The 905,131-nt window shown below is 71.2% G+C and carries 834 protein-coding genes, 5 tRNA genes, 3 rRNA genes, 1 other RNA gene, 5 pseudogenes and 1 riboswitch (2 of these 849 running past the window's edge); of the genes and pseudogenes, 540 read left to right on the top strand and 308 right to left on the bottom strand.

The features are described from left to right. Positions 1-290 carry the final stretch of an ABC transporter permease gene (locus tag FLP10_RS05330; protein WP_149159932.1) on the top strand. 1,627 nt of this gene lie to the left of the window's left edge, so only the last 290 of its 1,917 coding nucleotides appear in the window; its start codon lies beyond the left edge, outside the window; the stop codon is at positions 288-290. 89 nt (positions 291-379) lie between these two features. Here FLP10_RS05330 and FLP10_RS05325 read toward each other — a convergent pair whose 3' ends face one another. Continuing rightward, positions 380-1,138, bottom strand: a complete 759-nt coding sequence (locus tag FLP10_RS05325; RefSeq protein ID WP_210418480.1) for a TetR/AcrR family transcriptional regulator — start codon at positions 1,136-1,138, stop codon at positions 380-382. Between FLP10_RS05325 and FLP10_RS05320 the strand changes: the two genes are divergently transcribed. Further along, entirely contained in the window at positions 1,122-1,838 is a 717-nt protein-coding gene (locus tag FLP10_RS05320) for an SDR family NAD(P)-dependent oxidoreductase (protein WP_149159931.1), read from the top strand. The genes FLP10_RS05325 and FLP10_RS05320 overlap by 17 nt on opposite strands. Before the next feature lie 35 nt (positions 1,839-1,873). Here FLP10_RS05320 and FLP10_RS05315 read toward each other — a convergent pair whose 3' ends face one another. Continuing rightward, positions 1,874-2,281 carry a VOC family protein gene (locus tag FLP10_RS05315; RefSeq protein ID WP_149159930.1) on the bottom strand — a complete coding sequence of 136 codons (408 nt, stop codon included), beginning with the start codon at positions 2,279-2,281 and terminating at the stop codon, positions 1,874-1,876. Positions 2,282-2,331: 50 nt separating this feature from the next. Between FLP10_RS05315 and FLP10_RS05310 the strand changes: the two are divergent. Beyond that, positions 2,332-3,074: pseudogene (locus FLP10_RS05310) on the top strand (formylglycine-generating enzyme family protein). Between the two features lie 15 nt (positions 3,075-3,089). On the opposite strand, the gene FLP10_RS05305 reads toward FLP10_RS05310, so the two are convergent. After that, complete coding sequence (locus FLP10_RS05305) at positions 3,090-4,823, bottom strand: L-aspartate oxidase (protein ID WP_149159929.1); 1,734 nt, start codon at positions 4,821-4,823, stop codon at positions 3,090-3,092. A gap of 77 nt (positions 4,824-4,900) precedes the next feature. Between FLP10_RS05305 and FLP10_RS05300 the strand changes: the two genes are divergently transcribed. From FLP10_RS05300 to FLP10_RS05270, 7 genes are all read left to right on the top strand, one after another. Next, on the top strand, positions 4,901-5,827 hold the full coding sequence (locus FLP10_RS05300; protein ID WP_149159928.1) for a LysR family transcriptional regulator: 927 nt from the start codon (positions 4,901-4,903) through the stop codon (positions 5,825-5,827). Between the two features lie 173 nt (positions 5,828-6,000). After that, entirely contained in the window at positions 6,001-7,101 is a 1,101-nt protein-coding gene (locus FLP10_RS05295) for a fatty acid desaturase family protein (protein ID WP_149159927.1), read from the top strand. Positions 7,102-7,228: 127 nt separating this feature from the next. Then, positions 7,229-8,182 (top strand): amidohydrolase family protein, encoded by a 954-nt coding sequence (locus FLP10_RS05290; protein ID WP_149159926.1) that lies wholly within the window; start codon positions 7,229-7,231, stop codon positions 8,180-8,182. Between the two features lie 71 nt (positions 8,183-8,253). Next, positions 8,254-9,735: an aldehyde dehydrogenase family protein gene (locus tag FLP10_RS05285; protein WP_149159925.1), complete on the top strand. Its 1,482-nt coding sequence runs from the start codon at positions 8,254-8,256 to the stop codon at positions 9,733-9,735. 32 nt (positions 9,736-9,767) lie between these two features. Further along, on the top strand, positions 9,768-10,910 hold the full coding sequence (locus FLP10_RS05280) for a 3-oxoacyl-[acyl-carrier-protein] synthase III C-terminal domain-containing protein (protein ID WP_168209109.1): 1,143 nt from the start codon (positions 9,768-9,770) through the stop codon (positions 10,908-10,910). Continuing rightward, the gene (locus FLP10_RS05275; protein WP_149159923.1) at positions 10,907-11,581 is read left to right on the top strand and encodes an iron-containing redox enzyme family protein; all 675 of its coding nucleotides are present in this window, start codon (positions 10,907-10,909) and stop codon (positions 11,579-11,581) included. Before FLP10_RS05280 ends, FLP10_RS05275 begins: the two co-directional genes overlap by 4 nt. Position 11,582: 1 nt before the next feature. Further along, the gene (locus FLP10_RS05270) at positions 11,583-12,413 is read left to right on the top strand and encodes a DUF6999 family protein (protein ID WP_149159922.1); all 831 of its coding nucleotides are present in this window, start codon (positions 11,583-11,585) and stop codon (positions 12,411-12,413) included. 28 nt (positions 12,414-12,441) lie between these two features. Here the strand turns inward: FLP10_RS05270 and FLP10_RS05265 are convergent, their stop codons facing one another. From FLP10_RS05265 to FLP10_RS05255, 3 genes are read right to left on the bottom strand one after another with little or no spacing between them, the layout of a single operon-like run. Continuing rightward, positions 12,442-13,518, bottom strand: coding sequence for a DUF2207 family protein (locus FLP10_RS05265; RefSeq protein ID WP_149159921.1), 1,077 nt, complete (start codon positions 13,516-13,518; stop codon positions 12,442-12,444). Between the two features lie 39 nt (positions 13,519-13,557). Next, positions 13,558-14,343, bottom strand: coding sequence for a PspA/IM30 family protein (locus FLP10_RS05260; protein WP_149159920.1), 786 nt, complete (start codon positions 14,341-14,343; stop codon positions 13,558-13,560). Continuing rightward, positions 14,340-14,951, bottom strand: coding sequence for a hypothetical protein (locus FLP10_RS05255; protein WP_149159919.1), 612 nt, complete (start codon positions 14,949-14,951; stop codon positions 14,340-14,342). The genes FLP10_RS05260 and FLP10_RS05255 overlap by 4 nt, the downstream gene beginning before the upstream one ends. A 356-nt stretch (positions 14,952-15,307) precedes the next feature. On the opposite strand from FLP10_RS05255, the gene FLP10_RS05250 reads away from it, so the two are divergent. From FLP10_RS05250 to menC, 7 genes are all read left to right on the top strand, one after another. Next, complete coding sequence (locus FLP10_RS05250) at positions 15,308-15,748, top strand: iron chaperone (protein WP_149159918.1); 441 nt, start codon at positions 15,308-15,310, stop codon at positions 15,746-15,748. A gap of 127 nt (positions 15,749-15,875) precedes the next feature. Then, positions 15,876-16,730: an ABC transporter permease gene (locus FLP10_RS05245; RefSeq protein ID WP_149159917.1), complete on the top strand. Its 855-nt coding sequence runs from the start codon at positions 15,876-15,878 to the stop codon at positions 16,728-16,730. Positions 16,731-16,765: 35 nt separating this feature from the next. Beyond that, on the top strand, positions 16,766-17,800 hold the full coding sequence (locus FLP10_RS05240) for an ABC transporter substrate-binding protein (protein ID WP_149159916.1): 1,035 nt from the start codon (positions 16,766-16,768) through the stop codon (positions 17,798-17,800). Positions 17,801-17,810: 10 nt separating this feature from the next. Beyond that, entirely contained in the window at positions 17,811-18,632 is an 822-nt protein-coding gene (locus tag FLP10_RS05235; RefSeq protein ID WP_168209108.1) for an ABC transporter ATP-binding protein, read from the top strand. 169 nt (positions 18,633-18,801) lie between these two features. After that, positions 18,802-18,942 carry a hypothetical protein gene (locus FLP10_RS17375; RefSeq protein WP_168209107.1) on the top strand — a complete coding sequence of 47 codons (141 nt, stop codon included), beginning with the start codon at positions 18,802-18,804 and terminating at the stop codon, positions 18,940-18,942. A gap of 5 nt (positions 18,943-18,947) precedes the next feature. Then, complete coding sequence (locus FLP10_RS05230; RefSeq protein WP_149162093.1) at positions 18,948-19,430, top strand: thiamine pyrophosphate-binding protein; 483 nt, start codon at positions 18,948-18,950, stop codon at positions 19,428-19,430. 113 nt (positions 19,431-19,543) lie between these two features. Next, positions 19,544-20,653, top strand: a complete 1,110-nt coding sequence (gene menC, locus FLP10_RS05225; RefSeq protein WP_149159915.1) for an o-succinylbenzoate synthase — start codon at positions 19,544-19,546, stop codon at positions 20,651-20,653. A 61-nt stretch (positions 20,654-20,714) separates the two neighbouring features. On the opposite strand, the gene FLP10_RS05220 is transcribed toward menC, so the two are convergent. Then, positions 20,715-23,087 (bottom strand): transketolase-like TK C-terminal-containing protein, encoded by a 2,373-nt coding sequence (locus FLP10_RS05220; protein ID WP_168209106.1) that lies wholly within the window; start codon positions 23,085-23,087, stop codon positions 20,715-20,717. A gap of 194 nt (positions 23,088-23,281) precedes the next feature. On the opposite strand from FLP10_RS05220, the gene FLP10_RS05215 reads away from it, so the two are divergent. Both FLP10_RS05215 and FLP10_RS05210 read left to right on the top strand, forming a co-directional pair. Continuing rightward, complete coding sequence (locus FLP10_RS05215) at positions 23,282-24,160, top strand: NmrA family NAD(P)-binding protein (RefSeq protein ID WP_149159913.1); 879 nt, start codon at positions 23,282-23,284, stop codon at positions 24,158-24,160. Then, positions 24,157-25,062 (top strand): NmrA family NAD(P)-binding protein, encoded by a 906-nt coding sequence (locus FLP10_RS05210; protein WP_149159912.1) that lies wholly within the window; start codon positions 24,157-24,159, stop codon positions 25,060-25,062. The genes FLP10_RS05215 and FLP10_RS05210 overlap by 4 nt, the downstream gene beginning before the upstream one ends. Before the next feature lie 204 nt (positions 25,063-25,266). Here the strand turns inward: FLP10_RS05210 and FLP10_RS05205 are convergent, their stop codons facing one another. Next, the gene (locus FLP10_RS05205; protein ID WP_149159911.1) at positions 25,267-26,178 is read right to left on the bottom strand and encodes an alpha/beta hydrolase; all 912 of its coding nucleotides are present in this window, start codon (positions 26,176-26,178) and stop codon (positions 25,267-25,269) included. Here FLP10_RS05205 and FLP10_RS05200 point away from each other — a divergent pair. Continuing rightward, positions 26,177-27,037 (top strand): VOC family protein, encoded by an 861-nt coding sequence (locus FLP10_RS05200; protein WP_342780564.1) that lies wholly within the window; start codon positions 26,177-26,179, stop codon positions 27,035-27,037. The two genes, FLP10_RS05205 and FLP10_RS05200, sit on opposite strands and share 2 nt — an antisense overlap. Here the strand turns inward: FLP10_RS05200 and FLP10_RS05195 are convergent. Continuing rightward, entirely contained in the window at positions 27,031-27,813 is a 783-nt protein-coding gene (locus FLP10_RS05195; RefSeq protein ID WP_149159909.1) for an IclR family transcriptional regulator, read from the bottom strand. The genes FLP10_RS05200 and FLP10_RS05195 overlap by 7 nt on opposite strands. Positions 27,814-27,901: 88 nt before the next feature. Here FLP10_RS05195 and FLP10_RS05190 point away from each other — a divergent pair, with 88 nt between their 5' ends. The 5 genes from FLP10_RS05190 to FLP10_RS05170 are packed head-to-tail and all read left to right on the top strand — an operon-like array spanning position 27,902 to position 33,064. After that, positions 27,902-29,515, top strand: a complete 1,614-nt coding sequence (locus FLP10_RS05190) for an FAD-dependent monooxygenase (protein WP_149159908.1) — start codon at positions 27,902-27,904, stop codon at positions 29,513-29,515. Between the two features lie 29 nt (positions 29,516-29,544). Next, the gene (locus FLP10_RS05185; RefSeq protein WP_149159907.1) at positions 29,545-30,666 is read left to right on the top strand and encodes an amidohydrolase family protein; all 1,122 of its coding nucleotides are present in this window, start codon (positions 29,545-29,547) and stop codon (positions 30,664-30,666) included. A 52-nt stretch (positions 30,667-30,718) separates the two neighbouring features. Beyond that, positions 30,719-31,612 carry a fumarylacetoacetate hydrolase family protein gene (locus FLP10_RS05180; RefSeq protein WP_149159906.1) on the top strand — a complete coding sequence of 298 codons (894 nt, stop codon included), beginning with the start codon at positions 30,719-30,721 and terminating at the stop codon, positions 31,610-31,612. Continuing rightward, positions 31,612-32,394, top strand: coding sequence for a CoA transferase subunit A (locus tag FLP10_RS05175; protein WP_149159905.1), 783 nt, complete (start codon positions 31,612-31,614; stop codon positions 32,392-32,394). The genes FLP10_RS05180 and FLP10_RS05175 overlap by 1 nt, the downstream gene beginning before the upstream one ends. 4 nt (positions 32,395-32,398) lie before the next feature. Beyond that, on the top strand, positions 32,399-33,064 hold the full coding sequence (locus FLP10_RS05170) for a CoA transferase subunit B (RefSeq protein ID WP_149159904.1): 666 nt from the start codon (positions 32,399-32,401) through the stop codon (positions 33,062-33,064). Between the two features lie 38 nt (positions 33,065-33,102). Here the strand turns inward: FLP10_RS05170 and FLP10_RS05165 are convergent, their stop codons facing one another. Then, on the bottom strand, positions 33,103-34,515 hold the full coding sequence (locus FLP10_RS05165) for an MFS transporter (RefSeq protein WP_149159903.1): 1,413 nt from the start codon (positions 34,513-34,515) through the stop codon (positions 33,103-33,105). A 134-nt stretch (positions 34,516-34,649) separates the two neighbouring features. Between FLP10_RS05165 and FLP10_RS05160 the strand changes: the two genes are divergently transcribed. After that, the gene (locus FLP10_RS05160) at positions 34,650-36,593 is read left to right on the top strand and encodes an FAD-binding monooxygenase (protein WP_149159902.1); all 1,944 of its coding nucleotides are present in this window, start codon (positions 34,650-34,652) and stop codon (positions 36,591-36,593) included. On the opposite strand, the gene FLP10_RS05155 is transcribed toward FLP10_RS05160, so the two are convergent. The 6 genes from FLP10_RS05155 to FLP10_RS05130 all read right to left on the bottom strand — a co-directional run bounded on the left by FLP10_RS05155 (position 36,574) and on the right by FLP10_RS05130 (position 45,531). After that, on the bottom strand, positions 36,574-37,287 hold the full coding sequence (locus tag FLP10_RS05155) for an IclR family transcriptional regulator (RefSeq protein WP_149159901.1): 714 nt from the start codon (positions 37,285-37,287) through the stop codon (positions 36,574-36,576). The two genes, FLP10_RS05160 and FLP10_RS05155, sit on opposite strands and share 20 nt — an antisense overlap. Before the next feature lie 44 nt (positions 37,288-37,331). Further along, complete coding sequence (locus FLP10_RS05150) at positions 37,332-38,555, bottom strand: nitrate/nitrite transporter (protein WP_281286466.1); 1,224 nt, start codon at positions 38,553-38,555, stop codon at positions 37,332-37,334. Further along, complete coding sequence (gene narI / locus FLP10_RS05145; RefSeq protein WP_149159900.1) at positions 38,552-39,334, bottom strand: respiratory nitrate reductase subunit gamma; 783 nt, start codon at positions 39,332-39,334, stop codon at positions 38,552-38,554. Before narI ends, FLP10_RS05150 begins: the two co-directional genes overlap by 4 nt. Continuing rightward, on the bottom strand, positions 39,331-39,996 hold the full coding sequence (gene narJ / locus FLP10_RS05140; RefSeq protein ID WP_149159899.1) for a nitrate reductase molybdenum cofactor assembly chaperone: 666 nt from the start codon (positions 39,994-39,996) through the stop codon (positions 39,331-39,333). Before narJ ends, narI begins: the two co-directional genes overlap by 4 nt. Before the next feature lie 14 nt (positions 39,997-40,010). Beyond that, the gene (gene narH / locus FLP10_RS05135) at positions 40,011-41,690 is read right to left on the bottom strand and encodes a nitrate reductase subunit beta (protein WP_149159898.1); all 1,680 of its coding nucleotides are present in this window, start codon (positions 41,688-41,690) and stop codon (positions 40,011-40,013) included. Positions 41,691-41,784: 94 nt separating this feature from the next. Then, positions 41,785-45,531, bottom strand: a complete 3,747-nt coding sequence (locus tag FLP10_RS05130) for a nitrate reductase subunit alpha (RefSeq protein WP_149159897.1) — start codon at positions 45,529-45,531, stop codon at positions 41,785-41,787. 85 nt (positions 45,532-45,616) lie between these two features. Between FLP10_RS05130 and FLP10_RS05125 the strand changes: the two genes are divergently transcribed. The 3 genes from FLP10_RS05125 (at position 45,617) to FLP10_RS05115 (ending at position 48,900) form a co-directional block, all read left to right on the top strand. Continuing rightward, the gene (locus tag FLP10_RS05125; RefSeq protein WP_149159896.1) at positions 45,617-46,426 is read left to right on the top strand and encodes an alpha/beta fold hydrolase; all 810 of its coding nucleotides are present in this window, start codon (positions 45,617-45,619) and stop codon (positions 46,424-46,426) included. Positions 46,427-46,443: 17 nt separating this feature from the next. Continuing rightward, positions 46,444-48,312, top strand: a complete 1,869-nt coding sequence (locus tag FLP10_RS05120; protein ID WP_149159895.1) for a DEAD/DEAH box helicase — start codon at positions 46,444-46,446, stop codon at positions 48,310-48,312. An 84-nt stretch (positions 48,313-48,396) separates the two neighbouring features. Further along, positions 48,397-48,900 (top strand): bifunctional nuclease family protein, encoded by a 504-nt coding sequence (locus FLP10_RS05115; protein WP_149159894.1) that lies wholly within the window; start codon positions 48,397-48,399, stop codon positions 48,898-48,900. A gap of 43 nt (positions 48,901-48,943) precedes the next feature. Here FLP10_RS05115 and FLP10_RS05110 read toward each other — a convergent pair whose 3' ends face one another. Together FLP10_RS05110 and FLP10_RS05105 are read right to left on the bottom strand one after the other, a co-directional pair. Then, entirely contained in the window at positions 48,944-49,564 is a 621-nt protein-coding gene (locus FLP10_RS05110; protein ID WP_149162091.1) for a dihydrofolate reductase family protein, read from the bottom strand. Positions 49,565-49,578: 14 nt separating this feature from the next. Continuing rightward, on the bottom strand, positions 49,579-50,415 hold the full coding sequence (locus tag FLP10_RS05105) for an alpha/beta fold hydrolase (protein WP_149159893.1): 837 nt from the start codon (positions 50,413-50,415) through the stop codon (positions 49,579-49,581). A 186-nt stretch (positions 50,416-50,601) separates the two neighbouring features. Between FLP10_RS05105 and FLP10_RS05100 the strand changes: the two genes are divergently transcribed. Continuing rightward, on the top strand, positions 50,602-51,966 hold the full coding sequence (locus tag FLP10_RS05100; RefSeq protein ID WP_149159892.1) for an O-acetylhomoserine aminocarboxypropyltransferase/cysteine synthase family protein: 1,365 nt from the start codon (positions 50,602-50,604) through the stop codon (positions 51,964-51,966). Further along, on the top strand, positions 51,963-53,282 hold the full coding sequence (locus FLP10_RS05095) for an LLM class flavin-dependent oxidoreductase (protein WP_149159891.1): 1,320 nt from the start codon (positions 51,963-51,965) through the stop codon (positions 53,280-53,282). The genes FLP10_RS05100 and FLP10_RS05095 overlap by 4 nt, the downstream gene beginning before the upstream one ends. 58 nt (positions 53,283-53,340) lie before the next feature. Here FLP10_RS05095 and msuE read toward each other — a convergent pair whose 3' ends face one another. Next, positions 53,341-53,931 carry an FMN reductase gene (gene msuE, locus FLP10_RS05090; protein ID WP_149159890.1) on the bottom strand — a complete coding sequence of 197 codons (591 nt, stop codon included), beginning with the start codon at positions 53,929-53,931 and terminating at the stop codon, positions 53,341-53,343. Positions 53,932-54,066: 135 nt separating this feature from the next. Here msuE and FLP10_RS05085 point away from each other — a divergent pair, with 135 nt between their 5' ends. Further along, positions 54,067-54,471, top strand: coding sequence for a PLDc N-terminal domain-containing protein (locus tag FLP10_RS05085; RefSeq protein ID WP_149159889.1), 405 nt, complete (start codon positions 54,067-54,069; stop codon positions 54,469-54,471). Between the two features lie 17 nt (positions 54,472-54,488). Here the strand turns inward: FLP10_RS05085 and FLP10_RS05080 are convergent, their stop codons facing one another. Both FLP10_RS05080 and FLP10_RS05075 read right to left on the bottom strand, forming a co-directional pair. Next, positions 54,489-54,779: a DUF4287 domain-containing protein gene (locus FLP10_RS05080; RefSeq protein WP_149159888.1), complete on the bottom strand. Its 291-nt coding sequence runs from the start codon at positions 54,777-54,779 to the stop codon at positions 54,489-54,491. Between the two features lie 49 nt (positions 54,780-54,828). After that, the gene (locus FLP10_RS05075) at positions 54,829-55,215 is read right to left on the bottom strand and encodes a cupin domain-containing protein (RefSeq protein WP_246150207.1); all 387 of its coding nucleotides are present in this window, start codon (positions 55,213-55,215) and stop codon (positions 54,829-54,831) included. 46 nt (positions 55,216-55,261) lie between these two features. On the opposite strand from FLP10_RS05075, the gene FLP10_RS05070 reads away from it, so the two are divergent. Then, positions 55,262-56,251, top strand: a complete 990-nt coding sequence (locus FLP10_RS05070; RefSeq protein ID WP_149159887.1) for an ArsR/SmtB family transcription factor — start codon at positions 55,262-55,264, stop codon at positions 56,249-56,251. 11 nt (positions 56,252-56,262) lie between these two features. On the opposite strand, the gene FLP10_RS05065 is transcribed toward FLP10_RS05070, so the two are convergent. The 4 genes from FLP10_RS05065 to FLP10_RS05050 all read right to left on the bottom strand — a co-directional run bounded on the left by FLP10_RS05065 (position 56,263) and on the right by FLP10_RS05050 (position 59,604). After that, the gene (locus tag FLP10_RS05065; RefSeq protein WP_149159886.1) at positions 56,263-56,520 is read right to left on the bottom strand and encodes a hypothetical protein; all 258 of its coding nucleotides are present in this window, start codon (positions 56,518-56,520) and stop codon (positions 56,263-56,265) included. Positions 56,521-56,551: 31 nt separating this feature from the next. Continuing rightward, positions 56,552-57,526: a prenyltransferase/squalene oxidase repeat-containing protein gene (locus FLP10_RS05060; RefSeq protein WP_149159885.1), complete on the bottom strand. Its 975-nt coding sequence runs from the start codon at positions 57,524-57,526 to the stop codon at positions 56,552-56,554. Between the two features lie 48 nt (positions 57,527-57,574). After that, positions 57,575-58,927 (bottom strand): FAD-binding oxidoreductase, encoded by a 1,353-nt coding sequence (locus FLP10_RS05055; RefSeq protein WP_149159884.1) that lies wholly within the window; start codon positions 58,925-58,927, stop codon positions 57,575-57,577. 92 nt (positions 58,928-59,019) lie between these two features. Next, positions 59,020-59,604, bottom strand: coding sequence for a helix-turn-helix domain-containing protein (locus FLP10_RS05050; protein WP_149159883.1), 585 nt, complete (start codon positions 59,602-59,604; stop codon positions 59,020-59,022). A gap of 83 nt (positions 59,605-59,687) precedes the next feature. Between FLP10_RS05050 and speB the strand changes: the two genes are divergently transcribed. Genes speB through FLP10_RS05030 form a run of 4 tightly spaced genes read left to right on the top strand, consistent with a single transcriptional unit; the run spans position 59,688 to position 63,216 of the window. Continuing rightward, positions 59,688-60,647, top strand: a complete 960-nt coding sequence (gene speB / locus FLP10_RS05045) for an agmatinase (protein WP_149159882.1) — start codon at positions 59,688-59,690, stop codon at positions 60,645-60,647. 11 nt (positions 60,648-60,658) lie between these two features. Beyond that, the gene (locus FLP10_RS05040; RefSeq protein WP_149159881.1) at positions 60,659-61,087 is read left to right on the top strand and encodes a YybH family protein; all 429 of its coding nucleotides are present in this window, start codon (positions 60,659-60,661) and stop codon (positions 61,085-61,087) included. 32 nt (positions 61,088-61,119) lie between these two features. Then, entirely contained in the window at positions 61,120-62,562 is a 1,443-nt protein-coding gene (locus FLP10_RS05035) for a purine-cytosine permease family protein (protein ID WP_149159880.1), read from the top strand. A 9-nt stretch (positions 62,563-62,571) separates the two neighbouring features. Then, positions 62,572-63,216, top strand: a complete 645-nt coding sequence (locus tag FLP10_RS05030; protein WP_149159879.1) for a cyclase family protein — start codon at positions 62,572-62,574, stop codon at positions 63,214-63,216. A 23-nt stretch (positions 63,217-63,239) separates the two neighbouring features. Here FLP10_RS05030 and FLP10_RS05025 read toward each other — a convergent pair whose 3' ends face one another. From FLP10_RS05025 to FLP10_RS04995, 7 genes are all read right to left on the bottom strand, one after another. Beyond that, complete coding sequence (locus FLP10_RS05025) at positions 63,240-65,264, bottom strand: cell wall-binding repeat-containing protein (protein WP_149159878.1); 2,025 nt, start codon at positions 65,262-65,264, stop codon at positions 63,240-63,242. A 68-nt stretch (positions 65,265-65,332) separates the two neighbouring features. Next, entirely contained in the window at positions 65,333-65,905 is a 573-nt protein-coding gene (locus tag FLP10_RS05020; RefSeq protein ID WP_149159877.1) for a GNAT family N-acetyltransferase, read from the bottom strand. A 220-nt stretch (positions 65,906-66,125) separates the two neighbouring features. Further along, positions 66,126-67,064, bottom strand: a complete 939-nt coding sequence (locus tag FLP10_RS05015; RefSeq protein ID WP_149159876.1) for an alpha/beta fold hydrolase — start codon at positions 67,062-67,064, stop codon at positions 66,126-66,128. Beyond that, complete coding sequence (locus FLP10_RS05010; protein ID WP_149159875.1) at positions 67,064-67,870, bottom strand: SDR family oxidoreductase; 807 nt, start codon at positions 67,868-67,870, stop codon at positions 67,064-67,066. The genes FLP10_RS05015 and FLP10_RS05010 overlap by 1 nt, the downstream gene beginning before the upstream one ends. 9 nt (positions 67,871-67,879) lie before the next feature. Then, positions 67,880-68,665, bottom strand: coding sequence for an SDR family oxidoreductase (locus FLP10_RS05005; protein WP_149159874.1), 786 nt, complete (start codon positions 68,663-68,665; stop codon positions 67,880-67,882). A 113-nt stretch (positions 68,666-68,778) separates the two neighbouring features. Next, entirely contained in the window at positions 68,779-69,762 is a 984-nt protein-coding gene (locus tag FLP10_RS05000) for an alpha/beta hydrolase (protein WP_149159873.1), read from the bottom strand. 89 nt (positions 69,763-69,851) lie between these two features. Continuing rightward, positions 69,852-70,310 (bottom strand): MarR family winged helix-turn-helix transcriptional regulator, encoded by a 459-nt coding sequence (locus FLP10_RS04995; protein ID WP_149159872.1) that lies wholly within the window; start codon positions 70,308-70,310, stop codon positions 69,852-69,854. A gap of 94 nt (positions 70,311-70,404) precedes the next feature. Here FLP10_RS04995 and FLP10_RS04990 point away from each other — a divergent pair, with 94 nt between their 5' ends. Further along, the gene (locus FLP10_RS04990; RefSeq protein ID WP_246150205.1) at positions 70,405-71,361 is read left to right on the top strand and encodes an RNA polymerase sigma-70 factor; all 957 of its coding nucleotides are present in this window, start codon (positions 70,405-70,407) and stop codon (positions 71,359-71,361) included. Positions 71,362-71,365: 4 nt separating this feature from the next. Here FLP10_RS04990 and FLP10_RS04985 read toward each other — a convergent pair whose 3' ends face one another. The 3 genes from FLP10_RS04985 to FLP10_RS04975 all read right to left on the bottom strand — a co-directional run bounded on the left by FLP10_RS04985 (position 71,366) and on the right by FLP10_RS04975 (position 73,567). After that, positions 71,366-71,755, bottom strand: coding sequence for a sigma-70 family RNA polymerase sigma factor family protein (locus tag FLP10_RS04985; RefSeq protein WP_149159871.1), 390 nt, complete (start codon positions 71,753-71,755; stop codon positions 71,366-71,368). After that, a complete protein-coding gene (locus FLP10_RS04980; RefSeq protein ID WP_149159870.1) occupies positions 71,745-72,641 on the bottom strand; it encodes a sigma-70 family RNA polymerase sigma factor in 897 nt (298 codons plus the stop codon). Before FLP10_RS04980 ends, FLP10_RS04985 begins: the two co-directional genes overlap by 11 nt. A 188-nt stretch (positions 72,642-72,829) precedes the next feature. Beyond that, positions 72,830-73,567 carry an alpha/beta fold hydrolase gene (locus FLP10_RS04975; protein ID WP_149159869.1) on the bottom strand — a complete coding sequence of 246 codons (738 nt, stop codon included), beginning with the start codon at positions 73,565-73,567 and terminating at the stop codon, positions 72,830-72,832. A 117-nt stretch (positions 73,568-73,684) separates the two neighbouring features. Here FLP10_RS04975 and FLP10_RS04970 point away from each other — a divergent pair, with 117 nt between their 5' ends. Next, positions 73,685-74,659, top strand: coding sequence for a nucleoside hydrolase (locus FLP10_RS04970; RefSeq protein ID WP_210418477.1), 975 nt, complete (start codon positions 73,685-73,687; stop codon positions 74,657-74,659). 111 nt (positions 74,660-74,770) lie between these two features. Continuing rightward, on the top strand, positions 74,771-75,247 hold the full coding sequence (locus FLP10_RS04965; RefSeq protein ID WP_149159868.1) for a cupin domain-containing protein: 477 nt from the start codon (positions 74,771-74,773) through the stop codon (positions 75,245-75,247). Positions 75,248-75,301: 54 nt separating this feature from the next. On the opposite strand, the gene FLP10_RS04960 is transcribed toward FLP10_RS04965, so the two are convergent. Next, complete coding sequence (locus FLP10_RS04960; protein ID WP_149159867.1) at positions 75,302-75,901, bottom strand: TetR/AcrR family transcriptional regulator; 600 nt, start codon at positions 75,899-75,901, stop codon at positions 75,302-75,304. 71 nt (positions 75,902-75,972) lie between these two features. Between FLP10_RS04960 and FLP10_RS04955 the strand changes: the two genes are divergently transcribed. The 5 genes from FLP10_RS04955 (at position 75,973) to FLP10_RS04935 (ending at position 80,300) form a co-directional block, all read left to right on the top strand. Continuing rightward, complete coding sequence (locus FLP10_RS04955; RefSeq protein WP_149159866.1) at positions 75,973-76,803, top strand: SDR family oxidoreductase; 831 nt, start codon at positions 75,973-75,975, stop codon at positions 76,801-76,803. Between the two features lies 1 nt (position 76,804). Beyond that, complete coding sequence (locus tag FLP10_RS04950) at positions 76,805-77,752, top strand: alpha/beta hydrolase (protein WP_149159865.1); 948 nt, start codon at positions 76,805-76,807, stop codon at positions 77,750-77,752. 110 nt (positions 77,753-77,862) lie between these two features. Then, positions 77,863-78,120, top strand: a complete 258-nt coding sequence (locus FLP10_RS04945) for a BatC protein (protein WP_149159864.1) — start codon at positions 77,863-77,865, stop codon at positions 78,118-78,120. Continuing rightward, positions 78,120-79,370, top strand: coding sequence for a cupin domain-containing protein (locus FLP10_RS04940; RefSeq protein ID WP_149159863.1), 1,251 nt, complete (start codon positions 78,120-78,122; stop codon positions 79,368-79,370). Before FLP10_RS04945 ends, FLP10_RS04940 begins: the two co-directional genes overlap by 1 nt. 3 nt (positions 79,371-79,373) lie before the next feature. Beyond that, positions 79,374-80,300 (top strand): ferredoxin family protein, encoded by a 927-nt coding sequence (locus FLP10_RS04935; protein WP_149159862.1) that lies wholly within the window; start codon positions 79,374-79,376, stop codon positions 80,298-80,300. 15 nt (positions 80,301-80,315) lie between these two features. Here FLP10_RS04935 and solA read toward each other — a convergent pair whose 3' ends face one another. Beyond that, positions 80,316-81,497, bottom strand: coding sequence for an N-methyl-L-tryptophan oxidase (gene solA, locus FLP10_RS04930; protein WP_168209105.1), 1,182 nt, complete (start codon positions 81,495-81,497; stop codon positions 80,316-80,318). 13 nt (positions 81,498-81,510) lie between these two features. Then, positions 81,511-82,809 carry a diaminobutyrate--2-oxoglutarate transaminase gene (gene ectB / locus FLP10_RS04925; RefSeq protein ID WP_149159860.1) on the bottom strand — a complete coding sequence of 433 codons (1,299 nt, stop codon included), beginning with the start codon at positions 82,807-82,809 and terminating at the stop codon, positions 81,511-81,513. Between the two features lie 108 nt (positions 82,810-82,917). Between ectB and FLP10_RS04920 the strand changes: the two genes are divergently transcribed. Continuing rightward, the gene (locus FLP10_RS04920) at positions 82,918-83,349 is read left to right on the top strand and encodes a recombinase family protein (protein WP_246150204.1); all 432 of its coding nucleotides are present in this window, start codon (positions 82,918-82,920) and stop codon (positions 83,347-83,349) included. 7 nt (positions 83,350-83,356) lie between these two features. On the opposite strand, the gene FLP10_RS04915 is transcribed toward FLP10_RS04920, so the two are convergent. Further along, entirely contained in the window at positions 83,357-84,115 is a 759-nt protein-coding gene (locus FLP10_RS04915) for an SDR family oxidoreductase (RefSeq protein WP_149159859.1), read from the bottom strand. Between the two features lie 140 nt (positions 84,116-84,255). On the opposite strand from FLP10_RS04915, the gene FLP10_RS04910 reads away from it, so the two are divergent. Next, positions 84,256-84,690 carry a GNAT family N-acetyltransferase gene (locus FLP10_RS04910; RefSeq protein ID WP_149159858.1) on the top strand — a complete coding sequence of 145 codons (435 nt, stop codon included), beginning with the start codon at positions 84,256-84,258 and terminating at the stop codon, positions 84,688-84,690. Positions 84,691-84,711: 21 nt separating this feature from the next. On the opposite strand, the gene FLP10_RS04905 is transcribed toward FLP10_RS04910, so the two are convergent. Next, on the bottom strand, positions 84,712-85,740 hold the full coding sequence (locus tag FLP10_RS04905; protein WP_149159857.1) for an NADPH:quinone reductase: 1,029 nt from the start codon (positions 85,738-85,740) through the stop codon (positions 84,712-84,714). Between the two features lie 275 nt (positions 85,741-86,015). Between FLP10_RS04905 and FLP10_RS04900 the strand changes: the two genes are divergently transcribed. From FLP10_RS04900 to FLP10_RS04890, 3 genes are read left to right on the top strand one after another with little or no spacing between them, the layout of a single operon-like run. Beyond that, complete coding sequence (locus FLP10_RS04900) at positions 86,016-86,618, top strand: carboxymuconolactone decarboxylase family protein (protein ID WP_149159856.1); 603 nt, start codon at positions 86,016-86,018, stop codon at positions 86,616-86,618. Beyond that, on the top strand, positions 86,615-87,496 hold the full coding sequence (locus FLP10_RS04895; RefSeq protein ID WP_149159855.1) for an RNA polymerase sigma-70 factor: 882 nt from the start codon (positions 86,615-86,617) through the stop codon (positions 87,494-87,496). Before FLP10_RS04900 ends, FLP10_RS04895 begins: the two co-directional genes overlap by 4 nt. A gap of 33 nt (positions 87,497-87,529) precedes the next feature. Continuing rightward, positions 87,530-87,973: a VOC family protein gene (locus tag FLP10_RS04890; RefSeq protein WP_149159854.1), complete on the top strand. Its 444-nt coding sequence runs from the start codon at positions 87,530-87,532 to the stop codon at positions 87,971-87,973. Positions 87,974-88,028: 55 nt separating this feature from the next. Here the strand turns inward: FLP10_RS04890 and FLP10_RS04885 are convergent, their stop codons facing one another. Further along, on the bottom strand, positions 88,029-88,481 hold the full coding sequence (locus FLP10_RS04885) for an Lrp/AsnC family transcriptional regulator (protein ID WP_149159853.1): 453 nt from the start codon (positions 88,479-88,481) through the stop codon (positions 88,029-88,031). Between the two features lie 81 nt (positions 88,482-88,562). Here FLP10_RS04885 and FLP10_RS04880 point away from each other — a divergent pair, with 81 nt between their 5' ends. Then, on the top strand, positions 88,563-89,204 hold the full coding sequence (locus FLP10_RS04880; protein ID WP_210418476.1) for a LysE family translocator: 642 nt from the start codon (positions 88,563-88,565) through the stop codon (positions 89,202-89,204). A gap of 26 nt (positions 89,205-89,230) precedes the next feature. Here FLP10_RS04880 and FLP10_RS04875 read toward each other — a convergent pair whose 3' ends face one another. Further along, positions 89,231-89,671: a VOC family protein gene (locus FLP10_RS04875; protein WP_149159852.1), complete on the bottom strand. Its 441-nt coding sequence runs from the start codon at positions 89,669-89,671 to the stop codon at positions 89,231-89,233. A 201-nt stretch (positions 89,672-89,872) separates the two neighbouring features. Here FLP10_RS04875 and FLP10_RS04870 point away from each other — a divergent pair, with 201 nt between their 5' ends. The 3 genes from FLP10_RS04870 to FLP10_RS04860 are packed head-to-tail and all read left to right on the top strand — an operon-like array spanning position 89,873 to position 92,166. After that, entirely contained in the window at positions 89,873-90,340 is a 468-nt protein-coding gene (locus tag FLP10_RS04870; RefSeq protein WP_149159851.1) for a DUF6069 family protein, read from the top strand. A 39-nt stretch (positions 90,341-90,379) separates the two neighbouring features. Further along, positions 90,380-91,555, top strand: a complete 1,176-nt coding sequence (locus tag FLP10_RS04865) for a sensor histidine kinase (protein WP_168209104.1) — start codon at positions 90,380-90,382, stop codon at positions 91,553-91,555. Then, positions 91,552-92,166 (top strand): response regulator transcription factor, encoded by a 615-nt coding sequence (locus tag FLP10_RS04860; protein WP_149159849.1) that lies wholly within the window; start codon positions 91,552-91,554, stop codon positions 92,164-92,166. The genes FLP10_RS04865 and FLP10_RS04860 overlap by 4 nt, the downstream gene beginning before the upstream one ends. Here FLP10_RS04860 and FLP10_RS04855 read toward each other — a convergent pair. Further along, the gene (locus FLP10_RS04855; protein ID WP_149159848.1) at positions 92,163-92,477 is read right to left on the bottom strand and encodes a hypothetical protein; all 315 of its coding nucleotides are present in this window, start codon (positions 92,475-92,477) and stop codon (positions 92,163-92,165) included. The two genes, FLP10_RS04860 and FLP10_RS04855, sit on opposite strands and share 4 nt — an antisense overlap. A 69-nt stretch (positions 92,478-92,546) precedes the next feature. Here FLP10_RS04855 and FLP10_RS04850 point away from each other — a divergent pair, with 69 nt between their 5' ends. Next, positions 92,547-93,104 carry a cytochrome b gene (locus FLP10_RS04850; RefSeq protein ID WP_149159847.1) on the top strand — a complete coding sequence of 186 codons (558 nt, stop codon included), beginning with the start codon at positions 92,547-92,549 and terminating at the stop codon, positions 93,102-93,104. Here FLP10_RS04850 and FLP10_RS04845 read toward each other — a convergent pair. After that, positions 93,055-93,735, bottom strand: a complete 681-nt coding sequence (locus FLP10_RS04845; protein WP_149159846.1) for a hypothetical protein — start codon at positions 93,733-93,735, stop codon at positions 93,055-93,057. The two genes, FLP10_RS04850 and FLP10_RS04845, sit on opposite strands and share 50 nt — an antisense overlap. Beyond that, positions 93,732-94,388 (bottom strand): hypothetical protein, encoded by a 657-nt coding sequence (locus tag FLP10_RS04840; protein WP_149159845.1) that lies wholly within the window; start codon positions 94,386-94,388, stop codon positions 93,732-93,734. The genes FLP10_RS04845 and FLP10_RS04840 overlap by 4 nt, the downstream gene beginning before the upstream one ends. Positions 94,389-94,497: 109 nt before the next feature. Here FLP10_RS04840 and FLP10_RS17370 point away from each other — a divergent pair, with 109 nt between their 5' ends. Further along, positions 94,498-96,018: a LuxR C-terminal-related transcriptional regulator gene (locus FLP10_RS17370; RefSeq protein ID WP_168209103.1), complete on the top strand. Its 1,521-nt coding sequence runs from the start codon at positions 94,498-94,500 to the stop codon at positions 96,016-96,018. Between the two features lie 166 nt (positions 96,019-96,184). On the opposite strand, the gene FLP10_RS04830 is transcribed toward FLP10_RS17370, so the two are convergent. From FLP10_RS04830 to FLP10_RS04815, 4 genes are all read right to left on the bottom strand, one after another. Further along, positions 96,185-96,706, bottom strand: coding sequence for a hypothetical protein (locus FLP10_RS04830; RefSeq protein ID WP_149159844.1), 522 nt, complete (start codon positions 96,704-96,706; stop codon positions 96,185-96,187). Beyond that, positions 96,703-97,674, bottom strand: a complete 972-nt coding sequence (locus tag FLP10_RS04825; RefSeq protein WP_149159843.1) for an EamA family transporter — start codon at positions 97,672-97,674, stop codon at positions 96,703-96,705. Before FLP10_RS04825 ends, FLP10_RS04830 begins: the two co-directional genes overlap by 4 nt. 97 nt (positions 97,675-97,771) lie before the next feature. Further along, the gene (locus FLP10_RS04820; protein WP_149159842.1) at positions 97,772-99,079 is read right to left on the bottom strand and encodes a type II toxin-antitoxin system HipA family toxin; all 1,308 of its coding nucleotides are present in this window, start codon (positions 99,077-99,079) and stop codon (positions 97,772-97,774) included. Then, complete coding sequence (locus FLP10_RS04815) at positions 99,066-99,479, bottom strand: helix-turn-helix transcriptional regulator (RefSeq protein ID WP_168209102.1); 414 nt, start codon at positions 99,477-99,479, stop codon at positions 99,066-99,068. The genes FLP10_RS04820 and FLP10_RS04815 overlap by 14 nt, the downstream gene beginning before the upstream one ends. A gap of 187 nt (positions 99,480-99,666) precedes the next feature. Here FLP10_RS04815 and FLP10_RS04810 point away from each other — a divergent pair, with 187 nt between their 5' ends. The 8 genes from FLP10_RS04810 (at position 99,667) to FLP10_RS04775 (ending at position 108,945) form a co-directional block, all read left to right on the top strand. Further along, positions 99,667-100,605, top strand: coding sequence for a LysR family transcriptional regulator (locus FLP10_RS04810; RefSeq protein WP_149159840.1), 939 nt, complete (start codon positions 99,667-99,669; stop codon positions 100,603-100,605). A gap of 103 nt (positions 100,606-100,708) precedes the next feature. After that, positions 100,709-102,226, top strand: a complete 1,518-nt coding sequence (locus tag FLP10_RS04805; RefSeq protein WP_149162084.1) for a glycoside hydrolase family 32 protein — start codon at positions 100,709-100,711, stop codon at positions 102,224-102,226. Positions 102,227-102,279: 53 nt separating this feature from the next. After that, complete coding sequence (locus tag FLP10_RS04800; RefSeq protein ID WP_149159839.1) at positions 102,280-103,626, top strand: ABC transporter substrate-binding protein; 1,347 nt, start codon at positions 102,280-102,282, stop codon at positions 103,624-103,626. 70 nt (positions 103,627-103,696) lie between these two features. Then, positions 103,697-104,578 carry a carbohydrate ABC transporter permease gene (locus FLP10_RS04795; protein WP_149162083.1) on the top strand — a complete coding sequence of 294 codons (882 nt, stop codon included), beginning with the start codon at positions 103,697-103,699 and terminating at the stop codon, positions 104,576-104,578. Further along, entirely contained in the window at positions 104,575-105,507 is a 933-nt protein-coding gene (locus tag FLP10_RS04790) for a carbohydrate ABC transporter permease (RefSeq protein ID WP_149159838.1), read from the top strand. The genes FLP10_RS04795 and FLP10_RS04790 overlap by 4 nt, the downstream gene beginning before the upstream one ends. Beyond that, positions 105,504-106,523: a LacI family DNA-binding transcriptional regulator gene (locus FLP10_RS04785; RefSeq protein WP_149159837.1), complete on the top strand. Its 1,020-nt coding sequence runs from the start codon at positions 105,504-105,506 to the stop codon at positions 106,521-106,523. The genes FLP10_RS04790 and FLP10_RS04785 overlap by 4 nt, the downstream gene beginning before the upstream one ends. 23 nt (positions 106,524-106,546) lie before the next feature. Continuing rightward, positions 106,547-108,013 carry a glycoside hydrolase family 32 protein gene (locus FLP10_RS04780; protein WP_149159836.1) on the top strand — a complete coding sequence of 489 codons (1,467 nt, stop codon included), beginning with the start codon at positions 106,547-106,549 and terminating at the stop codon, positions 108,011-108,013. Further along, positions 108,010-108,945 (top strand): carbohydrate kinase family protein, encoded by a 936-nt coding sequence (locus tag FLP10_RS04775; protein ID WP_149159835.1) that lies wholly within the window; start codon positions 108,010-108,012, stop codon positions 108,943-108,945. The genes FLP10_RS04780 and FLP10_RS04775 overlap by 4 nt, the downstream gene beginning before the upstream one ends. 132 nt (positions 108,946-109,077) lie before the next feature. Here the strand turns inward: FLP10_RS04775 and FLP10_RS04770 are convergent, their stop codons facing one another. Beyond that, complete coding sequence (locus FLP10_RS04770) at positions 109,078-109,950, bottom strand: sigma-70 family RNA polymerase sigma factor (protein ID WP_149159834.1); 873 nt, start codon at positions 109,948-109,950, stop codon at positions 109,078-109,080. A 164-nt stretch (positions 109,951-110,114) separates the two neighbouring features. Here FLP10_RS04770 and FLP10_RS04765 point away from each other — a divergent pair, with 164 nt between their 5' ends. Continuing rightward, positions 110,115-110,468 carry a nitroreductase family deazaflavin-dependent oxidoreductase gene (locus FLP10_RS04765; protein ID WP_246150203.1) on the top strand — a complete coding sequence of 118 codons (354 nt, stop codon included), beginning with the start codon at positions 110,115-110,117 and terminating at the stop codon, positions 110,466-110,468. 10 nt (positions 110,469-110,478) lie between these two features. Here the strand turns inward: FLP10_RS04765 and FLP10_RS04760 are convergent, their stop codons facing one another. From FLP10_RS04760 to FLP10_RS04720, 9 genes are all read right to left on the bottom strand, one after another. Further along, on the bottom strand, positions 110,479-110,757 hold the full coding sequence (locus FLP10_RS04760; protein WP_149159833.1) for a hypothetical protein: 279 nt from the start codon (positions 110,755-110,757) through the stop codon (positions 110,479-110,481). A 373-nt stretch (positions 110,758-111,130) separates the two neighbouring features. Then, positions 111,131-114,556, bottom strand: a complete 3,426-nt coding sequence (locus tag FLP10_RS04755) for a DEAD/DEAH box helicase family protein (protein WP_149159832.1) — start codon at positions 114,554-114,556, stop codon at positions 111,131-111,133. Next, positions 114,553-115,728, bottom strand: a complete 1,176-nt coding sequence (locus tag FLP10_RS04750) for a Fic family protein (protein ID WP_149159831.1) — start codon at positions 115,726-115,728, stop codon at positions 114,553-114,555. Before FLP10_RS04750 ends, FLP10_RS04755 begins: the two co-directional genes overlap by 4 nt. Before the next feature lie 182 nt (positions 115,729-115,910). Continuing rightward, positions 115,911-116,282, bottom strand: a complete 372-nt coding sequence (locus tag FLP10_RS04745) for a hypothetical protein (protein WP_210418475.1) — start codon at positions 116,280-116,282, stop codon at positions 115,911-115,913. A 1-nt stretch (position 116,283) separates the two neighbouring features. After that, positions 116,284-116,916, bottom strand: coding sequence for a nucleotidyltransferase domain-containing protein (locus FLP10_RS04740; protein WP_149159830.1), 633 nt, complete (start codon positions 116,914-116,916; stop codon positions 116,284-116,286). Between the two features lie 104 nt (positions 116,917-117,020). Then, positions 117,021-117,242, bottom strand: a complete 222-nt coding sequence (locus tag FLP10_RS04735) for a hypothetical protein (RefSeq protein WP_149159829.1) — start codon at positions 117,240-117,242, stop codon at positions 117,021-117,023. Continuing rightward, a complete protein-coding gene (locus tag FLP10_RS04730; protein WP_149159828.1) occupies positions 117,242-118,336 on the bottom strand; it encodes a restriction endonuclease subunit S in 1,095 nt (364 codons plus the stop codon). Before FLP10_RS04730 ends, FLP10_RS04735 begins: the two co-directional genes overlap by 1 nt. Then, positions 118,333-119,856 (bottom strand): type I restriction-modification system subunit M, encoded by a 1,524-nt coding sequence (locus tag FLP10_RS04725; RefSeq protein WP_149159827.1) that lies wholly within the window; start codon positions 119,854-119,856, stop codon positions 118,333-118,335. The genes FLP10_RS04730 and FLP10_RS04725 overlap by 4 nt, the downstream gene beginning before the upstream one ends. 82 nt (positions 119,857-119,938) lie before the next feature. Beyond that, positions 119,939-120,406 carry a hypothetical protein gene (locus FLP10_RS04720; protein WP_210418474.1) on the bottom strand — a complete coding sequence of 156 codons (468 nt, stop codon included), beginning with the start codon at positions 120,404-120,406 and terminating at the stop codon, positions 119,939-119,941. A gap of 217 nt (positions 120,407-120,623) precedes the next feature. On the opposite strand from FLP10_RS04720, the gene FLP10_RS04715 reads away from it, so the two are divergent. Continuing rightward, complete coding sequence (locus tag FLP10_RS04715; RefSeq protein WP_149159826.1) at positions 120,624-123,278, top strand: ATP-dependent Clp protease ATP-binding subunit; 2,655 nt, start codon at positions 120,624-120,626, stop codon at positions 123,276-123,278. 203 nt (positions 123,279-123,481) lie between these two features. Then, positions 123,482-123,706, top strand: coding sequence for a hypothetical protein (locus tag FLP10_RS04710; RefSeq protein ID WP_149159825.1), 225 nt, complete (start codon positions 123,482-123,484; stop codon positions 123,704-123,706). Between the two features lie 46 nt (positions 123,707-123,752). Here FLP10_RS04710 and FLP10_RS04705 read toward each other — a convergent pair whose 3' ends face one another. Then, a complete protein-coding gene (locus tag FLP10_RS04705) occupies positions 123,753-124,304 on the bottom strand; it encodes a hypothetical protein (protein ID WP_149159824.1) in 552 nt (183 codons plus the stop codon). Positions 124,305-124,330: 26 nt separating this feature from the next. Beyond that, positions 124,331-124,723, bottom strand: coding sequence for a nuclear transport factor 2 family protein (locus FLP10_RS04700; RefSeq protein ID WP_149159823.1), 393 nt, complete (start codon positions 124,721-124,723; stop codon positions 124,331-124,333). A gap of 216 nt (positions 124,724-124,939) precedes the next feature. Here FLP10_RS04700 and FLP10_RS04695 point away from each other — a divergent pair, with 216 nt between their 5' ends. Beyond that, complete coding sequence (locus tag FLP10_RS04695) at positions 124,940-127,012, top strand: hypothetical protein (RefSeq protein ID WP_149159822.1); 2,073 nt, start codon at positions 124,940-124,942, stop codon at positions 127,010-127,012. A gap of 15 nt (positions 127,013-127,027) precedes the next feature. Here FLP10_RS04695 and FLP10_RS04690 read toward each other — a convergent pair whose 3' ends face one another. Genes FLP10_RS04690 through FLP10_RS04670 form a run of 5 tightly spaced genes read right to left on the bottom strand, consistent with a single transcriptional unit; the run spans position 127,028 to position 130,161 of the window. Further along, positions 127,028-127,684, bottom strand: coding sequence for a response regulator (locus FLP10_RS04690; RefSeq protein WP_149159821.1), 657 nt, complete (start codon positions 127,682-127,684; stop codon positions 127,028-127,030). Next, entirely contained in the window at positions 127,681-128,859 is a 1,179-nt protein-coding gene (locus FLP10_RS04685) for a sensor histidine kinase (RefSeq protein WP_149159820.1), read from the bottom strand. Before FLP10_RS04685 ends, FLP10_RS04690 begins: the two co-directional genes overlap by 4 nt. Positions 128,860-128,863: 4 nt before the next feature. After that, on the bottom strand, positions 128,864-129,568 hold the full coding sequence (locus FLP10_RS04680) for a DUF2306 domain-containing protein (protein ID WP_149159819.1): 705 nt from the start codon (positions 129,566-129,568) through the stop codon (positions 128,864-128,866). Positions 129,569-129,624: 56 nt separating this feature from the next. Continuing rightward, complete coding sequence (locus tag FLP10_RS04675) at positions 129,625-129,936, bottom strand: DUF1905 domain-containing protein (RefSeq protein ID WP_149159818.1); 312 nt, start codon at positions 129,934-129,936, stop codon at positions 129,625-129,627. 6 nt (positions 129,937-129,942) lie between these two features. Then, a complete protein-coding gene (locus tag FLP10_RS04670; RefSeq protein WP_149159817.1) occupies positions 129,943-130,161 on the bottom strand; it encodes a DUF2188 domain-containing protein in 219 nt (72 codons plus the stop codon). A gap of 70 nt (positions 130,162-130,231) precedes the next feature. On the opposite strand from FLP10_RS04670, the gene FLP10_RS04665 reads away from it, so the two are divergent. Beyond that, a complete protein-coding gene (locus FLP10_RS04665) occupies positions 130,232-130,660 on the top strand; it encodes a hypothetical protein (protein ID WP_149159816.1) in 429 nt (142 codons plus the stop codon). Positions 130,661-130,720: 60 nt separating this feature from the next. Here the strand turns inward: FLP10_RS04665 and FLP10_RS04660 are convergent, their stop codons facing one another. Continuing rightward, entirely contained in the window at positions 130,721-130,972 is a 252-nt protein-coding gene (locus FLP10_RS04660) for a hypothetical protein (protein WP_149159815.1), read from the bottom strand. Positions 130,973-130,978: 6 nt separating this feature from the next. Here FLP10_RS04660 and FLP10_RS04655 point away from each other — a divergent pair, with 6 nt between their 5' ends. Beyond that, positions 130,979-132,319 (top strand): serine hydrolase domain-containing protein, encoded by a 1,341-nt coding sequence (locus tag FLP10_RS04655; RefSeq protein WP_149159814.1) that lies wholly within the window; start codon positions 130,979-130,981, stop codon positions 132,317-132,319. Between the two features lie 233 nt (positions 132,320-132,552). Here the strand turns inward: FLP10_RS04655 and FLP10_RS04650 are convergent, their stop codons facing one another. Further along, entirely contained in the window at positions 132,553-133,260 is a 708-nt protein-coding gene (locus FLP10_RS04650) for an endonuclease/exonuclease/phosphatase family protein (protein WP_149159813.1), read from the bottom strand. A gap of 107 nt (positions 133,261-133,367) precedes the next feature. On the opposite strand from FLP10_RS04650, the gene FLP10_RS04645 reads away from it, so the two are divergent. Continuing rightward, the gene (locus tag FLP10_RS04645) at positions 133,368-133,787 is read left to right on the top strand and encodes a pyridoxamine 5'-phosphate oxidase family protein (protein ID WP_149159812.1); all 420 of its coding nucleotides are present in this window, start codon (positions 133,368-133,370) and stop codon (positions 133,785-133,787) included. A 21-nt stretch (positions 133,788-133,808) separates the two neighbouring features. Here the strand turns inward: FLP10_RS04645 and FLP10_RS04640 are convergent, their stop codons facing one another. Next, a complete protein-coding gene (locus FLP10_RS04640; protein WP_149159811.1) occupies positions 133,809-134,939 on the bottom strand; it encodes an epoxide hydrolase family protein in 1,131 nt (376 codons plus the stop codon). 82 nt (positions 134,940-135,021) lie between these two features. On the opposite strand from FLP10_RS04640, the gene FLP10_RS04635 reads away from it, so the two are divergent. From FLP10_RS04635 to FLP10_RS04625, 3 genes are all read left to right on the top strand, one after another. Further along, the gene (locus FLP10_RS04635) at positions 135,022-135,978 is read left to right on the top strand and encodes a helix-turn-helix transcriptional regulator (RefSeq protein ID WP_149159810.1); all 957 of its coding nucleotides are present in this window, start codon (positions 135,022-135,024) and stop codon (positions 135,976-135,978) included. Positions 135,979-136,014: 36 nt separating this feature from the next. Continuing rightward, complete coding sequence (locus tag FLP10_RS04630; RefSeq protein ID WP_149159809.1) at positions 136,015-136,803, top strand: siderophore-interacting protein; 789 nt, start codon at positions 136,015-136,017, stop codon at positions 136,801-136,803. A 175-nt stretch (positions 136,804-136,978) separates the two neighbouring features. Further along, a complete protein-coding gene (locus FLP10_RS04625) occupies positions 136,979-137,728 on the top strand; it encodes an SDR family oxidoreductase (RefSeq protein ID WP_149159808.1) in 750 nt (249 codons plus the stop codon). A gap of 164 nt (positions 137,729-137,892) precedes the next feature. Here FLP10_RS04625 and FLP10_RS04620 read toward each other — a convergent pair whose 3' ends face one another. Beyond that, positions 137,893-138,738 carry a 3-methyladenine DNA glycosylase gene (locus FLP10_RS04620; RefSeq protein WP_149159807.1) on the bottom strand — a complete coding sequence of 282 codons (846 nt, stop codon included), beginning with the start codon at positions 138,736-138,738 and terminating at the stop codon, positions 137,893-137,895. A gap of 71 nt (positions 138,739-138,809) precedes the next feature. Between FLP10_RS04620 and FLP10_RS04615 the strand changes: the two genes are divergently transcribed. Beyond that, positions 138,810-139,232, top strand: a complete 423-nt coding sequence (locus tag FLP10_RS04615; protein WP_149159806.1) for a pyridoxamine 5'-phosphate oxidase family protein — start codon at positions 138,810-138,812, stop codon at positions 139,230-139,232. A 42-nt stretch (positions 139,233-139,274) separates the two neighbouring features. Then, positions 139,275-140,147: an LLM class flavin-dependent oxidoreductase gene (locus FLP10_RS04610; RefSeq protein WP_149159805.1), complete on the top strand. Its 873-nt coding sequence runs from the start codon at positions 139,275-139,277 to the stop codon at positions 140,145-140,147. Here FLP10_RS04610 and FLP10_RS04605 read toward each other — a convergent pair. Next, positions 140,081-141,406 carry an MFS transporter gene (locus tag FLP10_RS04605; protein WP_149159804.1) on the bottom strand — a complete coding sequence of 442 codons (1,326 nt, stop codon included), beginning with the start codon at positions 141,404-141,406 and terminating at the stop codon, positions 140,081-140,083. The genes FLP10_RS04610 and FLP10_RS04605 overlap by 67 nt on opposite strands. A gap of 88 nt (positions 141,407-141,494) precedes the next feature. On the opposite strand from FLP10_RS04605, the gene FLP10_RS04600 reads away from it, so the two are divergent. Genes FLP10_RS04600 through FLP10_RS04590 form a run of 3 tightly spaced genes read left to right on the top strand, consistent with a single transcriptional unit; the run spans position 141,495 to position 145,531 of the window. Continuing rightward, positions 141,495-142,088 (top strand): CGNR zinc finger domain-containing protein, encoded by a 594-nt coding sequence (locus tag FLP10_RS04600; RefSeq protein ID WP_149159803.1) that lies wholly within the window; start codon positions 141,495-141,497, stop codon positions 142,086-142,088. A gap of 58 nt (positions 142,089-142,146) precedes the next feature. Next, positions 142,147-143,670: an ATP-dependent DNA ligase gene (locus FLP10_RS04595; protein WP_149159802.1), complete on the top strand. Its 1,524-nt coding sequence runs from the start codon at positions 142,147-142,149 to the stop codon at positions 143,668-143,670. Positions 143,671-143,686: 16 nt separating this feature from the next. Next, positions 143,687-145,531, top strand: a complete 1,845-nt coding sequence (locus tag FLP10_RS04590; protein WP_149159801.1) for an SLC13 family permease — start codon at positions 143,687-143,689, stop codon at positions 145,529-145,531. A gap of 45 nt (positions 145,532-145,576) precedes the next feature. Here the strand turns inward: FLP10_RS04590 and FLP10_RS17365 are convergent, their stop codons facing one another. Together FLP10_RS17365 and FLP10_RS04585 are read right to left on the bottom strand one after the other, a co-directional pair. Further along, positions 145,577-145,747 (bottom strand): hypothetical protein, encoded by a 171-nt coding sequence (locus FLP10_RS17365; RefSeq protein WP_168209101.1) that lies wholly within the window; start codon positions 145,745-145,747, stop codon positions 145,577-145,579. A 75-nt stretch (positions 145,748-145,822) separates the two neighbouring features. Then, a complete protein-coding gene (locus tag FLP10_RS04585; RefSeq protein WP_149162079.1) occupies positions 145,823-146,818 on the bottom strand; it encodes a LacI family DNA-binding transcriptional regulator in 996 nt (331 codons plus the stop codon). Between the two features lie 157 nt (positions 146,819-146,975). Between FLP10_RS04585 and FLP10_RS04580 the strand changes: the two genes are divergently transcribed. The 4 genes from FLP10_RS04580 (at position 146,976) to FLP10_RS04565 (ending at position 152,141) form a co-directional block, all read left to right on the top strand. After that, positions 146,976-147,926, top strand: coding sequence for a carbohydrate ABC transporter permease (locus FLP10_RS04580; RefSeq protein ID WP_149159800.1), 951 nt, complete (start codon positions 146,976-146,978; stop codon positions 147,924-147,926). 128 nt (positions 147,927-148,054) lie between these two features. Continuing rightward, positions 148,055-148,864, top strand: coding sequence for a carbohydrate ABC transporter permease (locus FLP10_RS04575; RefSeq protein ID WP_246150346.1), 810 nt, complete (start codon positions 148,055-148,057; stop codon positions 148,862-148,864). A gap of 76 nt (positions 148,865-148,940) precedes the next feature. Next, entirely contained in the window at positions 148,941-150,284 is a 1,344-nt protein-coding gene (locus FLP10_RS04570; protein ID WP_149159799.1) for an ABC transporter substrate-binding protein, read from the top strand. Between the two features lie 69 nt (positions 150,285-150,353). After that, positions 150,354-152,141 (top strand): glycoside hydrolase family 35 protein, encoded by a 1,788-nt coding sequence (locus FLP10_RS04565; protein ID WP_149159798.1) that lies wholly within the window; start codon positions 150,354-150,356, stop codon positions 152,139-152,141. A gap of 24 nt (positions 152,142-152,165) precedes the next feature. On the opposite strand, the gene FLP10_RS04560 is transcribed toward FLP10_RS04565, so the two are convergent. Next, on the bottom strand, positions 152,166-152,363 hold the full coding sequence (locus tag FLP10_RS04560; RefSeq protein ID WP_149159797.1) for a hypothetical protein: 198 nt from the start codon (positions 152,361-152,363) through the stop codon (positions 152,166-152,168). Between the two features lie 165 nt (positions 152,364-152,528). Here FLP10_RS04560 and FLP10_RS04555 point away from each other — a divergent pair, with 165 nt between their 5' ends. From FLP10_RS04555 to FLP10_RS04535, 5 genes are read left to right on the top strand one after another with little or no spacing between them, the layout of a single operon-like run. Further along, a complete protein-coding gene (locus FLP10_RS04555) occupies positions 152,529-152,981 on the top strand; it encodes a VOC family protein (RefSeq protein ID WP_149159796.1) in 453 nt (150 codons plus the stop codon). Positions 152,982-153,017: 36 nt separating this feature from the next. Continuing rightward, a complete protein-coding gene (locus FLP10_RS04550; protein WP_149159795.1) occupies positions 153,018-153,974 on the top strand; it encodes a cytochrome b/b6 domain-containing protein in 957 nt (318 codons plus the stop codon). Between the two features lie 24 nt (positions 153,975-153,998). Further along, entirely contained in the window at positions 153,999-154,541 is a 543-nt protein-coding gene (locus FLP10_RS04545) for a hypothetical protein (protein WP_149159794.1), read from the top strand. Between the two features lie 48 nt (positions 154,542-154,589). Then, complete coding sequence (locus FLP10_RS04540) at positions 154,590-155,183, top strand: histidine phosphatase family protein (protein ID WP_149159793.1); 594 nt, start codon at positions 154,590-154,592, stop codon at positions 155,181-155,183. A gap of 44 nt (positions 155,184-155,227) precedes the next feature. Next, positions 155,228-155,824, top strand: a complete 597-nt coding sequence (locus FLP10_RS04535) for a class I SAM-dependent methyltransferase (protein ID WP_168209100.1) — start codon at positions 155,228-155,230, stop codon at positions 155,822-155,824. Between the two features lie 193 nt (positions 155,825-156,017). Here the strand turns inward: FLP10_RS04535 and FLP10_RS04530 are convergent, their stop codons facing one another. Genes FLP10_RS04530 through FLP10_RS04520 form a run of 3 tightly spaced genes read right to left on the bottom strand, consistent with a single transcriptional unit; the run spans position 156,018 to position 157,985 of the window. After that, positions 156,018-157,079, bottom strand: coding sequence for a trans-sulfuration enzyme family protein (locus FLP10_RS04530; protein WP_149159791.1), 1,062 nt, complete (start codon positions 157,077-157,079; stop codon positions 156,018-156,020). Positions 157,080-157,093: 14 nt separating this feature from the next. Beyond that, positions 157,094-157,450: a hypothetical protein gene (locus FLP10_RS04525; protein ID WP_149159790.1), complete on the bottom strand. Its 357-nt coding sequence runs from the start codon at positions 157,448-157,450 to the stop codon at positions 157,094-157,096. 52 nt (positions 157,451-157,502) lie between these two features. Then, positions 157,503-157,985, bottom strand: coding sequence for an NUDIX hydrolase (locus FLP10_RS04520; RefSeq protein ID WP_149159789.1), 483 nt, complete (start codon positions 157,983-157,985; stop codon positions 157,503-157,505). 280 nt (positions 157,986-158,265) lie between these two features. Between FLP10_RS04520 and FLP10_RS04515 the strand changes: the two genes are divergently transcribed. Further along, complete coding sequence (locus FLP10_RS04515) at positions 158,266-158,460, top strand: hypothetical protein (protein WP_149159788.1); 195 nt, start codon at positions 158,266-158,268, stop codon at positions 158,458-158,460. Between the two features lie 40 nt (positions 158,461-158,500). Here FLP10_RS04515 and FLP10_RS04510 read toward each other — a convergent pair whose 3' ends face one another. After that, positions 158,501-159,517 carry a PHP domain-containing protein gene (locus FLP10_RS04510; protein ID WP_149159787.1) on the bottom strand — a complete coding sequence of 339 codons (1,017 nt, stop codon included), beginning with the start codon at positions 159,515-159,517 and terminating at the stop codon, positions 158,501-158,503. Positions 159,518-159,563: 46 nt separating this feature from the next. Further along, positions 159,564-159,998: a hypothetical protein gene (locus FLP10_RS04505; protein WP_149159786.1), complete on the bottom strand. Its 435-nt coding sequence runs from the start codon at positions 159,996-159,998 to the stop codon at positions 159,564-159,566. 258 nt (positions 159,999-160,256) lie between these two features. Here FLP10_RS04505 and FLP10_RS04500 point away from each other — a divergent pair, with 258 nt between their 5' ends. Further along, positions 160,257-160,559, top strand: coding sequence for a DUF1540 domain-containing protein (locus tag FLP10_RS04500; protein WP_149159785.1), 303 nt, complete (start codon positions 160,257-160,259; stop codon positions 160,557-160,559). A gap of 48 nt (positions 160,560-160,607) precedes the next feature. On the opposite strand, the gene FLP10_RS04495 is transcribed toward FLP10_RS04500, so the two are convergent. Next, positions 160,608-161,369 carry an MBL fold metallo-hydrolase gene (locus FLP10_RS04495; protein ID WP_149159784.1) on the bottom strand — a complete coding sequence of 254 codons (762 nt, stop codon included), beginning with the start codon at positions 161,367-161,369 and terminating at the stop codon, positions 160,608-160,610. Between the two features lie 143 nt (positions 161,370-161,512). Here FLP10_RS04495 and FLP10_RS04490 point away from each other — a divergent pair, with 143 nt between their 5' ends. The 3 genes from FLP10_RS04490 to FLP10_RS04480 all read left to right on the top strand — a co-directional run bounded on the left by FLP10_RS04490 (position 161,513) and on the right by FLP10_RS04480 (position 164,960). Further along, positions 161,513-162,238 (top strand): NUDIX domain-containing protein, encoded by a 726-nt coding sequence (locus FLP10_RS04490; RefSeq protein ID WP_149159783.1) that lies wholly within the window; start codon positions 161,513-161,515, stop codon positions 162,236-162,238. A 25-nt stretch (positions 162,239-162,263) separates the two neighbouring features. Then, complete coding sequence (locus FLP10_RS04485) at positions 162,264-163,721, top strand: lipase maturation factor family protein (RefSeq protein WP_149159782.1); 1,458 nt, start codon at positions 162,264-162,266, stop codon at positions 163,719-163,721. A 102-nt stretch (positions 163,722-163,823) separates the two neighbouring features. Further along, a complete protein-coding gene (locus FLP10_RS04480; RefSeq protein ID WP_210418473.1) occupies positions 163,824-164,960 on the top strand; it encodes an AI-2E family transporter in 1,137 nt (378 codons plus the stop codon). A gap of 216 nt (positions 164,961-165,176) precedes the next feature. Here FLP10_RS04480 and FLP10_RS04475 read toward each other — a convergent pair whose 3' ends face one another. The 9 genes from FLP10_RS04475 to FLP10_RS04435 all read right to left on the bottom strand — a co-directional run bounded on the left by FLP10_RS04475 (position 165,177) and on the right by FLP10_RS04435 (position 176,547). After that, positions 165,177-166,448 (bottom strand): sugar ABC transporter permease, encoded by a 1,272-nt coding sequence (locus FLP10_RS04475; RefSeq protein WP_149159781.1) that lies wholly within the window; start codon positions 166,446-166,448, stop codon positions 165,177-165,179. Next, positions 166,445-167,242, bottom strand: a complete 798-nt coding sequence (locus FLP10_RS04470; RefSeq protein WP_149159780.1) for an ATP-binding cassette domain-containing protein — start codon at positions 167,240-167,242, stop codon at positions 166,445-166,447. Before FLP10_RS04470 ends, FLP10_RS04475 begins: the two co-directional genes overlap by 4 nt. Positions 167,243-167,333: 91 nt before the next feature. Beyond that, positions 167,334-168,416, bottom strand: a complete 1,083-nt coding sequence (locus FLP10_RS04465) for a sugar ABC transporter substrate-binding protein (protein ID WP_149159779.1) — start codon at positions 168,414-168,416, stop codon at positions 167,334-167,336. A 254-nt stretch (positions 168,417-168,670) separates the two neighbouring features. Continuing rightward, complete coding sequence (locus FLP10_RS04460) at positions 168,671-170,032, bottom strand: GNAT family N-acetyltransferase (RefSeq protein ID WP_149159778.1); 1,362 nt, start codon at positions 170,030-170,032, stop codon at positions 168,671-168,673. A gap of 48 nt (positions 170,033-170,080) precedes the next feature. After that, positions 170,081-171,799, bottom strand: coding sequence for an NAD(P)/FAD-dependent oxidoreductase (locus FLP10_RS04455; RefSeq protein ID WP_149159777.1), 1,719 nt, complete (start codon positions 171,797-171,799; stop codon positions 170,081-170,083). Between the two features lie 198 nt (positions 171,800-171,997). Then, the gene (locus tag FLP10_RS04450; RefSeq protein ID WP_149159776.1) at positions 171,998-172,894 is read right to left on the bottom strand and encodes a sugar phosphate isomerase/epimerase family protein; all 897 of its coding nucleotides are present in this window, start codon (positions 172,892-172,894) and stop codon (positions 171,998-172,000) included. Continuing rightward, positions 172,891-174,108 (bottom strand): dihydrodipicolinate synthase family protein, encoded by a 1,218-nt coding sequence (locus FLP10_RS04445; protein WP_149159775.1) that lies wholly within the window; start codon positions 174,106-174,108, stop codon positions 172,891-172,893. Before FLP10_RS04445 ends, FLP10_RS04450 begins: the two co-directional genes overlap by 4 nt. Before the next feature lie 2 nt (positions 174,109-174,110). Beyond that, positions 174,111-175,334 carry a Gfo/Idh/MocA family protein gene (locus FLP10_RS04440; RefSeq protein WP_149162076.1) on the bottom strand — a complete coding sequence of 408 codons (1,224 nt, stop codon included), beginning with the start codon at positions 175,332-175,334 and terminating at the stop codon, positions 174,111-174,113. 148 nt (positions 175,335-175,482) lie between these two features. Continuing rightward, positions 175,483-176,547, bottom strand: a complete 1,065-nt coding sequence (locus FLP10_RS04435; protein ID WP_149159774.1) for a LacI family DNA-binding transcriptional regulator — start codon at positions 176,545-176,547, stop codon at positions 175,483-175,485. A 204-nt stretch (positions 176,548-176,751) separates the two neighbouring features. On the opposite strand from FLP10_RS04435, the gene FLP10_RS04430 reads away from it, so the two are divergent. After that, positions 176,752-178,101, top strand: a complete 1,350-nt coding sequence (locus FLP10_RS04430) for a Gfo/Idh/MocA family protein (protein WP_149159773.1) — start codon at positions 176,752-176,754, stop codon at positions 178,099-178,101. Between the two features lie 98 nt (positions 178,102-178,199). On the opposite strand, the gene FLP10_RS04425 is transcribed toward FLP10_RS04430, so the two are convergent. The 5 genes from FLP10_RS04425 to FLP10_RS04405 all read right to left on the bottom strand — a co-directional run bounded on the left by FLP10_RS04425 (position 178,200) and on the right by FLP10_RS04405 (position 183,956). Next, positions 178,200-179,363, bottom strand: a complete 1,164-nt coding sequence (locus FLP10_RS04425) for an MFS transporter (protein ID WP_149159772.1) — start codon at positions 179,361-179,363, stop codon at positions 178,200-178,202. 20 nt (positions 179,364-179,383) lie between these two features. Beyond that, positions 179,384-180,820 carry an aldehyde dehydrogenase (NADP(+)) gene (locus FLP10_RS04420; RefSeq protein ID WP_149159771.1) on the bottom strand — a complete coding sequence of 479 codons (1,437 nt, stop codon included), beginning with the start codon at positions 180,818-180,820 and terminating at the stop codon, positions 179,384-179,386. A 90-nt stretch (positions 180,821-180,910) separates the two neighbouring features. Further along, complete coding sequence (locus tag FLP10_RS04415) at positions 180,911-181,996, bottom strand: mandelate racemase/muconate lactonizing enzyme family protein (protein WP_149159770.1); 1,086 nt, start codon at positions 181,994-181,996, stop codon at positions 180,911-180,913. Further along, positions 181,993-183,000 (bottom strand): 5-dehydro-4-deoxyglucarate dehydratase, encoded by a 1,008-nt coding sequence (locus FLP10_RS04410; RefSeq protein ID WP_149159769.1) that lies wholly within the window; start codon positions 182,998-183,000, stop codon positions 181,993-181,995. The genes FLP10_RS04415 and FLP10_RS04410 overlap by 4 nt, the downstream gene beginning before the upstream one ends. Beyond that, entirely contained in the window at positions 182,997-183,956 is a 960-nt protein-coding gene (locus FLP10_RS04405) for an NAD-dependent epimerase/dehydratase family protein (RefSeq protein ID WP_149159768.1), read from the bottom strand. Before FLP10_RS04405 ends, FLP10_RS04410 begins: the two co-directional genes overlap by 4 nt. A 106-nt stretch (positions 183,957-184,062) precedes the next feature. On the opposite strand from FLP10_RS04405, the gene FLP10_RS04400 reads away from it, so the two are divergent. The 8 genes from FLP10_RS04400 to FLP10_RS04365 all read left to right on the top strand — a co-directional run bounded on the left by FLP10_RS04400 (position 184,063) and on the right by FLP10_RS04365 (position 193,239). After that, the gene (locus FLP10_RS04400; protein ID WP_246150199.1) at positions 184,063-185,073 is read left to right on the top strand and encodes a LacI family DNA-binding transcriptional regulator; all 1,011 of its coding nucleotides are present in this window, start codon (positions 184,063-184,065) and stop codon (positions 185,071-185,073) included. Continuing rightward, the gene (locus FLP10_RS04395; protein ID WP_246150198.1) at positions 185,070-186,164 is read left to right on the top strand and encodes a M24 family metallopeptidase; all 1,095 of its coding nucleotides are present in this window, start codon (positions 185,070-185,072) and stop codon (positions 186,162-186,164) included. The genes FLP10_RS04400 and FLP10_RS04395 overlap by 4 nt, the downstream gene beginning before the upstream one ends. Before the next feature lie 84 nt (positions 186,165-186,248). Further along, positions 186,249-187,373: a glycerate kinase gene (locus FLP10_RS04390; RefSeq protein WP_149159766.1), complete on the top strand. Its 1,125-nt coding sequence runs from the start codon at positions 186,249-186,251 to the stop codon at positions 187,371-187,373. 151 nt (positions 187,374-187,524) lie between these two features. Next, positions 187,525-190,161, top strand: coding sequence for an ATP-binding protein (locus FLP10_RS04385; RefSeq protein ID WP_149159765.1), 2,637 nt, complete (start codon positions 187,525-187,527; stop codon positions 190,159-190,161). A gap of 4 nt (positions 190,162-190,165) precedes the next feature. Then, entirely contained in the window at positions 190,166-191,026 is an 861-nt protein-coding gene (locus FLP10_RS04380) for a hypothetical protein (RefSeq protein WP_149159764.1), read from the top strand. Next, positions 191,023-191,721 carry a ThuA domain-containing protein gene (locus FLP10_RS04375; RefSeq protein ID WP_246150197.1) on the top strand — a complete coding sequence of 233 codons (699 nt, stop codon included), beginning with the start codon at positions 191,023-191,025 and terminating at the stop codon, positions 191,719-191,721. Before FLP10_RS04380 ends, FLP10_RS04375 begins: the two co-directional genes overlap by 4 nt. Positions 191,722-191,758: 37 nt before the next feature. Beyond that, positions 191,759-192,112 (top strand): GntR family transcriptional regulator, encoded by a 354-nt coding sequence (locus FLP10_RS04370; RefSeq protein WP_149159763.1) that lies wholly within the window; start codon positions 191,759-191,761, stop codon positions 192,110-192,112. Next, positions 192,109-193,239, top strand: coding sequence for a DUF1648 domain-containing protein (locus FLP10_RS04365; RefSeq protein WP_149159762.1), 1,131 nt, complete (start codon positions 192,109-192,111; stop codon positions 193,237-193,239). Before FLP10_RS04370 ends, FLP10_RS04365 begins: the two co-directional genes overlap by 4 nt. A gap of 24 nt (positions 193,240-193,263) precedes the next feature. On the opposite strand, the gene FLP10_RS04360 is transcribed toward FLP10_RS04365, so the two are convergent. From FLP10_RS04360 to xylA, 3 genes are all read right to left on the bottom strand, one after another. Then, positions 193,264-194,547, bottom strand: coding sequence for an endo-1,4-beta-xylanase (locus tag FLP10_RS04360; RefSeq protein ID WP_149159761.1), 1,284 nt, complete (start codon positions 194,545-194,547; stop codon positions 193,264-193,266). An 80-nt stretch (positions 194,548-194,627) separates the two neighbouring features. Continuing rightward, entirely contained in the window at positions 194,628-196,070 is a 1,443-nt protein-coding gene (xylB, locus tag FLP10_RS04355; RefSeq protein ID WP_149159760.1) for a xylulokinase, read from the bottom strand. A gap of 182 nt (positions 196,071-196,252) precedes the next feature. After that, positions 196,253-197,446: a xylose isomerase gene (xylA, locus tag FLP10_RS04350; RefSeq protein ID WP_149159759.1), complete on the bottom strand. Its 1,194-nt coding sequence runs from the start codon at positions 197,444-197,446 to the stop codon at positions 196,253-196,255. Positions 197,447-197,571: 125 nt separating this feature from the next. On the opposite strand from xylA, the gene FLP10_RS04345 reads away from it, so the two are divergent. Continuing rightward, positions 197,572-198,609 carry a LacI family DNA-binding transcriptional regulator gene (locus FLP10_RS04345; RefSeq protein WP_149159758.1) on the top strand — a complete coding sequence of 346 codons (1,038 nt, stop codon included), beginning with the start codon at positions 197,572-197,574 and terminating at the stop codon, positions 198,607-198,609. A gap of 203 nt (positions 198,610-198,812) precedes the next feature. Here FLP10_RS04345 and FLP10_RS04340 read toward each other — a convergent pair whose 3' ends face one another. The 5 genes from FLP10_RS04340 to FLP10_RS04320 form a co-directional block, all read right to left on the bottom strand. Beyond that, entirely contained in the window at positions 198,813-202,487 is a 3,675-nt protein-coding gene (locus tag FLP10_RS04340) for an endo-1,4-beta-xylanase (RefSeq protein ID WP_149159757.1), read from the bottom strand. A gap of 191 nt (positions 202,488-202,678) precedes the next feature. Further along, positions 202,679-205,063 carry a beta-xylosidase/alpha-l-arabinosidase gene (locus FLP10_RS04335; RefSeq protein ID WP_210418472.1) on the bottom strand — a complete coding sequence of 795 codons (2,385 nt, stop codon included), beginning with the start codon at positions 205,061-205,063 and terminating at the stop codon, positions 202,679-202,681. Next, positions 205,063-205,962, bottom strand: a complete 900-nt coding sequence (locus FLP10_RS04330) for a carbohydrate ABC transporter permease (RefSeq protein ID WP_149159755.1) — start codon at positions 205,960-205,962, stop codon at positions 205,063-205,065. The genes FLP10_RS04335 and FLP10_RS04330 overlap by 1 nt, the downstream gene beginning before the upstream one ends. Further along, positions 205,962-206,948, bottom strand: a complete 987-nt coding sequence (locus tag FLP10_RS04325) for a carbohydrate ABC transporter permease (protein WP_149159754.1) — start codon at positions 206,946-206,948, stop codon at positions 205,962-205,964. The genes FLP10_RS04330 and FLP10_RS04325 overlap by 1 nt, the downstream gene beginning before the upstream one ends. A gap of 1 nt (position 206,949) precedes the next feature. Further along, positions 206,950-208,272 (bottom strand): extracellular solute-binding protein, encoded by a 1,323-nt coding sequence (locus FLP10_RS04320; RefSeq protein WP_149159753.1) that lies wholly within the window; start codon positions 208,270-208,272, stop codon positions 206,950-206,952. Between the two features lie 145 nt (positions 208,273-208,417). On the opposite strand from FLP10_RS04320, the gene FLP10_RS04315 reads away from it, so the two are divergent. From FLP10_RS04315 to FLP10_RS17360, 14 genes are all read left to right on the top strand, one after another. Continuing rightward, positions 208,418-209,581 carry an ROK family transcriptional regulator gene (locus tag FLP10_RS04315; RefSeq protein WP_425457630.1) on the top strand — a complete coding sequence of 388 codons (1,164 nt, stop codon included), beginning with the start codon at positions 208,418-208,420 and terminating at the stop codon, positions 209,579-209,581. A gap of 59 nt (positions 209,582-209,640) precedes the next feature. Then, complete coding sequence (locus FLP10_RS04310) at positions 209,641-210,912, top strand: multidrug effflux MFS transporter (protein WP_149159752.1); 1,272 nt, start codon at positions 209,641-209,643, stop codon at positions 210,910-210,912. Positions 210,913-211,000: 88 nt separating this feature from the next. Continuing rightward, positions 211,001-211,729 (top strand): phosphatase PAP2 family protein, encoded by a 729-nt coding sequence (locus FLP10_RS04305; RefSeq protein ID WP_149159751.1) that lies wholly within the window; start codon positions 211,001-211,003, stop codon positions 211,727-211,729. A 58-nt stretch (positions 211,730-211,787) separates the two neighbouring features. Further along, a complete protein-coding gene (locus FLP10_RS04300) occupies positions 211,788-212,816 on the top strand; it encodes a LacI family DNA-binding transcriptional regulator (protein ID WP_149159750.1) in 1,029 nt (342 codons plus the stop codon). A gap of 209 nt (positions 212,817-213,025) precedes the next feature. After that, complete coding sequence (locus FLP10_RS04295) at positions 213,026-214,357, top strand: ABC transporter substrate-binding protein (RefSeq protein WP_149159749.1); 1,332 nt, start codon at positions 213,026-213,028, stop codon at positions 214,355-214,357. Between the two features lie 117 nt (positions 214,358-214,474). Then, positions 214,475-215,425 carry a carbohydrate ABC transporter permease gene (locus FLP10_RS04290; protein WP_149159748.1) on the top strand — a complete coding sequence of 317 codons (951 nt, stop codon included), beginning with the start codon at positions 214,475-214,477 and terminating at the stop codon, positions 215,423-215,425. Beyond that, a complete protein-coding gene (locus FLP10_RS04285; RefSeq protein WP_246150193.1) occupies positions 215,425-216,369 on the top strand; it encodes a carbohydrate ABC transporter permease in 945 nt (314 codons plus the stop codon). Before FLP10_RS04290 ends, FLP10_RS04285 begins: the two co-directional genes overlap by 1 nt. 86 nt (positions 216,370-216,455) lie before the next feature. Further along, positions 216,456-217,967 carry an arabinosylfuranosidase ArfA gene (gene arfA, locus FLP10_RS04280; RefSeq protein ID WP_149159747.1) on the top strand — a complete coding sequence of 504 codons (1,512 nt, stop codon included), beginning with the start codon at positions 216,456-216,458 and terminating at the stop codon, positions 217,965-217,967. Positions 217,968-218,149: 182 nt separating this feature from the next. Beyond that, complete coding sequence (locus tag FLP10_RS04275; RefSeq protein ID WP_246150191.1) at positions 218,150-219,157, top strand: arabinan endo-1,5-alpha-L-arabinosidase; 1,008 nt, start codon at positions 218,150-218,152, stop codon at positions 219,155-219,157. A 25-nt stretch (positions 219,158-219,182) separates the two neighbouring features. Then, on the top strand, positions 219,183-220,562 hold the full coding sequence (locus FLP10_RS04270) for a D-arabinono-1,4-lactone oxidase (RefSeq protein ID WP_149159746.1): 1,380 nt from the start codon (positions 219,183-219,185) through the stop codon (positions 220,560-220,562). Between the two features lie 340 nt (positions 220,563-220,902). Beyond that, on the top strand, positions 220,903-221,847 hold the full coding sequence (locus tag FLP10_RS04265; protein WP_149159745.1) for a hypothetical protein: 945 nt from the start codon (positions 220,903-220,905) through the stop codon (positions 221,845-221,847). A gap of 328 nt (positions 221,848-222,175) precedes the next feature. Then, positions 222,176-223,465: a saccharopine dehydrogenase family protein gene (locus FLP10_RS04255; protein ID WP_149159744.1), complete on the top strand. Its 1,290-nt coding sequence runs from the start codon at positions 222,176-222,178 to the stop codon at positions 223,463-223,465. Continuing rightward, the gene (locus FLP10_RS04250; protein WP_149159743.1) at positions 223,462-224,346 is read left to right on the top strand and encodes a hypothetical protein; all 885 of its coding nucleotides are present in this window, start codon (positions 223,462-223,464) and stop codon (positions 224,344-224,346) included. The genes FLP10_RS04255 and FLP10_RS04250 overlap by 4 nt, the downstream gene beginning before the upstream one ends. Positions 224,347-224,419: 73 nt before the next feature. Then, positions 224,420-224,584 (top strand): hypothetical protein, encoded by a 165-nt coding sequence (locus tag FLP10_RS17360; protein WP_168209098.1) that lies wholly within the window; start codon positions 224,420-224,422, stop codon positions 224,582-224,584. A 232-nt stretch (positions 224,585-224,816) separates the two neighbouring features. On the opposite strand, the gene FLP10_RS04245 is transcribed toward FLP10_RS17360, so the two are convergent. Continuing rightward, entirely contained in the window at positions 224,817-225,680 is an 864-nt protein-coding gene (locus FLP10_RS04245; RefSeq protein ID WP_149159742.1) for an aminoglycoside phosphotransferase family protein, read from the bottom strand. Beyond that, positions 225,677-226,579 carry a helix-turn-helix domain-containing protein gene (locus FLP10_RS04240; protein ID WP_149159741.1) on the bottom strand — a complete coding sequence of 301 codons (903 nt, stop codon included), beginning with the start codon at positions 226,577-226,579 and terminating at the stop codon, positions 225,677-225,679. The genes FLP10_RS04245 and FLP10_RS04240 overlap by 4 nt, the downstream gene beginning before the upstream one ends. Positions 226,580-226,671: 92 nt before the next feature. Here FLP10_RS04240 and FLP10_RS04235 point away from each other — a divergent pair, with 92 nt between their 5' ends. The 7 genes from FLP10_RS04235 to FLP10_RS04205 are packed head-to-tail and all read left to right on the top strand — an operon-like array spanning position 226,672 to position 233,084. Then, complete coding sequence (locus FLP10_RS04235) at positions 226,672-227,178, top strand: SRPBCC domain-containing protein (protein WP_149159740.1); 507 nt, start codon at positions 226,672-226,674, stop codon at positions 227,176-227,178. A gap of 60 nt (positions 227,179-227,238) precedes the next feature. Next, on the top strand, positions 227,239-227,643 hold the full coding sequence (locus FLP10_RS04230) for a TOBE domain-containing protein (protein WP_149159739.1): 405 nt from the start codon (positions 227,239-227,241) through the stop codon (positions 227,641-227,643). Continuing rightward, positions 227,640-228,458, top strand: coding sequence for a molybdate ABC transporter substrate-binding protein (gene modA, locus FLP10_RS04225; protein WP_149159738.1), 819 nt, complete (start codon positions 227,640-227,642; stop codon positions 228,456-228,458). Before FLP10_RS04230 ends, modA begins: the two co-directional genes overlap by 4 nt. After that, complete coding sequence (locus tag FLP10_RS04220) at positions 228,455-229,294, top strand: ABC transporter permease (RefSeq protein WP_149159737.1); 840 nt, start codon at positions 228,455-228,457, stop codon at positions 229,292-229,294. The genes modA and FLP10_RS04220 overlap by 4 nt, the downstream gene beginning before the upstream one ends. Beyond that, positions 229,291-230,412, top strand: coding sequence for a sulfate/molybdate ABC transporter ATP-binding protein (locus FLP10_RS04215; RefSeq protein WP_149159736.1), 1,122 nt, complete (start codon positions 229,291-229,293; stop codon positions 230,410-230,412). Before FLP10_RS04220 ends, FLP10_RS04215 begins: the two co-directional genes overlap by 4 nt. 9 nt (positions 230,413-230,421) lie before the next feature. After that, positions 230,422-232,371: a helicase HerA-like domain-containing protein gene (locus tag FLP10_RS04210; RefSeq protein WP_149159735.1), complete on the top strand. Its 1,950-nt coding sequence runs from the start codon at positions 230,422-230,424 to the stop codon at positions 232,369-232,371. 38 nt (positions 232,372-232,409) lie between these two features. Further along, complete coding sequence (locus tag FLP10_RS04205; protein ID WP_149159734.1) at positions 232,410-233,084, top strand: GNAT family N-acetyltransferase; 675 nt, start codon at positions 232,410-232,412, stop codon at positions 233,082-233,084. Here the strand turns inward: FLP10_RS04205 and FLP10_RS04200 are convergent. Next, on the bottom strand, positions 233,081-233,593 hold the full coding sequence (locus FLP10_RS04200) for a hypothetical protein (RefSeq protein WP_149159733.1): 513 nt from the start codon (positions 233,591-233,593) through the stop codon (positions 233,081-233,083). The genes FLP10_RS04205 and FLP10_RS04200 overlap by 4 nt on opposite strands. Positions 233,594-233,900: 307 nt before the next feature. On the opposite strand from FLP10_RS04200, the gene FLP10_RS04195 reads away from it, so the two are divergent. Genes FLP10_RS04195 through moaA form a run of 3 tightly spaced genes read left to right on the top strand, consistent with a single transcriptional unit; the run spans position 233,901 to position 235,818 of the window. Next, positions 233,901-234,404, top strand: coding sequence for a MogA/MoaB family molybdenum cofactor biosynthesis protein (locus tag FLP10_RS04195; RefSeq protein ID WP_149159732.1), 504 nt, complete (start codon positions 233,901-233,903; stop codon positions 234,402-234,404). Then, positions 234,401-234,826: a molybdenum cofactor biosynthesis protein MoaE gene (locus FLP10_RS04190; protein ID WP_149159731.1), complete on the top strand. Its 426-nt coding sequence runs from the start codon at positions 234,401-234,403 to the stop codon at positions 234,824-234,826. Before FLP10_RS04195 ends, FLP10_RS04190 begins: the two co-directional genes overlap by 4 nt. Continuing rightward, on the top strand, positions 234,787-235,818 hold the full coding sequence (gene moaA / locus FLP10_RS04185) for a GTP 3',8-cyclase MoaA (protein ID WP_210418471.1): 1,032 nt from the start codon (positions 234,787-234,789) through the stop codon (positions 235,816-235,818). The genes FLP10_RS04190 and moaA overlap by 40 nt, the downstream gene beginning before the upstream one ends. A gap of 36 nt (positions 235,819-235,854) precedes the next feature. Here the strand turns inward: moaA and FLP10_RS04180 are convergent, their stop codons facing one another. The 8 genes from FLP10_RS04180 to ffs all read right to left on the bottom strand — a co-directional run bounded on the left by FLP10_RS04180 (position 235,855) and on the right by ffs (position 240,236). Then, complete coding sequence (locus tag FLP10_RS04180) at positions 235,855-236,094, bottom strand: MoaD/ThiS family protein (protein WP_149159729.1); 240 nt, start codon at positions 236,092-236,094, stop codon at positions 235,855-235,857. After that, positions 236,094-236,345: a DUF6457 domain-containing protein gene (locus tag FLP10_RS04175; RefSeq protein WP_149159728.1), complete on the bottom strand. Its 252-nt coding sequence runs from the start codon at positions 236,343-236,345 to the stop codon at positions 236,094-236,096. The genes FLP10_RS04180 and FLP10_RS04175 overlap by 1 nt, the downstream gene beginning before the upstream one ends. Next, a complete protein-coding gene (mobA, locus tag FLP10_RS04170) occupies positions 236,342-237,031 on the bottom strand; it encodes a molybdenum cofactor guanylyltransferase (protein ID WP_149159727.1) in 690 nt (229 codons plus the stop codon). The genes FLP10_RS04175 and mobA overlap by 4 nt, the downstream gene beginning before the upstream one ends. Beyond that, entirely contained in the window at positions 237,028-237,498 is a 471-nt protein-coding gene (gene moaC / locus FLP10_RS04165) for a cyclic pyranopterin monophosphate synthase MoaC (RefSeq protein ID WP_149159726.1), read from the bottom strand. The genes mobA and moaC overlap by 4 nt, the downstream gene beginning before the upstream one ends. Then, the gene (locus tag FLP10_RS04160; protein WP_246150183.1) at positions 237,498-238,730 is read right to left on the bottom strand and encodes a molybdopterin molybdotransferase MoeA; all 1,233 of its coding nucleotides are present in this window, start codon (positions 238,728-238,730) and stop codon (positions 237,498-237,500) included. The genes moaC and FLP10_RS04160 overlap by 1 nt, the downstream gene beginning before the upstream one ends. Beyond that, the gene (locus tag FLP10_RS04155; protein WP_149159725.1) at positions 238,703-239,854 is read right to left on the bottom strand and encodes a ThiF family adenylyltransferase; all 1,152 of its coding nucleotides are present in this window, start codon (positions 239,852-239,854) and stop codon (positions 238,703-238,705) included. The genes FLP10_RS04160 and FLP10_RS04155 overlap by 28 nt, the downstream gene beginning before the upstream one ends. Positions 239,855-240,054: 200 nt before the next feature. Then, positions 240,055-240,142 (bottom strand) — tRNA-Ser (locus FLP10_RS04150). Beyond that, an RNA gene (gene ffs, locus FLP10_RS04145) (signal recognition particle sRNA small type) lies at positions 240,140-240,236 on the bottom strand. The genes FLP10_RS04150 and ffs overlap by 3 nt, the downstream gene beginning before the upstream one ends. 184 nt (positions 240,237-240,420) lie before the next feature. On the opposite strand from ffs, the gene pta reads away from it, so the two are divergent. The 7 genes from pta (at position 240,421) to FLP10_RS04110 (ending at position 250,349) form a co-directional block, all read left to right on the top strand. Continuing rightward, positions 240,421-242,580, top strand: a complete 2,160-nt coding sequence (pta, locus tag FLP10_RS04140; RefSeq protein ID WP_149159724.1) for a phosphate acetyltransferase — start codon at positions 240,421-240,423, stop codon at positions 242,578-242,580. A 1-nt stretch (position 242,581) separates the two neighbouring features. Beyond that, positions 242,582-243,796 carry an acetate/propionate family kinase gene (locus tag FLP10_RS04135; RefSeq protein WP_149159723.1) on the top strand — a complete coding sequence of 405 codons (1,215 nt, stop codon included), beginning with the start codon at positions 242,582-242,584 and terminating at the stop codon, positions 243,794-243,796. Positions 243,797-244,084: 288 nt separating this feature from the next. Beyond that, positions 244,085-244,441 carry a sigma-70 family RNA polymerase sigma factor family protein gene (locus FLP10_RS04130; RefSeq protein ID WP_149159722.1) on the top strand — a complete coding sequence of 119 codons (357 nt, stop codon included), beginning with the start codon at positions 244,085-244,087 and terminating at the stop codon, positions 244,439-244,441. A gap of 3 nt (positions 244,442-244,444) precedes the next feature. Continuing rightward, entirely contained in the window at positions 244,445-246,085 is a 1,641-nt protein-coding gene (gene qcrB, locus FLP10_RS04125; RefSeq protein WP_149159721.1) for a cytochrome bc1 complex cytochrome b subunit, read from the top strand. Between the two features lie 76 nt (positions 246,086-246,161). Continuing rightward, positions 246,162-248,339 carry a S8 family serine peptidase gene (locus FLP10_RS04120; protein ID WP_149159720.1) on the top strand — a complete coding sequence of 726 codons (2,178 nt, stop codon included), beginning with the start codon at positions 246,162-246,164 and terminating at the stop codon, positions 248,337-248,339. 52 nt (positions 248,340-248,391) lie between these two features. Then, the gene (locus FLP10_RS04115) at positions 248,392-248,967 is read left to right on the top strand and encodes a winged helix-turn-helix domain-containing protein (protein WP_149159719.1); all 576 of its coding nucleotides are present in this window, start codon (positions 248,392-248,394) and stop codon (positions 248,965-248,967) included. Continuing rightward, complete coding sequence (locus FLP10_RS04110; RefSeq protein ID WP_149159718.1) at positions 248,964-250,349, top strand: MFS transporter; 1,386 nt, start codon at positions 248,964-248,966, stop codon at positions 250,347-250,349. The genes FLP10_RS04115 and FLP10_RS04110 overlap by 4 nt, the downstream gene beginning before the upstream one ends. On the opposite strand, the gene FLP10_RS04105 is transcribed toward FLP10_RS04110, so the two are convergent. Then, positions 250,339-250,719, bottom strand: coding sequence for a TraR/DksA family transcriptional regulator (locus FLP10_RS04105; RefSeq protein WP_246150180.1), 381 nt, complete (start codon positions 250,717-250,719; stop codon positions 250,339-250,341). The genes FLP10_RS04110 and FLP10_RS04105 overlap by 11 nt on opposite strands. Positions 250,720-250,846: 127 nt before the next feature. Between FLP10_RS04105 and FLP10_RS04100 the strand changes: the two genes are divergently transcribed. From FLP10_RS04100 to FLP10_RS04090, 3 genes are all read left to right on the top strand, one after another. Further along, complete coding sequence (locus tag FLP10_RS04100) at positions 250,847-253,195, top strand: DNA polymerase III subunit gamma and tau (RefSeq protein ID WP_149159717.1); 2,349 nt, start codon at positions 250,847-250,849, stop codon at positions 253,193-253,195. A 2-nt stretch (positions 253,196-253,197) separates the two neighbouring features. Continuing rightward, positions 253,198-253,794 (top strand): recombination mediator RecR, encoded by a 597-nt coding sequence (gene recR, locus FLP10_RS04095; protein ID WP_149159716.1) that lies wholly within the window; start codon positions 253,198-253,200, stop codon positions 253,792-253,794. 172 nt (positions 253,795-253,966) lie between these two features. Then, positions 253,967-254,326, top strand: coding sequence for a nuclear transport factor 2 family protein (locus FLP10_RS04090; protein ID WP_149159715.1), 360 nt, complete (start codon positions 253,967-253,969; stop codon positions 254,324-254,326). 26 nt (positions 254,327-254,352) lie between these two features. Here FLP10_RS04090 and FLP10_RS04085 read toward each other — a convergent pair whose 3' ends face one another. After that, the gene (locus FLP10_RS04085) at positions 254,353-254,844 is read right to left on the bottom strand and encodes a hypothetical protein (RefSeq protein WP_149159714.1); all 492 of its coding nucleotides are present in this window, start codon (positions 254,842-254,844) and stop codon (positions 254,353-254,355) included. 156 nt (positions 254,845-255,000) lie between these two features. Between FLP10_RS04085 and FLP10_RS04080 the strand changes: the two genes are divergently transcribed. Both FLP10_RS04080 and FLP10_RS04075 read left to right on the top strand, forming a co-directional pair. Further along, the gene (locus tag FLP10_RS04080; protein WP_149159713.1) at positions 255,001-256,275 is read left to right on the top strand and encodes an aspartate kinase; all 1,275 of its coding nucleotides are present in this window, start codon (positions 255,001-255,003) and stop codon (positions 256,273-256,275) included. A gap of 110 nt (positions 256,276-256,385) precedes the next feature. Beyond that, entirely contained in the window at positions 256,386-257,441 is a 1,056-nt protein-coding gene (locus FLP10_RS04075; protein WP_246150177.1) for an aspartate-semialdehyde dehydrogenase, read from the top strand. Between the two features lie 153 nt (positions 257,442-257,594). Here the strand turns inward: FLP10_RS04075 and FLP10_RS04070 are convergent, their stop codons facing one another. The 3 genes from FLP10_RS04070 to FLP10_RS04060 all read right to left on the bottom strand — a co-directional run bounded on the left by FLP10_RS04070 (position 257,595) and on the right by FLP10_RS04060 (position 260,993). After that, a complete protein-coding gene (locus tag FLP10_RS04070) occupies positions 257,595-257,978 on the bottom strand; it encodes a RidA family protein (RefSeq protein ID WP_149159711.1) in 384 nt (127 codons plus the stop codon). 217 nt (positions 257,979-258,195) lie between these two features. Beyond that, positions 258,196-259,758 (bottom strand): N-acyl-D-amino-acid deacylase family protein, encoded by a 1,563-nt coding sequence (locus FLP10_RS04065; RefSeq protein ID WP_149159710.1) that lies wholly within the window; start codon positions 259,756-259,758, stop codon positions 258,196-258,198. Continuing rightward, positions 259,758-260,993: a type III PLP-dependent enzyme domain-containing protein gene (locus tag FLP10_RS04060; RefSeq protein ID WP_246150175.1), complete on the bottom strand. Its 1,236-nt coding sequence runs from the start codon at positions 260,991-260,993 to the stop codon at positions 259,758-259,760. Before FLP10_RS04060 ends, FLP10_RS04065 begins: the two co-directional genes overlap by 1 nt. Before the next feature lie 172 nt (positions 260,994-261,165). Here FLP10_RS04060 and FLP10_RS04055 point away from each other — a divergent pair, with 172 nt between their 5' ends. From FLP10_RS04055 to FLP10_RS04025, 7 genes are all read left to right on the top strand, one after another. After that, positions 261,166-262,644, top strand: coding sequence for a malate:quinone oxidoreductase (locus FLP10_RS04055; RefSeq protein ID WP_281286465.1), 1,479 nt, complete (start codon positions 261,166-261,168; stop codon positions 262,642-262,644). 85 nt (positions 262,645-262,729) lie between these two features. After that, positions 262,730-263,449 carry a 4a-hydroxytetrahydrobiopterin dehydratase gene (locus tag FLP10_RS04050; RefSeq protein ID WP_149159707.1) on the top strand — a complete coding sequence of 240 codons (720 nt, stop codon included), beginning with the start codon at positions 262,730-262,732 and terminating at the stop codon, positions 263,447-263,449. A gap of 270 nt (positions 263,450-263,719) precedes the next feature. Then, on the top strand, positions 263,720-265,480 hold the full coding sequence (locus FLP10_RS04045; RefSeq protein ID WP_149159706.1) for an ABC-F family ATP-binding cassette domain-containing protein: 1,761 nt from the start codon (positions 263,720-263,722) through the stop codon (positions 265,478-265,480). A 188-nt stretch (positions 265,481-265,668) separates the two neighbouring features. Continuing rightward, positions 265,669-266,781 (top strand): Rv2578c family radical SAM protein, encoded by a 1,113-nt coding sequence (locus FLP10_RS04040; RefSeq protein WP_149159705.1) that lies wholly within the window; start codon positions 265,669-265,671, stop codon positions 266,779-266,781. A 134-nt stretch (positions 266,782-266,915) separates the two neighbouring features. Next, positions 266,916-268,097 (top strand): sensor histidine kinase, encoded by a 1,182-nt coding sequence (locus FLP10_RS04035; protein ID WP_149159704.1) that lies wholly within the window; start codon positions 266,916-266,918, stop codon positions 268,095-268,097. Next, on the top strand, positions 268,094-269,317 hold the full coding sequence (locus tag FLP10_RS04030) for a hypothetical protein (protein ID WP_149159703.1): 1,224 nt from the start codon (positions 268,094-268,096) through the stop codon (positions 269,315-269,317). Before FLP10_RS04035 ends, FLP10_RS04030 begins: the two co-directional genes overlap by 4 nt. A 15-nt stretch (positions 269,318-269,332) precedes the next feature. Beyond that, the gene (locus tag FLP10_RS04025) at positions 269,333-269,947 is read left to right on the top strand and encodes a thymidine kinase (RefSeq protein ID WP_149159702.1); all 615 of its coding nucleotides are present in this window, start codon (positions 269,333-269,335) and stop codon (positions 269,945-269,947) included. 38 nt (positions 269,948-269,985) lie between these two features. Here the strand turns inward: FLP10_RS04025 and FLP10_RS04020 are convergent, their stop codons facing one another. Continuing rightward, positions 269,986-270,729, bottom strand: coding sequence for a CPBP family intramembrane glutamic endopeptidase (locus FLP10_RS04020; RefSeq protein ID WP_149159701.1), 744 nt, complete (start codon positions 270,727-270,729; stop codon positions 269,986-269,988). Between the two features lie 85 nt (positions 270,730-270,814). On the opposite strand from FLP10_RS04020, the gene FLP10_RS04015 reads away from it, so the two are divergent. The 3 genes from FLP10_RS04015 to FLP10_RS04005 are packed head-to-tail and all read left to right on the top strand — an operon-like array spanning position 270,815 to position 274,337. Continuing rightward, positions 270,815-272,227: a tyrosine-protein kinase domain-containing protein gene (locus tag FLP10_RS04015; RefSeq protein ID WP_149159700.1), complete on the top strand. Its 1,413-nt coding sequence runs from the start codon at positions 270,815-270,817 to the stop codon at positions 272,225-272,227. A gap of 1 nt (position 272,228) precedes the next feature. Beyond that, a complete protein-coding gene (locus FLP10_RS04010) occupies positions 272,229-272,831 on the top strand; it encodes an arsenate reductase/protein-tyrosine-phosphatase family protein (RefSeq protein WP_149159699.1) in 603 nt (200 codons plus the stop codon). A 30-nt stretch (positions 272,832-272,861) separates the two neighbouring features. Continuing rightward, a complete protein-coding gene (locus tag FLP10_RS04005; RefSeq protein ID WP_149159698.1) occupies positions 272,862-274,337 on the top strand; it encodes a sugar transferase in 1,476 nt (491 codons plus the stop codon). On the opposite strand, the gene FLP10_RS04000 is transcribed toward FLP10_RS04005, so the two are convergent. Further along, the gene (locus tag FLP10_RS04000; protein WP_149159697.1) at positions 274,325-275,563 is read right to left on the bottom strand and encodes a hypothetical protein; all 1,239 of its coding nucleotides are present in this window, start codon (positions 275,561-275,563) and stop codon (positions 274,325-274,327) included. The two genes, FLP10_RS04005 and FLP10_RS04000, sit on opposite strands and share 13 nt — an antisense overlap. 156 nt (positions 275,564-275,719) lie before the next feature. Between FLP10_RS04000 and FLP10_RS03995 the strand changes: the two genes are divergently transcribed. Then, the gene (locus FLP10_RS03995; protein ID WP_149159696.1) at positions 275,720-276,835 is read left to right on the top strand and encodes a glycosyltransferase; all 1,116 of its coding nucleotides are present in this window, start codon (positions 275,720-275,722) and stop codon (positions 276,833-276,835) included. On the opposite strand, the gene FLP10_RS03990 is transcribed toward FLP10_RS03995, so the two are convergent. Together FLP10_RS03990 and FLP10_RS03985 are read right to left on the bottom strand one after the other, a co-directional pair. After that, entirely contained in the window at positions 276,750-277,514 is a 765-nt protein-coding gene (locus FLP10_RS03990) for a DUF4422 domain-containing protein (protein WP_246150341.1), read from the bottom strand. The two genes, FLP10_RS03995 and FLP10_RS03990, sit on opposite strands and share 86 nt — an antisense overlap. Before the next feature lie 82 nt (positions 277,515-277,596). Beyond that, on the bottom strand, positions 277,597-278,514 hold the full coding sequence (locus FLP10_RS03985; RefSeq protein ID WP_149159694.1) for a glycosyltransferase family 2 protein: 918 nt from the start codon (positions 278,512-278,514) through the stop codon (positions 277,597-277,599). 108 nt (positions 278,515-278,622) lie between these two features. On the opposite strand from FLP10_RS03985, the gene FLP10_RS03980 reads away from it, so the two are divergent. Beyond that, complete coding sequence (locus FLP10_RS03980; RefSeq protein WP_149159693.1) at positions 278,623-279,672, top strand: polysaccharide pyruvyl transferase family protein; 1,050 nt, start codon at positions 278,623-278,625, stop codon at positions 279,670-279,672. Positions 279,673-279,710: 38 nt separating this feature from the next. Here the strand turns inward: FLP10_RS03980 and FLP10_RS03975 are convergent. Next, positions 279,711-280,861, bottom strand: a protein-coding gene (locus FLP10_RS03975) for an IS3 family transposase (protein ID WP_149159692.1) whose coding sequence is annotated in 2 segments (ribosomal slippage) — positions 279,711-280,591 and positions 280,591-280,861 — 1,152 coding nt in all. Because the reading frame shifts where the segments join, the coding sequence is not laid out codon by codon here. 267 nt (positions 280,862-281,128) lie between these two features. Here FLP10_RS03975 and glf (FLP10_RS03965) point away from each other — a divergent pair. Then, a complete protein-coding gene (glf, locus tag FLP10_RS03965) occupies positions 281,129-282,265 on the top strand; it encodes a UDP-galactopyranose mutase (protein WP_149159691.1) in 1,137 nt (378 codons plus the stop codon). Positions 282,266-282,996: 731 nt separating this feature from the next. On the opposite strand, the gene FLP10_RS03960 is transcribed toward glf (FLP10_RS03965), so the two are convergent. Together FLP10_RS03960 and FLP10_RS03955 are read right to left on the bottom strand one after the other, a co-directional pair. Further along, complete coding sequence (locus tag FLP10_RS03960; protein WP_168209097.1) at positions 282,997-284,496, bottom strand: lipopolysaccharide biosynthesis protein; 1,500 nt, start codon at positions 284,494-284,496, stop codon at positions 282,997-282,999. A 674-nt stretch (positions 284,497-285,170) separates the two neighbouring features. Beyond that, positions 285,171-285,968 carry a glycosyltransferase gene (locus FLP10_RS03955; RefSeq protein ID WP_149159689.1) on the bottom strand — a complete coding sequence of 266 codons (798 nt, stop codon included), beginning with the start codon at positions 285,966-285,968 and terminating at the stop codon, positions 285,171-285,173. A gap of 364 nt (positions 285,969-286,332) precedes the next feature. Between FLP10_RS03955 and FLP10_RS03945 the strand changes: the two are divergent. After that, positions 286,333-286,733: pseudogene (locus FLP10_RS03945) on the top strand (transposase); the annotation flags it as partial. Between the two features lie 30 nt (positions 286,734-286,763). Here FLP10_RS03945 and FLP10_RS03940 read toward each other — a convergent pair. Next, positions 286,764-286,946, bottom strand: a pseudogene (locus FLP10_RS03940) (IS256 family transposase); the annotation flags it as partial. A 168-nt stretch (positions 286,947-287,114) separates the two neighbouring features. Here FLP10_RS03940 and FLP10_RS03935 point away from each other — a divergent pair. The 4 genes from FLP10_RS03935 to FLP10_RS03920 all read left to right on the top strand — a co-directional run bounded on the left by FLP10_RS03935 (position 287,115) and on the right by FLP10_RS03920 (position 291,841). Then, positions 287,115-289,007, top strand: coding sequence for a DUF4012 domain-containing protein (locus FLP10_RS03935; protein WP_149159688.1), 1,893 nt, complete (start codon positions 287,115-287,117; stop codon positions 289,005-289,007). 112 nt (positions 289,008-289,119) lie between these two features. After that, positions 289,120-289,629 (top strand): hypothetical protein, encoded by a 510-nt coding sequence (locus tag FLP10_RS03930; protein WP_149159687.1) that lies wholly within the window; start codon positions 289,120-289,122, stop codon positions 289,627-289,629. Positions 289,630-289,811: 182 nt separating this feature from the next. After that, on the top strand, positions 289,812-290,663 hold the full coding sequence (locus tag FLP10_RS03925) for a universal stress protein (protein ID WP_168209096.1): 852 nt from the start codon (positions 289,812-289,814) through the stop codon (positions 290,661-290,663). 20 nt (positions 290,664-290,683) lie between these two features. Next, entirely contained in the window at positions 290,684-291,841 is a 1,158-nt protein-coding gene (locus FLP10_RS03920; RefSeq protein WP_149159685.1) for a DUF418 domain-containing protein, read from the top strand. Here FLP10_RS03920 and FLP10_RS03915 read toward each other — a convergent pair. Then, complete coding sequence (locus FLP10_RS03915) at positions 291,774-292,235, bottom strand: VanZ family protein (RefSeq protein ID WP_149159684.1); 462 nt, start codon at positions 292,233-292,235, stop codon at positions 291,774-291,776. The genes FLP10_RS03920 and FLP10_RS03915 overlap by 68 nt on opposite strands. A gap of 109 nt (positions 292,236-292,344) precedes the next feature. Here FLP10_RS03915 and FLP10_RS03910 point away from each other — a divergent pair, with 109 nt between their 5' ends. Continuing rightward, on the top strand, positions 292,345-293,646 hold the full coding sequence (locus FLP10_RS03910) for a UDP-glucose dehydrogenase family protein (RefSeq protein ID WP_149159683.1): 1,302 nt from the start codon (positions 292,345-292,347) through the stop codon (positions 293,644-293,646). A gap of 70 nt (positions 293,647-293,716) precedes the next feature. Here FLP10_RS03910 and FLP10_RS03905 read toward each other — a convergent pair. From FLP10_RS03905 to FLP10_RS03895, 3 genes are all read right to left on the bottom strand, one after another. Next, positions 293,717-293,793 (bottom strand) — tRNA-Pro (locus FLP10_RS03905). Positions 293,794-293,848: 55 nt separating this feature from the next. Continuing rightward, positions 293,849-294,826 (bottom strand): metallophosphoesterase, encoded by a 978-nt coding sequence (locus FLP10_RS03900; RefSeq protein ID WP_149159682.1) that lies wholly within the window; start codon positions 294,824-294,826, stop codon positions 293,849-293,851. Beyond that, entirely contained in the window at positions 294,823-297,507 is a 2,685-nt protein-coding gene (locus tag FLP10_RS03895; protein ID WP_149159681.1) for a transglycosylase domain-containing protein, read from the bottom strand. The genes FLP10_RS03900 and FLP10_RS03895 overlap by 4 nt, the downstream gene beginning before the upstream one ends. Positions 297,508-297,621: 114 nt before the next feature. Between FLP10_RS03895 and sp36 the strand changes: the two genes are divergently transcribed. Then, on the top strand, positions 297,622-297,849 hold the full coding sequence (gene sp36 / locus FLP10_RS03890) for a Sp36 family protein (RefSeq protein WP_149159680.1): 228 nt from the start codon (positions 297,622-297,624) through the stop codon (positions 297,847-297,849). Continuing rightward, positions 297,849-298,316 carry a RidA family protein gene (locus tag FLP10_RS03885; RefSeq protein WP_149159679.1) on the top strand — a complete coding sequence of 156 codons (468 nt, stop codon included), beginning with the start codon at positions 297,849-297,851 and terminating at the stop codon, positions 298,314-298,316. The genes sp36 and FLP10_RS03885 overlap by 1 nt, the downstream gene beginning before the upstream one ends. A 79-nt stretch (positions 298,317-298,395) precedes the next feature. On the opposite strand, the gene acs is transcribed toward FLP10_RS03885, so the two are convergent. After that, positions 298,396-300,348 carry an acetate--CoA ligase gene (gene acs, locus FLP10_RS03880; protein ID WP_149159678.1) on the bottom strand — a complete coding sequence of 651 codons (1,953 nt, stop codon included), beginning with the start codon at positions 300,346-300,348 and terminating at the stop codon, positions 298,396-298,398. A gap of 435 nt (positions 300,349-300,783) precedes the next feature. On the opposite strand from acs, the gene FLP10_RS03875 reads away from it, so the two are divergent. The 5 genes from FLP10_RS03875 to FLP10_RS03855 all read left to right on the top strand — a co-directional run bounded on the left by FLP10_RS03875 (position 300,784) and on the right by FLP10_RS03855 (position 303,951). Then, complete coding sequence (locus FLP10_RS03875) at positions 300,784-301,893, top strand: TadA family conjugal transfer-associated ATPase (RefSeq protein ID WP_149159677.1); 1,110 nt, start codon at positions 300,784-300,786, stop codon at positions 301,891-301,893. 41 nt (positions 301,894-301,934) lie between these two features. Further along, on the top strand, positions 301,935-302,894 hold the full coding sequence (locus FLP10_RS03870) for a type II secretion system F family protein (RefSeq protein WP_210418470.1): 960 nt from the start codon (positions 301,935-301,937) through the stop codon (positions 302,892-302,894). Between the two features lie 73 nt (positions 302,895-302,967). Next, entirely contained in the window at positions 302,968-303,213 is a 246-nt protein-coding gene (locus tag FLP10_RS03865; RefSeq protein WP_149159676.1) for a DUF4244 domain-containing protein, read from the top strand. Further along, positions 303,194-303,538, top strand: a complete 345-nt coding sequence (locus FLP10_RS03860) for a TadE family type IV pilus minor pilin (protein ID WP_149159675.1) — start codon at positions 303,194-303,196, stop codon at positions 303,536-303,538. The genes FLP10_RS03865 and FLP10_RS03860 overlap by 20 nt, the downstream gene beginning before the upstream one ends. Further along, positions 303,535-303,951 carry an Rv3654c family TadE-like protein gene (locus tag FLP10_RS03855; protein ID WP_210418469.1) on the top strand — a complete coding sequence of 139 codons (417 nt, stop codon included), beginning with the start codon at positions 303,535-303,537 and terminating at the stop codon, positions 303,949-303,951. The genes FLP10_RS03860 and FLP10_RS03855 overlap by 4 nt, the downstream gene beginning before the upstream one ends. 45 nt (positions 303,952-303,996) lie before the next feature. Here FLP10_RS03855 and FLP10_RS03850 read toward each other — a convergent pair whose 3' ends face one another. Beyond that, positions 303,997-304,233 carry a hypothetical protein gene (locus FLP10_RS03850; RefSeq protein ID WP_149159674.1) on the bottom strand — a complete coding sequence of 79 codons (237 nt, stop codon included), beginning with the start codon at positions 304,231-304,233 and terminating at the stop codon, positions 303,997-303,999. A gap of 198 nt (positions 304,234-304,431) precedes the next feature. On the opposite strand from FLP10_RS03850, the gene topA reads away from it, so the two are divergent. The 9 genes from topA (at position 304,432) to FLP10_RS03805 (ending at position 314,847) form a co-directional block, all read left to right on the top strand. Next, positions 304,432-307,245, top strand: a complete 2,814-nt coding sequence (gene topA, locus FLP10_RS03845; protein WP_149159673.1) for a type I DNA topoisomerase — start codon at positions 304,432-304,434, stop codon at positions 307,243-307,245. Then, positions 307,242-307,862, top strand: a complete 621-nt coding sequence (gene tmk, locus FLP10_RS03840; protein WP_149159672.1) for a dTMP kinase — start codon at positions 307,242-307,244, stop codon at positions 307,860-307,862. Before topA ends, tmk begins: the two co-directional genes overlap by 4 nt. 66 nt (positions 307,863-307,928) lie before the next feature. Then, positions 307,929-309,149 (top strand): DNA polymerase III subunit delta', encoded by a 1,221-nt coding sequence (locus FLP10_RS03835; RefSeq protein ID WP_149159671.1) that lies wholly within the window; start codon positions 307,929-307,931, stop codon positions 309,147-309,149. Between the two features lie 77 nt (positions 309,150-309,226). Beyond that, complete coding sequence (locus tag FLP10_RS03830) at positions 309,227-310,684, top strand: alpha/beta hydrolase (protein ID WP_246150173.1); 1,458 nt, start codon at positions 309,227-309,229, stop codon at positions 310,682-310,684. A gap of 67 nt (positions 310,685-310,751) precedes the next feature. Further along, positions 310,752-310,827: transfer RNA gene (locus FLP10_RS03825), tRNA-Thr, on the top strand. A gap of 104 nt (positions 310,828-310,931) precedes the next feature. Next, positions 310,932-311,918: a Gfo/Idh/MocA family protein gene (locus tag FLP10_RS03820; protein ID WP_149159669.1), complete on the top strand. Its 987-nt coding sequence runs from the start codon at positions 310,932-310,934 to the stop codon at positions 311,916-311,918. 55 nt (positions 311,919-311,973) lie between these two features. Further along, the gene (locus FLP10_RS03815) at positions 311,974-313,620 is read left to right on the top strand and encodes a D-alanyl-D-alanine carboxypeptidase (RefSeq protein ID WP_210418468.1); all 1,647 of its coding nucleotides are present in this window, start codon (positions 311,974-311,976) and stop codon (positions 313,618-313,620) included. A gap of 51 nt (positions 313,621-313,671) precedes the next feature. Then, positions 313,672-314,268, top strand: coding sequence for an isochorismatase family protein (locus tag FLP10_RS03810; protein WP_149159668.1), 597 nt, complete (start codon positions 313,672-313,674; stop codon positions 314,266-314,268). Positions 314,269-314,325: 57 nt separating this feature from the next. Next, entirely contained in the window at positions 314,326-314,847 is a 522-nt protein-coding gene (locus FLP10_RS03805) for a hypothetical protein (protein WP_149159667.1), read from the top strand. A 75-nt stretch (positions 314,848-314,922) separates the two neighbouring features. Here the strand turns inward: FLP10_RS03805 and hpaD are convergent, their stop codons facing one another. From hpaD to FLP10_RS03770, 7 genes are all read right to left on the bottom strand, one after another. Then, on the bottom strand, positions 314,923-316,065 hold the full coding sequence (hpaD, locus tag FLP10_RS03800) for a 3,4-dihydroxyphenylacetate 2,3-dioxygenase (RefSeq protein ID WP_149159666.1): 1,143 nt from the start codon (positions 316,063-316,065) through the stop codon (positions 314,923-314,925). 37 nt (positions 316,066-316,102) lie between these two features. Further along, positions 316,103-317,599, bottom strand: a complete 1,497-nt coding sequence (hpaE, locus tag FLP10_RS03795; RefSeq protein WP_149159665.1) for a 5-carboxymethyl-2-hydroxymuconate semialdehyde dehydrogenase — start codon at positions 317,597-317,599, stop codon at positions 316,103-316,105. Beyond that, the gene (locus FLP10_RS03790; protein ID WP_149159664.1) at positions 317,596-318,297 is read right to left on the bottom strand and encodes a GntR family transcriptional regulator; all 702 of its coding nucleotides are present in this window, start codon (positions 318,295-318,297) and stop codon (positions 317,596-317,598) included. Before FLP10_RS03790 ends, hpaE begins: the two co-directional genes overlap by 4 nt. Then, positions 318,294-319,853, bottom strand: a complete 1,560-nt coding sequence (locus FLP10_RS03785; protein WP_149159663.1) for a fumarylacetoacetate hydrolase family protein — start codon at positions 319,851-319,853, stop codon at positions 318,294-318,296. The genes FLP10_RS03790 and FLP10_RS03785 overlap by 4 nt, the downstream gene beginning before the upstream one ends. Before the next feature lie 28 nt (positions 319,854-319,881). After that, the gene (locus FLP10_RS03780) at positions 319,882-320,733 is read right to left on the bottom strand and encodes an aldolase/citrate lyase family protein (RefSeq protein ID WP_149159662.1); all 852 of its coding nucleotides are present in this window, start codon (positions 320,731-320,733) and stop codon (positions 319,882-319,884) included. After that, on the bottom strand, positions 320,718-321,503 hold the full coding sequence (gene hpaH / locus FLP10_RS03775) for a 2-oxo-hept-4-ene-1,7-dioate hydratase (RefSeq protein ID WP_149159661.1): 786 nt from the start codon (positions 321,501-321,503) through the stop codon (positions 320,718-320,720). The genes FLP10_RS03780 and hpaH overlap by 16 nt, the downstream gene beginning before the upstream one ends. A 212-nt stretch (positions 321,504-321,715) precedes the next feature. Beyond that, complete coding sequence (locus tag FLP10_RS03770; protein WP_149159660.1) at positions 321,716-323,377, bottom strand: thiamine pyrophosphate-binding protein; 1,662 nt, start codon at positions 323,375-323,377, stop codon at positions 321,716-321,718. A 181-nt stretch (positions 323,378-323,558) separates the two neighbouring features. Here FLP10_RS03770 and FLP10_RS03765 point away from each other — a divergent pair, with 181 nt between their 5' ends. Next, positions 323,559-323,864 carry a hypothetical protein gene (locus FLP10_RS03765; RefSeq protein ID WP_149159659.1) on the top strand — a complete coding sequence of 102 codons (306 nt, stop codon included), beginning with the start codon at positions 323,559-323,561 and terminating at the stop codon, positions 323,862-323,864. On the opposite strand, the gene FLP10_RS03760 is transcribed toward FLP10_RS03765, so the two are convergent. After that, entirely contained in the window at positions 323,851-324,939 is a 1,089-nt protein-coding gene (locus FLP10_RS03760; RefSeq protein ID WP_168209095.1) for a VanZ family protein, read from the bottom strand. The two genes, FLP10_RS03765 and FLP10_RS03760, sit on opposite strands and share 14 nt — an antisense overlap. A gap of 173 nt (positions 324,940-325,112) precedes the next feature. Between FLP10_RS03760 and FLP10_RS03755 the strand changes: the two genes are divergently transcribed. The 3 genes from FLP10_RS03755 to FLP10_RS03745 all read left to right on the top strand — a co-directional run bounded on the left by FLP10_RS03755 (position 325,113) and on the right by FLP10_RS03745 (position 329,112). Then, positions 325,113-326,660 carry a glyceraldehyde-3-phosphate dehydrogenase gene (locus tag FLP10_RS03755; protein WP_149159657.1) on the top strand — a complete coding sequence of 516 codons (1,548 nt, stop codon included), beginning with the start codon at positions 325,113-325,115 and terminating at the stop codon, positions 326,658-326,660. Between the two features lie 147 nt (positions 326,661-326,807). Continuing rightward, positions 326,808-327,983, top strand: coding sequence for a thiolase family protein (locus tag FLP10_RS03750; protein WP_149159656.1), 1,176 nt, complete (start codon positions 326,808-326,810; stop codon positions 327,981-327,983). A 325-nt stretch (positions 327,984-328,308) separates the two neighbouring features. After that, entirely contained in the window at positions 328,309-329,112 is an 804-nt protein-coding gene (locus FLP10_RS03745; RefSeq protein ID WP_149159655.1) for an SDR family NAD(P)-dependent oxidoreductase, read from the top strand. Positions 329,113-329,177: 65 nt separating this feature from the next. Here FLP10_RS03745 and FLP10_RS03740 read toward each other — a convergent pair whose 3' ends face one another. Then, complete coding sequence (locus FLP10_RS03740) at positions 329,178-330,155, bottom strand: permease prefix domain 1-containing protein (protein ID WP_149159654.1); 978 nt, start codon at positions 330,153-330,155, stop codon at positions 329,178-329,180. Next, complete coding sequence (locus FLP10_RS03735) at positions 330,152-330,505, bottom strand: PadR family transcriptional regulator (protein ID WP_149159653.1); 354 nt, start codon at positions 330,503-330,505, stop codon at positions 330,152-330,154. Before FLP10_RS03735 ends, FLP10_RS03740 begins: the two co-directional genes overlap by 4 nt. A gap of 136 nt (positions 330,506-330,641) precedes the next feature. Here FLP10_RS03735 and FLP10_RS03730 point away from each other — a divergent pair, with 136 nt between their 5' ends. Beyond that, positions 330,642-330,908, top strand: coding sequence for a hypothetical protein (locus FLP10_RS03730; protein ID WP_149159652.1), 267 nt, complete (start codon positions 330,642-330,644; stop codon positions 330,906-330,908). 186 nt (positions 330,909-331,094) lie between these two features. On the opposite strand, the gene FLP10_RS03725 is transcribed toward FLP10_RS03730, so the two are convergent. Further along, positions 331,095-332,537 (bottom strand): helix-turn-helix domain-containing protein, encoded by a 1,443-nt coding sequence (locus FLP10_RS03725; protein ID WP_149159651.1) that lies wholly within the window; start codon positions 332,535-332,537, stop codon positions 331,095-331,097. Between the two features lie 125 nt (positions 332,538-332,662). Between FLP10_RS03725 and FLP10_RS03720 the strand changes: the two genes are divergently transcribed. Continuing rightward, positions 332,663-334,585: a phosphoenolpyruvate carboxykinase (GTP) gene (locus tag FLP10_RS03720; protein ID WP_246150171.1), complete on the top strand. Its 1,923-nt coding sequence runs from the start codon at positions 332,663-332,665 to the stop codon at positions 334,583-334,585. Positions 334,586-335,006: 421 nt separating this feature from the next. Beyond that, positions 335,007-335,405: a DUF1622 domain-containing protein gene (locus FLP10_RS03715; protein WP_149159650.1), complete on the top strand. Its 399-nt coding sequence runs from the start codon at positions 335,007-335,009 to the stop codon at positions 335,403-335,405. Here the strand turns inward: FLP10_RS03715 and FLP10_RS03710 are convergent. Further along, positions 335,402-336,025: a TetR family transcriptional regulator C-terminal domain-containing protein gene (locus FLP10_RS03710; protein ID WP_149159649.1), complete on the bottom strand. Its 624-nt coding sequence runs from the start codon at positions 336,023-336,025 to the stop codon at positions 335,402-335,404. The genes FLP10_RS03715 and FLP10_RS03710 overlap by 4 nt on opposite strands. Before the next feature lie 125 nt (positions 336,026-336,150). On the opposite strand from FLP10_RS03710, the gene FLP10_RS03705 reads away from it, so the two are divergent. After that, complete coding sequence (locus FLP10_RS03705; protein WP_149162064.1) at positions 336,151-337,167, top strand: agmatine deiminase family protein; 1,017 nt, start codon at positions 336,151-336,153, stop codon at positions 337,165-337,167. Beyond that, a pseudogene (locus FLP10_RS03700) lies at positions 337,164-338,891 on the top strand (amidase); the annotation flags it as partial. The gene FLP10_RS03705 and the pseudogene FLP10_RS03700, both read left to right, overlap by 4 nt. A 622-nt stretch (positions 338,892-339,513) precedes the next feature. On the opposite strand, the gene FLP10_RS03695 reads toward FLP10_RS03700, so the two are convergent. From FLP10_RS03695 to FLP10_RS03665, 7 genes are all read right to left on the bottom strand, one after another. Further along, the gene (locus tag FLP10_RS03695; protein WP_149159647.1) at positions 339,514-340,299 is read right to left on the bottom strand and encodes a hypothetical protein; all 786 of its coding nucleotides are present in this window, start codon (positions 340,297-340,299) and stop codon (positions 339,514-339,516) included. 162 nt (positions 340,300-340,461) lie between these two features. Then, positions 340,462-341,832 (bottom strand): hypothetical protein, encoded by a 1,371-nt coding sequence (locus tag FLP10_RS03690; protein WP_149159646.1) that lies wholly within the window; start codon positions 341,830-341,832, stop codon positions 340,462-340,464. A gap of 399 nt (positions 341,833-342,231) precedes the next feature. Then, positions 342,232-344,121 carry an ABC transporter ATP-binding protein gene (locus tag FLP10_RS03685; RefSeq protein ID WP_149159645.1) on the bottom strand — a complete coding sequence of 630 codons (1,890 nt, stop codon included), beginning with the start codon at positions 344,119-344,121 and terminating at the stop codon, positions 342,232-342,234. 87 nt (positions 344,122-344,208) lie between these two features. Next, positions 344,209-344,436 (bottom strand): hypothetical protein, encoded by a 228-nt coding sequence (locus tag FLP10_RS03680; RefSeq protein ID WP_149159644.1) that lies wholly within the window; start codon positions 344,434-344,436, stop codon positions 344,209-344,211. Between the two features lie 207 nt (positions 344,437-344,643). Continuing rightward, positions 344,644-345,531: a carbohydrate kinase family protein gene (locus tag FLP10_RS03675; protein ID WP_246150169.1), complete on the bottom strand. Its 888-nt coding sequence runs from the start codon at positions 345,529-345,531 to the stop codon at positions 344,644-344,646. Further along, a complete protein-coding gene (locus FLP10_RS03670; protein WP_149159643.1) occupies positions 345,515-346,441 on the bottom strand; it encodes a pseudouridine-5'-phosphate glycosidase in 927 nt (308 codons plus the stop codon). The genes FLP10_RS03675 and FLP10_RS03670 overlap by 17 nt, the downstream gene beginning before the upstream one ends. Before the next feature lie 49 nt (positions 346,442-346,490). After that, positions 346,491-346,805, bottom strand: a complete 315-nt coding sequence (locus FLP10_RS03665) for an antibiotic biosynthesis monooxygenase (protein ID WP_149159642.1) — start codon at positions 346,803-346,805, stop codon at positions 346,491-346,493. A gap of 102 nt (positions 346,806-346,907) precedes the next feature. Here FLP10_RS03665 and FLP10_RS03660 point away from each other — a divergent pair, with 102 nt between their 5' ends. After that, positions 346,908-347,258: a hypothetical protein gene (locus FLP10_RS03660; RefSeq protein ID WP_149159641.1), complete on the top strand. Its 351-nt coding sequence runs from the start codon at positions 346,908-346,910 to the stop codon at positions 347,256-347,258. Positions 347,259-347,288: 30 nt separating this feature from the next. Here FLP10_RS03660 and FLP10_RS03655 read toward each other — a convergent pair whose 3' ends face one another. The 8 genes from FLP10_RS03655 to FLP10_RS03620 all read right to left on the bottom strand — a co-directional run bounded on the left by FLP10_RS03655 (position 347,289) and on the right by FLP10_RS03620 (position 355,083). Continuing rightward, positions 347,289-347,693, bottom strand: a complete 405-nt coding sequence (locus FLP10_RS03655) for a four-helix bundle copper-binding protein (protein WP_246150167.1) — start codon at positions 347,691-347,693, stop codon at positions 347,289-347,291. Positions 347,694-348,099: 406 nt separating this feature from the next. Continuing rightward, the gene (locus tag FLP10_RS03650; protein ID WP_149159639.1) at positions 348,100-349,548 is read right to left on the bottom strand and encodes an MFS transporter; all 1,449 of its coding nucleotides are present in this window, start codon (positions 349,546-349,548) and stop codon (positions 348,100-348,102) included. A gap of 248 nt (positions 349,549-349,796) precedes the next feature. Continuing rightward, positions 349,797-350,150: a Fe-S protein gene (locus FLP10_RS03645; protein WP_149159638.1), complete on the bottom strand. Its 354-nt coding sequence runs from the start codon at positions 350,148-350,150 to the stop codon at positions 349,797-349,799. A 70-nt stretch (positions 350,151-350,220) separates the two neighbouring features. Next, complete coding sequence (gene ribH / locus FLP10_RS03640; protein WP_149159637.1) at positions 350,221-350,691, bottom strand: 6,7-dimethyl-8-ribityllumazine synthase; 471 nt, start codon at positions 350,689-350,691, stop codon at positions 350,221-350,223. Next, positions 350,688-351,989: a GTP cyclohydrolase II gene (ribA, locus tag FLP10_RS03635; RefSeq protein ID WP_149159636.1), complete on the bottom strand. Its 1,302-nt coding sequence runs from the start codon at positions 351,987-351,989 to the stop codon at positions 350,688-350,690. Before ribA ends, ribH begins: the two co-directional genes overlap by 4 nt. Beyond that, positions 351,986-352,657, bottom strand: a complete 672-nt coding sequence (locus FLP10_RS03630) for a riboflavin synthase (RefSeq protein WP_149159635.1) — start codon at positions 352,655-352,657, stop codon at positions 351,986-351,988. The genes ribA and FLP10_RS03630 overlap by 4 nt, the downstream gene beginning before the upstream one ends. Position 352,658: 1 nt before the next feature. Next, positions 352,659-353,702: a bifunctional diaminohydroxyphosphoribosylaminopyrimidine deaminase/5-amino-6-(5-phosphoribosylamino)uracil reductase RibD gene (gene ribD / locus FLP10_RS03625; RefSeq protein ID WP_210418467.1), complete on the bottom strand. Its 1,044-nt coding sequence runs from the start codon at positions 353,700-353,702 to the stop codon at positions 352,659-352,661. Between the two features lie 73 nt (positions 353,703-353,775). Continuing rightward, positions 353,776-353,918, bottom strand: a riboswitch (FMN riboswitch). A gap of 187 nt (positions 353,919-354,105) precedes the next feature. After that, positions 354,106-355,083 (bottom strand): sugar-binding transcriptional regulator, encoded by a 978-nt coding sequence (locus FLP10_RS03620; RefSeq protein WP_246150165.1) that lies wholly within the window; start codon positions 355,081-355,083, stop codon positions 354,106-354,108. Positions 355,084-355,236: 153 nt separating this feature from the next. Between FLP10_RS03620 and FLP10_RS03615 the strand changes: the two genes are divergently transcribed. Then, on the top strand, positions 355,237-356,967 hold the full coding sequence (locus FLP10_RS03615; RefSeq protein ID WP_149159632.1) for a glycerol-3-phosphate dehydrogenase/oxidase: 1,731 nt from the start codon (positions 355,237-355,239) through the stop codon (positions 356,965-356,967). A gap of 84 nt (positions 356,968-357,051) precedes the next feature. On the opposite strand, the gene FLP10_RS03610 is transcribed toward FLP10_RS03615, so the two are convergent. From FLP10_RS03610 to FLP10_RS03590, 5 genes are read right to left on the bottom strand one after another with little or no spacing between them, the layout of a single operon-like run. Next, positions 357,052-357,780, bottom strand: a complete 729-nt coding sequence (locus tag FLP10_RS03610) for an HAD family hydrolase (protein WP_149159631.1) — start codon at positions 357,778-357,780, stop codon at positions 357,052-357,054. A gap of 13 nt (positions 357,781-357,793) precedes the next feature. Then, positions 357,794-357,994, bottom strand: coding sequence for a hypothetical protein (locus FLP10_RS03605; protein ID WP_149159630.1), 201 nt, complete (start codon positions 357,992-357,994; stop codon positions 357,794-357,796). 8 nt (positions 357,995-358,002) lie between these two features. Beyond that, complete coding sequence (trpS, locus tag FLP10_RS03600; protein ID WP_149159629.1) at positions 358,003-359,013, bottom strand: tryptophan--tRNA ligase; 1,011 nt, start codon at positions 359,011-359,013, stop codon at positions 358,003-358,005. Between the two features lie 54 nt (positions 359,014-359,067). Next, positions 359,068-359,904, bottom strand: coding sequence for an exodeoxyribonuclease III (locus tag FLP10_RS03595; protein WP_149159628.1), 837 nt, complete (start codon positions 359,902-359,904; stop codon positions 359,068-359,070). A gap of 10 nt (positions 359,905-359,914) precedes the next feature. Then, positions 359,915-361,273: a YihY/virulence factor BrkB family protein gene (locus tag FLP10_RS03590; RefSeq protein WP_246150163.1), complete on the bottom strand. Its 1,359-nt coding sequence runs from the start codon at positions 361,271-361,273 to the stop codon at positions 359,915-359,917. Between the two features lie 172 nt (positions 361,274-361,445). Between FLP10_RS03590 and FLP10_RS03580 the strand changes: the two genes are divergently transcribed. Then, positions 361,446-364,886 (top strand): DUF7927 domain-containing protein, encoded by a 3,441-nt coding sequence (locus FLP10_RS03580; protein ID WP_168209094.1) that lies wholly within the window; start codon positions 361,446-361,448, stop codon positions 364,884-364,886. A 317-nt stretch (positions 364,887-365,203) separates the two neighbouring features. Further along, positions 365,204-374,848 carry a VWA domain-containing protein gene (locus tag FLP10_RS03575; RefSeq protein WP_149159625.1) on the top strand — a complete coding sequence of 3,215 codons (9,645 nt, stop codon included), beginning with the start codon at positions 365,204-365,206 and terminating at the stop codon, positions 374,846-374,848. Between the two features lie 190 nt (positions 374,849-375,038). On the opposite strand, the gene FLP10_RS03570 is transcribed toward FLP10_RS03575, so the two are convergent. The 4 genes from FLP10_RS03570 to sdhC are packed head-to-tail and all read right to left on the bottom strand — an operon-like array spanning position 375,039 to position 378,496. Then, positions 375,039-375,800 carry a succinate dehydrogenase iron-sulfur subunit gene (locus tag FLP10_RS03570; RefSeq protein ID WP_149159624.1) on the bottom strand — a complete coding sequence of 254 codons (762 nt, stop codon included), beginning with the start codon at positions 375,798-375,800 and terminating at the stop codon, positions 375,039-375,041. Position 375,801: 1 nt separating this feature from the next. Then, positions 375,802-377,607, bottom strand: coding sequence for a succinate dehydrogenase flavoprotein subunit (gene sdhA, locus FLP10_RS03565; RefSeq protein ID WP_149159623.1), 1,806 nt, complete (start codon positions 377,605-377,607; stop codon positions 375,802-375,804). A 7-nt stretch (positions 377,608-377,614) separates the two neighbouring features. Next, positions 377,615-378,061, bottom strand: coding sequence for a succinate dehydrogenase hydrophobic membrane anchor subunit (locus FLP10_RS03560; protein WP_149159622.1), 447 nt, complete (start codon positions 378,059-378,061; stop codon positions 377,615-377,617). Positions 378,062-378,076: 15 nt separating this feature from the next. Next, complete coding sequence (gene sdhC, locus FLP10_RS03555) at positions 378,077-378,496, bottom strand: succinate dehydrogenase, cytochrome b556 subunit (RefSeq protein ID WP_149159621.1); 420 nt, start codon at positions 378,494-378,496, stop codon at positions 378,077-378,079. 215 nt (positions 378,497-378,711) lie between these two features. Here sdhC and FLP10_RS03550 point away from each other — a divergent pair, with 215 nt between their 5' ends. From FLP10_RS03550 to FLP10_RS03500, 11 genes are all read left to right on the top strand, one after another. Then, positions 378,712-379,830 carry a mannose-1-phosphate guanylyltransferase gene (locus FLP10_RS03550; protein WP_149159620.1) on the top strand — a complete coding sequence of 373 codons (1,119 nt, stop codon included), beginning with the start codon at positions 378,712-378,714 and terminating at the stop codon, positions 379,828-379,830. Between the two features lie 28 nt (positions 379,831-379,858). Then, complete coding sequence (locus FLP10_RS03545; RefSeq protein ID WP_149159619.1) at positions 379,859-380,920, top strand: BMP family lipoprotein; 1,062 nt, start codon at positions 379,859-379,861, stop codon at positions 380,918-380,920. 151 nt (positions 380,921-381,071) lie between these two features. Next, a complete protein-coding gene (locus FLP10_RS03540) occupies positions 381,072-382,169 on the top strand; it encodes a BMP family lipoprotein (protein ID WP_149159618.1) in 1,098 nt (365 codons plus the stop codon). Positions 382,170-382,347: 178 nt separating this feature from the next. Beyond that, positions 382,348-383,868: an ABC transporter ATP-binding protein gene (locus FLP10_RS03535; RefSeq protein ID WP_149159617.1), complete on the top strand. Its 1,521-nt coding sequence runs from the start codon at positions 382,348-382,350 to the stop codon at positions 383,866-383,868. After that, the gene (locus FLP10_RS03530; protein ID WP_246150161.1) at positions 383,865-385,247 is read left to right on the top strand and encodes an ABC transporter permease; all 1,383 of its coding nucleotides are present in this window, start codon (positions 383,865-383,867) and stop codon (positions 385,245-385,247) included. Before FLP10_RS03535 ends, FLP10_RS03530 begins: the two co-directional genes overlap by 4 nt. Further along, the gene (locus FLP10_RS03525) at positions 385,244-386,551 is read left to right on the top strand and encodes an ABC transporter permease (RefSeq protein ID WP_149159616.1); all 1,308 of its coding nucleotides are present in this window, start codon (positions 385,244-385,246) and stop codon (positions 386,549-386,551) included. The genes FLP10_RS03530 and FLP10_RS03525 overlap by 4 nt, the downstream gene beginning before the upstream one ends. A 75-nt stretch (positions 386,552-386,626) precedes the next feature. Next, positions 386,627-387,061 carry a cytidine deaminase gene (locus FLP10_RS03520; protein ID WP_149159615.1) on the top strand — a complete coding sequence of 145 codons (435 nt, stop codon included), beginning with the start codon at positions 386,627-386,629 and terminating at the stop codon, positions 387,059-387,061. Then, the gene (locus FLP10_RS03515; protein ID WP_149159614.1) at positions 387,058-388,359 is read left to right on the top strand and encodes a thymidine phosphorylase; all 1,302 of its coding nucleotides are present in this window, start codon (positions 387,058-387,060) and stop codon (positions 388,357-388,359) included. The genes FLP10_RS03520 and FLP10_RS03515 overlap by 4 nt, the downstream gene beginning before the upstream one ends. A 114-nt stretch (positions 388,360-388,473) precedes the next feature. Next, the gene (locus FLP10_RS03510; RefSeq protein WP_149159613.1) at positions 388,474-389,592 is read left to right on the top strand and encodes an adenosine deaminase; all 1,119 of its coding nucleotides are present in this window, start codon (positions 388,474-388,476) and stop codon (positions 389,590-389,592) included. Between the two features lie 29 nt (positions 389,593-389,621). Next, positions 389,622-390,104 (top strand): PTS sugar transporter subunit IIA, encoded by a 483-nt coding sequence (locus FLP10_RS03505; RefSeq protein ID WP_149159612.1) that lies wholly within the window; start codon positions 389,622-389,624, stop codon positions 390,102-390,104. Then, on the top strand, positions 390,101-390,385 hold the full coding sequence (locus tag FLP10_RS03500) for a PTS sugar transporter subunit IIB (protein ID WP_149159611.1): 285 nt from the start codon (positions 390,101-390,103) through the stop codon (positions 390,383-390,385). Before FLP10_RS03505 ends, FLP10_RS03500 begins: the two co-directional genes overlap by 4 nt. A 69-nt stretch (positions 390,386-390,454) precedes the next feature. Here FLP10_RS03500 and FLP10_RS03495 read toward each other — a convergent pair whose 3' ends face one another. Both FLP10_RS03495 and FLP10_RS03490 read right to left on the bottom strand, forming a co-directional pair. Then, positions 390,455-392,176, bottom strand: coding sequence for a phospho-sugar mutase (locus tag FLP10_RS03495; RefSeq protein ID WP_149159610.1), 1,722 nt, complete (start codon positions 392,174-392,176; stop codon positions 390,455-390,457). A 43-nt stretch (positions 392,177-392,219) separates the two neighbouring features. Then, positions 392,220-393,047: a purine-nucleoside phosphorylase gene (locus FLP10_RS03490; RefSeq protein ID WP_149159609.1), complete on the bottom strand. Its 828-nt coding sequence runs from the start codon at positions 393,045-393,047 to the stop codon at positions 392,220-392,222. A 187-nt stretch (positions 393,048-393,234) separates the two neighbouring features. On the opposite strand from FLP10_RS03490, the gene FLP10_RS03485 reads away from it, so the two are divergent. Both FLP10_RS03485 and FLP10_RS03480 read left to right on the top strand, forming a co-directional pair. Beyond that, positions 393,235-394,665, top strand: a complete 1,431-nt coding sequence (locus FLP10_RS03485) for an NAD(P)H-quinone dehydrogenase (RefSeq protein WP_149159608.1) — start codon at positions 393,235-393,237, stop codon at positions 394,663-394,665. A 250-nt stretch (positions 394,666-394,915) separates the two neighbouring features. After that, positions 394,916-396,424, top strand: a complete 1,509-nt coding sequence (locus tag FLP10_RS03480; RefSeq protein WP_149159607.1) for an APC family permease — start codon at positions 394,916-394,918, stop codon at positions 396,422-396,424. Positions 396,425-396,751: 327 nt separating this feature from the next. On the opposite strand, the gene FLP10_RS03475 is transcribed toward FLP10_RS03480, so the two are convergent. Continuing rightward, entirely contained in the window at positions 396,752-397,654 is a 903-nt protein-coding gene (locus FLP10_RS03475) for a type IV toxin-antitoxin system AbiEi family antitoxin domain-containing protein (protein WP_168209093.1), read from the bottom strand. A 251-nt stretch (positions 397,655-397,905) separates the two neighbouring features. Between FLP10_RS03475 and FLP10_RS03470 the strand changes: the two genes are divergently transcribed. Continuing rightward, positions 397,906-398,415: a nucleoside deaminase gene (locus tag FLP10_RS03470; RefSeq protein WP_149159605.1), complete on the top strand. Its 510-nt coding sequence runs from the start codon at positions 397,906-397,908 to the stop codon at positions 398,413-398,415. 47 nt (positions 398,416-398,462) lie between these two features. On the opposite strand, the gene FLP10_RS03465 is transcribed toward FLP10_RS03470, so the two are convergent. Next, positions 398,463-400,238, bottom strand: coding sequence for an acetyl/propionyl/methylcrotonyl-CoA carboxylase subunit alpha (locus FLP10_RS03465; RefSeq protein WP_149159604.1), 1,776 nt, complete (start codon positions 400,236-400,238; stop codon positions 398,463-398,465). 105 nt (positions 400,239-400,343) lie between these two features. Continuing rightward, the gene (locus tag FLP10_RS03460) at positions 400,344-400,985 is read right to left on the bottom strand and encodes a Maf family protein (protein ID WP_149159603.1); all 642 of its coding nucleotides are present in this window, start codon (positions 400,983-400,985) and stop codon (positions 400,344-400,346) included. Between the two features lie 157 nt (positions 400,986-401,142). Here FLP10_RS03460 and FLP10_RS03455 point away from each other — a divergent pair, with 157 nt between their 5' ends. From FLP10_RS03455 to FLP10_RS03440, 4 genes are read left to right on the top strand one after another with little or no spacing between them, the layout of a single operon-like run. Continuing rightward, entirely contained in the window at positions 401,143-402,498 is a 1,356-nt protein-coding gene (locus FLP10_RS03455; protein ID WP_149159602.1) for a class I SAM-dependent RNA methyltransferase, read from the top strand. Between the two features lie 20 nt (positions 402,499-402,518). After that, a complete protein-coding gene (locus FLP10_RS03450; RefSeq protein WP_246150159.1) occupies positions 402,519-403,193 on the top strand; it encodes a response regulator transcription factor in 675 nt (224 codons plus the stop codon). Then, positions 403,180-404,409, top strand: a complete 1,230-nt coding sequence (locus tag FLP10_RS03445) for a sensor histidine kinase (RefSeq protein WP_149159600.1) — start codon at positions 403,180-403,182, stop codon at positions 404,407-404,409. Before FLP10_RS03450 ends, FLP10_RS03445 begins: the two co-directional genes overlap by 14 nt. After that, the gene (locus tag FLP10_RS03440; RefSeq protein WP_149159599.1) at positions 404,406-405,419 is read left to right on the top strand and encodes a hypothetical protein; all 1,014 of its coding nucleotides are present in this window, start codon (positions 404,406-404,408) and stop codon (positions 405,417-405,419) included. Before FLP10_RS03445 ends, FLP10_RS03440 begins: the two co-directional genes overlap by 4 nt. Positions 405,420-405,717: 298 nt before the next feature. Here FLP10_RS03440 and FLP10_RS03435 read toward each other — a convergent pair whose 3' ends face one another. Beyond that, complete coding sequence (locus FLP10_RS03435) at positions 405,718-405,945, bottom strand: acyl-CoA carboxylase epsilon subunit (protein WP_149159598.1); 228 nt, start codon at positions 405,943-405,945, stop codon at positions 405,718-405,720. Further along, positions 405,942-407,552: an acyl-CoA carboxylase subunit beta gene (locus FLP10_RS03430; RefSeq protein ID WP_425457629.1), complete on the bottom strand. Its 1,611-nt coding sequence runs from the start codon at positions 407,550-407,552 to the stop codon at positions 405,942-405,944. The genes FLP10_RS03435 and FLP10_RS03430 overlap by 4 nt, the downstream gene beginning before the upstream one ends. A gap of 93 nt (positions 407,553-407,645) precedes the next feature. Here FLP10_RS03430 and FLP10_RS03425 point away from each other — a divergent pair, with 93 nt between their 5' ends. The 3 genes from FLP10_RS03425 (at position 407,646) to FLP10_RS03415 (ending at position 410,136) form a co-directional block, all read left to right on the top strand. Next, positions 407,646-408,590 (top strand): biotin--[acetyl-CoA-carboxylase] ligase, encoded by a 945-nt coding sequence (locus FLP10_RS03425; protein WP_149159596.1) that lies wholly within the window; start codon positions 407,646-407,648, stop codon positions 408,588-408,590. Positions 408,591-408,597: 7 nt separating this feature from the next. Then, positions 408,598-409,170, top strand: coding sequence for a PH domain-containing protein (locus FLP10_RS03420; RefSeq protein WP_149159595.1), 573 nt, complete (start codon positions 408,598-408,600; stop codon positions 409,168-409,170). A gap of 108 nt (positions 409,171-409,278) precedes the next feature. Beyond that, positions 409,279-410,136: a DarT ssDNA thymidine ADP-ribosyltransferase family protein gene (locus FLP10_RS03415; protein ID WP_149159594.1), complete on the top strand. Its 858-nt coding sequence runs from the start codon at positions 409,279-409,281 to the stop codon at positions 410,134-410,136. Here FLP10_RS03415 and FLP10_RS03410 read toward each other — a convergent pair. After that, on the bottom strand, positions 410,094-410,702 hold the full coding sequence (locus FLP10_RS03410) for a GtrA family protein (protein WP_246150157.1): 609 nt from the start codon (positions 410,700-410,702) through the stop codon (positions 410,094-410,096). The two genes, FLP10_RS03415 and FLP10_RS03410, sit on opposite strands and share 43 nt — an antisense overlap. Before the next feature lie 79 nt (positions 410,703-410,781). On the opposite strand from FLP10_RS03410, the gene FLP10_RS03405 reads away from it, so the two are divergent. From FLP10_RS03405 to FLP10_RS03395, 3 genes are all read left to right on the top strand, one after another. Beyond that, a complete protein-coding gene (locus FLP10_RS03405; RefSeq protein WP_281286460.1) occupies positions 410,782-411,912 on the top strand; it encodes a 5-(carboxyamino)imidazole ribonucleotide synthase in 1,131 nt (376 codons plus the stop codon). A 109-nt stretch (positions 411,913-412,021) separates the two neighbouring features. Next, positions 412,022-412,489, top strand: a complete 468-nt coding sequence (gene purE / locus FLP10_RS03400) for a 5-(carboxyamino)imidazole ribonucleotide mutase (protein ID WP_149162060.1) — start codon at positions 412,022-412,024, stop codon at positions 412,487-412,489. Then, the gene (locus FLP10_RS03395; protein ID WP_149159592.1) at positions 412,486-413,859 is read left to right on the top strand and encodes an LCP family protein; all 1,374 of its coding nucleotides are present in this window, start codon (positions 412,486-412,488) and stop codon (positions 413,857-413,859) included. Before purE ends, FLP10_RS03395 begins: the two co-directional genes overlap by 4 nt. Positions 413,860-413,896: 37 nt before the next feature. Here the strand turns inward: FLP10_RS03395 and FLP10_RS03390 are convergent, their stop codons facing one another. Beyond that, the gene (locus FLP10_RS03390; protein ID WP_149159591.1) at positions 413,897-415,030 is read right to left on the bottom strand and encodes a glycosyltransferase; all 1,134 of its coding nucleotides are present in this window, start codon (positions 415,028-415,030) and stop codon (positions 413,897-413,899) included. Between the two features lie 116 nt (positions 415,031-415,146). Here FLP10_RS03390 and FLP10_RS03385 point away from each other — a divergent pair, with 116 nt between their 5' ends. The 5 genes from FLP10_RS03385 (at position 415,147) to FLP10_RS03365 (ending at position 422,168) form a co-directional block, all read left to right on the top strand. Beyond that, positions 415,147-416,100, top strand: coding sequence for a glycosyltransferase (locus tag FLP10_RS03385; protein WP_149159590.1), 954 nt, complete (start codon positions 415,147-415,149; stop codon positions 416,098-416,100). Continuing rightward, a complete protein-coding gene (locus FLP10_RS03380) occupies positions 416,093-416,923 on the top strand; it encodes a glycosyltransferase (protein ID WP_149159589.1) in 831 nt (276 codons plus the stop codon). Before FLP10_RS03385 ends, FLP10_RS03380 begins: the two co-directional genes overlap by 8 nt. A 99-nt stretch (positions 416,924-417,022) precedes the next feature. Beyond that, positions 417,023-418,981 carry a cell wall-binding repeat-containing protein gene (locus FLP10_RS03375; protein ID WP_149159588.1) on the top strand — a complete coding sequence of 653 codons (1,959 nt, stop codon included), beginning with the start codon at positions 417,023-417,025 and terminating at the stop codon, positions 418,979-418,981. Positions 418,982-419,112: 131 nt separating this feature from the next. Continuing rightward, on the top strand, positions 419,113-420,096 hold the full coding sequence (gene galE / locus FLP10_RS03370; protein ID WP_149159587.1) for a UDP-glucose 4-epimerase GalE: 984 nt from the start codon (positions 419,113-419,115) through the stop codon (positions 420,094-420,096). A 65-nt stretch (positions 420,097-420,161) separates the two neighbouring features. Then, on the top strand, positions 420,162-422,168 hold the full coding sequence (locus FLP10_RS03365) for a DUF6541 family protein (protein ID WP_149159586.1): 2,007 nt from the start codon (positions 420,162-420,164) through the stop codon (positions 422,166-422,168). A 54-nt stretch (positions 422,169-422,222) separates the two neighbouring features. Here FLP10_RS03365 and FLP10_RS03360 read toward each other — a convergent pair whose 3' ends face one another. Next, positions 422,223-422,576 (bottom strand): DUF2304 domain-containing protein, encoded by a 354-nt coding sequence (locus FLP10_RS03360; RefSeq protein ID WP_149159585.1) that lies wholly within the window; start codon positions 422,574-422,576, stop codon positions 422,223-422,225. A 1-nt stretch (position 422,577) separates the two neighbouring features. Then, positions 422,578-423,288 carry a glycosyltransferase family 2 protein gene (locus FLP10_RS03355; RefSeq protein WP_149159584.1) on the bottom strand — a complete coding sequence of 237 codons (711 nt, stop codon included), beginning with the start codon at positions 423,286-423,288 and terminating at the stop codon, positions 422,578-422,580. 110 nt (positions 423,289-423,398) lie between these two features. Here FLP10_RS03355 and FLP10_RS03350 point away from each other — a divergent pair, with 110 nt between their 5' ends. The 10 genes from FLP10_RS03350 to FLP10_RS03305 are packed head-to-tail and all read left to right on the top strand — an operon-like array spanning position 423,399 to position 434,917. Next, entirely contained in the window at positions 423,399-423,986 is a 588-nt protein-coding gene (locus FLP10_RS03350) for an acyltransferase (protein WP_149159583.1), read from the top strand. Then, complete coding sequence (locus FLP10_RS03345; RefSeq protein ID WP_149159582.1) at positions 423,979-425,082, top strand: DegT/DnrJ/EryC1/StrS family aminotransferase; 1,104 nt, start codon at positions 423,979-423,981, stop codon at positions 425,080-425,082. Before FLP10_RS03350 ends, FLP10_RS03345 begins: the two co-directional genes overlap by 8 nt. After that, entirely contained in the window at positions 425,082-426,068 is a 987-nt protein-coding gene (locus FLP10_RS03340) for a Gfo/Idh/MocA family protein (protein ID WP_149159581.1), read from the top strand. Before FLP10_RS03345 ends, FLP10_RS03340 begins: the two co-directional genes overlap by 1 nt. 1 nt (position 426,069) lies before the next feature. Next, positions 426,070-427,224, top strand: coding sequence for a glycosyltransferase family 4 protein (locus FLP10_RS03335; protein WP_149159580.1), 1,155 nt, complete (start codon positions 426,070-426,072; stop codon positions 427,222-427,224). Next, positions 427,221-428,435: a hypothetical protein gene (locus FLP10_RS03330; RefSeq protein ID WP_149159579.1), complete on the top strand. Its 1,215-nt coding sequence runs from the start codon at positions 427,221-427,223 to the stop codon at positions 428,433-428,435. Before FLP10_RS03335 ends, FLP10_RS03330 begins: the two co-directional genes overlap by 4 nt. After that, entirely contained in the window at positions 428,432-429,553 is a 1,122-nt protein-coding gene (locus FLP10_RS03325; protein ID WP_149159578.1) for a glycosyltransferase family 4 protein, read from the top strand. The genes FLP10_RS03330 and FLP10_RS03325 overlap by 4 nt, the downstream gene beginning before the upstream one ends. 46 nt (positions 429,554-429,599) lie before the next feature. Further along, positions 429,600-431,399, top strand: coding sequence for an ABC transporter ATP-binding protein (locus FLP10_RS03320; protein ID WP_149159577.1), 1,800 nt, complete (start codon positions 429,600-429,602; stop codon positions 431,397-431,399). Further along, complete coding sequence (locus FLP10_RS03315; protein ID WP_149159576.1) at positions 431,396-432,472, top strand: glycosyltransferase family 2 protein; 1,077 nt, start codon at positions 431,396-431,398, stop codon at positions 432,470-432,472. Before FLP10_RS03320 ends, FLP10_RS03315 begins: the two co-directional genes overlap by 4 nt. A 16-nt stretch (positions 432,473-432,488) precedes the next feature. After that, on the top strand, positions 432,489-433,748 hold the full coding sequence (locus FLP10_RS03310; protein ID WP_149159575.1) for a glycosyltransferase family 4 protein: 1,260 nt from the start codon (positions 432,489-432,491) through the stop codon (positions 433,746-433,748). Beyond that, complete coding sequence (locus FLP10_RS03305) at positions 433,745-434,917, top strand: glycosyltransferase family protein (RefSeq protein WP_149159574.1); 1,173 nt, start codon at positions 433,745-433,747, stop codon at positions 434,915-434,917. Before FLP10_RS03310 ends, FLP10_RS03305 begins: the two co-directional genes overlap by 4 nt. A gap of 9 nt (positions 434,918-434,926) precedes the next feature. On the opposite strand, the gene FLP10_RS03300 is transcribed toward FLP10_RS03305, so the two are convergent. Then, a complete protein-coding gene (locus FLP10_RS03300; RefSeq protein ID WP_168209092.1) occupies positions 434,927-436,003 on the bottom strand; it encodes a glycosyltransferase family A protein in 1,077 nt (358 codons plus the stop codon). A 66-nt stretch (positions 436,004-436,069) separates the two neighbouring features. On the opposite strand from FLP10_RS03300, the gene wecB reads away from it, so the two are divergent. After that, on the top strand, positions 436,070-437,134 hold the full coding sequence (gene wecB, locus FLP10_RS03295; protein WP_149159572.1) for a non-hydrolyzing UDP-N-acetylglucosamine 2-epimerase: 1,065 nt from the start codon (positions 436,070-436,072) through the stop codon (positions 437,132-437,134). Positions 437,135-437,144: 10 nt separating this feature from the next. On the opposite strand, the gene FLP10_RS03290 is transcribed toward wecB, so the two are convergent. Next, the gene (locus FLP10_RS03290) at positions 437,145-438,419 is read right to left on the bottom strand and encodes an acyltransferase family protein (protein ID WP_246150155.1); all 1,275 of its coding nucleotides are present in this window, start codon (positions 438,417-438,419) and stop codon (positions 437,145-437,147) included. A gap of 80 nt (positions 438,420-438,499) precedes the next feature. Between FLP10_RS03290 and FLP10_RS03285 the strand changes: the two genes are divergently transcribed. Both FLP10_RS03285 and FLP10_RS03280 read left to right on the top strand, forming a co-directional pair. After that, complete coding sequence (locus tag FLP10_RS03285; RefSeq protein ID WP_168209091.1) at positions 438,500-439,636, top strand: acyltransferase family protein; 1,137 nt, start codon at positions 438,500-438,502, stop codon at positions 439,634-439,636. 9 nt (positions 439,637-439,645) lie between these two features. Further along, a complete protein-coding gene (locus FLP10_RS03280; RefSeq protein WP_149159570.1) occupies positions 439,646-440,944 on the top strand; it encodes a nucleotide sugar dehydrogenase in 1,299 nt (432 codons plus the stop codon). A gap of 24 nt (positions 440,945-440,968) precedes the next feature. Here FLP10_RS03280 and FLP10_RS03275 read toward each other — a convergent pair whose 3' ends face one another. From FLP10_RS03275 to rfbB, 3 genes are all read right to left on the bottom strand, one after another. Next, positions 440,969-442,249: a lipopolysaccharide biosynthesis protein gene (locus FLP10_RS03275; RefSeq protein WP_149159569.1), complete on the bottom strand. Its 1,281-nt coding sequence runs from the start codon at positions 442,247-442,249 to the stop codon at positions 440,969-440,971. A 106-nt stretch (positions 442,250-442,355) separates the two neighbouring features. After that, a complete protein-coding gene (gene rfbD, locus FLP10_RS03270) occupies positions 442,356-443,207 on the bottom strand; it encodes a dTDP-4-dehydrorhamnose reductase (RefSeq protein WP_149159568.1) in 852 nt (283 codons plus the stop codon). 3 nt (positions 443,208-443,210) lie between these two features. Next, the gene (rfbB, locus tag FLP10_RS03265; RefSeq protein WP_149159567.1) at positions 443,211-444,206 is read right to left on the bottom strand and encodes a dTDP-glucose 4,6-dehydratase; all 996 of its coding nucleotides are present in this window, start codon (positions 444,204-444,206) and stop codon (positions 443,211-443,213) included. A 106-nt stretch (positions 444,207-444,312) separates the two neighbouring features. Between rfbB and FLP10_RS03260 the strand changes: the two genes are divergently transcribed. From FLP10_RS03260 to FLP10_RS03240, 5 genes are all read left to right on the top strand, one after another. Beyond that, positions 444,313-444,921 (top strand): dTDP-4-dehydrorhamnose 3,5-epimerase family protein, encoded by a 609-nt coding sequence (locus FLP10_RS03260; protein WP_149159566.1) that lies wholly within the window; start codon positions 444,313-444,315, stop codon positions 444,919-444,921. Further along, complete coding sequence (gene rfbA, locus FLP10_RS03255) at positions 444,921-445,787, top strand: glucose-1-phosphate thymidylyltransferase RfbA (protein ID WP_149159565.1); 867 nt, start codon at positions 444,921-444,923, stop codon at positions 445,785-445,787. The genes FLP10_RS03260 and rfbA overlap by 1 nt, the downstream gene beginning before the upstream one ends. Before the next feature lie 118 nt (positions 445,788-445,905). Then, on the top strand, positions 445,906-447,054 hold the full coding sequence (glf, locus tag FLP10_RS03250; protein ID WP_149159564.1) for a UDP-galactopyranose mutase: 1,149 nt from the start codon (positions 445,906-445,908) through the stop codon (positions 447,052-447,054). A gap of 22 nt (positions 447,055-447,076) precedes the next feature. Then, positions 447,077-449,080, top strand: coding sequence for a glycosyltransferase (locus FLP10_RS03245; protein ID WP_149159563.1), 2,004 nt, complete (start codon positions 447,077-447,079; stop codon positions 449,078-449,080). After that, positions 449,077-451,002 carry a DUF6541 family protein gene (locus FLP10_RS03240; RefSeq protein WP_149159562.1) on the top strand — a complete coding sequence of 642 codons (1,926 nt, stop codon included), beginning with the start codon at positions 449,077-449,079 and terminating at the stop codon, positions 451,000-451,002. The genes FLP10_RS03245 and FLP10_RS03240 overlap by 4 nt, the downstream gene beginning before the upstream one ends. Before the next feature lie 23 nt (positions 451,003-451,025). Here the strand turns inward: FLP10_RS03240 and FLP10_RS03235 are convergent, their stop codons facing one another. The 3 genes from FLP10_RS03235 to FLP10_RS03225 all read right to left on the bottom strand — a co-directional run bounded on the left by FLP10_RS03235 (position 451,026) and on the right by FLP10_RS03225 (position 453,080). Then, a complete protein-coding gene (locus tag FLP10_RS03235; RefSeq protein ID WP_149159561.1) occupies positions 451,026-451,430 on the bottom strand; it encodes a DUF2304 domain-containing protein in 405 nt (134 codons plus the stop codon). Continuing rightward, a complete protein-coding gene (locus FLP10_RS03230) occupies positions 451,430-452,161 on the bottom strand; it encodes a glycosyltransferase family 2 protein (RefSeq protein ID WP_149159560.1) in 732 nt (243 codons plus the stop codon). Before FLP10_RS03230 ends, FLP10_RS03235 begins: the two co-directional genes overlap by 1 nt. Positions 452,162-452,225: 64 nt before the next feature. Beyond that, positions 452,226-453,080: a glycosyltransferase family 2 protein gene (locus tag FLP10_RS03225; RefSeq protein WP_168209090.1), complete on the bottom strand. Its 855-nt coding sequence runs from the start codon at positions 453,078-453,080 to the stop codon at positions 452,226-452,228. A 53-nt stretch (positions 453,081-453,133) separates the two neighbouring features. Between FLP10_RS03225 and FLP10_RS03220 the strand changes: the two genes are divergently transcribed. Genes FLP10_RS03220 through FLP10_RS03210 form a run of 3 tightly spaced genes read left to right on the top strand, consistent with a single transcriptional unit; the run spans position 453,134 to position 456,608 of the window. Further along, complete coding sequence (locus FLP10_RS03220) at positions 453,134-454,381, top strand: glycosyltransferase (protein ID WP_149159558.1); 1,248 nt, start codon at positions 453,134-453,136, stop codon at positions 454,379-454,381. Continuing rightward, complete coding sequence (locus tag FLP10_RS03215; RefSeq protein WP_168209089.1) at positions 454,378-455,313, top strand: glycosyltransferase; 936 nt, start codon at positions 454,378-454,380, stop codon at positions 455,311-455,313. Before FLP10_RS03220 ends, FLP10_RS03215 begins: the two co-directional genes overlap by 4 nt. Further along, positions 455,310-456,608 carry a lipopolysaccharide biosynthesis protein gene (locus tag FLP10_RS03210; RefSeq protein WP_149159556.1) on the top strand — a complete coding sequence of 433 codons (1,299 nt, stop codon included), beginning with the start codon at positions 455,310-455,312 and terminating at the stop codon, positions 456,606-456,608. The genes FLP10_RS03215 and FLP10_RS03210 overlap by 4 nt, the downstream gene beginning before the upstream one ends. Positions 456,609-456,646: 38 nt before the next feature. Here the strand turns inward: FLP10_RS03210 and FLP10_RS03205 are convergent, their stop codons facing one another. Then, on the bottom strand, positions 456,647-457,540 hold the full coding sequence (locus FLP10_RS03205) for a glycosyltransferase family 2 protein (RefSeq protein ID WP_210418466.1): 894 nt from the start codon (positions 457,538-457,540) through the stop codon (positions 456,647-456,649). A gap of 90 nt (positions 457,541-457,630) precedes the next feature. Here FLP10_RS03205 and FLP10_RS03200 point away from each other — a divergent pair, with 90 nt between their 5' ends. Beyond that, positions 457,631-458,242, top strand: a complete 612-nt coding sequence (locus FLP10_RS03200; RefSeq protein WP_149159555.1) for a class I SAM-dependent methyltransferase — start codon at positions 457,631-457,633, stop codon at positions 458,240-458,242. Between the two features lie 51 nt (positions 458,243-458,293). Here the strand turns inward: FLP10_RS03200 and FLP10_RS03195 are convergent, their stop codons facing one another. The 4 genes from FLP10_RS03195 to FLP10_RS03180 are packed head-to-tail and all read right to left on the bottom strand — an operon-like array spanning position 458,294 to position 462,557. Next, positions 458,294-459,040, bottom strand: coding sequence for an ABC transporter ATP-binding protein (locus FLP10_RS03195; RefSeq protein ID WP_149159554.1), 747 nt, complete (start codon positions 459,038-459,040; stop codon positions 458,294-458,296). After that, the gene (locus tag FLP10_RS03190; protein WP_149159553.1) at positions 459,024-459,893 is read right to left on the bottom strand and encodes an ABC transporter permease; all 870 of its coding nucleotides are present in this window, start codon (positions 459,891-459,893) and stop codon (positions 459,024-459,026) included. Before FLP10_RS03190 ends, FLP10_RS03195 begins: the two co-directional genes overlap by 17 nt. 10 nt (positions 459,894-459,903) lie before the next feature. Next, the gene (locus FLP10_RS03185) at positions 459,904-461,187 is read right to left on the bottom strand and encodes an O-antigen ligase family protein (protein ID WP_149159552.1); all 1,284 of its coding nucleotides are present in this window, start codon (positions 461,185-461,187) and stop codon (positions 459,904-459,906) included. After that, positions 461,184-462,557, bottom strand: coding sequence for an O-antigen ligase family protein (locus FLP10_RS03180; protein WP_149159551.1), 1,374 nt, complete (start codon positions 462,555-462,557; stop codon positions 461,184-461,186). Before FLP10_RS03180 ends, FLP10_RS03185 begins: the two co-directional genes overlap by 4 nt. A gap of 110 nt (positions 462,558-462,667) precedes the next feature. Between FLP10_RS03180 and FLP10_RS03175 the strand changes: the two genes are divergently transcribed. Then, on the top strand, positions 462,668-464,482 hold the full coding sequence (locus tag FLP10_RS03175; RefSeq protein ID WP_168209088.1) for a methyltransferase domain-containing protein: 1,815 nt from the start codon (positions 462,668-462,670) through the stop codon (positions 464,480-464,482). 15 nt (positions 464,483-464,497) lie between these two features. On the opposite strand, the gene FLP10_RS03170 is transcribed toward FLP10_RS03175, so the two are convergent. After that, entirely contained in the window at positions 464,498-465,919 is a 1,422-nt protein-coding gene (locus tag FLP10_RS03170) for a bifunctional cytidylyltransferase/SDR family oxidoreductase (RefSeq protein ID WP_149159549.1), read from the bottom strand. A 103-nt stretch (positions 465,920-466,022) separates the two neighbouring features. On the opposite strand from FLP10_RS03170, the gene FLP10_RS03165 reads away from it, so the two are divergent. Continuing rightward, complete coding sequence (locus FLP10_RS03165) at positions 466,023-467,321, top strand: UDP-glucose dehydrogenase family protein (RefSeq protein WP_149159548.1); 1,299 nt, start codon at positions 466,023-466,025, stop codon at positions 467,319-467,321. 55 nt (positions 467,322-467,376) lie between these two features. Here FLP10_RS03165 and FLP10_RS03160 read toward each other — a convergent pair whose 3' ends face one another. After that, positions 467,377-468,555 (bottom strand): acyl-CoA dehydrogenase family protein, encoded by a 1,179-nt coding sequence (locus tag FLP10_RS03160; protein ID WP_149159547.1) that lies wholly within the window; start codon positions 468,553-468,555, stop codon positions 467,377-467,379. Between the two features lie 112 nt (positions 468,556-468,667). Here FLP10_RS03160 and manA point away from each other — a divergent pair, with 112 nt between their 5' ends. Next, positions 468,668-469,897 carry a mannose-6-phosphate isomerase, class I gene (gene manA / locus FLP10_RS03155; protein ID WP_149159546.1) on the top strand — a complete coding sequence of 410 codons (1,230 nt, stop codon included), beginning with the start codon at positions 468,668-468,670 and terminating at the stop codon, positions 469,895-469,897. A gap of 71 nt (positions 469,898-469,968) precedes the next feature. On the opposite strand, the gene FLP10_RS03150 is transcribed toward manA, so the two are convergent. The 3 genes from FLP10_RS03150 to FLP10_RS03140 form a co-directional block, all read right to left on the bottom strand. Continuing rightward, entirely contained in the window at positions 469,969-471,411 is a 1,443-nt protein-coding gene (locus FLP10_RS03150) for a hypothetical protein (RefSeq protein ID WP_149159545.1), read from the bottom strand. A gap of 4 nt (positions 471,412-471,415) precedes the next feature. Then, on the bottom strand, positions 471,416-474,484 hold the full coding sequence (locus FLP10_RS03145) for a glycosyltransferase (protein ID WP_149159544.1): 3,069 nt from the start codon (positions 474,482-474,484) through the stop codon (positions 471,416-471,418). Between the two features lie 147 nt (positions 474,485-474,631). Continuing rightward, positions 474,632-476,260, bottom strand: a complete 1,629-nt coding sequence (locus FLP10_RS03140; protein WP_149159543.1) for an HTTM domain-containing protein — start codon at positions 476,258-476,260, stop codon at positions 474,632-474,634. A 165-nt stretch (positions 476,261-476,425) separates the two neighbouring features. Between FLP10_RS03140 and FLP10_RS03135 the strand changes: the two genes are divergently transcribed. The 3 genes from FLP10_RS03135 (at position 476,426) to FLP10_RS03125 (ending at position 480,950) form a co-directional block, all read left to right on the top strand. Next, entirely contained in the window at positions 476,426-478,492 is a 2,067-nt protein-coding gene (locus FLP10_RS03135; RefSeq protein WP_168209087.1) for an acyltransferase family protein, read from the top strand. Next, the gene (locus FLP10_RS03130; protein ID WP_168209086.1) at positions 478,378-479,637 is read left to right on the top strand and encodes an acyltransferase family protein; all 1,260 of its coding nucleotides are present in this window, start codon (positions 478,378-478,380) and stop codon (positions 479,635-479,637) included. The genes FLP10_RS03135 and FLP10_RS03130 overlap by 115 nt, the downstream gene beginning before the upstream one ends. Positions 479,638-479,801: 164 nt before the next feature. Then, positions 479,802-480,950, top strand: coding sequence for a glycosyltransferase family 2 protein (locus FLP10_RS03125; protein ID WP_168209085.1), 1,149 nt, complete (start codon positions 479,802-479,804; stop codon positions 480,948-480,950). Positions 480,951-480,957: 7 nt separating this feature from the next. On the opposite strand, the gene FLP10_RS03120 is transcribed toward FLP10_RS03125, so the two are convergent. Further along, entirely contained in the window at positions 480,958-481,959 is a 1,002-nt protein-coding gene (locus FLP10_RS03120; protein ID WP_149159539.1) for a GlxA family transcriptional regulator, read from the bottom strand. Between the two features lie 99 nt (positions 481,960-482,058). Here FLP10_RS03120 and FLP10_RS17355 point away from each other — a divergent pair, with 99 nt between their 5' ends. The 5 genes from FLP10_RS17355 (at position 482,059) to FLP10_RS03100 (ending at position 488,406) form a co-directional block, all read left to right on the top strand. Then, positions 482,059-482,211, top strand: a complete 153-nt coding sequence (locus FLP10_RS17355) for a hypothetical protein (protein WP_168209084.1) — start codon at positions 482,059-482,061, stop codon at positions 482,209-482,211. 76 nt (positions 482,212-482,287) lie between these two features. Further along, positions 482,288-483,250, top strand: coding sequence for a UDP-glucose 4-epimerase GalE (gene galE, locus FLP10_RS03115; RefSeq protein ID WP_149159538.1), 963 nt, complete (start codon positions 482,288-482,290; stop codon positions 483,248-483,250). A 169-nt stretch (positions 483,251-483,419) separates the two neighbouring features. After that, positions 483,420-483,740, top strand: coding sequence for a WhiB family transcriptional regulator (locus FLP10_RS03110; protein WP_149159537.1), 321 nt, complete (start codon positions 483,420-483,422; stop codon positions 483,738-483,740). Positions 483,741-483,869: 129 nt separating this feature from the next. Continuing rightward, positions 483,870-486,971, top strand: coding sequence for a glycosyltransferase (locus FLP10_RS03105; RefSeq protein ID WP_149159536.1), 3,102 nt, complete (start codon positions 483,870-483,872; stop codon positions 486,969-486,971). Continuing rightward, positions 486,961-488,406, top strand: coding sequence for a DUF5719 family protein (locus FLP10_RS03100; protein ID WP_168209083.1), 1,446 nt, complete (start codon positions 486,961-486,963; stop codon positions 488,404-488,406). Before FLP10_RS03105 ends, FLP10_RS03100 begins: the two co-directional genes overlap by 11 nt. A 5-nt stretch (positions 488,407-488,411) precedes the next feature. Here the strand turns inward: FLP10_RS03100 and FLP10_RS03095 are convergent, their stop codons facing one another. Then, complete coding sequence (locus FLP10_RS03095; RefSeq protein ID WP_149159534.1) at positions 488,412-488,855, bottom strand: hypothetical protein; 444 nt, start codon at positions 488,853-488,855, stop codon at positions 488,412-488,414. 45 nt (positions 488,856-488,900) lie between these two features. Between FLP10_RS03095 and FLP10_RS03090 the strand changes: the two genes are divergently transcribed. The 3 genes from FLP10_RS03090 (at position 488,901) to ahcY (ending at position 492,370) form a co-directional block, all read left to right on the top strand. Further along, the gene (locus tag FLP10_RS03090) at positions 488,901-489,119 is read left to right on the top strand and encodes a DUF3499 family protein (protein WP_149159533.1); all 219 of its coding nucleotides are present in this window, start codon (positions 488,901-488,903) and stop codon (positions 489,117-489,119) included. Positions 489,120-489,200: 81 nt separating this feature from the next. Continuing rightward, entirely contained in the window at positions 489,201-490,643 is a 1,443-nt protein-coding gene (locus FLP10_RS03085) for a phosphomannomutase/phosphoglucomutase (RefSeq protein WP_425457628.1), read from the top strand. Between the two features lie 248 nt (positions 490,644-490,891). Further along, entirely contained in the window at positions 490,892-492,370 is a 1,479-nt protein-coding gene (gene ahcY, locus FLP10_RS03075) for an adenosylhomocysteinase (RefSeq protein ID WP_149159530.1), read from the top strand. A 246-nt stretch (positions 492,371-492,616) separates the two neighbouring features. Here ahcY and FLP10_RS03070 read toward each other — a convergent pair whose 3' ends face one another. After that, positions 492,617-493,459 (bottom strand): RDD family protein, encoded by an 843-nt coding sequence (locus tag FLP10_RS03070; protein ID WP_149159529.1) that lies wholly within the window; start codon positions 493,457-493,459, stop codon positions 492,617-492,619. Between the two features lie 19 nt (positions 493,460-493,478). Between FLP10_RS03070 and FLP10_RS03065 the strand changes: the two genes are divergently transcribed. Then, positions 493,479-494,474, top strand: coding sequence for a stage II sporulation protein M (locus FLP10_RS03065; RefSeq protein WP_149159528.1), 996 nt, complete (start codon positions 493,479-493,481; stop codon positions 494,472-494,474). Positions 494,475-494,608: 134 nt separating this feature from the next. On the opposite strand, the gene FLP10_RS03060 is transcribed toward FLP10_RS03065, so the two are convergent. The 5 genes from FLP10_RS03060 to FLP10_RS03040 are packed head-to-tail and all read right to left on the bottom strand — an operon-like array spanning position 494,609 to position 500,198. Beyond that, positions 494,609-496,000 carry a DUF58 domain-containing protein gene (locus FLP10_RS03060; RefSeq protein ID WP_149159527.1) on the bottom strand — a complete coding sequence of 464 codons (1,392 nt, stop codon included), beginning with the start codon at positions 495,998-496,000 and terminating at the stop codon, positions 494,609-494,611. Beyond that, positions 496,001-496,972: an AAA family ATPase gene (locus tag FLP10_RS03055; protein ID WP_149159526.1), complete on the bottom strand. Its 972-nt coding sequence runs from the start codon at positions 496,970-496,972 to the stop codon at positions 496,001-496,003. Next, on the bottom strand, positions 496,969-498,303 hold the full coding sequence (locus FLP10_RS03050; protein WP_149162057.1) for a DUF4350 domain-containing protein: 1,335 nt from the start codon (positions 498,301-498,303) through the stop codon (positions 496,969-496,971). The genes FLP10_RS03055 and FLP10_RS03050 overlap by 4 nt, the downstream gene beginning before the upstream one ends. After that, positions 498,300-498,944 (bottom strand): DUF4129 domain-containing protein, encoded by a 645-nt coding sequence (locus FLP10_RS03045; protein WP_149159525.1) that lies wholly within the window; start codon positions 498,942-498,944, stop codon positions 498,300-498,302. The genes FLP10_RS03050 and FLP10_RS03045 overlap by 4 nt, the downstream gene beginning before the upstream one ends. A gap of 6 nt (positions 498,945-498,950) precedes the next feature. After that, positions 498,951-500,198 carry a hypothetical protein gene (locus FLP10_RS03040; protein ID WP_149159524.1) on the bottom strand — a complete coding sequence of 416 codons (1,248 nt, stop codon included), beginning with the start codon at positions 500,196-500,198 and terminating at the stop codon, positions 498,951-498,953. 160 nt (positions 500,199-500,358) lie between these two features. Between FLP10_RS03040 and mtrA the strand changes: the two genes are divergently transcribed. The 6 genes from mtrA to secA all read left to right on the top strand — a co-directional run bounded on the left by mtrA (position 500,359) and on the right by secA (position 509,117). Next, positions 500,359-501,039, top strand: a complete 681-nt coding sequence (gene mtrA, locus FLP10_RS03035; RefSeq protein WP_149159523.1) for an MtrAB system response regulator MtrA — start codon at positions 500,359-500,361, stop codon at positions 501,037-501,039. 7 nt (positions 501,040-501,046) lie between these two features. Then, complete coding sequence (mtrB, locus tag FLP10_RS03030; protein WP_149159522.1) at positions 501,047-502,810, top strand: MtrAB system histidine kinase MtrB; 1,764 nt, start codon at positions 501,047-501,049, stop codon at positions 502,808-502,810. After that, on the top strand, positions 502,803-504,485 hold the full coding sequence (locus FLP10_RS03025; RefSeq protein WP_168209082.1) for an LpqB family beta-propeller domain-containing protein: 1,683 nt from the start codon (positions 502,803-502,805) through the stop codon (positions 504,483-504,485). The genes mtrB and FLP10_RS03025 overlap by 8 nt, the downstream gene beginning before the upstream one ends. Positions 504,486-504,592: 107 nt before the next feature. Then, positions 504,593-505,348, top strand: a complete 756-nt coding sequence (locus tag FLP10_RS03020) for a ComF family protein (RefSeq protein WP_149159520.1) — start codon at positions 504,593-504,595, stop codon at positions 505,346-505,348. A gap of 102 nt (positions 505,349-505,450) precedes the next feature. Beyond that, on the top strand, positions 505,451-506,146 hold the full coding sequence (hpf, locus tag FLP10_RS03015; RefSeq protein ID WP_149159519.1) for a ribosome hibernation-promoting factor, HPF/YfiA family: 696 nt from the start codon (positions 505,451-505,453) through the stop codon (positions 506,144-506,146). A 169-nt stretch (positions 506,147-506,315) separates the two neighbouring features. Further along, positions 506,316-509,117, top strand: coding sequence for a preprotein translocase subunit SecA (secA, locus tag FLP10_RS03010; RefSeq protein WP_149159518.1), 2,802 nt, complete (start codon positions 506,316-506,318; stop codon positions 509,115-509,117). 184 nt (positions 509,118-509,301) lie between these two features. Here secA and FLP10_RS03005 read toward each other — a convergent pair whose 3' ends face one another. Continuing rightward, a complete protein-coding gene (locus FLP10_RS03005; protein ID WP_246150153.1) occupies positions 509,302-509,751 on the bottom strand; it encodes an Rv3235 family protein in 450 nt (149 codons plus the stop codon). Between the two features lie 165 nt (positions 509,752-509,916). Between FLP10_RS03005 and FLP10_RS03000 the strand changes: the two genes are divergently transcribed. Further along, the gene (locus tag FLP10_RS03000) at positions 509,917-510,504 is read left to right on the top strand and encodes a hypothetical protein (protein WP_149159517.1); all 588 of its coding nucleotides are present in this window, start codon (positions 509,917-509,919) and stop codon (positions 510,502-510,504) included. Between the two features lie 9 nt (positions 510,505-510,513). Here FLP10_RS03000 and FLP10_RS02995 read toward each other — a convergent pair whose 3' ends face one another. Next, a complete protein-coding gene (locus FLP10_RS02995; protein ID WP_149159516.1) occupies positions 510,514-510,816 on the bottom strand; it encodes a helix-turn-helix domain-containing protein in 303 nt (100 codons plus the stop codon). 140 nt (positions 510,817-510,956) lie between these two features. Here FLP10_RS02995 and FLP10_RS02990 point away from each other — a divergent pair, with 140 nt between their 5' ends. Genes FLP10_RS02990 through FLP10_RS02980 form a run of 3 tightly spaced genes read left to right on the top strand, consistent with a single transcriptional unit; the run spans position 510,957 to position 514,385 of the window. After that, positions 510,957-511,592, top strand: a complete 636-nt coding sequence (locus FLP10_RS02990) for a hypothetical protein (protein ID WP_149159515.1) — start codon at positions 510,957-510,959, stop codon at positions 511,590-511,592. Continuing rightward, on the top strand, positions 511,592-512,851 hold the full coding sequence (locus FLP10_RS02985; RefSeq protein WP_149159514.1) for a CpaE/TadZ family protein: 1,260 nt from the start codon (positions 511,592-511,594) through the stop codon (positions 512,849-512,851). Before FLP10_RS02990 ends, FLP10_RS02985 begins: the two co-directional genes overlap by 1 nt. A 25-nt stretch (positions 512,852-512,876) precedes the next feature. Then, positions 512,877-514,385, top strand: a complete 1,509-nt coding sequence (locus FLP10_RS02980; protein ID WP_149159513.1) for a sensor histidine kinase — start codon at positions 512,877-512,879, stop codon at positions 514,383-514,385. A 269-nt stretch (positions 514,386-514,654) separates the two neighbouring features. Here the strand turns inward: FLP10_RS02980 and FLP10_RS02975 are convergent, their stop codons facing one another. After that, a complete protein-coding gene (locus FLP10_RS02975) occupies positions 514,655-514,903 on the bottom strand; it encodes a WhiB family transcriptional regulator (RefSeq protein WP_149159512.1) in 249 nt (82 codons plus the stop codon). A gap of 206 nt (positions 514,904-515,109) precedes the next feature. On the opposite strand from FLP10_RS02975, the gene FLP10_RS02970 reads away from it, so the two are divergent. After that, the gene (locus FLP10_RS02970; RefSeq protein ID WP_149159511.1) at positions 515,110-515,532 is read left to right on the top strand and encodes a hypothetical protein; all 423 of its coding nucleotides are present in this window, start codon (positions 515,110-515,112) and stop codon (positions 515,530-515,532) included. Positions 515,533-515,559: 27 nt separating this feature from the next. Here FLP10_RS02970 and bcp read toward each other — a convergent pair whose 3' ends face one another. From bcp to aroA, 3 genes are all read right to left on the bottom strand, one after another. Further along, entirely contained in the window at positions 515,560-516,036 is a 477-nt protein-coding gene (bcp, locus tag FLP10_RS02965; protein ID WP_149159510.1) for a thioredoxin-dependent thiol peroxidase, read from the bottom strand. A gap of 147 nt (positions 516,037-516,183) precedes the next feature. Continuing rightward, complete coding sequence (gene rsgA, locus FLP10_RS02960) at positions 516,184-517,257, bottom strand: ribosome small subunit-dependent GTPase A (RefSeq protein ID WP_149159509.1); 1,074 nt, start codon at positions 517,255-517,257, stop codon at positions 516,184-516,186. Continuing rightward, positions 517,254-518,621 (bottom strand): 3-phosphoshikimate 1-carboxyvinyltransferase, encoded by a 1,368-nt coding sequence (gene aroA / locus FLP10_RS02955; RefSeq protein ID WP_149159508.1) that lies wholly within the window; start codon positions 518,619-518,621, stop codon positions 517,254-517,256. The genes rsgA and aroA overlap by 4 nt, the downstream gene beginning before the upstream one ends. Positions 518,622-518,746: 125 nt before the next feature. Here aroA and FLP10_RS02950 point away from each other — a divergent pair, with 125 nt between their 5' ends. Then, a complete protein-coding gene (locus FLP10_RS02950) occupies positions 518,747-519,370 on the top strand; it encodes a sigma-70 family RNA polymerase sigma factor (protein ID WP_149159507.1) in 624 nt (207 codons plus the stop codon). Then, complete coding sequence (gene rsrA, locus FLP10_RS02945) at positions 519,367-519,624, top strand: mycothiol system anti-sigma-R factor (protein WP_149159506.1); 258 nt, start codon at positions 519,367-519,369, stop codon at positions 519,622-519,624. Before FLP10_RS02950 ends, rsrA begins: the two co-directional genes overlap by 4 nt. 269 nt (positions 519,625-519,893) lie before the next feature. On the opposite strand, the gene FLP10_RS02940 is transcribed toward rsrA, so the two are convergent. Further along, the gene (locus FLP10_RS02940) at positions 519,894-523,691 is read right to left on the bottom strand and encodes a multifunctional oxoglutarate decarboxylase/oxoglutarate dehydrogenase thiamine pyrophosphate-binding subunit/dihydrolipoyllysine-residue succinyltransferase subunit (RefSeq protein ID WP_149159505.1); all 3,798 of its coding nucleotides are present in this window, start codon (positions 523,689-523,691) and stop codon (positions 519,894-519,896) included. 156 nt (positions 523,692-523,847) lie between these two features. On the opposite strand from FLP10_RS02940, the gene guaB1 reads away from it, so the two are divergent. The 4 genes from guaB1 (at position 523,848) to FLP10_RS02920 (ending at position 528,309) form a co-directional block, all read left to right on the top strand. Then, the gene (gene guaB1 / locus FLP10_RS02935) at positions 523,848-525,287 is read left to right on the top strand and encodes a GMP reductase (protein WP_149159504.1); all 1,440 of its coding nucleotides are present in this window, start codon (positions 523,848-523,850) and stop codon (positions 525,285-525,287) included. Between the two features lie 135 nt (positions 525,288-525,422). Continuing rightward, positions 525,423-526,763 (top strand): hemolysin family protein, encoded by a 1,341-nt coding sequence (locus tag FLP10_RS02930; protein ID WP_149159503.1) that lies wholly within the window; start codon positions 525,423-525,425, stop codon positions 526,761-526,763. Further along, the gene (locus FLP10_RS02925) at positions 526,760-527,797 is read left to right on the top strand and encodes a hemolysin family protein (RefSeq protein WP_149159502.1); all 1,038 of its coding nucleotides are present in this window, start codon (positions 526,760-526,762) and stop codon (positions 527,795-527,797) included. Before FLP10_RS02930 ends, FLP10_RS02925 begins: the two co-directional genes overlap by 4 nt. A 77-nt stretch (positions 527,798-527,874) precedes the next feature. Next, the gene (locus FLP10_RS02920) at positions 527,875-528,309 is read left to right on the top strand and encodes a VOC family protein (protein WP_149159501.1); all 435 of its coding nucleotides are present in this window, start codon (positions 527,875-527,877) and stop codon (positions 528,307-528,309) included. A gap of 12 nt (positions 528,310-528,321) precedes the next feature. Here the strand turns inward: FLP10_RS02920 and FLP10_RS02915 are convergent, their stop codons facing one another. Together FLP10_RS02915 and FLP10_RS02910 are read right to left on the bottom strand one after the other, a co-directional pair. After that, positions 528,322-529,407, bottom strand: coding sequence for an NADH:flavin oxidoreductase/NADH oxidase (locus tag FLP10_RS02915; RefSeq protein ID WP_149162055.1), 1,086 nt, complete (start codon positions 529,405-529,407; stop codon positions 528,322-528,324). 62 nt (positions 529,408-529,469) lie between these two features. Beyond that, positions 529,470-530,105 (bottom strand): HAD family hydrolase, encoded by a 636-nt coding sequence (locus FLP10_RS02910; protein ID WP_149159500.1) that lies wholly within the window; start codon positions 530,103-530,105, stop codon positions 529,470-529,472. 23 nt (positions 530,106-530,128) lie between these two features. On the opposite strand from FLP10_RS02910, the gene FLP10_RS02905 reads away from it, so the two are divergent. After that, positions 530,129-530,983 (top strand): ADP-dependent NAD(P)H-hydrate dehydratase, encoded by an 855-nt coding sequence (locus tag FLP10_RS02905; protein ID WP_149159499.1) that lies wholly within the window; start codon positions 530,129-530,131, stop codon positions 530,981-530,983. 3 nt (positions 530,984-530,986) lie between these two features. Here FLP10_RS02905 and FLP10_RS02900 read toward each other — a convergent pair whose 3' ends face one another. The 3 genes from FLP10_RS02900 to FLP10_RS02890 form a co-directional block, all read right to left on the bottom strand. Next, positions 530,987-531,736, bottom strand: a complete 750-nt coding sequence (locus FLP10_RS02900) for an amino acid ABC transporter ATP-binding protein (RefSeq protein ID WP_168209081.1) — start codon at positions 531,734-531,736, stop codon at positions 530,987-530,989. Continuing rightward, a complete protein-coding gene (locus tag FLP10_RS02895; protein WP_149159498.1) occupies positions 531,733-532,599 on the bottom strand; it encodes an amino acid ABC transporter permease in 867 nt (288 codons plus the stop codon). The genes FLP10_RS02900 and FLP10_RS02895 overlap by 4 nt, the downstream gene beginning before the upstream one ends. Before the next feature lie 106 nt (positions 532,600-532,705). Next, complete coding sequence (locus FLP10_RS02890; RefSeq protein WP_149159497.1) at positions 532,706-533,539, bottom strand: ABC transporter substrate-binding protein; 834 nt, start codon at positions 533,537-533,539, stop codon at positions 532,706-532,708. Positions 533,540-533,642: 103 nt separating this feature from the next. On the opposite strand from FLP10_RS02890, the gene FLP10_RS02885 reads away from it, so the two are divergent. The 3 genes from FLP10_RS02885 (at position 533,643) to FLP10_RS02875 (ending at position 536,566) form a co-directional block, all read left to right on the top strand. After that, complete coding sequence (locus FLP10_RS02885; RefSeq protein ID WP_246150151.1) at positions 533,643-534,905, top strand: hypothetical protein; 1,263 nt, start codon at positions 533,643-533,645, stop codon at positions 534,903-534,905. After that, a complete protein-coding gene (locus FLP10_RS02880) occupies positions 534,905-535,213 on the top strand; it encodes a thiamine-binding protein (RefSeq protein WP_149162052.1) in 309 nt (102 codons plus the stop codon). The genes FLP10_RS02885 and FLP10_RS02880 overlap by 1 nt, the downstream gene beginning before the upstream one ends. A gap of 78 nt (positions 535,214-535,291) precedes the next feature. Next, the gene (locus tag FLP10_RS02875; RefSeq protein ID WP_149159496.1) at positions 535,292-536,566 is read left to right on the top strand and encodes an MFS transporter; all 1,275 of its coding nucleotides are present in this window, start codon (positions 535,292-535,294) and stop codon (positions 536,564-536,566) included. Between the two features lie 108 nt (positions 536,567-536,674). Here FLP10_RS02875 and FLP10_RS02870 read toward each other — a convergent pair whose 3' ends face one another. The 6 genes from FLP10_RS02870 to FLP10_RS02845 all read right to left on the bottom strand — a co-directional run bounded on the left by FLP10_RS02870 (position 536,675) and on the right by FLP10_RS02845 (position 543,831). Beyond that, positions 536,675-537,322: a response regulator transcription factor gene (locus tag FLP10_RS02870; RefSeq protein WP_149159495.1), complete on the bottom strand. Its 648-nt coding sequence runs from the start codon at positions 537,320-537,322 to the stop codon at positions 536,675-536,677. After that, entirely contained in the window at positions 537,323-538,582 is a 1,260-nt protein-coding gene (locus FLP10_RS02865) for a hypothetical protein (RefSeq protein ID WP_149159494.1), read from the bottom strand. Then, positions 538,579-538,815: an ATP-binding protein gene (locus FLP10_RS17910; protein ID WP_425457640.1), complete on the bottom strand. Its 237-nt coding sequence runs from the start codon at positions 538,813-538,815 to the stop codon at positions 538,579-538,581. The genes FLP10_RS02865 and FLP10_RS17910 overlap by 4 nt, the downstream gene beginning before the upstream one ends. A 1,070-nt stretch (positions 538,816-539,885) precedes the next feature. Beyond that, complete coding sequence (gene metX, locus FLP10_RS02855; RefSeq protein ID WP_149159492.1) at positions 539,886-541,091, bottom strand: homoserine O-acetyltransferase MetX; 1,206 nt, start codon at positions 541,089-541,091, stop codon at positions 539,886-539,888. A gap of 150 nt (positions 541,092-541,241) precedes the next feature. Next, complete coding sequence (locus tag FLP10_RS02850) at positions 541,242-542,570, bottom strand: bifunctional o-acetylhomoserine/o-acetylserine sulfhydrylase (protein ID WP_149159491.1); 1,329 nt, start codon at positions 542,568-542,570, stop codon at positions 541,242-541,244. A gap of 157 nt (positions 542,571-542,727) precedes the next feature. Continuing rightward, positions 542,728-543,831, bottom strand: coding sequence for an acyltransferase family protein (locus tag FLP10_RS02845; protein ID WP_149159490.1), 1,104 nt, complete (start codon positions 543,829-543,831; stop codon positions 542,728-542,730). Between the two features lie 63 nt (positions 543,832-543,894). On the opposite strand from FLP10_RS02845, the gene FLP10_RS02840 reads away from it, so the two are divergent. From FLP10_RS02840 to FLP10_RS02795, 10 genes are all read left to right on the top strand, one after another. Further along, positions 543,895-544,683 carry an SDR family NAD(P)-dependent oxidoreductase gene (locus FLP10_RS02840; RefSeq protein WP_149159489.1) on the top strand — a complete coding sequence of 263 codons (789 nt, stop codon included), beginning with the start codon at positions 543,895-543,897 and terminating at the stop codon, positions 544,681-544,683. Then, positions 544,680-545,408, top strand: coding sequence for a Type 1 glutamine amidotransferase-like domain-containing protein (locus FLP10_RS02835; RefSeq protein ID WP_149159488.1), 729 nt, complete (start codon positions 544,680-544,682; stop codon positions 545,406-545,408). Before FLP10_RS02840 ends, FLP10_RS02835 begins: the two co-directional genes overlap by 4 nt. A 3-nt stretch (positions 545,409-545,411) precedes the next feature. Then, positions 545,412-546,104, top strand: coding sequence for a uracil-DNA glycosylase (locus FLP10_RS02830; protein WP_210418465.1), 693 nt, complete (start codon positions 545,412-545,414; stop codon positions 546,102-546,104). Between the two features lie 72 nt (positions 546,105-546,176). Continuing rightward, positions 546,177-546,755, top strand: coding sequence for a GNAT family N-acetyltransferase (locus FLP10_RS02825; protein WP_149159487.1), 579 nt, complete (start codon positions 546,177-546,179; stop codon positions 546,753-546,755). Further along, positions 546,752-548,200: an amidase gene (locus FLP10_RS02820; protein ID WP_149159486.1), complete on the top strand. Its 1,449-nt coding sequence runs from the start codon at positions 546,752-546,754 to the stop codon at positions 548,198-548,200. Before FLP10_RS02825 ends, FLP10_RS02820 begins: the two co-directional genes overlap by 4 nt. 30 nt (positions 548,201-548,230) lie before the next feature. Next, entirely contained in the window at positions 548,231-549,181 is a 951-nt protein-coding gene (locus tag FLP10_RS02815; RefSeq protein ID WP_149159485.1) for a siderophore-interacting protein, read from the top strand. 7 nt (positions 549,182-549,188) lie between these two features. Then, positions 549,189-550,265 carry a FecCD family ABC transporter permease gene (locus tag FLP10_RS02810; protein ID WP_149159484.1) on the top strand — a complete coding sequence of 359 codons (1,077 nt, stop codon included), beginning with the start codon at positions 549,189-549,191 and terminating at the stop codon, positions 550,263-550,265. Next, positions 550,265-551,302, top strand: a complete 1,038-nt coding sequence (locus FLP10_RS02805; protein WP_149159483.1) for a FecCD family ABC transporter permease — start codon at positions 550,265-550,267, stop codon at positions 551,300-551,302. The genes FLP10_RS02810 and FLP10_RS02805 overlap by 1 nt, the downstream gene beginning before the upstream one ends. Continuing rightward, complete coding sequence (locus FLP10_RS02800) at positions 551,299-552,153, top strand: ABC transporter ATP-binding protein (protein WP_149159482.1); 855 nt, start codon at positions 551,299-551,301, stop codon at positions 552,151-552,153. The genes FLP10_RS02805 and FLP10_RS02800 overlap by 4 nt, the downstream gene beginning before the upstream one ends. A 38-nt stretch (positions 552,154-552,191) precedes the next feature. Then, positions 552,192-553,238: an ABC transporter substrate-binding protein gene (locus FLP10_RS02795; protein ID WP_149159481.1), complete on the top strand. Its 1,047-nt coding sequence runs from the start codon at positions 552,192-552,194 to the stop codon at positions 553,236-553,238. Positions 553,239-553,260: 22 nt separating this feature from the next. On the opposite strand, the gene FLP10_RS02790 is transcribed toward FLP10_RS02795, so the two are convergent. From FLP10_RS02790 to FLP10_RS02750, 9 genes are all read right to left on the bottom strand, one after another. After that, a complete protein-coding gene (locus FLP10_RS02790; protein ID WP_149159480.1) occupies positions 553,261-553,674 on the bottom strand; it encodes a Fe-S oxidoreductase in 414 nt (137 codons plus the stop codon). Beyond that, a complete protein-coding gene (locus FLP10_RS02785) occupies positions 553,671-555,146 on the bottom strand; it encodes a dihydrolipoyl dehydrogenase family protein (protein ID WP_149162050.1) in 1,476 nt (491 codons plus the stop codon). The genes FLP10_RS02790 and FLP10_RS02785 overlap by 4 nt, the downstream gene beginning before the upstream one ends. Positions 555,147-555,270: 124 nt before the next feature. Next, on the bottom strand, positions 555,271-556,122 hold the full coding sequence (locus FLP10_RS02780) for an arginase family protein (RefSeq protein WP_149159479.1): 852 nt from the start codon (positions 556,120-556,122) through the stop codon (positions 555,271-555,273). 7 nt (positions 556,123-556,129) lie between these two features. Beyond that, on the bottom strand, positions 556,130-556,867 hold the full coding sequence (locus FLP10_RS02775; RefSeq protein WP_149159478.1) for a PspA/IM30 family protein: 738 nt from the start codon (positions 556,865-556,867) through the stop codon (positions 556,130-556,132). 71 nt (positions 556,868-556,938) lie between these two features. Further along, positions 556,939-558,960 carry a TPM domain-containing protein gene (locus FLP10_RS02770; RefSeq protein WP_149159477.1) on the bottom strand — a complete coding sequence of 674 codons (2,022 nt, stop codon included), beginning with the start codon at positions 558,958-558,960 and terminating at the stop codon, positions 556,939-556,941. Positions 558,961-559,070: 110 nt separating this feature from the next. Then, positions 559,071-559,871: a hypothetical protein gene (locus tag FLP10_RS02765; protein ID WP_149159476.1), complete on the bottom strand. Its 801-nt coding sequence runs from the start codon at positions 559,869-559,871 to the stop codon at positions 559,071-559,073. Next, a complete protein-coding gene (locus FLP10_RS02760; protein WP_149159475.1) occupies positions 559,858-560,391 on the bottom strand; it encodes a sigma-70 family RNA polymerase sigma factor in 534 nt (177 codons plus the stop codon). Before FLP10_RS02760 ends, FLP10_RS02765 begins: the two co-directional genes overlap by 14 nt. A 151-nt stretch (positions 560,392-560,542) precedes the next feature. Next, positions 560,543-560,615, bottom strand: a tRNA-Arg gene (locus FLP10_RS02755). A gap of 46 nt (positions 560,616-560,661) precedes the next feature. After that, positions 560,662-561,294 (bottom strand): iron ABC transporter ATP-binding protein, encoded by a 633-nt coding sequence (locus FLP10_RS02750; protein ID WP_149159474.1) that lies wholly within the window; start codon positions 561,292-561,294, stop codon positions 560,662-560,664. Positions 561,295-561,342: 48 nt separating this feature from the next. Between FLP10_RS02750 and FLP10_RS02745 the strand changes: the two genes are divergently transcribed. The 8 genes from FLP10_RS02745 to prfA all read left to right on the top strand — a co-directional run bounded on the left by FLP10_RS02745 (position 561,343) and on the right by prfA (position 572,376). Continuing rightward, the gene (locus FLP10_RS02745) at positions 561,343-563,016 is read left to right on the top strand and encodes an arginine--tRNA ligase (protein WP_149159473.1); all 1,674 of its coding nucleotides are present in this window, start codon (positions 561,343-561,345) and stop codon (positions 563,014-563,016) included. 7 nt (positions 563,017-563,023) lie between these two features. Then, positions 563,024-563,845 (top strand): LmeA family phospholipid-binding protein, encoded by an 822-nt coding sequence (locus tag FLP10_RS02740; protein ID WP_168209080.1) that lies wholly within the window; start codon positions 563,024-563,026, stop codon positions 563,843-563,845. Between the two features lie 136 nt (positions 563,846-563,981). Continuing rightward, positions 563,982-565,403, top strand: a complete 1,422-nt coding sequence (gene lysA, locus FLP10_RS02735) for a diaminopimelate decarboxylase (RefSeq protein WP_149159471.1) — start codon at positions 563,982-563,984, stop codon at positions 565,401-565,403. Then, positions 565,400-566,710 (top strand): homoserine dehydrogenase, encoded by a 1,311-nt coding sequence (locus FLP10_RS02730; RefSeq protein ID WP_149159470.1) that lies wholly within the window; start codon positions 565,400-565,402, stop codon positions 566,708-566,710. The genes lysA and FLP10_RS02730 overlap by 4 nt, the downstream gene beginning before the upstream one ends. Further along, a complete protein-coding gene (gene thrC / locus FLP10_RS02725) occupies positions 566,707-567,804 on the top strand; it encodes a threonine synthase (RefSeq protein ID WP_246150149.1) in 1,098 nt (365 codons plus the stop codon). Before FLP10_RS02730 ends, thrC begins: the two co-directional genes overlap by 4 nt. After that, entirely contained in the window at positions 567,801-568,769 is a 969-nt protein-coding gene (gene thrB / locus FLP10_RS02720) for a homoserine kinase (RefSeq protein ID WP_246150147.1), read from the top strand. The genes thrC and thrB overlap by 4 nt, the downstream gene beginning before the upstream one ends. A 262-nt stretch (positions 568,770-569,031) precedes the next feature. Then, a complete protein-coding gene (gene rho / locus FLP10_RS02715; RefSeq protein WP_149159469.1) occupies positions 569,032-571,293 on the top strand; it encodes a transcription termination factor Rho in 2,262 nt (753 codons plus the stop codon). A 3-nt stretch (positions 571,294-571,296) separates the two neighbouring features. After that, a complete protein-coding gene (gene prfA / locus FLP10_RS02710) occupies positions 571,297-572,376 on the top strand; it encodes a peptide chain release factor 1 (RefSeq protein ID WP_149159468.1) in 1,080 nt (359 codons plus the stop codon). 174 nt (positions 572,377-572,550) lie between these two features. On the opposite strand, the gene epsC is transcribed toward prfA, so the two are convergent. After that, positions 572,551-573,135, bottom strand: coding sequence for a serine O-acetyltransferase EpsC (gene epsC / locus FLP10_RS02705; protein ID WP_149159467.1), 585 nt, complete (start codon positions 573,133-573,135; stop codon positions 572,551-572,553). 36 nt (positions 573,136-573,171) lie between these two features. Next, a complete protein-coding gene (gene cysK, locus FLP10_RS02700) occupies positions 573,172-574,107 on the bottom strand; it encodes a cysteine synthase A (RefSeq protein WP_149159466.1) in 936 nt (311 codons plus the stop codon). A gap of 91 nt (positions 574,108-574,198) precedes the next feature. On the opposite strand from cysK, the gene prmC reads away from it, so the two are divergent. Continuing rightward, positions 574,199-575,095 carry a peptide chain release factor N(5)-glutamine methyltransferase gene (prmC, locus tag FLP10_RS02695; protein ID WP_425457627.1) on the top strand — a complete coding sequence of 299 codons (897 nt, stop codon included), beginning with the start codon at positions 574,199-574,201 and terminating at the stop codon, positions 575,093-575,095. Positions 575,096-575,175: 80 nt separating this feature from the next. On the opposite strand, the gene FLP10_RS02690 is transcribed toward prmC, so the two are convergent. After that, positions 575,176-576,150, bottom strand: a complete 975-nt coding sequence (locus FLP10_RS02690) for a TetR/AcrR family transcriptional regulator (protein WP_149159465.1) — start codon at positions 576,148-576,150, stop codon at positions 575,176-575,178. A gap of 117 nt (positions 576,151-576,267) precedes the next feature. On the opposite strand from FLP10_RS02690, the gene FLP10_RS02685 reads away from it, so the two are divergent. The 15 genes from FLP10_RS02685 to FLP10_RS02615 all read left to right on the top strand — a co-directional run bounded on the left by FLP10_RS02685 (position 576,268) and on the right by FLP10_RS02615 (position 589,116). Next, the gene (locus tag FLP10_RS02685; protein ID WP_149159464.1) at positions 576,268-577,194 is read left to right on the top strand and encodes an ATP-binding cassette domain-containing protein; all 927 of its coding nucleotides are present in this window, start codon (positions 576,268-576,270) and stop codon (positions 577,192-577,194) included. 2 nt (positions 577,195-577,196) lie between these two features. Continuing rightward, positions 577,197-578,030, top strand: a complete 834-nt coding sequence (locus tag FLP10_RS02680; protein ID WP_149159463.1) for an ABC transporter permease — start codon at positions 577,197-577,199, stop codon at positions 578,028-578,030. A gap of 119 nt (positions 578,031-578,149) precedes the next feature. After that, positions 578,150-578,929, top strand: coding sequence for an L-threonylcarbamoyladenylate synthase (locus tag FLP10_RS02675; RefSeq protein ID WP_149159462.1), 780 nt, complete (start codon positions 578,150-578,152; stop codon positions 578,927-578,929). Then, complete coding sequence (locus FLP10_RS02670) at positions 578,926-580,227, top strand: MraY family glycosyltransferase (protein WP_149159461.1); 1,302 nt, start codon at positions 578,926-578,928, stop codon at positions 580,225-580,227. The genes FLP10_RS02675 and FLP10_RS02670 overlap by 4 nt, the downstream gene beginning before the upstream one ends. Beyond that, positions 580,224-580,703 (top strand): Cg1360 family ATP-synthase-associated protein, encoded by a 480-nt coding sequence (locus FLP10_RS02665; protein WP_149159460.1) that lies wholly within the window; start codon positions 580,224-580,226, stop codon positions 580,701-580,703. The genes FLP10_RS02670 and FLP10_RS02665 overlap by 4 nt, the downstream gene beginning before the upstream one ends. Positions 580,704-580,898: 195 nt before the next feature. Further along, positions 580,899-581,696 (top strand): F0F1 ATP synthase subunit A, encoded by a 798-nt coding sequence (gene atpB, locus FLP10_RS02660; RefSeq protein WP_149159459.1) that lies wholly within the window; start codon positions 580,899-580,901, stop codon positions 581,694-581,696. 46 nt (positions 581,697-581,742) lie between these two features. Continuing rightward, positions 581,743-581,979: an ATP synthase F0 subunit C gene (gene atpE, locus FLP10_RS02655; RefSeq protein WP_067947113.1), complete on the top strand. Its 237-nt coding sequence runs from the start codon at positions 581,743-581,745 to the stop codon at positions 581,977-581,979. A 28-nt stretch (positions 581,980-582,007) separates the two neighbouring features. After that, complete coding sequence (locus tag FLP10_RS02650; protein ID WP_149159458.1) at positions 582,008-582,574, top strand: F0F1 ATP synthase subunit B; 567 nt, start codon at positions 582,008-582,010, stop codon at positions 582,572-582,574. Between the two features lie 3 nt (positions 582,575-582,577). Next, on the top strand, positions 582,578-583,369 hold the full coding sequence (locus FLP10_RS02645) for a F0F1 ATP synthase subunit delta (protein ID WP_149159457.1): 792 nt from the start codon (positions 582,578-582,580) through the stop codon (positions 583,367-583,369). Between the two features lie 77 nt (positions 583,370-583,446). After that, entirely contained in the window at positions 583,447-585,087 is a 1,641-nt protein-coding gene (gene atpA, locus FLP10_RS02640) for a F0F1 ATP synthase subunit alpha (protein ID WP_149159456.1), read from the top strand. Between the two features lie 42 nt (positions 585,088-585,129). After that, positions 585,130-586,026, top strand: coding sequence for a F0F1 ATP synthase subunit gamma (locus FLP10_RS02635; protein WP_149159455.1), 897 nt, complete (start codon positions 585,130-585,132; stop codon positions 586,024-586,026). Between the two features lie 22 nt (positions 586,027-586,048). Next, a complete protein-coding gene (atpD, locus tag FLP10_RS02630) occupies positions 586,049-587,509 on the top strand; it encodes a F0F1 ATP synthase subunit beta (protein ID WP_149159454.1) in 1,461 nt (486 codons plus the stop codon). A gap of 2 nt (positions 587,510-587,511) precedes the next feature. Continuing rightward, positions 587,512-587,772: a F0F1 ATP synthase subunit epsilon gene (locus tag FLP10_RS02625; RefSeq protein ID WP_149159453.1), complete on the top strand. Its 261-nt coding sequence runs from the start codon at positions 587,512-587,514 to the stop codon at positions 587,770-587,772. Between the two features lie 13 nt (positions 587,773-587,785). Beyond that, a complete protein-coding gene (locus FLP10_RS02620; RefSeq protein ID WP_149159452.1) occupies positions 587,786-588,361 on the top strand; it encodes a P-loop nucleotide/nucleoside kinase family protein in 576 nt (191 codons plus the stop codon). Beyond that, on the top strand, positions 588,361-589,116 hold the full coding sequence (locus tag FLP10_RS02615) for a YaaA family protein (protein ID WP_149159451.1): 756 nt from the start codon (positions 588,361-588,363) through the stop codon (positions 589,114-589,116). The genes FLP10_RS02620 and FLP10_RS02615 overlap by 1 nt, the downstream gene beginning before the upstream one ends. Positions 589,117-589,138: 22 nt before the next feature. On the opposite strand, the gene FLP10_RS02610 is transcribed toward FLP10_RS02615, so the two are convergent. Both FLP10_RS02610 and FLP10_RS02605 read right to left on the bottom strand, forming a co-directional pair. Next, on the bottom strand, positions 589,139-589,723 hold the full coding sequence (locus FLP10_RS02610) for a DNA-3-methyladenine glycosylase I (protein WP_149159450.1): 585 nt from the start codon (positions 589,721-589,723) through the stop codon (positions 589,139-589,141). Next, positions 589,720-590,211, bottom strand: a complete 492-nt coding sequence (locus FLP10_RS02605) for a methylated-DNA--[protein]-cysteine S-methyltransferase (protein WP_149159449.1) — start codon at positions 590,209-590,211, stop codon at positions 589,720-589,722. The genes FLP10_RS02610 and FLP10_RS02605 overlap by 4 nt, the downstream gene beginning before the upstream one ends. A gap of 191 nt (positions 590,212-590,402) precedes the next feature. On the opposite strand from FLP10_RS02605, the gene FLP10_RS02600 reads away from it, so the two are divergent. Further along, complete coding sequence (locus FLP10_RS02600) at positions 590,403-591,683, top strand: DUF4192 family protein (protein ID WP_168209079.1); 1,281 nt, start codon at positions 590,403-590,405, stop codon at positions 591,681-591,683. On the opposite strand, the gene FLP10_RS02595 is transcribed toward FLP10_RS02600, so the two are convergent. From FLP10_RS02595 to FLP10_RS02585, 3 genes are read right to left on the bottom strand one after another with little or no spacing between them, the layout of a single operon-like run. Further along, a complete protein-coding gene (locus FLP10_RS02595; RefSeq protein ID WP_246150145.1) occupies positions 591,670-593,130 on the bottom strand; it encodes an NAD(P)/FAD-dependent oxidoreductase in 1,461 nt (486 codons plus the stop codon). The genes FLP10_RS02600 and FLP10_RS02595 overlap by 14 nt on opposite strands. After that, positions 593,115-594,497, bottom strand: coding sequence for an aspartate aminotransferase family protein (locus FLP10_RS02590; protein WP_149159447.1), 1,383 nt, complete (start codon positions 594,495-594,497; stop codon positions 593,115-593,117). Before FLP10_RS02590 ends, FLP10_RS02595 begins: the two co-directional genes overlap by 16 nt. After that, on the bottom strand, positions 594,494-594,988 hold the full coding sequence (locus FLP10_RS02585) for an Lrp/AsnC family transcriptional regulator (protein WP_149159446.1): 495 nt from the start codon (positions 594,986-594,988) through the stop codon (positions 594,494-594,496). Before FLP10_RS02585 ends, FLP10_RS02590 begins: the two co-directional genes overlap by 4 nt. A gap of 164 nt (positions 594,989-595,152) precedes the next feature. Between FLP10_RS02585 and FLP10_RS02580 the strand changes: the two genes are divergently transcribed. The 13 genes from FLP10_RS02580 (at position 595,153) to FLP10_RS02520 (ending at position 616,927) form a co-directional block, all read left to right on the top strand. After that, on the top strand, positions 595,153-596,133 hold the full coding sequence (locus FLP10_RS02580; RefSeq protein WP_168209078.1) for an FHA domain-containing protein: 981 nt from the start codon (positions 595,153-595,155) through the stop codon (positions 596,131-596,133). Further along, on the top strand, positions 596,130-596,915 hold the full coding sequence (locus FLP10_RS02575) for a PP2C family protein-serine/threonine phosphatase (RefSeq protein ID WP_149159444.1): 786 nt from the start codon (positions 596,130-596,132) through the stop codon (positions 596,913-596,915). The genes FLP10_RS02580 and FLP10_RS02575 overlap by 4 nt, the downstream gene beginning before the upstream one ends. Positions 596,916-597,062: 147 nt before the next feature. Continuing rightward, a complete protein-coding gene (locus FLP10_RS02570) occupies positions 597,063-598,472 on the top strand; it encodes a serine/threonine-protein kinase (protein ID WP_246150143.1) in 1,410 nt (469 codons plus the stop codon). Further along, entirely contained in the window at positions 598,469-604,354 is a 5,886-nt protein-coding gene (locus FLP10_RS02565) for an Ig-like domain-containing protein (RefSeq protein WP_149159442.1), read from the top strand. Before FLP10_RS02570 ends, FLP10_RS02565 begins: the two co-directional genes overlap by 4 nt. A gap of 11 nt (positions 604,355-604,365) precedes the next feature. After that, complete coding sequence (locus FLP10_RS02560; RefSeq protein WP_149159441.1) at positions 604,366-605,337, top strand: AAA family ATPase; 972 nt, start codon at positions 604,366-604,368, stop codon at positions 605,335-605,337. Continuing rightward, positions 605,334-606,635 (top strand): DUF58 domain-containing protein, encoded by a 1,302-nt coding sequence (locus FLP10_RS02555; RefSeq protein ID WP_149159440.1) that lies wholly within the window; start codon positions 605,334-605,336, stop codon positions 606,633-606,635. The genes FLP10_RS02560 and FLP10_RS02555 overlap by 4 nt, the downstream gene beginning before the upstream one ends. Beyond that, positions 606,632-608,911: a transglutaminase TgpA family protein gene (locus FLP10_RS02550; protein WP_149159439.1), complete on the top strand. Its 2,280-nt coding sequence runs from the start codon at positions 606,632-606,634 to the stop codon at positions 608,909-608,911. The genes FLP10_RS02555 and FLP10_RS02550 overlap by 4 nt, the downstream gene beginning before the upstream one ends. Continuing rightward, positions 608,908-609,447 carry a zinc-ribbon domain-containing protein gene (locus FLP10_RS02545; RefSeq protein ID WP_149159438.1) on the top strand — a complete coding sequence of 180 codons (540 nt, stop codon included), beginning with the start codon at positions 608,908-608,910 and terminating at the stop codon, positions 609,445-609,447. The genes FLP10_RS02550 and FLP10_RS02545 overlap by 4 nt, the downstream gene beginning before the upstream one ends. A 94-nt stretch (positions 609,448-609,541) precedes the next feature. After that, on the top strand, positions 609,542-612,559 hold the full coding sequence (locus FLP10_RS02540) for an FtsK/SpoIIIE domain-containing protein (RefSeq protein ID WP_149159437.1): 3,018 nt from the start codon (positions 609,542-609,544) through the stop codon (positions 612,557-612,559). A gap of 140 nt (positions 612,560-612,699) precedes the next feature. Continuing rightward, on the top strand, positions 612,700-613,884 hold the full coding sequence (locus FLP10_RS02535; RefSeq protein ID WP_149162045.1) for an ABC transporter substrate-binding protein: 1,185 nt from the start codon (positions 612,700-612,702) through the stop codon (positions 613,882-613,884). 9 nt (positions 613,885-613,893) lie between these two features. Further along, complete coding sequence (locus FLP10_RS02530) at positions 613,894-615,093, top strand: ABC transporter ATP-binding protein (RefSeq protein ID WP_149159436.1); 1,200 nt, start codon at positions 613,894-613,896, stop codon at positions 615,091-615,093. Beyond that, positions 615,093-616,004, top strand: a complete 912-nt coding sequence (locus FLP10_RS02525; RefSeq protein WP_149159435.1) for an ABC transporter permease — start codon at positions 615,093-615,095, stop codon at positions 616,002-616,004. Before FLP10_RS02530 ends, FLP10_RS02525 begins: the two co-directional genes overlap by 1 nt. A 140-nt stretch (positions 616,005-616,144) precedes the next feature. Next, on the top strand, positions 616,145-616,927 hold the full coding sequence (locus FLP10_RS02520; RefSeq protein WP_149162044.1) for an ABC transporter permease: 783 nt from the start codon (positions 616,145-616,147) through the stop codon (positions 616,925-616,927). A gap of 13 nt (positions 616,928-616,940) precedes the next feature. On the opposite strand, the gene FLP10_RS02515 is transcribed toward FLP10_RS02520, so the two are convergent. Continuing rightward, the gene (locus FLP10_RS02515; protein WP_149159434.1) at positions 616,941-617,930 is read right to left on the bottom strand and encodes an asparaginase; all 990 of its coding nucleotides are present in this window, start codon (positions 617,928-617,930) and stop codon (positions 616,941-616,943) included. A gap of 2 nt (positions 617,931-617,932) precedes the next feature. Next, positions 617,933-619,306, bottom strand: coding sequence for a 4-aminobutyrate--2-oxoglutarate transaminase (gabT, locus tag FLP10_RS02510; protein WP_149159433.1), 1,374 nt, complete (start codon positions 619,304-619,306; stop codon positions 617,933-617,935). A 63-nt stretch (positions 619,307-619,369) separates the two neighbouring features. On the opposite strand from gabT, the gene FLP10_RS02505 reads away from it, so the two are divergent. Then, positions 619,370-619,852 (top strand): OsmC family protein, encoded by a 483-nt coding sequence (locus FLP10_RS02505; protein WP_149159432.1) that lies wholly within the window; start codon positions 619,370-619,372, stop codon positions 619,850-619,852. A gap of 12 nt (positions 619,853-619,864) precedes the next feature. On the opposite strand, the gene FLP10_RS02500 is transcribed toward FLP10_RS02505, so the two are convergent. Beyond that, positions 619,865-620,794, bottom strand: coding sequence for a hypothetical protein (locus FLP10_RS02500; RefSeq protein ID WP_210418464.1), 930 nt, complete (start codon positions 620,792-620,794; stop codon positions 619,865-619,867). Positions 620,795-620,951: 157 nt separating this feature from the next. Further along, on the bottom strand, positions 620,952-621,713 hold the full coding sequence (locus FLP10_RS02495) for a lysophospholipid acyltransferase family protein (RefSeq protein WP_149159431.1): 762 nt from the start codon (positions 621,711-621,713) through the stop codon (positions 620,952-620,954). A 67-nt stretch (positions 621,714-621,780) separates the two neighbouring features. Here FLP10_RS02495 and FLP10_RS02490 point away from each other — a divergent pair, with 67 nt between their 5' ends. Together FLP10_RS02490 and dxr are read left to right on the top strand one after the other, a co-directional pair. Further along, positions 621,781-622,413 carry a 4'-phosphopantetheinyl transferase family protein gene (locus tag FLP10_RS02490; protein ID WP_149159430.1) on the top strand — a complete coding sequence of 211 codons (633 nt, stop codon included), beginning with the start codon at positions 621,781-621,783 and terminating at the stop codon, positions 622,411-622,413. Positions 622,414-622,440: 27 nt separating this feature from the next. Beyond that, positions 622,441-623,535 carry a 1-deoxy-D-xylulose-5-phosphate reductoisomerase gene (gene dxr / locus FLP10_RS02485; RefSeq protein WP_149159429.1) on the top strand — a complete coding sequence of 365 codons (1,095 nt, stop codon included), beginning with the start codon at positions 622,441-622,443 and terminating at the stop codon, positions 623,533-623,535. Here the strand turns inward: dxr and FLP10_RS02480 are convergent. Further along, positions 623,453-624,229, bottom strand: coding sequence for an ABC transporter ATP-binding protein (locus FLP10_RS02480; RefSeq protein ID WP_149159428.1), 777 nt, complete (start codon positions 624,227-624,229; stop codon positions 623,453-623,455). The two genes, dxr and FLP10_RS02480, sit on opposite strands and share 83 nt — an antisense overlap. 86 nt (positions 624,230-624,315) lie before the next feature. On the opposite strand from FLP10_RS02480, the gene FLP10_RS02475 reads away from it, so the two are divergent. The 4 genes from FLP10_RS02475 (at position 624,316) to FLP10_RS02460 (ending at position 627,997) form a co-directional block, all read left to right on the top strand. Continuing rightward, complete coding sequence (locus tag FLP10_RS02475) at positions 624,316-625,632, top strand: M50 family metallopeptidase (RefSeq protein WP_149162043.1); 1,317 nt, start codon at positions 624,316-624,318, stop codon at positions 625,630-625,632. 103 nt (positions 625,633-625,735) lie between these two features. Further along, positions 625,736-626,908, top strand: a complete 1,173-nt coding sequence (locus tag FLP10_RS02470) for a sensor histidine kinase (protein ID WP_149159427.1) — start codon at positions 625,736-625,738, stop codon at positions 626,906-626,908. Then, entirely contained in the window at positions 626,905-627,567 is a 663-nt protein-coding gene (locus tag FLP10_RS02465; RefSeq protein ID WP_149159426.1) for a response regulator, read from the top strand. The genes FLP10_RS02470 and FLP10_RS02465 overlap by 4 nt, the downstream gene beginning before the upstream one ends. A 130-nt stretch (positions 627,568-627,697) precedes the next feature. Next, positions 627,698-627,997: an SHOCT domain-containing protein gene (locus FLP10_RS02460; RefSeq protein WP_149159425.1), complete on the top strand. Its 300-nt coding sequence runs from the start codon at positions 627,698-627,700 to the stop codon at positions 627,995-627,997. A gap of 16 nt (positions 627,998-628,013) precedes the next feature. Here FLP10_RS02460 and FLP10_RS02455 read toward each other — a convergent pair whose 3' ends face one another. Both FLP10_RS02455 and FLP10_RS02450 read right to left on the bottom strand, forming a co-directional pair. Further along, a complete protein-coding gene (locus tag FLP10_RS02455) occupies positions 628,014-629,273 on the bottom strand; it encodes a low temperature requirement protein A (protein ID WP_212392675.1) in 1,260 nt (419 codons plus the stop codon). Between the two features lie 87 nt (positions 629,274-629,360). Then, positions 629,361-630,545 carry an acetyl-CoA C-acetyltransferase gene (locus tag FLP10_RS02450; RefSeq protein ID WP_149159424.1) on the bottom strand — a complete coding sequence of 395 codons (1,185 nt, stop codon included), beginning with the start codon at positions 630,543-630,545 and terminating at the stop codon, positions 629,361-629,363. Positions 630,546-630,668: 123 nt separating this feature from the next. Between FLP10_RS02450 and FLP10_RS02445 the strand changes: the two genes are divergently transcribed. Beyond that, positions 630,669-631,451, top strand: coding sequence for a CoA transferase subunit A (locus FLP10_RS02445; protein ID WP_149159423.1), 783 nt, complete (start codon positions 630,669-630,671; stop codon positions 631,449-631,451). 3 nt (positions 631,452-631,454) lie between these two features. Beyond that, entirely contained in the window at positions 631,455-632,123 is a 669-nt protein-coding gene (locus FLP10_RS02440) for a CoA transferase subunit B (protein WP_210418463.1), read from the top strand. Positions 632,124-632,142: 19 nt separating this feature from the next. Here FLP10_RS02440 and FLP10_RS02435 read toward each other — a convergent pair whose 3' ends face one another. Then, positions 632,143-633,597, bottom strand: coding sequence for an RICIN domain-containing protein (locus tag FLP10_RS02435; RefSeq protein WP_149159422.1), 1,455 nt, complete (start codon positions 633,595-633,597; stop codon positions 632,143-632,145). A gap of 115 nt (positions 633,598-633,712) precedes the next feature. Here FLP10_RS02435 and FLP10_RS02430 point away from each other — a divergent pair, with 115 nt between their 5' ends. The 8 genes from FLP10_RS02430 to rbfA all read left to right on the top strand — a co-directional run bounded on the left by FLP10_RS02430 (position 633,713) and on the right by rbfA (position 643,034). Then, the gene (locus FLP10_RS02430) at positions 633,713-634,834 is read left to right on the top strand and encodes a LacI family DNA-binding transcriptional regulator (RefSeq protein ID WP_342780554.1); all 1,122 of its coding nucleotides are present in this window, start codon (positions 633,713-633,715) and stop codon (positions 634,832-634,834) included. A 53-nt stretch (positions 634,835-634,887) separates the two neighbouring features. Next, positions 634,888-636,039, top strand: coding sequence for a flavodoxin-dependent (E)-4-hydroxy-3-methylbut-2-enyl-diphosphate synthase (ispG, locus tag FLP10_RS02425; RefSeq protein WP_210418462.1), 1,152 nt, complete (start codon positions 634,888-634,890; stop codon positions 636,037-636,039). An 86-nt stretch (positions 636,040-636,125) separates the two neighbouring features. Further along, positions 636,126-636,314 (top strand): hypothetical protein, encoded by a 189-nt coding sequence (locus tag FLP10_RS02420; RefSeq protein ID WP_149159420.1) that lies wholly within the window; start codon positions 636,126-636,128, stop codon positions 636,312-636,314. A gap of 56 nt (positions 636,315-636,370) precedes the next feature. Next, a complete protein-coding gene (locus FLP10_RS02415; protein ID WP_210418461.1) occupies positions 636,371-638,143 on the top strand; it encodes a proline--tRNA ligase in 1,773 nt (590 codons plus the stop codon). 106 nt (positions 638,144-638,249) lie between these two features. Continuing rightward, positions 638,250-639,239: a transcription termination factor NusA gene (gene nusA / locus FLP10_RS02410; protein ID WP_149159419.1), complete on the top strand. Its 990-nt coding sequence runs from the start codon at positions 638,250-638,252 to the stop codon at positions 639,237-639,239. Positions 639,240-639,303: 64 nt separating this feature from the next. After that, on the top strand, positions 639,304-639,549 hold the full coding sequence (locus FLP10_RS02405; RefSeq protein ID WP_149159418.1) for a YlxR family protein: 246 nt from the start codon (positions 639,304-639,306) through the stop codon (positions 639,547-639,549). Between the two features lie 87 nt (positions 639,550-639,636). Next, positions 639,637-642,456, top strand: a complete 2,820-nt coding sequence (infB, locus tag FLP10_RS02400) for a translation initiation factor IF-2 (RefSeq protein WP_149159417.1) — start codon at positions 639,637-639,639, stop codon at positions 642,454-642,456. Between the two features lie 59 nt (positions 642,457-642,515). Next, positions 642,516-643,034 carry a 30S ribosome-binding factor RbfA gene (gene rbfA, locus FLP10_RS02395; protein ID WP_149159416.1) on the top strand — a complete coding sequence of 173 codons (519 nt, stop codon included), beginning with the start codon at positions 642,516-642,518 and terminating at the stop codon, positions 643,032-643,034. 64 nt (positions 643,035-643,098) lie between these two features. On the opposite strand, the gene FLP10_RS02390 is transcribed toward rbfA, so the two are convergent. Beyond that, on the bottom strand, positions 643,099-643,980 hold the full coding sequence (locus FLP10_RS02390) for an HhH-GPD family protein (protein ID WP_149159415.1): 882 nt from the start codon (positions 643,978-643,980) through the stop codon (positions 643,099-643,101). Between the two features lie 74 nt (positions 643,981-644,054). Between FLP10_RS02390 and FLP10_RS02385 the strand changes: the two genes are divergently transcribed. Together FLP10_RS02385 and FLP10_RS02380 are read left to right on the top strand one after the other, a co-directional pair. Then, positions 644,055-644,648, top strand: a complete 594-nt coding sequence (locus tag FLP10_RS02385; protein ID WP_149159414.1) for a nucleoside/nucleotide kinase family protein — start codon at positions 644,055-644,057, stop codon at positions 644,646-644,648. A 248-nt stretch (positions 644,649-644,896) separates the two neighbouring features. Continuing rightward, positions 644,897-646,075, top strand: coding sequence for a hypothetical protein (locus tag FLP10_RS02380; RefSeq protein ID WP_149159413.1), 1,179 nt, complete (start codon positions 644,897-644,899; stop codon positions 646,073-646,075). A 110-nt stretch (positions 646,076-646,185) separates the two neighbouring features. Here the strand turns inward: FLP10_RS02380 and FLP10_RS02375 are convergent, their stop codons facing one another. After that, a complete protein-coding gene (locus FLP10_RS02375) occupies positions 646,186-647,178 on the bottom strand; it encodes a ketopantoate reductase family protein (protein WP_149159412.1) in 993 nt (330 codons plus the stop codon). Between the two features lie 57 nt (positions 647,179-647,235). On the opposite strand from FLP10_RS02375, the gene truB reads away from it, so the two are divergent. From truB to FLP10_RS02350, 5 genes are read left to right on the top strand one after another with little or no spacing between them, the layout of a single operon-like run. Continuing rightward, the gene (gene truB, locus FLP10_RS02370) at positions 647,236-648,129 is read left to right on the top strand and encodes a tRNA pseudouridine(55) synthase TruB (RefSeq protein ID WP_425457626.1); all 894 of its coding nucleotides are present in this window, start codon (positions 647,236-647,238) and stop codon (positions 648,127-648,129) included. Between the two features lie 9 nt (positions 648,130-648,138). Beyond that, positions 648,139-648,507: a hypothetical protein gene (locus FLP10_RS02365; protein WP_149159411.1), complete on the top strand. Its 369-nt coding sequence runs from the start codon at positions 648,139-648,141 to the stop codon at positions 648,505-648,507. A gap of 26 nt (positions 648,508-648,533) precedes the next feature. Then, entirely contained in the window at positions 648,534-649,031 is a 498-nt protein-coding gene (locus FLP10_RS02360; RefSeq protein ID WP_149159410.1) for a hypothetical protein, read from the top strand. Next, the gene (locus FLP10_RS02355; protein WP_149159409.1) at positions 649,028-649,957 is read left to right on the top strand and encodes a bifunctional riboflavin kinase/FAD synthetase; all 930 of its coding nucleotides are present in this window, start codon (positions 649,028-649,030) and stop codon (positions 649,955-649,957) included. The genes FLP10_RS02360 and FLP10_RS02355 overlap by 4 nt, the downstream gene beginning before the upstream one ends. Next, positions 649,954-651,162, top strand: coding sequence for an MFS transporter (locus FLP10_RS02350; RefSeq protein ID WP_149159408.1), 1,209 nt, complete (start codon positions 649,954-649,956; stop codon positions 651,160-651,162). Before FLP10_RS02355 ends, FLP10_RS02350 begins: the two co-directional genes overlap by 4 nt. 21 nt (positions 651,163-651,183) lie before the next feature. Here the strand turns inward: FLP10_RS02350 and FLP10_RS02345 are convergent, their stop codons facing one another. After that, the gene (locus tag FLP10_RS02345) at positions 651,184-652,113 is read right to left on the bottom strand and encodes an ROK family protein (RefSeq protein WP_149159407.1); all 930 of its coding nucleotides are present in this window, start codon (positions 652,111-652,113) and stop codon (positions 651,184-651,186) included. A gap of 151 nt (positions 652,114-652,264) precedes the next feature. On the opposite strand from FLP10_RS02345, the gene FLP10_RS02340 reads away from it, so the two are divergent. The 6 genes from FLP10_RS02340 to FLP10_RS02315 all read left to right on the top strand — a co-directional run bounded on the left by FLP10_RS02340 (position 652,265) and on the right by FLP10_RS02315 (position 657,929). Continuing rightward, positions 652,265-653,209 carry a sugar-binding transcriptional regulator gene (locus FLP10_RS02340; RefSeq protein ID WP_149159406.1) on the top strand — a complete coding sequence of 315 codons (945 nt, stop codon included), beginning with the start codon at positions 652,265-652,267 and terminating at the stop codon, positions 653,207-653,209. A 22-nt stretch (positions 653,210-653,231) separates the two neighbouring features. Then, entirely contained in the window at positions 653,232-654,239 is a 1,008-nt protein-coding gene (gene deoC, locus FLP10_RS02335; RefSeq protein WP_149159405.1) for a deoxyribose-phosphate aldolase, read from the top strand. Between the two features lie 16 nt (positions 654,240-654,255). Next, positions 654,256-655,749 carry an aldehyde dehydrogenase family protein gene (locus FLP10_RS02330; protein ID WP_149159404.1) on the top strand — a complete coding sequence of 498 codons (1,494 nt, stop codon included), beginning with the start codon at positions 654,256-654,258 and terminating at the stop codon, positions 655,747-655,749. After that, a complete protein-coding gene (locus FLP10_RS02325; protein WP_149159403.1) occupies positions 655,746-656,606 on the top strand; it encodes an aldehyde dehydrogenase family protein in 861 nt (286 codons plus the stop codon). The genes FLP10_RS02330 and FLP10_RS02325 overlap by 4 nt, the downstream gene beginning before the upstream one ends. A 13-nt stretch (positions 656,607-656,619) precedes the next feature. After that, entirely contained in the window at positions 656,620-656,859 is a 240-nt protein-coding gene (locus tag FLP10_RS02320) for a hypothetical protein (protein WP_149159402.1), read from the top strand. 119 nt (positions 656,860-656,978) lie between these two features. Further along, a complete protein-coding gene (locus FLP10_RS02315) occupies positions 656,979-657,929 on the top strand; it encodes a glycerophosphodiester phosphodiesterase (RefSeq protein ID WP_149159401.1) in 951 nt (316 codons plus the stop codon). On the opposite strand, the gene FLP10_RS02310 is transcribed toward FLP10_RS02315, so the two are convergent. From FLP10_RS02310 to FLP10_RS02300, 3 genes are read right to left on the bottom strand one after another with little or no spacing between them, the layout of a single operon-like run. Next, positions 657,910-658,473, bottom strand: coding sequence for an O-acetyl-ADP-ribose deacetylase (locus FLP10_RS02310; protein WP_149159400.1), 564 nt, complete (start codon positions 658,471-658,473; stop codon positions 657,910-657,912). The two genes, FLP10_RS02315 and FLP10_RS02310, sit on opposite strands and share 20 nt — an antisense overlap. 10 nt (positions 658,474-658,483) lie before the next feature. Beyond that, a complete protein-coding gene (locus FLP10_RS02305; RefSeq protein ID WP_149159399.1) occupies positions 658,484-658,762 on the bottom strand; it encodes a metal-sensitive transcriptional regulator in 279 nt (92 codons plus the stop codon). Between the two features lie 45 nt (positions 658,763-658,807). Then, the gene (locus FLP10_RS02300) at positions 658,808-659,020 is read right to left on the bottom strand and encodes a hypothetical protein (RefSeq protein WP_149159398.1); all 213 of its coding nucleotides are present in this window, start codon (positions 659,018-659,020) and stop codon (positions 658,808-658,810) included. A gap of 239 nt (positions 659,021-659,259) precedes the next feature. Here FLP10_RS02300 and FLP10_RS02295 point away from each other — a divergent pair, with 239 nt between their 5' ends. The 5 genes from FLP10_RS02295 to FLP10_RS02275 all read left to right on the top strand — a co-directional run bounded on the left by FLP10_RS02295 (position 659,260) and on the right by FLP10_RS02275 (position 665,774). After that, entirely contained in the window at positions 659,260-661,410 is a 2,151-nt protein-coding gene (locus FLP10_RS02295) for a DEAD/DEAH box helicase (RefSeq protein WP_149159397.1), read from the top strand. A 92-nt stretch (positions 661,411-661,502) separates the two neighbouring features. Next, a complete protein-coding gene (locus tag FLP10_RS02290) occupies positions 661,503-662,534 on the top strand; it encodes a 6-phosphofructokinase (protein WP_149159396.1) in 1,032 nt (343 codons plus the stop codon). A 111-nt stretch (positions 662,535-662,645) separates the two neighbouring features. Next, positions 662,646-663,827: an inorganic phosphate transporter gene (locus FLP10_RS02285; protein ID WP_149159395.1), complete on the top strand. Its 1,182-nt coding sequence runs from the start codon at positions 662,646-662,648 to the stop codon at positions 663,825-663,827. A gap of 91 nt (positions 663,828-663,918) precedes the next feature. Beyond that, positions 663,919-664,269: a peptidase gene (locus FLP10_RS02280; protein WP_149159394.1), complete on the top strand. Its 351-nt coding sequence runs from the start codon at positions 663,919-663,921 to the stop codon at positions 664,267-664,269. A gap of 56 nt (positions 664,270-664,325) precedes the next feature. Continuing rightward, the gene (locus FLP10_RS02275; RefSeq protein ID WP_149159393.1) at positions 664,326-665,774 is read left to right on the top strand and encodes an NCS2 family permease; all 1,449 of its coding nucleotides are present in this window, start codon (positions 664,326-664,328) and stop codon (positions 665,772-665,774) included. A gap of 102 nt (positions 665,775-665,876) precedes the next feature. On the opposite strand, the gene FLP10_RS02270 is transcribed toward FLP10_RS02275, so the two are convergent. Next, positions 665,877-667,163, bottom strand: coding sequence for a uracil-xanthine permease family protein (locus FLP10_RS02270; protein ID WP_149159392.1), 1,287 nt, complete (start codon positions 667,161-667,163; stop codon positions 665,877-665,879). A 95-nt stretch (positions 667,164-667,258) separates the two neighbouring features. Between FLP10_RS02270 and FLP10_RS02265 the strand changes: the two genes are divergently transcribed. Beyond that, entirely contained in the window at positions 667,259-667,543 is a 285-nt protein-coding gene (locus tag FLP10_RS02265) for a DUF4190 domain-containing protein (protein ID WP_149159391.1), read from the top strand. Between the two features lie 162 nt (positions 667,544-667,705). Beyond that, positions 667,706-669,226: an aspartate ammonia-lyase gene (locus FLP10_RS02260; protein WP_149159390.1), complete on the top strand. Its 1,521-nt coding sequence runs from the start codon at positions 667,706-667,708 to the stop codon at positions 669,224-669,226. 12 nt (positions 669,227-669,238) lie between these two features. Here FLP10_RS02260 and FLP10_RS02255 read toward each other — a convergent pair whose 3' ends face one another. The 3 genes from FLP10_RS02255 to FLP10_RS02245 are packed head-to-tail and all read right to left on the bottom strand — an operon-like array spanning position 669,239 to position 671,777. Then, positions 669,239-670,132 (bottom strand): fumarylacetoacetate hydrolase family protein, encoded by an 894-nt coding sequence (locus FLP10_RS02255; protein WP_210418460.1) that lies wholly within the window; start codon positions 670,130-670,132, stop codon positions 669,239-669,241. A gap of 23 nt (positions 670,133-670,155) precedes the next feature. Beyond that, positions 670,156-670,908, bottom strand: coding sequence for an SDR family NAD(P)-dependent oxidoreductase (locus FLP10_RS02250; RefSeq protein WP_149159389.1), 753 nt, complete (start codon positions 670,906-670,908; stop codon positions 670,156-670,158). A gap of 5 nt (positions 670,909-670,913) precedes the next feature. Then, complete coding sequence (locus FLP10_RS02245; RefSeq protein WP_149159388.1) at positions 670,914-671,777, bottom strand: fumarylacetoacetate hydrolase family protein; 864 nt, start codon at positions 671,775-671,777, stop codon at positions 670,914-670,916. A 146-nt stretch (positions 671,778-671,923) separates the two neighbouring features. Between FLP10_RS02245 and FLP10_RS02240 the strand changes: the two genes are divergently transcribed. The 7 genes from FLP10_RS02240 (at position 671,924) to FLP10_RS02210 (ending at position 679,234) form a co-directional block, all read left to right on the top strand. Continuing rightward, positions 671,924-673,225, top strand: a complete 1,302-nt coding sequence (locus FLP10_RS02240; RefSeq protein WP_149159387.1) for an enolase C-terminal domain-like protein — start codon at positions 671,924-671,926, stop codon at positions 673,223-673,225. Further along, positions 673,222-674,190, top strand: a complete 969-nt coding sequence (locus tag FLP10_RS02235) for an aldo/keto reductase (RefSeq protein ID WP_149159386.1) — start codon at positions 673,222-673,224, stop codon at positions 674,188-674,190. Before FLP10_RS02240 ends, FLP10_RS02235 begins: the two co-directional genes overlap by 4 nt. Beyond that, positions 674,187-675,137, top strand: a complete 951-nt coding sequence (locus FLP10_RS02230; RefSeq protein ID WP_149159385.1) for an amidohydrolase family protein — start codon at positions 674,187-674,189, stop codon at positions 675,135-675,137. Before FLP10_RS02235 ends, FLP10_RS02230 begins: the two co-directional genes overlap by 4 nt. Before the next feature lie 57 nt (positions 675,138-675,194). Next, positions 675,195-675,635, top strand: coding sequence for an RbsD/FucU family protein (locus FLP10_RS02225; RefSeq protein ID WP_149159384.1), 441 nt, complete (start codon positions 675,195-675,197; stop codon positions 675,633-675,635). Beyond that, positions 675,632-677,143 (top strand): sugar ABC transporter ATP-binding protein, encoded by a 1,512-nt coding sequence (locus FLP10_RS02220; RefSeq protein ID WP_168209077.1) that lies wholly within the window; start codon positions 675,632-675,634, stop codon positions 677,141-677,143. Before FLP10_RS02225 ends, FLP10_RS02220 begins: the two co-directional genes overlap by 4 nt. After that, a complete protein-coding gene (locus FLP10_RS02215) occupies positions 677,143-678,177 on the top strand; it encodes an ABC transporter permease (RefSeq protein WP_149159383.1) in 1,035 nt (344 codons plus the stop codon). The genes FLP10_RS02220 and FLP10_RS02215 overlap by 1 nt, the downstream gene beginning before the upstream one ends. Positions 678,178-678,247: 70 nt before the next feature. Then, entirely contained in the window at positions 678,248-679,234 is a 987-nt protein-coding gene (locus FLP10_RS02210; protein WP_149159382.1) for an ABC transporter substrate-binding protein, read from the top strand. A gap of 66 nt (positions 679,235-679,300) precedes the next feature. Here FLP10_RS02210 and FLP10_RS02205 read toward each other — a convergent pair whose 3' ends face one another. Both FLP10_RS02205 and FLP10_RS02200 read right to left on the bottom strand, forming a co-directional pair. Next, positions 679,301-679,972, bottom strand: coding sequence for a FadR/GntR family transcriptional regulator (locus FLP10_RS02205; RefSeq protein ID WP_149159381.1), 672 nt, complete (start codon positions 679,970-679,972; stop codon positions 679,301-679,303). A 33-nt stretch (positions 679,973-680,005) separates the two neighbouring features. Next, positions 680,006-681,571 carry an AlkA N-terminal domain-containing protein gene (locus FLP10_RS02200; RefSeq protein WP_149159380.1) on the bottom strand — a complete coding sequence of 522 codons (1,566 nt, stop codon included), beginning with the start codon at positions 681,569-681,571 and terminating at the stop codon, positions 680,006-680,008. Between the two features lie 74 nt (positions 681,572-681,645). Here FLP10_RS02200 and FLP10_RS02195 point away from each other — a divergent pair, with 74 nt between their 5' ends. The 4 genes from FLP10_RS02195 (at position 681,646) to FLP10_RS02180 (ending at position 685,807) form a co-directional block, all read left to right on the top strand. Then, positions 681,646-683,085 (top strand): FAD-binding oxidoreductase, encoded by a 1,440-nt coding sequence (locus FLP10_RS02195; RefSeq protein WP_149159379.1) that lies wholly within the window; start codon positions 681,646-681,648, stop codon positions 683,083-683,085. A gap of 24 nt (positions 683,086-683,109) precedes the next feature. After that, complete coding sequence (locus tag FLP10_RS02190) at positions 683,110-684,258, top strand: PrsW family intramembrane metalloprotease (RefSeq protein ID WP_246150139.1); 1,149 nt, start codon at positions 683,110-683,112, stop codon at positions 684,256-684,258. Between the two features lie 399 nt (positions 684,259-684,657). Continuing rightward, entirely contained in the window at positions 684,658-685,029 is a 372-nt protein-coding gene (locus FLP10_RS02185; protein ID WP_210418458.1) for an FKBP-type peptidyl-prolyl cis-trans isomerase, read from the top strand. A 55-nt stretch (positions 685,030-685,084) separates the two neighbouring features. Further along, entirely contained in the window at positions 685,085-685,807 is a 723-nt protein-coding gene (locus tag FLP10_RS02180; protein WP_149159378.1) for a lysoplasmalogenase, read from the top strand. On the opposite strand, the gene FLP10_RS17905 is transcribed toward FLP10_RS02180, so the two are convergent. Together FLP10_RS17905 and FLP10_RS02175 are read right to left on the bottom strand one after the other, a co-directional pair. Continuing rightward, on the bottom strand, positions 685,704-686,018 hold the full coding sequence (locus tag FLP10_RS17905) for a protealysin inhibitor emfourin (protein ID WP_425457625.1): 315 nt from the start codon (positions 686,016-686,018) through the stop codon (positions 685,704-685,706). The two genes, FLP10_RS02180 and FLP10_RS17905, sit on opposite strands and share 104 nt — an antisense overlap. A gap of 17 nt (positions 686,019-686,035) precedes the next feature. Next, a complete protein-coding gene (locus FLP10_RS02175) occupies positions 686,036-686,389 on the bottom strand; it encodes a hypothetical protein (protein ID WP_149159377.1) in 354 nt (117 codons plus the stop codon). 50 nt (positions 686,390-686,439) lie between these two features. On the opposite strand from FLP10_RS02175, the gene FLP10_RS02170 reads away from it, so the two are divergent. Next, entirely contained in the window at positions 686,440-687,042 is a 603-nt protein-coding gene (locus tag FLP10_RS02170) for a hypothetical protein (RefSeq protein ID WP_149159376.1), read from the top strand. A 172-nt stretch (positions 687,043-687,214) separates the two neighbouring features. On the opposite strand, the gene FLP10_RS02165 is transcribed toward FLP10_RS02170, so the two are convergent. Next, positions 687,215-688,267 (bottom strand): M4 family metallopeptidase, encoded by a 1,053-nt coding sequence (locus tag FLP10_RS02165; RefSeq protein WP_149159375.1) that lies wholly within the window; start codon positions 688,265-688,267, stop codon positions 687,215-687,217. Positions 688,268-688,331: 64 nt separating this feature from the next. On the opposite strand from FLP10_RS02165, the gene FLP10_RS02160 reads away from it, so the two are divergent. Then, on the top strand, positions 688,332-689,147 hold the full coding sequence (locus FLP10_RS02160) for a CPBP family glutamic-type intramembrane protease (RefSeq protein WP_149159374.1): 816 nt from the start codon (positions 688,332-688,334) through the stop codon (positions 689,145-689,147). Positions 689,148-689,261: 114 nt separating this feature from the next. Here the strand turns inward: FLP10_RS02160 and FLP10_RS02155 are convergent, their stop codons facing one another. Further along, on the bottom strand, positions 689,262-690,353 hold the full coding sequence (locus FLP10_RS02155) for an FAD-dependent oxidoreductase (RefSeq protein WP_149159373.1): 1,092 nt from the start codon (positions 690,351-690,353) through the stop codon (positions 689,262-689,264). Positions 690,354-690,470: 117 nt separating this feature from the next. On the opposite strand from FLP10_RS02155, the gene FLP10_RS02150 reads away from it, so the two are divergent. Then, positions 690,471-691,535: a CPBP family intramembrane glutamic endopeptidase gene (locus FLP10_RS02150; RefSeq protein WP_149159372.1), complete on the top strand. Its 1,065-nt coding sequence runs from the start codon at positions 690,471-690,473 to the stop codon at positions 691,533-691,535. A 126-nt stretch (positions 691,536-691,661) separates the two neighbouring features. Here the strand turns inward: FLP10_RS02150 and FLP10_RS02145 are convergent, their stop codons facing one another. Beyond that, positions 691,662-692,042, bottom strand: a complete 381-nt coding sequence (locus tag FLP10_RS02145; protein WP_149159371.1) for a DUF488 domain-containing protein — start codon at positions 692,040-692,042, stop codon at positions 691,662-691,664. Positions 692,043-692,176: 134 nt separating this feature from the next. Between FLP10_RS02145 and rpsO the strand changes: the two genes are divergently transcribed. The 3 genes from rpsO (at position 692,177) to FLP10_RS02130 (ending at position 693,900) form a co-directional block, all read left to right on the top strand. Further along, on the top strand, positions 692,177-692,446 hold the full coding sequence (gene rpsO / locus FLP10_RS02140; RefSeq protein WP_149159370.1) for a 30S ribosomal protein S15: 270 nt from the start codon (positions 692,177-692,179) through the stop codon (positions 692,444-692,446). Between the two features lie 250 nt (positions 692,447-692,696). Beyond that, positions 692,697-693,158: a hypothetical protein gene (locus FLP10_RS02135; protein WP_149159369.1), complete on the top strand. Its 462-nt coding sequence runs from the start codon at positions 692,697-692,699 to the stop codon at positions 693,156-693,158. Positions 693,159-693,162: 4 nt separating this feature from the next. Then, a complete protein-coding gene (locus FLP10_RS02130; protein WP_210418457.1) occupies positions 693,163-693,900 on the top strand; it encodes an HNH endonuclease family protein in 738 nt (245 codons plus the stop codon). 10 nt (positions 693,901-693,910) lie between these two features. Here the strand turns inward: FLP10_RS02130 and FLP10_RS02125 are convergent, their stop codons facing one another. Next, entirely contained in the window at positions 693,911-694,459 is a 549-nt protein-coding gene (locus tag FLP10_RS02125; RefSeq protein ID WP_149159368.1) for a CGNR zinc finger domain-containing protein, read from the bottom strand. A gap of 112 nt (positions 694,460-694,571) precedes the next feature. On the opposite strand from FLP10_RS02125, the gene FLP10_RS02120 reads away from it, so the two are divergent. The 4 genes and pseudogenes from FLP10_RS02120 to FLP10_RS02105 all read left to right on the top strand — a co-directional run bounded on the left by FLP10_RS02120 (position 694,572) and on the right by FLP10_RS02105 (position 698,810). Further along, on the top strand, positions 694,572-695,546 hold the full coding sequence (locus FLP10_RS02120) for an EamA family transporter (RefSeq protein ID WP_149159367.1): 975 nt from the start codon (positions 694,572-694,574) through the stop codon (positions 695,544-695,546). An 81-nt stretch (positions 695,547-695,627) separates the two neighbouring features. Beyond that, a pseudogene (locus FLP10_RS02115) lies at positions 695,628-696,455 on the top strand (LLM class flavin-dependent oxidoreductase); the annotation flags it as partial. 25 nt (positions 696,456-696,480) lie between these two features. Beyond that, positions 696,481-697,095 carry a hypothetical protein gene (locus tag FLP10_RS02110; protein WP_149159366.1) on the top strand — a complete coding sequence of 205 codons (615 nt, stop codon included), beginning with the start codon at positions 696,481-696,483 and terminating at the stop codon, positions 697,093-697,095. A 119-nt stretch (positions 697,096-697,214) separates the two neighbouring features. Next, the gene (locus tag FLP10_RS02105) at positions 697,215-698,810 is read left to right on the top strand and encodes a M28 family metallopeptidase (protein WP_149159365.1); all 1,596 of its coding nucleotides are present in this window, start codon (positions 697,215-697,217) and stop codon (positions 698,808-698,810) included. Between the two features lie 87 nt (positions 698,811-698,897). Here the strand turns inward: FLP10_RS02105 and trxA are convergent, their stop codons facing one another. Then, positions 698,898-699,281 (bottom strand): thioredoxin, encoded by a 384-nt coding sequence (trxA, locus tag FLP10_RS02100; protein ID WP_149159364.1) that lies wholly within the window; start codon positions 699,279-699,281, stop codon positions 698,898-698,900. Positions 699,282-699,361: 80 nt separating this feature from the next. Here trxA and FLP10_RS02095 point away from each other — a divergent pair, with 80 nt between their 5' ends. Then, positions 699,362-700,342, top strand: a complete 981-nt coding sequence (locus FLP10_RS02095) for an alpha/beta fold hydrolase (RefSeq protein ID WP_342780553.1) — start codon at positions 699,362-699,364, stop codon at positions 700,340-700,342. A 29-nt stretch (positions 700,343-700,371) separates the two neighbouring features. On the opposite strand, the gene FLP10_RS02090 is transcribed toward FLP10_RS02095, so the two are convergent. After that, on the bottom strand, positions 700,372-701,175 hold the full coding sequence (locus FLP10_RS02090; protein WP_168209076.1) for a glycosyltransferase family 2 protein: 804 nt from the start codon (positions 701,173-701,175) through the stop codon (positions 700,372-700,374). A gap of 139 nt (positions 701,176-701,314) precedes the next feature. Between FLP10_RS02090 and FLP10_RS02085 the strand changes: the two genes are divergently transcribed. Both FLP10_RS02085 and FLP10_RS02080 read left to right on the top strand, forming a co-directional pair. Further along, positions 701,315-702,538: an LLM class flavin-dependent oxidoreductase gene (locus FLP10_RS02085; RefSeq protein ID WP_149162031.1), complete on the top strand. Its 1,224-nt coding sequence runs from the start codon at positions 701,315-701,317 to the stop codon at positions 702,536-702,538. Between the two features lie 8 nt (positions 702,539-702,546). Then, a complete protein-coding gene (locus FLP10_RS02080; RefSeq protein ID WP_149159362.1) occupies positions 702,547-703,191 on the top strand; it encodes an FMN reductase in 645 nt (214 codons plus the stop codon). Positions 703,192-703,204: 13 nt separating this feature from the next. Here FLP10_RS02080 and FLP10_RS02075 read toward each other — a convergent pair whose 3' ends face one another. Beyond that, complete coding sequence (locus FLP10_RS02075) at positions 703,205-703,405, bottom strand: dodecin family protein (RefSeq protein ID WP_149159361.1); 201 nt, start codon at positions 703,403-703,405, stop codon at positions 703,205-703,207. A gap of 341 nt (positions 703,406-703,746) precedes the next feature. Here FLP10_RS02075 and FLP10_RS02070 point away from each other — a divergent pair, with 341 nt between their 5' ends. After that, positions 703,747-706,050, top strand: a complete 2,304-nt coding sequence (locus tag FLP10_RS02070; RefSeq protein ID WP_149159360.1) for a polyribonucleotide nucleotidyltransferase — start codon at positions 703,747-703,749, stop codon at positions 706,048-706,050. 69 nt (positions 706,051-706,119) lie between these two features. Here FLP10_RS02070 and FLP10_RS02065 read toward each other — a convergent pair whose 3' ends face one another. Both FLP10_RS02065 and FLP10_RS02060 read right to left on the bottom strand, forming a co-directional pair. Beyond that, positions 706,120-706,332, bottom strand: a complete 213-nt coding sequence (locus FLP10_RS02065; protein ID WP_149159359.1) for a hypothetical protein — start codon at positions 706,330-706,332, stop codon at positions 706,120-706,122. Further along, positions 706,329-707,000, bottom strand: a complete 672-nt coding sequence (locus FLP10_RS02060) for an ArsR/SmtB family transcription factor (protein ID WP_149159358.1) — start codon at positions 706,998-707,000, stop codon at positions 706,329-706,331. Before FLP10_RS02060 ends, FLP10_RS02065 begins: the two co-directional genes overlap by 4 nt. Before the next feature lie 147 nt (positions 707,001-707,147). Between FLP10_RS02060 and FLP10_RS02055 the strand changes: the two genes are divergently transcribed. The 4 genes from FLP10_RS02055 to FLP10_RS02040 are packed head-to-tail and all read left to right on the top strand — an operon-like array spanning position 707,148 to position 710,786. Further along, positions 707,148-708,089 (top strand): ABC transporter ATP-binding protein, encoded by a 942-nt coding sequence (locus FLP10_RS02055; RefSeq protein ID WP_149159357.1) that lies wholly within the window; start codon positions 707,148-707,150, stop codon positions 708,087-708,089. Beyond that, the gene (locus FLP10_RS02050; RefSeq protein ID WP_149159356.1) at positions 708,086-708,919 is read left to right on the top strand and encodes an ABC transporter permease; all 834 of its coding nucleotides are present in this window, start codon (positions 708,086-708,088) and stop codon (positions 708,917-708,919) included. The genes FLP10_RS02055 and FLP10_RS02050 overlap by 4 nt, the downstream gene beginning before the upstream one ends. Positions 708,920-708,966: 47 nt before the next feature. Beyond that, positions 708,967-710,163 (top strand): sensor histidine kinase, encoded by a 1,197-nt coding sequence (locus FLP10_RS02045; protein WP_149159355.1) that lies wholly within the window; start codon positions 708,967-708,969, stop codon positions 710,161-710,163. Continuing rightward, positions 710,160-710,786 carry a response regulator transcription factor gene (locus FLP10_RS02040; RefSeq protein WP_246150137.1) on the top strand — a complete coding sequence of 209 codons (627 nt, stop codon included), beginning with the start codon at positions 710,160-710,162 and terminating at the stop codon, positions 710,784-710,786. Before FLP10_RS02045 ends, FLP10_RS02040 begins: the two co-directional genes overlap by 4 nt. Positions 710,787-710,808: 22 nt before the next feature. Here the strand turns inward: FLP10_RS02040 and FLP10_RS02035 are convergent, their stop codons facing one another. Further along, complete coding sequence (locus tag FLP10_RS02035) at positions 710,809-711,267, bottom strand: Lrp/AsnC family transcriptional regulator (RefSeq protein WP_149159354.1); 459 nt, start codon at positions 711,265-711,267, stop codon at positions 710,809-710,811. A 168-nt stretch (positions 711,268-711,435) separates the two neighbouring features. On the opposite strand from FLP10_RS02035, the gene pdhA reads away from it, so the two are divergent. Genes pdhA through FLP10_RS02015 form a run of 4 tightly spaced genes read left to right on the top strand, consistent with a single transcriptional unit; the run spans position 711,436 to position 715,322 of the window. Next, positions 711,436-712,584 (top strand): pyruvate dehydrogenase (acetyl-transferring) E1 component subunit alpha, encoded by a 1,149-nt coding sequence (pdhA, locus tag FLP10_RS02030; RefSeq protein WP_246150134.1) that lies wholly within the window; start codon positions 711,436-711,438, stop codon positions 712,582-712,584. Next, complete coding sequence (locus FLP10_RS02025; RefSeq protein WP_149159352.1) at positions 712,581-713,591, top strand: alpha-ketoacid dehydrogenase subunit beta; 1,011 nt, start codon at positions 712,581-712,583, stop codon at positions 713,589-713,591. Before pdhA ends, FLP10_RS02025 begins: the two co-directional genes overlap by 4 nt. Positions 713,592-713,593: 2 nt before the next feature. Continuing rightward, on the top strand, positions 713,594-714,979 hold the full coding sequence (locus tag FLP10_RS02020) for a dihydrolipoamide acetyltransferase family protein (protein ID WP_149162029.1): 1,386 nt from the start codon (positions 713,594-713,596) through the stop codon (positions 714,977-714,979). Positions 714,980-715,031: 52 nt separating this feature from the next. Further along, on the top strand, positions 715,032-715,322 hold the full coding sequence (locus tag FLP10_RS02015) for a 4a-hydroxytetrahydrobiopterin dehydratase (protein WP_149159351.1): 291 nt from the start codon (positions 715,032-715,034) through the stop codon (positions 715,320-715,322). A gap of 183 nt (positions 715,323-715,505) precedes the next feature. On the opposite strand, the gene FLP10_RS02010 is transcribed toward FLP10_RS02015, so the two are convergent. Further along, positions 715,506-716,102, bottom strand: a complete 597-nt coding sequence (locus FLP10_RS02010; RefSeq protein WP_149159350.1) for a TetR/AcrR family transcriptional regulator — start codon at positions 716,100-716,102, stop codon at positions 715,506-715,508. A gap of 104 nt (positions 716,103-716,206) precedes the next feature. Here FLP10_RS02010 and FLP10_RS02005 point away from each other — a divergent pair, with 104 nt between their 5' ends. Further along, positions 716,207-717,814, top strand: coding sequence for a carboxyl transferase domain-containing protein (locus tag FLP10_RS02005; RefSeq protein ID WP_149159349.1), 1,608 nt, complete (start codon positions 716,207-716,209; stop codon positions 717,812-717,814). Positions 717,815-717,903: 89 nt separating this feature from the next. On the opposite strand, the gene FLP10_RS02000 is transcribed toward FLP10_RS02005, so the two are convergent. After that, positions 717,904-718,623, bottom strand: a complete 720-nt coding sequence (locus FLP10_RS02000; RefSeq protein WP_149159348.1) for an MBL fold metallo-hydrolase — start codon at positions 718,621-718,623, stop codon at positions 717,904-717,906. A 113-nt stretch (positions 718,624-718,736) separates the two neighbouring features. On the opposite strand from FLP10_RS02000, the gene FLP10_RS01995 reads away from it, so the two are divergent. The 8 genes from FLP10_RS01995 to FLP10_RS01960 all read left to right on the top strand — a co-directional run bounded on the left by FLP10_RS01995 (position 718,737) and on the right by FLP10_RS01960 (position 727,317). Further along, positions 718,737-719,333 (top strand): TetR/AcrR family transcriptional regulator, encoded by a 597-nt coding sequence (locus tag FLP10_RS01995; RefSeq protein WP_149159347.1) that lies wholly within the window; start codon positions 718,737-718,739, stop codon positions 719,331-719,333. Between the two features lie 77 nt (positions 719,334-719,410). Beyond that, on the top strand, positions 719,411-721,543 hold the full coding sequence (locus tag FLP10_RS01990; protein WP_149159346.1) for an acetyl/propionyl/methylcrotonyl-CoA carboxylase subunit alpha: 2,133 nt from the start codon (positions 719,411-719,413) through the stop codon (positions 721,541-721,543). Between the two features lie 5 nt (positions 721,544-721,548). Then, positions 721,549-722,715, top strand: a complete 1,167-nt coding sequence (locus FLP10_RS01985) for an acyl-CoA dehydrogenase family protein (RefSeq protein ID WP_149159345.1) — start codon at positions 721,549-721,551, stop codon at positions 722,713-722,715. A 10-nt stretch (positions 722,716-722,725) separates the two neighbouring features. Further along, the gene (locus tag FLP10_RS01980; RefSeq protein ID WP_149159344.1) at positions 722,726-723,247 is read left to right on the top strand and encodes a MaoC family dehydratase; all 522 of its coding nucleotides are present in this window, start codon (positions 722,726-722,728) and stop codon (positions 723,245-723,247) included. Beyond that, the gene (locus FLP10_RS01975; RefSeq protein ID WP_149159343.1) at positions 723,244-724,056 is read left to right on the top strand and encodes an HpcH/HpaI aldolase/citrate lyase family protein; all 813 of its coding nucleotides are present in this window, start codon (positions 723,244-723,246) and stop codon (positions 724,054-724,056) included. Before FLP10_RS01980 ends, FLP10_RS01975 begins: the two co-directional genes overlap by 4 nt. Before the next feature lie 105 nt (positions 724,057-724,161). Continuing rightward, positions 724,162-725,247 (top strand): aldo/keto reductase, encoded by a 1,086-nt coding sequence (locus tag FLP10_RS01970; protein WP_246150133.1) that lies wholly within the window; start codon positions 724,162-724,164, stop codon positions 725,245-725,247. Between the two features lie 42 nt (positions 725,248-725,289). After that, positions 725,290-726,675 (top strand): M16 family metallopeptidase, encoded by a 1,386-nt coding sequence (locus tag FLP10_RS01965; protein ID WP_149159342.1) that lies wholly within the window; start codon positions 725,290-725,292, stop codon positions 726,673-726,675. A gap of 39 nt (positions 726,676-726,714) precedes the next feature. Continuing rightward, the gene (locus FLP10_RS01960) at positions 726,715-727,317 is read left to right on the top strand and encodes a histidine phosphatase family protein (RefSeq protein WP_149159341.1); all 603 of its coding nucleotides are present in this window, start codon (positions 726,715-726,717) and stop codon (positions 727,315-727,317) included. A 10-nt stretch (positions 727,318-727,327) separates the two neighbouring features. On the opposite strand, the gene FLP10_RS01955 is transcribed toward FLP10_RS01960, so the two are convergent. Next, positions 727,328-727,819, bottom strand: coding sequence for a GNAT family N-acetyltransferase (locus tag FLP10_RS01955; RefSeq protein WP_342780552.1), 492 nt, complete (start codon positions 727,817-727,819; stop codon positions 727,328-727,330). Positions 727,820-727,854: 35 nt separating this feature from the next. On the opposite strand from FLP10_RS01955, the gene dapB reads away from it, so the two are divergent. Together dapB and FLP10_RS01945 are read left to right on the top strand one after the other, a co-directional pair. Next, a complete protein-coding gene (dapB, locus tag FLP10_RS01950) occupies positions 727,855-728,607 on the top strand; it encodes a 4-hydroxy-tetrahydrodipicolinate reductase (protein WP_149159340.1) in 753 nt (250 codons plus the stop codon). Further along, positions 728,604-729,047 (top strand): hypothetical protein, encoded by a 444-nt coding sequence (locus FLP10_RS01945; RefSeq protein ID WP_149159339.1) that lies wholly within the window; start codon positions 728,604-728,606, stop codon positions 729,045-729,047. Before dapB ends, FLP10_RS01945 begins: the two co-directional genes overlap by 4 nt. Here FLP10_RS01945 and FLP10_RS01940 read toward each other — a convergent pair. The 4 genes from FLP10_RS01940 to FLP10_RS01925 all read right to left on the bottom strand — a co-directional run bounded on the left by FLP10_RS01940 (position 729,022) and on the right by FLP10_RS01925 (position 731,375). Further along, positions 729,022-729,924, bottom strand: coding sequence for a TIGR01777 family oxidoreductase (locus FLP10_RS01940; RefSeq protein WP_149159338.1), 903 nt, complete (start codon positions 729,922-729,924; stop codon positions 729,022-729,024). The two genes, FLP10_RS01945 and FLP10_RS01940, sit on opposite strands and share 26 nt — an antisense overlap. Before the next feature lies 1 nt (position 729,925). Continuing rightward, complete coding sequence (locus FLP10_RS01935) at positions 729,926-730,351, bottom strand: OsmC family peroxiredoxin (RefSeq protein ID WP_149159337.1); 426 nt, start codon at positions 730,349-730,351, stop codon at positions 729,926-729,928. Between the two features lie 99 nt (positions 730,352-730,450). Beyond that, positions 730,451-730,915, bottom strand: a complete 465-nt coding sequence (locus FLP10_RS01930; RefSeq protein ID WP_149159336.1) for a DUF4395 domain-containing protein — start codon at positions 730,913-730,915, stop codon at positions 730,451-730,453. Continuing rightward, positions 730,905-731,375: a thioredoxin family protein gene (locus FLP10_RS01925; protein ID WP_246150131.1), complete on the bottom strand. Its 471-nt coding sequence runs from the start codon at positions 731,373-731,375 to the stop codon at positions 730,905-730,907. The genes FLP10_RS01930 and FLP10_RS01925 overlap by 11 nt, the downstream gene beginning before the upstream one ends. A gap of 50 nt (positions 731,376-731,425) precedes the next feature. On the opposite strand from FLP10_RS01925, the gene FLP10_RS01920 reads away from it, so the two are divergent. From FLP10_RS01920 to dapF, 19 genes are all read left to right on the top strand, one after another. After that, positions 731,426-732,265 carry a thymidylate synthase gene (locus FLP10_RS01920; RefSeq protein ID WP_149159335.1) on the top strand — a complete coding sequence of 280 codons (840 nt, stop codon included), beginning with the start codon at positions 731,426-731,428 and terminating at the stop codon, positions 732,263-732,265. Positions 732,266-732,282: 17 nt separating this feature from the next. Further along, positions 732,283-732,786, top strand: coding sequence for a dihydrofolate reductase (locus FLP10_RS01915; protein ID WP_149159334.1), 504 nt, complete (start codon positions 732,283-732,285; stop codon positions 732,784-732,786). Between the two features lie 265 nt (positions 732,787-733,051). Further along, complete coding sequence (locus tag FLP10_RS01910) at positions 733,052-733,918, top strand: type IV toxin-antitoxin system AbiEi family antitoxin domain-containing protein (protein WP_149159333.1); 867 nt, start codon at positions 733,052-733,054, stop codon at positions 733,916-733,918. 154 nt (positions 733,919-734,072) lie between these two features. After that, on the top strand, positions 734,073-735,047 hold the full coding sequence (dapA, locus tag FLP10_RS01905) for a 4-hydroxy-tetrahydrodipicolinate synthase (protein WP_149159332.1): 975 nt from the start codon (positions 734,073-734,075) through the stop codon (positions 735,045-735,047). Positions 735,048-735,135: 88 nt separating this feature from the next. Then, positions 735,136-736,812, top strand: coding sequence for a ribonuclease J (locus FLP10_RS01900; RefSeq protein WP_149159331.1), 1,677 nt, complete (start codon positions 735,136-735,138; stop codon positions 736,810-736,812). A gap of 143 nt (positions 736,813-736,955) precedes the next feature. Further along, positions 736,956-738,017, top strand: coding sequence for an efflux RND transporter periplasmic adaptor subunit (locus tag FLP10_RS01895; RefSeq protein WP_149159330.1), 1,062 nt, complete (start codon positions 736,956-736,958; stop codon positions 738,015-738,017). Next, positions 738,017-738,778, top strand: coding sequence for an ABC transporter ATP-binding protein (locus FLP10_RS01890; protein WP_149159329.1), 762 nt, complete (start codon positions 738,017-738,019; stop codon positions 738,776-738,778). The genes FLP10_RS01895 and FLP10_RS01890 overlap by 1 nt, the downstream gene beginning before the upstream one ends. Further along, a complete protein-coding gene (locus tag FLP10_RS01885; RefSeq protein WP_149159328.1) occupies positions 738,775-740,010 on the top strand; it encodes an ABC transporter permease in 1,236 nt (411 codons plus the stop codon). Before FLP10_RS01890 ends, FLP10_RS01885 begins: the two co-directional genes overlap by 4 nt. A gap of 102 nt (positions 740,011-740,112) precedes the next feature. Next, positions 740,113-740,601, top strand: a complete 489-nt coding sequence (locus FLP10_RS01880) for a GNAT family N-acetyltransferase (protein ID WP_149159327.1) — start codon at positions 740,113-740,115, stop codon at positions 740,599-740,601. A gap of 74 nt (positions 740,602-740,675) precedes the next feature. Next, positions 740,676-743,465 carry an FtsK/SpoIIIE family DNA translocase gene (locus FLP10_RS01875; RefSeq protein WP_149159326.1) on the top strand — a complete coding sequence of 930 codons (2,790 nt, stop codon included), beginning with the start codon at positions 740,676-740,678 and terminating at the stop codon, positions 743,463-743,465. Positions 743,466-743,487: 22 nt separating this feature from the next. Further along, complete coding sequence (pgsA, locus tag FLP10_RS01870; protein ID WP_149159325.1) at positions 743,488-744,090, top strand: CDP-diacylglycerol--glycerol-3-phosphate 3-phosphatidyltransferase; 603 nt, start codon at positions 743,488-743,490, stop codon at positions 744,088-744,090. Then, a complete protein-coding gene (locus FLP10_RS01865) occupies positions 744,087-744,677 on the top strand; it encodes a CinA family protein (RefSeq protein WP_246150125.1) in 591 nt (196 codons plus the stop codon). The genes pgsA and FLP10_RS01865 overlap by 4 nt, the downstream gene beginning before the upstream one ends. A 125-nt stretch (positions 744,678-744,802) precedes the next feature. Further along, positions 744,803-745,111 (top strand): helix-turn-helix domain-containing protein, encoded by a 309-nt coding sequence (locus tag FLP10_RS01860; protein WP_149159324.1) that lies wholly within the window; start codon positions 744,803-744,805, stop codon positions 745,109-745,111. 70 nt (positions 745,112-745,181) lie between these two features. Further along, a complete protein-coding gene (locus FLP10_RS01855; RefSeq protein ID WP_149159323.1) occupies positions 745,182-745,409 on the top strand; it encodes a DUF3046 domain-containing protein in 228 nt (75 codons plus the stop codon). Positions 745,410-745,670: 261 nt separating this feature from the next. After that, complete coding sequence (recA, locus tag FLP10_RS01850; protein ID WP_149159322.1) at positions 745,671-746,729, top strand: recombinase RecA; 1,059 nt, start codon at positions 745,671-745,673, stop codon at positions 746,727-746,729. Positions 746,730-746,770: 41 nt separating this feature from the next. Beyond that, entirely contained in the window at positions 746,771-747,499 is a 729-nt protein-coding gene (locus tag FLP10_RS01845) for a regulatory protein RecX (protein WP_149159321.1), read from the top strand. A gap of 12 nt (positions 747,500-747,511) precedes the next feature. Next, positions 747,512-749,131, top strand: a complete 1,620-nt coding sequence (gene miaB / locus FLP10_RS01840) for a tRNA (N6-isopentenyl adenosine(37)-C2)-methylthiotransferase MiaB (RefSeq protein WP_149159320.1) — start codon at positions 747,512-747,514, stop codon at positions 749,129-749,131. 11 nt (positions 749,132-749,142) lie between these two features. After that, entirely contained in the window at positions 749,143-750,063 is a 921-nt protein-coding gene (gene miaA, locus FLP10_RS01835) for a tRNA (adenosine(37)-N6)-dimethylallyltransferase MiaA (protein WP_149159319.1), read from the top strand. A gap of 66 nt (positions 750,064-750,129) precedes the next feature. After that, positions 750,130-751,020: a diaminopimelate epimerase gene (gene dapF / locus FLP10_RS01830; protein WP_149159318.1), complete on the top strand. Its 891-nt coding sequence runs from the start codon at positions 750,130-750,132 to the stop codon at positions 751,018-751,020. Between the two features lie 9 nt (positions 751,021-751,029). Here dapF and FLP10_RS01825 read toward each other — a convergent pair whose 3' ends face one another. Further along, on the bottom strand, positions 751,030-751,638 hold the full coding sequence (locus tag FLP10_RS01825) for a class I SAM-dependent methyltransferase (protein WP_149159317.1): 609 nt from the start codon (positions 751,636-751,638) through the stop codon (positions 751,030-751,032). A 57-nt stretch (positions 751,639-751,695) separates the two neighbouring features. Here FLP10_RS01825 and hflX point away from each other — a divergent pair, with 57 nt between their 5' ends. The 4 genes from hflX (at position 751,696) to FLP10_RS01805 (ending at position 757,652) form a co-directional block, all read left to right on the top strand. After that, positions 751,696-753,222, top strand: coding sequence for a GTPase HflX (hflX, locus tag FLP10_RS01820; protein ID WP_149159316.1), 1,527 nt, complete (start codon positions 751,696-751,698; stop codon positions 753,220-753,222). 262 nt (positions 753,223-753,484) lie between these two features. Next, on the top strand, positions 753,485-754,459 hold the full coding sequence (locus FLP10_RS01815; protein WP_149159315.1) for a methylenetetrahydrofolate reductase: 975 nt from the start codon (positions 753,485-753,487) through the stop codon (positions 754,457-754,459). Next, a complete protein-coding gene (metE, locus tag FLP10_RS01810; protein ID WP_149159314.1) occupies positions 754,456-756,783 on the top strand; it encodes a 5-methyltetrahydropteroyltriglutamate--homocysteine S-methyltransferase in 2,328 nt (775 codons plus the stop codon). The genes FLP10_RS01815 and metE overlap by 4 nt, the downstream gene beginning before the upstream one ends. Before the next feature lie 101 nt (positions 756,784-756,884). Beyond that, complete coding sequence (locus tag FLP10_RS01805) at positions 756,885-757,652, top strand: alpha/beta fold hydrolase (protein WP_149159313.1); 768 nt, start codon at positions 756,885-756,887, stop codon at positions 757,650-757,652. On the opposite strand, the gene lexA is transcribed toward FLP10_RS01805, so the two are convergent. Next, a complete protein-coding gene (lexA, locus tag FLP10_RS01800) occupies positions 757,649-758,338 on the bottom strand; it encodes a transcriptional repressor LexA (protein WP_149159312.1) in 690 nt (229 codons plus the stop codon). The genes FLP10_RS01805 and lexA overlap by 4 nt on opposite strands. 258 nt (positions 758,339-758,596) lie before the next feature. Between lexA and FLP10_RS01795 the strand changes: the two genes are divergently transcribed. The 6 genes from FLP10_RS01795 (at position 758,597) to FLP10_RS01770 (ending at position 763,154) form a co-directional block, all read left to right on the top strand. Beyond that, positions 758,597-759,034: a LysM peptidoglycan-binding domain-containing protein gene (locus FLP10_RS01795; RefSeq protein WP_149159311.1), complete on the top strand. Its 438-nt coding sequence runs from the start codon at positions 758,597-758,599 to the stop codon at positions 759,032-759,034. Positions 759,035-759,098: 64 nt separating this feature from the next. Then, on the top strand, positions 759,099-760,187 hold the full coding sequence (locus tag FLP10_RS01790) for a histidinol-phosphate transaminase (RefSeq protein WP_149159310.1): 1,089 nt from the start codon (positions 759,099-759,101) through the stop codon (positions 760,185-760,187). A 74-nt stretch (positions 760,188-760,261) separates the two neighbouring features. Then, the gene (hisB, locus tag FLP10_RS01785; protein ID WP_149159309.1) at positions 760,262-760,876 is read left to right on the top strand and encodes an imidazoleglycerol-phosphate dehydratase HisB; all 615 of its coding nucleotides are present in this window, start codon (positions 760,262-760,264) and stop codon (positions 760,874-760,876) included. Further along, positions 760,873-761,511 (top strand): imidazole glycerol phosphate synthase subunit HisH, encoded by a 639-nt coding sequence (gene hisH / locus FLP10_RS01780; protein WP_149159308.1) that lies wholly within the window; start codon positions 760,873-760,875, stop codon positions 761,509-761,511. Before hisB ends, hisH begins: the two co-directional genes overlap by 4 nt. Positions 761,512-761,616: 105 nt before the next feature. Beyond that, on the top strand, positions 761,617-762,363 hold the full coding sequence (gene priA / locus FLP10_RS01775; protein WP_149159307.1) for a bifunctional 1-(5-phosphoribosyl)-5-((5-phosphoribosylamino)methylideneamino)imidazole-4-carboxamide isomerase/phosphoribosylanthranilate isomerase PriA: 747 nt from the start codon (positions 761,617-761,619) through the stop codon (positions 762,361-762,363). Continuing rightward, positions 762,363-763,154, top strand: coding sequence for an SseB family protein (locus FLP10_RS01770; RefSeq protein WP_149159306.1), 792 nt, complete (start codon positions 762,363-762,365; stop codon positions 763,152-763,154). The genes priA and FLP10_RS01770 overlap by 1 nt, the downstream gene beginning before the upstream one ends. 101 nt (positions 763,155-763,255) lie before the next feature. Here the strand turns inward: FLP10_RS01770 and FLP10_RS01765 are convergent, their stop codons facing one another. Beyond that, positions 763,256-763,837, bottom strand: a complete 582-nt coding sequence (locus FLP10_RS01765; RefSeq protein ID WP_149162024.1) for a dihydrofolate reductase family protein — start codon at positions 763,835-763,837, stop codon at positions 763,256-763,258. Between the two features lie 276 nt (positions 763,838-764,113). Between FLP10_RS01765 and FLP10_RS01760 the strand changes: the two genes are divergently transcribed. The 3 genes from FLP10_RS01760 to FLP10_RS01750 are packed head-to-tail and all read left to right on the top strand — an operon-like array spanning position 764,114 to position 770,866. Beyond that, positions 764,114-765,499: a pyridoxal phosphate-dependent decarboxylase family protein gene (locus tag FLP10_RS01760; RefSeq protein WP_149159305.1), complete on the top strand. Its 1,386-nt coding sequence runs from the start codon at positions 764,114-764,116 to the stop codon at positions 765,497-765,499. Positions 765,500-765,555: 56 nt separating this feature from the next. Beyond that, entirely contained in the window at positions 765,556-770,100 is a 4,545-nt protein-coding gene (locus tag FLP10_RS01755) for an ATP-dependent helicase (RefSeq protein WP_149159304.1), read from the top strand. After that, positions 770,087-770,866 (top strand): DNA-formamidopyrimidine glycosylase family protein, encoded by a 780-nt coding sequence (locus FLP10_RS01750; RefSeq protein WP_149159303.1) that lies wholly within the window; start codon positions 770,087-770,089, stop codon positions 770,864-770,866. Before FLP10_RS01755 ends, FLP10_RS01750 begins: the two co-directional genes overlap by 14 nt. A 30-nt stretch (positions 770,867-770,896) precedes the next feature. Here FLP10_RS01750 and FLP10_RS01745 read toward each other — a convergent pair whose 3' ends face one another. Next, positions 770,897-771,253 (bottom strand): DUF1844 domain-containing protein, encoded by a 357-nt coding sequence (locus FLP10_RS01745; protein ID WP_149162023.1) that lies wholly within the window; start codon positions 771,251-771,253, stop codon positions 770,897-770,899. Positions 771,254-771,553: 300 nt separating this feature from the next. Here FLP10_RS01745 and infC point away from each other — a divergent pair, with 300 nt between their 5' ends. The 18 genes from infC (at position 771,554) to FLP10_RS01655 (ending at position 789,004) form a co-directional block, all read left to right on the top strand. Next, entirely contained in the window at positions 771,554-772,153 is a 600-nt protein-coding gene (gene infC / locus FLP10_RS01740) for a translation initiation factor IF-3 (protein ID WP_149159302.1), read from the top strand. A gap of 47 nt (positions 772,154-772,200) precedes the next feature. Then, positions 772,201-772,395 (top strand): 50S ribosomal protein L35, encoded by a 195-nt coding sequence (gene rpmI, locus FLP10_RS01735; RefSeq protein WP_149159301.1) that lies wholly within the window; start codon positions 772,201-772,203, stop codon positions 772,393-772,395. A gap of 30 nt (positions 772,396-772,425) precedes the next feature. Beyond that, positions 772,426-772,812: a 50S ribosomal protein L20 gene (gene rplT, locus FLP10_RS01730; protein WP_149159300.1), complete on the top strand. Its 387-nt coding sequence runs from the start codon at positions 772,426-772,428 to the stop codon at positions 772,810-772,812. Positions 772,813-773,044: 232 nt separating this feature from the next. Beyond that, positions 773,045-773,845: a TrmH family RNA methyltransferase gene (locus FLP10_RS01725; RefSeq protein WP_149159299.1), complete on the top strand. Its 801-nt coding sequence runs from the start codon at positions 773,045-773,047 to the stop codon at positions 773,843-773,845. An 81-nt stretch (positions 773,846-773,926) separates the two neighbouring features. After that, entirely contained in the window at positions 773,927-774,739 is an 813-nt protein-coding gene (locus FLP10_RS01720) for an amino acid ABC transporter ATP-binding protein (RefSeq protein ID WP_149159298.1), read from the top strand. A 54-nt stretch (positions 774,740-774,793) separates the two neighbouring features. Continuing rightward, positions 774,794-775,660 carry a glutamate ABC transporter substrate-binding protein gene (locus FLP10_RS01715; RefSeq protein WP_149159297.1) on the top strand — a complete coding sequence of 289 codons (867 nt, stop codon included), beginning with the start codon at positions 774,794-774,796 and terminating at the stop codon, positions 775,658-775,660. Positions 775,661-775,729: 69 nt separating this feature from the next. Beyond that, on the top strand, positions 775,730-776,377 hold the full coding sequence (locus FLP10_RS01710) for an amino acid ABC transporter permease (RefSeq protein ID WP_149159296.1): 648 nt from the start codon (positions 775,730-775,732) through the stop codon (positions 776,375-776,377). After that, positions 776,374-777,312, top strand: coding sequence for an amino acid ABC transporter permease (locus FLP10_RS01705; protein ID WP_149159295.1), 939 nt, complete (start codon positions 776,374-776,376; stop codon positions 777,310-777,312). The genes FLP10_RS01710 and FLP10_RS01705 overlap by 4 nt, the downstream gene beginning before the upstream one ends. Before the next feature lie 42 nt (positions 777,313-777,354). After that, positions 777,355-778,395, top strand: a complete 1,041-nt coding sequence (gene pheS / locus FLP10_RS01700; protein ID WP_149159294.1) for a phenylalanine--tRNA ligase subunit alpha — start codon at positions 777,355-777,357, stop codon at positions 778,393-778,395. Between the two features lie 2 nt (positions 778,396-778,397). Next, entirely contained in the window at positions 778,398-780,917 is a 2,520-nt protein-coding gene (gene pheT, locus FLP10_RS01695) for a phenylalanine--tRNA ligase subunit beta (protein ID WP_149159293.1), read from the top strand. Between the two features lie 72 nt (positions 780,918-780,989). After that, complete coding sequence (locus FLP10_RS01690; protein WP_149159292.1) at positions 780,990-781,397, top strand: DUF1801 domain-containing protein; 408 nt, start codon at positions 780,990-780,992, stop codon at positions 781,395-781,397. Between the two features lie 226 nt (positions 781,398-781,623). Continuing rightward, on the top strand, positions 781,624-782,667 hold the full coding sequence (gene argC / locus FLP10_RS01685; RefSeq protein ID WP_149159291.1) for an N-acetyl-gamma-glutamyl-phosphate reductase: 1,044 nt from the start codon (positions 781,624-781,626) through the stop codon (positions 782,665-782,667). Next, the gene (argJ, locus tag FLP10_RS01680; RefSeq protein ID WP_149159290.1) at positions 782,664-783,821 is read left to right on the top strand and encodes a bifunctional glutamate N-acetyltransferase/amino-acid acetyltransferase ArgJ; all 1,158 of its coding nucleotides are present in this window, start codon (positions 782,664-782,666) and stop codon (positions 783,819-783,821) included. Before argC ends, argJ begins: the two co-directional genes overlap by 4 nt. Before the next feature lies 1 nt (position 783,822). Further along, positions 783,823-784,737, top strand: coding sequence for an acetylglutamate kinase (argB, locus tag FLP10_RS01675; protein ID WP_149159289.1), 915 nt, complete (start codon positions 783,823-783,825; stop codon positions 784,735-784,737). Then, positions 784,734-785,924, top strand: a complete 1,191-nt coding sequence (locus tag FLP10_RS01670; protein WP_149159288.1) for an acetylornithine transaminase — start codon at positions 784,734-784,736, stop codon at positions 785,922-785,924. The genes argB and FLP10_RS01670 overlap by 4 nt, the downstream gene beginning before the upstream one ends. 64 nt (positions 785,925-785,988) lie before the next feature. Next, the gene (gene argF / locus FLP10_RS01665; protein WP_149159287.1) at positions 785,989-786,918 is read left to right on the top strand and encodes an ornithine carbamoyltransferase; all 930 of its coding nucleotides are present in this window, start codon (positions 785,989-785,991) and stop codon (positions 786,916-786,918) included. Further along, positions 786,918-788,363: an argininosuccinate lyase gene (argH, locus tag FLP10_RS01660; RefSeq protein WP_149159286.1), complete on the top strand. Its 1,446-nt coding sequence runs from the start codon at positions 786,918-786,920 to the stop codon at positions 788,361-788,363. Before argF ends, argH begins: the two co-directional genes overlap by 1 nt. 14 nt (positions 788,364-788,377) lie before the next feature. Next, complete coding sequence (locus FLP10_RS01655) at positions 788,378-789,004, top strand: DNA-3-methyladenine glycosylase (protein WP_149159285.1); 627 nt, start codon at positions 788,378-788,380, stop codon at positions 789,002-789,004. 43 nt (positions 789,005-789,047) lie between these two features. Here the strand turns inward: FLP10_RS01655 and FLP10_RS17535 are convergent, their stop codons facing one another. Together FLP10_RS17535 and FLP10_RS01645 are read right to left on the bottom strand one after the other, a co-directional pair. After that, on the bottom strand, positions 789,048-789,635 hold the full coding sequence (locus FLP10_RS17535; protein ID WP_210418456.1) for a hypothetical protein: 588 nt from the start codon (positions 789,633-789,635) through the stop codon (positions 789,048-789,050). Between the two features lie 86 nt (positions 789,636-789,721). Next, positions 789,722-790,351: a DNA-binding protein gene (locus FLP10_RS01645; RefSeq protein WP_149159284.1), complete on the bottom strand. Its 630-nt coding sequence runs from the start codon at positions 790,349-790,351 to the stop codon at positions 789,722-789,724. 71 nt (positions 790,352-790,422) lie between these two features. Between FLP10_RS01645 and tyrS the strand changes: the two genes are divergently transcribed. Both tyrS and FLP10_RS01635 read left to right on the top strand, forming a co-directional pair. Continuing rightward, positions 790,423-791,772, top strand: coding sequence for a tyrosine--tRNA ligase (tyrS, locus tag FLP10_RS01640; protein WP_149159283.1), 1,350 nt, complete (start codon positions 790,423-790,425; stop codon positions 791,770-791,772). Between the two features lie 5 nt (positions 791,773-791,777). Further along, positions 791,778-793,157: a CoA transferase gene (locus FLP10_RS01635; RefSeq protein WP_149159282.1), complete on the top strand. Its 1,380-nt coding sequence runs from the start codon at positions 791,778-791,780 to the stop codon at positions 793,155-793,157. Between the two features lie 19 nt (positions 793,158-793,176). Here the strand turns inward: FLP10_RS01635 and FLP10_RS01630 are convergent, their stop codons facing one another. Further along, positions 793,177-793,557 (bottom strand): MerR family transcriptional regulator, encoded by a 381-nt coding sequence (locus FLP10_RS01630; RefSeq protein ID WP_149159281.1) that lies wholly within the window; start codon positions 793,555-793,557, stop codon positions 793,177-793,179. A 63-nt stretch (positions 793,558-793,620) separates the two neighbouring features. Here FLP10_RS01630 and FLP10_RS01625 point away from each other — a divergent pair, with 63 nt between their 5' ends. The 21 genes from FLP10_RS01625 (at position 793,621) to der (ending at position 817,149) form a co-directional block, all read left to right on the top strand. Further along, entirely contained in the window at positions 793,621-794,571 is a 951-nt protein-coding gene (locus FLP10_RS01625; protein WP_149159280.1) for an aldo/keto reductase, read from the top strand. A 473-nt stretch (positions 794,572-795,044) separates the two neighbouring features. Next, positions 795,045-796,573 (top strand): 16S ribosomal RNA (locus FLP10_RS01620). A gap of 455 nt (positions 796,574-797,028) precedes the next feature. Next, a 23S ribosomal RNA gene (locus FLP10_RS01615) occupies positions 797,029-800,137 on the top strand. A gap of 163 nt (positions 800,138-800,300) precedes the next feature. Further along, a 5S ribosomal RNA gene (gene rrf, locus FLP10_RS01610) occupies positions 800,301-800,417 on the top strand. The 16S, 23S and 5S rRNA genes sit together here, the layout of an rRNA operon. A gap of 289 nt (positions 800,418-800,706) precedes the next feature. After that, entirely contained in the window at positions 800,707-801,594 is an 888-nt protein-coding gene (locus FLP10_RS01605) for a hypothetical protein (protein WP_149159279.1), read from the top strand. Continuing rightward, entirely contained in the window at positions 801,540-802,454 is a 915-nt protein-coding gene (locus FLP10_RS01600) for a hypothetical protein (protein ID WP_246150121.1), read from the top strand. Before FLP10_RS01605 ends, FLP10_RS01600 begins: the two co-directional genes overlap by 55 nt. Then, entirely contained in the window at positions 802,432-803,448 is a 1,017-nt protein-coding gene (locus FLP10_RS01595; protein ID WP_149159278.1) for an HAD-IIA family hydrolase, read from the top strand. Before FLP10_RS01600 ends, FLP10_RS01595 begins: the two co-directional genes overlap by 23 nt. A 41-nt stretch (positions 803,449-803,489) precedes the next feature. Continuing rightward, the gene (locus FLP10_RS01590) at positions 803,490-803,714 is read left to right on the top strand and encodes a hypothetical protein (RefSeq protein ID WP_149159277.1); all 225 of its coding nucleotides are present in this window, start codon (positions 803,490-803,492) and stop codon (positions 803,712-803,714) included. Between the two features lie 3 nt (positions 803,715-803,717). Further along, the gene (locus tag FLP10_RS01585; protein ID WP_149159276.1) at positions 803,718-804,524 is read left to right on the top strand and encodes a TlyA family RNA methyltransferase; all 807 of its coding nucleotides are present in this window, start codon (positions 803,718-803,720) and stop codon (positions 804,522-804,524) included. Continuing rightward, positions 804,482-805,435 (top strand): NAD kinase, encoded by a 954-nt coding sequence (locus FLP10_RS01580; protein WP_210418455.1) that lies wholly within the window; start codon positions 804,482-804,484, stop codon positions 805,433-805,435. Before FLP10_RS01585 ends, FLP10_RS01580 begins: the two co-directional genes overlap by 43 nt. Before the next feature lie 31 nt (positions 805,436-805,466). Further along, positions 805,467-807,170 (top strand): DNA repair protein RecN, encoded by a 1,704-nt coding sequence (recN, locus tag FLP10_RS01575; protein WP_149159274.1) that lies wholly within the window; start codon positions 805,467-805,469, stop codon positions 807,168-807,170. Positions 807,171-807,264: 94 nt separating this feature from the next. Beyond that, complete coding sequence (locus FLP10_RS01570; protein WP_281286451.1) at positions 807,265-808,980, top strand: CTP synthase; 1,716 nt, start codon at positions 807,265-807,267, stop codon at positions 808,978-808,980. Beyond that, positions 808,961-809,617 carry an NUDIX domain-containing protein gene (locus FLP10_RS01565; RefSeq protein ID WP_149159272.1) on the top strand — a complete coding sequence of 219 codons (657 nt, stop codon included), beginning with the start codon at positions 808,961-808,963 and terminating at the stop codon, positions 809,615-809,617. The genes FLP10_RS01570 and FLP10_RS01565 overlap by 20 nt, the downstream gene beginning before the upstream one ends. Continuing rightward, positions 809,614-810,516: a site-specific tyrosine recombinase XerD gene (gene xerD / locus FLP10_RS01560; RefSeq protein ID WP_246150119.1), complete on the top strand. Its 903-nt coding sequence runs from the start codon at positions 809,614-809,616 to the stop codon at positions 810,514-810,516. The genes FLP10_RS01565 and xerD overlap by 4 nt, the downstream gene beginning before the upstream one ends. An 87-nt stretch (positions 810,517-810,603) precedes the next feature. Then, positions 810,604-811,458: a ParA family protein gene (locus tag FLP10_RS01555; RefSeq protein ID WP_149162021.1), complete on the top strand. Its 855-nt coding sequence runs from the start codon at positions 810,604-810,606 to the stop codon at positions 811,456-811,458. Next, positions 811,442-812,284, top strand: a complete 843-nt coding sequence (locus FLP10_RS01550; protein WP_149159270.1) for a segregation and condensation protein A — start codon at positions 811,442-811,444, stop codon at positions 812,282-812,284. The genes FLP10_RS01555 and FLP10_RS01550 overlap by 17 nt, the downstream gene beginning before the upstream one ends. Further along, positions 812,274-812,969: an SMC-Scp complex subunit ScpB gene (scpB, locus tag FLP10_RS01545; protein ID WP_149159269.1), complete on the top strand. Its 696-nt coding sequence runs from the start codon at positions 812,274-812,276 to the stop codon at positions 812,967-812,969. Before FLP10_RS01550 ends, scpB begins: the two co-directional genes overlap by 11 nt. Then, entirely contained in the window at positions 812,953-813,795 is an 843-nt protein-coding gene (locus FLP10_RS01540; RefSeq protein WP_149159268.1) for a pseudouridine synthase, read from the top strand. The genes scpB and FLP10_RS01540 overlap by 17 nt, the downstream gene beginning before the upstream one ends. Beyond that, positions 813,792-814,880 (top strand): prephenate dehydrogenase, encoded by a 1,089-nt coding sequence (locus tag FLP10_RS01535; RefSeq protein WP_149159267.1) that lies wholly within the window; start codon positions 813,792-813,794, stop codon positions 814,878-814,880. Before FLP10_RS01540 ends, FLP10_RS01535 begins: the two co-directional genes overlap by 4 nt. Next, positions 814,877-815,575 carry a (d)CMP kinase gene (cmk, locus tag FLP10_RS01530; protein ID WP_149159266.1) on the top strand — a complete coding sequence of 233 codons (699 nt, stop codon included), beginning with the start codon at positions 814,877-814,879 and terminating at the stop codon, positions 815,573-815,575. The genes FLP10_RS01535 and cmk overlap by 4 nt, the downstream gene beginning before the upstream one ends. Positions 815,576-815,640: 65 nt before the next feature. Beyond that, positions 815,641-817,149 (top strand): ribosome biogenesis GTPase Der, encoded by a 1,509-nt coding sequence (gene der / locus FLP10_RS01525; RefSeq protein WP_149159265.1) that lies wholly within the window; start codon positions 815,641-815,643, stop codon positions 817,147-817,149. 88 nt (positions 817,150-817,237) lie between these two features. On the opposite strand, the gene FLP10_RS01520 is transcribed toward der, so the two are convergent. Further along, positions 817,238-818,686, bottom strand: a complete 1,449-nt coding sequence (locus tag FLP10_RS01520; RefSeq protein ID WP_149159264.1) for an MFS transporter — start codon at positions 818,684-818,686, stop codon at positions 817,238-817,240. Positions 818,687-818,789: 103 nt separating this feature from the next. On the opposite strand from FLP10_RS01520, the gene FLP10_RS01515 reads away from it, so the two are divergent. The 3 genes from FLP10_RS01515 to FLP10_RS01505 are packed head-to-tail and all read left to right on the top strand — an operon-like array spanning position 818,790 to position 821,188. Beyond that, a complete protein-coding gene (locus FLP10_RS01515; protein ID WP_149159263.1) occupies positions 818,790-819,038 on the top strand; it encodes a DUF167 domain-containing protein in 249 nt (82 codons plus the stop codon). Then, positions 819,025-819,939, top strand: coding sequence for a CHAD domain-containing protein (locus tag FLP10_RS01510; RefSeq protein ID WP_149159262.1), 915 nt, complete (start codon positions 819,025-819,027; stop codon positions 819,937-819,939). Before FLP10_RS01515 ends, FLP10_RS01510 begins: the two co-directional genes overlap by 14 nt. 10 nt (positions 819,940-819,949) lie before the next feature. Beyond that, positions 819,950-821,188, top strand: a complete 1,239-nt coding sequence (locus tag FLP10_RS01505) for an ATP-grasp fold amidoligase family protein (protein WP_149159261.1) — start codon at positions 819,950-819,952, stop codon at positions 821,186-821,188. 95 nt (positions 821,189-821,283) lie between these two features. Here FLP10_RS01505 and FLP10_RS01500 read toward each other — a convergent pair whose 3' ends face one another. Then, positions 821,284-821,880: a GNAT family N-acetyltransferase gene (locus FLP10_RS01500; protein ID WP_149159260.1), complete on the bottom strand. Its 597-nt coding sequence runs from the start codon at positions 821,878-821,880 to the stop codon at positions 821,284-821,286. A 59-nt stretch (positions 821,881-821,939) separates the two neighbouring features. Between FLP10_RS01500 and FLP10_RS01495 the strand changes: the two genes are divergently transcribed. Further along, on the top strand, positions 821,940-822,542 hold the full coding sequence (locus tag FLP10_RS01495; protein WP_149159259.1) for a hypothetical protein: 603 nt from the start codon (positions 821,940-821,942) through the stop codon (positions 822,540-822,542). Positions 822,543-822,663: 121 nt separating this feature from the next. Next, a tRNA-Pro gene (locus FLP10_RS01490) sits at positions 822,664-822,740 on the top strand. A 334-nt stretch (positions 822,741-823,074) separates the two neighbouring features. Here FLP10_RS01490 and FLP10_RS01485 read toward each other — a convergent pair. Together FLP10_RS01485 and FLP10_RS01480 are read right to left on the bottom strand one after the other, a co-directional pair. Continuing rightward, complete coding sequence (locus tag FLP10_RS01485; protein WP_149159258.1) at positions 823,075-824,097, bottom strand: CE1758 family FMN-dependent luciferase-like monooxygenase; 1,023 nt, start codon at positions 824,095-824,097, stop codon at positions 823,075-823,077. Positions 824,098-824,115: 18 nt separating this feature from the next. Further along, entirely contained in the window at positions 824,116-824,490 is a 375-nt protein-coding gene (locus tag FLP10_RS01480) for a DoxX family protein (RefSeq protein ID WP_149159257.1), read from the bottom strand. Between the two features lie 290 nt (positions 824,491-824,780). On the opposite strand from FLP10_RS01480, the gene FLP10_RS01475 reads away from it, so the two are divergent. Then, positions 824,781-825,362: a TetR/AcrR family transcriptional regulator gene (locus FLP10_RS01475; RefSeq protein ID WP_210418454.1), complete on the top strand. Its 582-nt coding sequence runs from the start codon at positions 824,781-824,783 to the stop codon at positions 825,360-825,362. A gap of 91 nt (positions 825,363-825,453) precedes the next feature. Here the strand turns inward: FLP10_RS01475 and FLP10_RS01470 are convergent, their stop codons facing one another. Both FLP10_RS01470 and FLP10_RS01465 read right to left on the bottom strand, forming a co-directional pair. Further along, positions 825,454-825,963: a methyltransferase family protein gene (locus FLP10_RS01470; protein WP_149159255.1), complete on the bottom strand. Its 510-nt coding sequence runs from the start codon at positions 825,961-825,963 to the stop codon at positions 825,454-825,456. 52 nt (positions 825,964-826,015) lie between these two features. Then, positions 826,016-828,979: a DUF2207 domain-containing protein gene (locus tag FLP10_RS01465; protein WP_149159254.1), complete on the bottom strand. Its 2,964-nt coding sequence runs from the start codon at positions 828,977-828,979 to the stop codon at positions 826,016-826,018. A 52-nt stretch (positions 828,980-829,031) separates the two neighbouring features. Here FLP10_RS01465 and FLP10_RS01460 point away from each other — a divergent pair, with 52 nt between their 5' ends. The 5 genes from FLP10_RS01460 to FLP10_RS01440 all read left to right on the top strand — a co-directional run bounded on the left by FLP10_RS01460 (position 829,032) and on the right by FLP10_RS01440 (position 832,659). After that, positions 829,032-829,244, top strand: a complete 213-nt coding sequence (locus FLP10_RS01460; RefSeq protein WP_149159253.1) for a hypothetical protein — start codon at positions 829,032-829,034, stop codon at positions 829,242-829,244. Beyond that, positions 829,241-829,825, top strand: a complete 585-nt coding sequence (locus FLP10_RS01455; protein ID WP_149159252.1) for a uracil-DNA glycosylase family protein — start codon at positions 829,241-829,243, stop codon at positions 829,823-829,825. The genes FLP10_RS01460 and FLP10_RS01455 overlap by 4 nt, the downstream gene beginning before the upstream one ends. Positions 829,826-829,904: 79 nt before the next feature. Then, positions 829,905-831,176, top strand: a complete 1,272-nt coding sequence (locus FLP10_RS01450) for a Fic family protein (RefSeq protein WP_149159251.1) — start codon at positions 829,905-829,907, stop codon at positions 831,174-831,176. Between the two features lie 140 nt (positions 831,177-831,316). After that, complete coding sequence (locus tag FLP10_RS01445) at positions 831,317-831,976, top strand: LysE family translocator (RefSeq protein WP_168209074.1); 660 nt, start codon at positions 831,317-831,319, stop codon at positions 831,974-831,976. Positions 831,977-832,026: 50 nt separating this feature from the next. Then, positions 832,027-832,659, top strand: coding sequence for a CGNR zinc finger domain-containing protein (locus FLP10_RS01440; protein WP_168209073.1), 633 nt, complete (start codon positions 832,027-832,029; stop codon positions 832,657-832,659). 36 nt (positions 832,660-832,695) lie between these two features. Here FLP10_RS01440 and FLP10_RS01435 read toward each other — a convergent pair whose 3' ends face one another. Beyond that, positions 832,696-833,175 carry a flavin reductase family protein gene (locus FLP10_RS01435; RefSeq protein ID WP_149159248.1) on the bottom strand — a complete coding sequence of 160 codons (480 nt, stop codon included), beginning with the start codon at positions 833,173-833,175 and terminating at the stop codon, positions 832,696-832,698. A 94-nt stretch (positions 833,176-833,269) separates the two neighbouring features. Next, on the bottom strand, positions 833,270-833,815 hold the full coding sequence (gene msrA / locus FLP10_RS01430) for a peptide-methionine (S)-S-oxide reductase MsrA (RefSeq protein ID WP_149159247.1): 546 nt from the start codon (positions 833,813-833,815) through the stop codon (positions 833,270-833,272). 166 nt (positions 833,816-833,981) lie between these two features. Between msrA and FLP10_RS01425 the strand changes: the two genes are divergently transcribed. From FLP10_RS01425 to ligD, 5 genes are all read left to right on the top strand, one after another. Beyond that, positions 833,982-835,793 carry a cation:proton antiporter gene (locus FLP10_RS01425; RefSeq protein ID WP_149159246.1) on the top strand — a complete coding sequence of 604 codons (1,812 nt, stop codon included), beginning with the start codon at positions 833,982-833,984 and terminating at the stop codon, positions 835,791-835,793. 245 nt (positions 835,794-836,038) lie between these two features. Then, positions 836,039-836,941, top strand: a complete 903-nt coding sequence (locus FLP10_RS17530; RefSeq protein ID WP_246150327.1) for an aggregation-promoting factor C-terminal-like domain-containing protein — start codon at positions 836,039-836,041, stop codon at positions 836,939-836,941. Positions 836,942-836,986: 45 nt separating this feature from the next. Continuing rightward, positions 836,987-838,027 (top strand): YihY/virulence factor BrkB family protein, encoded by a 1,041-nt coding sequence (locus tag FLP10_RS01415; RefSeq protein WP_149159245.1) that lies wholly within the window; start codon positions 836,987-836,989, stop codon positions 838,025-838,027. A gap of 67 nt (positions 838,028-838,094) precedes the next feature. Further along, complete coding sequence (locus FLP10_RS01410) at positions 838,095-838,580, top strand: nitroreductase family deazaflavin-dependent oxidoreductase (protein WP_149159244.1); 486 nt, start codon at positions 838,095-838,097, stop codon at positions 838,578-838,580. A gap of 10 nt (positions 838,581-838,590) precedes the next feature. Continuing rightward, the gene (gene ligD, locus FLP10_RS01405) at positions 838,591-839,622 is read left to right on the top strand and encodes a non-homologous end-joining DNA ligase (RefSeq protein WP_149159243.1); all 1,032 of its coding nucleotides are present in this window, start codon (positions 838,591-838,593) and stop codon (positions 839,620-839,622) included. A 25-nt stretch (positions 839,623-839,647) separates the two neighbouring features. On the opposite strand, the gene FLP10_RS01400 is transcribed toward ligD, so the two are convergent. After that, positions 839,648-840,061, bottom strand: a complete 414-nt coding sequence (locus FLP10_RS01400) for a YchJ family protein (RefSeq protein ID WP_149159242.1) — start codon at positions 840,059-840,061, stop codon at positions 839,648-839,650. A 177-nt stretch (positions 840,062-840,238) separates the two neighbouring features. On the opposite strand from FLP10_RS01400, the gene FLP10_RS01395 reads away from it, so the two are divergent. After that, positions 840,239-841,063 carry an aggregation-promoting factor C-terminal-like domain-containing protein gene (locus FLP10_RS01395; RefSeq protein ID WP_246150117.1) on the top strand — a complete coding sequence of 275 codons (825 nt, stop codon included), beginning with the start codon at positions 840,239-840,241 and terminating at the stop codon, positions 841,061-841,063. 4 nt (positions 841,064-841,067) lie between these two features. Here FLP10_RS01395 and FLP10_RS01390 read toward each other — a convergent pair whose 3' ends face one another. Genes FLP10_RS01390 through FLP10_RS01380 form a run of 3 tightly spaced genes read right to left on the bottom strand, consistent with a single transcriptional unit; the run spans position 841,068 to position 842,478 of the window. Continuing rightward, positions 841,068-841,769, bottom strand: coding sequence for an NAD(P)H-hydrate epimerase (locus FLP10_RS01390; protein WP_246150115.1), 702 nt, complete (start codon positions 841,767-841,769; stop codon positions 841,068-841,070). 2 nt (positions 841,770-841,771) lie between these two features. Further along, positions 841,772-842,065, bottom strand: a complete 294-nt coding sequence (locus FLP10_RS01385; protein ID WP_149159241.1) for a GNAT family N-acetyltransferase — start codon at positions 842,063-842,065, stop codon at positions 841,772-841,774. Positions 842,066-842,103: 38 nt separating this feature from the next. After that, positions 842,104-842,478, bottom strand: coding sequence for an RNA-binding S4 domain-containing protein (locus FLP10_RS01380; protein ID WP_149159240.1), 375 nt, complete (start codon positions 842,476-842,478; stop codon positions 842,104-842,106). Between the two features lie 71 nt (positions 842,479-842,549). Between FLP10_RS01380 and FLP10_RS01375 the strand changes: the two genes are divergently transcribed. After that, positions 842,550-843,002, top strand: coding sequence for an NUDIX domain-containing protein (locus FLP10_RS01375; RefSeq protein WP_149159239.1), 453 nt, complete (start codon positions 842,550-842,552; stop codon positions 843,000-843,002). 9 nt (positions 843,003-843,011) lie between these two features. Here the strand turns inward: FLP10_RS01375 and FLP10_RS01370 are convergent, their stop codons facing one another. After that, positions 843,012-843,836 (bottom strand): DUF1295 domain-containing protein, encoded by an 825-nt coding sequence (locus FLP10_RS01370; protein WP_149159238.1) that lies wholly within the window; start codon positions 843,834-843,836, stop codon positions 843,012-843,014. 32 nt (positions 843,837-843,868) lie between these two features. On the opposite strand from FLP10_RS01370, the gene FLP10_RS01365 reads away from it, so the two are divergent. From FLP10_RS01365 to FLP10_RS01350, 4 genes are all read left to right on the top strand, one after another. After that, positions 843,869-844,465: a CDP-alcohol phosphatidyltransferase family protein gene (locus FLP10_RS01365; RefSeq protein WP_149159237.1), complete on the top strand. Its 597-nt coding sequence runs from the start codon at positions 843,869-843,871 to the stop codon at positions 844,463-844,465. Between the two features lie 29 nt (positions 844,466-844,494). Further along, complete coding sequence (locus FLP10_RS01360; RefSeq protein WP_149159236.1) at positions 844,495-845,004, top strand: FHA domain-containing protein; 510 nt, start codon at positions 844,495-844,497, stop codon at positions 845,002-845,004. Positions 845,005-845,089: 85 nt separating this feature from the next. After that, a complete protein-coding gene (gene ftsR / locus FLP10_RS01355; protein WP_246150325.1) occupies positions 845,090-845,725 on the top strand; it encodes a transcriptional regulator FtsR in 636 nt (211 codons plus the stop codon). A 111-nt stretch (positions 845,726-845,836) separates the two neighbouring features. Next, on the top strand, positions 845,837-846,391 hold the full coding sequence (locus tag FLP10_RS01350) for a MerR family transcriptional regulator (RefSeq protein WP_149159234.1): 555 nt from the start codon (positions 845,837-845,839) through the stop codon (positions 846,389-846,391). A gap of 67 nt (positions 846,392-846,458) precedes the next feature. Here the strand turns inward: FLP10_RS01350 and FLP10_RS01345 are convergent, their stop codons facing one another. Further along, positions 846,459-847,310: a ParA family protein gene (locus FLP10_RS01345; RefSeq protein WP_149159233.1), complete on the bottom strand. Its 852-nt coding sequence runs from the start codon at positions 847,308-847,310 to the stop codon at positions 846,459-846,461. Positions 847,311-847,399: 89 nt separating this feature from the next. Between FLP10_RS01345 and FLP10_RS01340 the strand changes: the two genes are divergently transcribed. From FLP10_RS01340 to def, 3 genes are all read left to right on the top strand, one after another. Continuing rightward, positions 847,400-850,804 (top strand): pyruvate carboxylase, encoded by a 3,405-nt coding sequence (locus FLP10_RS01340; RefSeq protein ID WP_149159232.1) that lies wholly within the window; start codon positions 847,400-847,402, stop codon positions 850,802-850,804. A 116-nt stretch (positions 850,805-850,920) separates the two neighbouring features. Further along, on the top strand, positions 850,921-852,213 hold the full coding sequence (locus FLP10_RS01335) for a MinD/ParA family ATP-binding protein (RefSeq protein WP_246150113.1): 1,293 nt from the start codon (positions 850,921-850,923) through the stop codon (positions 852,211-852,213). A gap of 11 nt (positions 852,214-852,224) precedes the next feature. Further along, entirely contained in the window at positions 852,225-852,716 is a 492-nt protein-coding gene (gene def / locus FLP10_RS01330) for a peptide deformylase (RefSeq protein WP_149159230.1), read from the top strand. Between the two features lie 77 nt (positions 852,717-852,793). On the opposite strand, the gene FLP10_RS01325 is transcribed toward def, so the two are convergent. Then, positions 852,794-854,626: an AMP-dependent synthetase/ligase gene (locus FLP10_RS01325; protein ID WP_149159229.1), complete on the bottom strand. Its 1,833-nt coding sequence runs from the start codon at positions 854,624-854,626 to the stop codon at positions 852,794-852,796. Positions 854,627-854,772: 146 nt separating this feature from the next. Between FLP10_RS01325 and FLP10_RS01320 the strand changes: the two genes are divergently transcribed. From FLP10_RS01320 to FLP10_RS01310, 3 genes are all read left to right on the top strand, one after another. After that, positions 854,773-855,738, top strand: a complete 966-nt coding sequence (locus FLP10_RS01320; protein ID WP_149159228.1) for an ROK family glucokinase — start codon at positions 854,773-854,775, stop codon at positions 855,736-855,738. A 30-nt stretch (positions 855,739-855,768) separates the two neighbouring features. Then, positions 855,769-856,458: a lysophospholipid acyltransferase family protein gene (locus tag FLP10_RS01315; protein ID WP_149159227.1), complete on the top strand. Its 690-nt coding sequence runs from the start codon at positions 855,769-855,771 to the stop codon at positions 856,456-856,458. Between the two features lie 126 nt (positions 856,459-856,584). Continuing rightward, positions 856,585-857,913 (top strand): class II 3-deoxy-7-phosphoheptulonate synthase, encoded by a 1,329-nt coding sequence (locus FLP10_RS01310; protein WP_149162018.1) that lies wholly within the window; start codon positions 856,585-856,587, stop codon positions 857,911-857,913. 21 nt (positions 857,914-857,934) lie between these two features. Here the strand turns inward: FLP10_RS01310 and pknB are convergent, their stop codons facing one another. Both pknB and FLP10_RS01300 read right to left on the bottom strand, forming a co-directional pair. After that, positions 857,935-859,818, bottom strand: a complete 1,884-nt coding sequence (pknB, locus tag FLP10_RS01305; protein ID WP_425457639.1) for a Stk1 family PASTA domain-containing Ser/Thr kinase — start codon at positions 859,816-859,818, stop codon at positions 857,935-857,937. 120 nt (positions 859,819-859,938) lie between these two features. Further along, the gene (locus FLP10_RS01300) at positions 859,939-861,042 is read right to left on the bottom strand and encodes a lytic transglycosylase (RefSeq protein WP_149159225.1); all 1,104 of its coding nucleotides are present in this window, start codon (positions 861,040-861,042) and stop codon (positions 859,939-859,941) included. A 160-nt stretch (positions 861,043-861,202) separates the two neighbouring features. Here FLP10_RS01300 and FLP10_RS17655 point away from each other — a divergent pair, with 160 nt between their 5' ends. Then, entirely contained in the window at positions 861,203-861,541 is a 339-nt protein-coding gene (locus FLP10_RS17655) for an Rv2175c family DNA-binding protein (RefSeq protein WP_149159224.1), read from the top strand. Positions 861,542-861,592: 51 nt separating this feature from the next. Here the strand turns inward: FLP10_RS17655 and FLP10_RS01290 are convergent, their stop codons facing one another. Next, complete coding sequence (locus FLP10_RS01290; protein ID WP_149159223.1) at positions 861,593-862,681, bottom strand: polyprenyl synthetase family protein; 1,089 nt, start codon at positions 862,679-862,681, stop codon at positions 861,593-861,595. A 75-nt stretch (positions 862,682-862,756) separates the two neighbouring features. Here FLP10_RS01290 and FLP10_RS01285 point away from each other — a divergent pair, with 75 nt between their 5' ends. The 24 genes from FLP10_RS01285 to FLP10_RS01170 all read left to right on the top strand — a co-directional run bounded on the left by FLP10_RS01285 (position 862,757) and on the right by FLP10_RS01170 (position 889,556). After that, entirely contained in the window at positions 862,757-863,134 is a 378-nt protein-coding gene (locus tag FLP10_RS01285; protein ID WP_149159222.1) for a DUF3040 domain-containing protein, read from the top strand. Between the two features lie 300 nt (positions 863,135-863,434). Next, positions 863,435-863,866 carry a division/cell wall cluster transcriptional repressor MraZ gene (mraZ, locus tag FLP10_RS01280; RefSeq protein ID WP_149159221.1) on the top strand — a complete coding sequence of 144 codons (432 nt, stop codon included), beginning with the start codon at positions 863,435-863,437 and terminating at the stop codon, positions 863,864-863,866. 103 nt (positions 863,867-863,969) lie between these two features. After that, positions 863,970-864,923, top strand: a complete 954-nt coding sequence (rsmH, locus tag FLP10_RS01275) for a 16S rRNA (cytosine(1402)-N(4))-methyltransferase RsmH (RefSeq protein ID WP_149159220.1) — start codon at positions 863,970-863,972, stop codon at positions 864,921-864,923. Continuing rightward, positions 864,920-865,531, top strand: a complete 612-nt coding sequence (ftsL, locus tag FLP10_RS01270) for a cell division protein FtsL (protein ID WP_149159219.1) — start codon at positions 864,920-864,922, stop codon at positions 865,529-865,531. The genes rsmH and ftsL overlap by 4 nt, the downstream gene beginning before the upstream one ends. Before the next feature lie 37 nt (positions 865,532-865,568). Then, a complete protein-coding gene (locus FLP10_RS01265) occupies positions 865,569-867,371 on the top strand; it encodes a peptidoglycan D,D-transpeptidase FtsI family protein (RefSeq protein WP_149159218.1) in 1,803 nt (600 codons plus the stop codon). Between the two features lie 13 nt (positions 867,372-867,384). Next, complete coding sequence (locus tag FLP10_RS01260) at positions 867,385-868,938, top strand: Mur ligase family protein (RefSeq protein WP_149159217.1); 1,554 nt, start codon at positions 867,385-867,387, stop codon at positions 868,936-868,938. Then, a complete protein-coding gene (locus FLP10_RS01255) occupies positions 868,935-870,344 on the top strand; it encodes a UDP-N-acetylmuramoyl-tripeptide--D-alanyl-D-alanine ligase (RefSeq protein ID WP_149159216.1) in 1,410 nt (469 codons plus the stop codon). Before FLP10_RS01260 ends, FLP10_RS01255 begins: the two co-directional genes overlap by 4 nt. After that, positions 870,341-871,438 (top strand): phospho-N-acetylmuramoyl-pentapeptide-transferase, encoded by a 1,098-nt coding sequence (gene mraY, locus FLP10_RS01250; RefSeq protein WP_149159215.1) that lies wholly within the window; start codon positions 870,341-870,343, stop codon positions 871,436-871,438. Before FLP10_RS01255 ends, mraY begins: the two co-directional genes overlap by 4 nt. Continuing rightward, the gene (murD, locus tag FLP10_RS01245; RefSeq protein WP_149159214.1) at positions 871,435-873,009 is read left to right on the top strand and encodes a UDP-N-acetylmuramoyl-L-alanine--D-glutamate ligase; all 1,575 of its coding nucleotides are present in this window, start codon (positions 871,435-871,437) and stop codon (positions 873,007-873,009) included. The genes mraY and murD overlap by 4 nt, the downstream gene beginning before the upstream one ends. Continuing rightward, a complete protein-coding gene (gene ftsW / locus FLP10_RS01240; protein WP_149159213.1) occupies positions 872,936-874,162 on the top strand; it encodes a putative lipid II flippase FtsW in 1,227 nt (408 codons plus the stop codon). Before murD ends, ftsW begins: the two co-directional genes overlap by 74 nt. Next, entirely contained in the window at positions 874,159-875,289 is a 1,131-nt protein-coding gene (gene murG, locus FLP10_RS01235) for an undecaprenyldiphospho-muramoylpentapeptide beta-N-acetylglucosaminyltransferase (protein WP_246150111.1), read from the top strand. The genes ftsW and murG overlap by 4 nt, the downstream gene beginning before the upstream one ends. Positions 875,290-875,350: 61 nt before the next feature. Further along, positions 875,351-876,754, top strand: coding sequence for a UDP-N-acetylmuramate--L-alanine ligase (murC, locus tag FLP10_RS01230; protein ID WP_246150102.1), 1,404 nt, complete (start codon positions 875,351-875,353; stop codon positions 876,752-876,754). 13 nt (positions 876,755-876,767) lie between these two features. After that, on the top strand, positions 876,768-877,817 hold the full coding sequence (locus FLP10_RS01225) for a cell division protein FtsQ/DivIB (protein WP_210418452.1): 1,050 nt from the start codon (positions 876,768-876,770) through the stop codon (positions 877,815-877,817). Positions 877,818-877,955: 138 nt separating this feature from the next. Then, positions 877,956-879,161: a cell division protein FtsZ gene (ftsZ, locus tag FLP10_RS01220; RefSeq protein WP_149159211.1), complete on the top strand. Its 1,206-nt coding sequence runs from the start codon at positions 877,956-877,958 to the stop codon at positions 879,159-879,161. Next, positions 879,158-879,829, top strand: a complete 672-nt coding sequence (locus FLP10_RS01215) for a YggS family pyridoxal phosphate-dependent enzyme (RefSeq protein ID WP_149159210.1) — start codon at positions 879,158-879,160, stop codon at positions 879,827-879,829. The genes ftsZ and FLP10_RS01215 overlap by 4 nt, the downstream gene beginning before the upstream one ends. Positions 879,830-879,867: 38 nt before the next feature. Next, on the top strand, positions 879,868-880,332 hold the full coding sequence (locus tag FLP10_RS01210) for a cell division protein SepF (protein WP_149159209.1): 465 nt from the start codon (positions 879,868-879,870) through the stop codon (positions 880,330-880,332). 11 nt (positions 880,333-880,343) lie between these two features. Beyond that, a complete protein-coding gene (locus tag FLP10_RS01205) occupies positions 880,344-880,661 on the top strand; it encodes a YggT family protein (RefSeq protein ID WP_149159208.1) in 318 nt (105 codons plus the stop codon). Positions 880,662-880,775: 114 nt separating this feature from the next. Further along, entirely contained in the window at positions 880,776-881,477 is a 702-nt protein-coding gene (locus FLP10_RS01200; RefSeq protein WP_149159207.1) for a DivIVA domain-containing protein, read from the top strand. Beyond that, complete coding sequence (gene lspA / locus FLP10_RS01195; protein ID WP_149159206.1) at positions 881,467-882,105, top strand: signal peptidase II; 639 nt, start codon at positions 881,467-881,469, stop codon at positions 882,103-882,105. Before FLP10_RS01200 ends, lspA begins: the two co-directional genes overlap by 11 nt. Position 882,106: 1 nt before the next feature. Further along, the gene (locus FLP10_RS01190) at positions 882,107-883,027 is read left to right on the top strand and encodes an RluA family pseudouridine synthase (protein WP_149159205.1); all 921 of its coding nucleotides are present in this window, start codon (positions 882,107-882,109) and stop codon (positions 883,025-883,027) included. A gap of 130 nt (positions 883,028-883,157) precedes the next feature. Beyond that, entirely contained in the window at positions 883,158-886,631 is a 3,474-nt protein-coding gene (gene dnaE / locus FLP10_RS01185) for a DNA polymerase III subunit alpha (protein WP_246150323.1), read from the top strand. A gap of 32 nt (positions 886,632-886,663) precedes the next feature. Then, complete coding sequence (hisD, locus tag FLP10_RS01180; RefSeq protein ID WP_149159203.1) at positions 886,664-887,980, top strand: histidinol dehydrogenase; 1,317 nt, start codon at positions 886,664-886,666, stop codon at positions 887,978-887,980. 23 nt (positions 887,981-888,003) lie between these two features. Further along, entirely contained in the window at positions 888,004-888,477 is a 474-nt protein-coding gene (nrdR, locus tag FLP10_RS01175) for a transcriptional regulator NrdR (RefSeq protein WP_149159202.1), read from the top strand. Between the two features lie 26 nt (positions 888,478-888,503). Next, complete coding sequence (locus FLP10_RS01170) at positions 888,504-889,556, top strand: quinone-dependent dihydroorotate dehydrogenase (RefSeq protein ID WP_149159201.1); 1,053 nt, start codon at positions 888,504-888,506, stop codon at positions 889,554-889,556. 40 nt (positions 889,557-889,596) lie between these two features. Here the strand turns inward: FLP10_RS01170 and FLP10_RS01165 are convergent, their stop codons facing one another. Further along, positions 889,597-890,652, bottom strand: a complete 1,056-nt coding sequence (locus FLP10_RS01165) for an App1 family protein phosphatidate phosphatase (RefSeq protein WP_149159200.1) — start codon at positions 890,650-890,652, stop codon at positions 889,597-889,599. A gap of 142 nt (positions 890,653-890,794) precedes the next feature. On the opposite strand from FLP10_RS01165, the gene FLP10_RS01160 reads away from it, so the two are divergent. The 5 genes from FLP10_RS01160 to FLP10_RS01140 all read left to right on the top strand — a co-directional run bounded on the left by FLP10_RS01160 (position 890,795) and on the right by FLP10_RS01140 (position 894,739). Further along, the gene (locus tag FLP10_RS01160) at positions 890,795-891,454 is read left to right on the top strand and encodes a TetR/AcrR family transcriptional regulator (RefSeq protein ID WP_149159199.1); all 660 of its coding nucleotides are present in this window, start codon (positions 890,795-890,797) and stop codon (positions 891,452-891,454) included. A gap of 123 nt (positions 891,455-891,577) precedes the next feature. Further along, positions 891,578-892,390 (top strand): ABC transporter ATP-binding protein, encoded by an 813-nt coding sequence (locus FLP10_RS01155; RefSeq protein ID WP_149159198.1) that lies wholly within the window; start codon positions 891,578-891,580, stop codon positions 892,388-892,390. Next, complete coding sequence (locus FLP10_RS01150) at positions 892,387-893,070, top strand: ABC transporter permease (protein ID WP_149159197.1); 684 nt, start codon at positions 892,387-892,389, stop codon at positions 893,068-893,070. Before FLP10_RS01155 ends, FLP10_RS01150 begins: the two co-directional genes overlap by 4 nt. Beyond that, positions 893,067-893,786 carry an ABC transporter permease gene (locus FLP10_RS01145; RefSeq protein ID WP_149159196.1) on the top strand — a complete coding sequence of 240 codons (720 nt, stop codon included), beginning with the start codon at positions 893,067-893,069 and terminating at the stop codon, positions 893,784-893,786. The genes FLP10_RS01150 and FLP10_RS01145 overlap by 4 nt, the downstream gene beginning before the upstream one ends. Before the next feature lie 23 nt (positions 893,787-893,809). Then, positions 893,810-894,739: an ABC transporter substrate-binding protein gene (locus tag FLP10_RS01140; RefSeq protein ID WP_149159195.1), complete on the top strand. Its 930-nt coding sequence runs from the start codon at positions 893,810-893,812 to the stop codon at positions 894,737-894,739. Here FLP10_RS01140 and FLP10_RS01135 read toward each other — a convergent pair. The 3 genes from FLP10_RS01135 to FLP10_RS01125 are packed head-to-tail and all read right to left on the bottom strand — an operon-like array spanning position 894,736 to position 896,783. After that, positions 894,736-895,524, bottom strand: a complete 789-nt coding sequence (locus tag FLP10_RS01135) for a DedA family protein (RefSeq protein ID WP_149159194.1) — start codon at positions 895,522-895,524, stop codon at positions 894,736-894,738. The two genes, FLP10_RS01140 and FLP10_RS01135, sit on opposite strands and share 4 nt — an antisense overlap. Before the next feature lie 10 nt (positions 895,525-895,534). Further along, positions 895,535-896,407: a M56 family metallopeptidase gene (locus FLP10_RS01130; protein ID WP_149159193.1), complete on the bottom strand. Its 873-nt coding sequence runs from the start codon at positions 896,405-896,407 to the stop codon at positions 895,535-895,537. 1 nt (position 896,408) lies between these two features. Continuing rightward, positions 896,409-896,783 carry a BlaI/MecI/CopY family transcriptional regulator gene (locus tag FLP10_RS01125; RefSeq protein WP_149159192.1) on the bottom strand — a complete coding sequence of 125 codons (375 nt, stop codon included), beginning with the start codon at positions 896,781-896,783 and terminating at the stop codon, positions 896,409-896,411. Positions 896,784-896,873: 90 nt separating this feature from the next. Between FLP10_RS01125 and FLP10_RS01120 the strand changes: the two genes are divergently transcribed. The 6 genes from FLP10_RS01120 to leuS all read left to right on the top strand — a co-directional run. Continuing rightward, positions 896,874-898,286 carry a cytochrome ubiquinol oxidase subunit I gene (locus FLP10_RS01120; protein WP_149159191.1) on the top strand — a complete coding sequence of 471 codons (1,413 nt, stop codon included), beginning with the start codon at positions 896,874-896,876 and terminating at the stop codon, positions 898,284-898,286. A 12-nt stretch (positions 898,287-898,298) separates the two neighbouring features. Then, complete coding sequence (gene cydB / locus FLP10_RS01115; RefSeq protein WP_149159190.1) at positions 898,299-899,306, top strand: cytochrome d ubiquinol oxidase subunit II; 1,008 nt, start codon at positions 898,299-898,301, stop codon at positions 899,304-899,306. A gap of 40 nt (positions 899,307-899,346) precedes the next feature. Then, a complete protein-coding gene (gene cydD / locus FLP10_RS01110; RefSeq protein ID WP_149159189.1) occupies positions 899,347-901,050 on the top strand; it encodes a thiol reductant ABC exporter subunit CydD in 1,704 nt (567 codons plus the stop codon). Further along, on the top strand, positions 901,043-902,809 hold the full coding sequence (gene cydC, locus FLP10_RS01105; RefSeq protein ID WP_149159188.1) for a thiol reductant ABC exporter subunit CydC: 1,767 nt from the start codon (positions 901,043-901,045) through the stop codon (positions 902,807-902,809). Before cydD ends, cydC begins: the two co-directional genes overlap by 8 nt. 4 nt (positions 902,810-902,813) lie before the next feature. Continuing rightward, positions 902,814-904,220: an aminodeoxychorismate synthase component I gene (gene pabB, locus FLP10_RS01100; protein WP_149159187.1), complete on the top strand. Its 1,407-nt coding sequence runs from the start codon at positions 902,814-902,816 to the stop codon at positions 904,218-904,220. A gap of 76 nt (positions 904,221-904,296) precedes the next feature. Next, positions 904,297-905,131: the 5' portion of a leucine--tRNA ligase gene (gene leuS, locus FLP10_RS01095; protein WP_246150100.1), read on the top strand. 1,742 nt of this gene lie beyond the right edge of the window; the window shows 835 of its 2,577 coding nt (coding positions 1-835); the start codon lies at positions 904,297-904,299; the stop codon falls past the right edge of the window.

Here is a 905,131-nt window from a genome sequence, read left to right as displayed (position 1 = left end):
GGCGCCGCGACGAGTGGCGACTGCTGCACCGCACGGGTGCCACGCGCCGGCAGCTCATCGCGATGGCGGCCGTCGAGTCGTCGTTCGTCGCGATCACCGCCCTGGTGCTCGGGACGGCAGCCGTGGTGCCCGCGCTGATCGGCGTCGGCCACGGACTGCTGGGCGGCTTCACCCTGCGCGTCGACCCCGTGCTGTACGGGGGGCTCGCCGCGTCGGTCGTCGGCATCGCCGTCGTCGGCATCGTCGGCACGGCGTTCCGGGTGACGCGCACCACGTCGCCGGCGACCTGATCGATTCGGGCGTCGCCGGGCACCGACGCGCAGATCGGGAACCCCGTGCGGCGATGTTCGGCGCGCTCATTCGGCTCGTGTACCGGCGGCTACCTCGGTCCCGGCCGCGCACCCGGGAACGCCATCGCCTCGGCGAGTTGAGCGGGGTCGAGCGGGGGTTCGGCGAGCGGATGGGCCGCGCCGGCGCGCAGCCCGTCGAGCATGATCGCGAGGTGCCGCTTCCAGGCGGTGGGGCGCTCGGCGCGGATCGCCGCCGTCGACTGCACGATCGACCAGACGAGCAGCCCCACATCGGAGGGCGTGACATCGGCCCGCACGTCGCCCGAGGCCTGGGCGCGGGCGATCAGTGCTTCGAAGTAGCCATGGCCCTCGCGTTTCGCGCGCTCGATGGGCAGGTCGTCGTCGAGCGAGAGCACGCAGACGTCGGTGAAGCCGTGGTCGCGCGACTGCCAGTCGGCGATCGCGACGAGGTGCGAGACGAGCGCGTTCCAGGGGTCGGGATCGTCGAGGGCGGCGCGCGCATGCGCCATCGAACGCTCGACCACGGGCAGGAGCGCGGCGTCGATCAGGCCGGCGCGATCGGTGAAGTGGTGATAGAGGGTGCCGACGCTGACCCCCGCGCGGCGTGCGATCGCCTCGAGCGACGCGTGGAGCCCCGACTCGGCGAACTCCTCGCGGGCGGCGGCGAGGAGCTTGTCGCGATTGCGGACGGCGTCGCTTCGCAGCGGCCGAGTCGGAGCTGGAGGCATCCGACCATGGTTGCAGAACAACTTGAGGGATGCCTCGAATTGATCTAGCTTGAGGCGACCCTCAAGTTCGAACGGAGCATCCATGCCCTCGATCGCCATCTTCGGAGCCGGGCCCGCCCTCGGTCTCTCGACCGCCCGGCGATTCGGCCGCGCCGGCTACGACATCGACCTCGTCGGCCGCACCGAATCGACGCTCATTCGCCTTCGCGACGCGCTGCGCACCGATGGGCTCGACGCGAACCTCGCCATCGCCGACCTCGCCGACCCCGAACGGGTTCGCGAGGTCGCCCGCGAACTCGTCGACCAGCGCGGCGCCGCCCCCGATCTGCTGCTCTACAGTCCGGGCGATGTGCGGCGACTGCCGGTCGCGGCGAGCGACCTGACCGCCGAGACACTGCTGAGCTGGCTGCCGCTCAACCTGCTCTCGCCCGTCGAGCTCATCCACGAGGTGCTGCCGGCCATGACCGACCGCGGGTCGGGAACCATCGTCGTCGCGCAAGGATCGGCGGTGCGCATCCCGACGCCGGCGCTGGCGAGTTCGAGCGTGGCGCAAGCCGCGCTGCTCAACTACCTCGCGGCGATCGCGGTCGACGCGGCCGAGCGCGGCGTCCACGTCGCGAGCCTGCAGATCGGGCAGCTCATCGAGCGCAGCGCGGCCGCCGACCTGTTCGCGGCCGGGCATTTCGACGGGGTCGAGCCGGGCGGCCTGCCGACTGTCGACCCCGACGACCTCGCCGAGACGATCTGGGGCATCAGTGGCGCGCCCGGTCCGGTCGAGTACGCGACCCTGCCGTCGTAGAGGTAGGGCGATGAGATCGCGGCGCGCCGGCAGGTTCAGTCGGCGGATGCCTCGCGAGGCGGGTTGTGCATGAACTCGAAGCGGATGCCGTTGTCGTCTTCGACGAAGGACGCGTAGTAGCGCTCGTTGAACCGCGGGTAGAGCTTCGGTTCGCGCACGGCCGTCCAGCCGGCATCGACCGCGATCGCGTGCAGGCGGTCGACCTCGGCGCGGGACTCGACCGGGAACGCGAGGTGCTGCCAGCCCACCCGGCCGTGCCGGTGAGGGCCGCTGCCCGACTCGCGGGCCGGGAAGAGGATGAGCTCCTCCTCGCCCTTGTACCAGGCCACCGAGCCGTCGGCATCGGCGCGCGTGCACCCGAGCGCTCGCATGACGGGATCGAACTGGGCGATCGATCGGGGCAGATCTTCGACGGAGAGACCGAGGTGATCGAAGAGAGGCATCCGGCCAGCGTAGACGGAACCCCACGTCGAGCACGTGCGAGACTGCCCCGGTGACCGATATCGAGCTGACGCGCATCGCCGGGGGCGCCGTCGGCCTGCACGACGCACGCCGCAAGGTGCGCTGGAGCGTCGAACTCGAGCCGTTCGAGATCGGCGTGTACCCGGTGACGCAGGAGCAGTTGGCCGAGCTGCTCGGCGAGACCGCGACGCATCCGCGCAGGCCCGCGACCGACGTGAGCTGGCTGCGGGCGATCCGGTTCTGCAACGCGGCATCCGAGTGGGAGGGGCTCGAACCCGCCTACACGTACGACGGCGAGGACGTCACCTGGCATGTCGACGCCGACGGGTTCCGCCTGCCGACCGAGGCCGAGTGGGAGTTCGCCTGCCGGGCCGGGTCGACGCGCCCGCACTACGGCCCCCTCGACGAGATCGCCTGGACGAGCGCCGACGGCGTGACCGCGCCGCAGGACGTCGGCGGCAAGCATCCGAACCTCAACGGGCTGTTCGACACGCTCGGCAACGTGTGGAATGGTGCTGGGACCTGCTCGACCCGGCGCGCTACGACGCATACCGCGTGTTCCGCGGCGGCGGTTTCGCCGACGACGCCTGGAGCGTGCGGGCCTCGGTGCGCCGTGGCGGTGCGCCGCGCATGCACCACGAGGACGTGGGGTTCCGCGTCGCCCGTGGCGGCTTCGACGCGACGGATGCCGCGCAGGGCTGGTCGGCAGCCGCCGACCTCGAGCGGGCGGCGATCGACGGCCCCCGGCCGTCGGGGTGGACGCCTCGCGGGTGAGCAGGCGGGACGCGGCTACTCGACCAGCTTGCCCACCGTCGAGACCTCGCGCATGAGCGCCGCGATGTCGTCGGGGATGGGCGGGATCTCCTCGCGGGTCACTCCGGTCGCCGGCGACCAGACGAGGTTCACCTGCAACGACTTGTCGAGCGACGGGTAGTCGCTGCGGTTGTGGCACCCGCGGGTCTCGCGGCGCTCGAGCGCGGCCTCCAGCGTGGCGCGGGCGGCGAGCGCGGCCGACTTGAGGTCGAAGGCGTGCGCGAGGTCCTGGTAGCCGGCGATGTCGGGGTGCACGCCGACATCGGCCATGCGGGCCTCGATCGCGTCGAGCTCGGCGAGCCCGGCGAGCAGCCCCGCTTCGTCGCGCACGACGCCCGCGTGCTCGGTCATGGTGTTGCGGATGGCTCGCTGCAGTGCGCGCACGTTCTCGGTGCCGTCCGAGGCGAGGAGCGCGTCGATCTCGGCGCGCGCCGCATCCACCGCGGCCGCCGACCGAACCTGCGCCGGCAGCGAAGCAGAGTACGCGACAGCGGCCTGGCCCACGATGCGTCCGAACACGAGCAGCTCGATGAGCGAGTTGCCGCCCAGGCGATTGGCGCCGTGCAGCCCACTGGATGCTTCGCCGATGGCGTAGAGGCCCGGGACATCCGTGCCGTGGTCTTCGGGGCGCACCCACACGCCGCCCATCGAGTAGTGCGCGGTGGGCGCGATCTCGATCGGCTCCTTCGTGATGTCGAGCATCTGCAGCTCGAGCATGGTCTGGTACACGCGGGGGAGGCGCTGCATGATCGTCTCGCGGGGCAGGTGCGAGACATCCAGCCAGACCCCGCCGTTGGGGGTTCCGCGCCCCTCCTTGATCTCGGTGTAGCAGGCGAGGGCCACGCGGTCGCGCGTCGAGAGCTCCATGCGCTCGGGGTCGTACTTCGACATGAAGCGCTCGCCGAGGGCGTTGGTGAGGATGCCGCCCTCGCCACGGGCCGCCTCGCTGATGAGGGTGCCGGCAGCGTTCTCGGGCTCGATGATGCCCGACGGGTGGAACTGCACGAGCTCGGGGTCGCGGAGCCGACCGCCCGCCTCGACCGCGAGCCGGAACGAGTCGCCGGTGTTCTCGTCGCGCCGTGACGACGTACGCCGCCAGATGCGGTTGTGGCCGCCGGCGGCCAGGATGACCGCGTCGGCGTGGATGAGGTAGCGCGTGCCGTCGTCGAGGTCGAAGCCGTAGGCGCCGAACACGGCGCCGTCGTCGTTCACGAGGATGCGCGTGACGTACACAGTGTCGAGGATCGGCACGTTCAGCTGCGCGGCCCGGTTGATGAGCGTGCGCTGGATCTCGAGGCCGGTGTAGTCGCCCGCGAACGCCGTGCGGCGATAGGTGTGCGCGCCGAAGAAGCGCTGCGAGATGCGACCGTCGTCTTCGCGGGCGAACGGCATGCCGTAGCGCTCGAGGTCGTCGATGCCGCGCGCCGCGTTCTTCGTCACGATCTCGACCGTGTGCGGGTTGGCGAGCAGGTAGCTCTCTTTGAGGGTGTCGGCGGCGTGCTGCTGCCAGGAGTCGTCGGGGTCCATCGTGGCGAGGGCCGCGTTGATGCCGCCGGCGGCCAGCGAGGTGTGCGCGTCGGACTTGGGGCGCTTGCCGAGGGCGAGCACGTCGACGCCCGCTTCGGCGAGCTCGATGGCGGCGCGAAGGCCCGACCCGCCGGTGCCGATCACGAGGACGGTGGTGGAGAGCTGACGCTCGGAAGGTGTCATGCGCTCGACGGTAGGCGCGCCACACGGATGAGTCCAATGCATCTTCATCGTGAACACGATGCACATACGCTATACATATGAACCTCGAGCAGCTGCGCAGCTTCGTCGAGGTGGCCCGCTTCGGCAACTTCACGCGGGCCGCCGAAGAGCTGCACCTCGCCCAGCCGTCGCTCAGCCGCCAGATCGCCGCACTCGAACGCGACCTCGGTGCCGAGCTCTTCCACCGTGCCCGCGGCGGCAGCACGCTGACCATCGCGGGAGAGTCGCTGCTGCCGCTCGCCCGGCGCATGCTCGCCGACGCGGCATCCGTTCGGCGCGAGCTGGCCGAGCTCGCCGGGCTCGAACGCGGTCGGGTGCGCCTCGGCGCGACTCCGACGCTCTGCATCAGCCTGGTCGCCGAGGTGCTGAGCGCGTTCCACGCGGAGCATCCGGCCATCGAACTCCACCTCTCCGAACAGGGCTCGCACCGGCTGCTCGACGAGCTCGCCTCGGGCGAGCTCGACCTCGCGCTCATCACGACGTCGGATGCCACGACCCCCGAGCGCTTCACGGTGACGCCGCTGCTCGTCGAGGAGTTGGTGGTCGTATCGGCCGCGAGCGCGCCGCCGGTCGCGCGCGGCCGGTCCATCAGGCTCGCGGAGGTGGCGAGCCTGCCGCAGATCGTCTTCAGCTCGACCTACGACCTGCGCAGTGCGACGGACGCCGCGTTCGCCGCCGCGGGCCTCGCACCCGACGTCGTGCTCGAGGGCGCCGAGATGGACGCGGTGCTGCGGTTCGCCGAGCGCGGCCTCGGGGTCGCGATCGTGCCCGCGATGGTGCTCATCGACCGCCCGGGGCTGCGGTCGGTGCGGCTCGAAGCGCCGACGCTCACCAGGTCGATCAGCCTCGCCCGCCCGGCCGACGTGGCGCCGACCGCCGCGGTCGACGTCATGCAGCGCACGATCGCCGCGACCGCGACCGCATTCGCTGCGCGGGCGGGCGAGACGATGCGGCTCGCGCGGTGACGCCGCCCCCCGGCGGCCGACGTATGCTCGTCACGGCATACGTTCGACGGAATCTGCGGGTCGATTCTCAGCCTTCGCCGCTAGAGTCGTGACATCCGATCGCGCGGTACGCCGCCTGGTGAGGGCGACTGCCCGACTCGGCTGGGAAGTCACCCCGATCGAAGGCGAGCCCGGTGTCCGACTCCACCTCCGAAGCGACCGTACGCGTCGTCAAGACCACGCCCCGCGCCCGCGGCGCCAACGCGACCTCCGAGTTCTCGGCCCTGTTGCAGACCGTGAAGAACCTCGGGCTGCTGCACCGGCGCACCGGCTTCTACTGGATCGTCTTCGGCGTCCTCGTCGCCGCGCTGGGCGGAGCGATCGCCGGGTTCGTGCTGCTCGGCGACAGCTGGTTCCAACTGCTGATCGCCGGCGCGCTCGGCATCCTGTTCACTCAGTTCGCCTTCCTCGCGCACGAGGCATCCCACCGGCAGGTGTTCCAGTCGGGGCCGGCCAACGACCGCGCCGGGCGGATCCTCGCCAACGGCGTGGTCGGCATCAGCTACTCATGGTGGATGCACAAGCACTCGCGCCACCACGCGCACCCGAACGTGATCGGCAAGGACCCCGATATCGCCAATGACGTGATCGTGTTCCAAGAGGCCGAGGCCGCGAAAGTGCCCTGGCTGCACGCGCTCGTCGTGCGCAAGCAGGGCTGGTGGTTCTTCCCGCTGCTGATGCTCGAGGGCCTCAACCTGCATGTGCACGGGCTGCGCACCGTGATGGGGCCGCGCAAGGTCGATCGCCGCTGGCAGGAGCTCACGATGATCGTGCTGCGCCTCGCGGTCTACCTCGGTGCCGTGTTCGCGTTCCTGCCGCTCGGCATGGCGTTCGCGTTCGTCGGGGTGCAGCTGGCCGTCTTCGGCCTCTACATGGGCGCCTCGTTCGCTCCCAACCACAAGGGGATGCCGCAGCTGCCGCACGACAGCAAGGTCGACTTCCTGCGCCGCCAGGTGCTCACCTCGCGCAACATCCGCGGCGGCTGGGGGATGCTCGTCTTCATGGGCGGGCTCAACTACCAGGCCGAGCACCACCTGTTCCCGAACATGCCGCGCCCGAACCTCGCCAAGGCCAGCGAGATCGTGCGCGAGTACTGCCAGAATCACGGCATCGTCTACACCGAGACCTCGCTCGTGCAGTCGTACGCCATCGTCGTGCAGTACCTCAACCGGGTCGGCCTGTCGGCCCGCGACCCGTTCGACTGCCCGATGGTCGCGCAGTTCCGAGTGCACTAGCGCCGGGGCGCGAGCTTCCCCTCGGGAAGCGCTGCCGGTGAATGGAAGGGCCGGCCCGCGGCGACGGGCGACCTGACAGCGTGTTCCCATGCGCGACGCTGCGCACGAGGAAGCCGCGAGGAGTCGCATGAAGGTCATCGCCATCGAGGAGCACCTGTTCCCCCGGGACATCCTCGAGAAGGCCGGGCTCGATCTCGGGCTGCGCGCCGGCGCGAAGGCGGCCGAGCTCGACGACGTGGGCGAGGGGCGCCTGCGCGTCATGGACGAGGCCGGCATCGACATGCAGGTGCTGTCGGTGCTCGGCAGCATCGTGCAGGACCTCGAGCCCGCCGCCTCCGCGAGCGTCGCCCGCGAGCTGAACGATCGGCTCGCGTCCGTCGTCGCCGAGCACCCCGACCGGTTCGCGGGGTTCGCGCTGCTGCCCATGACCGACCCGGCGGCCGCCGCGGACGAGCTCGCGCGATGCGTCGAGGAGTCGGGGTTCCTCGGCGCCATGATCCACGGCCAGACCCACGGGGCCTTCCTCGACCACCCGTCGGTTCGGCCGATCCTCGCGACGGCCGAACGCCTGGACGTGCCGATCTACCTGCACCCCGCGCCGCCGCCGCCCGCCGTCTTCGACGCGTATTACTCGGGCCTGCCCGACGAGGTGAGCGCATGCCTGTCGACGTCGGGCTGGGGGTGGCACGCCGAGGCCGGCATGCACGTGGTGCGCATGGTCGTCGGCGGGGTCTTCGAAGAACTGCCGGGGCTGAAGCTCATCGCCGGGCACATGGGCGAGGGGATCCCCTTCCACCTCCAGCGTATGGAGGACATGCTGACGCCCGTGCTGCGCGGCCACGAGCGCACGGTCGCGCAGACGCTGCGCGACAACCTGTGGCTCACCACGTCGGGCTACAACTCGGATGCCCCGCTGCGATGCGCGATCGACACCTTCGGCGTCGACCGCATCCTCTTCTCGGTCGACCACCCGTTCGGTGACAGCGCGAAGGCGACCGCCCACCTGCGCTCGGCGCCCGTGACAGCCGACGAGCGGGAGCGCATCGCCCACGGCAACGCCGAGTCGCTTCTGCGTCTCTGACCGGCTTGCACCACCGCCCCTCCTGCACACCGACCCCGTACACCGACCCTGCACAGCCGAAACGAGCACCGATGACGATCTTCACCGGAGCGGGCAGCTCCACCACGACCACGCACTTCATCGACGGACGATGGACGGATGCCACGGGCCCGACGTTCCCCGTGCGCAATCCGCTCGACGACTCGCTCGTCGCCGAGGCCGCGGCCGGCGGTGCCGCCGAGGCATCCGCCGCCGTCGCCGCCGCCCGGGCCGCGTTCCCCGCGTGGGCCGAGCTCGCGCCGGGCGCGCGCCAGCGGCTGTTCCTCTCGGCCGCCGACATCGTCGAGCGCCGCACCGAGCAGCTCGTCGAGCTGATGGCGGTCGAGGGCGGCGCGAGCCGCGCGTTCTCGACCTTCCAGATCCGCCTGTCGGCGGCGATGCTGCGACAGGCCGCGGGTTGGGGGTACCTGCCGTACGGCGATGTGCTGCGCAGCGACATCCCGGGGCGCACGGCGATGGTCACCCGCAAGCCGCTCGGCGTCGTCGCCGGGTTCACCCCGTGGAACGGCGCGTTCTACCTGGCATGGCGCACCTTCCTGCTGCCGATGGCCTTCGGGAACACGACCGTGATCAAGCCCTCGGAGGAGGCGCCGCTGTCGGCGGGTCTCATCCACGCCGAGATCCTCGCGGAGGCGGGATTCCCGGCGGGAACCTTCAACGTCGTCACGCACGCGCCCGGCGAGGCGGCGGCCATCGCCGACGTCTTCTTCGACAGCCCCGAGGTGCGCTGCATCAACTTCACCGGCTCCGACACGACGGCGCGCATCCTGGGGGAGCGCGCCGGTCGATCGCTGAAGCGCATGGTGCTCGAGCTCGGCGGCTTCAACCCCGTCCTCGTGCTCGACGACGCCGACCTCGAGGAGGCCGTCAAGGCGGTGACGTTCGGCGCGTTCCTGCACCAGGGGCAGGTCTGCATGAACTCCCGCAAGGTGTACGTGGCATCGGCCCTGCACGACGAGTTCGTGTCGCGCCTGGCCGAGCGCGTCAGCGCGCTCAAGGCCGGCGACCCGACCGACCCCGAGGTGATCATCGGGCCGCTCATCACCGACCGCGCCGTGCAGCAGATCGACGAACGGGTGCGCGACGCCCTCGACCGCGGCGCGACGCTCGTGACGGGCGGCACGGCCGAGGGGCGTGTGTACCGGCCGACGATCCTCACCGATGTGCCCGCCGATGCGATCTGCGCGACGGGCCAGGACGAGACGTTCGGCCCGCTGCTCGTCGTCCAGCGCTTCGACGACCTCGAGGCGGCGGTCGCCGAGGCCCAGGCGACGCCCTACGGATTGAGCGCGGCGATCATGACGCGCGACCGCGCCCGTGGCCTCGACCTCGCCCAGCGATTCGACTCGGGCATCGTGCACGTGAACGCGCCCACGATGGCGAGCGAGGCGGCGCTGCCGGTCGGCGGGGTGAAGGACAGCGGCTGGGGTCGATCGGGCCACTACGCCGTCGAGGACTTCACCGAGCTGCGGCTGACCACGGTGAGCAGCGAACCCGGTCGCTATCCGTTCTAGCGGGGGCGCGATCGTGCCCTATGTTCGTCAGCATGGGTTCGACGGCGACCGCCTACCTCACCGGCTTCGGCCGATACCTTCCGGGCGATCCGGTCGACAACGACGGCATCGTGGCGCGCCTGGGCGGTGACGACCCGGTCACCGAGCGGATCCGCCGGCGGGTGCTCGACGCGAACGGCATCCGCCAGCGGCACTACGCGCTCGACGAGCACGGCGAGCCGACCGAGCTCAACGAGCAGCTCGCCGTGAAGGCGCTGCAGGCCGCGCTCGACGACCGCGGCATCGAGGCATCCGACCTGCGGATGCTCGCCTGCGCGACGACCATGGGCGACGTGCTCGTGCCGGGCTTCGCGTCGATGGTGCACGGCCGGCTCGGCGGCGGGCCGATGCAGACCCTCACCGCATCGGGTGTGTGCGCCTCGAGCCTCGCGGCGCTCGACGCGGCGGTGAGCAAGATCCGGCTCGGCGACCATCCGCGGGCGGCGGTCGTCGGCTCGGAGCTGTCGAGCCGAAGCCTGCGGCAGCGCCGATTCGACGGCATCCGCGCCGGCATGGACTCGCACTTCCTGCGCTGGATGCTCTCGGACGGGGCGGGTGCGGTCGTCGTCGAGTTCCAGCCCCACCCGACGAAGCCGTCGCTGCGGGTCGACTGGGTGCGGCAGGTCTCGCTCGCGCACGAGCACGACGTGTGCATGCGGGCGGGCATGCGCGGCGCCGAGCCCGTCGTCGGGCACACCTGGCAGGATGTCTCGATCGCCGACGCCGAGGCGGCCGGCATGTTCGTGCTGCGACAGGACGTGAGCGTCCTCGACGAACTGGCCGAGGCGGGGTTCGGGCAGTTCGAGGAACTCGTCGACATCGGGCTCGTCGACGTCGCACACCTCGACCACGTGATCTGCCACTACAGCACCAATGCGTTCCGCGACCTCGCGTTCGACGCGCTGCGCCGCCGCATCCCGACCCTCGACACCGACCGCTGGTACTCGAACCTCGAGACGCGCGGCAACACCGGCTCGGCGAGCATCTTCATCGCGCTCGACGAGGCGTGGCGCACGGGCCGGTTCGCGCCGGGGGAGACGGTGCTGCTCGCGGTGCCCGAGTCGGGACGATTCTCGTTCGCTTTCGCCCACCTCACGGTGGTCGCGCCATCCGATCAGCAAGGAGCTGCAGCATGACCGATACCCTGACCGCCACCGCCACGCTCGCCGAACGGCTCGCCGACGTCTGGGCGCAGCTCGACGAGCGGCTCGCGCAGGTGCCCGTACTGCGTCGGCTCGCCGACGGCACCGTGACGCTCGACGACTACCGACGGCTGCTCTTCAACCTGCGCCAGCAGGTCGTCGACGGCACGCCGTGGATCTCGCGGGCGGCGTCGAACTTCGACATCGAGCACTTCGACCTGCGCACGGCCGCGATCCGCCACGCCGAGGAGGAGCACCGCGACTACCTGATGCTCGAGCGCGACTACGTCGCGATCGGCGGGTCGCTCGCCGAGCTGCGCGCCGGGCGCAAGAACGTCGGCTCCGAGGCGCTGTCGGGCTACATGTTCCACTACGCCGACCGGCCGAACCCGGTGGGGCTGCTCGGTGCGATGTTCATCATCGAGGGGCTCGGCGCGAAGCGCGCCGCGGGCTGGGCCGAGCGGTTCCAGGAGGTGCTGGGCCTCGCCGACACCCAGGTGCACTTCATGCGGTATCACCAGGAGGCCGACAGCGGGCACACGGGCGACCTCGAGGCGATTCTGAACTCGGGCATCATCGACGATGCGGCCGCCGACGAGATCGTGCGCTGCGCGCAGGTCGTCGCGCGGCTCTACGCGCTGCAGCTCGAAGAGCTGGACAACTGAGGTGACCGAGCCCGTGCGAAGCGACCCGAGCATGTGGGAGGCGGTATCGGTCGATCCCGCCGTGCCGCTCGATCGGGCGGTCGTGCGGCAGATCATCGACGACCAGCGCCGCCTGTCCCGACGCTGGCTCTACCCGATCGCACGACCGTTCTCACGCGTCGTCGTTGCGCTCGTCTCGATCGTCAAGCGCGCGCTGCCGTTCCGGTGGATGCCGCTCAGCACCATGGACCGGCTGTGCATCTGGTACCTGCGGCGATTCGTCTCACCCGACGCCGTCGAGCTGCTCATCCGACACTTCGTCGTCGAGACGAACCTGGTCAACTTCGTGCTGCGCAACACGGCGGCCACGATCGAGCCGGTCACGCTGCGGCCGGTGAGCCTGGCCGAACTCGGCGACCACGCCGTCGTCGAGCACGACGTGAACGTCTACGACGTGCTCACTGCGCTCGACGGCGTGCCGCTGACGCCGCCCGCCCCGCCGGCGCGGCTCGATTTCGCCGAGCTCGACATCCCGGCACTCGACGCCGAACGGTATCGGCGCCGACTGGTGCGCCTCGACATCCAGACCGCCCTCTGCTTCATGAACATTCCGTTCTCGATGGCGCTCACCATGGAGGAGTACCGCCGCGCGGTGCACTCGATGCGGTTCGACGACTCGTTCCTCGAGATCCTCGCGCTGATCTGCGACGACGACACGTTCCGGCGCTGGAAGGTCGGCGAGCTGAGCCTCTGGATGGATTCGAACGTCGACGTGCCCCGCGTGGTCTATCGGCACGCGTTGGTCTGCGAGTATGCGCACGCCCACCTGGTGAAGCTCAGCGCTGCGGAATGAGGGGGGCCCGGGGGCGCTGGGGCAGCCGCTACGGCGTCAGGTCGCCGATGAACTCGAAGACCCCGCCCACCGCGTCGACGACACCCCCGCCCGCGTCGACCAGATCGCCCACCGCGAATCCGAGCTCGACGAGCGTGCCGATCGCGTCGACGAGCACCAGCAGGTCGGTCGTCACCTCGAGCGTGTCGCCGAGGGTGGCGAGCGAGGTCTCGCCGAGTTCGTCGTACGCCAGCTTCAGTTGCGACATCCAGCCCCGCTCGAGGCCGAACACGATCGCGTACGGCAGCAACCGCTCGTGCAGCCGGAAGCGCCCGACGTCGGTGCCGAGCTCAGCCCGCAGGTCGTCGGGCAGGTCGAGCAGCTCGGCCGTGTGCGGCGACTGCAGCACCCGGATGCGGTCGGCCTCGGCGACCGAGAGATATTGCCGCATGCCGTCGAGGTGCGTGCGCCACGGCATCGCCGCCGCGGTGAACCGGCGGGCGCTGCCGCCGGGCGTCACGATCAGCGTCGCGACCGCCGCGGCGAGCGCGACGACCATGCACGCGATCGCCGCCGGCTCGGGGGCGGCGATCGCCATCGCGACGAGCGCGCCCGGGATCGTGGCGATGAGGCCGAGCACGCCGAGTACGCGGAGCGCGGCGCGTCCTCCGCTCGTGCCTGCGGCGAGACCCGCCCGGGTGAGCGTGTCGACCTCGCGGTCGACGAGTGCGCGCAACCGGCGGCCGACGGCGCGGCGATCCTTCGAGAAGCGGCGCACGCGACCGGTCGGATGCCCCGGCCCGAACAGCGCCTCGAGCAGCGCGAGCTCGGGCGCGGTGAAGGATGCCCCGTCGACGAGTTCGACCGCGACGGTCGCGCGCTTCGGGCCCGAGGTGTCGGCGAGCAGGCGCACCTTGCGCCGCACCGCCAGGTCGATGAGGGCGGCGGCCGTCGCCCGACGGTCGCGCCCGGCGAGCACCGCGTCGCCGATGACGGTCGACCCCCGGCGCGGGGCGTACTCGACGATGAGCGAGCGGGGCAGGCGCCCGACGCGCACGCGCGAGGCGATCGCGAAGGCGACGACGACGAGGCCGATGACGGCGAAGACCACGGAGACGGCGAGCACGGCGGCAAGTCTAGGGAGTGCGCCGCCGGAGGCTGCGTCTCAGCGCGGCGACGCGTCGCCCTTCCCGATGCTGAGCCACGCGTCGGGCTCGTCGCCCCGGCGCGCTGGCGAGGCATCCGATGGGGTCGTGCCCGACCGCAGCGCCCGAATCCGCCGGTCGATCTCGGCGTCGGCGACGACCGCCGCGAGCTGGCGCTCGATGTCGGCGTCGGGCGCGGCCGTGAGGTCGGTGAGCGCGCCGCTGGCGAGCAGTTCGTCGGTCGCGGCGGCGCGCGCCTGCATCTGCTTGACGCGGTCGCGTGCGCGGTCGAGGCTCGAGCCGACGTCCTGGATGCTCGAGCTCAGCCCCGAGACCGCCTCGTTCGCCCGCACCTGCGCCTCGGACGCGGTGTAGGTCGCCTTGATCGTCTCCTTCTCGATGCGGAACGCGGCGACCTGATCGGTGAGCCGGCGCTCGCGCTCCTGCAGCTGGGCGGTCTGCTGTTCGAGCGAGGCGTACTGCCGCTGCAACGCACCGACCTGGCCCTCGAGCATCATGCGGCGTTCGATCGCCGCGCGCGCGAGGTCTTCGCGGCCCTGCGCGAGCGCCTCGGAGGCCTGCGCGTCGAGGCGCGCGTACCGGGTGCCCATCTCCTGGCCCTGCAGCTCGATGCGCTTCTTCGCGGTCGCGACCTCGGCCACCGCCTGGCGAACCTGCTGCAGCAGCTTCACCTGCTGGTCGTAACTGTCGTCGAGGGTGTCGCGCGGATCCTCCATGCGGTCGAGCGCCTTCGAGGCCTTGCTGCGGAAGATGGTCTTCACCCGCTGGGTGTTGCTGTTGCTCATGATCGGTTCCTCTTGTCGATGGCGGTCGGTTGCGAGATCGTGTCGCGTCGGTTGAGTGCCTGTAGCTCCTCGATGCCCACGTGCAGGGCCGCGACCTCGCGGGCGACATCGGAGTCGAGGGCGGCGAGCGTGTCGTCGGTGGCGCCCGAGAGGCCGGATGCCACGGCCGAGCGCACGAGGCGGACGAGCCGTTCGACCTGGTCGACGCGTCGGCGGGCCGTCGGCAGTTCGGACGCGAGCTGCGAGGCATCCGTCTCCGACTCCATCAGCCGAAGCTGCAGGTCGAGCACGCGCCCCTCCTCGCGGATGCGGCCGAACAGGCGCGGGAGCTCGCCGCGCGGACCGGGTGTGTCGGGCCGCGAGATCAGGGCGATGGCTGCGGTGCCGCTTCGCAGCGTGTCGTCGAGGCGGACGCGCAGTGCGAGCACGGTGCGCTGCGGACCGCGGCTCACGCGCGCGCGGGTGCGCAGCGCCGTGCCCTCGACTTTCGCGCTGTGCCGGATGCGCCGGTAGAGCGTCCGCATCAGCAGGACGACCGTGACGAACGACGCGATGCCCAGCAGCACGATGACGCCGAGCGCCGTCAGCACCACTTCGATGCCGGTCACGAGCACCACCCCCGTCTTCCCCCGACGTTCGCGCCGGTTCCGATGCCGACGCGAAACGCGATATAACGCGTTGTGCGGCAAAGATACCCCGAATCCCGTGAAAGCGTGAGGGGGTGGTGTGGGATTCCCAGCCGGCGCTCTCGCCCGCCCGCTCCGTTGCGCCACTTCGGCGGCCTCTGCGCCCGCCGATCTGGCGCGGACGGCGCCGAAGTGGCGCAGCGCGGGTGCTGGCGACCGCACAAGCTCAGCATCGATCAGGATTCGAGAAGCCGCCGTCGGCGGGGGCCGCCTAGCCTGAACTCGACGGCCCGATCGGCGGGGCGACGGAGTCCACGAGCGACAGAGGGAGACGAGCGATGGCCGGCAGCGAGGCATCCGCAGGACTGACCAAGGACGAGCGCGACGCGGTGAAGCAGCGCGCGAAGGAGCTGCGCGAACAGGCGAAGGCCGGCAAGAACCGCGCTGCCGGGGAACAGGCCGTGCGCGAGGCGATCGCCGCCCTCGAGCCCGACGACCGCGCGCTCGCCGAAGGGCTCGACCGCGTGATCGCCGAGGTGGCGCCCGACCTGGTGCCGAAGACGTACTACGGCATGCCCGGGTACGCCAACGCCGAGGGCAAGATCGTCGTCTTCATCCAGCCCGCGAAGAAGTTCAAGACCCGGTACGCCACGATCGGGTTCGAAGACCGCGCCCACCTCGACGACGGCGACCTCTGGCCCGTCGGATTCGCGGTGCGCACCTGGACGCCCGCGGTCGAGCAGGCGGTGACCGACCTGGTGCGGAATGCGGTGGCGTGACCGCGATACCGTGATCGTGCACTGACCCGAACGAGGGGGGTTTTGACTCAGGTCACCGGACGTGCTTATACTCGCAGCCTGCGGGAATACGCTTTCCCACCTTCACGACGACGTCGAGGTGACCATCATGTCAGTGCAACAGTCGGCCACGGTTTCAGTGGCGGTCCACGAGGCGCGCGGGTCCGAGCCGCACCGCCTGGCGGCATGGTGGGTGCGCAACTGGCATCCGATCGTGTTCGCCGGCGTCGTGCTGGTGATCTGGTGGGTGGCGACCTCGCTGCAGTGGGTGGCGCCGTACATCATCCCGTCACCCGCCGCGACCTGGGCCGCGTTCAGCGACAACGCCGCCTACCTCGCGCAGCAGACCTGGGTGACGACGTACGAAACCGTCATCGGGTTCCTGATCGCGATCGTGATCGGCATCGCGGTCGCCGTCGTCATGGTCTACTCCAAGGGCGTCGAACAGACCCTCTACCCGGTGATCCTCTTCGCACAGGTCATCCCGAAGATCGCGATCGCCCCGCTGTTCGTCGTGTGGCTCGGATTCGGCATGGGGCCGAAGATCCTGGTCGCCGTGCTGATGGCGTTCTTCCCGGTCGCGATCTCGGGCCTCTCGGGCCTGCGATCGGTCGACCCCGAGATCCTGCAGCTCACGTCGACGATGGGCGCCGGCAAGTTCAAGACGTTCCTCAAGGTGCGACTGCCCGCGGCGCTGCCCGAACTGCTGTCGGGGCTGAAGGTGGCCGCGACCCTCGCCGTCACGGGCGCGGTCGTCGGCGAGTTCGTCGGTGCGAACGAGGGCCTCGGCTACGTGATTCTGCAGGCGAACGGCAACCTCGACACCGCGATGCTGTTCGCCGCGCTCATCATCATGTCGCTGCTGGGCATCGTGCTGTTCGCCATCATCCAGATCGCCGAGCGATTCCTTATCCCGTGGCACGCGTCGCGTCGCGACGTGCGCGCCGTGACCGTGCAGGCCTGACCCCTCGAAACCACAGCAGAGAAAGAAGACATTCGATGAAGAAGTCTCGTGCACTCCTCGCCTCGCTCGCGACGGTCGGCGCTGCCGCGCTCGCCCTCACCGGATGCGCCGGGGCCGATCCGGCGGCCGGCTCGGGCGGTGACGACGGCGACGACCTCACCCCGGTGACGCTGATGCTCAACTGGTACCCCTACGGCGAGCACGCCCCCTTCTACTACGGAGTCGAGGAGGGCATCTTCGCCGACCACGGCATCGACCTGACCATCCAGGCCGGCCAGGGGTCGACGAAGACGGCACAGGCGGTCGGCCAGGGCCAGGTCGACTTCGGCTGGGCCGACACCCCCGCCGTGCTCGCGAACATCGACAAGGGCGTCGCCATCAAGAGCGTCGGCGTGTTCCTGCAGACCACCCCGTCGGCGGTGCAGGTCTTCGCCGACTCGGGCATCGAGGAGCCCGCGGACTTGAAGGGCAAGACGATCGCCGTCTCGGCGGGCGATGCGCCCACCACGACCTTCCCGATGTTCCTCGAGGCGGTCGGCCTCAGCACCGACGACGTCGCCCAGCAGAACCTCGATCCGGCGGGAAAGATCGCCGCGATGCTCACGGGCCAGGTCGACGGGCTCATCGGCTTCGCGCACGACCAGGGCCCGACCATCGCCGCGAAGAGCGGCAAGGAGGTGCGCTACCTGCGCTACTCCGACGCGGGCCTCAGCTTCTTCAGCAACGGGCTCGTGGCCTCCGAGTCGACGATCGCCGACGACCCCGAGTTGGTGAAGTCGCTCGTCGCGGCGACCTCTGAGGCGTTCGCGGCCGCGGCCGAGCACCCCGAGGACGCGGTGAAGGCGATGGACGGCAAGGACCCGCAGATGCCCGCGGCCGACGTGCTGCTGAACCAGTGGCAGGAGACCATCAAGCTGCTGAGCACCGACGCGACCGAGGGATCGGCGCCCGGCGTCAACGCCACCGAGGACTGGGAGTCGACGCTCGAGGTGCTCGCCGAGGCCGGCCTGATCTCGGGCGACGGCACCGTCGACACGTACTTCGACGCCTCGTTCGCACCGACCGAGTAGGGATACGCACATGCAGCAGGACACCCAGACGACGGCCGAGCGGATGCCTCGCGGCGACGCCGAGACCATCCTGTCGATCCGCGACGTGTCGATCACGTTCGAGTCCAAGCGGGGCCGCGTGACGGCGCTCGAGGGCGCCGACCTCGAGGTCGAGCGTGGCGAGTTCATCACGATCGCGGGGCCGTCGGGCTGCGGCAAGTCGACGCTCCTGAAGGCGGTCGCCGGGCTCACCACGCCGAGCGGCGGGTCGATCCGCCTGCACGGCGAGGAGGTCCGGGGCCCGCGTCAGGACATCGGGTTCGTCTTCCAGCGCGCCGCGCTGCTCGAGTGGCGCAACGTGCGCGGCAACATCCTGCTGCAGGCCGAGATGCGCGGCATGGACATGAAGGCCGCCCGCGCCCGCGCCGACGAGCTCATCGAGATGACCGGCCTGACCGGCTTCGAGAAGGCGCTGCCGCACGAACTCTCGGGCGGCATGCAGCAGCGCGTCGCACTCTGCCGCGCGCTGCTGCACGAGCCGCGGGTGCTGCTCATGGACGAGCCGTTCGGCGCGCTCGACGCCCTCACCCGCGAGCGGATGAACGTCGAGCTGAACCGCATCTGGGCGCGCACCGGCACGACCGTGCTGCTCGTCACCCACTCGGTGGCCGAGGCGGTGTACCTCGCGAGCCGCGTGGTCGTGATGAGCCCCCGCCCCGGCCGGATCCTCGAGGAGCACCGGGTCGACCTGCCCACCGAGCGCGGCTACGCCGAGGTGCTCGAGACCGGGGAGTTCCACCGCGTCTCGAGTCGGGTGCGCGAGTTGCTCGGCTCGACGGCCGAGGCCGACTGAGCGATCCCGTCGCGCGGGCCGGGCGTCGCGCGGTGCTCGGTCGAGCGCCGCGATCGGGGTCTAGCTCGTCAGACGGTCGTCCGCAAGGGTCTGCCGGTGCTGCGCCGCGAGACGTAGCCTGTGGCATCCGCACCGACGAGCGGGTTCCGCAGCATCCGAGGGAGCCATCATGACCGACGACCGCGACCGCGACGACCGCGAAGGCGAGCGCCCGCGGGGCGAGGACATCGAGCTGCCCGAGGAGCAGCAGGTCGATGGCGAGACAGTCGAGGGCGACACCGCATCGGGCGGCGCACCCGACCCGGCGTGACCGCCATGGCAGCCGAACGGTCGAAGACCGTCGCCGACGCGATCATCGAACGCCTGCGCGCGTGGGGGATCGGCCGCGTCTACGGCTACAGCGGTGACGGAGTCAACGGACTCGTCGAGGCGATCCGACGCACCGAGGGCGGCGTCGCATTCGTGCAGGCGCGTCACGAGGAGAGCGCCGCGTTCATGGCGGTGGGCGAAGCGAAGTACGGGGGCGGTGTCGGGGTCGTACTCGCCACCCAGGGCCCCGGTGCGGTGCACCTGTTGAACGGGCTCTACGACGCGAAGCTCGACCACGTGCCGGTGATCGCGATCGTCGGTCAACAGCACCGCAGCGTGCTGGGCTCCGGCTCCATGCAGGAGATCGACCTGCCCGTGCTGTTCGCCGACGTCGCGGCGCTGCGCACCGAGCGGGCGCTCGGCGGCGAGCAGGCGGTTCGCGCGCTGGCGCTCCTCGACGCGTACGCCGACATCGAGCTGCGGACCTGACGTCTCGCGCGAGGCCCCGGGGCATGTCGGGGCGCGGGGGCTCGGTGGCGAGCGCGGCTATGTTGGACGCATCGCCAGCGCCGGCGAGCCGCGCACGACGAAGGAGCATGCCGATGAGGCTCGAGGGATTCGAACTGCGCCGGGTTGGGATGCCACTGGTGTCCCCGTTCCGCACCTCATTCGGCACCCAGACCGAACGCGACATCCTGCTGGTGCGCGCGGTCACCGACGAGGGCTCGGGCTGGGGCGAGTGCGTCGCGCTGCCCGACCCCGCCTACTCGCCCGAGTACATCGACGGCGCGCAGGACGTGATGCGGCGGTTCCTGATTCCGACCCTCTTCGCGGCGGGCATCGCCGACGCGTACGCCGTCGGCGAGGCGCTGCATCCGTTCAAGGGCCATCGCATGGCCAAGGCCGCGCTCGAGATGGCGGTGCTCGACGCCGAGTTGCGCACCGAGGGGCGCTCGTTCGCGCGCGAACTGGGCGGCGTGCACGCTTCGGTGCCGTCGGGGGTGTCGGTCGGCATCATGGACTCGATTCCGCAGCTGCTCGACACCGTCGGCGGATACCTCGACTCCGGATACGTGCGCATCAAGCTGAAGATCGAACCCGGGTGGGACCTCGAGCCGGTGCGCGCGGTGCGCGAGCGGTTCGGCGACGACGTGCCGCTGCAGGTCGACGCGAACACCGCGTACACCCTGCGGGATGCCCGACACCTGGCCAGGCTCGACGCGTTCGATCTGCTGCTCATCGAGCAGCCGCTCGAGGAGGAGGACGTGCTCGGCCACGCCGAACTGGCGAAACTCGTGCAGACGCCGATCTGCCTCGACGAGTCGATCACCTCGGCGCAGACGGCGGCCGCGGCGATCCGGCTCGGTGCCACGAGCGTGATCAACGTCAAGCCCGGGCGGGTCGGCGGGTACCTCGAGGCGCGGCGCATCCACGACCTCGCCGCGGCCAACGGCGTACCGGTCTGGTGCGGCGGCATGATCGAGTCGGGCATCGGCCGGGCGGCGAACGTCGCGCTGGCGTCGCTGCCGGGGTTCACGCTGCCGGGCGACATCTCGGCCAGCGACCGGTTCTACCGCACCGACCTGACGCCGCCGTTCATGATGGTCGACGGCCGCATCGAGGTGCCGACGGGTCCGGGGCTCGGGGTCGAGCCGATCCCCGAATTGCTCGACGAGCTGACGACGGCGACCGAGTGGATCGCCGCGCCCTGACGGCCGCCGCCGCGCCCTGACCGCGGCCGCGGCCGGGGCGTGGCGTGGCGTGGCCGCAGCCTCAGGCGAGCACGTCGAGTGCGGCCGCGACGATGCCGTCGGCGTCGATGCCGTGGTGCCGGTACACGTCGTCGAGGTCGCCCGACTGCCCGAACCGGCTCACGCCGAGGTTGCGGGCCGGCACCCGGTTGATGCCGGCGAGGAACGCGAGGGTGTGCGGGTGCCCGTCGAGCACCGTCACCATGGGCGCGGCGCGCTCGGCCGGGAACACCTGGTCGAGGATCCAGGATGCCCCGTCGCCGAGGCCGCGCCGGGCCTGCAGCGCCTCGAACAGGAGACCTGCGCTCGTGACGCACACCACGTCGGCCGCGATGCCCTGCGCGGCGAGCCGGTCGGCGGCGGCGAGCGCCTCGGGCACGAGGGCGCCCATCGTGACGATCGTCGCATCGGGCCGCCCGCCCGCGGTGCCGGCCGTGCGCAGCAGGTAGGCCCCCGCGACCACCTGCCGGCGGCGCCGCTCGCGTGCGGCGGGGTCGGCCGGGACATCCGCGAGCTTCTGATCGATCGGTCGCGTCGAGAGCCGCAGGTACGCCGACCGGCCGCCGGGGCGCCCGAGCCGGCCCATCGCGGCGAGCAGCGTCCATTCGACGTCGACGACGAATGCGGGCTCGTACGCCACGCACTCGGGCTGCTCGAGTCCGATCGACGGCGTCGTGATCGACTGGTGGGCGCCGCCTTCGGGGGCGAGGGTCACGCCCGACGGCGTACCGACCAGGATCGACTGGCCGCCCGCGTACATGCCGTACGACCAGGGTTCGAGCGCGCGCTCGACGAACGGGTCGTAGACCGTGCCGATCGGGAACAGCGTCTGCCCCCAGCGGCTCCAGGTCGTGCCGAGCTCGCCGATCAGGCTCACCAGGTTGACCTCGGCGATGCCGAGCTCGATGTGCTGGCCGCTCGGCCGCTCGCGCCAGTGCAGCAGCGTCTCGCCGTCGTCCTCGAACCAGTCGCGCCGCTCTGCGGTCGACCACACGCCGACCTTGTTGATCCACCCGGCGAGGTTCGTGCTGCTCGACACATCGGGGCTCACCGTCACGACGCGCGCCGCGGCGTCCGGTGCGACCCTGGTGAGATCCAGCAGCGCCCGACCGAGCGCCGCCTGGGTGGTGCCCGTCCCGGTGGGCGTGCGGCCCAGGTCGGCGGGCACCTCGGGCGGCGAGGCGGATGCTGCGGGCTCGCGTTCGAGTCGCGCCGCCGTCGCCGCGCACAGCCGGCCGGCGTCGGTGTCGGGCGCGAACCGCTGCCACGGGGCATCCGCTCGCTCGCCGAGCGCATCGGCGAGCTCGCCGTACTGCTCCGCCGAGAGCAGCGACGAGTGGTTCTGCGGGTGCCCCTCGATCGGCAGCCCGCGACCCTTCACCGTGTAGGCGATGATGACGGTCGGCCGGGTGTCGTCGATGGCCGCGTACGCGGCGCGCAGGGCGTCGAAGTCGTGTCCGCCGAGGTTGCGGATCGCCGCCAGCAGCGTGCCGTCGTCGAGCCCGTCGCACAGCGCGGCAATGGCCGCGGCATCCGCCCCGTCTCCCGGCAGACGCCGCCGCAGCTCGGCCGCGTCGCATCGCAGCAGCCGCTGGTACTCGGGGTTCGACATCTCGGTGATGCGCCGGCGCAGCGCGTCGCCGCCGGGCCGGGCGAACAGCTCCTCGAGCAGCCGGCCGAACTTCACGGTCAGCACCTGCCAGCCGGCGGCGTCGAACACGCGCTCGAGCTTCGTCGCGGCGATGTTCGGCACGACCCGGTCGAGCGATTGCCGGTTGAGGTCGACGATCCAGACGATCTCGCCCAGGTCGGCGACGGCGCTGTCGAGCACCGCCTCCCAGATCGCGCCCTCGTCGAGCTCGGCGTCGCCGACCAGCGAGTACTGCCGACCGCGGTTCGCGACGCCGGTTCGCGACTCGACGAACCGCCGGGCGATGGCGCCCCAGATCGGGGCGGTCGCCCCGATGCCCACCGACCCCGTGGAGTAGTCGGCGGGCACCGGGTCCTTGCGCCGGCTCGGATAGCTCTGGATGCCGCCGAACTCGCGCAGCGTGGTCATCCAGCGCTCGTCGAGCGTGCCGAGCAGGTACTCGATGGCATGCAGCACGGGCGAGGCGTGCGGCTTGACCGAGACCCGGTCGGCGGCGGTGAGCTGCTCGAACCAGAGCGACGTCATGATCGTCGTCATCGACGCGCTCGACGCCTGATGGCCGCCGACCTTCACGCCCGAGCGGTTCGGGCGCACCTTGTTCGCGTGGTGCACCATCGAGGTCGCGAGCCACAGCGTGCGGCGCTCGATCTGCTCGAGCACGGCGTTCGGCGATGCGGCGGCCGGATGCTCCGCAGCACCGTCGGCCGCATCGAGCTGGTCGGGGGAGGTCGTGAGAGGGCTCATCCGCTCGGCCTTTCGCGTCATCGTCGAAGCCGACGCGACCCGCGCATCGGTGCCGACCAGTGGAGCATCGGCGCGACGGTGCGCCCAGCTCGTTTCCACTGAATGGACGTGCGCGCCGACGGCCGACCGTCGGCTGGAACCATGGCTCGAGCGGACGCGATGACGCGTGCGCGAGCGACGAAGGAGTCTGCACTATGACCGTTCTGGTGACCGGAGCCACGGGCAACATCGGCCCGCACGTCGTCGAGGCGCTCGTCGCCCAGGGCACCCCGACCCGCGTGATCAGCCGCGATGCGGCCCGGGCCCGAGGCATCCTGCCCGATGCCGTCGACGTCGTCGAAGGCGACCTCTACGCGGGTGCCGTCGACGCCGCCCTCGACGGGGTCGACGCGGTGTTCCTGCTCACGCCGCACGCGTTCGACATGGCCGACCTGCAGCTGCGGATCATCCGCGAGGTGCGTCGCAGCGGCGTGAAGCTCGTGAAGCTGTCGGGCACCGACTCGGCGATTCGTCCCGACGGTCCGCAGGCGCTGCGCCAGCACTGGGAGATCGAGACCGTGCTGCAGGGCAGCGGCCAGCCGTTCGTGACGCTGCGCGCCAACGCCTTCATGCAGACGATGATCGGGCAGATCATGCTGCCCGCGATCCGGGCGACCGGTCGCATCCCGAATCCGCTCGCCGACGCCGGCCTCGCGATGATCGACGGCGCCGATGTCGGGGCGGTCGCCGCGCGCGTGCTCACCGACGACACGTGGGACGGGAGCACCCTCGTGCTCACCGGCCCGCGCGCGGTCGCGTACCGCGAGATCGCCGAGCGCATCGGCGAGATCCGCGGCAGCGCGATCGAGGTCGTCGAGGTCACCCCGGCCGACGTGCGCGCCGGCATGCTCGCCCGCGGCATGGAGCCGTGGGAGGCCGAGCACTTCGAAGAGGTCTACCAGGTGTTCCGCGACCACGGCGCCGAGGTCGTCACCGACACCGTCGAGGTCGTCACCGGGCGCCCCGCCGGCACCGTCGAGGCCTACCTCGACCGCAACGCGGCGTTCTTCCGCGAACCGGGCGCCGCCGCGTGATCCTCGTCACCGCGGCGAACGGCAATCAGGGCCGGCTGCTGATTCCGAAGCTGCTGCGCGCCGGGCATGCCGTTCGTGCCGCAGTGCAGAGCGAGGCTTCCGCGGCCGCCCTGCGCGAACTGGGCGTGAGCGACGTGGTCGTCGGCGACCTCAGCCGCCCCGAGGTCGCGGCGCAGGCCGTGGCCGGCGTGCGCGCGATCTACCACGTCGGCCCGACCCTGCACCCGCGTGAGCGCGAGATGGGGTTCACGGTCATCGACGCGGCGTGTGAGGCGGGCGTCGGACAGTTCGTGTTCAGCTCGGTGCTGCACGCGATCGTCACCGACCTCGTCCAGCACGAGATCAAGCGCGACGTCGAGGAGTACCTGCTCGGCTCCGGTCTCGAGTTCACGATCCTGCAGCCGTCGAACTACATGCTGCCGCTGAAGCTGCGCCCGGTGTTCGAGCGCGATGTGTTCGAGCTCTCGTGGTCGCTCGAGCGGCGCCAGTCGCTGGTCGACCTCGACGACGTGACCGAGGTCGCGGCGCTGGCCCTCACCGAACCCGAACGGCACGCCGGGGCCACGTACGAGCTCGTCGCACCGGGTCGGTACACCGCGCACGAGCTCGGCGCGATCATCTCGGGCGTGCTCGGGCGCGAGATCGCCGTGCGCCAGATCGACGCCGACACGTACGCCCGGGCGTGGCTCGGCGACCGCGACCCGGCCGGCGCCGAGCACGAGCTGCGGGTGCTGCGCTCGATCTCGAGCCGCTACAGCGCACACGACTTCGTCGGCAACCCGAACGTGCTCACGTGGCTGTTGGGGCGAACGCCGACGAGTTTCGAGGCATTCGTGCGCCGCGAGGCGGCGCGCCGCGGAGCACCCCGGCCCGAGACATCCCGCCCACCGATCCCCGCCTGACCGCGTGAGCCCCGCGGACCGCGTGCGACCCGCGTGACCGCGTGAGCCCCGCGGACCGCGTGAGCGCCGCGTGAGGCCCCGCGTCGGGGACGCGTGTTGCCGCTCGTGGCTCGCTGAGGCGGCAACCAGCGTCCCTGACGCGGGGGGTCCGGTGCTGACGCGGGGATCCGGTGCTGACGCGGGGGTCCGGTGCTGACGCGGGGCTCAGGCCGGCGCGTTCGCGCTCGCCGCGACCCGCAGGGCGAAGTCGAGCTGCTCGCGCTGCAGCGCCTCGCCCGCGTGGTGGAAGTCGATGCAGTGGCCCGAGCCCGGCACGAGCTTCGCGTCGACGGCGGGGGACGCGCTGAACGCCGCACCGAACCCGGCGACCTGGTCGGCGTCGGTGATCCAGAGTGCGTCGAACTCGGCCTGGCGGGCGAGCACGGGCACCTGCACTTCGGCGGCGACGGTCGCTACCCGCTCGATCCACGGCCCGGTGATGTCGAGGAGTTCGGCGCGCGGCACCTCGGCGTTCGACGGGTAGCTGGCGGCCGGCATCGACTCGTCGTAGGTGCCCTCGGGGCCGAACATGACCGAGTCCTTGATCGGCACGGGCAGGTCGATCGTCGGGATCGGCGGTAGGTCGAGCCACGCCTGGCGCGACTCGGCGGGCACGGTGAGCAGGCATCCCGACACGGCTAGGCCCAGGAGCGGCCATTCGGGATGCCTCGCGGCGATCGCCGTGGCGACGGCGCCGCCGATCGAGTGCGCGATGAGCACCACACCGGCCAGGCCCTCGCCGTACTCGGCCCAGATCTCGCCGATCACCTGGTCGAGCGCCTCGGCGTTCTGCAGGATGATCGATTCCTCGGGCTCGATCCAGGTGCTGCCGGCGTAGCCGGGCCGGTCGAGCGCGATGATCGGGATGCCCGCCTCGACGGCGCGGTCGATCAGCGAGTAGCCGGGGATGTCGAAGTACTCCGAGGTGTAGGTGCCGCCGTGCAGGGCGATCACGAGGGGCGCGCCGTCGGCACGCTCGGCGGGCGAGCCCTGCCGGCCCGTGATCGTGAGACCCGAGGCCGGGCCGTCGCCGGTGACGGCGTGCGTGAACGCCTGGGTGTTCGTCGTTGAACTCATGTCACTCTCCGTGGGGTGCCGCCGGCATCCTCGCGCGACGGGTACCTCGACTATCGGCACGTCGTGCACGAACCGACACCAGTGTTCCATTCATTGGAACAGGGGTGGCATCTGCCGGGCGCGGCTCGGCATCCGAGCGCGCGTCCCATTCAATGGAATGAGGCTGGGTGGCATCGGCGCCGTCGTGGTCTGGTGGGTCAGCACCGCCGAAGACCTGCGGTGCGATCCACCTTCCTTGGAGTCGATGATGCCTACCAACCGTGCGACGGACCGTCCCCTCGCGGCCCCCACGCTGCACCACACCACTTTCACCACGCTGCGCCTCGACGAAATGGTCGAATGGTACGGCGTCGCCCTCGGCCTGTACCCGGCCTTCCACGGCGAGGATGCCGCGTGGCTGACCAACGACGCGGCCAACCACCGCATCGCGCTGCTGTCGCCTCCCGGGCTCAAGCACCCGGTCGACAAGGGGCATTCGACCGGCATCCACCACACGGCGTTCGAGTTCGAGACGTTCGACCAGTGGCTGAACAACTACATCCGCCTGCGCGACCGCGGCATCACGCCCTTCCTGTACCTCGACCACGGCATCACCATGTCGGTCTACTACCAGGACCCCGACGGCAACGGCGTCGAGATCCAGGTCGACTGCTTCGGCAACTGGCGCGACTCATCGCAGTGGATCAACTCGGCGCTCGAATTCGCCGAGAACCCGATCGGTACCTGGTTCGACCCCGAGAAGCTGGTCGAGGCGCGCGAGCAGGGCCTCACTTTCCAGGAGATCCACGAGAAGGCCCGCGCCGGCGAGTACGTGCCCGACGAGATCCCGAAGGACATCTTCCTTCCCGAGCTCTACTGAGTCGCGGCGCGCGCCCCCACCTCGCGCGAGATCGATGCGGCGATCGCCATCACGGCGGGCTCCAGCATCCGAACATCGAGCGACCCGTCGGTGCCGACGACCGACAGTGCGGCGACCACCTTGCGGTCGCCGTCGAGGATGGGGGCCGCGACCGACGCGGCCGGCTCGGGCAGCAGCCGGGTCATCGTCGCCACCCCCGTTCGGCGGATCAGGGCGAGTCGGTCGCGCAACTCGACCGGGTCCATCAGCGTGTCCTCGGGATCGAGCCGCAGCGGCCGACGGAGGTACGCCTCCTGGAAGCCGGGCTTGGTGTGTGCGAGCAGGATGTTGCCGAGCCCGGTCGCGTGCAGCGGCACCCGCCCGCCGACGTGGTACAGCACCTTGGCTGCGCCGGGGGCCGAGAGCCGTTCGACGATGACGGCCTCGTCGTCCTCACGGACGGCGAGCTGCACGTGCTGGCGGGTGGCACGGTGCAGGTCTTCCATGTAGGGCAGCGCGATCGCCCGCAGCCCGTGGCCGCGCGGCGCGAGCGCGGCGAACTCGAGCAGGCGCAGGCCGAGGCTGTACGCGCCGTCGGGCCGGCGCTCGAGGGCGCCGAGGCTCACGAGCTTGCCCGACAGCCGCGACGCGGTCGAGAGCGGCAGGTTCGCGATCGTGCTCAGTTCGGTGAGCGTGAGCCTCGGCCGTGCCGGGGTGAAGGCGGCGAGCAGGCGGAACGCGCGGTCGAGCACCGCTTCGCCGTTGGGCGGTCGATGGCCTCGTCGCACCTCGTTCATGCTGCCGATTCTGCCACTGAATGAAAGTCGGTCGGGCACGGGCTCCCGCCGCAACGAAGATCGACCCACGACGAGAGAGGTGCGCACGATGGCGTACGCCCCAGCAGGCCCCCACCGAGGCGACGACCGCGACCCGAGCGCGATCGTCGTGGGCGGCGGACCGGTCGGGCTCGCGACGGTGCTCGAACTGCACCGCCACGGCATCCGCGTCGCGCTCGTCGAGCCGCGCACCGACGTCGAGCACTCGCGGCCGCGGGCGAAGACGACGTCGGCCCGCACGATGGAATACTTCCGCCGGTGGGGCATCGCCGACCGGGTTCGCGCGGCGGCGGCCCTGCCCGTCGACTGGTCGCACCGGGTCACCTTCTGCACGACCGTCACCGGCCGCGAGATCGCGTCGATCGACCGCGTGCTCGGCCTCGACCTGACGGGCAGCGACCTCGCGGCCGAACCTGCCCAGCAGGTCACCCAGCCGGTCATCGAGGAGGTGCTGCGCGCCCGCGTCGCCGAGCTCGACGGCATCGACGCGCGGTTCGGCTGGCGGGCGGTCGAGGTGTCGCAGGATGCCTCGGGCGCGACGGTCGCGATCGAATCCGCCGCCGGTGAGCGCGAGGTGCTCGCCGCCGACTGGGTGATCGGCGCCGACGGCGCCCGCAGCGTCGTGCGCGCCGCGATGGGCGCGCGCCTCGAGGGCGCCGCCGGCGGCCGCCCGAACGTCAACATCACGTTCCGCTCGCGCGGGCTCGCCGAGCGCATCCCGCACGCCCCGTCGATCCACTACTGGGTGCTGAACCCCGGCGCGCCCGGCGTCGTCGGGCCCCTCGACCTCGACGGCACGTGGTGGGCGATCTCGACCGGCACCGAGTCGATCGCCGACGACGCCGAGGCGATCGGGCTCGTGCAGGGGCTCGTCGGAGCATCCGACCTGGATCTCGAGATCGTCGCGACCGACCCCTGGCAGGCGAGGCTGCTGCTGGCCGACCGCTACCGCGCCGGCCGGTTATTCGTCGTCGGCGACGCCGCCCACCAGAACCCGCCCTGGGGCGGGCACGGCTTCAACACCGGGGTCGGCGACGCGGTCAACCTCGGGTGGAAGCTCGCCGCCGTGATCGCCGGCTGGGCGCCCGAGACGCTGCTCGACAGCTACGAGTCCGAACGCCGGCCGATCGCCGCGCAGACGATCGAGGTCGCGGCGGCCAACATGCGCGCCCTGCCGATCGAGCTCGGCGACCCGGCGTTCCTCGCCGACGGACGCGAGGGCGAGGCGGCGCGCGAGCGCGCGGCCGCCGCGATCCTCGCGACCAAGGACGCGGAGTTCCACGCCGACGCGCTCATCCTGGGCTACGGCTACACGGATGCCGCGACCGACCAGTGCCCGTCGCTCGGCGAGTACCGCCCGATCGCCGCGGCCGGCAACCGGCTGCCCCACCGATGGCTGCCCGACGGCAGTTCCGCCTACGACCGGCTCGGCGACGGGCTCACCGCGATCGGGCCCGACGGCGACACGACGGTGCTCGCCGTCGCGGCGGCCGCCCGGGGCATCCCGTTCTCCGTGATCGACGGCCCCACACCCACCCTCGTCGTACGACCCGACCAGCACCTCGCCTGGGTCGGCGACGGCGTCGCCGACCCCCGGGCCGCCGACGCCGTGCTCGACGCTGCGCTGGCCGGATTCGCCGGCCCCGCCGAATCCGCCGGATGAGCGCACCCCCTCCCACCGAAAGGACGACGATGTCCCGCACCTTCACCATCACCGATGCCCGCATCTACGACGACGGGCGGCTGAGCGAACCGCGCTCGGTCGCCGTGGTCGACGGCGTCATCGCCTCGATCGACGCGGCCGACGCCGCCGACGCCCCGCCGGTCGCCGACGTCGAGATCGTCGACGCTGCGGGCGCGACCCTGCTGCCCGGACTCGTCGACGCGCACGTGCACGTGCACCACGCCGACCACCTCGCGGCGCTCGGGAAGGCCGGCGTGACCACCGCCTTCGACCTCGGGGCGCCGAAGCTCGACGCCACGTTCGCGCTGCGCACCGCGGGGCCCGGCGCCACGACCCTGCGCTCTGCCGGCTACCCGGCGAGCGCACCGAAAGGCCTGCACACCACCAAGCTGGGCATGCCCGCTTCGACCGCGGTGACGGGGCCCGACGACGCGGCGCGGTTCGTCGCCGAGCGCGTCGCCGACGGCAGCGACTACGTGAAGATCATCATCGACGTGCGCATCCCGTTCCGCGCGAAGCCGCTCGATGCGCGGACGGTCGACGCGATCACGCGTGCGGCGCACGACGCCGGGCTGAAGGTGATCGCCCACGTCACCAGCCCGAAGGCGTTCGCCGCCGCCGCCGACGCCGGCGTCGACCTGCTCACCCACGTGCCCGTCACCGCCACCCTCGACGAGCGGTTCTGCGCGAGCCTCGCCGAGCGCGGCGTCGCGGTGTCGCCCACCCTCGGCATGCTGAAGGCCCTCGTCGAGCACTGGCCGTTCCCGGTCAAACCGCGCGGCCTGTCGTACGAGCACGCGAGGGCGTCGGTGACGAACCTGCACCGCGCCGGGGTCACGCTGCTGGCCGGCACCGACGCGAACGACGACCACGGCGCGCCCGCGAAGATCGCGCACGGCCCCGGCCTGGCCGACGAGCTCGAGCTCATGGTCGGCGCGGGGCTCACGCCCGCCGAGGCGATCGCCGCGGCCACCACCGCGCCGCTCGCGTTCTTCGGCTTCGACGACCGCGGCACGGTGCGGGCCGGGCTGCGCGCCGACCTCGTGCTGACCGCGGGCGACCCGACCGCGCAGGTCGGCGCCGTGCGCGACGTCACCGCCGTGTGGATCGGCGGGGTGCGCGTGCGCTGAACACGAGACACCGGCTTCCCGCGCCCTCGCAACCCCGTACGAAAGGAACCCCATGCGCATCGCGAACCTGAACGGCCGTGCCGTGCTCACCGACGCCGACACCCGACTCGCCCTCGACATCGAACGCGCGAGCGACGGCCGATTCGGCGCCGACCCCGGTGCCGTCTACGAACGCTGGAGCGAGTTCGCGCAGTGGGCTCGGCAGCAGGATGCGGCATCCCACCGCGACGCCGTGCCGGTCGTGCCGGCCGACCTCGGCCCGGTGGTGCCACGCCCGCCGCAGATCCTCGCCGTCGGCCTGAACTACGCCGACCACGCCGAGGAATCGAACATGACGCTGCCCGAGCACCCCATGGTGTTCACGAAGTTCGCGTCGAGTCTCGCGGGGCCCGACGTCGACGTCGAGTTGAGCGGCGACACCGTCGACTGGGAGATCGAACTGGTTGCCGTCGTCGGCGTCGGCGGTCGTGACATCCCGGCCGAGCGCGCGTGGGATCACGTCGCGGGCCTGACCGTCGGACAGGACCTCAGCGACCGCACCGTGCAGTTCCAGAGCACGCCGCCGCAGTTCAACCTCGGCAAGTCGCTGCGTCGCTTCGCGCCGGTCGGCCCGGCCGTCGTGACCGTCGACGAACTGCGCGCGGGCGGCCTCGACCCCGACGACCTCGCGCTGCGCTGCACGCTCATCGAGGTCGACGGCACCGAGCGCGTGCTGCAGCAGAGCCGCACGGCACAGCTCATCTTCTCGATCCCCGACCTCGTCGCCCGGCTGTCGGCGAGCGTCGAGCTGCTGCCCGGCGACCTCATCTTCACCGGCACACCCTCGGGCGTCGGATTCGGGCGGACCCCGCGCGAGTACCTCGTCGCCGGGCAGACCGTCGTCAGCGAGATCGACGGGCTCGGAAGCATCCGGCAGCGGTTCGTCGTGAAGGAGGCGACCGCCTGATGACCAAGCTGCGGGCCAGCGCGGCCGAGGCGCTCGCGGGCGAGGTGCGCGACGGCATGACGATCGCGGTCGGCGGGTTCGGGCTGTCGGGCATCCCGCGCGAGCTCATCGAGGCGCTGCGCGACACGGGCGCGCGCGACCTGGTGATCGTGTCGAACAACATGGGCGTCGACGGCAAAGGGCTCGGGCTGCTGCTCGAGAACCGCCAGGTGCGCAAGGTGCTCGCGTCCTACGTGGGCGAGAACCGGCTGTTCGCCGAGCAGTACCTGACCGGCGAGCTCGAGGTCGAGTTCGTGCCGCAGGGCACGCTCGCCGAGCGGCTGCGGGCGGGCGGCGCGGGCATCCCGGCGTTCTATACGGCGACCGGCGTCGGAACCCCGGTCGCCGAGGGCAAGCCCACGGCCGTGTTCGACGGCCGCACCTACGTGCAGGAGCGCGGCATCGTCGCCGACGTCGCGCTCGTGCGCGCCCATCGGGCGGATGCCGCGGGCAACCTGCGGTACCGGCTCGCGGCGCGCAACTTCAACCCGCTGGTCGCGACCGCGGGGCGGCTCACGATCGCCGAGGCCGAAGAGGTCGTCGACGGATACCTCGCGCCCGACGACATCGTGACGCCCGGGGTGTTCGTGCAACGGGTCGTCGAGGTCGTCGACCCCGTCAAGGACATCGAGCAGCGCACGGTGCGTCCGAGGGCCGAGCCCCCGGCCGCGCCCGTGCCCCCGGCCGCGCCCGAGCCGCCGGCCGCGCCCGCCGGATCGGAGGCCGACCGTGTGGACGCGTGACGAGATGGCAGCGCTGGCCGCCCGCGAACTCGACGACGGGCAGTACGTGAACCTCGGCATCGGCATCCCGACGCTGGTCGCCAACCACCTGCCCGACGGCGTCTCGGTGACGCTGCAGAGCGAGAACGGCATCCTCGGCATGGGGCCGTACCCGTTCGAGGGCGAGGAGGACGCCGACCTGATCAACGCCGGCAAGCAGACTGTGACGCTCGCCGAGGGCGCGAGCGTGTTCGACTCGGCGACGTCGTTCGCGATGATCCGCGGCGGGCACGTGCAGACCGCGATCCTCGGCGCGCTGCAGGTCTCGCAGTCGGGCGACCTCGCGAACTGGACGGTGCCCGGCAAGCTGGTGAAGGGCATGGGCGGTGCGATGGATCTCGTCGCCGGCACGCCGCGCGTCATCGTGCTCACCGAGCACGTCGCGAAGGACGGCTCGCCGAAGGTCGTCGAGGAGTGCACGCTGCCGCTCACCGGCCGCGCGTGCGTCGACCGCATCATCACCGATCTCGCCGTGTTCGATGTGGTCGACGGCGGCCTGCACCTCGTCGCACTCGCCCCCGACGTCACGCTCGCCCACCTCCGCACCGTCACCGCCGCCCCCTTCCACACCACTCGCTTTTCTCAGGAGATTCGGCGCCCCGGGGCAGCCTCACACGGCGTGTCGTCCTGAGAAAGGCCCTGTTTCGCCGGGGACGCCTGAAAAGAGCGTCAGTCGGCGGGGGTGCCCGGGTCGGCGGCGGTGAGCGCGGCAGCGCTGCCGGCCTGCTCCTCGGGGCGGCGGATCCAGATCCACGACACGACGCCGCCGGCGGCCATGAGCGCGGCGGTCACGATCGCGGCGCGGTGGAACCCGTTCAGGTCGAGCTGACCGCCGACGATCGCGGCGAGCATCGCGATCACGATGAGGCCGGCGACGCGCGCGACGGCGTTGTTCACGGCCGACGCGATGCCCGAGCGGGCCGGGTCGATTGCGCCGAGGATGGCGCTGGTCAGCGGCGTGACGGTGAGGGTCAGCCCGATGCCGAACACGACGACGCTCGGCAGCACCTGCCACCAGTACGAGAAGTCCTCCGACACGGTGAGCAGCAGCAGGGCCGCCGCGGCCATGATGATGGGCCCGATCGTCATGAACAGCCGCGGCCCGAGCTTGCCCGACCAGCTGCCGACCCGTGAGCTGAAGCCGATCATGATGAGCGTCGACGGCAGCGTCGCGAGCCCGGCGAGGGTCGCCGTGAGCCCCGCGCCCTGCTGCAGGTAGACCCCGAGCACGAATCCGTTGAGCGAGAGCGCGCCGTAGACGAACAGCGTCGCGATGTTGCCGCTCCAGAAGTTGCGGACTTTGAACAGCGACAGCGGCATGAGCGGCTGCGGCGCGAAGCGCTGGCGCACGATGAACCCCGCGAACGCGGCGGCGCCGACCGCGAGCGGTATGAAGATCGCGGGCGAGCCCCAGCCGAGGTTCGGCTGCTCGATGAGGGCGAACACGATGCCGCCGAGCCCCACCGTGCAGAGCGCGGCGCCGAGCCAGTCGATGCGGGCGCCGACGCTCCGCTCGTCGCGGTGCCCGAGCCGCACGAGCAGCCAGAGCGTGACCGCGATCGGCAGCACGTTGATGAGGAACACCAGCCGCCACGTCGCGAAGTCCACGAACAGCCCGCCGACGAGCGGCCCCGCCACCATCGCGGCGGTGGTGAGCGCGGTCCAGATGCCGATGGCGCGCGCCTGCGCCTCGTCGCGGAAGTTCGCCGTGATGATCGCGAGCGAACTCGGCACGAGCAGCGCACCCGCGATGCCCTGCAGTGCCCGCGCGACGATGAGGAACTCGGGCGAGGGCGCGGCCGCCACCGCGATCGAGGTGAGGCCGAAGCCGATGAGGCCGATCCTCATCACGAGCCACCGCCCGTACACGTCGCTCGCCGAGCCCGCGACGAGGATCAGCGAGCCGAGGGTGATGAGGTACGCGTCGACGGTCCACTGCTGGGTGGTGAGCCCGCCGCCGAGTTCGCGCGTGATGGCCGGCAACGCCACCGTGACGACGGTGCCGTCGAGGAAGGCGACGAACGACGCGAGCACGGCGATCGCGAGCACGAGTCGCTGGTCGCGCGACATGGTCTCGACCATGTGCCCACGGTAGCCCGCGGCATCCGCTCCCGCTCGCTTGCCGTCGAGAACGGCACCGCCTATGATCCGAATGCGCGATATGCGAATGCTACGTTCGATTATCGAACGAGATCACGATGGAGTGAGGAGATCCCGTGCAGTTCCACCACCACGGCTACGTGTCGGGCGACCCGCGGGTCGAACCCGCCGCGGGAATCGGGCTCGACCGGCCGACCGAACTCCCCGACGAGGTCGACGTGCTGATCGTCGGGTCGGGCCCCGCGGGCATGATCGCGGCGGCGCAGCTCGCGCAGTTCCCCGACGTGTCGACCCGGCTCATCGAGCGCCGCGACGGGCGACTGGTCATCGGCCAGGCCGACGGCATCCAGGCGCGCAGCGTCGAGACGTTCCAGGCGTTCGGCTTCGCCGAGCGCATCATCGCCGAGGCGTACCGCATCACCGAGATGGCCTTCTGGAAGCCCGATGTCGCCGACCCGTCGCGCATCGTGCGCACCGCGGTCGCGCCCGACGACCCCACCGGCATCAGCGAATTCCCGCACCTCATCGTGAATCAGGCGCGCGTGCTCGACCACTTCGCCGAGTTCGCCGCGAACTCCCCGGGCCGCATCACACCCGACTACGGGTGGGAGTTCCTCGGGCTCGAGGTCGACGAGACCGCCGCCGAGACCGTCGCCGGCGAGGCATCCGCCCACCCCGTCGCCGTGCGCGTGCGGCGTACCGCCGGCGACGACGCCGGGCAGGAGCGCACCATCCGCGCCCAGTACGTCATCGGCGCCGACGGCGCGCGCAGCCGGGTGCGGGACGCGATCGGATGCCGCATGGCCGGCGACCGGGCCAACCACGCGTGGGGCGTGATGGATGTGCTCGTCGTCACCGACTTCCCCGACATCCGCACGAAATGCTCGATCCAGTCGGAGGCGGGCAACATCCTGCTCATCCCGCGCGAGGGCGGGCACCTCTTCCGCATGTACGTCGACCTCGGCGAGGTCGCGCCCGACGACGCCGGCGCGGTGCGCGCGACCACGATCGAGCAGATCATCGCGAAGGCGAACGCGATCATGCACCCGTACACGCTCGACGTGCGGCACGTCGCCTGGCACAGCGTGTACGAGGTGGGGCACCGGCTCACCGACCGGTTCGACGACGTGCCCGCCGACGCGGTCGAGCGCCGCCACGCGCGCGTGTTCATCACGGGCGACGCCTGCCACACGCACAGCGCGAAGGCCGGGCAGGGCATGAACGTCTCGATGCAGGACGGCTGGAACATCGCCTGGAAGCTCGGCCACGTGCTCGAGGGCCGAGCGCCCGCCGCGCTGCTCGAGACCTACTCGGCCGAGCGGCAGGTGGTCGCTGCGAACCTGATCGACTTCGACCGCACCTGGTCGAGCATGATGGCGCGCAAGCCCGAGGAGTTCGACAGCCCGACCGAGCTCGAGGACTTCTACGTGCGCACCGCCGAGTTCCCGGCCGGGTTCATGACCGAGTACGCGCCGTCGCTCATCGTCGGCGGGGCGGGCCACCAGCCGCTCGCGACCGGGTACCCCATCGGCAAGCGGTTCAGGTCGGCGCCGGTCGCGCGCGTGTGCGATGGCAACCCCGTGCAGCTCGGGCACCACGCCCGCGCCGACGGGCGCTGGCGCATCTACGCGTTCGCCGACGCGGCCGGTGCCGGTGAGACCTCCGGCCCGGCGCTCTCGGCGTTCGCCGAGTGGCTGTCGAACTCGCCCGACTCGCCGCTCGCCGCGGTGCCCGACGGCGTCGCGCCGAACGACTGGTACGACGTCAAGGTCGTGTACCAGCAGCCGCACGGCGAGGTCGACCTCGGTGCCGTGCCGCGGGTGTTCCTGCCGGCGACCGGGCCGTTCGGGCTCACCGACTACGAGCACGTCTACGCCGTCGATCCCGCCGACGACGTCTTCGACGCACGCGGCGTCGACCGCGGCGGCGTGGTCGTGGTGGTGCGCCCCGACCAGTACGTCGCGAACGTGCTGCCGCTCACCGCGACCGACGAGCTCGCGCTGTTCTTCGCGCCGATCGTGCGGAAAGAGCCGGCCGCCGTCAGCGCAGGTCGGCGGTGATCTCGACGGCGGCCTGCCGGAGTCGCACTCCGATGGGGGCGGGATCGCGGTCGCTCGCGACATAGACCACCGCGATGGCCGCGACCGGTTGCCCGGGCGCGGACACCGGCGACGCGACCGCGGCGAGCCCCGGGATCACCTCGTCGTGACTGGTCGCGTACCCGCGCGCGAGCGCCTCGGCGGCCTCGTCGCGCGGGTGCTCGTCGGGCAGCGCGCGCCACTGCGCCTCGGTCAGCACCGACTGGATCGCGATGCCCGGCGCACCGGTCGCGAGCGGATGCCTCGTGCCGGGTCGCTGGGCGACCGTGCCGTGCGCGTGCGTCGGCTCGACCGTGACGAGGGTGACGACGTCGTGGCGGTCGAGCACGACGAGGAACGCGGTCATGCCGAGCTCGTTCGCCACCGCAGTGAGCTGGGGGAGTGCCGCCGACTGCAGGTCGCGCGAGACCGAACGGGCGAGGGTCGCCATGCGGGGGCCGAGCTGCGCGGCGCCGGCCGCATCGCGCACGACCAGTCCGTGCTCTTCGAGGGTGCGCAGGATGCGGTACGTGATCGACCGGTGCAGGCCCAGGCCGGCCGCGATGGCGGGGATCGGCATCGGCTCGCCGGCATCGGCGAGCAGCTCGAGCATTCGGATGCCGCGCGACAGCGTCTGCAGCGGCGGTGCGGCGGGCGGCGGAGCATCCGTGGTCATGCGTTCGATTATAGAACGCCTGGCAACCCCCGCTGGGTGAGAAGCTACGCCTCCGCCTTCTGCCCGCGCCGGGCCAGGAACCACGTGAACACGAGCGCGACGACCGCCGTCGCGCACAGCAGCACGAGCCCGATCGTGTAGCTGTGGGTCGCGGGGTCGTAGGTGGCGCCCATGACCAGCGGCGGAAAGTACCCGCCGAGGCCGCCTGCGGCGCCCACGATGCCGGTGACCGAGCCCACGCGTTCGGCGGGAGCCCGCTGGGCGACCCACGTGAACACCGCGCCCGTGCCGAGCCCGAGGAACAGCGCCATGAACACGAAGCTCGTGCCGGCGAGGAACTCGGGCGGCGGCTTCAGCGCGATCACGATCGCCATCACGGCCGCTCCGGCCAGCGAGATGCCGAGCACCTTGGCGGGCCCGATCTTGTCGCTCAGCCACCCGCCGACCGGTCGCGCCACGACCGCGGCGATCGCGAACCCGGCGGTCCGGGCGCCCGCACCGGCGAGGTCGAATCCGTACACCTCTTTCAGGTAGGTGGGCAGGTACGTCGAGAACGCCACGAATCCGCCGAACGTCACCGCGTAGAGGAACGCCATCTGCCAGGTGACCGCGAGCTTGCCGGCCGCGGCGAGCTTCGGCCAGACCCGGTCCCGGTTCGGCTTCCAGACGGGCGAGTCGCGCATCATGAACCAGACGAGGGCCGCCACGGCGATGAGCGCGACCGCGATGATCACGTGCGTCGCGGCGTAGCCGAACCACGCCACGAAGCGCGGCGTGAAGAACGACGACAGTGCGGTGCCGCCCATGCCGGCGCCGAACAGGCCCGTGGCGAACCCGCGCCGGGCCGGCTCGTACCAGGCGTTCACGAACGGGATGCCGACGGCGAACGTGGTGCCGGCGATGCCGAGCAGGAACCCGAATGCGATGAGCAGCCAGTACGAGCCGACCTCGCCCGCCCACATGACCAGCAGCACCGGCACCGCCGACACCGCGGTGAGCGTCGTGAACATGACGCGCCCGCCGAACCGGTCGGTGAGCGCGCCGGTGAGGATGCGCCCGAGCGAACCGACGATGACGGGTGTGGCGATGAGCATCGACTGCTGCGTCGGGTCGAGGTCGAGCTCGTCGGCGTACCGCACGGCGAGCGGAGCGATCATGTTCCACGCCCAGAACGTGATCGCGAACGACAGCAGCGCGAGCCCGAGGTTGAGCCCGCGACCGGGCAACTGGGCGGTGGCAGGTGCGACGGTGGCGGATGCCTCGGTCAACGCGGTCCCCTTCCGCTGCGAGCCCGATCGCGGTCGCGGTCGGGAGTGCCGACGGGCGCCCAGCCGCGGCGGATGCCGCCCGAGGCGCTCGGCCGGCCGTCGCGCGACCGGTACACGATGTACGGCCGGAACAGGTAGTGCATGGGCGCGGTGAACGCGTGCACGAGTCGGGTGAACGGCCAGATGATGAACAGCACCATGCCGATGACCGTGTGCAGCTGGAACGCGAACGACGCCTCGGACATCGCGGCGATGTCGGGCTGGAAGACGAACAGCGACCGGAACCACGGCGACACCGTGTCGCGGTAGGTGACGTCCTCATGCGGCCCGAACACGCTGATCACGGTGGTCGCGAGTCCGGCGATGATCGCCGCGACGAGCACCACGTACATGGTCTTGTCGTTCTTCGTCGTCGCCATGAACACCGGCCCGGTCGTGCGGCGCCGCCAGATCAGGATGGCGACGCCGGCGATAGTCGCGAAGCCGGCGACCGATCCGAGCCCGAGCGCCATCACGTGGTAGACGTCCTCGGTGACGCCGACCGCCTCGGTCCATTCCTTCGGGATGAACAGCCCGACGACGTGCCCGATGATGACGACCAGGATGCCGAAGTGGAACAGCGGCGACCCGATGCGCAGCAGCCGCGACTCGTAGAGCTGCGACGAGCGGGTCGTCCACCCGAACTGGTCGTACCGGTAGCGCCAGATCAGTCCGCCCACGAGCACGGCGACCATGACATAGGGCAGGATGCCCCAGAGCAGCAGGTCCCATACGGTCATCGCCGGCCTCCCGTCGCGAGGACGCCGGTCGGTGCGGGAAGGCCCGCACCCGTCGACTCGAGCGGGATGAGTCGTGGGTCGGCTCCATCGAGCCCGACCGTCTCGCTCGGCGGCCCGGCGGCGGCCATCGCCATCGCCTGCTGGCGGTCTTCGGGCGAGCGCCCCGGCAGCGTCGCGCACACCGCCGCGACGACCCCGGCGTACGGCGAGCCGCGTTCGGCGAGGGCGATGCGGATGAGTTCGAGGCTCGCCCGGTACGACTGCAGCAGGTCGGCGCCGTCGTCGGGCCGGTGCCTGGCGTACTCGAGCACGAGCGGCAGGTGATCGGGCAGTTCCCCGGTGTCGCCGAGCACGAGCCCGGCCTCGCGGTAGCGCTGCTTGAACTCGGCGAGCACCATGCCGCGTCGGCGGGTGTCGCCGTCGGTCCAGTACGAGAGGTACAGCGCGTGCCGCTTCGACAGGTCGAAGACGTCGACGTACGCGCGCTGCACCTCGGCGGCCGGGGTGGTCGCCCACCAGTCGAGCAGCGGCGCGAAGGATGCCTCGGCCGCCGGCGCCGACTCGGTCAGGGCGCGGCGGATGACGCCGGCGAGGCCGAGGACGCCTTCGTCGGGGTAGCCGAGGCACACCGAGGCCGCCTGGTACACGATCGGGCGAGACATCCGTGCCGAGGCCATCAGGAGCCCTCGCCCTCGTCGCGTTTGGGGAAGAGCCCGGGCGGCGCACCGTTGCCGTCCCAGTTGAGCAGGTTCACCCGGCCGCGCAGCGATGCGCCGCTCGCGGCGCCGTCGGAGGTCTGCCGGTCGCGCAGCGCCTGGAACGTCTCGACCGCCACAGGCGCCGGGCGCCCGCTCGCCTCGCCGAAGGGGCCCGACTCGCCGCCCATCTCGTACGGCCCGCCGTCGAAATCGAGCGAGCAGCCGAGCTCCTCGAGCTCGTGCGCCTGCTCGTAGTGCGCCGTCGGGATGACGTAGCGCTCGTCGTACTTCGCGATCGCGAGCAGCCGGTACATCTCCATGATGCTCGACTCGGTCATGCCGACCGCCGCCGGCACGGAGTCGTCGCGCTCGCGGTCGAGCGTGACATCCCGCATGAACGCGCGCATCGCGGCGAGCTTGCGCAGCACGCCCGTGACCAGGTCGGTGTCGCCGGCGGTGAAGAGCTCGGCGAGGTACTCGACCGGGATGCGCAGCGCCTCGATGGCGCCGAACAGCGTGCCGGCCGCCTCGGCGTCGTGGCCCTGGTCGCGCAGCAGGTCGACGATCGGCGACAGCGGCGGGATGTACCAGACCATCGGCATCGTGCGGTACTCGGGGTGCAGCGGCAGCGCGACCCGGTACTTCTTCGCGAGCGCGTACACCGGCGAGCGGCGCGCCGCGTCCATCCAGTCATCGGGGATGTCGCCCTGCGCGCGAACCGCGGCGATCACCTCGGGATCGTTCGGGTCGAGCATGAGGTCGAGCTGCGCCTCGTAGAGGTCGCGCTCGTTCGGCGTCGACGCGGCCTCGGTGACCTTGTCGGCGTCGTAGAGGAACAGGCCGAGGTAGCGCAGGCGGCCCACGCACGTCTCGCTGCAGACCGTCGGGATGCCGACCTCGAGCCGCGGGTAGCAGAGCGTGCACTTCTCGGCCTTGCCGGTCTTGTGGTTGAAGTAGATCTTCTTGTAGGGGCATCCCGTGATGCACTGCCGCCAGCCGCGGCACCGATCCTGGTCGACGAGGACGATGCCGTCCTCCTCGCGCTTGTAGATCGCGCCCGACGGACACGAGGCCATGCACGACGGGTTCAGGCAGTGCTCGCAGATCCGCGGCAGGTAGAACATGAACGTCTGCTCGAACTGGAATCTGATCGCCGCTTCGCTCTCGCGGCGCACCTTCTGCACGATCGGGTCGAGGTGCCCGTGCTCGGTCGCGCCGCCGAGGTCGTCGTCCCAGTTGGCCGACCAGGTGATCTTGGTGTCTTCCCCCGTGATGAGCGACTTGGGCCGCGCGACCGGGAAGTCGTCGCCGAGCGGCGCGTCGATGAGGGTCTGGTAGTCGTAGGTCCACGGCTCGTAGTAGTCCTCGAGCTTGGGCTGCACGGGCGACGAGAAGATCGTGAGCAGGCGCTTCAGCCGGCTGCCGGTGCGCAGCTTCAGCCGGCCCCGCGAGTTCAGCTCCCAGCCGCCGCGCCACTGCTCCTGGTCTTCGTACCGGCGGGGATAGCCCTGCCCGGGGCGGGTCTCGACGTTGTTGAACCACACGTACTCGGTGCCCGCCCGGTTCGTCCACGCCTGCTTGCACGTGACCGAGCAGGTGTGGCATCCGATGCACTTGTCGAGGTTCATCACCATGCCCATCTGGGCCATGACTCGCATCAGGACGTCACCTCCTGCTCATCGATACATCGGGCCATACTGTGTCCACGAACTGCGTGCATGATCAGCTCGCCCCCTTTTCAGTTCCGATGGCTCAGTACGTCACGTCCTGCGACCGACGACGGATGGTCGCCACCAGATCGCGCTGATTTCCCGTCGGGCCGAGGTAGTTGAACGTGTACGACAGTTGCGCGTACCCGCCGATGAGGTGCGTCGGCTTCACGAGCAGCCGGGTCACCGAGTTGTGGATGCCGCCGCGCTTGCCGGTCGCCTCCGACTTCGGCACGTCGATCGTGCGCTCCTGCGCGTGGTGCACGTAGACGACGCCCTCGGGCATCCGGTGCGACACGATCGCCCGGCCCACCAGCACGCCGTTCGAGTTCACGCACTCGACCCAGTCGTTGTCGGCCGCCCCGATGGCCGAGGCATCCGCCGGGCTCATCCACACCGTAGGCCCGCCGCGCGAGAGCGAGAGCATGAACAGGTTGTCCTGGTACTCGGAGTGGATCGACCACTTCGAGTGCGGGGTGAGGTAGCGCACGACCACCTGCTGCCCGCCGTCGGGCCCCAGGCGCGGCTCGCCGAACAGGCGGTGCATGTCCAGCGGCGGCCGGTACGTCGGCATCGCCTCTCCGAGGTCGCGCATCCAGTCGTGGTCGAGGTAGAAGTGCATGCGCCCGGTGAGGGTGTGGAACGGCTTCAGCCGCTCGATGTTCACCGTGAACGGCGCGTAGCGCCGGCCGCCGGTCTCGGAGCCCGACCACTCGGGCGAAGTGATGACCGGCACGGGCGCGGCCTGCGTCATCGCGAAGGTGATGCGCTTCTCCTCGCTGCCCTCGGCGAGGTCGGCGAGCGGTTTGCCGACCCGCTTCTCGAGGCTGCGGAAGCCCTGCACCGCGAGCTCGCCGTTCGTCGTGCCCGAGAATGACAGGATCGCCTCGGCGAGCTTCACGTCGGTGTCGATCGCGGGCCGCCCCTCGGCGGCGCCGCCGAGCATGACGCCGTTCTGCTGCGCCAGCCGCTCGACCTCGTGCGCGACGTCGTAGGTGACGTTCTTGATCGTGAAGCCCAGCTTGTCGGCGAGCGGCCCGACGGTCGCGAGCTTGTCGGCGATCGCGGTGTAGTCGCGCTCGACGACCGCGAACACCGGCATCGTCTTGCCCGGGATGGGCGCGACGTCGCCGCGCGCCCAGTCGCGCACCACGCCGCCCGGCTGCGTCGTCTCGCCGGGGGTGTCGTGCTGCATCGGCACGGCGACCAGGTCCTTGCGAGTGCCGAGGTGCGTCGCGGCCATCCGCGACAGGTCGCGCGCGATCGCGTGGAACAAGTCGAAATCGCTCTTCGCCTCCCACGGCGGGTCGATCGCGGGCGTGAACGCGTGCACGAACGGGTGCATGTCGGTCGACGACAGATCGTGCTTCTCGTACCAGGTCGCCGCCGGGAACACCACGTCGCTGAGCAGCGTCGTCGAGGTCATACGGAAGTCGGCCGAGACGAGCAGATCGAGCTTGCCCTCGGGGATCTCGTCGCGCCAGCGCACGTCGTTCGGGCGCACGGATGCCTCGTCGGTGGCCATCACGTTCGAATGCGTGCCGAGCAGGTACTTCAGGAAATACTCGTTGCCCTTCGCGCTCGACCCCATCAGGTTCGACCGCCACAGCGTGAGCAGCCGCGGCCAGTTCTCGGGGGCGTCGACGTCTTCGATGGCGGTCTTCAGCGAGCCGTCCGCGAGCGACCCGGCGACGTAGGACGCGGCATCCACGGCCGTACCCGCGTCGACCGCCGCGGCCGCCGCATCGGCGACGTCGAGCGGGTTGCGGTCGAACTGCGGGTAGAACGGCATCCAGCCGAGCCGCGCCGACTGCGCGATCGTGTCGGCCGTGTGCATGCCCGTCAGGTTGCCCTCGGCGAGCGGCGACGCGAGCGCGTCGGCCGAATACCCGTCGAACCGCCACTGGTCGGTGTGCATGTACCAGTACGACGTGCCGGTCATCGTGCGCGGCGGGCGCGACCAGTCGAGCGCGTTGGCGAGCGACAGCCAGCCGGTGATCGGGCGGCACTTCTCCTGCCCGACGTAGTGCGCCCAGCCGCCGCCGTTGCGGCCGATCGCGCCGGTGAGGATCAGCAGCGCGAGGATCGAGCGGTACGTGGCATCCCCGTGGAACCACTGGCAGATGCCCGCGCCCATGATGATCATCGACCGGCCGCCCGAGTCGATCGCGTTCTGCGACAGCTCGCGCGAGATTCGTGTGCAGGCCTCGGCCGGCACGCCCGTGATGTCCTCCTGCCAGGCGGGCGTGTACGGGGTCTCGCGGTCGTCGTATCCCGTCGGCCACTCGCCCGGCAGGCCGTCGCGGCCCACGCCGTACTGGGCGAGCAGCAGGTCGAACACGGTGGTCACGAGCGTCGTGCCGCCGTCGGCGTGCGCGATGCGGGTCGCGGGCACCCCGCGGCGCAGCACCGCGCCCGAACCGTCGGGTGCGTCGAACCGGGGCAACAGCACCTCGGTCGCCTCCGCGGCGACCTTCGCGTCGCGGATCGACAGCGCCGGCTGCACCTCGCCGAGATCGAGATTCCACCGGCCCTCGCCCGACTCGGCGTAGCGGAAGCCCATCGACCCGTTCGGCACGACCGGTTCGCCGGTCGCGGCCTCGAGCACGACGGTCTTCCATGCGTCCTCAGGGGCTTCGGGCGCATCGGATGCATCGGATGCCTCGCCGCCGAGGTCGCGCGCGGTGAGGAACTTGCCAGGCACCAGCCCGCCGTCGGCGTGCGGCACGAGCGTGATGAGGTGCGGCAGGTCGGTGTACTTGCGCGAGTAGTCGACGAAGAACGGCTCGCGCCGGTCGACGTAGTGCTCCTTCAGCAACACGTGCCCCATCGCCATCGCCAGCGCCGCGTCGGTGCCGGCCTGGCAGGGCAGCCACTCGTCGGCGAACTTCGTGTTGTCGGCGTAGTCGGGGCTGACCGTCACGACCTTGGTGCCGCGGTACCGCACCTCGGCCATCCAGTGCGCATCGGGCGTGCGCGTCACGGGCACATTGGATCCCCACATCACGAGGTACGTGGCATCCCACCAATCGCCCGACTCCGGCACATCCGTCTGGTCGCCGAAGACCTGCGGGCTCGCGACCGGCAGGTCGGCGTACCAGTCGTAGAAGCTCGTCATCACGCCGCCGACCAACTGCGTGAAGCGCGTGCCGATGCAGTGCGACACCATGGACATCGCCGGGATCGGGCTGAAGCCCGCGACCCGGTCGGGGCCGTACTCCTTGATCGTGTGCACGTAACCTGCGGCGACCAGCTCGACCGCCTCGGCCCAGCTCGCCCGCACCAGCCCGCCCTTGCCGCGCGCCTGCTGATAGCGGCGACGGGTCTCCGGGTTCGTCGTGACATCGTGGATCGCCAGCACGGGGTCGCCGCCGTGCCTGGCCTTCGCCTCGCGATACGCCTCGAGCAGCACGCCCCGCACGTAGGGGTAGCGCACCCGGGTGGGGGAGTAGGTGTACCACGAGAACGCGGCCCCGCGGGGGCAGCCGCGTGGCTCGTACTCGGGGCGATCGGGGCCGACGCTCGGGTAGTCGGTCTGCTGCGCCTCCCACGTGATGATGCCGTCCTTGACGTACACCTTCCACGAACACGAGCCGGTGCAGTTCACGCCGTGCGTCGAACGCACCACCTTGTCGTGGCTCCACCGCTCGCGATAGAACGCGTCGCCCTGCCGACCCCCCTCACGGAACACCGCCCGATGATCGGGCGTCTCGTCCCACCGCGTGAAGAAGCGCCCGACCGCGAGCAACGCGTCGGACGCCGGACCATCCACTCCGATCGAGGGCGTCATGTCTCGGACGATACCGAGCAATCGTCGGGTTAGGCCAGCCTTGCCGCACGGCGCGGCGCGGATTGCTTCGCGGCAGAATGGCCCCATGCCATCGCTGCCCGCGCTCACCGAGATGCCCGATCCCCAGTACGTGATCTCGGGCGACGCGCGCCGCATCGCCGCCTACACCTGGGGCGACGACGACGCGCCCACCGTGCTCGCCGTGCACGGCTTCGCGTCGAGCTGCCGCGACAACTGGGTGAACACCGGATGGGTGCGCGACCTGACCCGGGCCGGGTTCCGGGTGCTCGGCGTCGACCAGCTCGGCCACGGCGCGAGCGACAAGTCGGCCGATCCCGTCGCGTACGCGATGGACGCGCTCGTCGCCGACCTCGTCGCCGTGCTCGACACCTACCTCATCGACGATGTCGACTACCTCGGCTACTCGCTCGGCGCGCGCGTCGGCTGGCAGCTCGCCGTGTCGGCGCCCGATCGCGTCGCGCGGGCGGTGCTCGGCGGCATCCCCGACGGACGACCGCTCGCACGCCTGCAGATCGAACAGGCCCGCGCCTACGTCGCGGACGGCACGCCCGTGACCGACCCCGTCACCCGCAACTACGTCACGCTCGCCGAGCGCGTGCCCGGCAACGACCTGCGGGCGCTCGTCGCGCTCGCCGAGGGCATGCGGCTGGGCGGCGACGCCGACCCCGACCCGACCAACCCGCCGCGCCAGCCCGTGCTGTTCGCCACCGGCACCGACGACGCGATCATCGAGCAGTCGCGCTCGCTCGCCGACCTCACCCCCGCCGGCGACTTCGCAGAGATCCCCGGGCGCCACCACTTCAATGCACCGGGCTCCCGGATCTTCCGCCAGGAGGGCGTCGCGTACCTTCGGGCGGGTTCCTCCCAGCCCTGAGGGCTACCGTTGGAGTCATGAACGATTCGGATGCCGCGCCCACCGTCGACACGGAAGCGCCGGCGACCCCGACGTTCGCCGACCTCGGTCTCGACGACCGGGTGCTCAAAGCGCTGCGCGACGTCGGCTACGAGACGCCGTCGGCGATCCAGGCCGCGACGATCCCGCCGCTGCTCGAGGGCCGCGACGTGCTGGGCACGGCGCAGACGGGCACCGGCAAGACGGCCGCGTTCGCGCTGCCCATTCTCTCGAGGCTGGATGTCTCGCAGAAGAGCCCGCAGGCGCTCGTGCTCGCCCCGACCCGCGAGCTCGCGTTGCAGGTCTGCGAGGCGTTCGAGCGCTACGCCGGCCACCTGCGGGGCGTGCACGTGCTGCCCGTCTACGGCGGCCAGGGCTATGGCGTGCAGCTGTCGGCGCTGCGCCGCGGCGTGCACGTCGTCGTCGGCACGCCGGGCCGCATCATGGACCACCTCGACAAGGGCACGCTCGACCTATCGGAGCTCAAGTACCTCGTGCTCGACGAGGCCGACGAGATGCTGAAGATGGGCTTCGCCGAAGACGTCGAGTCGATCCTCTCCGACACGCCCGACGACAAGCAGGTCGCGCTGTTCTCGGCGACGATGCCGGCGCCGATCCGCCGCATCTCGGGTCAGTACCTGAACGACCCGGTCGAGATCAACGTCAAGGCCAAGACCACCACTGCGTCGAACATCACGCAGCGCTACCTCGTCGTCTCGTACGCGCAGAAGGTCGACGCGCTCACCCGGATCCTCGAGGTCGAGGCGTTCGAGGGTGCGATCGTGTTCGTGCGCACCAAGACCGAGACCGAGACCCTCGCCGAGAAGCTGCGGGCGCGCGGGTTCTCGGCTGCGGCGATCAACGGCGACCTCAGCCAGCAGCAGCGCGAGCGCACGGTCGACCAGCTGAAGTCGGGCCGACTCGACATCCTGGTCGCCACGGACGTCGCGGCTCGAGGCCTCGACGTCGACCGCATCAGCCATGTCGTGAACTTCGACATCCCGACCGACTCCGAGTCGTACGTGCACCGCATCGGCCGCACCGGCCGTGCCGGTCGCACCGGCGACGCGATCAGCTTCGTCACGCCGCGCGAGCAGCGGCTGCTCACCTCGATCGAGCGGGCGACGCGCCAACCCCTGACCCGCATGCAGCTGCCGAACGTCGACGAGGTGAACGCCACCCGGCTCTCGCGATTCGACGACGGCATCACCGCCGCGCTCGAGCAGACCGACCGAGTCTCGAAGTTCCGCGACATCATCGCGCACTACGTCGAGCACCACGACGTGCCCGAGACGGATGTCGCGGCGGCCCTCGCCGTGCTCGCGCAGGGCGAGACCCCGCTGCTGCTCTCGCCCGAGGAGGAGATCCCCGCGTTCGACGACCGCCGCGGCCGGGGTCGTGACGACCGGGCTCGTGACGACCGGGGTCGTGGCGACGACCGAGGCCGCGGGTCGCGCTTCGACGACGACCGCCGGCGCGGCGACCGCGACGACCGCGGTGACCGCGGTGACCGCCCCGAGCGCCGGCGGCGCGAGGCATCCGGCCCGATGGCGACCTATCGCATCGCGGTGGGCCGTCGCCACCGCGTCGAACCGCGCCAGATCGTCGGCGCGCTCGCGAACGAGGGGGGCCTGCGCCGCGAGGACTTCGGGCACATCGACATCCGACCCGACTTCTCGCTCGTCGAGCTGCCCGCCGACCTTCCGCGTGACGTGTTCGACCGGCTCGAGCGCACGCGCGTGAGCGGGCGGCTCATCGAGCTGCGACCCGACACCGGTGCGCCCGCGCGTCGGCGCGGCGGGTACGACCGCGACGACCGGGGCGGCGACGACCGCCCTGCCCGCAAGCCGCGGCACCGCACTTCCTGACCCCTCGTCCGCCGCGTCCGCGCGGCGGCGGCCGATCGGCTCTACCCTGAGAGGGTCGCGTCCGATCGAGCGACGGGAGGCGCCATGATCCAGGTGCGCGTGCTCGGCATCGCGCTCGATCCGGCGCGTCAGCACATCGTGCTGTTGAAGCCGGTGCTCGACGAACCTGGCGAAGGACTGGTGCTGCCGATCTGGATCGGCGTGCAGGAGGCGACCTCGATCCTCATCGCGATCTCCGACGAGCACGCGCCACGGCCGCTGTCGCACGACCTGATGAAGACCCTGCTCGACACGGTGGGTGCCCGGGTCGACCGTGTGGACGTCACCCGCATCGACGACGGCACCTTCTACGCCGAGCTCTCGCTCGCCACCGCCACGGGCCAGCGGGTCGTCGACGCGCGGCCGTCCGACGCGATCGCGCTCGGCGTGCGGGCCGGCGCGCCGATCTTCGTGGCCGAAGCGGTGTTCGAGGACGCGGGCATTCCCGCGGCCACCGCCGAAGGGCACGACGAGGCCGCCGACGAGGCGAAGCTCGATGAGTTCAAGCGGTTCCTCGACGAGGTCGACCCCGAGGACTTCCAGGGCTGAGCAGCGCTCGCCTTCTCCGCTGGTCGAGGAGCGCTGACGCGGTTCAGCCCGCCGCCTCGATCCCGTCGTCCATGTCTCGCAGCACGAGGTCGCCCGCGCGCTCGTACACTGCGCCGACCGCGCCACCGGGATATGCACGCGCCTGCACGAGGCGGAACGCCGCCGGAATCGTGCCGGGCCCGAACAGCCGCTTGCCCTCGCCGAGGGTCACCGGGTAGGTCCACAGCTGCAGCCGGTCGACCGCGTCGGCGGTGAACAGCGACTGCAGCAGGCTGCCGGAGCCGATGACCTGCACCTCGTCGAACTGGTCGCGCAGGCGCGCGGCACTCGCCGGATCGGGCAGCACCGTCGTGCCCTCCCAGTCGGGATCGACCAGGGTGCGCGACACGACGTACTTCGGCACCTCGGCGAACTTCGCCGCGATCGGGTTGTCGGCAGGCACCCGCGGCCAGTAGCCGGCGAAGATGTCGTAGGTGCGCCGACCGAGCAGCAGTGCGTCCATGCGGTCGATGTCGGCGCCGATCGCCTGCCCCGACTCGTCGTCGAGGAACTCGGCCTGCCACCCGCCGTACGGGAACGCCCCGCTCGGGTCCTCCTCCTTCCCGCCCGGCGCCTGGTACACGCCGTCGAGGGTGAGGAACATGCTCGCCGCGATGATGCCCATGATGTCGGCTCGGCTCATTCCTCGAGGAACGCGAGCAGCGCCTCGTTGACCTCGTCGCCGTGGGTCCAGAGCAGGCCGTGCGGCGCGCCCTCGATCTCGACGTAGGTCGCGTCGGGCAGCAGCTCGCGGAACCGGCGGGCCGTGACGTCGATCGGAAGGATGCGGTCGGCGGTGCCGTGGACGATGAGCGACGGCACGTCGATCTTGGGGATGTCGTCACGGAAGTCGGTCGGCCAGGTGAGCGGCGCGGCCGCGATCGCGACGTTGCCGGCGTGGTTCGCGATCTCGACGCTCGCGGCCAGCGCCTCGGGCGACAGCCGGTCGCCGAGGAACGTCTCGGTGTTGTAGAAGTCGTCGAAGAACCCCGTGAGGAACGCGTGCCGGTCGGCCCGCACCTGCGCCGCGATGCCGTCGAAGAACTCCTGCGGCCCTGCGCCGCCCGGGTTGTCGTCGGTCTTCAGCAGGAACGGCTCGAGCGACCCGATGAACACCGCCTTGCCGACCCGGGCGCTGCCGTAGTTGGCGAGGTAGCGGGCCACCTCGCCGGTGCCCATCGAGAACCCGACGAGCACGGCGTCGTGCAGCTCGAGCTCTTCCAGCAGCACGTCGAGGTCGGCGGCGAAGGTGTCGTAGTCGAAGCCCGAGCCGGTCTTCGAGGATGCGCCGAACCCCCGCCGGTCGTAGGCGATCACCCGGTACCCGGCATCGAGCAGCGCGTACTGCTGCTTCGTCCACGACGCCGCGCTCAGCGGGAAGCCGTGGATGAGCACCACGGGCCGCCCCGCCCCCTGGTCGATGTAGTGCAGTGAGATCTCGGTGGAGTTCTCGATGCCGACGGGCATGCGTGCCATGTGGGTTCCCCTCCTGAAGCGTGCCTGTGCTCGACGCTATCCCGGCAGGGTCGCGCTGGGAAGGGGTGGACGACACGGCATCCGTGCACCGGGCGGCGACGCGCTGCGTTACCGACCGTGACGGCCGGTGACCTCGGGAGACGCGCCGGAGTCGCGGGCGAGCGCCGCACCGCGCAGCATGGGCTGATGGGATACCCATCAGCCCACGACGACGCCGCGTTCGCCACCCGACAGGTGCACGCCGGCGAATCCGACGATGCGGCGTTCGGCGCGCGCATCACACCGATCTACCTGAGCGCGGGGTTCCGGTTCGACGACTTCGCCGAGGCCCGCGACCGGTTCGCCGGCGAGGCCGAGGGGTACGTGTACACCCGATCGGGCAACCCGACGAACGCGGCCCTCGAACGTCGCATCGCGGGGCTCGAGGGCGGCCGCGACGCGGTGGTCGTCGCGAGTGGCCAGGCCGCGCTGACGGTGTCGGTGCTGTCGGTCGTGGGCGCCGGCGACCACGTGCTCTCGGCCCAGAGCATCTACTCGGGCACCCGCAGCCTGTTCAGCCAGGCGTTCGGCCGCCTCGGCATCGAGGTCGAGTTCATCGACGACCCGCGCGACCTCGGCGAGTGGCGCCGTCGGCTCAGGCCGACCACGCGCGCGCTCTACACCGAATCGATCGCGAACCCGACGAACGAGGTCGCCGACCTGGCGGGCATCGCGGCGGTGGCGCACCAGGCGGGCGTGCCGCTCATTGTCGACAACACGCTCGCGACGCCCTACCTGGTGCGCCCGATCGAGCACGGGGCCGACCTCGTCGTGCACTCGGCGAGCAAGTTCCTCTCGGGTCACGGCGCGGCCCTCGGCGGCGTGATCATCGACGCGGGCACGTTCGACTGGGCAGCGCGGCCCGGCGCGTACCCGCACCTCACCCGGCCCGACGATGCGCTGCACGGGCGCAGCTACGTCGAGGCGCACGGCGACCACGCGCTCACGGCCTACGTGCGCGAGGTGACGGGCGCGCTCTTCGGGCCGGTGCTGTCGCCCGTGAACGCGTTCCTCATCCAGCAGGGCATCGAGACCCTGTCGTTGCGCGTGCAGCGCCAGTCGTCGACGGCCCTCGAGATCGCGGCGTGGCTCGAGCGGCAGCCCGAGGTGCGTCGGGTCGACTACGCGGGCCTGGCCTCGCACCCCTCGCACGACCTCACCGCGCGCTATCTGCCGCGTGGGGCCGGAGCGGTGCTCGCGTTCGAGATCGAGGGCGGCGAGGCATCCGCCTCGGTCTTCTACGACGCCGTCGACCTGTTCAGCCGCATGAGCCACATCGGCGACGCCCGCTCGCTGATCCTGCACCCCGCGACCACGACCCACGCGCACCTCGACCGTGCCACACGCGAACGCGGTCGCATCACGGGCGGGCTGCTGCGCCTGTCGATCGGGCTGGAAGAGCCCGACGACCTGATCCGCGACCTCGAGCGCGGCTTCGCCGCCGTGCGGGTCGCGCATGACGTCGACGCGATCGACACCGATGTGCGCGTCACCGAGGGGAGCACCCGATGAGCCGGTTGCAGCACTTCGGATGGTTCTTCTCACGCGGATTCGGGCCGCAGGGGTGGGGGCATCCGTACTTCGACTGGGGCTACCGCTGGACCGAGCCCGCGCTCTACCAGCAGTCGGCCCGCGAACTCGAGCAGGCCGGACTCGACCTCGTCATCATCGAGGACGGCCCCTCGCTCGGCTCGCCCGAGACCCTCGACCTGCGTGTTCGCAAGGCGTACGGCGGGCCCAAGCACGACCCGGTCGCGCTGACCTCGTTCCTGCTCGCCGCGACCTCGCACCTCGGCATCGCGCCGACGGTGAACGCGGGTGCCTGGGGGCCGTACCTCGCCGCCCGGCACTTCGCCTCGCTGCACCACCTGAGCGGGCATCGGGTCGGCGTGAACGTGGTGACCGACGTGCCGAGCACCCGGCACTACGGCGTGCCCCGCGTCACGCACGACCAGGCCTACGACCGGGCCGACGAGTGGCTGCGCGCGGTGCGCGAGCTGTGGCACAGCTGGGACGACGGCGCGCTCGTCGACGATCCGTCGACGTGGCACTACGCCGACGGCTCCAAGCTTCGGCGCACGCGCTTCGAGGGCGAGTACTTCGACGTCGAGGGGCCGCTCAATGCGATTCCGTTCACCGACGGCGACCCCGCGATCGTCTCGCCCGGCGGGTCGCCCAAGGGCATCGCGTTCGCGGGCGCCCACTCCGACGTGCAGCTCGCGCTGGCACCGCTGCAGCTCGATCGGGTGCGCGCCTACCGGCAGCGCGTCATCGACGCGGCCGTCGCCGCCGGCCGACCCGCCGGGGCGGTCAAGACGCTCTTCGTGTTCAAGCCCGAGATCGTCGCGAGCGACGAGGAGGTCGAGCGGGTGGTGCGCGCGTCGTTCGACCCGAGCGACGAGGTGCTGCAGGCGATCCTCCAGGGGCAGTCGAGCGACCTCGAGACCGACCTCACCGTGCTGCCCCTCGATCGCCCGGTCGACCCGTCGATCTTCGGTGAGCACGTCTCGCAGGGCAGCATCAAGGGCCTGCTCGGCACCTTCGACGACTTCGCCTCGGCGACGCTGCGCGAGCTGCTCGTCGCGAAGGCGCGAAAGGGCCGCATCGACGAGCACGCCGGCTTCGTCGGCACCGCCGAGCAGGTCGCCGACTTCATCGAGGAGTTCGGCGAGGAGGCCGACAACGACGGCTTCATCTTCTCGGGCGACCTGCACCCTGTGACCGTGCACCGGTACCTCGACGAGCTGGTTCCGGTGCTGCGCCGCCGCGGCATCCTGCGCCGCGAGTACGGCGGCGGGGGCATCCAGGGCAACCTGCACGGGTTCTGATCGGATGCCGCGGCTCGCGCCGTTCGTCACGGCGCGGGACGCGGCATCCGTCAGCCGATCACCAGGCCGAGACGTACTCGGAGACCGAGTCGGGCAGCGTGCCCCGCACCACCGGAACCCCGCGCTGCACCGCCTGGGCGATGCGCTCGCGCAGCGAGTCGGAGTCGATGCGGTAGTCGACGAAGTCGGGGTCGCTCGCGTACACGCCGATGGGCAGTGTGAGTGCCTGGAAGAACGAGAACAGCGGGCGGAACTGGTGCTCGATGATGAGGGCGTGCCGGTCGCTGCCGCCCGTCGCGGCCAGCTGCACGGGCTTGTCGATGAGGGAGTACTGCCCGACGAAGTCGAAGACGTGCTTGAACAGCCCGGTGAAGCTCGCCCGGTAGACGGGGCTCGCGACGATGAGCAGTGTCGCCGCCTCGATGTCGCGGATCGCCTGCTCGGCGATCGGGCTCAGCTCGGCGCGGGTGAGCGCGCCCGAGAACTCGCGACCGACCTCGCTCAGCTCGATGAGGCGGGTCTCGATCGGGACGCCACCGGCGCGCAAGGCGTCGGCGAACGCGTCGAGGATCTCGTTCGCGAGGATGGTGGTCTTGGAGGGCGCGTGCAGGCTGCCCGACACGGCCACGATCGAAACGGTTTCAGCCATGCGACGACCGTAGAAGCCTCTCGGCGAGCCGTCGAGGCGCCGCGACCCCGGGGGTAAGACGCCGCAACACGGCGCCACACGAGCGGTGTGCACTCGCCCGACACCGGCTGCTCGCCGATCGCTAGGCTGTGCGCCATGCCGCTGCTGTCGCTGCTCATCGTCGTCGCCATGATCGCCGCACTGATCGACATCATCATGCGCGACGAATGGCAGGTGAAGCACCTGCCGAAGTTCGGCTGGATCATCCTCGTGATCCTGCTGCCGCTCATCGGGACGGTGCTCTGGTTCGTGCTCGGGCGCGAGTACGCGGGCGGCGGCCCGGTCGCGCTGCCGCGTCCGGGCCGCAGACCGGATGCCTCGCGGCCGGGGCAGAGCGTGACGGCCGTGCGCCCGACGTTCGAGAACCGGTCGACCGAGATCAGATCGACCGAGCAGCAGCTCGCCGACCTCGAGCGCGAGATCGAGGAAGACCGCCTGCGGGCCGAGCTCGAACGGCGCCGGGGCGGCGAACTCGAGAGCGGTGGCCGCGCCGAGGCCTGAGCTCCGGCGCGAGCCGCTCAGCGGTCGGGATTGGTCGCGGCTCCGTCGAGCCAGAGCGTGTCGGTCGCGTCGGCGTGCGCGCCGCTCGAGCCGACGTGCTTCGTCGAGATCTGCGGCCCCTTGGTGATGACGTGCACGAGCGCCATCGCATGGCCCTGCCCCAGCCCGTAGTCGGCCTTCAGCCAGGCCACGATCGGGGTCGCTTTGGTGGTCTCGTCGAAGCCCCGCTCGTGCGCGAGCTCGACGAACCGGCGCGGGGTGAGCCCGGTCTTCGCCTCGATGTTGTCGAGGTAGGCCTGGAACGACATGCGGTCTCCTTCTGGTGGGGGTGAGTGGGCTGGTGGAGGCGGGGCGGGCCTACTCGGCCCAGGTCTGGATGATGACGTCGGACGCGTGGATGCAGAGCACCCGCAGGCGGCCCTCGCCGGCGTTGGTGAACCCGTGCCAGACGCCGGCCGGCACGGTCGCGGTGTCGCCGGGGCGGGCGACGAGCGTCTGCTCGCCGATGCGGATGCGGGCGACCCCGTCGAGCACGACCCACGTCTCGGCATAGGGATGCCAGTGCAGGCCCGGGCCCTCGCCGGGCTCGTTGTCGACGAAGAAGTACGACACGCCCGCCCCGTGCTCCCGGCCGACGAACCGGCGGGTGCGGCCGGTGCCGATCACGAGCGAGTCGCCGGGGATGAGCTCGGCGGGCGCGGGCGGGGTCATGGTCGGCGTCATGGTGATCTCGGCTGCGTTCATGCGGACAGGTTCGCCCCGCGACATCCGGCGCCGTTAGTGTTTCGATGTGGATCGAAACTTCGTCGACTTCCGGCTGGCCGCCGACGACCTCAGGGCGATCCGGTTCGGCATCTCGCCGGGGCACGAGCTCTGCCACGCGGTGCGCGTGCTGCAGCGGCCGGAGGGCCACCCCATGCAGTGGGGCTGGCTGCGCGGCGTGCGCGGGCGGCTGCCGCGCGACGCCTTCGAGCTGCTCGCCGACGTGATCGGCGTCGACGGGTACTTCCCCGACTTCCTCACCTCGACGCCCGCGTGGGACACCACGCCCGACGACGAGGCGGCGCGCCTGCGCGAGGTGTCGATCGAGCAGGTGCGCTTCGACCTGCACAAGATGGTGCTGCGTTCGAGCGGCGCCAGGCAGCGGCGCATCCTCGACCTGATCGACGACCCCGTGCCGGCGCGTGAACGACTTGCCGACGCGTGTCTGCTCGTGTGGGGTGCAGCGCTCGAACCCGTCTGGCCGCAACTCGAGCGCATCCTGCGAGCCGACATCGCGGTGCGGGCGCGACGGATCGCGAGCGACGGCATCGCCGCGACGGTCGGCGCGCTGCACGCGTCGGTGAGCTGGAGCGGCGATGCGGTGCGCGTGCAGCTGCGCCGGTTCTCGGACACCATCGACTGCCGCGGGAGCGGACTCGTACTGGTGCCGTCGGTCTTCGGCGGATCGGGATGCAATGTGCTCACCGAGGAGGGGGTGCAGCCGACGCTCTTCTACCCGGCCCAGGGTGTCACCGAACGGTGGGCGCGCGACCAGGTCGGCGTCGCCGACGCACTCGGGGCGCTGCTCGGCGAGACCAGGGCGCGGATCCTGCTGACCGCGCACGCAGCCCGCACGACGTCGCAGGTCGCCGCCGACCTCGGGCTCGCGATCTCGACCGCATCGCACCACCTCGCCGTGCTGCGCGACGGCGGGCTGGTTACGTCGACCCGCGCCGGCGCGCGCATGCTGCACGAGCGCACGCCGCTCGGCGAGGCCCTCGTCGGCGGCGCGGGCTGACGGCCGCGCGACTACTCCAGGTTGTCGACCGGTGTCTCGGGGTCGAGCGGGTCGCCCTCGCTCGCGCTCGTCACGGTGGTGCCCTCGACCCCATCGACGTCGACGTCGACATCGGCGTCGAGGTCGGGGTCGGCGTCGGTGTCCTCGGCGTCGCGGCGCTCGGCCTCGAGCTCGGCGGCGTACGCCGCTTCGGCGTTCGGGTCGAGCGCTCCGCGCGGGTTGCGATCGAAGTCGAACGGTTCCTCCAACGGATCGACGAAGTCGGTCATGCGATGCTCCTCACTCAGCGGTTCTGGGGTCTCAACGGGTCTGGAATTCGGATGCGCTCGCCGCGTCGGGGCGCGCCCAGCGCAGCACGCGCAGGGCACGCAGCGTGTTCCACGGGCTCGGCTCGCCCTCGGGGACATCGATCTCGTACGCGTCGTGCCCGCGCTTCGGCCGGCCGGCCGGCCACCGGCCGTCATCGAGACGCTGCGAGCGCATCACCTCGAGCGGATCGGCCAGGCGCGGGTCGGGCGCCGGGCTGGACTCGCGGAAGTAGTCGAGCGCACGCAGCAGGTCGTACCACCAGTAGGTGGGGAAGGAGAGGTCGAGATAGCGCTGCTTCACGACCTCGCCCGTGGATCGTCGACGGTACAGCTGCCGCTCGAGCAGGTACTCCTCGCCCCGCCGACGGGCCGCTCGCACGGTATCGAGCTGCGCGGGATCGGCCCCGTCGGCGCCCGCCCCGATCGCCCGCTCGTAGCCGAGCAGGCCCTCGAGCACGCAGAGCGTGGTGTCGATCGACGAGCGCTCGGAGTCGGGCTCGCAGTTCCACCCGCCGTCGTCGCGCTGCTCGTCGATCAGTCGCCGCAGCATCTCGTCGCTGCCGGGCCCCAGCTCGCCGAAGTACGCGGCGTTCGCCAGCACGCCGCCGTTCACGCAGGCCTCCTCTTCGCCGGAGAAGTACGGTCGACCGTCGAAGTACCGCCACGTCACGCCGCTGCGGACCCGCGCGATCGCCTCGGCCACGGCCGGATCGGCGGGGTCGGAGCCCAGATTGCGCAGGATCTGCAGTGTCCACATCACGCTGTTGCGCGCGCCGTCTTCGCCGTACTCGTGCTCGCCCCAGTACCCGTCGTCGGCCTGCTGCGCGAGCAGCTCGGCGCCCCAGCCCTCGCGGGCGACGCGAGCGCGCTCGGCCGCCACCTCGTCGGCGGGTGCATCGAGCAGGTCGCGCCGCACCTGCCAGCGGATCGCGGGGTCGGCTTCGAGCAGCCAGTCGGTCACGTCCATTCGGCCATGCTGGCGGATGCCGCCGACATCGGGAACCCCTTGACGGCCTCAGCCTCGCGCGATCGGCCGGTTGCCGACGAACACGCCGGTCGGGTCGAACCGACGCTTGATCTGCGCCAGCCGCTCGACCACCTCGGGCGGATAGGCGTCGGCGAGCGTGGTGCCGACGCCGAGGAAGCTCGGCACGCCGCCGGTGGCCGGGTACTTCGCCGCGAGCTCGCGCAACGGCTGCAGCGCCGCGGCCGGGTCGATGCCCGGGCCAAGCAGCACCACGCCGGCGTTCATCAGCAGCGGCGCGTGCAGCGCGCCGACCGCCGACCGTTCGGCGCCGAGCTCGTCGGCGATCGCGCCGCCCAGCACCCGAAGACCGCACCGCCCGAGCCCTCGCTCGGCCCCCGCGAGGAACGCCGCGACGAAGTCGCTCGCGAACGCCTCGTCGAACCCGCTCAGCGGGCCGCCGAAGTCGACCGTGGGCATGGGGTCGACCGGCTCGGCTGCGACCGCGGCGAGCGAGCCGATGGTGAACGCGGTGAGGGTGTTCGCGACGGGTTCGGCGATCGAGAGCAGCCGTTCGGCGTACGCGCGACCTTCGGTCTCGTCGCCGACGTGCACCATCGCGACCGTGGCGACGGTCTTGCCGCGCATCGGCTCGGGCACGATCGGCACGTCGGGGAAGCGCATCATGCCGACCTCGAGGCCGAGGTCGGGCGCCTGCCGCGACAGGTCGAATGCCGCGGTGATCGCCGCCACCGCGTGGTCGGGCGCGAACATGAGGCTGCCGCCGAAGAGCGCGTCGCCCGCGTGCAGCGCGAGCTCGATCTCGGTGACGATGCCGAAGTGGCCGCCGCCGCCGCGTAGCGCCCAGATCAGGTCGGGGTCGTCTGCGTCGGAGAGCTCGAGCTCGTCGCCCGCAGCGTCGACGAGCCGGGCGGTGATGATCGAGCGCGCGGTGAGACCGTAGCGGCGGCTGAACATCGAGTGCCCGCCGTTCAGCGCGAGCCCGACGATGCTCACCTCGGGGTTGGAGCCCGCGAGGGCGACGAGGCCCGTGCCGTCGAGTTCGTGGAGCGCGCGGCCCCAGTTGACCCCGGCGCCCGCGCGCAGCACGCGTGCCGGCACGTCGACGGCGAGCTCGTCGAACCGGCTCGTGCGCACGAGGACGACCCCCTCGAGGTCGCCGTCGGCCCCGTGCCCGTTCGGCTGCACCGTGACCTTCAGCCCGGCGCCGGCCGCGGTGCGCACGACCGTCTGCAGTTCGCGCACGTCGGCCGGGGTCACGATCGCTGCGGGGCGCTGGTCGACCGCGAGGTTCCACGGCTGCCTGGCCGTGTCGTAGTCGGGGTCGCCCGGCAGCACGACGGTGCCGGTGATGGAGGTGCGGAGCTCGTCGAGCGCGGTCATGGTCGTCCTTCCGTCCACTGGGGCACGCTAGCGCGGGCCGGTGACATCCGCACCTGCCCGGACGGCCCTCAGGGCCTCGGGACCTCGGGACCTCAGGACGTGCCGCTCCACGCCGCAGGCACGAGCACCCAGGCGACCTCGGCGCCGGTCTCGGGGTCGGCGGCCCAGTTGTGCGGCTCGCGGCCCGGGAAGGTGAGCGAGTCGCCCGCGGCGAGCTGCTCGGTGCGGTCGACGAAGTGCACGACGAGCGAGCCCGAGATCACGTGCAGCACCTCGACCTCGCTCGAGATCGTGTAGAGCTCGGTGCCACCGGATGCTGCGGGCTGCATGCTCGACCGGATGATCTGCACACGCGACTCGCTGCGCGGCGAGACGAGGCGTTCGACCACGCCCGAGCCACCGAGGTTGATGAGCGGCGCCTCGTCGAGCGCGACACGCTGGATGTCGGGTTCGGCGAAGAGCGCGCCGACCGGCAGTGAGAGCACCTGGCAGAGCTGCACGAGCGTGGCGACACTCGGCGAGGTGTCGTCGCGCTCGAGTCGCGAGAGGAAGCCCTTCGTGAGACCGCTGGCCTCGGCGACCTGGGCGAGGGTGAGGCCCTGGGCCTTGCGGGCGTTGCGGATGCGCGCGCCGATCGCGACGGGTGCACCGCTGGGGCCGGGGTGGACTGGACGCACGGGCGAACTCCTCATTGACAGCGTCGGCGGGCGCGCGTACCGTGACCGCTAGGTTTACCTCAGAATATCGAAAGTTTACTGCTATGCAACCTGCTTCTGATGAGGGCACGCCGATCGGCCCGGTCGACGCGAGTCGCGTGCCGCGCTTCGCCGGCATCGCCACCTTCGCCCGCCTGCCGCGTCTCGACGAGGTCGAGCACGCCGACATCGCGGTCGTCGGCGTGCCGTTCGACAGCGGGGTCAGCTACCGCCCCGGCGCCCGGTTCGGCCCAGCGCACGTGCGCGAGGCATCCCGGCTGCTGCGTCCCTTCAACCCCGCCCAGCGGGTGTCGCCCTTCGCCGTGCAGCAGGTCGCCGACGCGGGCGATCTCGCCGTCAACCCGTTCTCGATCGACGAGGCCGTCGCCGAGATCGAGCAGGGCGCCCGTGCGCTCGCCGACCGGGCCGAGCGGCTCGTCGTCATCGGCGGCGACCACACCATCGCCCTGCCGCTGCTGCGGGCCGTGCACGCGAAGCACGGTCCGGTCGCCGTGCTGCACTTCGACGCGCACCTCGACACGTGGGACACCTACTTCGGCGCGCCCATCACCCACGGCACGCCGTTCCGGCGCGCATCCGAAGAGGGGCTCATCGACCTCACTGCGAGCATGCACGTCGGCACCCGCGGGCCGCTCTACGGGGTCGACGACCTCGCCGACGACGAACGGCTCGGGTTCGCGATCGTGACGAGCGAAGACGTCGAGGAGCACGGCACGGCCGCGGCGATCGAGCGCATCCGCGCCCGCATCGGCGACGCGCCGCTGTACATCTCGATCGACATCGACGTGCTCGACCCCGCGCACGCCCCGGGTACGGGCACCCCCGAAGCCGGCGGCCTCACGAGCCGCGAGCTGCTGCGCATGGTGCGTGCGCTCGCCGATCGGCGCATCGTCGGCGCCGACGTCGTCGAGGTCGCCCCGGCCTACGACCATGCCCAGCTCACGGCGGTCGCGGCATCCCACGTCGCCTACGAGCTGATCAGCGCGATGGCGCCCCGCCCCTGAAGGAGTCCGACATGACCACTCGAGAACCAGACGCCGACGAGGTGCGTCGCGCCGCGGCCGAGATCGTCGACGCGTTCGCCGCGACCGACGGCGAGCGCTACTTCACGGGCTTCTCGCCCGATGCCACGTTCCTGTTCCACACCGAGCCGGCTCGCCTCGACGACCGCGCGAGCTACGAGCGCCTGTGGGGCGAGTGGGTCGAGAGCGGCTGGCGGGTGCGGTCGTGCGAGTCGTCGGGCTCGCACGTGCAGACCTATCCCGGCGGCGCCGTCTTCAGCCACGACGTCGCGACCAGTGTCGATACCGGCGACGGCGGCGTCGAGTCGTACCGCGAGCGCGAGACCATCGTCTTCCGCGTCGCCGACACGGGTGCCGCCGACGGCGCCGACGCCCGCGCCCTCATCGCCGTGCACGAGCACCTCTCACCGGCCCCCGCCTGATCCATCCACCCCCTCGTACCCCAGGAGGAGCAATGTCGCTCTACACCCGCCTCGACCGCCACCTCGAACAGCAGGCCGACAACGCCGGCCCCATCCGCGGCACGCTCTCGCTGCGCCGCATCGGCATGATCTGGCTCGCCGCGAACCTCGTGGTCACCACCCTGCTCACCGGCACCCTCTTCATCCCGGCCGTCGACTTCGGCACCGCGTTCGCGATGATCGTGATCGGCACGGTGGGCGGCGCCGTCGTGCTGACGCTCGTCGGCAACATCGGCACCCGCACGGGCCTGCCGACGATGGCGCTCACGCGCGGCGCATTCGGCACCAACGGCAGCCTGCTGCCGGTGACGGCGAACGTCGTCATCCTGATGGGCTGGAGCTGGGTGCAGGCGATGCTCGCCGGCGTCACCGTCGACTACCTCGTGCACAGCCTCACGGGGTTCTCGAACCCCATCCTGTTCTCGGTGCTCGCGCAGACCCTCGTGGTCGTGCTCGCGATCTTCGGGCACGAGGGCATCGCGCGCGTCGAGCCGTGGCTCGCGGTGCTCATGCTCGCGATCATCGCGTGGATCTTCATCACCGCGTTCACGACGTTCAGCCCCGCCGAGTTCCAGGCCATCCCGGTCGACGAGTCGCTCGGGCTCACGCCCGTCGTGGTGCTCGACATCGTCATCGCGACGGCCATCTCGTGGACGGTGCTCTCGGCCGACTTCAACCGGCTGGCGAAGTCGAGCCGGGCCGGCATCATCGGGTCGGGCATCGGCTACACGCTCTCGACGGTCATCTCGATGACGCTCGGCGCGGTGGCGCTCGGCTACGTCATCCTCTCGGGCGGCGACGCGGTGGCGTTCGATCCCGGCACGATCGTCGGCGCCTTCGGTGCGCCGCTGGCGATCGTCATCTTCCTGTCGGTCATGGCCACGAACACGATGGTCGTCTACGGCATGGTCACCTCGGTCGTGAATGCGCGCATCGGCAGCCGCCTGCGGTTCCTGCCGACCGCGCTCGTGCTCGGCCTGATCTCGATCATCGGGTCGACCTGGCTCGGGCTGCTGAACCAGTTCACCGACTTCCTCGTGATGATCGGCGCGTTCTTCGTGCCGGTGTTCGCGATCATGATCGTCGACTACTACCTGATCAAGCGGTCGGCGTACAGCCGTGACATCCTGCAGCGCCGCGGCGGACGGTACTGGTACACCGCGGGCGTGAACTGGATCGCGGTCGCCGTGTGGGTCGTGGGCGCGGCCGTCTCGTACCTGTGGACGTACGTGTGGCCGCTGCCGGTCGGCGCGACCATCCCCGCGTTCGCGTTGACGTTCGTGCTCTACCTCGTGGCGATGCTGCCCGATCGCGCGCGGCATGTGCGCGAGCGCAGCGAGCACCTCGCCCAGTCGGTCGGTACGCATCAGGCGGGCGGGTCGGATCAGACGGATGCCACGAGCGAGACGGATGTCGCGACGGATGCCACGGCGTGAGGTGACGGGATGCGCGAGCTGAGTCATCCGATCTCGACCGGGATGCAGGTCTACCCGGGCGACCCCGACGTGCGCATCGAACCCGCCCTCGAGCTCGCGCGCGACGGTGTCGACGTCGCCCGGCTGCACCTCGGCTCGCACACGGGCACCCACCTCGACGCGCCGTCGCACAGCATCCCCGGCGGGCGCACGACCGGGCGCATTGCGCTCGACGAACTCGTCGGCGACGCGCTGGTCGTGCACCTCGTCGGGCTCGCGCCGCGGTCGACGTACGGGCTCGATGCGCTCGAGTCCGCACTCGCCGGCGGGCTGCCTGAGCGCGTGCCTCCGATCGTGATCGTCGACACGGGCTGGGCGGCGCGGTTCGGCTCACCGGCCGCGCTGGATCACCCCGCCCTCGACGCGGATGCCGCGGCCGAACTGATGCGCCGAGGCCTGCGCCTGCTCGCCGTCGACACGCTGAGCCCCGACCCGACGGTGGCGGGCGGCACGTCGTTCCCGGTGCACGAGGTCGTGCTCGGCGCCGACGCGCTCATCGTCGAGAACCTGACGGGCCTCGACGGGCTGCCCGAGCGCGTGCGCGTCGGGTTCTTCCCGCTGCCGATCGATGCCGACGGCGCGTCGGTGCGGGCGGTCGCGTTCGTCGACGACTGAGCCGCCACGACCCGACACGCGTGTCAGGGCATGATCCACTCGGCGTCGTCGGGCACCTCGAGCGGCGGGCCCGGCAGGCCCGGCTCGTCAGGAGCCATGCGGCGCATCGACTGCTCGGGCGACCAGTCGTCGCGCAGCACCTGCGCCCACTCGGCGAACCCCTGATCACCGGTCAGCCTGGCGAGGGTGTCGAGTTGCCACGAGTGAATGACGTGATACGACTGGTTCTGCCACAGCGGGCTCGCGCAGTACTCGGCCTGCACGCAGTAGTACGACACGCTGCCCTGCACTCGCACGAGCGGCAGCATGCGGTCGACGACGGTCGTCACGGCGCCGTCGAACAGCTGAGCGGCCCGCGGGTCGCCTGTGGCGCGCCAGTAGTCGTACAGGCCGAACGCGGCGAACATCTGCCCGTTGAGCACGAGTAGCGGTGGCTGGTTGCCGGCGTACTCCTCGAGGTAGAGGTGCCGGTCGATGACGAGCGACGACCACGGGCGGTCGGGGGAGTACGACTGCGAGAAGCTGCCGAAGGTTCGAGCCGCGGCGGTCTGCCACTTGGGGTCGCCGGTCGTCGCGGCGAGCCGCGTGAACAGCGACAGCGCCTCGCCCTGAGCCATCGCCGACCACCACGGCGTCTGCATGACCCTGCCGTAATAGCTCCACGGGAACCGGTACGGGTACCACCAGGCGCCGTCGCGCTCGACTCGGATGTCGACGAGCCGCTGGGCGTTGCGCTTCGCGCGGTCGAGCCACATCGTCGTGCCGGTGCGCTGGTACTCGACCAGTGCCGAGAGCCCGTACTGCGCGTACGCGACGGGATGGTCGGCGCGCTCGCCGGTGTCGGCCCGCCGGTAGATCGCCAGCCCGGTCGCGTCGACGGGTCGCGACGGCGAGTGCACGTCGATCGGAGGCCGGTCGGTGTACGGCAGCGGCTGATCGGTCGAGAGGGTCCACCCGGTGGTGGCCCAGTTCCGCAACGGCTCGGTCGTCACCGGGTACACGCACCGTGCGTTGGCCGCCGCAGCGTCGGAGACGACGGCCGCGCCGCCGAGCACGAACCGGTTCGGTGCGCCGATCTGGTCGATCGCGTCGGCGATCGCCGGGTGTGCGCAACTGCGGAGCGTGATGTTGAGGGGCGCGGCGAGCTTGCCTGCGAGTGCCGCACCGGCCAGCGCGTCGGGGAAGTCGGCGCCGGTCGCGAGGAACGCGGAGTCGGCGCTGCCCGCGGAGAAGAACCCGCGGGTGATCAGCGCGGCCGTCTCGTACCGGTCGGCGCCCCCGTACCGGGTCACGTGCAGCCCCGCGCGTTCGAGTTGCGTCTGGATTCCGGCGGAGACGGCGCCCGGGCCACCGGCGATGGTCACCGAGGTGACGCCGAGGCGGGCGAGCGCCTCGGTCACCTTCGCGTCGACCGCGCTGCGAGTGCCGTCGACGAGCACGACCGGCGCACGCCGGGCCCCGGCTGCGCCACTGGCGGCAAGCGCGTCGGGGAACGTACGGCCGGTCGCGATGATCGCGTGATCGGCTTTCCGGAATGCCGCGTTCACGACCGCCAGGCCGGTCGCGTAGCGGTCGGCGCCGCCCAGGCGTTTGACCGGCGCGATGCGTGCGAGATCGGCCTGCACGGTCGCGCCCACCGCGGCGGGGCCGCCGACCACTCGGATCTGCGCCGGGGCGAGACGCTTCAGCTCGGCGCGCACTCGGGCCGGCAGTGCGCCTGTCGGCGTGAGCAGCAGCGGACCGCCGGCGAGTGCCGCGGCTGCGGCGGCCGACAGGGCGTCGGGGAAGTCGGTGCCGGCCGCGACGTAGGCGACGGCCACCCCGGGTTCGTAGCGACGTGCGATCGCGACCGCCGTCTCGTATCGATCGCCGCCGCTCAGGCGCGTGAATCCCGACCACTCGTCGAGCACCGACGCAGCTGGTTTCACGGCGGCCCGAGCGTCTCGCACGGTGCCGGCGCTCGCGGGCAGAGCCTGCGGCACGGCGAGTGCGAGGCCGAGCACGGCGGCGACCAGGGCGCCGGCCCGTCGTCGGGAGAAGCGTTGCATGTGCTCGTGACCTCGTCTGCGGACCGCCGTCGACCGCGGCCCGAGCCTAACAGCCGGGCGGCGCGCCCTCACTCGAGCGCGAGCCGCATGACCAATCGCGGGAAGCCGTTGATCACCGAATCGCTGACAGCGGCCTGGGTGAACCCGGCCCGCTCGAACAGCGACCGGGTGCCGACGTACGCCATCGTGAGATCGACCTTGGCGCCGTCGTTGTCGACCGGATACCCCTCGATCGCCGGTGCGCCGTGCTCGCGCGCGAACGCGACGGCACCGTCGAGCAGGTGATGCGCGATGCCCTGCCCGCGGTGCCCCGGGCGAACCCGCAGGCACCAGACGCTCCACACGTCGAGGTCGTCGACGTGCGGGATCTTGCGGCTGGTCGCGAACGCGGTCGCGGAACGCGGATGCACCCCCGCCCAGCCGACGACCTCGTCGCCCTCGTACGCCAGCACGCCGGGCGGGATCGGCTCGCTCACGAGTTGGCGCACGCGCTCGCCTCGTGACGGGCCGCGTAGCGACAGATTCTCTTTCGATGGCAACCGGTAGCTCAGGCACCAGCACACGTTCGATTCGGGCTTCTTCGGCCCGACCATCGTCGCCACGTCGTCGAAGCTCGTCGCCGGTCGCACCTCGATTGCCATACCCGCAGGCTGCCATGGGCCGCCGACATCGGTGAATGTGGGCTCCGGCGCTGATGCGTGCCGGGCATGGCTGGGTTGTGGGGTGCCGGAGTCGGCGGCGACGAGGGAGACTCGGGGCGAGCACCGGGTCCTCGTCGGCGACGAGGGTCGCCTCCTCACCGGGATGGGCCCAGAGCGGACGGCACAGCACGAGGTCGCCGGAGGTCGCCGCACGGCGAGTCTAGGCAGCCGCCGTCGCCTCGCGAGCGAGTGCAGCGGCCTCGCGCACCGCTTCGGCGAACGCCTCGGGCTGCTCCTGCGGCAGGTTGTGGCCGGCGTGGGGCACGTGCCGATGCACGCGCGGCCCGGTGAAGCGCGCGGCCTGGGCCGAGGCATCCGTGACCGGGAAGTTGCCGTCGGCCTCGCCGTCGAGCGTGACCGCCGGAACCGTGATCGCCGGCAGCTTCGCGAGCTCGCCCTCGTCGCGCAGGAACTCCGTCGCGCCCGGCACGTGGTTGAGCCGGTGCCGGTACGAGTGCAGCACGACGTCGACCCAGTCGGGGTTCTCGAACGCCTCGGCAGCGCGGTCGAGCACCGCGTCGTCGAACGCCCACTCGGGCGAGTTGCGGCGCCAGATGACCTCGGCGATGCCGCGCCGGTTCGCGGTGAGTCCGGCGCGACCGCGCTCGGTCAGGAAGTAGAAGAAATACCAGAACCCGGCCTCGAGCGCAGGGTCGAGCGGATGCATCGAGCCGCGGATGTCCTGGATCAGGTACCCGTTCACGCTCACGAGGGCCGCGACCCGCTCGGGGTGCAGGGCGGCGGCCACGCACGCCGCACGCCCGCCCCAGTCGTAACCGGCGAGCACGGCACGCTCGATGCCGAGCGCGTCGAGCAGGTCGATCACGTCCTGTCCGAGCGCGGCCTGCTCGCCCGTGCGCGCCGTGGCGCGGTCGCGGAAGCGGGTGCCGCCGTGCCCGCGCAATTCGGGCACGATGACCCGGAACCCCGACTCGGCCAGCAGCGGCGCGACGTCGACGTAGCTGTGCCGGTCGTACGGGAACCCGTGCAGCAGCACCACGGGCGTGCCGTCGGCGGGGCCGAGGTCGACGTACGCGACGTCGAGCACGCCCGCTTCGACGCGGCGCAGCGGCCCGAGCCGCGGGAGCGTCGCGGACATCACGACGCCCCCTCGGGTGCGTACGTGCGGCCGGCCTCGCCGGCGGCGGCCACGTCGCCGCCCCCGGCGATCCAATCGGCGAAGCGCGTCTCGGCGAGGGTCGCGTCGGCTCCGGGCAGCAGGTCGCGCTCGTCGAGGAGCGTGCCGAAGTACTGCGCGAGCGGATCTGCCACGACCTGGCGAGGATCCTCGCGGATCCGCAGCCCCTGCTGCACGATCTCGTGCAGGCGGAACCGCTCGGGGCCGCCGAACTCCACGACGTCGCACGCCGGCTCTCGCAGCACGGCGCCCGCGACCGCGGCGGCCACGTCGTCGGCCGCCATCGGCTGGATGAACGCGTTCGACAGCCGCACGATGTGCTGCACGGCGGCCGCGTCGGCGATCGACTGGATGAACTCGAAGAACTGGGTCGCGTGCACGATCGTGAACGGCCGCCCCGACCGGCGGATGAGCTGCTCCTGCGTGAGCTTCGCCGCGAAGTAGCCGCCCTCGTTGCGGGCCAGCCGGTCGGTGCCGACCACCGAGAGCGCGACGTGATGCGGCACGCCGGCCGCTTCGCCGTAGGTGAGCAGGTTGAGCGTCGAGGCGTAGAAGAACTCGTTCGCGCCCGCCTCGTCGAGGTAGCCCGAGTTCGTCACGTCGATGAGTGCCTCGGCACCGGCGAGGGCCTGCGCCAGGCCCTCGCCGGTATACGAGTCGACGCCGGTCGCGCGCGACGCGGCGACGACGTCGTGGCCGGCCGACCGGAGCCGGGCGACGATGCGGGTGCCGATGAGGCCGGTGCCCCCGATGACCGCGATGCGCACGATGATCGCCTACTTCGCGGCGGCCGCGGGCGTCGTCGGAGCCGCCGGCTGCGCGACGAGCCACTCGTCATAGGTCAGGGGGAAGAGCTCGGCGTCGGCGCGCGCCGGGGCGAGCTCGGCGCCGCGCAGCACGGTGCCGAAGTACGGCGCCTCGGGATCGGAGACCACCTCACGGGTGTCGCCCGCGGCAGCGAGGCCACGGCGGATCAGCTCGTCCATGCGGATCCTCTCGGGCCCACCGATCTCGTGGATGCCGTTCAGCGGCTCGTGGGCCGCGGCACGGGCGACGGCGGTCGAGACATCCGCGGCCGCGATCGGCTGCATGAAGCCCGTCGAGACCCGGGCGACGCCGTCGGGGCCGGTCGTCGAGTCGGCGATGCGGCGCACGAACTCGTAGAACTGCGTCGCGCGCACGATCGTGAACGGCACCCCCGACTCGGTGATGAGCCGCTCCTGCGCGACCTTCGCCCGCAGGTACCCGCTGTCGGGCAGCAGGTCGGCGCCGACGATCGAGAGCGCGACGTGGTGCTGCACCCCGTTCGCCCGCTCGGCCTCGATGAGGTTGCGGGTCGACGCGGTGAAGAACGCCAGCACGTCGTCGTCGGCGAACGACGGCGAGTTCGAGACATCCACGACGACGTCGGCGCCCTGGAGCGCCTCGGTGACGCCCTCGCCCGTGACCGTGTTCACGCCCGTGTTGGGCGAAGCGGCCACGGCCTCGTGGCCGTGCTCGGTGAGCAGTTCGACGACACGCGAGCCGATGAGGCCGGTGCCTCCGATGACGATGACCTTCATGAGTGGTGCTCCCTTTCGCCTGGTGCCGCGGACCATTCCGTCGGCCTCACCAACTCCGACCGGACGGGGAGGCCGTCTGTGACAACCTCCCCGTCGCGCCGGCGCGTGCGCCGTCAGGCCGCGTCGCGCAGGGCGGCCGCGTCGACCGCGAACGCCTTGCGCAGCACGTGCACCGCCAACTCGATCGCGGCGGTCGAGGCCGCCGTCTCACGCAGCGGGTTCAGCATCATGAAGTCGTGCACGGTGCCGTTCACGCGCACGGCCGTGGTGCGCACGCCCGCCGCGGTGAGCTTGCGCGCATACGCCTCGCCCTCGTCGCGCAGCACGTCGTTCTCATCGACGATCACGAGGGTCTCGGGCAGCCCGGCCAGCTCCTCGACGGTCGCCCGCAGCGGTGACGCGGTGATCTCGGCGCGCTTGGTGACATCCGGCAGGTAGTTGTCCCAGAACCACGCCATGCTGTCGGCACGCAGGAACGGCCCCTCGGCGAACTCGCGGTAGCTGTCGGTGTCCTGCGCGGCATCCGTCACCGGGTAGTACAGCGACTGGTGCACGAACGCGACGTCGCCGCGCTGCGTGGCGAGGATCGCGACCGCGGCCGACATGTTGCCGCCGACCGAGTCGCCCGCGACCGCGAGGCGCGAGACGTCGAAGCCCTCGTCTGCACCGCGCTCGGTGATCCAGCGGGCGGTCGCGTACGCCTGCTCGATCGCGACCGGGTAGCGCGCTTCGGGCGAGCGGTCGTACTCGACGAACACGACGGCGGCGCCGACCCCGGTCGCGAGGTCGCGCACGAGCCGATCGTGGGTACCGGCGTTGCCGAGCACCCAGCCGCCGCCGTGGATGTACAGGATCGTCGGGAGCGGCTCGGTGCGAGCGGATGCTCCGGGCGGGGTGACGATGCGCACCCGCACGTCGCCCACCTCGGCGGGCACGGTGACCCAGCGCTCGTCGACGTCGGGCTTCGCGACGGGCGCGGCCTGCACATCGTCGAGCACCTTGCGGGCCTCGGCGGGGGTCAGCTGGGCGAAGAACGGCGGGGTCGCGGTGGCGTCCGCGATCGCCTGGGCGGCGGGTTCGAGCACGTGCTCGGTCATGATGGGTTCCTTCCGATCGGTGTGGTGAGCGGTTCGGGTTCACCAGACATGACCGGGTGGCATCCGGAGGTGTGACCTGCCTCCGTGGCTCAGGTGTCGCCGGCGGCGCGCTGCTCGGCCGCGCGGATGATGCCGCGCAGCACCTCGAGCGCGGCTTCGCCGCGCTCGGTGCCGAAGCCGAACAGCTCGCTGATGGCGGGGTAGATGTCTCCCGCTCGGGCCTGGAGCGCACGGCCCTCGTCGGTGAGCGAGACGTGCACCGTGCGCTCGTCGGCCTCGCTGCGCGTGCGGCGTACCAGCCCGCGCTTCTCGAGGCGCTGCAGCAGTGGCGTCATCGTGCCGTAATCGGACTGGATGCGCGTGACGAGCGACCCGACGGTCTGGTCGCCGTGCGCCCAGAGGTTCGCGAGTACGAGGTACTGCGGGTACGTGACCCCGAGTGGTTCGAGCAGTGGTCGGTACGCGGCGGTCACGGCGCGCGCAGCCGAGTACAGGTTCCAGCACACCATGTCGTCGAGGGGAACCGGCTCCGCGCTGCGTTCGTTCATGCCCTGATCCTAGCAAAATGTCTCGTGTACTATTGACTTGTATACGAGGAAGAGTACGGTGTGTCGCGTAACGGGGGACGAGGAGACGAGCGACATGCGCACGCACGAGCAGTTGAAGACCACGAGACCTGAGATCCGGATGCCGCAGCACGCGTGGCGCACGACCGCCAGGCCGCCCGGGCTCGACGAGGCGCTCGCCGTGTTCGCCGAGCACCGGCCGCGCATCTTCGGCATCGCCTACCGCATGCTCGGCAGCGTCGTCGATGCCGAGGATCTCGTGCAGGAGGTGTGGATCCGCTGGCAGCGCACCGATCGCGCGGCCGTGCGCGAGCCCGCCGCGTTCCTTGCGACGGCGGCGACCCGGCTCGCGATCAACGCCCTGCAGTCGGCCCGCGCCCGCCGCGAGGCGTACGTCGGGCCGTGGCTGCCCGAGCCCATCGACACCGACGCCAACCCCGAGGTGCTCTCGGAACGCGGCGACGACCTGGGGTTCGCGTTCCTGTTGCTGCTCGAACGGCTCTCGCCGCGCGAGCGCGCGGCCTACGTGCTGCGGGTCGCCTTCGACTACCCGTACGCGCGCATCGCCGAGATCCTCGACTCGAACGAGACGAGTGTGCGCAAGCTGGTCAGCCGGGCGAGCGCGCACCTCGAGGACGAGCGGCACCCTCCCGTCCCCACCGGCCGGCAGCGGCTGCTGCTCGAGGCGTTCCTCGACGCCGCCCGTTCGGGCGATCTCGCGAAGCTCGAATCGCTGCTCACCGAGGACGTGGTGTCGCTCTCCGACGGCGGCGGCCACGCGCAGGCCGCGCGGTTCCCGCTCATCGGTCGCGAACGGGTCGCGAAGTTCGTGCACGCCGTGTCGGAGTGGTTCTGGAACGATGTCGACCTCACGTGGGTGCAGGCGAACGGGCAGCCCGCGGTGCTGCTGTCGGCATTCGGTGCGCCCTTCGCGGTGATCGCGGTGAACGTGACGTCCGACGGCATCGACCGGGTGTTCTGGATGGTGAACGCCGAGAAGATCGGCGCGGTCGTCGACGCTGTCGGCGAGTGACGGTTCAGCCCAGCGGTTCGCGGTTCCACGACAGCAGCTTGTGCGGCGCGGTCGTCAGGTAGAGCTCCCTGATCGGCACGGATGTCTCGGAGCCCCCGCCGAGCCGCGGCCGCCCGCCGATCACCAGCACGCCGAGCACCGCGCCGTCGCGTCGGCGCAGCGCCAGCCCCGGCCCGCCGTTGACGTGCACCACCATCAGCGAGGCATCCGGTTGCTTCGCGAGCCGACCGAGCAGGATGCCGGCGATGCGCGCACGACCCTCCCACCGACCGGCGTTCTCGTCGCCGGAGTCGATCACCAGCCGCACGTCGGGGTCGAACATCGACGCGACCACGAACTGGTCGCGCCCGGTCAGGGCACGCAGCAGGCGCCCTGCGACGCCGTCAGGAGACATGGGCGTAGGCGGCGCCGAGCTTGCCGGGGTTCATCATCCAGAGCACCTGGTCGATGCCCGGTCGCCCCTCACCGGTCTCGGCCGACGCGACGAGGGTGATGACGGCGAACACGGTTCCCTCCTTCGAGAGCAGCACCGAGGGCTGGCCGTTCGACTCGGACTCGGCGATGTCGACGCCGTCCCAGAAGTGCGTGTGGAACGCGCGTACGAACTTCGCGACGGTGACGCGCCCGCGCACCGGGAACTTCGACGCGCGCACGACTCCGCCGCCGTCGGAGTACGACACGACGTCCTCGGCGAACAGCCGCTCGAGCGCGGCGAGGTCGCCGGTCTTCGCGGCGGCGACGAAGGCGGTGAGCAGTCGCCGCTGCTCGTCCTTGGAGGCCTCGCGGCGCCGCTCGCCGGCGAGGTGCTTGCGGGCCCGGCTCACGAGCTGCCGGGCGGACGCCTCGGACACCTGGATGATGTCGCAGATCTGCGCGTAGTCGTACGCGAACGCCTCGCGCAGCACGTACGCCGCGCGCTCGGTGGGCGTGAGCTTCTCGAGCATGACGAGTACGGCGAACCCGAGCGCCTCGGCGCGCTCGGCGCCGAGGGTGGGGTCGGCGCTCGTGTCGACGGGTTCGGGCAGCCACGGCCCGATGTAGGTCTCGCGGCGCACCTTCGCCGACTGCAGGTGGTTGATCGCCAGCCTGGTGATCGTCGTCGCGAGGAACGCCGGCGCGTCCAGCACCACCGACCGGTCGGTGCCCTGCCACCGCAGCCAGGTCTCCTGCACGAGGTCTTCGGCCTCGGTGGCCGTGCCCAGCATGCGGTACGCGATGCCGAACAGGCGCCGCCGAACGGCGGTGAAGACGGCGAGCGCGTCGTCGAGATTCGGATCCATACCTGCTCAGACCGGATGCTACGCCCGAATGTGACGGCGCTCCGCAATTCGTTCGCCCCGCGATTCGTTCGCCCCGCGATTCGTTCGTAGGACATCCCCGCCGATGCAGGACGTGAGCGCGCGCTCACGTCCTGCATTCCGGCGGTTGTCCTACACACCGCGGGGCGGGAGGGCGGGTGCGGCGCGGGCTACGCCGCCGCGCGCTGCGCCGCCACGGCCCGCACTGCCTCGGCGACGACGGTCGCGACCAGGTCAGGACGGGACACGCCGACGGCGTGCGAGGCGCCCTCGACCTCCTGCGCGGTGCGCGCGTTCGCCCGCTCGGCGCCCTTGCGCATCGCGGCCGGCGGGATGTTGCGGTCCTCGCCGCCCCAGATGTGCCACGACGGGATGGTCGTCCATCCGGGAGCGGTCGCCTGCACCGGGTCGGTGAGGGCGGCCTGGGTCACGGGGCGCTGGGTGGCGCCCATGAGGCCCGCGGTCTTCGCGTCGACGTCGGCGGCGAACTGCTCGTGGAACTTCGCCCGCTGGATGGTGAGCTCGACGCCGCCGTCGGACAGCTGCCGCGGCTCGATCGCGTCGCCGAGCGTCGAACCGGGCTCGCTCGCGCTCAGCGTGAACGCGGTGTCGCCGGTCTGCGGGGTGAACGCGCCGACGTAGACGAGGCCGGCAACCTGCTCGTTGCCGGCGGACGCCTCGCTGATCACGAGGCCGCCGTACGAGTGGCCGACGAGCACGACGGGCCCGTCGATCGACGCGATGACGTCGCGCGTGTACTGCGCGTCGCCGGCGAGGCTGCGCAGCGGCACCGCGACCGCGGTCGAGGTGATGCCGTCGGCGTAGAGGCGCTCGATGACGCCGTTCCAGCTGGCGGACTCGGCGAAGGCGCCGTGCACGAGCACGACGTGGGGCTGCTTGTTCGACATGTCGGTGTTCCCTTCCGAACGGTTTCCCCCGGGCGGTCGCGCGGAGGCGGTGTCGTCAGCTTCGACCGCGTGCATGGCCGGGATGTGACATCCGATCGTGCCGTTAGGCTGCCGTGCGTGTCTCATGCGACCGATCCGATCCCCGTCTACCTCGACTGCGATACGGGCATCGACGATGCCGTCGCGCTCGCCTACCTGATCGCGCACCCGGGCGTGCGGCTGGTGGGCATCGGCACGGTCTCGGGCAACACGACGGCTGAGCAGGCCGCGCGCAACACGCTCGGGCTGCTGGCGGCTGCGGGCGTCGACGAGGTGCCGGTCGCGATCGGTGCGCACGACTTCCTGCAGCGACGGTTCGGCAGCGTCGCGGCCGACGTGCACGGCGGCGACGGGGTCGGCGGGGTCGCCGATTCGCTGCCGGCGCCGCGCCGCGAGGTCGAGCCGGGCGGCGCCGTCGACCTGCTGCTGCGGCTCAGCCGCGAACACGCAGGCGCGCTGCGGGTGCTCGCCGTCGGCCCGCTCACGAACCTCGCGCTCGCGCTGCGTGCTGATGCGGAGCTGCCGGGCAGGGTGCACTCGGTCACGGTGATGGGCGGTGCGGTGGATGCCCCGGGCAACGTGTCGCTCGTCGCCGAGGCGAACTTCCGCAACGATCCGGCGGCTGCGGCCGAGGCGCTCGTCGCCCCCTGGCCGGTGACGCTCGTGCCGCTCGACGTCACGATGTCGCACACCCTGGACGAGGCCCGACGGCAGGCGTTGCTGCACCACAGCGGCACCGTGCCGCGACTGCTCGGCGAGATGCTCGACATCTATCTCGGCTTCTATGTCGAGGTGTACGGCGATCGTCGCTGCGCGCTGCACGATCCGCTCGCCGCCGCGGTGGCCTCGGGCGATATCGGCACGGCCGAGGTGCGTCACGGCGTGTTCGACGTCGTGCGTGACGACGGCCCCGATCACGGCCGGGTGATCGAGCTCGAGGACGACGGCTCGGCCGGGCGCGCGGGCGCGGTCATGTCGACGGATGCCCCGGTCGCCGAGCTCGTGGTCGGCAGGATCCTCGCGCACGACTGGCCGAGTGACCCCGTGCGGTGACTCCGCGCAAGCCCTGTCGGCGGATCGGCGCGCAGCGCTAGCCTGACCGCAACGGCCGACGGCGCGACCGCGCGGATCCCGTCGGCCGCGCGACGCGGGAGGGGCGAGCACATGCAGATCACCGACAACGGACCCGAGCCGAACGTCTTCGACATCGAGACGGCGACCGAGCAGAACGACACGTACCGCACCGTCGCGTGGAGCGGCAAGTACCTGCAGGTCACGTTGATGTCGATTCCGGTGGGCGAGTCGATCGGGCTCGAGGCGCATCCCGAGACCGACCAGTTCGTGCGCATCGAGCAGGGGCAGGGGCGGGCGAAGCTGGGTCCGTCGAAGGACGACCTGTCCTTGCAGCAGGATGTCTCGGGCGGCTGGAGCGTGCAGGTTCCCGCCGGCACGTGGCACGACGTCGTGAACACGGGCGACGAGCCGCTGCGGCTCTATGTCGTGTACGCACCCGTGCATCACGCGGCCGGCCAGGTGCAGCAGACCGCCGACGAGGCCGAGCACGACGAGGAGACCGGCCAGGACGAGCCGCCCGAATGGGCCGTCGAGCCCGAGGGCGGCCAGCCCGACGAGACGGCGTAGCGGGCGAGCAGGCCCGGCCGGCGGCTCACCGCGGCGCGAGGCCGGCGAGGCGGTTCACCGCGGCGCGAGGCCGGCGAGCAGGAGGTCGGCGAGGGAGTCGAGGTGCTCGACCTTCGGCGGCCGGTAGGCGAGCGCGGTGTAGAGCACGGCGCCCTGGATCGCGTCGGCCGCCGCCTCGAGGTCGGCGTCGGCGCGCACCTCGCAGCGCGCGACCGCCGTGCGCAGCAGGTCGATGAGGTCGGTGCGGCCCTGTTCGGTGAACGCGCGGTAGAGGCGGATCGCCCCGGCGTCGGTCTCGGCGGCCGCGGCGGCGAGGGCGCGCACGATCGTGAGGTTCGTGGCATCCGACAGCCCGACGGCCGCCGCGTGCAGCCAGGCGCGCAGGTCGGCGGGTGCCGTGGCATCCGCTCCGCCCGCCATGTCGGACGGAACCGGCGAGAGCAGCCCGGCCATGACCGCCTCGGCGACGATGCCGGCCTTCGACGGCCAGCGCCGGTAGACGGTCTGGCGGCCGACGCCCGCGCGCTCGGCGATCGCCTGCATCGTGAGCTGCTCGTAGCCGTCGGCGATGAGCAGGTCGCGGGCCGCCTCGAGGATGGCCCGGTCGGCCTCGGCGCTGCGCGGCCGGCCCCGTCGGCGCTGCTCGTCGTCCACGCGTCGATTGTAGGTCGCGCGCGGATGAATTACGATACAGAATGTCTCGGAAATGACCTGGAGGTCGGAACATGGCGCAGGACGTCGTCGTCATCATCGGTGTGGGCGGAATGGGCCTCGCGATCGCCCGCCGCACGGGAAGCGGGCGCCGCGTGGTGCTCGCCGACTTCAACGAGGCCACGCTCGAGGCGGCAGCGAGCCAACTCCGCGGCGAGGGCCACGACGTGCTCACCCGGCGCGTCGACGTGAGCGACCGCACCTCGGTCGCCGAGCTCGCCGACGCGGCCGCCACGGCGGGCCGGGTCACGCACGTCGCGCACACGGCCGGGCTGTCGCCCGTGCAGGCGCCGACCGACGCGATCCTGCACGTCGACCTGCTCGGGGTCGCGTACGCGCTCGACGAGTTCGCCCGGGTCATCGCGCCGGGCGGTGCCGGCGTGGTGATCGCCAGCATGGCCGGCCACTTCGCGATCGGCACCCTGCCGGCCGAGGCCGAGCAGGCGCTCGCCGCGACGCCGACCGACGAACTGCTCGGCCTGCCGTTCCTCGCCCAGCTGCCGAACCCCGGCGCCGCCTACAGCATCGCCAAACGCGCCAACCACCTGCGCGTACGTGCGGCCGCCTCAGGGGCGTGGGCCGCGGCGGGCGCACGCGTCAACTCGATCAGCCCCGGCGTGATCTCGACACCGATGGGCCAGGAGGAGCTCGCGGGCGAGTCGGGCGCGCAGATGCGCGGCATGATCCAGGCGTCGGCGACGAAGCGACTCGGAACCCCCGACGACATCGCGGCGGCCGCCGCGTTCCTGCTCGATCCGCAGCAGGCGAGCTTCATCACCGGCACCGATCTGCTCGTCGACGGCGGCGCCGTCGCGGGTGTTCGCGCCTCGGGCATGCTCGGCTGACATGGCGGCCCGATTCGACAGCTCGCTGCTGCATCCCGAACTGCGCACGAAGTTCGCGCGGTCGAACAACCCGCCCGTCGTGCACCGCTGGCAGCGTGCGCTGCTGCGCGGCGGCATGCGCCTGATGCCCGGCGCGAAACCCGCGCGCGGTGTGACGGTCGAGCGGGTGGCGATCCCGGGCGGGCAGGTCGCCAATGTGTTCACCCCGTCGGGCTTCGGTGCGGATGCCCCGGGGCCGGCGCTGCTCTGGATCCACGGCGGCGGGCTCGTGATCGGCTCGATGGCGCAGGACGACGCGCGCTGCCTCGACGTCGCCGCCGAACTCGGCATCGTCGTGGTGTCGGTCGAGTACCGGCTCGCACCCGAGCATCCCTACCCGGCACCCCTCGACGACTGCGATGCCGCGTGGGCGTGGCTGCACTCGGTCGCCGCAGCACGGCGCATCGACTCGTCGCGCGTCGCGATCGGCGGGCAGAGCGCGGGCGGCGGGCTCGCGGCCGCACTCGTGCAGCGCATCCACGACCGCGGCGGCGTGCAGCCCGTGGCGCAGTGGCTGTTCTGCCCGATGCTCGACGACCGCACCGCCGCCGACCGCTCGCTCGATGCGGTCGGGCACTTCATCTGGAACAACCGGTCGAACCGGGCCGGCTGGGGCGCCTACCTCGGCTCGGCGATGGGCGGGGCGGACGTCCCCGCCGAGGCCGCACCGGCGCGGCGCACCGACCTGACCGGCCTGCCCCCGGCGTGGATCGGTGCGGGCGACATCGAGCTGTTCTTCGCGGAGGACCGCGACTACGCCGAGCGGCTCGCGGCGGCCGGGGTCGAGGTCGAGTGGGCCGTCGTGCCAGGCGCCCCGCACGGGTTCGAGTCGATGGCCGGCGACACCGCGGTCGCGCGCACCTACGTCGCGGGCGCGCGGCGCTGGCTCGCCTCGCAGCTCGGGAGCTGAGCGGCGCCGCGGGGCCGAACCCTGTCAACCCGTTCCGCACGCGGTGCGGCGTCGTTACGCTGACAACGACGAGGTGCCGCGGGGGTCGCGGCCGGGATGGAGGGGGTGCCATGTCGATCAGCGATGACGACATCACGAACGAGCCGGGCGACGGCGGCGAGGGCGTGGCCGACGGCGGGGCGAACCCGCAGGGCCACGACGGCGGTGCCGACGGCTCGGCGGCAGCGGGTGAGGGCACGGCCGACGGCGGTGCGAACCCGGGCGGTCACGACGGCGGCGCCGACGGCTCGGCCGGAGCCGGTGAGGGAACCGCCGACGGGGGAGCGAACCCGGGCGGCCACGACGGCGGCGCCGACGGCTCGGCCTGATGGCGGGTGAGCTGCGCGGGCCGGGCGACCGGCCCGCGCTCTCGCGCTGCATCAGCGTGGCATCCGACCGGTTCGCGACCGAGTTCTGGTCGCGCGACGCGCTGCACTCACGGGCCGACGAACTCGCCGGGCCCGACGGGTTCGCCGACCTGTTCTCGGCCGACGCGGTCGACGAACTCGTCACCCGCCGCGGGGTGCGCACCCCGTTCATGCGCATGGCGAAGGAGGGCGAGGTGCTGCCGGCCTCGGCGTACACGGCGTCGGGCGGGTTCGGGGCCGAGGTGGGCGACCAGGTCGCGAGCGACCGGGTGTTCGCGCGGTTCGCCGATGGTGCGACGATCGTGCTGCAGGGACTGCACCGGCTCTGGCCGCCGCTCATCGAGTTCACCCGGCAGCTCGTCGACGACCTGGGGCATCCGGTGCAGGTGAACGCGTACGTCACCCCGCCGGGTTCGCAGGGGTTCGACCCGCACTATGACACCCACGACGTGTTCGTGCTGCAGATCGCGGGTGAGAAGCACTGGCGGATCCACCGGCCGGTGCACGTCGACCCGCTCGCCTCGCAGCCGTGGAGCGGCCATCGCGAGGCGGTCGCGCGTGCGGCGCTCGAGGAGCCGGTGATCGACGCCGTGTTCCGGCCCGGCGACGCGCTGTACCTGCCGCGCGGCTGGATCCACTCGGCCGTCGCCGGCGGCGACGAGACGAGCGTGCACCTCACGATCGGCGTTTCGGCGTACACGCACGCCGACGTGGTGCAGGCGCTCGTGGCGCGGGTCGGCGATAGCGAGCGGTTGCGTGCGTCGCTGCCGCTCGGCGTCGACTTCGACGATGCCGAGCAGATGGCCGGCATCGTGCGCGACACGGTCGACGCGCTCGTCGAACTCGTGCAGCGACCGGATGCCTCGGCCACGGCGTCGGCACTCGCGCAGCGGTTCGACCGCGACATCCGCCCCGAACCCCTCGCCCCGCTCGCGACGCTCGCCGCGCTCGCGACGCTCGACGCGACCGCCGTGGTTCGTCTTCGCGACGCGCTGCGCGTCCGCATGGAGTCGCAGGATGACCGGGTGCGGCTCGTGACCCGTGAGACCGCGCTCTCGCTGCCCATCGAGGCCGAGCCCGCGGTGCGTCGCATCGTCGCGGGCGAGCCGGTGCGGGTCGGCGACCTGCCCGGTCTCGACGCCGAGAGCGCGGTGGTCGTGGCGCGTCGTCTCGTGCGCGAGCGCATCGCGGTGATCGAGACGTCCGAGTAGGCCGTGACCCTCGACGCCGAGCACTGGGCGCCCTGCAGCGACCGGGCCCGCGAGCGCGGCGACCCGCTCGCGGGCACCGCGCCGCGGGGCATCCGGTGGTTCCTGCTCGAGGTGGCGACGAGCTGGGGGCCGAATGCGCTGCTCGACGCGCCGTTCGACCGTGCGATCGGGCGCGCCCTGGTGCGCCGTGTCGAGGCGGCCGGGATGCGGATCCTCGCGATCCGCCGCACCGGGCGGCGCGCGCCGCCGCCCGTGCAGCGATGGGCGATCGTCGACTCCCGCCCCGGACTCGAGTCGATCGTCTGGGGCGAGACGGCGGATGTCTCGGGGCTGCTCGACGTGCCGCTCGACGGATCGACGGGCACACCCTCTGAAGAGCCGATCTACGCGGTCTGCGCGCACGGCCGGCACGACCGCTGCTGCGCGGTGCGCGGGCGCCGGGTCGCGACGGCACTCGCCGCCGCCCGACCCGAGCAGACCTGGGAGTGCTCGCACCTCGGCGGCGATCGGTTCGCCGGCACGATGGTCGTGTTCCCGCACGGGCTGTACTACGGGTACGCCGACGACTCTCCCGACGACGGCGAGCCGACGCCGCTGCGCATCGCCGACGCGTTCGAGGAAGGTCGCGTCGTGCCCGAGCATCTGCGCGGACGCAGCTCGCTGACCCATGCCGTGCAGGCGGCGCAGCACTACGCACGCCGGGAGTTCGGCGACGATCGCATCGCGGCGTACCCGCCGCTCGACGAGGCGGTCACCGACGACGGCTGGCGGGTGCGGCTCGGGCTCGGCAACGGGGGTGCCGTCGTGGTCGACCTCGTCGACGAGCCGTCGCCCCCGCTGCTGTCGACGTGCGCCGCGACCCGGCTCGTGCGGGTGCGGCAGTACGCGCTCCACGCCCTGCGCGTGGAGCCCGCCCCGCTGGTCGAGTAGGGAGCGAAGGGCGGCTCAGCCCGCGAAGCGCCGCGGGTCGAGGAACCCCGCCTCGGTGAACGGCTCCTCGCCGGCCACCGCTTGCGCCACGAGCTCGCCGAGCGCCGACGCGTGCTTGAACGAGTGCCCCGAGCACCCTCCGCCGACGAACACGCGCGGATGCGCGGTCGGTCCGACGACGAACTGCCCATCGGGCGTGTGCATCATGATGCAGGTCGTCGCGCCCGACGGCTCGGGCTCGAGGTCGGGGAAGGTCGCGGCGACGAGCGCAGCGATCTCATCGGTCTCGCCCGGGTGCACGACCCGGTCGATCGCGTCGGGGTCGTCGCTCGCGAACGGCCCGTCGAATTCGGGGCCCACCTTCGCGTCGAAGCTCGCGAACTCCGACGAGCCGGATGCGTCGGATGCCCCGTGGCCCCAGATCCACGTGTCGTGTCCGGGCACGCTGCGGATGAACACCGGCAGTACCCCGAGATCGGCGCGGTGCCCCGCGCGAGCGCGGAACCACGTCATGACGACCCGGTGCGGCGTCAGCGGCATGTCGGGCACGAACCGGCCGATCCACGGTCCCGCCGTCACGGCGACCTGCCGCACGCGCAGGCCCGCGGCATCCGGATCGTCGACCGTGACCGTCACCCCCTCGTCGTCGGGCTCGATCGCGACCACGCGCACGCCCGTGCGGATGCGCGCGCCCGCCGCGCGCGCCGCATCGACGGCGGCGACGATCGCCGCCTCGGGGCGCAGGATGCCGGCTTCGGGGTCCCACACGCCGACGTCGCCCGCGTCGATCCGCGCGTTCGCGGGCGACCGGCGCGCGATGCCCTCGGCGTTGAGCCGCTCGACGGGCAGGTGGTGCGCCGCGGCGGCGGCAAGGGTGCCGGTGATCAGGTGCGAGTCGGGCGGGCCGATCATGATGCCGCCGGTCTCGAGGAACAGCGGAACCCGAGCGGATGCCTCGAGCTCGCGCCACAGGTCGCGCGCCCGCCGCGCGATCGGAGTGAGGCCCGGGTGCTCGAGGCACGCGACGCGGAACAACCGGGTCTGCCCCGTCGACCCGCCCCACGGGTGCCCCGGCTCGAACTGCTCGAACCCGATCACGTCGAGCCCGCGCGCGGCGAGCCGCCACGCGGCGCTCGACCCGACCGCGCCGAGCCCGATCACGGCGACGTCGGCGTCGAACCCGTCGGCACGGGGCATCCGCTCGACCGTTCTACCCGGCGAGCACCGCCGCGAGGCTCTCGCGCACGATCGCGAGACCCCGGCGCAGCTCATCGTCGGTGATCGTGAGGGCCGGCAGGAACTTCAGCACCTCGTCGAACGCGCCCGAGGTCTCGATGACGAGGCCGCGCGTGAACGCCTCCTTCGAGACGCGGCTCGCGAGCGTGCGGTCGCCGTCGCAGACCAGGCCCTGGAAGAGGCCCCGCCCGCGCACTGTGAAGCCCTGCTCGGGGTGCTCGGCGGCGATCTGCTCGAGCTCGCCGCGCAGCAGGGCCGACTTCGCGGCGACCTGCCGCATGAACGCGTCGTCGGCCCAGTAGGTCTCGAGCGCGACGCGCGCCGACACGAACGCGAGGTTGTTGCCGCGGAACGTGCCGGTGTGCTGGCCCGGCTTCCACACGTCGACCTCGGGGCGCAGCAGCAGCAGCGACATCGGCAGGCCCGAACCCGAGATCGACTTCGAGACGGTGACCAGGTCGGGCACGATGCCCGACTCCTCGAACGCGAAGAACGCGCCCGTGCGGCCGACGCCGGCCTGGATCTCGTCGAGGATGAGCAGAATGCCCCGCTCCTCGGTGATGCGGCGCAGGCGCTGCAGCCACGACGCGCTCGCGACGTTGATGCCGCCCTCGCCCTGCACCGCCTCGACGATGACGGCCGCGGGCAGGTCGAGGCCCGAGCCTGCGTCGTCGAGCATCTTCTCGAACAGGTCGAGGGTGTCGACGTCGGGGCCGAGGTAGCCGTCGTAGGGCAGACGGGCGACGTCGTCGAGGCCGACGCCGGCCGCGCCCCGGTAGTGGCTGTTGCCGGTCGCGGCGAGCGAGCCGAGGCTGAGGCCGTGGAACGCGTTCGTGAACGCGACGACGGTCGCCCGGCCGGTCGCGGTGCGCGCGATCTTCAGCGCCGCCTCGACCGCGTTCGCGCCGGTCGGCCCGGTGAACTGCAGCTTGTGGGCGAGGCCGCGGGGTTCGAGGATGAACCGCTCGAAGGCCTCGATGAACGCCTTCTTGGCCGAGGTGGCCATGTCGAGCCCGTGGATGATGCCGCCCCGCTCGAGGTACTCGACGAGCGCGGCCGTGAACGCCGGGTTGTTGTGTCCGTAGTTGAGCACGCCCGCCCCGGCGAAGAAGTCGAGGTACTCGCGCCCGTCGGCGTCGACGAGGGTCGACCCGGTGGCGCGGTCGAACACGGTCGGGAAGGCGCGGACGTACCCGCGCACCTCGGACTCGCGACGGTTGAAGACGTCGAGGCTGGTGGCGCTCGCGGTGGCGGCGGCGGTTTCGCTGCTCATGGCAGACGGACTCCTCTCGAGAGGCGACGGTGGCGGTGCATCCGACCCTAGTTGCTCTGCGTGAGTGCGAGGTGTGACGGATGCGGCGGAATCGGCGAGAATAGCGATGTGACAGAGACGATGGATGCCTCGCAGCACGCGCCGCACGCGGCCGGCGACTGCCCCGAGTGCTTCGTCGAGCTGCAGCGCGACGGCGAGTGGTGGAAGGCACGCCCGGTGGGCTCGCGGTTCGTGGGGCTCGTGGTGGCGCGCGACGACATGCCCTCGGTGGTCGAGCAGCGCGACGACCTCGCCCGGTTCGGCGTGGCGATCCTCGACTTCCGGCACCCGGCGCCCGAGGCCCGCGAGACCTGGGGCCAGCGACTCGAACGACTGGTCGCCACGCTGAAGTCGGGCGACGTGCTCGTCGTCGCGAACCGGCACGCCCTCGGTCGCACCACCGAGGAGGAGACGCGCACGATCACCGCGCTGCGCGATCGCGGCATCGTGGTCAAGGTGTTGAGCCACGGCGCCCCGCACCTCGCCGACGCCGGGCGCTGAACGAGGTTCAGCCGGGCGGGTGCTCCGCCAGCCACGCGTCGAACGTGGTCGACGAGAGCTGCGCGTCGGGCCCGGGCAGCAGCTCGGGGCCGGTGAGCGTGGTGCCGAAGTAGCGGGCCGCGGGATCGGCGACCACGGGCCGGAGGTCTCGACGCCATGCCTGCACGCGGCGCACCAGGTCGACCATCGCGAACGCCTCGGGGCCGGCGATCTCGATCGTGCCGTCCACCGGGTCGCCCTGGCTGATGCGCGCGACGGCCGCCGCGACATCCGCCGCGGCCATCGGCTGCTGCCTGCCGGGCGGAACCCGCACCGCGCCGTCGATCGCGAGCGTGTCGACGATGTGCGCCACGAACTCGAAGAACTGCGTCGCACGCACGATCGTGAACGGCCGGCCCGACGCGCGGATGACCTGCTCCTGCGCGAACTTCGCGTGCAGGAACCCGCTCTCGGGCACCCGGTCGCAGCCGACGACCGAGAGGGCGACGTGGTGCGCGACGCCGGCCGACCGCTCGGCAGCGAGCAGGTTCTCGGTCGACCGGGCGAAGAACTCGCGCACCTCGTCGCCCGCGACCTGATCCGATGCCGGCCGCAGCACGTCGACGACCGCATCGGCACCCGAGACCGCCTCCACGAGTCCGGCACCGGTGAACGCGTCGACCCCCGTCGCGCGGGACGCTGCGACGGCCTCGTGCCCGGCATCGACGAGTGCGGGCACGATGCCCCGCCCGATCGTGCCCGTGGCTCCGACGACGACGATCCTCACGGCGGCCCTCCTCAGCGGTGTCCTCGGCAGCTCCGACCGGGCCGTGCCCGGTCGTGTGACGTCACACCGCCGGCCCCTGCCCGGTCGAAGCTGACGACGGAGTCGGCGGCCTCAGCCGCCGACGAACGAGGGAGGACACGATGGGCGCTGCGGACGGATTCACGATGGAGTACCCGGATGCCTCAGGGTATCCCGACGGCACCGGACTGCTCGACGAGGGCACGGCGGCGCTCGTCGCCGAGGTCGCGGTCGACGGGGTGCGCGAGGTCGACACCCCGTCGGCGGAGTCCGACGGCGAGGTCGCGGTGCGCCGCGACGACGGCCGGCGGGTGTACGCGGCCGTGCTCGACGGCGCCGAGATCGCCCACGTCGAGTACGCCGACGAGGGCGGCAGGCTCGTGGTGATCACGACGGTGGTCGAGCCCGAGTTCCGCGGGCGCGGCATCGCGATCGCGCTCATCGCCGATGCCCTCGACGACCTGCGCGAACGCGGCGAGCGCATCGCGGTTCGGTGCCCGGTGGTGGGCGCGTTCATGCGCTCGAACCCGCAGTACGCCGACCTGCTCGCGGAGTAGGGCCCGCCCGGCGCGGCGGGTTCACCCCTCGGCGACCTCGATCAGCACCTTGCCGACCGTGCCCGCCTCGACCGCGTCGTGCGCGTCGGCGGTGCGATCGAGCGGAAACCGGGTCAGCGGCAGGCCCGCGGCCTCGCCGACCTCGAGGGCGCCGTCGCCGACCGCCCGCGAGACGTCCTCGGCGGCTGCCGCCAGCGCCTCCGCGCCCACCGTGTAGAGCAGCAGGAACTGGTACCTCACGTTGAGGCTGAAGTGGTGGCGCACATCGAGCGTCATCTCGCCGCCGCCGTCGGTGGCGTACACCGCGATCGAGGCGTGGTTCGCGACGACCCGGGAGTTCAGTTCGGCGTTGCGGGCGGGGAACACCTCGACCACGAGGTCGATCCCGTCGGGCGCGACGGCGCGGATCGCGTGAGCCGCGTCATCCTGTCGGTAGTCCACGGCGTGGTGCGCGCCGGCGGCGGTCGCGAGCGCGGCCTTCTCTGGGGAGCTCGCCGTGGTGATCACGGTGGCGCCGGCCCAGCGGGCGAGCTGGATCGCGGCGTGGCCGACCGCGCCGGCTCCGCCGGCGACGAGCACCGTCCGACCGTCGAGCGCTCCCGGCGCGAGCCGCGTCGGTCCTCCCTCGTGCACGGTCAGCGCCCGGTGCGCGGTCATCGCCGGGACCCCGAGGGAGGCCCCGACCTCGAAGCCCGCGGCGTCGGGCAGCCGCACGACCCGCTCGGCCGGCAGCACCGTGAACTCCTGCGCCGTGCCCGTGGGCCGTTGGTGCGCGGCGAGGAACAACCACACCCGGTCGCCGGCCGACAGTGCCGTCACGCCGGCTCCGACCGCGTCGACGACGCCGGCGCCGTCCTGGTTCGGCACCACCTCGGGGAACGGCGTCGGTGTGCCGGGGCGCCCGCCCGCGCGCGCCTTCCAGTCGGTCGGGTTCACGCCCGACACGACGACGCGCACCCGCACCTCGCCCGGGCCGGGCTCCGGCAGGTCGCGCTCGACGAGGTCGAGCACCGACGACGGACCGGTCTGCGTGTACGCGATCGCTCTCATGCTCGGGCCTAACATCCGCGCGAACGCGGGTGTTCCCGTGGCATGAAACGCACGCGGAAGCCGAACGCGGTCGTCGTCCAGATGATGCCGCACCGCGCGCTGCCGACGAGTGAGACGCGGGCGATCGATCAGGCCGCCGAGCGGTCGGGCTGGAAGCCCGGATGGAGGTGGCGGAGACGGCCCGGTGACCTGCATCGGGGGCCGGATGTCACAGCCTCGCGCCGACCGGTGTCTCCATGCCGACGGGGCATCCGTCGACCGAACGAGGAGGAGACATGACCACCGACACCCGCATCCCGCCCGCCGAGGTCACCGGACTGTACGGCGCGGTCGTGAAGACGTTCGCCCGCAGGATGATGGGCAAGGTGCCCGACTCGCTCGGCGTGCTGTGGAACCATCCGGCCGTGATGAAGGACTCGATGGGCATCGGACGCAAGGTCGAGGGCTGGGGCGAGCTCGACGCGACCCTCGCCTCGTACGCCGCGATGGCGTCGGCGGCGACGATCGGCTGCAGCTTCTGCCTCGATCTGAACTACTTCATGGCGCACAACCACGGGCTCGACGAGGCGAAGGTGCGCGAGGTGCCGCGGTGGCGCGAGGCATCCGTCTTCACCCCGCTCGAGCGCAGCGTGATGGCGTATGCCGAGGCCGCGAGCCAGACCCCGCCCGCCGTCACCGACGAACTGTCGGCCGAACTGCTCGACGCGCTCGGCCCGGCCGCGCTCGTCGAGCTCGCCGCGCGCGTCGCGTTCATGAACATGAGCGCCCGCATGAACGTGGCGCTCGGCATCCATTCCGAGGAGTTCGCCGACGCGTGCGGGCTCGCGCCGCTCGCGCAGCGCACGACGGCGGTCGACGCCGTAGGCTCACCCGCATGACGCCCGACCCGTTCGTCACCCACCGCGGACTGCTCTTCACGGTCGCGTACGAGCTGCTCGGCTCGGCGGTCGACGCCGAGGACGTGCTGCAGGAGTCGTGGCTGCGGTGGGCGGCGGTCGACCAGACGCAGGTGCGCGAGCCGCGCCCCTACCTCGTGCGCATCGTGACCCGACAGGCGCTCAACCACCTGCGCTCAGTGGCCCGCCGGCGCGAGGAGTACGTCGGCGAGTGGCTGCCCGAGCCGGTGCTCACGAGCCCCGACGTCGCCGACGACGTCGAGCTCGCAGACAGCCTGTCGATCGCGATGCTCACGGTGCTCGAGACGCTCGGGCCGACCGAGCGGGCGGTCTTCGTGCTGCGCGAGGTGTTCGACGTGTCATACGACGAGATCGCCGACGCGGTCGGCAAATCGCCCGACGCGGTGCGGCAGATCGCCCACCGGGCGAGGTCGCATGTGGCGGCGCGCCGCCCTCGGGCCGGTGCCGTGGTGACGCGATCGGAGCACGCGCGGGCGGTCGACCGGCTGGTGCGCGCGGTCAACACCGGGGACCTGCAGGGGCTCATGGACGTGCTCGCTCCCGACGTCGTGTCGGTCGCCGACGGCGGCGGCAAGGTGCGCGGCGCCGCGCGTCGCCCGATCGTGGGCGCCGACCGCATCGCGCGCTACCTGGTCAACGGGCTGGCGAAGCTCGGCCGGACCTACCATGCGTCGGTGGCGTGGGTGAACGGCGGGCCCGGCATCCGCATGGAGGTCGACGGCGAGCTCGTCGGCGTGGTGAGCGTCGATGTTGAGGGCGAGCGCATCACCCGCATCTACTCGATCGCGAACCCCGAGAAGCTGGGTCGGCTCGACGAGGAGGCGGTGGTGTCGCGCTGACGGCCCGTCGGCGGTTCGCACCAGACTGGGCGCATGACCGACGCATCCGATGCATCCGAAGCCCCTTCCACCCGACGTGTCCGCCAATTGCGACTCGTCGTGTCGGTGCCCGAGGGCGAGGACTACGAGGCCGCGCTCGCCTTCTACCGCGACGTGCTCGGCATGCCGCCGCAGGAGGCGTACGACGGCGACGAGGGCGCGCGGGTCGTGATCCTCGACGCCGGGCGCGCCACGCTCGAGCTCTCGAACGCGGCGCAGGTGCGCTTCATCGATCGCGTCGAGGCCGAGGGGCGGCCGAGCGCCACGCTGAGGGTCGCCCTCGAGGTGGATGACTCGCGGGCCGCCACCTCGGATGCGATCTCAGGCGGCGCCGAGCTGATCGCCGAACCCCGCGAGACGCCCTGGCGCTCGGTCAACTCCCGGTTGGCGGCGCCCGCCGGGTTGCAGGTGACGCTCTTCCAGGAACTCGACGGCTGAGCCGTGTCGACCCCGTGACATCCGTCGCCGCGCGCGAGAGCCGCGGAGCACGAGATCAGATCGGCAGCGGCCGGTCGTCGACGATGGTCTTCATCACCAGCGTGGATGCGACGCGGCGCACGCCGGGCAGGGCAGAGAGCCGTTCGTCCCAGAGCCGCTGGTAAGCCGCGAGGTCGGGCACCGCGACGCGCAGCAGGTAGTCGGGGTCCCCGAACAGCCGCAGCGCCTGGATGACCTCGGGGATCTCGGCGACGGCGGCGTCGAACGCCGGAACGGTCGCCCGGTTCGCCTGCTCCATCGTGATGAACACGAGCGCGCCGAAGCCGAGCCCCACCGTCTCGGGGTCGATGACGGCGCGGTAGCCGGTGATCGCGCCCGACGCCTCGAGCGTGCGCAGACGGCGGTGCGTCGGCGACATGCTGAGTTGCACCCGCTCGGCGAGCTCGGTGAGGCTCAAACGGCCGTCCTGTTGCAGTTCGGCAAGGATCTTCCGGTCGATGGCATCCATGTGGTGGATTCTTCCATGATGGATGCCTCACGAAGCCGAACTTGGCAGCGGCTTCCGCCCGCATCTCCGTAGGTTTCTCGTGTGGATCCGCAACTGCTGTTCGCCTGCTGGGCGATGATGACGCTCATGGTGCTGCTGCCCGGCCCCGACTGGGCGTACCTCATCGCCGCCGGCACGACCGAGCGGGCCATCTTGCCCTCGCTCGCCGGCATCCTCGTCGGTTACCTCGCGGTGGTCGCTGCGGTGGCGGTCGGCGTCGGTGCCGCGGTCGCTGCGCTGCCCTGGGTGCTCGTCGTGCTGACGCTCAGTGCGGCGGCCTACCTGACCTACCTCGGCGTGCAGGTACTGCGGAAGCCGCCGGTCGTCGCGGTCGCGGCGGACGCCGGCGGCCACGGGGCATCCGTTCGCTTCTGGATGCGGCTCGCGCAGGGAGCCGGGGTCAGCGGCCTGAATCCGAAGGGGCTGCTCGTACTCGTGGTGCTGCTGCCGCAGTTCACAGACGCCTCGGGCGCCTGGCCGATGCCGGTGCAGCTCGCGGTGCTCGGCCTCATCTTCGTCGCGAGTTGCGCGCTCGTGTACTCGCTCGTCGGGCTCGGCGCGCGCACGGTGCTGCGGGTTCGGCCGTCGGCCATGCGCATCGTCTCGCGCGTGTCGGGCGCCGCGATGATCGTGCTGGCGGGCGCGCTCGTGATCGAGCAGGTGTCGCACCTCGCGACGACGTAGTCCGCCGGCCGGGCCCAGCCCCGCGCTCAGCCGATCTGCTCGGCGAGCGCGACGATGATGCCCGACGGTCCGCGCAGGTAGCAGAGCCGGTAGACGTTCTCGTAGTTCGCGACCTCGCGCAGCACCCGGCCGCCGAGCGGGCGCAGGCGGGCGAGCGTGTCGTCGAGGTCGTCGACGGCGAACATCACGCGATGCAGGCCGAGGGTGTTCGGGGGCGGAACCGCGGGCGAGGGGGCGGATGCCTCGGGCGCGAGGTACCTCGTCAGCTCGAGCCGCCCGTGCCCGTCGGGCGTGCGCATCATCGCGATCTCGCTGCGCACGCCGTCGAGTCCGACGGTCTGGTCGGCGAAGAGCCCCTCGATCACGGCGCGGCCCTCGAGCTCGAGGCCGAGTTCGGCGAAGAACGCGATCGCCGCGTCGAGGTCGTCGACGACGATCGCGACGTTGTCGAGTCGCACCACGGTCATGCGGCCGACCCTAGCCGCCCTCGTCTGCGGCGGCCAGCGACGTGAGTTCGGCCAGCCTCCGCTCGACCGCGGGCAGCAAGGCCGACGCCCGCATGACTCGTTCAGCCTGGCAGGCGGGCGGCGCCCACGGGACATCCGTACTGCTCGATCGGTGACATCCGGATCTGCCGGGCGCTGCCCGCCCTTCGTAACGTCGCAGGCATGGATGAGATGACGATTTCGCACGACCTTCCGACTCGAGCGGATGCCTCGAGCCCACGCCGCCGACGGCTCGGCCGGCTGGCGACGATCGGCGTCGCGGCGGTGCTCGCGCTCGTCGTGTGGGCGATCGCAGTGCCGGTCGCGGGCGTCGCCCTGACCGTCGGCACGGGTGCAGCGGCGCAGACCGTGACTCCGGCCTCGGTCGCGTTCGCGGTGCTCGTGCCCGGCTTCGCCGCGTGGGGCGTGCTCGCCCTGCTCGAGCGATTCGCCCGGCACGCGCGCCGCGTCTTCGCGATCATCGGCTGGTCGCTGCTCGCCCTGTCGCTGCTCGGCCCGGTGCTGACCGGAGCCGGCGGTGCGGTGCTCGCGGTGCTGCTCGTGATGCACGTGGTGACGGGCGCGACCCTGATGATCGGCCTGCCGCTCGCGGCGTGGCCCGGACGCGGTGTCGCGACGGGGCGCGAGTAGATTGACGAACGTCGGCCGGGGATGAGAGAGACGATGACGATGAGCGGTTCCGTGCACCACGCCGACCCGCCCCCGAGCCTGACCTGGCTCGCCTACCGGCCCGGCCCCTGGCTCGCGCTGATCGCAGCACCGCTGCTGCTCATCGCGCCGCTCGTGGCAGCGGTCGTCGCGGCCGATTGGGCGCGGGTCGCCTACGTGGCGCTGCTCGGCGCCGTGTTCGGCGCCGCGGTCGCCTGGCCGTTCGGACCGCGCGGCGCGTCGCGCGGCCGGTCGAGCCACCGGCCCGGCGCGGCGACCGAGCTCGCGTTCGTCGCGCTGCTGCTGCTCTGCGTCGGATACCTCGTGCTCTGGCACACCGGCCAGGCGCTGCTGTTCCCGCTGCTCGCGGTCGCCGCTTCGATCGCGATCCGCCGACGGTGGGCGATGGGCGTGGTCGGGTCGATCGCGGTCACCGGCACGTTCGCCGTCGGGTTCGATACGGGCTCGCTGGCGGCGGCGGTGCTGGTCGGGTTCGCCGCGTTCGCCGGCGGTGCCGGCAACTACCTGGTGCAGTACTACGTCGCGCTGACCCGCGAGCTCGACCGCACACGCGAGCGCCTCGCCGTCGCCGCGGTCGCCGAGGAGCGGTTGCGGTTCTCGCGCGACCTGCACGACCTGCTCGGGCACTCGCTCTCGATCATCGCGGTGAAGTCGGAGGCGGCACGGCGGCTCATGCCCGTCGACGCCGAGGCGGCCGCGACGCACGTCGCCGAGGTCGAGGAGATCGCCCGCGACGCGCTCGGCGAGGTGCGATCGGTCGTCGCCGGCTCGCGATCGGTTCGACTGACCGAGCAGCTCGCGAACGCGCGGAACGTTCTCGAGGGCGCGGGAATCGCGACGTCGATCACCGCACCCGATCGGCAGCTGCCGATCACCGTGGATGCGACGCTCGGCTGGGTGGTGCGCGAGGCCGCGACGAACGTGGTGCGCCACTCGTCGGCCGGTCGCTGCACCATCGCGGTCGCGGCGACCGATCACGATGCGCGCGTCGAAGTGACCGACGACGGTCGCGGAACGGCCGCGGCTGTCGGAGAGGCCGGCACCGGACTCGCGGGCCTGCGCGAACGCGTCGAGGCCGCCGGCGGCGAGTTCACGGTCGGGTCGTCGCCGTCGGGATTCCGGGTGACGGCCGTGCTCCCGCTGGGTGAGGTAGCGCGGGGTGAGGCGAACCGATGACGGACCCGACCACCATCCTCATCGCCGAGGACCAGCGCATGATGCGCTCGGCGCTCACGACCCTGCTCGACCTCGAGCCCGATCTCAGGGTGGTCGGCGGGGTGGCGCGCGGCGACGAGGTCGTCGCGGCGGCCGAGCGCCTGCGACCCGATGTGGTGCTGCTCGACATCGAACTGCCGGGGCGCAGCGGCCTCGACGTGATCGCGGTGCTGCGCGCGGCGGTGCCGACGTGCGACGTCATCGTGGTGACGACGTTCGGCCGGCCCGGCTACCTGGCCCGTGCGCTCGGCGCCGGTGCGCGCGCGTTCCTCGTGAAGGACGACCCGGTCGGGCACCTCGCCGACGCCATCCGCCGGGTGCGGGCGGGCGAGCGGGTCGTCGACCCGAAACTCGCGGCCGAGGCGCTCGGCGCGAGCGACAGCCCGCTCACCGATCGCGAGGCCGACGTGCTGCGCGCGTCGGCCGACGGCGCGACGGTGCTCGACATCGCCGCCGCCCTCTCGTTGTCGTCGAGCACGGTGCGCAACTACCTCTCGAGCGCGATCGGCAAACTCGGCGCCCGCAATCGCATTGAGGCGCTCATCGCAGCGCGCGAGCAGGGGTGGCTCTAGGCCTCTTCAGCGGTCACGCGGAAGCGGCCGCGCAGGAACGGCAGTGCGGGCGCGCGATACACGAGCGAAGACGGATGCTGCGCTTCGAGCGCGAACTCGGCCGCACCGAACCGCCAGACCCGGTTGAAGAGGTACACGCTGATCGTCACGGTCTCGTCGGTCGGCACCTGCCAGGTGCCGACGCCCCACTGGGTCGGCTGACCTCGCCCCTCGATGACGAGCGTCGGGCGCACGCCCCAGTAGAGTGCGAACCAGGGCTTGTGCAGCGTCAGTTCGATGCGGCGCGTCGTCGTCGCGCTGGGGCTGGTCATCCGGCGAGTCTAGGCGGTGGCGGTGTGGCATCCGAAGCCGTGGCATCCGCGCATCGCTACGCTGGCCGCATGTCTGGCGACCTACCGCCGCAGCACGGCGTGGTCGCGCGCGTGCTGCACTGGCTGACCGTGCTCGCCCTGCTGGCCCAGTACCTGGTCGGGTACGCGATGACCGGAGCCGAGGGTGTGCTCGAGCCGTGGATCGAGGCGGCGTACGACGGCGACGAGGATCTGCTGCTGCCGGTGCACGTCGCGATCGGATGCAGCATCCTGGTGCTCACCACGGTGCGGTTCGCGTGGCGGCGCATCGTCACGCTGCCGCCGTGGCCCGCGACCCTGTCCGCGACCGGGCGACGGTTCGCGTCGATCACCGAGCGCGCGCTCTACGTGCTGCTGTTCGTCACGCCCGCGAGCGGGCTCGCGCTCATCCTGCTGTCGGGCGAGGACTGGGAGGTCGGCGACGACGTCGAATGGATGTCACCCCTCGACGTCATCGACGACGACCTGCTGGTCGTGGTGCACGTGACCGCTCAGATCCTGCTGCTCGTCACCATCGCGCTGCACGTGGGGTTCGTGCTCAAGCACCAGCTCGTGGATCGGGATCGGTTCCTGCGCCGGATGGTGTGAGGGCGGGCCGACGCGAGTTCTCGACAACCGGCCGTGCCGCACGGCGAACCGCCGTCAGCCGCCGGAACGGGATGCTCGCGGCCGCGACGAGCACGACCATCAGCGTGAGGTCGAGCACCGCGAGCCAGGCGCCGCGCGGCGTGCCGAGCGCGAGGGCCGCGGGGCGGAACATCGACCCCGTGAACGCGCCCGCGAGGCAGATCGCGACGACGGCGACGCCGCACACGACCCGGGCCCACGTCGGCCGGCCGCCGCCGAAGGCGTAGCCGCCGGCGACGGCGGTGAGCGCCACGAGCACGGCGCCGCCTCCGAGTCCCTCGGTCAGGAGTCCGACCAGCGCGCCGGGCAGCAGCAACGGTGCGACGGCGAACGCGAGCGGCGCGACGGCGCACCAGCGGAGCATCCGTCGCTCGCGGGCCGTGGCATCTGCGCCGACCGTCGTCGCCCAGCCGACCGCCGCACCGACGACCAGCCCGGGCAGCAGCACTCCGAGGAAGGTGCCCCAGCTGAACTGCGACATCGGTCCGCTCAGCTCGGCCATCCACGCTCGCAGCGCGCACGCCCACGCGACACCCCCGACGGCGCCCAGTGCGGTGCGCGCGACCCGGGTGCCGAGCGAAAGGCGGCTCATGCGGGCGCGACCTCGGCGCGCCGAAGGTTCGGTGTCGCGTCGGATGCCGCGGCCCTCGCCCAGCGGAGCATCCCCCAGCCCAGCCAGACGAACAGCAGCATCCAGACCGAGAGCGTGATGCGACCGATCACGATGCCGGCGAAGAGCAGGGGCAGGTTCGGCACGAACACGTAGACGCCGATGGCGAGCACCGACCAGCGTGCCGGACCGGTCAGCACGCGTGCGCGAGCGGCCGCCACGCCGAGCAGGATCATGCCGATGGCGTTCACCACCGAGCAGAGCCCGTACCCCGCGTCGATCCACGCGGTCTCGTCGCCGGGGTAGGGCAGGCCGGTGCCCGAGATCGCGACGATCTCCCACACCGCGAGCACGGTCATCGCACCGACCGCGAGCGTGGCGCCGGTCGCCGCGAGCCGCCCGCGCCCGGCGAGGCCGGCCCGCCAGAACGCCCAGATCGCGAACGCGATCACGAGGTGGTGTGCGAGGAACACCCACTGGTTGATCGCGAAGACCTCGGGCGCGAGGGGGAAGTTGAAGACGTCGGGCGGCGCGGCGGGCGGCACCACCAGCAGCGCGATGCCCGAGGCGGCTCCCACGATGCCGCCGACGATGGCGGCCCAGCCGCCGGCTCTCGCGATGGTTCGTCTGCTCATCTCGCGCTCCTTCGTCGCAGCGGTCGGCGTATTCCGCGCCGTCTCGCCTCGACGCTAGGCTTGGCGCTGCCCGCGCGGTATCCGCGGGACCACGCAATCCGGGGGAGGAATGCGTACCGGCTCGCACGCGACGTCGTCGGATGCCACCGCCGAGGCGCGGAGGCTGCTCGATCTCGCCCGCCGCGAGGCGCACTCGGGTTCGATCGCCGCGGCCTGGGAGGCGTGCCGCGAGGCCGCCGTGATCGGCCGCCGCAGCGGCGATGCGGTGATCGTCGCGACCGCCGCCACCCTCCTCGCCGATCGCGAGTTGCTCGAGTGGCGTTCGGTGCCCGAACGCCAGTCGCTCTGCGTCGAGGCGCTGCGGATGCTCGGGCCCGACCGCGGTGACGGCGATGATGCCGACACCGCGCGGCGGACGCTGCGGGAACGGGTCGTCGCCCAGCTCGACGCGTTGTCGGTATCGTGGGCCGAGCGCATCGTCGTACCACTCGAACGGATGTCCGCCGAGGAGGCTGCGGGTCGGTTCGCGTCGCTGCGCGCAGCATCGGCGCGCGCGAGCGGGCCGGATGCCGCGTCGACGAGGTTGGCGCTCGCCGGCGAGGCCGTCGCGATCGGGCGCGCCGGTGACGACGACGACATCGTCGCGTGGGGTCGGCTGTGGCGGCTCGACGCCCTCGTTCAGCTCGGCCGCCGCCTCGAGTTCAATGCGGCGCTGGGGGAGTTCAGCGGACTCGTCGAACGCCTCGCCTCACCGGTGTGGCTCTGGCGACTCGCCAACGTGCACGCCTGCCTCGCGCTGCTCGAGGATCGGCTCGACGACGTGCCCGCGGCCGTCGAGGCGGCCGGCGCCGCAGGGGTCGACGCGGGAGTCGCCGATGCCTACTTCTACGACCTGATCCTGCGGGCGAGCGTCGCGCAACGCACCGGTGAGGGACTCGCCGAGGCCGAGGCCGAGGTGCGCGCCGCGATCGTCGACGGCCCGCTCTTCGCGCTCGGGTGGCGGGCGCAACTGCTCCTCGACCTCGGTCGCACCGACGAGGCGGTCGCGATCTGGCGCACGCTCGCGCCGAACATCGACCGGATGCCTCCCGAGTCCGATGAGCTGCTCGTCGCATCGATCGGCCACGCGCGCCTCGCGATCGCCGCCGACGACCATGAGGGTGCGGCGCGGGTACTCGAGGTACTGCGCCCGTACGCCGACCTGCACGTCGCCGGCCCAGCGACGACGCCCTACGGTGGGCCGGTTTCGCTGTCGCTCGCCGGGCTCGCGCGACTGCTCGGCGACGAGGAGGCCGCGGTGCACTGGGCTTCGGATGCGGTTGCTCGGGCCGAGGCGTTCGGTGCGCCCTGGTATGCGGCGACGGCGCGGGGCCTGCTTCGCGAGCTCCGGCGCGTTCCGGATGTCTCGGAGTCGTCGCCGCTCGGGTCGCCGGCGTCGCTCGCGCCACTCTCGCCGCGTGAGACCGAGGTCGCCAGGCACATCGCCGACGGAGCATCCAACCGGGCGATCGCCGACGCGCTCTACCTGTCGGAGCGCACCGTGGAGCAGCACGTGCGCAGCATCCTCCGCAAGCTCGAGCTGCCGAATCGCGCCGCAGTGGCGGCATGGGTGACGCGCGCGGGAGGATGAGCGTGGTGCCGGCGGACACGAGCCCTACCGAGCCCGGCAGCGACGAGGATGGGCACATGGTCGAGATCTCGGACGACGACTTCGATCGCCTGGTCGGCGGCCGGGTCTGGGCGAGCAGCAGCGCCGGAACCAGGCCGAGCGACGCGCCCGCAGCACCTCGGTCAGGTCAGTGCGTGCCGTCGGTGGTCGGGTCATCCGACTGGTGCTTCGCCTCAGCCTCGCGCGCCCGCTTCCTCGCCTGACTTCGCTCGTAGCTCGCGCGCATCTCGGCTTGCCGTTCCGGCGTCTCGGCGCGCGCGTACCGCTCGGCATCTCGTCGTTCTCGGAGAAGCCGCTGGGACTCGCGGAGTTGTTCGAGCTCGTTTTCGAGGCTGCGCCGACGGCTGTCCGAACTGCTCAGGAACTCCGCGACATCCCGCTTCACGCCGAGTGAGTTCTCGACCCTGGTGATGTCCTGCTCGAGCTGGATCGCCTCGACCGCCGCCTCGGACGATCGCGCGGCGCGCTCCGCGTCATCCGCAGTGCCGCGTGCGAGCCAAGCGGTGTAGGCGGCGAAGAGCGTCGCCGCCAGCGCGGCGCTCGAGCTGATCGCGGTGCCGACGGTCTCGCCGCCGACCACCATCAGCGTCCCGACGATGGTCGCGACGAGCAGGATGATCACCACCCACAGGCGGCGGGTCGTTCTCATGTCGGTTCCCTTCCCAGGCGCGCTGCGGCGTGCCCACCGCGTTCGATGGGGCTATTCTGCTGGCAGCCGGGCTCGCGGGCGAGGATTGCGGCGGATCGGCACCGCAGCTGCGCGTTCGCGATGAAGACGCCAGCGACGAGCACGATGCCGCCGATCGTCTCCCACAGGTTCGGGATCTGCCCGAGCAGCAGGGCCGCCGAGACCATCGCGACCACGGGCGCGAGCAGCACCCACGGCACGACCGACGCCGAGCGGTTGCGCGCGAGCAGCGCGTTGAAGATCGTGTAGCCGACAAGGGTGCACAGGCCCGCCGTGTACAGCGTCGACAAGATCGGCCGCCAGCCGAACGCCGCGATGCCGGCGACGATCGCATCGGGTCCATCGATGAGCGCCGACAGGCCGAGCGCCGGCAGCGGCACGATGAGCGACGACCACACCGTCAGCGACAGCGCGCCGAGCCGCTTCGCCGGCGCGATGGGGCCGGCGTGGCGAGAGATGACGTTGCCGATCGCCCATGACAGCGCGGCGAGCAGGCACAGCACCACCGCGATCGCGGGGGCGTCGCCGCCACGGCCGAGCGCGACGACACCGAGACCGGCCGTGCCGACGAGCACGCCGATCGTCTGCATGCGGGTGGGGCGCTCGCGCAGGGCGAGCGCCGCGACCACGATCGTCAGCACGACCTGCGCCTGCAGCAGCAGCGCCGCGATGCCGGGTTGCAGCCCGAGCGCGATCGACGTGTAGAGCAGCCCGAACTGACCGAGGCTCATGAAGAGTCCGACGCCGACGACGGTCTTCCAGCTCGCGAGCGGACGCGGCACGACGGTCGCTGCGAGCGCGACGACGGCGAAGCGAACGGCGAGGAAGAACAGCGGCGGGATGTCTCGCATGCCCCAGTCGATGACGACGAAGTTGAAGCCCCACATCGTCGCCACGGCAGCGGCCAGCAGCATGTCGCGTCTTGTCATGGGTTCACTTCACCGCGAAGCATCCGGAAACACCAGCGACCATTTCTCTGCCTGAATCAGTAGAATCGCTGCATAATCGCGAGGCTCCTGATCGGCATCACCCCGCGATCGCCGCGGCGACCTGTTTCGCGCGGATCGGCATGCGCTCGACGAAGCGCGCCACGACCTCGGTCTGGAGGTGCGACGGCAATGCCGTCGCGAACGTGGCGACGAGCGTCGGCAGGGCATCCGCCACGGCGCTCGCCCAGTCAGTGATCAGCGATCGCTCGAGACCCGCCTCCCGAGCGACGGCTTCCCACTCGAACCAGGATTGCTGCCCTGCCTGGTAGTCGGCGGCGATCCGCATGGACAGGTTCGTGTCGAGGAATGCGGCCGCGGTCTGCTTGGGGGTGTTCTCGATACGGCCCGCGTAGGGGATGAAGCTGCTCACGTCGTACAACGGCGTCAAGGCTGCGCCGTCGGGGCGGATGAACACCGAGTAGTTCTTCGCATGGGCGTCGGTGTTGAGCACCATCCACGAGAACACGAGCGCCTGTACGAACGTCTGCTTGGACGAAGCCGTGCGCTCTTCGGGGACGTGCTCATCCAACAGGCGCAGCACAGTGCGATAGGTCGGGCCGCCGCGGTTCTCGTACTTCTGCAGCCGGGTGACGCCGACTGCCTGCGCGAGGTCTTCCTGGTGAAGCCGGACGATCGTCTGGCTGCCATCCGGCAGCGCGACCCGGTCGAAGCGCTCGACGACGAGGGTGTGCTCACCGTCGAACTGACCCAGGTCCACGGCGGCAGCCGAGATGCCGATGACTCCGGCGATCGTCATCGTGAGGTACTCGATGAGCTCGCCGTCGCGCTGGCCTCTCACCCGCGGCTTCATGATGTGCGTGGTCGGGTGATTCCCGGTCGGCTCGTACCAGCCGTTCCCCGTGTTCCCGAGCGAGAACTTCCCCTGAGCGCCGCCGAGAGAGAAATGACCGGTATCCCGCACCGGATCCTGCCAGCTCGTGTCGTCCTCTCGGATCGCCCGGATTCTGGCGGCGATCTCGCTGTCGCTGATCGGTGCTGCGGTGCTGTTCGCGTTCGGGTCCGTTCCCGGAGTTGCGAACTGGATCGCACCGGCCACATCGGCGCCGTAGTTCTGCAGCAGCCCGAACGGCTCCGCCGTGGCCAGACCGGCCTGCAGCGCCCAGCGCTCTCGCACATCGGCGTTGTCGGGCAACAGGTTGTCGAGGAACGACGTGAGTTTCGGCCCGGTGATCGGTGCAGGGGTGAGCGGGAGGGACAGACTCACCGGCATGCGGGCCTCGTCGTCGAGCCATTCGTCGCGGTAGGTCAGCCTGTACTGCTGTGGGGCGAGCAACTCGAGATGACCGATATGCGCGCCATAGAGATAGACGTCAAGGCTGGGCATCGGGGTTCTCCTGCGCTGCGTCTCGTGCTTCGAGGAGGCGCCGCGCCGATTCGATGAGGAGCCACGAAGAGGAAGGGGCGGGGTCGTTGCCGGGCGTCGTCGACTGGGCAGACTGGGCGAGCGCACTCAAGACCTCTGTCGGGAGGATCGTCTTCACGCCCACGTCAATGCCCAGCGACGGCTGCGAGGTGCGCGGTGGGCGGATCTCGAGATTCAGCCCGAGCGCGTCGAGCACGGCGAACAGCCTCGAGGTGCTGACCTCGTGCTTGCCGTTCTCGACCCGGGAGACCCATTGCCTCGTGCCGCCGACACGGTCTGCCAGCTCGGTCTGCGACAGCTTGAGTCGAGTCCGTCGGCGACGGATGAGATCGCCGAGGTCGCCGAGGTCGCGGACCAGCATGTCACCTCCAGAGTGGAACATCCGTGTTCCATCGGTTGGCTGTGGAACGGATCTCTTCCATTCTAGACGAGATTCGCTGAGATGGAACAAATGTGTTCCATCCCGTTGGCATGGAACATCACTCTTCCCTCAATCCATCCGTACACGCCAGCGATCACTTCTGCATCCGAATCGGTAGCATCGCTGCATGATCGATCTCGAAGCCGTGATCGCGCTCCGCGCGGTGGCCACGAACGGAAGCGTCGCGGCCGCGGCCGACGCGCTCGGCTTCACGCCGTCGGCGGTGTCGCAGCAGATCAAGCGACTCGAGCGCGGCACGCGCGTCGCGCTGCTCGAGCGCGCCGGTCGCGGAGTGGTGCTGACGGATGCCGGGCGGCACCTCGTGACGTCGTCGGCGACGGTGCTCGCCGATCTCGAGCGCATCGAGGCCGATCTGCACCTGGCCGGGGGCGGCGCAGACGGCAGCAGCGCCGAGCGGCGGGTCACCGGCGAGGTGCGTCTCGGCGCGTTCTCGACGGCGGTGCGAGGCATCCTCGTCGACGTGCTGCCGCGCCTGCGTGCCCAGCACCCCGAGCTGCGAGTGCCGTTGCGCGAGAGCGAGCCGTGGGAGACGATCGCGCTCGTCGCATCGGGCCAGCGTGACCTCGGCATCGTGCACCGCTGGGGAGGAGTCGCCCTCGCGATGCCCGAGCACCTCGTCGAGACCCCGCTGTTCACGGATGTCGCGGACGTGATCCTGCGGCGCGACCACCCGCTTGCCGGGCGTGTTTCGCTGTCGCCGGCCGACCTCGCCGCCGAGGAGTGGATCGCGACGTTCGACTCGACGATCTGCCGGCAGTGGCTGCGGCGACTCTTCGATGGGGTCTCGAACGCCCCGCGCATCGTGCACGAGTCGATGGAGTTCGAGAACCACCTCGAACTCGTGCGGGCCGGGCTCGGGGTAGCGCTGGTGCCGCGGATGGGGCGGCCGGCGTTGTCTCCCGATCTCGTGGCGGTGCCGACCGAGCAGCCCGCGTCGACGCGGGATGTGTCGGCGGTGCACCGCCGGAGTCAGGCGGATTCGCCGGCGTTGCAGGCGGTGCTGGATGCGATTCGTGTCGTGGCGGTGGGTCGCGCCGCGGGCTGAGGCTCGCCGCCGGCTGCTGGCCGACGCGCATGATTAACCGCTTGACCAAGTCGATTCGGCCGGTTATGGTTCTGGATAACCGCTTAACCAACCGAAGGTGACGATGAACCAGCGAGGGTTTTACCAGCCGAACAGCGCGTGGATCGGCGACGTCATCCCGTGGCAGGAGGGCGGCGCGTTCCACCTCTTCTACCTGCACGAGACGCGTCGCACGCCGAAGGACGGCATGCCGTGGCACCGGGTTGTCACCGAGAATCTGGTCGACTTCACCGAGGCCGGCGAGGCCATCGCATCGGGCGGGGCTGCGGCCGACGACTTCAACGTCTACACCGGCAGCATCGTGCTCGCGAGCGACGGCACCCACCACGCGTTCTACACGGGGCAGAACCCCGCGAAGACCGGCGACGACGGGCTCGCGCTGCAGGTCGTCATGCACGCGACGAGCATCGACGGGATGGCGACGTGGCAGCGCCATCCTGCAGACACCTTCGGAGCCACGGCCGGATACGAGACCGCCGACTGGCGCGACCCGTTCGTGTTCTGGGACGAGGAGGCTCGACTCTGGCGCATGCTCATCACGGCGCGCCACGCCGACGGCCCCGTTCGGCGTCGCGGCGTCATCGCGCAGTGCACCTCGACCGACCTCGAGCACTGGGAGCCGGCGGCTCCGTTCTGGGACCCGCGCCGCTACGTCGCGCACGAGTGCCCCGAGGTGTTCCAGTGGGGCGACTGGTGGTACCTCGTCTACTCCGAGTTCAGCGATGCCTTCACGACGCGGTACCGGATGTCGCACAGTCTGCACGGCCCGTGGATCGCGCCGGAGCACGACACCATCGACGGTCGTGCGTTCTACGCCGCGAAGTCGGCGGAGCGCGACGGGCGCCGACTGTTCTTCGGCTGGATCGCCTCGCGCGAGGGCGCGACCGACGACGGCGCCTGGCAGTGGGCCGGCACGATGTCGGTGGTCGAGGCCGAGCAGCGCGACGACGGCACCCTCGCCTTCCACCCGGCCGAAGAGCTCCGCGAGACGTTCACACGACCCGGCTTCGCGCGAACGGATGCGGCGATTGCGAGCGGCACCGTGCTCGCGGCGCCCGACGGCTACCGCGACGCACTGACCACCGACGACGCGCCGTCGTCGTTCCGCCTGCGCGTACGCTTCGACATCGCCGAGGGCACCACCGAAGCCGGCGTGCTCCTGCGGGCGAGTGCCGACGGCGACGAAGGCTACGTCCTGCGGCTCGAGCCGAAACGCGGGCGTCTCGTCTTCGATCGCTGGCCCCGGCGCTCCACCGGTACCGAGCAGTGGCAGATCTCGGGCGATGTGCCGTTCGCCGTCGAACTCGAACGACCCTGCCGACTCGACGCCGGCGAGCACGAGATCGAACTGATCGTCGTCGGCGACCTCTGCGTCGCGACCGTCGACGACGCCACGGTGCTGAGCACGCGACTCTACGACCGACCGAGCGGAAGGGTCGGCGTCTTCGTCGGCGAGGGCGCCGCCACCGTCTCCGAGTTCTCCCTCTTCGCCCGCGACGAGCCCGACGGGCCCGCCGATGCGGGTGAGCGCGAGGCATCCGCGTTCGATATCGCCGACGACCTCGTCGGCTCGAGCACCTGACCTGTCCTCCACCCGCACTGCACGCTGTACATCGATCAAAGGAGATTCCGACCATGTCCATCACGAAGCGCAGACGAGCGTTCCTCGCCGCTGCCGCGACCGCAGCCGCCGCAGCCCTCGTGCTCACGGGCTGCGCCGGCGCGGCGAGCAGTGCCGACCCGACCGATGGCGACCCCGAGGGCGAGATCGTGCCCCGCGAGATCTCGTGGCTGCTCTCGCGACCGGCCGACGGCGGCGTCATCACGGCGATGGAGCAGATCGCCGACGAGTACGCGGCCGAGCACCCCGGCTTCTCGCTCAACCTCATCACGACGCCCGACCGGCCGTCGTACATCCAGAAGTACGAGACGCTCGCGGCCGCCAAGAAGCTGCCCGAGCTCTTCGACACGGATGCCACGCCCTTCGCGCAGAAGCTCGCGACGTCGGGGCAGATGGTCGACGTCGACCTGCTGCTCGACGACCTGGGCCTCGCCGACGAGTACCGTGAAGCGGCGCTGAACTACCAGCGTTTCGACGACGGCTCGCTGTACATGGTGCCGTTCGAGTTCCAGCTCGAGTTCTTCTGGTACAACACGGCACTGCTTGCCGACGCGGGCGTCGAGGTGCCCGCCACGCTCGACGACTTCCCGGCGATGTGCGAGGCGCTGCGGGCGAAGGGCATCACGCCCATCGCGCTCGACGGGCAGGACCAGTGGCCGCTCGAGCGGTACATGGCCTACTACCCGTTCCGCCTGGCCGGCCCCGAGTACGTGCAGCAGCTCAAGAACGGCGACGCGTCGTTCGCCGACCCCGCCGGCAAGGCGGCGGCCGATTGGCTGTACGAGCTCGGACAGAGCGGATGCTTCCAGAAGGGCTTCTCGTCGACCGGGTACGCCGACGCCCAGGCGCTCTTCACGTCGGGCAACGCAGCCGTCTACAACATCGGCACGTGGGAGCTCGGCAACCTCGCCACGGATGCGCTGGACCCGGCCGTGCGCGACGACGTCGACTACTTCACACTGCCGACCATCGACGGCGCGGTCACGAATGACAACGAGTTCGTGACGCCGTCGGGCATCGGCATGGCCGTGAACGCGCAGACCTACGACCCGCTCGTGCGCGACTTCCTCGCGTTCGCCCTCGAGCGCTACCCCGAGGTCTACGCGGCAACCGGCGCGCTCTCGCCGACGACCAATGTCGAAACGACCATTCCCGCCAACGCGACCGAGCTGTACACCCGTGCGGTCGAGCAGGCGAACGAGGTCGGCCCGCGCATCGCGATGCCGTGGGACACGCAGCTGGACCCCGCGACCAACACCCGCCTCCAGCAGGAGCTGACACTCCTGGTGCAGGGCGACATCACGCCCGACGAGTTCATCCAGACGATGGATGCGGCCCTCTCGGAGAACAACCGTGGCTGAGACGGCAACAGTCGGGGTGGGGGCGGCCCAGCCGCGCCCGCCCCGGCGGCGGCGCCCGATGTCGACTTCGATGCTCCCGCGTCGGTCGGGGCTGTCGGTGCTGGTGTTCCTCGTTCCACCGCTCCTGCTCTACGGCGTGGCGGTGCTGCTGCCGATCATCCAGTCGCTCTTCCTCAGCGTGTTCCGCTGGGACGGCATCACCGACATGGTCTTCGTCGGGTTCGACAACTACGTCAAGATGTTCACCCGCGACGACGTCTTCTGGACGGCGTTCGGCAACGCCCTCGGCTACCTCGCGATCTGCCTCGTGCTCCAGCTCGGCGGCGCGCTGGTCGTCGCCGGCCTGCTCACCGCGCTTCCGAGGGCACGCGAGCTCGTGAAGACGGTGTACCTGCTGCCGGCCGTCATCTCGACGGTCGCGATCGCGATCCTGTTCCAGCGCATCTACTCGCTCGAACCGGTGGGCCTGCTCAACCAGATCCTCGCGTGGGTCGGGCTCGAGAACCTGCAGCACGCCTGGCTCTCCGACGTGAACACGGTGCTGGCCGCCGTGTCGATTCCCGAGGGCTGGCGCTTCACCGGCCTCTACATGCTCATCATCTACGCCGCCCTCATCGCCGTGCCCAAAGAACTCGAAGAGGCCGCTCGCCTCGACGGCGCCTCGTGGTGGCAGGTGTTCTGGCGCATCCGCTTCCCGTACATCCGGCCGGTCTGGATCACGACCACGATCATGGCGACGACGTTCGCCCTGCGCGGCTTCGACATCCCGTACCTGCTCACCAATGGCGGGCCCGGGCAGGCCTCCGAGCTGCTCACGACCTACATGTACAAGACCGCGTTCGTGCACACCGACTACGGCTACGCCAGCGCGATCTCGGTCTTCATCGTCGTCGAGTGCCTCGTCGCGGTCGGCCTCATCTTCCTGCTCCTTCGCCGAAGGGATGACTCATGACCGCCCCCGTGCTCACGCCGGCCGCGTCGCCCGCACAGCCCGCGCCGCAGGCGCCGCGACCGATCAGACCCGCAGGGCGACGCATCCGCTCGCTCTCGCCGAGGCTTCGCGTGCAGCGGACCATCCTGACCGTGACGATCGTGCTGATCGTGATCGTGCAGGTGTACCCGCTCGTGTGGCTGTTCCTCACGAGCTTCCGCACGGCGGCGGACTTCGCCGGCGGCAATCCGTTCGCCCTGCCCGGCGAGTGGACGCTCGACAACTACTCCCGCGCGTTCGCCACCGGCAACCTCGGGCTGAACATCGTCAACAGCCTCATCGTCACACTCGGCTCGAGCGTCTTCATCGTCGTCGCGGGCATGATGGCCGCCTACGCGCTCGAGGTGCTCGGGTTCCGGTTCAGCGGCCTCGTGAAGGCGCTGTTCCTGCTCGGCATCATCGTGCCGGTGCAGATCGCGCTCGTGCCGCTCTTCATCGACTACTCGCAGGTCGGGCTGCTCGACACGCACCTGTCGATGATCGTGCCGCTCGCGGCGTTCGCGCTGCCGATGTCGATCTACCTGTTCTCGTCGTTCTACGAGTACATCCCGCGCGAGATGTACGAGGCCGCGTCGATCGACGGCGCCGGCCCGTACCGCATCTTCGGCCAGATCACGTTCCCGCTCTCGGCCAATACGATCATCACGGTGGTGCTCGTGAACAGCATCTTCATCTGGAACGACTTCATCTTCGCGAACACCTTCGTGCTGTCCGACGGGCTCAAGACGATCCCGCTCGGGCTGCAGAACTACATCGGAGCGATGGGTAACACCGACTGGACGGCGACCTTCGCCGCCGTCTGCGTGACGGTGACGCCGCTGCTCCTGGTCTTCCTCGCCTTGAACAAGGCGATGATCAACGGTCTCGAGAGTGGAGCAACCAAGGGATGAGCACCTCGGAGCACGGCCGGAACGGGTCGCCGGTCACGATGCGGGATGTCGCGAAGGTCGCCGGTGTCTCGGTGGCGACGGTGTCGCATGTCGTGAACGACAAGGCCGGCGCCCGCATCGGCGACGACGCCCGGCGACGGGTGCAGGAGGCCGTGATCGAGCTCGGCTACCGACCGAACGCGCTCGCGAAGACGCTCTCGCAGGGCACGTCGCGGTTCATCGGCCTCGTCGCCGACGCGATCGCCACGACCCCGTTCGCCGGCCAGATCATCCACGGCGCGCAAGACGAGGCGTGGAAACACGGCTACGTGCTGCTCGTCGCGAACACCGACGGCAACGAGGCCGCCGAGAACGAGGCCATCGCGATGATGCTCGAGCACCAGGTGCACGGCATCCTCTACTCGACCTGGTACCACCGCGAGATCCAGGTGCCCGAGGCGCTGCACCAGACCGACACCGTGCTCGTCGACTGCTTCGCCGCGGGCAACGTGCTGCCCGCCGTCGTGCCCGACGAGGAGCAGGGCGGCCGCACCGCGACCGAAGAGCTGCTCGCCGCCGGCCACCGCCGCATCGCGTTCATCAACACGACCACGCCGTCGCCCGCGCAGACCGGGCGTCTCGCGGGGTATCGCTCCGCGCTCGAGGCCGCTGGCATCGAGTTCGACGAGTCGCTCGTGTTCCCGGCCGCGCCCGAGCAGGAGGGCGGCTACGCCGCGACATCCGCTCTGCTCGAATCGAAGGCGACGGCCGTGTTCTGCCACAACGACCGCGTCGCGATGGGTCTCTACGACGGGCTGCGCGAGCACGGCCTGCGCATTCCCGAAGACATCGCGGTGATGGGCTTCGACAACCAAGACGTCATCGCCGCGCACCTGCGCCCGACGCTCTCGACCGTCGCGCTGCCGCACTACGAGCTCGGCGCCGCGGGCGTGCGGCTGCTGCTCGGCCTCGAGCCCGCCCCCGAATCGGGCCCCCAGCTCATCGCGTGCCCGCCGGTGCTGCGGCATTCGATCTGACTTCTCTTCGACTGGGAGACGACGTGCACGACACGAACGGCCAGGTGCCGCGACCCCGATTCCACTTCACGCCCCAGCGCAACTGGATGAACGACCCCAACGGGCTCGTCTACGACCGCGGCCTCTGGCACCTCTACTTCCAGTACAACCCCGAGGGCGCCGACTGGGGCAACATGAGCTGGGGCCACGCGACGAGCGCCGACCTGCGGCGGTGGACCGAGCATGACGTGGCGCTGCGGTACCGGCCGGGGGAGCAGGTGTTCTCGGGATCGGTCGTTGCCGGGCCTGCTGGCTCTGCTGAGCACGTGCTCACGGCCTTCTACACGAGCGCCTACGACGACCACCAGGCGCAGTCACGGGCCACGAGTCGCGACGGCGGCTACACCTGGGAGCCCGACCCGCAGAACCCGGTGCTCGACCGCGGCACGCGTGCGTTCCGCGACCCGAAGGTCATCAGGTATACGGATGCCGACGGCTCGACCCGCTACGTCATGCTCACCGTCGAGGCCGACGACCGGCAGGTGCTCTTCTACGTGTCCCGCGACCTGCGGACTTGGGAGTATCTGAGTTCGTTCGGCCCGCTCGGCGCGACCGGGGTGGTCTGGGAGTGCCCCGACCTCGTACCGCTCGCGGTCGACGGCGACCCCGCAGACGCGCGCTGGGTGCTGTTGCTCAGCACGAACCCCATCGGCGACGACCCCGACCCCTACGGCTCGTCGATGCACTACATCGTCGGGCACTTCGACGGCGTTCACTTCACGACGGATGCCTCGGAGCCGACGCGTCTCGACCACGGCCGCGACTTCTACGCCGGCGTCACCTTCGACAGCGCGCCCGGCGGCGAGGCCGTCATGCTCGGCTGGATGAGCAACTGGCGCTACGCCGACGCGTTCCCCTCGTCGCCGTGGCGAGGAGCGATGTCGTTGGCGCGGCGGTTGTCGCTGCGCAGTGTCGGAGGAACGGTGCGCCTCGTGCAGCAGCCGGTGGGGTTCGTGGGGGAGTTGCTCGCGGGGGCGGCGTCTTCGACCGTGTTCGGCGCGGACCGGCCTGCCGACCTCTCGTTGAGCGGGCACTCGCTGGTCGAGCTGACGTGGGAGCCTGCCGCGACGGGAGAGGTCAGGTTGACGCTGCGAGGCGATGCCGATGCCCTCGTCGAGCTGTCGCACGAACCGACGTCGGACGTGCTCAGTGTGACGCGCGGCGGTGCGGCGATGGAGGCCGTGCACCCCGACTTCCCGGCGACGAGTCGCGTCGTTCGGCCAGGCCGACGCGACCAGGTTCGAATCCTGGTGAGCCTCGACGGCCCGCTGCTCGAGGTCTTCCTGGACGACGGCGAGGCTGCGGCGTCGAACCTCGTCGTGCTCGGCGCCGGACCGATCGCGGCCACGCTCAGCACCGAGCGGCCCGGCCCGGTCGCGGCGACCATTGCCGACGTGCGTTCGCCCGCACCGGTCGGTCACGAACTCGAGTTGGATGGTGCGAACCGATGAACGCGTCCGCACCGACGCCCGACGTGCTCGTCGTCGGCGAGGCGCTCGTCGACATCGTGCACCGCGCCGACGACTCGATCGACGAGTCGCCTGGCGGCAGCCCCGCCAACGTCGCCCTGGCCCTCGGTCGCTTGGGCCGAAGCCCGCGGCTGCTCACCTCGATCGGCGACGATCCGCACGGCAGGTCGGTGCGGGCGTGGCTGGCGGCCTCGGAGGTCTCGGTGCACGGGCTGCCCGCAACCCGAACCTCCACGGCGCTGGCGCGCCTCGACGCGCAGGGTGCCGCCACGTATGAATTCGACCTCGAGTGGTCGGTCGACACTTCGAACGTCGCGACGGCGGATGCGCTGCACGTCGGATCCATCGCCGCGACACTCGAGCCGGGCGCCACGGCCGTCGCCGACCTCCTCGACCGCCACCACGATCGGGCGCTCGTCACCTACGACCCGAACATCCGGCCCAGCCTCATCGACGACCGCGAAGCGGTGCGCCGGCAGGTGCGATCGCTGATCGCGCGCGCCGATGTGATCAAGGCGAGCGACGAGGATGTCGTGTGGCTGCACCCCGGCGAGGACATCGCCGACGTCGCACGCCGCTGGTCGCGCTCCGGTCCGGCTCTGGTGGTGATCACCTCGGGGGCGAGCGGATGCTTCGCCGTCGCGCCCGGCTTCGAACTCAGCGTGCCCGCCATCGCCGTCGAGGTTGTCGACACGGTCGGGGCCGGTGACACCTTCATGGCCGCCCTCATCGACGGTCTCCTCGGCGCCGGCGCGTTCGGCGTCGACGCTCGTGCTGCGATCGCATCCCTCGAGAAGGGGCGCCTGACCGAGCTGCTCCACCGAAGCGCACTCGCCGCCTCGGTCACCGTCTCGCGCCCGGGTGCCGACCCACCGTTGCTCGAGGAGCTGATGGCGGCTGCCGGAGTCCGCTAGCGATCCGGGTTGCGCGGGCTCGTGACATCCAGCCCTCTCTCACGGCGATGAGGGTGCAGCGCATCATCGGCTGAAACACCACACGCGGTGGCAGATGGTCCAGGAGAAGGGCGGGGCGATTCGGCGCCGAGCTCAGCGCCCCTGCAGATGCGCGAGCTTCGCCGGATTCCCGACGCCGTGGATCGCTACGATGCGGTCGCCGGCGAACTCGAATGCGAGCACCGAGACGACGCGTCCGTGCCGACGCGCGATGACGCCCGGTTCGGCGTTCACCTCCGCGACCGCGAAATCGAGGCTTCGCCCGCCGACGGCCTTCAGCAGTTGCCGACCGATCGCCTCCGCGCCGACGACGACTTCGGTGGATGCCTCGGGGTAGAAGCCGCCCGAGTCGAAGTGCCCACGGGCGTCATCGGCGAGGATCGCGACGAGCCCGTCGAGGTCGCCCTCGGATGCCGCACGCGCGAACCGCTCCGAGAGCCGGCGCGCGACCGCGGGATCTGCGGCGAAGCGGGCTTCGCCGTGGGCGGCCACGCGCTTGCGCGCCCGCGACGCGGACTGCCGAGCGCTCACCGTGCTCACCCCGAGGATCCCGGCGATCTCATCGAACCCGAGGTCGAAGACGTCGTGCAGCAGGAACGCGGTGCGCTCGGCGGGTGTCAGCTGTTCGAGGACCACGAGTAGAGCCATGCGCACCGAATCGTCGAGCGTCACGCGGTCTTCGGGGAGGATGCGCTCGTCGGCGACCACGGGCTCGGGCAGCCACGGTCCGACATACGCCCGGCGGGAGTGCTCGTGCGCGCGCAACCGGTCGATCGCGAGCCGCGAGGCGACCGTCACGAGCCACGCGCGGGGATCGTCGAGCGGTTCGCGGGCGTCGCGCGCGAGCAGTCGCACGTAGGTCTCCTGCGTGACATCCTCGGCGTCGGCGACCGAGCCGACCACCCGGTAGGCGACGTCGCGCACGACGCGTCGATGCTCGGCCCAGAGTTCCGCGAATTCGGTCATGTCGATACGACGATCCACCCGCCGCCCGTGTGACGGCAAGGCCGGGATTTCTGCACACGTTCCGCGCGCGCGTGTCACGTTCACGCCGGGTCATCCGTCTCTTGGGTATGGATGCTTCGCACTCGCTCGACCGGAGGGCCACGCGGCGGCCGCCGCGCCGACTGGTGAAACTGACCGAACCCGTCGCCCGCGCGCTCGCCGGACGCCGCCTGATGCCGCTCTGGGCGGTCGTCCGCCACCGCGGACGCAAGAGCGGCACGGCCTACGAGACGCCCATCGCGGTCGTGCCCACGACGGATGCCTCGATCGTGATGATCGGGCTGCCGTGGGGGCCGAACACGAACTGGGCACGAAACGTCGTAGCGGCAGGCGGCACGTCGCTGCGCTGGAAGGGCGGCGACGTCGTGCTCGTGCGTCCGCGGATCGTCGACGGCGCCGAGGCGCAGCGGCTCGCGAAAGGCGCGGTCGGCGCGGTCGTCAAACGCTTCCCCGCGGCGATCGTGTTCGCTCGGGCGTGAGTAGTGAATCTCAGCTCTCCCAGGGTGTGACCGCCTGCTCGTAGCTCCACCGACGGAACGACCGGTCGGTCCGCCGGATGAAGAGGAACGTCACGATCGCACCGGGGAGAGCGCTCGAGAAGAGCACGAAAGGCAGCCATCCGAAAGCCCACAGTGCAAGCGGGCCGAGCACGACATTGTCGAACGCTCGAATCGGCAGGAGGCCGAGCGTGACGTAGAGGGCCAGCTGAATGGCAGCACACAGGCCCCATCCGTAGAGTGCCCAGATCGAGAAGCCGCGTCGCGGCACGGTGATACCGGCCCGCTTCAAAGTGACCGACGACGATCGTTCTCCTGAGCCATCGAGGGGTGAACCATCGAAGACCGGCGAGGGTGACTGAGCGTTCGAGTCGACGTTGCGATCGCCGCCAAGTCCGTCTGAGTTGGGAGCTGAGTGGCTGGTCGGCCACCGCCGACTGTTGCTGGTTGAGCGCGTTCGCGAGGCGGGCTTCCGATTCCGCGGCGAACGCCTGTATGAGCTGGACGTCGTTCGAACCGACGAGCCGGACGATGCTGCGTACCGATGCCTCAGCGCTCAGTGTTGCCTCCGAACGCAACGAGGATGGGGAACAGGATCGCGAGCGTGATCGCGAGCACGACCCAGAGCTCGAAGTCGCGCATCGTCAGGCGATCCGAGTCGGCCGAGCAGTCGCGGCGACCTGGTCGAGCACGTGCTCGAGGGCGTCGATCTCTGACTCGCTGAACACGTCCTCAGGCCCGCGCGGCGCGATCGCGTCGAACGGCGGGTCGTAGAGCACCTTGATCGGCACCTGCCCCGTGCGACTGAGCTGATCGACGATGAGGTCGACGAACGAGATCTGGCGTGCGCTGAGGTTCCGATCGGCGACGAACTGGGAGAGTGCCTCTTGTGCGGCCGAACGTTCGAGCCCGAGCAGCGAGCGGACGAAGAGCCCGAGCCCGTCGGCCTCGGCAGCGGCGGTCGCGAGGGCGTCGAGATCGGATGCTTCGAACTCGCCGCTCTCGATGAGCATGCGCTGCAGCTCGTCGAGGTCGGTCTCGGTGAGTTGTTTCCCCGTGCGGAGCTTGCGCAGCACGACGTGGTTCTCGTGTGCGCGCAGATAGGCGAACAGCTTCTGCCGGAATCGAACCCGGTTCACGCCGGGGCTGTCGATGACGATCTCGGTCGGACCTTCGTCGAGGTCGAGGGTGTCTTCGAAGTCGGTGAACATGATCGATCGCGACTTCGCTTCGATGAGCCGCACAAGCGGGCGGAGTCGCACGCGCATCGCCTCGAGCATCGGCGCGGTGACGTCCTGCCACCAGTCCGTGCCGGCGACGGCGTCGATGAGCTCGAGCTGCGCGGCGATCACGGGGATGCCGCGCTGCTCGCCGAGCGCCGTGGCGATCGCCCGGATCCGGTCGCGTGCGGTCGCGAACCCGGGGTCGGCGGCGAGCACGCCGAGCTGGGCCCGAAGCACGAGCAGATCGAACCGCTTCGCACGCTCGTCGGTGTCGGTCGCGAGTGCGGCCGACGGAAGGTCGGCGAGCGCAACGGCGTCCGAGACCTCCGCCGCCCACGCCTCGCCTGACGCGAACCGTTCGACGAGCCGCCGATGCGGACGCACGAGGAAGTTCTGCTCGTTCATCCCCGCGACGATCGCCTGCAGTCCCTCGGCGAGCCCCGTGCGGAGGTCGCGATCGTCGTCGGACGCGGTGCCCGAGACATCCGCTCGATCGAGTGCCTGGAGCAGTTCGAGGCGGGCCGAGAACAGGCGCGAGTGCAGTGAGCGCGCTCCGGAGGATTGCAGCTCGGGCACCTGCTGGTTGAAGAACTCGATGTTGCCGCCGACGTCGAAGACGATGAAGTCACGCTTGTCGTCGCTGCCGTCGTCGGCGTCGCCGTACAGCCCCGGACGCAGTCGCGTGCCGCGCCCGAGCATCTGCCAGTACTTCGACTTCGAGAACACGGGTTTGAAGAACACGAGGTTCACGACCTCGGGCACGTCGATGCCGGTGTCGAGCATGTCGACCGAGATCGCGATGTGCGGCGACTTGTCGGCTTGCGCGAAGTCGTCGATGAGCGTCTCGGCGCGCTCGACCCGGTAGGTGATGACGCGCGCGAACTTCCCCGCGTACTCGGGGTAGTTCGCGTCGAACCGGTCGGCGATGAACTGCGCATGGGCGTTGTTCTTCGCGAACACGATCGTCTTGCCGAGTCGGTCGCCGCCTGCGACGCGGCGGCCCTCGGTCATGAGCACTTCGAGCACCTTGTCGACGGTGTCTTCGTTGAAGAGCCACGCGTTGATCGCGTCGGCGTCGACCTGGTCGGGGATCTCGCCGTCTTCCCAGTCGAGCAGATCCCACTGCTCCTTCTGATCGTCGGTGAGTTCGTCGTAGCGGATGCCTCGCCGGAGGAACTTCGACGTGATCGAACGGGCAACAGGCGGCACGAGGTATCCGTCTTCGATCGCTCGTGAGAGCTCGTACTCGAAGGTCGGGATCCCGTCTTCGAGGTGAAAGAGGCGATAGGTATTGTGGTCGACTTCGTCTTTCGGGGTCGCGGTGAGACCGACGACGTGCGCGTCGAAGTACTCGAAGATCGCGCCGTACTTCTGGTACACCGACCGGTGGGCCTCGTCGATCACGATGAGGTCGAAGTACCCGGGGCCGAACCGGCGTGCGCCACCGTCGTCTCCGCCGCCCTGGTCGATGAGGCCCATCATCGTCGGGTAGGTCGACACGTAGACCCGGCCTTCGAGGTCGCGCTCGTCGAGCAGGTTCACCGGGGGCGTGTCGGGCGCGTGCGCCTTGAACGCGCTCACGGCCTGCCCCACGAGTGCACGGCGGTCGGCGAGGAAGAGCACGCGCTTCACCCAGTTCGCGCGCGAGAGCAGGTCGACGAGCGCGATGACCGTACGCGTCTTGCCGCTGCCGGTCGCCATGACGAGCAGTGCACGTCGTTCGCGATCACGTTCGAACGCCTCGGCGACGGCCCGGATCGCCTGGTGCTGATAGGCGCGACTCGCGACCTCCTCGTTGATGGCGAGCGAGTCGAGCGGCTTGCGAGCGCCGCGCCGCTGCACGAGCAGGGCGAGTTCGTCTTTCGTGTAGAAGCCCTGCACGGCGCGCGGAGGATATCCGGCGGGCGAGTCATCCCACATCCAGTGCTCGTAGCCGTTGGACGTGAAGATCACCGGGCGCTGCCCGTACTGCGCCTCGAGCGCATCGGCGTAGAGCTTCGCCTGCTGCTGCCCGACGCGCGCGTCGCGCCGGGTGCGCTTCGCCTCGACGAGTCCGAGCGGCTTGCCGTCATCGCCCCACAGCACGTAGTCGACGCGGCCCGTGCCGCTCGGACTGCCGCCGAGCCCGGTCACGGGCACCTCGACGACGTGCGGATCGGTCGGGTCCCAGCCGGCTTCGCGCAGCAGCAGGTCGATGAAGCGATCGCGAGTGGATGCCTCGTCGTAGTCGTGCGTGTCGGGGACGAGCGCGTTCTGCGCCTTAGCCTCGGCGATCTCGGCCCGAAGCGCTTCGAGCTCTGCCCGGAGCTCGTCGCTCTCGGCGACCTTGGCCGCGAGCGCGGCATCCTTCTGCTCATTGGCTGCGAGGGCGGCGGCCAGTTCGGCCTTCGTCTTCTGGATGAGCCCGGGCTGCGGTTTCGGCAGGGATGCCACGTCGAACGACTGCCCCGGTGCAGGTCGGTTCGCGGGGTCGGTCGCGTAGTGCGACGCGAGCCAGATCATGACGTGGAAGAGTTCGCGCACGATCGGCAGACTGTCGGCCGGCGTGATCTTGAACGTCTTGTGCACGGCGTCGTTGCCGCGCATACGGATGAGGTTCATCTTCGCGAACACCGCTTGCCCGACGAGTCGCTTGAACGTCGGCTCGTGGATGAGGGCGGCGAGTTCGTCTTTGTATGGCGGCTTCAGCGAAGCATCCGCCCGATACAGCCAGAGCGCCGTGAGTTCGACCGCGCGTCGCGCGTAGAAGAGCGAGGAGCGCGGGTCGCCGTTGACGTAGAACTCGGCGCGGGCGGCCTCGGCGGCGATCTCGGGCCACTCGTGCCGGATGAAGGCGAAGTTGGTCATGCGGGGTCCTTGAGAAGCGGCGGCAGGAACCCTGCCCGGTCGAGTTCGCGGATCAGGAAGGGGCTCAGCTCGTTGGGGCCGAACGAAACAAGGTACGACCGACCACCGACATGCTCGGGCTTCAGGAGTCCGCGGTCGAGGAGCGGGCGGAGTGCGTGGCTCCTGAGTGAGGGGCTGCCGGGCACGAGGTGCTCGATCTGTCCGGCCTTGAGGAATCCGGTGTCGAAGGCAAGCAAGAGGATGTCGCGCTCCCGGGCCGTGATCCCGGCCGCGCGGGTGAACCTCTCGAGGGCGGGTGCGACGAGCTCATCGCGCACGAACACGGCGTCTTGCAGACGGTGGAGGCGTCGCAAGTCGGCGAGCAGTCCGCTGATGAAGAACTCGCACCACGCGATGGTGCCTGCGTCACTCAGATCGTCGGCCTTGGCGAGGGCGTCGTAGTACTCGGATCGGGACACCCCGAACACGGAGGTCGGGTTGACCGCGCGAAGGCCGACCGGGCTCACGAACCCGTGGCGGCCGAGCATGGCGTAGCTCAGCAGACGGGAGACGCGGCCGTTGCCGTTCTGGAACGGGTGGACCCAGAGGAACCGGTGGTGGGCGATCGCGACGTGCAAGAGCTGTTGGTGAGTCGGCACTTGTCGGTTGACGAACTCGAGCAGACGATCCATCTCGGCCTGAACGGAAGCGAACAGGGGAGGCTGGTGGGTGGCGCCCTGAATGGCGACGTCGCGAACGCGGTAGGCGCCGGGCCTCGGATCTCCTTCGCGGACGAGTCCGTCGACCGCACGCCGGTGAAACTCGCGGATCAGTGAATGGGTGATCGGCCGCGTTGGGTCAGTTTCGTCGATGAACTCCATGACTTCGTTGAGGTTCAGAATCTCGCGGACGGTCTCGTCTACCCGATCGGGTTGGGACTCTGCGGCTTGCGCGCCGGCGATCGCGTCGAGGATGGTCGTGCGGTTGCCCTCGATGCGTGCGGAGATCATGCTCGACAGGAACTGGAACAGGCCGTGCAGCTCGGAGAACACGTGAGGCGGAGTCGTGCCGACCCCGATCTCGCCTCGGAGTCGCTCGAGCTCCACGACCGATGAGGCGAGTTGTGAGTCGAACTCGAAGCGCGGAAAGACGAACTCTTCGTTGCTGGAAGTCGCATCGGTATTTGATTCCATCGTGCTCCGTACTTTAGGGCAAGAAGGTCACGATCGGCATGAATCCGGGGAACTTCCTATCCCGAGTGATGTGTCGGATTTGCAGAGTACGGGACGGTTGAATCAAGACATGGTCGCTGACTGCGGCGTCTGCCCTGCTCGACCGCGCTCAGCTAGCTGAATACAGCAATCAATCACGGTATTCAGTGACGGCTCGCTCGCAACTTGTGCATCGCGCGGATGGCGCGCGTCAGGTCCGCGCGACTGATGGAGTCGAATCCGTAGCCTGCTTTGGTCTTCAGCTGAAGCAGCGCGCTCAGGTGCTTGGCGGCACTCGCGTCGGCCTTCTTGAGGTGTGCGATTGCGTCGGTGTGGTTGTCGCCCTGCACGTGCGTTCCGAGCCGCTTCATGCCGATCACATCGGATGCCGCGATGCCGGCGTGGACGCACAGCGTGACGATCGCGTCGACGAGTTCGGCGTCGTTGTCGTCGAACTGCTCGACGATGTCGGCTGCCTCGGCGAACTGGTCAGCCTTGCGGCGCCTCCCCTGCTCGATGGCGGGCGTTCGTTGCACTTCACGCAGGCGTGGAGGCTCCCCGAATGGCTTTGCGAAACTCGTCGAGCGTGCCAGCGAGCATGACACCGTCGCGGGCGATTTCAGCGAGGACGGGGTGCGCTTCGGGTCCCTCGGCGATTTCGTCGAGGCCGTAGACGAGCATGCGTGCGTCGTTGCCGGTCAGGCGGGTGATGGCGAGTGCGAGTTCGGATGCCTCGTCGTCGAACTCGGCGGCGTCGGCGTCGTCGGGCCGCACGAGGAAGAGGTCGATGTCGCTCTCGGGGGTCATGTCGTCGCGGCTCGCTGAGCCGAAGAGGGCTGCGAACATCGGCGCGTAGGTGAAGTCGGTGCGGATCTGGGTCGCGACGCGCTCGAGGAACCTGCTCTTGGCCGACACGATCTCGCCGATCGCGGGCGCGAGGATGTGGTCGGCGTTGAAGCGGTAGAGCGACTTCGCCCCGACGTGCGATTCGAGCACTGTGCCCTGGGACACCAGTCGGCGGAGCGAGAGTTTGACACCGGTGTACGACTTTCCGGTGAGGCGGGCCAATTGGGCAACGTCCATCTGCGCGTCGCCCGCGCGGGTGAGCGCCGCGAGTACGTCGCCCTCGACGCCGCCCGAGATCGCGCCGAGCGGGTGTTGAAGCTGCATGCGGCCCCTCCTTCATCACTGAATATAGTGATTAATTGCTGAATACAGCAATCAATTGTTGGATTCAGTGACCGACGGGGGATGTCTCGTGGTGGCGCTGTGGCTCAGAATCCGCGAGGGTTGCGGCGGGCGAGCAGGTACCCGCGACGGGAACACAGAGCCGTCCAGGCTGCTTCGTTCACGCGGCTGAAGTTGCGGCCTCGCACGCGGCAGATGTGCTGCCACGCGTCGCGACTCACGAGATCTTCGGAGCTGACCGAGCCCGTGTTGATCGCACGGATGATCGCCGCGTCGGAGTTGCCCGAGGACTTGCCGAAGCCGAACATCAGAGCTCGCCTCGGAAGGCTCGGTGCTGGAGGGAGGCGAAGAGGGTGTCGAGGTGGTTCGCTGATACCGTGAGGCTTCGGCGCGCGGTCTCGCTCCGTGAAATCACGGTGCGAAACTCGTCCAACCGCCGGGCGGTCGGCATGGGCACTCGCAGGTTTGCGATGCTTCCCAGACTCAAGTTGGAGATGGTTGCAGTTACGGCAGAACCGTTCATCGCGGTCTGACCACGCCGAGAGTTCAACCAAGCGGCGAGCCACGCTGGATCCAGATGGTCGGTGAGTCGGACGATCGCCACAGCTTGGTTGCAGTTCATCTCTGGATCCGAGTTGCGTACGAGGGCAGCGCGGCCGACGGTTCCAGCAATGGAGATCAATACGTCGCCCGGTCGGATCTTCGAGCGGCCCAACGCATCATGTGTTCGGTGGTCGATGAACTTCGCATCGACCGTAGTGTCAACCCTCCCTCGTACGAGGTTCTGAACTCGCACGAGCGGAATACCGCTCTCACTAAACGCGAAGCCGAGTGTCGTGGGCGTCGCGCCCTTCGTAATCAGCTCAGCCAGGTCCCCGAGTCGTCGCGTCTCGGAGACTTGATCAAGCAGATTGTCGATGAGCTGGCTGTTCAGCGCCTCGACGGCCGCAATCGAAGTCCGCCGCCGCGACAGGAGCGCGTCAGCCTGGTCGAGGATGGCGACGATGCGGCGTTGTTCGGGGAGGGGTGGGAGGGGGATGGCCAGTCGATAGACGTCATCGCGGTTGAGGCCCGGGATTGCCGCGGACTTGTTCATCTCGCCGAGCCGCAGGCTCTTCAGCGTCCAATAGAGCCATTTCAGATCGGCTTGAGATGACGACTCATCAATGTAGTACGCGGTGTCAATTGCCCACGACGAGGCCTCCGTGTACCAGATCGATCCGATGGAGCCCTTGCGTCCGACGATGATCGACTTGCCGTCGACGAGGGCGCTGTCGTGGGAGCCGACAACGCCGCCGGAACCGAACACCTGAACTTTCCCGGGTTGACGGGCGTCCGCTTTGAGTGCCTTCCCATAGTTGAGTCGTGCGATGTCGCCAACTCGCACAGTCGGCCAACTCACGCGACGCCCTCCGCTTCGACAGGGTCCGCGAGCATGGTTCGAAGATTCCGGAGCCCATCCGCGATCTCGACCTCGAGTGCATCCAACTCATCGAGGATCTCCTCGGGGGAGCGGTGCTCGACCTCCTCGTGCTCGACCTCCTTGTAGCGGTTGATCGAGAGGTCGTAGCCGTTCGCGACGATCTCGTCTTTCGGCACGAGGAAGGACTGCGCGGTGCGGGGGCGTGCGTGCTCGTCGTTGCCTGGTTTCGACAGGCTCAACCAGCGATTCAGCACGTCGGGGAGGTCGTTCGCCTCGATCGGGGTGCGCTTGTCGTCGAGGGTGAAGCCGTCGGCGCGCACGTCGTAGAACCAGACCTCGTCGGTTCCGCCCGACGAGGTCTTCGTGAAGAAGAGGATCGCCGTCGAGACGCCGGTGTAGGGCTTGAATGTTCCGCTGGGAAGCTTCACGACGGCGTCGAGCTTGTGGTCCTCGACGAGCATCTTGCGCAGCGACTTGTGCGCGTTCGACGATCCGAAGAGCACCCCGTCGGGCACGATGACTGCGGCGCGCCCGCCGTTCTTCAGGAGCTTGATCATGAGCGCGAGGAAGAGCAGTTCGGTCTTCTTCGTCTTCACGACCTGCAGCAGATCTTTCGCGACGGTCTCGGAGTCGAGGCTTCCGGCGAACGGCGGGTTGGCCAGCACGAGCGAGTAGTCGGCGCTCGCCGGATGCCCCTCGGCGAGCGAGTCGCCGCGCTCGATCACGGGCTCTTCGACGCCGTGGAGCAGCATGTTCATGCTCGCGATGCGGGCCATGGAGGCATCCGAATCGAAGCCCGTGAACGCCTTGGTGTTGAAGAACGCGCGCACCGAGGCATCCGTCTCGACCTCGGGGTGGTGCTCGCGCAAGTACTCGACCGCCGAGATCAAGAAGCCCGCGGTGCCCACCGCGGGGTCGATGATACGGTCTTCGGGCGTCGGCGCCGCCATGTCGACCATGAGCTTGATGATGTGCCGGCTCGTGCGGAACTGGCCGTTCTGCCCACTCTGCGAGAGCTTCGCGAGCATGTATTCGTAGATGTCGCCCTTGGTGTCGCGGTCATCCATCGGGATGTCACGGAGCAGGTCGACGACCTTCGCGAGCAGCGCGGGCGTGGGGATCGTGAAGCGCGCGTCCTTCATGTTGCGCGCGTAGCTCGACCCGTCGCCGCCGAGGCGGCGGAGGAACGGGAAGACATGCTCGTCGACGATCTCGAACATCTCTTGCGGCGAGCGGTTGGTGAAGACCGACCAGCGCAGGTCGTCGAACGGGCGGGCGACTCGGCCCGTCTCGTCGAGCCCTTCAGGGAAGATGCGGCGCTGCATCGGCTCGCCCGTGCGGTTCGCGCGGCGCTCTTCGCGCGTGTGCAACTCATCGAGCCGGCGGATGAACAGCAGGTACGTGATCTGCTCGATCACCTCGACCGGGTTGGCGATGCCGCCCGACCAGAAGGCGTCCCAGACGCGATCGACTTTGCTGCGGAGTTCGCCGGTGACCAAGATGTGGTGCCTTTCGGAGGGGTGCTTGAAGCAGCGTAGTGCGGCCCGGTTCTCGACGGGAGCCGGGCCGCTGGCCGCGGTGCTACTGACGCTTGAGCTCGACCGTTGTCGTGACTCCGAGCGCGGTCACCTCGTAGCGGATGGTGTCGTTGTCGAACGAAAAGGTCTTCGTCGGGTCGCTCGAGGCGAGCAGCGCGCCCGAGGTCTTCTCGGTGTCGTTCTGCGAGTCCCACGAGAACGGTCCGGATACGGTCGGAGTCTCGAACGTGCCCGACCAGTAGAGCGCCTTCGTGTTTCCGCCGTCGCTCACCCAGAAGACCTCGATCGTGTCGGCGGTGATCGTCGCCGATTGGAAGCTCTCCTCGGATTTCTTGTTCGACTGCACCCACTCGCCGACCAGGTCGGCGGGCTGTGCGGGAGCCTCGTTCTCGGTGGCTCCCGTGCTCGTCCCATCGGTGCCGGCGGCGGTCGTCGCGCACCCCGCGAGTCCTGTGCCGAGCAGGGCGATCAGCGCGATCTGGGCGATTCCGGGGGTGACGCGTCGAGTCATTTCTTCTCCGTGTGCGATCGGTCTTCCGGGGGTTGGCATTCCTGACAGCGCGACCGACGCTATCTCTGGGCGCCGACATCGACCGAGTCGAAGGGGGCGGAGTGACCTGTTCTGGGGGCGCCGAGCGAGTCGATCATGGTTCGACGCAGCGGGAATACCCCCGCGCCCTCCGTGTTAAACCTGAGCGTACCCAACTCAAGTTCCCAAGGAGAACCAGGTGCCCGAAGACTTCAACGAGGCCGGCTCGAGCTCGTTCGACGAGTTTCTTGCCCGGTACCTTGCGGGTGAGCAGGCCAGGCAGGCTCGGTCGATCGACCTCAGCCGGTTCCTGACTGCGCGCACGCAGAGCATCCTGCAGCGTGCCGGACGGTTCGCACTCGAACGCGGCCAGACCGACCTCGACGCACTGCACATCCTGCGCGTGATCGTCGAGGACGAGGCGGTCAAGCAGGCGATCCAGCGCGTCGGGGCGAGCCCCGAGCGCATCATCACGGCGACCGAGCAGCGACTGCCCGCTGCCCTCGATCTCGACAAGCTCGATCAGCGGGACGCGATGAACGCGGCGACCATCACGCCGAGTGCGTCCCGTGCGCTGTTCCACAGCTACCAGGTCGCGCGCTCGAGCGGCTCGACCTACATCGACCCCGAGCACCTGTTCTTCGCGCTCGTGCTCGGTCAGGATGCCCCGGCCGGCCAGGTGCTCGCACGCGCGGGCGTGACGGCCGAGGCGCTGACGCAGCAGGTGCGCGAGACGATCCACGCGGGCGAGCCCGGCATCGACGAGTTCGACGCCGCCGCGGGCAACGCCGGCTCCGAGGCATCCGCGACCCCCATGCTCGACAAGTTCGGCACCGACCTCACCGAGATGGCCCGCGAGGGCGACCTCGACCCGGTCATCGGCCGCGTCGACGAGATCGAGCAGACGATCGAGATCCTTTCCCGCCGCACCAAGAACAACCCGGTGCTGGTCGGTGAGGCGGGCGTTGGCAAGACCGCGATCGTCGAGGGCCTCGCCCGCGCGATCGTCGAAGAGAGCGTGCCCGAGGCGCTGCTGGGCAAGCGCGTCATCTCGCTCGACCTGCCCGGCATGCTCGCCGGCACCCGGTACCGCGGCGACTTCGAAGAGCGGCTCACGAAGACCATGGAGGAGATCGCCGCGAACAAGGGCGAGTTCATCGTCTTCATCGACGAGATCCACACGGTCGTCGGCGCTGGCGGCTCGGGCGACGGCGGCACCGACGCGGGCAACATCCTGAAGCCGCGTCTCGCACGCGGCGACCTGCACCTCGTCGGCGCTACGACCCTCAACGAGTACCGCAAGATCGAGAAGGACCCAGCCCTCGAGCGCCGCTTCCAGCCGGTGCGCGTCGGCGAGCCCAGCATCGAGGACGCGGTGCTGATCCTGCAGGGGCTCAAGCCCGCCTACGAGCAGCACCACGGCGTCGAGTACACGGATGCCGCGATCCGCGCCGCGGTCGAACTCAGCGACCGCTACCTCAGCGACCGCGTGCTGCCCGACAAGGCGATCGACCTGATCGACCAGGCCGGCGCGCGACTGCGCCTCAAGCTGGGCGTGAAGGTCGACGTGAGCGAGCTGATCGCCCGTCTGGCGACCCTCGAGGCCGACAAGAACGCTGCGGTCACGGCCGAGCACTACGAGGAGGCGTCTCGGATTCGCGATGAGATCTCGAAGGTGCAGGATCGGCTGGATGCCGCGACCTCCGCTGGTCGAGTAGCGACGACGGAGCGTATCGAGACCCCGTCACCGGGTCTCGATACGGTCGCTGGCGCTCCCTACTCGACCAGCGACAACACGATCGACGAAGCTGAGATCGCCGCGGTGATCTCGCGCGCCACCGGCATCCCGGTGAACCGCCTCACCGAGACCGAGCGCGAGCGCCTGGCCGACCTCGAGGGCGAACTCCACGCCCGCGTGATCGGGCAGGACGACGCGGTGACCGCGGTCGCCAAGGCCGTGCGGCGCAATCGCACGGGCATGGGCGACGCCAAGCGCCCGGTGGGTTCGTTCCTCTTCCTCGGCCCGACCGGGGTCGGCAAGACCGAGCTCGCGAGGGCACTCGCCGACCAGCTGTTCGACGACGAGGGCGCGATCATCCGCTTCGATATGAGCGAGTTCGGCGAGCGTCACACCGTGTCGCGCCTGGTCGGTGCACCTCCCGGGTACGTCGGCTACGACGAGGCCGGACAGCTCACCGAGCGCGTGCGGCGCAACCCGTACTCGATCGTGCTGTTCGACGAGATCGAGAAGGCCCACCCCGACGTCTTCAACCTGCTGCTGCAGGTGCTCGACGACGGACGCCTCACCGACGGCCAGGGCCGCACGGTCGACTTCCGCAACACCGTGGTGGTCATGACCAGCAACCTCGGCAGCGAGTTCCTCGCCAGTAGGTCGGGCGCGCTCGGCTTCGTCGCCGGCACGGATGCCTCGGGCTTCTCGTCGGCAGACGATGTCAAGGCTCGCGTCATGGGCAAGGTGCGCGAGGCCATGCGCCCCGAGTTCCTGAACCGCATCGACGAGATCGTGCTGTTCCAGAAGCTCACGCAGCCCGAGATCGCGCAGATCGTGCGCCTCATGCTCGGCGCCACCGAGCGGCGCCTCGCGGCCCGCGAGGTCGCCATCGAGGTCACGGATGCCGCGGTCGAGTGGCTCGGCGCCCACGGTTACGAGCCCGAGTACGGCGCCCGTCCGCTGCGCCGCCTGATCCAGCGCGAGGTCGACGATCGCATCGCCGACCTGTTCGTCTCGGGCGACCTGGGCGACGGCGAGGCGGTGAAGGTGGATGCCTCGGGCGAGGCGCTCACCGTGGCATCCGTGCCGCGCGCCGTGCTCGACCGGCCCGTCGCGGCGTAGGCGCACCGCTTACCCGCACCCCGCGCGAACGCCCGGCCCCGTCAGGGGCCGGGCGTTCGTCGTGGGACCGACCCAGCTCCGTTTGGACGCGTTTCGGCGCCTCCTCCAGGAGGGCGGCGCCGAAACGCGTCCAAACGATGCAGGCGGTGGCATCGGGGTGGGCGACTCGCGTCATGATCCACGCGCTCGCATGTCTCTCAGGTATGGCGACGCACTTCGAGATCGTGCACGGGCCTCTGGGCGAGACCTCGATCCTGCCGTGCGCGTGCCCGCGTCAGGCCGACCACCCTCGACTGAACTCCGACACCGCACCAGTGCCGATCGTCGAGTCCGCAGCGCTCGAGCACGGTCGCCGCGCACGCCGGCAGCGACGTGCGGGGAGCGCGCTCGCCGCGTGGGTCGGAGGTCGCCCGTCGCACCCGGCGTGACGCACGATCCAGGAGCTGGGTGTGTCCGATCGGAGTCCCGGTCAGATCAGCCGAGCGCGCCGAACCCGATCACACTGCACACGGCGCCGACGATCAGCAGGATCGCCCCGCCGAACAGTCCGCACCAGAAGCTGCGGGCGGCCGTCGCCAGCGGCAGTCGCGTCGCGACGATCGCCACGATCGTCACGAGCACGCCGGCGACGGCGAAGATCGGCTGCGCGAACACCCAGGCCAGCGGGATGAAGTGGATACCGACCACGGCGAGGATCAGCGGTGCGTGCAGGTCGCTGCGTCCGCGTCTGCTCGCCCAGATCGCGAGGACGATCATCGCGATCACTTCGATCCAGAACACGACGATGTACGTGATGAATGCGGGTCCGCCCGGCTCGAGCGCGGTCGGCCCGCTCCAGTTCTTGATCGCGGCGGGGACGCTGAGGCCGACGAGCACGGCGCCGCCGAGGCCGATGACGGCGAGCACCACCCGCCAGATCCAGTGCTTCGGCGGGCGCTCCTGGGCCCATCCGCTCCAGATGAAGGCGGCGAGTCCGAAGATCGCCCCCGTCATCAACAGGTCTCGGGGGAATTCGGGATTGATCACGCCGAGACTCTAGGGCCTCGCCGACGCTACGCGGCGTCGGCGTGCCGGTGCACGACGCGCCAGGCATCGCCTTCGCGTCGATACACCTGCGTGACGCGCAGCGTGAAGGTGCGCGGCTCGCCGTCGACCGATGCGGTCATCCGCTCGTAGCCCACCGAGTAGGCCAGGTCGCCCACGACGTCGTACGAGATCAGGTCGAACGCCCAGTCGGTGCAGTCCGAGAAGCTCGTCGTGAGCACCTCGAACGCCTCCACGAGCGCCGCCCGACCGACGGCGTTGCGCCACGCCCCGAGCACGCTCACCGGTTCGGTCTGCGACCAGATCGCCCGTCGCGGCCCGTCGTCGCCGCTCATCATCGCCCGTTCGGCCGCTGCGTAGTCGCCGCCGAGCCAGGTCAGGAACTCCTCGCGATCGCTCATGACATCAGAATGCTCGGCTGCGGCGCCGACCACAATGGATGACACGACGCGAACGGATGTCTCGGAGCACGACGTGCGGCCGGGTCGCCGACGCGGTCGACGCCGCGCTCGCCGTCCACCCGCCCTGGGAGGGATCAGTGCCTGCCCGGATGTCATGACCTCACGGTTCCCCTAGCCTCCGAGCCATCCGGCTCACCGAGCGGATCGGAGGACGCGATGTTCGAGGATCTCGGCGCGAACTGGGATCGGTTCTACGCGCAGACGATCGAGCCGATGGTCGACCTGCTCGTCGCGGCGGCGCTGGTCTGGCTGACTGCGGTCGTGTGCGCGCGACTGCTCGCACCCGCGGTCACGAAGTGGAAGGTCTTCGGACGTGTCATGCCGCGCTGGGTGGGTCGGCTGCTGCGGGCGCTCGGCATGGTCGGGCTCATCGTCGGGGCCGGATGGCTGGTGGTCGCAGCCTCGATCGAGCAGTACCCGTTCGACGCGGTGGTCATCGTCGGGCCGACCGTGACTCTCGTGCTCGCGACGATCGTCTACGGCATCGGGCAGGCCACCAGGGCGCGCATGGATGTCATGGTCATCCAATCCGACGGGCAGCCGAACACCGCGCTCGCCACCGAACTCGCGATGCGCATGCGCGGCATGAACGCCGACGACCCCGAGGGCCGTGTCGAAGACCCGAGCGGATCCGACCTGAACGAGGTGCTCGCCGTCGCCGGCAGCACCGAGCACTGGGCGGTGCAGCTCGCCCGGGGTGCGGCGACCATGCTGCTCAACCTGCGGCCGTGGCGGCTCGAGCTCACGATCTTCGATGACCGCACCGCGCGCGCCCGGCTGCGGCGCAACGGCCTGCGTATCGCCGACGAGCAGCTCTCGTTGCCGCTGCCGCCGGTCGACGACGAGCACCCCGCCGAGTTGCTCATCCTCGCCGCCGCACTTGCCGCGACCACGGTCAGCGAGCACTATCCCGACATCCGAGGCCTCTACGGCGCTCGCGGCTGGCACGGCATCGGCCTGCTCAACCTCGCCGCGATCACCGACGGCGACGCGCACCGCGCGTACGTCGAGGCGGCGATCGAGGCCGACCCGTGCTGCGTGCTCATCGAGTACCAGGACGTGTTCGACCGCTACGACATCACCGACGCCGACGACCTCGTGCCCCTCATGGACCGGCTCGAGCCGATGATCCGCTTCGCGGCGGCGCTCAGCCGCATCGACGACGAGGCGCTTCGCACGATCGATCAGAAGCCCTGGCACCAGGCGCCCGAGCGCGGACGCCGCGAGCCGCGACTGCTGATGCTGCAGCTCATGATCCGCTACGCGACGGCCGTGCGGAACTGGTCGATGGAGCGGCAGCTCGCCGACGACTGGACCGCGCAGGACGTGCAGCGGCTCACCCGCGCGGCCGGCATCTTCGACCTGATGATGACGATGCTCGCGCGGCCCCGTCGCGCCGAGCGGGTGGTCGCGGGGGCATCGATCGAGCGGATGCGCCACCGCGCCGCCATGGGATGGACGCTGCTGCACGAGCAGCTCGAAGGCCTCGAGCGGCGGGCGCCCGAGCCGCCGGTCGCACCGGCCCGACCGGCCCAACCGGCCAAGCGCGCGGCCCTCGCCGAGCGCTGGGTCGCCGCCGCGGCCGAGTCGCCCGAGGTCGAGGTGCGGTATTCGTGGGCGTGCTATCTCGCACGGCGATCGAGCACCGGCACGCCGAACGGCGAGGTGAAGCAGATCGCCGACAAACTGCGACTCGTGTGCTGGTCGGGCTGGTACCAGGACGCGGCCCTCACCGACCCCGAGCTCGCACCTGTGGCCGGCCACGCGAAGGTGCGCAAGGCGGTACTGCAGCCGCTCGCGAGCGCGTGGGAGATCCAGCCGTTCACCGAGCACAAGACGTCGCTCGCCGCGAACGCCGTGCGATCGCCCGAACAGCTCGCGCGCTGGCGCGACGCCGATCGGCTCGCCGTGGCCCTCGGCATCGAGGAGGCCCACGCCGCCCGCCTGATCGACGCCGCGGTGCTGTTCGACGCGACGGTCACGGCTGCCGAACGGGTCGGCGTGCGCCGGCGCGACCTGCTGCGCGCGGCGAAGTGCCTCATCCAGACGCTCGGCCACGGCCCCGACTCGTTCCTGCGCGCCATGGCCGCCACACCCGATCTGCTCGGACTCACCGTCGGGCGCGCGATGTACTGGCGCCCGACCGGTGACGAGCGGGCGGTCACAGCGCGGTTCCTCGAGGCGGTTCGCGCGGCGCTCACCGAGGCATCCGTGCCCGCACCCGTGTGAATTCGCGAACCCCGCTCAGCGCCCGCGCTCGACCGCCCAGATCGCGAGCTCGACGCGATTGCGCAGCCCGAGCTTGGTGAGCACGTTCGCCACATGCGTCTTCACCGTGCTCAGCGAGAGGTGCAGCTCGCGACCGATCTCGGCGTTGCCGAGTCCGCGCGCGACGGCGGCGAGCACCTCCTCCTCACGGGCGGTGAGCGGCGTCGCGGGCTGCGCGGCGCGCTGCACACCCGGGGCGGGCGCCGACCCGGCGAAGGTCTCGATGAGCCGCACGGTCACGTTGGGATCGATGAGCGCGTCACCGCGGGCCGCGGCGTGCACCGCCTCGTACAGCATCGCGGCACCGGTGCCCTTGAGCAGGAACCCGCGGGCACCCGATCGCAGCGCGTCGTACACGTACTCGTCGAGGTCGAACGTCGTGATCACGACGACGGGCAGCGGGTCGGCCACGCCGGGCCCGGCGAGCTCGCGGGTCGCGGCGAGGCCGTCGAGCACCGGCATGCGGATGTCGAGCAGACAGACATCGGGCCGGATGCTCCGCGCCAGCGCGACCGCCTCGGCGCCGTCGGCGGCCTCGGCGACCACCTCGATGTCGGCATGCGCGTCGAGGATCACGCGCAGGCCCGTGCGCACCAGCTCTTGGTCATCGGCGATCAGCACTCGGATGCTCATGCGTCCTCCTGTCCGCGGTCGGCCCAGCCCGAACGCGGCAGCACCGCGGTGACGACCCAGCCGCCGCCCGGCGCCGGGCCGGTGCTGCAGGTTCCGCCCACCAGTGCCGCCCGCTCGAGCATGCCGGCGATGCCGTACCCGGGCGAAGCGGTCGGCGCGCTGCGCCCGTCGTCGCGCACGTCGAGCCGCACGCCGTCGTCGTCGATGCGCACGAGCACGTCGACGCGGGTCGCACCGGCGGCGTGGCGCCGCGCGTTGGTCACGCCCTCCTGCGCGATGCGGAACACGGTCGCGGCGACGGCCGGGGGCAGGGGAGCGGAGGAGACGTCGGCGGTTCGGTCAGGGTCGTCGTCGACGTGCACGTGCACGGGCGGTGCGGCGGCGCCGTTCTCGAGGGCCCGCACCGCGTCGAGGTCGGGTGCCGGCGCCAGCTCGGGGGCATCCGCTCGGCCGTCGTCGCGCCGGAGCATCCGCACCATCGATCGCATCTCATCCAACGTTCGCGACGCCTCGCCCTCGATGACGGCGAGCACCTCGGCCGCGCGCGCCGGATCGGCCGCCGCGACCGCACCGCCCGCCTGCGCCTGGATCGCGATCGCCGACACATGGTGCGCGACCGTGTCGTGCAGGTCGCGCGCGAGCCGCTCGCGCTCCAGCAGCCGCGCACGGTCGAGCTCGCGCACCCGGGCCGCGGCCCGCCAGCGCACCGCGAGGGCGATCGAGCAGGTCGTGACGATCACCGCGATCGCCCCGATCAGGTCGCCGACCTCGTTCGGCGCACGCAGGAAGGAGAGTGCGGTGCCGGCGATCACGAGCGCGCCGCCGCCGACCATCGCCCGGCCCGACCCCCACCGCAGCAGCGCGTACAGCAGCACCAGGAAGTACACCGCCGTGAACGACTCGGGTTCGCCGCCGACGATGAGGCCCGTCACGGTCGTCGTGCCGAACGCGATCGCGAGCATGGTGAACGGGCGCTGGCGACGCCAGAGCAGGGTGGCCGCGAGCGCGGCGAGCAGGATACCCCAGACCCAGCGCCACGGCAGCTCGGGCCGGGCGGATGCCTCGACGAGTGCGAGCACCGGCACGATCGCGACCAGCACCCAGTCGCGCCAGACCCGCCGTGGCGGCGACGGCACGGCGGCCGGCGCGTTCCACAGCGACCGCACGGCGCTCATGCCCTCATGATAGGAGCGCGCCCGCCCGCGCCGCTCGGCCTGCGGTTCGCCGTCCGCGCCGGATCGCGATCTCTGCGACCACCAGGTTGATCGCCCAGCCGGCGCCCATGAGCACCGCGTGCATCGCCTCGCCGGGCGGCCTGCCGACCGCGATCGTCCAGGGCAGGAAGGTGAGCACCTGCGTGCCCGCGCCGAGTCCGATGGCGTAGGCGCGCATCATCCACGCGCGGTGGGTGGACACGTCGCCGCGACGGATCGCGACGAACGCCACGATCAGGCCTGCGCACATCGCGATGCCGAGCCCCATCCGCATAGTCCACAGCGCCGGGCCGGCCGGGTGGGGGATCGAGTACGAGAGGGTCATCCAGATCGCCGACCCCGCCGAGGCGAGACCGGCGGGCGCGACGAGGCGACCCGACCGGCGATGCCAGCGCCGCCGCCGCAGCGACGGCGCGAACTGCAGCGCGCCGAGCACGAGGAACACGCTCGAACCGACGATGTGCACGACCACCGGTACCGGCGAGTCGACGAACCGCGCGTTCTCGGCGGTGACGGTGCCGCCCTGCGCGAGGCTCGAGATGCGGAACGCGCCCGCGAGGATCGGCACCAGACCGAGCGCGATGAGCCCCGCCGGGACGAGCCACCCGGGTCGGGCGCGGCCGGTACGTCGGGCGGGCGTCAGGGGCAGCGGTGCGGATGCCTCGGTCATGCCTCGATGCTCGCGGCGGCGACGGCGCGGCGCATCGGCCGGCCGGCCGCTTCGGTTCAGCCGATCGGCCGAGCGTGCGGCGCGGCCTCGAGCGACATGGTCACCTCGACGAGATCGCCGAACTCGAGGCCCTCGCGACGGCGCACGTCGGTCTTGATCGGCAGGATGTAGCCGTCGTCCTTCGGCCAGAGCGAGGTGGTCCACGCGGTGCGGCCGACGCGAGCGACGACCGGGATCATGCCCCAGCCGTACGTCACAACGGCGGCGACCTCGCCGATCGCCCCCGCGGCGTCGTCGGGCACGCTCACGAAGAGCCAGGGCGCGGGCCCGCGCCAGAACCACAGCTCGCCGCGGAAGGTGAACTCCATCGAGCGTCAGCGGTCGTCGCCCGAGGCGGGATCCTCGTCGGTGATCACTCCGGTCGGCTCGCTGTCGACGACGACGTGCTGCGAACCGAGCGTCGCGGCGAGCTCGCGGCCCGCGTCGACCGCCTCGTCGCGACTCGCGTAGCTCTGCGACAGTTCGGGCGAGCCCTCGACGCGGTTCTCCCACTGCCCGCGATTCGAGCGCGTCTCGACATCTCCATCGGCCATCGTCGTCCCCTCCCGAAGCGGGCCGCCGTCGACCCTCACCGCGACCCTACGCCCGTGCGATGATCGGCGGATGGGGGTTGCGTCGTCGGCGGTGCCGGTCTGCGTCGTCGTCGACGTCGCGAACGTGATGGGCTCGCGGCCCGACGGGTGGTGGCGCGACCGCGCGGGCGCAGCGACGCGGCTGATCGCCGGGATGCCCGCGCTGGTCGGTCGGGTCGTCGACGGACCGGATGCCGCGGCCGGCCCGGCGCGGATCGATCGCGTGATCGCCGTCGTCGAGGGCGCCGCCCGGTCGGCGACTGCGCCCGAGGGAATCGAGGTCGTGCGCGCACCCGCCGACGGCGACGGCAGCATCGTCGCGGTCGTCGACGAGCTCACGCGGGCGGGCGGCGCGAGCCGCGTCCTCGTCGTCACGGCCGATCGTGGGTTGCGCGCACGGCTCGCCGACGGCGTGGTCGTGGCCGGTCCGAACTGGCTGAACGCACTGCTCGGGCGGTGAGACGCGGGCTCGTGACATCCGATACGTTGCATGATCACGCTGGGCTGCAATCCTGTCCGATCAGATCTGCGAGGTCTTCGCCGCACTCGCCGAGCCGTTCGAGCTCAGCCTGCCACCGCGTCGCGGCACATCGCTGTGCTCGAACGCGCCGGGTTCGGCACGCCGTTGCGAAAACAGGATGAGCTGGGTCATCCCGATGCTGTGAGCCGGATGTCGCGGCTCATCCTGTTTTCGCACCTCGACGATGCGTGGTACCGGCCGGATGAGCGCGGCCGCGGCGGATTCGGTCGAAGGGCCTGCGGTTGTTAGCATCCACCGGTGAAGATCCTCCGCCGGGTGCTCGTCGTCGTCGCCGTCACCCTCCTCGTCGTCATCGCCGGAGCCGTCGGCGTGTACTGGTGGCAGCGCCCCATGCTCCTGACCGGCACCGGGTACGCCGCCCACAACGCCTGCGCGGTGAACGAGGTCGCGGGCCGCGACGACCCCGCCTCCGACCTGCCGCCGAACCCGCTCGTGCCCTACCTGCGGGTCGACGGCGCGGGCGACCCGACGAGCGGCACGCTGCTCGGCGTGCTCGCCCGGCAGCAGGCGTGGTTCACCGAGGGCTTCGGCTGCACGCTCGCCGGCGACCGGCCGGCGCTCGGCGAGGCATCCGTCATCTCGTCCGACGGCAACCCGTTCGCCGAGGCATCCGCACCCGAGGCGACTCCCGCCCTCGAGGCCGCCCTCGACGGCGCCTTCGGCGCCGGCCTCTCGGCAGCCGACGCCGATGCCCTCGGCACCCGCGCCGTCGTGATCGCGAAGGGCGGCGAACTCGTCGCCGAGCGTTACGCCGACGGGTTCGACTCCGACACGCCGCAGCTCGGCTGGTCGATGTCCAAGAGCGTCACCGACCTCATGGTCGGCGTGCTCGCGAAGCAGGGCGTCGTATCGCTCGACGACGACCACCTGCGCCCCGAGTGGACCGACGGTCGCGCCGACATCACCGTCGAGCAGCTGCTGCGCATGACCAGCGGTCTCGAGTGGGACGAGACCTACGACCTCGGCACGCCGATCACGCGCATGCTCTACCTCGAGCCCGACATGGGCGGGTTCGTCGCGAGCCTGCCGCTCGAACACGAGCCCGGCACCGTGCAGGAGTACTCGAGCGGGTCGACGACCCTGCTCTGCGCCGTGCTCGCCGAGCGCACCGGCCTCGGCGCCGACCTGCCGCGGCAGACGCTGCTCGGCCGGCTCGGCCTCGCGTCGGCGGTGTTCGAGCCCGACGCGGCCGGCACGCCCGTCTGCTCGTCGTACCTCTGGATGACCCCGCGAGACTGGGCCGCGATCGGCCAGTTCGCGTTGCAGAACGGCGAGTGGAACGGCGAGCAGCTGCTGCCCGACGATTGGATGGCCCGCTCGCTCGACGTGCTGCCCGTCGACGCGACCGACGACCCCGGCTTCGGCATGTCGTGGCGCACCAACGTGCTTCCCGGCGGCGACCTGCGCTGGCCCGAGCTGCCCGAGGACACCTACTACGCCGCAGGCCACGACGGCCAGAAGGTGCTCGTGGTGCCGTCGGAAGACCTCGTCGTCGTGCGCATGGGCTTCACCCCCTCGTACGACGAGGACCCGTCGGTGGTGCAGCTCGTCGCCGCGGCGGTCGCCGCCCTCGGCTGACGCCGCGCCCGCGACCGTGTACGCGTGCGGTGGTGCGCCCGTGCGCTGGTGCGCTCGCGCGGTGGTGCGCCCGTGCGCCCGTGCGCCCGTGCGCTCGCGCGGTGCGTTTTTCAGGCGTAATGGGTCGGATCGGCGCGCTCGACGGCGTGTCTTCCTGAGAAACGTGCGGAACAGACGGGTGGTTCCTGAGAAAAGCGTTGGGGTGCGGGTTGCAGGCCGGGGGCGGGCGGGGCTCAGATGACGACGTCGATGTCGTCGGCGAGCGGCAGGCCCGCGTACTCGGCGTCGACGAGGATCGGCAGGTGATCGGATGACCCGCGCGGCAGCGTCTGCACGCGGCGCATCTCGAACCCGGCCGAGGTGGCGAAGTCGTAGTGACCGCGGAAGAACTTGTACCGCGTATAGGTGCGGCTGTCACTGAGGGTCAGCTCGTACCCGGCCTCCTGCACCTTGTCGGCGAGGTTCTCTTTGAAGACGGGGTAGTTGTAGTCGCCCACCATGAGCGTCGGCAGCCCCGGCCCGAGGAACTGCAGTTCACCGAGCGCCGAGCGGATCTGATGGCGACGCAGCGAGTTCAGCGCGGTGAGCGGTGCCGCGTGGAACGACGCGACGATCAGCTCGCGTCGCCCGTGCGCGAGGTCGACCATGCGGGCGCCGAGCAGCCGCTCGTGCGCGGGGCGCAGGATGCGGTCGTGCAGGGACTTCTTGAGGGCGAAGGCCCGCATCGCGCGTGGCTCGAGACGCTCGGGGTTGAAGTACATCGCGAGGCCCAGGCGGTTGCCGGTCGTCGAGTGCGCGAGGCGGAGGCGCCCGACCTCTTCGGCGAGGGCGCCCGTGTCGCACTCCTGCAGGCAGATGACGTCGGGCTGGTAGCGCTCGTCGAGCGCCGCGAGTTCGGAGATCGCGCGGTGCTTGCGGAGGTTGTAGCTGATCACCAGCATCACCTCAGCCTACGGCGGCCGGACGGCGCGCGACCCCGGGTTGACCGCGAATCCGCCGTGCGTTCACCGTGGGCTCACCTCGCTTCGCCGGTCGTTAGCATGACGCCATGGACCTGCGAGGACTCATCGCGTACGTGAACCGCGAGCGGTACGGGGTGGTCGCGACGACCGGGCGAGACGGCGCGCCCGGCGCCGCGTACCTGCCGTTCGCGGCGACCGACGCCGGCGAGTTGGTGTTCGACACCAAGCCCGATTCGCGCAAGGTGGCGAACCTTCGCGCCGACGGCCGGGTCGCGGTCGTGATCGGCGGCCCGTCGGGCACGACGCTGCAGGCCGAGGGCGTGGCCGACTTCCCCGAGGGCGACGAGCGATCGCGCTGCGTGGACGCGTACCTCGCGACGTATCCCGAGTTCGCGGGCTCGGTTCGCGGCGGCGGCGTCGAGGTCGTTCGGGTGCGGCTCGCCTGGGCGCGCTTCGGCGACTTCCGCACCGCGGCAGCCCAGGTCGCGGAGGTCGACCTGGGCTGAGCGCGGCGGGGCCGGCCGGGCTCAGGAACGCAGCCCGGCGAAGAAGGCGCGAAGGTCGGATGCCACGACCTCGGGCGCCTCGAGGGCGGCGAAGTGCCCGCCGTCGTCGAACCGGCTCCAGTGCACGATGCGGTCGTTGTCGCGCTCGGCGAACACCCGGATCGTCTGGAAGTCGTCGGCGAACACCGCGACGCCCGTTGGCGCGTGGTTCACGGCGGGCTCCGAGGCATCCTGCGCGTTCTCGTAGTAGGCGCGCGACATGCCGGCCGCCGAGTTGGTGAACCAGGCGACGCTCACCGCGGCGAGGATCGCGTCGAGCGGCACCTTCGAGGTGCCGTTGCCGAACGACTCGAACAGCTCGCTGTACGCGAGCAGCCCGACGGGGGAGTCGCTGAGGGCGGCCGCGATCGTCTGCGGGCGCGACGCGTTCATCGTGTTGTAGCCGCCGACGCGCTGGAACCACTGCATGTGCTCGAGGCCGGCGTAGTCGGCGGGCGTCAGGTGCTCGAACTCGCTCGGGTCGCCCGACGGGAACGAGAACAGCTGCAGCACGTGCAGGCCGAGGAATCCCTCGGGTTCTGCCAGTCCCAGCTCGCGCGCGACCATCGCACCGTTGTCGGAGCCGTGCACGCCGTACTGCTCGTAGCCGAGGGCGCGCATGAGCGCGTCGTAGGCGCGGGCGACGCGGGCGGTCGTCCACCCCGGCTCGCACACCGGGTTCGAGAAGCCGAAGCCCGGGGCATCCGGGATGACGACGTGGAACGCGTCCTCGGCCCGCCCGCCGTGCGCGACCGGGTCGACGAGCGCGTCGATGACGTCGAGGTAGTCGATCGCCGAGCCGGGGTAGGTGTGCGCGAGCAGCAGGGGCGTCGCCTGCTCGTGCTTCGAGCGCACGTGCAGGAAGTGGATCGGCTGCCCGTCGACCTCGGCGATGAAGTTCGGCACCGCGTTGATGCGGGCCTCGACCGCGCGCCAGTCGAACTCGCGCCAGCGGGCGACGGCGTCGGCGAGGTAGTGGTTCGGGGTGCCGGTCTCCCAGGTATCGCCGGGCGCGGGCTGCGGGAGGCGGGTGCGGGCGAGGCGGTCGGCGAGGTCGTCGAGGTCGGCCGGCGGGACGGCGACGGTGAAGGGGCGGATGGCTGCGATGTTCATGTCTCCGAAGGTACGATCCAAACAGGAACGGATGATTCCTGATTCGCAAGATTCGTTCCGCCGGACTCGGAGGGAGCCGCCCATGGCCGAAGCCGCCGCCCGCCTGCTCGCACTGCTCGCGCTGCTGCAATCTCGGCCGTCGTGGACGGGGCCCGAACTCGCGGGGCGCCTCGACGTGTCGACCCGGACCGTCCGCAACGACGTCGAGCGGCTGCGCGGGCTCGGGTACCCGGTCGATGCGGTGCGCGGTGCCGCCGGCGGCTACCGGCTCGGGGCGGGCGGCCGCATGCCGCCCCTGCTCCTCGACGACGAGGAGGCGGTCGCGGTCGCGATCGGGTTGCGCGCGGTGAAGGGCGTGGCGGGCGTCGCCGAATCGGGCGCGCGGGCGCTCGCCAAACTCGAGCAGGTGCTGCCCGCGCACCTTCGCCCGCTCGTCGAGGCGGTCACGCAAGTCGTCGACCATGCGCCCGAGAACACCGGTACCGATGCCCCCGACCCCGAGGTCGACCCCGCGGTGCTGCAGGCGGTCGCGACCGCCATCCGCGCCGCCGAGTGGTTCCGCTTCGACTACCGCGGCGAACCCACCCTGGTCGAGCCGTACCGCCTCCTCGCGTGGCAGCGCCGGTGGTACCTGGTCGGCCGCGAGCCCGAGTCGGGCAGGTGGGACGTCTTCCGCGCCGACTGGGTCGCCCCGCGCATGCCCACGCGCCGGCGGTTCACGCCGCACCTCGTGCCCGGCGGCGACTACACCGCGTTCACGATGCGGCAGGTCGCCGCGAGCGGCTGGAACGTGCACGCGAGGCTGCGGGTGGATGCCCCGGCCGAGGCCGTACTCGAGCGCATCCACCCCGCCGTCGGCGTGGTCGAGGCGGTGTCCGACGAGACCTCGGTGCTCGTGACCGGCGCCGACACGCTCGAGACGGTCGCGGCGTATATCGGCATGCTCGGTATGCCGTTCACGGTCGAATCGCCGGTGGAGTTGCGAGCGCACCTGGGCCGGCTCGCGGAGGTCTACGCACGGGCGGCGTCGACGAGGTAAGGTAAGCCTCACCTGTCCTGTCACCCGGAGGAACCCGTGGCCTCGAGCAATATCGCCATCACGCACGCCGAGACCGGCCTCGTGACCGCCGACGTGGTGCGCGCCGAGCGCATCTCGCCGCACTTCGTGCGCCTGACGATCAGTGGCGACCAGCTCGCCGGGTGGCGGCACGTCGGGTTCGACCAGTGGTTCCGCCTCGCGGTGCCGACGAGCGACCACACCCGATTCGACAACCTCTCCGAGACCTACGACACCGCGGGCTACCTCAAGTACCTGATGCTGCCGAAGTCGACGCGGCCGGTCATCCGCAACTACACGGTGCGCGAGTTCCGCCGCGAGACCCGCGAACTCGACATCGACTTCGTCGTGCACGGCGATGCCGGCGTCGCGGGCCCGTGGGCCGAGAGCCTGCCGGTCGGGGCGACCGTCGCCCTCATCGACCAGGGCTGCGGCTACCGCCCGGTCGCCGACGCCGACCGCGTGCTGCTCGTCGGCGACGAGAGCGCGCTGCCCGCGATCGCCGGCATCCTGCGCGACCTGCCCCGCGACGCGCGCGGGCACGCGGTGATCGAGGTGCCCGACCTCGACGACCGCCGGCCGGTCGAGGCGCCCGACGGCGTCGAGGTGCACTGGGTCGATCGCGGCAGCAGCGCGCACGCGGGTGCTGCGGCGCTCGCGCGGGTGCACGAGCTCGAGCTGGATGCCTCGCTCGACGCGTTCGCCGCGGGCGAGTCGAAGCTCGCGACGGGCGTGCGGCGCCATCTCGTCAACACCGTCGGGGTCGCCAAGCCGAACATCGACTTCTGCGGGTACTGGCGGCACTGAGCACTGGGCGTGGCGCCCAAGTACCCGCGCATCGCCGGACGCTGGCAGGATCAGGAGCTGTTCCAACTGCTCGCGCGCGACCGCGACGCCTGACGGCCGCATGGCCGGAGCCTCCGTGTCACAACGAGGCGAGGCATCCGGTCGCAGTGGGTGAAGGCAAGGGAGGGGACCAGCCATGAAGATCGCCGTCGCCGGAGGAACCGGGCTGCTGGGCACCAAGGTCGTGCGCGTCGCGCGCGAGCGCGGGCACGAGGTCGTCGTGCTGTCGCGAGCGACGGGGGTCGACCTCGTCAGCGGCGAGGGCCTGGCCGACGCGCTCGCCGGCGTCGATGCCGTCATCGACGTGAGCAACCGCACCACGCTGAAAGCCGACGACGCGGTCGCGTTCTTCACGACCGCGACCCGTTCGCTGCACACCGCCGAACAGGCCGCCGGCGTCGGCCACCACGTCGCGCTCTCGATCGTCGGCGTCGATCGGGCGCCGTACGCGTATTACGCGGGCAAGCTCGCGCAGGAGCGCGAGGTCGAGTCGGGTCAGGTGCCCTGGACGCTGCTGCGGGCGACGCAGTTCCACGAGTTCGCCGAGCAGATGCTCGACCGGTTCTCGTTCGCCGGCCTGCACCTCGCGCCGACGGCGCGCACCCAGCCGGTCGCGGCCGACGACGTCGCGGCGCGGCTCGTCGACCTCGCCGAGGGTGAGCCGGCCGGTCGGGTCGCCGACCTCGCGGGGCCCCGCGAGGAGCAGCTCGTCGACATGGTGCGCAAGGTGGCCGCGGCGCGCGGCCTGCGCGGTCCGGTCGTGCCGATCACCGTGCCCGGCAAGCAGATGGCCGCGATGCGGCGCGGCGACGTGCTGGCGGGCCCCGGCGCGCAGCTCACCACCCTCTCGTTCGATGAGTGGCTCGCCGCGCCGCCGGCGAACTGAACCCAGCTCCCTATCGAATGTTTCCGTTCGAACGGAGTGCGTCCGTTCGTGCGGAAACCTCCCGTTCGAACGGAAACACTCGGCGGGTACGGGTACGGGTACGGGTACGGGGACGGGGAAGGGGAGGGGGAGGGGACGGAAAGGGGGAGGGGACGGGAAGGGGGTCAGGCCGGGAACGCCGCGGTGAGCAGGCGTTCACGCAGCGCGTTCGCGCGCTCGGCGAACCGGCGCTGCCGGCGCACGTACTCGGCTTTGCCCTCCGGTGTCTCGATGCGCACGGGCACGCCGCCCCAGGCGGCCGCGTCGTAGGGCGACGCCTCCATGTCGAGGGTGCGGATGTCACGGGCCAGCTCGAACGCGTCGAGCAGGAGCTCGCCCGGCACGAGCGGACCGAGCTTCACCGCCCACTTGTAGACGTCCATGCCGGCGTGCAGGCAGCCGGGCTGCTCGAGTTCGGGCTGGGTCTCGCGGGTCGGCGCGAACCGATTGCGCGGCACCGCTTCGGGCGTGAAGAAGCGGAACGCGTCGATGTGGGTGCAGCGCAGGTCGTGCGTCTCGACGACCTCATCGGTGCCGGCCCGACCGAGCCGCAACGGCACCGCATGTCGGTGCTCGGCCTGCCGGTAGACCATCGCCCACTCGTGCAGCCCGAAGCATCCGAACGATGCGGGGCGGGCGGCCGTGAGCCGCAGGATCTTCTCGATCGACCGCAGCATCGGGGCCTTCTCGGCGCGCACGGCGGCGTCGTCGACGACGAGCGATCCGGGCGCGGAACCCGGCGCGTACCAGCGCCAGGCGGCGCGCGGTTCGCCGGCGGCGTCGGGGAGCTCGACACCGGCGCCGGGATGCCAGCGACGCAGCAGGCCCGGCGAGTAGGCGTAGTAGGTGAACAGGAAGTCCTCGACCGGATGCGTCGCTCCGCGCGAGGTGCGTTCGCGGCGCGCGGCGGTGAGCGCATCGGCGCGCGCCGCGTGCGCGGCCTCACGGGCGCGCCATTCGGTCGGGGTCACCCCACGAGGGTACGCGTCGAGGCTGTGCGTCGACCCTTCCGCCGGATGCTCCGGAGGGGCAGACTTGGGCCATGACCGGTGCATTCGACGACGAGACCGACGAGCGCGAGCCGACGAGACGACTCGACAAAGAGGAGTGCTGGCAGCGCATCGTGGCCTCCCCGTTCGGGCGCATCGCGACGACCGCAGCGGGTGAGGTCGACATCTTCCCCGTCAACCACGGGGTCGACGGCGAGACGATCGTGTTCCGCACGGCACCCGGGTCGAAGCTGCTCGAGATCATGGTGCACTCGCACGTCGCCTTCGAGGTCGACGGCTACAGCGACTCCGAGGCGTGGAGCGTGGTCGCGAAGGGCGACGCCGAGGAGTTCACGTCCGAGCACGAGATCGAGTCCGCCGAGCGGCTCGGTGTGCGGCCGTGGGCACCCGAGCACAAGGACCGCTGGGTGCGCATCACGGTCACCGAGGTGCACGGGCGGTCGTTCCGGCGCTGACGCGGCGCCTGCGGTGACGGCGGGGTCTGGCAGCATGGTCGGATGCCTCGCATCGGAGCCATCTTCCAGCCCGCCTTCCCGCCCGAGCGCTTCCGCTCCGTCGTCGAGTCGGCCGAGGAGGCCGGCGTTCCCGAGCTCTGGCTGTGGGAGGACTGCTTTCGCGAATCGGCGTTCGCCGCGGCATCCGCCGCCCTCGCCTGGACCGACCGCCTGAAGGTCGGCATCGGCATCGCGCCCATGCCGCTGCGCAACGTCGCGCTCACCGCGATGGAGATCGCGACCGTCGAGCGGCTGTTCCCCGGGCGCATCATCCCCGGCGTCGGGCACGGCGTGCTCGACTGGATGGGGCAGGTCGGCGCGCGCGTCGCCTCGCCGCTGACGCTCATGCGCGAGTACGTGCCCGCGCTGCGGTCGCTGCTGGCCGGCGACGAGGTCACGACCGACGGCCGGTACGTGCGGCTCGACCGGGTGCGGCTCGACTGGCCGCCCGCGACCGCTCCCGCAGTGCTCGCCGCCGGCGAGGGGCCGAAGACCCTGCACCTGACGGGCGAGGTCGCCGACGGCACGATCATCCCCGCGGGCGCGTCGACCGATCGCATCGCGGCGTCGGCCGAGACGGTCGCCGGCGGATGGTCTGCCGCGGGCCGCGACGGGGCGCCCGAGATCGTGGTGTTCCTGGTCGCCGGGTTCGGCGGCGACGAGGCGCGCGAGCGCGCGATCGCCGACCTGCGGGCGTGGAACCCGAACGCCGACGCGTCGCTCGTCGCGACGGGCGGCGTCGATGACGTCGTGGCGACGGTGCAGCGCTACGCCGCGGCCGGGGCGACCTCGGTGATCCTGCAGCCCGCTCAGGACGAGCCCGACCTCGAGGGGTTCTCGGCACGGGTCGGCGAGGTCGCGACGCTCATCGGCTGAGTGGCAGCCGGGGCGGGCGCTGCGGTGTGCTCGGCCGCACGCACGAGTCGTGACATCCGGCCCCAGATCGCCGCGAACCAGACGGCGACGCCGATCGCGACCGCGCTCGAGATGCCGAGCACCGCGTCGACGCCGAGCGTCGAGGCGCCGAACGCCGCGAATGCGGAACCCAGTGGCAGCGCGCCCCAGCTCACGACGCGCGACGCCGCGTAGACACGACCGATGAGCGCCGCCGGCGTCGTGCGCTGGCGGATCACGGCCACGAGGATGCGCCACACGCTCGAGCCCGCGCCGGCGACGACGAGCCCCGCCAGCACGAGCCAGGCGCCGGCGCCGAGGGCGGCGGGCAGCACGAGCGCGATCGTTCCGACGAGGTCGAGCACGAGCAGTGCGACCGTGCCGAGGCGCCGCTCGAGGCGGGCCGTCACGGCCGAGGCCGCGATGCCGCCGGCGGCCATCGCGGCGAGCATCCACCCGTAGGCTGCGGTGTCGAGCCCGAGCGGGCCCGGAGCGACGGCGTAGAGCACGAACACCGACGCCCACGCACCCCACACGAGGCTCATCGCGGCGGTCAGGAGCGTCAGTGGGCGCTGCAGCGGGTGGCGCCACAGGAAGGCGATGCCGTCGCGCACGCGCGGGGTCGTGTCGGATGTCTCGCTGTCGGATGTCTCGCCCGATGTGGCGCGCCAGGCGGCCGCGGGCCGGGAACGGGCCAGCAGCAGCGCGGCGATGCCGGCGACCGCGTACAGCGCGCCGCCCGCGACCACGGCGACGGCCGAGGAGACCGCGACGAGCACGCCCGCGAGGGGAGGGCCGGCGAGCTGGTTCGCGATGTTGACGGTGGCCTCGAGTCTCGCGTTCGCACCGGTGAGGCGGTCGCGCGCGACGACCCGCGGCACTGCGGCGATGAGCGCGGTGTCGACGAGCGTCTCGGCGAGGCCGTACAGCACCGCGACCGCGATGACCAGCGGCACGATCCCCACCTGCGCGACGACGGCGACCGCGAGTGCGCCGAACGCGAGCACGCGCGCTGCCGAGACGATCGCGAGCAGCCTCGGCGCGGCGACCCGGTCGACGATCCAGCCGGCGTGCAGGCCGAACAGGGGCCAGGCGATGGTGGCTGCGGTGACCACGAGCCCGACCTCGGCGGGGGACGCGCCCGCCGCGAGCGCGATGAGCGGCAGTGCGGTGAGCAGGATGCCGTCGGCGAGGTTGGCGCTGCCGGCGCCGAGCCAGAGCCATCGGAATGCGGTGTTCATGTGACCTCACCAGTCAAATCATGTTCACTGGTGAAATTACGTGCCGGCACCCAACCTGTCAAGGGGCTTTGAGTGGTAAAGTCCGCACATGGAGTTCGAACACGTCGGCAACGCGGAGTGCCTCGAGCTCGCCAACACGATCCCCGACCGCAGCGAGGGCGGCGCGCGCGACTGGCTCGCCGACCCCGCGGTCGCGACCGCGTGGGCGGCCTCGCTCGAGTTCGAGCCCGCGCGCCCGTTCACGACCGCCGACCTCGCGTCGCTCGCCGACCTGCGCGACGCGGTGCACACCGCGTTCGCCGCGCTGGCCGACGGGGCATCCGTGCCGCACGCCGCCCTCGCGACCGTCACCGAGGCGCACGCGGCCGGGCTCGGGCGTTTCGGGTACGTCGCGCGCGACGGCGCGGGCACGCACGGTGCCGCCACTCGCGACGGCGCGGTCACCCGAGATTGGCCCGCCCGGTGGACCGCCGACGCGCTCGCCGCCCGGTTCGCCGAGTCGGCTGTAGCCGAACTCACGGGCGACCGGCTCGACCGGCTGAAGGCGTGCCCGAGCTGCGGGTGGCTCTTCATCGACACGAGCCGCAACGGCGGTCGACGCTGGTGCTCGATGCGCACCTGCGGCTCGCGCGACAAGGCCCTGCGGCACTACCGACGCCGGCACACCGTCGCCGACGCGTGAGCGGGGCCTGCGCCTCCGTGCCTGCTCCGATGTCGGCGGGCGATGCCAGACTGGGCCCGTGCTGCTCGACGAGCTCGTCACGACGACCGAGGCGGTCGCCTCCACTCGCTCGCGCCTGGCCAAGGTCGCGGCGCTCGCCGACCTGCTCGCGCGGCTCGAGGCCGACGAGATCGCACCGGCGGTCGGGTTCCTCACGGGCCGCCCCCGTCAGGGCAGGGTCGGGGTCGGGTGGCGCGGCATCGGCGGCGCGATGGGCGATGCGGCGGATGCTGCGAGCCTCACGGTCTCCGACCTCGACGCCGCGCTCGATGACCTCGCGAGCCGTGCCGGCGGCGGGCCCGCGTCCGAGCGTGCCGCGACGCTGCGCGCGCTGACGGCCAGGGCCACCGACCGCGAACAGGACTTCATCGCCCGAGTGATCCTCGGCGAGTTGCGCACCGGCGCGCTCGAGGGCGTGCTGCTCGACGCCGTGGCGCGCGCCGCCGACCGGTCGGTCGCCTCGGTTCGGCGCGCCGCGATGCTCTCGGGCGATCTCGGTGCGACCGCCCGCATCGCACTCACCGGGTCGGCGGCCGAGCTCGACGCGGTCGGGCTCGTGGTCGGGCGGCCCGTGCTGCCGATGCTCGCTGCGACCGCGCCGACGGCGGCGGACGCGGTCGGGCAGACCGGCGAGGCATCCGTGGAGTTCAAGCTCGACGGCGCGCGCATCCAGGCCCACCGGCACGGCGACGAGGTGCGGGTGTTCACTCGCAACCTCGCCGACATCACGCATCGCCTGCCCGAAGTGGTCGATGTGGTGCGATCGCTGCCCGTGCGCGATGCGATCCTCGACGGCGAGACGCTGTCGCTCGACGAGAGCGGCGCGCCGCGGCCCTTCCAAGACACGATGGCGAGGTTCGGCGCCGATGCGAGCCGCGAGGCGGTGCTGCATCCGTGGTTCTTCGACGTGCTGCACGTCGATGGGCGCGACCTGATCGACGAACCGCTGTCGGCGCGCCTGGCCGAGCTCGAGCGCGTCGCACCCGACCACCGCATTCCCGGCGTGGTCACCGCCGACGCCGCGATCGCCGAACAGGTCTCGCGCGACGCGCTCGCCGCCGGGCACGAGGGCGTGGTCGTGAAGGCCATCGACTCGACGTACGCGGCCGGGCGCCGCGGCTCGAGCTGGGTGAAGGTCAAGCCTGTGCACACCTACGACCTGGTCGTGCTCGCGTGCGAGTGGGGGTCGGGGCGGCGCACCGGGTGGCTGTCGAACCTGCACCTCGGCGCGCGCGACCCCGACGGCGAGTTCGGCGATCCGGGCGGGTTCGTCATGGTCGGCAAGACGTTCAAGGGCCTCACCGACGACCTGCTGCGCTGGCAGACCGAGCGGTTCCCCGAGATCGAGGTGCGTCGCACCGCGAACACGGTGTGGGTCGCGCCGGTCACCGTCGTCGAGATCGCGATCGACGGTGTGCAGCGGTCGAGCCGCTACCCGGGCGGGGTCGCCCTGCGGTTCGCGCGTGTCAAGCGCTACCGCGACGACAAGGACGCGGGCGAGGCCGACACCATCGGCACGCTTCGAGCGCTGCTGCGCGGCTGAGCGATACCGTGGCACCGTGAACTGGCAACTGCTGGTGGTGCTCGCGATGCTGATCGCCGCGGTCGCGATGTTCGCGATCAACCGGCCGCGGATGGACGTCGTCGCGGTGCTGGTGCTGGTCGCGCTGCCGCTGACCGGGGTGCTCACCGTGCCCGAGACGCTGGCCGGCTTCGCCGATCCGAACGTCGTGCTCATCGCGGCGTTGTTCGTCATCGGCGAAGGGCTCTCGCGCACCGGCCTGACGTACCGGCTCGGCGACTGGCTCTCGGCGAGGGCCGGAAGCAGCAGCACCCGCCTGCTCGTGCTGCTGATGCTGAGCGTGGCGGTGCTCGGCGCGTTCATGAGCTCGACGGGCGTCGTCGCGATCTTCATCCCGGTGGTCGTCAGCATCTCGGCCCGGCTCGGCATCTCGCCGCGCATGCTGATGATGCCGCTCAGCTTCGCCGCCCTCATCAGCGGCATGCTCACCCTCATCGCGACCGCGCCGAACCTGGTCGTCGACGCCGAACTCCGGCGCGCCGGCGCCGACGGATTCGGCTTCTTCAGCGTGACGCCGTTCGGGCTCGTGGTGCTCGCGCTCGGCATCGGGTACATGCTGGTGGCCGGGCGGTTCCTCGGCTCCGACCGCGACGACGACGCCGGGCCGCAACGGCGCACCTACGAGCATCTGATCGGCGAGTACCGCCTCGCCGACCGTGAGCGTCGGCTCAAGGTCGGCCGGCGTTCACGGCTCATCGGTCGGAGCGTCGAGCAGACCGGGCTCGCGCGAGATCACGGCATGCGCGTGATCGCCATCGAGCGCCGGCGCTGGTTCCAACGCAGGCTGGAAGTGACCGCGGGGGTCGGGGGTGCGGTGCTTCACCGGGGCGATGTGCTCTTCGTCGATGTGTTCGGGGCGACCGACGACCTGCCGCCGCGGTTGCGCTCGCTCGGGCTCGAGCAGCTGCCGCTCGAGGACGGGTTCCTCACCGAGCTCTCCCGCGAGGTCGGGCTCGGCGAGGTCATCCTGCCGCCGAACTCGGCGGCGCTCGGGCGCACCGTGGGCGAGCTGCGCACTCGCGACGACCACCGCGTCGAGGTGATCGGCCTGCGGCGCGGTTCGACCGCCGTCTCGGGCGTCCTGGCCGCTGAGCGGGTGCGGCTCGGCGACACCCTGCTCGTGGTCGGCGCGTGGAGCGACGTGCAGCGACTCGGGTCGCGCAGCGACGACTTCGTCGCCCTCGAACTGCCGGCCGAGGTGAGCGAGAACTCGCCGGCCGCGAACCGGGCGCCGTTCGCGCTGCTCAGCGTCGCGGTCATGGTCGTGCTCATGGTCACGGGCATCGTGCCGAATGTCATCGCCGCGCTCATCGCGTGCCTGCTGATGGGGCTGTTCGGCTGCATCGACATGCCGAGCGCGTACCGTTCGATCCACTGGCCGACGCTGCTGCTCATCGCCGGCATGCTGCCGTTCGCGCTCGCTCTCGAGCGCACGGGCGGCATCGACCTCGCCGTGTCCGCGTTGACCTCGACGCTCGGGCAGGGCAACCCGATCCTGCTGCTAGCCGGACTCTTCATCACGACCGCGGTGATCGGTCTGTTCGTGTCGAACACGGCGACGGCGGTGCTCATGGGTCCGGTCGCCATCGCCACGGCCGACCACCTCGGTGCCTCGCCATTGCCGTTCGCGATGGTCGTCGTGCTCGCCGCGTCGGCGGCGTTCATGACGCCGGTGTCGTCGCCGGTCAACACGCTCGTGCTCGGGCCGGGCCGATACCGGTTCGCCGACTTCCTGAAGATCGGTACGCCGTTCACCGTCGTCGTGCTCATCGTGGCGGTCACGATGGTGCCGTGGCTCCTGCCGCTCTATCCGAACGGGTGAGCGGCGAAGCGGCTGCCGAGCGGCCGCCTGTCGCGAACGCGGCCGTCAGTCGCTGTCGTCGTCGCGGCGGATGCGCACCCCGCCGGCGCTGCGCCCCGCGTCGAAGTCGTCGCGACGGGAGACGCGGGCGCGGGCACGGCGGTTGTACGCCTCTTTGAGCTTGTCGTAGCGATCGTGGGAGACGATGTGGTGGTCGTTCCCGCTGTGCTCGCTCATCGCGTCCCCCCCCCCGGGTCGTCGTGCGCTCCTGCGACGAGCCTAATCGCGTTCGCAGCGGCGCACAGGCCCGCGTCACGGTCGATTCGTGTCCGGCGGCGGCGCGGTGCTCTCGCGCACCACGAGCGCGGTGCGGACGAGGGCGCTGGCACGTCGCTCGCCGCTCTCGACCTCGTGCAGCAGCGCCTCGACCGATCGCCGACCGACCTCGTCGAAGAACTGGCGCACCGTCGTCAGCGGCGGCCAGTAGCTGCGTGCCTCCTCCATGTCGTCGAACCCGACGACGCTGACGTCCTCAGGCACGCGGCGGCCCGACTCGTGCAAGGCGCGCAGCACCCCGAGGGCCATCTGGTCGTTCGCAGCGAAGATCGCGGTCACGTCGGGGTCGGATGCCAGGGCGAGCCCGTGCGCGTGACCCGACTCGCTCGACCAGTCGCCGACGAGCGGGGGCGGCACCTCCGCGCCGTGCTCGCGCAGCGTCGCCTCCCACGCCTCGCGGCGATGGGTGGCCGAGTACGAGCGTTCGGGGCCGCCGACGTGGTGCACGGTGCGGTGGCCGAGGGCGAGCAGGTGTTCGGTCGCCAGCCGTGCGCCGTGCGCCTGGTCGGTGTCGACGACGGGGTAGCGGTCGCCGGCGGTCGAGTCGACGACCACGACCGGCAGCTCGGCGGGCAGCACCACGTCGCGCTCGTCGAGCAGGTGCACCTCGACGATGATGATGATGCCGTCGACGGCTTCTTCGCTGAGGCGTCGCATCGCACCCGACACCTCGCCCTGCGTGGGGTGCGCGACCGGGATGAGCGTGATCGAGTAGCCGGATGCCGCGGCGGCCTCGGCGATCGCGTCGAGCGTGCGCATGTTGCCGAAGCTCGAGAGGGTGAACATGATCACGCCGATGCTGTGGAACCGGCCGCTGCGCAGGGCGCGCGCCGCGCTGTTCGGGCGGTAGCCGACTTTCTGCATCGCGTCGAGCACGCGTTCACGCGTCTCGGCGTCGACGTTGTCGCGGCCGTTCGCCACGCGCGAGACGGTCTGCCCGGAGACGCCGGCCTCACGGGCGACGTCGGCCATCGACGGGCCGCGGCGGCGCGCAGTCGGGGTGGTGGGCTGGGCGCTGGTGGTCGGCACGGCACTCCTCGGGTCGTCTGCACAGGGTGGCGCATGTTGACGTGAACATGCTACTCTGCCCTCACCCATGTTGACGTGAACATGCGCCGATTGGAAGCGAATGACGACGATGTCCCACCCCTCGACCGCGCTGCGGCCCCCGAACGCGGCGCCATCGGGGCGACCGCGTCGGCCCCGGCGGGTGAACCGCAACGAGTGGAAGGGCCTCGCGTTCACCGCGCCGTTCCTCATCGTGTTCCTGCTCGTGTTCATCGCACCGGTCGCGTACTCGATCTGGCTCAGCCTGTTCCGCGAACAACTGGTGGGCGGCAACGCTTTCGTGGGCCTCCAGAACTACGCGCAGCTGCTCGAGGATCCCCAGTTCTGGGACGGCTTCCTCCGGGTCCTCCTGTTCCTCGTCGTCCAAGTGCCGATCATGCTCGCGATCGCCCTCGTCGCGGCCCTCGCCATCGACAGCGCCCGGCTGCACGCATCGGGGTTCTTCCGCATCGCGGTCTTCCTGCCGTACGCGGTGCCCGCCGTCGTCGCGGTGCTCATGTGGGGGTTCATCTACGGCGACAAGTTCGGACTCGTCGGCAACGTGAACGACTGGCTCGGAGCATCCGCCATCGCCCCCTTCGCGCGCGACTGGATCCTCGTCTCGATCGGCAACATCGTGACCTGGGAGTTCGTCGGCTACAACATGCTGATCTTCTACTCGGCGCTGAAGGTGATCCCGACCGAGCTCTACGAAGCCGCAGCGATCGACGGCGCCGGGCCGACCCGGGTCATCACCGCCATCAAGATCCCGGCACTGCGCGGGGCCATCGTGATCGCGACGATCTTCTCGATCATCGGCAGCTTCCAGCTCTTCAACGAGCCGAACATCCTGCGCACGCTCGCACCGAACATCATCACGACGTTCTTCACCCCGAACATGTACGCCTACAACCTGTCGTTCGCGGGCCAGCAGTACAACTACTCGGCGACGGTCGCGATCGTCATGGGCGTGATCACCGCGGTGATCGCGTACGTCGTGCAGCTGCGCGGTTCGCGCAAGGAGGTGCGATGACCACGCTCACCGAGGCGATGACCACGGCGGATGCCTCGCGACGCGGTGGTGGCGAAGGTCGCGGCGCTCGCGGCCGGCACCCGGTCTCGCCATTGCGTCCGCGCAAGTCGGTCGCGTTCACGATCCTCATGGTGCTGCTCGCGATCTACGCGCTGGTGCCCATCCTCTGGCTCGTCATCAACTCGACGAAGACCCAGGCCGGGTTGTTCTCGAGCTTCGGGCTCTGGTTCGACGACGACTTCGTGCTGTTCCAGAACATCTGGGAGACGCTGACCTACCGCGACGGCATCTTCCTGCGCTGGCTCGGCAACACGCTGCTCTACGTCGTGGTGGGCGCGGGCGGTGCGACCCTGCTCGCGACGCTCGCAGGATACGGGCTCGCGAAGTTCCGGTTCGCCGGGCGCCGGGCGATCTTCGCCGTGGTGCTCGGGGCGATCGCGGTGCCGGGCACGGCGCTTGCGGTGCCGACGTTCCTGCTGTTCTCGAGCCTCGGCCTGACGAACACGCCGTGGGCGATCATCATCCCGTCGCTGATCAGCCCGTTCGGCCTCTATCTGGTCTGGGTGTACGCCGTCGACTCGGTGCCGACCGAACTGCTCGAGGCCGCCCGCATGGACGGCGCGGGCGAGTTCCGCACGTTCTTCACGATCTCGATCCGCCTCCTCGCGCCCGGCATCGTGACGGTGCTGCTGTTCACCGTGGTGGCGACCTGGAACAACTACTTCCTGCCGCTCATCATGCTGAGCGACCCGGCGTGGTATCCGCTCACGGTCGGGCTCAACCAATGGAGCGCGCAGGCGACCGGCGTGAGCGCCCAGCCCATCTACAACCTGGTGATCACGGGGTCGCTCCTCACGATCATCCCCATCGTCGTCGCGTTCCTCGGCTTGCAGCGGTTCTGGCAGTCGGGGCTCAGCGCCGGAAGCGTCAAGCAGTGACGCGCCCGCGTCGCTCGTCGACGCGCACCACCCCATGCACCACGCACAGCACGAAGAAGTGAAGGGAACCCCGCACATGTCCAACCACCACAGCGCCCTCCGGCGCACGCTGGCCGTCGCGGCGACCGCCGCGATCGCAACGGCGGCCCTCGCCGCCTGCTCGCCCTCGTCTGGCGGCGAGTCGGGTTCGGGCGGGGCCTCCGACCTCGACGCCGCGCTCGAACAGGGCGGCACGATCACGTACTGGAGCTGGACCCCCAGCGCCGAGGCGCAGGTCGCCGCGTTCGAGGAGGCGTACCCGAACGTCGACGTCGAGCTCGTCAACGCCGGCACGAACACCGACGAGTACACGAAGCTGCAGAATGCGATCAAGGCGGGCTCGGGCGCCCCCGACGTCGTGCAGATCGAGTACTACGCGATCCCGCAGTTCGCCCTGTCGGACTCGCTCCTCGACCTCGGACAATATGGCCTCGACTCGCTCGAAGACCAGTTCAGCGCGTCGACCTGGGGCGCCGTGAACGTCGGCGGCAAGCTCGTCGGCCTGCCGCAGGACTCGGGCCCCATGGCGCTGTTCTACAACAAGGCGGTCTTCGACCAGTACGGCATCGCCGTGCCCGCCACCTGGGACGAGTACGCCGACGCGGCCCGGCAGCTGCACACCGCCGACCCGACGAAGTACATCACCTCCGACACCGGCGACGCCGGATTCACGACCAGCATGATCTGGCAGGCCGGCGGCCGCCCGTTCCAGGTCGACGGCACCGACATCACGATCGACCTCGCCGACGAGGGCACCCAGCAGTGGACCGGCGTCTGGAACCAGCTCGTGCAGGAGGGCCTGCTTTCGCCGACGCCCGGCTGGACCGACGAGTGGTACCAGGGCCTCGCCGACGGGTCGATCGCGACGCTCGTGACCGGTGCCTGGATGCCCGGCGTGCTCGAGTCGAGCGTGGCCGACGCGGCCGGCGACTGGGCGGTCGCCCCGATGCCGACCTACGACGGCACCGCGGTGTCGGCCGAGAACGGCGGCGGTGGCCAGTCGGTGACGAAGCAGTCCAAGAACCCGGCACTGGCGGCGGCGTTCCTGCGTTGGCTGAACAGCGACCCCGCGTCGATCGAGATCTTCCTCGCATCGGGCGGGTTCCCGTCGACCACCGCAGAGCTGAACGACCCCGGCTTCCTGGCGTACGAGTCCGACTACTTCGGCGGCCAGAAGATCAACGAGGTGCTCGTGCAGGCCTCGAAGGACGTCTCGAGCGGATGGCAGTACCTGCCGTACCAGGTGTACGCGAACAGCATCTTCGGCGATACGGTCGGCCAGGCGTACGCGAACGCGAGCGACCTGAACGACGGCCTCGCCGACTGGCAGGACAAGCTCGTCGCCTACGGCAACGATCAGGGCTTCAGCGTCAACAAGTAGCCCGTCCGACCGGGTGGGGGCGGCGACCTGCCGCCCCCACGCGTTTCCACCCCGCACCACAGGAGAACAATGAGCCGCTTCGCGATCGGCCCGACCGACTTCGAACTCGACGGGCGACCGCACCGCATCCTCTCGGGGGCGCTGCACTACTTCCGCGTCCACCCCGACCTGTGGGCAGACCGAATCCGCAAAGCCAGGCTGATGGGCCTCAACACCATCGAGACCTACGTCGCGTGGAACGCGCACGAACCGCGGCGCGGCCAGTGGCGAGCCGACGGCGACCTCGACCTCGGTCGGTTCCTCGACCTCGTCGCCGCCGAGGGCCTGCATGCGATCGTGCGCCCCGGCCCGTACATCTGCGCCGAGTGGGACAACGGCGGTCTGCCCGCCTGGCTCTTCCGCGACCCCGAGGTCGGCATCCGCCGTAGCGAGCCGCGCTACCTCGAGGCGGTCGCAGACTATCTCGAGCACGTCTCCGAGATCGTCGTGCCCCGCCAGATCGACGTCGGCGGCCCGGTCGTGCTCGTCCAGATCGAGAACGAGTACGGTGCGTACGGCGCCGACAAGGACTACCTCGAAACGCTCGTCCAGGTCACGCGCGAGTCGGGCATCACCGTGCCGCTCATCACGATCGACCAGCCGACGCCGCAGATGCTCGCCGACGGCGGCCTGCCTGGCCTCCACAAGACCGGCTCGTTCGGCTCGCACACCGCGCAGCGGCTGACGACACTGCGCGAGGCCCAGCCCACCGGGCCGCTCATGTGCATGGAGTTCTGGTGCGGTTGGTTCGACGACTGGGGGTCGCACCACCACGAGACGGATGCCGCGGCGAGTGCCGCGGAACTCGACGCGCTGCTCGCCGCGGGCGGATCGGTCAACATCTACATGTTCCACGGCGGCACGAACTTCGGCCTCACGAACGGTGCGAACGACAAGGGGCGTTACGCGCCGATCACCACGAGCTACGACTACGACGCGCCGCTGGATGAGGCGGGGCATCCGACCGAGAAGTTCTTCGCCTTCCGCGAGGTCATCGCCAAGTACGCGCCCGTGCCCGACGAGTTGCCGGCGTCGGCGCCCGACGCGCCCGAGCTCACGGCGCCGCTCGTGCCCGGCCCGGCGCTCATCGCCGTCGCCGACCGGCTGGGCGAGGCATCCGACCACGACGCGCTGCCGAGCTTCGACGACCTCGCGCACGACCGCGGCATCGCGATCTTCACGACGACGCTGCCGAGCAGAGCGAGCGAAGCCGACGGCACGGATGCCCCGCGGTCGGCGACCCTCGTCGTCGGCGACGAGGTGCGCGACCGCGCGTGGGTGCTCATCGACGGTGCGCCCGTCGGCCTGCTCGCCCGCGACGCCCACGAGCGGGCGATCGCACTGCCCGACGCCAGGGGCGAGCTCGCGCTCATCGTCGAAGACCAGGGTCGGGTGAATTACGGCCCGCGGATCGGCGAGCACAAGGGGCTGATCGGCGGCGTCGCGCTCGACGGCGACCGGCTGCGCGGCTGGCGCGCCCGCCCGCTCGACCTCGATCGTGTGCCGGGGCTCGCGCGCGAGTGGGCCGTTGCCGAGGCCGGCCCAGTGGCCGGCCCGCGGTTCTGGACCACTGCGTTCGACCTCGACGAACCGGCCGACCTGTTCCTCGACACCGGCGACTGGGGCAAGGGGCTCGTCTGGGTGAACGGAGTCCTGCTCGGCCGCTACTGGCGGCGCGGACCCCAGCGCACCCTCATCGTGCCCGGGCCGGTGACGAGGCGTGAGCGCAACGAGCTCGTCGTGCTCGAGCTCGAGGCGCTCGCAGAGGCATCCGCGCGCTTCATCGCCGGGCCGATGCTGGGGCACACCGACGTCTGATCCCGCAGGGGCGGTGCGAGCCGCTCAATGCAGGTGCGCCTCGCCGGGCACGAGCGCGATGCCGCATCGGCGGCAGTAGTCCTCGCGAAGCTCGTCGAACCGCGCGGTCGACACGATGCGCGGGTGCGGTTCGTCGGGATGCGCGCGCTCGTCGGCGACGTCGTGCTCGTCGCCGACCCGCGTGCTGCCGTCGTCGTGTCCGTGCGGCTCGTAGCGAGGCATCCGGTCTCCGATCTCGAAGCGTTCGAGGCCGATCCTCGTCTGCGGCGGGGCCCGCGTCAACGACGAGGGGTGGAGGCGGCGTTGCACACGGCGTAGCGTGACGCGTGAGCGTGTCCGCGACGGACCGGCAGCGGCAGGCACCGGCCGAAACCGCAAGGGGGAACCATGGCGAGCCTCGTCGTCCACTTCGAGATCCACGCGTCCGAGCCGCAGCGGCTCATCGACTTCTACACCGGGTTGTTCGGGTGGGAGTTCACGCAGTTCGGCGACCAGGAGTACTGGGTCATCGACACCGGCGAGGGGTCGATCCGCAACGCCGGCGAAGCCGGGCACGGCATCAACGGCGGGCTGACCCGACGCGGTGCCCCCGGGGTGCCCGAGAGCGACGGGTCGGCACCCGAGATCGGTGCGCCGGTGAACGGCTGCACCGTCGTGATCGGCGTCGACGACGCCGACGAGAGCTTCGCGAAGGCACTCGAACTCGGCGCGATCGAGTCGGTGCCGCTCGAGGACCTGCCGGGCGTCGGCCGCGTCGGCTACCTGCTCGACCCCGACCACAACGTCTTCGGCCTGATCTCCGCCGTCCTGAGCGACGGTACGGACACGATGGCGACGTAGTTTGCATCGGGGCATCCGGTTTGCCATCGTGATCTGGTGCCCGACCCCACCATCCGCACCGCGCTCGCCGACGTCTCGTGGAAGCGCGTCGCCCGGTGGGCGCTCGTCGCGGTCGTCGCATTCGCGATCGTGGTCGTGCTCGCGAAGTGGCTGCGCACCTTTCCCGAGGTCGCCGCGTTCCTCGAGGAGTTCCCGGGCGAGGCGCCGCTGCCCGACTGGGCGCCCGTCGGGATTCCGGCGTGGGTCGGTTGGCAGCACTTCTTCAATGCCTTCCTCTTGGTCATGCTCGTGCGTACGGGGCTCATCCTGCGCCAGAAGCAGCGGCCGTCGGCGTTCTGGACCCGCGACAACAGCCGCTGGCCCCGAACGAAGCGCACGCCGCGGCGCCTCGGCATCTCGCTGTGGCTGCACCTGTGGGTCGACGCGTTCTGGGTGCTGAACGGCCTCGTCTACGTCGCGCTGCTGTTCGCGACCGGGCAGTGGGTGCGTATCGTGCCGACCGACTGGAGCATCGTGCCGAACGCGATCTCGGTCGGGCTGCAGTACGCGTCGCTCGAGTGGCCGATCGAGAACGCGTGGGTGGTCTACAACGCGTTGCAGGTGTTGAGCTACTTCGTCGTCGTGTTCATCGCAGCTCCTGTCGCGGTGCTGACCGGGCTGCGGCTCTCGCCGGTGTGGCCGGCTACGGGCCGGCTGACCGGGCTGCCCTCTGAGAGGTTCGCGCGGGCCTGGCACTTCCCGACCATGCTGTTCCTGCTGGCGTTCACGTTCGTGCACGTCGTGCTCGTGTTCGCGACCGGGGTGCTGCGCAACCTCAACGTCATGTACGCGTCGCGCGACGTCGACGACTGGGTCGGGTTCGCCGTGTTCGCGGTGTCGGTCGCGGTGATGGCGATCGGCTGGGTGCTCGCACGGCCCCTCATGCTGCTTCCGGTCGCCGAGAAGACCGGTCAGGTGCGACGGATGCCTCCGGCGAGGCCGCCGGTGTCATAGCCGTCGCCGTCGTAGACTGCGGAAATGGAGCCACCGGTCAGCACCACGCTGGTCGTCGTCGGCGATGAGGCGGCGACCGCGATCCACGCCCTCGAGCGGTTCCCGAACGTGCGCGCGGCCACCTTCGGCGATGCGCCGGATGCCTCGGATGCCGACGTCTCGCGGTGGTCGGCCGCCGGCGCGAAACCGTACGTCGTGCATGACCACGACCCGCTCGGCCATGTCGCAGCGGCGTGGGTCGAGTTCTTCGACGACCAGTCGACGTTCGAGGTGCTGGAGCTCGAGATCGAACGCGCCGTCGAGGCATCCGCCCGCCGAGCCATCCACGTGCCCGACTACTACGTCGTGCTGCACCCCGAGAGCCTGCCGACCACCTGGAAGCACTGGTGGCTCGGCGTCGTCGCCGAGGCCTCGCCGACGCGGGTCATCCCCTGGTCCGACGCCGATGACTCCCTCGCGCGCCTGCTGCGCAGGCTTCCCACCGGACGAGCCTGGCCCGACGTCGACCGGTGGCTGCCCACCGTCGCAGCGCAGGTGCCCGACCGCGTCGGTCTCGGCGGCGGCTGACACCGCCCTCCGACCCTGCTCCCAGCCGGGTGCCGGTAGGCTCGGCGGGTGCTGCTCGCTCTCATCCGCCACGGTCAGACCGACTGGAACCTCGCGCTGCGCATGCAAGGCCGCGCCGACATCCCGCTGAACGCGACCGGCCGCGCGCAGGCGCGAGCCGCGGCATCCGGCATCGCCGCCCTCGCCCCGTGGAACCTCGTCGTCTCCTCCACCCTCGGCCGCGCCCGCGAGACCGCCGCGATCCTCGCCGCCGAGCTCGGCATCGAACTCGGCGGGGCCTACGACGAGCTCGTCGAAGAGGAGTTCGGCGACGCCGAGGGCATGCTCGTCGCCGAGGTGCGGCACCGCTGGCCCGTGCGCGACACGATCCCGAACGCCGAGCCCGCCGCCGAGGTCGGCCCGCGCGGCCTGCGCGGGCTCGAGCGCATCCGCGCCGACCACCCCGGCCGCAGCGTGCTCGCCGTCGCGCACGGCACGCTCATCCGACGCACGCTCGCCGAGATCACCGGGCACGATGCCGCCGACTACCCCAAGCTCGACAACTGCTCGGCCTCGCTGATCGAAGCGGATGCCTCCGGCTGGACGGTGCACACCGCGGGCGGCGTGCCGTTGGCCGAACTGCTCGGCGACGCCGTCGCCTGAGCGCCCGGTTGACGTCGCCGACGAAGCGTGGTCGCATGGCCGGGATGACCGATCGCACCAGCCCGCCGCTCATCGACGACGACGCGCTCGACGAGCTCGAACGCGAGTTCGTCGGCCGGGTACGAGGCCGCGTGCTCGAGATCGGCGCGGGCGACGGCGAGAACTTCGGTGCGCTGCATCCGGATGTCACGTGGATCGGCCTGGAACCCGACGCCGACCGCCGTACCGAACTCGCGACCCGCGCGCGCGAGTGGCGGCACGAGGCTGCGCCCATCGACGGGGTGGCCGAGCGGATTCCGCTGCCCGACGCGTCGGTCGACGCCGTCGTCGGCACCTACGTGCTCTGCTCGGTGACCGACCCCGCCGCGGCGCTCGCCGAGGTGCGCCGCGTGCTCGTGCCGGGCGGCCGGGTGGTGTTCGTCGATCACGTCGTGGCACCGCCCCGCACCGTCAAGCGCGTCGTCCAGCGCACCGCCACCCCGCTGTCGGTGCGGTTCTGCCACGGCTGCCACTGGGACCGCGACACCGCCGCCAACCTCGCCGCGGCCGGCTTCGCCGGCGACGACGTACGGCGCCTGCGGGTGCGAGCGGGGCTGTTCGGGCCGGTGCCGACGCTGCTCTTCGACGGGCACGCCGGCTGAGGCATCCGCATCGGGCTCCCCGCCCGTTCCGCCCGCGGCCCGCATCTCCGGGGGCGACATCCTGCCTCCCGATGCCGAAAACAGGATGAGCCGGGTCGTGGCCGCTGTGGAGGCCGCATGACCCGGCTCATCCTGTTTTCGCCGGCCGCACACCGACCGGAACGATGAGAACCGGTGGCGGAGCCCGCGGCGCTCAGCCGATCGCGTCGAGCGCGCGGATCAGGTCGTCGGCGAGGTCGTCGGCATGCTCGAGCCCGACCGAGAGGCGCACGAGCCCGGCGGGGATGGTGTCGGCTTCGGCCGCCCAGCGGCGGCGCCGCTCGAACGTCGACTCGACGCCGCCGAGGCTCGTCGCGTGGATCCAGAGCTTCGTCGAACCCGTGAGCGCATCGGCCGCCTCGGCGCCGCCGCGCACCACGATCGACACGACCGTGCTGAAGCCGGGGTAGCGCACCTGCTCGAGCCGCGGGTGGTCGCTGAGTCGCTTCACCAGCTCGCGGGCGGTCGCTTCGGCCCGGTCGAGCCGCACCGCGAGGGTGCGCAGCCCCCGCAGCGCGAGGAACGCCTCGAACGCCGACGGAACCGCCCCGCCCAGCGACCGGCGTGCGACGAGCTGCTCGGCATGGGCGGCGTCGGCGGCGATGACCGCGCCCATGATGAGGTCGCTGTGGCCCGAGATCGCCTTCGTCGCCGAGTGCACGACGAGGTCGGCGCCCTGCGCGAGCGGCTTCTGCCGCAGCGGCGTCGCGAACGTGTTGTCGACCACCACGAGCGCGCCGTGCGCGTGCGCGCCGGACGTGAGGGCGGCGATGTCGGCGACCTCCAGCGCCGGGTTCGTCGGCGACTCGAACCAGAGCATCGCGGCGCCCTCGCACGCGGCGATCACGGCGTCGGCATCGGTGAGGTCGACGAGCCGCAGCACGACGCGGCCGGCCGCCGCGCGGTCTTCCAGCTGCAGGATGGTGCCCGTGTACGAGTGCCGCGGGGCGACGACGATGCCGCCCGGCGCGACCAGGTCGAGCACGGCCGACGTCGCGGCGATGCCCGAGGCGAGCGAGATGCAGCGACCGCCCTCGAGCGCGCCGAGCACGTCTTCGAACGCTGCCCACGACGGGTTGCCGTACCGGCCGTATTCGAGCTCGCCACCCGCCACGTAGGTCGACGCGAGGTGGATCGGCACGTTCAGCGGCTGGTCGGATTCGTGCGCGGGGCGACCGGCGGTGACGGCGACGGTCTCGGGGTGCAGGTGGGACATCCTCCGAGCGTAACTCAGAGGTAGAACAGCGGAATCGTGAAGCCGCCGACCGCGAGCGTCACGATCGCGCCGACGAGCGTCGCCGCGACCTGCAGCCCGAACAGCACCCGGGCGAGCAGGACGCGCCGGGACGTCGTGGCACGAGCGCCGGTCACGGTCGCCGCCGCGGCGAGCACGAGCACGATCGCCGTCCACCAGATCGCGACGTCGAAGCGGCTGGCGGGCTCAGCGCACACCTGCACTCCGTTGCAGATGACGGGCGCCTGGCCGAGGGCGAGCAGCGCGAGCGCGGCGAGAACGCCGGTGACGGCGGGTACGACGATCGCCCCCGCGGCGGCGCGCGAGGGGACGACGCCATCCGACCCGGTCACCCTTCCATGGTGCCGGTCGCGTGCGGCGGCCCGGGCGGTTCGCGGGCCCTTGTTACGGAGTTGAGAGCCCCTCGTTGCCGAATCGTTGCGCGACCAGGTCGAGCGCCGGTCGCTGCCCCGACGACAGCAGCGGCCGCGCGGCGTCGAGCCCGAACCATCCGGCATCGTCGATCTCGGGGAACCGCTGCCTTCGGCCCGACCGCGGCGGCCACTCGAGCTCGAACTCGTTGCTCACGACCCGGTCGACGCCGAAGTCGTCGACCTCGAGCGCGAAGACGTGCACGACCTTGCCCGACGAGTACCGCACCTCGCCGAGGTCGACGAGCGGGCTCGCGGGCGGGGCTGCGCCGATCTCCTCCGCGAACTCGCGCCGGGCGGCTGCGGCTTCGTCTTCGCCCGGCTCGACCTCGCCCTTCGGAATCGACCAGGCTCCCTCGGTCTTGCGCGCCCAGAACGGGCCGCCGAGGTGCGCGAGGTACACCTCGAGCACGCGCGCGCGGCGGACCAGCAGCAGCCCGGCGCTGCGGACCGCCATCTCAGTCGCGCTTCGGGGCCCTCACGAGCGCCCACAGGGCGGCGAGCAGCAGCACGCCGCCGACCGCTCCGATCGTGGCGAGCGCTGCCCAGAGCATCGCTTCGGTGGTCATCGGTTCCTCCTCGCCGGCGCCGCAGTGCGCCCCCGGGGCCCATTCTGCCGTCGACGCGCTCGCGTGGCCATCCGTTCGGCGGATGTCACACCCGCGCGTGTGCGTCAAGGCGTTGCCGGGGGCGGGCGAACGGGTCAGGCTCGGGGCATCCGATCGAGAGGCGAACCGATGAGCGACCGACAGCACGACGACTGGCTGGAGCGCGTGGCGGCGACGTCGCCCGAACCCGGCACCGAGCCCGACGCCGCCGCGGAGGACGAGGTGCCCGAGGTGAACGGCCCCAACGCCGACGACCTCGACGTCGACAACGCGGTCGAGGCCGACACCGCCGAAACGGTCGACCCCGACAACGCGCCGGCCTGAGTTCGGGTGCGCGCTTGCGGGCGCGCGCCCGTGCGCGGCGTCAGCGGTTGCGACGCGACCACGCCAGCAGGTCGTCGACGGGCCAGGTCGTCACGATGCGCTCGGACGGGATGCCGGCGGTCTCGGCGCGCGCCGCGCCCAGGCGGAGGAACGCGTAGTGGCCGGGCGCGTGCCCGTCGCTGTCGATCGAGAACAGGCAGCCGGCGCCGAGCGCCAGCGCGATCAGCTCGTCGGGCGGATCCTCGCGCTCGGGCCGCGAGTTGATCTCGACCGCGACCCCGTTCGCCGCGCACGCCGCGAATACCGCCTCGGCGTCGAACTCGGACTGCGGGCGCGTGCCACGCGAGCCGCGGACGAGCCGGCCCGTACAGTGCCCGAGCACGTTCGTGTGCGGGTCGGCGACGGCTCGGAGCATCCGCTCGGTCATCGCCTCGCCGGGTGAGCGCAGCTTGGAGTGCACGCTCGCGACGACGACGTCGAGCCGGTCGAGCATCTCGGGGGTCTGGTCGAGCGAGCCGTCTTCGAGGATGTCGACCTCGATGCCCGGCAGGATTCGCACCCCGAGCTCGCCCGACGCGTTCAGCGCCTCGACGATCTCGAGCTGCGAGGCGAGGCGCTCGGCGGTCAGCCCGTTCGCGACGCGCAGGCTGGGCGAGTGGTCGGTGAGCGCGAAGTACTCGAGCCCGGCCGCCGCGGCCGCGTGCGCCATCGCGGCGATCGACGTCGTGCCGTCGGACCACTCGCTGTGGCAGTGCAGGTCTGCCCGCAGCAGTGCGTGCAGCCCGGTGCGGGCGGCGCCGACCCCGGCCTTCTCGCGCAGGTCGGCGAGGTAGGCCGGCACCGCACCGGCGGATGCCTCGGCGATCACCTCGTACGTCGTGTCGCCGATGCCCGGAGTGCGCTTGAGGCTGCCGTCGGCGAGCTTCGCCGCGACCTCGTCGGCCGACAGCGACTCGACCACGGCGAGCGCGCGCCGGAACGCCTTCGCCTTGAACGGGTTCGCGAGCTCCTGCTCGAGCAGGCGCGCGATCTCCTCGAGGGCGGCTGGGGCATCCATGCGCCCATCCTGCCCGAGACCGGTTGCTTCGGCGAGCGGGTGCGGCTCAGTCGATGACGAACTCGACGGGGCCGGTCGCCATCGGGCCGCCGCACTTCGCGGAGCCGCCCACGCGGTGCCACTCGGCGGTGAACGACTCGCGGGCGAGCTCGGTGACGCCGGGTCCGTACGCGATGAGCTCGAACTCCTCGGGGGCCGACATGTCGAGCGTGAAGCGCCAGGCTCCCGTGCCGAGATCCTCGCCGGAGTACCACGGGCCCGCGGTCGGCGGATCCGCCGCCGCGGTCGGGCCCGGCACGGAGCATCCGAACTCGTCGCACAACTCGACCAGCGCCACCTCGCCCGACCGCGCCCCCGAGAGCCCGACCTCGAGGGTGTTGAGGTAGCCGATCGCCGGACACGCGATCATGAAGCCCCCGCATCCCGAGAGCAGCGGAGCGAGCACGAGCGCGGCGATCGTCGATCGCAGGATCCGGTGCATGATCCGAGCCTGCCGTGCACGAGGCATCCGCTCGAGCTCGGCGATCGATCGTTGCCCGACCGATGCCGGATCGCGGTCGGATAGAGACCCGAGCGGCCCAACCGAACGACCCCGCCAATCGTCGGGAGCGTCGGGCAGGTGAGGCTAGCCTTACCTGAAAACACCCCCTGACCTGCGAAAAATCAGGCTCGCCTTGCTATCGGATGCGGCGGCATCGGCGTACCATCGGGCGCAACGACGAGCGTCCGGAGGCCCCTCATGAGCATGACCATCGACGACCTGCCCCGAGTCAGCGAGTGCGCGGTGCTCGGGTGCAGCTACAACGACCACTCGAGCTGTCACGCCGCCGCGGTCACCATCGCCGGCGGCGTCGGCGACGCCGAGTGCGCCACGTTCATCCCGCTCGGCTCGAAGGGCGGGCTCGACAAGGTGGTGTCGCACGTCGGCGCCTGCCAGCGCGCCGAGTGCGTGCACAACTCCTCGCTCGAGTGCACCGCGGCCGCCGTGCGCGTCGGCCCCGGCGCCGACGCTGCCGACTGCCTCACCTATCAGCCCCGCTGAGCGAACGACTCGCGGGGGCGTCGGCTTGGGGGAGCCGGCGCCCTCGCGTCATGCCCGAAGGTACGCCAGCTGAGCGCGCACGGATGCCTCGGCCGCGAACCTGACCGCCGGGTCGACGTCGCCGTACACGATGTCGGTCACGGCTTCGGTCGAGGCATCCGGCCCGATCGCGGCGAGCGCCGCGCGCACCTGATCGAGCCGCTCCTCGCGGTGGGCGAGGTACGCCTCGCAGATCGCCCGCAGGTCGGGCAACTCGGGGCCGTGACCCGGCAGCACCGCGACCGGGCCCGGCGTGCCGAGCTCGCGCAGACGCGCGAGCGAATCGAGGTAGGGCCCGAGCGCGCCGTCGGGGTCGGCGATGATCGTCGTGCCGCTGCCGAGCACGGTGTCGCCCGTGAGCACCGCGCCGTGCTCGCCCTCGTCGGCGAGCAGCACGCAGAGGGAGTCGGCGGTGTGCCCGGGCGTTGCGAGGATCTCGACCTCGAGCCCCGCCACGGCGATGCGCTCGCCGTCGACGACGGGGGAGGCGTCGCGGCACCACGTGGGGTCGATCGCGCGCACCGGCGCGCCCGTGCGCGTGTGGAACGCGTCGATCGCATCGCTGTGATCGTGGTGGTGGTGGGTGAGCAGGATCAGCTCGACCGGGCCATGCGCGGCGAGCGCGTCGAGGTGGGCGTCGTCGAGCGGGCCCGGGTCGACGACGACGCAACCGGATGCCCCGGGCGCCCGCAGCACGTACGAGTTCGTGCCGTCGAGCGTCATCGGGCCGGGGTTCGGGGCGCGCACGAGCGCGACCGAGGGATGCTCCATGCGCGGCAGCCTACCCGCAGCCTTCCGCTGGTCGAGTAGGGAGCGCAGCGACCGTATCGAGACCCGGTGAGCCATGTCGCGGGGTCTCGATACGCGCTTCGCGCTACTCGACCAGCGGTGGGGAGCGGCCTACGCTGGAGCGCATGGAGAGCGATCTTGAGACGCTCGCCGCCGGCACCGCCGCCGGGCACGCGGCCACGGTCGTGCTGCTGCGTGACGGCGAGCTCGGGGTCGAGGTGCTGCTGGCCGAGCGTCCGCGTGACCGCGGGTCGTTCGCGGGGGCCTGGGTGTTCCCGGGCGGCGCAGTCGACGAGGAGGACCTCGGCGGCGACGCCGAACACAGCGAGTGGGCGGCCCGCCGCGCCGCCGCGCGCGAGACTCGCGAGGAGGTCGGCCTCGACGTCGACCCGGCCGACCTCGTGCCGTTCTCGCGGTGGACCCCGCCCGAAGGCGCCCAGAAGCGGCTCATCACCACGTTCTTCGCGGTCCGCGTTCCCGACGGCGAACTGCGGCCGGCGCCCGACGAGGTGATGGCGGTCGAGTGGATCCGCCCGGTCGACGCCCTCGACCGGCACGCGCAGGGCGGCATGACGCTGTGGCCGCCGACGTGGGTGACGCTGCACACCCTGCAGCGCGCCGAGTCGGTCGACCAGGCGCTGCGGGAGCTCGCGAGTCGTGACATCCGGCCGTATGTGTCGCGGTTCCAGCGCGATCGCACCGTCATCGTGTGGCAGGAGGACGCCGAGTTCGACGCCGACGGCGAGCATGCCGACCGACCGGCCGTGCCCGACGACGCGCCCGACGCCGACCTCGACCGGCACCGGCTCATGATGGACCGCCTGCCCTGGGTGTACCTCAACTCGTTCTGACGGGACGCACGGGATCGGCGTGGTCATGGACTGGCTCGGCTGGCTCGGCTGGCTCGGCGCCGGCGACCACGAGATCGGCCGGCAGGTGCTGCAGCGCGGGGTCGCTGCGATCGCGGTGGTCGCGTTCTGGTCGACGCTGAACCAGTTCCGGCCGCTGCTCGGCGAGCACGGGCTGCTGCCGGTGCCGCAGCTCGTGCGCGCGACCGGTGGGCGGCTGCGCGGGCCGAGCCTGTTCCGCTGGGGCTACACCGACCGGCGGCTCGTCGCGGTCGCGACGATCGGCATCGCGCTCGGAGCATCCGTCGTCTTGGGGCTGCCGCAACTCGGCCCGCCCTGGGTGCCGCTCCTCGTCTTCCTCGCGATCTGGCTGCTCTACCTGTCGATCGTGGTGGTGGGGCAGACGTTCTACGGGTTCGGCTGGGAGATGCTGCTGTGCGAAGCGCTGTTCACGGTCGCGTTCCTCGGCTCGGTGCACGAGCCACCGCCACTGCTGATCCTGATCGCGGTGTGGTGGCTGGTTTTCCGCCTCGAGTTCGGGGCGGGCATGATCAAGATCCGCGGCGGGCGCGAGTGGCGCGACCTGACCGCGCTGATGTTCCACCACGAGACGCAGCCGATGCCGGGGCCGTTCAGCCGGCAGGCGCACCTGCTGCCGCCGTGGTTCCACCGACTCGAGGTCGTGGGCAACCACGTCGCGCAGCTCGCGGTGCCGTTCCTGCTGTTCGTGCCGGGGCCCGTCGCCAGCGCGGCCGCGGCGGTGATCGTGCTCACGCAGTTCTGGCTCATCCTCACCGGCAACTTCGCGTGGCTGAACTGGATCACCGTCGTGCTGGCCGCCTCCGCGATCACCGACTCGGCGTGGCACTGGACGATCCCCGCGATCCCCGCCGACCTCGGTGTCGAAGCCGCTACGACGCCGCTGTGGTGGGCGATCGTGGTGCTCGTGGCATCCGGCCTGTTCCTGGTGCTCGCCTGGGCGCCGCTTCGCAACCTGTGCTCGAATCACCAGCTCATGAACGCGAGCTTCAACCGGTTCATGCTCGGCAACGCATACGGCGCGTTCGGCACCGTCACGAAGCGTCGCATCGAGTACGTCGTCGAAGGCACGGATGCCACGGATCCCGACGATCCCGAGGCGCACTGGCGCGAGTACGAATTCAAGGGCAAGCCCGGCGACGTGCGCGCCGTGCCGCGGCAGTGGGCGCCGTACCACCTGCGGCTCGACTGGCTGATGTGGTTCCTGCCGCTGGGGCGCAGATGGGAGCCCTGGTTCGAGCGGTTCCTGCTGCGGCTGCTCGAGGCGGATGCCGCGACGCTGCGTCTCATCGCACACGACCCGTTCGGCGGCGAGCGACCGCGATGGGTGCGCGTGCTGGCGTACCGCTACCGCTTCGCGACGCACGCCGAGTTCCGTGCGACGCGCGCGCGGTGGGTGCGCACGCTCGAGGGTGAGATCGTTCCGCCCGCGTCGCTGCGCGAGTAGCGGGCGCCCACCGGCGCCCCGGCGCCCTCGGCGCCCTACCGCCGCGACCGCCGCGCCGCAAGGCTCTCGACCGCGGGCGGTCGGTCGCCGTATCGTCGGCATATGGCTGTCGTGCGACGCCGGCGCCCAGCGCCGAAGATCACCCCGCCTCCCGCCCCCGCGGCGGAGGTCACCGGAGACGGCGACAGCCGCGCCCCCGAGATCAAGGTGCGGGCGTTCCGCATCGGGTTCGTCGGTGCGCTCGGCGTGCTCGCGGCGCTCCTGCTCGGCGGGGTGCTCGGGCAGCTGTCGACGGTCATCCTCTACGTGGTGTTCGCGCTGTTCCTCGCGCTCGGGCTCGACCCCGTGGTCAACTGGCTCGAGAAGTGGATGCCGCGCTGGGTCGCGATCCTCATCATCATCGCGGCGGTGCTCGGCGTGGTCGCCCTGCTGGTCGCGACGATCGTGCCGATCATCATCGAGCAGACGACGATCATCGTCGAGAACTGGGACGAGGTGCAGTACAACGTCCTGCACAATCCCGTCATCCTGTGGCTGCAGGGGCTGTTCCCCGATTTCGAGCTGCAGAGCACCATCGAGGACTTCCTGGTGTGGCTGCAGGATCCCGGCCACCTGGCCTCGCTCGGCGGCGGCGTGCTCGCCGTGGGCGCCGGCATCGCGGGCGGGTTCACGGGCGTGGTCATCGTGCTCATCCTGATGCTGTACTTCATGGCGTCGCTGCGGTCGATGGAGCGCTACGCGGCCCGGTTCGTTCCGGCCACCAGCCGGTCGAAGTTCCTCGAGCTGTCCGAGGAGATCACGGGGTCGGTCGGCCGCTACGTCATCGGCCAGGTCACGCTCGGCCTCATCAACGGCGTGCTGAGCTTCATCCTGCTGAGCATCATCGGCGCGCCGTCGCCGATCCTGCTCGCGTTCATCGCGTTCCTGTTCTCGCTCGTGCCGCTGGTGGGCACGCTGACGGGTTCGATCGTGATCTCGCTCGTCTGCCTCGCCGCGTCGCCGCTGACCGCGCTCGTCGCGATCATCTACTACCTGATCTACATGCAGGTCGAGGCGTACGTGATCAGCCCCCGCATCATGAACCGTGCGGTCGCGGTGCCCGGCGCGCTCGTGGTCATCGCGGCGGTCGCGGGCGGCACGCTCGGCGGGGTGCTCGGCGCGCTGGTCGCCATCCCGGTGGCGGCGTCGCTCATCATCATCATCGAGAAGGTCGTCTTCCCGAGGCAGGACACCATCTAGCGCAGCCTCGCTGCTGAGGCACGCACCAGCCCGCTCAGTTCCGTTTTCAGGAACGCCCCGCCCGAATGGCGCGTTTCTCAGGACGCACGGTCGGGATTCGGGCGCGTGGGGGCGGATTCTCCTGAAAAAGGAACGTGGGCGGGAGGGGTGGCGGCTCAGACAGACGGATGCCACGGGGCCGGCCCCGTGGCATCCGTCGGTGCGGCTCGGCGCGCGTCAGGTCCTCGACGTGCCGCCCGCGCGGAGCCGGGACACCGCGTCGACGGTCGCGGCGAGCACCAGCACACTGCCCGTGACGATGAAGTTCACGCCGGCGGGCAGGTGCAGCAGGCCGAGTCCGTTCGTGATGACCGCGATCACGAGCGCACCGATCGCGGCGTGGATGAGCCGACCACGACCGCCGAAGAGGCTGACGCCGCCGACGACGGCCGCAGCCACGCCCGACAGCACGATGTCGCGTCCGACCGTCGCATCCACCGAGCCGACGCGGGTGACGCTGAACAGCGCCGACACGACTGCCAGGCTCGAGCAGATGACGAACGCCCACCACTTGACCCAGCGCACCTTGACGCCCGACCGCCGCGCCGCCTCGGCGTTGCCGCCGATGGCGTAGAGGTAGCGGCCGAACTTCGTGCGGTCGAGCACGAACGTGCCGGCCCAGAGGATCGCGAGCGTGACCGGAACGATGATCGGCACGCCCTGCACGGCGACGATCGACTGGCCGCGATTCTGGTTGAGGATGTACACGACCGCGCCGCCGATGACCGCGATCACGCCGAGCTTGACCCAGACCAGCGCGATCGCGCGGTTGGGCACTCCCGCGCGGGTGCGGCGCCAACGATCCCAGAACGACGTGCCGCCCGAGACCGCGAGGATCACGGCGAGCATGACCCAGCCCGCCCAGACCGGCAGGTTGCTGTTCTGGAGGGCGAGCAGCTCGGGGATCTGCACCTTGTACAGTCCACCATCGCCGATGATGAGCAGGGCGAGGCCCTGATACCCGAGGAACAGGCCCAGGGTGACGACGAACGATGGAATGCCGACCCTCGCCACGAAGAATCCGATGAGCGCACCGGTCGCGATGCCGACGCCGAACCCGAGCAGCAGGGCGAGCGGCCACGGCACGCCGCCCTTCGCGACGAGGACGACGAACAGCGCCATGCCGACGCCGCCGGTCACACCTGCGGACAGGTCGATCTCGCCGAGCAGCAGCACGAACACCAACGCCATGCCCAGCATGACGAGGGTCGCCGCTTGGTTCAGCAGGTTCGCGAAGTTGCGTTCGGTGAGGAAGAACGGGCTCAGCGTCGCGAACAGCAGTGTGAGCACGACGAGGCCGCCGACCGCGGGGAGGGCGCCCATGTCGCCGGCGCGCACCCGCTGCCACCAGGCCTCGACCTGGTCGCGCACACCGCCCTCGACGCCGCTGCCGATGAGATCGCCCGCGAGCGGGTCGGGGGATGCCTCGGTTCGGGTGGCCTGGCTCATGCGAGGTCTCCTGGGTCGATCGAAGAAGTGGAACTGGTGTTGAGCAGCGGCGAGCCGTCCTGCGTCTTCGTGCCGGTGATGTAGCCGACCACGTCGTCGCGGTTGGTGTCGACGGTGTCGAGCTCGGCGACCATCTGGCCCAGGTAGAGCACGGCGATGTGGTCGGCGACCGCGAATACGTCGGCGAGGTTGTGGCTGATCAGGATGACCGCGACGCCCTGTTCGCTGAGGCGTCGCACGAGCGCGAGCACCTGCTCGGTCTGCGCGACGCCGAGGGCGGCGGTCGGCTCGTCGAGGATGACGACGCGCGCCTTCTTCAGCACGGCGCGGGCGATCGCGACGGTCTGCCGCTGACCGCCAGACAGGCTCGACACCTTCTGGCGGATCGAGCGCACCGTGCGCACCGACAGCGACCGCAGCGTGTCGGAGGCCTCCTTCTCCATGCGGCCCTCATCGAGCGTGCCGCCGGCGAGTTCCTCGCGGCCCAGGAACATGTTCTGGACGATGTCGAGGTTGTCGCACAGCGCCAGGTCCTGGTAGACCACCTCGATGCCGAGGCCGGCGGCCTCGCGGGGCGTGTGCAGGTCGTGGTGCTGACCGTCGATGAGGACTTCGCCCTCGTCGTACGGCTGAACGCCGGCGAGACCCTTGATGAGAGTCGACTTGCCGGCGCCGTTGTCGCCCACGAGGGCCGTGACCTTGCCCGGGTAGACCCTGAGGTTCACTCCCTTCAGGACGGTCACGGGGCCGAAAGACTTCTCGACCCCCCGCAGTTCGATGATCGGTTCTGTCATGTTCGCTTCCTTGCGCTTCATGGGCGTCGTCTCGGGATCCGACGTGCAAGGGGCGCCGCGCCAGCGACGCGACGCCCCTCGAGCGTGCCGCTTACTGTACGCCGAACTCCGCGCACTTGTCGGCGAGGCTCACGCCCTCGATCTCACCCGTGCAGATCTCGTCTGCGGAGGCGTCGCCCGCGTCGACGACCTGCTGCACCTCGTTCGGACCGACGAGCACCGGGGTGACCGCGACGTACGGCGTGCCGTCCTCGAGCTCCTGGTCGGCGCTCGGGGTCTCGCCGCTGAGCAGTGCGACGGCGACCTCGACGGCGGCCTCGGCCTCGAGCTTGACGGGCTTGTACACGGTGGCCGTCTGCCATCCGGTGAGGATGTTCTGCAGACCGGCGACGTTCGCGTCCTGACCGGACACGGCAACGCCGGTCAGGCCGTTGCGCTGCAGCACGCCGATGACGCCGTCGGCGTTCGTGTCGTTCGCGGCCCAGACGCCGTCGACCGTGCCGCCCAGGCCGGTGAGGGCCTGCTCGAAGTTGGTCGCGGACTTCTCGCCGTCCCAGACGCCGGGGGGCTCGGCCGCCGCGGTGATGCCGGCGCCCTCCATGACCTCGACCGCGCCGTCGTGGAACATCTTCGCGTTGCCGTCGGTCGGGTCGCCGCCCATGTACACGACGATGGCGGTCGCCGGGTCCTTGCCGGCGGCCTCGAGGCCGTCGAGCACCGTCTGGCCCTGCAGTCGGCCGACCTCGACGTTGTCGAACGACACGTAGTAGTCGGCGCCGGCGAACGGCCGGTCGTAGGCGATGACCGGGATGCCCTCGGCCTTGGCCTTGGTGGCGACGCCCTCGGCGGCACCCTGGTAGTCGACGAGCAGCATGACGCCGCAGCCCTGGGTGAGCTGCTGGTCGGCGATCGTCGAGAACTTGTTGACGTCACCGCCCGCGTTCTGGATGTCGGCTTCGAAGCCGGCGGCCTCGAGGCCCTCCTGCAGGTACTTGCGGTCGAAGTTCTCCCAACGCGGCGAGGATTCGGCGTCGGGCAGGATCACGCACGCACGCGTCGAGGCTTCGGCGCCTTCGTCGCCGGTACCCCCACCGTCGTTGCTCGAACAGCCGGCCAGCAGCAGCGCCGAGACGCCGGCGAGTGCGGCCGCAGAGACCAATGAAGACTTCTTCACGGTTCTCCCCTTCTTCAAGGTGAGGTCGACCCCTCCTGGTGCCCTCGTCGGCATTGGCGAGGGCAATCGCCATGATGGCGCATTTCGCGGGCAGCCGAACAAAATGGAGATAACGGTTCTACAACTTACTGACAGGTGAGTAAGTGATGCGAGCGGGCTCGGATCCGCGTCGATCCGGGGAAACGGCGGCGGCGACGCCGAGGCATGTCCCCCGAAGACGGGGCAGCGGCGCGCGCCGGGTCGGAACCGGATCGTCAGAACCAGATCGTCAGCGCCGGCTCGCGCTCGGACGAGAACAGCCGATCGGCGAGCGCGAGCGAACCGCGGGAGTGCTCGACGACGCGCCCCGCTCTCGCGAGGGTCGTCGCCCGCACGCCGCCGAGCAGCATCGAGCCGAGCTCGCGCACCCCGAGCCGCAGGCCGTGCGCCTGCCGCGAGCGTCGCGAGCCGCCGATGGGCACCGGGCCCGAAACATCCGCGGCGCCGCCCTCGACGCGTCGCACCTCGGCGCGGCCCTCGGCCGCGGCATCCAGCTCGTAGACGCCGACCGCGAAGCCGAGCGGATCGTCGACCTCGAGCCGCAGCGTGCCCGCGCCCGCGAATCGGCGGCCCGCGAGCGCGGCGACCGGGTCGAGCACCCGCACCCACAGGTGGTCGCCGACCCCGTCGAGCGTGACCGCCCGCGCGTCCTCGAGCACCCACGGCAGCGGCTCGTCGGTCGAGCGCAGCAGCACCCGTACTTCGTCGACGAAGTCGACCTCGCAGAACACCCGCCAGATCGCGCGTTCGGCGTCGTCGGTCGCGGCGGCGATGAAATCGCTCTCGAGCACGCCCGGCCGGTTCGGGTCGCGCACCACGCGGTACGTCGCGAAGCCCTGCGTCTCGCCGCGCTCGTCGTCGTAGCGCACGGCACGGATGCTTCGGCTGTGCTCGGACTCGGCGTCGACCAGGCCCAGCACCCGGTCGAGGAGCGCCGGCCACCGGTCGATCTCGCCAGGCGTGCGCGACACCGCCCGACGCACGAGCTGCGGTGCGAGCTCGCGCAACGACGCGGGGTCGACGAGGTGCACGCGGCCCGGGGCATCCGGACCGATCCAGTGCGCCCGACGTCGGTCGACCCGCACGGTCGCGGCGCGCGTGGCCGGCGCGTAGCCGAACCGGCCGTAGATCGTCGCCTCGGTCGCGGTGAGCATGGCGACCGCCGCGCCCGCCGAGACCGCATCGCGCAGCTCGGCCTGCATGAGCGAGCGCGCGATGCCGCGGCGGCGATGCGTCGGCGCGACCGTGACCGACGACACCGCCCACGCGTCGATGCTGCGCCCACCGGGCACGCTGAGGCCCGTCGGCCAGCTCGACACCGTCGCGATCGGGATGCCCGGGGTCGCCGAAGCCGGGTCGTACACGCCGCGCACCAGGCGATCGGCGAACACCCGCCGTTCGTGCGCGAGGTCGACCTCGCGCGGTCGCGGATGGTGGAAGCCGCGGTTGTCGGCCTGCGACCACGCGTCGAACGCCGCCTGGTCGGACGGATCCACCTGCCGATAGCGGAGTCCGCGCGCCTCGAGCTCCTGCTCGGCGCGCCGGTCGACAGGGGTGCTCCGCGGATCGAACGACATCGACTCAGCCTAACCAGCTGGAGAAGGTCGTGGAGGCGAGCGGATGCCTCAGCCGCCGACGTGACCGCCGAGGTGTCGATGCACCGCCGACACGACCGCCGACCCCTCGCCGACCGCAGCGGCCACGCGCTTCAGCGAACCGCGACGGACGTCGCCGACCGCGAAGCATCCGGGCAGTGACGTCTCGAGGGCGTCGGGGTCGCGGTCGAGCGCCCAGGCCGAGGCATCCGTCTCGCCGATCGCCCCGCCCGTGACGATCGAACCCCATCGATCGCGCAGCACCGCCGCGCCCACCCAGTCGGTGCGCGGGCGCGCGCCGATCGTGATGAACAGCGCCTGCGCCTGCACCGCGTCACGCGTGCCGTCGCCGTGCTCGAGCACCACCGCGCTCAGAGTGCCGTCGCGGGCGGCCTCGACGTCGACGACGCGCGAGTCGCCGATCACGCCGACGCCGACCGCGTCGAGCTCGTCGATGAGGTAGCGCGACATGCTCTCGGCGAGGTGTGCGCCGCGCACGACGAGTGAGACCGAGCGGGCGAAGCGGGCCAAGTGCAGCGCGGCCTGACCGGCCGAGTTTCCGCCGCCGACGACCAGGACGTCGTGGCCGGCTTGACCGCGCGCCTCGACCGAGGAGGCGCCGTAGAAGACGGATGCCCCGACGAACGGGTCGAGCGCCGGCACCGCGAGGCGACGGTAATCGACGCCCGTCGCGATGACGACCGAACCGGTCTCGACCGTGCCGCCTGCGCCGGTGCCGCCTGCTCCGCCGTCGACCTCGACGCGGAACCCGCTGTCGTCGGCGGTCAACCCCGTCGCGCGGCGCGCGATCGCGAACCGTGCGCCGAACAGCCACGCCTGCCGGTACGCGTTGAGCGCCAAGTCGGCGCCGGGGACGCCCCGCACGAAGCCGAGGTAGTTGCGGATCAGCGAGCTGCCGCCCGCCTGCCCGCCGATCGAGGCGGCTTCGAGCACCAGCGTGTCGAGGCCCTCGCTTGCCGCGTACACCGCGGCGGCCAGGCCGGCGGGACCCGAGCCGACGATCACCAGGTCGATCGGGTGGTCGGGCAGGTCGGTGCGCAGTCCCGCCGCGCGCGCGAGCTCGGAGTCGTCGGGGTCGACGAGCACCTGCCCCGTCTCGGTGGCGACGATGGGAGGGAGGTCGGCTTCGGTCTTCTGCACGCCCGCCCGCTCGAGCAGGTCGCGCGCGTCGGGATCGTTCGGGTGGATGCTGCGCACCTGCGCGCCCGTGCGGTCGAGGCGGGCGCGCAGCGCGTGCGTGCGCGGCCTCGCCGGGTCGCCCACGAGCACGTACCCGGGGCGATCGGCGCCGGTCGCGCGCGCCCAGTCGCGCAGCAGCTCGGTGACTCCGCGATGGAACGCCTCGTCGGGTGTGTGCCGGGGCGCCACCAGATAGGTCTCGACTGCGCCGCCCGCCATCAACGCCAGCACCGCGGAGGTCGCCTCGTCGTCGCCCCACGCGCCCCAGTCGAGCAGCACCGACCGACGGGAATCGGGGAACGCGTGCCGGATCACGGCGAAGAGACCCGCGTCCGCGTCGACCGCGTCGAGCCCCGCCAACGCGATCGCCACCGACCGGCCCTCGCCGACGAGCTGCTCGATCGCAGCACGTGCCGACGACGCATCCGGGTGCGCCTGCACGTCGTAGTCCGCGCCGTACCGGCGCGCGAGCTCCCGCGCCACCGACGCGCGCCCCTCGCCCGCGACCAGGATGACCGGCGACCCCGCCGGCGCACGGCCCTCGGCCATGTCCCGCGTCCTCTCGCGCGGCGCCCCCGCGCCGCACCCCCGCGGTGAGTGTATCGCCCGATCGACCCGCCGCCCGGTCTGCACGCAGTGCGATGCACGCGATTCAGGTTCGAAGGCGTGTCGCGCGGGGGCGTCGACCAGCGCCACGACGACACACCGTGTCGCCTCCTGAATCGGTTACGTGCGGGGCGGGATCGATTACGCGCGCGCGGGCGCGGGGGCCGGGGTCGCGGCGAGGTGCGGGGCGACCGCGGCGCCGAAGGTCTCGGCGGTGCGCGCGACGACCTCGTCGAACGGGGTCGCGAAGACGTCGTCGTTGAAGATCTCGACCTCGACGTCGCCGGCGTAGCCGGCCGCTTCGACCGCGCGGGTGAGGGTCGCGAAGTCGATGACGCCGTCACCGGGGTAGTGGCGGCTGTTCAGCACGTTCGCGGGCAGCGGGGTCTTCCAGTCGCAGACCTGATAGGTCGCGATCCGACCGGATGCCCCGGCGCGGGCGATCTGCGGCAGCACCTCTGGGTCCCACCAGATGTGGAACGTGTCGACCGTGACGCCCACGACGCTCGGGTCGAAGGGCTCGGCGAGGTCGAGCGCCTGCTTCAGCGTCGTGACGACGCACCGGTCGCTCGCAAACATGGGATGCAGCGGCTCGATCGCCATCGTGACCCCGGCCGCCTCGGCCTCGGGGGCGAGCTCGGCCAGTGCGTCCTGCACGCGCGAGCGCGCGCCGATCAGGTCGCGCGAGCCCTCGGGCAGGCCGCCCGCGACGAGCACGTACACCGCGGCGGAGCCGGGGGCGCCGGCGGAGGCGAGCGTCGCGGTCTCCTCGATCGCGCGGCGGTTGTCGTCGAGCTGCGCGCGGCGCGCGGGGCCCTCGCCCATGGTGAAGAACCCGCCGCGGCACAGCGTCGAGAACCGCAGACCGCTCGCCGTGAGCCTGCGTGCGGCCTCGGCGAGGCCGACGTCGTGCACCGGCTCGCGCCACAGGCCGATCGACTCGTACCCGCCGCCCGCGACGGCGCCCAGCGCCTCGTCGAGCGTCGAGTGCTTGATCGTGCCCTGGTTCATCGACAGGCGCGGGTGCGGGGTGCTCACGCCAGCACCTCCTCGACGGCCGGCGCAGCGGTGGGCGCGGTCACGTCGACACCGTTCAGGGTCAGCAGCGCGTGCCAGCGGGCCGCGGCCAGCTCGGGCCGCTCGAGCGCGCCCGAGGCGTTCGCGAGCTCGACGATGCGCGAGAGGTGCGGAAGGCTGCGCGCAGCGTGCAGCCCGCCGATCATCTGGAACGCGGCCTGGTGGCCGTTCAGCCAGCTGAGGAACGCGACGCCGGTCTTGTAGTAGAACGTCGGGGCCGCGAACACCTGGCGCGACAGCGCCTCGGTCGGGCCGAGGACGCGGTGGTACTCGGCCGCGTCGCCCGCGTCGAGCGCCTGGATCGCGGCCGACGCGTTCGGCGCGAGCGCCGCGAACGCGCCGAGCAACGCGTCGGAGTGCCCGCGCCCCGACCCGTCGGCACCGTCGCCGGCGATGAGCCCCACGTAGTGGAAGTCGTCGCCCGTGAACATGCGCGCCGAGACCGGCAGCCGCTCGCGCACCGCGATCTCGGCGTCGGCGTCGAGCAGGCTCATCTTCACGCCCTGCACCCGATCGGGGTGCTCGTCGATGATCTGCAGCAGGGTGCCGGCGGCGGCATCCGTGTCATCCGACCCGAAGTAGCCCGCGAGCTGCGGGTCGAACGCCGTGCCGAGCCAGTGCAGCACGACTGGCGCGCCCGCCGCGTCGAGCACCTCGCGGTACACCCGCAGGTAGTCGTCGGCGCTCGTCGCGGCGCGTGCGAGGTGGCGGCTCGCCATCAGCACGGCGCCCGCCCCGGCATCCTCGGCGTGGTGCAGCTGCGTCTTGTACGCGTCGATCACCTCGTCGATCGAGATCCGCTCGGCCTCGACGTGGTCGGTATTGACGCCGACGACCAGCTTGCCGCCCACCGACTGCGCCTCGGCGGCGCTGCGGGTGATGAGCTCGCGCGTCGCAGCGGCATCGAGGCCCATGTTGCGCTGGGCCGTGTCCATCGCGTCAGCGACACCGAGCCCCCACGACCAGACATGGTGGCGGAACGCGAGCGTGGCATCCCAGTCGATCTCGGCGGGCTGCCCCGGTGTGTTGTCGGCGAACGGCTTCGGCACCACGTGCGCGGCCGCGTACGCGACACGGCTCTGGAGTGGCCCCTGGGGCCGGCGGAACGCGGGTGCCTCGGCGAGCGGCACGGCGGTCAGGGTGCCGGCCGCGTCGAGCAGGGTGAGGTCGGTCATGGTCAGCGGGCTCCGGCGAGCTCGGATGCCTCGGAGCCGGATGCCTCGGAGCCGGATGCCTCGGCCGCAAGTGCGGGCTCCGTGGCATCCGACCCGCTGTCGAGGGTGACCTGCGGGATGTCGATGCGGCGGCCCTCGGCGCTCGAGCGCAGTCCCTCCTGGGCGACGAGCACGCCGCGCGCGCCCGCGAGGAAGTCGTAGCGGTTCGGCGCGTCCTCGACGACGTGGCGGATGAACTCCTCCCACTGGGTCTTGAAGCCGTTCTCGAACACGTCGTTCGTCGGCACCTCGATCCAGTCGGTCGCGTAGTCGTGCTCGTCGTAGAGGTCGGGGTTCCAGACCGGCTTCGGGGTCGCGTTGCGGGGCTGGATCTTGCAGCCGAACAGCCCCACGACGGCCGAGCCGTGCGTGCCGTCGACCTGGAACTCGACGAGCTCGTCGCGGTTCACGCGCGTCGTCCAGCCCGAGTTGAGCTGGGCGGTGATGCCGCCGGCGAGGTCGAAGATCGCATAGGCCGCGTCGTCGGCGGTCGCGGCGTAGCGCTCGCCCCGCTCATCGAGACGCTCGGGGATTTCGGTCACCGCGCGGGCGTAGACCGATTCGACCCGCCCGAACAGGTTCTCGAGCAGGTAGTTCCAGTGCGGGAACATGTCGACGATGATGCCGCCGCCGTCCTCGGCACGGTAGTTCCAGCTGGGCCGCTGCGCGGGCTGCCAGTCGCCCTCGAACACCCAGTAGCCGAATTCGCCGCGCACGCTGAGGATGCGGCCGAAGAAGCCGCTGTCGATCAAGCGCCGGAGCTTCTGGAAGCCGGGCAGGTAGAGCTTGTCGTGCACGACGCCGTTCTTGACGCCGGCCTCGTCGGCGAGGCGGGCGAGCTCGAGCGCCTCGTCGAAGGACTCGGCGGTCGGCTTCTCGGTGTAGATCGCCTTGCCGGCGGCGATCGCCTTGCGGATCGCGGCGGCGCGAGCCTTCGTCACGAGGAAGTCGGCGTAGACCTGCCAGCGCGGGTCGGCGAGCGCCTCGTCGAGGTTCGTCGTCCAGTGCTCGAGGCCGTGCTTGGCGGCCAGGTCGGCGAGTTTGCGCTCGCTGCGACCGACGAGGATCGGCTCGACCTGCACGCGGGTCTCGCCGTCGGCGAGGAGAACCCCGCCCTGCTCGCGGATCGCGAGGATCGAGCGCACGAGGTGCTGGCGGTAGCCCATGCGCCCGGAGACGCCGTTCATGATGATGCCGAGGGTCTGGGTGGGGTTCTCTGCCACGGTGGGATTCCTTGTCCGAGCCGGGAGCGGTGGGGTCTCCGACCCTCGCACCGCTGCGGGAAAGCGTTTACCCGAGTGTGCCACATGCGCAACGGTCGCGCAAGGCGCGCGTTCAGCGGGTGCGCGGCCCCGGCGTCGAGGCGCGGATGACGACCTCGGTGGGCACGGCGTCGGGAGCGGTCGCGGGCGACGCCGGGCCCGAGGCATCCGCGTCGTCGAGCGCGAGCCGCAGCGCGCGCCGACCGATCTGCTCGAGCGGCACGCGCACGGTCGTGAGCGGCGGAGTGACGTCGCGCACGGTGGCGATGTCGTCGAAGCCCGCGACGGCGAGGTCGGCGCCGGGCTCGAGCCCTGCGTCGCGGATCGCGGACAGCGCGCCGACCGCCATGACGTCGTTCACCGCGAACACGACCTCGACGCCGTTGAGCCCCCGCTCGAGCAGGGCGGTCGTGGCCGCGTAGCCGCCGTCGCGTGTGAACTCGCCGCGCACCACGTCGGTGTCGCGCAGCTCGATACCGGCCGCCGCGAGCCCGTCGCGGAATCCCGCCAACCGGTCGCCGGCGGTGCGCAGGCCCTCGCCGGCAGTGACGACCGCGAACCGCCGGTACCCGAGCCCGGCCAAGGCGGTCGCGAGCGCCGCGGCGCCTGCGCGGTTGTCGAGCAGGACCGTGCGCAAGGCGTACTCATTGCGGCTGATCAGCACGACGCGCCCTCCCGCGCGCTCGTAGGCGGCGAGCTCCTCGGCGAGGGGGCCATCGGTCGGCTCGTCGGTGCGCCGCGAGCTCGCGAGGATCATCACGCGGGGGCGCTGGCCGCGCAGCGCACGGACCAGTTCGAGTTCGCGTTCGGGATCGCGCTCGGTCGCCGCCATCGTGACGATGAGGCGCTCGAGGTCGGCCTCGGCGACGACGCCGGCCGCGATCGACGAGAAGTACGGGTCGGCGATGTCGGCCACCAGCAAGGCGACGGTCGTCGACGCGCCGCGCGCGACGGCCTGGGCCGAGAGATTGGGGGAGTAGTCGAGCCGGGCCGCGGCGGCGAGCACGCGGGTGCGGTACTCCTCGTTGACCTTGCGCGTCGAGCCGTTCAGCGCGCGCGACGCCGTGGCGAGCGAGACGCCCGCTTCGCGGGCGACGTCGTGGAGGGTGGCGGGGGTGCTCCGGGTGCCGTCGGTCATCGATCTCCTCCTACCGCGCCGTCGTGGAGCGGCGCCTGAATGCTACTGCCGTCGAGCCGGCCCCTTGCGGAGCGCGGCGCTCGCCGTGCAAGAATGGTCGCGAGTTGAGATAGCGCTTTCCCAGCCTATTCCACTGATGCGATGGCATGAACGTGCATCGATGGGGAAGCGATTTCTCGCGCTTCGCTCGCCCGACCCACCGTCATGGAGGACACCTTGGCCCAGGACCGCTACGCACTCGTCGGCACCGGCCATCGCGCCGGAATGTACGTCGGTGCGCTCACCGGCGCGGTGGCCGGCGCCGAGCGAGTGCCCGAGCTGGCGCGACTCGTCGCCTGGACCGATGCCAACCCCGGGCGGCTCGACGTGTACGAACGCGAGGTGGGTGCGGCGCGGTATCCGGTGCCGAGGCGTTTCGCACCCGACGACCTCGAGCGCGCGATCGCCGACGAGCAGGTCGACCGGGTCATCATCACCACGCCCGACGTCACCCACGCCGAATACATCGTGCGCGCGCTGCGGGCCGGCGCCGACGTGGTCGTCGAGAAGCCGCTGACGATCGACGCCGACAGCGTGCGCCACATCGGCGCGGCCGTCGCCGAGACCGGCCGCGAGGTCATCACGACGTTCAACTACCGGTACAGCCCCCGCAACTCGACGCTGCGACGGGTCATCGCCGACGGCCGCATCGGCCGGGTCACGAGCGTGCACTTCGAGTGGGCGCTCGACACCGTGCACGGGGCCGACTACTTCCGGCGCTGGCATCGCGACAAGGCGAACTCGGGCGGGCTCTTCGTGCACAAGGCGTCGCACCACTTCGACCTCGTGAACTGGTGGATCGGCGCGGCGCCCGTGCGCGTATTCGCCAGCGGCGGGCTGCGGTTCTACGGCGCCGAGAACGCGGCGGCCCGCGGGATCGGCGCGCGCCCGGCGCGCGGCACCGGCGCCGAGGCATCCGACCCCTTCACCCGCGACTTGGCCGCCGATGCCCGGCTCAAGGCCCTCTACCTCGACCAGGAGCACCACGACGGATACCTGCGCGACCGCGACGTGTTCGACGCCGGCATCACGATCGAGGACAACCTCGCCGCGCTCGTCGAATACGACTCGGGCGCGACGCTCAGCTACTCGCTGAACGCGCACGCGCCGTGGGAGGGCTATCGCGTGACGGTGAACGGCACCGAGGGGCGCGCCGAGCTCGACGTCGTCGAGCGCGGCGCGGTGCTGGTCGACCAGGGCGGGCGGGTCGCGGTCGACCCGTCGATGCATCAGGATGCCTCGCGGGCCGACGCCGTGCGACCCCACGGCGCCCGGCTCGTGGTGCAGCGGCACTGGGAGCCCGCACAGGAGATCGGGATCCCCGAGGGCATCGGCAGCCACGGGGGCGGCGACGCCTATCTGCTGCAGCACCTGTTCGGGCGCGTCACGCGCGACGAGCCGCTGGGCCGGGTCGCCGGGTACGCCGACGGGGTGCGGGCGGTCGCGGTGGGCATCGCCGGCAACCGTTCGCTCGAGACAGGCGAGCCCGTGCGGATCGCCGACCTCGGGTTCTGAGCGGCGCGGCGGCTTCGCTCGGTCGACGAGCGTCCGGCCCGCCTCGGGCAGGCGAGGCTACGGCCGTGGTGCGCGACGTCCAGCGCGACGGGCCGCGGTCAGGTGCCGTCGATCGCGGGTGCGCCGCGCGGGTAGGCGACCAGCATCGCGCCCGATGCGACCCAGGTCACGCCGATGAGCACGAGCAACGGGCCTGCGCCGAGCCCCGACGCGATGCCGGCGACCGCCGCGCCGGCTGCGGCGGCCGCCGCGCGCAAACCGGCCCCGACGGTGAACACCTGCGAACGGAGCGCGGGCGGGCTCTGCTGCTTGCGGAGGAGGAGCATGGCCGACGCGCTCGGCGCGGTGAAGAGCCCCGATGCCCCGATCGCCGCGATCGTCCACCAGAGGCCGAGGTCGGCGGCCGCGGCGATGGTGAGCACACCCGTGGCCGCGAACCCGGCGCCCATCACGAGCTCGGAGCGCAGGCGGCTCGGGTGGCCGGCGTTCCACAGCGCGCCGACGAGCCCACCGATCGCGAACGCCGTGACGACGACGGCACCCTGGCCGGGGTCGCCCGTGCGCTGCACCGAGAGCAGCACCGCCGCGATCGCCAGCCCGCCGGCACCGAACTGGCTCAGCGTGCCGCTGGAGGTCACCACCGCGAGCGGCCGGTGGGTCGCGATGTGCCGGATGCCGCGGGCCATCGCCTGCAGCATCGACCCGCGCACCCCCGTGGCGAGGGGCTGGAGCCGCAGCGGCACCGTGCCGGCCGCGCCCGCGAGCGCGCACCCCGCCATCACGAGCGTCGCCGCCTGCGCCGACCACAGCGCGGCGGATGCCGCCACGAGCGCCGGGCCGACCACCGAGCCGAGGTTGTAGGCCAGCGCGTCGACCGCGTAGGCGCGCCGCTCCTCGGCGATGACCTCGGTCGCGAAGCTCGAGAGACCGCCCATCGTGATCGGCGCGGCGGCGCCCGTGACGAGCAGCACGAGCGCGACGACCCAGGTCGGCACCGCCCCGAGGAACGCCGCGGTCGCGTACCCGGCGCCCATGGCGATCCCGGCCCCGGCGACGAGGGCGCCCGGGCGGCGTGCGCGATCCAGCAGCACGCCGACGATCGGCGCCGCCAGGATGCTGGGGGCGAGCGTGGCCGCCGCGAGCAGGCCGCCGAGCGCGACATCCGACGTCTGCTCGACCGCGAGCACCGGGATCGCGACCGTGATGCCGCCCACCGCGAGCCGTGGCGGCGTCGCCGCGGTGAGGTACGACGCGACGCCCATCGCGTTGCCGTCGACGCGGCTCAGGCGAGCACCCCGTCGACCCGTCGCGGGATGCCGAGCGGGTTGCCCTCGCGCAACTCGGGCGGCAGCGCGTGCTCGGGGGCGTCCTGGTAGGCGACCGGGCGCAGGAATCGGCGCATCGCCGTCATGCCGACCGAGGTGTGGATCGACGTCGTCGACGGCCACGGCCCGCCGTGCTGTTGGGCCCAGCTCACGGCGACACCGGTCGGCCACCCGGCGAACAGCACACGCCCGGCGACCTCGGCGAGCACCGCGACGATCGCGGTCACGTCCTCGTCGGGCTGCGCGTGCACGGTCGCGGTCAGGCTGCCGCCGACCCGGGAGATCGCCGCCAGCGCCTGGTCGACGTCGTCGTACTCGACGACGAGCGTCGACGGCCCGAAGCACTCGGTGAACAGGGCCCGCGGGTCGGCGAGCACGGTCGCGGCATCCGTGGCGAGCACGACCGCCGAACCGGTCGCGGCCTGCTGGGCGACCGAGCCGCCCGCGACCCGCACGCCGGGATGCGCGGCCAGGTCGGCGACCCCGCCCGCGAAGGCGTCGGCGATACCGTCGGTGAGCATAGCCGCAGCGGGCGCGTCGCCGATGAGGATCGCGACGCGATCGGCGAAGCCCGAGCCGGAGGGCACGAACACGACGCCGGGGTTCGTGCAGAACTGCCCGGCGCCGAGCGTGAACGATCCGATGAGCCCGGCGGCGAGTTCGTCGGCGCGCGCGTCCAGCGCCGCCGGGGTGATGAGCACCGGGTTCACCGCGCTCAGTTCGCCGTAGAACGGGATCGGGTCGGGGCGCCCCACCGCGAGGTCGAACAGCGCACGGCCGCCGTGCAGCGACCCGGTGAACCCGACCGCGCGGATCTCGGGGTGCTGCACGAGTGCGATGCCCGTCTCGCGGCCCGTGACGTGTGCGAACACGCCATCGGGGGCCCCGGCGCCCACGAGCGCCTCGGTCACGAGTTCGGCGGTGCGTGCCGACAGGCGCGGATGCGCCGAGTGGCCCTTCACGATCACGGGGCACCCGGCCGCGAGCGCCGACGCCGTGTCGCCGCCCGCCACCGAGAATGCGAACGGGAAGTTCGAGGCGCTGAACACGCCGACCGGGCCGAGCGGGCGCAGCATGCGGCGCAGGTCGGGGCGCGGCGGGATCGCCGACGGGTCGACGTGGTCGATCGTGGCCTCGAGGTACGACCCCTCGAGCACGGCGTCGGCGAACAGCCGGAGCTGGTTCGTGGTGCGGGCGAGCTCGCCGGTGAGCCGGGCGGTGCCGAGGTGCGACTCGTCGTCGGCGAGCGGCACGAGCTCGTCGCGGTGCGCGTCGAGCGTGTCGGCGACGGCGCGCAGCCAGGCGGCGCGTTCGGCGGCGGTCGACGAGACCGTGGTGGCGAACGCGCGTCGCGCCCGTGCGGCGACGTCGTCGAGGAGCGTCGGGTCGGTCATCGTGGTCCTCCGGGGTGTCGTTCCCTCGTGGCGGGGTCGCTCGTGGTCGCTCCTCTCGATGCGAGGCGACCACGAGCGACCCCGATGGGTCTAGTCTGCCGCGAACTCGATGCCGAGGCCCGGTCGGCCGGTGTCGCGTGCTCGCCCGTGCTCGATGACGATGGGGGCGGGGCCGGCGAGGATGCCGAGCTCCGCGAACGAGGCGTCCTCGACCGACTCGACGAGCGTCTCGTGCGGCAGCGTCAGCGCGAGCTGCCCCGAGAGGTCGGGCAGCAGGTGCGGCGCGACCTCGACGTCGTGCTCGGCTGCGAGCGCGGCGATCTCACGGAACGGCGTGATCCCGCCGACGCGCACCGCGTTGGGCTGCACGACGTCGACCACGCCCGTGGCGAGGAACTCGGCGAACCGGTAGCGAGTGTGCACGTTCTCGCCCAGCGCGATCGGCACGTCGACACGGGCGCGGGCGAGTCGCTCGCGCAGCGCGACGTGCGCGGGCAGGTCGTCGGCGCGCAGCGGCTCCTCGATCCAGCGCAGGTCGAACGGCGCGAGTTCGGCGATCGCGCGTTCGGCCCGCTCGAGGCTCCAGCGCTGATTCGCGTCGATCGCGAGGAACCGGTCGGGGCCGATCGTGTCGCGCACCGCGCGAATGCGCCGCACGTCGTCGGCGAGGTCGGGCGAGCCGACCTTCACCTTGACCCCCGCGAACCCGGCATCGACCCACCGCTCGGCCTGGGCGACCAGCTCGTCGAGCGGGTAGTGCAGGTTGACGCCGCTGCCGTAGGCGGGGGTGCCGGCGCGCCGGCGGCCGAGCAGATCGACCAGGCCGAGGCCCGTGCGGCGGGCTGCGAGGTCCCACAGGGCGAGGTCGACGCCGGCCATCGCGATGGTGGTGATGCCGCTTCCGCCCGCCTCGTGCAGGCACGCCCACAGGTCGGGCCAGAGTGCGACGGCGTCGGCGGGCCGGCCGAGCACGAAGGCGCGGATGTCGTGGTCGAGCAGCGCCTGCACCGCGTGGCCGCCGATCGTCGGGGTCCACGAGAACCCGTGGCCGACCGCGCCGTCGGTGTCCTCCACGACCACCTCGACGAGCGTCAGGTCGGTGACGTCGGGTCCCCACGGGCGGATGAGCGGGGCGCGCAGCGAGCGGGTGTCGAGGCGGGCGATCGCGGTGGTCATGCCGGCACCGGCCGCGTGGCATCCGGTGAGGTCGAATCATCCGGCGCAACCGCGTGACCGCCCGAGCCGGCCGCTCGGAGGTCGGCCGCCAGCTCGAGGCCGCGCTCGAGGATCGCGCCCAGCCGGGCCTCCTGCTCGGACGACGGGTCGACGAGCGGCGGTCGCACGGGGCCGACCGGCAGCCCGCGCAGCCGCAGTCCGGCCTTCACGAGCGAGACGCCGAAACCGGGCGTCTCGTCGCGCAGCTCGACGAGCGGTGCATAGAACTCGCGCAGCAGTCGCAGTCGCAGCACCTCGTCGCCGTCGACGTACGCGCGGTAGTGCAGGGCTGCGATCTCGGGGATCATCGCGAACGCCGCCGACGAGTACAGCGGGATGCCGATGCCGCGGTAGGCGCCCTGGCTGAGCTCGGCGGTGAGCAGGCCGTTGAAGAACGCGAGGTCGCGCCCGGTCGCTTCGGCGGCCAGCACGATCTGCTGCGCGAGTCCGATGTCGCCGATTCCATCCTTGAAGCCGACGACCTTCGGGTTCTCGGCCAGGTGGGCGATCGCCTCGGGTGTGTAGCGCGCGGTCGCGCGGTGGTAGACCACGACGGGCAGATCGGATGCCTCGGCCACCGCCTCGACCCATGCGACGAGCCCGCCGGCGGCGCCGCCCACGAGGTAGGGCGGCAGCAGAAGAAGCCCGTCGGCACCGGCCTCGGCGGCGGATCGCGCGAGCTCCCGCGCGTGCCCGAGCGGGCCACCGGTGCCCGCGATGACGGGTACCCGCCCGCCGACCGTCGCGACCGTGGTGCGCACGACCTCGGCCACCTCGGCGGCACCGAGCGCGTGGAACTCGCCCGTGCCGCACGCCGGGAACACCCCGCCGGGCGCGTACTCGAGGCGGCTCGCGACGTGCTCGGCCAGCAGATCGCGTTCGACTCGGTCGCGCCCGTCGAACGGGGTCACGGGGAAGAACAGCACGCCGTCGAAGGCGAGCGGGGCGGGTGTCGCGGTGGTCATCGTGAGCTCGGCTCTCGGTCGGGAAGCGGGGAGGGGGCGGGGTCGGGGCTGAAGTCAGGGGAGAGCGCGCCGGATGCCTCGGGCGGCCGCAGCGCGGTGCGCCAGTGCCGCGCGGGCCGCCAGCCGAGCACCCGTTCGGCCTTGGCGGCCGAGAACACCGGCGCAGTGCCGGTGAGGGCGTCGGCCGCTTCTCCGAGCTGCGGGGCGGTCTCGCGCCACAGCTCGGCGATCGGCCGGTCCGCCAGCGCATCGGAGGCGCCGACGAAGAACACCTCGCCGTTCACCGCGTCGGCCGGTGCGCGCAGCCAGGCGTCGACGAATGCGGCGGCGTCGTCTGCGTCGAGGTAGTTGAACAGGCTCACCGCGGCGAGGGCGGGGTCGGCGAGTCGCTGGGCGACGGTGTGGCCTTGCTGGGTCGGTTCGCCCGCCCACTCCTCGGGAGAGATGACGTAGCAGGGGCGGAACGCGCCCCACGCGCCCGGCAGGGTTCGCGCGAACAGCCGAACGAGCTCCTCGACGACGACCTTCGACAGCGCGTACGCGTTCGCCGGTGCGACGGGATGCGTCTCGTCGATCGGCAGGGCGGTCGGATGCCACCCCGTCGCTCCGTAGCCGATCACCGTCGGGCTGCTGGCGACGAGCACGCGGGCGACATCGGCCTGCGCTGCGGCCTCGAGCACGGTGTGGGCGAGGGTCGTGTTCGTGGCGAGGATGACCCGCTCGGGTGCCGAGAACGGCACCGCGATGCCGGCGAGGTGCACCACGGCGTCGGGGCGGGTCTCGGCCAGCAGCGCCGCGGCGGCGCGCGGGTCGGCGAGATCGAGCACCCGCTCGTCGACGCCCGCCAGGCCCGCGGTCGCGCGGTCGACACCGAGCACGCGATGTCCCAGCCCGACGAGGCCGGTCGCGACGCTGCGGCCGAGCCGGCCCGACGAACCCGTGATGACGACGCGCATGCGTGCTCCAATCAGAAATCGCTTTCTCAGCGGGAGCCTAGGCGATCAAAACGCTCGAGGCCAAGCACGGGCTATGCTTCGGGAAGCGATTTCTCGAGGAGGCCGCATGAGCGCGCGCAGACATCCCGCGACCATCGCCGATGTCGCGGCGCGGGCCGGAGTCTCGCAGGCATCGGTGTCGCGCGTGCTGAACGGCAAGCCGTCGGTCGATCCAGAGATCGTGCGCCGCGTGCGCCGGGCGGTCGGCGAGCTGGGGTACGCGCCGAGCATGGCCGCGCGCAGTCTCGTGCACGGGCGCAACCAGACCGTGGCGATGGTCGTGCCCGACCTCGGCAACCCGATGTTCCAGGGCATCCTCGAGGGCGTGAGCGTCGCCGCGGCGGGCGACGGCTATCGCGTGCTGGTCGCCGACACGGTCGAGCGCGTCGACGATGAGGAGGCGACCGCGCTCGAGGCACGCCAGCGCTGCGACGCGGTCGTGCTGTGCGCGCCGCGCCTGCCGGCCGACCGGCTCGAGCGCCTGGTCGAGCGCATCGCGCCGGTCGTCGTCGTGAACCGGCAGCTCGAGGCGCCCGGCGTGCCGTCCGTCGGCGTCGACTACGCCCGCGGCATCCGCGATCTCGTCGACCATCTCGTCGGGCTGGGACACCGCGATCTCGTCTACCTCGCAGGGCCCGAGCCGAGCCGGTCGAACGCGGACCGCTTGCGCGGCATCGCCGATGCCGAGGCCGCCGACGCCGACGTGCGGGTGCGGGTGCTCGCCGGCGGCTCGGGCCTCGACGACGGCGCCGCGGCGGTCGAGGCCGTCGACGCGGCCCGCCGCGATGGCGCGACCGCGGTCATGGCGTTCAACGACCTCGTCGCGCTGGGCCTGCTCGCCGCGCTGCGACGCCGCGGCGTCGACGTGCCGGGCGAGCTGTCGGTCGCAGGCTTCGACGACATCCCGATGGCGGCCTACGCGTCGCCCGCGCTCACCACGCTGTCGGTGCCGCGCGCCGAGCTCGGCGCCCAGGTGTGGACGAGGCTGCGCGGGCTCATCGCCGGCGAACCGGTCGCCCATGCGGTGACGTTCCGGCCGCGTCTCGAGGTGCGCGAGAGCACGGCGGCCCCGCGGTGAGCGGGCTGCTCGACGCATCCGTCGCCGGCCCCTCGGCGCGGGACCGCGCCACCAAGCGCGACCGCCTGCTCGAGCTGCTCGAGCAACGCCGCGCCGAGGCGCTGGTGCTGCGCTCGCACGGTGCGGTCTCGTGGTACCTCGACGGAGTTCGCACGCACGTGTCGCTCTCAGGCGACCCCGTCGTCGGCGTCGTCGTGCGTCGTGACGGCGACGAGGTGCGGGTGTTCGCGAACGAGGCCGAGCGGTTCGCCGCTGAGGAGCTGCTTCCGTCCGACGCCGCGGCGATCGTGCCCGTGCCGTGGCACGAGCCACTGCTGCCCGCACTCGGTGGACCCTCGCTGCCGCGTGTCCTCGACGAGACCGACCTCGCCGCCGAGCTGCGCGCCGCGCGTGCGAGCCTGCTGCCCGGTGAGACCGCGCGGTATCGAGCGCTCGGCCGCACCGCCGCCGAGGTGCTCACCGACGTCGCGGCCGCCGCCGATCCCGCGCAGGCCGAGCGCGAGGTCGCCGCGGCGATCGCGGGCGGCCTCGCCGCGCGCGGCATCGACCCCCTCGTCGTGCTCGTCGCGGGTGCGTCGCGGCTCGGGGTGCGGCATCCGCTGCCGACCGCGGCGCCGCTCGGGCGACGCGCGATGCTCGTCGCGTGCGGGCGACGGGCCGGGCTGATCGCGAACCTCACCCGGTGGGTGCGGTTCGGTGCGGCCGAGCCGGACGAGCAGGATGCCTCGTCGCGGATCCTGCACGTCGAGGCCGGGTTCCTCGTGGCGACGCGGCCGGGGCGCCGACTCGACGCCGTGCTCGCCGACGGCGTCGCCGGATACGCGCGGCACGGGTTCGCGGCGGATGAGTGGCGGCGCCACCACCAGGGCGGCGCGGCCGGGTACGTCGGACGCGATCCGCGTGCGGTGCCCGGGGCGGCCGACCGGGTGCAGGTGGGGCAGGCGTTCGCGTGGAATCCGTCGGCGCCGGGTGCCAAGGTGGAGGACACCATGCTGCTCGGAGCATCCGGCTTCGACGTGCTGACCAGCGACCCGCGCTGGCCGAGCCTCGAGATCGGCGGGCTGGCGCGGCCGATCGAGCTCGAGCGCTGAGTCGGAGCCGGCCGCGTCGGGTACACTGGGAATACGCTTTCCAACGGAGGGACCCATGACGCACGACGCCGATCCGAGCGCCCGATGAGCCGGCGCATCGTGCTCGCGCCCGACTCGTTTAAGGGCACGGTGGCGGCAGCCGATGCGGCCGCGGCGATCGCGCGGGGCTGGCGGTCGGTCGTGCCCGACGACGAGCTCGTCGAACGGCCGATGGCCGACGGCGGCGAGGGCACGATCGACGCGTTCGCGGCAGCCGTCCCCGGCGCCGAGCGCATGCCGCTCACCGTCACCGGGCCCGACGGGCGCCCGGTCGACACGGCTTGGCTGCGACTGCCCGACGGAACCGGCGTGGTCGAGCTCGCCGCGACGAGCGGGCTCACACTGCTCGACCCGCTTCGCCCGCTCGATGCGCACACCGTCGGGTTCGGCGAGGCGATCGCCGCCGCGCTCGACGCCGGCTGCGGAAGGCTGCTGCTCGCGCTCGGCGGCAGCTCGTCGACCGACGGCGGCGCGGGTGCGCTCACCGCGCTCGGGGCGCGGTTCCTCGACGCCGGCGGCCGGCAGGTTGCGCCGGGCAACCGCGGGCTCGGCGACCTGCGCACGGTCGACCTCGCGGCGCTGCGCCGCCCGCCCGCGGGCGGCGCGCGGATCCTCGGCGACGTGACGAACCCGCTGCTCGGCGCGTCGGGCGCCGCGGCGGTCTTCGGCCCGCAGAAGGGCGCGGATGCCACGACCGTCGCCGTGCTCGAGGCGAACCTCGCCCGCTTCGTCGAGGTGCTGGCCGGGTCGGGCGACGGCCGCGACGCCCGCGACGTGCGCGCGCTCGCCGACGCTCCGGGTGCGGGTGCGGCCGGTGGCACGGGATTCGGGCTGCTGGCGTGGGGCGCCCGCATGGCGGGCGGTGCGGCCGCCGTCGCCGACGCGATCGACCTCGACGCGGCGCTGGCCGGCGCCGATCTCATCGTGACCGGCGAGGGCCGGTACGACGGGCAGTCGGCGGCGGGCAAGGCGCCCACCGAGGTCGCCGCGCGGGCGGCGGCGGCCGGCGTGCCGGTCGCGCTGGTCGCCGGAGCCGTCGACGCGGATGCTTCGGCCTTCGCCGCGGCGCATTCGCTGACGCACCTGGCGGGGTCGTCGGCGGCCGCGATGGCCGACCCGGTGCGCTGGCTCGAAGCTGCCGGCGCCGCGCTCGCGCGCGACGCGAGCTGACCTCCGCCTGGGGCCGGCGCCGACTCCGGCACCGATGCCAGGGGCGCATCGGTGCCGGAGTCGCACGACCCCCGCACTGGGGGACGGCGGCGGCTCGTGACATCCGTGCCGTTGCTGGACACCGCGCCCACGCAGGAAGAGACTTTTCCTCATGAACCCTGCGCGGGCGTCCATCCGGACGCCCGACCAGCGCCTGCGTGTCTTCGTGAGTTCGACGCTGCGCGAACTCGCGCCGGAACGGCGCGCCGTGCGCCGTGCGATCGAAGAGCTGCGCCTCGCGCCCGTGATGTTCGAACTCGGCGCCCGCCCGCACCCGCCCCGCGAGCTCTACCGGGCCTATCTCGAGCAGAGCGACATTTTCGTCGGGCTCTACGCCGAGCGCTACGGCTGGGTCGCCCCGGGCGAGGAGATCTCAGGACTCGAGGACGAGTACCGGCTCGCCCCCCGCGATATGCCCAAGCTCGTCTACGTGAAAGAGGCGGCCGAGCGCGAACCGCGGCTGGTCGAACTGCTCGACCGCATCCGCGACGACGACGGCGCCGCCTACGTCTACTTCGCCGACGAGGACGAACTCGCCGAACTCGTGCGGGGCGACCTCGCGACCCTGCTCGCCGAGCGCTTCGCGACGGCCGCGGCACGCGAACCCGTGTGGCCGTCGACCGGCGAGCCGCTCGTCGTCGAGACCGGGCACGTGACACCGCCTCCCGTTCCGCTGTCGGAGATGATCGGCCGCGAGCGCGAGCTCGCCCGGGTGCTCGACCTGCTGCGCGGCTCAGCGCGATTCATCACCGTGACCGGCCCCGCCGGCATCGGCAAGAGCCTGCTCGCGCTCGTGGTGGCGCACGAGGTGCGCGACGACTTCGCCGACGGGGTCGCGTTCGTCGACCTCGCCGCGGTCACCGCGCCCGACCGGGTGACGGCCGCGATCGCCGCCGCGATCGGCGTGCACGACACCGGCGAGGGCGACTTCGATCGGAAGCTGCAGGTCGCGCTGCGCGGACGGCGGATGCTGCTGCTGGTCGACAACTTCGAGCAGGTGATCGACGCGGGCACGGTGCTGCGCGACCTGCTCGAGGAGCTGCCGGATATCTCGCTGCTGGTGACCAGTCGCAGCCTGCTCCGGGTCTCGGGCGAGCACGGCGTCGAACTCGGTCCGCTGCCGCTGCCCGACCCGTCGCGCATCGTCGACCGGCCGACCGAGCTGCAGGCCGCCTCGGTGAGACTGTTCGTCGACCGGGTGCGCACAGTGAAGCCCGATTTCGAGCTCACCGCAGAGAACGCGATCGACGTCGCCCGGGTCTGCGTCGCGCTCGACGGCGTGCCGCTCGCGATCGAGCTGGCCGCGGCCCGCGCGCGGGTGCTGCCGCCCGCCGAACTGCTCGAGCGGCTGCGCAAGCGCCTGCCGATGCTCACCGACGGCTCTCGCGACCTGCCCGAACGGCACCGCACCATGCGGGGCGCGATCGAATGGAGCATCCAACTCGTTCCCGAGTCGGCCCAGCTCCTGTTCGCTCGCCTCGGCGTGTTCGCCGGAGCGTTCTCGCTCGAGGCGGCCGAGGCGATCGCCCGGCCCAGCCCGGGCGCAGCCGGAGCGGGCGATGGCGACGTCGTGGTCGACCTCGAGGCACTCGTCGACGCGAGCATCCTGCACCAGCGCGAACGGGGCGACCGTGCGGTCTACATGATGCTCGGCGCGGTGCGCGAGGTCGCCCACGAGCACCTGCTCGAGCTCCCAGACGCCCGGGCGGTGCACGACCGGTACGCCGCGTGGTTCATCGCCCTCAGCGAGGAGGCCGAGTACGCGCTCGAGGGCGTGTCGCAGCAGACCTGGGTCGACCGGCTGAACGACGACGCCGACAACCTGCGCGCCGTGATGCGGCATCTGCTCGACACCCGGCAGTGGTCGGCCGCCGCGCACTTCGCCTGGATGCTCTACCTCTACTGGTGGGTCGGCGGCCATCTCGGCGAAGCGCGCGCCTGGATGAACGAGGTGCTCGACTCGGGTGAACCGCTCGACCGGCTCACCGAGGCGACCGCCCTCTACTTCACGAGGGCGATCGCGTTCTGGCAGTGGCCCGACGTTTCCCTCATCCCCGACCTGCGGCGCAGCGCCGAGGGCTTCCGCGCGTCGGGCGACCTGCCCGGCGAAGGGCTCGCGTACATCTCGCTCGGCCTGGCCCAGCTCGCCGCACTCACCCCGCCCGACCCGGTCGGCGCGGCCGAGAGCCTCGAGCGCGCGCTCGCGAGCATGCGCGAGGCCGGCGACACGTGGGGAGAGGGGCACGCGCTCGTCACGATCGGCCGCATCGAGCTGCTGCAGGGCCACTACGACTCGGCGCTCGAGCGCTTCGCCTCGAGCCTGGACATCGCGCAGCGGCGCGGCGACCGGCACGCCGAGGCGATCGCCCAGTACCACGTCGGATGGGTGCGCCTGCTGCTCGGCCAGGCCGACGAGGCCCGCCGCCGGTTCGAGATCAACCTCGACCTCTCGTGCCGGCTCGCCCACGACGAGGGCATCGCCTACGGGCTCGAGGGACTCACCGCGGTCGCAGCGGAAGAGGGCGACGCGCCACGCGCCGGCCTGCTGATGGGCGCCGCCGAGGTGTTGCGTGAGCGCACCGGCCTCTACAACATGCGCCCGTTCATCGTGACCTCGCCGTTCGTCGACCGGGTGCTCGACGGCCCCGACGCGATCATGTTCGAAGCGGCCAGGGGGCGCGGCCGGGCGCTGTCGACCGCCGACGCCGTGGCCGTCGCGTTCCAGGCGCCCGACGGCGCGAGGAGCTGAAGCGATGACCGCGACCGACCGCGACGACCGGGTGCTGCTCCCGACGCGGGCCCTGGGCGCGGTGATCATCCCCTTCCTGACCGCCGCGGTGGTGCTGCTGCTCGTGCTCCCCGCCGACACCGACGCGACGTTCGCGTGGACCATCGAGCCACCGATCACCGCGATGCTGCTCGGCTCGGCCTACTTCGGAGGCATCTGGTTCTTCGCCTGGGTGGTGCGCGAGACGCACTGGCACCGCGTCTGGCCGGGGTATCCGGCGGTCGTCGTGTTCGCGACCCTGCTCGGCGTCGCCACCCTGCTGCACCTCGATCGGTTCCACCACGGGCATCCGTCCTTCACCGCCTGGGCGGCGCTGTACGCGACGACCCCCGTCCTGGTGCTTGCTGCGTTCCTCGTGAACCGGCGGCGGGACCCGTGGGCGCCCGATCGGGTCGACGTCGATATACCGCGGGCGTGGGCGATCGCGCTCGCCGTGGCGGGCAGCGTGGCATCCGTCACCGGGCTGGTGCTGTTCGCCGCACCCGAGCCGTTCCTCGGCTCGTGGGCGTGGCCGCTCACCCCGCTCACCGCCAGGGTCGTGGGCGCCGTGCTGACCCTGCCGGGCTTCGTGAACGTGTGGATGCTGCGCGACCGGCGCTGGTCGAGCTTCCGCTGGGTGTTCCAGGCGCAGCTCGCGAGCCTCGCCGTGATGCTCGTCTCGGTCGCGGTGCGCGCCGGCGACCTGCGGTGGGATCGCCCGGCGGCGTGGGGGTTCTCGGCCGGCATCGCGGCGTCGGCCGTCGCGTACGCGGTGTTCGTCGCGCGGATGGAGCGTCGGCGGGTCGACGTGGCCCGCGCGGCCGGACGGGACACGATGGCGGCATGAGCGGACGCGCGATGATCCTGAGCGGCGGCGGGCGGTACGCCGACCCCTGGCACCGGTTCGACGAGACGAGTGCGCGGTTGGCCTCGCTCGTCGAGCGGGCCGGGTACGAGATCGAGGTGCGCACCGATGTGGATGCCGCGCTCGCGGGCCTGCCCGACGACCTCGACCTGCTCGTGGTGAACGCCGGAGACCCCGACCGTCCGGTCGACGACAGTGAGGCGGTCGGGTCCGCCGACGCGGTCGACGGCGACGTCCGGGTCGACCCCGCGCCGCTCGCCGTCGCGGTCGAGCGGGGCATCGGAATCCTCGCGGTGCACGCCGCCGCGGCGAGCCTGCGCGACTACCCGGCCTTCGACCTCGCGCTCGGCGGCCGCTGGGTCGACGGGCGGTCGTGGCATCCCGAGCTCGGGCTCGCGCACGTGCACCTCGTCGGCGACCACCCGGTCCGCGCCGGGCTGCTCGACTTCGACGTCGTCGACGAGCGGTACTCGGGCCTGCGCCTGCACGACGTGATCGAGCCGATCGCCGAGCACGAGGAACAGGGCATCCGGCACCCGCTCGTCTGGGCGCGCGAGTTCGGCGAGTCGCGCCTCGTCTACGACGCGCTGGGGCACGACGTGCGCTCGTACGACTCCGGCCCGCACCGCGAGCTGCTCGCGCAGGCGATCGGATGGCTCGGGCACGCGTCGGCGTGAGTTGCATTGTTCTAGTGAAAACTAGAATAATAAGCGGGTGATCATCCGCATCGATCCCGCGTCGTCGACGCCGATCTTCGAGCAGCTCGTGCGCGCCGTGCGCGCCGAGGTCCTCGCCGGTCGGCTCGCCGCCGGCGACCGGCTGCCGGCCGCCCGCGAACTCGCCGCATCGCTCGAGGTCAACGTGCACACCGTGCTGCACGCCTACCAGTCGCTGCGCGACGAGGGCTTCGTCGAACTCCGGCGCGGGCGCGGCGCGATCGTCACGGGCGCCGCCGCCGAACTGGCCGCGGTGCGCCGGCACGCCGTCGACCTCGTCGAGGCCGCCCGCGAGCGGGGCATCACCGCCGACGCCATCCTGGCACTCGTCCGAGAGGAGCTCTCCCGATGACCCGACGCCGCCCCGAGGCATCCGCAGCACCGCTTTCCGGCGCGTCCGCACCCGACGCGCCCGCGACCGACCGCGCTGCGCACGATCGCCGCGACCGCCGCGACCGCCGCATCGTGCTCGCCGTCGTGCTGTGGATTCCGCTCGCGATCATCGCCGCCGGCACCGGCATCCTCATCGCCTGGCTGCCGCGCACCCCCGATCCGCTCGTCACGCACTGGGGCGCCGACGGCGAAGCCGACGGCTGGATGCCGCCCGTCGCGAACCTGCTCACCTACCTCGGCATCTCGCTCGGCGTGCTGGCGATCATGGCGGTCTCGGCCTGGGTGTCGCGTCGACCGGCGACGCGCACCGCGGATGCCTCGCCGTCGCGCCCGGGCAGTGGCCCGAGCGCGGCCGGTGCCCCGAGCCCGGCCGCTGCGACGCGCCCGGCCGCCGTGTTCTCGCCCGGCGTGACGCTCGCGCTCGCCGTCGTCTTCGTGTCGCTCACCGGTCTGCAGCTCGACGGCGGAGTGCCCGACGGCTGGGAGGTGGCGGTCGTCGTCGTGATCGCGCTCGGGCTCGCAGTGCTCGCGGGCGTCGCGACGTGGATCGTGCTGCCGGCGCCCGAAGCGGGCGACGACGACGGCGAAGCCGTCGCGATCGCGCTGCGGGCGGCGATCCGCCTCGCGCCAGGAGAACGTGCCGTGTGGACGTCGGTGGTGCGGGCACCCTGGCCGGTAACGGCGCTCGCGGTGCTCGCCCTCGTGCTCGCCCTCGTGCCGGTCGTGCTGGCGCCGTCGGCGTGGCTGTTCTCGCTCGGAGCGGTGCTCGTGATCGGCGTACTGGCGACCACGACGGCCGCGCGCGTCGCGATCGACGGGTCGGGGCTCACCGTGCGCACCCTGCTCGGTCTGCCGATCGGGCGCGTGCGGCTCGCCGACGCGGTCGTCGCGCGCGCGGTCGACGTGCGCCCGGCGGAGTTCGGCGGATGGGGCTTCCGTTTCGACGCGCGCGGTCGACGCGGAGTGATCCTTCGCGGCGGCACCGCGATCGAGGTCGAGCGCCGCGGTGCGGGGCCGTTCGTCGTCACCGTGCCCGATGCGGAGACCGGCGCGGCGCTGCTGAACGGGTTGATCGCGCGCGGGTGACGAGTCGGGTCGGGCGAGGCGCCGTCAGGCTTCCGAACGGTTCGACAGCATGACGGATGCCTCGCCGGCCGTGCCGCGCGCGACGGTGAACGCACCAGCCGCAGCAGCCGGAGCATCCGGAGAATCCGAGGCATCCGCTGCGTCGCCGACCGCCCGCACCGTGTACTCGCCCGCGAAACCGCGCACGACCACCCGGCCGTCGGCATCGGTGCGCAGCGCCGTGTCGTGGAGCCACCATTCGCCGCGCACGAGCTCGTGCAAGCGTTCGTACGACGGCTTCGGCGAACCGTCGGCGCGCAGCAGCCCGATGGGCGCGTTCAGCCACGCGCCGCGATCGGTGATGCCCCAGTACGTGATCGCCTCGACGGCCGGATGCCCGACCAGGGCGCGATAGTGCCGCTCGAGCTCGTCGGCCTGGCGGGCTTCTCCCTCGGGCGTCGACGGCCACTCGTCGACCTGCCAGTCGTTGAGGTCGACGATGTGCGGCGGCATCAGGTCGCCCGAGACCAGCGAGGTCTCGGTGAAGTGCAGCGGCAGCCCGAACCGGGCGAACCGGTCGGCGATCTCGACGAGCTGCGCCTCACCGCGGAACCCCTGGTGCATGTGGGTCTGCAGACCGATCGCGTCGAGACGCACCCCCGCATCGAGCACCGCTTCGATGAGGCGCTCGTACCGGGGCGACAGGTCGAAGTCGTTCAGCAGCAGCCTGACCTCGGGGTTCGCGGCTCGCGCCTCGTCGACGGCGAGGCGCACCATCGGCACGCGGCCGCGCGCCTGGGCGAGCGGCGTGATCGCGTTGGGCTCGGCGTCGAACTCGGGCAGGATCACGACCTCGTTGATCGCATCCCAGGTGTCGATGAGCCTGGCGAAGTCGGCGACGTCGCGGCGGATGCGAGCGCGCAGGGTGCGCTCGACCTCGTCGACGGGCCGGCCGAGCAGCCAGGCCGGCGCGAGGGTGTGCCAGGCGAGCGGATGCCCCTTCACGGCGACGCCCCGGTCGCGGAACCACTCCGCGGTGCGACGCAGCTCGTCCGTGCGCGGACGACCCTCGACAGGCTCGAACTGCGCCCAGTAGAAGGGCAGCGTCGCGGTGTCGAACAGGTCGGTGAACCGCCGGCCGAGTTCCTCGTCGCCGGGGGCGCCGCGGCCGTTCGCGAGGTCGACCAGGTCGAACCCGATGTTGCCGAACGCGATCGTGTGCCGGGTCTGCGCGACCACGATGTCGGTGTCGGCGAGCGGAACGCCGTCGCGATCGAGCACGGTCAGCACGGTCTCGCCTCGACGGTGAGCGACGGGGTCGGTGGTCATGGGTCCTGCCTCGGGAGGGGGTCGTGGCCGACGACGAGCGCACCTGCGTCGCCGGCCACGAGTCGGTGGGCCGCCCCGGCTCAGCCGAGGGCGGGGATGGATGCCGCGGACGCCGCGTCGGCGACGCGGCCGGCGGCAGCGGCGTAGGCCGCGCGGATCTCGGGCCGCGTGTCGGGTTCGAGCTCGGCGGCGAGCTCGACGACCCAGCCGGGCCGCTCGCCGGTCAGCGCCCAGGCGGCCTGGCGGGCGGCGCCGTCGGCGACGTACTCGCCCGGCGCCGGAATCGCGACGGGCGCGTCGAAGACCTGCGCGGCGATCGCGCGCACGGCGGGGTTCTGCGCGGCACCGCCGATGAGCAGCACCCGGCGGGCCTCGACGCCCTGGCCGCGCACCGCGTCGAGCCCGTCGGCGAGCCCGCAGAGCAGGCCCTCGACGGCGGCGCGGGCGAGGTTCGGGCGCGTCGTCGACCCGAGGGTCATGCCGTGCAGCGAGGCGGTCGCGTCGGGCAGGTTCGGCGTGCGCTCGCCCTCGAAGTAGGGCACGAGCACCAGGCCGGATGCCCCGGGCTCGGCCTCGAGCGCCAGTCGGCCGAGCTCGGCGTGGTCGACGCCCAGCAGCCCCGCGGTCGAGTCGAGCACGCGCGCCGCGTTCAGCGTGGCGATGAGCGGCAGCCAGTTGCCGCTCGCGTCGGCGAAGCCGGCGACGGTGCCCGACGCGTCGGCCACGGGCTGCTCGGTCACCGCGAACACGGTGCCGGAGGTGCCGATCGACACCACGACATCGCCGGGCTGCGCGTCGAGGCCGAGTGCAGCGCCCGCGTTGTCGCCCGCGCCGGGGCCGACGACGACGCCGGCCACGGTCTCGCCGACCCGGTCGGCCGGGCCGACCACGCGGGGCAGCACGGCGTCGTGGCCCAGTGCGCGCTCGAGGAGGTCGCGGTCGTACCCGTCGGCGCCCCAGTACGCGGTGCCCGAGGCATCCGATCGGTCGGTGGCGAGCTCGTCGAGCACCGGCCCGAGCGGAGCATCCGCCTCGCCGGCCGGGCCGAACCCGCGCAGCCGCCAGGTGAGCCAGTCGTGGGGGAGCGCGACCGCGGCGACCCGCGCCGCGGCCTCGGGCTCGGCGTCGCGCAGCCAGCGCAACTTCGTCGCGGTGAAGGATGCCACGGGCACGACGCCGGTGCGCTCGGCGTACGCGTCGGCGCCGACCTCGTCGATCAGATCGCGCGCGGCGCCGGCCGAGCGGGTGTCGTTCCAGAGCAGCGCGGGGCGGATGACCCGGCCCTCGGCGTCGAGCACGACCATGCCGTGCTGCTGGCCCGCGATCGAGATCGCGGCGACGTCGTCGAGGCCGCCCGCCGCCGCGATGGCCTGCTGGAGGGCCGACCACCACGCCTGGGGGTCGACCTCGGTGCCGTCGGGGTGCGAGGCGCGGCCCGAGCGCACGAGGGCGCCGGTCGCGGCATCCCGGATCACGACCTTGCACGATTGGGTCGACGAGTCGACTCCGGCGACGAGCGTCATTGCGGTTCCTTCGGTGTGTCCCACCCCGCCCCGCCGCCCCGCCGGCCCTCATCGCCGAGCGTTTCCGCTCCCGCCGAGGGTGTCCGTTGCAACGGACACCAGGCGTTCGAGCGGAAACACTCGGCGATGGTGGGTGGATGAGGGGGGTGCGGGGTGCGGGGGTAAGGGGTGCGGGTGGTGGGTCAGTCGCGAGCGCCGAGCAGGTGCTCGGTGGCCAGCTGCTGCAGGCGCACGAAGCCGAAGCCCTTGCCGCCGAGGTACGCGTTCGCGTCGAAGTCCTCGAACGCCGAGCGATCGGCCGCGAGCGACTCCCAGGTCTCGCCCTCGTTCAGGGTCGGCGTAGCGATCTCGTCGACCTTCGCGGCGGCGAGCGCCTCCTGCACCTCGGGGTCGGCGCGGAACGCCGCGGCCCGCTCCTTCAGCAGCAGGTAGGTGCGCATGTTGGCCTTGGCCGACTCCCAGACGCCGTTCTCGTCCTCGGTGCGGCTCGGCTTGTAGTCGAAGTGACGGGGGCCGTCGTAGGCGGGCACTCCGCCGGGGCCGCCGTTCTCGAGCAGGTCGACGAGCGCGAACGCGTTGTGCAGGTCGCCGTGGCCGAACACGAGGTCCTGGTCGTACTTGATGCCGCGCTGGCCGTTCAGGTCGATGTGGAACAGCTTGCCGTGGTACAGCGCCTGGGCGATGCCGGCGGCGAAGTTGAGGCCCGCCATCTGCTCGTGGCCGACCTCGGGGTTGAGGCCGACGAGCTCGGGGTGCTCGAGCGAGTCGATGAAGGCGATCGCGTGGCCGAGGGTCGGCAGCAGGATGTCGCCGCGGGGCTCGTTCGGCTTCGGCTCGATCGCGAAGCGGATGTCCCAGCCCTGGTCGATCACGTGCTGGCCGAGGAAGTTGACCGCCTCGCGGTAGCGCTCGAGGGCACCGCGGATGTCTTTGGCGGAGTCGTACTCGGCGCCCTCGCGGCCGCCCCACATGACGAAGGTCTTCGCGCCGAGCTCGACGCCGAGCTCGAGCTGGCGCATCACCTTGCGCATCGCGAAGCGACGCACGTCGCGGTCGTTCGAGGTGAAGCCGCCGTCCTTGAAGACGGGGGCCGAGAACAGGTTCGTGGTGACCATCGGCACGATGAGGCCGGTGTCGGCGAGGGCCTGCTTGAGGCGGTCGATCTGCGTCTGACGCTCGGCGTCGGTCGAGCCGAACGCGAACAGGTCGTCGTCGTGGAACGTCAGGCCGTAGGCGCCGAGGTCGGCGAGCTTCTCGACCACGTGCACGACGTCGAGCGCGTTGCGGGTGGGGCCGCCGAAGGGGTCGGTGCCGTTGTAGCCGACGGTCCAGAGGCCGAAGGAGAATTTGTCGTCGCGGGTGGGCGCGCTGGCCATTGGTGATCCGCCTTTCAGCGTCGTCGATGATTTGTTGGCGAGACCAACATAACCGGCGGGGGCTTGCGATGCAAGCCGGGATCGCCGCGGCGAGGGCCGCAAGTTTCGCCACTAGGATTCGAAACATGAAATCGGATGTCGCGAGCGAGCGTGTGACGCTCGCCGATGTCGCCGACGAGGCCGGAGTCTCGTTGTCGACGATCTCGAAGGTGCTGAACGGTCGAGCCGACGTCGCCCCCGCGACCCGGGAGCGCGTCGAGCAGGTGCTCGCCGAGCGCGGTTACCAGCGCCGAGGCGGCGGGCGCAGCGAGACCCGGGCCGAGCTCATCGAGATCGTCTTCCACGAGCTCGACCGCATCTGGTCGATGGAACTCATCGACGGTGTCGAGTCGGTCGCGAAGGAGCACGGGCTGAGCGTCGTGCTCACCGTGAGCGGAAGCCGGCACTCGCCCGACGCCGACTGGGTCGAAGGGGTCATGCGCCGACGCCCCGTCGGGGTCGTGCTCGTCTTCAGCGACCTCGCGCCCGAGTACCGCGAGCAGCTCCGCGCCCGCGCCATCCCGTTCGTGATCGTCGATCCCGCGGGCGATCCGTCGCCCGATGCGCCGAGCGTCGGCTCGGCGAACTGGTCGGGGGGCCTGGCCGCGACACGGCACCTCATCGAACTCGGCCACCGGCGCATCGCCGCGATCACCGGACCCGAGGACATGATGTGCTCGCTCGCCCGGGTCGACGGATACCGGTCGGCGATGAACTCGGCCGGGCTGTCGATCGACCCCGCCTGGATCCGATTCGGCGACTTCCACGTGACGGGCGGGCGCGACCACGCGCGTGAGTTGCTCGCCGGCACCGACCGCCCCACCGCGGTGTTCGCCGGCAGCGACATGCAGGCACTCGGCGTGCTCGAGGTGGCCCGTGAGCTCGGCCTGCGGGTGCCCGAGGACCTGTCGGTCGTCGGCTACGACGACATCCCGCTCGCCCGCTGGCTCACGCCGCGGCTCACGACGGTGCACCAGCCGCTGCGGCGTATGGGGGAGGAGGCCGCGCGGCTGGCGATCCGGCTCGCGGACGCGCCCATCGGCGTCGCCGCGCCGACCCCCCGCATGGACCTCGCGACGAGTCTCGTCATCCGCGAGAGCACGGCGGCGCCGGCCGACGCCTGATCCTGCCGCTGCGCCAGTTCGGCGCGCTCCGCGCCACCCGAGGTGGCGCAGAAGGCGCGGACGTGGCGCGACGGAGGACGAGCGGGGTCGTGCGGAGCCGAGCGGGGCCGTGCCGAGCGGGGCCGTGCCGAGCCGCGGCACGCGAATGGGCCCCATCTCCCGCCGTGGCGGGGATGGGGCCCATCCGTTGCAGTCCGAACCGATCAGGCGGTGCGGCGTCGGCGCACGATGACGAGTGCGCCCAGCGCGACGAGCACGAGGCCCGCCAGCGCCCAGGGTTCGAACTGCGCCCCGGTCTCGGCGAGGTCGCCCCCGCCGCCGGAACCGCCCGCGCCGGCGGAGCCGGCGGTGCCGTCGGACGGCTCGTCCCCGGGGTCCGCGACCGGGTCGGCCGCGGTCACCTCGAGCGGCGCACTCGCGAGCGTCGCATCGTCGACCAGCGCCGCCAGCTCGTACGAGCCCGGTGCGGTCGACGCCGGGATCGTCGCAACCAGGTGCGCCGAGCCCGAGCCGTCGGTCGTGACGGTTGCGAGGTCGACCGGCGCGGCGAGCAGGGCCGCGAGGGGCGAGATCGCCCGCACGGGTGCCGCCAGCAGCGTCGCGAACGCCGCCGGCTGCGGGTCCTGCAGGCGCAGCGTCACCTCGGCACCCGGAGCGAACCCGCTGAGGTCGAGCTCGATCTGCCCGCCCGCTGCGACGCTCGCCGCGCTGAGCCGCACGACCGGCGCGTCGGGCTCACCCGGTTCCCCGGGCTCACCCGGTTCGCCGGGCTCGCCGGGCTCGCTCGACGCCGCCGCGAAGCGACCGACGCCCCAGCGTGCCGTCGACTGGTAGCCGGCGCCCGTCGGGTCGGCCCAGTTGCGGATCGCCGTGCGCTGCCCGTTCGACGCGTCGTTGACCTGGAAGTCCAGGCCGTGCACGGTGTCGGCGCCCGAGTAGTCGCCGAGCAGCACCGAGGCCTCGACGACGTACCCGCCGTCGACGATCGCGGTCTCCGACGTCACGCGCGCCCGCTGGAACGCCTCGTCGCCGGTGCCGAACGACACCGCGTTCTCGGCGCTGATGCGGATCTGGGTGTCGTCGTACCGGTACGAGCCGTTCTTCGCGTTGCCCGGGTCGACGTAGATCTCGACCGAGTCCTGCACCCACGGGTCGCTGCCCGTGACGTCCACGATCGGGTCGGCGACCTCGGCGAGCACGTAGAGCGTATCGCCCCGCCACAGCGTGCGGACCGTCGCGATCGCGCCGTCGGTGCCCTGCACCTGCTTCTCGGTCGTGACGGCGTTCGCGTCGGCCCACACCGGGTCGACCACAGCGTCGATCGACGGTGCGGATTCGGCCTCGGCCACCTCGAGGTACGAGACCGGTTCGACGAGCGTGAGGGTGCCGAGCTCGCCGGGCGCGTTCCACGCGACGGAACCGAAGCCACCCGCCGCAGCGTCGGTCACCCGCACGTCGAGGCCGAGCGTGTCGCCTGCGGCGGCCGCGTCGAGCGGCAGGTGCACGACCAGGTCGTAGCCGCCGGCCCGCTCGGTCGCCACCGCGTCGACGTCGCCCGAGCCATCGCGTGCCACCGCGTACGAGGCATCGCCCACCGTGAACGACACGCCGTCCGAGGCATCCGTCGACGCGTCGTCGACCGAGACGAAGACCGACAGGTGGTCGGCCTCCCAACGCACCCCGAATCGGGCCGAGCCCTCGATCGCGATGAGCGGCAGCTTCGCCCACTCGGGTGACGCGGTCGCCGCCGCGTCGAGCGGCACGTCGCCCTGGAACACGTTCGCGGTGCGCAGCGGCGCCGGCAGCGGCCCGTCGACCACCCCGAAGTAGGCGGGCTTCGCCTTCAGCGCGTCGTCGAACAGCAGCGGAGCGCCCGAACCCGATCGCCAACTGCGGCCATCGGTGAGTCCCCACATGGTGACCGTGAACAGCTCGTCGGTGCGCGCCCGGAACGCCCGGAACGCATCGCGGAAGTAGTATCCCTGGTCGATGAGCTTCGCCTGGGTCACCGGGGTTCCCGTGGTCACGTCGAACTCGGTCACCGCCTGCGTCACGGGCAGGTCCTGGAACGCGTCGATCGCACCCGCCAATGCCGACACCGGCATCGCGAGGCTGACGTGGAACTGGTGACCCACGCCGTCGACCGGCACGCCGCGCTCCAGCAGCCGCGACACCAGTGCGTGGTAGCGCACCTGCTTGCCGCCCTGCTCGGTGTTGTAGTCGTTGATGAACAGCGTGACCGGGTGCGATGCCCCGTCGGCCGCGAACTCGTCGTTGAACGCCTCGTCGGCGTACTCGAACGCGAGATCGAGGTAGTCCTCGCCGAGGATTCGGTACCACTCGCTTCGGCGCAGCCCGTCGGCGTACTCACCGCCGTCCGAGACCACCTCGTTCACCACGTCGATCGCCGCGAGCGGGTTGGTCTCGCTGCCGAACGGCCCGTACTTGCCGGCCAGGTACCCGGCGACGTCGAAGATGTGCGCGCGCAGTCGATCGCGCAGCACCGCCTTGCCGGCGTCGTCGGCCGCGAGCGGCTGCCCCGAGGCATCCTGGAAGAACCAGGCCGGCGTCTGGCTGTGCCAGACCAGGACATGCCCGTAGACCTTGAGGTCGTTGGCCTGCGCGAAGTCCATGAGCGCGTCGGACTCGGCGTTCGTCGTCACGAACTCGCGCGAGGCGTTGTACCAGGCCTCGGGCTTCATGAAGTTCTCGGGCGTCACGCGGTCGAAGTGCTTCAGCACCAGTTCGGATGCCGCGCCCCGCGTCTCGCGGGAGTCGATCGCGACGCCGACGGGGAAGTCGACGGTGTCCTTGATCGGTGTGAGGTCCTCGATGGTCGGTTCGCCGGGGGCGACGAGGGTGATGTCGTCGACGAGCAGGTCGCTCGTGTTGCCGGTGGCACCGTTCTGGTACCGCGTCTCGAAGTACAGCAGCGAAGCATCCGCCGCCGAACCCGGGAACCGCGCGGTGACCTGCGTCCAGCCCGTGTTCGAGATGCCGTCGAACTGCGCGAGCGTCGAGTACGTCGTCGCACCGTCGACGGTGTTCGCGCGGCTCAGCCACACGTCGTCGACAGGCTGGCCGTCGGCGAAACGCACCCACGCGCTCAGCTCGTACGTCACGGCCGGATCGAGCAGGCCGGTCACGTCGTGCCCGAGGCCGTCGCCCTGGCTGGCGCGTGCGGTGACCACGGCCGCCTGGTCGCTCTCGTGCCCGGGGGCGGCGAGCTGCACCAGAGCCGGCGTCGAACCGCTGCCGCTGCGCAGGCCCCAGCCGTCGAGGCCCGCCTCGAAGTCGGTGGCGAGCACGGTGGTACCCGGCCCCTCGGGGGCGCCGTCGGTGGTGATGGCGATGTCGTCGACGAGGTAGCTGTACGGCGCGGCGGGCGCGAGGTTCGCCGTGCCGATGTAGAGCTGCAGCGTGGCGGGGTCGGCGTCCGCAGGGACCGCGAAGGTGTCGTGCACGGTCGTCCACGCGCCCGCGCTCATCGTGGTGTCGCCGATCCAGGTGTAGTTCGGCTTCATCACGAAGCGAACGCCCGTGGATCCTGCGACGCCGTCGGCGAGTCGTACTCGCATCGAGAGGTCGTAGGTCTTGCCGGGCTCGAACAGCCCGAGCGGGCTCTGGATGCCCTCGTAGTCGGCCGCGCGGTCGTTCACGCGCAGCACCTTGCCTCCGTCGGGGCCGTCGATGACCTCGAGCAGGCCTGCGCCGCCGCCGGACTGGGTCCAGCCGCCGGTCGTCCCGTCTTCGAAATCGACCGCGTTCACGGTCGTGGGTGCCGCGCCGGCCGGCGCGACTCCGATCAGGGCGCCTGCGCCCGCGACCGCCGCGGCGGTGGCGAGCCCGAGTGCCCGTCGTATCGTGCGTCGTTGCATGATGGTGCGCTCCTTCGCGCGTGAAGCGGGCGTCGGGGGTCGACGCCCTGGATCCGGTGCGTGGTGGTGCGGTGCGCTGCGGTCGGGACCGCCGGGTGGGGCTGCGCTGCTCCTTTCGTGGGGTGGTGCGGGGAGGGGTACCGGCCGACGGCTGGGGGATGGGGGAGTGCCGTCGGCCGGTCGTCGGGGGGTCAGGCCGTCACGGATGCCTCGAGCGTCAGTCGTTCGACGGTGACCTCGGGATGCAGGCGGCGGGTGTGGTCGACCCGCCGCACCGCGCCCGTGAGCTCGACCCGGTGGCTGCCGACCAGGTCGGCGCTCGAGCGGCCCAGGCCGAGCACGAGCTCGCCCGGCTCGACGATGCGCTCGCCGTCGCGCGACGTGAACGACGCGAGGTCGGCCGGCACGACGAACCGCACATCGGCCGCCTCGCCGGGTGCGAGCTCGACGCGGGCGAAGCCGATGAGCCGCTGCACGGGCCGCACGATGCTCGCGACGGGGTCGTGCAGGTACAGCTGCACGACCTCGGCGCCGGTGCGGTCGCCCGCGTTCGCGATCCGCACCTGCACGGCGACCTCGCCGTCGGTCGGGACCGCGGAGGCGTCGCCCGACACGTCGCCCCACTCGAAGCTCGTGTAGGTGAGGCCGTGGCCGAACGGGTAGCGGGCGGTCGGGTCGATGCTCGACACGCCGTTGCGCTGCGCGAGCGGCGACGCGAGATACGTCGACGGGTGCACGCCCGCCGACGCCGGCACCGACACGGGCAGTCGCCCGCTGGGCGAGACACGTCCGCTCAGGATGCCCGCGAGGGCGCGCGTGCCCTCCTCGCCGGCGAAGAAGGCCTCGAGGATGCCTGCGGCGCGCTCGGGCGCGGTGCCGAGCGTGTACGGGCGCCCCGCCAGCAGCGTCACGACGGTCGGCGTGCCCGCGTCGAGCACCGCCTCGAGCAGCGCGCCCTGGGCTCCGGGCAGCGCGAGCGACTCGGCGTCGCACCCCTCACCGCTCGTGCCTCGGCCGAACAGACCGGCGCGGTCGCCCAGGGCGAGCACCACGACATCGGCTTCGGATGCCGCGGCCACCGCCTCGGCGAACCCGTCGGTCTCGCCGCCGTCGACGGAGGTGCCGTGCACGTGGCTGATCGAGGCATCCGGGAACTCGGCCCGCAGCGACTCGACCAGCGTCGGCAGGGCGATGCCGTCGCCCGACTCGGGGTGGTGCACGCCGACGTGCGCCGGGAACGAGTAGCAGCCGAGCACCGCGAACCGGTCGTCGGCGTTGGGGCCGATGACCGCGATCCGCGCGGGCGCGGTGCGCCCCGGGCCGGTCAGGGGAAGCGTGCCGTCGTTGTGCAGCAGCACGATCGCCCGCTCGGCGATCTCGGCCGCCAGCGCCCGGTTGGCGGGCGGATCGAGGTCGATGGTGCCGCGCACCGCGTCGATGTCGTCGGCGAGATCGCGCAGCGCCGGGGGCGTGGCGTCCCAGTCGGCGTCGAGCAGTCCGAGCTCGAGCTTCTGCGCGAGCACCCGGCGCAGCGCCCGGTCGATCACCGCGACGTCGAGGCGTCCGTCGGCGACGGCCTCGACGAGCGGCGCGCCGAAGGCGTGCACGGTCGGCAGTTCGACGTCGATGCCGGCCTCGAGCGCGGCCGCCGCGGCATCGGCGAGCGACCCCGCCGTGCCGTGCAGGGTCTGCAGGAACGCGATTGCGAAGTAATCGGCGACCACGGTGCCCTCGAAGCCCCAGACGCCGCGGAGCAGGTCGGTCAGCAGCGCGGCGTCGGCGGCCGTCGGCACACCGTCGATGTCGGTGTACGCGTTCATCACCGAGCGGGGGCGTCCCTCGCGCAGCACCATCTCGAACGGGGGCAGCAGCACGTCGGCGAGCTCGCGCGGGCCGACCGAGACCGGCGCCAGGTTGCGGCCGGCCTTCGACGCGGAGTACCCCACGAAGTGCTTGAGCGTCGCGACGATGCCGGCCGACTCGAGCCCGCGCACGTAGGCGGCGCCCACGGTGCCGATGAGGTACGGGTCTTCGCCCATGGTCTCCTCGACCCGGCCCCAGCGGGCGTCGCGCACGACGTCGAGCACCGGGGCGAGTCCCTGGTGGACGCCGACGCGTCGCAGGTCGTCGCCGATTCGGCGTGACATCCGCTCGATGAGCCCCGGATCGAAGGTCGCCCCCCAGCTCAACGGAACCGGATACGCGGTCGCACCCCATGCGGCGAAGCCCGCGAGGCACTCCTCATGGGCGAGCGCGGGAATGCCGAATCGGCTCTCGGCGACGATGCGCCGCTGCGTGCGGGCGAGCGACAGCGCGCCGACGCCCGGATCGACCGGTGCGGTGCCGAACGGCCGGGTGAGCTGGCCGAGGCCCTTCGGCACCAGTGCGTCGAGGTCGATGTCGCCGATCATCTCGTGCTGGTTCGGGGCGACGTCGCCGCCGTCCGCCGACGCGCCGACCCAGACGCCGTAGAGCTGGGCGATCTTCTCGTCGAGGGTCAGCGCCGCGACGAGCGACTCGACCCGCTCGGCGGCGGGCAGCGATGCATCCTGCCAGGGGCGGGGGTGGTCCATCATCATCCCTTCACCGCTCCCTGGAGTCCGCCGACGATGCGCTTCTCAGCCAGCGTGAAGAACAGGATCGCGGGGAGCATCGCGAGCGCCGTATACGAGAGCACGCCGGTGGTGTCCTGTCCGTTGGCGGTCGAGAAGAACTGCACGCCGAGTGGCAGCGTGTAGCTGTCGGATCCCGCGCCGCCCGCCTGCAGCACGAAGAGCGGCAGGAGGTAGGCGTTCCAGCTGCCCACGAACGCGAGCACGCCGACGGTCATGAGGGCGGGCATCGAGAGCGGCACCATGATGCGCCAGAAGAACCCGATGCGGCTCGTGCCGTCGACCATGGCCGCGTCCTCGAGCTCGCCGGGGATGGCGCGCAGGAAGGGAACGAGGATGATGATCGTCGTCGGAAGTGCGAACGCCACCTGGGGGATGATGAGGCCCCACCAGCTGCCGAACAGGTTCAGCTGTCGCAGCAGCACCGTGAGCGGAAGGATCGAGATCGTGAGCGGGAACAGCAGCCCCGTCGTGAACATGGCATACAGGAGCTGGCGACCCTTGAAGTCGTACCGCGCGATCACGAACGCGGCCATGACGCCGAACAGCATGACGCCGAGGGTCGTGCCGAGCGCCGTCACGGTGCTCGCGAACACCTGGTTCCAGAACGTGGGGTTGCTGAGGACCCGCAGGTAGTTGTCGGCCGTCCACGGGTCGGGCATGCCCGCCGGGTTCGTGAAGAAGTCGGGGTTCGTGCGGAAGCCCGAGATGAAGACGTAGAGCACGGGCCCCACGGCGATGGCCGCGACGGCCAGGGCGACGACGTAGACGATCGGCTGGCCCCAGTCGAAGCCCTCGCCGGCGCGGCGCCGCGGCACGGCCGTCTTGGCTCCGCGGGTGGTGATGGCGGTCGTGGCGGTCATCAGCGCACCCCTCCGGTGATGGCGCCAGCGAGATCGCGGCGCAGCGCGAAGCGCTGGTACACGAGGGCGATGACGAGCGAGATGAGGAACAGGACGACGGCGACGGCACTGCCGAAGCCGATCTGGCTGACGTTGAGGCCGTTCTTGACCATGTAGACCGCCATCGTGGACGAGGCGTTGAGTGGCCCGCCTCCGGTCACGATCCAGACCATGTCGAAGAGCTGCAACGCGCCGATGATCGACAGGAACGCCCAGATGCGGATGGTGGGCCCGAGCAGCGGCACCGTGATGTACCACTGCGTCTTCCACCAGCCGGCGCCGTCGAGGGCCGCAGCCTCGTAGAGCTCCTCGGGCACGCCAGAGAGGCCGGCGAGCATGAGGATGATCGCGAGACCGAGGTACTTCCACGTGAGGATGCCGAACATCGTCCACATCACGACGTCCTGATCGGCCAGCCACGCCGGCGGATTCTCGATGCCGATGGACCGCAGCAGCGTGTCGAACGGACCCCAGCGGTTGGGCGGAACCGACTGCAGCAGGATCTGCCACGCCAGGCCCGCGGTGACCTCGCTGAGGACGTACGGAACGAAGATGAGCGCGCGCAGCAGCCCGCGGAAGCGCAGGGGCCGGTTCATGAGCAGCGCGACGAGGATCGCGAGGGGCCCCTGGATGAGCAGGGACATCACGATGATGAAGAAGTTGTTGAACACCGAGCGGTGGAACACGGGGTCCGCGAGCAGCCGGGTGTAGTTGTCGAGCCCGATGAAGCGGTCGAGGGGGCCCAGGCCGTTCCAGTTGAAGAAGCTGTAGAACGCCGCCAGGAGGACGGGGAGGAGGACGAAGATCAGGTAGACCAGCACGGCGGGACCGGCGAAGAGCGAGATCTCGCCCCACTTGCGCGTCGTGCGCCGTGCGGAGTGCTTCGTGTTGCGTGAGGGGGCCGGGCCCGCGGTCACCGCGGGCCCGGCCGTGTCGAGAGCGGTCATGCTAGAGCGTGGCCGCCGCTGCGTTCATCGCTTCGGGGACCGACTCGGGCGTTCCGTCGCCGAACATGAGGTTCACGATGGCGTCGTTCATCGCCTGACCGATCACCGGACCGTACTGGGTGTCCAGCCAGGTCACGACGAGCGAGGCGTTGACGGTACCCTCGGCGATCTGCTTGAGCACCGGGTCGGTGATGCCGGCTTCGGCACCCGCGACCGTCGGGATCTCACCGAGCGCTGCGAAGCGGGTCTGCACGTCTTCGCTCATGACGTACTCGAGCAGTTCGAGCGTCTCGTCGGGGGCGTCGACGTAGACGCCCCAAGCGTCGCCCGAGCCGAGTGCGGCGCCGGGTGCGCCCGAAGCGCCCTCGATGTCGGGAACGGGCATCCACGAGAGCCACTCGGGCGCCGGCGGGTTGTCGGCCGGTGCGCCGGGAACCAGCTTCGCGACCTCACCGCGGTGCCAGGTGCCCATGAGCTCCATGGCCGTGGTCTGCGACGCGAGCAGGCCCGCCGAGCTGTTCGGCACGCTCTGCGCCGGGGTGCTGGTCGGGTTCGACTGGAAGGGCAGGTCGCCGTCGAACTCGTCCATCCACGCCTTCAGGTTCTCGCCGGCCTCGACGAAGCACGGGTCGTCGAACTCGAGGGTGTCGGCTGCCTTGGTGAGGGATTCGGGCGAGCAGGTCTTGATGGCGAACTGGTACCACCAGTGGGCCGCCGGCCAGCCGTCGCCGGCACCGACGCCGACCGGGGAGACGCCCGAGGCGGCGAGCTTGTTGATGGCGTCGCTGTACTCGCTGAACGTGGCAGGGATCTCGGTGATGCCCGCCTGCTCGAACAGATCGGCGTTGTACCAGATGCCCTCGATGCCGTAGCGGAAGGGGATGCCGTACTGCTTGCCGTCGACGTTCCAGCCGGTGCCCGCGCCGCCGACGCTCTCGACGACGTCGGTGAGGCTGCTCAGGTCCTTGAGGTAGCCCGCCTCGACCTGCGCCTTGATCTCGCCCTCGGCCCAGACCATGAAGAGGTCGGGTGCGGCGTCGCCGCCCGCCTGCAGGGCGTTCGGGATGAGGGTGCGCTGGAGGTCTTCGCTCTGGAATGCCTCGACCTCGACGTTGACGCCGGGGTGCTCGGCCTCGAACTCGCCCGCGACGTCCTCCCAGAAGGAGTTCAGCGGCTCGCCGGTGCCGTTGTGCCACCAGGTGATGGTGGTGGTGTCGCCGGAGCCGTCTGCGCCGTCGCCCGCGGGCGCGCAGCCCGCGAGCGCGAGCGCCGCGAGTCCGGCGGTCGCCCCCAGTGCGACGAGCTTGGTGCTGCGTCTGTTCATCTTTGAACCTCTCGAAATTTTCGGCTGATGTACCGAAAGTGATCTGGACGCCTCGAATATACGTCGAGGCCGGATATCGAGTCAAGCGCAACAAATTCGGCGTGTCCGGTATCGGCGTCCTCGCCGGGCTGCCTAGAGTGTGGGAGTGATCGAACGGAGCGGCACCTTCGACGGCGTGCACCGTCGAAACCTCTCGAAACTCCTCACGCTCGTGCACCTCGAGGGGCCGCTCTCACGCGCCCGTCTCACCGCGGTGACGCGCCTCAATCGGTCGACCGTCGCGGCGCTCGCCGCCGAACTCGTCGATCTCGGGCTCGCGGTCGAACGCGCCCCCGACCCGACGAATCGCGTCGGCCGGCCGTCGCCGGTCGTCGCGCCCTCTCCAGACGTCGTCGCGATCGCGGTGAACCCCGAGCTCGACGCGGTCACCATCGCCGCGGTCGGGCTCGACGGCCGCATCCCCGTGCGCGAGCGGGTGGAGGTCGATCACATCGTCACGCCGGCCGAGACAGCCGCCCTCGTGGCCGGAGTGATCGCGCGGTGGCGTTCGTCCGAACTCGCGGGCTCGCGGCTCATCGCAGTCGGCCTCGCGGTTCCCGGGCTCGTGCGCGCCGACGACGGGCTGGTGCGCTTCGCGCCGCACCTCGACTGGCGCGACGTGCCGCTGCCGGCGCTCGTCGAAGGTGAGACGGGGCTGCCCGCGGTGGTCGGCAACGACGCCACGTTCGGCGTGACCGCCGAGCACCTGTTCGGCGCCGGGCGTGGCGTCGACCACATCGTGTATCTGAACGGCGGCGCCAGCGGCATCGGCGGCGGGCTGATCGTGCACGGACTGCCGGTGGGCGGCGCGGGCGGCTACGCGGGGGAGTTCGGCTGGAACCGTCCCGGCATCGCCGATCCCGACGACCGCACCGCGCCGGCCGGCGTGCTCGAGGCCGAGGTGAGCCGCGCGCGACTGCTCGCGGTCGCCGGGCTCGCGCACGCCGACGAGCCGACCCTGGCCGCCGCGCTCACGGCGAGCGACGACGTCGAGGTCGCCGCCGAGTTGGCGCGCCAGCGGCGCATCCTGTCCACCGCCCTCGCCAACGCGGTGAACGTGCTGAATCCGTCGCTCGTCATCCTCGGCGGGTTCCTCGCCACCGTCGCCGCGAGCGACCCCGACGCCCTGCACGACGCGGTCGTCGCGCAGGCGATGCCGGCCGCCGCAGAAGGGCTCGAGATCCGCGTCGCGGCGCTCGGCGAGGACCGCCTGCTCATCGGCGCGGCCGAAGCGGCGTTCGCCGACCTGCTGCGCGACCCGATCCGCTAGACTCGGTCGGCCGACCGATTCGAATCGATTCGAGGCCGCCCGCCACGCCCCAGGAACCCATGTCGACCGCATCCATTCCGATCATCCGCCCCGACGACCTGCGCGCACACGCACACCCGGGCGACCTGCTCTCGCCGCGGCGCCGACTCGTCTACGTGCTCGTGCTCGGCGCGCTCACCGCCCTCGGGCCATTCACCGTCGACCTGTACCTGCCGGCGTTCCCGGTGCTGCAGGACGAGTTCGGGGTCGGGCCGGCTGCTGTGCAGATCACCCTCACCGGCACCATGGTCGGATTCGGCTTCGGGCAGCTCATCGTCGGGCCGTGGAGCGACAAGGTCGGTCGTCGCCTGCCGCTGCTGCTGGCGACCGGCCTGCACATCGCCGCCTCGATCGCCGCGGCGCTCGCGCCCGACATCGTGTGGCTGAGCGTGTTCAGGCTGCTGCAGGGATTCGGCGCTGCGGCGGGCGGCGTGGTCGCGATGGCGATGGTGCGCGACCTGTTCGGCGGCAAGCCGCTCGTGAAAATGCTCTCGCGGCTCGCCCTCGTGAACGGCCTCGCGCCGGTGCTCGCGCCCGTGATCGGGTCGCAGTTGCTCGCGGTCATGGACTGGCGCGGTGTCTTCTGGGTGCTCGCGTGCTACGGCCTGTTCGTGGTGCTGGCGGTCGGGTTCTCGATCCGCGAGACGCTGCCCGCCGAGCGCCGGCACGTGGCGGGGCACTCGACGGTGCGCCAGCGCTACGGCGTGCTCTTCCGCGACCGGGTCTATCTCGGCGCCGCGATCGCGGGCGGCATGACCTTCACCGGCCTGTTCGGCTACCTCTCGACGTCGTCGTTCCTCTTCCAGGAGGTGTACGCCTTCACGCCGCAGCAGTACGGCCTGCTGTTCGGCGTCAACTCGGTCGGCATCATCATCGGCGTGCAGACGAGCTCTCGGCTCATGCGCGGCCGGGTCGGACCCCAGTGGATCCTGGCGGTCACGACGATCGTGCACCTCGCGATGGCGCTCACGATCATGGCGCTCGACACGGCGGGCGTCGGGTTCTGGGGCACCGCCGTGCCGCTGTTCGTCTACATCACGGCGTGCGGGTTCTCGTTCCCGGCGGTGCAGATCCTCGCGCTCGCGAACCACGGCGCCGAGGCCGGCACCGCCGCCTCGCTGCTCGGTGCGCTGAACTTCGGGCTCGCCGGGCTCATCTCGCCGTTCATCGGCATGCTCGGGGTGGGCAGCGCGGTGCCGATGGCGTTCGTGCAGGTGCTCGCCAGCCTGGTCGCGATCACCGCGCTGTGGACGCTCGTGCGGCCGCGTACGGTTCCCCCGCTCGCGGACTGAGTCGACTGAGTCGACTGCATCGACCGGGCCGACCGGGCCGACTGCATCGACCGGGTCGCGACGGTGCCGGGGTCGGTACGGTGGGCAGATGAGCCGGGAGATGCGCGAATCGCGGGTGCGGCGCTTCCGGCGCCGCGTGCCGATCGCGGTCGGGCTCACGGCGATCGTGCTGGCGTTCGGGCTGGGAGCACTGATCATGCTGCGCGGCGGTGGCCTTCCGATGCCGATCGACGAGGAATGGGCCGAGGAGGTGCTCACGATCCGCGGCCCGGTGGGCGACGTGCTGGCCGGCTTCATGAACTGGCTGGGCGGCGGCATCGTCGGGGTGATCCTCATCCCGGCGGGCAGCGCGATTCTGCTCGTGGTGCTGGGACGACCCTGGGCGGCGCTCTACTTCGTGCTCGCATCGGTCGTGAGTGCGGCGATCGTGCAGCTGCTGAAGGAGCTGTTCGGCCGCGACCGCCCCGAGGACATGCTGGTCACCTCCGACTTCGGGTCGTTTCCTTCGGGTCACGTGGCGAACGCCGCGACGATCGCGGTCGTCGTCGGGGTGATCATGCCTCGGGCCCGGGTGTGGGCGGCCGGGGTCGCGTACACGGTGCTGATGGCGGTGAGCCGAACCTACCTCGGCGTCCACTGGGTCACCGACACGATCGGCGGTGCGCTGGTCGGCGCCGGCGCGGCGCTGCTGGTGTGGGCGGTGTTCGCCGGCCCGCTCGAGCGCGAGCGCCTGGGCCGGATCGAGCGGATGTCGCGACGCAACGCCGAACGCGCACAGGCGAACGTGACGCCGCCGACGGGCCGAACGCGCCCGTGACCTGCTCCCGGGTCGGGGCGTTACAACGTTGTAGGGTTGATCGATCAGAAAGGTGGCCATGGCTGCGACTCTGCACGACGTCGCCCGGCTCGCCGGCGTCTCGATCAAGACGGTCTCGAACGTCATCAACGACTACCCGCACGTGCGCCCCGAGACACGTGAGCGCGTCGAACGCGCGATCGGCGAGCTCGGCTACACGCCGAACCTCACCGCGCGCAACTTGCGCTCGGGTCGCACCGGGGCCATCGCGCTGGCCATCCCCGACCTGTCGCTCAGCTATTTCGCCGAGCTCGCCGCCGCGGTCATCGCCGCCGCCGAGGATGCCGGCGCGGTGGTGCTCGTCGAGCAGACCGACGGCGACCGCGATCGCGAGATCGAGCTGCTGAAGAGCCAGCGGCTGAAGCTCACCGACGGGCTCATCTTCAGCCCGCTCGGCATGTCGCAGGAGGATGTCGCGTTCCTCGACGTGCCGTACCCGCTGGTGGTGCTGGGCGAGCGCATCTTCGACGGCCCAGCCGACCACGTCACGATGCGCAACATCGAGGCGGCGCGCGCCGCGACCGAGCACCTCATCGCCGCGGGCCGGCGCAGGATCGCCGTGATCGGTGCGCACGAGGGCGAGGTGATCGGGTCGGCCGGGCTGCGCCTGCGGGGCTACCGCGAGGCGCTCGCCGCGGCCGGTATCCCGTTCGACGCCGACATCGTCGGCTTCACGACCCTGTGGCACCGCGCGAACGGGGCCACGGCGATGCGCGAGCTGCTCGCCCGCGGGGTCGAGTTCGACGCGGTGTTCGGGCTCAACGACACGCTCGCGCTCGGCGCGATGCGCGTGCTGCAGGAGGCGGGCAGGCGGGTGCCCGACGATGTGGCGGTGATCGGCTTCGACGACCTCGACGAAGCCAGGTACTCGATCCCGTCGCTGACCACGGTGCATCCCGGCCAGGACTGGATCGCGCGCACGGCGGTGACCACCCTGCTCGAGCGCATCGCGGGCGCGGGCGAGGCGACGCCGCCGCGCCTGCTGCTGGCCGACTACCGCATCGAGGTGCGCGAGTCGGCGCCGGCCGTCGAGATATCTGCGGCCTGATCGGCGGGCGCGGCACCCACGTGCGAGCGCGCTCGAACCCGGGTCGGCAGCGCTTGACAGGGTCGCCCTTCTCGCCCCAAGATGTCATCTACAACGTTTACCTACAACGTTGTAGATTGTCGGACTCAGCGTGGAGCCTCCTCTCCTCGCCGGTCCGAACCCATCGCCAGCGACAACGGTGTCCACACACCGCGAGAGGAATCACAGCCATGAAGTCGAAGCTCCTGGCCGCGTCCGGCGTCGTCGCCGTCGCGGCCGCCGCGCTCACCGGGTGCAGCGCCGGCGACGCCGCCGAATCGTGCACCAACGAGATCGTGAACCCCGACGCCACCCAGGTCAGCGTGTGGGCCTGGTACCCCGCCTTCGAAGAGGTCGTCGACCTGTTCAACCAGAACCACGACGACGTGCAGATCTGCTGGACCAACGCGGGCCAGGGCAACGACGAGTACACCAAGTTCTCGACCGCCATCGAATCGGGCTCGGGCGCGCCCGACGTCATCATGCTCGAGGCCGAGGTGCTCTCGAGCTTCTCGATCCGTGACGCCCTCGTGGATCTCAGCGAGTACGGCGCCGCCGAGGTGAAAGACGACTACACCGAGGGCGCCTGGAAGGACGTCTCGTCGGGAGACGCGGTCTACGCGATCCCGGTCGACGGCGGCCCCATGGGCATGCTCTACCGCAAGGACATCCTCGACCAGTACGGCATCCCGGTGCCCACCACGTGGGACGAGTTCGCCGCCGCCGCCAAGACGCTGAAGGATGCGGGCGCCCCCGGCGTGCTCGCCGACTTCCCGCCGAACGGCCGCGCCTACACCCAGGCGCTCTTCGCCCAGGCGGGCTCGGTGCCCTTCGACTACGACAACGCGAAGCCCGGCGAGATCGGCATCGACGTCGCCGACCAGGGCTCGAAGGACGCGCTGAGCTTCTGGGCCGACCTGGCCGACCAGGGTCTCGTCGCGGTCGACGAGGCGTTCACCGCCGACTACAACACCATGCTCGTCGACGGCACCTACGCGATCTACGTCGCCGCGGCGTGGGGCCCCGGCTACCTGCAGGGCCTCGAGGGCACCGACGAGAACGCGGTCTGGCAGGCGGCGCCGGTTCCCCAGTGGGACGCGTCGAACCCCGTGCAGATCAACTGGGGCGGCTCGACGTTCGCGGTGACCAGCCAGGCGAAGGACCCGGAGGCGGCCGCGGTCGTCGCCAAGGAGGTCTTCGGCACCGAGGAGGCGTGGAAGATCGGCATCGAGCAGGCCGCGCTGTTCCCGCTGTGGAAGCCGATCCTCGAGTCCGACTACTTCCGCGACCTCGAGTACCCGTTCTTCGGCGGACAGCAGATCAACAAGGACGTGTTCCTCGACGCCGCGGCCGGATACGCGGGCTTCACGTTCAGCCCGTTCCAGAACTACGCGTACGACCAGCTCCAGCAGGAGGTCACGGCGGTGGTGGTCGACGGGTCGAAGGATGCCTCGACGGCACTCGACGACCTGCAGGCGACGCTCGAGACCTACGCCACCGAGCAGGGCTTCGAACTGAAGTAGGCCGATGGGCCGGCCCGGCGAGGTCGGGCCGGCCCACCTCGCATCGTTCCCAGGCGGATGCCACGGCGCATCCGCTCGTGACATCCGCTCGTGACATCCGCACCAGGAAGAGATCCCATGACCACCCAGGCCGTCGACGCGCCCGCGTCGGCACCCCAGCGCCCGGCGGGCGGCCAGCGCCGTCGCCGCAGCGGCATCGAGCGCCGGCAGAACGTCGGCTGGCTGTTCATCGCCCCGTTCCTCGTGGTGTTCGCCGCGTTCCTCGTCTTCCCGCTCGTGTATGCGTTCGGCATGAGCCTGTTCAGCTCGACGCTCGCGACGGGCACCAAGTTCGTCGGCATCGACAACTACCTGAAGGCCTTCACCGACCCGCTGTTCCTCGGGGGCATGGGCCGCGTGCTGCTCTACGCGATCGTGATGATCCCGGCGCAGCTCATCGTCGCGGGCGTCGCCGCCCTGCTGCTCGACACCCTCGCGACCTGGCTGTCGAAGGCCTCGCGCCTGCTGATCTTCGCGCCGTACGCGATCCCGGTCGTCATCGGCGCGCTCATGTGGAGCTTCCTCTACAGCCCCAGGTTCGGCCCGGCGTCGACGATCTTCGACCTGTTCGGTCTCGACGCGCCGAACTTCCTCTCGAGCGACAACATCTTCTTCTCGCTCGTCAACATCGTGACCTGGCAGTGGTCGGGCTACTACATGATCGTGATCTACGCCGCACTGCGCGCCATCGACCCGGCGATCTACGAGGCGGCGCGCATCGACGGCGCCAGCGGATTCCAGATCGCGACCCGGGTGAAGGTGCCGATGATCTCGTCGTCGATGATCATGGTCATCACCTTCGCCCTGATCGGCACGCTGCAGTTCTTCACCGAGCCGACCGTGCTGCGCAGCGTGGCATCCGGTGCCCTGCCCGCCGACTACACGCCGAACATGTACGCGTTCGCGCTGGCCTTCAGCTACAGCCAGTTCAACTACGCGGCCACCATCGCGTTCTCGCTCGGCATCCTCGTCTTCCTCGGATCCTTCGGGTTCCTGTTCCTCACCCGCAAGCAGAACGGACTGAAGTGATGGCCGTCCTCCCCGCCGCGACCGACGCGAACACCCGGGCCATGACCGTCGCCGACACGCGCGCGCTGCGCCGCCAGGAACGCGCCCGACGCTCCGGCACGGCCGGCGGCCGCCGCATCGGCTCGCACGTGCTGCTGATCATCATGGCGATCTACTTCGTCGTGCCGATCTGGTGGCTGTTCGTGGCCGCCACCAAGAGCACCGGCAGCCTGTTCTCGAGCCCCGCGCTCTGGTTCGACGACCCGCTCGCGTTCTTCGCGAACGTGGTCGGCCTGTTCGAGCACCAGGGCGGCATCTACTGGCGCTGGCTCGGCAACTCGTTCCTGTACGCGTTCTCGGCCGGACTCGGGGCGACGATCGTCGCGGTGCTCGCCGGGTACGGGTTCGCGAAGTACCGGTTCAGGGGCCGCACCGCGGTGTTCGGCATGATTCTCGGGTCGGTCATGGTGCCGCTCACCGCGCTCGTCATCCCCACCTTCATGCTGCTCAGCCAGTACGGGCTCATCAACACCCCGTGGGCCGTCATCCTGCCGAGCCTGCTCAACCCCTTCGGCGTCTACCTGATGCGCGTCTACACGCAGGACGCGGTGCCCGACGAACTGCTCGAGGCCGCCCGCATCGACGGCGCGGGGGAGTGGCGCACCTTCCGCACCATCGTCGTGCCGCTGCTGCGGCCCGCGATCGTGACCGTGCTGCTGCTGAGCGTCGTCGGCACCTGGAACAACTTCTTCCTCCCGCTCGCCGTGCTCACCAACCCCGACCTGCTGCCGGTGACCGTCGGCCTCAACCGCTGGCTCGCGCTGTCGAACGCCGGCGCCGGCGGCGAACAGGTGTGGAACCTCATCACCTCGGGCGCCTTCATCTCGGTGGTGCCGCTGCTGCTGTCGTTCCTGTTCCTGCAGCGCTACTGGCAGGGCGGGCTCACGCTCGGCAGTGTGAAGTAGCGCTCGCCCTCGTTTCCTCCGAATCCACGGATGCCTCGACGAGGCATCCCCGCAGACCGATCCACTCGACCAACGGGAGAACCACCATGCCCACCGCTCGCCTCACCATCGACCCGCACTTCTCGGTCGGCCGCATCGACCGCCGCGTCTTCGGCGGTTTCGTCGAGCACCTCGGCCGTCACGTCTACGACGGCATCTACGAGCCCGGCCACCCGACCGCCGACCCCGACGGGTTCCGACAGGACGTGATCGACCTCGTGAAGGAGCTCGGGGTGTCGACGATCCGCTACCCGGGCGGCAACTTCGTGTCGGGGTTCCGCTGGGAGGACTCGGTCGGCCCGCGTGATGAGCGCCCGCGCCGGCTCGACCTGGCGTGGCACTCGACCGAGACGAACGAGGTCGGCCTGCACGAGTTCGACGACTGGCTCGCGAAGGTCGGCAGCGACCTCATGCTCGCGGTCAACCTCGGCACGCGCGGCACGCTCGAGGCGCTCGACCTGCTCGAGTACACGAACATCTCGGGCGGCACGACGCTGTCCCAGCAGCGCATCGACAACGGCAAGGCCGACGCGTTCGGCGTGAAGATGTGGTGCCTCGGCAACGAGATGGACGGCCCCTGGCAGCTCGGGCACCGGTCGGCGGACGATTACGGCAAGATCGCCTCGCAGACCGCGAAGGCGATGCGCCAGCTCGACCCGTCGGTCGAACTCGTGGTCTGCGGCTCGTCGAGCGCGCACATGCCGACGTTCGGCGAGTGGGAACGGGTCGTGCTCACCCACACCTACGACGACGTCGACTACATCTCGTGCCACGCCTACTACGAGGAGAAGAACGGCGACCTCGGCTCGTTCCTGGCATCGGCCGTCGACATGGACCGGTTCATCGAGACGGTCGTCGCGACGGCCGACCACGTGAAGGCGGTGGTGGGCAGCGCCAAGACCATCGACATCTCGTTCGACGAGTGGAACGTCTGGTACATCGACCGATTCCACGGCGTCGACAAGATCGAGGGCATCGACAACTGGCCGGTCGCGCCGCGCCTACTCGAAGACGTGTACTCGGTCGCCGACGCGGTCGTGTTCGGCAACCTGATGATCTCGCTGCTGCGCCACGCCGACCGGGTGCGCAGCGCGTCGCTCGCGCAGCTCGTGAACGTCATCGCGCCGATCATGACCGAGCCCGGCGGCCCGGCATGGCGGCAGACCACCTTCTTCCCGTTCTCGATCACGTCGCGCCTCGCCCGGGGTGAGGCGCTGCAGCTGAAGCTCGACGCTCCGACCTACTCGACCGCCGAGTACGGCGAGGTACCGCTCGTCGACGCGGTCGCGACGCACGACGCCGACAGCGGAGCATCCGCCGTGTTCCTGGTGAACCGTTCGCAGACCGAACCCGTGACCCTCACGATCGACATCGCCTCGCTCGGCGACATCTCGGTGCTCGAGTCGCACCTGATCGCCGACGACGACGTGTACGCGAAGAACACGCTCGACGAGCGCGAGCGCGTGACGCTGCAGACGAACGACACCGCGACGATCGCCGGCGGCGAGCTCACGATCACCCTGCCCCCGGTCTCGTGGACCGCGCTCTCGCTCGGCTGAGCCGGCCGCTCGCGCGGCTGAGCCGGCCGCTCGCCGGCCCCCGCGCGATCGCGGATCAGGAATTCCTGCGGTGGTTTCGGCGTGTCGCGCCCCGACACGCCGGCATCACCCGCGTTCTTCCTGATCCGCGAAAGGGACGCGCGGATGTCGCGGCGCCCGCCGGGCGTGCGAGGGCCGCGGGCGTGCTCGCGGCCGGCGTCCTGACGCTCGCGCTCGCCGGGTGTGCGGGCGGCGGCGCGCCCGAGCTCACCGGCGACCTGATGACCCACGACCCGGCGCTCGCGAAGCAGGGCGACACCTGGTTCGTGTACTCGACCGGCAACCAGACCGTGGCGAACGGCAACATCCAGGTGCGCTCGTCGACCGACGGAACGACCTGGCGCTACGCCGGCGAGGTGTGGGACACCAAGCCCGAGTGGCTGCGCGAGCAGGTCAAGGGCGTGACGAACCTCTGGGCACCCGAGCTCGTCGAACACGACGGCACCTGGTACCTGTACTACTCGGCGTCGACGTTCGGCAAGAACACGTCGGTCATCGCGCTCGCGACGAACACGACGCTCGACCCCGACGATCCGGCCTACGAGTGGGTCGATCGGGGTCCGGTGATCGCATCGACGCCGGCCGACGACTTCAACGCGATCGACCCCGGCGTCGCGACCGACGACGACGGCACGCCCTGGATGGCGTTCGGCTCGTTCTGGAGCGGCATCCGCATGGTCGAGCTCGAGTGGCCGAGCGGGCTGCGGGCCGGCACCGCGGCGGGGCATCCGGATGCTTCGGAGCCCGACGCCGAACCGCTGCGCCTGGCCGAGCCGCTGCGCCTGGCCGACCGCGGCGCCCCGCCGAACGCGATCGAGGCACCGTACCTCGTCGAGCACGACGGCGACTGGTTCCTGTTCGTCTCGCGCGACTCCTGCTGCCGGGCCGCGGAGAGCACGTACAAGATCGCAGTCGGCAGGGCGTCGGACATCACCGGGCCGTACGTCGACCGCGACGGCGTGCCGCTGCTCGAGGACGGCGGCACGATCCTCGCCGAGACCGACGGATCGCGCATCGGCCCGGGCGGGCAGTCGGTCGCCGATGGCATGATGGCGCTGCACTACTACGACGGCGACCTGAACGGGCAGTTCCAGCTCGCGCTCGTGCCGCTCGAGTGGGACGCCGACGGATGGCCCGTGCTGCGCTGGTGAGTGCAGCGACCGCGAGAGGATGCGCATGACCGAGACGGATGCCACGGAGCGCGCCGGCGCCGGGCGCGGCCCCGGCCGCAACTGGGCCGGCAACCTGTCGTACTCGGCGCGCCGCCTGGTGCGCCCGACGAGCGTCGACGAGCTGCGGAGCATCCTCGGCGAACCCGGCCCGGTGCGCGCGCTCGGCAGCCGGCACTCGTTCAACGACCTCGCCGACACCGACGGCACGCTGATCGCGACCGACGGCCTGCCGGTCGAGTTCGCCGAGGTCGCGGGCGACGATGGGTCGACGGTCGCCGTGCGCGTCGCGGGCGGGGTACGGTACGGCGAACTCGCGCCGCTGCTGCACGAGCGCGGGCTCGCCCTCGCGAACCTCGCGTCGCTTCCGCACATCTCGGTGGCGGGCGCCGTCGCGACGGGCACCCACGGCTCGGGCGACGGTATCGGCTCGCTCGCGAGCGCCGTGCGGGCGCTCACGCTCGTGACGGCCGACGGCGAGATCGTCACGCTGCGTCGCGGCGACGCCGACTTCGCGGGCGCGGTCGTCTCGCTCGGCGCCCTCGGCGTGGTCGTCTCGCTCGAACTCGACGTCGAGCCCTCATACGAGGTGGCGCAGACCGTGTTCGACGGCCCCCGCTGGGACGCGATCCTCGCCGACCTCGACGCGGTCACCGCGCTCGGCACGAGCGTCAGCATCTTCACCACCTGGCAGAACGCCGACGTCGCCGACCAGCTCTGGGTCAAGCAGCGGATGCCTCGTGCCACGGCCGCCCGCCCACTCGCCGATCCCGCGGCCGACGAGGACGCTCCCGTCGACGAGACGCTCGTCGCAATGATCGCGTCGGCCGCGGCGGGCGCCGAGGCACTCGGTGCGACCGCCGCTGCCGGCCCGAGGCATCCGATTCCCGGCGCCGGAACCGAGGCCTGCACGACCCAGCTCGGCGTACCGGGGCCGTGGTTCGAGCGGCTGCCGCACTTCCGGCTCGAGTTCACCCCGTCGGCCGGTGACGAACTGCAGAGCGAGTACCTGGTGCCGCGCGCCGACGCGGTGGCCGCGATCGAGGCGGTGCGCCGGCTCGCGCCGCGCATCGCCCCGCTGCTGCAGGTCTGCGAGGTGCGCACGGTGCGCGCCGACGACCTGTGGCTGAGCATGGCGTACGGCGTCGACGTGGTGGCGCTGCACTTCACGTGGGTCGCCGACCAGCCGGCCGTCGAGGCGCTGCTGCCCGATCTGGAGGCGGCGCTGCCCGCCACGGCTCGCCCGCACTGGGGCAAGCTGTTCGCGCTGTCGGCCGGCGACCTCGCCGCACGCTACCCCCGCTGGCACGACTTCCGCGCGCTGCGCGCCCGCCTCGACCCCGACCGCCGATTCACGAACCCCTTCCTGGCGCGCGTCGGCCTGTAGCGCGCACCATCCCGCGCGCACCATCCCCCGCGCACCATCCCGCGCTCCCCACCCCACGCTCCCTACCCCACGCACCCCACCCCCCGCTCCCCATCCCCCGCCCCCGCCCCGCCCCCCCCCGCCTCGCGCCCCCCTCCGCGAATCAGGAAAAACGGCGGTGGTGCCGGCGTGTCGGGTCACGACACACCGACAACCCCGCAGGAATTCCTGATCCGGTGAAGGTACGGCGCGGGCGGTGACCACCCTGAGCGCTCCTCCACAGGCGCGTCGGCGGCATGATCGGCCCCAGGTCGCCCGTGCCGGCCCGGGCATGACGATGACCGGCTGGCACGCTCATCGGATGCTCGACCCGCATTTCGTCCTCGGCCGTCTCGGCGAGGTGGCGCACATCAGCCGGTTGCGGCGTTACGGCGTCCGTGATGCCGACCTCCGTGCCGAGGTTCGTGGCGGATCGCTGATCCGGCTCAAGCCGGGCTGGTACGCGACGCCCGCCGCCGACGCCGAGCAGCGGCGGGCCGTCGCGATCGGCGGCCGCCTCGGATGCACGTCGGCGCTCGCCCGCTACGGCGTGTGGGCAGGCATCGGCGACGGCTTGCACGTGCATCTCGCCCGCAACGCGTCGCGGCGGGCGATCGACGGGCTGAACCCGACCGCATTCGTTCCGGCGCCGGCCGTGTGGCATCCGCGTCTGCCCGACCGGCAGCGACGCGAGATCCGGCTGAGCGATCCGACAGCGCCCGCAACGGTGCACTGGGGGCTCGAGGCGGATGCCACGGGGTCGCTCGACTGGCTCGTCTCACCGCGCACCGCGCTCGCGGAGGCCGTGCGCTGCCTCGACTCCGAGCACGCGCAGGCGGTCGTCGACTCCGCGATCCACGAGCGGATGCTCCGCCGCGGCGAGGTCGAGCGCATCATCGCGGATGCTCCGCGACGAACGGGGGTTCGGGTCGACGAGCTCTGCGGGCGTCTCGAGTCGGGGGTCGAGACGCTGTTCGTGCGACGGCTCCGCGCGGGCGGGTTCGACGTGCAGCCGCAGTTCCAGCTCGCCGGCCACGGCCGTTTCGACGGCATCATCGACGGCGTGGTGCTCTACGAGATCGACGGGTGGGCGCACCACCGCACGCGGCAGCAGTTCGTCGCCGATCGCGATCGCACCCTCATCGCGCAGGCATTCGGCATGCCGGTGATCAGAGTGGCGGCCGTGCGCGTCATCGACGACTGGCCCATGATCGCCGCCGCCGTTGCGCGCACCGTCGCCGACGCCAAGGCCGGCCGCCCCCGCTGACGCTTCCCGCGCCCAGATCCCTGCTGCACCCTTCCCTGCTGCGCCCCTTCAGCGGATCAGGAAAAACGGGAGGGGTGCCGGTGTGTCACGCCACGACACGCCGCCACCCCCGCAGGAATTCCTGATCCGCTGAACGGGGAGCGCGGGAGGGGACGGGGAGCGCGGGAGGGGACGGGGAACGCGGGAGGGGACGGGGAACGCGGGAGGGGACGGGGAACGCGGGAGGGGACGGGGGAGCGCGGGAGGGGACGGGGGAGCGCGGGACGGGGACGGGGGAGCGCGGACGAGCGGGCATGACGGATGCCGTGGGGCGCGCTAGCGTCGAGGCATGCGCATCCTCCTCATCGGCGCCGGAGGGGTCGGCGACGCCATCGCCAAGATCGCCGCGCGGCGCGACTTCTTCGAACTGCTCGTCGTGAGCGACTACGACGAGGCACGGGCACAGCGCACCGTCGAGTGGATCCGCGCGAAGCACGGTGACGACCTCGCCGCACGGTTCGCCACGGCGCAGGTCGACGCGAGCGATCCCGAGCGCGTCGCCGAGGTCGCCCGCGCGCACGACACCACGCACGTGATGAACGCGGTCGAGCCGAAGTTCGTGCCATCCGTGTTCGCGGGCGCGCTCGCCGCCGGAGCCGACTATCTCGACATGGCGATGAGCCTGTCCGAGCCGCACCCGACCGACCCGTACGCGCAGACGGGTGTGAAGCTCGGCGACGACCAGTTCGCGCAGGCGAGCGACTGGGAGCAGGCGGGCAGGCTCGCGCTCGTCGGCATGGGGGTGGAGCCGGGGCTCAGCGACGTGTTCGCCCGCTACGCCGCCGACCGTCTGTTCAGCGAGATCGACGAGCTCGGCACCCGTGACGGCGCGAACCTCGTGGTGCGCGACGAGGCCGGCAACGAGATCTTCGCGCCGTCGTTCAGCATCTGGACGACGATCGAGGAGTGCCTGAACCCACCCGTGATCTGGGAAGAGAACACGGGTTGGTATACGACGCCGCCGTTCAGCGAGCCCGAGGTGTTCGAGTTCCCCGAAGGCATCGGCCCGGTCGAGTGCGTGAACGTCGAGCACGAGGAGGTGCTGCTCATGCCGCGCTGGGTCGACGCGAAGCGGGTGACGTTCAAGTACGGCCTCGGCGAGGAGTTCATCGGCGTGCTGCGGACGCTGCACCTGCTGGGCCTCGACTCGACGACCCCGATCCGGGTGCGCGGCGCCGCAGCCGGCGTGTCCGGCCCGGTCGAGGTCGCGCCGCGCGATGTGGTCGCGGCAGCCCTGCCCGATCCGGCCACGATCGGCCCTCGAATGACCGGCAAGACGTGCGCGGGGTTGTGGGTGACCGGCACCGGCCGCGAGGGCGCGCCGCGCGAGGTGTACCTGTACCACGTGAGCGACAACGAGTGGACGATGCGCGAGTACGAGGCCCAGTGCGTCGTCTGGCAGACGGCCCTCAACCCCGTGATCGCGCTCGAGCTGCTCGCGTCGGGCACGTGGGCGGGCAGCGGCGTGCTCGGCCCCGAGGCGTTCGACGCGGTGCCGTTCCTCGAGCTGATGGCCCGTCCTGAGGACGAGGGCGGCTACGGGCAGGCCTGGGGCATGCAGGATCGTCTCGCCGCATGATCGACCCGACCGACTCCTCGACGTCGGGCGCGGCTGCGGCGGCAGCGGATGCCGAGGACGCGACCGTGGGCGTCGTCACCAGGGCCGCGCGCGCCGATGAGCTCGATGCGGTGATCGCCCGGTTCGAGGCCACCTGGGGCGCGGGCACCGGGCCCGACCGGTCGCTGCTGCGGGCGGCCGGATACGCGGGTGCGACGGTGCTGGTCGCGGTTCCGGCGACGCCGGGCACGGATGCTTCGGGGCGGGATGCACCGGGCACGGATGCTTCGGGGCGGGATGCACCGCCGCCGGCGTCGGCCGACGCATCCGGGCCGATCGTCGGGGCCGCGTTCGGGTTCCTCGGCTGGGCCGGAGGCATCCACCTGCACTCCCACATGAACGCCGTCGACCCGGCCCACCGGGGCCGGGGTGTCGGCGTCGCGCTGAAGCTGCGGCAGCGAGCGGTGTGCCTCGCGCACGGCGTCGACGAGATCCGTTGGACGTACGATCCGCTCATCCGGCGCAACGCCCGCATGAACCTGGTCCGGCTCGGGGCCGAGGTCGGCGCCTATCTGCCCGACTTCTACGGCGAGCTGCGCGACGCGATCAACCTCGACGACCGCAGCGATCGGTTCGAGGTGCGCTGGCGGCTCGACTCGCCGCGCGTGCGGCGGGCGCTCGAGCGTCGGCCCCAGCCGGCGTGGCATGCCGACGGTGAGGGACTCGCGCTCGTCGCCGACTTCGAGGCGGTGCGCGAGGGCGCGCCCGACATCGCGCGCGAGTTGCGCGAGCGCAGCCGGGTCGCGTTCGCGGCGGCGTCCGCCGGCGGGCTGCGACCCGAGCTCGATGCGCGCGGCGACTACGTGTTCACTGCCGACGACCCCGATCTCGAGGCGCGGTGACCGGATCGCGCACGTCGCGCAGGTGAGCGGTGCTCAGCTTTCGGTCAGGCGGGCTCGCGTACCGTCGGATCCCATGTCTGCCCGCTCATCGATGCAGGTCCGTGTGCGGCCCGTGCCCGTGGTCGCCTGGGCGGCCGTCTGGTGCGCCGCGGCCGCCGTGGTCGGCGGCCTGTGGTCGGCGACGGCGCAGCCCGCCGCGACCGACGTGCCGGCCGGCATCAGCAGCGCCGACCGCTGAGCAGCGCCGACCGCTGAGCAGCGCCGACCGCTGAGCAGCGCTGACCGCTGACCGCCCCTCGGCACCGAACGACTCGACGATCTCGGGGTGCGCCTGGAAGGCGAACGCTTCGAGCCGTGCGAGGGTCGGCACGTTCGCGAGGGACTGGTCGTGGGCCTACGCGCGGGCATCGGGATAGGCGGCACTCAAGACGCGATCACCCTCCGGGCCGGTTCGGGCGCAACGGGTCGGCTCAGCCGAGCCCGGCGGCGACTGCCCGTTCGCCGATCGCGGCGACCTGCGCGGCCCGCCCGGGGTCGTCGGCGATCTCGAACCACGTCGACGACAGCGCGCACCACGCCACGAGCCAGTGCCCGAGCCGTGCGGCATCGTCGACCGTGAGCCGCGCCGAGTGCACGACGACCGCGAACTGGCGCTCGAGCCGCCCGGGGCGGAGCGCGAACTCGAGCGACGGATTGCAGAGCAGATTGCAGAAGTCGAACAGCGCGTCCCCGACGAGCGCCTTGGGGTCGATGAGCAGCCAACCGCGTGCGCCGAAGTCGAGCACGTTGCCGTGGTGCACGTCGCCGTGCAGCACCGACGGCTCGGGGCCGTCGTCGAGCAGCGCATTCGCGAGATCCGCGCCGCGCCGATGCAGCGCGCTCTGCGCATCAGCCCGCGCGAACAGCTCGCGGAACCAGGTGCGCAGGTCGATGAGCTCGGGCGGGTCGGACGCGTCGAACACGAGGCGGGATGCATCGTGCAGCCGCTGCGCCGCGCGGGACATGATCCTCGTGGCCTTGTCGTCGCGCCCCTGCGCGGGCAGCCGCGCCAGGTCGCCGTGCCCGGTGGCGCGCTCGAGCAGGGCCGCGGCGCCCTCGAGACGCAGGACGCGCGCGGCGCCGTGCCCGTCGAGCGCGGCGAGCAGGTGGGCGCCGCGCTCCTCCTCCTCGACGTGCGCGAGCTTCAGCATGGCGGGCTCGCCGTCGGCGGTGCGCACGGGGATGAGCCGGCTCGACGCGGTCGTCAGCGGCTCGCCGTCGTGGCGAAGCATCCATTTGGCCAGCAGCGCGCCCTCGGCGCGACGCCCGGGCGAGGACGGCCCGACAGAGCTCATGCGTCCATCCTGCCCGCGGTCGCCTCGCGCAGGTAGCGACCCGGCGGAACGCCGATCACGGTGCGGAACTCGCGCGTGAAGTGCGCCTGATCGGCGTAGCCGAGTTCGGCGGCCAGGTCGGCGAGGGTGCCCGCGCGGTCGAGCGGGTCGGATGCCGCGAGCCGCGTCGCGGCCTCCTGCAACCGATACCGGCGGATGAGCCACCGCGGCGTCAGCCCGAGCTGTTCGCGCACCAGGCGTTCGAGCCGGCGCACACCGACCCCCGCGAACGCGGCGAGCTGCTCGACCCGCACGATCGACCGGTCGTCTTCGGCCTGCGCGATCACCGTTCGCACCAGCCGCGCGTCGGGGGAGGGGCGCAGATCGCGTGCGGCGAACCAGCGTTCGAAGGTCTCGACCGCGGCGTGGTCGAGCCCGGCGTCGACCGCGTCGGCCACCGTGCGCGACAGGCCGTCGAGGCCCGGCACGGGCACTGCGGCGCCGACGATCTCGCGCGCCGGTCGGCCCGTCAGCAGCGGCGCGACACCGGGTTGCAGCGCGACGCCGAAGGCGTACCCCTCGCCCTCGAGCGTGCGCTCAGCGAGGCCGATCGACGGGCCGTGCACCGCGGCGGTGGTGCCGGGCTCGACGACGAGGTTCGCCGAGGGGTACTCGAGCACGCGCTGCGTCGCCGCCCGACCGGGCGGCAACCGCCAGCGGGGGATCCAGTAGTGCCGCACGAGCCCGGCGAGCGCTTCGTTCGGCGCGATCCGCGGCATCCGCACCGGCTCCTCCGCCGTGGGCGGCGCACCGGGCGCGGCCTCGACGACGGTGGGCGCGCCCTGCCCGGCCACGAGGACGCCGCGGCTGCGCGGCGCGCCCGCTCGCGCCCGCCAGTACTGGCCGCCCTGCGTGCTCACCCGGCCAACCTACGGCCGGCCGCCGACACCGTCGACCCGCGGTGTCGCGTTCGTTCAATCCGCGCGGCCGCCGCGTCCGTAGCGTCGAGGTCATGAACGCCGAGACGGAGAACACCGTGGAATTCGAGATGACCCTGTACGTCGCCGCCACGCCCGAGCAGGTGTGGGAGGCGATCACCGGCGACGCCGGCAACCGCGCCGTGATGTGGGGCAGTGTGCTGCGCGGGGACCTGCTTCCGGGCTCCCGGTACGAGTATGTCGGCCCCGGTCAGGACGGCGACGAGACCGTGCACGTGTACGGCGACGTCCTCCAAGCCGACGCGCCGCACGTGCTGCAGCTCACCGAGCACCCCGGGGCGACGTACCGCGAGAACCACGCCGACCTCGTGAGCCGCATGACGTGGCGCATCGAGCCCGCGGGCGATGCGCTGACGAAACTGACGTTCACGAGCGACGAGTGGAGCGAGGGGCACCCGGCACGGATCGAGGCCGGCGAGGTCTGGCCGCACCTGCTGTCCAGCTTCAAGTCGTACCTCGAGACCGGGCGGGCGCTGCCGGCGCCGGAGTCGGAGCCGGTGCCGGAATCTGCGTCGGCGTAGGCGCGACGCACTGCTCGACCGCCTCGACAACTCCGCAATTGCGGCACTATCCTCCAATTCATGCCGCAATTCCGGATCTCCGAGGTCGCCGGCCTGCTCGGCGTGAGCGACGACACCGTGCGCCGCTGGGTCGACCAGGGTGTGCTCGCCGCCGAACACGACGAACACGGTCGCCTCGTGGTCGACGGCGCGGACGCCGCGCGCCGTGCCGTCGACCTCGCGTCCGCCGCCGAGGACCCGTCGGGCGTCGCACGCAGCGCCCGCAACCGGTTCGTCGGGCTCGTCACTCGCGTGCAGCGAGACGGCGTCATGGCCCAGGTCGACATCCAGGCCGGCCCGCACCGGGTCGTGTCGCTGATGTCGGCCGAGGCCGTCGACGATCTCGCGCTGGAGGTCGGGTCGCTCGCGGTCGCCGTCGTCAAAGCCACCACCGTCATCGTCGAAACCCCCGGAGGAACCCCGTGAACCCGAACCGCCTCGTCCGCCGCGCCGCCGGCGCCGGTGCCGCGCTCGCCCTGCTCGCTGCCCTCGCCGGATGCGCCTCGTCGAGCCCGACCGCCACGTCCGCGGCGCCGGAGGAGACATCCGATGCTCCCGCCCTCGAGGGCGAGCTGACCGTGTACGCGGCCGCCTCGCTCACCGCCGCGTTCGACGAGCTCGCGGCCGAGTTCGAGGCCGAGCACCCCGGGGTGGATGTGCTGCCCATCGTGTACGACGGCTCGTCGACCCTCGCGACCCAGCTCGTCGAGGGGGCGCCGGCCGACGTGTTCGCCTCGGCCGACGAGCGCACGATGGCGACCGTCGACGACGCGGGCCTGCTCGCGGCCGACCCCGAGCTGTTCGCGACGAACACGCTGCGCATCGTCGTGCCCGCCGGCAACCCGGGCGGCGTGGCCGCGATCGAGGACCTCGCGAACCCCGACCTGCAGGTGGTGCTGTGCGCGCCCGAGGTGCCCTGCGGCGCGGCGTCGCACCAGCTGCTCGACCTCGACGGCGTGACGCTGACCCCGGTCAGCGAGGAGCAGAACGTGACCGCCGTGCTCACCAAGGTGCGTGCGGGCGAGGCCGACGCGGGCCTGGTGTACTCGACCGACGCGGTCGCCGCGGGCGACGAGGTCGAGACGATCGTGCCGGCCAACGCCGACGAGGTCGTGAACCGGTACCCGATCGCCGCGCTGGCCGCAGCGGGCAACCCCGATGTGGCCGCTGCGTTCGTCGCGTTCGTGCTGAGCGACGAGGGGCAGGCGCTCCTCGCCGAGTACGGTTTCGGCGCTCCGTGACCCGCGCCGGCGGCAGGGCGGGTGCTCGCGTCGAGCCGTCGCCGCTCGGGGCGATCCCGCCGCTGCTGCTCGTGCCCGCGGCGCTCGCGGTCGTCGTCCTCGTCCTGCCGCTGGCCGCGCTCGTCGCGCGGGTCGATTGGTCGACCCTCGCGGCCGACGTCACCTCGCCCGAGGCGATCGACGCGCTGCGGCTCTCGCTCGTGACGGGTGCGCTCGCAACGATCGGATGCCTCGTGGTCGGCGTTCCCCTCGCGCTGGTGATCGCCCGTGCGACGCCGCGGGTCGCGGGCTGGCTGCGGGCGCTCGTCACGATTCCGCTCGTGCTGCCGCCGATGGTGGGCGGTATCGCGCTGCTGTTCCTGCTGGGGCGCACGGGGCTCGTCGGCCAGTGGCTCGACGCCGGGCTGGGGCTGCGGCTGCCGTTCACGACCGCGGCGGTGGTGATCGCGCAGGCGTTCGTGGCGCTGCCGTTCCTGGTGCTGGCGGTCGAGGGCACGGTGCGCAGCGCGGGCACCCGGTACGAGCAGGCCGCCGCCACGCTCGGCGCGGGCCGGTGGACGACGTTCCGCCGGGTCACGCTGCCGCTCGCCGCGCCGGGGCTGGTCGCCGGCACGGTGCTCTGCTTCGCGCGCGCCCTCGGCGAGTTCGGTGCGACCGCGCTGTTCGCGGGCAACGCCGCCGGCACGACCCGCACCATGCCGCTCGCGATCTACACGGCGTTCAACGGTTCGGGCGTCGGGCAGGGGGCGGCCGTGGCGCTGTCGCTGCTCCTGCTGGTCGTGGCGATCGTGATCCTCGTGCTGGTGCGCGGCTGGCGCCCCGGGAGCGTCGGATGACGCGCGAACCGGCGGCCTCGACCGCGGCGGCGGGCGGTGCGCTCGACGCGCGACTGCGGCTCGTGCGCGACGGGTTCGACCTCGAGGTGGCGTTCGCGGTCGGCGCGGGCGAGGTGCTCGCCCTGCTCGGCCCGAACGGCGCCGGGAAGTCGACCGTGCTCGCGCTGCTCGCGGGCGTGCTGCGCCCCGCCGCGGGCCGCATCGAGCTCGACGGTCGCACGCTCGCCGAGGCATCCGACCGGTCGTCGACGTTCGTGCGCCCCGAGCGGCGCCGGATCGGGCTGCTCGGGCAGGATCCGACCCTGTTCCCGCACCTGACCGCCCTCGAGAACGTCGCGTTCGGTCCCCGCGCGGCCGGGATGCCCCGACGCGACGCGACCGCGCTCGCCGCATCCTGGCTGGCCCGGGTCGGGCTCGACGGCCTGGCGCACCGCCGCCCGGCCGAGCTGTCCGGCGGGCAGCGGCAGCGGGTTGCGATCGCACGCGCCCTTGCGGCGCGCCCGGCGCTGCTGCTGCTGGACGAGCCGTTCGCGTCGCTGGACGTGGAGGTGGTGCCCGAGCTGCGCTGGATGCTCCGCGAGCAGCTGGCCGCATCGGGCACGTCGGCCGTCGTCGTGAGCCACGACGTCATCGACGCGGTCGTGCTCGCCGACCGCACCGCCGTGCTCGAGCGCGGCCGCATCGTCGACACCGGGCCCACCCGCGAGGTGCTGGCTGCGCCGCGCAGCCCGTTCACGGCCGCGCTCGCCGGCGTGAACCTCGTCGTCGGCGCCGCCGCCGATGGCATCGTCGTGGCGGGCGAGGCGACCTTCACCGGCGACGCTGCCGAACCGCTGGTCGAGGGGGCGTCGGCGGCCGCCGTCTTCCGTCCGTCGTCGGTCGTGGTCGCGACCCGGCGGCCCGAGCGGACGAGCCTGCGCAACGTGTGGCACGACCGCGTCACGGCGATCGAGCCGTCGCCGGGCGGCGGGGTGCGACTGCGATTCGGCGCCCCGCCCGTGCACGCCGACGTGACGGCCGCCGCCGTCGCCGAGCTCGAGCTCGCGCCGGGCAGCGAGGTGTGGCTCGCCGTGAAGGCCGCCGAGACGAGCCTGCACCCGCTCGCACCCCGTCGCTAGGATCGCCCCATGGGGGATGACGACGCGGTCGCGAAGGCGCAGGCTGCCGCCCAGGCGGCGGCCGAAGCGGCACAGGAACTGCAGCGCCAGGCGCAGGAGGCGATCCGCAAGGCCGAGGAGGCCGCCGCCGCCGCGCAGGCCGCCGCCGATGCGCAGGCCGCCGCCGCGCAGGCCGCCGCTGACGTGGCCGCTGACGCGGCTCGCGAGTCGGCCGCGCCGGCACCCGACACCGCATCCGCCGCCGGCGACTCCGGCACTGATGCCACTGGCGCATCAGTGCCGGAGTCGCCGGGACCGAATGCTCCGCTCACCGCAGCGGAGGCGGGCGCGGTCGCCGCCGGGTACGCGTTCGACGGCACCGCGCTCGAGCTCGGCGCACTCGTGAACGGCGAGGCCGACCCCGCGGTGCAGGTGCGCATCCCGATCGCGATGACGAACCGGCACGGGCTCGTCGCGGGCGCGACCGGCACCGGCAAGACCCGCACGCTGCAGGTGCTCGCCGAGCAGCTCTCCGCGGCCGGGGTCGCCGTGTTCGCCGCCGACATCAAGGGCGACCTGTCGGGGCTCGCGACCTCGGGCGAGGGCAGCGAGAAGCTGCTCGCCCGCACGCGGGGCATCGGGCAGGACTGGACGCCCGCGAGCTTCCCGGTCGAGTTCTTCTCGCTCGGCGGCATCGGCAGGGGCGTCCCGATCCGGGCTACCGTCGCGGGGTTCGGCCCGCTGCTGCTGTCGAAGGTGCTGGGCCTCAACGACACCCAGGAGTCGAGCCTCGGCCTCGTCTTCCACTACGCCGAAGACCAGGGGCTCGCGTTGCTCGACCTCGCCGACCTGCGGGCCGTGCTGCAGTACCTCGTCTCCGACGAAGGCAAGGGCGAGCTCGACGCGCTCGGCGGCCTGTCCAAAGCCACGGTCGGCGTGATCCTGCGCGAGCTCGTCGCGTTCGCCGAGGCCGGCGCCGACGTGTTCTTCGGCGAACCCGAGATCGACACCGCCGAGTTCCTGCGCGTGGCATCCGACGGTCGCGGCATCATCAGTCTGCTCGAGGTACCCGGCGTGGCCGACCGACCCGCGCTCTACTCGACGTTCCTGATGTGGCTGCTCGCCGACCTGTTCAACGACCTGCCCGAGGTCGGCGACCTCGACCAGCCGAAACTGGTGTTCTTCTTCGACGAAGCCCACCTCCTGTTCGCGGATGCCTCGAAGGACTTCCAGGCGCAGATCGTGCGGACGGTGCGGCTCATCCGCTCGAAGGGCGTCGGCGTGTTCTTCGTCACGCAGACCCCGAAGGACGTGCCGGCCGACGTGCTCGCCCAGCTCGGATCGCGCATCCAGCACCAGCTGCGCGCGTTCACGCCCGACGACGCGAAGGCGCTGCGCGCCACCGTCTCGACATACCCGAAGTCGGCGTACGACCTCGAGAGCGTGCTCACGAGCCTCGGCACCGGTGAGGCGGTCGTCACCGTCATGAACGAGAACGGCGCGCCGAGCCCCGTCGCGTGGACCCGCCTGCGCGCCCCGCAGGCCCTCATGTCGCCCACGCCCGACGCGCAGATCGACTCCGCCGTCGCCGCCTCGCCGCTGCAGGCGAAGTACGGCACCCCGGTCGACCGCGAGTCGGCCGGCGAGATCCTCACCGCGAAGCTGAACGCCGCGGCCGCCGCGGCGAAGGCGGCCGAGGACGCGAAGGCGAAGGCGGCCGCCGACGCCGAGTACGCCAAGCAGCAGGCGGCGATCGAGAAGCAGCGGGCGAAGGAGCAGAAGGCCGCGCAGGCCGAGTACGACCGCATCATGCGTGAGACCGCATCGAAGAACCGGTCGCGGTCGACGACGCGGTCGACGTCCAGGTCGGGCTCGGGCGGGGCCGGCTCGATGCTCGAGCAGGTGCTCGGATCGAAGGCGACCCGTGATGTGCTCACCAGCGTCGTCGAGGGCATCTTCGGCACGCGGCGACGCCGGTGAAGCAGCCTCGCGCGCGGGGTCCGGAGTAGGCTCGCGCGGTGACCTACGAGATCCGTCCCTATCGGCCCGCCGACCGCGCCGCGGTCGGTGAGGTGTGCGTGCGCACCGCTGCCGGCGGCGACGACGCGCGAGGTCTGTACTCCGACGAGACGCTGATGGCCGAGGTGTTCGCGTGGCCGTACGTCGACTCCCAGCCCGAACTGGCGTGGGTTGTCGTGCGCCCGGCCGCCGAGCCCGACGCCGCGGAGGACGACCCCGACGCGCCGCTGCGCTCGGGCGACGAGGCGGTCGTGGGCTACGTGATCGGCGTAGCCGACACCGCGGCGTTCATCGACTGGTGGCAGCGGGAGTGGACGCCGGGCTTCGTCGCCCGCCATCCCGCCCCCGGCACGGCTCCCCGCCCCGGCGCCAAGTACACCGAGGCGAGCCTGCTGCGCGACGGCGCCGACCCCGAGCGCATGCGCAACGCCGACCTCGCGACGCACCCCGCGCACCTGCACATCGACCTGCTGCCCGAGGCACAGGGGCGCGGCCTCGGCCGCACGCTCATCGACACGCTCCGGGCCGCGCTCGCCGTCCGCGGGGTGCCCGGGGTGCACCTCGGCATGGACCCCGCGAACACGAACGCCCGCGCGTTCTACGACCGGCTCGGCTTCGTCGAACTGCCGACGCATCGCGCCGACCTGCCGCTGCTCGGTATCGCGACCAGCTAGCGCTCGCCGCGCTGGCCATCGGTGCGAGCGTGCAGCCCGCGCTCCCACCAGTAGAGCATCCGCGCGTCGGTGCGGCGCAGCTCGGCGGTCGTCACGGGCTCGGGTCGCACCTCTTCCTCGACGCCGAGGGCGGCGGAGACCTCGTCCATCGCCTCGCAGTCCCAGAACGCTCCGCGCAACCGCAGCAGGCAGTGGCCGTCACGGTCGACGGCGAACAGCTGATTCGAGGTCTCGAGGCTCGTGCCCCGGTAGAGCTGCAGCCGGATGATCCGGGCGATGCTGCGGGCGGGTACCACGTGCACCCCGCCGAGGAACCCGGTCTCGACGATGCCGTACCGGCTCGCGGTCACCTCGGTGCGCCGATAGCGGAACCAGACCCACGAGACCGCGACGATCAGCGCCACCGTGAATCCCACGATGACGGCTCGGGAGATCGGATCGGGGAGGACCCACGCAGCCAGCAGCAGGAATGGCACGGTGAGCAGGCCCACCTGCAGACCGATGCTCATCGAAAGCGAGCGACGAGGCCTCAGGGTGGTCACCCTGAGGCCGTCGCCCCCTACTGCCGGCGACGCTGAGAAGGAGCCCCCTGCGTCCCCACTCCTCGCTCGAATCGGCGCCGCTGACATCTCTGACATCATCCGCGTTCGCACGGTGCGAGCGCTATTCGGCATTAATGAGGACACCGCCTCACCGCCGCTCTCGGGGGCCGGCGCGAACGCACCGTTCTCAGGAAGACGCGCCGACCTGCGTCGGAGTTCCGACCCATTACGCCTGAGCAACGCCGGCGTGCCGTGGCTCGACTAGCCTGACGGGATGGAGTCGGTCACGGGCACGTCGGGAGTTCCGGCAGCGGTCGTCACGGTCAGCGACCGGGCGGCGGCGGGGGTGCGCGAAGACGCGTCGGGTCCGCTGGCGGTACGGATGCTTCGCGAAGCCGGATGTCTCGTCGGCGAGCCGGCCGTCGTTCCCGACGGCGCCGACTCGGTGCAGGGCGCGATCTCATCGGCGCTCGCCGCCGGGGCGCGTCTGGTCGTGACGACGGGCGGCACGGGCATCGGCCCGCGCGACCGCACCCCCGAGGGCACCCGCCCGCTGCTCGAACGCGAACTGCCCGGCATCGGCGAGCAGCTTCGACGCGCGCCCGCCCCTGGGGCGCTGCTGTCGCGCGGACTCGCGGGCGTGGCACTCGGTGCCGCAGGCCCGGCGCTCGTGGTGAACCTGCCCGGCTCGACCGGCGGCGTGCGCGACGGGGTCACCCTGATCGCGGGAGTGCTCTCGCACGCGATCGCGCAGCTCGACGGGGGAGACCACGCATGATCCGCATCGCCAGGGTCACTGCCGACGTGCTCGACGTCGGCGCGCACCTCGCCGCCGTGCGCAGTTCGCGCACCGGTGCCGTCGCGCTCTTCATCGGCCAGGTGCGCGACCATGACCCCGAGGTCGACGGCCGCGTCGTCGGGCTCGACTACACGGCCCATCCCGACGCCGAGACGATGCTCCGCGGCATCCTGGTCCGGCTCGCCGAAGCCGCAGACGGCGACACTCTCGAGATCGCGGTGAGCCATCGCATCGGCAATCTCGACGTCGGCGACGACGCGCTCGTGGTCGCCGTCGCCTCCGCCCACCGGGCCGAAGCGTTCGCCGCGTGCCGCGAGATCGTCGAGCGCATCAAGACCGACCTGCCGGTGTGGAAGCGCCAGTGGCAGCACGACGGAGCATCCGCCTGGGTGGGGCTGTGACGGGCCTCGTCGACCGTTACGGGCGCGTGCACCGCGACCTGCGGATCTCGCTGACCGACCGCTGCTCGCTGCGCTGCACGTACTGCATGCCCGAAGACGGCGTGCCGTGGCTCGCGAAGGACAACATCCTGACGACCGACGAGCTCGAGCGGCTCGCGCGGGTCGCCGCCGGGCTCGGCGTGACCGAGGTGCGACTCACGGGTGGCGAGCCGCTGCTGCGCCGCGACGTCGTGGACGTGGTGCGGCGGATGGCCGCGATCGAGGGCGAGGACGGCCCGCTCGAGGTGTCGCTCACCACGAACGGGCTGCGGCTGCCCGAGCTCGCCGTGCCGCTGCGCGAGGCCGGGCTCGCGCGCATGAACATCTCGATCGACACGCTGCGACCCGAGCGATTCCTGCGCCTCACACGCCGCGACCGGCTCGACGACGTCCTCGCCGGCATCCGCGCGGCGATCGACGCGGGCTTCGCACCCGTGAAGCTGAACGCCGTGGCCATGCGCGGCGAGAACGACGACGAGCTCGCCGACCTGCTCGCCTACGCCGTGTCGATCGGCGCCGAACTGCGGTTCATCGAGCAGATGCCGCTCGATGCCGGGCACGTCTGGTCGCGCGTGCAGATGGTCGAGGCCGATGAGATCCTCGCCGCGCTCGGCGAACGGTTCGAACTGACTCCGGTCGGCGAGCGCGGTGCGGCACCGGCCGAGCGCTGGCTCGTCGACGGCGGCCCCGCGACGGTCGGTGTGATCGCGTCGGTGACGCGCCCGTTCTGCGGCGCGTGCGACCGGGTGCGCATCACGGCCGACGGGCAGTTCCGCAACTGCCTGTTCGCACGCACCGAAGACGACCTGCTGTCACCGCTGCGCTCGGGCGCGGGCGACGAGGTGCTCGCGGCCATCATGCGCCGTTCGATCGGCGGCAAGCTCGCCGGGCACGGCATCGACGACCCGGGGTTCCTGCAGCCCGACCGCCCCATGAGCGCGATCGGCGGGTAGGCCGCGGCCCCGGCCGCAGCATCCGAGCCGCGAGGTTCAGCCGCCTGCGAACGGCGGCATCACGTCGACGAGCGCGTCGGCTGCGAGCGGCGTCGCGGGCTCGCTGGTGCGCGACCCGTCGACGAGGAAGCTCGAGCGGTCGAGCACGTGCGCGAGCCGGTCGTCGCCCCGGGCGCGGAGCGCAGCGAGCAGCGAGCCGAGATCGGATGCCTCGAGCGAGAGCTCCTCGGTGCCGGCCGCGTCGGCCGCGGCGGCGAACAGACGCACCCGCGCCATCAGTCCCGCCGTTCGGCGAGCAGCGCGTCGACGCGGGCGAGCGCCTCGTCGAGGTCGAGCCCGCGGCCGACGGCCAGCCCGACGACGAACGCCGACACGGGTGCGCCGGGCCGGGCGACCCCGTGCGCGACGTCGCGGGCGAGGTCGAGCACGCGGCCGGTCGGCACGTCGGCGGCGTCGAGCCCGAGTTCGGGTGCGAGTCGAGCGACCCATTCGTCGAGCTCGGCGGGGGTGGGGGCATCCGTGGTCATGCGTCCTCCTCGGGGCGGGCGGGGTCGTGGCCGGCGGGGTCGGCGGATGCTTCGAGGGTACCGAGCCGGGCCCGCCACGAGTCGAGATCGTCCCAGGTGTCGATATCGGCCGACTCGCCCTCGTCGGGGATGCGGGCGAGCGCGAGCGCGCCGACCAGCGCGCCGAGCGCGGCACCGTGCGGCGAAGCACCTGCCTCGCTGAGCGTGGCGAGCCGCTCGCGCAGGCCGGCCGTGCGGTAGACGCCCGCCAGCCACTGGTCGCGACCGCCGGCGTCGACGAGCACGGCGCCCGCCTCCTTCGGGTCGGGGGTGCGGTCGGCTGCGTCGATCCACGGGCGCAGCAGGGCGGCGGCCGCCTGCGCGCGCGGCAGGTCGGCGGCCAGCAGCACGGTCAGGTCGGGTTCGGATGCCTCGAGCTCGCGCAACCCCGCCGCGATCGCCGCGACGGGGCCGCCGAACGGCGGATCCTCGCGGACGACGCGCACCGTGGCATCCGGGTCGACGATGCCGGGCGGGCCGACGACCACGATCGGATCCGCGCCGAGCGCGCGGGCCGCCGCGACCGCGTGGTCGACGAGCCGGGCGCTGCCTACCCGCAGCCCGGGCTTGTCGGCGCCGTCGAGGCGGCGCGCCCGCCCGCCCGCGAGGACGAGCGCGGCGAGCGAGGGGCCGGGCGCGTGGGTCATGCGGGCCGGTGCCAGTCGCCGGACTTGCCGCCGGTCTTCGCGACGAGGCGGATCTGCTCGATGGTGACCGACTTGTCGACGCCCTTCACCATGTCGACGATCGCGAGCGCGGCGATCGACACGGCGGTGAGCGCCTCCATCTCGACGCCAGTGCGGTCGGCGGTGCGCACCGTCGCCGCCACCTCGACGCCCTCGTCGACGACCTCGAGGTCGACCACCGCGCCGTGCACGCCGATCACGTGCGCGAGCGGCAGCAGCTCGGCGGTGCGCTTCGCCCCCGCGATGCCCGCGATGCGCGCCACCGCCAGCACGTCGCCCTTCGGCACGGCGCCGTCGCGCAGCATCCGCACGATCTCGGCGCTGCACCGCACGAGCCCGCGCGCGGTGGCGCTGCGCACGGTCGGGGCCTTCTCGGTGACGTCGACCATGCGGGCACGGCCCGCCGAATCCAGATGCGTGAAGCTCATCACCCCAGCATGACCTCCACCTCGTCGCCGACGCGAATCGCTGCGACCTCCGCGGGCACGACCGCGAACCCCTCGGCGCGCGCCAGCCGGCCCACCAGGTGCGACCCGCTGCCCCGATCCGACGCGGGGCGCACGTGCAGCACACCGTCGACGCGCTGCGCGACGATCGGCTGGTACTGCCGCCGACCGACCGGGGTGCGCCACGCCTCGTCGGCGATCGCGCGCTCGGTCGGCCGTGTCGGGTCGAGCCCCTGCAGCACCGCGAGGAACGGCCGCACGAACACCTCGAACGACACCGCGACGCTCACCGGGTTGCCCGGCAGCCCGAACACGGGCACGCCGTCGATGCGGCCGAACGCCTGCGGCTTGCCGGGTTGCATCGCCACCTTCGCGAACTCCAGCGCGAGGCGGGTGACCGGGTCGTGGGCGCCGGCGCTGACGCCGCCGGTGAGCACGATGAGGTCGGGCCGAACGGATGCCTCGAGCACACGCCGCACCTCGGCGTCGAGTGCGCCCGGCGCATCGCCCGCGCGACCGCGGTGCACCACGACCGCCCCCTGCTCGACCGCGAGCGCCGCGACGAGCAGGCTGTTCGAGTCGTGCACCTGCCCGCGGGCGAGCGGGGCCCCCGGCTCAGCCAGCTCGTCACCGGTCGCGATGATCGCGACCCGCGGGCGGGCCACGACGTCGAGCTCGCCGACGCCCGCGCCGACGGCGCTCGCGAGCGCTCGCGCGGTGAGCCGGATGCCACGGGGCAGCACGAGCTCGCCCGCCCCGAGGTCGTCGCCGGCCGGGCGGATGTGGGCGGCGGGCGCGGGCTCCTCGGCGATGCGCACGGGGTCGGCCGCCCAGTCGGCATCGGCGGTGCGCTCGATCGGCACGACCGCGTCGGCGTCGGCCGGCACGGGCGCACCGGTCATGATCCGCACCGCTTCGCCCGGGCCGATCACCGGGTCGTGCCCCGAGCCCGCGGCGACCTCGCCGACGACGCGCAGCGCGACCGGGGCGTCGGGGCTCGCGCCCCGCACGTCGGCACGACGCACGGCGTAGCCGTCCATCGCGGAATTGGCGTCGCGTGGCGATTCGATCGCACTGCGCAGGTCGACCGCCAGCACGCGGCCGTGGGCGGCGTCGACCGGCACCGTCTCGTGCGGCAGCTCGGCCGCGCCGGCGAGCACACGCGCGAGCTGCTCTTCGACCGAGATCACGACGTCGCCTCGACGACCGCCCACGCCCGCATGCCGCCGTCGAGCACCGAGACCCGGTACCCCTCGGCGGCGAGCACCGCCGCAGCGCGCTCGGCGCGCGGCCCGATCGCGCAGTGCACGACGATCGCGCGATCGCGGTCGAGCCCGGTGCGGTCGCCCGCGAGCACCGTGCCGAGCGGGGTGTGCAGCGACCCCGCGATCGCGCGCTCCGCGCGCTCGGACGGCTCGCGCACGTCGAGCACCGTGACCTCGTCGAGGCGCTGCCTGAGTTCGCCTGCCGAGACGTGGCCGATCGGGGGCGGTGCCGGCGCGGCATCCGTCATGCTCGTCGAGCTCTGCGAGACATCCGATCGCTGCGGAGCCGCCGCCGGACGCAACCCGACCTCGCGCTGCCGCGCGCGCAGCCCGTCGATGACCAGCACCCGGCCGAGCAGCGGCTCGCCGACGCCCGTGATGAGCTTGATCGCCTCGGTCGCCATGAGCGCCCCCGCCTGCATGCAGAGCGAACCGAGCACGCCGACGTCGGCGCACGTCGGCACGCCTCCCTCGGGTTCGACGGGGTACAGGTCGCGCAGGGTCACGCCCTCGACGGCGCCGACGCGGCCATCGCCGACCGGCGGCCGCGACCAGAACACCGACACCTGCGCGTCGAAGCCGAGCACCGCCGCCCACACCACCGGGATGCCGAGGTCGGCGCACGCATCCGACACGATGTACCGCGTCTCGAACCGGTCGCTGCCGTCGAGCACGAGGTCGTAGCCGTCGAGCACGTCGCGGGCGTTCGCGTCGGTCAGGTGCACCGGATGCCGCTGCACGACGAGCCGGGGCGCCAGGGCGGCGAGCCGCTCGGCGGCGCTGTCGACCTTCGGCCGGCCCACATCGCCCGTGCCGTGCACGACCTGACGGTGCAGGTTCGTCACGTCCACCACGTCGTCGTCGATGATGCCGATCGTGCCGACCCCGGCCGCCGCGAGCGCGAGCAGCGCGGGGGAGCCGAGGCCGCCGGCGCCCACTACCGCGACGCGGGCGGCCGCGAGCCGACGCTGCCCGACCTCGCCGAGTTCGGGCAGACGCACCTGGCGTGCGGTGCGGCGCAGCTCGTCGGGATCGAGGGCGTCGACCGGGTCGACGAGCGGAGGCAGCGGCATGCCGACCACGCTAACGCCGCCACGCCGTCGCGTCGACGCGGGGTTGCGCCGCAAGACGGTGGGGCGGCGTGCAGTGAGAACACGGTGAGCCGGGTCATCCCCGTCGCCTGAGCCCCAGGCGTCTCATCCTGTTCTCTGCGCGCTGCGGCGCGGAACGAACGCGAAAGCGCCGCGCCCTCGGGGCGCGGCGCTCACGTGCATGGCGGAGGATGGGGGATTCGAACCCCCGAGGGCTTTCACCCAACACGCTTTCCAAGCGTGCGCCATAGGCCACTAGGCGAATCCTCCAGGGACCCCTCACGCACCCGCCAGAGCCCGGTTACCCTTGCTGCGTCTCCGCCCTGGGGGAGTTGGCCTGGATGGCGCCACGTGAGGAGCCTCCGCAAGTCTACCCGAGCCGGATGCTCCGGCCGAACACGTGCGGCTCCGTCGCGTCGGGCCGCCCGCCGCGACGAAACGTAGGATCGCGCCGGCGACACGCCGCTGACGGATGGCTCGGGGCGGCGTGTCGGCGGAGATCTCCGACATCTCGTCGCGAGGCACGGGGAGGCCAATAGGGTGGATGCGTGGCGCACAGCATCTACATCTGCTCCGCCGAGGGGAACACGGGCAAGTCGACCGTCGCGCTCGGCACCCTCGACACGCTGGCCCGGCGCGCGACCCGTGTCGGCGTCTTCCGGCCGGTCGCCCGGTCGACCGACGAGCGCGATTACGTGCTCGACCTGCTGCTCGCGCACGACGGCGTCGTGCCGATCGAGTACGACGAGGCCATCGGCGTCGACTACGAGACTGTGCACGCCGACCCCGAGGCCGCGCTCGCGACGATCGTGCAGCGCTTCAAGGCCGTCGAGGCGAAGTGCGACGCGGTCGTCATCGTCGGCACCGACTACACCGACGTCGGCAGCCCCACCGAGCTGTGGTTCAACGCGCGCATCGCGGCGAACCTCGGCACCCCGGTGCTGCTCGTGATCGGCGGCCGGGTGCCCGAGGGGCGCGGCCGCAGCGAACAGCTCGGCTTCGCCGAGCCGCGCACGCCCGACGAGCTCGCCCAGCTCACCGAGCTCGCCGTCGGCGAGCTGGCTCGCGAGCACGCGACGCTGCTCGGCATCGTCGCCAACCGAGCCGACCCCGACCGGCTCGACGAGATCGTCGGCTCGGTGCGCACCGCGGCCCGCATCGAGGCCGGCGCCACCGGCGCCGAAACGGCCGACCCGTCGCGGGTCGTGCACGTGTGGGCGATCCCCGAAGACCGCTACCTCGTCGCCCCGTCGATGCGCACCATCATGCGCGCCGTCGACGGCGAGCTGCTCTCGGGCGACGACGAGCTGCTCAACCGTGAAGCGCTCGGGGTGGTGATCGCGGCGATGTCGATGGAGAACATCCTGACCCGGCTCATCGAGGGCTCGGTCGTGGTGATCCCCGGCGACCGCAGCGAGGCGCTGCTGGGCGTGCTCACCGCGCACGCTTCGGCGACGTTCCCCTCGATCTCGGGCATCGTGCTGAACGGCGGGTTCCCGCTCTCCGAGACGATCGAGCGGCTCATCGAGGGGCTGCGCGCGAAGCTGCCGATCATCCGCACCCAGCTCGGCAGCTACGCCACGGCGATCGCCATCACGCAGGCGCGAGGCAAGCTCGCCGCCGAATCGCAGCGCAAGCGCGACACCGCGCTCGCGCTCTTCGAGCAGCACGTCGACGCCGCGGCGCTGCTCGAGCTGCTCGACGTCGCCACGACCGACGTGGTCACGCCGATCATGTTCGAGTACCAGCTGCTCGAGCGTGCCCGCCAGGCGCGCAAGCACATCGTGCTGCCCGAGGGCGACGACGACCGCATTCTGCGGGCGGCCGCGACGCTGCTGAAGCGCGAGGTGGCCGACCTCACGATCCTCGGCGAAGAGATCGAGGTGCGCGCGCGTGCGATCGGCCTCGGCCTCGACATCTCGCGGGCGAAGGTCGTGTCGAGCCACGACGCGGTGTACGTGACGAAGTTCGCCGAGGCGTACCGCGAGCGGCGCGCCCACAAGGGCGTCACGCTCGAGCAGGCGCGCGAGAAGGTGACGGATGTCTCGTACTTCGGCACGATGATGGTCGAGCTGGGCCTGGCCGACGGCATGGTGTCGGGGGCCGCGCACACGACGGCGCACACGATCCGCCCGGCGTTCGAGGTGATCAAGACCCGGCCCGACGTGGGCGTGGTGTCGAGCGTGTTCCTCATGGCGCTCGCCGATCGGGTGCTCGTCTACGGCGACTGCGCGGTGGTGCCCGACCCGACGGCCGAGCAGCTGGCCGACATCGCGGTGTCGTCGGCGCGCACCGCGGCGCAGTTCGGCATCGAGCCGCGCATCGCGATGCTGTCGTATTCGACGGGGGAGTCGGGGTCGGGCGTCGATGTCGACAAGGTGCGCCAGGCCACGGCGCTCGTGCGCGAACGCGCGCCCGAGCTCGCGGTCGAGGGCCCGATCCAGTACGACGCGGCGGTGGATGCTGCGGTCGCGCGCACGAAGCTTCCGGGTTCGGATGTCGCGGGGCGCGCGACGGTGTTCATCTTCCCCGACCTCAACACGGGCAACAACACCTACAAGGCGGTGCAGCGCTCGGCCGGAGCGGTCGCGATCGGGCCGGTGCTGCAGGGGCTGCGCAAGCCGGTCAACGACCTGTCGCGCGGCGCGCTGGTCCAAGACATCGTGAACACGGTCGCGATCACCGCGATCCAGGCCGCGGAGGCGTGAGATGGGCATCGTCCTGGTCGTGAACTCGGGCTCGAGCTCGTTCAAGTACCAGCTCATCGACGTGGATGCCTCGCGCACGCTCGCGAGCGGCCTGGTCGAGCGCATCGGCGAGGGCGAGGGGCGCGCGGTGCACAAGGTGCCGTCCGAGGCATCCGACCCGTCCGAGGCATCCGAATGGGTGCGCGAGCTGCCCATCCCCGACCACACCGCCGGGTTCGCGGTGATGCTCGACGCGTTCGGGCAGCACGGGCCGTCGCTCGACGAGTTCCCGCCGATCGCGGTGGGCCACCGCGTGGTGCAGGGCGGTGCGCGGTTCTTCGAGCCCACCGTCATCACCGACCTGGTGAAGATCAACATCGACGAGCTGTCGGCGCTGGCGCCGTTGCACAACCCGGCGAACCTGCAGGGCATCGAGGCGGCGCAGCGCGCGTTTCCCGACGTGCCGCACGTGGCGGTGTTCGACACAGCGTTCCATCAGACCATGCCGCCGGCGGCCTACACCTACGCGATCGACCGCGAACTGGCGGCGAAGCACCGGGTGCGCCGGTACGGGTTCCACGGCACGTCGCACCGGTTCGTGTCGCGGGCGACGGCCGAGTTCCTCGGGCGGCCGATCGACGAGCTGCGCATCATCGTGCTGCACCTCGGCAACGGGGCATCCGTCTGCGCGGTGTCGGGCGGGCGCTCGGTCGAGACGAGCATGGGCATGACCCCGCTCGAGGGCCTCGTGATGGGCACCCGTTCGGGCGACATCGACCCGGCGGTGCTGCTGCACCTGCAGCGACGCGCGCACCTCGACGCGAACGGCATCGACGACCTGCTGAACAAGCGCAGCGGGGTGCTGGGGCTCGGCGGTCACGCCGACATGCGCGACCTCGAGGCGGCGGTCGACGCCGGCGACGAGCACGCGGCGCTCGCGTTCGAGGTGTACACGCACCGGATCCGCTCGTACATCGGGGCGTACGCCGCGCAGCTCGGCCGGGTCGACGCGATCGCGTTCACCGCGGGCGTGGGTGAGAACTCGGCGCGCGTGCGCGAATGGGCGGTCGGCGGCCTCGAGGGGTTCGGCGTCGAACTCGACCCCGAGCGCAACAGGTCGCGCTCGCGCGGTGCGCGCCGCATCTCGACCGACGCATCGAAGGTCGAAGTGCTCGTCGTGCCGACCGACGAAGAGCTCGAGATCGCGCGCCAGACGCAGGCCGTCGTCGTGCCCTGATCTCGTCGGCGCCCCGCCCGGCGTTGCGCCTCGGGTGGGCAAGAGACGCTCCAGACGGGGCGTGTGGCGCGTGCTTCGCCCACTCGATGTTCGGGGTATCCGCAACCTCGCCTGATCGCGCCCGTCCGCGCGGGTGTCACATCGCTCGCGTCCGCCGTGTCTCAGTGTGTGGAGGGCTTGGACATGACGATGACGACGAAGGCGAAAGATCGAGCGGCGCGGTCGGGGGGACGGACGCCGCGTGCTCGGACACCGTGGGGGGCGGCCTGGGAGTGGGCGGCCCGCCCCATGCGCTACCACGCGGTGCACGAGTTCCGGGTGGCCGCCGAGCACGGCGACGTAGGGCGGCTCGAGGCGGCGCTGGATCCCGAGGTCGCGGTGGTGGTCGAATCCCGCGAGCCCGGCCGTTCGCGGGCGCGCGTGGTGAAAGGCGTCCGCGATGCGATCACGGTGCTCGTGCACGGCATGGCGGCCCGGGCCGGACGGCGCATCGTGGAGCGCTCGGTCAACGGCCAGGCCGGGCTGCTCGTCACTCAGGACGGCGAGGCGACCGCCCTCGTCAACGTGGACTTCACGGGGAGCCGGGTCAGCGTGGTCTGGATCCGAGTGCGCCCAGACTTGCTGCGGCACTGGAACCGGGTGTGACCGATGCCCGTCGAATCGCCCAGCACCCGGGAACGCCGCACATCCCGCACCACCCGCGCGGCCCGCGCGGCCCGCACTACTCGGACCTCGCTCACCGATCGTCTGTCGACGGCGGTGCGGTCCACCGCCACGGCCGGCCGCATCCGATCGGTGACCGCGACGCTCCGCGGCCGCACCGTGCCGCTGCACTGGTCGAACCTCTTCGGCGTCGTGTCGATGGCGTGCCTGGTCGTGCTGTTCGTCACCGGGATCTTCCTGATGTTCGTCTACTCGCCCTCGAGCGAATCGGTGATCTACGCCGGCGGCTACGCGCCGCTGCGCGGCGTCGAGATGTCGAAGGCCCTCGAGTCCACGCTCGCGGTGTCGTTCGAGGTGCCCGGCGGCCTCCTCATGCGTCAGGCGCATCATTGGGCGGGCCTGCTGCTGCCGGCGGCGCTCATCATGCAGCTGCTGGTGAGCTTCTTCACCGGTGCGTTCCGCCGCCCGCGGCAGTGGAGCTGGGTGCTGCTGTTCCTGGTGTTCGTGATGGCGCTCGTCGCCGGATGGAGCGGGTACGCGCTGCCCGACGACCTGCTCTCTGGAACCGGCCTGCGCATCGTCGAGGGCATCGTGCTCGGCATCCCCGTCGTGGGCACCTGGGTGTCGGCACTGCTGTTCGGCGGCGAGTTCCCGGGGCAGGTCATCGAGCACCTCTACCTCGTGCACGTGCTCATCGCGCCGGCGGCGCTCGTCATCTTCCTGGCGCTGCGTATCCGCCTCGCATTCCGGCTGGGGCCCGCGCAGTTCGCCGGGCCCGGCCGCACCGAGCGGAACGTCGTGGGCGTCCCCGTGCTGCCGCAGCTGGCGGTGCGCGCCGGGGCGCTCTTGCTCATCGTCATCGGGCTCATCCTCGGGATCGCGGCGACCGTCACGATCGCGCCGGTCTGGCTGTTCGGGCCCTCGTCGCCGGGCGATGCCTCGGCCGGGAGCCAGCCCGATTGGTACACGGGGTTCCTCGACGGTGCGCTGCGTCTCGTGCCTCCGGGGTGGGAGGTCGAGTGGTTCGGGCGCACGTGGACCCTCGCGGTCATCGCGCCGCTGCTGGTGGTCGGCGGGTTCCTGGTGCTCGCCGCGGTGTATCCGTTCCTCGAGGCCTGGATCACGGGCGACCGACGCGAACACCACCTGCTCGACCGGCCCAGGAGCGCCCCCGGTCGTACGGGCATCGGCGTGGCCGCGATCGTCTTCTACGGTGCACTGTGGGGTGCGGCGAGCGCCGACTTGATCGCGACGCACTTCCACGTCGGGCTCGAGGCGACGATCTGGATGTTTCGGGTGCTGGTCGTTGCGGGCCCCCTGGTCGGCTTCGAGGTGGCGAGACGGGTCTGCATCGCGCTGCAGCGGAAGGACGAGGAGCTGCTGCTGCACGGCTACGAGACCGGGCGCATCGTGCGGCTTCCCGGGGGAGAGTACGTGGAGGTGCATGCGCCGCTGACCGAGTACGAGCGGTGGCGGCTCATCGATCGCGGCACGGCGAGCGTGCCTCCGCCGCGCTCGGGGATCCGTCGTGCACTCTTCGGCCTGTTCTTCGAGGACCGGCTCGCCGTGCGGCCGGAGCCCGCTCCTTCGGCCGAGGAGCGCCCGAAGGCGTCGCTGCTCGAGTAGCGCCTGCCGTCGGCGCCTGAGCGGTTCGCCTGGGGCGGTCGTTCCCCTGGCGGGGCGGCCGATGTAGCCTGCCCCCATGCGGGTTGGGGGGCGTGCGGGTCGATGGCTGGGGCTCATCGCGGCGCTCGGGGCACTCGCGCTCGGCCCGCCGGCGCTCGGGGCACTCGGGCTCGGGGCGGTGCCGAACGCCGCGGCTGCCGAGCCCGACGCGGACGCTCCGGTCTCCGGGCGGCTGGCCGCGGTGCTGCCCGAGGTCTCTGAGGATGCTTCGGCCGCGCCTCGCGAGCTGGTCGACGCGGCGGCCCGGCAGGGGGTGCCTGCCGATGGCCCGGGCAGCCTGCAGTTCGGGCGCGACGGCGGCATCGCGATGACCCTGCTCTACGAGGCGGGGCATCCCGACGATGCCGATCTCTCGGCTGTGGCCGACCTCGGCACCGTGCTCGCCTCGTCGCGGCCGTGGGCCGAGGTGACCGCGATGGTGCGGCCCGACCGGCTCCACGCGGTGGTGGAGCTGCCGAACCTGCGCTTCGTCGACTTCGCGTTCGGGAGCGTGACGACGTCGACGTCGTCGTCGTCGTCGTCGGGCATGTCGGCGGCGACCGCGGTCGGGGCGGTCGCAGCCCCGGCCGGGTGCGCGGCGGTGCCGTCGAACGCCTCGGTGCCGGTGCGGGCCGATGTCGCGCGCGCGCACTTCGGCGTGGATGGCACGGGCATCACGATCGGGGTCATCTCGGACTCGTTCGACCTGGCGCCGAATGCGGTGACCCGCGCGGCCGACGACGTGGCCGCCGGCATGCTGCCGGGGCCGGCCAACCCGTGCGGGCGCGTGCAACCCGTCGGGGTGGTCGCCGAATCGGCAGGGCAGATCAGCAGCGACGAGGGGCGCGGGATGCTGCAGCTCGTGCACGGCGTCGCGCCGGGGGCGACCCTGCTGTTCGCGTCGTCCGGAGTCACCTCGCTCACGTACGCGCAGGCGATCCGGCAGCTCGCAGCGGCCGGCGCCGACATCATCGTCGATGACATCTGGAACCTGGGGGACCTCTTCTTCCAACCCGGCCAAGTCGGTGAGGCGGTCCACGAGGTCACCCAGGCGGGCGTCGCGTACTTCGCGGCCGCGGGCAATGACGGCATGTTCGCGGATGCCGGGCCGAACGTGGGGCTGCCGATCGGCGGTTGGGCGACCGACGCGTACCGCCCGATGCCGTGCCCCGACGTCGTGGCCGAGACGCTCGGACCCGCGAGCGGCCCCTACGACTGCATGGACTTCAACCCCGGTGCGGGGCAGGATGCCACGAACGAGGTGATGATCGCCGCCGGAGCGGGGGCCCCGATTCGGTTGGAGTGGGCCGAGCCGGTCGGGGATCCGCCCACCGAGTTCGTCGCGATCCTCGACGCGCCGGGGTTCGGCCGCGACGTCGTCATCCCGCTGCGGCCCGATCTGCCGTTCGCGTTCGGCAGGATCTCCGAACTCGCGGGCGAGACGCCGGCGCAGCTCCTGATCGTTCGGGCCGAGGCCGATGTCGCGATCGGTACACCCGCGGTGCGGATCGTGCTCGGCCGCATCGTCACCGATGTGGAGTACGCCCGCTCCGATGTGGATTCCGTCGGCATGAGCATGAGCGGGCACCAGGGCGGGCGCGATGTGTTCGCCGTCGCCGCGGCCGACGTGAACGCCCCGGTGTCGCCGCGCGCGTACACATCGGTCGGGCCGGGGGTCTGGTATTTCGACCTCCCCGCTGAGCCGGGCGGCGCGCCGACCCCGCTGGCTGAGCCGTTCGTCAACGATGCGCCGCTGGTCACCTCGGTCGACGGCGGCTGGACGAACTTCTTCGGAAACCTCGTCGAGCCGGGGGTCTACGCATTCAACGGCACATCGGCCGCGGCCCCGGTCGCAGCAGCGGTGGCTGCGCTCGGGATGCAGCGGTGCCGCGAGGCGACGGTCGCCGATGTGCGCACAGCGCTCGAGCAGACCGCGCAGCCCCTGATCGTGAACGCGCGAGAGGTGGATCCGCGGCACATCATCGGCGCAGGACTCGTCGACGCCGATGGGTTCGTCGGCGCTCTGTGCCAGGAGCCTGCTCCGCCGGCACCCCCTGCGCCGCCGGCACCCGCTGCGCCGGCGGCATCCGCGGCGCTGCCCCCGACCGGTCGCGATGCGCCGGTGGCGACGCTCGCGATCGGGATCGCGCTGCTGCTCGGCTGGGCTCTCCTGGCGGTCGTCGTCCGGCGGCGCGGGGCCTCGATGCGGCCGTAGACAATCCACAAGAAATCTTGTGCAAGAGTTCTTGTAGAACTACCCTGGGGGCATGGACGACGTCTCCCGCATCGAAGTTCGCGACCCGGGTCCCATGCGTGCGCTCGCGCACCCCGTGCGGCTGCGACTGCTCGGCATGCTGCGCGTCGACGGCCCGGCGACGGTGGGCGCGCTCGCCGAGCGCACCGGCGAGGCTCCGGGCTCGGTGAGCTACCACCTCGGCACGCTCGCCAAGCACGGCTTCGTCGTCGAGGCGCCCGAGCTCGCCCGCGACCGCCGCGAGCGGTGGTGGCGCGCCGCGCACGAGTTCACCGCGTTCGACGCGTCCGACGCTCTCGACGACGACGAGCGCCGCGACGCGTCCGACGCGATGCGCCTCGCGGTGCTCGAGGCCTACCACCGCGAACTCGTCGCCGCCGTCGAGGCCGAGCACGACCTCGAACGTGCGTGGGTCGCGGCATCCGACTCGAGCGACGGCGCCGCGCACCTCACCCTCGCCGAGTTCCGCGAGCTCGCCGCCGATCTCGCCGCCGTGCGCGAGAAGTGGTACGCCCGCGGCCGCGAACCGCGACCGGGTGCCCGGCGGGTGCGGTTCATCACGCACGTCTTCCCGCGGAGCAACGCATGAGCGAGACATCCGAGACATCCGAGACCTCCGAGACATCTGCCCTGGTCGCCTCGCGCGCCCTGCGCCGCCGCACACCGCTCATCGCGAACCTCGCCGCCGCGTTCTTCTCCCTCGGCGGCAACGCGATCGCGATCGTGGCGCTGCCGATCATCGCACTCCAGCTCACCGGGTCGCCGCTCGCGGCCGGGGTCGCGGGCGTGTTCGCGACCGTGCCGCTCGTGATCGGGGGCGCGCTGGGCGGGGTGCTCGTCGACCGGTTCGGATTCCGCGCGTCCAGCGTCGTCGCCGATCTCGCGAGCGCGGCTGCCGTGCTCGCCATCCCGATCCTGCACGCGACCGTCGGCCTGAGCTTCGGCGCGCTGCTCGCGCTCACCTTCGTCGGCGGGCTGCTCGACCCTCCCGGCGACGCGGCGAAGACCTCGCTCACACCCGACCTCGCCGCGCTCGCTCGCACGCCGATCGCGCGCGCCGCGGGCGCGCAATCGGCCGTGCAGCGCACCGCGTCGATGGTCGGCGCGGGCACCGCGGGCGTCGTGATCGGATTCGCGGGCCCCATGCCCGCGCTCGTCGTCGATGCGGCGGGATTCGTGGTCGCCGCCCTGCTGGTGTTCGCGTTCGTGCCGCGCGGGCGAGTCTGGCTCGCGGCGGGCGACGCGGCGGGCGACGCGGAGTCGGGTGCCGCAACGGCGGGCGGTCGCGCAGCGTTCCGCGACGGTCTGCGGTTCGTGGTGCGCTCGCCGCTGCTGCGCGCGATCGTGCTGCTCGTGACGCTCACGAATGCGATCGACGCGGCCGGCCTCACGGTGCTGAAGCCGCTGTACGCGACGCGCATCCTGGGTGATCCGGCGATGCTGGGGTTCATGGTCGGATGCTTCGCCGCCGGCGCACTCGTCGGCTCGGCGGTGTTCGGGGCCATCGGCCACCGGTGGAGTGGGCGCACGCTGTTCGCGATCGGCTTCATGCTGGCGGGCGCGCCCCCCTACCTCGCGATGGCGCTCGGCGCGCAGCCGCCCGTGCTGCTGCCGTTGCTGGCCGCGTCGGGCCTGGCCGCCGGAGCGCTCAACCCCATGATCTCGACGGCGATGTACGGGCTCATCCCCGACGGCATGCGGGCGCGGGTGTTCGGCCTCACGACCGCCGGCGTGACGGCGACGATGCCGCTCGGGGCGTTCCTGGGCGGTGCCGCCGCAGCCGGCGTCGGGCTCGTGCCCACGCTCGCGGTGTGCGGTGTGCTCTACGCGGTGCTCGGGGCGAGCCCGCTGTTCCTTCGCGCGTTCGGCGGGCTGGCGGGGGCCGCCTCGGCGCCCTCGGGTGCCTCGGCGCCCTCGGCGCCCTCGGCGCAGGGGTCGGCGCCCGACCGCTCGTCGGCGGTCAGTGGGTGATGAGGCGGGCGCAGTCGATGCAGAGGGTGGCGGTGGGGCGAGCCTCGAGGCGGGCGACCGTGATGGCCTTGCCGCAGCGCTCGCACACGCCGTAGCTGCCCTCGGCGAGGCGGGCGAGTGCGCGCCGTACGTCCGCGAGCTCGTGTTCGGCATCCGCGAGCACCGCCGAGCGCTGCGACCACTCCTGGGTCATGGTCGGGCCCTCGGGGTCGTGCTCGTCGTCGGCCGAGGCATCCGATCTCGCCGCGCGCACCTCGCTGATGCCTTCGCGGTGCTCGGCCAGGCGCGATTCGGCCTCGGCCTCTTCGGCGAGCAGCAATCGCTCGAACTTCTCGATGCGGCTCGTCGTGAAGCTGCGGGTCATCGACATGCTGGGCCCTCCCTCCCAGCCGCGCAGGGGCGGCGTGGCGGCGATGCCGTGCGCGACACCGCGTGCCTTGCAGAGTACCCCCTGGGGTTCCGGAAGCGGTGTCGGACGCGGCAACTAGCATGGATCCGTGGTCACCGCCCTGTATCGCCGCTACCGGCCCGAGACGTTCGCCGAGATGATCGGTCAGTCCCAGGTGACCGAGCCGCTCATGACCGCGCTCCGCACCGACCGCGTGAACCACGCGTACCTCTTCAGCGGCCCGCGCGGCTGCGGCAAGACGACCTCTGCCCGCATCCTCGCGCGCTGCCTCAACTGCGCCGAAGGCCCGACGGATGTCCCGTGCGGCACCTGCCCGAGCTGCATCGAGCTGTCCCGGGGCGGGGGCGGGTCGCTCGACGTGGTCGAGATCGACGCGGCGAGCCACAACGGCGTCGATGACGCCCGCGACCTGCGCGAGCGCGCGGTGTTCGCGCCGGCACGCGACCGCTACAAGATCTTCATCCTCGACGAGGCGCACATGGTGACGCCGCAGGGGTTCAACGCGCTGCTGAAGCTCGTCGAAGAGCCGCCCGAGCACGTCAAGTTCATCTTCGCGACGACCGAGCCCGACAAGGTGCTCGGCACGATCCGCTCGCGCACGCATCACTACCCGTTCCGGCTGGTACCGCCCGCGCCGATGCTCGAATACGTGCAGCAGCTCTGCGACGACGAGGGCATCTCGGTCGCCCCGGGCGTGCTCGCGCTCGTCGTGCGAGCGGGGGGCGGCTCGCCGCGCGACACGCTGAGCCTGCTCGACCAGCTCATCGCCGGCTCCGAAGGGTCGAGCATCGACTACGAACGGGCCGTCGCGCTGCTCGGCTACACGCACGGTGCACTGCTCGACGAGGTCGTCGACGCGATCGGCGCGAACGACGCCGCGGGCGCCTTCGCCGCCGCCGACCGGGTCGTGCAGACCGGGCAAGACCCCCGACGCTTCGTCGAAGATCTGCTCGAGCGCCTGCGCGACCTCATCGTGGTGGCCGCCTCGTCGCCCGAGGCCGCCAAGGCGGTGCTGCGCGGGGTTCCCGACGACGAGCTCGCCCGTATGGGGTCGCAGGCTGCGCTGTTCGGCGCAGCCGGGCTCTCGCGGGTGGCCGATCTCGTGAACCAGACCCTCACCGAGATGACGGGTGCGACCTCGCCGCGACTGCACCTCGAACTCATGCTCGCGCGCGTGCTCGTGCCGGCGATCGACGACAGCGCCCGCGGGGCCCTCGCCCGCGTCGAGCGGCTCGAGCGCCGGGTCGGGGTCGATGGCGTTCCGACGGTCGCGGGGGCGCCCGCGGCCGAGCCGGCCGTGGCGGGTTCGGCATCGGCGGCATCCGCTCCTGCTGCGCCGGCTGCGGCCTCCGCTCCTGCGGTGCCGGCGGAGGCCTCCGCTGCCGCGGCGCCGGCTGCGTCGGCGCGTGGTGCATCCGTGCCCGATGCGTCGGTGTCGGCGTCGACCTCGGTGCCGGCCGCGCCCGAGCCGGCCGCGGCGCCCCGCATCGCGCCGGTCGGCCCCGTCACGCTGCAGCAGGTCCGCGACGCGTGGCCCGAGGTGCTCGCCCTCCTGCAGCGCACCAAGCGCTCGGCGTGGATGGTGGCGTTCACCGCCCAGGTGCGCGAGTACCGCGACGGCGACGTGCTCGTGCTCGCGTTCCCGAGCGAGGCCGATGTCGCGAGCTTCCGCGGTTCGCCCGGCAACAGTGTGAGCGAGCTGTTGCGCAACGCGATCGCCGAGGTGCTCGGTGTGCGCGTGAAGTTCATCGCGAAGTCCGAGGGCACCGTCGAGGCGCCGCCCGCCGACGCATCGCCTGCGCCGACGCCGACCGACGAGGGCGGTGCCCCCGATCGCGGCGCGCCCGACGCGCCGCAGAGCCCGTCCGGGGCGTCCCCGACGGCTCCCGCCGCGTCCTCATCGCTGCCCCAGACGCCGCCGAACCGCAGCGAGCCGGCTCCATCGACGCGCGCCGAGCCGCCCGCCGGCGGTGGTGGCGCCGCCACGCGAGCCGCCGCTCCGAAGTCGGGGCGCGCGTCGTCGGCCGCCGTGTCGGGTGGCGCGGTGTCGTCATGGGCGACGGTTGCGATCCCGGCCGATCCGCCCGAGCAGCCGGGCTCGGCTGACGCTTCCGCAGGGGGTGGCCACGCGGCATCCGACGCCTCGACGCCCGACGCGACCGCCGGCCGTGCCAGCGCCGCGACCGCCATCGCAACCGCCGTGCGCGACGCGCCCGCCCACGACCTGCCGAGCGACGCCGACGCGCCACCCGAAGACGACGAGCCGCCGTTCGACCCGGGCCCCCCGCCCGAGGCCGTGATCGACGCGGCACCGGCGCCCGTCGCCGAGCCGCGGGGTGTGCAGCGCTACGGCGAGGCGGTCGTGCGCGAGGTGCTCGGCGCCCGGTTCCTCGAAGAGGTCGAGGTGCCCGGCACCGGCTTCGGCGAGCGGAGCTGATCGTGTACGAGGGTATCGTCCAAGAGCTGATCGACGAACTCGGCCGATTGCCGGGCATCGGGCCGAAGTCGGCGCAGCGCATCGCGTTCCACATCGTGCAGACCGAGCACTTCGATGTGACCCGGCTCGCCGAGATCCTGCTCGAGGTGCGCGACAAGGTGCGCTTCTGCGAGATCTGCGGCAACGTCTCGCAAGAGGTCACCTGCTCGATCTGCCGCGACCCGCGACGCGACCCCACGCTCATCTGCGTCGTCGAAGAGGCCAAAGACGTCGTGGCGATCGAGCGCACGCGCGAGTTCCGCGGGCTGTACCACGTGCTCGGCGGGGCGATCAGCCCGATCGACGGCGTCGGCCCCGACCAGTTGCGGATCCGCCAGCTCATGCAGCGACTCGCCGACGGCACCGTCCGCGAGGTCATCATCGCCACCGACCCGAACCTCGAGGGCGAGGCCACGGCGACCTACCTGAGCCGCATGCTCACGACGCTCGAGATCGCGGTGACCCGGCTCGCATCGGGCCTGCCCGTCGGCGGCGACCTCGAGTACGCCGACGAGGTGACCCTCGGCCGCGCGTTCGAGGGGCGCCGCGCCGTCGGCTGACCCGTCCCTACGAGTCGGCTGGGCGCGTCTCGAACCCCTCGTTCGGACGCGTTTCGGCGTGTCCACCCGCCACGCGGGCGCCGAAACGCGTCCGAACGGCGGAGAGAGGGCTGCGCGCGCGGCTTCTCCGCCGGGCCTTGACGCGGATGCTCCGCCCGGGTGGACTGGGCGCATGCCGAGCAGAGCCGCCGAATGGGTCGCGGGGTACATCCGCGCATGGGAGACGAACGATCCGGCCGACATCGCCGCGCTCTTCAGCGACGATGCCGAGTACCTGACCGCACCCGACGCCACGCCGCGGCGAGGGCGCGATGCGATCGTCGCAGGATGGCTCGAGGATCGCGACGAGTCCGGCACGTGGGCGTTCGACTGGAAGATCCTGCACGAGACGCTCGAGCTCGCGCTCATCCAGGGGCGCACCGAGTATCCGGCCGATCGCGACTATCTGAACCTGTGGATCATCCGGTTCGGCGACGACGGCCGGGCGCGCGAGTTCACCGAGTGGTACATGCCGAGGCCGCACCGGGCCTGACCGGCGGCGGGCGCCGAGACCTCCGCCTAGCGAAGCACCTCGACGAGCACGATCCACGCGTGCAGGATCGCCGAACCGATCGCGAGGATCGACGCGGCCGCGAGGCATCCGAGTGCCGCTGCCGGAGACCCCGCGAACACGAGTACCGCGCCCAACAGGAAGAGCGTCACCGGCAACCACCCCGCGGCCGCCTTCACCCAGCGCGGCCCGAATTCCTCGCCCTGCGAGTAGATCAGCCGCGTGGCCCGGTACTCGAACGCCGCCGCCAGCACACCCGCGAACAGCACCTCGACGCCGTAGATCACGACCGGCTGATCGGGCACGAGCCCGACCGCGGTGACGATGATCGCGGCCATCAGCGCGGCGAGTGCCGCCGCGGCACGGCCGGGCAGCGACGGTGTCTTCATGATCTCGGCGAGGTTCACCGACATCGCGACGATGACCAGGCCCGCGAGGGCGGCCGTCGCTCCCAGCATCGCGACGTTGAACTCGCTCCACGCGTCGGTGAGCTCCCCCATGCGGGCATGCTATCGGCGTCGTGCACGGGCGGGCCATGTCACATGGCGGAGGGGGAATGCCGTGCCGCCGTAAGATGGTGCCGCGGCGCCGCCCCGTGGCATCCGATTGCCCGTGGCATCCGTCCCTCGCCGCGAATCCAGTCCCCAGGAGACCACGTGAGCTTGATCGTGCAGAAGTACGGCGGGTCGTCCGTCGCCGACGCTGAGAGCATCAAGCGGGTCGCCAAGCGCATCGTCGAGACCCGCAAGGCGGGCAACGACGTGGTCGTGGCGGTCTCGGCGATGGGCGACACGACCGACGAACTCCTCGACCTGGCCAACGACGTCACGCCGATCCAGGCGCCGCGCGAGCTCGACATGCTGCTGTCGGCGGGCGAGCGCATCTCGATGGCGCTGCTCGCGATGGCGATCAAGGCGATGGGTCACGAGGCGCGCAGCTTCACGGGCAGCCAGGCGGGCATGATCACGGATGCCACGCACGGCGCCGCACGTATCGTCGACGTCACCCCGGTGCGCCTGCAGGAGGCGCTCGACGACGGGGCGATCGTCATCGTCGCGGGCTTCCAGGGTTTCAGCCGCGAATCGCGTGACATCACGACCCTCGGCCGAGGCGGCAGCGACACCACCGCCGTCGCGCTCGCCGCCGCGCTGCAGGCCGACGTCTGCGAGATCTACACCGATGTCGACGGCGTGTTCACGTCCGACCCGCGCGTCGTGAAGAAGGCGCGCAAGCTCGACCGCATCACGAGCGAAGAGATGCTCGAGCTCGCCGCCTCGGGTGCGAAGGTGCTGCACATCCGTGCCGTCGAGTACGCCCGACGGCACGGCGTCACACTGCACGTGCGGTCGTCGTTCAACAACTCCGAGGGCACCATCGTCTACGATCCCTCGCGAAGCCCCGAAGGAGCTGCTGTGGAAGATTCCGTCATCGCCGGCGTCGCCGTCGACCTCTCCGAGGCGAAGATCACCATCGTCGGCGTCCCCGACAAGCCCGGCGCCGCGGCGGCGATCTTCAAGATCGTCGCGAACACGAACGCGAACGTCGACATGATCGTGCAGAACGTGTCCGCAGCCGCCACCGGCCGCACCGACATCTCGTTCACCCTGCCGAAGTCCGACGGCGAGAAGGCGCTGTCGGCGCTCGGCAGCGTGCAGGAGCAGGTCGGCTTCGAGTCGCTGCAGTACGACGACCAGATCGGCAAGCTGTCGCTGGTCGGCGCCGCGATGCGGTCGGCGTCGGGCGTGTCGGCGAAGCTGTTCGAGGCGCTCTACAAGGCGGGCATCAACATCGAGATGATCTCGACGAGCGAGATCCGCATCTCGGTCGTGACCCGTGCCGACAGCGTGCACGACGCCGCGCGCGCCGTGCACGCCGCGTTCGAGCTCGACGGCGACACCGACGCCGTGGTGTACGCCGGCACCGGTCGCTGACGGGCGGTTTCCTGCCAACCTCCCGCCATCGGGCGTCACGCGCGCCCGCAGCGGGGACAATGGAACGAGGACTTCCCGGTCGCGTGCGGCCGGGTGATGGAGGAGCGAACGTGGGCAGTGGTGTGAATATCGGCATCGTTGGCGCGACCGGGCAGGTCGGCGCGGTCGTGCGGCGGCTGTTGGAGGAGCGAGAGTTCCCCGTGGCATCCATTCGCTACTTCGCGTCGGCCCGTTCGGCCGGCACGACCCTGCCGTGGAGGGGCGAGGATATCGTCGTCGAGGACGCCGAGACTGCCGACCCGACCGGCCTCGACATCGCGATCTTCTCCGCTGGCGGCGCGACGTCGAAGGCGCAGGCGCCCCGGTTCGCGGCGGCCGGCGTCACCGTCATCGACAACTCGAGCGCCTGGCGCATGGATCCCGAGGTGCCGCTCGTGGTCTCCGAGGTGAACCCGCACGCGATCGACGAGGCCGAGAAGGGCATCATCGCCAACCCGAACTGCACCACGATGGCCGCCATGCCGGTGCTGAAGGTGCTGCACGACGAGGCCGGCCTCGAGCGGCTCGTCATCTCGACGTACCAGGCCGTGTCGGGTGCCGGGCTCGCCGGCGGCGAGGAGCTCTACCAGCAGGCCAAGGCCGCGGTCGAGCAGGACCCGCGTTCGCTCGTGCACGACGGAGCATCCGTGTCGTTCCCCGACGCCGAGAAATTCCCGCGCACGATCGCGTTCGACGTCGTGCCGCTCGCGGGCTCGATCGTCGACGACGGCGACCTCGAGACCGACGAAGAGAAGAAGCTGCGCAACGAGAGCCGCAAGATCCTCGAACTGCCGGGCCTGCTCGTCGCCGGCACCTGCGTGCGCGTGCCGGTGTTCACGGGTCACTCGCTGTCGATCCATGCCGAGTTCGCGAACGACATCACGCCCGAGCGCGCCACCGAGCTGCTTTCGGATGCTCCGGGTGTCGCGCTCAGCGACATCCCGACGCCGCTCCAGGCCGCGGGAACCGACCCGAGCTACGTCGGCCGCATCCGCCGCGACCAGTCGGCCCCCGAGGGCCGCGGCCTCGTGCTGTTCGTCTCGAACGACAACCTGCGCAAGGGCGCCGCGCTGAACGCGGTGCAGATCGCCGAGCTCGTCGCCGCGAAGCTGCCCGCCGCGGTCTGATCAGGCGCTCGCGCCCTTCACGTTCGCCCTCGGCGGTTCGTGCGGCAAAGCGCGGTTCGTAGGACGCGTGGGCAGCCACGCGTCCTACGAAGGCGCAAATGTCCGACAAACCGGTGAGGGGAGGGCGGGCCCGAGGTAACCCCTTGGCGGCCTTCAGCCCTGGGGCAGCGCCGCCACCACGTCGATCTCGACGAGGATGTTCGCGAGTCGCGACCCCACGGTCGTGCGCACGGGGTACGGCTCGCTGAAGAACTCGGCGTAGGCGGTGTTGTACTCGGCGAAGTCGGCGAGATCCTCGAGGTGCGCGGTGACCTTCACGACGTCGTCGAATGTGAGGTCGTACTCGGCGAGCACGGCGCCGATGTTGCGCAGCACCTGCCGGGTCTGTTCGGCGACGCCGCCCTCCACGACCTCGCCGGTGGCCGGGTCCTGCGGCCCGAAACCGGCGGTGTACAGGAACCCGTTGGCGACGACGCCGTGGCTGTAGGGCCCTGCGGGCTTCGGTGCGTTCGAGAGGGTGACGGCGGTCTTCGGCATTTCGCGACTCCTTGCGTGGGTGACTGTGCGTTTCTCAGGCGTAATGGGTCGGATGCGCGGCGGCATCGGCGTGTTCTCCTGAGAACGGCCCGGTTCGGGCGGGTGGTTCCTGAAAAAGGCTAGGGGGTCGGATGGCTCGGGGTCGCGTGCGGCGAACACGGGCGATGGATGTCGCGGGCGAACAGGGGCGCGGTGCGACGGATGCCGCGCCGGCCGATCAGGCGCGACGAATGCCGCGGCCCGGCGTTGCGCCGGTCAGCGCGCCGTGGCGCAGCACGGGGACACCGGCCACGAGCACGTCGTCGATGCCGTCGGCGACCGCGAGCGGATGCTCATACGTGGCCCGGTCGACGATGCGGTCGGGGTCGACGAGGGCGAGGTCGGCGACGGCGCCGACGCGCACGCGCCCGCGATCGCCGAGGCCGAAGCGGTCGACGGCGCGGGTCGAGCACAGCGCCGCGGCGCCGCCCCAGCCGAGCTCGTCGACGAGCAGGGCCGCGTACCGCGCGAACGTGCCGCGAGCGCGCGGATGCGGGTGCCGGCCGATCCAGATGCCGTCGGAGCCGCCGATCGCCGCGGGGTGCGCGAGGATCCGCGCGAGGTCGGCGTCGGTGCGGGTGGAGCGCACCGCCATCACGACGTTCACCTCGAGGCGGGCGGCGGCGAGCACGTCGAGCACGAGTTCGGCCGGCGTCGTGCCGGCGCGCGCGGCGGCCGCGCCGATCGTGAGCCCGTGCATCCAGTCGAAGTCGGGCGCCGCGATGTGCCCGAAGGTGAGCATCGACGGCCACGAGGGTCCGAGGCTCGGATAGTCGACCACAGTCGGGAACCACTCTCCGAGCAGGCGTGCACGTTCGACGGGGTCGGCGATCGCCGCGACGACCTCGTCGGTCGGGCGCACCGAGAGTTCGGGCGGCAGGAGCGGCATCGACAGCAGCGAGCAGCCGCGCGTGTACGGGTAGGCGTCGAACGTGGCATCCGCGCCGTCGTCGCGCAGCCCGTCCATGAGGCCGATCACGATGTCGGGCTCGGCGTGGAAGTGCGACACGTGCACCGCGGCACCCGACCCGCGTGCGATCGCCGCGAGCTCGGCGACGCCTTCGGCGGACCCCGACTCGTAGCCGCCGCGCAGGTGCGAGGCCACGACGCCCCCGACGGCGGCGACCTCGCGTGCCAGTTCGTTCATCTCGGCGGTCGAGGCGAATCGCCCGGGCACGTAGTCGAGTCCGGTCGAGAGCCCCACCGCGCCGTCGGCGAGTCCATCGGCCACGAGGCGGCGCATCGCGGCGAGCTCTCGCGGCCCCGCGGCATCCGTCGATCGCCCCATCACCTCGAGGCGCACCGTGCCCGCCGGAACCAGGTACGCGCCGTTCACCGACGACGCACCGTCGAGCGCGGCGAGGAGTTCGCCCACGCCGCCGCCGGGGTAGTCGGGGTGCGGCCCGTCGATCGCGGCGAAGTACTCGTTCGCGTAGGCGCCGTCGCCGGGGGCGACGCCGACGCCGTCCTGCCCGCCGATGACGGTGGTCACACCCTGGCGCAGCAGCCCGAGCTGCACGTCGGGTTCGCCGAGGCGGCCGAGCGCGTGCGAGTGCGCGTCGACGAAGCCGGGCACGAGCAGTCGCCCGCCGCCGTCGATGCGGACGTCGACGGCCCGGTCGGATGCCTCGCCGCGCGCCGTGACCGCCGCGATGCGCCCGTCGTCGACGACGACGTCGACGGGGTCGGATGCGGATGCCTCGCCGTCGACCGCCACGACCCCGGCGATGAGCACGCGCATCAGAAGAACGTCCGCACGAGCGCGACGACCCGGTCGCTGCCGAACCGCTCGACGACGGGGATGAGCCGGCGCTTGTCGAACGCGGTGCACGGGTGCGAGAGCCCGAGCTCGACGACGTCGCCGATGGCGATGTCGACCGGGCCGACCGCACCGGAAGGCGCGGCCCGCAGGTACGTGTGCTGGTCGTTGAGCGCGGTCACGGATGCCCCGTCGAGCGCGAGCGGCACCGGCAGCCCCTCGTCATAGGGGAAGTCGCGCTTGCCGCCGTCGAGCAGTGCGAGGCCGGGTTCGGGGTGCGAGACGACCCGCGCGAGGCCGCGCATGGCGGGCGTCAGCCGGTCGTCGATGGGTGAGATGCCGCGGTAGAACCCGTTGTCGTGCACGAGCGACGCACCCGATCGCAGCACGCGCCGCGTGCCGGCGGCGCGAGCGGCGGGAGCCTCGAACGCCTCGGCGACCAGGTCGAGGTACGCGCTGCCGCCCGCGCTGAGCAGCAGCTCCCCGCCGGCCAGGCCCGCGACCGTCTCGTGCAGCCGCACCAGGTCGGCGAGGTAGCCGCGCACCGCGGCGGCCGCGCCCGACGAGCGGTCGTGGCCGAGCGATCCCTCGTAGCCGGCGGTGCCCGCGAGTCGCAGCACGGGCGACGCGGCCACCCGGTCGGCGACACGGCGCGCGTCGTCGAGCGTGCGGGCCCCGGTGCGCCCGCCGGGCGCGCCGAGCTCGACGAGTACGTCGATCGGGCGCGGCAGGTCGAGACCCGCGAGCCCCGCCTCCATCGCGTTGACGGTCGCGACCGAGTCGGCCCAGACCCGCAGCGCGAAGGCGGGGTCGGCCAGCTCGGCGGCCGCCCACGCGAGTGCGGGCGGTGCGACCAGCGCGTTCGCGAGCATGACGGATGCCACGCCGAACCGCCGCGCGGTTCGCACCTGCCCTGGCGTGGCGAGCGTGAGCCCCGTCGCGCCGCCGTCGAGCTGCAGCCACCAGAGGGCGGGTGCCATCGTCGTCTTGCCGTGCGGCATGAGCTCCAGCCCGTGTTCGTCGCACCACGACTGGATCGCTCGCGCGTTCGCGCGCAGCGCGGCGTCATCGAGCACGAGCAGCGGGGTCCAGAACTCGTCGAGCCGGGGCTCGGTCGCGAGGAACTCGCCGACGGTGAGGCCCGCGGCGCGGCCGGGAAGACCGGTATCGGACGGGGTGATGCGGATGTCGTCGAGGTCGGCCACGGATAGCGGCACGGCGGTCTCCCTCCGGCGCGACGGGCGCCGATCGCGGCGGTCCGGCATCCGCACGACCGGATGCCACGGTCAGTGTACGCGGCGGAGCATCCGGGCCGATGCGGTCGCCTCGGTACCGCAGGAGGTGCCCCGCGGTCAAGGGCGTCGCCCGAGCCGACATAGACTGGAAGTCGTGCATTCAGAGGAAACCGTCGATGTCGTGCTGATCGGCGGGGGCATCATGAGCGCCACGCTCGGCTCCCTGCTGTCCCGGTTGCAGCCCGATTGGAGCATCCGGGTCTACGAACGACTCGGCGAGGTCGCGCAGGAATCCTCGAACGCCTGGAACAACGCGGGCACCGGTCACGCCGCGCTCTGCGAGCTCAACTACATGCCCGAGGGCAAGGACGGCACGGTCGACCCGGCGAAGGCCGTCTCGATCAACGAGCAGTTCCAGATCAGCCGGCAGTACTGGGCTCACCTCGTGTCGACGGGTGCGCTGCCGTCGCCGAACCGGTTCATCAACTCGACGCCCCACATGACGTTCGTGCACGGCGCGAAGAACATCGAGTACCTGCGCAAGCGGGTCGCGGCCCTCGACGGCCAGCCGCTGTTCCCCGACCTCGAGTACACCGAGCGCCACGAGCAGATCGCCGAGTGGACGCCGCTGCTCGCCAAGAAGCGCAACCCCAAGCAGAAGGTCGCCGCCACCCGCATCGCCGCGGGCACCGACGTCGACTTCGGCGCCCTCACCCGGTTCCTCTTCGACGATCTGAAGAGCCGCGGCGGCGAGGTCGTCACCGACACGCAGGTCACCTGGCTGAAGCGCCAGAACGACGGCGCGTGGAAGCTGAAGCTGCGCCGCCTGGTCGGCAACACCCCCGACGAGGTGCGCGCCCGCTTCGTGTTCGTCGGCGCCGGCGGCGGCGCGCTCGCGCTGCTGCAGCACTCGGGCATCCCCGAGATCAAGGGCTTCGGCGGGTTCCCCATCTCGGGGCAGTTCCTGCGCACCACGAACCCGAAGCTCGTCGCCCAGCACCAGGCGAAGGTGTACGGCAAGGCCGCCGTCGGCGCGCCGCCGATGTCGGTGCCGCACCTCGACACGCGCGTCGTCGACGGCGAGACGGCGCTGCTGTTCGGCCCGTACGCGGGCTTCACGCCCAAGTTCCTGAAGCGCAGCACGTGGTTCGACCTGCCGTTCTCGGTGCGCGCGCACAACCTCGGCGTCATGCTGCAGGTCGCGTTCCGCAACTTCGACCTCGTGAAGTACCTCGTCGGCGAGCTGATGGCGACCCGCGAGAAGAAGCTCGACGCGCTGCGCGAGTTCATGCCCACCGCCAAGCGTGAAGACTGGGAGCTCATCACCGCCGGCCAGCGCGTGCAGGTCATGAAGCGCGACGGCGACAAGGGCGGCGTGCTGCAGTTCGGCACCGAGGTCATCACCGGCGCCGACGGCACCATCGCGGGCCTGCTGGGCGCCTCGCCGGGCGCGTCGACCGCGGCGCCCATCATGCTCGACGTGCTGCAGCGCTGCTTCCCCGACCGATTCGCCGGGTGGGAGCCGAAGCTGCGCGAGATGATCCCCTCGTACGGCACGAAGCTCTCGGACGACCCGAAGGCCGCCGCGGCGTCGCTCGCCGAGACCGCGAGGGTGCTGCAGCTGCAGGCGTAGGGCGCGTATCGAGCGCCGAACCGAGCCTCGCCCCAAGCGGATTCCCTGATGCCGCTGCGCCGTACGAGGGTTACACTCCCCGTCCATGGACATGCTGAAGGGCGATCGGATCGCCGCGGCCGGCCTGGTCGACTGGCGCAAGCTGGCTCAGGGGCTGCACGCCAGGTACCTGGTCGCCGAGTTCGGCGCCGCGGCGCGGTTCGTCGTCGCGGTGGGCGAGGCGGGCGACGCGCTCGGCCATCACCCGCGCGTGACGATCGGCACGGGATACGTCGATCTCGAACTGGTCAGCGACGACGCGATCTACCGCGACGACGATGGCACCGAGTACGTCGTCGAATGGGTGACCCAACAAGACGTCGACCTCGCGCGACGCATCACCGAGATCGCCGCCGAGCACGGCCTGGAGGCCGATCCGGCCTCGGTCAGCGAGATCGAGCTCGGCGTCGACACGGCACGCTCAGCGACCATCGCCCCGGTGTGGGCGGCGCTGCTGACCGGGAGCGCCGAGTCGCAGGGCCGCGGGTCGCCCAGCGATGAGATCCGCGATGCCACGGTTCGCGTGCCGAACCTGTGGTTCGGCGACGCCGACGCCGACGCCGACGAGCACGAGACCTCGCATCAGCGCTTCCACCTCGAGGTCTACGTCGCGCCCGAGGCCGCCGAGCAACGGATCGCCGCCGCCCTCGCAGCTGGCGGCGTCGTCGTGGACGACCGCGATGCGCCGGGGCTCACCGTCATCGCCGACCAGGACGGCAACGAGGGAGTCGTCTGCGTCGACGTGTCCGCGGTTGCGAAGGACTGACCCGAGCAGCGGCCGGGGTATTCTCCCAGCCGACACACTGGTGCGAGCGGATGCCGCGTGCTACCGTCGTACCCGCTATGAAGTGAGCACATCCCATCGTCCCGCGCCTGAGGCGCCGTTGACCCCGGGTGTGCTCTTCCACTGATCGCGACAGTCTCGCGTGCACCCGATTCGTCGACGGCGAATGCCCGGCGGGATCCACCCTTCCGCTCCCGGGCCGTCGCGCGCGCCGTGACGGCCCGGGAGCCAGCTCGCGAAACGGGGCATCCCATGGCTGTACGTCTTTCCCATTCCGATCATCTGCGCGCCGACGGCCTGTCCGTCGCCTACGGCGACCGGCGCGTGTTCTCCGACCTCGACCTCACCGTCTCGCCCGGGCAGCGCCTGGGCCTCATCGGCGAGAACGGGGTCGGCAAGTCGACCCTGCTGGCCCTGCTGGCCGGTACCTCGGTCGACCAGGCCGTCGTCGACGGCCGTCTGGCGCGACCCGAGCGCACCGGGCTGCTGCTGCAGGAGCCGCCCTACCGGCCGAGCGACCGCATCGGGGACGTGCTCGAGCGGGCGCTCGCCGAGGTGCGGGCGATCGAGCATGAACTCGATGCGGCAGCGGCGGCACTCGGCGACCCGACGAATGCCGACGGCGCCGCGGGCGCTGCGGCATCCGCTCGCTACCAGGCCGCGCTCGACGCGGCCGAGCGCGCCGAGGTCTGGTCGGCGCCCGCGCGCCGCGACGAACTGCTCGAAGGGCTCGGCATCTCGGGCATCGACCCCGACCGCACGGTCGGCGAGGTGTCGGGTGGCCAGCGCAGCCGGTTCGCGTTGGCGGCGCTGCTGCTGGCGGCACCCGACGCGCTGCTGCTCGACGAGCCGACGAACCACCTCGACGACGCGACCGCCGCGTTCCTCGAGACCCGGCTGCGCGCCTGGCGCGGACCGGTGGTGTTCGCGAGCCACGACCGCGAGTTCCTCGACCGGGTCGCGACGGGCCTGGTCGACCTCGACCCGGGTCGGGCGGGTGCGCTCGCGCTCGCGCGATCGGGCTCGGGCGAGGGGCCGGGCGGCCTGTCGCCGTCCGACGGTCTCGCGTCCGCGGGCGGCCAGGTGTTCGGCGGGAGCTTCTCGGAGTTCCTCCGGGTGAAGGCCGACGAGCGCGACCGCTGGCAGCGGCAGTACGAGGCAGAGCAAGACGAGCTCGTGCGGCTGCGGGCGTCGGTCGCCGAGACTGCGCGCGAGGTGTCGCACGGTCGTGGCCCGACCGACAACGACAAGTTCATCGCCAAGTTCAAGCACTCGCGCACCGACCAGGCGGTGTCGCGCCGGGTGCGCAACGCCGAGGTGCGGCTCGCGACGCTCGAGCGCGAGCAGGTGCGCAAGCCGCCGGCGCCCCTCGAGTTCGCGGGCATCCCGTCGGGTGCGCACGCGCTCGGCGAGGCATCCGGTCTGCTCGCCCAAGTGACGGATGCCTCGGTGGGCGACCGGCTCGCGATCGGCACGCTGGCGATCGCTCCTGAGACGCGACTGCTCGTGACGGGCGCGAACGGAGCCGGCAAGTCGACGCTGCTCGGCCTGCTCGCCGGGCGCGTCGCGCCCGATCGGGGCACGGTCGCGCTGCGCAAGGGACTGCGGGTCGGCCTGCTCGAGCAGGATGTGCGGTTCGCCGATCCGGATGCCTCGCCGCGCGCGCTGTACGCGCGCACAGTGGGGGAGCGGCGTGCCGAACAGGTGCCGCTCTCGGGGCTCGGGCTGCTCGCGCCGCGCGACCTCGACCGGCCGGTCGGAGTGCTGTCGACCGGGCAGCAGCGCCGGATCGCGCTGGCGCTCGTGATCGCGCGTCCGCCGCACGTGTTCCTGCTCGACGAGCCGACGAATCACCTGTCGCTCGGGCTCGCGACCGAGCTCGAGGAGGCGCTGGGCGGCTACCCCGGTGCGGTCGTGATCGCGAGCCACGACCGGTGGCTGCGCCGGCGCTGGCGGGGCGAGGAGCTGCGGCTCGACGCGGGCCGCGTGGCGGGCGCGTCGGTCGCCGCGTGACCGACCGCCGTCGTCCCCTCGCCGAGGGTTTCCGTTCGCGCCGAGTGTTTCCCATCCAGCGGAAACACTCGGCAGCGGCGGAAACACTCGGCGGGCGGGCGTGCCGGGCGTGCCGGGCGCGTCGGGCGCGGCGGGCGCGCCGGGCGTGCCGGGTTGCGGGGAGTTCGAACATGTGTTCGAATGTCGGAATGCGGTGGAGCGGGCAAGAGCTGGGCGTCGAGCAGGTCGACACGCTGCCCGGGCTGGCGCGGCTCAACAACCTGGTGCGCTCGGTGCAGACGCCCGAGTTCGCCGGCATGACGTTCCACGAGGTGCTGGCGAAGTCGGCGCTCAACCGCGTGCCGGGCCAGTCGTACGTGCCCTTCGGCTGGACGATCAACCCCTACCGGGGCTGCAGCCATGCATGCGCCTACTGCTTCGCTCGGCCCACGCATCAGTACCTCGACCTCGACGCGGGCGAAGACTTCGACCGGCAGATCGTGGTGAAGGTGAATGCGGCCGATGTGCTGCGTACCGAGCTCGCCCGGCCGTCGTGGAAGCACGAGCCGGTCGCGCTGGGCACGAACACCGACCCGTACCAGCGGGCCGAGGGCCGGTACCGGCTCATGCCGGGCATCATCGATGCACTCGCGTCGAGCGGCACGCCGTTCAGCATCCTCACCAAGGGCACGCTGCTGCGGCGCGACCTGTCGCTGCTGGCGGATGCCTCGCAGCAGGTGCCGATCGACCTCGCGATGTCGATCGCGGTGTACGACGACGACCTGCAGCAGTCGGTCGAGCCCGGCACGCCGTCGACGAACGCACGCCTGCAAACCGTCACCGCAGCGCGCGACGCGGGATTCGACTGCACGGTGTTCCTGATGCCGATCCTGCCGTACCTCACCGATACCCGGGCGCATCTCGACGATGCGCTGCGGCGGGCGAAGGCGGCCGGTGCGACCGGCGTGATGCACTCGGCGCTGCACCTGCGGGGTGCGGTGAAGCCCTGGTTCATGCAGTGGCTCGAGCGTGAGCACCCCGAGCTGGTGCCGAAGTACCGGGCCATGTATCCGGGTGCGGCGGCGTATGCGCCGAAGGCGTACCGCGACTGGCTCGCCGAGCGCATCCGGCCGCTCATCCGGGCGCACGGGCTCGTCCGCGTGCGCGAAGATCCCGCCACCGGCGGGGTGCGGTCGACGGCGACGGCGTTGCGCTCACCGCCGCCGCGAACGGCTGCGCAGGCCGCCGCGCGCGTCGCCGAGGCATCCGCTGCCGCGGCCGTGGGACCGGCCGCGCACGACGCCGCACCAACCCTCTTCTGACCGGAGTCTCCGTATTCGGCCGCTCGATGGGATAATCCGGACAGGCCGGTCCACCGGCCGAACGCATCGACGCGTCGGACCCGAACGGAGGCGGCATGGCGTTGGGGTTGCCCGATCACCTCGCCCGGGGAGTCATGAGCCGTGCCTTCGCGCGTGCCGGGCACGCGGCGGCGCTCGTCTGCGTCGCGGTCGCCGGAGTGGTCGGGCTCGTCGTCGCGATCGGCGGCGAACCGCGTGGCCTCATCGCGTTCGGGATCGCCCTCGCGTTCGCCGGGCTGATCGGATTGATCGACCTGCGCCCCACGATCGCGAGCACGCTCGTCTACCTCGCGGGCGGCACCGTGATCGTGTTCGCTGGGGCGATGCTGGTGATGAGCCGCAGCGACCTGTTCGTCGATTCGAACAACGTGCTGCTCTCGCTGCCGCGCACGGCGTTGATCCTCGTCGGCGGCGCCGGCATCGGCACCGGCATCGCAGTGGTGTGGGCGTCGCTCGGCTGGGCGCTCGGCGAAGCCGCGGTGTTCGTGGCGTGCACGATCGTGGGCGGCGTATGGGTGGTCAACGTGCCATCGCTGCTGGTGCTGGTGCTGTTCGTGGCGGTGCGCTCGTTCGACGGCGTGGCCCGCCGCAGCCAACGGCAGCGGGCGATCGGCTTCGCCCGGGCCGGGCGGAAGGCGCGCGAGCTCGCGCTTCGGCACGAGTACGAGGTGCGTGCGATCGCGCGCCTGCACGACACAGTGCTCGGACACCTCGTAGCCATCTCGGACGCGGGGTCTGGCCCGGTGAGCGATCGCCTCCGCGCCGGCGTACGACATGACCTCGCGCTCGTGATCGGTCGCGACTGGGCTGTCGAGCGTCGTGGCGAGATCGGTTCGACCGCGCCGGTGGGCGACGCGCTGCCGCCCGAACTGCCGCTTGCGTTCGCGGCGATGGCCGATTCGGGGCTGCGAGTGCGAGTCACGGGCGATCTGGCGGTGCTGTCGCGCGTGCCCGCCGAACAGCTCGGCGAACTCGACGCGGCCGTCGCGCAGTGCATCGTGAACGTCGCCCGCCACGCGCAGGTCGACGACATGGAACTCGCGGTCGGGGTCGGCGGCGGCGAGGTGACCGTCGCGGTGATGGACAGCGGCGTCGGCTTCGACAGTTCGCATGTGCCCGAAGACCGCATCGGCCTGCGCACGTCGATTCGGGCGCGGGTCGAGCAGGCCGGCGGCACGGTGCGCCTCTGGTCGACGAAGGGCATCGGCACGACGGTCGTGCTCACCCTGCCGATGCAGCACGCGGAGCAGGAGTCTCCCGGGGAGGCGAACGCATGAGCACCGGCCTGCGCATCACCCAGCAGGAACTCGACCCGCTCGGCGCGCTCTCGGCGCGTGTGCTGGTGGCGTCGGGTGCGGTCATCGCGACACTGCTCGCGGTCGCGCTCACGATCGTGCACCGAGATGAGCTGCGGTCGGTGCCCGCCGCGGCGCTCGGTGTCGTGCTCGTCGCGATCGCCGGGGGCATCGCGGTGATCGGCACGTCGCCGACACGCGGCGTGTTCACGACCGAACGTCTCGGCCTGGTCGTCGTCATCGCGGTCGGCGGCGCGATCGCCGAGTACGTCTCGACGGCCGGCGAAGACCGCTACCTCTACGACGATTACGGATCGGCGGTGGTGGGTCTGCTCATCCTCGTGCTCGCCCCGTTCTGCAGCTGGCGTGCGCTCGCGCTCGCCGGCGTGCTGTCTGCGGCGGTGCTGTCGATCCTCGTCATCGGGGGCACCTCGATCACCGCCCCGTTCGGCCCGCTGCCGGCGACGATCCTGGTGCGGGTGGCGGTGGTGCTCGCGATGGCCGCGGCAGCCGCGGCCTACTCGGCATCGCTCGCGGCCGACGTGCTGCGATGGCAGCGCGAGGCGAACCGCGCCGCCCTCGGGCGCGCGGTCGACGAGGCATCCGGTCGACCCCATCCGGCCGCTCGGCGCCCCTCACCGGTGGCGGTGCTGTCGGATGAGGTGCTGCCGTTCCTCGCCGGGGTGATGACCTCCGACCGGATCAGCGTCGACGACGCCGACCGGGCCCGCGACCTCGCCGATGCCCTGCGCCGCGCGGTGCGCGAAGGCCTCGAGGCGACCTGGCTCGACGACCTCGCGAGCGCGCTCGCCGCCGACGAGGGCGTCGCGATCGTGGTGGCCGACGAGGCATCCGATGCGCGGAGCTTCACCGAAGACCAGCGTTCGGCCGTCGCCGCGCTGCTGTTGTGGCTCGCGAGCGGCGGCCGCACCGCCGCGCTGCGCGTCGGCCTCCGACGCGACGAAGGGGCCGATCGGCACGCAAGCCCGCCGAGCGTGCGCCGCGCCGCACGGAGGTTCGCACTCGACGATGCGGCCCGCAGCCTCGGCCACGTCGTCTTCGATGCGACGCCCGGCCCGCATCCGCCGACCCGTCGAGAGCTGCGTCGGTTCGCATCGCTGGCCCGTGCGTTCGGCATGGCCGCCCGCACCGCCGTCACAGGAGAGAATGTGAGGGTGGAGCTGCGTTATGTCATCGAGTGATCCGGTGCGCGACTGATGGCGAAGCTGTACTTCCGCTACGGCGCGATGAATTCGGGCAAGTCGACCGCCCTGCTGCAGGCCGCGTTCAACTACGAGGAGCGCGGGCACGAGGTGCTGCTCGCCAAGCCCTCGGTCGACACGAAGGGCGACCGCGAGATCGTGTCGCGGCTCGGCGTGACCCGCGAGGTCGACTTCACGATCGGCCACGACGATGCCGTGCTGCCGCTGTTCGAGCGTCAGCGGGCCGAGGTGGTCGAGCGCACGGGGCGCGACGTGAGCTGCCTGCTCGTCGACGAGGCGCAGTTCCTCACCGGTGACCAGGTCGACGATCTGTTGCGCATCGCCCTCATGGACGACGTGCCGGTGCTGGCCTACGGGATCCGCACCGACTTCCAGACGGTCGCCTTCGCCGGCAGCCGGCGCCTGCTCGAGGTCGCGCACTCGCTCGAAGAGCTGAAGACGATCTGCCGCTGCGGCCGCAAGGCCATCTTCAACGGCCGGCTGATCGATGGCAGGTACGTCTTCGACGGCGACCAGGTCGCCATCGATGGGCAGGATGTCACCTACGAGTCGCTGTGCGGGGTCTGCTACCTGCAGGAGTCGGGCGGGGTGCTGAACGGGCGGCACTGAGCTTCCGGTCGCCGACGCCGACGATGCGGTCGGATGCCTCAGGCCACGATCAGCAGCACGAGCAGGCCGTTCGACACCGCGTGCGCGATGATCGCGCCGCCGAGGCGGCCGGTGAGCGCCGCGAGGATGCCGCAGCCGAGGCCGATCGTGAGGGCGCTGAGGCCGAGCACGAGCGCGGTGCCGGGCGAGGGGGCGTCGAGCACATGCAGCAGGGCGAACACGAGCGCCGTCGTGACGATGCCGATGGCGGCCGCAGTGCGCGGGCCGGCGCCGCCGGCGCGGGTGCGGTCGGTGACCGCGCGCTGCACGAGGCCGCGGAAGAACACCTCCTCGACGAACGGCCCGACGAGCACCGGCGCGACGAGCAGGGTGAACCACGCCCACGTGGGGTCGAACCCGAACGCGACGCCCGAACCCGAAATCCGCCCCCAGACGGCGAACTCGATGAGCGCCGCGACACCGCGCACGAGACATCCGACCCCGATGCCCCAGAGCAGGTCGATCCACCGGAACCGCAGGCCGAGGTCGAGCGCGAACGATCGGGTGCCGTGCGCGTGCACGGCGACGACGACCGCGATCGCGAGCGGCACCCACACCACGAGGTATGCGGCCACGATCTGCACCGGCTCGGCGACGATGACGGTGCGCACCAGCCATCCCCAGGCGAGCACGGCGAGTGCCGCGACGACGAGCCCGACGGCCGCGTCGATGAGGCGTCGCCGTGACGACGCCGCGGCCGCGTGAGGGCCATCGGCGGTCCGTGCGCCGTCAGAACGCTTCACCTACGTGAGCGTAACGGTCGATCTGTGGCAGCATGAAGCAGGCAGACGTATGCAAGCGGGGTGCTGGCGAGTACGTGGGGGGCGCATGGAGCTGCGTGACTACATCCGGGTTCTGCGGCAGAACTGGATCATCATCCTCGCGTGCACCCTGCTCGGAATCGGCGCGGCAGCGGTGTACTCGTTCACGCAGACCCCCCAGTACAGCTCATCGGCGAAGGTATTCGTGTCGACGTCGAACGGCGGCACCATCGGCGAGATGCAGCAGGGCAACGCGTATTCCCGACAGCGGGTGACGACGTATGCCGATCTGGCGACCACGCCGATCGTGCTGCTGCCCGTCATCGACCAGCTTCGGCTCGACGTCACTGACGACGTGCTGGCCGCGAACGTCGGTGCCGTCGCCCTCAACGACACGACGCTCATCGAGATCACCGTCACCGACGAGTCGCCGGCGCGCGCCGCGCAGGTCGCGACCGCCGTATCCGAGAACCTCACCAAAGTGGTGGGAGCGATCGAGTCCACCGAGAGCACGACGGCCGACGGGCAGACCACCGCGTCCTCGCCGGTGAAGCTCACCCTCGTGCAGCACGCGGCCGTGCCGCAGCGGCCCGTCAGCCCGAACGTGACGCTCAACCTCGTGCTCGGCGGGCTGATCGGACTGGCCATCGGCGTCGGTATCGCGGTGCTGCGCGCCACGCTCGATACGCGCATCCGCAGCGAGCGCGACATCGAGCAGATCACCGAAACGCCGATCATCGGCGGCATCGTGTTCGACCCGAAGGCGAAGGACCGTCCGCTCATCGTGCACGCCGACCCGCACTCACCACGGGCCGAGTCGTTCCGCGCGCTGCGTACGAACCTGCAGTTCCTGGAGCTCGATCGGCCCGAGCGGGCGTTCGTGGTCACGTCCTCGATCGAGGGCGAGGGCAAGTCGACGACAGCGGCGAACCTGGCGATCGCGATCGCCGACGCCGGTTCGCGGGTGCTGCTCGTTGACGCTGATCTGCGGCGACCGAAGATGGCGCAGTACCTGGGTCTCGAGGGTGCGGCCGGTCTCACCGACCTGCTCATCGGCCGGGCCGAACTGCAGGACGTCATCCAGCCGTGGGGGCGCGGCGAGATGTACGTGCTGCCGGCCGGTCGGGTTCCACCGAATCCTTCCGAGCTGCTGGGCAGCGCCGCCATGCAGAAGGCGGTGGCCGAGCTCGCCCGGGCGTTCGACGTCGTGCTGTTCGACGCGCCGCCGTTGCTGCCGGTCACCGATGCCGCGGTACTGTCGCGCACGGTCGGCGGGGCGATCGTGGTCGTCGCGGCGGGTCGCGCCCACCGGGGGCAGCTGAAGGGCTCGATCGACGTGCTCGCGAACGTCGACGCGCCGGTGTCGGGCATCGTCATCACGATGTTGCCGACGAAGGGCTCCGACGCGTACCGGTACGGGCGATACGGGTACGGATACGGCTATGGCTACGGACCAGCGGCGAAGCCGGCGGTGACGTGACATGCGGGTGCTGTTCGTCTGCACGGGCAACATCTGCCGATCGCCGATCGCCGAACGTCTCTTCGCCGCACGGCTGGAGCTCCTCGGCATCGAAGCGTCGGTGTCGAGCGCCGGCACCCGGGCCCTCGCGGGCACCCGGATGACGAAGGAGGCCGTCGACGTGCTGAGCGCAGCGGGCATCGACCCCGGCCGACACACCGCCCGAGTCCTCACTCCGGACCTCGTCCTGAACGCCGACCTCGTGCTCACCGCCACGCGGGCGCACCGAGCCGCGGTCGCATCACTGGTACCCGCGGCATCCCGTCGCTCGTTCACGCTGCGGGAGTTCGCGCGGGTCGCCGACTTCGTCGCCACGCAGCAGGTCGACTCCGAGGCATCCACGGAGCATCCCGCCGCGAAGCTGCAACAACTCGTTCACGCCGCGCCCACCCAGCGCGGACTCGCCGTTCCACCGGCGACCCCCGAGGACGACGACATCCTCGACCCCTACGGCCGCGCACCCGACGTGTACGCCGAAGCGGGGGAGCTCATCGAACGCGCCATCGACGCGATCCTGAGCCCGCTCGCCGCGCCGATCGTCCGAGGCGACCGTGTCGGTACCTGAACTTCGCCGCCCCACCCGGGGAGGCCGGTCATGCTGACTCGCGCGACCCGGCCCACCTCGTCGTGGATGTCGACGGCCGACTGGTCGGATGCGCTCGTCATGCGCGTTCGCGTGACCGACCTGCTCGTGCTGCTCTGGGTGGTATTCGGCACGCAGATCGGATGGCTCGGCATCGACCGCACCGCGACGGGGTTCAGCGGCTCGCGTGATGACATCGCGATCAGCTACACCGTGCTGTCGCTCGTGATCGTCGTGAGCTGGATGATCGCGCTCGAACTGTACGACACGCGATCGCCGCGCGTGCTGGGCGTGGGTACGGCGGAATACAAGGCGATCGCCGATGGCGCGGTGCGGCTGTTCGGCCTGGTCGCGATCGTCGCGTTCCTGTTCAAGGTGGATGTCGCGCGCGGCTACGTGCTCATCGCGTTCCCCCTGGGGTTGCTCGTGCTGCTGTTGTCGCGCTGGATGTGGCGGCAGTGGCTCGGGATGGTGCGACGCCGCGGCGGGCTCACGACCCGTGTGCTGCTGATCGGCTCGGAGCAGTCGGTGCGCACGATCGGGCGGTCGCTCGTCCGGATGCCCGAGGCCGGGTACCAGGTCGTCGGCGTGTGTGTCCCCGGCGGATCGGGTGAGACTCTCGAAGGCACCACCATCCCGGCCGTCCGGACCTTCGCGAACCCGCTCGCCGTGATGCGTGACTTCGGCGCCGACACCATCGTCATCACGAGCGCCGACGAACTCGGCCCCGAGCGGGTGCGCGAACTCAGCTGGGGCCTCACGCCCGGCGCCGAGCACCTCGTCGTCGCCCCGAGCCTCATCGACATCGGCGGCCCGCGCATCCACACCCGCCCGGTCGCCGGACTGCCGCTGATGCACGTGGAGACGCCGCGGTTCGAGGGCCGCAAGCTCGTGGCCAAGCGGGTGTTCGATCTCGTGATGGGCGGCGCGCTGGTTGCCGTGCTGTCGCCGATGCTCGTCGGCGTCGCGATCGCGGTCAAACTGAGCTCGCCCGGTCCGGTGTTCTTTCGCCAGATGCGGGTCGGCAAGGGCGGTCGGCCATTCCAGATGCTCAAGTTCCGCTCGATGCGCGACGGCGCCGACGCCGAACTCGCGGCGCTCCTGCGCGAGCAGGGCGCGGGCGATACCCCACTGTTCAAGGTCAAGGAGGACCCTCGCATCACCCCCGTCGGGCGGATCCTGCGCAAGTACTCGCTCGACGAGTTCCCGCAGCTCTTCAACGTGCTCGGCGGCTCGATGAGCCTGGTGGGGCCCCGACCTCAGGTACCGGCCGAAGTCGAACTGTACGACCGCGGTGCGCACCGCCGCCTGCTCGTGCAACCCGGCATGACCGGCCTCTGGCAGGTGAGCGGGCGGTCCGCGCTCAGTTGGGAGGAGGCGATTCGGCTCGACCTGTACTACGTCGAGAACTGGTCGCTGACCGGGGACCTGATGATCATGATTCGGACGGGGCGGGCGGTGCTGGTGCCTGGGAATCAGGCCAAATAACCCCGGCGCGCTGGCGTGCCCTCGGGAATCCACCGGGCCTGACCACTCGCCGGATGTGGGTTCGGCGGAGCAGACGCCTCGGCCGCGGAGCGTATCCCCAGAGCACCGCCCGCCACCAGACCGAGAACTGCGGTGAAGAAGGGCTCGTTATGGCTCGAATAGAACATCGTCATCAGAAGCATCGCCGTGAGGAGGAGCAGTAGGGTCCAGTCCTTCCGCCTCGCAAGGGCAACGACCACTTTCCAGATTAGGACCACGGCGACGATCCCAACGATCAAGGAGAATTCCGTGAGGATCGAGCCGAATGCCGAATGGACGGGCTGCCAGCCGCGGTAGATATTTCGGTATGAACTTGGATCTGAAGCTGCGATGCCCGACAGGTTGATGCCTGACGTGGTTAGTGCGTCCGCAAATCCACCGGGTCCCATTCCGATGGTCAGGAACCACGGGTTGGTTAGCTTGGCCTCGAATGCGAGTCGGATGAGCTCGAAGTGCGCATCAGTCGAAGATGCTGCAGCCTGATCGGTGCTCGAGAGACGGGACTCGAGGTTCTTGGTAAGCGAGGTCGCGGCAAGCCAGACTGCGAGGATCGGCGCAAGCACGAGGAGAAGGTGATGGCCGTAGACCTTCAGCGGGGTGTCCGCGTTGCGACGCGATCTCAGGTACGCGATCACCACCGCGATGGCGAAGAACGGCATCGCGAACAACACGAGTCGCGAGGCAGTCGCCATCGAGATGAAGTACAAAATGATGGCGAGCGGCATGCTCACGAAGCTGTCGTTCACCCACAACACCAGGAACGCGAGGCACACCAACGCCACAGCAGCGTGGGATTTGTCGTCGAAGTACAGCGTCAGGTAGCCACTGCGATCGAAGAGGAACTGGTATCCGCCAACGAGCGTCGCAAGAATCGCGGCGAGATTGGTCGGCTGCTTAGTGAGCGCGCGCACGTCATAGTGCTGCGAGGCACGGATGAAGAGAAAGAGTTGAACGAAGCACAGTGCGAAGAAGATGATCTGGAGCCATTCTGGTGGGCGGTTAGCCATAACCAGGAGCGGGAGCGCCGACGCAGGAAGCGAGCATAAGAGGGCGATCAAGAGGAGCAGATCGCTCCGCGACAACCAGCGCACGGCGGGAAGCAAGCATACTGTGGCCGTGATCTGTATCAGGGTTGCGACCGAGAGGCCCTTGATGGGCAATGCAAGTCCTGTTGGAATCGTCAGCACGGTGAGCGCGAACCCGATTGGAATTAGTACGCTTCCCGCACGTCGTCGCCCCCCACCCCCCGATGACCGCATACGGTCATACTGCCATCGGAGGTCCGTGAATTGAGTAATTGCGGGCCGAACTGGGGCCATGGTGTGTACCTGCGGGAGGTATGAATGGGCGCTGATGATGAAGCCGGACCAGTGCTCAGCGCCATTCTTCCAGTCTTCAACGTAGAGCGTGGTTGGGTGCAGGAGGCTGTCGAGTCCGTGCGTGCAATAGCGATTCCGGTCGAACTGCTAATTATTGACGACGGATCAACGACGCCTCGCCTGGTCGAGTACCTTGCATCACTGCCGTCGGCCGATCGCCGCATCCGGTACATCCGTCAGGAGAACGCAGGGGTTGCCGCAGCACGCAATCGAGGAATCGACTCCGCTCGGGGCACTTGGCTCACATTCATCGATCCCGACGACCGAGTGCGCCCTCATGTGCCCATTCTGGAGCGGTTGGCTGACCTGTCGGAGATCGACGTGGTGCTGACCGGCGGGTTGGGCTTCCCAGCTGATGGCGGCCCGGTCTCCGAAACCTACTCGCTGGCCTCGCTGAGCTCAACACCAACTGCGACAGATGTGATCACCGAAATGTTCGGACTCTATTCAGTCGGCCGACAGTCGGCGGCATTCGTCATCGGTGTTCCGTGGTCGAAGTTCATCCGCCGGTCGTTCCTCGTAGAGCGCAGCATCAGATTCGATGAATCCATCGTGAAGCGATCGGATGCCGAATGGGTCATTCGTCTTCTTGATCGGTCGCCGAACATACTCGTCGAGGACGATGCGTTCATCGAGTATCGAGTCGACGTCGTGGGCTCCATCTCGAACCGGTATCGCCCCGGGATCCTCGAGGGTTACATGCGGGTCATGCGCACCGCGGAGGCCTGTGAGAGAGTGCCGAAACTGTCATTGCAGCTCTACTCCGTGGAGCTGATCAAGGATGCGATCAACAACGTCTTCTCCAGCCCCGTGGCGCCGGCATCTGCCGTAGGCCGCACCGCGTATCGCGAGTTCCGTCAACGCTTCTCGATCCCGGGCGCTCTTGGAACGCCCGGGGCACTCGCGGCGGCGGGCCCGGCCCGCAGAATCCTCTTCGTCGTTATTCGGCGGGGGTGGTACCTGCCCATCGCCGGTTTACGCTGGGTGAAGCGGATCAGGCTCGCGATGGCGGGGCGGGCGCGAGCTTCCGCTGCACCATCCGGAGTCCCTTCGCGATCTTCGGCTCGCCGTCTGTGTTGACCACCGGAAGGTACTTGACGTGCAGGTTCTCGCTGTGGGCGTGCACCCAGACATTCAGCAACCGCTCTCCGAGGTAGCCGAACGTCCGACGCTGATACGGCCCGCGCGACTCATTGTCGATCCGCTGCTCGACGTCCTCAAGGATCGGGAACAGCCACGATGCGTAGGCATCGAAGTGCTCGCCGCGCATCAGGAACATGTTGTAGAGCGAGAGGTGTCGGCGGCGCATGACCGCCTCGAAGCTCGGAGAGTATCCGAGGGAAGTCTCACGGATCACCTGGCGGAGGACCTCGAGGTCATCGCCGATGTGGCCATGCCGATAATGTGACTCGATACTTTCCACGATGTAATAGCGCGGTCGAGCGATCGCGACATCTGTTGTCGACATCAGCGTGCCCATCTGGTCGGTGGAAAGCACTCTCGACCCGTTCGGCCCCGGGGCGTCGCCCCGGAAGTACCGACGATAGTGGCTGAGCCCTATCGCGTCGGCTTTGAGGTTCTTCCAGGCCCAGTAGAGGGCGGTGAGTTCGCAATAGGAATCGTTCTTCACGGAGATGTTCTCGCCCTCATCGTCGGGTTGATACCCGAACTCATGCGACGCGCGTATATGCCCTACATGCACCGGAAAGTAACCCGGGTCGTCGGGCAACGGGGCTTGCTTGTGCGCCGCGGTGAGCATGCGCACTGGGAGCTGCTCCGGAGTCACGGGATCCTCTCACTGAACTGAAGCGCCGACGAATCGGGAATCCGTGCTCCTGGCGTCAGGAGGCACTGCGGTTCTCGAGGTTCGGAGGGACGGACGTTCTCCATCGGAAGAATCGATGAAGGCGCAGGTACTTCGTCGGCGGGATGTTCGCCACCGCTCCGAGGTAGTGCCTCGCTCGCGAGAGTGCCGTCGGTGACATGCGAGCGCGCATATAGTGCGCCCACATGCGGTTCTCCATGCGGCCGAAACGGCCGAGTGCATCCCAGTGCTTCGACACATACGACTCAAGTGCGAGCGCTCGCGCCTCGCTGTAGCCGGTGAGTTGACCGGCGTCGTGCTTGGTCTGATACACGAGCCGCTCGCGAACGACTTCGTAGCGTGCACCCGATTCGAGGAGTCGGTAGAAGAAGTCCGTGTCGTTCTTCATCTTCAGCGACTCATCGAATCCACCGATTGCTTCCATGGCGGACCGCCGGACGACGATGTTGCTACCGGTCGCACCGGGATTCCAGACGACGACAGCCCGTGGGGGCAGGTTCTCGGCGATGGCGAGGCCGTCTACGACGTCCTCGCCGTGAACCTCGGACATCCACGTGACGATGACGTCGGCGGTCGCCTCGCGGATGCGACTGCGCACCCGACGGAGGTAGTCCGGGTGCCAGTAGTCATCGTCGTCCAGGAACGCGATCCAATCGGCTGACGAAGAACGAACTCCAGCGTTGCGGGACGCCGAGACACCGGCGGATCCTGTGCGTTCATGGTACTGAATCGACCCGCCGGCTCGAGCGTTCAGTTCCCGGCAAACCGCTTCGGACTCGGTGTCCGGAATGTCAGAGACGACATGGATCTCGCCAGGCGGTTCGGACTGATCGAGCACGCCATCGATGGCTCGGTGCAGCATCCCAGCTCGAGCGTGGGTCGGTATCACGCAGTCCATCGTCGCGTCGTCGGCAGCCGTAACCCCATCCCCCATACGGGCATCGTACTGCGGCGGTCGTTCGGGGTCCGACGGGCCGTCCGACGGATAGCGTTGACCCCAGCGAAGTGGCCATCATTACTGGGGGAAGGTGGGCGCGACACCATGACGAGCGTTTTCGTGAAGGTCGATGGTCAGAACGACAATCTCGGAGACTCGGTGCTCCGACGAGGATTGCTTCGCGCAGTTCGAGGGGACGGAACCGCGAAGCTGCACGTCTACGTCGGGAAGAACGACGACGACTATCTGAGCTCAGTCGGCGTGCGAGCAACCGACATCCTCTACCGGTCGCCGCAGGACTGGTGGCGGGCGGGATTCGGCTGTCTCGGGCGCGAAAGGACCATCTTCGTCCCGAGCGCAGGGGAGATGCCTTTCGACGGCCCACGATATCTTTCCGGGTTTCGGCTCTTCGTCGGTTCGCGACTTGCGCGCCACCGGTCAGGGGGCGCCCTTCACGTGGGCGCTGGACTCCGATATCGCGACACCGCCGTACCGCCATTTGAGCGCTATGCGCGCCGTTCGTTCGAGGTCGTCGGGTGGCGAGACGCCGACACGGCAGCAGCGTTCGGTCGCGGCGAAGTGATTCCCGATTGGGCGTTCGCGGAAGGCCGCGTTCCAGGTCGTGCCGGTCAGAACGTCGAAAGGTCGTTGCTCGCGGTGTCGATGCGAGGCGATCGGCCGCGAGTATCAGATGAATGGATCGATCTCTTCACAGACCTCGCTCGGAGTCGTGGTCTCGATCTCGCCGTGGTTACGCAAGTACGTCGCGACACCCCGGCCGCGGAGGACCTCGCTAGACGGCTGGGCGCGGTCGAAGTCATCCTGTGGGAGGGCGAATCTCATGTCGACTGGGAGCGACGCGTCCGAGACGTCTACGGTCGATCAGCGATTGTGGCTGGCGACCGCGCACACGGGCTGATCATCGCGGCGACGGAAGGAGCCGTCCCTCTTGCTGCAGGAGCGAGCACGTCGAAGATGGAACGCGTGCTCGCTCCTGCGGGGTTCGATCTCCGGAGCATGGCTGGCACGCCCGACTATCTTCGGGAAGCTCTCTCCTCTCCGGACTTCGTCGAGACGCGGGTATCTGCTGCGAGCGAAGCAGTACGTGCGGTGGCGCGGCGTATCGGCGAGTTCGTCGACGCAGATCCCCGGTAGTCGAAACAGAATCAGTAGATCACCCTGGGCCGCCCCCTTCATTCGGTCCGGACGCTCTGTGAGTCGTCGGTTTCGATTTGATGGGTGCACTGCCGAGCGTACTCGGCGGGCGGTAGGTAGCCGAGCGAGGAGTGCCGGCGGTGGTGGTTGTACTCGTCCTTCCAGTCGCCGATCACGACCTGCGCGTGCAGCAGCGAGTAGAAGCTGTTGATGTTCAGGCATTCGTCGCGGAGGCGGCTATTGAACGACTCGACGTACCCGTTGCGCCACGGCGATCCCGGCGGGATGTAGGACAGGCCGGTGCGGGTGCCCACCCAGTCGGCCATCGCGTCGCTGATGAACTCCGGGCCGTTGTCGGATCTGAGCACCGCGGGAGCACCGCGGACGGCGACGAGGTCCTCGAGGTGGGCGGTGAGCCGGTCGGCGGTGATCGACCGCTCGGTGAGCCCACCTATGCACTCGCGGGTGTGCTCGTCGACGATGGAGCAGATCTTGATCGGACGGCCCTGCTCGTCGGCGTCGAACTGGAAATCCACCGCCCACACCATGTTCGGCGCATCCGCGGCAGGTGCCTGGACGGTCGAGGACCCGACGCGTTTGCGTCGACGCCGTTGCGGCACCCGCAGGCCCTCGTCGCGCCAGAGGCGTTGGATCTTCTTGTGGTTGACGACCCAGCCCTCGGCGCGGGCGTCGTGATACGCCCGCCGGTACCCGTAGCGGGGATGGCTCTTCGCCCAGGCGCGCAGCCAGTCATGCAACGCACGGTCCGGGTCCGCGACCGTGTCGCCCTTGAGCGGGCGCCGGTATGCGGAGCGTGAGAGCCCGGCCAGGCGGCACGCCATCCGTTCGCTCACCCGCAGTGTCCTGATCAGGTGAGCGACGGCGGCGCGGCGCCTGCCCGGGCCTAGAAGTTTCCCTCAGCCAACTCCTTGAGCGCGGCCTTCTCCAGCTCCGCCTCCGCGAGCAGCCGCTTCAGCGTCGCGTTCTGCTTCTCAAGCTCCTTCAGACGCTTCGCGTCGTCGGCCTTCAGACCGCCGTACTGGTTACGCCACCGGTAGTACGTCTGCTCGGAGATCCCGAGCTCCCGGCACACCGCCGCGACATCCGCGCCGTCGGCGAGCATCCGGTCGGCCTGACCGAGCTTGCGAACGACCTGCTCCGGGGTATGACGCTTCCTGCTGTTCGACATGATCTGACCAGTCTCCCTGCCCGCAACCACGGGCAACAGGACGACTCTCAGAACCACCGGACCTACGAAAAGGGGTCAGCCCAACCCGTTGGGGCGTTGCTCGGAGTGTCGCAGCGCCCAGATGCATCCGTTCGCCGAGATCGTAACGAACCGTGTGTCGTTTGCACCGTGCGCACGGCTCGCTCGCGTTACGCTACCAATCGTGGCGCCTGCGGCAGGGTCCGAGGTTGTCCACTCGAGTCTGGTCACGAGAATGGCGGGCACCGCGTGGATCTGCTCGTAGTCGGGTCGGGGTTCTTCGGGCTCACGGTCGCGGAGCGTGCCGCCGCATCAGGCCGGAAGGTCACGGTCATCGATCGCCGTGACCACATCGGCGGGAATGCCTACAGTGAGCATGAACCGCAAACGGGGATCGAGGTCCACCGCTACGGTGCTCACCTGTTCCACACATCCAATCCCGCAGTGTGGGAGTACGCCAATCGCTTCACGACGTTCACCAACTACGTGCATCGTGTGTTCACAACGCATGACGGCGTCGTGTTTCCGATGCCGATCAACCTGGGCACGATCAACCAATTCTTCGGTGCAGCGTACTCGCCCGCCGAGGCCCGCGCATTGGTGCACCGGCTCGCTGGTGAGTTCGATGAGAGGAGCGCTCAGAATCTCGAGGAAAAGGCGATCGCACTCATCGGCCGACCGCTCTACGAGGCGTTCATCCGCAACTACACCGCAAAGCAGTGGCAGACCGATCCGAGGAAACTCCCTGCGGATGTGATCAGCCGCCTCCCGGTTCGCTACACGTACGACAGTAGGTACTTCGACGACACGTGGGAGGGCCTTCCGGCAGACGGCTACACCGCGTGGCTCGAACGCATGGTGGATCACCCGAACATCGACGTCCGGCTACGGACCGACTTCTTCGACGAGACACAGCCATTACATCGGAGGGCAACTTTGGGCCGCCTTCCCATTGTCTACACGGGCCCGATCGACCGTTACTTCGACTTTGCCGAGGGGGTGCTGTCGTGGCGGACACTCGACTTTGAGCAGGAAGTCCATGACGTCGCCGACTTCCAAGGCACCTCGGTGATGAACTACGCGGATGCAGAAGCGCCGTTCACGCGCATCCATGAGTTCAAGCATTTCCATCCGGAGCGTGCAGACCGATATCCACGTGATCGCACCGTCATCATGCGCGAATACTCAAGGTTTGCGTCGAGAGATGACGAGCCGTACTACCCGGTGAACACGCCGTCCGATCGCGCCGGACTCCTCGCCTACCGCGAGCTTGCGCGGGGAGAGGACGGCGTCTTCTTCGGAGGGAGGCTGGGTACCTACCAATACCTCGATATGCACATGGCTATCGGCTCGGCACTGTCGATGTGGAACAACCGGCTTACCTGAGGTTGTCGTCCGCTAGTCGCTGCCCAGCACTCCGCGAGAGATCTCGCCCGCCGAATCAAGATCCGTACACGGCGTGCACGGTTGTGATTCCTGCGGTATAGCCGTCGACGACCGCGTAGACTTTCCGGGCTGTTGTCGAGGACAACGTGGTCGATGCCCAGGAGTGCATCGTTTCTTCGCTCATCAACCCGAACCCGCAGGGCAAAACCCGACCAGGAGGGACGGATTGCGGACGATCCGCGGTAGCAGTCGAAGGAGTTGACGTGGCGTCGCAGGTCTGCCCAATCCGCGTTGCTCCATGCCATCGTGAACCACGAGTTCGGGGATGTCCCGGTGGACCGCGCGGAGGTCTTGTGTTGATGAACGAACACCCGTGGCTGAGCGAGACGGGGAGCATCGTGCTCCACCGGGTCTCGTGCACAGGTGCCAAGCTCGCCGGGCATGATCACGCTCGGTCGTTGGACAGTTCACCCACGTCGTGGGCTGGGGGACTCCTTCGAAGTGTTCCTCCGCGCGAACCCGACGCGGGTGGATTCGCTGATCGGTTCAGTTGATCCTCACTTGTGACGACAGGTGAGGATCGCCGCCACGCGGAAGCGAGCCACGCGAACTGGGAACGCTCTTGGGCGGCCGCGGCCAATTGCCAGGTCCTTCGCGGGAACCCTCTTCGGCCTGGTGAGGGAAGTGGTATCCGGCTGACCTGCACGCGGCTGAACCGCATCCGAGTCCGGTCACGTACTTGGAGAATCACGGCGACCGAGTGCGAGGCGGATGAAACGCCAGAGCGTAGTGAGGTCACTCCGTGTCGTGCGGGAGAGCCAGCCGACTGCAGCGAACCAGGCGGCTGCGAGGGCGAGCCCTGCGAGTAGTTGCCAGATCGGCGAGACGGGGATGAACGTGCTCGCCATGAATGCCAGCGCTCCTGCGGGCAGGCCGAAAGTGGCTACTACCTTCAACGCCGCGAAGAAGAGCGGGCGCAGGTCGAGCGACGCCGCACGGGCTGCCCACATAAACGACGCCACCCACTGCACGGCGAACCCGACCGTGCCCCCGACTGCCACCCCCATCGCCCCCCAGTTCACTCCCGCCAGGATGAACCCAATTGTGAGCGGCTGCATCCAAAGGTTGAGGCGCAACAGCGACCCGGACAAGCCCTTCGAGATGAAGAGCCAGTTCACGACCTGCTGGATTGCGCGGAAGGTCGAGCCGACGGCCAAGACCATGACGAGTCCCTCGACGCCGGTCCATGCCGGCCCCAGCAGGACATTGACGAGCGGCCCCGCCACGCCCGCCAGGACGAGAAGCACACTCGACGTCAGATAGCAGGCGATGAGCTGGCCCTCACGGAGAGCGGCCATGTATCGCGTCGGATTGTCGAGGTGGCGAGAGAGGACGGGCAGTGCCACCTTGGTCATCGGTTGATTGACCTGCAAGATGGGGGCGACCGCGAGCCGGAACGCCCGGTCGTAGAGACCGAGTTCCGTCGGGCCCCAAACCCTGCCGATCGCGATGCTGTCGATATTCCGGGTGGCATACCACAGCAGTTGGGTTGCGGCCATCCCCGCTCCGAACTTCACCAGGGCTCGCATTCCCGCGTCGCGGTGCGGTAGCTTCGGCCACCACTGCGCTTGGGCGACGTTGAAGACCAAGATGACCAACGACGTGGCGAGCGTTTGCACCACGAGCGCGGCGATGCCGTAGCCGAACAGCGCAACCACGACTGCCGCCGCGAGTCCAAATAGTGTCGCGGCGACTTCCCCGATGGCCAGGGCACCGAAGCGCATCGCTCGATTGAGTGTGATCCGGAACTGCGTGTTCACCCCTCCGAGAACCAGTGCGAGGGACAGCCATTGTGTGACCACGACGAGTCGCGGGTCTCCGTAGAATCCTGCGACAGCCCAGGAGAAAGCGAACACGGTGGCAGCTAGGACCAGGCCCGTTCCCGCATTGATCCAGAAGAGGTTCGACTGCTGCTGGTGGGTGATGTCGGGGGAGCGGAGCGCGGCCGTGGAGAGTCCGAAGTCGAGGAAGATGCTCGCCACTCCGGAAATAGCCGTCACCATGACGACCAGCCCGAAGGCGCTGGGCTCGATCAACCTTGAGAGCACCACGACGCTGACAACCGCGATGACCACCTTGGCCGCCTGGGCAGCGAGCAGTATCGCGCTGCCGCGGGCCGCCTGGCGTCGCAGCGAGGGCCGCCCCGGTTCAGGCTTGTCGGTTCGCGTCACGTGTTCATGCTCGCATTCCATGACCATTCGGCGCTGGCCAATCTGCCGCGAGGCTTAAGCCTCGCGTCGAGAGGATTGGGCTGATTGGTTACGCTGCCGATCGTGACGCCGTCTTCGGGGGGTTCGGAGTCGTCGGGCCCATCGGGATGCGGTGCCGGCCCGACCTCGGGGCGACAGCACGACCCGGTACATCCAAGATGCGACGTTCCGCCGCAGTTCCGGCTCGCGGCCACCGTCCGGTGCGAGATGCTGTGCCAGCGCTTCGGGCAAGAGGTGCAGATCGTCGCTGCCGTCGACCCCGCCAAGCTGAGCTACCTGCCGGCGAGCGGGTGCCGCAGTCCGACGACATGCCGGGCAATGGTGGGCAACCACCAGTTACGAAGTAGAGCCGAAGTATGAGATAGAGCTGACGAACTGCATCGGTGGAACCGAGAACGTCCTCAGCGGGTTTTGTCTCCCGTGCCGCCAAGGATCACATACGCCGTGCCCAGCGCCGGGGCATGGCGGCTGAGCCGGGGAAGTCAACCTGATCATCGAAGAAGAGGCCGGTGGCCAGAATGCTGGCAAGAGCCAATCCACATCAGGCTCGGGCCGAGAACCTTCACCGGCCCGAGATGATCACGTCATCTTGATGAACCTGCATGAACGAAGTGAATCGCCCTGGACACGCAGGCTCATTCGGAAAGGAGCCTTCGAATCACTCGCTTACCTCGTCGCGCTGCCTCCACGACGGCGAAGGCCATCCGCGATCCGAAGACTGATGCGGAGTTCGCATGTGGCAGATCGAGCGTCGGGAACCATCGCCTATAGGGAGTGGGATCCACGCGCCAACCTCGAACACGATTGAACACATTCTCGCCGTGGACGTGCGTTACCCAAACCGGGTGTGTTGTTCGGATCGAACGAACGTCCCCGTGGCGCCCCAGCTTGAGATGATTGTCACGCAGGACTGTGACGGCGCCAGGTGAGCGTTCGATATAGCTGCTGAACGGGTTCATGGAGTATCGACGCAGGTAGAACGCGCCCGCTCGGAACACTGCGCCATCCGGCAAATCGATGATGACATGCTGGCGTGCCTCGAAGGCGTCTTGAATGGTCGCAATGAAATCGGTAGCGACAATGTCGTCATTGTCGATCCGAGTAGTGATGACCCACTCGGATGTGATGTGTGGGGTAACCGCGGCCGCCAAGTTCGCCTCGCCGATGTATCCCTCGATGCGCTCGATGTGAACTGTCACCCCGGCTCGATTCGAGATCATCCCGAGTTGCTCCACGAACCACGGAGGTGACCCCGAGTCGATGAGTAGTATCCAGTCGAAGCCTCGTGCACTCTGTTGAGCGATCGATGGGACACAGTAGCGCGAGAAGATATCGAGTCGATGGTGCAGCCAACTGTCGCTCGGCGAGATCTCTGCCCACTTCTCTGCGTGAACATTGAACCGGGTGAGCAAGAGGTGGTCGAAGGCTCGCACGGCCTGATACTAAGGCGGCGGTCCAGTCCCGGGTAGTGGTGCAGCGCGGTGTTGTTCGATTTGCCTGTGTCCAGGCGGTGAGTTCGAAGGCGTGCTAGTCGATCATCTCGTTCCTGGTGCCGGGCAGGAGGGTGAGTCGGCTCTTGGGGAGAGTGTCGAGTCCGAGGCAGTTGTGGCGGCCTTCGGCCATTCGTTGATCTGTCCGGCGAGGTCGGCGCCGACGAGGCGGATGATCACGTCCCAGTTCGGGTGTGTCAGATTAGCGATGGATCTGGCTGGCGTGGGCTGACCCCTTTTCGTAGGTCCGGTGGTTCTGAGAGTCGTCCTGTTGCCCGTGGTTGCGGGCAGGGAGACTGGTCAGATCATGTCGAACAGCAGGAAGCGTCATACCCCGGAGCAGGTCGTTCGCAAGCTCGGTCAGGCCGACCGGATGCTCGCCGACGGCGCGGATGTCGCGGCGGTGTGCCGGGAGCTCGGGATCTCCGAGCAGACGTACTACCGGTGGCGTAACCAGTACGGCGGTCTGAAGGCCGACGACGCGAAGCGTCTGAAGGAGCTTGAGAAGCAGAACGCGACGCTGAAGCGGCTGCTCGCGGAGGCGGAGCTGGAGAAGGCCGCGCTCAAGGAGTTGGCTGAGGGAAACTTCTAGGCCCGGGCAGGCGCCGCGCCGCCGTCGCTCACCTGATCAGGACACTGCGGGTGAGCGAACGGATGGCGTGCCGCCTGGCCGGGCTCTCACGCTCCGCATACCGGGAGCCTGTCAAGTTGTCTGTGTAAGGGGTCTGGGTCTGGGGTTTACAGGTAGGGCTTGATGCGTTCGGGGTAGGCCAGGGCGAGTTGGGCGAGGGCTTGCTTCCAGTTCGTGGTGATCTGCCCTTCGACGAGCCGGCCGGCGGCTTTGCGCTTGCTGCCGCGGGGCAGGCCCTTCTCCTTCGCACGGTCGCGGGCGCGCTTGTCCTCGATGTTGCAGATCGCCACATGGCCATCGGTTCGGCGCTGTCGATGTGGAACAACCGGCTCGCCTGAGGTTCTCAGGCCGGTTCGACGGATTGATTGGTTACGCTACCCATCGTGACGCCGTCTTCCGGGGGTTCGGAGTCGTCGGGTGGGACCCATGGGGATGGGGTACCGGCCCGACCTGATGCGGTGCGCGGTTCCAGCGCGGGATCGCACTCCGGTTCCGGCCGCTCCCACGGGTCCTCGCGCTCACACGGCTCAGGCCACCACCACCGCTCGCGCACCGCGCGCCGCCGCAAGCGCACCCGCCGCATCATCACCTGGTCGCTGGTCGGGCTCGCTGCCCTCGTCGTGTTCTCGGTGGCCTGGGTCGGCATTCGTGCGCTGCTCGCCAAGAACGAGCTCGAGGCGGCGGTGCCGCTCGCCCGGCTGGCGCAAGAGCAGATCCTCGACGGCGACGCGGCCGCGGCATCGAAGACCGCACGGGACCTCGCCGACCACGCGGCATCCGCGGCAGCGCTCACGGGCGACCTGATCTGGCGCGTGTACGAGGCGATTCCCGGGCTCGGGCCCAATCTCGAGGTGCTGCGGTCGATCTCGGCGTCGGTCGATCGTGCGGCGTCGGGCGCCGTGCTGCCGCTGGCCGCGGCCGCCGAGGGCATGGATCTGGCGCGGTTCGCGCCTGCGGGCAATCGCATCGACCTGCAGCCGATCGTCGACCTGCAGGAGCCGGCGCACCAGGCACGCGTGGCGATGGACACCGCCGCGGCGATGGTCGAGTCACCCCGGGTGGCCGCGGCCGACGTCATCGGCCCGCTCGCCGACGCCCGCGATGAGTACGTCGAACTCATCGGGCAGGCGCGTGACGTGGTCGGTGGGCTCGACCGCGCCACCACCCTGCTGCCGCCGATGCTCGGCGCGGCGGGGCCCCGAGACATCCTGCTGCTGTTCCAGAACAACGCCGAACTGCGCTCGCTCGGCGGCATCCCGGGTGCGCTCGCGCTCGTGCACGCCGACGGCGGCGGCATCGGGCTCGTGCAGCAGGCGAGCTCGAGCGACTTCCCGCGGTTCGACCCGCCGGTCGTCCAGTTGCCGGTCGAGACTCGCGCGCTCTGGGGCGACAACACCGCGCGGTACATCCAGGATGCGACGTTCACCCCGCAGTTCCCGCTCGCTGCCACCGTCGCCCGCGAGATGTGGCGTCAACGGTTCGGGCAGGAGGTGCAGACGGTCGTCGCGGTCGACCCGGTGATGCTGAGCTACCTGCTGCGCGCGACCGGGCCGCTGACCCTCTCGACCGGCGACATCGTGACCGCCGACAACGCGGTGACGTTCCTCTTGCAAGACGTCTACCTGAGGTACGAGGTCTCACAGCAGGACGCCATCTTCGCCGAGGTCGCCTCCGCCGCCTTCGACGCGCTCGCCGCCGGCGGCGCCGACCCGCGCGCCCTCATCGACGCCTTCGCCCAGGCGGGGGCCGAGCGCCGCATCTTGATCTGGAATGCCGACGTCACCGAGCAGGCGGTGCTGCACGGCACCACCCTCGATGGGGCTCTGCCCGAGGGCGACCCTGAGGAGCAGGCATTCGGCGTGTACTTCAACGACGCCACCGGCTCGAAGATGGACCGGTTCCTGCAGGTGGCCATCGAGTCGGGAACCGTAACCTGCCGTAATGATGGCCTGCCGCTGTACGAGATCCACGTGACCGTGACGAACACCGCGCCGGCCGATGCGGCGACGAGCCTGCCGAGATACGTTACGGGCGGCGGTGACTACGGAACGCCGCCCGGCTCGATCACGACGACGGTGCACGTCTACAGCGAGCTCGGCACGTACAACCTCGGCGTGAAACTGAACGGAGAGCCCACGGGGTACCACCCGACCTCCGATTCCGGCTACACGCTGAGCAAGGTGGTGTCAACGCTCGCCCCGGGTGAGAGCGCTGCCTACACGTTCGGATTCCTCGGCGGAGAGTCGGGAATGAAGACCCCGATCATCGAGGCGACACCCCTGATGGTGCCGCTCGAACCGACGGGCGCCTCACTCTCCTGCGACACGGCTGAGTGGGCGGCCCTGCGCTGACTGGGCCGCGGGGGGTCGCGCTCTCACCGTCACTGCCGTATCGTGGGCCCTGTTGTGCCCCTTTCGGGGAGGGTGTCAACGTCGATCTGTTACCACAACGGGGGTTCGGTACATGATTCGAAAGATCTTCGCGACCGTCGCGGTCGCAGCAGCGGTGTTGCTCGCTGCTCCGGCGACCGCCACCGCACAAGAGGGCGGCACCGGCTATGTCGGTCAAGGAACCAACGTCACGTTGACGGTCGGCCAGGTCGGCACGATGACCTTCACCGGTCTCGCGCCGAGTTCGCCGAGCACCGCCACCGCACCCGATGCCGTCACGCTCGCGGTGCTGAAGGCTTCCACGGCTTCGCGTCCGACGGATGCCACGGGCACGGTGTCGTACCAGGTGTCGTCGAACACCCCCGGCACGTACACGATCACCGCGACGGCCGGGCAGTACGTGGCCACGGGCACGCTCACGGTCGTGCCGGCGGATACGCCAGCCCGCGCCTCGGGCAGTCTGTCGGGTACCGGCTTCGACCTGCCCGTGCTCTGGCTCTGGATCGGCGGTGGTGCGCTGATCCTCGGCGCGGCACTCATCGTGGTGCTGACCACGGTGCGTCGGTCCCGCAACGATTCCTGAGGGCTGCCCGTCCGGCCGACTTGCTCCGCGCGGAGCGAGCCGGCTGAGCAGTCTGTGTGCGTGACCGCCCGGTCGGTCGCCCGCGCCGCCGCCGACCCACCCATCCGTTCGAGACATCCGCTCGCTGCTCCTTCCGAAACCCGCTCCCGATGGCGAAGATGGGGGTGACGACGGGAGGCTCCATGGGCGAGATCGCGGTGGGTGTGAGCACGGCCGGGCCCGCGACCGATCGGGCGGTGCGATGGGCGGCCGAACGGGCCGCGGGTCAGGGGCATCGGCTGCGGCTCGTGCACGTGGTCGATTCGGCGATCGAGGCGACCGGTGATGCCGAGCTGCTGCTGGCGGCCCAGTCGCGGGCGCGCGACTGCCTGGCATCAGCGCGCACGACGGCCGAGACCCAGTCGCCCGGCCTCGAGGTCGTAACCGACCTCGAACAGGGCAACCCGGCCGAGGTCTTCGAGCGCCTCACGCGCGGCAGCGACCTGCTCGTCGTCGGCAGCGACTGGCACGGCGGCAAGCGGCCCAGCCGTCGCGGGGTGAACAGCCTGCGCATCGCCGCGTCGAGCAGTGTGCCCGTCGCCGTCATCCCCGACATCGACACTGCCGCTCGGCGCGGTGTGGTCGTGGGCGTCGACGGTTCCGAGGTGTCCGATCGGGCCCTGGTGTTCGCCGCCGCCGAGGCCGAGCGCATCGGCGAGCCCCTCATCGCGGTGCACGCGTGGGACATCGCCGTCATGGTCGGCGGCGAGTACGGCTACGGGGTCGCGATGGTGGGTGCCGACGCGCTCGGCAGCGCGGCCGAAGAAGTGCTCGACGACTCGCTCGCCGCGACGGTCGCCGCCCATCCGGGCCTCGAGATCGAGCGACGCGTGGTCGCAGGGGATCCGGTCGCCGCCCTCGTCGACGAGGCCGCGAACGCGTCGCTGCTGGTCGTGGGCAGTCACGGCCGGGGCGCGCTCGCGCGGTTCCTGCTCGGGTCGGTGAGCCACGGCGTGCTCGCGCACCTCGAAGGCCCCACCATCGTGGTGCGCTGACCCGCGTGAGCGTCGGGCGCGTGGGCGAAGTGTCCGGTCGGCGCACGCCCGAGGCATCCGCTCGCCGTGTCGACGGCGTCGACCTCGCGCGCGGGCTCGCGCTCATCGGCATGTTCGTGGCGCACGTCGCACCGGTCGTGACGACCGAGCCGTGGATGGCGCTCATCGGCGTCGCCGACGAGCGCCCTCGGCTGCTGTTCGCGCTCACCGCCGGCATCGGGCTCGGGCTCATGAGCGGGGCGAGGCATCCGATCCCAGCCGCGCCCGGCCGCTTCGGCGGCCCGGCGCGTGCCGAGCTGCGCCGTCAGATCGCGATCCGCGCGGTCATCCTCATCGCGATGGGCCTGGCGATCACCTGGTTCGTCGCGCCGCTCGTGTTCGTCATCCTCGACGTCTACGGTCTCGCATTCCTGCTGTTGCTGCCGCTGATCTTCGTTCCGCGCGGGGTCGCGCTCGGGGTCGGCATCGCGGGAGTGACCATCGCGCCCGGCGTGGCCGTGCTCGTCAGCCGCGCGCAGTGGATCGTCGACGCGCGCCTCACCGGCTGGCAGATCCCCGTCGACTGGGTGTTCTCCGGCGCATACCCGGTGATCGAGTGGGTGCCGGTGATGCTGATCGGCCTGGCGATCGCGCGCTTCGGCGTCACCCGGCCACGGGTCGTGCTGTGGTCGGGGCTCGTCGGGGCCTCGGCCTGTGCGGTCTTGCTCGCGCCTGGCGTCGCGCTGCTGCGCCAGTCGGTCGCGGGCATGGCGGATGTCGCGACCCTCGACGAAGCGTACCTGCAGGCCGCGGTGGGGGAGTCGCTGCAAGCGGTCGGCAACGTCGGCATCTGCGCCGTCGTAGTGGCGGTCGCCGTCGCACTCACCACACTCGTGGCGCCGCGCGTGGCCGGCGTCGTGCGCGCCGTCTGTTCACCCGTCACGGCGATGGGTGCGATGCCGCTCACGATCTACACCGCGCACCTCTTCGTCATCGCCGCGTCGGTCTACGTCGATGACCGGGGCTTCCGATCGGATGACTCGTGGCCGCTGCTCATCGGCCTGGTCGTCGGGTCGATGGCGTTCGCGTGGCTGTGGCGGCGGTTCGTCGGGCGCGGGCCGCTCGAGCAGCTCATGCGGCTGGCGAGCGGGCGGGGTCGGGCGGAGCGGCCGACTGGCGACGCTGCACCCACAGCGTGACGAGCAGCACGCCGATCGCGGTACCGGTCGTGTTCGCCACCACGTCTGACACCGCGCTCACTCGCGACGGGATGCCGAGCTGCACCAGTTCGATCACCACCGAGAGCGCGGCGCCGATGCCGATCGTCGACCACGCGCCGAGTCGCGGCCACGCCAGCGCGAGCAGCGCCCCGAACGGCACGAACAGCACGATGTTCGCGCCGAACTCGAGCGCCGTCGCGGCCGGTTCGCGCGGCACGCCCACGCTTGCGAGCACATCGGCCGCCCAGCCGACGATGCCCGTCACACGGCCGGCTTCGCGCGCGGGCAGAAACACGATGAGCGCCAGCGCGACCAGGTAGGGGAGCAGCAGCACGCGCCATCCGACGGGGGTGAAGCGGAATCGGCGCGGCATCGCACCATCGTCGCACGAGTCGCTCCCTCGGTGTTCCCGCCCGCCCAACCTGCCCAACTGTCCACGAGCCGGCACTCAGCGCCCGGATACGACCTGCGAGAATCACCACATGCGCATCTCGGTGATCGGCTGTGGTTATCTTGGCGCGGTGCATGCGGCGGCGATGGCCGAGCTCGGTCATGAGGTCGTCGGTATCGATGTCGACGAGCGGAAGATCGCGGCGCTCGCCGCGGGTGAGGCGCCGTTCTTCGAGCCGGGTCTGGGTGCGATCCTGCGCAGCGCGACCGGCAGCGGCCGGTTGCGTTTCTCGACCGGGATGGCGGATGCCGCGGATGCGCGGGTGCATTTCATCGCGGTCGGCACGCCGCAGTCGGCGAACGGCTACGCGGCCGACGTGTCGTATGTCGATGCCGCGTTCGACGCGCTGGTGCCGTACCTCGCTGATGGCGCTCTCGTGGTGGGCAAGTCGACGGTGCCGGTGGGCACGGCGGCCCGGCTCGCGGCCCGGCTCGCCGAGACCGCCCCGCACGCGCGGCTCGCGTGGAACCCCGAGTTCCTGCGTGAGGGGTTCGCTGTGAAAGACACCCTCGAGCCCGACCGGCTCGTCTACGGTGTCGATGACCCCGAGTCGACCCGGCTGCTCGACCAGGTGTACCGTGCGGCCGTCGAGGCCGGTGCGCCGCGGATCGAGACCGACTACGCGACCGCCGAGCTCGTCAAGGTCGCGGCGAACGCGTTTCTCGCGACGAAGATCTCGTTCATCAACGCGATGGCCGAGATCGCCGAGGTCAGCGGGGCGGATGTCACGAAGCTCGCCGACGCGATCGGGCACGACGCCCGCATCGGGCGGAGGTTCCTGAACGCCGGCGTCGGGTTCGGCGGCGGCTGCCTGCCGAAGGACATCCGGGCGTTCACCGCGCGCGCTGAAGAGCTCGGGCGGGGCGAGTCGGTGGCGTTCCTGAAAGAGGTCGACGCGATCAACCTGCGCCGCCGCCGCCGCGTCGTCGAGCTCGCGCTGGAACTGCTCGGCGGCTCGGTGTACGGGCGCACCGTCGCGGTGCTGGGCCTGGCGTTCAAGCCCGACTCCGACGACGTGCGCGACTCGCCCGCGCTCGACGTGGCCGTGCAACTGCGCGGCCTCGGCGCCCGGGTGATCGCCACCGACCCCGAAGCGATCGCCAACGCGCAGGCCAGGCACCCACAGCTCGACTACACCACCTCACTCGACCACGCCCTCACCGGCGCCGACCTCGTCGTACTCGTCACCGAGTGGCACGCGTTCCGCGCCCTCGACCCCACCGAGACCGCCCGCCACGTCACCGCCCGCCGCATCATCGACGCACGCAACGTGCTCGACCCGACCGCCTGGCGCGCCGCCGGATGGACCTATCGAGGATTGGGACGGCCATGACCGAACGGATGCCGCGGCGGCTGCCGCCGCATACGACGAAAGCCCCTCCCGGAGGAGGGGCTTTCGCGTTTGGTCGGGGTGACAGGATTTGAACCTGCGACCTCTTCGTCCCGAACGAAGCGCGCTACCAAGCTGCGCCACACCCCGGTGGCCGAACGGCCTCAACAAGCATAGCCGAGAAAAGCGGGGCTCCCGACCACGGTCAGGGCGCGGGAACGAGCGTCAGCAGCGTCGCTTCGGGCGGGCACGCGAAGCGCACCGGCGCCGTGATCGACGTGCCGAGGCCGGCCGACACATTGAGGAACGCCGACCGAAGGCCGTGCCGCCAGACGCTGAGTCCCTTCGCCTGCGAGCGCGGGATGTCGCAGTTCGTGACGAGCGCGCCGTAGCCGGGCAGGCACACCTGGCCGCCGTGCGTATGGCCCGCGAGGATGAGCTGCGCGCCGTGGTTCACGAACGAGTCGAGCACGCGGCGGTAGGGCGCGTGGGACACGCCGACGGTCAGGGTCGGTCGCTTCGCCGATACGGATGCCTCGTCGGGCCAGCTCTCGTCGCCGAGCGGGTCGTCGGCGCGCAGGTCGTCGATGGCGGCCGTGATGAGGTCGAGCCGGTCGAAGTGCTTGTGGGGGTCGTCGACCCCGAAGAACTCGAGGCGCGTGCCGTTGAGATCGATCGCGGCCGCGCGATTGTCGAGGTCGAGCCATCCGAGTTCGTCGAAGTAGGCATGCAGCGCCGCGATGTCGAGCTGCTTCGAGCGCGGCACGTGCCCCGACGGGCCGCCGAAGTAGAGGAACGGGTTCTTCAGCACCGGACCGAAGTAGTCGTTCGACCCGTTGACGAACACGCCGGGGATGCCGCGGAACGCCTCGAACGCCGCACGGATGCCCTCGAGCCCGCGCTCATGACCGAGGTTGTCGCCCGTGTCGACGATGAGGTCGGGCTGCAGTTCGACCAGTGACCGCACCCACTGCTGCTTCGACCGCTGCCACGGGGCCATGTGCAGATCCGACAGGTGCAGCACCTTGATCGGTGCCGAGCCGGCCGGCAGCACCGGCACGTCGACGCGACGCAGGGTCCAGCGGGTGCGCTCGATCAGCGAGCCGTATGCGAACGCGGCAAGCCCCGCCGCGCCGATCGCCAGGGCGATCCGCGCGACGGGGGAACGGGATGCGCGGGTCACCCGTTGTTGCCGTTGCCGTCGGCCGGCGGGTTGTCGTCGCCGTCGCCGCCGTCATCGCCGTCGGGATCGCCGAACTCCACGTTCACCGTGGCGCCCCTGCGCGCGCCCGAGCCGGCGGGCGGATCCTGCGAGACGACCACCTGATCGGGTTTGCCGTTGCCGCGCATCTTCAGGCCCGCCTGATCGAGCGCGGCCTTCGCGTTCTGCGCCGTGAGGCCGGTCAGGTCGGGAACCGTGGTGCCCTGCCCGTTGCTCGTGAACACGCGGATGGTGGTGCCGCGGCCCGCCTGGCCCGACGGGTCGGTGCCCGAGACCTGGCCTGCCGGCAGGTTCGAGTCCTGCTGACCGCCGTCTTCGACGACGAACCCTGCCGTTTCGAGGGCCTGCTTGGCGGCGTCGAACGTCAGGCCCGTGACCTGCGGGATGTCGATGAGCACCTGACGGAACGCCGATGGATCGGGCTCGGGGAACTCGGAACCGCCGTACTTGTTGTCAGCGAGCTCCATGATCATCGGCCAGATGCGGTGCCGCGCGGTGGCGGCCGACCCGCTGTCGAAGCTGACGGTACGCAGGTTGGTGCGGTAGTCGCCGCCGGTGATGTTGCCCACCCAGACCGCGGTGGCCGCGGTCGTCGACGAGCCGACCATCCAGGTGTCGAAGGCGTTGTCGGTGGTACCGGTCTTGCCGATGTGGGGAACGCCGGTGCCCGTGTTCGAGGCCGACGCGGTGCCGCCGTTGAACGTCTGCGCCATCGCATACTCCATCGCGTGCGCCACCTCGGGGGTCACCGACTGCTGGCAGTTCGACGCAGGCGGCGTGATCTCCACGCCGTCTTTCGTCTCGATGCGGTCGATCGCGATGGGGGTGCACGTGTAGCCGTTGTTCGCGATGCCGGCGAACGCCGCGGCCATCGTCACGGGCGCCACCTCTTCGGTGCCGAGCACCGCCGACGGCTGGAACTGCGCGTTCGGGTCGAGTGCGCGGGTGCCGTCGGGGTTCTTCGCCGGCGTGCCGTCGTCCTCATAGGCGAAGCGCTGACCGAGCTCGAGCCCGTCGGCGCGCTTCACGCCGAACGCCTGCGCAGTGTCCTTGATCTTGCACAGCTGCAGCTGCTGGGCCATCGCCATGAACGACGAGTTCACCGAGTACTTGGTGGCGTCGACGGCGTTGCTGGCGATCGTGGCGTCGTCGTTCAGCGGGTTGAACGCGCCCGTCCACGTGCTGCCGTCGCACATGCCCGGGAACGACGTGAACGTGCGGCGGTTGCCGTTGAAGCTCTCGCGGAGCGAGTGCCCCTCATTCAGCCACTCGCCCAGGGTGAACACCTTGAACGTCGAACCGGGCTGGAAGCCGCTCGAACCGCCGTAGGCGAAGTCGGTGCTCAGGTTGATGGCGCTGTGGCCGGGGTCGGCGTCGAGCACCTCCTGCTCCTGCGAGTAGAGCTTGTTCTGCGCCATGGCGAGGATGCGGCCCGTACCGGGTTGCACCGTGGTCGCCACCGCGCCGACGTCGAAGCGCTCGTCGACGTAGGGCACGTTCTCGTTGATGGCCTGCTCGGCGCGCGACTGCAGCTCGAGGTCGATGGTCGTGTAGACCTGCAGCCCCTCTTGCTTCAGCATCTCGGCGCCCTCGTCGACGTCGGGCGTCGTGGGGTCGTCGTAGTAGTTGAGGATGACGTTCTTGACGTAGTCGCAGAAGTACGCGCTGCCACCGGCCGTCTGGCAGCCGGTGCTCGGCGGGTTGATCACCGGGGCGATCGGCGTCGCGATGGCCTCGTCGTGCTCGGCCTGGGTGATCTTGCCGTACTTCAGCATCTCGTCGAGGATGTAGTCGCGCCGCTGCTTGGTGGCCGCGTAGGGCACGACCTCGCCGGTCTCTTCGTCGATCGTGTTCGCGCCGTTCGTCTCGCTCTCGGGGTTGTCGAGGCGGAACTTCTCGGGGTTGTTCACGATCGCGATGAGGCTCGCCGCCTCGGGAAGCGTGAGGTCGGCTGCATTCTTCGTGTAGTAGTACTGCGCCGCAGTCTGGATGCCGTACACGCGGCCGCCGAACAACGCGATGTTCAGGTAGCCGCGGAGGATCTCGTCTTTCGAGGTCTTCTTCTCGAGCGAGATCGCGTACTTCATCTCTTTGAGCTTGCGCTCGGGAGTGGTCTCGATCGCGGCGTCGACCGCCGCTTCCTTCTCTTCCTCAGTCTTCGCCTTGCGCACCGCGTTGTTCACGAGCACGTTCTTCACGTACTGCTGCGTGATCGACGAACCACCCTGGGTGGCGCCGCCGATGACGTACTCGTTGAGGGCCGCGCGCACGGTGCCCTGGATGTCGATGCCGCCGTGCTCGTAGAACCGGGGGTCTTCACCGGCGACCGCGGCATCCTTCACGTACTGGCTGATCTGATCCCAGCCGACCTCTTCGCGGTTGTCCTCGTAGAACGACGCGAGCTTGAAGGGCGAGCCGTCGGGCGCCGTCGCGTAGATGTCGGTCTTCTCGGACAACTCGCCGATCTCGAGGTATCCCGGAAGGTTCTCGAACATCGAGATACCGTTGTTCGCGGCCATTCCGGTGACGGCGAGAGCCGGGGTCACAGCAGCGGTGACGAGGACGCCGGCCAGCGCGCTCATGCCGACGAGGCCGAGCACACCGATAGCGACGCCGCTCGTCGAGCGGTTCTGGGCAGACATATAGTGGAGCCTAACGGAGAAGGCTGGGGAAACCCGGCAAGTGCTCGGCGCGCGGAAAACCGGGGATCCGGGCCGTGTTCGGCCGGTCACGCCCACCCCCGACGAAGGAGCGCCATGCCCGCCTGGGAGTACGTCACGACCCCGCTGCTGATCCACAACACCGCCGCCATCCTCAACAACTGGGGCTCCGAGGGCTGGGAGCTCGTGCAGATCGTGCAGGGGCCCGAGGGCGGTCTCGTGGCCTACCTGAAGCGCCCCGCCGGCGACGACTCGTCGCAGGCCGCCGCAGCGGGTCAGGCGGCAGCCGCGCAGGCCGCGAAGCAGTTCGAGGGCGACGCCTGATGTCGTTCGAGGCGAAGCTCGCCGAACTCGGCATCGAGCTGCCGCCCGTCGCACCGCCGGTCGCCGCCTACGTGCCCGCCGTGGTCACCGGGTCGTACGTCTACACGAGCGGCCAGCTGCCGTTCGTCGCCGGCGCACTGCCCACTACCGGCAAGGTCGGTGACACGGCCGAGCTGGTGTCGGCCGATGACGCGAAGGCGTTCGCCCGCACCGCGGTGCTCAACGCGCTGGCGGCGGTGCGCGCCGAGATCGGCTCGCTCGACCGGGTCACGCGCATCGTCAAGCTCGTCGGCTTCGTGGCATCCGACCCGGCCTTCACCGGCCAGCCCGGCGTGATCAACGGGGCATCCGAGCTGCTCGGCGAGATCTTCGGCGACGCCGGCCGTCACGCCCGATCGGCCGTCGGCGTCGCTGTGCTGCCCCTCGACAGCCCCGTCGAGCTCGAACTCGTCGTCGAGTTCGCGTAGCCGCCGCGCCCCGCGCGACTGGGAAACGACGAACGACGGATGCCACGTGGCATCCGTCGTTCGTCCTTGCCCGGCGTGCTCAGCGCACCTGGGCGCTGATGATGTCCATGATCGCGGTGTCGGCGAGGGTCGTGGTGTCGCCGACCTGACGACCCTCGGCGAGGTCGCGCAGCAGGCGCCGCATGATCTTGCCCGAGCGGGTCTTCGGCAGCTCGTTCACGATGAACACCTGCCGGGGGCGGGCGATCGCGCCGATCTGCATCGCGACGTGGCGGCGCAGCTCCTCCGAGGCATCCGACGGGTCGAGGTCGTGCGCGTGGCGCTCCTTCAGGATGACGAACGCGACCACCGCCTGACCGGTCGTTTCGTCGGAGGCGCCGACGACGGCGGCCTCGGCGGTGATCTCGTGCGCGACGAGCGACGACTCGATCTCGGCCGTCGAGAGGCGGTGACCCGACACGTTCATGACGTCGTCGACACGGCCCAGCAGCCAGATGTCGCCGTCTTCATCGCGGCGGGCGCCGTCGCCGGCGAAGTACTTGTCGCCGAACTTCTCCCAGTAGGTCTCTCTGAATCGCTCGGGGTCGCCCCAGATGCCGCGCAGCATGCTCGGCCACGGTTCGGTGATGACCAGCAGCCCGCCGTCTTCGCCCTCGACGGGCGTGCCGTCGTCGGCGAGGATGTCGACCGAGATGCCGGGCACCGGCACCTGCGCCGATCCTGGCTTGAGATCGGTGATGCCGGGCAGCGCCGAGATCATGATCGCGCCGGTCTCGGTCTGCCACCAGGTGTCGACCACGGGGATCGAGCCGCCGCCGATGACATGCCGGTACCAGATCCACGCCTCGGGGTTGATCGGTTCGCCCACCGAGCCGAGCAGGCGCAGCGAGCGCAGGTTGAAGTTGTGCACGACCGAGCGGCCGAGCTTCATGAACGAGCGGATGGCGGTCGGCGCCGTGTACAGGATGGTCACCCCGTACTTCTCGACGAGCTCCCACCAGCGGCCGGGGTGCGGCGTGTCGGGGGTGCCCTCGTACAGCACCTGGGTGGCGCCGTTCGCGAGCGGGCCGTACACGACGTAGGAGTGGCCGGTGATCCAGCCGACATCGGCGGTGCACCAGTAGACGTCGCGCTCGGGGTGCAGGTCGAACACGTTCTTGTGGGTGAACGCGACCTGCGTGAGGTAGCCGCCCGACGTGTGCAGGATGCCCTTCGGCTTGCCGGTGGTGCCCGAGGTGTAGAGGATGAACAGCGGGTTCTCGGCGTCGAACGCCTGCGCCTCGTGCTCGGGGCTCGCGGTGGTGACGGTGTCGTGCCACCAGAGGTCGCGGCCCTCGTTCCAGGCGATGTCGTTCTCGCCGCGCTTGACGACGAGCACGTTCTTGACGGTGCCGCCCTCGGCCTTGGCGAGCGCCTCGTCGACCACCGGCTTCAGCGGGAACACGCGGCCCTTGCGGTACCCGCCGTCGGCGGTGATCACGAGGGATGCCTCGGCGTCGTCGATGCGCGAAGCGAGGCTGTCGGCGCTGAACCCGCCGAAGACGACCGAGTGGATGGCTCCGATGCGCGCGACGGCGAGCATCGAGACGACGGCCTCGGGGATCATCGGCAGGTAGATCGCGACGCGGTCGCCCGTGCGGATGCCGAGGTCGGTGAGCGCGTTGGCGGCGCGCTTGACCTCTTCGGTGAGCTCGGCGTAGGTGATGGCGCGCGAGTCGCCGGGCTCGCCCTCCCAGTAGATGGCGACGCGGTCGCCGAGACCGGCCTCGACGTGGCGGTCGAGGCAGTTCACGGCGACGTTGAGCTCGCCGTCGGCGAACCAGCGCGCGAACGGCGGGTTCGACCAGTCGAGCACCTCGGTGAAGGGCTTCTGCCAGGTCAGCAGGTCACGGGCCTGGTCGGCCCAGAAGCCGAGTCGGTCTGCGGATGCCGCGTCGTAGAGACGTTCGTCGGCGATGGCTTGGGCGGCGAACTCGGGGCTCGGGCGGAAGCGCCTGATCTCCTCGAGAGCGTGGTCGATCTGCACAGTCATGTGTTCCAGTCGCTCCTTCGCGAGTGTGGATCCGGTGGGATTCGCCTGCCCCACCAGCACTGTACCCGGCCGCGAGGGATGCTCCGAAACGGACGGGAAACGCACAGTCACTGTGCGTTTCCGCAGAGACTTCTGTATGTCGGCACAAATGAGGACAAAAAGTGCTTGCGCATGGATCAGGAACCCGTATGCTGATCAAGCCCGAACACTCGTTTCGCGGCCTGCAGCGCTCGTGATTCCCCCCAATCCTTGCGCTGCCGAGGCGGCACCTGTTCCCCCCAATGGGTGCCGCCCCCTTACGTTAACGGGGTCGTGGACACGCGTCCACGATTCTGTCAAGACGAGCCCTCCTCCACAATGGCGTGGTGGAGGGTTCTGTCGTCTCCGCGGCGGACCCGACGCAACCGCGGCCTCGCCGCTGCCTACGCTCGCGGCATGTCCGTTCCCTTCGTCGCGACTCCGTCCTGGTTGACGGATGCCTCGTCGCCCCAGCCGCCCGAGGGCTCGCCGCCGTGGCTGCCCGATGGTCAGCCTCCCGGTGCGGTGTCGGTTCCTCGGGACGCTTCGTTCCGGGCGGTGCGCGAAGCATCCGCCGCGCCGCCCGCACCCCTCGAGGGGGCGCGCGACGAACTCGAGTTGCTCGGTCCGCTCGCGCCGTACGCGAGCGACGGCCCGGTCACCGACCTGTTCGTCAACGGGGCGGCGGGCCTGTGGGTCGACCGCGGCGGCGGTGCCGAGCGACACCCGACCTGGAGGGCCGGCGAGCCCGAGGTGCGTGCGCTCGCGGTGCAGCTCGTCGCCCGAGGCGGGCGCCACATCGACGAGGCGACTCCCGCGGTCGACGTGCGTCTCGGCCGTGGTATCCGCGTGCATGCGGTGCTGCCGCCGGTGTCGACGACCGGCACGTTGATCTCGGTGCGCGTGCCACGGGCGGCCGGGTTCTCGCTCGCCGCGCTCGCTCGCTCGGGCATGGTCGACGGCGCGCACGAGGCGCGGTTGCGCGCGGCCGTGGCCGAACGGGCGAACGTGCTCGTCACGGGTGCCGCCGGAAGCGGCAAGACCACCCTGCTGGCCGCGCTGCTCGGCGAAGCGCCCGAGTCCGACCGCATCATCGTGATCGAGGATGTCGCCGAGCTGCGCATCGAGCACCCGCACATCGTCGGCCTGGAAGCCCGCCAGCCGAATCTCGAGGGCACCGGGCGCGTCGGCCTCGACGCGCTGTTGCGCGAAGCGCTGCGAATGCGACCCGACCGGCTCGTGGTCGGCGAATGCCGCGGCGCCGAACTGCGCGAGCTGCTCTCGGCGCTGAACACCGGCCACGACGGCGGGGCGGGCACCTTGCACGCGAACTCGCTCGAGGATGTGCCCGCCAGACTCGAGGCCCTCGGGTCCGTCGCCGGGCTCGATCCCGATGCGGTCGCAAGGCAGGCGGTGAGCGCCTTCGACCTCGTGCTGCACGTCGAGCGCACGCCGGCCGGTCGGCGGCTCGCGGGCATCGGGCGGTTCGAGCTCGACGGCGATCGACTCGCGGTGACGCCGTGCTGAGCCGACCCGGCCGAGCTGACGGGCCGATACGACCTGACCGGGTGAGCCGACCGGGTGGCGGCGGACTGCTCGCGCGGATCCGCCGCGATCGCCCCGACGAGGCGGCTGGCTTCGAGGCCGTCGCCGTGGTGGCCGAGCGGCTCGCGGTGATGCTCGCCGCCGGTGTCCCCGCCCCGGCGGTGTGGCGGCACGTCGACGACGGGGTGGGCACGGCGGTCGCCGAGGCGGCAGCGGCCGCCGCCGCTGCGGGGCAGCCGGTCGGCGATGCGATCGCGGGGGCCGCGCCGCCCGGACCGACTCGGCTCGCCTGGTCGACGCTCGCCGCCGCGTGGCATGTCGCCGAGTCGGCGGGCGCGCCGCTCGCGGCGAGCCTGCGCGACCTGGCAGCCGCCCTGCGCGACGAGGCGCACGCGCGCCGTGAGGTGCGCGCAGCGCTGGCCGGTCCGCGGGCGAGCGCGCGAATGGTCACCGCCCTGCCGATCATCGCGGCCGCCTTCGGCGCACTGCTCGGGTTCGACACCGTCGGCGTGCTGTTCGGTTCCCCGGTCGGCATCACATGCCTGCTCGTCGGCAGCGCCCTGCTCTGGGCCGGCAGCAGGTGGAATCGGGCGCTCGCGCGCCGCGCCGCGCCCGACCGGCCGTCGCCCGGGCTCGAACTCGACCTGTTCGCCGTGGCCATGTCGGGTGGGGCATCGCTCGAACGATCGCGTCGGCTCGCCGCCGAGGCGCTCGACCGGCACGTGCCCGCCGCGGCCGGTCTCGACGACGTCGAGGCCACCGTGCGGCTGGCATCGAACGCCGGCGCCCCCGTGGCCGAACTGCTGCGCTCGGAGGCGGCGCGCCGCCGCCGAGAGGCCAGGTCGGACGCGATGGTGCGGGCCGCGGCGCTCTCGGTGCGGCTCATGCTGCCGCTCGGCGCGTGCGTACTGCCCGCCTTCGTGCTGCTCGGCGTCGCGCCGCTCATGATCTCGGTCGTCACCGGAACACTCGGAGCGGCGTGACCGGCCCCAGAAACTCGTGCCCCAGAACTCGTGCCCCAGAACTCGTGCCGACCCACCCGAAGAGAGGAATCACATGCACACCACCCATCCCACCGGCAGGCGGACGCGCCTCGCCCGTCTCGCGCGAGCGCGCACACGGCGCGCCGTCGGGGCCGCGTCACGTCGCCTCCTCGGCGACCGCGGCGCCGCGACGGCCGAGTACGCCGTGGCCACGATGGCCGCCGTCGGCTTCGCAGGACTGCTCGTCATCATCCTGCGGGGCGACGAGGTGCGCGGCATCCTGACCGATCTCGTGCGGAATGCGCTCACGGTCGGCTGACCGCGAGCGCGGCAGTGCGACCGCGGAGCTCGCGGTCGCACTGCCCGCCGTCGCGCTCGTGCTCGCGGCCTGCCTCGCGGCGATCCAGCTCGGCGCCCAGCAGGTGCGACTGACGGATGCCTCGGCCGACGCCGCGCGCGCCCTCGCGCGCGGCGAGACGGTCGAGGTGGCGGCCGGCATCGCCGACCGGGTCTCGGGCGGCGCCGCGCTCGAGGTTGCACGCGACGGGCTGTTCGTGTGCGCGGTGCTGCGGGCCGGCGGGTCGGGCCTCATGTCGTCGATCGAACTACGGAGCGAGTCGTGCGCCGTGGACGGCGGGCGATGACGGCGCGCCCGGCCCGGGCGCGCACGGTCATGGCGGCGGCGCGTCGGCCGCGCGCTCGATTCCACCGCGGATGCCGCGACGAACGCGGAGCCGGAACCGTGCTGGTGCTGGCGATCGTGGCGGGAATCATGGCGCTCACGGCGGTGATCGTGCCGCTGCTGGCGGTGCCGATCGCGGCTCAGCGCGCGGCCAACGCGGCCGATGCCGCCGCGCTCGCGGCCGCCGACGCGCTGAGCGGGGCGATCCCGGGCGTCCCGTGCGACCTCGCCGCGCAAGTCGCCATGCGTGGGGGAGCCGAACTCGTCGGCTGCGAGACGTCCGGGCCGGTCGTATCCGTCTCGGTGCGTCGCGGCGTGCTCGGCCTCGTGGTCGAGGCTCGCGCCCGCGCCGGGCCGCCCGGCTGGACCGACTGAGCGCACGCCGCTCAGTCGAAGACGCCGCTCAGCCGAGGACGCCGCTCAGTCGAAGACGGTCTCGACGTAGCGGTACTCGACCGCGGTCGGCTGCGCCGAGTTGTCGCCGTCGAACTCGAGGCCGGCGCCGCGCGAGTACACGTAGCGCTTGCCCCCGTCGGCGTTCAGTTCGATGCGCGGGCGCGGGTCGCCCGTGTCGAGGAAGTCGGTGGCGACGGTGCGGCCTTCGAGCGGTCCGTCGATCAACTTGGCGGTGTACGAGGCCGTGGATGACGTGTCCATGCCGCTATTGTCCTCCGCCTCCCCGGTTCCGCAAGGGTCTGCGCCGGGCCGGTCGCTGGGGGAACGTCGTGGGGGGTTCACGGTGAGGGTGTGTATGGTGTGGCTGTCGGTGCCGAGCGCGCACCGGTTGACGGCACACCGCTGGGGGGCGCGGGTCGATACGTGCGTCCCTCTCTGTTCGAATCGCAAGGAGTCTGGTTGTCAGGCGCGAAGAAACTGGTCATCGTCGAGTCGCCGACCAAGATGAAGTCGATCGCCCAATATCTGGGCGACGGCTACACGGTGCTGTCGTCGGTCGGCCACATCCGCGACCTCATCGAGCCGAAGAACCTGCCCGCCGAGGTCAAGAAGCGCGGCGGCGGACTCGCGAAGTTCTCGGTCGACGTCGACAACGGCTTCGAGCCGTACTACGTGGTCAGCGACTCGAAGAAGAAGACCGTCGCCGAACTCAAGCGGGCGCTGAAGGACGCCGATGAACTCCTGCTCGCCACCGATGAAGACCGCGAGGGCGAGGCCATCGCGTGGCACCTGCTGCAGGAGCTGAAGCCCAAGGTGCCGGTGCGTCGCATGGTGTTCCACGAGATCACGAAAGACGCGATCCTCGCCGCGAAAGACCACACCCGCGAACTCGACACCTCGCTCGTCGACGCACAGGAGACCCGCCGCATCCTCGACCGCCTCTACGGATACGAGGTCTCGCCGGTGCTCTGGCGCAAGGTCGGCCCCGGCCTCTCGGCCGGCCGCGTGCAGTCGGCCGCGACCCGACTCGTCGTCGACCGCGAGCGCGAGCGGCTCGCGTTCGTCGCGGCATCCTATTGGGATCTGGTCGGCACCTTCACGAGCGCGGATGCCTCGTTCCAGGCCAAGCTGGTGCGCCTCAGCGGCGACCGGGTCGCGACCGGCCGCGACTTCGACGACCGCGGGCAGCTGAAGAGCCGTGCCGCCGTGCTCGACGAAGCGACCGCGACCGCGCTCGCCGCGGCGCTGCGCGACGACACCGTCGCCAAGCGCGTCTCGAAGCTCGAGCAGAAGCCGTACCGCCGCAGCCCGGCGGCGCCCTTCACCACGTCGACGCTGCAGCAGGAGGCCGCGCGCAAGCTGCGCCTGAGCGCCAAGGACACGATGCGCGTGGCGCAGTCGCTCTACGAGAACGGCTACATCACCTACATGCGCACCGACTCGAACTCGCTCTCGAAGCAAGCGATCGCCGCAGCGCGGGCGCAGGCGTCGAAGCTGTACGGCCCCGACACCGTGCCCGACAAGCCCCGCAGCTACGCGAGCCGATCGAAGAACGCGCAAGAGGCGCACGAGGCGATCCGCCCGTCGGGCGAGGTGTTCCGCACGCCCGCCGAGGTCGAGGGGCAGCTGCGCGGCAGCGAGTTCCGCCTGTACGACCTGATCTGGAAGCGCACCATCGCCTCGCAGATGGCGGATGCCACGGGCCACACCGCGACCGTCACGCTCGAAGTCGGGCCGACGGCGGCGGATGCCCCGGCCCCCGCCGAGCCGACTGCGAAGGTCGCCGGCGCGCTCGCCGAGTTCACCGCGAGCGGCACCGTGATCACGTTCCGCGGGTTCCTCGCCGCCTATGAAGAGGGACGCGATGAGGAGCGAAACGCCGACGAAGCCCCGGGCGACGCCCGGCTGCCCGCCCTCGCCGAGGGGCAGGCCGTCAGCCTGGCCGAGCTCGAGGCGAAGGGCCACGAGACGACTCCGCCGCCTCGGTTCACCGAGGCGAGCCTCGTGAAGCGGCTCGAAGAGCTCGGCATCGGCCGACCGTCGACGTTCGCGTCGATCATCTCGACGATCCTCGACCGGGGGTACGTCACCCTGCGCGGTCAGGCGCTCGTTCCGAGCTTCGTCGCGTTCTCGGTCGTGCGGCTGCTCGAAGAGCACTTCGGCGACCTCGTCGAATACGACTTCACCGCCGAGATGGAAGACGACCTCGACCGCATCGCCTCGGGCGAGGCCGACCGGGTCGACTGGCTGAACGGGTTCTACTTCGGCGGCGACAAGCACCGGGGCCTTCGGCAGGTCGTCGACAACCTCGGCGACATCGACGCCCGCGAGATCAACTCGGTGCAGGTCGCCCCTGACATCACACTGCGCATCGGCAAGTACGGGCCGTACCTCGAGGTCGTCGACCCCGAGGCCGCGGTCGACGCGACCCCGCGCCGGGTGAACCTGCCCGAGGGGCTGGCGCCCGACGAGCTCACCGTTGAGAAGGCGCGCGAACTCATCGACGCCCCCGTGGTCGGCGACCGGGTGCTGGGGCTCAACCCCGCGAACGGCAAGCAGGTCGTCGTGAAGGACGGCCGGTTCGGGCCGTACGTCACCGAGGTCGAGCCCGAGGCATCCGAACCCGAGGCACGTGCTGCGGCATCCGTCGACCCCGCCACCGGCGAGGTGATCGAAGCTCCGCAGAGCCAACCGGTGAAGGCGGCCAAGAAGGCCGCGAAGAAGGCGCCTGCCGAGAAGCCGCGCACCGCGTCGCTCTTCAAGAGCATGCAGGTCGACGCGATCGACCTCGAGACCGCGCTCAAGCTGCTCGACCTGCCGCGCATCGTCGGCATCGACGCCGAGTCCGGCGCCGAGATCACCGCCCAGAACGGCCGCTACGGTCCATACCTGAAGAAGGGCACCGACACGCGCACACTGCCGAGCGAGGACGCGATCTTCGAGATCGACCTCGCCGGCGCCGAAGAGCTGTTCGCCCAGCCGAAGTACGGCGCCCGCCGGGCGTCGAGCGCTCTGAAGGAGTTCGACGCCGACCCGGTGAGCGGCAAGCCGATCAAGGTGAAGGACGGCCGGTTCGGCCCGTACGTCACCGACGGCGAGACGAACGCGACCATCCCGCGGGCCGAGTCGGTCGAGGAGATCACCTTCGAACGCGCGGTCGAACTGTTGCAGATCAAGCGCGACAAGGGGCCGGCCAAGCCCCGGGCGAAGCGCGCGACCACGGCGAAGAAGGCCCCGGCGAAGAAGGCGCCCGCCAAGAAGAGCACCACGTGAGCCGCGGGCTGTTCATCACCTTCGAGGGCGGCGACGGCTCGGGCAAGACGACGCAGGCCGGCCTGCTCGAGGCATGGCTGCACGGCCTCGGGCGCACCGTCGTTCGCACCCGTGAGCCCGGCGGCACCGACGTCGGGCTCGAGGTGCGCGAACTCGTGCTGCATCACCGCGGCGAGATCGCCCCTCGTGCCGAGGCGCTGCTCTACGCCGCCGATCGGGCGCATCACGTCGCCACGCTCGTGCGGCCCGCGCTCGCCCGCGGCGAGGTCGTCGTGCAAGACCGATACATCGACTCGTCGGTCGCGTACCAGGGCGCAGGGCGGGTGCTCGACCCCGACGAGGTGCGCCGCGTCTCGGAGTGGGCGACCGAGGGGCTGCGCCCCGACCTGACGGTGCTGCTCGACCTCGACGAGGACGCGGCGCGGGCACGGCTCGATGCCGCGCCGCGTCGCTTCGACCGGCTCGAGGCCGAGGCATCCGAGTTCCACGCCCGGGTACGCGCGGCCTACCTCGAGCTGGCCGCGGCCGAACCCGACCGCTTCCTCGTCGTCGACGCGACCCGACCGGTCGACGAGATCTCGGCCGCGGTGCGCGAGCGCGTCGAGGCGCTGCTCTGAGCAGCGGCGACCGGGCGGCGCCGCCCGACCGGGGCGGCCGTCGGCGGCACCGGGTAGCGTGATCGCGTGAGCGTGTGGAGCGAGCTGACCGGCCAGTCGGCGGCGATCGGGGTGCTGCGCGAGGCCGCCGTCGCCTCGGCGGCGACATCGAACGGGGCCGCTTCGCTGTTCGGCGACGATGCGGATGCCTCGCCGGCGAGTTCGGCGCAGCGCATGACCCACTCGTGGTTGATCACCGGTCCGCCCGGGTCGGGGCGGTCGAACCTGGCGTATGCGTTCGCGACCGCGCTGATCTCGGGTGATCCCGATGGCGACGAGCCCACCCGCATCCAGGTCGAGGCGCGCAGTCACCCCGACCTGCAGGTGCTCGCGACCGAGGGCGTCATCATCAAGCGCGACGACGTGCGCGACATCGTGAAGCGCTCGCACTACGCCCCGTCGGTCGGCACGCACCGTGTCATCATCGTCGAAGACGCCGACCGCATGACCGAGCAGACCTCGAACTTCCTGCTGAAAGAGCTCGAAGAGCCGCCCGAGCGCACGGTGTGGATCCTCTGCGCGCCGAGCGACGCCGACCTGATTCCCACGATCCGGTCGCGCGTGCGCACGGTGCGACTGCAGGTGCCGGGCATCGCCGACGTCGCCGACCTGCTCGTGCGCCGCGACGGCGTCGACCAGGCGATCGCCGAGCGAGCCGCGCGCGAGGCGCAGAGCCACATCGGCATGGCGCATCGGCTGGCGACGAGTCCCGAGGCCCGCGCCCGGCGCGACGAGACCCTGCGGCTCGCGCTCGGCGTGCGCTCGACGCCGTCGGCGGTCATGACGGCCGCCCGGCTCATCGAGATCGCGGGCGACGACGCGAAGGCGATCACCGAGCTCCGCGACGCCGAAGAGCGCGAGCACGCGCTGCGCTCGCTCGGCTTGGCGCCGGGGCAGACGGTGCCGCCCGCGCTGCGCGCCCAGCTGAAGGCCCTCGAAGACGACCAGAAGCGCCGGGCCACCCGCAGCCTGCGCGACGGTATCGACCGCATCCTCGTCGACCTCGCCTCGCTGTACCGCGATGTGCTGGTGATGCAGCTCGCCGCCGGCGTCGACCTCGTCAACCTCGAACTGCGCGACGAGATCGCCGCCGCCGCGGCATCCGCGTCGCCCGCGCGCACCCTCGCGACCCTCGACGCCATCCAGACCGCCCGTGAACGCATCGAGGGCAACGTGCAGCCCACGCTGGCGCTCGAGGCGATGCTCGTAACCGCCATCCGCCGAACCGCCGACCGAGGAGCCGCCTGATGCGAAGCCACCGACCCCTTCGCATCGCGGCAGCATGTGCGACGCTCATCGCCGCGACCCTCGCCTTCACGGGGTGCGTGAACCCCTTCACCCCGCAGCCGCCGCACACCTCGTCGCCGACGAACGAACAGGTCGAGCCGCCGCTGGAGCGGTTCTACCACCAGACCCTCACCTGGGAGCAGTGCGGCGACCGTATGGGCTGCACGACCGCGATCGCGCCGCTCGACTGGGACGACCCCGATGCCGGCGAGGTCGAGCTCGCACTCGTACGACACGTCGCCACGGGCGACCGCATCGGGTCGCTGCTGGTCAACCCCGGCGGCCCGGGCGGCTCGGGCTACGACTTCATCACGGACTCGCTCGACTACGCGGTCGGCCAGGCCCTGCAGGAGCGATTCGACATCGTCGGGTTCGACCCGCGCGGGGTCGGGCGGTCGTCGGCGGTCGCATGCTTGGACGCGGCCGGCATGGACGAGTACCTCTACGGCATCACCTCGGCCGAGCGCGGCAGTGACGAGTGGATCGACGAGGTGCGCCAGGCGCAGACCGACTTCGGCGCGGCGTGCGAGCGGAACACCGGGCCGCTGCTCGCCGAGGTCGATACCGTGAGCGCCGCGCGCGACCTCGACCTGCTCCGCGCAGTGCTCGGCGATGACGAGCTCAACTACCTCGGCTACTCGTACGGCACGTTCCTCGGCGCGACGTACGCCGAGCTCTACCCCGAGCGGGCGGGTCGACTCGTGCTCGACGGCGCGATCGACCCGTCGCTCAGCGAGCACGAGGTCACGATCGGGCAGGCGATCGGGTTCGAGCAGGCGTTGCGCGCATACCTCGAGAGCTGCCTCGCTGCAGCCGACTGCCCGTTCGGCGGGTCGGCCGACTCGGCGATGGGCGAGATCTCGCGGCTGATCGCCTCGCTCGATCAGAGCCCTCTGCAGGGCAGCGACGGTCGGCTGGTCGGCGCCGACACGTTCATCACGGCGATCGTCTACCCGCTGTACAGCCCCAGCGCGTGGAGCTACCTCGACGACCTCTTCGACTCGGTGATGCTCGGCGACGCCGACTTCGCCCTCACACTCGCCGACGGCTACAACGGCCGCGAACCCGACGGCACCTATCTCGACAATTCGACCGAGGCGTTCATCTCGATCAACTGCCTCGACTACGAGTACCAAGACGACGTCGCCGTGATGCGTGAGCGCGCCGCCGAGGTCGCCGCGGCCGCACCCGTGATCGGTCCGTACTTCGGGTTCGGCGACCTGAGCTGCATCGACTGGCCGGTGCCGAGCGAGGCCGTGCGCCAGCCGATCCACGCCGAGGGCGCGCCGCCGATCCTGGTGGTCGGCACCACCGGCGACCCCGCGACCCCGTACGAGTGGGCGGTGTCGCTGGCCGACCAGCTCGAAAGCGGCGTGCTCGTCAGCTACGACGGCGAGGGTCACACCGCCTACAACAAGTCGAATGCGTGCGTGAACGACGCGGTCGAGCGGTTCCTCATCGACGGCGTCGTCCCCGCAGAGGATCCGCACTGCTGAGCGCGTTCTGAGGCGCTCGCGAAACCCGCTATGATTGGTGATCGTGCCATCCGGCAACGGGTGCCACGCCGCCTTAGCTCAGTCGGCAGAGCGATTCACTCGTAATGAATAGGTCGAGGGTTCGATTCCCTCAGGCGGCTCCACCTCCGAGGGCCTCGACGCGAGTCGGGGCCCTTCGTCATGCCGGGCGCGAGGTGTGCCCGACCAGACGCGACGAAGCGCGCTCTCGCCTCAGTAGGCTGAGCGCATGACCGACGGACTTCGCTGGGGCATTCTCGCCACGGGCGGCATCGCGCACATGTTCACGAGCGACCTGAAGCTGAACGGCTTCGACGTGCGGGCCGTGGGCTCGCGGCGCGTCGAGTCGGCGCAGGCATTCGCCGCCGAGTTCGGCATCACGAACGTGCACGGCAGCTATGAAGCGCTGGCCGCCGACCCCGAGGTCGACATCGTGTACGTCTCGACGCCGCATCCGCTGCACGCCGCGAACGCCGAGATCGCCATCCGGGCCGGCAAGCACGTGCTGATCGAGAAGCCGTTCGCCCTCAACGCCGTCGAGGCGCAACGCATCGCCGACCTCGCGGCCGAGCACGGCGTGCTCGCGCTCGAGGCGATGTGGACCAGGTACCTGCCGCACATGCTCCGCATCCGCGAGATCATCGCGGCGGGCACCCTGGGCGAGGTGCGCACGCTCATCGCCGACCACACCCAGAAGCTCTCCGACGATCCGGCCCACCGCATCAACGCGCTCGAGCTCGGCGGCGGCGCGCTGCTCGACCTCGGCATCTACCCGATCTCGTTCTCGTGGGACCTGTTCGGCGCGCCGCTGACCATCCAGTCGACGGCGACGTTCAAGTCGACCGGCGCCGACGCGCAGATCGCCACCGTATTCGGCTACGACGGCGGTCGCATCGCCGCCACGCTGTCGGCGAGCGAGTCGAAGGGGCCGAACACGGCGACCGTCCTCGGCACCCTGGCCCGCATCGACATCGACGGGGTCTGGTACACGCCGACGTCGTTCCGGGTCGTCGCGGCCGACGGCACCGTGCTCGAGGAGTACGTGTCCGAGGTGACCGGTCGAGGCATGCACTACCAAGCCGCCGCGGCTGAGCAGCTCGTGGCCGCGGGCGAGCTCGACGGCGGTTCGATCCTGCCGACGGCCGAGTCGGTCGCCATCATGGGCACCCTCGACGAGGTGCGCGAGCAGATCGGGTTGCGCTACCCGGGCGAGTAGCGGCGAGCCGAGGCTTCCTCGGGATTCTTTCGGGTCGCGTTCGTAGACTGCCGGGATGCGCGACGAGACGGATGCTCCGGACGAGCCGTTCGACGACCCCGCGAACCTGTCGGACGACGAGGCGACCGAGGCGATTCCAGTCGAGCCGGCGGCGGCGCCCGAGGCATCCGCTGCTCCCGACCCCGAAGCATCCGCTGCTCCCGACTCCGAAGCATCCGCTGCTCCCGACTCCGAAGCATCCGCTGCTCCCGACTCCGAGGCATCCGCGCCCGCCGGAGCGCTGACCCGCATCACCGCGCTCGCCCGCCGCCATCGCACGCCGCTCGCGATCGCGACCGGCGTGCTCGCGTTCGCGGTGCTCGGCGCCGGTGCCGTGGCGCTCGGCGCGGCGACCGTGCCCACCGGCCCCGCCGAGTCGGTCGCGGCACCTGCGAGCACCGAGCCGACCCCCACCGAGACGGCGCGCCCCACTCCCGTGACCGCGGTCGCCCCCGCCCAGATCCGCATCCGCACGTGTTCGGTCGCCGACCGGGCGGGCGACCCCCGGCTCGCGAACCTGCAGGCCCAGGTCGTGAACGCGGCGACCGGAGAGGTGCTCTTCGACCGCGGCGGCGACACCCCGTCACGCACCGCGAGCGTCATGAAGGTGCTCACGAGCGCCGCGGCGCTGTCAGTGCTCGGCCCCGACTACCGCACCCCGACGACGGTCGTGAAGGGCGCCGAGCCCGGCTCGGTCGTGCTCGTCGGCGGCGGAGACGCCACCCTCTCGCGCACGCCGAGCGGCACCGAGACGGTGTACCCGGGCGCGGCGCACCTCGACGACCTCGCCGCGCAGGTGCGCGCCGCTTGGGACGCCGACCCCTCGAACCCGCCGCTCACGAAGCTGATCCTCGACTCGAGCTACTTCGGCGGTGCCGCGTGGCATGACAGCTGGGACCCGGTCGAGCGCGAGGACGGCTACATGGCGCCGGTCACCGCCCTCATGGTCGACGGCGACCGCGACGATCCGTCGGCGAACACGTCGTGGCGCAGCGAAGATCCGGTCGCGCGTGCGGGCGATGCGTTCGCATCGGCGCTCGGCGGCATCCAGGCGATCGAGCAGGGCTCGGCGCCCGGCGATGCGCAGCAGCTCGGCCAGGTGTTCTCGCCGAGCGTCGCCGAGCTCGTCGACAAGGCGCTCATCGTGTCCGACAACAACGTCGCCGAGATGCTCGCACGGCTGGTCGCCATTCAGACCGGGGCGGGCAACACGTTCGAGGCGATCAACGCTGGCGTGCTGCAGGGGCTGTCGGGCTACGGCGTCGACACCGCCGGCATCGCGATCGTCGACGGGTCGGGGCTCAGCGACTTCAACGCGGTGCCGCCGTCGTACCTCACCCGGCTGTTCGTCAAGATCAATGCGCGCGAGGGCAACCTGGGCGTGCTGATGGACGGCCTGCCGATCGCGGGCGGGCCGCGCGGGTCGCTGTCGTACAGCGACCGGTTCACCGGCGACAACGCGGTCGCCGACGGCGCAGTGTTCGCGAAGACCGGCTGGATCGAGACCGGGTACACCCTGGCGGGCATCATCCACGCGCAGGACGGCACGACGCTCACCTTCGCGATCTACGCGCTCGGCGACGTGGGCGACGACGCGAAGCAGGCGATCGACACACTCACCACCGGGTTCTTCCTCTGCGGCGACGGGCTCGCGAACGGCTGAGCCCCGTCACGGCCGGTAACGGGCGACAATGGAACGATCGGAAGGAGCACCATGACCCGTGCCATCCTCGTCGTCGACGTGCAGAACGATTTCACCGAGGGCGGCGCCCTGGCCGTGCAGGGCGGCGCCGCCGTCGCCGAGCGCATCTCGGCGTACCTCGCCGAGCACGCCGACGACTACGACCTCGTCGTGGCCTCCCGCGATTGGCACGACGCCGACAACGACAACGGCGGCCACTTCTCGACCGAGCCCGACTTCATCGACAGCTGGCCGCCGCACTGCGTCGCCGGCACCCCCGGAGCCGAGTACCACCCGTCCTTCGACACGAGCGCCGTCGATGTGCACGTGCGCAAGGGCATGGGCGAGCCGGCGTACTCGGTGTACGAGGGGCAGGCCGAGGACGGCCGGCGCATCACCGAGGTGCTCGCCGAGCGCGGCATCATCGAGGTCGACGTCGTGGGCCTCGCCACCGACTACTGCGTGCGGCAGACGACGCTCGATGCGATCGAGCACGGGCAGCACGTGCGGGTGTTCACCGACCTCATCGAGGGCGTGCACCACGAGCGGTCGGCCGAGGTGCTGGCCGAGCTGGCTCACGCGGGCGCGGTCGTCGTGCCCAGCGCGGGCGCCTCACCCGAAGTGGGGTAGCGTGGCGGGGGCGCCGTCGGCGTCGAGTTCCCCCGCACCACCGAGGAGTCGCCCTACATGCCTACGCGCCGCGCCGCCACCACGCTCGCCATCGCCGGACTCGTGCTCGGGTCGCTGCTGTTCACCGGGTGCGCCGGCGCCGCGCCGGCCGACGAGACCGCCGACTCGGCCCCCACGACCCGCACCGAGGCGCCGGCCGACGAGCAGAACACCGACGAGGCCGGCGACGACGGTGCCGCCGGCGCCAGCACCCAGGAGGACTGCCTCGCCTTCCAGGGCGCCCTCACCGACTCCGCAACCGCCCTGCAGGAGGGCATGAGCGAGTACAGCAGCGACCCGGCCGGCGCGGTCGCGACGCTGAAGGACTTCCAGGGCACGTTCGACGCCGCGGTCGCCGACCTGTCCGACGCCGACGTCAAGGCGGTCGGCGAGGACGCGGGTGCGAAGCTCGACGACGTCATCTCGACGCTCGACGCCGCGGTCGCCGACCCGGCGAGCCTCGACATGGAGGTCTACCTGGGCAAGGTGACGGCGATGACCGAGTCGTTCAGCGCCATCGGCGACGTCTGCGCGGCGTAGAAGCGCCGAGCGCCGGAGGCCGACCGGCGCGAGGGGCGGGCGACGAGGGATCCGTCGTCCGCCCTTCGCGTCGCGTCAGAGCGTGTTGCCGAGCTTGAAGCCGTGCTGCTCGTCGCCGCGGCGGGTGTACGAGAAGCCGTCGGCGCCGATCGTGACCGCCATCTCGCTCTCATCGGTGCGTGCGACGACGGGCTGCGGGTTGCCGTCGAGGTCGAGCACCAGGGATGCTTCGGTGTACCACGAGGGCACCACCGGGTTGCCCCACCAGTCGCGGCGCTGGTTGTCGTGCACGTCCCAGGTGACGACCGGGTTGTCGGGGTCGCCCGTGTAGTAGTCCTGCGTGTAGATCTCGATGCGGTGGCCGTCGGGGTCGCGCAGATACAGGTAGAACGCGTTCGACACGCCGTGACGACCGGGCCCGCGCTCGATCGCGTCGGAGCGGCGCAGCGCGCCGAGCTTGTCGCAGATCGCGAGGATGTTGTGCTTCTCGTGCGTCGAGAACGCGACGTGGTGCATGCGCGGGCCGTCACCGCCCGTCATCGCGGTGTCGTGCACGGTGGGCTTGCGTCGCATCCAGGCCGCGTAGACCGTGCCGTCCTCGTCCTGGATGTCCTCGGTGACGCGGAAGCCCAAGTCCTGCATGAACTTCACCGCCCGCGGCACGTCGGGCGTGACCTGGTTGAAGTGGTCGAGGCGCACGAGCGCGCCCGGCGTGTAGAGGTCGTAGCGCCACGCGAGCCGTTCGACGTGCTCGACGTCGTAGAAGAACTCGTACGGGAACCCGAGCGGGTCGGTCACCCGCACCGAGTCGCCGATGCCTTTCGTGAAGCCCTCCGTGCGGCGCTCGACGCGGCATCCGAGCTCGGTGTAGAAGGCGACCGCCGCGTCGAGGTCTTCCGGCGTGCGCACCCGGTAGCTGAACGCGGCGACCGCCGCGACGGGACCCTGGCGCAGCACCAGGTTGTGGTGGATGAACTCCTCCATCGAGCGCAGGTAGACGGTGTGCTCGTCCTCTTCGGTCACGACGAGGTCGAGCACATCGACGTAGAACTCGCGCGAGGCGGCGAGGTCGGTCACCACGAGCTCCATGTACGCGCAGCGCAGGATGTCAGGAGCCGGCGCCGTGGGCGTCGGGATCGGGTGATCGGTGTGGATGGGGGCCTCCTGCGAAACGAAGAAGCCCGAGGAGGTGGGGGTGAGGTGGTCACGGTGGGTCATGTCAGCGTCCTTGCCGGGTCGGTGCGTTCGAAACGCGTCAGCGCTTGCCGAAGGTGGGGTTGTGGGGTGCGCCGAGCGTGATGTGCACGCTCTGCTGGTCGGTGTAGAAGTCGATCGAGCGGTAGCCGCCCTCGTGTCCGAGGCCCGACGCCTTGACGCCGCCGAACGGGGTGCGCAGGTCGCGCACGTTGTTCGAGTTCAGCCACACCATGCCCGCCTCGACCGACTGCGCGAAGTTGTGCGCGCGCCTCAGGTCGTTCGTCCAGATGTAGGCGGCGAGCCCGTATTTCGTGTCGTTCGCGAGGGTGAGCGCCTCCTCCTCGGTGTCGAACGGCGTGATCGCGACGACGGGGCCGAAGATCTCCTCCTGGAAGATGCGGGCGTCGGGCGCGACATCCGCGAACACCGTCGGTGCGACGTAGTTGCCCGTCGCAAAGCCCTCGGGCCGCCCGCCGCCGGCGACGAGCCGGCCCTCGCTCTTGCCCAGCTCGACGTAGCTCATCACCTTCTCGTAGTGCTCGGGGTGCACGAGGGCGCCGACCTCGGTGGCCGGGTCGTGCGGGTGGCCGACCTTGACGCGCTTCGCCTGCGCCGCGTACCGCTCGACGAACTCGTCGTACACCTCGCGCTGCACGAGGATGCGGCTGCCCGCGGTGCAGCGCTCGCCGTTCAGCGAGAACACACCGAAGATGCACGCGTCGATCGCGACGTCGAGGTCGGCGTCGGCGAACACGACCGCGGGGCTCTTGCCGCCGAGCTCCATCGAGAGCCCCTTCAGGTAGGGCGCGGCGTTGCCGAAGATGATCTGGCCCGTGCGGCTCTCGCCGGTGAACGAGATCAAGGGCACGTCGGGATGCTTCACCAGCGCGTCGCCCGCATCCTCGCCGAGGCCGTTGACGAGGTTGAACACGCCCGTCGGCAGCCCGGCCTCCTCGAAGATTCCGGCCCAGAGCGACGCCGACAGCGGCGTGAACTCGGCCGGCTTCAGCACGACCGTGTTGCCGGTCGCGAGCGCGGGGGCGAGCTTCCACGACTCGAGCATGAACGGCGTGTTCCACGGGGTGATGAGGCCCGCGACCCCGATCGGCTTGCGGTTCACGTAGTTCATCTGCCGGCCCGGCACCTTGAAGGCGTCGTCGGCCTGCGCGACGATCAGGTCGGCGAAGAAGCGGAAGTTCTCGGCCGCGCGCCGCGCCTGTCCGAGCGCCTGCGTGATCGGCAGCCCCGAGTCGAAGCTCTCGAGCTCGGCCAGGCGAGCGTCGCGCGACTCGACGAGGTCGGCGATCGTGTGCAGGACCCTGCTCCGCTCGCGGGGGAGCATGCGCGGCCAGGGACCCTCGGTGAAGGCGCGGCGCGCGGCCGCGACCGCGCGGTCGATGTCGGCGCGCTTGCCGGCGGCGGCGTGCACGTAGGTCTCGTTCGTGGCGGGGTTCAGCACTTCGAAGGTGTCGCCGTCGAGCGAGTCGACGGACTCGCCGTCGATGTAGTGGCGGATGCGGTCGGGCAGGCCCTCGGGGGTGAAGACGTCGGTCATGCGATGCTCGCTTTCGTTGCGGAGTCGGAGGTCGTGTCGTGGTGCCGGTGTGCGGCGGCCTGCTGCGCGAGCACGGCGTCGAGCGTGTTCGTGCGGTGGCGCCGGGCGGCGAGCTCGATCTCGAGCGGGTCGGCGTGCCGCTCGATCAGGTCGAGCAGCGCGTCGTGCTCGTCGACCGACGCGTGCGCACGGCCCGGCACGAAGCCGAACGACGTGTCGCGCAGCACCTTCAGCCGGTTCCAGCCGCGGTGCACGAGGTCGAGCACGTGCGGGTTCGGGCACAGCTCGAACAGCACCGTGTGGAACTCGAGGTTCAGCTCGGTGAACCGGTGCGGGTCGAACGCGGCGAGCATCTCGCGCATCCGCGCGTTGATCGCGCGCGCCTGCTCGATGCGCTCGGGCGTGATCGCGGGCGCCGCGAGCGCGGTGGCTGCGCCCTCGACGAGCGACAGCGTCTGCATCGTGTAGAGGTACTCGGCCTCGTGGATGAGCGCGACCTGCGCGCCCACATTGCGCTCGAACGTGACGAGCCCCTCGGCCTCGAGCAGGCGGATCGCCTCGCGCACGGGCACCACCGAGACATCCAGTTCGCGCGCGATGGTGCCGAGCACGAGCCGGTAGCCCGGCACGTAGCGGCCGTCCTCGATGCGCTCGCGGATGAACCGGTAGGCGCGCTGGGACTTGCTCTCGCCGGTCATGGCCTCGCCTCGCCGGGTGCGTCGGATGCTTCGGACGCTGCGGATGACTCGGATGCTGCGCTGCGCTCGCGCTCGTAGCGGGCACGCCACTCGGCGTTCATGGGGAACAGCCCGTCGACCGCCTCGCCCTCGGCGACGCGCTCGGCGACCCAGGCGTCGGCCGCGTCCTGCTCGGCGGCCTCGGCGGCGACCTCGGCGACGAGGTGCGGCGGAATCACGATCACGCCGTCGCCGTCGCCCACGATCACGTCGCCCGGCTGCACGGCCGCGCCGCCGCAGGCGATCGTCACGTCGGTCTCCCACGGCACGTGCCGACGGCCGAGCACGCTCGGGTGCGGCCCCTGCGAGAACACCGGGATGCCGATGTCGGCGACCGCGTCGAAGTCGCGCACCCCGCCGTCGGTGACGATGCCCGCAGCACCCCGCACCTTGGCGCGGAGCGCGAGCACGTCGCCGACGGTGCCGGTGCCGCGCTCGCCGCGGGCGTCGACGACGAGCACCTCGCCCGGGCCGACCGAGTCGAACGCGCGCTTCTGGGCGTTGTAGCCACCGCCGTGGGTCTGGAACAGATCGGGGCGAGCCGGGATGAACCGCAGCGTGCGGGCACGGCCCACGATGCGCGCGCCCGGCAGGTTCGCCTGCACGCCCTCGATGAAGACGTCGTGGTAGCCGCGCTTGCGCAGGGCGACCGAGAGGGTCGCGACCGCGACGCCCGACAACTGCACGCGCAGGTCGTCGGTGAGTTCGAACGCGGGCTCGGAGGCATCCGCCCGCCCCTGCGCAGCGAGGGGTGCGACCCGGCCCGCCGCGACCGCGGCGGCGAGCGCCTCGGCCGAGCCCCAGGCCTCGAGGCGCTGCGCGTCGTCGACCGACGGGGTGTCGCCGAAGTCGCCGAACGGCACCTCGCCCTGGGTGACCGTCGTGACCAGGCGCCCGGTGCTCGGCGCGCCGGGGGCGTTCGGCGCGTCGACCTCGACCTCGACCACGTCGCCGGGCAGCACGACGCTCGAGCCCGCGGGTGTGCCGGTCAGGATCACGTCGCCCGTCTCGAGGGTCAGGTGCTGCGACAGATCGGCGATGATGCGGCCGAAGCCGAAGATCATCCCGTCGGACGTGTCCTCCTGCACCAGGTCGCCGTTCACCCAGGTGCGCACGCGCCACCCGCCCTCGCCGGCGACGTCGGCCGGGATCGTGGCCGGACCGATCGGCGTGAAGCCGTCGCCGCCCTTGTTGCGCAGGTTCGACCCCTTGTCGGCGGTGCGCAGGTCATACACGCCGAAGTCGTTCGCCGCCGTGACCTGGGCGACGTGCTTCCAGCCGTCGTCGGGTGCGACGCGGCGCGCGGGCTCGCCGATCACGAGCGCGATCTCGCCCTCGAACGCGAGCAGCTCGGTGCCGGCGGGGCGCTCGACGGTGCCGCCGGTCGCCGCCAGCGACGACGACGGCTTCAGGAAGTAGCTCGGATGGGCGGGCGTGCGGCCGCGCTGCGCGGCACGCGACGCGTAGCTCAGGTGCACGGCGATGATCTTGCCGGGCGTGGCGATGGCGGAGGTCATGGGCGTCCTCGTCTCGTGGGTGGAAGGGTCAGTAGCTCGTGCGGGTTGAGCTCGAGGCATCCGGTTCGCCCGTCGCATCCGGCGCGCTCGGCCGCGACCCGACGAAGCGATCCGCGAGCGACTCGGTCGCGCGCGCGAGCAGCGCGACGTCGGCGCCGACCGCCGCGAACGACGCACCCGCGGCGAGGTAGCGCTCGGCTTCGTCGGGCACGAACGCGTTGATGCCGGCCGGCTTGCCCGCCGCCCGCGCGGCGCGGATCGCGGTGAGCGCCGCCTCGACGACATCGGGGTGGCTCGGCTGCCCGAGCAGCCCCATGGATCCGGCGAGGTCGGCCGGGCCGACGAAGATCGCATCGACGCCGTCGACCGCGAGGATCTCCTCGACGTTCGCCACCGCAGTGGCCGACTCGATCTGCACGGTGAGGCTCACCGTCGACGAGGCATCCGCAAGATAGCCCTCGACCCGGTTCCAGCGCGACGACCGCGCCAGCGACGCGCCCACGCCGCGCACCCCGGCCGCCTCGCCCGGATACCGCACCGCGCGCACCAGAGCGCGTGCGTGCTCGGCCGAGTCGACCATCGGCACGAGCAGGTTCTGCACGCCGAGGTCGAGGTACTGCTTCACGACGACCGTGTCGCCGATCGGCGGGCGCACGACCGGCGCGACCGGGTACCCCGACACGGCGTAGAGCTGGTGCAGGATCGTCTGCAGGTCGTTGGGGGAGTGCTCGGCATCGATGAGCACCCAGTCGACGCCGCTGCCCGCGACCACCTCGGCCATGAGCGGGCTCGCCGAGCACACCCACAGGCCGATCTGCGGGCGGTCGGCCGCGGCGAGGCGCGCCGCGAACGTGTCGGGGAGGTTCATTCGAATCGGCATGTCACGGCTCCCAGGTCTCGGTAGTCGGCGTGCACGGTGTCGCCGCGCTCGACCCACATCGGGCGGGTGAACGAGCCCGCGAGGATGATCTCGCCGGCCCCCAGCGCCTGCCCGTGCTGGGCGAGCTTGTTCGCGAGCCACGCGACGCCCATCGCCGGGTGGCCGAGCACGGCGGCGGCGACGCCCGACTCCTCGATGGTCTGGTTGCGCGAGAGCAGTGCCGACACCCAGCGCAGGTCGACCTCGTCGACCTTCACCGGGCGGCCGCCGAGCACCATCGCGCCCATCGCGGCGTTGTCGCTGATGGTGTCGACAATCGTGCGGCCCGCCAGCTCGATGTGCGAGTTCAGGATCTCGAGCGCGGGCACGACGTAGGCCGTGGCATCCAGCACGTCGAAGATCGTGGTGTGCGGCCCCTCGAGCCGATCGGCGAGCACGAACGCGAGCTCGACCTCGATGCGCACGTTCGAGAAGCGGTCGAACTCGACCGTGGAGCCCGACTCGATGACCATGTCGTCGAAGATGACGCCGTAGTCGGGCTCGGTGATGCCGGTCGCGACCTGCATCACCTTCGAGGTGAGGCCGATCTTGCGCCCGACGAGCCGGGCGCCGGCGGCGGCGCGGCGGTCGGCCCAGCGGCGCTGCACCGCGTAGGCGTCGTCGATCGTCATGTCGGGATGCCGTGCGGTGAGCAGCGGCACGGTGGTGCGGTCGCGGTCGGCGGCGACGAGTTCGTCGGCGATCGCGTCGCGGGTGGCGTCATCGAGCATGGTTCTCCACGTCGTCGGGGTGATATCCGAAATTGTATACGATCTGACCGGTCGCGCAAGTCGCCAGTCGGCTCGCCCGTTTCGCGGATCCGGAATTCCGACGCAACACGCCGGGCATGCGAACCCGATCAGCGGCGAGTCGCGCGATTCTTCCTGATCCGCGTAGACGAGGTTCGCGGGGCGTGGGCTGGGGTGAGGTGGGAGGGGTCGCGCTAGGCGTTCACTCGGATGATCTCGTGCTGGTAGGGCGCCATCACGGTCGGGGAGATGCGGCAGTCGAGCAGCAGGAAGCGTCGCCGATCGGATGCCTCGCCGGCCCAGGTGCCGAGCCGGTCGAGGTCGGCGAGCTCGCGCACGACGACGCCCTCAGCGCCGACTGCCGCAGCGAGGGCGGCGAAGTCGACCTCGGGGATCCGCATCGGCGCCTGCGCGAGGCCCTTGCGACCGTAGAGGTGCACCTCGGCGCCGTACGCGGCGTCGTTCCAGACCACGGCCAGGCCCCGGCCGCCGGCGGTGCGCACGGCGGTCTCGAGGTCGGCCAGTGCCATCAGTCCGCCGCCGTCGCCGGTGGTCAGCACGACGGTCGCATCGGGCAGGGCCGCTGCGGCGCCCGCGACGCTCGGGAACCCGAGCCCGATCGACTGGTACGCCGTGCCGACCATGACCATGCGGTCGGGCGAGGCGACGGGCCAGTACATGTTCGCCCAGCCGATGAAGTGCCCGCCGTCGGACACGACGACGCGGTCCTCGGGCAGCAGCTCGGCGACGCGCTGCGCGACCGCGCGGGGGTCGAGGCGGCCGTCGTCGGCGAGGCCGTCGGCGCGGTCGGGCGTCGGGTAGACCCGCAGCGGCTCGAGGTCGATCGATTCGCGCCAGCCCGACGGCGCCGCGTCCAGCGACGCCAGCTCGTCGACGAGTGCGCGTGCCACGACCGCCGCGTCGCCGCGCACGAAGCCGCCCACGTGCGGGTGGGTCGCCGCCGGCGAGACATCCACCTGGAACACCCGCGTGCGCGGCGCGAACAACTCACCGAAACGCATCGTGAACTGGTTCAGCGACGCGCCGAAGACGACCGCGACATCGGCCTCGCGCACGAGGGCCATCGCGGACTCGGTGCCGAACCCGCCCGTCACGCCGAGGTCGTAGCGGGCCTCGGGGAAGACGCCGCGCCCGAGCGCGGTGCCCGCCGTGATCGCCCCGGTCGCCGCCGCGAGCTCGCCGAGCGGCTCGCTCGCCCCGGCCAGCCACGCCCCGCGACCCGCGAGTAGGAACGGGCGACGGGCGTGGCCGAGCGCTCGGGCGAGCTCGGCGATCACGCCGGTCGCGTAGGTGGTCGTGGGGATGAGCGGGATCGGATGCCGCAGGGCAGGCGCCGCGGGCACCTCGCCGGCCTCGAGTGCGGCGACGTCGTACGGCAGAGCCAGGACGACCGGTTGCCTTCGTGCCAGTGCGTGCTCGATGGCGAGGACGACAGTGGCCGCGGCATCCGTTCGCCCGACCGTGTACGTACGCGCGCCGACCGCGGAGGCGAGCGCGATCTGGTCGACGTCCCAGGCGCGACGGCCGGCGGTGGGCTGGTCGCCGACGACGAGCACGAGCGGCACCTCGGCCTGCACCGCCTCGGCGAGCGCGGTCAGCGTGTTCGTGAAGCCGGCTCCGTAGGTGGCGGTCGCGGCGGCGAGCCGGCTCGACGCGCGGAAGTAGGCGTCGGCGGCGACCACGCCGCCCGCTTCGTGCCGCACCGCGGTGAAGACCACGTCGGTGTCGTGGTCGAGGGCGTCGAGGAACCAGGCGTTGCCGTTGCCCATGAGGCCGAAGACGTGGTCGACATGGGCGGCGAGGGTGCGGGCGACGTGGGCGGAGACGGCGGGCATGCGAAGGCCTTTCGAGACGGTGACGGATGCTTCGTTCCGTATGTGTCTCGCGCACCCGACGGCGGTGCCGGATGTCGCTTCGCGCCCCTTTTCCGAGCGCCGGCGCCGCTTCATCGCGATCGTCGATCGCGAGGGTGCCTGGACGTGAGCGAGTATAGCTCGCGGCTGGCAGGATGGGCGCGTGAAGACGATCCAATTGCGCAGGTACCAGCTCGTCGACGGGACGTACGACGCGTTCGTCGCGTGGTGGCAGGAGTGGATGCCCCGGGTGCGCGCCGAAGCCGGCTTCGGCATCGAGTTCGCGTACGGGCTGCCCGAGACGAACGAATTCGTGTGGGCGGTCAGCGTCGACGGCGACCGGGCGGAGTTCGAGGCGCGCGAGGCGGCGTACCTCCCGTCGGCGGCCCGGGCGGCGGCCTTCGAGGGTCAGCCGCAGCGGGTCGCATCGTCGGTCATCCGCATCGTCGAGGACGTCACGGCGTCGTAGTCGCGTCGCGGCGAGTGTCGTCGTCGCTTCGTACCAGCCCGCGCGCGTCCATGCCCGCGGCCGCCTGCGCGAGTCCGCGATGGCCGCGCGACGTGAACGCGACCACGATGCTCGCGACCGCGAGCCCGAACGCGGTGAGGCCGAACGGTGCGGGCAGTTGCGCCAGCACGAGGTAGCCGCCGATGCCGGCGCCGAACCGCACCAGCCGCCACCACAGCACGGGTCGGCGCGACTCGATCGCCTCGATGAGCGTCGCGTGCTCGCCGAGCGTCGCGCCCGTGGCCAGCACCGACCAGAGCTGGGCGAGGATCGGCACGATCGCCGACCAGGACGAGACGGTGTCGCCGACCTCGACGAGCCGGTCGCGGCCGGCGAGCACGAGTACCGCCGCGTTCGCGGGCACGGCGGCTGCGCCGGCGAGCAGCCAGCTCGACAACCAGTCGGCGAGCATCGCGAGCAACCGTCGGCCCACCGAGACGGGGCCCGACGCGGCGGGCGCAGCCTCCGGGCGATGACGCGCCTGCACGCGCCGCACGACCGGGACGGCCAGCAGCGAGCCGATGATCGCGCCGGCCGTGTTGGTCACCAGGTCGCCGGTGTCGAACACGCGGTACGCGCACGAGAAGACGCCCCACAGCCCGGTCAGCTGGGTCAGCTCGATCGCGAGCGAGACCGCGGCGCCCGCGATCGTCGCGACGACGACGCCGCGACCGAACAGCAGCCGGGCGAACACCCCGAGCGGTGCGAACAGCAGCACGTTCAGCGCCGCCTGCTGCAGCGCGGGATTGCGCGGCAGCGATTCGCCGGCGGCCTGCCGACGCAGGATGTCGACGACGTCCTCGAACGGGTTCAGCACCGCGCCGACGCAGGTGTACGAACCGGGCTCGGGGAACGGCAGCAGCGTGTACGCCCACAGCCCGATGGCGTAGAACAGCAGCGCGATCCAGCCGGCGAACCGCGCCGCCGAGAATCCGCCTCGCCGACGGTAGCTGAGCGCGACGAGGGGCACGAACACGACGAGCAGCACCAGGGCCCCGAACAGGATGGCGATGAGGCCGGGCATCAGTCGGTCCATCGGTCGAGTGTACGAACCGGATGCTTCGCCATCGCGTCGAGCTCGGCGCGTGTCGACCGCCGCGGTGTCCAGCAGTTCTCCAGTGGCGGGCTGCATAGGATCGAGGCATCCCTTCGGAACCGAGTTGTGGTCGACGCTGCCCACCCGGCGGCTCGGCCGAGAGGAAACGCCACGTGAGCCACGAGTTCGACGCCCGACGCCAAGCCTGGATCGCCCGAGAGGAGCTCGCCGAGCGGATGATCCCGCTCATCGGCGGCCTCTACCGCGACCACGGGGTGGTGACCTCGATCCACGGGCGCCGGCTCATCAACCGCTCGCCGGTCGACCTGCTGAAGGCCCACCGGTTCGCCCGACAGGCGGGCGACGTCGAGCTCGACCCGGCGGACACGATCCTGGTGCTCGAGGCGCTGCGCGAGCTCTCGCCCGGCCCGGCGTCGATCGACGTCGCCCGCCTGGTCGCGCGGTTCCGCGTCGCCGAGGCGGTGGGCGAGGCATCCGACCTGGTCGCGTTCCTGCGCAGCGAGCTCGCGAGCGTCCTGGTGGATGCTCCGGGCGCGGATGCCCCGGGCGCGGATGCCTCGGGCGAACCGGATGCCTCGGGCGCGCCGCAGGCCGCGGCCGGCACCGATGTCGTGCTGTACGGGTTCGGACGCATCGGGCGGCTGCTGGCCCGCATCCTGATCGCGCACGCCGGCGGCGGCCAGGGGCTCAACCTGCGCGCGATCGTGGTGCGCAAGGGCAGCGAGAACGACCTGCAGAAGCGCGCGAGCCTGCTGCGCCGCGACTCGGTGCACGGCCCGTTCCAGGGCACGATCGAGGTCGACGAGCAGCGCGACACGATCCTCGCCAACGGCACGCTCATCCAGGTGATCTACTCCGACGACCCCGCGACCGTCGACTACACCGCGTACGGGATCCGCGACGCGATCGTCGTCGACAACACGGGCCGCTGGCGCGACGAGGCCGGCCTCGCGCAGCACCTGCGGTCGACCGGGGTCGCGCGCGTGCTGCTCACCGCACCCGGCAAGGGCGCGATCAAGAACATCGTGCACGGCATCAACCACGGTTCGATCGAGTCGGGCGACCGCATCCTGTCGGCGGCGTCGTGCACGACGAACGCGATCACGCCCGTGCTCGCCGCGATCGACGAGGCGTACGGCGTCGAGCGCGGCCACGTCGAGACGGTGCACTCGTTCACCAACGACCAGAACCTCATCGACAACTTCCACTCGGGCGACCGTCGCGGCCGCTCGGCGGTGCTCAACATGGTCATCACCGAGACGGGCGCCGCGAAGGCGGTGTCGAAGGCGCTGCCGCAGCTCGAGGGCAAGCTGACCGGGTCGGCGATCCGGGTGCCGACGCCCGACGTCTCGCTCGCGATCCTGAACCTCCGGCTCGGCCGGCCGGCCCCGAAGGCCGAGCTGAACGCCTACCTGCGCCGCGTGTCGCTCACCTCGCCGCTTCGCCAGCAGGTCGACTACATCGAGTCGCCCGAGGTCGTGTCGACCGACTTCGTCGGCTCGAACCGCGCCGGCATCGTCGACGGCCTCGCCACCATCGCCGACGGCCGCGACGTCGTGCTGTACGTCTGGTACGACAACGAGTACGGCTACTCGTGCCAGGTCGTGCGCGTCATCGAGGCGATGGCGGGCACGCACCCCGTGGTGCTGCCCGAGCGCGAGCCGGTACGCGTCGAGCGCGCGGCGGCGCCCGTCGGCTGAGGGCGCCTCGCCCGGCGCCCGCCCGCCCGCTGCGCCACTTCCGCCGGCTCCGCGCCATCTGAGTTGGCGCGGAGGGCGTGCACGTGGCGCAACGGCGCTCGGCAGGCGGCCGGGCCGGGGCGGCACCCGGCGACGTAGGCTGGCGGCATGGTCACCGAAGCCGTCATCGTCGACGTCATCCGCACTCCGGTCGGCCGGGGCAAACCCGGCGGGCAGCTCTCGGGGGTGCATCCGGTCGACCTGCTCGCGGGTGTGCTCGACACGCTCGTGAACCGCAACGACCTCGACCCGGCGCTCGTCGACGACGTCATCGGCGGGTGCGTGAGCCAGGTCGGCGAGCAGAGCTACAACATCACCCGCAACGCGGTGCTCGCCGCCGGGTTCCCCGAGCACGTGCCGGGCACCACGATCGACCGGCAGTGCGGATCGAGCCAGCAGGCCGCGACGTTCGCCGCGCAGGCGGTGCTCGCGGGTCAGGCCGACATCGTCATCGCGTGCGGCGTCGAGTCGATGAGCCGGGTTCCGCTCGGCTCGAGCGCCCAGGGTGCCGACCCGTACGGTTCGCGCATCCGCACGCGGTACCCCCACGGGCTCGTGAACCAGGGGGTGTCGGCCGAGCTCATCGCGCAGAAGTGGGGCTTCGCGCGCGACGAGCTCGACGCGTTCGCCGCACGCTCGCACGAGCTCGCCGCCGCGGCAGGGGAGTCGGGCGCGTTCGCGACCGAGGTGGTTCCTGTTCCCGGCGTCGACTCGCTCGTCGACGAGACCGTGCGGCCCGGGACATCCGTCGATTCGCTCGCGGGCCTCAACCCGGCGTTCCGCACCGACGCCCTCGCCGCGCGCTTCCCCGACCTCGAGTGGCGCATCACGCCGGGCAATTCGTCACCGCTGACCGACGGGGCATCCGCTGCGCTGATCATGAGCGCCGACGCTGCCTCGAAGCTGGGCCTCGAGCCGCGCGCGCGGTTCCGCGCGTTCTCGGTGGTGGGCAGCGACCCGCTGTACATGCTGACGGGCGTCATCCCGGCGACCGCGCGCGTGCTCGACCGAGCCGGGCTCACGCACGACGACATCGACGCCTACGAGGTCAACGAGGCGTTCGCGTCGGTCCCGCTGGCCTGGCTCGCCGACACCGGCGCGGATGCCGCGAAGCTCAACCCGCGCGGCGGGGCGATCGCGCTCGGGCACGCGCTCGGGTCATCCGGCACCCGGCTGCTCACGACGCTCGTGAACCAGCTCGAGGCGACCGGCGGCCGCTACGGCCTGCAGACCATGTGCGAGGGCGGCGGCATGGCGAACGCGACGATCATCGAACGGGTGTAGCGACGGCTCGCCCACCCAACCCCCTCGTCCAGTCCCGCCGACCCTGCCTCGTCCCGCCGACCCTGCCCCGTCCCGCCGACCCTGCCCCGTCCCGCCGAGTGTTTCCGTTCGAGCATGGTGTTTCCGCTCGCATGGAAACCTCGGGTTCGAACGGAAACATTCGTCGAGCTGGGCGAAGTGGGGATTGGGGAGAGCGCGACCGACAGGACAGGGTGGACGGGACGACACGGGACGACACGGGACGGAATGACACGAGACAGGGGAGAGTGGGACGGTACGGGACAGTATCGGTTGGAGCGGGTGAACGGATGGAGAGGGTGAACGGATGGAGCTGAACGGCCAAGGGGCGATCGTCACCGGCGGGGCGTCGGGGCTCGGGCGCGGCACCGTGCAGGTGCTGGCGGCGGCCGGCGCCGAGGTGGTCATCGTCGATCTGCCGACGGCGCCCGGCGAGCAGGTCGCGGCCGAGCTCTCGGATGCCACGGGCGGCAGTGTGCGCTTCGCCGCCGCCGACGTCACCGACGAGGCATCCGTGCAGGCCGCGATCGACCTGGTGCAGCAGCGCGCCCCCCTGCGCGTGGCCGTGAGCTGCGCGGGCATCGCGACCGCCGGCCGCACGGTGGGCCGCGAGGGGCCGCTCGCGCTCGCCGCGTTCGAGCGCACGATCCGGGTGAACCTGATCGGCACCTTCAACGTGGCCCGGCTCGCGGCCGCCGCGATGGCCGCGCACGAGCCGGTCGCGACGCAGGCGCTGCCCGGCGTGCCCGAGACCGCTGAGCGCGGCGTCATCGTGAACACCGCCTCGGTCGCCGCGTTCGACGGGCAGATCGGGCAGGCGGCGTACTCGGCGTCGAAGGGCGGCGTCGCGGCGATGACGCTGCCGCTCGCGCGCGACCTGTCGAAGCTGCTCATCCGGGTGGTGACGATCGCGCCGGGCATCATGCAGACGCCGATGATGGCCGGCATGCCCGAGGACGTGCAGCGCTCGCTCGAGGAGCAGATCCCGCATCCGTCTCGCATGGGCACGCCGGCCGAGTACGCGGCGCTGGTGCGGCACATCGTCGAGAACCCGCTGCTCAACGGCGAGACGATCCGGCTCGACGGCGCGATCCGGATGCAGCCGAAGTAGGCGCGAGCGCGCGCGACGCGCCGGCGGCGGACTTCCACCGGCGCGTCGCGTGCTTCGCGAACGGGTCAGGCCGTCGTGGTGCGGGCTCGGCCGGCTCGCCACGCCTTGATCGCGCCGTCGATGATGTTCCACACGGCCGCAGCGACGAAGACGATGACGATCACCGGCACGATCACCCGGTCGGACTCGCCCCACGGCCAGCCGATCGCGTCGAGCGCGGCCGGGTTGATCAGCTGCCCGGTGATGAACAGCCAGAGCGTCGGCACCGTGAACGCGACCTGCAGCACGAGGTTGGCGAGTGCGAGCCACCAGTTCCAGCCCCACGCGAACACCGCGACCGAGAACGCCATCGTGACCGCGATGAGCACGAGGAAGTACGGCAGCCAGAAGCTCCACAGGGCCGGATCGAGCAGCGGCATCGACGTGCCGTCGAGGATCACGCCCCCGAACTGCTGCCAGACGATGAGCGCGGCGAAGACCGCGAGCCCCACGAGCGAGGCGACCAGGTCGGACACCCGGTGGGGGCGGCCCGGGTCGGGCAGCTGGGGAAGCTGGTCGAGGGTCCACATGCCGTCGATGCCGCGGGTGCCCTCGGCCGCGGGGGTGCGCTCGAGCACCGCGAAGACGAGCGTCGTCCAGAACGCGAGGTGCACGGCAGTCGAGAGGGTGACCGACACCACCGTGCCGATGATCTCGCCAACCGACGCGCCGGCGATCACCTGGGCTAGCGTGAGCGCGGCGGCGACGATCGGCAGCACGATCGCGGCGAGCAGCTTCAGCAGCCGCCACCACACGAAGTAGTACCGCGGCCCGATGAGGTGCAGCGGGCGGTCGACGTAGACGGCGGCGAGCGCGGCCGGGTCGCCCAGGTCGGTGAGCGCGGCGCGTTCGGCGTCGGATGCCTCGCGGCCCTGGTCGACGAGCGCGTCGGTGGCATCGCCGATGCGCTCGCGCAGTTCGCGTTCGAGCTCGGTGCGCTGGGTCTCGGGGACGGTGCGGACGGCCGCCCACACATAGCGGTCGGTGAGGGTTGCGGTGGTCATGATTCGTCTTCCTCGTCGGGGTCGGTGAGGCGCGTGAGCGCCCGGTCGATCAGGTGCCATTCGTCGGTGAGGGCGGCGGCGAGACGCTCGCCGGCGAGGCTGGTGCGGTAGAACTTGCGCGGCCTCGCCTCGTCGGTGTTCCACTCGCTGGTGAGCAGCCCCTGCTTCTCGAGCCGGCGCAGCAGCGGGTACAGGGTGTTCGCATCGACGGCGATGCCGATCGCGTCGAGCGACTCGAGCAGCGCGTAGCCGTAGTCGGGCGTGCGCAGCCGGATGAGGCATGCGAGCACGACCGTGCCGCGGCGCAGCTCTTGCACGTGACCCGCGGTCGTCTCGTCTCGTTCGTTCATGAGTCACACGATACTGTGCAGCACACACTATTGCAAGCAACACGATGAAGTGGCGAGCCGCGCGTGGCGCGAGACCCGTGTGGGGCCGCACGTCAAGCCCCTGCCCGCGCGTCGCCGACCGCGCGATGCTGACCTCATGACTGATTCGACATTCCCAGAGGACCTCAACCCCATCGGCGACGCGCGCGAGAACGACGACCCCGAGCAGCTCGTGGCAGACGGGCTCGAGGGCGGCGTGCCCGACCGCGTAGGCGCGCACCAGAACGACGACCCTGACCAGCTCGCTGCCGACGGGCTCCGCGGCGACCGGCCCCGCCCGACCGACCCGTCGCGCAGCGCCGACCCGCTCACCGAGTCGACCGACGGCGGACTCGACGGCGGCGACCCCGGCGTCGAGGAGTAGCGCCGCCCGCCCCGCCTCCCGCCCCGCCTCCCGCCCCGCCTCCCGCCGCCGCCAGGGGCCCTTTTCAGGAACGCGGGCCGAAAACGCACCGTATTCAGGAGGACACGCCGTGTCGGCCGCGGTTCCGACCCGTTACGCCTGAAAAGCGCACGGAAGAGCGGGGATGCCGCGGCGCACGCCGACGCGCTACTTGCCGGCGTGCGCCTCGAGGAACGCGTAGACCTCGGCGTCGTCGACGCCGGGGAACGTGCCCGACGGCAGCGGCGACAGCACGTGCGCGTGCAGGCGGGCGCTCGGCCACGCCTGCCCGGCCCAACGCTCAGCGAGCGGGTCGGGCGCGCGCCGGCAGCACGACTCGTCGGGGCAGCGCGACTCGGCGCGCACCGTCGTCTCGCGCCCGCGGAACCACTTCGCCTGGTTGAACGGCACGCCGACGGTGATCGAGAACTCCGTGGCATCCGTTCGCCCGGTCTGGGTCGCGCACCAGAACGTGCCCGCCGGGGTGTCGGTGTACTGGTAGTTCTCGGTCGTGCGGTTCGTCTCTTCGAACGCTCGCCGGGCGCGCCACCGCTTGCAGACCCATTGCCCCTCGATCGAGCCCGTGACATCCGTCGGCAGCGGGAGCCCGTCGTTCTCGTACCCCTTCAGCAGCGCCCCGTCGCCGTTCACCCGCAGGAAGTGCAGCGTCATATCGAGGTGCACCGTCGCGAGGTTCGTGAACCGCAGCGCAGCCGCCTCGTGCGTCACGCCGAACGCGTCGCGGAAGTCCTCGATCGCGAGGCGCTTCTCTTTCTTGGCCTGCGACAGGAACGCGACGGATGCCTCCTGCGGCATGAGGCACGCGGCGGCGAAGTAGTTGATCTGCAACCGCTGCCAGAGGAACTCGTCGTAGCTCGCGGGCGGCTGGTGGCCGAGGAGGCGATGGCCCATCGCCTGCAGCGCCATCGAGCGAAGGCCGTGGCCGCCGGGGATCGACGCCGGTGGCAGGTAGATGCGCCCGTTCGCGAGGTCGGTGATCGAGCGCGTCGAGTCGGGAAGGTCGTCGACGTAGATGAGCTTGAAGCCGAGCCGCTCGGCCATGACGCTGACCTCGCGGTGCGTGAGCGCGCCCGAGCGGTGACCCGAGGCGCGCACCTGCTCTTCGGCGAGCTCCTCGATGTCGGGCAGGTGGTTGTCACGGGCGCGCATGCGCTCGCGAAGGTCGGTGTTGGCGCGGCGCGCCTCTTCGGGCGTGGCGATGGCCTCGCTCGCGCGCCGCTGCAACTCGCGGTGCAGGCCGACGATCGCAGCGAGCGTCTCGTCGGTGATTCCGCGCCCGGGGCGCACGGGCGGCAGGCCGAGACTCTGGTAGAGCGGCGACGCCTGCGCGCGCCCGAGTTCGAGCTCGAGTGCCGCGCGCGGGCTGGGCGCCTCGCGCGCGAGCAGGTCGGCGAGCTGCACGTCGAGGGCGGCCGCCAGTGCGTCGAGCGTCGACAGCTTGGGTTCGCGCTTGCCGTTCTCGATGAGTGAGAGCTGGCTGCCGGCCAGGCCGACCAGCTCGCCGAGCTGGTCGAGAGTGAGCCCGCGCTCGCCGCGGAAATGGCGGATGCGGTGGCCGAGCGTCGCGAGGTCGGGGGTGCCTGCCTTCATGGCTTAACCGTATCGAAAGATCGTCGGTTCTTTACAGCGCAAATGGATGTTGGGATGCCCCGATCTGACGGATTCTGGATGCAACGAACCGATTCCGGGAACCTCCCGACCGATCGAAGGGCTCGATGATGACGATCTCCGACCTCAGCGCCGGCACCGGCGCATCCGAGTACGACGGCCGCGAGGCATCCGAGTACCAGAACCGCGAGGCATCCGAGCCCTCCGTCGAGATCGGCGGCGGCCTGCGCGCCGGTACCACCGACCGCGCGCTCGCCGCCTGGGTCGGCGAGATCGCCGCACTCACTCAGCCCGACGAGATCGTGTGGTGCGACGGCTCGCTGCAGGAGGCCGACCTGCTCACCAAGCAGCTCGTGGCCGAGGGCAAGCTCATCAAGCTCAACCCCGAGTGGCGCCCCAACAGCTACCTCGCGCGCACCGACCCGGGCGATGTCGCCCGCGTCGAGGACCGCACCTTCATCTGCTCGACCTATGAAGAAGATGCGGGGCCCACGAACAACTGGCGCGATCCGCGCGAGATGCGCGACGAGCTGCGCGGCGTGTTCGCCGGTTCGATGAAGGGCCGCACGATGTACGTCGTGCCGTTCTCGATGGGGCCGCTCGGCGGCCCGATCTCGCAGCTCGGCGTCGAGATCACCGACTCGCCCTACGTCGTGCTGTCGATGGGCATCATGACGCGCATGGGCGAGCAGGTGTACCGGCTCATCGAGCAGGGCGAGCCGTGGGTGCGCACTGTGCACTCGGTCGGCTACCCGCTCGTCGACGCGGTCGGGCACCGGCGCGCGGAGGTCGAGTGGCCGTGCAGCGACACGAAGTACATCGTGCAGTTCCCCGACTCGCGCGAGATCTGGTCGTACGGCTCGGGCTACGGCGGCAACGCCCTGCTCGCGAAGAAGTGCTTCGCGCTGCGCATCGCGTCGGTCATGGCGCGCGACGAGGGATGGCTCGCCGAGCACATGCTGCTCATCAAGATCACTTCGCCTGAGGGCAAGGCCTACCACGTGGCGGCGGCGTTCCCGTCGGCGTGCGGCAAGACGAACCTCGCGATGCTGCGGCCGACCATCCCCGGCTGGAAGGTCGAGACGATCGGCGACGACATCGCGTGGATGCGTCCCGGCGCCGACGGCCGGCTCTACGCGATCAACCCCGAGGCCGGCTTCTTCGGCGTCGCGCCCGGCACGGGGGAGTCGACGAATCCCACCGCGGTGCAGACCCTGTGGGGCAACACCATCTTCACGAACGTCGCCCTCCGCGAAGACGGCGATGTGTGGTGGGAGGGACTGACGGATGCTCCGCCAGCCCGCCTCATCGACTGGCAGGGCCGCCCGTGGACGCCCGATTCGGGGCGCCCGGCCGCGCACCCGAACTCGCGGTTCACGGTCGCCGCGGCCCAGTGCCCGCAGATCTCCGACGACTGGGACGCCCACGACGGCGTGCCGATCGACGCGATCCTGTTCGGAGGGCGCCGCGCGACGAACGTGCCCCTCGTCGCCGAGGCCCGCAGCTGGAAACACGGAGTGTTCATGGGGGCGACGATCTCGTCCGAGAAGACCGCCGCGGCCGAGGGCACTGTCGGCGAGCTGCGCCGCGACCCGTTCGCGATGCTGCCGTTCTGCGGCTACAACATGGCCGACTACTGGGGTCACTGGATCAAGATGGGTCGCGTGCTCGGCGACAAGGCGCCGAAGATCTTCCAGGTGAACTGGTTCCGCAAGGCGGCCGACGGCTCGTTCCTCTGGCCCGGGTTCGGCGAGAACTCGCGCGTCCTCGAGTGGATCGTCGGCCGCGTCGAGGGCACCGCCGCCGCGGTCGAGGAGCCGATCGGTCTGCTGCCCGCGCCGGGCTCGCTCGACCTCGACGGCCTCGAGCTGTCGGATGCCACGGTCGCGCACCTCTTCGACGTGGACCGCGATTCGTGGCTGGCCGAGTGCGATCTCACCGACGAGTACTTCGCCCAGTTCGGCGACCGGGTGCCCGCGGCGCTGCGCGCCGAACTGGCGAGCCTGCGCTACCACCTCGAGCGTTCGTAGCGGGCGGCTCCGGCACTGATGCGCCGTTGGCATCGGTGCCGGTGTCGACCGGCGGCAGGGTTCCCGGGTCGGTGATCGACTCCCGGCTTCGGGACGTGAACGGATGCCCCGGCGGCGTGCACGGGAAGGCGCGCCCCGGGGCATCCGTGTCTTCGCCCGCCGCCGCCCCCGCTCGCATCAGCAGCACTGACCTTTTTCAGGCGTAACGGGTCGGAACGGCGTCGAGCACGGCGTGTCTTCCTGAGAAACGCACGGATTCGGACGGGACTTCCTGAGAAACGCCGATTGTGCGTGTGCGTATGCGTGTGCGTGTGCGTGTGCGTGTTCCGGGCGGGGCGGGGTGCGAGGCGCGCGCGGCGTGCGCGGCGGTTCGGCGCCTCCGACGCGGGTCGCGCCGGTACCGTAGCCCCGAGGGGGGCGCATGGAGTTCGGTCGGGCGATCCAGACGGTCGGCGAGATCATCGACATCGCCGGCGTGGCCGCGATCGTGGTCGGCGTGCTCTATGCGTTCGTGGATGCCGCGGTGCGGGCGCTCGGCCGTCGCGGGCCCGTCTACGTGCGATTCCGGCGCGTGCTGGGGCGGGCGATCCTGCTCGGACTCGAACTGCTCGTCGCAGCCGACATCATCAAGACCGTCGCGGTCACGCCCACGCTCGACTCGGTGATCGTGCTGGCGATCATCGTGCTCATCCGCACGTTCCTGAGCTGGTCGCTCGAGCTCGAGATCTCGGGGCGATGGCCGTGGCAGCGGCGCCCGCTCGGCGATCAGGGCGACGAGGGCGAGCCGGTCGCCGTGACACGCGCGGCGGACCTGGCCTAGGGTGCCGGGCGCACGCCGAGCTCGCGGTCGAGGGTTCGCAGCACGACCTCAGCGCGGCCGGCGTCGTGTCGGTCGTGCACGACCGACTGGGCGTTGAGTCCGTCGATGATTCCGACGAGCAGCCAGGCGATCGCGTCGGCGTCGATGTGGGTGCCGAACTCGCCGTCGGCGATGCCGTCGCGTACGAGTCGGGCGACCCGCTCGTGCCAGCCGTCGGCGACCGCGCGCACCGCGGCGGCGAGCGCGGTGTTGCGGCGGCCGAGGCTCCACGCGTCGACCCACACCGCGGTGACGTCATCGCGGGCTGGGTCGAGCGCGGTCGCGACGAGCGCGTGCACGCGCGCGCGCGCGGAAGCCTCGCCGGTGGCGGTGACGAGCGCTGCGACGTCGGCGAGCTCATCAGTGGTGATCGACCTGAACGTCTCGGCGACGAGATCGTCCATGCTCGGCTCGTAGTGGGCCACGAGCGCGGGGGCGACGCCCGCCCGACGCGCGACGGCGCGCAGCGTGACCTCGACGAGGCCGCCTTCGAGGGCGAGCGCGCGAGCGGCGTCGCGGATCTCGGCGGCGCGCTCGGCGGGGGATTTGCGTGCGGCTCGCGGCCTCGTGGCATCCGGCACTGCGACTCCTCGCCTGTTGACAAGCTGGAACGATCCCGCCTAGCCTGACACGTATTGATCAAGCGATCAATAGCGTGACGGGAGGAACCGTGACCGACGAGCCGATCGCCTCATCGGGCTGGCGCATGCCCGCCGAGGCGGCGCCGCATGAACGCATCTGGATGGCATTCCCACGGCCGAACCAGACGCTCGGCGACACGCCGGGTGAGGCCGAGGCGGCGTACGCCGCCTGGACTTCCGTCGCACACGCCGTGCTCGAGTTCGAACCCGTGACGATGGTCGTCGACCCGGTCGAGCGCGACCGCGCCCGGCGCATGCTGAGCGCCGAGATCGAGCTCGTCGAGGCGCCGCTCGACGACTTCTGGATGCGCGATATCGGCCCGACCTTCGTCATCGACGCGGGCGGCGAGCTCGGCGCCGTCGACTGGACCTTCAACGGGTGGGGCGCGCAGCCCACCGCCACCTGGGGTGACGACGCCCGAATCGGCCGCTTCGTCGCCGAGCGCGCCGGTGCCCGGGTCGTCGCGTCGGCGCTCGTGAACGAGGGCGGCGCGATCCACGTCGACGGCGAGTGCACGGTGCTCGTGACCGAGACCGTGCAACTCGACCCGCACCGCAACCCAGGGCTGACCAAGGCCGACGTCGAGGCAGAGCTGGCGCGCACGATCGGCGCGACGCGCGTGATCTGGCTCCCGCGCGGACTCACCCGCGACTACGAGCCGTTCGGCACGCGGGGCCACGTCGACATGGTCGCGGCGATCCCGAGCCCCGGCACGCTGCTGCTGCACGAGCAGCCGAATCCCGAGCACCCCGATCATGCGGTCATGCGCGACGTGCGCCGGTTTCTCGAGGGGCAGACGGATGCCTCGGGCCGCCCCTGGCACATCGTCGAGGTGCCGGCCCCCGAGACCCTACGCGACGCCGAGGGGTTCGTCGACTGGAACTACCTCAACCACCTGCCCGTGAACGGCGGCGTCATCGCCTGCGGCTACGACGAGCCCCGCGCCGATGCGCGGGCGCGCGAGATCCTCAGCGACGCGTACCCCGGCCGAGCGGTCGTCACCGTCGACGCGCGCGAGATCCTCGCCCGCGGCGGCGGCATCCACTGCATCACGCAGCAGCAGCCGGCGGTCGGCGGGTGAGCGGGGCATCCGGGGCATCCGTCTCGCTCGTGGAGGCGACCCTCTCCGACCTGGCGGCCGCGCTCGAAGCCGGCCGCACCACGAGCGTCGAGCTCGTCGCCGGCTACCTGAACCGCATCGCGCGGTACGACCATCACGGGCTCGCGCTGAACGCGGTGCCGGTGCTGAATTCCGAGGCGTTCGCCGAGGCGCGCGCATCCGACGAGCGTCGCGCGCGCGGCGAGGCGCTCGGGCCGCTCGACGGCATCCCGTACACCGCGAAGGACAGCTACCAGGTGCGCGGACTCACGGTCGCAGCCGGGTCGCCCGCGTTCGAGCACCTCGTCGCGGGCGCCGACGCGTTCGCGATCGAACGGCTGCGCGCCGCGGGCGCGATCTGCCTCGGCCTCACGAACATGCCCCCGATGGCGAACGGCGGCATGCAGCGCGGCGTCTACGGGCGCGCCGAGAGCCCCTACAACCGCGACTTTCTCGCCGCCGCCTACCTGTCGGGCTCGTCGAACGGATCGGGCGTCGCGACGGCGGCCTCGCTGTGCGCATTCGGACTCGGCGAGGAGACCTGGTCGAGCGGCCGCTCGCCCGCCTCGAACAATGCGCTCGTGGCCTACACGCCCTCGCGCGGGGTCATCTCGGTGCGCGGCAACTGGCCGCTCACCCCCACGATGGACGTCGTCGTGCCGCACACCCGCACCGTCGACGACCTGCTCGCGCTGCTCGACGTCCTCGTCGTCGACGACCCCGACACCCGGGGCGACTTCTGGCGGTCGCAGCCGTGGGTCGAGCTTCCGCCGGCGTCGGCGATGCGGCCGGGGCCGCCCGAGTCATCTGGCTCGTTCTCGACCGGCGTGCCCGACCCCGACGCCCTCCGAGGCCGCCGCCTCGGCGTGCCGCGCATGTTCCTCGGCCGCGACCGCGACCAGGCCTGGGCGATCGTGCCGCGACTGTCGATGCTCGAGCTGTTCGACCGCGCCCGCGCCGACCTCGAGGCGCAGGGTGCCGAGGTGGTCGAAGTCGACTTCCCGGCGCTGTCGAACTACGAACGCGACCGACCGGGTGCGCGCAACGGCGTCGACCGGGGCATCCTGCCTGCCCGGTTCTTCGACGCCGAGATGTGGGACCTCACGACCTGGGCGTGGAACGACTTCCTCGCCATGAACGGCGACCCCGCCCTCGACCGGCTCGCCGACGTCGACGGGTCGCTCATCTTCCCGACCCCGACCGGCGCGATCGCCGATCACGTGCGTGGCGCGTTCGACGAGTACAACCTCGACCTCGCCGAGTACCCGGTGCGGGCCGCCCGCCCGGGTGTCGAGAGCGGGCTCGTCGAGCGCTTCGAGGACATCCCCGATCTCGCCGACGGGGTGCGCGGGCTCGAGGAGCTGCGCCGGCTCGACCTCGAGTCCTGGCTCGACGAGCAGGGGCTCGACGCGCTGGTCTTCCCGACCGCGGTCGACGTGGGCCGGGCCGACGCCGACGTGAACCCCGCTTCGCACGAGCGCGCGATGGCGAACGGCGTGTGGGTGTCGACCGGAAACACCATGATCCGCCACTACGGCGTGCCGACCGTGACCGTGACGATGGGGCTGCTCGCCGACCTCCGGATGCCCGTGGGCCTCACGTTCGCAGGCCGCGCCTACGACGACATCGCCCTGCTGCGCTCTGCCTGGGCGTATGAGCGGGCGAGCCGACGGCGCGTGCTGCCGCCCTCGATGCCCGAGCTCGCACCGCTCGCGCGAGTCGGGCGGGCGGCCGCCTCGGGCGCGGCGCCGAGACTCGCGTTCTCGGTCGCGGTCGAACCGGATGCCTCGGGTGGTACCGTGCGCATTCGCATCGAGGGCGAGACGGATGCTCCGCTGCTGCAGCTCTTCGTCGACGGCGCCGCCGCGGCGGTCGAACGCGACGGCACCCGCTTCATGGCGACGGCCGCCGTGCCCGCCGCCGAGTTCGAGCGCCGGCACAGCGAGTGGCGAGATCCGTATGGCGCGCTCGTCGTGGTCGTCGCGACCGCGGCCGGCGGCGCCTCGACGGGCGCCTTCCGCGCGGTCGGCGGGGTCTGACGGCCGGCGGCGCTGCGAGACATCCGCCCGGTGCATCGTGCAGGAGAGCACGATGCACCCCTGTCTGAGAGCGTGGATGCAGCCCACTTTCCTGCACCACGGTGGATGCCCCGCTGAGCCCCTGCGGAAAACAGGAGGAGCCGGGTCATGGGTGCGGTGCGGAGGGGATGGCGCGGCTCATCCTGTTTTCGTGGCGTGGCGTGGCGTGGCGTGGCGTGGCGTGGCGTGGCGTGGCGTGGCCCGACGGCCGCCGCGCTGCGAGGCATCCTGCACGAGGGAGGGCGGCGCCTCACGCGAACATCGCGAGCAGCGGCGCCGGGGTGAAGCGCGTCTCGATGCTGCCGGTCGCGCCGGCGCCGGCGGGGCCGACCCAACTGCTCGAGCCGTCGTGCACACGGATCCAACCGTCGCGCATCAGCACGTCGACCCCGAGCACGAACGCGAGCGCGGGCGTGTCGCCCGCTCGCACGTCGAGTGAGCCCTCGAACGTCTGCGACGCGTCGGCGTCGGCGTCCTCGCGGGCCTGCACGCCGACCAGCGGCCGGGCGAGCGGGGTGCGGAACCCCGCCACGTCGAACGGGCTCGCCGTGCGAGCGCTCGCCACCGCGCCGAAGTGCACGCTCGTGGACACCAGGCTCGTCTCGGCCTGGCCGTCGAGCACGAGGCGGCTGCCGACGGCGAAGCGGTAGTGCAGGCGTCCGTCCTCGACGGCCTCGGGCAGGCGCACGACGCTCACCCAGTTGCGGCTCCACGCGAGCGGTGCGCCGACGCGGGTGGGCGGGTCGTAGATGCTCGCGGTGAAGCGGGCGGCGCCGTCGGTGCGGGTGGCGGGTGCGACGAGCGAACTGCGTCGCTCTGCGGCGGGGTGCACCTCGCGCACGGGCGCGAACGCGGGCACCGACACGGCGTCCCAGTGGCGCAGCCAGTCGCGGATGCGACCCTGCACGGCGTCGAAGCGGTCGCCGAGCGCGTCGGCCGGCAGCAGGTCGGCGGCGTCGATCGGGCCGGCGAGCGAGTCGAGCAGGTCGCGCGGCGGAGCGGCGAGTCGGGCGGGGGCGTCGTCGATGAGGGTCATGGCTCGTCTTCCGGTCGGCCGGGCGCGAGACGGCCCGGGGGATGCTGAGGATGACTCGAGCATCGGATGCTCCGTGCTCCGCGGCATCCGGATCGCCCCCGGTCGCGCCTGCGTGCCAGCCCTGAGCGCGTCGGCGAGACGCGCCCGATGCGAGGACGCCCGCTACTCGTCCGCCTCGATGAGGTGGAAGACCGGCTTGGTCGCGCTGGCGGGCAGCGCAACCGCACCCGCGAACCCGGTGTTCCAATCGTCGGGCAGGTTCACGGGGGTGTCCTGTCGGCGCCCCTGCTCGCGCAGCGTCTTCATGAGCAGGCCGCCCGCGAAGCTGCGGAACGTGTTCGCGCTGAGCAGGGTCAGCACGCGGGGATCCTTCTGGTGCCCGACGCTCCTGGCCTGGGTGCGCACGACCTCGAACACCGCGGGCGGGTCGTCGCTCTCCCACTGCTTCCAGGTGCGGCCGCCCCAGTGCACGCAGTGCGCGACGAAGACGATGAGGTCGATGGGCCAGTTCTCGACAACCCGCTTCGGCACGGCCGCCGCCCCGCTGCCGCCCATCATCGCCTGCCACTCGGCGTCCATCCACTGCTTGCGCATCCTGGTGTCGCCGGCCGTGTCGAGGAACGTCCCGATCAGACCGCGATCCTGCGACAGGAGGTCCAGCGCCTCGCGACCGGATCGCACCGTGCGTGTCGCGGGGTCGACGACGAACCACGTGCCGTTCTGGTACACGAGCCCGGCCGCTTTCAACGGCACGAGCGCGTCGGCGCCCGCCTTGGCGAGATTGTCCATCACCGACCGCAGCAGCCCGGTGGCGGCGAACCCGGGCCCGAAACTGAACTTCGCCGTGTCCCACGTGTTGATCGAGGCCTGGGTGCCTTCCCCCACCCCGAGCTCCTTCCAGATCGCCTCATTGACGGCCTTCCGCTTCGCGTCGGGAACATCCAGTGCGTCAGGCTGATCGCCCTTGTGCGATGGACCGACGTAGATGTACCCGCCCGGCACGTGGTCCTTCGGCCGTGCTTTCACCGAACGCAGCAGGTACTCGCCCGCCATGGCGCGGTTGCGGCGGATGGCGTCGTACAGCGCGTCGTAGTAGCGGGGATCGCGCTGCACGAGGTCGGCCGCGTCCTTCAGCACCAGCGGGGGCGCATCCGGGCCGATGATCTTCGGCCAGTTCGGCACGTCGTGCATCGCCTGGAACTCGATCGCCTGATCGGGGAAGAGTCCCTCGACCTTCGGCTGCCGGCCTTCGACCACGTCCAAGGCGGCCATGAGCCGCTGATCCGCGCGGAAGGCAGGAGCTGCGGTGATCGCCGCGAAGGCCCCCGCATCGCGCTTCAGCATGAACAGGGTGTCGACGATCCCGCGTACCCAGAGCATGGCGAGCGACTTCGCGATGCGATCGGTGTCGTGCTCGAGCAGCAGCCGGGTCATCGCGGTGGCCATCGTGACCGCGTCGCCGGTCCACGACACGGGTGGCACCGGCGGCGTCGACTGCAGCGCCGAGGTGGAGTTCTGTTCCCGCTGCAGCACCCGGCTGATCGCCGCGTTGCCGGCCGACGCCCGCCCGTCGATGAGGCGCGAGCCGTCGAGTCGGTCGTTCGGCTGAGACGCGGCCCGCGGCCGCGCTGGGGATGCGGGCGCGGGTCGGACCCCCGGCTCGCGATCCGGTCGTGCGCGTCCCGACTGCCCCAACGTCGCCCCCGACGCCATCATGCGGGCAGCGGGCCGGCGCGGTGTGAATCATGCGGCAGCCGAACGGCCACCCCGTCCTGCCCGTCCGGGCAGCGGCGGCGTCCGGTCGCGGACCCGGCCCAGCCGCGCCGGCCGCGCCGGCCGCGCTGGCCGCAGCCGCAGCCGCAGCCGCGGCCGCATCCGGCCGCACCCTCACGGCCCGGCCGCGCCGGCCGCATCCGCAGCCGCAGCCGCAGCTCAGACCAGCAGCTGGTGCTCGGCGAGCTCGCGGTACAGCGGCACGGTCTCGACGAGCTCGCCGTGCGTGCCCTCGCCGATCACGCGACCCTGGTCGAGCACCACGATGCGGTCGGAGTCGATGACGGTCGAGAGCCGGTGGGCGATGACGAGCAGCGTGCGCCCGGCGGCCACCGCGTCGATCGCCTCGCGCATCATGCGCTCGTTCACGCCGTCGAGCGACGACGTCGACTCGTCGAGCAGCAGGATCGGCGGGGCCGCGAGCAGCGCGCGAGCGATCGCGAGTCGCTGCCGTTCGCCACCCGAGAGCATGATGCCGTCTTCGCCGACCTGGGCGTCGAGCCCGGCCGGGTCGCGCTCGAGCACGGCGCCCAGGTTCACCGCCCGCAGCACGTGCTCGCACTGGGCGTCGTCGGCGTTCGGGCTGCCGAGCAGCAGATTGTCGCGGATCGTGCCGGCCAGCACCGGGGCATCCTGTTCGACGTAGCCGATCTGCGCGCGCAGCTCGGCGCGGTCGAGTGAGCGCAGATCGAGCCCGCCGAGCCGCACGCTGCCGACCGAGGGGTCGTAGAACCGCTCGATGAGCGACAGGATCGTCGACTTGCCGGCGCCCGACGGGCCGACGAGCGCGACCCGCTGCCCGCGGGGCACCCGGAACGACACGTCGCGCAGCACGTGCTGCCGGTCGGTCACGTCGGGCTCGGGTGCGAACGCGTCGGCGGACGCGTTGCCGGGGTCGGCGGGGTCGTTCGGGCGGGTGCGCGCGTAGGCGAACGACACGTCGTCGAACTCGATGGCGGGCGCATGGGGCAGCACCGTCTCGTTCGCCGGCCCGACCATGATGGCGAGCGGGGCGAGCGCCCGGTCGCCGGCGTCCTCGTCGGGCAGATCGAGGATCTCCTGGATGCGGCCCAGCGCGCCGAGCGCCTGGTTGATCGCCATGAACGCACCGAGCACCTGCCCGAGCGGCATGATCATCATGAACAGGAACAAGATGAACGCGACCAGGTTCGCGACCGTGATCGCGCCGCTCGCGACGCGGTAGCCGCCGACGCCGAGCACCACGAGGAACGACACCTGCATCGCGATGCCGGCCACGGGCACCACGAGTGCCGAGATCTTGGCGACCTTGACGCCCATCCTCCAGGCGCCCTCGGCCTCTTCGGTGGTCGCGGCGATCTCGCGCTCGGTGGCTCCGGAGGCGCGGATGGTGCGCACCGAGCTGATCGACCGCTCGACGGCGGCGGCGAGGGCGCCCACGCGCTCCTGCGCCTGACGCGACGCGTCGCGGATCCGCAGCGAGAGCAGGCCGGCGGTGCCGAGCGCGACGGCGACGACGAGCACGGTCAGCCCGAGCAGCACGGGGTCGATGATCGCCATCGCGATGATCGCGCCGACGAAGGTGACGATGCCGCCGATCGCCTCGACGCCGCCCTGCGTGAGCACGGCCCGCAGCAGGGTGGTATCGCTGCCGACCCGCGAGACGAGGTCGCCGGTGCGCCGGGTGTCGAACTCGGCGATCGGCAGGTGCAGGATGCGCGCGATGAGCTGGCGCCGGCTCGTGAGCACGACGCCCTCGCCGGTGCGCTGCAGCAGGTAGTGCTGGTAGCCGCTGAGGAGTCCCTGCGCGACGACCAGCCCGACGAGCAGCCAGACCAGCCCGCCGAGCGGTTCGCTCGCCTCGACGACCGAGATCACCCGGCTCACCACGAGCGGTTGCGCGAGGCTCGCAGCGGCCAGCAGCAGGCTGAGCACGATCACGACCGCGATGACGCCGCGGTGCTCGAGCAGGTAGGGGATGAGCTGGCGCACCGTGGCGCGCGGGCCGCCGCGGTCGGCGCGACGTGCGAAGGGGGATCGACGAGTAGCGGGGGTCTCGCTCTGGGTCATGTCACCTGTTCCTGATCAACCCGGACGGGTCGCGGCCGGCCCCCGAACGGGCGGGCCGCCTTGCAGCATAGACGGATCGGCTGGCGATCAGCCGCGACCGTACTTCTTGTGCACGGCCTGCTTCGACACCTCGAGGGCGAGGGCGATGAGCTGCCAGCTCGCCCCGGCGGCGCGCGCCCGGCGCACCGCGAGCGCTTCGGCGCGGTCGAGTTCGCGGGTGAGCGCGATGCGAGCAAGCCGGATGTCGCGGAGCGCGCGATACGGGTCGCCGCCGTCGGCAGCGGCGATCGCGGTGCGAAGCGTGCGGTCGTCCATGTCGTCAACGTTAGTTGACACGTCCGACCCCCGTCAACCCGTATTGACGCTTCGCTCCCTTTTCAGGAACCACCCCCGCATTCGTCACGCTTCTCAGGAAGACACGCCGTGCGCGACGCGATTCCGCCCCATGACGCCTGAAAACGGAACGACGAATCGTCGCCGACGGGCAGGTCGCCGCGCACGCGGGTGGGACGGCGGGCCGGGTCAGGCGGGGCCGGCGCCGGCCCCGCCGATCACCCGGGCCGCGAGCGCGTGACCGGCGAGCACCGCGTCGCGCACCGCCGCGCCCGAGAGCGTCGCGGCGAGGTACCCCGCGGCGAACGCGTCGCCCGCGCCGGTCAGGTCGCGCACCACGTCGACCGGTTCGACCTCGACGTGCAGGGTCGGCTCGCCGCGCTCGAACACGGCGGTCGGGGCAGGGCCGTGCTTGACCACCACCGTCGTGGCGGCCTCGGCGGCGAAGGGTCCGCCGGCCGCGACGCCGAGCGCCTCGGCCTCGGTCTCGTTCGCGAACAGCACGTCGGGGCCGAGCTCGCGCAGCAGCGCGAGCACCGCCTCGGTGCCGAGGTTCGCAAGCAGCCCGGTCGATGACGCGTCGATCGACAGGCGGATGCCTCGCTCGCGCGCCGACTCGAGCATCAGCAGCACGCTCGAGCGCGCGGGATCGCGCTCGAATCCGTACAGGGGCACGTGCAGCCAGGCCGCGTCGTCGAGCCACGATGGATCGATAGGCCCGAGCTCGGCCGACGCACCTCGGTCGGGGAACATCGTGCGCTCGCCCTCGGGGTCGACGAGCAGCACCACGGCGCCGGTCGTGCCGCGCCGCTGCACTCGCACGTCGACCCCGTCGCGCTTCAGCGCGGCGACCAGGGCGTCGCCCGCGGCGTCGGGCCCGACGCATCCGATGAACCGAACCCGCGCGCTCGCCGCGCCCGAGGCCAGCGCCGCGACGTTCGCGGCGCTGCCCCCACGCGTGCGGAACACCCGCGCCGCCGTGTCGGTGCCGTGGCGCACAGGCTCGCTCGTCCACACCACGATGTCCTCGACGAGGTCGCCGACGACGGCGAGCACCGGCTCAGCCGGCGATCGCACGGGCGATCTCCGCGCCGAGCGCGACATTGCCGCGATACACCTCGAGGTTGACCGCGAGGCTGCGCCCGCCCGTCGCGCGCTGCACCCAGTCGAGCAGGAACGGCGTCGAGTCGTGCCCGGTCACACCCTGTTCGGATGCAGCGACCAACGCCTCGGCGAGGATCCGGTCGTGCTCCTCGGGGTCGAGTTGCGCGTGGAGCGACACCGGATTCGCCACCAGCACTGCGGCGCGCAACCCGAGTTCGTCGCGGGCGCGCGCGAGCGCGGCGACCTCGTCGGGGGAGTCGACCTGGTAGTCGAGTTCGAACCCCGAATCAGTGACGTAGAACGCGGGATACCGGTTCGTGCGGTAGCCGACGACGGGGATGTTCAGCGTCTCGAGCCGCTCGAGGGTCGCCGCGATGTCGAGGATCGACTTCACTCCGGCGCTCACCAGCGTGATCGGCGTGTCGGCGAGCACCGGCAGGTCGGCGGATTCGTCGAAGGTCTCGGATGCTCCGCGGTGCACGCCGCCCAGCCCGCCGGTCGACATCGTGCGGATGCCGGCCCGGTGCGCGAGCCACGCCGTCGCCGCGACGGTCGTGCCCGCGTCGAGCCCCTTCGCCCGCGCGATCGGCAGGTCGCGCACGCTCGCCTTCACGACCCCGTCGACCGTGCAGAGCCGTTCGAGCTCTCCGGCGGAGCATCCGACCACCGCTTCACCGCCGATCACCCCGATCGTCGCCGGAACCACGCCCGCATCGCGCACCTGCCGCTCGGCCGCGAGGCCGACCTCGAGATTGCGCGGTCGCGGCAACCCGTGGCTGAGGATCGTCGACTCGAGCGCGAGCACCGGCTGCCCTTGGGCGACGGCCGCGCGCACCTCATCGGAGACGCGGATGGATGGGGGAGGCGTCACGACGTCGGGCATGCGGCCATGCTAGGACCCGGTGCCGACACCGCGCAGCGGTGTGCCGGCCTCAGATCTCCTCGGGATTGCCGGGCATCGCGCCGACGTCGTCGAGCAGGATGCGCTGCGGCGGCTCGTACTCCCATTCCTCGAACGGGTGGTCGGCGACGACGGCGAAGACGGATTCGACGTGCTCCTCCCAGTGCCGGCGCGACTCCCAGATCGCGATGCCCACGACCCGCTCCCCGCCGTCGACCTCGCGCCAGGGGCCGATCTGCAGCAGGCCCTGCGTGCCGATGCCGCCGAGCCGCACGAGGTTCATCGAGGCGATGAGGTCGTCGACGTGCTCGGGCTTCGGCCGATGGATCGACATGTGGATGAACATGACGCCACGCTATCGAGGATGTTTCACGATGTGACGAGGGCTCGCGACATCCGATCGATGCCCGCGTATCGTCGCCTGCACCGCCATCCGCAAGGAGTCATCATGTCGCACCGCCAGTCGCACCCCGCCACCCAGCCGCTCGCCGGCCGGGCGATGGGCATGCGCGGCTGCGAGGCGCACGCCGAGTGCGCGAGCGACCGACCCGGCCACCGGCTGCACCGCATGCAGGCGCGCCTCGCCGAGGTCGCCGGGTCGAAGTGGGTCGACGCGATCGTCATCTCGGCCGACGCCGACGGGTTCGTCGAACTCGCCGAGCTCGACGGCACGTCTCGCCGCGTCTGGCACCACGCTCCGCTCGGCGAGGTGCTCGTCGCGGGTGCGCCGGTCGCCCTGCACACCGTCTACAGCGTGCTCGACAGCGGCGCCGGCCGACTCAGCATCGCCGAAGCGTAGACCCAGGCGCCGGCGGTGTCGGCGTCGCGGTCACATCGCGGGCGCCATCTCCCGCATCGAGCCCAGCATCTTCTCGAGCGCCATCGCGGCCTGGTCGCACGCCATCGCGCACATCCGGCAGTGCTCGCTCATCTCGGCGTGCATCATGCACTCGGCCGAGCAGGCGCGGCACATGGCCATCGTGCTCTCCATCATCGACATCATGAGCGCCATGTCCCAGCCGTTCATGCGCAGCATCATCCGCATCATGGTGCCGCACATGTCGGCGCAGTTCGAGCACATTGCCGCGCACCGGCCCATGCCCTCGCCGGCGTCCGCGTCGGCGCACATCACGCACGCCTGCATGCACGCCGAGAGGGCCTCGAGACACTCCTCGAGCATCGACATGTCCATGCCCTTCGGCATGTCCGACGCCGACATCGCGCCCTTCATCATGTCCATCGTCATGTTCATCACGGGGGACCGCCGTTCCCGGGCGGCCGGGCACCGACGATGCCGGTGGAAGACCCGGTTGCCCTGCTGCGGGCAATGTTACGTCGTGTGACATCCGCCCAGAAGGCCCGCCCTGTTACACCCAGGTGAACGTTCGCGGCTGCGCTCCCGGGTGCCCGGCGGTGGCGTGGCCGGCTGACTCCGTGTGGAAAACAGGATGAGCTGGGTCATAGGTGCGGTGGCGAGGGGATGTGGCGGCTCATCCTGTTTTCGTGTGGTGGGTGTTCTGCGGGGGCGCGGATGCGAAGGCCCGGATCGCAGGGCCGGATGTCACGCCGATGCCCCGCACACACGACGGATGCCCCGGGCCGAGGCCCGGGGCATCCGATCTGCGATGCGAAGCAGCTGACTACAACACGGCCGACGAGCTGAAGCCCGCCTCCTCGTAGTCGACGTCCTTCGTCTCCTTGCCGATGATGAGCGCGATGAGCGTCAGCACGCCCATGACCGACAGGTACACGCCGACGAGCCACGGCTCGCCCACCCACGCCCAGAGGGCGAGCGCGATGAGCGGCGCGACCGCCGCGCCGAGGATCGACGACACGTTGTACGAGACGGCCGACCCGGTGTACCGGACGTTGGTCGGGAACAGCTCGGGCAGCAGCGCGCCCATCGGCCCGAACGTCGCGCCCATGAGCGTGAAGCCGAAGATGAGGAACGCTTGCGCGAGCGCACCCGCGAACCGCGGCGATCCGCCCGACATGAGGAACACGTTGAACGTGAGACCGAAGACGATGATCGCGAGCGTCACCCAGATGAGCAGGCGACGCCGGCCGATCGCGTCGGCGATCGGACCCGACAGCATGGTGAAGACACCGAAGAACACCACGCCGATGATCTGCATCGTGACGAACTCGGGGTACGCGAAGCCACCGCCCGGGAAGAACGCCGCCGCGTCGAACGGAGTTCCGGCGGCATCGGCCGCCGCCTGCGCCGTCTCGACGTCGGCGGGCTTGATGCCCCACGCGAGGGTGTAGCTCGTCATCAGGTAGAAGAGCACGTAGGTCGCGAGCATGAAGAAGGTGCCGAGGATCAGCTCCTTCCAGTGGTGCCGGAACACCGTGCCGATCGGCACCTTGCGGATCGCGCCCTTCGTCGACGCCTTCTCGAACGCGCTCGACTCGACGAGCTTCAGCCGCACCCAGAGGCCGATGATCACCATGACCGCCGAGAACAGGAACGGCACACGCCAGCCCCACTCGAGGAACCACTCGCGAGACGGCGAGCTGAAGTTGATGACGAGGAACAGGCCGTTCGCGATGATGAAGCCGATCGGCGCGCCGAGCTGCGGGAACGTGCCGTACCAGGCGCGCTTGCCCGCGGGGGCGTTCTCGGTCGCGACCAGCGCCGCGCCCGACCACTCGCCGCCGAGCGCGAAGCCCTGGGCGAGTCGCAGGATCAGCAGCGCCAGCGCCGCGAACCATCCGATCTGCGCGTAGGTCGGCAGCAGGCCGATGATGAAGGTCGCGATGCCCATCGTGAGCAGCGACGCGACGAGCGTCGCCTTGCGGCCGTGCTTGTCGCCGAAGTGGCCGAACACGACGGCGCCGAGCGGGCGGGCGATCATCGCCGCACCGAAGACGCCGAACGACGCGAGCTGCGCGGTGAGCGGGTCGCCGGTGGGGAAGAACAGCACCGGGAAGACCAGCACGGCGGCGGTCGCGTACGCGTAGAAGTCGTAGAACTCGACCGTGGTGCCGATGAGGCTCGCGAGGATGACTCGTCCGCGCGAGTTCTTCACGGGCGCGGAGGCGGGGGAGGGTGAGGCTGCGGCAGGCGCAGTCTGCGTTGCTGACATGGTGACGGATGCTCCGGGAAAGAGTCGGAGCCGGCACGGGAGGCGTCGGTCTGGCGTCGAACCGCGTACGGCGATGGAACGGGTCGCTTGTGGCAACCGCACTAGCGTACGCGAAGGCCCGGCGTCCACGGCCCGGATCGGGGGCGGCCGGGCGGGGTCGTGCGACGAACGGTCGCTTCTCTGCGACGAGCGGCGGATGCCTCGCGGCCGGCGCCGGCCACGAGGCATCCGTCAGCTGTGGTCTGCGCCTAGCGCCAGATGACCGCGATGCCCGCGTTCACGAGGGTGAGCACGCCGATCGACCAGAAGATCGCGGGCGGAACCGAGCCGGTGCGGCGCTGGCGCGCCGACCCGATGCCGAGCAGCGCGCCGATGACGAGCAGCACGACGAGCTTCACGCCGATCTTCACGTAGTTCAGGTCGTACTCGATGCCCCACGGGGCGGCGAGCGCGAGGCCCGCGACGCCCGCGATCAGCAGGCCGTAGTCCATGAGACGGGTGAGCCTGAACCTGCGGCTCACGGCCTCGGCGGCCCAGGCGCCGAACAGCACGGCGAACCCGATGAGGTGGATGAACACGACGATGTGGCGCAGGGTCTCCATGCAGCCCACTGTAAGTTCTACGCGACGTCGAAAGCCAATCGGCGCGCGGCGCAACTCGACCGGCGAAGACTCAGCCGCGCAGCGCCCCCAGCGCGCGGGCCGCCGCGATCGCCGCCTCGGCGGCCTCGCGGCCCTTGTCCTCTTTCGAGCCGGGCAGGCCCGCACGGTCGAGCCCCTGCTGCTCGTCGTCGAGGGTGAGCACGCCGAACCCGACCGGCTTGCCGGTGTCGAGGGCGACCCGCGTGAGCCCGTCGGTCGCCGCCGACGACACGTACTCGAAGTGCGGCGTGCCGCCGCGGATGATCACGCCCAGCGCGACCACCGCGTCGGCGCCCGCCTCGAGCGCAGCCTTCGCGACTACGGGCAGCTCGAAGCTGCCGGGCACGCGCACGAGCGAGAACGACGCGCCGGATGCCTCGAGGGTGCGGGTGGCCCCCGCGATGAGCCCATCGGTGATCTCGTCGTGCCAGCTTCCGGCGACGATCACGACATCGAGGCCGGTGCCGTCGATGTCGAGGGTGGGGGAACCGTGTCCGCTCATGAGGCGTGTCCTTCCAGCAGGGATTCGGCCGCGGCATCCGCCAGCTGACCGTCGTCGATCGAATGGCCCATCCGACGCCGCTTGGTGTCGAGGTAGCCCTGGTTTCCGGCGCCGACGCCGACCACGAGCGGCAGCCGCTCGGTCACCCGGATGCCGTGCTGCTCGAGCTGGCGCACCTTCTCGGGGTTGTTCGTGAGCAGGCGCACTCGCTCGATGCCGAGCTCGTCGAGGATGGCGCTCGCGGCCGTGTAGTCGCGCGCATCGATCGGCAACCCGAGCGCGAGGTTCGCGTCGAGGGTGTCGAGGCCGTCCTCCTGCAGGCGGTAGGCGCGGAGCTTGTTGATGAGGCCGATGCCCCGCCCCTCGTGGCCGCGCAGGTAGACGACGACCCCGCCGTCGGCGCGGATCGCCTCGAGCGCGGCGTCGAGCTGCGGACCGCACTCGCACTTCAGCGAACCGAAGGCCTCGCCGGTCAGGCACTCGGAGTGCACGCGCACCACGGCGCCGGCGGGGTCGGCGGCGGGGTCGCCCGCGATGATGGCCACGTGGTCGGCGCCGGTCGCCCGGTCGCGGTAGGCGCGCACCCGGAACTCGCCGTGCACGGTCGGCAGGGTCGTCTCGACCTCGAACCGCACGCGCGAGGTCTCGGGCACGACCGAGGGCTCGCGCGCCTCGAGGTCGCGCCCGGCGTGCCAGGTCTGCAGCCACTCGATGAGCGCGGCGATCGTGGTCACCGGCAGCGCCTCGCGCTCGCCGAGCTCGAGCAGCTGCGGCAGTCGCATCATCTCGCCGTCGTCGGCCACGAGCTCGCCGATCACGCCGACCGGTGACAGGCCCGCCAGGCGCATCAGGTCGACCGCGGCCTCGGTGTGGCCGGCGCGCTCGCGCACGCCGCCGTCGACGGCGCGCAGCGGCAGTACATGGCCCGGGCGGATCAGCGCGTCGGGCGTCGACTCGGGGTCGGCCAGCACGCGCAGCGTGTGGGCGCGCTCGCCCGCCGAGATGCCCGTGGAGTTGCGGTTCGCCGCGTCGACCGAGATCGTGTACGCGGTGCCGCGGGCGTCTTCATTCCGCTCGACCATGGGCGGAAGCTCGAGCCGGTCGGCGAACGTGGTCGGCATCGGCGCGCACAGGAACCCGCTGGTGTGCCGCACCATCCACGCGATCCACTCCTGGGTCGCGAACTCGGCGGCCATGATCGCGTCGCCTTCGTTCTCGCGGGCTTCGTCGTCGGCGACGATCACCGGCTTTCCGGCGCGCAGCGCGTCGAGCACCTCGGGAATGGTGGCGAGGCTCATGCGAGGCTCCCTTCGAATGAGGACGGTTCGGGCGCGGGGGCGCCCGGCTCGGCCAGGGACGACGGCAGCGATCGGTGCGCGTCGAAACGCAGCATCCGCTCGACCTGCCTGGCCAGGATGTCGGTCTCGATGTTCACCCGATCGCCGACCACTCGCTCGCCCAGCGTGGTCGCCGTGAGCGTCTCGGGAATGAGCGACACCTCGAACCAGTCGTCGCCGACGGCGCTCACGGTGAGCGAGACGCCGTCGACCGCGATCGAGCCCTTGTCGACCACGAGCGGGGCGTGCGCGGGATCGAGCGAGAACCGGATGACCCGCCACGCCTCGGCCGGGCGGATCTCGAGCACCTCGGCGGTGCCGTCGATGTGTCCCTGCACGATGTGCCCGCCGATGCGGTCGCCGACCTTCGCCGCGCGCTCGAGGTTCACGGCGACGCCGGCGCGCGCGCCGTCGAGGGTCGACATCGCGAGGGTCTGCGCCATGACGTCGGCGGTGAAGGATGCCTCGTCGAAATCGACGACGGTGAGGCACACGCCCGACACGGCGATCGAGTCGCCGTGCTTCACGCCCTCGACCGCGAGCGGGCCGCGCACGGTGAGCCGCGCGGCGTCGGCGGTGCGCTCGACGCGCGTGATCGAGCCTCGCTCTTCGATGATGCCGGTGAACATGTCAGGTCCCTTCGATCGGGGTGACCGGTCGGGCGACGACGAGCAGGTCGTCGCCGAGCCGGGTGACGTCGGTGAAGTCGTAGCGCTGGGCTTGCGTGATGGTCGCGATGCCGAGGTCGCCGATCGCGGTGCGGGGCCCGCCGAGCAGGGCGGGCGCGAGGTAGACGAGCAGTTCGTCGGCGAGTCCCGCGGCGAGGAACGCGCTCGCGAGCGTCGGCCCGCCCTCGACGAAGAGCGATCGGATGCCTCGCTCGGCGAGCAGGCGCAGGTCGGAGGCGAGGTCGTGGCCGGCGAGCAGCACCGCATCACGCGGGTGGCGCAGCACGGCGGCGTCGGGCGGAACGGGGCGCGAGCCGAAGACCACGGGCACCGGCTGCGCGTCGAGCAGGCGCCCTGCCGCGTCGCGTGCGGTGAGCGCGGGGTCGTCGGCGACCACTGTGCCCGTGCCGACCGCGATCGCATCGGCGAGGGCGCGGCGGCGGTGCATGTCGGCACGGGCGGCCTCGCCGGTGATCCACTGCGAGGTGCCGTCGGCGGCCGCCGCGCGACCGTCGAGCGTCGACGCCCACTTGACCGTGACACGCGGGCGGTGGTGGCGGGCAGCGAACAGCCAGTCGTCGAGGAACGCCTCGGACTCGGCCTCGAGCACGCCGCCGACCACGTCGACGCCGCCGGCGCGCAGGTGCTGTGCGCCGCCCGCCGAGTGGTCGCCCGGGTCGCCGACCGCGTACACCACACGACCGATGCCGGCCTCGAGCAGTGCGACCGCGCAGGGCCCGGTTCGGCCGGTGTGGTTGCACGGTTCGAGCGTCACGACCGCGGTGGCGCCGTGCGCCTGCCCGGCCCCGAGGTGCGAGAGTGCGTCGACTTCGGCGTGCGCGGTGCCGGCGCCGCGGTGCCAGCCCTCGGCGAGCACGTCGCCCGCGGGGGAGAGGATGACGCAGCCGACCCGCGGGTTGACACCGGTCGCGGGGCCGCGTGCAGCGAGTTCGAGGGCGCGGCGCATCGCCGCGACCTCGGTCGCCGTGGCCTCGTGGGCGGTCATCCGGTGCATCCGTTTCCGGCTCCGGGTCGCCCGGCGTGATGCCGGATCCGGCGGCCGCGCGTGCGGTCGCCGACACGTGCGCCTCCCATCCGGACTTTCACCGTCGGTACCGGAATTCCACCGGTTCAACCTCGCCCGCCCGGCCGGATGGCCTGACGTGCGACGCTCGCGGACTCTCACCGCCGGTTCGGAATTGCACCGACCCCGGAGCACGTTGCTCGTGTCGATTCTAGGTCAACGCCCTGACGCCCTTGTTATTCCGCGTCATCCGCCCGCCCCCGGGTGCCCTTTTCAGGCGTTTCTGTGCGCGCGACCCGGATGCGCGGCGTGTTCTCCTGAAAAGCGCGCGATTCGGGCGAGCTCTCCTGAGAAAAGCACCGCGCGGCGGCGGGTGGGTCAGGGGTCAGGGGGTGGCGAGGGCGCGGGCGGTGCCCTCGTCGACGATGAGGTCGGTGACGAGCCGTGCCGCGAGCGCGCCGCGCAGGCTCGGCAGCTTCGCCCGACCCGCGACGACGCAGACGCGCCGCGGCACCCGGCGCAGCGCGGCGAAGTCGGGTCCGGTGCCGCGCGCGTTCAGCGCGATGCCGTCGGTGGACCCGTCGGCCCGATAGAACACGGTCGCCACGTCGCCGACGACCCCGTTGCGGCTCAGCGACTCGTAGTCGGCGCGCTCGAGGTAGCCGCCCTGGTAGACCCGGCTCGGCACGTCGGCGAAGGGCGAGCCGACACCGAAGATCGCGACATCCAGCCTGGCTTGCAGCGTCAGGATGCGCCGGACGCTCCGTTCCCGCCAGAGCGCCTGCTTCGTCGTCGGATCGTCGAAGAACGCCGGCACCGGGAACTGCTCGACCTCGGCGCCGAACGCGTCCCCGAACCGGCGCAGCAGCTCGCTCGCGTACAGGATGCCGGTCGTGCGCAGGTTGCCGGCGCCGTTCAGCTGCACGATGCGGGTGTCCGCGGTCGGCTTGGCGACGAGGTGCCGGCTGACCGCGCTCATCGTCGACCCCCACGCCAACCCGATCGACTGGCCCTGGTCGACGAACCCGCCGAGCATGCGCGCCGCCGACATCGCGACTCGCTCGAGACGGTCGACCTCGGTGGTGTGGTCGGGCATCGGCACCACGTGCACGGCGAGGTCGAACCGATCGGCGAGCTCCTGTTCGAGGCGGCCGACGCCCTCGAGCGGGGAGTGCACGGTGATCTCGACGAGCCCGGTGTCGCGCGCGTACGAGAGCAGCCGCGACACGGTCGACCGCGAGACACCCAATTCGTCGGCGATCGCCTCCATCGTGAGGTCTTGCAGGTAGTAGAGCTGCGCGGCGCGGAGGGCGGTTCGGCTCTTCGCGGGCAGCGTCTGCAGACCGTCTTCAGACGCGATCATGGCGCCTCCTTTGCACATTCGTGCAGTTGGATTGCAAGTGCGTTCGCACCGGTTCACCATGTATTCACCCACACGCGCGAGACTTCCGGCAAGCGCATGCACGCGCATCCGTGCGCCGAGTCCGCGTGGTCGATCGACGGAAGGAACGATCGGATGACCCAGCCCACGACCCCCGCTCCGTCGCTGCGTGCCGAGGTCGCCGACCTGCAGGCGCGCCCAGCGGCATCCGTCGTCATCGTCGGCGGCGGCATCAACGGCATCGCGACCTTCCGCGACCTCGCGCTGCAGGGCGTCGATGTCGTGCTCGTCGAGCGCGACGACTTCGTCTCGGGCGCGTCGAGCGCGTCGAGCCACATGATCCACGGCGGCATTCGATACCTCGAGAACGGTGAATTCCGCCTCGTGCATGAATCGGTCGTCGAGCGCAACGCGCTCATCCGCACGGCACCGCACTACGTGAAGCCGCTGCAGACCACGGTGCCGATCTTCTCGACCTTCTCGGGGCTGCTGTCGGCGCCGCTGCGCTTTCTCACGCATCAGCAGGGCAAGCCCACTGAGCGTGGTGCGCTGCTCATCAAGACCGGGCTCACGATCTACGACGCCTTCTCGCGCGACGGCGGCAGCGTGCCTCGACACCGGTTCCTCGGCCGCCGGAAGTCGCTCGCCGAGCTGCCGAAGCTCAACCCCGCCATCCGGTACACCGCAACGTATTACGACGCGAGCATGCACGACCCCGAGCGCCTCGCGCTCGACGTGCTGCACGATGGACTCGCCTCGGGCACGCATGCCCGGGCAGCGAACCAGGTCGAGGCGATCGGCATGGGAGCGAGCGGCCTACGGGTGCGCGACCGCGAGAGCGGCGTCGAGTTCGATCTCGTCGCCGACGTCGTCGTCAACGCGTCGGGGCCGTGGACCGACCTGACCAACGCGGCGTTCGGCCGCCCGACCCGGTACATGGGCGGCACGAAAGGCTCGCACATCGTGCTCGACCACCCCGAGCTGCTCGCCGCGACCGGCGGCCGCGAGATCTTCTTCGAGCACGACGACGGGCGCATCGTGCTGATCTACCCGTTGAAGGGCCGCGTGCTGGTCGGCACCACCGACCTCGAGCACGACCTGCGCGAGCCCGCCGTCTGCACTGAGGCCGAGGTCGACTACTTCTTCGAGCTCATCGCGCACGTCTTTCCCGACATCGCGGTGGACCGCTCGCAGATCGTCTACCGGTTCGCCGGGGTGCGCCCGCTGCCGCGCCACGACGACACACAGCCCGGATTCGTCTCGCGCGACTATCGCATCGAGCGGTCGGATGTCGCGGAGCGACCCGGCACGACGATGCTGAGCCTGGTCGGTGGCAAGTGGACCACCTTCCGCGCCCTCGCCGAGCACCTGTCCGACGAGGTGCTCGGGCTGCTCGGCCGCGAGCGCGTGCGGTCGACCGAGGGGCTGCCGATCGGTGGAGCGGCCGGGTATCCGACCACGCCCGACGCGCGTCGCGTGTGGGTGGTCTCGCACGGCGACGAGGTCGGCCGCGAGCGTGCCGAGCAGCTGCTCGAGCGGTACGGCACCCGGGCCGAGGAGTACCTCGCCGAGGTCGAGGGCGGGCCCGAGACCGTACTCATGCAGCACTCGGAATACACCCGGGAGGAGATCGCGTACCTCGTGCGAACCGAGCGGGTCGTGCACCTCGCCGACCTCGTGCAGCGGCGCACGAGCCTCGCGTTCGCGGGGCAGCTCACGATGCCGCTGCTCGACGAGCTCGCCGGCATCGCCGGAGAGGTGCTCGGGTGGGACGCCGACCGGCGTGCCGCCGAGGTCGACTCGACCGCACGCCTGCTCGCCGACCGCCACGGGGTCGTGCTCGACGCGGTGACCGTGCAGGTCTGATCCACCTGATCGAGGGCTGCCGGCTCGCGCTCCTCGGCGACCGCACCGCTTCGCTCGTCGTTCGGGCGCGGACGGCGGGTTCCGTTACGGCGCCAGCGCGGCCGGCAGCTCGTCGAGGGAGGTGATCTCGAGCACGCCGAGCTCGGCGGCGCGTGCGGCCTCGGCAGGTTCGGCGATCGCGCCGACCCGGTTCAGCCACACGCCGGTCAGCCCGGCTTCGGCGGCTCCGATGGCGTCGGTGCGCAGGCGGTCGCCCACATACGCCGCGTCGGCGGGGTCGACTCCGAGCAGCTCGCAGGCGTGGTGGAAGATGCGCGCGTCGGGCTTCACGATGCCGACCGCGCCGCTGGCGACGAGCAGGTCGATCACGCGGTCGAGCCCGACCTGGGCGACCTTGCGCTGCTGGAACGCCAGGTCGCCGTTGGTGATGAGCCCGAACCGGATGTCGCCGCGCTTCGCGCGCAAGGCGTCGAGGCAGGGGAGCGCGTCGTCGTGCAGCGTCCACGCCGCTCGATAGTGCTCGAAGTACGCGGTGAACCATTCGCCGGCTTCGTCGTCGGTGAGCTCGACGCCGTGCGACGCGGCGAAGTCGCGAGCCCGCGCCCGCCGCTGGCCCTCGAACGCGAGTTCGCCCGCGAGGTAGCGGTGGTAGTGGTGCTCTTCGAGGCGGTACCAGTCGGCGATGGCCGCGTCGGCGTCGGTCGCGACGATTCCCACCGCGTCGAGGTAGGTCAGGATGCCCCGGGCGACCGCGCCGCGATGGGCGAACAGCGTGTCGTCGAGGTCGAACAGCACCGCAGCCGGCAGGGTCATGCGCACGTCCCGGTCATGAAGCCGTGCCCGCGGTGCGATGCGGAGATCCGAGGCTCGTGCGATCGCGCCGCGACCCGATCACGCCCATCAGCTCGGCGCCGGTCATACGCCGCTCGATCAGCGGATCCTGACCGGCGAGAGCGATCGCGTCGACGTCGTCGGGAGTCGGCTGGTCGAGCACGAGCCGAGCGGTGCGGAGCGAGACGGGCTGCATCTCGGGGCTTATCGCCGGCGCAGGAAGCCGACGCGTTCGTAGACGTCCGCGAGGGTGCGCTCGGCCCGCTCGGCCGCCTTCTCAGCACCGACGGCGAGGATGCGGTCGAGTTCGGCGGGGTCGTCGAGCAGTTCGAACGTGCGAGTGCGGATCGGCTCGAGCGCGCCCACCACCACCTCGGCGAGCTCCTTCTTGAGGTCGCCGTAGCCCCGGCCGACGTACTGCTGCTCGAGCTCGGCGATCGTCGAGCCCGTGATCGTGGCGTAGATGTCGAGCAGATTCGAGATGCCGGGCTTGGCGGCGGGGTCGTAGCGGATCTCGCGCTCGGTGTCGGTGACCGCGCTCTTGATCTTCTTCGCGGTGCGGGCCGGCTCGTCGAGCAGGCGGATCAGGCCCGCGTCGCTCGCCGCCGACTTCGACATCTTCGACGTGGGGTCTTGCAGGTCGTAGATGCGGGCCGACTCCTTCGGGATGTACGCCTCGGGCACGGTGAACGTCTCGCCGAACCGCGAGTTGAACCGGCCGGCGAGGTCGCGGGTCAGTTCGAGGTGCTGGCGCTGGTCGTCGCCGACGGGCACGAGGTCGGTGCCGTACAACAGGATGTCGGCGGCCATCAGCACGGGGTACGTGAAGAGGCCGACCGTCGTGGCATCCGCCCCCTGCTTGGCCGACTTGTCTTTGAACTGGGTCATGCGGCTCGCCTCGCCGAAGCCCGTGATGGTGCCGAGCACCCAGGCGAGTTCGGCGTGCGCCGGCACGTGAGACTGCACGAACAGCGTCGACCGCAGCGGGTCGACGCCGGCGGCGAGGTACTGCGCCGCGGTGCGCCGGGTCGAGGCGCGCAGCTCAGCAGGGTCTTGCGCGACGGTGATCGCGTGCAGATCGACGACGCAGTAGATGGGGTCGAACTCGTCTTGCAGCTTCACCCAGTTGACGAGCGCGCCGAGGTAGTTGCCGAGGTGCAGCGAGTCGCTCGACGGCTGCATGCCGGAGAAGACGACAGGGCGGGCGGTGGTCATGATTCGAGACATCCTTGCAGTGAGTCGGAGCAGAGCGGAGCGGCGATGCCCGCGTCAGATCGCGTAGTCGACGACGACGGGCGCGTGATCGGACCATCGCTCGTCGTACGCGGCGGCGCGGTCGACCGTGTACGACGCGACGGTGTCGGCGAGCGCCTGGGTCGCGAGGTGGTAGTCGATGCGCCAGCCGGTGTCGTTGTCGAACGCCTTGCCGCGCCACGACCACCACGTGTACGGGCCGTCGACCTCGCCGGCGGAGCGGCGACCGACGTCGACCCAGCCGAGCCCGGCGCCGTGGTTCGCGAGCTCGTCGCCCTCGGCCCCGACGAAGCGGTCGAAGTACGCGCGCTCGTCCGGCAGGAACCCGGCGTTCTTGCGATTGCCCCGCCAGTTCTTGATGTCGAGGGTGCGGTGCCCCACGTTGAGATCGCCGAGCACGACCGCGAGCTCGGAGTGGGCGGCGAGCTCGGGCAGGCGGTGTTCCATGGCGTCGAGGAAGCGGTACTTCTCGATCTGCTTGGGCGTGTCGACCTCGCCGGTGTGCACGTAGGCGCTCACCACGGTGACGATGCGATCGCCCACCTCGTAATCGGCCTCGAGCCAGCGCCCCGCGGTGTCGAAGTCTGGGCCGCCGAGTTCGACGCGGTGCAGGCTCGCCCGGTGACGGCTCGCGATGGCGACGCCCGCGCGCCCCTTGGCCGTCGCCGGGTCGTGCACGACGTCCCAGCCGTCGCCGAGCAGCGCGGTCAGGTCGTCGGTGGAGGCGCGCACCTCTTGCAATGCGAGGATGTCGACGCCGCGATCGGCGAGCCAATCACCCATGCCTCGGCGGTATGCGGCCCGGATGCCGTTGACGTTCACGGTCGCGATGCGCAGGGGCTTCGAGGGCATGCGATCGATCTTATGGGAGCCCGCCGACATCCTTCTCCGCGAGGGGGCGGGCAGCCTTCTCGGCCACGGGGGGCCCGCCGGGGCGCAGCTCGCCTGCGAGTTCGGGCGCGGGCGTCGCCCGGGCGCGCTCGAGTTCCGCCTCGGCGCGCTCGAGGCGGCGTCGCGCGGCGATCCGTCTGAGCCATCCGGAGTGCTCGACGCCGTCGCGCGCCTCGCGCACCTTGACCTCGGCGGCCGTGATCAGCGCAGCCCGCTCGCGCGCCGCGCGCTCGGCCGCGAGCTGCTCGGGGGTCACGAGGCGCAGCGACTCGTGCGCGTCGGTGGCTTCGACCGCGACCCAACTCGCCGCGACCAGGATCACGATGCTGGTCACCCGGAACCACAGCAGCAGACCGATGAACACCGCGAAGGTCGCCAGCAGCGGGTTCGAGGTCGTGAACACGAGCACCACCGAGCTGAACAGCTGCAGCAGCGACATCCCGGCCGACCCCAGCAGCGACCCGACCCACATCCGCCGCCACGGCATCGCCGCTCCCGAGAGGAAGCGGAAGAGTGCAGCCAAAGCGAGCGTGTCGATGGCGAACACGACGAGCAGCGCGCCGCCCTGGATGAAGTAGGTCGACCATCGCGACGAGAAGTCCCAGTCGAGCAGCTGGAGCATCCAGTCGATGAAGTTCACCGTGACGATCGACATGGCCGTCGCCAGCAGCAGCACGAGTCCGAACGCGAGCGCGGCGAGCAGGTCGCGTGCCTTCAGCAGGACGTACGAGCGAGAGTCCTTCGGCAGTCCGAACATGCTGCGCACGCCGATCCGTGCGTAGGTGACGAAGCCGATGGCTGTCCAGATGAAGCCGGCGAGGGCGATGACACCGGTCCATCCGAGCACGCCGCTCGACGCTTGCGCGATCTGGGCGAGTGCCTCCTGGCTGATCACCGCGTTCTCGTCGCCGATGAGCCCGGGCGCGTAGGTGTTGACGAGCGCCACGAACGCCGTCATCGCGGGTTCGGAACCGGTGAGCCAGATGCCCGCGACGGCGAAGACGACGTAGATGCCGGCGAACACGGCGAACAGCGACTGATAGCTCATGCCGGCTGAGAGGATGAAGCCGTTCTGGGCGAGGAAGTGGCGCCAGACCCGCACGGGGAACAGGGCGAGCGTCTTCTGCGTGATGGTGGTCACGGTGCGGATCTGCGGGTCGAAGCGTTCGCGGAGGGGCTGGCTCAGGTCGTCGATCCGCTCGCGCAGGTCGGGGCGGTCGACATCGAGGTCGGATGCCGCGGCGCTCCGCCGCGCGTCGTCGGCGCTGTCGGCGCCCGGCTCGGGCGCGACGGCGCTTCGTCTGCCGTTCGAACGTCGCCCGTCGCCCACGTCATCACCATATCGAGGGGCTCGTTCGCGAAACATTCGGAAACATGAACACCCCCCATTTCGGGGGCAAGAAACCGAGGAATCCTAGCGGATCGGGCCGGACGTGGCGAGACTGGCGGCGCCGCCCATCACACCATCGCGCCCCCCACGCTCGTCAATGCCAGGAGTCGCCATGAACGACCACCGCAGTGCTCGCCACGACCGGAGCCGCATCCCCGGTCTCCGAACCGCCGTGAGCGGCATCCTCGTCGCCGCGCTCGCGCTCGCCGGGTCGCCGATGATCGCCGCAGCCGAGGAGCCCGTCGATGCGGTCGTCGCCGCGACCACGGACGCTTCGCCCGCAGCCGATCCCGCGACCGAGGCGCCGGCACCGGAGCCGGCTGCCGAGCCGGAGCCGGCGCCGGAGCCCGCACCCGAGCCGGCGCCGGAGCCCGCACCTGAGCCCGCACCTGAGCCCGATCCGGCGTCCGAAGTCGAAACCGAGAACGATCCGGCTGAGCCGACCGCGGACAGCGGGCCGAGCGTGGCCAACCGGTCGGCCGAGGCATCCATCGCCCCGCCGCAGCAACCGCTCTCGTGCGAGAGCCTGAAGCCGTCGAGCGAGCTCGAGGATCGCACCGCCTACCTCGACTGCCTCGCGAGCCAGAATGCCGGGCTTCGGTCGTTCGCCGCCGCTGCCGCCGTCGACGAGAACGGCAACCCCGACCTGCCCGACTCGTGCGGTATCGACATCGCGCTCATCCTCGACAAGTCGGGCTCGATCGGCGGCGCGGGCATCGCGAACCTGAAGTCGGCCGCGAACGCGTTCACCGGTGCGCTCGTCGACCTCGGGTCGCAGGTCTCGGTCGTCTCGTTCGACCAGGATGCCTACCTGCTCCTCCCCGCGACCGACCTGACCTCGGGGAACCTCGGGACGATTCAGGGTTCGTACGCCGGGCTCGTCTCCGACGGGTGGACGAACTGGAAGCGCGGACTCGAGGTCGGGCTCGGCACGTTCGGCGGCTTCGACGACACCGTCGAGTTGACCGTGGTCATCACCGACGGCAACCCGAACACCGTCAACCCGGCCAACGGGGGGCAGTTCCCCGACGGATCGCCGGGTGCGCTCGACCCGGCCGTGCTCGAGGCCAATGCGATCAAGGGCACGCCCTCGCACGTGTTCGTGGTCGGCGTCGGTCCGTCGGTGTCGACCGGCCCGATCGTGGCGATCTCGGGCGCCGAGGTGCTCGCAGCCGATGGCTCGAACATCAACACGGCCGACTACATGACCACGACGAGCTACGCGACCCTCGCCGAGGACCTGCGTGCCGTCGCCACCGCGCTCTGCGGCGGCACCGTCGTCGTGCACAAGAGCGTCGACGGGGTCGCCACCGGGGGCTGGGGCTTCGAGACTCCGACCACCGACGTCACGCCGGCCGCGCTCACCACCCTGGCCGACGGCACGGGCATCTTCGAGGTCGAGGGCTACGACGCGCAGACCGACGTGCGCACGGTGACCATCACGGAAGAGACTCGGCCGAACCACGGCCTGGAGAACCTGTACTGCGAGCTCAATGGCGAACAGGTTCCGATCACCCATGACGAGGGCTCACCGACCTGGAGTGTCGACGTCGGAAAGCTCGACATCGTGCACTGCTGGGTCGAGAACGAGACCGCCAAGTGGGAGGTGACGAAGACCAGCGACCCGCCGAGCGGCACCGCGGTCGAGGCGGGCGACTTCATCGACTACACCCTGCACATCCGGCACCTGAGCGGTCCGAACGTCACCGACTTCGACATCGACGACGACATCAGCCAGCTCGCGCCGTACGTCAGCTTCGTCGGGCTGCTGACCCCGGCGCCGGTGGTGTCGTCCGACTGGGACGGCACGCCGGGCAAGTACCTGTTGAAGCTCGCCCAGCTCACGAAGGCCGAGACCCTGAACATCAGGTATCGAGTTCAGGTCGATGCCGACGTGCCGCCGGGCTCGGTCCTGCGCAACGTCGTGCTGACCAACTGCCCGGCACCGGCGGAGGGCGAGCCCGACCTGTGCGTCACCGAGAACCCGACGCCGGGCTGGGAGCTTCGGAAGTACTCGAATCCGCCCAGCGGCTCGGTGGTCTACCCGGGCTATGAGGTGACGTACGAACTCGACGCGTACAACTTCTCTGAGGCGCCGGTGATCGGCGGCATCGCCACCGATGACCTGAGCGACGTGCTCGACAATGCCACGATCGACGAGCTCGGCCCGGGACTGACCCTCGAGGGCACGACGCTGACGTGGGCCGTGCCCGACCTCGAGCCGGGCGACTCCGTATCCACCTCGTACACGGTGATCGTGAACGACGACGCGTGGGGCCAGACCCTCACGAACGTCGTGACGCCCGAGTATCCCGGGTCGTGCCCGCCGCCGCCCCAGGATGGCGAGGTCGTGGTGCTGGCCGAGGGCGAGTGCACGACCGACCACGAGGTCGCCGACCCGAACCTGCGCATCCAGAAGCTCTGGGAGCACGACGGCGGTGACAACCCGGTCGACTCGGGCGACGACCCGCCCGACGTGATCAGCTACGCCATCGGTGTCTGGAACAGCGGGAACGCGCCGGTCGAGAATCCGGTCGTCACCGACACGCTCCCCGAGGGCCTGACCTTCGTGCCGGGTTCGGAGGTGGTGCCGGCGGGATGGGTGCTCGATGCATCCGTACCCGGGCAGGTGACCTTCTCGCAGGAGACGCCGGGCCCGTTCGACCCGATCGCCTACCCGGGCGTGATCTTCGAGTTCGATGTCGAGGTGGGCGAGCTCGCCCAGCCCGACCCGACGGTGCCGATCCCCGATCTCGTGAACACGGCGTGTGTGGCGGGGGAGATCCCGCCGCAGGAACCGCTGGACGTCCCGCTGCGCGCCCTCGCGATCGCGTTCGACGAGGAGCCGCCGGCCGATGACCCCGACATCGACGGTCCGCTCGCCGACTGCGACGAGGCATCCACGCCCGTGAAGTCGGTGGCGCTCGATGGGGCGGCGCAGTGCGTCAACGACACCCCGTGGTTCACCTACGCGGTGACGCCGTACAACATGGAAGCCCCGCTGCCGGCGGTCGCCCTCATCTGGTGGACGCTCGACGCCTACGAGAACCGCGACCCGTCGATCGATGCGGCCGATGAGGCGGCCCTCCTGGCCGACGGCGCCTCGCAGGTCGACTACGTGGTCATCCCGCCCGACTGGGCGCCGGGCGACACGCTCGCCGGCCAGCAGCTGTGGCCGGGCGCCGAGGTCGACGCCGAGGGCAACCCGATCGACTGGCCCGGCTGGACCCTGCTGCCCGACGGCACCTGGGTGCTCGACCCGGACGCGCCATTCTACGATCTGCGCGACGAGGCGGTGGTCGAGATCAGGGTGAACCCGTCGACCGACGTGATCACCGCCTACCCGCCGCCCACGCCGAACTGCAACGCGGCGCCGCCTGAGAACCCGGGCCCGGGCCCCGGCCCGAACCCGGCGGGCGGGAGCGGCTCGCGGATTGCGGGCACCGGCTTCGCCGGCGGTTGGCTGGTTCCGTTCGCGGTGATCCTGCTCATGGGCGGTGCGCTGGTTGCGGGTCGCAGCTGGGTGCGCCGACGCGGCCTCGAGCAGGACTGACCGAACGCGCCCCAAGAGACCGGATGCTCCGCCGCTACCGTGCGGTGGAGCATCCGGTCGTTCATGCTCGGCCGGCGCGACGGGTTCGGCAGCCGGGCCACTCCCGGACGGCGAGCGTGGTGCGCAAATCCCCCCTATTCGGGTGGCAGGTTCCGGAAAATACCAGATCAAGGCGGGAAAGTTGGCCTTGTGTGTCCCCCGTATTGGTCACCTCGGCGCACTGTTGCGCCCTATCACCGGCTGATTGACTCGATGGGTAGTTGCGTGATCCTCATCTTTTTGATCGCAACGCTCGACCCGACTTGGGGGAACCGACGATGAAACTCCCGAAGCACTCCGACCAGCCCTCGCTCTCGCGACGCGAGCGCCGTGAGCACGCCAAGCGCAGCCGGCGTCGGGGGCTGTTCTCAGCCGTGGCATCGGTGACCGCCGCAGCGCTCCTGATGCTCGGGCTGCCGACCATGGCGGCCGCGGAGGAGACGCCGGTCGACCCGCTGAGCGCGACCTCGAGCGAGGCGACGACGGAGACCCCGAGCGACCAGGCGGCGTTCGCGGCCGAGGTGCCGGCCGAGGAGGTGCCCGCCGAGGAGCCTCCGGTCGAGGAGCCCGCGGTCGAGGAGCCGGTCGTCGAGGAGGTGCCGCCCGTCGAGGAAGCGCCCGAGGACGACGTGCCGGCCGAGGAGGTCGTCGAGGACGATGCGCCGACGCCCCAGCAGCGCCAGTCCCTCAACCCCGAGATCACGCCGATGTTCGTCGTGCCCGACACCTCGACGACGGCGGTCGTCAACGTGAACCTTCGCACCCTGCGCAACGCCGAAGGCGGCCCGGGCACCGCGAGCACCGCGGGCATCCAGTTCCAGCTGTACACCGATGCGAGCGGCAGCGGGCGCTCCTACCCCGGCGCTGCCGTGGCGGGCCTGACCTGTACGACCGACGCCGACGGCGACTGCGACATCGTCGTCCCGCAGGCCCAGACCAACGTGCGGTACTGGGCCGTTCCCATCGGGACGACCGGCGCGGCGTCGTTCCTGAGCAACTTCCTCGTGACCGGCAACAACACCAACTCCGGCACCGACCGGTTCGCGGCGAACCCCTACGCGTTCCGCACGCCCGTGCTGGTCGTCGACAACACCTACCAGCTGCCGAACACCGGCACGTCGAACCTCCCGACGAACGCCGCCGTGAGCGACACCGCGACCATTGCGAGCCTCGCTTCGAGCGGGTTCAGTTCGGGCAGCGGCTACGCCAACCGATGGAACCACATCGACAACGATCAGATCGCCTCGCTGTCGAACCCGAAGTACCAGCCGATGTGTACGCCGGGCCTGAAGGTCGCGATCATCGTCGACCTCTCGACGTCGATGGTCAGCCCGACGGATGCCGGACTCGTCGGCGCGAAGGCCGCGGCGACCGCGTTCGTGAACGCCTTCGCCGGCGCGAACGGCGGTACGGGCAGCGGTGTCTCGGTGAGCCTGTTCACCTTCGGCACGAACGTTCCCGCCGGTGCGGTGGCCTCCCAGGCGAACCTCACCGACGCGAACAAGACCTCGCTGCTGAACTCGATCAACGGCCTCAGCGTGAGCGGCACCCAGTACACCAACTGGGATCGCGGCATCAACCAGATCGGCGGCTCCTACGACGTCGCGGTGATGATGACCGACGGCAACCCGACCGCGTGGGGCAACGCCCAGCAGGACGGCAGCTGGACGGGCCTGCGACAGATCGAAGAGGCGATCCTCTCGGCGAACAACATCAAGAACCAGAACACGCAGCTCATCGCCTTCGGCGTCGGCGCCTACCTGGTTCCGGGCCTTCCGCAGAACCTGCGCAGCGTGACCGGCCCGGTGCAGTGGCCGAACAGCGGGCAGACGATCGGCAACTCGGACTTCGCGATCACGAGCGACTGGGCGACGGTCGCCACCCAACTGCGGAACCTCGCCGCGGGCCTCACCTGTGCGGCAACCGTGCAGGTGCACAAGCAGGTGCGCGGGGCAGACGGCCAGCTGTCGAACGGTTCGGGCTGGACCTTCACGCCGACGCACGCAGGCGCCGGCACACTGACGCCGTCGAGCCCGAACAACGGCGCCCAGGCCACCAACGCGAACGGCCTGCTGCCGACCCCGTACACCATCTCGTTCACGAACAACGCGCAGCAGGCGAACCTGACCCTCGACGAGTCGGGCCCCTCGAACTACCAGATCGAGAGCGTGATCTGCGTCGACGGCAGCGGCGCGACCGTACTGAACCAGACGACTGAGCCGTTCACGCTGAACGGCCTGAAGACCGGCGACACCATCACCTGCACCGTCATCAACAGGCTGATCGCGAGCGAGGTGAAGGTCAACAAGCAGTGGGTGGTGAACGGGCAGAGCGCGCCGATCAATACGCACCCGAGCGGATTCAACGCGACGCTGGCCCTCGCCGCCCCCGGCAACGGGCTCGCGTTCGGTGCCACGTCGACGGCGTACACCCTCGGTCAGGGGCTGACGCTCGCCGAGTCGGGCGTGACGACGCCGGCCGGTTGCACGGTCGCGACGAGCTACTCGAAGGTCGCCGGATCGTCGACCCTGAACGGCGCGACCGTCGCCAACCTCGGCGCCGGGCTCAACGAGTTCACGATCACGAACACCGCGACGTGCACGGTGCCGCTGAAGCTGACGAAGGTCGTCGCGAACGGCCCCGCTGCGACCAGCGACTGGACGCTGAGCGCTTCGAACGGCGGCCCGTCGGGCGACTCCGGTGTGACCGCGAACGTCACGCCCGGCACGACCTACACGCTCTCCGAGGCGGGCAAGGCCGACAAGCCCATCACCAAGGTCTACGTCCAGTCGGGCGGCTGGGAGTGCTCGACGAACGGCGGTCAGGCGTGGATCCCCGCCGCGGAGGGCAACACGGTCACCCCGCAGATCGGTCAGAGCATCGAGTGCCGTGTCACGAACCACACCGCCGGGCTCACGCTCACCAAGGCGCTCGCGAACGTGCCCGACGGTGTCACGCCGCCCGCTCTGACGGCGTGGAACCTGACCGCGACCCCGAGCGCCGACCCGAACCTGCCGATCGAGACCGGCCAGCACGGCCTGCACGTCTGGGTGAAGCCCGGGCAGTCGTACACGATCGGCGAGCAGCCCGGCGGCCCGGCGGGCTGGACACTGCAGGGCATCCAGTGCCGCGCGACGGCCGGTGGTCCGTTCAGCCCGGGCAGCACGGTGTCGATCGCGGGTGGTCAGGAAGGCGCCTGCGTCGTCACCAACCAGCCCGTCTCACCGAAGATCCGGCTCGTCAAGGTCGTCGTCGGCACGAACGTCAGCCCGACCAACTGGCTGCTGAGCGCGACCCCGCAGGTCGGCACTCCGGTCGGCCCGGTCGCGGGCACGACGGGCGGCTACGTCGACATCGCCGCGGGCCAGCCGATCACCCTCGCCGAGTCGACCTCGCTGCCGAACGCGGGTCAGTTCTTCGCCGGCCAGTGGAGCTGCACGCTCAACGGCGGCAACCAGAACGTGAACACCGGCACCAGCCTCCCGGCGCTGAACCCCGGCGACCAGGTCGACTGCACCGTCACGAATGAGCTGAAGCCGGTCGTTCCGACCATCACCAAGTCGGTCGTGGGCACCCCGATCGCCAACGCGAACGGCACCTGGACGATCACCTACGACATCGTGGTGACCAACCCGGGCGCGTTCAACACGCTGAACTACCAGCTCGAGGACGAGCTCGAGTTCGGTTCGCAGGTCGACGTGAACTCGGCGACCTACCAGCGGATCCTGCCCGAGCCCGCGGGCGGTGTCGAGAACTTCACGGTCCTCGACGGCGGCGTGCAGGCATTCACCGGTGAACCGCCGCTCGCGCCGAACTCGTCGCACACCTGGCGAGTGGTCGTCAACGCGACCGTCGACGCCGGCGCGAACTTCGGCGGCACCAGCCTCGCCCAGTGCGACAGCGACGACCGCGTCCCCGGCACCGTCGGGTTCTTGAACGTCGCGACGCTGAAGGCGAACGACGCCACGTACAGCGACGAGGCCTGCGCCCTGCCGGTGAAGCCGACGTTCGTCAAGTCGCCGGCGGTGCAGAACCCCGTCGTCGACAACGGCGACGGCACGTTCACGCTGAACTACACGCTGACCGTCGGCAATCCGTCAGCGACGACCGGCGTCGTCTACGACCTCTTCGACACGCTCGCCCTGCCCGCCGGCACCACCGTGCAGAGCGTGTCGGTGACCGGCCCCGGCAGCCTGAACCCCGCCTGGACGGGCACTGCCCCCAACACCCAGATCGCGAACGACGTATCGCTCCCCGGCGGCGCCGTGGCGCACATCTACACCGTCTCGGTGGTGGTGCAGCTCACCGCGAACAGCGGGTCGTTCACCTGCCCGACCAACGGACTGCGCAACCTCGGCCAGGTCGTCTCGGGCAACCAGGAGATCGACGACGACGCCTGCATCGAGCTCACGCCGCCGAACATCACGCACACCAAGGCTGTGCAGACGGCTGCGGCGCAGGCGTCTGACGGAAGCTGGTCGATCACCTACCGCATCGTGGTCACCAACTCGTCGGCGAACGGCGGCGTCTACACCCTCGCCGACACCCCGGCGTTCGGCGCCGGCGTGAACCTGCCCGGCCCGAGCGGCTTCAGCGTGGTCGAAGTCGGCAACCCGGGCTTCACGACCTCGTGGGCAGGCGCGGGCGTGATCCTCAGCAACCGGTACCTGCCGGGCACCTCGGCCGGCGCCGGCGCGAACGTCCACACGTTCGATGTCACGATCACGGGCATCACGCTCGCCGGTCCGGCGCTCACGCCGCAGCAGACCGCCTGCCCCGGTGACACGGCCAACGGCGCATTCAACAACGTGTCGTCGGTGCTGACGGGCGGCGTCACGACGCAGCAGCACGCGTGCGACTTCCCGACCGCTCCGACGGTCGACAAGTCGGGTGCGACCGCGTCGCAGCAGCCGGATGCCTCGTGGAACGTGAGCTACACCGTCAAGGTCGACAACACGGCCCCCGGTGCGAAGCTCGTCTACTACTCGCTGACCGACACGCCGGCGTTCGCGAGCGGTGTCGTCTACAAGACGGTCTCGGTCAACGGCGGCCCGGCGCAGCCGTACGCGGGCGGTCCCGTGACGCTGGCTTCCAACGCGCCGATCCTCGGAGGCGGCCAGGTGATCCACACCCTGGTCTTCAACGTGGACGTGCCCGCGGGCGCCGTCTCGACCGACGACCAGAAGTGCACCGAGAACGGCACGCCCGGCAAGGGGTTCCTCAACTCGGCGACGGTCACGAGCGGAGCCATCACGAGCTCCGACTGGGACTGCACATCCATCGAGGAGGGCGGCACGCCGACCGTCGACAAGCATGACGCGACGGCGGTGCAGGGCGGTGACGGCGTCTGGACGATCACCTACACGGTGACCGTCACGGGCAACGAGGAGTTCGTGTCGACGTACACGCTCTCCGACACGCTGCGCTTCGGCTCTGCCGTCGAGATCCAGTCGGCGTCGTGGTCGCAGACCGAGGGCGGCTCCGCGAGCGGTTCGTGGGCCGACCCGACGGGCACGCCGACGACGACGATCGTCAGCCCGGCCGCGGTGATCGGCATCGACGAGGTCGACGAGTTCCTGGTCACGGTGAGGGCGACGGTGCCGGCCGACGCGTTCGACGTGCCGACGACGAACATCTGTCAGCCGACCGACAACACCCCGAACGTCGGGTTCCTGAACGAGGCCGTGCTGGTCAGCGGTCAGACCACCCAGCGCGACACCGATTGCGCGACCCCGGCAGAGCCCGAGATCGTGAAGGAGAAGGTCGGCGACACGGCGGTCTGGGACGAGGCCGAGCAGGCCTGGAAGGCGACGTACACCGTCACGGTGCACAACACGCATCTGACTCAGGCGCTCGTCTACGACCTGGACGACGCGCCCGAGTTCACCGACGCGGTGACCATCACCGACGCCACGGTGACGAGCCCGGATGTCACCGTGAATCCCGCATGGAACGGTGACGACGTGACGCGCGTCGTCACCGACCAGGAGCTCGCCGGCGACGCGACGCACACCTACACGGTGACCGTCTGGTTCACGGTGGACGACGACGTCGAGACCGACGATCCGTCGCTGCTCTGCGAGGGCGACGACGGTGCGAAGGGTCTGCTGAACGGCGCCGTGGCGACGTCCGGCGGCACCTGGAGCGATGAGGACTGCTTCGACGTGCCGATCGTCGTGATCGTCGACAAGGAGTGGGTCCTCAACGGCGGCGACCCGATCGCGTGGGACAGCGATGACCTGCCCGCCGGGTTCACCGCCCAGGGCACGCTCGACGACGAGCACGTCGACTGGGGCGCGGTGTCGGGCCCGTACGCGCTCGGTGACGAGGTCGAGGTCGACGAGACCGACGTCGTGATCCCCGACACCTGCCGCATCGTGAACGTCGAGCAGAACGGCAGCGGCCTCTACGATCTCACCGAAACCGTGAACACCTTCACGATCACCAACGAGGTCGAGTGCATCCAGACGGTCACGCTCGACAAGGTCGTGCACAACGACCACGGCGGCGATGCGGATGCCTCGGACTGGACGCTCTCGGCCAGCAATGCGGGTGACGACACCGACGGGTTCGCCGGTCCCGACTCGCCGGTCGACGGCGTGGGCGTGAGCGGCGACGTGGAGCTCAACGTGGGCTACACGCTGAACGAGGTCGCGAACGACACGGCGACGGCGAACGGGTACGAGGTCTTCGCGACCTGGAATTGCTCGTCCGACACGCCCGACGCGTTCGATCTGCAGAGGACCGACGGCAGCCGGAGCGCGATGCTCACCGTGAAGGTGCTCGGCGCCGACGTCGACTGCTGGATCGAGAACGTCGACATCGCGCCGAAGCTCACCCTCGTGAAGGTGGTCGAGCCCGACACGATCGCCGCGGACTTCGGTCCCGATCTGTGGACCCTCTTCGCGAACGACGGCGACACCACCGTGCTGACGGGCGAGGGCACGGCGACCGGTTCGGTCGATGCGAACACCACCTACACGCTCGGCGAGTCGGCGGACTTCGACGGCATGGAGGAGTTCGAGGCATCCGTCTGGAACTGCGTACCGACCGCCGGAGGCGCGCCGGTCGCGCTCGACGACGGCGAGATCACGCTGCAGCCGGGCGACGACGTGACCTGCACGATCACGAACACCGCGAAGCCGGCGACCTACACCTTCGACAAGCAGGTGCTGTCGACGGTGCAGAACCCCGACGGCACGTGGACGATCGTGTACGCGATCGACGTGGTGAACACCAGCAAGGTGTCGCCGACCGTGTACGACCTCACCGACACGCTCGACCGGTTCGGCGAGGGCATCGAGATCGAGTCGGCCGGCTGGGACGGCCCCGACGCTGACGCCGACGCCGACGGCGCCTGGACCGACCCGGTCGACGAGAACCTCGAGGCCACGCTCGCGACCGACGCGCCGCTGCCCGCGAACACCACGCACCGGTACACGGTGACGGTCGACGCGACGGTGACGGCGGCGGCCTGGCAGGCCGAGGGCGACGAGCCCGTGCCCGCCGAGTGCACCGAGGGCGACACGATCGGCGAGGGCGGGTTCCGCAACCTGGCGACGCTCACCGTCGACGACCTGCCGACGGTCGCCACCGACTGCGACGAGCCGGCCCGCACCACGTTCGAGAAGTCGGCGAACGGTACGGCGACGCTCATCCCCGTCGGCGACAACGCCGGCGCGTGGCAGGTGGAGTACACGCTGACCGTCACGAATGCGAGCGAGAAGGACCTCTTCTACGACCTCGAGGACACGCTCGGGTTCCCCGAGGGGAGCACGATCGTCGAGGCCTCGGCGACCACCGACTCGGGCGCCGACGTCAGCGGCTGGAACGGTGCGAGCGAGACCACGCTCGTGACCGGCCAGGCGATCGCCGCCGCCGGCGACGGGGCGACGGTGCACACCTACTCGATCACGGTGATCGTGAACGTGGCGAACGTCGTCGACATCGGCGACGTGCTCTGCGGGCCCGACGGGTCTATGCCCGGGCAGGGCGCCTACAACGGGGCCGTCATGACGAACGGCACCGTGGAGACGCCCGACGACGCCTGCATCGACATCCCCGTCGGGCGCATCAAGCTGACGAAGGCCGTGGACAACTCGGCGTTCGAGGCGCTGACCGAGGCGCTCGGCTGGACGCCTCCGGCTCCGCTGCTGGCGGCGAACGACTGGTCGCTGCTCGGCAGCAACCCGCAGCGCTCGGTGTCGAACTTCGGCGGCCAGGACCTCGTGTTCACGGTCCCGGTGGGCGACTACGGGCTGAGCGAGCAGATCACTCCGGCACGCGCGGCGCACCCGCTGCTCGCGTACTACGCGGCGCAGCCCTGGAGCTGTGACGATGCGACCGAGGACGACGCCATCGGCTCGGTCGTTGCGGGCCTGCTGACCACGTGCGACCTGGTCAACGTCGCCGACACGTCGGACGTCGGGATCGTGAAGGAGGCGATCCTGCCCGAGGGCGTGACCGCGGTCGACGCGAACGAGGACTTCGAGTACCGGCTCACGGTGACCAACTACGGCACCATGCCGATCGCCGAGCTCGACGTCACCGACCTGATCGACCCGCAGCTCGAGATCACGGGCCCGGCGACGTTCGACGGCGAGGGTACGTGGACCGAGACGACTCCGGCCGACTCGAACGCGTTCGCCGCCCATGGCATCGGACCGTTCGCACCCGGGCCTGTGACGGTCATCACCATCCCGGTGCGGATGCTGCCGACCGAGCCGGTCGAGCCGCCCGACGTGGTCGGGCCCGACGACCCGATTCCGACGCCGACGCCGATCGACCTCGCCGACATCCCCAACCAGGCGTGCGTCTCGATGACGCCGCCGGTGGACGACGTGCCGACGCTGGCCCAGGAGCAGCGCTACCTGCCCGACCTGGTGGCCGCCGACGACTGCGACACGGCCGACGTGCCGAAGAAGGCGATCGACCCGGGCGTGTACGTCCGCTGCGTGAACGACGTGCCGTGGCTGTACTACGACGTGCAGGTGAGCGAAGGCGTCGAGCCCGATGAGATCACGGTGACGTGGACGTCGGCCGACGGGTCGCAGACCCGGGTCGACACGATCCCGTGGGATGCGCGAAGCGGCCGGCTGCTCTGGCCCGGAGCCGCGGTCGACGAGAACGGCGTGCCGTATGCGTTCCCGGGCTGGCGTCCGGTGACGGAGACCGACCTCGCCAACCCCGGCTCGGTGGTTCCGGGGACCCGGTACCTCGACCTCATCCTCGATGAGACCGTGCCGACCTACGCGTGGCGCGACATGGAGAACCCGGCGACGATCACCTTCTCGATCAACCCGTCGCAGTCGGTGCTCGCGGTCTACCCGCAGGCGCTCCCGAGCTGTGCGCTCGACCGGCCGCCGGCCATCGCGATCGAGAAGACGGCGAGCGTCACCACCACGACGCCCGGGGCCGACTTCAGCTACGCGCTGAACGTCACCTCGACCGGCATCGGCGCCGCGCAGCCCGTGACGCTCTTCGACGAGATCCCGTCGCACCTGCGGGTCGACTCGATCACCACGGCGGGCGCTCCGACGTTCCCGCGCTGGGAGAACTGCCAGGTGACCGGCAAGGACTCGCAGGGCTACGGCGGAACGCTCCGATGCGACCTGAACGGCGTGCTCGGTCAGAACTACACGTCGGCGCCCGAGGTGAAGCTTGGCGTCCACGTGCGGCCGGGCACCACGGTCGGCAGCATCGTCAACACCGGCGAGGTCTGCTGGAGCGAGGTGCTGCCCGACGGCACGAGCGACCCGCAGGTCGTCTGCGCCGAGGACGACGTGACCGTCGGCCTGCCGAGGATCGCGTCGACCGGATTCGGTGACGGCATCCTCTGGTACGCGGGCTTGCTGGTGATGCTCGGCGGCCTGGTCGTGACGATCGGAGCGATCCGTCGCCGAAAGGGGGGAACCGTCGTCTGACGGATCGCACGGTGCGCCGCGAGAGTGACGCGGCGCACCGTGTGGTCGGAACGTCTTCGGGGAACGACGATCCGGCCACCACCGAGGGGCCGGTCGGGCGACCGGCCCCTCCCAGGTCCCCGCTTCCAGGTCCCCCGGAGACGACGAAGGGCCGGTACATCGCACCGGCCCTTCGAGCGTTCGACGGATGCTACGGCTTGCCGCGCATCACGGCCTGCTTCACCTCGGCGATGGCCTTCGTGACCTCGATGCCGCGAGGGCACGCCTCGGTGCAGTTGAAGGTCGTGCGGCAGCGCCACACCCCCTCTTTATCGTTCAGGATGTCGAGGCGCACCTTGGCCTCGTCGTCGCGCGAGTCGAAGATGAAGCGGTGCGCGTTCACGATCGCGGCGGGGCCGAAGTACTGGCCGTCGGTCCAGAACACCGGGCAGCTCGACGTGCACGCCGCGCACAGGATGCACTTGGTCGTGTCGTCGAAGCGGGCGCGCTCGGCGACCGACTGCACGCGCTCCTTGCCGGGCTCGGGCTTCGACGCGGCCTGCAGGAACGGCTGCACCTCGCGGTAGGAGGCGAAGAACGGCTCCATGTCGACGACGAGGTCCTTCTCGAGCGGCAGGCCCTTGATCGCCTCGACGTAGATCGGCTTCGAGATGTCGAGGTCCTTGATGAGCGTCTTGCACGCGAGCCGGTTGCGGCCGTTGATGCGCATCGCGTCGGACCCGCAGATGCCGTGCGCGCACGAGCGGCGGAAGGTCAGCGAGCCGTCCTGTTCCCACTTGATCTTGTGCAGCGCGTCGAGCACGCGGTCGGTGGGGTACATCTGCACGTCGAAGTCCTGCCAGTGCGGCTCGGTGTCGACGTCGGAGTCGAACCGGCGGATCAGGAACGTGACCGTGAACGACTGCACCGGTGCTTCGGCGGCGGGCGGCTGCTCCAGGGTGGCGGTGCTCACGTCAGTACTTCCTCTCCATCGGCTGGTAGCGCGTCACCGTGACCGGTTTCCAGTCGAGCCGGATGTGGTCGGATGCGTCGGACGAGTGCGCGTCGCCCGTCAGGTACGCCATGGTGTGCTGCATGTAGTTCTCGTCGTCGCGGTTCGGGAAATCGTCGCGCATGTGGCCGCCGCGGCTCTCTTTCCGGTTGCGCGCGGAGTGCACGACGACTTCGGCGAGGTCGAGCAGGAACCCGAGCTCGACGGCCTCGAGCAGGTCGGTGTTGAACCGCTTGCCCTTGTCTTGCACGGCGATGTGCTTGTACCGCTCGCGGAGCTCGCCGATCACGCCGGCGGCATGCGCGAGCGACTCGTCGGTGCGGAACACCTGGGCGTTGCGGTCCATCTCGTCCTGCAGCTCCTTGCGGATCGCGGCGATCCGCTCGGTGCCGCTCCCGTCGCGAAGGCCCTGCAGCAGCTCGCGGACCTCCTTCGCCGGGTCATCCGGCAGCGGGGTGAACTCGGCCGACTTGACGTACTCGACCGCGTTGCGGCCCGCCCGCTTGCCGAACACGTTGATGTCGAGCAGGGAGTTCGTGCCGAGGCGGTTCGAACCGTGCACCGACACGCAGGCGCACTCGCCGGCCGCGTACAGGCCGGGCACCACGGTCTCGTTGTCGCGCAGCACCTCGGCGGCGACGTTGGTGGGGATGCCGCCCATCGCGTAGTGCGCGGTCGGCATCACGGGCACCGGCTCGTACACCGGGTCGACGCCGAGGTAGGTGCGCGCGAACTCGGTGATGTCGGGCAGCTTCGTCTCGAGCACCTCGGCGCCCAGGTGGGTGCAGTCGAGCAGCACGTAGTCCTTGTGGGGGCCCGCGCCGCGACCCTCGGCGACCTCTTGCACCATGCAGCGGGCGACGATGTCGCGCGGCGCGAGGTCTTTGATCGTGGGGGCGTATCGCTCCATGAAGCGCTCGCCGCTCGCGTTGCGCAGGATCGCGCCCTCGCCGCGTGCGCCCTCGGTGAGCAGGATGCCGAGGCCCGCGAGGCCGGTCGGGTGGAACTGGAAGAACTCCATGTCCTCGAGCGGCAGCTGCTTGCGCCAGATGATGCCGACGCCGTCGCCCGTGAGGGTGTGCGCGTTCGAGGTGGTCTTGAAGATCTTGCCGAAGCCGCCGGTGGCGAAGATGATCGCCTTGGCCTGGAAGACGTGCAGCTCACCGGTCGCGAGCTCGTACGCCACGACGCCCGACGGCTGGGGGACGCCGTCGACCTCGGTCATGATCAGGTCGAGCGCGTAGTACTCGTTGTAGAACTCGATGCCGAGCTTGACGCAGTTCTGGAACAGCGTCTGCAGAATCATGTGCCCCGTGCGGTCGGCCGCGTAGCAGGCCCGGCGCACGGGCGCCTTGCCGTGGTCGCGGGTGTGCCCGCCGAACCGGCGCTGGTCGATCTTGCCGTCGGGGGTGCGGTTGAACGGCAGGCCCATGTTCTCGAGGTCGATGACCGCGTCGATCGCCTCTTTCGCGAGGATCTCGGCGGCGTCCTGGTCGACGAGGTAGTCGCCGCCCTTCACGGTGTCGAAGGTGTGCCACTCCCAGCTGTCCTCCTCGACGTTCGCGAGGGCGGCGGCCATGCCGCCCTGCGCGGCGCCCGTGTGCGAGCGCGTCGGGTAGAGCTTGGAGATGACCGCGGTCTTCGCGCCGGGGCCGGCCTCGATCGCCGCCCGCATGCCGGCGCCGCCGGCGCCGACGATGACGATGTCGTACTGGTGGTAGTGGACGCCGTCGACGACCTTGGTCTCGGCGTGGGTCTCGCTGGTCACGGGTCTCCTAGGCGGCGCAGAACGAGGGGAGGAGCTCGGCGGGCGAGCCTGCCGGGCACGGTTCGAAGGTGAAGATCACGAGAGTGCCGAGCGTGAGCAGCACCACGACCGCCACGAGCAGGGCGCCCTTCAGGATGCGCTGCACGGTGCCGGGGTTCGTGTAGTCGTTCACGAGCGTGCGCATGCCGTTGGCGCCGTGGATGAGCGCGAGCCACAGCAGCAGGCAATCCCACCACTGCCAGAACGGCTGTGCCCACTTGCCCCCGACGAAGCCGAAGTCGATGGCCTTGACGCCCTCGCCGACCATGAGGTTGACGAACAGGTGGCCGAAGACGAGCACGACGAGCACGACGCCCGAGGCCCGCATGTAGATCCAGCCCCACTTCTCCAGGTTCACGCCGCGCTTGGGCGCGGGCCGTGCCGGGGTCCGGGGCGATTCGATGGTGGAGGTCACGTCGATTCCCGATTCCTAGTGGCTGAAGACGTTCATGAGGTGCCGCGGCGCGAACCCGAGCATGGTGACGACCCACAGGCCGATCACGATCCAGAAGAGCAGCTTCTGGTGGCGCGTGGCCCAGGCCCAGAAGTCGACCAGGATGACCCGGATGCCGTTGAACGCGTGGAACACGATCGCCCCGACCAGGGCGACCTCGCCGAGACCCATGATGGGCGTCTGGTAGGTGCCGATCACCGCGTTGTAGGCCTCGGGGCTGACCCGCACCAGCGCGGTGTCGAGGATGTGCACGAGGAGGAAGAAGAAGATGGCGACGCCCGTGATGCGGTGGAGCACCCACGACCACATGCCCTCGCGGCCGCGGTAGAGCGTGCCGCCCGGCCGCTGCTTGGCCGGGGTGGGTGCGGTCAGGGTTCCTGCCTCGGTTTCTGGCATGAACAACCCTCCATGGCTGTGTGATTCGCCCCGCGATCTGGAGCGCGACGGGCACGACGGCCCGCACCCGAGTCTATCCCCGGGGTGGAGCACGCGCCGCTTAGGGCTGCCTAACTCTCTCGACATCGAGATATCCGAGCCTCGTGCGGTCGCGGCACCCCTACCGCCGAGATCCCACCCCGCCGGATCGCACCCCTCCCGGCTACGCTGGGCGGATGCACGACGCACCGCTCGACCGCTTCTACAGCATCATCCCCGCCGGCGGCGTGGGATCACGCCTGTGGCCCCTCTCGCGCGCCGACGCACCGAAGTTCCTGCACGACCTCACCGGCTCGGGCCAGACCCTGCTGAAGGACACGTGGGACCGACTGGCCCCGCTCGCGGGCGAGCAGCGCATCATGGTCGTCACCGGGCGCGCTCACCGCGCGGCCGTCGAGGCGCAGCTGCCTGCGCTCGCCGATGAGAACATCGTGCTCGAGAGCGAACCCCGCGACTCGACCGCCGCGATCGGGCTCGCCGCCGCGATCCTCCACCGCCGTGAGCCGAACGTGATCATCGGCTCGTTCGCGGCCGACCACGTCATCTCGGGCGAGGCGCTGTTCCGCAGCGCCGTCGAGCAGGCGGTCGCCGCGGCCGAGGCGGGCTACATCGTCACCATCGGCATCACCCCCACCGAGCCGGCCGTCGGCTTCGGGTACATCGAGTGCGGCGACGCGCTCGACGTGCCGGGCGGCGAACACGTCGAGGCCGTCCACAGCTTCGTCGAGAAGCCCGACCTGGCGACCGCCCGCCGCTACCTGGCCGACGGCAAGCACCTGTGGAACGCCGGCATGTTCATCGCCCGCGCCGACGTGCTGCTCGACGAGCTCGCCCGCACCAAGCCCGACCTGCACGCCGGGCTCGTCGAGCTCGCCGCCGCGTGGGACGATGCCGCGACTCGGGGCCCTGCCGTCGACCGCATCTGGCCGAAGCTCGAGAAGATCGCGATCGACTACTCGATCGCCGAGCCCGCGGCCGCGGCCGGCCGGCTCGCCGTCGTGCGCGGCCACTTCCAATGGGACGACGTGGGCGACTTCGCGTCGCTCGCGAAGCTGAACACGGCGGGCAGGTCGGGCGAGCTCGCCATCCTCGGCGAGAATGCGCGTGTCCTGTCGGATGCCTCGAGCGGCATCGTGGTGAGCCGCGCGAAGCGCGTCATCAGCCTCATCGGCGTGAAGGACATCGTCGTCGTCGACACGCCCGACGCCCTGCTGGTCACCACGAGCGAGCACGCCCAGCGCGTGAAGGCGGTCGTCGATGCACTGCGTCTCGGCGGCTCCAGCGACGTGCTCTGACGAGCACACGGAACGAAGGAGCATCCGGATGCCACGCACCCCGCACCTCATCGCAGCCCTGGCGCTCGCCGGGGCATCCGCCGTCGTGCTCGCCGGCTGCCAGGCTGCGCCGCCGACGCAGACGGATGCCGCGACCGACGTGTGCGCTCGCATGGTGACCAACTCGGGCGGACTCGAGGACCGCTCGTTCAACCAGTCGTCGTGGGAGGGCCTGAAGGCGGCCGAGTCCGAGTACGGCATCTCGGCTGAGGCGCTCGTGTCGACCGGTGAGACCGACCTCGCGCCGAATGTGCAGCAGGCCGTCGACTCGGGCTGCGAGCTCATCGTCACAGTGGGCTGGGAGCTCGCCGAGGCGACCGCCGACCAGGCCGGGAAGAACCCCGACCTCGCGTTCGCGATCGTCGACGAGACCGTCGAGGCCGAGAATGTGAAGCCCGTCGTCTTCGACACCGCGCAGGCCTCGTTCCTCGCGGGCTACCTCGCCGCCGGCGTGTCGAAGACCGGCGTGGTGGCGACCTTCGGCGGAGGCAACCAGCCGCCGGTCACGCTCTTCATGGACGGCTTCGTCGACGGGGTCGCCGCCTTCAACGCCGCGCACGGCACGCAGGTCATCGCGCTCGGCTGGAACAAGGCCGCGCAGGACGGCGCATTCACCGGAGACTTCGAGGACATCAACAAGGGCAAGGTGCTCACCGAGGGCTTCATCGACCAGGGCGCCGACGTCATCCTGCCGGTGGCGGGCCAGGTCGGCGAGGGCGCCGCAGCGGCCGCCGTCGAGCGCGGCGGGGTGTCGGTGATCTGGGTCGACAGCGACGGTTATGAGACGATGCCGGCCGAGTTCCGGCCGGTGCTGCTCACGAGTGTGCTGAAGAACACTCAGCAGGCGATGGTCGAGATCGTCGGCGACGTGCTCGACGGCGAGTTCACCAGCGAATCGTATGTCGGCACGCTCGAGAACGGGGGCGTCGAGATCGCGCCGTATCACGACCTCGCCTCGCTCGTCACGCCCGAGCTCGACGCCGAGATCGAGGCGCTCCGCCAGCAGATCATCGGGGGCGAGCTGGTCGTCGAATCACCCAGCAGGCCGTGATCGCATTGCTCATATGAGCAGAAGGTCGCGACTTCGTAACCATTGCCCGCGCAGGTGGACGCGGCCCGGGTCCCGGTCGCCATCCAAGGTAACGTGAGCAGCATTCTCAACCCCCCCCCACCCTTCGGGGTTTCTGTCTTTGGAGGACACTGTGACGTTCACGACGAAGAGGGCCGCGGTCAGCGGTCTCGCGCTGGTGGGCGCGGCCGCGTTGCTCGCCGGCTGTGCCGCGGCTCCCGAGGAGTCGACCGAGGGGTCCGGCGAGGTACTCGACTTCCTGCCCTGCATGGTCTCCGACGCCGGCGGCTTCGAGGACAAGTCCTTCAACCAGCTCGGCTTCGAGGGCCTGCAGGCCGCTGCCGACGAGCTGGGCGTCGAGTACAAGGCGGTCGAGTCCGCCGCTGAGACCGACTACGCGTCGAACCTGTCGAGCCTCGTCGACCAGGGTTGCAACACCATCGTCACCGTCGGCTTCCTCCTCGCCCCCGCGGCGCTCGAGTCGGCCCTCGCGAACCCCGACATCGCGTACGTCTCGATCGACGACACCGTCGACCAGGACTTCGACGGCACGACCGACGCCGAGAACATCGAGCCGATCATCTTCGACACCGCGCAGGCGGCGTTCCTCGCCGGGTACCTCTCGGCGGGCGTCAGCCAGACCGGCGTCGTCGGCACCTTCGGCGGCATGAACATCCCGACCGTCTCGATCTTCATGGACGGCTTCGCCCAGGGCGTCGACTTCTACAACAGCGAGAACGGCACCGCGGTGAAGGTCCTCGGCTGGGACCGCGCGGCCGGTGACGGCTCGTTCACCGGCGGCTTCGAGGCCAACGACGGCGCTCGCCAGATCGCGCAGGGCCTCATCGACCAGAACGTCGACGTGCTGCTGCCCGTCGGTGGCCCGATCTACCAGTCGGCCGCTGCTGCGATCACCGACTCGGGTCGTGAGATCGCCCTCATCGGCGTCGACGCCGACGTGTACGTGACCGACCCCTCGGTCGGTCCGCTGCTGCTCACCTCGATCCTCAAGGGCATCGACGTCGGTGTGCACGAGGCGATCGTCGAGGCCGGCAACGGCAACTTCGACCCGACTCCGTTCGTCGGCACGCTCGAGAACGAGGGCGTCGGCATCGCGCCGTTCCACGACTGGGAGGAGAAGGTTCCGGCCGAGCTCGCGTCGAAGCTCGACGACCTGAAGGCCCAGATCGTCTCGGGCGACATCGAGGTCGAGTCCTACCTGGCCCAGTAACCCGGGCAAGCGAGGGGAGGTCGGCAGCTGCCGGCCTCCCCTTCGCGTTCCCTCCGCAAGATTGACGAATTCTCAGCAGAAGAGTGCGAACGGCAACATCTGAGCAGACCCCTGCGTTCACCGCCGACTTTCGCGCGCGACCTGCTGCATCCGCGCACCCCTCAGTAGGATCAGGAACATGAAGCTCGAACTCCGAGGCATCACGAAGAAGTTCGGTTCTCTGGTCGCCAACGACCACATCGACCTCACTGTCGAGCCCGGAGAGATCCACGCCCTGCTCGGTGAGAACGGTGCCGGCAAGTCGACGCTCATGAACGTGCTCTACGGCCTCTACCAGGCCGACGAAGGCGAGATCCTCCTCGACGACGAGGTGCAGCATTTCGCCGGTCCGGGCGACGCCATGAAGGCGGGCATCGGTATGGTGCACCAGCACTTCATGCTCATCCCGGTGTTCACCGTCGCCGAGAACGTCATGCTCGGCCACGAGTCGACCAAGGCGGGCGGGCTGCTCGACGTGGCCGACGCGCGCCGCAAGGTGCGCGAGATCTCCGACCGCTTCGGATTCGACGTCGACCCAGACGCGCTGGTCGACGACCTCCCCGTGGGCGTGCAGCAGCGAGTCGAGATCATCAAGGCGTTGTCGCGCGACGCGAAGGTGCTCGTGTTCGACGAGCCCACCGCGGTGCTCACGCCCCAAGAGACCGATGAGCTCATGCAGATCATGCGCCAGCTCAAGCAGAACGGCACCGCCATCGTGTTCATCACGCACAAGCTGCGCGAGGTGCGCGAGGTGGCCGATCGCATCACCGTCGTGCGCCTCGGCAAGGTCGTGGGCGAGGCGGCGCCGACCGCGAGCAACGCCGAGCTCGCCTCGCTCATGGTGGGCCGTGCCGTCGAGCTCACGGTGCACAAGGAGGCGCCGAGGCTCGGCGAGAAGGCGCTCGTCGTCGAGGGCCTCACGGTCATCGACCCGATCGGCCAGCTCGTCGTCAACGAGGTGAGCTTCGAGGTGCGCCGGGGCGAGGTGCTCTGCGTCGCGGGGGTGCAGGGCAACGGTCAGACCGAGCTCACCGAGGCGCTCGTCGGGTTGCAGCCTCGCGTCGAGGGCCGCATCCTGCTCGACGGCGACGAGCTGACCCGGGCGAGCGTGCGCCGTATCCTGAACGCCGGCGTCGGGTTCGTGCCCGAAGACCGCAACGAAGACGGCCTCGTCGGCGAGTTCACGATCGCCGAGAACCTCATGCTCGACCGGGCCGACGGCCCGCCGTTCGTGAAGGCCGGAAACCTGCAGCTGGGGTACCTCGCCGAATTCGCCCAGGACCGGGTCGAAGAGTTCGACGTCCGCACGCCGTCGATCGAGACGAAGGTCGGCCGCCTCTCGGGCGGCAACCAGCAGAAGGTCGTGCTCGCGCGCGAGCTCAGCCGCGACCTGCGCCTGCTCGTCGCCGCGCAGCCCACGCGCGGCGTCGACGTCGGGTCGATCGAGTTCATCCACAAGCGCATCATCGAGACTCGCGACGCAGGCGTGCCCGTCGTCGTCGTGTCGACCGAACTCGACGAGGTCACCGCCCTCGCCGACCGCATCATGGTCATGTACCGCGGCCGGGTCGTCGGCATCGTGCCCGGCGACACCCCGCGCGACGTGCTCGGCCTCATGATGGCCGGCGAGTCGCCGAACACCGAAGGAGCCGCCGCGTGAGCGACCCCACCGAACCGCGCCGCCAGCCGACATCGGCCTCCGACGACCCGGCGGTCGCGGCATCCCGCGCCGCCGGCCGAGCCGACGTCTCGCTCGAGGCGGGCGACCAACTCACCGCCGACTCGCAGCAGCCGCGTCGCACCGACGACGTCGACGCCGAGGTCGAGCCGCCGAGCCGGTGGAACCAGATCCTGCGTGAGATCGCCACCGGCAACGCGATCATCTCGGTGCTCGCGGTCGTGCTCGCCCTCATCGTCGGCGCGATCATGATCGCGTTCACCGACGAGCGGGTGCAGAGCGCCGCGGGGTACTTCTTCGCCCGCCCCGGTGACACGTTCGTGGCGATCTGGGATTCGGTCTCCGGTGCATACGCGGCCTTCTTCCAGGGGTCGATCTACAACTTCCGGCGCCCCGAGTTCGCCTCGGGCATCCGGCCGCTCACCGAGACGCTCACCTTCGCGACGCCGCTCATCGCCGCCGGACTCGGCGTCGGGCTGGCGTTCCGGGTCGGCATGTTCAACATCGGTGGCCGCGGCCAGATGCTCATGGCGTCGGCCGCGGCCGGCTGGGTCGCGTTCTCGTTCGACCTGCCGTGGGGCATCCACATGATCGTGGCGCTCGTCGCGGGCCTCATCGCCGGCGCGCTGTGGGCGGGCATCGCGGGCCTGCTGAAGGCTCGCACCGGCGCGCACGAGGTGATCGTCACGATCATGCTCAACTACGTCGCCCTCTACCTGATCACCTGGATGCTGCGCACGCCCGGCCTGCTGCAGGCCCCAGGGTCGAACAACCCGAAGACGCCGCCGATGAAGGACACGGCCGTCTTCCCCGATCTCCTCGGCCCGCAGTACAACCTGCACTTCGGGTTCGTGCTGGCGATCGCGGCTGTCGTGCTGGTGTGGTGGATCCTCGACCGGTCGAGCCTCGGCTTCCAGTTCCGAGCCGTCGGCGAGAACCCGAACGCGGCCCGCGTGGCCGGCATCAACGTGAAGTCGATGTACCTCTACGCGATGCTCATCTCGGGTGCGCTCGTGGGGCTCGCGGGCGTGAGCCAGGTGCTCGGCACCGTGACCACCGGCTTCTCGTCGGGCATCGACGCGGGCATCGGCTTCGACGCGATCACGGTCGCGCTGCTCGGCCGCTCGACGCCGTGGGGCATTCTCGCGGCCGGCATCCTGTTCGGCGCGTTCAAGGCCGGCGGGTTCTCGATGCAGGCCGCCGAGGGCGTTCCGATCGACATCGTGCTCGTCGTGCAGTCGCTCATCGTGCTGTTCATCGCGGCGCCGCCGCTGGTGCGGTCGATCTTCCGCCTCCCCGCGCCGGGGTCCGCTCCGCGCAGACCCCGCCCGATCGTCACGAAGGAGGTGGAGGCGAAATGACCCTCGCTCCGCAGCACAACGCCGCCGCGCCGGCTCCCACGCTCGAAACGACCGTCGTCGTGAGCTGGAAGGCGCCGATCGCCTTCGCCGTCGTCACGCTGCTCGCGATCGCGCTGTTCGTCTTCGCGCCCCACGGCGGCGAGGCGACGTTCCGGCTCTCGCCGTCAGGCGATGCCTTCCAGCTGCCGCCCCTGGTGCTCGACTCGGCCATCACGGCGCTCATCACGGCGCTCGTCATGGCGGCGATCACCGTGGGGTCTGCCGTGCTCGTGCGGTCGCGCCGCAAGGTTCCGCTCTGGTTGACGGTCGTGTTCGCGGTGGTCTTCCTGATCGGATTCCTCACCTGGGCGGCCGCGGGATCGAACACCCCGATCATCCCGGTCCCCGGCCTGCTCCAGGGCGCACTCAGCCTCTCGGTGCCGCTCATCTTCGGTGCCCTGTGCGGGGTCATCGGCGAGCGGGTGGGCGTCATCAACATCGCCATCGAAGGGCAGCTGCTCGCCGGCGCCTTCACCTCGGCGGTCGTCGCGTCGGCCGTCGGGCAGGCGATGCTCGGCCAGACGCTCGGCCTCATCGCGGCCGCGGTCGCCGGCGTGCTGGTGTCGTTCGTGCTCGCGGCGTTCTCGATCAAGTACCTCGTCGACCAGGTCATCGTCGGCGTCGTCCTCAACGTGCTCGTGCTCGGCCTGACGAGCTTCCTCTACACGCAGGTGCTCGCGCCCAACCAGGCCGTGCTCAACGCGCCCCCGCGGCTCGAGCGCATCGCCATTCCAGTGCTCAGCGACATCCCCCTGCTCGGGCCGATGCTCTTCCGGCAGACGATCATCGTCTACATCATGTACATCGTGGTCGCGCTCGTGTACATCGGCCTGTTCCACACCCGATGGGGCCTTCGCCTGCGCGCCGTCGGCGAGCACCCGCAGGCCGCCGACACCGTCGGCATCCGGGTCAACTCGACCCGGTTCTGGAACGTCTCGCTCGCCGGCGCGATCGCCGGCCTCGGCGGCGCCTTCTTCACGCTCGGGGCCGTCGGCGCGTTCAACAAAGAGATGACGGCGGGTGCGGGCTTCATCGCCCTCGCGGCGGTCATCTTCGGCCAATGGGACCCGATCAAAGCGACGCTCGCGGCACTGCTGTTCGGGTTCGCGTCGAACCTGCAGAACACGCTCAGCGTCATCGGTTCGCCCGTGCCGAGCGAGTTCATGCTGATGCTGCCCTACGTCGTGACGATCCTCGCGGTGGCCGGCTTCGTCGGCAAGGTGCGCGGCCCCGCTGCGGCCGGCAAGCCGTACGTCAAGGCCTGACCGCCGGGTGAGGCCCGAGGCATCCGATCATCTCGACCCCTCATCGTGAGCGGGCCCCGTCGAACGGGAGGAACCATGAACGACACCGCATCGATCGATTGGGAGCATTTGCGCGAGATCGCCCGCGAGGCGATGGCCAAGGCGTACGTGCCCTATTCCGAGTTCCCCGTCGGGGCGGCCGCGATCGTCGACGACGGCCGGGTGGTGAGCGGATGCAACGTCGAGAACGCGTCCTACGGTGTCACGCTCTGCGCCGAATGCTCGCTGGTGTCGGCGCTCGCGATGTCGGGCGGCGGCAAGCTCGTCGCGTTCACCTGCGTCGACGGGCACGGCAACACGCTGATGCCGTGCGGGCGCTGTCGGCAACTGCTCTACGAGCACTCGGCCGAGGGCATGGTGCTCGACACCGTGTCGGGTTTCAAGACCATCGACGAGGTGCTGCCCGACGCGTTCGGTCCGCGCCAGCTCGCCGAGTTCCGCAGCGCCACGTCGAGCGAGGCCGGCGCATGAGCGCGGTCGAGGCATTCGACGCCGTCGACCTGATCCGCACCAAGCGCGACGGTGGCGAGCTGTCGACGACGCAGATCGACTGGCTGGTCGACGCGTACACGCGCGGCTACGTCGCCGACGAGCAGATGTCGGCGATGACGATGGCGATCTTCCTGAACGGCATGGGAAGGCGCGAGATCCGCGACCTCACGATGGCGATGATCGCTTCGGGCGAGCGCATGGACTTCTCGGCACTCGGCAAGCCCACCGTCGACAAGCATTCGACGGGCGGGGTCGGCGACAAGATCACGCTGCCGCTGATGCCGCTCGTCGCGTCGTTCGGCGTGGCGGTGCCGCAGCTGTCGGGCCGCGGCCTCGGGCACACGGGCGGCACGCTCGACAAGCTCGAGTCCATCCCGGGGTGGCGCGCCGACCTTACGAACGACGAGATGTTCGCCCAGTTGCGCGACCACGGCGGCGTGATCTGCGCCGCCGGTGCCGGGCTGGCACCCGCCGACAAGAAGCTGTACGCGCTGCGCGACATCACCGGAACCGTCGAGGCGATTCCGCTCATCGCCTCGTCGATCATGTCGAAGAAGATCGCCGAGGGCACGGGCGCACTCGTGCTCGACGTGAAGTTCGGGTCGGGCGCGTTCCTCCAAGACATCGAGCGCTCGCGCGAGCTCGCCCGCACCATGGTCGAGCTCGGCGAAGACGCCGGCGTGGCCACGAGCGCGCTGCTCACGAACATGAACGTGCCGCTCGGGCTCACCATCGGCAACGCGAACGAGGTGCGCGAATCGGTCGAGGTGCTGGCCGGCGGCGGCCCCGCCGATGTGCGCGAGCTGACCCTCGCACTCGCGCGCGAGATGCTCGCGCTCGCCGGGCAACCCGACGCCGATGTCGAGGCCGCGCTCGACGACGGGCGCGCGATGGACTCCTGGCGGGCCACGATCCGGGCGCAAGGAGGCGACCCTGACGCTGCGCTTCCCGTCGCGCGCGAGCAGCACGTCGTGACGGCCGACCGCGACGGCGTGCTCGTGCGCCAGGAGGCATTGCCGTTCGGCATCGCCGCGTGGCGGCTCGGCGCGGGCCGTGCCCGCAAAGAGGATCCCGTGCACCACGCCGCGGGCATCGACCTGCACGCCAAGCCCGGCGACGCCGTGCGTGCCGGCGAACCGTTGTTCACGCTGCACGCCGACGACCCGGCGCGCTTCGCGCGTGCACTCGAGGCCGTCGAGGGCGCGTGGGCGATCGGCGACGCCGGCGACCCCGTCGAGGACGGCGGGCCGCTCGTCGCCGAGCGCATCGGGCGCTGACCTCGCTCCGCACGCTCGCGTAGCACACGTCGGCGAACGGAATGCGACCCGACCGAGGCATCCGGCTTCGAATTCACCCAGACGTTGCGCGAGAGCCGCCGGTATCGTTGAGTCGTGGAGAATCCGACGGAGTTCCGGCTCGAAGGCGACGGCATCGATCTCGGCACGCTGCCGAAGGTGTCGCTGCATGACCACCTCGACGGAGGTCTGCGGCCCCAGACCGTGCTCGAGCTCGCCGACGAGATCGGCCTCGACGTTCCGGCCGACGACGCCGAGTCGCTCGCGGCGTGGTTCGCCGAGCAGTCCGACTCGGGCTCGCTCGTCGAGTACCTGAAGACGTTCGACCTGACCACGGCGGTCATGCAGACGCGCGAGGGCCTCAGCCGGGTCGCGCGCGAGTTCGTGCAAGACCTGGCTGCCGACGGCGTGATCTACGGCGAGGTGCGCTGGGCTCCCGAGCAGCATCTCGCCGGCGGGCTCAGCCTCGACGAGGTCGTCGACGCGGTGCAGGCGGGTCTCGACGAGGGCGCCGACGACGTGCGCGCGCAGGGCCGTCGCATCCGCACCGGCCAGCTCATCACCGCGATGCGCCACGCCGACCGCGGTCTCGAGATCGCCGAGCTCGCCGTACGCCACCGCGACCGCGGTGTGGTCGGCTTCGACATCGCGGGCGCCGAAGACGGCTTCCTGCCGAGCCGGCACCGCACCGCGTTCGACTACCTGGCGACCCAGTTCTTCCCGGTGACCGTGCACGCGGGCGAGGCCGCCGGGCTGGAGTCCATCCGCAGCGCCCTCATCGACGGGCGCGCGCTGCGCCTCGGGCACGGTGTGCGACTCGCCGAAGATCTCATCATCGACCGACAGGACGACGAGAACACCTACGTCACGCTCGGCCCCATCGCCCAGTGGGTGCGCGACCGCGAGATCGCCCTCGAGCTCAGCCCGTCGTCGAACCTGCAGACCGGTGCGATCTCGGCGTGGGGCGACGAGCTCATCGACCACCCATTCGACCTGCTGTACCAGCTGGGGTTCCGAGTCACGGTCAACACCGACAACCGGTTGCAGTCGAGCACCTCGCTCACCCGCGAACTGGCGCTGCTCAGCGAGGTCTTCGGCTACAGCCTCGACGACCTCGAGGTGTTCCAGCTCAACGCGGCGGCCGCCGCGTTCCTGCCGATCGACGACCGCGACGAACTCGTCGAGCAGATCGAAGACGGCTTCTCCGAAGCCTGAGCGCGCCCGCACCCCCGAACGGAATCCCGATGCCCCTCCCACCGCTGCCCGATGAGGCCGTCGTCGTCCGCGCAGACGCGGCCGACTGGCGTGCCGCGGTGCGCGCGGCCGGCCGCGGGCTCGTGCGCTCGGGGGCGGCGAGGGCTGACTACACCGACCGCATGATCGCGGTGATCGAGGAGTTCGGCGCCTACGTCGTGATCGCGCCCGGGCTCGCGCTCGCGCACGCTCGTCCCGGTCCTGACGTCCGCCACGCGGGCCTGTCTGTGGCCACCCTCGCGACGCCCGTGGCGTTCGGGCACCCCCACAACGACCCGGTGCGGGTGGTGATCGGCCTCGCCGTCGCGAGCGTCGACGAGCACGTCGCCGGTGTGGCGAGCCTCGCCAACGTGTTCAACGACCCGGCCGCGGTCGGCCGGCTCGCGGCGGCGACGACCCCCGACGAGGTTCGTGCGGCGCTGGGCGCGGTCGCGACGGGCGCCGGCACGGATGCCTCGGAGGCGGTCTCATGAGGATCGTCGCCGTGTGCGGTGCCGGCATCGGCACCTCGGCCATCCTGAAGGTGAATGCCGAGCGCGCGCTTGAACGGCTGGGGCTGAGCGCCGATGTCACCGCGAGCGACCTGTCGGGCGTCAAGGCGGCCGCGGGCGACGCGCAGATCATCCTCACCTCGACCGAGCTCGCGGCCGCGGTGCGGGAGGCGGTCGGACGAAGCTGGGCCGAGGTCGTCGAGGTCACGAACTACTTCGACGTCGCCGAGATCTCGCGGGCCCTCGAGAAGTCGCTGGGGTAGCCGAACCCATCCCGGTGCTGGACGCGCGCCGGCGCGCGCAGCGCGCGCCCGGACGCGCCGGCGTCGGCCTCAGGCGACGAGGGCGCGCATACCCGCATCGAGCGCGGTGAGCGCCGCCTGTGCGGCGGCTCGGCGTTCGGCGACCGAGCCGGTGTCGCTGAAGGTGTCGAGGTACACCTTCAGCTTCGGCTCGGTGCCGCTCGGGCGCACCATCACGCGGGCGCCGCCGTCGAGCACGACGCGCAGGACATCGGCCGGCGGCAGGTCGCCGAAGCCGTCGGCGAGGTCTTCGATGCGCTCGACCCGGATGCCGCCGATCTCGGCCGGCGGATGCGCGCGCAGCCGCGCCATGACCTCGGTGATCTTCGCGAGATCGGTGACGCGGATCGAGATCTGGCCCGAGGCGAAGCATCCGAACCGTTCGACGAACGCATCGAGGTGATCGGCGACCGTTCGCCCCTCGGCCTTCAGCCGGGCCGCGAGCGAGAGGAACGCGAGCCCGGCGGAGATGCCGTCTTTGTCGCGCAGAGTGCCGGGGTTCACGAGATAGCCGAGCGCCTCCTCGTAGCCGAACAGCAGGCCAGGAGCCCGCGAGATCCACTTGAACCCGGTCAGCGTGCCGCGGAACTCGAGATCGTACGCGCGGGCGATCGTCTCGAGGCCGGGGGAGGAGACGATCGAACAGGCCAGTGTGCCCTCGGCGCCGCCCTCGCCGCGCGCGGCCGCGGTTGCGCGTTCGGCGGCCTGCCACCCGAGGGTGAGGCCGACCTCGTTGCCGGTGAGCCGGCGGAAGCCGTCGGGCGCCGACGCGTCGGGGATCGCGATCGCGAGCCGATCGGCGTCGGGATCGTTCGCGATGATCAGGTCGGCGCCGACCTCGCGCGCGCGCGCGAACGAGAGGTCCATCGCGCCGGGCTCTTCGGGGTTCGGGAACGCGACCGTGGGGAACGCCGGGTCGGGCGCGATCTGCGCGTCGACGAGCACCGGCGCGACGAACCCGGCGGTCTCGAGCACGCGCGACATCGTCGGCCAGCCCACGCCGTGCATGGCCGTATAGACGACCCGGGGTTGCGCGTCGGCGGGCGGCGAGGCATCGGCCGCCTCGGCCGTGGCGGCGACGTAGGCGTCGATGACCGTCTCGGGCGCGGTCTCGAACTCGCCGCGCGGCAGGTCTGGCACGAACGCGGTCTCGGCGACCCGCAGGATGTGCGCGGCGATCTCGGCGTCGGCGGGCGACACGATCTGCGAGCCGTGGTCGCCGCCCCCGAGATAGACCTTGTAGCCGTTGTCGTTCGGCGGGTTGTGCGACGCGGTCACCATGACGCCGGCGCTCGCGTCGAGGTGACGCACCGCGAAGGCGAGCACGGGCGTCGGCAGCAGGCGCGGCAGCAGCACTGCCCGCACGCCCGCGCCGGCCATCAGCTCGGCCGAGTCTCGCGCGAACACGTCGGAGTTCTTGCGGCCGTCGTAGCCGATGACGACCGACGGGGTCGTGCCGGGCGCCGCGCGCTCGAGGAGGTAGGCGGCCAGGCCCGCAGCGGCCTGTGCCACGAGCACCCGGTTCATGCGGTTCGGGCCTGCGGCGATCTCACCGCGCAGCCCGGCCGTGCCGAACGCGAGCCGGCCGGCGAACCGGTCGGCCAGGTCGGCTGCGGCCGGCGCCGAGGCCGACTCGTCGTCGCTGCGGGCCGCGTCGAGCAGCGCCTGCAGCTCGGTGCGGGTCTCGGGGTCGGGATCCTGCGCGAGCCACGCGTCGGCGCGGGCGAGGAGGTCGTCGTCGAGCCGGGTCATCCGCTGGTCCTTTCTCAAGCTCGTGCGCTCGGGCCGCAGCCGCTCAGATCGCGGCCACGACGTCGGCGAGCAGCCGCGAGATCACCGGCTCGGCGGCGCGGCCGGCCTCGATGACCTCCTGGTGGCTGAGCGGCGTGGTCTGGATGCCCGCCGCGAGGTTGGTGATCAGTGAGAAGCCGAGCACCTCCATGCCGGCCTGGCGGGCGGCGATCGCCTCGAGCGCGGTCGACATGCCCACGATGTGGCCGCCGATCGTCTTGGCCATCTGCACCTCGGCCGGGGTCTCGTAGTGCGGCCCGCGGAACTGCACGTACACGCCCTCGTCGAGGTCGGGCGCGAGGCCGTGGGCGATCGCGCGCAGCCGCGACGAGTACAGGTCGGTGAGATCGATGAAGGTCGCGCCCTCGAGCGGCGAGTCGGCGGTGAGGTTGATGTGGTCGCTGATCAGCACCGGGGTGCCGGGCTTCCAGTGCTCCTTGATGCCGCCGGCCCCGTTGGTCAGGATCATCACGGATGCCCCGGTCGCCGCCGCCGTGCGCACCGAGTGCACCACCCGGCGCACGCCGTGACCCTCGTAGTAATGCGTGCGGGCGCCGATCACGAGTGCGCGCGTGCCGTTCGGCAGCAGTACCGAGCGCAGCGTGCCGACGTGCCCCTCGAGCGCCGGCTTCGAGAAGCCGGGCACCTCGGTGGCCGGGATGGTGTGGGTCGTCTCGCCGATCAGCTCGGCGGCGCGGCCCCACCCCGAGCCGAGGGTCAGTGCGAGGTCGTGGTGCTCGACGCCGGTGAGCTCGGCGATGCGCGCCGCGGCGTCGCGAGCCACCTCGAACGGGTCGGCGGCGGGGTCGTCGAGCGGGTTCAGCTGAGGCATCCCACCATGGTAGTGAGGCCGAGCGGATGCCGCCCCGCAGCACCGTCCGTGCGCGCGAGCGTGCGCAAGCGAGTGAGGTGCGTGCTCGTTCGCTGGCGAAGGTGCCGGCGACCGGCATCGACGGGGCTCGCGGCCGGCGCCGCCCGCTGCTCGGCCCGGGGCGGAGTCGGATGAGAGAATCGAGGTCATGGCCTACGAGTTCGAGCGCACCCAGAGAATCGCCGTCCTCGGGGGTGGGCCCGGCGGGTACGAAGCGGCCCTCGCCGCGGCACAGCTCGGCGCCGAGGTCACCCTCATCGAGCGAGCCGGCGTCGGCGGCTCGGCGGTGCTCACCGACGTCGTGCCGTCGAAGTCGCTCATCGCGACCGCCGAGGCGTCGAACGCCGTGAAAGAGGCGGCCGACCTCGGCGTGCAGTTCTACGCGAAAGGCGACCACGAGAAGGCGGTGAAGCCGAAGGTCGCGATCAACCTCGCCGCCGTCAACAAGCGGCTGCTGGGCCTCGCGGCCCAGCAGTCCGACGACATGCGGCACAACCTCATCGACGCGGGCGTGCACCTCGTGCAGGGCGAGGGCCGGCTCGACGGACCGAACGCCGTGATCGTGTCGACCGCGAAGGGCGGCACCGACTTCGACCGCATCGAGGCCGACACGCTCGTGATCTCGGTCGGCGCCACCCCGCGCATCCTGCCCACCGCCGTGCCCGACGGCGAGCGCATCCTCACCTGGACCCAGCTCTACCAGATGCAGCAGGTGCCCGAGCACCTCATCGTCGTGGGCTCCGGGGTCACCGGCGCCGAGTTCGCCTCCGCGTACCGCGCGCTCGGCGCGAAGGTCACGCTCATCTCGAGTCGCGACCAGGTGCTGCCCGGTGAAGACCAGGACGCGGCATCCGTCATCGAGAAGGTCTTCACGCGCAACGGCATGAAGGTGCTCAACCGGTCTCGCGCCGAATCCGTCGTCCGCGACGGCGACGAGGTTGTCGCGACCCTCACCGACGGCCGCGAGGTGCGCGGGTCGCACTGCCTGATGGCGGTCGGCTCGGTGCCCAACACGAGCGACATCGGGCTCGAGGAGGCCGGCGTGCAGCTCGCCGAGTCGGGGCACATCCGGGTGAACCGGGTTGCGCGCACCTCGATCCCGAACATCTACGCCGCCGGCGACTGCACGACGTTCCTGCCGCTCGCGTCGGTCGCCTCGATGCAGGGCCGCACGGCCGTGTTCCACGCCATGGGCGACATCGTGAACCCGCCCGCGAACCGCAACATCACCTCGAACATCTTCACCCAGCCCGAGATCGCCACGATCGGCTGGACGCAGAAAGAGATCGAAGACGGCGTCGTGCCCGGCGTCGTCTACAAGCTGCCGCTCTCGTCGAACCCGCGCGCGAAGATGATGGGCATTCGCGAGGGGTTCGTGAAGCTGTTCGCCTCGAGCGGGTCGGGCGCGATCATCGGCGGCGTCATCGTCGCGCCGAAGGCATCCGAACTGGTGTTCCCGCTCGCGCTCGCCGTCGAACACCGGCTCACCGTCGACCAGTTCGCCGAGGCGTTCCCGGTGTATCCGTCGCTGTCGGGCTCGCTCACGGATGCGGCGCGGGCCATGCACGTGGTTCGCTGAGCTGCGCTGCCCGTCTTCGCGGCGCGCCATCCCCCCTTTCGTTTCTCAGGCGTAATGGGTCGGAACGGGCGCGCCGACGGCGTGTCCTCCTGAGAACGGTGCGTTTCGGTGATCCGCTCCTGAAAACGGTATGGATGCGGCGGCGCAGACGTCTGGATGCAACGGCGAACGCCGCGGGCGTGCGCCGCCCCGCGGGGCGGAGTAGCGTCGGGGCGAAGGGCAGTCCGGGGGAACGGTCCGGGGGGAATCGATGAACCTGCGAGTGAAGTCAGTCGAGGCATCCATCGCCGATGCCGCCGACGAGGAGCGCAGCCTCAAGCGCTCGCTCGGCACCTGGGACCTCGCCCTCATGGGCATCGCGGTCGCGGTCGGCGCGGGCATCTTCTCGGTCGGCGCGCAGGCGGCGGCGAACTTCGCGGGGCCGAGCGTGATCGTCTCGTTCATCCTCGCCGCGATCACGTGCGGGCTCGCGATCATGTGTTACGCCGAGTTCGCCTCGACCGTGCCGGTCGCTGGCAGTGCCTACACGTTCACCTACGCCACCATGGGCGAACTGCTCGCCTGGATCATCGGGTGGGACCTCATTCTCGAGTTGTTCACGGCCGCCGCGGTGCTCGCCAAGTACTGGGGCGTGTACCTGAGCGAGGCGTTGCTCGCGTTCGGCGTGCCGCTGCCCGCGACGTTCGAGATCGGCGGCGTGTCGATCAGCTGGCCCGCGTTCCTCATCGTCGCGATCTTCACCGCGCTGCTCGTGGCCGGCACGAAGCTCACCGCCCGCGTCGGGGCGGTCTTCACGCTCATCAAGGTCGGCATCGTCATCTTCGTCATCGTGGTCGGCTTCTTCTTCGTGCAGGCCGCGAACTTCACCCCGTTCATCCCCGAGGCCGTGCCGACCGACGGCGGAGCATCCGATGCCTGGACCCAGTCGCTGTTCTCCTGGATGACCGGCGCCGCACCCGCGCAGTACGGGGTGTTCGGCATGCTGGCCGCGGCATCCCTCGTGTTCTTCGCCTTCATCGGCTTCGACGTGGTCGCGACCAGCGCCGAAGAGGTGCGCGAGCCGCAGAAGCGGCTGCCACGCGGCATCTTCCTCGGCCTCGGCATCGTGACCTTGCTGTACGTGCTCGTGTCGATCGTGATGACCGGCATGGTCTCGTACCGCGAGCTCGCCGCCGAAGAGACGCCGTCGCTCGCGACCGCGTTCCGGCTGCTCGACCAGGATTGGGCCTCTGCGGTCATCTCGTTCGGCGCGCTCGCCGGGCTCACGACCGTGATCATGGTCATTCTGCTCGGGCTCGCGCGCATCGTGTTCGCGCTCAGCCGTGACGGGCTGCTGCCGCGCTGGCTGTCGAAGACGACGGCGCACACGAAGACGCCGGCGCGCGTGCAGATCATCGCGGGCGCGATGGTCGCCGTCGTGGCAGCGTTCACCGATGTCGGGCTGCTCGAGGAGATGATCAACATCGGCACGCTCTCGGCGTTCGTGCTCGTGAGCCTCGGCATCATCGTGCTGCGGCGCACCCGGCCAGACCTGCCGCGAGGGTTCCGGGTGCCGTGGTCCCCGTTCCTGCCGATCCTCTCGGCGGTGCTGTGCGTCTGGCTGATGTTGAACCTCACGACCCTCACCTGGGTGCGGTTCGGGGTGTGGCTCGTGATCGGCCTGGCGATCTACCTGCTCTACGGCCGCCGGCGGTCGCGCCTCGCGGGCGAGCAGGTCAGCGAGGTCGAGCTGCCGACCGCCCAGGGCTCGCAGCCCTAGGGTGCGCGGGTGCGCGGGTGCGCGGGTGCGTGGGTGCGCGGGTGCCTTTCTCAGGCGTAATGGGTCGGTTCGGGCGCAACTGCGGCGTGTCTTCCTGAATACGGTGCGACTCGGGCGTTTCCTCCTGAAAACGGATGCCGCGGAGCGGCGTCGTCTGAACGGATGCCGCGGAGCGGCGTCGTCTGAACGGATGCCGCGGAGCGGCGTCGTCTGAACGGATGCCGCGGAGCGGCGTCGTCTGAAACGGATGTCGCGGAGCGGCGCCGTGACGGAGCCGGGGCCGCAAGCTGACCGCTCGGGCCGCCGGGCGTTCCGACAGCCGGGAGTTCAGGCGGCGGCGAGGCCGGCCAGGGCGGCGACCACGCGAAGGGCCGCAGCGGCAGGATCAGCGAGCACCTCGCGTGCAGGGATGCGGAGCGTCGGGATGCCACGGGCGAGCAGCGCGGCGTCGCGCCGACGATCCCGTTCGAACGCGTCGCGGTCGTGGTGATAGGCGTAGCCGTCGACCTCGACGGCCAGCCGCCCCTCGACGATGAAGTCGACCCAGCCCGCACCGTCGAACGGAACCTGCTGGATGAACGCGAGCCCCACCGCGCGCATCGCGTCGGCGAGGTAGGTCTCGGCGCCTGAGCCGTCGAAGCCGTGCAGCTGGAGACCGCGCAGGCGGCGCGGGGCTGACGTCGCGAGCAGTTGTCGCGCGTCCGTGAGCGTGAGCACGCCCTGGTGCACCGCGGACTCGAACGCAGCGATGACCTCGAGCCGACTCGCGCATCGAGCGACCTGCGCCAGGGCATCGCGCGGCGAAACGCGCCACGCCGACTCATCGGTCTTCCGCCGACCGAACGCGGAGTCGCACCAGTGCAGCTCGAGTTCGAGGAGTTGGCGATCGGACGTGATCGGCTCGGCCGAGGGGACGAGCGCACGGTTGGTGCGAAGCCGTGCCGCGTTCTTCGGCAGCGCCACGTGCGTGCAGCCGGGATCGGGAATCCAGATCCCGAACGAGCGCGCAGCGCTGACGCATCCGAGCCGGCCGCCGACGCGTACGGCGGCTATCGCGTCGAGTGGGGCGTCGTACGTCGCGTAGTGCGCCCGCCGAACTCGGCGGATCGCGCCGGCCCGCACCGCGCGCGACAGTTCAGGCCCTCGGATGCCCCGCCGCAGCAGCTGCTCGCGGGTGCAGATGCCGCCGTGCTCGGCGAGAACGCCCATGATCCGATCGATGCGATCCATGAGCCGATGATCGCCGGCCGCGTCGCGGCGCGGGCCGCGACATCCGACGCTGTGGTCTCCGACCGCCCGACCGCCCGCTGGGGAGGAATGCACCACCCACGGCGCCCCGCCGTCCGTCACGACACCGCTCCGCAGCATCCGTTTTCAGGAACCGCCGCCCGAATCGCACCGTATTCAGGAAGACACGCTGCAGTTGCGCCCGAACCGACCCATTACGCCTGAAAAAAGCATGAAGACCGTAGTCTCAGGGGATGGATCGACCGAACGAGGGCCTGCCGCTGGGCGAGCACGATCGTGGCCATCTGCGCCGCTGCGTCGAGCTGGCCCGCGAAGCACTTGAGGCGGGCGACGAGCCGTTCGGCTCGCTGCTCGTCGACGCGTCGGGCGTCGTGCGCTTCGAGGACCGCAACCGCGAGGGCGGCGGCGACGCGACCGCGCACCCCGAGCTCGCGATCGCGCAGTGGGCCGCCGCCGAGCTCACGCCCGACGAACGGCGCGCGAGCGTGGTCTACACCTCGGGCGAGCACTGCCCGATGTGCAGCGCGGCCCATGCCTGGGTCGGGCTCGGGCGCATCGTCTACGCGGCGAGCACCGCCCAGTTCTCGCAGTGGCGGCGAGAGGAGGGACTCGCGGCCGGGCCCGTCGCCGCGCTGCCGGTCACGGTCGTGGCCCCGGGGGTGCCGGTCGCCGGCCCCGACCCCGAGCTGTCGGCCGAGGTGCACGAGCTGTACCTGCGGATGCTTCGCCGCGACCGCAGCTGACGTGCCACCCGCGGCGCGGCAGCGACACGCGCGACGCTCGCGCCAGCTCAGGCCGCGGGCGCGTCGGCGATCGAGAGCAGCAGGTGACCGCTGGAGACGGTGAGACCGGTCTCGGCGTTGATGGCGCCGACCACGCCGTCTTTGTGGGCCGTGATCGGCTGCTCCATCTTCATCGCCTCGAGCACGAGGATGAGGTCGCCCTTGACGACCTTGTCGCCCTCGGCGACGGCGACCTTGACGACCGTCGCCTGCATGGGCGCGGTGACCGCGTCGCCGGTGGCGGTGTCGACCGCGTGCGAGGCCGCACGGCGACGCGGTGCCGGCCCGAGGGTCACGGGGCGCGGTCCGCCCGAGAGCTTCTTCGGCAGGCTCACCTCGACGCGCTTGCCCGCGACCTCGACGACGACGTTCTCACGCGCCTGCGGGCCCTTCGTCTCCTCGAGCTCGCCCGTCCACGGCTCGATGGTGTTGTCGTACTCGGTCTCGATCCAGCGGGTGTGCACCGAGAACGGCTCGTCGCCCTCGGGGGCGAACGCGGGCTGGTTCACCACGTCGCGGTGGAACGGCAGCACGGTGGGCAGGCCGGCGACCTCGAACTCCTGCAGGGCGCGGCGGGCGCGCTCGAGCGCGTCCTTGCGGGATGACCCGGTGACGATGAGTTTGGCGAGCAGCGAGTCGAACGCGCCCGAGATCTCGTCGCCCGTCGTCACACCCGAGTCGACGCGCACGCCGGGGCCGCCGGGGAAGCGCAGCACGTGCACCGGGCCCGGGGCGGGCAGGAAGTTGCGACCCGGGTCCTCGCCGTTGATGCGGAACTCGAACGAGTGCCCCGTGATGACGGGGTCGGGGTAGTCGAGCGAGCCACCCTCGGCGAGGCGGAACTGCTCGCGAACGAGGTCGAGGCCGGTGACCTCTTCGGAGACGGGGTGCTCGACCTGCAGGCGCGTGTTCACCTCGAGGAACGAGACCGTGCCGTCTTGGCCGATGAGGAACTCGCAGGTGCCGGCGCCGACGTAGCCCACCTCGCGCAGGATGGCCTTCGACGACGTGTACAGCGCGTCGCGCTGCGCGTCGGTGAGGAACGGCGCGGGCGCCTCTTCGACGAGCTTCTGGTGCCGGCGCTGCAGCGAGCAGTCGCGGGTCGAGACGACGACGACGTTGCCGTGCCGGTCGGCGAGGCACTGGGTCTCGACGTGGCGGGGCTTGTCGAGGTACTTCTCGACGAAGCACTCGCCGCGACCGAACGCGGCCACGGCCTCGCGGGTGGCCGAGTCGAAGAGTTCGGCGACCTCGTCGCGGGTGCGGGCGACCTTGAGGCCTCGGCCGCCACCGCCGAACGCGGCCTTGATGGCCACAGGGAGGCCGTGCTGGTCGACGAACTCGAGCACCTCCGAGGCATCCGCGACGGGGTTGAGGGTGCCGGGCGCGAGCGGCGCGCCCACCTTCTCGGCGACGTGCCGGGCCGAGACCTTGTCGCCGAGGCGCTCGATCGCCTCGGGCGACGGGCCGATCCAGATGAGGCCGGCGTCGATGATCGCGCGGGCGAAGTCGGCGTTCTCGGCGAGGAACCCGTAGCCGGGGTGCACCGCGTCGGCGCCGGAGCGGCGCGCGACCGAGAGCAGCTTGTCGATGACGAGGTAGGTCTCGGCGCTCGTGGAGCCCTCGAGTGCGTACGCCTCGTCGGCGAGCTTCACGTGGCGGGCGTCGCGGTCTTGGTCGGCGTACACGGCGACCGAGCGGATGCCGGCGTCGCGCGCGGCCCGGACGACGCGGACGGCGATCTCGCCCCGGTTGGCGATCAAGACCTTGGTGATGCGCGGCATACCTCAAGGCTATTCAGGCGGGCGAGTTCGCCTTTGGGCGACCTCCACAAAAAGACCTCGAAAAGTCGTGTCACCGCCCACAAGGGTGCTGGCGCGGTGGATCGGTCAGCCGAGCCGATTCCAGAGCCCCGTCCACTCGCCGCCGAGTTCGCGCACCAGCTCGCGCAGCGTCGAGAGACTCAATCCGACGACGGTGGACGGGTCGCCCTCGACGCGCCGGATGAACGGGCCCCCGAGACTGTCGATGGTGAACGCCCCGGCGACCGCGAGCGGTTCACCGGTCGCGATATACGCGTCGATCTCGGCGTCGTCGAGTTCGGCGAAGGTGACGGATGCCACGTCGGGCCTGCCGACCGCGACGCCGGGCCGACCGCCCCGATGGTCGATGAGCCAGTGACCGCTCCAGAGCTGCCCGGTGCGCCCGTGCTGCGCCGCCCACCGCTCGCGTGCCGCCTCGGGCCGGTGCGGCTTGCCGTGCAGCACGCCGTCGACGAGGAACGCGGAATCGCCGCCCAGCACGAACCCGTCGATCGGCTCGCCGCCGGGCCGCGCGCCGAGGATCGCCTCGGCCTTCGCCCGCGCGAGCAGCTGCACGAGTTCGGCCGCGGCGAGCGGACCGTGCTCGGCCTCGTGCTCCTCGACGAGCGCCTCCTCGTCGACGCCGGGCGACACGGTCACCGGCTCGATTCCGGCCTGGCGCAGCAGCTGGAGGCGGGCGGGCGAGGTCGAGGCGAGGTACAGGCGCATGCGTCCATCCTGCCGTCTGCCCCCTCACGCGATTCAGGCCCGCAGGCGTGTCGCACCGGGTTTCGGCGCGTGGCGGAGCCGACCGGCCGTGCGCGCTGCTGAATCGCCTCCGAGGGCGGTCGGCACGGAACGGCCGGCGAGCGGGCAGGATGGGGTCATGGCACGTCCCTCTCGCCACCGCACCAGCAGCCCCACGGGCGCCAAGCGCACCGCGCACGCGCGGCGTCGCACGCCCGCAGCCTCGGCGTCGCCGGTGCCCGGGCCCGAGCTGGTGCTCGACGTCGACCGCATCGCGCACGGCGGGGTGGCCGTCGCCCGCCACGAGGGGCGCGTCGTGTTCGTCGCCGACGCGATTCCGGGCGAGCGCGTGCGCGCACAGGTGATCGATGCGAGCCGCGACCGGTTCTGGCGCGCCGAGACCGTCGAGGTGCTCGACGCCTCGCCCGACCGCCGCGAGCACGTGTGGGCCGAGGCATCCGTCGACCGCGCGCCCGAGCAGCGGGCGGGCGGCGCCGAGTTCGGTCACATCCGGATGCCCCGCCAGCGCGCCCTGAAGGCGGAGGTGCTGCAGGACGCCCTCGCGCGCATGGCGGGCGAGCAGCGCGAGGTGGTCGTCGAGGCCGTCGACGAGGAGCTCGCGCCGGGTGTCGACGTCGAGGCGGGCACCGGCTGGCGCACCCGGGTTCGTCTGCACGTCGACGCCGAGGGCCGGGTCGGCCCCTACGCGGCCCGCAGCCACCGGGTGGTGCCGGTGACGAGCCTGCCGCTCGCGGCGGCCGCGCTGCAGCGGCTCGCACCGCTCGACACCCGGTTCGAGGCGGCGGGGGCCGACGGCGTCGAGGCGGTGGATCTGGTCGCCCCGACGGGTGCCGAGGCATCCGTCATCATCCGCCGGGCGGGCGAGCGCGAGACCGCGCCCGAGATCGTCGAGCTCGTCGGCGACCGGCGCTTCCGGCTCGCTCGCGACGGGTTCTGGCAGGTGCATCGCGGTGCGGCGGCCACGCTCACGCGTGCCGTGCAGGCGGCGATCGATCCCGAACGGTTCGACCCCGGCGCTGAGCACCTCGATCTGTACGGCGGTGTGGGCCTGCTCGCCGCCGCGGTGGGCGATGGGTTCGGGCGCGGGCTGCGCATCACCTCGGTCGAGGCCGACGCGCGAGCCACCGACCACGCGGCCGCGAACCTGGCCGACTTCGTGGGCGCCCGCGCGGTCACGGCCAGGGTCGACCGGTTCCTGGCCGAGCTCGAGCGATCGGATGCCTCGCGGAGCATCCGCGGCGGCACCGTCGTGCTCGACCCGCCACGCTCAGGAGCCGGGCGCGAGGTGACCAACCGAGTGGCCGCGCTGCGCCCCGCGCAGATCGTGTACGTCGCGTGCGATCCCGTGGCGCTCGCGCGCGATCTCGGCACGTTCCGCGACCTCGGCTACGGGCTGGAGCACGTGCGGGCCTTCGACCTGTTTCCGAACACCCACCACGTCGAAGCGGTCGCCCGGCTGGGCGCTATCGTGTGAGAACACCGGAGGGGGAGGCAGTGGTGCAGCACGAGGGGCCGACGACCGTCGCGATCGTCGACGATCACGAGGCGGTGCGGCTCGGGCTGCGCGCGGCGTGCCGCGACGCCGGGTACGACGTCGTCGCCGAGGCCGCGGGCGTGCCCGAACTGCTCGACGCACTGGGGCTGGGCAGGGTCGACGTGGTCGTGCTCGACCTCTCGCTCGGCGACGGCCGAAGCGTCACCGACAACGTGCGCGCGATCCTCGGAACGGGCAGCGGTGTGCTCGTGCACAGCATCGCCGACCGGGTCGCTGCGGTGCGGGAGGCGCTCGCCGCCGGCGCGGCCGGCGTCATCCCCAAATCGTCGCCGATGTCGGCGGTCATCGCCGCGATCGCCGTCGTCGCACGGGGTGACGCGCTGAACAACGTCGAGTGGGCGAGCGCGATCGAAGCCGACCGCGATTTCGCCAAGGCGGCGCTCGGCCGGCGCGAACGCGACGTGCTGCACCTGTACGCGTCGGGCCTGCCGTTGAAGCTCGTGGCGCAACAGCTGGGCATCGCGCATTCGACGGCGCGCGAGTACCTCGACCGTATCCGGCAGAAGTACATCGAGGTGGGCCGGCCGGCGCCCACCAAGGTCGACCTGCTGCGCCGCGCCGTCGAGGACGGCATTCTGCCGGGTCTCGACGAAGCCGGGGATGCCCGGCGCTGACGGGCGCCTCACGCGCCCGGTCGACGCACGCCGCGCGGTCAGCGGCGCGCGGGTCGAGACCGTCACGGGCCGGGCGCTGGGCGCCGCGGCGATCGTCTTCTCGCTGCAGACGGTACCCGCCGCGATCTCGCAGTCGGCGGCGCTCGTGCAAGGGGCCTCCGCCGCGCTCGTCGCGGTGATGTACGGCTCGGCCGTCGCCCTCGCGGTCGCGATGATCGCGCGGATGGCCGAGCGCATCACCGCCGTCGTCTACGCCGCCGCCTACGCCGTGGTGCTGCTCGCGTGGCCGTTCCTCGTCGAGGATCCTGCGGCGCTCGACGGGCAGGCGCCGTGGCTGTACTACCTGATGACGGTGGCCACGACCGCGGTCGTCTTCTCGATGCCGATCGGCGCCGCCGTCGGGTATACGCTCGTCGCTCCGGCACTGTTCGGCATGGTTCGGCTGCAACCGCAGGGCGGGTCGGCGGATCCGCTCACGGCCGCGTTCGAGACCGGGTACTCGATCATCCTCGGCATGGTGGTGCTCGTCATCGTCGCGATGCTGCGGCACGCCGCCGAGGGGGTGGACTCCGCCCAGGATGCCGCGCTCGCCCGCTACGACGTCGCCGCACGCCAGCACGCCAACGAGATCGAGCGCGTGCGCACCGACGCGCTCGTGCACGACAGCGTGCTCACCACACTGCTCGCGGCGGCCGCCGCAGAGACCGCCGACGAGCAGCAACTCGCCGCCAGGATGGCCCGCGACGCGGTCGCGCGGCTCCGTGAGGCGGGCACCTCGACGAGTGCGCCCGACGCGCGCATCGAGCTGAACGTGCTGGTGCGGCGCTTGCGAGCGGCCCTGACGACGTTCGCCACGCCGTTCACGGTGCGGGTCGTGAACGCCGGCGGGGTCGAGCTCACGGTGGATGCCGTCGAGGCGCTCTACTCGGCGGCGGTGCAGGCGATGGTGAACAGCCTGCAGCACGCCGACGACGGCACCCGCCCGACCCGGCGGGAGCTGCGGATCCGAGGCGTTCGTGCTGCGGGGTGCGTCATCGAGGTGGCCGACACCGGTGTCGGGTTCGACCCGGCGATGGTGCCGACCGAGCGACTCGGGCTGCGCGTGTCGATCGAGGAACGGCTGGCCGGCGCGGGCGGCACGGCGACCATCACCTCCAGTCCCGGCCACGGCACCACCGTGACGCTGGTCTGGCCCGAGGGGGTCGACCGCACATGATCGCGATCTCGCGGTGGCTGCTGCTGGCGCTCGGTGCGGCCTTCTCGGCGTTCCACATCATGCTCGGCCTGATCTCGCTCGGCGTGCCGACGCGCCCCGAGCCGACGCTGGCGGCGCTCGCGCTGTACACGGTCGCCACGGTGCTCAGCCTGTGGCCCACGGGGCGGGTTCGGATGCCCGACTGGCTCGCCGCGTTCGACCTCGTGGTCGCCATCGCCATGCCCGTGGTGGTGACCACGCAGCTCGATCCCGCCGCCGACAACGGGTTCGCGACCTGGTACGTCGCCGCGGTGGGCACGCTGATGACGATCGTCGCGGCGCGCCGCCAGCTCGTCATGGCATGGATCGGTGTGGGGGCGCTCGCCCTGCAGACGCTGTTGTGGGCGGGGTTCCCCGCGCTCGGCACGCTCGGCGTGGTGGGCAGCATGGTGTGGGTCGCGATCGCGCACGCGCTCACCGTGGCGCTCGCCTCCGCCGCTCGCGCGGCGCGTCGGTACGGCCAGGCCGAGCGCGAGGCGGCGGCGTGGCAGGCGGCCCAGGACGCGCACCTCTTCGAGGGCCGGATGCGCCTCGCCCAGACGAATCGCATCGCCTCGCCCATGCTGCGGCGGATCGCCGATCAGGGCGGAGTGCTCACCGAGCAGCAGCGGCGCGAGTGCCGCATGCTGGAAGCCGCGATCCGCGACGAGATCCGAGGCCGGATGCTGCTCACCGACGTCGTGCGAGTCGAGGTGCAGCGGGCACGCGGGCGCGGCATCACGGTGACGCTGCTCGACGAGGGGGGCATCGACGAACTCGACGAGCCGTCGCGCGATCGGGTGCTGTCTCGACTGGCGGAGGCGATCTCGCGGTCGCACGCCGATCGCATCATCGCGCGGACCGCGGCGGAGGGTTCGCCGGTCGCGGTCACGGTGGTCGGCCTCCGTGAGAGCGGGGATGCGACGGCGCTCGACACGGATGACGCGGAGGTCGAGCTGTGGCTCGAGATCCCGCGCGCCATCGAGGGGTGACGGCGCGCGATGGGGCGGGCCGGCAGCGCGACATGGTGCGCCGCACATGAGGAAGGGGCCGGTCGTAGTCGACCGGCCCCTTCAAGCTCGAGTCACGATGACAACCCGAATATCACCCTGACTCGCCCCCAACCGGTCATCGGCTACCCGACCGACGACCGTGGCGGCTCCGATGAGGAGCCTGCATGACTATGCTGCCCCCGATCGGGGATCTTGCCAAGTCGGTGTTTCGGGGGACAATGCGAGTCCGCATCGCGACGACCTGATGCGAGCGCGCGAGCGCGGATGCGGCCGGGGCTCAGTGCCCCCAGCCGACCCAGCGGCCGGGGCCGCGCTCGAACGGCTGGCGATGCGGGCGCGCCGCCCGCACCCAGCCGTCGGTGGGACCGTCGGGTCGAGGCGGCTGCTCGCGCTGCTGGGCGATCGCGGCGAGCACGACCGCGGTGGCCGCGGCGGCGTCGTCGTCGGACACGCCCGCGGTGCGGATGCGCAGGTCGATCGCCTCGAGGTCGGGTTGGTCGCTCACAGCGGGATGTTCCCGTGCTTCTTGGGCGGCAGGCTCGCACGCTTCGTGCGGAGCGTGCGCAGCGCCTTCACGATCGCCACGCGCGTCGCGGCCGGCTCGATCACGCCGTCGAGCTCGCCGCGCTCGGCCGCCAGGAACGGGGATGCCACGTTGTACGTGTACTCGTTGGCCAGTTGCGTGCGCACCGCGGCGACGTCCTCGCCGGCCTCCTCGGCCCGCTTCAGCTCGGCGCGGTAGAGGATGTTGACCGCGCCCTGGCCACCCATCACGGCGATCTCGGCCGTCGGCCAGGCGAGGTTGATGTCGGCGCCCAGCTGCTTCGAGCCCATCACGATGTACGCGCCGCCGTAGGCCTTGCGGGTGATGACGGTGACCAGCGGCACGGTGGCCTCGGCGTACGCGTAGAGCAGCTTCGCACCGCGGCGGATGACGCCCGTCCACTCCTGGTCGGTGCCGGGCAGGTAGCCCGGGACATCCACCAGGGTGACGATCGGTAGTCCGAACGCGTCGCAGAACCGCACGAACCTGGCCGCCTTCTCACCGGCCGCGATGTTCAGCGTGCCCGCCATCTGGTTGGGCTGGTTGGCGATGATGCCGACCGACCGGCCCTCGATGCGGGCGAAGCCGATGAGGATGTTCGGGGCGAACAGCGGCTGCACCTCGAGGAAGTCGCCGTGGTCGACGAGCCCGGCGATGACCTGGTGCATGTCGTACGGCTGGTTCGGCGAGTCGGGGATGACCGTGTTCAGCCGCTGGTCGGCGTCGGTGATCTCGAGTTCGACGTCGGAGTCGTACACGGGCGACTCGCTCATGTTGTTGTCGGGCAGGAACGACACGAGGGTGCGCGCGTAGTCCAGCGCGTCCTCTTCGTCGCTGGCGAGATAGTGCGCGACGCCCGACACGGTGTTGTGCGTGAGCGCACCCCCGAGCTCCTCGAACCCGACCTCTTCACCCGTGACGGTCTTGATCACGTCGGGGCCGGTGACGAACATGTGGCTCGACTTGTCGACCATGATGACGAAGTCGGTGAGCGCGGGGGAGTACACGGCGCCGCCCGCGGCGGGGCCCATGACGATCGAGATCTGCGGGATGACGCCCGACGCCTGCGTGTTGCGGCGGAAGATCTCGCCGTACTTGCCGAGCGCGACCACGCCCTCCTGGATGCGGGCGCCGCCCGAGTCGAGGATGCCGATGATCGGCACGCCGGTCTTCAGCGCGAGCTCCATGACCTTGATGATCTTCTCGCCCGCGACCTCGCCGAGCGAGCCGCCGAAGGTGGTGAAGTCCTGGGAGTACACCGCGACGCGGCGGCCGTGGATGGTGCCGGTGCCCGTGACGACCGAGTCGCCGTACGGGCGCTTCTCCTCCATGCCGAAGGCGTGGGTGCGGTGACGCACGAACTCGTCGAGTTCGACGAACGAACCGGGGTCGAGCAGACCCTCGATGCGCTCGCGGGCGGTCAGCTTGCCCTTGGCGTGCTGCTTGACCTGTGCGGCTTCGCTCGCAGCGGTCACCGCATCGTGGTAGCGATGCTTCAGGTCGGCGAGTTTGCCCGCGGTCGTGGTGAGGTCGGGGCCGTCGGAGGTCGCTTCGGTCACGCGGTTCACTCTACCGGCGGGGTTTGCGGCGGCTTCGTTGAGGGTTTCCTACAAATCCCAGCCGGATACTAGCCTGAATCCGACACGCATCCGGAGGTGCACATGGAGTGGGGCAGGTCGCGCGCGCAGGTCGCGAGATTCGAGTTCCTCGAGCAGGCGACATCGACGAACGACGTGCTCCGCGAGGCGGCGTCGGGACCGGAGGCCGCGGACTGGCCGCACGGCGCCGCCGTCGTCACCGACGACCAGACCGCCGGGCGCGGCCGGCTCGGTCGCACCTGGCTGGCGCCGACAGGCAAGACGCTCGCGATCTCGGTGCTGCTGCGCCCCGAACGGTACGACGGCCGGCCGCTGGACGCGGCCGCCCTGGGCTGGCTGCCCCTCATCGCCGGGCTCGCGATGACCGAGGCGGTCGATCGGGCGGTCGCGGCATCCGATCGGCTGCGGGTCGCGACCGACGCGCCGGAGGTCCCGCACCGAGCGGATGCCCCGCGGCGACCGGATGCATCCAAGCGACCGGCTGGCTCGAAGCGCGCGGATGCCTCGCCTGAATCCGACGACGACGGCCCCGGCCTCGTCGAGGTCGAGCTCAAGTGGCCGAACGACGTGCTGATCTCGGGATACAAGGTGTGCGGCATCCTCACCGAACTGCTGCCCGGCGCCGAGGCGGTCGTCGTCGGCGCCGGACTCAACCTCACTCTCGACGAGCACGACCTGCCCACGCTCACGTCGACGTCGTTGCTGCTGGCCACCGGCCGGCGCCCCGACGCCGACGCGGTGCTGGCCGACTATCTCGCCACCCTGCTCGCCGCGGTCGAGACGCTCGTCGCCGCCGACGGCGACGCGACCGCGAGCGGACTCGCCGACCGCATCGCCGAACGGTGCGGCACGATCGGCGCCGAGGTGCGCGTCGAACTGCCCGGCGGCGCCGAACTGCTCGGCACGGCAGAACGCCTCGATCGCGATGGCCGCCTCGTCGTGCGCGACCGCGAGAGCGGTGAACCGCAGGCTGTCGCGGCGGGGGACGTGACCCACCTGCGGTATTAATGGGCGTATGAGCCGCCCCCCGTCGACGAGTCGCGCGGGCGCGCCGACGGCGTCGCCCGAGCGCGTGGTCGCGCGGGTGCGGCGCCACGGCCGGATGCTCATCCTGCCGGTGCTGCTGCTCGTCGCGGTGGCGGGCCTGCTGCCGTACGCGCTCGGCATCCTCGCCGAGGACTGGCAGCGCTGGGCGGTGCTCGCGCTTGCGGCGGTGCTCGTGGTGCTGGGGGTGCTGCTGCCCTATCTCGCGTGGCTCACCCGGCGCACGACCGTCACCACGCGGCGGGTGATCCTGCGGTCGGGCGTGTTCGTGCGCACCCGACGCGACGTGCCGCTCGCCCGCAGCATCGACATCCGGGTGCGCCAATCGCTCGGCCAGCGCGTGTTCGGCTGCGGCGATGTGCACATGGACGCGGGGCAGGAACGTCCGATCGTGCTGCACGACGTGCCGAGGCCCGCACTCGTGCAGGAGGCGCTGCACGAGCTCGTCGACGCCGAGCACGCCCGGGCGATCCTCGTGGCGCAGGCGGCCGGCGGGCCCGGCTCCGAGATCGACGGCGACACGGTGATCTTCGGGGCCAGATAGGCTGAAGCGGCGGTCGGATGCCTCGCAGCGGCGCCCGCACCGAGCGCGAGCGCGTACACTCGACGGACGGCGCGCGCCGTACCCGACGGCTCGCCGGAGAGGGTTCCCTTGGCCGAGTGCATCCACGGATTCGACGACGGATTGTGCGCGATCTGCTTCCCCCCGAAGCAGCCCGAGCCGCCCGCTGCACCGCCGCGCGCGGCATCCTCACGCACCGCGGCGTCCCGCGCCGCCGCGACGAAGGCTGCCGCGACCCGTGCCATCGGCCGCACGGCCGTGCCCGGTCGTCGCACGGGCGAGCGGGCCGTGCCCATCGACGTGCGTGCGCTGCGCGTCTACCACGTCACGCACATCGACAACCTCGCCGGGATCCTCGGCGCGGGTGCCGTGCTGCCCGATGCCGGTGACCCGGCCGCGACGCCCGCCGTCGATCTCGCCGCGCCCGCCGCACGCGAGTTCCGCCGCGTCGCGCACGTTCCGGGCACGGGGGCGGCGATCGCCGAGTACGTGCCCCTGCTGCTCTCGACCGACGCCGACGTGTGGGACGCGGTGCGCAGCGGCCGCCCCGACCCTCGACTCACCGCCGACGCGGTCGAGCGCCCGGCCGCCGAGCATGTGCTGTTCGTCGGCTCGGTCGCCTCGACGCTCGGGCCGCGCGAGGCGCAGCCCGAGGCGATCGCGGCGGGCGCCTCCGACGCCGCGATCGCCGGCGACGAGTTCGTGGTCGGCTGGGACGCCGTCGAGCGGATGCTCCGCCGGCTCGCTCGTATCGAGGAGTCCTCGCCGTTCGACCGTGCAGAGATCCTCGTGCTCGGGCCTGTGCCGATCGAACGGTTCTCGCTCATCGCCGTCGCCAACGACCGCGTGCGCGACCGGGTGCGCCAGGCGCTCGCCGCGGTCGGGGCGAAGGCGAAGGTGGCGGTCTACCCGCCGTGGTTCCAGCCCGGCGGCGGCGCCGAGGCCTGAGCCGGGGCATCCGGTTCGCCGGCGTTCGCGTCGCCCGCGCTCGCGGACGGCTCCTCGAACAGGGCGCGCTGGGCCTCCTCGACCCTGGCTGCGGCCGACAGGCCGTCGGCCCGGTACGCGCCCCAGACCCAGTACCGGTACAGCAGGAACCGGAATGCGGTGCCGAGGCCCAGCCCGACGACATTCGAGGCGATGTTGTCGGCGAGCAGGCTGGTGAACCCCAACACGTGGTGGCTGATCCAGAGGCAGAGCAGCGAGATCGCCATGCCGCCGAGCGAGACGAGCAGGTACTCGGCGAACTCGCGCACGTAGTTGCGCCGGCGATGCCGACGGAAGGTCCAGTAGCGGTTGCCGACCCAGTTGAACACGATCGCCACCGAGGTCGAGATGGTCTTGGCGCCGATCGCCGACTGCGCCCAGCCGTCGGCGCCGAACAGGCCGAGCCGCAGCGCGTTGAAGAGTGCGACGTCGATCACGAGACCGATCAGCCCCACGGCGCCGAACTTCAGCAGGTACGCGACGAAGCCGTGCCACAGCCTGCGAAGTGGAGCGGCGGGCGTGTTCACCCGGCCATCGTAGTCGTGCCGCCGCCTCGTAGACTGGGCGAGGCCCGCACGCGGTGGGCCGCGACGGAGGGTGGCACGGGTGCGGGTCGGAGTGATCGGCGGCGGACAGCTGGCGCGGATGATGGTGCCGGCGGCGATCGAGCTCGGGGTCGACCTGCGCGTGCTCGCCGAGGCCGAGGGCATGGCGGCGGCGATCGCCGCCGAGCGGGTCGGCGACTACACCGACACGGCGACCGTGCTCGACTTCGCGAAGACCGTCGACGTCGTCACCTTCGATCACGAGCACGTGCCGCAGGACGTGCTGCGCGCGCTCGTCGACGCCGGCGTCCCGGTGCGGCCGGGGCCCGACGCGCTGCGTTACGCGCAGGACAAGCTGCTCATGCGCGAGCGCCTCTCGGAGCTCGGTCTGCCGGTGCCCGACTGGGCGCGGGTGCTCGTGCCCGCCGAGCTCGACGCGTTCATCGCCGAGCACGGCGGGGCCGCGGTCGTGAAGACGCCGCGCGGCGGCTACGACGGCAAGGGCGTGCGCGTCGTGCGCAGCGCGGCCGAGGTGTCGGAGTGGTTCACCGCTGCCGCCGAGGACGGCGGATCGGGGGCGCTGCTCGTCGAGGAGCTCGTCGACTTCCGCCGCGAGCTCGCCCAGCTCGTCGCCCGCCGCCCGAGCGGCGAGGTCGCCGCGTGGCCGCTCGTCGAGACCGTGCAGGTCGGCGGCGTCTGCAGCGAGGTCATCGCGCCCGCGCCGAAATCGGCCGGGCGGCTCGCGGATGTCGCGGCCGACGTCGCGGTCGCGATCGCAGACGGACTCGGCGTCACCGGGGTGCTCGCCGTCGAGCTGTTCGAGACCGTCGACGACCGTGTGCTGGTGAACGAGCTCGCGATGCGCCCGCACAACTCGGGGCACTGGTCGATGGACGGCGCCACCACCGGGCAGTTCGAACAGCACCTGCGCGCCGTGCTCGACCTGCCGCTGGGCGGCACGGGCACGCACCACGCGTGGTCGGTCATGGTGAACATCCTCGGCGGCCCCGAGGAGGGCCAGCTCGTCGACCGGTACCCCGAGGCGATGGCGAACCATCCGACCGCCAAGGTGCACAACTACGGCAAGGAGCCGCGCCCCGGTCGCAAGGTCGGGCATGTGACCGCGGTCGGCGACGACCTCGACGAGGTGGTCTACGAGGCGAGGTCGGCCGCGGCGGTGTTCCAGGACTGAGGGCCGGGGGGTCCCGTCGAGGCCGTGGCGCTGCGGGGTTCTCCCAGCGCCCGCCTCTACACTCGATCGGGTGACTGAGACGAACCCCGCCCCCCTCGTCGGCGTCGTGATGGGATCCGATTCCGACTGGTCCGTCATGCAGGAGGCGTCCGCCGTGCTCGACGAGTTCGGCGTCGCGCACGAGGTCGAGGTCGTCTCGGCGCATCGCACACCCGAGAAGATGATCGGCTACGGGCAGCAGGCCGCCGCCCGTGGCCTGCGCGCGATCATCGCCGGGGCCGGCGGCGCCGCGCACCTGCCGGGCATGCTCGCCTCCGTGACCACGTTGCCCGTGATCGGCGTCCCCGTTCCGCTCGCCCGGCTCGACGGGCTCGACTCACTGCTGTCGATCGTGCAGATGCCCGCCGGCATCCCGGTCGCGACCGTGTCGATCGGCGGCGCACGCAACGCAGGCCTGCTGGCCGTGCGCATCCTCGGGGCATCCGACCCCTCCCTCGCCGAGGCGCTCGAGCGTCACGCCGCATCGCTCGCCGCGCTGGTCGAGGAGAAGAACGAGCGGCTGAAGCAGTCCCGATGAGCCTCGCGGCAAGTCCGATCCGGTTCCCCGACGTCTCGTCCCGTACGGTGATGACCCGTCGCGGGTGGTGGCTCGTGCTGCTCAACGTGCTGATCCCCGGCTCGGTGCAGGTGCTGGCCGGCAATCGGCGGCTCGGCCGGTTCGGGCTCGGCGCGACACTCGTGCTGTGGTTCCTCGCGATCGTGGCGCTGGTCGTCTGGCTCGCCTGGCCGACCGTGCTGTACACCATTCTGACGACCACCGCCGGGCTGTGGGCCATCGCGATCGTCGCACTGTTCTACGCGGTGCTCTGGGTCGTGCTCACGCTCGACACGCTGCGCCTCGTGCGGCTCGTGAAGACCTCGCCGGGTGCCGGGCCGGGAATGGCCGCGCTCAGCATGGTGGTGCTCGTCGCGCTCTCGGGCAGCGCGATCTACGGCGCGTACGTGGCGACATCGCTGAGCGGGTTCCTCTCGTCGGTCTTCGTGCAGAGCCCGCCGGCGCCGCCCGACGCGAACGGCCGATACAACATCCTGCTGCTGGGCGGCGACTCGGGGCCCGACCGCGACGGCATGCGCCCCGACAGCATGACGGTCGCGAGCATCGACGCGACCACCGGGCAGGCGGTCATGATCGGGCTGCCGCGCGACCTCGAGTACGTCCCCTTCCCCGAAGACTCGCCGCTGGCGGCCGCCTACCCCGAGGGGTACGGTGCGATCGACGGCTGCGAGGTCGACGTCTGCCTGCTCAACTCGATCTACACCGAGGTCGAGCTGAAGTCGCCCGAGATGTATCCCGACGCGGTCGCGCGGGGCAGCGAGCCGGGCATCGACGCGATGATCGACGCAGCCGAAGGCGTCACCGGCCTCGAGATCCAGTACTTCGTGCTCATCGACATGCAGGGCTTCGAGCAGCTCATCGACGCGCTCGGCGGTGTCGACATCAACGTCGATACGCGTCTGCCGATCGGCGGGGACGAGGACAACAACAACGTCGACGGCTGGATCGAGCCCGGCCCGCAGCACCTCGACGGCTTCCACGCGTTGTGGTTCGGTCGCGCGAGGTACGGCGTCGCGGGCGGCGATTACGCACGGATGGGCCGCCAGCGCGTGCTGCAGGAGGCAGTGCTGCGGCAGTTCAACCCGCAGAACGTGCTGGCGAAGTTCCAGGACGTCGCGGCGGCCTCGGCCGACGTGGTGAAGACCGATATCCCGCAGTCGGCGCTCGGGTACTTCGTGAACCTCGGCATGAAGACGCGGGAGCTGCCGATCGTGCACGTCGAGCTGGTGCCCGAGAACGGCATCGACCCCGCCGAGCCTGACTGGGACTACATCCACGCGTTGGTGCAGCAGGCGGTTGCGCCGCCGGCGACGGAGGATCCCGCAGAATAGCGAGGCCGGCCGCGCACGGTGCGCTCGGGTCGGCGCGTTACAGGTCGGCGTGCAGTTGCCAGACCCGCTCGGCTGAGTCGCGCCAGCTGAACGCGCGAGCGCGGTCGGCGCCCGCGATCGCCAGGCGTGAGGCGAGGGCCGGATGCTCCAGCACCTGCGAGACCGCGGCGGCCAGCCGATCGACGTACCCGCCCGTGCCGATCGCGACCGCGAGCCCGGACTCGGCGGCGACCTCGACGTACGCCGCGGTGTCGGAGTGGATGACCGGCACCCCGAGCGAGAACGCCTCGATGAGCACGGTGCCTGCGCCGGCATCATGCGCGGGTGCGATGAGCGCGCTCGCGCCCGCGATCGCCGTCGCCACATCGGCGGGATCGTCGAGTTCGAGCGACCGAACGCGGTTCGCACGCACCCCCGACTCGTCGGCGACCTCGGCGAGCTGCTGTTCGCCCCAGCTCGCGGGCCCGAGCACGACGAGGGGGATATCGGGGACGCCGGGTCGGCCGAGCGCCGCGAGCACGTCGATGACGCCGTGCCAGGGCACGAGCGTGCCGACGGTGATCAGGTACTCGTCGGGGAGCCCGAGCCTGGCGCGACGCTCCTCGCGATCGGCCGGCACGACGAGCCCGCTGCGCGGCGCGGTGCCGATGACGCGCACCCGGTCGCCGAGCTCGGCGATCATGCCGAGCTGATCGGCGAGGGCATGGGTGGGGGTGACGATGGCGTCGGCGTGCTTGCGGGCGCGCTTGAGCATCGCCTTCTGCTGCGCGACGGATGACGCGGTGAGTGCGTCGGGGCGGGTCCACGCGAGCAGGTCGTGCACGGTGACTACGACCTGGTCGCCGTTCTCACGCTCGTGCCGCCGCAGCGGAGCGAGCAGGCCGGGTGCGTGGATCATGCCGCCGCCGGGGGAGGTGGTCATGCCGAACTGCCAGGCCGCCGCGAGCTCGCGACGCGCGAGACTCGTGCGGTAGAGCCCCGCCAGCCCGGGCAGCATCGCCTCGACCCGCTCGTAGTCGGACGGCGGCGATGACGACACGATGCCCTGCACGGAGCATCCGCTCGGCGCCGACGCGATGAGCTGCCGCGTGAGGTCGAACGTGTAGCGACCGAGGGAGCCGGGAACGGGTGCGACGAGCTGGTCGACGATCACGCGCAGCGTCGTGGCCATGTCACTCCTTCAGGTGTCACGCGGGAGGCTCCAATCTAGCGCGGCGCCGCCTCGTCTCGGCCCGGCGGAGCGGTCTGTGGACGGCCGTCCGGGCCGGACAGGGCAAGATAGACGGGATGTCCACTCCACCTGTTCCCCGGGTCGTGGCGGTCGTGGTCGCGTACAACCGTCGCGACCTCCTCGCCGAAGTGCTCGAGGCGCTCGCCCGCCAGACCACCCCCGTCGCGCGGGTGGTCGTGGTCGACAACGCGTCGACCGACGACTCGGCAGCGGTGGCCCGGGTGGCGGGCGACCTCGTCGATCTCGTCGAGCTGTCGCGCAACACCGGCGGCGCCGGCGGTTTCGCCGCGGGCATCGCCATCGCGATGGCCGACCACGAGCCCGACTGGGTGTGGCTGATGGACGACGACACCGTGCCCGAGCCCGCCGCGCTCGCCGCGATGCTCGCGGCGGTGGATGGCACCGAGTACGCCGTCGCCGGATCGCGCGTGGTCTGGCACGACGGAACCGAACACCCGATGAACACGCCGCGGCGCAACCCGTTCGCCTCGCGCGCCGAGCTGCGCGAGGCCGAGGCCCGCGGGGGTGTCGCGATCCGCAGCACCTCGTTCGTGTCGATGCTCATCCGCGCCGACGTGGTGCGCGAGATCGGTCTGCCGATCGCCGACTACTTCATCTGGAACGACGACTTCGAGTACTCGACGCGGGCGCTGCGTCGACATCGCGGCCTGCACGTGCCCGAGTCGGTCGTGGTGCACAAGACCCGCGTGCTCGGCTCGACCGATGTCGACCCCGGCGCCCGCTTCTACTACGAGGTGCGCAACAAGCTGTGGATGTTCCGCAGGTCGAGCAGCCTCGGGCCGATCGAGAAGGCCGGGTACGGCGCATCGACCGTGCTGCGCTGGATCCGCACCGCCGCCTCGTCGACCGACCGGTCGACGCTCCGGGACGGCTGGCGGCGCGGGTGGCGCGACGGTACCCGGTACCGCCCTCGCCCCAACGCGGTCGCGCTGGCCGGGCTCGGCCGTGCCAGCGATGCCGTGACGCGAATCGAACCCGCCGATGGCTGAGGTGCCGTTCACGCTGCTGATGCCCGTGTACCGGGGCGACGATCCGGTGCACTTCGCGCGGGCCTTCACGTCGACCGTGATCGACCAGCGCGTGCGGCCGTCGCAGGTGGTTCTCGTCCAGGACGGCCCGGTCGGCGACGAGCTCGCCGCTGCGATCCACGACGCGATCGCGCAGAGCCCGGTGCCGGTCACCTTCGAGGCGATCGAGCACAACGTCGGCCTTGCGCGGGCGCTCACGCGCGGGCTGGCGCTGAGCGAGCACGACATCGTCGCGCGCATGGACGCCGACGACGTGTCGCTGTCGGAGCGGTTCGCCCGTCAGCTTCCGCTCGTGGTCGACGGCGCCGACCTGGTCGGCACCGGCATGCTCGAGTTCCTCGACGACGACGGCTCCGTGGTCGGCCGGCGCGTGCCGCGCACCGCGCACGACGACATCGTCGCCTACTCCCGGTTCCACGACCCGTTCAGCCACCCCACCGTCATGTACCGCCGCTCGGCGGTCGAGCGGGCCGGCGGCTACGAGCCGATGGGGCTCATGGAGGACTACTGGCTGTTCGCGCGGATGATCCACAGCGGGGCGTCGGTCGCGAACCTCGCCGATCCGCTCGTCATGTACCGCGTCGGAGCGGGGGCGTACGCGCGCCGGGGCGGGCGTGCGCAGTGGCGCAGCGAACTGGCACTGCAGAAGGCGCTGCGCGGCATCGGGTTCACCACCCGCGCGCAGTACCTGCGCAACGTCGCCGTGCGCGGCGTGTACCGGTTCGTGCCCGAGCGGATCCGCACCGTCATGTACCGGCGGTGGATCGCCGGCGGCGAGGCGTGAGACGGCCCGACCCCGACTCGACGCGGAGGCGATGGGGTTCCCTCCCCTCGGATGTTCCCCTACGGTGAGGGGCGGGGGCGTCATTCGATGAAGAAGCTGATGATCGGACTGTTCGTCGCGTTGCTCGCGTCGACATCGGTGGCCACGGGGGCGGCGGCTGAGGAATCAGACGGGCCCCCGACCGTGCCGGTGGCCACGACCGCGCCGCCCGAGGCGTCCGACCCGCCGTCGACGAATCCACCGCCGACCGAGCCCACGCAGCCGCCCGAGGCATCGGAGCCGCCCGAGACCTCCGAGCCCCCGGCGACGACCGAACCGCCGACGGCCGAGCCGACCGAACCGCCGGCGATCTCCGATCCGCCGGGGGCGACCGAGCCCCCCGCGACGACCGAGCCGCCTGCCGAGATCGAGACCGAGCCCCCGCTGCGCCGCGATGCGGGGCTGCTCACGCCGTTCGCGTCGGGCGGCTTCTCGGCCGGCAACCTGATCAGCGACTTCAACTTCTACAACCGCTGGGCCATGAGCGAGGCCGAGATCCAGGCGTTCCTCGACGCCAGGATCGGCGCCTGCCAGAACGGGCAGTGCCTGAACGTGCTGCGCGTCGACACGCCCACCCGCACCTGGTCGTTCGGGCACTGCTCGACCTACACGGGTGCGCGCGGCGAGAGTGCGGCGCGGATCATCTACCGGGTGCAGGTCGCGTGCGGCCTGAGTGCGAAGGTCATCCTGGTGACGCTGCAGAAGGAGCAGAGCCTCGTGACGTCGAAGGCGCCCAGCGCAGGTCAGCTTCGGTCCGCGATGGGTTACGGATGCCCCGACACGGCCGCCTGCGATTCGACCTACTACGGCTTCTTCAACCAGGTGTTCGCCGCTGCACGGCAGCTGACCTGGTACAGCGACCCCGGCGGCTCGTTCACCTATATCCGCGTCGGCCAGGTGAACTCGATCCGTTACAACCCCAACGCCGCGTGCGGGGCGGGCAACGTGTTCATCGAGAACCGCGCGACCGCTGCGCTCTACTACTACACGCCGTACCAGCCGAACGCGGCCGCCCTGGCCAACCCGTACGGCCTCGGCGATGGATGCTCGGCCTACGGCAACCGCAACTTCTGGTACTTCTACCGCGACTGGTTCGGCGACCCCGCGCTCACCACGCCGATCCCGACCGTGCGCCTGTCGGGCACCGACCGTTACGCCACCGCGGTCGAGATCTCGAAGGACCGGTATCCGAGCCCGGGCGTGCCCGTCGCGTACGTGGCATCCGGTGGCGACTTCCCCGACGCGCTCAGCGCGGCCTCGGCTGCCGCCGTCCAGGGCGGGCCGCTGCTGCTGGCCGCGCCCGGCGGCGTTCCGACCTCGACCGAGGTCGAGCTGCGTCGACTCAGGCCCGCCAGGATCGTCATGGTCGGCGGTACGGGGGCGCTCGGCAGCAAGGTCGCCGACACGCTGAAGGCGATCGCCCCGGTGAGCCGCATCGCCGGCGCCGACCGGTACGAGACGGCGCGCCGGATCGCCGAGACCGTGTTCCCGAGCGCCGCGACCGCCTACCTCGCGACCGGCCGCGACTTCGCCGACGCGCTGTCGGCAAGCGCGGCGGCCGGTGCGAAGGGGCTGCCGGTGATCCTCGTCGACGGGCAGGCGGGTCGCGCCGATCAGGCGACGCTGCAGACGCTGGCGGCGATGGGCGTCACGCGGGTGAAGGTGGCCGGCGGGCCGGGAGCGGTCTCGCAGGGCGTGACGAACAGCATCGCGAACCGGGGCATCACGGTGCAGCGGCTCGACGGCCCGAACCGGTACGCGACGAGCGTGAAGGTGGTCGCCGACGCGTTCGGCACCGCGGCGGCGTCGGCCTACCTGGCCACCGGCCTGTCGTATCCCGACGCGCTCGCCGGGGCGGCGGCCGCCGGGCGCGGCAAGGCGCCGATGTACCTCAGCCTCGCGACGTGCATGCCCGACGTGGTACGCGACCACCTGCTGTCGTCGTCGGTGAACTCCCTGAAGATGCTCGGAGGGCCGGCCGCGCTCGCGGACTCCGCGGTGATGATGCGCCGCTGCTGAGCGGCCGTGCGGTCGGGGGTCGTCGCCCGCGGCCGGGTCCGACCGCCGGCCGGGTCCGCCCGCCGGCAGGCGGGCCCGCCCGCGGCGGGTAGGCTTGCGGGCGGTCGTCGAGGCGGCTGAGGGAGGCATCGATGGGCGTGCTCGTCACCGGCGGTGCCGGGTACATCGGCGCGCACGTCGTGCGGCTGCTCGCCGACGCGGGCCGAGGGGTCGTCGTGGTCGACGACCTGTCGACCGGGCGACGCCAGCGGGTCGGTGCGGTGGCCACCGAGCACCTCGACCTGGTCGCGCCGGGCGCCCTCGAGCGTCTCGCCCGGGTGCTGCGCGAGCACGAGGTCGACGCGGTGATCCACTTCGCTGCGAAGAAGCGCGCCGACGAGTCGGTGCGCCGGCCTGCCTGGTACTACCGCCAGAACGTCGGCGGCCTCGTCACGGTGCTCGGGGCGATGGCCGACGCCGGTGTCGACCGGTTCGTGTTCTCGTCGTCGGCCGCGGTGTACGGCGACACCCCCTCGGGCCGGGTCGACGAGTCGGCGCCCACCCGGCCGATGAACCCCTACGGCGAGACCAAGCTCGTGGGGGAGTGGCTCGCGCGCGCGGAGGCGGCCGCACGGCCGATGCGCTTCGCGGCGCTGCGGTACTTCAACGTCGCCGGCGCCGGATGGGACGACCTGGGCGACCCCGGCGTCGACAACCTCGTGACGCGCGTGCTGGCCCGGGTGCGCGACGGACTCGTGCCGCAGGTGTTCGGCGCCGACTATCCCACCCCCGACGGATCGGGCGTGCGCGACTACGTGCACGTGCTCGACCTCGCCGAGGCGCACGTCGCCGCGCTCGACTACCTCGATCGCGAACGGCGGGCGTTCGACGTGTTCAACGTCGGCCGCGGCGCGGGCGCATCCGTGCTCGAGGTGATCGACGCGCTCGGCCGCGCCGTCGGACGGCGGCTCGACCGCGAGGTCGTGGGCCGCCGGGCGGGGGACCCCGCGAGCGTCGTCGCCGATGTCGAGCGGATCGCGCGGGAACTGGGCTGGCGAGCCCGATTCGACCTCGACGAGATCGCCCGGTCGGCGGTGGCCGCAGCCCGATACGCGGATCCCCACGCGCGTCCCTAGACTGGGTCCGTGGAACCGCTCGGCCGTACCCCTCTGCACGCCATCGCGTCGGGGACGAACCCGCGGTGATCCTCGACTGGCTCGCCTGGGTCCCCGTGCTCCTGGTCGCACTCGCGTGGCTGTGGGTGCCGGGGCTCGTGTTGGTGTCGGCCGTCGGCGCACGCGGGTTCGTGCTCGCCGCCGCGTCACCGGCCGTGAGCACCGCGGTGCTCGCCGGCATCGCCGTCGTCGCGCCCCGGGTCGGCATCCCCTGGACGGCGCCCGCGGTCGCGGGAGTCGTGCTGGCGGCCGGCCTGATCGCGTGGGGGGCGCGCCTGCTCGTGATGCGCCGTCGCCGCGCCGCGGGCGGGGCGCCCACCGGCGCCGAGACGCCCGACGAGCCCGACGCCGACGCCAGCGTCCACGCCGTCGGCCCGCGTTTCTCGCTGGGCGTCGTGACGTCGATCGTGTGGGCGCTCGCGGCCGTCGTGGTCACGGCGCAGCTCATCGCCGTGCTGGGCACGCCGGCCGCGATCTCGCAGACATTCGACAACGGGTTCCACCTCAACGTCGTGCGCCGCATCATCGACACCTACGACGGGTCGTCGTTCTCGATCACGGGACTGCTGGGCGTGTCGAGCACCTATCCCGCGGCGTGGCACGACCTCACCTCGCTGGTCGCGATGACGACGGGTTCGTCGATCCCCGCCGCGGCGAACGCGGTCGACCTCGCCGTCGCGGCGGTCGTCTGGCCGGGTGCGATCCTGTTGCTCGTGCGCGGCATCCTGCGCCGTCGCTCGGCGGTGATCGTCGCCGGCGCGCTCGCGGTCGCCCTGCCGTGGTTCCCGCTCCTGCCGCTCACGTTCGGGGTGCTGTTCCCGTACTTCCTCGCGATCGCGCTGCTGCCGATCGCGGTCGCGCTCGGCCTCTCGCTGCTCGGTCGCATCGGCGACCTCGGCCTGCATGTGGCCGTCAGGGCGGTGCTGCTGGTGTTCGCGCTCGGCGCCCTCGCCCTGTCGCAGCCCGCGGTGGTGTTCGCGGCGGCCGCGCTGCTGGTGCCGGCCACGATCCCGTTCGTCGTCGAATGGTGGTCGCGGCTCACGTCGGCCGCCGCGCGCGCGGCGCTGCTGGTCGGCTACGCGGCGGTGCTGGTCGGCTTCCTGCTCGCGTGGGTGCGCATCGGCCGCTTCGGCATGTCGGCGCCGTGGGGGCCGTCGTCGGGTGCACGCGGCGGCGCATTCGACGTGCTGCTCGTCATGCGGCCCGGCGAACCGCCCTCGCTCGCGCTCGCGCTCGGCGTGCTGCTCGGACTGGTCGTCATCGTGTGGCGGCGCCGACGCCTGCTGTGGCTGGCCGGCAGCTGGCTGATCGCGGCCGTGCTGTTCTACGCCGCCGAGACCGTCGGCGCCGGCGACCTGCGAACGCTCCTCCTCGGTCTGTTCTACAACGATCCGCCACGTCTGGCGAGCCTGTTCGTGGTCGCCTGCCTGCCGGTCGCGGTCGTGGGCTTCGTCGGCGGCTGGGACTCGGCGCGCCGGCTGCTGCGCGGTCGGGTCGGCCCGGGCGTGCTGGCCGGGTGCGGCATCGCCGCGTTCGTGATGGTCGTCATCCTCGGGCAGGCCGCGGCGATGGCCGACGGGCTCTCGCGCGCCCGTGCAGCGTGGTCGTCGACGCCGCCCGCTCCGGTCGTCGACGACGACGAGCTCGCGCTCATCGCCCGACTGCCGCAGACGACGCCGCCCGGCGCGGTGCTCGTCGGCAACCCGTGGACGGGCACGAACCTCGCCTACGCGCTCGCCGGCCGGCAGGTGCTGAACCCCCACTTCAACATCTCGCCGAACGCCGACGTGCTGCTGCTCGACGCCCGGCTGCGCGAGGCGTCGACGTCCGACGAGGTGTGCGAGGCGGTCGAGCGCACCGGCGTCGGGTACGTCCTCGACTTCGGCTCGTACTTCCGCGACGCCGCCGGACTCCTGAAGTTCGACGCGACGGCGTCGTACCCCGGCCTCGTCGGGCTCGATCAGGCCGACGGGTTCGAGGAGATCGACCGCGAGGGCGACGCGGTGCTCTACCGCATCACCGCCTGCGACTGACGGCGGCGGCGCGGCGGCGCGGCGACGGTGGCGGGGCAGTGCAGCGTCGGCGCGTCACCCCTCGCGTTCGGCGGCGTCGTCCTCGGCGGCGGCCCGCGCGAGCGTGATCTCGCGTGCGAGCAGCGTGAACCGGCGGTTCATCGTGACGTTGCGGCGGTAGGTCGTGGCCACGAAGACCAGGAACGCGATCACCAGCGCGTAGAGCAGCAGGTCGGCGCCTCGGCCGACGCCGATCAGGTTCGCGACCCAGCTCAGCCACTGGGGGAAGAGGATCGATGCGATCGCCGCGACGACGAACGCGAACATGAACAGCCGGCGCAACGCCAGATGGCTGTCGCTGCCGGTCGGCCGGGCGAGGAAGACGGCGACGAGGATGACTCCCGCCACGAGCAGCACCTGGATCCACATGTCAGCGCACCAGGAGGTCGACGAGGATGTTGACGGAGTTCAGCACGGATTGGCCCTTGGCCTTCGAGTAGTCGGTATACAGCAGTTCGACCGGGTACTCGCGCCAGGGGAGCTTGGTGCGGCCGAGCTTCAGGACGATCTCGGTCGCGTGGGCCATGCGGTCCTGTTCGAGGTGGATGCGCGCGGCCGCGTCGCTGCGGATGACTCGGAGCCCGTTGTGGGCATCGGTCAGCTTGAGCCCGGTGGTGAGGTTCGTGACCCGGATCGCGGTCTTCAGGATCAGGCGCTTCAGCAGGCCGGGGTCGGTGCGGTCGTCGAGGAAGCGCGAACCGAACACGATCGCGAGGTCGTCGGCTTCGGCGAGGTCGAGCATGCCGAGCGCGTCTTCCACGCGGTGCTGGCCGTCGGCGTCGAAGGTCACGAGGTAGCGCGCCTGGCCGCGCCGCAGCACGTAGTCGATGCCGGTCTGCAGCGCGGCGCCCTGGCCCAGGTTGATCGGATGCCGCAGCATGCGCGCCCCGGCCGCCTCGGCGATGCCGCCGCCGCCATCGGTGCTGCCGTCGTCGATGCACACGACGTGGTCGAAATGCGCTCGCAGCCCCCGCACGACGTCACCGATCACGCTCGCCTCGTTGTACAACGGGACGACGATCCACGCGTCGGCGGCGAACCGCCGTGGATCGCCCGGGGCGGGCGCTGGGGAAGCCTCCATGCCTGCCATTCTTGCAGAACGCGATAGGCTGGCCTGCGGTGCGCGGGCGATCGAACTCGGCACACGAACCCCCTCCCGAACCCCTGGAGACAGCGTTGACGAGTCCCCGTGTGCGCGTCACGGACACCGCGGACGTCGCCGCCGACGCCGTGATCGGCGACGGCAGTTCCATCTGGCACCTGGCGCAGATCCGCGAGGGCGCGGTCGTCGGCCCGGGCAGCATCGTCGGCCGCGGCGCGTACATCGGCACGGGCGTCACGATGGGCGCCAACTGCAAGGTGCAGAACTACGCGCTCGTCTACGAGCCGGCCGTGCTCGCCGACGGCGTCTTCATCGGCCCGGCTGCGGTGCTCACCAACGACACCTACCCGCGCGCGATCAACCCCGACGGCTCGTCGAAGAGCGCCGCCGATTGGCACCCCGTCGGCGTGACGATCGGCGAGGGCGCCTCGGTGGGGGCGCGTGCCGTGTGCGTTGCGCCGATCGAGATCGGCGCGTGGGCGACGATCGCCGCCGGTGCGGTGGTCACGAAGGACGTCCCCGCGTACGCGCTCATGGTCGGCGTGCCGGCACGGCGCATCGGCTGGGTCGGCCGGGCCGGTGTTCCGCTGGTCGAACGCGACGAGCACTGGGTGTGCCCGCAGACGGGCGCACGGTACGTCGAGCACGACGGAATCCTCGAGGAAGCACATGACTGACCGAACCTTCATCCCCGCCGCGAAGCCGATCATCGGCGACGACGAGCGCGCCGCCGTCGACCGCGTCCTGCGCAGCGGCATGGTCGCCCAGGGCCCCGAGGTCGCCGAGTTCGAGCGCGAGTTCGCCGACCGCATGGTGGCCGGACGCCGCTCGGTGGCGGTGAACTCCGGCACCTCTGGCCTGCACCTCGGCCTGCTCGCGGCCGGCGTCGGCCCCGGCGACGAGGTCATCGTGCCGTCGTTCACGTTCGCCGCGACGGGCAACGCCGTCGCGCTCACCGGTGCGACGCCCGTCTTCGTCGACATCGAACCCGAGACGTTCTCGCTCGACCCGGTCGCCGTCGAGGCGGCGATCACCGAGCGTACGAAGGGCGTCATGCCCGTGCACCTGTACGGGCACCCGGCGCGCATGCGCGAGCTCGTCGAGATCGCCGAGCGTCGAGGCATCCAGCTGTTCGAAGACGCGGCCCAGGCGCACGGCGCCGAACTCGACGGTCGCCGGGTCGGCACGTTCGGCCGGTTCGCGATGTTCAGCCTCTACCCGACGAAGAACATGACGAGCGGTGAGGGCGGCATGGTCGCGTGCGCCGACGCCGACCTCGAGCGCTCGGTGCGGCTGCTGCGCAACCAGGGCATGGAACGCCAGTACGAGAACGAGGTCGTCGGCTTCAACGCGCGCATGACCGACATCCACGCCGCCATCGGCCGAGTGCAGCTCACGAAGGTGGATGCCTGGACCGAGCAGCGGCGCGACAACGCCGCGCTGCTCGACGCACGACTGACCGGCGTGGTCGTGCCCCCCGTCGCGCCCGGCGCACGCCACGTGTACCACCAGTACACGATCCGCGTCCTCGAGGACCGCGACGGGTTCGCCGCCGCGCTCCGCGACGAGCACGGCATCGGCAGCGGCGTGTACTACCCGATCCCCAACCACCGGCTTCCCTCGCTCGCCCCGTACGCTCCGGGACTCGAGCTGCCCGAGACCGAACGCGCCGCGCGCGAAGTGCTCTCGCTTCCGGTGCATCCGTCGCTGTCGGCCGCCGATCTCGACCGCATCGTCGATGCCGTGAACGCCCTCGCGACGGCGGGCGCCTGATGGCCGCGCTGCGAGCCGGGCTGCTCGGCGTCGGCGCGATGGGTCGCCACCACGCCCGGGTGCTGCGCGAGATCGACGGCGTCGACCTGGTCGCGATCGCCGACCCCGGCGGCGACCGGCACGGCGTGGCAGCACCGCTCGACGTGCTGCCCGACATCGAGGCGCTCATCGCCGCGGGCATCGACATCGCCGTCGTCGCCGTGCCGACGGCGTTCCACGAGGACGCGGCGCTGAAGCTCGCCGACGCCGGCGTGCACACCCTCGTCGAGAAGCCGATCGCGCACTCGATCGAGGCTGGGCGCCGCATGGTCGACGCGTTCGCCTCGCGCGGGCTCGTCGGGGCGGTCGGCCACGTCGAGCGCTTCAACCCCGCCCTGCAGGAGCTGCGCAGCCACCTCGAGGCCGGTGACCTCGGCGAGGTGTACCAGATCTCGACGCGACGGCAGAGCAACTTCCCGACCCGCATCGCCGATGTCGGCGTCGCGAAAGACCTCGCGTCGCACGACATCGACCTGACGGCGTGGGTTGCGCAGAGCCCCTACGCATCGGTGTACGCGCAGACCGCGTTCAAGAGCGGGCGAAGCCACGAGGACATGATCTCGGTGACGGGCCGGCTCGCGAACGGCGTCATCGTCAACCACATCGTCAACTGGCTGAGCCCCATGAAGGAGCGGCTGACCGTGGTCACGGGCGACCGCGGCTCGTACGTCGCCGACACCTCGACGGGCGACCTCACGTTCTACGCGAACGGCACGATCCCGCTCGAGTGGGAGTCGGTCTCGTCGTTCCGCGGCGTCTCCGAAGGCGATGTCACGAGGTACGCGTTCGCCAAGCGCGAGCCGCTGCGCGTCGAGCACGAGGCGTTCCGTGACGCGGTGCTCGGCCGAACCAGTCAGCTCGTCACCCTCGAGCAGGGCCAGCGCACCCTCGAGGTCGTCGAAGGTGCGCTGGAGTCGGCGCGCACCGGGGTGCCGGTGCGCTTCTGAGATGCGTGTCACGCTCGTCAGCCGGATCTTCTCCCCGGAACCCGCCGCCGCGTCGTTCCGGCTGCGCGCGCTGACCGCCGCGCTCGCGGTGTCGGGCGACGAGGTGCGCGTGCTCACCACCACCCCGCCGCCGGGCGCCCCGGCCGACGAGCCCGTGCCCGGCGTCGAGGTGCGCCGCGCGCCGGTGCTGCGCGATCGCACGGGCTACGTGCGCGGCTACGCGAGCTACCTGAGCTTCGACGTGCCGGCGTTCTTCCGGGTCCTGTTCGGGCGGCGCGCCGACGCGATCGTGGTCGAGCCGCCGCCGACGACGGGGTTCGTGGTGCGCATCGCGGCGGCGATCCGGCGGGTGCCGTACGTCTACTACGCCGCTGACGTCTGGTCGGACGCCGCGGCCTCGACCGGCGCGCCGTCGTTCGTCGTGCGCACGGTGCGGGCGATGGAGCGGTTCGCGCTGCGCGGGGCCGGCGCGGTCATCGCCGTGACCGAGGGTGTGGGCGAGCGCGTCGGCGAGCTGGCGCCGAAGGCGCGCGTCGAGGTGGTGCGCAACGGCATCGACACCGAGGTGTTCCGCCCGGTCGAGGCATCCGTCCCGCGCGCCGCCGTCGCGGTCTACGCGGGAACGACGAGCGAGTGGCAGGGCGCCGACCTCTTCATCCGCGCGATGCCCGCGGTGCGCGCGCGGGTGCCCGAGGCCGTGCTCGTCTTCCTCGGCCAGGGGTCGGCGTGGCGCGAGCTCGAGCAGCTCGCCGCGACGATCGCGCCCGGTGCCGTCGAGTTCCACCCGCCGGTCGCGGCGGCCGAGGCATCCCGTCGCCTGGCCGACGCCCGCGCCGGGCTGGTGAGCCTGAAGCCGGGCATCGGCTACGACTTCGCGGTGCCGACGAAGATCCTCGCCACCGCCGCGACCGGCACTCCGGTCGTGCTCGCCGGGCCTCGGGGCCCCGCGGCCGAGATGGTGCGGCGTGGCGCGCTCGGCGACGCCGTCGACTACGACGTGCACGCGGTCGCCGAGCGCCTCGCGGCGCGTCTCGCCGACGACGCGCCCGCCGCGGAACGAGACGACCGGGTGCGCTGGGTGCGCGAGAACGCCTCCGCCGCGGTGAGCGCCGGGCGCGCGGCCGCGGTGGTCCGCACGGTCGGGAGCCGGCGGTGAGCGGCGTGCTGACGTCGATGCGGCGGGCGGCCGGCCGGTTCATCCTGTCGCTGCCCGAGCCGATCGCGGTGCGCATCGTGCCGAAGACCTTCGGGTTCCGGGCCTCGGAGGTGCCGAAGCCCGTACTGGCGACGCCCACGCCGGTGCGCCTGCTCGTGGCGCCCGCGAACTACGCGGGCCAGGGGCATGCGTGGGCGCGGGCCGCCGAGCGCCTCGACGGAGTAGGAGGGGTCAGCCTCACCATCACGCGTCCGGGTACACCCGACTTCCCGGCCGACGCGATCGTGAGCGAGACCGTGGCGGTGCGTTCGAAGCGCTGGATCGACGGCCAGCGACGCGCCGTCCGCGGCTTCACCCATGTGCTGATCGAGGCCGAGCGCCCCCTGCTCGGCGGCGCGTTCGGCGGCGACGTGCGCGCCGAGGTCGCCGAGCTGGAGTCCGCCGGCGTCCGCGTCGCGTTCGTCTCGCACGGCAGCGACCTGCGGCTGCCGAGCCGACACGCCGAGCACGAGCGGTGGTCGCCCTTCCTCGAGCCCGACTGGGATCTCGCCCCCGTGCTCGAGCAGACCGCGCTCGCGAACGCCGCCGTGCTCGACGACGCCGGGGCGCCGGTGTTCGTCTCGACGCCCGACCTGCTGCTCGACCGGCCCGACGCGACCTGGTTGCCTGTCGTGATCGACCTCGAACGCTGGGCCACGACCGCCCCCGTGCTCGAGCGCGAGACCCCCGTGGTGCGGCACTCCCCGACGAACCCCGTGATCAAGGGGACCGCGCTCATCGAGCCGGTGCTCCGCGAGCTCGCCGCCGAGGGCCGCATCGACCTGCGACTCGAGTCGGGCATCCCGCCCGCCAAGATGCCGGCCGCGATCGGCGATGCCGACGTCGTCCTCGAGCAGTTCCGCATCGGCACCTACTCGGTCACCGCCGTCGAGGCGATGGCCGCGGGCCGGCTCGTCATCGCGCACGTCAGCGACCAGGTGCGTCGGGCCGTGCTCGACCAGACCGGGCTCGAGCTGCCGATCCTCGAGGCCGACCCCGACACCCTCGGCACGGTGCTTCGCGACGTGCTCGCCGACCGCGAGCGGTTCCGCGAGCTCGCGGCGCGCGGCCCGGCCTTCGCCGCCGCGGTGCACGACGGCGCCCGGTCGGCGCGCGTGCTCGCTCCGTTCCTCGGCGCCGACCGAGACATCCGACCCCTGGAGCCCCGATGACGCGACTGCTCATCCTCTCGTTCTCGCCGATCGCCTCCGATGCGAGGGTCCTCAAGCAGGTCGAGGCGTTCCGCGACGAGTACGAGGTGACCACGTGCGGGTACGGCCCGGCGCCCGAGGGCGTCGCGCAGCACATCCGCATCCCCGACGACGTGCTGCACAACGTGCTCAACGACCGCTACATCCGGTGGAAGACGTACCGGCTCGCGTACTGGACGCTGTGGTCGGTCGCGTGGGTGCGGCGCAACGTGCCCCGGCAGGGCTGGGACATCGTGCTCGCCGACGACGTCGAGGCGGTGCCGATCGCGCTCGCGCTGCGCCCCTCGAAGGGCGTGCACGCCGACCTGCACGAGTACTCTCCGCTGCTGCACGAGGACTGGGAGGGCTGGCGGGCGAAGATCACGCCCTACGTCGAGTGGATCTGCCGCACCTACGTCACGAAGGCCCGCTCGTGGACGACCGTGAGCGGCGGCCTCGCTCGCGAGTACGAGCGCAACTTCGGGTTCAGACCCGAGCTCGTGACCAACGCGGCCCCCTACGTCGAGGCCGAGCCGCACCCGACCGGCGCGCCGATCCGCCTCGTGCACTCGGGCGCCGCGATGCACGACCGCAGGCTCGACGACCTCGTGGGCGGCGTCGTCGCCTCGAGCGCCGATGTCACCCTCGACCTGTACCTGACTCCGAACCAGCCCGCGTTCGTCGAGCACCTGCGCGAGCGGGCCGCCGAGTCGGGCGGCCGCGTCGTCGTGCACGATCCCGTGCCCTACGCGCAGCTCTCCGAGACGCTGCAACGGTACGACGTGGGCGTGCACCTGCTCGCCCCGACGAACTTCAACAACCGCTGGGCGCTGCCGAACAAGCTCTTCGACTACGTGCAGGCGCGGCTCGGCATCGTGATCGGCCCGTCGCCCGAGATGGTCGATGTGGTCGGCCGGTACGGACTCGGCGCGGTCACCGAGGGGTTCACGCCCGACGACCTGGCTGCGACGCTCGACGCGCTCACCGCCGCCGACGTCGACGCGTGGAAGCGGGCGTCGCACGAGCATGCCCGAGAGCTGTCCGCCCAGACCCAGGTCGAGGTCTGGAAGCGCGCCATCGCCGCGATCGCGGCCGCGTGAGTCCCTCAGGCCGCGTGCGGCCCCGCAGTGATAGGTTCGACCCCCGATGAAGCTCCTCTGGTCCACCCTCCGTCAACTCCTGCCGCTGCTGCCGGCGGGGGCGAGGCGGTTCTTCCTCATCTACATCGTGCTGACGAGCGCGTTGACCCTGCTCGACGTGGGGGCGATGTCGCTGCTGGCGCTCATCATCACCCCGATCGTGACCGGGGCGGCGATCAATCTGCCGTTCATCGGCGAGCTGCCCGCCACGGCGGCTCCGGTGCTGGTGCTCATCGCATGCGTGCTGATCATCGTGAAGAGCGCCCTGTCGGTGGGGCTGCATTGGATCGCGACGCGGCGGTTCGCCCACTATGAGCTGCTCATCGGCCGGAGGCTGTTCAGCGGGTACATCCACTCATCGTGGGAGGAGCGCTCCAAGCGCAGCGTGGCCGAGATCACCCGCATCGCCGATGCCGGCATCGCGAACACGATCCAGGGGTTCATCCTCCCGCTCGCGCTCATCCCCGGCAGCTTCCTGACCTTCATCCTCATCCTCGTCATCCTGATCGTGGCGCAGCCGCTCACCGCGGTGATCGCGTTCGTCTACCTCGGCCTCATCGCGCTCATGGTGAACAACTTCGTCACCAAGCGGGCGCTGGTCGCCGGACGCGTCAACCTGAACGCGAGCTACCGCGTGGCGATCTTCATGACCGAGATGGTCGAGGCGCTGAAAGAGATCACGCTGCGCAACCGCCTCGAGCAGGTCATGGAGGTCGTGACCGCCGAGCGCATGCGCGCGGTCAAGGCGCGCGCGAACGGGTCGTTCCTCAGCATCATTCCGAAGTACTCGTTCGAGGCGGCGCTGGTCGGCGGGTTCCTGCTCGTCGGCGGCAGCTCGTTTCTGATCGCCGGTCCCGAGGAGGCGATCGTGTCGGTGGCGCTGTTCGCGATCACGGGCTTCCGTCTCATCCCCGCCATCAACGGCATGCAGAGCAGCATCGTCGCGTCGACCGCGAGCATCCCGGCCGCACAAGACGTGATCGGGGACATCACGCGCGCCGAGGCCGACGAGCACGGCACCGACCTCGCGGCCGACCGGCGCGAGCTGCCCGAGCACCCGGCGGTGCTGTCGCTGCGCGAGGTGCGATTCCAGTACCCGGGCGCGAGCGCCCACGTGCTGCGCGGCGTCGACATCGACATCCCGTTCGGCAGCTCGCTCGGCATCGTCGGTCCGTCGGGTGCGGGCAAGTCGACGCTCATCGACATCCTGCTCGGGCTGAGCACGCCGACCAGCGGCACGCTGACCATCGACGGGATGCCGCTCGGCGACGTGCTGCGCGCCTGGCGCGGTCGAGTCGGCTACGTGCCGCAGCGCGTGGCGCTGTTCGACGGGTCGATCGCCCAGAACGTGGCACTCACCTGGGATCAGGACTTCGACGTCGAGCGCGTCGAGCGCGCGCTCGAGATGGCGCAGCTGTCGGGCATGGTGGCCGAGCGCGAGGCCGGCATCCACTCGCGGATCGGCGAACGCGGCGTCGCACTCTCGGGCGGCCAGCAGCAGCGTCTCGGCATCGCACGCGCGCTGTATGCCGACCCGCTGGTGCTCGTGCTCGACGAGGCGACGAGCTCGCTCGACACCAAGACCGAAGACGACGTGACCCGAGCGATCCGCGGCCTGCAGGGCCAGCTCACCATCGTCTCGGTCGCGCATCGACTCTCGACCATCAAGGACTACGACCGCATCTGCTACCTCGACGACGGGCGGGTGCTGGGGCTCGACACCTTCGCGGGTCTCGCGCGCACGGTTCCGGCCTTCGGGGAGCAGGTCGCGCTCGCCGGGCTCGCCGGCGAGGCGTTCCGGTCATGAGCCCGGCCGTCGACGTCGTCATCGCGGCGCACGACCCCGGACGCCGCGTCGACCGTGCCGTCGCGTCGGTCCTCGACGCTTCGCGCGTGGCCGTGCGCGCCACGGTCGTCGCACACGGCATCCCGCGCGTCGCGCTCGAACCCCAGCTCTCGGCGGTGCTCGACGACCCGAGGCTGCGGATCGTCGAATTCGCCGACGGCGTGCGGTCGCCCGCCGGTCCGTTCAGGCACGGTCTCGCCCTCGCCGACGGCGAGTTCGTCGCGGTGCTCGGGTCCGACGACTTCCTCGAGCCGGGCGCCGTCGACGGCTGGGCGGCGTTCGCCGAGGCATCCGGCACCGACTATCTGATCGCCCCGATGCGCGACCAGGGTGGCGCGCGCTGGCGCGACCCGCTGACCCGGCCCTTCCGCCGAACCCGTCTCGATCCCGTACGCGACCGGCTGGACTACCGCGCGGCGCCGCTCGGACTGATCCGCCGCTCGTACCTCGAGCGGCTCGGCATCGGGCTGACCGAGGGGCTCGCCACCGGCGAAGACATCGAGCTCGGGCTCGCGCTCGTCAACCTCGGCGGGCGGGTCGACGCTCCCGCCGACGTCCCGGCGTACGTCATCGGCGCCGACGCGCCGCAGCGGGTGACCCTGCTGGCCCGGCCGGCGAGCGACGAGCTCGAGGCGCTGCGCCGGCTCTCGGGCGTCGCCTGGCCGACCGAGCTCGCTGCCGCGCGTCGCCGTGCGATCGCGATCAAGCTCTGGCGCATGAACGTCATCCCCGCCATGCTCGTGCGCCCCTCGGCGGGCGAGTGGAGCGCCGCTGACCTCGACGCGCTCGCCGCAGTGGCGGGCTGGCTCCGACGGCTCTCGCCCGAGGCATCCCGGTCGCTGTCGCGCACCGAAGCCACGCTCGCCGAAGCCGCCGACGCCCGCGATGCCGGTGCGATCGAGCGCGCGGGCGCAGCCGCCCGGGCGGCCGGGCCCGCCGAACGGGTGCTGACGCGCCGGCTCGTCGACGCGCTCGGCACCGATACGCTGGCGCGCCGGGTGCTGAGGCTGCGGTTCGGCAGGGCGGCCGGATGAGGGGGAGGATCTGTCCATGGGCATCGTGACGCGGGTGGCTGGCGCGCCGCGGCGCGCCATCGACCGGATGCTCCGCCGTCGCGCGTCGCTGCCGAAGCCGGTGAACCGCCTCATCGACCACGTCGCCGACCACCCCGACGGGCTGCTCGGCCGGCTGGCGGCGAGGTCGCTCGGCTCGTTCGGGCCCGATGACATCCCGCCGCCCACCGCGGCGCCCGACACTCCGGTGCGGGTGTACATCGCGCCCACGAACTACGCGGCGCAGGGCTGGTCGTGGGCGCGCGCGCTCGAGGCGGTGCCCGGCGGCCGGATCGGCGCACGCAACATGGCGGTCGAGGTGCCGGGCGGGTTCGACTTCCCGGCCGACACCGAGGTGCCCGTGCCGGTGTACGCGCGATCCGTCGACTGGCAGCGCGCCGAACTCGCCGCGGTGTCGGCGTTCACGCACGTGCTCGTCGAGGCCGAGCGGCCGCTGTTCGGCCGGCTCTTCTCACGCGACCTGCTCGCCGAGGCGCGCGTGCTGCGCGAGGCGGGCCTGTCGACCGCGTACCTCGCGCACGGCACCGATGTGCGGCTGCCGAGTGCGCACCGCGAGCTGACGCCCTGGTCGCCGTTCGCCGACGCCGAGCTGTACGTCGACCGCCTCGAGCGCGAGGCGAGCCGAAATCGCCGGCTCCTCGCCGAGCTCGGCCGCCCGACGTTCGTCTCCACGCCCGACCTGCTGATCGACGTGCCGGGTGCCCACTGGTGCCCCGTCGTGGTCGACCTCGACCGCTGGCGCGAGCCCGAACCGCCCGGCGTTCGCGAGCGGCCGATCGTGGTGCACGTGCCGAGCAAGTCCACGATCAAGGGCACCCAGCTCATCGAGCCGGCGATGCGCGAGCTCGACCGCGCGGGCGTGATCGAGTACCGCTCGGTCTCGGGCGTGCCGTCCGAGCGCATGCCCGAGCTGTACCGCACCGCCGACATCGTGCTCGACCAGTTCCGTCTGGGTTCGTACGGCGTCGCCGCGTGCGAGGCGATGGCGGCGGGCCGTGTCGTCGTCGGGCACGTCGTCGACAGCGTGCGCGCGGCGGCCGCCGCGGCCGGCGACGGCGTCGCGCTGCCGATCGTCGAGGCGACGCCCGACACGGTCGGCGAGGTGGTCGCCTCGCTCGCCGCCGACACCGAGCGGATGCGCCGGCTCGGCGCCGCGGGCATCGCGTTCGTCGAGGCGGTGCACGACGGTCGGTGCAGCGCGCGAGCCCTCGTCGATCACTGGATCGGTGAGGCATGAGCCGCCCGACGACACTCGACCTCTGGCGGCGTCTGCCGTCGTGGATCCGCGATCCGCTCGCGGTCGCCATCGCCCGCCTGCGGGGCGAGCGCGTTCCGCTGCCGCCCGAGCCGGACGACCGCCCGGTGCGGCTCATGATCGCGCCGGCGAACTATGCCGGCCAGGGCTATCGATGGGCGCGGGCGGTCGAGCAGAACCCGCGGGTGTCGGCCATGAACATGGTCTACGACTCGATCAACCCGTTCGGGTACCCGGTCGACTACCCGGTGCCCGGTCGCATCGCCGGCCACTCGCGCACCTGGCAGCGGGCGCAGCTGCGGGCGCTCGGCGAGCGGTTCACGCACATGCTCATCGAGGCCGAGATGCAACCGCTCGGCAGCCTCCTCGGCGGCGACGTGCTCGAGCAGGCACGCGCGATCCAGGCGCTCGGCGTGCGGGTCGCGATGCTCTGCCACGGCTCCGACATCCGGTTGCCGTCGCGGCACGCGGCCGCCGACCCGTGGTCGCCGTTCCACAATGACGAATGGGTGCCGGTCGAGCGCCTCGAGCAGGTGGTGCTCGGCAACCTCGCGGTGCTCGAAGCGCTGGATGTGCCGGTGTTCGTGTCGACGCCGGGTCTCATGCTCGACGTGCCGGATGCACACCTGCTGCCCGTCGTCATCGACGTCGAGACCTGGCAGCGTGACGAGCCGGTGCTCGAGCGCGCCCGCCCGCGCGTCGTGCACGTGCCGTCCAACCCGCTCGTGAAGGGCACCGCCGAGATCACGCCCGTGCTGCAGGAGTTGCACGACGCCGGCGTGATCGAGTACGCGACGATCAGCGGCGTCGAGCACGCGCGGATGCCCGAGCTGTTCGGCGCGGCCGACATCGTGCTCGATCAGTTCCGCCTCGGCGACTACGGCGTCGCGGCGTGCGAGGCGATGGCGGCCGGCAGGCTGGTCGTGTCGCACGTGAGCGACCGCACGCGCGCCGACGTCGAGGCTGAGACGGGGCAGGTGCTGCCGATCGTCGAGGCCGGCATCGCCTCGCTGCGCGAGGTGCTGCTCGAAATCGTCGCCGACCCCGATCGCTTCCGCGCGATCGCGAGGTCGGGTCCCGCGTTCGTTCGCGAGGTGCACGACGGGCGGATGTCGCGACGGGTGCTCGAGGAGCGCTTCCTGTTCGCGTGAGCGCCGCGTTCAGCGCAGCAGCGCGAGCGCGGACGCGGCCGAGAACCTGATCGGCGCCTCTCGGTGGGCCAGCGAGCCGAGCGACCTCGGCACCAGCGAGCCCGGCGCGAGCCGGGCTCGGCGCCGTCGGTCGGCGGCGAGGAGCGCCTCGGTCGGCCTCGCGGGGTCGAGCGCGGCATCCAGCAGGTCGCGCTCGCGGCGCGACAGCACGCGTTCGATGCCGCCGCCCGCCGAGATGATGGTCGCCGCGGCGTCGGCGAGGGCGCGACGCTCGGCGTCGGTCCACCGCGCGGGTTCGGGCCGATTGCGCACGGCGCCGAACAGGTTCACGCGCAGCAGCTTGATCGCGAGCGCCGATCGAGCGGATGCCTCGGAGCGCGCGAGCACCTCGGATCCGAGTACGTGGGGCAGGTACCCGAACTCGGCGGCGATGCCCATGGGTGCGTGCGTGACGCGCTCGGCCGCGTCGGCGTGCACGAGGTAGCCCGGCCCGCGGCGATCGTACGAGATGCGCTCGCCCGAGTACCAGACGGCCGCGACGTAGGGGATGTCCTCGCCGCTGGGCAGGTGCTCGGCGAATCGGAGCTCGCCGAAAGCGGCCCGAGAGACGAGGCCGAGCGGTGCGCTGCGGTAGGCGAGTCGATCGCGGACGGGATCGAGCCGCCGTCGGAACGGGCGGGTCGGGGGAGTCGGTGCCGCGCGGCCGCCCACGTGCCGGAGGCGGGCGACGACGGCACTCGCCCGATCGCGATCGGCGACCGCCAGCCATGCGTCGACGGCTCGGGGCTCGAACGCGTCGTCGGATCCGAGCACCGAGGTGAACTCGGCCGTCGCCTCGGCGAGTCCGAGGTTGAACGGACCCGCCGGGCTGGGGATACCGTCGTCGAGCGCCAGCATCCGCACCCTCGGGTCGTCGGCCCGCGCACCGAGCCGAGTCGCGATCGCCGCGGGATCGGTGTTGTGGGCGACCACCGTCACGCGCAGCGGCGCACGGTTGGCGAGGGCGGAGGCGACCGCACGCTCGATGGGGCGTTCGGGCGAGTGGACCGCCACCACCACGTCGACCCGGGGCGCATCGGGGCTCACCTGATCACCGCCGGCATGGATCCACGCTAGCAGCGCGACACCGGCAGCCGATTACACTCGACCATCGTGAAACTCCTGAGCGTCGTCGGTGCCCGCCCCCAGTTCGTGAAGCTCGCGGCCGTCGCACATGCCGCCGCGCAGGCGCGTGTCGAGCACGTCATCGTGCACACCGGGCAGCACTACGACCCGATGCTCTCGGACGTCTTCTTCACCGAGCTCGGCATCCCGGCCCCCGACGTGCACCTGGGGGTCGGCTCCGGCACGCACGGCGTGCAGACCGGCGCGATGCTCGGCGCGCTCGACGCGGTGCTCGACGAGCACCGGCCCGACTGGGTGCTGGTCTACGGCGACACGAACTCGACGCTCGCGGCCGCGCTCTCGGCGGTGAAGCTGCACCTGCCGATCGCCCATCTCGAGGCGGGGCTGCGCTCGTTCAACCGCCGCATGCCCGAAGAGCACAACCGGGTGCTCACCGACCACGCGGCCGACCTGCTGCTCGCGCCGACCCGGGTCGCGGTCGACCACCTGGCCGGCGAGGGCCTCGCATCGCGCACGGTGCTCGTCGGGGACGTCATGACCGATGTGCTGCGGGTCGTGCGCGAGTCGACGTCGGGCCGAGGGTCGTCGCTCGTCGACGAGCTCGGGCTCGAGCCCGGGGAGTTCCTCGTCGCCACCATCCACCGCGCCGAGAACACCGACGACCCCGTGCGCCTGCAGGCAGTGGTCGACGGGCTCGCCGCATGCGGACGCCCCGTCGTGCTGCTCGCGCATCCGCGCGTGGTCGCGAAGGCGGCCGAGCACAGCATCCGACTCGACCGCGGCGGGCTCGTCGTGCACCCGCCGCTCGCCTACGGCGATCTGCTGGCTGCGGCCCTGGCGAGCGGCGGTGTCGTAACCGACTCGGGCGGGCTCCAGAAGGAGGCGTTCCTGCTTCGGGTGCCGTGCACCACGGTGCGCACCGAGACCGAGTGGGTCGAGACGATCGAACTGGGATGGAATGTGCTCGTCCCCGACCCGGCCGACCTGCCCGCGGTCGTCTCGCGACCCGCGCCGCAGCCGACGGACGCCACACCCTACGGCGACGGGCACGCCGCCGAGCGGGTCATCGCCGAGCTCGTCGCCCGGAGCTGATCGGTCGGCGTCAGCCCCGCCGCGTCCGCTGCGGCGTCGACGGCGAGGCACCCTCGGTGACGCCGGGCTGCGAGGCATCCGCGACGGCACCGGGCTGCGAGGCGTCCTGCGCGTCGCGCTGGTGCGGCGCACCCGAGTCGCCCTTCCGGCGCGCGGCGCGCGCTGCGCGGCGTGCGTCGAACCGCGCCTGCTGCCACCGGCGCAGGCGCTGTTCGACGGGACGTTCGAACCAGACGTGCAGCGCGCCGGAGACGCCGATGGCGATCGCGAGCAGCACTGCCGCCCAGCCCAGGTTCGCCCACCCCGCGGGCTGCGGACCGACGAGTTCGAGCGCGCCGTAGATGATCGTGGCGTGCACGAGGTAGAACGCGAACGACCACTCGCCGAGCGCCACGATCGGTCGGGTGCGCGTCCATCGGGCGAGACCTCGCAGCTCGCGTGACGCCGTGGCGACGATGAGCGCGGCGCAGAGCACCGTCACCACCTCGCTCGCGTACGGCTCGACGATCAGCCCGACCGGCTCGACGGCGGGCACATGGTCGCCCGGGCCGATGAGGGCGAAGTACGCCGCGAGGCCGGCGACCGGGATCAGCGGGTGCAGGCGGGGCCGCCAGCCCTGACGGAACGCCCACGCCAGCGCCATCCCGAGCACGAACTCGTTCAGGCGCAGCACGGGCCACGGCAGCCCGGCGAGCCACCCGCCCGGCGCGAACTCGATGGCGAGCCGCGTCGCCGCGGCGAAAGACACGACGCCGACCGCGACCCACAGCGCGGCGCGCTTGGAGCAGCGGCGCACCAGCGCAGCGATGAACGGATGCAGCGCATAGAAGAACATCTCCGCGGTGAGGGTCCACGCCGCGGGGTTGCCCGAGAACAGGATCGCCGGGTCGCGCGACCAGCCCTGCAGGAGCAGGAACGACAGCGCGAGCACGCCCACCGAGAACGGCTTGATCCACCAGTCGGCGGGGTCGGGGTCGAACCGGTAGAACACGGGGATCGCCGCGAGCAGGGTGATCAGGTGCAGCGGGTAGATGCGTGCGAAGCGCCGCCAGTAGAACGTGCGCTTCGCCGTGCCGTCGCGCATCGACCAGGTGAGCACGAACCCCGACAGCACGAAGAAGAAGGTCACGCCGAAGTGCCCGAACTGCAGTACTGACGCCGCCGCGTTGGGCAGCGGTGCGAAGACCATGAAGTGGTACCCGAAGACCGCGAACGCCGCCCACCAGCGCAGCCCGGTGATCGCGTCGAGGCGCGGCGCGTGGGCGATGGAGGCGGCCTGGGTCACCCTCGGCAGTGTACCGGCGTCGAGAGCGCGCCAAGGCTGGGATGTTACCCTCTCCGCCGGGGGCCACCAGGAGAAGCATCGTGACGCACACCGACCGCATCGCTTGGCTCGACGTCGCCAAGGCGACCGCGATCGTGCTGATCGTGCTGTTCCACACGACCGACTGGTTCCTGCGCGACGTGGCGCCGGGGCTGAACATCGCCGGTCTCGCTCCGTGGGCGGTCCTCAGCACCGCGCTCATCCCGGTGCGTATCCCGCTGTTCTTCCTCGTGTCCGGTGTGCTCGCCGCGCGGGCCGTCGAACGCCCCTGGCGGAGGCTGGCGGGCACCCGGTTCCTCGACCTGCTGTGGCCGTTCGCGATCTGGACGGCGCTCGTCGCGCCGGTCTGGATGCTCCGCTCCGACCCCGCCGACCCGATGGCGCTCGCCGGCACGGCCGGTGCGGGGCTCGTGCTGGGCGGCCTGCACTACTGGTATCTGCCGGCGCTGGTGGTGTGCCTCGTCGTCGCGCGACTCGTGCGCCGCCATCCGGTGGCGGCGGTCGTGGTCTCGGGCGTCGTCGCGTTCGGGTTGCGGTCGCTCATCACGCCGCAGCTCGCGGTGCTCGGTCTGCCGGTGCTCGCGGCCAACCTGGATCGCTGGATGGCGTTCGGCTTCTGGTTCCTGCTCGGATGCTTCGCCCGCACGTTCGTGCTCGGTTTCGCACGCCTGCACGGCGCTGCGGGCATCGTCGCACTCGCCGCGTTCGTCGCCGTGACCTGGTGGCAGCTCGGCGTCGGGGTCACGATGCTCGGCACGACGCTCGCCTCGCTCACGGGCGTCGCCGCGCTCGTGCTGCTGAGCTCCGCGGCATCCCGGTGGGCCCCGGTGGCGCGCGCCGGGCGATACCTCGCGGCGCGTACCCTGCCGATCTACCTCGTGCACGCGTTCGCCTTCGAACTGCTCGCGGTGCTGGCCGACGTGGTCGACGCCCAGACGGGCTGGCGACTGCCGCTCGAGTACGGCGCCGTGACGCTCATCGTCGTGCCGCTCGTCGTCGCCTGCGCGGTCGGACTCTCGACCGCCCTGTTCGCGCTGTCGGGCCGCGCCGGGTTCCGGTGGATCTTCGAACCGCCCGCCGGACTCCGGGACCGCGTGCTGCGGCCCGCAGCGGCGGGGCCCGGTGAGGCGACCGCCGACATCGAGGCCACGGCCGGCAGGCGTCGGCGCGCGAACTAGACTTGCCCGGTGCGAATCGCAGTCATCGCCCTCGGCAAGATCGGACTCCCGCTCGCGACCCAGTTCGCCGAACGCGGCCACGAGGTCGTCGGCGTCGACGTCAACGACGACCTGGTGGCGCAGGTCAACGCCGGTCGCGAACCCTTCCCGGGCGAGGCGGGGCTCGCCGAGCGCCTCGGCCGCCTCGTGCCGAGCGGCCGGCTGCGGGCGACCACCGACTACGCCGACGCGGTGCCCGGCGCCGACGCGGTCGTCGTGGTGGTGCCCCTCTTCGTCGATAACGACACGTGGGAGCCCGATTTCGGGTGGATGGACGCGGCGACCGCCGCGCTCGCCGAGCACCTCACGCCCGGCACGCTCGTCTCGTACGAGACCACGCTGCCGGTCGGCACCACCCGAACCCGTTGGAAGCCGATGATCGAGGCGGGATCGGGCCTGATCGAGGGTGAGGACTTCGACCTCGTGTTCTCACCCGAGCGGGTGCTCAGCGGCCGCGTCTTCGCCGACCTGCGTCGCTACCCGAAGCTCATCGGCGCGCTCGGAGAACGCGGCGCGGCGCGAGCGCGCGCCTTCTACGAGTCGGTGCTCGAGTTCGACGAGCGCGACGACCTGGCGCGCCCGAACGGGGTGTGGGATCTGGGCAGCGCCGAGGCGGCCGAACTCGCGAAGCTGGCCGAGACCACCTACCGCGACGTCAACATCGGGCTCGCGAACCAGTTCGCGCTGTTCGCCGACCAGGTCGGCGTCGACGTCTACGGCGTCATCGAGGCGTGCAACTCGCAGCCCTACAGCCACATCCACCGGCCCGGTATCGCCGTCGGCGGCCACTGCATCCCGGTCTACCCGCGGCTCTACCTCGCGACCGACCCCGAGGCCGACATCGTGCGCACCGCGCGGATCCTCAACGCCTCGATGCCCGAACGCACGGTCGTGCAGGCCGAGTCGCTCCTCGGCGACCTCGCCGGCCGCACCGTCGCGGTGCTCGGCGCGGCGTACCGCGGGGGAGTGAAGGAGACGGCGTTCTCGGGCGTGTTCCCGACGGTCGACGCACTGCGTCGCCGCGGAGCGAGCGTGCGCGTGCACGACCCGCTGTACAGCGACGACGAGCTGCGCGGGTTCGGGTGGGAGCCGTACGCACTCGGCGAGCCCGTCGACGCGGCGATCCTCCAGGCCGATCACGCGGTGTACCGTGACCTCGCGCCCGCCGACCTGCCGGGCATCCGCCTGCTCGTCGACGGCCGGAATGCGACCGACCCCGCCCGGTGGGCGGGCGTGCCCCGCATGGTCATCGGCGGCACCGTGGCCTGATCGGGGCTTCCGAGCCGGGTCTGCTCAGGGCTCGATCACCGGAGGCTCGAGCGCGCCGGTGTCGACGTTCGATCGATCGGGCACCCGCTCGGGGTGTCGGAACGCGACGCGCAGCGCCGCGAGCTGCACGCCGAGCACCGCGAGCTCCGAGATGGCGAGCCCCCACGCGAGGCCGACCACCCCGAACCAGATCGTGAGCGGGATCATCAGCACCGTGCCGACGACGGCACCGACGATCGTGCTGCGGGCGAGCACCTTGGCGAGTCCGAGCGCGGTGAGGCACGCGAAGCCGGTCAGCTGCGAGGCGAGCAACGCGGCGAAGTTCGCCGCCATCGCGCCGGCCAGCGCCCACGAGAGCTGCAGCGTGCCGCCCGAGAGCACCCCGCTCGCCCACGGGCCGAGCACCGCGAATGCGACGCCGCCCGCGAGCCCCAGCGCCAGCGCCAGCATCGTGACCCGGCGGGCGCGGCCGATGAGCCGTTCAGGTTCGGGAACCGGCACGTAGCCCTGCGCGACCTGCACGATCGGCCGCGTCGCGTACAGTGCGAGCCGCACCATCCGCTCGGCGAGCGCATAGACCGCGGTCGCGCTCGGCAGGAAGAGCTGCACGATGATGACCGGCACGTTGACGTAGAGCGAGGTGGTCGCGGCCATCGTGACCGGCGCGGTCTGCCCGCGCAGGTTGTGCAGCGCGCGCCGGGGCGAGGCGGTGAACGACCAGCCGCGGTATCGGCGCAGGATGTCGATGCCGCAGATCACGGCGGCGACGACGACGCCGGCCAGCTGCAGCGCGGCGAACCAGCGAGCGTCACGCGTGGCGATCAGCACGAGCGCGCCGGCGACGGTGCCGAGTACACGCGGCAGGGTATCGAGCAGCAGGAAGCGCAACGGGCTGCCCTCACCGACGTAGAACCAGCCCGACCCGAGTGCGACGAGGATGCCGCTGGTCACGGTCAGCGCGGCGAGCACCGGGTCGCCGCCGGCGAGCAGGATCGCCAGCGGGATGGAGATCGCGACCGCGGCGGCGTTCAGCCACGCCCGACTGAGCAACGAGTCGAAGAAGTACCGCCCTCTGGCGGCCGGCGGAAGCCCGGCGACCTCGGTGGGGCCGGTGACGCCCCAGCCGAACGCGGCGATGACGTAGGCGAAGCCCGCTACCGCCTGGGCGACCGCGATGGTGGTCCACGCGCGCTCGCCCGCAGCGATGATGACCGTGGGAATGACGGCGATGCTGACGATGCCGCTGACGACGACCGAGAGGCCGTATCCGCCGCCGACGCGCAGCAGTCGTCTCGCCCCCGTCACCCGCTCCCGCCTTCCGCCGCGTCGACCGCCCTGCACGTCGATCCGCGCAACTGTACCCGATTCCGGTGGCAGAACCGCACAGCGCGCGCGGTGCCGCTCGAGCGCGTCAGTCGACCGTCAGCGCGCCCGCCGCGACGGCGGCATCGAGCGCCGAATGCCAGTCGCGGATGGGCTCGAGACCGGCCCGGCGCCACGCGTCATGGCCGAGCACCGAATACGCCGGGCGCGGAGCGGGCCGCACGAACGCGGCGCTGTCGGTCGGCGTGATGCGGTCGGGGTCGAGCCCCGCCGCTTCGAGCACTGCGCGGGCGAATCCGTACCAGCTCGTCTGCCCGGCGCTCGTGCCGTGGTAGATGCCGGTCGGCGCACCGGCGTCGACGAGGGCGATGATCTGCGCGGCGAGGTCGGCCGTCCAGGTGGGCTGGCCGATCTGATCGTCGACGACCGACCAGGTGTCTTTCGTCGCGGCGAGCTTCAGCATGGTCGCCGCGAAGTTGGGGCCATGCTGGCCGTACAACCAGGCCGTGCGCACGACGTAGGCGCCGTCGGGGTGGGCGGCGAGGGCGAGTTCTTCACCGGCGGCCTTCGTGCGGCCGTAGGCGTTGATCGGGTCGCGGGGGCGGTCTTCGGCGTACGGCTCGGTCGCGTGGCCGTCGAACACGTAGTCGGTCGACACGGTGACGAACTTCGCGCGCGACTCGGCGGCCGCCTCGGCGAGCAAGCCGGTGCCGGTCGCGTTCACCGCGTAGGCGTCGGCCTCGTGCGTCTCGGCGTCGTCGACCTTCGTGTACGCCGCGCAGTTCACGACGACGTCGTGGCCGGCGACCGCCGCGCGCACCGCCGCGGCATCCGTCACGTCCAGGTCCGCGCGACCGAGCGCGGTGACGTCCTGGCCGGCGAGCGCGGCCTGCAGATCGCGGCCGAGCATGCCGGATGCCCCGGTGACGAGCCAGCGCATCGGTTACTGCCCCTGGGCCTTGTAGCGGGCCTCGGTGGCGTCCTTCTGCGGCGCCCACCAGCCTTCGTTGTCGCGGTACCAGGCGATGGTGTCGGCCAGGCCCGCGGCGAAGTCGGCGTACTGCGGGGACCAGCCGAGCTCGGTGCGCAGCTTCGTCGAGTCGATCGCGTACCGCAGGTCGTGCCCGGGCCGGTCGACGACGAGATCGTACGCGTCGGCCGGCTGGCCGAGCTCGGTGAGGATGAGCTCGACCACGTCCTTGTTGTTCTTCTCGCCGTCGGCGCCGATCAGGTACGTCTCGCCGATCCGGCCCTTCTCGAGGATCGTCAGCACGGCCGACGAGTGGTCGTTCGCGTGGATCCAGTCGCGCACGTTCTCGCCGCGACCGTAGAGCTTGGGTCGTTCGCCGCGCAGCACGTTCGTGATCTGACGCGGGATGAACTTCTCGACGTGCTGGTAGGGGCCGTAGTTGTTCGAGCAGTTCGAGATCGTCGCCTGCAGGCCGAACGAGCGGACCCACGCCCGCACGAGCAGGTCGCTGCCGGCCTTCGTCGACGAGTACGGGCTCGACGGGTTGTAGGGGGTCTGCTCGGTGAACCGGGCCGGATCGTCGAGCTCGAGATCGCCGTAGACCTCGTCGGTCGAGATGTGGTGGAAGCGGGTGCCGTGCCGGCGCGCGGCCTCGATCAGGGTGTACGTGCCGATGATGTTCGTGTCGAGGAACGGGCGAGGGTCGGCCAGCGAGTTGTCGTTGTGGCTCTCGGCCGCGTAGTGCACGACCGCGTCGGCGTCGGCGACGAGCCCGTCGACGAGCGCCGCGTCGGCGATGTCGCCCTTCACGAAGCGGAACCGGTCGTCGGGCAGCCCCTCGAGCGAGGCCAGGTTGCCCGCATAGGTCAGTTTGTCGAGCACGGTGACCTCGTGGTCGGTGCGCTCGATCACGTAGTGGACGAAGTTGGAGCCGATGAACCCGGCGCCGCCGGTGACGAGGAGCTTCATGGGTGTGGGTTTCGCTTCCGATCGGGAACCACAGGAGTCTACCGGTCGCCCCGCGGCGTCATCGTGCGGATCGGCTCGGATCTCGTGCGCTTGCTAGACTCCCGTGGTGCAGATCCGCGAACTGAAGATCCCCGACAGCTACGAGATCACCCCGAAGCAATTCGGCGACGATCGGGGCGTCTTCCTCGAGTGGTACCGGTTCGACCGACTCGAAGAGCACATCGGCCACCCGCTGAACCTCGCCCAGGCGAACACCTCGGTCTCCAAGCGCGGCGTGGTGCGCGGCATCCACTTCGCCGACGTGCCCCCCAGCCAGGCCAAGTACGTCACCGCCACGCGGGGTGCGGCCCTCGACTTCGTCATCGACATCCGCGTGGGCTCGCCGACCTACGGCCAGTGGGACTCGGTGCTGCTCGACGAGACCGACCGTCGGGCGATCTACCTCGGTGAAGGGCTCGGGCACTGCTTCGTGGCGCTGAGCGACGACACCACCGTGAGCTACCTGGTCTCGGCACCGTACAACGCGGCACGCGAGCACGGCATCGACCCCCGCGATCCCGCCATCGGCCTCGAGTTCGGCATCCCGGCCGACGAGCTCATCCTCTCGCCGAAAGACATCGAGGCGCCCACCCTCGCCGAGGCCGAGGCATCCGGCCTGCTGCCCACCTGGGAGCAGGTCCGCGCATACTCCGACGAACTGAACAGGGGGGTGTGATGCGCGGCATCATCCTCGCCGGGGGCTCGGGCACCCGGCTCTGGCCGATCACTAAGGGCATCTCGAAGCAGCTCATGCCGATCTTCGACAAGCCCATGATCTACTATCCGCTCTCGACCCTGATGATGGCGGGCATCCGCGAGATCCTCGTCATCACGACGCCCGAGTACAACGAGCAGTTCAGGGCCTTGCTCGGCGACGGCTCGCAACTCGGAATCCGCCTCGAGTACGCGGTGCAGCCCTCGCCCGACGGTCTCGCCCAGGCCTTCATCATCGGTGAGGAGTTCATCGGCGACGAGTCGGTCGCGCTCGTGCTCGGCGACAACATCTTCCACGGCAGCGGGCTCGGCACGGCGCTTCGGCGCCACACCGACGTCGACGGTGCGCTCATCTTCGCCTACCAGGTCAGCGACCCGACCGCCTACGGCGTCGTCGAGTTCGACGACGGATTCCGCGCGATCTCGATCGAAGAGAAGCCGGCCGAGCCGAGGAGCAACTTCGCCGTGCCCGGCCTCTACTTCTACGACCACCGCGTCGTCGAGGTCGCCAAGGCGATCGAACCGAGCGCGCGCGGCGAGCTCGAGATCAGCTCGGTGAACGACTGGTACCTGCAGGACGGCTCGCTGAGCGTGCAGGTGCTCGATCGCGGCACGGCCTGGCTCGACACCGGCACGTTCGAGTCGATGATGCAGGCGTCGGAGTACGTGCGCGTCATCGAAGACCGTCAGGGCTTCAAGATCGGATGCATCGAAGAGATCGCCTGGCGCAACGGATGGATCGACGAGGAGCAGCTCGCGGCGCTCGCCGCGCCCCTGATCAAGAGCGGATACGGCCGCTACCTGCAGCGGCTCCCCGCCGACCGCTGAGCGCTCAGGTTCGCGCGCAGGCGGAACGATAGAATCATCGATCGGCCGCCACCGCGCTGGCGCCGCTCTCTCGGTACGCGCCCTTCGCGTCGCCGGCAACACAGGAACGGACTGGTAGATGACGGACGTCGATCTCGTTGTGGTGGGATCCGGGTTCTTCGGTCTCACGATCGCCGAACGGGCCGCCGCGCTCGGTCGGCGCGTGGTGGTGATCGACCGGCGGCCCCACATCGGCGGCAACGCGTACAGCGCGGCCGAGCCCGAGACCGGCATCGAGGTGCACCGCTACGGCGCGCACCTGTTCCACACCTCGAACCCCGGTGTGTGGGAGTACGTGAACCGGTTCACGCGCTTCACGAACTACGTGCACCGCGTGTACACGAACCACCGCGGCGTAGTGTTCCCGATGCCGATCAACCTCGGCACGATCAACCAGTTCTTCCAGGCCGCGTACACGCCCGACGAGGCGCGTGCGCTCGTGCACGAGCAGGCGGGCGAATTCGACCCGAAGCAGGCGCGCAACCTCGAGGAGCGCGGCATCGGGCTGATCGGCCGCCCCCTCTACGAGGCGTTCATCCGCGACTACACCGGCAAGCAGTGGCAGACCGACCCGAAGGAGCTGCCCGCCGAGGTGATCAGCCGCCTGCCCGTGCGCTACACCTACGACAACCGGTACTTCAACGACACCTGGGAGGGCCTGCCGGTCGACGGTTACACGGCATGGCTCGAGCGCATGGCCGATCACCCGAACATCGAGGTGCGGCTCTCGACCGACTTCTTCGACGAGTCGCAGCCGGTCAATCGCGCGGCCGTGGTCGGGCAGGTGCCGGTCGTCTACACGGGCCCGGTCGACCGCTACTTCGACTACGCCGAGGGCGAGCTGAGCTGGCGCACGCTCGACTTCGAACAAGAGGTGCTGCCGATCGGCGACTTCCAGGGCACGCCGGTCATGAACTACGCCGACCTCGAGGTGCCGTACACGCGCATCCACGAGTTCCGCCACTTCCACCCCGAGCGTGAGTACCCGACCGACAAGACGGTCATCATGCGCGAGTTCTCGCGGTTCGCGAACCGCGGCGACGAGCCGTACTACCCCGTGAACACCGCCGAAGACCGCGAACGACTGCTGGCCTACCGCGAACTCGCCAAGGGCGAGGACGTGCTGTTCGGCGGACGTCTCGGCACCTACCAGTACCTCGACATGCACATGGCCATCGGTTCGGCCCTGTCGATGTTCGAGAACAAGCTCAAGTCCGTGCTCTCTTGAGCCCCCGACGATCGAGGACTCCATGACCGACCCGACCGCCGACGCCCGCACCGTGCTGCAGCGGGTCGTGTTCCCCGTGCACGGCGACCCGCAGGCGCTGCCGCTGTACCTCGACGCCGAGACCTGGAGCTGGACCGAGTCGTCCGACGGCGGACTCACGCTGCTCGCGAAGGCGCGCGGCCTCGACGCCGAGAACCCCAACCGGCGCCCGCTGCGGCTCACCTCGCGCAACGACATCACCCTGCTCGACGGTCGTCGGGGACTCACCGTCCCGGCGGGCCGCACGATCTCGCTCGGCACCTACTTCAACGGGTTCCCCGCGAGCTACTGGAACACGTGGACGGCACTGGACGGCGTCGTGCTGCGGGTGCGCACCAACGGCGTCGGCCGGGTCATCGTGTATCGCTCGAACGCGCGCGGCGTCGTGCAGCGCGTCGACGCCGTCGAGGTGGCCGGCGAGGCGACCACCGAGTTCGACCTGCCCTTCACCTCGTTCATCGACGGCGGCTGGCTCTGGTTCGACCTGATCGCCGACGACGCCGACTTCTCGCTCGTCGAGGGCGACTGGCTCGCCCGCGAGGGCGCGTCACCGCGCACCGCCGGCACCGCAACCGTCTCGATCACCACGCTGAACCGGGGCGACTACTGCACGCGCCTGCTCACCGAGATCGGCAACGACGAGCCGACGATCGCGCTGCTCGACCGAGTGCTCGTCGTCGACCAGGGATCCGAGCGGATCGTCGAGAACGCCGGCTACCCCGCCGCGCAGGCCGTGCTCGGCGACCGGTTGCAGGTCATCGAGCAGGCGAACCTCGGCGGGTCGGGCGGATTCTCGCGCGGCATGCTCGAGACGGTGCGGGCCGGCGACTCCGAGTACGTGCTGCTGCTCGACGACGACGTCGAGGTCGAGCCCGAGAGCATCCGCCGGGCGATCACGTTCGGCAACTTCTGCAACCGCCCCACCATCGTCGGCGGCCACATGCTCGACATGTACGACAAGTCGAAGCTGCACGCCTATGCCGAGGGCATCCGCTGGGACGCCTTCATCTGGGGGCCCTTCACGCCCGACCGTCACGACTTCGCCGAGTCCAACCTGCGGCAGACCCGCTGGATGCACCGACGGTTCGACGTCGACTACAACGGGTGGTGGATGTCGCTCATCCCGGTCGAGGTGGTGCGCTCGATCGGGCTGTCGCTTCCGGTGTTCATCAAGTGGGACGACGCCGAGTACTCGCTGCGCGCGCGGGCGCACGGCGCGGCGACGGTGAGCCTGCCGGGCGCCGCGGTGTGGCATGTGTCCTGGGTCGACAAGGACGACTCGCACGATTGGCAGGCGTTCTTCCACGCCCGCAACCGTCTGGTCGCGGCGCTGCTGCACTCGCCGAAGCGGCGCGGCGGCAAGCTGTGGCGCTCGAACCTCGCGAGCGACGTGAAGAACCTGCTCACGATGGACTACTACACGGTGGCGATGAAGCACGAGGCGATCCGCAATGTGCTGCGCGGGCCCGGCCAGCTGCACACCGACATGGTCGACCGGCTGGCGCGCGTGCGCGCGCTCGGTGCCGACTTCGTCGAGTCGAAGCCCATGCGCATCGCCGAGGAGCTTCCGCGGTTCCCGGCACGCGAGATCAAGACGATCACCACCTCGACGGTCGATCCGGGCCCGACCGGGCTCGCATTCGTCGGCTGGTTGACGGGCAAGCTCTGGCGGCACGCTTTCGCGAAGCCGGTCGGTACCGACTCTCCACGCGCCCACCTCGCCTACCAGGACGCCCGCTGGTTCCAGGTGCCCGAGTACGACAGCGTGCTCGTGACGAACGCCGAGGGGTCGGCGGTCACGTGGCATGTGCGCAACCCGCGCCGGTTCCGCCGGATGCTCGTCGACGCGGTGCGGCTGAACCTGCGCTACCGTCGCGCGTGGCCGCGTCTGTCGCGCCAGTATCGCGACGCGCTGCCCGAGATCACCTCGATCGATCGCTGGGCGGATTCGCTCGGCGTCGACGGTCGCGGGTCGGACGAGTCGTGAGCTGGGGCGACCTGGCGTTCGCGGGGGCGGCGGCGGTACTGCTGTTGTTCGTGCCCGGCCTCGCGTTGGGCCTGGTCGCCGGGCTGCGCGGCCTGTGGCTGTGGGCCGGCGCACCGGTGTTCGCCGTCACGGCGATCACGATCGCGGGGGTCGTGTCGCCGCTGATCGGGGTGCGTTGGTCGCTGTGGTCGGTGGTCATCGCGGTGGCCATGCTCGGCTTGGTCGTCGCCGGGCTGCGTGCGATCCTCCGCTGGCGTCGCGGTGGCGAACAGGATGCCCCGGCCCGGTCGCGGTGGATCTGGATCGCTGCGCCCGTGGTCGCCGCCATCGTGATCGTCGCGCAGTGCGTCCTGTCGATCGGTCGCCCCGACGCGGTATCGCAGACGTTCGACAACGTCTTCCACCTGAACGCGATCCGCTACGTGCTCGACACCGGCACGTCTTCCCCGTTCGTGGTCGGGCTCATGAGCTCGCCTGCGCAATGGTTCTACCCGGCCGGCTGGCACGCGATCGCAGCCCTGCTGGTGCAGCTGACCGGGGTGTCGATCCCCGTCGCGGCGAACGCCACGTGGATCACCTTCGCCGCCGTGGTGTGGCCGGTCGGTGCGGTGCTGCTGGCGCGTGTGTTCGGCGGCTCGGCATCGGCGGTCGCGATCGGCGCTGCTGCCGGGGCGACGGCGGTGCCGGCGTTCCCGCTGCTGATGTCGACCTACGGCGTCCTCTACCCCTACGGGGCGGGCCTTGCGGCCCTGCCGTTCGCGCTCGCGGTGACGACCGCGGCGCTGCGACTCGGGCGGGTCCGCACCGGATTGTCGGTCACGGGCGACGTCGTCGTCCTGCTCGGCGCCCTGCCGGCGCTCGCGCTCACGCACCCCGGTGCGTTCATGGCGTGGCTCGCGCTGTCGGTGCCGCTCGTGGTGGTCGCCCTCGCGCGCCGCATCCGTCGCGCCGGCTGGCGCGGCTCCGTCTGGCCGGTCGTCGCCTTCGCCGCCTACCTGGTCGCGGGTGTGGTGGCGGTGCGCGTGCTGCGGCCGCCGCTCGAGGCGACCCTGTGGCCGCCGACCGGCACGCTCGGCCAGGCGATCGGCGAGGTGCTCGTCGCATCGCCCGATCGCGCACCCGTCCCGTTCGTCGTGGCGGCGTTCCTGATCGTGGGCCTCATCGCGCTCGGGCGTCGTCATCGTGCACCCGATCTCGCGCTCATCGGCCTGTTCGCCACCGCCGGCGCACTCTACGTCGTCGTCGCCGGCGTCAGCAGTGCGACGCTGCGCAACTGGATCACGGCGGCCTGGTACAACAACACCCCGCGCCTCGCCGCGCTGCTCGTGATTCCCATCGTCGTCGTGGCGGCGGTCGGTGTCGCGGCGGCGTGGGAATGGCTGCTCGCGCGGCCGCGCGTGGCGCGGCTCGGCCGGGCGGCCACGGCGACCATCGCCACGGTCGCGGCCGTGTTGCTGCTCGCGGGTTCGCAGACCGGCGCGATCTGGAGCGGCATCACCAAGGCGCAGGCCAGCTACAACATGGCGGATGGCGCGTGGCTGCTGTCCGACGACGAGGTCGCGCTGCTCGAGGAACTCGACGACCTGGTGCCCGAAGGCGCCCTCATCGCGGGCAACCCGTGGACGGGCACCGGGCTCGCGTACGCGTTCGCCGACCGGCAGGTGCTGATGCCGCACATCCTCGCCTACGTCGACCCCGCGGGGGGAGTGATCAACCAAGAGCTCGCGACCGGCGACCCGTCCGTGTGCGACGCGCTCGCCGAGCACGATGTGCGGTACATCCTCGACTTCGGAGACCGCGAAGTGCACGGCGGCCACCACGAGGGGTACGAGGGCGTCGAGAACCTCGAGGAGTCCGACGCGGTGCAGCTCGTGCGCGAGATCGGCGATGCCCGGCTCTACGAGGTCACGATCTGCCGTTGACCCGGGGTGATGTCGACGCGACGTCAGTCGTGGTCGGCGTCGGGCCCGGGCTCTGCGTCTGCGCTGTCGGTCGGCCCGTCGAGGCGGCGCAGTCGGTCTTCGAGCCGGTCGATGCGCGAGCGCGCGATCGCCGCCTCTTCGGCGACCCGGCGAAGCTCGTCCTCGGCTCGCGAGAGCTCCCACGACAGGTGGAGCCCGACGCCGAGCAGCAGCACGATCGCGAGCGAGAAGAGCAGGTTCGAGGGAACCTGCACCCCGAGCACCGCGGTGAGTCCGTCGAGCAGGCCGGGGAAGATCGCGAGGATGAGCACGAGCACGCTGATGATGAGCCAGAGCGTCGCGTACTTCTCACTCAGCTGGCGGCGAAGCAGCAGCGTGATCACGATCGCCAGCAGGACGATCGCCAGTGCGAAGGCGAAGAAGACCATCAGTGCGCACTCCTCCGCGACATCATGGCGCCCCGGACGAGGGCGAGACCGAGGGCGAACATCGATCGACCGAGGTAGATCGTGGCGCCCAGCGGGTTCTGGCTGGGCACGCCCTGCTGGCGCGGACGCATCGCGACCGGCACCTGGGTGACGGTGAGTCCGGCGTGCACGGCGGCGACCAGCGAGTCGATCGTGTCGCCGAGGTACTCGGCCGGGTAGTAGTGCACGTACTGGGCGATGGCGCGGGCGTTGGCGGCGCGGAATCCCGAGGTGACGTCGGTGAGGCGCGTCTTCGAGACGCGCGACAGCACCGAGGCGAGGAACCGCATCGCCCAGCGCCTCGGCCCGCGCACCTCGTAGGAGCCGACCTCGGCGAACCGCGCCCCGATCGAGATGTCGGCCAGGGCGAGTCCGTCGAGCACCCGGCTGATGTCCTTCGGGTCGTGCTGGCCATCGGCGTCGACCTGGATCGCCGCGTCGTAGCCCTCGCGCTGGGCGTACACGAACCCGGTGCGCATGGCACCCCCGACGCCCATGTTGAAGGGGAGGGAGATGACGGTCGCCCCGGCGTCGCCGGCGATCCGGGCGGTCGCATCGGTCGAGCCGTCATCGACGACCACGACGTCGAACGAAGGCGCGGAGTCGCGGATTTCGGCGACGGTCGCGCCGACGTTCGCCTCCTCGTTCCATGCGGGCACGATGACGAGTACTCGCGTGGGGGGCGTGGGCATGGAGTCCATCATACGAAGCGCGAGCACCGGATCGAGCCGTGCGCGGGGTGCGGCGCCGCGGCGATCACCGCGGCGGCCAGACATCGGGCTTGCCGCGCAGGCCGCGCACGCCGTCGCGCCAGCCCCGCCACGCCGCCCGCAGCGGCGGCAGATGCCCGCGGGTGAGCGCGACCGCGCTCTCTTCGGCCACCCGCCGGATCACCGCGCCGGCGGTGCGACGGCGAGGGATGCCCGCGGTGCGGCCGAAGAGCACCATGTTCCGGATGCCGAGCGAGGTGGGGTGGAGCCCGGGCTCCTGGGTCGCCACGGCGTCGCCGACGACGATGCTCGCGTAACCGGCGCGCGCCAGTCGCCAGCCCGTGTCGACGTCCTCGAAGTAGAGGAAGTAGTCTTCGCTGATCCAGTCGATCGCGTCGAGGGCCGTGCGGTCGTACATGATGATCGCCCCGTCGAGCCAGTCGGCGCGTCGCACGGCTCCGGGTTCGAGCGGCGAGACATCGTGCAGCGCGCGCCCGCGGGGGGTGAGCCTGCCGCCGGCCGAGAACACCCGGTCGGGCTCGGAACCCCGGTGCAGAACGGGCGCGGCGGCGCCGGCGCCTGGCGTGTGCTCGAGCGCCGCCACGAGCGCCTCGCCGAGCTCGGGCCCGAACTCGGCGTCATGCGTCAGCACGAGCAGGAATCCGCCGGGGAGCGCCTCACGGGCCAGGTTCACCGCCACGGCGTAGCCGGGGTTGTCGGGCCGCGTGATCACGGTGAGCGGCAGGTCGGACCACGTCGGGGTGTCGGCGGGAAGGTCGCCCCCGTTGTCGACGACGAGCACGTGCTCGGGGCGCGCCCGCTGGGCGGCGAGGCGGCCGAGCAGCTCGCGCAGCAGGTCGGGTCGCCGATAGGCGATGATCACGGCGGAGTACGGGGTCACGCTGTCCAAGCCTACGGCTCGGCCGGGTGAGGGCGTGACCTAGGCTTGAGCACATGCGCGAAGCGAGTGCCGAGAACGGCTCGTCGGCACCACGCCACCTCATCAGCATCTCCAAGTACGTGCCGTACCGGGGCATCCCGCACGCCGGCGGCCAGTACCTGGTGCAGCACTTCCGTGCGCTCGAGCGCCGGTACGGAATCGACCTCATCGCCCCGTCGACGCCGCTCAACCGCGACGCGCTCACCCGCCCGTCCGCGTTCGGGGGTCGCGTCGAACTGCTCGCGGGGCGCGGCCCGCTGCGCCACGGCCGGTTGAAGCTCGCGGCCGACCTGCACTCGGTGATCCGCGGCAGTGCCGCCACCGCCGACTTCACGGCCGAGTTCCGCCGCGACCGCCGGCTCGCCGGAATCCTCGCGGACGCGAGACTGGTCGAGTTCCAGTGGAGCGAGATGGGATCCCTCTCGCCTCTGCTGCGCCGGCTCGCGCCGCGGGCGGCGCAGGTGCTCGTCGCGCACGACGTCATCACGCAACGCTGGCGCCGCCGCGCCCTCGAATCGCGCTCGCCCGCCGTGCGCTCGGCGTACAGCGCCGCCGCGAGTCGCAGCGCGGTGCGCGAGCGGCGCAGCCTCGAGGCGGTCGACCGGGTGCTCGTCTTCAGCGAGAAGGACGCCGAGATCGCGCTGAACCTCGCGCCAGGGGCATCCGTCGAGGTGGTGCCGCCCGGCCTGGCCGACGTCGTCGAAGTCGATCCCGGCGTCGCTCGGGACGCCGATGCTCCGCCCACCGTGCTGTTCACCGGTGCCATGAACCGCGCCGACAACCACGAGGGCGTCAGCTGGCTGCTGCACGGCGTCTGGCCCGCGGTGGTCGAGGCCGTCCCCTCGGCGCGACTCGTCGTGGCCGGAGCGAACCCGCCCGCGAACCTCGTCGAACAGGCCGCGGCGATGCCCAGCGTGACGCTCACCGGTTACGTCGAGTCGCTCGAGCCCTACTACGCCGGTGCCGACGTCATGGCGGTGCCGCTCTTCACCGGCGCCGGCGTGAAGTTCAAGACCATCGACGCGATGCTCCGTGGCATCCCGGTGGTGACGACCTCCGTCGGCGCCGAGGGGCTCGGCGGCCCCGAGCACTACGCCGCCGTCACCGAGGATCCGCAGCGGTTCGCCCGCGCGATCATCGACGAGCTCCGCCGCCCCGATGCCGACCGAGCCGCCCGCACGCGCGAATGGGCGTCGTCGCGCTTCGGGTTCGAGGCGTTCGCCGAGCGCCTGCTCGGCGTCTACGAGGAGGTCGCGGCGTGAGCGCGGAGGCCTCATCCCCGCCGTCGGCGACGATCGCGGCCGTGCTGTCCGCGTTCAATCCGCCCGAGGGCTTCGACGTGCGCGTCCGGCATCTCGCGTCGCTCTTCCAGCACGTGGTCGTGGTCGACGACGGATCCGACTCGGTCGCACCCGACCGGTTCGCCGACGAGCCGCGCATCCTCGTCATCGCCCTGCCCGAGAACCGCGGCATCGCGCACGCGCTGAACGTCGGCATCGAACGCGCGCTTCAGGAGGGCGCCGACCACGTCGTCACGCTCGACCAGGACTCCGACCTCGACGATCACTACCTCGAGCGGGCGCTCGAGGCCGAGCAGGCTGCGCTCGCCACGTTGCGTCGGGTGGGCGTCGTCGTGCCCGCCACCGTCGGCGGTGCGCCGGCGCTGCAGGTGCAGCGCGACGGGCGACCGGCGCCGTTCGACCCCATCCAGTCGGGCGCGATGTTTCCGGCCGACGTGCTGCGCGCCGTCGGGCCGTTCCGCGAGGAGCTCTTCATCGACGCGGTCGACAGCGACTACACCCTGCGGCTGCAGCGCGCGGGTTACGAGCTCGTGCTGGTCGACGAGCTCGAACTCGACCACGCGCTCGGCGAACTGGTGCCGATCATGGTCTTCGGCCGGCAGCTGCGGCTCGCGGGTCGCCCGCGGCACGTGGTGCACCACTCGGCGTTCCGCACCTATTACATGGTTCGCAACAGCATCGACCTCACCCGGCGCTATCGCGGCCACGCCCGGTGGCACCTGTTGCGGTGGCGCAAGATGGGGTCGATGATCCTCGCCGGCGCGGTGCTCGGCCCCGACTCGGGGGCGCAGTTCCGGGCGATCCGGTACGGGGTGCGCGACGGGTTCGCGCACCGCCTCGGCCGGATCCGCCCCGACGTGCTGCAGCGGATCCGCGGAACGCGGGCCGCATGATCCGCGAACGGCTGCGCCACCTCGGCGGGCACGCCCTGGTGCGCCGATCGGCGCTCTTCTCGCTGTCGATCGGCGCCGCCACGATCGTGGGCGTGTTCACCATCCCGGTGCTCGTCGGCGTGCTCGGCGCGTCGACCTGGGGCGTGCTCGCCGTGCTGCAGGCGCTCGCCGCGTTCTTCGGGTTCCTGATCGCGTTCGGCTGGGGGGCGACGGGGCCGGCGCACGTCGCCGGGCTGCCTGCCGAAGAGCGTCGCCAGTTCTACTGGGACTCGGTCGTGACCCGAGGCATCCTGTTCGTGCTGCTCGTGCCCGTCGCGGTGCTGATCGGCAGCGCGATCACGAGCCTGCCGGTGCTCACCGTGACGCTCGCGATCCTCGCCTACACCCTGCCCGGCGCGGGCGCCGGGTGGTACTTCGTCGGCACGAACCAGCCCGGCCGGATGTTCCTGCTCGACTCGCTGCCGCCGATCGCCGGGACCGTAGCCGGGCTCATCGCCGTCATCGCGGTGCCGTCGCTCGACATGTTCCTCGTCGCGATGGTCGCCTGCGAGGCGATCGGGTTCGCGGTCGCGACGATCGTCGTGCTGGCGTCGACCCACGGCCCCGTGCGCTGGTGGTTGGGCGCCTCGCGCCTGTTCGGCGCCTACCGCGGGCAGGTGCCCGGCATGGCCAGTTCGGTGGCGGCGAGCTTCTACACCTCCGCTCCGGCCGTCATCGTGCAGATGTTCGCCCCGCGCGAGGTGCCGGTCTACGCGATCGCCGACCGGCTGTTCCGCTACGCGGTGCTCGTGCTGGCGCCGATCCTGCAGTCGATCCAGAGCTGGGTTCCCGAGGCGGGCCGCACCGAGGCCGTCGCTCGATCGCGGCAGGTGGTGTGGCTCAGCGTCGGCATCGGCGTCGTCGGCATGGCCGGGCTCATCGGCTTCGCACCGCTCGTGTCGAACTGGCTCACCCACGGCGAGGCGATCGTGCCGTGGGTGCTGGCGATCCTCATCGGCATCGCGTTCGCGGGCGAGGCGGTCTCGCAGGTCACGGGGCTCTCGAGCCTCGTGGCGTTGGGTGCGGCCCGCTACCTCGCCGCCTCATCGGTGGTCTGCGCGATCGCCGGCAGCACTGGCATCCTGCTGCTCACGCCGTTCTGGGGGGCGGTCGGAGCGTTCCTCGCGATCGCGTGCGCGAGCGTGGTGCTCGCGCTGTTCCGCGCGCGCCGCACGTTGTCGCTGGCCGCTGCGGCGCAGGCCCTCGCCGAAGCAGGATCAGCCGCGCGGCGCGAGGAGCGCGAATCCGACGCGTGACGCCGTCGCATCGGGGCGGGTGCCCGAGGCGGCGCGGATCACTCGACTCCGCGCCCGAAGACATGGCGCGCGAGTTCGCGCCGCCGGTCGGGATCCGACTTGGAGGCCGACGCGAGGTCGCGGCCCGCGTGCAGTCGCGAGGTCAGCCGGGTGCGCGCCGCGCGCGCCGCGCGATGCCAGCCGAGCGAGCGGAACCTGGCGCCGTACTCGGCGTAGACGAGCCGCTCCTCGGCGAACTTCGTGCCGTCGTGGTTCGCCTGCGAGACGCTCGCCTCGTGCCTGCGGTACTGGAAGACGACCTCGCGGTCGATCACGAACGAACCGCCGTCGGCGACCAGGTCGAGCAGCACGGGGAGGTCTTGCACGATGCCGAGGTCGGCCCGGAAGGGGTGGCGGCGCAGCGGCTCGACGCGCCACACCAGCGAGGGGAAGTAGGTCCACGTCGCGCGCAGCAGGCTCGCCGCGAGCGATTCGCCCGCGACGACCGAGGCGCCGTGGCGACCCGGACCGGGACGGAACGCCGCCTTCGTGCGGTCGGCGATGGGGGAGTGCACGTGGCCGTCGAGATCGATCACCTCGACACCCGGCTGGATGACCGAGGCGTCGGGGAACGCCCGGATGAGCTCGGCGACCCGCTCGACGTAGCCGGGCAGCATGACGTCGTCGCATCCCATGATCACGCCGTGCGAGGCGGTCATGAGGTCGACGCTCTTGCGGAAGTTGCCACTCGGGCCGAGGTTCTCGGCGTTGCGGAGATACGTGATGCGCGGGTCGCTGAGCCCCGCGACCCAGCGCCCCGGTTCGGGGTCGGGATAGACGTCGTCGATGACGGTCAGCGACCAGTCGTCGTCTCGCTGGGCGAGGACGCTCTCGACCGCGGCCACGAGGTGATCGGGGCGCCCGTAGAACGGCATCATGATGTCGAGGGTCACCGATCAATGGTGCCACACCCCTTCACGCCTCGAGCCCGTGCGAGATGCGCCCCGTCGGCCCGGCGGCTATCGTGAAGTCGGGAGGTCAGAGTGGACGCTGCTGCCGGTGAGGCACGATCGACCGCGTCGCCCGACTACGCCGAACGGCTGCGTTCCATCGAGACGACGGGCTGGCGGCGGTTCGTGGACGTGCAGGCCCCCTATCGGTGGAACATCCGGCGACTGGGCCTCGGCTACACGCTCGACATCGGTTGCGGGCTCGGTCGCAACCTCGCCCATCTCGCTGGCAACGGCGTCGGCGTCGACCACAACCCGACTTCCATCGCCATCGCCCGCGACCGCGGGCTCGAGGCGTACACGGTCGCCGAGTTCGCGACCTCGCCCCACGCGGTTCCCGAGTCGTTCGACTCGCTCCTGTTCGCGCATGTGATGGAGCACATGGATCGGGCATCCGATGACGTGCTCGTCGCGACGTACCTTCCGTATCTGCGGCCGGGCGGCACGGTGTGCTTCATCACGCCGCAGGAACGCGGCTATCGATCGGATGCCACGCATGTGCAGTTCGTCGACTTCGCCGGGCTCGAGGAGATCGCCGAGGCCTCAGGGCTCACGGTCGAGCGGCGGTTCTCGTTTCCGCTGCCGCGCGCGGCGGGCCGGGCGTTCACCTACAACGAGTTCGTCGTGGTCGCTCGCAAGGCGTGACGGATCGGCCGACCCCGCTGCGGCTGGTCGGCAGCGCGACACCGCGGGTGGTCAGCGATCCGATGCCTTGAGCGCCTGGATCGCGTCGCTCACGGGCCCGTCGAAGATGACGTTGCCGCGGCGCAGCACGATGCCGCGGTCGCACAGCTCGGAGATCATGCCCAGGTCGTGGCTCACGATGAACAGCGTCTTGTCGCGCTCGGCGAGCTCGCGGATCTTGGCCTTGCACTTCTCGCGGAAGGGCGCATCGCCGACGGCGAGCACCTCGTCGACGAGCAGGATGTCGAACGAGGTCTGGATCGCGACGGCGAACGCGAGCCGCACGAACATACCCGACGAGTAGTGCTTCACCTCGGTGTCGATGAACTCGCCGATCTCGCTGAAGTCGACGATCTCGTCGAACTTCGCGTCGATCTCGTCTTTCGACATGCCGAGGATCGCGGCGTTCAGGTAGACGTTCTCTCGGCCGCTCAGGTCGGGGTGGAAGCCTGCGCCCACCTCGATGAGCCCGGCGACGCGGCCGCGGGTCAGCACCCGGCCGCGATCGGGGCGCAGCACGCCGGAGATGAGCTTCAGCAGCGTCGACTTGCCCGAGCCGTTGTAGCCGAGCACGGCGATCGACTCGCCCTCGCCGACCGTGACGTCGATGCCCTCGAGCGCCTGGAACGAGGTCGAGATGGGCTTGCGCCGCGCCCACGCCGTGAACGTCTCTTTGAACGACTGGGTGTGCCGCAGCCGGTACGTCTTCGAGACGCCGTCGACGATGATGCGGGCCGGGGCCTCAGAGGTCTTGGGCAAAGCGACCCTCGAACTTTCGGAAGACGAGCTGGCCGACCACGAGCATGATGAGCGCCGCGGCGAACCCGAGCCCGGCGAACAGCCACAGGTTCTCGGGGCGTGCGGCGGTCTGGTCTGTGGTCGGGAACCAGAAGGCGGAGTGGAAGAGCTCGACCGCGCTCGTGAGCGGGTTGAGCATGTAGAGGTCGTAGACCCACGGTGGGGCGATGGCTCGCACCATCTCGGAGGAGTAGAGCACCGGCGATGTCCAGGTCGAGAACATGAGGATGAGCTCGACCAGGTTCTGCGCGTCGCGGAACGAGACGTTCATCGCCCCGAAGAGCAGCCCCAACCCGAGCGCGGCGATGAGGACGATGAGCAGTGCGAGCAGCACGCCGGCCAACTGGACGGCGGTGGGCGCCCAGCCGACGATGAGGCAGACGATGAGCAGGATCGACAGCTGCGGCAGGAAGTGCACGAACGCGATGAACACATCGGCGATCGGGAAGAGTTCGCGCGGCAGGTAGATCTTCTTGACCAGCGCGCGGTTGTTGACGATCGATCTCGTGGCGTTGCCGAAGGCCTCGTTGAAGAGGTTGATGACCACGACGCCCGAGAACAGGTAGATCGGGAACATCTCGATGCCGCGGTTGAACCGCAGGATGACGCCCATCACCAGGAAATAGATGAGGAACTGCGCGGCCGGCTTCACGTACGACCAGGCCCACCCGAGGGCGGTGCCGTGGTAGCGGGTGAGGATGCCCTTGCGCACCAGCAGCCGAAGCAGGTAGCGGTACGAGAAGACATCGAGGATTCCACGCCCTGTGCCGGGTACCGTGAAGCCCGTCAGGTCGGGTGCAGGGCGTTCAGACATCGCCGAGATTCTATCCACGTGTTCTGAGTGCATCGCGCCAGCTCATGTCTCGCGCGGCCTTGACCGCGCAGAGCACCAGCAGCATCCAGCCGCCCTCTACGAGCGCGAAGCTCTCGGCGAACGAGGTCACGGCGAGGATGACGAGCATGAGCGCGGGCCAGATGTATACGGGGCTCTTGCGCGACGAGGCGAGCAGCCAGGCGCGCACGAGGGCGACGCCGATGAGCCCGGCGAACAGTGCGACGCCGATGACGCCCACCTGGAAGTACACGTCGATGTAGGCGCTGAGGGCCGAGGAGTGCGGCCGGCCGGTCATGCGCTCGATCCAGGTGTAGGGCACCTCCTGCGGCCAGCGGCCCACCCAGCCCCAGCCCTGCAGCGGGTTGAGGGCGAGGTACCTGGATGCCTCGCGCCAGACGTCGAGTCGCACGTCGAACTCGGCGCGGGCGTCGAGCGTTTCGATGATGCGCAGGCGGAACAGCCACGCCAGCACGAGCGCGACGAGTCCCGAGACGACGAGCGCGATCTGCCACCGCCACCGGGTCGCCGGCCGGACCCGTCGTAGACCGTAGAGCGCTGCCGCAGCCACGAGCACGGCAGCCAGCGCGATCCACGTGGTCGGCGAGCCCGAGAGCACGACGCAGAGCCCCGCGAGCACGACCGACGCGACCGACACGAGCCGCGGCCGAAGGCGGGTGCGCCATTCGATGACGAAGGTGACGGCACCGATGAGTGCGACGAAACCGAGCATGTTGCGGGTGCCGAAGATGCCCTGGATCGGCCCGAGCGCCGCGATGTCGCCCTCGATGCCGAGGAATGCGATCGGCAGGTCGAGCAGGATGCCCGAGAGCACCTCGAGCGCGAGCGAGAGCCCCAGCAGCACTCGCAGCACATCGGCGAAAGCGCGCACGACCTGGATCGTGTCGCGCATGAGCGCGATGTAGACGCCGAGCACGCCGAACGCCAGCAGGTACAGCACCCCGATCACGCCCAGGCGCAGCGAGTCGGTCCAGAGCAGCGAGGCCACGCACCAGGCGACGAACACGAGGATGCTGATCGGCAGGATGCCGTACCACTCGATGAACCGCCAGCGAGCGACCAGCGACGACGCGGCGAGCAGGATGAGCAGGGCGAGTGCGGCGACGAGGCCGGGCCACCCGATCAGGGCGACGATGGCATGGGTCGAGAACGAGATGCCGACGGCGAGCACCGCGATGGCCTGGGCGAAGCGGGCCGACCCGGTCGCGTCGAGGATGGCCGGCCAGGCGCGTCGTCGGGTGCGCCCCTCGCTCATCGGGAGTCGCTCGAGGGCGCCGGTCGGCGCGCAGGATCGAAGCGGGGCGATGCCGCGGCCGCGGGCAGCGGCTCGGGCGCCCACTGCCGTTGTTTCGTCGACCACGCGATCGTGACGAGCAGCACCAGGCCGCCCTCGATCAGGATGCGGCTCTCGGCCAGGCTCTGCGCGATGAGGGCGACCATGAGCAGCATCGGGGTGAGCGCGCTCGCGCGGTACGCGAGACGGCGCCCGGTGCCGTCCATCGGAGGATCGACGGCGAGGAACCACGAGCGCCACAGCGCGCCGATGACGACGGACGCGAACGCCAGCACGCCGATGACGCCGAGCTGCAGCCACACGTCGAGCCAGGCGTTGTGCGCCTGCAGGTAGGTGACGCCCTTGCGCACCGCGAGGTCATCGAACGGCTCGACCCACGGGGGCCAGTACCCGACCCAGCCCCAGCCCGCCCAGGGCCGTTGCTGGGCGAGCTCGATCACCGAGCGCCAGATGTCGAACCGGCCCGTGACATCCTCACTCTTGCCGAACACCTCGAGCAGCCAGCCCCAGGCCGCGATCAACAGCGCGATGGATGCCACGAGCGCCGCGGTGGCCGCGGCGTAGACGGGCCGCCGACGATTCGGTCCGACCCGCCTCGTCCACGCCGCGAACCCGAGCGCCACGAGCACGACGATCCCGACCAGGATCACGGTCGCCGAACGGGTGAGCACGAGCGTGGCGGCGGCGACCACGAGCCATCCGATGCCATGGGCCCGCCGCATGCTGCCGGCCGCGAGCAGGCAGCCGAAGACGATCACGCCCATGAGGGCCACCATGCCGAGCAGGTTGCGGCTCGCGACGATGCCCTCGATCGGGCCGCCGTCGAACAGCAGGGCGCGCGACCAGTAGAACGCCATCGGCAGCTTCTCGCCGGTCACCTCGAACGGCGGGAAGTTCGGCAGCAGCGGCTCGCGCACGACGATCGCGACCCACGCCTCGAAGACGATCGAGAGCGCGAGCACCCACTTGATCGCCGCGCCGAGCGCCGCGACCAACCGTGTCCACGGCAGGCAGATCGCGAGGGCGACCGCGACGAAGACCGTCACGAGGGTGATCGCGACGCCCAGCGCGGATGCCCCGGGGTAGGCCGACCACGTGATCGAGACGGCGGCCAGGCCCACGAAGGCGAGCGTCGACTTCGGCGCGCGGCGCCAGATCCATGTGGGGCGGGTCGCGAGGATCAGCCACACCGCGCCGACGACGACCAGGACGGCGATGACGGAGAAGCCCCACCAGCCGAGCAGGTTGCGCCAGAACTGGCCCGCGAGCACGGTGAAGAATGCGAACGTCGCATACGCGCCGACGAGCGCGGTGCGGCGGGCAGGGGTCATGCGCTCAAGGCTATCGCGCACGGGTGCCGGGCCAGCGGTGTCGCGTGGTCGGGCCCGCGAACGGGGGGCCCGTGCCGCCCTGCTGGAACGGGGGCCGTCGTTACACTTGCATGGATTCCGAAAGCGAAGCCGACGTGAACCGAGCCGATGATTCCGCACGCCCCCAGGCGATCGACCTTGCCGTCGACCGTCGGGGGGTCGTCTGGCGCAGCGGAGGCGAGCCGGCCGGGACACCGGTCGACCTCGAGGTCGACGGTCGTCGAGTCTGGAGCACGCACCTGCCCGAGGCGGTGAACGGCGTCGTGCGCGTGCCGTGGCCCGAAAGCCTTCGACCGCATCTGCGCGGGTCGGGGCGCATCCAGGTGTTCGCCGGTGACGAGCCGATTGCGGCCGGGTCGTTCCGCTTCGCCCCGCGACCCGGCGGCTCGGCGTCGATCCCGGCGCCGAGATCGCTCGCGGAGCTCGCCGCGGCCGGCACCACGGTCGACAAGTGGGGCAAGCTCGTGGGTGCCGCGACCTCCGAGCTGCACGAGCTGCTCCTCGATGCGGGCGCGGCGCTCATCGCCGTGCTGGCCGACGAGGGGTACCGGGTGGCGATCACCGGCGGCACTCTGCTCGGCGCCGTCCGCACCGGCAGCATCCTCGAACGCGACGACGACGTCGACCTGCTCGTCTACCTCGGCGAGCAGACGCCGACCGACGTCTCACTCGCGTCCTTCGAGTTGCAGCGGCGCCTCGAGCAGCACGGCTACCGCGTCATCCGCCACAGCGACGCGCATCTGCAGGTGCCCGCGGGCACCACGACGGCGGGGCGCGCTGCGCACGTCGACCTGTTCATGGGCTTTCACCACGCCGGTGTCTACAACCAGCCGATCCACGTGCGCGCCGGCCTCGCGGAGTCGCAGCTCGTGCCGTTCGAGCAGATCGAGCTCGGCGGGCGGTGGTTCCCCTCGGTGCGCGACCCCGAGGCGTGGCTCGCGGCCTGCTACGGGCCGAGCTGGCGCGTACCCGACCCGGCGTTCCGCTTCGAGACGCCCGGGGTGACGCGTCGCCGGTTCGAGCACTGGTTCGGAGTGTTTGACTCGTTCCGCCACCATTGGCAGCTCTCGTACGACGCCGTCGGCGGCGCGAGGCGATCGGATGCCCGCGACATGCTCGATCGCACCGAGCCCGGCGATCTCGTGGTCGACCTCGGCACCGGCTCGGGTCGGCTCGCCGAGGTGCTCGCCGAAGCGGGCCGCCGCGTCGTCGCGGTCGACTACGCGAGCCGGGCGCTCGACGAGGCGCGTCTGCGCGCGGACGAACGATTCGACGTCTGGGAGCTGAACCTCGCCGACCGGCGGGCGGTCACCGCGACGGCTGGCGAGCTCGGCGGCGAGGGCGACGTGTCGTTCCTGCTGGCCGACACGCTCGCCTACCTTCCGGAACAGACCCGGCGCAACGTGTACGGGATGATCCGCGTGCTCGCCGGCGAGCACGGCGTCGCCGTCGCCTCGTTCCCGACGCGGACATCGCGCCGGTTCGCACAGCAGTTGCCCGAGACCTGGCAACTCGCCCTGCCGTGGCTGCACGACGAGCTCGCCGCGCACGGGTTGCGGTTTCGCCTGTTGCGGCACGACCTGCGCGTCATCGCGGGCGAGCCCCGAGTCTTCGCCGTCGTCGTCATCGACGTCGGCGACCCTGATCGATCATGGGAGGCTGTACTCATGCAACGTGCCAAGCGGATGCTCCGCCGGGGCGCTGGCCCCGAGGCGCCCGAGCCGGCGCCCGTCGAGTCATCGGCGGATGCCGACGCGCGTGTGGCCGAACTCGAGCGCCGCGTCGCCGAGCTCACCGAGGAGATCGACGAGCTCCGCGAGGATTCGCGGCGCATCGCCGAGCTCTACGACCTCGTCTCGCAGCGGCTCGTCGACGAACGGGACTGAACGGCGCCGCTGCGCTCAAGTACGGGGAGGAGCCGCCGAGCGCTGGGCCTCGACCCGCACATCGACGATCTGCCCGGTGAAGTCGGCGGTGAGCACCCGCAGCGAGGCGGCAGCCACGGCCTCGGGTTCGAGCAGCGACTCGGCCGGTTCGTCGCCGAACGCGCTCGTGCGCATCGGCGTGCGGGTGCGCTGCGGGTTGACGCAGTTCACCCGAATGCCGTCGGCCGACCATTCGTCGGCGAGCGCCTGGGTGAAGTTCACGACGCCCGCCTTCGTCGCCGAGTACACGCTGTAGCCGGCTCGGCCGCGAGTGTACGAGCTCGAGGTGAACAGCAGCAGCTGGCCGCGCGATTCCCGCAGGTACTCGTAGGCCTCCTGCGCGACCTTCGCGGGCGCGAGCAGGTTGACGTCGAGCGTGTGCCGCAGCTGCGATTTCGGCGTCCGCACCAGGTGCGAGATCGACAGCACGCCGGCGGTGAGCACGACGTAGTCGATCGGGCCGTGCTCCGCGGCATCCGACAGCGCACGTCGCACCAGCTTGCGAGACGTGACATCCGTGCCCGTGAGGCTGCGGCTGTAGACGTGCGTGCGCGCGCCCGCGGCGCGGGCGAGGTCGGCGATCGCCGCCCCGATGCCGTACGAGCCGCCGAGCACGACCACCGACCGACTCCGGAGGTCTGGCAGGCCCGCGGTCGACGTGCTCAGCGATTCGGACTGGAGCTGGAAGATCTTGTCGGCGATGTGGATGTCGAGCGGTTCGGTGATCTTCATGTTCTGCGCCGAGCCGGCCACGACCTTGATCGGCACTTCGGGCAGGTAGCTGAAGACCACGCCGCAGTCGTCGGTGGCGGCGAACTCGGGGTCGCCCGCCGCGATCTCGTACGCCCGGCGGATGGTGCCGAGTCGGAACCCCTGGGGGGTCTGACCGCGGCGCAGCGTCGAGCGGGGCGGGATGCCCGTGATCACCGATGCGTCGTCGACCTCGATGATCGTGTCGGCCGACGGGATCGCGGTATCGACCGCGTCGTACTCGTCGAGCGCGGCGATGCAGTCGTCGAGGATCCGGTCGTCGACGAACGGACGAACGGCGTCGTGGAAGAGCACCTTGGTGTCATCGGTGGCACCGCGCTCGGCGAGGGCCGCGATGGCGAGCTTCGTCGTGTCGTTGCGCGTGCCACCGCCGGGGAGGATGCCGATGAGCTTGGCGAACCGCTCGTCGCCGCGCAGGTAGTCGAGCTCGTGCACGGTCTCGGCGTTCATCATGACGAGCACCTCGTCGAGCTGCTCACTCGCCTCGAACCGCTCGAGCGTGTGCTCGACGATCGCCTTGCCGGCGATCTTGATGAGCTGCTTCGGCAGCCCGAGTCCGACGCGGGACCCGACACCCCCCGCCAGGATCACGGCGATCGTTCGCGGTGACGTACTCGGTGAACTCACCGCACAAGCATATGCGCGCCCGCGGTCGCCTCCCCGATCGGGTGCGCCAGCCGTCGCGCGATGGGGGAGAATGGCGTGGTTTGGAATGAAAGGGGTCTGCACGGTGCGGATTTCGGTGATCGGTTGCGGCTATCTCGGCGCCGTGCATGCGACGGCGATGGCGAAGCTGGGTCACGATGTGGTCGGCATCGACACCGATGCGGCGAAGATCGCGAAGCTCGCGTCGGGTGTCGCGCCCTTCTTCGAGCCGGGGCTTCCCGAACTGCTCGACGAGGCGCTCTCGACGGGGCGCCTGCGGTTCTCGACGTCCTTCGCCGACGCCGCCGACGCCGACGTGCACTTCCTGGCCGTGGGCACCCCGCAGCAGCACGACGGCGATGCGGCCGACCTGCGCTTCGTGTATGCGGCGATCGACGCGCTCATCGGCGTCGCACGCCCCGGATCGCTCATCGCGGGCAAGAGCACCGTTCCCGTCGGCACGGCGGCCGCACTGGCGGAGCGCATCCGCGAGGCCGGCAGCGGGGCACTGCTCGCGTGGAACCCCGAGTTCCTCCGCGAGGGCTTCGCCGTCGCCGACACCCTCACTCCCGACCGCATCGTCTACGGCGTCACCGACGAGCGCGCGACGGCGCTGCTCGACGAGGTCTACGCCCAGCCCCTCGCCACGGGCACCCCGCGGATCGTGACCGACCTCGCGACCGCCGAGCTCGTGAAGACCGCGGCGAACGCGTTCCTCGCCACCAAGATCTCGTTCATCAACGCGATGGCCGAGATCGCCGAGACCACCGGCGCGGATGTCACGACCCTCGCCGACGCGATCGGCCACGACGCCCGCATCGGCCGTCGGTTCCTGAACGCGGGCATCGGATTCGGCGGCGGCTGCCTGCCGAAGGACATCCGCGCCTTCACCGCGCGCGCCGAGGAGCTGGGTCGCGGCGAGTCGGTCGCGTTCCTCCGTCAGGTCGACGCGATCAACCTGCGCCGCAGGGAGCGCGTCGTCGACCTCGCGGTCGAGATGCTCGGCGGCTCGGTCTACGAGCGGCGCATCGCCGTGCTCGGCCTCACCTTCAAGCCCGACTCCGACGACGTCCGCGACTCGCCGGCACTCGACGTCGCCGAGCGCCTCAACGGGCTCGGTGCCTCGGTCGTCGCGACCGACCCCGAGGGCATCGCGAACGCGCAGGCGAAGCATCCGCAGCTGACCTACGTCGCGGACGTCTCGGAAGCCCTGCGCGGCGCCGAGCTCGCCGTGCTCGTGACCGAGTGGGGCGAGTACCGCTCCCTCGATCCCGAGCAGACCGCCGCTCTCATGGACTCGGCCCGCATCATCGACGGACGCAACGCACTCGAGCCCGCCGCCTGGCGCGCCGCCGGGTTCGAGTACCGCGGGCTGGGGCGCTGACCGGCGCGGAGCATCGCAGCCGGTCAGCGCGAGCGCGACACGCCGTGGCGTGCGCTCAGACGAACGCCGCCTCGCCCGTGATCGCGCGACCCACGATGAGCGTGTTCATCTCACGGGTGCCCTCGTACGAGTAGAGCGCCTCGGCGTCGGCGAAGAAGCGGGCCACGTGGTGGTCGAGCACGATGCCGTTGCCGCCGCAGGCCTCCCGGGCCCAGGCGACCGTCTCGCGCATGCGCGCGGTCGCGTACGCCTTGGCGAGCGCCGAGTGCTCGTCGCCGAGCCGGCCCGCGTCCTGCAGCTGCGAGGCGCGCACGACCATGCCGAGCGACGCGGTGATGTTGCCGAGGCTGTTGACGAGGTGCTCCTGGATGAGCTGGTGCGACGCGATCGGCTTGCCGAACTGCACGCGCTGCTTCGCGTAGTCGAGGGCCGCCTCGTACGCCCCGACCGAGGTGCCGACCGCGGCCCAGGCCACCTCGGCGCGCGTGGCGCGCAGCACGGCGGCGGTGTCGCGGAACGAGTTCGCGTTCTGCAGTCGCAGCGACTCGGGCACGCGCACGTCGGTGAGCGTGATGTCGGCGTTCTGCACGGGGCGCAGGCTGATCTTGCCCTCGATCTTGGTGGCCGAGTAGCCCGGCGTCGAGGTCGGCACGATGAAGCCCTTGACCTGCCCGTCGCCCTCGTCCTTGGCCCAGATGATCGTGATGTCCGAGAAGGTGGCGTTGCCGATCCAGCGCTTCTGGCCGTTCAGCACCCACTCATCGCCTTCGCGGCGCGCGGTGGTGCGAAGGCCTTTGGCCGAATCCGACCCCGAGAGCGGTTCGGTGAGGCCGAACGCACCGAGGATCTCGCCCGAGGCGAGCTTCGGGATCCACTCCTCGCGCTGCTCCTTCGAGCCGCCGACGGCCAGCGATCCGGTCGCGAGGCCGTTCTGCACGCCGACGAACGTGCTCACCGAGGCATCCACCCTGGCGAGCTCGAGGGCGACGAAGCCGCGGAAGAGCGTCGAGTTCTCGAAGGGCGCGGTCTCCTCCCAGGCGTACGAGAGCACGCCCAGGTCGGCGAGCGGCTTCACGACCTGCATCGGGAACTCGGCTCGCTCCCAGTAGCCGCCGATGATCGGCTTCACGTCGGCCTCGAGCCAGGCCCGCAGCTCGCCGAGCGCCTCGCGCTCGCGGTCGGTCAGCAGGTCGTAGTAGCCGTAGAAGTCGCTCGCGAGCGGTTCGAAGGACATGGCAGAGCTCTCCTCATCGTCATTGCGCGGATGCCACGAGGGTATGCCGGGTGCGAAGCGGCATGCCATGCCGTTGTAGCTTGGGACGTACCGCCCGAAAGGACACTCCTGCATGTTTGTCGCGATCCGCAACACCCCGCGCGATTACGCGTGGGGCTCGACCACCGACATCGCCGGGTTCCTCGGCGTGGAACCGTCGGGCGGGCCCGAGGCCGAGTTGTGGCTCGGTGCGCATGCCGGATCGCCGGCGCAGATCGTCGATCCCGCGCAGACCGGCGGGGCATCCGATCTCGCTGCCTGGATCCAGTTCGACCCGCATACTGCGCTCGGCGCCGAGTCGGCCGCCGAAGGCCGGCTGCCGTTCCTGCTGAAGCTGCTCGCGGCGGGTGGCCCGCTGTCGCTGCAGGCGCATCCCACACCCGACCAGGCGCGGGCGGGTTTCGCCCGCGAAGAGGCCGAGGGCGTCCCGATCGACGCGTACGACCGCAACTACAAGGACGCGTTCCACAAGCCCGAGCTCGTCGTCGCCGTCAGCGAGACCTTCGATGCGCTGTCGGGCTTCCGGCCGCTCGGCGAGGTGCGCGACATCCTCGAGCTGCTCAGGCGAGCGGATGCCTCGGATGCCGCGCCGGCACCCGGCGCGCTCGACCTGCTGGAGCAGCATCTCGACATCGGACTCGCCGACACCGTCGAGTGGCTGCTGCGCGACGGGCGCGGCGAAGACACGGGGCAGGCCGTGTGGGTCGTCGAGCGCGTCGTGCGGCTCGCCCGCTCGCGCGAGGCCGAGGAATCCGCCTACGCCGACTCGTTCGCGACGGTCGTCGACCTCTCGGTCGCGTATCCGGGCGACCCCGGCATCGTGATCTCGCTGCTGCTGAACCGGGTGCGGCTGCGCCGCGGCGAGGCGCTCTTCCTCGCCGCCGGCAACATCCACGCCTACCTGCACGGGCTCGGCATCGAGTTGATGGCGGCGAGCGACAACGTGCTGCGCGGCGGCTTGACGCCCAAGCACATCGACGTGTCCGAGCTGCTCGAGGTGCTCGACTTCACGCCGATGGCCCCGCCGCGCCTCGAGCCCGAGCGCGCGTCGCCGGGGGTGTTGACGTTCCGTCCCGACGTGCCCGACTTCGTGCTGCACCGCGTCGAGCCGGGCGAGGGCGGGTCGTCGTCGATCGAGCTCGACGGCCCGGCCATCGTGCTCGTGGAGGGGGACGCGGTGCGTCTCGAGGGCGCGCTCGGCGGGGTCGACGTGCCGCGCGGGGGAGCGGTCTACATCACGCCCGATGAGGGTCGGCTGAGCGTGTCGGGCCGCGGTGTCGCCTGGATCGCAACCAACGGATGACCCGCATGCGACGCGTGGACGCGGACGAGCCCCCTGCGGCGTGACCGATACGAGGGGATCCGAGCGATGGGTCAGCGATCCGCCTGGGTTGCGCGTGATGGCACCACGCGCCGCACCGCGCGACCGGCGAGGACGAACGGCCTGGTGACCGCCACGAGCGCACGCACGCTGCGACGAGCACGAAAATGCCGGAGCGTCGCGAGCTCCTCCTCCGACTGCGCCACACGAGCCGAAAGTCGACGTTCGCGCTCTGCCAGATCGGCGAGGTCGCTTCGCAGCGTCGTGATCAGTGCCTCCAGTTCACCTACCTGCTGCTCACGCCGCGCGGCGATGGCCTGGGCCGCCTCCAGGTCGTCCTGGAGAGCATGAACCTGCTCGTCGAGAGCCTGCCTGGCGCGTTCGACGGTTGCCGCCTCGTCGGCGGCGCGGCTCGCTCGTGAGCCGGCCCGAACCCACGTGGCGGTGAACTCCTGGAGCTTGGCGATCGATGCAGCCGTTTCGGCGGTCACGGACCGTTGCTGCTCGGGAGCAGCCGCGCAACGGCCCAGCACCTCCTTCAGACGTGTCGAGAGCGTGAATTCGGGAGCGTGGACGTCGGCGGCGACGAGCGCGAACGCGTGCGCGTCGACGAAGCCGTCGACCAGCTCCGAGGCGATTCGGGACGGCTCGCGTGCGGTGAATCCGCGCCCCGAGAAGTTGCGCGCGCGCGCCGCGTCGAAGTTCTCGGCGGAGAGCCAGCCCGGGCCGCCGAACCAGTCGTAGCAGTAGACCGGGCGAGACGCGCAGATCGCGTACTGCACGGTCTTCCCGATCGTGATCACGGCGTCGAACGGCTCGAGCACGGCGGGATCGAGCCGTCGAGGCGAACCACCCGGGGTGGACTCGCCGATGTACACCGCTTCGACGACGCCCTCGAGGCTCTCGAGCGCTTCGCGCACTTCGTCGGGGAGATGGTTGGACACGACGGCGATACGAATGAGAGCATCGCCGACCGGTCGTGCGGGGACGTCGAGGAACGCATCCGGAGCGGGATTCTCGAACAGGCCGATGCGCTCAGGGTCGAGGCGGTCGAGAAGTCCGGATTCTCGCTGGCGCTCGAGCGTTTCACGCGAATTGAACAGGGAGAGGGTGGCGAGGTCCGCCTCCGCCTCGGGGACGATCGGGAACTCGATCGGATGGACCCCGGACATGTGGTTGAAGACGACCGGGATCGAATCGGCCGCCCGCAGGATGGCCGGCGGGAGCACCCCATGATGGATCCACGCGAGGTCGATGTGGTACCCGTCGAGTCTCGCCGGGTCCATCAGCGCATCCACCGGGATGACTTCGACACCGCCCGTCGCATCGATGAGCGGTCGCAGCGGGGGCGTGCTCGCGTGAGTCGCCACCACGACGCGCGCTCCCCAGGCGACGAATTGCTCGATGAGTTCGAGCGTCACCATCTCGGATCCGGCGAACCGGCTGAGCTGCGCTTGGGCGACGAGCACCGTGCGCAGCGGCTCGCGGGTTGACACCTCGTCAGCGTACGACATCCCCGTGCCGGCCCCGGCGAACGACGAGCACCTCGTCGAGAAGTTCCTGCGCACGAGCGTCGAACGAGTGCAGCGAGCGCACTCGCTCGCTGATCTCACGCATGCGCTGCGCATCCGGGACCCAACGGTGATCGGTGAGCAACGTGCGCAGCTCATCGAGATCGTGATAGCTCCGCGCGGCGCCCTCGAACTCGTCGAGGCCCTCGACCTCGTCGCTCACGACCGGGGTCCCGGCGGCGATCGCATCGATCGTTCGGTTGTTGACGAAGCCCCATTCGGCCATCGACGGCATGTGGTCGTTCAAGACGATCGATGCCGATCGATAGGCGGCGGGCACCTCGTCGAAGGGCAGGAATTCACCTCGCACGCGCTCGGGTGGTGCGACCAGTCCCCAGCGGGGTCCCCAGAGCGCGAGCGGCGCGTCCACCGCGAGCGCATCGAGCACGACTCGCCGCCCGCCCTCGGTGATGCGCGGGCCGCCGACGAACAGCACTTCCCCGCTTCGATCCACCGAGTCATCCGCCGGATGGAAGCGATCGGGGTTCGTCGCCTGCAGCATGACGTGCACATCGACTCCGGTGCGCTCGCTCATCCACGCGGCCCACTTCGGCGACGCCGCGAAGACGAGATCGTACCCCCGCACTTCGTCGAAGGTCACGAGCTCGGGCCGGCTGATCACCCACAGGACGTTGATCGCACCGGGCTGGGGTTCGGCTCGGTGGAACCCGCGGATCGTGAGAACGACCTCATCGAGGTACGTCGTGGGCCGCTTGAACGCATGGCGGCGATCGATGACGACCTCTTGACCGTGTCGAGTCAGCGCAGCGGCGAGGTCCTCGGCGAACGGGATATCCCCCCAACCGTCACCGCCCCTGGTGTAATCGGCACCGATCTTGATCGCCCAGCGGAGTGCGGGCGCGACCTCCGTCGATGTCGACTCCGTCGGCCGGCGCACGAGAACGGGCGTGGCGGCACCGGCGAGATCGCCGTCGGGACGAAGGAAGACCGTGTCGAAGCCGAGCGCTTCGTATCGGTCGAGCTGAGCGCCGGGCAGGTTGCGTGACCAGCGGTCCAGGAAGAGCCGGTTGTCCACCGTCTCGAACGGCGTGATCCGCTTGGCGATCGCGGGGTTGGGGTGCTGAACGGCGACCGAATCGTCAACTCTGCGGAACGCGTTCTCGGCTCCTGCGGCGGCGCGAAGGCAGAAGTCGACGGTCGCCAGATCGCCGCGATACAGGGCATCGAGACCGCGCGCCTGCTGATATGCGTTGGCGCGAACCGCGAAGGCCGCACCGCTCACCGCGGACAGCACGGCGGGAGCACGGCGCGCGTCCTGAGGCGGATGCCCCTTGAGGAACGGCACCGGCCGCGCGTCCGGGAGCGTGAACACGTACCCTGCCGATTCGATGGTTCCGGTGGCATCCGTGATGAGCGGCTGCACGCCGATGAGATCGGGGTCGGCCTCGAGCGTCGCGAGAATGGGCTCGAGCCATGAGCGGCGCAGTTCGACGTGATTGTCGAGGAACACCACGACTCGACCCTGCGACTCGGCGAATCCGAGATTCATCGCGAGCGCAGTGGTGACCGGGCGGGGGGCACGACGGATGCGCACGCGCGGATTGGCGGCGTAGCGTGCGTCGGTGACCCGCGCGACGTACGCGCTCGAGGCGTTGTCGACGAGAACGACCTCGCAGTCGTCGGGAGTGGTACGCAGCACCTCGTCGATGTGCGCGATCGTTCGGTTCCCCTGCTCGTGCATGACGACGACCACGCTCGCCGCAAGCGGTCGCGGCTTCGCCTGCTCGCGCTCCCAGTCGATCAAGGCCTTCTCGGCGACGCGGAATCGCCAGGTGAACGGTTCCTTCATGGTGATGCGGTCGGCGGACCCGACATTGGAGTACTCGCAGCCGACGAAGGGGAGGTATCGGAGGGTGCCTCGAGCAGCGATACGCAGCACGAGATCGTAGTCGACCCATCGCTTCAGGGCTTCGTCGAACGGGCCGACCTCGGCGAGCGTCGATCGATGCAGCACGAGGCTGTTCATGTCGATGCCGTTCTCGACGAGCAGGTCTTCGAAGTCCACCTGGCCACCGCGGTATCGAGTCGTTCCGTCCGCCTCCGTGATCCGAAGGGCGGCGTACACCCCGAGCGCCTCGTCTCCGAATCCAGCGAGCGAGAGTTCGAGGAAGCGAGGCGTCCAGCGATTGTCACTGTCGAGGAACGCGACGTACCGTCCCCGTGCGTGATCGATGCCGGCATTCCGTGCGCGGCAGACACCCCCGTGCTCGACGCCGACCGGGATGATCCGCGAGTCCGCTGAAGCAGCCTCACGAACGACCTGCAGCGTGTCATCCGTCGAGCCGTCGTCGACGATGAGCAGCTCCCAGTTCGCGTGGGTCTGCGCGCGGACGGAGTCGATCGCGTGCAGGACCTCCGTGGAACGGTTCCAAACGGGCATGATGATCGACACCAGCGGCTGCTCGACGGGCGACATGCGCTCGGCCTCGACCCGTGCGATCCACGCGGCTTCAGCGGTGTCATCCCAGTCGCTGCGGACGGGGGCCATCCGTCGCCGGGCGGCGAGTGCGAGCCGGTGCCCGCTCTGGATGATCGATGCTCGTGCTTCGGCCCAGGTCGGGGCCACGCCCACGAAGTCGGCCGGCACCGGCAGGCGATCGTCGGGCTGCATCCGCTGCAGCTGCTCCCACGGATCGACGCCCTCGACGGGTTGGAAGATCGGGCTCCACGCGTGCGCAGTGGAGTCGGGGCTGTGGAGGTAGCGCAATGCGGCGTCCGCGAGTCCCGCCTCGAGGAAGTGGCGCACATCGCCGGGGAACATCAACGGTTCGATGAACGGATGCGGCGAGAATCCGCGATGGGCTCCCTCGCGCAGGTAGTGGAGCGCGAGCTGAAAGGGCGAGGCATCCGTCAGCCCGGACCACGCGGCGTAGTGCTCCGCGTCGAACAGTTCACTGGCCGCCAGGACGTTGGCACGCTGGTACTCGGCTGCGGCGCCGGTGAGCCGGGCGGAGCGACTGCTGGAGATGGTGGTCAACACGCGGAGGCTTCGCTTCGCGATGAGGCGGACACGCTGACGCAAGGTTGGAGCCTTCTCTGGGACGGGGCGACGGAGTTCGCGGAATACGCGCGGCCCAATCCTCGCATGACGTCGGCCAGGCGACGAGCCTCGTGGCGCGCGCGGTCAGCGGTCGGCGGTCAGCGGGATGAGGTATCGCCTGGCGATCCGTTCTTCGATCGGTTCCCCGTCGACACTGGTGGATTCCTGCCACCGGATCTCGATGCCGGTCGCATCCGGGAAGCGGTCCGCGAGGTCCTGTCGTTGCGCATCCCCGACGTCAGCTGGATCCCCGTGCACGGGGATCCAGCTGAATCGGTGGCCGAGAGCTGAGAGCTCCGCGATGCGCGCGCTCCCGACGGCGCGTGGCCAGGTCTCGACGCTGCGCGGGAACTGGAACTCGCCGAGACTCGTCGCGTACGGATCGCGGACGGCGTAGAACTCCGCCGCCGAGATGGGGGCGGATTCATCGTCGTGCATCAGGAGGAATCGTTGTCGAAAGGTGGTGATGGCACGGTCCTCGGATTGATTCCCCATGAACAACGGACCCATGACCGCGGGAAACGGCTCCGAAAGGGTGAAGAGGGTCATCGGTCCGATGCCGAGCGCGAGCGCGCCTGCGCCGAGGACGACGGGGTCCGCGAAGCGCGGGAGGCGCGGTGACAGCGATCGCTCGGGCGCCCTGCGGGCGGTCGCGATCACGATCACCCCGAACGCGATCAGCGCGACGAAGCCGATCACCGACCGCGACGAGTACCCGGCCAGCGATGGGCCCAGGGTTCTGACGTCGAATGACGTCCAGTAGACGCCGATGGCTGCCGCCGTCACGCCCGGCCAGATCAGCCATCGCCACGACGCGGCTCGACGACCTCTCGCCAACGGAAGCGGCGCGAGTGCTTTCGCACCCAGCGTGCCGAGCAGGATGAGGTAGACCAGGGTCAGCTTCGAGAAATCGATTCCGAGCACGAGCAGGATGCCGAGGTGGAACCCGACGGCGCCGAGCACGTACCAGCGGGTGACTCGTCGGGACACGATCGCGACGAGGAATCCGAGCTCGAACACGACGGTCGCGACGTCGAACGACTTCCAGAGCAGGAGGCTGTCGCTCGCGAGCAGCGTCTCACCCACGGCTCGGAGCGAAGACGACTGTTCGTACTGGCGGGCCCAGGCCTCGACCGCGGATGAGGTCGGATCGAGCCATCCGGTCGCCGCCTTCGCGATACCCGATGTCGCGAACTCCACCGCGGTCGCGACGGCGACCAGCGAGACCGCGATGGCAGAGGCATCCGCACGAGCTCGCCGAGGACGGATGAGCGAGTCGATCGAGAGCCGATCCCCCCACGCGGAGAACGACATGACGGCCGGCACCACCGTATAGAGCAGGATGTCGTGGTCGATCTTCCCGGTGCTGTAGCGGTAGCCCGAGAGGATCGTCTCGATGACCGCGAACGTCAGGCCGGCGGCACGCGTTCGCCAGCCCAGGGCGAGTGCGGCGAGCGCCCCCCGTGAGCCGACCTCGAGCGCGACGAGCCACCAGGTCGGCGGGAATCCGCCGAGCAGCACCATCGGCCCGAGCGGCGCGAAGTACACCTCGGCGGGAAGGCTTCCGAGCGGAGCCGCGTCGAGCGGCTGCCAGACGAGCAGGAGCCCGATCGCGAACGCGACGCGCGCGACTGCGAGCACCTGCGGAGGGGTTGCCCACTGCCGAACCCAGCGGTGAGGGACGGGCACCGTCGATCGGGCGTCGATTGGCACGCGGACAGCGTAGCGGTGCGGGCGAGCCGATTCGGAGCGCGGAAGTCGACGACGCGTGGCCGATCGAACGGCCTCCGCCATACCACGCGGTCGCCGAAATAGGGGTTGAGCCTCGCTGATGCGAAGATGTTCTCCGTATCCACCCCTGACCGCACAAGGTTACCCATGACGCTTCTCGCCGATGCTCCCGCGCGCCCGGCCGTCCCTCCGACGGCTCGACGTGGAGATATCGAGGGGCTCAGGGCGATTGCGGCCCTCCTCGTCGCCGCGTTCCACATCTGGCTCGGACGGGTGTCGGGCGGTGTGGACGTGTTCTTCGTGGTGTCGGGATTCCTGATCACCATGACGATCGTTCGCCAGATCGATCGCTTCGGCACGGTTCGACCGTTGGTCTATGTGGGCCGGCTCGCGCGACGGCTGCTTCCCGCAGCACTCATCGTGCTCGCCGTGACGGGCGTGGCGGCGCTCCTCATCCTCTCGCTCGCGGCCAGAGAGCGAACCTTCTCGGAGATCGCCGCCGCCGCCGGGTACGTCGAGAATTGGTTCCTCGCGTTCTCGTCCATCGACTACCTGGCTCGCGACGCGTTCCACTCTCCGGTCCAGCACTTCTGGGCGATGTCCGCGCAAGGGCAGTTCTATCTGATCTGGCTCGTGCTGGGGCTGGTGGTGGTCTGGATCGTTCGCCGATCCGCGATCGGGGTCAGGAGTGCGCTCATCGCGGGCATCTCCGTCGTGTTGGCGGCGTCGTTCGCCTGGTCGGTCGTCTCGACCGCGAACAACCAGGCGTTCGCCTATTACGACACGTTCGCACGCGTGTGGGAGTTCGCGCTCGGCGGCCTCACCGCGCTGGTGCTGACCAGGATCCCGCTTTCGCGAAGACTCGCCAGCGTGCTCGGCTGGTTCGGAGTCGCGGCGATCATCACGTGCGGATTGCTCCTCCAGGTCTCCGAGCTGTTCCCGGGCTGGGCGGCGCTCTGGCCTGCCGGTGCGGCGGTACTCGTGCTCTGGGCGCACGTGCAGCCGACGCGGTACGGCGCCGACCGGTTCCTGGGGCTCCGACCGCTCGTCTGGCTCGGCGGCCTGTCGTACGGGATCTACCTCTGGCATTGGCCGATCTTCGTCTTCGCGCTGTATCTTCGCGACGGTCGGCCCCTCGGCGTGCTCGCGGGCATGGCGGTGATCGCGGCCGCGATCGGGCTGGCGTGGCTCACGAAGCGATGCGTCGAACGACCGTTCACCACCGCGGCGGATTCGGAGCCGACCCGACGTGTCGCGCGAGCAGGATTGGCGGTCGCGCTCGCCGTCGTGCTGATCGCATCGTTCGGCGCCGGCATGTTCGAACGGAATCGCGCCGACGCGCAGGTCGCTGCCGAACAGGCGCTGATCGCGAACCCCGATGCATGTCTCGGTGCTGCATACCGGGTCGAACCCGAGTGCGCCGGAGTCGTGCCGCGCTCTCCCGCGATCCCCGAGAGCCCGCCCCATGATCGGTCGGAGGCGTACGCGCCCGAGTGCAGTGTTCCGCCGACGGAGTACGCGTTTCGGGAATGCTCGTGGGGTCCCGACGACGCTGAGAAGCGGATCGTGCTGATCGGCAACAGTCACGCGGTCTCGTGGTTTCCGGCGGTGAAGGCGATCATCGAGTCACACGGCTGGCGGTTGGATCTGTTCTTCAAGTCGGCGTGCGCGTTCAATACCGCCGAGCGCGATCTCGCGGCGGACGTCCGGCGCTCGTGCACCGAATGGAACGGGAAGCTGCAGGAGGTCCTCGCCGAACGCGAGCCCTACGACTATCTGTTGACGAGCTACTTCGCCGGGGAGGCCGAATTCGTGGATGCCGAGGGAAACCCGAGCGATCGAGCGGGCATCGACGGGTTCCGGGCCGCGTGGGAACCGGCGGTGGAGCGGGGCACCGAGGTGTGGGCGGTACGAGACATCCCGACGATGTCGAAGACGATGCACGAGTGCTACCAGCAGCACCTCGATGAACTCGAGCTCTGCGGCGCGTTGCTGCGCAGCGACGCGATCGAGGAGGAGGATCTGATCGTCGCGGCGGGCGCGGGACAGGACGGGGTGAAGGTGATCGACCTCACTGAGTACCTCTGCTCGGAGACCGAGTGCGAACTCACGATCGGTGGCGTGAACGTGTATCGCGACAGCAACCATCTCACCGCGACGTTCGCCGCGTCGATGGCCCCGTATCTCGCCCGAGCCGCCGGGATCGCAGAGTGAGCGGCCGCGACTCCGGCGGCGCGGTGCAGCCCGCTGGCCCGGGCGTGCCGGCGAAGACCGGCACGGCCCACCGCAACAACTTCGATGCGCTTCGGATCGCGGCCGCGCTCGCGGTGATCGTGGGGCACGGGTTCGAGCTGACCGGGCACGCATCGGCGGTGCCGCGTGTGCTCGGGTTCCCGCTGCACACGCTCGGAGTGCAGGTGTTCTTCATCATCAGCGGATACCTCATCGCGACGTCGTGGATACGATCACCGCGGCTGACGCACTACCTCCGCAATCGCGCACTGCGGATCTTTCCGGCGCTCGCCGCGGTGGTCCTCGCGTCCGTGTTCATCCTCGGGCCGATCATCAGTTCGCTGAGTGTGTCGGAGTACTTCCGCAGTGATCGAACGTGGAACTACCTCCTGAACATCTTCCTGCGGCCCGTCTACGACCTGCCGGGCGTGTTCTCGGAGAACGCCTTCTCGCACTCCGTGAACGGGTCGTTGTGGACCTTGCCGATCGAGTTCGCCTGCTATCTGTTCGTGCCGATCCTGCTGTTCGTCAAGCGACCGGCGTTGGCGGTGCTGGTCTTCGCGTTGGCGAGCGTCGGCGTCTCGCGTTTCGTCGATGAGCCGCTGATCGCGTATGGCACGTCGTGGCAGCGTGCGTTCGGGCTCTGGGTCGCGTTCGCCGCGGGCATGCTCATGGCGGTCTTGAGTCGGAAGATCCAGCGGCGAGCAGATGTCGCGCTGGTCCTCCTGGTGGTGCAGGTTCTGGTGGCCGCGTCCTTCGATCCCCCTACGGCCCGAGCGGTGGCATGGATCACGCTGCCATACGTGGTCATCACGTTCGGCATGATGAGTACGCCCGGTCTCCGATCGGTCTCCCGGTTCGGCGATATCTCCTACGGGCTGTATATCTTCGCGTTCCCGGTCCAGCAGCTCATCGTGATGAGGTATCCGGGTATCCCGCTGGCCGCGAACGTGATGATCGTCACGGTGGTCACCGCGCTCCTCGCGTTCGCATCGTGGCACGCGATCGAGAAGCATGCGCTCCGGCTCAAGGCACGCCCTTCGCGCGGCAGGCCAGAGGCGGCCCGCGACGCGAACGCAGTGCGAGGACCGGCGACCGGAGAAGGGCCGGCGGCACTGGAGACCTGACTCGCGGATCCGGATCCGGTGATCGTCGCACGGGCGGCGCCGGGCTGATCGCCACGGTGACCTACGCTTTCGGTATGCCCATGCTCCGCACCCTTCCGACAGGTGCGGCGCGAGCTGTCGCAGCGCAGACACGCCGGCGCCGTGGCCGACGCGCAGCAGAGGTGGTGGCACCGGGCGACCGCACGGTCGGTTGGGTCAGCGTCGTGATGCCGGTGCACGATGTCGAGCGCTACGTCGACGCCGCGATCCGCTCGGTGCTCGCCCAGGGGCGCTGGCGGGTCGAGATCGTCGTCGTCGACGATGCATCGACCGACGGCACCACCGAGCGGGTGCGCCGTTGGGTGGCGCGTGACTCGCGGGTGCGACTCGTCGAGGCATCCTTCGGTGACGTGAACGCCAGTCGCAATCTCGGCATCGCCGAAGCGCGCGGCGAGTACCTGGCGTTCCTCGACGGCGACGACCTCATGCTGGCAGGCGCACTGCGCGACCTCGTCGGCGCGCTCGAGGCATCCGGTTCCGACTTCGCGGTCGGCGGATACGACCGCCTCCTCGGCGGGCGACGAACGCCGCCCGCGTTCTGGATCAGTGAGGCTCATGGGCAGGATCGGCGCGCGACCTCGGCTGCGGAGTTTCCGCAGATCATGGTGAACGCCGTGCAGTGGACGAAGGTGTACCGCCGCAGCTTCTGGGATGCCGCGGGGCTCGCGTTTCCCGAGGGCGGGCACTTCCAAGACCAGTTGGTGAGCGCGAGCGCGTACGCCCGCGCCGAGCGCATCGACGTGCTCGCCCGCCCGGTGGTCTCGTGGCGCATCCGGTCAGACGGCTCCTCGATGACCCAGCAGAGTGTGCGGCCCGCGCAGGTGCACGACCGCTTCGCGACCGCGGTCGGCGCGCTCGAGGTGCTCGAGCACGAGTCGACGACGGCGGTGCACCTCGCGAGGCTCGGGCAGTTCCTCGGCTACGACGCGGCCGTCGCGGCCGCCGAACTGCCGCGGATGGGCGATGAGGCGTACGCCGCGCTGCGATCGGGGCTCACCGCGCTCGCTCCCGACGCCGACGACCCGGTCTGGCACGTGGTGCCCGCCGAGTACAAGGTGCTGTTCGAGTTCGTGCTGCGCGACGATCGGGCCCGGGCGCTCGAGTACATCGCTCGGGGAGGACTCGACCTGCTCCGGCACGACCTCGTACGCATCGACGGGGTCGACTACGTGCGGATGCCGTTCTGGGGCGACGAATCGGCCGCCGTGCCGCTCGTCAGGTTCCGAGCGGCACCGCGCGAGCTCAGGGCGTTCGCCGCGGCATCCGACCGCTGAGCGTGACTCAGCTCGCGACCGACGAGAGGTCCGCGTCCGGCTCCACCGCAGACAGCACGCCCAGGTGCGACCCGAAGGTGCGCCGATACGCGGTCGGCGTGGTCTGCAGCACCTTCACGAAATGGTGGCGCATGACCGATGCCGCGCCGAAGCCGGTCTCGCGGGCGATCTCCTCGAGGCTGAGGTCGCTGCCCTCGAGCAGCTCCTGGGCGCGCAGAAGGCGCTGACGGTTGAGCCAGGCGTTCGGGGTGGTGCCGGTCTCGGCGCGGAACTTGCGCGCGAACGTGCGGGGCGACATGAGGGCCTTGCGGGCGAGGCGGTCGACGGTGAGCTCCTCGTCGAGGTGCTCGACCATCCACGTGGTCACGGCGGCGAGCGAGTCGCTGCGGCACTCGACGACGGGCGTGCGGATGAACTGCGACTGCCCGCCGTCGCGCTGGGGCGGCACCACCATGCGACGAGCGACGATATTGGCCTGTGCGACGCCGAGCTCGGTGCGCACGATGTGCAGGGCCGCGTCGATGCCGGCCGCGGTGCCGGCACCGGTGACGATGTTGCCGTCTTGGACGAACAGCACATCGGGGTCGACCTCGATCGAGGGGTAGCGCTCGGCCAGCAGGTCGGCGTACATCCAGTGCGTGGTCGCGCGGCGGCCGTCGAGCACGCCGGCCTCGGCGAGCATGAACGAGCCAGAGCAGACGCTCAGCACCCATGCGCCGCGTTCGGCGGCGTCGCGGATGACTCGGAGCACGGCCTCGTCGGCCGGCGTTCCGACCGGGGATGCGGGAACGGCGATGAGGTCGGCGGTGGCCGCGAACTCGAGGCCCTCGTCGACGTTGATCGAGAAGCCGAGCTTGGTCGGGATCGGCCCGGGCTCGGCGGTGACGACGTGGAAGTCGAACGCGACCCCGCCGTGCTCGGTGCGGTCGATGCCGAACACCTCGCAGATCACGCCGAACTCGAAGGGCGCCATCTGCGGCACGGCGATGCAGGCGACGGTCTTGAGCATGAGGGCCTCCGGTGGGCGGCTGGGGGATGGCAGGAATGAGCCGATCTACGTCCACCCTGCCACTGTCGGCAGGATCTGGCAACCCATAGCGTTTCTGCCATGTCGATCATCCTGTTCCTCATCGTCACCGCCCTCGTCGTGTCGGGGCTGGTCGGTGCGGTGCTCGGGTTCGTGCGCGACGGATACGGTTGGCGGGGCATCCCCGACCGGCTCCACGACGCCGAACTCCGCGGCACCGCCGAGGCGCGCTGAGCGCCGCCCACTCGCCGTCACGCCCGTCCAGTACCATCGGACGGGCGTCACGACGGGCGCAGGAGAGGCGGACGAGATGACCTGGTTAGTGACCGGTGGAGCCGGCTACATCGGCGCCCACGTGGCCCGCGCCTTCGCGGCCAAGGGCATCGAGGCGGTCGTGCTCGACGACCTGTCGACCGGGCGCGTGGAGTTCGTGCCGACGGGCACCCCGTTCGTGCAGGGCTCGATCCTCGACGGGTCGCTCATCGAGAACACCGTCGAGCGCTTCGGCGTGACGGGCGTCGTGCACCTGGCCGGGTTCAAGTTCGCCGGCGTCTCGGTGCAGGAACCTCTGCGCGCCTACCACCAGAACGTCACGGGCACGGCCACGCTGCTCGCCGCGATGGAGCACACCGGCGTCGAGCGCATGGTGTTCTCGTCGAGCGCCGCCGTCTACGGCACGCCCGACGTCGACCTCGTCACCGAGGGCACCCCGAAGCATCCCGAGTCGCCCTATGGCGAGTCGAAACTCATCGGCGAGTGGCTGCTCGCCGACCAGGGCCGCGCGCAGGGCCTGCGCCACACCAGCCTGCGCTACTTCAACGTGGTCGGTTCCGGCACCCCCGACATCTACGATGTCAGCCCGCACAACCTGTTCCCACTCGTCTTCGACGCGCTGCTGGCGGGTCGTACGCCGCGCATCAACGGCGACGACTACCCGACCCCCGACGGCACCTGCGTGCGCGACTACATCCACGTCGCCGACCTCGCCGACGCGCACGTCGTCGCGGCGCAACGGCTCGACGCCGGCCAAGTCATCGAGCCGGTCTACAACCTCGGCTCGGGCGACGGCGTATCGGTCGGCGAGATCATGCGCGCGGTCGCCGAGGTGACCGGCATCGACTTCACCCCCGAGATCGCGCCGCGACGTCAGGGCGACCCCGCGCGCATCGTGGCGTCGGGTGAACTCGCCGCCCGCGACCTCGACTGGCGGATGCGCCACACCCTCGCCGAGATGGTCGAGAGCGCCTGGCAGGCCCGCAAAGCCGCGGCCTGAGGCATCCGTTCATCACGGCTCGGACACGGCGTCGGCGTGTCGCGCGCGCCGTGAAGCCTCGACGGTGGCTTGAGGGTTTACGATTCCCGGCTTGACTCGATCGAATCACATCGGTGTAATTGTTCTGACACGCCCTCGTGGCGGTCGGTACAACTGGGTGGGAGACGATATGGGCAATCCTGAATATCGTTCTGGAGTACCTGAAGACTGGTTCGTCGACCCCGTGCGCCTCGGCGTGCCGGGGGTGCGTCCTGCGGTGGATGACGACGATCCGTTGGCGTGGCAGAGCGATGCGCTCTGCGCGCAGACCGATCCCGAAGCGTTCTTCCCCGAGAAGGGCGGCTCGACGCGCGATGCGAAGCGCATCTGCACCGGATGCGAAGTCCGTGCGCAGTGCCTCGAGTACGCACTCTCGAATGACGAGCGTTTCGGTATCTGGGGCGGGCTCTCCGAACGCGAGCGGCGCAAGCTGCGCAAGCGCGCCGTCTGACGCGCTGCGCGCGAACGCGCCGACGAGGCGACCGGCACCGAAGCCGGCCGTCGGGCCACCGGACCCGTTCCGCGGCACGCCCACGCGGCCTCCCGAGTCGCGGTGGGCCAGCCGCCTAGGCTGACCCCGATGTTCCCCAGAGTCACCGCGATCCTCGTCGTTCAGCACGCCGGCGACCGTCTGCAGACCACGCTCGACGCCCTGCAGGCCCAGGAACGCCGCCCCGACGCCGTCATCGCGGTGCTCGCGGACGCCGGTCAGGCCGCGCTCGACCAGGTCGCCGCCATCGGCCCGACCCACGTCATCCAACTCGCCAACCGCGTGCCCTTCGGCGAGGCGGTGCGCGCGGCCGACGCGGTGCTCGAGGCACCGACAGGCGAGGCCGACGCGCTCTGGCTGCTCGCCGAGGACGCCGCGCCCGAAGCCGACGCGCTCGCCGTGCTCGTCGCGCTGCTCGAGCTCAACCGGTCGGTGGCGATCGTCGCCCCGAAGCTCGTGGAGTGGGAGCATCCCGATCGCATCGCGCACCTCGGCCGATCCATCACCCGGTACGGGCGCACCGTCGATCTCGTCCGCGATGAGCTCGACCAGGGCCAGCACGACGACCTGAGCGACGTGCTCGGCGCCGACGCTCCCGGCATCCTCGTGCGCCACGAGGTGTGGCGTTCGCTCGGCGGGTTCGATCCGGCCCTGCCGGTGGTCGACGACGCGCTCGACCTGTCGATCCGGGCGAGGCTCGCCGAGCACCGGGTCGCGGCGGCGCCCACCGCACGTGTGCGCTTCGCGGGTGCCGGCGTGGCCGGCGAGCCGGTCGGCGGCGCCCGGGTGCTGCGCCGGCGGTACGCGCTCGAACGCCGAGCCCAACTGCACCGCCGCATGGCCTACGCGCCCGCGGCGACCCTTCCGCTGCACTGGATCACGCTGCTTCCGCTCGCGATCGTGCGATCGATCGGGATGCTGCTGATCAAGGCGCCGGGTCGCATCGTCGGCGAGTTCGGCGCGGCACTGCGAGCGATGTTCTCGTTCGGACGCGTCGCCGCCGCGCGTCGCACCCTGAAGCGTGCCCGCACGACGGGATGGTCGGCGATCGCGCCGCTGCGCATCCCGCCCGACGAGGTGCGTCGACGTCGACGACTCGACGCCGAGGCGCGCCGGGCACGGGCCCGCGGCCGCACCGACGGGGCGAGGTTCCTCGCCACCGGTGGCGGCTGGGTGCTGCTGGTGACGGCGCTCATCGGCATCGTGCTCACCGCGCGACTGTTCGGCGCGAACGGCATCGCGGGCGGTGCGCTGCTGCCGCTGTCGGGGCACCTCGGCGAGCTCTGGCGCAATGCCGGCTACGGCTGGCGGGATGTCGGCGCCGGGTTCGTCGGCGCGGCCGACCCGTTCGCCGGGTTGCTCGCGGTGCTCGGATCGATCGCGTTCTGGGCGCCGTCGTGGGCGCTCGTCGGGCTCTGGATCGTCGCCCTGCCCGCCGCGGCGCTCGGCGCCTGGTTCACGATGTCGCGGCTCACCGACCGCGGTGGGCTGCGGGCGCTCGGAGCCGTCGTGTGGGCGGTCGCGCCGCCGTTCCTCGTCGCACTCGCCGACGGCCGCCCGGCGGCCGTGCTCGCGCACGTGCTGCTCGGCTGGCTCGCGTACGCGGCGCTCGGTGCCGCTCGGTCCTGGGCGGCGGCGGCCACCGCCGGGCTGCTCGCCGCAGGCGTGGTCGCGGCGGCGCCGAGCCTCACGCCCGCCCTGGTGGTGGGCTGGGTCGTCGGCCTCGCGGTGAGCGGACGCCGCGCAGTGCGGCTGCTCGTCGTTCCGCTGCCGGCGCTCGCGCTGTCCCTTCCGCTCGTGTGGCAGCAGGTCGTGCGCGGCACGCCGCTCGGGCTCGCGGCCGACCCCGGGGCATCCGTGTCGAGTGCCGTGCCCGACCCCTGGTGGCTCGTGCTCGGGTTCCCGGGCGGTGGCGGTGGCGGCTGGCCCGCGACGATCGACGCCGTGGCCCGCCTCTCGGGGAGCGTGGACCCGCACTGGGTCGCGACCGCGCTGCTCGCACCCCTCGTGCTGCTGGCCGTGCTCGCCGTCGCGCGGCGTCGTGCGCTGCCCGCGGTCGCGGCGCTCGGTGCGGCACTGCTGGGCCTCGCGATCGCCGTCGCCGCCGCGCAGGTGTCGGTCGCGACGGTCGGCGCCGACGCGGTGGCCGTGTGGACGGGCGCCGGTCAGAGCCTCATGTGGCTGGGCCTCATCGCCGCGGCCGTGCTGTGCCTCGACGGGCTGCGCCATGGTCGGAACTGGCTCGCGGCGCTCACTGGCGTCGCGGTCGTCGTGGCCGTGCTGCCCGCCGCGATCGCGCTGACGACCGGCCAGGCCACTGTGCACCCTGCCGCCGATCGGGACATGCCGGCGTTCGTGGTCGCCGAGGCCGAGAAGGATCCGCGCGTGGCGACGATCACGATCGAGCCGTTGCGGGGCGGCAGCGTGCACGCCGAACTCGTGCACGGCACGGGCGACACGCTCGACGCGGCATCGACGCTCGCCGCGACCCGCACCGCCCTCACCGAGGACGAGCAGACTTTGGCCGAGATCGCGGGCAACCTCGCGTCGCGCAGCGGCGCCGATGCGGATGCCGCGGTGCGGGAGTTCGGCGCCCGATTCGTGCTGCTCGCGCCGCCGTCGGGTGCGGCCGAGCGCGACCGGCGGGCGCAGGCCGCCGAGGACCGCGCGCGGGCTGCGCTCGACGGCAACGCCGCGCTGGTCGCGGTCGGCGACACCGCGTTCGGTCGGTTGTATCGATTCGCGGATGCCACGTCGCCGGCGCCGGCCGCGGCGATCCCCGTGGGCGCCGGCTCGCCGCTCGCCGGCTGGATCACGGCGGGTCAATGGCTGGTGCTCGGATTCGCGCTACTGCTCTCGATCCCGACGGGCGTGGGCCGCGAGGCCGAACGTCGGCGCCGCCCGCCCCGGGCCAAGCGTGCGTCGGCCGGGACGGCCGCCGTGGCGGACGCTGTGGCGCAGGACGAGGGAGCCAAGCCCGGCGAGCCCGGTGAGCCCGACGCAGCCGCGGAGCCCGGTGAGCCGGAGGCATCCGGTGAGCCGGAGGCATCCGGTGAGCCCGAGGCCTCCGCGGAGCCCGGTGAGCCCGAGGCGTCGGAACAGCCCGAGACATCCGATGAGCCCGAAGCATCCGGTGAGCCCGACGAACCCGCCGACCGACCCGCCGAGGGAGGCGATGATGATGGACGCTGAGCGACGCAACCGAGGCCTGCGCGCCGCCGGCCGCGGTGTGGCCGCCGTGGCCGCCGCGGCCGTGTGCACCGCCGCGGTCGCGGCCGCCATGCTGGTGCCCTGGCCCGAGCACCGTGCCGAGCCGGAGTCGGTCGTCGTCGCGCCGGTCGAGAGCCGGCAGCAGCGCGTCTGCCCGGGCCCGCTGCTCGAGCTCGCCGAAGACGCCGAGGCCGCCACGGCCGCCACCTCGTTCGGATCGGCCGACCTGGTGACCGCGACCTTCCCGGCCGATATCGAGGTCGACGAAGTGCCGCTCGAGGCGCCCGACAACGATCAGGCCGACGACGACGGCGCCCCGGTCGCCATCGAGGTCGAACCGAGCGCAGCCGAGATCGGCATGCTCGCGGGCGCGCAGGAGCAGCGGGCGCGACAGGAGATGCTCGCCGGTCTCGCCATCGCCGCGTGCCGCGAACCGGCCGCCGAGTCCTGGCTCGTCGGCGGATCGACCGCGCTCGGGCGAACATCGCTCGTGCTGCTCGCCAACCCGACCGACGTGGCGGCGACCGTCGACCTGCGCATCTTCGGCGAGGAGGGCACGGTCGAGGCGCCTGCCGGACTCGGCCTCGTGGTGCCGCCCGGCACGCAGCGCGTCGTCTCGCTGGCGGGGCTCGCGCCCGACATCGCCGCACCCGTGGTGCGCGTGACGAGCTCTGGCGGGCGGATCGCCGCCACCCTGCAGCAGTCGGCGATCGACGGACTCGTTCCGGCCGGAGTCGAGCTCATCGCGCCAGCGGCCGCCCCCAGCGATCAGGCGCGCATCCCCGGGTTCGTGGTGGCAGAGGAGGGCGGCGTGCCCGTCGATGAAGACCATCTCGACGGCGACGGGTTCCCGGCACTGCGACTGCTCGCGCCCGGTGCCGACGACGTCGAGGCGACCGTGTCGGTGGTGCCCGAACAGGGCGGCGCGCGCACTTCGATCGACGTGTCGTTGCTGGCGGGCCAGACGATCGACGTGCCATTGGGCGAGCTGTCGCCGGGCGCCTACGCGATCGACCTGGTGGCCGATGGGCCGGTCGTCGCTGCCGCGAGGTCGAGCTTCGCACCCGGCGAGGAGGAGGACGACACGGGCGACTTCGCCTGGTTCCCGGCGACCACGGCGCTGATCGGCGACCTTGCGGTCGCGGTGCCGGATGTCCCGGCGCCCGTGCTGCACCTGGTCGCCGCAGGCACCGACGACGTGGATGTGGTCGTCGCGACCCGCGGCGCACAGCGCGACGTCACGGTGCCCGGCGGGGGAGGGGTCGCGGTCACGCTGCGGCCCGGCGACCAGGTGGTGCTGCGCGGCGTCGAGGGCCTGCACGCGTCGGTCTCATCGATCGGCGCCCGGATGCTGTCGTCGTTCTCGGTCGAGCCGCCCGGGCCCGTGGACGCGCCGATCCGGGTCTACCCGCGCTGAGTCGTTCAGTAGGGGCGGTATCGTCCCGGCGACAGCTCCCACGGCTCGCGACCCAGGAGGTCGGCGACCGCGCGGAACACGCAGCTCTCGACGACGAGCTTCTCCTCGCGATCCTCGCCTTCGAGCACCCGGATGAACCGCACGATCGGCAGCCGGAAGAACACGATGCGCCGCTCGTCGTGGTAGACCTTCCATCGATCGATGTGGTCGTCGTGGATCGCCTCTTCGGGGCCCTGCGCGACCTCGAACACGACGCCCTCGAGCTCGGGCCAGAGACCCCGCAGGTAGGTCGCGGTGCTCGCGACCGTGAGGTCGAAGTCGTCGAGCCGGGTATGCAGCAGCGGCAGATGGGGGCCCGTGACGGGCGAACGCATGCCGCGGCCGTGCCGATCGCGGGCGAGCCGCCGCGGCGACCTCGGAGTTCGGGCGACACGGCGAGGGCGGGGCATGGCCTCCATCGTAGTGCGGGCCTCGATCGCTAGTCTGGTCGGGCCATGAGACCGTGTTCGCGCTCCGCATGCACCGCTGAGGCGGTGGCGACGCTCACCTACGACTACGCCGATTCGATGGTGGTGCTGGGGCCGCTCGCGTTCCGCGCGGAGCCGCACGCGTACGACCTGTGCGCGCGGCACGCCGAGCGCACCTCGGTGCCGCGCGGGTGGCGGGTGGTGCGTCACGCTCCGATCGGCGGCGCGTCGACCGTCGAACGCTGAGTCGCGCCATCCGATCGCCCGCATCGCCCGCCCGCTCGGGTAACCGGTGGGGCACGCTGCCGAAACGCGCGTGAGGTAGGTTTGCTCACCGTGACCGACTCTGCAGTTCCCGGCGCCCGCGGGGCGCTCGACGCCATCGTGAAGGCCTACGACGTGCGCGGCATCGTGGGCGATGGCCTCGACGAGACCGTGGTCGAGGCGCTCGCCGCTGCCTTCGTCGATGAGGTGGGGGCGGCCGGCGGCCGGGTCGTCGTCGGCCACGACATGCGCGACTCGTCCCCCGGGTTCGCCGCCGCCTTCGCGCGCGGCGCCGTCGCGCGAGGCGCCGACGTGCTCGCGATCGGGCTCTGCTCGACCGACGAGAGCTACTTCGCGTCGGGGCGTTACGACGCGCCCGCGGCGATGTTCACCGCGAGCCACAACCCCGCGGCCTACAACGGCATCAAGTTCTCGCGCGCCGGCGCCCAGGGAATCTCGCTCGACACCGGGCTCGCGGCCATCCGCGACCGCGCGGGCGACTACCTCGCCGACGGTGTGACGGCCGTCGGCACGCCCGGCACCGTCACCGACCTCGATGTGCTCGCCGACTACGCGGCCTACCTGCGCTCGCTCGTCGACCTGTCGGGCATCCGGCCGCTGAAGGTCGTCGTCGACGCCGGCAACGGCATGGGCGGTCTGACCGTGCCCGCCGTGCTCGGCGAGGCCGCCGGCCTGCCCGCGCTGCCGCTTCAGATCGTTCCGCTCTACTTCGAGCTCGACGGCACGTTCCCGAACCACGAGGCGAACCCGCTCGAACCGGCCAACCTGGTCGACCTGCAGCGCGCGGTCGTCGAGCACGGCGCCGACCTCGGCCTCGCGTTCGACGGCGACGCCGACCGCTGCTTCGTCGTCGACGAGCGCGGCGAGGCTGTGACGCCGTCTGCGGTGGCCGCGATCGTCGCGCTGCGCGAGATCGCGCGCGTGCGCGCGGCCGGCGAGGCGGATGTCTCGGTCATCCACAACCTCATCACCTCGCGCATCGTGCCCGAGACGATCGAGCAGGCGGGTGCGACGCCGGTGCGCACCCGGGTTGGCCACTCGCTCATCAAGGACCGGATGGCCCAGACCGGCGCCGTCTTCGGCGGCGAGCACTCGGCGCACTACTACTTCCGCGACTTCTGGGGCGCCGACAACGGCATGCTCGCGGCGATGCACCTGCTCGCCGAATTCGGATCGCAGGATGCCCCGCTGTCGACGCTCGCGCAGCGGTTCACGCCGTACGCGCTGTCGGGTGAGATCAACTCGACCGTCGCCGACATCCCCGCCGCGTATACGCGCATCGTCGAGGCGTTCACCGGCCGCGCCGACTTCGACGAGCTCGACGGGCTCACGGTCACCGGCATCACCGCCGAGAGCGAGCCGTTCTGGTGGGCGAACATCCGCCCGTCCAATACCGAGCCGCTGCTGCGGCTGAACGTCGAAGCATCCGACCCCGCGACCATGACGCGCTACCGCGACGAGTTCCTCGCCCTCATCCGCGCCTGACCCCGCCCGCGGCCGGCCTGCCCCCGCCCTGCCTGCCCGGTCGCCCTCGCCAGCCGCGGCTCGCGGGTGCCGGGTCACGGGTACCGGGTGCCGGGTGCCGGGTGCCGGGTGCCGGGTGCCGGGTGCCGTTTTCAGGCGTAATGGGTCGGTTCGAGGCATCCACCGGCGTGTCCTCCTGAGAAACGCAGCGAATCGGGCCGCCCCTCCTGAGAAACGCACTGGGGGCTGGTCCTGCGAGAATGGACGGCATGAGTCTCACGACGACGTCCACCGTGCCGTTCAAGGTCGCCGACCTCGCGCTCGCCGAGGCGGGCCGCCACCAGCTGCGCCTCGCCGAGAACGAGATGCCCGGCCTCATGGCGCTGCGCGCCGAGTTCGGCGAGTCGAAGCCGCTCGCGGGCGCCCGCATCGCAGGCAGCCTGCACATGACGGTGCAGACCGCCGTGCTCATCGAGACGCTCGTCGCCCTCGGCGCGCAGGTGCGCTGGGCGAGCTGCAACATCTTCTCGACGCAGGACGAGGCCGCCGCCGCGGTCGTCGTCGGCCCCGACGGCACGGTCGACGCTCCTGCGGGCGTGCCCGTCTTCGCGTGGAAGGGCGAGACGCTCGACGAGTACTGGTGGTGCACCGACCGCATCTTCGACTGGAGCGCCGAGGCCGCCGAGGCGGGTGCCGACTGGATCGGCCCGAACCTGATCCTCGACGACGGCGGCGACGCCACACTGCTGGTGCACAAGGGGCGCGAGTTCGAGGCGGCCGGTTCGGTACCGGAGGCATCGGATGACACGAGTCACGAGTTCCGCGTCATCCTCGACACCCTGCGCACCTCGCTCGAGCGCACGCCCGACCGCTGGACCCGCGTCGCCGCCGAGCTGCAGGGCGTCACCGAAGAGACCACGACGGGCGTGCACCGCCTCTACGAGCTGCACGCGGCCGGCGAACTGCTGTTCCCGGCGATCAACGTCAACGACTCGGTGACCAAGTCGAAGTTCGACAACAAGTACGGCATTCGCCATTCGCTGCCCGACGGCCTGAACCGCGCGACCGACGTGCTGATGGGCGGCAAGGTCGCGTTCGTGTGCGGCTACGGCGACGTCGGCAAGGGTGCCGCCGAGGCGCTGCGGGGTCAGGGCGCGCGCGTCATCGTGAGCGAGGTCGACCCGATCTGCGCGCTGCAGGCCGCGATGGACGGCTACCAGGTGTCGCGCCTCGAGTCGGTCATCGGCGAGATCGACATCCTCGTCACCGGCACCGGCAACAAGGACGTGGTGCGCGTCGAGCACCTGCAGGGCCTGAAGCACCTCGCGATCGTCGCGAACGTCGGCCACTTCGACAACGAGATCGACATGGCCGGCCTCGAGTCGCTGCCGGGAGCCGAGCGCGTCGAGATCAAGCCCCAGGTGCACGAGTGGCGCCTGCCCACGGGGCGCAGCGTGCTCGTGCTCAGCGAGGGGCGCCTGATGAACCTCGGCAACGCGACGGGGCATCCGTCGTTCGTGATGTCGAACTCGTTCACCAACCAGGTGCTCGCGCAGATCGAGCTGTGGACCCGCCCCGCCGAGTACCCGGTGGGCGTCTACGTGCTGCCCAAGCACCTCGACGAGAAGGTCGCGCGGCTGCACCTCGACGCGCTCGGCGTCGAGCTCACCGAGCTCTCGCCCGAGCAGGCCGCATACATCGGCGTGCCGGTCGAGGGGCCCTACAAGGTCGACCACTACCGGTACTGAGCTCCTCGGTCACGGCGTCTCCGTGGGAGTCTTCGTGGGAGTCTTCGCGCGCGGGTTCCCGCAGGAGGGTTTGTAGGACAACCGACGCTGTGCAGGACGTGAAAGCAGGTTCGCGTTCGACATTCGCGGCTGCGTCCTACGAACTCTCGAACTCTCGAACTCTCGAATTCTCGAACTCTCGAACTCTCGAACTCTCGAACTCTCGCGAGGGAACCGCGCATCATGCGGATGCCTCGTGACCGGCGCTCAGCGCTCAGGGAACCCGTTCGGCCGCGCCGTGAGCACGGGCGCGAGGTCGGCCATGCGGCGGTCTTCGAGCGTGAGCGCGGTGAGGTCGCGATCGCGACGGAGTGCCGCGATCGCGGCGAGGAACAGCTCGGCGGGCGCGTCAGGCACCGAAGAGACGAAGGGAGCGGCCTCTGCGGCCAGAGTCGCGGCGATCGCGGCACGCCGGTTCGGCTCGAGGTGCGGGGCGTTGCGGAAGAACGCCGCGATGCGCCGCTCGAGCGGGTCGGGCAGCCGGCCGACGTCGGTGGTCGCCGCCCAGCCGAGCAGCTGCGTGGGAACCCCGAACGATTGCGGCACCACCTTCGGCACCCGCTCGACCTGCGCGTGGGTGCCCGCGAGCAGGTCGCCGAGCCGCTTCGACGACGGATTCAGGAATCCGACGACCACGGCGAGCCCGCCGAGCGTGAGGTAGATCTCGACCACGCCCGTCAGCGCGCGGATGAACGCGTGCCGGAACCCGATCGCCCCGCCGTCGTCGCGCACGACCCGCAGTCCCAGCGCGAGCTTGCCGATCGACCGGCCGTGCGTCGCGGTCTCGACCGCCGTCGGCACGACGACGAGGCACACGACGAGCGCGGTGATCGAGATCGCCCGCATCGCCGCCTCGTCGAGCGAGAGCGACGAGGCGAGCAGCAGTACGCCGATGAGCACGAGCACCGTCGCGATCACGTCGATGGCAGTGCCGCCGCCGCGCATGACGGCACTCGCCGGACGCACGTCGAGGGCGACGGCCTCGCCGGTGACGAGTCCGTCATCGGTGAGCCGGGACGCGGAGCGGTCGGCGGTGGCGGCCTGCGACATGGCTAGTATTCAAGCAGACATGGACCTCGACGCCCTCGCCGCCGCGCGCCACGACGATTGGCAGCGACTCGACGCGCTCGCACGCGGTCGGTTCCTCGGCGGCACCGAGGCCGACGAGCTCATCGAGCGGTACCAGTCGGGGGCCTCCGACCTCTCGCTCATCCGCACGACCGCGGGCTCGACCGCGCTGGGCGACCGGCTGTCGATCCGCTTGGCACGGGCCCGACTGCGGTTCACCGGCGCCCCTGAGAACCCGTTGCGCCGCTTCACCCGGTTCTGGCTCGTGAGCCTGCCGGCGGCGCTGTACCGGCTGCGGTGGCTGACCCTCGCGGTCGCGGTGGTCACTTTCCTCGTCGCGACGCTGTTCGCCTGGTGGGCGGCCGGCGATCCGCGCGTGCTCGCGACGCTCGGCAGCGACGACGAATTGCAGCAGCTGGCCGACGAGGGGTTCGCGGCGTACTACTCCGAGAACCCGGCGGCATCCTTCGCGGGGGCGGTCTGGACGAACAACGCGTGGATCGCTGCGCAGTGCGTCGCGTTCGGCGTGCTCGGGGTGTGGGTGCCGGTCGTCATCCTGCAGAACGCGATGAACCTCGGGCTCAACGCCGCTGTCATGGCTGCGTACGGCGAACTCGACACCTTCTTCCTCTACATCACGCCGCACGGCCTGCTCGAGCTCACCTGCGTGTTCGTCGCCGCGGCGGCCGGCCTGCGCATCTTCTGGGCCTGGGTCGCCCCAGGCGCGCGAACGCGCGGCGCCGCGCTCGCCGAGGACGCACGGGCACTGTTCAGCGTCGCGATCGGGCTGGTGTTCTTCCTCTTCGTCTCGGGGCTCATCGAGGGGTTCGTGACGCCGGCGCCCTGGCCGTGGGCCGTGAAGATCGGCATCGGCGTGCTCGCGTTCGCCGGGTTCCTGTTCGTGATGCTCGGGCTCGGGCGGCGCGCGGCACGCGCGGGCGAGACGGGAGACCTCGTCGAGTTCGAGGCCGGCGTGCGTCGACTCGTCGCGGGGTGAGAGCGGGCGCCGCGGACCGCGGGCGCGGACCCGGGCGCTGACGCGGGCGCGGCGGGCGGTGCGCGCGGACCGCGGGCTGAAGCAGGAGCTCATCGCACTGTGCGCGCGGTTCAGAGCCGTCCGGGCGACGCGCCTCAGAGCCGTCCGGCTGCCTTCAGCTCGAGGTAGCGATCGGCGAGTGCCGGCGGCAGGTCGAGCGGCGGGGCTGTCACCGTCTCGGCGCCGAGGCGCCGGATCGCCGCGCCGACGCGTGCCCCGTCGAGCAGCGAGCGTTCGGCGGCCGCGGCCCGGTACACCTCGTCGAGGTCGTCGATGCGGCGGGCGGCGACCACTTCGTCAGGGTCGGCCACGGATGCCACGACGACCGTGTGCCGCGAGGTCAGCTGCGGCAGCATCGCGAGCAGCCCTCGCGCGCTCGCGGGGGAGTCGGCACCGGTCAGGATCACGACGAGCGCCCGGCGGCTGGTGAGCCGGCGCACCTGCGCGGGGACCCGCGACCAGTCGGCCTCGATGAGCTCGGCGTCGAGATTCGCCATCACGTCGACCATGCGCGCGAGCAGCTCGGATCCGGTCGACCCGTGCACGCGCCCGCGCACGCGGCGGTCCCATGCGACGAGGTCGACGCGGTCACCCGCGTGCGACGCGAGGGCGGCCAACAGCAGGGATGCCTCGAACGCGGTGTCGAGGCGCGGCTCGTCGGCGATGCGGGCGGCCGCGGTACGCGAGGTGTCGACCACGATGACGATGCGCCGATCGCGCTCGGGGCGCCACGTGCGCACCATGAGCTTCGACCCTCCGCGCGATTCGGGGTCGCTGCGGCGCGCGGTGGCACGCCAGTCGATCGCCCGCACGTCGTCGCCCCGCACGTACTCGCGGATCGAGTCGAACTCGGTGCCCTGGCCGCGGATCAGCAGCGGGGTGCGCCCGTCGAGCTCGCGCAGGCGGGTGAGTCGCGACGGCAGGTGCGCGCGCGACCGGAACGGCGGCAGCACCCGCAGCCGACCCGGGACGACGAGCGACGCCTGCCGCGCCCAGAGCCCGAGCGGGCCCCATGAGCGGATCGTGACCCGTTCGGTGCGCCGGTCGCCGCGACGGGTCGGCTTCAGCGTCTGCGACATCCGCCGCCGTTCGCCCGGCGGGATGCGCACCCGCGCGCGATTCGGCCCGACCACGCCCGCCGACGGCTGCCAGCCGTCACGCACGATCGCGCGCAGCGGACGCGAACCGAGGTTCACGACCACGAGTTCGGAGGTCGCCTCCTCGTCGAGCCGCACCCGCTCGGGCAGGGTGCGCTCGATCCCGACGCGCCGCGGCGACCCGGCGAGCGACAGGTCGATCGCGCCGATGCCGACGGCGAGCAGCAGCCAGGCCGCGAGGGCGAGCCAGGCCGCTCCGGCGCCGTCGCCGGGCAGCGTCGAACCGGGCAGGCCCGAAGCGCCCGACGCCGAACCGCCCGCCCAGCCGGCGAGCACGACGACGACCGCGCCCGCCGCGACGAGCCACACGAATCGACCCGAGATCGCCATCTACAGCGGCACCTGCACCTGCTGCACGATGCCGCGCAGCACTTGGTCGACCGCGACTCCCTCGAGCTCGGCCTCGGGGCGCAGCTGCACGCGGTGCCGCCACACCGGCAGCAGCATCGCCTGCACGTGGTCGGGCGTGAGCGAGTCGTACCCGGTCAGCCACGCCCACGCCTTCGCGGCGGCGAGCAGGCCGGTCGAGGCGCGCGGGCTCACGCCGAGCCGCATCGACGGGCTGCGGCGGGTGGCCCGCGCGAGGTCGACGACGTACGCGAGCACGTCGTCGGAGACGCCGATGCGCGCGGCCGCCGCGCGGGCCGCGGCGAGCTGGGCGGCGTCGAGCACCGGCTCGACGCCCGCGCGGGCGAGATCGTGGGGATCGAAGCCGTCGGCGTGCCGGCGCAGCATCGCCCACTCGGCGTCGCGCTCGGGCACCTCGAGCACGAGCTTCATCAGGAACCGGTCGAGCTGCGCCTCGGGCAGCGAGTAGGTGCCCTCGTACTCGATGGGGTTCTGCGTGGCGGCGACCAGGAACGGGTCGGGCAGCGGCCGGGTGACGCCGTCGGCCGACACCTGCCGCTCCTCCATCGCCTCGAGCAGCGCGGACTGGGTCTTCGGCGGGGTGCGGTTGATCTCGTCGGCGAGCAGGATGTTCGTGAACACCGGCCCCTCGCGGAACGTGAAGTCGCCCGTTCCCGGGTCGTACGCGAGCGACCCCGTCACGTCGCCCGGCATCAGGTCGGGGGTGAATTGCAGCCGGCGGGTCTCGAGGTGCAGGGTGCGGCTGAGCGTGCGCACGAGCAACGTCTTCGCCACCCCGGGCACGCCCTCGAGCAGCACGTGCCCGTTGGCGAGCAGCGCGATGATGAGGCCGGTCACCGCGCCGTCCTGGCCGACGACGGCCTTGCCGACCTCGGTGCGCACGCGGTTGAGCGCGGCGCGCAGATCGGCGTCGGTGGGGGTCGGGTCGGTCATGGTCGCCTTCCTCGGTGATCGGTGGTGGGGTCGGATGTCGCGGGGCCGCGAACGCTCGCGGGGTCGGATGCCTCGGTTCCGGATGTCACGGGCCCGGATGTCTGGGGGCCGAGCGCGTCGCGCACCCGCTGCTCGAGGGCGGCGAGGCGGTCGGCGAGTTCGACGAGCTCTCGATCGCCGGCGGGCACCGCGCCGACGAGCAGCGACTCGACCTCGAGCGGATCCCTGCCGGTCGCGGCGGTCGTCGCGGCGATCACCTCTGGCAACGGTGCCGATCGCGGAAGGCGCAGCAGCGCGGTGAGCCGGCCCACCGATCCGATGCGCAACTGGTCGAGCGCATGCAGGCGGCTGACACCGCGCGCGTACAGACGCGCCCGCCCCTCGGCGGTCTCGCCGGCGGGCACCTCGACCGGCAGGTCCTCGATGACGAGCGGGCCGAAGCGGCGCCCGCGCCAGATCGCTGCGGCGAGCCCGACGACCAGCAGCAGCACGAGCACCGGGCTCACCCAGCCGGGTGTGAGCTCGCCGGCGGTGGCCCCGGCGGGTTCGGCATCGGCGGGTCCGGGCAGGTACCAGACCAGTCGCTCGCGTTCGCCGAGGAGTCCGAGCGCGAGCGCCGCGTTGCCGCGCTCATCGACCGTGTCGTTCGCGAACACCGCCGTCGAGGGCACGAGCGACAGTTCGGCGCCCGCGTCCGACGGGCCGATGACCAGGGCGTAGCCGAAGTCGCCGTCGGGGAAGCAGCCGGTCCAGCCGTCGCCCTCCGCGACGTCGTCGATGGTGAGCAGCCCCTGCCCGTGGCCGAGCTCGCCCGCACGCTCGGCGGGCCGCACCTCGCACGCCGGATCGTCGAGCTCGCCGACGGCCGTTCCCGCGAGGCGCACCCCGGGCGCGAGCGCCTCGAGTGCGGCGAATCTCGGGAGAGCGACGACCAGCCCGTCGGCGGCACCAGCGAGCCGGCGCAGGCTCGCACGGTCGAGGAGTCCGTGCTCATCGAAGAGCAGCACGGTCGCGCCGTCTGCGGCGTCGATCGCCGCTTCGAGGTGATTCGCGACGGTCACCTCGACACCCTGCGCGCGCAGCACCTGAACGAGTGCGCGGGCCCCTGAGGGTGCGGCGTTGTCGGCGCCGAGCGTCGGACCGGGCGCCCGCAGGCCGCCCTGCACGATGAGCACGACGAGGGCGCCGACCAGCAGGACGGCGCCGAGCACGATCCAGGTGCGAGCACGCCGCAGCGCGCCGCGCACGGTCGGGGTGTCGGCGAGGGCGGCCGACGCCGAAGCGGTCGACTCGGCCTCGGCCGTGGTGTCCGCGGGTGCGTCGAGGCTCATCGCACCGCCTCGAGTTCGACATCGGGCCGGATCGGTGCGGCCGCGAGCGATTGCTCGAGCGCCGTCACCCGCTTGTACTCGTCGCGCCCGCCGGGCCGGCCCAGGTATCGCACGCCGTCGAACTCGTCGGCGGCGACCCCGAGCTCGAGGGCGAAGGCCGGGAACCGGTGGCTCGCGGCATTCGCGATGCCGTGCGCGGTCGTGCCCGGATGCACCTGCACGAGGTCGCGATCGACGAGGCCCCGCACCACCGCCCGGAAGCGCTCTTCGATCGCGAGCGGCCACTCCTGTCGTGCGGCCGCCTGCTCGGCCGCGCGACGCAGTGCGACGAGGTCGCGGGTGTCGCGGTCGTCGAAGATCGGCGCGGGCGTCGCGCGGCGGCGGCGCAACCGCGGCAGGCCGAACACGAGCAGCCCGATCGCGACGAGCGCGAGCACGGCGAGCACGACGATCAGGACGACTACCCCGCTCGGAACGCCCATCGACCCGTCGAACAGCCCGAGGAACCAATCGCGGATCGCCGCCATCAGCCGATCGAACCAGGTCGGCTGGGCGGCCTGGTACTCGCCCTTGGCGAGCTCGTCCTGCAGCCAGCGGCGCGCCTCGGGGGCATCGGGGTCGACCGGGATTTCGAGGTGCACGCGGGATCAGGCCCAGCCGTACGGTGCGCCGGGCGAGACCGGCTCGCCCGCCCGCGGCTGATACGGATCGTCGACCGGATGCCCCGCGTCGCGCAGCTCGACGTGCCGTTCGAGCTCGAGGTCGAGCCCCTCCTTGCACATCCGCAGGTCGATGTAGATGACCGCGATGACCGCCGACTGCACCACGAGCGTGATGGCGCCGATCAGCAGCGACAGCACCATCGACACCACCGTGAGCACGATGAGCACCGCGGCACCCGAACCGGTGCCCGTGGGATCGATCAGCACCGACAGCATGCCGCCGAGGAACGAGATCGGCTGCACCACGAGGTTCGATGCCGCGCTCAGGATGACGGCGACCAGCAACTCGACGCCGAGCGTGCGCCAGAAGTAGCCGTCGGTGAGTCGCCACGAGCGCACGATCGCCGCCCGGATGCCGACCTCCTCGAGCACGATGATGCTCGGCACCAGCGACGTCTTCACGCCCAGCCAGGCACCCAGCGCGAGCAGCCCGAGACCGGCGAGGATCGCGAACACGACGCCGATCGCGATGCCGACCGGCCCGAGCACCGCCGCCACGGCGATGATCGCGACGAGCGCGAGAACCGCGAGCAGCACGGCTGTGGCCAGCAGCAGCGTCCAGCCGATCAGCGGCCAGACGCGCCTCGCCGTGCGCCGCCACAGCGCGCCGAAGCCGAGCTTCTCGCCGAGCGTGCCGGTGGCGACCTCGACGACCATCACGCCTTGAACGAACGCGCTCGCGACCACCGAGACGGCGATCGGCACCAGCATCAGCAGCAGAAACCCGCCGACGGCACCCGCGAGCAGGGTGTCGGCGTCCTCGCCGACCGCGTTGCCCGTGCGCGCGAACACCATGAACATGAACGGGACCACCGCGGCCGCGGTGGCCACGACGGTCGCCAGCTGCACCAGCAGCCCGGTGCCGAACGTCGGGGCGGGGTTGCGGCGCAGCGTGCGGAACGGGGCCCAGAGCAGGGTTCCGAAGCTCAGCGGACGCAGGGGGAGCAGGCCCGGCTTGGGCGGCGGTGTCCAGCCGGTCGGCCCGCCCGGCGGTGGATATCCCGGCTGCTGGCCGTACCCGGGCTGCGCTCCGTACCCCGGCTGCGCTCCGTACCCCGGCTGCGCGGAACCGGGCTGCGCGTACCCCGGCAGCGGGGCGGGCGTCGGCGCGGGCGGGATCGGGGGCTGCCAGGCGCCGTCGCCACCGGGTGCCTGCCATTCCTGATCGGACACGTCGTCGCGCTCCCTCCGGGTCGTTCCCCAATGGTGGCACAGGCGAACGCCGCCGTGAGGCGCCATCCACCGTCCCGACCGGGGGATCCGCGCTCAGCCCTCTCGCGGCAGCGAGCGACTACGCTATGACGCACCGACGCCCCACCGGAGAACTGAGCGCATGACCTCACGCGTACTCGTCGTCGACGACGACATGGCCCTCGCCGAGATGATCGGCATCGTCCTGCGCGCCGACGGCTTCGAGCCGGTGTTCTGCGCCGACGGCGGAGGGGCGCTCGCCGCGTTCCGCGACGCCAAGCCCGACCTCGTGCTGCTCGACCTGATGCTGCCCGGCATCGACGGCATCGAGGTGTGCACCCGCATCCGCGCCGAGAGCGGCACGCCGATCATCATGCTGACGGCCAAGAGCGACACCGCAGACGTGGTGCGCGGCCTCGAGTCGGGCGCCGACGACTACATCGTGAAGCCCTTCAACCCGAAGGAGCTGGTGGCCCGCATCCGCACCCGGCTGCGCCCCGCGCCCGAGCCCGTGGTCGAGACGATCGCGGTCGGCGACCTCATCATCGACGCGGCCGGCCACGAGGTGCGCCGGGGCGACCAGCGCATCTCGCTCACGCCGCTCGAGTTCGACCTGCTGCTCACGCTCGCCTCGAAGCCGCAGCAGGTGTTCACCCGCGAGATGCTGCTCGAGCAGGTGTGGGGGTACCACTACAAGGCCGACACCCGGCTCGTGAACGTGCACGTCCAGCGGCTGCGGGCGAAAGTCGAGCACGACCCCGACAACCCGCGCATCGTCATGACCGTCCGCGGTGTGGGGTACCGCGCCGGCGCCACCACGTAGGCGCGCGATGACCGGGTCGGCACCCGCGGTGCGCGCCGTCGGCGGCTGGCGGGGTGCGCCGAGGCGCATCGCCGGCCTGTGGCGGCGTTCGCTGCAGTTCCGCACGGTGCTGCTCACGATCGGCCTGTCCAGCCTCGCGATCCTCGTCATCGGGCTCTACATCACGTTCACCGTGGCATCCAACCTGTTCCAGAACCAGCTCGACCGCGTGCTGACCTCGTCGAACGCCGCGACGTATGCCGCGCAGACCATCCTGGGCTCCACCGACGCGAGCGACCGCGTCTCGTTGCAGGGCGTGATGGAGCAGGCGATGCGCAGCGTCCAGGCTGCATCCGGAAGCTCCGCGATCGGCCTGTTCCGCGACACCGACGAGGATCCGTCCATCGTGGCGCCGCAGGACCGACTCTCGCCGCAGCTCGCGGGCGTCATCACGCCCGAGCTGCGCGAGATGGTGCAGCAGAACCCCGACACGCAGTTCTGGCAGTCGGTCGCCCTGCCGCGCGTGCCCGCGGCGCTCGAGACCGGCACCGACCCCGGCGTGGTGGTCGGCAGCGACCTGCAGGTGCCCGGCGCGGGCCGATACCTGCTGTACATCGGCTACAACTTCGCCGACGCGGAGGCGACGCTCGCGTTCATGCAGGCGACCGGCCTCATCGGCGCGATCGCGCTCATCCTGCTGCTGAGCGCGATCATCCTGCTCGTGGTGCGGTGGGTGATCGAGCCCGTGCGCACGGTCGCGGCGACGAGCCGCCGGCTCGCGGCCGGCGACCTCGGCGTGCGCATGCCCGCGAAGGGCGAAGACGAGCTGGCGACCCTGTCGGCCAGCTTCAACGGCATGGCCGACAGCCTGCAGGCGCGCATCCGCGAACTCGCCGAGCTGTCGGTCATGCAGCAGCGCTTCGTCTCGGATGTCTCGCACGAGCTGCGCACTCCGCTCACGACGATCCGGCTCGCGGGCGACGTGCTGCACGGGCAACGCGAGGAATTCGATTCCACCACCGCGCGCACCGTGGAGCTGCTGCACACCCAGACCGAACGGTTCGAGGCGCTGCTCGGCGACCTGCTCGAGATCAGCCGGTACGACGCCGGTTCGGTGGAGCTGGCGACCGAGCCGACCAACCTGGTGCACCTCGCGGGCGACGCTGTGGAGTCGCTGCACGAGCTCGCCCGCGAACACGGCAGCGAACTGCGCCTCGTCGCTCCCGGCGGTCATCTCGACGCCGAGGTCGACCCTCGTCGCATTCGTCGTATCGTGCGCAATCTGGTGGGCAATGCGATCGAGCACGGCGAGGGGCGCCCCATCGTCGTCGCGGTCGACTCGAACGAGTCGGCGGTGGGCCTCAGCGTCCGCGACTACGGCATGGGCATGACCGAGGAGGAGCGGATGCGGGTGTTCGACCGGTTCTGGCGAGCCGACCCCAGCCGCTCGCGCACCATCGGGGGCACCGGGCTCGGGCTCGCGATCTCGCTCGAGGACGCGGCAGCGCACGGCGGCACGCTCGACGTGTGGTCCAAGCCGGGCCGGGGCACCGTGTTCCGGCTCGTCGTGCCGCGCACGCGCGGTCGGGCGGCGATCGAGCCGCCGCTGCCGTTGGAGCCGGACGATCCCGATGCGACCGGGCCGAACCCGGCCCCGCCCGACGTCGTGCGCCCGGGTGACACGGGTGCATTCGGCGTGGAAGCCGCGCCGACGTCGTGGCGGCCCGCCGACCACCGCGCCGCCGACCACCGCGCCGCGGAACCGGGTCACGAGGAGGTCCGTGATGCGTAGTCGCTTCGCGGCGGCATCCGTCGCCCTCGCACTGGTCGCGGCGCTCGCCGGCTGCGCGACCATCCCGTCGAGCGGCGGCGTGCACGCCGGCCGCAGCCAGACCGCGGCCGACGCGCTCGACCTCGACCTGGTCGCGTCCATGCCGCGGGCCGGGGCCGATCAATTGCAGATCCTGCAGGGCTTCATCGACGCGGCGACCGACCCGCGCAACAACTACTACGTCGCGCGCCAGTTCCTCGCGCCCGGGTTCGCCGACGCATGGGATGCGTACGCGGGTGCCACCGTCGACGACGCCACCGACCGCGACTACCAGCCGACCGGCGACGAGCAGATGGTCGTGCAGGCGACTCCGGCCGCGGCACTGCTGCCGAACGGCCAGTGGGAACCGGCGGCGTCCAGTGCGGCGATCCCGCTGAGCTACACGTTCACGCAGGTCGAGGGGGAGTGGCGCATCAGCGAGGCGCCGCCCGGGCTGCTCATCGACGCCTTCGACTTCGCCCGCGTGTACAGCACGCACACGCTCTACTTCTTCGACCCCGGATTCCGATACGCGGTGCCCGACGTGCGCTGGTTCGCGGGTCGTGAGGCGGTGCAGACCAGCATCGTGCGGGCCCTGCTCGAGGGGCCGGCCGACTGGCTCGAACCCGGCGTGGTGTCGGCGTTCCCCGAGGGCTCGCGCCTCGAGGCCGACACGGTGCCGATCGTCGCCGGGGTGGCCGACGTCGATGTCGACGCCGTCGCCGAGGACACGCGGACGGTCCAGCGCATGGAGGTGCAGCTCGAGCTGAGCCTCGAGTCGGTGCGCAGCGTGCAGCGCGGCGTGCGCCTGTCGCTGAACGGTGCGGTGCAGGACGTGCCCGAGTCGACGTCGACCCCCACCGTGAACCCGCGCGTGGACTCGCAGCCCGTCGCTTTCGACGGCGAACGGTTCGGGCATCTCGACGACGGCGTCGTGGTGCCCATCGAGGGCCTGAGCGACCAGGTCGCCGCGCTCGCGCCGACGGCCGCTTCGCTCGGATCCGGCGAGGACACGGCGGTCGTGCTCGCCGACGGGGTGTGGCGCGTAGACGCCGACTCCGAGACGGCGCAGCTCGACCCGCGCGACGGCCTCATCGCACCCGCGCTCGATTCGCTGGGCGTCGTCTGGTCGGCTCCCGCCGACGCGCCGGATCAGGTCGTGGTCTACGGCCCCGCCGGCGACGACACCGCCGAAGGGCGCCAGGTGCCCGCGCCGTGGACCGGCGGGCGGCTCGTCGCCCTTCAGGTCTCGCGCGACGGCACCCGCGTCATCGCCCTGCTCGCCGACGGCGCGCGCACCCGATTCGTCGCGGCCGCCGTCGAGCGCGACGACAACGGCATCCCGACCGCGGTCGGTCCCGCTGTGCTGCAGTTGGCCGAGGTGCCCGGCACGCCGCTCGACGCCGCGTGGCTCGACGACCGCACGGTGGCCGCGCTCAGCGCGACCGACGCGGGCACGAGACTCACCACGCAGGTGCTCGGGGCGCCCTCGTCGGGCGATGCCGGCCCGGTCGACGGTCGCACGCTCGTCGGCGGCAACGCCGAGCGCGAGGTGCGGGTGCTCACCGCGACCGGCGACCTCTGGGGCCGCAGCGGAGTCGGCTGGCAGGTGCAGGCCACCGGGCTGCTGTTCCTCGCGACGCAGCAGCCCCGCTGAGCGCTCCGACTGTTGAGCGCTCCTCCCCAGTGAGGCGGGCCGGCTGCGCTTTCACCGCTGCGGGTGGTCGGCCTCGGGCCCGGCCGTGCTCGGTCGAGCATGGTCGGATGCCGCGCATCCTGCCGAACTCGCTGCTTTCGATCGCCCCTCCGACTCCGCCCGAGCCACCGCCCCCGGCGTCTCGTCTCGTCGGGCCGCTCGTACGCGAGGCACTGCGCGACGCGCTCGCGGTCGTGCTGCCGGTCGCGTGCGCGGGCTGCGGCGTCCCCGATCGCTCGGTCTGCGACGGATGCCTCGCGGCTCTGCATCCCGAACCCCGACCGATGGTCCGGGACGGCGTGACCGGTTGGGCCGGGCTCGAGTACGGCGGCATGGTCGCAGCGGTGCTCACGGCGTTCAAGGACGGCGGGCGCACCGACGCGGCGCGGCCGCTCGCGACCGCGCTCTCGGCGGCGATCACCGCGGCGCTGGCCGAGGTCGAGGTCGACCGCGTCGAGCTGTGCGCCGTCCCGTCGACCGGCGCGGCGCGCCGCGCCAGGGGGTTCGTGCCGATCGGCCTGCTCGCGCACACGGCCGGCCTGCGGCCCGCCCGAGTGCTGAGGTTCGTGCGCGAGCATGCCGACCAGGCCGGGCTCGACGTCGATGCTCGGCGACGCAACGCCGCCGGTTCGCTCGCCGCGACGTCGCGGCTCGCGGGGCGGCGGTTCCTGCTGGTGGACGACGTGTGCACGACCGGGTCGACGCTCGCCGAGGCATCCCGGGCCCTGGTCGCCGCCGGAGGCGACGTCGTCGGCGCGGCTGTGCTCGCCGAGACGCGCCGTCGATCGGCGCCGCCGCGCGCACTCGATCCGGACGCGTCGTGACATTCTCGTGACATCCACAGTCCGCGGGCGTACCGTGTCAGGACAGGCGTGGTCGAACCACCCCTTCAGAACCGGGTGACACGCCGGGAGATGGAGGCCGAAATGGAACTGAACATCGTCGGACGAAACCTGGGGGTCACCGATCGATTCCGTGCCTACGTCACCGAGAAGGCCGAGAAGGTCGCTCATCTGGCAGAACGCGCGATCTCGCTCGACGTGAAGCTGACGCGTCAGAACGAGAAGAACGGCAATTCCGGGTCCGACCGCGTCGAACTCACCCTCGTCGGCCGCGGACCGGTCGTCCGCGCCGAGGCCGACGGCACCGACAAGTACGCGGCGTTCGACGTCGCCCTGGGGCGGCTGCTCGAGCGCGTCCGGCGCGCGAAGGACCGCCGCAAGGTGCACCGCGGCCAGCGTCGGCCCACCTCGCTGCGCGAGGCCGCAGACGACGGCTTCAGCGGCGTGGGCATGCAGGCCGCCGGCGTCGAGGTGCTCGAGCGCGTGCGCACCGGCGCGATCCCGGTCGTCGACGAGGCTCCCGCCGAGGCCGACGACGTGTACTGCCCCGTGGTGATCCGACGCAAGGTGTTCGCCTCCACACCCATGACGGTCGACGACGCGCTCTACTTCATGGAGCTGGTCGGCCACGATTTCTACCTGTTCGTGGATGCCGAGACCGGCCGCCCCAGCGTCGTCTACCGACGCAAGGGGTGGGACTACGGCCTGATCGGGCTCGACGAGCACGCCGAGGCATCCGGAGACGCCGAGACGGTCGAGCCGCAGCGCGTCACCGCGTGAGGCCCGGCTCCGGTCGGGCGGGCCTCGACCCCCGACCGGAGCCGGCTCCCGAAGCGCTCGCTCAGCCTGCACGCCACTAGCATGGGTACGATGTGCCTCTGCACAGGCGCCTTCCGGCGTGCCCGGCCCACCCGAGGGCCCGGCGCCCGACGATGACAGGAGAGCATTCGTGGCTTCGATTCTGGAAAAGGTCCTTCGCGTCGGCGAGGGCCGAACCCTGAAGCGGCTCGAGAACTACGCGAAGGCGATCAACGCCCTCGAAGACGACTTCATCTCGCTCACCGACGACGAGCTGAAGCACGAGACCGTCGAACTGCGCGAGCGCTACGCCAACGGCGAGTCGCTCGACGACCTGCTGCCCGAGGCGTTCGCCGCCGTGCGCGAGGCATCGCGCCGCACGCTCGGCCTGCGGCACTTCGACGTGCAGCTGATGGGCGGCGCGGCGCTGCACCTCGGCAACATCGCCGAGATGAAGACCGGTGAGGGCAAGACCCTCGTGGCGACCACCGCCGCGTATCTCAATGCGCTGACGAGCCGCGGCGTGCACGTCATCACCGTCAACGACTTCCTCGCGTCGTACCAGTCCGAGCTCATGGGCCGCGTGTTCCGCGCGCTCGGCATGACGACCGGATGCATCGTGGCCGGCCAGACCCCGGCCCAGCGCCGCGAGCAGTACGCCGCCGATATCACCTACGGCACGAACAACGAGTTCGGCTTCGACTACCTGCGTGACAACATGGCGTGGCAGGCGAGCGACATGGTGCAGCGCGGCCACTACTTCGCGATCGTCGACGAGGTCGACTCGATCCTCATCGACGAGGCGCGCACACCGCTCATCATCTCGGGTCCGGCGTCGGGTGAGGCGAACCGCTGGTTCACCGAGTTCGCACGGCTCGCCGAGCGGCTCACGCCCGGTGAAGACTACGAGGTCGACGAGAAGAAGCGCACCGTGGGTGTGCTCGAGCCCGGCATCGAGAAGGTCGAAGACTACCTCGGCATCGACAACCTCTACGAGTCGGCCAACACGCCGCTCATCTCGTTCCTCAACAACTCGATCAAGGCCAAAGCCCTCTTCAAGCGCGACAAGGACTACGTCGTGATGAACGGCGAAGTGCTCATCGTCGACGAGCACACCGGCCGCATCCTCGTCGGCCGCCGCTACAACGAGGGCATCCACCAGGCGATCGAGGCGAAAGAGGGGGTGCAGGTCAAGGCCGAGAACCAGACCCTCGCGACCGTCACGCTGCAGAACTACTTCCGCCTCTACGAGAAGCTCTCGGGCATGACCGGTACCGCCGAGACCGAGGCGGCCGAGTTCATGTCGACGTACAAGCTCGGCGTGGTGCCCATCCCCACCAACAAGCCGATGGTGCGCATCGACCAGCCCGACCTCGTCTACAAGAACGAGGAGTCGAAGTTCGCCCAGGTCGTCGAAGACATCGTCGAGCGTCACAAGAACGGCCAGCCCGTGCTGGTCGGCACCACCAGCGTCGAGAAGAGCGAGTACCTCTCGCGGCTGCTGGCGAAGAAGGGCGTGCGCCACGAGGTGCTGAACGCGAAGAACCACGCCCGCGAGGCGGCGATCGTCGCGCAGGCCGGCCGGCTCGGCGCGGTCACGGTGGCCACGAACATGGCCGGCCGCGGCACCGACATCATGCTCGGCGGCAACGCCGAGTTCATCGCCGTGCAGAAGATGCACGAGAAGGGCCTCTCGCCCGCCGAGACGCCCGACGAGTACGAGGCCGAGTGGGAGGCGGTGTTCGACGCGGTCAAGGCCGAGGTCGACGTCGAGGCTCAGAAGGTGCTCGCCGCCGGCGGGCTGTACGTGCTCGGCACCGAGCGGCACGAATCGCGGCGCATCGACAACCAGCTCCGTGGTCGTTCGGGCCGTCAGGGCGACCCCGGCGAGAGCCGCTTCTACCTGTCGCTCACCGACGACCTGATGCGCCTGTTCAACGCCGGCGCCGCCGAGAGCCTGATGGCCCGCGGTGTGCCCGACGACGTGGCGATCGAGTCGAAGGTCGTCACGCGGGCGATCCGCTCGGCGCAGTCGCAGGTCGAGGCGCGCAACGCAGAGATCCGCAAGAACGTGCTGAAGTACGACGACGTCCTCAACCGTCAGCGCGAGGCGATCTACTCCGACCGTCGGCACATTCTCGAGGGCGACGACCTGCACGAGCGCACCCAGCGATTCCTCGAGGACGTCATCGACGAGGTGCTCGACCAGCACACCGCCGAGGGCAACCCCGACGAGTGGGACTTCGACGCGCTCTGGACCGAGCTGAAGACGCTCTACCCGATCGACATCACCATCGACGAGGTCGTCGCCGAGGCCGGCGAGAAGGGCCGGGTCAACCGCGACTTCATCCGGCGCGAGATCCTCTCGGACGCGCGGCACGCGTACCAGCGCCGCGAGGAGCAGCTCGGTTCGCCCGCGATGCGCGAGCTCGAGCGGCGCGTCGTGCTGTCGGTGATCGACCGCCGCTGGCGCGACCACCTCTACGAGATGGACTACCTGAAGGATGGCATCGGCCTGCGCGCCATGGCCCAGCGCGACCCGCTGGTGGAGTACCAGCGCGAGGGCTTCGCCATGTTCCAGCAGATGATGGGCGCGATCCGCGAAGAGACCGTCGGGTTCCTCTTCAACCTCGAGGTCGAGGTCGCCCAGCAGGGTGCCGCACCGACCATCCAGGCGAAGGGCCTCAGCCGTCAGCAGGCGCCCGACGAGAAGCTCAGCTACTCGGCGCCGAGCGACTCGGGCGGTGTCGAGGTGCGCAACCAGCGCGGCCAGGTGCAGCAGGCGGCGACCCAGCGCGCTCGCCGGGCCGTCGCGGCCCAGCAGGCGCCCCAGCAGCCGCCGCAGCCGCCGACGCGCGGCGCGTTCGGCCAGCCCACCTCGGGCGATGCCGCCGGAGGCCAGGAGCCGCAGAACCGCGCACAACGTCGCGCACAGGAGCGCCGCGGCAACTGAGCGGTATTGATCGCGACCGCGACCGTAACGACACGGATGCCCCGCCCGGGAGAGATCGGGCGGGGCATCCGTGGTCTTTTCGGGGGCGGGGGCGGTGTGCCCGGGTCGTGGTGCGCGTGCGCGTGCGCGGTGCGCCGTGCGCGGTGCCGGTGCGCCTGACAGGGCGCTGCGTCTACCGCGTCGGTCAGAGCACGCCGATGGCGCTCGCGCGCCAGCGAGCGTCGAAGCCCTCGAGCCGGATCGCGACCGCCCGCACGCGGTGGCGCTGGTGCACGAGCACCAAGGCCTCGACGACGCCGTCGACCGGTTCGCACAGGTGCACGTTGCCGACTCCGAACACCGGGCGTTGCGGGCTGAGTCCCTTCGCCCGCCGTGCCCGCGCCGAGAGCACGACCCGTTTCGACAGGTTGCGGTAGACGTCGTCGGTGACCCACCTGGCGATCTGCTCGAGGTCGCGTGCGCCCGCGAAGATCTCGATCACGCAGTGCGCCAGCGAGCGGAGCATGGGGGCCGGATCGGGCAGATCGGCACGGGAGGACGGCTGGCGGCCGAACAGCTCGTCATCGTCGATCGCGGGGCCGTACACGCGGGACCGGGACGCGGGCGCGACGGCGTCGGCGCGGAGTGCGGACATGGTTGCTCCTGTAGGGCGGGGCAGCGGGGGCGTCGACCATGTCCCCCGTCCGGGGGAGAGGGCCGTGATGGGAACGGTATGTCCGGTCCGTTTCCTGTGTCAAGCACTGTGTCGGATTGTGGAGAACTCGGTCGCGCGTGGCTCGGCCGCGGGTAGCGTCGCCTCATGCGCTGGGACCTGCTGTTCGACGACCTCGAGTCGCAGCTCGACCAGGAGCAGCGCGACGAAGAGCGCGCCCTCGCGATCGAGGAGGAGCGGCTCCGGCTCGCCCGCCTGTCGTTGCGCGAGCGGCTCGTGGCGATGGCGGCCGAGTCCGGTGCTCCACTGCGGCTCGAACTGGCCGACGGCGAGTGCCGAAGCATCCGACCCACCGGCTTCGGGCGCGACTGGCTGAGCGGCGACCTCGTCGACACCGCCCACGGGCCGCGCCGATGCGTGCTGCCGCTCGCCGCGGTGGCCGCGGTGCTGCCGTCGCGCGAACAGGTGCGCGCCGGGCTCGCTCCGGTCGCGCCGCGGGCGAATGCCCTGCAGGAGCGCATCGGCCTGTCGTTCGTGCTGCGAGACCTGTGCCGCCGCCGCAGCGCCGTCGCACTGACGACCGCCGAGGGCCGGTTCCACGGCACGATCGACCGCGTCGCGCGTGACCATCTCGACCTCGCCGTGCACGAACCTGCGGTACCGCGGCGGGAACGCGAGGTGCGGGGCTACCGCATCGTGCCGTTCGAACGGATCAGGCTCGTCGGCTTCGAGTGACCGCGGCGATCACCGATCGTCGTCGAGAGGCCTCAGGCGACCCTCGCGGCCGGCGGTCGAGAGCTCGAAGACGTTCGAGAACTCGCCCTGATGCCATGTCGAGTACCGGCGGGTGTCTTCGTACCGATCGTCGACCCAGAGCTGGAGCTGGGCGATCTCGATACGCCACGGGCCGGACTCGCCGACCCGGATCGCGGGCAGCTCGCCAGATCGGATCAGCTCGTCGACGGTGGTGACGTCGACGGCGAGGAGCTCGGCGGCGTCGGCCACCGAGATGAACCGGCCGACCTCACTCGTGCGACGTCTGGTCATCCCTCGATTATCGGGCCGCCCGGCATTCGGCGGGTCGCGTGTGGATAAGTTCACGGCGTCCTCGCAAGTTCGGGTGACGATGGATCCCGATGTCGTCCCCTGGCGGGTCGGTGACATCGCCCATGAGAAGGAGGAACCGCATGCCAGGCCGCCCCGACCCAGATCGCGGAGCCGTTCGGCTCGATCCTCGCCTGCTCATCGGCATGGTCGTCGTCGCGGCGTCCGTGCTGGGTGTCTGGGGGCTCGTGTCCGGTCTCGACGCATCGACCGAGGTCTACGCCGTGCGCGAGACGGTGACGCCCGGCACGAAGCTCTCCGCCGACGACCTCGAGGTGCGCTCGGTCCGGCTCGGTGCGCCGACCGACGCCCGTCGCTACCTCGCCGTCGACGCGCTTCCCGACGACGGGGTCGTGGTGCTGCGAACGATCGGGGCGGGCGAGCTCGTGCCGTCCGCGGCGGTGGGCGAGCGGGCCGACTCCGAGACCGCCAGCGTGGTCGTCGTCACCCGCGGGCGATTGCCCGAGGGCGTCGCGGCCGGCACGCGGGTCGACGTGTGGACCTCGGCCGCGCTCGAACGCGGCGAGTTCGACACGCCGAGCGTGCTCGTCGCGGGCGCCGAGGTCGCCGGGTTCGTCGAGTCCGACGGCATGCTCGCCGAGCACGGCGTACAGGTCGAGCTGCTCGTTCCGCGCGACCGCATCGCCGCGATGCTGCGGGCGCTCGCCGCGAACGATGCGATCGACCTCGTAGCCGCCCGTGCGGGTGAGGCAGACTGATGGCGCGGCTGATCGTCGCGCTCGATCCCGCCACCGAAGACCGCCTGCTCGCCGACGTCGTCGAACACGGGCACGACCTCGTGGCCAGGGCCGCGGACTGGCGCGAGGTCGTGACCGCTCTCGATGGCGCGGCGATCGACGTGGTGCTCGTCGGCGCCGCTGCCGAGACACTGAGCGCCGAACTGCTCGCGGCGTGCGACGAGCGCGCGGTGCGCCTGGTCGCCGTGGCGCGCGACGACCGCGAACGGGCGATGGCCGCGCAACTCGGCCTGCACGAGGTCGTCGATGCATCGGCGCCCTGGGCCGAGATCGAGCGGCTGGTGAGCGGCGGCGTTCGCGTGGCGTCCAGGGTCGCGGGTCCCCTCCCGCCCGCGCCGGGCGGATCGCGCGTCGTAGCCGTGTGGGGTCCGGCGGGCGCGCCCGGGCGCACCACGATCGCGGTGAACCTCGCGGCCGAACTCGCGGCGACCGGCCTGCGCGTCGCCATCGTCGATGCCGATCCGTACGGGGGCGCCATCGCGCCGCTGCTCGGGCTGCTCGACGAGGCGCCCGGCTTCGCCTCGGCGTGCCGGCTCACGGCATCGGGGTCGCTCGATCGCGCCGAACTCGTGCGCATCGCGCAGCGATCGAACGCCTCACGCGCCGCCTTCGATGTCTTCACCGGGCTCGTCGGGCCCAACCGCTGGCCTGAACTCGCCGAAGACCGCGTCACCGCCGCACTCGAGGCGATCCGCACGATCGCCGACGTGGTCGTGGTCGACACCGGCTTCAGTCTCGAGGCCGACGAGTCGGTGACCGGCGACCCGTTCGCGCCGCGGCGCAACGGTGCCACGTTCGCGGCGCTCGCCGCCGCCGACCGCGTGCTCGCCGTCGGTCTCGCCGATCCGATCGGCTTGTCGCGTCTGCTGCGCGGGCACGCCGAATTGCTCGAGCACGTCGAGGCCGAGCGCATCGACGTGGTCGTGAATCGGGTGCGCGCGAGCGTGCTCGGCGTGGACGCGTCGGTGCAGGTGCGTCAGACTCTGCGGCGCTTCGGCGCGATCGATCGGCCCGTGCTGCTGCCGAACGACGCGCGAGCGTGCGATGCGGCCGTGCTCGCCGGTGCGCCGCTCAGCGTCGCCGCACCGCGCTCCCCGCTCCGCTTCGCGCTGCGGGGGTACGCCGATGCGGTGTTCGCGTCGTCCGCCGTGCGCACCGGTCGTCGTCGTCGTGCCCTGCCGGGGCTGGGGCGGCCGGCACCGGTCGGCCGGTCGGCCTGAGCCCGCCGGGCACTACGCTGGGATCGTGTCGACCCTCAGTGAACTCGTCCTCGCCCAGGGCCGCAGCAGTCAGGCCGACGTCGACTGGCTGCACATGCTCGTGGGCGACCTGCAGCTTCTCGCCGATCTTGCGTTCGCCGACATCGTGCTCTGGGTCCCCTCCGGCGACGACGAGTTCGTGGCAGTCGCGCACTCACGGCCCTCGAGCGCTGCGACGCTGTTCTACCGCGACTTCGTCGGCCAGGCCATCAAGCCGCAGTGGCGCGAGCTCGTCACCGACGCGTTCCGATCGGGGCGCATCGCCGACTCATCCTCTCCCGACTGGTATGAAGAGATGCCGACCCGGGTACGTGCCATCCCGGTCATGCGCCGCCTCTCGCCGACCGGCACCGAGCTCGCTCCCGAGCCGGTCGCTGTCATCACGCGGCACACCAATCTCAGCACCACGCGTACGCCGAGTCGGCAAGAGCTCACGTTCAACGACTGCGCCGACGACCTGTTCCAGATGGTCGGCTCGGGCGACTTCCCCGACCTCGGGGCGCCGACCGGGCCGCGTCGCGGAGCGCCGCGCGCCTCCGACGGCCTGATCCGGCTCGACGCCGACGGGGTGACGACGTTCGCGAGTCCGAACGCGCTCAGCGCGTTCAACCGCATGGGCTTCGATGACGAGCTCGAGGGCGAGTCGTTGGCCGAGGTCACCACTCGTCTGCTCACCGGCAAGCTCGTCGTCGACGAGTCGCTGCCGCTGGTGGTGACGGGGCGGGCGCCGTGGCGCACCGAGATCGAGTCGCGCGGGGTGACCGTCGCGATCCGCGCCATCCCCATTCGCCACCGCGGCGAACGGATCGGCGCAATGGTGCTCACCCGAGATGTGACCGAGCTGCGCCACCAGGAACAAGAGCTCATCACGAAGGACGCCACGATCCGCGAGATCCATCACCGGGTCAAGAACAACCTGCAGACCGTGGCATCCCTGCTGCGGATCCAGGCGCGGCGCACCCACTCCGAAGAGGCGCGCGAGGCACTGACGCAGGCCATGCGGCGCGTGGGCGCGATCGCCGTGGTGCACGACACGCTGAGCGAGGGGCTCAGCCAGAACGTCGACTTCGATGAAGTCTTCGATCGGGCGCTGCTGCTGGTCGCCGAGGTCGCCGCCGCGCACAATACGACGGCGCACCCCAAGAAGTCGGGCACGTTCGGCGTGCTACCGAGCGAGTACGCGACGCCGCTCGCCCTGGCCCTCACCGAGCTCGTGACGAACGCCGTCGAGCACGGCCTCGCCGGTCAGGAGGGCGACGTCGAGGTGTTCGCCGAGCGCGACGATACGACGCTCTCGGTGCAGGTGCGCGACACCGGGTCGGGCCTGCCCGAGGGCAAAGTCGGCGAGGGGCTCGGTACGCAGATCGTGCGCACCCTGATCCAGGGCGAACTCGGCGGCACGATCGATTGGCACACGGTGGTGGGCCGCGGCACCGAGGTCACGATCGAGGTGCCCCTGCGCTGGATCAAGGGCAAGGCCGAGACAGCGCGCTGACGCGCCCGCCGCGGCAGCCGCTGCCGCGCTGCCGCCATCTCTTCGCCGCCACCGCGCTGCCGACATCTCTCTGCCGCCGTGTCGGCGTTTGCAGGACATCCGCCCGTTCCTAGGACGCGAGCGGACGAATACGTCCGACAAACGGCGACCCGTCCTACCAACGCCGACAGGCCATGAATGGCGCGATGCCGTGCGAACGCAGAAGGTGTCGCCACACCCCGGGGAACGCCGACCGGGGGCGGGGCTCGGGTGACGCGTCGCGGGTACGGTCAGCCGGCGCGGCGGGCGCGGGCCGCGCGGCGCTTGAGCGCGCGACGCTCGTCCTCGCTGAGGCCACCCCACACGCCCGAGTCCTGACCGGTCTCGAGGGCGTACTGCAGGCAGATCTCGGTGACGGTGCAGCGCGCGCAGACGGCCTTGGCCTTCTCGATCTGCTCGACCGCCGGCCCGGTGTTGCCGACCGGGAAGAAGAGCTCGGGGTCGGCCGTGAGGCAGGCGGCTTTGTCGCGCCAATCCATGGAGATGCTCCTTGTGGGTTCTTCGGGTCACAACCACGCGCGCGTGTTCGCACGACCGGGAACCGGTGGGTTGCGGGGGGAGTGACCGAATCTCGGGAAGTAGGATCAAGAACTGATCGGCTCACGTCCCTGTGAGCATCAACTCGGTCATCTAAATGGTGGCATAGGGCAGAGAGCGAATCAATAGTCGTGCATGGGATAACGCTGTGAATGAACCCGCCGAGTCGACCCCCGGGGTGCGTGCGGCGATCTGGACGGTGCGCGTGCTGCTCGCGCTCGAGGCGCTCGCCATGGTCGCGGTGCTCGGATGGCTCGTGGTCGACCTGTTCTCGCTGCGTCCGTCGAGCTACGCGACGGCGATCGCACTCATCGTGCTCGTGCTGATCGGGGCGCTCTGGGTGCTCGCGTGCGCGATCGGCGCGTTCCGACTCGCACCGTGGACCCGCGGCGCGGCGATCGTGTGGCAGGTGTTGCAGGTCTCGATCGCCGTGGGGGCGTTCCAGGGCCTGTTCGCCCGCCCTGACATCGGCTGGCTGCTGCTGGTGCCGGCGGTCGTGGTCGCCGGCCTGCTGCTGTGGAACCCCGTGCGGCTCTCCTTCACACGGAACGACCCCGCCGCGGCGCACTGACGGCGGCCGGGCGGGGTCGAGGCGGCGCTACGCGGCGAGGCCGAGTTCGCGCCGCAGTCGGGCGACGTGGCCGGTCGCCTTCACGTTGTACAGCGCCTTCTCGATGCGGCCGTCCTCGCCGATGATGAACGTCGAGCGGATCGCGCCGACGACGATCTTTCCGTAGAGCGACTTCTCGCCCCAGACGCCGTAGGTCTGCTGCACAGCCAGGTCGGGATCGCTCAGCAGAGTGAAGTTGAGCCGGTCGCGCTCAGCGAAGCGCTTGAGCTTGTCGACGTCGTCCTTCGAGACGCCGAGCACGCGAACATCGGCGGCGGCGAACGAGTTCAGGCTGTCGCGGAAGTCGCACGCCTCGGTGGTGCAGCCGGGCGTCATGGCCTCGGGGTAGAAGTACAGGACGACCTTGGTTCCGCGCAGATCCGACAGGGTGACGGGCGTGCCGTCCTGGTCGAGGAGCGTGAAGTCGGGGGCCAGGTCGCCGGGGGCGAGTCGTGCATCGGTCATGCGTCCCATGCTAAGCACGTCCCCGGCCCGCCCCGCACCACCCGCACCCGCCCGACACGGCGGGTGCGGACCTGAATTGCGTCCACACGCACGGGTGCGGCTGGCACAGCTGAGGCACAGCCCGAGGCACAGCAGGGGTGGGTCGGGTCAGGCGGGGGAGGTGCCGGCGGCGGGCGCGAAGGTGGTCAGCAGGCGCTGCAGGGAGTCGAGGCGGGCCCGGCCGATGGGTCCGAGCTCACCGGCGTCCACGGCCTCGACGATGGCGCAGTCGGGGGCGTCGGGCAGGTGCGTGCAACCGCGGGGGCAGCGCTCGGCGATGACCGCCAAATCGGCGAACGCGGCGAGGATGCTGTCGGGCTTCACGTGCCCGAGCCCGAACGAGCGCACGCCGGGGGTGTCGATCACCCAGCCGTGACCGTCGGCGGCGTCGACGCGCAGCGACACGGTCGACGACGAGGTGTGGCGACCGCGACCGGTGACCGCGTTGACGCGTCCGATGGCGCGGTGGGCGCTCGGCACGAGTGCGTTCACCAGGGTCGACTTGCCGACGCCCGAGTGCCCGACGAACACGGTGCGGTGGCCGATGAGCTCGGCCGTGATGTCGTCGAGGGGCAGGTAGTCGCGGGCGCTGAGGAAGACGGGCAGGTCGAGTCCGGCGAAGTTCTCGAGAAACTCCGACGGGTCGGCGAGGTCGGTCTTCGTGATGCACATGAGCGGTGCGATGCCGGCATCGTAGGCGGCGACCAGGTACCGGTCGACGAGCCGGATACGCGGCTCGGGGTCGGCCGCGGCGATCACGATCAGCATCTGATCGGCGTTGGCGACGATGACCCTCTCGACCTCGTCGGTGTCGTCGGCGCTGCGCCGCAGCAGGGTCGAGCGCTCGCCGACGCGCACGATGCGGGCGAGCGTGCCCGCCTCACCGGTGGTGTCGCCGACCAGGTCGACGTGGTCGCCCGTCACGACCGATTTGCGGCGCAGTTCGCGCGCGCGGGCCGCGGTGACCTCGCGCTCGGTGTCGAGCCCGTCATCGAGCAGTACGGCGTACCGACCGCGGTCGACGCCGAGCACGGTGCCGGTCACCGCGTCGGCGTGCTCGGGGCGTACCTTGGTGCGGGGCCGGCTGCCGCGGGGGTTCGGGCGCACGCGGATGTCGGACTCGTCGTACCCGAAGCCGCCGTCGTCGTCGTCTTCGTCGTCGCCCGTGTCCCACCAGCTCATGCCAGCAGCTTGCCCCACAACTCGGTGAACTGCGGCAGCGTCTTCGACGTGCTGCCGATGTCGTCGATCACGACATCGGACACGCCGAGTCCGATGATCGCGCCCGACGTCGCCATGCGGTGGTCGGCGTAGGCGCGCCACGGACCGCCGTGCAGGGGCGCCGGCTCGATGCGAAGGCCGTCATCGAGTTCGGTCACCCGGCCGCCGAGCCCGTTCAGCTCGGTCGCGAGGGCTGCGATGCGGTCGGTCTCGTGGTGGCGGATGTGGCCGATGCCGATGATGGTCGACGGTTCGTCGGCGAGAGCGGCCAGCGCCACCAGGTTGGGTGCGAGCTCGCCCGCCTCCGATAGGTCGAGATCGACACCGCGGATGCCGCGACCGCCGTCGGCCGGGCGCCGGGGCGCGTGCACGGTGAGACGGTCGCCGTCGCGTGTCACGGTCGCGCCGAACCGGGGCAGCAGGTCGATCAGCTGCGCGCCGACCTGCGTGGTGTCGGCCGGCCAGCCGGTGATCGTGACCGAGCCGCCGGCGACGATCGCCGCGACGAGGAACGGCGCCGCGTTCGACAGATCGGGTTCGATGTCGAGGTCGACCGCGGCGATCGGACCAGGCTCGACGACCCATCGGCCCGGTTCGGGCGAGGCGACCTCGACCCCGCGCGCGGCGAGCGAGGCGATCGTCATCTCGATGTGCGGCATGCTGGGAACCCGCTCGCCGATGTGCCGCAGGTCGAGTCCCCGCTCGAACCGGGGCGCCGACAGCAGCAGCGCCGACACGAACTGGCTCGACGCCGACGCGTCGATCTCGAGCGTCCCGCCGCCGACTCGACCGGTGCCGTGCACGGTGAACGGCAGCGTGCCGCGCCCGTCGTCGTCGAGGTCGACGCCCAGCGCCTGCAGCCCGCGAACGACGCCCGCCATCGGGCGTTTCCTGGCGTACTCGTCGCCGTCGAACGTGGTCGGGCCGAGCGCGAGCGCTGCGACGGGCGGTAGGAACCGCATCACGGTGCCGGCGAGCCCGCAGTCGATCGTCGTCGACCCGGTGAGCTCGTCGGCCGGCGTCACTCGCAGGTCGCCGCCGAAGTCGCCCTGCCCGGGTATCTGCTCGATCGTGGTGCCCAGCGCGCGGAGCCCCTCGATCATCAGCTCGCTGTCGCGCGAGAACAGCGGTGCGCGCAGCGTCGACGGGCCATCGGCGAGGGCGGCCAGCACGAGCTCGCGGTTGGTGAGCGACTTCGAGCCCGGCAACGCCAGGACGGCGCCGAGCGGGCGGGCGGCGGTGGGCGCGAGCCATCCGCCGTCCGGCTCGGTCTGGCGGTCGCCGTACGGGTCGAACTCGGGCTCGGAATACGGGGAAATCTGCATCGGTTACCAACAGTAGTGCCGACGGCGGAAAGGAGCTGGTGCGTGTGACCTCGGTGGTGATAGAGCGCCCGACGGCCCCTGCCGTCGACCTCGGCGCGGCGGTCGAGGTCCTAGGATGGCCGGTGATGACTGCCGACGAGACCGGTGCAGCGGCACCGGAAACCGAACGTCCGCTGGGGGAGCTCTTCGAGGAACAGGCGCTGCCGTTCCTCGACCAGCTGTACGGTGCCGCCCTGCGCATGACGAAGAACCCCGCCGACGCGCAAGACCTCGTGCAAGAGACCTTCGTGAAGGCCTACGCGGCCTTCGGCCAGTTCACGCAGGGCACGAACCTCAAGGCGTGGTTGTACCGCATCCTCACCAACACCTTCATCAACTCGTACCGCAAGAAGCAGCGGGAACCCTACCAGGGCACGATCGACGACCTCGAAGACTGGCAGCTCGGCGGCGCCGAGTCGACGACGTCGAGTTCGAGCCGATCGGCCGAGGCCGAGGCGATCGACCACCTCCCCGACAGCGCCGTCAAGGACGCGCTGCAGGCGCTCCCCGAGGATTTCCGCCTCGCGGTCTACTTCGCCGACGTCGAGGGCTTCTCGTATCAAGAGATCGCCGACATGATGCACACCCCCATCGGAACCGTGATGAGCCGGCTGCACCGTGGCCGCCGGCTGCTTCGCGAGTCCCTCGCCGACTACGCCAGTACCCAGGGCTACGACACGGCGCCCAAACCCACCAGGAGCAGGAAATGACCGATTGCGGCTGCGAGAAGGCCCGGCAGGAACTCGAGGAGTACCTGCACAACGAGCTGCGCCGTGAGGATGCGGCAGACATCCGCGAGCACATGGCCAACTGCCCCGAGTGCTCGGCGGAGCTGAAGGTCGGGCTCACGATCACCGAGGTCGTGCAGCGGGCCTGCCGCGAGAGCGCGCCGGGCGAGCTGCGCACCGCCGTGCTCTCGCGCATCCGCGAGGTGCAGGCGCACGGCACGCTCGTCGTCGACTGAGGCCGACGGGCGCAGCTGAGCCGGCGGTCGCGATCGCGGGCCGTCACAGGTCTCGAAACGCGCCGCCGCTTCGCGTCGGCGCTCCCCGACCAGTCGTGGGTTCGGCGCTGTGCGCCGCCGATCTGCTGCCGTCGGTCGTGAGAAACGCCACGAGCGGATGCCCCGCGGGGCATCCGCTCGTGGCGTTCAGCGCGCGACCGACTCCAGCGCGCGACCGACTCCTGCGCGCGACCGACTCCTGCGCGCGACCGACTCCTGCGCGCGACCGACTACAGGGTGAGCGCGCGCTGGATGATGTCGGCCTGTTCGACCGCGTGACGCTTGGCCGAACCCGTCGCCGGCGACGCCGCCGCGGGGCGCGAGACGACCGAGACCGGGCGCGGCCCGAGCTTGTTCGTCTCGAAGATGAAGTACGGCCAGGCGCCCTGGTTCTCGGGTTCGTCCTGCACCCAGGTCAACTCGGCGTTCTCGTACGAGTCGGCGATCGCCTTCAGCTCGGCTGCGGGCAGCGGATAGAGCTGTTCGATGCGGATGAGCGCGATCTCGGGGTTCGGATGCTTCTCGAGCTCGGCGAGCAGGTCGTAGTAGACCTTGCCCGACATGAACAGCGCGCGCTTGACCGCCGACTTGTCGGTGATGCGGGCGTCGTCGATGACGGGCTCGAACCGGCCCTGCGTGAAGTCGGCGACCTCGCTCGTCGCACCGCGCAGGCGCAGCATCGCCTTCGGCGTGAAGACCACGAGCGGGCGGCGCGGCCGCACGTACGCCTGACGGCGCAGCAGGTGGAAGTACGACGCCGGCGTCGAAGGGCGGGCGACGGTCATGTTGTTCTCGGCGCACAACTGCAGGTAGCGCTCGATGCGGGCCGACGAGTGGTCGGGGCCCTGCCCCTCATAGCCGTGGGGAAGCAGCAGCACGACGCTCGAACGCTGACCCCACTTCTGCTCGGCCGACGACACGAATTCATCGATGATGGTCTGCGCGCCGTTGCCGAAGTCGCCGAACTGCGCCTCCCACAGCACCAGGGCGTCTGCGCGCTCGACCGAGTAGCCGTACTCGAAGCCCATGGCCGCGTACTCGCTGAGCAGCGAGTCGTAGATCCAGAACCGGGCCTGGTTCTCGGAGAGGTTCTGCAGCGGCAGCCACTCCTGCCCGTTCACGCGGTCGTGCAGCACCGCGTGGCGCTGCACGAAGGTGCCGCGCCGGGCGTCCTGCCCGGCGAACCGCACCGGGGTGCCCTCGACCAACAGGGATCCGAGGGCGAGCAGCTCGCCGAAGCCCCAGTCGATCTTGCCGTTGCGGCTCATGTCCTGGCGCTTCGTCAGCAGCTGCTGGATCTTCGGGTGCACGGTGAAGCCGGCGGGCTTGTTCGCGAACGCGTCGCCGATGGCGTGAACGACCTCGATCGAAACGCCGGTCGTGGCCAGATCGCCGGTCGCGGGCTCGGGGCTCTGGTCGGTCTCGGTCGCGCCGATCACGTTGATCGCGCCGGTCTGCACCGCATGGGTCTCGGCGAAGGCGCGCTCGAGGCGGTCTTGGAAGTCGCGGTGCGATTCTTCGTACTCGGCTTCGGTGATGTCGCCGCGGCCGACGAGGGCCTCGGTGTACAGCTTGCGGACGCTGCGCTTGGCCTCGATGAGGTTGTACATCAGCGGCTGCGTCATCGACGGGTCGTCGCCCTCGTTGTGGCCGCGACGGCGGTAGCAGACGAGGTCGACGACGACGTCGCGCTTGAACTCCTGGCGGTAGCGGAAGGCCAGCTCGGCCACTCGCACGACCGCCTCGGGGTCGTCGCCGTTCACGTGGAAGATCGGCGCCTGGATCGTCTTGGCCACGTCGGTCGAGTAGATCGACGAGCGGGCGTCACCGGGCACGGTCGTGAAGCCGACCTGGTTGTTGACGACGAGGTGGATCGTGCCGCCGGTGCGGTAGCCGCGCAGCTGCGACATCTGCATGGTCTCGACGACCACGCCCTGACCGGCCATCGCCGCGTCGCCGTGCACGAGGATCGGCAGGATCGAGAACGAGCCGATGGGCTTGCGGTCCTGTTTGGCGCGCACGATCCCCTCGAGCACGCCGTCGACCGCCTCGAGGTGCGAGGGGTTGGCCGCGAGCGAGACCGGCACCTGCTGGCCATCGTCGGCGGTGAAGGTGCCCTGGGTGCCGAGGTGGTACTTCACGTCACCCGAGCCGTGCGCGCTCGCGGTGCCCTCGAACTCGCGGAACACCTGACCGTAGGTCTTGCCGGCGATGTTGGTGAGCACGTTGAGGCGGCCGCGGTGCGCCATGCCGATCGCGACCTCGTCGAGGCCGGCCTTGGCCGCACCCTGCAGCACCTCGTCGAGCAGCGCGATCATCGATTCGCCGCCCTCGAGGCTGAACCGCTTCTGGCCGACGTACTTCGTCTGCAGGAAGGTCTCGAACGCCTCGGCCTCGTTGAGCTTGCCGAGGATGCGCATCTGCTCGTCGTGGGTGGGCTTCTCGTACGGGCGCTCGATCTGCTCTTGGATCCACTTGCGCTGCACGGGGTCTTGGATGTGCATGTACTCGATGCCGATGGTGCGGCAGTACGAATCGCGCAGGACGCCCAGGATGTCGCGGAGCTTCGCCGTGCGGGTCGAGCCGAAGCCGCCCGTGACGAACTCGCGGTCGAGGTCCCAGAAGGTGAGACCGTGGCTCGCGATGTCGAGGTCGGGGTGCGAGCGCTGCACGTACTCGAGGGGGTCGGTGTCGGCCATCATGTGGCCGCGGACGCGGAACGCATTGATGAGCTCCTGCACGCGCGCGGTCTTGTCGATGGCGCTGGCGATGTCGACCGAGATGTCGGGCGCCCAGCGGATCGGCTCGTACGGCAGCCGCAGTGCGGCGAAGATGTCCTCGTAGAAGCGGCGCTCGCCGATGAGCAGCTCGTGCACCTTCTTCAGGAACTCGCCCGACCCGGCGCCCTGGATGACGCGGTGGTCGTACGTCGAGGTGAGGGTGATCGTCTTGCCGATCGCGAGGTTCGAGAGGGTCTTCTCGCTCGCGCCCTGGAACTCGGCCGGATACTCGAGTGCGCCGGCGCCGATGATGCAGCCCTGGCCCTTCATGAGGCGCGGCACCGAGTGCACCGTGCCGATGCCGCCCGGGTTGGTGAGCGAGATCGTCGCGCCCTGGAAGTCGTCGGCCTTCAGCTTGTTCTGGCGGGCCCGCGAGACGAGGTCTTCGTACGCCGCGAGGAACTCGTTGAAGGTCATGGTCTCGGCGCGCTTGATCGCCGGCACGAGCAGCGCTCGCGAGCCGTCGGGCTTCGGGATGTCGATCGCGATGCCGAGGCCGATGTGGGCGGGCTTCACGAGACTCGGCTTGCCGTCGACCTCGGTGTAGAAGACGTTCTGGCTCGGGAACTCCTTCAGCGCCTGGATGAGCGCCCACCCGATGAGGTGCGTGAACGACACCTTGCCGCCGCGCGTGCGGCGGAGGTGGTTGTTGATCACGATGCGGTTGTCGATCATGAGCTTCGCCGGCACGGTGCGCACGCTCGTCGCGGTCGGCACGGTGAGCGAGGCGTCCATGTTGGCAGCGAGCGTCTTCGGCAGGCCTCGCAGCGGCACGACCTCGTCGATCGTCTCGTCGGTGTCGGCGACGACGGGCTGCGGGCTGGTGATCGGGACGTCGGCGGGAACCGGCTCGGGGCGCGGCGCCACCGATGTGGTGCGTGCCTCGCGAGCCTGGCCGATGACCGGTGCGGGGGCGGTGATGGGCGCGGCCGGGGGCGTGACCGGCGCGGCCGACGGGGCTGCGGGGGCCTCGGCGGCAGGAGCAGGAGCCTCGGGAGCGGGGGCCGCCTCGGATGCAGTGCCGGCAGCCGGCTGGGCGGATGCCTCGGAGCCGGACTCGGCGGCGGGCTGCGCGGCTTGGGCCTCGCGCGTCAGGCGGTACTGCTCGAGCACGGGCCACCACGTACGGTCGACGGAATCGCGGTCGACGAGGTACTTCTGGTACATCTCGTCGACGAGCCATTCGTTGGCTCCGAACTCGGCCGACGAGGTCTCGTCGGCACCGGTTCCCGTCAGTTGGCTCGACACAGCCGTTCGCCCACTCTCTCCGTTGATTGCGTTTCAGATCGGCGCATGCGAACGCGCGGATCACCCGTACCAGCCTAAACCCCCGTCGGAGCGGCGGGGGACATGCCGACCGTGCTGCCGGGGCCGTCGAGAGCGGGCCACGGGTAGCGTTGAGCCATGGAGTTCTATCGCACCTCCCCGTCGCACGACCTCACCTACTCCGACGTGTTCCTGGTGCCGAGCCGATCGGCCGTGACGAGCCGCCTCGACGTCTCGCTCGCTACGAGCGACGGGTCGGGTGCGAGCATCCCGATCGTGTCGGCGAATATGAACTCGGTCACCGGTCCGCGACTGGCCGCCTCGCTCGCCCGACGCGGCGGCATCGGCGTGCTGCCTCAAGACCTGCACCTGCAGGACCTCGCCGACGCGATCCGCTGGGTCAAGGCGCAGTCGCCCCGGTTCGACACGCCTTTCGAGTTCTCGCCCGACGCCACCGCAGCCGACGCGCTCGTCGCTCTGCCGCCCGTCGCCGGGCACGGCATCGTGCTGCGCGATGAGGCGGGCGAGTACGTGGGATGCATCGTGGCCGAGCGCCTGGCGACCGCGCTGCCCGACGCGCGGCTCGGCGACCTCGTGCACTCGGCGATGCCCTCGATCGACGCCGAGGATGTGGCATCCCCCCGCCGTGCGTTCGATCTCATGGCCGACGCGGGCCTCGAGTTCGCCCCCGTGCTCGAGCACGGCCGGGTGGTCGGCACGCTGAGCCGGCGCAGCGCCCTGCGCGGCACCGTGTACGAGCCGAACGTCGATGCGCAAGGGCGGCTGCGGGTCGCCGCAGCGATCGGCATCAACGGCGACCCGGCGGCGAAGGCGCGCGCGCTCGCCGAGGCGGGCGTCGACCTGCTCGTGATCGACACCGCGCACGGCCACCAGGACGGCATGCTCCGGGCGATCGCGGCGGTCGCCGACCTCGACCTCGGCCTGCCGATCGCGGCGGGCAACATCGTCACCGCCGACGGCGTGCGCGACCTCGTCGAAGCGGGCGCCGACATCCTCAAGGTCGGCGTCGGGCCGGGTGCGATGTGCACGACGCGCATGATGACGGCGGTCGGCCGGCCGCAGTTCTCGGCCGTGCTCGAGACCGCCGACACCGCGCGCGAGCTCGGTGCCAGGGTCTGGGCCGACGGCGGCGTGCGGTATCCCCGTGACGTGGCGCTCGCGCTGGCGGCCGGCGCCGACGCGGTCATGATCGGGTCCTGGTTCGCGGGCACCATCGAGGCTCCGGGGACACTGCGCTCCGATGCATCCGGCCGTCTGTTCAAGGAGAGCTGGGGCATGGCCTCGACCAAGGCAGTGCGCGAGCGGTTCGACCGACTGAGCGCCTACGAGCTCGCTCGCCGCGAGCTGTTCGCCGAGGGGATCTCGTCGTCGTCGATCTACCTCGACCCGCTGCGCCCGTCGATCGAGGACCTGCTCGACATGATCACCTCGGGCGTGCGCAGCTCGTTCACGTATGCGGGCGCGCGCACCCTCGCCGAGTTCCGCGAGCGGGCGCTCGTCGGCGTCCAGTCGGCCGCCGGATACGAGGAGGGCAAGGCGCTGCCGGTGAGCTGGTGAAGGCCCCGATCCCGCGCCGCTGAGGGCGGGAATCGCCCGGGCTGCGTCGATATACTGAGCCGACCATGGACGATCCTCCCTCTGCGAATCCGGCCTCCCACAGACCCTCGCCCGTGACCGATCGGGGAGGTGCGGATGTCTGAGTGGATCCTGCTCGTCATCGGCCTCCTGCTGACCATCGGCACGGGCTTGTTCGTCGCCAGCGAGTTCGCGCTGGTGAACCTCGATCGTGCTGACCTCGAGGCCCGTCGCGACCGCGGCGAGACCCGTCTCGGCATGACCATCGCCGCGCTGAAGATCACCTCGACCCATCTCTCGAGCGCGCAGCTGGGCATCACGCTCACGACCCTGCTCACCGGCTACACGATGGAGCCGGCGATCTCGTCGTTGCTGGCGCCGTCGCTCTCCGCCGCCGGCGTACCCGACGCCCTCGTGCGCCCCATCGGTGCGACCACCGCGGTGGTGGTCGCGACGCTGTTGTCGATGGTGCTCGGCGAGCTGGTGCCGAAGAATTTCGCCCTCGCGCTTCCGCTGGCCACCGCCAAGGCGGTCATGCCCTTCCAGACCGCGTTCTCGTGGGTGTTCCGCCCCGCGGTCGCCGTGCTGAACGGCAGCGCGAACGGGATCCTGCGCGCGTTCGGCATCGAGCCGAAGGAGGAGCTGTCAGGTGCCCGCAGCGCCGAGGAACTCTCCTCGCTCGTGCGCCGCTCGGCCAGTGCCGGCCTGCTCGAAGAGGACACGGCGACGCTGCTCGGGCGCACCCTCCGGTTCAGCGAGCACGACGCGGGCGACGTGATGACGCCCCGCCCGCGGCTCGCCGCGCTGCAGCGGCAGGAGCCGGCGGGCGCGGTGCTCGAGCTCGCCAGGAAGACGGGGTACTCGCGGTTCCCGGTCTACGACGAGAACCTCGACGACGTCGTCGGCATCGTGCACGTGAAGCAGGCGGTCGCGGTGCCGCGCGAACGGCGCGGCGACGTGCCGACCTCGGCGCTGCAGTCCGAGGCGCTGCGCGTGCCCGAGACGATGAAGCTCGACACCCTGCTCGGCGAACTGCGCGGCCGCGGGTTCCAGATGGCGGTCGTCGTCGACGAGTACGGCGGCACGGCCGGCGTCGCGACCCTCGAGGACTTGGTCGAAGAGCTCGTCGGCGAGGTCGCCGACGAGCACGACCGCACGCGGGCCGGCATCGTGCGCCACGGCGACGTCGTGAGCTTCCCCGGCATCCTGCGACCCGACGAGCTGCTCGAACGCACCGGCATCCGGGTGCCCGAGAACGGCGACTACGAGACCGTCGCCGGCTTCGTGATGGCCGAGCTGGGCGCGCTGCCGGCGGTCGGCGACGAGGTCTCGATCGAGCAGGGCACGCTGCGCGTGCAGCGGCTCGACGGCCGGCGGATCGACCGCCTGCGGTTCGAGCCCACCGCCGAGCCGGTCGCCGACCGCGTCGACGACGTGCACGAGGAGGGCCGGCGATGAGCGACTGGGCAGGCCTCGCGTGGCTCGTCGTGCTGCTGATCGGCAACGCGTTCTTCGTGGGCGCCGAGTTCGCGGTGATCTCGGCGCGCCGCAGTCAGATCGAGCCGCTCGCCGAGCAGGGTCGGCGCAGTGCCAAGACCGCGTTGTGGGCGATGGAGCACGCGACGCTCATGCTCGCGATGAGCCAGCTCGGCATCACGATCTGCTCGCTGCTCATCCTGAACGTGTCCGAGCCGGCGATCCACCACCTGCTCGAGGCGCCGCTGCACCTCACCGGCTGGTCGGAGGAGGCGGTCGGCACGATCGCGTTCGTCATCACCCTCGTGCTGGTCTCGTACCTGCACGTCGTGTTCGGCGAGATGGTGCCCAAGAACCTCTCGTTCTCGGTGCCCGACCGGGCGGTGCTGCTGCTCGCGCCGCCGCTGGTGTTCCTCGCCCGCGTGTTCCGACCGGTGATCGTGGCGCTGAACGCGACCGCGAACGGCGTGCTGCGGCTGTTCCGGGTCGAGCCGAAGAGCGAGGCCAACTCGACGTTCACCCTCGAGGAGGTGCAGACCATCGTCGACCAGTCGCGTCGCGAGGGCGTGCTCGAGGACGCGAGCGGTACGCTCACGGCCGCGTTCGAGTTCACCTCGAAGTGCGTGCGGGATGTCGCGGTGCCGGCGTCGGGGCTCATCAGCTTGCCGCCCGATGCGACGCCGGCCGATGTCGAACGGGCGGTCGCGCGGCACGGCTTCAGCCGGTACGTGCTGCTCGACGCCGACGGCGAGCCGCACGGCTACGTGCACCTGAAGGACGTGATCGATCTCGACGACGACGAGTTCGACGATCCGATCCCGGCCAAGCGGGTGCGGCGGCTGGTCTCGATCTTCGACGGCACCGATCTCGAGGACGCGCTCGCGACGCTGCGCCGGCTCGGCACGCACGTCGCGCGGGCGTTCGACGAAGCCGGTGAGACGACCGGGGTGATCTTCCTGGAGGACATCATCGAGGAGCTCGTCGGCGAGGTGCAGGACGCGACACGGCGCGGGTGAGCCGTCCGTCCGCCGCTGCGAATCCCGTGAACGGCTCGGGCGTAGACTCCCGCCGACCCAAGAAGCGAGGAATCATCATGTTCGAGAAGCTCATGGCGATGGCGGTGCTTCCCGCGGCCGACCTCGATCGCGCGAAGAAGTGGTGGCACGACGTGCTCGGCCGCGACCCCGTGTGGTCGGAGGACGAGGGCGAGATCGCCTTCTACGACATCGGCGGCACCGTCGTCCTCGTGTACCGCACCGACTACGCCGGCACCGCGCAGAACACCGCGCTCAACCTCATGACCGACGACCTCGACCGCGACATGACCGCACTGCGGACCCACGGCGTCGTGTTCCACGACTACGACCTGCCCGGCGTGACGACCGTCGACGGCGTCGCCGACACCGGCGAGGAGCGCACCGCGTGGTTCAGCGACAGCGAGGGCAATATCATCGCGCTCGGCGAGGTCTCGCCGCAGATGCGCGAACTCGCGATGAAGCTGCGGTCGTCGTCGGCCGGGACGGGGTGATCTTCCGGTCGGCTACCACTCCCCGTCGTTGTACTGGGGCCGGGCGCGCAGGTACTGCGCCGGCCACATCGACGTGTCGGCGCCGAGCTCGTGCGCGGCGCGCATCGCGAAGTGCGGGTCGCGCATCATCGCCTTGCCGAACATCACCGCGTCGACCCGGCCCGAGGCGACGAGTTCGTCGGCGTGCGCCGGCGACGTGATGCGGCCGACTGCCGAGACCGCCACGCCACCCGACTCGCGTACCCGCTCGGCGTGCGGCACCTGGTACCCGGGGCCGGTCGTGATGCGCGCGTCGGCGACGAGTCCGCCGGTCGAGATGTCGAAGAAATCGGCGCCGGCCTCGTGAGCCCACCGGGCGACCGTGGCCGTCTGGGCTTCGTCCCAGCCGCCGTCGACCCAGTCGGTCGCCGAGAACCGCACGAACAGCGGCATCCGCTCGCCGATCTCGGCACGCACCGCGCGCACGATCTCGAGCAGCAGCCGTGCCCGCCCGCCGAGGTCGCCGCCCCACGCGTCGTCGCGGCGGTTCGACAGCGGCGAGAGGAACTGGTGCACGAGATAGCCGTGCGCGGCGTGCACCTCGACCAGGTCGAACTGCGCCTCGACGGCGTGGCGCGCCGCCCGCCGGAAGTCCTCGATCACCGCGCGGATGCCCGCCTCGTCGAGTGCGACGGGCTCGCGGTACCCCTCGAACGCGGTGGGCGACGCGGACACCGTCTGCCAGCCGCCCTCATCGAGCGGCTGCGACCCGGGCCGGCGCATCGGCTCGGGCCACACCGACGCCTTGCGCCCGGCGTGCGCGAGCTGGATGCCCGACGCAGCCCCCTGCGACCGGATGAACCGGGTGATGCGCCGCCACGCCGCGACCTGCTCGTCGTTCCAGATGCCCGTGTCGTGGTCGGAGATGCGCCCGACCGGGTTCACCGCCGTCGCCTCGGCGATCACGAGGCCCGCGCCGCCCGCGGCGAACGACCCGAGGTGCACGAGGTGCCAGTCGGTCGGCACGCCGTCGCGCGCGGTCACCGAGTACTGGCAGAGCGGCGGCACCCAGACCCGGTTGCGGATCTCGAGGTCGCGGATCGCGAGCGGGCGGAACAGCGCGGGCGCGGATGCCTCGGCGCGCGCCGAGGCATCCGTCGCGTTGGCCTGGGCGAGCGCGCTCACGAGGCGACCTCGCGAAGCCAGGCCTCGAGGCCGGCCGCGTCGGTGAAGACGTGGCCGTCGCCGCCGACGGCCTTCGCCCCCTCGACGTTCTCGGCCTTGTTGTCGATGAAGACCAGGTCGGATGCCTCGATGCCGAGCTCGTCGATGACGTGCTCGTAGATCTCGCGGCCGGGCTTGACGAGGCCGAGCTCGCCGCTGATGAAGACCCGGTCGAACAGCGGTGCGAACGACCCGAATCGCAGCCAGCCGGCGAAGTCGGCACCGGCGTTCGAGAGCAGGCCGAGCCGGGTGCCGCCCGCGCGCAAGGCGTGCAGTACCTCGAGCGTGCCCGGGTCGACGCTGAGCCAACTGCGGTGGTCGATCGACCACAGCTCGTGCACGTCGATCGGCGAGTACTCGAGGCCGAGGTCGCGACCGACCGTCGACCAGTAGTCGGCGATCGACAGCGTGCCCTGGTCGAGGCCCTCGCGGTGCGCCCAGTACGCCGACCAGAACGGCTCGGCCTCGGCGCCGGCGCGCTCGACCAGCGCGGCGCGGTCGTCGTCGGAAGGTTCGCGCGAGATCACCTCGCCGTAATCGAACACGACGACGCGCGGGCTCAACGAGATGGGTGCGAGGTGTGGCCGGGGCATGCCTTCCAACCTATCGTTGGAGCATGGAGCCGAACGGCTGGCGGGAATGGACGGCCGCGGATGCGGCCGAGTGGATCGTCGAGCCGGGGCCCGACGACGACAAGTACGCACGGGGCGTGCTCGGGGTGATCACCGGGTCGCTCGACTACCCGGGTGCGGCGGTACTCGGCGTCGAAGCGGCATCGCGTGCCGGCGCCGGCATGGTGCGGTACATCGGTCCGCGCCGGGTCGCCGCAGCGGTGCTGCTGCGCCGGCCTGAGACGGTGCGCGTCGCCGGCCGGGTGCAGGCCTGGCTGCTGGGCAGCGGCATGGATGCCACGCGCCGCTCGTTCGTGCTCGCGGGCGAACTGCAGCACGCGCTCGCCTCGGGCGTGCCGATCGTGCTCGACGCCGGAGCCCTCGACCTCGTCGGCAGCCACACCGGCCCCACGATCGTGACACCGCACGCGCGCGAACTGGCGAACCTGCTCGCCTCGCGCGACCTGCGCACCTCGGTCGAGGAGGTGCGAGCCGACCCCGCCGGGTGGGCCGTGCGTGCGGCTCGTGAACTCGGCACCGCGGTGCTGCTGAAAGGCGCGGTCACCCGGATCTGCGACCCCGAGGGCGACCGGTTCACCGTGACCGCCGCGACCCACCGGCTCGCCACCGCCGGCACGGGCGACGTGCTCGGCGGCATCCTCGGTGCGCTCGCCGCGACGAACCACGCCCGGTTCGCGCACCACCACACCGCGCTCGCGAAGATCGCCGCGACCGCGGCGTGGGTGCACGCCGAGGCAGGCCGGCGCGCGAGCGAGGCGGTCGAGGGCGGCCCGGTGACCGCGATGGACGTCGCCGAGGCGGTGCCCGCCGTGATCGGCGGGCTGGCGCGCCGGCACTGAACCTCAGCCGTGCAGCATGCGCGCGAGGAACTCGCGCGTGCGCGCCTCGCGCGGGGTGGTGAAGACCTCGTGCGCCGGCCCCTGCTCGGCGATCCGGCCGCCGTCGAGGAACACGACGCGGTCGGCCACGTCGCGCGCGAACGCCATCTCGTGGGTGGCCATCAGGATCGTGGTCCCGCCGTCGGCGAGCGACCGCACGAGCGCGAGCACCTCGCCGACCAGCTCGGGGTCGAGTGCGCTGGTCACCTCGTCGAGCAGCAGCAGCTCGGGCCCCGTCATGATGGCGCGCACGATCGCGACCCGCTGCTGCTGCCCGCCCGAGAGCCGGTCGGGATACGCGCCGGCGAAATCGGCCAGCCCGATCGAGGCGAGCAGGTCGCGCCCGCGCTGCTCGGCGTCGGCGCGAGGCATCCGGTGCACCAGCCGTGCCGCGAGCGTCACGTTGTCGAGCACCGACAGGTGCGGGAACAGGTTGTAGTGCTGGAACACTGCGCCGATGCGGGCGCGCACCCGGTCGGCGTTCACGCGTGGGTCGCTGATGTCTTCGCCGCGCAGCCGGATCACGCCGTCGTCGATGCGCTCGAGCAGGTTCACGGTGCGCAGCAGCGTCGACTTGCCCGAGCCCGACGCGCCGATGAGGGCGACGACCTCGTGGGCGGCGACCTCGAGGTCGATGCCGCGCAGCACCTCGGAGTCGCCGAACGACTTGCGGATGCCGGTGAGGTGGAGCACCGTCTCGGTCGAGGCGATCACACGAGGCTCCCGACCTGCTCGCGGTCGCGCATGCGCGCGGTCAGCCAATCGGTCACGCGGATCGTCGGCCACGCGAGCAGTACGAACAGCAGGCCCGCCACGACGTAGGGCGTGTAGTTGAAGAAGTGGGCGACCTCGATCTGGGCTCCGCGCACCGCGTCGACCGCGCCGAGCACCGAGATGAGCCCGACGTCCTTCTGCATGGCGACGAAGTCGTTCATGAGCGCCGGCGTCACCTTGCGCAGCCCCTGCGGCACGACGATGCGCCGCATGGTCTGCCCGTGCGTGAGGCCGAGGGCGCGTGCGGCGAGCCGCTGCGACGGATGCACCGCCTCGAAACCGGCCCGCAGCACCTCGGACACGTACGCGGAGTACACGATGACGATCGCCACCGTGCCCCACACCGCGAGGGGCACTCGGGGGAAGAAGTCGAGTGCGGGTACGCCGAAGCCGATCAGGTACAGCATGATGATCAGCGGAACCCCGCGGAACAGGTCGGTGTAGCCGGCCGCCAGCGCGCGCAGCGGGAAGAACACCGGCCCGCGCAGCGTGCGCAGCGTCGCAAGCAGCAGGCCGACGACGGCGACGCCGATCGCGGAGAACACGAGCACCTGGAGGTTCAGCCACAGCCCCGCGATGATGCGCGGGAACGAGGCCACCGCGACGTCCCAGTCGAAGAAGGTCTGCTGCACGCGGCTCCAGCCGGGCGAGAGCAGCACCACCCCGATGACGACCACGGCGAACACCAGCGTGCTCGCCGCGCTGACCAGCACCGATCGCCCGGTCTGCCGGCGCCGGTACGCGCGCCGTGCGAGCTCGATGTCGCTCGGGCCCGTCGCCGGGATGGTCGCGGGGGCGGTCACGCGCCCATGTTCGCGCACTCGCGCGGCGGAGCATCCGATGCCACGCCGCGGGTCGCGGCGGCGACGCCGGCCGGAGCGGTGCCGCCCCGGCCGGGACCGCCCGAACTCACCGCAGCACCGGTGCCGTGTCGTCCCCGCCCAGCCACTGCTCGGCCAGCGCGTCGAGCGTGCCGTCCTCGCGGAGCGCGTCGACCGCGGCGGTGACCCGCTCGGTGAGCGGCGAGTCTTTCGCGAGCACCAGGCCGAACTCGTCGCCGGCACCCGTCGCCGGCAGCTGGCCGATGATGAGGCCGCCGTCGAGCTCGGCGCCCGTCAGGTAGAACGCGGTCGGCAGGTCGACCACGATGGCGTCGACCGTGCCCGACTGCAGCGCCAGCTTCGCGTCGTCATTCGTGTTGAAGACCTGCGCGCCCTGGTCGGGCGCGATGGACTCCTCGATCGCGTCGAGGCTGGTGGTGCCGGTCTGGGCGCCGACGAGCAGCGGCTTCAGGTCGGCGATGGACGTCGCGCCGGCTGCGGGCGAGCCTTCGACGGTGATGACGACCTGCGTGGTCTCGTAGTACGGCGACGAGAAGTCGACCGCCTCGGCCCGTTCGGGCGTGATCGAGAACTGCTGCAGGTTGATGTCGAAGTCCTTCGGGCCGGGGGCGATCGCCTGGTCGAACGTCGTGCGCACCCAGACGACGTCGTCTTTCGCGAAGCCGAGCTGCTCGGCGACCGCGAACGCGACCGCCGACTCGAAGCCCTCGCCGGACTCGGGCGTGTCGTCGATGACCCACGGGAAGTAGGCGGGCTCGCCGGTGCCGACGGTGAACTTGCCCTCGGTGACGAAGTCGCCGCCCGAGCCGGTGTCACCGCCGCCCGCTGCGCAGCCCGTGAAGGCGAGGGTCGTCGCGGCGGCGGCGGCGACGGCGAAGAGGAGGAGCGGTCGACGGGACATGATGCCTCCGGAATGGATGGGGTCGGGGTCATTCAAGGATGCCTCGACACGGGCCGCGCGTTCGCGGACGTGTCGGATGATGACGCTCGGATAGGCTCACCGTATGTCGGTGGGGGCCGCGCGCCGCGCGCTGAGTGGGCGTGCCGTGCTCTGGATCGGCTTCGCCGTCGCCCACCTCGTGGTGGCGCTGCTCGGCCTGTACGGCATGGGCTGGCCGCTCGGCGACCTCGTCACGTACCGGGTATGGGCCGAGGAGGCGGATCTCGGCGTGCTGCGGATGGGCATCGACGCGCCGTGGGTGTACCCGATCCTCGCGTTCGCGCCGATGGCCGCCGCGCTCGCCCTCGGGCACGAGTGGTACGAGCAGGCGTGGCTCGTGATCGTCACGGGTCTCGATGCGATCGCGTTCGCGGTGTTGCTCGGGCGGGGCGTGCTCGCCCGCGGACGCCGCATCGCGGCCTGGTGGTGGATGCTGTTCATCGTGCTGCTCGGACCGGTCGCGCTCGGCCGCATCGACGCGGTCACCGTGCCGTTCGCCGTGGCCGGGCTGCTGTTCGCGCTCGGCCGTCCGCGGGTCGCCGCGACGCTGTTGACCGTGGGCGCGTGGATCAAGGTGTGGCCGGCCGCGCTGATCGGCGCGATCGTGGTGGCGTCGCGCCGCCGCTCGGAGGTCGCGCTCGTCGCCGCCGCGCTCAGCGCCGGCGTGCTCGGGGTGTCGCTGCTGGCCGGTTCGGGGCTGAACGCGCTCGGTTTCGTCGGCGAGCAGACGGGGCGCGGGCTGCAGGTCGAGGCGCCGGGTGCCGTGCCATTCCTCTGGATGATCGCCGCGGGCGACCGATCGCACCGGGTCTACTACGACCGTGACATCCTCACCTATCAGCTCGCCGGGGCCGGGGTGACCGAGGTGGCGTGGTGGTCGACCCCGCTGCTCGTCGTCGGAGTGACGGCCGTCGTGCTCGCGGGCGTGCGCGCCGTGCGTCACGGCGCGACCGCCGGGCGACTGCTCGCGCCGCTGTCGCTCGCGGTCGTCATCGTGCTCATCCTGGCGAACAAGGTCGGTTCGCCGCAGTTCGCCACCTGGCTCATCGCGCCGATCGTGCTGCAGGCCGTGCTCGCACGGCGGCGAGTGCTCGTGCCCGCGCTCGCCGGGCTGGGGGTGGCGCTGTCGACCCAGCTCATCTACCCGTACCTCTACGGCTGGTTGCTCATCGCCGACCCGGCTCTCGTGCTCGTGCTCACGCTGAAGGTCGCCCTGCTGGCGCTGCTGTTGGGGTGGGCGCTCGTCGCGGTGTGGCAGGCTGGATCCGCGCCGGAACGGCGCGTCGGCCGCCCGGTCGGCGCCGCCCGTTCGGCAGGGGAGGAATGATGCTGGTCGCGTTCTCGGTCGCCCCGAGCGGCACCGGTCGATCGGATGGCTCGGTGCACGACGCGGTCGCCGCGGCGGTGAAGATCGTGCGCGAGTCCGGCCTGCCGAACCGTACGACGTCGATGTTCACCGAGGTCGAAGGCGAGTGGGACGAGGTGTTCGACGTGGTGCGTCGCGCGACCGAGGCGGTGGGTGAATACGGCTCGCGCGTATCGCTGGTGCTGAAGGCCGACATCCGGCCCGGGTACGCGGGTGAGCTCGATGCCAAGATCGACCGGCTCGAGCACGCGATCGACGCGATCGACTGACTTCACCGGTCGGATTCGATCGACCCGCGTTCGAACCCGGCTTCTCGAATCGATTCGATCCGTGGCAGAATCGATAAAGTGACTCACCCCGACGACGGGCCGGCGACGCTGTCGCCGGCCCGCATCCGTTTCGCGCTCCTCGCGCTCGCCCTCGGCGGCTTCGGCATCGGCTCGACCGAGTTCGTCGCCATGGGCCTGTTGCCCGACATCGCCGCCGACCTGCTTCCCGGCCTCTACGCGTCGTCGCCCGAGGACGCGAACGCGCAGGCCGGCTGGCTGATCTCGGCGTACGCGCTCGGGGTGGTCGTGGGCGCGCCCACGATCGCTGCGGCCGCCGCCCGCTGGCCGCGCCGCCGGCTGCTGCTGGCACTGCTCACCGCGTTCACGCTCGGCACCGTGGCATCCGCGCTGCTGCCCTCCTTCGGGCTCGTGCTCGTCGCCCGGTTCGTCGCGGCACTGCCGCACGGCGCCTACTTCGGCATCGCCTCGCTCGTCGCCGCGAGCCTCATGGGGCCGGGCAAACGCGGCCAGGGCGTCGCCCTCGTGCTGTCGGGCCTCACGATCGCGAACGTCATCGGCGTGCCCGCGATCACCTGGCTCGGCCAGGTCACCGACTGGCGCATCGCGTACCTCGCGGTCGCCGGCATCTTCGCCGCGACCTTCCTCGCCGTGCTCGTCGCGGTGCCCTGGCAGCCCGGCGACCCCGACGCGACGATCGCGCGCGAACTGCGCGCGTTCAGCCGGCTGCAGGTCTGGTTCGCGCTCGCGATCGGCGCGATCGGGTTCGGCGGCCTGTTCGCGGTGTACACCTACGTGGCGCCCCTCGCGACCGAGGTCACGGGGCTGGATGCCGCGGCGGTGCCCATCGTGCTCGTCGTCGTCGGCCTCGGCATGACGGTCGGCAACCTGATCGGAGGCCGGCTCGCCGACTGGAGCGTGCGACGCTCGATGTACCTGTTCTTCGTGCTGCTGGCCGCCGCGCTCGTGCTGCTCGGGTTCACGGCGACGAACGTCGTGGGGCTCGGCGCCGGCGTGTTCCTGGTCGGCGCGGCGTCGGCCGCGCTGTCGCCGACGATCCAGACCCGCCTCATGGATGTCGCGCGCGACAGCCAGTCGATCGCCGCCGCGCTCAACCACTCCGCGCTGAACATCGGCAACAGCCTCGGCGCCGCGCTCGGTGGCCTCGCGATCGCGGCCGGGCTCGGCTACGTCGCCCCCGTCTGGATCGGCCTCGGGCTCACGGGTGCGGGCATCGTGCTCGCGGTCGCGAGCTTCGCGCTCGACCGGTCGCGTCGTCGTCGCGGCGTGGAGGTGCCCTATGCGACGGGCGCGATCGCAGCCATCGAGGGCTGACCGCGGCTCGCGGAGAACATGACGGATGCCTCGCCGGCGAGGCATCCGGTGGTGATCGCGCCAAGCGCGGCGCGCCGGTCGTGCCGTGCCGTGCCGTGCCGGAGCGCGTCAGTCGGTCTGCAGCAGAATGCCGTCGGCGATCGCGCGCTTGCGCAGGGCGACCTTCGTACCGACGTCGTAACCCGCGACGCGGTACTTCTCGCGGATGCGCTTGAGGTAGCTCTTGGCCGTCTCCTCTGAGATGCCGAGTTGGAAGGCGACCGCCTTCACCGGCTGGCCTGCGCCGTAGAGGGCCATCACGCGGCGCTCCTGCGCCGACAGCTTCGGCGACTGCGCACCATCGGAGAGCGTCGCCTCGACCTCGGGGGTGAGGAACAGGTCGCCCGCGTGCGCGGCACGGATGGCCTCGACGATCGTCTCGACCGGCTCGGACTTCGGCAGGTAGCCGAGCGCACCGGCCGCGAGCGCGCCGCGCACCTGCTCGGGCTCGGAGTAGGTGCTGATGAGCAGCGTCTGCGCGCCCGCCGCCTTCAGCGTCGGGAGCTTGATCTGCACCGGGATGTTGTCTTTCAGGTCGAGGTCGAGCAGCACCACGTCCACCGGGAACTCAGGACTGGCCAGCAGCTCGGACCACGACGGCACCGCGGCGGCGACGGTGATGTCGGTGGCCGCGGTGCGCAGCCACTCGCTCAGCGCACCGAGGAGCATGCGGTGATCGTCGACGATCGCGAGACGGATGGGAGCAGGGGAGGGCATCTAGGCTCCTCGGTGTCGGGCGCCCGGACTGGGCGCGGTCGGTGCGCGGTGGTGCGGTTCGAGACGTCCGTCGATCTCGATGCCGAATCCGTCGGCGGTGGCGAAGGTGCGATGTGCTCCCACCGTACCCACCGCGTCCCAGATCGCGGGGTCGAGATGACGCGGTTGGACGTCGGAAACCGAGACGGCGACCCTGAGCTGCTCGGGGCGCAGCTCGTCATCGTCGTCGTCGGCGCTGATCCGGACGAGCGCACGGGCCGTGGCGCGTCGCGGCCGGGAACCGACCAGCATCCACAGCACGAGCAGCAGCCCCTCACGCTGGGCCGGCGTGAGCTGAGCGGCCAGGCCGGTCGGATCGTCAACCGTCACGTGCCCGCTGAGATACGCCGACTCGGTCACCGCGTGGCGCAGCCAGGTGTCGGTGCGGCCCTCGATGAGGCGCACACGCAGGCGGGCGGCAAGGGCGCCCGCGAGTTCGGATGCCTCGGGCGGCAACGGGATGGCGACCCGGCCCGACCCGACGTCCTCGAGGAGGTCCTCGGCGTCGCGGTCGAGGTTCACGAGCTCCTCCGACGCGCGCATGCCCACCGCCGAGCGCGGCGTGGCGACCGTACTCTGCACGAGGCTCAGGTCGACCTCACGGCGCACGAGGCGGCGGAATCCGTCGATCGCGATGACGCCGAGCACCATGGGCAGCGCCGCCGATGCCGCCACCGCGAGCCCGAGTGCGATCGCTCGCCCCGCCTCGGGCTGCCACACCGCCTCAGCGACGAGCACCGCCGCCGCCGCGCAGGCGGCGATGAGCGGTACGCGGGTGAGCCGCATGGCGGCGACCGGCAGCAGCGCCACGGCGGCAGCGGCGCCGGCCGTGGGCGTGATGCCGAGATGCAGCAGCCCCGTCGTCGCCGACACATCGAGTGCGACGACCGCCGCGAGGCCGACGAGCGCACCCGCCAGCAGCCACGTCGGCACGGTGAAGCCGCACGCGATGACGGCGATGGTCGCCGCGATCCCGAGCGTCGCGAGCAGAATCCACGCCGGCCACGGCCCCGCGCCCGGGGGGAACACCGGTGCCTGCATCACGGCGTGCACCAGGTGCCCGATCACGAGGAACCCCGCCGCGACCGCGATGCCGGTGGCCAGGCGTCGGCCGCCGTGGCCCGCGTGCACGTTGCCGGCCGCCTCGGCCGACCGGGCGGGGCGTCGGAACCCGCGCTCGCGTCCGGGGCGGGCGGCGGTCTCGTCGAATGCGGCGGTCACGGCTTCGGCACCTCGAGCATCACGGTGGTGCCGGCGCCCGGCGATGAGAACACGCGGGCGCGCCCGCCGACCGCGTCGAGGCGGCCTACGACGGACTCGGCGAACCCGAGCCGCGCTCGGTCGACCTCGCCCGGCTCGAAACCGGCGCCCGAATCGGTGACCATGGCGCGCACCGTGCGGTCGTCGTCGGTCACGGTGACGTCGGCCTCGGCGACGCCCGAGTGCCGTCGCACGTTCTCGAGGCATTCGCCGAGCGCGCCGACGAGCGCATCGAGCGTGTCGCGGGGCAGCGCGAGCTGGCCGGTGCCGTGCCAGCTGACATCGAGACCCATCCGCGAGAACCGCTGCCGCACGGACTCGAACGTCGTGCTCAGGCTGCCGACCTCGGCGTCGGGGGAGAAGATCGTGGACGTACCCCCGTCGAGGGGAGCGCCGAGCCGAAGCATCCGAAGCAGCCGGGCGTCGTCGCTGGCCTGCTGGCGCAGTGCGGCCGTGCCCACGCCCACCCCTGAATGCGCCAGCAAGCTCAGGGTCGCGAGCACCGTGTCGTGCAGCACCCGCGCGTCCTGGCGCCGCTGTGCGGCGAGCTCGCTCGCCATCCGCTCGGCCTGGTGGGCGCGGCCGACCTCTTCGATGCGCTCGCCGGTGCGCGCGATGGCGAGGTCGAGCCAGCGACCGAGCGATGCGGCGGCGAGCCATCCGACCGCGACCGCGAGCACCGCGGCACCAGTGGGCCGCCCGACGAGCGCGAGGCCGGCGTACACGGCGAGGACGACCGCGAGGGTGCCCACGACGATCCAGCCGCCTCGCGGGCGGACGATGAGCATGATCGCGGCCGAGGCCGCGGCGACGGCCCCCACGGCGGCGGCGACGGTGGAAGCGACGGGGTCGGCGGTCTGCTCGGGCGCGATCACCACGACGACCGCCAGTGCGAGCGCGACTACGCCGAGCAGCGGGACCAGCCCGCCGCGGCGCGTGGCGAACACGAGCAGGGCGCACAGTGCGATGAGGAGCACGGCGCCGACGGCCTGCGCGGCTACCGGCGCCGTTCCGGGCACGATGAGGCCGGCGAGGGCGCCGGCTGCTCCGGTGATGCCGGCGACGCGCGCGACGCGCCTCAGCAGGCGGTCGCGTTCCTTCTGGATCCGCTTCATCTTCCTCCGGGTCGGCCCGATCGAACGACCGGGGCGGCCCCTGGCAGGAAGCGTACCGTGTCGTGAGGCGCCGATTCGTGGCGAAGGCGTCTCGACCCCCCGAGCTGGGGGTGCAGCCGGGGGCGGCGTCGAACGGGTGGTCGGGCGGCTCAGGCGGCCAGCAGGCCGGCGATCGCATCGCCGATGAACGCGTCCTCGATGAGGAACGCGTCGTGGCCGTACTCGCTGGAGAGCAGCAGGGGGCCGGGACCGTGCACGAGGGTCGGCACGTGCGCGGCGATCTCGCGCTGGCCGTCGAGGCCGAAGTAGCGGTCGCTGTCGATGCCGACGACGAGGGTCTTCGCGCGGATGCCGGCGAGCGCGGACGCCACGCCGCCGCGGCCCCGGCCGACGTCGTGCGAGTTCATCGACTCGGTGAGCACGAGATAGCTGTTGGCGTCGAACCGTCGCGTGAACCGGTTGCCGTGGAAGTCGAGGTAGCTCTCGACCGCGAACCGGCCGCCGCCGCCGAGCGGGTCGAGGCCCGACTGCCATGAGCGCTCGAACCGGGCGTTCAGCTCGGCCGCCGAACGGTAGTTCAGCATCGCCATGCGGCGCGCGAGCGCGAGGCCGCGGGTCGGCCCGTCGCCGTCGGGGAGGTCGTAGTAGTCGCCGCCCGCGAAGGCCGGGTCGGCGCGGATCGCCTCGAGCTGCACCGAGTTGAGTGCGATCTGGTCGGCGGTGGCGGCGGCGGGTGCGGCGAGCACCGCGATGCGGTCGACCCGCTCGGGCGCCATGATCGCCCACTCGAGCACGTGCATCGCGCCCATCGACCCGCCGACCACCGCGGCGAACCGGTCGATGCCGATCGCACTCGCGAACGCGAGCTGCGCGGCGACCTGGTCGCGAATGGTGAGGAACGGGAACCGCGAGCCCCACTCGAGACCGTCGGCGGCCAGCGATGCCGGACCGGTCGAGCCCTGGCAGCCGCCGAGCACGTTCGGGGCGACGACGAACCAGCGGTCGGTGTCGATCGCCAGCCCCGGACCGACCACGCCGGGCCACCAGCCCGCGCTCGCGTGCCCCGGCCCGGCCGGGCCGAGCACGTGGCTGTCGCCCGTGAGCGCGTGCAGCACGAGCACCGCGTTGTCGCCCGCGGGGGAGAGCTCGCCCCACGTCTCGTAGGCGATCACGACGTCGGGAACCAGCCCGCCGGACTCGAGCGCGACATCGCCGATGCGCACGAACCGGCGGTCGCCGGGGTGGTCGCCGACCCGCCACGCGCCCGTCGCCGGCGCCCGGCCCGGTTGCGGCGACGCCGGGAAATCGGGGATGACCCGCGCCGGGGCGGTCTCGGCGGTCGACTGCCAGTCCATGCCTTCGATTCTCTCGGAGCCCGACGGTCGGCGGGGCATTGTTACGTGCGCCCCGGCCGCTCGGCCCGGCCCCACCCGGCCAGGGGCGGGGCGGGCGGACATGACGGATGCCGCGGGCATGTGCCCGCGGCATCCGTCGCGTTCGTTCGGTTACGCCACCCGCGCAGCCTCGGTCGCCGCGCGCGCGGCAGCGAACGCCTGCTCGAGGTCGGCCTTCAGGTCGTCGACGTTCTCGATACCCACCGACAGGCGCACGAGGCCCGGCGTCACGCCGGTGGTGAGCTGCTGCTCGGGCGTGAGCTGCGAGTGCGTCGTCGACGCCGGGTGGATCACGAGCGACCGCACGTCGCCGATGTTCGCCAGGTGGCTGAACAGCTCGAGACGATCGACGAGCGTGCGGCCGGCGTCGACGCCGCCCTTCAGCTCGAACGAGAGCACCGCGCCGACGCCCTTCGGCGCGTAGCGATTGGCGGCCGCGTACCACGGGCTCGACGGAAGGCCCGAGTAGTTGACGCTCGCCACGTCGGGGTGGGTGTCGAGCCACTCGGCGATCTCCTGCGCGTTCTGCACATGGCGCTCGACCCGCAGCGACAGCGTCTCGATGCCCTGGATGAGCAGCCACGCACTGTTCGGCGAGATCGCCGAGCCGAGGTCGCGCAGCAGCTGCACGCGCGCCTTGATGATGTAGGCGAGCCCGTCGCCGACCGCGGTGGTGTAGCTCGCGCCGTGATACGACGGGTCGGGCTCGGTCAGGCCCGGGAACTTCTCGACGTTCTTCGACCACTCGAACGTGCCGCCGTCGACGATGACGCCGCCGATGGTGGTGCCGTGGCCGCCGAGGAACTTCGTCGCCGAGTGCACGACGATGTCGGCGCCGTGCTCGAATGGACGGATCAGGTACGGCGTGGCGATCGTGTTGTCGACGATGAGCGGGATGCCGGCCTCGTGCGCGATGTCGGCGACGCCGCGGATGTCGAGCACGTTGATCTTGGGGTTGCCGATGGTCTCGGCGAAGAAGAGCTTCGTGTTCGGACGCACCGCGCGGCGCCACTCGTCGGCGTCGTCCTGGTTCTCGACGAACGTCGTCTCGATGCCGAGCTTGGCGAGCGTGTACTTGAACAGGTTGTACGTGCCGCCGTAGATCGACGACGACGAGACGATGTGGTCGCCGGCCTGTGCGATGTTCAGCACCGCGAAGGTCGACGCGGCCTGTCCCGACGCCAGCAGCAGCGCGCCCGAGCCGCCCTCGAGCGCGGCGATGCGCTCTTCGACGACCGCCTGGGTCGGGTTCTGGATGCGGGTGTAGATGTTGCCGAACTCGGCGAGCGCGAACAGGTTCTGCGCGTGCTCGGCGTTGTCGAACACGTACGACGTGGTCTGGTAGATCGGCGTGGCACGGGCCTTGGTGACCGGGTCGGGGGCGGCGCCCGAGTGCACCTGCTTCGTCTCGAACTGCCAGTCGGCGGGGTTGCTGCTCATGGGTGTGGTCTCCTTCGTGCGGCGCGCGACAGCGCCGTGATCCGACCACGCTAGGAGGGGCTCGGATGCCCGGCAACGAGGCCGGTCACGGGGCGTAACCGCCGGTCACGGGGCGGAACGGTTCGCAGACCGGGCGGATGCCGCGACCCGCCGCCGCTCAGTGCGGCCGGTCGTCGGTGGGCAGCACGATGGTGCCGGTCGGGGTGGCCGGGGTGGGGCGGAACAGCCACCGTGCGCGGGGCTGCACGAGGGGCCGGAACACCCGCCGCACCGGCCTCAGCGACAGCACGACCGAAACGCCGATGCAGAACACGATCATGGTCGGCAGCACCCACCACGGCTGGGGGCCGGAGAGCAGGTCGGTCTCGCGGAGGGGATAGAGGACGAAGCTGTGCAGCAGGTAGATGTACATGGTGGCTCCGCCGAACGCGGTGAACCAGTGATGGCCGCGCGGCATGAGGACGAGGAAGGCCACCGCGAGCACCATGGCGAGCAGCAGCAGCCCCAGCCGGATCAGTCCCGACCACGGCTCCTCGTAGCCGATCGCGACATACGATTCGTCGTAGAGCATGAACCGGCGCAGCTTCAGGTCGCGCCAGGTCTCGATCGCGGCGGGCATGACCGCCAGCAGCACCGCGAATAACGCGATCGCCCCGGCACGCCACCGCCAGGCCGCCGCGGTCGACAGCGCCAGCCAGCGCCCGGTGATGCGCCACTGCCGCAGCTGCCACCCGAACACGAAGAACGGCAGCATGCCGAACGTGCGGCTGAGCGCGAGGGTCGAGTCGATCGTCTCGGTGTAGCCGGCGCCGATCGAGATGAGGATCGCGATCGGCAGCGGCCAGCGCAGCAGCACCAGGTACGGCAGCACGATGCGCCAGATCGCGAGCGCGATGAGGAACCACAGTGTCCACGACGCCGTGGTGAAGTCGAGCGCGAACTCGCCGCCGAGCACCCACCGGATCACCGTCCAGATCGTCTCGAAGATCAGGTACGGGAACACGATCTCGGTGAGGACCTGCTTCAGCGCCCGAGCCGTCGGCGGCCCCGACTTCGCGAAGTAGCCCGACACGGTGACGAACACCGCGACGTGGAACGAGTAGATGAACAGGTACGCGCTGTACGCCGCGTCGTCTTCGCCGATGAGGGGCAGGATGCCGTGCCCGATGACCACGAGCGTGATCGCGATCCAGCGCGCGTTGTCCCAGAGGGGGACGCGCCGCTTCGGCATCGGTCGTGCGGTCGGCGCGGGATGGTGCATCCGACCATTCTTCCCTGACCGGCCGGTACGCGCGATCCCACCCGTGCGCGGCAGAATGGGCGCATGACGCAGTTGCGAGCCGTGGTGACGGGAGCCAGTTCTGGGATCGGGGCCGCCACGGTGCGCGCCTTCCGCGGCGCCGGCTGGGAGGTCGTGGCGGTCGCCCGCCGCGAGGAGCGCCTGCGGGCGCTCGCAGACGAGACCGGGGCATCCGTCCTGGTCGCCGATGTCACCGACCAGGCCGACGTCGACGCCCTGCGCGACCGCGTGCGGGAGCTCGGCCCGATCCACGCGCTGGTGAACAACGCGGGCGGGGCGAAGGGACTCGACAGCGTCGAGGCATCCGACCCCGAGGACTGGCGTTGGATGTTCGAGGTGAACGTGCTCGGCACCAAGCGAGTCATCGCCGCGCTGCTGCCGCTGCTGCGCGAGGGCGCGATCGAGCGCGGCGTCGCCGACATCGTGAACCTGACCTCGATCGCGGGGCACGTCGCCTACGTCGGCGGCGGCGGGTACAACGCGGCGAAGTTCGCCGAGCACGCGCTGACCGCGGTGCTGCGGCTCGAGCTGAACGGCGAGCCGATCCGGGTCATCGAGGTCGCGCCGGGCATGGTCAAGACCGACGAGTTCGCGCTCGTGCGGTTCGGCGGCGACCGGGCCCGCGCCGACGCCGTCTACGACGGCGTGCCCGAGCCGCTGGTGGCCGAGGACATCGCCGAGATCATCGTGGATGCTGCGACGAAGCCCCGGCACGTCGACCTCGACCTCATCGTCGTGAAGCCGGTCGCGCAGTCGGCGCCGCACCTGGTGGCCAAGGGCCCGCTCACCGTGCGATCGGCGGGCCGGGCATGAGCGTGCATCTGGTCGGCGGCGGGACGTTCGAACCGACGGATGCGACGGCGCCGATCTGGGCGGGGTTCCGCGACGAGGCGGCGGCGCACGCCGCCCGGGCCGGGCGCGAGGTGCCGCGGATCGCGGTGATCACCGCGCGCAGCGGCGACCCGGCCGCGCAGGCGGCGAAGATCGTCGCCCTGCTCGACGCGGCCGGGCCGGTCGAGGTGCGAACGTCCGTGATCATCGGCGATGGCGAGACCGTGCCGCCCGCCGCGCTCGCTGAGGTCGACGGTGTCGTGATCGGCGGCGGGCATGCGCCGAGCTACCGTGCGGCGGTCGAGCCGGTCTTCGGCGAGCTGCGCCGGCAGGTCGCCGCCGGCGTACCGTATCTCGGCTTCTCGGCGGGCGCGATGATCGCCGCCGAGCGTGCGATCATCGGCGGGCGCCGGATCGGCGGGGTCGTCGTCTCGCCCGAGCCGGGCGATCAGGAACTCGACGAGGTGACGATCGCTCCCGGCATCGGCTTGGTCGACGTGGCCATCGAGGTGCACGTCGCCCAGTGGGGCGCGCTGTCGCGACTCGTCGCCGCGGTCGAGGCCGGCCTCGTCGAGGGCGGGCTCGGCATCGACGAGGACACCGCGCTCGTCGTCGGCGACGGCGGGCTGCGGGTCGTCGGGACCGGGAGCGTCTGGCGGGTGCTGCCCGGCGAGCAGGGCGTGGTCGTCGCGACGATGGGAGCCTGAGGCGTGCCGAAGACGCTGCCCGAGCTCGCCGAGGCCGGGCTCATGGATCCCGGTTGGGCCGACGCCCTCGCCCCCGTCGCGGGCGACATCGCCCGGATGGGCGACTTCCTGCGCGCCGAGACGGCCGCCGGCCGTGGCTACCTGCCCGCGGGCGACCACGTGCTGCGTGCGTTCGCGGCCCCGTTCTCCGACGTGCGGGTGCTCATCGTCGGCCAGGACCCGTACCCCACCCCGGGGCATCCGATCGGCCTGTCCTTCGCGGTCGAGCAGCACGTGCGACCGATCCCGCGAAGCCTGCAGAACATCTACCGCGAACTCGCCGACGACCTCGGCGTGCACCCGCCCGCGCACGGCGACCTCTCGGCGTGGACGCGCAACGGCGTCATGCTGCTGAACCGCGTGCTCACCGTGCGACCGGGTGCGCCCGCCTCGCACCGCGGCGCCGGATGGGAGGCCGTCACCGACCACGCCATCCGCGCCCTCGTGGCCCGAGGCACGCCGATGGTCGCGATCCTGTGGGGGCGCGACGCGCAGTCGCTGAAGCCGCTGCTCGACGGCACGCCGGCGATCGAGTCGGTGCACCCCAGCCCGCTGTCGGCCTCGCGCGGCTTCTTCGGATCCCGACCGTTCAGCCGCGCCAACACGCTGCTCGCCCAGCGCGGCGGGCGACCCGTCGACTGGAGCCTCGAACCATGACCCCGGAGCATCCGATCGCCCTCGTCTGCGCAACCGCTTGCCGGCCCGTTCGCCCGGAGTAGGGTGGGCGCCATGCTCGAGGAGGAATACCAGCAGCGCCGCGTGCTGCCACCCCACCTGCGCGCGCCCGCGCCCGCCGAACGGCCGTTCGAGTTCGCGATCCGCGACGCCGTCGCCGCCGACCTGCCGAGCGTGCGCGAGATCTACAACTACTACGTCGCCAACTCCACCGTCACCTTCGACGAAGACACGATGAGCCTGCGCGAGTGGAAGCAGAAGTTCGCGTACCTGCACAAACTCGGCATGCCGTTCCTCGTCGCCGAGTCGCCCACGGGCCAGCTGCTCGGGTACGCGCTCGTCTCGCCATGGCGGCAGAAGCGCGCCTACCGGTTCACCGTCGAGAACTCGATCTATCTCGGCCCGGCGGCCTCGGGCAAGGGGCTCGGGAAGGCGCTGCTCGCCGAGCTCATCGCCCGGTCGAAGGCCGCCGGGCTGAAGGAGATGATCGCCGTCATCGCCGACCAGGGCGCAGAGGGGTCGATCGCGCTGCACGAGAAGTTCGGGTTCACCGAGATCGGGCGCATGGGCAAGGTCGGCTTCAAGTTCGACCGGTGGCTCGGCACCGTGCTCATGCAGCGGTCGCTGAAGTGAGCGATGCGTCGCGGGCCGCGGCGACGAACCCGCACGAGTTGACCGCGCTCGACCTGCACACCGCGCTGCAGCGGGACAGGCTCTCACCGACCGAGGTCGCCGAGTGGTTCCTCGAACGCATCGAGCGACTGGGCGCCGAGGTCGGCGCGTTCGCCGAGGTCACGCCCGACCGCGCCCTCGAGCGCGCCGCGTTCGTCGAACGCGAGGTGCCGAAGGCCGCGCCGCTCTGGGGCATGCCGCTCGCCGACAAGGACCTGCACCCGCGTGCGGGCGTGCCGACCCGGTTCGGCTCGCGCGCGTTCGCCGATCACGTGCCCGACGAGTCCGACGAGCTCGTGCTCGATGTCGACCGCGCCGGCGCGGTGAGCCTCGGCAAGACGGCCACGCCCGAGTTCGGCCTGCCGTCGTACACCGAGCCGATCGGCGCACCGGCCGCGCGCTCGCCGTGGGACGCGCGGCTCGGTGCGGGCGGTTCGAGCGGGGGAGCTGCCGCCGCTGTCGCGGCGGGCCTGCTGCCGTTCGCGATCGGCTCCGACGGCGGCGGGTCGGTGCGCATCCCGGCGGCCTCCTGCGGGCTGGTGGGCGTGAAGCCGTCGCGCGGCCGGGTGCCGTCGGGCTCGGGTCTCGCAGGGCTCGCGGGTCTCGGGGTCGTGGGCCCGCTCGCCCGCACCGTAGCCGACGCCGCGCTGCTGCTCGACGGAATCATCGCGCCTTCCGGCTACCCCGCCGAGCACGCGTTCGCGGTGCGGGCGCCCGGCAGCGACGGGCCCTACCTCGGCGAGGCGCTGCGCGGCGAAGGGCGGTTCCAGGTCGGCGTCGTGACCGACTCGCCGTGGGACGACGCATACGACATCGAGATCGCTCCCGAGGCGCGCGACGCACTGGCCCACGCGGTCGCCGTGCTCGACCGGCTGGGCCACGGCGTCGAGGAGCTTCCGGCGTCGCCCGAACCGGGCTACCCGCCGGCGTTCCGCGCGATCTGGCAGGCGTCGGCGGCGACCATCCCCGTCGAGGGGGAACAGCTCGACCGGCTCGAGCCCCTCACGGCCTGGCTCGTCGATCGGGGTCGGGCGCTCGGCGCCCGCGATCTCGCCGATGCGCTCGCGTGGCTCGCGGAGTTCGAGCGTCGGGTCATCCGCCGCTTCGCGCCCTACGACGCGGTGCTCACGCCCGCGCTCGCACTCACGCCGCGGCCCGTCGGCTGGTACGACGCCGATGACGGCGAGCGGAACTTCGCGCAGCAGGTGCGGTTCACGCCGTTCACCTCGTTCGTGAACGTGGCCGGGCTGCCGGCGATCTCGTTGCCCGTCCAGGCGACCGCCGCGGGGTTCCCGATGTCGGTGCAGCTCATCGGGCGGCCGGGCGGCGAGGCGACGCTGTTCGCGCTCGCGGCGCAGCTCGAGCGCTCGGCGCGCCTGGTCGGAAGGCGTCCGCCGGTGTGGTGACGCCCGTCGGCGATATGCGAGACTTAGGTAATGCTCACCTCACTCGCCATCGGCACCGAGGTTCGTCCCGCCTATCGGTCGTTCCGCGTCGCGGTGCGCCGCGTCGAACGGATCGCGCCCAGTTTCGTGCGCGTCACGTTCACGGGCGACGACCTCGGCCTGTTCGGCACCGCCGGTCTCGACCAGCGGGTGAAGGTGGTGCTGCCGCTGCCCGACGACCTGGTCGCGACCGGCGACGGCTTCGCCTCGTTCCCGACCGACGACGACTGGTACACGCGCTGGCGCGAACTGCCCGAGGCGCGGCGCAACACCTTCCGCACCTACACGGTGCGCGCGGTGCGCCCCGCTGACCGCGAGGTCGACATCGACTTCGTGCTGCACGGCGAAACCGGCCCGGCGTCGCGCTGGGTCGCACGGGCGCACGCCGGCGACGAAGCGGTGCTCATCGGTCCCGACGAGCGTTCGACCGGCCGCGAACTCGGCATCGACTGGCGCCCCGGCGAGGTCGACACCGTGCTGCTGGCGGGCGACGAGACCGCCGCACCCGCGATCTGCTCGATCCTCGGCGCCCTGCCGCGCACCGCGACCGGCTGCGCCTTCATCGAGGTGCCGACCGCGGGCGACGTGCTCGACGTCGACGCACCCGCGGGCGTGTCGGTGCGCTGGCTGCCCCGCGGCGAGCGCGCGACGCACGGCGACCGGCTCGTTCCCGCGGTGCGCGACGGCGTCGCCCGGCTGATGATCGCGCCCGGCGAGACCGTTGACCTCGATGCCGAAGACGGCGCAGACGACCCCGACGCCGACCTGCTGTGGGACGTGCCCGAGGGGCGCAGCCTCGACGGCGGCGTCTACGCCTGGGTCGCGGGCGAGGCATCCGTCGTGAAGTCGATCCGCCGGTACCTGGTGTCCGAGGCGGGCCTCGACCGTCGGCGGGTCGCGTTCATGGGCTACTGGCGACTCGGTCGCGCCGAGCTCGACTGACCACCGGATGTCCCGCACCCTCGATCCCGTGACCGCGCCGGGCGCCGCCGGCGCGCCGGGGCTCAACCGCACCCGACGGCGCACCCCGCGGCGCACCCCGCGCCGTGCCCGTCGCCTGCTCGCGATGGCGCTCTCGCTCGTCGTGCTCGCAGCGACCGTCTGGGCGAGTCTCGCGTTCGGGGTGCGTGCGATCGATCCGGGCGCGGTCTGGCAGGCGCTGGTCGCCCCGGTCGACGGCGATCGCGCACACCAGATCGTGCTCGAACTGCGGGTGCCTCGCACCGTCATCGGCCTGCTCGCCGGCGTCGCATTCGCCCTGGCCGGCGCGCTCATCCAGGGCGTTACCCGCAACCCCATCGCCGATCCCGGCCTGCTCGGCATCAACTCGGGTGCGGCGCTCGCCGTCGTGCTCGCGATCCAGCTGTTGGGGCTCACCGAGCCGGCGGCCTACGTCTGGTTCGCCTTCGCGGGCGCGGCCGCGGCAGCCGCCGCGGTTTTCGCGATCGGCGCCGCCCGACCCGATCGGCTCGCGCTCGTCGGTGCGGCGATGACGGCCCTCATCACGCCGCTGACGACGCTGGTGCTGCTGGGAGACATCGAGACCTTCGACCAGTATCGGTTCTGGGTGGTCGGGTCGCTCACCGGGCGCGACCTGTCGACGGCCGCGGTGCTGTGGCCGTTCGTGGCGGTCGGCGCGGTGCTCGCGATCGCGCTGGCGCACCGCATCAACGGACTCGCCCTCGGCGACGACGTCGCGCGCGGACTCGGGCAGCGGGTCGGCACCACGCGCGCGCTCGCGGCGGTCGCGATCGTGCTCCTGGCGGGCACGGGCGCCGCGCTCGCCGGCCCGATCGCGCTGGTCGGGCTCGTGGTGCCGCACGCCGCCCGGCGGCTCGTCGGCTCGGATGCGCGGTGGGTGATCGCGTGCTCGATCGTGCTCGGGCCGGCCATGCTGCTCATCGCCGACGTCATCGGCCGGCTCGTCGGCGCGCCGGGCGAACTCGAGGCCGGTGTCGTGGCCGCCGTGATCGGTGCGCCCGTGCTCATCGCGGTCGCGCGCAGCCGCAGCGTGGTGGGAGTGTGATGACCGCGCCGGCAGCAACCCTCGCGACCATCGTCGCCGTGCGCCACGCGCGCCGGCGTCGGCTCGCGTGGGTGCTGGCCGGATGTCTCGCGGTCGTGCTCGCGGTCGGTGCGATCGCCCTCGTGCTGGGCGCCGCCGATATCTCGGCCGGCCGGGTGTTCCTGGCGCTCGTGGGTCTCGGCGACGACGGCGATCGCTTCGTCGTGATGCGCCTGCGCGTGCCGCGTATCCTCGCGGCGATCGTGTGCGGCGTCGCCTTCGCGCTCGCCGGCGCCGTGTTCCAGGCGGTGCTGCGCAACCCGCTCGCGAGCCCCGACATCCTCGGCATCTCGGGCGGCGCGAGCCTCGGCGCCGTCTGGGCGCTGCTCATCCTCGGGCTCGGCGGCGTCGCCGTGTCGGGCATCGCGTTCCTCGCGGCGCTCGCGGTCGCAGTCGCGATCTGGGCGCTCGCGTGGCGGCAGGGTCTGCACGGCATCCGGTTCGTACTCGTGGGCGTGGGCTTCGCGTACCTCACCGGGTCGATCACCGCGTGGCTGCTCACCCGCGCCGAGGTGCGCCAGGCGCAGTCCGCGCTCGCGTGGACGGTCGGCAGCGTCGCCGACGTGCGCGGCGACGAGCTTGCCTGGCTCGCGGTCGCGGTCGCGGTCGGATGCCTCGTGGTGGCGTCGCTCGCACGCCGGGTCGGTGTGCTCGCCCTCGGCGACGACCATGCGCGCGGCCTCGGGGTGGCCGCCGACCGCACCCGCATGGCGCTGCTGCTCGTCGCGGTCGCGCTCGTCGCGCTCGCCACGGCCGCCGCCGGCCCGATCGCGTTCGTCGCCCTGGTCGCCCCCGCGATCGCCCGTGCGCTCACGGGCGGCGGTGCCGCACTGGCGACGTCCGCCGCGACGGGGGCCGCGCTCACTCTCACGGCCGATGTGCTCGGGCAGTACGCGGTGCCCGGCCTCGTGGCACCGGTCGGCATCGTCACGGGCGTGATCGGCGCCCCCTACCTGCTGTGGCTGCTGGCCACCACCGAGAGGAGGCGACGCGCATGAGTGCGACCGCCGAGCCAACAGCGAGCCGCCCCGTCGGCGACCGCACCCTGCGCGCGCACGCGGTCTCGATCGGCTACGACGGGCGACGCGTGATCGAGGGACTCGACCTCGAGATCCCCGACGGGCAGGTCACCGTCATCGTCGGGCCGAACGCGTGCGGCAAGTCGACCCTGCTGCGCGGCATCGCCGGGCTGCACCCGCTCGAGGCGGGCCGGGTCACCGTCGGCGGCGTCGACGCGCGGTCGATGGGCCGGCGCCGCTTCGCACGTCTCGTCGGCGTGCTGCCGCAGACCTCGATCGCGCCCGACGGGGTGCGGGTCGCCGAGCTCGTCGCCCGAGGCCGGTTCCCGCACCAGGGCTGGTTCGGTCGGCACTCGAGCGATGACGATGCCGTCGTCGCCGAGGCGCTGGCCGCGACGGGGGTCGCCGACCTCGCCGACCGTCGGCTGGAGGAGCTCTCGGGCGGCCAGCGCCAGCGGGTCTGGATCGCGATGGTGCTCGCTCAGCAGACCGACATCGTGCTGCTCGACGAGCCCACGACCTACCTGGATCTCACGCATCAGATCGAACTGCTCGACCTGCTGCGCACGCTCAACCGCGAGCGCGGCACCACGGTCGTGATGGTGCTGCACGAGTTGAACCTCGCGGCCCGCTACGCCGACCGCATGATCGTGATGCACGGCGGCCGCGTGGTGGCCGAGGGCGCGCCGTCCGACGTCGTGACCGATCGCACCGTGGCCGACGCGTTCGGACTCGAGGCGCGCGTGGTCGTCGACCCGGTGGTCGGGTCGCCGCTCGTCGTGCCGGTCGGGCCGATCGTCGCGGCGCGCGAGGCAGCCCGGTTAGGTTAGGCTCCCCTTATCCCTTCTTCCACGATCTAGGAGTATCCGTGCGTCTTCGCCGATCCCTGACCGCCATCGCCGGCCTCGCGGCCGTCGCGACCCTGCTCACCGCGTGTGCCGCAACCGACACCGATGACGACGCCGCAGCCGAGTCGGGCGGCTTCACCACCACCGAGGCCACCGACGAGTTCCCGATCACGATCGAGCACGCGTTCGGCGAGACCGAGATCACCGAGGCGCCCGAGCGGGTCGCCACGTGGGGCTGGGGCTCGACCGAGGCCGCCATCTCGGTCGGCGTGTACCCGGTCGCGGTCGCCGAGCAGAGCTGGACGGTCGGCGAGGGCAACCTGTTGCCGTGGGTCGAAGAGGCGTACGACGAGGCCGGCATCCCGAAGCCCGCCGTGCTCACCGACGCCGATGGCGGCGCCACCCTGCCGTACGAAGAGTTCGTGGCGGCCGATCCCGACCTCATCGTCGCGCCGTACTCGGGCCTGACCGAAGAGCAGTACGAGCTGCTGAGCGACATCGCCCCGGTGGTGGCGTTCCCCGAGGCACCCTGGACGACGACCTGGCAGGACACCATCTCGATCACCGCGAATGCGCTCGGCCGTACGGCCGCCGGCGACGAGGTGCTCGACGGCATCGAGCAGGGCATCGCCGACGACGCGGCCGCACACTCCGAGTTCGCGGGCGCGACGTTCGTCAGCATCTGGGACGGCGACGGCGTCGCCTCGATCTACACCGAGGCCGACGCCCGTGTGTCGGTGCTCACCGGTCTCGGTCTCGAGGTCGCGCCCTCGGTGGCCGCGCTCGACTCGAGCGACGGCGGCTTCTACTACGACCTCAGCTACGAGCAGCTCGACCAGCTCGACGCCGACGTCGTCATCCTCTTCGCGGCCAGCGAGGACGCCGCGGCCGCGTCGCTCGCCAAGCCCGAGCTGCAGGCGATCCCCGCGGTCGCCGCTGGCAAGGTCGTGCAGGTCGTCGACCCGGTCACGGTGTCGTCGGTCTCGCCGCCGACCGCGCTGAGCTTCGGCTGGCAGGCGGGGTGGCCCACGCTCGTCGAAGACATCGCCGCGGTGCTCGCCGGCTGATCAGCCGTACCCTTCGACAGAACTAGCGTCGTCGCGGGCGGGCGGGATGCCTCGGGCTCCCGTCCGCCCGCACGTACCCGCCGGCCTCGAGGCCGGCCTCGATCTCGAACCGGTTGCGCAGCGGGTCGCGGCCGGCCATGAGGTAGAGCAGCGGGAACAGCATGCCGTAGCGCTGCCACTGGCGCTTATGCACCGCCTCGTGGCCGAGCACGCGCTCACCCGCGTTCCGGTCGGTCAGGTAGCACGCGCCCACGCATGAGCCGCCCCGGCCGAAGGTCCACTTCGGCATCCCGGTGAAGACGATGAGCCCCTGGCGCACCTCGATGCGTCCCGTACTCCACACGAAGCCCCACACAAGCCCGACGAGGGTCGCCCACCAGAACCCGATCCGGCTGAACCACGAGTCGAGGGGCTGCAGGCGGACGACGCGGCTCATGCGGCGGCCCCGCTGTCGCCCGCCGGTATCACCCGGTCGGCCGTCGGCCGCCCGAGTGCTTCGAGCAGCCGCAACCAGATCTCGCTCACGGTCGGGAACGCGGGCACCGCGTGCCACAGGCGCCCGATCGGCACCTCGCCGACGATCGCGATCGTCGCCGCGTGCAGCAGTTCGGCGAGGTCGGGTCCGACGAAGGTCGCGCCGATGACGGTCTCGCGGTCGAGGTCGACGACCAACCGCGCCCGCCCTTCGGCGCCGTCTCCGTGGATGCCGGCGCCCGACGCCGAGCCGAGCGGCACGTCGATGACGCGGACGCGGCGCCCGGCGTGTTCGGCGGCCTCGGCGGTGAGGCCGACCGACGCGCACTCGGGCTCGGCGAACACGACCTGGGGCACCGCCTCGTGGTCGGCGGTGGCGACGTGCACGCCCCAGGGCGCATCGTCGACGCGTGCGCCGATCGCGCGCGCCGCGATGACGTCTCCGGCGGCCCGGCCCTGGTACTTGCCCTGGTGGGTGAGCAGGGCGCGGTGGTTCACGTCGCCGACGGCGTACAGCCACCCGGCCTCGCCCGCCGGTGCACCCGCGACGAGCAGCGTGTCGTCGACGTCGAGCCAGTCGCCCGGCTCGAGCCCCACCGTCTCGAGGCCGAGATCGGCCGTACGCGGGCGCCGGCCCGTCGCGACGAGCACCTCGTCGGCCACGACCGGGTCGCCGCCCTCGACCTCGATCACGACCTGGTCGCGGTCGTCGCGTGAGACCGAGGCGAGTCGCGCCGCCATGTGCACGGATGCTCCGAGCTCGCGCAACCCGTCCGCGACCGCCTCGCCGGCGAACGGTTCCATGCCACCCAGCAGCCCGCTTCGGGCCAGCACGGTGACCTCAGAGCCGAATCCGGCGTATGCCGTGGCCATCTCGACAGCGACGACCCCGCCGCCGATGATGGCGAGCCGGCCCGGCGCCTCTGGTGAGCTCGTCGCCTCACGGCTCGTCCATGGTCGGGCGTCGGCGAGCCCGGGCAGGTCGGGGATCGCGGCGTCGGTGCCGGTCGCGATCACGACCGCGTGCCGGGCGGCGAGCTCGACCGTCGTGCCGTCGGCGCGCTCGACGTCGACCCTGCGCAGTCCGGCGAGCCGCGCGTGGCCGCGCTCGAGCCCGATACCGGCGCCGCGCAACCACTCCTCGCCGCCCGCGTCGCTCCAGTCGGACACCCACTCATTGCGCCGACGGAACACCGCGGCGACATCCAGGCGGCCCGTCACCGCCTCGGCGGCGCCCGGCACCCGCTGTGCCGCACGCAGCGCAGCCGCACTGCGCAGCAGGGTCTTCGACGGCACGCACGCCCAGTACGAGCACTCGCCGCCGACGAGTTCGCGCTCGACGATGACCACGTCGAGCCCACCGGCCTTCGCCCGGTCGGCGACGTTCTCGCCGACCGGCCCGGCGCCGATCACCACGACATCGACCTCGCGCATCATCACTCGTTCCTTCCCGACGGTCGCCCGCGCTGCCGCCGTCGCCAGCCTAGGCAGCGGCAGCCCGCGGAGGACAGGCCTTGCGGGGACGACCAGTACCCTGGTCTTGCGTCCCGGGCCGTCTTCAGCCCGCCGCCTGCGGCGCCGACGAGAGCGCCCCGACGATGCGCAGGATCGCGGGAAGGTCGTCGCCCGCCGCCGCCGGCGACCCCGGGGCGAATCCGGCGATCGCGGCACCGGCGAGCGGGAACCGCGCGACCACCGCGCGAAGCAACGCCACGAGCTCGGGCGTGTCGATGCCGAACGGCAGCGGATACGAGAGCCCGGCGAGCGCCGATGGATCGAGCACGTCGAGGTCGACGTGCACGAACACCCGGCTCGCTCCGACCGCTTCGAGTGCGGCGATCACCGTGTCGGGGTCTCCGAGTTCACTCACCGTCAGCGCGGCGATGCCGTGCTCGTCGATGAACCGTCGCTCTTCGTCGTCGATCGACCGGGCACCGCCGAGCACGATCCGCCCGGGCTCGATCCGTTCGTCGGCGTCCAGCGCGAGGCCCGGCGCTCCCTCACCCGAGATCGCGCGCAGCACCATGCCGCCGAAGTTGCCCGACGGCGAGGTCTCGGGCGTGTGCAGGTCGGGGTGCGCGTCGAGCCACAGCACGGCCAGCGGGCCCGCGCCCGACCGGCTGGCATGTGCGACCGCGGCGACCGTCGCGGCGCAGTCGCCGCCGATCGTGATCGCGAGCTCGTCGACGCCGGCCAGCGCGGCCTCGGTTCGCTCGCGCACCCGGCGCAGCGAACTGTACCGCCGCACGCCCGTGTCGAGCGCCTCGCCCGCCTCGACCGGCACGTCGACGATGATGGTCGCGGAGGCGGGCAGGTCGCCCTGGATGGCGGCTGCCCCGTCGGCGTGGCTCATCGCGCGCGCTGAGCCGGCGCCCTGCCAGACCGGGACGACGACGAACCTCGCCGGCATCCTGGGTTCAGCCGCCGATCGCGGACTGGCCCGCGCCGCCGGCCTTCAGCGCGGCGAGCCGCGCGTCGACCTCGGTGAGCTCGCCGAGATCCTCGAGCTCGTTGAACTGCGCGTCGAGGCTCGACGCGGCGAGCTCGGCCTGCCCGCGCGCCTTGGCCTCCTCGCGGCGGATCTTGTCCTCGAAGCGGCTGATCTCGCTGGTCGGGTCGAGGATGTCGACCGACTTCACCGCATCGTGCACCTGCTGCTGCGCCTGCGCGGTCTTCGCGCGGGCGATGAGCTCGCTGCGCTTGCTCTTCAGCTGCTCGAGCTTCTCCTTCATGCCGTTGAGACCGGCCTTCAGCTTGTCGACGACCTCGGTCTGCGAGGCGATCTGCGGCTCGGCCGTCTTCGCCTCGTTCTCGGCGCTGATCTGGCGGCCGAGCGCGACCTTGGCGAGGTTGTCGAACTTGTCGGCGTCGGCGGTGTTGCCGGCGCTGCGCAGCTCGTCGGCCTTGCGGCTGGCCGCGATCGCCTTCTGACCCCACTCGGTCGCTGCGGCGACGTCCTCGCGGTGGTCGTCCTCGAGGAGTCGCAGGTTGCCGATCGTCTCGGCGATCGCGGCCTCGGCGTCGGCGATCGAGTTGGTGTAGTCGCGCACCATCTGGTCGAGCATCTTCTGGGGGTCTTCGGCCTCATCGATGAGCGCGTTGACGTTCGCCCGCACGAGTTGCGAGATACGTCCGAAGATGGACTGCTTCGTCATGGTGGTTCCCTTTCTTCGCTGGTCGTTCTGGTGGAGTCGTGGAGTCGTGGAGTCGGGCGGTCGGCTCGCGATCAGAACCTGCCGCCGCCGGTGCGTCGCCCGCGTGTGCCGCTGCCGCCGAAGCTGCCGGTCGAGCGACGCCCGCCGCCGCTGCCGCCGAACCCGCCGCCGAAGCCGCCGCCCGAGCTGCGCCGCGAACCGCCGCCGCCGCCGAGCCCGCCGAAGCCGCCTCCGCCCCCGCCCCCGCCTCCGCCGCCGAGCATCGAGTTGATGATGATGCCGCCGAGCACCGCGCCGAGCATGTCGCCGCCGCCCCTGCCCTGGTTCACGGTGCCGCCGCCGAATCCGCCGCCGAATCCGCCCCCGAATCCGCCTTCGAATCCGCCGACATCCTGCTGGGCGAGCCGCGACGCCTCGGCGGCGAGCCGTTCGGCCTGTCGCGCCGACTCGAGGGCCGCGGCCGGATCGGCCGTGCGCTGCTGCTCGGCGAGCGCCGTGAGGCGGGCGGCCTCGGCGAGTCGGGTGCGCGCCTCGGGGCCGACGGCGCCGCGTCGAGCGGTCAGGTACGACTCGGCGGCGTCGACCTGGCTGCGGGCTCCGAGCAGCGCGCGGTCGAGTTCGGCGGCCGCACGCGCGGCGCGCTCGACCGCGTCGCGGGTCGCGCCGATGGCCTGGTCGATAGCGTCGTTCGCCTGCTTCAGTCGGGTGCCGAGCGCGATCGGGTCGCGGCCCGCCTGGCCGAGGGCGGCGCGCAGCGCGGATGCCTCGGCCAGCGTCGCGTCGGCGATCGCGCCGAGGTTCGCCGCGTCGAGGGACCGGGCGGTGCGCACGTCGGCGTCGAGGTCGGCGACCCCGGCGGCGAGAGCCTGATCGGCCTGCGCGAGGTCGGCGCCGAGCCGATCGACCGCCTCGCCCAGCAGCTTCGCCTGGTCGACGGCCTCTTCGGCGCCGCGGATCGCGACCGCCGCCCGACCGGTGTCGCCCGCGTCGAGCGCGGTCTTCGCGGTGTCGACGGCCTCCTGGGCGAACGCGACGCGCGAGGCGGCCTGCGCCGGGTTGTCGGCGACAGTGACCAATGCGGATGCCGCGTACACGCCGCCGAGGGCGGCGAGGCGTTCGCCGATCGCCGGCACCGCCGCCCGCTGCTGCTCGGCGAGCGCCCGCACCCGTTCGAGTTCGGCGGGGGCGCGTTGCTCGAGCCCGCGCAGTTCGTCGAATCGCTCGGCCTGCTCGTCCAGTGAGGCATCGGCCTCACCCGCGAGCGCGATGATGCGCCCGTACCATTCCCGTCGCTGCTCGTCGGTGTCGGGCTCGGCGTCGTCGAGCTTCTGCTGCAGGGTGAACGCCTCGGCGACCTTCGCCTTCGCGTCCTCGAGGGCGGCTCGGAACGGCTCGGTGGCCTCGTCGCCGTACGAGGCCACGGCGAAGCCGAGCTCGTCCTCGCTGGTGCGCACCGCGTCGTCGATTCCGACGAGCGCGGTTCCGGCCTGACGGCGCAGTTCCTCGAGCGACACCGGGGGAGGGCCGGCGGGTGCGCCGCCGCCAGCCGATCCGCCGCGTTTGCGCCGACGCGCGAGCACGATGATGATGACCACCACGATCGCCGCCGCCGCGAGCAGGAACCAGACGAGTCCCCAGGGGAACCCACCGCCGGTGTCGCCGCCGAGCCCGTTCGCTGCGACGATCGCGGCGTCCGCCCAGTTCCCGGCGCGGAGCTGCGTCTCGACGTCGGCGCGGATGCGGGCGAGCTCGTCGTCGCCGATCGACGCCCGGTCGTCGACCGAGAGCGAGTACATGCGACCGTCGACGGCGACCGCGAGCAGATAGTCTTCGGCGCCCATGCCGTTCGCGATCGCGGTGTCGTCGGCCCACGGGTCGGGGGAGTCGGGGTTGGTGAACTCCGACACGTACGCGACGAACAGCTGTCGACCGCTGCGGTCGGCCGCGTCGTCGATGGCCTGCTCGACCTCGTCGGCACGGTCGTCGAGCGCGCCGACGGTGTCGACGATCGGCGAGGATCCGAACTCGACGGGGTCCTCCGCCGCGGCAGGCGTTGCAGCCCAGAGCACCGTGCCGATCACGAGAGCCGCCACGACCGGAATCCGGTGTCGAACCGTCAGCACCAGCGTGTTCCCCCGTTTCAGCCCGGATGCTGCCGAGTCTATGGCGACTGGGCGACGTCGTCCACGCCGGACACCGCTCGTCAGTTGCCCGCCCAGGCGACCGGCACAGCCGCCGACACGATCCGGAGCGGGTTCACCCGACCCTCGACCAGGACGTCGACGACGGCCACGGCGTCGTACGCACCAGGGGCGAGCGGCGCGTCTCCCGCACCGCAATCGAACGCCTGCAGCGGCAGCGAGATCACGGCGGGCGAGCCGGGTGCGAGCGCGACCTCCTGATCGCCCGCGCCCGGGGCGAGCCACACGACGGTTCCGTCGGCGGCGATGACCGCCGAGGGCGCGCCCGCGATCGTCACGGTGCGCGCGGACCCCTTCGTGATCGACAACTCGGCCGTGACCTCCCCGATGCCCTCGCCGTCCAGCACCGCCGACGTCACGACGAGCTCGAGCCCGTCGGCGCTCGCCGCCCGGGGCGTCGGTCGTCCGCAGGCCGTCGCCTGCTCGAGCGTGCCGAGCGCCACGTCCTCCTGCGGCACCTCGTCCTGCGGGGCGTCGGCGTCGAGTCCGCCTTCGCCGCCGGCCTCGGTCGAGGCATCCTCGCCATTCGAGTCCGACGAGGTGGCCGACTCCGCCGAGGTCGCCGGCAGCGGAGCATCCGCCGTCGACGCGCCCATGGTCAGCGGACGCAACCCGACCACGAGCCCGGCCACCGCGACGACCGCGACGGCGGCCGTCGCGCCGCCGACCACGACCCGGCGTCGCCGGCGCCGGTCGGCGCGACTGCGCTCGAGCACGGCATCCACGTCGACGGGGCGCGGTTCGGCCGCCTCGGCCGCCCGGTGCAGGTGCTCGGCGATGCGATCGCCGTCAGGATCGGACACGTGTGCCTCCTGTGGTGGGGCCGCCTTCGGGGGCGGCGTCGAACTCGGCGGAGAGCGAGCGCAGGGCGTCGCTGAGGTAGCGCTTCACGGCGCCCGAGCTGATGCCGAGCGTGCGGGCGACGCCGCCGATCGGCAGGTCGTCGTAGTACCGCAGCACGACGCAGGCCGCCTGTCGCGGCGACAGGGCCCGCACGCGCGCGGCGACGTCGATCCGGTCGTCGACTTCCCGGTCGGGCGCGACGGCGAGATCGGGTTGGGCGACGAGGTGACGGATGTCCCGCCACCGGCCGTCGCGTCGAGACCTGTCGATCACCAGGTTCAGGATCGCCCGTCGCACGTAGGCCTCGGCGCGCGGCAGCGTGAGCGCCATCCGCGGCCGCCCGAATGTGCGGACGAGCGCCTCCTGCACCAGGTCGGCCGCGTCGTCCGTGCTGCCGGTGAGCAGGTAGGCGTACCGGTTCAGCGCATCGCCGCGTTCGGCGACGAGCGTCGTCGCGATCGCATCCCAGGTGCCGCTCACGTTCCTCCTCCGCGACGGCGCGCATACGCCGTCATCTCTTCAGACGATCCAGGCACCGATTCGGTTGTGGGCCGCGGCGGTGCGACGGAAAACGGCTGAATCCGCGATGAAGCGGATCCAGCCGTTCGTGACGCCCTACGGCGTCGAAGCGTGCCCCCGGAGGGATTCGAACCCCCGACCTACGGTACCGGAAACCGGCGCTCTATCCCCTGAGCTACGGAGGCGCACAGCTAGAGACACTATCACTTCCGACTCGGTGCTCCGTGCGCCTCAGGAGGCCGGCAGATTGCCCAGCACCGACCCGACGAGGCCCGCCGCATCGCCGGGTTCGAACAGCGCGACCGACTCGACGACGACCCAGTACCGGCCCGAGAACACCTGGGCCGAGCCGGCCTGACCCGCCCGCCCGAAGTAGCCCTCGACCGCGGGCGGTGTGCCGTAGGTGGGCACCGCCTGCAGGCGGCTCGCGGCGCTGCTCGCGGCCGCCGCGAGCGCGGCGTCGGCCGGGGTCGCCACGGCGATCTCGATGACCTCGCCGCTGGTCTGGTTGAGCCAGCCGCACGCGGTGCCGCCGGCGTCGACGACCGCGAGGACGTTCGCCGAGGCGGGCTCGTACTCGGGCGCCGCGCCGACGTTCGGGTTGAACGCGTAGACCTGCTCGGGGGTCAGCAGCGCGTCGCACGCGATCGCGAACGGCGGCGAGGGCTCCTCGGGCGCGAAGGTCTCGCCGGGCGTCGGCTCGCCGGTCGATGGGGCCGACTCGGTCGGATGCTCCGTGGCCGGCGTCGTGCCGCCGGTTGGCAACGGCGATCCGGGCGCGCAGGCCGCGAGCAGCGCCGCTGCTCCGGCGACGGCCGCGGCGACCAGGAGCGGGCGAAGGGGGCGGCGGAGGGAGCGGAGCATGCAGGCACCCTATCAACGGGCCCCCGGCCCGCCCGGTAGGATCGGGGAGTGACTCCAGCCGATCTCTCGCGTGCCCTGTTCGACCTCGTGACCGCCTCGGCGGAGCGGCGTCGTGCGTCCGGGGCATCCGTCTCGCTCGAGCTCACCGTCGACCAGGTCGCCCTCGAACGCCCGAAGCTGCGCGAGCACGGCGACTGGGCCTCCAGCATCGCGCTGCGCATCGCGAAGCAGCTCGGCACGAACCCGCGCGAACTCGCGACCGAGCTGGCCGAAGGGCTCGCCGATGTCGACGGCGTGCAGAGCGCCGAGGTCGCCGGGCCCGGCTTCATCAACATCCGCCTCGACGCGGCTGCGGCGGGTGCGCTCGCGAAGTCCATCGTCGACGCCGGCGACGCCTACGGTCGCGGCGAGACCCAGGCGGGGCGCCGCATCAACCTCGAGTTCGTCTCGGCCAACCCGACCGGCCCGCTGCACATCGGCCACACCCGCTGGGCGGCGCTCGGCGACGCGATCGGGCGGGTGCTGCGTGCGGCCGGCGCCGAGGTCGCCCACGAGTACTACATCAACGACGCAGGCTCGCAGATGGACACCTTCGGCGAATCGGTGCTCGCGGCCGCGAAGGGCGAGCCGACCCCCGAGAACGGCTACCCGGGTCAGTACATCGCCGACCTCGCCGCGATGGTGCTCGAGCGTGAGCCGCACCTGCTCGAGCTCGACGACGACGTGGCGCTGCATACCGCGCGCGAGATCGCGTACGAGCTGCAGCTCGGCGAGATCCAGCAGAGTCTGGCCCGGTTCAACGTGCACTTCGACGTGTGGACGAGCGAGCGCCGCCTGCACGCGAAGGACGACGAGGGCGTGTCGGCGATCGATGCGGCCGTCGAGCGGCTCCGCGCCCAGGGCCACGTGTACGACAAAGACGATGCGGTCTGGGTGCAGACCACCGACTTCGGCGACGACAAGGACCGGGTGATCCGCCGCGGCAACGGCGTCTACACCTACTTCGCCGCCGACGCCGCCTACTATCTCGACAAGGGCGACCGCGGCTTCGAGCACAAGATCTACCTGCTCGGCGCCGACCACCACGGCTACGTGCATCGGCTGAAGGCGCTCGCGGGCGCGGCCGGCGACGACCCCGAGCGCGACATCGAGGTGCTCATCGGGCAGCTCGTGAGCGTCAACGGCGCGAAGCTGTCCAAGCGCGCGGGCAACATCATCGAGCTCGACGACCTGCAGGCCGATCTCGGCACCGACGCGCTGCGGTACACGCTCGCGCGCTACCCGGCCGACTCGCCGCTGGCGATCGACCCCGAGCTGCTGAAGCGCCGCACGAACGACAACCCCGTCTTCTACGTGCAGTACGCGCACGCGCGCACCGCCGCGGTGGCCCGCAACGCGCTCGCCGCCGGCGTCGACCGTTCGACGTTCGCGCCCGAGCTGCTGCAGCACGAGACCGAGTCGGCCCTGCTCGGCGCGCTGCAGGAGTTCCCGCGCATCGTCGCCCAGGCCGCCGAGCTGCGCGAGCCGCACCGCGTCGCCCGGTACATCGAGGAGCTCGCGGGCCTCTACCACCGCTGGTACGACAACTGCCGCGTGCTGCCCCTCGGCGACGAGCCGGTGGGCGACCTGCAGCGCACGCGACTCTGGCTCAACGACGCCACCGGCCAGGTCATCCGCAATGGTCTCGACCTGCTGGGCGTCTCCGCTCCCGAACGGATGTGAGGCACGCGTGGCCGCGACGCACGAGACGAACGCCGACGCCGCAGACACGGCGGTCATCCCGGATGCCTCGGGCGAGCCGCGTCCGAAGCGCCTGAGCCGGGGTGCGAAGGGCTGGATCATCGCCGGCGTGGTGGTCGTCGTGGTCGCCGCGCTGCTCGTGGTGGCCGACCTGGTCACGCGGTCGGTGGCCGAGGCGCAGGTCGCCGACACCGTCGAGCGTCGGCTGCCCGCGAGCGTGCAGGGCGACGTCGAGGCGCAGATCGGCGGGGTCTCGGTGCTGTGGCAGCTCGTCACGGGTACCGCCACCGAGATCACGTTGACCTCCGACGACCTCACCGTCGCCGGCACGCCCGTCGGTGCCGAGGTCGTCGCCCGCGGCGTGCCGATCCGCGGCGAGGGCACGATCGACTCGGTCGACGCGACCTTCGCGCTCGACGAGGACGCGCTGAACGCGCTGGTGCGGGCGCAGCACGTGCCGGGTGGGTTCTCGCTCGGCGACGGAACGGTCGGCTACCGGGGCACGCTCGAGGTCTTCGGGGTCGAGGTGTCGTACCAGGCCACCGCCCGGGCCGAGGCCGCGGGCGACCGCGTGCTGCTCACGCCCGTCGGGGTCGAGCTCGGGGCGGGCGGCGTGTCGATCGACGCCGGCGACCTCGTGTCCCGACTGCTCGGCGGCGACCCGGTGGTGGTCTGCGTCGCCGACCGGTTGCCCGAGGGCGTCAAGGTCACGAACGTCGACGTGACGCCCGAACGCGTGCGCGTCGAGGTCGCCGCGGCCGACCTGCCGATGCAGCGCGAGGCGCTCTCGCGCACGGGCGTCTGCGGGTGACGTCATGAATTCCCGCCGGCGCATGCCTCGCCGATAGAATCGGCCCGTCCGCATCGGCGGTCTCGCACAGGCTTCAGGAACCGACCCGGGTTCGCTCGCCGACTCGTGCCCCCTCGACTCGTCCCGTGAGGTTCCCGTGGCATCCAACGACACCCGTCCGTCCATCTCGGTCGCGCCTGACGACCCCGATGCGCTCGCCGTCGGCGTTTGGCCGGCCGGCAGCCATCGCGACGCCGACGGCCGGCTCGTGATCGGCGGCGTCGACGCGACGCGGCTGGCCGAGCAGTTCGGCACCCCGCTCTACGTCGTCGACGAGTCCGTGGTGCGCGAGCGCGCCGCGCGCATCCGCGCGGCGTTCGAGCGCGCCGCAGCCGAGGTCGGCACCGGAGTCGCGGTCTACTACGCCGGCAAGGCGTTCCTGTCGGGCGCGATGGTGCGGTGGATGCGTGGCGAGGGTCTGTCGGTCGACGTCTGCAGCGGTGGCGAGCTCGCGGTGGCACTGGCGGCCGGCGCCGAGCCAGGGGCCCTCGGGTTCCACGGCAACAACAAGTCGGTCGCCGAGATCGAGCGCGCGGTCGAGGTCGGCGTCGGCACGATCGTCATCGACAGCGAGATCGAGATCGAGCGGGTCGCGGATGCCGCGGTGCGCGCCGGGCGCATCCAGCGCGTGCGGCTCCGCGTGAACAGCGGCGTGCATGCGTCGACGCACGACTTCCTCGCCACGTCGCATGAAGACCAGAAGTTCGGGTTGCCGCTCGATCGCGCGGTGGAGCTCGGCGAACGGATCCGCTCGCACGCCTCGCTCGAGTTCGTCGGGCTCCACTGCCACATCGGGTCGCAGATCTTCGATGCATCCGGGTTCGCCGAATCGGCCGAGCGCCTGCTGGCCGCGCACGCCGAACTCAGCCGCACGGCGCCGGTGCCCGAGCTCAACCTCGGCGGCGGCTTCGGCATCGCGTACACCGAGGCCGACGACCCCGACCCGATCGAGCAGATCGCCGACCGCATCGTCGGCCGTGTCGCCGAGACCTGCGCGCGGCTCGGCGTGCCGGTGCCGAAGCTCGCGTTCGAGCCCGGCCGATGGATCGTCGGTCCGGCGGGCGTCACGCTCTACACGGTGGGCACCGTCAAGCCCGTGCCGATCGAGGGCGGCGAGCGCCGGTACGTCAGCGTCGACGGCGGTATGAGCGACAACGCGCGCACTGCGCTCTACGGCGCGGCCTACACGGCCCGCGTCGCGTCTCGCAGGTCGGATGCCCCGAGCGCGCTGTCGCGCGTGGTCGGCAAGCACTGCGAATCGGGCGACATCGTCGTCGACCGCGTGCTCCTACCCGCCGACACCGCCCCCGGCGACCTGCTGGCGGTCGCCGCGACCGGCGCGTACTGCTGGTCGCTCGCGAGCAACTACAACCACGTGCCGCGCCCCGCCGTCGTCGCAGTGCGCGACGCGCGGGCGCGCGTGATCGTCCGCGGCGAGACCATCGACGACCTGCTGGCGCGCGACGCCGGCCTCGAGGCATCCGCCGACGCCGACCGCACCGAAGGAGCCCCCGCATGATCGAGTACCGTGCCATCCGCGTCGCCCTGCTGGGTGCGGGCTCGGTGGGCTCGCAGGTCGCCCGGCTGCTGCTCGAGCACGGCGACGAGTTGGCCAAGCGCATCGGTGCGCCGATCGAATTGGTCGGCATCGCGGTCCGCGACCTCGACGCCAAGCGCGACGCCGACCTGCCCCGCGAGCTGTTCACCACCGACGCGCATTCGCTGATCGTCGGCGCCGACATCGTCATCGAGCTGATGGGCGGCATCGAACCGGCCCGCGAGTACGTGCTGCAGGCGATCAACTCGGGTGCCGACGTCGTCACGGGCAACAAGGCGCTGCTCGCATCGCACGGCGCCGAGCTGTTCGCCGCGGCCGAGCAGGTCGGCGCGCAGCTGTCGTACGAGGCTGCGGTGGCCGGCGCCATCCCGATCATCCGCCCGCTGCGCGAGAGCCTCGCGGGCGATCGCGTCGAGCGGATCCTCGGCATCGTGAACGGCACCACGAACTTCATCCTCGATCGCATGGACTCCACCGGTGCGTCGCTCGAGGACGCCCTCGCCACCGCCACCGAGCTCGGCTACGCCGAAGCCGACCCCACCGCCGACATCGGCGGCTACGACGCCGCGCAGAAGGCCGCGATCCTCGCGAGCCTCGCGTTCCACACCACAGTGTCGGCCGACGCGGTGCACCGCGAGGGCATCACGGGCGTCACCGCCGAGCAGGTCGAGTCGGCCAGGCGCGCCGGCTACGTCGTGAAGCTGCTCGCGATCTGCGAGCGGCTCGCCGACCCCGAGACCGGCGCCGAGGGCGTCTCGGCGCGGGTGTACCCGGCGCTCGTGCCGCGCTCCCACCCGCTCGCCGCGGTGCGGGGCGCGAACAACGCGGTCTTCGTCGAGGCTGCGGCGGCCGGCCCGCTCATGTTCTACGGTGCGGGGGCCGGCGGCGTGCAGACTGCTTCGGCCGTGCTCGGCGACCTCGTCGCGATCGCCCGGCGCCACGTCATCGGCGGCCCCGGCACCAGCGAGTCGACCCACGCCGACCTGCCGCTGCTGCCCATCGGGCGCATCACCACCCGCTACTCGGTGACCCTCGAGGTCACCGACGAGCCCGGCGTGCTCGAGACCGTCGCCCACGTGTTCGCCGATCATGGCGTGTCGGTCGAGCAGCTCCAGCAGACCGTCGAGGCCTCGACGGGTCGGGCTACGCTGGTGATCGGAACGCATGAGGCGGCCGAAGCCGCCCTCGCGAGCACCGTCGCATCCCTCGCCGAGAGCCCAGTCGTGGCATCCGTGGCATCCGTCCTCCGAATCGAAGGAGCAGAGTGAACCACCCCGCAATCAAGACCGGCTCGCGCCAGTGGCGCGGCGTCATCCGCGAGTACGCCGACCGGCTCGACGTGACCGACGCCACGCCGATCGTCACCCTCGGCGAGGGCGGCACGCCGCTCATCCCGGCGCCCGCGCTCAACCGCCGCACCGGCGCCGACGTGTGGGTGAAGTTCGAGGGCATGAACCCGACCGGCTCCTTCAAAGACCGCGGCATGACGATGGCGGTCACCAAGGCCGTCGAGCACGGTGCGAAGGTCGTCATCTGCGCCTCGACCGGCAACACGTCGGCGTCGGCCGCAGCCTACGCGACGCACGCGGGCATCGGCGCGGCCGTGCTCGTGCCCGAGGGCAAGATCGCGATGGGCAAGCTCAGCCAGGCGATCGCGCACAACGCGCAGCTCATCCAGGTGCAGGGCAACTTCGACGACTGCCTCGACCTGGCGCGCGACCTCGCGGCGAACTATCCCGTGCACCTGGTGAACTCGGTGAACAACGATCGCATCGAAGGGCAGAAGACGGCCGCGTTCGAGGTCGTCGAGGTGCTCGGGGACGCGCCCGACCTGCACTTCATCCCGGTCGGCAACGCCGGCAACTACACGGCGTACACGCGCGGCTACCGCGAAGACCTCGCGGCCGGCAACTCGACCCGGCTGCCCCGCATGTTCGGGTTCCAGGCCGCGGGCTCCGCGCCCATCGTGCGCGGCGAACCCGTGAAAGACCCCGACACCATCGCGAGCGCCATCCGCATCGGCAACCCGGCGTCGTGGCAGCTCGCGCTCGAGGCGCGCGACGAGACCGACGGCTACTTCGGCGCGATCGACGATCAGAAGATCCTCGAGGCCCAGCGCATCCTGTCGGCCGAGGTGGGCGTGTTCGTCGAGCCGGCGTCGGCGATCTCGGTCGCGGGCCTGCTCGAGCGTGCCGAGGCCGGTGCGGTGCCCGCTGGTGCGCGCGTCGTGCTCACGGTCACCGGACACGGCCTGAAGGATCCGCAGTGGGCCCTGCGCGGCGCCGACGGCGCCGATGTGCAGCCCACCGTGGTTCCGGTCGACGCAACCGAGGTGGCAGCGGTGCTCGGGCTCACGTCATGACCGCGCAGGTCGCCGACCCCGCGATGAGCGCGGGGCCGGTGCCCGACCTGGTCGGCCGTCGAGTTCAGGTGAAAGTTCCCGCGACGAGCGCCAACCTCGGCCCCGGATTCGACACGCTCGGGCTCGCGCTGGCGCTCTACGACGAGCTCGAGATCGAGGTGCTCGAGGGCGATGCGCTCGAGGTCGACGTGCGCGGCGTCGGCGAGGGCGAGGTGCCGCTGGATGCCTCGCACCTCGTCGTCCGTTCGATCGCGCACACCTTCGCACGCCGAGGGCTCGGGCTGCCCGGGCTGCGGTTGGTCGCGCGCAACGCGATCCCGCACGGGCGGGGCCTCGGGTCGTCGGGTGCGGCGATCGTCGCCGGAGTGATGGCCGCGAAAGGGCTGCTCGAGGGCGTCGAGGCGTTCGACGCCGACGACCTGCTCGAGCTCGCGACCGAGCTCGAGGGGCATCCCGACAACGTCGCACCGGCCCTGTTCGGCGGCCTCACGATCGCCTGGGTGACGCCCGAGGGTCCGCGGCACAAGAAGCTCATCGTGCACCGTGGCGTCTCGCCGCTCGTGCTGGTGCCCGAGCACGAGATGTCGACCGCGCTCGCCAGGTCGCTGCAGCCCGAGTCGGTGCCGCACTCCGACGCGGTGTTCAACGTGTCGCGCTCGGCGCTGCTCGTCGCCGCACTGGTGCAGTCGCCCGAGCTGCTGCTCGCGGCAACCGAAGACAAGCTGCACCAGGCGTATCGCGCGGCGGCGATGCCCGAGACCGATCGCCTGATCCGCGCGCTGCGCGCCGCGGGCCACCCCGCGGTGGTGTCGGGCGCCGGCCCGTCGATCCTCGTGCTCGCCAGCGATCCGAGCGAACGGGCCGAAGCGGTGCGGCTCGTCGAGTCCGCGGCCGAGACGGTGTGGCAGTCGCTGCCCCTCGCGGTCGACTTCAAGGGTGCGACGGTCGCGCAACTCGACGGATGACACGAGCTGCGTGAGTACGCGCGCTCGTGATATCCGTGCGATGCGGGCGACACGGCTGATGCGTGACATGCGTGTCATGCGGGCATTCGGCGTCTGACGCGGTGATAGACTTGCCGCGCACCCGGTAGACGACGCATCGAACGCGTCACTGCCCATTGTGCGATTCCCAGCAGTTCAATGCTCTCGCCCTGCGCGGGCCCGCGCGCTCGTCGCGCGTTCATTCCCAGCGCCGGGCGACCAGCTCTCCTGGCCGGTACCCCCGATGTTCGCCAGGGGAAAGGACCACATCCCAGTGACCAACGCACCCGAATACGTCGAGGGAGCGCTCGACTCTGCGCGCCTCGGCGCCATGAAGGTCGCCGAGCTCCAGGAGCTCGCCGCCACCCTCGGCATCTCCGGCGCCGCGAAGCGCCGAAAAGGAGAGCTCGTCGAGCTGATCTCCGCGCACCAGGCCGCCGCCGCCCAGAGCGGTGACGCCGAGCTCGACATCGCCGAGGCATCCGAGCCGGTCGAGGCTCCGGCCCCGGCCGAGGCGTCCGCTCCGGTCGAGGCTCCCGCTCCGGTCGAGGCATCCGCTCCGGTCGAGGCATCCGCCCCGGCCGAGGCGTCCGCTCCGGTCGAGGCTCCGGCTCCGGTCGAGGCATCCGCTCCGGTCGAGGCGTCCGCTCTGGTCGAGGCATCCGAGGCATCCGCTCCGATCGAGCCGGTCGAAGCATCGGCTCCCGTCGCGGCCGCCGAGCCGGTCGCACCGGCCCGCCGGGGCCGTCAGCCGCGCCGCGCGACGAGCGCGTCGACCGCTGCGGCGCAGCACGTGAACGGCGCCGGAGCCGGCGTGCCGCTCGTGCCCGCCGCCGACGATTCGCGCGACGACGCCCGCGAGGCGGCTCGCGCCGCCGTGCGCGAAGAGCTCGCCGCGGCGACCGGTGAGGCGCCGCGTCGCGCCGACGCCGAGCAGACCGAGGCGCCGTCGACCGACGAGCCGCGTCAGGGTGGCCGCAATCGCCGCGGCCGCCGCGGCGGCAACGGCGACCGCGACGCGCAGAAGACGCCGGAGAACGCTCAGGAGTCCGGCCGTCGCCAGGGCGACGAGCGCAAGGCCGACGACCGCAAGGCCGACGAGCGCAAGGCCGACGAGCGCAAGAACGATGCCGACCGCGCCGAGTCCGACGCCGAGCGTCAGGGCGGCCGTCAGGGCCAGAATCAGGGTCAGGGCCGTGACGGCCAGCAGCCCCGCGACGGCCAGCAGGCCGAGGGTGAGGGCGGCCGTCGCAGTCGCTACCGCGACCGCAAGCGCCGCGGCCAGGGCGGCGCGCCCGACGAGGCCGAGCCCGAGATCCTCGACGACGACGTGCTGATCCCCATCGCGGGCATCCTCGACGTGCTCGACAACTACGCGTTCGTGCGCACGACCGGGTATCTGCCCGGTCCGAGCGACGTGTACGTCTCGCTCGGCCAGGTGAAGAAGTACCACCTGCGCAAGGGCGACGCGGTCGTCGGCTCGATCAAGCAGCCGCGCGACGGCGAGCAGCCCGGTCGGCAGAAGTACAACGCGCTGGTGAAGATCGACTCGATCAACGGTCAGACCCCCGACGAGGCTCAGACCCGCGTCGAGTTCCAGAAGCTCACGCCGCTCTACCCGCAAGACCGGCTGCGCCTCGAGACCGAGCCCACCAAGCTCACGCAGCGCATCATCGACCTGGTCGCCCCGATCGGCAAGGGTCAGCGCGGCCTCATCGTCGCGCCACCCAAGGCCGGCAAGACGATCGTGCTGCAGCAGATCGCGAACGCCATCTCGATCAACAACCCCGAGGTGCACCTCATGGTCGTGCTCGTCGACGAGCGCCCCGAAGAGGTCACCGACATGGAGCGCACCGTGAAGGGCGAGGTCATCGCCTCGACCTTCGACCGCCCCGCCGAAGACCACACCACGGTCGCCGAGCTGGCGATCGAGCGAGCGAAGCGACTCGTCGAGCTCGGTCACGACGTGGTCGTGCTGCTCGACTCGATCACGCGCCTCGGCCGCGCCTACAACCTGGCGGCGCCGGCCTCGGGCCGCGTGCTGTCGGGCGGTGTCGACGCGTCGGCGCTGTACCCGCCGAAGCGGTTCTTCGGCGCGGCGCGCAACATCGAGAACGGCGGTTCGCTCACCATCCTCGCCACCGCGCTCGTCGAGACGGGTTCGAAGATGGACGAGGTGATCTTCGAGGAGTTCAAGGGCACCGGCAACAGCGAGCTGCGCCTCAGCCGCCAGCTCGCCGACAAGCGGATCTTCCCGGCGGTCGACGTGAACGCGTCGAGCACGCGCCGTGAAGAGATGCTGCTCTCGCCCGACGAGGTCAAGATCACCTGGAAGCTGCGTCGGGCTCTCGCCGGCCTCGAACCGCAGCAGGCCCTCGAAGCCGTGCTCGGTCGCCTGCGCGAGACGCAGTCGAACACCGAGTTCCTGCTGCTCATGCAGAAGTCGGCACCCGTTGGCGGCAACGGCCACGGCGGCGGTCACGCGCACGAGTCCGACCACCGCTGAGTCGTGTTCGAGTCCGTTCGTTCCCTGATCGCGGAGCACGGCGAGCTCCAGGAGGAGCTCGCCGACCCCGCGCTCCACGCCGACGCCGCGCGCGCCAAGAAGGTCAACCGCCGCTACGCCGAGCTCAGCCGCATCGTGCACGCGCACGAGGTCTGGGTGCAGGCTGGCGACGACCTCGAGGCGGCGCGCGAGCTCGCGAAAGAGGACGACGCGTTCGCCGAGGAGATCCCCGCGCTGGAGGAGCAGCTCGCCGCCGCACAAGAGAAGCTGCGGCGGCTGCTCATTCCCCGCGACCCCGACGACGGCCGCGACGTGATCATGGAGATCAAGGGCGGTGAGGGCGGCGCCGAGAGCGCGCTGTTCGCGGCCGACCTGCTGCGCATGTACATCCAGTACGCGCAGTCGAAGGGTTGGAAGACCGAGTTGCTCGAGCGCGACGAGAGCGATCTCGGCGGCTACAAGAACGTGCAGGTCGCCATCAAGTCGAACGCGACCGACCCGTCGCAGGGTGTGTGGGCGCACCTGAAGTACGAGGGTGGAGTGCACCGCGTGCAGCGCGTCCCCGTCACTGAGACGCAGGGGCGCATCCACACGTCGACCACGGGCGTGCTCGTCTTCCCCGAGGTGGACGAGCCCGAAGAGGTCGAGATCAACCAGAACGACCTCAAGATCGACGTGTACCGCTCGAGCGGCCCCGGCGGCCAGTCGGTGAACACCACCGACTCGGCGGTGCGCATCACGCACGTGCCGACCGGCATCGTGGTGTCGATGCAGAACGAGAAGTCGCAGCTGCAGAACCGCGAGGCGGCGATGCGGGTGCTTCGCGCGCGCCTGCTGGCGCGTCAGCAGGAAGAGCTGGATGCCGCGGCATCCGACGCGCGGAAGTCGCAGATCCGCTCGATGGATCGCTCCGAGCGCATCCGCACGTACAACTTCCCCGAGAACCGCATCGCCGACCACCGCACCGGGTACAAGGCGTACAACCTCGACGCCGTGATGAACGGGGCACTCGATCCCATCATCGAGTCGGCCATCCGTGCCGACGAGGAGGCGCGCCTCGCCGCCGTCGGCGACGACGCGTAGGCGCGCGCCCGCGCTCTTCGCGCTGCCTCCGCACCGCGCGCACGGCGATGTGCACGCGTGACGACCTCCGAGGGCGGTTCGACGCGCTGCTGCCGTTCCCCGGCAGTCGGCGGGTCTCGGTCGTGATCGAGCGGGCCACGCATCTCGCCCGGGCGAGGGCGCGGCGGGCCCGGCTCAGATCATCCAATGCCAGTCGTGCACGCCGCGGGCGGCGTCGGCGGTGGCGTGCGACAGCGGCTTCACGACCGCGGGAACGCCGACCAGCAGCGAGTGCGCGGGCGCGCTCTTGGTGACCACCGCGTTCGCGCCGACGGCGCTCCATGCGCCCACCGTGATGTCGCCGAGGATCTTCGCTCCGGCCCCGACCGTGACGCCGTCGTCGAGCGTCGGGTGCCGCTTGGTGCCGGGCGGGGTGTTGCGCGGCGCCTTCCCGCCGAGGGTGACCCCGTGGTAGAGCATCACGTCGTCGCCGACGACGGCCGTCTCGCCGACGACGACGCCCATGCCGTGGTCGATGAAGAACCGACGGCCGATGGTCGCGCCGGGGTGGATCTCGATGCCCGTCAGGAACCGAGCGACCTGCGAGATCAGCCGTGCGGGCAGCCGGAACCCCGCCCGCCAGAGCCGGTGCGTCAGCCGGTACGTCCAGATCGCGTGCAACCCCGAATACGCGAGGAAGACCTCGAGTCCGCTGCGCGCGGCAGGATCGTGCGCGCGTGCGGTCGCGAGGTCTTCCTTCAGGCGGGTGAGAATCGGCACCCGACCAGTCAATCAGACGATCAACTCATCGGACGATCAGCCGAGGAGGCCTTCGTACAGCACCGTGGAGAGGTACCGCTCGCCGTAGCTGGCGACGATGACGACGATCGTCTTGCCGGCGTTCTCGGGACGCTTCGCGAGCTCGAGCGCCGCGTACACCGTCGCACCCGACGAGATGCCGCCGAGGATGCCCTCTTCTCGGCCGAGTCGGCGGGCGGTGGCGACGGCCTGGTCGATGTTCACGTCGATGATCTCGTCGTAGACGTCGCGGTCGAGGATCTCGGGGACGAAGTTCGCGCCGATGCCCTGGATCTTGTGGGGGCCGGGTGCGCCGCCGTTCAGGATCGGCGATTCGGCCGGCTCGACGCCGACGACCTGCACACCGGGCTTGCGCTCCTTCAGCACCTGGCCGGTGCCGGTGAGCGTGCCGCCGGTGCCGATGCCCGACACGAAGATGTCGACGCCGCCGTCGGTGTCGTTCCAGACCTCTTCCGCGGTGGTGCGGCGGTGGATCTCGACGTTCGCCTGGTTCTCGAACTGGCGGGCGAGGATGGCGCCGGGGGTCTCGGCCGCGATCTGCTCGGCGCGCGCGACCGCGCCCTTCATGCCCTCGGAGCCGGGGGTGAGCACGAGCTCGGCGCCGTAGGCCTTCAGCAGGGACTTGCGCTCGGCCGACATGGTCTCGGGCATTGCGAGGATGACCTTGTAGCCGCGCGCGGCGCCGATGGCGGCGAGCGCGATGCCGGTGTTGCCGCTCGTGCCCTCGACGATGGTGCCGCCGGGCTGCAGCGCGCCGGATGCTTCTGCGGCGTCGACGATGCCGACGCCGAGGCGGTCCTTCACGCTCGCGGTCGGGTTGTAGAACTCGAGCTTGGCCAGCACGGTCGCGCCGGCCCCCTCGGTGAGACGGTTGAGCCGCACGAGCGGCGTTCGGCCGAACGCTCGGGTGATGTCGTCGAAGATCTGCGCCATGAGCGGGACCCCTCCTCGGGTCGGAGCGTGCAAGTGGTCTCAGCCTAGGAGCGACGGCGGAGCTGGTCGACTGTGCGTTACATTCCATTTCGTGAATGCATCGGATGTCGCGGGCCCGCGTCGCGGCGAGGGGATCCCGCTGCGCACGGCGCTGGTCGAGGCATCCGACCGGTTGCGCGAGGCGGGCGTGCCCGATCCCGACGTCGATGCCGAGTTGCTCGCCGCGCATGTGCTCGATCTGTCCCGTGGGGGAGTGCAGGCGAAGGTCGTGCTGGGCGCGGTCATCGATGCGGTGGATGCTGCGGAGCTCGCCGCCCTCGTCGCGCGTCGCGCGGCGCGCGAACCTCTGCAGCATGTGACGGGGCGGGCGCCGTTCCGCTCGCTCGAGCTGCTCGTGGGGCCGGGCGTGCTGGTACCGCGCCCCGAGACCGAGCTCGTGGCCCAGCTGGCGATCGACGCGCTGCGCGCGGTGCCCGAACCCGAACCGGTCGCGGTCGATCTCGGCACCGGCAGCGGCGCGATCGCGCTCGCCCTGGCCACCGAGGTGCCGCACGCGCGGGTGTTCGGCGTCGAGCTCTCGCCCGAGGCGCTGGCGTGGGCGCGTCGCAACGTCGAGCGGGTCGGCGCGCCGGGCCTCGAGCTCGTCGAGGGCGACCTGGCAGACGCGCTGCCCGAGCTCGACGGCGCGGTGTCGGTCGTGGTCTCGAATCCGCCGTACGTGCCTGCCGCGATGGTGCCGGCCGACCCCGAGGTGCACCGGTTCGACCCGGCGGTCGCGCTGTACGGCGGCGAAGACGGGCTGGACGTGATCCGGGTGCTGTCGCGCCGCGCGTTCGTGCTCGCCCGGCCCGGCGGGGTGCTCGTGATCGAGCACGCCGAGCACCAGTCGGCGCCGATCGCCGACCTGCTGCGCGCCGACGGGTGGCGCGCGGTCGCGCATCACCGCGATCTGACAGGTCGCGACCGCGCCACGACCGCGCTGCGCTGAGCCGGCGCGCGCCGCCGCCCAGCGCGCGACCGGTGCACGCGACCGGTGCACGCGACGGGTGCGCGTGCTGCCCGGCAGCCCTACTCGCCCGTCGCCCGCCGCTTCGCACGCGCTGCGCGGATCGCCTGCCGCTCGACCTTTCGGGCGTCGCGCAGCCGCTTCTCGGCCTCGCGGATCGCCTTGCGCGCCTCGCGCACGTTGCGGTCGTCGGCGACGTCGGCGTCGGGTTCGGACAGCGGCGGCGGGGCGGGGGTGCCGTCGCGGTGCGTCGACACGTACTCGGCGATGCCGTCGAGCACCCGCTCGAAACCGAAGGCGAGCGGGTCGTCGCCGTGGCGGAACACGCCGGCGTCGACGGCGCGGCGCAGCGACGGGAACTCGTCGGCCGTGACCAGCGCGTCGAGAATCGAGTCGCGCGCGTCGTCGATCTGCTGCGGGTCGACGCCTGCGGCACCGGCGGCGTCGCGGTAGGAGCGTTCGATGACGCCCTGCCAGCGCACCTGGCCGGTGATGAGCAGCATGATCGCGACGCGCTCGTCTTCCGTCACCGGCAGGGCGGCGAGGGTCTCGAGCATCGCGTCCATCCAGGCGAGGTTGTTGGGGGTCACCGGGGTGCCCTCGATGGGGATGTCGAGCAGCCACGGGTGCGCCGACGACTGGGCGAGCTGCGCGCGCGCGACATGGCGGATGCGCCCGCGCCAGTCGTCGGGCGCCAGGTCGGGGTCGGGCTCGGGGGGCAGGGCGGTGCCGTACTCCTGCATGAGGGTGATGAGGTCGTCTTTCGCGGTCACGTAGCGGTAGAGCGACATCGTGGTGTAGCCGAGGGCCTGGGCGACGCGGCTCATCGACACGGCGGCGAGCCCTTCGGCATCGGCGATCTCGACGGCGGCGTCGACGATGCGCTCGAGGCTCATCTCGCGCTTGGGCCCGCGCTGCGGGTTGGCGGCGACGCCCCAGGCGAGGGCGACGCCGCGCGGCAGCTCCAGCTCGGCGGCGGGTTCGCTGCGCGCGCCGGTGCGGACGCCGGCACGGTCGGCGGGGGAGTCGGCGCTCATCCGGGTCCTCTCGGTGCGGTCGGCATACGGTGTTGCATCCATCCTAGAACTGTGTATTACTTAAACCGTGTGTGGATGCCATATACAGTTTACGACCTACACGAGAAAGGCGCGACCATGACCCTCGCGATCGACGCGCGCGGCCTCGGCAAGCGGTTCGGCACGGCCGAGGTCCTCGACGGACTCGACCTCGCCGTCGCCGAAGGCAGCGTGTTCGCCCTGCTCGGGCCGAACGGCTCGGGCAAGACCACGACCATCAACATCCTCACGACGCTCGTACGGCCCGACCGGGGCGCCGCGTCGGTCGCCGGCTGCGACGTGGTGCGCGACCCCGACGGCGTGCGAGCGCGCATCAGCCTGACCGGTCAGTCGGCTGCCGTCGACGAAGCGCTCACGGGCCGCGAGAACCTCGTGATGCTCGGCCGGCTCTCGGGGCTCGGTCGGCGCGCGGCCGGGCGGCGCGCCGACGACCTGCTCGACCGCTTCGAGCTCGTCGACGCGGCCGGCAAGCGCGTGTCGACGTACTCGGGCGGCATGCGGCGCCGGCTCGACCTCGCGCTCAGCCTCGTGGTGGCGACACCCGTGCTGTTCCTCGACGAGCCCACAACCGGCCTCGACCCGCACAGCCGGCTCGAGCTCTGGCGCATCATCGGCGAGATCGCCGCTGCGGGCACCACGGTCTTCCTCACCACGCAGTACCTCGAGGAGGCGGATCGGCTCGCGAACCGCATCGCGGTGCTCGACGGCGGCCGCATCGTGGCCGAGGGCACCGCCGCCGAGCTCAAGTCGACGGTCGGCGGCGACGTGGTCGAGCTGCGCGGCGCCGACGACGAATTGCTCGCCGAGCTGCCGACCGACGGCAGCGTGCACGGGCTGCGCGCGGCCATGGACGAACTCGATGGTCTCGAGGCATCCGGTCGCACCGGATCGCACGTCGCGATCCGCCGCCCGAGCCTCGACGACGTCTTCCTCACCATCACGGGCGCCGGGCGCAGCGCAGACCGAAGCCGCGCAGACCATCGCCTCATCGAAACGAAGGGCTGACCATGACCACGATCGCACCGGCCGCGACGCATCCGGCCGCCGCATCCGCCGCCGCGCCTCCCGCGGCCCGCCCGCGCCCGCGCGCGCTGACCGCCGAGTCGGTCTTCATCCACCGCAGCCTGCTGCACTCGCTCCGCGACGGCGAGGCGCTGCTCATGGCCATCCTGCTGCCGACCATGCTCATGCTGCTGTTCACGTTCGTGTTCGGCGGAGCCCTCGACCCGTCGGGCGGCTACGTCGACTACGTCGTGCCCGGCATCATCCTGCTCTGCGCGGGGTTCGGCGCGAGCTCGACGGCCGTGTACGTCGCGCGCGACATGTCGACCGGCATCATCGACCGGTTCCGCACGATGCCGCTGCGCGCGGGGTCGGTGCTCACCGGACACGTCGTCGCGAGCCTCGCGCGCAACCTGCTCGCCACCGCCGTCGTGATCGTCGTGGCGCTGCTCGTCGGCTTCCGCCCGACCGCCGGCTTCGGCGAGTGGCTCGCCGCGATCGGGCTCATCGCGCTGTACATCTTCGCGATCACCTACCTGTTCGCGGCGATCGGCCTGGCCGCCGGCAGCCCCGACGCGGCGAGCGGCTACGGCTTCATCCTGCTGTTCCTGCCTTACCTCTCGAGCGCGTTCGTGCCGGTCGAGACGCTGCCCGGCTGGTTGCAGTGGGTCGCCGAGCACCAGCCGATCACCCCGATCATCGAGGCGATCCGCGGGTTCCTGATGGGCACGCCGATGGGTGATTCGCTCTGGTGGGCGCTCGGCTGGTGCGCCCTGATCATCGCGTTCTCGGCCTGGTGGGGCGCGTGGCTCTTCCGCCGCAAGGCGGGTCGCCGATAGCGATCGGATGCCTCGGGCCGGATGCCGCGGGGATGCCCCCATGGATGTCTCGGACGCTCACGCGTTCCGGGGCATCCGTCCGGGTTGCGGCCGATCCGGGGCACTAGAATCGTGCGGTCATGACTGCGATCTACGACTGCGCCGACGAGTCCGCGCTGCTGAAGGGCATGCGCCTCGCGCGCGGTGCGATCGGCCGCGGCGAACTCGTCGTCATCCCGACCGACACCGTCTACGGTCTCGCCGCCGACGCGTTCAGCGCGGCGGCGGTGCAGCGACTGCTCGACGCCAAGGGCCGCGACCGCACCGCGCCGCCGCCGGTGCTCATCCCCGGTCTGCCGACGCTCGACGCGCTCGCGACCGAGGTGCCCGATGCGGTTCGGGCGCTCGTGGCCGAGTTCTGGCCCGGCGGGCTCACGGTCATCCTGCGGGCGCAGCCGTCGCTGCAGTGGGATCTCGGCGAGACCCGTGGCACGGTTGCGCTGCGGATGCCCGACCACCGCATCGCGCTCGAGCTGCTGAGCGAGACCGGCCCGCTCGCGGTCTCGTCGGCCAACCTGTCGGGGCTTCCCGCGGCGACGACCGCCGCCGACGCGCACGAGATGCTCGGCGAGTCGGTCGCCGTCTACCTCGACGGCGGCTCGGCCGGCGACGCGTACGAGGCCGTCGGTGAGCGACCGGGTGACCGCTCGTCGACGATCGTGGACGCCACCGCGGTCGGCTCCGGCGGCGGGCTGCGGATCCTGCGCGCCGGGGTCATCACGCGCGCCGAGCTCGAGCGGGTGGTCGGTGCCGACGCATTCGAAGCGGATGCCGCGGAGCCCGCCGCGGCCGACGGCGAGGCCGAGGCATCCGCATCTTCCGAGGCATCCGATGCCGGAGCGGAGCCCGACGCCTCATGACCCTGTTCATCGCGCTCGCGCTGCTGGCCGCACTGGTGAGCTTCGTCGGCTCGGTCGCGGTGTGGCGCCTGAGCCTGAAGTACCGGCTGTACCCCAAGATCCGCGAACGCGACGTGCACACGCGGCCGACGCCGCGGCTCGGCGGCATCGCGATGTTCGTCGGCATCCTCATCGCGTTCGGCGCGGCGTGGGTGGTCTCCTCGCTCGGATCCACGCGCTTCTCGAACATCGCCATCATCTTCGAGAACCCGGCGCAGGTGCTTTCGATCCTGGGCGCGGCACTGCTCATCGTCCTGCTCGGCGTCGCCGACGACCTGTGGGACCTCGACTGGATGACCAAGCTCGCCGGCCAGTTCATCGCCGCCGGGCTCGTGGCCTGGCAGGGCGTGTCGATCGTCTCGCTGCCGATCGGCGGCATCACGGTCGGCTCGTCGTGGATGAGCGCCACGATCACGGTGTTCACGATCGTGCTCGTGATGAACGCCGTGAACTTCATCGACGGGCTCGACGGGCTCGTCGCCGGTGTCGCGCTCATCGCCAACGGCACCTTCTTCATCTACAGCTACCTGCTCGTACAGCAGACCTCGCCGTTCAACTACTTCAACCTGGCCTCGCTCATCGCGGTGGTGCTGGTCGGCGCGCTCGCCGGATTCCTGCCGCTGAACTGGCACCCGGCGAAGCTGTTCATGGGCGACGCGGGGGCCCTGCTCGTGGGCCTGCTGATGGCGACCTCGGCGATCGCCGTGACCGGGCAGATCAACCCCGGCGCGGTCGGCTTCAACCAGCTCTTCGCCGCGTTCATGCCGATCATCCTGCCGTTCGCGATCCTGATCATCCCCCTGCTCGACTTCGGGCTCGCGGTTCTCCGGCGGCTGCGCGCCGGCAAGTCGCCGTTCTCGGCCGATCGCAAGCACCTGCACCACCGGCTGCTCGACATGGGGCACTCGCATCTGAACGCGGTGCTCATCTTCTACGGGTGGACGGCGGTGGTCTCGATCGGGTGCCTGCTCACCTACGTGTTCCCGGTCTACTTCCACATCAGCGCGCGGTGGGCGTTCCTGCTCATGGGCATCGGGTTCGTCGTGTGCGCCGCGCTCACGCTGGCTCCGCTCGGGCGCCGCAAGCGGCTCACCGTCGCCGCGGAGGAGCGACCGAGGGTCGACGGGTCGACGGCCGACGAGCTCTCGGGCGCAGCCGAAGGCCCCGTGGCATCCGACGCATCCGACCCATCCGCCGTCCCCGCCGGCGCCCAACCGCCCTCGGTAGACTCAGCCGAGCCGAACCCAGGAGCCCGATGACCGAGCCGACCCACCTTCCCGCCGACCGGACGCCGACCTCGAATCCGGTGCTGCGCCGCGCCCTGCTCTGGGGCGGGCTGCTGGCCGGAGTGATCCTCGTCGTCGCCGGCATCCTCGGCCTCGTGTTCGCCGGGGTCGAGGGCCTCGTGAGCGCGGTGATCGGCACCCTCATGGCCGTGGTGTTCATGGGCATCACGGCGGCGAGCATCCTGCTCGCCAACCGGTTCTCGAGCAGCGACCTGTTCGTCGGCGTCTTCTTCGGCATCGTGCTCGGCGGCTGGCTGGCGAAGTTCGTCGTCTTCATCGTGCTCGTGCTCGTGCTGCGCGACGCCGACTGGCTGAACGGCACGGTGCTGTTCCTCAGCATCGTCGCGGGCGTGCTCGCTTCGCTCGTCGTGGACGTGCTCGTCGTCGCGCGATCGCGCCTGCCGTATGCGAGCGACACCCAGCTGCCGCCCGCGCCCAGCGACGACTGAGCGCCCTCGCCAGACCTGGTGAGAGCGCCCGTGCGCGGCTGAATTCGTCCGCGCGTAGAAGTCTTGCTAGAGTACTCGTGATCCCCGACGGTTTCCGCGCTCGTCCGCGCTGGGCGGAAACCTGTGCCGATATTCGTCGACGCGAGAGCCCTGCTCCACGCCCCGATACAGGAGATAGCGCTGCTAGCTAACGCTGTGAACCTGCTGGTTCAGACTGCAACCGATGATGGTGGCTTCCACGCTCCGTCGATCTTCGAATTCTTCCCCGAGGTCGTGCTGTTCGAGGGCACCCCATTCGCGATCAACCGCATCATGCTGGTGCGTTTCGTCGCGGTCATCGCCCTCCTGCTGATCTTCTGGCTGGGCACTCGCCGCATGAAGGTGGTGCCGGGGCGCTTCCAGAGCGTGGTCGAGTTCGGTCTCGACTTCGTGCGCGTGAACATCGCCGAAGACCTGCTCGGCAAGAAGGACGGCAAGCGATTCCTGCCGATCCTCATGACGATGTTCTTCATGATCCTGTTCATGAACCTGACGGGTGTCATCCCCGGCCTGAACATCGCCGGCACCTCGGTCATCGGCGTCCCGCTCGTGCTGGCGATCGTCTCGTACATCACCTTCATCTACGCCGGCATCAAGAAGAGCCCCGCGGGCTTCTTCAAGAACGCGCTGTTCCCGTCGGGTGTGCCCATCTTCGTGCTGCCGATCGTGGCGATCATCGAGCTCATCTCGACCTTCATCCTGCGTCCGGTCACGCTGACCCTCCGACTCCTGATGAACATGATCGTCGGGCACCTCCTGCTCGTGCTGTTCTTCTCGGCCACGCACTTCTTCCTGTTCGGCCTCGGCGGCTGGTGGTCGGCGCTGGCCGCGGGCAGCTTCGCCTTCGGCTTCGCCTTCACCTTGTTCGAGATCCTGGTCGCACTGCTCCAGGCCTACGTCTTCACGCTCCTCACCGCGGTCTACATCCAGCTCGCGGTCGCCGAGGAGCACTGAGCCCGGGCATCCGCCCGAACCCGTCCCCTAAGAAAGGAAACCCAACGTGGACGCAACCACCGTGCTCGCTGAGATCAGCGGCAGCATCGCGACCGTCGGCTACGGCCTCGCGGCGATCGGCCCGGCCATCGGCGTCGGCATCGTCGTCGGCAAGACGATCGAGGGTGTCGCCCGTCAGCCCGAGCTCGCCGGCCGCCTCCAGGTCCTGATGTGGATCGGCATCGCCTTCACCGAGGCGCTCGCGTTCGTCGGTATCGCGACCGGCTTCATCTTCGGCTTCTGATCCGCCCGCTCCAACCGAGGAGGCAATCGTGCTTCACGCAGTCCTGAGCGCTGCAACCGAGGGGGAGGCGGAGGCGAACCCCAACCCGCTGCTGCCCGAGGTCTACGACCTCGTGTGGTCGGCGGTCATCTTCGCCATCCTGCTCGTCTTCTTCTGGATCTACGTGCTCCCGCGACTCCAGAAGCTGCTCGACGAGCGTGCCGAGGCCATCGAGGGCAACATCGCGAAGGCCGACGAGGCGCAGCGCAAGGCCGAGGCGGCACTCGAGGAGTACACCGCCCAGCTCGCCGACGCGCGCGCCGAGGCGGGCAAGATCCGCGAGACCGCACGCGAAGACGGCAAGAAGATCGTCGCCGAGGCGAAAGAGCAGGCGACCGCCGAGGCCGCTCGCGTCACCGCCGGCGCGCAGGCGCAGATCGAGGCCGAGCGCCAGTCCGCGCTCGTCACGCTGCGCAGCGAGGTCGGCACGATCGCGATCGACCTCGCCTCTGGCGTGGTGGGCGAGACGCTCACCGACGACGCCAAGGCGAAGGCCGTGGTCGACCGCTTCCTCGCCGACCTCGAGGCCGCAGACGCCGCCGGAGGGAAGAAGTAGTCCATGGGTAGCGCCACGAGAGAGGCCCTGGCCGCCTCGCGAGCCGCGATCGGCCAGGCCGGTACCGCCGACCTGGCGGTCGCGAGCGACCTCCTCGCCGCGGTCCGCGTGATCGGCACGTCGACGCAGCTGCGCTCGGCACTCACCGACAACGAGGTGGATGTCTCGCGCAAGCGCGCGCTCGTCGAGGGCGTGTTCAGCGGGCGCATCGCGCCGGCCGCAGCCGCATTGCTCGTCGACGCCGCATCGAAGCGCTGGTCGAGTGCCGGGGACTTCCTCTCGGGCGTCGAGCAGCTCGGCCTGCGCATCGCCGCCGACGCGGCCGGAGACACCGACATCGACGCCGAGCTCTTCACCTTCGAGCGCACGGTGGCCGCCGACTCGGGGCTCGAGCTCGCACTCGGGTCCAAGCTCGGCTCGGCCGAGGCGAAGGCGGCGCTCGTCGACCGCCTGCTCGCCGGCAAGGCGGCCCCGGCCACGGTGGTCATCGCGCGGCACCTCGTGCAGGATCCGCGCGGCCGTCGCATCGGCGAGATGCTGCGAAGCGCGGCATCCGTCGTCGCCGACCAGCGCGGCTTCGACGTGGCGACGGTGACCACGGCCGTTCCGCTCGGCCCCGACCAGCTCGCGCGCCTCGAACGGGGCCTCGCGGCCCAGGCCGGCCGGCGCATCCGCTTCGACACCATCGTCGATCCCGCCCTGGTGGGCGGGGTCCGCGTGCAGATCGGCGACGACGTCATCGACGGCAGCGTCGCCAGCCGTCTCAGCTCGCTGAGGCAGAAGCTTGCCGGCTGACGCCGGACGACAACGACCGGCGTGCTGCGCCGCGACACACCCGTAGCTGTACAAGCGGTACAGAAAAGGAAAGAACCATGGCAGAACTCTCCATCAGCCCCGATGAGATCCGTTCGGCTCTCTCGGAGTTCGCCCAGGCCTACGAGCCGGGCGCGGCGCAGAAGACCGAGGTCGGGTACGTCACCGACGCGGCCGACGGCATCGCCCACGTCGAGGGTCTGCCCTCGGTCATGGCCAACGAGCTCATTCGGTTCGCCGACGGCACGCTCGGCCTCGCGCTGAACCTCGACGAAGACGAGATCGGCGTCGTGGTGCTCGGCGAGTTCACCGGCATCGAAGAGGGCATGGAGGTGACCCGCACGGGCGAGGTTCTCTCGGTGCCCGTCGGCGAGGGCTACCTCGGCCGCGTGGTCGACCCGCTCGGCAACCCGATCGACGGCCTCGGCGAGATCACCGGCATCGAGGGCCGCCGCGCCCTCGAGCTGCAGGCGCCCGGCGTCATGCAGCGCAAGAGCGTGCACGAGCCGCTGCAGACCGGCATCAAGGCGATCGACGCCATGATCCCCGTCGGTCGCGGTCAGCGTCAGCTCATCATCGGCGACCGCCAGACCGGCAAGACCGCGATCGCGATCGACACGATCATCAACCAGAAGGCGAACTGGGAGTCGGGCGACCCGAACAAGCAGGTTCGCTGCATCTACGTCGCGATCGGCCAGAAGGGCTCGACCATCGCCTCGGTGAAGGGTGCGCTCGAGGACGCCGGCGCGATGGAGTACACGACCATCGTGGCGGCTCCGGCCTCCGACCCGGCCGGCTTCAAGTACCTCGCGCCGTACACCGGCTCGGCCATCGGCCAGCACTGGATGTACGACTCGAAGCACGTCCTCATCATCTTCGACGACCTGTCGAAGCAGGCCGAGGCCTACCGTGCGGTGTCGCTGCTGCTGCGCCGCCCGCCGGGCCGCGAGGCGTACCCCGGCGACGTCTTCTACCTGCACTCGCGTCTGCTCGAGCGTTGCGCGAAGCTCTCCGACGACCTCGGCGCGGGATCGATGACCGGATTGCCGATCATCGAGACCAAGGCGAACGATGTCTCGGCATACATCCCGACGAACGTGATCTCGATCACCGACGGCCAGATCTTCCTCCAGTCCGACCTGTTCAACGCGAACCAGCGCCCCGCGGTCGACGTGGGCATCTCGGTGTCGCGAGTCGGCGGCGACGCGCAGGTGAAGTCGATCAAGAAGGTCTCGGGCACGCTGAAGCTCGAGCTGGCCCAGTACCGCTCGCTCGAGGCGTTCGCGATGTTCGCGTCCGACCTCGACGCGGCCAGCCGCCGGCAGCTCGCGCGCGGCGCCCGCCTCACCGAGCTGCTCAAGCAGCCGCAGTACTCGCCCTACCCCGTCGAGGAGCAGGTCGTCTCGATCTGGGCCGGCACGAACGGCAAGCTCGACGAGGTCCCCGTCGAGGACATCCTGCGCTTCGAGCGCGAGTTCCTCGACTACCTCGGCCGCAACACCGACGTGCTGACGGTGCTGCGCGACACCAACGTGCTCGACGACGACACCGTCGCCAAGCTCGAGAGCGGCGTCGACGCGTTCAAGCTCGAGTTCCAGACCGGCGAGGGCAAGCCGCTCGCCTCGGTCGGGCGCGAGGAGTTCACGGCGATCGCCGAAGAGGACGTCAACCAGGAGAAGATCGTCAAGGCTCGCCGCTAGGCGACCGCGACGGTCAGCTGACTCCAGGGATACAGGAGAGACATGGGAGCGCAACTTCGGGTCTACCGGCAGAAGATCAAGTCTGCCCAGACGACGAAGAAGATCACCAAGGCGATGGAGCTCATCGCCGCCTCGCGCATCCAGAAGGCGCAGGCGCGCGTGGCGGCATCCACGCCGTATTCGCGGGCGATCACCCGTGCCGTCTCGGCGGTGGCGACGTACTCGAACGTCGACCACGTGCTGACGACCGAGCCCGAGAAGATCGAGCGCGCGGCCGTCGTGATCCTCACGAGCGACCGCGGCCTCGCCGGTGCGTTCAACTCTCAGGTGCTGCGCGAGGCGGAGGAGCTCTCGGAGCTGCTCCGCTCGCAGGGCAAGGAGGTCGTGTACTTCCTCGTCGGGCGCAAAGCGGTCGGATACTTCCAGTTCCGTCGCCGCGCCTGGGAGCGCAACTGGACCGGCAGCTCGGAGAACCCCGAGTTCGATCTCGCGAAGGACATCTCCGACGCGGTGCTCGAGGCGTTCCTGCGCGATGCGTCCGACGGCGGCGTCGACGAGATCCACCTCGTCTACAACCGGTTCGTCAGCATGATGACCCAGACCCCCGAGGTCGTCCGCCTCCTGCCGCTCGAGGTCGTCGAGGGCGTCAGCGAGCCCGGCGACACCGTGCAGCCGCTCTACGAGTTCGAGCCCGACGTCGAGACCGTGCTCGACCAGCTCCTGCCGGTGTACATCGAGAGCCGCATCTTCAACGCGCTCCTGCAGTCGGCTGCGGCCAAGCACGCCGCGACGCAGAAGGCGATGAAGTCGGCCAGCGATAACGCCGACAACCTCATCACCGACTACACGCGCCTCGCGAACAACGCGCGTCAGGCCGAGATCACGCAGCAGATCTCCGAGATCGTGGGCGGCGCCGACGCGCTCGTCGCCGCCAAGTAGCAATCCAGAAAAGAGAAGCAGAATGACTGACACCGCAACTGCGCCGGTCGCCGCCTCGACCGGCGGCGCCGTCGGCCGCATCGCCCGCGTGACCGGCCCCGTGGTCGACATCGAGTTCCCGCACGACTCGATTCCCGAGATCTACAACGCGCTCCAGACCGTGATCACCATCGGCGACGAGAGCACGACGCTGACGCTCGAGGTCGCGCAGCACCTGGGCGACGACCTGGTACGTGCGATCGCGCTGAAGCCGACCGACGGCCTGGTCCGCGGCCAGGAGGTGACCGACACCGGCGAGGCCATCTCGGTCCCCGTCGGCGACGTCACCAAGGGCAAGGTCTTCAACGTCATCGGCGAGGTGCTCAACGCCGAGCCGGGTGAGACGATCGAGGTCACCGAGCGCTGGCCGATCCACCGCAAGCCTCCGGCCTTCGACCAGCTCGAGTCGAAGACCCAGCTCTTCGAGACCGGCATCAAGGTCATCGACCTGCTCACCCCGTACGTGCAGGGTGGCAAGATCGGCCTCTTCGGTGGTGCGGGCGTCGGCAAGACCGTCCTCATCCAGGAGATGATCCAGCGCGTGGCGCAAGACCACGGCGGTGTGTCGGTGTTCGCCGGTGTCGGCGAGCGCACGCGTGAGGGCAACGACCTCATCCACGAGATGGAGGAGGCGGGCGTCTTCGACAAGACCGCCCTCGTCTTCGGCCAGATGGACGAGCCGCCGGGGACGCGTCTGCGCGTCGCCCTCTCGGCCCTGACCATGGCCGAGTACTTCCGCGATGTGCAGAAGCAGGACGTGCTGCTGTTCATCGACAACATCTTCCGCTTCACGCAGGCGGGTTCCGAGGTGTCGACGCTGCTCGGCCGCATGCCGTCCGCGGTGGGCTACCAGCCGAACCTCGCCGACGAGATGGGCATCCTGCAGGAGCGCATCACCTCGACGCGCGGTCACTCGATCACCTCGCTGCAGGCGATCTACGTGCCGGCCGACGACTACACCGACCCGGCGCCGGCCACCACCTTCGCGCACCTCGACGCGACCACCGAGCTCTCGCGTGAGATCGCGTCGAAGGGTCTGTACCCCGCGGTCGACCCGCTGACCTCGACGTCGCGCATCCTCGACCCGCGCTACCTGGGCGCCGACCACTACCGCGTGGCGACCACGGTCAAGCAGATCCTCCAGAAGAACAAGGAACTGCAGGAGATCATCGCGATCCTCGGTGTCGACGAGCTCTCGGAGGAAGACAAGATCACGGTGTCGCGCGCGCGCCGGATCCAGCAGTTCCTCTCGCAGAACACCTACATGGCGAAGAAGTTCACCGGTGTCGAGGGTTCGACCGTTCCGCTGAAGGACACGATCGAGTCGTTCGACGCGATCGCTCGCGGCGACTTCGACCACGTCGCCGAGCAGGCGTTCTTCAACGTCGGTGCGATCACCGACGTGGAAGAGAAGTGGGCGCAGATCCAGAAGGAGAACGGCTGAACATGGCCGGACTCAACGTGAGTGTCGTCGCGGCCGACCAGGAAGTCTGGTCGGGCGAGGCCACCATGGTGGTCGCGCGGACGGTCGAGGGCGAGATCGGCATTCTGCCGGGTCACGAGCCGATGCTCGCGATCCTCGCCGGCGGCGAGGTTCGTGTCACCCTGGCCGGCGGTGAGAAGATCACAGCGAGCGCCGAGGACGGCTTCCTGTCCGTTCAGGACGACGTCGTGCAGGTCGTCGCGTCGCGCGCGGCGCTGGCCTGATCGGAGCGGCCGGATGCAGGGGGAGCAGCCGATCGATCGCCAGTTCGGCGATCTCAGCGTGACGAGGCTCATCGTGATGGCGGGGCTCCCGGGCGCGGGCAAGTCGACGATCGGCGAGATCGTCGGCGCCCGGCTCGGGGCCGCCGTCGTCTCGGTCGATCCGATCGAGTCCGCCATTCTGACCGCGGGCATCGACGCCGACCAGCCCACCGGGCTCGCCGCGTACCTGGTGGCCGAGACGATGGCCGAGGCCGTGCTGCAGGCCGGCAAGTCGGTCATCGTCGATGCAGTCAACGCCGTCGAGGGCGCCCGGCTGCAGTGGCGGGGCCTCGCCGAACGCACCGGCGCGGTGCTCCGGGTCGTCGAGGTGGTCTGCACCGATGAGGACGTGCACAAGGAGCGGCTCGCCAAGCGAGTCCGCGATCTGCCGCACCTCGACGAGTTGACCTGGCGTGCGGTCGAGCAGAGCGTCGAGGGGTACGAGCGGTGGATCGGTTCCACCGCCGCGATGCCGCGTGTGACCCTCGACAGCGTCGAGCCGCTCGGCGTCAACGTCGATGCGGCCGTGCGGTTCATCACGGGCGCGTAGTGCTGGTACTGCTTCCGCCCTCGGAGACGAAGCGCGAGGGGGGTGACGGGGCGCCGCTGCGTATGGGGGCGTTGTCGTTCGCGTCACTCGGCCCGATCCGCGAACGAGTGGTTGACGAGCTCGTCGCTCTCGCCACCGATACGGACGCGACCCTGCGGGCATTGAAGCTCGGGCCGCGTCAATCGGGTGAGGTCGAGCGCGACCGGAAGCTGCGCAGCTCCCCGACGATGCCGGCGATCGACCGCTACACCGGGGTGCTGTACGACGCGCTCGACGCCGCCACACTCGACTCGAGCGCTCGCGCCTACGCGCGCGACCACGTCGCGATCCATTCGGCCCTGTTCGGCCTCGTGGGCGCGCTGGATCCGGTGCCCGCGTATCGGCTCTCGCACGACTCGCGCATCCCGGGCCTGCGGCTGAAGGCGGTTTGGCGCGAGGCGATCGCCCGCGCGATCGAGGCTCGCCCCGGACTCATCGTCGACCTGCGCAGTGAGGGGTATGCCGAAGTGGGCCCCCTGCCCGATCGCGGCGACGCCGTCTACGTGCGGGTCGTTTCGGTGGACGAGGGCGGGCGACGCCGTGCGCTCAACCACTTCAACAAGCGGGCGAAGGGTCTCTTCGTGCACGAGTTGTTGATCGGCGCGCCCGAGGGTCTCGCGACTCCGCGAGATCTCATCGAGTGGGCTGCCTCGCGGGGATTCGAACTCGGCGCCGCGACCGGCGAACGCTCGGGCGAGCTCGAACTCGTCGCCTGATCTCGGTCGCGCGGACGTCGGCTCAGCCGGCTCGCCAGCACCCCTCGAGGTGGTCGTCGACCATGCCGCACGCCTGCATGAGCGCGTACATCGTGGTCGGACCGACGAACCGGTATCCGCGGCGGCGCAGCTCACGGCTGAGCGCGGTGGACTCGGGAGTGATCGCGGGCACGTCGCCGAACGACACCGGATGCGTGTCACGCCGCTCGGGCGCGAACGACCACAGCAGCTCGTCGAGCGGCTGATCGAGGGCGAGGGTCGCGCGCGCGTTGCCGATCGTGGCCTCGATCTTGCCGCGGTGCCGGATGATGCGGTCATCGGCGAGCAGACGCTCGACGTCGGCCTCGGTCATCGCGGCCACGGCGTGCGGCTCGAACCCGCGGAACACCTCGCGGAACGCGGGACGACGACGCAGGATCGTGATCCAGCTGAGGCCGGCCTGGAACCCCTCGAGGCAGAGCTTCTCGAACAGGCGCACCGGGTCGTGCTGGGCGATACCCCACTCCTCGTCGTGGTACCGCTGGTACTCGGGGTCTCGGCCGCCCCATGAACAGCGCGCACGGCCGTCGTCGCCGACGATGAGGTCGGGGTGGGGAATCACGCTCATGCCGCGAACCCGATGCGCTCGTGGGCGAGCAGCCACACCTTCGTGGGCACGCCCTGGCCGCCCGAGTACCCGGTGATGCGGCCGTCGGAGGCGAGCACGCGATGACACCCGACGATGATCGGCACGGGGTTGGAGCCGACGGCGCCGCCGATCGCGCGCGCCGCGCCCGGGCGGCCGACCGCGGCGGCGAGCGCGCCGTACGAGATGGCCTCGCCCCAGCCGAGCCGGGCGAGCTGCTGCCACACCGCTCGCTGGAACGGGGTGCCGCCGAAGCGGACCGGCAGGTCGAACTCGGTGCGCTCGCCCGAGAAGTACTCGTCGAGCTGGGCGCGTGCGGCTTGGAGCAGCGGGTTGGGCCGCTCGGGCTGATCGTCATGGGGGAGCACGCCGTCGCGCTCGATGCTGAGGGCGGTGATCGCCGATTCGTCGGCGACGAGCTCGAGGCGCCCGATCGGGCTGTCGATTCGAATGAGGAACACGTCGGTCATGCTGCGAGGCTACCCGCGCCCACCGACCTCCACTGGCGGGAATCGGCCATCGCGAGGATCGGTCGTCGCACGGCCGTCTGGGGAGGAGGAGACGCGTGACCTCCTCCCCAGCGGCCCTCGCGACCGTCATCGCTCCCAGGTGGGGTGACCGCGCCGGAACGCGACCGCGCCGCCGCTGCACGATGTGCGGCATGACCGAGATCATCCGCGCCGGATCGGCGCACGACTTCCTCGCCCTCGTGCCGGCCATCGCCGGCTACCGCCCCGAGCGGTCGCTCGTCTGCGTGGCCTTCCGCGGCAACCGCACGGCGGGCCTCCTCCGGCACGATCTGCCGAAGCGGATCGCCGACCACGATTCGCTCGTCGGTCACCTCATCGGCACCCTCTGCCGGATGCCCGGCGTCGACGCGCTGGTGCCGATCGTGTACACGTCGAGCGGCTACGCCTCGACGAGGGCACGCAACGAACGTCGACTCCTCGACCGCATCCTGCACGACGCAGCGGAGGCGGGGTTCGAGGTGCGCGACGCGCTCCGCGTCGCGAGCGACGGGTGGGGGTCGGTACTCGATCCCGACGCACCCGCGTCGGGGCACCCGTTGGAACTCATCGCGACCGCGCCGGCCGCCGCCCGCGGTGCGGCGGCTTCGGCTTCCCGCGCACGCGACGGCGCGGCGCTGCCGCGACCCGATGCCGGGTATCGACGCGAGGTGGCCGAAGCGCTCGACGCCTTCGGCGAGGTGGGCCGACGCGACGCGTTCGGCCGGTACGGCATCGGGCGGCGGCTCGAGGCCGCGCTCGATGCGCTCGGGGACGCGACGGACCCTGTCGTCCTCGTCGAAGTCCTCGCGCGATGCCGGGTCGGTGAGGCGCGACCCGAGGAACGGCCCGAGGCGCTGCTCGTGGGCTGGCTCGCCCACCTCGCCGAGGCCCCGCGATACCGCGACGCGATGATGCTGCAGTTCGCGTTCGGCGCCCTCGTGGGCGAGACGGCCTTCGAGTTCGGCCTCGATGGGCTCGGCGACGTCCACGACGACGTCCACGACGTGGAGGGCACGCGAGACCTCGACTACGAGGCCGCGATGGTCGACGCATACGAGCCCTCGACGGCGCTGCTCGGCGATCCCATGCCGGCGCGGCTGCTGCTCGGTCTCAGCACGGTGCGCCCCGATGCCGACCGGGTCGAACGGGCGATCGCGGTGCTGCGGCTGGCGCTCGCGCACGTCGATCCGAGCAGGAGCGCGGGCCTCGCGTGCATGGCAGCCTGGCTGTCGTGGACCCTGGGGCGCGGCACGGTGGCCGCCGCGTTCCTCGACCTCGCCGACCGCGGCGACCCCGGCTGCACGATGGCGGGCCTGCTGCGGGCCTACTTCGCCAGCGGGGCGCTCCCCGAGTGGGCGTTCCACGACGCGCTCGACCCGCGCGACGCGACGGCGAGGCCCGACCTGCCGGCGTCGGGCCTCAGTGCCCGGTGAGCGGCCCGATCGCACGTGCGATGAGCGATGGGCGGCCAGTCAGGCGTTCCTCGTGGTCGGCGAGCCCGGTGCCGAGCAGGCCCAGGTTCGCACCGGCCCAGCGCAGCGGTTCGGGCTCCCACAGCGGCGACCGGTGCTGCACCCACGGCAGTGCGGTGAGCTCGGACGATGCTCCGAGCACGAGGTCGGCGAGCGTGCGTCCCGCGAGGTTGGTGGTCGAGAGCCCGTCGCCGACATAGCCGCCCGCGAACCCGACGCCGGTACGCGCGTTGTAGCTCACGGTCGGGTGCCAGTCGCGCGCGATGCCGAGCGGGCCGCCCCACCGGTGGGTGATACGAGCACCGGCGGCGGCCGGGAACAACTCCGCGAGTGCGGCCTGCAGGTGGGCGAAGACCCGGTCATCGTGTTCGAACCGGGTGTCGAGGGTGCTGCCCCAGTGGTACCGGGCGCCGCGCCCGCCGAACGCGATGCGGTCGTCGGCCGTGCGCTGCCCGTAGACGAGCAGGTGGCGGTAGTCGCTGAACGTCTCGCCGTGGGCCAGGCCGATCTCGCGCCAGACGTCGGGCGAGAGCGGCTCGGTCGCGATCATGAGCGAGTAGATCGGCAGGATGCGCCGTCGCGCCCGCGGCAGCTGCGAACTGTATCCCTCGGTCGCGACGAGCACGTGCCTGGCCGAAACGGTGCCGATCGCATCGCTGCCGTCGAGCGCGCGGAACCGCACTCTACCGGCAGACCAGTCGAGCACCTCGGTGCGTTCGAAGATCGCGACGCCGAGGGCCTCGACCACCCGGGCCAGCCCACGCACCAGCTTCGCCGGGTGCACGCGAGCGCAGGCCGGGTCGTGCACCGCTGCGGGTGTGCGGTCGTCGACACCGCTCACGCCGAACCGGGCTGCCACGGTGTGCTCGTCCCAGTACTCCAGCCGGTCGACGCCGAACGACGCGGCCTCGTCGACGTCGGCCTGCGCGGCGCGGCGCTGGGCGCCGCTGCGGGCGAAGACGACGGTGCCGCCACGCACGAAGTCGCAGTCGATCCCCTCGGCAGCGGTCACTCGACCGACCTCGTCGACGGTGTCGACCATCGCCCGACGCATCGCGATCGCCGCGTCACGCCCGTGCGTGCGCTCGAGCGAGGCGGCCGAACGGGGGAACAGCGCCGAGCACCAGCCGCCGTTGCGCCCCGAGGCGCCGAAACCGGCGATCTCGCGCTCGAGCACGGCGATGCGCAGGTCGGGGTCGGCACGCTTCAGCGTGTACGCCGTCCACAGCGCGGTGAGCCCGCCGCCGATCAGGCAGACGTCGAACCAGGCATTCGCGGTGAGCGCGGTGCGCGGGCGCAGGGTGTCGGCCCCCGACGCCGCCAGCGAATCGAGCCAGAAGCTCGCCCGCCGTGCGGCATCGGAAGGGACCTGAGCATGAGCCGCGCGCCGCGTCAGAGCCGACTCCACGCCTCGGTGAGGACGCCGCGGAGGATCTGCTCGATCTCGGTGAACTCGCCCGGGCCGATCGTCAGCGGCGGCGCGAGCTGGATGACCGGGTCGCCCCGGTCGTCGGCGCGGCAGTACAGCCCCGCATCGAACAGCGCCTTCGACAGGAACCCGCGCAGGAGCCGCTCGGACTCGTCGTCGTCGAAGGTCTCGCGGGTCGCCTTGTCTTTCACGAGCTCGATGCCGAAGAAGTACCCGTCGCCGCGCACGTCGCCCACGATCGGCAGGTCGAGCAGCTTCTCGAGCTCGGCGCGGAACAGCGGGGAGTTCTCGCGGACCCGCTCGTTCAGTCCCTCCTCGTCGAAGATCGCGAGGTTCTCGAGCGCGACCGCCGCCGAGACGGGGTGCCCGCCGAAGGTGTACCCGTGGTAGAACGACGTGTTGCCGTGGGCGAAGGGCTCGTAGATGCGATCCGAGACGATGGTCGCCCCGATCGGCGAGTAGCCGCTCGTCATCGCCTTCGCGCAGGTGATCATGTCGGGCACGTACCCGTACGCGTCGCACGCGAACGTGTGGCCGAGACGCCCGAACGCGCAGATCACCTCGTCGGAGACCAGCAGCACGTCGTGCCGGTCGCAGATCTCGCGCACGCGCTGGAAGTACCCGGGCGGGGGCGGGAAGCATCCGCCCGAGTTCTGCACCGGCTCGAGGAACACCGCGGCGACGGTCTCGGGCCCCTCGAACAGGATCATCTCCTCGATGCGGTCGGCCGCCCAGCGGCCGAACGCCTCGAGGTCGTCGGCGGGCGCACCCATCTCGGCGGCACGGTAGAAGTTGGTGTTCGGCACCCGGAAGCCGCCGGGCGTCACCGGCTCGAACATCTCTTTCATCGCGGGGATGCCGGTGATCGCGAGGGCGCCCTGCGGGGTGCCGTGGTAGGCGACCGAGCGCGAGATGACCTTGTGCTTGGTGGGCCGGCCCTGCAGCTTCCAGTAGTACTTCGCGAGCTTGAACGCCGTCTCGACCGCCTCGCCGCCGCCGGTCGAGAAGAACACGTGGTTCAGGTCGCCCGGCGCCTCCTCGGCGAGCCGATCGGCCAACGTGATCGCCGCCGGATGCGCGTACGACCAGATCGGGAAGAACGCGAGTTCTGCGGCCTGCTTCGCGGCGACCTCGGCGAGACGGCGGCGACCGTGCCCCGCGTTCACCACGAACAGGCCGGCCAGCCCGTCGAAGTAGCGACGACCCTCAATGTCCCAGACGTGGTGGCCCTCGCCCTTGACGATGATCGGCACGCCCTGCTCCATCGTGGACTGGCGGGCGAAGTGCATCCAGAGATGGTCTCTGGCCTGCTGCTGGAGCAGCGCGGCATCGGTGGCATCGGTCATGGTTCTCGGTTCCTCACGGTTCCCCAGTTATAGAACTGCTTCTGCAGTTTCAGATAGACGAACGACTCCGTCGACTGCACGCCCGGGATCGACCGGACGCGTTCGTTCAGCAGTGCCATGAGCTGCGCATCGTCTTCGCAGACCACCTCGGCGAGCACGTCGAAACTGCCCGCGGTGAGCACGACGTAGTCGATCTCGGGGATCTCGGCGAGCCGGGCGGCGACCTCGCGGGTATCGCCCGACGCGCGAACGCCGATCATCGCCTGCCTCGTGAACCCCAGCTGCATCGGGTCGGTGACCGCGACGATCTGCATCACACCCGACTCGGTGAGCTTCTGCACGCGCTGTCGCACGGCCGCCTCGCTCAGCCCCACGGCCTTGCCGATGTCGGCGTACGAGCGCCGGCCGTCGGCCTGGAGCTGCTCGATGATGGCCTTGGACACCTCGTCGAGCTGCACCGGGCGCGACGGCGGTCGACCGGTGTTCGTCATGCGTCGATTGTGACAGTTCCGGATGCCTCGGGCAAGTGATTCCGTAGATGAACGGGGTCCGTAGCGACGGAATCCATTGCGTACAGGGCTCATGGCGGCGCATCCGGTCGCCTGAGCGCGATCGCACGGCGACCCTGAGGCCCGAGCGATGGCAGACTGGCGGGATGGTCGACGGTCGGATCCGGGTCGCGCGCGAGCGCGGCCGCCCCGAATGGGAGGTGATCGCCGGCGTACGCTTCGTCGTCGCGCTCGAGGCGCCGGCGCAGCCGGCCGCGGTGCGGGCGTTCATCCTCGCGGCGGGCGCCGAGGACGCGACGCTCGAGCAGCTGATCGCCGCGACCCCGCTCGCGGGCGAGCCCGGCGAGGCGTTCGCGCTCGCGTGGTGGCCGCCCGCGACGGACGCGCTGCCCGATGTGACCGTCGTGGCACGCGGTGCGGCGGTGGTCGACCTCGCCTCGCCGGGCGGGTCGCGACGGTTCGAGGCCAGAGACGTGCGGCCGTGGCACCTCGCCGAGTTCGGCGACGTCGAGCAGATCAGGATCAGCGGGCCGGGTGCGCCGCTCGACGGCGACGCGTCGGGCGAGTTGCTCGGCGCCGGCGGGCGGGCGACGGGGGTCACCGCGGTCGAGTGGCGGGCCCCGCAGGGCGCACTCGACGCCATGCGCGCCCAAGCGTGGGCGTCGCCCGAGGACGAGGTCGACACCCGCCTGCTCGCGCACGCCTCGCCGGGTTCGAGCGACCCGATCGAGCCGGTCGAGGCGCGTGCCGAGCCCGTGCCGCGATTCCGCATCGGCCAGGGGCCGCCCCGCGACATCCGGTCCCGGATCGTGCTCGGCCGTCGCCCGGCCGCGCCGCGGCTGCCGGGCGATCCCGTCGAGCTGGTTCGCCTCGAGGACGATCAGCGCGTGGTCTCGGCGTCGCACCTCGAGCTTCGCGCCGAGGGGGGACGCGTCGTGGCGACCGACCTGCGCTCGACGAACGGCACGATCGTCGAATCCGCCGCGCGCATCCACCGGATGCGGTCGGGGGAGTCGATCGTGGTGCGTCCGGGCGCCCGGCTCCGGCTCGGAGGCGATACCATCATCGAGATCCTCCCTCCCCGGATCGACCGCCCCCGCGGTCTCGACAGACAGGCCCCCGCGTGACCCAGATCGGCAACGCCAACACGCGTCACCGCGTGACCCTGCCGGGTGGTGCCACGGTCACGCTGTCGTGGGCGGCCGAGACGCACGTGGGCCACCGTCGGGTGGTCAACGAGGACAGCTTCGTCGCGCAGGCGCCGGTGTTCGCGGTCGCCGACGGCATGGGCGGTCACGCGGCCGGTGACTTCGCGAGCGCCGCCGTCGTCACGCGTCTCGCCGAGCACGGCGGGCAGACCGTGATCGGCACGCCCGAGGTCGACCAGTCGCTGCGTCTGGCGGTGCAGGACATGGGGCGCAGCACCGGGGTGACCGACGAGGGCAGCGGCACGACCGTCACGGGCGTCGGGCTCACCGAGATCTCGGGCGAGCCCGCCTGGATCGTCTTCAACATCGGCGACTCCAGGGTGTACCGGCTGATCGGAGGGGTCCTCGAGCAGCTCACCGTCGACCACTCGATCGTGCAGGAGCTCGTCGACGCCGGCCAGATCACCCGCGACGAAGCCGACACCCACCCGCACTCGAACGTGATCACGCGCGCGGTCGGGTTCCACGAGACGCCGCTGCCCGACTACCGCGCGATCGCGGTCGAAGCGGGCATGCGCCTGATGATCTGCTCCGACGGGCTCACGAAGGAGCTCACCTCGTACGGCATCCGGCACTTCCTGATGGCGAGCCGGCGCCCCGAGCGCTCGGCACGCGACCTGCTCGACGCAGCGCTGGGCAACGGCGGGCGCGACAACATCACCGTCGTGATCGTCGATGTGGTCGCGGTCGACCGCGCCTGACCGCCTCCGCCCCCGCGCGCGCACGCCCGAAGCGGGACGAAACCGAGACCGGAGCTCGCAGGACCCGTACCTACAATGGGGCGTACCGGGCCGAGGCCGGCCCCGCACGCCGTGACCCCGGTGCCCGATGGAGCGCGTGGGAGGATCGTGAACAGGCGACTGCCGTCGACGCCGCCCACGCTGCCGGGCTTCGTCTTCGTGCGGGCGCTCGGCTCGGGCGGGTTCGCCGACGTGTTCTGCTACGAGCAGGACATGCCGCGTCGGGTGGTCGCGGTCAAGGTGCTGCTCGCCGAGCTCGTCAACGACGACGTGCGCCGGATGTTCCGCGCCGAGGCCGACCTCATGGCGCAGCTGTCGAGCCATCCGTCGATCCTCACCGTCTACCAGGCGGGTGTCGCCGCCGACGGCCGGCCCTACCTCGTCATGGAGTACTGCTCGTCCACCCTCGCCGAGCGGTACCGTTCGGCGCCGCTGCCGATCAGCGAGGTGCTCGCGATCGGGGTGCGGATCGCGAGCGCCGTCGAGGCCGCGCATCGGCAGGGCGTGCTGCATCGCGACATCAAGCCCTCGAACATCCTCACCACCGCATACGGGCACCCCGTCCTCGGCGACTTCGGCATCGCGGCGAGCGTGGTCGAGGGTGAGCGCGGCTCGGCGGGCGTCTCCATCCCCTGGTCGGCGCCCGAGGTGCTCGCGGAGGATCGTGCGTCGGTCGCCAGCGAGGTCTGGTCGCTCGGGGCGACCGTGTACTCGCTGCTCGCCGGCCGCAGCCCGTTCGAGGCGGCGGGCGGCTCGAACGGCTCCGCGGCGCTCATCGCGCGCATCCAGAAGGCCCGGTTCACACCGACCGGGCGGGCCGACGCGCCCGAGCGGCTCGAACGAGTGCTCGCCCGTGCGATGAGCCGGCGCCCCGGCGACCGGCAGGCGAGCGCGCTCGAGCTGCTGCGCGATCTGCAGTCGGTCGAGGAGGATCTGGGGCTCTCGCAGACCCCCGGCGACCTCGAGGTCGAGGAGTGGGCAGCGGCGCCGATCGTCGACCCCGTCGAGCGCACCCGGCTCGCACCGGCCGTGCCGGGGGCCGGCGCCGGGGCTGAGCCGTCCGGTTCAGCCCCGGCGGCCGGACGGCGGCCGGACAGCCGCCCCGGGCAACGTTGGGCGTCGGATGACTCGGCGGGAGTGAGTTCGGTGCCCTCGCGCCGACGGCTGGGATGGGGCGTCGCGGTCGCCGTCGCGATGCTCGTCGGTGTGATCGCGGCGGGCGCAGGGGTCTGGCTCGCGCTCGGCCGGGACGACCCGATTCCGGTGGTCGCGGAGCTGCGCGCGGACGTCGAGGGCACCATCGTCACCTTCGCCTGGGATGATCCGGGCATCGACGACCGCGAGGCGTTCCTGGTGCGCGTCGAGGGCCAGGACACGCCGGCGCGACGCGAGACGGTGTTCGCCGTACCGGCCAGGGCGGGCGACCGGCTCTGCGCCACGGTGCGGGTCACGCGCGACGGACGCAGCGGCGCGCCGAGCGCCGAGCGCTGCATCGACGTCGAGGAGCCGGGCGGATGAGATCGCCCCGGATGCTCCGCGGGCGCCGGTCGGCGGTGATCACCGCGGCGGCGGTCGTCGTCGTCGTCGGTGCGGTCGGCGGCGCAGCGGTGGCCTCGTCGGGATACCGCGAGCAGGAGGTGGACCTGGGCGACGCGAGCGTCTGGGTGGTCAACGACGAGCTCGGCGCGGTCGGACGGGCGGGCACCGCGGTCGGCGAACTCGTCTCGCTCGTCGACGCGGGCACGGATCGCTCCGAGGTCGCGCAGCGGGGCGGCACGGTGCTCGTCGTCGACCGCGAGAAGTCGGGGGTCGGCGTGCTCGACCCCGCGACGGCCGCGATCATCGCCACCGTGCCGGTTCCGCCGGGCGAGACGGACGTGAGGCTCGTCGCCGGCCGGGTGGTGGTGGTCAGCGGCGGTGCGGTGTGGTGGACCCCGGTCGACCGGTTCGCCGACTTCGACGCCGACGCCGATCCGACGCTGTCGTTCGGCGCTGACGCGCAGGTGAGCGTCGACGACCACGGCGTGCTGTTCGCGTACACGCCTTCGACCGGCCAGGTGGTCCGCGTCGACGTCGCCGCGGGCTCGACCGTGACGGACACCTGGCAGCTCGACGCGATCGACGGCACGCCCGATGTGCAGCTCAGCTCGGTCGCCGGCCGCTGGGTCGTCCTCGACCGATCCGCCTCCGTGCTGCGCACCGCTGACGGCGTCGTCGACCTGCAGGAGATGATCCGCCCCGGCGACGGCGCCGTGCTGCAGTTGCCGTCGACGGACGGCGACTCGGCCGCCGTCGCGACGCGCGACCGCCTCATCGCCGTGCCGTTGGCGGGCCAGGCGAAGCGCACGCTCGTGGCGGGCCGGTCGGGCTCCCCGGCTCGCCCGCTCAGACATGACGGATGCCTGCACGCGGCGTGGGCCGGTGGCACCGCGTGGCGATCGTGCGACGGGGGAGCGGTCGAGCTGCCGGGCGGTGTCCAGCCGGGGGCCCGCCTGGCGTTCCGTGAGAACGGCCGCGCCCTCGTGCTGAACGATGCGCATTCGGGTCGGAGCTGGGCCGCGGCATCCGACTACGCGGTGATCGACAACTGGGACGATCTCGCCGCCGCCATCCGCGACGACACCACGATCGAGCAGAACGACCCCGACGTCGACCCCACCGTCGAGAAGGTGCAGGAGGCGCCGGTCGCCGAGCCCGACCGGTTCGGCGCCAGACCCGGTCGTTCGACGCTGCTGCCGGTGCTGCTCAACGACCACGACGCGAACGCGGACGTGCTCGTGCTCGACGGCGTCCAGGGCGCGTTGCCGCAGGGGGCGACGGTGGTGCCGGTGCAGTCCCGCCAACTGCTGCAGTTGCAGCTCGACGATACGGTCAGCGGCGAGTTCGCCTTCCGCTACACCGTGAGCGACGGCCGAGGGGCCACCGCGACGGCCGAGGTCACGGTGACCGTGCGCACCCCCGATGAGAACGGACCACCCGTGCAGATGCGCCGCGCCGACGCCGTGGTGCAGGCCGGCGGGCGACTCGCGCAGGCGGTGCTGGGCGAGTGGATGGATCCCGACGGCGACCCGATCTATCTGCGCGAGGCGACGGCCGACGCGCCTGACCGGGTCTCGTCCAGGCCGGAGGGATCGGTCGTCTTCGACCCCGGGGACGGCGCCACCGGGAGCCGGCGGGTCGGCCTCATCGTGTCCGACGGCCGCGACGAGGGGATCGGCGAGCTGCGCGTCGACGTGCGCGCCGATGGCGAGGTGCCGGTCATCGCCGACCCGTTCGTCGAACTCGCGACCGCCGGCGAGGAGATCGTGCTCGAACCGCTGCGACACGTGCGGGGCGGGTCAGGGCATCCGCAGCTGACCGCGGTGCCCGCCAAGCCCGACGCGCGCGTCCTCGCCGACTTCGACGGGGGCACCGTGCGGTTCTCGAGCACCGCCGCGCGCACCCACTACCTCGAGTACACCGTCGTCGACGGCGACCGCACCGCCACGGGAGTCATCCGGGTCGAGGTGTCACCGCCGCCCGAGCGCGACACCACGCCGATCACGGTGCCGCACACGGCGTTCCTGCGGGCCGGTCAGCCCGGCGAGGTGGACGTGCTGGCCACCGACATCGATCCGACCGGGGGAGTGCTCGTGCTCACCTCCCTGACGGCCACCGCCGAGGAGCAGGGGGTGCGGGTCGAGATCGTCGATCACCGCATCCTCCGCGTCACGCTGCAACGACCGCTCGAGACCGGGTCCGCCGAGTTGCGCTACCGGGTGAGCAACGGGCTCGCCGAGGCCGAGGGGCGGGTGTCGGTGCTCGAGGTGCCGCAGCCTCGCCTGCCCGGGCCGCCGGTCGCGGAGGCGGACCGGGTGTCGGCGCGCGTCGGCGATGTCGTCGACATCGATGTGCTCGCGAACGACGAGCACCCCGACGGCGAGCCGCTCACGCTCGATCCCGAGCTCGTGGAGTCGCCCGAGGCGGGGCTGCTGTTCGCGTCGGGCGACCGACTGCGCTACTTCGCACCCGACGAGCCCGGCCAGTACCGGGCCTCGTATCGCGTGGCCGGGCCCGACGGCCAGAACGTGACCGCCTGGGTCGAGCTGACCGTGCGCCTCGCCGATCCCGCCACGAACGCCAAGCCCGTTCCGCGCGAGGTCACTGCGCGCGCCCTCGCGGGCGAGACCGTGCGGATCCCGATCCCGTTGTCGGGCGTCGACCCCGACGGCGACTCGGTGGAGCTGCTCGGCCAGGTGTCGAATCCCGAGCGCGGAACGGTCGTCGAGCGCGGCACCGGATGGCTCGACTACCAGGCCGGCGAGTATTCATCGGGAACCGATGTCTTCCGGTACGCGGTCGTCGACGCGCTCGGCGCGCGCGCCGAGGGGCAGGTCCGGGTGGGCATCGCAGACCCGCCGAGCGTGGCCGACCGCCCCGTCGCGGTCGAGGACTCGGTGCTGGTGAGGCCCGGGCGCACGGTTGCGGTGCGGGTGCTCGCCAACGACTCCGATCCCGGCGGCTCGCCGCTCACCCTGACCGCGGTCTCCCCGGTCGACCCCGATACGGCGGCGAAGGTCGACGGCGACAGCGTCGTCGTGCGCGCGCCCGACCACGAAGGGGTCTTCGGGTTCGAGTACACGGTGCGCAACGCGGACTGGTCGACGGCGAGCGGGCACCTCACGATCGAGACCAGCGAGGATGCCCCGCCGGCCAGGCCCGAGGCATCCGACGTCGTGCTGACGCTGAACGACATCGTCGACCGCGACGAGATCGACGTGGACGTCAAGGCGCATGTGTTCCTCGCGGACGCCGCACTCGCGCGCGCCCCCATCCGGCTCGTCCGCGGTTACGACGACGCCGCGGACGTACTGGCCGACGGGCGGGTGCGGGTGCAGGTCGGCGAGCATCGCCGCATCGTCCCGTTCGAGGTCGTGCACCCCGACGATCCCTCGATCGGCGCGTACGCGTTCATCTGGGTGCCGGGCCGCGACGATGCGATCCCGCAGCTGCGTACCGACGCGCCCGAAGTGCGGGTCGAGAGCGGCGAGGAGGTGCGGATCGAGCTCGCCGACCAGGTGATCGCCGCGTCGGGCCGGCCCGTGCGAGTCGCCGACGAGGCAGGCGTGCGCGCGGTGCACGCCGACGGCACCGACCTGGTGGTCGACGAGGACACGTTGCGCTACCGCTCCGAGGAGGGCTACTTCGGTCCGGCGTCGATCTCGCTCACGGTGACCGACGGGGATCGCCCCGACGACCCCGCCGGGCGCACGGGCACGATCGTGATCCCGATCGTGGTCGAGCCGATCGACGGCCAGCCGCCGTCGTTCGTCGGGCAGGTGCTCGACCTCGAGCCGGGCCAGCCCAAGACGATCGACCTCGTGCGGCTGACCACGCACCCGTACGCGCGCACCGCGGAGGGGCTCTCGTATCGGGTGATCGACGCGTCGGCGGGCTTCTCGGTGTCGCTGTCGGGGAGCCGCCTCGTGATCCGGGCCTCCCCGCAGGCGGTGAGCGGAACCTCGGGCCGGGTGACGATCGGCGTCTCGGCGGGTGAGGTGACCGGCACGCCCGGGGTCATCGAACTGCGCGTCGTGCCGTCCACCCGGCCGCTCGCCCGGCCCGCCGACGACGACGCGGTGGTCGTGCGCGGCGCCACCACCGAGGTCGACGTGCTGTCGAACGACCAGCCCGGCAACCCGTTCCCGCGTGAGCCGTTGCGCGTGGTCGGGATCACCGGCCTCGATGCGACGAACCTGCCGCACGGCGTGCATGTGCAGCCGAGCGACGACCGCGCCACCCTCACGGTGCGCGTCGACGGTGACGCCGAGCCGGGCGACACCACCATCGGATACGTGGTCGAGGACGCCACCGGCGACCCCGCTCGCCGGGCCTGGGCGAACGTGCGCATCTCGGTGCAGGATCGCCCCGCTCCGATCACCGACCTGCGGATGACGGGCTTCGGCGCCGGCCGTATCGACCTCGCGTTCGGCGCCGGGGTGGCGAACAACTCGCCGATCACCGGCTATCGGGTCGACCTGCTCGACCCGGCCACGCGCGAGCGGGTGGGCGGTTCGATCTGCGACGCGACCACCTGCTCGATCGTGACGCCGGGCAACGGTGCCGCGAACGCGGTGATCGTGCGGGTCACGGCGCGCAACGCGATCGGCGACTCCGCGCCGGTCGAGCTCGGTGGTGCCGTCTGGTCGGACATCGTCCCCGCGGCCCCCGTCGGCCTCACCGCGCAACCGCGCGACGGACGACTGCTCATCGAGTGGGCCCCCGTCGGGGTGCCGGGCGGCAGCCCGGTCCGGTCGTACGTCGTCACCGTCGCGGGCGTGCCGGTCGAGGTTGCGGCATGGTCCGCGTGCACGGTCTCATCGTGCTCGATCGAGTCGCAGGCCCTCGCGAACGGCAGCGTGGTGTCGTTCGCGGTGAGCGCGCGCAACGACGCCTACCCCGCGCTCGTGCAGTGGAGCGAGGCGAGCGGGGTGGGCACGCCGTTCGGCCGGCCGATCGCCGCGGCGGCGAGTGCGGTCTCCGACGACGCACGGGGGGCGGTGACCGTCTCGTGGGCCGGGTTCGAGGGTAACGGGGACCCGGTGCTCGGGTACTACGTGCAGCGGCTCGTCTCAGCCGACGCGGTGCCGAGCGGCGCCCAAGCCTGCTCGGTCACCTCCCCCGCGCCCGGGCGCGTCGTCCCACCGACCAGCGGCGGGGCCGTCGCCGAGACGATCGAGACCGACGGCGCCACCCGCAGCGTCACCTTCAGCGGCGCGGTGGGCACCCCCGGTCGATACGGTTTCGTGGTGTGGGGCTGGAACCGGGCCGGATGCGTGCGCGGCGACGTCGTACAGGCCACGGTTCGCCCGGCCCCGGGCCCGGTGGGCTCGGTGTCGAGCCGGATGGACTGGCTCGCGGCGAACGAGGTCTGGGACCGCCGCATCGACTCCATCGCCGGTGCCGGCGGCGCGCGCCTCGAGATCGTCGCGGTCGACAACCGAGGCGTGCAGCTCGGCGCCCCGCGGTCGTTCTCGGGTTCGGGCTGGCTGCGCGAGCTCCTGCAGCGGCCGTTCGGGGAGACGGCGCGGTTCCAGGTGCGCGCCTGCAGCGAGTGGGGCAACTGCGGCCCGTGGTCGGATCCGCTGCCGACCGGCTCAACGCCCTCGCTCACCTTCACGGTTCCCGGTCTCGCCTACGCGCCGGCCGACGGTCCGTGGGGCGAGAGCGTGTGGCGCTGGTCTGGCGACCCCGACAACTCGGGACTTCCCGCGACGTACCGGTGCGGCATCGCGGGCGATGACGTCGGCCGACCCGCTCAGAGTCCCGTGTCGTGCCGGGTCGACGACGCAGGGCCGAACGACCGGGTCTGGTTGGATGTCGAGGTGGCCGGTGTGACGGCCCGCAAATGGAACCGGTGAGGAGTCGATCGATGACGATGACCCCCGACGAGGCGGCGGAGTTCGCCGCCGACCTCGATCGACTGGTGGGCGCAGTCGAAGAGGTGCTGCTCGGCAAGAACCGCATCGTGCGGCTCTCGTTCATCGCGCTGCTGAGCGAAGGGCATCTGCTGCTCGAGGACGTGCCGGGCACCGGCAAGACCTCGCTCGCGCGGGCCATGGCCCAGTCCGTGGCGGGCACGAGCAATCGCGTGCAGTTCACGCCCGACCTGCTGCCGGGCGATATCACGGGCGTCACGGTCTACGACCAGCGCAGCGGTCGGTTCGACTTCCACCCGGGCCCGGTGTTCGCGAACATCGTGCTCGCCGACGAGATCAACCGGGCGAGCCCCAAGACTCAATCAGCCCTGCTCGAGGTGATGGAGGAGGGGCAGATCACCGTCGACGGCCAGACGCACACGGTGGGGCATCCGTTCATGGTGATCGCGACGCAGAACCCGATCGAGCAGGCCGGCACCTACCGGCTGCCCGAGGCCCAGCTCGACCGCTTCCTGATGCGCTCGTCGATCGGCTACCCCGACCACGCGTCCACCATCCGCATCCTCGAGGGCGCCGACCAGCGCGCGCACGCGCACGTCGTCGAACCGCAGCTCGACGCCGACCACGTGGTCGCAATGGCGGCCGCGGCGCGCACCGTGTTCGTCGATCCGACCATCCACGACTACGTGTCGCGACTCGTCGAGGGCACCCGCGCCGCGCGCGAGGTGCGACTCGGCGTGAGCGTACGCGGAGCCCTGGCGCTGATCCGCGCCGCGAAGACGCACGCCGCCTCGCGGGGCCGGCACTACGTGGTGCCCGACGACGTCAAGGCGCTCGCCGAGCCAGTGCTCGCGCATCGGCTGATCCTCGACCCCGAGGCCGAGTTCGACGGCGTGACGGCGTCGAACGTCGTCGGCCAGGTGCTCATCGAGACGCCGCCGCCCTCGACGAGGCAGGCCGTGTGAGCCCGACTCCGACCACGACCGGCCCGCGGGATCGAACCCGCGAGGGCGTGCTCGCCGCGGCCATCGCGGCGGTGGTCGGATCGGCGCGCAGGCTGGCGGCCGCCACGGTGCGCGGCGGCCGGTGGATGCTCGGCGTGGTCACTCCGGTGGGTTGGGCGGTGGCGGCGTCGGCGGCGGTGTCGCTCGCGGTCGGGTACGCGTTCGGATGGCTCGAGCCGGTCGTGATCGGCTGGGGGCTCGCGGTGACCGCGGCAGTGGCCTCGCTGTGGCTGATCGGGCGTGGTGCGGCGTCGATCCGGCTCGAGCTGTCGACGCCGCGTGTTGCGGTCGGCGAGGCGGCCTCGGCCCGGCTCCTCGCGGAGAACCCCGCCGGCCGCCGGCTGATCGGGTTGCTCGTCGAGGTGCCGGTCGGCGGGCGGATCATCGAACGCGTGCTGCCGGCGCTCAGCCGCGGCGGCCGGTTCGACGAGTCGTTCCCGATTCCGACCGAGCGGCGCGGCGTGGTCGCGGTCGGACCGGTGCGCACGGTGCGCGCCGACCCGCTCGGCATCGTGCGCCGCGAGATCGTCTGGAGCGAACCCGAGGTGCTGCACGTGCACCCGAGGATCGCCCCGGTCGAGGCGCTGGGCAGCGGCCTGATCCGCGACCTCGAGGGGGCGCCGACCCGCGACCTCACCGCGAGCGACATCGCGTTCCACGCGTTGCGCGAGTACCTTCCGGGCGACGACCGCCGGCACATCCACTGGCGCAGCTCGGCCAAGACCGGCACGTTCATGGTGCGCCAGTTCGAGGAGACCCGGCGCAGCCGGCTGCTGGTGGTGCTCGACCTCGATCGGTCGGCGTACCGAGACGACGCCGAGTTCGAGCTCGCGGTGAGCGTCGCAGGGTCGGTCGGGGTGCGCGCCATCCGAGACGCACGCACGGTGGCCTTCGTGGTCCCCGGTCGCGCGGGCGAAAGCGCCTTCCACGAGCTGCCCACGGTGTCGCGCGATCGCCTGCTCGACGCCCTCTGCCTCGTCGAGGCCGACGATCGTGCCGTGCGCCTGCCCGACGTGGCGCGCGCGGCCGGGGAGGGGCTCGACGGCCTGTCGCTCGCGATCCTCGCCACCGGCTCCGCGCACGGCGTCGGGCGGGTGCGTCAGGCTGCGGCCAGGCTGCCGTCGGGCATCGAGTCGATTGCTGTGCTGTGCGCGCCGAGCGGTTCGCCGTCGGCGCGCCAGGTGGGCGCGCTCACCGTGTTCCGGGCAGCCAGTCTCGACGACCTGCGCGTGATGCTCGCCAGATCGGCGGCGGCATGAACACCCGGCAGGGCGCGCGGTCGATCGCGGTGGGGGTGCTGCTGCTGACCGGCATGGTCGCCGCAGCGACGGTGCCGTGGTGGCCGGTGTACGAGAGCCCTGCCCTCATGATCGCCGTCGCTGTCGCCGCGGGTGCGGGGTTCGCGATCGGGGTCGCAGGTGCGCTGCGGCGCTGGCCGGCCTGGCTCGTGGTGGTGTCGGTCACGGGGGCGTTCCTGGTGCTGGGCGTGCCGGCCGCCATCCCCGACCTCGCGGTCGCGACCGTGCTGCCGAGCCCGCAGGGGTTGGTCGAACTCGTGGTCGCGACCTGGGCGTCGTGGAAGCAGCTGGTCACGGTGGCGATTCCCGTCGGCTCCTACCAGTCGCTGCTGGTGCCGCCGTTCCTGCTGGCCCTGGTCGCTTCGACGGCGGCGGCCACGATCGCACTGCGGTCGAGGTTCCCCGGGGCCGCGGTGCTGCCTCCGGCGGGCCTGCTCGTCGTCGGCATCGCCCTCGGCGCCGTGCGTGGTGGGGCTGCGTTCGAGACCGGCGTCGCGTTCCTGCTCTTCGCCGGCGCATGGCTGGTGCGGCTGTCGATCGCACGCCGACGCGCGTTGGGCGTCGACCGCCGGTCGGTGGCGGCCATCGTCGATGCGCGACGGGTGCTCGGAGCGGTCGCGATCGGAGCGGTGGCGGTGACCGGCGCCGGGCTCGCGGCGGCCGCGGTGCCCGCGGGGCCGCGGCAGGTGATCCGCGCCGACCTGCAGCCCGTGTTCGATCCGCGCGACCTGCTGAGCCCCCTGGCGCCGTTCCGCACCGCGTTCGCGCCCGCCGTCGCCGATCGGCCGATGCTCGACGTGCGCGGCCTGCCCGACGGCTGGGGGCTGCGCCTCGCTTCGCTCGACAGCTACGACGGGATCGTGTACTCGGTGGGAGCCGGCGCCAGCGGGGCATCCGGCCGGTTCGCCCGACTGCCGTACCGGCTCGACCAGTCGGGCGCGCCGGGCGACCCGCTTCGGCTCGAGGTCGTCGTGCGCGATTTCGACGACGTGTGGGTGCCGGGCGTGGGGCGGCTGGAGCGCATCGACTTCGGCGGGCCTCGAGCGGCCGCGCTCGCGGAGCGCTTCGCGTACAACGACACGACCGGCACCGCAGCGGTCATCGGGGGTCTGAGCGAGGGCGACCGGTACACCGCGGACTCGATCGCGACCGAGCCGCTCTCGGGGCTGTCGGGGTTCCAGCCCGGCACCGCGGTGGTCGCGTCCGGGCCCGACCTGCCCGACGAACTGCGCCGCAGGCTCGACGAGTGGGCTCCGTCGACCCTCACCGCGGGGGAACGGCTCGCGGCGGTCGTCGCGGGTATCCGGCGCGACGGGTACGTCAGCCACGGCCTGCCCGACGAGCCGGCGAGCCGGCCCGGGCACTCGCTCGACCGCCTCGAGGAGCTGGTCTCGGAGCGGCCCATGGTCGGTGACGGTGAACAGTACGCCGTGCTCGCGGCGCTGCTCGCGCGCGAGATCGGCTTCCCGACGCGAGTCGTGGTCGGCTATCTGGCGTCGGATGCCTCGGGCGCACCGGATGCCTCGGGCACGACGACCTTCGTCTCCGCCGACCTGCGGGCCTGGATCGAGGTGCAGACCTCCGACGGCGCGTGGCGTCAGGTCGACCCGAATCCCGACGCCCGAGACGTGCCCGAGCGCAGTCCCGAGGACCCGACGATCGTGTCGCGTCCGCAATCGGTGCTGCCGCCGCCCGAACGCCGCACGCCCGTCGAAGACCTCGAGGTCGACCCCGAGGGCGCCGCGGACGAAGACGACCCCGGCGTCGACCCCTGGCCGGCACTCGCCGCGCGCGTCGCCGCCGGCACCGGCATCGTGATGCTCGCCGGAGGGCTGGTCGTCAGCCCGTTCGCGGCAGTGCTCATCGCCAAGGCGCGCCGGCGGCGCATCCGTCGATCGGCCGCCGATGCGGTCAGCCGTATCGAGGGGGCATGGGAGGAGTTCGCCGATACCGCGGTCGACCACGGCTACCTGCTCCCACCCGGCGGCACGCGCGCTGAGCAGGCCGCGTCGGTCGGCGGCCTGCTGCCGCTCGCCCTCGCCTCCGCCGTCGACCGAGCGGTGTTCGCGCCGAGTGGCGAGGTCGCCGACGCGCAGGCGACCGAGGTCTGGTCGGCGGTCGACCGGTTGCGCGCGGGGCTGGAACGCGACCGTGCCCGCGGTGAGCGGCTGCGTGCGCGGGTCTCACTGCGTTCGCTCGGCGGGTACGCTGTCCCGCGGAGAGGAGGCCGCGCGTGAAATGTCGGATCTGCGGTGCGGAACTACCCGCCGGAGCGATGTTCTGCGGCGAGTGCGGCAGCTCCTCGAGCGCGACACCCGAGTCGCGTCGCCGCGTCGATCCGCGCCCGGGCGACACCACGATCCTGCACCGGTCGCCGTCGGGCGTGGTGAGCGTGTCGGTGCCCTCGGCGGCGCCCGAGCCGGCGATCGCTCCTGCCGCGACGCCGGGCGCGACGTTCACCTTGCGGTTCTCCACCGGCGAGGTGCGCACGGTGTTCGGCACCGGACTCGTCGGCCGCAACCCGCTGCCGCAGCCGGGCGAGGTGTTCGACCATCTCGTGCAGATCGCCGACCGCACGCTGTCGGTGTCGAAGACCCATCTCGAGTTCGGCCAGCACGACGGCGAGCTGTGGGTGGCCGACCGGTTCTCGGGCAACGGCACGATCCTCCGGCGCGGGCACGACGGCGCGGTGCGCTGCGAGCCGGGGCGTCGGTACCTGGTGCCCCGAGGTGCGCTCGTGCAACTGGCCGAGCAGTCGTTCGTGGTGGGGTAGGCACTCCTCCTGCACACCGCGGTGCGGGGCGCGTGCATCCACAGTCGCGGTCGGCGGGGTCGGCACCGCCCGGCGCGGCAGGTTGGCTGGCCGGATGCCACGTCGTCGAGCCCAGCACCTCGCGGACGCCGCGACGCCCGTCGCACGCGCGCTCGCGTCGACCGTCGCCATGCCGGTCGACGCGATGGTGCCGCTCTCGCTGCCCGCCCCGCTGCCCGATCCCGAACGCCCGGGCTTCCCGGTGCTCGCCACGCTCACGCCGATCGCGGGCGCCGTCGTGCTGTGGGTGATCACGGGCTCCCCGTTCGCGCTGGTCTTCGCCGCACTGGGCCCCGTCGCCGCGGTCGCCTCGCTCCTCGACGGGCGGCGGCAGCAGCGTCGCCGTCGACGACGCGGCGCGGTCGAGCGCTCCGCCGCGTTCGCCGAACTCGACGAACGCGTCCGGCTCCGGCACGACGCCGAGCGGGCCGAGGCGTGGCGCCGCTCCGGCTCGGCGCGAGCCGCGCTGGCCGCACCGCCCGGCTCCGACTGGCGGCATCCCGACGCCGGCCGCGCGGTGCTCGGCCGTGCGAGCGGCGAAAGCTCCCTGCGGCTCGACGGAACGCCGCGCGACGACGACGACCGGGCCGCCCTCGCACGGGCGGCGGTGTGCGAGGGCCTTCCGCTTGCGGCGGCCGTCGCCGACGGCATCGGATTCGTCGGGCCGCCCGCGCTCGCGCGGGCGGCGGCGCGCGCCGCGCTGGTGCAGGCGGCGCACCGTGCCGCACCCGACGCGCTGGCGATCGATCTGCCGCGCGAGGCGTGGTCGTGGGCGATGAGGCTGCCGCATCGCACCGGGGCGCGGCGCCTCGCGCTGGTCGACGGCGGTTCGACGAGGCCCGATGGGCGCGCCGAGGGCGGATGCATCGCGGTCGCGCCGAGCGAGGCCGACCTGCCGCCCGGGCTGGCCACGGTGCTGCGGCTCGAATCGCCGACCGCTGCGGTGCTGGTGCGATACGGCGGACTCGTCGATCGTCGGCCGGTCACCCCCGAGCTCGTGAGCGAGCGCGAGGCGGCCGAGTGGGCGATCGCGACAGCACGCGCCGCCGCGGGCGCCGCGACCCCCGTCGAACCACCCCGATCGGTGCCGTGGAGCACGCTGCCCCAGCCCGCCGGAGAGGTCGACGGCCGGGCACGACTGCGCGCGGTGGTCGGGCAGGGCGTCGAGGGTCGGGTCGAGCTCGACCTCGTCGCCGACGGACCGCACGCGCTGGTGGCGGGCACGACGGGCAGCGGCAAGAGCGAGTTCCTGCTCGCATGGGTCGCCGCGCTCGCGGCCGCCTATCCGCCCGAGGCGGTGGCGTTCCTCCTCGTCGACTTCAAGGGCGGCGCGGCGTTCGCTCCGCTCGAGGGGCTGCCGCACGTGACGGGCATCGTCACCGACCTCGACGAGGCCGAGGCCCGCCGCGCCGTCGCCAGCCTGCGCGCCGAACTCCGCCACCGCGAGCAGGTGCTCGCCGCGGCCGGCGCGCGCGACCTGGCGGCGCTCGACGCGGGCACGACGCTGCCCCGGCTCGTCGTCGTGGTCGACGAGTTCCCGGCGATGATCGAGCGGTTCCCCGCGCTCGGCGAGGTGATCGCCGACCTCGCGGCTCGCGGGCGCTCGCTCGGCGTGCACCTGGTGCTCGCGGCCCAGCGCCCCAACGGCGTGGTGCGCGATGCGATCACCGCGAACTGCCAGCTGCGGATCGCGTTGCGGGTGCTCGCCCGAAGCGACAGCGTCGCGGTGATCGGCAGCGATCACGCCGCCGGACTGCCCGCCGGTACGCCCGGGCGAGCCGTGCTGGTGCGCGGCGACGGGCGCCCGACGGTGTTCCAATCGGCGTTCGCCGACGCCGGGGCGCTCGACGGCCTGCGCCTGCGGCGCGCCGACGCCGCACCGGCGCGCCGGCCCTGGCTGGAACCGTTGCCCCACCGGCTGGCGCCGGAGCATCCCGACCTCGTCGCGCTCATCGCGCTCCGTGAGCCCACCGACGCCGTGGTGTTCGGCCTCGCCGACGACCCCGACCGCCAGCGACGCGTGGCGGCGGCGTGGAATCCCGAACGCGACGGCAACCTGCTCGTCGTCGGCGCCCCCGGCTCGGGCCGCACGGGCGCGCTCGCCGCGGTCGCCCGGGCGTGGCAGCGCTCCCGCCCCCGGGCTGGGCTCGTCGTGCTCGACGGCCCGCGCAGCCGGCAATGGGACGCGCTGCGCGGTGAGCTCGAGGCGGTGCGCACGGGTCGGAGCGGCGACCGACTGCTGCTGATCGACGACCTCGACCTGCGGTTCCGAGGCTGGCCCGAGCCCTACCGGCTCGAGGCGGCCGAGCTGATCGACTCGCTCACTCGCGAGGGTCGATCGGCCGGGCTCGTCGTCGCCGCGTCGGCTCGCAGTGCGAACAGCGCGGGTCGGTTCGCGTTCGACGGGTTCGGGCAGGTGCTGCGGTTGCGGCACGCCACCCGAGCCGACCTCGTGCAGGCGGGCGGGGCGGGGGAGCTCTGGAACGACGCCGATCCGGTCGGCGCGGGGCTGTGGCGAGGGCTGCGCGTGCAGGTCGCGGAGGTCGGGCGGATCGACGAGGCCGCACCTCCCGCCCGGGTGCCCGAACTCGGTGCGGCCGACCTCCGCGCCGCGGACTCGCGTTCGGTGGCGGTGGTCAGTCCGTCACCGCGCTCGGACGCGCCGGTCGTGGCCGCGCTGGTGGGAAGCCCGCCACTGATGTTCGACGCCCGACCCGACGGGGCGCGGGCGGCCGAGGCGGCGCTCGCCGCCATCGACGTGCCGGGCCGGCCGATCGTGCTGGCGGCGGACGCGGAATCGTGGGCCGGCGCCTGGTCGCTCGCGGCCGCGATGCGCGACACCGCGGTGCTCGTCGTGCGCGGCGGCCCGCTCGAATACCGCGCACTCGCCCGAGACCGCGGCCTGCCGCCGCTGCTCGACGAGCGCCCGGCGCAGTGCTGGCTGCTGCGCCCGGGCGAGGCGCCGATCCGCCGTCGGTGGCCCCCGACATCCGCCGAACCCATCGATGCGACCTCGGCGCCGCACGCGACGGAAACAGTGGAGAACTCGCCCCACCAGATGCGGATTCCGTAGGGGGAATCCGCAAAAGGTAACGAATCGGGCATGAACCCGTGCTTCGCGGCCGCCGGTGTGGCAATATCTTCCCACCCACTGCACGTGCCCTGTGCCCGAGAGGAGACACCGTGACGTCTCGCCCCCTTCCCCAGGATCCGATGATCAGATCGCTCGTGCTGCAGGCCCGGCGGGCCCAGCTCACGCGGCGCGGCCTGCTCGCGGGCGCCGGCGCCGGGATGTCCGCCCTCGCCCTTGCGGCCTGCTCCACCGGCGGGGGCCAGGCCAAGCCGACCGCCGCGACCGACAAGTCCGAAACCGACCCCACGCTGACGTGGGCGAACTGGGCGGCCTACATCGACGAGGACGACGACGGCAACTACCCGACCCTGCAGCGGTTCGAGCAGGAGACCGGCATCTCGGTGACGTACGACGTCGCCGTCGACGACAACAACACCTTCTACGGCAAGGTGAAAGACCAACTGCAGCTCGGCCAGGACATCGGCGCAGACCTCGTCTGCCTCACCGACTGGATGGTGAGTCGCTGGATCCGTCTCGGCTACACGCAGGAGCTCGACCACGCGAACATCCCGAACCTCAGCAACCTCGAGCCGGCGCTGCGCGACCCCGACTTCGACCCCGGCCGCGTGCACTCCGTGCCATGGCAGGGCGGGTTCGCCGGCATCTGCTGGAACACCGAGGCGATCCCCGGCGGCCTCGAATCGGTCGACGACCTCTGGAACCCCGAGCTCAAGGGCCGCGTCGGTGTGCTCAGCGAGATGCGCGACACCATGGGGCTGTTGATGCTGCAGAACGGCGTCGACATCGCCGGCGAGTGGGGGGACGCCGAGTACACCGCCGCCATCGACGTGCTGCGCGAGCAGGTCGAGAAGGGTCAGGTGCGCAACATCAAGGGCAACTCGTACCTCGAAGACCTGAAGAGCGGCGACACCCTCGCGGCGATCTGCTGGTCGGGCGACATCACGGTCATCAACGCCGAGGCCGGCGACAAGTGGCAGTTCGCGCTGCCGTCCGCGGGCGGCACGCTCTGGAACGACAACTTCCTCGTGCCGATCGGCTCGCCGCGCAAGACAAACGCTGAGAGGCTCATCGACTTCTACTACCAGCCCGACGTCGCCGCCGAGGTCGCCGCGTGGGTGAACTACATCACCCCGGTGGTCGGAGCCAGGGAGGCGGCCGAGGCCATCGATCCCGAACTCGCCGAGAACCAGCTCATCTTCCCGAATGACGAGACGCTGTCGCAGGCGCACATCTTCCGCACCCTCACCGGTCCCGAAGAGCAGCGCTACCAAGCCGAGTTCCAGTCGATCCTGCTCGGCGCATAAGGGGTGACGATGGCGGTACGCGAATTCGCCGAACGCGGGGCCGACCTGCAACTGGTCGGCATCCAGAAGCGGTTCCCGGGGTTCACGGCGATCGAGGAGCTCGACCTCACCATTCCCGCCGGCTCGTTCTTCGCACTGCTCGGCCCGTCGGGCTGCGGCAAGACCACGACCCTGCGGCTCGTCGCCGGCCTCGAGGAGCCGACTCGCGGGCGCATCCTGATCGGCGGCACCGACGTGACCGCCACCAAGGCGCACCAGCGCCCGGTGAACACGGTGTTCCAGAGCTACGCGCTCTTCCCGCACATGACGATCATCGAGAACGTCGCGTTCGGGCTGAAGCGCCGGCGCATCTCCGACCCCGTCGGCCGCGCGCACGAGGCGCTGAAGCTCGTCGAGCTCGATCACCTCGCGCAGCGGCGCCCGCAGCAGCTCTCGGGCGGCCAGCAGCAGCGGGTCGCGCTCGCCCGCGCGATCGTGAATCGGCCCGCGCTGCTGCTGCTCGACGAGCCGCTGGGCGCCCTCGACCTGAAGCTGCGCCGTCAGATGCAGCTCGAGCTCAAGTCGATCCAGGAAGAGGTGGGCCTCACCTTCCTGCACGTGACCCACGACCAGGAAGAGGCCATGACCATGGCCGACACCGTCGCGGTCATGAACCAGGGCGCGATCGAGCAGATGGGCGCCCCCGACGAGCTCTACGACCTGCCGCGCACCGCGTTCGTCGCGAACTTCCTCGGCCAGTCGAACCTCTTCACGGGCCCGGTCGCCGCGACCACGCCCGACACGATCGCGGTCGACGTCGCCGGCACCCCCGTCCGCATCCCCACCGCCAGGGCCCAGCGGCACCAGGGCACCGTGACCGTCGGAGTGCGCCCCGAGAAGGTCGCGCTGCACGAGACCGCGCCTCCCGAGGCGCCCGATCGCAACGTGCTCGGGCCGGGGCGGGTCATCGACGTGTCGTTCTCGGGCGTGAGCACCCAGTACCTCGTCGACGTACCCGGCGCCGGCACCCTGCTCGTGTTCGCCCAGAACGTCGGGCACGGTCCGGCCGTCGCGGTCGGCGCCGAGGCGTGGCTGAGCTGGCGCATCGAGCACGGGTTCGGACTCGCCGACGAGGCATCCGCGCAGCCCCGGTTCCCCGCGGATGCGTCGACCTCGGCGATCGCGGCCCAGCAGCGCGACGCGCTCACCACGGAGCTCGAGGAGGCCTGATGGCCTTCGCCGCCTTCGCGACCGCCGAAGCGCAGCCGCAGGCTCCGCGCCGGCGCAGCCCCATCGCACTGTTCCTGCTGCTGCCCGGCATCGCCTACCTACTGCTGTTCTTCCTGACGCCACTGGTATCGCTGCTGCTCACCTCGCTGCAGCAGCCGAGCGAGTTCGGCGACATCGGCGTGTACGAGTTCGCGTTCAACTGGCAGAACTACGTCACGGTGATCGAGGCGTACTGGCCGCACATCCTGCGCTCGTTCGGGTACGCGCTCGCGGCGACCGTGTTCGCCCTGCTGTTCAGCTACCCGCTGGCGTACTTCATCGGCGTGAAGGCGCGACCGTGGCCACTGCTGCAGAGCCTGATGCTGGTGCTCGTGATCGCCCCGTTCTTCATCAGCTTCCTGCTGCGCACGCTCGCGTGGAAGCAGATCCTCTCCGACGAGTCGTTCATCATCACCTCGCTGAAGGCGCTGTCCCTGCTCGCACCCGACGCGCACTTCGCGGGCACGCCGTTCGCGGTGATCTTCGGCCTCACCTACAACTTCATCCCGTTCATGACGCTGCCGCTGTACACCGCACTCGAGCGGCTCGACACGCGGTACCTCGAGGCGGGCAGCGACCTGTACGCCAATCCGTTCACGGTGTTCCGCAAGGTCACCATCCCGCTGTCGATGCCGGGCATCGTCGCGGGGACGCTCCTCACGTTCATCCCCTCGGCGGGCGATTACATCAATGCGAGCCGCGACTTCCTCGGCGGGCCCGACACGCAGATGATGGGCAACGTCATCGAGGCGAACTTCCTCGTGCTGCTGAACTATCCGGCGGCGGCGGCGCTGTCGATCATCCTGATGGCCGTGATCCTCGTGCTCGTGGGCGTGTACGTGAAGCGGAGCGGAACGGAGGACCTGCTGTGAGCGGTGAAGCACAGGCCGGCGCCGTGCTCGGCGGCCTCGCCGAGCAGGAGCAGCTCGAGGGACGCGGTGGGGGTGGCGCCGACGGCCGCCCGGGCCGCGTCACCCGGGAGCGCGGCCGGCGTCTCGGCCTCGGCGACTGGCTGCTGCCGGCCTATACGGTCATCGCGTTCGTGTTCCTGCTCATTCCGATCGCGTACACGTTCGTGTTCTCGTTCAACGACTCGCTGAAGTCGAACATCTCGTGGCGCGGCTTCACCTTCGACAAGTGGCTGAACGTCTGCAACGTCGAGGGCGGGGCGGTCTGCGAGGCGTTCGGCAACAGCATCGTGATCGGCGTGGTCTCGACGGTCGTCGCGACCGCGCTGGGCACGATGATCGCCATCGCCCTCGTGCGCTACCGGTTCCGCGCGCGCAGCGCGACGAGCCTGCTGCTGTTCCTGCCGATGGCCACCCCCGAGGTCGTGCTCGGTGCGGGCCTCGCGGCCCAGTTCCTCGCCGTCGGCGTGCCGAAGGACATGTTGACGATCATCCTCGCGCACATCATGTTCTGCATCAGCTTCGTCGTCGTCACGGTGAAGGCCCGCGTCGCGAGCCTCGATCCGGCGCTCGAAGAGGCCGGGCGCGACCTCTACGGGTCTCCCAACCAGGTGTTCTGGCGGGTGACGTTCCCGCTGCTGCTTCCGGGCATCCTCGCTGCCGCGTTGCTGTCGTTCGCGCTCAGCTTCGACGACTTCATCATCACGAACTTCAACTCGGGATCGGTCACGACCTTCCCGAAGTACGTGTACATCTCGGCGTCGCGCGGCATCCCGGCCGAGGCGAACGTCATCGCCTCGGCGGTGTTCCTGTTCGCGATCGTCCTCGTGATCGCGGCGCAGGTGTCGCGCGCGGCGCGGGCGAAGCGGCTCGCCAAGCAGGGGTGAGCGCGCCCGCGCGCTAGACCGTCGCGCGGATCTCGCCGACGGGTCGGTCGCCGCCCATGACCCACAGGTCGAGCTCGGCCTGCACGGCGTCGACGGCGTCGTGTTCGAGTGCACCGGCGTCGGCGAGCAACCGCAGGGCGACGATCGTCGAGGCCCGCTGGCTGCCGTCGAGCACCTTGACCGCCGTCGTGGTGCCGTTCGGCGCGGTCATGACCATGACGCCCTCGGCGCCGCGCTTGGCGAAGACGCCGAGCCGCTCGATCGCGACCGTGTCGGGCTGGCCGGGCCCGCCGGCCGCCCACGCATGGTCGCGCACCGCGGCGGTGAGCGCGGCGGCCTCGCGGAACAGCGCGAACGGCGAGGTCGACTGCGCGGTGGTGATCTTCTGGATGCCTCGGGCCAGACCCGCGAGGCTGATCGCGAAGACCGGCGTGCCGCACCCGTCGACGGCGACCGCCGATGGGCGTTCGCCGCTCAGCCGTTCGAGCACGTCGAGCACTTTGCGCTGCATCGGGTGACCGGGGTCGAGGTAGCTCTCGAGCGGCCACTCGTTCGCCGCGCACGCGAGCAGCATCGCGGCGTGCTTGCCCGAGCACTCCATGGTCACGCGCTCGGGCCCGCCGCCTGCCCGCACCACCTGCTCGCGGGCGGCGCGATCGCCCGGCAGGGCCGGCGGGCAGCCGAGCACCGGGGGCAGCAGCTCGGCGCGTGCGAGCAGGCCCTTCACGAGGGCGACGTGCGCGGCGGTGCCCGAGTGGCTCGCGGTCGCGATCGCCGCGTCCTCGCCGCGCAGCGTGACGCCAGACGTCATCGCGGCGATCGCCTGGAACGGCTTCAGGCACGAGCGCGGCAGGATGGGCGAGCGGATGTCGCCGAGCTCGCGCACCACCTCGCCCTCGGGGGAGAGCACGACGGCCGAGCCGGCGTGACGGGACTCGGTGAAACCACTGCGCACGACCACGGCGAGCTCGACGGCGTCGGAGGACGAGAAGGTGCCGGCCACGATCAGCCGAGCGCGGCGAACGCGTCGTCGAGCACGGTGAGGGCGTCGTCGATGAGCGCATCGCTCATCGCGAGACTCGGCAGGAATCGCAGGACGTTGCCCCAGGTTCCGGCGTTGAGGAACAGGATCCCGTGCTGCGCGGCGTACGCGACGATCTGCGACACGGCCTCGGAGTTCGGGCGCTTCGTGGTGGCGCCGGTGCCGGGCTGCACGAGCTCGATCGCGACCATCGCGCCCAGCCCGCGGATCTCACCGATCACGTCGTAGCGGGCCCGCAACCGCTCGAGGCCGGCCTTCAAAGTTCGCTCGATGCGCTCGGCCTCGGCGAGCAGCCCGTTCTGCTCGATGGTCTCGAACACGGCGACCGCCGCGGCGCACGCCACCGGGTTGCCGCCGAAGGTGCCGCCGAGGCCGCCGGGCTGAGAGGCATCCATGATCTCGGCGCGACCGGTGACCGCGGCCAGCGGCAACCCGCCCGCGATGCCCTTGGCCGAGAGCACCAGGTCGGGCTCCCAGCCGAAGTGCTCGCTCGCGAACCAACGGCCGGTGCGGGCCATGCCCGACTGGATCTCGTCGGCGATCATTACGACACCGTGCTCGGTGCACCAGCGCTGCAGGATCGGCAGGTACCCGTCGGCGGGCACCATGAATCCGCCCTCGCCCTGGATCGGCTCGACGACGAGGCACGCCAGGTCGCTCGCGCCGATGACCTTCTCGAGGTAGGCGATGGTGCGGGCCGCGGCGTCCTCGCCGTTCAATCCGTCTCGGTAGGGGTAGGAGTTCGGGGCGTGGTAGACGTCTCCGGCGAACGGACCGAAGCCGGTCGCGTACGGCATGGCCTTGTAGTTCATGGCCATCGTGAGGTTGGTGCGGCCGTGGTAGGCGTGGTCGAGCACGGCGACCGCGCGTCGGCCGGTGAACTTGCGCGCGATCTTCACGCCGTTCTCGACCGCCTCGGCGCCCGAGTTGACGAGCACCGACTTCTTCGCCCAGGCGCCGGGCGTGTGCTGGGCGAGCAGTTCGGCCACCCGCACGTACTGCTCGTAGGGGGTGATCGTGAAGAGGGTGTGGGTGACGTCCTGCAACTGCGAGGCGGCCGCAGCGACCACGGATGCCTCGGTGTGGCCCACGGTCGTGACCCCGATGCCGGCGCCGAAGTCGACGAACTGGTTGCCGTCGATATCGACGAGCACCGCGCCGTTGGCGTGCGCGATGTAGACGGGCAGCGCGCTCGACACGCCGTCCGAGACGACGGCCTGTCGACGTCGGTGGAGCTCCTGCGACTTCGGACCGGGCACCGCGGTCACGATCTTGCGCTCCTGCGTCACGGCGCGGACGGGGGCGGCGGGAACCTCGGTGTCGATGGAGTCAGTCATGGTGCAGCCAGCTTAGCCGCGCAGGGCAGAATCGAACGGGGAACCCCGACCGGAGGAGCGGACATGGCACTGGGTGAGCACGGCTTCGAGATCGCGCTCGAATGGACCGGTGATCGCGGCACCGGGACGTCGGGCTACCGAGCGTACGGGCGGCAGCACGTGGTGCGTGCCGAGGGCAAGGTGCATGAGCTCGCGGGCTCCAGCGACCGCGCCTTCCACGGCGATCGCGACCGCTGGAACCCCGAGGAGCTGCTGCTTGCGGCCGTCGCCGACTGCCACCTGCTGAGCTACCTGCACGTCGCGGCGAACCATGGAGTGATCGTCCGCGGCTACACGGATGCGCCGATCGCCACGCTGCGGCTCGACGGGCGCGGCGGCGGCTCGATCGTCGAGGCGGTCCTGCGTCCCCGCGTGGTGGTCGCGTCGCCCGAGATGGCCGACCTGGCGCAGGAGCTGCATCGCGAGGCATCCGAGAAGTGCTTCATCGCCGCGTCGGTGGCGTTCCCGGTGCGGCACGAGCCGACCGTCGCGGTGCTCGGCGGCTGAGACGCGCGCGCCTCACGACTCGGGCACGACGGGCGGCGCGGCCGGGATGGTCGCGACCGGCGGGCACGGATGCCCGCCGACGAGCCGCGAGCAGGCCGGCAGGAAGCCGGGGAAGCGCTCGGCGGTCGGGTCGCCGAACCAGCGCCACCACAGGCGCCAGAAGTTCAGGTTTCCCCACGACGAGCAGCCGTCGCCGCTCTCGGGGTCGAGCACGGCGGCGGCGTTCGGCTGGTACGGCGTGTAGTTGTAGAGGTTGGCCGTCGCCTGGTTGCGGATGTCGACCGGATGCGCCCCGCAGGCCTCGTCGGGATGGAACGCGACGTCGACGACGCCGATGCGGTAGGCGCGATCGGGATGCTCCGTGTACTGCCGGAACTGCCACGCGGCGTTGTACACCTGGTTGAAGAACCCGAAGTACTTCTGCTCGCAGTCGGCCGTGTCGGGGCATCCGTAGCCGGTCGCGCGCTCGTAGCCGTACGCGCTCGGCCGGGTGAGCAGCGACTGCTCCTTCTGCAGCAGCACGATGAGCGCGCGTGGGCTGATGCCGCACGCGCCGGCGACCCGGTGCAGGATGCGGCTGGCGCGCTCGTGCGCCGCGCCGCGGTACGCGTCGCAGTGGCCGGGCCCCTCATCGGGCTGGTCGGTCGTGGTCTCGCGGTAGTGCGCGAGGCACACCACGCCGGCGTCGGGCCGGCATGCGGTCTGCTCGAGGAACCGCTGGATGTCGGCCTCGCTCATCGCGGTGCTGTCGAAGAACGCGTCGTCGCTGACGATGAGCGCGGGGTCGAACTCCTCGGTCGACGGCTCGGCGCTCGCGGTCGCGGCCCCGTCGGGCGCGGGCGGGTCGGCGGCAGGCGGCGTCGTGCAGGCGGCGAGCCCGAGCATCAGGGCGGATGCCGCGGCGAGCGCCGTGGCGAGGCGGGCGACCTTGGAGGACCTCATCGCCGCGACCCTATCGGTTCGACGCGGGGCAGCGCTGGGAGTTCCCCGTCCCGATGCGCTTTTCAGGCGTTTCGGCGCCCGGGGCCGCGACACGCCGCACTTCCTCCTGAGAAACGCGCGAAAACGGCCGCGCATCCTGAAAAAGGCTTCGTCGGGGTCAGAGGCGTTCGCGGGGGACGACGCGGTCGACGAGCTTCGCGATCGCCCCTTCGGGCGGGGACTCGTTGTAGCGGCCCGCGAGCTCCTGTCCGCTGAGTGCGTGGATCGCGGCCATGATCTCGTCGGTCGCCGCGCGGCGGGCGCGCCCCGACTCGGCCGAGCCGTGCGCGGAGAGGTCGAGCGGTTCGCCGAACCGCACCGTCACCGGCCGGATGCGCGGCAGCTTCGCGCCGACCGGTTGGATCTCCTGGGTGCCGATCAACCCCACCGGCACGACGCGGGCACCGGTCGTGAGCGCCAGCCACGCGACCCCGGTGCGGCCGCGGTAGAGCCGGCCGTCGAGCGATCGGGTGCCCTCGGGGTACAGCGCGAAGGCGCTGCCCGACTCGAGGATCCGCCGACCTTGGTCGAGCGCCTCCTGGGCCTGGCTGCCGGCGCCGCGTTCGACGCTGACCGCGCCGATCGAGCGGAAGAAGGTCCGCGAGATCCAGCCCTTCAGCCCTCGGCCGGTGAAGTAGTGCGACTTCGCGAGGAACTGCACGGGCCGTGGTGCGGTCAACGGGATCACGATGCTGTCGACGAACGAGAGGTGGTTCGAGGCGAAGATCACCGGCCCATCCTTCGGCACCAGCTTGGTGCCCTCGATGCGCGGGCGGTACAGCAGCAGCACGATCGGGCGCAGCACGAGCCGGACGCCATGGTAGAGCGCGCCGGGACGCTTCGGCGCGACGGGAACGGCGTCCTCTTCGATCTCGCTCACGGATCGACGCTACGTCGCGGGGCATGCATTCGACGGCATATTCGCCGGGATGGGGGAGGATGACGATATGGGGCTGCTCGACGACGCCGAACTCGTCATCCTCGAGGACGGGCTTGTGACGGCGGCGATGTTCACCGGGCGTCGCCGCCCGTCCGCCGAGGCGGCGCTCGCCGCCGTGATCGCGGCCCGCTCGGGGATCCGGGCCGACGACATCGAACTCGACTGGGCCTGCGATGAGTGCGGCTCCCGACACGGCGCCCCCGCGGTCGAGTACCCGCCGGGGCCGGGCGGCGTACCCTGGCGCGGCGACGCCGCGGCCCACGGGTCGCTGCTCGTCGCCGCGAGCGCGCTCGGCGTGCGGATCGGCATCGGCTTCGCTCCCGGCGAGGTCGGCGGCGCGGTCGAGGATGCCGCGTTCCACCGTTCCGAGCTCGATGCGATCGATTCGACGCCACCCGGTGCCAGGGAGTCGGTACGCGCGGTGCTGTGGGCGCGCAAGTCGGCACTGCTGCGCGCGCTCGGGCACTCGGCGCTGCTCGAGCCGTCGGCGCTCGCGCTCTCGGCCCCGACGGCCGACGGCGCACCGGGGCGCATCGCACGGCCCGTCGCCGAGGTCGGCGCGATCTGGGGCGAGGTGCGCATCCACGACCTCGTCGTGCCCGGTGCGGGCGCCGTGGCGGCGCTCGCCGTGCTGCCCTGAACGGTCGGCCGGCCATACAGTGGAGGCGTGCAGCGCGTCATCGTTCTCGGCTCATCCGGTTCCATCGGCACCCAGGCGCTGGAGGTCATCCGCGCGAACCCCCGCCGGTTCGAGGTGGTCGGGCTCGCGGTCGGCAGCGACCGCGCCACGCTCGATGCGCAAGCCGCCGAGTTCGACGTCGACGACGTCGCGGTCGGCGTCGACGAGGCCGAGCAGCTCGTCCGTGATGTCGACGCCGACGTCGTGCTGAACGGCATCACCGGGTCGGTCGGCCTCGGGCCGACGCTCGCGACGCTCGAGCGCGGCACCACCCTCGCGCTCGCGAACAAGGAGTCGCTCATCGTCGGCGGCGACCTCGTCACCCGCCTGGCCGCACCCGGGCAGATCGTGCCGGTCGACTCCGAGCACTCCGCGCTCGCGCAGGCGCTGCGGTCGGGTACCGACGCCGAGGTGCGCCGGCTCGTGCTGACCGCCTCGGGCGGGCCGTTCCGCGGGCGTCGCCGCGACGACCTCGACGGTGTGACACCCGCCGAGGCGCTCGCGCACCCCACCTGGGACATGGGGCTCGTGGTCACCACGAACTCGGCGACGCTCGTGAACAAAGGCCTCGAGGTGATCGAGGCGCACCTGCTGTTCGGGGTGCCGTACGACCGCATCGACGTGGTCGTGCATCCGCAGTCGATCGTGCACTCGATGGTCGAGTTCGTCGACGGGTCGACCATCGCCCAGGCCTCGCCGCCCGATATGCGCCTGCCGATCTCGCTCGGGCTCGACTGGCCGCATCGGGTGGCCGGTGTCGGCCGCCCGCTCGACTGGACGACCGCGCAGTCGTGGACCTTCGAGCCGCTCGACGAGGTCGCGTTCCCCGCGGTCGCCCTCGCGAAGCAGGTCGGGCGCGCGGGCGGCGAATACCCGGCCGTGTTCAACGCCGCGAACGAGGAGGCCGTCGCGGCATTCCACGCCGGACGGATCGGATTCACCGCGATCCTCGACATCGTCCGCGCGGTCGTCGAGGCGCACGAGGCGGGCTCGGACACTCTCACGGTCGACTCGCTCGCCGAGGCGGAGGCCTCCGCGCGTCGTGCGGCGAACGCGCGCATCGAGGCATCCGCCCGACCCTAGCCGGACCCGGGGCCACCGACCGGCGGCGCTCACCCGTGCGGCTGATGACGCCCTCGGGCGTGTCCAGCGCGGTGATGCGGCCGCGGTCGATCACGGCGACGCGGTCGCAGAGCCTTCGGGCCTCCTCCGTGTTGTGGGTGACGAGCACGATGGTCGCGCCGTCGTCGCGAGCCTGTTCGATCACCTCCCACACCGCTCGCCGCGAGCGGGGGTCGAGGCCGGTGCTCAGCTCGTCGAGGAGCGCGATGCGGGGTCTGCCGACCAGTGCGAGCGCGACGGCGAGCCGCTGCTGCTGCCCTCCTGACAGGTCGGCGTAACGCGCGCCGAGCTTCGGCGCGAGCCCCAGGCGCTCGGCGAGCGCCACGCCGTCGAGCGGCCGGTCGAAGAACGACGCGTACAACGCGACCGCCTCGCGCACGGTGAGCTTGGGCTGGAGTCCGGCCTGCTGAAGCTGCACTCCCACGAGTCGGGTGATGCGTTCACGGTCGACGGCGGGATCGACGCCGGCGACCCGCACCGTGCCGGCATCGGGCCGGCGCAAGCCCGCGATGCACTCGACCGTCGTCGTCTTGCCCGACCCGTTCGGCCCCAGCACCCCGAGGATCTCGCCCTCGGCGACGTCGAGGTCGATGCCGTCGACAGCCACGGTCGTACCGTACGACTTGCGGGGGCCGAGCACTTCGATGATCGCCACGCGCCCAGACTGGCAGATGCGCCCGCGGTCAGCCGACCGACAGGCGATTCAAAGCGAACGGCAGTACGCTTCCCGACGTGGAATCCGTGCTCTGGTTCGTGCTCGGCGTCGTGATCGTCGCTCTCGGCATCGCCGTGTCCATCGCGCTGCACGAGATCGGGCACCTGGTTCCGGCCAAGCGCTTCGGCGTCAAGGTCACCCAGTACATGATCGGGTTCGGCCCGACGGTGTGGTCGAAGCGCAGGGGCGAGACCGAGTACGGCGTGAAGGCCATCCCGCTCGGCGGCTACATCTCGATGATCGGCATGTTCCCACCCGCGAAGGGCGAGCAGGCGAGGGAGGACTCGACCGGGTTCTTCCGAGGACTCGTGCAGGACGCGCGCAGCTCGAGCGCCGAGACGATCACCGCGGGCGACGAGCACCGCGCCTTCTACCGGCTGCCGGTGTGGAAGCGCATCATCGTGATGCTCGGCGGCCCGCTCATGAACCTGGTGCTCGGCATCCTGCTGTTCGGTGTGCTGCTCATGGGCATCGGCATCCCCAGCACCACGACCACGGTCGATGCGGTGTCCGAGTGCGCACTGCCGGCCACGAGCGAGCGCCAGACCTGCGAGCCGGGTGATCCCGCGGCGCCCGGTGCCGCGGCGGGCATCCGCCCCGGCGACCGCATCGTCTCGATCGAGGGCCAACCCGTCACCACGTGGGAGCAATCGACCGCGATCATCCGCGATCACCCGGGCGAATCGCTCGCGGTCGTGGTGGAGCGCGACGGCGCCGAACGCACGCTCGAGGTCACGCCGATGCTCAGTGAGCGGTACGCGCTCGATGATCGCGGCCAGATCATCACGGATGCCTCGGGCGACCCGCAGACCGTGCAGGCCGGGTTCGTGGGCATCACCTCGTCGGTGCAGCGCGTGCAGCAGCCGATCACGGCGGTGCTGCCGGCCGTCGGCGAGCAGACCGCCGGCGTCGCCGGGGTGATCATCAACCTGCCGCAGCGCCTGATCGACATCGCCAACGCGGCGTTCGGCCCGGGCGAGCGCGACCCGAACGGCCCCATGAGCATCGTGGGTGCGGGCCGCGTGGCCGGCGAGGTCGCCGCCGCCGACCAGCTCGAGATCGCCGACAAGGCGGCCGGCCTGGTGGGCATCCTCGCGGCGCTCAACATCGCGCTGTTCGTGTTCAACCTCATCCCGCTGCTGCCGCTCGACGGCGGGCACATCGCCGGTGCCCTCTGGGAGGCGATTCGCCGCGGGTTCGCGAAGCTCACCCGCCGACCCGACCCCGGCCCCGTCGACCTCGCGAAGATGATGCCCGTCACCCTCGCGGTGGTCGTCGTGCTCGGCGCGATGAGCGCGCTGCTGATCTACGCCGACATCGTGAAGCCGGTCACGCTGTTCTGATGCGGATCTGATGCCGACCCCCACGCGCATGCTCCCTGGGGAGTACTCGAGCGGACTCCGACGAGCCGACGCGGGCCCGCGCGGGCGCGGCTACCATCGTGGGATGCCGGCACCCGAGTCGACCGAGTGGATGCCGCGGGGGCCGCGGGGGTTCCGCCCGCCGACCGCGGTCGTCGTATGGGTGCCGGTCGTCGTGGCGCTGCTGGTGCAGGTGCCGGCCGCCGTCGGCATCGCCGTCTGGCGGGGCGAGGCTCTCGGCGCCGCAGCGCTGCAGATCGCGCTCGCGGTCGCCGGCCCGCTCGCCCTGCTCGCCTCGCGTCGCCTGCCCGGGCCGACCGTCGCCGTGGTCACGGCGCTCGCGCTCGCCGACCTGATGCTCACCCCGGACCTCGGCCCGCCGTACGTCGCGCTCGGCTTCGCGATCATTCTCGGGGTCGCCCGCGGCGCGGTCGTGTGGACCGCGGTGTCCGCGGGCGTCGGCTGGATCGCGGCCGTCGTTCTCGGCACGATGAGCGGGCTGTCGTGGCATCCCTTCCGCATCGCCGCGGCCAGCGCCGCGCTCGCCGTGTGCTTCGCGATCGGATGGTTCGTACGCGTGCGTCGCGCGCGGGCTGCAGCGTTCCGCGCCGAGCAGTTGCAGCGACGGCAGAGCGCCGAGGAGCGCGAGCGCATTCGCATCGCGCGCGAGCTGCACGACGTGATCGGGCACGCGCTGTCGCAGATCCACGTGCAGGCGAGCGTCGGACTGCACCTCTTCGACCGCGACCCCGAGCAGGCGCGCACCGCGCTCGCGACCGTCAAGGAGACATCGAAGTCGGCGCTCGACGAGGTGCGTACCGTGCTCGGCGTGATCCGCGACGGCGAGGCACCGCTGGCACCGCAGGCCGAGCTCGACCAACTGCCGCGGCTCGTCGCCGGCGTGCGTTCGCCGGGCCTCGAGATCACGCTCGACGACCGGCTCGACTCCGTTCCCGCGCAACGGCCGGCCAGGGCCGTGCAGTTCGCCGCCTACCGCATCGCGCAGGAGGCCCTCACGAACGTCGTGCGGCACGCGGGCGCGACCCGCGCCACGGTGCGGGTCGAGCGCGACGGCGGCGAGCTGGTGCTGACCGTCGAGGACGACGGGCGCGGCATCGCGGATGCGACGGATGCCCCGGGTGCGGGCATCCTCGGCATGCGCGAGCGCGCCGCGCTCATCGGCGGCGCCGTCGAGGTGGCCGCCCGCGACGGCGGCGGCACGAGGCTCGTCGCCCGGCTGCCGTGGAGCGCGACGTGATCCGCGTCGCGCTGGCCGACGACCAGCACCTCGTGCGGGCGGGATTCCGTGCCCTGCTCGATGCCGAGCCCGATATCGAGGTGGTCGTCGAGGCGGCGACCGGAACCGAACTGCTCGAACGGCTGCGCGGAGCATCCGTCGATGTCGTGCTCATGGACATCCGCATGCCCGACGGCGACGGGCTGTGGGCGACCGAGCGCATCGCCGCCGACCCGTCGCTCGCCGATGTGCGGGTCGTCGTGGTGACCACGTTCGAGCTCGACGAGTACGTCGCCCGCGCGGTTCGCGCCGGCGCGAGCGGGTTCCTCGTGAAGGACACCGAGCCCGAGGATCTCGTCCGGGCGGTGCGCGTGGCCGCCGCGGGGGAGGCCCTGCTCTCGCCCGGAGCGACGAAGCTGCTGCTCGACCGCATGGCCGTCGGGCTGCGCGACCACGCCGATCCGAGCGTGCTCGACCCGCTCACTGAGCGCGAACGCGAGGTGCTGCAGCTGGTGGGGTTCGGACTCACGAACGACGAGATCGCGACCCGGCTCGTGCTGAGTCCGCTGACCGCGAAGACCCACGTGTCGCGCATCATGCAGAAGCTCGGCGCGCGCGACCGCGTGCACCTCGTCGTGACGGCGTACGAGACGGGCCTCGTCGCGCCGGGGTGGCAGTAGCGACCGAGGCGCCTGCTCCCCCCGGAGCATCCGAAGTGTCTTCCCCGGGCGGATCCGCTCGGGGCATCCGATCGCTTGACTCGTTCGCGACGGCCCGATCGTGCGGGTCGCACGACGAAAGGCGAACCCCATGCTGACCACCATCACCGCCCTCGCCGCGGCCCATGCCGGGCCGTGGGCCGCAGGATTCGGGTGGGTGTTCTTGCTCATTCCACTGTTCTGGATCCTCGTGTTCGTGCTGCTGTTCAGCCTCCTCGGGCGCCGCTGGCGGCGCGCGGCGTGGGCGGCGGACGGCACATACGGGCCACCGTGGGCGCGCGGCCGCAACGCCGAGCAGACCCTCGCCGAGCGTTTCGCGCAGGGCGACATCGACGAGCAGGAGTACCGGGCGCGGCTCGAGGTGCTGCGCGCGAACCGCCCGAACGGCTGAGGCGAACCGTCGCGGGTCAGGCGAGGGCGCGCGCGAGCGCCCTCGCCTGATGGCGGTATCCGACCCACTCGAAGCCGATCACGACGACGACCGGCGAGCAGGCCGTGATAGCGATGCCCTCGGCGAGACTGAGCCCGGCGGACACGGCGACGACCGCGGCGCCGAGCACGAGGATCGCGAGCGCGAACAGCAGCAGCTGGAACGGATCGAACTGCCGCAGCAGCACCGAGTGGAGCGTGAACAGCGCCCCGATGAACACCGCCACCGGGAGCACCACGGTGAGCAGCGCCGCGGTCGCGCTGATGTGCGCGAGCCCCTCGATCGAGTTCGCGGCGACGTGCAGGCCGGCGCCCGTCGCGGCGATCGCGCCGAAGATCACGAAGTGCCCGTAGCCCCACACGAACGCCGACCAGGTGAACCCGAGGCGGTGCCGTCGGGCGAGCACCGTGCCCGACGGCATCATGAAGTACACCCACCACAGGCCGAACACCAGCAGGGTGCCGCCGAACGCGACGAGGATCGCGTCGAGGCTCCAGCCCTCCTCCTCGACGACGGCCGAGATCGCGAGGATCGTGCCGAGCACGATCTCGCCGAGGGTGATGATCACCAGCAGTCCGTACCGCTCGGCGATGTGGTGCGGATGCCACGGGGTCGCGCCGCGACGCTCGGCCACCGCGGTGCCCACCAGCTCGACGACCATGAGCGACACCGCGAACGCCAGCGTCGGTGCGAAGGGCAGGTTGACGATCGCGAGCACCACCCAGCCGACCTGCGCCGCGCCGTACACCGCGGCGTAGGTCAGTGCCGTCGCGCGGTGCGCCGGATCGTCGTGCGCGACCCGCAGCCAGAGGGCGATGGTCGCCGTGCGCATGATCACGTAGCCGGCGACGACGAGCCCGTTGTCGACGTGCACGCCCGCGTCGATCGACGCGAACAGCGGCGGGATGCCGAGGGCCAGCACGAGCACGCCCACCATCGCCAGCATGGTGGCGAGCCGGAACCAGACGTCGTCGTTGTCGTACGCCGACGCGAGCCACGAGTAGTTGATCCACGCCCAGGCGATCGCGAACACGGCGAACGAGAAGGCGCCGACCGCGGGCGCCCAGTGCCCGAGCTCGAGCAGGTGCGCCGCCTGTGTTCCGACCTGGCTGAACGCGACCACGAAGGTCAGGTCGAAGAGCAGTTCGAGCGGGGTCGACGCGCGGTGCGGCTCGCTCGGGTCACGGCCCGACATGCGCCGCGGCCGATGGTGCTGCGGCGGGTGCGCCTCGGTCATGCGCACATCCTGCCACCGCCCGCGCGGCATCCGATCGCGTCGAAATGCGCGGCATCCGCAGTGCTCAGCGGATGCCGCGACATCCGCTCACCGCGACAGCAGCAGCGCCTCGCCCTGGCCGCCGCCCCCGCACAGCGCGACCGCGGCACGGCCCTGGCCGCGCCGGGCGAGTTCGAGCGCCGCGTGCAGCGCGAGCCGCGCGCCGGACGCGCCGATCGGATGCCCCAGGGCGATCGCGCCGCCGTCGACGTTGACCCGCTCGGGGTCGAGTTCGAGGTCGCGCATCGACTGCAGCGAGACCGCGGCGAACGCCTCGTTGATCTCGACGAGGTCGAGGTCGCCGGCCTGCCAACCGGCGCGGTCGAGGGCAGCCGCGATCGCGTTCGACGGCTGGGAGTGCAGCGAATTGTCGGGCCCCGCGACCTGGCCGGATGCACCGACCACGGCCAGCCACGCCAGCCCGCGCTCTTCCGCCCAGTCACGGCGGGCCACGACGACCGCGGCGGCGCCGTCGGAGAGCGGCGACGAATTGCCTGCGGTGATGGTGCCGGAGGCATCGAACGCCGGGCGCAGGCCCGCCAGCGTCTCGACCGAGGAGTCGGGCCGCACGCCCTGGTCGGCGTCGACGACGACCGGGTCGCCCTTGCGCTGCGGGATCTGGACGGACACGATCTCGTCGGCGAACCGGCCCTCGGCCTGCGCACGACCCGCGCGCACGTGCGAGGCGGCGGCGATCTCGTCCTGTTCTGCCCGGGTGAGGCCGTAGCGGGAGTTGAACCGCTCGGTCGACGCGCCCATCGAGTCCTGGTCGAACGCGTCGGTCAGCCCGTCGTACGCCGCGTGGTCGCGCAGCTCCCACGAGCCGTACGCCTTGCCGGCGCGCGAGCCGGGCAGCAGGTGCGGGGCGTTCGTCATCGACTCCTGGCCGCCCGCGACCACCACGTCGGCCTCGCCGAGCCGGATGAGCCGCGCGGCATCCGTGATCGCGACCAGGCCCGACAGGCACACCTTGTTCAGCGTGATCGCCGGAACCCGCCACGGGATGCCCGCGGCGACCGCCGACTGCTTGGCCGGATTCTGCCCGGCGCCGGCCTGCAGCACCTGGCCCATGATCACCTGATCGACGTCGTCGGGGGAGACACCGGCTCGCTCGAGTGCACCGCGGATCGCGATCGTGCCGAGTTCGACCGCGCCCAGCTTCGCGAGGTTTCCGGAAATGCGGCCGAACGGCGTGCGGGCGCCGGCGAGGATCACGGCTTCGGGCTGGGACATGGGGAGGACTCCTTCGTCGTCTGCGGCTGGGTTGCGCGTCGGATCCATCCTACGATTCGGTTAGGAGCGATTCACCGGGCCGACGAAGTCCCGGGGTCGGTCGATGACGAGGAGGTCGACGACATGACGATGGACAAGACCGTCGAGTCCGCTGCGGCGGCGGTGGCGGACATCCCCGACGGCGCCACGCTCGCCGTCGGCGGATTCGGGCTCTGCGGCATCCCGATGGTGCTCATCGACGCGCTCCTGGAGCGCGGCGTGGGCGACCTGTCGGTGGTGTCGAACAACTGCGGTGTCGACGACTGGGGCTTGGGCGTGCTGCTGGCGGCCGGTCGCATCCGCAAGATGACCTCGTCGTACGTCGGCGAGAACAAGGAGTTCGAGCGGCAGTATCTCTCGGGCGAGCTCGAGCTCGAGCTCACCCCCCAGGGCACCCTCGCCGAGAAGCTGCGCGCCGGCGGCAGCGGCATCGCCGCGTTCTACACGCAGACGGGCGTCGGCACCCAGGTCGCCGAGGGCGGGCTGCCGCAGCGGTACGCGCCCGACGGCAGCGTCGCGGTCGCGTCGCAGCCCAAGCACGTCGAGACGTTCACCGTGCGCGGCGAAGCGCACGAGTTCGTGCTCGAAGCGGCCATCACGACCGACTACGCGCTCGTGCACGCGCTTCGGGGCGACCGGCATGGCAACCTCGTGTTCGACCGTTCGGCCCGCAACTTCTCGCCCCTCTGCGCGATGGCCGGGCGCATCTGCATCGCCCAGGTGGAGGAACTCGTCCAACCCGGCGAGCTCGACCCCGACGCCGTGCATCTGCCCGGCATCTTCGTCGACCGCGTCGTCGAGGTCGGCACGGACATCGAGAAGCGCATCGAGCGGCGCACCGTCCGCTCCGAGGGAACGGAGGGCTGAGCGATGGCGCTCACGAGACTCGAGATGGCGGCGCGCGCTGCGAAGGAGTTGCCCGACGGCGCGTATGTGAACCTCGGCATCGGGTTGCCCACCCTCGTGCCGAACTACGTTCCCGACGGTGTCACGGTCGTGCTGCAGAGCGAGAACGGCATCCTCGGAGTCGGGCCCTACCCGACCGAGGACGAAGTCGATCCCGACCTCATCAACGCGGGCAAGGAGACCGTGACGGTGCTGCCGGGCGCCGCATTCTTCGACTCGGCGACGAGCTTCGGCATGATCCGCGGCGGCAAGGTCGACGCGGCCATCCTCGGCGCCATGCAGGTGTCGGCCCGCGGCGACCTGGCGAACTGGATGATCCCCGGCAAGATGGTGAAGGGCCCGGGCGGCGCGATGGACCTCGTGCACGGCGCCCGCCGACGCATCGTGCTCATGGAGCACGTGGCGCGCGACGGTTCGCCGAAGATCGTCGACGAGTGCTCGCTGCCGCTCACCGGCAGACGCGTCGTCGACCGCATCATCACCGACCTCGCGGTCATCGACGTGACGCCCGACGGGTTGGTGCTCGTCGAGATCGCTCCCGGCGTCACGATCGACGAGGTCGTCGCCGCCACCGAGCCGCCGTTCGTGGGGGTCGACGACGGGGTCCCCCGCCGAACCGGCGGGGGACCCTGATATCGCGGGTTCGCGACGGTCACGTCGCGGTTCGAGTCCACTGCTGATTGGTGGCTCCGTTGCACGTGTAGGTGATGATCGCCGCACCGTCGGCGGTCGACGCCCCGTTCACGTCGAGGCATTCGCCGGTGGCGCGCGACTGGATCTGGACGTACGACCCCGAGGTCTGCACCTGCCACTGCTGGTTCGTACCCGTACCGCAGTTCTCCTGCGTCACCGTGGAGGCGTTCTCCTGCAGGCACAGGTTGCTGTGTCGTGCGACCAGGTTGACGTATCCGCCGCCGGCGTCCTTGAACCAGAACGCCTGGTTGGATCCGCCGTTGCAGCCCCATTGCTTCAACTGCGCACCGGTGGCACCCGATGCCGAGGTGATGTCGGCGCACTTGCCCGAGTGACGTGCCTTCACGGTCTGGTACGAGCCGCCCTGACCCGAGATGGTCCCTGCGGCCGTGTCGATCTGCAGCTCCGCGAAGTAGCTGAAGCTCATCGTCGTCGAGTTCGAGAACGTGATCGGCGCCCATACGTACTTGGAGCCGTTCACGTTCGATCCGATCGAGTCGCCCCAGCGGTCGCCCATGTACAGATAGCTGGTTCCCGAGCTGCCCTGCACCGGCAGCACGAACGTCGTCTGCGAGCCGTACGCCGTCGAGTCGCCCACGTTCTTCATCGCCGTCCACGGCCCGGCGAGGCTGGACGCCGTCGCGTACTGCTGCTGGTTCGGGCTCCAGCCGGTGGCACCGGAGGTCAGCATGAAGTAGACGCTTCCGCGCTTGAACAGGGCGGGCGCCTCGCGGTGGCCGCCGGGCCACGGGTTGGCCACGAGGGACGCGATGCCCGTGTAGTCGGCTGTCAGCCGGTAGATGTGCAGGTCGTAGTTCTCGCGAGCTGCGGAGTACATGTAGCCCGCGCCGTCGGTGTCGACGAAGACGCCGATGTCGCGCGACATGTGATCGAGCGGCCGGAAGCTTCCGCGGTACGTGTAGCTGCCGCACGGCGCGTTGGTGTTCGATACGGCCACGGCGGCGCGCGCCTCGCTGTAGTTGGTGCCGTTCTCCTTGTGCATCCAGAGCACGTAGCGGTCCGTCGAGGCGTTGTACATCAACTTCGGACGTTCGATGTTGGCCGACTGCAGTTCGCTCGCGCTGCTCTGGCTGAGGATATTGCTCACGAACGCCCAGTTCTTCAGATCCGTGGAGCGATAGCAGCTCACGTACCGGAACTTGTTGTCGTTGTGCCGATTCTCGCCGACCCAGTAGTAGTACGAGCCCGACTTCACCACTCCGCCGCCGTGGGCGTGCACGGGGCTGCCCGCCGTGTCGGTGAACTGGGTCGCATTCGCGATCGAGACGACAGCCGCTTCGGCCGGCTCGGCCGTGGCGGAGTTCAGCGCCAGGCCGCCGGCCAAGACGGCCGTCAGGATGAACGAGGCGATGGTTCGCCTGCGAGTCGGGTCTCGCCGTACAGCAGTGCTCATGTGGAATCTCCTTTGACTCATCCGGCGCGAGTGAACCTACTCCGGGGGGCAACGGCGTGGTACGTTCTCGATCGCGATCAATCCGAATCGAACGAGTTCGAACAGGAGTGCGCCGATGAAGTCGTCTCCGACGTCTGGCGAGCCTTCCGCGCGAGCGGCGATGACGTCATTCGGCATCGAACGCCGAGAGCGGATCCTCGCTGAAGTACGCCGCAGGGGCGCCGTCCGTGTAGCCGAACTGGCCGTCGAGCTGGGGGTGTCCGAGCTCACGGTCCGCCGTGACATCGGCGTGCTCGCCGATCGCGCCCTCGTGACCCGCGTGCATGGCGGTGCGGTGCTCCGCAGCGAGCTGGACACGACGGTGCCGCGCGGCGCGGCCTCGGTCACGCCGTCGCGGTATCGCATTGCGATGGTCGTGCCGTCGCTGAGCTACTACTGGCCGCAGGTGACGCTGGGTGCTCGATCGGCGGCCGCAGAGCTCGGTGTCCAGCTCGTCCTTCGGGGCGCGAGCTATTCCATCGAGGATCAGCGCCGCCAGATCGTCTCGCTGCTGGAGCGCACACAGGTGCACGGGCTGATCGTCGCTCCGGATACCGAGGGGCCCGAGGGGTATGCGCTGCTCGAATGGCTCGGTCGGCTTCCACTCCCGGTCGTGCTGACGGAGCGGCGGGTGCCGTCGGGGCTGAGCTTCCTCGAACTCGACTGCGTGCGCACCGATCACTCCGTCGGGGCGAGCCTCGCGGCGCGCCATCTCGCGGCCCGCGGCCATGTTCGAGTGGGACTGATGACGTCGCGTCGTTCCCCGACGTCCAGGCACTTGCGTCAGGGCTGGCGAGCGACCGTCGCCGACCTCGGCATGGAGAACGTGGTCGATCTCGAGCTCGAGGAGAGCGTCGGGTTCGCTGAGGCGTTCGTGGGCATCGATGCACTGCTCGAGGAGGTGCGCTCCCGTGTCTGCACGGGGATGCTGATCCACGCCGACCCGCATGCGCTGCTCGTGCAGCAGCGCGCGCTCGAACTCGGCTGGCATCTGCCCGAGGACTTGGCCATCGTGGCGTACGACGACGAGGTCGCCGACAGCGGGCACCCCCCGATCACGGCACTCGCTCCGCCCAAGCAGGAGGTCGGCCGCCTCGCCGTGGAGACGCTGGTCGCACGTCTCGAGCAGAGCCGTCGACCGGTGCTGCGCGTCGAGCTGATTCCCGACATCCGGCTGAGGGAGTCCTCGCTCGCGTGACGGCGAGGCCCCGTCCCAACCCTCGCCCACCCGCGCGGAAGTAGACTCGATCCGTGCCTGCAGTGAATCTCGGTCTTCCGAAGGTCCCCGAAACCCTGGCCCCTCGGCGCAAGTCGCGCCAGATCAAGGTGGGCAAGGTGCTCGTGGGCGGCGACGCCCAGGTCAGCGTGCAGTCGATGACCACGACGCCGACGACGAACATCAACGCGACGCTGCAGCAGATCGCCGAGCTCACCGCGTCGGGTTGCGACATCGTGCGCGTCGCGGTGCCGAGCCGCGACGACGCCGAGGCGCTGCCGATCATCGCGAAGAAGAGCCAGATCCCGGTCATCGCCGACATCCACTTCCAGCCGAACTACGTGTTCGCCGCGATCGACGCCGGCTGCGCCGCGGTGCGCGTCAACCCGGGCAACATCCGCAAGTTCGACGACCAGGTCGGTGAGATCGCCCGGCGCGCGAAGGAGGCGGGCGTGTCGCTGCGCATCGGCGTGAACGCGGGCTCGCTCGACCCGCGCCTGCTGCAGAAGTACGGCAAGGCGACGCCCGAGGCGCTCGTCGAATCGGCCGTGTGGGAGGCGAGCCTGTTCGAAGAGCACGACTTCCACGACTTCAAGATCTCGGTGAAGCACAACGACCCCATCGTCATGGTGAAGGCCTACCGCCTGCTCGCCGAACGCGGCGACTGGCCGCTGCACCTCGGCGTCACCGAGGCCGGCCCCGCGTTCCAGGGCACGATCAAGTCGGCGACCGCGTTCGGGATCCTGCTGGGCGAGGGCATCGGCGACACCATTCGCGTCTCGCTCAGCGCACCGCCGGTCGAAGAGGTGAAGGTGGGGCTGCAGATCCTGCAGTCGCTGAACCTGCGCGAGCGCAAGCTCGAGATCGTATCGTGCCCCTCCTGCGGGCGCGCGCAGGTCGACGTGTACAAGCTCGCGAACGACGTGACCGCCGGTCTCGAGGGCATGAGCGTGCCGCTTCGCGTCGCCGTCATGGGCTGTGTCGTGAACGGCCCCGGCGAGGCGCGCGAGGCCGACCTCGGCGTCGCGAGCGGCAACGGCAAGGGCCAGATCTTCGTGAAGGGCGAGGTCATCAAGACCGTGCCCGAGGCCGAGATCGTCGAGACGCTCATCGCCGAGGCCAATCGCATCGCCGATGAGATGGGGGGCGACGCGCCCGTCGGCTCTCCCACGGTCGTCACCGCCTGAACCGGGGCTGCGGGCGCACCGGTCGAGGCGTACGGTCGGGTGCAGGTGGATGCCACGGGGCATCCGTCGACCGGGAGGGGGCCGCGATGAGCGGAGACGGTTCGCAGTTCGAGTACCCCGACGAGGCGGGGTACCCCGACGGCGCGGGCACGCTGCACGAGGGCACGGACGAGGCCGACGGCTCGGCGGGTGGCGGCGACGGCGACGGGCAACGGATCGAGGCCGAGATCGACGACTTCGCGATGCAGGACGAAGAAGACGTCGACGGCGACTGACCACGTCGAAGGCGGTCCGCGTGAGGCGAGGCATCCGGCCTGAATAGAATCATCGGGTGCCCACTCGCCTGACGAACTTCTTCCTCCGCACCCTTCGCGAAGACCCGGCCGACGCCGAGGTCACGAGCCACCGCCTGCTCGTGCGCGCCGGCTACATCCGCCGGCAGGCGCCCGGCATCTTCGCGTGGCTGCCGCTCGGCCTGCGCGTGAAGGGCAAGATCGAACGCGTCATCCGCGAAGAGATGGAGCGTGCGGGCGCGCACGAGGTGCACTTCCCGGCGCTGCTGCCGCGCGAGCCCTACGAGGTGACCAACCGCTGGACCGAGTACGGTGACGCGCTGTTCCGCCTGCACGACCGAAAAGGCGCCGACTACCTGCTCGCGCCGACGCACGAAGAGGCCTTCACCCTCCTCGTGAAAGACCTCTATTCGTCCTACAAAGACCTACCCCTGACGATCTACCAGATCCAGGACAAGTACCGCGACGAGGCGCGTCCGCGCGCGGGCCTGCTGCGCGGTCGCGAGTTCACCATGAAGGACGCGTACTCGTTCGACGTGTCCGACGCCGGCCTCGACGCGAGCTACCAGGCGCAGCGCGACGCGTACGAGCGCATCTTCGCGCGGCTCGGCCTCGACTACGTCATCGTCCAGGCCGACGCTGGCGCCATGGGCGGGTCGAAGTCCGAGGAGTTCCTGCACCCGACCCCCGTCGGCGAAGACACCTTCGTGCGTTCGGCGGGCGGGTACGCCGCGAACGTCGAGGCGTTCACCACGGTCGCGCCCTCGCCCGTGCCGTTCGACGAGCTGCCCGAGCCGGTCGTGCTCGACTCGCCGAACACGCCGACGATCCAGACCCTCGTCGACCTCGCGAACGCCGAGTACCCCCGCCCCGATGGGCGCGCGTGGACGGCCGCCGACACGCTGAAGAACGTCGTGCTGGCGCTGACCCACCTCGACGGCTCTCGCGAGGTCGTCGTCGTCGGCATCCCCGGCGACCGCGAGATCGACCAGAAGCGCGTCGAGGTCGCGTTCGCGCCGGCCGAGGTCGAGGCGGCCACCGAGGCCGACTTCGCGACGCGTCCTGGACTCGTGAAGGGCTACATCGGCCCGTGGTCGCCCACCGGTGACGGCGCGGTGCTCGGCGCAGAGTCCTCGACCGGCATCCCCTACTTCCTCGACCCGCGCGTGGTCGACGGCACCGAGTGGATCACCGGCGCGAACCTCGACCAGAAGCACGTCTTCGGCCTCGTCGCGGGCCGCGACTTCGTCGCCGACGGCACCGTCGAGGCCGCGAACGTGCGCGCCGGCGACCCCGCACCCGACGGGTCGGGCCCGGTCGAGCTCGCACGCGGCATGGAGATCGGGCACGTCTTCCAGCTCGGCCGCAAGTACGCCGAGGCGCTCGGGCTCAAGGTGCTCGACGAGAACGGCAAGCTCGCGACCGTCACGATGGGCTCGTACGGCATCGGCGTGACCCGCATCCTCGCGATCATCGCCGAGCTGCACAACGACGACAAGGGCCTCATCTGGCCGGCGTCGGTCGCGCCCTTCGACGTGCACGTGCTGGCCACGGGCAAAGACCAGGCCGCGTTCGACGCCGCCGAGCAGGTCGTCGCCTCGCTCGAGGCCGCGGGCCTCGACGTGCTCTACGACGACCGCCCCAAACTGTCGCCGGGCGTGAAGTTCGCCGATGCCGAGCTGCTCGGCATCCCGAAGATCGTGATCGCCGGCCGCGGCGTCGCCGAGGGCGTGGTCGAGCTGTGGGATCGCGCGACGGGCGAGCGCACCCCGGTCGCGATCAGCGAGGTCGCGGACGCGCTCACGGCCTGAGACGAGCAGCAGGGCATCGCGGATGACTCGGGTCGAGTCATCCGGTAACGTAGTGAGGTCCGCAGCGAGGGGATGCGGCATGAGAGCTGAATAGAGGAGGCCGGCAATGGATATCGACCTCAGCGTGCTCCGCATGATGGAGCGCGAGAAGGAGATCCCGTTCGACGAACTGGTGCAGATCATCGAGCAGGCGATCTTGATGGCCTACCTGAAGCACACGAACCCCGCGCAGCACGGGCATCAGAACCCGAACAACGCTCGCGCGCATCTCGACCGCAAGACCGGCCACGTCTCGATCTACGTGTCCGAGTTCGACGATGAGGGCAATGTCATCGGCGAAGCCGAGGACTCGCCGAGCGACTTCGGCCGAATCGCGGCGTTCGCCGCGAAGCAGGTCATCAATCAGCGGTTGCGCGACATCGCCGACGATGCGGTGCTGGGCGAGTTCCGCGGGCGCGAGGGCGACATCGTCGCAGGGGTCATCCAGCAGGGTCCGAACCCGCGGATGGTGCACATCGACCTCGGCACGGTCGAGGCGATCCTGCCGCCCGAAGAGCAGGTGCCCGGCGAGGAGTACCCGCACGGTCAGCGCATCCGCGTGTACGTGACGAGCGTGGCGAAGGGGCTGAAGGGCCCGTCGATCACCGTCTCCCGCACGCACCCGGCGCTGGTGCGCAAGCTGTTCGCGCTCGAGGTGCCCGAGATCGCGTCGGGCGTCGTCGAGATCGTCTCACTCGCCCGCGAGGCGGGGCACCGCACGAAGATCGCGGTACGCGCCAACCAGCCGGGCGTGAATGCCAAGGGTGCGTGCATCGGCGAGCTCGGTCAGCGCGTGCGCGCGGTGACCGCTGAGCTCGGCAACGAGAAGATCGATATCGTCGACTGGTCGGACGACCTCGCCACGTTCGTCGCGTCGGCGCTGTCGCCGGCGAAGGTGACGAACGCGTTCGTGGTCGACGAGTCGGTGAAGGCGGTCCGCGCACTCGTGCCCGACTACCAGTTGTCGCTCGCGATCGGCAAGGAGGGGCAGAACGCGCGCCTCGCCGCCAAGCTCACGGGCGCGAAGATCGACATCCAACCCGATTCCGCCGAGTAATCGGCGGTGGTGCGCGGCCGTCGGCGAGGCATCCCGGCGGGTCCGCGCATCACGGAGGTGTACGATGGAACCCGTCAGAACGTGCATCGGTTGCCGAGCGCGTGCCCCGCGATCCTCACTTCTGAGGGTCGTCGCCCAGGATTCCCATCTCGTCGCAGACGTGGCGGCGGTGCGTCCGGGGCGAGGCGCGTGGCTGCACCCGACGCTGGACTGCTTCCGACTCGCTGAGCGGCGACGTGCTTTCGGGCGCGCACTGCGGGTGGGCGGAATGCTGGACACCAGCGAACTAGAGAACAGGCTGAACGGCTAATGGACAACTAATGAGCGGCTCGAAATGAGACCCGTCCGTTAACTATGGTCTGCCCCTGTCCGGGTGCAGGCCCGGAACAGGAGAGAAGTGGCTGCCAAACCACGCGTACACGAGATCGCGTCCGAGCTCGGAGTCGACAGCAAGGTCGCGCTCGAGAAGCTCAAGCAGATGGGCGAATACGTCAAGGGCCCGTCGTCGTCGATCGAGCCGCCCGTCGCCCGTCGGCTGAAGGCCGCGCTCGAGGCCGACGGCGCCGCCAACACGGCGGCCGCGGCTGCTGCGCCCGCCGCAGCACCGAAGGCGTCGGCCAAGCCGGGGCCGAAGCCCGGCCCCAAGCCACCGGCCGCGCCGGCCGCCGAGGCGGCTCCGGCCGCGCCGGTCGCCGACGCGCCGATGTCCGTCGCCGAGCGCCAGGCGCAGGCCGAGAAGGCGCTGGCAGAGAAGGCCGCCGAGAAGGCGGCAGAGCAGGCTGCTGAGCGGTCGACCGAGACCACCGCACCGACAGATGTCCCGACCGCACCGGCTGCCGCGTCGCCGAAGCCGAACGCTCCGCGTCCCGCGGCGGGCCCGAAGCCCGGTGCTCCGCGCCCCGGCAACAACCCGTTCTCGAGCTCGCAGGGCATGGGTCAGCGCCCGGCGGCCCCGCGTCCGGGGAACAACCCGTTCTCGAGCTCGCAGGGCATGGGTCAGCGCCCGAGCCCCGGCAACATCCCGCGGCCGCAGGCGCCTCGTCCCGGTTCGCCGCGCCCCGGCGCACCGCGTCCGGGTGGCGCAGGTCGTCCCGGCGGTGCCGGTCGTCCGGGCGGTTTCCAGCGCCCGGGTGGTGCCGGTGCCGGTGCGGGCCGTCCCGGCGGCTTCGGCGGTCCGCGTCCCGGCGGTGCCGGTGGCGTCGGCGGCGCTCCGCGTCCGGGTGGCGGCTTCGGCGGCCCGCGGCCCGCGGGCGGCGGCGGTCGTGGTCGTGGCCCCGGTGGTGGTACCGCCGGTGCGTTCGGTCGCGGCGGCGGCAAGAGCAAGGCTCGCAAGTCGAAGCGGACGAAGCGGCAGGAGTTCGAGATGCGGGAGGCTCCGTCGCTCGGCGGCGTGAGCGTGCCCCGCGGCGATGGCGGCACCGTCATCCGACTGCGTCGCGGCGCCTCGATCTCCGACTTCGCCGACAAGATCGACGCGAACCCCGGTTCGCTGGTCACGGTGCTCTTCCACCTCGGCGAGATGGCGACCGCGACCGAGTCGCTCGACGAGGCCACGTTCCAGGTGCTCGGCGAAGAGCTCGGCTACAAGATCCAGATCGTCTCGCCTGAAGATGAGGACCGCGAGCTCCTCGAGGGCTTCGACATCGACCTCGATCAGGAGCTCGAGGACGAGACCGACGAAGACCTCGAGCAGCGTCCTCCGGTCGTCACCGTCATGGGTCACGTCGACCACGGCAAGACGCGCCTCCTCGACGCCATCCGCAACGCGAACGTCGTCGCCGGCGAGGCCGGTGGCATCACCCAGCACATCGGTGCGTACCAGGTGCACACCGAGCACGAGGGCATCGAGCGTGCGATCACGTTCATCGACACCCCGGGCCACGAGGCGTTCACCGCCATGCGCGCCCGTGGTGCGCAGGTCACCGACATCGCGATCCTCGTGGTGGCCGCCGACGACGGCATCATGCCGCAGACGATCGAGGCGTTGAACCACGCCCAGTCGGCCAACGTGCCGATCGTGGTCGCGGTGAACAAGATCGACAAGCCCGACGCCAACCCGGCCAAGGTGCGCCAGCAGCTCACCGAGTTCGGCCTCGTGGCCGAGGAGTACGGTGGCGACGTCATGTTCGTCGACGTCTCGGCTCGCGAGAACATCGGCATCCAGGAGCTGCTCGACGCGGTGCTCCTCACGGCCGACGCCGGGCTCGACCTCCGTGCGAACCCGAACAAGGACGCCCGCGGTGTCGCGATCGAGGCGAAGCTCGACAAGGGTCGGGGCTCGGTCGCGACCGTGCTCATCCAGTCGGGCACGCTGAAGGTCGGCGACGCGATCGTCGCGGGCACGGCCTACGGCCGGGTCCGTGCGATGGCCGACGAGAACGGCGACCCGGTGACGGCCGCGACGCCGTCGCGTCCGGTGCAGGTGCAGGGCCTGTCGAGCGTGCCGCGCGCCGGCGACACCTTCCTCGTCACCGAGGACGACCGCACGGCCCGCCAGATCGCCGAGAAGCGCGAGGCAGCGCAGCGCAACGCCCAGCTCGCGAAGGCGCGCAAGCGGATCTCGCTCGAGGACTTCACGCGTGCCCTCGAAGAGGGCAAGGTCGAGGCGCTCAACCTCATCATCAAGGGCGACGTGTCGGGTGCCGTCGAGGCACTCGAGGAGTCGCTGATGAAGATCGAGGTCGACGACTCGGTTCAGCTGCGCATCCTGCACCGCGGTGTGGGTGCCGTGACCGAGAGCGACATCGACCTGGCGACGATCGACAACGCGATCGTCATCGGGTTCAACGTGCGCCCCGACGTGAAGGCGCGCGAGCGCGCCGCCCGCGAGGGCGTCGACGTGCGCTTCTACTCGGTCATCTACAACGCCATCGACGACATCGAGGCTTCGCTCAAGGGCATGCTCAAGCCCGAGTTCGAAGAAGTGCAGTCGGGTGTCGCCGAGATCCGCGAGGTCTTCCGCTCGTCGAAGTTCGGCAACATCGCCGGTGTCATCGTGCGGTCGGGCACCATCACCCGCAACGCGAAGGCACGAGTCATCCGCGACGGCGTCGTGGTCGGCGACAACCTGGCGATCGAGTCGCTGCGTCGGTTCAAGGACGACGTCACCGAGGTCCGCACGGACTTCGAGGCGGGCATCGGCCTCGGCAAGTACAACGACATCCAGGTCGGTGACGAGATCGAGACCATCGAGATGCGCGAGAAGCCTCGCGCGTAGTCGGAGCGGTCGGGGGCGGCGGAGCCGCCCCCGACCTCGCCCCGAGAAGGAGCACTGCAATGGCTGATCCCCAGCGCGCCAGAAAGCTGGCCGATCGCATCAAGGAGATCGTCGCCCGACGGCTCGACAAGGGCCTTCGCGATCCGCGACTCGGGTTCGTGACGATCACCGACGTGCGGGTCACGGGTGACCTGCAGCATGCGAGCATCTTCTACACCGTGTACGGCACCGATGAGGAGCGGAAGGACTCGGCGGCGGCGCTCAAGGCGGCCACCGGGATGCTCCGCACCGAGGTGGGGCGCAACATCACGGCCCGTATCACCCCGAGCCTCGAGTTCATCGCCGACGCGATCCCCGAGAACGCCGAGCACATCGAGGCGCTGCTGCGCGAGGCGCGCGAACGCGACGCCGAGACCACGGCGCTCGCCGAGAACGCCGAGTACGCCGGCGAGGCCGACCCGTACGTGAAGCCGCGCGAGCTCGACGACGAGTCCGAGGACGACGCCGACGACTGGGACGAGATCGACGACGAGGCAGCCGACCTCGCCGATGACGCGGAGGCCGGCGGCGCCCGCTGACACGGAGGCCGGCGGCGCCCGCTGACGCCGGTCGCTGACGCCGGTCGGCGTCGCGCTGCGCCCGCTAGCTCGGCAGCGCGTAGCCGTCGTCGGATGCCACGGCGAGGCCGTCGGCGACCAGCGTGCCGAGCACGCGATCGAGGCGGGCCGCGTCCGCGTCGAGCGGTGCGAGCTCATCGCGCGCGACCGGTCGGTGCGAGCCGCGGAGTTCCCGCATGATGCGTCCGCGCAACTGCCGGTCGCTGCCCTCGAACCGCGCCTGGGTGCGACGCTTCGGGCCGTGATGCGCGGGGTACCCGGCGGCGCGCCACGCGCAGAGGTCGGCGACGGGGCAGGCATCGCATCGAGGAAGTCGTGCGGCGCACACCGTCGCGCCCAGTTCCATCGCGCCCGCGTTGAACGCGCGCGCCGCGGCCGGGTCGGCCGGCAGTACCGCCGACATCGCCGCCAGGTCGCGCGCTGCGGACGGCGGCGCGGCCTGCGCGCGACCATCGACGACCCGGGCGAGCACACGTCGGGTGTTGGTGTCCACGACCGGATGCCTCGCTCCGAACGCGAACGCGGCGACGGCGCGTGCGGTGTAGGGGCCGATGCCCTGCAGGGCGAGCAGCGCGTCGAGGTCGTCGGGGACCTCGCCGCCGTGCCGTTCGACGATCTCCGTCGCCGCGCGGTGCAGCCACAGCGCGCGGCGCGGGTAGCCGAGCCGGTCCCACGCGCGCACCGCTTCGGAGGGAGGCACGCCGGCGAGGTCGGCCGGCGTCGGCCACCGGAGCATCCATTCCTCCCACTTGGGCTGGACCCGGGCGACCTGGGTCTGCTGCAGCATGAACTCGCTGACCAGCACGGCCCAGGGCGAGACGTCGGCTGCGCGCCACGGGAGCGGGCGCGCAGCGCCCGCGAACCACGCCACGACCCGGTCGGCGAATTCGGCGGGCGAGCGGGGCATCCCATCAGCGTAGGTGGTCGATGGCGCAGCCGGATGCCTCGCGCGCGCACCGCTTGCTCGCCTACAGTCTGAACATGCGACTCGTGACGACGCCACGCGTGACCTACCTGCGAGGGCTCGCCGAGGAGATCCTCGCGCGCTACGGCCGCGGGCGCATGATCGTGGCGATCGACGGGCCGGTGCAGAGCGGCAAGAGCGCCCTCGCCGACGACCTCGCCGCGGTGCTCGAGGAGCGCGATCACGCGGTGTTCCGGGCCCGCATGGAGGACTTCCACCGCTCGCGGGCCGCGCAGGCCGAATTCGGGGCGGACACGCCCGAGCGATACTGGCGATACGGGTTCGACGAGTCGGCACTGCGGCGCTCGCTCGTCGAGCCGTTCCGGCTCGCGGGTTCCGCGGCCTTCGTCACCCGCGTGTTCGACCCGGCACGCGACGCGTGGGTCGAGCCGAAGTGGCTCACTGGGCCCGAGGACGCGATCCTCGTGGTGGATGGCCGGTTCGTGCTGCGCGAGCGGCTCGCCGACCTGTGGGACGTCGCGATCGCCGTCGACGGGGATCCGGTGGATCCCGCCGACGTGCTCGCCTACGCGCACCGCGACCCGCGGTCGGTCGCCGACGTGGTCGTCTCGCTCGCCGATCCGGCGTATCCGTTGTCGATCGTCCACTGAACTCCCCCTATTCGGGGTACAGAAATCACAATTCCTGTGCAGTCGCTGATCGGACGCTGCACTTTTCGCCATACTGAGAGCAACAACCCCCCAATCGGCATCCCCGAACCCGCTTCCTTCGTTCCGACCCGCTCTGCGGCGCGGCGCCCGCGCTTGCCGCGACTGCAGCCGCGCCTCGCGGCGCGCTGTCCGCAGCGGTGCGGGTCGCGCGGTTCGTCGACGCCGTCGGACCCTGGAGAGCACACCGAATGAGCATCAATCGCGCCTTCGCGGCGCAACCTGCCCCCGGTGCCGATCGCGCGCGTCGACGCGCACGATCGAGCCGTAGCCTCAGCCGCATCGCGGCCGCAGTCGTCTCAGCAGCGCTCGGCCTCGGGGTCGCGCTCGTCGGCGTCGCGGCACCCGCTGCGGCGCACACGGGAAACCTGCACGCGGACGCGGTGTGCAACCCGGCGACCGGTGAGTACGACGTCACCTACACGCTCACGCTGGAAGCCGTTCCCGGCGAGAAGCAGGGCACGACCATGTGGCGCATCGGCACGACCGAGTTCGAGTCCACACCGAGGAGCAACGCCGGGATGGACCGCGGTCCCGTGATCTCGACGGGCAACCAGACCGTCGAGCTCGGCACGCAGAAGCTGCCCGGCACCACGAAGACAGGACCGTGGGTGTACGCGTTCACGTCGTGGGGGTCGACCACGAAGGGCTCCGACGGTCGGGTCCAGAACCTCCCCGGCGATTGCGTCGCCACCCCGAGCCCGAGCCCGACGCCGACGCCGGCTCCGGTGCTCGAGGTCGCGACGGGGCTGTGCGAGGCCGATGTCCCGCGGATCCACGTCCGGGCAACCGTGCCGTCGACGACCGCCGAGTCGAAGGTCTCGCTGGTCATCACCGACGGCACCGATGAGGCGAGCATCGAGTTGCCGGCGCCCGATGCGAACGGCCTCATCGACGCGACCCCGCTCTGGCCCGGTGCATCGGTCGACGACGAGACGGGCGAGCCCACCGGATGGCCCGGCTGGAAGCAGCGTGCCGACGGCACCTGGGAGCAGACGGACGAGAACTTCGCCTGGACCCGCGATGCCGCGCTGCAGGCGTACCTCGACGTGAGCCGCGAGGCCCTGGTCGACGATCTCGTCTATCCCGCGTTCACCCTCGAGTGCTCGGCGAATCCCGGGATCGGTGGCGGCGACGGCGGTGCGGTGGCTCCGCCGACGCCGACGCCCACGCCGGCCGCGGTGAGCCCTGTTGCTGCGGTCCCGTCCGCCGGCGGCAGCGGCCTGGCCGAGACCGGCTTCGCCGGCGGCACGATCGCGATCGTCGCGGGCGTGATCGTGGTGGTCGGTGCGGCCGTCGTCGTGATCGCCGCGGTGCGTCGCAAGCGCACGGTGGCCGCCACGACCGGTGAGTCGACGCCGACCGAGTAGCCCACGGTTTCAGCGACGGGGGTCCGGTTCGCCGGGCCCCCGTTCGCGTCCCCACCGCTCAGCTCCGCAGCGCCTCAGTTCGGCAGCGCCGCTCAGTTCGGCAGCACCGCTCAGTTCCGCAGCACCGCGACGACCCGCTCGACGGGCAGGAACCCCTCGCGTTCGACCTCGTGCACGAGCTGGACGAGTGCGCGGTTGACGGGGGCGTCCGACCCGATCGCCTCGGCCTGGCGCACGACCGCGCCGTTCAGGAAGTCGATCTCGGTCGGCTGGCCGCGCCGTACGCTCTGCTGCGTCGAGCCGAGGTTCGGCACCGACCCCAGGTATGCGAACAGGGTGCGGGGCAGGCGCTGGCCGATCCAGAGCGGCATCCGCGCGAACCGGCGGAGCCGGCGGTCGTCGAGTCCCTGGAGCGAGCCGAATCGGATGCCTCGGGCGATGCCGATCCGCACGGTCTCGCGCATCGACGCGGTGATCACCCGTCGCAGGAGGCGGTTGCTCAGCGCCTCCTGCACGCTGCGCCCGACGATCGCGGGCACGGCGTTGACCATGTTCACCACGAGCTTGGTCCACTGGGCGCCGCGGAACCCGCCGATCGCCGCCACGGGCACCGCCTCCGAGAGCACCTCGGCGATGCGTCGCGACTCGTCGTCGGGCGGCCCGTCGCCGCGGCCGAGGAAGCTCTCGGCGGTCGAGGTGACCCGTACCGATCCGGGTTCGGTGTGGTTCGCGGCGATGATCGACAGCAGGCCGAGGCACGACGAGCGGGGCAGCAGCTTGGCGGCCGTGTCGACGCCGTCGAGACCGTTCTGCACGACCACCACCGTCGCGCCGTCGATGACCTCGGCATTCGCGGTGATCGCGGCCTCGGCGTCCTGCGCCTTGGTGCACACGAGCACGAGGTCGGGGCGGCGGGTGAGGAGCTCGGATGCCTCGACGCGCGCGTGCACGTCGCCGTAGCCGCCCGTGAGCTGGATCCCGCCGTCGCGGATCGCCGCGAGGCTCGCGCCGCGTGCGGTGACCTCGACGTCGTGTCCGGCCTGGTGCAACAGCGCCGCGAACGTGCCGCCGAGGGCGCCCGCCCCGATGATGCCGATCCGCATCCCTCCAGCGTAGAAGGCCGACCCGAGGAATCCGGCCCGGCTGATAGCCTGGTGCGCGTGAACAGCGGCATCCTCCTCGTGGACAAGCCCGGGGGGATGACCAGTCACGACGTCGTCGCCAGGGTCCGTCGGCTCGCCGGCACGCGCAAGGTGGGGCACGCCGGAACCCTCGACCCGATGGCCACCGGCCTGCTGCTCATCGGAGTGAACTCGGCGACCCGCCTGCTGCACCACCTCGTAGGCCTCGACAAGGAGTACCTCGCGACGGTTCGGCTCGGGGCGGCGACGACCACCGACGATGCCGAGGGCGAGATCGTCGAACTGGCGCCTGCCGAGGTCGTAGCCGCGATCGGCGACGAGGCGATCCGTGACGGGATGCTGCGGCTCACGGGAGAGCTCGACCAGGTGCCGAGCTCGGTGAGCGCCGTGAAGGTCGACGGGCGCCGCGCCTACGACCGGGTGCGCGACGGCGAACAGGTCGAGTTGGCGGCCCGGCGGGTGACCGTCACGGCGTTCGACCTGCTCGACGTGCGCCGCGCGGATGCGGCGATCGACCTCGATGTGCGCGTGGCGTGCACATCGGGCACGTACGTGCGCGCCCTGGCGCGCGACCTCGGCGCTGCGCTGGGGGCGGGCGGGCACCTCACGGCGCTGCGGCGCACCCGGGTGGGCGGATTCGAAGTGGCCGAAGCCGCGACGCTCGCCTCGCTCGAGGCCGACGGGGTTGCGGCGGCGCTGATGAGCCCCGCGGATGCCGCGGCGCGGGCGCTGCCCGTCGTGTCGGTGTCACCCGACGACGCGAGAGACCTCGGTCACGGCAAGCGCATCGCAGCGCCGGCCGACGCGGTCGGAACGATGGCCGCGATCGACGGCGATCGGCTGGTCGCGGTCGTCGAACGGCGCGGCGACACGCTGAAGGTCGTCACCGGGTTCCCGCAGGACTACGAGTAGGAGCGCACGATGATCGAGTGGTACGCATGGGTGCAGGTCGCGGTCGCGACGGTCGCCGGCGTGCTCTGCCTCGCGCTCGGATTGGTGGGTCGGGTTCCGAGCGACCTCAGCATCGGGGCGCTCGCACTCGTCGAAGTGCTGCTGATCGGCCAGGTCGTGGTCGCGATCGTCGCCCCGTTCGTCGGCAACGAGGCATCCGGCAGCGTGCTCGAGTTCTGGATCTACCTGATCTCGGCCGCGCTGCTGCCGCCGGTCGCGGCGTTCTGGGCGCTGCTCGAGCGCAACCGGTGGTCGACCGTGATCCTCGGCGTCGCAGCCCTCGCGGTCGCGGTCATGGTGTACCGGATGCTCCAGATCTGGACGGTGCAGCAGGCGTGAGCGTACGAGTGAGAGAATCGAACGTCATGTCTCCCCGGAACGCCTCCATCCCTGCCCGCCCGCGTCGAATGACCGGTATCGGGCGCGTGCTCGTCGTCGTCTACGGCATCCTCGCGCTGGCCGCGACCGGCCGCACGGCCGTGCAGATCATCGAGCGGTTCGACGAGGCGCCCGTCGCCTTCACGCTGTCGGGGCTGTCTGCGGTGGTGTACATCGTCGCCACGATCGCGCTGATCGCGCCCGGGCGGGTCTGGTACCGGGTGGCGTGGATCACGATCGGGTTCGAGGCCGTCGGCGTGCTCGTCGTCGGCACGATCACCTGGCTGTGGCCCGACCTGCTCGGCACCGGCACCGGGGACCCGTTCGGCCGCACGTCCACCGTGTGGAGCCTCTTCGGTGCCGGATACCTGTTCATCCCGCTCCTGCTGCCCGCGCTCGGGATGTGGTGGCTGGCGACGCATCCGCCGGTCGACGACGCGCGGGCCGCGACTCCCGCAGCCTCGGCAGAGGTCGACGCCGCGTGAGGTCGTTCAAGGGCCTCGACGCGGTGCCCGAGGGATTCGGCCCCTCGGCGGTGACCATCGGAAAGTTCGACGGCGTGCACCTGGGGCACCGAGCCGTCATCGAACGCCTGCGCGGCATCGCCGCCGAGCGCCACCTCACGACCGCGGTCGTCACGTTCGACCGCAACCCGCTCGCGCTGCTCGCGCCCGACCGCTGCCCCGACCCGCTCGTGAGCGTGCGGCAGAAGCTCAACCTGCTCGCGACGACGGGCGTCGATGCGACGGTGCTGCTGCCCTTCGACCGGACCCTCGCGGCGGTACCCGCCGAGGAGTTCGTGCAGCGGGTGCTCGTCGACGCGCTCGGCGCGCGCGCGGTGCTGGTCGGTCGCGACTTCCGCTACGGCGCGCGCGGCGCGGGAGATGTCGCGCTGCTCGAGCGACTCGGCGCCGAGCTCGGATTCGAGGTCGTCGTCGTCGACGACGTCATGCCCGATGACGAGCACCGCGTCTCGTCGACCTGGGTGCGCGAGCTCCTCGCAGCCGGAGACGTGCGTCGCGCGAGCGAGTTGCTCGGCCACACCCCGACCGTGTCGGGCATCGTCGTGCACGGTGCCGCGCGCGGACGCGAGCTGGGCTTCCCGACGGCGAACCTGTCGCCCGAGTCCGAGGGGCTGATCCCCGCTGACGGCGTCTACGCCGGCTGGCTGACTGACGCCGGCACCCGGTACCCGGCGGCGATCTCGGTGGGCGACAACCCGACGTTCGAGGGCGTGCCGAAGAAGCAGGTCGAGGCGTACGTGCTCGACCGCGATCTCGACCTCTACGACCACCTCGTCGACGTCGAGTTCGTCGAGCGGCTGCGCGGCATGGTCGCGTTCGAGAGCATCGAGGGCCTCATCGACACGATCCGCGACGACGTCGACCGGGCGCGCGAGCTGCTCGCGTGAGCGCCGCCCGGCGTGCGCTCTGGGCGGGGCGCTCGCTCGCCCTGATCGGGATCCTGCTGCTGGCGTTCAACCTGCGTTCGGCGGTCGCGTCGCTGTCGCCGGTGCTCGCGCAGGTCGAGGCGGATGTCCCGCTGAGTGCCGTGGTCGTCGGGCTCCTCGGCATGCTGCCGCCGGTCTGCTACGCGGTGTTCGGACTCGTGACGCCGGCCATCGCGCGGCGGTGGGGTCTCGAGCGGCCGCTGATCGCGGCGCTCGTGCTGCTCGTCATCGGGCTCGCGGGGCGCGGGCTCGTCGGCGACGCGACCGGGCTGGTCGTCGCGAGCGTGATCACGTTCGCTGCGATGGGCGTGGGCAACGTGCTGCTGCCGCTCGCCGTGAAGCGGTACTTCCCCGACCGCATCGGCCTCATGACGACGCTCTACGTGACGGCGATGTCGATCTCGACGCTGCTGCCCCCGCTCATCGCCGTGCCCGTGGCCGAGGCGGCCGGGTGGCGGGTCGAGCTGGGACTCTGGGCGGTGTTCGCCGTCGCGGCGCTGGTGCCGTGGCTGGCGCTCGCGATCCGTTCGCGCGCAGCCCGGGCGCCGGGCGTGGTCGAGCCCGACGCCACGCAGCTGCGGCACGCGCTGCGCTCGCCGCTCGCGTGGGCGCTCACGGTCGTGTTCGCGGGCTCGTCGGTGAACGCCTACACCGCGTTCGCGTGGTTGCCGAGGATTCTGCAGGACATCGCCGGGTCGTCGGCCGCCGCGGCCGGCGCGCTGCTCTCGCTGTACGCGGCGATGGGCTTGGTCGCCGGGCTCGTGGTGCCGATCGTCGCCGCGCGGTGGAACCGGGTGCCTCTGCTCATCGGCGTCAGCGTGGCATCCTTCGCCCTCGGCTACCTCGGCCTGCTGGTGGCGCCTGCGACCGCGACCTGGCTGTGGGTGGTGCTCATCGGCACCGGGCCGCTCATCTTCCCGCTGTCACTCGTGCTCATCAATCTGCGCACTCGCACGCAGGCCGGCGCGGTCGCGTTGAGCGGCTTCGTGCAGTCGGCCGGCTACCTGATCGCCGCGGCCGGACCGCTCGTGCTGGGCGTGCTGCACGACGCGACGGGGTCGTGGTCGCTGCCGCTCGTGCTGCTGCTGGCCACCGCGGTGCCGGTCGGCGTGGCGGGCCTGGTCGTCGCCCGCCCCCGGATGTTCGAGGACGAGCGCGCCCGCTGACGAGTCCGGCGGCGGGTCGGCTCAGCCGACCAGCTCGGGCCGATGCACGAGCGCGGCGGCGCCGATGAGCGGCCCCTCGTCGCCGAGGCCCGATGGAACGATCTTGACGCGCCGCACGAAGTCGAAGGCGGTGCGTCGGGTGACCGCCGCGCGGGCGTGTTCGAAGAGCGCGGGGGAGACCCGCGAGAACCCGCCGCCGATGGCGACGACGTCGAGGTCGACGAGGTTCGTCGCCGACGCGACGGCTTGACCGATCGCGCGACCGGCGCGCTCGACGGCGGCGATCGCGACCGGGTCGCCCGCGGCGTGCGCGGCGGCGAGGTCTTCGCCGGTGGTGCCCTCGAAGCCCTGGGTGCGCGCCCACGCCACCGTGCGCGGGCCGCTCGCGATCGCCTCGAGGCATCCGCGCCCACCGCAGGGGCACGCGTCGTCGAAGCCGCCGACCTCGACGTGGCCGATGTGGCCGCCGTTGCCCGACGGGCTCGGCGCGCCGCGGTCGCCGAGCACGAGCCCGCCGCCGACGCCGGTCGACACGATCATGCCGAGCAGGTTGTGGGCGCCTCGGCCCGCGCCGACCCAGTGCTCGGCCAGGGCGATGCAGAGCCCGTCGATGCGCAGGTCGACCGGCACACCGGGCACGAGAGCGCGCACCCGGTCGGCGAGCGGATGCCCCCGCCAAGCGGGGACGTTGAGCGGTGAGACGGTGCCCGCGGCGACGTCGACCGGCCCTGCCGAACCGATGCCGATGCCCGCGAGATCGACCCCGCCGGGCAGCGTCGAGACAGCGCCGCGCACGACCTCGGCGACGGCCGCGTCGAGCTGGTCGGCGGTGCGATCGGGGCCGGTCGGGTGGCGGTGACGGCTGCCGGGGACGACGGCCGCGTCGGCGTCGACGAGCGCGGCCTCGACCTTGGTGCCGCCGAAGTCGACGGCAAGTGCGAGTGAGGGCATGCGAATCAGCTTAGGAGAGCGTGACGTCACCTCTGTGTGCTCATGTGAGCAGAAGCGCCAACGAGTGTTGCCGGGGAGCGGAGGGCTGCTTACGCTGGAACGAGCGGCGGGATGCGCACCCGAAAGTGCCACCGCGATCGGAGGGAGCGTGATGGACGAGGTCGACGAACTGCTCTCGATCCGGGCGGCTGAGCTCTACTACGAAGAGAACAAGACGCAGGACGAGATCGGGCAGGCGCTGAGCCTCACCCGGTGGAAGGTCGGGCGGCTGCTCGCCCAGGCCAAGCAGCGCGGCTTCATCCGCATCGAGATCCTGCATCCGAGGGCGCGCCGGCTGCCGATCGAGCGGCGGCTGCGCGATGAGCGCGGGCTCGACGACGCGATCGTCGTCTCGTCGGCCGGCGTCTCGGGCCCCGACGAGTTGCAGGCGCGCACCGCCCAGGCCGCCGCCGACTACCTCACCGCGCTGCGCCCCGTGCCGCGCACGCTCGGCGTGAGCTGGGGTCGTACGCTGTTCGACCTCTCGCAGCACCTGCGCCCCGGGTGGGCGACCGCGGTCAACGTCGTGCAGATCAACGGCGGCGTGAGCCTCAACCGCCGCCCGGGCACCGCAGCAGCTACGGCCGTCGCGATCGCGCAGAAGGCGAGCGGCAACGCGACGCTGCTGCCCAGCCCCGCGATACTCGAGCGGCTCGAGACGAAGCAGGCGATCGAGAGCGACCGGGTCGTCGCCGGGGTCATCGACCTCGCGCGATCCGCCGACGCGTACCTGTTCAGCGCAGGCGCCGCCGACCACCACTCCGTGCACGTCGAGAGCGGCTACCTTTCGGTCGGCGACGTCGACCTGCTCGTGCAGAAGGGTGCCGTCGGCGACGTCGTCGGGCGCTACATCGACTCCGACGGCAACATCGTCGACCCCGCGCTCGACGCGCGCACGGTGGGGCTCACCCTCGATGAGCTGCGCGCCGCGCCGCGGTCGATCGCGGTCATCGCCGGTCCTTCCAAGCACGCGGTCGCCGACGCCGTCGTGCGCAGCGGCCTCTGCACGGTGCTCGTCACCGACGAAGCCACCGCCCTCCACCTGCTCGACGGCTAGAACCTCCGGAAGAAGGCTCCGCATGCCCGAAACCTCCCTCGTCACCGCACGCGAGCGCGCTGTCGCCCTACTCGGCGGCGAACCCGACGACGCCACGCTGCGCCGCTACCTGCACGGCATCCCGGGGGTCGACGCGGTCGGCCTCGAGCAGCGCGCGGCCGGTCTCGGCACCCGCTCGATCAAGACCTCGTCGAAGGCCTGGGCACTCGACCGCATCATCTCGCTCATCGACCTGACCACGCTCGAAGGTGCCGACACCCCGGGCAAGGTGCGGTCGCTCGTCGCGAAGGCGGTCAACCCTGACCCGGCCGATGCGACCACACCGCGCGTCGCCGCGGTGTGCGTCTACGGCGACATGGTGCCCTACGCGGTCGAAGCGCTCGGCGATGCGCACGGCGACCCCGACGCGGGCGGGGTCTCGGTCGCCGCGGTGGCCACGGCATTCCCGTCGGGCCGAGCGTCGCTCGAGATCAAGCTCGCCGACACCGCCGAGGCGGTCGCGGCCGGCGCCGACGAGATCGACATGGTCATCGACCGCGGGGCGTTCCTCGCCGGTCGGTACGGCCTGGTGTTCGACCAGATCGCCGCGGTGAAACAGGCGTGCCTCCGGCCCGACGGCACGAGCGCGAGCCTCAAGGTGATCCTCGAGACGGGCGAGCTCGTCACCTACGACAACGTGCGTCGCGCGTCGTGGCTGTCGATCCTCGCGGGCGGCGACTTCATCAAGACCTCGACGGGCAAGGTGCAGCCGGCCGCCACGCTGCCGGTGACCCTGCTCATGCTCGAAGTCGTGCGCGATTGGCACCTGCTCACCGGCCAGCGCATCGGCGTGAAGCCCGCCGGCGGCATCCGTGCCTCGAAAGATGCGGTGAAGTACCTCGTGACGGTCGCCGAGACGGTGGGCGAGGAGTGGCTCCAGCCGCATCTGTTCCGCTTCGGGGCATCCAGCCTGCTCAACGACGTGCTGCTGCAGCGCCAGAAGCTCCGCACCGGGCACTACTCGGGCGCCGACTACGTGACGATCGACTGACGAGACGAGACATCCCATGAGCTTCCTCGAGTACGCACCCGCCCCCGAGTCGCGCGCGATCCTGTCGCTTCGCGACGCCTACGGCCTCTTCATCGACGGCGAGTTCGTCGACGGACACGGCGCCGCCTTCCAGACCATTTCGCCCGCCGACGAGACGCGCATCGCCGAGATCGCGAACGCCGACGCCTCCGATGTCGACCTGGCCGTCGCGGCCGCCCGCCGCGCCTACGACCGGGTGTGGAGCCGCATGAGCGGCCGTGACCGCGGCAAGTACCTGTTCCGCATCGCCCGGCTCGTGCAGGAGCGGGCGCGCGAGCTCGCCGTCGCCGAGTCGCTCGACAACGGCAAGCCCATCAAGGAGTCGCGCGACGTCGACGTGCCGCTCGTGGCCGCCTGGTTCTTCTACTACGCGGGGTGGGCCGACAAGCTCGATCACGCCGGGCTGGGTGCCGACCCCCGCGCGCTCGGCGTCGCAGGCCAGGTCATCCCGTGGAACTTCCCACTGCTCATGCTGGCCTGGAAGATCGCGCCCGCGCTCGCGGCCGGCAACACGGTCGTGCTGAAGCCCGCCGAGACGACCCCGCTCACCGCGCTGCTGTTCGCCGAGATCGTGCAGCAGGCCGACCTGCCGCCGGGCGTCGTCAACATCGTCACGGGCGCGGGCGACACCGGTGCGGCACTCGTCTCGCATCCCGACGTCGACAAGGTGGCGTTCACGGGTTCGACCTCGGTGGGCCGCCAGATCGCGAAGGCCATCGCCGGCACCGAGAAGAAGCTCACCCTCGAGCTCGGCGGCAAGGCCGCGAACATCGTGTTCGACGATGCGCCGATCGACCAGGCGATCGAGGGCATCGTCAACGGCATCTTCTTCAACCAGGGGCACGTGTGCTGCGCGGGCAGCCGCCTGCTCGTGCAGGAGTCGATCCACGACGAGGTCGTCGACCGGCTGAAGCGGCGCCTGTCGACGCTGCGGCTCGGCGACCCGCTCGACAAGAACACCGACATCGGGGCGATCAACTCGCGTGAGCAGCTCGACCGCATCCGCGAGCTCAGCGACGTCGGCGAGGCCGAGGGCGCCGAGCGCTGGAGCGCGCCGTGCGAGATCCCCGACAACGGATTCTGGTTCGCGCCGACGATCTTCACCGGCGTCGAGACGAGCCACCGCATCGCCCGCGAAGAGGTCTTCGGCCCGGTGCTGTCGGTCCTGAGCTTCCGTACGCCGCAGGAGGCGATCGCGAAGGCGAACAACACGCCCTACGGCCTGTCGGCCGGCATCTGGACCGACAAGGGCAGCCGCATCCTCGCGGTCGCCGACCAGCTGCGCGCGGGCGTCGTGTGGGCGAACACGTTCAACCGGTTCGATCCGTCGAGCCCGTTCGGCGGCTACAAGGAGTCGGGCTACGGCCGCGAGGGCGGCCGGCACGGACTCGGCGCGTACCTGAAGCCCGCGACCCGGGCGGCCGTCACCGCCCGAACCGCCGTGCCCGCGAAGAAGGGAGCCCGCAAGTGAGCCGCCTCGCCGTGCCCAAGACCTACAAGCTGTTCATCGGCGGCGCGTTCCCGCGCAGCGAGTCTGGCCGCACCTACGAGGTGCTCGCCGCCGACGGCGCCTTCCTCGCGAACGCGGCGAAGGCGTCCCGCAAGGACGCCCGCGACGCGGTCGTCGCCGCACGCGCCGCCGTCGCCGGCTGGTCGGGCGCCACGGCGTACAACCGCGGCCAGGTGCTGTACCGCATCGCCGAGCTGCTCGAGGGGCGCCGGGCGCAGTTCACCGCCGAGATCGAACAGGCCGAGGGCGTCTCGCGTGCCCAGGCGACGGTGCAGGTCGACGAGGCGATCGACCGCTGGGTCTGGTACGCCGGCTGGGCCGACAAGTTCGCCCAGGTGTCGGGCAACGCGAACCCGGTCGCCGGGCCCTACTTCAACATCTCGGTGCCCGAGCCGACGGGGGTCGTCGCGATCGTCGCACCCCAGGACTCGTCGCTCGTCGGGCTCGTGTCGGCGATCGCGCCGGCGCTCGTCGCGGGCAACGCGGTGGTCGTGATCGCGAGCGAGCGCTTCCCGCTGTCGGCGATCTCGCTGGCCGAGGTGCTGGCCACGAGCGACGTGCCGAAGGGCGTGGTGAACGTGTTGACCGGTTCGCCCGCCGAGATCGCGCCGTGGCTCGCCGCGCACGCCGACGTGAACGCGCTCGACCTGGTCGGTGCGGGGGCGCTCGACTGGGTGGATCTCGAGGTCGCGGCGGCCGAGACGCTGAAGCGCGTGCTGCGACCCGAGAACGGCCAGGATGCCGCGGCGCCGGCGCTGGACCGCATCGTCGCGTTCACCGAGACGAAGACGGTCTGGCACCCGAAGAGCCTGCGGTAGCGCGGAGCACGCCATGTCGGGTCGCGAGGGATCGCCGGATGCCCGGGAGCGGCTGGTCACCGACCCGTTCGACTACCGCGTCACGAAGCAGGGCGCCGTCATCGTCTCGCGAGGGGGCCGAGCCGTCATGACGGTCGGCGGCCGCGATGCGGCACGGCTCGTCGCGGCGCTGCAGCGGGCCGACGAGGCCCAGTCGCAGCTGCTGCTCGCCCGCGCCAGCGGCAACTATCGGCGTGGCAACGAGCGCGGCTGAGGCGACGCGCAGGGCGGATCCTCGTGTCCCCCGAAAGAAGGTAACGAATCGATAACGGCGTGTGCTAGCGTGGCCGAACCGATCGGGCAACGGCGCTCGTTCGGGGAAAGGCCCGATCCGTGCACCCCGCCCCCGGCGCGCGACCCGATTCGCCCACACGCGCCGCACACCCCCGCTCGTCCGACCTGCTCGCCAACCCGCCGCGACGCGCCGTGCGCACCGGCCTCGGTGCGGTGGCGCTGGCGATCGTCGTGATCGCGATGCTCGTCGTGCAGCCGCCGCCCACCGCGTCCGCGACCGACGTGTTCGGTGCCCTGCGCGCGCCGGGTGAACCCGCATTCACCGTCGCCCACCGCGGCGACCGTGCGAGGGCACCCGAGAACACGCTGCCCTCGCTCGAGCTCGCCATGGACCGCCTCGAGTTCGTCGAGACCGACGTGCAGCTCACCCGCGACGGCGTGCCGGTGCTATTCCACGACGTCGAGCTCAGTCGCGTCACCGGCGACCCGCACCGCGTCGACGAGTTGACCTTCGACCAGCTGTCCCGGCTCGACGCCGGCCGGCGGTACGACCCGGCGTTCGAGGGCACCAGGATCCCCACCCTCGACGCGTTCCTCGCCGCGCTCGCCGAGCGCGACGACGCGCGGGCGCTCATCGAGCTGAAGGCGGCGTGGACGCCCGACGAGGTTCGCACCGTCACCGATCTGCTCGAGCGCCGGGGCGTCGACGACCGGGTGGTGCTGCAGAGCTTCAGCATCGAGACCCTCGACTCGATCGCCGCGGTCGCCCCGCAGCTGCCCCGCATCATGCTGATCCGCGAACTGCCCGCCGACCCGCGGCCGATCGCGGAACGATTCGGCCTCATCGGGTTCGGCACCACCGTGGCCAGCGTGACGGCCGCGCCCGAGGCGCTCGACCTCGCGCATTCGGTGGGCATCGCGGTGCTCTGCTACACCCTGAACTCCGAGAAGAAGTGGAACGAGGTGGCCGCGCTCGGCGTCGACGGCATCATCACCGACCGACCCAGCGCGCTCGACGCCTGGCTCGCGGCTACGGCTCCGGGAACGTGACCTCGACGCCGAGTCGGTCGGCGGCCGCCCGGTAGGCGTCGGCGACGCGCTCGGAGAACAGCACGAAGCGCACGTGCGGGGGAGCGGCATCCGCCTCAGCCGTCGAGGCGACCGACAGCGCGACGTCGGCGACGTCGTCGACCGGCCAGCCGTACACGCCGGCCGAGATCGCCGGGAAGGCGATCGATCCGGCTCCCAGGTCGGCGGCCAGGGCGAGCGAGTTGCGATGCGCGGCGATGAGCAGCGAACGGCGTGCGGATGCCTCGGGCCCGGCGCTGCCCGGCCAGACCGGGCCGACCGTGTGGATGACCCACCGCGCCGCGAGGCGTCCGGCGCCGGTGGCGACCGCCTCGCCGGTCGGCAGTCCGTCGCGCAGCGCGCCCGCGCGCAGCGCGCGGCACTCGGCGAGGATCTCGGGGCCGCCGGCGCGGTGGATGGCGCCGTCGACGCCGCCGCCGCCGAGGAGCGACGAGTTCGCCGCGTTCACGATCGCGTCGACCCGCTCGTGCGTCAGGTCGTCCGTGACCAGCTCGATCCGGGGCATCCGGCCTCGCTCACCCCCGGTTGTTCGACAGCTCGAAGATGCGCAGCAGTTCGGCCACCGCCGCCTCGCGTTCGTCGCCGCCCGCCTCGTACTGGTGGCTGACGTGCGTGCGCAGGTGGTTCTCGACGAGCAGCTTGTTCAGGGACGCGAGCGACTTCTGCACCGCGAGCGAGAGCGTGATGATGTCGACGCAGTAGTCCTCGTTCTCGATCATCTTCTCGATGCCGCGAAGCTGGCCCTCGATGATCTTCGTGCGGTGCAGGGCTCGCCGCTTGATGTCCTCGATCACCCCGTCAGGATACTCCCGGCGGCCGATACCCAGCCGGGGTATCGCTCACTCCTCGGCGTCGGCCGCGATCTGCTGGTCGTCTCGCAGGTCGACACGACGCTCGGCGTCGATGCCGGGCACGTCGTCGACCAGCGCGTCGTCGAGCGGCCGCTCGTCGTCGTTTTCGGCCGCATCGGCCTCGTCGAACTCGGTGTCCTGGGCCACCGTGAAGTCGTCATCCGGCGCGACGCCACCGCCCGCCCCCGCGCGATCGTCCATCTTCCCAGACTAGGCCGCCGCCCCCGCCGACGCACCCCTCTCGCGTCGTGATCGGGCATTCCGGCCCGAAACCCGATAGAATGACGGTCGCGCCCGATGGATCCCTTCCTCAGGCCGACGGCACGGGCTTCGCTCGCGCACTGCTCGGCCCTGTGGGTTCACCGGCCCGCGGTCCGCCCCTGATTCTGCGAGGCGAGCCGCGGCACCGCGATCCACCCCTCGGATCGCCGGCGCGACCGATGCGGCCCGAGAACACGGGAGGACCCTTGGCCCAGACGAGGCAGCGCACACGTACGCGCTCGCGCGACGATGACGCGCCCATCATTCCGATCCTCGCGCGCAAGGTGCGCGAGGTCGAGCAGAAGGCGCAGAAGAACAAACTCGGCCCCACCAACCGGCAGAAATTCCAGGTCATCGCCCTGTTGATGCGCGAGGAGCGCGCCAGGGTCAAGGCCGACCACGAGACCCCCGACGCCGCCCGCGTCGAACTGCTGAAGCGCCTCGACGGCATCGCGCAGATCCTGGCCAAGACGGCCGCGCGCGATACCAGCCTCATCTCATTGCTCGAACCGGATGCCTCGGTGTCGACGGTCGCGCAGCGGTTCCGTCGCGACTGGCTGCTCGAGTCAGGTGCCGAGCTCAGCCCCGACGAGCTCATCATCACGCGCGAGCCCGAGCCCGACCCCGGGCCGAGCGTCAACCAGGTCGTGCCGCGCTCGGTCAAGGCCAGGCAGCTCGCGAATCCGTTCCTCGCGCCCGATCTCGCCCGGCCCGCCGCACCCGCGGTGCCGGTACGTCGCCTCGCGAACTGGGAGCTGCTCGGCCCGCTGTTCAAGTCGTTCGAACTCGGCTCGGGCGGCCAGGCCGCCACCATGCCGCTTCCCGAGGCGCCGAAGGTCGACCGGCTGGCGCCGCGCGGCCTCGAGCTGATGCACCACCAGGCCCGCTTCATCGAGTCAGCACGCCTCGGGCACCGCACGTTCCTGCTCGCCGACGAGCCGGGCCTCGGCAAGACCGCGCAGTCGGTGCTCGCGGCATCCGTGGCGAACGCCTACCCGCTGCTCGCCGTCGTGCCCAATGTGGTGAAGATGAACTGGGCCCGCGAGGTCGAGCGGTGGACTCCGCACCGCCGCGCGACCGTCATCCACGGCGACGGCGACACCCTCGACGCGTTCGCCGACGTGGTCGTCGTCAACTACGACGTGCTCGACCGGCACATGTCTTGGCTGAGCACCCTGGGCTTCCGGGGCATGGTCGTCGACGAGGCGCATTTCATCAAGAACCTGCAGTCCCAGCGCTCGCGCAACGTGCTCGCGCTCGCCGACCGCATCCGGCACAATGCACCCGGCGGCGACCCGCTGCTGCTCGCCCTCACCGGCACGCCGCTCATCAACGACGTCGACGACTTCCGCGCGATCTGGCGGTTCCTCGGCTGGATCGACGCCGACAAGCCGGCGCCGGAACTGCTCGGCAAGCTGGAGGAGACCGGGCTCACGCCCGCCGACCACGGGTTCTACTCCGCGGCGCGCCAGACCGTCATCGACCTCGGCATCGTGCGGCGGCGCAAGGTCGACGTGGCCGCCGATCTGCCGTCCAAGCGCATCGCCGACCTGCCCGTCGAACTCGACGACGAGCTCGGGCGGTCGATCCGCAGCGCCGAGCGCGAACTCGGCCACCGCCTCGCCGCCCGCTTCCGTGCGCTCGTCGAGGCGCGCGGCCTCCGGGTCGGCTCGCTCGACGCCGACGAGCGCGACCAGTTCGTCCGCGCCGTCGCGCTCGCCGAGCTCGAGGAGTCGAAGCAGGCCAAGACGGGCGAGAACGTGTTCACCATGGTGCGCCGCATCGGCCAGGCGAAGGCCGGGCTCGCGGCCGACTACGCCGCGCAGCTCGCGCGGTCGGTCGGAAAGGTGGTGTTCTTCGCCAAGCACATCGACGTCATGGACCAGGCCGAGGCGGCGTTCGCGGCCCGCGAGATCCGCACCGTGTCGCTGCGCGGCGATCAGACCGCGCTCGCCCGGCAGGCGGCGATCGACGCGTTCAACACCGACCCCGACGTGCAGGTCGCGGTGTGTTCGCTCACCGCCGCGGGTGTGGGCGTCAACCTGCAGGCGGCGTCGAACGTCGTCCTCGCCGAGCTCAGCTGGACGAGCGCGGAGCAGACCCAGGCGATCGACCGCGTGCACCGCATCGGCCAGGACGAACCGGTCACCGCCTGGCGCATCATCGCCGCGCACACCGTCGACGCCCGCATCGCCGAACTCATCGACGCGAAGCAGGGGTTGGCCGCGCGCGCCCTCGACGGCAGCGACATCGAGCCGGGTTCGGCCGATTCGGTGCAGCTCGACGCGCTGCAGCACCTGCTCCGGCAGGCACTCGACGGCGCGCTCTGAACGACCCGATCGCGCTAGACTCTCGGTCGTCCGTGCCCCGAGGAAGCGGCTCAGGCGAACCCCTTCCACTCACGACGAGGAGTCCACGCGGCATGAAAATCGGCTTGCTCACCAGCGGTGGCGACTGTCCGGGTCTGAACGCGGTCATCCGCGGCGCGGTGCTCAAGGGCGTCATCTCGCATACCACCGAGTTCGTCGGGTTCCGGTGGGGGTGGCGCGGCGTCGTCGAGCGCGACCTCATGCCGATCACGCGTCATGACGTGCGAGGGCTCGCGCGCCAGGGCGGCACGATCCTCGGCTCATCCCGTACCAACCCGTTCGAGGGCGAGGGCGGCGGTCCCGAGAACATCCAGCGCATGCTCGACGAAGAGGGCATCGACGCGATCATCGCGATCGGCGGCGAGGGCACCCTGACGGCCGCGCGCCGGCTCTACGATGAGGGCGGCATCAAGGTCATCGGCGTGCCGAAGACCATCGACAACGACCTGTTGGCCACCGACTACTCGTTCGGCTTCGACACCGCCGTCGAGATCGCCACCGAGGCGATCGACCGCCTGCGCACGACCGCCGACTCGCACGGGCGGTGCATGGTGCTCGAGGTGATGGGCCGGCACGTCGGCTGGATCGCGCTGCACTCGGGCATGGCCGGCGGTGCGCACGCGATCCTCATTCCCGAGCAGCCGCAGTCGATCGAGCAGATCTGCGAGTGGGTCGAATCGGTGCGCGAGCGCGGCCGCGCGCCCCTCGTGGTCGTCGCCGAGGGCTTCACGCTGCCCGACATGACCGAGGCGCACTCGCACAAGGGTCTCGACGCGTTCAACCGACCGCGGCTCGGCGGCATCGCCGAGATGCTCGCCCCGATGATCGAGGAGCGCACCGGCATCGAGTCGCGCGCCACGGTGCTCGGTCACATCCAGCGCGGCGGCGAGCCGACGGCGTACGACCGCGTGCTCGCCACCCGGCTGGGCATGGCCGCCGTCGAAGCGGTGTACGACGAATCGTGGGGCAACATGGTCACGCTTCGCGGCACCGAGATCAAGACGGTCTCGATCGCCGAGGCCACCGGGTCGCTGAACACCGTGCCGCAGTCGCGGTACGACGAGGCGCGCATCCTCTTCGGCTGACTCTCAGACGTGCTCCGGGTAGGATCGGGGTGCGCGGCGTTCGCCGTCTTCGCAAGTCCCCTCGACTGAACCTCCGGTGAATTCCGTTCACCGAACCAGAGAAAGACGCCGGTGGATCTCACCCTCATCGTCGTGCTGGTCATCGCACTGGCGCTCTTCTTCGACTTCACCAACGGATTCCACGACACCGCCAACGCGATGGCGACGCCGATCGCCACCGGTGCACTGCGTCCGAAGGTCGCCGTCGCGCTCGCCGCGGTGCTCAATCTGGTCGGCGCGTTCCTGTCGACCGAGGTCGCCAAGACCATTTCGGGCGGCATCATCAGAGAGGGCGACGGCGGCGTGCTCATCACGCCCGAGCTCATCTTCGCCGGCCTGATCGGCGCGATCGTCTGGAACATGATCACGTGGCTGCTCGGGCTGCCGTCGTCGTCGAGCCACGCGTTGTTCGGCGGCCTGATCGGTGCGGCGATCGTCGGTGCGGGTCTCGGCGCCATCGACTTCGGCGTCGTCGTATCCAAGGTGATCCTTCCGGCCCTGCTGGCGCCGATCACGGCCGGGCTCATCGCCTATGTCGCGACGAAGCTCGCCTACGCGATCACGCGCCGCTACGACGGCAAGCCCGACGGCCGCGACGGGTTCCGTTACGCGCAGGTCTTCTCCTCGTCGCTCGTGGCGCTCGCGCACGGCACCAATGACGCGCAGAAGACGATGGGCGTCATCACGCTCACCCTCGTCGCCGCCGGGTTGCAGTCGGCGGGCTCCGACGTGCAGTGGTGGGTCATCGTCACCTGTGCGATCGCGATCGCCCTCGGCACCTACATGGGCGGCTGGCGCATCATCAAGACGCTCGGTACAGGACTCACCGATGTCAAACCGGCCCAGGGGTTCGCCGCCGAGACCGCGACGGCGGCCACGATCCTCGCGTCCAGCCACGTGGGCTTCGCGCTGTCGACCACGCAGGTCGCGTCGGGTTCGGTCATCGGCTCGGGACTCGGGCGGCGCGGGTCGAAGGTGCGCTGGAGGACCGCGGGTCGCATCGGCATCGGATGGCTCATGACGCTGCCTGCGGCGGGCGCCGTCGGCGCGCTCGCGGCGCTGGTCGCCCACCTCGGCGTCATCGGCATCATCATCGATGCGGTGGTCGGCACGATCGTGATCGCCGGCATCTTCGTGTGGTCGCGTCGCAGCGAGGTATCGCACCACAACGTCATCAGCGAGGTCGCCGACTCGGGTCGCGCCGTGAAGATCAAGCGCAACCCGAAGCCGAAGAAGAAGGCCCAGAAGGCATGATGAGCGCAGCACGCATGATGAGCGCAGCACGCATGATGAGCGCAGCAGGCACGATGGGCGCAGCAGACCAGACCCGGAAGGCGCGGCAGGCATGATCGACTGGAACGCCTTCCTCCTGGTGCTCGTCTCGGCGCTGATCGGCGCCGCGATCGTGGTGAGCGCCTACGCCCTCGGCATCCGCCTGCTCACGATGTCGGGCCGCACGCCCATCGTGACTCCGGCCGAGTTCACCGACGCGATCACGATCGTGACACCCGCCGAGATCAAGGCGGCCGAGAAGCGCGCCGCCAAGGCAGCCCGCAAGAGCCCGCTCACCGAGGGGCAGAAGCGACTCTCGCTCGTCGGGGCGTGGGGGTGCTTCGCGGTCAGCGGCATCGCCGTGCTCGTGGGCATCTACCTGATCGTCGGCGACCACCTCATCGAGCTGTTCGGCGGCGCCTGATCGTGTCGCGGGCGCAGACGCGCGCCCGGCGCGTCCGCACCGCTACAGTTTCTCGCATGACCTCACCCACCCCCACCGAAACCACGGCGGAGCCGCCCAAGTCGCGCTCCGCGTTCGACCGCTATTTCGAGATCAGCGCGCGCGGGTCCACCTTCGGCACCGAGATCCGCGGCGGCATCGTGACGTTCATCACGATGGCCTACATCGTGATCCTCAACCCGATCATCCTGTCGTCCGGCGTCGACGTCGATGGCAACCAGCTGGCCTTCCCGCAGCTCGCCGCCGTCACCGCGCTCACCGCCGGCGTCATGACGATCCTGTTCGGCGTCGTCGCGCGGCTGCCGTTCGCGTTCGCCGCGGGCCTCGGCATCAACTCGTTCCTCGCGTTCAGCGTCGTCGGCCAGGTCACCTGGCCCGAGGCGATGGGCCTCGTCGTCATCAACGGCCTCATCATCGTGCTGCTGGCCGCGACCGGGTTGCGCCGGCTCATCTTCGACGCGGTGCCGTACGAGCTGAAGATCGCGATCACGGTCGGTATCGGCCTCTTCATCGCGTTCATCGGCTTCGTCGACGCCGGGTTCGTCACGGCCACCGGCCAGAACTCGCCGCCGGTCGGGCTCGGCGTGGGCGGTTCGGTCGCGACGGTGCCGACGCTGGTGTTCGTGTTCACCCTGCTGTTGACGGGCGTGCTCGTCGCCCGCAAGATCAAGGGGGCGCTGCTCATCGGCCTCGCGAGCGGCACGGTCGTCGCGGTGATCATCGAGGCGATCTGGCACCTCGGCTCGGGCCAAGACAACCCGGGTGGCTGGGGCCTGTCGGTTCCCGCGTTCAGCGGCAACCCCTTCGCGGTGCCCGACCTCGGCCTCATCGGCCAGGTGAGCTTCGACTTCGGCAAGGTCGGTGCGCTGGCGGCGATCATGCTGGTGTTCACGCTCGTGTTCACGAACTTCTTCGACGCGATGGGCACGATGACGGGGCTCTCGAAGGAGGCGGGGCTGGCCGACGCCAAGGGCAACTTCCCGCGCCTGAAGTCGGCGCTCATCGTCGAGGGCGTCGGCGCGGTCGCGGGCGGCCTCACGTCGAGCTCGTCGAACACTGTGTTCATCGAGTCGGGCTCGGGCATCGGCGAGGGCGCGCGGACGGGCTTCGCGAACCTCGTCACGGGTGCACTGTTCCTGCTGGCGATGTTCCTCACACCGGTGACGCAGATCGTGCCGAGCGAGGTCGCCGCCGCGGCGCTGGTCATCGTCGGTGCGATGATGATGGCCCAGGTGCGCGACCTCGACCTGAAGGACTTCTCGGTGCTGCTGCCGGTGTTCCTGACGATCGTGATCATGCCGCTCACGTACTCGATCGCGAACGGCATCGGCGCGGGCTTCATCGCCTGGGTGGTCATCCGCTCGCTGGCCGGCAAGGCCAAGACGATCAGCCCGCTGCTGTGGGTGGTCGCGGCCGGGTTCCTGCTTTACTTCGCCCGCGGGCCGATCGAGCAGCTGTTCGGCTAGCAGGTCGATCGATCGCGAAACGACGGATGCCTCGGACTGCGTCAGTCCGAGGCATCCGTCGTTTGCGGCTGAGACGGCGAAGCCGTCGCCGCCTCAGCCCGCTCACGCCGTGCCGCGGGCCCTGCCGATCCAGTTCATGACGTGGTAGATCACGATCGCGGCGATGGTGCCGAGCGCGATGCCGTTGAAGACCACGGTGCCGAACGTCATCGTGAAGTCGGCGACGCCGATGATGAGCGCGGTCGCGGCCGTGAACTGGTTCACCGGACGGGTGAAGTCGACCTTGTTGTCGACCCAGATCTTCACACCGATGATCGCGATGAGGCCGTACAGTGCGACGGTCGCGCCGCCCAGCACGCCGGCCGGGATGGTGTTGATGAGCGCGCCGAACTTCGGCGAGAGCCCCAGTACGATCGCCACGAAGCCCGCCACCCAGTACGCGGCGGTCGAGTACACGCGGGTCGCGGCCATCACGCCGATGTTCTCGCCGTACGTGGTCGTGCCCGAGCCGCCGAAGAAGCCGGCGACGGTGGTGGCGACGCCGTCGGCCAGCAGCGCCCGGCCGGTCTGCGCGTTCACCGAGGCGTCCGTCATCTGCGCGACGCCGCGCACGTGGCCGACGTTCTCGGCGATGAGCACGAGCACGATCGGCAGGAATGCGGGCAGCAGCCCCCACACCGCGGCATCGGCGAACGGGTTCGCCGGCAGATGGAACTGGGGCAGGCCGACCCACGCGGCCCGCTCGACGGCGGTGAAGTCGACCTCGCCCTGCAGGATCGCCGCGATGTAGCCGACGACCACGCCGACGAGGATGGAGATGCGGCCGAGGATGCCGCGGAAGACCACGGTGACGAGCAGGATCGCGGCGAGCGTGACGAGGGCGGTGAGCGGCGCGAGCTCGAAGTTGCTCCTCGCGACCGGGGCCAGGTTCAGACCGATGAGCGCGACGATCGCGCCGGCGACCACCGGCGGCATGAGGGCGTCGATCCAGCCGGTGCCCGTCCAGACCACGATCGCACCCACGAGTGCGAGCAGCAGGCCGACCGCGACGATGCCGAACAGGGCCGCGCCCATGGGGTCGTCGACCGTCGATGCGCCGAGGGCGCCGAGCACCGGCGCGATGAACGCGAACGACGAGCCGAGGTAGCTGGGCAGGCGGTTCTTCGTGATGAGCAGGAACAGGATCGTGCCGATGCCCGAGAAAAGCACGGTGGTCGCCGGCGGGAACCCGGTGAGCAGCGGCACGAGGAAGGTCGCGCCGAACATAGCGACGACGTGCTGGGCGCCGAGGCCGATCGTGCGCGGCCACGTGAGGCGTTCGCCGGGCGCGACGACCTCGCCGGGCGCGACGGTCTTGCCGTCGCCGTGCAGGGTCCAGGGCAGGGGCATCGATTCTCCGATCCGTTCCGGGGGTGGGCCGCCTCAGATCGTATCGGGGGGTTGACCGGATGTCCCGGCGGACTGGCCGTCCCTAGCGTGGAGGCATGACCACCACCACGACCACCAATGTCACCCCCGACACCACGACCGGCTTCAGCATCGCCGCGCTCGTGCTCGGCCTGGTATCGATCTTCGCGGGCTTCACGTTCGTCGTGCCGATCGTCGGCCTCGTGCTGGGCATCCTGGGGCTGCGGCGAGAGCCGCAGTCTCGCACGATGGCGATCTGGGGCATCGTGCTCAACGGCGTCATGCTCGCCGGTTCACTGCTCGTCGCGGTCGGCGCGCTCGCGGTCGGCCTCGCGATGCTGCCGTTCGCCTTCGTGTTCTGATCCGGGGCTGGACACTCGGGCGGGTGCGCTCCTCGTGATTCGACACCGCGTCCAGCTCGTGCGGCGGGTGCGCGGGTAGGCTCGGAACGGATGCCGGGCGAACCCCGGCGCCCAGGAACGTCCCGCACGATCCGTGCGGGGCACGAGGCAATGGAGCCGCTCATGTCGTCGATCGACACCCGTCCCGTCCCGCTCGCACCGACGCCCGAGGAGGACGCCGTGTACCCGCCCTTCCCCGCGGGCCCGACCCGCACCGAGACCGATTCGCTCGGCAGTGTCGAGGTTCCGGCCGACGCGTACTGGGGCGTGCACACCATGCGCGCCCTCGAGAACTTCCCGATCTCCAAGCGCCCGATCTCGGTCTATCCCGACCTGGTGCGCGCGCTCGCGAGCGTGAAGCAGGCCGCGGCGCGCGCCAACCACGACCTCGGCGTGCTGCCCGACGAGCAGGCGGCATGGATCGAGGAGGCCTGCGCGCGCATCATTGCCGGCGAGCACCACGACGAGTTCGTGGTCGGGGTGATCCAGGGCGGTGCGGGCACATCGACCAACATGAACGCGAACGAGGTCATCGCCAACCTCGCGCTCGAGATCGGCGGGTACCCCAAGGGTCGCTACGACATCGTGCACCCCATCGACCATGTGAACCGTAGCCAGTCGACGAACGACACCTACCCGACGGCGGTCAAGCTCGCGATGACGTTCTCGATCACGACGATGATCGACGAACTCGATGCGCTGCGCCGCTCGTTCGACCGCAAGGGCACCGAGTTCCACAGCGTGCTGAAGGTGGGGCGCACCCAGTTGCAGGACGCCGTGCCGATGACCCTCGGCCAGGAGTTCCACGGCTACGCGACGACCCTCGGCGAGGACATCTCGCGGCTGCGCGAGACGATCAAGCTGCTCGGCGAGGTGAACCTCGGCGCGACGGCGATCGGCACCGGTATCACGGCCGAGCCCGGCTACGCGGCATCCGTCGTGCGCCACCTGAGTGAGATCACCGGACTCGCGCTCGAGACCGCGCCCGACCTGATCGAGGCGACCAGCGACACGGGCGTGTTCATGACCTTCTCGAGCGTGCTGAAGCGCAGCGCGATCAAGCTCTCGAAGATCTGCAACGACCTTCGGCTGCTCTCGAGCGGCCCGCAGGCGGGCCTGGGCGAGATCAACCTGCCGCCGCGGCAGGCGGGGTCGAGCATCATGCCCGGCAAGGTGAACCCGGTCATCCCCGAGGCGGTCAACCAGGTCGCCTACGCGGTCGCGGGCACGGATGTCACGGTCATGATGGCGGCCGAGAACGGCCAGTTGCAGCTCAACGCGTTCGAGCCGGTGATCGCGCACTCGCTGCTGCAGTCGATCACCTGGATGCGCCAGGCGTGCTGGACACTTCGCGTGAACTGCGTCGACGGCATCACGGCGAACATCGACCGGCTCGAGGCGCAGGTGGCCTCGAGCGTCGGGGTGATCACCGCGCTCATCCCCTTCATCGGGTACCAGGATGCGGCGACGCTCGCCAAGGTCGCGCTGAAGACCGGGCGGCCGGTCGCCGACCTGGTCGTCGAGGCCGGACTCATGACACGCGCGGCGGTCGAAGCCGAGCTGTCGCCGTCGAAGCTGTCGGGCCTTCGGCTGACGACGCAGGCGATCCCGATCGTGAACCTGCGCGGCGAACCGCACGAGTAGCGGTGCGTGCGCTCAGATCACCCGGCAGTGCGTGGTGAGCGAGCCGATGCCTTCGATCGTCACGGTCACGGTCGACCCGTCGCGCAGGAACACCTGCGGGCTGCGCGAGTAGCCGGCGCCGCCGGGGCTGCCCGTGGAGATCAGCGTGCCCGGCGGGATCGTCGCCGAGCGCGAGAGGTACGAGATGATCTCGGCGACGCCGCGCACCATCTCGTTCGTCGAGGCGTCCTGCAGGATGTGCCCGTCGAGGTTGGTCGTGAGCCAGAGGTCTTGCGGGTCGGCGATCTCGTCGGCGGTGACGACGACGGGGCCCGACGGAGTGAACCCGTCGAACGACTTGCAGCGCGACCACTGCGCCTCCGAGAACTGGATGTCCCGGGCCGTGATGTCGTTGACGACCGTGTACCCCCAGACGTAGTCGAGGGCGTCGCGGACGTGCACTCCGCGCGCGGGCCTGCCGATGATGACGCCGAGCTCGGCCTCGTAGTCGACCTGGCTCGAAAGGTCTTCGGGCCACGTGGTCGTCTGCCCGTGCCCGGCGAGCGAGTTCGGCCAGAGCGAGAAGATCGTCATGGCCGACTCGCTGCGCAGCTTGAGCTCGCTCGCGTGCGCGGCGTAGTTCGCGCCGATCGCGAGCACCTGCGGCGGCCGCAGCACGGCCGACGAGTGGCGCAGCTCGGTGAGCGGGACGAGGCGGCCGCCCTCGGCGGCGGGACCCTCCTCGATCGCGGCGTCGGCGATGGCGCGCACGTGCTCGAGACCCGTGTCACCGCGCTCGATGAGCTCCTGCAGGTCGCGGGGCGCCTCGTCGCCCATCACCTCGTCGAGGAACAGCGCACCGTCGCCTGAGACGACGGCGAGGCGGGGGATGGATCGGCCTTCGACTCTGAGGTGCGCGAATCTCACCGTTCCAGCGTAGTCATCGCCACTCAGTGCTCCGGCCGCAGCCGGAGTTCCTGCATGCCCCCGTCGACCGCGATCGACGCCCCGGTCGTGGAGCCTGCCGCAGGGGACGCGAGGTAGGCGACGGCGGCGGCGACCTCGTCGGGTGAGACGAGTCGGCCGTGCGGCTGCCGGGCCTCCAAGGCGGCACGTTCGGCGGTGGGGTCGGCGGCCGCATCGAGCAGCCGGCCGACCCACGGGGTGTCGGCGGTGCCGGGGTTGACGGCGTTCACGCGGATGCGCTCGCGCAGGTGATCGGCGGCCATCGCGCGCGTGAGCGAGAGCACCGCGCCCTTCGTCGCGCTGTAGAGCGCTCGCTGCGGCAGCCCGGCGGTGGCGGCGATCGAGGAGGTGTTCACGATCGCCGCAGCCGGCGAGACGCGCAGGTGGGGCAGCGCGGCGCGGCTCACCCGGGCGAGGCCGACCACGTTCACGTCCCACACCCGGTGCCACTCGTCGTCGCCGTTCGCGGCGATGTCGCCCTGCGCGCCGATGCCGGCGTTGTTCACGACGATGTCGAGCCTGCCGAACGAGTTGACGACCTGCTCGACGCCGTCGCGCACGCTCGCGTCGTCGGTGACGTCGACCTCGACTGCGAGGTCGGCGATCGCACCCTCGGGCCGCACGTCGAACACCGCGACGGTTGCGCCGTCGGCCCGCAGCCGCCGGGCGATGGCCGCGCCGATGCCCGACGCTCCGCCCGTCACGATCGCCACCAGGCCGCTGAACTCGCTGCTCACCGGTCTCACTCCCTTCCGGCGGCGCTCGTCGCCACGTACGTCTGCCGCTGGCGGCCGAGCCCGTCGATCTCGAGTTCGACGACGTCGCCAGGGCGCAGGTAGGGGTACCGGCCCGACAGCGCGACGCCCTGCGGGGTGCCGGTCAGCACGAGGTCGCCGGGCTCCAGTGCGAGCACCTGGCTGAGCTCGTGCACGATCACGTCGATCGCGAAGATCAGGTCGGCGGTGCGCGAGTCCTGCCGCGGTTCGCCGTTCACGAAGCTGCGCAGGCCGGTGTCGTCGGCGTCGAGCTCGTCGGGCGTCGCCAGCCAGGGGCCGGTCGGGCAGAACCCGGGAGCGCTCTTGCCCTTCGACCACTGGCCTCCGGATGCCTCGAGCTGCCAGGTGCGCTCGGAGAGGTCGTTTGCCAGCACGAACCCGGCGATGTGCGCCCGCGCGTCGGCGGGGGAGGCCAGGTACGAAGCGCGACGGCCGATGACGATGCCCAGCTCGACCTCCCAATCGGTCTTCACGCTGCCCGGGGGAATCTCGACGTCGTCGTTCGGGCCGACGACGGTATTCGGCGACTTCATGAACATCACCAGGGTGCTCGGCGGCTCGGAGCCCGACTCGGCGGCGTGGGCCGCGTAGTTCATCCCGATGCAGTACACCGCGCTCGGGCGGGCGATGGGTGCGCCGACGCGCAGCGTGCTGGCCTCGTCGAGCTCGGGCAGGTCGCCGGCGGCGAACGCCGCGGCGGCGCGGGCGACGCCGTCGCGGAGGAACGCGCCGTCGATGTCGGTGGTCACCGCGCGCAGGTCGAGTGCGCGGTCGCCGTCGAGCAGCACGGGGATCTCTGCACCGACCGGTCCGAGTCGAGCGAATCGCATGAGGGGCCCTCCAGTGGGATGCAGCGTCGAAGGTCTGAAGTCTGTGTGCGGCGAGCGCCGCGACATCCGCGATTCTTGCACATCGATCGACCGTTGACAGCCGAGACATCCGATGTTTATGCTCGGGGTCGCCACGAAAGGACGTCATGAGCACGATCGTCAGCGTCGACACCCGGGATATCCGGTTTCCGACCTCGCTCTCACTCGACGGGTCGGATGCGATGAATCCCGACCCCGACTACTCGGCCGCCTACCTCGTCATCCGCACCGACGCGGCCGACGGGCTCGCCGGCCACGCGTTCGTCTTCACCATCGGGCGTGGCAACGACGTGCAGGTCGCCGCGCTCGAGACCCTGCGCGGGCACCTCGTCGGCCGTGACGTCGAGGAGCTGCTCGCCGACATGGGCGCCGCGTCGCGCCTGCTCACCCACGACTCGCAGCTGCGCTGGCTCGGCCCTGAGAAGGGCGTCATGCACATGGCGATCGGTGCGGCCGTGAACGCACTATGGGACCTGCGCGCCAAGCGCGCCGGCCAACCGCTGTGGGCGCACCTGTCGCAGCTCGCGCCCGAGGAGCTCGTGTCGCTCGTCGACTTCCGGTACCTCAGCGACGCGCTCACCCCCGCCGAGGCGCTCGCGATCCTGCGCGCCGCCGAACCGGGCCGCGCCGCCCGGCACGCCGAACTGCTCGAACTCGGCTTCCCCGCGTACACGACGACGCCCGGCTGGCTCGGCTACTCCGACGAGAAGCTCGATCGGCTCTGCCGCGAGGCGGTCGCCGACGGGTTCCCGCAGATCAAGCTCAAGGTCGGCGCCGACCTCGAGGCCGACCGGCGTCGGCTCGCGATCGCGCGACGCGCCGTCGGCGACGACTTCCCGATCGCGATCGACGCGAACCAGCGATGGGACGTCGCCGACGCGATCGCGTGGGTGAACGCGCTCTCCGAGTTCCGCCCCGCCTGGATCGAGGAGCCGACGAGTCCCGACGATATCCTCGGTCATGCCGCGATCGCCCGCGGCGTCGCGCCGGTGCGGGTCGCGACGGGCGAGCACGTGCAGAACCGCATCGTGTTCAAGCAGCTTCTCCAGGCCGGCGGCATGCAGGTCATGCAGATCGACGCGACCCGGGTCGGCGGCGTCAACGAGAACATCGCGAACCTGCTGCTGGCCGCCAAGTTCGGCGTGCCGGTGTGCCCGCATGCCGGCGGCGTCGGCCTCTGCGAGGCGGTGCAGCACCTCTCGATGTTCGACTTCGTCGCGGTGTCGGGCAGCATGGACGGACGCATGATCGAGTACGTCGACCACCTGCACGAGCACTTCGTCTCGCCCACCCTGGTCGCGCGCGGGCGCTATCTCGCGCCCACCGCGCCCGGCGCCGGAACCGAGATGCACGCCTCATCGATCGAGGAGTTCGCCTGGCGCGGCGTGCACGCGGGGGCGGGCGCATGAGCACCGACGTGACGAGTTCGTCGCGGCTCGGACCGCTCGGCTTCGGCGCCGCGCCGATCGGCAACCTCTACCGCGAGGTCTCCGACGACGCCGCGCGCGACGCGCTCGAGGCGGCCTGGGCGGGCGGCATCCGCTACTACGACACCGCGCCCCACTACGGGCTGGGCCTGAGCGAGCGCCGGCTCGGCGAGTTCCTGCGCGATATGCCGCGTGACGAGGTCGTCGTCTCGACGAAGGTCGGGCGGGTGCTCGAGCCCAACCCCGGGTTCGACGGCGGTTCCGACCTCGCCGACGGCTATGCGGTGCCGAACACGCTCGTGCGGCGGTTCGACCCGACCGAGTCGGGCATCCGACGCAGCATCGAGGACTCGCTCACGCGGCTCGGACTCGATCGCATCGACATCGCCTACCTGCACGACCCCGACGCGTACGACACCGACCGCGGCATCGACGAGGGGCTGCCCGCACTGGTGCGCCTCCGCGACGAGGGGCTGGTGGGTGCGATCGGCATCGGCGTGAACGATGCGGATGTCGCGGCCCGCGCCGTGCGTGCGGCCGACCTCGACCTCGTCATGATCGCGGGCCGGTACACGCTGCTCGAGCAGCCCGCCGCCGCCGACCTGCTGCCGCTCTGCCTCGAGCGCGGCGTCGGCGTGGTGTCGGCCGCTCCGTACAACTCGGGTCTGCTCGCGACCGATGATCCGGGCGCCGGCGCCCACTACAACTACGGCGAGGCGCCCGCCGAGGTGCTCGAGCGGGCGCGCGCCCTCGCCTCGGCGTGCCGCGAGCTCGGCGTGCCGCTGCCGGTCGCGGCGATCCACTTCCCGCTGCAGCACCCGGCGGTGCGCGCCGTCGTGGCGGGTACCGCGCGCGCCGACGCGGTGCGCGAGAATCTCGCGCGCATGGCCCGGCCCGTTCCCGACGCCTTCTGGAGCGATCTGCGCGAGGCGGGGCTGATCCCATGAGTGATTCCGTGAACACCGGCCGCACGATCGACGCGCACCTGCACCTGTGGAACCGGTCGGGCGGCGGGTACGGGTGGGTGGCGCCCGAGCTCGGCAGCCTGTATCGCGATTTCGCCGCGGATGAGGCCGAGGCCGAGCTCAGGACGGCGGGCATCGACGCAGCGATCCTCGTGCAGGCCGACGACTCGCTCGCCGACACCCGGTTCATGCTCGCCGAGGCGAGCGCGAACGACTGGATCGTGGGCGTGGTCGGTTGGGTGCGCCTCGACGACGAGCAGGCCGCGGCGGTGCAGCTCGACGAACTCGGCGGGGAATCGCTGCTGCGAGGCATCCGCCACCTCGTGCACGACGACCCGCGCGACGAATTCCTCGACCTGCCCGCGGTGCGGGCATCGCTTCGCCGCATCGCCGCGCACGACCTCGCCTTCGATGTGCCCGACGCATGGCCGCGTCACCTCGGCGCGACCCGGCGGCTCGCGGCCGACGTGCCCGAACTCACCGTCGTGGTCGACCACCTCGGCAAGCCGCCCGCGGGCGACGGGTTCGAGTCCGACGCGTTCGCGGCCTGGGAGCGGGAGTTCCGTGCGGTCGCCGCGCTGCCCAACACGGTCGCGAAGTTCTCGGGGCTGCACCTGCCGGGCGCGCCGTTCGACGCCGACACCGTCGGCCGCCTGCTCGACACCGCGCTGGACGCGTTCGGCGCCGATCGGCTGCTCTACGGCGGCGACTGGCCGATGTCGGTGCCGCACGGCGGCTACGCCCCGACATGGCGCCTCATGCGCGACGCGCTCGACCGTCTCGCCCCCCAGGAGCGCGAGGCGATCGTCGGCGGCAACGCCGAACGGGTCTATCGGCTACTCAGAGATCAGACCGATGAGTCGGAAACTCCGCAGAAATCTCCCCAATTTCGGCAAAGAGCGGCTGAGACATCCGATGGATCTCGCTAGAATCTCCCCACCCGCGGCCTCGACCCGGGCCACCCCACTCGACGAAGAGAGGCGAACGTGCTGAGCGGCATCCACCCGATCCTGACCGGCGACCTGCTCGCCGCGCTCGACCGGCTCGGCCACGGCGACGAACTCGTCGTCGCCGACGCGAACTTCCCGGCGCACCGGCTCGGCACCCTCGTGCTCGAGGCACCCGGCCTCACGGCGCCGGCCGTCGTCGCGGCGATCCGCACGGTGGTGCCGCTCGATCGCTACGAGGCGGAGTCGGTGGTGCTGATGTCGGGCGAGCGGTCGGGCGGCGAACCCGTGCAGGTCGAGCTCGTCGATGCTGCGGTGGTGGCAGACCACCGGGTCGGCGAACTCGAACGGTTCGCGTTCTACGAGCGCGCTGCCTCGGCACGGATCGTGGTGCGCACCGGTGAGCTGCGACCGTACGGCAACCTCATCATGAGGAAGGGCGTCGTGGGCGAGTACCGATCCCAGGGGGTGGCATCGTGACCGCACCGCTGCTCGAGCTCGAGGGCATGAGCAAGGGGTTCCCGGGCGTGCAGGCCCTCGACGACGTCCGCCTCGAGTTGCGGCACGGCGAGGTGCTCGCGCTCGTCGGCGAGAACGGCGCCGGCAAGTCGACGCTGATGAAGCTGCTCGCCGGCATCTACGAGCCCGACGCCGGCACCATCCGTCTGAACGGCCGCGAGCTGCAGATCGACGGCCCCCGCCACGCGCAGGAACTCGGCATCAGCATCATCCATCAGGAGTTCAACCTGATGCCCGACCTCACCATCGCGCAGAACATCTTCATCGGTCGCGAACAGCGCGTCGCCGGCACGTTCCTCGACGAGCGCGGGCTCAACCGTCGGGCCCGCGAACTGTTCGACCGGCTCGGCCTCGCACTCGATCCGACCGAGCGCGTCGAGCACCTGACCGTGGCGCGCCAGCAGATGGTCGAGATCGCCAAGGCGCTCTCGTTCGACGCGCGCGTGCTCATCATGGACGAACCGACCGCGGCGCTCAACGACGCCGAGGTCGACGTGCTGTTCGGGCTCATCGAACGATTCCGCACCCCCGAGACCGGCGTCATCTACATCTCGCACCGCATGGAAGAGCTCTCGCGCATCTCCGATCGCATCACCGTGCTGCGCGACGGCCGGTACATCGACACGCTCGTCACGGCCGACACCGACCAGCGCGAGGTCATCTCGCTCATGGTGGGTCGTCGCATCCAGGGCGAGGCTCGGCCCGCACCGCTCGAGGCGGCCGGCGAGCCCGTGCTCACCGTGACGGGGCTGTCGACCAAGCACCTGCTGAAGAACGTGAGTTTCGAGGCGCGGGCCGGCGAGATCCTCGGGTTCGCGGGGCTCATGGGCGCCGGGCGCACCGAGGTCGCCCGCGCCATCGTCGGTGCCGACCGGCGCACCGCCGGCACCGTGACCCTGCACGGGCGCGAGGTGCAGATCCAGAACCCGGCCGACGCTGCACGACTCGGCATCGGCTACCTCTCCGAGGATCGCAAGCAGCTCGGCGTGCTGCTCGAGCGCAGTGTGCGCGAGAACATCGTGCTCGCCTCGCTGCGCGACTACCTCTCGGGCGTGTTCGTCAGCGATCGTCGCATCGAACGCACCGGTCGCGACTACGTGCAGAAGCTGCGTATCAAGACCCCGTCGACCGCGCAGCTCGTGAAGAACCTCTCGGGCGGCAACCAGCAGAAGGTCGTCATCGCCAAGTGGCTCGCGAAGGACTGCGACGTGCTGATCTTCGACGAGCCGACCCGCGGCATCGACGTCGGCGCGAAGGAGGAGATCCACGGGCTGCTGCGCGAACTCGCCGCGCAGGGCAAGGCCATCATCGTGATCTCATCCGAGCTGCCCGAGGTGCTGCGCCTGTCCGATCGCATCGCCGTCATGGCCGAGGGCCGGCTCACCGCGGTGCTCGACAACGCCGAGGCCACCCAGGAGAACCTCATGGACTACGCCACCCGCTTCAGCTCCGAAGGAACGATCGCCTGATGACTCCCACTCCCGCAGGCCCCACGTCCACCGCCACCCCCTCGACCGAGGCGTTCGCGGCGATCGAGGCGGGCAAGCCCCGCCTCGCCTGGCTGCGCGGCTCGCTGCAGCAGCTGCTCGCCGCCGCGAGCCTCATCGTGATCGTGGTGTTCTTCTCGATCGCGAGCCCGCACTTCTTCACCGCGAACAACCTGATCTCGATCCTCACTGCGGCGACCGTGACCGGAATCCTCGCGCTCGGCACGACGTTCGTGATCATCACGGGCGGCATCGACTTGTCGATCGGCACCGGCATGGTGCTGTGCGGCGTGATGGCGGGCGTCTTCCTCACCTACTGGGGGTGGCCGCTCTGGGCCGGCGTGGCGGCGACGATCGTGTTCGGCGGACTGCTCGGGCTCATCAACGGCGTGAACGTCTCGATCCTCGGCATCCCGCCGTTCATCGCCACGCTCGGCATGATGCTCATCGCCGCCGGGCTGTCGCTCGTGATCTCGGGCACCAAGCCGATCTACTTCAATGACACCCCCGAGTTCCAGCAGATCATGAACCTGTCGATCATCCCCGGCGTCCGGTTCCCGCTCGGCGTCGTGATCTTCATCGTGATGATCGTGATCGCCGCCGTCGTGCTCTCCAAGACGCTCATCGGCCGTTACGCCTTCTCGATCGGGTCGAACGAGCAGGCCACCGCACTGTCGGGCGTGAACGTGCGCCGCTGGAAGATCGTCATCTACACGATGTCGGGGCTGTTCGTGGGCCTGGCCGGCGTGCTCAGCGCGTCGCGGCTCTCGTCGGCCCAGCCGACCGGCGGCATGGGCCTCGAGCTCGAGGCGATCGCCGCCGTCGTGATCGGCGGCACCTCGCTGCAGGGCGGCAAGGGCTCGATCGTCGGCACCGTCATCGGCGCGCTCATCATGGCCGTCCTGACGAACGGCCTGCGCATCATCTCCGTCCCTCAGGAATGGCAGTCAGTCGCCGTGGGCATCGTGATCCTCGTCGCGGTGTACCTCGACATGCTGCGTCGCCGACGTGCCTGACCGAACCGATTCACCGGAACGCACACCACACCGCACCACACCACAGCACCACACACGAAGGAGTGACCACATGTTCAGCAAGCGCTTGACCGGCGTCGTCGTCGGCGCCGCCATCACCGCACTCGTACTCGCCGGCTGCGCGAGCGACGGGGGCGACGGCGGCGGCACCGCCTCGGGCGGCGACACGCCCTACATCGCTCTCATCTCGAAGGGCTTCCAGCACCAGTTCTGGCAGGCGGTCAAGGCGGGCGCCGAGCAGGCGGCCGATGAGTTCGACGTCGAGATCTCGTTCGAAGGCCCCGACACCGAGGCCGACGTCGACCAGCAGATCCAGATGCTGCAGACCGCGCTCGACAAGAGCCCGGCCGCGATCGGCTTCGCCGCGCTCGACAGCCAGGCCGCCGGCCCGCTGCTGCAGCAGGCCCAGGATTCGAACATCCCGGTCATCGCGTTCGACTCGGGGGTCGAGAGCGACATCCCGCTGACGACCGCGGCGACCGATAATCTCGCGGCTGCGGCCGAGGCCGCCAAGCACATGGCCGACGCCGTCGGCCACGAGGGCAAGGTCGCGCTCGTCGTGCACGACCAGACCTCGGTCACCGGTCAGCAGCGCCGCGACGGGTTCGTGTCGTACTTGGAGGAGAACGAGCCGAACATCGAGATCGTCGACATCCAGTACGGCGGCGGCGACCAGGCCAAGTCGGCCGACCTGGCCAAGGCGATCATCGCCGCGCACCCCGACCTGAAGGGCATCTACGGCTCGAACGAGGGCTCGGCGATCGGCGTGGTGCAGGCCGTGAAGGAGCTCGGCGTCGACCCCTCGGCCCTCGCGGTCGTCGGCTTCGACTCGGGCAAGGCTCAGATGGACGCGATCCGCGACGGCCTGATGATCGGCGCGATCACGCAGAACCCCGTCGGCATCGGCTACGAGACGGTGAAGGCCGCGGTGGCCGCGATCAACGGTGAGAGCCTGCCGAAGACCATCGACACCGGGTTCTACTGGTACGACGCGACGAACATCGACGACGAGAAGATCCAGGCGGTGCTCTACGAGTGAGCCGGTAGGGCAGGGTTGAGACAGGGGCGGCGCGAGCCGCCCCTGTTTCAGTACCAGGATGCTGCGCTACAGCGCCGACCGCAGCCACTGCTCGACACCGCTGACATGCGCGATCGTGAGCGCTTGGGCCAGGTCGGCGTCGCCGGCGGCGATCGCGTCGAGGATCGCATGGTGCTCTTGGAGCGTGCGGTCGACCACGTTCTCTTGTGTGATGCCGCGCCAGATGCGTGCCCGCACGGTGTGGCTGGAGAGCGAGTCGATGAGGCTCGCGAGGTAGGCGTTGCCGGTCGCCTCGGCGATGCCGCGGTGGAACTCGAGATCGTGCGCGACGAGGCTCTCGACGTCGGCGGCGTGGTCGACGCCGGCGACCACCTCGCGCAGCTGCGCGATGACCGCGGCATCGGCCTGCCGGGCGGCGAGCGACGAGGCGGCCGACTCGAGGATGCGCCGCACCGCGAGGATCTCGAGAATCGACTGGTCGTCGTGCAAGTCGACGACGAACGACATCGCCTCGAGCAGGAGTCGCGGCTCGAGGCTGGTGACGTAGGTGCCGTCGCCGCGCCGCACGTCGAGCACCCGGATGACTTCGAGCGCCTTCACCGCCTCGCGCAGCGAGGAGCGGCTGAGCCCGAGCCGTTCGCTCAGCTCCTTCTCGGGTGGAAGGCGGTCGCCGGGAGCGAGTTCGCCCGCGATGATCATCTCTTTGATGCGCAGAATCGCCTCGTCCGTCACGGCCATGCTGGGCATGCTACCGCCCGATGGGTCGAAACATCAGATCTCTGCGGGCGGCGCGGCGGCGCGCCAGAGGTGCATCGAGGCGTAGCTGCGCCACGGCGCCCACTCGGCGCCGCGTGCGGCGAGCTCGCGCGGTGAGTCGGGCAACCCGAGGTTGCGTGCTCCGGCACGCAACGCGAGGTCGCTGACGAGCAACACGTCGGGTGCGCGGGTCACGCGCATCGCGAGATACCCGGCCGTCCACGGCCCGATGCCGGGGATCTCCATGAGGTCGGCGTGCAGCTCGTGCCGCTCGCGCTCGGGCGCCACGACGAGCTCGCCGCCCGCGAGGCGCGCGGCGACGTCGAGGATGGTGCGGATGCGGGCGGCGGGGCCGCGCAGCACCCGATGCCCGTCGGCGGCGATCGCCTCGGCGGTGGGGAACAGCCGCTGCAGCCCGTTGGCGCCGGGCAGCGTGAACGGCTCACCGAGCTCGGCGGCGAGCCGCGCGAGCGTGGTGCGCGCCGCGGCGACCGAGACCTGCTGCCCGATGAGAGCGCGGAACACGAGCTCGTGCGCGTCGAGCGCGCCCGGCAGGCGCACCCCGGGATTCGCGCGCACCGCGCCCGCGAGCGCGGGATCGCGCGAGAGCACCTCGTCGATCGCGACGGCGTCGGCATCGAGGTCGAAGAGCCGCCGCACGCGGGCCGCCAGCGGCGGCAGGTCGGTGAGCGAGGCGAGCCGGGCCTCGACCTGGACGCCGGGGTGTTCGGTCGCCCGTACGGTCACGAGCGCCGGCCCCGACGGCAGGCGCAGTGATCGGGTGTAGCGATCGGGCCGGGCGTCTTCGACGCCGTCGAGCGCGCGTGCGGCGAGCCAGTCGAAGACGCCGGATGCCTCGAACGGCTCGCGCGCGGGCAGCCGCAGCCGCACGACGCCCGCGGCCGAGGGGTCGACGGCGTCGGTCGGGTCGCTCGCGTCGACGGGGGCGGCCGGGCCGGGACGGGGGGCCTGACGGCGGCTGCGCAGTTCGGCCGCGAGCCGCAGCTCGAGCGGGCTGCGTTCGTAGACCGCGCGGATCGTGTCGTTGAACTGGCGGATGCTGCCGAACCCCGACGCGAACGCCACGTCGGCGGCCGGCAGATCGGTCGACACCAGCAGCGAGCGCGCGGTCTGCGCGCGATGCGCCCGCGCGAGCGCGAGCGGACCGGCGCCGAGCTCGGCGGTGAGCACCCGGGTCAGGTGTCTGGGGGAGTAGCCGAGGCGCGCGGCCAGGCCGGGCACCCCGTCGCGTTCGACCACGCCGTCGGCGATGAGCCGCATCGCGCGCGCGGCGAGGTCGTCGCGCAGATCCCACTCGGGCGAGCCGGGCACCGCGTCGGGCAGGCAGCGCTTGCACGCCCTCAGGCCGGCCTCGTGCGCCGCGGCGGCGGTGAGGTAGAAGCTCACGTTGCCGCGCTTGGGCGTGACCGCCGGGCAGCTCGGCCGGCAGTAGATGCCGGTCGAGTGCACCCCGGTGATGAACTGGCCGTCGAACCGCGCGTCGCGCGAGCTCACCGCACGGTAGCGCTCGTCGAAGACGGGATCGTCGGCGGTGCGGGAGGGCTCGACCGGGGTTCGCATGCCATCAGCCTCGCACCGCCCACCGACATCGACTGGCGGAAATCGGACACGACCCGCGGGGCTAGGCTGACCGCATGCCCGAATCCTCCGCTGACATCGACGTCCTCGCCCGGCTGCGCACCGAGTTCGCGGCATCCGACGGTGTCGCGGCATCCGTCAGCGTCGAGGCAGCCGACCTCGATCGCGTGCGTGAAGACCGCTCGGGCCGCCGCGCGCCCGACCGGCCCATCGCGGTCGTGTACGCGACGTCCATCGACGACGTGCAGCGGCTGCTGCGCCTCGCGACCGCCACGCACACCCCGGTCGTGCCCCGAGGAGCCGGCACGGGCCTCGCGGGCGGGGCGACCGGCGGCCCCGGCGCGATCGTGCTCGACCTGTCGCGGATGAACCGGATCCTCGAGCTCGACCCGATCGACGAGCTCGCCGTCGTCGAGGCGGGTGTGCTCAACGGCGACCTGAACGCCGCCGCGGCCGCCCACGGGCTCTGGTACGCACCCGACCCGGCGAGCCGGGCGATCTCCTCGGTGGGCGGCAACATCGCCACCAACGCCGGCGGCCTGCTGTGCGCCAAGTACGGCGTCACCCGCGAGGCGGTGCTGGGGCTGGCCGTCGTGCTCGCCGACGGGCGCCTCGTGCGCACGGGCCGGCGCACCGTGAAGGGCGTCACCGGGTACGACCTGACCGCGCTGCTCACCGGTTCCGAGGGCACCCTCGGCATCATCGTCGAGGCGACCGTGCGGCTTCGGCCCCGCCCCGAGGGCGAGCCGGTCACCATCGCCGCGGCGTTCGCCGACGTCGAGGCCGCCGCCGCGGGCTGCGCCGCGGTGACTGCGGCCCGCCTGCGCCCCGCGATGCTCGAGCTCGTCGACGACCTCGGACTCGGGCGAGTGGTCGATCACCTCGGCGCGGCCGCGATCGCGGGCACCCCGGTCGAGCACCTGGCGCCGGGCGAAGCGCTCGTCATCGCCCAGGCCGACGACACGGATGCCGCGGTGCGCGCCGCGCGCATCGCCGAGGTGCTGCGCGCGGCGGGCGGCCGGGTCGAGGTCTCGACCGACACCGTCGCCGCCGAGCGACTGATCGGGCTGCGGCGGGCGTGGCATCCGGCGCTCGCCGCGACCGGCGAGGTGCTCATCGAGGACATCGCGGTGCCGCGCTCGAAGCTGCCCGACATGTTCCGCGTCATCGGCGAGATCGGGCGGCGTCACGGCATCGAGATCCCGACGCTCGCGCACGCGGGCGACGGCAACCTGCACCCCAACTTCGTGTTCACGGGCGACGAGCCGCCCGCAGAGGTGTGGGCGGCGGCCGACGAGCTGTTCCGCGCCGCGGTCGCGCTCGGTGGCACGCTCACGGGCGAGCACGGCGTCGGCATCCTGAAGCGTCGGTGGCTGCGCGACGAGCTCGGCGACGACGGCTACGACCTGCAGCGCGGGCTCAAGGCGCTGTTCGACCCTGCCGGAGTTCTGAACCCCGGGGTCATGTTCGATGTCTCGAACGAACCCCGTCGATAGGTTCCGCGTCGATAGGCTCGGCGGGTGAGCCTTCCGACCACGCCGCAGCAGGTCATCCCACCCGCTGCGCTCCCGATCGCCTCGGCCCGCCGTGCGGGCTTCGTGCTCGCCGTCGTGGGCATCGCCGTCGGCGCCCTCGCGCTGCTGTTGGTCGTCGCGTACCTCATCGCGGCCCTCGGCGTGCCGACGCTCGCGGTCGGCAGCCTGCTCGCCGTCGTGCCGCTCGTGATCGTGCTGCTCGCGGTGCGCTGGGTCGACCGATGGGAGCCCGAACCGCGGTGGGCGCTGTGGTTCGCCTTCCTGTGGGGCGCCGGTGTATCAGTCGCGGTGGCGCTGCTCGTCGACCTCGGCGTGCAGGTGGCGGTCGCGTTCGCGACGCCCGGCGGTGCGACCGACGAGGCGCTGCAGGCGGTCGTGCAGGCGCCGCTCGTCGAAGAGCTCGCGAAGGGCCTCGGCGTGCTGCTCGTCTTCGCGTTCTCTCGCTCGCACTTCGACGGGCCCATCGACGGGCTGGTGTACGCCGCGACGGTGGCCGCCGGGTTCGCGTTCACCGAGAACGTGCTCTACTTCGGTGCGGCCATGGCCGAGGGCGGCGCCGGCGAGGTGGGCCTGGTGTTCGTGGTGCGCGGACTGTTCTCGCCGTTCGCGCACGTGCTGTTCACCGCGTGCACCGGGCTGATGATCGGCATCGGCGCCCGACGCGGCGCCACGGTGGGCATCATCGGATGGTTCGCCCTCGGACTCGTCGGTGCAATCGCGTTGCACGCCCTTTGGAACGGTTCGCTGGCGTTCGCGGGCGAGGGCGCGATCGCGCTCTACTTCACCGTGCAGGTGCCGATCTTCATCGGTGCGATCGTCCTCACGGTGCTGCTGCGCGGACAGGAGGCCCGCCTCACCCGCGACCGCCTCGCCGAGTACGCGGCCGCCGGGTGGCTGACCCGCGGCGAGGTCGATGCGCTCGCAACGCCGGCCGGTCGTCGTCAGGCGATCGCGTGGGCGCGCGCGCAGCGCCCGCAACGCACGGCCGAGGTACGCGCTCTCATCTCGGATGCCACGGCACTCGCGTTCAACCGGCAGATGGTCGTGTCGGGTCGCACCGACGTGCGCCACGCCCGCGACGAGCGAGCGCTGCTCGACCGCCTCACGGCGCGGCGCGCGGCGTTGCTGCGCTGAAGCGAGTCTCGTCCCGCGTACGAAGAACTCGCCGCCTCCTGGTGTGGCAATGCCGAGAGCCGGGGTTTGCGCAGTCGGCGTACGAAGAACTCGCCGCCTTCTGGTGTGGCAATGCCGACAGCCGAGGTTTGCGCAGTCGGCGAGTGTGCTTCGTGTACGAAGAACTCGCCGCCTCCTGGTGTGGCAATGCCGACAGCCGAGGTGAGGCGGCGAGTTCGTGGATTCCAGAATCGCCTGCCGTCGCTTCGGGCGCAAGTGGGTTGTGGACATCCGGCAGGGTCACACGGTCGCGGGCCTCGGCGCTGGAAGTCGCCCCACACATCGACGGTCGACGCAACCCCGTTTGTCGAAATCCCCTCACGATTGCCTCTTGGCGGGGCATCCGTTTGGATGGATCGCATGACCGATATGAACAGCAAGCCCGAGATCGACGCGCCCGATGGGCCAGCGCCGGCCGACCTCGTGATCGAGGACCTCGTCGTCGGCGACGGCCCCGAGGCCACGCCGGGCTCGACGGTCGACGTGCATTACCTCGGCGTCGAGTACGACAGCGGCGAGGAGTTCGATTCGTCGTGGAGTCGTGGGCAGTCGATCAACTTTCCGCTGCAGGCGCTGATCGCCGGCTGGCAGGAGGGCATCCCCGGCATGAAGGTGGGCGGGCGTCGCAAGCTCACCGTGCCCCCGCAGAAGGCCTACGGGCCGGCGGGTGGCGGCCACCGACTCAGCGGCCAGACCCTGATCTTCGTGATCGACCTGCTCGGCGTGAGCTGAGCCCTTCGCGGGCGGGGTAGCATCGAGCCACCCGATTCCGAAAGGCCACGCCGACGTGACCCGATCGCTGCTCCGCCCGTTCCTTCCGTACCTCGTGCTCAGCGCCGTGCACCTGGTGCTGCTCGTCACGGGGCCCGCCGCGGCCGTGACGGCGACGAAGGCGCTGCTGATGCCGGCGCTCGTCGCGGCGGTGCTGACCCTCGTTCGTCCGCGTCGCGGTGCAGCGCTCGTGCTGCTCGTGGTCGCGATCTGCTGCTCGTGGGCCGGCGATGTGCTGCTGAGCTTCCCCGGCGAGACCTGGTTCGTGCTCGGCCTGCTGTCGTTCCTCGCCGCGCACTCGGTGTACATCGCGCTCTTCGTGGGCCTGCCTCGGGCCGGGCGACTGGTGACGCCCTGGGCTGCGCTGTACGCGATCTGGTACGCGGGGTTCATGCTGCTGCTCGCCCCGCACCTCGGGTCGCTGTTCGTGCCGGTCGCCGTGTACGGGCTCGTGCTCGGATCGATGGCCGCGCTCGCGGCCGGTCACAGCGGGGTCGTCGCGATCGGCGGCGCGTTGTTCGTGGTGTCCGACTCGGTGCTCGCGCTCGGCCGGTTCCTGCCGGGCTACGACGCGGTCGTGCCGGGCGCGGGTCACGACCTGATCGTGATGACGACGTATCTCGCAGCCCAGGGGCTCATCGCGCTCGGGGCGATCCTGAACCTGCGCGGCCGGGCCCTCGGCGTTCGGGCTCGGTCGCGTCCTGCACGCGGTCGACCAGTTCCCGCCACGGCCCCGTGACCTGCCGGTCGGCGAGCGTCGCGGCGTGCGGCGAGCACTCGATGCGGTAGACGAACCGATCGGGTTCGGGTGGCGCGGGGGGAACCTCGTTCCACGGCAGGCGGCGGATCAGCAGCACCCAGTCGTCGCGATCGGGTCGTTCGTCGACCGGTACCTCCCAGACGAGCCGAAGGCCGGCGAGCCCCCCTGAGCGGGAGACGATGACGTCCATGGGGAAAGGCTACCGCGTCACCCGCCGAGCAGGTCTTGTGCCGTGAGGTAGACGTACGCGCACACGAATCCGACCCCGAAGAAGACGTAGATCGACGGCACCCTGGGCAACCAGCGCAGCCGTTGGCCGACCTCCGCGATACGCGGACGCGGTTCGGGTTGCGGCGCGGCGGCCTTCGTCGCGGCGGCGTTCGTCGCGGCGGCGTTCGTCGCAGCCGCGGCCGCCGCGAGCTGCACCTGGGACGCCCTCGGGTTGTCGGCCACGCGGTCGTCGCGGTAGCGCCCGCTGCGCAGCGAGAGCCGTTCGGCGACCCGACCGGCGCCGCCCAACATCTTCCAGAACCCGGCGAGCCCGGATCTGCGCCGCCCCATCGCAGGAGGATCACCCAGTCGTCGACGATCTCGACGTCGAACGCCGATGCGTGGTCGACCAGCATCGCCATGAGGTCGGGCGTGAAGACGTAGAGCGCGTCGCGTTCGTATCCGTCGGGAACGAAGAGCCGGAACCACCGGTCGAAGTCGTCCTCGAGCGAGAGGCGCCGGGCGCCGGCGAGTGCCGCGGGCCGGCTCGCGAGGAAACCGCTGTTCTTCGACCCGTCGAGCACGAAGTGCGGCAGGGGTGCTTCGAGTTCGAACGCGAGGTAGGTCCACCTGGCGGTGGTGCGCTGCTTGCCCGTGCCGGTCGTGTACTCGGCGATGCCGGCATCGACGTGACGCCCCGTCTTGGAGCGGAACCGGTGCACGACGCGATCGACCGCATAGTTCTCGTGCAGGAAGCCCGGCAGCCACCCCACGGTGCCTCCGGGCGAGTACCAATAGCCGTGCGCCTCGGCGACGCGCTGGATTCGGAATCGGCTGTCGAGCGCCCGGTCGATGACCGACCGGTACGAGGCGAAGAACCCGCCGACGATGATGAGGATCCCCACGACCGCCCCGAGGCCGAGCGCCGCGAACGAGTCGAGGCCGACCATGCTCAGCAGGATCCCGAGGCCGAACACCGCGCTTCCCCCGGCCGCAGTGGATGATCTGCTCGCTTCGACGACGTCGTGGAACACCTCCTCCAACAGCGGGGCGCTGCCTTCGGCCCGCGCGGCGCGACGGTAGGCGGCGTATTCGGCGCGAGTCGGCGCGGTGGGGAACGGCTGCACCGGGAAGCCGGCGAACGGCAGGGCAGCGGGAGCTTGCGTGGACACCGCGTCAGCTTGCCACACTCACGCCGACCTGCTCCCAGCCGTGGTGCACCGCCCGCTGTTCGGCAGATCCGTCGCCGAATCGCTTCGCCGCCGCGCGCAGGGTCGCCGCGGCGAACTGCGCGAACGTGGCATCCGTTTTCAACTCGCCCGAGGTGAGCGTGTCGTACCAGATGCGACCGACGTGCTCCCATGCGAAGCCGCCGAGCTCGGTCGCTGCGAGCGCGAATGCGCGGTTCGGGATGCCCGAGTTCAGGTGCACGCCGCCGTTGTCGTCGGTCGTGACGATGAAGTCGTCGAAGTGCGCAGGTTGGGGGTCGCGGCCGAGCACGTCGTCGTCGTAGGCCGTGCCCGGCTCGAGCATCGAGCGCAGTGCACGCCCCTCGACCTCGGAGGTGAAGATGCCCTCGCCGATCAGCCAGGTCGCGGCCTCGGCGTCCTGGCCGAGGGCGTACTGCTCGACGAGCGCACCGAAGACGTCGGAGACGTGCTCGTTCAGCGCACCCGACTGCCCCTGGTAGCGCAGCGCCGCGGTGCGCTCGGTGACGCCGTGCGCGAGCTCGTGCCCGATGACGCTGAGCGAGTTGGTGAACCCGGTGAACACCTCGCCGTCGCCGTCGCCGTCGCCGAAGACCATGCGCTCGCCGTCCCAGAAGGCGTTGTCGTAGCGATCGCCGTAGTGCACCGTCGCCTCGAGAGCCATGCCGCGGCCGTCGATCGAGTCGCGCCCGAAGACGCGGTCGAACATGCGGTGCGTGTCACCCAGCCCGTCGTACGCCTCGTCGACCGCCTCGTCGCCGGTCGCGGCCTGCCCTTCGCGGCGCACCAGCCGGCCCGGCAGCGTCTCGCGGCCGCCGGCGTCGGAGATGCGCCGATCGGGTGAGGATGCGGCATCGGGCAGCACCGCCGACGGCCGATCGCCGAGCAGCCGCTGTTCGCGCACCGGCGCGTCGCGCAGCAGCGACCTGCGGGCCGCGTCGGCGGCGACGGGGTACCGGTAGGCGCCGGCCGCGGCGATGCGGGCGAGCAGGTAGGGCGGGACGATCGCGTTCCGGGTCATGCGTCGATGCTGGCACGACCGGGCGACATGCGTATCGGCGACATGCGCATGGCAGGCTGGACGCGTGCGCACGCATCCCCTCGCTCTGCTCCCTGCGTTGCTGGTCTGCGGGGCGGCCGTCGCGCTGTTCGGATTCCTGGTGCCGCTCGTCGGGTACGGCATGCTCGTCGTCGGCCTCATCGCCGCATGGCTGTGCGACCGCTCGGGTCGCACCGAACGGCTCGCCCCCGACCTGCTGCTCATCGCGATCGGCCAGGTGATCATCTCGACGATGCCGCTCGCGGCCGACATCTCGTGGCTCGCGATGGTGCGCTTCACGATCGTGCTCGGGTCGGCCGTGCTCGTGCCCTACCTCATCTCGCGGTACGTGTACCGCGAGCGGGTCATCCGGTTCCCGTGGCGCACCGGCCGCCGCTGGAATCGCACCCAGTGGCTCTACCTCATCTTCGTGACGCTCGCGGGCTGGCTGATCCTGCCGTTCTACTTCATCTCGTCGGGCGTATATCAGAATTGGCCGACCGTCACCGAGGCGAGCGAGATCGGCAGACTCTTCGTCGGCGTGAACGCGGTCGGCACGTGGGACGAGCTGTTCTTCATCTGCACGGTGTTCGCCCTGCTGCGCCGGCACTTCCCGACCTGGCAGGCGAACCTGCTGCAGTCGATCGTGTTCGTGTCGTTCCTGTGGGAACTCGGCTATCAGTCGTGGGGGCCGCTGCTCACCATCCCGTTCGCGCTGATCCAGGGCTACACCTTCAAGCTGACGAAGTCGCTCACCTACGTGCTCGTCGTGCACCTGCTGTTCGACGCGGTGGTGTTCTGCGTGATCGTGTACGCCCACAACGGCTGGCCTGCGATCTTCCCGTTCGCGCCGCCGGTGTAGCACCGCATGTCGCTGTTGCTGTCCGGATGCCCGCTGCCCGCCGTGGGCGAACGTCGAGCGGGTGCGCGGGCAGTTCCGGACACGTGGGCTCGAGGTGTGCAGCGGGTCGGGTTCTCAGGCCGCGGATGCCTCGCCGACGGGCAGCTCGGCGACGATCTGCCGCACGGCGTCGCGGCCGGCGCGATTCGCGCCGACGGTCGACTGCGACGGCCCGTAGCCGATGAGGAACAGACGCGGGTCGTCGAGCGAGCGGGTGTCGGCGACCCGGTACCCGCCATGCGGCGTGCGCAGGCCGAGCGGGGCGAGGTGGTCGACCGCGGCCCGGAACCCGGTCGCCCAGAGGATCGCGTCGGCCGGTTCGAACGTGCCGTCCGGCATTCTGACGCCGTACTCCTCGATGGACGCGAACATCGGATGCCGCACCAGCACGCCGCGCGCCTGCGCCGCCCGCGCCCACGGGCTCCAGTGCATGCCGGTGACCGAGATCACGCTGCCGGGCGGCAGGCCCTCGCGCACGCGCGCCTCGACGCCCGCGATCGCGGCGACGCGGGCCGGCACGTCGAAGTCGTCCTCGATCCACTCGGGTTCGCGCCGTGTGACCCAGAACGTGTCGGCGACGTGCGAGATCTCGTCGAGCAGCTGCACCGCCGAGATGCCCGCGCCGACGATGACGACGCGCTGGCCCGCGAACTCGTCGGCCGAGACGTAGTCGGCTACGTGCAACTGGCGCCCGCGGAACCGGTCGACGCCCGGATACCAGGGTCGGAACGGGCGAGTCCACGTGCCGGTCGCGTTGATCACGTACCTCGCAGCCCAGGTTCGCGAGCCGCTCGCCGAGTCCGTCTCGACGAGCAGTCGCCCGTTCGGGTCATCGTCGGCGCGGCGCACGGCGCGCACGCGCACCGGGCGCTCGACGGGCAGGTCGAACCGGCGTTCGTACTCGGCGAAGTAGGGCGGCAGCACGTCGCGGGCGGATGCCTCGGGGTCGGCTGGCGGTACGGGGAAGCCGGGCAGCTCGTGGATGCCGTTCACGGTCGCCATCTTCAGCGACGCCCACCGGTGCTGCCAGGCGCCGCCCGGCGCCCGCTCGCGGTCGAGCACGACGAACGACAACCGGCCGTCGCCGCGGCGACGCAGGTGGTACGCCGCCGAGAGTCCCGCCTGCCCGGCGCCGATCACGACGACGTCCACGGATACGGGATCCATGCCCGCATCAACTCGCTCGCGCGGGGGAGTATTCCGCGGCGGATTCGGCCGAGATGTCGGCGGGATTCCGTCGTGCGGCGGAGGCTGCGGAGGCATCCGATGCGCTGTCATGGTGACATGACGCAACCCGACGTGCCCGCCGCAGTGCCTGCCGCCGCCCACGTGAACGCCGCGCCGGCGGCGCTCGGCCCCGCCGACCGGCAGCGTGCGAAGAACGCCGCGCGCGGACCGATCTTCCCGACGTCGGTGCCGTGGGTCGCCGTCGCGGTGTACGTCGTGATCGCGTTCGCCGGCGCCTGGCTCGTCGCACTGCCGCTGTGGACCTCGGGCGAGGGCCTGCGGCATCCGCTCTTCGGTCTCATCACGCCCGCGATGATGTTCATGCCCGCGCTCGCGACCCTCATCGTCGTGCTGTGGGTCAAGCGACCCGCGAGCATCCCGCGGTACCTCGGTCTCTCGCCGATGCGGCCCGCCGGGCGCACCTGGCTGTTCATCGCGCTCGGTTTCGTGTTCTTCACCGCCTTGCCGTTCGTCGCGATGCTGCTCGGCGACGTGATGGGGCTGCTGCGCCTGGACCTGTCCGGGCTCAGCGGGGTGCAGGCCGCCATCGACGCGAGCGGCGGGCAGGGCGGCTCGGGCGGGCTCGACGCCGCCGCCGTGGTCGCCCTCAACCTGGCCCTGCTGCCGTTCGTGACCGCGCTGAACTGCGTGGCCACCTTCGGCGAGGAGATCGGATGGCGCGGCTGGCTGCTGCCGTCGCTGCGCCCTCTCGGCACGGTGTGGGCGCTCATCGTGTCGGGCGTCATCTGGGGGCTCTGGCACGCGCCGCTCATCCTGCTCGGCTACAACTACCAGCGCACCGACGTGCTGGGCCTTGCGAGCATGGTCGCGTTCTGCGTGCTCACCGGGTTCGTGATCGGCTGGCTGAGGCTGCGCTCGGCGTCGGTATGGCCCGCCGTGGTCGCGCACGCGGCGATCAATACGGCGACCGCGCAGTTCCTGCTGCTGGCCGACGCCGACTCGCTCGCCGACCCGGCCGGGCTCTGGGGCAATGTGCTCGGTTGGCCGGGATGGATCCTGCTTCTCGTGGCGATCGTGGTCATCGTCGCAACCGGGCAGCTGCGCACGCAGCCGCAGCCGGGCCTGACGCTCGCGGAATCGCAGGTGGGGAGGAGCGTGTGACCCTCGGTTGAGGGGGTGGCGTGGCATCCATCGCGTCGGATGTCTCTGTCAGACTCGACCGTGCGCGCGATGAGGTCCGTCGTGTGCGTGGAAGGTTCGCAGTCCACCGCGTCGGCGTAGCCGGTCTCACCCGACGGACTCGACCTCCGCCCCGTGCGCCCGCAGCCACTCCAGCAGCACCACGACATGGTTGCGGTGTTCGTCGCGCAGGCCGTACAACAGGGTCACCCGGTCGTGTTCACGGCCGAGCGCGAGCAGCCCCCCGGTCGCCGGGTTGTCGTCGAGCTCAGCACGGTAGCGGGCGGCGAACGCGTCGAACGTGCCCTCGCGATCGGTGGCGTGATGCCACTCGGCGCGCAGCCCGGGGGAGGGGGCGAGGTCCTTGTCCCAGAGGTCGAGTGCGGCGTGCTCCTTCGAAATTCCTCGCGGCCACAGGCGATCGACGAGGACGCGGAACCCGTCGGACGATTCGGCGGGTTCGTACACGCGCTTCAGGGTGAACGCCATGGCTCCAGTGTGCCGCGAACCATTGCCGCCCGCTCTGGTAGACTCTTGAGGTTGCCGTGAATCGGCCGCGCATCAAGAGAGCCCGGGCAGACCGCCCAAGGGCAGCGCGCAACGAGAAGAAAGGGGATCCCTCTATGGCACTGGATGCAGAGACCAAGAAGGCGATCATCGAAGAGTACGCGACGCACCCCGGTGACACTGGATCCCCCGAGGTCCAGATCGCAATCCTCACCAAGCGCATCAAGGACCTCACCGAGCACCTGAAGGAGCACAAGCACGACCACCACTCGCGTCGTGGCCTGCTGCTCCTCGTCGGTCAGCGTCGTCGTCTGCTCGGATACCTCTCCGACGTCGACATCAACCGCTACCGTGCGCTCATCGAGCGTCTCGGGCTGCGCCGATAAGGTTCGACCGACACGGTTCGACCGATCGGGCGTACATCGTCTTCCCGAAGGCCCCCGCCACTCCTCGGAGTCGCGGGGGTCTTCGCTGTTCCCGCAGGGCGAGCAGTCAGGCAGCGAGTTCCGCGAGCCGCGCGACCGACCGGAACTGCGCGGGCGCGCCCGGCCCGAACGACTGCGCCCGCAGCCGGCGGTGCGCCTGCGAACGAGTCGGGCATCGCGTCCCAGATCACCGCCCGCCTACGCTGGAGGCATGCCCCGCTGGATCGCCGCCCTTCGCATCGTGCTGCCCGTGTTCTGGATCGGCGCGCTCGTCGCGCTGTCGTTCCTCGAGACGCCGCTGAAGTTCCAGGCGCCGGGCATCACCATCCCGCTTGGGCTCGGCATCGGGCGCATCATGTTCACCGCGCTCGCGATCCTCGGCGGCGTGGTGCTCGTCGCGACGACGCTCGTGCATCTGCGGCCGCGCCCCGCTCGGTCGTCGGTCGTGGTGCTCGCGGCGATCTGGCTGGTCTACCTCGTCGAGACGTTCGCGATCCGTCCGGCGCTCAGTGTGCGCACCGACGCGGTCATCGCCGGTGAGGAAGCGGGCGGGTCGAGCCTCCATTACGTCTACATCGCGGCGGATGTCACGCTGTTGGCGTTGCTCGTCGCCCTCGTCGTCGTGACGTGCCGCGCGGTGCTGCCGGCGGAGGCCGGTCGGCCCGTACGCTGACCCGGTGACCCGAACACACCGACGTTCCGCGCGCCGTGTCGCCGCCTCCACCGCCGTTCCCGCCGGCCTCGTCCTCTGCGCCTGGCTGCTGCTCGGTGCGCCGATCACCTCGGCCGATGCGACGAGTGCGATCGACGAGCTTCTCGTGCAGGCCGGGCTCGAGGGCGTGTTCGGCGATGGCTCCCGCGGCGCGTCGGGCTCCGAGGCATCCGACCTGCTCGTCGCCGAAGCCGACCCGGCGGCCCGGGCGACCTACGAGCGCGACCGGTTCGGCGACGCGTGGGCCGATGTCGATCGCAATGGGTGCGACACCCGCAACGACATCCTGAAGCGCGATCTCGACGGGGTCGTGCACCGGCGGGGCAGTTCGTGCGTGGTGAGCCGAGGCGTGCTCGCCGATCCGTACACCGGCACGGTGATCCGTTTCGAACGCGGCCAGCGCAGCGACCGAGTGCAGATCGACCACATCGTGCCGCTGGCGTACGCGTGGCGGCACGGGGCATCCGGGTGGAGCGACGACGAGCGCCGGGCGTTCGCGAACGACCCCGCGAACCTGCTCGCCGTCGACGGGCGCACCAACCAGGCCAAGCGCGACCAGGGGCCGGGTGAGTGGATGCCGCCCAGCGATGCCGCGGCGTGCGACTACGTCGAGCGGTTCACGCAGGTCGTAGTCGGCTACCGCCTCACGGTCGATCCGGTGGATGCGCGGGTGATCGCGGACGTCGAGGCCGGGTGCGACTGAGCGCCCACCGCTACGCGTTCGCGCGTGCGCGGTAGGCGCGCACCGCCATGCGGTTGCCGCACCTGGCCGAGCAGAACCGCCGTGAGCCGTTCTTCGACACGTCGACGAACAGCGCCGTGCAGTCGTCGGCCTCGCACTCGCGCAGCCGGTCGAGCGCGTCGGCGCGGATGACGTCGACGAACGACATGGCGGCCTCGACGAGGATGCGCTCGGCGAGCGGCGAGTCGAACGACACGGCGTGGATGTGCCAGCCGAGGTCGTCGTGGTTCACCAGGCGGGGCAGCGCATTCGCCTCGGCGAGGATCGCGTTGACCTCGTCGACGGCGTCGTCGCGCGGCAGCAGCCACAGGTGCCGCAGGCGCTCGCGGGCGGCGCGCACCTCGTCGAGCTCGCGGGCGTCGCCGTCGCGTCGGCCGGTGTAGATCCACTGGTCGAGCAGGGCGGCCAGTTGCGCTTGCGTCTCGAGTTCGTCGTCGCCCGATGCGGATGCCTCGGGCACGGTGTCGGCGAGCGCGGCCATGAACCCGAGCGCGCTGATCGTGTCATGGGTGAAAATCATTTGACTCCTGACATCCTCGTCCAGTATCGTCGCGATCAGATCGAACTGTCACGAGCATAACGAAGTTCGCCCATGACGGCGGATCGGATGCGACGAAGCTGTGGAGGACCGGATGCGGGCATCGCGCGGACTGCTCGGAATCCTGCTCGGCCTGGGCGCCGGGCTGGCCTTCGGAGCCGGCGGGGCGATCGTCAAGCCGCTCTTCGAGGCCGGATGGAGCCCCGGCGCCGCGGTGTTCGCGCGGATCGTCGTCGGTGCGACGCTGCTCGTCGTTCCGGGCCTGATCGCGCTTCGCTTCGACCTGCGGCCGCTCTGGCGTGCGAAGTGGACGGTGCTGCTCTACGGGCTCGTCGCCGTCGCCGGGGTGCAGCTCGCGTTCTACGCGTCGCTCGAGCGCATCCCCGTGTCGATGTCGCTGCTCATCGAGTACCTCGCCCCGGTCGCGCTCGTGCTGTTCGTGTGGGTGCGTACGCGACGCGTGCCGCAGCGCATCGTGCTCGCCGGGTCGCTGCTCTCGGTCGTCGGCCTCGTGCTCGTGATCGGCCCCGGCGGCGGGCCGATGGACCCGCTCGGCATCGCCTTCGCGTTCATCGCGATGATCGGTGTCTGCGTCTACTACGCGATCGGCGAGCGAGCCGGCGACCAGCTTCCGCCGATCGCACTCGCCGCGGCCGGGTTCGTGGTCGGCGGCATCGCGCTCGGCGTCGCCGGGCTGACGGGCCTGCTGCCGATGCGCGCGACCTTCGGCGAGGTCGACTTCCTCGGCGGCACGGCGCCCTGGTTCGTGCCGCTGCTCGTGGTCGGCGTGATCTCGACCGCGTTCGCCTACGTCGCGGGCATCGCCGCGATCGGCATCCTCGGCGCGCGGCTCGCCGCGTTCTTGGGACTGAGCGAGGTGGTGTTCGCGGGCATCGTCGGCTGGATCCTGCTCGGCGAGGCGCTCGGCCCGCTGCAGCTGGTGGGCGGGGTCTTCATCCTCGCGGGCATCGTGTGCGTGCGCCTCGAACGGCGTGCGCCCGACCCGGCCGCGTTGGCGCTCGACGTCGACCTGGTGCCGGCCGGGTCCGGTACGGATCGGCGCGGATAGGCTCGACGCCATGCGCATCGGCGTCGTCATCCTGCCCAATTCGACTGGCCCGAGGCCGCCCGCCCGTGGCGTCGGGCCGAAGAGCTCGGCTTCGACCACGCCTGGACCTACGATCACCTGTCGTGGCGCAGCCTCGCGGGCGAACGCTGGCACGCCACCGTGCCGACGCTCGCGGGCGCCGCGCTCTCGACCGAGCGCATCGGGCTCGGCACCTTCGTCGCGAGCCCGAACTACCGGCATCCGGTGCCGTTCGCGAAGGACCTCGCGACCCTCGACGACCTCGCGGGCGGGCGGCTCCTGCTCGGCGTCGGCTCGGGCGGCACGGGGTTCGACGCGACCGTGCTCGGCGACGAGGTGCTCTCGCCGCGCGACCGGCACGCGCGGTTCGTCGAGTTCGTGCGCGCGCTCGACGTGCTGCTGCGGTTCGAGGACCCGGGTTCGGGCGGCATCTCGTTCACCGGCGACTGGTACACGGCAGTGAGCGCCCGAATGGTGGGCGATCCGGCTCAGCGGCCGCGCATGCCGTTGCTCGTCGCGGCGAACGGGCCGAAGACCATCCGGTTCGCCACCGGCTACGACGGCTGGGTGACCACGGGCGCCGAGGCCGAACCCGGCGGCTCGGCCGGGTGGTGGCGTCACATCGGCGAACTGCGGGAGCGGTTCGACGAAGCGTGGGCCGCCGCGGGCCGCGCCGGTGAGCCGGTGCGGATGCTCTCGCTCGACAGCGACGGCGTCTACACCCTCGCGAGCGAGCAGGCGTTCATCGACGCCGTCGGGCGCGCCGACGAGCTCGGATTCACCGACGTGATCGTGCACTGGCCGAGAGCCGACGGCATCTACGCCGGCGACGAGGCCGTGCTCGAGGCCATCGCCGCGTCGGGGTTCGGCGGGTTCAGCGAGACACGCTGACGGGCGGCGCCGGTAGCCTGAGGCGGTGCCACGCTCCAAGCCCCTGCTCCTCTGGGAGCCGTTCCCCTACCTCGTGCTCGTCGTGCTGCTCATCGCGACCGGGTTCGTCCGACCGAGTTCGCCGCCATGGCTGCTGTGGCCGCTCATGGCACTCATCGCGGCATCCCTCGCCTGGATCGTCGTGGCGATCGCGCTCGAGCGCCGCCGTCGCAACCCCGACCAGTGGGGCAACGTCGACACGTTCGACGGCCTCGAACTCGTCGACGCGCTGCCGGCCGAGCGGTCGGTGCGGGCGGTCGCGCCCGTCGCCGACACCGAACGGCACCGGCGCGCGATCGAGCTCGCGCGCCTGAACGGCGGCGCCGAGCAGCAGGCCGTGCTCGTGCCGCGTGCGAGCCGCTGGCTGTCGATGAGATACCGGGTCGGCGTGCAGCTCAGCGGCGGCGGGCAGCCGCGGCACGCGGGCTTCCTCCGCGCCGACGCGCAGGAGCGCTGGGGTGCGCTGCTCGACGGCCTGCGAACACGCGGCGAGTATGTGCGCGTCCCCGCGTTCATCACCGGCGCCGAGGGCCGGTTCGGCGTCGAGCTCGACGTGAGCGGCCTCGAAGCGCTCGAGGGCGGCGGCGCACCCGCGCAATGACGTGCGCTGCGGGCCGTTCGTCCACGATCGGCCCGCAGCTCTGTCCCTCGAACGGGGTACACGGTTATCGTCTCGTCCCAGAGCGCCTCGACGAGGAGGCGCCGACGAATGGAGTACCGATGTATCGAACTGCAAGGTCATCCAGACGCACCTTCGGAATCGCGGTCGCCGCAGTGGCGGCCGCAGCGCTCGTGCTCACGCCGATGAACGCCGCCACCGCGGCACCCTCGGCGAAGGCGTGCGAGCAGCGCAACAACAACTCGGTCGACAAGCTCCTCGAGTGCGTGAAGCGCGGGGGAGTGCTCGAGCACCTGGACGCGTTCCAGCGCATCGCCGACGAGAACGGCGGCAACCGCGCGGCGGGGCTCCCCGGCTACGAGGCGAGCGCCGACTACGTCGCCGACCGGCTCACGCGCGCCGGCTGGAACGTCACGTTCGACGAGTTCCCGTACACCTACATCGGACCGTCGACCCTCACCCAGCTCACGCCCACCGAGGCCGACCACGAGACCGGCGCCTACACCGGGTCGGGATCGGGCGAGATCACCGGCACGATCATCGCGGTCGACGTCGTGCTCGCCCAGCCCGCCGATACGTCGAGCGGATGCGAGCCCGAGGACTTCGACCCCGCGGCGTTCGCGGGTGAGACCGACATCGCGCTCATCCAGCGCGGCACGTGCAACTTCTCGGTCAAGGTCGAGAACGCGGTCGCCGCCGGCGCCGAGGCGGTCATCATCTTCAACCAGGGCAACGACCCCACCCGTGAGGGCCTCATCGTCGGCACGCTCGACCCGCTCGTCGTCGACATCCCCGTCGTCGGGGCGAGCTTCGCCGCGGGCGTCGCGCTCGCCGAGGCGGGCTCGACGGCGTTCATCTCGGTGCCGCAGCCCGAAGAGCGCCCGCAGCGCAATGTCATCGCCGAACTGCCGGGCAAGAACCGCGACAACGTGGTGATGCTCGGCTCCCACCTCGACTCGGTGCAGGCCGGGCCGGGCATCAACGACAACGGCAGCGGCTCGGCAGCGCTGCTCGAGATCGCCGAGCACATCGGCAAGCTGAAGCCGCAGAACACGCTGCGGTTCGCCTGGTGGGGCGCCGAGGAGGACGGCCTGCTCGGGTCGGAGGCGTACGTCGAGGGGCTCGACCAGGCGCAACTCGACCGCATCGCGCTGTACCTCAACTTCGACATGATCGCGTCGCCGAACTTCATCTACATGGTGTACGACGGGGACGAGTCGGGGTACCCGGCTCCGGTTCCGGTCCCCGAGGGCTCGATCCAGATCGAGGACCTGTTCGAGAGCTACTTCACTGCGCTGCGGATCCCGTACGACGACGCCGAGTTCAGCGGGCGCAGCGACTACGAGGCGTTCATCCTGAACGGCATTCCGGCGGGCGGCCTGTTCACGGGCGCCGAGGTCGTGAAGACCGAGCAGCAGGCCGCGATCTGGGGCGGAACCGCGGGTGCGCAGTACGACCCGTGCTACCACCTCGCGTGCGACACGCGACAGAACATCGATGCGAAGGCGTTGTACGTGAATGTGGGCGCGATCGCCACGGCGCTGTTCACCTACGCCTACTCGACCGAGAAGGTCAACGGTGTGAAGGGCGCGAAGTTCACGATCGGCGACCTGCTGCCGCGTCCGGCCGGCCCTCAGGGCACGGTCGGCGGCTCAGGCGGCCTCGCGCACGAACACGGCGTACGTGAAGCGGCCTGATCGGGTCGGCTGAGCGCGTCGCATCCGCGAACGAGGGGTCCGTCCTTCCGGGCGGGCCCCTCGGCGTGCGTCAGGCGGCGGTGCGCGTCACGCCGTCTGCGCCGACTCGCCGGCCTCCTCGGCCGCGAGCTGCGCGCGCACCTGGTCCATGTCGAGCGAGCGCACCTGGCCGATCAGGTCGTCGAGCATGGCGCGGGGCAGGGCGCCGGCCTGGGCGAACACGCCGATCCCGTCCTTGAAGGCCATGATCGTCGGGATCGAGGTGATGTTCATGGCCGCCGCGAGCTGCTGCTCGGCGTCGGTGTCGACCTTCGCGAACACGAGGTCGGGGTTGGCCTCGCTCGCCGCCTCGAAGTGGGGGGCGAACTGGCGGCAGGGTCCGCACCAAGCGGCCCAGAAGTCGACGAACACGGTGCCGCCCTCGAGGATCGTCTGCTCGAAGGTGTCCAAGGTGAGGGGAAGCGTGGCCATCCCAGTAGCGTACGACTCGTTGCCGTGAGCACGCCTCGTGTTCGCTGTGGGCCGTCGGTGGGCGGGCTATCGTGAGAGCCGTGACGGGAGTTGACGATCGACGCGGCGTGTTCCGCCGGCGCGCAGGCGACGGCACGTTCCGCGCCACGCCCGCAGGCGTGGTCGGTCCGCCTCCGGCCGGCTGGCAGCTCGATGCCGAGGCCCTCGACGCCGCGATTCCCGATCTCGACTGGCGCCGGCTTCCCGACGGGGCCGAACGCGACGTGTTCGACGCTCCGAGCGGGCCGCTCGCGCGAATCGCGATGGGGCCGGTCGACGGGCAGCGGGTGGTGCTCATCCCCGGGGCGACCGGCTCCAAGGAAGACTTCGTGCTCATGCTGCCGCTGCTGGCCGACGCGGGCTACCGGGTCGAGTCGTTCGACCTCGCCGGGCAGTACGAGTCGAGCGAGGCCGGGCCGTGGCGACTCGACCCGCCGCGCGAGAGTTACGACGAGCAGCTGTTCCTCGACGACGTGCTGGCCGTGCTCGACGCCGGGTCGCCGGCCGCGCACGTGCTCGGCTACAGCTTCGCGGGAACGCTCGCCCAGCTCGCCCTCGCCGCCCGACCCGACCGGTTCGCGAGCCTCGCGCTGCTGAGCTGCCCGCCCGAGGTCGGCCAGGCGTTCCGCACGGTCAAGCGCATCGGACCGCTCTCGACGCTCACGAACGCGCACCAGGGCGCTGCACTCATGCTCTGGGGCATCCGCAACAACCTCAACAAGGTGCCGCCGGGCCGGCTCGCGTTCGTGCGCGAACGGTTCGCGCTCACCCACCGCCAGAGCGTCGACGACATCATCGCGCTCATGATGGCCACCCCCGACGTCCGCGCCGAGGTCGCGGCGTCGCCGGTGCCGAAGCTCGTCGCGGTCGGGGCGCACGACCTCTGGCCGCTCGAGCGCCACGAGGCGTTCGCCGAAGAGATCGGGGCGCAGGTCGCCGTCTACGCCACCGGGCATTCGCCGTGCGAGACGGCGCCGCACCAGCTCGTGCGCGACCTGCTCGCGCTGTACGCGCGGTCGTGAGGCGCGCAGGCGCGCAGGCGCGCAGGCTCTCAGGCGAAGCGCGGGCCCTCGGCCTCGGGATCGGTCGTCGCCGGGTCGTCGTCCTCGGCGACGGGCGGCCGGGCCGGCTGACCGGAGCGGCGGTCTTCCAGTCGTTCGAGCGGCGGCCAGGCGCGCACCTCGACCGCGAGGGTGTGGAAGGCCATCCGGATGCGCCGGCTGAAGCCGGGCCAGTGGTCGAACGGGCGTGCGGACACGCCGACGAGCAGGGTCTTGTCGAGCACGACGGTCATGCCGGGCTGCATCCACCAGGCGAGGTCGAAGTCGTCGTGCAGGTCGGGTCGGTCGCGGTGCACGATGGTGCGCAGCTGCGCCCAGGCATCGGCCCGCAGCGCGTAGTTGGAGCCGAAGATCGGCGGATGCCCGAGCAGCAGCCCGATGAACCAGAAGTAGCCGGCGATGTAGACGTGCCGCCCCGCCCAGCGGGTGAAGCGGCCGCCGCCGTAGAACTCGCCCGGCCCGGTGAGCACCGTCGGGCGGTCGGGTTCGGCCATGCGGCGCTCGATGCGCTCGATCCAGTCGCGCGGCGGGATCGAGTCGGCGTCGAGCCGGGCGATCAGGTCTCCGGATGCCGCGTCGAATCCCGCGGCGGTCGCCGGCCAGATGCCGCGCAGGGGCTCGCGTACCAGCGTCGCGCCGGCGGCCACCGCGATCGCGGCGGAGTCGTCGGTCGAGCCGTTGTCGACGACGATCACCTCGTCGGCGGGGCGGGTCTGCGCGGCGAGCGCGTCGAGGCACGCCGCGAGGAACGCCGCGTCGTCGAGACACGGGATCACCACCGAGATCTTCGCCATCATCTGGGAGTCTAGAGCGAGGCGATCCGTGGCATCCGATGCGCCCGAGGAATCGCGGAATAATCTCGACCTTCCTGCGTTCTATGCAAATGCATCGAACAGCAACCGACCACACAGCACAGCCCAGGAGGACGCCATGATGCAGTTCGGAATCTTCACCGTCAGCGACATCACGCAGGATCCGACGACCGGCCGCACGCCGAGCGAGGCCGAGCGCATCCAGGCGACCCTGACCATCGCCAAGCACGCCGAAGAGGTCGGTCTCGACGTCTTCGCGCTCGGCGAGCACCACAACCCGCCGTTCTGGTCGTCGTCGCCGACCACGACCCTCGCGTACATCGCCGGGCAGACCGAGCGGCTGCAGCTGTCGACCGCGACCACCCTCATCACCACCAACGACCCGGTGAAGATCGCCGAGGACTACGCGATGCTGCAGCACGTGTCGGGCGGGCGCGTCGACCTCATGATCGGCCGCGGCAACACCGGTCCGGTCTACCCGTGGTTCGGCAAGGACATCCGCCAGGGCCTGCCCATCGCGGTCGAGAGCTACGAGCTGCTGCACCGCCTCTGGCGTGAGGACGTCGTCGACTGGGAGGGCAGGTTCCGCACCCCGCTGCAGGGCTTCACCGCCACGCCGCGCCCACTCGACGGCGTGCCGCCGTTCGTCTGGCACGGCTCGATCCGCACGCCCGAGATCGCCGAGCAGGCGGCCTACTACGGCGACGGGTTCTTCGCGAACCACATCTTCTGGCCCGCCTCGCACACCAAGCGCATGATCGCCCTCTACCGTCAGCGCTACGAGCACCACGGCCACGGCACCGCCGAGCAGGCGATCGTCGGCCTCGGCGGCCAGGTCTTCATGCGCAAGAACTCGCAGGACGCGGTGCGCGATTTCCGTCCGTACTTCGACAACGCGCCGGTGTACGGCCACGGCCCGACCCTCGAGGAGTTCACCGAGCAGACGCCGCTGACCGTCGGCAGCCCGCAGGAGGTCATCGACCGCACGCTCGGGTTCCGCGACTACGTCGGCGACTACCAGCGCCAGCTCTTCCTGCTCGACCACGCCGGGCTGCCGCTGAAGACGGTGCTCGAGCAGCTCGACCTGCTCGGCGAGGAGGTCGTTCCGGTGCTGCGGCGCGAGTTCGCGAAGAACCGGCCCGAGCAGGTTCCGGATGCCCCGACGCACGCCTCGCTCGTGAAGGCGGTCTACGGCGACGACGAGCCGCGGCAGGCCACCCCGAACGCGAACCGCGGCGATAACCTGACCGTCGGCTCGCCGTACCAGGACCCGGGCGCCACGCGTCGCGAGTCCGCCCCGACCAGCACCGGCTCGGCCTTCGGCCCCGCCGCCACCCGGAAGTGAGCACCGACATGACCACCGAGACATCCGCCACCAAGCGCATCGTCGTCGTCTCGTCGGGCCTGTCGACGCCGAGCTCCACCCGCCAGCTCGCCGATCGGCTCGCGGGCGACGCCGTCGCCCAGCTCCGCGAGCGCGGGCACGACGTCGACGTGCAGGTATTCGAGCTGCGCGACCTCGCGCACGACATCACGAACCACCTGCTGATGGGCTTCGCCCCGCCGAAGCTCGAGGCCGCGCTCGACGCGGTCGCCTCGGCCGACGGGCTCATCGCGGTGACGCCGATCTTCACGACCAGCTACGCCGGGCTGTTCAAGTCGTTCATCGACGTGATCGACCCGCAGGCGCTCACCGATCTGCCCGTGCTGATCGGGGCGACCGGCGGCACGCCACGGCACTCGCTCGCGATCGACTACGCGATCCGGCCCCTGTTCACCTATCTGCACGCGACGCCGGTGACGACGGGTGTGTTCGCCGCGACGAGCGACTGGGGCGATGGCGGCGACGGGGTGCGGTCGCTGCCCGAGCGCATCTTCCGTGGCGCGAAGGAGTTCGCCGACCTCGTCGAGCGCACCGACCGTCGCGACCTCGTGAACGACCCGTTCGCGCTCGACCGGCCGATGGGCCACCTGATCGGCGGGCTCGCGGGGGAGTAGCGGCGCAGCGTGCCTATTCGAGCACGAACGTCACCTCGAGCGTGACCTGCCAGGTGCGGATGACGCCGTCCTCGATCTCGACGGTCTGATCCTTCACCCAGGCGCCGCTCACGTTGCGGAGGGTCGCGCTCGCGCGTTCGATGCCCTCTCGGATGGCTCCCTCGAAGCTGTCCGCCGAGCGGGCGGTGATGGTGGTGACTCGTGCGACGGACATGTCGCACCTCCTCGAATCGTCGGTTTCGCCGCCATCCTCCGTCGGCCCGGTGGCGGCGGAAAGGGGGTTGACGGCACCCGATCGGCGCGATTCCGGGCCCGGCTGCTAGGATCGATGTGGCGCCCGGGTTCTCCGGGCGTCGCACGGAGCAGGCCGGCAGGAAGCTGGTCCCCTGTGGTGGATCACCAATCGCACGTACGAACGCGCTGTCGAATGGTGGACTTCTACTGGTGGCCAGCGCGAGCGAGGCATCCTGTCCCGCTCATACTGCCTGTTTCCCCTGCTCCTCTGTAGGAGTCGTACCCGCACGGGCGCGACGTTAAACAAAGGAGAGAGACCTCTTGGAAGGTCCTGAGATCACGTTCGCCGAGACCGTCATCGACAACGGTCGATTCGGCACCCGCACCATCCGGTTCGAGACCGGCCGACTCGCGCAGCAGGCGCAGGGTTCGGCCGTCGCGTACATCGACGAGGAGACCATGCTCCTGTCGGCGACGAGCGTCTCGAAGCAGCCGAAGGAGCAGTTCGACTTCTTCCCCCTGACCATCGACGTCGAAGAGCGCATGTACGCCGCGGGCCGCATCCCCGGCTCGTTCTTCCGCCGCGAGGGCCGCCCGTCCACCGAGGCGATCCTCACCTGCCGCCTGATCGACCGCCCGCTGCGCCCCTCGTTCGTCGAGGGCCTGCGCAACGAGGTGCAGGTCGTCGTCACCGTGCTGGCCATCGAGCCCGACGAGCTCTACGACGTGCTCGCCATCAACGCCGCGTCGCTCTCGACGCAGCTCTCGGGCCTGCCGTTCTCGGGCCCGGTCGCCGGCGTGCGCGTCGCGCTCATCCCGGGTGAGCAGGGCAGCGGCCAGTGGGTCGCCTTCCCGAAGCACTCGCAGCTCGAGGATGCCGTGTTCAGTATGGTCGTCGCCGGTCGCGTCGTGACCGAGAACGACGGCTCGCAGGACGTCGCGATCATGATGATCGAGGCCGAGGCCACCGACAACGCGTGGAACCTGATCAAGGCCGGCGCCGTCAAGCCGAACGAAGAGATCATCGCGCAGGGCATCGAGGCATCCAAGCCCTTCATCAAGCAGCTCGTCGAGGCGCAGCAGCAGGTCGCGGCCACCGCGGCCAAGCCGACCGCCGAGTACCCCACGTTCCCGCCGTACCAGCCGTCGACCTATGACGCCGTCGCCGAGCTCGCCTACGAGGAGCTCAAGGGCGTCTACCAGATCGCCGGCAAGGTCGAGCGCCAGGACGCCGACGACGCGCTGAAGGCGCGCGTGAAAGAGGCCATCGCCCGGAAGGTCGAGGCGGGCGAGCTGCCCGAGTCGGCTCTCGGCGAGGTGTCGGCCGCCTACAAGTCGGTCACGAAGCTCGTCGTGCGCTCGCGCGTGCTCGAGGAGGGCGTGCGCATCGACGGCCGCGGCCTGGCCGACATCCGTCCGCTCGACGCCGAGGTGCAGGTCGTGCCCCGCGTGCACGGCTCGGCCATCTTCCAGCGCGGCGAGACCCAGATCCTGGGCGTCACCACGCTGAACATGCTGAAGCTCGAGCAGCAGATCGACTCGCTGAGCCCGGTCACCAAGAAGCGCTACATGCACAACTACAACTTCCCGCCGTACTCGACGGGTGAGACGGGTCGTGTGGGTTCGCCCAAGCGCCGCGAGATCGGCCACGGCGCGCTCGCCGAGCGCGCGCTCGTGCCGGTGCTGCCGAGCCGCGACGAGTTCCCGTACGCGATCCGCCAGGTGTCCGAGGCGCTCGGCTCGAACGGCTCGACGTCGATGGGCTCGGTCTGCGCGTCGACGCTGTCGCTGCTGAACGCGGGCGTGCCGCTGCGCGCGCCGGTCGCCGGCATCGCGATGGGCCTCATCTCCGACACGGTCGACGGTGAGACCCGCTACGCGGCGCTCACCGACATCCTGGGCGCCGAGGACGCGCTCGGCGACATGGACTTCAAGGTCGCCGGTACCTCGGAGTTCGTCACCGCGATCCAGCTCGACACGAAGCTCGACGGCATCCCCGCCTCGGTGCTCGCCGGCGCGCTGACGCAGGCGAAGGATGCGCGCACCACCATCCTCCAGGTGCTGAACGCCGCGATCGACGGCCCCGACGAGATGGCTCCGACCGCGCCGCGCGTGATCTCGGTGCAGATCCCCGTCGACAAGATCGGCGAGCTGATCGGCCCCAAGGGCAAGACGATCAACTCCATCCAGGACGAGACCGGCGCCGAGATCTCGATCGAGGAGGACGGCACCGTCTACATCGGCGCGACCGACGGCCCGTCGGCCGAGGCCGCCCGCGCCCGGGTCAACGCGATCGCCAACCCGACCAACCCCGAGGTCGGCGAGCAGTTCCTCGGCACGGTCGTGAAGATCGCGACCTTCGGCGCGTTCGTCTCGCTCCTGCCCGGCAAGGACGGCCTGCTGCACATCAGCGAGGTGCGCAAGCTCGCCGGCGGCAAGCGCGTCGAGAACGTCGAGGACGTGCTGGGCGTCGGTCAGAAGATCCTCGTCGAGATCACGAAGATCGACGACCGCGGCAAGCTCTCGCTCGCCCCGGTGGTCGCCGACCCGGCCGACACCGAGGCCCGCGAGGCGACCGGCGAGCACGCCGACGCGCCCGCCGAGGGCGCCGACGTCGAGGTCTGATCCGGTTTGATCCGGAACGACGGATGCCCCGCCCGAAGCGATTCGGGCGGGGCATCCGTCATCGTGGCCTCAGAAGGCCGTGAACCGCGCGCTGCGCAGGAGCGCGTCGCGCTCGACGAGCGCGGCCTCGGCAGCCGCTCTGGCCGCCAGCCGATCGAGCTGGCGGTCGCGGTCGGTGCGACGCGACGCGCGGCGGATGCCCCAGGTCGCGAGGCCCAGCCCGCTGCGAACGGCCCAGCCGGCGACGACGCCGGAGCCGGGGTTCAGGGGTGCGGTGGTCATGATCGCTCCTCCTCGGATGTCTCGGATGTCTCGGATGCTTCGGTCGGCGTTCCGCGCACGAGCGGGAACGCGTTGAGGTGGATCTGCACGGGTCGCGACCCGGGTGTCGGCGTTCGCTTGTACGCGTCGATGTAGGTCATGAGCACCGCATCGATGTCGGCGACCAGGGCGTGCAGCTGCTCGGGCGTGAGGCGCAGGTTGATGGTGTCGCTCGTGGCGATGTCGAGCCACTCGGGCCCGAACACCTGGTCGCCCTCGGCGACGAACTCGCGGAAATTCTGCTCGCGCCCGCGGAACCACTCGTCTTCGACGAGCTTGACCGCCAGCCGCTCGGCGCTGCCCGGCGGCAGCGAACGCGCGTCGGGGATCGCGACCGAACCCGGCGTGCGCTCCCACCAGCGCTCGCGGCCCTTGCCGCGAGTGGTGTCCTCGCGCACGAGCCCGGCCTTCTCGAGCTGGCGCAGGTGATAGCTCGTCGAGCCGCTCGACTCGCCGAGTCGTTCGCCGAGCCCGCTGGCGGTCAGCGGACCGTACGCCGAGAGCTCGTCGTAGATGCGCACCCGCAGCGGGTGGGCCAGCGACTTCAGGCTCGCGCTCGGCAGCACGTGGTCGATGCCCGGATGCCTCGGGCTGCTCGGCCGGCGGGAGAGGTCTTCGTGGTTCGCCATGATGCAAAGCTATCGCTGCAAAGAAGTATTTGCAACTATTTCTTTGCAACTCGTCGCGATGCCACGCCCGACGCCATGACAGATGTCACGGGCAGGTCGTGACGCCGTACGGGGGAGGCGCGTGGCCGCGCCCGACAGCATGGAGCCATGGACAACGCACCCCTCACCATCAGCGGCCGCGCGGCCGTCGAAACAGGCCCGCTCCTCGCGGTCGACGCCCGCGGGATCACCAAGCGGTTCGGCAGGGTCGCCGCGGTCGCCGGCGTCGACCTGCAGATCGCGCGCGGCGAGATCGTCGCCTTCCTGGGGCCGAACGGCGCCGGCAAGTCGACCACCATCGACATGCTGCTCGGCCTCGCCAAGCCCGACTCGGGCAGCGTGTCGGTCTTCGGGCGTTCGCCGCGCGCGGCGATCGCGCAGGGCTTCGTCTCGGCGGTGCTGCAGACCGGGGGTCTGCTGAACGATCTCACCGTGCGCGAGACGGTCGAGCTGACCGCGAGCGTCTTCGCCGACGCCCGACCCGTCGACGAGGTGCTCGAACGCGCCGGAATCCGCGAGATCGGCGATCGCATGGTCGGCAAGTGCTCGGGCGGCCAGCAGCAGCGTCTGCGATTCGCGATGGCGCTGCTCAGCGACCCCGGCCTGCTCATCCTCGACGAGCCGACCACCGGCATGGACGTCGAGGGCCGGCGCGACTTCTGGAGCGCCATCCGCGCCGACGCGGCCCGGGGCCGCACCGTCGTCTTCGCGACCCACTACCTCGATGAGGCCGACGCCTACGCCGACCGCATCGTGCTGCTCCGCCAGGGCCGCATCGTCGCCGACGGTACCGCCGCCGAGATCCGCAACCTCGCGTCGGGCCGCGTCGTGCACGCGACCATCCCCGATGCCGACCCCGTGGCGCTCGCCGCGATTCCCGGCGTCGAGCGGGTCGAGGCGCGGGGCGAGCGCTTCGCCATCACGACCCAGGACTCCGACACCCTCGCCCGAACGCTGCTGACCACCACCACGGCCCGTGATCTCGAGATCACCGGGCAGAACCTCGAGAACGCGTTCCTCGCGCTCACCTCGGAAGGACAGGACCGATGACCGCCGCCGCGACCACCACCACCGCACCCGCTCCCGACCGCGTCAGCCTCGACCGGCGCGTGCCGCCGTTCGGCGGCTTCAACCTCACATTCCTCGGCATCGAGCTGAAGCGCAAACTCCGCAACCGCCGCACGCTGCTGTTCACGATCGTCTTCCCGGTCGCGATGTACCTGCTGATCGGCTACCCGCTGCGCGACGAGTCGATCGGCGACGTGCCCGTCGCGCAGGGCGGCGTCTCGGTCGCCGCATACATCATGGTCTCGATGGCGGTGTACGGCACGATCATCTCGGCCACCGCCGCCGGCAGCGCCGTCTCGGTCGAACGAGCCCAGGGCTGGACGCGCCAGCTGCGGCTCACGCCCCTCAACCCGCTCGCAGGCGTGGCGACCAAGGTGATCGCGGGCATGCTGCTCGGCCTGCTCGCGATCGTCGCGACGTTCATCGCCGGCGCGGCGACGGGCATCCGGCTCGCGCCCGAGCAGTGGATCCTCTCGGGCATCGCCGCGTGGCTCCTGGGCGCCGCCGTGTTCACGACGCTCGGTCTGCTGGTCGGCTACCTGGTGCCCGGTGAGAACACCGCGCAGGTGACGAACCTCGTCGTGGTGTTCCTGAGCTTCATCGGCGGTCTGTTCTACCCGATCGACTCGATGGCCCCCGTGCTGCAGCAGGTCGCCGCCTTCACGCCGGTCTCCGGCATCGGGCAGATCGCCCGTGCCCCGATCACCGGCACCGACCTCGACTGGCTGTGGCTCGCGAACGCGATCGCCTGGCTCGCGATCTTCGTCGCGGGCACGGTGTGGGCGTTCCGTCGCGACACCAAGCGCGGCTGAGCCCGGCCGTCGGCCCTATCGTGGAGCGAGTGAGTGGAGGACGCGCCATGGCCGATGCGACGGTGATCCGAAGCGGCCCGACCTGGCCGATCCTGCCGGCGTCGATGGCCGCGACCGGCCGCGCGTCGGTCGCCGCGTCGCTCCGCTCGCGAGCCGCGGTCAGCTGGTACGTCGGCGCCGGCATCTCGCTGCTCTGGCTCGCGACCCTCGTCGAGGACGTCGTCGGGGCATCCCGCGGCCCGGCGAGCGCGGCCATCGGCGTCGCGCTCGTGGTCGTGTACGGGCTCGCCTTCCTCGTCGCCGGGCCCACCGTGTGGGCGCTGCCCGTGCGCGGTCGGCTGCTGGTGGTCGCCGGCCTCTGGGCGTACACCTTCGTCTTCACCCCGTGGGTCGGCTGGGCGATCGGCGGCACCTGGACCTACGTCGGCGTGCTGATCGGGGTCTGCGTGCTCGACTGGCGACTGACCTGGAAGCTCGTGTTCGGTCTCGGCGCGCTCGCGGTCGTCACCGGCTACCTCGCCTACGGGCCGGTGCAGGACATCTTCTTCGCCCCGGCGATCACGGTGTCGATCTCGGCGATGATGGCGGCGTTCGCCCGCAACCTCGCCTCGATGAACCAGCTGCGCGCCGCCCAGGCCGAGCTCGAGCGGATGGCCGTCGAGCAGGAGCGGGGCCGGGTGGCCCGCGACATCCACGACATCCTGGGCCACTCGCTCACCGTCATCACCGTGAAGGCCGAGCTCGCGCGCAAGCTCGTCGAGGTCGACGCCGAACGTGCCGGTCGCGAGATCGGCGAGGTCGAGGACCTCGCTCGCGGTGCGCTCGCCGACGTACGTGCGACGGTCGCGGGGTTCCGCGGCGTGTCGGTCAGCGGCGAGCTCGCTGGGGCGCGCACCGCGCTCGAGGCGGCGGACATCGTGGCAGACCTGCCGGTGTCGACCGAGCAGGTGCCGGCCGGGTTCCGCGAGCTCGCCGGGTGGGTGGTGCGCGAGGGTGTCACGAATGTGATCCGCCACGCGAGCGCACGCACCTGCCGGGTTCGGCTCGATGCGCACGGCATCGAGGTCGCCGACGACGGCGTCGGGCCGTCGGCGGGCGCCGAGGGTGCCGGGGGTGCAGCGTTCGACACCGCGAACGCCTCGAACGGCCTGCGCGGGCTGCGCGAGCGGGTCGAGTCGGCAGGGGCTCGCCTCAGCATCGGTCGCAGCGACCTCGGCGGCTTCAGCCTGAGGGTGGCCTGGTGAACGCGGCGGACGGGCGAGGCATCCGCCTGCTCATCGCCGACGACCAGGCGCTCGTGCGCGGTGCGCTGTCGGCCCTGCTCGGCCTCGAACCCGACATCGCGGTGGTCGCCGAGGTGGGGCGCGGCGACGAGGTGCTCGCCGCGGCGCGCGACGCGCGCGCCGACGTCGCGCTGCTCGACATCGAGATGCCGGGAATCGACGGCATCCAGGCAGCGGCGCAGCTGCGCGATGAACTGCCCGGATGCCGCGTGCTCATCGTCACCACGTTCGGCCGCCCGGGCTACCTGAAACGCGCGATGCAGGCCGGGGCATCCGGGTTCGTCGTGAAGGACACGCCGGCGGCGCAACTCGCCGACGCGGTGCGGCGAGTGCACGGCGGATTCCGGGTGGTGGACCCCGGGCTCGCGGCGGAGTCGCTCACGCAGGGCGACTCGCCGCTCACCGAGCGCGAAACGGACGTGCTCTCGGTCGCGCGCACGGGCGCGTCGAACGCCGAGATCGCGCGCATCCTGCACCTGTCGGAGGGCACCGTGCGCAACCACCTCTCGAACGCGATCGGCAAGACGGGCGGTCGCAACCGCGCCGACGCGGCGCGCATCGCCGAGCAGAACGGCTGGCTCTGATCCCGAGCGACCCGGGGGTGCTTCAGCGCACGAGCAGCGGCCGAAGCCGGTACGGGATGAGTTCGCCCATCGCGAGCGACGTCTCGGTGCGCTCGACGCCCTCGATCGCCAGGATCTCTCCGTCGATGCGGAACAGGTCGTGCACGTCGCGGCAGGCGACCCGCACCAGCAGGTCGACGGCGCCCGAAAGGCCGTGCGCCTGCACCACCTCGGGGATCTCGGCGATGCGCTCGATGACCGAGCCGAGCTGCTTCTGCTGCAGATGCACCGAGACGAACGCCTCGAGCGGGAACCCGAGCGCACCAGGGTCGATGCTGCGGTCGAAGGGGAGGAAGGCGCCGGATGCCTCGAGTCGCGCCAATCGTGCCTGCACTGTGTTGCGCGAGAGGCCGAGCCGGTCGGCGAGGGCGACGACCGTGGCGCGGTGGTCATCGGCGAGGGCGGCGAGGAGGTCGCGGTCGATCCGATCGAGTTCGCGCATAACGCGCAATCTAGCACCGGATCCTCCGCAACGTGTGGGCGACATGCTCAAGCCGATTCGGAATGCTTGAGCTGACTGATCGATCGGCTTACGCTCGCACCAACCGGCGACGAGGCCGGCCTCGGCACGGCGCCCACAAGGTGCGGCCGACGAGCAGGAGGATCGATGATGACCCCCACCGACCCTGTGCGTACCGGGCTGCTGACCCGTGACGACGAACACGACCTCACGCGGATGCTCGAGCCCGACGGCACCCGCCGGGCCGACGCCGAGCTCGACCCCTGGATCGCCGACCTCGACGTCTCGCGCCTCACCGAGCTCTACACGGATCTCGCCGTCGTGCGGGCGCTCGACGCCCAGGGCGTCGCGCTGCAGCGGCAGGGCGAGGTCGGGCTCTGGCCGCCGCTGACCGGCCAGGAGGCCGCGCAGGTCGGCTCCGCCCGTGCCCTGCGCGCCGACGACTACGTGTTCGCGAGCTATCGCGAGATGGGCGTGGCCTGGGCCAGGGGCGTCGCGCCCGTGGGCCTGGTGATCGAGTGGCGCGGGGCCGCGGCATCCGGTTGGGTGCCCGCTGAGCACAACCTCGCGGTGCCGCAGATCATCATCGGCGCGCAGTCGCTGCACGCGACCGGCTGGGCCATGGGGGCCGCCTGGGACGGCGCCGACTCCGCCGCGATCGCCTACTTCGGCGACGGAGCGACGAGCGAGGGCGACGTGAACGAGGCACTCGTGTTCGCCGCGAGCTTCCAGGCGCCGGTCGTCTTCTTCTGCCAGAACAACCACTGGGCGATCTCCGAGCCGGTCACCCTGCAATCGCGTCAGCCCCTGGCACGCCGGGCCGACGGCTTCGGCATGCCCGGCATCCGAGTCGACGGCAACGACCTGCTGGCCGTCATGGCAGTCACCCGTCGCGCCCTCGACCGCGCCCGCCGCGGCGACGGCCCGACCTTCATCGAGGCGGTCACCTACCGGATGGGCCCGCACACGACGGCCGACGACCCGACCCGCTACCGCGCGGCCGACGAGATCGAGTCGTGGCGGGAGCGCGACCCGCTCGCGCGCCTGCTCGCACACCTCGGCGCGCTGGGCGCCGACATCGAGGCCGTCGAGCGCGACGCGAAGGTCGTGGCCGACGCGGCCACGACCGAGATGCGCGAGGCCTGCCGCGCCATCCCGCAGCCCGAGCCGATGAGCGTCTTCGACCACATCTACGCCGAGCCGAACAGCCACCTCGAGCGCCAGCGCGATCGCTACGCGCGCTACCTCGCGATGTTCGACGACGGCGCCGGCGCTCAGGGCGAGGAGGCCGCACGATGACCACCATGACCCTCGGCAAGGCCCTGAACTCGGGCCTGCGCCGCGCACTCGCCGCCGACGACCGCGTCGTGCTGATGGGTGAGGACATCGGCGATCTGGGCGGAGTGTTCCGCATCACCGACGGACTGAAGGCCGAGTTCGGGGCGAACCGCGTCGTCGACACGCCGCTGTCGGAGGCGGGCATCATCGGCACCGCGGTGGGTCTCGCATACCGCGGGTTCCGCCCGGTCGTCGAGATCCAGTTCGACGGATTCATCTACCCGGGATTCGACCAGATCGTCGCGCAGGTCGCGAAGCTGCACTTCCGCACGCGGGGCACGGTGAAGATGCCGATCACCATTCGGGTGCCGTTCGGCGGCGGCATCGGTGCGGCCGAGCACCACTCGGAGTCGCCCGAGGCGTACTTCGCGCACACGGCTGGGCTGCGGGTCGTGGTGTGCTCGAACCCGCAGGACGCGTTCGTGATGATCCAGCAGGCGATCGCGAGCGACGACCCCGTGCTGTTCTTCGAGCCGAAGCGCCGGTACCACATGAAGGGCGAGGTCGACGAGCAGGCGAGCCTCGCCGATCAGAAGCCGATGGGCCTCGCGACCGTCGCCATGCCGGGCGACGACGTCACCCTCGTCACCTACGGCGCACTCGTGCAGACCGCCCGCGATGCCGCGACCGCCGCCGCGGAGGAGGGCGTGTCGATCGAGGTCATCGACCTGCGTTCGCTCGCCCCGATGGACGTGCGCACCATCGAGCAGAGCGTTCGCCGTACCGGCCGACTGGTCGTCACCCACGAGGCGGGAGAGCAGGGCGGCGTCGGCGCCGAACTCGTCGCCCGGGTCGCCGAGAGCTGCTTCGAGTACCTCGAGGCCGCACCTGTGCGGGTCACCGGGCACGACATCCCGTACCCGCCGGCCAAGCTCGAGCAGCACCACGTGCCCGACCTCGATCGCATCCTCGACGGGGTCGACCGCGCCCTCGGCCGGCCCAACTCGCTGAGCGGAGTGGAGGCGTGAGCATGATCCGCGAGTTCCCGCTGCCCGACCTCGGCGAGGGCCTCACCGAGAGCGAGGTCGTCGCCTGGCGCGTCGCGGTCGGCGACCGCGTCGAGCTCAATCAGATCGTCGCCGACGTCGAGACCGCCAAGGCCGTCGTCGAGCTGCCGTCGCCGTTCGCGGGCGTCATCACGGCACTGCACGCCGAACCCGGGCAGACCGTCGACGTCGGTGCCCCGCTGTTCTCGTGCGATACCGGGGAAGACGCAGCGCCGTCTTCGGATGCTTCGGATGCTTCGGATGCCTCGGGAGCCGCGGGCTCGGATGCCTCGGGCTCGCTGCGCGAACCGGGCGAGCCCGGCGTCGTGGGCGGCCCCGTGACCCCCGCCGAGACGCGCGAGCCGACGCTCGTCGGCTACGGGGCCTCGGCCGAGTCGGGCCCACGGCGCCGTTCGCGGCGTGCGGGGGTCGCCGCCGGACCAGTCCCATCCGGTGGTGCACCACGCGTGCCGGGCCCCGCCGGTGAGACGACCGGGCTCGGCACGCGCACCGCCGAACGCCCGCGGTCGACCCCGCCGGTGCGCAAGCTCGCACGCGACCTCGGCGTCGACCTCGAGCGCCTCGCCGGCACCGGGGAACGCGGACTCATCACCCGGGCCGACGTCGAGGCCGCCGCCACCGAGGTGCCCGAGGCATCCGGCCGGCTCGCTTCCGAAACCCGCATCCCGATCGCGGGCGTGCGCAAGCACACCGCGGCCGCGATGGTGCAGAGCGCGTTCACCGCGCCGCACGTCACCGAGTTCCTCACCGTCGACGTGACCGCCGCGATGGACCTCCTGCGCAGCCTGCGCGACGACCGCGCGTTCGCCGCGCACCGCATCACGCCGCTCGCGCTCGTCGCGAAGGCGGTCTGCATCGCGGCACGCCGCACCCCCGAGGTGAACTCGCACTGGGACGAGGACGCCCGCGAGATCGTGCGGTACGCCCACGTGAACCTCGGCATCGCCGCGGCGACCGAGCGCGGGCTCGTCGTGCCCAACATCACAGGTGCCGACGACATGACCCTCACCGAGCTCGCCGACGCGATCACCGCGCTCGCCGAGACCGCGCGGGCCGGGCGCACGTCGCCGGCCGACATGACGGGCGGCACCATCTCGATCACGAACGTCGGTGTCTTCGGCGTCGACGCGGGCACGCCGATCCTCAACCCCGGCGAGGCGGCGATCCTCGCGATCGGGCAGGTGCGGCGCCAGCCGTGGGAGTTCCGCGGCGAGATCGCGCTGCGTGAGGTGATGACGCTGTCGCTGTCGTTCGACCACCGGCTCGTCGACGGCCAGCAGGGCTCACGATTCCTCGTCGACGTCGCCACGATCTTGCGCGATCCCGGCCGAGCCCTCACCATGAGCTAGGGGAGCATGCCGCGGGGGCGGTGTGCGATGCAGGCGATCGGAAGGTGGGGGCATGGACGATCGGCAGGTGCTCGACGAGGCGGCCACGCGCGACGTGCTGACCGGAACGGCGTTCACGCACGACGGCGACCGCCTGGTCGCGACGTACGAGACGGGCGACTTCCTCGGTGCGGTGCGTCTGCTCGATCGGGTGGCCGAGGTCGCCGAGGTCATGCAGCATCACCCCGACGTACGGCTCGGCTACGGACGCATCACGTTCGAGCTGTGGTCGCACGACGTCGGCGGCGTCACGCCGCGCGACCTGCGCCTCGCCGAACGCATCGAGGAGCTCGCTGCGTACTGAGCTCGGGCTGAACCCGCCGCTCGGAGTTCTCCTGCGCCACCTCACGCGCCCGTCAAACGGGAACACTTTCGAGGATGGGGAGGACGCTGCTGTGGAGAAGTGTTCCGAATCGTCGAATGTGTTCCCGCGGTCGCGGGGGCGTGAGCCGCATGCGGTGACGACCGTGGGTACAGCAGGGCGGGTTCAAGCGAGCAGCGACGCCCACGCCATGCGCTCGAGCAGGTCGCGCACGACGGCGGCGCTCGGGCGGCGGCCGGGGGTGCGCGCGCTGTGCGGCGTGGAGTTCATGAGTCCGAACGCGGCGTGGGCGCGCACCCGCAACTCGGCCTCGGGCTCGCCGGGCCGCAGTGCTCCGAGCGTCGCCACCCAGTGCTCGACATAGCGGCGCTGCAGGGTGCGCACCTCGTGGCTCGCACCCGGGTCGAGGTGGGCGAGTTCGCGGTCCTGCACGACGATGACGTCGGCCTCGGCCAGCGCGAAGTCGACGTGGTGCGCGATGAGCGCGCCGAGCACCTCGGCCGGGTCGGATGCGGAGCCCGCGACGCGCTCGGCGCCCTCGAGCAGGCGCCGGCTGGCGTCGAGCAGGATCGCGGCGAGCACCCCGGCCTTGCCCGGGAAGTGCCGGTAGACGGCCGGGCCCGACACACCGGCGGCGTGGCCGATCTCCTCGATCGTGACGCCCGCGTACCCGCGTTCGGCGAACCGGCCGGCGGCCGCGTGGAGGATCGCCTCGCGTCGGTCGGCCTTGCGTCGGCTGCGCTCGGTCGTGGTCATTGCCATGTGGGTGCACGCTCGCTAGCATCGGGGATCGAGTTAGTGCAGACTAACTGAAACTCGGCCACCGGCTCAAGCGGCGCGCCGTCGACGACGACAGGAGACCGCCCATGGCCATCCTCCGGAGCAGCATCGATCCGGCGGCCGCCGAGTCCCGGGCGAATGCCGAGGGCCACGCTGCACTCGTCGCCGAGCTGCGGGAACGCCTCGCCCGCGCTGCACTCGGCGGGCCCGAGGCATCCCGCCAGCGTCACGTGGCGCGCGGCAAGCTGCTGCCGCGCGACCGGGTCGACCGCCTGCTCGACGAAGGCAGCCCGTTCCTCGAGCTGTCGCCGCTGGCCGCCGAGGGCATGTACGACGACGACGTGCCGGGCGCCGGGCTCATCGCCGGAGTCGGGCTGGTGCACGACCGGCCCGTGATGGTGGTCTGCAACGACGCGACGGTCAAGGGCGGCACGTACCATCCGATGACCGTGAAGAAGCACCTGCGCGCGCAGGAGGTCGCCCTCGAGCACCGCGTGCCGTGCGTGTACCTCGTCGACTCGGGCGGCGCGTTCCTGCCGCTGCAGGACGAGGTGTTCCCCGACCGCGAGCACTTCGGGCGCATCTTCTTCAATCAGGCGCGCATGTCGGCCGAGCGCATCCCGCAGCTGGCCGCGGTGCTCGGCTCCTGCACCGCGGGCGGCGCCTACGTGCCCGCGATGAGCGACGAGTCGGTGATCGTGCGTGAGCAGGGCACTATCTTCCTCGGCGGACCGCCGCTCGTGAAGGCCGCGATCGGCGAGGTCGTCAGCGCCGAAGCGCTGGGCGGCGGCGAACTGCACGCCCGCATGTCGGGCGTCGTCGACCACCTCGCCGACGATGACGAGCACGCGCTCGAGATCATGCGCGACGCGATCGCGACGCTGCCGCCGCCGCCCGGGCGCGCGTGGGCGGTGCGCGAGCCCCGCGAGCCCCTCGTCGACCTCGCGACGCTGACCGCCGCCGTGCCGGTCGATGTGCAGCGCCCGTACGACGTGCACGAGGTCATCGCCCGGATCGTCGACGGCAGCGAGTTCGCCGAGTTCAAGCCCGAGTACGGCGACACGCTCGTCACCGGTTTCGCCTGGATCGACGGCCACCCGGTGGGCGTCGTCGCGAACAACGGCGTGCTGTTCAGCGAGTCGGCGGTGAAAGGCGCGCACTTCATCGAGCTCTGCGACCAGCGCGGCATCCCGCTCGTGTTCCTGCAGAACATCTCGGGCTTCATGGTCGGCCGCGAGGCCGAGGCCGGCGGCATCGCCAAGCACGGCGCGAAGATGGTCACTGCGGTCGCGACCACGCGCGTGCCGAAGCTGACGGTCGTGATCGGCGGCTCGTTCGGCGCCGGCAACTATTCGATGTGCGGGCGGGCGTACTCGCCCCGGTTCCTCTGGATGTGGCCGAACGCGCGCATCTCGGTGATGGGCGGCGAGCAGGCGGCGTCGGTGCTCGCGACGGTCAGGCGCGATCAACTCGAGGCGCGCGGAGAGGACTGGTCGGATGCCTCGGAGCAGGCGTTCCGCGCGCCGATCCGCGAGCAGTACGAGAGCCAGGGCAGCCCGTACCACTCGACCGCCCGGCTCTGGGACGACGGCATCATCGACCCCGCCGACACCCGCACGGTGCTGGCGTTCGCGCTCGAGCTGGCGAGTCGCACGCCCCTGCCCGAGCCGGCGTTCGGGCTGTTCCGGATGTAGAGTCGGCCCGCCGCCGTCTCGCTCGTCAGGCATCGGACATTCCGGAGGCTCAGTGGAGGGCAGGGCAGGGCAGGGCAGGGCGGGGCGGGTCAGGATGCCGCGGCGGCCTCGTGCACGTGCCGCACCGCCTCGGCGACCCCGCCGTCGAAGGGCGTGCCGTGCCCCGGCAGCACCCAGGTCGCGTCGAGGTCGGCGATGCGGTCGAGCGAGGCGAGCGCTTCTGCGGGGTCGTCGGTGAACGGCGCCGGCTGGGGGCCGGTCGCGCCGGTGAGCACGTGCCGGGTCGTGAGCGCATCGCCGACGAACACGGCGTCGACGGCGGGCACGTGCACCGCGATGCTGCCGGGGGAGTGCCCGGGCAGCCCGATCACCCGCGGCGCGCCGGGCAGGTCGAGCACATCGCCGTCGGCGACCTCGACGACCTCGCCCACGTACTTCGGCATGAGGCCGCCGTGCGTGCCGGCGTAGCCGAGGAACCGCAGCACAGGCCCGAGACGCATGCGCCCCCAGGAAGGCGAGGTCTTCTCCTCGCCGCGAGCGCGTGCCGCGTCGGCAGCGTGCGCGTGCACGGGTACGCCGTACTCGGTGCGCAGCCGCTCGGCGTAGCCGATGTGGTCGCTGTCGCCATGCGTGAGGACGATGCCCCGGATGTCTCGGGGCGAGCGCCCGATCGAGGCGAGTTCGCGCTCGAGATCGCGGAACTGGCCGGGGATTCCGGCATCGATGAGCGTGACGCCGTCGCCGGCGACGACGAGGTAGGCGGCCACCAGATCGTTGCCGACGCGGTGCAGGCCGGGTGCGAGACGCATGGGGTGCTCCAGTGCTGTCGAGAGAGGGGATTGATGATGGCTACGATACGTAGCTATGATGGCTACTGTCAATAGCCATCGCCCACGATGGCGGAACGATCAGGGAGGTCCGTATGCCGACGCCCGAACGCACCTCGCTCGACCGGATGGTTCGCGCGGGCCGCGCGCTCGTCGACGACGGCGGGGTCGACGCGCTCACCATGCAGGCGGTCGCTGCGCGGGTCGGCGTCCGCGCGCCGTCGCTGTACAAGCGGGTGCGCAATCGCGAGCACCTCGTCGGGCTCGTCGTCGACGACGTGGCGCACGAGCTCACTCAGCGGCTGGCCGCGGCATCCGCTGCGGTTCGTGGCGAGCCCGAGGCGGTCGAGGGCGACCCGAGCGCCCGTCTGTCCACGCTCGCCCGCGCGCTGCGCGAATGGGCGACCGCGAACCCGGCCGCCTTCGGGCTGCTGTTCATCGAACCCGAGCGCGACCTCGGCTCCGAGGCCGCCCTGCGCGACGCGAGCCGGGCCGTGGTCGACGTCGCCGAGGCGATCGTCGGCCCCGACGACGCGCTGCCGTTCGCGCGCACGGTCACCGCCTGGGCGAGCGGGTTCCTGGCGATGGAGCTCGGCGGCCGGTTCCGGCTCGGCCCGGGTGTCGACGAGGCGTACGAGTACGGCATCGGCGTGCTCGCGCGGGGAGCGGTGCGCGCGTCCGAGCTCGCGTGACTTGTCGATTCGGTTAATGGTCACTAACATGAGTTCCGGTTAGTGATCACTCACCGAATTGGCGCGAGGAGGCGCGGATGGGGCAGTTCGAGCCGACCGCTCGTCCGTTCGAGCGCGTGCTCGTCGCCAACCGCGGCGAGATCGCGGTGCGGGTCATCCGGACGCTCCGACGCCTCGGCATCCACGCCGTCGCCGTGTACTCCGACGCCGACCGCGACGCTCCGCACGTCGCGCTCGCCGACTCGGCCGTGCGCATCGGCCCCGCGCCCGCGCTCGAGAGCTACCTCGACCCCACCCGCATCGTCGAGGCCGCGCTCGCCACCGGCGCGCAGGCCGTGCACCCCGGCTACGGGTTCCTCTCCGAACACGCCGGATTCGCCCGGGCCTGCGCCGACGCCGGCATCGTATTCGTGGGCCCTGGCGTGGAGGCGCTCGAGATCATGGGCGACAAGGTGCGTGCGAAGGCGCACGTCGCCGCGTCGGGCGTGCCGATCGTGCCGGGCGTCTCCGACCTCGACCTCCCCGACCCCGGCGACCGCCACCGCGATCGCGATCGCGACGAACGTCTCGTCGAGGCCGCCGCCCGCATCGGCTACCCCGTGCTCGTGAAGCCCTCGGCCGGCGGCGGCGGCAAGGGCATGCAGGTCGCCCGCGACGCCGGCGAGCTGCGCTCAGCCGTGCCCGCCGCCCGCCGCATCGCCGCAGCCGCCTTCGGCGATGACACGCTGCTCGTCGAACGGCTCATCGAGCGGCCCCGGCACATCGAGGTGCAGGTGCTCGGCGACGCCCACGGCGCCGTCGTGCACCTCGGCGAACGCGAGTGCTCGCTGCAGCGCCGCCATCAGAAGGTCGTCGAGGAGGCGCCGTCGCCCCTGCTCGACGAGGCGACGCGCGAGCGCATCGGCCGGGCCGCGTGCGACGCCGCGCGCAGCGTCGACTACCGCGGCGCCGGCACCGTCGAGTTCCTGGTCTCCGACGCGGCGCCCGGCGAGTTCTTCTTCATCGAGATGAACACTCGGCTGCAGGTCGAGCACCCCGTGACCGAGCTGGTGACCGGCGTCGACCTCGTCGAGCAGCAGCTGCGCGTCGCCGCGGGTGAGCCCCTGTCGTTCGCCCAGCACGACGTGCCGCTCGACGGGCACGCGATCGAGGCCCGCGTGTACGCCGAGAGCCCCGAGCGCGGGTTCCTGCCGGCGACGGGCGAGGTGCTCGCCTGGCGCGAGCCGACGGGCGACGGCGTTCGCGTCGACGCCGGCATCCGTACCGGGTCGACCGTCACCGCCGATTACGACCCGATGCTCGCCAAGGTCATCGCGCACGGGGCGACCCGAAGCGAGGCGCTGCGGCGGCTCGATGGGGCGCTCGCCGACACCGTGCTGCTGGGGGTCGAATCGAACACCGGATTCCTGCGGCGCCTGCTCGCCGACCCCGACGTGCGCGCGGGCGCGCTGCACACCGGCCTCATCGACGCGCTCGTCGCGCGGCTCGCCGGCGGCGCCGACGGCGCGAGCACGGATGCCTCGGGCGCGAGCCTGCTGCAGGCCGCCGCCGAGGCGCTCCTCGAGCGCGACGCCGAGGACGCGCGGGGCCGCATCGACGGCCCGGCAGCGTGGCGGCGCGAACGCGGCTGGCGCGTGGGCGGACGGGTGCCGACGGCCTACCTCGTCGAACCGGTCGCCGGTATCGACGGCGAGGGTCCGCTGCGCATCGTCGCGCCGGAACGGCTCGCCGACGCGGCATCCGGTCTCGAAGCGTCTCGAGTGGCATCCGAAGCTGAAGCCGCCGGGGCATCCGCCGCAGTCACCGCGATCGCACCCGACGGCACCGTCTGGGTGCACGTCGCCGGCCGCACCGCGGCCGTGCGCCGCGTCGACCGCGCGACCGCGCTCGCCGCGCGCCGAGCCCGGCTCGGTCGGTCGGGCGCCCACGATCCCGAGCTCCGCGCCCCCATGCCCGGCACCGTCACCGCCGTGCTCGTCGCCGACGGCGACACCGTGCACGCCGGGCAGGCCGTCGTCGCCGTCGAGGCGATGAAGATGGAGCACCGCATCACCGCCCCCGTCGACGGCGTCGCCCGCGTCGCCGTCGCGGTCGGCGACCGAGTCGTGCGCGACCACCCCGTCGCGCGCATCGAGGCGCACGCCGACCACGGCGCCCGCTCCGAGGCATCCGCATCAGAACCCGCTCACGAGGCGGCGATCAGGAAGTGAGTCCGATGTTCCAGGAACTCCGCACCCGCGAGCAGGAGCTCTACGACACCGTCTGCGAGTTCGCCGACACCGTCGTCGCGCCCGCCGCCTACGAGTACGACACGAAGCGGCGCCTGCCGCTCGAGATCATCGCGCAGATGGGCGAGCTTGGCCTGTTCGGGCTGCCGTTCCCCGAGGAGGTCGGCGGCCAGGGCCGCAGCTACTTCGAGTTCTGCCTCGCCGTCGAGGCGCTCGGGCGCGTCGACCAGTCGATCGGCGTGACGCTCGAGGCCGGCGTCGGCCTCGGCATCATGCCGATCTACCGGTTCGGCACCGACGCCCAGCGAGACGAGTACCTGCCCGACCTGGTCGCGGGTCGCGCGCTCGCGGGATTCGGGCTCACCGAGGCGAGCGCCGGCTCCGACGCCGGGGCCACGCAGACCAACGCGGTGCTCGACGGCGACGAGTGGATCATCAACGGGTCGAAGCAGTTCATCACCAACTCGGGCACCCCGATCACGAAGCTCGTCACGGTGACCGCGGTCACCGGCGAAGAGGTCCGCGCCGACGGCTCGGTGCGCAAGGAGCTGTCGAGCATCATCGTGCCGAACGGCACACCCGGCTTCGAGGTGCTGCCCGACTACGACAAGGTCGGCTGGAACACCTCCGACACGCACCCCCTGCGCTTCACCGACGTGCGCGTGCCCGCCGCGAACCTGCTCGGCGAACGCGGACGCGGCTATGCGAACTTCCTCCGCTCGCTCGACGAGGGCCGCATCGCGTTCGCCGCGCTCGGCACGGGCGCCGCGCAGGGCTGCCTCGAGGAGGCGCTGCGCTACGCGAAGACCCGTGTCGTGTTCGGGCGACCGATCGGCGAGAACCAGCACATCGCGTTCAAAATCGCGCGGATGCAGGCGCGCGTGCACCAGGCTCGCCTCGTCTGGCACGACGCCGCCCGCAAGATGGACGCCGGCCGCCCGTTCAAGCTCGAGGCGTCGCTGGCCAAGATGGTGTGCGGCGAGGCGGCGATGGACAATGCGCGCGACGCCACGCAGATCTTCGGCGGCTACGGCTTCATGAACGAGAACACGGTCGCCCGCCACTACCGCGACTCGAAGATCCTCGAGATCGGCGAGGGAACGACCGAGGTGCAACTCATGATCATCGCGCGCGAACTGGGACTCGCGGGGTAGCGTGTCGGGCATGCGCGAGATCGTGCAGCGCGGGCTCTGGTTCGACGAGTTCGAGGAGGGCGTGCGCTACCTGCATCGCCCCGGTCGAACGGTCACCGAGGCCGACAACGTGCTGTTCACGACGCTCACGATGAACCCGCAGCCGCTGCACCTCGACGCGGCGTGGTCGGCCACGACCGAGTTCGGCCGGCCGCTCGTGAACTCGCTGTTCACGCTGTCGACGCTCGTGGGGCAGTCGGTGGCGCAGCTCACGCTCGGCACACTGGTCGCGAACCTCGGCTTCGGCGAGGTCGTGTTCCCGCGTCCCGTCTTCGTCGGGGACACGCTCTACGGCGAGTCGACCGTCGTCTCGAAGCGGTGGTCGTCGTCGCGGCCCGGGCAGGGCGTGCTCGTGCTCGCGCACGTCGCGCGAAACCAGCACGGCGACGAGGTCGCCACGGCGAGCCGCACCATGCTGGTGTGGGGCCGCGAGGCGGGGGAGCGGGCACTGGGTGCGGGCGGTGCGGCCGACTCGGGCGAGGCGGCCGGATGACGCGACCCGAGTTCCGGTTCGGCCCGGCGCTGCTCTTCTGCCCGGCCGACCGGCCCGACCGCTCCGAGAAGGCGCTCGAGCGGGCCGACGCGGTCATCCTCGACCTCGAGGACGCGGTCGCCGACGACGACAAGGATGCCGCTCGGCAGGCGCTCGTGGACACCCCGCTCGATCCCGAGCGGGTGATCGTGCGGCTGAACCCGGCCGCGAGCCCGCACCGCGAGGCCGACCTCGCCGCGCTCGCGCGCACCGACTACCGCACGGTCATGCTCGCCAAGTGCGAGGGCACCGCCGACCTGGTCGGGCTCGACGGGCTCGAGCTCATCGCACTGTGCGAGACCGCGCGCGGCGTGCTCGCCGCCGAAGCGATCGCCGGCGTGCCCCAGGTGATGGCGCTCATGTGGGGGGCCGAAGACCTCGTCGCCTCGATCGGCGGCACGTCGAGCCGGTTCCCCGATGGCGACTACCGCGACCTCGCACGGCATGCCCGCACTCGCGTGCTGCTCGCGGCGGCCGCGAACGGCGCCGCCGCGATCGACACCGTGCACCTCGACCTCGGTGACCTCGACGGGTTGCGGGCCGAGGCCGAGGACGCCGCCGCGTCGGGGTTCGCCGCAACGGCGTGCGTGCACCCGTCGCAGGTCGAGGTCGTGCGTGCGGCCTATCGGCCGACACCCGAGCAGCTCGAGTGGGCGCACGGCGTGCTCGCCGCCGCGCGTTCGGAGGCCGGCGTGTTCGCGTTCCGCGGCGGCATGGTCGACGGTCCGGTGCTGCGGCAGGCGACGGCGATCGTGCGGCGCGGGGCGTGAGACCGCCTGATCCGCCAACGATTCGGTAACGGTTCACGTTTCGTTCCCGGTTCGACGCGATGCGGCCACGTACGCTCGGTGTCAATCCTGGGGAGGAGGATCGAAGTGGCACGGCACCTGGGCTCGAGAACCCAGGCCGCGACCGTCGTCGAGACGACGTTCATCGAACGAGGCGCGGCCTCGATCGAACGGGCCGAGCCCGTGTCCTCCGAAACGAGGACACCCGCCACTCGATCCATCGAATCCAACCTCCTGTCGGGCCCGATCACGGTTCCCAGCCCGGTCGCACTCGGCGACACCGGCGCCGAGGTGCACCCGTTGGGCCTCGGCGGCAGCCTGTTCGGGTGGACCCTCGGCACCGAGGACTCCGAGCGCGTGCTCGACCGGTTCGTCGGCAGCGGCGGCAGCCTCGTCGACACTGCCGACAGTTACGCCGCCGGCCGCAGCGAGTCGATCATCGGGCGGTGGATGGCCTCGCGCCACGCGCGCGATCGCGTGATCATCACGACCAAGGTCGGGCGCGGCCCCGAGCACCCCGGCCTTCGCCCCGACGCGATCGTCGCTGCCGTCGACGAGTCGCTCGCACGTCTGCGCACCGACCGCATCGATCTGCTGATGCTCCACGGTGAAGACCCGGCGACCCCGCTGGAAGAGAGCCTCGGCGCGGTCGGCGCACTCATCGAGGCGGGCAAGGTGCGCGCGCTCGGCGCGGCCGACCTCTCGCCCGAGCGTCTCATCGAGGCACGCGTTCTCGCCGCGAACGGGCTGCCACGACTGCAGGCGCTCACCACCGAGTACAGCCTGATGCGTCGGCGCGGCTTCGAGGGCGCAACCGAGCTGGTGGCGCACGCGCAGGCGCTCGCGGTGCTGCCGTACTTCGCGCTCGCGAACGGGTTCCTCGGCGGGAATGTGCGGCGCCGGTCGGACGCGCCGCGCGACGCCCGCGGGGCGCGCATGCTCACCCACCTCGGCCGGCGCGGCCACCGGGTGCTCGCAGCCCTCGACGACATCGCGTTCCGGCGGGGATGCGAGCCCGCGACCGTCGCTCTGGCGTGGCTGCTCGCGCGCCCCACCGTCGTGGCGCCGATCGTCGGGGTGAGCCGACCCGAGCAGGTCGACGCCGTGCTGGCGGCCGCGTCGATCCTGCTGGCCAGGAGCGAGATCGTCGAACTGGACCGCGCCTCGGCGTGACCGCCCGGGCCGCCCGACGCGGGGTTGGGTAGGCTGTTCGGGATGAACAGCGCGGTCGACCTTCCTCTCGGTGCGGCCGAGCTGACCTTCGAGGCGTCGGGCGACGCGCTGGTGCGCCGCTCGGTGCTGCCGTCGGGCGTGCGCGTGCTCACCGAGCGCGTACCGGGCAGCCGCAGCGCCACCATCGGGTTCTGGATCGCCGTCGGCTCGCGCGACGAACACCCCGCCTCGGCCGGACTGCCGGCGACGTACGGTTCGACCCACTTCCTCGAGCACCTGCTGTTCAAGGGCACGCGAACCCGCACCGCGCTCGACATCGCGGTGTCGTTCGACGCGGTCGGCGGCGAGCACAACGCGCTCACCGCCAAGGAGTACACCTGCTACTACGCGAAGGTGCAAGACAAAGACCTCCCGATGGCGGTCGAGGTGCTCGCCGACATGCTGACGTCGTCGCTGCTCGACCCGGTCGAGTTCGAGAACGAGCGCGGCGTCATCCTCGAGGAGCTCTCGATGGCCGGCGACGACCCGGCTGATGTCGCGAACGAGCGGTTCTTCGAGGCCGTGCTCGGCGACCATCCGCTCGGCCGGCCGATCGGCGGCGACGCCGACACCATCCGGGCGGCGACCCGTGACGGGGTCTGGCAGCACTACCTGGCCAACTACCGGCCCCGCGACCTCGTCGTCACCGTCGCCGGTGCGGTCGACCACGACCGGGTCGTCGACGCCCTCGGCAGCGCCCTCGTCGCGGGCGGCTGGGATCTCGACACCCCGGCCGCGCCCGTCGACCGCCGGGCGACCGTGCCCGCCCTGCTCGGCGGCACGGGCCGCCTCACGGTCGTCGAACGCCCCAACGAGCAGGTCAACCTGCTGCTGGGGGTGCCCGGCATGCTCGCCACCGACGATCGGCGCGCGACGCTCAGCATGCTGAACGCGATCTTCGGCTCCGGCATGAGCTCCCGCCTGTTCCAGCAGGTCCGCGAGCGGCGTGGCCTCGCGTACGCCGTCTATTCGTTCGCCCCCGGCTACTCCGACGCCGGACTGTTCGGCATGTACGCCGGCTGCGCGCCGGCGAAGGCGCCCGCCGTGGCGGCGCTCATGCGCGCCGAGCTCGAGCGGGTCGCGACCGACGGCGTCACCGACGAGGAACTCGTGCGCGCCGCGGGCCAACTGGGCGGCGCCAGCGCGCTCGCCCTCGAAGACTCCGACACCAGGATGTCGCGGCTCGGCCGCGCCGAGCTGACGCTCGGCGAGTTCGCCGACCTCGACGAAGCGCTGCGGCGCATCGCACTCGTCACCGTCGACGACGTGCGCGTGCTCGCGGCCGACCTGGCGTCGCGGCCGTTCTCGCTGGTCGCCGTCGGCGCGACCGACGAGGCGGCCTTCCGCGGTGTGGTCGACGAGGCCCCACCGAGCACGGATGTCGCCTGAGCGGCACCCTTCCCCCTGCGATACAAGGAACCGAACACCGTGACCCACCACCTCTACCTCGTCCGCCACGGCGAGCAGCTCGACGCCGAGCACGGCGTGGCCGACGGGCCCCTCTCCCCGCGCGGGCGTCGGCAGGCCGAGCTCGTCGCCGAGCGACTCGGCGGCATCCCCTTCGACGCCGCCTGGCATTCGCCGCTGCAGCGGGCGACCGAGACGGCGAAGATCATCGCGGCGAAGATGCCGGCGCTCGAGCCCCAGCCGTCGTCGTTGCTGTTCGACTGCGTGCCGTCGGGCCCCGCCCCCGAGACGCCGTCGGCCTACGACCCGTTCTTCAAGTCCTTCACCGAGGCCGAGTTCGAGGCCGGCAAAGCGCAGATGACCGACGCGGTCGCCGAGTTCCTGCGCTCGTACCGCGAAGACCGGCACGAGCTGCTCATCACCCACAACTTCGTGATCGGATGGTTCGTGCGCGAGGTGCTGGGCGCCCCCGACTGGCGGTGGGTGTCGATCAACCAGGCCAACTGCGGGCTCACGGTGCTCAGCCAGAAGCCCGGCCGTCCGTGGAGCCTCGTGACCCACAACGACCTCGCGCATCTGCCGGCCGAGCTGCGCACCGGATTGCCCGAGGGCTACGCCGTCTGAGGCCGCGGCGTCAGCCGACCGGCTTTCGTAACCAGAGATCAGCGTTGGGGTTGTCGTTGTACGGCTCGACCGACACGTACCCGCTCGACCGGTAGAGGCCGCCGGCGGCCTCGAGGCTCGCGTTCGTGTCGAGCACGATCTCGTCGGCGCCGAAGCCCGCCGCGCGCCGCTCGAGCTCGACGAGCAGCCGCCGACCCTCGCCGCCGCCGCGCGCCGCGGGCCGCAGCCAGAGGTGCTTCACCTCGTACCGCACCGCACCGTCGGGACCGGGTTCGATGCGGCGGACGCCGCCGCACCCGACCGGCGTCGCCGGGCCCGAGGCATCCGTCTGCTCGACGAGCAGGAACACGCCCGCCGGGGGAGTGAATGCCGCATCGACCGGGAAGGTCGGCCGATACTCGCCCTGGGCGGCGGGGAACCCCGCCGCACGTTCGGCGAAGTAGCCGACGAGCAGCTCGTGGGCGTCGGGATCGGTCGGCATGGCCTCGCGGTACTGCAGCACCCGACCAGCCTACGGCGGCGGGTAGGTTGGAACTCGTGACGATTCGGGTCGCCGTGGCCGGTGCCACGGGCAGGATGGGCAGGCTGGCACTCCGACTGGTGGAGGAGGCCGACGATCTCGACCTCCACGCCGGGCTCGACTCGAGGTCGGCGCTCACCGACCTCGACGGCGCCGACGTCGTGCTCGACGTCACGCACCCGGCCGCGAGCGAGGGCATCGTGCGCCACGCCGTCGCGCAGGGCATCCCGGTGGTCGTCGGCACCTCGGGCTGGTCGGCCGACCGCATCACCGGCATCCAGGCGTACCGGCGCGAGTTCGAAGCGCCCGGTGCCGTCGTGTTCGTGCCGAACTTCTCGGTCGGCAGTGTGCTCGGCACCGCGCTCGCCGCGTACGCCGCCCGGTTCTTCGACTCCATCGAGATCGTCGAGGCGCACCACGCCGGCAAGGTCGACTCGCCCTCGGGCACGGCGGTGCGCACCGCCGAGGTGATCGCCGACGCGCGCGGCGATCTGCCCGTCGTGGCACCGCACGCCGACCAGCGCGCCCGCGGCCAGCTCGTGGCCGGCATCCCCGTGCACAGCCTGCGGCTGGCCGGTCTCTCGGCCGAGCAGCGGGTCGTGCTCGGCGGCGAGGGCGAGACGCTCACCATCGCGCACTCGACGATCTCGCCGGCCGCGTACGAGCAGGGCATCCTGCTCGCCCTGCGCCGCGCACCCGAGGCCGAGGGCGTGGTGGTGGGGCTCGACGCCCTGCTCGGCATCGCCATGCCCGGAGCCGACGCGTCGTGAGCACGCGCATCGGAGCGCTCGTGATGGCGGCGCTGCTCGTCGTCTACCTCGGACTGGTCGGATGGCGCGCGGTGCAGTTCATCGGCACCGGCGAACCCGTGGCCGTCGGCATCGGCGTGGCGCTGCTCGTGCTGCCGCTCATCGGCGTCTGGGCGCTCTGGCGCGAACTCGACTTCGGCGCGCGATCGCAGCGGCTGGTGCGCCGCGTCGAGCAGGAGTCGGGCCCGATCGATCTGGGCGTGCCGACCCGGGCGAGCGGTCGACCCGAGCGCGCGGCCGCGGACGCGGCGTTCGACGGGTTCCGGGCAGCAGTCGAGTCCGAGCCCGACTCGTGGCGCGCATGGCTGCGCCTCGGCCTCGCCTATGATGCGGCCGGCGACCGGCGCCGGGCGCGGTCGGCGGTGCGCCGGGCGATCAGTCTCGAACGCGCCGAGCGCTGAGCATGGCGTCGATCGCGTCCTCCACGGTCGGATGCTCGAATGCGAAACCGTCGGCGAGCAGGCGATCGGGCCGCACCTTCTGACTCGCGAGCAGCAGCTCCTCCGCCGCGACCCCGAGGGTCGCCTCGAGCACCCGCTCGGAGACGTTCACGGCGTGCGGCCGATGCATCCGCTCGGCCATCGCCGTGACCACCCGGTCGGCCGTGGCCGGCACCGGGCCGACCAGGTTGACCGGCCCCTCGATCGACGAGTCGAGCAGGTGCGCGATCGCCCGCGTCTCGTCCTCGAGCGAGATCCAGGGCCAGTGCTGCCCGCCGGTGCCGAGTCGTCCGGCGAGCCCGAACGCGGTGAGCGTCGCGATGCGCTTCATCGCACCGCCGTCGCCGACCACGATGCCGCTCCGGATGCTGACGGTGCGCGTCTCGGCGGGTGCGAGCCGGGCTGCGCGCTCCCACCGTTCGACGACCTCGGCGAGGAACCCGTCGCCGCCCGGCGACTCCTCGGTGAGCAGTTCGCCCGGCCGGTCGCCGTAATACCCGACCGCCGATCCGCTCACGAACACCGCCGGTGGCGTGCGAGCCTTGCGCATGGCGTCGGTGAGCGTGCGGGTCGCGCCGATGCGCGACGACAAGATCTCGCCGCGCCAGCGTTTGGTCCACGGCAGGCGGGCGAGCGAGGCGCCCGACAGGTTGACGACGGCGTCCGCCCGGTCCATCACGGTGAAGTCGATGATGCCCGACGCGGGCGACCAGCTCGCCTCGTCGGCCGACTCGGCGCGACGGCGCACCAGCCGGGTGATCTCGTGACCCTCGGCGCGCAACCGGTCGACGAGGGCGGTGCCGATGAAGCCGGATGCCCCGGCGACGAGCACTCGCACGTCAGGCGAGCTCGGCTTCGATCGTGATCGGAATGCCGGCCAGCGCCTGCGAGATGGGGCAGTTGGCCTTCGCGTCGTCGGCGAACGCCTCGAACTCGGCCTCGCTGAGTCCCGGCACGCGCGCGCTCACGAGCAGGTGGCTGCCGAGCACGCCCTTGCCGGCCTCGAAGGTCACGGCCGCGGTGGTCTGAATGCGCTCGGGGGCATGACCCGCGTTCGCGAGCGCGAACGACAGCGCCATCGAGAAGCACGAGGAGTGCGCGGCCGCGAGCAACTCTTCGGGGGTCGTCGTCGACGCGGCGCCCTCGGAGCGCGCCTTCCAGTTCACGGGGAACTCGCCCTGCCCCGACGAGTCGAGCGCGACGGTGCCCGATCCGTCGATCAGCCCGCCTGCCCAGACGGTGGTCGATTCACTCGTGATGGCCATGGATCCTCCTCGTCGAAGCCGGAACCCCAGACTAGCTGCGGGCGGCGCTCGGCGGCAGGGCAGGTTTCGCCCTGCCGGCCGATCGGATCATCGTGCAGGTCAGGCGGCGCGGATCACCCGGGCACGAACGAGCAGCAGGTAGATCTGGCATCCGAGGCAGTAGCCGAACGCCGCGTTCAAGAATGCGGCGACGAACGCCAGGCCGGCCGCGATCGGCACGGCCGCCGAAAGCCCGAACGCCCCGAGGACGACTCCGACGACGGTGACCGCGAAACCGACGCCCTGCGCGAAGGTCGGCGGGCGCGGATCCTCGAGTTCGGCGGGGGGCGCGAGCCGCGGGCGCACGAAGCGTCGGAAGATCGCGCCGAACGGGTTGCGCGCGACGCCGGCCAGGGCGCTCCACGCGAACACGGCGGCGATGACGGCGAGCAGGATCCAGGCCGCCAGCGCAAGGCCCGCGACGCCGAGCACGACGACGACGAGCAGCAGGGCGGCGGTGATCGCGGCCGTGAAACGCGGGCCGCGGGGGTCGATGCCGGCGGGGCGGGCGGATTCAGCTGACATGGGTACTCCTCGTGAGGGTGTCGAGCAGGTCGCGGAGTTCGGTCGCGCGCGGCGGGCCGCCGATGCGCGCCACCGACGCGCCGGCGCCGTCGAGCACGAGCACCGTCGGGGTCTGGGTGACGGCGAATCGGTCGGCGGTGGCAGCATCGCGGGTCAGGTCGATGTCGAGGTGGCGCACCGCGCCCTCGGCGCCGTACCCGTCGGCGAGATCGGCGAGCTGCCGCGCGGTCGCCGGGCACCGGCTGCAGTACTCGGTCGAGAACTGCACGAGCGTCGCCGCCGAGCCGAGGCGGTCGGGCCCGAGACCGAGCAGCTCGGCCGCCGACGCGCGGCCCGAGGCATCCGGCCCTCCGCTCGAGGCGACGCGCACCCGACCCGAACTGCGGCGCGCGAGCAGGCCGAGACCCATCGCGAACGCGACGAGCGCTGCCGCGACCGCGAGCGCGACCGGCCATTCCATGTCGTGGATGCTAGGACGGCCGCCGCGACGCCGCGCGAATGTGACCGGGCATGACGGACCCGCGGCGTACCATCGAGGTCGTGAGCCAGCCGATCCCGACCCCGTACGAAGACCTGCTGCGAGACACGCTCGCGCACGGCACGCACAAGTCCGATCGCACCGGCACCGGCACGACCAGCGTGTTCGGGCGGCAGCTGCGGTTCGACCTCGCCGAGTCGTTCCCGCTCATCACGACCAAGCGCGTGCACTTCAAGTCGGTCGCGGTCGAACTGCTCTGGTTCCTCCGCGGCGACTCGAACGTCGGCTGGCTGCACGAGCACGGCGTCACCATCTGGGACGAATGGGCGGATGCCTCGGGCGAGCTCGGCCCCGTCTACGGCGTGCAGTGGCGATCCTGGCCGACGCCGTCGGGTGAGCAGATCGACCAGATCTCGCAGGTGATCGACGACATCCGCCGCACCCCCGACTCGCGCCGACTCATCGTGTCGGCGTGGAACCCCGCCGACATCCCCGACATGGCGCTCGCACCGTGCCACGCGCTGTTCCAGTTCTACGTCGCCGACGGCAAGCTCAGCTGTCAGCTGTACCAGCGCAGCGCCGACCTGTTCCTCGGCGTGCCGTTCAACATCGCGTCCTACGCGCTGTTGACGCTCATGGTGGCGCAGCAGACAGGGCTCGAGCCCGGCGAGTTCGTCTGGACGGGCGGCGACTGCCACATCTACGACAACCACCGCGAGCAGGTTGCCGAGCAGCTCACCCGCGATCCGTACCCGTACCCGACGCTGCGCTTCCGGCGGAAGCCGGCGTCGATCTTCGACTACGAGGTCGACGACTTCGAGCTCGTCGACTACGTGCACCACCCGGCGATCCGCGCCGCGGTCGCGGTCTGACCCGTCGGGGGCGGCGAGTGGCGCGCATCGGCCTGATCTGGGTGCAGGCGAATGGGGGAGTGATCGGCGCGGGCGGCACTATGCCGTGGCACCTGCCCGAAGACCTGGCGCACTTCCGCGAGGTCACCGACGGATGCCCCGTCGTCATGGGCCGGCGCACCTGGGAGTCGTTGCCGCCACGTTTCCGCCCCCTGCCGGGCCGGCGCAACCTCGTCGTCACGCGGCAGGCCGACTGGTCGGCCGAGGGTGCCGAGCGGGCGGGTTCGGTCGACGAGGCGCTCGCGTTCGCCGCGTCGGGCCGGCCCGATGACGCGTGGACCTGGGTCATCGGCGGCGCCGAGGTCTACCGGCAGACGATCGACCGGGCCGACCGGCTCGAGGTCACCGAGATCGACCTCGATGTCCCCGGTGACGCGCACGCGCCGGCCATCGGCGCCGACTGGCGGCTCGAGGCATCCGGTCCGTGGCTGACCTCCCGAACCGCCCTCCGGTACCGCTTCACCACCCGCACCCGCGCCTGACCCCCACCCACCCACCCGCCCCGCCCCCGCCCACCCGCCCCACCCCGCCCCCCCGCCACGTTCGCGGTGTAGGAGATCCCGGGCGACACGCCGCCACGCGCCCACCCGAGTCGGCGTGTCCCGGCGAATCTCCTACGCCGCGCACCACACCCTCTCGCGGCGGATCGGCGCGACTCCTCCTCGACAGCCCGGCTGCAGTCGGCCCCGCGCCACTGTTCGCGTCTCCGAGGCCGTGACGGCCGGCGCTCGGCGGCACCGTCGACGCATGCCCGTTGAACCGCATCTCGTGCACCAGGCTTGCGCCGACCTCGGCGGCGTCGTTTCGGCTCGCGAGCTCGATTCGTTCGGCATCGATCGTCGCTCGCTGGCTCGGGCGGTGCGCACCGGCGACCTCGTCCGCATCCGACCCGGCACCTACGTCACGCCCGAGGCCGAACCCGACCTCGTCACCGCCCTGCTCCACGGCGGCGCAGTCGGGTGCGTCTCACGGCTGCGCCTAGCCGGGGTGTGGGTGCTCGGGGCGCATCCCGAGACCCATGTTGCGATGCGCCCGACGGGCCGTCGACGCCCGCACCCGGCATGCCGCTGCGTGCAGCATTGGAACGACGTCTCCTCGTCGGCGGGTCTCGTGTCGATCGTCGACGCGCTCCGGCAGGTGCTCGGATGCCTCGGTGCAGAGGAGTTCTTCGTCTGCCTCGAGTCGGCGATGCGCCGACGGCTGATCGATCGGCGCGGCCTCGACCGCCTGAGCTCGGGGCTGCCGGCCGAGCATCGCTGGCTCACGGAGTTCGCGAGGTGGAACGCCGACAGCGGGCTCGAATCGCTGCTGCGGCTTCGGCTGCGGCGGTACGGCATCGACGTGCAGAGCCAGGTGGAGGTGCCGGGCGTCGGAAGGGTCGACTTCGTCGTGGGCGACCGGCTCATCCTCGAAGTGGACGGTCGATCCAATCACGAGTCGCCGCAGCACCGGCACAAGGACCTGCGTCGCGACGCGCTCGCGGCAGCGCTCGGGTTCGAGACCCTGCGGTTCGATTACGCGCTCGTCGTGCACGAATGGGGGATCGTCGAAGCGGCCATCCTCGCTCGGGTCGATCGCGGCCTCCACCTCTCGCGGGGCCTCGGCCGGCTATGACACGGCGTAGGACTCCGCGCGCGACACACCGCGCGAGGGGCATCGGATTCGGCGTGTCGGGGAGGAACTCCTCCGGCGCGAACGTCATGGTGCCGCAGCGCCGACGGCGGGCACGCGGCGCGTCGACGCCCGCCATACCGATAGCCTGTAGGGCGTGACTCAGGACAACCCCTTCGGACAGGTGCTCGTCGCGCTCGTCACGCCGATGACGGCGGACGGCGAGGTCGATTGGCCCGGGGTCGAGAAGCACATCGACGATGTCATCTCGGCAGGCGCCGACGGCATCGTCGTCACGGGCACCACGGGTGAGACGTCGACCCTCACCGATCCCGAGAAGATCCGCCTCGTCGAGGTCGGCAAAGACGTCGCGGCCGGCCGCGCGAAGATCATCACGGGCGGCGGCTCGAACGAGACCGCGCACGCCATCGAGCTGTACAAGCACTCCGAGCAGGTCGGCGCCGACGGCATCATGATCGTGACGCCGTACTACAACAAGCCCACCCAGGCGGGCATCCTCACGCATTTCCGGCTCGTCGCCGACGCCACCGACCTGCCGGTCATCCTGTACGACATCCCCGGCCGCACGGGCGTGCCGATCACGTACGAGACGATTCTGCGGCTCGCGAAGCACCCGAACATCCTCGCCATCAAGGACGCGAAGGGCGACTTCAGCGAGGTCAGCCGGGTGCTCAATCAGACCGACCTGATGTACTTCTCGGGCGCTGACGAGAACATCCTGCCGCACCTCGCGATCGGCGCGACGGGGCTCATCGGCGTGACCGCGAACATCGCACCGGCGCCCTACCGCGTGATCGTCGACGCGGTGAACCGCGGCGATCTCGCCGCGGCGACTGCGGCGCACCGGCAGCTCGAACCGCTCGTGCGCGCCGTCATGACGCACGTGCCCGGCACCGTCGCGGCGAAGTACATCCTGCACGGCCTCGGCCGCATCGGCAGCCCGCGTGTACGCCTGCCGCTCGTCGGCCCCGAGGAGTGGGAGGCCGCCCTCATCGAGGACGAGATCGACCACGTCACGGGCGTGCCCGGCGTCGACTTCCGCAACTTCCGGCCCGACCGCAATGCCGCAGCGGGCGGCGCGCTGCCGAAGGTGGCCGGCACCACGCGCTGACGCGTCCCGCCGCGCCCACGTGCGGCCTGAGACATCCGCGGAGCCCTGAGCCCGCACCCAACTGAACACCACCACCGAAGGAGGGCACATGCCCGACGTCGTCGCCGAACCGGCCGCACTCGAGCCCGGAACGCTGCGCATCATCCCCATCGGCGGCCTCGGCGAGGTCGGCCGCAACATGACGAGCTTCGAGCTCGACGGCAAGATCCTCATCGTCGACTGCGGGGTGCTCTTCCCCGAGGAGCACCAGCCGGGCGTCGACCTGATCCTGCCCGACTTCGGGTTCCTGCAGAGCCGGCTCGACGACATCGTGGGCGTCGTGCTCACGCACGGCCATGAAGACCACATCGGGGCTGTGCCGTACCTGTTGAAGCGGCGCGCCGACATCCCGCTCATCGGGTCGACGCTCACGCTCGCGCTCGTCGAGGCGAAGCTGAAAGAGCATCGCATCGCGCCGTACACGCTGACCGTCGCCGAGGGGCAGCGCGAGCGGCTCGGCCCGTTCGAGCTCGAGTTCGTCGCGGTGAACCACTCCATCCCCGACGCGCTCGCGGTCGCGATCAAGACGGGCGCCGGCACGGTGCTCGCGACGGGCGACTTCAAGATGGATCAGCTTCCGCTCGACGGTCGGCTCACCGACCTGCGCGAGTTCGCGCGCCTGGGAGAAGAGGGCGTCGACCTGTTCATGGTCGACTCCACGAACGCGGATGTCCCGGGCTTCACGCCGCTCGAGCGCGAGATCGGTCCCGTGCTCGACCAGGTGATCTCGCGTGCGACGAAGAAGGTCGTCGTCGCGAGCTTCTCGAGCCACGTGCACCGGGTGCAGCAGGTGCTCGACGCCGCGCACGCGAACGGCCGTCGGGTGGCGCTGCTCGGGCGCAGCATGGTGCGCAACATGACCATCGCCGAGGACCTGGGCTACCTGAAGGTGCCCGAGGGCGTGCTCATCGACTACAAGAAGGCCGGCGACATCCCCGACGACCGCATCGTCTTCATGTCGACCGGGTCGCAGGGCGAGCCGATGGCGGTGCTCAGCCGCATGGCGAGCCGCGACCACCAGGTCGAGATCGGCGAGGGCGACACGGTGATCCTCGCGTCGAGCCTCATCCCCGGCAACGAGAACGCCGTGTACCGGGTCATCGACGGGCTGACCAAGCTGGGTGCGAACGTGGTGCACAAGGGCAACGCGAAGGTGCACGTCTCGGGGCACGCCGCGGCGGGCGAACTGCTCTACTGCTACAACATCCTGAAGCCGAAGAACGTGCTGCCGATTCACGGCGAGTACCGCCACCTGGTCGCGAACGCGAAGCTCGCGCGCGACACGGGTATCCCCGAGGCGAGCACCTTCCTCGGCGAGAACGGCACCGTGTTCGACCTGAAGGACGGTGAGGTGCGCGTCGCGGGCCAGCTCGACCTCGGGTTCGTCTACGTCGACGGGTCGACGGTCGGCGAGATCACCGACGCCGACCTGAAGGACCGCCGCATCCTCGGCGAAGAGGGCTTCATCTCGGTCATCGTCGTGGTCGACGCACAGACCGGCCGGGTCGTGACGGGCCCCGAGATCCACGCCCGTGGTTTCGCCGAGGACGACTCGGTGTTCGACGACGTGAAGCCGAAGATCGTGGCGGCGCTGGCCGATGCCGCCCACAACGGCGTACGCGACCCGTACGCGCTGCAGCAGCTCGTGCGTCGCACCCTGGGCACCTGGGTGAACCGGCGGCTGCGTCGCCGGCCGATGCTGGTTCCGCTGGTCATCGAGGCCTGATCGGATGTCACGGGCGAGCGCATTCCGGGACATCCCGGAATCCTCCCCGAGAGGTATTCCCTCGTACGCATGCGCGCCCCTAGGGTGAGGGGAGCCGCCCGGCCCTGCACGGGGCGGAACCCCCGACCCGACGAAGGAGTGCCGTGGGCATCTGGCGCCGATGGATCCTGCCGACCGTTCGCATCGTGCTCGTGGCGGTGATCGCCGTCGCCCTGGCCAAGCTCGCGTTCTTTCCCGACCGGTCAGCCGAGGACGTCGCGTTGCAGCCCACCGGCACCGTGTCCGAGCCGGTGTACACGGTGGCGCGCGCCTCGGTCGCGAACGACCTGACGCTCACGGGCACGGTGAACGCCGACTCGCCCGCCGTGGTGAAGGCGACGGGCACCGGCGCGGTCGACGAACTCTTCGCCGCGGTCGGCTCCCAGGTCGCGGCCGGGCAGAAGCTATACGACATCAAGGTCGCCGACGAGATCGAGCCGGTCGAGACGACAGGCCCCGATGGGGTGCCCACGGTCTCGATGCCGAAGCAGACGTTCCACTTCGAGCCGGTCCTCGCCCCGATCGCCGGCGTGCTCGCGGCGCTCGACGTGTTGCCGGGCCAGCAGGTCGCGATCGGCGAGTCGACCGGCCAGGTCGCGCCGCCGAGCTTCAACGTGACCGCCACGATGAGCCCCGAGCAGCAGTACCGGTTGACGGACGCGCCGGCCGAGGCGGTCGTGACCATTGCGGGGGGCCCTGCGCCGTTCACGTGCGGCGGGCTGACGATCTCGACCGGTGCGGCGACCGCGGGCGGTGCCGGTGGCGCCGGAGGCGGCGGCGCGAACGCGGGGGCGGGCGCCGGCGTCGACCAGGGCGCCGGCGGCACGACCGTGCGGTGTGCGGTGCCGGGCGACGTGCGGGTGTTCGCCGGGCTCAGCGCGCAGGTGAAGATCTCGGCCGGAGTCGCCGACGACGTGCTCGTCGTGCCGACGACGGCGGTCGCGGGCGGCGCCGAGACGGGCACCGTCTGGGTGGTGCAGCCCGACGGCGAGCGCGCCGAGCAGGCGGTGCGGCTCGGGCTGAGCGACGGCACGCAGGTCGAGGTCGTCGAGGGGTTGGCCGAGGGCGACTCGGTGCTGCAGTTCGTGCCCGGCGCCGCGGCGACCGGCCAGGAGGGCTGCATCGATCCGGGCGACGGCTCGATGATCTGCGGGGTCGTGCACTGATGTCGCTCGTCGAGGCGCGCGGCGTGGGCCGCACGGTTCGGCTGCCCGACGACCGCGCGCTCACCATCCTCTCGGGCGTCGATCTCATCGTCGACGAGGGCGATCGCGTCTCGATCGTGGGCCGGTCGGGGTCGGGCAAGTCGACGCTGCTGAACGTGCTCGGCCTGCTGGACGCGCCGAACGAGGGCGAGCTCGCGTTCGACGGGCGCGATGTGCGCCGACTCGGCAGCGGCGGGCGCGACCGGATGCGCGGGCGTGAGATCGGCTTCGTCTTCCAGCAGTTCAACCTGCTGCCGGGCCGTACCGCGCTCGAGAACGTGCAGACGCCGTTGCTGTACTCGAGCGGGCGCGAGTTCTGGCGTCGCGAGCGCATCGCGACTGAGATGCTCGAGCGCGTCGGGCTGGGGGAGCGGCTCACCACCAAGCCCGAGCGGCTGTCGGGCGGTGAGCAGCAGCGGGTCGCGATCGCGCGAGCGCTCGTGCGGCGGCCGCGGCTCATCCTCGCTGACGAGCCGACGGGTGCGCTCGACCTCGAGACCGGGGCATCCGTCATGGCCCTGATCGAATCCGTCGCCGACGAGACCGGCGCAGCTCTCGTCACCATCACGCACGACCCCGCGATCGCGGCGCGCGCGCACCGCCACTTCCGGCTGGCGGACGGCCGGCTGCACGCGCTCGACGGGCCGCTCGAGCGGTCGGATGCCACGGAGCGCGCAGCCACTGGCGAATCCGCCGTGCCGGCCGACGGAGTCGCGGCGTGATCGCGTGGCTGGGTCGGGTGGCGACCGGCCTGGTGTCCACGGTGGTCGAGGCGATGGAGGAGCTGCGCATTCACCGCGGTCGGGTGCTGCTCTCGCTCATCGGCGTCGCCCTGGCCGTCTGCGCGCTCGCGTCGGTGGTCGCGGCCGGCGCCATCGCCGAGCAGTCGGGCCGAGAGATGCAGGAGCGCTCGAGCGGGCGGCCGGCGACCGTGCAGTTCCAGCCGATGGTGCCCGGCGACGTCGATCCGGCCGCCGTCGAGGCGGCGTGGCAACGCGCACTCGACCGGCACCACGTCGGCTACGCGACCCGAGCCGGGTGGGGCCGGCTCGACGCGCAGTTCGCCGACGGCGTGGTACCCGTCGACCTCACGGTGGTCGACGTCGACTACGGCGCGATGCACCGGGTGAAGCTCGCCGAGGGCGCATGGTTCGGCGAGCGCGATGCCGGTCGCCTCGCGCCCGCTCTGGTGGTGAACGAGGCGTTTTGGCGCCGCCTGGGGCGGCCTCCGCTCGACACGCACCCGACGACGCCGCTGCTCGGCAGCACGCCCACGACGGGCGTGATCGTCGGGGTGACCCCCAGTCGCGGCGAATGGGACACCTCGCCGCAGGCGTACCTGCTCGCCGACGCCTACCTCGCGCTCCAGCCCGAGACCCCCGACCCGATGATGGGCGCGTTCCAGCCCTCCTACGAGGCGTGGCTGCCGCCCGAGCAGGCCGACGACCTCACCGAGTCGCTGAAGCAGGCGTTCGCCGCCGAGCTGGGCGGCGGCGTGACCGTCGAGGCGTGGCGCACCGACTACGCGGCGTACGACGGCGACCCGTACCTTCCGCTGAAGCTCGTCATCGCCGGCGTCGCGGTCGTGATCCTGCTGCTCGGCGCGCTCGGGCTGCTCACCATCGCCCTGGTCACCGTGCGCACCCGCATCCGCGAGATCGGCATCCGCCGGTCGTTCGGCGCGACGGCCGGCCGAGTGTTCTTCTCGGTGCTGATGGAGACCATGGTCGGTACCTTCGTCGCGGGCGTCGTCGGCGTGGGCATCTCGATCGCGGTGCTGCGCAGCCCGCTTCCGGCGATGCTGCTCGGGTCCGAGCTCGACGACATGCCCGGGTTCCCGATCGAGGCGGCCGTGATCGGCATCGGCGCGGCGGTCGCGGTCGGCGCGCTGGCCGGCCTGCTGCCGGCGCTGACGGCGGTGCGGGTGCGGGTGATCGACGCCATCCGCTTCTGAGGTTTCGAGGTCGCGCACGCTCGCCGCACGCGTCGAGACATCCGTAACCGGGTCGAAACGCCCGGTCACGGCGACGCAACGCATTCGCCGTAGCATCCGATCATGGCGGCGTACACGACCCGCCCGGCCACTCCCGACGACGGGGCCTTCCTCGCCGACATGGTGGTCGAGGCGGCCAACTGGAACTCCGGCCACCGGCCACGGCCCGCGGTGCTCGACGACCCCGTCTACCGCAGCTACATCGCCGGATGGCAGCGTCCCGGCGACGCCGGCGTCGTCGCCGCCGACGACGAGGACCGGCCGATCGGCGCCGCATGGTATCGGCTGTTCCAGGCTGACCGTGCCGCGCACGGGTTCGTGGCGATCGGCGTACCCGAACTCATCATCGGCGTCCGGGCGCCGTGGCGCGCGCAGGGGGTGGGTCGGTCGTTGATGCGCGAGCTGACCGAGCAGGCGCGGCGTGCCGGGTTCGCCCGGATGACGCTCAGCGTCGAGCGTGGCAATTTCGCGCGATCGCTCTATCGGTCCGAGGGGTTCGTGACCGTCGAGGCCCGCGGCGGACGCGAGACGATGGTGCGTCGGCTGCGGTGAGCGGGTGAGCGCGTTCGCGGGCATTCCGCGTCGCCTCCGCGGTGAAGACGGATGCTCCCGCTAGCGTGGAGCGCATGGCAACGAGCACCAGGTCGAACGGTCGTGCCTCGGGCGCGTCCGGCGCCCGCGGATCCTCGCGCTCGACGTCGAAGACCGCCCCCACCAAGAAGCTTCCGGCCGCTCGCGCACCCAAGGTCGCAACCGACCGGCCGAGCGTGCTCGTTCGCGCCTGGATGGGCCTGGCCCACCTCACCGGCGGGGCGGCGCGGGCGCTCGGCCCCGAGACCCTCGCGAAGGAGGAGCGCCGCGACGGCCTGCCGTTCCTCATCGTGCTGATGGCGATCGCCGGTGCGGTCGTCGAGTGGTTCTACATCGACGAGCCGCTGGCGGTCGGTTTCGATGCGTGGACGTTCGGCGGTCTGCTCGGGCGGGTCGCGTTCGGGCTGCCCGTGGTGCTGCTGTTGTTCGCGATCTGGCTGTTCCGTCACCCGAGCTCGGTGCACGACAACACCCGCATCGGCATCGGGCTGGTGCTGCTGCTGGTGAGCATCGCCGCGCTGTGCCACGTGTTCGGCGGCCAGCCGTCGCCGAGCGAGGGCATGCCGGTGCTGGCGCGGGCCGGCGGCATCCTCGGCTGGATGCTCGCCCAGCCGCTCATCCTGCTGATCACGCCGTACGGCGCGACCGCGGTGATCGCACTGCTGGTCGCGTTGTCGCTGCTCATCATGACCAAGACCCCGCCGAACCGCATCGGCACGCGATTCCGCGAGTTGTACGCATGGTTGTTCGGCGCCCCCGAGCCCGATGTCGCGCCGGCACCCGTGTCGCGCGCCTCGCGCCGCCGCGCGGAGCGCGCCGAGCAGGTCGAGCTCGACGGCATCGATGACGAGGAAGCGGCTCCGCACCTGCCGTGGTGGCGGCGCAACGCGTCGAACCGTGAGGAAGATCCCGCATTCGAGGCGGCCGGCGCCGAGGGGCTCACCGAGGTGTTCGGTCCGGGCTCGGCCGACGGCAGCTTCGAGTCCGCGCTCGAGGGCGCGCAGGCGCCCGCCGACGCGTACGGGGCGGCTGTGCTCGACGAGTTGGCGCGTGCCGAGGCGGCGGTCGGGCGGTTCACGGGCGAGGTCCCCACCGGCGCCACCGAGCTGCTCGCCGACGGGGCGACGGATGCCGCGCCGCCCGCGCCGGCGGTCGAGGCCGAACCCGAGCCCGACCGGCCCTACCACCTGCCGTCGGCGGCGACGCTGGCCGCGGGCGCGCCGGCCAAGCAGCGCTCGGCGGTCAACGACGAGGTCGTGCGCCAGATCACCGGCGTGCTCGACCAGTTCTCGGTCGATGCGAAGGTCACGGGCTTCTCGCGCGGGCCGACGGTCACGCAGTACGAGATCGAGCTCGGCCCCGGTGTGAAGGTCGAGCGGGTCACGGCGCTCTCGAAGAACCTCGCGTACGCGGTCGCGTCCAACGAGGTGCGCATCCTCTCGCCCATTCCCGGCAAGAGCGCGATCGGCATCGAGATCCCGAACGCCGACCGCGAGATCGTGACGCTGGGCGACGTGCTGCGCTCCGGTACGGCGACGAACGCGAAGCATCCGATGACCATCGGCGTCGGCAAGGACGTCGGCGGCGGGTACGTCGTGGCGAACCTCGCGAAGATGCCGCACCTGCTCGTGGCCGGCTCGACCGGCTCGGGCAAGTCGAGCTTCGTGAACTCGATGATCACGAGCCTGCTCATGCGCGCGAAGCCGAGCGAGGTGCGCATGGTGCTCATCGACCCCAAGCGCGTCGAGCTGGCGCCGTACGCGGGAGTTCCGCATCTGATCACACCCATCATCACGAACCCGAAGAAGGCGGCCGAGGCGCTGCAGTGGGTCGTGAAAGAGATGGATATGCGGTACGACGACCTCGCGTCGTTCGGGTTCCGCCACATCGACGACTTCAACCGCGCCGTGGTGAACGATGAGATCGTGCTGCCGGCGGGCAGCGAACGCCGGCTGAAGCCCTACCCGTATCTGCTCGTCGTCGTCGACGAGCTCGCCGACCTGATGATGGTCGCACCGCGCGACGTCGAGGACTCGATCGTGCGCATCACCCAGCTCGCCCGGGCGTCGGGCATCCACCTGGTGCTCGCGACCCAGCGCCCGAGCGTCGACGTGGTGACGGGCCTCATCAAGGCGAACGTGCCGAGCCGGCTCGCGTTCGCGGTGACGAGCGTCACCGACTCGCGCGTCATCCTCGACCAGCCCGGCGCCGACAAGCTGATCGGGCAGGGCGACGCACTGTTCCTGCCGATGGGTGCGTCCAAGCCGATCCGCGTGCAGGGCGCGTGGGTGAGCGAGGGCGAGATCGAGCGGGTCGTCAAGCACGTCACGCGCCAGGCGCGCCCCGAGTACCGACAGGATGTCGCGGCCGTCGTCGAACGCAAAGAGATCGACGCCGACATCGGCGACGACCTCGACCTGCTGCTGGCGGCCGCCGAGCTCGTCGTGTCGACGCAGTTCGGCTCGACGTCGATGCTGCAGCGCAAGCTCCGGGTCGGGTTCGCGAAGGCGGGCCGTCTCATGGACCTCCTGGAGTCGCGCGAGATCGTCGGCCCGTCCGAGGGGTCGAAGGCGCGCGACGTGCTCGTCACGGTCGAGCAGCTGCCGGGCGTGCTCGCGCGCATCCGCGGTGACGAGCCGGCGGGCGGCGGCGCGGCGGGCGGCGTCGCGAGCGCTGCGCGCCCTGAGGCATCCGTCTCGGGCGAGACCGAGCCGATCGTCGACGACCGGTACGACCACGACCCCGTTGCGCGCATGGCCGACGGGCGTGAAGAGGTCGAGGCATCCTCCGACGAGGACGCCTGGGGGCTGACCGGCCGCGACTGATCCGACGGCTATCCTTGGCACCATGACGACCCCCGCCGACGGTGCCGCGCGCTCGTCGAACTGGAACCTCCCGAACGCGATCACGATCGTGCGGATCCTGCTCGCGCCGGTGTTCTTCTGGCTGCTGCTCGCCGACGCGGGCGAGGGCAGCGGCCTGCGTTGGGCGGCCACCGCGCTGTTCGTGATCGCGATCTCGACCGACTGGGTCGACGGATACCTGGCGCGCAGCCGAGGCCTGGTCACCGACCTCGGCAAGATCCTCGACCCGATCGCCGACAAGCTGTTGACCAGCGGTGCGCTCGTCTGCCTCTCGATTCTCGGCGAGGTGCCGTGGTGGGTCACCGGCCTCATCATCGTGCGTGAGGTCGGCATCACGGTCTGGCGGTTGGTCGAGCTCGGCCGCGGCACCGTCGTGCCGGCGTCCTCGGGCGGCAAGCTGAAGACGGTCGCCCAAGCGGTCGCGATCTCGTTCGCGCTCGCGCCGTTCCCGGCCCTGCTCGGCGACTGGTTCGCCTGGGTCAACGTGGTGCTCATGGCGATCGCGCTCGTGCTCACCGTCTGGTCGGGGCTGCTGTACGTGCGCGACGCGGTGCGACTCGCCCGCGCCGAGCGCGAGGACGCGTGAGCGAAGCGCGAGGCGAGGCGACCGGTGCCGTGACCGCGGGCGACTCGGCAGGCCGCACCGGTGCCGTGGCTGCGGGCGACTCGGTCGACCCCACCGCGCGCCTCGTCGCCGAGTCGACCCGACGAGGCCTTCGGATCGCGATCGCCGAGTCGCTCACCGGTGGGGCGCTGGCCGCGGAGCTCGTGCGGATCCCCGGGGCATCCAAGACGCTGTCGGGAGCCGTGGTCGCCTACGACACCGCCGTCAAGCGCTCGGTGCTCGGGGTCGACGGCGCGCTGCTCGCACGCGAGGGCGCCGTGCACGCCGAGGTCGCGAGCCAGATGGCGCTCGGCGTGGCCCGTGTGCTCGCCGTCGAGGGCCGCCCGGCCGAGCTCGCGATCGCGACGACGGGCGTCGCCGGGCCCGATCCCCAAGACGGTCGACCGCCCGGCACCGTCTTCATCGCCGTACTCGCCGGCGGCGAGGTGGAGGTGACGGCGCTGCACCTCGACGGCGACCGTGCCGCGATCCGAGCGGCGACGGTGCGGGCGGCGGTCGCAGCGTGCCTCGTTGCGCTCGAGAAGCTGCCCGATCGGGTCGCGGAATAGCCTTCGTGAACAGCCTGTTACACATCGCAGGTTCACACGGAAACTCCAGTGTGGAAGGCTTAGAGTACGAGGACGCGAGGGGTACGCCCCTCACGAGTCGGCTCGATGAGACGAAGGAGGTTCCGATGGTTCTGGTTCGACAGGAGATCGGCGATGTGCTGCGGGACTTCCGGTTGCAGAAGGGCCGCACCCTCCGCCAGGTGGCGAGCAAGGCCAGTGTCGCGCTCGGCTACCTGAGCGAGGTCGAGCGGGGTCAGAAAGAGGCCTCGAGCGAGATCCTCGCCTCGGTCGCCGAGGCGCTCGACACGCCCATCTCGGTGATCATGCACGAGGTGGGCGACCGCATCGCGGTGCTCGAGGGCCTCACTCAGGTTCCCGACAGCCTCCCCGAGGAGCTCGTCGCGGAATTCGACGCGGACATGATGGTTCGCTGACGCAGACGTCGTCCCACGATCGGCCGGTCCTTCGACCGGCCGATCGTCTGTTTCCGAGGGAGTGCCGGCCGTGAAGCTGAGCGAGTTCCAGTTCGCCGTCGATCAGGAGTTCGGCGCCGCGTACGGCGCGGTCGTCATCGGCGACGTCGGGCTCGAGACCTTCGGCGGGCGCACCGCGCGCGAGGCGCTCGCGGCGGGCGCGGCGCCTCGCGACGTGTGGGCGGCGCTGTGCGCGGCGATGGATGTCCCGGTCGAGCGACGGCACGGACCCGAGCATCGCGAGCGCCCCGGGCGCTGAGCGCGCCCGAACGCGTGTTCGACACGCGGCGCGTCCTTCGAACATCCGTTCGGTGAACCCGGTAATGTCCTCCCCAGCGGGCGGCGCCGGCGTCGCTCTCCACATCCAACGCAGCGATGCGGGCCAATGTCGGAGGGTGACCATACGGTCGGAGACGTCGGAACCATCCGCCAAGCCTTGTCGAGAAACGTGCCGGGTCACGGCCCGGCGCACGGATCGACAGTCTGAAGGCAGCCACACCGAGCATGAAGGAGCCCACCGATGCCCTCACCCGTAGACCGCGAGAAGGCCCTCGAAGCCGCACTCGCCCAGATCGATCGCCAGTTCGGCAAGGGGTCGGTGATGCGCCTCGGCAGCGAGGAGCGCGCCCCGGTCGAAGTCATTCCCACCGGCTCCGTCGCGCTCGATGTCGCGCTCGGCGTCGGCGGTCTTCCGCGAGGCCGCATCATCGAGATCTACGGCCCCGAGTCCTCGGGCAAGACCACGCTCACGCTGCACGCCATCGCGAACGCGCAGCGCGCGGGGGGCATCGCTGCGTTCGTCGATGCCGAGCACGCGCTCGACCCCGAGTACGCGAAGAAGCTCGGTGTCGACATCGATGCGCTGCTCGTCTCGCAGCCCGACACGGGTGAGCAGGCGCTCGAGATCGCCGACATGCTCGTGCGCTCGGGGTCGATCGACCTCATCGTCATCGACTCGGTCGCGGCCCTCGTGCCCCGCGCCGAGATCGAGGGCGAGATGGGCGACTCGCACGTCGGCCTCCAGGCCAGGCTCATGTCGCAGGCGCTGCGCAAGCTCACCGGCGGGCTCAACCAGACCAACACGACGATGATCTTCATCAACCAGCTCCGCGAGAAGATCGGCGTGTTCTTCGGCAGCCCCGAGACCACCGCCGGTGGCAAGGCGCTGAAGTTCTACGCGTCGGTGCGCCTCGACATCCGCCGAATCGAGACCCTGAAAGACGGCACCGAGGCGGTCGGCAACCGCACACGCGTCAAGGTCGTCAAGAACAAGATGGCGCCGCCCTTCAAGCAGGCCGAGTTCGACATCCTGTACGGCGTCGGCATCTCGCGCGAGGGTTCGCTCATCGACTACGGCGTCGACCAGGGCATCGTGAAGAAGTCGGGCGCCTGGTACACGTACGACGGCGACCAGCTCGGGCAGGGCAAAGAGAACGCGCGCAACTTCCTGCTGCAGAACCCCGACATCGCCGCCGACATCGAGCAGAAGATCCTTGCGAAGCTCGGCATCGGCGCTGCGGGTGCGCAGGCTGCTCCGTCGAACGTCGAGTCGATCGAGGTCAAGCGCCGCGGCGCTTGACGCACACCAGCACCACCACACGAGACCGAGGAGAGGCCCGCATGAGCGACGCGTCGTCGAACGAGCACCTCGCCTCGGTCTCGTACCTGCCGTGGGCGGTGCCGGGTGAGAGGCCCGGCGCCGTCGCCGGTCGCGACGACGCCGACGCGCTCGGCGAACTCGAGGCGTCTGCGCCGCGCGACGCGCGGCATCCGGTGCTTCGGCGCGGTGACACGGCCGGGTCGCGACCTCGTCGCGGCCTCGCTCTCGTCGAGGGCGCCGAACGCGATCCGCGCAACGACTCCGAACCCGAGACCGGCGCCGAACGAGACGCGCGCATCGACCGGCTGGTCGTGTCACGGTTGCGGCGTTCGTCGCTGTCCATAGCCGAGGTGCGCGACGTGCTCGTCGAGCACGGGCTCGACGACGTCGAGGTCGACGAGTGGATCGAGCGGTACGAGCGACTCGGGTATCTCGATGACGCGCGGCTGGCCGAGCAGCTCGTACACGTCCAGGCGACTCGGCGCGGTCGCGGCAGCGGCGCCATCCTGTCCGAGCTCACCCGCCGTGGCCTCGACCCGGCGGTCGCGCGAGCGGCGGTCGACGAGCTCGACCCCGATGCCGAGCGTGCGCAGGCGTTCGAGGTCGCCGAGCGGCGTGCGCGGCAGCTGCGTGGGCTCGAACCCGCCACGGCACACCGCCGGCTGTCGGCGTTCCTCCAGCGGCGAGGCTATCCATCCGACGTCGTGCGCGACGCCGTCGCGAAGGTGCTGCCCGCCGAACGCTCGTAGACTGGTGCGATCATGAGCACCCTTCGAGAGGCTCCGCTCGCCGGGGCCGCCGACTTCGCGCCCGCCGAGGAGGCCGAGTGCAGCCCACGCACCTACGAGGTACGCACCTTCGGCTGCCAGATGAACGTGCACGACTCCGAGCGGCTCTCGGGCTCGCTCGAGGCCGCCGGGTATGTGCCGGCGAACGGCGTCGAGCCCGACGTGGTCGTCATCAACACGTGCGCCGTGCGCGAGAACGCCGACAACAAGCTCTACGGCAATCTCGGCCACCTCGCCGGGGTCAAGCGTCGGCACGCCGGCATGCAGATCGCCGTCGGCGGCTGCCTCGCCCAGAAGGACAAGAACGTCATCCTCGAGAAGGCGCCGTGGGTCGACGTCGTCTTCGGCACCCACAATATGGGCTCGCTGCCGAGCCTGCTCGAGCGCGCCCGGCACAACGACGAGGCGCAGCTCGAGATCCTCGACGCGCTCGAGGTGTTCCCCTCGACGCTGCCGACCAAGCGCGACTCCACCTACAGCGGCTGGGTCTCGATCTCGGTCGGCTGCAACAACACCTGCACGTTCTGCATCGTGCCGTCGCTGCGCGGCAAGGAGAAAGACCGCCGCCCCGGCGACGTCCTCGCCGAGGTGCAGGCGCTCGTCGACGACGGTGCGATCGAGGTGACACTGCTCGGCCAGAACGTGAACTCCTACGGCGTCGAGTTCGGCGACCGGCAGGCGTTCGGCAAGCTGCTGCGCGCTGTCGGCCAGATCGACGGCCTCGAGCGCATCCGGTTCACGAGCCCGCACCCGGCGGCCTTCACCGACGACGTCATCGACGCGATGGCCGAGACACCCAACGTCATGCCGCAGTTGCACATGCCGCTGCAGTCGGGCTCCGATCGCATCCTGAGGGCGATGCGCCGTTCGTACCGCTCCGAGAAGTTCCTCGGCATCCTCGATCGGGTGCGCGCGAAGATCCCGCACGCGGCGATCTCGACCGACATCATCGTCGGGTTCCCCGGCGAGACCGAGGAGGACTTCCAGGCGACGCTGCGCGTCGTCGAGCAGGCGCGGTTCGCGAGCGCGTTCACCTTCCAGTACTCGATCCGCCCGGGCACGCCCGCCGCGACGATGGACGAGCAGGTTCCGAAAGAGGTCGTGCAAGAGCGCTACGAACGACTCATCGCTCTGCAAGAGCGCATCAGCTGGGAAGAGAACCAGCGGGTCGTCGGCCGCGCGGTCGAGGTGCTCGTCTCGACGGGCGAGGGCAAGAAGGACGCTGAGACGCACCGCCTGAGCGGGCGCGCCGAAGACAGCCGGCTCGTGCATTTCGAGGTTCCCGAGGGCTCGGCGGTGCCGCGGCCCGGCGATGTCGTCTCGGTCGTCGTCACGCAGGCGGCGCCGTTCCATCTCATCGCCGACTCGGTCGACGGGGCGCCGCTGGCGATCCGTCGCACCCGTGCGGGCGACGCGTGGGATCGTTCGCAGGCCGAGAGCTGCGGGGTCCCCGCAGACCCGGGCGCGAGCGAGGCGGCCGTGACCGGGCGCGTGTCGCTCGGCCTGCCGTCGTTGCGCATCGGTCGTGAGCCGCTCGTCTCGCCCGGCGTCGGCACCATGCCGATCTACGACCCGAGCGACTCGCAGCGCTGACGGCCTCCGACGTGACCCTCATCGCGATCGTCGGTGCCACGGGCGCGGGCAAGTCGGCGTTCGCTCTCGATCTCGCCGAGGCGTTCGCCCGCGACGGCCGTCCGGCCGAGGTCGTGAACGCCGACGCGATGCAGCTCTACCGCGGCATGGACATCGGCACCGCGAAGCTCGCGGTCGACGAGCGTCGCGGTATCCCGCACCACCTGCTCGACGTGCTCGACGTGACCGAGGAGGCGTCGGTGGCGCGCTATCAGCCCGCCGCACGCGACACCATCGATGCGATCACCGCCCGTGGCGCGGTCGCGTTGCTGGTCGGCGGGTCGGGTCTGTACGTCTCGGGCGTGATCCACGATTTCCGGTTCCCGGGCACGGACGCCACGATCCGAGCGCGCCTCGAGCGCGAGCTCGCAGCGCAGGGCCCCGGCCTGCTGCACGCGCGGCTGCGAGCCATCGACGCCGACACCGCCGCCGCGGTCGACGCGCAGAACGGGCGTCGCATCGTGCGTGCGCTCGAGGTCATCGAGCTCACGGGCGAACCCAAGGCGGCCCGACTTCCCGATGAGCCCGTTCCGTGGCGGCCGCACCGCATCGTGCACCTGCGCGCCGACCGCGCGACCCTCGTCGAGCGCCTCGACCGCCGCGTCGAGCTCATGTGGCGCGACGGCATCGTCGACGAGGTCCGCGGTCTCGTGTCGCTCGGCATCGAACACGGTGCGACCGCGCGGCGGGCAATCGGCTACCAGCAGGCGCTCGCGCAGCTCGACGGTGCGATGACCGAGGCCGACGCGATTGCCGAGACCCAGCAGCTCACCCGGGTCTATGCCCGCAGGCAGGTGAGCTGGTTCAAGCGCTACGTCGCGGCATACGTCGTCGATCCCGACGATCGCGACGCGCGTGCGGCGGAGCTGGCCCGCCAGGTCGCGCTCGGGTAGCCGTGGTGCGTTGGCCGGCCGGGCCGACGGGGGAGGCGGCCCGAGCGCGCCCCTAGACTGAACCGCATGTCCTTCGACCTCGCGTTCACGAAGGGGCAGGGCACCGGCAACGACTTCGTGCTGGTGAGCGACCCCGACGGCGACCTCGATCTCACCCCGACCCAGATCGCCGCGATCTGCGACCGGCGGTTCGGGGTGGGCGCCGACGGGCTGATCCGCGCCGTGCGTTCGCGGCACCTGCCCGAGGGCGCAGCGACGCTGGCCGACGACCCCCGCGCGGTGTGGTTCATGGACTACTGGAACGCCGACGGGTCGGTGTCCGAGATGTGCGGCAACGGCATCCGCGTGTTCACCGCGTTCCTCATCGACCAGGCGCTGGTCGAACTCGCCGACGACGAGTCGATCGCGATCGGCACTCGCGCCGGCGTCCGTCGCGTGCGGCGTGCTCCGGGCGGGTTCGAGGCCGACCTCGGCGTCTGGCGACTCGCCGAGGGCGAGGCGGCCGAGCCGCTCGTGCGTGCGAAGTCACTGCCCGTCGCGCGGCCCGGGCTCGGCATCGACGTGGGCAACCCGCACGTGGTGGTCGCCCTCGCCGATGATGACGAGCTCGCCGGACTCGACCTCGGGTACGCGCCGGTTCTCGAGCCCGCGCCGCTCGCCGGGGCGAACGTCGAGTTCGTGGTGCCCGCCGATCCGCTCGTCGAAGACGGCGTGGGTCGGATCCGGATGCGGGTCCACGAGCGCGGGTCGGGCGAGACGCTCTCGTGCGGCACGGGTGCCGTGGCATCCGCCGTCGCAGTGCGCTACTGGGCGGGCGCGGGCGCGCCAGATGAATGGCGCGTGCAGGTGCCGGGCGGCGTACTGGGCGTGCGCGTCACCGCCTCGGACGAGGGCGAGCGGGTGTGGCTGAGCGGCCCGGCTGAGCTCGTGTTCGACGGCGTGCTCGCGCTGGGCTGACGGACGCGCTCACGCGCGGTCGACCCGCAGCACCCGGAACCCCTTCGAGGTCGCCGCGCGCGACACCTCGTACCCGTCGGCGAACTGCTCGGCGAGCCAGCGCTGCAGCGAGTCGGCGCCGAGGTTCTTCTGCACGACGAGCCACGCCGTGCCACCGCGCTGCAGGCGCGGCAGCCAGGTGAGCATCAGCTCGTGCAGGACGGCCTTGCCGACCCGGATCGGCGGGTTCGACCAGATTGTCGCGAACTCGACGCCGTCGGGAACACCGTCGGGTCGCACCGCGTTGACCTTGGACAGGCCGTGACGATCGGCGTTGCGCCGCACGAGGTCGAGGGCCCGGTCGTTCACGTCGACCGCCCAGACCGTCGCCTCGGGCGCGGTGATCGCGAGTGACATCGCGATCGCGCCCCACCCGCAGCCGAGGTCGAGCAGGTGCCCGGTCGCGGGCGGGTCGGGAACCTCGTCGAGTAGCACCGCGGTGCCGCCATCGAGGTGGCCGGGGCTGAACACCGCGGGCGCGGTGACGACCTCCAGGTCGCGCCCCGCGAGCCGGACCGGGATGCTGCGCAGCGATTCGGGCGCAGCGGGGCTCGGCGAGAAGTAGTGCTCCTGGGGCATACGGCGAACCTATCCCAGCTGGGACGGGTCGCAGGAAAGCGAAGTAGGGTGGACAGGATGAACGAAGACGCGCACCAGCACCACGACGACGACGTCGAGCGCGTGCTGCGCAGCGTCGAGCAGCGTGCCGAGGTCACTCGGTTCGACGCGTCGACCGCCACCTCGATCCAGCGAACGGATGCCTCGCCGGCCACCTCGGCCGACGGCGAGCAGTTCGACCGCGACGAGCGCGCGGCGCTTCGGCGCGTCAGCGGACTCTCTACCGAGCTGCAGGATGTCACCGAGGTCGAGTACCGGCAGCTGCGTCTCGAGAACGTCGTACTCATCGGCGTGTACTCGCAGGGCTCGCTCGACGAAGCCGAGAACTCGCTGCGCGAGCTCTCGGCGCTCGCCGAGACCGCGGGCGCGCGTGTGCTCGACGGCGTCCTCCAGCGACGGCCGCACCCCGACCCCAGCACGTACCTGGGCCGCGGCAAGGTCGAAGAGCTGCGCCACATCGTCGCTGCCCTCGGCGCCGACACCGTGGTCGCCGACACCGAGCTCGCCCCGAGCCAGCGGCGTGCCCTCGAGGACGCGGTCAAGGTGAAGGTCATCGACCGCACCGCGGTGATCCTCGACATCTTCAGCCAGCACGCCAAGAGCCGCGAGGGCAAGGCGCAGGTCGAGCTCGCGCAGCTCGAGTATCTGCTGCCGCGCCTGCGCGGCTGGGGCGAGTCGATGAGCCGTCAGGCCGGTGGCCAGGTCGGCGGCGCCGGAGCGGGCATGGGTTCGCGTGGCCCCGGTGAGACGAAGATCGAACTCGATCGTCGCCGCATCCACACCCGCATGGCCAAGCTGCGTCGGCAGATCGCCGGCATGAAGCCGGCCCGAGACGCCAAGCGTGCGAACCGCAAGCGCAATGCGGTGCCGTCGGTCGCGATCGCCGGGTACACGAACGCCGGCAAGTCGAGCCTGCTCAACCGCATCACGGGCGCGGGCGTGCTCGTCGAGAACGCCCTGTTCGCGACCCTCGACGCGACCGTGCGTCGCAACACCACCGCCGACGGCCGGGTGTACACGATCGCCGACACGGTCGGGTTCGTGCGCAACCTTCCCCACCAGCTCGTCGAGGCGTTCCGTTCGACGCTCGAGGAGGTCGGCGACGCCGATCTCATCGTGCACGTCGTCGACGCGGCGCATCCCGACCCCGCCGGGCAGATCGCGACCGTTCGTGACGTGATCGGCGAGGTCGGGGCGCGCGACCTCCCCGAGCTCGTGGTGTTCAACAAAGCCGATCTCGTCACGCCGGAAGAGCGGCTCGTGCTGCGCGGGCTCGAGCCGAACGCCGTGTTCGCGTCGGCTCGCACCGGCGAGGGCGTCGACGAGGTGCTCGACGCGATCGGGCGCATGCTGCCCGACCCGTCGGTCGAGGTCGATCTGCTGGTGCCGTACGATCGCGGCGAGGTGATCTCGAACCTGCATGAGACGTCCCGTGTCCTGTCGATCGAGTACGTCGGCGATGGCACACGCGTGCGTGCGCTGGTCTCGCCCGAACTCGCAGGGCAGCTCGACGCGTTCCGCGTCGGCGCCGGCGCGCTCGCCTGATCGATCGACCGGCCGCGGCGACCGATCCGGTCGACTGAGCCGCTTCGGACGACGCGGCTTCGCGGCATCCGTCACCCTCGGTCACATTTCCCGCGTACGCGACCCGACCTGGCGTATCGTCGCAGATGATCGTCGGCGACGGGCCGGATGCCCGCCGCCAGGAGCGACCGCCGAGCCCGGCACCCGCCCGCGAGCAGACCCGCCGTCCCGCGGGGAGCGCGGCGTGCCGCATCCCGTGTGACGGCATCTCTCGAGGATGCAGATGACCGCGCAGGGGCCTGATTCCCACACCGCCGGCCGACCGCCGGTGTCGTTCGAGCTCTTCCCGCCCCGTTCCGACGCGGCGGCGCTCGCGCTCGGCCGCACCATCGACCGGCTCGCCGAGGCGCGACCCGCGTTCATCTCGGTGACCTTCGGTGCCGGCGGGTCGACGCGCGACCGCTCGTTGACGGTGCTGCGCTACCTCCTCGAACACACCGACGTCGAACCGATGGCCCATCTCACCTGCGTCGGCTCGACGCACGAGGAGGCCAACCGGCTCGTGCGCGAGTTCCTCGACGCGGGCATCACGAGCTTCCTGGCACTGCGCGGCGACCCGCCCGTCGGCGTCGACCCGCACGACCCCGACGCCGGTCTCGGCGAGCTGCGCACTGCGGCCGAGCTCGTGCAGCTCATCCATCGAGTCCAGCAGGAGCGCGAGCCGTTCGGCACCGCGACCATGTCGGGCGTGCCCGGCGCGTCGCGCATCGCCGATCGCCCCCGGCCCGAGCGGGTGGCGGTCGCGGCATTCCCGACGGGGCATCCGCGCTCGCGCAACCTCAGCCAGGACATCGACGCGCTCCTCGCGAAAGAGGTGGCCGGGGCGAATCTCGCGATCACCCAGCTCTTCTGGCATGCCGAGCACTACCTCGACTTCGTCGAGCGTGCCCGCGCCGCCGGCGTGACGATCCCCATCCTCCCCGGAATCATGCCGGTCACCTCGCCCGCCCGACTCGCGAGGCTGACCGAGCTGACCGGGGTCGTGCCGCCGTCCGAGCTCGAGATCGGGCTCGAGGTCGAGCCCGATCTCGAGGCGCAGACCGAACTCGGCGTCGCGTTCGCCGCCCGACTCGTCAGCGACGTCCTCGCGGGCAGCCCACCCGGCGTGCACCTGTACACCTTCAACCGCCATGAGGCCGTGCTCGACGTGCTCGAGCGGGTCGGCATCACCGACGAGAGGACCGCATCAGAACGATGACCGCCGCAACCTTCCCCCACGGCACCGTGCTCGGGTACCCACGCATCGGCCGTCGCCGCGAACTCAAGCGCGCCGTCGAGGCGTACTGGTCGGGCGCGATCGACGCGGCCGAGCTCGCGGCCCGCGCGGCCGACCTGCGCACGGCGACGCGCGAACGACTTGCCGAGCTCGGCCTCGGTCGCACCGACTCGTCGATCCCCGAGACCTTCTCGCACTACGACCAGGTGCTCGACGCGATCGTGGCGACCGGCGCGGTGCCGCCGCGATTCGAGCACCTGCGCGGCGCCGGCGGAGTCGACCTCGACGGCGCGTTCACCCTCGCACGCGGCGACGGCGTCGACGCACCCCTCGAGATGACGAAATGGTTCGACACGAACTACCACTACCTCGTGCCCGAGATCGCGCCCGAGACGGTGTTCGCGGCACGCAGCGACGACCTCGTCGCGCACGTGGTCGAGGCGCGTGCCGCCGGGTTCGTCACCCGGCCGGTGCTCGTGGGCCCGGTCTCGCTGCTGCTGCTCGCCAAGCCTGCCGACGGCGCCCCGGCCGGGTTCCGGCCGATCGACCGCCTCGGCGATCTGCTGCCCGTCTACGCCCGGCTGCTCGCCGATCTGCGAGCGGCGGGTGCCGAGTGGGTGCAGCTCGACGAGCCGGCGCTCGTGAGCGAGTCGCTGCCCGACTCCCGCGAGCGGGCGCTCGTTGCGGCCGCGGAGGCGTACGACGTGCTCGGTGCGGCCGACGACCGCCCGGCGATCTTCGTCGCCGCGCCGTACGGCGAGCTGGGCGACGCGCTCGCGGTGCTGGCGGCATCGCCCGCCGAGGCGATCGGCCTCGATCTCGTGCGCGGCGCGGTGCCCGACCTGCTCGACCCGGCGACCGAGGAGGCGCTCGCCGCCAAGACCCTCGTCGCCGGCGTCGTCGACGGTCGCAACATCTGGCGCGGCGACCTCGCCGCCGCTTTCGATCGCGCTGACGCGCTGCGCTCGCGGTCGGCGAGCGTGGCGGTGTCGACGTCGACGTCGCTGCAGCATGTGCCGCACGACGTCGACGACGAGACCGCGCTCGACGCTCGACTGCGCAGCTGGCTCGCCTTCGCCGATCAGAAGGTCGGGCAGGTGGCGGTGCTCGCTCGTGGGCTGGCCGAAGGGCGCGCGGCCATCTCCGACGAGTTGGATGCCGCGTCGCGTGCGCTGGCCGACCGAGCCGCCGCGCCCGGGGTCCGGGAACCGGCCGTGCGCGCCCGGGTGGCGGCGCTGTCCAGCGCCGACTTCGCCCGTGTCGGCTACGGCGCTCGAGTCGAGGCGCAGGCGTCGCTCGGTCTGCCCGAGTTGCCCACCACGACGATCGGGTCCTTCCCGCAGACCTCCGAGATCCGCCGGGCGCGAGCGCACCTCGCCGGCGGCGAGCTCGACGACGACGGCTACCGCGCCGCGATGCGCGGTGAGATCGAACGGGTCATCCGCCTCCAGGAGGAGCTGGGCCTCGACGTGCTCGTGCACGGCGAGCCCGAGCGCAACGACATGGTGCAGTACTTCGCCGAGCTCCTCGACGGGTTCGCCGTCACCGAGCACGGGTGGGTGCAGTCGTACGGGTCGCGGTGCACGCGGCCGTCGATCCTGTGGGGCGACGTGTCGCGGCCCGCGCCGATGACGGTCGAGTGGTCGGCGTACGCGCAGTCGCTCACCGAGAAGCCGGTGAAAGGCATGCTCACGGGCCCCGTCACGATCCTCGCGTGGTCGTTCGTACGCGACGACCAGCCGCTCGGCGATACTGCGACGCAGGTCGCACTGGCTCTGCGCGACGAGGTCGCCGATCTCGAGCGCGCGGGCATCCGGGTCATCCAGGTCGACGAACCCGCGCTTCGCGAACTGCTGCCGCTGCGCCGGGCCGACCAGCCCGCCTACCTCGACTGGTCGGTGGGAGCGTTCCGGCTCGCCACGGGCGGGGCGGCCCCCGACACGCAGGTGCACACCCACCTCTGCTACTCCGAGTTCGGTGCGATCATCGACGCGATCCGCGGGCTCGATGCGGATGTCACGAGCATCGAAGCCGCACGCAGCCGGATGGAGGTCGTCGACGACCTCGCCTCGAGCGGGTTCGACCACGGCATCGGTCCGGGGGTCTACGACATCCATTCGCCGCGGGTGCCGAGCGCGGAGGAGGTGCGATCGCTCCTCGAGCGCGCCGTCGCCGAGATCCCGGCGACTCGGCTCTGGGTGAACCCCGACTGCGGCCTGAAGACCCGAGGTTACGACGAGACGGTCGCCTCGCTGCGTCACGTCGTCGAAGCGGCACGGGAGGTGCGCGCCGCGTTGGCGGGCTGAGCCCGCCCGTTCGCGCGGGCGGCGCGGCTGAGCGGATGACTCGAAGCATCCGCTCAGCCGCGGCCGGGCCGACGCACAGCCGGCGGCCGTACGCTCTGGGCATGCAGCTCGCAGTGCAGGAGTCGGGGGCGGGGCCCCGGACCGCGATCCTCGTCCACGGCATCATGTCCGACTCGCGCGCCTGGCACCGGGTGACCGCCGAACTCGAGCAGCACGGCTTCCGGGTGATCGCCGTCGACCTCGCCGGTCACGGCCGCAGCCCGCGCTCTCGCAGCTACTCGCCGTCGTCGTGGGCCGACGACGTCATCGAGACCCTCGAACCGATGCTCGACGGTGCGCCTGACGTGGTCATGGGGCACTCGCTCGGCGCCCTCGTCGCGAGCCTCGTCGCCGATCGGCTCGCTCCCCGCGCCGCGATCTACGTCGACCCCGCGTTCGCGTTCCCCCGCGGCATCCGGGGCATGCTCTTCAAGGCCTTCTTCGCGGTCGCGCCGCGCCCGCGACGATCGGCCCTCGTGAAAATGAACCCCCGCTGGGACCCGGCCGACGTCGAGATCGAGCTGGCGACGCTGCGCGACTGGGACAAGCGCACCATTCTCGGCTTCGCCGACACCCGCCCGCTCATGCCGCCCGCCCGCCTCGTCGCGCCGAGCCTCGTCGTGCTCGCCGAGAAGAGCCTGCTCATCACGGATGCGGCGGCCGCCTCGCTGCGCCTGCTCGGCATGACGGTGCAGACCCTGCCCGGCACCGGGCATACCGTGTTCCGCGACGACCACCCGGGGTTCATGCGAACCGTGACCGATTGGCTGGGCTCGCTCGCGCCGACGGTCGCGCCGGTGCCGGTGCCGGTGCCGGTGTCGATTCGCTAGACCGCGCGCATCACCGCGACGACCTTGCCGAGCACCTCGGCGTGGTCGCCGAGAATCGGCTCGAAGGCGGTGTTGCGGGGCAGCAGCCACGTGTGGCCGTCGCGCTGGCGCAGCACCTTCACGGTCGCCTCGCCGTCGAGCATCGCCGCGACGATCTCGCCGTTCTCGGCGGTGGGCTGCGAGCGCACGACGACCCAGTCGCCGTCGCAGATCGCGGCGTCGATCATCGATTCGCCGACGACCTTCAGGATGAACAGCTCGCCCTTGCCGACGAGCTGGCGGGGGAGCGGGAAGACCTCTTCGATCTGCTGCTCGGCCGTGATCGGCACGCCCGCCGCGATGCGACCGACGAGCGGCACCATCGCGGCGTCGCCCACCGGGGCCGCCGAGCCCGACTCGGCGGTGCGCTCCTCGGAGCCGGGCAGCTCGATGAGCACCTCGAGCGCACGCGGCCGATTCGGGTCGCGTCGGAGGTAACCGGCGAGTTCGAGCTGGTTGAGCTGGTGCGTGACGCTCGAGAGCGACGAGAGCCCGACGGCGTCGCCGATCTCGCGCATGCTCGGCGGGTACCCGCGTGAGGCCACCGACGACTGGATCACCTCGAGGATCGAGACCTGCTTCGGGCTGAGGTTGCGCCGGCGGCGCACCCGCCCGGTGTCGCGCTGGCCCTCGGTCTGGTTGGTCACGGGATCCGCCCCTCGTTGCGGCCGCACCGGGCCGATGTCGGTGGTAGGTGATCGACTCGTGTCGACATTCGAAACTGTATCCGGGCGGTGAGCATGCGGCAAACATCTGTTCGAGCGTGTCGCGAACGCGCGCGCGAAGAATCCCGGGCGCCGGGTGGTTGCGCTTCAGTTCATTCGAAGATACATTCGGAACAGAGTTTCGTGTCGGGCGCTCCCGGCCGAGCGCCCGACACGACTCGCCACGCAATCGGAGGGGTCATGAGCTCGTTCGCCGCAACCGGATCCATCGGCGGGTACGCACCACCGCCGCCCGCCGTGCTCTCGTCGGCCACGTCGTCGCAGGCCGGGGCATCACCGGTCTCCGGCCCGGGCACGCCGCTCGCGCCGCGCACGCGGCTGCGCCTCACCCGCCGTGGGCGAGTGGTGCTGACGGCTGTCGCCGGCGTCCCCATCGCACTGTTCACGGCGATGGCCGTGCTCGGTGCCGGTGCCGCGGCGGCCGACACCGACCCCGTCCGCGGCGCGACGTCGTTCCGCACCGTGACGGTCGCGACCGGCGACACGCTCTGGGAGCTCGCCGAATCGATCGCCCCCGGCGAAGACCCGCGCGAGATCATCGACGAGATCGTGCGCCTCAACGGGCTGCGCGACGCGATCCAGCCCGGTCAGCAACTCGCGCTCCCCGTCTTCGAGTGACCTCGCGCGTCGACGGCGTCGCACTCGGCGGGCTCGCGTTCGACGGCGCGGCTAGCATGTTCGGGTGACGAGCCTCGACGACCTCCCCATCCGAGACGACCTCCGCGGCAAGTCGCCCTACGGGGCTCCGCAGGAGGTCGTCCCCGTCGCCCTCAACGTCAACGAGAACACCCATCCGATCCCCGAGGCAGTCGCCCACGACATCGTCGCTCGAATCGCCGCCGCCGTGATCGGGCTGAATCGATACCCCGACCGCGAGTTCACCGAACTGCGCGACGCGCTCGCCGCCTACCTGGGGCACGGGCTCGTCCGTGAGCAGCTCTGGGCGGCGAACGGCTCGAACGAGGTGCTGCAGCACCTGCTGCAGGCGTTCGGCGGGCCGGGCCGCACGGCCCTCGGCTTCGCGCCGACGTACTCGATGTACTCGTTGCTCGCGTCGGGCACCGGCACCGCATGGATCGCCGCCCCTCGCGACGAGGAGTTCGAGCTCTCGCCCGACACGGCGGTGCGTGCCATCCGCGAGCACGACCCCGACCTGGTGCTGCTCTGCGCGCCGAACAACCCCACCGGCACGCCGCTGTCGCTCGAGACGATCCGTGCGGTCGCGGACGCGGCGCACGGCATCGTGATCGTCGACGAGGCGTACCACGAGTTCGCCGACCCCGGCACGCCGAGCGCGCTCGAACTGCTGCCCGACCACCCGCGCCTGGTCGTCTCGCGCACGATGAGCAAGGCGTTCGCGTTCGCGGGCGCGCGGGTCGGCTACCTCGCCGCCGATCCGGCGGTCGTCGACGCGCTGCGGCTCGTACGGCTGCCGTACCACCTGTCGGCGCTGACTCAGGCGGCCGCGCTGGGGGCACTCGCGCACAGCGACCTCATGCTCGGGATGGTCGACGAAATCCGCGGCCAGCGTGAGCGCATCTCGGCCGAGCTCTCCCGGCTCGGCTTCCACCCGTACCGCAGCGGCTCGAACTTCGTGCTCTTCGGTGGCGTCGACGACCCGCACGCCGTGTTCGAGGCGCTGCTGGCCCGAGGCATCCTGATCCGCGAGATCGGCCTGCCCAACACCCTCCGCGTCACGGCCGGCACCGAGATCGAGACGACCGCGTTCCTCGAGGCGATCGCCGCGTTCGCTCCGAACCGCCACGGGTAGTGCCCGAACCGCTTGCCCGAAGGGCATACGAAGCGCGCCGAGACGTGCCGAATCGGCCCGAATAGGATGGACGTATGACCACCCCGACCGCACGGCGGATCGCCCGCGTGCAGCGCGAGACGAGCGAATCGAGCATCGACCTGTCGGTCGACCTCGACGGCACCGGCACCAGCGACATCGAGACGGGCGTGCCGTTCTACGACCACCTGCTCACCGCGTTCGCGAAGCACTCGCTGACCGACCTCACCGTTCGGGCGACGGGCGACGTGCACATCGACGTTCATCACACCGTCGAGGACGTGGGCATCGTGCTGGGGCAGGCGATCCGCGAGTCGCTCGGCGACAAGCGCGGCATCTCGCGCTACGGCGACGCGCTGGTGCCGCTCGACGACGCACTCACGCAGGCCGTCGTCGACATCTCGGGGCGGCCGTACCTGGTGCACACCGGCGAGCCCGAGGGCTTCGAGTTCCACCTCATCGGCGGTCACTTCACGGGTTCGATGGTGCGGCACGTGTTCGAGGCGATCGCGTACAACGCGGCGCTCACCGTGCACGTGAACGTCCTCGCGGGCCGTGACCCGCACCACATCGCCGAGAGCGAGTTCAAGGCGTTCGCGCGCGCGTTCCGCCAGGCGAAGGCGTTCGACCCGCAGGTCAGCGGCGTCCCCTCGACGAAGGGCGCCCTGTGACGCGTCCGAAGCGGGTGGTGCTGCTCGACTACGGGTCGGGCAACGTCCACTCCGCTGCCAAGGCGCTCGAGCGTGCCGGAGCCGAGGTCGAGCTGACCGCCGATCGCACCGCGGCGCTCGAGGCCGACGGGCTCGTGGTTCCCGGCGTCGGCGCGTTCGCCGCGGTCATGCAGCAGCTTCGCGCGGTGCGCGGCGACGAGGTGGTCGACCGGCGACTCGCCGGCGGCAGGCCGGTGCTCGGCATCTGCGTCGGCATGCAGGTGATGTTCGAGCACGGCGTCGAGCGTGGCGTCGACACCGAGGGCCTCGGCGAGTGGCCGGGCTCGGTGACCGAACTGCCCGCCGAAGTGCTGCCGCACATGGGCTGGAACACGGTCGACGCAGGCGAGGGCAGCGTGCTGTTCGACGGCATCGAAGACGAGCGCTTCTACTTCGTGCATTCGTTCGCCGCGCAGTCGTGGTCACTCGACGTCATGCCGCCGTTCCCGCGGCCGAGCCTCACGTGGGCCGATCACGGCGGCCGGTTCCTTGCCGCCGTCGAGAACGGACCGCTGTCGGCGACGCAGTTCCACCCCGAGAAATCGGCCGAGGCCGGCATCAAGCTGCTCGCGAACTGGCTGCGATCGCTCGACTGAGAACTGAGCCGGCCTCAGTGATGGTCAACGCCGGGGCTCCGACGCGACTAGGATGCTGTGACTGTGCCGAACGCCGAATTTGCGGCATCCGATTCGAGGACAGTGATGAGTGAGTTCAACAAGACCCCCCGCCTGGTACTGCTTCCGGCGGTCGACGTCGCGGGGGGCAAGGCGGTCCGCCTGACCAAGGGCGAGGCCGGCACCGAGACGAGCTACGGCGACCCGGTCGACGCGGCGGTCGACTGGGCCGACCAGGGCGCCGAGTGGATCCACCTCGTCGACCTCGACGCGGCATTCGGTCGCGGATCCAACGGCGGCGTGCTGAAGAAGGTCATCCGCCAGGTCAGAGGTGTGAACGTCGAGCTCTCGGGCGGCATCCGCGACGACGCGTCGCTCGAGCACGCGCTCGAGATCGGCGCGAAGCGCATCAACCTCGGCACCGCGGCCCTCGAGAACCCCGAGTGGGCGGCCTCGGTCATCGCGCAGTACGGCGAGGCGATCGCCGTCGGCCTCGACGTGCGCGGCACGACGCTCGCCGCACGCGGCTGGACGAAGGACGGCGGCGACCTGTGGGCCGTCATGGACCGCCTCGAGGACGCCGGCGCTGCCCGCTACGTCGTCACCGACGTCACCAAGGACGGCACCCTGCAGGGGCCGAACGTCGACCTGCTTCGTCAGGTGATGGAGCGCACACGCCGCCCCGTCGTCGCGTCGGGCGGCATCTCGAGCCTCGACGACATCGCGACGCTCCGCGAGCTGGTTCCCCAGGGCCTCGAGGGCGCGATCGTGGGCAAGGCGCTGTACGCGGGCGCGTTCACGCTGCCCGAAGCCCTGGACGTCGCTTCGCACTGATGGTCGCGGACGCTGGGCGACCGGATACCCCGGGCGGCGACGCCGATTCGGCCGGTCGCCCCTGGGCGGGGCGGTCGTTCGAGCAGAACCCGCATGCGGCCGACGACGGCAGCGCACCGCCGCTGCTCGCGGCAGCCGTCGGCCGCTTCCGGTCGGGTGACGGCGGGCAGGCCGATGTCGTGCAGGCGTTCGGCGCCTCGCGGCTCCTGATCCCGCTGCTCGCCGAACTCGGCGACGGGGGAATCGAGCTCGGTGCGCACGGTCTCGCCATCGACAAGAGCCAGGAGCTCTCGATCGTCACGGTCGCCGGCCCCGACGGCCGGCGAGTGCTGCCGGTCTTCTCGTCGGTCGCGGCGATGTCGCGCTGGAATCCGGCTGCCCGGCCGGTGCCCGCCGACGGGGTGCGCGTCGCCCTGGCGGCCGCCGACGACGGCACCGACCTCGTCGTGCTCGACCCGGGCTCGCCCGGCGAGTTCGTGCTGCGCCGGCCGGCGGTCTGGGCGGTGGCGCAGTCGCGGCCGTGGCGACCGCCGTTCGAGTCCGATGAGGTGCAGGCGGCCTTCGAGCGCTCGATCGCGACCGAGCTCGCGGTCGTGGGCGTCGAGCTGCGCGCCGGAGACGCCGACGCGCGGCTCGCCGGCCCAGAGCTGGTGGTGCGCCTGGCCCTCGTGGCAGGTCTGACGCGCGAGGAGCTCGACGCCACGACGGCGCGCCTCGCCAGGCGGTGGGCGGCTGACGACCTGATCGCCACCGCGGTCGACTCGCTCACGGTGCGGCTCACCGCGAGCTGAGACATCCGCGCCGCGTCGATGCGCGCCCGAGCGACCCGACGATCGCCCGGTCTGCAGTCGAGGGTGTCGTCGCGTGTGCCGTTCGCTCCCGTCCAGATCGCTCAACGGCGTACGCGATAGCGCAGGTGAAGCACCCGGTTGCCCTCGATCACCACGTCGGGGTCCTCCAAGAGGTGCTGCGCGCGGACCGACCCGAAGTACCGCTTGCCGGACCCGAACACGACGGGTGCGACATCCATGCGCACCTCGTCGACCAGGCCCGCGACGAGTGCCTGGCCACCGACGTCGCCTGCGGCGAACTCGACGATGCGGTCACCCGCAAGCTCCCGCGCCCTGTCCACGGCGGCCTCGATGCCGTCGACGAAGTGGAACGGCGCCTCGGGATCCCAGCCTTCGGGCCTGCCCCGGTGGGTCACGACGACGACGTGGTCGATCCCGCTCGGCGGCGTCCCGTCCCAGCCGTCCGTGATGTCGAAGACGTGGCGACCGGCGATCGTCACCCCGACCTGATCCCAGTACGGCCGGATGTGGTCGTAGGACGCCTGCGACACCTTCAAGACGCCGCTGTCATCCAGCGGCACGTCACCGCTGACCAACCACTCGAACAGCGGTCCCGGATCGTCGTTCTCGTCGGCGATGAAGCCGTCGACCGACACCGAGGCATTCATGACCACTGTGCTCATGGGGCGCTCCTCTGCGTTGGAATACCTTCTGGTGAGGAGTTGCTCGCTGTCGCGCTTGAAGGAAATCACTCGGCCGGCAGCGACCAGAGCCGCCTCCACCCGGCCGGGTGCTCGCGCAGGAGCCGCCGCCGCAGCATGCTGGACCCGTACTCCTCGCCCTCCTCGCCGACAGTATCGCCGACGCTCCGCCCCGCCCACACCCCGCAGGGGAAGAGCCGGATTGCCGCTGCGGCGCGCGCGGCGCATGATGGGCGTGTCGTTCGAGGGGAGCACGACATGCCCGATGACGAGTACACGGCGGTGCTGGCCGCGGCCGAGCACCACGCGCGCGAGTGGCTGAACTCGGTGGGGGAGCGGCCGGTCGCTGCGGCTGCGACACCCGAGGAGGTCGCTGCGGCGCTCGGTACCGAACTCGATGATGAAGGCCGCGATCCCGCCGCCGTCATCGACGAGCTGGCCGAGGCGATCGAGCCGGGACTCACGGCGATGTCGTCGCCGCGGTTCTACGGGTTCGTGATCGGTGGCATCCACCCCGCCGCGCTCGGCGCGGACTGGCTCGTCTCGGCATGGGACCAGAACACCGGCTCGCGCATCCCGACGCCGGGCACCGCAGCCGTCGAGGAACTGGCCGCGAGGTGGCTGCTCGACCTCTTCGGGCTGCCGCCGGGCAGCGGGGTCGGCTTCGTCACCGGCGGCACCACGGCGAACCTCTCGTGCGTGCTGTCCGCGCGGGGCGAGGTGCTGCGGCGAGCCGGATGGGACGTCGAACGCGATGGCCTGGCGGGCGCACCCCCGGTGCGGTTCCTCGCCGGCGACGCCGTGCACAGCTCGATGGCGCTCGCGGGCCGGATGGCGGGCCTCGGCCTGCCGCGCACGGTCGGGGCCGACGACGAGGGCCGTATCGACGTGCGCGGCCTCGAGGCCGCGCTCGCCGAGGGCGCCGGGCCGGTGATCGTCGCGCTGCAGGCCGGCGACGTGCACTCGGGCGCCTTCGACGACTTCGCGGCGGCGATCGACGTCGCGCACGCCGCGGGCGCGTGGGTGCACGTCGACGGGGCATTCGGGCTGTGGGCGTCGGCGAGTCCGTCGCTGCGGCACCTCGTGACGGGCTTCGAGGCGGCCGACTCATGGGCGACCGACGCGCATAAGACGCTCAACGTGCCCTACGACTGCGGCGTGGCGATCGTACGCGACGAGTCGGCGATGGCGGCGGCGCTCGGCGCCCACGCGGCGTACCTGCCCGTCCCCGGCGCCGTGTCCGAACCGTACGATCACACGCCCGAGTTGTCGCGCCGGGCCCGCGGCGTGTCCGTGTGGGCGACGCTGCGCTCGCTCGGACGGGCCGGCGTCGCCGACCTCGTCGACGGCCTCGTCGCATCGGCTCGCGACCTCGCCGACGGCCTCGCCGCCCTGCCCGGGCTCGAGATCGTCAACGACGTCGTCTTCACGCAGGTCTGCGTCGCGGCCGAGGACGACGCACGCACGGCGGCGCTCGTGCGCGGTCTGGTCGACGACGGCGTCGTCTGGGCATCGCCGTCGCGCTGGAGGGGTCGCGAGATCGTGCGCTTCTCGGTGAGCAATCGAGGCACGGATGCCACGGAGGTGGCCCGCACGATCGAAGCCGTCGAGCGGGTGCTCGGCGAACTGCCCTCGGACGGCTGAACGGCGCCGACCGCAGCGCTGCGCGGATGTCGGCGGTGCGCGGCAGGATGGACGGGATGGTGGATGCCCCGCTCGACGCCTTCTCGGAAGCCACGCGCACGTGGTTCGCCGAGTCGTTCCGCGCGCCGACGACCGTGCAGGCCGCCGCGTGGGCGGCGATCGGGCGCGGCGCGCACGCCCTGGTCGTCGCGCCGACGGGGTCGGGCAAGACGCTGTCGGCGTTCCTCTCGGCGATCGACCGGCTGCACGCCGAGCCGCCGCCGACCGAGTCCGGCACGCGTGTCGTGTACCTCTCGCCGCTGAAGGCGCTCGGCGTCGACGTCGAACGCAACCTGCGGGCGCCGCTCACCGGTATCGCACGGGTGTCCGAGCGACTCGGCGTCGAGCCGCCGCACGTGAGCGTCGGGGTGCGCTCGGGCGACACCCCCGCCTCCGACCGGCGTGCGCTGCTGCGTACGCCGCCCGACATCCTCATCACCACGCCCGAGTCGCTGTTCCTCATGCTCACCTCGCAGGCGCGCGAAACCCTTCGCACCGTCGAGACGGTGATCGTCGACGAGATCCACGCAGTCGCGGCGACGAAGCGCGGCGCGCACCTCGCGCTCTCGCTCGAGCGCCTCGACGCGCTGCTGCCGAAGCCCGCCCAGCGCATCGGGCTCTCGGCGACGGTGCGGCCGGTCGACGAGGTGGCGCGGTTCCTCTGCGCGAGCGCGCCGGTCGAGATCGTCGCCCCGCCGAGCGAGAAGCGGTTCGACCTGCGGGTGGTGGTGCCGGTCGAAGACATGGCGCAGCTGCCCGCGAACGACGACGCGACCGGGTCGATCTGGCCGCACGTCGAGGAGGCGATCCTCGACCAGGTGCTGGCGCACCGATCGTCGATCGTGTTCGCCAACTCCCGCAGGCTCGCCGAACGCCTCACGGCGCGATTGAACGAACTCGCGCTCGAGGCATCCGAACGCGACGCGCTCCTCGTGGCCAACGCGGCGACCGGTCCGCCCGCTGCGGTCATGGCGCAGTCGGGCTCGACGTCTGGCGCGCCGCAGGTGCTCGCCCGCGCCCATCACGGCTCGGTGAGCAAAGAGCAGCGCGCCGAGATCGAAGACGACCTGAAGAGCGGGCGGCTGCGCTGCGTGGTGGCGACGTCGAGCCTCGAACTCGGCATCGACATGGGCGCGGTCGACCTGGTCGTGCAGGTCGAGTCGCCGCCCTCGGTCTCGAGCGGGCTGCAGCGGCTCGGCCGAGCCGGCCACCAGGTGGGCGAGGTGTCGCGCGGGGTGATCTTCCCGAAGCAGCGCGCCGACCTCGTGCACGCAGCGGTCACGAGCGAGCGCATGCTCGCGGGCGCGATCGAGACCATGCGGGTGCCGGCGAACCCGCTCGACATCCTCGCCCAGCAGACCATCGCGGCCGCCGCGGTCGATCCGCTCGACGTCGACGGGTGGTTCGACGCGGTGCGGCGTGCGGCGCCGTTCGCCGGTCTGCCGAGGTCGGCGTACGAGGCGACGCTCGACCTGCTCGCCGGCCGCTATCCGTCCGACCGCTTCGGCGAGCTGCGCCCGCGCATCGTGTGGGATCGCCAGGCCGGCACGATCGTCGGCCGCCCCGGTGCGCAACGGCTCGCCGTCACCAGCGGCGGCACGATCCCCGATCGAGGCATGTTCGGCGTGTTCCTCGTCGGCGACGAGGCGGGCGGTCGGCGCGTGGGCGAACTCGACGAAGAGATGGTCTACGAGTCGCGAGTCGGCGACGTGTTCGCGCTCGGCGCGACGAGCTGGCGCATCCAAGAGATCACGTTCGATCGGGTGAACGTGGTGCCCGCGTTCGGACAGCCCGGGCGGGTGCCGTTCTGGAAGGGCGACGGGCTCGGCCGGCCCGCCGAGCTCGGGCGGGCCCTCGGCGGGTTCATGCGCGAGCTCTCGACGGCCGCCGTCGCCGACGCGCAGGTGCGCATCACCGCCGCCGGCCTCGACCGATTCGCGGCCGCGAATCTGCTCGCCTTCCTCGCCGACCAGCGCAAGGCAACCGGGCACGTGCCGAGCGATCGCACGCTGGTGGTCGAACGCACCCGCGACGAGTTGGGCGACTGGCGGGTCATCCTGCACTCGCCGTTCGGCATGCCGGTGCACGCACCGTGGGCACTCGCGGTGGCCGCACGGGTGCGTGAGCGGCACGGCGTCGACGGTGCTGCGGTCGCCGCCGACGACGGCATCATCGTGCGCATTCCCGACACCGGGGTCGATCCGCCGGGTGCCGACCTGTTCGTGTTCGAGGCCGACGAGCTCGAACAGCTCGTGACCGACGAGGTGGGCAGTTCGGCGCTGTTCGCGAGCCGATTCCGCGAGTGCGCGGCACGCGCCCTGCTGCTGCCGAACTACCAGCCCGGGCGGCGCTCGCCGCTCTGGCAGCAGCGCCAGCGCGCCGCGCAGCTGCTCGAGGTCGCGAGCGCCTTCCCGACCTTCCCGATCATCCTCGAGACCGTGCGCGAGGTGCTGCAAGACGTCTACGACGTGCCCGCGCTGACCGAGCTCGCGCGCGACATCGCCGCACGGCGGGTGCGCCTGGTCGAGACCACGACGGATTCGCCGAGCCCCTTCGCCAGCTCACTCCTGTTCGGCTACGTCGGCGCGTTCATGTACGAGGGCGACTCGCCCCTGGCCGAGCGCAGAGCGGCCGCGCTGGCGATCGACTCGGCCCTGCTCGGCGAGCTCCTCGGCCGGGTCGAGTTGCGCGAGCTGCTCGACCCCGGCGTCATCGAGCAGACCGAGCGCGAGCTGCAGCGACTCGCCGACGACCGCAGGGTGCGCGGCACCGAGGGCGTCGCCGACCTGCTTCGCGTGCTCGGTCCGCTGACCGACGACGAGGTCGCCGCACGCGTCGCCGACGACACGGATGCCTCGTCGGCGACCGCCGAGCTCATCGCGGCGCGGCGAGCGGTGCGGCTCACCTTCGCGGGGCGCGAGCACGTCGCTGCCGTCGAGGACGTCGGTCGGCTGCGTGATGCGCTCGGCGTCCCGGTGCCACCGGGCGTCGCCGTGGCGTTCGCCGAGCACGTCGGCGATCCGCTCGGCGATCTGGTCGGCCGGTATGCGCGTACGCACGGCCCGTTCGGCGCAGAGGAGGCCGCCGATCGGTTCGGTATCGGGGTCGCGGTCGCGAAGGCCGCGCTGCGCCGGCTCGCCGACGAGCGGCGCGTCGTCGAGGGCGAGTTCCGCCCGAACGGCACCACGACCGAGTGGTGCGACGCCGAGGTGCTGCGGCGGCTTCGCCGGCGCTCGCTGGCCGCGCTGCGCCACGAGGTCGAGCCAGTGCCGCAGCGGGCACTGGCGAGGTTCCTGCCCGAGTGGCAGCACGTCGGCCGGCCGCTGCGCGGCATCGACGGCGTGCTGGCGGCGATCGAGCAGCTCGAAGGCGCGCGCCTTCCCGCGTCGGCGTGGGAATCGCTGGTGCTCCCGGCACGAGTCTCCGACTACAGCCCCGCGATGCTCGACGAGCTGATGGCGACCGGCGAGGTCGTGTGGGCGGGCGCCGGCGCGCTCGCCGGCGACGACGGGTGGGTCACACTGCACCTGGCCGAGTCGGCGCCGCTCACGCTCGAGCCGGCGCTCGAGGTCGAGACGACGCCGTTGCAGCGCGAGATCCTCGTCGCCCTCGGGTCGGGCGGCGCCTACTTCTTCCGCCAGCTCGCCGACGCGGTTGGCAGCTTCGGTGAACTCGAGAGCCCCGTCGCCGACGACGAACTGGTCGAGGCGCTGTGGGGCCTCGCCTGGGCCGGTCTGATCACGAACGACACGTTCGCCCCGCTGCGCGCGCTCGTCGCGGGCGGGCGCAGCGCGCACAAGGCTCCGCGCCAAACGCCCAGGTCGCGGATGCTCCGGGGCAGGTCGCTCCCGCGACCCAGCATGCCGAGCCGTACCGGGCCGCCCTCGGTCGCGGGCCGGTGGTCGATCCTGCCGGTTCCCGACGACGATGCCACCCGCCGTGCGCACGCCCTCGGCGAGATGTTGCTCGACCGGTACGGCGTGGTCACGCGCGGCACCGCCGTCGCCGAAGGGGTCATCGGCGGGTTCGCGCTCGTCTACCGCACGCTGCGCGGATTCGAGGAGTCGGGTCGCGCGCGCCGCGGCTACTTCGTCGACCGGCTCGGCGCCGCGCAGTTCGCCGGCGCGGGTGCGGTCGACCGCCTGCGGGGCTATGCCGATCGCGACGACCGGCCGACCGCCGACGAGCCGAAGGTCGTCGTGCTCGCCGCGACCGACCCGGCGAACGCGTACGGCGCCGCCCTGGGCTGGCCCGATCCGCCGGGCGAGAGCTCGCACCGTGCGGCGCGCAAGGCCGGGGCGCTCGTCGCCCTCGTCGACGGCGAGCTCGTCGGTTACGTCGAACGCGGCGGCAAGACCATGCTCGCCTACGTCGACGACGAACGGGTGCTGCGGGCGGCTGCCGACGCGATCGCCGGACTCGTTCGCAGCGGCCGCGTCCGGCGGCTCGCGGTCGAGAGCGTCAACGGCGGCTTCGTCATCGGCACACCGCTCGGCCGGGCGCTGCAGGCCGCCGGGTTCGCCGAGACGCCGAAGGGGCTCCGCATCGATGCCCGAGGGTGACACCGTCTTCCAGACCGCAGTGCGGCTCCGGCGGGCGCTCGAGGGCCGGCTGCTCACCCGCACCGACTTCCGGGTGCCGAGGTTCGCGACCGTCGACCTGTCGGGCCGCACGGTCGACGAGGTCGCCGCGCGCGGCAAACACCTGCTCATTCGCACGGGCGATGCCACAATCCACTCCCACCTGAAGATGGAGGGCAGCTGGCGGGTGTTCCGGCCGGGCGAGCGGTGGAACCGCCCGGCTCACCTGGCTCGCGCGGTGCTCGAGACGTCCGACGCGGTGGCGGTGGGGTTCGAGCTCGGCATGGTCGAGGTCATCGCGCGCGACGCCGAGCCCGATGCGGTCGGATACCTCGGGCCCGACCTGCTCGGACCCGACTGGGATGCCGGAGAGGCGGTGCGACGTATCGCGACAGCTCCCGACGTGCCGATCGCGGTGGCCCTGCTCGACCAGCGCAACCTCGCCGGCCTCGGCAACGTCTACGTCAACGAGCTGTGCTTCCTCCGAGGCATCCGACCGCACCGGCGCATCGGCGACGTGTCCGACCTCGACGCGGTCGTCGACCTGGGGCGACGGCTCATCGTCGCGAACCGCGACCGCATCGCGCGGGTGACCACGGGCGTCGACCGACGCGGTGAGCGACTCTGGGTCTACGGGCGCGGCGGCGAGCCGTGCCGCCGCTGCGGCACTCGCATCGACCGGGGCGAGCTCGGCCGCGTCGAGGGTGAGGAGCGCGTCACGTTCTGGTGCCCGAACTGCCAGCGGTGAGCGTGCAACGGCGCAGACGGACGGAACGGCTCAGGTGACCGGCCCCGTCCACTTCTCACCGGGCCCGTGCCCGATCGCGTCGGGGATGGGGGAGGCCTCGCGGAACGCCAGCTGCAGCGACCGCAGTCCGTCGCGCAGGCTGCGTGCGTGCATGTCGCTGATCTCGGGGGCGCCGGCCGTGATGAGCCCCGCGAGGGCGTTGATGAGCTTGCGCGCCTCGTCGAGGTCGAGCTGCGCGTCGGGGTCGTCGGCGAGCCCGACCTTGACCGCCGCGGCGCTCATCAGGTGCACGGCGGCGGTCGTGATGATCTCGACCGCGGGCACCTCGGCGATGTCGCGGGTGGCTTCGTCGACCGCGTCGGCTGCGGCCTCGTCGGCCTCGGGCACGGTCGTGGGCTCGTCGGAACTGTGGGTCACCGGATTCCTCTGCTAGACTGTTTCGGGCTCCGGGGCCAGTTCCCCGGTACGAAAGTGGAGATTCTCCCACCCGCGCATACCGCTTCATCAAGGTTACCGGGTCGTTGCACTCCGCCCGCGTCGTCACGGCGCGGGTAGACAGGGTGCTGCAAGAGCCCACGGAACGGCAGGTTCCGTGGGGGTTCTGCGTGGATCTCCGCTCTCGTTTCGCCGGGCGGCATCCGTCTCCCGTCGAAGCTCATGAAGACAGCTTGAGCAGAGGAGACACGCATCAGCGATCCGCGTACCAATGACCGTATCCGCGTCCCCGAGGTCCGCCTCGTGGGCCCCGGCGGAGAACAGGTCGGCGTCGTGAAGATCGAGGTGGCCCTGCGGCTCGCGCAGGAGGCAGACCTCGACCTCGTCGAGGTCGCTCCGAACTCGCGTCCGCCGGTCGTCAAGATCATGGACTACGGCAAGTACAAGTACGAGGCTGCGCAGAAGGCGAAGGAAGCCCGGCGCAACCAGGCGAACACCATCCTCAAAGAGGTCCGGTTCCGCCTCAAGATCGACAAGCACGACTACGAGACCAAGATGAAGCGCGCCGTGGGCTTCCTGAAGGCCGGCGACAAGGTGAAGGCCATGATCCTATTCCGGGGTCGCGAGCAGTCGCGTCCCGAGATGGGCGTGCGCCTCCTGCAGCGCTTCGCTGAAGACGTGGCGGAGTTCGGCACCGTCGAGCACAACCCCACGATCGACGGCCGCAACATGGTCATGGTCATCGCTCCTCTGAAGAACAAGTCCGAGGCCAAGGCCGAGCAGAACGCACAACGTGCTGCGGCGAAGGCGCGCCCGGCGGCGGAAGCCGTCGCGGAGTCCGAGGCGCAGTAACCCCCACTCCGCCACCCGTGGCGGCAGAACCAAGGAGAAACACGAGAATGCCGAAGCAGAAGACCCACTCCGGGTCCAAGAAGCGCTTCAAGATCACCGGTACCGGCAAGCTCAAGAAGCAGCAGGCCGGCATGCGCCACAACCTCGAGGGCAAGTCCTCGGTGCGCACCCGCCGTCTCAACCAGGACAAGGTCCTGTCGGCGCCCGACACCAAGGTCATCAAGAAGCTCCTCGGCCGCTGACCCGGCCAGACCCGTAAGGAAGAAACAGTCATGGCAAGAGTGAAGAGGGCCGTCAACGCCCACAAGAAGCGTCGGGTCATCCTCGAGCGCGCCGAGGGCTACCGCGGTCAGCGGTCGCGCCTCTACCGCAAGGCGAAGGAGCAGGTCACCCACTCCCTCGTCTACGCGTACAACGACCGCCGCGCGAAGAAGGGCGACTTCCGTCGCCTCTGGATCCAGCGCATCAACGCGGCCTCGCGTCAGCACGGCCTCACCTACAACCGCTTCATCCAGGGCCTGAACCTGGCCGGCATCGAGGTCGACCGTCGCATCCTCGCCGAGCTCGCCGTCAACGAGCCCGCGACGTTCGCGGCGCTCGTCGAGTCGGCGAAGCAGGCGCTTCCGGGCGACGTCAACGCGCCCAAGAACGCGGCGTAAGCCCGCTTCGGCACGAACGGCCCGGCACCCTTCGGGGAGCCGGGCCGTTTCGCATGCCCCGGATGCCTCGCGGCACGCGCCGTCCCATCGCGCATTCGTTCGTCGGGGTCGCTCGTGGTCGCTCCGCGACCCGGCACGCGACCACGAGCGACCCCGTGAGGTCAGGCGAGCAGGCGGGATGCCTCGCGCGCGGCGCCGCGGCGAGGCATCCGGCCGTCCCTAGACTGGACGCATGCTCGAGAACCCGCGATCGCCGCGCGTGCGCGCGGTGGCGAAGCTCGCGAAGAAGCCCGCCCGACACGAGAGCGGCCTGTTCCTGCTCGAGGGACCGCAGGCGGTGTCCGAGGCCCTGCGATTCCGCCCCGAACTCGTGGTCGAGCTGTTCGCCACTCCCACCGCGTTCGAGCGGTACGACCAGCTCGCACGAGCGGCGTTCGCGGCCGACCTCGAGGTCGAATTCGTCACCGAGGAGGTGCTCGACGCGATGGCGGACACCGTCACGCCGCAGGGCTTCGTCGCGGTGTGCCGGCAGTTCCCGACGGCGGTGAAGGACGTCTTCGCCCAGAAGCCTCGACTCGTTGCGATCCTCGAGGAGGTGCGCGACCCCGGCAACGCCGGCACCATCGTGCGTGCGGCCGACGCCGCAGGCGCCGATGCGGTGATCTTCTCGGGTCGCGCCGTCGACCTGTACAACCCGAAGGTCGTGCGGTCGACGACGGGGTCGATCTTCCACCTGCCGGTCGCCGTCGGCGCGCATCTCGACGACGTGCTGTCGCGCGCGAGAGAGGCCGGGCTCGCGGTACTCGCGGCGGACGTGAAGGGCGAGGATCTGCTGTCAGTCCGCGAGGAGGGCGTGCTCGCCGGTCCGACCGCGTGGCTCTTCGGCAACGAGGCGCACGGGCTCGACGACGACCAGCTCGCGCTCGCCGATCGCGTGGTGACGGTGCCCATCTACGGGCATGCCGAATCGATGAACCTCGCGACCGCGGCATCCGTCTGCCTCTACGAGAGCGCCTTCGCGCACCGCAGCTGAGCACTCCTCGCGCGTCACGAATCGATAACCGCCTCGCCGCGTCCGTGGCGTGTCGGTGCCGAACCTCCCTAGTTTGGGGGAATGAGCACCTCGCAGCCGGCTTCGCCCACGCCGGCCACCACCCCGGCGCCGACCTCGAACATCTCCGTCCGGCGCGGCGAGCCGCTTGTCGTGATCGAGCACGTCAACAAGCACTTCGGCGACCTGCACGTGCTGAACGACATCAACACCGTCGTGAACCGCGGTGAGGTGGTCGTGGTGATCGGCCCGTCGGGGTCGGGCAAGTCCACGCTGTGCCGTGCGATCAATCGGCTCGAGACCATCGACTCCGGCACGATCACCATCGACGGTCAGCGTCTGCCCGAGGAGGGCAAGGGACTCGCGAAGCTGCGCGCCGATGTCGGCATGGTGTTCCAGTCGTTCAACCTGTTCGCGCACAAGACCGTGCTCGAGAACGTGACGCTCGCGCCCATCAAGGTGAAGGGCATGAAGCGCAAGGACGCCGAGCAGAAGGCGATGGAGCTGCTCGAGCGGGTCGGCGTCGCGAACCAGGCGAAGAAGCTGCCGGCACAGCTCTCGGGCGGCCAGCAGCAGCGTGTCGCGATCGCCCGTTCGCTCGCGATGAACCCGAAGGTCATCCTCATGGACGAGCCCACGAGCGCGCTCGACCCCGAGATGATCAACGAGGTCCTCGACGTCATGGTCGGCCTCGCCGACCAGGGCATGACCATGATCGTCGTCACCCACGAGATGGGCTTCGCACGCAAGGCGGCCGACCGCGTGCTGTTCATGGCCGACGGCCGCATCGTCGAGGAGGCGCCGCCGGCCGAGTTCTTCGACCACCCGAAGTCCGATCGGGCGAAGGACTTCCTCTCCAAGATCCTCGCGCACTAGACCTGCGCTGCCACGAGCGGCGAGGAAACACCACACAGGAGAAGAGGCAAAGAGATGACACGTATGAGAATCGCGCTCGCGGCGGCTGCCGCCGCAACCGCGCTCGTGCTCGCCGGCTGTGCCGGCGGCGACACCGGTGCTACCGAGGAGCCCGCCGACGAGACGGCCCCCACCTTCCCCGCGGGCAGCACAATGGAGCGTCTCTCGGAGGCGGGCACCATCACGGTCGGCACGAAGTTCGACCAGCCGCTCTTCGGCCTCGTCGGCCCCGACGGCGTGCCCGTCGGCTTCGACGTCGAGATCGCCAAGATCATCGCGAGCGAACTCGGTATCGATGAAGAGAACATCGAGTGGGTCGAGACCGTGTCGGCCAACCGCGAGCCGTTCATCGAGAACGGCCAGGTCGACATCGTGGTGGCGACGTACACGATCAACGACGCCCGCAAGGAGGTCGTCTCGTTCGCGGGCCCGTACTTCATGGCCGGCCAGTCGATCCTCGTGCTGTCCGACAACGACGACATCAAGAGCGAAGACGACCTCGTCGGCCAGCCGGTGTGCTCGGTCACGGGCTCGACGCCCGCGGCGAACCTGAAGGAGCTCGGCGCCGAGGTGCTCGAGACCGACACGTACACCAACTGCCTGGAGCCGCTTCGCAGCGGCCAGGTCGTCGCCGTGTCGACCGACAACGTGATCCTGGCGGGCCTCGTGGCCCAGAACGAGGGCGAGTTCAAGGTCGTCGGCAAGCCGTTCACCGAGGAGCCGTACGGCATCGGGCTGAAGCTCGACGACACCGAGTTCCGGATGTGGATCAACGACGTGCTCGAGGCGTCGTTCGAGGACGGCCGGTACGAGGAGGCGTGGAACTCCACCGCCGGAACCGTCCTGCCGTTCGTCGATCCGCCCGCGGTCGACCGCTACTGATCGGTTCGCGGCCCGGGCGTTCGAGCGCCCGGGCCGCACCACCGCCCGACGGGCACAGAAAGGAGGAGCGTGGACGTCGTCATCGACAATCTGCCGACCTACTGGCGCGGCTTCAGCATGACCCTGCTGCTGCTTGGCGTCAGCGGGGTCTCGGCCCTCGTGATCGGCACGCTCATCGCCGCGATGCGCATCTCGCCGGTGGCGTCGCTGCGCGGGTTCGCGACGACGTACACCGAGATCGTGCGCAACACGCCGCTCACGCTGGTGCTGTTCTTCTGCGCGATCATCCTTCCGTACCTCGGTTCGCGTCTCGACTACGCGACCGCAGCCATGATCGGGCTCTCGGTGTACACGTCGCCGTTCGTGGCGGAGGCGCTGCGGTCGGGAATCAACGGCGTGCCGGTGGGTCAGGCCGAGGCCGCGCGGAGCGTGGGCCTCGGGTTCGGGCAGACGGTGAGCCTCATCGTGCTTCCGCAGGCGTTCCGCATGACCATCCCGCCGTTGATCAACGTCTTCATCGCGTTGACGAAGAACACTTCGGTGGCGGGCGGGTTTTTCGTCTTCGAGACCTTCGCAGCCGCTCGTGAACTCGCGAACGCGCACGGGAACGCCGTCATCGCGGTGCTGCTCGGCGCCGCGACCCTGTATCTCGCGATCACGATCCCGCTGGGCGTGATCGCGGCCCAGCTCGAGCGGAAGTGGGTGGTGCAGCGATGAGCGGTTCGAGTGTGCTGTTCGATGCTCCGGGCCCCAGGGCCCGCCGAGTCTCGCTGATCTCGTCGATCGTCGCGGGCGTCCTCATCCTCGCCGCGCTCGGTTGGATCGCGCTCACGCTCGCGGCCCCGCGCGAGAGCGGCGGCATCACCCTGCCCGGCTTCTTCGATCCCAGCCGGTGGGACATCTTCGCCGACCCGCAGGTGTGGCGCTTCATCATCTTCGAAGGCGTGTGGGGCACGCTGCGTGCGGCGCTGACCGCTGCGGTGCTGGCGGTGGCGGCGGGCATCCTGTTCTCCCTGCTGCGCAGCTCGGAGATCGCGTGGATCCGTATCCCGACCGCGATCGTGCTCGAGTTCTTCCGCGGCATGCCCGTGCTGCTGATGATGCTCTTCATCCTCCTGGTGCTGCAGACCGGGGCGTTCTGGGCGGTCGTGGCCGCGCTGACGCTCTACAACGGCGCGCTGATCGGCGAGGCGCTTCGCGCGGGACTCGCCGCGTTGCCGCGAGGCCAGCGCGAGGCGGGTCTCAGCCTCGGGATGCGGTCGCTGCAGTCGAAGATGCTCGTCGAGTTCCCGCAGGCGTTCCGCCAGATGCTCCCGATCATCGTCGCTCAGCTCGTCGTGCTGTTGAAGGACACGTCGCTCGGCTACATCGTCGGCTACGTCGAACTCATGCGCGTCACGCTCAACAACCTCGCGAGCTTCTACGGCAACCGCTACCTCTTCTCGCTCTTCGTCGTCGCGCTGGCGTTGTATCTCACGATGAACCTCCTGCTCTCGTGGTTCGCCAGGTGGCTGTCCAAGCGCACCGCTGCTCGATCGAGCGGTCAGCGGCTGCCACCCGACGACCCCGGCCAGGCGATGCTCCTGGCGAAGGCGAATGCCGAAGCGCGCCGCTCCGATACGGGACACTCCGCGGGCGGACCGCTCGTTTAGCCGGTCGGATGCCTCGCGCCCGCGCCGGTAGACTCGTTGCTCGTGTCCGAGCCCAGTGAAATCACCGAACCCGCGGTCGACGCGGCCGTCGAAGCGGCGCTCGCCGCGATCGCGGCGGCGAACGACTCCGCCGTGCTGAAGCAGGCCCGCGCCGAGCACTCCGGCGAGAAGTCGACGCTTGCGAAGCTGAACGCGCTGCTGCGCGATGTGCCGAACGACCAGAAGGCCGCCCTCGGCAAGCTCGTGGGGCAGGCCCGCGGCCGGGTGAACCAGGCGTTCGCCGCGCGAGAGGCCGAGATCACGGCCGCCGAGGCCGAGGCGCAGCTGGCCGCAGAGGCGGTCGACGTCACGGCGTTGCCGTCGCGACGCCGCACGGGTGCGAGGCATCCGCTGACCCTGCTGCAGGACCGGGTGAGCGAGGTGTTCACCGGGATGGGCTGGGAGATCGCCGAAGGCCCCGAGGTCGAGAGCGAGTGGTTCAACTTCGACGCGCTGAACTTCGACGCCGACCACCCCGCGCGTGCGATGCAGGACACCTTCTTCATCGACCCGCCCGAGGCGCACCTCGTGCTGCGCACGCACACCAGCCCGGTGCAGGTGCGCGCGATGCTCGACCGCGAGGTGCCGATCTACGTGCTCGCTCCGGGTCGGGTGTACCGCACCGACGAGTTCGACGCCACGCACCTTCCGGTGTTCATGCAGTTCGAGGGGCTCGCGGTCGACCGGGGCCTCACGATGGCCCACCTGAAGGGCACCCTCGACCACTTCGTGAAGTCGATCTTCGGCGACGAGGCCAAGGTGCGCCTGCGGCCGAGCTTCTTCCCGTTCACCGAGCCGAGCGCCGAGCTCGACTTCTGGCACCCGACCTTCAAGGGCGGCGCGCGCTGGATCGAGTGGGGTGGCTGCGGCATGGTGCACCCGAACGTGCTGCGTTCGGCGGGCATCGACCCCGAGGTGTACTCGGGCTTCGCGTTCGGCATGGGCATCGAGCGCGGGCTCATGCTCCGCAACGACGTCCAGGACATGCGCGACATGGCCGAGGGCGACATCCGCTTCTCCCAGCAGTTCGGAATGGTGGTCTGACGATGCGAGTACCCCTGAGCTGGCTCGCCGAGTACGTCGAGCTCGTGCCCGGCACGACGCCCGAAGAGGTGCACGCCGCCCTGGTGAAGGTCGGCCTCGAAGAAGAGGACGTGCACACGTTCGAGGTGCAGGGCCCGATCGTGGTGGGCGAGGTGCTCGACTTCGTCGAGGAGCCGCAGTCCAACGGCAAGATCATCCGCTGGTGTCAGGTTCGCGTCGCACCCGACGGTGAGCAGGCGGCCGACGGCGGCGAGGCCGTGCACGGCATCGTCTGCGGCGCCCGCAACTTCTTCGTCGGCGACCAGGTCGTCGTGACGCTGCCCGGCTCGGTGCTGCCCGGCCCGTTCCCGATCGCGGCGCGGAAGACCTACGGGCACGTCTCCGACGGCATGATCGCCTCGGCGCGCGAGCTCGGTCTCGGTGAAGACCACGACGGAATCCTGCGGCTGTCGACGCTCGGCATCGAGGCGCCGGTCGGCACCGACGCGATCGCGCTGCTCGGCCTCGACGACGCGGCGATCGAGATCAACGTCACGCCCGACCGCGGCTACGCGTTCTCGATCCGCGGCGTGGCGCGCGAGTACGCGCATGCCACGGGCGCCCGGTTCCGCGACCCGGTCGAGCGGGCCGAGGTGGCGGATGTCTCGGGCGACGCGTTCCCCGTCGAGATCCGCGACGAGGCGCCGATCCGCGGAAAGATCGGTGCGAGCGTGTTCGCGACCCGTATCGTGCGCGGTGTCGACCCGTCGCGCCCGACGCCCCCGTGGATGATCGCCCGGCTGAAGCTCGCCGGCATCCGATCGCTGTCGCTGCTCGTCGACATCACCAACTACGTCATGCTCGAGCTCGGCCAGCCGATCCACGGCTACGACCTCGACCGCCTGCAGGGCGGCATCGTCGTGCGGCGCGCGCAGCCGGGCGAGCAGCTGACCACGCTCGACGAGAAGGAGCGCACGCTCGACGCCGAAGACCTGCTCATCACCGACGACCGCGGCCCCATCGGCCTCGCGGGCGTCATGGGCGGCGCCGACACCGAGATGGGCGAGTCGACCCGCAATGTGCTCATCGAGGCGGCGAACTTCGACCCCGTGTCGATCGCGCGCACCGCGCGCCGGCACAAGCTGCCCAGCGAGGCATCCAAGCGCTTCGAGCGCGGTGTCGACCCGCAGATCGCCGAGGCGGCCGCGGCGCGCGTGGCGCAGCTCATGGTCGAGCTCGCCGGCGGCACCGCCGACACGGGCTCGATCGTCGGCGAGGCACCCGGCCGCACCGCGATCCTGCTGCCGCACGGCTTCGTCACCGCGCTCGTCGGCGTCGAGGCGACCGACGACGAGGTGCACGACGCGCTCGCCGAGATCGGCGGCGCTGTCACCGGTACCGATGCCGGTTTCGAGGTCGTGCCGCCGAGCTGGCGCCCCGACCTGCAGCTCAAGCAGGATCTGGCCGAAGAGGTCGCCCGGCTCGTCGGCTACCACCGCATCCCGTCGGTGCTGCCCGTCGCCCCACCCGGTCGCGGCCTCACGCGCTCGCAGCGCCTGCGCAAGCAGGTCGCCGACGTGCTCGCGGGTGCCGGCGCCACCGAGGTGCTCGCGTTCCCATTCGTGACCGCCGACGAGAACCTCAGGTTCGGCAGCGTCGACGGGGCATCCGTGCCGCAGGTGAAGGTGGCGAACGCGCTCGACGCGTCGACGCCGTACCTGCGCCGCTCGCTGCTGCCCGGGCTCATCGACGTGGCGCGTCGCAATCTCTCGCGCGGGTTCACCGACCTCGACCTGTTCGAGCTCGGCCTGGTGTTCCTGCCGGCGGTCGGCGGCACGCTCGGCAGCGCCGAGCTGCCCGTCGGCGCCGCGCTGCCCGCCGACGCCGCGCTCGCGGCGCTGAACGCGGGTCTGCCCGCTCAGCCCCGCCATGCCGCAGTGCTCGTGCTCGGCGACGTGGTCGATAAGGCACCCGGGCAGCTGCCGGTCGCGGCCGGCCTCGCCGACGCGCTCGATCGCGTGCGTGAGATCGCGTTCGCCGCGGGCGTCGAGGTCGAGTTCGCGCAGGGCAGCCACCACGCGCTGCACCCGGGTCGCACCGCCGAGATCCGACTCGGCGGAGCGGTCATCGGGTATGCCGGCGAGCTGCACCCGGCCATCGCCGACGAGCTCGACCTGCCGCGCGTCGTCGCGGTCGCCGAGCTCGACCTCGACGCCGTCATCGCGGCCGGCGAGCCCATCGAGGCGCACGCGCTCGGCACGTTCCCGGCGGCCACACAGGACCTCTCGCTCGTGGTCGCGCGCGACGTGCCCGCGGCCGAGGTCGAGCGCGCGGTACGCGAGGGCGCCGACGAACTGCTCGAGCACCTCGCGCTGGTCGACGACTATCGCGGTGCCGGCGTCGCCGGCGACCGCAAGAGCCTCACGTTCGCGCTGCGCTTCCGGGCGCCCGATCGCACGCTCACCGCGGCAGAGGCCAGTGAGGCGAAGCTCGCGGGCGCGGCGCTCGCGGGCGAGCGCACCGGCGCCGCGATCCGCGAGTAGCGGCACCGAGCGCGGAATCAGATCGCCGAAGGCGGGGCAGCGGATGTCCCGCCCTCGGCGATACCCTGAGGCATGGCCGAGTCACCGAAGACCTTGCCGACGGGGGAGTCGGTCGCCGCGTTCCTCGACGCAGTCGAGCCCGCGGGCAGGCGCGCCGACGGGTTCGCGCTGCGTGAGCTGTTCGACCGGGTCACCGGCACCGACGCGGTGATGTGGGGTCCATCGATCGTCGGGTACGGGCTCCAGCACTACCGGTACGCGACCGGGCGCGAGGGCGAGTGGATGGTGGTCGGGTTCTCGCCGCGCAAGGCGTCGATATCGCTCTACGGCCTGCAGACGCCCGGCGGCGAGGAGCTCGTCGAGCAGCTCGGCAAGGTGAAGGTCGGCGCCGGTTGCCTCTGGGTGGGGCGGCTGACGAGCATCGACACGAAGGTGCTCGCCTCGCTCATCGATCTCGCGTGGGTGCACGCCCGCGGCTGAGTCATCGTGTGACGGTGAGGCATCCGGCCGGTTTGCGCACCCGGCGGATGGACCGCTATCGTCGCACCATGCTCACCGGCCGGCCCATCGCGACGCGTTCCGTCGTCGTGCGCCGACGCCGTGGCGGCCGCCGAATCGAGGCGACCCCCGCAACGGCGTGATCCGCCGTGCTGTGCGGGGCGTCGCCGGCTCCGATCCGATTCCGCACAGCCCATAAGGTGGATCCATGACGTACTCCGTCGCCGTTTCCGGCGCGTCCGGCTATGCCGGAGGAGAGCTCCTCCGGCTCATCGCCGATCATCCCGAGTTCGAGGTGCGCACGGTCACCGCGCACTCGAACGCCGGCCAGCCGCTCGTCGCGGTGCAGCCGCACCTGCGCACCTACACGCACCTCACGCTGAAGGAGACCTCGGCAGAGACCCTCGCCGGTCACGACGTCGTCTTCCTGGCCCTGCCGCACGGCGCATCCGGCGCGGTGGCCGCGCAGCTCGAGCCCGACACGCTCGTCATCGACTGCGGCGCCGACCACCGGCTCGAGTCGCCCGACGCATGGGCCGCGTTCTACGGCGGCGAGCATCACGGTGCGTGGACGTACGGCGTGCCCGAGCTACCGCGGGTGAGCGGCACGCAGCGCGACCGGCTCGCGAAGACGCGTCGCATCGCCGCGCCCGGATGCAACGCCTCCACGGTCGCGCTCTCGCTCGCGCCCGGCATCCGCGCCGGCGTCATCGAAGAGACCGATCTCGTTTCAGTGCTCGCGGTCGGCCCGTCGGGTGCCGGCAAGAGCCTGAAGGCGCACCTGCTCGGCGCCGAGATACTCGGGTCGGCGAACCCGTACTCGGTCGGCGGGGTGCACCGGCACATTCCCGAGATCCAGCAGGCGCTGTGCTGGGCGGGCGCGGCGGCGCCGACGATCTCGTTCACGCCGGTCATCGTGCCGATGTCTCGCGGCATCCTCGCCACGTCGACGGCGCGGATCACCCCCGGCATCGACGCCGCGACCGTGCGCGCCGCCTGGGAGGACGCCTACGTGGGTGAGCGGTTCGTGCAGCTGCTGCCCGAGGGGCAGTTCCCGCGCACGGCCGACGTGCTCGGCGCGAACACCGCCCTCATGGGGCTCGCGATCGACGAGGCTGCCGGCCGGGTCGTCGTCGTCACCGCGGTCGACAACCTCGTGAAGGGCACCGCGGGTGCCGCCATCCAGTCCGCCAACCTCGCGCTCGGCCTCACCGAGGCGACCGGCCTTCCCGTGAACGGAGTCGCCCCGTGACCGTCACCGCCCCCGCGGGCTTCGACGCGGCGGGCATCGCCGCGGGCATCAAACGCACCGGCGCCCTCGACCTCGCCGTGATCGTGAACCGCGGCCCGTCGCAGGCCGGCGCCGCGGTGTTCACCTCGAACCGGGCGAAGGCCAACCCGATCCTCTGGTCGCAGCAGGTCGCCGCCGACGGCGTCGTGAGCGCCATCGTGCTCAACTCGGGCGGTGCGAACTGCTTCACGGGCCACCAGGGCTTCCAGGTGACGCATCGCACCGCCGAGGCGGCGGCGACCGCGCTGGGCGTGTCGGCCGGCGACGTGCTGGTGTGCTCGACCGGGCTCATCGGCGACCAGCTCGACGGCGAAGTCCTCGAAGAGGGCGTGCTGTCGGCGGTGAACCGGCTCGCCTCCGACGACGCGGCGGGCCTCGACGCGGCGCGGGCCATCATGACGACCGACACGAAGCCGAAGACGGTCGTCGTGACCGGCGACGGTTGGTCGATCGGCGGTATGGCCAAGGGCGCCGGCATGCTCGCGCCGGGCCTGGCCACCATGCTCGTCGTCATCACCACCGACGCCGACCTGCCGGCCGACACCCTCGACCGCGCGCTGCGCGCTGCGACCCGGGTGACCTTCGACCGGCTCGACTCCGACGGCTGCATGTCGACGAACGACCAGGTCACGCTGCTCGCCAGCGGCGCCTCGGGCGTCGCGCCCGACGAGGCATCCTTCACCGAGTCGCTCACCGAGGCCTGCCGCGACCTCGCCCTGCAGCTGCAGGGCGACGCCGAGGGCGCGAGCCACGACATCGTGATCGAGGTGCGCGGCGCCGAGACCGAAGGCGACGCGGTCGAGGTGGGCCGATCGGTGGCCCGCAACAACCTGTTCAAAGCCGCCATCTTCGGCAACGACCCGAACTGGGGCCGGGTGCTCGCCGCGATCGGCACCGCCAGCGCCCCCTTCGACCCCTACCTCGTGGATGTCACCATGAACGGCGTCCGCGTCTGCCACTCGGGCGGCCCCGACCGCCCGCGCGACGAGGTCGACCTCACGCCGCGCACGACGCACGTGCTCATCGAGCTGCACGCCGGCGAGGCATCCGCCACCATCCTCACCAACGACCTCACGCACGACTACGTGCACGAGAACAGTGCGTACTCGAGCTGAGATGACCGACGACACGAACCCCACCGCGGCCGACGATCGGGCCGCCACCGCCGCCGAAAAGGCGGCGACCCTCATCGAGTCCCTGCCGTGGCTGAAGCGATTCCACGGCGAGACCATCGTCGTGAAGTTCGGCGGCAACGCCATGGTGAGCCCCGAACTGCAGCGCGCGTTCGCCGAAGACATGGTCTACCTGCGGTACGCCGGCATCAAGCCGGTCGTCGTGCACGGCGGCGGGCCGCAGATCTCGTCGATGCTCGAGCGCCTCGGCATCGGCAGCGAATTCCGCGGCGGCTACCGCGTCACGACGCCCGAGGCGATGGACGTCGTGCGCATGGTGCTCTCGGGCCAGGTGAACCGCGAACTCGTGAGCCTCATCAACGCGCACGGGCCGCTCGCCGCCGGGCTCTCCGGCGAGGACGCCGGGCTCTTCACCGGGCGCCGACGCGGCGTCGAGGTCGACGGGGTCGAGCTCGATCTCGGGCTCGTCGGTGACGTGGTCGCCGTCGATCCGGCCGCCGTCGAGGCCCAGCTGCAGGCCGGGCGCATCCCGGTGGTCTCCTCGATCGCCCCCGACGCCGACCAGCCGGGTCAGTCGCTCAACGTGAACGCCGACAGCGCCGCCGCAGCGCTGGCCGTCGCACTCGGTGCGGCGAAGCTCGTCATTCTCACCGACGTCGCGGGCCTGTACCGCGACTGGCCGAACCGAGACTCGCTCGTCTCGGTCATCGACACCGACGAGCTCGGTCGCTTGCTGCCGGCACTCGAGTCCGGCATGATCCCGAAGATGCGCGCCTGCCTCGACGCGGTCGAGCAGGGTGTGTCGAAGGCGGCGATCATCGACGGTCGGGTGCCGCACTCGATCCTCCTCGAGGTGTTCACTCAGCGGGGCATCGGCACCGAGGTGGTGGCGGCATGAGCGCCTGGCAGCAGCGGTTCGACTCGCGCATCATGCGCTCGATCGGGATGCCGCTTCGCAAGCTCGTCCGCGGCGCCGGCGCCCGTGTCTGGGACGACGAGGGGCGCGAGTACCTCGACTTCCTCGCCGGCATCGCGGTCAACTCGCTCGGCCACGCGCACCCCGTGTTCGTCGAAGCGGTGTCGAGGCAGGCTGCGACGCTCGCGCACGTGTCGAACTACTTCGCCACCGAGCCCGCGCTCGAGCTCGCCGAGCGCCTCGCCCGGCTCACGGGCGCCGGCGACCGCGGCCGGGCCTGGTTCGGCAACTCGGGCGCCGAGGCGAACGAGGCCGCCTTCAAGCTCGCGCGCCTCAACAACTCGGGCGGGGCGCGCACGCGCGTCGTCGCGCTCGTCGATGCGTTCCACGGCCGCACGATGGGCTCGCTCGCCCTCACCGGCAAGCCGCACATGCGCCAACCGTTCGAACCGCTCGCGGGCGGCGTCGAACACATCCCCGCCACGATCGACGCCCTCGAGGCCGCCATCGACGACTCGGTCGCAGCCCTCTTCGTCGAACCCATCCAGGGCGAGGCCGGCGTGGTCGAGTTGCCCGCCGGGTTCCTCGAAGCGGCGCGCGAGCTCACGCACCGGCACGGCGTGCTGCTCATCGTCGACGAGATCCAGACCGGGGCCGGCCGTACCGGCGCCTGGTTCGGATTCCAGCACACCGGCATCGTCCCCGACGCGATCACGGTCGCGAAGGGCATCGGCGGCGGGTTCCCGATCGGCGGACTCGTCACGTTCGGCGAGGCATCCGAGCTGTACCAGAAGGGCATGCACGGCTCGACGTTCGGCGGCAACCCGCTCGCGACCGCGACCGCGAACGCGGTGCTCGGTGAGATCGAGCGCGCCGGCCTCGTCGAGAACGCGGCGCTGCGCGGCGTGCAGCTGCGCGAGCGCATCCTCGGCCTCGACGCGCCGCTCGTGACCGGGGTGCGAGGCCGGGGCCTGCTCGTCGGCGTCGCGCTCGCCGAGCCCGTCGCCGAGCGGGTGGCGCTCGCCGCGCTCGACGTCGGCCTCATCGTGAATGCCGCGAACGATCGCACGATCCGCATCGCGCCGCCGCTCATCATCGGCGATGCCGAACTCGACGTGTTCGCCGACCGCTTCGCGCGCGCTCTCGCGGCCGTCGACGTCGACCGATGATGCGCATGACGCCCGCGCCCGCGCCCGCACGAGCCCACCCGACCCGATCGCTCGAAGGAGCCGCATGACCCGCCACTTCCTCCGCGACGACGACCTGACGCCGGCCGAGCAGGCCGAGGTGCTCGACCTCGCCGCCCGCCTGAAGGCCGACCGCTTCGCCGAACGCCCGCTCGAAGGCCCCCAGACCGTCGCCGTCGTCTTCGACAAGACGTCGACCCGCACTCGCGTGTCGTTCGCGGTCGGCATCGCCGACCTGGGCGGCGTGCCGCTCATCATCTCCTCGAGCGAGAGCCAGCTCGGCGGCAAGGAGTCGATCGCCGACACCGCTCGGGTGCTCGAGCGCATGGTCGGCGCGATCGTGTGGCGCACGTTCGCGCAGTCGGGGCTCGACGAGATGGCGGCGGGCACCACGGTGCCCGTCGTGAACGCGCTGAGCGACGACTTCCACCCGTGCCAGCTGCTCGCCGACCTGCAGACCATCCGCGAGCACCGGGGCGAACTCGCCGGGCTCACCGTCGCCTTCCTCGGCGACGGCGCCAGCAACATGGCGCACTCGTACCTCCTGGCCGGAGCCACGGCCGGTATGCACGTGCGTATCGGCGCCCCCGAGTCATCCGCCCCTCGCACCGATGTCGTCGCCGACGCCGAGCGCATCGCCGCGACGACCGGGGGATCCGTGCTCGTCACGACCGACCCGGTGGCGGCGGCCGACGGCGCCGACGTCGTCGTCACCGACACCTTCGTGTCGATGGGGCAAGAGGGTGAGAAGGCCGAGCGCCTCGCCCGCTACGACGGGTTCATGGTCGACGCCGCGCTCATGTCGCACGCAGCCGACGACGCGATCTTCCTGCACTGCCTGCCCGCGTACCGCGGGGTCGAGGTCGCCGCCGACGTCATCGACGGCCCGCAGTCGGTGGTCTGGGACGAAGCCGAGAACCGCCTGCACGCGCAGAAGGCGCTGCTGGCCTGGCTGCTCGAACGGAAGGACGCGTGATGGCCGACGACAACGCCACGGCACACGGCACCAACGAGGGCTCGCTCTGGGGTGCGCGGTTCGCCACCGGGCCGTCGCCCGAACTCCAGCGGCTCTCGAAGTCGACCCACTTCGACTGGCAGCTCGCCCCGTACGACCTCGCGGGCTCTCGCGCGCACGCGCGGGCCCTCGCGAGCGCCGGCTACCTCGACGCCGATGAGTTCGCCGCCATGCTGGCCGGCCTCGACGCGCTGGCCGCGCGCATCGCCTCGGGCGAGCTCGTCGCGCAGGAGTCCGACGAGGACGTGCACGGAGCCCTCGAGTCCGCCCTCATCGCCGAGATCGGGCCCGAGCTGGGCGGCAAGCTGCGCGCCGGCCGAAGCCGCAACGACCAGATCGCGACCCTCGTGCGGCTCTACCTGAAAGACCATGCAGCGGTCATCGGCGAGCAGCTCGTGCACCTCATCGACGCGCTGTCGGCGCAGGCCGACGCGCACCCCACCGCGGTCATGCCGGGCCGCACCCACTTGCAGCACGCCCAGCCGGTGCTGCTCGCGCATCACCTGTTCGCCTACGGCTGGGCGCTCTCGCGTGACCTCGAGCGACTCGCCGACTGGACGAAGCGGGTGGATGTCTCGCCCTACGGCGGCGGCGCGCTCGCCGGGCAGACCCTCGGCCTCGACGCCGCGCAGGTCGCCGCCGACCTCGGCCTCGCCGCTCCGGCCGAGAACTCGCTGGACGGCACCGCGAGTCGTGACGTGGTCGCCGAGTTCGCGTTCATCGCCGCGATGATCGGCGTCAACCTCTCGCGCCTCGCCGAAGACGTCATCATCTGGAACACCCGCGAGTTCGGCTACGTCACGCTCGACGACGGGTATTCGACCGGCTCGAGCATCATGCCGCAGAAGAAGAACCCCGACATCGCCGAGCTCACGCGCGGCAAGGCGGGGCGGCTGATCGGCAACCTCTCGGGCCTGCTCGCGACGCTGAAGGGTCTGCCGCTCGCGTACAACCGCGACCTGCAAGAAGACAAGGAGCCGGTCTTCGACTCGGTCGAGACCCTCGAGGTCGTGCTGCCCGCCTTCACGGGCATGATCGCGACGCTGCGCTTCGACACCGAGCGGATGTCACGACTCGCGCCGGCCGGGTACTCCCTCGCGACCGACGTCGCCGAGTGGCTGGTGAAGCAGCGGGTGCCGTTCCGCGACGCCCACGAGATCACGGGGGCGCTCGTGCGCTACGCCGAGCAGCACGCGCTCGAGCTCGACGAGGTCGACGACGCCGCGCTCGCCGCGATCGACCCGCGCCTCACGCCCGAGGTGCGCGGCGTGCTCAGCGTCGAGGGGTCCGTCGCGAGTCGCGACGGCATCGGCGGCACCGCACCCGACGCCGTCGCCGTGCAGCGGGCCCGGCTCGCCGAGCGGGTTCGCCGGCTCGTGCAGGCGCTGCCCGAGGGGCGCCGCTGATCGAGGCGCGTTCGGTGAAGGCAGCCGATCTCGTCGCACCCGACCGCGCGTTCTTCGCGGTCGACCCGGTCGTCCTCGCCCCACGACTGCTCGGCGCCGTGCTCGCCCATGAGACCGCCGACGGCACCGTCGCGGTGCGACTCGTCGAGGTCGAGGCCTACCGCGGTCTCGGCGAGGACCCGGGTTCGCACGCCCACCGCGGACCGACGCCGCGAACCCGGGTGATGTTCGGCGACGGCGGCCGGCTCTACGCCTATTTCACCTACGGCATGCACACCTGTCTCAACATCGTCGGCCACGCCCCCGGTCGAGCCGGTGCCGTGCTGCTGCGCGGCGCCGCCGTGGTCGAGGGCATCGAGCTCGCGCGCACCCGGCGCGGCGGGGCATCCGATCGCGACCTTGCCCGCGGACCGGCGCGGCTCGCCGTGGCACTCGGCGTGCCGCTGTCGGAGTCGGGTGCCGACCTGCTCGCGCCGCCGTACCGGCTGCGCGTGCCTGTCGAACCGCTCGCGCACGTCGTCGCGACCCCCCGCACCGGCGTCAGCGGTGCCGGTGGAGGGGCAGCGTATCCGTGGCGGTTCGTGCTCGCGGGGGAGCCGGCGGTCTCGGTCTACCGCAGGCACGCGCGCTCGCACGACTGAGTGCACTGCGCCCGCGACGCAGCACGGTGCGGCGCGGCACGGTTCAGCGCAGCACGAAGTGCGCGACCAGCCCCGCCGCGCACGCCCAGATCAGGCTCGCGAACGTACCGATGATGAATCGCTCGCGCGCCTCGGGGGCGTCGAGCTCGGTGAACCGGCCGACGCCCTTGACGGCGACCACGACCGCGAGCCCTTCGGGGAACCCGGCGACGATCGCGCCGGTGGTGGCGATGCGCTCGAGCACGCCGATGGTCTGGCCGCCGCGCAGCACCTCGCGTCGGGGTGCCGCGGCGAGGGTCTGCCCGTCGGCACTCCGGTCGGCGATGAGGATGCCGCCGTGCAGGCCGGGGGAGACCGAGCCCATCGCGAGCGACAACGCGGCACCGGCGGCGGGCCCGCCGCCGAAGATGCCGGTGGTGAGCGCGAGCAGCGCGATCACAGCGCCGCCCCAGCGCGCGGGCTCCGACAGCGAGGCTGCCGCGATCACTGCGACGCCGAGTGCGGCCGCGGCGATCCAGGTGAAGACGCGGTTCGGGCGGAAGTACGCGAGCACCGAGAAGGCCGCCGCGACCACCAGCGATGGCATGAGTGCGACCCAAGTGGCGACATCGGCGATCACGACCGGATTCACGGGGCTCCCTCCGCGCCGCGGCAGGGCGCGACTTCGAGCAGTGTAGCGAGGGCGGCGGACACCGCGGGTCGCCGCGCCCGGGTGGGTCAGGACGGGCGATCGGATGTCGCGCCCGACGCCGCGTCGAGGTCGGCGAGCAGTTCGACGATCGCGGGAACGGCGGCCTCCTCCGCCCGCCAGAGGGCGGCCTTCAGCCGTGCGCTGACCGCCGCGGGGCTGACGTCGAGGAGGGCGGCGATCTCTTTCTGGGGACGGCCCTCGCGGGCGAGGTCGACGACCTCCCAGCCGGCGTCGCTGCGTCGGGCACGCAGCAGCACGAGCAGTCGCAGCAGCGCCTCGACGTGGCCGGCCCGGCCGGAGGCATCCGGTGCTCCGCTGCGCAGGGCGACTCGGCCGTCGGCCCGCTTCGCCGCCTCGACCGCGTCCCTGGCTGCGATGAACGCCGGCCCGCTCGCCTTGCGCGCGGCATCGGGCAGCGGCGTCCGAACCTCGCCGACGCCGAGACCGACGCTCCACCGGCCGTCGCGCGCGGCCTCGAGCACGAGATCGAGTGCCGCCGCCGCGGATGCGGTGAGGAGCTGCACCTCGTCACCGGCGGTCTGATCCGCCGGAAGGGTCAGGTCGTCGCCGCGTATGGACTCGAGTCGGTCGATGAGCTCGGAGGCTTGGTCGAAGCTGCGTCGGCTGCCGATCTGGTCTGCGGTGATGACGAACATATGTGCCCCGAATCAAGCCTTGAGAGTGAACTGCCCAAGAGCAAGGCTACAGGGCGAATCGACTGGATTCAATGACTCAAGCTTTATCGGTTCGGGCAAGTGGATCGGGTACCCTTGCACTCGTGTCAGACCCCGTGATCCTCGCCACCCAGCAGAACGACCCATCCTTCGAGGATGTCTGGGAGGAGCTCGTCTGGCGCGGCCACGTGCACGTCTCGACCGAGCGGGCCGCGCTCAAGGAGCTGCTCGCGGGCGAGCCGATCACGTATTACTGCGGGTTCGATCCGACGGCACCCAGCCTGCACCTCGGCAACCTCGTGCAGCTCATCGTGATGCGTCGACTCCAGATCGCCGGGCATCGGCCCCTCGGGCTCGTCGGCGGGTCGACCGGCCTCATCGGCGATCCTCGGCCCACGGCCGAACGCACGCTCAACACGAAGGAGACCGTGGCCGAGTGGGTCGGCTACCTCCAGTCGCAGGTCTCACGGTTCCTCTCGAGCGAGGGCGACGCCGCGGTGCGCCTCGTGAACAACCTCGACTGGACGGCGGGGCTCAGCGCGATCGACTTTCTGCGTGAGATCGGCAAGCACTACCGCGTCGGCACGATGCTGAAGAAGGACGCGGTCGCTTCGCGCCTGAACTCCGACGCCGGCATCAGCTACACCGAGTTCAGCTACCAGATCCTGCAGGGCTACGACTTCCTCGAGCTCTACCGTCAGTACGGCTGCGTGCTGCAGACCGGCGGCAGCGATCAGTGGGGCAACCTCACGAGCGGCACCGACCTCATCCACCGGGTCGAGGGTGCGAGCGTGCACGCGATCGGAACCCCGCTGGTCACCAACTCCGACGGCACGAAGTTCGGCAAGAGCGAGGGCAATGCGATCTGGCTCGACGCCGAGATGTGCAGCCCCTACCGCTTCTACCAGTTCTGGCTCAACACCGACGACGGCGATGTCATCGATCGCCTGAAGGTCTTCACCTTCCTGACCAGGGCCGAGATCGACCAGTACGCGGCGCTCGTCGAGTCCGAGCCGTTCCGGCGGGCGGCACAGCGACGCCTCGCGCTCGAGGTCACCACGCTCGTGCACGGCTCCGAGGCCGCCGAGGCGGTCATCGCGGCATCCGAGGCGCTGTTCGGCAAGGGCGATCTCGCCGCGCTCGATGCGGCGACCCTGCGCAGCGCGCTGGCCGAACTGCCGAACGCGACCATCGCCGGCGGAACACCGGTCGTGCAGGCGCTCGTCGAGACCGGGCTCGTCGAGAGCCTCGGCGAGGGCCGGCGTGCGATCGCCCAGGGCGGCGTGACCCTAGACGGCGTACGCGTCGACGACGACACGGCGACGGTCTCGGGCGCACTGCCCGGCGGCGTGTCGGTGCTGCGTCGCGGCAAGAAGACCCTCGCGGGCCTCTTCGTGGAGTGAGCGCGGTGTCCGACGAGGTCGCCCGCGAACTCGTCGGACGCGTCTGGGCGGAGCTCGGTCGCGACCTCGGCGAGCTCGAACGTCTCGATCGGCTGCCCGAGGCTCCGCTTCCGGCCCGGCTGGATGTCTCGTCGCTGGCCGTCGGGTCGGTCACCGCCGCCTCGCTCGCCGGGGCCTCCGGCGATGGCGACCGTGCGCGGCGCACTCGACTGCGGCTCGACGGCGATCGCATCGCGGTGGCGTTCACGAGCGACCGCGACCTGCTCGTCGACGGTCGCGCGCCCGACGTCTGGTCGCCGCTGTCGGGGTTCTGGCGCACCGCCGATGGCTGGGTACGCACCCACGGCAACTATCCGCACCACGCGGCGGTGCTGCAGCGCGTGCTCGGCATTGCCGACGGCGCTGCTCGCGATCGCATCGCCGAGGCGATGCTGGCGCGCTCGGCGGGCGAGCTCGCCGCCGAGGTGGTCGCGGCGGGCGGGCTGTGCGTCGTCGTGCGAGCCGAAGACCCGGCCGCGGATGCCGCGTGGCGCTCGCACCCGATCGTCGACGTCGGCAGCGGTGGAGACGACCTCGCCGTGCGCGCGGGGCGCCGCGAGGCATCCCGAGGCCGTGACGGCCCGCTCGACGGCGTGCGCGTGCTCGACCTCACCCGCGTGATCGCCGGGCCCGTCGCCACGCGCACGCTCGCGCTGCTCGGCGCCGACGTGCTGCGCGTCGACTCGCCCCGCCTGCCCGAGTTCGAGTGGCAGCACCTCGACACGGGTGCCGGCAAGCGGTCGAGCCTGCTCGACCTCGACACGCGCACGGATCGAGCGCGGTTCGACGCGCTCGTCGGCGACGCCGACGTCGTGGTGACGGGATACCGGCCGGCCGCGATGGCGAGGCTCGGGCTCGACGCCCATGCGCTGCGGGCGCGGCATCCGCACCTGCTCGTCGCGTCGCTATCCGCGTGGGGCGACCGCGCCGAAGCGGGCGAAGAGCGGGGATTCGACAGCCTCGTACAGGCGGCATCGGGCATCGCGGTCATCGAAGGCGACGACGGAGCGCCCGGCACCCTCCCCGCCCAGGCGCTCGATCACGCCACCGGTTACCTGCTCGCCGCCGCGGTGACGTCGCAGCTCGTCGGCGGCGGGCGTCGCACCGGTCGGGTCGCCCTGTCCCTCCGGCGCACCGCGGCCGAACTCCTGGCTCTTCCACGTACGAACGTTCGTACACCTGGGCGCGAACTGTCCGACGCAGAGCGCGCGCCGCACCGTCGGTCCTTCGACCTCGCAGGTGGCACGGTGCGCACGACCGCGCCAGCCGTCGCCGGCGTCGGAGGCCCGCTCGAATGGACCGCCCCGCCTCACCCGCTGGGCATCGACCCGCCGCAGTGGTGGTGAGTGCGGCTCCGGCGATCGGTCAGGCGGTGCCGGCGCGACGATCGAGCTCGCCGCGATACCAGCCGATCTTCTCGTCGAGTCGGCGTTGCTGCTCGAGCAGCTCGTCGATCTGCTGCTGCACACCGGCGGCGTGCTCGCGGAGCAGGTCGAGGCGCTCGGCGAGCGTGTCGTCGTCGCGGCACAACTGCCCGTAGCGTTTCAGCAGCTCGATCGGCATGCCCGTGTCCCGTAGGCACCGCAGGAAACCGAGCGTCGAGATATCGGCCTCGGAGTAGAGCCGGTGACCGCCGGCGGTGCGAGCGACGGCGGGCATGATGCCCTCGCGTTCGTAGTACCGCAGCGTGTCGAGGGTGAAGCCCGAGAGCGCGGCGGCGCGAGCGGGGGTGTACGTGGTGGACATGGCTGCAGCCTAATCCGATCCGGCACTTGACCTGGAGCGAACTCCAGATTGCAGGCTGGGTGCATGACTGATCACCCCAAGACCTCACCCCTCGTGCTCGGCACGATGATGTTCGGCACCGACGTCGACGAGGAGACCTCGTTCGCCCTGCTCGACCGGTTCGTCGAGCGCGGCGGCGTCTGGATCGACACGGCCGATTGCTACAGCTTCTGGGCCAGTGCGAGCGGCCTCGGCGGCGACAGCGAAACAGTCATCGGCCGCTGGCTCGCCGCGCGCCCGGGCGCCCGCGACCGCGTGAAGATCTCGACCAAGCTCGGCGCCGAGCCGCTGTGGGCCGACTCCTGGCCGCAGGCCCGCGCCGGGCTCTCGCGCCGTGCCGTCGCCGAGGCGTTCCGGGGGAGCCTCGACCGTCTCGGCGTCGACCGGGTCGACCTGCTCTGGCTTCACCAGGAGGACCGCTCGACCCCGATCGAAGAGACCGTCGATGCGCTCGGCGAGCTGACGGCAACCGGGCAGGTGGCCAGAGTCGGCGCGTCGAACCATCCAGCGTGGCGTGTGGAGCGTGCGCGTGCCCGAGCAGCCGCAACGCGAAGCATCCCGATCGACGCCCTGCAGCTGAACGCGACCTACCTGAGCGTCCGTCCAGGCACTCTCCCGCCCGGCGTGGTGCACCCGCATGGCGTGCTGAGCGATGAGCAACGCGACTACGCGATCGAGCATCGCCTCGAGGTCTGGGCGTACACCCCGCTGCTCTCGGGCGCCTACGACAACCCCGAGAAGCCGATCCCCGAGGTGTACGACCACCCCGGAACCACGCGTCGGCTCGCGGTACTCGACGAAGTGGCAGCCGAGCGTGGAACGACCCGAGGGGCGACCGTGCTGGCTTGGCTCGTCGCGAGGGGCATTCGACCCATGCTCGGCGGCAGCAAGCTCGCTCAGCTCGACGTCGCGATGGATGCCGTCGCCTCACCGCTGAGTGAGGCCCACCTCGCCCGGATGAACGCTGTTACGTGACCTCGGCGCCCCTCCTGTGCTGCGAGCGAGATCCGCAGGAATCCGCGCGACACGCCCGGGATGCAAGCCCGAGTTGCAGGAGGGAGTGGATCTCCGTAGAGTAATCACTCGTTGCCGCAAAGGGCGCGGGAGAGCGAGAAGCTCACCGGCCCTCAACTAGCAGCGATTCCCGATCAGAACGAGCCACTCGGTTCCGCCTGGTCGAAGCATTCGGATCCGTCCTTCACAGGATGCCCGGGTGGAGACGTAAGCCTCGAGTGAACCATCCGTTGGGGTGACGAAGCGAGAGCGTCCGTTTCTTGAGAACTCAACAGCGTGCACTATGTTCAATGCCAATTTTTGAACCCTGTCCTGCCTCTTTTTTGGGGTGGGTGGGATTCCTTTGATTGATGGACAATTTGGCGAGAGTCAGTTGTTTCTCTGTCAGTGATTGAATTTCCTGGCTGCTCTTTTGGGGTGGTTGGGGCCAAGTTTTTTTGGAGAGTTTGATCCTGGCTCAGGACGAACGCTGGCGGCGTGCTTAACACATGCAAGTCGAACGATGAAGCCTCACTTGTGGGGTGGATTAGTGGCGAACGGGTGAGTAACACGTGAGTAACCTGCCCTGGACTCTGGGATAACCCCGAGAAATCGGAGCTAATACCGGATATGACCTTGTACCGCATGGTGTGGGGTGGAAAGTTTTTTCGGTCTGGGATGGACTCGCGGCCTATCAGCTTGTTGGTGAGGTAATGGCTCACCAAGGCGTCGACGGGTAGCCGGCCTGAGAGGGTGACCGGCCACACTGGGACTGAGACACGGCCCAGACTCCTACGGGAGGCAGCAGTGGGGAATATTGCACAATGGGCGCAAGCCTGATGCAGCAACGCCGCGTGAGGGATGACGGCCTTCGGGTTGTAAACCTCTTTTAGTAAGGAAGAAGGGGAGCTTGCTCCTTGACGGTACTTGCAGAAAAAGGACCGGCTAACTACGTGCCAGCAGCCGCGGTAATACGTAGGGTCCGAGCGTTGTCCGGAATTATTGGGCGTAAAGAGCTCGTAGGCGGTTTGTCGCGTCTGCTGTGAAATCTCCAGGCTCAACCTGGAGCCTGCAGTGGGTACGGGCAGACTTGAGTGGTGTAGGGGAGACTGGAATTCCTGGTGTAGCGGTGGAATGCGCAGATATCAGGAGGAACACCGATGGCGAAGGCAGGTCTCTGGGCACTTACTGACGCTGAGGAGCGAAAGCGTGGGGAGCGAACAGGATTAGATACCCTGGTAGTCCACGCCGTAAACGTTGGGCGCTAGATGTGGGGACCTTTCCACGGTTTCCGTGTCGTAGCTAACGCATTAAGCGCCCCGCCTGGGGAGTACGGCCGCAAGGCTAAAACTCAAAGGAATTGACGGGGGCCCGCACAAGCGGCGGAGCATGCGGATTAATTCGATGCAACGCGAAGAACCTTACCAAGGCTTGACATGACCGAGAACGCGCCAGAAATGGTGAACTCTTTGGACACTCGGTTACAGGTGGTGCATGGTTGTCGTCAGCTCGTGTCGTGAGATGTTGGGTTAAGTCCCGCAACGAGCGCAACCCTCGTCGCATGTTGCCAGCACGTCATGGTGGGAACTCATGTGAGACTGCCGGGGTCAACTCGGAGGAAGGTGGGGATGACGTCAAATCATCATGCCCCTTATGTCTTGGGCTTCACGCATGCTACAATGGCCGGTACAAAGGGCTGCGATGTCGTAAGGCGGAGCGAATCCCAAAAAGCCGGTCTCAGTTCGGATTGAGGTCTGCAACTCGACCTCATGAAGTCGGAGTCGCTAGTAATCGCAGATCAGCAACGCTGCGGTGAATACGTTCCCGGGCCTTGTACACACCGCCCGTCAAGTCATGAAAGTCGGTAACACCCGAAGCCGGTGGCCCAACCTTTTGGAGGGAGCCGTCGAAGGTGGGATCGGTGATTAGGACTAAGTCGTAACAAGGTAGCCGTACCGGAAGGTGCGGCTGGATCACCTCCTTTCTAAGGAGCACTGGAGACTTTCGGGTCTTCCAGGAGGCCCATTGCAGGGCGAATGTTCCTGCTGGGTGCTCATGGGTGGAACATTGACATAGGCATCAGTCGCAAGCGTCTTGATCGAGTACGCCGGCCTTCGGGTTGGTTGGAATGGTTGGGGTGGGCGGGGTTGGTGCGTGCACGCTGTTGGGTCCTGAGGGACCGGGCGCGACCTTTCGGGGTTGGCGGGTTTCTTCAGGCCTTCATGAAGCATCACCGGTTGGTGGTGTGGGGTGGGGGTTCTGGCCGTCTGTTGAGAACTACATAGTGGACGCGAGCATCTTAGAAGCACCAACTTTTGTTGTTGTTTCGAATGTGTTCTGCAGCATCTTCTCTCGTTTGGGGAGGGTGTTGTTGACGTATTCATTGGTCACCGCCGCGGCCTTTCGGGGTTGTGGTGGTTTCTTTGAACTCATGTGTGGTTTCAAGTTTCTAAGAGCGAACGGTGGATGCCTTGGCATCTGGAGCCGAAGAAGGACGTCGTAATCTGCGATAAGCCTCGGGGAGTTGATAAACGAGCTGTGATCCGAGGATTTCCGAATGGGGAAACCCCGCCAGGCCCTTTGGGTGACCTGGTGACTCCCGCCTGAATGTATAGGGCGGGTAGAGGGAACGTGGGGAAGTGAAACATCTCAGTACCCACAGGAAGAGAAAACAACCGTGATTCCGTGAGTAGTGGCGAGCGAAAGCGGAAGAGGCCAAACCGGTCATGTGTGATACCCGGCAGGGTTGCATGGTCGGGGTTGTGGGACCTTTCGGGCTGTTCTGCCGGACAGCCACGGTGATTGTGCATGGTATAGGCGAACCGGATTGAAAGCCGGACCGGAGTGGGTGTGAGTCCCGTAGCCGAAATGTCGTGCCGCCCGGAGAGGTATCCCAAGTAGCACGGGGCCCGAGAAATCCCGTGTGAATCTGCCAGGACCACCTGGTAAGCCTAAATACTCCCAGATGACCGATAGCGGACAAGTACCGTGAGGGAAAGGTGAAAAGTACCCCGGGAGGGGAGTGAAATAGTACCTGAAACCGTTCGCTTACAATCCGTCGGAGCAGCCTTGTAGCTGTGACGGCGTGCCTTTTGAAGAATGAGCCTGCGAGTTAGTGATTTGTGGCGAGGTTAACCCGTGTGGGGTAGCCGTAGCGAAAGCGAGTCTGAATAGGGCGATTCAGTCGCAGGTCCTAGACCCGAAGCGAAGTGATCTATCCATGGCCAGGTTGAAGCGACGGTAAGACGTCGTGGAGGACCGAACCCACTTCAGTTGAAAATGGAGGGGATGAGCTGTGGATAGGGGTGAAAGGCCAATCAAACTTCGTGATAGCTGGTTCTCTCCGAAATGCATTTAGGTGCAGCGTTGCGTGTTTCTTGCCGGAGGTAGAGCTACTGGATGGCCGATGGGCCCCAACAGGTTACTGACGTCAGCCAAACTCCGAATGCCGGTAAGTGAGAGCGCAGCAGTGAGACGGTGGGGGATAAGCTTCATCGTCGAGAGGGAAACAACCCAGACCACCGACTAAGGCCCCTAAGCGTGTGCTAAGTGGGAAAGGATGTGGAGTTGCACAGACAACCAGGAGGTTGGCTTAGAAGCAGCCACCCTTGAAAGAGTGCGTAATAGCTCACTGGTCAAGTGATTCCGCGCCGACAATGTAACGGGGCTCAAGCACACCGCCGAAGTCGTGGGATTCGCATTATCGATAGGCCTTCGTGGTCCAGTCGTGCGGATCGGTAGGAGAGCGTCGTGTGCCGGGTGAAGCGGCGGAGTGATCCAGCCGTGGACGGCACACGAGTGAGAATGCAGGCATGAGTAGCGAAAGACGGGTGAGAAACCCGTCCTCCGGAAGACCAAGGGTTCCAGGGTCAAGCTAATCTTCCCTGGGTAAGTCGGGACCTAAGGCGAGGCCGACAGGCGTAGTCGATGGACAACGGGTTGATATTCCCGTACCGGCGAAGAACCGCCCACACCAATCCAGTAATGCTAACCATCCGAACCATCACACCGTTCCCTTCGGGAGCATCGTGGTGGGGAGCGTGGGACCCGGTCTGGTGCGGTGAGCGTATTAACAGGTGTGACGCAGGAAGGTAGCCCAACCCGGGCGATGGTTGACCCGGGGCAAGCGTGTAGGCCGAACCGTAGGCAAATCCGCGGTTCATACAGGCTGAGACGCGATGCGGATGAAAAGTGGGTGATCCTATGCTGCCGAGAAAAGCATCGACGCGAGGTTCTAGCCGCCCGTACCCCAAACCGACTCAGGTGGTCAGGTAGAGAATACCGAGGAGATCGAGAGAATCGTGGTTAAGGAACTCGGCAAAATGCCCCCGTAACTTCGGGAGAAGGGGGGCCCGAAGCGTGAACCCACTTGCTGGGGAAGCGTGGAGTGGCCGCAGAGACCAGTGGGAAGCGACTGTTTACTAAAAACACAGGTCCGTGCCAAGTCGCAAGACGATGTATACGGACTGACGCCTGCCCGGTGCTGGAAGGTTAAGAGGACCGGTTAGCCGCAAGGCGAAGCTGAGAATTTAAGCCCCAGTAAACGGCGGTGGTAACTATAACCATCCTAAGGTAGCGAAATTCCTTGTCGGGTAAGTTCCGACCTGCACGAATGGCGTAACGACTTCCCAGCTGTCTCAACCGCGAACTCGGCGAAATTGCACTACGAGTAAAGATGCTCGTTACGCGCAGCAGGACGGAAAGACCCCGTGACCTTTACTACAGCTTGGTATTGGTGTTCGGTGTGGCTTGTGTAGGATAGGTGGGAGACTTTGAAGCGGGCACGCCAGTGTTCGTGGAGTCGTTGTTGAAATACCACTCTGGTCACTCTGGATGTCTAACTTCGAACCGTGATCCGGTTCAGGGACAGTGCCTGGTGGGTAGTTTAACTGGGGCGGTTGCCTCCCAAAGAGTAACGGAGGCGCCCAAAGGTTCCCTCAACCTGGTTGGCAATCAGGTGGCGAGTGTAAGTGCACAAGGGAGCTTGACTGTGAGACTGACAGGTCGAGCAGGGACGAAAGTCGGGACTAGTGATCCGGCAGTGGCTTGTGGAAGCGCTGTCGCTCAACGGATAAAAGGTACCTCGGGGATAACAGGCTGATCTTGCCCAAGAGTCCATATCGACGGCATGGTTTGGCACCTCGATGTCGGCTCGTCGCATCCTGGGGCTGGAGTAGGTCCCAAGGGTTGGGCTGTTCGCCCATTAAAGCGGTACGCGAGCTGGGTTTAGAACGTCGTGAGACAGTTCGGTCCCTATCCGCTGCGCGCGTAGGAAATTTGAGAGGATCTGACCCTAGTACGAGAGGACCGGGTTGGACGAACCTCTGGTGTGCCAGTTGTTCCGCCAGGAGCACCGCTGGTTAGCTACGTTCGGGATGGATAACCGCTGAAAGCATCTAAGCGGGAAGCCGGCCTCGAGATGAGATTTCCATCCCCTTTCGAGGGGGAGAGGCTCCCAGTAGACGACTGGGTTGATAGGCCGGATGTGGAAGCAAGGACTAACGACTTGTGCAGCTGACCGGTACTAATATGCCAACAACTTGACAACCCCACATTCCAGTTCAAAGGAATTTCCTGGTTGCTCGCGTCCACTCTGTGGTTCCCTTCAGACGGAAACCCAACACACAACACAGAACACCGACAACAGAACAGTGTTCGAAACACAGACCACCAACCCCCACCCACCCGGGCGGGCACGTTGGTTCTAGAGTTTCGGCGGCCATAGCGTCAGGGAAACGCCCGGACACATTCCGAACCCGGAAGCTAAGACTGACAGCGCCGATGGTACTGCAGGGGCGACCCTGTGGGAGAGTAGGACACCGCCGGACATTCATTGAGCGAAGGGGCCACCCGAGGACGGGTGGCCCCTTTCGTGTTTTCGGCCGGCTCGAAGCCGGCCGCAGTACGGTTGAGTCCGAACGGACTCCCATGTCGAGAGGACTCTCGTGAGCGATTCGAGTCAAGGCCCGGTCGGAGACGACCGGCCGGACCGTCGACGAGAGCCCTCGTCGAACAACCGAGACGACCGCGGCGGACGCGGCCAGCAGCGCGACGGCCGGGAGCGGAAGTCGTACGACCGCCCCCGTTCGCAGGGATCCGCAGCGCGAGCCGGCTACGGTGGCGACCGCTCCGCCGACGACCGGCGCCGGTCCGATCGTCCGCGTCGCGACGGCGCCACCGGATCGCCCCAGAGTGGGTATCGCCGTGATGGTGAGGATCGCCGTTCGAGTGGTGGGTACCGGGCGCAGGGCGGTGATCGTCAATCGGGCGGGTATCGCCGTGATGGAGACGACCGTCGTTCCGGTGGCGGATACCGGCCACACGGTGATGCGCGCCCGTCCGGCGGCGGAAACCGCCGGGATGGCGAGGATCGCCGCTCGGGCGGTGGATACCGCCGGGATGGCGAGGATCGCCGCTCGGGCGGTGGGTATCGTCCGCAGGGCGGTGATCGTCAGTCGGGCGGGTATCGCCGTGATGGAGACGACCGTCGTTCGAGTGGCGGATACCGGCCACAGGGCGATGCGCGCCAATCCGGCGGTGGGTATCGCCGTGATGGAGACGACCGCCGTTCGGGCGGTGGGTATCGTCCGCAGGGCGAGGGTCGGCCCACCAGTGGGTATCGGCGAGACGGTGAGGATCGCCGATCCGGCGGCTACCGCGCTGGTTCCGACGACCGTCGGCCTCCGCGAAGCGGCGACGACCGTGGCGCTGCGCGGCAGTCGGGGTACCGTCGGAACGACGATCACCGCGGCGGCCAATCGGGTGCACAGCGTGACGACCGTCGCGGCGGGAAGCCCGCGTACGGCGGGTCGCGAGACGATCGGCATGACGGCCGCCCGCAGCGCGGGCGCACCGACAGCTGGTCGCGGAGCGACCGGCCCGCGTCCTCGCGTCCCTATGAGGACCGACCGCGCCCCTACGAGGACCGGCCGCGTCACGACGATCCGCTGGTGCCCGAGCACATCGAACCGCGGTCGCTCAACCGCGAGGCTCGCGCCGAGCTGAAGACCCTGAGCAAGGAGAACGCCGAGTGGGTCGCGCGGCACCTCGCCGCGGCATCCGAGTTGCTGCTCGAAGACGCACCGCTCGCTCACCGTCACGCCCTCGCGGCCGCACGACGTGCCGGGCGCATCGCGGTCGTTCGCGAGACGCTCGCGATCACCGCCTACGAAACCGGCGATTTCGCGCTCGCGCTGCGCGAGCTGCGCACCTACCGCCGCATCTCGGGCAAGAACGACCAGCTGCCGCTGATGGTCGACAGCGAGCGCGGCGTCGGGCGGCCCGACCGTGCGCTCGAGCTCGGTCGTTCGGTCGATCGGACCACGCTCGCCGCCCCTGTGCAGGTCGCGCTCGCGATCGCGATGTCGGGCGCGCGGCTCGACCTCGAACAGCCCGAGCTCGCGTTGGCCGAACTCGAGATCCCGCAGCTCGATCGCGCGCGTGCGTTCAGCTACAGCCCCGCGCTGTTCTCCGCATACGCCGAGGTGCTCGATGAGCTCGGACGCGCCGTCGAGGCATCCGACTGGCGCGCTCTCGCGGAGCACGCGGCGGAGGCGCTCGCGGAGCCTGCCGACGCGGAGATCTTCGAGGTCTACGAGATCGACGAGGTGCCCCTCGAGGAGCCCGCGACACCGGTCGAGGACGAAGCCGACGTCGCGGACGAGGCCGTCGCGCAGAACGACCCCGATGACGAGATCGAGGTCGAGATCGAGGTCGAGGACACGGCCGAGGTCGACGACCTCGAAACGGATGCCTCGGCCGAGTCCGCACCCGAGGACGCGATCGAGCCCGAGGTGGCCGAACTGCTCGCCGAGACGGATCCTGTTCGCTCCGAGGACGGCGATGGCGCTGTTCCGCAGGACTGAGTCGCGCACGCCGCTCGACGGCGTCGACGCCGTGTTCGCCGATCTCGACGGCGTCGTCTACCAGGGGCCGCATGCGATTCCGCACGCGGTCGAGGCGCTGAACCTCGCGCGCCGCGACCGGGCGGTCGGATACATCACGAACAACGCGTCGCGCAGCGATGCATCCGTCGCCGCCCATCTCGCGGAGCTGGGACTCACCGTCGCGCCGACCGATGTCGTCACGTCGCCGCAGGCGGCCATGCGCCTGCTCGCCGGTGTCGTCGAGCCAGGCGCGCTCGTGCTGGTGGTCGGCGGCGAGGGGATCGTCACCGAACTGGACCGGCACGGCTACCGCGTGACGCGCTCGGCCGACGATGGTCCGGATGCGGTGGTGCAGGGGTTCGCGCCCGACGTGGGTTGGACGCAGTTGGCGGAGGCGGCGTTCGCGTTGAACGCCGGCGGGTTCGCCGACGAGCACGGAATCCCGTGGATCGCGACGAACATGGACTGGACGATCCCCGTGGCGAGGGGCATCGCGCCGGGCAACGGCACGTTGGTCTCGGCGGTGCACACCGCGGTCGGGCGGTTCCCGCTCGTGGCGGGCAAGCCCGAGACCCCGATCTTCGAGGAGGCGCGGGCGCGCTTCGGCGCGGAGCATCCGCTCGTGGTCGGCGACCGGCTCGACACCGACATCCTCGGTGCGAACCGTGCCGGAATGAGGTCGGCGGTCGTGCTCACGGGAATCGACCGCGCGAAGCAGGTGCTCGCCGCGGACGCGGCGAGCCGGCCCGATTACCTGCTCGGCGACCTCCGCGAGCTGCACGAGCCGTATCCCGAGATCGAACGGGTACGCGGCGGCGTGCGGGTCCGTGGCGCCCGTGTGCGCCTCGACGGGCGCCGGGTCGTGGTCGAGTCGGGCGAAGGGCTCGACGCCCTGCGCGCCGCGTGCGCCGTGATCTGGGAGTCGGGCTCGCCGATCCACGCGCTCGAGGTTCCCGAGCGCCTGTACGCGTGAGCACCGAGGCGCCGTCGGCGGGCCGGGGTAGCGTTGAGGGCGTGAGCACCGACGAAGCATCCGATCAGGCGCGCGCGGTTCCCGACGAGGTCGAGGCCGAGGGCGCGGGCGACGCCGCGACGGCCGACGAGCGCGCCTCGCAGATCGGCGACGAGCTCGACGCGATCGAGGGTGCACCGCTCGCCGAGCGCGGCGCCCGCTACCAGTCGCTGGTCGATCGGCTGCGCGAGGCGCTCGAGCAGTCCGATCCGGCCGAGGGCGGCTGACGGGTGGCGCAGCGACGCCTCGACTCGGCGTTGGCCGACGCCGGGCTCGCCCGCTCGCGGACCCACGCGGCGACGCTCATCGCGTCGGGTGCGGTGCGCGTCGACGGCCAACCGGTAGTGAAGCCGTCGCACCGGGTCGACGACGACGCCCGACTCGAGGTCGACCAGGTCGACCACTACGTGAGTCGCGCCGCGCACAAGCTCATCGCAGCCCTGGACGGGTTCGCGGTGGATCCAGCCGATCGCGTAGCGCTCGACGCGGGCGCGTCGACCGGCGGGTTCAGCCAGGTGCTGCTCGAGCGCGGAGCCCGCACGGTGCTCGCGATCGACGTCGGGCACGGCCAGCTCGCGCCGTCGTTGGCCGGTGCGGCGGGACTCGTCCTCGTCGAGGGATGCAACGTGCGCGATCTCGACGCCGAGCGGCTGGCGGAGCTGACGGGCGTCGACGAGCGGCCGACACTCGTCACCGCCGACCTCTCGTTCATCTCCCTCACCACGGTGTTGCCCGCGCTTCGGCAGACCGCTCGTGAGGACGCCGAGTTCGTGCTGCTCGTGAAGCCGCAGTTCGAGGTGGGTCGCGGGGGTGTCCGCGAGGGCGTGGTGCGCGACTCCGCGCTGCAGGCGGACGCGGTCGCCGGTGTGCTGTGGGCCGGCTTCGACCTCGGTCTCGGCGTCGGCGGCGTGCTCTCCTCCCCAATCGCCGGCACCCACGGCAATCGCGAGTTCCTCGTGCATCTGCGGCCGGGTGCGCCCGGGCATCCGACAGAATGGATGGGTCGTATCGAGGGCCTGACAGGAGGAGCCCGGTGAACCAGGCACGTCACTTCCTCGTGGTCGCCCACACCGGCCGCGAGGCCGCACTCGAGGCCACTCGCGAGGTGTGCACGCAACTGCTTTCCGCGGGCGCGGTGCCGGTCATCGCGGAAGAGCACTGGCATGACGTGCACACGTACGTGCCCGACCTGAACGGGCGGGTGCGCGCCCTCGAAGAGGTCGACGCCGACCAGATCGAGCTGGCCATCGTGCTCGGCGGCGACGGCACGATCCTGCGGGCCGCCGAGCTCACGCGCGACCTTCCGATTCCGCTGCTCGGGGTGAACCTCGGCCATGTCGGGTTCCTCGCCGAGAGCGAACGCGACGACCTCGGCTACACCGTGACGCGCGCGCTCGCGCGCGACTACACGGTCGAGGAACGCATGACGCTGTCGGTGCGCGCGAAGGTCGGCGCCGAGGTGGTGTACGAGGGGTGGGCGCTCAACGAGGCCACGGTCGAGAAGGCCGAGCGCGAGCGCATGCTCGAGGTGGTGATCGAGGTCGATCGCCGACCGCTGTCGTCGTTCGGCTGCGACGGGGTCGTCATGTCGACGCCGACGGGGTCGACCGCGTACTCGTTCTCGGCCGGAGGGCCGGTCGTGTGGCCGAGCGTCGAAGCGCTGCTGCTCGTGCCGCTGAGCGCGCACGCGCTCTTCGCACGACCGATCGTGGTGGGGCCCGAGTCGTCGCTCGCGGTGGAGGTGCTGCAGCGCACCGATGCCGCCGCGGTGATCTGGTGCGACGGGCGGCGGATGTTCGACCTGCCGCCCGGCGCCCGCGTCGTCGTACGGCGTTCATCGGTGCCGGTTCGTCTGGCCAGGCTGCACGAGGCGCCGTTCACCGATCGACTCGTCAACAAGTTCGACCTGCCGGTGACCGGCTGGCGCGGGCCGGTGGGTCGCGAATGAGCACCGTGACTGCCGTGAGTGGGGGACGCGCGTGATCGAAGAACTCGGCATCCGCGATCTCGGCGTGATCGCTGAGGCCAGGCTTCCGCTCGGGCCCGGGTTCACCGCGGTGACCGGCGAGACCGGCGCCGGCAAGACGATGGTGGTGACCGCGCTCGGCCTGCTGCTCGGGGCCCGCTCCGACGCGGGGGCGGTGCGGTCGGGTGCGAAGCAGGCCTGGGCCGAGGGTCGCTGGCTGCTTTCGGATGCCTCGGCCGATGAGGTCCGCGAGCGGGTCGAGGAGGCCGGTGGCGAGATCGAAGCCGGCGAGCTGCTGCTCGGCCGCTCGGTGTCGGCCGAAGGCCGTAGCCGTGCGGTCGTGGGCGGTCGCAGCACGCCCGTCGGCGTGCTCGCCGAGCTGGGCGAACGACTCGTGGTCGTGCACGGTCAGGCCGACCAGCAGCGGCTGCGTTCGGCGACGGCGCAGCGCGAGGCGCTCGACCGGTTCGCCGGCGCCGAGCTGCTGGAGGTGCTGGGGGAGTACCGCACCGCGTTCCGGGCCTGGCGCGACGACGCCGACCTGCTCGTGCGGCTGCGGTCCGAGCACGACGCCCGGGCGCGCGAGGCCGCTGAGCTGCGAACCGCGCTCGACGAGGTCGAGGCCGCGGACCCGCAGCCCGGCGAGGACGTCGAACTCGCCGAGCGAGCCGATCGGCTGACCAACCTGGAGGACCTGCGCTTCGCCGCGGCGCAGGCCCGTGAGCTGGTCTCGTCCGAGGAGGCGATCGATGACGCGCCCGACGCCGTGACGCTCGTCGAGAGTGCGCGACGACACGTCGAGCGCATGGCTCCGCACGACTCCGCCCTGGCTCCGCTCGCCGAGACGCTCCAGAACGCCGGGTTCCTGCTCGCCGAGGCCGCCGGTGAGCTCTCGAGCTACCTCGCCGGGCTCGACGCCGATGGCGCGCGCGAGCTCGAGACGGTCCAGGAGCGACGGGCCGAGCTGACCGCCCTCATCCGCCGGCACGGGACGACCCTCGACGACGTGATCGAGTTCCGTCGCACGGGCGGTCTCAGGCTCATCGAGCTCGACGGCGACGACGACCGCATCGAGCAGCTCGAGGCATCCGTCGCCGAACTCGAAGCCCGCGTCGATGAGCTGGCCGACCGGCTGACTTCGCTGCGCGAAGCCGCCGCGTCGCGGCTCGCCATCGAGGTGACGGCCGAGCTCGCGGCGCTCGCGATGCCCGACGCCGAGCTGAGCGTGGTGGTCGAGCCGCTCGCCGAGCCCGCCTCGCACGGCCGCGACCAGGTGCAGCTGCTGCTGCGGCCTCACCCGGGCACCGAGCCGCGGCCCGTCTCGCGCGGTGCATCGGGCGGTGAGCTGTCGCGGGTGATGCTGGCCATCGAGGTCGTGATCGCCGGCGCCGATCCGGTGCCGACGTTCGTGTTCGACGAGGTGGATGCGGGCGTGGGCGGTGCGGCCGCGATCGAGATCGGGCGCCGGCTCGCGAAGCTCGCCGAGCGATCGCAGGTCATCGTCGTGACCCACCTGGCGCAGGTCGCGGCCTTCGCGACGAACCACCTCACCGTGGTGAAGGGCACCGACGGTCAGGTGACCGCGTCGAGCGTGCGACAGCTGGCGGGATTCGATCGCGAGGCCGAGATGGCGCGGTTGCTGTCGGGGCTGGCCGACTCCGCGAGCGGTCTTGCACACGCGCGCGAACTGCTCGAACTCGCCGCGGATGCGGCGTGAGGCCCGGATTTCGCTGTCGCGATGGGCAACCGAGTCGACGACACCCGGTCGGTTCTGGGCCGACTCCGAGAATCGTCGGATAGGCTATAAGCCCGTGGTGGATGAACGCGGCGCACAGACTTCGAATACTGATCTCTCCGACGACACGACCAAGCACATCTTCGTGACTGGTGGTGTCGTTTCTTCGTTGGGCAAGGGCCTCACGGCGGCCAGCCTCGGCAACCTGCTCACGGCACGCGGGCTCCGCGTCGTCATGCAGAAACTCGACCCGTACCTCAACGTCGACCCCGGCACGATGAACCCGTTCCAGCACGGCGAGGTGTTCGTGACCGACGACGGCGCCGAGACCGACCTCGACATCGGTCACTACGAGCGGTTCCTCGACATCGAGCTGAGCCAGGCCGCGAACGTGACCACCGGGCAGATCTACTCGACCGTGATCGCGAAGGAACGACGTGGCGAGTACCTCGGTGACACGGTGCAGGTCATTCCGCATATCACCGACGAGATCAAGCGGCGCATGCGCCTGCAGGCGTCGGAGTCGCCGAAGCCCGATGTGATCATCACCGAGATCGGCGGCACCGTCGGCGACATCGAGTCGCAGCCGTTCATCGAATCGGCTCGGCAGGTGCGGCACGAGCTCGGTCGTAAGAACGTCTTCTTCGTGCACGTGTCCCTGGTGCCGTTCATGGGCGCGTCGGGCGAGCAGAAGACCAAGCCCACCCAGCACTCGGTCGCGGCCCTGCGCTCGATCGGCATCCAGCCCGACGCGCTCGTGCTGCGCAGCGACCGGCCGGTGACCGAGTCGAACAAGCGCAAGATCGCGCTCATGTGCGACGTCGACGAGGCGGCGGTCGTGAACGCGGTCGACGTGCCGTCGATCTACGACATCCCGACGATGCTGCACGACCAGGGCCTCGACGCGTACCTCATCGACGCGCTCGGACTCGACGAGAAGGCGAACGATGTCGACTGGTCGGGCTGGAGCGAACTGCTGCGCGTCGTGCACGACCCGAAGCACGAGGTCACGATCGGCCTGGTCGGCAAGTACATCGACCTGCCCGATGCGTACCTGTCGGTCACCGAGGCGCTGCGCGCGGGCGGCTTCGCGAACGACGCGAAGGTCAAGGTCGAGTGGATTCCGTCTGACGAGTGCCGTACGCCAGAGGGAGCGCAGAAGCACCTCGCCCACCTCGACGGCATCTGCGTGCCGGGCGGCTTCGGCGTGCGCGGCATCGAGGGCAAGCTCGGCGCGCTGCGCTTCGCACGCGAGAACGGGATCCCCGCGCTCGGACTCTGCCTCGGGCTGCAGTGCATGGTCATCGAGTACTCGCGCAACGTCGCCGGTCTTCCGGGGGCATCCTCGAGCGAGTTCGACCCCGACACCGAGTTCCCGGTCATCGCGACCATGGAGGAGCAGGTCGAGATCATCGCGGGCGGCGACCTGGGCGGAACGATGCGGCTGGGCCTGTACCCGGCTGCGCTGACCGAGGGGTCGCTCGCGGCCGAGCTGTACGGTGCCACCGAGGTCTCCGAGCGCCACCGCCACCGCTACGAGGTCAACAACTCGTACCGCGACCGCATCGCCGAGGCGGGCCTGGTGTTCTCGGGGCTCTCGCCCGATCGCAACCTCGTCGAGTACGTCGAGCTGCCGCGCGACGTCCACCCGTTCTATATCGGCACCCAGGCGCACCCCGAGCTGCGCAGTCGCCCGAACTCCCCGCATCCGCTGTTCCGCGGACTCGTCGGTGCGGCGCTCGAACGGCAGAGCGCGAGCAAGCTGTTCGACGATGACGAGACGAATGCCTGAGGTGGCGCTCGACCTGCTCGCGGACGAGCCGTACCGGGCCCCCGTCGTCACGTCCGACCGCGTCTTCGCGGGCCGGGTCTGGGACGTGCGTCGCGACACCGTCGAATACGGCGGCGCGCAGGTCGTGCGCGACTACGTCGAGCACCCCGGCGCCGTCGGCGTGCTCGCGCTGGACGACCGGGGGCGGGTGCTGCTCATCAAGCAGTACCGGCACCCGATCCGCACCCGCGACTGGGAGATCCCCGCGGGGTTGCTCGACGTCGACGGCGAGTCGCCGCTCGAGGCGGCCAAGCGCGAGCTGGTCGAGGAGGCCGACCTCGAGGCCGATGACTGGGCGGTGCTCGTCGACCTGTTCACCTCGCCCGGGGGCAACGACGAGGCGATCCGCATCTTCCTCGCCCGAGGGGTGCGGCCGACTGCGACCGCGTTCGCGCGCACCGACGAAGAGGCCGACATGGAGGCGCGCTGGGTCGACCTCGACGAATGCGTCGACGCGGTGCTTGCGCGCCGCGTGCAGAACGCGCCGCTCGTGGCCGCCGTGCTCGCCGCCCACGTCGCCCGCGCGCGCGACTGGGAGACGCTCGGCGCCGCCGTTGCGCCGTGGCCGGCGCGGCCGAAGGGCGATCCGACGGCGTGACCGCGGCGGGCATCGAGGAGTACCTCCGGCACCTGGCCATCGAGCGAGGGCTCGCCCGCAACACGCTTGCGGCGTATCGCCGCGATCTGACGATCTACGACGGATGGCTCGAAGCCCGGGGCATCCGCGACCTCGCCGCCGTGACCGACACCGACCTCGGCGCCTTCCAGCGCCACCTCGCCGCCGAGCGGCAGCCGCCGCTGGCGACCAGCTCGATCGCGCGCGTGCTGTCGGCCGTGCGCGGGCTGCACCGGTTCCTCCTCGCCGAGGGCGATGTCGAGACGGATGCCTCGCGCGACGTGCGGCCGCCGAAGCCGCCCCGCCGGCTGCCCAAGGCGATCCCGGTCGAGGACGTCGAGGCGATGCTTGCGGCGACCGAGGGTGACGAACCGCTGCGGCTGCGCGATCGCGCCGTGCTCGAGCTGCTCTACGCGACCGGCGCGCGGGTCTCGGAGCTCACCGCGCTGAACGTCGACGACCTCGTCGACGACGAGGTCGTGCGCCTGTTCGGCAAGGGCGGCAAGCAGCGCATCGTGCCGGTCGGCAGTTACGCCCGAGCGGCGCTCGACGCGTACCTGGTGCGCGCCCGGCCCCTGCTGTCGGCGCTGGGGCGGGCCACGCCTGCGCTGTTCCTCGGCGCGCGCGGCGGGCGGCTCGGCCGGCAGGCGGTGTGGGACCTCGTGTCGGATGCTGCGGAGCGCGCCGGCATCACCGCCGACGTCTCGCCGCACACGCTGCGGCACTCGTTCGCGACGCATCTGCTCGCCGGCGGCGCGGACGTGCGGGTCGTGCAGGAGCTGCTCGGGCATTCATCGGTCGCGACGACCCAGATCTACACCCTCGTCACGGTCGACACACTCCGCGAGATGTACACGCAGGCGCACCCGCGTGCTCGCTAGAATCGACCAAGCAACGAGCCAGGGCATGCCGGCCGACGAGGAGATGAATCGCACGTGATCGAGCAGACACAGGACCCGGCGGACGGCATGGCCTCGCTGGATCCCGAGCTCGGTCCGACCGGTCGACCCCTGCGCGACTTCCCCGAGCCCGCGTCACTGCGCTCGCACGGCCCGGCCCGGGTCATCGCCCTCTGCAACCAGAAGGGCGGCGTCGGCAAGACCACGACGACCATCAACCTCGGCGCGACGCTCGCCGAGTACGGTCGGCGCGTGCTCGCCGTCGACTTCGACCCACAGGGCGCGCTGTCTGCCGGTCTCGGGGTGCAGACCCACGACGTGCCGACCGTCTACGACCTGCTGCTGTCGCGCCAGCTCGACCCGGCCGACGTGATCCAGCACAGCGGCGTGCCCGGTCTCGACGTCATCCCGGCCAACATCGATCTGTCGGCCGCCGAGGTGCACCTCGTCACCGAAGTGGCGCGTGAGCAGATCCTCGCCGGCGTCCTGCGCCGGGTGGCGGGCGACTACGACGTCATCCTCATCGACTGCCAGCCGTCGCTCGGCCTGCTGACGGTGAACGCGCTGACCGCCAGCCACGGCGTCGTGATCCCGCTCGAGTGCGAGTACTTCGCGCTGCGCGGCGTCGCGCTGCTCATCGAGACCATCGACAAGGTGCGCGACCGGCTGAACCCGGCCATCACGCTCGACGGCATCCTCGCGACCATGTACGACGCGCGTACGCTGCACTCGCGCGAGGTGCTCGAGCGGGTCGTCGAGGCGTTCGGCGATCGCGTGCTCGAGACGGTCATCACCCGCACGGTGAAGTTCCCCGACGCGACGGTGGCGGGTACTCCGATCACCGAGTTCGCACCCGAGCACCAGGCGGCGCGGGCGTATCGACAGCTCGCCAGGGAGCTGGTCTTCCGTGGCGCGGTCGCGTGAGCCGGTCGGCGCGACGGTGACGGATGCCCCCGAAGCGGGCGTCGACGGCGGGTTCCGCGTCGCGCTCGCGAACTTCGAGGGCCCGTTCGATCTGCTGCTGTCGCTGATCACGAAGCACGAACTCGATATCACCGAGGTCGCACTGTCGAAGGTGACCGACGAGTTCATCTCATACCTGAAGGGGCTCGACTCGGCCGAGGATCTCGACCGGGCGTCAGAGTTCCTCGTCGTGGCCGCAACGCTGCTCGACCTGAAGGTGGCGGGGTTGCTGCCGCAGGGCGAGCTCGTCGACGCCGAGGACGTGGCACTGCTCGAAGCGCGCGACCTGCTGTTCGCCCGGCTGCTGCAGTACCGGGCGTTCAAGGAGGCATCGCGGTGGTTCGCCGCGCGGCTCGAGGCCGAGTCGCTGCGGCACGCGCGCACTGTGCCGCTCGAGGAACGGTTCCGCGAGCGCGTGCCCGAACTGCGCTGGACCCTCACCCCCGAGGACTTCGCCGCGCTCGCCGTGCTCGCGCTCACTCCGCGCGAGCTGCCCGTCGTCGGCCTCGACCACCTGCACGCACCGCTCGTGTCGATCCGCGAGCAGGCCGCCCACGTCGTCGCCGTGCTGCGGCGGGGCGAGCCGGTGACCTTCCGCCAGCTCATCGCCGGCGTCGACCGGTCGGGCGTCGTGGTCGCCCGTTTCCTGGCCGTGCTCGAGCTCTACCGCCACGCCGCCATCGGGTTCGAGCAGCTCGAACCGCTCGGCGAGCTGACCCTGCGATGGGCCGCCGAGCACTGGTCGGACACGAACCTCGACAGCCTGGGAGCCGACTATGACGACTGATCCAGCCGAAGCGCCCACCGCGCCCCACGCATCGCCCGAGCTCTCGGTGGCGACTCCGCTCGACGTGCCCGGCCAGCCGCGCCTCGACCTCGATCGGGCCCTCGAAGCGCTGCTCTTCGTCGCCGACCGGCCGATCAGCACGGTGGCCCTCGCGGCGGCGGTCGCCCGCCCGGTCGCCGAGATCCGCGCCGCGATCGCTCGGCTCGCCGCCGACTACGACGGGGGCGCGCCATCCGGCGAGCCCCGTACCGACGAGGCGGCCACCGAACAGTCAGGGGAGCGAGGCATCCGACGGGGGTTCGAGTTGCGCGAGGTCGGCGGCGGCTGGCGGTTCTACGTGCGCGACGACTACGACGCCCTCATCGCGGGGTTCGTGATCGAGCAGTCGACCCAGAAGCTCTCGCAGGCCGCGCTCGAGACGCTCGCCGTCGTCGCGTACAAGCAGCCGATCTCGCGGTCGGCGATCGCCGCGATCCGCGCAGTCAACGTCGACTCGGTCGTGCGCACGCTCGCGGGCCGCGCGCTCATCACCGAGGTGGACACCGACCCCGAGACCGGTGCGATCCTCTACGGCACCACCGACCAGCTGCTCGAGCATCTGGGCATCAACTCGCTCGACGAGCTGCCGCCGATCTCGCCGCTGCTCGACGACGGACAGGGAGGCTTCGATGTCGACCGGGCATGACGGCGGGGCATCCGGGCCCGCGTCGAACGAGGGGGAGCGCCTGCAGAAGGTGCTCGCCGCGGCGGGCGTCGCGAGCCGACGGGTGAGCGAGCAGTACATCGTCGAGGGTCGGGTGCGCGTCAACGGCCGGGTCGTCACCGAGCTCGGCTCGCGCGTCCACCCCGAGCACGACCGCGTCGAGGTCGACGGCGTCGCGGTGCAACTCGACACCGCGAAGCGGTACTACATGCTGAACAAGCCGCGCGGGGTCGTCTCGTCGATGCGCGACGAACAGGGCCGGCCCGACCTGCGCCGCTACACCGACGAGCTCGAGGATCGCGTGTACAACGTGGGCCGACTCGACCAGGACACCAGCGGCCTGCTGCTGCTCACCAACGACGGCGAGCTCGCGCACGTGCTCGCGCACCCGTCGTTCGGTGTCGAGAAGACGTACATCGCGAAGGTGCGCGGTCGGGTCGCACCGCAGACCCTGCAGCGACTGAAGCAGGGCATCGAGCTCGAGGACGGCCCGATCGCGATCGATCGCGGCCGCATCCTGCAGTCGCAGGGCGGGTCCCAGGGCCGGTCCCAGGGCCAGCCGCAGGCACGCGGCGAGACCGGCTCGACGATGGTCGAGCTCACCCTGCACTCGGGGCGCAACCGCATCGTGCGCCGCATGATGGCCGAGGTGGGGCACCCCGTGATCGAGCTGGTGCGCCGCCAGTTCGGGCCGCTGCACTTGGGCACCCTGCAGTCGGGCCGCCTGCGCGAGTTGACTAAGGTGGAACTCGGCCAACTGCTCACCCTGTCGCGTGCCGCAGACGGCGGCCGCAAGCGAAAGGACTGAGGTTGGTCGAGTCACGACTCACCGGGCCGGTGCGCGTCGTCGGTGTCGGCCTGCTCGGCACCAGCGTCGCGCTCGGGCTGCGTCAGCGCGGCGTCGACGTGATCCTGGCGGATGCCTCGCCCACGCACGTGGCGATCGCGGTCGACCTCGGCGCCGGCCGCGCGGCCGCCCCGGGCGACGCACCCGAGCTCATCGTGGTCGCCGTGCCGCCCGACGTCACGGCGCAGGTCGTGGCATCCGAGCTCGCCGCCTTCCCCGATGCGATCGTGACGGACGTCGCGAGCGTGAAGGCCGGCATCCTGCAGGAGCTTCGCGACCAGGGCGCGGATGTCACGCGCTACCTCGGCTCGCACCCGCTGGCCGGTCGTGAACGCGGCGGGCCGCTCGCCGGCCGCGCCGACCTGTTCCAGGGGCGCCCGTGGGTCGTCGCCGCGCACGACGACATCAGCTACCGGCGGGCGAGCGCGGTCGACGACCTCATCCTCGACCTCGGCGGCACGCTCGTCGAGATGACGCCCGAGCAGCACGACCGCGGTGTCGCGCTCATCTCGCACGTGCCGCAGGTGGTGTCGAGCCTCATGGCCCGCCGGTTCATCGACGCGCCGAGCGACGCACTGGGGCTCGCGGGTCAAGGCGTGCGCGACGTGACGCGCGTCGCCGCGAGCGACCCCGACCTGTGGGTGCAGATCCTCGGTGCGAACGCGGGATCCGTGCGCGACATCCTGGTGGCCTACCGCGACGACCTCGACCGCTTCATCGACGCGCTCGCCGATCCGGCTGCGCCCGGCGCGCGCCGGCGCGTCGCCGAAGAGCTCGCCGGCGGCAATGCCGGCGTCTCGCGACTGCCGGGCAAGCACGGCACCGACAAGCGGTTCGCGACGCTGACCGTCATGGTCGACGATCGCCCGGGCCAGCTCGCACGACTGCTCGCCGAGATCGGCGAGATCGGTGTGAACCTCGAAGACCTCCGGCTCGAACACGCGCAGGGCCGCCAGGTCGGTCTCGCCGAGATCGCCGTGCTTCCCGAGGCGGTCGACCGCCTCTCGACCGAGCTGGCCGCGCGCGGCTGGCGGATCGCAGGATGACCACCGTGACCCACGCCCTCGTGTACCCGATCGTCGTCGCGATCGACGGCCCCGCCGGCAGCGGCAAGTCGAGCGTCTCGAAGGCCGTCGCCCGCGAGCTCGGCTACGGGTTCCTCGACACCGGCGCGGCGTACCGCGCGCTCGCCTGGCACGCCGAGGCGTCGGGTGTCGACACCGACGATGCGGCATCGGTCATCGGATGCCTCGAGAGCTTCGACTACCGCATCGGCACCGACCCCGCCGGCTACGGCGTGCACGTCGGCGAGACCGACGTGACGACCGCGATCCGCGAGCCGCACATCTCGGGCATTGTCAGCCGGGTCGCCCGCGTGCCCGAGGTTCGCACGCACCTGATCGAGCTGTTCCGCGCGATCATGGCCGCAGAGGCCCGGCCCGGCATCGTCGTCGAGGGCCGCGACATCACGACGGTCGTCGCGCCCGACGCACCGGTGCGAGTGCTGCTCACCGCCTCGGAAGAGGTGCGGATGGCACGGCGCTCCGCCGAACTCGCCGATGTGCCCGCCGAGGCGACCGCCGAGCAGCTGCGGGCCCGCGACCGGGCCGACTCGAAGGTCGTCGACTTCATGACCGCAGCTGACGGGGTCGTCACCGTCGACTCGACCGAATTGGACTTCGACCAGACCGTGGACGCGGTCATCGCCGTCATCAGAGGTTCCCAGCCGGTCACTGGTTGAATAGACCGGGGGCCAGCGTGCATCGGCGGTTCGCCGTGCCCGCCCCGATGACTTGAGGAGAGACCATGACCGACCGCGACGACGAGTACGCAGGCCACGACGACGACCTCGCCGAGCGCCTCGCTGACGTCGACGAGGAGCTCGCCGACCAGCGTGCCGTCGCCCTGCGCTCAGGGCTCGAGGAGTACGAGCTCGACGACGAAGACCTCGAACTGCTCGAGCACGGCGAAGAGGATGAAGACGGCGTGCGCTACCTGCCCGCGCTGCCGGTCATCGCGATCGTCGGCCGGCCGAACGTCGGCAAGTCGGCGCTCGTCAACCGCATCATCGGCCGCCGCGAGGCGGTCGTCGAGGACGTCCCCGGCGTGACCCGCGACCGGGTGTCGTACAAGGGCGAGTGGCTCGACCGTCGATTCACGATCGTCGACACCGGCGGCTGGGAGCCCGACGCGAAGGGCATCGACGCATCGGTCGCGGCGCAGGCCGAGGTCGCGATCGACCTCGCGGACGTCGTGATGTTCGTGGTCGACGCGAACGTCGGCGCGACCTCGACCGACGAGCACGTCGTGCGCCTGCTGCGCAAGGCGAACAAGCCCGTCTTCCTGGTGGCGAACAAGGTCGACGACGCCAGGCAGGAGCCCGAGGCCGCCGCGCTCTGGAACCTCGGCCTCGGCGAGCCGTACCCCGTTTCAGCGCTGCACGGCCGCGGCGTGGCCGACCTGCTCGACCAGGTCTTCACGGTGCTGCCCGAGATCTCGGCGGTCGCCAAACAGGAAGTCGGGGGGCCGCGGCGCGTCGCGATCCTCGGCCGGCCGAACGTCGGCAAGAGCTCGCTGCTGAACAAGGCCGCACGCGAAGAGCGTGTGGTCGTGAACGACCTCGCCGGCACCACTCGCGATCCGGTCGACGAGCAGATCGAGCTCGGCGGCAAGGTGTGGCGGTTCGTGGACACCGCCGGAATCCGGCGCCGGGTGCATCTGCAGCAGGGTGCCGACTTCTACGCGTCGCTGCGCACGCAGGCGGCCCTCGAGAAGGCCGAGGTCGCGGTCGTGCTGCTGGATGTCTCGCAGCCGATCAGCGAGCAGGACGTGCGCATCATCGACCTGGTGCTCGAGTCGGGCCGTGCACTCGTGCTCGCCTACAACAAGTGGGACCTGCTCGACGACGACCGCCGCCGATACCTCGAACGCGAGATCGAGCAGGACCTGCACCACGTCGCATGGGCGCCCCGGGTGAACATCTCGGCCAAGACCGGCCGCCATCTCGAGAAGCTCGTGCCCGCGTTGGAGACCGCGCTCGAGTCGTGGGACACCCGCATCCCGACCGGCAAGTTCAACGCGTTCCTCACCGAGCTCACCCAAGAGCACCCGCACCCGGTGCGCGGCGGCAAGCAGCCCCGCATCCTGTTCGGTACGCAGGCCTCGACCCGGCCGCCGACGTTCGTGCTCTTCACGACCGGGTTCCTCGACCCGGGCTACCGCCGGTTCATCCAGCGGCGCCTGCGCGAGATCTACGGCTTCGAGGGCTCGCCGATCGTCGTGAACATGCGGGTGCGCGAGCGGCGGCAGCGCTAGTCAGGGCACGCGGGCGGCGGTCAGGTCCGCGCGGCCAGATCCGCGCCGCTCGGGGGTCTTGGGATGGGTCGCGCCCACCCCGAGTCACTCAGGCTGCGGCCTCGACCGCGGGCGTCGGTTCGAGGTGCTCGACGCGCACCTTGGGCATCGCGAGCGTGGCGAGCAGCATGAGCACCGCGGTCGCCGCGACCCCGATGAACACCGCCTCCGTCGCGTTGACCACGGCGGCGGGGTTCTGCGCACCGCCGGGGGTGTCGAGCAGGAACGCGTTCGCGATCGCGCCGAACACTGCGACGCCCACGGCGCTGCCTGCTGACCGCGAGAACGCGTTCAGCCCGGTCACGACGCCTCGTTCGTGCCATCCGACCGATGACTGCGCCGCGATCAGGCTCGGTGCGGCCACCCAGCCGAGCCCGAAGCCCATGACGAACGCGACCCCCGCGACCGACCACGGATTCGGGTACGGGGCGATCGCGATCAGCCCGAGCGAGCCGACGACCACGATCGTCGCCCCGATGAGCACGGTCGCTCGGAACCCGAATCGCAGGTACATCCGGCCCGCCTGGGACGCGGCGAGCGGCCAGCCGAGCGTGAGCGCGGCGACCGCGACGCCCGCGACGAGCGGAACGACTCGGATCGACCCCTCGAGGTAGGTGGGCACGTACGACGTGATGCCGATCATCACCGCACCGACGCCCACGCCGATGAGCGTCGTCGTCGAGATGAGCCGCCGGCCGAACAGCGAAAGGTCGAGCACCGGTTCGGCGGCGCGCCGCTCGACGAGGGCGAACGCGACGAGCGCGGCCGCGCCGAGGCCGAACGCCGCGACCGTCTGCCACGACGCCCACGGCCAAGCGTGCCCACCTTCGAGCAGGGCCAGGATCACCGACGTCAATCCCACCGTGAGCAGCACCGCACCGGCGACGTCGATGCGGTGCCGGCGGCGCTCGACCCGCTCGTGGTAGTTGCGCAGGAGCATCGCGCCCGCGATCAGGCACAGCGGGACGTTCACGAAGAAGATCCACCGCCAGGAGGCGAACTGGCTGAACACGCCGCCGAGCGCCGGACCCACCACCGACGAGATCGCCCACACGCTCGCGATGTACCCCTGCACCTTCGCCCGCTCGGCGACGGTGTACACGTCGCCCACGATGGTCATCGCCATCGGCGCCACTGCGCCGGCGCCGAGCCCCTGCACCGCGCGGAACGCGATCAGCGCCGGCATGCTCCATGCGAAGCCGCACAGGATGGAACCGAGCAGGAACAGCCCGACTCCGATCAGGATCACCGGCTTGCGCCCGATGGTGTCGGCGAGCTTCGAGTAGATCGGCACCGACACCGACTGCGCGAGCAGGTACACCGAGAACAGCCATGGGAACTGCTCGAACGACCCCAGGTCCTTCACCACACTCGGCACCGCCGTGGCCAGGATCGTCGCGTCGATCGCGATGAGCCCCGTCGAGAGCATGAGGGCGATGAGGATCGGCCCACGCTCGGAACGGAATCCGACGGCGGAGGCTGTTGCGGGTGAGGCCATACTGAACCCAAGTCGGTGATGCGGGGCGGGTATTCCGCCTTCATGGGAATCGGCCGTCGCCGGCCGTCGTCGGCGGGCCCGACTCGGGCGATACCCTCGCAGCATGGAGGTCACCGTGCGCGTGAAGCCCGGCAGTCGCCGCGGCCCGCTCGTCGAGGCGGCAATCGATGACCCCGCTGCGTCGCTCATCGTGCACGTGCGCGAGCGGGCGGTCGACGGCGCGGCGAACCGCGGGGTCATCGAGGCGGTCGCGGCGCACTTCGGCGTGCCGCGCCGACGGGTCGAGATCGTGCGCGGCGAGACCGCGCGCATCAAGCGCATCAGGGTGGAGGGCACGGATGTCACGGGCTGACCGGCACGGAACGGATGACGCGACCGCCGGTCGCGCGATCGTCGAGGTGCTGACGCGGTACGCCCACGAACTGCCGGGGCTGCTGCGCTCGGCAACTGCTGACGAGCCCGACGCGGTGCACCAGGCGCGCATTCTCGTGCGCCGCGCTCGCAGCGTGCTCGGTGCCGGCAAGCGGTGCTTCGAGGCGGGTGCCGCCGACGGCGTGCGCGACCTGCTCGAAGGGCTCGGCGACGAGCTCGGCGCCGTGCGCGACCTCGAGGTGCGTATCCGCCACGCCGAGGAGCACGTGGGCGTCGGCGCCGATGAGACCGTGGTCGATCGGCTGATCGTCTCGGAGCGGGCCAGGTACCGCGCCGCGCACGAACGCCTGACGATAGCGGTCGACGCGGCCGGGCCGGTGCACGACGCGCTGCGGGCGTTCGTCGATGCGCCGCCGATGTCGGCTCGCGGTGAGCGTGCCGCCGCCGACGGACTCGCCGCCGTGCTGCGCCACGAGCTTCGACGCGTGCGCCGAGCCGAGCGGCGCGCCGTCGGCGACCTCGAGTCGCTGCACCGCCTGCGCCGAACCGCGCGCCGGCTGCGCTACGTCGCCGAGGCATTCACCGAGTCGCCGGTGCCGGTCTTCGGCGACGAGTCGGGTGTCGCGGAACTCGCCGAGGCGGCGAAAGCCGTGCAGGATACGCTGGGCGACCACCGTGACGCCGTGCTGTTCGCACTGCAGGTGCGGGACGCCCAGGAGGCCGCTCGCGCCTCCGACGAGCCCACGGGGGAGTACGGGCGCATCGCGGCCGACGCCTTCGCTGCTGCGCACTCGCAACTGGAGGGGCTGTCAGCCGGGCTCGCCGAGCTCTGGGCGGTCGCGGGTTCAGGCCGGTCGGCTCCATCAGGCTCACCCGGCTAGGGTTCCCCTCATGAGCTTCTATCTCGAGCTGATTCGGGCCCGCTTCAATCAGCGCAACGACGTCAGCGTCGACCCTGTCCCCTGGGCGCTCGACGACAAGGAGACCGCCTACACGCACGCGTCCAACCGCAACTATCGGACGCCGCGACGGGTACGCACCGCGACGGCGGAGGAAGCGTTGGCTGCTGGCAATGCGATGGGCAACCGATTCGTCGTGAAGCAGCCGAACCGGCACTCTACGATGGGCGTCTACGTGCTCGAGCGGATCGCGGACGGACGCTACCTCGATCTCTTCAGTCTCGAAGAGAAGACAGACGCCGACATCCGCGCCGTCGGCATGGCACCTGAGTACTGGCTCGCCGAGGAGTGTCTCGACTCCGGCCTGGTTGGGAAGCCGATTCCCCTCGACTACAAGGTCTATGCGTTCCGCGGCATGATCACGCACATCGTACAGATCGACCGGAATGTCTACCCGCCTCGAGTGGCGGTGTTCGACGGCTCCTTCATCCCGCTCGAGCCCGGGAAGGACTACACGACGGACCCTGCGCGGTGGCTGCTGGAGGGGCATGTCTATCCCCGGCACGCGGGCGCGATTCTGCAGATGGCGTCGCACCTCTCGCTGAGCCTGCAGACGAGGTTCGTCCGCGTCGACTGCTATGACACCCCTGAGGGCCCGGTGTTCGGGGAGTTCACCTTCGCGTCCGGCCCCGATGACGTCGGCATGCTCAGGTACAGCGCTCGCATCCTGGACGCACTCGACCGCGCAATGAACGGCGAATCGATTCCGCCGCTGTCGGGCTTCGGCGCCTCGGCGCCCCGAGGCACGTCCTTAGCGGGACCCGAGCGAGTCCTCGCCCTGCTCGGAGCCGGGGCGATCGACAAGGACACGAGATACGGTGTGTCCGTTGCTCGATACGTTCAGCCCACGTTCGGTCAAGACTCGGTGCGACTCGCACTCGCTCTGATCGGCTACCTCAACGGTGACCGCTCACGTGCATACACGATTCAGAACATTCTCCGGGGCGACCGATTCTCTCGGGAACGGCTGTCGGAGTTCGTTGAGGCCGCGCTCGACTTCCACGACGCCCGGGCATCGAGTGGGAATCCATGGCATGCAGCTCGAGCCGCAGAGATCCGATTGCTCGATGGCCAGGCTGGTGCGTTGGAGAGTCTGCAGGCGCTCGCGGAAGCCGGATCGGTGCAGGCCCAGCGCGTGTTGCAGGCTCATTCGGCGCGCTCTTCGGCCTGAACCCTGCGCAGGCCGCGCTCTCTCGTTTCGAGCTGATCCAGGGCAATTCGCGGCAGGTAGGCTCGCGCTCGGGGCGGTCGCGGGTTCAAGCCCCGTTACTCGCCCAGTCGACGCTGCATGACGACGCGAGTCGGAGTCGGGCGCGCGACCTCGTCGAATCCGGCGGCGATGAACATCGAGACCGTGCCCACGAACAGCTCGGCTGCCGACGCTCTCGACTTCGTGGACGGATCGACGGCGTACCCCTCGACGATGCGGGCGCCGTGAGCTTCGGCGTGCTCGGCAGCAGCCCGCGCGAGCGCTCCGGCGATTCCCCGCCGACGATGTGCGCGGGGAACGACGAAGCACGTCAGGGCCCACACGCCCTCGTCGCCGAGATCGGGATGGGCGCTGCCGTCGGCGACGATGCGGCTGGTGCGCAGCCGGGGCAGCCGTGACCGGGGCTCGATCGCCACCCAGCCGACCGGTGCGTCGCCGTCGTAGGCGATGAGACCGGGGTCGGTCGAGGCATCCGCCACCTGGTCGGCGAGCCGAGCGCGCAGCTCGGGAACCGACTCGCGCCAGTCGGAGCCGGGGATCTTGAACCACTGGCACCAGCACGTCGCCGGATCGCCTCGCGTGCCGAACACGGCTTCGACATCGGCGAAGGGCACGGTATGGGCGGGGACGATGCGGAACTCGGCGTCGGCCATGCCGCCACGCTAGTCGCGGCATCCGACACCGCGCGTGGATTCTGGAGATCTCCAGAATCGTGCCGGAACTGCGCATCTACGAGAGCATCGCGCGTCTGGTGGTACGGCGGCCCGCGGTCGAGACCGGAGGTTCCGGATTCTCGTACCACCGCCCCGTGCTGACCGTGCTCGTCGTCTTCATCGTGCTGTCGGCGGTCGAGATCCCGTTCATCGACCTGATCGTGCACCGATGGCCGGCGGTGCGCATCGGATTCCTCGTGCTCGGCATCTGGGGGCTGACCTGGATGGTGGGGTTCCTCGCGGCGTTCCTCGTGCGGCCGCACGCCGTCGGGCCGACCGGGATCCGGGTGCGCAGCGGGCTCGAGATCGATGTGCCGCTCGGCTGGGACGAGATCGCCTCGGTCGCCGTCGACCACCGCGTCGACGAGCCGAAGTCGCCGCGGTTCGTGGGCGGCGACGACGGCTCGGATGCCACGCGCACGCTCGTGCTGCGCATGCAGGATGCGACGAACGTCGAGATCGTGCTCGAGCGTCCGACCGCCGTGACGCTGCCCGGCCGGGCGCCGCGCGGTGGCACGCAGGTCGTCGGTGCGGTGCAGTTCTGGACCGACGACCCCCGAGGGCTGCTCGCAGCGGTGCGGCCGTACCTTATGGAGGAGTGAAGGGCGGGAACGTGCGCTTCCGCTTGTCGAGGAGCGCGGGAAGCGCGGGCCTCAGCGTGGTCAAGGTCAGCTCTCGGATGCCGCTATGATGGACGAGTTGCCTCCGAGCACTCGGAGGCATCGGGATGTGGCGCAGCTTGGTAGCGCACCTGACTGGGGGTCAGGGGGTCGCAGGTTCAAATCCTGTCATCCCGACCATGTGATGTGTCAGGACCTCGTTGACAGATTCCCCCTCCTTCGGGAGGGGGTTTCGTCGTTTCTGGGGTTGGTCGATGCGGTCGGTGTTGATGGTGTGTTCGGCGAGGATTTCGCCGGTGTGTCGAGTCGTGACCGGGTCCCGATTCGCTGGCGCCATCGCTCATCGTCGAGCCTGTGGACCATGTCCCGACACATCACCGATGGAATCGATGTCCCGACGCATCCGTCAACGATCTCCTGAAACCACACACGGTCAACCCGACGTAGAAACCCTGGCGAGAAGAGATTTCTCGCCAGGGCTTCGTCAGTGTATCGGGGCAGCGACCCTTGTCTCTCACGCGGCGCCGTCGAGCTCTCGTCGCAGCACCGGCAGCACCTCGCTGCCGACGAGGTCGATGACCTCGTGGATCTTCGACTCGGGGATGCCGCCGTAGTCGAAGCCGAACAGCACACGGCGCAGCGGACCGAAGTGGCCTGGGAAGCTCAGCACCTTCTCGACGACCTGGGCCGGGCTGCCGACGGTGAGGCCGGTCTGCGCGACTTCTTCCTCGAGCGAGCGACCCGATCGGGCGTGGATCGGGTGCGCGTCGAAATACGGGCGATACTCGTCGAGTGCGTCTTGGGAGTTGGGACGCACCCAGACCCCGCCTCCGGCGCCGACGATCGCGTCGCCGGGGCCGCCATGTCCATGGGCGGCGAATCGCTGGCGGTAGAGATCCACCGAGCGGGCGTAGTGCTGCATCGGCGCGAAGTTGTTGTTGACGAAGAACCCGTCGCCGTACCGGGCCGCCTGCTCCGCGATCTCGGGGCTGCTGATGGATCCGTGCCAGACGAACGGGGCGACGCCGTCGAGGGGCCGGGGCACCGAGGTGAACTGCCTCAGCGGGGTGCGGTAGCGGCCCGACCAGTCGAGGTTCTCCTCTCGCCACAGCCGGCGAAGCAGCGCGTAGTGCTCGAACGTGAGGCCGAGGCTGTCTTCGGCGTCGTATCCGAACCAGGGGTACACCATGGGGGTGTTGCCGCGCCCGAGCATCAGGTCGACCCGGCCGTCCGAGAGGTGTTGCAGGGTCGCGAAGTCCTCGGCGATCTTCACCGGATCGTTGGTGGTGATGAGCGTGGTGCCGGTCGACAGCGTGATGCGGGTCGTGCGCGCGGCGATGTAGGCGAGCAGCGTCGAGTCGGAGCTGGAGATGTACGGCGGGTTGTGATGCTCGCCGATCGCGAACACGTCGAAGCCGGCCTCTTCGGCATGCACGGCGATGCGGGTGAGCGCATGGATGCGCTCATGCTCGGACACGAGGTCGCCGCTGACCGGATCGCGGGTGACATCTCCGATGCTCAATGTCCCGAACTCCATCTTCACACCTCCCGTGATTCAGGCGAGTGCGACCGTGCGGGCGATCGCGACGAACAGCGGGGCTGCCACCAGCAGCAGCACGAACGGCAGTCCGGCGAACTCACGGCGGCGGATATGGACACCGGCGGCCCCGACCAGGAGCGCCGCGAGGGCGTATCCAGCGATGGGGGTGAGCACCGGCAGAACGCTCAGCGCCCACGGCAGCACGAGGCCGAGAGCTCCGGCGACTTCGGCGAGTCCGATGAGCTTGATCGCCGGCTGACTGAAGTCTCTCGCCCACCCCATATTGGGATTCTCGAGAATCCTCGCCTTCGACCGGGCGAGCTTGCTCGCCCCGGCTCCGCCGAGCAGGAGGGCGACCAGCCCCGTGACGATCCATACAGCGATTTCCACTGATTGCTCCTTTCCTTGGTGTTGCGTGCATACGTGGGTTCGTGAGGGTGATCGGAACGATCAGCAGGTTCAGCACTTGAGGCGGCCGTTCTGCCCGTAGGCCTCGTGCGCCCGCGCGTTCTCCGACGGGAGGCTGTGCTCGCGCACGCGCCGCCGCGCAGCCCGGGCGGCGGCGATCTCCTTCATCTCACGGCTTCATAAGCGGACTGTACCCCGCTTGCATCTGGAACGTTACCCCGGTTATGCTCGGTGTGCAAGTCGGCAGTTCACCGCACTTGCAGGAGGCGCCCATGAGCACTGAGCGAGCCGACGCGGCGCGGAACCGCGCGGTGCTGATCGCCACAGCGCGGGAGATGCTGGCCGAACTGGGCGCCGACAAGATCACGATGGACGCGCTTGCTGAGCGCTCGGGGCTCGGGAAGGGCACCGTGTTCCGGCGATTCGGCACCCGATCGGGCATCTTCATGGCCCTGTTGAGCGATGGCGAGCGAGCCTTTCAGAAGCGTGTGCTCGCCGGCCCTCCGCCGCTCGGGCCCGGGGCCGAGCCGCTGGACCGACTCATCGCGTTCGGGCAGGAACGTCTCCGGTTCCTGACGGAGAACCGCGAGATCGCGCGCGCAGCGCTGGACGGACGCACAGCCGTGCCGTTCGGCCCGCCCGCCCTGATGACTCAGAGGCACCTCCGGATGCTGCTCGACCAGCTGGGGGTCGATGCCGCCGACGTCGAGATCCTCGCGATGCAACTCACCGCGGCTCTGGATGTGCCGCTGCTGCTCTACACCGCGCCGGAGGCCGGCGACCATCCCGACGAGACCTTCGAGGAGCGACTCGCGCGGGGGTGGAAGGACCTCGTCAGTCGGCTGTCCCCGTAATCCGGCGCGGCCGGGTGCCGACCGATCGCACCACGCATGTCCCTGACGAAAGGCCGCATGGCGCGCAGGCCCCGCGGCGTGCCGCCCAGGGTCAGGCTCGCCACGGCGTGAGCCGCGGCCACCAGCCGGGCACATTGCGCCGGTACGCGTCGTACTGCTCGCCGAAGGTGCGCTCGAGCGTCGGCTCCTCGTATCCCTTCACGAACGTCACGACGGCGGCGAGCACGACGGCCGCGTAGCCCACGAGCCACCAGCTGCCGAACAGCAGTGCCTGGCCGAGGATGATCGCCAGCACCGCCAGGTACATCGGATTGCGCACGTAGCGATACACGCCGGTCACGACGAGCGTCTCGGTCGGGGCGACCGGGGCCGGGGTGCCACGGTGCACGGCGAACAGCGCGAAGGCATACAGCAGGAAGGCGACGCCCGCACCGATCGCCAGCCCGGCGAGCGGCACCACGACCCAGGCCGCGCCGCCCCAGTCGTGCCACCGCCAGCCCGAGATGAGCCAGGGGACGACCCCGGCCACCGTGCCGGGCGCGAGCAGGAGGAACACGAGCGTCCCGATCCACGCTCGTGCGCCCGCTGCTGCGCCGGCCATGCGCGACAGGGTAGCCGATTCCCGACCGGCCAGCGTGCCCGCCGACCGTCGATCACCCCGCGGGCCGCCGCCGAGTCGCGATGAGCGCCCACACCGCGAGCACCACGGCCGCGAGCGTCGGGAATCCGAGCGCCGGCAGCACCGGATGGTCGGGCACCATGTCGCCGCACAGCCAGAAGAACAGGATCGTCGAGGCCAGTGCCGACAACGGCGCGAACCACCGCACCAGGTCTCGGCCGGGTCCTGGTCGCGTGGCCCAGTGCTGCCGACGGCCGAGGATTCCGGCGCCGGCCACGGTAATCGCGAGCAGCGCGAGCGTCAGGTTCGTCGCGAACGGGAACGCCTGGCGGGCCGCGGCGGACCCCCGTGCCACGTCGTCGGGGCCGGTGAACGTGCCCTGCGGGAAGTCGAGCGCGACGCCGAGGTCGTCGACGGTGAGCGCGAACGGGTACCCGTAGTCGCTGTCGTGCAGCTCGAGCCCGTACGAGCGCATGCCGCCCGAGGCATCCGTCGACTCCGCGGTTCCCGCGTACCGGTCGGGGTCCGCCTCGTCGGCGAGGGAGCCGAACGGCACCACCGCCTCAGCCCAGTCGCGCGGGTGCTCGCCGGTGTCGGTGTCGCGGGTGATCCACCCCGCCGAGGTGGCGAGCCCGGCGAGCTCCTCCGACAGGCGGAACTCCACGTGCAGCGGTTCGATCGCATGGTCCCAAGTCGGGAAGAGCTGCGCGGAGTCCCAGCCCTCCAGGAGCGCGACCCAGCGCACCCGGTCGACGACGTCGCCGTCGCGATCGACGGTCGCGACGGCGGCCGAGCCGATCGTGTACTCGATGACCGTGTCGAACGTGCCCGCCAACACGTCGGTCATCGTCGTGCGCATGAGCAGCGTGTCGCGGTCCTGTTCGGTCGCGAACGGCACCGCCTCGCCGTCGATGCGCACCGAGTCCACGCGGACGTCGAGCTGCTGGCCGTCGACGACGTTGCGCCACTGATCGGCCAGCTGCGGCACGCGTGAGCTCGAGTCGTCGAAGGTGACGCTCATGCGCTCGATCACGCGGATCTCGGCGCGTCCGTCGGCGGTGCGCGCGAGCTCGGCGCCGAGCTCGGCCGAATTCGCCTCGACCCAGAGCGATCCGGGCACGTCGCCCTCGTACGCCCGGTAGGTGAGTCCGCGCTCGTAGGGGTTGGGCACGGTCGCGACCATCGCGATCGCGGCCGGAACGAGCAGCACGGATGCCCCGATCACGAGCAGCCTCGTCCAGCTCAGGTAGGTCGGGGTTCGCCACCCGTGCACGCGTGCGCGCCCGTCGAGCTCGGCGTCGAGCATCGCGGCCACGCGTCGCCCGGCCTCGCGAGCCGGTGCCACGAGCACCGCGTACGGGAGCGCGAGGTCGCGCGACGGGCCCCGGTCGAGCAGCTGCGTGCGTTCGGCGAAGACGCCGATACCGCGGAGGTGCTGCTTGAGGAGCGCCCCGCGGCGGGTGAGCGGGCGCGTCGACCACGCGATCCAGACGACGACGGCCGCGATCACCGTCGAGACGATGACGAACGCCGCCGGCCACCAGACGATCGCGAGCTTCGCCTGGTGCGAGAGCTGGCGCACCAGCCCCCACTGCACGAGCACGAGCGCGGGCGGTGCGGCGAGGAACAGGTCGCGCACGAACCCGCGCGGCACCCGCCGCCAGCCCTGGTCGATCTGCGCGCGGCGGGCGCCGCGCGACCAGTAGCGTCCGAGCGCGCGCGGTAGGTCGCCCAGCCTTCCGGCGCGGCGCGCGGCGCGTGCGGCGTCGAGGCGCTGCTCGTCTCCGGCGCTCGCCGGACCGCGCCGCGGGATCGCCGCGAGGGCATCCGCGAGGGCGACCGCGCGGGGTGCGCCGAGCACGTGCGCGGCGGCGACGGGTGCGACCCCCGGAGGATCGTGCCGCGCCACGATCCACGGCCGTCCGCGCGCGTCGCCCCACGCGACCGCACGCGCCGCGAGCGCGAGCAGCAGCACGATCGTGAGGAACGCGAGCGGCAGCAGCGGCCCGAAGGTCTGCGTGAGGAAGAGCGGCGACGGGCCCGGCATCGCGAACGTGCGCCGCTCGAACGACATCGTGAACCAGGCGTTCGCGTGCGGCGGGATGTTCTGGTCGTTCGTGAGTCGGTACGTCACCGTGCCCGCGGGGCTGTCGTCCTCGGGCTCGAGCCATTCTCCGCCGCCGATCAGCGTCCAGGCGAGGGCCCCGCGCGGCTGTCGGATGAGCCGGTCGTCGACGTCCTCGGGCAGCGTCACGCTGACATCCAGTCCGCTGAACGCCTGGGGCCACGACGGACCGAACACATCCCACTCGAGCAGGTCGACCTGCGTGCCGGATGCCTCGTCGACGGCCTCGTACGCGAGGTCGCGCAACTCGTACCGCAGCACGAACTCGTGATCGCCGTCGAGCCGCTCGCCGGCGTCGAGGGTGAGCGTCAGCCGCGTCGCGCCCGCGGCCTGCTCGACGTCGATCGCCTCCCCGTCGAGGGTCGCCGTGATGCGTTCGGGCTCGAGCGCGTGCCCCTGGTACTGGGTCGCGAGCACGCGTCTGATGCCAGTGCGGTCGACGTCGTCGGGGAAGTGCGCCGTGATGCGCTCCTCGACCGCGGCGCGCAGACCGCCCGCCTCGTCGCGGGTGAGGTCGTAGTCCGCCGCGAATTCACGCGCGATCCAGTCTTCGGTCGCCGTCGACGCCGACGAGGTGATGTCCTCGAGCGTGAGGGGCGGGTTGATGACCGGCCCGACGAGCAGGACGACACCGGCTGCGGCGACGAGGGTCCAGAACACCCGGATGCCCCGGCGCAGCGGTATGCCGCCGTGCGAGCGGAGCCACGCTTCGAGCTGGAGGAGCCACCGGGACAGGAGCGCCCAGAGCGGGGTGTGGCGCGGGCGATCGTCGGGGATGGAGTCGGGTGGCGCGGGCAGGTCGTCGTCGGTGGCGTCGGGTTCGTCGGAGGGGATGCGCGCGGGGACCTCGTCGTTCGGGTGGCGGGGGCTCACCCGCCCGAGTCTAGATCGGGGCCGGTCCGAGGCTGAGCACTACGCTTGCGGCATGCTCTTCGCGCTTTCCGACATCGATGCGAGCGGATGGCTCGTGCTCGGCGCGCTGGCGATCGTGCTCGTCGGTTGGGGCGTCGCGAGCAGGGTCGCGTATCGCCGGCGGGTGGCGCGGGAGCGGGCGGCCGTCGCCGATCAGACTTCGGATGCCTCGGGTGAGCCGCCGTCCGCCGGCCGACCTCCCGGCGACGAGCCCGACCGCAGATGAGCGACCCCTTCGAGCGGCTCCGCGACGAGATCGCCGCCGACCCGGTCAACGCCGAGTACACGGCCCTCGGGTGGCGCCCGCTCATCACGGGTTCGCCCGAGTCGCGCGTGCTGATCATGAGCCAGGCCCCCGGGCGACGCGCGCAGGAGAGCGGCGTCCCGTTCAACGACGCGAGCGGGGTGCGGCTGCTCGACTGGCTCGGCGTCACCCGCGCGGATTTCGACGACCCGGCGAAGTTCGCGATCGTGCCGATGGACTTCTATTACCCCGGCAAGGGCGCTTCGGGCGACCTGCCGCCGCGCCGGGGCATCGCGGCAGCGTGGCATCCGCGCATCCTCGCCGAACTGCGGCCGCGACTGACCGTGCTCGTCGGCGCGTACGCCCAGCGTGAGCGGCTGGGCGACCGGCGCGGCGCCACCCTCACCGACACGGTGCGCGCCTGGCGAGCGTACGCTCCGGCCGTCGTGCCCATCGTGCATCCGTCGCCGCTCAACGTGGGTTGGCACCTGCGGAACCCGTGGTTCGAGGCCGAACTCGTCCCCGAGCTGCGCCGGCTCGTGGCCGCGGCGCTCGCCGAATGATCTGAGCCGAGACAAGCAAATCACCTTTCGATCAGCTAAAGTTGATTTGAACCCGCCCCTATCGACGTTCGGAGGCGCCATGGCCCACTCCGTCGACCTGCTGTGGCATCCGCACGACGCCGCAGGCCTCAGCCGCCGCGACCGCGCTCCCGGCCGATACCGCGCGTACGTGCCCGACGAGCTCGGCGACCACCTGCCGCCCATCGGCGACGAGGCGCGACAGGCGGCCGAAGATGCGCTCGCCGTGCTGGCCCGGGCCGACGAGCGCATCGGCGCCGGCGGGGGATATCTGAACCACCTCCTGGTCCGCAGCGAGAGCATCTCGTCGTCGTGGATCGAGGGCAACCGCATCACCCCGAAGAAGCTCGCGATCGCCGAGCTCCTCGAGCACGGCAGCCGCGTCGCGCTCGATGTCGTGGGCAACGTCCGCGCCACCGAGGAGGCGATCGACGCGCTCGCCGAGCCCGGCCGCACCATCACGACGGCCGACCTCGAGCACCTGCAGCACGTCATCGAGCCCACCCTCGCGCCCGGCCTGCGCACCGAGCAGAACTGGGTCGGCGGGCCGGGGTGGAGCCCGCTGCGCGCCGACTTCGTGCCGCCGCCCGAGACCGAGGTGCGCCGCCTCGTCGACGACCTCGCTCGGTTCGTCACCGCGACCGACGGCAATCCGATCGTGCGGGCCGCCATCGCGCACGCGCAGTTCGAGACGATCCACCCGTTCATCGACGGCAACGGCCGCACCGGCCGCGCGCTCATCCACACCGTTCTCCGACGAGCCGACGCGCTGCGCAATGTGCTCATCCCGATCAGTACGGTGTTCGCCGGCGACACCACGGCCTACCTCGCGGGCCTCACCGCGTTCCGCGCCGATCCGCCGCGGCTCGACGACTGGGTGCTCGGTTTCGCTCGGGCGGCCGAACTCGCGGCCGGCAACGCCGTGCGCTTGGCCGACGAGCTCGCGCGACTCGACGGACAGGTCTTCGACGAGCTCGTCGAGTTCCGGCGCGCATCGGGGCGCACGCCCGCCGTGCCGCGGCGCGACGCGGTGGCGCGACGCATCCTCGTGGGCCTGGCTGCCGAACCGGTGCTCACGGTCGAGTCCGTCGCGATGCAGCACGGCGTGTCGACGGCGGCGGCCCACCGGGCCCTCGTCGAGCTCGCCGACGCCGGGATCCTCGGGCGATCGAAGGACCAGCGCGGGCGGCTCATCTGCTGGACGGCCGACCGGCACCTCGACCTGGTCGCGCTCACCGAGCGCAGCAATCGGGTCGGCGCCGGCGACACCGGCCATCGCAGGCCGCGGCTCGGTCCACCGGTGCCCGAGCGACGCACCTCCGACCGAACCTGACCCACGCCTCCCGGACGACCTCCGTGAGGACGCGCGGTTCGACACCATGGCGAAGCAACGTCATAAACGCTATGATCGCGTGACAGTGCAACGCATGAATTGTCATCCATGCGTGACATTTGATGAGACGGGACGGACGCATGCTCGACCTCGACGCATACCTGGTGTTCCTGGCGGTCGTGTTCACCGTCACCGTGCTGCCCGGGCCCGACCACGTCTATCTCGGCGCGGTCGCCCTCCGCGACGGCCGGGTGGCGGGGCTGATCGCGGCCGCGGGCATGGCCGCGTCGATGGGCGTGCACACCCTCGTCGCGACGACCGGCCTCGGCGTCGTGCTCGCCGCAGCACCCGCAGCGCTCATCGCGATCAGGGCGGTGGGCGCGGCGTACCTCGTCGTTCTCGGCGCCGGTGCGCTTCGCGCTGCCCGGCGAGCCCGTGCCGGATCAGAGGAGTTGTCGGCGACACCGGGCGGTCGGGTGTTCTGGCGCGCCGCCCTCGTGAACCTCACGAACCCGAAGATCGTGCTCTTCTTCCTCGCGTTCCTGCCGCAGTTCGTCGACGCCGACGCAGGTCCGGCCGCCGGCCAGCTGCTGCTGCTCGGGCTCTCGTTCGTCGCGGTCGGGTTCATCGTCGACAGCGCGTACGCACTGCTGGGCGGCGCCCTGCACGACTACCTTGATGCCCGCGGCACCCGCCGCGCGGCCATTGCGACGGCGAACGGCGTCATCCTCCTCAGCCTCGCCGGCGTCATCGTGGGGTCGATCGTGGTCGACACCGTCGCCGTGCCGGGGCCGGTCTGACGATCCGGCCGACCTCGAACACAGCCTCGGTCACGCGTCGTATGCTGTTCATGCGTGACGGTGGCGTGTCGCAGAAGGGAGCCGAGCCGATGGCGCAGGACGTGAGCCGAACCGTCGAGGCGTTCCCGATCGACCTCGTGGTCGACCTCGTCAACGAATGGGGAACCGTGCCTCGGGCGGTCGCGGGGGAGTCCGACGAAGCGTACCCGACCCTCGCCGAGTTCATCGCCGCGCATCCGGCGCTCCGAGCCGTCGGATCCCCGCACGCCGAGGGCGACCTCGTCGCGGCGGCCGATCGGCTGCATCCCGTCTTCGCGGCCGCCGACGCGGCATCGACGGCGGCGCTGCTCAACGAGCTCGTCGACGATGCGGCGCTCGCGCTGCGTCTCGAGGCGGGCGGCGAAACCTCCGAGCTCGCACTCGTCCACGCGGCGTGGCGGCAGGCGGGCGACGCGTCGGGCTCGACCCGGGTGCTCGGCTCCGCCGTGGTCGCGCTGGTCGACTGGCTTCGCGACGAACCCGATGCCGACCGGCTCGGCATCTGCGAGGGCGACGCCTGCGCGGACGTCTACGTCGACGCGTCGCCCGCCGGCCGTCGGCGGTTCTGCTCGCTCACCTGCCAGAATCGGGTCCGCACGCGCGCCTACCGTGCCCAGCAGCGGGCCGCAGCCACTCGGTCCTGATCCGGTCGGCGGCGCCGGCCGCCCAGGCCGCGTGTCTCAGTCCGTCAGCGTGCGGAACCGCGTCTCGTGCCACACCAGCGGCGGAGCATCCGGTCCCAGGCGCACGTCGACCACCTCGGCGACGATCAGCGACGACGAGCCCACCGGCACCACCAGCGTCGGCACCGCCCGCATCGCGGCCCGCGCATCCGGCAGGAACGGCTCGCCGCTCGGCAGGCGTTCCCACGGCTGCTCTGGCGTGAACCGCGGGCCCCCGCTCGTGGAGAAGGCGCGTGCGAGGTCCTCGTGCTGGGTGCCGAGGAAGTGCACCACGAGCGAGTGCGCGCCGAGCAGCGCGCCCGCCGTTCCGGTGGCGCGAGTCACCGAGAACACGAGCGAGGTCGGATCGAGCGCGACCGACGCCACGCTCGACGCGGTCAGCCCGACCGGGCCGGTCGCCGTCGCCGCGGTCACGAGCGCGATGCCGGCGGGGTGGGTGCGGAAGGCCGTCTTGAAGTCGGCGATGAGGTCGCTCATCACTCCACCGTACGTCCGGATGCCCCGCGCACTCGCGCGGGGCATCCGGTCGATCTCGTCGCGATCTCAGGCGACGAGCATCAGACGACCTGCGTCAGGCGCTCGCCGTCTCCTCGCGCTTGGGCAGCTTCCACCCGGGCCGCACGAAATGGCAGGTGTAGCCCCACGGGATGCGCTCCAGGTAGTCCTGGTGCTCGGGCTCGGCCTCCCAGAACGGGCCGGCCGGCTCGATCGTCGTGACGGCGTCGCCGGGCCACAGGCCCGAAGCGTCAACGTCGGCGATGGTGTCGCGCGCGACCTGCTCCTGCTCGGGCGAGAGCGGGAAGATCGCCGAGCGATAGCTCGTGCCGATGTCGTTGCCCTGCCGGTTCAGCGTCGTCGGGTCGTGGATCTGGAAGAAGAACTCCAGGATGTCGCGGTAGCTCGTCTTCGCGGGGTCGTACACGATCTCGACGGCCTCGGCGTGCCCGGGGTGGTTGCGGTAGGTGGCGTCCGCGTTCTGTCCGCCGGTGTAGCCGACCCGCGTGTCCAGCACGCCGGGCTGCTTGCGGATCAGGTCCTCGACGCCCCAGAAACACCCTCCGGCCAGCACCGCGGTCTCGGTGCCGGGGACTCGAGTGATCTCACCAGGTGCGGTCATGGTCGTCCTCCTCGTCGAGGCAGGATACTCCGTCGATCGGAGCCGGATGCCTCGCCATCCGCTGCAACGCCGGAATGGGCCCGCCTGTTCCCGAGCGCGCCGGTGGTCGCGCCGGACTCCCCGGGTACGACAGACTGGCACGCACGGGAACGGAAGGGAGCGCGCCGTGGAGGTCCTCGTCGTCATCGTGCTGGGGCTGCTCGGCATCGCCGCCGCCACCACGATCGCACCTCGATTGCGCGTCGCCTCGCCGCTGCTGCTGGTCGTGCTCGGCATCGGGGTCAGCTTCCTGCCGTTCATCCCCGACGTCGAGATCGACCCCGAGTGGATCCTCGCCGGGCTCCTGCCGCCGCTGCTGTACGCGTCGGCGATCGCCATGCCCTCGATGGAGTTCCGGCGCGAGTTCGGGGCCATCAGCGGATTGTCGATCGGCCTGGTCGTGGTGAGCTCGGGCGTGCTCGGGCTGTTGTTCGCCTGGCTGATCCCCGATCTCGGACTCGCGCTCGGCATCGCGCTCGGCGCGATCGTGAGCCCGACCGATGCGGTCGCGACCTCGATCGTGAAGCGCGTCGGCGTGTCGCCGCGCATCGTCACCGTGCTCGAGGGCGAGAGCCTGCTCAACGACGCGAGCGCGCTCGTGCTCCTGCGCTCGGCGATCGCGGCGACCGCCGCCTCGGTCACGTTCTGGGATGTGGTGGGCGACTTCGTGTTCGCGGTCGGCGTGGCGGTCGTGCTCGGCTGGGTCGTCGGCCGCGTCAACCTGTGGGTGCGGTCGCGCGTGAAGGATGCCACGGTCAACACCGTCATCTCGTTCACGGTGCCGTTCCTCGCCTCCCTGCCGGCCGACGCCCTCGGGGCATCCGGCCTCGTCGCCGCGGTCGTCGCCGGCCTCGTCACCGGGCGCGGTGCGATCCGCAGCCTCGCACCGGGCCACCGCATCTCCGACGCGCAGAACTGGCGCGCGATCGAGCTCATCCTCGAGGGCACCGTGTTCCTGATCCTCGGCCTCGAGCTCTCGACCCTGATCGACGACCTCGCGAACGAACAGCTGGGCGTCGAGGTGGGCGTGCTCCTCGCGCTCGCCGCGCTGGCCGCCGTCATCGCCGTGCGTGCTGGCTATATCGCCGTCACGCTGTGGATCCTCGCGCGCCGACGGCGTCGGGCGGCGGCGATGCGGCCCCGCATCGAGCAGATCCAGCAGCGACTCGACGCGCACGACCTCGCCGAGCGCGCCGAGGGCGCCGTCGAGGTCGAGGAGGCGGCCGAGGCGGAACGCGGTGAGGGCACCGCCGAGCCGGCATCGTCGGCGGTCGGTTCCGGCTCGGGCAGCAGCGCCGGCAGCGCCGCCGACGCCCCCGGGACGGCGACGCCCGGTGCATCCAGTCGGCGGGGCGGGCGCCGAGACCGCGGCGGCGACGGCTCGCGTCTGCACCGGGTACGCCGCATGCTGCGTCGCAAGGCCGCCGACATCGACTACTTCCTCGCGGTTCCGCTCGGGTGGAGAGAGGGCGCGGTCATCGTCTGGGCGGGCATGCGCGGGGCGGTCACACTGGCCGCGGCGCAGACGCTGCCGCACGACACCCCCGGCCGGTCGCTGCTCATCATCACCGCGTTCTTCGTCGCCGCCCTGTCGCTGCTCATCCAGGGCGGCACCCTGGGCTGGTTCGTGCGGCTGGTGAAGCCGGCGCCCATCGATCGGGCCGCCGTCGAGGCGGAGCGCGCCGAGGTGGACCGCCTGACCATCGAGGTCGCCCGTCGTATCTCGGCCGATCGGCGCGAGGCAACCGAGGCGGCGCGTTCGAAGGGCGAGGAGGGCCGGGAGATCGTGCGACAACTGCGCCTCGAGATCGTCGCGGCCCAGCGCGAGGCGCTGCTCGAAGCCCGCGACGACGGCATCTACAGCTCCTCGGCGCTCTCGAGCGCCCTCGACGCGCTCGACGCCGAGCAGATCAGCATGGAGCTGCGCGGGGAGAGCTGAACTCGGCCCTGATCGGCCGTTCTCACATCTGCCAGCCGCGCGCTCGCACCATTATCACGCCACTGCGGCATCCGCGACCCTGTCCACGGGATTGCCAGAAAAAGGTGAGGAACCGTCCAGAACGGGTCTGCAGACTGACTGCTTCCGCCTCGGCTCGCCCGAGGCATCCGTTTGTCACCGACTGGAACGAGACCGCGCCCGCGCCCGACGAGCCCAGCCCGTCGCCCAGTGCGCCAGTGAACGATATGCAGAACCAGACCTCCACCATCTCCACCGATCTCCACACCGAGCCCACCCGCCGCGATGCCCGCCGTCGCCGCCGCCACGACTGGCGGGTGAGCGTTGTCACCGGCGCCGCCGTGGTCGCCATCGGCGCCGTGTCGGGCGTCGGTTTCGTCTCGCAGAATGCCGTAGCCGCCCAGCGCGACCGCGTCGCCGAGACGCGCGTGCTCACCGACGCCGGCAACGCCGACACGATCCAGGCCGCCAGCCACAGCGTCGTGCTCGACGCACGTGCCGCCTACGAGGCCAAGTCCGCCCTCGCCGGCGCCGGTGCCGCCGTCACCGCGGCGCAGGGCAAGGTCGACGCCGCGGCGCTGGCCGCGACGGTCGCCAATCTCGACGACTACGAGCGCCTCTCGCCGTCGCGGGTGTTCACGCTCGTGACGCAAGCCGAGCAGCTCACCCAGGACGTGCAGGCCCGCGTGGCCGAGTTCGATCGTGTCGCGGCCGAGCAGGCCGCCGCGGCGAAGGCGGCCGAGGAGGCTGCGGCCGCGCAGGCCGCAGAGGAGGCCGCCTCGAGCGGCCCCTCGACCTCGTCGCGCCCCGCAGCCCCGTCGAACCCGAGCGAGGCCCAGGCCATCGCCCGCGGCCTGATGGCCTCGATGTACGGCTGGGGCGACGACCAGTTCGGCTGCCTCGTCGAGCTGTGGAACCACGAGTCGGGCTGGAACGTGTACGCGTCCAACGGCTCGAGCGGCGCCTACGGCATACCGCAGGCTCTGCCCGGCAGCAAGATGGCCTCGGCCGGCGGCGACTGGGAGACCAACCCGGCGACGCAGATCACGTGGGGTCTCGGCTACGTGGCCGGCCGCTACGGCACGCCGTGCGGCGCCTGGGACTCGTTCAACGCCCAGGGCTGGTACTGACGCAACCCCTGTCGGGAGCGGGCGCGACGCCCGTAGCCTGACGGGATGGACGAACCCTCCGACGCGCCCGCGACCAAGTCCGAATCCGGACCGGTCGCGGGCGTCCGTCGTCTCATCGAATGGGTGCTGAGCACCAAGCCCGCCCGCGCGTTCCTGCTCTACAACGAGAGCAAGGGTCCGAAGCTCGCCGACAGCGTGACGTACCGCACACTGTTCTCGCTGTTCGCGGGCGTGTTCCTCGGATTCGCCATCGCCGGCCTGTGGCTCGCGGGCAACCCCGACGCGATGGACGCGCTCATCGACGCGCTCGACGCCGCGATCCCGGGCCTGGTCGGGACGGGCGCGCTCATCGATCCCGACGACCTGGTGCAGCCGCTCACCTTCGGCATCGCCGGCTCGATCGCGCTCATCGGCCTCATCGGCACCGCGATCGGGGCGATCGACTCGCTGCGCGTCGCGTTCCGCACGATCGCGGCGAAGCCCGACAGCGAGCTGTTCGTGGTCTGGCGGATGCTGCTCGACCTCGCGACCGCGGTCGGTTTCGGGCTCCTGCTCGCGGCGTCGGCGGCGGTGACGGCCGGCGGCACGATCCTGCTCGGCGGCATTCTCGACCTCGTCGGGGTCGGCCCGAACTCGCCGGTGGTGGGCTTCGCGACCCAGTCGGTATCGGTGATCGTCACGTTCGCGATCGACGCAGTGGTGATCGCGGGGCTGTTCCGGGTGCTGTCGGGCGTGCGCGCGAAGGCGAGAGACCTCTGGAGCGGCGCGATCCTCGGCGGCATCGGTCTCACGGTGCTCCAGGTGCTGTCGAGCCTGTTCGTGGGCGGGGCGCGGAGCAACCCGCTGCTCGCGTCATTCGGCACGCTCATCGCCCTGCTCATCTGGCTCAATCTGTCGGCCCAGGTCATCCTCATCGCCTCGGCCTACATCGTGACCGGCGTCGAGGAGCGGGTGGACCGTGTCGCCGAGCGCTACGGCGCACGATCGATGGCGCTGCGGAAGCTGCGGCGGGCCGAGCGGCTCGCGAAGGAGGCGGGCGCCGAGGTGCTCAGGGCCCGCGAGGCGGTCGAGCGGGTGAAACCCTGAGCGGATGCCACGGGCGGATGTCGCTCCGATCGATGCGTCGCGCCGCCGTCGCGGGCAGAATGCAGGGATGCCGTTCACCCAGCGCCTCGTCCGTCGCGTCGTCGCCCCGCTGACCCGCACACGGTTCTTCCGGTTCATCGGCCCGCTGCTGCTGCCGCCGTTCGAACGGCTCGTCGCCCGGCTCTCGGGCGGTCGCGCTCAGGTGAGCGGCCTGCTCGTGCCGTCGCTGGTGTTGCACACAGTCGGCGCCAAGAGCGGTGAGCCGCGCGACACGGTGCTGATGTACACGCCCGACGGCCGCGGCCGCGCCATCGTGGCGGGCACGAGCTTCGCGCGCGAGCGGCATCCCGGCTGGACCTACAACCTGCTCGCGCACCCCGCAGCCGAGATCACCGTGCGAGGCCGACGTCTGCGCGTCGTCGCGAGTCCGATCCCCGATGACGAGCGCGACGCCGCGTGGGCCCGCATCGAGCAGCAGTGGCCCGGTTATCGCAACTACGAGCGCGAGTCGGGCCGGGTGGTGCGCCTGTTCCGACTGCAGCCGGTGCGGTAGCGTCGCGCACATGGCCGCCGACGCAGTGACCCTGACCGTGCCCGGCCCCCGAGGGGATCGCGAGGTGCGCGTCTCGAGCCCGGGGCGCGTGCTCTGGCCCGAGGTCGGCATCACGAAACTCGAGCTCGCCGAGTACCTGGTCGCGGTCGGCGAGCCATTCGTCGAGGCGAACGGCGATCGGCCCGTGTCGTTGCAGCGATTCCCGGGCGGTGTCGACGGCGAGCAGTTCTTCTCGAAGAATCCGCCGAAAGGCGCTCCCGAGTGGGTGCGCGCGGTGCCCGTCACCTATCCGAGCGGGCGTTCGCACCCGCAACTGGTGATCGACGAGCCGGCGGGCGCCGTCTGGGCCGCCCAGATGAACACCGTCGTGTTCCACCCGTGGGCATCGCGGGCCGAGGCATCCGACCTGCCCGATCAGCTGCGCATCGATCTCGACCCGCAGCCGGGCACCGGGTACGCCGAAGCGATCGAACCGGCTCTCGCGCTGCGCGACCTGCTCGCCGAGGCCGGATTGACGGCGTTCGCGAAGACGTCGGGCAATCGGGGCATCCACGTCTTCGCCCCGATCGAACCCGAGCACGAGTTCCTCGACGTGCGGCATGCCGTGATCGCGGTCGCCCGCGAGCTCGAGCGGCGCATGCCCGACCGGGTGACGACCGCCTGGTGGAAGGAGGAGCGCGGCGAACGGGTGTTCGTCGACTACAACCAGGCCAATCGCGATCGCACCATGGCGGGCGCCTACAGCCCGCGCGCGCTGCCGTGGGCGAGCGTGTCGTGCCCACTCGAGTGGAGCGAGGTCGCCGACGCCGACCCGCGTGAATTCACGATCCGCTCGCTGCCGGCTCGGCTCACCGAACGCGGCGACCCGTGGGCGGGCATGCAATCGAAGGCCGCGCGCATCGACCCGCTGCTCGACTGGTGGGCCCGCGACCTCGACGACGGACTCGGCGAGCTGCCCTTCCCGCCCGACTTCCCGAAGATGCCGGGGGAGCCGCCGCGCGTGCAGCCCTCACGCAAGAACCCCGCGAACTGGCAGGAGTAGCGCCCGCGAGTCCCGCCGTCGGCGCTCAGCCGACCTCGCCGTCGACGTAGCACCACCGACCCGCCTCGCGGACGAACCGGCTGGTCTCGTGCAACCGACCCCGTTCAGCGCCGTCGCGCCACGACGCGACGAACTCGACCACGCCGTCGCGGTCGAACGGGCCGCCGCGCTCGGTGCGCAGGATCGCGAGCGCCCGCCATTCGAGGTCGGGGTCGAGTTCGAGCTCGGTCGGCCGGGTCGACGCATGCCACGTGGCGACGAGATACCCGGCGTCGCCGACGACGTACGCGGTGTACCGCGATCGCATCAGCTGGGCGGCGGTCGGGGCGGGAGCGCCGGCCAGGAACGGCGCGCAGCATGCGCCGAACGCGTCGCCCGAGCCGCACGGGCACCGGTCGGCGTCGGCGGGGCGTCGGACGGATTCGGAGGAACTCGGCACTCCCTGATTCTGCCCCGTGCCGGCGAGGGAGCGTGGTCGCGCTCCCACGACTTCATCAGGCAGAACTGAGGATCCGTACAGATTCGACGTGCAGAGTGTCGGACTTGTGTGTGCGCTCCGGCTCGGAGGGCGCAACCCGACCCGGATCTCCGATCCATCCGAGCGCCCGAACCAACTATGCGCAATACCGATGTGAACACGCTCGAAACAACCGCCCCCCAGACCCGCCGGAGCCTGAGGCTCCACCGCACCGGCCGACGACGCCTCATCGTCGCCGGCGCGATCGCCGCCGCCGGCCTCATCGTCGGCACCGGCTTCACCGTGCAGGCCGCGGCCGAAAGCCAGGCCCGCATCGAGGCGACCGCCGCGATCACGAACGCGACGGGCCTCGACCACGGCCAGCTCGGCGCCTACCGCAACATCGCCGCCGCGAAGGCCATCGACACCGCGAAGGACACCCTGTCGGTCGCGGCCGACACGCTCGCCGCCGCCGACGGCAAGGTCGACGCGTCGGGCCTCGCCGCCTCGGTCGCGTCGCTCGGCGAATACGAGACGCTACCGACCGAGAAGGTCATCGACCTCACCGTCCAGACCAAGACCGAGGCCGAGAAGGCGCTCGCCGCGGTGCAGGAGTTCGACCGCGTCCAGGCTGAGCAGGCCGCGGCCGCCGCCGCAGCGCAGGCCGCCGCGAACACCCCCGATGGCGCCCGCGCGTACGCCGCCGACCTGGCCGCCTCGCAGTACGGCTGGGGCGCCGACCAGTTCTCGTGCCTGAGCAATCTCTGGCAGAAGGAGTCGGGCTGGAACTACCAGGCGTACAACGCCTCCAGCGGCGCGACCGGCATCCCGCAGTCGCTGCCGGGCGAGAAGATGGCCACCGCCGGTGCCGACTGGCAGACCAACGCCCGCACCCAGATCGCCTGGGGCCTCGACTACATCCAGCGCGCGTACGGCTCGCCGTGCAGCGCGTGGGGTCACTCGCAGTCGATGAACTGGTACTGATCGCTCACGCCCGCTCGACGAGCGGGGACATGGTCGACAGCTCGGGCCCGAGCCCGAGGTCGACGAGCTCGAGCCGGCCCGCGTACTGCGCGGCCGGCTCGAGCAGCAACCCGGCCTTCACCGCACCGAACGTCACGGTCAGATCTGCGCGCAGCACGGTCGGGTCGGGCACCGTTCCGTCATCGGGGTGGATGCCGCTCGGCAGGTCGACCGCGATCACGACGGGCCGGTCCGAAGGGTCGGATGCCTCGAGCCGCGCCTGCACGGCACGCACGATCTCACGGGCGGTGCCGCGAAGAGCCGGCGCCGTGCTCGTGCCGGTACCGAGGATGCCGTCGACGACGACCGCGGCGTCGGCAGCCGCCTCGGCGATCGCCGCGGCATCCGCCCCGTCGTCGCCGACGAACCGAGCGCCCGCCGCGCGTACGGCTGCCTCGCCGGCCGGGTGGCGCCGCGGCGCGACCGGGGCGACGAGTACCCCGACGCCCTCGTCGGCGAGGGCGGCACCCGCGAAGAGTGCGTCGCCGCCGTTATCGCCCGGCCCGACGAGCAGCAGCACCGCCCGCCCGCTTCGGCCCCCTTCGGCGCGTTCGCGACGGATCGCGGCGGCGAGGGCGGCCGCCGCGCGTCGCATCAGCGGTTCGCCCGCGGCGAGGTGCGGCGCCTCGGCTGCGCGGACCTGGGCGGCGGAGTAGCCGGCGACCACGGTCAGGCCACCCGCGGGTCGAGCAGGTGCGCCCGGTCGGGGTGCCGATCGAACCACTCGCCGACGTACCAGCAGCTCGGCACGATCTTCAGCTTCGCGGTGCGTTCGACGTCGTCGACCGCGAACGCGACGAGCTCGCCGGCCAGGCCCGCGCCGCGGTACGGAGGATTGGTGAAGGTGCGATGGAACGACACGGCGTCGCCGAGCACCCGGTAGTCGAGCACGCTCGCGATCCGGCCGTCGACGAGCAGCACGAAGCGGTGGGCGTCGGGCTCGTGTGCGAACTGCTTCTCCACGGGTTCAGGCTACGCCGATCGCCCGATGCGCCCCAGTCTCACCGTCGACGCAGGCGGTCGAGTTCGCGCCGCTCGCGCTTGGTCGGCCGGCCCGCGCCCCGCTCGCGCAGCACCGCGGCCGGTGCCTCCTCGCGCGGAGGCGGCGCGGGCGTCAGGTCGTCGAGCGCGGTAGCGGCGAGTGCCGCCGAGACGCGCTTCACGATCGTGCGACGAACGACCAGGTGCCGGTCGACGCCGTGCACCCGCACGCGGACCTCGTCGCCCGCCCGCACCGGCTGGGCGGCCTTCGCCCGCTCGCCGTTCACCCGGACGTGACCCGCGCGGCAGGCGGCCGTCGCCGCCGAGCGGGTCTTGAACTGTCGGACCGCCCACAGCCACGCGTCGATGCGCGCGGATGCCTCGTCGCCGGTCATACCCTCAGCCTACGTGTCACCGAACGACGCGCCACGCGGAGCCGACCGCGACGGTGCGCCATGCTGGGAAGATGCGCGGTTCGAGCGGCGACGCCTGGGTTGAAGGTCCCGACGGCACCCGGTACTGGGGTCGATTCGGGGCGGCCGGCCTGCTCGCGGTCACCGCCGGTCGCGAGGTGCTGCTGCAGCATCGTGCCGAGTGGAGTCACTTCGGGGGCACCTGGGGCATCCCCGGGGGCGCACGCCACGAGCACGAGACCGCGGTCGGCGCGGCGATCCGAGAGGCGCACGAAGAGGCGGGGGTGCCGGCCGAACTCGTCCAGGTGCGGTTCAGCACCGTGCTCGACCTCGGGTTCTGGAGCTACACGACCGTCGTCGCCGACGTCATCCGGCGATTCGAGCCGGTCGCCGGCGACGCCGAGAGCATCGAGCTGCGATGGACACCGGCCGACGAGGTCGCGGCGCTGCAGCTGCACCCGGGGTTCGCGGCAGCCTGGCCCTCGCTGCGCGACCGGATCTTCTGAGCGAGCTGCTCAGACCGCCGACTCGGCGGCGGCACGCTCGCGCGCCGGGAACCACGGCACGAGCATGGAGGTGCGGCGGCGGTAGTCGTCGTAGCCGGGGTGGCGCGAGCGCGAGATGCTCTCGGTGAACACCGTCGACCCGATGAACAGCAGCGTCAGCAGCAGTGCGCCGGCGATCGTCCAGTGCAGCCAGACGCCGGTCGCCGCGACCGCGAAGCCGTAGAACACCCACCACTGCGCCTGTTCGAAGAAGAAGTTCGGATGCCGCGAGTACCGGAACAGCCCGGTCTGCAGGAACCCCGGCTCGGGCGTGCGGCCGGCGGCGCGCTCGGCCGCCTTCCAGCGGTGGAAGTTCCACTGCTGCTGGTCGGCGATCGTCTCGCCGACCAGGAACGCGAGGAACACCGCGGCGAGCAGCACGTCCCATCCGCCGATCGGGGTGTCGGAGACCGCGGCGGTCGCTGCGGGCAGACAGAACGCGAGGATCAGGGCGTTCTGGTAGATCGAGATGAAGAGCAGGTTGAACGTCTGGTACGCCCACCCCGGCATGCGGCCCTGCAGGATCTTCCACCGGTAGTCCTCGCCGCCGGGGCGGTAGCCGCCCTTGCGCCAGAAGTTGTAGGTGAGCCGGATGCCCCAGAGCGTCACGAGCACCGCCATCAGCACGAGGCGGGGCGCGAACGCGGCGGCCGCGGCGAAGATCCAGACGTAGGCGATGGGAGCGATCGACCAGATCCGGTCGACCCACGAGTACTCGCGGGTGATGACCGAGAGCAACCAGGTCGCCGCGGTGATCGTGCCGCACAGCACCAGACACACGAGGAGGGGGTCCATGCCGCGATTCTACGGATCGATAGGATCGACGTGTGGGTGGGACCGCGAACGGCGAAGCCGACCGAAGGGTCTGGACGATTCCGAACGTGCTCAGCATGCTCCGGCTCGCACTCGTCCCCGTATTCCTGGTGTACCTCGTACTCGGCGACTACGTGGCCGCGCTCATCGTGCTCGTCGCGGCGAGCCTCAGCGATCTGCTCGACGGATTCCTCGCGCGACGACTGAACCAGGTCACCCGTCTCGGCCAGCTGCTCGACCCTGCCGCCGACCGGCTGTACATCTTCGCGGCGCTCGTCGGCCTCGCGGCCGGCGGGTTGGTGCCCTGGTGGATCGTGGTCGTCGTGGTGGCCCGCGACGTCTTCCTGCTCGTGCTCGGGATCGTGCTCGCCAACCACGGCTACGGGCCGCTGCCGGTGCACCAGCTCGGCAAGGTGGCCACCTTCGCGCTCTTCTTCGGACTCCCGGTCATCATGCTCGGGCTCGCGGTGCCCGCACTCGAGCCGATCACCGAACCCGTGGGCTGGGCGATCACGCTGTGGGGCGCGTTCCTCTACTGGTGGGCCGGCGTGATCTATGCGATCGAGACCGCGCGAGTCATCCGCATTGCACCTGTAGCACCCGACGTGTGATCCGATACGCTTGAAAACGGAGGTGGCCCGTGGCGGAAGCAGACTTCAGCAACGACGACGACCGTGCCGCGCAGCACGACTCGTCGACGCCGACCAGTGATCTCGGTCGTTCCGACGACACGACGATCGGCTTCAGCCGAGAGGCCGCTGCCGCGCTGAGCGCCCTCGACGCCGACATCACCGCAGAGGAGCAGGAGGCGATCGCCGCACTGCCCTCGGGGTCGGCGCTGCTGATCGTGCGACGCGGGCCGAACACCGGCGCCCGGTTCCTGCTCGACACCGACGTCACCACGGTCGGTCGGCACCCCGACGCCGACATCTTCCTCGACGACGTCACCGTCTCGCGCAAGCATGCCGAGTTCGTACGCCACCGCACGGCGTTCGAGGTCAAAGACCTCAGCTCGCTGAACGGCACCTACTACGACGGCGTGCGCATCGAGACCGCGCTGCTCACCGACGGCGCCGAGGTGCAGATCGGCAAGTACCGACTCACCTTCTACGCATCCCGCCGCGACCTCGCGCCTGCGACGGGCGGTTGAGCGTGACCGCACGACCCGGAGACGCGCCCTAGTGGCGGGCACGACCGCCCCTCGACCCTCCTCAGACCGAGCACCGCTGCTCGGCATCGGCCAAGTGCTGGCCGGACTCCAGCCCGAGTTCCCCGAGCTCACTCCGTCGAAGCTCCGCTTCCTCGAAGAGCAGGGGCTCGTCTCGCCGTCGCGCACGCCGGCCGGATACCGCAAGTTCTCGCCCGACGACCTCGAGCGCATCCGCTTCGTGCTGTCGATGCAGCGCGACCACTACCTGCCGCTCAAGGTGATCCGTGCGCACCTCGAGGCGATCGACGAGGGGCGCACGCCCGCGCTGCCCGGGGCGACCGCGGCACCGGTGCGCACGCCCGCGACCCGACTGCGCCGTGACGAGCTCCTCGCGGCGGCGGGCGCGCCCGCGACGCTGCTCGACGACGCCGTGTCGGCAGGCCTCATCGCCCCCGCCGAGGTCTACGGCGATGACGCCGTCGCCGCGCTGCGCGCACTGGCCGCGCTTCGCGCCGCCGGCATCGAGCCCCGGCACCTGCGGAGCATCCGGGTCGCGGCCGAGCGCGAGGCATCCCTCGTCGAACGAGCCGTGGCACCCGCCCGTCGCCCCGACCCGGCCGGTCAGGCCCGGGTCGCGGAGCGCGCCCTCGAACTCGCCCGCCACCTCGAGACCGTGCACCGGCAGGTCGTGCGTCAGGCCGTGTCGAAGATCGTCCGCTGAGCCGCGACACGCCCATGACGATCGGCCCGATGTGCTTGGTGGCGACCCGACCGGTCGGTAGCGTTGAGGATGCCCCGTCGGGGTGCGGGTGCGAGAGTGAGGGGCGATCCGATGACTGAGCTCGATCGGAGCGAGCGCACGCGCTACGACCTCGGCGTGCTCTTCACCGACGGCCTGCCCGAGTACGACGACGGCACGGGATATCGCGGTGCCATCGCGGCGAAGGCCGCCGGCATCAGCTACCGCCAGCTCGACTACTGGGCCCGCACCGAGCTCGTCGAGCCGACCGTCCGAAGTGCCGCGGGTTCGGGTACGCAACGGCTGTACGGATTCCGCGACATCCTCGTGCTGAAGCTCGTCAAACGCCTGCTCGACACGGGCATCTCGCTGCAGCAGATCCGTACCGCGGTCACGCAGCTTCGCGAGGCGGGAGTCGAGGATCTCGCCCAGACCACCCTCATGAGCGACGGTGCGAGCGTCTATCTGTGCACCAGCGACGACGAGGTCATCGACCTCGTCAACCGCGGCCAGGGGGTGTTCGGCATCGCGGTCGGCAAGGTGCTGCGCGAGGTCGAGTCCACGCTCATCGAACTCGACACCCAGTCGCCCGACCAGGTCGACGAGCTCGCGGCACGGCGCACCGCGAGATCACGCAAGATCTCCTGAACCGCGGCGCGTCGCTGCGAGCGCGGGCTGATCGGGCGAGGTGGACTGACGCGCGCCGCGCTGCTATTCAGTGCGCGCCCGACTCGAGCGGCAGCTGCGTCGGGCCGGTGAGCGGCTGCTGGGCGAACTCGCCGATGCGGGCGGTGCGCAGCACGCGCTCGAGCAGTTGGTCGAAGTGCGCCGACATCTCTTCGGCGCTCTCGCCCGGCCACATGTGCAGCGGCTTGGCCGCGCCCTGCGCCTGCTGAAGCGAGGTGCGCTCGGGCAGCTGGGGCGAGAGCACGAGCGGACCGAACATGTCCCGCAGCTCTTTGATGCGGAACTGGTGCTCGAGCGATTGCACGCGGGCCCGGTTCACGATGATGCCGAGCGGCTGGAGTCTGGGGGACAGACCCCGACGGATCTCCTCGATCGCGCGGAGCGCGCGGTCGGCAGCGGCGACCGAGAACAGGCCCGGCTCGGTCACGACGGCCACGCGATCGCTGGCGGCCCACGCCGTGCGGGTCAGCGCGTTGAGCGACGGCGCGCAGTCGATGAGCACGAGCTCGTAGTCGTTCTCGACGTTGGCGAGCGCCTCTTCGAGCTTCCAGATGTCGCGGATCGAGGGGTGCGGACCGTCGAAGTTGATGGCCGACGGGCTGCCGATCATGACGTCGATCGTCGACTGCGGGTTCTGACGGGCCCAGCCGCTCGGGGCGATCGCCGAGCGCACGATGCGCTCCTTCGGCGAGGCGAGGACGTCGGCCACGTTGAGGTGGCCGGCCACCTGGATGTCCATTCCGGTCGAGACGTCGGACTGCGGATCCAGGTCGACGACAAGCGTGCGCACCCCGCGCGCGAAGGCTGCCGACGCCAGTCCGAGGGTGACGGTGGTCTTGCCGACCCCGCCCTTCAGAGAACTGACCGAGAGAACGTGCACGAACAGATACGTTACCTTTGATCGGCGGGCGCTACCTCCGCGTTCGCTGAGCGAGTCCCCACTGCTGAGAACTGCTGAGAAAGGTCTCGATGTTCACCAAGATCCTGGTCGCCAATCGCGGTGAGATCGCCATCCGAGCGTTTCGCGCGGCCGTCGAGCTCGGGGCCAAGACGGTCGCCGTCTACCCCTACGAGGACCGCAACTCGCTGCACCGGCTGAAGGCCGACGAGGCGTATCAGATCGGTGAGCCGGGGCATCCGGTTCGCGCCTACCTCGACGTCGCCGAGATCATCCGAGTCGCCAAGGAGTCGGGGGCCGACGCCATCTACCCCGGGTACGGGTTCCTCTCCGAGAACCCCGAGCTCGCGCAGGCGGCGGCCGACGCCGGCATCGCGTTCATCGGCCCGACGAAGTCCGTGCTCGAGATGGCGGGCAACAAGGTGACGGCGAAAGAGCACGCGATCGCCGCGGGCGTGCCGGTGCTGAAGTCGACGGCGCCGTCGCGCGACATCGAGCTGCTCGTGTCGCAGGCCGACGAGATCGGATTCCCGATCTTCGCGAAGGCGGTCGCGGGCGGCGGCGGGCGCGGGATGCGCCGGGTCAACACGTTCGACGAGCTGCGTCCCGCGCTCGAGGAGGCGATGCGCGAGGCCGACAGCGCGTTCGGCGACCCGACGATGTTCCTCGAGCAGGCGGTGCTGCGACCGCGCCATATCGAGGTCCAGATCCTCGCGGATGCCACGGGCGAGACGGTGCACCTCTTCGAGCGCGACTGCTCGGTGCAGCGCCGCCACCAGAAAGTCATCGAGATCGCGCCGGCGCCGAACCTCTCCGACGAGGTGCGTCAGTCGCTCTACCGTGACGCGGTGGCGTTCGCGCGCTCGATCGGGTACGTGAACGCGGGCACCGTCGAGTTCCTGCTCGACACCGCGGGCGAGCGGGCCGGGCAGCACGTGTTCATCGAGATGAACCCGCGCATCCAGGTCGAGCACACCGTCACCGAAGAGGTCACGGACGTCGACCTCGTGGTGTCGCAGATGCGCATCGCGGCGGGCGAGACGCTCGCCGACCTCGGGCTTCGGCAGGATGACATCCGGCTCCGTGGCGCGGCGCTGCAGTGCCGCATCACCACCGAGGACCCGACCGCGGGCTTCCGCCCCGACACCGGCAAGATCACCACCTATCGCTCGCCGGGCGGTGCCGGGATCCGCCTCGACGGCGGTACCACGGCGGCGGGTTCGCAGATCAGCCCGCACTTCGACTCGATGCTCGCCAAGCTCACCTGCCGCGCGCGCGACTACCCGGCGGCCGTCGCCCGCGCACGTCGTGCCCTGGCCGAGTTCCGGATCCGCGGCGTCTCCACGAACATCTCGTTCCTCCAGGCCGTGCTCGACGACCCGTCGTTCATCGCCGGCGACCTCAGCACCTCGTTCATCGAGGAGCGCCCGCAGTTGCTTCGCGGCCGGGTGTCGAAGGACCGCGGCACCAAGATCCTCAACTGGCTGGCGGATGTCACGGTGAATCAGCCGAACGGCGCCGCCCCGATCAGCGTGCGGCCCGTCGACAAGCTGCCGTCGATCGACCTGGCTGCTCCGGCGCCCGACGGCTCGCGTCAGCGACTCCTCGAGCTCGGCCCGGCCGGGTTCGCGGCGGCGCTCCGCGCCCAGACGCCGCTCGCGGTCACCGAGACGACCTTCCGCGACGCACACCAGTCGTTGCTCGCCACCCGCGTGCGCACGAAGGACCTGGTCGCGGTGGCACCGTACGTCGCCCGGCTCACGCCGGGCCTGCTCTCGGTCGAGGCCTGGGGTGGTGCGACCTACGACGTCGCGCTCAGGTTCCTCGGCGAAGACCCGTGGGAGCGCCTCGCCACGCTGCGCGCGGCCCTGCCGAACGTCGCGATCCAGATGCTGCTGCGGGGGCGCAACACGGTCGGGTACACGCCGTACCCGACCGAGGTGACCGACGCGTTCGTTCGCGAGGCCGCGTCGACGGGTGTCGACATCTTCCGCATCTTCGACGCCCTGAACGACATCTCGCAGATGCGCCCGGCGATCGACGCCGTGCTCGAGACCGGGCATGCCGTCGCCGAGGTCGCGCTCTGCTACACGGGCGACCTGCTCGACCCCGCCGAAGACCTGTACACGCTCGACTACTACCTGCGCCTCGCCGACGAGATCGTCGAGGCCGGCGCGCACGTGCTCGCGATCAAGGACATGGCGGGCCTGCTGCGCCCCGCGGCCGCCGAGCGGCTCGTCGGGGCGTTGCGCGAGCGCTTCGACCTGCCGGTGCACCTGCACACGCACGACACCGCCGGCGGCCAACTCGCCACGCTGCTCGCGGCGAGCCGCGCGGGGGTCGACGCAGTCGACGTCGCGAGTGCGCCGATGGCGGGCACGACCAGCCAGCCCTCCGCGTCCGCGCTGGTCGCCGCGCTCGCGCACACCGAGCGCGACACCGGCCTCTCGTTGCAGGCCGTCAGCGACCTCGAGCCCTACTGGGAGGCGGTACGCCGCCTGTACCGCCCGTTCGAGTCGGGGCTGCCGGGCCCGACCGGCCGCGTGTACCACCACGAGATCCCCGGCGGGCAGCTCTCGAACCTGCGCCAGCAGGCGATCGCACTCGGCCTGGCCGACGACTTCGAACTCATCGAGGACATGTACGCGGCGGCGAACGCCATCCTCGGCCGAGTGCCGAAGGTGACCCCGTCATCGAAGGTGGTCGGCGACCTGGCACTGCACCTCACCGCGGTGCGCGCCGACCCCGCCGACTTCGAGGCGCACCCCGAGAAGTACGACATCCCCGACTCCGTGATCGGCTTCATGGCGGGCGAGCTCGGCGATCTGCCGGGCGGTTGGCCCGAGCCGTTCCGCACGAAGGTCCTCGCCGGGCGCGACGTACGCGTCTCGGTGAACGAGCTGAGCGACGACGACCGCGCCGCGCTCGAGGCCGACAGCGTCACGCGTCGCGCGCGGCTCAACACGCTGCTGTTCCCGGCGCCGACGCGCCAGTTCGAGCAGATCCGCGAGCTGTTCGGCGACCTGTCGGTCGTCGACACCGCCGACTACCTGTACGGCCTGCGCCCCGGCCAGGAGCACGTCATCGAGATCGACCGCGGAGTCCGGCTCTACGCGGGGCTCGAGGCCATCGGCGAGGTCGATGAGAAGGGCATGCGCACGGTCATGACCACGCTGAACGGCCAGTTGCGGCCGGTCTTCGTGCGTGATCGCTCGGTCGCGATCGAGGCCCGCTCGGCCGAGAAGGCGGATGCCTCGCAGCCGGGCCAGGTGCCCGCGCCGTTCTCGGGCGTGGTCACGCTGCAGGTCGATGAGGGCGCCGAGGTGGCCGCCGGTCAGGCCGTCGCATCGATCGAGGCCATGAAGATGGAGGCGGCGATCACGTCCCCCATCGACGGGGTCGTCGAGCGGGTCGCCATCCCGAAGACGCAGCAAGTCGAGGCCGGAGACCTGATCGTCGTGGTGCGTGCGCGCTAGGCTGGGGCATCGTTCCGCTGGAGAGAGGGGTCTCGGTGGTTGAGCAACAGGATGGACAGTTCCGTGCGGGTCGTACCGGCGGGCACGGGGGAACCGGAGCATCGGGTCGATACGCCGTGGATGATCGCCGGCAGGGCGGTGCCGATCTTCCCGAGAGCCTGAGCGTTCGGGTCGATCTGCCCCCGGCGCCCGTGCGCGAGGTGCCGGCCGACGAGGTGGCAGTCTCGATCGACGACGTCGCGGTGAATCCCGGCGAGATCGCGCCGACCACCCGCTCGATCGAGGTCGTGGCCAGCGGCGGGGGATACCTCGGCGCCCATCGGCGTGACGCGTCGCCCTACGGCGCGCTGCTCGCCGCCGATGCCGACGCACGGCGCGACTCCCGGGTCGACCCGCGAGCCGACACCGGCGCCCATGCCGCCGTGGTCGAGGTGTCGACCCAGCCCGCGTTGCCGGCGGAGGCCCCCGAGCCGAGCGAATCGCTCACCGCCGATCGGCTGATCGACGTCACGCGTGCCACCCGGCCGGTTCCGCACGGCGGGTTCAACCGGTTCCTGTACGAGGCGACGTTCCACGTCGTGAACCTCGGCGACTCGGCGAAGGTGCGCGCCCACAAAGCCATGAACGAGCGCATCGGCCGACGGTTCGAGGGCGGTGCACGCTTCGTGCCGGTGCTCACCCGCAAGGGCGGCGTCGGCAAGACGACCGTCACGACGCTGCTCGGCATGGCCCTCGCCGATGCCCGCGACGACCGTGTCATCGCCATCGACGCGAACCCCGACCGCGGCACCCTCGCCGAGCGCGTCGACCGCCAGACCCGCGAGACGGTGCGCGGGGTCGTGGCCAAGGCCTCGTCGATCGGCGGCTACACCGACTTCTCGACATTCGTCTCGCGCGACGAGACGCGTCTCGACATCCTCGCGTCGGACACCGACCCGCACCTGTCGGAGGCGTTCGACGACGACGACTACAACATCGTCGCCGCGCTGGCGGCGCGCTACTACTCGATCGTGCTCACCGACTGCGGCACGGGCATCGTGCACGCGGTCATGCGCTCGACCCTCGAGCGCGCCGACTCGATCGTGATCGTGTCGGGCGGCAGCGTCGACGAGGCGCGTCTCGCGTCCGAGACGCTCACCTGGCTCGAGGCGAACGGGTACGGCGAGCTCGTCCGCAACGCGGTCGTCGCGATCAACCTCGCCACCCAGGGCACACACCTCGTGAAGGTCGACGAGATCGAGGCGCACTTCGCGTCGCGAGTCCGTGAGATCGTCCGCATCCCCTATGACCCCCAACTCGCCGCCGGATCGGTGGTGCACTGGCAGGGACTCCGCCAGGTCACCCGCGACGCCGCGCGCGAGCTCGCCGCCCTCGTGGTCGAGGGCCTGCCCGTCGAGCGCGGGCACTGATCGGAGCATCCGTGCCGGAACGACCCATTCGCCTGTTCGGCGACCCCGTCCTGAAGACCGTCTCCGCCCCCGTCGAACAGATCGACGACGGTGTGCGCGCGCTGGTGGCCGACCTGATCGACAGCGTGCGCCTGCCCGGCCGAGCCGGCGTCGCCGCGTCGCAGATCGGCGTGAACCTGCGCGCGTTCAGCTACAACGTCGACGGCGAGGTCGGGTACGTCATCAATCCCGAGATCGTGGAGGTCTCGGGCGAGGTCGAGAAGATCGACGAGGGGTGCCTCTCGGTGCCGGGTCTCTGGCACAAGACCCCTCGCTACGCGTATGCGCGGGTGCGGGGGATCGACCTCGACGGCAACGAGATCGAGGTGGCGGGCACCGGGCTGATGGCGCAGGCGCTGCAGCACGAGACCGACCATCTCGACGGGCTGCTCTACCTCGACCGGCTGGAGCCGGCCGAGCGCCGCGTCGCGATGCGTCAGGTGCGCGAGTCCGACTGGTTCTGAGCGGGCGACGCCCGTCAGATGCAGGAAGAGGGGCCCCGCGGCATCGCCGTGGGGCCCCTCGTGGTCGAAGCCGGTGCTCAGCCGGCCGTCGAGATGCCCTCGGTAGCCGGGGCGCCCGAGTACATCTCCTCGATCGAGACGGCGAAGTCCTCGAGGATGACGTTGCGCTTGATGCTGAGCTTCGGCGTCAGGTGGCCGCTGGCCTCGGTGAGCTCGAGCGGCAGCACGGTGAACTTGCGGATGGACTCGGCGCGCGACACGGTCTCGTTCGCGGCATCGATGGCCCGCTGCACCTCGGCGAGCACGGCGGGGTTGCGGGTGGCCTCGTCGAGGCTCATGCCGGCGTCCTCGCCGTTGTTGTTCAGCCACACCGGCAGCATCTCGGGGTCGAGCGTCACGAGCGCCGAGATGAACGGCTTGCGGTCGCCGACCACCACGACCTGCCCGACGAGCGGGTTGGCGCGGATCGGGTCTTCGAGCGCTGCCGGCGAGACGTTCTTGCCGCCCGCCGTGACGATGATCTCTTTCTTGCGGCCGGTGATGGTGAGGAACCCGTCGTCGTCGAACGCGCCGAGGTCGCCGGTCTTGAACCATTCGCCGTCGAACGCCTCGGCGGTCGCCTCGGCGTTCTGCCAGTAGCCCTGGAAGACGTTGATGCCCTTGACGAGGATCTCGCCGTCGTCGGCGACGCGTACGCCCACCCCGGGCAGCGCGGGCCCCACGGTGCCGATCTTCGACTTCTTCGCCAGGTTGACCGTCGCGGGGGCGGTGGTCTCGGTGAGGCCGTAGCCCTCGAGGATCGTGATGCCGAGCGCGTGATAGAAGTGGCCGAGGCGCGCGCCCAGCGGCGCCGAGCCCGAGACGGCGTACTTGACCTTGCCGCCCATCGCGGCGCGCAGCTTGCCGAACACGAGCACGTCGAACAGCTTGAACTTGAGCTTCAGCCCGAATGGCACCGAACCCGATTCGAGCGCGGTCGAGTAGGCGACCGCCGTGTCGGCCGCACTGCGGAAGATCTTGCCCTTGCCGCCGGCCTCGGCCTTCTGCTCGGACACGTTGTAGACCTTCTCGAACACCCGCGGCACCGCGAGCAGGAAGGTCGGCTGGAAGCTGCCCAGCGAGGGCAGCAGCTGCTTGGTGTCGGGCTGGTGGCCGACGCGCACACCCCCGTGCACGCAGAGCACCGAGATGAATCGCGCGAACACGTGCGCGGTCGTGATGAACAGGAGCGTCGAGGCACCGTTCGGGTCGAGCACGACCTCTTCGAGCGCGACCGCGGCGTTGCGGCTGAGCTCGACGAAGTTCGAATGGGTGAGCACCGAGCCCTTGGGCCGGCCGGTGGTGCCCGACGTGTAGATGAGGGTGGCGATGTCGGCGCCCTTGGCGAGCTTGCGGCGACGCTCGATCTCATCGTCGGAGACCCCGGTGCCGCCCGCGGCGAGCTTGTCGAGGTCGCCGAGGTCGATCTGCCAGACGTTGCGGATCGCGGGCAGGTCGGGGTGCACCTCGTCGAATCGGGCGAAGTGGTCGGCGGTCTCGGCGATCATCGCGATCGCACCCGAGTCGCTGAGGTTCCACCGCACCTGCGCGGGGGAGCTGGTCTCGTAGACCGGCACCAGGATGGCGCCCGCGAACCAGGTCGCGAAGTCGATCAAGGTCCACTCGTAGCGGGTCTTGCTCATGAGGCCGATCTTGTCGCCCGGCTGGATGCCGGCGGCCACGAGGCCCTTCGCGAGCGCGATCACCTGGTCGTAGAACTCGCGCGTGGTCACGGGCGACCAGCCGCCGTCGGCGGTGGGCAGCGAGAACAGCACCGAGTCGGGCGTCGCGGCGACCCGCTCGACCAGCAGATCGGTCGTGTTCGCGTCAGGATCGGCGGGGACGAGCGCTGGGGTTTCGAATTCGATCACGGTAGCTCCTTCGGCACCGGGAGGGTGGTACGGGGGTTTCGGGTCGCCGCACGGTTCCTCGGCATGGGGTTGACTACACTCTAGTCGGTGCGTCGACGGCTCTGTCGGGGCATCCCCACCCACCCCTGACCCGGAGGACGACACGCGTGTCCCTTGCGATCGGCATCGACATCGGCGGCACCAAGATCGCGGGGGCGGTGATCGACGAGCTCGGTGAGATCGTCGACGCCGAGCGGGTGCCCACCCCTCTCGAACCCGGCGCTCTCGAAGACGCGGTGGTCGAGATGATCACCCGCCTGCAGTCGCACCACGAGGTCGCGGCGGTCGGCGTCGCGGCTGCCGGCTTCGTCGATGCAGCCCAGTCGACGGTGTTCTATGCGCCGAACATCGACTGGCGCAACGAACCGCTGCGCCAGAAGCTCGAAGCGCGCGTCGGAACGACCGTCGTCGTCGACAACGACGCGAACGCGGCGGGCTGGGCGGAGTTCCGGTTCGGTGCCGGGCGACTCGTGAGCGACATGGTGATGCTCACGATCGGCACCGGGGTCGGCGGAGCGATCGTCGCGAACGACCACCTCTTCCGCGGCGGGTTCGGCGCGGGCGCCGAATTGGGCCACCTTCGGCTCGTTCCCGGCGGGTACGCGTGCGGGTGCGGCCAGCACGGATGCCTCGAGCAGTACGGGTCGGGGCGTGCGCTGCTGCGCATGGCCGATGAGATCGCCGACGCCGGCGGCATCGGGCAGCGTCTCGCGCGCGTTCGCGACGAGCATGGTGCGCTCGACGGCCGTCTGATCGGTGCGCTCATCATGGAGGAGGACGCCGGCGCCATCGCCGCCCTGCGCCAGCTCGGCCACTGGATCGGCGAGGCGTCCGCGAGCCTCGCCGCGGTGCTCGACCCGCAGCGATTCGTGATCGGCGGGGGAGTGGCCGATGCCGGCGAGCTGCTGCTGGATCCGATTCGCGAGGCCTTCCGCCAGCACCTCCCGGCGCGCGGCTACCACCCCGAGCCCGACTTCGTGATCGCCGAGCTCGTGAACGACGCCGGGGTGGTCGGCGCGGCCGACCTCGCGCGCGTGCACGTCGCCGATCGCGTCCAGCGGGCCGGCGAGTAGGCTGAGCCAGGACCGCGGAAGGAGTCCGGGTTGTTCTACTGGATCATGAAGCACATCGTGGTCGGCCCGATCGTGCTGGCGATCTTCCGCCCGTGGGTGACGGGGCTCCGGAACATCCCGACGACCGGCCCCGTGATCCTCGCCTCGAACCACCTGTCGTTCATCGACTCGATCTTCCTGCCGCTCGTGGTCGACCGCCCCGTGGTCTTCCTCGCGAAGAGCGAGTACTTCACCGGCCGGGGGCTGAAGGGCTGGGCCACGCGGATGTTCTTCCAGTCGGCCGGCCAACTGCCGATCGACCGCTCGGGCGGCAAGGCGTCCGAAGCCTCGCTCAACACCGGCTTGCGGGTGCTCGGCGAGGGGCGGGTGCTCGGCATCTACCCCGAGGGCACCCGCAGCCCCGACGGCAAGCTGTACCGCGGCCGCACCGGCGTCGCGCGCATGGTGCTCGAGTCGGGCGCGCAGGTGATCCCCGTCGCGATGATCGGCACCGAGGCGGTTATGCCCATCGGCACCCGGCTGCCGCGGATCCGTCGCATCGGCATCATCATCGGCGAACCGCTCGACTTCTCGCGGTTCGCCGGCATGGAGGGCGATCGCTTCGTGTTGCGGAGTGTGACGGACGAGCTCGTGCACCACCTGCGTCGGCTCAGCGACCAGGAGTACGTCGACGTCTACGCGACCTCCGTGAAGGAGCAACGCGCCTCGCAGTCGCGCTAGGCTCGAAGATCGGGTGCCCTGCGGGACATCCGTCATCGAACCCACCCGCGCCGTCGCGCGCCCGAACCGATTCAGGACGAACCAGTGGACCAGCTCGTCGAGCCCGTAGTGAACGCAGATCCCTCCGTGATCGCGGGCCTCGACTATTGGCGCACGCTGCCGATCAAGCAGCAGCCGCAGTGGTCCGACCTCGACGAGTTGCACGCCGCATCGGCCGAGCTCGCCACGCTGCCGCCCCTGGTGTTCGCCGGCGAGGTCGACATGCTGCGCGATCGGCTGGCGGCGGCCTCCCGCGGTCAGGCGTTCCTGCTGCAGGGCGGCGACTGCGCCGAGACGTTCGCGGGTGCCACGGCCGACCAGATCCGCAACCGGGTCAAGACCGTGCTGCAGATGGCGGTCGTGCTCACGTACGGCGCATCGATGCCGGTGGTGAAGATGGGGCGCATGGCCGGCCAGTTCGCCAAGCCCCGCTCGAGCGATTCCGAAACCCGTGGCGATGTGACGCTGCCGGCGTACCGGGGCGACATCGTGAACGGCTACGACTTCACGGCCGAGTCGCGAACAGCCGACCCTCGGCGTCTGGTGCGCGGCTACCACATGGCCGCCTCGACGCTGAACCTGATCCGTGCGTTCACGCAGGGCGGCTTCGCCGATCTGCGCCAGGTGCACCAGTGGAACCGCGGCTTCGCCGCGAACCCGGCGAACATCCGCTACGAGAAGCTGGCCCGCGAGATCGATCGCGCGGTGAAGTTCATGGAGGCGTGCGGTGCCGACTTCGAGGAGCTGAAGCGCACCGAGTTCTACACCGGTCACGAAGGCCTGCTCATGGACTACGAGCGGCCCATGACCCGCATCGACTCGCGCACCGGAACGCCGTACGACACGTCGGCGCACTTCCTCTGGATCGGCGAGCGCACGCGCGAGCTCGACGGCGCGCACGTCGACTTCCTCTCGCGTGTGCGCAACCCCATCGGCGTGAAGCTCGGCCCGACCACGACCCCCGAGGTGATGCTCGAGCTCGTCGAGAAGCTCGACCCCAACCGCGAACCGGGTCGGCTCACGTTCATCACGCGCATGGGCGCGGGGAAGATCCGCGACGCGCTGCCGCCGCTGCTCGAGGCGATCAAGGCGAGCGACGCGAACCCGCTGTGGGTCACCGACCCGATGCACGGCAACGGCATCACCACGCCGACCGGCTACAAGACTCGACGCTTCGACGACGTGGTCGACGAGGTGCGCGGGTTCTTCGAGGCCCACCGCGACGCGGGCACGCACCCGGGCGGCATTCACGTCGAGCTCACGGGCGACGATGTCACCGAGTGCCTGGGCGGCAGCGAGCACATCGACGAGGCCACCCTCGCGACGCGGTACGAGTCGCTGTGCGACCCCCGCCTGAACCACATGCAGTCGCTCGAGCTCGCATTCCTCGTGGCCGAGGAGCTCGCCGCACGCTGATCGCGGTGCCGGGGATCCGGGTCAGCCGAAGTTGACCTGGATCTCCGAGCCGCGCTTGACACGCTCGCCCGCGGCGGGCGACTGCACGGTCGCCACGACCGCGCCCTCGAGGAATTCGGGAACGTTGGAGCTCACGGCGAATTCGAGTGCTTCGAGCTGCGCGCGCGCCTGCGCGACCGTCTGCCCGGTGATCACGTTCGGCACCTCGACGAGATCGGGCCCCTTGGAGACGACGAGCGTGACGGTGTCGCCGGGGCGCATCGGGTCGGCGTTCGGGGTCTGGGAGACCACGATGCCCGCCTCGACGTCGTCGCTGAACACGTCGTCGCCGTAGTCGACCGTGAGCCCGGCGTCGACGAGCGCGGCCTCGGCGTCGGCGGCGGGCATACCCGTGACGGCGGGGATCGCCCCGGCCGACACGACGAGGGTGATGGCGCCGCGCTCGGGGTAGGTGGCGGGCAGGGGTGCGCCGTCGCCGTCGAGCAGCGCGATGACGGTGTCGACGGGGGCGTCGCCCGAGTACTGCTGCACGATGTCGTCGGCGACGGCGAACTCGACGAGGTGCGCGCGGGCGTCGGCCTGGCTCATGCCGACCACCTGGGGCACGTCGAGGATCCGCGGGCCGAGCGACACGAAGAGGTGCACCTGCGATCCGCGCTGCGCGCTGGCACCGGCCTCGGGATCGGTGCCCGATACGAGGCCTGCGGCGATCACGGGGTCGTTGCGCTCGTCGGGCACGACCGAGAAGCCGCTCTGCTGCAGCAGCGCGGTCGCCTCGTCGGGCGAGAGGGACGCCGTCTCGGGCACGGTCTCGAAGGCGCCCGGGCCGGCGCCGAAGTACCAGCCGGTTCCGGCGGCGAGCCCCGTGAGCACCAGCACGAACGCGAAGATCCAGTATCCGCGCCGGCGGCGACGTTGCGTGAGCGCGGTGAGCTTCGAAGCATCCGTCTCGCCGGTCTCGCCCACCTCGTCGACGAGTGGTGCGTCCGCGACCGCGGGGTCGAGCACCCGGGTGGCCGCGAGCGGGGCGGTCTCGGTCATCGCACTCGAGAGGGGGATGCTCGCGAACGGTGCGGCGGCGGTTCCGCGGACGACGGGCTCGATCTCACGGAGGCGCAGCAGCAGTTCGCGCGCGTCGGCGGGGCGGTCGTGCGGGTCGCGCGCGGTCGCCCAGCGTACGAGCTCGTCGAGCTCGTGCGGGACGGCCGGGTTCTTCGACGAGGGCACCGGCACGCTGTCGTTCGCGTGCTGGTAGGCGATCTGCATCGGCGCTTCGCCGACGTAGGGCTGCTCACCCGTGAGCATCTCGTACATCATGATGCCGAGCGCGTAGATGTCGCTGCGGGCGTCGGCCACGCCGCGCGTGACGAGCTCGGGGGAGAGATACGCGATGGTGCCGAGCAGCGCCTGGCCGGTCGCGGTGTTCGCCGAGACGGCCCGAGCGAGTCCGAAATCGCCGAGCTTGATCCGGCCGTCGTCGGCCAGCAGCACGTTCTCGGGCTTCAGGTCACGGTGCACGATGCCGGCCTGGTGCGCAGCGGCGAGGCCCGCGACCACGGCGTCCATGATGTCGACGGTCTGCTCGGGGGTGAGCCGCTTGTAGTCCTTCAGCAGGTCGCGCAGCGTGATGCCGGGCAGGTACTCCATGACGAGGTACGCCATGTCGGCGTCCTGGCCCTGGTCGAATACGTTCACCACGTTCGGGTGGGCGAGCCGAGCTGCCGAACGCGCCTCCTGCACGAACCGGGTCTTGAACGTGTTGTCGTCGGCGAGGTGGCCGTGCATGATCTTGATCGCCACGCGGCGCTCGAGACGCAGGTCGGTCGCCAGATACACCGTCGCCATGCCGCCCCGCGCGATGCGCGACCGCACCTGATAGCGGCCGTCGATGAGACGGCCGATCATGGGATCGGGCGGCGACGTGGTCACCGTTCGAGTGTAGGGATCTGGGCATTCCCCGCGCCGGATACACACCGGGCCGCCGCGGATCGCAATCCCATCGTGATCCTCTGGCTCGGCGGGGTGTCAGCCGAGCTCGGCGAGCCAGGCACTCGCCTGCTCCTCCCACTTGGCGTAGCGCTCGGGGTGGGCGCTGATCTGCACGGCCTGGGCGGCCTGCGTGAGCGTCATCGATTCCCATCCGGGTACATCGAGCAGGCCGCGGGTACGACCCGGGTTGGGGTTCGCATCGCCGCCGTAGAACGCCGTCGTCGCCCGCACCGGATCCATGACCTCCTCGGGGGTGCCCCAGCCCTGACTCGGCCGCTGCTGGAAGAGCCCCAGTGAGTCGGCATCTCCGGTGGGGGAGTTCTTCAGGCCCGACTCCTGCGCCGCCGCGGCGAGCGCGATCACGATGCCCCGGTCGGGCACGCCGAGGCTGCGGCCGATCTCGATGATGGTCACCGCGTTCTGCCGGGTCTCGTCGTTGAGGGGCATCGAGACGGATGCCACGGGCTCGACGGGTTCCGCGGGACCCGGCGCGGGCGTGGGTTCGGGTGCTGGCGCGGGTTCGGATACGGGTTCGGGCGCGGGCGCCGAGGCAGTCGCGCCGAGCGGAAGCACCAGTTGCTCGCCCGGGAAGATGAGGCTCGTGCGGTCGAGTCCGTTGGCGCTCAGGACGGCGCCGACGTCGAGGCCGTGCGCATCGGCGATGCCGATGACGGTGTCGCCCTCGACGACCGTGTGCCGGGTCAGGTCGGGAGCGGTGGTGGGCGGTGGTTCGTGCGGCTCGCCGCCGGCTCGCAGCAGCAGGCGCTGGCCGGGGAAGATGAGCGTGGACCAACCCAGCCCGTTCAGCGCGAGCACCTCGGCGGTGGCGAGCCCGAACCGCTCGGCGATGCCGCTCACGGTGTCGCCGGCCACGACCACGTACTCCGCCGGAGCGCTGCCGGCCACCGTCGCGTGCGGGCTCGAGTGCGGGCGGTGGGACTCGGCCTTCGGCTTCGGCTGGCGCTTGGGTGCCGGCGGCGCGGCCGCGTCGGCGGGCGGCGCGATGCCCAGCGTGACCGCCACCGCACCGAGCACCGCGATCGGCGTGGCGAGGATGCGTCGAAGCCGTCGCGGCTCGGCCTCGCTCGCCTCGCCCGACCCGACGGTTCCGCGTCGGCGCGGGTGTCTCCGACCCTCCATCGTCCCCCCTTGCGATGTCGTGCCAGGCGTCACGCTCGCACAGCGGCCGGGACGAGTCAACGACCTCGGCGCGGGTCGCCCCGACCGGCCGGACCGGACGGGCTCGAGCGAGGCATCCGACCGCTTCCCGACCGGCCGCGGGTCATGGCAGGCTTGGATCGTGACCGAAGCACCCGCGACCGAGTGGCTGACCGTACCCGACCTCGTCGAACTCCTTGGCCAGAGCCCGAGCCGCGTGCGCCGGCTGATCGCCGACCGCTACCTGCTCGCAGCCCGCGTCGACGGGGTGCTGAAGGTGCCGGCCGCGTTCCTGCGCGACGACGCACCGCTGCCCGAGCTGCACGGCACCGCGATCGTGCTCGCCGATGCGGGCTTCACCGATGACGAGTCGCTCGAGTGGCTGCTGGCGGTGGACGACAGCCTGGGCACGACGCCGATCGAGGCCCTGCGCTCGGGTCGCAAGAGCGAGGTGCGCCGGGTCGCGCAGGCGCTCGCCTGACCTGCGCGGTCTCGCTCGACTCGTGCGGCGGGCCCGCCCCCGAAACGGGGCTCAGCTCGATCGGCGGGTGACCGAGGCGCCGAGCGCTCGGAGCTCGGCCTTCGCCGCGTCGTCGACGGGTGCGTCGTCGAGGGCGGCGTATGCGCGCTCGAGCTGCGCGGAGATGATCGTCTCGACCTCGTCGACGGCGCCGCATCGCGCGATCGTCTGCTGGAGGGTGGCGACCTGGCCTGCGGTGAGCGCGGGGTCGCCGAGCAGCTCGTCGAGGATGCGACGCTGCCCGGCGCCGAGGCGCTCGCGCGCGATCGCGACGAGCAAGGTGCGCTTGCCCTCCCGGAGGTCGTCGCCGGCGGGCTTGCCCGTGAGCGCGGGGTCGCCGTAGACGCCGAGTAGATCGTCGCGCAGCTGGAATGCGACGCCCAGCGGCAGGCCGAAGTCGGCGAGCGCATCGGCGACGATCGGTGCGGACCCTCCGATCGCGGCGCCGATGCGCAAGGGAGCGACGATGCTGTACTTCGCCGACTTGTAGACGACGACTCGCTCAGCGAGCTCGCGCTGGGCGTGCTCGCCGCGGGTCGACCACGCGCGCTCCTCGAGGATGTCGAGGTACTGCCCGGCGGCGACCTCGGTGCGCATGCGCATGAACTCGGCGCGGGCCAGGCGGGCGGCTGTGCGGTCGTCGAGCAGCGAGAGGGCCTCGTCGAGCAGTTCGTCGCTCCAGCCGAGGATCAGGTCGCCCAGCAGGATCGCGGCCGCCCGGCCGTACTCGGCCGCGTCGCCGTTCCAGCCCGAATCGGCGTGCAGCCGCTCGAACAGCCGATGCGCGGACGGGGCGCCGCGACGCGTGTCGGAGTTGTCGATGAGGTCGTCGTGCACGAGGGCGGCGGCGTGGAAGAGCTCGAGCGCGGCCGCAGCGGCCACCACGGGTGCCGGGTCGAGGTCGGCGGGTCCGGCCGCCGCTCGCCACCCCGCGTGGCAGAAGCGTGCGCGGAATCGCTTGCCGCCGCTGAGAAAGCGCCTTGAGAAGTCGAGCGGAGCACCCAGGTCGGGGCTGATGTCGACGAGAATCGAACCACGGTCGGCGAGGAACTCCTCGATCCGGGTCTGGACGAGGTCGACGAGTCGGGAACCGTTGGCCACCCGCCTAGCCTAGCGACGGCCCTCGGCGCTAGAATGCGGGAAGGATGCGTCGATCCCGAACCTGAGGGGAATGAGATGCCGCTTTCAGAGCAGGAGCAACGTCTTCTCGAGGAGATGGAGCGCAACCTCTACCGCAATGACGCCGACTTCGTGGCCGCCGTCGGCGGGCGAGGTCGCCCCAACTATCGATCGATCGTGCTCGGAATCCTGCTCGCGCTCCTCGGCGTGGGCGGCCTCATCGCCGGCGTCGCTCTGCAGCTGTTGATCGTCGGAATCATCGGGTTCGCGCTCATGTTCGCCGGCGTGCTCATCGCCATCACCCCGGGCAAGCGCAGCGCTGCCGGGGCATCGCCGGCCGGGCCGCCGCCGTCGTCGTCGGGCACGCGGGGCCAGCGCGGCTTCATGGACCGGTTGAACGACCGCTGGGATCGCCGCCAGGAGGGCGGCGAGTAGCCCTCCACTTCCCACCACCTGAACGGGTCGATCGAATGATCGGCCCGTTTTCGGCGTTCCGGGCGCGGGTGCGGGGCATCCGCAGCGACGGTGACGCACGCTCGCAGGCCAGCGGCAGCGCCTGACGCGCCCGGTTGCGCGAAATCCCTCCACTTCCATCCACCCACGAGAATCCGCGCGATTCCGCGGGTGTCGAGACCCCGGAAGTGGTGCTGAATCCTCCGCGTCGTTGCTGAGTGGAGGAGAGTGGAGTAAAGTGGCGCTACCTGGATCCCTGGCCGGAGGAAAGGGGGTGGCGCAGTGTTCCTCGGGACGTACGAGCCGAAGCTCGATGAGAAGGGCCGCGTCATTCTTCCGGCGAAGTTCCGGGACGAACTGTCGAACGGTCTCGTGCTCACACGCGGGCAGGAACGCTGCGTCTACGTGTTCAGCGCGAGGGAGTTCGAGAGCATGAGCGACAAGATCCGCCAGGCCCCCGTGACGAGCAAGCAGGCGCGCGACTACATGCGCGTCTTCCTGTCAGGGGCATCCGCGGAGACCCCCGACAAGCAGAACCGGGTCATCATCCCCGCCACGCTCCGCGCGTACGCGGGGCTCGAACGCGACCTCGCCGTCATCGGCGCCGGGAGCCGGGTGGAGATCTGGAATGCGCAGGCGTGGCAGACATACCTCGCCGAGCAGGAGGCGGCCTTCGCGGAGACGGCGGAGGAGGTGATTCCGGGGCTCTTCTGAGTCCCCTGGGCCCGACTCCCAGCCGTCGACCTGAGGCACTTCCCCGCTTCAGGACGAACGGATGGGGATCGGGCCCCGGGGCCCAGAAAGACCGGAACGGATCATGGACATCGAACGCATCCACACCCCCGTCATGCTCGAGCGCACCGTCGAGCTGCTGACACCGGCGATCGACCACGACGGCGCGGTGCTCGTCGACGCGACGCTCGGCATGGGCGGTCACGCCCGCGCGCTGCTCGAGCGGTTCACCGGGCTCACCGTCATCGGCCTGGACCGCGATCTCGACGCGCTCGCCATCGCCCGCGAGCGGCTCGCACCGTTCGGCGACCGCGCCCGCTTCGTGCACACGGTCTACGACGGCATCGGCCGCGCGATCCGGCGGGAAGGCTACGACGAGGTCGATGGCGTGCTCATGGACCTCGGCGTCTCCTCGCTGCAGCTCGACCGCGCCGAACGCGGCTTCGCGTACTCCAAGGACGCCCCGCTCGACATGCGCATGGACTCCTCGCGCGGGCGCACCGCGGCCGACGTGATCGCCGAGGCGTCCGAAGACGACCTGCGCCGGATCTTCCTCGACTACGGCGAGGAGAAGCTCGCCGCGCGCTACGCGCGGGCGATCGTGCGGGCTCGGGCGGACCATCCGATCACCCGCTCGGCCGAGCTGGTCGCGATCATCACGGATGCCACGCCGGTGGCCGTGCAGCGGCAGGGGCACCCCGCCAAGCGGGTGTTCCAGGCGCTGCGCATCGAGGTGAATGAAGAGCTCTCGGTGCTCGAGCGGGCCGTTCCAGCCGCGCTCGACGCACTCCAGGTCGGCGGGCGCATCGTCGTGCTCGCCTACCAGTCGCTCGAGGACCGCATCGTCAAGCGCGCGTTCCAGGCGGCGTCGACGTCGACGGCGCCGGCCGGGCTCCCCATGGAGCTGCCCGAGCACCGCCCCCGGTTCAAGCTGCTCGTCCGCGGTGCCGAACTGGCCAGCGAGGCCGAACAGGCCGAGAACCCCCGCGCGAAGCCCGTGAGGCTCCGAGCGGCCGAACGCGTGAGGAGGCCGTCATGAGCGCAGTGCCCGCTCAGACGCGGCCCGCCCCCGACCGTCGCCCCGGGCGCCGGGCCGGCGAGCAGTCGGCGGTACCCGGGCTGCGTCCCGTGCCGCGGTCGCAACGGCGTCGGGCGCCCCGACTCGTGTACGCGATCAGTGCAATCGGCGGCCTCGTGGCGATCGTCATCGCGCAACTGCTGCTGTCGCTGGCGCTCACCGAGGGCGCCTACGAGATCGACGGCTACCAGATGCAGCAGATCAAGCTCGAGCGGGAACAGCAGAAGCTCCGGGAAGACCTCGACCGGCTCGAGTCGCCCCAGAACATCGCCCAGAACGCCGAGTCGATCGGCATGGTGCCCGGCACCGACCCCGTGTACCTGCAGCTCAGCAACGGTGCGGTGCTCGGTCAGCCGAGCGCCGCCGAGGGCGGCGCGCAGGCATCGGGGCCGCTCGTCCCGAATTCGCTCATCGACGGCGTGCCGCCGGTGAACGAACTGCCGCAACAGCAGACTCCTGCTCAGGAGCCCGGCACCGGCCCGGGCGGGGCGGAGGCCACCGGCGGGGGAGCGGCAGGAAGCGCCGAACCTCCGGTCGCCGACGCGCTGCCGACGCCGTCCACCCACTGACCACGACCGATCTCGCCCCGACGGAGGACCGCACCGGATGAACCGCACCGCCAAGCACCCGATGCGGCGCATCATCGTCACCGCACTGGTGCTCGTCGCGATGGTGGGACTGTTCATCGTGCGACTCGTCGACATCCAGGTGGTGCGCGCGGCCGAGCTCAACGAGGACGCACTCGACATCCGCTCGCGCACCGAGCAGGTGTTCGGCACGCGAGGCGAGATCGTCGACGCGAACGGGGTGGTGCTCGCCGACAGTGTGATGCGCTACGACATCGCGCTCTCGCCGAAGCAGGCGAGGTCGGGGCCGTTCACGCGCGAGGTGGACGACCCCGACCACCCGGGCGAGACGAAGATCATCGACGTGCCGATCGAGCAATCGGCGGCCGAGATCGCCGAGGTGTTCGGGCGCACGCCGGCCGATGTCCTCAAGCTCATCGACGACGCGCTCGCAGCGAACCCCGACTCCGATTTCGAGTACGTCGCGCGACTCGTCGACACCGAGACCTTCGAACAGGTGCGAGCCCTCGGTATCCCGTGGCTGGTGCCGCACGAGCATCCGGCCCGCCGCTACCCGAACGGCGCGGTGGCCGGCAACCTGATCGGCTTCACCGACATCGACGGCGTGCCGCAGGCGGGGCTCGAGGAGGCGGCCGACGAGTGCCTCGCCAGCGAAGACGGAAAGGTCCGGTCGCTGCGGAGCCTCAAAGACTGGGTGACCATCCCGGGCAGTGAGCAGGTCGTGAAGAAGGCACGAGACGGAGGCACGCTGCAGCTCACGATCGATGCCGACCTGCAGTACGCGGTGCAGCGTATCGCCGAGGCGCAAGTGCAGGCGACCGGCGCGGCGTGGGCGACCGTGACCGTGATGGAGGCGAAGACCGGGCGGCTGCTCGCCGTTGCCGACGTGCCGACCGTCGATCCCAACGACCCGACGAGCGTCGACTCCGACGATCGCGGCTCGCGGGCGTTCACCGCGCCGTTCGAGCCTGGCTCGACGTTCAAGGCGCTGACCGCGGCGTCGGTGCTCGACGCCGGCCAGGGCGAGCCCGGCGTCACGGCCGACTATCGGTACATCGCGCCGAACGGCGCCGACGTCAACGACAGCTTCTTCCACGACGCGACCAACTACACGCTGACCGGCGTGCTCATCGACTCGTCGAACACGGGCATGTCGCTGTTCGGCGAGCGGTTGAGCGACCGGGTGCGCTACGACTACATGCGGGGGTTCGGCCTCGGCGAGGAGACCGAGGTGGGGTTCCCGGGTGAGGAGACCGGCGACCTGCACGGCGACCCCGATGAGTGGGACAACCAGACCAAGTACGCGACGATGTTCGGTCAGGGACTCACCACGACCGCCGTGCAGATCGCGAGCCTCTACCAAACCATCGCGAACGGCGGTGTGCGGATGCCGGTCACCCTCGTCGAGGGGTGCACCCAGCCCGACGGCGAGGTGACCGCAGCCCCCGACGGCACCGGCCGACGCGTGATCTCCGAGCAGGCGGCGAAGCAGACCTCCGAGATGCTCGAGCAGGTGTACCTGCACGGCTGGCTCGCCGACGAGTGGAACATCCCCGGGTACCGCGTCGCGGCGAAGACGGGTACCGCTCAGGTGTCCGACGGCGCAGGGGGGTACTCGGGCGACTACCTCGTCTCGGTATCGGGTTTCGCCCCCGCAGACGACCCGCAGTTCGTGGTTTCGGTGAGTCTCGCCTCTCCCGTTAAGATGAACTCGTCCGCCGCATCCGCCCCCGTCTTCCGAGACGTGATGAGCCAGGTGCTGAAGAAGTATCGGACCGTTCCATCCGGCGCTCCGGCGCCCGAGCTGCCAGCCACCTGGTGAGAAAGTTGGGTTCGTGACCGGATCGCCACCGTCGGCACTCCGGCCGCAGCACCCGAGCCCACGTTCGCTCCGCGGTCTCGCGGAGGCGTTCGGTCTCGAGGTGCGCGGCGAGATCGCCGACCTCGAGGTGACCGGCGCCGCATTGGCGTCGGGGCAGGTGCAGGGCGGCGACCTCTACGTCGGCGTACCGGGCCGGCACGCCCACGGTGCCGACTTCGCCGCGGCCGCGGCCGAGAACGGTGCGGTCGCGATCCTCACCGACTCCGACGGCGCCGCACGAGCCGCGGCCGCAGCGCCCGAGCTGCCGGTGCTCGTCACGCCCGACGCGCGGGCCGCCCTCGGCGCGGTCGCCGCGTGGATCCACCGCACCGACGAGCAGTCCGCGACCCTGTACGCGGTGACCGGCACGAACGGCAAGACGAGCGTCGTATACCTGATCTACGGCCTGCTGCGCCAGCTCGGCCTCGGTGCGGGACTCACGTCGACCGCCGAGCGCCGCATCGGCGATGAGGCCGTCACGAGCGGCCTCACGACTCCCGAGGCGAGCGAGCTGCACGCCCTGCTGGCGCGGGCCGCCGAGGTCGACGTGCGGGGCTTCGGCGTCGAGGTGTCTGCCCAGGCGCTCACGCGTCACCGCGTCGACGGGCTCGTGTTCGACGTCGCCGGGTTCACCAACTTGACGCACGACCATCTCGACGATTACTCCTCGATGGAGGAGTACTACGAGGCCAAGCGCGAGCTGTTCACCCCCGAGCGGGCGCGCCGGGGCGTCGTCACGGTCGACTCCGAGTGGGGGCGGCGGCTCGTCGGCGAATCGCGGATCCCCGTCACGACGCTGACGACGCTGCCCGACGTCGAGGCCGACTGGCGGGTCACGGTCATCGACGAGACGGCTGCGGCGACCACGTTCCGCGTCGACGCGCCCGACGGCCGCGCGCTCACCACGAGCGTGCCGCTCATCGGCTGGTACATGGCCGCGAACGCGGCGCTCGCGATCGCGATGCTCGTCGAGGGCGGCATCGACCTCGACCGCATCGCACAGGCCGTCGAGCGCGACGACGGCATCCCGGCGTACATCCCGGGCCGTGTCGAGCGCGTGTCGGGCGACCGTGGCCCGCTCGTCTTCATCGATTACGGGCACACGCCCGACGCCTTCCTGCAGACGCTGCGTGCGCTCCGCCCGCTCGTGCCCGGGCGGGTGATCATGCTGTTCGGCGCCGATGGCGACCGCGACACCACCAAGCGCGCCGAGATGGGCGCGATCGCCGCGCGCGGCGCCGACATCGTGGTCGTCACCGACTTCCATCCCCGCACCGAAGACCCCGCCGCGATTCGTGCGCAACTGATCGCCGGCGCCCGTGCCGCGGCGCCCGACCGCGAGCTGCACGAGGTGCCCGACCCCCGCGAGGCGCTGCGCCGTGCGATCTCGCTCGCCGGCCAGGGCGACGTGATCCTGTACGCCGGCCCCGGCCACGAGGACTACCACGAGGTGAACGGCGTGAAGCTCCCCTATTCGGCGCGCGACGACGCCCGGCAGGCCCTGCGCGACGCGGGGTGGCCGGCATGATCGCGCTCACGCTCGCCGAGATCGCCGACGCCGTCGGCGGCGCACTGCACCTCGACGGTTCGGATGCTGCGCCCGAGACGTCGGTCGGCGGCGCGGTCACGACCGACTCCCGGGAGGTCGAGCCGGGCGGGTTGTTCTTCGCCAAGCGGGGCGAGTTCGACGACGGCCACCGGTTCGCACCGGCCGCCGTCGAGCGCGGCGCAGCGCTGCTCGTGGTCGAGCATGCGCTCGACCTGCCCGTCGCGCAGGTCGTGGTCGCCGACACCGTCGATGCGCTCGGCGCGCTCGCGACCGAGGTCGTGCGACGGGTGCGGGCGCTCGGCCGCATGCGCGTGGTGGGCGTCACCGGCTCGAACGGTAAGACGACCACGAAGAACCTGCTGCGCACCATCCTCGAGGCCGAAGGGCCGACGGTCGCGTCGCGCAAGAGCTTCAACAATGAGGTCGGCGGCCCGATCACGATGCTCGAGGTGACCGAGGAAACCGAGTTCCTGGTCGCGGAGATGGGCGCCTCGGGCGTCGGTGAGATCGCCCGCCTGGTGCGGATGGCCCGACCCGACGTCGGCATCGTGCTGAAGGTCGGCCTCGCGCACGCCGGCGAGTTCGGCGGCATCGAGCAGACCGTCCGTGCCAAGAGCGAGATGGTCACCGACCTGCTGCCGACCGATGTCGCGGTGCTGAACGCCGACGACCCGCGGGTGGCGCCGATGGCGGCGCTCACGGCCGCACGCGTCGTCTTCTTCGGCCTCGGCGACGATGCCGATGTGCGTGCGACCGACCTGGTCGTGCACGCGCGCGGCACCGAGTTCACCATCGCGGCGGGCGAGGCATCCGCTCGGGTGCGCTTCGGCGTGCTGGGCGAGCATCATGTCGCGAACGCGCTGGCTGCGTCCGCCGCCGCCCTGCAACTCGGCGTGAGCCTCGACCACATCGCCGCAGCCCTCGAGACGGTGACGCTCGCCGAGCACGGCCGCATGGAGGTGCTGGGCGGGCGCGACGACATCACCATCATCAACGACGCCTACAATGCGAGCCCCGACTCGATGGCGGCCGCGCTGAAGACGCTCGCACAGGTGCGCCGCCCCGAGGCGCGCACCTTCGCGGTGCTCGGCGAGATGAGCGAGCTCGGCGAGTTCTCGGGTGAGGAGCACGACCGTATCGGGCTGCTCGCCGTGCGGCTCGGCATCTCGCAGCTCGTGGTGGTCGGCCAGGGCGCGAGGCGCCTGCACATCTCGGCGATCAACGAGGGCTCATGGGACGGCGAGTCCGCCTACGTCGAGTCCGCCGACGAGGCGTACGACCTCGTCGTGTCCAAGGTGCGCCCCGGCGACACCGTGCTGGTGAAATCGTCGAACGCGGCGGGTCTGCGTTTTCTGGCCGAACGATTGGGAGAATGGTTCGCATGAGGGCACTGCTGAGCGCCGGAGCGTTGTCGCTCGCCTTCACGCTCTTCCTGACTCCGCTGTTCATCCGGCTCTTCACGAAGCTCGGGTGGGGGCAGTTCATCCGCGACGACGGCCCGCAGAGCCACCATGTCAAGCGCGGCACGCCCACCATGGGCGGCATCATCTTCATCCTGGGCACGCTGTTCGGATACTTCACGGCGACGTTGCTGATCTCGAACGAGCCGCCGACCGCGTCGGGCCTGCTCGTGCTGTTCATGATGGTGGGCCTCGGCATCGTCGGCTTCGTCGACGATTTCCTGAAGACCCGCAAGAAGCAGAGCCTCGGCCTCGGCGGCTGGGCGAAGATCGCGGGGCAGGTTCTGATCGCGGGTGTCTTCGCGCTGCTCGCGCTGCAGTTCCCGAACGAGGGCGGCGCGACGCCGGCGACGACGAAGATCTCATTCATCCGCGATCTGCCGCTGGATTTCATGGTGTTCGGCTCGGTCGTCGGCATCATCCTCTACGTGGTGTGGATCTGCCTGCTGGCCACGGCCGGCTCGAACGGCGTCAATGTCACCGACGGGCTCGACGGGCTGGCATCGGGCGCGTCGATCCTCGCGATCGGCTCGTTCGTCATCATCGGCTTCTGGCAGTTCAATCAGTCGTGCTTCGGCGAGAACCTCAACCCGTCCGATGAGTACCGCTGCTACGACGTGCGCGATCCCCTCGACCTTGCGATCATCGCGACCGCGATCATCGGCGGCCTGGTCGGGTTCCTGTGGTGGAACACCAACCCCGCCCATATCTACATGGGCGACACGGGCTCGCTCGCGCTCGGCGGTGCGCTCGTCGCGCTCGCGATCTTCACCCGCACCGAGCTGCTGCTGATTCTGATCGGCGGCCTGTTCGTCATCGAGACGGGGTCGGTGATCGTGCAGCGCGTGTACTTCAAGCTCACCGGCGGCAAACGGATCTTCCTCATGAGTCCGATCCACCATCACTTCGAGCTGAAGGGGTGGGCCGAGGTCACGATCGTGGTGCGCTTCTGGATCATCGCGGGCCTGCTCGCGGCCGCGGGCGTCGGTGCGTTCTACTTCGAGTGGCTCCAGCGATGACGGCATCGGATGCCGCAGCCTCGCGTCTCGACTCGTTGACGAGCTGGCACGCCGACTGGGCCGGGCTGAAGGTCTCGGTGCTCGGTCTCGGGGTCACCGGGTTCGCCGTCGCCGACACGCTCACCGAGCTCGGCGCCGAAGTGCTGGTGCTCGCGCCCGCACCCGACGACGATCGTTCGCGCATCCTCGACGTGATCGGCGCGCGACTCGTCGTCGACCCGCTCGACGGGGTTCCGGCCGAGCTGGCGGCATTCGGTCCTGATCTCGTGGTCGCCTCTCCCGGATTCCACCCCGACCACCCCGTGCTCGAGTGGGCGGGTGCCGAGGGCGTCGCCGTGTGGGGCGATATCGAGCTGGCGTGGCGGGTGCGCGACAAGGTCTCGGGTGCGGCCGAGTGGATCCTCGTCACCGGCACGAACGGCAAGACGACGACGGTGCAGCTCGCCGCGACGTTCATCGCCGCGAACGGACTGCGCGCCGCACCCTGCGGCAACATCGGCGTGCCCGTGCTCGACGCGGTGCGCGACCCGGGCGGGTTCGACGTGTTCGTGGTCGAGCTCTCGAGCTACCAGCTCCATCACCTGCCGACCAGCGGGCCCGGAGCGATCCATCCGCTCGCGAGCGTGTGCCTGAACCTCGCCGACGACCATCTCGACTGGCACGGCTCCTTCGCCGCGTACGCTGCCGCCAAGGCCAAGGTCTACGAGAATACGAAGGTCGCCTGCGTGTACAACCGCGCGGACGAGGCGACCCGCCGGATGGTCGAGGAGGCCGAGGTCGAGGAGGGCGCGCGAGCGATCGGCTTCGGGCTCGACACTCCTGGCCCGAGCGACTTCGGCGTCGTCGAGGGGATCCTCTGCGACCGCGCCTTCCTCGACGAGCGGGCGACGGCCGCCCTCGAAATCACGACGCTCGACGAACTCGCCCCGCGCGGCCTCGACGCCCCGCATGTCGTGCAGAACATCCTCGCGGCCAGTGCCCTCGCGCGTGCCGCGGGCGTGCCCGTCGGGGTCATCCACGACGCGCTGGCGGAGTTCCGCCTCGACGCCCACCGGATCGAGACCGTCGCGCAGGCCGGCGGCATCCGGTGGATCGACGACTCGAAGGCGACGAATCCGCACGCGGCCGAGGCGTCGCTGCGCGCGTTCGGTCAGGTCGTGTGGATCGTCGGCGGACTGCTCAAGGGTGTCGACGCCGACGCGCTCGTCGCCGCGCACGTCGAGCGTCTGCGCGCGGCGATCGTGATCGGCCGCGATCGCGCCGCGCTCGTGGCGGCCTTCGCCCGACACGCGCGCGATCTCCCCGTCTTCGAGGTGACGGCGACCGACACTGATGCTGTGATGCCCGAGGCGGTGGCACTGGCGGCGGCTGTCGCCGAGGAGGGCGACACCGTGCTCCTCGCGCCGGCCGCGGCATCCATGGACCAGTTCGCCGACTACGCCGACCGCGGTCGACGGTTCCACACGGCGGTTCGAGCGATGCTGGGAGGTGAGGCGGATGGCGACACCGCCCAGAACGGCGCGACCGAAGTCCGAGCGGACGAAGACGGCGCGCCGGGCGACCCCGCCTGAGCGCGACGGCGCGGCCGCGGCCGCACGGATCCGCATCGCGCGTCTGTTCCCGGTCGAGTCGGCCGACTACTTCCTGCTGCTCGGTACCACGATCTTCCTGACCGTCTTCGGATTCGTGATGGTCGTCTCGAGCTCGCTCGTCGAGTCCCAGATCGAAGACGGCGGATTCCTCGTGCAGGCGAGCCGGCAGGGCATGTTCGCGCTCATCGGGGTGCCCCTCATGCTGCTGGCGAGCCGGGTGCCCGAGCACTGGTGGATGCGGCTCGCCTGGCCGGCGCTCGCGCTCTCGTGCGCGTTGCAGTTGCTCGTGGTCGCGACCGACCTCGGCGTCGAGGACGGCGGCAACACGAACTGGCTCGCGATCGGATCGGTGCAGTTCCAGCCGTCGGAGGCGATCAAGGTGTCGCTGGTGATGTGGCTCGGCATGATCGTGACGAAGAAGCAGCAGCAGCTCGGCGACTTCACGCACGGCATCCTGCCCATCCTCATCGTCGGAGGCGGTGCGATCGGATTGGTGCTGCTCGGCGGCGACCTCGGCACGGTCATGATCATGGGCGGCATGCTGCTCGGCGCGCTGTTCCTGATCGGCGTGAAGCTGCGGTTGCTGCTCGTGCCGGTGGTGCTCGGAGCCGTCGTGTTCGGGCTGGTCGCCGTGTCGAGCGAGAGCCGGATGCGCCGCATCACGTCGTTCCTGCAGGAGCAGTGCACGTCGATCGACACCGGCGACTGCTGGCAGGTGCAGCACGGCATGTTCGCGCTGGCGAACGGCGGCATCTTCGGCGTCGGGCTCGGCAACTCGGCCGCGAAGTGGTCATGGCTGCCCGCCGCCGACAACGACTTCATCTTCGCGATCGTGGGGGAGGAGCTCGGTCTCATCGGCGCGATCGTGGTGATCGGCATGTTCGTGCTGCTCGCGATCGCGTTCACCCGAGTGCTCCGGCACGCCCCGACGCCGTTCGGTCGGGCTGCGACGGCGGCGGTGCTGGTGTGGGTCATCGGCCAGGCGTGTGTCAACATCGGTGTCGTGCTGAAGGTCTTCCCCGTGCTCGGCGTGCCGCTCCCGCTGGTGTCCGCCGGCGGCACGGCACTGCTCACCACTCTGTTCGCGATCGGCATCGTGCTGTCCGTCGCCCGACGGGCGGGCGTGCGATGACGACATTCCTGCTGGCCGGCGGGGGCACCGCCGGCCACGTGAACCCGCTGCTCGCGGTCGCCGACCGGCTGCGCGAACGCGACCCGTCGGCCCGGGTGCTCGTGCTCGGCACGCGCGAAGGGCTCGAGTCGCGACTCGTGCCCGCGCGCGGCTACGACCTGCTGACCATCGACAAGGTGCCGTTCCCGCGTCGACCGAACGCGGCGGCCGCCCGCTTCCCGGCCCGCTTCCGGCGCTCGATCGGCGAGGTCGGCGAGATCCTGGCGCGCGAGCATGTCGACGCGGTCGTCGGCTTCGGCGGCTACGTGTCGACGCCCGCATACTTGGCCGCGCGTCGCGCTGGCATTCCGGTGGCGATCCACGAGGCGAACGCCCGGCCCGGCCTCGCGAACCGGCTCGGCGCACGGTTTGCCGCGGCGACCGGGGTCGCGTTCGAGGGCACCCCGCTTCCGCGGTCGCGCGTGGTCGGCATGCCGCTGCGTCGCGAGATCGAGACCCTCGACCGGGAGTCGGTGCGGGCCGAGGCGTTGGGCGCGTTCGGGCTCGACCCCGCCCGGCCCGTGCTGCTCGCGACAGGCGGGTCGCTCGGTGCACGCCGGATCAATCGCACGATGGTCGACGCCGCAGCCGCGATCCTCGCGACGGGCTGGCAGGTGCTGCACCTCACGGGGGCGAAGAGCGAAGTCGCCGATCCGGCGCTCGACGGCTATCGCATGCTCGAGTACGCCGACCGCATGGACCTCGCGCTCGCGGTCGCCGACCTCGCGGTCTCGCGTGCGGGCGCCGCGACCGTCTCGGAACTCGCCGCACTCGGCATCCCCGCGGTCTACGTGCCCTACCCGGTCGGCAACGGCGAGCAGCGCTTCAACGCGGCCGGCGTGGTCGCCGCAGGCGGGGGCATCCTCGTCGATGATGCGGCCTTCACGCCCGAGTGGGTCGCGGCCGAGCTGGTGCCGCTGCTGTCCGATCGCGATCGCGTGCGCAGCATGGCGGCGGCCGCGGCCGCCGTGGGCTTCCGCGACGGCACCGACCGCTTCATCGCGCTCGTCGACGAGGCGCTCGCGGCCGGCCGCACGGCCCGGCCCGGGCGCGGCGGGGCAGCCGGCGGCCCCGCCGAACACGCGTAACGTTGGATCAGCGGATGCCTCGGGCATCCGATCGCCACCCGCCCCAGGAGGACCCCGCCCCGTGACCATCAAGCCCGACCCGACCACCGTGATCCCCGCCGATCTCGGCAACGTGCACTTCGTCGGCATCGGCGGCTCGGGCATGAGCGGCATCGCTCGGCTGATGCTCGGCGACGGCCACCGGGTGACGGGCTCCGACGTGCGCGACTCGGCGAACATCGCGGCGCTGCGCGAACTCGGTGCCGAGGTCGCCATCGGGCACGACGCCGCGAACCTCGCCGACGACGTCGACACGGTCGTCGTCACCGGGGCGCTCTGGCAGGACAATCCCGAGTACCAGGCGGCGCTGCGGCGCGGCCTGCCGGTGCTGCATCGGTCGCAGGCGCTGGCGGCGCTCATCGCCGGTCGGCGTCTGGTGTCGGTGGCGGGTGCGCACGGCAAGACGACCTCGACGGGCATGATCGTCACGTCGCTGCTCGCCCAGGGCGCCGACCCGAGCTTCGTGAACGGCGGGGTCATCGCCGACCTCGGCGTGTCGAGCGCGGCCGGCGATGGCGAGCTGTTCGTCGTCGAGGCCGACGAGTCCGACGGCTCGTTCCTGCTCTACGACACGTCGGTCGCGCTCATCACGAACGTCGACCCCGACCACCTCGACCACTATGGGTCGCGCGACGCGTTCGAGCAGGCGTTCGTCGACTTCGCCGACCGGGCGCGCGAGTTGGTCGTCATCTCCTCCGACGACGCGGGCGCGGTGCGCGTCTCGCAGCGGCTGTCGCATCCGAATGTGGTCACGTTCGGTGAGGCGGATGACGCGACGGTGCGCGTGCACTCGATCGAGACCACCGGCCCGGTGGCGTTCTCGATCGACTACCGGGGTGCGACGTACTCGGCCCGCCTGCGTGTTCCCGGCCGCCACAACGCGATCAACGCCGCGGGGGCGTTCGCGGTGCTCGTGGGCCTGGGCGGAGACCCGACCGCGTCGCTGGCGGGCATCGAGCGGTTCGGCGGCACCGGCCGCCGCTTCGAACTGCACGGCTCGGTGGGCGGCGTCGCCGTCTACGACGACTACGCCCACCACCCGACCGAGGTCGCGGCGGCGCTCGCGGCCGCGCGCACGGTCGTGGGCGAGGGCCGGATCATCGCGGTGCACCAGCCGCACACGTACAGTCGCACGCAGGCGTTCGCGAAGGAGTTCGCCGAGGTGCTCGAGCAGTACGCCGACGAGACCGTCGTGCTCGACGTCTACGGCGCGCGGGAGGACCCGGTGCCGGGGGTGACGGGCGAACTGGTCAGCGAGCGTTTCGGCGACGCCCGAAAGGTGGCGTTCATCGCGGACTGGCAGGCGGCCGCCGACCACACGGCTCGCATCGCCCGTGACGGGGACTTCGTGATCACGCTCGGCTGCGGCGACGTGTACCGCATCGTCCCGCAGCTGCTCGAGGCGCTCGAGCGGGAGCGCGGGTGAGGGCCCGGCGCGGGTGAAGCGGCCGCAGGGATTCGATCGACCGCCGGTCCGTCGCACGTCGACGACGGCGGATGCCACGGCGGCGCGTCCTGGCAGGGCCGAACCGCCGGCCGCCGGCGCGGCACCCGGCCGCGGCCGGGCGGGCGGAGATCGTGGCCGGTCGGCTGCGGATCGCGACCGTGCGATCACCGAGCCCATCGTGCTGCCCGACCAGACCGCTCAGATCGCCCCGCCCTCGGCGGAGAAGCCCGCGGTACCGAAGCCCGCCGCACCGAAGCCCGCCTCGGCGCCCGATCCGCCCGCAGACGCGCGCGCGGCGCGCCGCGCGGTGGCGAAGGCGGCTCGCGAGCGGCGACGGTACGAGAAACAGGAGATCCGGCGCTTCACGCAGCGCGCACGACGGCGTCGCATCGCCTGGCTGGTCGCAGCCGGCTCGGTGGTGCTCGTGGCCGGGGGAGCGGTCGCCGCGGCGTACTCGCCGATCATGGCGCTGCGCGAGGTGCGCGTCGAGGGGCTCGTGCGCACGCCCGAAGCAGACGTGGTCGCCGCGTTCGCCGACCAGCTGGGCACGCCGCTCGCGCTCGTCGGCTCGGATGACGTGCAGGCGGCGCTACGCGGCTTCCCGCTCATCGAGACGTACGCCGCCGAGACCGTGCCGCCCGGCACGCTCGTGCTGCGCATCGTCGAGCGCACGCCGGTCGGCGTCGTCGAGACGTCGAACGGCCTCGCCCTCGTCGACGGTGCGGGGGTCGTCATCGAGAAGGTCGACGAGCGACCGGAGGGGCAGCCGCTCATCGAGGCCGGCGCGGTGACTTCCGAGGGCTTCCGTGCCGCCGGGGCCGTGATCCGCAGCCTGCCGGCCTCGGTGCGCCCGCAGGTCGTGGGCGCCACGGCCGAGACCGCCGACGACGTTCGGCTCGAACTGGCCGGCGGGGTATCTGTGGTGTGGGGCGGCGCCGACGAGTCGTCGACGAAGGCCGATGTACTGGCGGCGCTCATGGCCGCATCGCCGGGCGCGAGCCGGTACGACGTCTCAGCGCCGATGAACCCGGTCGTCGGGTGATGCGTTCGCGACACGCGGGCGCGCCTTGCCGGTGGATTGGCATCGGACACCTACCTTCGAGTCAGGAATTGCATACTCAGCAAGACTTTCACCTTCGAGTAGAGGTTGAGAGTTGAGAGTTCGCACGGAGGGCCGGACATGTCGATGAACCAGAACTACCTCGCCGTCATCAAGGTGGTGGGCATCGGCGGCGGCGGCGTCAACGCCGTCAACCGCATGATCGAGCTCGGCCTGCGTGGCGTCGAGTTCATCGCCATCAACACCGACGCGCAGGCGCTGCTGATGAGCGACGCCGACGTCAAGCTCGACGTCGGGCGCGACCTCACGCGCGGCCTCGGCGCGGGTGCCGACCCCGAGGTCGGCCGCCGCGCGGCCGAAGACCACGCGGAGGAGATCGAGGAGGCGCTCGCGGGCGCCGACATGGTCTTCGTCACCGCGGGCGAGGGCGGTGGCACCGGCACGGGCGGCGCCCCGGTCGTCGCACGGATCGCGAAGTCGATCGGTGCGCTCACGATCGGTGTCGTCACCAAGCCCTTCAGCTTCGAGGGCAAGCGTCGGCAGACCCAGGCCGAGCAGGGCGTCGCCCGCCTGAAGGAAGAGGTCGACACCCTCATCGTCGTGCCGAACGACCGGCTGCTCGAGATCAGCGATCGCGGCATCTCGATGCTCGAGGCGTTCGCGACCGCCGACCAGGTGCTGCTCGCCGGTGTGCAGGGCATCACCGACCTCATCACGACCCCCGGCCTGATCAACCTCGACTTCGCCGACGTCAAGAGCGTCATGCAGGGCGCAGGCTCCGCGCTCATGGGAATCGGGTCGTCGCGCGGCGCCGACCGGGCGATCAAGGCGGCCGAGCTCGCGGTGGCGAGCCCGCTGCTCGAGGCGTCCATCGACGGCGCGCACGGCGTGCTGCTCTCGATCCAGGGCGGGTCGAACCTCGGCATCTTCGAGATCAACGACGCGGCCCGGCTCGTGCAAGAGGCGGTGCACCCCGAGGCGAACATCATCTTCGGCGCGGTCATCGACGACACCCTCGGCGACGAGGTGCGCGTGACGGTCATCGCGGCCGGCTTCGACGGCGGCGAGCCGACGCAGCAGAAGGATGTCTCGATCGAGGCCCGCCGCTCCAGTCTCATCCCCGCCGCAGTGAGCGTCGGGGTCGGGGCATCCGGCCCGTCGTCGTCGGTCGACACGCCCGAACCGATCGCCGAGATCGACATCGAGGAGCTCGTCGAGTCGGCGAACTGGGGCGAGCTCGACACGAAGTCGGCCGACCGCATCGTGACCGACCCCGCGTTCGACGACGACGGCGACGATCTCGACATCCCCGACTTCCTGAAGTGAGCCTCGCGTCCCGCCTCGAGCTGGTGCGGGCCGAGATCGCCGAGTCGGCGGTCTCGGCGGGGCGCTCGCCCGACGAGCTGACGCTCATCGTGGTCACGAAGTTCCACCCCGCTTCGCTCGTCGCCGACTTGGTCGCGCTCGATGTGCACGACCTCGGCGAGAACCGGCACCAGGAGGCGCAGCAGAAGGCCGCCGAGCTGGCCGGCCTCGACTTGAGGTGGCATTTCGTCGGCCAGCTGCAGACGAAGAAGGCCCGACAGGTGCGCCGCTACGCGTCGGCGATCCACTCGGTCGACCGCGACGCGCTCGTGGACGCCCTGCGCAGCGACGAGGCATCCGTCGACGTCTTCCTGCAGGTCAACCTGACCGACGACCCCGAGCGCGGGGGAGTGCAGCCCGATGCGCTCGCACCACTCGTCGAGCGGGCGCTGGATGCGCCGGGCCTGCGCCTGCGCGGCTTGATGGCGGTCGCGCCGCTCGACGAGCCCGCGCGCCCGGCGTTCGCCCGCGTGCGCGAGTTGCGCGACCGGGTCGTGCTGCCGCTTGCTCCTGAGGCGTCCGACCTGTCCATCGGGATGAGCCAGGACTTCCACGAAGCCATCGCCGAAGGCGCGACACACCTTCGGATCGGCACCGCAATCACCGGGAATCGCCCGGTGCGCGGTTAGCCTCGACACAGACGGAATCACCGACGGAGGGGTCAGCGATGTCGAACCCGCTGAAGAAGACGATGGTCTACCTGGGACTGGCCGACGAGGAACTCGAGGCCGAGACCCCGAGCGCCCCGCAGCCTGCGCCCGTCGTGCAGGCCGCGCCGAGCCCCAAGGGCGGTGCCGCGGTCACCCCGCTGCGCAAGCCCCACGTCCAGCCGACGAACCAGCAGGCGGAGATGAACGAGATCCTGACCGTGCACCCGAGGCAGTACCGCGACGCCCAGGTGATCGCCGAATCGTTCCGCGAGGGGGTGCCGGTGATCATCAACCTCTCGCAGATGTCCGAGGGCGACGCGCGTCGACTCATCGACTTCGCGAGCGGGTTGTCGCAGGGCCTCTACGGCAAGATCGAGCGCGTCACGAGCAAGGTGTTCCTGCTCTCGCCGGCGCACGTGGTCGTGTCGGGTGAGGCCGGCGACGCCGAGGGCGACGCCGAGTCCTTCTTCACGCACGCGTAGACTCTCCCGTCGTGGGAGCACTCAACGTCGTCTGGAGCATCCTCTCAACGCTGCTGCTCATCTACTTCTTCGTGATGTGGGCACGCTTCGTCCTCGATCTCGTGCGCACGTTCAACCGGTCCTGGCGGCCGAGCGGGGTGGGCCTGGTCGTCGTCGAGGTCGTGTACACCGTCACCGATCCACCGGTGAAGTTCTTCCGTCGACTGGTGCCGCCGATCCGATTCGGGCAGGTCGCGATCGACCTCGGCTGGAGTCTCGCGATGCTGCTGGTCATCATCCTGATGACGATCGTCTCGGGCCTCTCGGCGGCGACGGCGCTCAGCGCCTGACGATCTCCTGCGAGCATGTCGACGCGTGGCGTCCGACACTTCGTCGGGCCCGGCGACCCTGCTACCGTTAGCAGAACGTGATCCGTCCGCAAGACAGATATGAGGGTGCAAGCCATGGCGCTAACTCCGGAAGATGTGGTCAACAAGCGCTTCCAGGCGACGAAGTTCCGCGAGGGCTACGACCAGGATGAGGTTGACGACTTCCTCGACGAGGTCGTGGTCGAGCTCCGGCGTCTGAACCAAGAGAACGACGAGCTCCGCCAGCGTCTGGCCGCCGCCGAGGCCCGTGCGAACGACGCCGTCTCCGCCGCCGCCGTGCAGCCGGCTCCGACCCAGGCCCCGCCGGTCACGTTCGCCGAGCCCGCCTCGCCGCCGCCCACTGTCGCCGTGCCGACGCAGGTCTCGACGCCGCAGTCCGAGATCGACGAGCAGACGTCGACGACGAACCTGCTGCAGCTGGCCCGCCGCCTGCACGAGGAGCACGTCCGCGAGGGCGTCGAGAAGCGCGACGCGCTCATCGCCGAGGGCCACGCGACCGCCGCGCGCGTCGTCGCCGAGGCCGAGGCCAAGCAGCGCCAGCAGATCGGCATCCTCGACCAGGAGCGCATCGCGCTCGAGAAGCGGGTCGACGAGCTGCGTCTGTTCGAGCGCGACTACCGCGCCAAGCTCAAGAGCTACATCGAGGGCCAGTTGCGCGACCTCGACACCGCCGCGCCGGTGCAGGTCTCGGGCAATCAGGGCTTCAGCGCTCCGGTCGGCGGTGTGAACCAGGGCGAGGCTGCTCCGGCACCGACCTTCCAGGGCTTTGGCGGCTGAGCGCGGCGGAAAGGCTTCCGGCGCGGTCGCGCTCGTCGTCCTCTTCGCCGCAGCGGTCGCTGCCTACGCGATCGACCAGCTGAGCAAGGCCGCCGTCGTCTCGAACCTCACCGAGGGCGAGATCGTCCCCGTCCTCGGCGACCTGCTCCAGTGGCAGTTCGTGCGCAACCCCGGTGCGGCGTTCTCGATGGCGAGCGGCATGACGTGGATCTTCACGATCCTCGCGGCCGCCGTGATCACGTTCATCATCTGGTTCGCCCGGCGCATCCGATCGATCGCGTGGGCGGTCGTGTTCGGCCTGCTGCTCGGCGGGGTCCTCGGCAACCTGACCGATCGACTGCTGCGTGAGCCGAGCTTCGGGCTCGGTCATGTGATCGACTTCATCTCGACGCCGTGGATGCTTCCCGCGATCTACAACGTCGCCGACATCGCGATCGTGTCGAGCATGGTCCTGTTCATGCTGCTGACGATCCTGGGGGTCGGTCTCGACGGGTCGCGCGAGCGGCGCGGCGAGCACCGGGCGGGTGCCGCGCCCGCAGACGAGGCGACCGGGGCATCGGGCGCCGGGGCATCCGGCGACGATCGCGCCGTGTCGTCGATCGACCGCGCCGTCCCCAGCGAATCCTGAGATGGAATCCCGCTCCTTCCCGGTGCCCGACGGGCTCGACGGTGCTCGGGTCGACGCCGGGCTCGCCAAGCTCCTCGGCTTCTCGCGCACGCAGGCGGCCGACATCGCCGCAGCGGGCGGGGTGAGCCTCGATGGGGCATCCGTCGACAAATCCGACAAGCTGCGCGCCGGTGCCTGGCTCGAGGTGAACTGGGAGCCGCCGCGCACCCTCTCGGTCGAACCGGTCGCGGTGCCCGACCTCGGCATCATCCACGACGACGACGACCTCGTGGTCGTCGACAAGCCCGCCGGCGTGGCGGCGCACCCGTCGCTCGGCTGGGAGGGCCCGACCGTCGTCGGCGCGCTCGCGGCCGCGGGATTCCGCATCTCGACCTCGGGCGCTCCCGAGCGTCAGGGCGTCGTCCACCGCCTCGACGCGGGCACCAGCGGGCTCATGGTGGTCGCCAAGTCCGAGCGCGCGTACTCGGCGCTGAAGCACGCGTTCCACGACCGCGAGGTCGAGAAGATCTACCACACGGTGGTGCAGGGGCATCCCGATCCGCTCGCCGGCACGATCGACGCGCCGGTCGGGCGCCACCCGAAGTCCGAGTGGAAGTTCGCCGTCACGGCGTCGGGCAAGCACGCCGTGACGCACTACGAGACGATCGAGGCCTTCCCCTACGCATCGCTGCTCGAGATCCACCTCGAGACCGGCCGCACGCACCAGATCAGGGTGCATATGGCGGCACAGCGGCATCCGTGCGCCGGCGACGCGATGTACGGTGCCGACCCGACGCTGTCTGCCCGCCTGGGGCTCACCCGGCAGTGGCTGCATGCGAAGCAGCTCGCGTTCATGCACCCCGCCACGGGGGAGTGGACGACGTTCGTCTCCGAGTACCCGGCCGATCTCGCGCACGCGCTCGAGGTGCTGCGCGGAGACTGAGCGGAACGCCGGTCGGCACCCCTCGGGTGTGGGCGGCCGCCCATAGACTGGATGCTCCCCAGACGAACTCGTGAGGAGCTCCGTGGCCGCCGATTCCTTCGTCCACCTGCACGTGCATTCCGAGTACTCGATGCTCGACGGCGCCGCGCGAGTGGGCGAGCTCATCAAGGCGGCGCAGGAGTACGAGATGCCCGCTGTGGCGATCACCGACCACGGCAACGTGTTCGGTGCGTACGACTTCTGGAAGCAGGCGACCGACGCCGGCATCAAGCCGATCATCGGCACCGAGGCGTACCTCACGCCGGGCACCCACCGCGGCGACAAGACCCGCGTGCGGTGGGGTTCGGGCGGCGGCGACGACGTGTCGGGCGCGGGCGCGTACACGCACATGACCCTGCTCGCCGAGACGACCGAGGGCATGCACAACCTGTTCCGGCTCTCGTCGCTGGCGTCGATCGAGGGCTACTACTTCAAGCCCCGCATGGACCGCGAGCTGCTGCAGACCTACGGCAAGGGACTCATCGCGACCACCGGGTGCCCGTCGGGCGAGGTGCAGACGCGGCTGCGGCTCGGCCAGTACGACGAGGCGGTGAAGGCCGCGGCCGAGTTCCGCGATATCTTCGGCAAAGACAACTACTTCTGCGAACTGATGGACCACGGGCTCGGCATCGAGACCCGCATCCGCGGCGACCTGCTGCGCCTCGCGAAAGACCTCGGCCTGCCGCTGGTCGCCACGAACGACCTGCACTACACGCACGCGCACGACGCGAAGAGCCACGCGGCGCTGCTGTGCGTGCAGTCGGGGTCGACCCTGGACGACCCGAACCGGTTCAAGTTCGACGCCGACGACTTCTACCTGAAGACCGCGGCCGAGATGCGCCACGTCTGGCGCGACTTCCCCGAGGCGTGCGACAACACGCTCGCGATCGCCGAGCGCTGCGACGTGCAGTTCAACACGAGCGCCAACTACATGCCGCGCTTCCCGGTGCCCGCCGGCGAAGATGAGCAGAGCTGGTTCGTGAAAGAGGTCGAGCACGGACTGCACGAGCGGTACCCGAACGGCATCCCCGCCGAGGTGCGCAAGCAGGCCGACTACGAGGTCGGGGTCATCAGCCAGATGGGGTTCCCGGGGTACTTCCTCGTCGTCGCCGACTTCATCAACTGGTCGAAGCGCAACGGGATCCGGGTCGGCCCGGGCCGTGGTTCGGGTGCGGGGTCGATGGCCGCCTACGCCATGAAGATCACCGACCTCGACCCGCTGCAGCACGGACTCATCTTCGAGCGGTTCCTGAACCCCGATCGCGTGTCGATGCCCGACTTCGACGTCGACTTCGACGAGCGTCGTCGCGGCGAGGTCATCAAGTACGTCACCGAGAAGTACGGCGAGGAGCGCGTCGCGCAGATCGTGACCTACGGCACGATCAAGGCGAAGCAGGCGCTGAAGGACTCCTCGCGCGTGCTCGGATTCCCGTTCGGCATGGGCGAGAAGCTGACGAAGGCGATGCCGCCCGCGGTGATGGGAAAAGACATCCCGCTCTCGGGCATCCTCGACAAAGACCACCCGCGCTACAAGGAGGCCGGAGACATCCGCGCCCTCATCGAGACCGACGCCGAGGCGAAGACCGTCTTCGACACCGCACTCGGCCTCGAGAACCTGAAACGCCAGTGGGGCGTGCACGCCGCCGGCGTGATCATGTCGAGCGAGCCGCTGATCGACATCATCCCGATCATGAAGCGCGAGCAAGACGGTCAGATCGTCACGCAGTTCGACTACCCGGCGTGCGAGTCGCTCGGCCTCATCAAGATGGACTTCCTGGGGTTGCGCAACCTCACGATCATCGACGACGCGCTCGACAACATCGAGGCGAACCGGGGCTTCCGCCCGGTGCTCGAGGAGCTCGCGCTCGACGATCAGGACGCGTACGATCTGCTGTCGCGCGGTGACACGCTCGGCGTGTTCCAGCTCGACGGCGGGCCGATGCGGTCGCTGCTGCGCCTCATGAAGCCCGACAACTTCGAGGACATCTCGGCCGTCATCGCGCTGTACCGCCCGGGCCCGATGGGCGCGAACTCGCACACCAACTACGCGCTGCGCAAGAACGGTCAGCAAGAGATCACCCCGATCCATCCCGAGCTCGCCGAGCCGCTGCGCGACATCCTCGACACCACGTACGGCCTCATCATCTACCAAGAGCAGGTGATGGCGATCGCGCAGAAGGTCGCCGGGTTCTCGCTCGGTCAGGCCGACATCCTGCGGCGCGCGATGGGCAAGAAGAAGAAGTCCGAGCTCGACAAGCAATACGAGGGCTTCAAGTCGGGCATGAACGAGAACGGCTACTCGGATGCCGCAGTGAAGACCCTGTGGGACATCCTGCTGCCGTTCTCCGACTACGCCTTCAACAAAGCGCACTCGGCCGCGTACGGCGTGCTCAGCTATTGGACTGCGTACCTGAAGGCCCACTACCCGGCCGAGTACATGGCGGCGCTGCTCACGAGCGTGGGCGACGCCCGCGACAAGCTCGCGCTGTACCTCAACGAGTGCCGGCGCATGGGCATCAAGGTGCTACCGCCCGACGTGAACGAGTCGATCGGGTTCTTCGCCGCCGTCGGCGAAGACATCCGCTTCGGCCTCGGCGCGGTGCGCAACGTCGGCTTCAACGTCGTCGATGCGATCCGCGGCGCGCGCGACGCGAAGGGGCGGTTCGAGTCGTTCCACGACTTCCTGAAGAAGGTGCCGATCCCCGTCGCGAACAAGCGCACGATCGAGTCGCTCGTGAAGGCCGGCGCCTTCGACTCGCTCGGGCACACCCGGCGCTCGCTCGTCGAAATCCACGAGGGCGCGGTCGAGCAGGCGGTGAAGGACAAGCGGGCCGAGGAGAACGGCGATATCGGCTTCGACTTCGACAGCCTCTTCGAGGAGCACGAGAAGGATGCTGCGCCGTCGCTCGTGCCCGATCGCCCCGAGTGGGCCAAGAAGGACAAGCTCGCCTTCGAACGCGAGATGCTCGGCCTCTACGTCTCCGATCACCCGCTCGCGGGGCTCGAGGCGCCGCTGGCCAAGCACGCGTCGATCTCGATCACCGACCTCACCGGGTCGGACTCGACGCAGGACGGCGAGACGGTGACGGTCGCCGGCCTCGTCACGAGCGTGCAGCACCGGGTTGCCCGTCAGAGCGGCAACCAGTACGGCATGATCCAGGTCGAGGACTTCTCGGGCGAGATCACGGTCATGTTCATGGGCAAGGCGTACCAGGAGTTCGCACCGGCGCTGCGCAGCGACTCGATCGTCGTCGTGCGTGGGCGTGTCTCGCTCCGCGACGATGGCATGAACCTGCACGCGTTCAGCGTGTTCTCGCCCGACCTCGGCTCGGCCGACGACGAGAACGGTCCGGTGGTCATCTCGATTCCCGATGTGCGGGCGACGACCGACACGATCACCGCTCTGGGCGACGTGCTGATCCGGCACCGCGGCGACACCGAGGTGCGGCTGCGGCTCACCAAGGGCGGCTCGGCGCGGGTGTTCGAGCTGCCGTACCCGGTGTCGGTCAGCGCCGACTTCTTCGGCGAGTTGAAGAGCCTGCTCGGGCCGAACTGCTTGGTCTGAGCGGGCCCGCCCCGGTCGATACGCTGGGAGACATGCTGCGCGTCATCGATCTGCGGGGAACCCGTCCGTCCGAGTCCGAACTGCTCGCGGCGGTGCCGCGGGCGTCGACCGACGTGTCGGCCGCCCTGCACGTGGCGCAGGAGCTCATCGACGACGTGCGCGAGCGCGGGTCGGCGGCGCTCGTCGACCAGTCCGAGCGGTTCGACCGGGTGCGACCGGCGTCGGTGCGGGTGTCTGCCGACGAGCTCGCGGCCGCCGCCGAGGCGCTCGACCCCGACCTGCGGTCGGCGATCGAGGCGACGATCGCCCGCGTCCGCGCCGCGAGCGCCGCGCAGGTGCCGCCGCCGGTGACGACGGAGCTGGCGCCGGGCGCGGTGATCGAGCAGCGCTGGCAGCCGGTCGCCCGCGTCGGGTTGTACGTGCCCGGCGGCAAGACGGTGTACCCGTCGAGCGTGATCATGAACGTGGTGCCCGCCCAGGCGGCCGGAGTGCGTTCGATCGCGCTCGCCTCGCCCGCACAGGCCGACCACGGTGGTCGGGTGCACCCGACGATCGCGGCGATCGCCGCGCTGCTGGGCGTCGACGAGGTGTACGCGATGGGCGGCGCGGGCGCGATCGGCGCGTTCGCCTACGGCGTGCCGGACCTGGACCTCGAACCGGTGCAGCGCGTCACCGGCCCCGGCAACGTGTACGTCGCGGCCGCCAAGCGCGCCGTGGCCGGGGTCACGGGCATCGACGCCGAGGCCGGGCCGACCGACATCGTCGTGATCGCCGACGCCGCCGCCGACGCGGAGTTCGTCGCCGCCGACCTGCTGAGCCAGGCCGAGCACGACGAGCTCGCGGCATCCGTGCTGGTCACCGACTCGGCCGAGTTCGCGGCCGAGGTCGACCGGCGGCTCGAAACCCGCGCGGCCGCGACCCGGCACGCCGAGCGTGCCGTGACCGCGCTCAGGGGTCCGCAGTCGGCGATCGTGCTCGTCGACGACCTCGCGCAGGCTGCCGACTTCGTGAACGCATTCGCGCCCGAGCACCTCGAGATCCAGGTCGCCGACCCCGACGCGGTGCTCGGCGGCATCGAGAACGCCGGCGCGATCTTCATCGGGCCGTACTCGCCGGTGAGCCTCGGCGACTACGCCGCGGGCTCGAACCACGTGCTGCCCACCGGCGGCACCGCGCGATATGCGTCGGGGCTCTCGGCGTCGACCTACCTGCGACCGCAGCAGGTCGTGCGATACGACGAGGCGGCGCTGCGCGACGTGGCCCCGGTCATCGCGGCGCTGTCGGCCGAAGAGGACTTTCCGGCGCACGGCGACGCGGTGACGGCCCGGTTCCCGGCCGAGAGCCGCTGAGCCGCGGCTAGGCTGGAGACGCCATGTACTGTCCGTTCTGCCGCCACCCCGATTCGCGGGTGATCGACTCGCGCACGAGTGACGACGGCCTCTCGATCCGTCGCCGGCGCCAATGCCCCGAGTGCGGCCGGCGGTTCTCGACGACCGAGACCGCGAGCCTGTCGGTGATCAAGCGCTCGGGAGTGGTCGAGCCGTTCAGCCGCGAGAAGGTGGTGCTCGGCGTGCGCAAGGCGTGTCAGGGCCGCCCCGTCACCGACAGCGACCTCGCCGTGCTCGCGCAGAAGGTCGAGGAGACGATCCGCTCGACGGGTGCGTCGCAGATCGACGCGAACGACATCGGCCTCGCCGTGCTGCCTCCGTTGCGCGAGCTCGACGAGGTCGCCTATCTGCGGTTCGCGAGCGTCTACCAGGCGTTCGACTCGCTCGACGACTTCGAGTCGGCGATCGGCCAGCTGCGCGCCGAACACGGCAGGCTCCCGGCCCGACCGGTCGAGTGAGCGCGCTCGGGTAGCCTGAACGCGGCATGTATCGACTCCTCTTCTCGCTGGTCTTCTCCCGTATGGACCCAGAGAACGCGCATCACCTCGCGTTCCGGGTCATCCGCCTGCTCCCGACGCTCGGGTTCGGGCGACTCGTCGAGCGCGTCACACGCCCCGATCCGTCGCTCGCGGTGGAGGCGCTCGGGCTGCGCTTCCCGTCGCCGTTCGGCGTGGCAGCCGGGTTCGACAAAGACGGCTTCGCCGTGCGGGGCCTCGGCAACCTCGGATTCGGCCACGTCGAGGTGGGCACCCTCACCGCGATCGCGCAGCCGGGCAACGACCGTCCGCGTCTGTTCCGGCTCATCGCCGATCGCGCGCTGGTCAACCGGATGGGCTTCAACAACGGCGGTGCGGATGCCGCGGCCGGCCGCCTCTCGCGGCTGGCCCGTCGCACGCACCGGCCGGTGCTGGGCGTCAACATCGGAAAGAGCCGGGTCACCCCGGTCGATGAAGCGGCGGCCGACTACGAGCGCAGCGCGCGGGTGCTCGCGCCCCATGCCGACTACCTCGCCGTCAACGTCAGCTCGCCGAACACGCCGGGCCTTCGCGGCCTGCAGGAGCTCGACGCACTCGAGCCGCTGCTGCGCACCGTCCGCGGCGCGGCCGGCGACACACCGCTGCTCGTGAAGATCGCACCCGACCTCACCGACGACGAGGTCCGGCGCATCTGCGCGCTCGCGGTCTCGCTCGGTCTCGACGGCATCATCGCTACGAACACGACCATCTCGCGCGACGGCCTGAAGACCCCCGCGGCCGAGGTCGAGCGGATCGGCGCCGGCGGGCTGTCGGGTGCGCCCCTCGCAGCGAGGTCGCTCGAGGTGCTGCGCATCGTGCGCGAGCAGGTTCCGGCCGAGCTGTGCGTGATCTCGGTGGGCGGCGTCGAGACCGCGGCCGATGTGCAGGACCGGCTCGACGCCGGAGCCACACTCGTGCAGGGGTACTCGGCGTTCATCTATCGCGGTCCGCTGTGGGCTCGGCAGGTCAACCGCGGCCTGCTGCGATTCCGGCAGGCGCGCGCGGCGGTGTTGCCGAGCTGACGGTCGGCTGCCGGCGACCTGATCGGGCTCGACGACCCGCTCAGGCGATCGGGACGCCGACCTCGGCGAGCTGATCGGCCAGGCGCGAGCCGTCGCTCGCCGACACCCACGGGACATCCGACTCGTGCCCGTCGGTCTTGGAGCGGCCGCCGGCGAGCACCGCCTCGCCGGTGGAGAGCCGCCGGATCGCGACCGCCGCGACGCGATCGGGGTGCTCCGTCGCGAAGCGCGCGTAGTGCTCCTCATCGTGCTGGCCATCGTCGCCGATGAGCAGCCACTTGATGTCGGGGAACTCCTCGGCGAGCCGGCGCAGGTTCTCGTCTTTATGCTCGCGTCCGCTGCGGAACCAGCGATCATGCGTCGGGCCCCAGTCGGTGAGCAGCAGGGGCCCGGCGGGGTAGAGGTTGCGGGACAGGAACCGGCTGAGCGTCGGCGCGACGTTCCAGGCCCCGGTCGAGAGGTAGATCACGGGGATCCCGGGGTTCGCGCGCACGATCCGCTCGTACAGCACCGCCATGCCCGGCGTCGGGATGCGCGCGTGCTCGTCGAGCACGAAGGTGTTCCACGCGGCGACGAGCGGCCGGGGCAGTGCGGTGACCATGACCGTGTCGTCGACGTCGGAGATGATGCCGAAGCGGGTCTCGGGCGCGACGACCGTGATCGGGGCCTCGACCGGCTCGGCGCCCTCGGTGTGCAGGGTCGCGGTGTGCCAGCCGGGCTCGAGGCGGACGGGCACCCTCGTGTCGACCACACCGCCGCGGTCGGCCAGGACCTCGATGCGCGATCCGCCGACCTCGATCGACACGGGCACGTCGCCGACGGGCACGCTCGTGAAGCTGCGCCAGCCGCGGATGCCCTGCTGCAGTCGGCGAGCGGAGCCCGCGACCGACGGCTTCGGCTTGGACAGCAGCACGCGGCAGAACACCCGCACCCACTCGGTCGAGCCGTAGCCGGTGTAGGGAATCACCGTCGGCAGATGCCCGCGCCGGCGCGCCCACCGCTCGCGGACGTCGTGGATCCAGTCCTCGAGGCGCGCGGCGCGGTGCCGGGCCATGCGCGCGTGAGGACCGGCCGGGGGCGGGGTGTCGACCGGCATCCTCTCAGTCTGTCATGACCTCCGGCCCGTCATGATCTCGCGGGGCGAACCGGATGGCGCGGGTGGCCAGGGCGGTTCACCGGCTGGTCTTCGGGCCCCGCGGCCCCGGGTAGAGTAGTCCGGCGAACATGAGGGAGGTTCCGTGCCGCACATCGACCTGATTCTGGGGGCCGACCACGGGCGTCGGCGCACCGTGCGCACGGAGCCGACGCAGCGCCGCAGCAGCCAGCGGCTCGACGCGCTGCTCGACGCTGCTGCCGAGATCACCGACGAGATCGGCTTCGAACGGCTCACCACGCAGATGGTGGCCGAGCGAGCGGGCGCGTCGATCGGCACCGTGTACCGCTACTTCCCCGACCGCGTCGCCGTGCTGCACGCGTTGCGTGAGCGGTCGGTCGAGCGCTTCCGGCTGCGGATCGCCGAACGGCTCGCTTCGGTGAGCACCGACGACTGGTGGCGAGTGGTCGAGACGGCGCTCGACGCGTGCACCGACCTGCACCGCGAAGAGCCCGGGTTCTCGGTGATCCACCGCGGCGACCGCGACCTCGCCGAAGACGGCGAGCCCGAGATCGCCGCGCGCATGGCGTCGGTGATCGAGGCCGAGTTCGGCGAGGCATCCGACAGCGCCGAACTGCGCTTCCGCCTGGGCGTCGCGCTGGAGCTCGGGGGCGCGCTCATCAACCGTGCGTTCACCCGCGACCTCGACGGCGACCCGCGCTACCTCGACGAGGCCAAGCGCATCGTGCGCGACTACCTCGAACCGCACCTCGCGGGGCGCCTCATCGCCTCGAACGCGGCCTGAGCGACTCCCGAACGCCGCCGCGACACCTTCGTCGCACGGCGTCAAGTCGTTTGCCTGCCGTCTCGAATGGTGTTTGGCTGGGTGAGGCGGGGCGCGAATGCCGGCCCGCGGAAACGGGGCGGCATGATCGAGTTCCGCAGCGTCACCAAGCAGTATCCCGACGGCACGGTCGCCGTCGCGGATGTCGATCTCGTCGTGCCGCCGCACCGCACGACCGTGCTCGTCGGCTCCTCGGGCTCGGGCAAGACGACGCTGCTGCGGATGGTCAATCGCATGGTTGATCCGACCGCAGGCGAGGTGCGCATCGACGGCACGGATGTCTCGACCGTCGATCCCGTGAAGCTGCGCCGGTCGATCGGCTACGTGATGCAGAACTCGGGGCTGCTGCCCCACCGCCGGGTGGTCGACAACATCGCCACGGTCCCGGTGCTGCGCGGCGAGCGCCGCCGAGACGCGCGGGCCAAGGCACTCGAGCTCATGGACACCGTCGGGCTCGACCGCTCGCTCGCCGACAAGTACCCCTCGCAGCTCTCTGGCGGGCAGCAGCAGCGCGTGGGCGTCGCACGCGGGCTGGCGGTCGACCCGAATATCCTGCTCATGGACGAGCCGTTCGGTGCGGTCGACCCGATCGTGCGCACCGAGCTGCAGGACGAACTGCTGCGTCTGCAGCGCGAGCTCGGCAAGACCGTGCTGTTCGTCACGCACGACATCGACGAGGCGTTCCGCCTGGGCGACCAGATCGTGATCCTGCGCGAGCGCGGTGAGATCGTGCAGCGGGGCACGCCGGCCGAGATCATCGCGAGCCCGGCCGACGAGTTCGTCGCGGGGTTCATCGGCGCCGATCGCGCCGAGCGGGCGCTGCGCGTCACGCAGGTCGACGGTCGGCAGGTCGTCGTCGATGCCGACGGTCGCCCGGCGGGAGTGCTCGCCTCGTGACCTGGCTCTGGTCGAACCTCGACCGGGTCGGCGAGCTGGCGCTCGTGCACCTGGGGTTGTCGGTGCCCGCGATCATACTGAGCTTCGTGCTCTCGATCCCGATCGGCTGGGTGGCGTGGCGATTCCGCTGGAGTCGTGCGGTGCTGCTCAGCGTGTGCGGCATCCTGTACGCGATCCCGTCGCTGCCGCTGTTCATCGCCCTGCCCGCGCTCATCGGCACGCAGCTGCGGTCGCCCGTGAACGTGGTCGTGGCGATGACGTTGTACGGCGTTGCGCTCATGGTGCGGTCGGCGGCCGACGGCTTCGCCGACGTGGATCGCGACATCCGCATGTCGGCGACCGCGGTCGGGTACTCGTCGTTCGGGCGGTTCTTCGCGGTCGAGCTGCCGCTCGCGGGTCCGGCGTTGCTCGCCGGGCTCCGGGTGGTCATCGTCAGCACGGTCAGCCTCGTGACCGTGAGCGCGGTGCTCGGCATCCCCAGTCTCGGCAGCCTGTTCACCGACGGGTTCCAGCGCAACATCCCGCTCGAGATCACCACCGGCATCGTCGCGACGGTCGCGCTCGCGTTCGTGCTCGACCTCGTCGCGGTCGTCGCCGGGCGCCTGCTCATGCCGTGGACGAAGCTCGAGCGGCGCGGTCGCCGTCCGTCGCGGCTGGCGAACGTGGAGGCGATCGCGTGAACCTGATCCTCGACGCGTTCGCGTGGCTGTTCGAACCCGACAACTGGGTGGGCCCCTCGGGTCTCGGCGCGCAACTCGGCTATCACGTCGTGTTCAGCCTCGCCGTCGTCGTGGCGGCGTGCGTGATCGCACTGCCGATCGGCGCGCTCGTGGGCCACACGGGCCGGGGGCGCGAGGTGGCCGTGCTCACCTCGGGGGGCCTGCGCGCCCTGCCCACCCTCGGCCTGCTCACGCTCATCGGCCTCGCGATCGGCATCGGTCCGGTCGCGCCGTTCATCGCGCTGGTCGTGCTCGCCCTGCCCTCGGTGCTCGCCGGCGCGTACGCGGGCATCGGCGCGGTCGACCGTCGGACGGTCGACGCGGCACGAGCGGTGGGTATGACCGAGCCCCAGATCGTGCTGCGCGTCGAGTCGCCGCTCGCCCTGCCCACGATCATCGGCGGCGTGCGGGCCGCGGTGCTGCAGGTGATCGCCACGGCGACCCTCGCGGCCTACGTCGGCGGCGGCGGTCTCGGCTCCACGCTGTTCGTGGCGCTCAAGACCCGCGACTACCCGGCCATGCTCGGCGTGTCGATCCTCATCATCGCGCTGGCGCTCGTGCTCGACGGCGTCTTCGCGATCGTCCAACGACTCGTGGTGCCCGAGGGCGTTCGCGTCGGTCGCACCACCACGAACCTCCGCGCACGTCCGGCTCGGGCGCGCGCGGCCATGGGCTGAGCCCAACACCGAAGGGAAGCAACATGTTCACAGCTGGAAGAGGCCGGCACGTCGCCCTGGCGGCGGTCGCGGTCGGGGCGGTAGTAGCCCTGGCAGGGTGTGCCACGAGCGATCCGCTCGACGAAGGATCCGGCACCGAGACCGAGGCATCGTCCGAGACGATCGTCATCGGCTCGCAGGCCTACTACTCGAACGAGATCATCGCCGAGATCTATGCGCAGGCGCTCGAGGCGAACGGCTTCACCGTCGACCGGCAGTTCCAGATCGGTCAGCGCGAGGTCTACCTGCCCGAGATCGAGGCCGGCGAGATCGACCTGTTCCCCGAGTACACGGGCAACCTGCTGCAGTTCTACGAGCCCGACACCGAGGCGCGCACGAGCGACGACGTGTTCGCGGCGCTGCAGGACGCACTGCCCGACGGGCTGCGCGTGCTCGACCAGTCGCCCGCGACCGACCAGGACTCGTACAACGTCACCCAGGCGTTCAGCGACGCGAACGGCGTGACGAGCCTCGAAGACCTCGCGGGCGTCTCGACGCCGCTGACGCTCGGTGGCAACGCCGAGCTCGAAACCCGACCCTACGGCCCGGCCGGGCTCAAGGAGGTCTACGGCGTCGAGGTCGGATTCACCGCGATCGAGGACTCGGGCGGTGCGCTCACGGTCAAGGCGCTGGTCGACGACCAGGTGCAGCTCGTGAACATCTACAGCGCCGACCCGAACATCAAGACCAACGACCTGGTCACCCTCGACGACCCGAAGGGCCTGTTCCTCGCGTCGAACGTCGTGCCGCTCGTGAGCGACAAGATCACCGACGAGATCGCCGACATCATCAACGAGGTGAGCGCGGCGCTCACCGCCGCCGACCTGGTGGCGTTGAACGACCAGAGCGTGAACCAGCAGCGCAACGCCGACGACATCGCGGCCGAGTGGCTCGCATCGAAGGGGCTCGTCTAGGAGCGGGCGCCCGGGTTCCGCTCGGAAGTCCCCGCTTCGGGAGCTTCAGTCTCGGGAGTGTCAGAGGGGTCGGATGCCACGGCGTCCGGCCCCTCGGCCGTCGATGCCGCGGTGGCATCCGTAGCGCCCGCGTCCGCCCCCGTGGCATCCGCCTCGAAATGCCGCGCCTCGAGGCGCACGATGACGCGCTTGGCCAGCCAGACGACGACGAGGAAGAGCGCGATGACCGCGACGAAGATGTACCCCGCCCAGTGCAGCTCGCGGCTGAGCTCGCGGTAGCTGTCGGCGGCGAGCCATCCGACCGTCGCGTAGGCGAACGCCCAGATGACGCAGGCCGGCAGCGTCCAGGCGATGAACCGGCGGTAGCGCATCGCGCTCATGCCGACCACGAGCGGCACGAGCGAGTGCAGCACGGGAAGGAATCGCGAGAGGAAGACGGCCGGGCCGCCGCGCCGGTCGACGTACCGTTGCGCCCGCGTCCACTGCGCCTCGCCGATGCGCCGACCGAGCCGGGAACGCACCAGGTGCAGCCCGAACCACCGTCCGATCGCGAAGCCGATCGACTCGCCCGCGAGGGCGCCCGCGATGACCGCCACGACGAGCGCGACGTACTGCACGGGATTCTCGATCGCCGTGGAGGCCACGAGCACGATCGTGTCGCCGGGCACGATGAGCCCGATGAGGATCGAGGTCTCGAGCATGACTCCGACGCCGGCCAGCAGGGTTCGAAGCAGGGGGTCGACTCCCTGCACGGTCTGCAGGATCCAATCGAGGACGTCGTTCACGCCCCCGAGCCTAGGCGGCGTGCGGGCGGATGTCCCGGGGGTCTGCCTGAGGATCCGCCGGGACGAGGCGGGCCAGGCGTGCCTCGAGCATCATCGCGTCGGGGGCGACGCCGCCCGAGTCGGCATAGGCGCCGGGCTCGCCGGCGGTGCCGAGCCGGGCGAGCGCCCGACGCAGCGGGTCTGCGCCGACCTCGCGGATCGCACCGTCGTCGGCGAGCATCTCGGTGAGCAGCGTCACGCTGCGCTCAGCTCGGTTCGCGATCGGGAACCAGGGCAGCGCACTGTGCCAGGCGCGGAAGGCGACCAGGACGAGGTGGTGGAGCTGGTCGAGGTGCGAGCGCTCGTGGGCGACGACCGCGGCGAGCTCGCGGTCGTCGAGGGCGGATACGAGCCCATCGGTGAGCACGGTCGCCGTGCGGACACCGGGCACGCAGTAGGCGAGCGGAACCGGATGGGGAAGCACCCGGGTCTGCGGCGAATCGGGCAGCGGGTCGCTGAGCACGGCGATGAGGTGGTGCTGGCGCCGACGTTCGCGTTCGGCGCGGGCGACGGTGAGCCCGAGGTTGAGCGAGAGGTGCACGGCGAGGCCCACCGCGAGGGTGAGCGCCGCCAGATGCGCCACCCCGAAGCCCGGCGGCAGGTCGCCGTCGAAGAAGTGGGGCAGCAGGGCTTCGGCGGCGCCGACGATCGACCCGGCCGGCGCCGATCCGAGCAGCAGCAGGCTGCCGATCATCGAGAGTCCGCCGGCGAGGGCGATGAGCTGCCAGAGGGCGAGCGCGACGGCCGGGCGCGCGGCGGGCCAGTGCGCGGCCGACAGCGTGACGGGCACGGGCCACGCGAGCGCGACCGCGAGCACGCCGAGTGCCAGCGCCCAGGCGATCACCTCAGCCGCGCACCATCTCGTCGAGCAGCCGGCGCAGTGTCGCCGCCTCCTGGCGGGAGGAGGTGGTGAGGAACCGCGCGAGCGCGGCGTCGCGGTCGCTCGCGCGATCGAGCACCTCGTGCATGAGTTCGGCGGTGTGGTCTTCGCGGCTGAGCAGCGCCTGGTAGCGGTGCGGGCGGGCGTCGCGCGAACGAGTGACGAAGCCCTTGCGCTCGAGGCGTGAGAGCACGGTGAGCACGGTCGTGGTCGCGGGCGCGCGGCCGTCGCCCGTGTCGAGCACCGTGATGCGGTCGCGGATGTCGTTCGCCGTGAGGGCGGTGCCGGAGGCCCAGAGCTGTTCCATGACCGCTCGCTCGAGTTCGCCGAGATTCGCCATGGTCCAAGGGTACCCTCGATCGGCTGTATGTTCTACGGTGTGTAGAAATTGCGGTTCGACCGCACCACGGCGGAATCCGGAGGGAACCACGTGAACGACCTGCTCGACCCACTGCTCCTCGCGAGATGGCAGTTCGGGCTCACCACCGTCTACCACTTCCTGTTCGTGCCGATCACGATCGGCCTCGCGACCACGACCGCGATCTTCCAGACGGCGTGGTTCCGCACCGGCAAGGTCGAGTACCTGAAGATCACCCGGTTCCTCGGCAACATCTTCCTCATCAATTTCGCGATGGGCGTGGTCACCGGCATCGTGCAGGAGTTCCAGTTCGGCATGAACTGGTCGGAGTACTCGCGGTTCGTCGGCGACGTGTTCGGCGCGCCGCTCGCGCTCGAGGGCCTGCTCGCGTTCTTCTTCGAGGCGACCTTCATCGGGCTGTGGATCTTCGGATGGGACAAGCTGCCCCGCGGCATCCATCTCGCGACCATCTGGTGCACCGCGATCGGCAGCATCATCTCGGCGTACTTCATCATCGCCGCCAACGCGTTCATGCAGAACCCCGTCGGCTACGAGCTCAACGAGGTGAACGAGCGCGCCGAACTCGTCGACATCGGGGCGGTGCTGACCAACCCCGTCGCCGTCGCGGCGTTCCCGCACACCATCGCGGCGTCCTTCATGGTGTCGTCGGGTCTCATCATCAGCGCGGCTGCGTGGCACCTCGCCCGCAACCAGCACCTCGACACCATGCGTCCGGCCCTGAAGTTCGGCCTCTGGGGCATGGTCGTCTCGGGCGCGCTGACCACGCTTTTCGGCGATCAGCTCAGCCTCGCGATGGTGGCCACCCAGCCGATGAAGATGGCCGCGGCCGAGGCGACGTTCGACACGGTCTGCGGGGCGGATGCCTCGTTCTCGATCTTCACGCTCGGCACCCCCGACGGGTCATCCGAACTGTTCTCGATCCGCATCCCCTACCTGCTCTCGCTGCTGTCGACGCACAGCCTCGACGGCTGCGTCGAGGGCATCAACGACCTGCAGGCCCAGTACACCGAGGCCTTCGGTCCCGGCGACTACGCGCCCATTCTCTGGGTCACCTACTGGGCGTTCCGGTGGATGATCGGCCTGGGCCTCGCGCACGTGCTCGTCGCCGTCGTCGGCCTCTGGCTCACCCGCAAGGGCCGCATGCCGACGCAGCAGTGGGTGTGGAAGATCGCGGTCTGGAGCTTCCCGCTGTCGCTCGCGGCGATGACCGTCGGCTGGATCTTCACCGAAATGGGCCGCCAGCCATGGATCGTCTTCAGCCTGCTGTGGACCGAGTCGGCGGTCTCGCCGAACGTCACCGGCCTCGACGTGCTCATCTCGCTCGTCGCCTTCACGCTCGTCTACGGCGCGCTCGCGGTCGTGGAGTTCGGGCTCATCATCAAGGCCGTGCGCACGGGCCCGCCCGACGTGGGCGAGCCCGATCCCGAGACCGGCCGGGTCGAACCCGCCACCACGGTGTACTAGGAGGAACAGCACATGGATCTCGCAGTGCTCTGGTTCTGGATCGTCGCGTTCCTGTTCGTCGGGTACTTCGTGCTCGACGGGTTCGACTTCGGCGTCGGAATGTCGCTGCCCTTCCTCGGCAAGGACGACACCGACCGCCGCGTGCTCATCAACACCATCGGCCCCGTCTGGGACCTCAACGAGACGTGGGTCATCGTCGCCGGGGCATCCCTGTTCGCCGCCTTCCCCGAGTGGTATGCGACGCTCTTCAGCGGGTTCTACCTGGCGCTGCTGCTCATCCTGCTCGCGCTCATCGCCCGCGGCGTGTCGTTCGAGTACCGCCAGAAGGGAGCGCACCCCGAGTGGAAGCGCTGGTTCGACGGCATGATCGTCGTCGGCAGCGCCGTGCCCGCGCTGCTCTGGGGCGTCGCGTTCGCGAACATCGTGCAGGGCGTGCCGCTCGACGCCGACCACAACTACACCGGCACGCTCATCGACCTGCTGAACCCGTACGCGCTCACCGGCGGCCTCACGACCCTGCTGCTGTTCTTCACGCACGGCGCGGTGTTCGTGTCGTTGAAGACGGTCGGCGAGCTGCGTGAGCGCGCCCAGCGGCTGGCCGCGCGGTCGGGCGTCGTCACGATCGTCGTCGCGGCGACGTTCCTGGTCTGGACCGGGCTCGCATTCGGCACCCTCTGGTTCTGGGTCTTCGCGGCTGTCGCAGCGCTCGCGCTCATCGCCGGCTGGCTCGCGAACGCGCGCAAGGCCGAGGGCGTCGCGTTCACGTTCCTCGCACTCACCGTCGCCACCGCGGTGCTGGCGCTGTTCTCGGCGCTGTTCCCCGACGTGATGCCCGCGTCGAACGATCCGGCCAACAGCCTCACGATCTCCAACGCCTCGAGCAGCGAATACACGCTGACCGTGATGAGCTGGGTGGCCCTCATCGCGCTGCCACTCGTGCTGGCCTACCAGGCGTGGACGTACTGGGTGTTCCGCAAGCGCGTCACTCGCGAAGCGATCGAGACGGCGCCGGCGCACTGAGCCCGCCCGAACCGCTCATCCGATCCGAGAGGACGCAGACGTGAAACCGCTCGACCCCCGGCTCGTGCGCCGCACCCGCGGCACGCGGTGGTTCCTCGTCGGCGGCGCGGGGCTGGCCGTGGTGCAGGCCGCGGCCACGGTCGCGTTCGCCTGGGCGCTCGCGAGCACGGTCGCGGTGCTGGTCGCGGGCGACGCGTCGGGCGAGGCGTCCGGTTGGCTCCTGATGCTCGCCGGGGCCGCGTGCGTTCGCGCGCTGGCCGCCTGGGGCTGGGAGGCGACCTCGTCGTCGGCCGCGCTGCGGGTGAAGGGCGAGCTGCGTTCGGAGCTTCTCGCCGCGGTCGGGCGCCGGCCCGGCGGCATCCGGAACGCCTCGACCGCCCGGCTCACGACCCTGCTCGGCCCCGGGCTCGACGCACTCGACGACTACTTCGGCGCGTACCTGCCGCAGCTCGTGCTCACCGCGGTCGCGACGCCGGTGTTCCTGGTCGCGGCGTGGCTGGCCGACCCGCTGTCGGGCCTCATCCTCACCATCGTGCTGCCGCTCATCCCCGTGTTCATGGCGCTCATCGGCATGGCCACCCAGCAGGTGCAACGCCGCCAATGGGAGGGCCTCGCCTCGCTCTCGCGAGCGTTCCTCGAGGTGCTGGGCGGGCTCTCGACGCTCGTGCTGTACGGGCGTGCGGCGCGCCAGGCGCAGCGGATCCGCGCGGTGACCGACGACTATCGGCGACGCACGATGCGGGTGCTCGGCGTGACGTTCCTCTCGGGGTTCACGCTCGAGCTCGCGGCGAGCCTCTCGGTCGCGCTGGTCGCGGTGACCGTCGGCCTGCGGCTGGTGTCGGGCGAGGTGACGCTGCTGCCCGGCCTGTTCGTGCTCGTGCTCGCGCCCGAGGTGTTCCTGCCGCTGCGCAACGTCGGGGCCGCGTTCCACTCGTCGGCCGCGGGGGTCGAGGCCTCGCAGGACGCATTCGAGGTGCTCGAGACGGCGGCCGATCCGGCCGCGCCGGAAGCCGCAGGCGGGCGCCGCGCCGGTTGGGGCGCCGCGCGCGATCGGCTCGACCGCGCTGCGGCAGGCACGACGGATGCCACGCCGTCGAGCCGGCGCATCCTGCCGGTCGATCTCGGGCTGACCGTCGCCGACCTCGTGGTGCGGCGCGGCGATCGGACCGTGGTCGACGGGCTCACGCTGAACGTGCGGCCGGGCGAGTTCGTGGCCGTGACGGGTCCGTCGGGCGTCGGCAAGTCGTCGCTCATCGCGGCCCTGCTCGGCGCGGTGGTGTTCGAGGGCCGCATCGGCCTCGACGGTGCGACCCGCCCCGACGATGTGCGCGCCCGACTCGCGTGGGCCGGGCAGTCGCCGACGCTGCTCGCGGGCACCATCGCCGACAACGTGCGGCTCGGCGACGAAGCGGCCGACGAATGGGTGCTCGAGCGGTCGCTGCGACTCGCGGGCGTCGAACTCGACGCCTCGGTCGAGCTCGGGCCCGGCGGCAGCGGGGTGTCGGGCGGGCAGGCGCAGCGCATCGCGACCGCCCGAGCGGTGCACCGTCTGCTCGTCAGGGACACGGCGCTGCTCGTGCTCGACGAACCGACCTCGGCCCTCGACGTCGAGCGGGAAGCGCACCTCGCGGCCTCGCTGCGCGAACTGACCGCCAAGGGGCACGCGGTGCTCGTCGCCACGCACCGGCCGGCACTCGCTGCTGCGGCCGATCGCGTCGTCGAACTGGAGGCGGCGCATGTCTGAGCCGACCACCCGCGCCGTGCTGCGGCAGGCCGTACCGCCGGTGCGTCGACTGCTGCCCGCGATCCTGCTCGGCGTCCTGTCGGCGGCGTCGAGCGTCGCCCTGCTCGCCTGCTCGGCCTGGCTCATCGTGCGCGCTGCCGAGCAGCCGCCGATCCTCTACCTTTCGGTCGCAGTCGTCGGGGTGCGGGCGTTCGCGCTGGGGCGCGCGAGTTTTCGCTATCTCGAGCGCATCGCCGGGCACGACGCATCCTTCCGCCAGCTCGCGGCGATTCGGTCGGGCGTCTACGAGCGGTTGCTGCCGTTCGCGCCCGACGGACTCGCGGCGACCCGCCGCGGCGACCTGCTCGCCCGGTTCGTCGGCGACGTCGACGACCTGCAGATGGTCGCGCTGCGCGTCGTGCAGCCGCTCGTGAGCGCCGGCGTGGTGCTCGTGCTCGCGATCGCAGGCGTGTGGCTCATCGCGCCGGCGTCGGGTGCGGCACTGGCCGGATGCCTCGTGGTCGGCGTCGCCGCGGCCCTGGCCCTGCAGCGCGTGGCGGCGCGCCGGGCCGAGCGCGAGCTCGCACCGCTGCGCGGGCGACTGCAGGCGGCGATCGTCGACCACCTCCAGGCGATCGACGTGCTCGTCGCGTTCGACGCGGCCGACTCGAGTGCGCGCCGGATCGACGAGTTCGGCGAGCGGCTCGCCCGCACCGCGCGACGCAGGTCGCTGGCGGCCGGGGGAGCGGCCGCCGTGATGGCCGCCATCGCCGGCATCGCGGCCGCGGCCAGCGCGGCGGCCGGCGCCCCGGTGCTCGCGGACGGCCGCATCACCGGTCCGGCGTTCGCCGTGCTCGCGCTCGTGCCGCTCGCGATCGCGGAGGTGGCCGCAGCCGTGCCGGTCGCCGTGGCCGCTGCACGTCAGGCCGGGGCGAGCGCGCGGCGCGTGGCCGAGGCGGTGCCGGCGGTGGTGCCGCCCGAACTGTCGGCGATGATCGCGGCGTCGGAGGCGCCGGCCGGCGCGACGCCCGACGAGATGGACCCGGCGGCGCCCGGCACAGGCGGGGTGCGGCCGCCGACCATTCGGCTGCGTGGCGTCGGCGCCGCGTGGCCCGCGGTGAACGGCATCGCGGCGGGCGCCGCGCTTTCGCACGTCGACCTCGATCTCGCGCCGGGGGAGCGCGTGCTGCTGCGCGGCGCGTCGGGAGCGGGCAAGACCACGCTGGCGCACGTGCTCGTGCGGTTCCTCGCGGGCACGGGCTCGTATCGCATCGACGGCGTCGAGGCGGCCGAGCTCGATCCGGCCCGGGTGCGCAGACGTATCGGTCTCGTCGAGCAGCGCCCGTGGATCTTCGACGAGGACCTGAGACAGAACCTCCTGTTCGCACGTGACACGGCCTCCGACGACGAACTCCTCGCCGTGCTCGGACAGGTCGGTCTCGCCGACTGGGCGCGCGAGCGCGGCGGGCTCGACGCACCCGTGGGCGAACGCGGTGCCCTCGTATCGGGCGGTCAGGCGCAGCGCATCGCGCTCGCTCGGGCACTGCTCGCGGAGTTCCCCGTGCTCGTGCTCGACGAGCCGACCGCGAACGTCGACGCCGCGCAGGCCGCGGCGGTGCTCGACGAGCTGATGCGGGCGGCGGCGCGCGACGGCCGATCGGTGCTGCTCATCAGTCACGTCGACGTCGATCCGTCGATCATCGATCGGGTGGTCGAGATCGACGCCGGTCGCACTGCGCCGGCCGCGCCGGGCTCGCGTGCCGCTCGCCCCGTACGCTGAAGGGATGCCGCAGCAGGTCCGCATCCGTCGTCTCGACGCGTGGGTCGACCCCGAGATCGCGTTCCGGCTCCTCGGGGCGCGCGCGAGCCGAGCGGTGTGGCTCGACGCCGGACCGGATGCCACGTCGGGTCGGAGTGCGATCGCAGTCGGGCACGACGAGTCGGCGTTCGTCGTCGCGGACGCGACCGACGGGGACGACCTCATCGACACGCTGCGCTCGCGCCTCGACGAGCGTGCCGCACAGCGCGACGACGAGGGGTCGAGCGTGCTCGGCTGGCTCGGCTGGTTCGGGTACGAGTGGGGTGCGGCCAGGCTCGGTGTGCCGGTTGCGGCGACCGCGGTTCCCGATGCGGCGTTCCTCTTCGCCGACCGGGCGATCGTGTTCGACCACGCGCGTCGCGAGGTCGAGCTCGAGTGGCTCGACGGAGCCGACGCCGACGCGTGGGCCGACGACGTCGCCGAACGTCTCGACGGGGCGGCGCCCGCGCCGGAGGCATCCGAGGCATCCGAACCGGGTGAGACATCCGAGGCTTCCGCGCAGGTCGAGCCGAACGCGCCCGTGAGCCCATCCGCGATCCGCTGGCGCCACGCGCCCGACGCGTACGCTGCGCGCATCGAGGCGTGCCGCACCGCGATCACGCGGGGCGACGCCTACCAGCTCTGCCTCACCAACCGCATCGACTTGGATGCTCCGGCCGATGCGCTCTCGGTGTACCTGCGGTTGCGCCGCCTGAGCCCCGCGCACCACGGCGGATTCGTGCGCTTCGACGACGTCGCGCTGCTGTCGGCCTCGCCCGAGCAGTTCCTGCTCGTCGACCGATCCGGGCTCGTCACGACCCGGCCGATGAAGGGCACCCGCCCGCGCGGGTACGACGAGGCATCCGATCTGGCGCTGCGCGCCGAACTGCTCGCAAGCGACAAGGAGCGGGCCGAGAACCTGATGATCGTCGACCTCATGCGCAACGACCTCGGCCGTATCGCCGAGCTCGGCACCGTGTCGGTGCCCGAGCTGCACGTCGTCGAGGAGTACCCCCAGGTGCATCAGCTGGTGTCGACCGTGACGGCGCGGCTGCGACCCGGGGCGACGGCGCTCGATGCGGTCGTCGCCGCATTCCCGGCCGGCTCGATGACCGGGGCGCCTAAGCACAGCGCGATGACGATCCTGCACTCGCTCGAGGAGGGGCCGCGCGGGATCTACTCGGGCGCGTTCGGGAGCCTGTCGGTCGACGGATCCGCAGATCTCGCGATGGTGATCCGCTCGATCGTCGCGACCCCCGACGGCGCGAGCATCGGCACGGGCGGCGGCATCACCGCGCTGTCGGTCGCCGACGATGAGGTCGAGGAGACGCGCATCAAGGCCCGCGCACTGCTCCAAGCCCTGCTCGGGCGACGATCAGCGGCGATCGAATAGGCTGGTCGGGTGTGCGCGCGCCCTCTTCGCGCGCGCGGATTCCGCGAATCCGAGCTTCGAACCGATTGTGAGTCACGTGGCCACCGAGCACGACCCCGCCCAGACCGCCGATGCCGGCACCTACGATTTCGCCGCCCTCGAGGCGAAGTGGCTCCCGGTGTGGGAGGAGCAGGAGCTGTTCCGTTCCGGGCGCCCGGGCGACACCCGCCCGCGCAAGTACGTGCTCGACATGTTCCCGTACCCCTCCGGCGACCTGCACATGGGGCACGCCGAGGCGTTCGGGTTCGGTGACGTCTCGGCGCGGTACTGGCGACACCAGGGCTTCGACGTGCTGCACCCGATCGGCTGGGACTCGTTCGGCCTGCCCGCCGAGAACGCCGCGATCAAGCGCGGCGCCGACCCCCGCGAGTGGACCTACACCAACATCGCGCAGCAGAAGGCGTCGTTCCGCCGGTACGCGCCCTCGTTCGACTGGTCGCGCGAGCTGCACACCTCGGACCCCGAGTACTACCGGTGGAACCAGTGGCTGTTCCTGAAGCTCTACGAGCAGGGCATCGCGTACCGCAAGGACGGCAAGGTCAACTGGTGCCCGGTCGATCAGACCGTGCTCGCCAACGAGCAGGTCATCGACGGGCACTGCGAGCGCTGCGGCGCGGTCGTCGTGAAGAAGGACCTGACGCAGTGGTACTTCCGGGTGACCGACTACGCCGACCGGCTCGTCGACGACCTGAACCAGCTCGAGGGCGCCTGGCCGCAGAAGGTGCTGTCGATGCAGCGCAACTGGATCGGCCGCTCGTCGGGTGCCGACGTCGACTTCGAGATCGAGGGGCGCGATGAGCGGGTGACCGTGTTCACGACCCGCCCCGACACGCTGTACGGCGCGACCTTCATGGTCGTCGCGGTCGACTCGC

Origin of the sequence: Agromyces intestinalis, assembly GCF_008365295.1 — a bacterium.
In the GTDB taxonomy this organism is placed as follows: Bacteria; Actinomycetota; Actinomycetes; order Actinomycetales; family Microbacteriaceae; genus Agromyces; species Agromyces intestinalis.
The sequence above is the reverse complement of the archived record's forward strand: the minus strand, read 5'-3'. Positions and strand labels throughout refer to the sequence as shown.

Excerpts from the sequence above, each read along its gene's own strand:
- FLP10_RS03395 (WP_149159592.1), top strand. The coding sequence starts at position 412,486 with ATGAGCCTCGCGGCAAGTCCGATCCGGTTCCCCGACGTCTCGTCCCGT.
- FLP10_RS03745 (WP_149159655.1), top strand. The coding sequence starts at position 328,309 with ATGGAGCTGAACGGCCAAGGGGCGATCGTCACCGGCGGGGCGTCGGGG.
- FLP10_RS03615 (WP_149159632.1), top strand. The coding sequence starts at position 355,237 with ATGACCCAGCCCACGACCCCCGCTCCGTCGCTGCGTGCCGAGGTCGCC.
- FLP10_RS01475 (WP_210418454.1), top strand. The coding sequence starts at position 824,781 with ATGAGCACTGAGCGAGCCGACGCGGCGCGGAACCGCGCGGTGCTGATC.
- FLP10_RS02800 (WP_149159482.1), top strand. The coding sequence starts at position 551,299 with ATGAGTGCGACCGCCGAGCCAACAGCGAGCCGCCCCGTCGGCGACCGC.
- FLP10_RS02730 (WP_149159470.1), top strand. The coding sequence starts at position 565,400 with ATGATCGAGTACCGTGCCATCCGCGTCGCCCTGCTGGGTGCGGGCTCG.
- FLP10_RS01450 (WP_149159251.1), top strand. The coding sequence starts at position 829,905 with ATGGCCCACTCCGTCGACCTGCTGTGGCATCCGCACGACGCCGCAGGC.
- FLP10_RS02015 (WP_149159351.1), top strand. The coding sequence starts at position 715,032 with ATGGACGATCGGCAGGTGCTCGACGAGGCGGCCACGCGCGACGTGCTG.
- hisB (WP_149159309.1), top strand. The coding sequence starts at position 760,262 with ATGACCACCCCGACCGCACGGCGGATCGCCCGCGTGCAGCGCGAGACG.
- FLP10_RS05220 (WP_168209106.1), bottom strand. The coding sequence starts at position 23,087 with ATGAGCCCTCTCACGACCTCCCCCGACCAGCTCGATGCGGCCGACGGT.
- narH (WP_149159898.1), bottom strand. The coding sequence starts at position 41,690 with ATGCGAGTCATGGCCCAGATGGGCATGGTGATGAACCTCGACAAGTGC.
- FLP10_RS03810 (WP_149159668.1), top strand. The coding sequence starts at position 313,672 with ATGACCCGTGCCATCCTCGTCGTCGACGTGCAGAACGATTTCACCGAG.
- FLP10_RS03535 (WP_149159617.1), top strand. The coding sequence starts at position 382,348 with ATGAAGCTCGAACTCCGAGGCATCACGAAGAAGTTCGGTTCTCTGGTC.
- FLP10_RS03470 (WP_149159605.1), top strand. The coding sequence starts at position 397,906 with ATGGATCGACCGAACGAGGGCCTGCCGCTGGGCGAGCACGATCGTGGC.
- FLP10_RS17905 (WP_425457625.1), bottom strand. The coding sequence starts at position 686,018 with ATGGACGTCATCGTCTCCCGCTCAGGGGGGCTCGCCGGCCTTCGGCTC.
- FLP10_RS03465 (WP_149159604.1), bottom strand. The coding sequence starts at position 400,238 with ATGCCGCGCATCACCAAGGTCTTGATCGCCAACCGGGGCGAGATCGCC.
- ligD (WP_149159243.1), top strand. The coding sequence starts at position 838,591 with ATGGCCGCCGACGCAGTGACCCTGACCGTGCCCGGCCCCCGAGGGGAT.
- FLP10_RS03110 (WP_149159537.1), top strand. The coding sequence starts at position 483,420 with ATGGGCAATCCTGAATATCGTTCTGGAGTACCTGAAGACTGGTTCGTC.
- FLP10_RS03245 (WP_149159563.1), top strand. The coding sequence starts at position 447,077 with ATGACCGACCCGACCGCCGACGCCCGCACCGTGCTGCAGCGGGTCGTG.
- nrdR (WP_149159202.1), top strand. The coding sequence starts at position 888,004 with ATGTACTGTCCGTTCTGCCGCCACCCCGATTCGCGGGTGATCGACTCG.
- FLP10_RS02805 (WP_149159483.1), top strand. The coding sequence starts at position 550,265 with ATGACCGCGCCGGCAGCAACCCTCGCGACCATCGTCGCCGTGCGCCAC.
- FLP10_RS03705 (WP_149162064.1), top strand. The coding sequence starts at position 336,151 with ATGCCCGCCGAGGCGGCGCCGCATGAACGCATCTGGATGGCATTCCCA.
- FLP10_RS01935 (WP_149159337.1), bottom strand. The coding sequence starts at position 730,351 with ATGGCCATCACGAGTGAATCGACCACCGTCTGGGCAGGCGGGCTGATC.
- recA (WP_149159322.1), top strand. The coding sequence starts at position 745,671 with ATGCCCTCACCCGTAGACCGCGAGAAGGCCCTCGAAGCCGCACTCGCC.
- FLP10_RS01165 (WP_149159200.1), bottom strand. The coding sequence starts at position 890,652 with ATGCCGGTCGACACCCCGCCCCCGGCCGGTCCTCACGCGCGCATGGCC.
- FLP10_RS01140 (WP_149159195.1), top strand. The coding sequence starts at position 893,810 with ATGTTCACAGCTGGAAGAGGCCGGCACGTCGCCCTGGCGGCGGTCGCG.
- FLP10_RS03990 (WP_246150341.1), bottom strand. The coding sequence starts at position 277,514 with ATGCTCACCGCGGCGCACAAGCAAGCCCCGTTGCCCGACGACCCGGGT.
- FLP10_RS02375 (WP_149159412.1), bottom strand. The coding sequence starts at position 647,178 with ATGCGGATCGGCATCATCGGGGCGGGCGCCCTCGGCGGCACGTTCGCG.
- FLP10_RS03230 (WP_149159560.1), bottom strand. The coding sequence starts at position 452,161 with ATGCCCACGCCCCCCACGCGAGTACTCGTCATCGTGCCCGCATGGAAC.
- rfbB (WP_149159567.1), bottom strand. The coding sequence starts at position 444,206 with ATGAAGCTCCTCGTCACCGGCGGCGCCGGGTTCATCGGCTCCAACTTC.
- FLP10_RS03875 (WP_149159677.1), top strand. The coding sequence starts at position 300,784 with ATGTCCGTTCCCTTCGTCGCGACTCCGTCCTGGTTGACGGATGCCTCG.
- FLP10_RS02295 (WP_149159397.1), top strand. The coding sequence starts at position 659,260 with ATGCGGCCCGAGAACACGGGAGGACCCTTGGCCCAGACGAGGCAGCGC.
- FLP10_RS03655 (WP_246150167.1), bottom strand. The coding sequence starts at position 347,693 with ATGATGAAGGGCGCGATGTCGGCGTCGGACATGCCGAAGGGCATGGAC.
- FLP10_RS03985 (WP_149159694.1), bottom strand. The coding sequence starts at position 278,514 with ATGGGGGATGGGGTTACGGCTGCCGACGACGCGACGATGGACTGCGTG.
- FLP10_RS04695 (WP_149159822.1), top strand. The coding sequence starts at position 124,940 with ATGTTCGAGGATCTCGGCGCGAACTGGGATCGGTTCTACGCGCAGACG.
- ahcY (WP_149159530.1), top strand. The coding sequence starts at position 490,892 with ATGAGTCTCACGACGACGTCCACCGTGCCGTTCAAGGTCGCCGACCTC.
- FLP10_RS03895 (WP_149159681.1), bottom strand. The coding sequence starts at position 297,507 with ATGTCTGCCCAGAACCGCTCGACGAGCGGCGTCGCTATCGGTGTGCTC.
- FLP10_RS04065 (WP_149159710.1), bottom strand. The coding sequence starts at position 259,758 with ATGCGCGTGCTCATCGCCGGGGTCGTGGCGGTCGACGGCGAGGCATCC.
- FLP10_RS04195 (WP_149159732.1), top strand. The coding sequence starts at position 233,901 with ATGGAGTCGGTCACGGGCACGTCGGGAGTTCCGGCAGCGGTCGTCACG.
- FLP10_RS05180 (WP_149159906.1), top strand. The coding sequence starts at position 30,719 with ATGCGCATCGCGAACCTGAACGGCCGTGCCGTGCTCACCGACGCCGAC.
- FLP10_RS02010 (WP_149159350.1), bottom strand. The coding sequence starts at position 716,102 with ATGGCAATGACCACGACCGAGCGCAGCCGACGCAAGGCCGACCGACGC.
- FLP10_RS01930 (WP_149159336.1), bottom strand. The coding sequence starts at position 730,915 with ATGTCAGCTGAATCCGCCCGCCCCGCCGGCATCGACCCCCGCGGCCCG.
- sp36 (WP_149159680.1), top strand. The coding sequence starts at position 297,622 with ATGCCCGCCTGGGAGTACGTCACGACCCCGCTGCTGATCCACAACACC.
- FLP10_RS01760 (WP_149159305.1), top strand. The coding sequence starts at position 764,114 with ATGCCCGATGACGAGTACACGGCGGTGCTGGCCGCGGCCGAGCACCAC.
- FLP10_RS05060 (WP_149159885.1), bottom strand. The coding sequence starts at position 57,526 with ATGGACGTGACCGACTGGCTGCTCGAAGCCGACCCCGCGATCCGCTGG.
- FLP10_RS05170 (WP_149159904.1), top strand. The coding sequence starts at position 32,399 with ATGGCAGCGCTGGCCGCCCGCGAACTCGACGACGGGCAGTACGTGAAC.
- pheT (WP_149159293.1), top strand. The coding sequence starts at position 778,398 with ATGCGAGTACCCCTGAGCTGGCTCGCCGAGTACGTCGAGCTCGTGCCC.
- FLP10_RS03865 (WP_149159676.1), top strand. The coding sequence starts at position 302,968 with ATGCACACCACCCATCCCACCGGCAGGCGGACGCGCCTCGCCCGTCTC.
- FLP10_RS04580 (WP_149159800.1), top strand. The coding sequence starts at position 146,976 with ATGACGACGATGTCCCACCCCTCGACCGCGCTGCGGCCCCCGAACGCG.
- guaB1 (WP_149159504.1), top strand. The coding sequence starts at position 523,848 with ATGGAGTTCTATCGCACCTCCCCGTCGCACGACCTCACCTACTCCGAC.
- FLP10_RS05205 (WP_149159911.1), bottom strand. The coding sequence starts at position 26,178 with ATGAGTTCAACGACGAACACCCAGGCGTTCACGCACGCCGTCACCGGC.
- FLP10_RS01555 (WP_149162021.1), top strand. The coding sequence starts at position 810,604 with ATGGCCTCGCTGGATCCCGAGCTCGGTCCGACCGGTCGACCCCTGCGC.
- FLP10_RS05190 (WP_149159908.1), top strand. The coding sequence starts at position 27,902 with ATGGCGTACGCCCCAGCAGGCCCCCACCGAGGCGACGACCGCGACCCG.
- FLP10_RS04670 (WP_149159817.1), bottom strand. The coding sequence starts at position 130,161 with ATGGCCGATGGAGATGTCGAGACGCGCTCGAATCGCGGGCAGTGGGAG.
- FLP10_RS02235 (WP_149159386.1), top strand. The coding sequence starts at position 673,222 with ATGAGCACCGACGTGACGAGTTCGTCGCGGCTCGGACCGCTCGGCTTC.
- FLP10_RS01155 (WP_149159198.1), top strand. The coding sequence starts at position 891,578 with ATGATCGAGTTCCGCAGCGTCACCAAGCAGTATCCCGACGGCACGGTC.
- FLP10_RS01990 (WP_149159346.1), top strand. The coding sequence starts at position 719,411 with ATGGGGCAGTTCGAGCCGACCGCTCGTCCGTTCGAGCGCGTGCTCGTC.
- purE (WP_149162060.1), top strand. The coding sequence starts at position 412,022 with ATGGGATCCGATTCCGACTGGTCCGTCATGCAGGAGGCGTCCGCCGTG.
- FLP10_RS05230 (WP_149162093.1), top strand. The coding sequence starts at position 18,948 with ATGGCAGCCGAACGGTCGAAGACCGTCGCCGACGCGATCATCGAACGC.
- FLP10_RS03440 (WP_149159599.1), top strand. The coding sequence starts at position 404,406 with ATGATCGCGATCTCGCGGTGGCTGCTGCTGGCGCTCGGTGCGGCCTTC.
- FLP10_RS03220 (WP_149159558.1), top strand. The coding sequence starts at position 453,134 with ATGCGCGAAGCGAGTGCCGAGAACGGCTCGTCGGCACCACGCCACCTC.
- FLP10_RS01375 (WP_149159239.1), top strand. The coding sequence starts at position 842,550 with ATGCGCGGTTCGAGCGGCGACGCCTGGGTTGAAGGTCCCGACGGCACC.
- FLP10_RS04945 (WP_149159864.1), top strand. The coding sequence starts at position 77,863 with ATGTCGATCAGCGATGACGACATCACGAACGAGCCGGGCGACGGCGGC.
- FLP10_RS05275 (WP_149159923.1), top strand. The coding sequence starts at position 10,907 with ATGACCGATACCCTGACCGCCACCGCCACGCTCGCCGAACGGCTCGCC.
- FLP10_RS01625 (WP_149159280.1), top strand. The coding sequence starts at position 793,621 with ATGACTGATCACCCCAAGACCTCACCCCTCGTGCTCGGCACGATGATG.
- FLP10_RS02310 (WP_149159400.1), bottom strand. The coding sequence starts at position 658,473 with ATGCCCCGGATCGAGCTGGTCACGGACGACCTGACGCACGAGCGGGTC.
- FLP10_RS04400 (WP_246150199.1), top strand. The coding sequence starts at position 184,063 with ATGAGCGCGCGCAGACATCCCGCGACCATCGCCGATGTCGCGGCGCGG.
- FLP10_RS04895 (WP_149159855.1), top strand. The coding sequence starts at position 86,615 with ATGACGCCCGACCCGTTCGTCACCCACCGCGGACTGCTCTTCACGGTC.
- FLP10_RS02505 (WP_149159432.1), top strand. The coding sequence starts at position 619,370 with ATGGCACTGGGTGAGCACGGCTTCGAGATCGCGCTCGAATGGACCGGT.
- FLP10_RS01255 (WP_149159216.1), top strand. The coding sequence starts at position 868,935 with ATGATCGCGCTCACGCTCGCCGAGATCGCCGACGCCGTCGGCGGCGCA.
- FLP10_RS02990 (WP_149159515.1), top strand. The coding sequence starts at position 510,957 with ATGCCAGGCCGCCCCGACCCAGATCGCGGAGCCGTTCGGCTCGATCCT.
- FLP10_RS04740 (WP_149159830.1), bottom strand. The coding sequence starts at position 116,916 with ATGCAGCTTCAACACCCGCTCGGCGCGATCTCGGGCGGCGTCGAGGGC.
- FLP10_RS01410 (WP_149159244.1), top strand. The coding sequence starts at position 838,095 with ATGCCGTTCACCCAGCGCCTCGTCCGTCGCGTCGTCGCCCCGCTGACC.
- FLP10_RS04340 (WP_149159757.1), bottom strand. The coding sequence starts at position 202,487 with ATGCAACGACGCACGATACGACGGGCACTCGGGCTCGCCACCGCCGCG.
- msrA (WP_149159247.1), bottom strand. The coding sequence starts at position 833,815 with ATGACCGCACCTGGTGAGATCACTCGAGTCCCCGGCACCGAGACCGCG.
- FLP10_RS04455 (WP_149159777.1), bottom strand. The coding sequence starts at position 171,799 with ATGGCCGAGGGCCGTGCGCCGGCGGGGTCGCCGGTCATCCTGGTCGCG.
- hisD (WP_149159203.1), top strand. The coding sequence starts at position 886,664 with ATGCTGCGCGTCATCGATCTGCGGGGAACCCGTCCGTCCGAGTCCGAA.
- FLP10_RS02105 (WP_149159365.1), top strand. The coding sequence starts at position 697,215 with ATGTATCGAACTGCAAGGTCATCCAGACGCACCTTCGGAATCGCGGTC.
- FLP10_RS02885 (WP_246150151.1), top strand. The coding sequence starts at position 533,643 with ATGTCGGTGGGGGCCGCGCGCCGCGCGCTGAGTGGGCGTGCCGTGCTC.
- FLP10_RS04025 (WP_149159702.1), top strand. The coding sequence starts at position 269,333 with ATGGCGAAGCTGTACTTCCGCTACGGCGCGATGAATTCGGGCAAGTCG.
- FLP10_RS04735 (WP_149159829.1), bottom strand. The coding sequence starts at position 117,242 with ATGTTCGGCTTCGGCAAGTCCTCGGGCAACTCCGACGCGGCGATCATC.
- FLP10_RS02150 (WP_149159372.1), top strand. The coding sequence starts at position 690,471 with ATGACGCAACCCGACGTGCCCGCCGCAGTGCCTGCCGCCGCCCACGTG.
- FLP10_RS01595 (WP_149159278.1), top strand. The coding sequence starts at position 802,432 with ATGGCGCTGTTCCGCAGGACTGAGTCGCGCACGCCGCTCGACGGCGTC.
- FLP10_RS01500 (WP_149159260.1), bottom strand. The coding sequence starts at position 821,880 with ATGGCCGACGCCGAGTTCCGCATCGTCCCCGCCCATACCGTGCCCTTC.
- FLP10_RS04320 (WP_149159753.1), bottom strand. The coding sequence starts at position 208,272 with ATGAACAGACGCAGCACCAAGCTCGTCGCACTGGGGGCGACCGCCGGA.
- FLP10_RS03930 (WP_149159687.1), top strand. The coding sequence starts at position 289,120 with ATGATTCGAAAGATCTTCGCGACCGTCGCGGTCGCAGCAGCGGTGTTG.
- FLP10_RS03310 (WP_149159575.1), top strand. The coding sequence starts at position 432,489 with ATGGGCATCGTGACGCGGGTGGCTGGCGCGCCGCGGCGCGCCATCGAC.
- FLP10_RS03515 (WP_149159614.1), top strand. The coding sequence starts at position 387,058 with ATGAGCGCGGTCGAGGCATTCGACGCCGTCGACCTGATCCGCACCAAG.
- FLP10_RS02845 (WP_149159490.1), bottom strand. The coding sequence starts at position 543,831 with ATGCACCATCCCGCGCCGACCGCACGACCGATGCCGAAGCGGCGCGTC.
- FLP10_RS04210 (WP_149159735.1), top strand. The coding sequence starts at position 230,422 with ATGGGGGATGACGACGCGGTCGCGAAGGCGCAGGCTGCCGCCCAGGCG.
- FLP10_RS02490 (WP_149159430.1), top strand. The coding sequence starts at position 621,781 with ATGGGGCTGCTCGACGACGCCGAACTCGTCATCCTCGAGGACGGGCTT.
- FLP10_RS17370 (WP_168209103.1), top strand. The coding sequence starts at position 94,498 with ATGCGTACCGGCTCGCACGCGACGTCGTCGGATGCCACCGCCGAGGCG.
- FLP10_RS01920 (WP_149159335.1), top strand. The coding sequence starts at position 731,426 with ATGACGGACCCGCGGCGTACCATCGAGGTCGTGAGCCAGCCGATCCCG.
- FLP10_RS04885 (WP_149159853.1), bottom strand. The coding sequence starts at position 88,481 with ATGGATGCCATCGACCGGAAGATCCTTGCCGAACTGCAACAGGACGGC.
- FLP10_RS04810 (WP_149159840.1), top strand. The coding sequence starts at position 99,667 with ATGATCGATCTCGAAGCCGTGATCGCGCTCCGCGCGGTGGCCACGAAC.
- FLP10_RS04290 (WP_149159748.1), top strand. The coding sequence starts at position 214,475 with ATGACCACCCAGGCCGTCGACGCGCCCGCGTCGGCACCCCAGCGCCCG.
- FLP10_RS05065 (WP_149159886.1), bottom strand. The coding sequence starts at position 56,520 with ATGACCGACTTCGTCGATCCGTTGGAGGAACCGTTCGACTTCGATCGC.
- FLP10_RS01380 (WP_149159240.1), bottom strand. The coding sequence starts at position 842,478 with ATGACCGGCGACGAGGCATCCGCGCGCATCGACGCGTGGCTGTGGGCG.
- FLP10_RS05305 (WP_149159929.1), bottom strand. The coding sequence starts at position 4,823 with ATGACACCTTCCGAGCGTCAGCTCTCCACCACCGTCCTCGTGATCGGC.
- dnaE (WP_246150323.1), top strand. The coding sequence starts at position 883,158 with ATGCTCGACGGCGCCGCGCGAGTGGGCGAGCTCATCAAGGCGGCGCAG.
- hpaE (WP_149159665.1), bottom strand. The coding sequence starts at position 317,599 with ATGACCGACGTCTTCACCCCCGAGGGCCTGCCCGACCGCATCCGCCAC.
- FLP10_RS04535 (WP_168209100.1), top strand. The coding sequence starts at position 155,228 with ATGACCGATCGCACCAGCCCGCCGCTCATCGACGACGACGCGCTCGAC.
- FLP10_RS02270 (WP_149159392.1), bottom strand. The coding sequence starts at position 667,163 with ATGCCCCTGCCCTGGACCCTGCACGGCGACGGCAAGACCGTCGCGCCC.
- FLP10_RS01670 (WP_149159288.1), top strand. The coding sequence starts at position 784,734 with ATGAGCGCCTGGCAGCAGCGGTTCGACTCGCGCATCATGCGCTCGATC.
- FLP10_RS03100 (WP_168209083.1), top strand. The coding sequence starts at position 486,961 with ATGGACGCTGAGCGACGCAACCGAGGCCTGCGCGCCGCCGGCCGCGGT.
- FLP10_RS01520 (WP_149159264.1), bottom strand. The coding sequence starts at position 818,686 with ATGGCCTCACCCGCAACAGCCTCCGCCGTCGGATTCCGTTCCGAGCGT.
- trpS (WP_149159629.1), bottom strand. The coding sequence starts at position 359,013 with ATGACCACCGCCCGCCCTGTCGTCTTCTCCGGCATGCAGCCGTCGAGC.
- hpaD (WP_149159666.1), bottom strand. The coding sequence starts at position 316,065 with ATGACCCACCGTGACCACCTCACCCCCACCTCCTCGGGCTTCTTCGTT.
- FLP10_RS03105 (WP_149159536.1), top strand. The coding sequence starts at position 483,870 with ATGTTCCCCAGAGTCACCGCGATCCTCGTCGTTCAGCACGCCGGCGAC.
- FLP10_RS02450 (WP_149159424.1), bottom strand. The coding sequence starts at position 630,545 with ATGTCCCAGCCCGAAGCCGTGATCCTCGCCGGCGCCCGCACGCCGTTC.
- FLP10_RS03190 (WP_149159553.1), bottom strand. The coding sequence starts at position 459,893 with ATGTCTGAACGCCCTGCACCCGACCTGACGGGCTTCACGGTACCCGGC.
- FLP10_RS04585 (WP_149162079.1), bottom strand. The coding sequence starts at position 146,818 with ATGGCCGACGTCGCCCGTGAGGCCGGCGTCTCCGGGCAGACCGTCTCG.
- FLP10_RS04385 (WP_149159765.1), top strand. The coding sequence starts at position 187,525 with ATGAACCCTGCGCGGGCGTCCATCCGGACGCCCGACCAGCGCCTGCGT.
- FLP10_RS04440 (WP_149162076.1), bottom strand. The coding sequence starts at position 175,334 with ATGAACGGCGTCTCCGGGCGCATGGGCTACCGCCAGCACCTCGTGCGC.
- atpA (WP_149159456.1), top strand. The coding sequence starts at position 583,447 with ATGGCAGAACTCTCCATCAGCCCCGATGAGATCCGTTCGGCTCTCTCG.
- FLP10_RS01565 (WP_149159272.1), top strand. The coding sequence starts at position 808,961 with ATGACGAGACGAATGCCTGAGGTGGCGCTCGACCTGCTCGCGGACGAG.
- FLP10_RS01770 (WP_149159306.1), top strand. The coding sequence starts at position 762,363 with ATGGTCGCGGACGCTGGGCGACCGGATACCCCGGGCGGCGACGCCGAT.
- ribH (WP_149159637.1), bottom strand. The coding sequence starts at position 350,691 with ATGAGCGGACACGGTTCCCCCACCCTCGACATCGACGGCACCGGCCTC.
- FLP10_RS04485 (WP_149159782.1), top strand. The coding sequence starts at position 162,264 with ATGGACTGGCTCGGCTGGCTCGGCTGGCTCGGCGCCGGCGACCACGAG.
- FLP10_RS04555 (WP_149159796.1), top strand. The coding sequence starts at position 152,529 with ATGGCGAGCCTCGTCGTCCACTTCGAGATCCACGCGTCCGAGCCGCAG.
- FLP10_RS04390 (WP_149159766.1), top strand. The coding sequence starts at position 186,249 with ATGAGCCGGCGCATCGTGCTCGCGCCCGACTCGTTTAAGGGCACGGTG.
- FLP10_RS05195 (WP_149159909.1), bottom strand. The coding sequence starts at position 27,813 with ATGAACGAGGTGCGACGAGGCCATCGACCGCCCAACGGCGAAGCGGTG.
- FLP10_RS04625 (WP_149159808.1), top strand. The coding sequence starts at position 136,979 with ATGAAGATCGCCGTCGCCGGAGGAACCGGGCTGCTGGGCACCAAGGTC.
- FLP10_RS03805 (WP_149159667.1), top strand. The coding sequence starts at position 314,326 with ATGCCTACGCGCCGCGCCGCCACCACGCTCGCCATCGCCGGACTCGTG.
- FLP10_RS05320 (WP_149159931.1), top strand. The coding sequence starts at position 1,122 with ATGCCCTCGATCGCCATCTTCGGAGCCGGGCCCGCCCTCGGTCTCTCG.
- FLP10_RS03340 (WP_149159581.1), top strand. The coding sequence starts at position 425,082 with ATGGCCGCGCTGCGAGCCGGGCTGCTCGGCGTCGGCGCGATGGGTCGC.
- murD (WP_149159214.1), top strand. The coding sequence starts at position 871,435 with ATGACGGCATCGGATGCCGCAGCCTCGCGTCTCGACTCGTTGACGAGC.
- FLP10_RS04360 (WP_149159761.1), bottom strand. The coding sequence starts at position 194,547 with ATGACCACCGACCCCGTCGCTCACCGTCGAGGCGAGACCGTGCTGACC.
- FLP10_RS03335 (WP_149159580.1), top strand. The coding sequence starts at position 426,070 with ATGCGTGTCACGCTCGTCAGCCGGATCTTCTCCCCGGAACCCGCCGCC.
- FLP10_RS01630 (WP_149159281.1), bottom strand. The coding sequence starts at position 793,557 with ATGTCCACCACGTACACCCCCGCTCGCGCCGCCGCGCTCTCGGGCTTC.
- FLP10_RS04495 (WP_149159784.1), bottom strand. The coding sequence starts at position 161,369 with ATGGAGCATCCCTCGGTCGCGCTCGTGCGCGCCCCGAACCCCGGCCCG.
- FLP10_RS04475 (WP_149159781.1), bottom strand. The coding sequence starts at position 166,448 with ATGAGCCAGGCCACCCGAACCGAGGCATCCCCCGACCCGCTCGCGGGC.
- FLP10_RS02300 (WP_149159398.1), bottom strand. The coding sequence starts at position 659,020 with ATGGACGATCGCGCGGGGGCGGGCGGTGGCGTCGCGCCGGATGACGAC.
- ftsW (WP_149159213.1), top strand. The coding sequence starts at position 872,936 with ATGGCGACACCGCCCAGAACGGCGCGACCGAAGTCCGAGCGGACGAAG.
- FLP10_RS02625 (WP_149159453.1), top strand. The coding sequence starts at position 587,512 with ATGGCCGGACTCAACGTGAGTGTCGTCGCGGCCGACCAGGAAGTCTGG.
- FLP10_RS03885 (WP_149159679.1), top strand. The coding sequence starts at position 297,849 with ATGTCGTTCGAGGCGAAGCTCGCCGAACTCGGCATCGAGCTGCCGCCC.
- FLP10_RS03000 (WP_149159517.1), top strand. The coding sequence starts at position 509,917 with ATGCGCTGGGACCTGCTGTTCGACGACCTCGAGTCGCAGCTCGACCAG.
- FLP10_RS03135 (WP_168209087.1), top strand. The coding sequence starts at position 476,426 with ATGACGCTTCTCGCCGATGCTCCCGCGCGCCCGGCCGTCCCTCCGACG.
- FLP10_RS02890 (WP_149159497.1), bottom strand. The coding sequence starts at position 533,539 with ATGTCCCGTCGACCGCTCCTCCTCTTCGCCGTCGCCGCCGCCGCCGCG.
- FLP10_RS02470 (WP_149159427.1), top strand. The coding sequence starts at position 625,736 with ATGCCGGCACCCGAGTCGACCGAGTGGATGCCGCGGGGGCCGCGGGGG.
- FLP10_RS04135 (WP_149159723.1), top strand. The coding sequence starts at position 242,582 with ATGGGCATCGTCCTGGTCGTGAACTCGGGCTCGAGCTCGTTCAAGTAC.
- FLP10_RS02000 (WP_149159348.1), bottom strand. The coding sequence starts at position 718,623 with ATGCGTCTCGCACCCGGCCTGCACCGCGTCGGCAACGATCTGGTGGCC.
- pabB (WP_149159187.1), top strand. The coding sequence starts at position 902,814 with ATGCCGCAGCAGGTCCGCATCCGTCGTCTCGACGCGTGGGTCGACCCC.
- FLP10_RS03500 (WP_149159611.1), top strand. The coding sequence starts at position 390,101 with ATGAGGATCGTCGCCGTGTGCGGTGCCGGCATCGGCACCTCGGCCATC.
- FLP10_RS04215 (WP_149159736.1), top strand. The coding sequence starts at position 229,291 with ATGACGCGCGAACCGGCGGCCTCGACCGCGGCGGCGGGCGGTGCGCTC.
- FLP10_RS03630 (WP_149159635.1), bottom strand. The coding sequence starts at position 352,657 with ATGTTCACCGGCATCATCGAAGAGCGAGGCTCGATCACGCGCGTCGAG.
- FLP10_RS02835 (WP_149159488.1), top strand. The coding sequence starts at position 544,680 with ATGAGCGTGCATCTGGTCGGCGGCGGGACGTTCGAACCGACGGATGCG.
- FLP10_RS04645 (WP_149159812.1), top strand. The coding sequence starts at position 133,368 with ATGGACCTGCGAGGACTCATCGCGTACGTGAACCGCGAGCGGTACGGG.
- FLP10_RS04840 (WP_149159845.1), bottom strand. The coding sequence starts at position 94,388 with ATGAGCAGACGAACCATCGCGAGAGCCGGCGGCTGGGCCGCCATCGTC.
- FLP10_RS01210 (WP_149159209.1), top strand. The coding sequence starts at position 879,868 with ATGTCGAACCCGCTGAAGAAGACGATGGTCTACCTGGGACTGGCCGAC.
- FLP10_RS03380 (WP_149159589.1), top strand. The coding sequence starts at position 416,093 with ATGGCTGAGGTGCCGTTCACGCTGCTGATGCCCGTGTACCGGGGCGAC.
- rho (WP_149159469.1), top strand. The coding sequence starts at position 569,032 with ATGTTCGCCAGGGGAAAGGACCACATCCCAGTGACCAACGCACCCGAA.
- FLP10_RS04325 (WP_149159754.1), bottom strand. The coding sequence starts at position 206,948 with ATGACCGCTCTCGACACGGCCGGGCCCGCGGTGACCGCGGGCCCGGCC.
- FLP10_RS03925 (WP_168209096.1), top strand. The coding sequence starts at position 289,812 with ATGGGCGAGATCGCGGTGGGTGTGAGCACGGCCGGGCCCGCGACCGAT.
- FLP10_RS01505 (WP_149159261.1), top strand. The coding sequence starts at position 819,950 with ATGAGCTTCTATCTCGAGCTGATTCGGGCCCGCTTCAATCAGCGCAAC.
- FLP10_RS01580 (WP_210418455.1), top strand. The coding sequence starts at position 804,482 with ATGGATGGGTCGTATCGAGGGCCTGACAGGAGGAGCCCGGTGAACCAG.
- FLP10_RS01690 (WP_149159292.1), top strand. The coding sequence starts at position 780,990 with ATGGCCGAGTCACCGAAGACCTTGCCGACGGGGGAGTCGGTCGCCGCG.
- FLP10_RS02600 (WP_168209079.1), top strand. The coding sequence starts at position 590,403 with ATGACCGAGATCATCCGCGCCGGATCGGCGCACGACTTCCTCGCCCTC.
- FLP10_RS05130 (WP_149159897.1), bottom strand. The coding sequence starts at position 45,531 with ATGACGCCCTCGATCGGAGTGGATGGTCCGGCGTCCGACGCGTTGCTC.
- FLP10_RS03325 (WP_149159578.1), top strand. The coding sequence starts at position 428,432 with ATGACGCGACTGCTCATCCTCTCGTTCTCGCCGATCGCCTCCGATGCG.
- FLP10_RS02060 (WP_149159358.1), bottom strand. The coding sequence starts at position 707,000 with ATGGCGAACCACGAAGACCTCTCCCGCCGGCCGAGCAGCCCGAGGCAT.
- atpD (WP_149159454.1), top strand. The coding sequence starts at position 586,049 with ATGACTGACACCGCAACTGCGCCGGTCGCCGCCTCGACCGGCGGCGCC.
- FLP10_RS04040 (WP_149159705.1), top strand. The coding sequence starts at position 265,669 with ATGCGGTGGAGCGGGCAAGAGCTGGGCGTCGAGCAGGTCGACACGCTG.
- FLP10_RS04505 (WP_149159786.1), bottom strand. The coding sequence starts at position 159,998 with ATGCACCGGATCCTGCGATCGACGATCGCCGCGCTCGTGCTCGCTCCG.
- FLP10_RS04175 (WP_149159728.1), bottom strand. The coding sequence starts at position 236,345 with ATGACCACGGATGCCCCCACCCCCGCCGAGCTCGACGAATGGGTCGCT.
- FLP10_RS02420 (WP_149159420.1), top strand. The coding sequence starts at position 636,126 with ATGAGCGGAGACGGTTCGCAGTTCGAGTACCCCGACGAGGCGGGGTAC.
- FLP10_RS04710 (WP_149159825.1), top strand. The coding sequence starts at position 123,482 with ATGGCGACGCACTTCGAGATCGTGCACGGGCCTCTGGGCGAGACCTCG.
- FLP10_RS02200 (WP_149159380.1), bottom strand. The coding sequence starts at position 681,571 with ATGCGAACCCCGGTCGAGCCCTCCCGCACCGCCGACGATCCCGTCTTC.
- FLP10_RS04685 (WP_149159820.1), bottom strand. The coding sequence starts at position 128,859 with ATGAGCGCCGTGCGGTCGCTGTGGAACGCGCCGGCCGCCGTGCCGTCG.
- FLP10_RS04305 (WP_149159751.1), top strand. The coding sequence starts at position 211,001 with ATGAGCCGGGAGATGCGCGAATCGCGGGTGCGGCGCTTCCGGCGCCGC.
- FLP10_RS02460 (WP_149159425.1), top strand. The coding sequence starts at position 627,698 with ATGCTGACCACCATCACCGCCCTCGCCGCGGCCCATGCCGGGCCGTGG.
- FLP10_RS04565 (WP_149159798.1), top strand. The coding sequence starts at position 150,354 with ATGAGCCGCTTCGCGATCGGCCCGACCGACTTCGAACTCGACGGGCGA.
- FLP10_RS04010 (WP_149159699.1), top strand. The coding sequence starts at position 272,229 with ATGCGGGTGCTGTTCGTCTGCACGGGCAACATCTGCCGATCGCCGATC.
- FLP10_RS03355 (WP_149159584.1), bottom strand. The coding sequence starts at position 423,288 with ATGGAGGCTTCCCCAGCGCCCGCCCCGGGCGATCCACGGCGGTTCGCC.
- FLP10_RS02210 (WP_149159382.1), top strand. The coding sequence starts at position 678,248 with ATGTTCAGCAAGCGCTTGACCGGCGTCGTCGTCGGCGCCGCCATCACC.
- FLP10_RS03680 (WP_149159644.1), bottom strand. The coding sequence starts at position 344,436 with ATGGACGACCGCACGCTTCGCACCGCGATCGCCGCTGCCGACGGCGGC.
- hpaH (WP_149159661.1), bottom strand. The coding sequence starts at position 321,503 with ATGCTCGATGACGCCACCCGCGACGCGATCGCCGACGAACTCGTCGCC.
- FLP10_RS03375 (WP_149159588.1), top strand. The coding sequence starts at position 417,023 with ATGATCGGACTGTTCGTCGCGTTGCTCGCGTCGACATCGGTGGCCACG.
- menC (WP_149159915.1), top strand. The coding sequence starts at position 19,544 with ATGAGGCTCGAGGGATTCGAACTGCGCCGGGTTGGGATGCCACTGGTG.
- FLP10_RS04775 (WP_149159835.1), top strand. The coding sequence starts at position 108,010 with ATGAACGCGTCCGCACCGACGCCCGACGTGCTCGTCGTCGGCGAGGCG.
- FLP10_RS02645 (WP_149159457.1), top strand. The coding sequence starts at position 582,578 with ATGGGTAGCGCCACGAGAGAGGCCCTGGCCGCCTCGCGAGCCGCGATC.
- FLP10_RS03760 (WP_168209095.1), bottom strand. The coding sequence starts at position 324,939 with ATGGACCGACTGATGCCCGGCCTCATCGCCATCCTGTTCGGGGCCCTG.
- FLP10_RS04870 (WP_149159851.1), top strand. The coding sequence starts at position 89,873 with ATGGATGAGATGACGATTTCGCACGACCTTCCGACTCGAGCGGATGCC.
- FLP10_RS04310 (WP_149159752.1), top strand. The coding sequence starts at position 209,641 with ATGTCGACCGCATCCATTCCGATCATCCGCCCCGACGACCTGCGCGCA.
- FLP10_RS05175 (WP_149159905.1), top strand. The coding sequence starts at position 31,612 with ATGACCAAGCTGCGGGCCAGCGCGGCCGAGGCGCTCGCGGGCGAGGTG.
- FLP10_RS02880 (WP_149162052.1), top strand. The coding sequence starts at position 534,905 with ATGCTGGTCGCGTTCTCGGTCGCCCCGAGCGGCACCGGTCGATCGGAT.
- FLP10_RS01925 (WP_246150131.1), bottom strand. The coding sequence starts at position 731,375 with ATGGAATGGCCGGTCGCGCTCGCGGTCGCGGCAGCGCTCGTCGCGTTC.
- FLP10_RS01435 (WP_149159248.1), bottom strand. The coding sequence starts at position 833,175 with ATGAGCGACCTCATCGCCGACTTCAAGACGGCCTTCCGCACCCACCCC.
- FLP10_RS01980 (WP_149159344.1), top strand. The coding sequence starts at position 722,726 with ATGCGCGAGATCGTGCAGCGCGGGCTCTGGTTCGACGAGTTCGAGGAG.
- FLP10_RS03070 (WP_149159529.1), bottom strand. The coding sequence starts at position 493,459 with ATGTCGCAGGCCGCCACCGCCGACCGCTCCGCGTCCCGGCTCACCGAT.
- FLP10_RS04330 (WP_149159755.1), bottom strand. The coding sequence starts at position 205,962 with ATGACCGCCACGACCGCCATCACCACCCGCGGAGCCAAGACGGCCGTG.
- FLP10_RS01460 (WP_149159253.1), top strand. The coding sequence starts at position 829,032 with ATGCTCTTCGCGCTTTCCGACATCGATGCGAGCGGATGGCTCGTGCTC.
- FLP10_RS03735 (WP_149159653.1), bottom strand. The coding sequence starts at position 330,505 with ATGAACGAACGAGACGAGACGACCGCGGGTCACGTGCAAGAGCTGCGC.
- FLP10_RS04790 (WP_149159838.1), top strand. The coding sequence starts at position 104,575 with ATGACCGCCCCCGTGCTCACGCCGGCCGCGTCGCCCGCACAGCCCGCG.
- FLP10_RS02185 (WP_210418458.1), top strand. The coding sequence starts at position 684,658 with ATGACCGATATGAACAGCAAGCCCGAGATCGACGCGCCCGATGGGCCA.
- rfbD (WP_149159568.1), bottom strand. The coding sequence starts at position 443,207 with ATGCGCTGGCTCGTCACCGGGGCATCCGGCATGCTCGGCCGCGATCTG.
- FLP10_RS03645 (WP_149159638.1), bottom strand. The coding sequence starts at position 350,150 with ATGGAGACCCTGCGCCACATCGTCGTGTTCATCCACCTCATCGGGTTC.
- FLP10_RS02815 (WP_149159485.1), top strand. The coding sequence starts at position 548,231 with ATGCTCACCTCACTCGCCATCGGCACCGAGGTTCGTCCCGCCTATCGG.
- FLP10_RS02775 (WP_149159478.1), bottom strand. The coding sequence starts at position 556,867 with ATGACGAAGCAGTCCATCTTCGGACGTATCTCGCAACTCGTGCGGGCG.
- FLP10_RS04830 (WP_149159844.1), bottom strand. The coding sequence starts at position 96,706 with ATGAGAACGACCCGCCGCCTGTGGGTGGTGATCATCCTGCTCGTCGCG.
- FLP10_RS03175 (WP_168209088.1), top strand. The coding sequence starts at position 462,668 with ATGGATTCCGAAAGCGAAGCCGACGTGAACCGAGCCGATGATTCCGCA.
- FLP10_RS02925 (WP_149159502.1), top strand. The coding sequence starts at position 526,760 with ATGAGCGACTGGGCAGGCCTCGCGTGGCTCGTCGTGCTGCTGATCGGC.
- trxA (WP_149159364.1), bottom strand. The coding sequence starts at position 699,281 with ATGGCCACGCTTCCCCTCACCTTGGACACCTTCGAGCAGACGATCCTC.
- FLP10_RS01440 (WP_168209073.1), top strand. The coding sequence starts at position 832,027 with ATGCGTGACGGTGGCGTGTCGCAGAAGGGAGCCGAGCCGATGGCGCAG.
- FLP10_RS03580 (WP_168209094.1), top strand. The coding sequence starts at position 361,446 with ATGAACGACCACCGCAGTGCTCGCCACGACCGGAGCCGCATCCCCGGT.
- priA (WP_149159307.1), top strand. The coding sequence starts at position 761,617 with ATGAGTGAGTTCAACAAGACCCCCCGCCTGGTACTGCTTCCGGCGGTC.
- narJ (WP_149159899.1), bottom strand. The coding sequence starts at position 39,996 with ATGTCTCGCCCGATCGTGTACCAGGCGGCCTCGGTGTGCCTCGGCTAC.
- FLP10_RS02920 (WP_149159501.1), top strand. The coding sequence starts at position 527,875 with ATGTTCGAGAAGCTCATGGCGATGGCGGTGCTTCCCGCGGCCGACCTC.
- FLP10_RS04345 (WP_149159758.1), top strand. The coding sequence starts at position 197,572 with ATGAAATCGGATGTCGCGAGCGAGCGTGTGACGCTCGCCGATGTCGCC.
- FLP10_RS03005 (WP_246150153.1), bottom strand. The coding sequence starts at position 509,751 with ATGTCCGCACTCCGCGCCGACGCCGTCGCGCCCGCGTCCCGGTCCCGC.
- FLP10_RS02850 (WP_149159491.1), bottom strand. The coding sequence starts at position 542,570 with ATGAGCAGCAACCCCGCCGACTGGCAGTTCGAGACGAAGCAGGTGCAC.
- FLP10_RS03455 (WP_149159602.1), top strand. The coding sequence starts at position 401,143 with ATGGCACGTCCCTCTCGCCACCGCACCAGCAGCCCCACGGGCGCCAAG.
- FLP10_RS02810 (WP_149159484.1), top strand. The coding sequence starts at position 549,189 with ATGTCCCGCACCCTCGATCCCGTGACCGCGCCGGGCGCCGCCGGCGCG.
- FLP10_RS04425 (WP_149159772.1), bottom strand. The coding sequence starts at position 179,363 with ATGGGCGTCGCGTCGTACCTCACCGCGGCGACGCCGCCACGGCTCGCG.
- FLP10_RS04800 (WP_149159839.1), top strand. The coding sequence starts at position 102,280 with ATGTCCATCACGAAGCGCAGACGAGCGTTCCTCGCCGCTGCCGCGACC.
- FLP10_RS04265 (WP_149159745.1), top strand. The coding sequence starts at position 220,903 with ATGCTCGACCCGCATTTCGTCCTCGGCCGTCTCGGCGAGGTGGCGCAC.
- FLP10_RS03460 (WP_149159603.1), bottom strand. The coding sequence starts at position 400,985 with ATGCGCCTGTACCTCGCCTCGACCTCGCCCGCCCGCCTCCAGCTGCTG.
- FLP10_RS04905 (WP_149159857.1), bottom strand. The coding sequence starts at position 85,740 with ATGAGAGCGATCGCGTACACGCAGACCGGTCCGTCGTCGGTGCTCGAC.
- FLP10_RS02080 (WP_149159362.1), top strand. The coding sequence starts at position 702,547 with ATGACCACCGAGACATCCGCCACCAAGCGCATCGTCGTCGTCTCGTCG.
- FLP10_RS03315 (WP_149159576.1), top strand. The coding sequence starts at position 431,396 with ATGAGCCCGGCCGTCGACGTCGTCATCGCGGCGCACGACCCCGGACGC.
- FLP10_RS02085 (WP_149162031.1), top strand. The coding sequence starts at position 701,315 with ATGCAGTTCGGAATCTTCACCGTCAGCGACATCACGCAGGATCCGACG.
- FLP10_RS02590 (WP_149159447.1), bottom strand. The coding sequence starts at position 594,497 with ATGACCGATGCCACCGATGCCGCGCTGCTCCAGCAGCAGGCCAGAGAC.
- msuE (WP_149159890.1), bottom strand. The coding sequence starts at position 53,931 with ATGGCTGAAACCGTTTCGATCGTGGCCGTGTCGGGCAGCCTGCACGCG.
- FLP10_RS05015 (WP_149159876.1), bottom strand. The coding sequence starts at position 67,064 with ATGTCCGCGACGCTCCCGCGGCTCGGGCCGCTGCGCCGCGTCGAAGCG.
- FLP10_RS17375 (WP_168209107.1), top strand. The coding sequence starts at position 18,802 with ATGACCGACGACCGCGACCGCGACGACCGCGAAGGCGAGCGCCCGCGG.
- FLP10_RS03525 (WP_149159616.1), top strand. The coding sequence starts at position 385,244 with ATGACCCTCGCTCCGCAGCACAACGCCGCCGCGCCGGCTCCCACGCTC.
- FLP10_RS04520 (WP_149159789.1), bottom strand. The coding sequence starts at position 157,985 with ATGGCGGTCCGCAGCGCCGGGCTGCTGCTGGTCCGCCGCGCGCGCGTG.
- manA (WP_149159546.1), top strand. The coding sequence starts at position 468,668 with ATGTTTGTCGCGATCCGCAACACCCCGCGCGATTACGCGTGGGGCTCG.
- FLP10_RS03815 (WP_210418468.1), top strand. The coding sequence starts at position 311,974 with ATGCGCGACGAGACGGATGCTCCGGACGAGCCGTTCGACGACCCCGCG.
- ribD (WP_210418467.1), bottom strand. The coding sequence starts at position 353,702 with ATGACCGCCCACGAGGCCACGGCGACCGAGGTCGCGGCGATGCGCCGC.
- metE (WP_149159314.1), top strand. The coding sequence starts at position 754,456 with ATGACCGCCGCAACCTTCCCCCACGGCACCGTGCTCGGGTACCCACGC.
- FLP10_RS03995 (WP_149159696.1), top strand. The coding sequence starts at position 275,720 with ATGGGCGCTGATGATGAAGCCGGACCAGTGCTCAGCGCCATTCTTCCA.
- FLP10_RS03025 (WP_168209082.1), top strand. The coding sequence starts at position 502,803 with ATGCGTAGTCGCTTCGCGGCGGCATCCGTCGCCCTCGCACTGGTCGCG.
- FLP10_RS05260 (WP_149159920.1), bottom strand. The coding sequence starts at position 14,343 with ATGAGCAACAGCAACACCCAGCGGGTGAAGACCATCTTCCGCAGCAAG.
- FLP10_RS03425 (WP_149159596.1), top strand. The coding sequence starts at position 407,646 with ATGGAGTGGGGCAGGTCGCGCGCGCAGGTCGCGAGATTCGAGTTCCTC.
- FLP10_RS02290 (WP_149159396.1), top strand. The coding sequence starts at position 661,503 with ATGAAAATCGGCTTGCTCACCAGCGGTGGCGACTGTCCGGGTCTGAAC.
- mtrB (WP_149159522.1), top strand. The coding sequence starts at position 501,047 with ATGACCGGGTCGGCACCCGCGGTGCGCGCCGTCGGCGGCTGGCGGGGT.
- FLP10_RS05250 (WP_149159918.1), top strand. The coding sequence starts at position 15,308 with ATGGCCGGCAGCGAGGCATCCGCAGGACTGACCAAGGACGAGCGCGAC.
- FLP10_RS05110 (WP_149162091.1), bottom strand. The coding sequence starts at position 49,564 with ATGGGCATCATCGCGGCGAGCATGTTCCTCACCCTCGACGGCGTGTAC.
- FLP10_RS03345 (WP_149159582.1), top strand. The coding sequence starts at position 423,979 with ATGACTGACCGAACCTTCATCCCCGCCGCGAAGCCGATCATCGGCGAC.
- FLP10_RS03650 (WP_149159639.1), bottom strand. The coding sequence starts at position 349,548 with ATGTCAGCAACGCAGACTGCGCCTGCCGCAGCCTCACCCTCCCCCGCC.
- der (WP_149159265.1), top strand. The coding sequence starts at position 815,641 with ATGACCGACCGCGACGACGAGTACGCAGGCCACGACGACGACCTCGCC.
- FLP10_RS01795 (WP_149159311.1), top strand. The coding sequence starts at position 758,597 with ATGAGCTCGTTCGCCGCAACCGGATCCATCGGCGGGTACGCACCACCG.
- FLP10_RS04940 (WP_149159863.1), top strand. The coding sequence starts at position 78,120 with ATGGCGGGTGAGCTGCGCGGGCCGGGCGACCGGCCCGCGCTCTCGCGC.
- FLP10_RS02455 (WP_212392675.1), bottom strand. The coding sequence starts at position 629,273 with ATGACCGAGGCGCACCCGCCGCAGCACCATCGGCCGCGGCGCATGTCG.
- FLP10_RS03160 (WP_149159547.1), bottom strand. The coding sequence starts at position 468,555 with ATGTCCTTCGAACCGCTCGCGAGCGACTTCTACGGCTACTACGACCTG.
- FLP10_RS02525 (WP_149159435.1), top strand. The coding sequence starts at position 615,093 with ATGGCCTTCGCCGCCTTCGCGACCGCCGAAGCGCAGCCGCAGGCTCCG.
- FLP10_RS01300 (WP_149159225.1), bottom strand. The coding sequence starts at position 861,042 with ATGGAGGGTCGGAGACACCCGCGCCGACGCGGAACCGTCGGGTCGGGC.
- FLP10_RS02905 (WP_149159499.1), top strand. The coding sequence starts at position 530,129 with ATGGAGCCGAACGGCTGGCGGGAATGGACGGCCGCGGATGCGGCCGAG.
- ftsL (WP_149159219.1), top strand. The coding sequence starts at position 864,920 with ATGAGCGCAGTGCCCGCTCAGACGCGGCCCGCCCCCGACCGTCGCCCC.
- FLP10_RS04030 (WP_149159703.1), top strand. The coding sequence starts at position 268,094 with ATGAGCACCGGCCTGCGCATCACCCAGCAGGAACTCGACCCGCTCGGC.
- FLP10_RS04755 (WP_149159832.1), bottom strand. The coding sequence starts at position 114,556 with ATGACCAACTTCGCCTTCATCCGGCACGAGTGGCCCGAGATCGCCGCC.
- galE (WP_149159538.1), top strand. The coding sequence starts at position 482,288 with ATGACCTGGTTAGTGACCGGTGGAGCCGGCTACATCGGCGCCCACGTG.
- FLP10_RS05325 (WP_210418480.1), bottom strand. The coding sequence starts at position 1,138 with ATGGCGATCGAGGGCATGGATGCTCCGTTCGAACTTGAGGGTCGCCTC.
- FLP10_RS01200 (WP_149159207.1), top strand. The coding sequence starts at position 880,776 with ATGGCGCTAACTCCGGAAGATGTGGTCAACAAGCGCTTCCAGGCGACG.
- FLP10_RS03860 (WP_149159675.1), top strand. The coding sequence starts at position 303,194 with ATGCGCTCACGGTCGGCTGACCGCGAGCGCGGCAGTGCGACCGCGGAG.
- FLP10_RS01370 (WP_149159238.1), bottom strand. The coding sequence starts at position 843,836 with ATGGACCCCCTCCTCGTGTGTCTGGTGCTGTGCGGCACGATCACCGCG.
- FLP10_RS05185 (WP_149159907.1), top strand. The coding sequence starts at position 29,545 with ATGTCCCGCACCTTCACCATCACCGATGCCCGCATCTACGACGACGGG.
- FLP10_RS03850 (WP_149159674.1), bottom strand. The coding sequence starts at position 304,233 with ATGGACACGTCATCCACGGCCTCGTACACCGCCAAGTTGATCGACGGA.
- FLP10_RS03790 (WP_149159664.1), bottom strand. The coding sequence starts at position 318,297 with ATGACCGGCGAGAGCAAGTCCCAGCGCGCCTACCGGTTCATCCGCGAG.
- FLP10_RS05040 (WP_149159881.1), top strand. The coding sequence starts at position 60,659 with ATGACCACTCGAGAACCAGACGCCGACGAGGTGCGTCGCGCCGCGGCC.
- FLP10_RS04965 (WP_149159868.1), top strand. The coding sequence starts at position 74,771 with ATGCAGATCACCGACAACGGACCCGAGCCGAACGTCTTCGACATCGAG.
- FLP10_RS04245 (WP_149159742.1), bottom strand. The coding sequence starts at position 225,680 with ATGAGCTCTGTCGGGCCGTCCTCGCCCGGGCGTCGCGCCGAGGGCGCG.
- mtrA (WP_149159523.1), top strand. The coding sequence starts at position 500,359 with ATGACCTCACGCGTACTCGTCGTCGACGACGACATGGCCCTCGCCGAG.
- FLP10_RS02145 (WP_149159371.1), bottom strand. The coding sequence starts at position 692,042 with ATGGCGTTCACCCTGAAGCGCGTGTACGAACCCGCCGAATCGTCCGAC.
- FLP10_RS01285 (WP_149159222.1), top strand. The coding sequence starts at position 862,757 with ATGCCGCTTTCAGAGCAGGAGCAACGTCTTCTCGAGGAGATGGAGCGC.
- FLP10_RS05285 (WP_149159925.1), top strand. The coding sequence starts at position 8,254 with ATGACGATCTTCACCGGAGCGGGCAGCTCCACCACGACCACGCACTTC.
- FLP10_RS04105 (WP_246150180.1), bottom strand. The coding sequence starts at position 250,719 with ATGTCGATGACCCGCAGCTTCACGACGAGCCGCATCGAGAAGTTCGAG.
- FLP10_RS03210 (WP_149159556.1), top strand. The coding sequence starts at position 455,310 with ATGATCCGCGAACGGCTGCGCCACCTCGGCGGGCACGCCCTGGTGCGC.
- ribA (WP_149159636.1), bottom strand. The coding sequence starts at position 351,989 with ATGAGCCTCGCCACCATTCCCGAGGTGCTCGACGCGCTGCGCGCCGGA.
- FLP10_RS04875 (WP_149159852.1), bottom strand. The coding sequence starts at position 89,671 with ATGACCGTGGTGCGACTCGACAACGTCGCGATCGTCGTCGACGACCTC.
- FLP10_RS05290 (WP_149159926.1), top strand. The coding sequence starts at position 7,229 with ATGAAGGTCATCGCCATCGAGGAGCACCTGTTCCCCCGGGACATCCTC.
- FLP10_RS03545 (WP_149159619.1), top strand. The coding sequence starts at position 379,859 with ATGCCACGCACCCCGCACCTCATCGCAGCCCTGGCGCTCGCCGGGGCA.
- FLP10_RS02530 (WP_149159436.1), top strand. The coding sequence starts at position 613,894 with ATGGCGGTACGCGAATTCGCCGAACGCGGGGCCGACCTGCAACTGGTC.
- FLP10_RS02680 (WP_149159463.1), top strand. The coding sequence starts at position 577,197 with ATGACCACGATCGCACCGGCCGCGACGCATCCGGCCGCCGCATCCGCC.
- murG (WP_246150111.1), top strand. The coding sequence starts at position 874,159 with ATGACGACATTCCTGCTGGCCGGCGGGGGCACCGCCGGCCACGTGAAC.
- FLP10_RS01715 (WP_149159297.1), top strand. The coding sequence starts at position 774,794 with ATGACACGTATGAGAATCGCGCTCGCGGCGGCTGCCGCCGCAACCGCG.
- FLP10_RS04785 (WP_149159837.1), top strand. The coding sequence starts at position 105,504 with ATGAGCACCTCGGAGCACGGCCGGAACGGGTCGCCGGTCACGATGCGG.
- FLP10_RS03385 (WP_149159590.1), top strand. The coding sequence starts at position 415,147 with ATGTCCACTCCACCTGTTCCCCGGGTCGTGGCGGTCGTGGTCGCGTAC.
- FLP10_RS03605 (WP_149159630.1), bottom strand. The coding sequence starts at position 357,994 with ATGCAGCCCGTCTCGCTCCGCACCGCTCGGCTCGTGCTCGACCAGCCG.
- FLP10_RS03820 (WP_149159669.1), top strand. The coding sequence starts at position 310,932 with ATGACCGACGGACTTCGCTGGGGCATTCTCGCCACGGGCGGCATCGCG.
- FLP10_RS03550 (WP_149159620.1), top strand. The coding sequence starts at position 378,712 with ATGCACGACGCACCGCTCGACCGCTTCTACAGCATCATCCCCGCCGGC.
- FLP10_RS04985 (WP_149159871.1), bottom strand. The coding sequence starts at position 71,755 with ATGTCTCCTGACGGCGTCGCAGGGCGCCTGCTGCGTGCCCTGACCGGG.
- FLP10_RS02580 (WP_168209078.1), top strand. The coding sequence starts at position 595,153 with ATGGTCGACGGTCGGATCCGGGTCGCGCGCGAGCGCGGCCGCCCCGAA.
- FLP10_RS05215 (WP_149159913.1), top strand. The coding sequence starts at position 23,282 with ATGACCGTTCTGGTGACCGGAGCCACGGGCAACATCGGCCCGCACGTC.
- bcp (WP_149159510.1), bottom strand. The coding sequence starts at position 516,036 with ATGACCGATGCACGACTCGCCCCCGGCGACCTGGCCCCCGACTTCACG.
- FLP10_RS01875 (WP_149159326.1), top strand. The coding sequence starts at position 740,676 with ATGGCAACGAGCACCAGGTCGAACGGTCGTGCCTCGGGCGCGTCCGGC.
- FLP10_RS03050 (WP_149162057.1), bottom strand. The coding sequence starts at position 498,303 with ATGAGCCTCGACGCACCCGCGGACACCACGGCCGAGGCCGAGTCGACC.
- FLP10_RS04050 (WP_149159707.1), top strand. The coding sequence starts at position 262,730 with ATGGACATGCTGAAGGGCGATCGGATCGCCGCGGCCGGCCTGGTCGAC.
- FLP10_RS02215 (WP_149159383.1), top strand. The coding sequence starts at position 677,143 with ATGACTCCCACTCCCGCAGGCCCCACGTCCACCGCCACCCCCTCGACC.
- FLP10_RS02550 (WP_149159439.1), top strand. The coding sequence starts at position 606,632 with ATGAACACCCGGCAGGGCGCGCGGTCGATCGCGGTGGGGGTGCTGCTG.
- gabT (WP_149159433.1), bottom strand. The coding sequence starts at position 619,306 with ATGACTGACTCCATCGACACCGAGGTTCCCGCCGCCCCCGTCCGCGCC.
- FLP10_RS04155 (WP_149159725.1), bottom strand. The coding sequence starts at position 239,854 with ATGCCGCTGCCTCCGCTCGTCGACCCGGTCGACGCCCTCGATCCCGAC.
- FLP10_RS01350 (WP_149159234.1), top strand. The coding sequence starts at position 845,837 with ATGACTGAGCTCGATCGGAGCGAGCGCACGCGCTACGACCTCGGCGTG.
- FLP10_RS04515 (WP_149159788.1), top strand. The coding sequence starts at position 158,266 with ATGAGCGACCGACAGCACGACGACTGGCTGGAGCGCGTGGCGGCGACG.
- FLP10_RS02690 (WP_149159465.1), bottom strand. The coding sequence starts at position 576,150 with ATGAGCGCCGACTCCCCCGCCGACCGTGCCGGCGTCCGCACCGGCGCG.
- FLP10_RS02280 (WP_149159394.1), top strand. The coding sequence starts at position 663,919 with ATGATCGACTGGAACGCCTTCCTCCTGGTGCTCGTCTCGGCGCTGATC.
- FLP10_RS01395 (WP_246150117.1), top strand. The coding sequence starts at position 840,239 with ATGCGCAATACCGATGTGAACACGCTCGAAACAACCGCCCCCCAGACC.
- aroA (WP_149159508.1), bottom strand. The coding sequence starts at position 518,621 with ATGCAGATTTCCCCGTATTCCGAGCCCGAGTTCGACCCGTACGGCGAC.
- FLP10_RS04975 (WP_149159869.1), bottom strand. The coding sequence starts at position 73,567 with ATGTCGAACAAGCAGCCCCACGTCGTGCTCGTGCACGGCGCCTTCGCC.
- moaC (WP_149159726.1), bottom strand. The coding sequence starts at position 237,498 with ATGAGCTTCACGCATCTGGATTCGGCGGGCCGTGCCCGCATGGTCGAC.
- FLP10_RS01755 (WP_149159304.1), top strand. The coding sequence starts at position 765,556 with ATGGTGGATGCCCCGCTCGACGCCTTCTCGGAAGCCACGCGCACGTGG.
- FLP10_RS04500 (WP_149159785.1), top strand. The coding sequence starts at position 160,257 with ATGAGCATGACCATCGACGACCTGCCCCGAGTCAGCGAGTGCGCGGTG.
- metX (WP_149159492.1), bottom strand. The coding sequence starts at position 541,091 with ATGGACTGGCAGTCGACCGCCGAGACCGCCCCGGCGCGGGTCATCCCC.
- FLP10_RS04380 (WP_149159764.1), top strand. The coding sequence starts at position 190,166 with ATGACCGCGACCGACCGCGACGACCGGGTGCTGCTCCCGACGCGGGCC.
- FLP10_RS02670 (WP_149159461.1), top strand. The coding sequence starts at position 578,926 with ATGACCCTGTTCATCGCGCTCGCGCTGCTGGCCGCACTGGTGAGCTTC.
- FLP10_RS04675 (WP_149159818.1), bottom strand. The coding sequence starts at position 129,936 with ATGGAGTTCACCTTCCGCGGCGAGCTGTGGTTCTGGCGCGGGCCCGCG.
- FLP10_RS03695 (WP_149159647.1), bottom strand. The coding sequence starts at position 340,299 with ATGACCCTCATCGACGACGCCCCCGCCCGACTCGCCGCTCCGCCGCGC.
- FLP10_RS03740 (WP_149159654.1), bottom strand. The coding sequence starts at position 330,155 with ATGACCACCGCAACCCTCACCGACCGCTATGTGTGGGCGGCCGTCCGC.
- FLP10_RS01540 (WP_149159268.1), top strand. The coding sequence starts at position 812,953 with ATGTCGACCGGGCATGACGGCGGGGCATCCGGGCCCGCGTCGAACGAG.
- FLP10_RS03120 (WP_149159539.1), bottom strand. The coding sequence starts at position 481,959 with ATGCTCAAGACCGTCGCCTGCATCGCCGTGCCGCAGATGGCGCCCTTC.
- FLP10_RS05055 (WP_149159884.1), bottom strand. The coding sequence starts at position 58,927 with ATGACCGCGCTCGACGAGCTCCGCACCTCCATCACCGGCACCGTCGTG.
- FLP10_RS01705 (WP_149159295.1), top strand. The coding sequence starts at position 776,374 with ATGAGCGGTTCGAGTGTGCTGTTCGATGCTCCGGGCCCCAGGGCCCGC.
- FLP10_RS17365 (WP_168209101.1), bottom strand. The coding sequence starts at position 145,747 with ATGAGCGAGCACAGCGGGAACGACCACCACATCGTCTCCCACGATCGC.
- FLP10_RS05100 (WP_149159892.1), top strand. The coding sequence starts at position 50,602 with ATGGGATACCCATCAGCCCACGACGACGCCGCGTTCGCCACCCGACAG.
- FLP10_RS02785 (WP_149162050.1), bottom strand. The coding sequence starts at position 555,146 with ATGCGCGAGGTCGATGTCGTGGTGATCGGCGCCGGGCCGGTCGGCGAG.
- FLP10_RS02445 (WP_149159423.1), top strand. The coding sequence starts at position 630,669 with ATGACGATGGACAAGACCGTCGAGTCCGCTGCGGCGGCGGTGGCGGAC.
- FLP10_RS02985 (WP_149159514.1), top strand. The coding sequence starts at position 511,592 with ATGGCGCGGCTGATCGTCGCGCTCGATCCCGCCACCGAAGACCGCCTG.
- FLP10_RS02675 (WP_149159462.1), top strand. The coding sequence starts at position 578,150 with ATGACTGCGATCTACGACTGCGCCGACGAGTCCGCGCTGCTGAAGGGC.
- cysK (WP_149159466.1), bottom strand. The coding sequence starts at position 574,107 with ATGGCGCAGATCTTCGACGACATCACCCGAGCGTTCGGCCGAACGCCG.
- FLP10_RS04420 (WP_149159771.1), bottom strand. The coding sequence starts at position 180,820 with ATGACCGACCCGACGCTCCTCGACGACGTCGCCGCACGGGCGCGACGC.
- FLP10_RS01965 (WP_149159342.1), top strand. The coding sequence starts at position 725,290 with ATGAACAGCGCGGTCGACCTTCCTCTCGGTGCGGCCGAGCTGACCTTC.
- FLP10_RS04190 (WP_149159731.1), top strand. The coding sequence starts at position 234,401 with ATGATCCGCATCGCCAGGGTCACTGCCGACGTGCTCGACGTCGGCGCG.
- FLP10_RS03720 (WP_246150171.1), top strand. The coding sequence starts at position 332,663 with ATGATGACGATCTCCGACCTCAGCGCCGGCACCGGCGCATCCGAGTAC.
- FLP10_RS03520 (WP_149159615.1), top strand. The coding sequence starts at position 386,627 with ATGAACGACACCGCATCGATCGATTGGGAGCATTTGCGCGAGATCGCC.
- FLP10_RS05155 (WP_149159901.1), bottom strand. The coding sequence starts at position 37,287 with ATGACCACGGATGCTCCGCCGCCCGCCGCACCGCCGCTGCAGACGCTG.
- FLP10_RS04130 (WP_149159722.1), top strand. The coding sequence starts at position 244,085 with ATGCGCTACCACGCGGTGCACGAGTTCCGGGTGGCCGCCGAGCACGGC.
- FLP10_RS04615 (WP_149159806.1), top strand. The coding sequence starts at position 138,810 with ATGACCGGTGCATTCGACGACGAGACCGACGAGCGCGAGCCGACGAGA.
- FLP10_RS03490 (WP_149159609.1), bottom strand. The coding sequence starts at position 393,047 with ATGCCTCAGCTGAACCCGCTCGACGACCCCGCCGCCGACCCGTTCGAG.
- FLP10_RS02035 (WP_149159354.1), bottom strand. The coding sequence starts at position 711,267 with ATGCGCGAACTCGATCGGATCGACCGCGACCTCCTCGCCGCCCTCGCC.
- FLP10_RS04950 (WP_149159865.1), top strand. The coding sequence starts at position 76,805 with ATGGCGGCCCGATTCGACAGCTCGCTGCTGCATCCCGAACTGCGCACG.
- FLP10_RS04605 (WP_149159804.1), bottom strand. The coding sequence starts at position 141,406 with ATGAACACCGCATTCCGATGGCTCTGGCTCGGCGCCGGCAGCGCCAAC.
- FLP10_RS01190 (WP_149159205.1), top strand. The coding sequence starts at position 882,107 with ATGGAATCCCGCTCCTTCCCGGTGCCCGACGGGCTCGACGGTGCTCGG.
- FLP10_RS04375 (WP_246150197.1), top strand. The coding sequence starts at position 191,023 with ATGAGCGGACGCGCGATGATCCTGAGCGGCGGCGGGCGGTACGCCGAC.
- FLP10_RS02275 (WP_149159393.1), top strand. The coding sequence starts at position 664,326 with ATGACCTCACCCACCCCCACCGAAACCACGGCGGAGCCGCCCAAGTCG.
- pgsA (WP_149159325.1), top strand. The coding sequence starts at position 743,488 with ATGACGACCCCCGCCGACGGTGCCGCGCGCTCGTCGAACTGGAACCTC.
- ectB (WP_149159860.1), bottom strand. The coding sequence starts at position 82,809 with ATGAGCAGCGAAACCGCCGCCGCCACCGCGAGCGCCACCAGCCTCGAC.
- FLP10_RS04805 (WP_149162084.1), top strand. The coding sequence starts at position 100,709 with ATGAACCAGCGAGGGTTTTACCAGCCGAACAGCGCGTGGATCGGCGAC.
- cmk (WP_149159266.1), top strand. The coding sequence starts at position 814,877 with ATGACCACCGTGACCCACGCCCTCGTGTACCCGATCGTCGTCGCGATC.
- FLP10_RS05315 (WP_149159930.1), bottom strand. The coding sequence starts at position 2,281 with ATGCCTCTCTTCGATCACCTCGGTCTCTCCGTCGAAGATCTGCCCCGA.
- FLP10_RS04750 (WP_149159831.1), bottom strand. The coding sequence starts at position 115,728 with ATGGAATCAAATACCGATGCGACTTCCAGCAACGAAGAGTTCGTCTTT.
- solA (WP_168209105.1), bottom strand. The coding sequence starts at position 81,497 with ATGCCCCGTGCCGACGGGTTCGACGCCGACGTCGCCGTGATCGGGCTC.
- FLP10_RS05165 (WP_149159903.1), bottom strand. The coding sequence starts at position 34,515 with ATGGTCGAGACCATGTCGCGCGACCAGCGACTCGTGCTCGCGATCGCC.
- hflX (WP_149159316.1), top strand. The coding sequence starts at position 751,696 with ATGAACGAAGACGCGCACCAGCACCACGACGACGACGTCGAGCGCGTG.
- nusA (WP_149159419.1), top strand. The coding sequence starts at position 638,250 with ATGGATATCGACCTCAGCGTGCTCCGCATGATGGAGCGCGAGAAGGAG.
- FLP10_RS05235 (WP_168209108.1), top strand. The coding sequence starts at position 17,811 with ATGCAGCAGGACACCCAGACGACGGCCGAGCGGATGCCTCGCGGCGAC.
- cydC (WP_149159188.1), top strand. The coding sequence starts at position 901,043 with ATGTCTGAGCCGACCACCCGCGCCGTGCTGCGGCAGGCCGTACCGCCG.
- rsgA (WP_149159509.1), bottom strand. The coding sequence starts at position 517,257 with ATGAGCTGGTGGGACACGGGCGACGACGAAGACGACGACGACGGCGGC.
- FLP10_RS03020 (WP_149159520.1), top strand. The coding sequence starts at position 504,593 with ATGCCGCGCATCCTGCCGAACTCGCTGCTTTCGATCGCCCCTCCGACT.
- cydB (WP_149159190.1), top strand. The coding sequence starts at position 898,299 with ATGGATCTCGCAGTGCTCTGGTTCTGGATCGTCGCGTTCCTGTTCGTC.
- FLP10_RS04285 (WP_246150193.1), top strand. The coding sequence starts at position 215,425 with ATGGCCGTCCTCCCCGCCGCGACCGACGCGAACACCCGGGCCATGACC.
- FLP10_RS01985 (WP_149159345.1), top strand. The coding sequence starts at position 721,549 with ATGTTCCAGGAACTCCGCACCCGCGAGCAGGAGCTCTACGACACCGTC.
- FLP10_RS03575 (WP_149159625.1), top strand. The coding sequence starts at position 365,204 with ATGAAACTCCCGAAGCACTCCGACCAGCCCTCGCTCTCGCGACGCGAG.
- FLP10_RS04490 (WP_149159783.1), top strand. The coding sequence starts at position 161,513 with ATGGAGAGCGATCTTGAGACGCTCGCCGCCGGCACCGCCGCCGGGCAC.
- FLP10_RS04990 (WP_246150205.1), top strand. The coding sequence starts at position 70,405 with ATGCGCACGCACGAGCAGTTGAAGACCACGAGACCTGAGATCCGGATG.
- FLP10_RS05000 (WP_149159873.1), bottom strand. The coding sequence starts at position 69,762 with ATGACCGAGCACGTGCTCGAACCCGCCGCCCAGGCGATCGCGGACGCC.
- xylA (WP_149159759.1), bottom strand. The coding sequence starts at position 197,446 with ATGGCCAGCGCGCCCACCCGCGACGACAAATTCTCCTTCGGCCTCTGG.
- FLP10_RS01510 (WP_149159262.1), top strand. The coding sequence starts at position 819,025 with ATGTCACGGGCTGACCGGCACGGAACGGATGACGCGACCGCCGGTCGC.
- FLP10_RS01845 (WP_149159321.1), top strand. The coding sequence starts at position 746,771 with ATGAGCGACGCGTCGTCGAACGAGCACCTCGCCTCGGTCTCGTACCTG.
- FLP10_RS01265 (WP_149159218.1), top strand. The coding sequence starts at position 865,569 with ATGAACCGCACCGCCAAGCACCCGATGCGGCGCATCATCGTCACCGCA.
- FLP10_RS05020 (WP_149159877.1), bottom strand. The coding sequence starts at position 65,905 with ATGGCAATCGAGGTGCGACCGGCGACGAGCTTCGACGACGTGGCGACG.
- FLP10_RS04825 (WP_149159843.1), bottom strand. The coding sequence starts at position 97,674 with ATGACAAGACGCGACATGCTGCTGGCCGCTGCCGTGGCGACGATGTGG.
- FLP10_RS03065 (WP_149159528.1), top strand. The coding sequence starts at position 493,479 with ATGGACCTCGACGCCCTCGCCGCCGCGCGCCACGACGATTGGCAGCGA.
- FLP10_RS01890 (WP_149159329.1), top strand. The coding sequence starts at position 738,017 with ATGTCGCTCGTCGAGGCGCGCGGCGTGGGCCGCACGGTTCGGCTGCCC.
- FLP10_RS02585 (WP_149159446.1), bottom strand. The coding sequence starts at position 594,988 with ATGACGAACACCGGTCGACCGCCGTCGCGCCCGGTGCAGCTCGACGAG.
- FLP10_RS04070 (WP_149159711.1), bottom strand. The coding sequence starts at position 257,978 with ATGCCGAAGACCGCCGTCACCCTCTCGAACGCACCGAAGCCCGCAGGG.
- FLP10_RS02605 (WP_149159449.1), bottom strand. The coding sequence starts at position 590,211 with ATGACCGACGTGTTCCTCATTCGAATCGACAGCCCGATCGGGCGCCTC.
- FLP10_RS01470 (WP_149159255.1), bottom strand. The coding sequence starts at position 825,963 with ATGGCCGGCGCAGCAGCGGGCGCACGAGCGTGGATCGGGACGCTCGTG.
- FLP10_RS04085 (WP_149159714.1), bottom strand. The coding sequence starts at position 254,844 with ATGGGGGAGCTCACCGACGCGTGGAGCGAGTTCAACGTCGCGATGCTG.
- FLP10_RS05030 (WP_149159879.1), top strand. The coding sequence starts at position 62,572 with ATGCGCGAGCTGAGTCATCCGATCTCGACCGGGATGCAGGTCTACCCG.
- FLP10_RS01910 (WP_149159333.1), top strand. The coding sequence starts at position 733,052 with ATGCCCGTTGAACCGCATCTCGTGCACCAGGCTTGCGCCGACCTCGGC.
- FLP10_RS02790 (WP_149159480.1), bottom strand. The coding sequence starts at position 553,674 with ATGAGCCGCGTCGTCCGCCTGCAGCCCCTCGACTCGTGGTTCAGCCGG.
- FLP10_RS04865 (WP_168209104.1), top strand. The coding sequence starts at position 90,380 with ATGAGCGGTTCCGTGCACCACGCCGACCCGCCCCCGAGCCTGACCTGG.
- scpB (WP_149159269.1), top strand. The coding sequence starts at position 812,274 with ATGACGACTGATCCAGCCGAAGCGCCCACCGCGCCCCACGCATCGCCC.
- FLP10_RS03055 (WP_149159526.1), bottom strand. The coding sequence starts at position 496,972 with ATGACCGACCCGACCCCCACCGACGCCGATCTGCGCGCCGCGCTCAAC.
- FLP10_RS04115 (WP_149159719.1), top strand. The coding sequence starts at position 248,392 with ATGGACGACGTCTCCCGCATCGAAGTTCGCGACCCGGGTCCCATGCGT.
- FLP10_RS02540 (WP_149159437.1), top strand. The coding sequence starts at position 609,542 with ATGCCACGTCGTCGAGCCCAGCACCTCGCGGACGCCGCGACGCCCGTC.
- FLP10_RS04680 (WP_149159819.1), bottom strand. The coding sequence starts at position 129,568 with ATGACCGAGGCATCCGCACCGCTGCCCCTGACGCCCGCCCGACGTACC.
- FLP10_RS02750 (WP_149159474.1), bottom strand. The coding sequence starts at position 561,294 with ATGCTCCGCTCCCTCCGCCGCCCCCTTCGCCCGCTCCTGGTCGCCGCG.
- tyrS (WP_149159283.1), top strand. The coding sequence starts at position 790,423 with ATGACTCAAGCTTTATCGGTTCGGGCAAGTGGATCGGGTACCCTTGCA.
- FLP10_RS02320 (WP_149159402.1), top strand. The coding sequence starts at position 656,620 with ATGTCGGGTCGCGAGGGATCGCCGGATGCCCGGGAGCGGCTGGTCACC.
- FLP10_RS04855 (WP_149159848.1), bottom strand. The coding sequence starts at position 92,477 with ATGACCAGCCCCAGCGCGACGACGACGCGCCGCATCGAACTGACGCTG.
- FLP10_RS04270 (WP_149159746.1), top strand. The coding sequence starts at position 219,183 with ATGACCGAGACGGATGCCACGGAGCGCGCCGGCGCCGGGCGCGGCCCC.
- FLP10_RS02535 (WP_149162045.1), top strand. The coding sequence starts at position 612,700 with ATGATCAGATCGCTCGTGCTGCAGGCCCGGCGGGCCCAGCTCACGCGG.
- FLP10_RS01515 (WP_149159263.1), top strand. The coding sequence starts at position 818,790 with ATGGAGGTCACCGTGCGCGTGAAGCCCGGCAGTCGCCGCGGCCCGCTC.
- FLP10_RS05300 (WP_149159928.1), top strand. The coding sequence starts at position 4,901 with ATGAACCTCGAGCAGCTGCGCAGCTTCGTCGAGGTGGCCCGCTTCGGC.
- FLP10_RS04820 (WP_149159842.1), bottom strand. The coding sequence starts at position 99,079 with ATGCCCAGCCTTGACGTCTATCTCTATGGCGCGCATATCGGTCATCTC.
- FLP10_RS04700 (WP_149159823.1), bottom strand. The coding sequence starts at position 124,723 with ATGAGCGATCGCGAGGAGTTCCTGACCTGGCTCGGCGGCGACTACGCA.
- FLP10_RS03445 (WP_149159600.1), top strand. The coding sequence starts at position 403,180 with ATGCCCGGCGCTGACGGGCGCCTCACGCGCCCGGTCGACGCACGCCGC.
- FLP10_RS02330 (WP_149159404.1), top strand. The coding sequence starts at position 654,256 with ATGAGCTTCCTCGAGTACGCACCCGCCCCCGAGTCGCGCGCGATCCTG.
- FLP10_RS02055 (WP_149159357.1), top strand. The coding sequence starts at position 707,148 with ATGGACAACGCACCCCTCACCATCAGCGGCCGCGCGGCCGTCGAAACA.
- FLP10_RS02565 (WP_149159442.1), top strand. The coding sequence starts at position 598,469 with ATGAGATCGCCCCGGATGCTCCGCGGGCGCCGGTCGGCGGTGATCACC.
- FLP10_RS02620 (WP_149159452.1), top strand. The coding sequence starts at position 587,786 with ATGCAGGGGGAGCAGCCGATCGATCGCCAGTTCGGCGATCTCAGCGTG.
- FLP10_RS03060 (WP_149159527.1), bottom strand. The coding sequence starts at position 496,000 with ATGGCGATCTCGGGTCGATTCGTGTGGCTCGTCGCGGCGGGCGCGGTC.
- FLP10_RS04005 (WP_149159698.1), top strand. The coding sequence starts at position 272,862 with ATGCTGACTCGCGCGACCCGGCCCACCTCGTCGTGGATGTCGACGGCC.
- galE (WP_149159587.1), top strand. The coding sequence starts at position 419,113 with ATGGGCGTGCTCGTCACCGGCGGTGCCGGGTACATCGGCGCGCACGTC.
- FLP10_RS04255 (WP_149159744.1), top strand. The coding sequence starts at position 222,176 with ATGCGCATCCTCCTCATCGGCGCCGGAGGGGTCGGCGACGCCATCGCC.
- FLP10_RS03390 (WP_149159591.1), bottom strand. The coding sequence starts at position 415,030 with ATGGCCACGACGCTGCGCGTGATCGTCGACCAGCTCGTCGCACCCGTT.
- FLP10_RS02125 (WP_149159368.1), bottom strand. The coding sequence starts at position 694,459 with ATGATTTTCACCCATGACACGATCAGCGCGCTCGGGTTCATGGCCGCG.
- FLP10_RS02780 (WP_149159479.1), bottom strand. The coding sequence starts at position 556,122 with ATGCCGGCGAGGTTCGTCGTCGTCCCGGTCTGGCAGGGCGCCGGCTCA.
- FLP10_RS04460 (WP_149159778.1), bottom strand. The coding sequence starts at position 170,032 with ATGTCGTTCGATCCGCGGAGCACCCCTGTCGACCGGCGCGCCGAGCAG.
- argH (WP_149159286.1), top strand. The coding sequence starts at position 786,918 with ATGGCCGACGACAACGCCACGGCACACGGCACCAACGAGGGCTCGCTC.
- FLP10_RS04335 (WP_210418472.1), bottom strand. The coding sequence starts at position 205,063 with ATGATGGACCACCCCCGCCCCTGGCAGGATGCATCGCTGCCCGCCGCC.
- FLP10_RS17530 (WP_246150327.1), top strand. The coding sequence starts at position 836,039 with ATGCAGAACCAGACCTCCACCATCTCCACCGATCTCCACACCGAGCCC.
- qcrB (WP_149159721.1), top strand. The coding sequence starts at position 244,445 with ATGCCCGTCGAATCGCCCAGCACCCGGGAACGCCGCACATCCCGCACC.
- FLP10_RS04850 (WP_149159847.1), top strand. The coding sequence starts at position 92,547 with ATGTCTGGCGACCTACCGCCGCAGCACGGCGTGGTCGCGCGCGTGCTG.
- FLP10_RS02205 (WP_149159381.1), bottom strand. The coding sequence starts at position 679,972 with ATGGCCGTGACGGACGAGGCGATTCTGCGCATCAAAGAGATGATCATC.
- FLP10_RS04415 (WP_149159770.1), bottom strand. The coding sequence starts at position 181,996 with ATGACCACCGCGATCGCCCGCCTCGACACCCGCTCGCTGCGCGCCCCG.
- FLP10_RS02230 (WP_149159385.1), top strand. The coding sequence starts at position 674,187 with ATGAGTGATTCCGTGAACACCGGCCGCACGATCGACGCGCACCTGCAC.
- FLP10_RS02685 (WP_149159464.1), top strand. The coding sequence starts at position 576,268 with ATGACCCTCGCGATCGACGCGCGCGGCCTCGGCAAGCGGTTCGGCACG.
- FLP10_RS02005 (WP_149159349.1), top strand. The coding sequence starts at position 716,207 with ATGGCCATCCTCCGGAGCAGCATCGATCCGGCGGCCGCCGAGTCCCGG.
- FLP10_RS02665 (WP_149159460.1), top strand. The coding sequence starts at position 580,224 with ATGACCGAGCCGACCCACCTTCCCGCCGACCGGACGCCGACCTCGAAT.
- FLP10_RS03235 (WP_149159561.1), bottom strand. The coding sequence starts at position 451,430 with ATGGTCTTCTTCGCCTTCGCACTGGCGATCGTCCTGCTGGCGATCGTG.
- FLP10_RS04815 (WP_168209102.1), bottom strand. The coding sequence starts at position 99,479 with ATGCTGGTCCGCGACCTCGGCGACCTCGGCGATCTCATCCGTCGCCGA.
- FLP10_RS04545 (WP_149159794.1), top strand. The coding sequence starts at position 153,999 with ATGGAGCCACCGGTCAGCACCACGCTGGTCGTCGTCGGCGATGAGGCG.
- FLP10_RS01825 (WP_149159317.1), bottom strand. The coding sequence starts at position 751,638 with ATGCCCCAGGAGCACTACTTCTCGCCGAGCCCCGCTGCGCCCGAATCG.
- FLP10_RS04860 (WP_149159849.1), top strand. The coding sequence starts at position 91,552 with ATGACGGACCCGACCACCATCCTCATCGCCGAGGACCAGCGCATGATG.
- FLP10_RS02050 (WP_149159356.1), top strand. The coding sequence starts at position 708,086 with ATGACCGCCGCCGCGACCACCACCACCGCACCCGCTCCCGACCGCGTC.
- FLP10_RS02385 (WP_149159414.1), top strand. The coding sequence starts at position 644,055 with ATGCGACTCGTGACGACGCCACGCGTGACCTACCTGCGAGGGCTCGCC.
- FLP10_RS05035 (WP_149159880.1), top strand. The coding sequence starts at position 61,120 with ATGTCGCTCTACACCCGCCTCGACCGCCACCTCGAACAGCAGGCCGAC.
- dapF (WP_149159318.1), top strand. The coding sequence starts at position 750,130 with ATGTCCTTCGACCTCGCGTTCACGAAGGGGCAGGGCACCGGCAACGAC.
- FLP10_RS04665 (WP_149159816.1), top strand. The coding sequence starts at position 130,232 with ATGGGGGTTGCGTCGTCGGCGGTGCCGGTCTGCGTCGTCGTCGACGTC.
- FLP10_RS02360 (WP_149159410.1), top strand. The coding sequence starts at position 648,534 with ATGTCTCCCCGGAACGCCTCCATCCCTGCCCGCCCGCGTCGAATGACC.
- FLP10_RS04660 (WP_149159815.1), bottom strand. The coding sequence starts at position 130,972 with ATGCTAACAACCGCAGGCCCTTCGACCGAATCCGCCGCGGCCGCGCTC.
- FLP10_RS04845 (WP_149159846.1), bottom strand. The coding sequence starts at position 93,735 with ATGAGCCGCCTTTCGCTCGGCACCCGGGTCGCGCGCACCGCACTGGGC.
- FLP10_RS02975 (WP_149159512.1), bottom strand. The coding sequence starts at position 514,903 with ATGGATTGGCGCGACAAAGCCGCCTGCCTCACGGCCGACCCCGAGCTC.
- FLP10_RS04640 (WP_149159811.1), bottom strand. The coding sequence starts at position 134,939 with ATGAACATCGCAGCCATCCGCCCCTTCACCGTCGCCGTCCCGCCGGCC.
- glf (WP_149159564.1), top strand. The coding sequence starts at position 445,906 with ATGACGGACGTCGATCTCGTTGTGGTGGGATCCGGGTTCTTCGGTCTC.
- FLP10_RS04770 (WP_149159834.1), bottom strand. The coding sequence starts at position 109,950 with ATGACCGAATTCGCGGAACTCTGGGCCGAGCATCGACGCGTCGTGCGC.
- FLP10_RS02025 (WP_149159352.1), top strand. The coding sequence starts at position 712,581 with ATGACCACCATGACCCTCGGCAAGGCCCTGAACTCGGGCCTGCGCCGC.
- FLP10_RS05095 (WP_149159891.1), top strand. The coding sequence starts at position 51,963 with ATGAGCCGGTTGCAGCACTTCGGATGGTTCTTCTCACGCGGATTCGGG.
- narI (WP_149159900.1), bottom strand. The coding sequence starts at position 39,334 with ATGACCGTATGGGACCTGCTGCTCTGGGGCATCCTGCCCTATGTCATG.
- FLP10_RS04035 (WP_149159704.1), top strand. The coding sequence starts at position 266,916 with ATGAGCCGTGCCTTCGCGCGTGCCGGGCACGCGGCGGCGCTCGTCTGC.
- FLP10_RS05240 (WP_149159916.1), top strand. The coding sequence starts at position 16,766 with ATGAAGAAGTCTCGTGCACTCCTCGCCTCGCTCGCGACGGTCGGCGCT.
- FLP10_RS03910 (WP_149159683.1), top strand. The coding sequence starts at position 292,345 with ATGCGCATCTCGGTGATCGGCTGTGGTTATCTTGGCGCGGTGCATGCG.
- arfA (WP_149159747.1), top strand. The coding sequence starts at position 216,456 with ATGCCCACCGCTCGCCTCACCATCGACCCGCACTTCTCGGTCGGCCGC.
- pknB (WP_425457639.1), bottom strand. The coding sequence starts at position 859,818 with ATGATCGGCCGTCTCATCGACGGCCGCTATCAGGTGCGGTCGCGCATC.
- FLP10_RS01720 (WP_149159298.1), top strand. The coding sequence starts at position 773,927 with ATGAGCACCTCGCAGCCGGCTTCGCCCACGCCGGCCACCACCCCGGCG.
- FLP10_RS02120 (WP_149159367.1), top strand. The coding sequence starts at position 694,572 with ATGCGGGCATCGCGCGGACTGCTCGGAATCCTGCTCGGCCTGGGCGCC.
- argB (WP_149159289.1), top strand. The coding sequence starts at position 783,823 with ATGACCGACGACACGAACCCCACCGCGGCCGACGATCGGGCCGCCACC.
- FLP10_RS01725 (WP_149159299.1), top strand. The coding sequence starts at position 773,045 with ATGCTCGAGAACCCGCGATCGCCGCGCGTGCGCGCGGTGGCGAAGCTC.
- ftsZ (WP_149159211.1), top strand. The coding sequence starts at position 877,956 with ATGTCGATGAACCAGAACTACCTCGCCGTCATCAAGGTGGTGGGCATC.
- thrB (WP_246150147.1), top strand. The coding sequence starts at position 567,801 with ATGACCGCGCAGGTCGCCGACCCCGCGATGAGCGCGGGGCCGGTGCCC.
- FLP10_RS02065 (WP_149159359.1), bottom strand. The coding sequence starts at position 706,332 with ATGACCACCGCACCCCTGAACCCCGGCTCCGGCGTCGTCGCCGGCTGG.
- hpf (WP_149159519.1), top strand. The coding sequence starts at position 505,451 with ATGGAACTGAACATCGTCGGACGAAACCTGGGGGTCACCGATCGATTC.
- pdhA (WP_246150134.1), top strand. The coding sequence starts at position 711,436 with ATGACCCCCACCGACCCTGTGCGTACCGGGCTGCTGACCCGTGACGAC.
- rbfA (WP_149159416.1), top strand. The coding sequence starts at position 642,516 with ATGGCTGATCCCCAGCGCGCCAGAAAGCTGGCCGATCGCATCAAGGAG.
- FLP10_RS05125 (WP_149159896.1), top strand. The coding sequence starts at position 45,617 with ATGCCATCGCTGCCCGCGCTCACCGAGATGCCCGATCCCCAGTACGTG.
- FLP10_RS01455 (WP_149159252.1), top strand. The coding sequence starts at position 829,241 with ATGAGCGACCCCTTCGAGCGGCTCCGCGACGAGATCGCCGCCGACCCG.
- FLP10_RS01415 (WP_149159245.1), top strand. The coding sequence starts at position 836,987 with ATGGACGAACCCTCCGACGCGCCCGCGACCAAGTCCGAATCCGGACCG.
- FLP10_RS01765 (WP_149162024.1), bottom strand. The coding sequence starts at position 763,837 with ATGAGCACAGTGGTCATGAATGCCTCGGTGTCGGTCGACGGCTTCATC.
- FLP10_RS05080 (WP_149159888.1), bottom strand. The coding sequence starts at position 54,779 with ATGTCGTTCCAGGCCTACCTCGACAACATCGAGGCGAAGACCGGGCTC.
- FLP10_RS02340 (WP_149159406.1), top strand. The coding sequence starts at position 652,265 with ATGGACGAGGTCGACGAACTGCTCTCGATCCGGGCGGCTGAGCTCTAC.
- FLP10_RS02950 (WP_149159507.1), top strand. The coding sequence starts at position 518,747 with ATGACTGCCGACGAGACCGGTGCAGCGGCACCGGAAACCGAACGTCCG.
- FLP10_RS02560 (WP_149159441.1), top strand. The coding sequence starts at position 604,366 with ATGACGATGACCCCCGACGAGGCGGCGGAGTTCGCCGCCGACCTCGAT.
- FLP10_RS04230 (WP_149159739.1), top strand. The coding sequence starts at position 227,239 with ATGCCGCAATTCCGGATCTCCGAGGTCGCCGGCCTGCTCGGCGTGAGC.
- FLP10_RS03595 (WP_149159628.1), bottom strand. The coding sequence starts at position 359,904 with ATGCCCTCGAAGCCCCTGCGCATCGCGACCGTGAACGTCAACGGCATC.
- FLP10_RS02610 (WP_149159450.1), bottom strand. The coding sequence starts at position 589,723 with ATGAGCGTGATTCCCCACCCCGACCTCATCGTCGGCGACGACGGCCGT.
- FLP10_RS04610 (WP_149159805.1), top strand. The coding sequence starts at position 139,275 with ATGCCTCGCATCGGAGCCATCTTCCAGCCCGCCTTCCCGCCCGAGCGC.
- FLP10_RS03785 (WP_149159663.1), bottom strand. The coding sequence starts at position 319,853 with ATGACCTCCGCCATCGCCACGCCCGGCAAGATCATCGCCGTGCACCTG.
- FLP10_RS01995 (WP_149159347.1), top strand. The coding sequence starts at position 718,737 with ATGCCGACGCCCGAACGCACCTCGCTCGACCGGATGGTTCGCGCGGGC.
- FLP10_RS04480 (WP_210418473.1), top strand. The coding sequence starts at position 163,824 with ATGGCTGTCGTGCGACGCCGGCGCCCAGCGCCGAAGATCACCCCGCCT.
- FLP10_RS05115 (WP_149159894.1), top strand. The coding sequence starts at position 48,397 with ATGATCCAGGTGCGCGTGCTCGGCATCGCGCTCGATCCGGCGCGTCAG.
- FLP10_RS03770 (WP_149159660.1), bottom strand. The coding sequence starts at position 323,377 with ATGCCCGCCGTCTCCGCCCACGTCGCCCGCACCCTCGCCGCCCATGTC.
- FLP10_RS04470 (WP_149159780.1), bottom strand. The coding sequence starts at position 167,242 with ATGACAGAACCGATCATCGAACTGCGGGGGGTCGAGAAGTCTTTCGGC.
- FLP10_RS02075 (WP_149159361.1), bottom strand. The coding sequence starts at position 703,405 with ATGTCCGTCGCACGAGTCACCACCATCACCGCCCGCTCGGCGGACAGC.
- FLP10_RS04635 (WP_149159810.1), top strand. The coding sequence starts at position 135,022 with ATGGCCGAAGCCGCCGCCCGCCTGCTCGCACTGCTCGCGCTGCTGCAA.
- FLP10_RS01445 (WP_168209074.1), top strand. The coding sequence starts at position 831,317 with ATGCTCGACCTCGACGCATACCTGGTGTTCCTGGCGGTCGTGTTCACC.
- FLP10_RS03660 (WP_149159641.1), top strand. The coding sequence starts at position 346,908 with ATGTCGCACCGCCAGTCGCACCCCGCCACCCAGCCGCTCGCCGGCCGG.
- FLP10_RS01975 (WP_149159343.1), top strand. The coding sequence starts at position 723,244 with ATGACGCGACCCGAGTTCCGGTTCGGCCCGGCGCTGCTCTTCTGCCCG.
- FLP10_RS01645 (WP_149159284.1), bottom strand. The coding sequence starts at position 790,351 with ATGTTCGTCATCACCGCAGACCAGATCGGCAGCCGACGCAGCTTCGAC.
- FLP10_RS03185 (WP_149159552.1), bottom strand. The coding sequence starts at position 461,187 with ATGAGCGAGGGGCGCACCCGACGACGCGCCTGGCCGGCCATCCTCGAC.
- FLP10_RS01485 (WP_149159258.1), bottom strand. The coding sequence starts at position 824,097 with ATGGAGTTCGGGACATTGAGCATCGGAGATGTCACCCGCGATCCGGTC.
- FLP10_RS02195 (WP_149159379.1), top strand. The coding sequence starts at position 681,646 with ATGCCCGAATCCTCCGCTGACATCGACGTCCTCGCCCGGCTGCGCACC.
- FLP10_RS05075 (WP_246150207.1), bottom strand. The coding sequence starts at position 55,215 with ATGAACGCAGCCGAGATCACCATGACGCCGACCATGACCCCGCCCGCG.
- FLP10_RS03485 (WP_149159608.1), top strand. The coding sequence starts at position 393,235 with ATGGCCTACGAGTTCGAGCGCACCCAGAGAATCGCCGTCCTCGGGGGT.
- FLP10_RS01880 (WP_149159327.1), top strand. The coding sequence starts at position 740,113 with ATGGCGGCGTACACGACCCGCCCGGCCACTCCCGACGACGGGGCCTTC.
- FLP10_RS04900 (WP_149159856.1), top strand. The coding sequence starts at position 86,016 with ATGACCACCGACACCCGCATCCCGCCCGCCGAGGTCACCGGACTGTAC.
- FLP10_RS01170 (WP_149159201.1), top strand. The coding sequence starts at position 888,504 with ATGTATCGACTCCTCTTCTCGCTGGTCTTCTCCCGTATGGACCCAGAG.
- FLP10_RS04650 (WP_149159813.1), bottom strand. The coding sequence starts at position 133,260 with ATGCTGGTGATCAGCTACAACCTCCGCAAGCACCGCGCGATCTCCGAA.
- FLP10_RS02090 (WP_168209076.1), bottom strand. The coding sequence starts at position 701,175 with ATGGCGAAGATCTCGGTGGTGATCCCGTGTCTCGACGACGCGGCGTTC.
- acs (WP_149159678.1), bottom strand. The coding sequence starts at position 300,348 with ATGACTGTGCAGATCGACCACGCTCTCGAGGAGATCAGGCGCTTCCGC.
- FLP10_RS04295 (WP_149159749.1), top strand. The coding sequence starts at position 213,026 with ATGAAGTCGAAGCTCCTGGCCGCGTCCGGCGTCGTCGCCGTCGCGGCC.
- FLP10_RS05245 (WP_149159917.1), top strand. The coding sequence starts at position 15,876 with ATGTCAGTGCAACAGTCGGCCACGGTTTCAGTGGCGGTCCACGAGGCG.
- FLP10_RS03620 (WP_246150165.1), bottom strand. The coding sequence starts at position 355,083 with ATGATCGCGTCTGAAGACGGTCTGCAGACGCTGCCCGCGAAGAGCCGA.
- FLP10_RS03915 (WP_149159684.1), bottom strand. The coding sequence starts at position 292,235 with ATGCCGCGCCGATTCCGCTTCACCCCCGTCGGATGGCGCGTGCTGCTG.
- FLP10_RS04570 (WP_149159799.1), top strand. The coding sequence starts at position 148,941 with ATGTCCAACCACCACAGCGCCCTCCGGCGCACGCTGGCCGTCGCGGCG.
- miaB (WP_149159320.1), top strand. The coding sequence starts at position 747,512 with ATGAGCACCCTTCGAGAGGCTCCGCTCGCCGGGGCCGCCGACTTCGCG.
- FLP10_RS02240 (WP_149159387.1), top strand. The coding sequence starts at position 671,924 with ATGAGCACGATCGTCAGCGTCGACACCCGGGATATCCGGTTTCCGACC.
- FLP10_RS04910 (WP_149159858.1), top strand. The coding sequence starts at position 84,256 with ATGGGCGCTGCGGACGGATTCACGATGGAGTACCCGGATGCCTCAGGG.
- FLP10_RS01815 (WP_149159315.1), top strand. The coding sequence starts at position 753,485 with ATGACCGCGCAGGGGCCTGATTCCCACACCGCCGGCCGACCGCCGGTG.
- FLP10_RS02440 (WP_210418463.1), top strand. The coding sequence starts at position 631,455 with ATGGCGCTCACGAGACTCGAGATGGCGGCGCGCGCTGCGAAGGAGTTG.
- FLP10_RS02390 (WP_149159415.1), bottom strand. The coding sequence starts at position 643,980 with ATGCCCCGCTCGCCCGCCGAATTCGCCGACCGGGTCGTGGCGTGGTTC.
- FLP10_RS03980 (WP_149159693.1), top strand. The coding sequence starts at position 278,623 with ATGACGAGCGTTTTCGTGAAGGTCGATGGTCAGAACGACAATCTCGGA.
- FLP10_RS03725 (WP_149159651.1), bottom strand. The coding sequence starts at position 332,537 with ATGAAGGCAGGCACCCCCGACCTCGCGACGCTCGGCCACCGCATCCGC.
- FLP10_RS04110 (WP_149159718.1), top strand. The coding sequence starts at position 248,964 with ATGAGCGAGACATCCGAGACATCCGAGACCTCCGAGACATCTGCCCTG.
- FLP10_RS01805 (WP_149159313.1), top strand. The coding sequence starts at position 756,885 with ATGCAGCTCGCAGTGCAGGAGTCGGGGGCGGGGCCCCGGACCGCGATC.
- FLP10_RS04365 (WP_149159762.1), top strand. The coding sequence starts at position 192,109 with ATGACCCGACGCCGCCCCGAGGCATCCGCAGCACCGCTTTCCGGCGCG.
- FLP10_RS02380 (WP_149159413.1), top strand. The coding sequence starts at position 644,897 with ATGAGCATCAATCGCGCCTTCGCGGCGCAACCTGCCCCCGGTGCCGAT.
- FLP10_RS02135 (WP_149159369.1), top strand. The coding sequence starts at position 692,697 with ATGCCCCGCTGGATCGCCGCCCTTCGCATCGTGCTGCCCGTGTTCTGG.
- FLP10_RS02020 (WP_149162029.1), top strand. The coding sequence starts at position 713,594 with ATGATCCGCGAGTTCCCGCTGCCCGACCTCGGCGAGGGCCTCACCGAG.
- FLP10_RS05200 (WP_342780564.1), top strand. The coding sequence starts at position 26,177 with ATGTCACTCTCCGTGGGGTGCCGCCGGCATCCTCGCGCGACGGGTACC.
- FLP10_RS03360 (WP_149159585.1), bottom strand. The coding sequence starts at position 422,576 with ATGTGGATCCAGGTGCTGCTCGTGGCGGGAGTCATCCTCGTCGCCGTC.
- FLP10_RS04890 (WP_149159854.1), top strand. The coding sequence starts at position 87,530 with ATGACCGACGCATCCGATGCATCCGAAGCCCCTTCCACCCGACGTGTC.
- FLP10_RS04530 (WP_149159791.1), bottom strand. The coding sequence starts at position 157,079 with ATGTCCCACCTGCACCCCGAGACCGTCGCCGTCACCGCCGGTCGCCCC.
- FLP10_RS04250 (WP_149159743.1), top strand. The coding sequence starts at position 223,462 with ATGATCGACCCGACCGACTCCTCGACGTCGGGCGCGGCTGCGGCGGCA.
- FLP10_RS04045 (WP_149159706.1), top strand. The coding sequence starts at position 263,720 with ATGGCTGTACGTCTTTCCCATTCCGATCATCTGCGCGCCGACGGCCTG.
- FLP10_RS04200 (WP_149159733.1), bottom strand. The coding sequence starts at position 233,593 with ATGAGCATCGGTCTGCAGGTGGGCCTGCTCACCGTGCCATTCCTGCTG.
- FLP10_RS01860 (WP_149159324.1), top strand. The coding sequence starts at position 744,803 with ATGGTTCTGGTTCGACAGGAGATCGGCGATGTGCTGCGGGACTTCCGG.
- FLP10_RS04405 (WP_149159768.1), bottom strand. The coding sequence starts at position 183,956 with ATGCGCGTCGTCATCACGGGTTCGTCGGGCCGGCTCGGCCGCAGCGTC.
- FLP10_RS02245 (WP_149159388.1), bottom strand. The coding sequence starts at position 671,777 with ATGCGATTCGCTCGACTCGGACCGGTCGGTGCAGAGATCCCCGTGCTG.
- FLP10_RS03320 (WP_149159577.1), top strand. The coding sequence starts at position 429,600 with ATGAAGCTCCTCTGGTCCACCCTCCGTCAACTCCTGCCGCTGCTGCCG.
- FLP10_RS03305 (WP_149159574.1), top strand. The coding sequence starts at position 433,745 with ATGAGCCGCCCGACGACACTCGACCTCTGGCGGCGTCTGCCGTCGTGG.
- deoC (WP_149159405.1), top strand. The coding sequence starts at position 653,232 with ATGCCCGAAACCTCCCTCGTCACCGCACGCGAGCGCGCTGTCGCCCTA.
- FLP10_RS04720 (WP_210418474.1), bottom strand. The coding sequence starts at position 120,406 with ATGACTCGACGCGTCACCCCCGGAATCGCCCAGATCGCGCTGATCGCC.
- FLP10_RS04180 (WP_149159729.1), bottom strand. The coding sequence starts at position 236,094 with ATGGCGCGGGTGCGTCTGTTCGCCGCCGCGGCCGACGCGGCCGGCACC.
- FLP10_RS03090 (WP_149159533.1), top strand. The coding sequence starts at position 488,901 with ATGAGACCGTGTTCGCGCTCCGCATGCACCGCTGAGGCGGTGGCGACG.
- rsrA (WP_149159506.1), top strand. The coding sequence starts at position 519,367 with ATGACCGATTGCGGCTGCGAGAAGGCCCGGCAGGAACTCGAGGAGTAC.
- FLP10_RS04600 (WP_149159803.1), top strand. The coding sequence starts at position 141,495 with ATGGAGTTCGAACACGTCGGCAACGCGGAGTGCCTCGAGCTCGCCAAC.
- FLP10_RS01125 (WP_149159192.1), bottom strand. The coding sequence starts at position 896,783 with ATGGCGAATCTCGGCGAACTCGAGCGAGCGGTCATGGAACAGCTCTGG.
- FLP10_RS03730 (WP_149159652.1), top strand. The coding sequence starts at position 330,642 with ATGACTGATTCGACATTCCCAGAGGACCTCAACCCCATCGGCGACGCG.
- FLP10_RS03480 (WP_149159607.1), top strand. The coding sequence starts at position 394,916 with ATGAACCTGCGAGTGAAGTCAGTCGAGGCATCCATCGCCGATGCCGCC.
- rpsO (WP_149159370.1), top strand. The coding sequence starts at position 692,177 with ATGGCACTGGATGCAGAGACCAAGAAGGCGATCATCGAAGAGTACGCG.
- FLP10_RS03420 (WP_149159595.1), top strand. The coding sequence starts at position 408,598 with ATGAGCCGCCCCCCGTCGACGAGTCGCGCGGGCGCGCCGACGGCGTCG.
- FLP10_RS02500 (WP_210418464.1), bottom strand. The coding sequence starts at position 620,794 with ATGAGGTCCTCCAAGGTCGCCCGCCTCGCCACGGCGCTCGCCGCGGCA.
- speB (WP_149159882.1), top strand. The coding sequence starts at position 59,688 with ATGCAACCTGCTTCTGATGAGGGCACGCCGATCGGCCCGGTCGACGCG.
- FLP10_RS02825 (WP_149159487.1), top strand. The coding sequence starts at position 546,177 with ATGCTCGAGGAGGAATACCAGCAGCGCCGCGTGCTGCCACCCCACCTG.
- FLP10_RS04435 (WP_149159774.1), bottom strand. The coding sequence starts at position 176,547 with ATGACCGACGGCACCCGGAGCACCCCCGCCACCCTCCACGACGTCGCC.
- FLP10_RS17360 (WP_168209098.1), top strand. The coding sequence starts at position 224,420 with ATGTCTGCCCGCTCATCGATGCAGGTCCGTGTGCGGCCCGTGCCCGTG.
- FLP10_RS04410 (WP_149159769.1), bottom strand. The coding sequence starts at position 183,000 with ATGACCACCGCGACACCCGCCCCGCTCGCCTTCGACGGCGTGCTGTTC.
- FLP10_RS03715 (WP_149159650.1), top strand. The coding sequence starts at position 335,007 with ATGGAGTTCGGTCGGGCGATCCAGACGGTCGGCGAGATCATCGACATC.
- FLP10_RS03475 (WP_168209093.1), bottom strand. The coding sequence starts at position 397,654 with ATGGATCGCATCGATCGGATCATGGGCGTTCTCGCCGAGCACGGCGGC.
- FLP10_RS02365 (WP_149159411.1), top strand. The coding sequence starts at position 648,139 with ATGATCGAGTGGTACGCATGGGTGCAGGTCGCGGTCGCGACGGTCGCC.
- FLP10_RS02910 (WP_149159500.1), bottom strand. The coding sequence starts at position 530,105 with ATGCCCCGGCCACACCTCGCACCCATCTCGTTGAGCCCGCGCGTCGTC.
- FLP10_RS01340 (WP_149159232.1), top strand. The coding sequence starts at position 847,400 with ATGTTCACCAAGATCCTGGTCGCCAATCGCGGTGAGATCGCCATCCGA.
- FLP10_RS03610 (WP_149159631.1), bottom strand. The coding sequence starts at position 357,780 with ATGACCCTGCCGGCTGCGGTGCTGTTCGACCTCGACGACACGCTGTTC.
- FLP10_RS04955 (WP_149159866.1), top strand. The coding sequence starts at position 75,973 with ATGGCGCAGGACGTCGTCGTCATCATCGGTGTGGGCGGAATGGGCCTC.
- FLP10_RS05120 (WP_149159895.1), top strand. The coding sequence starts at position 46,444 with ATGAACGATTCGGATGCCGCGCCCACCGTCGACACGGAAGCGCCGGCG.
- FLP10_RS02265 (WP_149159391.1), top strand. The coding sequence starts at position 667,259 with ATGACCACCACCACGACCACCAATGTCACCCCCGACACCACGACCGGC.
- FLP10_RS04120 (WP_149159720.1), top strand. The coding sequence starts at position 246,162 with ATGCGGGTTGGGGGGCGTGCGGGTCGATGGCTGGGGCTCATCGCGGCG.
- FLP10_RS04510 (WP_149159787.1), bottom strand. The coding sequence starts at position 159,517 with ATGGATGCCCCAGCCGCCCTCGAGGAGATCGCGCGCCTGCTCGAGCAG.
- FLP10_RS04690 (WP_149159821.1), bottom strand. The coding sequence starts at position 127,684 with ATGAGCATCCGAGTGCTGATCGCCGATGACCAAGAGCTGGTGCGCACG.
- FLP10_RS02260 (WP_149159390.1), top strand. The coding sequence starts at position 667,706 with ATGTCGTCGATCGACACCCGTCCCGTCCCGCTCGCACCGACGCCCGAG.
- FLP10_RS05105 (WP_149159893.1), bottom strand. The coding sequence starts at position 50,415 with ATGGCACGCATGCCCGTCGGCATCGAGAACTCCACCGAGATCTCACTG.
- FLP10_RS04575 (WP_246150346.1), top strand. The coding sequence starts at position 148,055 with ATGGTGCTGCTCGCGATCTACGCGCTGGTGCCCATCCTCTGGCTCGTC.
- FLP10_RS03855 (WP_210418469.1), top strand. The coding sequence starts at position 303,535 with ATGACGGCGCGCCCGGCCCGGGCGCGCACGGTCATGGCGGCGGCGCGT.
- FLP10_RS03670 (WP_149159643.1), bottom strand. The coding sequence starts at position 346,441 with ATGCCCGACGTCGTGACGCCTCCCCCATCCATCCGCGTCTCCGATGAG.
- FLP10_RS02435 (WP_149159422.1), bottom strand. The coding sequence starts at position 633,597 with ATGAGCACTGCTGTACGGCGAGACCCGACTCGCAGGCGAACCATCGCC.
- FLP10_RS02045 (WP_149159355.1), top strand. The coding sequence starts at position 708,967 with ATGGCCGATGCGACGGTGATCCGAAGCGGCCCGACCTGGCCGATCCTG.
- FLP10_RS03505 (WP_149159612.1), top strand. The coding sequence starts at position 389,622 with ATGCCCCTCCCACCGCTGCCCGATGAGGCCGTCGTCGTCCGCGCAGAC.
- sdhC (WP_149159621.1), bottom strand. The coding sequence starts at position 378,496 with ATGCCAGAAACCGAGGCAGGAACCCTGACCGCACCCACCCCGGCCAAG.
- FLP10_RS04795 (WP_149162083.1), top strand. The coding sequence starts at position 103,697 with ATGCTCCCGCGTCGGTCGGGGCTGTCGGTGCTGGTGTTCCTCGTTCCA.
- FLP10_RS02345 (WP_149159407.1), bottom strand. The coding sequence starts at position 652,113 with ATGCCCTCACTCGCACTTGCCGTCGACTTCGGCGGCACCAAGGTCGAG.
- xylB (WP_149159760.1), bottom strand. The coding sequence starts at position 196,070 with ATGACGCTCGTCGCCGGAGTCGACTCGTCGACCCAATCGTGCAAGGTC.
- FLP10_RS03780 (WP_149159662.1), bottom strand. The coding sequence starts at position 320,733 with ATGCCGATTCGAATGAACCTCCCCGACACGTTCGCGGCGCGCCTCGCC.
- FLP10_RS02635 (WP_149159455.1), top strand. The coding sequence starts at position 585,130 with ATGGGAGCGCAACTTCGGGTCTACCGGCAGAAGATCAAGTCTGCCCAG.
- mraY (WP_149159215.1), top strand. The coding sequence starts at position 870,341 with ATGAGGGCACTGCTGAGCGCCGGAGCGTTGTCGCTCGCCTTCACGCTC.
- FLP10_RS02430 (WP_342780554.1), top strand. The coding sequence starts at position 633,713 with ATGAAGTCGTCTCCGACGTCTGGCGAGCCTTCCGCGCGAGCGGCGATG.
- FLP10_RS02165 (WP_149159375.1), bottom strand. The coding sequence starts at position 688,267 with ATGACCCGGAACGCGATCGTCCCGCCCTACCTGCTCGCCCGCATCGCC.
- FLP10_RS05085 (WP_149159889.1), top strand. The coding sequence starts at position 54,067 with ATGCCGCTGCTGTCGCTGCTCATCGTCGTCGCCATGATCGCCGCACTG.
- FLP10_RS04445 (WP_149159775.1), bottom strand. The coding sequence starts at position 174,108 with ATGACCGACCTCACCCTGCTCGACGCGGCCGGCACCCTGACCGCCGTG.
- FLP10_RS02930 (WP_149159503.1), top strand. The coding sequence starts at position 525,423 with ATGTCTGAGTGGATCCTGCTCGTCATCGGCCTCCTGCTGACCATCGGC.
- FLP10_RS03095 (WP_149159534.1), bottom strand. The coding sequence starts at position 488,855 with ATGCCCCGCCCTCGCCGTGTCGCCCGAACTCCGAGGTCGCCGCGGCGG.
- FLP10_RS04015 (WP_149159700.1), top strand. The coding sequence starts at position 270,815 with ATGGAGCTGCGTGACTACATCCGGGTTCTGCGGCAGAACTGGATCATC.
- FLP10_RS01750 (WP_149159303.1), top strand. The coding sequence starts at position 770,087 with ATGCCCGAGGGTGACACCGTCTTCCAGACCGCAGTGCGGCTCCGGCGG.
- FLP10_RS04235 (WP_149159740.1), top strand. The coding sequence starts at position 226,672 with ATGAACGCCGAGACGGAGAACACCGTGGAATTCGAGATGACCCTGTAC.
- FLP10_RS04090 (WP_149159715.1), top strand. The coding sequence starts at position 253,967 with ATGCCGAGCAGAGCCGCCGAATGGGTCGCGGGGTACATCCGCGCATGG.
- rfbA (WP_149159565.1), top strand. The coding sequence starts at position 444,921 with ATGCGCGGCATCATCCTCGCCGGGGGCTCGGGCACCCGGCTCTGGCCG.
- FLP10_RS02870 (WP_149159495.1), bottom strand. The coding sequence starts at position 537,322 with ATGCCCTCCCCTGCTCCCATCCGTCTCGCGATCGTCGACGATCACCGC.
- FLP10_RS03180 (WP_149159551.1), bottom strand. The coding sequence starts at position 462,557 with ATGACCCCTGCCCGCCGCACCGCGCTCGTCGGCGCGTATGCGACGTTC.
- FLP10_RS03665 (WP_149159642.1), bottom strand. The coding sequence starts at position 346,805 with ATGTTCATCCACATGTCGATCCATCGGCCGAAGCCCGAGCACGTCGAC.
- FLP10_RS04980 (WP_149159870.1), bottom strand. The coding sequence starts at position 72,641 with ATGGATCCGAATCTCGACGACGCGCTCGCCGTCTTCACCGCCGTTCGG.
- FLP10_RS01900 (WP_149159331.1), top strand. The coding sequence starts at position 735,136 with ATGCCCGACGTCGTCGCCGAACCGGCCGCACTCGAGCCCGGAACGCTG.
- FLP10_RS04300 (WP_149159750.1), top strand. The coding sequence starts at position 211,788 with ATGGCTGCGACTCTGCACGACGTCGCCCGGCTCGCCGGCGTCTCGATC.
- rplT (WP_149159300.1), top strand. The coding sequence starts at position 772,426 with ATGGCAAGAGTGAAGAGGGCCGTCAACGCCCACAAGAAGCGTCGGGTC.
- FLP10_RS05005 (WP_149159874.1), bottom strand. The coding sequence starts at position 68,665 with ATGAAGGTCATCGTCATCGGAGGCACCGGCCTCATCGGCTCGCGTGTC.
- argF (WP_149159287.1), top strand. The coding sequence starts at position 785,989 with ATGACCCGCCACTTCCTCCGCGACGACGACCTGACGCCGGCCGAGCAG.
- FLP10_RS03495 (WP_149159610.1), bottom strand. The coding sequence starts at position 392,176 with ATGACCCGGCTCGACGACGACCTCCTCGCCCGCGCCGACGCGTGGCTC.
- FLP10_RS04430 (WP_149159773.1), top strand. The coding sequence starts at position 176,752 with ATGGAGGACACCTTGGCCCAGGACCGCTACGCACTCGTCGGCACCGGC.
- FLP10_RS02175 (WP_149159377.1), bottom strand. The coding sequence starts at position 686,389 with ATGGGGCGGCGCAGATCCGGGCTCGCCGGGTTCTGGAAGATGTTGGGC.
- mobA (WP_149159727.1), bottom strand. The coding sequence starts at position 237,031 with ATGACCCACGCGCCCGGCCCCTCGCTCGCCGCGCTCGTCCTCGCGGGC.
- FLP10_RS03685 (WP_149159645.1), bottom strand. The coding sequence starts at position 344,121 with ATGACCCAGAGCGAGACCCCCGCTACTCGTCGATCCCCCTTCGCACGT.
- FLP10_RS02405 (WP_149159418.1), top strand. The coding sequence starts at position 639,304 with ATGGAACCCGTCAGAACGTGCATCGGTTGCCGAGCGCGTGCCCCGCGA.
- FLP10_RS17355 (WP_168209084.1), top strand. The coding sequence starts at position 482,059 with ATGTCGATCATCCTGTTCCTCATCGTCACCGCCCTCGTCGTGTCGGGG.
- argC (WP_149159291.1), top strand. The coding sequence starts at position 781,624 with ATGACGTACTCCGTCGCCGTTTCCGGCGCGTCCGGCTATGCCGGAGGA.
- rsmH (WP_149159220.1), top strand. The coding sequence starts at position 863,970 with ATGGACATCGAACGCATCCACACCCCCGTCATGCTCGAGCGCACCGTC.
- FLP10_RS02155 (WP_149159373.1), bottom strand. The coding sequence starts at position 690,353 with ATGGATCCCGTATCCGTGGACGTCGTCGTGATCGGCGCCGGGCAGGCG.
- FLP10_RS04560 (WP_149159797.1), bottom strand. The coding sequence starts at position 152,363 with ATGCCTCGCTACGAGCCGCACGGACACGACGACGGCAGCACGCGGGTC.
- rpmI (WP_149159301.1), top strand. The coding sequence starts at position 772,201 with ATGCCGAAGCAGAAGACCCACTCCGGGTCCAAGAAGCGCTTCAAGATC.
- FLP10_RS05025 (WP_149159878.1), bottom strand. The coding sequence starts at position 65,264 with ATGCAACGCTTCTCCCGACGACGGGCCGGCGCCCTGGTCGCCGCCGTG.
- FLP10_RS02840 (WP_149159489.1), top strand. The coding sequence starts at position 543,895 with ATGACGCAGTTGCGAGCCGTGGTGACGGGAGCCAGTTCTGGGATCGGG.
- FLP10_RS02995 (WP_149159516.1), bottom strand. The coding sequence starts at position 510,816 with ATGACCAGACGTCGCACGAGTGAGGTCGGCCGGTTCATCTCGGTGGCC.
- FLP10_RS04995 (WP_149159872.1), bottom strand. The coding sequence starts at position 70,310 with ATGAACGAACGCAGCGCGGAGCCGGTTCCCCTCGACGACATGGTGTGC.
- FLP10_RS03750 (WP_149159656.1), top strand. The coding sequence starts at position 326,808 with ATGGTCACCGAAGCCGTCATCGTCGACGTCATCCGCACTCCGGTCGGC.
- FLP10_RS05280 (WP_168209109.1), top strand. The coding sequence starts at position 9,768 with ATGGGTTCGACGGCGACCGCCTACCTCACCGGCTTCGGCCGATACCTT.